Here is a 922,746-nt window from a genome sequence, read left to right on the forward strand (position 1 = left end):
ATAACCACATAAACACTTTCGTTTAATCAGATGTTACCCCATGGGGAGAGTCTTCTCCCGCTACGGGATGACTCTCCCTTTTTTTCATTACCAAAAAGGAGAGTTCATGTCTCACATTGATATCACTCAAGAGGATCTCGTTCCGAGCGCTTCGTTTACACCAGAGCAGGAAGACGCGTTGTGTCAGTTGATACGACGGGAATGTTTTCGGCGCGATCGCAATGCACTACTGAAACTGCTCGGTTATCTCACGCTGCTGAAAGTCGCCGGTTCCCTAGTGCTTCTAGCGCTGGTCCTGCTACTTCGCGGATTAATCCATTGAAAGGATCGGTTATGCCAATGACTTTACACATACTAATTGTTCTGTTTACAGGGCTGTGGTTCATCGTGCGCTGGACGAGCAAATTGTCTGCGCGAGCGCTTGTCTGGCTTTATCAGACCTGGCGTCAGCGTTCGGAGCCGATGGAGTCGTCCGCTCATCGAATAATTTATACCGGGAAATGGCTGCTTGCTGACGATCACCAGTGCTGTGGCCGAGCCATCGTACTGCAACACCGGCACCGCTATAAGCCTGGTGTCGAACTGCTGTATTTCGGCGAGGAGACAGCTCAACCGTTTTACGGTGAACGGTACATGGATAGCGAAGACGACGCGGTTGATTCCGCATTGGCCATGCACCAGAAGCTGTTACGGAATGTGCGTCAACGTCCAAAATCTGAGCGAATACCCGCTATTGTGACGATTTCGTCAGCGGCTCAGAATGATGAAGCTGCATGATGGATAGACTGCAATCTTCTCCGGCCGTTGCGATTGATGACAGCACTTGGGCAAGACTCGTTGCGTTTACGCCTGAGCCTGCGTGCGAGACAGAGCGATTGTATCGTCTGATTCATCATGCATTGAAAGCGTTGGCTTCAAGTACACGTTCAGAAGTAACGACAGGTATTTTTTGTTTACCCAGTGACGGTGATAGAACGACACCCTTATGGCAGCAGTTTCATTTGCGCCATGAGAATGATGTTATTCATATCAGCCTGACAAACTAACACAGCATCTTATTAACCCTGACGGGGACACCCGCAGGGGTGGACTCGTCTTTTTTTCGGAGTCCATACCATGAGTTTACTAACCACTAATGAACACCACGAGTCGGCCCAGGCGACACAGGGAGCAATGAAGTCGCTGACGCGAGAGCCAGGTGTCATTGAGCGCACGCGCAGTCATTTTTATAGCTGGTTACAGGCTGAGTTTGACCGTCATTACAACACGATACGTGACGGTGGTTATCGCCGATTTCTTGAGGATCAACATCCGACGGAGCTGGAGCGTTTTGATGCGGCCTGTGAAGCGCTGCGGCGTGAAGAGTTCGGCCGTTTTGCAGAGCTTCAGACGTTGGGGCTATTTTTGCATACGCAAGTCGCAGATAAAGAGGCGCTGTTTCGCCGCCGGCGTAACCAGTTCCTGATTGCCATGTCAGCAACGGGGATAATTACATCCTCTGTCATCTGGGCCTATCTTCATCACGAGCAGTTTGTGCAGTTGTGCCATCAGGCGGTTATTGCGGGTCACGCGATCCTGCAACTGTTCACCACTGTACTCTGATTTTTGATTTTTCCCTGAGGGAGCCATCCCTCAGGGGATGGTCCCGATTTTTTGATGGAGACCACATGAAAACTTTCACATTACAGGACGCCGGCGATATCCGCCGGTTGCTAACAGAACGTCTAATGCAGAGTGTCAATGCTGGTACGGTGCCGTGGCGACAAAACATTATTCGCCATGGTGTGCCAATTCACGCACTGAGCGGGCAGTTGTTTACCGGCATTAACGTTTTATTACTCTGGCAATCAGCGTTACAAAACGGTCTGACATCAAACCGTTGGCTGACGGGCGATGACCTGCGTTCTCTGGGCGGAAGTATAATACCGGGACAGCGGCCGACAACGATCGTCAGGTACACGCCGTCACTCTCACTGTTTCGGGTTATCAATATCGAACAGTGTGACGGGTTACCAACGGAGCTGCGAGCAGGGTGGCCATGGCCCCCAGCACCTGTCCCAGGTATGGAGCGGATAGAGAAATGGCAACGCGCATCTCAGGTCCCGGTACTGTATCGAGGGCAACGTCCGGCGGTTTATCTCTCTGAAAGTGACCGTATCGAATTACCTGGTAGCGATCAGGGTAATCTGGATAGCCTGACGGCGTTGCTCGTCAGTGCTACGGGACATCCAACTCGACTGGGGCGCAGTTGTTTTACGGGTAGTGATGTTCCAGAACGGGATGAATACCTGCAAGAGAGTCTTGTTGCTGATGTGGGGCGTGCATTTCTTGCCGCACTGGCAGGGATACCTCTTGCTGGTACGCCGATGTGGAATGGTGAGTTGGGTTCAGACCCGTGGATACTGTTTAAATCTGCTTCTGAAGCAGGCAAGGCGGTTGACTGGCTGGAAAAACAGCGGTTGACCACATTGCCGTTCGATGACGTTCAGCATTGGCAGAGACTGGCAGCACATCTGTTAACCACTCACTATGGCCAGCAACTGGATGACACGACGTTAGTGTGTGACAGCGTGGTGCATCAGCACTTGCGCTACAACATTTCACCGGGCAATGCGGTAAATGCACTGGCTCGGATTTATGACTGGCCGCGGAGTGATGTGGCACCGGCATTATTCATACTGGAGTTGAATAGCGTTGCTGATGCATTCGCGAGTTTCTCACTGAATCCCGGAAGTCTGGTTGTTCATCGTGTCGCCAGCGATATCGATGATAACAAAGTCGTTCTGGAGGCTCCGGAGCTTGAAACTCTGTTTCTACCGCCACCGTTTGCCAAATCGGTCGATGAGGTTGCAGCCAACGATGAGGAAGAAGGGGGTGACCCGGATGATCCGGGAAATCTCGCCGCGCTCCCTTGGGTAAGAAACCAGGGACGTTCCAATCCACATCGGGCAACGTTTATCCGCCAGTTTCAGGAAATTGCACCGTATGAGAACCGGTGGACGGTCTTCAGCGATTTTATTCACATGTCGGCAGCGGCGTTACATAACCGGTGCCATTTTGTGCAGGAAATCGAAGATGACTACCTGCGGCGAATAAAACGTTACAAGAAAGCCGATCAGAACCGTTTCCCGTTACTGTTCAACACGCTAGTTGAGGGAATGGAATTCAGTGCTTCGGATTTTCTTGGTTCTGTATTCATGGAACTCGAGCTTGGCGATCAGCGCCGAGGTCAGTATTTCACGCCGTATTCCGTTGGCTACATGATGGCGAAACTACAACTGGCTGATGGTTTGCCTGCGCTGACCAGCGGTGAACGGGATTTCATTACTGTCTCAGATCCTGCATGCGGAGCCGGTGGGCTGATTGTCGCGATGGCGCAAGCCATGCTTGAAGCGGGCTTCAATCCACAGAAACAGATGATGGCCGTTTGCGTCGATATCGATCCCGTTGCAGCAATGATGGCGTATGTGCAACTGGCGTTATGTGGCATACCAGCGATGGTGATTGTCGGGAACAGCTTAAGCATGGAGTTCCGTCAGACCTGGCGTACGCCGTTCTGGATGATGTTTGGCTGGGAACGTAAATGGGCTCGTGAACAGGAGCGAAAAGCTCAACAGAAAGTCGCCTGATACCACAATTTAACCCTAACCGGGCGTTTCTCCCGGTAGGGGAAGCGCCCTTACTTTATTTGTAAGGAGCATCAATGCTGACAGAGCAGTTTATTCAACAGACATACCTGAAGGAGATGAACCTCTTTCTCCATCAGGATGAGTGGCAGGCAGATATCAGTAACGATCTGCAGGACTACCTGAATACGGATATCGTGTTTCATAGCCAGCGGTTGTTACCGGTCATGCAATTTATGCTCGATAACATTCCAGGCAATCGTCAGTTACGGGCACGTTGCCAACTGAGTGAGCGCATCCTGGCTCTGTGGATTTTGGGGCTGGATGCGCTGGCCACAGCCAGTGGTAATACACGATTGTTACCGCGGACGTCTCCGGAGAGTAGCGGTCGAGTTGACTGCTTGTTACCTGGTGACCCCTTGGCGTTACTGGATTTGTCGGATGCCGACTTTATCCAACTGACGGCACAGGGCGAGCGGCATACTGATGACGTCATTCCCCGTTCGCAGTTGGCGCAAACGATGCAGCACTGGTTACGGTTTGAATCCTGGCTAAGTCGTGCGCTGGCACAGACGGGAGAGCACTGTGTGGCGCAGTTGGCCGCATTGCAAAGGCGTTGTGACATTGATGAACGGGTTGTCCGACGTTTTGATACGGATTTCGGGTTTATCACGGTGAATCTGGGGGCTATTAATCCAGAGAGTGTGAGTGCGACAGACCCTGTTGAGTTCGTCAAACGGGTTTGCCGCCGTGAGATACACCCCGTTGCGTTGGAGAGCCGGATCCACTACTACAATGATGCCATCATTGGCCGTTTTTCCGTTCAGAAAGATGTCGCGAATGTGAACCGACTGACAGTGGCAGACTATGGTGATGTTGTGCGGCAGGCGATAGCCTGGCTGCGTGACGAGCGCCGACGTCTGCAGCTCGATAACCACTCACCGGCGCTAGCGTTACGCCTGGTTGCCTGACTGATTACTTAACCTTAACCCGGCAGGGGACCCTGCCGGGTCTCCTGCTATCACTATTTTGACAGGAGCACACGATGTGCATTATTCATGAATATATTCAGCAGGCGTATCAGCGGACATTAGGTTACGCACCAGATTATGACGACATATGCTGGCAGTTGGATGAAAATGTCGGTCATACCTACGTTAACACTCAAATGTTGTTTGAAAATGAACAACTGACGGCCGTAATGGAAACCATGCTGGAACGGCTTGATACAGACGATGCTAAACGTGAGCGCAGCCGGAAAGTCCTGACATTGTGGATAAACGCAACCAACTGGCTGGCTAACGAGTTAGAGCATGGGTACATGCATCTTCCTCGTGTTCACCCACAAATCAGCGGTCGTACCGACCAACTGCTGCGCGCTGACATCATGCCACTCTACGAACTGGATGAATCGGTGTTTCGTGAAGCTTCAGGGCAGGGTGATAGTGTGCCAGATGAATACGTTACTTTGGCACAGTTTCGGCAGAGTGAACGTTATTGGTTCCGCTTTATGGATCACCTGGAACGGTCATTACGGGATGTCTCCCATCAATGTGCTGAAACGCTGACGCAGTTTGTCAGCAACTGCACGTTTGAGGCGCGACGGATACGCCGCTGGTGTGGCAATACAGGAGATATACGTCTGTATATGGCTCCGCAACCCATTGACGAGATAGATATCATGGAGTTTGAGGATGATTTTTTGACCCAGCATGTTGATGCTATAGCTGCAGGAATTTATGTACCAGTGACCTTCCGCGCCGATATTCATTATCGCAATGGTGCTGTAATGAAGAGTTTTACGGGTGATACGGAAGTCAATGATCCTGAACGCCCGAATACATCGGATTATTATGAGGTTATGGTCGATGCAATTGGGTGGATTAGGGAGGAGTCAGAACACGTTGTATCGTTGGTGAACACTGCCAGTCTGTCTATATCATCGTTAAATAAACTGGCGGCTTAACAACAGAAGGCTCTCCTCTCGGGGAGCCTTCTGTTTATATTTTTGTAACTGATGCAATTATATTATTGCTTTTTATTTAAGTTTCCCAGAATATATTTTCACTATTTATCGCCCATACTATTTCAAATAGACAATCGCTTCATTATCTTAAGTGAAAATTTCAGTATAAGTGCGTATTCTGCGCAATTTATTTACTGTTTCCCGTGGTCTGTGGGAAGTCGCTCTGTTTCTTGAGTCTGTCGGTGGTGATTTTGTCATGCACTCAGCCATCGACAACCACAACTAGTCGATAACGTTTAGCTGTTCGCAGGCCAGCAGTCTGTTCTGCTGGAATTTCTCAAAAAAACCTATATTGCACTGCTCTTGAAACCGACGATCGGCAGAGCTTGATTAACATATTCCAGTGCCGTTGAGCGCATTCAACTGTCAGCCTGTCCTGGACACAAAGAAAATTGCGTTCATTACGGCACGATTATTAACACGTTTACGTTGCTTACCCAGCGAGGGATGATTTTTTTTCCATGATAAGAGCCGCGATTTTTTCCCAGAGCTACCAATTACTGCCCGCAATATCCCCCTCCTCAGAAATAATCATTATTTATTAATGATTATTTCTTTTGGGATAGGTTATTAGTCATTCAATGACTGTTTGCAGTCGTGAGTTTCTCTTCATGAGAAACGCTTGAGCCGAGTTTCGGAGCGGTTGCATTGATCAGTACCGCTGCATTGCCGAATATACCTCCGTTTAATAACTCTTGGTGCGCATAAGGTATTTCATCAAAATGAAAGACTTTGTTCATGGTTGGGATGATCTTTCTTTGATTAACAAGATTAAGAAACTCATTACATTCACGGATATTGGCATAGTGAGAACCTTGTATTCTTTTCTGATGCATCCATAAATGGCGCACGTCAAAGTCACAATTATAACCAGAGGTCCCCCCCACTGTGACTACCATACCTGAGTGATCGCAGATTTGTAGTGATGTAGGGAAAGTATCTTGTCCTGAGTGCTCAATGACCAGTTTGGGCAGTTCTTTTTTTCCTAAGGCCTTAAAGAAGTCGCGTCTGAAATTGGCGAATGCTCTGGACCATGACGTGTGTTCATCGGAAGTCACATCGGGAAGTCGGCCGAAATGTGAGTATTTTTTCCTGACGATATATCCTACGGCCCCCAGTTTGCGAACATATTCTCCTTTCTCTTCACTTGACACAACCGCGACGGGGAGCCCGCCGAGGGCTTTCACAATTTGTACCGATAATGAACCCAATCCTCCAGCTGCTCCCCATATGAGAACGGCATCGCCTGGTTTGACGTTATTTGGTGCCCAATGAGTGAGTTGTTTGTAGGCTGTGGGTCCATTGAGCATCAGGGTCGCGCTCTCTTCCCAGGTCAGAAAGTCAGGTTTGGGAAAGCATTGATAGTCTTCAACGATTGTAAATTCTGCAAATGATCCGTAATTCCTTTCATAACCATAGATTTCCTGACTGCGGGTAAACATCGGATCGTTCGAAAGGCGTGATTCAAGCGAGGTAGCGTCATATACCGAGCAGGAAACCACCACGGTATCACCGATGCTGACGTTACTAACATTATGACCAACAGAATAAACAATACCTGCCGCTTCTGAACCACCAATATGAAACGGCTCAGCATCTTTATTTCTTTTACGGCGCGCTGAGATAACATCGACAGGTTTTCCTAATGCGGCCCAGACATTATTATAATTCAGTCCTGCCGCCATCACTTTAATAAGAACCTGATTAGGTAATAATTTCGGAATGCTGACAGTTTCCTGTTGAATTGCAGTAATAGGATCGCCATAACGCTCTGGGCGAATCAGATAAGCTTTCATCTCTTTAGGAACAGAATAATTTGTCGTCATGTTGAACTCCTTGTCGAAACGAATAAATCTATCAATCTGTTTTATATCAGATCGCGTTGGTGGCATTGCTCATCCGTGGAACGCCATGACTGGCGTTCCAATAACACGTATAAATGAAAATAGTTCTGCTACGCTTTAATTAGTGATTTTCATTGTGTTGCCTCAGTGGTTTTACTCTTTAGTACAATGCCGGTTCCTGTTGCGCAAATACCACCTCTTGCGCTGATTAGCGTGGCAGAAATAAAAGCGACATTATTGTTTTTATTATCGACGCGCGCCTCGACTCGACATGGTTTTTTACGTATCACACGTAAAATTTTGACAGAAAGTTCAACCACGCCAGCGGGTTCACGACCCAGAGCGTTAAATCCACATAGGCCTATTGCTGACTCCAGAGCTGCGCTGATCACTGCACCGTTAATACCGAGAGATGTGAGTACACCAAAGCCTCCCTGATGGCAGGGGTTGTCGTCATTTATTTCCATAACAATGGCATCGTCATTTATTTCAATAATGTTAAACCCCAAGGCTTTAAATAAAGCCGAGTTATTGAAAAGAGAAGCCAGGTCATTTTCAGTCATAACTATTCTCCTGCATCAAGATTCTCGCGACAGCTGATTTTTTTCATCACGCCAATATATTGATTATTCATTTTTAATATATTCAGTTTTTCGATTTTTTCTTGCGGAATCGCTCCTCTTTCTGATCGGTTTTTTTTCTGTTTCACCAAGTAAATCAGATAAGTTTTTTGCCGTATGAGCGACATATTCTGTCAGCAGTTCAAAATGGCTCCCCGGCGTGATGATGCTTTTCACCAAATTTGGCCATTCATTCGCCCAACGTTCCGGTTGTGCGGACGCTGGATAATCTTTGGCCTGAAGCAGCAGCGTTGGTGTTTTCAAGTGAGAGGGTGTCCACTGCCGGCCGAATAATTCGAGATACCAGGCCATCGCCATGACTGAGGTGTCCTCATCCGACCAGAATTCGCCTTTGGCTGCAAACCATGTGCGCAGTACATCGCCCATTGTGGCTTCATTCATGGCTGATGGCGGAAAGCTGTCGATTAATACCACAGCTTTAGGTTGTCGGCCGCGAGCCTCCAACTGGTGAGCTGCGGCATGTGCGACGAGCCCGCCAGTTGAGAAGCCTACCAGCGTAAAATCGCGCCCCGATGTGCCTCTCTCTATTGCCGTTGCCAGCGCCGCCGCCGCCGCGTAGTCTGTGCCAGGCAAGGGCTCGCCATGATATCCCGGCAACGGCACGGTCAGTATGCTGTACCGATCGCTCAAGGCTGAACTTAAGCGCTGATAGGTTAAATTTGCTGCGGCGGGAATGAATGAGTTGAGGCAAACCAGCAGCGGTTTCTCCTGATCGTTACGTAGCCACACTGTCTCTGGCGCGTGCTGTTCGTGCTGTCGGTGCGAGAAATGTTCGCGTAGGCGCGCCGCGCCGGCCAGTACGCTAAGTCCTTCCTGCGTCATGTTTTGTTGCACAGCTTGCCGTAGCAGGTGGTAGAACCTGTCGGCGTCTTTTTTTATATCAATGTGTGCCTCTGCTGCGGTAGCGTGCTTTTCCCCTGTCAGAATATTCAGTAAGAATTGCGCCAGCGCTTGCGGCGTCGAATGGTCAAAAATTGCCGTGGCGGGAATGCGGACACCAAATGTTTGTGATAATCGGCTTCCCATTTCCACCGAGGTAAGAGAGTCGAATCCCAGTGTAATGAATTCCACATCGCTTCTTATGGACTCCGGATCGGGATGACTCAATACTTCACCCGCGTATTGAATGATCACGTTAAGCAGATAAGGCAACCGCTCTTTTTCCGGCATGTTTGCGATCTGTGGCGATGCACTGACGCTGTTTCTTGCTGCTGTGCGAACAGGGAGTACCTCCGCCAATAGCGGGGTGTCGCCTTGCTCGCGTAGCGCTTCCAGATTTAAACGCGCAGGTATCAGCAGCGGCGGATGGTTCACTACTTGTGCACCGACAACGGTATCCAGGTAGGCCAGGCCTTGTGGGCGAGAAAGCGGGATTTGGCCTGTTGCGATAATATGTTGTATATCGTCGTCACCAAGTTGCTCCCCCATTTCCGAGCGTTCGGCCCACATACCCCAGGCCATTGCGGTCGCAGGAAGACCCTGATGTCGCCGATGGTACGCTAGTGCATCCAAAAAGGCGTTGGCGGCGGCGTAATTTCCCTGTCCTTTTTGCGCAAGAATGCTGACCGCGGAAGAATAGAGAATGAATGCTGCAAGATCGTGATGCTGCGTGAGCTGATGCAGATTCCAGGCGGAAACGGCTTTAGACTGTAAAACGTTATCTATCTGCTCTGCACTCATTGTTTTCAGCGTCGCCGTATCCACACTTCCTGCTGTGTGAATGACGGCGGTGAGCGGATGTGCCGTCGGTATGGTATCAAGCAGTGAGGCCACTGCTGCCACGTTGGCGATATCACAGGCGACAATCGTCGCCTGTGCGCCAAGCTCGGCGAGGTCTTTTAATAACGCATTGGCGCCTGGCGCGTCCTTACCGCGTCTGCTGGCAAGAAGCACGTGACGAACACCGTGATGCTCCACCAGATGTTTCGCGATAACTTTGCCCAGTGCGCCCGTACCGCCGGTGATGAGTACGGTGCCGTCAGGGTTAAGGTTACGGCTCGGGTTTTCCGGCTGGTCGGCGTGGTTGTAATCGGTAAGGTCGCCATTGCCGGCGGCTTTTACCAGTCGCGGGGTGAGTATTTTACCCTCGCGTAACGCCAGTTGAGGCTCATGGGACAGCGTGTTAATCGCGGTATGAATAGAAGACAATGCTGTGTTTTCTACCTCATTGATATCAAGCAGGTAGAACCGTCCCGGATATTCAAGCTGTGCGGTGCGCACTAATCCCCACAGTGGGGACTGGGCGAGATTCGGGACATTCTCTCCATCATTGGTAGCTATTGCGCCTTGCGTCACGATAAGAAGGGGGACATCTGCGGTACGTGGCTCGTCGATCCACGTTTGCAGCGCATTGAGTACGCAGTGTGTCGGGTTATGATCGATAAACTCAGGGGTATCGTCACCATCCGGCGCGATGAAGACGGCGATCTCATCTGGCTGCGGTGAGAACGTCGCCAGCGCTTGATGCATGTCGTCATACGTGCAGGAAGCATAGTGCTCCTTGATGAGTCTAGATAAACGCTCCCGTAACCTGTTTTGCGGAACAATCCAGTGAATTTTCGGCTTCGTGGTGGATGAGTCTGGCGCAATCTCACGCCATGCCAGACGGTAAAACGGCGGACGTGACGGGGCAAGGCGCGGTGAGTTTGACGATTTCAGCACTATGGAGTCGATGATTGCGGCTGCTCGACCGGTATCATCCGCGAGTCGTAACGCATATTCGCTGTAGCCTGATGTCGATGGCTCAGTGGTTTTTCGCACCAGATGGCCTCGCAGACGCTGTGCACCCCTGATGTATTGCCGTATCCCGCTAAGGGAGAAAAGTAAACGGGGCTGAATGTTTTCTTCGCCTGGTTTCAGTTGCTCCAGTAATGCTGCTTGCATTCCCGCGTCTAGCAGGGTCGGGTGCAGAATGAAATCCTCTCCCAGTTCCGCATGACTCTCTGGCGACGTGGCTTCGATATACAGCCCGTCTTCGTGCTCCCACACATTAATGAGCCTTTGAAACGCGTTACCTAGAATCACACCCTGAGCAGCGAGGTGTTCATAAATCGGGGTAAAATCAACGGGTTTGGCGTCGGCGGGCGGCCAGTTGTCATTATGGAAATCCGGCCACTCCGGTGATAACTTTTCGTCTGGTACAAGACGGCAAGTGGCATAGCGTTTCCAGGGTGCCATCTGATACTCACGCGGTTCTGGATCGCCAGGCTGATGAAAATAGGCTTCCACCGTTCTACCGCCATCCGCTTCTGGCGGGCTGACATGGAGTTGGATGGACGTGGGAATACACTCATTCAGAGGCAAAATCGCGTGCAGGAAGAGATCGTCAAGACGCTGGCAGCCAACCTGCTCCCCGATAGAAAGTATCATCTCTGCGGTCATCGTCCCCGCGCCTGCGGGGATGTCGGCGACCCGGTGCTCCAGTATCCAAGGCTGTCTGGCTGCGTCTAATTGTCCGGTAAAAATCCAGCTTTGCTGCGCGGCGTTGTCTATGCCGGCGTGTAAAAAAGGATGTTTAACTGCAAAAAAGCCACCGTCTAACGTTGGTCGCACTGGTGGCGCTTGCAACCAATAGCGACGGTGCTGGAAGGGATAGGTAGGCAGCGGTACGATCGGTGTCTGAACGAGCAGTTTCCTCCAGTCCAGCGGTTGCCCTTGTGTGTACAGTCTGGCCAGAGCGGCAAAGAAGGGGCGCAATTCATCCCGTCCTTTACGCAAGGGAGCAATCCACGCTGCGCTGGGAACGCCGCTGGATTCGCCGACTATACTTGCCCGACCCAAAGCCGTCAGTACGCCGTCAGGGCCGACTTCCAACGCGACAACGATATTGTGTGCCTCAAGCCATTGGATAGCAGCATCGAATCGCACCGCACTGCGGGCCTGATTTGCCCAATATTCAACGGAACAGGCTTGTTCATTGGTCAGCTGTTGACCGGTCACTGTTGAAACAATTGGAATAGCGGGAGCCTGCAACGATAGCGTTGACAGAGTACGGCGTAAGGTATCAACGATGCCGTCAATATGGGGCGAGTGAAAGGCGTGGCTGGTTCTTAAGCGATGCGTACGGTAACCGCGCGCGTGCCACTGTTCAGCAAGACTCAGCACTTTGTCGGTGTCGCCGGATATCACTACAGAAGACGGCGAATTAATCGCGGCGATCGCAATGCATTCTTTATATTTTTGCAACGACGGCAAAATCTCCGCCTCACTGGCTTCAATAGCAACCATCGCGCCATCGGCAGTGATGGACTCCATCAGTCGTCCACGCGTTGCAACGAATGTCGCGGCATCGGCCAGATTGAATACGCCGGCGATATGGGCGGCGGCGATCTCGCCAATGGAGTGACCGATCAGTACATCGGGCTGCACGCCGAGATGCATGACAGTTCGGCACAGAGCGACTTCGAACGCGAATAACGCCGCCTGGGTAAAATCAGTACGATCCAGCAGTAGGGCGTCGGCACTGTCCTGTTCGGCGAATATGACGGTTTTAAGTGGTTGCGACAGCAGCGGATCGAGATGCTGGCAGATGTCGTCGAACGTGTGAGCGAAAACCGGAGATTGATGGTATAGCCCTTGTCCCATCGTCGGCCACTGTGCACCTTGCCCCGTAAAAAGGAAGGCGACGTTGCCTGACGGAGAACGGACGCCTTGAATGATGCCGGGAGCGTAGCGATTGGCGGCCAGTGCCTCCAGGGCGATGAGCGCATTGTTACTGTCTTCTGCGGTAATCACGGCACGATAGTTAAAATGGGTGCGGGTGGTGGCTAGCGAAAAGGCGATGTCGGGCATCGAGCTGGCATTCTGAGTCAACCATGTGTGCAACTGTTTGGCCTGAGCACACAGCCCGTCTGGTGAGGCCGCAGCCAACGGTAGCGCGATGCCAGGCACGGGGAAAGTCCTTGCCGGTGCGGCTTCTTGCACCGGAGGTGAAATTGACGGAGCCTCTTCGAGAATAAGGTGAGCGTTGGTGCCAGAAAAGCCAAATGATGATACCGCCGCGCGTTTGGGACGCCCGGTATCAGGCCAGTTACGTGCCGTGTTGAGTAATTTAATGTTGCCGCGTGACCAGTCTATTTTGCCGGACGGCGTCTCGGCATGTAGCGTTTTGGGCAAGCGCCCGTGCCTGAGAGCCATCACCATCTTGATGACGCTGGCGACGCCAGCGGCAAGTTGGGTATGGCCGATATTGGATTTTAGTGAGCCAAGCCATAGCGGTTGATCGTCAGACCGATGTTTGCCATAGGTGTTGAGCAGTGCATGTGCTTCAATGGGGTCGCCAAGCGTGGTGCCGGTGCCGTGCGCTTCTACGACATCAATATCGGAAAAGGTCAGCTCCGCATTATTCAGCGCCTGACGGATGACCTGTTCCTGCGCAGGGCCGTTTGGCGCAGTCAGCCCGTTGCTGGCACCATCCTGATTAATTGCGCTCCCTCTAATCACGGCGAGTACGCTGTGACCAGCTCGTAATGCGTCGGAGAGTTTCTCCAGCAAAATAAGCCCAACGCCTTCAGAAAACCCCGTTCCGTCGGCATGGTCAGAAAAGGCTTTACATCTTCCGTCTGCGGCAAGACCGCTTTGACGGGTGAACTCGGCAAAGACCTCTGGAGAGGCCATAATCGTTGCTCCGCCTGCGATAGCAAGCGAACACTCGCCGCTCTTCAGTGAGCGAATGGCTTGATGGATCGCAGTGAGAGACGCAGAGCAGGCTGTATCTACCGTGATAGCCGGACCGTTAAGTCCCAATGCGTAAGCGATGCGCCCGGAACTGATGCTGCTCAGGCTGCCTTGTAAGCGATAACCGTCGGCGGCGGGGTTGCGCCGCTCGATATCGCTGAGATAGCCGTTGTGCGTGGATCCAATAAAGACGCCGGTCTGACTGTTTTTTAGCGTGGCGGGAACGATACCAGCACGCTCCAGAATTTCCCAACTCACCTCCAGCAGTAAGCGTTGCTGAGGATCCATCGCCAATGCCTCACGATCGGATATCTTAAAGAAGCCAGCGTCGAAGCCTGCTGCATCCTCCAGAAACCCGCCTTTCCAGGCCTTGGCGACGGCGCTGAGTGCCGGGTTTTGTTCAAAGAGCGTCTTCACGTTCCATCCCCGATCTGCAGGGAAGGGGCCGATAGCGTCCTCGTCAGTGGACAACTGTTGCCAAAGCTGTTCGGGAGAATGAATGCCTCCGGGTAAACGACAGCCCATTGAAATAATGGCGATAGGTTCATGCGCCGCCTGCGTCAAATCCTGATTACGCTGTTTCAACTGTTCGTTCAGCAACAAGCTGTGGCGTAACGCTTCGACCAGACGCGGATCGGTGGTTCCGTCGCCCGCGGCGGTATTTTTCGCGGCGTGACTATCTTTTGGATGCGTCATAGCATTTTCTCCTTGTCAGACAGGGCCATCGACACCAGCTCTTCCAGACTTGCGGACTCAATATAGGTAACCTGAGGCTTTTTCGACGCGTCCTCCACGGGGGCGATGCCGTTTGCTATCTGAAGTAATTTATCCAGCAAGCCGGCATCGCGTAGGCTGGCAAGCGGAATGCCGGCAATACGCTCGAGTAAGTGCGATTCATCCTCTTCCGTCATCACGGCGTTGATCGTCGCATCCTGCCCCGCGAACAGTTCCACATCGAGATATTCCGCTAGCGCGACAGGGGTCGGGTAGTCATACGTCAGGGTTGCCGGTAGACGCAGGCCGGAAACTGCCGCCAGACGGTTGCGTAACTCCAGTGCCATGAGCGAGTCGATACCGCTCTCTTTAAATGGCTGTTCGGGCGCAAGAAGCGAACCGTTATCAAGGCCAAGTATGCTCGCGATGTTATCGGTGATGGCGGCCTGTAACTGTTTTAGTCGAGCACTGGGTTCCAGCGTGGATAGCGATTTTCGTAGGTCGGGCATCTTTTCTCCGTCTGATGACGACCTACGCGTGATTACGGGACCCGCCAACCGTTCAAATAACGGATGAAGGCGCCCTGACTGTGCATTTTTACGCAACATCTGCGGGTTCAACGGCGCTGCGGTATACACCGCGTAAGGTAATGCCAGCGATGCGTCGATCATCGCATTCCCATGTTCTGGTGTGATAGGCGCCAGACCCGTTCGCGCGATCCGCGCGTTGTCGGTATCGCTGAGCCGGCTCGATAGCCCAGTGACCGGCTGCCACCAGCCCCAGGCAAGGGACGTGGCACTCAAACCCTGCTGGCGGCGATTATGTGCCAGTGCGTCCAGCGCGTTGTTCGCAGCAGAGTAGTTGCCTTGCCCCGGACTACCTAGCGTTCCCGCGCTGGATGAGTAGAGAACGAAAGCCGCGAGATCATGTGTGCGGGTTTTATGGTGCAAATGCCAAACTGCGTCGATTTTGGGTGAAAATACTGTATCGAGGCTTTCCGCTGTCAGGTTGGCGATGGTGGCGTCGGCCAGTACGCCAGCGGTATGGAACACGCCTGTTAGCGGATGTGTGGCTGGAATCGCTGCGAGTAGTTTATCCAACGCCTGAGGGTCGGTGGTATCGCAGGCGACGATCTTAACTGTAGCCCCTGCGCTTTCCAGTTCTGCTTGCAATTGTGCCGCGCCATCGGCGCGTGAGCCGCGACGGCTGGCCAATACCAGGTTTTTGCTCTGATGTGACGTCACCAGATGCCGTGCGAGCAGCCCGGCCAGCGTCCCCGTTCCCCCGGTAATTAACACCGTACCGTCGGGATTGAGTTTCTGGGGAAACGTCAACACCACTTTGCCGGTATGACGGCCTTGTTGCATCAACCGGAATGCGGATATCGCTTCTCTGATATCAAAGGCGGTAATCGGCAAGGGGGCTAGTGACCCCGCGCGCATTAACGATAACAGCGTGGTAATCATCTCCGTGGTCAGTTCAGGATCCTTGTCCGGTCGATCAAGGTAGTGATAAATCAGATCCGTAGGGAAATCCTCGCGAATATCGGTTTTACCCAGTTCGACAAAGCGTCCCCCTGAAGCCATTAGCGACATAGAGGCATCGATAAATTCTCCGGTAAGCGAGTTGAGCACCACATCAATCCCTTTATCACTCAGTAACGGACGGAATTGTCCGGTGAACTTAAGGTCGCGTGAACTGGCGATGTGATCGTCGGCGATACCGAGCTGGCGCAGGACTGGCCATTTATCTGGATGTGCGGTGGCAAACACTTCCGCCCCCAGGTGGTGCGCCAATTGAATAGCGGCTTGGCCGACCCCCCCTGCCGCCGCGTGAATCAGCACGCGTTCGCCCTGGCGCAGCGCAGCGAGTTGCGTCAACGCGTAGTAGGCGGTAAGAAAGGCGATTGGGATACCAGCGGCTTGCGCGAAAGTCCAGTCATCAGGAAGACGAAAAGTTGTCGCCCGGTTGGCGATTACCGTTGGTCCAAAAGCGCCTTCAGTCAGGACTATCACCCTATCGCCAATGTTAAAGTCTTTAACATCCGTCCCGACTTCGGTGATGACGCCGGCGGCCTCTGTCCCGAATTCATGCTGCGGCGCGATTAATCCTAGCGCACACACGACATCATAAAAATTAATGCCCGCGGCTCGCACGCTGAGCCGAATCTGTTCCTTACCTAGCGGTGCGCCGGCTTCAGGAGCAGGTTTCAGCACTAGATTGTCGAGATTTCCGGCGTCCGAAATATCCAGACGCCACAGAGCGCTATCGGACGGTGGGGTTAGCAGTCCGGTTTTCACTGTTCTGGTCAGATGCGGAATGAGCAGTTGCCCCTGACGCAGTGCCAATTGTGGACGATCGCTAGCCAGCGCTGTGCTGAGTAATGCGGTATCAATGAGAGGACGATCGGTATCAAGCAGAACGATGCGGCCTGGGTTCTCGTTCTGTGCTGAGTGGAGTAATGCCCATGCGCTGCTCTGTGCGACATCTAGCCGTTCATGTGAACCGTGTTCTGTCGCATGGTGTGTGATCACCAGCAGCGTGGTGTTGGCCATGCTTTCATCGGCCAGCCAGGGTTGCAGATGGTTGATAACCTGTTCGCACAGCGCACGAGTGGAGAGAGGCACATCGTCAGTCTGCGCCGGATTGTTACTTGGCAACGGCCAAACGAGTACCGTTGGTGCAGTGGATGACGCCAGTGCCGCGTTTAATGCCGACAATGAATCATAGCGGTCGGCGATGTTTAGCGGACTGGCGTCGGCTGGTTCGGTATCAAGTAACGCCCAACTGGCGGTTGAAGGAACGTCTTTTGCTTTAGATGCGCTGGGCAGAGGGCTCCAGGTCGTGCGCAGAAGGTCATACTCCGGCTGGATGCGTAACTGATTGCGCAGATTATCCCGTGTGGTTTCCCGTAAGCTGAGCGTTTCAATGGCAACTACCGTTTCGCCCGTCTCATCAGTAGCAATCAGGCTGATATTCTCTGGCGTTTTCAAATGCAAACGTGCGCGTAACTGGCGTGGTTGTTTGTCAGCTATCGTCACACCGCTCAACGCGAACGGGAGTCGCAGCGTTGTCGCATCCTCGTTTTCGCTATCGGGTAGCGCGATGGTATGCAGTACGGTATCGAGCAGCGCAGGGTGCAGAAGATGTCCGCTCGTCGAAAGCTCTTCAGGTAAGCTTGCTTCAGCATACAGGCTATCGCCATTGCTCCAGGCTGCGCTAAGCCCTTTGAAGGCTGCTCCATATTCATATCCAGCAGCGGAGAGCCGTTGATGAAGTTGGGCGAGATCCAGCGGTTCACTGCCGACCGGCGGCCAGTCCGCGTTGTCGAATGGACGTTGTTCCTGTCTTGAGGCGTCGCGCTGTAATAACGCGTTGGCGTACAGTGTCCACTCTGGGGGGTCGATCTCCTCGTCGCTATGGCGCCGGGCGTGGATAGTAACGGTACGTTGCCCTCGGTCGTCAGGCCGTCCGACTCTGAGTTGCAGATCCAACTCCCCTTGTTCAGGCAGCACCAGAGGCGTTTGTATAACTAATTCCTCGATTGTTGGGTAGTCCGTCAGTAACGCGGCATAGCGAACCATATCCAGATAAGCTGTTCCAGGAACTAGAGCAACACCGGTGGCCGCGTGATCGGCGAGCCAGGGCTGGCTGGCTAGCCCGATACGTCCTGTTAGTAGCACTCCTTCGTCGTCTGGAAGGTCGATGATTGCGCTGAGTAATGCATGCTCCGTTGGTCTTTGTCCGACAGTGGCGACATTGCTGACGGCGGGGGGCGTCAGCCAGTAATGACGATGCTCGAAAGGATAGGTTGGGATGTCCACGAGGCTAGCGGTAGGATGAAGCGCACGCCAGTTGAGGTTATGCCCGTTGACGTACAACTGTGCCATTGCCTGCGTCAGGCACTCAACGGCGGGTTTGTTGCGCTGCATCGAACCGACGATCGTTGCCGTGCTGTCTGTCGTTTCTTCGAGCGCCGGCAGCAGCACGGCGTGCGGGCTGCACTCCAGAAAGGTTACTTTACCCGTTTTGCTCAATGCCGATATCGTGTCGAAAAAACGTACCGGGCAGCATAGGTTGTCACACCAGTATTTGGCGTTGAGGGTTGTGCCATCAAGAGGCGTATCGGGCGTGTGGCCGTCCACGGTGCTGTAAAAAGGAATGCGCGTGGCGCTAGGTTTTAAACCGGAAAATAGCTCCATCAGAATAGGGCGTAACGTATCGAGCTGCGGAGAATGGCCTGCGACATCCACCGCAATGCGTTTGGCGCGGATTCGCTCTTTTTTACAGCGACGGAGCAGCGCCTCGATTGATTTGGCATCGCCTGAAACCACGGTTGATGACGGGCTGTTGAAAACCGCGAGGGTAATTTCCCCATCATCTGGAGTGAGGAGGGCGCGAGTCTGTTCTTCGGAAAGGCCAAGTGTAGCCATGGCGCCGTGTCCTGACTGGCTGAGCATAAGTCTTGAGCGTAACGCCACGATCCTGATCGCATCTTGTAGCGACAAGGCACCTGCGATATAGGCGGCAGCGATTTCGCCCTGAGAGTGCCCCACGACGGCGTGCGGCGCAAATCCGAAAGATTGCCAGAGGCGAGCCAGTGCGGTCATCACCGCGAAAAGCGCTGGCTGCACGACGTCAACGCGGTCCAAAGGCGGAGTGTCTGGGCTGCCACGCAGCACGTCAATCAGTGACCAATCGACATACGCGCGCAGCGCGTCATCAACCTCGTCGATAGCCTGCCGGTAAACGGAAAAAGCGTTATACAGCTCCATTCCCATTTCAGGCCACTGCGACCCTTGGCCTGGGAAGATGAATAACAGTTTTCCTGATTCGCCGACGGTTGAGGCACCGACAGTTAGCGTCGGGTGATCCTGCCCATTTTCAAGCGATTGTAGCCCTTTTAACAGCGCTTCTTTTGATTGGCCTCTGACGGCGGCGCGGAAGGGGAATTGACTACGTGAGATACCGAGTGAGTACCCCACATTAATGGGATCAATGGCTTGTTGGTTAGTCAGATACTCCCGTAGTTGCGCAGCTTTTTTACGCAGCGCAGTATCGGTTTTTGCGGCAATTGGCCAGAGCATCTCCTGTGGCACAGTGACAGCCTCGGTCTGCATGTGGCCATTCGACATCGATACTGGAGGTTGTTCCACGATAAGGTGACTATTGGTGCCAGAGACGCCGAATGAAGAGATTGCCGCACGATAGGGCCGATCGCCGACCTGCGGCCAAGGGCGCGAAGCTGAGAGTAGCTGTATCGCGCCGCTTGACCAGTCGACTTCGTGAGAAGGTTCGGTAATGTGCAGACTGCGCGGCAACATATTGTGGCGGAAAGCCATCAGCATCTTGATCAGCCCGGCAGCACCGGCGGCAGCTTGCGTGTGTCCGATGTTGGATTTGATTGACCCCAGAAGCAACGGCTGTTCGGCTGAGCGATGCCGGCCATAGGTTGCCATCAGCGCATTCGCTTCGATTGGATCGCCAAGACGAGTACCGGTGCCGTGCGCTTCTACCACATCGACATCCTGAGGCGTCAGACCTGCGTTGGCCAGCGCGTGGCGAATCACCTGTTGTTGTGCGGAGCCATTGGGCGCGGTCAGTCCGTTAGAGGCGCCATCCTGATTGACTGCGCTGCCGCGGATGACGCCCAGAACCGTATGCCCGTTGGCCTGTGCCTGAGACAGCGGCTCGAGTAATAGCATGCCGATACCTTCCGAGAGCCCTACGCCGTCCGCTGACGCAGAAAAGGCTTTGCAACGCCCATCGGGCGCGAGCACGCGCTGTTGAGAGAAATCGATAAGTACGCCGGGTGTTGGCATAATCGTGATACCGCCCGCTAATGCAAGTTTACAGTCATTGCTGCGTAGCGCTTCACAGGCTGTATGGATAGCAACTAACGAGGAGGAGCAGGCGGTGTCAATTGTGACCGCGGGTCCATGCAGGCCAAGGCTATAAGCTACCCTGCCGGAGGCGACGCAAGTGGCGGTTCCCATATAACCGTAGCCTGAAACGTCTTCTGAGGCATGCTGAATCTGGGACCCATACTCTGTCGCCATGATGCCAGCGTATATTCCTGTATTGGAACCATATAAGCTCGACGGCTCGATGCCTGCTCGTTCAATGGCTTCCCACGAGACTTCAAGCAGAAGTCGTTGTTGAGGTTCCAGTGTCAGGGCTTCACGTGGTGAGATGCCGAAAAATCCGGCGTCAAACTGCGGTGCGTCATATAAAAATCCGCTGGTGCGGGTGGATATTTTACCTAGTCGGCCCGGTTCCGGATCATACAGCTTGGTGATATCCCATCCACGATCCGACGGGTAATCACCGATTGCGTCTCGCTCATTAACGAGTAAATCCCATAGTGCTTCTGGACTGTTCACGCTGCCGGGATAACGGCACGCCATACCGATGATGGCAATAGGTTCATCGTGGCTATGTGTCTCCAGTGTCTCCTGTTCGTCATCGGGTGATGAGAGTCCAAGCGCTTGTCTCAGGTATTCGCTTAATGCACGTGGTGTTGGGTGGTCGTAAACTAGTGTGGAGGGGAGTTCTATCCCTGTGGCGACTGAGAGTCCACGTGAGAACTCGACAACAGTCAATGAGGTAAATCCAATATCACGAAACGCCTGCATGTCCGATGAAAAGGTTTCGCCCAGTAGCGCTCTGATTTCTCGTGATACGAGTCCTAGCAGAATGTCGTATTGTTCCGATGGGCTACGATCTTGCAGCGCTAGCCCATCGATATCGTCGTCTAGCGCTGTATTAAATGAATTAGCGGAAAGCGAAGAGGGTTCATCGGCCATGGCAGCTGTTTCGTTGGCGTATGTTAGCGCAGTGCGATAGTGCTCCGCTTGCTCAGGAAGAAGTTGATTGAATACGCTTGCCCAATCAACCGATGCGCCGTTGATAAACGCGTGAGTCAACGATTGAAGGAAACTCTCCCGATCGCTTTTCCGGCGATCGAGCGTGGAGATGGCTGCACCTTTAACGCCAGCTTCGCGCAGATGTTCTTCTATGATGGAGGTCAGAACGGGGTGTGGGCTGACTTCAATAAAAAGACGATGCCCGTCGTTGATCAATGCTCGGATGCTGTTTTCGAACAAAACAGGCTCCCGCAGGATACGATACCAGTAGTCCGGCTGAAAATCTTCGGCACTGTAGCGCGCACCGGAGACGGAAGAATAATATGCCGCATGTGCTGAAGATAGAATATTGCGCGGCGCGTGAGCTATCACCTCGGCTTTCAGTATGTCCACCTGAGGGGAGTGCCCTGCAACCTCACCTCCGGGCACTTTCCAGGCCCAAAATCCCGCTTTAGTTAATTTGTTGAGTAGGGCGTCGGTGTCTGCTGTGCCGCCACTTAATGTAACGCTTTTATTGCTGTTGATAGCGGCAATAGCAAGCCTACCATCCCACTCTTTGAGTAACGGCGTAACATCTTCAACGGAGGCTGCGACCGATACCATCGCACCTTGTCCTTCAATGTTTGAGAGTTCTTTTCCCCACAGTGTCACCAAGTTGGTGGCGTCCTCTTGGCTTAAATAGCCAGAGGAATAGGCTGCCGACGCTTCGCCTACAGAATGCCCGACCACGGCTGCTTCACGGATGCCAAAAGCTCTCCATGCATCCGCGAGCGCGGAGGATATCGTGAACTGTATTGGTTGGATTTGTTTCAGACCTGAGAAAGGCTCACCCGCCGCCAGAGAATCTGCTGGGTTCCAGTTCAGGCTGTCCTGAAATATCGCGCCGTTTTTACCCGCGCTTTGACGATATGCGGGCAGTGCGTTGAGTAATTCTGAAGTCATTCCTGGCCACAGTGGTCCCTGCCCTGAAAAAACTAGCACCGGTTTTTCCCCCGCCGCCGCATTCCCTGTTAAAACGTTGCGCGCTGCGCGGCCCTGCGCGAGTGACGTCAGCCCTTTGATCAACCCGGCTTTATCTGCCGCGAAGATGGCGCTACGAATTTCCGCATGCGGAACGGCGAATTGATGCAGACAAAACGTCGCTAATTCAGTGTCTGATAGGAGTTCGATCTTGGTTCGCCAATGTTCGGCTACGCTGGCGAGCGCCGATTCTGATTCGCCAGAGAGTATAAGTGGCAGGTTTAAGGCATCCATACGTGAACTCCTGTTATTTGGTAGCGACGTTTTGACGAGCGGTTTTTCTCCACCCTATGTCTGAAGATGAATACAGCGTGATAATCTTCGGCTGCTCACTGCGAAGCAGAATTTTTCCGAGCTGGCGTCGAATCTCCCCTTCGCTCAGTGAGCTGTCTTGACAATAGACATCCAGTGTGAATTCCACGCCGCTGGTCTCGGCGGCGTTATGTACCCAGGCTTCCGCATGAGAAACTCCCGTAATGGTTTCGGCTATTTCACTGACCGATTTCAAACACACCTTTTCGCCGCGGCTCATGACATAGGTTGGGTTGCGCTGTTTAAAGAAAAGATAGCCGTCCTCATCAATGGTGAAACGATCGCCGGTATGGATGATGCGACGCTCCCCATTACGTGGCGTATCAATACCTTCATCCAGATTGCGGATTCGTCGAATCATGCCGGTATAGGTTTCAACGATGAGTTCGCCATCCTTGTCGTCAGGGTTGTCCTTGCGCAGGTAAACGTTAACTTCAGGGAAAGGCTTACCGACGGACGCATATTTATCGGGCGATGCGTGATGTGCCGCCAGTGTTGCAACACGCGGTCCAGCCTGAGTCAAACCATAGGTGAGATACAGTTCGATTCCGGGATTCCGGGATAGAATCGCTTCAACTGAACTGGCGGAGAGAGCGTCTCCGCCGATGGTCAGACGTCGTAGCGGAGCAGGAAGCTGTTCGGAACCGGATTGCAGCCAGGCATTAATCATTGTCGGCGTAATGGATGACTGGGTGATTTGATAGGTTTCAATCGTTCGCTCGTAGTTGCCTGGTGTGAAGGGGGGGCCGGCAATAATAGCCGTATTCCCTAGCGCAAAAGAGGAGAGTAGTTGTGCTACGAAAGCATAGGAGTAGTACATCGGTAGATTGATCAATATCCGATCTTCCGCGCGCTGTTCAACGGCTTGCGCATGATTACGTGCATTACGAAATAAATCGTTGATATGAAATAAGCAGCCGCTGAAGATACCGGACGTTCCTGATGTGAGAAGAATGACCTCGCCCGGCTGATAGCTGTGCTCACTGGATATCTCTACGCGAATCAACTGACCTGATTGCGGCAGAGGCTGCGCAGGTTGCGCTTGCACCAGCCCAGAGGGAAGGTGTAATGCGATCAGGTTCCTGGCACCAATTACCTGTGCGATACGATAAATACGAGACGCTGGCGCAGAGGACGGCAGCAGAACGGGAACCGCGCCAATGGTCAACAGCGCAAAAATGATTACGGCGAATTGCACACTATTCGGGATTGCCACCATTACGGGATTGCCGGGTTCAATCCCTTGTTCACGAAGATGTTTTACCAGATCGACGAAAATCAACGATGGCGCATCATGTGGATTGGCATCGACCTGAATGAGCCCATCCAGAAAGTGCTGGGCGGAGCTGGGCGTGATTGTGGGTTGGGACGTCATTGATGTTCCCCTCCGCTCTGAGTGACGACAATACTGCGAATGTGGTGGCCTGATTCGTCGACACGATGATCGGTAATAATGACGTGAGTTGCCGAACCCTCATCCAGCCAGAGTTGCGCTAATGCTGTGGCATAGGGCTGCATGTTGTCCGGTGGCATACTCCATACGATGCTCGGACCACTAAATCGTAGAAATTGCGATGGAAGTCCGATGATCATCCCAGGACAGGCACCGGAAAAACGCAGTGGTGAAAGGTGTCCTGAGGAAAGTGTTTGTGAAATGTCGTGTATGGTCTTGAGAGTACATTGGTCGCTAATGGCGATATGCCCTACAGAAGAGCAGGTCGATGTGATGACATCTCGGTGCTCGTTGATAGCCTGCTCAACGGCTTCAAGAACAAGCCATGACAAAGGGTCTGCATAAAGTGAGGCTTTTTGTGCGGGTTTGTACGTATATAAATCAGGCGTACTTGCCATCCCATGACCCACGATGTTGAGTGCTTTCAGGGTTAATGTTTCGACGTTTGTCATCGTGCTGCGCTCCCTGCACTTTGGAAAACCAGACAGGTGTTAAATCCACCAAATCCAAGCGTTATGCTCAGCCCAGCTGTTGCCGTGCAGGGCATGTTTTTTTGATTGGCGATAGGTAAATCGGAGGGGGTAATGGGATCGTACAATCCATGAATTGGAGGAAGCCTTTGTGTTTTTAATGCCTGCAGCACTGCAATAGCTTCAATGGCTCCCGTTGCGCCAAGTGTATGCCCAAATGCTCCTTTTGTTGCGAATAACGTCGGCGGGTGTGGTAAGGGGGAAAAAAACGCTGAATAAGCTTTTGCCTCTACACTGTCGTTAACCTGTGTTCCTGTACCATGAGCGTTTATAATGGAAATATCTTCCGGTTTTAAGCCTGCGCTATTTAGCGCTCGTTCTACGGTAAGTATCACATTTTGCCCTGATAAATCGGGCGAAACTGCACTGGCGGCGTCGTTTGCGGAGCCTGCTCCTGCGAGGATTCCATAAGGTTTAGCACCGCGACGTCTAGCATGCCTTTCGGATTCTAGTATCAGAAATGCAGCGCCTTCACCGAGTACAGTACCATTGTGACTGATATCGAACGCACGTAAACCATCGGTAGACATTGTGCCTAGCCGTGAATGGCTGAGCCGTTTCCCCAGAGTCAGTACATCGGCTCCCCCGCATACACATATTTCAGTAAGGCCCGCCTTGATAAAGCTCAGCCCCGTTAAAATTGCATCGGAGCCAGCTGAACAGGCTGTACTTACCGTGATAGGGGACTTAACACAGCCGACTGCTTTGACTGCTTGTGTTGACCATTCTGATAACGAGAAAGTATCGGGTGAGTCTAAATGATGGCCATAGCTGGTTCCTAAAACTGCGAGAATATCTGGGTCATCCGCAGGAATAGAAGCATCCTCAAGCGCTTTGCGTAAGGTTTTTACCGTTAATACATGTTGACGTCTTGCCCCTTCCCATTCTAAAGGGATATCTGGTATGGGGGCCGCAAGGTTACTGCGTAGCGATAATGTGGATTCTAGGTCGGTTATACCGGAGATACCCTCTAGCAGGTATTGCCAGACCGTAGGTATTTCATCTCCTAGTGCTGTAGACCAGGCCATACCTGTAACCCAAACAGGAGAGTGATGATTTACCATAATTGTTCTCCTAGTGTGGATATATTTTCGCGCACTAGCGAGCCTTTTAGCATTCCGACCGTTTGACCTGCGACTTCTGCTTTACAGGAAAACGTCAGGAATTTATCTCGCAAGCTTTCGCAGTTGAGGTTAAAAATAATTTGATCTCCGGGTACAACCACTCGTGTAAAACGAGATTTTATTGAGCCGACTAGTGTTATTTCATCGTCAGCTAACGGTGATGTTGAAAGCTGAAATAAAATAATTGCCGATTGTGATATGGCTTGCACCATATGGCTCGCCGGAAAAATAGCTCGTTCGGGAAAATGGCCTGCGATGGCATCTGTCTGACCCGAAACAGCCATAAGTGTTTTAATATATTTTTCTGGCTCGTAATCAAGAACACGATCAAGATATACCATTGGATGCCGGTGTCTTAGCCATCCTTTAAGCTCCGTAAACCCCATTACTCGTGGTTGACGATTATCTTTGTCTTGGGATGGAATACTCATTGGTTTTCTCCCTGCTTATTTGATTCTAGGATTAATTCTGAAGTCAATTTTGTGAGCGTTTGAATTGAGTCGAAATATTGAGGAGTAAAGTATTCATCTTCAATTTTGATGTTAAAGGCATACTCACACTGGGCTCGTAGTTCACTGAACCCTAAGGAATCTAGACCAAGGCCATCACGCATATTGATATCTGTCTCAATTTCTGAACGAGGGATGCCAATAAATAGATCGTCGATTAGAATTCCGATAATGGTGTTTTCTATGTTTTTCAAGGTAATGATTCCTTTAGGTTAATAAGTGTTTTTAATGCATTAGATGTCATTCGTGTTATCTATTCATGGTTTGCGAATAGATTTCATGAATTCTTTGGTGTTTACTGTTTTATTCTAACGTCAAAAATTATTTCCGCCTGACTCTTTAATGAATGGTATTCATTTGATAGTTTCCTACGGCTGATTTTTCCCGTGGTGTTGACAGGTATTTCTTGAATGAAAATGTATTCGGATGGATGTTTGTAATGAGCAAGGTTATTGGATAAGTAGGATGCTATTGTTTCTGCATTAAGTGAGTGGTTTTTTTGGGGTTGAATTAATGCAATAATACGTTCGCCAGCGAAGTTATCTGGGACGCTAAACACTACTGAGGCGGCGATGTCTTCGTGTTGAATAAGAGTATGCTCAATTTCTATTGGGTATACTGGATAGCCCTCTATTTTTATTTGGTCTTTTTCTCTCCCGAGAAAAATTAAGTTTCTATTCTTTTCCTGTCGAACAAGGTCACCGGTAGCGAGCCATCGATCAGAGGGAAATAGCTCAATGTCATGCCCATTCCAAATTCCTATGGTTTTCGCCGGAGAGCGAATAAAAAGTTCCCCATTACTTGATTGAGTATTCTTTATTTTAATTTCTACGCCAGGTAGGGGCCAACCAATAGATGGTTCGTTGATAGCATAGATATCGTGATGATATATTACTGGCCCCCCTAGTTCTGTTTGACCATAAGAGCTTTGAAGATGAGAACCAAAACACTCAAAAAATTTCTGGCTTAATTCTGTTGCGCAGGAATCACCGCCAGCGACACAAACTGTTTCACTAAGATCGAGTGAGTTGTTGTTATTCTCTTCTTTTTTTATGATTTTATGAAAGTTTGAAGGTGTTCCTGCAATCCATGCTGGCTTTATTTCTTTTAATGTTTCTGTAATGTTTTCTATGTCGACTTCTGAAAGTAATAGTACTGAATAGCCTTTGTGAAGAGCTGCAAAAGTAATAAGTATACTCCATGGGCTAATGAGATCGACTAAGCTAAGAATAGCTGGCTTATCACCATCTGATTTGTGGAGTTTGGGATTTATTGTTGCTTTTGTTAAATTTATAGCATCAGTTAGTGTTTTTTGTGAATAAACAATTCCTTTGGGGTGTCCTGTCGTTCCTGATGTGTAAAATATAGATGCGATTTCGTCTGTGTAAGTATTATCTTCTGAATCATCATAAGATTGTGAGATGATTTCTTCCCAATTATGTGTATTATTTTCTTTATCTTTTATTTTTAGATCTATAACCCATATTTTTTCTATCGTTGTGCATGATTCAACTTCTTGTTTTGTTTCATAAAATCTTTTTTTGTCACCAATGTATGCACAGGATGAGCTATGTTGAATTAAATCTTTCACTTCTTTAGCAGACAGTTTTAGGCTGAGAGGGACAAAGATAGCTCCAATTTTTAGGCAGGCATAATATGTAGCTATAAGTTCAAAGCAGTTTCCCATGTGGATAGAAATTCGGTCTCCTTTTTTTATATTTGCATTCTTCAATCCTGTGGCTATTCGCTGGATTAAAAGAAGTAAATTATAAAAAGATATATTGTGATTCATTGATTTTACTGCTGTCTCCTTTGAATGCAAAAGAGCATGCTTTCTAAATGATGAAAAGGCATTCATAGTTGCTCCCATTTTTCCATCTAAAACTTAATAAAAGTAAGCTAAGTAACTAGGCTTCGAGGTTTGTAGATTAATATTTACTTTTGGTTATATATGATGTTTTTCAGTTTAAAAATGGGAAAATAGTTATTGTTACTATTCTTTTTTTTCATGATTTATTTTATGTGATTTTGAGATTATTCTCATGGTTAATGATTTTGAAGTAAGAGATAGCTAGTGTGCGTTTATTGGGATTTTTTCGCATCATGGAGATGAATAAATGGACTGGACTAATATTCCCCCTCTTTACGCATTAAAGGCTTTTGAATCAGCAGCCAAGCATCAATCTTTCACTTTGGCTGCGAGTGAGTTATTTATTTCACAAAGTGCAATTAGTAAACATATCAATACCATAGAGATTTTTTTTGGCAGGAAGCTTTTCTATCGTAAAGGGCCAAAGGTTTTTTTAACTAAAGAAGGTGAGTCTTTTGCTGGTGATCTTCGCCATGCATTCGAAATACTAAGTAAAGCATGTGAAAATATTCACCGTGCTGGAATTGTATTAACTATAAGCAGTCCATACACGTTTTCTATACGCCAGTTCATTCCTGTTTTAAGAAAATATAAAAATCAAGATGGCTTCCCAATAGTCACTGTCGAAACTATAAATGATGACTATTCCCACTCTATTGTCAATTTAAAAAATCATGATGCAACAGTAAAATATGGAGATGGCAAGTTTTCTGATGAATGGAATTGTACTTTGCTTTCACCTGAGTGTTTAATTGTAGTGGTGTCTCCAAAATTGTTACATCTCTTTGAAAAAGATAATAGAATTCTAATTGATCTCGTTTATGTTAAATCAAGAGAATTAGATTGGTTTTCTTGGTGTGAAGAGTCACGTTTGAAAGAACGGTTTCAAGTTATTAATAAGTATGAGTTTGAGTCGATGGATTCAGCTATTAATGCAGTGATAAAAGGATTGGGGGTAGCGGTTGTTGATATTGGAATGGTTTGTGATGAATTAATGGATGGCGTTTTGTTAACACCATTTAAATTTTCTTTTTATTCTGGGAGAGGATATTATTTTTTGAGGGGCGGTGATGATGATAATTACTTGTCCTCCTTGCTAGAGTGTGTGAGATTGGATTTATCTGGTAGGGGTTTAGCAGAGTTGTGTTTTAATGATAAATGCGATATGGGTAATTGTAGATTGGCAGCGACGAAAAAAATTACTAAGTAGCTTCGCATTATAGCGCTACACTTTCCGGGAGTGGCACTGCACCCATCAGCGCTGCTCTCACACGATGAGAAGTGAAAAACTAATGTGATAAATTATTCATTAATCTATGGCGGTTATTTTATTGAAATGGGTTTTTAACGAATTTTAATTATATTAAATTTGAGTGTTTTTTATAATGTTTTTTTAGTTTTTAGTTTGGTTTTTTCTTAAAAGTGACGTGATTGAGGTAAGTGCTATTTACTATGGACAACGTGGTTATCTGATCAAAGTTAAAAAATAATTTGTTGTTTGTTATGTTTTTTTGAATGCGGTCAGCAGTGAAATTTTTGAGCTCTGAAAATTTCCAAAATGAAGAATTGGTTTTTAATGGCGATAGATCTCCCTTTCTTGCACTGTACGGACATGAATTTTCACCATGGGGTACAGACATGGCTTACTCGGATACGCCAGAGCAATCCGCAGTTATCAACTGGAAAGGGCGACATCTGGTCGTTAATGCTTTTGCTGGCACTGGTAAAACGACAACGCTGGTTCGCTACGCGCAGGCCAATCCTGACCGAAGGATGCTCTACCTTGCGTATAATCGTGCAGTTCGTGATGATGCGGAGCGCAAGTTTCCATTCAATGTTGAGTGTAAGACCTCTCATCAACTGGCCTGGATGAAATTTGGTAAGCATCTAAAGCCAAGATTAACGCCTAATTTGCGTATTACTGATGTTGCACGTAAGTTGAATACCCGCCACTGGCCGCTGGTCAGAATGGCGTTGGCTGCGCTGAACCATTTCCTGTGCAGTGCTTCCCCGGCACTCAGTTATGAGCATCTTCCGGATGAGAACAATCGCGAAGGATTGGATGCTGGAAATATATTGGGCGCGGCTCAGTTCCTGTGGAATGAAATGAGTCGCATCGATTCGACGTTTCCTGTAACGCATGATACCTATCTGAAATTATTCCAGTTGTCAGTGCCCGATTTATCAAAACGTTGGGACACGATCCTGTTTGATGAAGCTCAAGATGCCAATCCTGTCATCAGTTCGCTGGTACTTACTCAAAATTGTAATGTCGTCCTGGTTGGCGATCGCCATCAGCAGATTTACCGTTTTCGTGGGGCCGATAACGCGCTGAATGCGCCAGTACTGGAAGGCGCTGACCGTTTGTGGCTGACGCAGAGCTTTCGATTTGGTTCGGCTGTTGCCGAAATGGCGAATGTTTTGCTGGCACGCCAGGAAGAAACACACCCAGTGATTGGCAATGGCGGTGATGACGATGTAATTGATCGACTGCCTGCAGACGTTTCGCGTTACACGATCCTCAGCCGTACGGTTGCCGGTGTCATCGGTGCAGCTCTCTATGAGAGCATGAAAGAGAAAATAGTGTACTGGGTCGGTGGGATTGAAGGCTATAAAACGGAAGAGCTGGAAGACTTGTACTGGTTTTCAGTCGATATGCCTGAACGGATGCGTACACCACGTCTTAGTCGTGAATACCGGGATTTTGAAGAGTATAAATCTATGACCAAGGCAACCGGCGATGTTGAAATGAACCAGGCTATCGGCTTGCTGGATAAATATTTCCCGCTCCCGCAAAAACTACAGGTCTTGCGTAGTCAGGCGACGACGAATGAAAAAGATGCCGATGTCGTGGTATCGACCGCGCATCGCAGCAAGGGACTGGAATGGGACACGGTGATGCTAAACGACGACTTCTCGGATATTACCGACCCGTTGTTATCTGAAGCAGCCAGGACGGATGAAACTAACTTGCTGTATGTGGCCACAACCCGGGCTCGGAAACTTTTGGTTCGAAATGAATTATTGAAGCTGCTTTGTGAACAGGAAGAGTCTGACGATATTGCAGAGGATCAATTTACTGACTCGAACTTAATCTGATACGGGTGTTACTTGTGAACCAACCAGATTTGACAGTCAACTCAGTGCCAGAAGCGGAAGTTAGTAGAGAGCCCAACATGTTACTGATATGATCATAAAATAGATAAAAGAGGTAACGCATGGGTACTGACACAATAATTACGCTGTTTAGATACAAGCGCTGGATAGATATTGAAACTCTACAAGCGATTAAAAGAATTGATGCGTCTGCTAATGCAGAAAAACGCCATCTGACGCTCAGATTGATGAACCACATACATGTGGTTGATATGATATTCAGAGCTAACATTACCGGTCAGAAGCATTCCTACACTGCACTGAACACGCCAGAAACCCCCTCTGCTGACGAGCTTCTAATAACGATGACTGAATGTACAGACTGGTATATTCAACATGTCAATTCTATGCCCCCCGTTGGCCTTGCTGAAACAATTAAATTCCAATTTGTCGATGGTGGATCTGGTGAGATGAAGGCAATCGATATGCTCAATCATGTGCTGTTTCACGGAACATATCATCGCGGCGCTGTAGGTTGGCTACTTTCAGAAAGTAGTGTAACTCCACCCAAGGACGTACTGACCGTTTTTCTAAGAGATCATAACCACAAGTAAACGAGTGACAGGGTCATGTAAATTTAAAATCCCACTGGCGCCTTAAGCAAAAACTTGAGTGAATAAATGAATGTCAAGGAAGGTCAGTTTCTCGCTCTTAGCAGACTATGTCTCTACAAGACGCTGCTATATCGAGCAACGGTTAACCCCTAGATCAGTTTTCAACCGTTGGGGTGGATCAGTTTTTCACCGTTCGTAACACCAAATAATTTTTAAAATGCAAAAAGAGTTTCCTCTTGCCTCGGGTCTATGAGCCGCTCAAGACTGTGCCGCTTACTGGCCGGAGGCAATCATGTTCAACCGAATAAAAAATTTTATTGTTGGGACGGATAATGTTCCCCGAAGTGAAGCCATTTCGCCTGAACCAGCCTGCCCACTTGGATATTATCTCCCCCTTTCTGTTGATGCGTTGATTTCGCTTCCAAAGCGGCAGACTTTTCTCCAGCAGCTCAACGATAATCATGCGTTGCCGGCGGCATTCTATCGGCAGTGTTACCTGACGCCGCTGTTTTCATTACTCAGCCGTGTTCAGAACCTACCTGCCTCGAACGAGGGAAACTGGGCATATGCTGGCGCATTTGGTGATTTGACCGTGCAGTTCACTGCCTATGCCGTCAGGTTGGCCAAGGGGAGAACGTTACCGCCAGGGATCCCGCCAGAAGAACAAGCCGCTCAGGGGTTACTCTGGAATGCAGTCGTGTTCTGGTCGGCCTTGTTTTATCACTTGCCCTTGCTTTGTGAGTGGGAAGGAGAGCTGGATGGTGGGGAATGCTGGATGCCGGGCTTTACTATTCCGGGGAAGCCATTTCGCTTTCGACCTTGTATAGATAAATTGCCCCCATCCTATGCGCAAGGGCGGGTATCACTGCTGGCCGGTCAGTTATTGCCATTATCGGTATTACCCTGGTTATCGACTATTCCTGATGCATTCGATTGCCTGGCCCAGCGTATGCAGGGGAGACCCGCAACGATCGCACTGATTGATGAGTTGTTATTGTCGGCTGCAGAGAAATGTGGCGCGCCATCGTTAACGGGTATGTTGCTACCGGCGCAGCTGGCGGCGGAAAGCGTTGAGGCTGTGATTTTGCCACCGGAACCTTTAGTTGCTTCAGCGCTAACATCAGCGCTGCCTGATAGCAATTCATCAGTAGCTGCTAACGGTAACATATCATCTCCGAGTCCAGACCCTGAGCTCGTGCTACAAAAACACGAGCCATTACTCCAGCCTGAGCTTGTTTCGGTGCTGGATTCAGCAGTACCAACTGGCTCGGTCTCAATTGTTGAAAAACAGTCAGTCACTGAGTTGGTCCCGGAATCTACTCAAAATGATACTCAAGCGCTTCTGAACCTTTTTTCCGGTATGGCAGAAGCACTTGTGCCTGACGTTGAAACGGCACTCGATATAGATATCCCTGTTCCAGATGAAATAAACAACCACAAGGAGAGTGAAAAGACGCCGTTGAATGAACTGAAAGCACCCGCTATTTTTTCTCCAGAAAATAGCGATAACATTCGAGAGGCGAATAATAAAGGCGCGGTATTTCTGGAGTGGTTATCAGCAGGTTTAATTGAAGGGAAAATAACGATAAATGAAGAGGGCGCTCGTGCTCACATTGTTGCCGGGTTCGTCTTCTTGTGTGTTCCTGAAATATTTTATCAGTTTCAGAAGGAGGCTGGAAATAAGGGGAAGCGCAACGCATTACAGTCATCTTTTGAGCGACTGGGGGTTCATCGTGTTGCTGATGGCAAGCGTTTCCTGCAGGCCAGAATATACAGCACCCCATCCGGTACGGGGACGTATCAAAACATTAACGGTTATCTGGTTAAAGCGTCATCACTTTACCGGGGAAATCGTATTCCTGACGAGAGCGCATTGTTGATCTTGCCTTGACGTATGGCAATCTGATTAGCGGGCTAATGTTTAGTCTGCACACAGCAAAGATGCATTTTGTGCTTTTTATTAGAAAGGAATTTATATGTCAGATAAGTCAATGACCTGGGACGAAATCGTTGATGAGTATTTTTTCTCACATAATTTACGTGAGGCGACAGAAATCAGCTATCGGAAAGTCGTGAGCGGGTTTAGTCGATTTATGGGAGAGACCGTTTCCCCTGCCCAAATAACACACCGGGATGTGTTGAAATGGCGTCGAAATCTATTAAAAGAACGTAATCTATCTACGCATACGTGGAATAACAAAGTGGCCCATATGCGGGCAATATTTAATTTTTCGATAGAGCGAAATTTAATCGATCAGGACAAAAATCCCTTTAACGATGCAGTTGTTCAAAAAGAGCGAAAAAAGAAGAAGACGTTAACACGTGAACAACTGACAGCCATTTATCTCCTCATGCAGCGAATAGAAACTGAAGAGCCTCATGCTATCTGGGGGCTGAGATGCGCACTTTATCCTGCCTGGTACTGGCTTACTGTACTCGATGCCCTTCGCTACACAGGAATGCGACAGAATCAATTGCTGCATATTCGTCTGCAGGATATCAATCTGGATGAAGGATACATTGAGCTACGTCTGGAGGGGAGTAAAACGCATCGTGAATGGCGTGTTCCTGCTGTTCGCCAGTTACGTGCAAGGCTCGCATCGCTAATAGCGCGAGCAAAGCTGGCTGGTGCTGAGCCCTCTGATATCTTGTTCGATGTTACCCGTTTTATGAAGTCTCGTCGGCATAAAGACGAATATCAGTACGATGAAGCGAGAGCACAGCAAGCCATCCGATCTTTTTTCAACCGATTGTCGCGGGATTGTGGATTTCTGGTATCAGCCCATCGCTTTCGGCATACGTTGGCAACGGAATTGATGAAAGCGCCGGAGCGTAATCTGCTGCTGGTTAAGGATTTGCTAGGGCATCGAAATGTGAGCACAACGATGGAATATGTCGAACTGAACATGGAAATCGTGGGACGGACACTGGAAAAAGAGCTGGCGTTACATACGGATATTTATGCGCAACCCGTTTTACATGACTTGACAGTAATGTAATTCACTGTAACCATACACGGGAACGAGAAAAGGGAATCTGCGCTAACAGATTCCCTATCTTGAGGATTTCAGTTCCTATTTACAGTGCAGCTATCTCTCCACTGGAAACGATTTTATGACCGAACCCTGTATTAACCGCCCGTTAAGCTTCTCATTCTTAACCAGCGTGCTTTGATGCAAGTGGTGCCCGGACTCGGAATCGAACCAAGGACACGAGGATTTTCAATCCTCTGCTCTACCGACTGAGCTATCCGGGCAACGGGGCGCATTAAACCGTATTGACCGCGTGGCGTCAACGGGTTTCTGTCACAAAGCGGAGAGCCTGCGCTATTTTCAGGCAATTATATTATTTGCTAGCCGATTCCTGGCGATCCTTTCAGCACGCTTATACCCGTCATACTTCAAGTTACATGTGCGTTGGCTGCGTTTAGTCACCCGAATCACTTACCTTAGTAAGCTCATCGGGACTCCTTTCCTTGCCGCGTTATTCGGCCTTATGGCCTCACCCCTATGGGGTCAGCGCAAGCGCTGTTCAAAACGAATACGTTTTGTCCTGAAACTCGAATTATTTAGGGTATAGCGCGGTAATGCTTCTTCCCGTATACGTGCTGCATGTTTCGTTGCACTTTTTACCACGTTGAACGCGGGCTGCATTGTTGAATTTGATGAAGAATAATGCCACTATTGCGCGGTTTTTAACGTCTCGTTCACCTGAACGCCCCTTTAAGCGTAGTTAGCGTATAGCTAAAAGAGGATCGCCGATATGTCAGATTCATTGCTCATGGTGCAGAACACTCGCGCCAGCTCGTTGATGACGTCACTGCGTGTCTCTTCTTGTCACCGCTGCGCGGTTTACTTTTCTTCCCGTCGATTATCCTCTTTCACCATGCGGTGAGGCGTTCGTTCGCTCGCTGTTAGGCATGAGTAAAAATAGAGTGCGGCTCTGCTTTTACTGATGTCTATCGGATGGTGCTGGCTCCAGTTTTTCCATTCTTAGCCTACAGTTTACCTGTAGGGATCATACGCTTGTCGTTATTGATTGGCATTGTGATTGGTCGGGATTGTTATCCCTGAACGGTGTCTTCTAGGCACGTACATTTACCCTTAACCGTTTGGGTTTGGTTACATGAAACAGTTAAAAATTGCGGCGAATGCAGCGGTTGCCACCCGTTTAATCACAACGCGCGAGATTGTCGCGTTGAGTCAGACTGACTTCACTGATGTGGCGGCGGTCGTGGTTTCTATTGAGGAAGCCCGTAGCGGTATTCTGTCGATATTGCAGCACACCGGTTTTAGTATTCCGGCGTTTGTCGAAGAGCCTGATGAAGATAAAGAGTCAGATGTTCTGCCTGCGGGCAGCGAATGGCTGATTCTTGATGATGAAGGTGAGCACGCGAGCGTGCTGGAACGTGCGGCTAAAGCCTATCAAGATGCGTTGCTGCCGCCGTTTTTCGATACGCTGACCAAGTACGTCAAAATGAAGAACACGACGTTTGCCTGCCCAGGGCATCAGGGCGGTCAGTTCTTCCGTAAGCATCCGGCAGGGCGTCAGTTTTTTGAGTTTTACGGTGAGAACGTTTTTCGTTCGGACATCTGTAACGCCGACGTCAAACTGGGCGATTTGCTGATCCATGAAGGGGCGGCGAAGAAGGCACAGAAGCACGCTGCGCGGGTGTTTAACGCCGATAAGACCTATTTCGTGTTAAACGGCACGTCCTCTGCGAACAAAGTCGTGACAAACGCGCTGTTAGCGCGTGGCGATCTGGTGCTGTTTGACCGTAACAACCATAAATCCAACCATCACGGTGCGCTGGTTCAGGCGGGGGCGACGCCTGTCTATCTGGAAACCGTGCGCAATCCGTTTGGCTTTATTGGCGGCGTTGATGCGCACTGCTTTGACGAAACCTATCTGCGCAAGCTGATTGCGGAAGTCGCGCCGGAACGTGCTAACGAGCCACGCCCGTTCCGTCTAGCTGTCATCCAGCTTGGCACCTATGACGGCACCATTTATAACGCCCGTCAGGTTGTCGATAGCATCGGGCACCTGTGTGACTACATTTTGTTTGACTCGGCCTGGGTCGGCTACGAGCAGTTCATTCCGATGATGGAGCAGTGCTCGCCGCTGTTGCTGGATCTGAATGAGAACGATCCGGGCATCTTTGTCACCCAGTCGGTGCATAAGCAGCAGGCGGGCTTCTCCCAGACCTCTCAGATCCACAAAAAAGATACGCATATCAAAGGGCAGCGTCGTTTTTGCAACCATAAGCAGCTGAATAACGCCTTTATGCTGCATGCGTCGACGAGCCCGTTTTACCCGCTGTTCGCCGCGTTGGATGTTAATGCCAAAATGCACGAAGGAGCCAGCGGGCGTCGTATGTGGATGGACTGCGTGAAGCTGGGCATTGAGGCTCGTAAGCAACTGCTGACGCGCTGTTCGCTCATCAAACCGTTCGTCCCCGTTACGGTGGGCGGTGCGCTCTGGGAGGATCACGATACGGAGACGATCGCGCAGGACGTGCGTTTCTTTAACTTTGAGCCGGGCGAGAAATGGCATGCGTTCGAAGGGTACGCAGAGGATCAGTATTTTATCGATCCTTGCAAATTACTGCTGACTACGCCGGGTATTGATGCGATTAGTGGTGATTACACCGAATTTGGTATTCCGGCGACGATCCTTGCTAACTATCTGCGCGAGCACGGCATCATCCCTGAAAAATGCGACATGAACTCGATCCTGTTCCTGTTAACGCCAGCGGAAGACACGGCAAAAATGCAGGAGCTGGTTAATGCGCTGGTTCATTTTGAAACGCTGATCGCTCGTGATGCGCCGCTGAGCGAAGTGCTGCCTAGCCTGTATCAGAAATACAAAGAGCGCTACCGTGGTTACCGTCTGCGTCGGCTGTGTCAGGAAATGCATGATTTTTATGCCCAGCATAATGTGAAAGATCTGCAAAAAGCGATGTTCCGCAAAACCGAATTCCCGTCAGTGGCGATGTTGCCGCAGGATGCCAATAGGGAATTTGTGCGCGGGAATATCGAGCTGGTTCCCATCGTTGAAGCTGAAGGACGTATCGCGGCGGAAGGTGCATTGCCATACCCGCCGGGCGTGCTGTGTGTGGTACCGGGGGAAGCCTGGGGCGGAGCGGTACAGCGCTATTTTCTGGCGTTGGAAGATGGGATTAACCTGCTGCCCGGTTTTTCACCGGAATTGCAGGGGGTTTACAGCGTTGCGGAAGAAGATGGCCGCAAACGGCTGTACGGCTACGTGGTAGAAAAGTAACGATATCTCTCTTCAACTCAGAAACTCAGGCTCGGAAACGAACCTGAGTTTTTCTTTCTTAATATGGGCCAATATCCGTGTGCGTTGGCCCTTGAAAATGGATGGCGTTGATATGACAACTGCGCGGCTGGGTAAGGACAAAGCGCATCGTTTCCCATATCGAGCGGGCATTCAGCAAATGCTCGCCCATTTTCTCCCCGCTAGCGGGATAGTCATCAAAGCCGGTAACCTCAAAATCTGGCGGGTAAAATCCCGTCACGCGAATGTTTTCCTGCGCGACATGATGTGCAAGATTCTGGCTAAAACCGCTCAAGCCGTGCTTGGCGGCGAAGAACGCGGGGTGGGCGATAGAGTCGTGGAACTGCGGGACGCCGCAGACGGAAATCATAGCTAGAATATCGGCACTTTGTGAACGGCGTAAGCTCGGCAATAGCGTTTTGGTGAGCAGGATAGAGCCAGTCAGGCCGGAGTTGATGGTGCTGACGATATCCGTATCGGTATCTTCTTCGCCCAATGCGCCTTCTAGCCATTGTGCGGCGCTTAGCACGAGAATATCGACGGGCGTGCTGTCTTCCAGCAACTGTACGGAAAAATCTCTGACTGAATCAGGATTGGCAATATCGCACTGATAGGCGCGAGCCGTGCCGCCCTCCCGCTGAATGATGCCCACGCTGGCCTGCGCATCGGCCTGTTTGCGAGCGCAAAGATCGACCTTCACCCTTCGCGAGCCAGCCAGACTGATACCGCTTGTCCAAAGTCGCGGCCACCACCAGTGACAATCGCGCGTTTACCTTTCAGCATCATGTGTTCCCTCAACACCTATTTTCTGTTCCTGCGCATCCGACAATGTGGCGGGATGCCGCATCAATACGTTCGTTAGGTTTTCGGCGAATCAGCCTGCGCGGCGTCTTCTTCCGCCTGCCGTAGAATGGCTTTGGCGACCCACTGCGTGACATCCTGAATGCCGTCTTCCTCCAGATTCCAGATATCTTTCAGCACCAGAAAAACTTCGGAACCATAAATGAGTGATAAGGCATAAATCACTCGCTGTTGCGCGTCTGGCGAGATTTTTCCTTCCAGCGGTTCGGTGGCAATCTTGAGCAGGCGTTTACGATTGCCGCGTGTCAGCGTATCGGTATGAAGACGATTAGAACGGCGGTCGGCCCATTGCTGGAGTGAAAGATGCAGGGCGGCACGCAGCGCACCTTCATGTTCCAGCATCCTTGGGTAAGCAAAACGCAGCAGTTCGGCAACGCGTTCTCTGGCGTCCGGTTGTGTCGGATGCCACGCGAGGATCGGGCCAAGGCTTTCGCCAACAACGGCTGAAACTAACGCACTTTGCGTTGGAAAATAGCGGTAGGCCGTCGCACGTGAAAGCTGAGCCGCAGCGGCAATATCGGTAATGGAAGGAAATATGCCTTGATCGAACATATTCATGGCGGTATCAATCAATAAACGACGAGTTTTCGCCCGCGTTGATGTCAGTTTTTCATCCTGTTCAATCACATAGACCTCATTGAATTTTTCTGGCCGGAAGCTATCAGGCAGTACGGCGTTATAGCCTGAACTATAGCAAATTGAGTGATTCTTGTGCCACGTCAAGCTTTCTTACTGGTAGTGTGTTGCCATACATAACATTTTGAGACTTTTGTCTCATTTGGGTATTTAATGATTTGTCTTTCTGATACTCAAGTCTCAATATGGCGACAAATTAATCTTATCTGTTTTTGGCTTCTTATAATTATCATTTATATCAATCTGTTAATTGTTTCGCTAACGGTGGGAGGGATACCAAGTGGGAAGTGAAGTTGGCAGCGTTTATATTGCGAGTACAGCGGATACTAAAGGGAAAGAGCAGATTTATGTCCGCGATCTTATTGCCGCAACGGGCTTGAAAACGGTCATGGTCGATCTTTCAACGCACTCACGAATGTCGGATATAACAGATATCAGCGCAGAAACGGTGGCATCTTACCACCCACAGGGCGCATCGGCGGTATTTTGCCACGACAGAGGACAGGCAATTAGCGCTATGGCCGTTGCATTCGAGCATTTCATGCTGTCGCGCGATGATATTGCCGGGGTGCTTGGTCTTGGCGGTTCCGGCGGTACGGCGCTGATCACTCCCGCCATGCAGGCTCTACCGATTGGTATGCCCAAGCTGATGGTCTCGACGATGGCCTCCGGCGACATTTCCGGCTACATCGGTGCCAGCGATATCTGCATGATGTATTCCGTTACCGATGTGGCGGGTCTGAATCGTATTTCCCGTCAGGTTCTCGGCAACGCCGCCCACCAGATCGCCGGAGCCGTGAAGTTTCATATTCAGGAACATCATGAAGATAAGCCCGCGATTGGCCTGACGATGTTCGGTGTCACGACGCCCTGTATTCAGGAAGCCAGTAAATTGCTGGAAGCGGAGTTTGACTGTCTGGTCTTTCACGCGACGGGCAGCGGCGGCAAAGCGATGGAAAAGCTGGTGGACAGCCATTTGCTCACCGGTGTGCTCGATCTCACCACGACTGAAGTGTGCGATTTACTGTTTGATGGCGTACTGGCCTGTGGGCCGGAACGGTTTGATGCAATAGCCAAAACTCAGGTGCCTTACGTGGTGTCCTGTGGTGCGCTGGACATGGTGAATTTTGGTGCTCCCGCCAGCGTGCCGGAGAAATACGCGCATCGTCTGTTCTACAACCACAACGCACAGGTCACCCTGATGCGTACCACGATAGATGAAAATATCGCGATGGCGCGCTGGATTGGAGAGAAGCTTAACCGCTGTGAAGGCGAGGTGCGCTTCCTGATTCCGGAAGGTGGCTTCTCCGTACTGGATGCGCCGGATCAAGCATTCTGGCACCCAGAAGCGCGTGACGCGTTTATCAGGACACTGGAGAGCGTCGTCCAGCAAACGGCAAGACGACAGATTATTCGTCTGCCTTTCCATATTAACGATCCTTTATTTGCCCACGCGGCTGTCGATGCGTTCTGGGCGTTATTGAAGTAAAAAGGGAGAAAGCATGATGTCAGGCATAAACCGTCAGGAACTGCTGGCAAAATTCCGCGCAATGATCGCACGCCGTGAACCGATTATCGGTGGTGGTGCCGGAACGGGGCTTTCCGCAAAATGTGAAGAAGCGGGCGGCATCGACCTGATCGTGATCTACAACTCCGGGCGCTATCGCATGGCGGGGAGGGGGTCGCTGGCTGGCCTGTTGGCTTACGGCAACGCGAATGAGATCGTCGTGGATATGGCGAAAGAAGTGCTTCCTGTTGTGAAGCACACGCCAGTGTTGGCGGGAGTAAACGGTACCGATCCTTTCTGTCAGTTTGATAAGTTTCTGGATGACCTGAAAGCGTTGGGCTTCTCTGGCGTACAGAATTTCCCAACCGTCGGCCTGATTGACGGTAATTTCCGTGCCAATCTGGAAGAAACTGGTATGGGATATGCGCTGGAAGTAGACATGATTCGTCTGGCGCACGAAAAAGACATGCTGACCACGCCTTATGTGTTCAACGCAGAAGATGCGGTCGCGATGACGAAAGCGGGCGCGGATATTATTGTGCCGCACATGGGGTTAACGACTGGCGGTAACATTGGGGCAGAAACCGCGCTTAATCTGGCGGATTGTGTTCCATTGATTAACCACTGGGCGGATGCGGCGAAGGCCGTGCGTAAGGATGTGATTGTACTGTGTCACGGCGGACCGATTTCAACGCCGCAGGATGCACAGTTCATTATGGATCACTGCCCGCAGTGCGATGGTTTTTACGGTGCCAGCTCCATGGAGCGGTTGCCGACAGAAATAGCGTTAACGGCTACTACACAGCAATTCAAAAAAATTAAGCGTTAATAGATTTTTTTGGCTCTATACCCGCCGATGTCCTAACGCAGGAAGAAAGGCGAGTAAATTTCGTGCCAATATCAGGGAAGGCGGCCAGCTTATGCTGGCCGTATTTTTTTGTGCATTAAGAAGAGGTACTAAATAGCGTTTTAGGTCGCATCGGTAAGAAAGTCATTGTTATAAATACTGTTTTTCACAGTGCAGAAACTTCGGAGAAATAGGTATGACATGGCGTATCACAATAGGATTACTGATGAATTTACTACTCAGCTTTGCTGTTATGGCGGATGCCGGTATTGGGTTTCAACAAATAACGCTGGCCGATGAGGCCAATAGTCGGTCGTTGGACGTCGCCGTATTTTATCCGACGTCGTCGTCACAACAGACGGCGATAATGGGTGAAAATGTTGTTTTTCCCGGTATCGCAGTGAGCAAAAGCGCTGTGCCTGAATCCGGTGAACATCCTTTGGTTGTGGTTTCACATGGTTACGGCGGGAATTGGCTAAATCAACTTTGGCTGGCGCAGGCGCTGGTTAAACAAGGTTATATCGTCGCCGCCCCCAATCATCCGGGAACGACTACCAAAGATATGCGAACGGAGAATGCTCAGGCGTTGTGGCAACGGCCTAATGACATCAGCCGAGTCATTACAGCATTACTTGCCACGCCAGAAAAGACAGGGCGAGTTGACGAGAAGCGGATTGCTGCTCTGGGTCACTCGCTAGGGGGATGGACGGTGCTTGAGCTTGCTGGTGGGCGTTTCAGCACGGATCAATTTGAGCGCGACTGTCTGACGCATGTCGGGCTAGCGTCCTGCAAAGCCTATGAAAAAATGCAGATCGCAAAAAGTGCCTCATCGCGTGCGCAGCTTGATAAGTCATTAGCTGATCCGCGGATCAGCGCAGTGGTATCGCTGGATATGGGACTGGCGCGAGGGTTTACCGCAGAGAGTCTGGCAGCAATAAACATTCCTGTATTGATCTTCGCGGCAGGGTATCCGAGTGAGGAACTGCCTGCCGACTTGGAATCTCACGATTTGGCGCGGAAGCTGTCACCTGCGCATTCAGCCTATAAGGAAATTGCTGACGCAACGCACTTTAGCTTTATGCAGCTTTGTAAGCCGGGTGCCGTTGAGATTATCAACGCTGAGAACCCAGGAGACGGCATGATTTGTCTCGACGGTGGTGAACGTTCGCGTGAGCAGATTCATCAGGAAGTGGAAAAGGATATCAGCGATTTTCTTCAGGCGGCGTGGCGGAAGCCGTAGCCTGTTCCCGAAGTGGGTACTGACTACGCCAGACGCTGGGGCTCATGCCCGTTAGCCGCAAAAACTCGCGGTTGAAGTTTGATTTAGTCTGAAACCCGCTCTCCAGCATGATATCCGTGATGCGTGCATCTGTTTGGCTGAGGAGGCGCTTAGCCTCCTCGATTCGATATTCGTTGATCACCTGCGAGAAATTACGGCCGTGAACGCGGTTGATGGTTTCGGACAGGCGTCTGAGTGGGATTCCCATGCGTCTGCTCAGGCGCTGAAGCGTCATGCTCGGATCGGTATACAACGCATGAGTACGAATGAAATCATCTAACGTTTTTGCTAGTTGGTGTTCATCATCGGTTGCGGGTGGCGCTTCCGGCTTTTGGTCATGTGTAACGATAAGCTCAGTCTGCGAGCGTGCAGAATGCGTGACGATAAGCATGGCCAGGATCGCCAACATGACAATGTGGAATACGGTAATGATGGTTGCCGCGTGGCTACCGTTGTTGAAGGCGATATCCAGTGCAATCACTAGATCGATAGCGCCGGAGATAAGGACATACGATCCTGCGATAAACGGTGCGCTCTTCCACATGGAGGAGGACGTTCGAGGATGGCGAGCGGTGTATACCAGCGAGACGCCATAACCGAAGTAAACACTCACCAGCGTGATATCGATGAGCGGAATAGTCGTTCTACTTTGGATTACGCCTGCACCAAGGGTGAATAAAGGCGGTAACAGATGAAGGAAGGTCGCTTGCTGTCTGCGGGGTAAGGCATCTGGCGCGTTCTTGCTGTAGGGGAAAAGGCAAAGCCATAGCAGCGACGGAATTGACGCGGCAATCGCGGGCTGGATGAACGCAGGGAAAGCCATATTGCTGCCCCAGCGCAACGCCACCAATGTCAGGGCAATACAGCTCACCCCGATGAATATCGCCTCTACTTTGCTATTACGTCTTTTTGTTTTGTTGTTATGAATATTTATATTGCTTTTCATATGCAGAAACTGGATACGAAAAAACAAAATAACCAGCAGAAGTGCAGTGATGAACGGTAAGGGAATCGTAGTCATGTCATTCGTCTGGTGAAGCCGCGCTGCCGGAGTAAAACCGGTAGCGCGGCGTTCTGTGGAACCCATGAATTAGCGGCGATAATTTTTCTGCGCCGTGTTCACTTTGTTCAGGTAGCGACGTGATTCACCAGAAGGGTGTTTCGTCGTCAGCGTTTGGTAGACATCGCCCGGCGACATGTTGTTAATAATGCCTACGGCGCGATCCCGATCGCTGGAGAAGACACGCAACACGCTGCCTGCGCCACCGTTATACGCGGTGATGACGGCGTAGCGTTTCGACGTCGGGTTTTCAATACCGGCTAGATAGCTGTTCTTCAGAATCGACAGATAGGCTGTACCCGCGTCGATATTTTGTTCTGGATCGAACAGATAGCTGCGGCTTGGCTGCCCCCATTTCCCTTTCATCTTGAAGACATCACGCCCTGCGCTGTGCTGCACTACCTGCATCAGACCCAACGCATCGGAACGGCTGACGGCGTAAGGGTTGAAGCTGGATTCTGTCTGCATAATTGCCAAAATCAGCGACTCTTCAATACCGTAACGTTCAGAGGCTTTGCGCACCAGCGGCAGGTATTTGTGTGCACGTTTGTCCAGATGGTTAGGGACGAGCTGGATCGTGACCGACCAGATAACATGCAGGCCGGAAGTACGTTTTTGCAGACGGTTTTGGAGCAGGTAATCCGCGAAGCTGGCGGCACGCCCTTCCCAGCGGATCGCTTGTCCGGTGTTATCCAGCACCTGTCCATACAGCAGCGGTTCGCGGCTGATTTGAATATCGTTAGCGTCGGAATACAGGTCGGTGTTACTCGCGTCATCACCCATCAACAGGGTAGTGATAATCGCCTGACGCAGGCTGGCGACGGAGTTGGTCGCCGAAAGGGTTTCGATAGTGATCGAACCGGCATCAAAGTTGATGTGGCTACGCGTCTGATATTGATCGGTGTATTTGACGTAGTCTTTCGGACCAGCGATCAGAACCTCATTAATCCCCCAGATATTTTCGATGTTGTTGGCAAATTGCCCCATCAAAATATCGAATGCGTTGGTATCTTTGAGAAACTCTTCGTTGTCGGTATTCCCTTTGTTTCCCGAACAGGAAACCAGCAGTGGTGCAATCACCAGCAGAGCTAACATTTTCTTCATATAACAAGCCGTGTCGGAATAGGGACGTAAGCGGGCCCGAAAGCCCGCAATCTCAATGGCTCGGAGGCGTATAGCCTTCGATGTGAACGTCCTTCCCTTCAAACAGGAACTTGATCATTTCCTGTTCCAGCAGCTTACGGTCGTCAACGTTCATCATGCTGAGTTTTTTCTCGTTGATCAGCATAGTTTGCTTGGTTTGCCACTGCGCCCAGGCTTCTTTAGAAATTTCGTTATAGATGCGCTTGCCCAGATCGCCGGGGTAGAGCTGGAAATCCTGCCCTTCAGCGTCGCGTTGTAAAACGGTACAAAAAATCGTTCTGCTCATGCTTCTTCCTCATCAATTGCGCAGGCATTCAAAAGTGTTGACTGTGGGTGAGCCAGTTCCCTCAGCAGGCGTTCTACTGGGGCGGCCAGTCCGACAGATGGCGGCTGCGCTAAGTTATACCAGAGACCTGCACCGTCATCCATGCAGGACCTGTTTTGTGAGCGATCGGTCTGCGATACGTTCAACCAGAGTGGAACGATATCCAGATGAAAATGGCTAAATGTGTGGCGGAACGCGACAAGCTGCTGCAATCCATCAGGATTCAGACCACGTTGCTGCATCCAGAGTTCCAATTCCTGACGTTCGCTGAACTGTGGGAAGCAAAATAACCCGCCCCACAGACCCACGGGAGGGCGCTGTTGCAGCCAGACCTGAGAACCTTGTTGCATCAGCAGGAACCAGCCGGTTTTCTCCGGCAGCGTTTGCTTCGGCTTCTTACCGGGGTATTGTGCCCAACTGTGGTTGGCGTAGGCGACGCAGCCCGTGCTTAGCGGACACAGCTCGCACTTGGGGCGGCTGCGGGTGCAAACCATCGCGCCGAGATCCATCATTGCCTGATTAAACTGGCTGACGCCTTCGGCGGGTGTCACATCCTCACTCCGTGCCCACAGCTTCTTTTCGACCTCTTTCTTGCCCGGCCAGCCGTCAACGGCGTAGCAGCGTGCCAGCACGCGCTTCACGTTGCCATCGAGAATCGGGTAATGCTGGCCGAGAGAGAGCGACAAAACTGCGCCTGCGGTGGAACGTCCGATGCCCGGTAACGCGGCGACTTCATCAAAGGTAGTGGGGAATTTGCCGCCATGACGTGAAACGATGGCCTGTGCCGCTTTGTGTAGATTGCGCGCACGGGCGTAGTAGCCCAGCCCAGTCCACAAGTGGAGGACTTCATCCAGCGGTGCTGCCGCCAGTGTGTTGACGTTGGGAAAGCGTTCCATAAAGCGTTGGAAATACGGGATAACCGTGGTGACCTGCGTTTGTTGCAACATCACTTCGGATAGCCATACTTTATAGGGAGTTTTCTCAAGCTGCCACGGCAGGGTTTTGCGGCCATAGCGTTGATACCAGTCCAGCACCTGATGGGCGAACTGTTGCGCTTGCATCATAAAATGGAGTCACTATCCGACAGGTAAAAAGTTTGATAGCGATTCCAGCACAGAGTGAATGTGCTGTAAACCGGAACTTTCCGAGGCTGTGGGCTTGCTAAACCACGGTATCCTTGCATAATGCGCGTTTCGTTAACGAAATCGGACACCAAGTAAGCACTCTTTATGATTAACAACGTCATTTCACCGGAATTTGATGAAAACGGGCGCCCGATGCGTCGTATTCGCAGTTTTGTCCGCCGTCAGGGGCGTTTGACCAATGGGCAACAACTGGCGCTGGATAACTACTGGCCGGTGATGGGCGTGGAATATCAGACCGAGCCGGTGGATTTTAACGCGCTATTTGGGCGCGACGCACCGGTGGTGCTGGAAATTGGTTTTGGGATGGGTGCATCGCTGGTAACGATGGCGGCACAGCATCCTGAGCAGAATTTCCTCGGTATCGAAGTTCATCTGCCGGGGGTGGGGGCATGTCTCGCTTCCGCACAGGATGTGGAAATCAGTAATCTGCGCGTGATGTGTCACGATGCGCTCGAAGTACTGATGAAAATGATCCCCGATAGTTCACTGTCCATGGTTCAACTCTTCTTTCCCGACCCGTGGCATAAAGTTCGGCATAATAAACGCCGTATCGTGCAGGCGCCGTTCGTTGAGTTAGTGCAGAGTAAGTTGAAAGTTGGCGGTGTGTTCCATATGGCAACCGATTGGGAACCTTATGCGCGACACATGCTCAAAGTGATGACGTCTGTCGCTGGATACCGTAATCTTTCCGATAATAATGAGTACGTTGTGCGGCCGGAGTCCCGTCCGCTGACGAAATTTGAAGCACGCGGCCAGCGTTTGGGGCATGGCGTGTGGGATCTGATGTTTGAGAGGATAAAATAAAATGGCACAAGCTCGTAGCCGTCGTTTGCGTAAAAAACTTCACATTGATGAGTTTCAGGAATTAGGTTTTTCGGTCAGCTTCCGCTTTCCAGAAGGCACTAACGTGGAAGATATCGATCAACTGATGGATAAATTCGTCGACGACGTCATTGAACCACAAGGGCTGGCATTTGAAGGCAGTGGTTATTTGCTCTGGGAAGGTTTGGTCTGTCTGCAAAAAATTGGCCACTGCACCGAAGATCATCGCCAACTGGTTAGCCGCTGGTTGGAAGAGCAGAAACTGACGGACGTGAAAGTCAGCAATCTGTTCGATATCTGGTGGGATCTGCCAGAAAACCTGCTGTAATCCTTGGTTTTATCAAGGAATGCCTGAGCTGATTTTGGCTCAGGCGTTATCCGCTTCATCAAAGGGCACATTGCCGCTTTCTCGCCACTGCCGTTGTTTTCTTCAGGAGAAAATATGTCGCGTAAAATGACCTTGGGTTTGTTGATGTTGCTGTCTTGGCAAGCGCAGGCGGCTTACCAGTGCAACGTGAATCCGCAGGACGACATTATTATCAGTCCGCAGCACGTACAGGTCGTGGGTGCCAGCGGCAATTTACAGCTTTCTCCGCAGGGCGATATTGTCCGTAATGGTACGCCATTGACCCTTAACGCCGAACAGCGCCAAAAATCCAAAGCCTATCAGGCTGATATACGCCAGCAACTGCCGTGGATCGACCAGGGTGCGCAGCAGCATCTTGAAAAAGCGCGAGTCGCACTGGATAAAGTGATCGTGCAGGAGCTTGGCAGCGACAGCAATGTGCGCAATCGCCTGACTACGCTGGATAAACAGCTCAAACAGCAGATGAACCGTATTATCGAACACCGCAGTGATGGCCTGACGTTCCACCATCAGGCGATTAAGCAGGTTGAGCAAGATGGCAAGCAGATCGTGCAGCAAAGCATGGGCGGCGTCTTGCAGGACAGCCTGAACGAGATGGGCGTAAAACAGATGTCCAGCGGCGGCAACCCGCTGCAGGCGATGATGGGCAACCTCGGCGGTTTGCAGAAGGCGATTCAGGCCGAGTGGAATAATCAGGAACTGGAGTTCCAGCGCTTCGGCAATGACGTATGCGGTCGCGTCACGTCATTGGAAGACCAGCGCAAGAGCCTGTTGCAGTCGCTGAAGTAGATTGAAGTAGATTGAAGTAGCTTAATGAAACGGGCTGATGCCCGTTTTTTGATCGTCCCTTCCCAATTTTCCGCATTTTTCTTTTCTGCATGACGTTTCATCACCCGCATCTGGATGTCTCATGACATTCATCCATAGAGTATTCATCGATTGTTACTTTCAGGCGTTATGACTATTTGTTTTGATAACGTAGAGTGACCATCACATTTGTGTTTAAAGGGACGTTACTCATGCTATCGGTGTGGAAAAACAATGTGTTGAAAAAAAAGGAAATGCGTATCGCGGAGAAATCGCGTCAGGCTGGCGTAAAATATGGCCGTGATAGCGCTTGCTACCGTGTGCTCACGATGTGGTTATTGCTTGGTTTCCCGATAACGCTGTGGGCCGCAGAGGATTTTCGCACGGCGGAGTATGAACGTAATGGTGCCGCACTGGATTCGATCAACGCGGCAGAAGCTTACGGTCTCGGCTTTTCGGGGAAGGGCGTTGGTGTTGCGGTCATTGATGCTAACGGCGAACTGGGCGGCGATGAATTTACCGGGCGGGTAGATTCGGGCGCGGGGTGGATCTCATCACCGTGGGATGGTGCGTTTCATGGCTACGCGGTTGCGGGTGTCATTGGCGCGGCGAAGAACGATAACGGCATTCATGGCATCGCCTATCAGGCGAACCTGTTGCCGTTAGGAACCACATTTTCATCGCAGACATTGGTGAATGCCCAGCTTAACGTGCTCGACCGTCCAGATATTAAGATCGTCAATAATAGCTGGGGATACAGAATATTTAACGATACGGTGCAGACATTTAGCGTCGATCGTCAGATTGAATTACTGGACGGCATCATCAACAACAACATGGTGATTGGTGCGGAGATGGCAAGGCAAGGGCAGTTAACAGTTTTTGCTGCGGGGAACGAAGGACATCTAACACCGTCGATTATCTCTGGGTTGCCAACGCTACTCGATGCCTATGGAATTGAGAATACGATAGCCAATAACTGGCTTAATGTTGTGGCTTACGATCCTTCTCAACGTCCTTCCAGCGCGGCGTTTATTGCATCATTCAGTAACTTGGGGCTTGGGTCGTCGGCTTATACGCTGCTTGCGCCGGGCGTGAATATTGTGTCTACCACGGACGCCAATAATACTGACACATTCAGCGGCACGTCATTTGCGACACCCTACGTTTCGGGTGTCTCTGCGCTGGCTGCTGAAGCCTTTCCGTATCTGAACGGTAAGCAGTTAGCGGATATTCTGCTATCCACTGCCACGCCGCTCTCTGGCGAGAATACCCCGCGAGCGGTGTTGCTCATTCGTAAGAATTACGACGATCGCCAGAACTATCTCAATAGCGAGCTCGATGTTTACGCGACGGGCAATGCCGTTACGTTCAACGATGAGGAAATGACCGCCTTTCTGGCTCGGGTCAGGGAAGATGCTTTCTTCGACAATCTCACGGATGAACAGATCCGCAGCGCGATCCGCGCCCGCGCCAACGCGCAAAATATCAATGTGCTCACGACGGATGATTACCAATCGCTATTTGGTCAGGGGATCGTTAACGCCTATAAAGCGGTGCAGGGACCGGGTGCATTAAACGCGCAGCGGCTAAGTAATAGCGATCTCAGTAGTGGAATATTCAACGGTAACTACGCGATCTACGGGGTTGATACACAAGGGTATTCCAGTACCTGGAGCAATGATATCGCACAGGTGAAAAATACGACCAGTGGAAGCTCCCTGTATCAACTGGATGTCGGCTTACGCAAGCAGGGCGCAGGGGCGCTCTATCTGACGGGGAGTAATACCTATCTCGGACCGACGATTGTAGAAGGCGGCAGTATCGTGGTGGGTAAGGTTGCGCAGGGGAGTGGCAGTCTGGCGGGGGATGTCTGGGTGCAATCTTCAGCCACGCTAGGCGGACATGGCAAAATTGCAGGTACTGTCACGCTTGAGAACGGTTCAACGCTTTCACCCGGTGCATCCGTTGGCACATTAACGGTCGGTAATGTGGTTTTTCATTCAGGCAGCATTTATCACTATGAGATTGATGAGCAGGGTAATGCTGATGGTCTGAATGTCACTCAGGATGCGGCGCTGGCGGGAACCGTGGTACTGAATGCCTCTTCGCAATCGCTGGGCGATCGTTTTACCCTATTGAATGTCGGCGGTACCCTGAGTGGCAACTTTGATGGATTGATTTCTAACTCAACCCAGCCTTTCCTGCAGGATACGCTGAACTATGGCAACAAGCAGGCTTATCTGGATGTGGTGCGTAATAATCGGGCCTTTAATGATGTTGCCATAAGCCGTAATCAGCGAGCCGTCGCGCAGACGATCGAGAGCCAAAGAGGTGGGGCGGTTTTCTCTGCTATTGCTAACAGCCGAAGTGAGGATACCGCACGAGCGGCGTTCGATAACCTCGGCGGTGAGATCTATGCTGCCTCGCGCGCCGCATTGCTCCAGCGTAGCCGCTATGTGCGAGACGAGATCAACGGCGCGCTGCACGATGAAAATGCACAGTCGCTGTGGCTGAGTACGTGGGCTAACAATGGTCAATTCGATGAAACTGCCGAATCCTCACGCGTAAATCACAGCGGCTATGGCTTCTTAATCGGTAACGGCAGCCCAATTGGCGAAAGCAGTACGCTTGGTGTTGTCGTCGGCGCAGAGAAAAGCAAGATCAAAACCGATGCGCGTGCCGCCAGTACCGATGTAACCGCCTATCACGCAGGCAGTTATTGGGGAACGACCTATAGCGGAATAGCATGGCGATCCGGTCTGGTCTACAGCTATCTGGATATGGACACTGAACGCGATATTCAGATGCCTGGGCTCATCAGCCGCGCTCAGGCGGATTATCATGCGCACCTTGTTCAGGGATTCGCGGAGGGAAGCCATCGATTCGCGTTTAATGACAGCCTGAGCGTTGAACCTTATGGCAATCTCTCGTATGCCTGGCTCGATCTTGCGGGTGGGCAGGAACACGGAAGCGCAGCTGCACTGCGCTGGGAACGTCAGGGCAGTGGTGCGGGATATTCAACGCTGGGTTTACGCAGTGAGGCGCGTTGGTCTTCCCATTCGCCTATCAGGCTCTATGCTGATGCCGGCTATCAGCGACGTTTGACGCCGGACCGTACCCAAACGCGACTGAGTTTTACGCAGGGTGGCGAGGCTTATACGATTCGTTCCGCGACTGACGATCGCGATGCGCTGCTATTACGGGCGGGCATCATGCTGGCGATGAAGCCGAATGCGACGCTGGTGTTGGGTTACCAAGGCGTAGTGAGCGATAAAATGAGTGAAAACAGCGCCAAAATGCAGTTTGGACTCACATTTTGACGTAAGTCGGTAATCCCACACGGCGGATGAAAAGCCGTGTGGGATTATGTATTACGGTGCAGGGAACGTGAAGCGGCGGTGGATGGCTTCCAGTTCATCAAGAATCTCGCCGTCCAGCGTCAGGTTCTGGCTGTCGAGGTTGATTTGCAACTGCTCCAATGTGGTTGCACCCAGCAGCGTGCTGGCGACGAACGGCTGCTGACGTACAAACGCTAATGCCATCTGTGCCGGATTCAGACCGTGCTTTTGCGCCAGCGCGACATACTCGGCAACGGCTGCCTGAGCCTGCGGGCCAGTATAGCGGGTGAAGCGGCTAAATAGCGTGTTGCGGGCATCAGCGGGTTTCGCGCCATTAAGGTATTTACCCGTCAGCGTACCGAACGCCAGTGATGAATAGGCGAGCAGTTCCACGCCTTCATGCTGACTGATTTCCGCTAAGCCGACTTCAAAACTGCGATTCAGCAGGCTGTAGGGGTTTTGAATCGAGACGATACGTGGTAGATCGTGTTTTTCCGCCAGATGCAGATAGCGCATCACGCCCCACGGGGTTTCGTTAGAGACGCCGACGTAGCGAATTTTACCGACACGCACCTGTTCATTCAGTGCTTCTAACGTTTCTAGCAGCGTCACTACCGATTTGTCGTCGGTATATTGCGGTTTGTCATCAGTATATTGATAGTTCAGCTTGCCAAAGCAGTTGGTCTGGCGCTGTGGCCAATGCAACTGATAGAGATCGATATAGTCAGTGTTCAGGCGTTGCAGGCTGGCATCCAGTGCTGCGCGGATGTTTTTCCTGTCCAGTGCCTGTTGAGGGCGGATGCTGTGATCGCTTCCGCGCACAGGGCCGGAGACTTTACTCGCCACAATCAATTTTTCGCGTCCGCCACGGGATTTCAGCCAGGAACCGATATAGCTTTCGGTTAACCCCTGTGTTTCTGGGCGAGGAGGAACGGCGTACATTTCTGCTGTGTCAATCAGGTTAACACCTGCGGCAATGGCGTGATCTAACTGGGCATGGGCGTCTGCTTCGCTGTTTTGTTCGCCAAAGGTCATCGTACCAAGACCCAGCACGCTCACTTCTAAAGAACTATGGGGAATACGGTGATATTGCATTGCCAGCTTCCTTATGTCTGAAAATAGCAGGCGTATTTCCCGTCATTTCCGCATGATTTGCTGCGATTCCAATGAGTTTGGGAAGACACACCTGAATTCGACTATAACGAAGCCGTGACGAGTGGGGAAGTCTCTTCTGTTACCCCTCTGCAGGATTTTGCTGGGGAGTGTCGCCCGATGAGAGAAATATCGGGCTAAAATTGAGGTTAGCGCTGCACAATCTGAGAGACTTGGTCGCTGTTGATTTGTTTCTGATTACCTTGCTCATCGGTATAGCTAAGTAACCCAGTATCTTTATCTAACATGGGCTTCCCCTGTGTCAGGAGCATTTGCCCTTCTTTTGTCGCCATCACATAGTTACTGGAACAGCCCACAAGGGTGAATAATAACGCCAGTGTTACCGCCATTTTCATCATATTAACCTGTTAATAAATGCAAAATCTAAAGTGAGTCTAGCAAATGGTCGCGGGGGATAACGTAGGAATAATGGAAAAAATGCGTATAGAGGGAATTAATTTTGTGTAATCAGGCGGCAGGTTGCCGCCTGATGATGGCGTCTTTATCGCGAAAGCGCGTTATGCCGCGATCAGTGCGCTGTTTTATCTTTCTTACTGCGTAACAGGTTCAGTGCCTCGACGGACATCGAGAAGAACATGGCGAAGTAGATATAGCCTTTCGGTACGTGAACGTCGAAGCTTTCCAAAATCAGAGTGAACCCGACAAGGATCAGGAATGACAAGGCCAGCATTTTGACGGACGGATGGCGTTCGACAAACTCGCCGATAGGGCGTGCGGAGAACATCATCACGAGAACGGCGATAATCACAGCGGCCATCATAATAAACAAATGGTCAGACAGACCGACTGCGGTAATCACCGAATCCAGGCTGAAGATAATATCTAACATCATGATCTGCACGATCGCGCCGAAGAAAGAGTACGTCTTGGAGGTATGATCTTCTGAACCGCCTTCGACAGTTTCATGAATTTCCATGCTGGACTTCCAGATAAGGAAGAGCCCTCCGAAGAACAGAATCAGATCGCGAGTGGAAATTTCATTGCCTACCACGGTAAACAGCGGGTCGGTCAGACGCATTACCCAGGCGATAGACGCGAGCAGCCCCAAACGCATGAACATCGCACCCATCAGACCGATGCGGCGAGCTTTGTTTTGTTGGGCTTTAGGTAGTTTGGCGACAACCAGAGACAGGAAAATAATGTTATCGATCCCAAGAACGATTTCCAGAATAGTCAGCGTTCCCAATGCTAACCATGCGTTCGGATCAACAATCCAATCAAACATTGTATCAATACACCTTAAACGAAACGTAAACGACATTATACTCTGCCAGTTCGGTGCGTAGGCAAGCGAAAGTGTCGCTCCCCTTCATCTTTCGTTTTACGACCGTATACTGGCGCCCCTTTTTGCTCCAGGTCGGCGTCAGACTTTTCTCTGGTAGCATTCTATTGCCGCAAAACTGCGACGTATCAGACCAGTGTATGATGAAGCACTGTACGGATGAAGTAGGGTGCTAATAGAACATAGCGCTAATGAAACATGATGATAATGACATTCAGTTGCTGAGCTGCATAAAGTGGCGGGCCAGTAGCGGAGCGGTAAAGGTTTTTTTCAGGTAGAACCCTCGTGGTAAGGTCAAAATAGGTTGACCAAACTCGCCAATGGCCTCTGTTAATGCTCGACTGTTTGCCGCTTTGGGGCGTAATTGCAGTACTTCGCCATGACGGGCGGTGATGCTTTCTACTCGGCCAAGCACAATCAGGTCCATCAACTCTTCCCAGTCACAGCGTAGCTGTTCCTCTTCTTCGTCATTGGGGCTCCAGATCAGCGGCGTGCCAATACGGCGTTCTCCCAGCGGAATGTGACGCGAACCTTCCACCGGAATCCACAGTACCCGTGCGAGCTTGTGCCGTACGTGGCTGCTTTCCCACGTTACACCACTGTTGCCTGTTAACGGTGCGACGCAGACGAAGGTGGTTTCAAGCGGTTTACCCTGTTCATCAATAGGGATGGTTTTTAGCTCGACACCAATTTCAGGGAAATCCTGCTCGGGTTTGCTGCCTGCGCTCGCACCTAGAAAACGTTCCAGCAAGATGCCAATCCAGCCTTTATCGCGTTTCAGGTTAGCGGGAAGAGGCAGGAGAGCGATGTCCGCTAATTCCGCAAGATTATAGCCTGCGAGGGACTGTGCTCGTTGCAGCAAGGCTTGTTCATTTTGCGGTGCGATCGTGTGGATCGAGGGTGAATTCATAGGGTATCGCCTGATATTTTTCCGCTCAAAAAAAATACAGTAAATGGAAAATACAAATACATAGCCTGCAAGGTTGTGGAGAGAAACAATAATAGCATGATTCGTAGCGTTTTTTTTCAGTGTGACGGCGATCACTGAACGCAGTTTTGCAAACTGTGCACGTATAGCCACCGACAATGAACAGGATCTTACACTAGGTTATCCACAGATTTCTTGGATAACCCACATAAACATGAATTACTGGTTCCATTTACAGCCTTGACTCCCAGCCTTTTTGCTGTGTTTGCCTATTTATTGCCTGAGTTTGAGACATTACCTGTGGATAAAATCGGCATAGTGCGATCTTTCGCCAATCTTGCATTGTATGCCATTTGAACAAAAAATAAGGGTTAGCTATTTCAATTAAAATGGTTTGTAACATCATGAATAAAGATAACTATTTTTTAATTGTTGGTGTTTTTTTTTCTTTGTGAAAAATGAGTTTTACTCACTTCTTCATGGGTTCTGCACAAAGATGTCCACAGAAAAAGTGAATAAACTGCGAGTTCTGGTCTTCACATGTTTATAACTTTGATCTTATCTGTGGGTTATCTTACTTTTATTAGTGTCACATGCTTTCTAAGCAGTGGTTTACCGCCTGACGGGAGTGTGAAACAATCGGGCTATCTTTGCATTGATGTTTATTGAGGTAGTCCGGTGATCGATGATGATGGCTACCGCCCAAACGTTGGTATTGTAATTTGTAATCGGCAGGGGCAGGTGATGTGGGCCCGGCGCTATGGTCAGCACTCATGGCAATTTCCGCAGGGGGGAATTAACCCCGGTGAAAGTCCCGAGCAAGCGATGTACCGCGAACTGTTTGAAGAAGTCGGGTTAAGAAAAAAGGATGTGCGTGTGTTGGCATCTACCCGTAACTGGTTACGCTATAAATTACCAAAGCGTTTGGTGCGTTGGGATACAAAACCGGTCTGTATCGGCCAAAAGCAGAAATGGTTTTTGCTACAGTTGATGTGTAATGAGTCGGATATCAATATGCAGAGCAGCGGCACGCCGGAATTTGATGGCTGGCGCTGGGTGAGTTACTGGTATCCGGTACGTCAGGTCGTCTCTTTTAAGCGAGATGTTTATCGTCGCGTGATGAAGGAATTTATCAGCCCGGTGATCCTGCTTCAGGAGAGTGTTGCGGCTCGGGTGGCGACGCCACCCAGTCCTCGGCGAAAAAGAGGGTAATTCAGACACATTATGCTCACGCGCTTGCGAGAAATTGTCGAAAATGTTGCGGCAACGGCCCGCCTTAGTGATGCGCTGGACATTCTGGTCAATGAGACCTGTCAGGCTATGGACACGGAAGTCTGTTCCATTTATCTGGCCGATCACGATCGTCAATGCTATTACCTGATGGCGACGCGCGGGTTGAAAAAGCCGCGCGGGCGCACGGTTACGCTGGCGTTTGGGCAAGGCATTGTCGGGCTGGTTGGGCAACGTGCTGAGCCCATCAATCTGGCCGACGCTCGTACGCACCCCAGCTTCAAATATATCCCCGCGGTCAAAGAGCAACATTTTCGTTCTTTTCTCGGTGTTCCCATTATTTACCGTCGCCACCTGCTGGGTGTGCTGGTGGTTCAACAGCGTGAACATCGTCAGTTTGATAAAAACGAAGAGTCGTTCATGGTGACGCTGGCTACGCAGATGGCCGCTATTCTTTCCCTTTCGCAGATAAAAACGCTCTTTGGCCAATACCGCCAGACGCGCGTTAAAGCGCTAGTCGCAGCACCCGGTGTGGCGATTGCCCCTGGCTGGCAGGATTGTACCCAACCTTCTCTGGAACAGGTTTTCCCCGCATCCAGTTTGGATAGTGAGCGCGAGCGTTCCCGTTTAACGCAGGCGTTAGAAGAGGCGACGGCGGAATTCCGTCGCTTCAGCAAGCGGTTTAGCGCCAGCGCGCAGAAAGAAAGCGCGGCGATTTTCGATTTGTATTCGCACTTGCTGAATGATGCGCGCCTCAAACGTGAACTGTTTCAGGAAGTAGATGCGGGCAACGCCGCCGAGTGGGCTGTAAAGCTGGTTATCGAGCGTTTTGCGGCGCAGTTCACCAATTTGCAGGACACCTATTTACGCGAGCGCGCAGGCGATCTGCGTGCGTTAGGGCAACGCCTGCTCTTTCATCTCGACGATAACGCGCAAATCATGGGGCAATGGCCTGAACGCTTTATTCTCGTTGCGGATGAATTAACGGCTACGCTGCTCGCGGAACTGCCGCCGGAGCGGTTGGCGGGCGTCGTTGTCTATGACGGTGCTGCCAATTCACATGCGGCGATTCTGGTTCGTGCCATGGGCATTCCTACGCTGGTTGGCGCGGACATTCAGCCTGAGCTGCTGCATCAGCGACAGTTGATCATTGACGGCTATCGCGGTGAGTTGCTGGTCGATCCTGAACCGGTGCTGGTGCAGGAATACCAGCGTCTGCTGACGGAAGAAAACGAGCTAACTCGTCTGGCCGAAGGCGAGATGGAGCAGCCTGCCGTGCTGAAAAGCGGTGAGCGCATTCAGGTCATGTTGAATGCGGGATTAAGCGCCGATCATGAAAAACGCTTTATCAATCAGGTTGATGGTGTTGGACTGTACCGCACGGAAATCCCTTTTATGTTGCAAAGCGGGTTTCCGTCCGAAGATGAGCAGATGGCACAATACCAAAGCATGTTGGATCTTTATCCTACGCGCCCCGTGATGCTGCGTACGCTGGATATTGGTGCGGACAAGCCGCTGCCTTATCTGCCTATCAGCGAGGAGAATCCTTGCCTTGGCTGGCGTGGCATTCGTATTACCCTCGATCAGCCTGAAATTTTTCTGATTCAGGTGCGCGCCATGCTGCGTGCTAACGCGCATATCGGTAATCTCAATATTCTGTTGCCAATGATCAGCAGCCTGGATGAAATCAGTGAAGCGCGTCGCCTGATCGATCAGGCCGCAGGCGAGGTAGAAGAATTACTGGGCTTCCCGCAGCCCAAGCCGCGGATTGGGATCATGATCGAAGTGCCATCGATGCTGTTTCTGCTCCCTCAACTGGCTTCCCGCATCGATTTTGTTTCGGTTGGCACCAACGATCTGACGCAGTATCTGCTAGCGGTAGATCGTAACAACGCTCACGTAGCATCGCTCTATGACAGCCTTCATCCTTCGATGTTACAAGCGCTGAATATGATAGCTGTCGAGTGTGAACGACATAACATTCCGCTTTCCGTGTGCGGTGAAATGGCGGGGGAAGCGCTTGGCGCACTGCTGTTGACCGGACTGGGCTATCGCTCTCTCAGCATGAACGGGCGCAGCGTGGCGCGAATTAAATATTTGCTGCGCCAAATTACGCTGGCTGAGTCGCAGGCATTGGTGAAGCAATTACTGAGCGCACAGAGTTCGACGGAAGTCCGGCAGTGGGCGGCGATTTTCATGGAAGAGCATGGACTGGGCGGCTTGATTCGCGGCGGGCGCTAATGCGTAGCGCAGCCAACGCACAGGCAACTTGAAGTATGACGAGTATAAATGTTTTACAGAACTTTTCCCCACAGCGAGCAATGAGCACGGGCGCGTATGCTATGATTCGCCACCGCGGTTTGCAGGAATGGATTCATTCTCCTGCCTTTTGCCTATCAATGACGATCCCGAAAGCAGGGATAACACAATAAAATATGTGGTGAATGATGACGACAAGCTATCTGGCGTTTCCTCAGTTTGATCCAGTGATTTTCTCAATTGGCCCGTTGGCGCTGCACTGGTATGGGCTGATGTATCTGGTGGGTTTTGTATTTGCCATGTGGTTGGCGGTGCGTCGGGCGAATAAACCGGGTAGCGGTTGGACCAAGGATGAAGTCGAAAACCTGCTGTATATGGGGTTCCTTGGGGTTTTCGTCGGCGGGCGTCTGGGCTATGTCCTGTTTTATGCCTTCCCGTCATTTCTTGAAAATCCGCTCTATCTTTTCAAAGTCTGGGATGGCGGTATGTCGTTCCACGGCGGTTTAATGGGCGTTATCTGCGTCATGCTGTGGTTTGCTCATCGAACCAAACGCCATTTCTTCCAGGTCGCTGATTTTATTGCGCCTCTGATTCCTTTCGGGCTCGGTGCCGGCCGCTTGGGCAACTTTATCAACGGCGAACTGTGGGGACGTGTCACGACAGATACCCCGTGGGCCATGCTGTTTCCAGGCTCGCGCAGCGAAGATATGATGCTGGCTGTTAGCAACCCGCAATGGCAGACGATTTTCAATCAGTTCGGTATGCTGCCGCGTCATCCTTCCCAGCTGTATCAAATGATGCTGGAAGGCGTGGCATTGTTTATCATTCTGAACCTCTTTATTCGTAAATCTCGGCCGATGGGCAGTGTGTCGGGACTTTTCCTTATCTGCTACGGTATGTTCAGGATTATTACCGAATTCTTCCGCCAGCCGGATGCGCAGTTAGGGCTGTTCGGTGGCCTGTTCAGCATGGGACAAATCCTGTCGTTGCCAATGGTGCTCGCCGGTATTCTGATGATGGTCTGGGCCTATCGCCGCCAGCCTGCACAGCAATAATCCGCCGTCCTTCTTTAATATTTGTGGTGAGGTAGTATGAAACAGTATCTGGATCTGATGAAAAAAGTGCTTGAAGAAGGCACGCCGAAGGCCGACCGTACCGGTACGGGCACGCGTTCCATTTTCGGCCATCAGATGCGTTTCAACTTGCAGGACGGGTTTCCGCTGGTTACCACCAAAAAATGCCACCTGCGTTCGATTATCCATGAACTACTTTGGTTTCTGAACGGCGATACCAATGTTGCTTATCTGAACGAAAACAAAGTCAGTATTTGGGACGAATGGGCAGATGAGAACGGTGATTTGGGGCCAGTTTACGGTAAACAGTGGCGTTCGTGGGGAGCCGCAGACGGTCGTCAGATCGACCAGTTGAAGAATGTCCTGACCCAGTTGAGACAGGATCCTGATTCTCGCCGTATTATCGTGTCTGCTTGGAACGTGGGCGAGCTGGACAAAATGGCGTTGGCACCGTGCCACGCGTTTTTCCAGTTCTACGTGGCGGATGGCAAACTCTCTTGTCAGCTTTATCAACGCTCGTGCGATATCTTCCTCGGCCTGCCGTTCAACATCGCCAGCTATGCGCTTTTGGTGCATATGGTGGCGCAGCAGTGCGATCTGGACGTCGGTGATTTCGTCTGGACAGGTGGTGACACGCATCTGTACAACAACCATATGGAACAGACGCACTTACAGTTGAGCCGAGAACCGCGCGCGTTGCCTAAACTGGTGATTAAACGCCGCCCAGATACGCTATTCGACTATCGCTTCGAAGATTTTGAAATCGAGGGATACGATCCGCATCCTGCCATCAAAGCACCGGTGGCAATCTAAAGCCTTTCATCGTTTCTCTGGGCCGCGTAATGCGGCCCTTTTTGTTTCCTCGCTTTCCCACCTCCCCGCACGTTTTTCCTGTTGTTACATCGTTGCAGTAAAACATTGCGAACCGCCGCGTATAACGTTGTTAACACGCTGTTTTTGCGGATAAGACTCACTATCCTGACGCCATGAAAACAGGGAATCGACAACTCCGAGGATTTACCTTGCTTGAATTATTGGTGGTGCTGACGATTGTGGCACTGATGGCGGGCGGCGGCCTGCATGGCTGGATTCAGTATCAGCAGGCTATCCGTCTGGAGCAAAGCGCGCAGCAACTACTCGATTTTTTGAGTCGGGTTCAGGCCAATGCCTACTGGCATAACGAAACTCGCACAGCGAAGCTGATACCACAGGGGGCGCTGTGGTGTGTGGTTTCTGGTCAGAATGAAAAGCAGGCAGAGGCGGTATGCCGTGAGAACGATGCGGGACAGTTCGTTCGCCGCACACAGGATGTCGTGTTGGCAAAGTCCACAAGCAATGTTTTCACGTTCTTTGGCTTGCGTAACGCCGCACAGGCTGGGCACATCTCGTTGTCGAATTCTGCGGGGCAACTGCGTCTGGTTATCTCGGTAAGGGGACGCATTCGTCTGTGCAGCGAGTCGCAAGCTGTTTTGGCGGTTCCCTTATGTTGAAACAGATCGTGTTGAGACAAGCAGGGTTAGGGTGTGAACAACGCGGTTTCACACTGCCGGAAATCCTGCTGGCGTTGAGTCTTGGCAGCCTGATTATGCTGTCGGCGGCACAGTTGTACCCTCTGTTGCGCAGCCAAAGTCAGGACAGCGCACAGCTTTTCCGACTGGAACAGCTATTCAGTCAGGTAGCGATGGGGATTGAGAAAGATATCCGTCGGGCGGGGTTTTGTGCAGGAACGTGTCAGGGAAAGGCAATCAGCATGGGGAATTATCCGGGAGAAGCGGAAAACAGCTGTCTGAATGTCTCTTACGATCTGAACCGGAATGGCGTGTGGGATGGTGGAGAACAGCAGGATGCCGAGTCTTTTGGCTATCGCCTGCGCGGCAGGTCGTTGGAAATTCAGAGTGGGGCACATAACTGTCAGGGTGACCGGTGGGAGAAGCTGTTTGATCCGCAGGAGGTGGTGCTCACGGTGTTCCGACTACAGCGCCTGTCTGCGAAAAATGATGTGGCGTTGTATGAACTGCAACTGGCTGGTTATTGGGCCAAACGTCCTGCCGTTCGGCAGCATACCACTCGCATTATTCTCGGTCGCAACCAATGAGGACAGGAAAGCAAGGAGGGAGTGGAACGCTGGCTATGGTGCTGCTTATCGCTATTATCGGCCTGCTGCTAATGTCTGGTTTGCAACGCCAGCTTGATGCCGCCATTCAGATGGGAAACGATGAACGGCACTATCTGCGAGCCTTCAATCAGGCATTGTCCTCACTGAACTGGGGAAGCGGGCAGCGCTGGGGCACGATAACAGAAAACTGGCAGTGCCAGCAGCTGTCGACGGAACAGCTAGCGGTATGTCTGCGTGCGGCCTCGGATGGGGAGCAAGGAATACTGCGTGGTGAAGGGGCGCTCCCTGCTTCTGTGCGAGCGTTGAGGCTGTATCAGCGAGTGTCATTTTCGGCACTGTCATCGGGCCAGATTGCTATTCAACCATTAGGTAATGGCTGGCTAGACTTTTGCCCAGATAAAGATGTCGCGCGCTGTGATGCAACGGAGTAGCGCAGTGAATAACAGATTCGTAAGTCGTCAATCTGGTTTCAGCCTGCTGGAGACGCTGGTGGCGGCGTTGCTGTTTGCCGTATCGCTGATGGGGCTACTGCAATATCACCAGATCTTACAACAGTCATTTCAGCACCAGTGGCAACAGCGTCAGGCTTGGCGGTTTGCTATGCAACAGCTTGAGGCCTATGAAGCGGGTGTGCCGTATCATCCGTTCAATCTTGATAATGCGGCGTCTCTTTCGGGTAAAAACTGGCAGTTTAGCCTGTTAGAACAGCAACAAAGCGGAGAATGCCGTCAGGTAACGGCAAGAGTCATGACGCCACGTCGCTATCAGGCTACACTGAACCGTTGGTTTTGCCTGTCATCAACCAGTAAGTGATTGGGGTGAGTAAAAGAAGCCAACGCACATGCAGCTTGAAGTATGACGGGTATATGAATGATCAATCGTAAGCAGCGGTAGCAGGAGCCAGAATGTTTAGAATCTATCACTCCAATCAGTTGGATATCTTGAAAAGACTGATGGTTGAGCTGATAAAACGTCAGCCGCTTGTGGATCCTTTCCAGCAGGAAGTGATTTTGGTACAAAGCCCGGGGATGGCGCAGTGGTTGCAAATTGAACTGGCTACGGACTTTGGCATTGCTGCCAATATTCAATTCCCGCTGCCCGGCGTTTTTTTGTGGAATATGTGTCGCCATGTGCTGCCGGATATTCCAAAAGAAAGCGCCTTCAGCAAGGATGCGATGACGTGGAAACTCATGCATTTGCTGCCCGATTTGTTGGCACAGCCTGATTTTTCAGCACTTAATCACTATTTGCAGGATGATGATAACCAGCGCAAGTTGCACCAACTTGCCGGACGCGTGGCGGATCTTTTCGATCAATACCTGATTTATCGCCCTGATTGGATTAAAGCATGGCAAGAGGGGAAACAGGTTGACGATCTCGGTGGTAACCAACTGTGGCAATCGGCGCTGTGGCGCGCGCTGGTGGATTACACGCGTGAACTGGCGCAGCCCGAATGGCACCATGCGATTCTATACCAACGTTTTATTCATGCATTAGAACAGGCAAAAACATGTCCTAAAGGTCTGCCGCCACGCGTTTTTATCTGCGGTATCTCCGCGTTACCTCCGATCTACTTACAGGCGTTGAACGCACTGGCGCAGCACATTGATGTGCATCTGTTATTTACCAATCCCTGCCGCCATTACTGGAGTGACATTCAGGATTATAAATTTCTGGCGAAGCTAAAAGCCCGCAACCGCCGCTTACATCGCTTTGACCGCGAGCAGTTTGATGAGACTCGCCCGCTATTTCGCGATCTTTCACAGGCAGAAACGCTGTTCAATGACGACGGTAAACAGTCGATCAATAATCCGCTGCTGGCATCGTGGGGCAAGCTGGGGCGCGATAACCTGTATCTGCTGGCCGAATTGGATAACGTTCAGGAAATCGATGCCTTTGTTGAGTCGGATGGCGAAAACTTACTGCAAACTTTGCAGCGCGACATCCTTGAGTTGGAAGATCATGCGATCGTAGCGGTAAGCCACGAGACACAGAACACAAGCGCTCAGAAACGCCGTCTGGAACCCGATGACCGTTCGATTGATTTTCATGCCTGCCATAGTCCGCAACGTGAGGTTGAAGTGCTTCACGATCGGCTGTTGGCCATGATGGCAGACGATCCTGATCTGATGCCGCGCGATGTGATCGTGATGATGGCGGACATCGACAGCTATACCCCCTTTATTCAGGCCGTGTTTGGCAACGCGCCGGACAACCGCTATCTGCCTTTTGCCATCTCCGATCAGCGTGCGCGACATGCGCATCCTGCGTTGCAGGCGGTGATCAGTCTGTTAGATTTGCCCACAAGTCGTTTTACGGCGGAGCAGGTTTTAGCGTTGCTTGAAGTCCCTGCGTTGGCTGCCCGTTTCGGTATTCAAGAAGAAGGGCTACGGCGTCTGCGCCTATGGGTGGTGGAATCGGGCGTGCGCTGGGGATTGGATGACGACAACGTACGCGATCTGATGCTACCGCCAACAGGCCAGCATACGTGGCGTTTTGGCCTGACGAGGATGCTGCTGGGCTATGCAATGGATAGCCAGGTTGGCGACTGGCAGGGCGTGCTGCCTTATGATGAATCCAGCGGGCTGATTGCGGAGCTGGCTGGTCAACTGGCCGAACTGCTGATGCAGATTCATCAATGGCGCCAGCGCCTGTCCCAGCCACGTTTGCTTGTCGATTGGTTACCGTTATGCCGAGAGCTGATCGAAACCTTCTTTGATGCGGATAGCGAGACCGAAGCGGCGCTGGCGCTAGTTGAAAAACAGTGGCAGCACGTGATTGGTATGGGCACGATGGCGTATTATCCGCAACAGGTGCCGATCTCTCGGTTACGTGATGAACTGTCACGGCGTCTCGATCAAGAGCGACTCAGCCAGCGTTTTCTGGCCGGTGCTATCAACTTTTGTACGCTGATGCCTATGCGTTCCATCCCCTTCAAGGTCGTGTGTTTACTGGGCATGAATGATGGCGTTTACCCTCGGACGCTGCCACCACTTGGGTTCGATCTGATGGGGCGGAAAATCAAGCGCGGTGACCGTAGCCGACGTGACGATGACCGCTATCTGTTTCTTGAAGCGCTCCTGTCGGCACAGCATAAACTTTATATCAGCTATATAGGGCGCTCTATTCAGGATAATACGCGCCGCTATCCTTCAGTATTGGTTAGCGAACTGACGGAATATATCGCGCAGAGCTATGTCCTGCCGGGCGATGAAGCGCTGGATATCGATAGCAGCGCGGAATGCGTTGTAAAGCACCTCTGCCGTGAGCATAGCCGTATGCCTTTTGATGCGCATAACTTCTTGCCTACACCGCAGCCGTTAAGTTTTGCGGCAGAGTGGCTGGCGGCGGCGAATCGAAAAGGGGAAGCCCAGCCTGATTTTGATCGTGAAGCGCTGTCCGAAAGATCAAGTGATAGCGATGTCAGTTTGGACGATCTGAAGCGTTTTTATCGCCACCCTGTGCGAGCCTTTTTTCAACTGCGGCTTGGCGTGAGTTTTATGCTGCACAGTGACGAACTATTGGATGAAGAGCCTTTTGTGGTTGATAGCCTCAACCGCTATCAATTGAATAGCGAGCTGCTTAATACCTTGATTAATGAAGGCGATACGGAAAAGCTGTACCGTCGCGCCAGATCTGCGGGCGAATTGCCCTACGGCGCGTTTGGCGAAATTTACTGGCAGGAACAGCAGCAGGATATGGCGCAGCTAGCCGCGCGTGTGCGTGATGAATTAACGCCGTCGCTGTCGGTGAGCCGGGAAGTGGATATCCTCCTTGATGGCGTGCGCGTTAGCGGCTGGCTGAATCAGGTTCAGCCGGATGGTTTGCTGCGCTGGCGTCCCGGTACGCTTTCCATGAAGGATGGCATTACGCTGTGGCTGGAACATCTGGCCTATTGTGCAACGGGTGGGCAGGGGGAAAGTCGGCTGTATGGGCGGGAAGACACCGCGTGGCGCTTTGCCGCGTTGTCGGAAGCGCAGGCCAGAGAACATCTGAGCGTTATGCTGGATGGATATCGTCAGGGAATGAGCAAGCCGCTGTTACTGCTCAATAAAGCAGGGAGCGCGTGGCTGGCTGAATGTTATGATCGTGAAAGTGATAGCCTGCGGTCAGATGAAGAGGCGCAGAATAAGGCGCGCGCCCGCTTGCTGCAAGCCTGGCAGGGCAACATGGGAATGCGGGGGGAAGGTGAGGATTATTACCTGCAACGCATTATTCGTGAGTTGGATGAAAAACGAATGAATGAGGTGATTGAAGCGGCGCAAATCTGGCTACTGCCACCGTTCCGCTCTAATCTGGCTTGATGAATGTGTTTTGAATAATGTCTGTATCGATTTCGAGGTGCGAAAAGATAACGCACTGCAACGTGAAAAGTGATGGATATGAGGTTGGAGAATTGCATGCGTAAACAGTGGGTCTGGATTACCGGGTGGTTTCTTTTATTCACATTCTGGCTTCCGGCGAGTTGGGCTGAAACGGGTTGGCAACCGCTGGCTCAGACGATTCGAAAAAGCGAAAAAGATCCGCGACAATATCAGGCGATCAAACTGGATAACGGAATGACGGTTCTGTTGGTTTCCGATCCGCAGGCACCCAAATCGCTGGCATCACTGGCGCTGCCTATTGGCTCGCTGGACGATCCCAATAATCAACTCGGGTTAGCGCACTACCTCGAACACATGGTGCTGATGGGCTCGAAACGTTACCCAGAACCAGAGGCGCTTTCCGAGTTTTTGAAAAAGCATGGCGGTAGCCACAATGCCAGTACGGCGTCTTACCGCACGGCATTTTATCTGGAAGTGGAAAACGATGCGCTGCGGCCTGCCGTGGATCGGATGGCCGATGCTATCGCGGAGCCGCTGCTCGATCCGGTAAACGCCGATCGTGAGCGTAATGCGGTCAATGCGGAATTGACGATGGCGCGTTCACGTGACGGTCACCGCATGGCACAGGTAGGGGCGGAAACGTTGAATCCGGCGCACCCAAGCGCACGTTTTTCAGGCGGTAATCTTGAAACCCTGAGTGATAAACCCGGCAGCAAACTGCATGATGAGCTGGTGAAGTTCTACCAGCAATACTACTCAGCCAACCTGATGAAAGGGGTGATTTATAGCAATCAACCTCTGCCTGAACTGGCGAAACTGGCTGTCGACACATTCGGGCGTATTGCCAATCACAACGCTAGCATCCCTGCGGTTACGGTTCCCGTAACGACGGAGAAGCAGCGTGGCGTAATGATTCACTATGTTCCTGCCCAGCCGAGAAAACAGCTGCGTATTGAGTTTCGCGTCAGCGATATTAGCCAGGAATTCCGTAGCAAGACGGATACCTATATCAGCTATCTGCTCGGCAACCGTAGCCAGAATACGCTCTCCGACTGGCTGCAAAAGGAAGGGCTGGTTGAGTCTATTGGTGCCGGTTCTTCACCGATAATCGACCGCAACGGCGGGATGTTTGCTATTTCAGCCTCGCTGACCGATAAAGGTCTGGCGCAGCGTGATGAAGTGATTGCAGCCATATTCCGTTACCTGCAACAAATCCGTACCGAGGGAATTCAGCAGCGTTATTTTGATGAGATCGCACATGTTATGGATCTGGATTTCCGCTATCCGTCCATCAGCCGGGATATGGATTACATCGAGTGGCTGGTTGATACCATGCTGCGCGTGCCGGTCGAGCATACGTTGGATGCGCAGTATGTGGCAGATCGCTACGATCCGAAGGCTATCGCTGCACGACTGGATGAGATGACGCCGCAGAATGCGCGTGTGTGGGTCATCAGCCCAAATGAGCCGCATAATAAGGTCGCCTATTTTGTCGATGCGCCGTACGAGATGGATAAAATCCCGTCTGCGACCTTTGCAAAATGGAAAACGCTGGGTCAGAAAATGTCGCTGTCGTTGCCGACGATCAACCCTTACATTCCAGATGATTTCTCTCTGATCAACGCGGATAAGGCGATAACTAAACCGACGCTCCTGCTGAATCAGCCGGGGTTGCGCGTGCTGTACATGCCAAGCCACTACTTCGCCGATGAGCCAAAAGCAGAGATCACGCTGTTTCTCCGTAATCAGGAAGTGCGCAGTACCGCCCGTAATCAGGTGCTGTTTGCATTAAACGATTATCTGGCTGGTCTGGCGTTGGATGAACTGAGCTATCAGGCGTCGATTGGTGGCATCAGTTTCTCTACCCGCAGCAATGATGGTCTGGTGATTAGTGCCGATGGCTATACCCAACATTTGCCACGGTTGCTACTGACGTTGGCGGATGGCTATGCCTCCTTTACCTCGACGGAAGCGCAGTTGGAGCAGGCTAAATCCTGGTACTTGCAGCAGTTGGATGCAGTCGAGAAATCAAAAGCCTTTGAACAGGCGCTACAGCCGATTCAGGCAGTATCTCAACTGCCTTACTTCGAACGTGGCGAACGCCGTAAGCTGTTGAAGGATATACGTTTACAGGATGTGGTTAACTACCGCAACGATCTGCTGCAAAAAGCCACGCCGGAAATGCTGGTCGTCGGCAATCTGGCACCAGAGCGGGTAACCGAACTGGCGAACACGCTGAAAGCGCATCTGAAGGCTAACGGCGAAAATCTGTCGCGCAGTGATGATGTTAAAGTCAGTAAGCCGCAGCTTGCTAACCTACAGCGTCCGGGCAGCAGTACGGATTCTGCGTTAGCGGCGGTGTATGTACCGACTGGCTACTCGGAAACACAAAGCATGGCCTATGGCTCGGTGCTGGGGCAGATCGTTCAACCTTGGTTCTATAGCCAACTGAGAACGGAAGAGCAGTTGGGCTATGCGGTGTTTGCCTTCCCGACGACCGTTGGTCGACAGATGGGCATCGGCTTCCTATTACAAAGCAATAGCAAACAACCCGCTTATTTGTATCAGCGCTATGAAGACTTTTTCCTGAAAGCGCAAAAGCGACTGCGTGAGATGAGTGAAGACGAGTTTGCGCAGTATAAGCAAGGCGTGATGAATGAACTGAGCCAGCGTCCGCAAACATTGGGCGAAGAGGCCAGCCGACTGCGTAGCGATTTGGATCGGGAAAATTTTGCTTTTGATTCGCGCGAGAAATTGCTTGAACAAATCAAGCCGCTGACCGTGAAGCAACTAGCAGATTTCTTCCAGCAGGCGCTGAAGCCTGAAGGTCTGGCGGTGCTGTCGCAGGTTTCCGGTAGCCATCATGGTAAAGCTGACTATGCTGCACCGAAAGGGTGGCATACCTACGCGGATGCGTCTTCATTGCAGAAAACGTTACCGCGTGAGAAAGCACCCACGATGATCCCTGCACCAGCAGCACAGCCAGCGGCATCGGAAGCTGTCGGTAAGGTTTCAGCAGAATGAAAAATGCCGCGCCGCAATCATTAGACGTCATGACGTTGCCGCTCTTAGGAGAGCGGCTGATTGAGGCGTCGGCTGGAACGGGGAAAACCTATACGCTGGCTGCGCTCTATCTACGTCTGCTGTTGGGGCTGGGTAAGCAAGCCGCGTATCCACGGCCGTTACTGGTCGAAGAAATTCTGGTTGTGACCTTTACGGAGGCCGCGACCGAAGAGCTACGCGAACGTATCCGTGCCAGAATTCACGCGTTGCGCATCGCCTGCCTGCGTAAAAGTGCACAGGGTGACGCGGCGCAGGAACCTAAGGATACCTCGCTAGCACAACTGCTGGTGGAGATTACGGATCACCGCGAGGCCGCCGATGTATTGCTGGCAGCCGAACGGCAAATGGACGAGGCGGCGATCTACACGATCCACGGTTTCTGCCAACGTATGCTCAGTACCAATGCGTTTGAATCCGGCGTACTTTTTGAACAGGTGCTGATAGAAGATGAGCAGCCGTTGCGCCGTCAGGCCTGCTCTGATTTCTGGCGTCGCTATTGTTATCCGCTGCCGGTAGACGTTGCGCGTATTGTCGGTCTGGAGTGGAAAGGGCCGGAGAGTTTGCTGGCCGATCTGGCGCCTTATCTGCATGGTGAAGCGCCTGCGTTTCGCTTGCCGCCAGAAGAGGACGAAACGTTGCTGAGTCGACATGAGAAAATCGTGGCGACGATCGACGCTTACAAACAACGCTGGCTGGCGTCAGCATCGGATTTGGAAGCACTGATTAGTGCTTCTGGCGTTGATAAGCGCAGCTATAGCAGCAAGCATCTTCCCAACTGGCTACAGAAAGTCAGTTTGTGGGCTGAGCAACCGACGCTGGATTATCAACTGCCGAAAGATCTGGTGAGGTTTGCCCAGCAAACGTTAATTGAGAAGACGAAGAAAGGTGAACCGCCCGTTCATGTCATCTTTGAGGTAACAGAGCGGCTGCTGGAAACGCCGCTATCGCTGCGTGATTTGGTTATTGTACGTGCGCTGTCGGCAATCAGGGATTCTGTGCGTGAAGAAAAACGGCAGCGTGCGGAACTGGGGTTTGACGATCTGCTGAGCCGTCTGGATGATGCATTGCAACAGCCGAGTGGTGAACAGCTTGCCAGCGCTATTCGTGAGCGTTATCCGGTGGCAATGATCGATGAGTTTCAGGATACCGACCCCCAACAATATCGTATTTTCCGCACGCTTTATGTCGGGCAGCCGCAATGTGGCCTATTACTGATCGGTGACCCTAAGCAGGCCATTTATGCGTTTCGCGGTGCGGATATTTTTACCTATATGCACGCGCGTGGAGAAGTGGCCGCACATTATACGCTGGGCACGAACTGGCGTTCGTCGCACCAGATGGTGCGCGGTGTTAATCGCCTTTTTGAACGTCTCGAACATTCTTTTATTTTTCACAATATCCCTTTTCTGCCGGTCAAGCCTGCGGAATCTAAGCGCGGTTTGGTATTTGACGTTGCCGGACAGCCTCAGCCTGCGTTGCAATTCTGGCTAACTGGTGAAGAACCTATTGGCGTAGGGGATTATCAGCAGCAGATGGCGCGCCAGTGTGCGGCGCAGATTCGTGACTGGCTAGCCGCCAGTCAGCGCAATGAGGCCTGGCTGGTAACCGATGATTCTCGGCGTTTGGTCAAAGCCTCTGACATGAGCGTGCTGGTGCGTAGCCGACGTGAAGCCTCGCTGATTCGTGATGCGTTGAGCCGTTTGTCTATTCCCTCGGTGTACCTGTCCAATCGCGATAGCGTGTTCACTACGCCTGAAGCCAGCGATATCTTGTGGTTGTTGCAGGCGGTGTTGGCACCCGAGCAGGAGCGCACGTTACGTGGCGCCATGGCGACGGCTCTAATGGGGCTGGATGCCGAACAAGTTGATGCCTTAGGGCAAAGCGAAACCGCGTGGGATGCGCTGGTGGACGAGTTTGCTGGCTACCGTGCGCTGTGGCGTCAACGGGGTGTACTGCCAATGCTGCGTGCGCTCATGAGCCACCATCAACTGGCGGAGAACCTGCTGGCGAGCGCAGAGGGAGAACGCCGTATTACCGATATTCTGCATATTGGTGAATTATTGCAGGATGCCTCGGCAACGCTAGACAGCGAACACGCACTGGTGCGCTGGCTATCGCAACAGATTGTCCAGCCTAATCCGCAGGCAGAAAACCAACAGCTGCGTCTGGAAAGCGACCGCCATCTGGTGCAGATCGTGACGATCCATAAATCGAAAGGGCTGGAGTATCCTCTGGTGTGGCTACCTTTCATCAGCAATTTCCGCGTTCAGGATCAGGGGATTTATCACGATCGCGATAGCTATAAGGCTGTGTTGGATCTGCAAAATAATGAAGAAAGCCAGACGCTGGCGGAAGAAGAGCGGCTGGCGGAAGATTTGCGTTTGCTGTATGTCGCACTCACCCGTTCTATCTACCACTGTAGCGTTGGCGTTGCGCCCGTTCAGCGGTCGCGTAAGAAAGATGGCAGCAGCGATATGCACCATAGTGCGCTGGGCTATTTGCTCCAGCGGGGTCAAGAGGCGGATGTCGCTACGTTGGTCAGCGAGCTTGAGGGAATGGTGGGCGACGGTGTCGCATTGACGCGGCTACAGGCGACGGAAGCGCAGCGCTGGCAGCCGGAACAACCAGAATTACCAGAGCTGCGGGCTCGCCATATTGAGCGCCAACTGCGTGACGGCTGGCGAGTAACCAGTTATTCGGGGCTTCAGCAACATGGTGCTGCAAACGCACAGGATCTGGTGCCGCGTCTGGATATTGAAGCGATAGGTGAACGTCAGGAAGCGGGTGAAACCCAATTGACGCCGCATACGTTCCCGCGTGGTGCGAGTCCGGGGACGTTTTTGCATAGCCTGTTTGAAACGCTGGATTTTACCCAACCCGTTGATGATGACTGGCTGGCCGAACAGTTGCAGCTTCAGGGGTTTGAAGCGCACTGGCATCCGGTGTTGAAGGCATGGATGGATACGCTTTTGAATACGCCGCTTAACGAGCAAGGGATTACGCTATCGGCGCTGGATAATTCGGATAAGCAGGCTGAACTACAGTTCTATATACCGATTAAGGCACCGATACAGGCGGCGCAGCTTGATCGGTTGGCAAAGCACTACGACCCGCTCTCCGCACAGTGTCCGGCGCTCTCTTTTCAGCAGGTTAAAGGCATGCTGAAAGGGTTTATCGATCTGGTCTTTCGCTGGGAAGGACGTTACTACCTGCTGGACTACAAATCCAATTGGCTTGGCCCTGAGGCCAGTGCTTACACTCAGACTGCCATGGCGCAGTCGATGGCCGAGCACCGCTATGACTTGCAATATCAGCTTTACACGTTGGCTCTGCATCGCTATCTGCGTCATCGCATTGCGGATTATGACTATGAGCGCCATTTTGGCGGGGTGTTTTATCTGTTTTTACGCGGTGTTGAGGAATCCCACCCCGGTAATGGCATCTTTGCTTTTCGCCCTCCTGCTGAATTTGTTTTCGGGCTTGATGCATTGTTCGAAGGTGATGTGTTCAACGGTGATGTGTTTAAGGGAAGGGCACCTGATGATGCTGACACAGGAGTTTCATCATGATTGCCTTGCTTGAAATAGCGCAAGCGCGGCGGTTGCTGCGCCCGCTGGATATCCAGTTTGCCAGAATGTTGGCAGATGACACGCAGCCTGAACTGTTGCTGGCCGCCGCCTGCCTGAGTGCACATTCGGGCGCGGGGCACGTGTGTCTACCGTTGGAAAACTTGCAGGCGCAGACGCTATTTGACGGTCGTGAACCTGAACTGGCGCAACAGCTGATCACAGAATCTGGGATCAACACGGTTGCCGTATGGCAGCAACGTTTGCTGGCGTCCGATGCCGTTAGCGACGGCAGCAAACCGACGCCTCTGGTGCTGCAAGGCGAAAAACTTTATTTACAGCGTAGCTGGCAGAGTGAAGGGCGCGTAGCGCAGTTTATCGCTAGCGAGCGTGATTCTATGTCGATCGATGAACCTGCGATTCGGGCGGTGCTGGATCGGCTGTTTCCTGAGACGGGCGAGGCAATAGACTGGCAGAAAGTGGCTGCCGCTGTTGCCCTGACGCGCCGTATTGCGGTTATTTCCGGCGGTCCGGGGACGGGGAAAACGACGACAGTTGCCAAGCTGCTGGCGGCGCTGATTGAGCTGAATACGGGGGAGGCGTTACGTATTCAATTAGCTGCGCCTACCGGAAAGGCAGCCGCGCGGCTAACGGAGTCGCTGGGGCTGGCATTGCACCGTCTGGCGGTGGATCAACGGCAGAGAGACGCGTTTCCGAAGGAAGCGACAACGCTGCATCGCCTTTTAGGCGCGGTAACGGATAGCCAGCGGTTGCGTCACCATCAGGGAAATCCGCTTCATCTGGATGTGCTGATTGTGGATGAGGCTTCGATGGTCGATTTGCCGATGATGGCGAATGTGATCGCCGCACTTCCGGCACAGGCCAGAATTATCTTTCTGGGCGATCGCGATCAGCTGGCGTCCGTCGAGGCGGGGGCAGTGTTAGGTGACATCTGTCGTTTTGCTGAGGCTGGCTATAGCCGTGCGCGGGCGCAACAGTTGCAGCGGTTAACGGGCTGCGCACTGGATGAGAGCGGCCCGGAAGGACAGACGACGGTCAGTGACAGTATTTGTCTGTTACGCCGGAGCTATCGTTTCGATCCACATTCCGGTATTGGGCAACTGGCGCTGGCGGTGAACGGCGGCGATGATGCCCGCGTGCGTGCGGTGCTGAACGGCGAGTTTGCTGATATCACCTGTAGCCCGTTAGCCGAGGCTGAAGAGTATCAGGCGATGCTGGCACAGTGCGTCGAAGGCTATCGTGATTATCTCGATCTTATTGCAGCGGGAGCGACACCGGATGCTGTGCTGCATGCTTTCCAGCGTTATCGCCAACTGTGTGCGTTGCGCGAAGGGCCGTTTGGCGTAGCGGGACTCAATCAGCGCATTGAGCAGGCTTTGCATCAGTCTGGGCTGATTCAGCGTAGTCGCAACCCACTTAACCGCTGGTATCCCGGTCGACCGGTGATGATTGGACGTAATGATGCCGCATTGGGTCTGTTCAATGGCGATATTGGTATCGCTATGATGGGGGGAAATGGGGAACTGCGCGTGTTTTTCCCCTTGCCGAATGGCGAAACCAAAGATGTTACGCCAAGCCGTCTGCCGCCGCATGAAACGGCTTATGCGATGACGGTGCATAAATCGCAGGGATCGGAGTTCGATCATACTGCGCTGGTGCTGCCGAACCACTATTTACCCGTGCTGACGCGGGAGTTGGTGTATACCGCCATCACGCGTGCGCGCCAGCGTTTGTCGCTCTATACCGATGTCCGAATTCTCTGTCGGGCGGTGAAAACGCCAACGCAGCGCTATAGCGGGTTGGAAGAGAGAATTAGCGCGTTCATTAATGGAACGCCGTTGCCTAAATAATTCGATTTGAAAGGCAAGGCGTTACCGTTTTGGACGACGTACATGCAGCACGGACATGCTGCTTGAAGTATTTCGGGGATAACGTCAGGCGGACTCGCGCTCAATGAGTGAAAAGCCGATATCCATGACGGAGGAGGGCACGTTTTTCCCCTCAATCTTTTCCGCTAACATTGCTGCGGCATCAGTGCCGATCTTCCAGCGATCGACCTTGACTGTGGTAATGCTTGGCGTGTTGTGCGCAGCGAAATCAAGATCGCCAAATCCCATCACTGCCAGTTGCTTCGGCACCGCTAATCCTCTGGCTGTGGCTTCGATAATCACACCCTGCGCCAACGTATCTGAGCTGCAAATGATGGCATCAAAAGTCTCGCCATCAGCAAGAAGTTCGCTCAGCCCCTGCCGTCCTAATGCCATAGTAGCAGGCCAGGGGGCGATGGCTTCACGCATGTAGTTCCCCGTTTGTTGTATGACGTCGTAAATGCCTTTCTTGCGTAGTCCCGCACGTGCATCTTCTGTCCAGACAAGGCCGAAGCGCGAATGTCCCTTACCGATCAAATACTGCCCAATGGCATTCCCGATACTTTCATGGGAAAAACCGACCAGCATATCGAGCGGCGTCGGAGTCAGATCCCAGATTTCAACGACGGGGATAGCGGCGTTGAGGAGGAGTCGCTTGAGCTCGGGCGTGTGGTGAATACCAGTGAGGACGATGCCGTCCGGGCGGCGCGAAAGCAGAGTGGCGACAATCTCCGCCTCGGATTCATTGGTATAGCCAGAGACGCATAACAGCATGTGATAACCGCGCGCGGCCAGCTCATCGCTGATCGCCTGAACGGTATCAACAAACATGCTGTTATTGATTTGCGGCACGACAACGGCAATCAGCTTGCTGCGTCTGGAAGCCAGTCCGCCCGCTAACATATTGGGGATGTAGCCCGTGGCACGGACGGCTTCTATCACCTTGTTCACGGTTTCCGCACGAACAATTTTCGGGTTGTTCAGGGCGCGGCTGACGGTCATGGGAGAAATGCCTGCGGCGCGAGCCACATCTTCAAGCGTGGGCGCTCGAGGCGGAGTGCTGCTGGCGTTCTTATCGCGTTTCAATCACAGGTTCCCTTTTGAGCTGCGCGCACATTCACATGTTGTGGGATTATCGTTGATGGTACATCGGTTTTCCAGTCACCCGTGTTTTTAGCAAACTGCCGAATTTTCTCGTTTTTTCGCGTTGGCAATTGAACTTCCCGCTTCGTATTTTCGTTTTATCCTCTTACTTTTTGTGGTGATTGCGCAATCATTATTTGGTTGTTTGAGATATGTAATGGCATTTTAATGATTGATTTGTGATCTATATTGCATGTTTTTTCTTCATTTATCGCTATCTTCCTTTTGGTTAATAAATGTTAGCGCAATCATTTTATGAGGTGATACATGACCATCAGTGCAAATTCAGCGGCGGTTAGCTATGCAAAAGTCACGAACGTCAGAACGGCTGCCGAGTCAGGCGATCGAATCGAATGGGTAAAACTCTCTCTGGCATTTTTGCCGCTGGCAACGCCGGTTAGCGATGCGAAAGTGCTGACAGGCAGGCAAAAGCCGCTGACTGAAGTGGCAATTATTTTTGCGGAAATTCGTAGTCGTGATGGATTTGAAGGGGTGGGATTCAGCTACTCCAAGCGGGCGGGTGGGCAAGGCATCTACGCTCACGCGAAAGAGATTGCGGATAACCTGCTAGGCGAAGATCCGAACGATATCGATAAGATCTATACCAAACTGCTGTGGGCTGGGGCATCGGTTGGCCGCAGCGGAATGGCGGTGCAGGCTATTTCTCCGCTCGACATTGCACTGTGGGACATGAAAGCTAAGCGTGCAGGTTTGCCTTTGTCGAAGCTGTTGGGTTCACATCGTGATTCCGTACAGTGCTACAACACTTCTGGCGGTTTCCTGCATACGCCGTTGGATCAGGTATTAAAAAATGTCGTGATCTCCCGCGAAAGTGGTATCGGTGGGATAAAACTGAAAGTTGGTCAGCCGAATACGGCGGAGGATATCCGTCGTCTCACGGCGGTACGCGAAGCGTTAGGAGACGACTTCCCGCTGATGGTGGATGCTAATCAGCAGTGGGATCGCGAAACGGCGATTCGGATGGGCAGAAAGATGGAAGCCTTTAATCTGGTCTGGATTGAAGAGCCGCTGGATGCCTACGATGTAGAAGGTCATGCGGCGCTGACGGCAGCGCTGGATACGCCGATTGCCACGGGTGAGATGTTGACCAGTTTCCGCGAGCACGAACAGCTGATTCTTGGTAATGCCAGTGATTTTGTTCAGCCTGATGCACCGCGTGTGGGTGGGATTTCTCCTTTCCTGAAAATCATGGATCTGGCGGCAAAACATGGGCGTAAGCTGGCGCCACACTTTGCGATGGAAGTGCATTTGCACCTGGCTGCGGCCTATCCGATTGAACCCTGGCTGGAACATTTCGAATGGCTGAACCCGCTCTTCAACGAGCAGCTAGAGTTGCGTGATGGACGCATGTGGGTGTCCGATCGCCTAGGATTAGGATTTACGCTGAGTGAACAGGCAAGGAAGTGGACGACGCTGAGCTGTGAGTTTGGCAAGCAGCCCTAAACCGATGAAATCATCGTGGCCGATTTTACTATCGGCCACGAGAAGCTTTATTGAATGGAATAATTCAGAGGTCCAGCACCAGAATCTTCGAGCGACGCTGGTAGTTGTACAGCGCCTGTTTTTTCTTCGGCAGCATTTCCACTTCGGCGGGTAAAAAGCCGCGCTCCTGAAACCAGTGGATGCTGTGTGTGGTCAGCACGAACAGCTTTTGTAGACCCTGCTGGCGCGCCTGAGCGGCAACGCGCATTAACAGCATATCGCCACGTGATGAACTGCGGTAATCCGGGTGAACCGCGACGCAGGCCATTTCACCGATGCTTTCTTCCGGGAACGGATAAAGCGCGGCACAGGCGATGGTCAGGTTATCACGTACCACGACGGTGAATTTGTCGATCTCCATTTCCAGCTGTTCACGCGAGCGTCTAACCAGAATGCCTTGTTCTTCCAGCGGACGGATCAATTCCAGAATACCGCCGATGTCATTGATGGTCGCACGGCGAACCTGCTCGGCGCTTTCCATCACGATCTGCGTACCGATTCCGTCGCGTGAGAACAGTTCCTGCAATAGCGCGCCGTCGTCCTGATAGCTGATCAGGTGGCTACGGCGCACGCCGCTACGACAGGCTTTGACTGCACCGCGCAGGAATCTGACCGTACCAGAGTGGTAATCGCCAGCTTGTTCCAGTACATCAATACGCTGCTGCGCATCGTCAGGGAACAGCTCGGAGATGATGCGGCCTTCTTCGTTGGTCACGCCCTGTGACGAGCAGAAGCCGATCATTTTCTCTGCTTTCAGCTTAATGGCGAGCTGGGTTGCAACCTCTTCTGAGGTTAAATTGAAACTTTCACCAGTGACTGAAACAGCAACTGGGCCAAGCAGCACAATCGCGCCGCTATTCAACTGGCGGTGAACCGCTTCTTCATCAATACGACGAATACGGCCACTGTGGCAGTAGTCCACACCGTCATCAACGCCAAGCGGCTGCGCGATAATAAAATTACCGCTGACGACATTAATATGGGCACCTTGCAGCGGTGTGTTGTTCAGGCTCATCGACAGCCGAGCGGTGATGTCCAGTTGCAGCATACCTGCTGCCTGTTTGACCAGCTCCAGCGTGGCGCTATCGGTGATACGGGTATTTTTATGATAATGGGGCTCGTAGTGGTGCGTTGTCAGGTTGGCATCGATCTGGGGACGGGCACCATAAACGACGACCAGCTTGATCCCCAGACTGTGTAACAGCCCAATATCATTTACGATGCTAGAGAAGTTGGCATGTTCAATGGCCTCGCCACCTAACATGATGACAAACGTTTTGCCACGGTGGGCATTGATATAGGGAACTGAATGGCGGAAGCCCTGAACCAGCTCTGTACTACGTTCCTTCACTGTGAGCCCTCTTTGCATTTTTATTCGTAATTTATGTATTTTTATTCTTTGTAGCGTAAAACGCAAGAGGAAGTATTAACCAGAAAAGTGAGGTTAATACTTCAAATTTATGATATCCGCCAGTTATAAGGCCTGTATATGATTTTTGCATGACAGGGCGGAGCAGATTCGTTAAAGTTTTTGACAATTCTTACCTTTATTCATTTTTTGATGGCATATCCAGTGTATTGGCAACACGACAATACAGGATAGCGCACAGCAATTAGATCGGAGCGGCATGTCTCATTCGAATCATCATCTGACTCGACGGCGTCTATTACAAAGCGCAGCAGCAACCTGGCTATTAAGCGTTAGTGGTGTGGGTTTGGCTGCGACGACACAGGTCATCGCCGTACGCATCTGGCCGTCTTCGGCCTATACCCGCGTCACGCTGGAATCCAATCATTCGCTGAAATATAAACAGTTTAGCCTCAGTAATCCTGAACGCATCGTGGTGGATATCGAAAATGTTCACCTGAACAGCGTACTAAAGGAAATAGCCAGCCAGTTTCAGCAGGATAACGATCCGCTGATTAAAGAAGCGCGCATCGGACAGTTTGATAAAAGTACGGTGCGTTTGGTGTTGGAGCTTAAGCAGCTGGCGACGGCTAAAGTCTTTACGCTGGGTCCGGTGGCCGAATTCAAGCATCGGCTGGTGCTGGATTTGTACCCTGCGGCAGGGCGCTACGACAACGAAGACGATCCGCTACTGGCGCTGCTGGAGGACTACAACAAAGGCGAATTGGAGCGCACGCTGCCAGCGGAAGCACCGAAAGCGGGGAAAGCAGGGCGGGATCGCCCGCTGATTATTATGCTCGATCCCGGCCACGGTGGTGAAGATCCCGGCGCGATCGGCAAGAATAAAACGCGTGAAAAAGACATCGTGTTGCAAATCGCCCGCCGCCTGCGCAAGCTGATCGATAATGAATCCAACATGAAAGCGTATATGACGCGCAATGAAGATGTATTCATTCCGCTACGTGTACGGGTGGCGAAAGCGCGCAAACAGCGTGCCGATTTGTTCATTTCGATTCATGCGGATGCCTTTACTAATCGATCTGCCAGAGGATCGTCGGTTTTTGCACTCTCGAAGAAAGGGGCAACCAGCACCGCTGCCAAATTTTTGGCTGAGACCCAGAACGAATCGGATTTGATCGGTGGGGTGAGCATGAGCGGCGATCGCTATTTGGATCACACCATGTTCGATCTAGTGCAGACCGCGACGATTGGCGACAGCTTGACGTTTGGTAAAGAGATCCTGACCCGGCTGGGCAAGGTGAATCGTCTGCACAAAAACAGCGTCGATCAGGCCGGATTTGCGGTATTGAAAGCTCCCGATATTCCTTCTGTTCTGGTTGAGACGGCATTTATCAGTAATCTGGAAGAAGAGCGCAAGCTGCGCACTAGTCATTTCCAGCAGCAGATTGCCGAATCTATTTTCGCGGGGATTAAAGCCTATTTTGCCAGTCAGGCGGAGCGGTAGTTTGTGTTGTTGGTATCGCTGATGTCGTCAATATTAGGTATGGCCGCGTCTTGTCGGCGCGGTTTAAAGGAAATATGTCGTAGACTAGCGTAGAAGTAGGGCATGTGTAGAAAACATATGGCGCAGAAAACAAAAAAGCACCCGTTAAGGTGCTTTTTGCTTTAAGTCTTAGTTGGTTGCGGGGGCCGGATTTGAACCGACGACCTTCGGGTTATGAGCCCGACGAGCTACCAGGCTGCTCCACCCCGCGTCCGTACTGACTTATCTTTACTGCTTTTGATGAACAACTTACATCAATTGGTTGCGGGGGCCGGATTTGAACCGACGACCTTCGGGTTATGAGCCCGACGAGCTACCAGGCTGCTCCACCCCGCGTCCGTACTGACTTATCTTTACTGCTTTTGATGAACAACTTACATCAATTGGTTGCGGGGGCCGGATTTGAACCGACGACCTTCGGGTTATGAGCCCGACGAGCTACCAGGCTGCTCCACCCCGCGTCCGTGGATGCGCACTATACTCTCCGCGAACATTGATGCAACCTATTTCTGTAAAAAACGCTGTATTTGGCTGTTAGGTGATTGATTTACCGCCGGATGGATTGTTTTGTGAACGTAATGGGGCGATTTACAGAAAATGGCTTCTTGCTATGCTGCGTGGCGAGCCGTTTTTCCTTGGCTCATTGATTTATGCGCTATCCCATTCCTTTCTCGATAGGCGTTTGTTATCGTTCGACGGTAAATTTTTGATGTAAAAAGCGAGCGCAAAAGATGAAGGGACGGTGGGGAAAATATGTGCTGACCGCAGTGGTCATTGCCATTCTGGCGGGGTGCCAATCCAGGCCAACCGATCGCGGGCAGCAATATAAAGATGGTCACCTCAACCAGCCTTTGGAATTGGTGAATGAGCCTAATGCCAAAGGAAAGCCGGTCAACGCGCGGGATTTCATCACCCAAGTTTCGGAGATTCGGTCGGCATCACCGAATCTCTATACGCGTAATAACACAGTTTTTCAGGCGATCGAAAACTGGATGATGTCAGGGGCTGATACCCGCGAACTGAGCAAATTTGGTCTGAACGCCTGGCAGATGGAAGGTGTCGATAACTTTGGTAACGTGCAGTTCACGGGTTACTACACGCCAGTATTGCAGGCACGGCATACCCGTCAGGGGGAATTTCGTCATCCTTTATATGCCATGCCGTCAAAGGGTAAAAATAGCCGTCGTCTACCGGATCGTGCCGGAATTTATTCAGGTGCGCTGGATGAGCGACTGGTTCTCGCCTGGACCAACTCGCTGGTTGATAACTTCATGATGGAAGTGCAGGGCAGCGCCTATATTGATTTTGGCGATGGACGCCCGCTGACGTTCTTTGGCTACGCAGGCAAAAATGGTCATGCCTACCGTAGTATTGGCAAAGTGCTGATCGATCGTGGTGAAGTGGCGCGTGAGGATATGTCCATGCAGGCGATTCGCAAATGGGCGGAGGAGCACACCGAATATGAAGTGCGTGAACTGTTTGAGCAGAACCCTTCTTTTGTCTTCTTTAAGCCGATGATGTCTGCGCCTGTGAAAGGGGCTAGCGCCGTACCGCTGGTGGCGAAAGCTTCCGTCGCTTCTGACCGCTCGCTGATTCCGGCAGGGACTTCACTGTTAATGGAAGTACCGCTATTGGATAACGTTGGCAAATTCACGGGCAAGTATGAGATGCGCCTGATGATTGCGCTGGATGTCGGTGGGGCAATTAAAGGCCAACACTTCGATATGTATCAGGGCATTGGGCCAGATGCAGGGCACTCGGCGGGTTTTTATAACCACTATGGACGAGTCTGGGTGTTGAAGAACGGGCAAAGCAGTACGGCGAACGGCTCAGGCTCGCTGTTAGTCAGTAATCCGCAGTAGCCATCCCTTTCGTTTGAAATCTCAGAAGTGGCACCTTATTTCCGCCACTTCTGAGAGTAAATCCTCGCGTTCTACACGCTAATCCCCAGAAGAGAATCAGCTTTTAAAGCCGTATTTGCTGCTCAGCCCTAATTCGTTAACGATGCGAACGCCGGAATCTAAGGCTTCACCCTGTAATCCTCTCAGTGGACGGCGCAGACTGCCCGCCGGTAAACCCACCGCTTTCATCAATGATTTCACCGCCACCGGATTGATTGCCGAATAGGTGTAATGCAGCAGCGGTAGCAAATGCTGATAGGCTTGACGGAAGCGTTCTGCATCCTCGCCGTTTTTCCACGGGCGAGAAATTTCTGCCAGTTCTGCCGGCGCGATATTGCCCGTCATGTTGGCTGTTCCATGGCCTCCTAGCGACATCGTTGGCACCACTAAGCCTAGATTGGGCGAGTCGCAGCACATCACCGAAACATCAGGATTTCCTGCCAGAACTTGTGCGACCTGACCCACGCGAGTCGTAGATTCTTTATGAATAACGTAGTTCGGGTGTTTGAAAATACGCAGCAGCGACGTCCAGTGCAGGTCTGTTTTCACGCGTGGTGGATTGTTATAAATCCCTAACGGTAAATCGGTCGCGTCTGCAATTTCCAGAAAGTAGCTTTCGATATCGCTCTCGCTGGCGCAGATATAAGCCGGTGCGGCGATAATGGCACCGTCTGCGCCGTTGTCATGCGCATAGCGAACATAGTCAATGGTGGTATCGGTATTGTTACCGGTGCAGCCGTAGAACAGCTTCATTTTACTGGTGCTGTATTGTGCGGTACGGCGGATGATCGCTTTTCTCTCATCTGGGGACAGCATGGAAACTTCCCCGGTTGATCCCATAATCAAAACGGCAGCCGTGCCGTTGTCTTCCTGGAATTTTAATAGCGCCTCAAATGCGCCGAAATCCACGCTACCATCGTCATTAAACGGTGTGATGAGGGCAACAAATGACCCTTCAATTTTTTCTCTGCTCATGTTTTTTTCCTGTTGGCGTATATGTATTACGGATAAATAAAGTTCGGAACTACTGCTCGCGATAAGTGTGGATTTAAGAGGCCTCAGTCAGCGATGCGGCGATAAAGCCTGCCTCGACAAAACGTAATAGATGCGATAGCACGCGATCGTCATCGCGGTTGTCACACAGCCCTTTGGAAAGCAGTGCCAGACGACCAGAACGCGGATCGGCGTCGGTTAATACGTGCATGGCAGCACCACGAGCAAATTCATAGCGCCAGATCACCTCTGCACGAGACAACTGCGGCAACGCATGAGTAAAGGCATCGATAAAACGGTGGGCGACCTGATCGAACTGAGCCGAAAGCAGGGCGGTGACTTCCAGACCCGGCGTCGCGCGCAGATGCTGTAACAGGCGAACAACAATGCGTCCACCGTCGGGCGTGCGGGCCGTTTTAACCAGCGGGCGCAATAGTGCATCCAGCAGCGCGGCAACGGGCAACTCATCACCCAGATGGGCTTTTTCCACCTCATCCAGCAGACGCGTTCTTTCGTCATTTAACGGGCCAAGAACATGGTCCAGCACGGCACGCAGCAATCCTTCTTTCGAGCCAAAGTAATAATTCACTGACGCCACGTTCACGTTGGTGGCTTCGGTGATTTCACGAATCGTCGTGAGTTCACTTCCTTTACTGGCGAAGATCGTGATGGCTTCACGTAGGATGCGCTGTTTAATGTCTGCCTCTTTTTCTTTGCTTTGCGCTTTGGTTTTCAATAACTCCACCATGATTCATCCTTTTTGCTCTTGCGCGACGCCGGATGTACTGACGCCATGCGTTGTTATGTTTAGGTCGTGAGAGAATGGGCTGTCGTTTTCGCTATCCCCTGCTATTGACAACCCCAGCTCCGGATAAACCAGTTCTTGATAAACCAAGGTCGCCCAATAGCGGATACCTAATGGGATCAGCGCATCATTAAAGTCGTAGCGCGGGGTGTGCAGGTGATGCACGTTGGCCGCACTTTTATCGCTGTTTCCCAGCATCATGAATGCACCGGGACGCTGCTCCAGCATGTAGGCAAAATCTTCTGCGCCCAGCAGCGGCGTCATGGCAGTTTCAACCTGTTCGAGCCCGACTACCTGCGCGGCGGCGTTAACGGCGAGCTGTGTGGCGTGTGTATCATTAACCAGTGCGGGATATTGCCGTTCATAGTGCACGTCTGCTGTCGCACCAAAGCCTTGTGCGGTGCTGTGTGCCAGTTCTCGCAGACGTGTTTCCAGCAGGTGGCGAACGCTCGGCGAGTAGCTCCGTCCGGTTCCTTTAAGGATGACGCTGTCAGGGATAACGTTCGGGGCATGGATATCGCCGCCCTGTATATGTCCAATGCTGAGCACCGCGGCGTCCATCGCGGGGACGTTGCGACTGACGATCGTTTGCAGGCCCAGCATAAATTGCGCGGCAGGCAGCGTTGGATCGATAGAAAGGTGGACGCCTGAACCGCCGTGCCCACCCGTGCCGTGAAACGTGACCTGCCAGGTGTCGCTGGCCGCCAGCATCGGGCCGCTGCGAATAGCAAACTTACCGACCTCGATACCGGGCTTGTTGTGAAGGCCAAACAGTCGATGGCAGGGGAACGTGGTCAGCAGGCCGTCATTTAGCATGGCAAGCCCGCCGCCTAATCCTTCCTCTGCCGGTTGGAAAATAAAGTGCACGGTGCCAGCGAAATCGGGGTGCAGAGACAAATAGCGTGCAGCACCCAGTAGCATTGTGGTGTGCCCATCATGTCCACAGGCGTGCATTTTCCCTGCGTGTACCGAGGCATAAGGCAGATCGGTTTTTTCACTGATATACAGCGCATCCATATCTGCCCGCAGGCCGATGCTGTCTTCACCGGGATAGCGGCCGCGTAAGGTGGCGACCACGCCCGTTCCACCGATACCGGTGGTGACAGAAAGCCCCCATGCTGTCAGCTTTTCCGCTACCAGTTGTGCGGTGGCAAACTCTTCGAAGCCGATTTCTGGGTGCTGATGAATATGGTGACGAATCGCTATCAGCTCAGGTAAAAAATCCTGAATGACCGATTCCATAGCCGTTTGGTCAATAACGGTCGATGTGCTCACTTTGTGTTCACCGTTATTATCCATGTGCCTGCCTGCTCATCTGCTGTGGAGACACAGGCGCTTCGCGCTGCCCGCCGCCGGGGACGGCATCGATCAGTTTGCGAGTATACGGATGCTGTGGCTGATGCCAGATGCTGTGGTGATCGCCACTTTCCACGCAGCGTCCGTTTTGCATCACCATGACCCGGTCGGCGATATAACGCACCACCGCCAGATCGTGGGAAATAAACAGCAGCGACAGACCCATTTCGTTTTTTAACTCCACCAGCAGATTGAGAATTTGCGCCTGAATAGAAACATCGAGCGCGGATACGGGCTCGTCGCAAATCACCAGTGAAGGGCGTACTACCAGCGCACGGGCAATGCCGATACGCTGACGCTGCCCGCCGGAAAACTCATGGGGATAGCGATTCAGGCTGCTTTGCGGCAGACCGACGCGCTCGATGATAGTGTTGATCGCCTGCTGTCGCTGCGAACGATCGCCAAGGCCATGCACAATCAGCGGCGTTTCAAGAATATGCTGAATGCTGTGGCGTGGATTCAGTGAGGCATAGGGATCCTGAAAGATCATCTGTACCCGCTGACGTAACGCTTTCAGCCGAGATTCTTTTAGCGTGGTGATGTCTTGCCCATCAAAAACAATCTGCCCGTGTGAAGGCGGTAACAGACGCAGAATAGTTTTGGACAAGGTCGATTTACCACAGCCGGACTCGCCCACCAGACCCAGCGTTTCTCCGGGTAAAATCGTCAGTGACACATCGTCAACGGCTAGCACCTTGCCCTGCGGTGTTGCATAGCGAGTCTGAATATTTTGCAGCGAAAGCAACGGTTGCTGGTCGGTATCGGTGGCTCGGTGAATCAAACTGGGCGGCGTCAGCAGCGTAAAACCGGAGTCGGCGTTCGTCGCCGCATGATGGATTTCCGCCAGCCGATGGGTACGGTAATGTCTGTCCTGATCCATATGCAGCGATGTCGCCAACAGCCCACGCGTGTAGCTGTGTTTGGGGAAAACGTTATTCGTGGATGACTGAAACAGGTCAGCCGCCAGCGCTTCTTCTACTTTTTGCCCGGCATACATCACCGCCACGCGGTCGGCCCATTGCGCAACCAGCCCAAGATCGTGAGTAATCAGCAGCAGGCTCATCGAGAATTCACGTCGCAGATTATCCAGCAGCGCCAGAATTTGTGCCTGAATGGTGACGTCCAGCGCCGTGGTCGGCTCATCGGCAATCAGCAAGCGTGGACGGCATGCCACGGCCATGGCGATCATGACGCGCTGACGCTGACCGCCAGATAGATTATGTGGATAGTCATCCACTCGTCTGGCTGGCTCAGGGATCTTGACCAGATCCAGCAGCTCGATAGCACGAGTCCGTGCCTGTGCGGGCGTTAGCGCTTCATGTAACCGCAGCGTTTCACTAATCTGCTGCCCGATAGAGAGCACGGGATTGAGCGACGTCATCGGTTCCTGAAAAATCATCGACAGCGCATTGCCACGCAGTTGGCGCATCTTGCGATCCTGCAGGGTAAGTAAGTCGTGTCCGTCAAACAGAATACGGCCGCTGATTGTGCCCGGCTCGGCGACCAGTCGCATCAGGGACAGCGCCGTTGCTGATTTACCGCAGCCGGATTCACCGACCAGCGCCAGCGTTTCACCGGCGTTAATCGTCAGGTTTAGCCCTCGAACAGCTTGGTGACCGGGAAAATCGACGCGTAAATCTTGAATATCGACCAGCGGCTTCATGCGCTTCTCCCCCGTAAACGTGGATTCAGGGCATCGTTCAACGCGTCGCCAACCAGATTCAGTGACAGCACGGTTAAGACCAGCGCGGTGCCGGGTAGGGCGGTAAGAAACCAGGCGGTACGCAGCGATTCGCGGCCTGCGCCGATCATGCTGCCCCAGCTCACACGGTTCGGATCGCCAAAGCCTAAGAAAGATAAGGCGGACTCAATCAAAATGGCCGAGGCAACCATGACCGACGTGGTGACGATGATCGACGGCAGTGCGTTTGGCAGCATTTCCTGAAAGATGATTCGCAGGCTGGAAAATCCCTGACTGCGTGCGGCTAACACAAAATCGCTTTCACGCAGCGAGCGAAATTCGGCCCGCACCAGACGGGCAATCGTTGGCCAGGAGGCAATACCGATGGCCAGAGAAATCAGCGTAACCAAAGGGGAACCGATGGCGACCAGCACCACGACCAGCAAAAAGGTCGGGAAGGTCTGGAACAGTTCGGTGATGTGAACCAGCAGGTCATCAATCCGACCGCCAAAATAGCCCGCCAGCGCACCGACGACGGTGCCAATTAACAGGCTGACCATCACGGCCGAGAAGCCGATTTGCAAGGAAACCTGTGAGCCGTGGACGATGCCAGCAGCGACATCCCGGCCCATCGAATCGGTTCCCAATGGGAAATCAGGGTTTTCGCCCGGCCACAAGAAAGGCTGAGCGACCATATCCAGCGGATCGCCGGGATACAGTAACGGCGCAAGCACCGCCATCAGAAATACCGTAATCAGCAACAGCAGGCCGGCCATCCCTGCGGGATTACGGGTAAATGCACGTACCTCCGGCGACAGGCGAAAAGGCGTTTTTAACGGGCGAGTCGCCGCTGAGCTAATAACGCCATCTGCTGCAGCTTTCTTCGGCGCGAGGTTTTCAGGAGAAAGGTTATTCATATCAGCGAGCCTTAATTCGGGGATCGAGCCAGGATTGCAGTAAGTCCACCAGCACGTTAGCCAAAATGACTAAGAAAGCGGAAAGCAGCAGGACACCCAGCAAGACGTTGAAGTCGCGTGCCATCACCGCTTCCAGCGCCAGACGGCCCAGTCCTGGCCAGCTAAAGACCGTCTCGACAACGGCGGCGCCGCCCAGCAGATTGCCGAAGTGCATACCTGCAACGGTAGTGATAGGCAGCAGCGCACAGCGCAGAATGTGCCTGACGGTGACCCGCAGCGGCGACAGCCCTTTGGCATGCGCGGTGCGCACGAAATCTTGCTGGGCGATTTCCAGCATGGCCGCTCGGGTCAGGCGGGCATAAATGGCAATAAAAAAGCTGCTCAGCGCCAGTACAGGGAGAATGGCATGCTGCAACATATCCTTGAAATACGCCCAGCCGGTCAGGTTTGCGCCGATGGTGATGTTGCCACCGCTTGGCAGCCAATCAAGATGAACGGAAAACAGGATCAGCGTCATCAGGCCGATCCAAAATCCCGGTGTGGAATAGAGCAGCAGGGCGATCAGCGAAAGCAGACGATCGGGCCATTTACCTGCCCATACCGCCATTATCGCCCCCAGTGTGATACCGATAACGATGGCGAATACCTGTGACAGCAGCATCAGGAACAGCGTGCCCGGCAACCGCGACAGGATCAGATCCATCACCGGTGCGTTGTAGCGGGGAGAAAAGCCAAGGCTGAACTGTGCCAAATTGCCCAAATAAACCGAGAGCTGTTGCAGTATGGGCTGATCGAGACCGAATTGGGCGCGCAGGTGTGCCATGGTCGCTTCGGTTGCATTGCCTGATTCGCCAGCCAGCACATCAACGGCGTCTCCCGGCACCAACTGCAACAGGAAAAACACCAGAATGATAATGCCAATCGCCGTTGGCAGCGCATGAAGCAGAGTACGCCACAGTACGCGCCCGATTCGTTCTACTTTATTCATCACATACCTTCATGAGAGTTCCCCTGCCCGCGCAGGGGAATGCTGTATTACGATTACTGATCCACCCACACGTCGGCGAGGCTGCCGTTGACGCCCTGAATATCCGTGACGACGTTATGCACGCGCTTGTTGTAAATCGTCTGGCGCTTGATCTGGAGCAGGTTCAAATCAGGAATATCCGTGGCGATGATGCGTTGGAACTGTTTGTACAATTCCACGCGTTTTTCAGGATCGGTTTCCACCGAGGCCTGCTCAAGCAGACGGTCTACTTCTGGGTTGCTGTAATGTGATCCGTTGCCGAAAGGCACGCCCGGTTGATAGGTTTTTGACCAGTACAGGCGCTGCACGCCTACCGCGGGATCGAACAGGTTTGAAATGGAGCCGTTGTTGAAATCAAAGTCGCGGTCGGTATAAACACGCTTAACGAAGGTGGCAAAATCCTGAGAGCGAATGGTGACGTCAATGCCGACTTTAGCCAGCGACGATTTGAGGTATTCCGCTACGCGTTTGAAGCTGTCGCCATAGGGCATGAAGTCATGTACCAGCTTGAAGCGGATACCGTTTGCCTGACGCGGGAAGCCCGCTTCGTCCAGCAGCTTGTTCGCTTTGGCAATATCGAAGCCATAAGGTGACGGCGTCGTATCATGGAACTGCGCCAACTCCGGCGTAATCGGCGTTGGTGAGCTTTCCGCATAGCCGTACCACACCACGTTTTTCAACACATCAATATTGATGCTGTGCGCAATAGCCTGACGAACCTTCAGGTTCTTCAGATAAGGGTTATCCAGATTGAATTCGATGCGGGTTTGCGTCGGGCTGTAACCATAGCCAGCGGTTTCAATGCCCAGCTTGGGGTTTTTCTTGATGCGTTCAATTTCACTCAGCGGAACGGGAGAATCGCTTCCCAGATCCAATGCGCCGGTTTCAAGCGCAATCGTCCGAGTGGCGGCATCGGGGATGATCTTCACTACCAGTTTATCGACATACGGCTTAGGGCTGTCCCAGTAGTTCGGGTTACGTTCATAAAGGATATGGCTGCCACGCACCCATTCCTTGAACACAAACGGGCCAGTACCAATCGGTGCGGTATTGTGAGGGTTAGACAGAATGTTTGTGCCTTCATATAAGTGTTTTGGCACGATAGGCGCTTCGTTGGCGGAGAACGCGCTCAGCAGGTAAGGTGCGGGTTTTGACAGTTCAAGAATCGCGGTATACGGATCGGGTGTTTTCACTTCGGTGACGTTGGCAAAGGTGCCTTGACCGCGTGAATTGTATTTTTTGACAGTCAGAATGGAAAACGCGACGTCCGCAGAGGTGAAGTTTTGCCCGTCATGCCATTTCACACCTTTACGCAGGTGGAACGTATATTGTTTACCGTCCGGGCTAACCGACCAACTGGTCGCAAGTTGCGGGGTTGGCTTCATATCGAAATCGTAATTCAACAGGCCTTCAATCACCTTGGCGTTGATCTTCATCACCGCGCCGCTGGTGCTAACCAGGCTGGTTAAAACCGGTGGCTCAGGCTCGGCCAGAAAATTCAGCGTGCCGCCGCGTTTGGGCGTCAACGTTTCCGCCTGTGCGGCAAGCCCGAAGAGCGAAGACGTCAGAATCAGCGCTGACAAGAAGAAATTTTTTTTCATATTTCCCATCCGTATGCAGAGGGCAGAGGTGTGCTCCCCGCTTTATTTTTTAATGGCGTGTTTTGAATGATGTGTTTGGGGTGACAACGCACCTTTCTCTGAAGAAGAGAAACTAGGTCAACATCGGGGCAGTAATGAAATAACGTCATTACTGTTGCTGTGTGGCGTAATGGTTTTCATGCTGCGTTCCTGGTTTGAATAACGAACAAAGAATAAAACTGCCTGAATTTTAAAGTGGGTCACTTAAGCCTCATTTTAGGAAAAACACGGGGATGAGGTTCCCGCAGGGATACCTCGCCCCGTAGTCACTCCGTGTATCTCGGTTCTTAAACGATCGGCATTATCCTGAACCACCTCTTTATTTTCTGGTTAAACCCTAGCCCAACATGTGTTTTAAACGAACGTTTAAATATGGATAACGAATGCCGAATTATGCATAAGCTATTCACTCTTCTTGCTGTTGGGGGTGTGGATAATTCAGGTTATTATCCACCCTGCTAATTACTTATCCTGAGGTTGTCATGGCGATTAAACGTTATCCACATCTTGCGCATTGGGGCGCGTTTACCGCTGTGGTTGAAGACGGCAGGCTGATTCGATGCGAGCCGTTTGCGGGCGATCCAGCCCCTTCCGCCATGCTCGATTCCATCGTGCCACTGGTGTATTCCGACCGACGTATTCGTCGGCCATCTGTGCGCCGTTCCTGGCTCCAGAAGCGAGAAAACAGCGACAGAACGCTGCGCGGTCGGGAAGATTTTGTTGAGGTGGATTGGGACGTGGCGCTTGACCTAGTCGCGCAAGAGAACCGCCGTGTTCGCGATCGCTATGGTGCAGACGGCCTTTTTGCCGGTTCCTACGGCTGGTCGTCAGCCGGACGTTATCACCACGCGCGCTCTCAGGTTCGACGCTTCTATTTTTCCGGCGGTGGTGCGGTCGACCAACAGGGAAACTACAGTTGGGGCGCCGCGCAGTTCTTCCTGCCTTATGTTATCGGCACCTTCCATCCGCTAACGGGCAAGGTGACCGAATGGCGTAGCGTCGCCGAACACTGTGATATTTTTCTCGCGTTTGGTGGTCTGGCGCTGAAAAACGCGCAGGTGGCATCCGGCGGTGCCGGGCACCATACGCTTAAGCCCGCCTTGGAAGCGCTGGTGGCAAAAGGGATTCCCGTTATTAACATCAGCCCGATGCGTGACGATTGTCCTGAGTTTGTGAATGCCGAGTGGATTCCCATCCGCCCGAATACCGATGTCGCCCTGATGTTGGCGCTGGGCTATGAGATTCAGCGTCTGGGCGCTGACGATAAGGATTTCCTGCAACGCTACTGCGTCGGTTATGAGCAGTTGAGTGACTATTTGCACGGTCGCGGCGACGGCGTGGTGAAAACCCCTGAATGGGCCAGCGATATCACGGGTATTCCCGCCGATCGCATCCGGCGTTTGGCGCAGCAACTGATCGGCGTGCGCAGCTTTATTACCTGCTCTTACTCTGTGCAGCGTGCCCACCGTGGCGAGCAGCCGTACTGGATGATGATTGCACTGTCTTCCATGCTGGGGCAGGTGGGGCTACCGGGCGGTGGATTCTCCTTCGGCCACGGTTCGATGAACAGCGTTGGTAACGAACGTATTTCAACGCCTGCACCAGCTTCGCCGTCCACCCCGAACGCAGGACGGGCGATCCCCGTAGCGCGTATCGCCGACATGCTGTTGCATCCGGGAACGCCTTATACCTTTCAGGGGGAAACACACACTTACCCCGACATTCATCTAATTCATTGGGCGGGTGGGAATCCATTCCACCACCACCAGCAGTTGAACCGTCTGGTGGACGGCTGGCACAAGCCGGATACGGTGATTGTGCAAGATATCGTCTGGACGCCTGCGGCACAGATGGCTGACATCGTACTGCCTGTCACCACTACGCTGGAGCGTAATGATATCGGCGGATCGTCCCGCGATCGCTTTATCTTTGCCATGCATCAGGCGATTGCGCCGCAGCATCAGGCACGTAATGACGTGGATATCTTCAGCGAGCTGGCGGAGCGTCTGGGCTATAAAGACACGTTCACGCAAAACCGCAGCGAGCAGCAGTGGCTGGAACATCTTTATGACGAGTGTCGAGCAAAGCAGCGAGATTTCGCTGACAGCTGGCCGTCATTTGAGGATTTCTGGCAGCAGGGGCATGTAGAAATCCCTATGGATGAAAAGCCGTTTGTATTCTTTGAGGATTTCCGCCGCGATCCGCAGCAGCATGCCTTGAGTACGCCAAGCGGTAAAATTGAACTGTTTAGCTCAGCCATCGCCAGCTATGGCTATGCCGATTTTGCGCCGCACCCTGAGTGGCAGCCTCCCGTTGAATGGCTGGGGGCCAAAAGCACGGAGGAATGGCCGTTGCACTTTATTTCCATTCAGCCATCTGACCGCTTGCACAGCCAACTGGCGGCCACGCCGCAGGTTGCCGCGAATAAGACCGCAGGAAAAGAGACGCTGTACATGCACCCGCAGGACGCTGCTGCGCGAGATATCGTCGACCGTTCACAGGTGGAAGTCAGAAACGCGCGTGGCCGCATTCTGGCTGGCGTACAGATTACCGACGGCGTGAAGCCGGGCGTCGTGATCATGTCCACCGGCGCTTGGTTTGAGCCCGGCTTCGGCCAGAAAACATGGCATCCGGTTGAACAATCAGGAAATGCAAATGTACTGACGCTGGATATCGGCACATCGCCGCTGACGCAGGGGCCGAACGCCATGAGCTGTCTGGTGGATGTCGTGCGGGTTTAGCGCTATCCTGAGCCGCTTTTATTTTCCTGTGATTTTGTTTTCGTAAGGTTGGTTGAATGAATACGCAATTATCCGAAGCCTATTTGCAACGCTTCGGCGGCACCGCGCGGTTATATGGTCAACAGGCGCTGGCGCTATTCTCTCAAGCCCACGTTTGTGTGATTGGCATTGGTGGCGTCGGTTCCTGGGCGGCTGAGGCGCTGGCGCGTACCGGCATCGGCGCGATTACGCTGATCGATATGGATGATGTGTGCGTCAGTAATACCAACCGACAGATCCACGCACTGCGTCAGCACACAGGGCAGTCGAAAACGGAAGTGATGGCGGAACGTATTCTGGCGATCAACCCAGAATGCAACGTCACCTGCGTGGATGATTTCATCAGCGCGGAAAACGTGGCCGAGTTTCTCGACCAGAATTTTAGCTATGTGATTGATGCCATCGACAGCGTGCGCCCGAAGGCGGCGCTGTTGTCATACTGTCGCCGCTATAAGATCCCGGTGGTGACAACTGGCGGCGCGGGTGGGCAAATCGATCCGACCCGGATTGAAGTTGTCGATCTGGCCAAAACCATTCAAGATCCGCTGGCCGCCAAGCTGCGTGAACGGCTGAAGCACGATTTTAACGTGGTGAAAAACAGCAAAGGAAAGCTGGGCATCGACTGTGTATTTTCCAGCGAACCGCTGGTTTATCCGCAGCCTGACGGTTCCGTCTGTGCGTCTCGCAGTACGGCTGATGGGGTGATGCGTATGGATTGTGCGTCAGGCTTTGGCGCGGCGACGATGGTCACCGCAACCTTTGGGTTTGTTGCGGTATCCCATGCACTGAAGAAAATGATCGCGAAAATGGAAAGAGCGTCTGCGACGCAGAGATAGTATCGCGTAATCTGCTACTGGCTCGCCGCTTCTTGTTCGGCAATGTTTTTGATTCTGGCGGCTAACGCGGCCAGACCGCTTGAACGCGAGGCGCTGAGCTGAGCCCGCAGCCCCAGCGTATCAAACAGCGCCAGCGGATCCTGCTGTAACAGCGTTTCTGGCGTTTTTCCCTCAGCGGCGGTTAATAACACTGCCAGCAATCCCCGCACGATGCGCCCGTCGCTATCACCGTAAAAATGTAGCCTGCCGTCTTCCTGACGTTGGTAACCTAACCAGACGCGATTTTCACAGCCGGATAATGAAATATCCTCGGTTTTTAGTGCATCGGGCAGCGCTGGTAGCGCTTTTGCCAGCAAAATGAGCTGTCTATAGCGATCCTCCCAAGCCCGACAAGTATCAAATCGTGCCAGCAGATCGGCAACGGTGATGTGGTGGCCAAAAGGGTGTGTGTTGTCGGTTGTCTCGGTCATAGTCCGTCGTCGATTATCGTTTGTAGAGTCGACTAGTCGCTCAGTAATTCAAGGGCGTTGCCTATTGCGGCGATCAGCGCAGCAACATCTTGTTGGTTATTATACGGAGCAAACGAGGCGCGGATCGTGCCGCTGATGCCGAGTGCGTCCATTAGCGGTTGCGCACAGTGGTGTCCGGCGCGCAGTGCGATACCACTTTCGGCTAACAGCGTAATCAGATCGCTGTGGTGTACATCGGCAATATCAAAGGATAGCACGCTGGAATGCGAGCTACGGAAACTGCGAAAGCCGGGAAACTGTGCCAAATGCGTTTCGGCAAGTTGCGCTAACTGCTGACTGTGCTGCTCTGCGGCGTGCCAATCCAGCGTGGTCAGCCAGTCTAACGCCGCAGACAGGCCAAGCACGCCGGCAATATGCGGCGTCCCCGCTTCAAACCGTTGTGGAATCGCTTGTGGCAGGAAGCCGTCAAAGGAAACCTGTGTCATCATTTTCCCGCCGCCTTGCCACGGCATCATGCTTTCCAGCAATGCCGTTTTGCCATACAGCACGCCAATCCCAGTCGGAGCGTAAAGCTTGTGCCCGGAAAATGCGTAGAAATCGATATCCAGCGCTTGCACATCGGGCGGGCAGTGAACGATGCCCTGCGCGCCGTCAACCATCACCACCGCGCCATAGCGATGAGCTAGCGTAATCGCCCGCGCCAGATCGGGCTGGCCACCCGTCACGTTTGACATCTGACCCAGCGCCAGCAGGCGAGTTTTTGGCGTGATCAACGTGGTTAATTGCTCAATATCCGGTAATAAGTCTGCCCCTATCGGTAACTTCACCACGCTCGCGCCGGTTTGCTGCGCCACCATCAGCCACGGAATGAGGTTAGCGTGATGCTCCGCTTCGCTAACGATGATCTCGTCGCCCGGTTGAAGGCGAGGGCGGGCATAGCTCTGTGCGACCAGATTGATCGCTTCCGTCGAGCCTCTGGTCCAGACAATGGAACGAGGATCGTTTGCATGGAGTAAGGTGGCGACTTGCTCACGAGCGCCTTCAAAACGCTGAGTCAGCACCTGTGCGCCTCGATGCTGGCTGCGGTGCACCGTGCCACTCTCGCTGCAATAGAACTGTTGCACAGCATCAATGACGGACTGAGGCTTCAGCGCGGTCGCGGCGCTATCAAGATATACAGCCGAATGCTGGAGTGCGGGGAACTGTTGGCGAAAAGTTGCAGGGTTAAACGGTGTCATGAGCATCCTCTTATAGAGGATAGATCCTGTCCCATTTTGTCGAGAGAGACAAGTTTAGGACTATGCCTAATGCGATTTTATGGAAAAAAAAGCAATTATTGCTACGCTTTAAAGTGTTAATTTTCAGGATTTCCTGATGCATAAGGTTAACTAGAAAACATTTAAATTTATTGAGGGTTAACTATGAAGAATAAAATTTCTATTTTTGCCGCTATCGTGATGGCGTTTTCTCTGGCAGCCTGTTCGAGTAATTACGTCCTACATACTAATGACGGGCGTACCATCGTGGCTGAGGGGAAACCGAAGGTTGATGATGAGACGGGTATGATCAGCTATACCGATGCTTACGGTCAGCAGCAGCAAATTAATCGAGATAATGTGAAAGAAATGGCAAAAGGGAAATAGTGCCTTTGCCTGTCACCACACGTTGCCTGCTAATCTGCGCCAGACTCACACAAGGCTGTCATGGCGTTCAGGCGTGAAATCGTAAGCAAAAAAAAGCACCGCAATTTGCGGTGCTACATAAAAAATCACTTTAGACAGACAGGGTAAATGTACAGGAAGTGAATAGGGTAGACTCGCTACCACATCTGCAAGAAGCAGACAAAAAAATAGCAAACACAACATCACAACCACAAGCCAAAAGCACCTCAGGTCACCCCTCCGCACTTTTCGTTCCGGCCCAGGAAGTTGCGCTAATATAGGTATTTGCTGGTACATCCTCAATGGACAAATTATAATGCCTCGGATTACAAAAACTAATATATGTACCCGTCATCTTTTTGTTGCAGAGAGTCTGGCTTTTGCCGCAGGTATTAATCGCTTAGCCAGCTAATTGGCTGGCGATCTTTCTCGTTGTTGCCTTTCTGCATCTTAAGATTTAATGGGTACGAATGTACCTGATAAATCGCTGATTTAGCGTAAACAAAAAGATTTCATTCATGTCAAAACGTCTACCCCCGCTCAACGCATTGCGCGTTTTTGATGCGGCGGCTCGCCATTTAAGTTTTACCAGAGCGGCAGAAGAGTTGTTTGTCACGCAGGCTGCTGTCAGCCACCAGATTAAATCGCTGGAAGATTTTCTGGGGCTAAAATTATTCCGTCGTCGTAATCGTTCCCTGTTACTGACCGAAGAGGGGCAGAGTTACTATCTTGATATCAAAGAGATCTTCTCATCGCTGAATGACGCAACGCGTAAGCTGCAATCCCGCAGCGCGAAAGGTGCGTTAACGGTGAGCCTGCTACCCAGCTTTGCTATCCATTGGCTGGTGCCACGCCTTTCGAGCTTTAACTCCGACTATCCAGGGATTGATGTTCGTATTCAGGCAGTGGATCGTGACGAAGATCGTCTGGCTGATGATGTGGATGTCGCTATTTTCTACGGTCGGGGAAACTGGCCGGGATTGCGGGTAGAGAAACTGTACGCCGAGTATCTTTTGCCCGTTTGCTCGCCGGTGTTGCTGACGGGGAATCATCCGTTGAAGACGCCGGACGATTTGGTCGCGCACACGCTGCTGCACGATGCGTCGCGTCGTGACTGGTTGTCCTATACCCGCCAGCTTGGTGTGCAGATTAACGTGCAGCAGGGGCCGATTTTCAGCCACAGCGCGATGGTGTTGCAGGCGGCGATTCACGGGCAGGGTGTGGCGCTGGCGAATAATGTGATGGCGCAGACTGAACTCGAAGCGGGGCGGCTCGTGTGTCCGTTTAACGATGTGCTGGTCAGCCGGAACGCTTTTTATCTGGTATGTCATGACAGTCAGGCAGAACTGGGTAAAATAGCCGCCTTCCGCCATTGGATTCTGGCGCGGGCGGCCAATGAGCAGGAAAAGTTTCGCTTCCGCTATGACAGCGGTACGCGCTGAAATTGCATCGTTGATTGTCGAAGATTGGTTGACCGAATCGCTCACGTAGGTAACTACGATGATAGATAACTACGCTTAAGGTAATAACGATGAATAGTCGTTTCATGTTGGTATTTGCTGCTATCAGCGGCTTTACTTTTGTCGCGCTAGGCGCGTTTGGTTCTCACGCTCTCAGCAAAACGCTGGGTGCAACGGAACTGGGCTGGTTGAAAACCGGCCTTGAGTATCAAGCATTTCACACGCTAGCGATTCTGGCGCTGGCAGTTGCGATGCAACAGCGAACCAATCTGTGGTTTTACTGGAGCAGCGTTTTTCTGGCGTTGGGAACGGTACTCTTCAGCGGAAGTTTGTACTGTCTGGCGCTTTCTCACCTGAAGCTGTGGGTTTATGTGACGCCGATTGGCGGAGCCTGTTTTCTGGTGGGATGGATATTAATGTTGATTGGCGCACTGCGTCTGAAGAGAAAGGCTGAACGCCATGAATAAAGTCATTTTGTATTGCCGCCCTGGGTTTGAGAAAGAGTGTGCGGCGGAAATAACGGAAAAAGCCACGCAGCACAATGCGTTCGGTTTCGCGCGGGTAAAAGAAAACAGTGGCTACGTCGTGTTTGAATGCTACCAGCATGAAGATGCCGAACGTCTGGTGAAAACGCTGCCGTTCCATGAGCTGATTTTTGTCCGCCAGATGTTCGTCAGCGGTGACCTGTTGCGAGATCTACCGCCGGAAGATCGTATCACGCCGATCGTGGGTATGTTGACCGGTGCGATTGAACGCGCGGGGGATCTGCGTGTTGAAGTCCCTGACACCAACGAAAGCAAAGAACTGATGAAGTTCTGCCGCAAATTTACCGTGCCGCTGCGCGCCGCGCTGCGCGAACACAAAATTCTGCTGGGTCATGAAAAAGCGGATCGACCAGTGTTGCATGTGTTGTTTATTGCGCCTGGTTGCTGCTATGTCGGTTACTCCTATAGCAATAACAACTCACCGTTTTATATGGGTATCCCACGCCTCAAGTTTCCTTCTGATGCGCCAAGCCGTTCGACGCTAAAACTTGAAGAAGCGTTTCACGTTTTCGTTCCTGCGGATGAATGGGATGAACGTCTGGGCAGTGGTATGTACGCGGTGGATTTGGGCGCTTGCCCCGGCGGCTGGACTTATCAGTTGGTCAAACGCAGCATGATGGTTTATGCAGTAGACAACGGGCCAATGGCGCCCAGCCTGATGGATACCGGGCAGGTGATGCATCATCAGGCCGATGGTTTCCGCTTTGAACCACCGCGCAATAATGTGTATTGGCTAGTGTGCGACATGGTAGAAAAACCCGCTAAAGTCACAAGCCTGATGAGTGATTGGCTGATTAAAGGCTGGTGTCGTGAAACGATATTCAACCTCAAGCTGCCTATGAAGAAGCGCTACGAAGAAGTGTCACAGAATCTGGCGTTGCTGCGTGAACGCCTGAGCGAAAATGGTATTCATGCCGAAGTGCATGCCAAGCATTTGTACCATGACCGTGAAGAAGTCACTGTGCATGTGCGTCGTTTCTGGAGCGCAGTGCCTGGCCGTCGCGACGAGCGATAGTATTGTGCTGATGCGTATCCGGAGCCATTCAGGTACGCATCCGTATTGATCCTGCCGCTAGTAGGACTGCGGTTGAGTGCTACTCTGCACGGGTAGCCTCAACTGTTGCAGATTGCCATTAAGCGTTAAGTCGGTACGCAGCGTGGCAACTTGACGGCTGATCAGTGCCATTTCTTTATGCTGTTCCAACTTCTTGCGCCACTTCTCCGGTACGGCATCCAATTGCTGGTACAACGCTTCCAGATTTCCTGCCTGTTGCAAGAGCTGTGCGGCACTTTTGGGGCCGATACCCGCGACGCCTGGAATCTTGCTGCTGCTAATGCCTGCCAGCCCCCAGTAGTCCGTCAACTGCTGCGGTGAAACACTAAATTCCTGTTCGATAAACGGCAGATCCAACCAGCGCTTCTGAAAGTAATCTCTGATCTGAATGTGTGGTGCCAATAACTGGCAGTACCCTTTATCGGTCGATATAATCGTTGCCTGATGGCCCGCTGATGACAGCTTGGTCGCCAGCGTAGCTGCCAGATCGTCGGCTTCATTACCGGGGCTATGCCAGCTTTCTACGCCAACGGCGGCAAACGCTGTTTTAATCTGCGGGAGTTCCTGCTTCAGATTATCCGGCATCGGCGTGCGTCCCGCCTTGTAGTCCGGCAAGAGTTGGTGACGCCAGCTGGTATCGCGATCTTCATCATCAAAGACGGCCACCGCGTGCGTAGGCTGGCTGTTTTGTATGAGTTGATGCAGCGCATGTTGGCATGCCGTGATACAGGGTGAACCCTGTACCGCGTGAATACGACGTATTAGATTGAGCGCGTCGACAATCAGCAAATGGACGGGCATCGCATCATTCCTGTCGTGCTATCCGTGAGTAAAGGGGGAAGCTGGCTTCCCCACGTAGGTGTTGGTTGAGCGAGCGGTTATGAGCAGATTTCGTAGCACGGAATATAGGCGCTACCGGGCAGCTTCATACGCTGTTGTGCGACAAAGCCCTGTAACAGCGTATCCATGCTTTTCATCATCTGAGGGTCGCCATGAATTTTGTACGGCCCACGTTGCTCTATCGCCTGAATACCGACTTCCTTCACATTACCGGCCACAATGCCGGAAAATGCCCGGCGCAGCGCGGCAGCAAGCTCTTCAGCTGGCTGATTCGGATGCAGGTTAAGATCGGCCATATTTTCGTGGCTCGGCTCGAAGGGCAGTTGCAGATCGGGTGCGATGCGCAGTGACCAGTTAAAGCTATAGGCATCGCCCGTGTGGCGTCGACTCTCTTTCACCAGTGGCATCGCTTTCTTCATCTGACGGGCAACTTCCGCAGCGTCATCAATGATGATCGAGTAGTAGCGACGCGCCTGACGGCCCAGCGTGCCAACTATGAATTCGTCCAGCACGTGGAAATAGTCTGCGCTTTCTTCCGGTCCGGTCAGGATAATCGGCAACACCTGTTCGCTGTTTTCTGGATTCATCATGATGCCCAGCAGATAAAGGAACTCTTCCGCCGTTCCGACCCCCCCAGGGAAAATAATGATGCCATGCCCGATACGGACAAAGGCTTCCAGACGCTTTTCGATATCCGGCATAATGATCAGTTCATTGACCAGCGGGTTCGGCGGCTCTGCGGCAATGATGGACGGTTCGGTCATGCCGATGAAGCGCCCTTCTTTGTAGCGCTGCTGCGCGTGGCCGACGGCGGCACCTTTCATTGGTGCTTCCATCGCGCCCGGACCACAGCCCGTGCAGATATTCAGTTCACGCAGGCCAAGCTGGCTGCCGACCTTGCGGGCATACAGGTATTCGATTTCATTAATCGAGTGACCACCCCAGCAGACCACCATGTTCGGCTCTTCTCCGACGTGGAGCGCCTTGGCATTACGCAGGATAGAAAACACCAGATTGGTGATATGCGCGGAATTTTCCAGATTCAGGTTCTGATAGCGACCTGCGCTGGCGATTTGGCCGTTGACGAACAAAATGTCGCGCAATACGGCGAACAGGTTAGCTTGCAAGGCTCGAATGATGTTGCCATCAACGAAGGCGTCTTCCGGCGGGTTCACTAGTTCTAGTTTGACGCCACGTTCGCGGCGTAGCACGTTGATATCAAAGTCTTCATAACGAGACAGTAGCTCTTTGCTGTTATCTGTCTGGCTACCGGAATTCAGTACGGCGAGGGAACAGTTGCGAAACAAACGGTAGAGGTCGCTGCTGGCTGTACTTTTCAGCATGTCGACTTCCAACTGCGATAACAAATCCATCGATCCCAATGGGCTGATATGTGTAATCAATTTTGCTCCTTGAAACGCAATATAATTCGCGATGCCATGCTGGCTGCCGAGAGAACGATCCATTGCTACACGCTCGACGTTTCAGCAACATGGCACGAATGTCATTCATTTAAGCCGCTACGCGAACAAGTTAAATACCGCGAACCTAAATGAAACCTACTTGAGCACCGTTCAGACGTTATGGATCTTTTGTTGTCTGGTATACCACCTTAACGCGCTGCCATCATTTTTTCCAATGCTGGCGGCAGTCTATCTCCTAACTTGCGTGACGCCACGCATCTTTGCGTGCAAGCACGCGGCCTATCGGTCGGTTACTGGCGTGGCAGACGGCCATTTGGTGCGTTAAACGGGGTGTTACTGCGCCACGGGTTGATGTCCAGCCCGCCGCGTCGCGTGTAACGCGCATAAACGCTGAGTTTTTCCGGCTGGTAGTAGTGCATGAGATCGTTAAAAATTCGCTCCACACACTGTTCGTGAAATTCGTTATGATGACGAAACGAGACAATGTAGCGCAGCAGCGCTTCACGGTTAATGCGCTTACCGCGATAGTGAATTTGTACGGAGCCCCAGTCAGGCTGATGGGTGATCAAACAGTTGGATTTCAGCAGGTGGCTGACCAGCGTTTCTTCAACGACCGGCGCATCCTGTTCATTTGTCGCCAGATAGTCGGCGTTGAAGTTGTAATTATCGATCTGAATGTCTTGATCGTCGATGCACTCGCCTGTGAATCCGGCTAGCGGTTGACCTTCAAGCTCGCTGAGTTTGAAAAGTGTGACGCTGACGTCTCCCTGTGCGCAGTGCGCCAGATCGTTGGCTAAAGTTGCGCGTACGCTTTCCCAACTGTCGAATGTCGTCTGATTAAAGCTGTTCAGATACAGCTTAAAACTTTTTGATTCAATCAGATTCAGGCTTTCTGCGTTAAGGTGCATTTCACCAACAGCCACCTGAGGCACACCGCGGTTGTTCAGCCAGGAAAGCTCGTAGAGCGTCCAGATATCTGCGCCATGAAAAGGCAGGCTGTCAGGATAAATACCGAGTGGATCGCGATTCAGGCTACGTGGCACGGGCTGTAGAAGTGCGGCATCATAGCGGTCGTGATAGGGAGTGGGTTTGCCCAGTGTTAGCCTGCTTAGGGCCTGATGCTTGTCATAAACGGACATGCTGTTACCTTGATGTGATAAGCGTGATGGCTAATAGTTTAACCTGACTAAAAGAGTGATGAGAAAAATTATGGAGCATGAGGTTGTTTCTGCACTGGCGGCGTTTACCCAGCGCTATGTTGCCTGTTGGCAGCAGGAGAAGGGTCATTTACCTGCCAGTGAAGCACTTTACGGCATACCTTCCCCGTGTATTGTCGAAAATCATGAGGATACGGTTTACTGGTCGCCACAGCCTTTTGCCCCTTCAGTTGCATTGGATGGCGTGGAGCGTGCGCTGGAAATCAGCTTGCACCCTGATGTTCACGCTTTCTACACCGCGCAATATGCCGGGGATATGGCGGCGCAATTTGATTCACTATCTTGCCAACTGTTGCAGGTGTGGAGTGAAGAGGACTTCACTCGAATGCAGGAAAATCTGATTGGCCATTTATTAACGCAGAAACGCCTTAAACTCACACCGACGCTGTTTTTAGCGACGACCGATTCTGAGATGACCATGGTGTCGTTGTGTAATGTTTCTGGGGAGATCGTCCTGGAAGCGTTCGGAACGAAGAAACGTCAGCACTTAGCGCCGACGCTGGCGGCGTTTCTTTCTGGCCTTAACCCGTTAGCGGTCTAATGGTTAATCGAATTTCACTTTCGGCTTTGTGAGAGATCTCTTACATTTGCTGTAAGAAATGTCTTATCTTTAATGTTGAAAATAGGTTTCATTTTTATTTTTTCATTATTAATTAATGGATTACAATCGGAATTCACAGTGCTGCTTAAGGGCGCTTGAGAAACATTGCCACTTACCCCTTGCCGAAAGCTGACAATTAATACATCTTATTACTTAAATTAGTAACCGGTTACAGTGTATGTAACGGTGACTGTCGGTAACAAAATAACGTTACTGCACTCGGGCTGTTTTCAGGAAGAGACATTGTTTTAGGAAGAAACAGCCGCTTCAGGAAGAAGCGCGGTTTTCAGGAAGAAACACGATTTCAGGATGAAATCAGGGACACCTCCAGGAAGGAGACCGAGAGCCGATTAGGAATGTCGGTGGGGCAGGAGCCTAAAGGGATTGAATCACGGAAGATACAGGATGGAAACGTCAGGACGAAAGTGGGACGCCAGCAAGGATTGTGGGTCAGGATGACCAAAAAGGAAAAGTTTTCACGGATGAGCAGGGATGCAAATGTGTAGCGGGATAGCTATAAAACGAACCGGGGGTGCTGAGCAATCAGTACCCCCAACTTTTTGCCTGTATGACAAGTTTCTCCCTCCCCGAAAGCATTGACGTAGCGTCGCGTTACGAAGAAAAAACACTCAATATGTTATACCTGAGCTGTCGCTGAGTTTTGGCGTTGAACCTGCGTTCATAGTTTGCAATTAGTCTGAAATTTTACTAAATTAGCTTTTGGTAACTTATCGGACTATTTAGCAAAGGAAAACGCAGTGATGAAATTGAATGTAAAAATGCTGTCAGTCACACTTGGCCTGTTCACCAGCCACGCTTTTGCACATACCGTCTATGAAAATGCACGGATTTATACCGTTAATGATCAACAGCCAACGGCGTCAGTTCTGGTCGTGGAACAGGGAAAAATTATCTACGTCGGCGGAAACGATGGTGCGAAGCAATTTAAAGCAACGGCTGCCGAGTTATTTGATTTAGAAGGAAAAACTGTACTACCGGGTTTTATTGAAAGTCACGCTCACCCCGCAACAGTAGCGGTGATGCAGGCGGGTGATTTTGTGTATGTTGACGGTGCGGCAAGCCTGACGCAGATTCTGAACCAATTAAAAGATTATTTAGCCGCGCACCCAAAAGCTAACTATTTATTGGCTCAAGGTTTTAACGTTGCCTCGCTTGGCTTGCCACAAGGCGCGTTGCCGACTGCTGCTGATTTAGATACCGTCTCCACGAGTATTCCGATCGTGGTTTATGACAGCGGAATGCACGCGGGATGGGCGAATAGCGCAGCGTTGAAAATCGCCCACGTCGATGCGAATACGCCCGACCCTATCTCAGGTAAACACTATTTTGAGCGTGATAACAAAGGCAACCCTACAGGCTTCATGCATGAAAGCGCGATGCACAATGTTGTCGACGCGCAGCAATTTAACACGGTAGAAAACGTCGCCGAGCAACTTAAACCGATTTTAAATACCTACCACTCGCTAGGTTTTACCGCGATTACGGATGTCGGTGATACTTTTAGCACGACAACTGCTGCTATTGCCCGCTTAAACGATCAGGGGAAATTGAAAGTATATTATCAGCGCGGCTATTTTTATGATGCGGCCAAATCGACGGAACAAAATATTGCCAGCCTTAAGGCCCTGCGTGAAAAATATAACCGGGGAAATTTGTCGATGAATCTGTATAAATTATTTATGGATGGCACGATTGAAATGGACTCAGGAGCGATGTTTAAGCCCTATCCCAATGGCAACATCGTTGAGCCATTTTTAAGCCAGAAGCAGATTAACGACAATGTTGCAGCAGCGTTGAAAGCTGGCTTCTCTGTGCATGTACACGCGATAGGTGATAAAGCGCAGCAGTCGATTTTAGACGCATTTGAGGCTAGCAAAAATATTAACCCGCACTTGGCTCGCGTGATTGCCCACAACCAAGTGTTTGAGCCGCAGGGTGTGCAGAAATTTGCCGCAATGAAGGACAATTTATTCCTGCAAACGACGCCAAACTGGACGGTGCTCAATGAAAAAGATGAAACCAAAACCAAAATTGGTAGCGATGCCTACAATCATCAATATCTGCTCGGGCAAGTTGTACGCGAGGGCGTCGCGGTAACCTTCGGTTCTGATTATCCCGCTAATACCTTTGATGCGGTAAACCCGTTCAGCCAAATGTATCATGCCATCAAGCGCGGTCAGCCAAATGCTGGCTATCTTCCTCCAACGGATGCGGCAATGACGCTTGATCAAAGCTTGCGGGCTTACACGATTAATGGCGCGAAGCAGCTTGGCATCAGTGATATAACCGGCAGTCTTGAGAAAGGGAAAAACGCCGACTTTATTATTGTAGATACCGATATTGGCAGCGTAGATCTGGAAAAATTGAAAAATACCAACGTGTTGGCAACCTATTTCAAAGGGGAAAAAGTGTACTAACGTACGTCATGTCCACTATAATTCGGCCGCGCGGAAAGGCAGCAACCGAATATATACCCCGGAAGCTGGCAGGTGTCAGTGACTGGGGAAGTGGTAACTCTGCCGAGTAGACCCCAATAGAGCGAAGCCTATGGATGGGCCTGGAATCATATCAGCGCATCTGTCATCCGAAATAGGTCGGATAGATAACGCGGTGATTGGATTTCATTGCCCTGGCGATTTTGAGCAATTAGCCCATTTGTAGGATATTTCATATGCATCGATTAGATGAATTAGGCAGACAACTCAATCACCTTGATAACTTGTTTCAACAATGGATGAAGAAGTTAGGCTTTAATCAAAACGCCTTTGCGGTTCTGCATTCTTTGGCGGTATCCCCAGACGGAAAATGCACGCAAAAATATATTTGTGAGCGATGGAGCCTGCCTAAACAAACCGTGTTTAGCATCTGCAAGCAATTCAAAGAACAAGGGCTGATTGATATTACTGAAAGCGAGCATGACAAGCGGGAAAAGATTCTGACGTTAACTGAGTTGGGGAAACAACGAACTCAGCCGATTTTGACACAATCGAAGATATTAAGTGAACGCGCTTTCGGGGCTTTGGGTCAGGAACAAACGCAGCAACTTTTCTCCAATTTAGAGGGATTTTGCAGGGTGTTTGAGCAAGAGATGGATAATGTTCCCGGGAGTAGTGAGTAGACGGACTGTCTTCTTACTGGCGATTGGGTCAGGCTGATATCAATGCTATGCTTTGCCGCCATTACTGTTGGCTTCAAGGGCGAGAAACAGCATGAGTAGAGAGAATTTGGTTCGTCAGTCATTATTCGATATTGAGCGCGCATTGAGGGAAAGCCCTTTCTGGCAGGTTGTTCCGCCGGAAGATGGGGCATTTAACAGCACTGAGCCCTTCTGCCTTGATACCATGCGGCCTGAAGAATGGTTGCAGTGGGTTTTTTTACCGCGCATGCATGCGGTATTGGATAGTGATTTATCGTTACCCGCCGAGCTGGCTTTACTCCCCTATTTTGAAGAAGCGCTGGAAGGTACGCCAGAACAGACGGCGGCAGTTTTGTTGCGCCTCGGGCTGCTTGATGAGCTGTTTCGCTCAGATGTACAGGATGGCGCACTGCACGATGCTTGAGATTATTTATCAGGATGAGCATCTGGTTGCCGTCAATAAACCCAGTGGCTGGTTAGTGCACCGTAGTTGGCTCGATCGCAAAGAAAAGATCGTAGTGATGCAAACTGTGCGCGATCAGATTGGCCAGCACGTCTATACCGTTCATCGCCTCGACAGGCCGACGTCTGGCGTATTGCTGCTCGCGCTGTCTAGCGAAGTGGCGCGTGCGCTATCTCAGCAGTTTGAATCGCACCAGATGCAGAAAATGTACCATGCTGTTGTACGGGGCTATGTACTGGATGACGGCGTGATTGACTATGCGCTCACCGAAGAGCTGGACAAGATTGCCGATAAATTTGCCAATCCTGATAAAGCGCCGCAGCCTGCTGTCACGCATTACCGTTCTTTAGCGCAGGCTGAGATGCCAGTTGCCATCGGACGTTACCCAACGGCACGCTACAGTTTGATGGAACTGAAGCCGCAGACAGGGCGTAAACACCAGCTACGCCGCCATATGTCACATCTCCACCATCCGATTATTGGCGATACCGCGCACGGTGACCTGCGACATAATCGTGGTATGGAGACGCATTTCTCCTGCGGCAGGCTCATGTTGCATGCCAGCGAGTTACAGCTGAATCATCCCGTGAGCGGACAGCCACTGACGTTGCAGGCACGCTGGGATTCACCGTGGCAGGGTGTGGTGAGGCAGTTTGGCTGGCAAGGGATTCTCCCTGAGTTTGAAGGGGTTGAGTTTCCTGCTGAGTCAGGTCAGGATAGCGGTCATCTCGTCGAGTAATATCGGCGTATTGCCGTCGTATTAAGTACATTGAATTAAAAAGGGAGTCAGAAGCATGGCGCAGATTGGTATTTTTGTTGGTACGGTCTACGGGAATGCATTGCTGGTGGCTGAAGAAGCCGAAAATATTCTCAAGGATCGTGGCCACGAGGTTAAGGTCTTTGAGGATGCGACGCTGGAATCCTGGCTGGATTATCGTGAGCATGCGATTTTAGTCGTAACGTCGACGACGGGACAAGGCCAACTGCCTGATTCTATTGTTCCGCTTTATGCGGGACTGCGTGAAAAAGGTGGCTATCAGCCCACGCTGCGCTATGGCGTCATTGCGCTGGGCGACAGTAGCTATCCGAATTTCTGCGCGGGCGGTCATCTTTTCGATGCCTTATTGCAGGAAATAGGTGCTACGCGTCTGGGTAACGTTTTGGATATTGATGCTGTCGAAAATCCTGAACCTGAAGTCATTTCATGCCCGTGGGTTGAAGAATGGGCAGATTTGGTTGACGCACAGTGATGTCGTGCTGAGATAAGAAACGGGAGCTAACATGGCTCCCGTTTTTGTTGCTTCCCATCATCACTCGGTGTTTTAGCGACGATTACCTTTGGATGTGAACGTATTTAGCGATTCTTGGTCAACTTCTCTAAATCCGCTTCGATTTCGGTAATTTTGTGAGAAACGACGCTTTCCAGATGACGCAGATCGTCGAGGATTTTGCGTTTCAGATCGACTTCAACCTGTTCCTGTTGGCAAATCTTGTCTAGCTCATCAATCACATAACGCAGATTTGGGCTGATCTCGTTGATCTCTTTATAGCCCTGCCCGCTGTTGTCTGCCACGATGGTCTTGCGCTGGCGTGGGTACTTGAATTTCACGCTTTTAGCAAAAAACTCGCCCTTATCCTTACGAAAATAGATCTTCAGGATGTCGTTGTTCGCTTCCTGACGCAGGCTATAGCGATCGATATCATCGGGATTGGTAATGCCCAAGCTTTTTAGATTGTCATACATAGCGTCACCTTCTCTGTAAAAAAAAACGGCGGGTGTTTAACCCGCCGTTCCTAGTTTAGTCGATGGAGCGTAATAACTCATTGATGCCCACTTTTCCGCGGGTTTTCGCATCCACTTTCTTCACAATGATGGCACAGTACATGCTGTGGCTACCATCTTTGGACGGCAGGTTGCCGGAAACCACGACGGAGCCCGCAGGAACGCGGCCATAGTGAATTTCACCGGTTTCACGATCGTAAATGCGGGTGCTTTGGCTGATGAACACGCCCATGGAGATGACGGAACCTTCCTCAACGACAACGCCTTCTACCACTTCAGAACGTGCACCGATGAAGCAGTTATCTTCGATGATGGTTGGGTTAGCCTGCAACGGTTCCAGAACGCCGCCGATGCCCACGCCACCGGACAGGTGAACATTTTTACCGATTTGGGCGCAGGAGCCGACGGTTACCCACGTATCGACCATGGTGCCTTCATCGACATAAGCACCGATGTTGACGTAAGACGGCATCAGCACGGTATTACGTGCGATATAGGCACCGCGACGTACGCTGGCTGGCGGTGCAACGCGCACGCCTTCACGCTGGAAACGTGCTTCATCATAGTCAGCGAATTTCATTGGCACTTTGTCGAAAAAGCGTGTTTCTCCGCCTTCGATAAGTTGGTTGTCGTTAATACGGAAAGAGAGCAGCACGGCTTTCTTCAGCCACTGATGGGTAACCCACTGGCCGTCGATTTTCTCTGCAACGCGCAGGGCGCCGCTATCCAGCAGGTTAATTGCTTGATTAACGGCTTCACGCGTGACGGTGTCTGCGTTTGCCGGAGTGATATCTGCGCGGCGCTCGAAAGCCGTCTCAATGATGTTCTGTAATTGTTGGTGCATCCTGATTTCTCTTTCCTGATTGTAAAAATTAACTCAATGGTACTTTATCGTTTGGGTTAAGGGCTTCTGTCAACCGTTCTTGCAATTTAAGACGCAATTCCGGCTTCAATGCCCGCCTGTCGCTGTCGGCAAGGATGAAAAGATCTTCCACCCGCTCGCCGATCGTGGAAATGCGTGCGCCGTGCAGCGACAGGTTGAGATCGGAAAAAATCTCACCAATACGTGCCAGCAGCCCCGGTTGGTCGAGTGCGCTGAGCTCCATGTAGCTGCGTCTGTCCGTGTGCGTCGGCAGGAAGTTGACTTCGGTTGGCACGCTGAAATGACGCAGCTTGGGCGATGTCCGTCGTACGCGCGGATGCTGGTAATGTCGTTGCGTCAGCGCCTGCTCCAGCGCATGCCGTATCATTTCATGCCGATCCTGTGCCAGCGGGCTGCCGTCCGGTTCTAGTACAATAAACGTATCCATCGCCATGCCGTCGCGGCTGGTAAAAATCTGTGCATCGTGCACGCTAAGGTTGCGCCTATCCAGCTCGCCAGCGACTGCCGCGAAAAGATAAGGCCTGTCAGGGCTCCAGATAAAGATCTCTGTGCCGCCACGGCTGGCCTGATGGCTGATTAGCACCAGCGGTTTATTGGTATCATGCTCCAGCAGATGGCGCGCGTGCCAGGCAATCTGGTTTGGAGAATGGCGCAGGAAGTAATCGGCTCGACAGCGGCTCCAGATATGGTGCAACGCTTCTTCGTCAATGTTATCCATACGCAGTAGCGCCAGCGCCTGCAAGCGGTGATGCCGGACACGTTCGCGTAAATCCGGCGTATTTTGCATGCCGCGTCGCAGCTGCTTTTCGGTAGCGAAATAGAGTTCACGCAACAAGCTCTGTTTCCAGCTGTTCCACAGCGTCTCATTGGTGGCGCAGATATCCGCAACCGTCAGGCTGACCAGATAGCGTAAGCGGGTTTCGCTCTGAACTTCCGTAGCAAATTGCTGAATGACAGTGGGATCCTGAATGTCGCGACGCTGTGCGGTGACGGACATCAACAAGTGGCAGCGCACCAGCCAGGAAACCAGCTGAGCTTCGCGCGAGTTCAGCCCGTGCAGCGCGGCAAACTCCAGTACATCCAGCGCACCCAGTTCCGAGTGATCGCCCCCACGGCCTTTGGCGATATCGTGGAACAGCGCGGCCAGCAGCAACAATTCGGGCTGGGGCAGGCGAGGGTAGAGCTCTACGCATAGCGGATGCTGTGGTCGCGTATCTTCGTCGGCGAAGCTTTCCAGCTTGAGCAGAACGCGGATCGTGTGTTCATCCACCGTATAGGCGTGAAACAGATCGAACTGCATCTGACCGACGATATTCCCCCACAGCGGCATATACGCCCACAGCACGCTGTGGCGGTGCATTGGCAACAGCGCACGGCTTACCGCATACGGATGGCGCAGAATATTCATGAATAGCTGGCGCGCTTCTGGGATGGTGCAAAGCGGGCTAGCGAGATGACGACGCGCATGGCGCAACTGGCGTAATGTGGTGGAATAAATGCCGCTGATGTCACGGTTACGCACCATCAGGTAGAACATGCGCATGATGGCTTCCGGCTTTTTGATAAACAGATTTTCATCGCGCAGGTCTACCAGATTGCCGCGTAGCTGGAATTCATCGTCAATCGGGCGGGGTTTTTCGCTCGCATCCAGCGCCAGAATTGCTTCATCAAAGAGCTGCAACAGCATCTGGTTCAACTCGCTGACGCGACGCGTCATGCGGTAGAAATCCTTCATCATGCGCTCTACTGGCGTGTTGCCTTCGCCCTGATATTGCAACAGCTGCGCGACGTTGAGCTGCCTGTCGAACAGCAAACGGTTGTCGTAACGTGGCAGGATCAGGTGTAGGGCGAAGCGGATGCGCCACAAAAAGCTTTGGCATTCGTTAAGCTCTTTACGTTCAGCCTCTGTCAGAAAGCCGAAGCCCACCATCTCGTTGAGCGAGGTCGCACCGAAGTGGCGTCTAGCGACCCACAGCAGCGTGTGAATGTCGCGTAACCCACCCGGACTGCTCTTGATGTCGGGCTCCAGATTATAGCTAGTGCTGTGATAGCGTTGATGACGTTCTTGCTGTTCGGTGATTTTTGCCGGAAAAAACGTGGGTGACGGCCAAAACTCATCACTGAATACGTGTTTTTGCAGCGTGAGAAACAGAGCAACGTCGCCGCATATCATGCGGGATTCAATCAGATTGGTCGCGACGGAAATGTCTGCACGCCCTTCCTGCAAGCACTCTTCCAGCGTCCTGACGCTATGGCCGACTTCCAGCTTTAAATCCCACAGCAGGGTAATGAATTGGCCGACACGCTGGGAATGTTCATCACTTAGCTCTGTCTGGCTTAACACCAGTACATCGATATCGGAAAGCGGGTGCAGTTCACCGCGGCCATATCCGCCAACGGCGACCAGTGCGGTTTGAGCAATATTTTCAAAGCCGTGACAGTACCACAGCCGCTGCAACAGGCGATCGATGAATAAGGTTCTGGCATCAATCAGCTTTTCCGCGCTGACACCGGAACGGAATTCTGAACCGAGCCAAAGCTGAAATAATTCCAATTGCTGTTTCAACGCCTGGCAATTCAACATGTCATCAGCGTAGGTCAGCGGCGAAACGGGGGGCTGTGCTGCTGCAATAGTGTCTATAGGGCTGTCTGGTGAGGACGCGTCAGGTGGCGTATTGTCTGGCGAAAAGCGTTTATCTGTCATAGCGCAGCCCATAAAAAAACGCAGAGCGCGTTTTTCAACGTCGCTTGCGACGACACGAAGGGGGGCGTGCTTTCTACACGCCATAAAAAGCCGGCATCTGCCGGCTTAGTGTTTACTGTTCATGCGTGATGATGTTGGGGATGGTGTCATCCTTTCGCAACGTCATTATTTCGCAGCCGTTTTCGGTTACCACAATAGTATGCTCGTACTGTGCCGACAAGCTGCGATCTTTGGTTTTTACCGTCCAGCCGTCTTTCATCGTACGGATACGGAAATCACCTGCGTTGAGCATAGGCTCGATCGTAAATGCCATGCCCGCCTGCAACACAACGCCGCCGTCATCTGCATCGTAGTGCAGAACCTGTGGCTCTTCGTGGAAGCCCTTGCCGATACCGTGGCCACAATACTCACGCACTACGGAGAAATTGTTACCTTCCGCAAACTGCTGGATCGCTTTGCCCAATGTGCGCAGGCGAATACCCGGCTTAACCATTTTCAGTGCCAGATAGAGGCTTTCCTGCGTGATGCGGCAGAGACGCTCGCCCAGAATGGTCGGCTTGCCAGCGATAAACATTTTTGACGTATCGCCGTGGAAGCCGTCTTTGATCACGGTGACGTCGATGTTGACGATATCGCCGTCTTTCAAAATCCGCTCTTCGCTAGGGATGCCGTGGCACACCACTTCGTTGATGGAGATGCAGACGGATTTCGGGAAGCCGTGGTAGCCCAGTGAGGCAGAAATGGCCTGCTGTTTGTTGGTAATGTGATCGTGACAGATTCTGTCCAATTCGCCGGTACTTACACCTGGCACTACATAAGGTTCGATGATTTCCAGAACTTCGGCAGCTAGACGACCCGCTACGCGCATTTTTTCGATGTCTTCAGAGGTTTTAATTGAAATTGCCATTGATGATTGTCCGCAGGTGCCTGTTAAGCACGAAAATTAAGAGCGATAACTAATAACTTATGTTACCAGCCCAGCCGCTGGCTTGCCAAATTATCATTCGGATTAGTAGATTGGCGAATAACAAATGTTGGTGTCGCAGGCGGATTTATGGTATAAAGCGCGCCGATGATCCGGCTGGATATTGGTTATACGGTATCTAACCACATCGACTAAACTCACTTTGTGTAAATAACACACACATGTCGGCACGTTCGCCGGGGTGCTCCTGAGGTGTTTCACCGGATGGGGTCGGCGTAATGGGACATGTGGAGGCATAACCCCATACTTAATTAATAGAGGTAATCATGGCAACTGTTTCCATGCGCGATATGCTCAAGGCTGGCGTACACTTTGGTCACCAGACCCGTTACTGGAACCCGAAAATGAAGCCATTCATCTTCGGTGCGCGTAACAAAGTTCACATCATCAACCTTGAAAACACAGTACCGATGTTCAACGATGCTTTGGCTGAGCTGGGCAAAATTGCTTCTCGCAAAGGCAAAATTCTGTTCGTTGGTACCAAGCGCGCAGCAAGCGAAGCGGTAAAAGATTCTGCTAACAACTGCGATCAGTTCTTCGTGAACCATCGTTGGTTGGGCGGTATGCTGACTAACTGGAAAACCGTTCGTCAGTCCATCAAGCGTTTGAAAGATCTGGAAATCCAATCTCAAGACGGCACGTTCGACAAGCTGACCAAAAAAGAGGCGCTGATGCGCACTCGTGAACTGGACAAGCTTGAGAAAAGCCTGGGTGGTATCAAAGATATGGGTGGCCTGCCAGACGCGCTGTTTGTTATCGATGCCGATCACGAGCACATCGCAATCAAAGAAGCTAACAACCTAGGTATTCCGGTATTCGCTGTGGTTGATACCAACTCTGATCCCGATGGTGTTGACTTCATCATCCCTGGTAACGATGACGCAATCCGTGCAATTAACCTGTACCTGGGTGCTGTTGCTACTGCTGTCCGCGAAGGCCGTTCTCAAGATCTGGCTGTGCAGGCAGAAGAAGGCTTAGTAGAAGCTGAATAATAAGTCTGGCTCGTTGAGCCCTTATTAACCAGGTAGCACTAGTTTGGTTAGGGGCCTTTTTATGGCCCCTTTTTCACTTTTAAAGCTGTTTGGTCGTGACGACCGAGCAGAACAAATCTTCTGAGGATTTTAGAATGGCTGAAATTACCGCATCCCTGGTAAAAGAGCTGCGTGAGCGTACCGCGGCAGGCATGATGGAATGTAAGAAAGCGCTGGTTGAAGCTAATGGCGACATCGAGCTTGCAATCGAAAACATGCGTAAATCCGGTGCGATCAAAGCAGCTAAGAAAGCAGGTAACGTTGCTGCTGACGGCGTAATCAAGACTAAGATCGACGGTAACTACGCTGTGATTCTGGAAGTTAACTGCCAGACTGACTTCGTTGCTAAAGATGGTGGTTTCCAGGCGTTTGCTGACAAAGTGCTAGATGCTGCGGTTGCAGGCAAAATCACTGATGTTGACGTGTTGAAAGCACAGTTCGAAGAAGAGCGTGTTGCACTGGTTGCTAAAATCGGTGAGAACATCAACATCCGTCGCGTTTCCGCTCTGGAAGGCGAAGTTCTGGGTAACTACCAACACGGTGCGCGCATCGGTGTTCTGGTTGCTGCTAAAGGCGCTGATGAAGAGCTGGTTAAACACCTGGCTATGCATGTTGCTGCAAGCAAGCCTGAGTTCGTTAAACCAGAAGATGTATCTGCTGAAGTGGTAGCGAAAGAGTACCAGGTTCAGCTGGAAATCGCGATGCAGTCTGGCAAGCCGAAAGAAATCGCAGAGAAAATGGTTGAAGGCCGTATGAAGAAATTCACCGGCGAAGTTTCTCTGACTGGTCAGCCTTTCGTTATGGATCCAGCCAAGTCTGTTGGTCAACTGCTGAAAGAGCACAATGCTGACGTGACTAACTTCATCCGTTTCGAAGTGGGTGAAGGCATTGAGAAAGTTGAGACTGACTTTGCTGCTGAAGTTGCAGCAATGAGTAAGCAGTCTTAATAGTAAAAAAAGAGCCGCCAGTTGGCGGTTCCTTTTTATCCAGCCCCACGAGTTTTAGTTCGCTTGGCTTCCTGCATTCAGGCAGGAGCTGGGTGGAACAGTTTTGATTTTTACAGTATTGATTTATACAACCCCCCCAATACCACGACAGCCTGTAGGATAAGAACACCATGGCAACCAATGCAAAACCCGTCTATCAACGAATCCTGCTGAAACTCAGTGGCGAAGCTTTACAGGGAACTGAAGGTTTTGGTATCGATGCGAGTATTCTGGATCGCATGGCTCAGGAAGTGAAAGAACTGGTTGAGTTAGGCATTCAGGTCGGTGTGGTTATCGGCGGTGGTAACCTGTTTCGTGGCGCGGGTCTGGCTAAAGCGGGCATGAACCGCGTTGTGGGCGACCACATGGGAATGCTGGCGACCGTCATGAATGGTCTGGCAATGCGTGATGCGTTGCACCGTGCCTATGTGAACGCTCGCCTGATGTCTGCGATTCCCCTGAATGGCGTCTGTGACAACTACAGCTGGGCGGAAGCGATCAGCCTGCTGCGTAATAATCGCGTGGTGATTTTCTCCGCCGGAACAGGCAACCCTTTCTTTACCACGGATTCTGCGGCTTGCCTTCGCGGCATTGAGATTGAGGCGGATGTCGTATTGAAGGCGACAAAAGTCGATGGCGTCTATTCTGCCGATCCGGTACAAGATCCTTCAGCGACGATGTATGAAACGCTAACCTATCAAGATGTGTTAGAACGTGAACTGAAAGTGATGGATCTTGCTGCGTTCACGCTGGCACGCGACCATAATTTGCCGATCCGCGTTTTCAACATGAACAAACCCGGCGCACTGCGTCGTGTTGTTATGGGTGAGAAAGAAGGGACGTTGATTAGTCAGTAACTCAAATTATGGGGTAATATATTGTCAGTATTGCTCCATACGCCAGCCGAGCGCTGGTATTAATTATTCACTGGGTCATGCACTGACATGGCCTGCCAGGCAACCAGTTTTCAAGGGTTCACAACGTGACTAATGAAATCAGAAAAGATGCTGAAACGCGCATGGACAAATGTGTTGAAGCGTTTAAAAACCAGATTAACAGAATCCGTACCGGCCGTGCATCGCCAAGTATTCTTGATGGCATTCATGTTGAATACTATGGCAGCGCAACGCCGTTGCGCCAACTCGCTAACGTTGTGGTAGAAGATTCCCGCACGCTGGCAATTTCGGTATTCGATCGTTCACTGAGCCCAGCGGTCGAGAAAGCGATCATGGCCTCTGACCTCGGCCTGAACCCGTCTTCTGCTGGCACCGTAATCCGTGTTCCGTTGCCACCTCTGACGGAAGAACGTCGTAAAGATCTGATCAAAGTCGTCCGTGGCGAAGCAGAGCAGGGGCGTATCTCTGTACGCAACGTGCGCCGTGATGCTAACGACAAGTTTAAAGCACTGTTGAAAGACAAAGCGATCAGTGAAGATGAAGAACGTCGTGCTCAGGACGACGTGCAGAAATTGACTGACAACTTCATCAAGAAAGTGGACGTCGCACTAGCAGAAAAAGAAGCGGAGCTGATGGAGTTCTAATCAGCTTGTTAGATAGTGCGTCGCAGGATGTTTTTTCCGGCGGCGCTTTATTTTTTATATAATATGCGTTATGCAATGAATGGGTGAAGGCTAGCCCCTCTGGGCAGTAAACAAATTTTTGCTATGCATACGCCTGCGACGATCGTGACGGTGATCAATCGCAGAGATATATCATGGTAATCGTCTCAGACTCGTGTACCTTCCTGTCATCAAATCCGGTTATTCAGAGCATTTTTAATGAAGCAACTGACAATTCTTGGTTCCACTGGCTCTATTGGCGTCAGTTCTCTGGCTGTAATTAAAGCCAACCCAGATAAATTTACCGTACGCGCGCTATCCGCTGGGTACAACGTCAAGCTTATGTTGGAACAGTGCCTGACTTTCCAACCCACTTATGCCTCAATGGCTGATGAAGCCTCTGCAACTGCTCTGCGCCAGCAGTTGGCAGAATACGGTTGCAAAACAGAGGTTCTGGCGGGAGTTCAGGCCGCATGTGAGCTCGCTGCACTGGACGGCGTCGATCAGGTCATGGCTGCGATTGTGGGGGCGGCTGGGCTATTACCGACGCTGGCGGCAATCCATGCTGGAAAACAGGTTTTGTTGGCGAATAAAGAATCACTCGTCACCTGCGGACGTCTCTTTATGGATGCCGTCGAGCAAAGCGATGCGCAGCTTTTACCGATTGATAGCGAACATAATGCAATTTTTCAGAGTTTACCTGAGCAAATTCAGCGCCAATTAGGCTACGCTTCACTGTCGAAACATGGAGTCGAACGTATTATTTTGACTGGCTCCGGTGGACCGTTTCGTGAAACGCCGGTATCAGCGTTGGCAGACATGACGCCTGATCAGGCGTGTGCGCACCCGAACTGGTCAATGGGGCGCAAGATTTCGGTTGATTCTGCCACTATGATGAATAAGGGGCTGGAGTATATCGAAGCGCGTTGGTTGTTTAATGCCTCTGCCGAACAGATGGAAGTCATTATTCATCCGCAGTCAGTGATTCACTCGATGGTGCGCTACCGTGATGGCAGCGTCTTGGCGCAGTTGGGTTCGCCCGACATGCGTACGCCGATTGCTCATGCAATGGCTTATCCCGAACGTGTGGCATCGGGCGCAAAAGCATTAGATTTTTGCCAAATTGGCGCGCTGACATTTTTAGCACCAGACTATGCGCGCTATCCTTGTTTGCAGTTGGCGATTGATGCCTGCAATCACGGTCAGTCGGCTACCACGACATTGAACGCCGCAAATGAAATTGCGGTGGCAGCATTTTTGCAGTCGCAGATACGTTTTACGGATATCGCGGCGGTAAATCAACATGTTATTGAACAACTTACATTGCCAGAACCCACCAGCGTTGATGATGTTTTGTTCATCGATAGCTGGGCCAGACAGGTCGCAGCACAGACCCTGACACATTACGTGCGATAGCCGGATAGACCCATGGCACAATTTGTTCATGTGCGGTGGAGGTGGTATAGTCTGCGCCACTCAATGGTTGATTATGCGAAAGTTGTTTAATCGACCATGCAGCTAAGCCGTGATCGTTCACGGCTTTTTTTGCGCTAATGGGGTCTGATGTTACGGAAGGACTGTTGTATTTCTTGCTTGAGGAAATAAGTACGCGTTATGCCGTCCGATAATCAAAAGAATACTAACGATCTGCCACTCGCCGGGCCGCGGCATGTTGCCATTATCATGGATGGCAATGGTCGCTGGGCGAAAAGCCGGGGGAAGATGCGGATTTTTGGCCATCAGGCTGGTGTAAAGGCTGTGCGACGTTCAGTCAGTTTCGCAGTGAACCACGGATTGGATGCTCTGACACTTTACGCATTTAGCAGTGAAAACTGGAACCGTCCGGCGCAGGAAGTTTCCGCACTCATGGAGCTGTTTGTTCGAGCACTGGACAGCGAAGTGAAAAGCCTGCACAAGCACAATGTTCGCTTGCGGGTGATTGGCGATATCGGCCGCTTCAGTCCGCGTTTACAAGAGAGAATCCGTCGTTCAGAAGTGCTGACAGAAAAGAATCAGGGGCTCACACTGAATATTGCCGCGAATTATGGCGGCCGTTGGGATATTATTCAGGGAGTACGGCAACTTGCAGAGCAGGTGCAGGAAGGTATTCTGCGCCCTGATAGCATTAATGAAGCGTCATTGTGTCAGTATATCTGTCTGAATGATCTGGCTCCGGTTGATTTGGTGATCAGAACCGGTGGAGAACACCGCATCAGTAATTTTCTTCTGTGGCAAATTGCTTATGCTGAACTTTACTTTACTGATGTCCTCTGGCCTGATTTCGATGAACAAGTCTTTGAAGGTGCGCTGAATGCTTTTGCACAACGCGAGCGCCGCTTCGGGGGAACAACACCTATCGATGCTGATGCATCCTAGGGGGAACTTTTGCTGAAGTATCGCCTGATTACTGCTTTTATCTTGATTCCGATTGTTATTGCGGCACTGTTCTTGCTGCCTCCTTTGGGATTCACGCTTGTTACGCTGGCTGTTTGTATGCTGGCGGCATGGGAATGGGGTCAATTGGCGGGCTTTGCCTCTTATGGTCAACGCCTGTGGCTCGCAATTCTATGTGGTTTTTTGCTGGCGCTGATGTTGTTATCACTCCCAGCTTACCATTACTCCGTGCATATTCCGCAAATCAGTATTGCGCTCTGGTCATCACTGGTGTGGTGGGGTATTGCGCTGTTTTTGGTTCTGTTCTACCCAGCTTCCGCCTCATTTTGGCGTCATTCACGCGCATTGCGGCTCGTGTTCGGCATCATGACGATCGTGCCGTTTTTCTGGGGCATGGTTGCGCTTCGTCATTACAATTACGCGATTAATCCATTCGCTGGTGCCTGGTGGCTGCTGTACGTCATGCTGCTGGTCTGGGGAGCGGACAGCGGTGCCTACATGTTCGGCAAACTGTTTGGTAAGCGTAAACTTGCGCCAAAAGTCTCGCCGGGCAAAACCTGGGAAGGCTTTCTCGGTGGTCTGGCAACCTCAGCGCTAATTTCTTTGCTGTTTAGCCTCTATGCGCCATTAACGGTGGCGGCATCAACGTTGCTGATTTGTTCTATCGCTGCTGCGCTGGCTTCGGTACTGGGTGATTTGACAGAAAGCATGTTCAAACGTGAGGCAGGCATCAAAGACAGTAGCCATTTGATTCCGGGGCATGGTGGCGTGCTCGATCGTATCGATAGCCTGACGGCTGCGGTTCCTGTGTTCTCTTGCCTGATGCTGCTGCTGTTTAAAGTGGCTTAGAATAAAGCGGTAGAGCTATTTATGTTGAGTTTTCTCTGGAATCTTGCCGCGTTTATCATCGCACTAGGTGTGTTGGTCACCGTCCATGAGTTTGGGCATTTCTGGGTGGCGCGCCGCTGTGGTGTGAAGGTTGAGCGCTTTTCTGTTGGTTTCGGTCGCGCACTATGGCGTCGTCGCGATCGTACCGGTACGGAATTTGTGATTGCGTTGATCCCGCTTGGCGGCTACGTGAAGATGCTGGATGAGCGTGTCGACACCGTGGCACCAGAATTCCGCCACCAATCCTTTAACAGTAAAACGGTCTGGCAGCGCGCGGCTATCGTCAGCGCTGGTCCAATTGCCAATTTCCTGTTTGCTATTGTGGCGTACTGGCTGGTGTTTATTCTCGGCGTGCCGGGCGTGCGTCCGATAGTGGGCGAAATACTGCCCAACTCCATCGCGGCACAAGCGGAAATGTCGGCGGGAATGGAACTAAAGTCAGTTGATGGTATCGAAACGCCTGATTGGGATACCGCGCGTCTGGCGCTGATCGGTAAAATCGGCGATAGCGATGTTGTGATCGGAAGCGCACCTTTAGGCTCCGACCGTGTCGTCCAGAAAACGCTGGATTTACGCGAGTGGCAGTTTGAGCCTGATAAGCAAGATCCGGCTTCCTCGCTCGGGATTATCCCGCGCGGTCCGCAAATTGAGCCCGTGTTGCATCAGGTGCAGGCAGGCTCTGCGGCGGAAAAAGCAGGTTTGCAAGTCGGGGATAGGATCGTTAAAGTCGACGGGCAGGCGCTAGCGCAATGGCGTGATTTTGTCATCGCTGTGCGTGATAACCCCGGACAATCTATTGCTCTGGAGGTAGAGCGACACGGTGCAGCGGTACCGTTGACGTTAACGCCAGACAGTAAATCTGTAGGAAGTGGCAGAATTGAAGGTTTGGCAGGTGTTATGCCAAGCGTGACGCCGCTGCCTGAAGAATACAGGACGGTGCGCCAGTATGGGCCGTTCAGTGCTGCCTATCAGGCAACAGATAAAACCTGGCAACTGATGAAATTGACCGTCAGTATGTTAGGGAAACTGGTTATGGGTGATGTTAAGCTGAATAACCTGAGTGGTCCCATTTCGATTGCTCAGGGTGCTGGAATGTCAGCAGATTATGGATTGATTTATTACCTGATGTTTTTGGCCTTAATCAGCGTCAATTTGGGGATCATCAATCTGTTCCCGCTGCCGGTATTGGATGGTGGACACCTGCTCTTTCTTGCAGTTGAAAAACTGAAGGGCAGGCCGGTTTCTGAGCGTGTGCAGGACGTTAGTTATCGCATTGGTACAGTGTTGCTGATGTTGTTAATGGGACTCGCACTTTTCAATGATTTCTCTCGTCTCTAGGCGCGGGATTAGGTTAGGAAAAACGCATAACAACGATGGCGATCAAAAAGTTGCTCATAGCGTCGCTGCTGTTTAGCAGCGCAACCGTATACGGTGCAGACGGGTTCGTAGTGAAGGACATTCATTTCGAGGGCCTGCAAAGGGTTGCCGTCGGGGCGGCACTACTCAGTATGCCAGTCCGCGTTGGTGATACCATCGGTGACGATGATATCGGTAACACCATCCGTGCCTTGTTTGCGACCGGAAATTTTGAAGATGTTCGCGTCCTGCGCGATGGCGAAACGCTGATTGTGCAGGTCAAAGAACGTCCGACAATCGCCAGCGTCACGTTTTCCGGCAATAAGTCAGTCAAAGACGACATGCTGAAAGAAAACCTGGAAGCCTCGGGCGTGCGCGTTGGTGAAGCGTTAGACCGTACGGCGCTCACCAGCATCGAAAAAGGACTGGAAGATTTCTACTACAGCGTCGGTAAGTACAGTGCGTCGGTTAAAGCCGTTGTCACGCCATTGCCGCGTAACCGCGTAGACCTGAAACTGGTCTTCACGGAAGGCGTTTCCGCCAAGATCCAGCAGATTAATATTGTCGGTAACAAAGCGTTCAGTTCCGACGAATTGATCTCCCGTTTCCAACTGCGTGATGAAGTGCCGTGGTGGAACGTGGTTGGTGACCGTAAATACCAGAAACAAAAACTGTCTGGCGATCTGGAAACCCTACGGAGTTTCTATCTGGATCGCGGCTATGCGCGCTTCAACATCGATTCTACTCAGGTGAGCCTGACGCCAGATAAAAAAGGCATCTATATCACCATCAATATGACGGAAGGCGAGCAGTACAAGCTGTCCGGCGTCGCGGTGAAAGGTAATCTGGCTGGCCACTCTGCGGAAATTGAAGGGCTGACGAAAGTCGAACCCGGTGAACTCTACAATGGGACGAAAGTCACCCGGATGGAAGAGGACATCAAGAAGCTGCTGGGTCGTTATGGCTATGCCTATCCGCGTGTGGTAACACAGCCGGAAATTAATGACGCAGACAAGACGGTGAGATTAAACATCAACGTTGATGCGGGTAACCGCTTCTATGTGCGTCATGTTCGCTTTGACGGCAACGATACGTCTAAAGATACTGTTCTGCGCCGTGAAATGCGCCAGATGGAAGGTGCCTGGTTAGGCAACGATCTGGTTGAGCAAGGCAAAGAGCGTCTAAACCGACTGGGATACTTTGAAAGCGTTGAGGTAGAAACACAGCGTGTTCCCGGTGTCGCCGATCAGGTTGATGTGACGTATAAAGTCAAAGAGCGTAATACAGGTACATTCAACTTTGGTGTCGGTTTCGGTACGGAAAGCGGCGTGAGTTTCCAAGCTGGGGTTCAGCAGGACAACTGGTTGGGAACGGGTAACTCCGTTGGGATCAGCGGGACTAAAAACGACTACCAGACGTATGTCGAGCTGTCACTGACCGACCCATACTTCACCGTTGATGGCGTTAGCCTCGGTGGTCGCGTCTTCTATAACAAATTTGAAGCATCTGACGCCGACCTATCCGACTACACCAACGTGAGCTATGGCGTTGGCAGCACCTTGGGCTTCCCGATTAACGAGAATAACTCACTGCGTGTCGGTCTGGATTATGTGCATAACGACCTGTCGGATATGAGACCGCAGGTGTCGATGTGGCGTTATCTGGACTCTGTCGGGGTTAATCCTTCCGTCGTAGGTGAGAATGTTAAATCCAGTGCAGATTTCAAAGCGAACGATTTCTTCCTGAATACCGGATGGTCATATAACAACCTGGATCGCGGTTACTTCCCGACGAAAGGGACACGTGCGTCCGCGAATGCCAAGATCGCGGTGCCAGGTTCGGACAATGAATACTACAAACTGACGTTTGATTCAGCGAGCTACTATCCGTTGACCGAGAGTGGTAAATGGGTGGTGATGGGCCGTACCCGTGCAGGCTTTGCGGATGGTATCGGAAGTAAAGAAGTGCCGTTCTACGACAACTTCTATGCTGGTGGTTCCAGTACGGTGCGTGGCTTCCAATCGAATACGATTGGTCCTAAAGCGGCCTATTATAAGTGCCCAGCGAACCTTGTTGGCTCTGGCTTTAACTCTTACTCAGGTTGCCCGATTGATTCAACCAATATGGATGATGCCGTTGGCGGTAACGCGATGGCGGTGCTGAGTGCGGAACTTATCGTGCCGACGCCGTTTATCAGTGATAAATACGCCAACTCCGTACGAACTTCCTTCTTTGTGGATGGCGGTACGGTATGGGATACCAACTGGGAAAATACGGCTGAAACACTGAAAGCAGGTGTACCGGATTACGGCAAGGCAACCAACTTCCGCGTTTCCAGTGGTATCGCGTTGCAATGGATGTCTCCGCTTGGGCCATTGGTCTTCTCCTATGCCCAGCCGGTTAAAAAGTACGATGGAGACAAGTCGGAACAATTCCAGTTTAACATTGGCAAAACCTGGTAGTGTGACGTCCGTAGGTCGTATGCAGGGAATGTCGCATCGCTGCTCATTGGCATGAATGCTGGAAATACAGCTGGCACCATGACGCGATGCCCATCATTAAAGTGTTAAGACACAAATTAGGTTAGGTTGAGGAGTTTATAGTGAAAAAGTGGTTATGTGCCGCAGGCCTCGGTTTAGTATTGGCTGCTTCAGCCAGCGTTCAGGCTGCTGACAAGATTGCCGTTGTTAACGTTTCCAGCATCTTCCAACAGTTGCCGCAGCGTGAAAGCGTTGGCAAACAGCTGGAAAATGAGTTCAAAGGTCGTGCTTCTGAGCTGCAATCGATGGAAAACGATTTGCAGGGCAAGATGCAGAAGTTGCAGCGTGATGGCTCTACCATGAAAGCGAGCGATCGCAGCAAAATGGAAAAAGACGTCATGGCGCAGCGCGAGCAGTTCTCTACTAAAGCGCAGGCTTTTGAGCAGGACAACCGTCGTCGTCAGACTGAAGAACGCAACAAAATCCTGAGTCGTATTCAGGACGCCGTGAAAGCCGTTGCAACTAAAGAAGGTTATGATGTTGTGATTGACGCTAACGCTGTTGCGTATGTCGCCAATGCCAAAGACATTACTGCCGATGTGCTGAAACAGGTTAAATAATACATGTATTCGATTCGACTGGACGCGTTAGCTCAACAGTTGGATGCACAATTACACGGTGATGGCGATATCGTCATCACCGGTGTTGCTTCTATGCATTCGGCAAAAACTGGGCAAATTACGTTTCTTTCCGACAGTCGTTACCGTGAGCAACTGGCCGAGACGCAAGCGTCTGCGGTCGTGCTGACGGAAGCGGATTTACCTTACTGTCAGGTTGCTGCGCTGGTAGTGAAAAATCCCTACCTTACCTATGCTCACATGGCACAACTGCTGGATACGACACCGCAACCAGCAACCGATATTGCCCCGAGTGCGGTCATCGCTTCAGATGCGACGCTGGGTCAGCAGGTGTCCATTGGCGCAAATGCCGTTATCGAATCTGGCGCACAGTTGGGTGATGGTGTTGTTATTGGCCCTGGCTGTTTTGTTGGCAAAAATGCCCGCATTGGTGCCGGCACCCGTTTGTGGGCAAATGTAACGATTTATCACCGCGTTGAGCTTGGTGAGCATTGCCTGATCCAGTCTGGAACGGTTATTGGTTCTGATGGTTTTGGCTATGCCAACGATCGCGGCAACTGGGTGAAGATTCCGCAGTTGGGAACGGTCAGAATTGGCGATCAGGTTGAGATTGGCGCGAGCACGACTATCGATCGTGGTGCGTTGGATGATACGGTCATTGGCAATGGTGTTATCATTGATAACCAATGTCAGATTGCGCACAACGTCGTGATTGGCGACAATACCGCGGTCGCGGGTGGCGTCATTATGGCGGGGAGCTTGAAAATTGGTCGTTATTGCATGATCGGCGGTGCCAGCGTGATTAACGGGCACATGGAGATCTGCGATAAAGTGACGGTAACGGGAATGGGTATGGTCATGCGACCAATCACTGAACCTGGGGTATACTCTTCGGGCATTCCTTTGCAACCCAATAAAGTGTGGCGCAAAACTGCAGCGCTGGTGATGAATATTGATGAGATAAGCAAACGGTTAAAAGCCGTTGAACGAAAAGTCGATAACGTTTAATCACTCGCGTTTTATTTGCGGCCTGCCTGAAGACACCTAATTTAGGGTCTGCGCAGGCCGTGTTGTTGATGGCATCAGTTTTTTATGGACAGGAAGAGTATTTTGACTACTGACACTCATACTCTGAATATTGAAGAGATTTTAGAATTATTACCGCACCGTTTCCCGTTTTTACTGGTTGATCGGGTACTGGATTTTGAAAAAGGGAAGTTTCTGCGGGCGGTGAAAAACGTCTCTTTCAACGAACCCTTCTTCCAGGGGCATTTCCCGGGTAAACCCATTTTTCCCGGTGTGTTGATTCTGGAAGCCATGGCTCAGGCTACGGGTATCCTGGCGTTTAAAAGCGTCGGTAAACTGGAGCCGGGTGAGCTGTACTATTTCGCCGCTGTGGACGAAGCGCGCTTTAAGCGCCCCGTGCAGCCAGGCGATCAAATGATCCTTGAAGTTGAATTCATTAAAGAGCGTCGTGGCGTTGCGCGCTTTAAAGGTGTTGCCAAAGTTGATGGCGAAGTGGCCTGTGAAGCGTCAATGATGTGTGCTCGTCGTCGGGAGTCCTGATAACGTGATTGATCAAACCGCCTTTATTCATCCTAGTTCGATTGTTGAAGACGGTGCCATTATTGGCGCTGGTGTTCATATTGGCCCTTTCTGCTATATCGGTTCTCAGGTTGAGATCGGTGCAGGTACGGTGCTGAAATCGCATGTCGTCGTCAATGGCGTCACTAAAATTGGTCGCGACAACGAAATCTATCAGTTCACGTCAATTGGTGAAGTGAATCAGGATCTCAAATATGCTGGGGAACCGACCCGCGTTGAGATTGGCGATCGTAACCGCATCCGTGAAAGCGTCACGATTCATCGTGGCACGTCGCAGGGCGGCGGGTTGACTAAAGTCGGTAGCGATAACCTGTTGATGATCAACACGCATATTGCACACGACTGCGTAGTGGGCAATCGCTGTATTCTGGCGAATAACGCTACGTTGGGCGGCCACGTTTCCGTCGATGATTTTGCGATTATCGGTGGGATGACGGCTGTGCACCAGTTCTGCATTATCGGTGCTCACGTGATGGTCGGTGGGTGTTCTGGTGTGGCGCAAGACGTTCCTCCGTATGTTGTCGCGCAGGGTAATCATGCCACGCCGTTTGGCCTGAACATCGAAGGCCTGAAGCGTCGCGGATTCGAAAAAGAAACGCTGCATGCGATCCGTAACGCGTACAAGCTGCTCTACCGTAGCGGTAAAACGCTGGATGAGGTGAAACCGGAAATCGAAGCGCTGGCGGCTGAACATCCGGCAGTGCAGGCATTTACCGATTTCTTTGCCCGTTCTACTCGCGGCATTATTCGTTAATCCATGTCATCACGTCCTTTGACTATTGGGCTGGTCGCCGGGGAAACTTCCGGCGACATCCTTGGCGCAGGTTTGATCCGGGCGCTAAAAGAAAAGGTGCCCGGTGCGCGGTTTGTCGGTGTTGCTGGACCGCGTATGCAGGCCGAAGGCTGTGAAGCCTGGTACGAAATGGAAGAGTTGGCTGTTATGGGCATTGTTGAAGTGCTCGGACGCCTTCCTCGCCTGCTGAAAATTCGGCGGGATTTAACCCAGCGTTTCAGCGAGCTTCAGCCTGATGTTTTCGTGGGCATTGATGCCCCTGATTTCAATATCACGCTGGAGGGCAACCTCAAACAGCACGGTATCAATACCATTCACTATGTCAGCCCGTCCGTGTGGGCCTGGCGTCAAAAACGTGTTTTCAAAATAGGTAAAGCGACCAATTTGGTGCTTGCTTTCTTGCCTTTTGAAAAAGCGTTTTACGATCGTTTCAATGTCCCTTGTCGCTTTATCGGTCATACGATGGCTGATGCGATGCCGCTGCATCCTGATAAAATGACCGCCCGTGCGACGCTGGGTATTGCGCCCGATGCGCATTGTCTGGCACTACTGCCGGGCAGTCGTGGTGCAGAAGTTGAAATGCTTAGCGCGGATTTTCTCAATACGGCTGTGCTACTGCGTCAGCATTTTCCCGATCTGGAAATCGTTGTTCCTCTGGTGAACAGTAAGCGTCGCGAACAGTTCGAACGGATAAAAAGTAGCGTGGCACCCGATCTGCGTGTGCATCTGCTGGATGGGCAGGCGCGTGAAGCCATGATTGCCAGTGATGCGGCGCTATTGGCATCCGGTACGGCAGCGTTGGAGTGCATGCTGGCTAAATGCCCGATGGTTGTGGGTTATCGTATGAAGCCTTTTACCTTCTGGCTGGCGCAGCGCTTGGTCAAAACGCCGTGGGTGTCGCTGCCGAATTTGCTAGCTGGGCGTGAGCTGGTGACTGAATTGCTACAGACTGACTGTACCCCAGATAAGCTCGCCGCGGCGCTGCTGCCGCTGTTTGCCGATACAGATAAAATGGCTGAGTTACGCACGACATTTGTGGATTTGCATCAGCAAATTCGCTGTAACGCCGATGAGCAAGCGGCTCAGGCGGTACTGGAATTAGTTACTCCTCGTTAATAAAAACATGTTAATAAAACTATGAGCGAAATATTTATTTACCCGCAGGCGACCTGCATCGCTGGCGTTGATGAGGTGGGCCGTGGCCCTTTGGTTGGTGCGGTCGTGACGGCTGCGGTGATTCTTGACCCGACTAGGCCAATTGTCGGGTTGGCGGATTCCAAACAGCTGAGTGAAAAACGTCGGCTGTCGCTCTATGATGAAATCAAAGAGAAGGCGCTGGCGTGGAGCCTTGGCCGTGCGGAACCGGAAGAGATTGACCAACTGAATATTCTGCATGCTACCATGTTAGCTATGCAACGTGCGGTGGCTGCATTGGCTATTGTGCCGGATTTTGTTCTGATTGACGGCAACCGTTGTCCTGCACTACCGATGCCCGCGCAGGCGGTTGTTAAAGGGGATAGCCGCGTGGCAGAAATCAGCGCGGCCTCAATTATGGCGAAAGTGACTCGCGATCGTGAGATGGTCGAGTTGGATCAACGCTTCCCAGATTATGGTTTTGCCCAACACAAAGGCTATCCAACGGCTTTTCATCTGGAGAAGCTGGCTGCACTGGGTGCTACTGAGTTTCACCGTCGGAGCTTCGCGCCAGTTAAGCGTGTGTTAGGCCTGGCGTAAAACATCATCATTAACTCTCCGTGTTGTGATATCACTATTGCAACGCTGACTAATCGATAAATTCTGGGATCTGGAGATGGCCGAACCACGTTTTGTTCACCTGCGTGTTCACAGTGACTATTCCATGATCGATGGGCTGGCCAAAGTCGGTCCGCTGGTAAAAAAAACGGCGGCACTCGGTATGCCAGCGCTGGCGATTACCGATTTTACCAACCTGTGTGGGCTGGTTAAATTCTATGGCGGCGCGCATGGCGCAGGGGTCAAACCTATCATCGGTGCAGACTTCTATGTCGAAAGCGATGAATTAGGGGATGAGCTCGCGCATCTTACTGTGTTGGCCATGGATAATGAAGGCTACCAGAATCTCACGCTGCTGATTTCCCATGCTTATCAACGGGGTTATGGCGCTGCTGGGCCGACGATTGACCGTGATTGGCTCATTGAACATCAGGAAGGACTGATTCTCCTTTCTGGCGGTCGCCGGGGTGATGTTGGCCGATTTTTGCTGCGTGGTAATCAGGCGCAGGCCGAACAGTGTCTGGCATTCTATCAGGAGCACTTTCCTCAGCGTTACTACCTGGAATTGACCCGCACGTCCCGCCCCGATGAAGAAAGCTATATACACGCGGCCGTGGAGTTGGCAACCAAGTACGGGTTGCCCGTTGTGGCAACCAATGAAGTGTGCTTCATCAGCACTGATGATTTTGACGCTCACGAAATCCGCGTTGCCATTCACGATGGCTACACGCTTGACGATCCCAAACGCCCACGTCATTACAGCCCGCAGCAGTACATGCGCTCGGAAGAGGAAATGTGCGAGCTGTTTGCCGATATCCCAGAAGCGCTGGCGAACAGCGTCGAAATTGCCAAGCGCTGTAACGTAACGATCCGGTTGGGCGAATATTTTCTGCCGCAGTTCCCGACGGGTGAGATGAGCACCGCAGATTTTCTGGTTCAGTGCTCGAAAAAAGGACTGGAGGATCGTCTTGAATCCCTGTTCCCAGATCCAGAAGTGCGCGTCGCGCGTCGGCCAGAATATGATGAGCGTCTGGACATTGAACTGGGCGTCATCAACCAGATGGGGTTCCCCGGCTACTTCCTGATCGTCATGGAGTTTATTCAGTGGTCGAAGGATAACGATGTGCCTGTTGGCCCTGGGCGTGGTTCCGGTGCGGGCTCATTGGTAGCCTACTCGCTGAAAATCACCGATCTGGATCCGCTGGAGTTCGACCTGTTGTTCGAACGCTTCCTCAACCCTGAACGCGTCTCAATGCCTGACTTCGATGTCGATTTCTGTATGGAAAAACGCGACATGGTTATCGACCACGTTGCGGAGATGTACGGGCGTGACGCGGTATCACAGATTATCACCTTCGGTACGATGGCGGCAAAAGCGGTTATTCGTGACGTAGGGCGTGTGCTCGGGCACCCTTATGGGTTTGTCGATCGTATTTCAAAACTGGTGCCGCCCGATCCGGGCATGACGCTGGAAAAGGCGTTTGCGGCCGAACCGCAGTTGCCAGAAATTTATGAAGCCGATGAGGAAGTTAAGGCCCTCATCGATATGGCGCGCAAGCTCGAAGGCGTTACGCGTAACGCCGGGAAACATGCGGGTGGGGTGGTGATATCCCCCACCAAGATTACCGATTTCGCGCCACTGTATTGCGATTCGGAAGGGAACCACCCGGTTACCCAGTTTGATAAGAACGACGTGGAATACGCCGGGCTGGTGAAGTTCGACTTCCTTGGCCTGCGTACGTTGACGATTATCGACTGGGCTCTGGAGATGATCAACGCCCGTCGCGCGAAGCTAGGACAGGAACCGATTGATATCGCGACGATTCCGCTCGGCGATAAGAAAAGTTTCGACATGCTGCAACGTTCGGAAACCACCGCGGTATTCCAGCTTGAATCGCGTGGCATGAAAGATCTAATCAAGCGCCTGAAGCCCGACTGCTTTGAAGATATGATCGCTCTGGTGGCGTTGTTCCGCCCTGGTCCGCTGCAATCCGGCATGGTGGATAACTTCATCGACCGTAAGCATGGTCGTGAAGCAATTTCGTATCCTGATATTGAATGGCAGCACGAATCACTCAAGCCAGTGCTGGAGCCGACCTACGGTATTATCCTGTATCAGGAACAGGTCATGCAGATCGCTCAGGTTCTGGCGGGTTATACGCTGGGTGGTGCGGACATGCTGCGCCGTGCTATGGGGAAAAAGAACCCCGTTGAAATGGCGAAGCAGCGTGGTGGCTTTGAAGATGGTGCCAAATCTCGCGGCGTGAACGGCGAACTGGCGGTTAAGATTTTCGACCTGGTGGAAAAATTCGCTGGTTACGGCTTTAATAAATCTCACTCCGCTGCCTATGCACTGGTGTCTTACCAAACGCTGTGGTTGAAAGCGCACTATCCGGCTGAATTCATGGCGGCGGTGATGACGGCCGATATGGACAACACGGATAAAGTGGTGGGGCTGGTTGATGAATGCTGGAGGATGGGGTTAAAAATCCTGCCTCCAGACATCAATAGCGGCCTGTATCACTTTCACGTTAACGATGATGGAGAGATTGTTTACGGCATCGGTGCGATTAAAGGTGTCGGTGAAGGCCCGATTGAGGCGATTATCGAGGCGCGTAATCAGGGCGGCTATTTTAGAGAATTGTTTGACCTCTGCGCACGTACTGACATCAAAAAGCTGAACCGACGCGTGCTGGAAAAGCTGATTATGTCTGGGGCGTTTGACCGCCTGGGGCCGCATCGCGCCGCGCTGATGAACTCATTGGCTGATGCGCTGAAGGCCGCCGATCAGCATGCTAAAGCGGAAGCCATTGGTCAGGTGGATATGTTTGGCGTGTTGGCCGATGCGCCTGAGCAGGTTGAGCAATCCTACAGCACCGTGCCACCGTGGCCGGAGCAGGTCGTGTTGGATGGTGAACGGGAGACGCTGGGGCTGTACCTGACCGGCCACCCGATCACGCAATATATTAAGGAAATTGAACGCTATGCCGCTGGCGTACGTTTGAAAGATATGCACCCGACGGATCGGGGTAAAATGACCACTGCCGTTGGGCTGGTGTTGGCGGCTCGCGTCATGATCACCAAACGGGGCAACCGTATTGGTATCTGTACATTGGACGATCGTTCCGGTCGGCTTGAGATCATGCTGTTTACCGATGCATTGGAAAAATATCAGCATTTACTTGAGAAAGACCGTATCCTTATCGCCAGTGGACAGGTCAGCTTTGATGACTTCAGCGGCGGGCTTAAAATGACCGTCCGAGAGTTAATGGATATCAGTGAAGCGCGGGAAAAATACGCGCGCGGGCTTGCTATCTCGCTGACTGACAGGCAAATTGATGACCAGCTATTAAACCGTCTCCGTCAATCGTTGGAACCCCATCGATCGGGGACGATCCCAGTGCATCTCTATTACCAGCGTGAAGATGCGCGTGCCCGACTACGTTTCGGCGCAGCATGGCGTGTAACGCCTGCCGATGCGCTATTGAACGAGCTGCGTACATTAGTGGGTAATGAGCAGGTGGAACTGGAATTTGACTAATATAGGAATACTATGAGTCTGAATTTTCTTGATTTTGAGCAGCCGATTGCAGAGTTGGAAGCGAAAATTGACTCGCTGACCGCAGTCAGCCGTCAAGACGAAAAATTGGATATTAATCTGGACGAAGAAGTCCAGCGCCTGCGTGAGAAGAGCGTTGAATTGACGCGCAAAATCTTCGCCGATTTGGGTGCCTGGCAGGTTGCGCAATTAGCGCGCCATCCGCAACGTCCTTATACGCTTGATTATATTAAGCACATTTTTACCGATTTTGATGAGTTGGCTGGCGATCGCGCCTATGCCGATGACAAGGCCATTGTCGGCGGGATTGCCCGTTTGGATGGACGTCCGGTGATGATCATTGGTCATCAGAAAGGTCGTGAAACCAAAGAAAAGATTCGCCGTAATTTCGGCATGCCTGCTCCAGAAGGGTATCGCAAAGCGCTGCGCCTGATGGAAATGGCCGATCGTTTCAGGATGCCGATCATCACCTTTATCGATACGCCGGGTGCTTATCCGGGCGTAGGCGCAGAAGAACGCGGCCAGTCTGAAGCTATCGCGCGTAACCTGCGTGAAATGTCGACGCTGCGTGTGCCAATCATCTGTACCGTTATTGGTGAAGGTGGTTCCGGTGGGGCGTTGGCTATCGGCGTGGGCGACAAGGTTAACATGTTGCAGTACAGCACCTACTCGGTCATTTCACCGGAAGGCTGTGCGTCTATCCTGTGGAAGAGCGCGGACAAGGCGCCGTTGGCGGCTGAAGCTATGGGCATCATCGCGCCGCGTCTGAAAGAGCTGAAACTGATCGATACCGTGATTCCTGAACCGCTGGGTTCCGCGCACCGTAACGTTCCGGTAATGGCTGCGTCGCTGAAAGCGCAACTGTTGGCCGATCTACTCGATCTCGAAGGCCTGAGCGAAGAAGCGCTGCTGAACCGCCGCTATCAGCGCTTGATGAACTATGGTTATTGCTAATTCACAGTGGTTACTGCTGATGACGTGATTGTCTGATTGATTGCAGTATTATCAATCAGGCTATTCTGGCGTTACTTTGAAAATCCGTTGTCAGTAATGACAGCGGATTTTTTGCTATGAGGGTTGGAATAATGCTGAAATTGCTCGATGTACACCACATTGCAGTGATTGCCTCTGACTATGAACGCAGCAAGGCATTTTATTGTGACGTGTTGGGATTTACGTTGAACAATGAGGTCTATCGTGCGGCGCGGCAGTCATGGAAAGGGGACCTCTCGCTGAATGGGCGTTATACCATTGAGCTATTTTCTTTCCCTCATCCACCTGCGCGTGTCAGTCGGCCGGAGGCTTGCGGTTTACGCCATCTGGCTTTTGCTGTGGCTGATGTAGAGCAGGCGATTGCTTCACTGGCGCAGGCTAGCGTCATTTGTGAACCCGTAAGGATCGATCCTGAAACGCAGCAACGCTTCACGTTTTTCTCCGATCCTGATGGCCTGCCCTTAGAACTGTATGAGATCTGATACTGTGGACCGCACCGAACCTGACGATGAGTTACTCCAGACGATCGTGACGCAAACGGCCGGATGCGGGTCGATCTTGTTGGCCTATAGCGGTGGCTTGGACTCTAGCGTGCTATTGCATCTGTTGGTGACCGTGCGTCAGCGTTCTGGGCAGACTATTCGTGCGGCTTACATCCATCACGGCTTAAATCCGCTGGCGGATAGCTGGGCTGAACATTGTCGCCAGCAGTGTGAACGCTGGCAGGTGCCGTTTTCCTCGCTGGCAGTGACGGTTGAGGCGCAGAACGGCGGTATTGAAGCTGCAGCCAGAACCGCACGCTATCAGGCGTTGCAAGTGCACCTGAAAGAGGGCGAGACCCTGCTGACTGCGCAGCACCTTGATGACCAGAGCGAAACCTTTTTACTGGCGCTTAAACGCGGCAGCGGGCCTGCCGGATTGTCTGCGATGGCGGCTAACAGCTTCCTTGGCCATCATCGTTTAGTGCGTCCGCTATTAGGTTTTTCTCGTCTCCAACTGGAAGCTTACGCACAGCGGCACCAGCTTCGCTGGATTGAAGACGACAGCAATCAAGATGAACGCTTTGACCGCAATTTTTTACGCCGCCAGATCTTACCGCGATTGACTCAGCGTTGGCCGCATTTCCCCTCTGCCGTGGCGCGTAGCGCCGAGCTTTGTGCCGAACAGGAACAATTGCTCGATGAGTTACTGGAGGAATCATTGCGGACGCTACGCCAGCCGGATGGTGCGTTGAGCATTGACGGTCTGGTGCCGCTAAGCCCGGTGCGGCGTTTTGCGCTACTGCGGCGCTGGCTGGCACAGCAAGGGGCGACGATGCCCGCGCGCGATCAGTTGCAACGACTCTGGGATGAGGTTGCGGCGAGTCGACGGGATGCGGAACCTATATTGCAACTGAATCAGATGCAGATTCGCCGTTTTCGTCAGCATCTCTATCTACTGCCGCTGATGCCATCGCTCAAAGACCGCGTTCTGCCGTGGCAACCGACGTCATGCCCGTTATCTCTCCCTGACAACTTAGGTACGCTGTTGCTTGCTGATAGTGGGGTCGCGGTTCGCGCGCCGAAAAACGGTGAAACGGTAAGTATTCGCTTTTCGACCAGCGGAACCGTACATATTGTTGGCAGAGCACACGGGCGGCAAATCAAGAAACTCTGGCAGGAGCTGGGCGTTCCACCCTGGTGGCGCGACCGTACGCCGCTGCTTTTCTACAACGAGCAACTGATTGCGGCCGTGGGACGGTTCGTTACGCGAGAAGGGCAGGTGAGAGAACATCAGCCCTTATGGCACATCGTTTGGGAAAGAAACTAACGTTGGTAATAAAAACGGACAACCTGAGTTGTCCGTTTTGGAAGCATTTATTCAGCGTTTGCCGCTAAATGAAAGGAGAAGTCCATCAGGATTCGCTGACGACGACCTTCCCTATTTCGGGATGACTGAAACTGACGATGTGATCGAGGCGCAGTTCGCGCGTTGTACCGGAGGCTTCAATCACCAGATATTCGATCTGCTTACGTGAGATCATGTCACTGGCTTTTCCGGTCACAACTTCACCATTGCGTAGTTCCAGCGTCAGCGTCAGATTCTGCTGACAGGTGGCTTCCAGGCTGTCGTAATCATCACAGTTGATGGGTTGATATTCATTACTCATTGACATAATCACTCACCAATAAGTTAGCGGCGGCAAAAGCTGCCTGTTCCCTGACGGAGGATGGCAACGCCTCATTTGCGGCAATGCTATCCAGGGTTTTCAAAACACAACCCAGCGAATCGGGTATATAGCCCAGAGCGCCACCGGCGATCTCTGCGTATAAGCGACGTACTAATTCACAGTATTCTTGCACTATATTCTCCCTTGAAAGCTTAGCTCGGTAGATATTCATGCATCATCACTCGCTGTGGTGCGCGATGTTGTAAGCCTACGAAGATAAACTCTATTTATCAAACCGACTATAGCATAGGGATTAACAGGATATCAGTAGTCCTTAGAGGCCTAATCTATCGGTTACGTGGCAGATATCACCTTTACTGTGAGGATGGCGCTAACTCAAGTAAACTAGGGGGAATAAAGACGAGGTCACTGATGGCATTAAAAGCAACGGTTTACAAAGCAGCAATCAATATTGCCGATATGGATCGGAATTTTTTTCACGACGCGAATCTGACGATAGCGCAGCATCCGTCTGAAACTGAGCAGCGTATGATGCTGCGACTTTTAGCGTGGATTTGCCATGCTGATGAAAACCTGCGCTTTACCAAAGGGCTTAGCGCAGATGACGAGCCGGAAATCTGGCGACGTAATGATACGATGGAGCTGGAACTGTGGATTGAGCTAGGCCTGCCGGATGAAAAGCGGCTGAAGAAAGCCTGCAACCAGTCCCGTGCAGTTGTGCTGTACGCCTACAACGAGCGTGCGGCACAGGTTTGGTGGAGTGCCATATCGGGTAAAGTCTCCGGGTACAAGAATCTGACTATCCGCTTTTTAGATGATAATCAACTAGCTCAACTTGCCGGACTGGTTCAGCGCACCATGTCATTGCAGGCAACCATTCAGGAAGGCACGATCTGGTTGTCTGACGATAAGAATAGTCTTGAAATAGCATTTTCTGAGTGGAAAATTCCTCAGACTCAGGGATGATAACGAGTTGGGGTACGTTCCAGCGCATGGGTAAGAACGGGAAAACAGGACAGAGGGACAGAAAAATAATGATGAAAAAACTGGCTATCGGTGTGCTGTTGATAGCAGGGATTTCTGGGTTGATCGGGTGCCATACCCGCTCACAAGTTCAGGAAGAGCCCCTTAAACCAATGGCGCAAAGTTATCGTGGCGTTTTACCCTGTGCGGACTGCGGAGGGATTGATACGTCACTGTTTTTGGAAAAAGACGGGACATTTATTCTGCGTGAACAGTATCAAACGACGCGAGAAGGTAACAACACGTTCGCTTCCTATGGGCAATGGAGACGCACCGCGGATAAGCTGGTGTTGACGGACAGCGCGGGCGAAAAACGTTACTTCCGCCCAGTTGATGGCACCCTTGAAATGTTGGATCAACAAGGTTTGCCCATCAATTCATCTCTTCCTCGTCAGTTGACGGCAACCGAGCAGCCGCTGCCAAACACGCCGATGGTAATGAAGGGAATATACCGCTATATGGCGGACGTCGCGACCTTCTCTGACTGCGCGACAGGAAAAACCTTTGTGATGGATGACAGCGCGGAGTTGGAAAGACAATATTTTCGCGTGAGAGATCAAGCTGCTGAACCAGTATTACTTGTTCTAACTGCGCATTTTGCCATCATTCCGTCGATGGAAGAAGGGCAGATGGTGAAGGCCGTTGTCCCTAACGGCAGCGATAAAGCACGTATGAAGGCGCGAGCAAACTGCGATACACAGATAGACTGATTCAATGTTTAAAAGAAAAAGGCACTGATTTTCAGTGCCTTTTTGCTATTTATTAGCCCGCGCTGACTCGCGTTAGAGCATTTTCTTTAGCTGATACAACCAATCCAGCGCCTGACGTGGCGTAAGCGCATCAGGATCGATGGCTTCCAGCGCTTCAATCGCCGGTGACGGTTCATCAGTGTTCAGCAGCGCTAGCTGCGCGCCATCGATATGGCTGGATGATGCATTATTCGACAACGTTTCCAGCTCTTTCAGTTTCTGGCGTGCGCGTTTAATCACTTCTTTTGGTACTCCTGCCAATGCGGCAACGGCAAGCCCGTAACTTTTGCTGGCTGCGCCATCCTGCACGCTGTGCATAAAGGCGATGGTATCGCCGTGCTCGCGTGCATCTAAATGGACATTCACCACCCCTTCCATTTTTTCCGGCAGGGTGGTCAGCTCAAAGTAGTGCGTTGCAAACAGTGTCATCGCTTTGATGCGGTTTGCCAGACTTTCGGCGCAGGCCCATGCTAGCGACAAACCGTCATAGGTTGAGGTGCCGCGGCCGATTTCGTCCATTAGCACCAGACTGTTTTCCGTGGCGTTGTGCAGGATGTTCGCCGTTTCGGTCATTTCTACCATGAAGGTGGATCGACCAGATGCCAGATCGTCTGCTGCACCCACGCGGGTGAAAATACGATCGACCGGACCAATGACCGCCTGATCCGCTGGCACAAAGCAGCCGATATGCGCCATCAGCACAATCAGCGCTGCCTGACGCATATAGGTACTTTTACCGCCCATGTTGGGGCCGGTAATGATCAGCATACGACGCTGTGGTGACAGTGACAGAGGGTTCGAGATAAACGGCTCACGAAGTACCTGTTCGACGACCGGGTGACGACCACCTGCGATTTTGATGCCGGGTTTGTCACTCAGCGTCGGACAGACGTAATTCAGCGTATCGGCGCGTTCCGCCAGATTCGTCAGGACATCCAACTCGGCCAGTGCTGCCGCACTTTGCTGGAGTTCCGCTAAATGAGGTAACAGTAGGTCGAAAAGCTCATCGTAGAGTGCTTTTTCCAGCGCCAGCGCTTTGCCCTTCGAGGTCAGAACCTTGTCTTCGTATTCTTTCAGCTCGGGAATGATATAGCGCTCGGCATTTTTCAGCGTCTGGCGGCGTACATAGTGGATCGGCACCAGATGGCTCTGGCCTCGACTCACCTGAATGTAATAGCCGTGCACACCATTGAACCCGACTTTCAGCGTATCAAGCCCCAGTTTTTCACGTTCACGAATTTCCAGACGGTCCAGATAATCGCTGGCACCGTCAGCCAGTGCTCGCCACTCATCCAGTTCCGTATGGTAACCCGGCGCGATAACGCCGCCGTCGCGTACAAGGACTGGCGGTGCTTCGACAACGGCGCGTTCCAGCAAATCGCGTAGTTCATCAAATTGCCCAATAAGGCTGACCAAACGGCGAACGGAATCAGTATCCAGCGGCGCAAGCTGTTCGCGGATATCGGGAAACTGCTGGAAAGCATGGCGCATTCGAGCCAGATCGCGCGGACGTGCCGTGCGCAACGCGAGGCGCGCCAGAATACGCTCCAGATCGCCGACCTGCCGCAGGTAGGGCTGCAGATCCGGTGTGATTTCCTGCAATGCGCTGATAGCCTGCTGACGCTGCTTAAGCGCATCAATATCGCGGCTAGGCATGTGAATCCAGCGCTTCAGCATCCGGCTGCCCATCGCTGTTACGGTGCAGTCCAGTACGGCAGCCAGCGTATTTTCTACGCCGCCTGACAGGTTTTGCGTCAGTTCAAGGTTACGGCGAGTTGCCGCATCCATGATGATGCCATCCTGTTGGCGCTCCATTGTAATGCCACGAATATGCGGCAGCGAGGTGCGCTGTGTGTCTTTCGCGTATTGCAGCAAACATCCGGCGGCTCGCAGCGCGAGCTTTGCCTGTTCTACGCCAAAACCGGTCAGATCGCGGGTACCAAATTGCAGGTTAAGCTGCTGGCGTGCGGTATCGGGTTCAAATTCCCACATCGGACGACGACGGAGCCCATGACGATTGTCGATCAACTCCATGGACTCAAAGGATTCTGGGTAGAGTAACTCTGCTGGATTGGTGCGCTGTAATTCGGCCGCCATGGTTTCCCGATCGGCGGGTTCACTTACGCGAAAGCGTCCAGAGCTGATGTCTAGTGTGGCGTAACCGAATCCCCGACCGTCCTGCCAGATTGCTGCCAGCAGGTTATCCTGCTTTTCCTGCAATAGCGCTTCGTCGCTGATGGTTCCTGGCGTGACGATACGCACGACTTTACGTTCCACTGGCCCTTTGCTGGTGGCGGGATCGCCGATCTGTTCACAGATCGCGACGGATTCGCCCATTTGCACCAGTCTGGCAAGGTAGTTTTCAACGGCATGGTGAGGAACGCCCGCCATCGGGATCGGTTCCCCTGCGGAAGCGCCGCGTTTCGTCAGCGAAATATCCAGCAGTTGAGAAGCCCGCTTGGCATCGTCAAAGAACAGCTCGTAAAAATCGCCCATACGGTAAAACAGCAGGATTTCCGGATGTTCAGCCTTTAACCTAAAATACTGCTGCATCATCGGAGTGTGGGCAGTGAAATCCTTGTCGGTAGAATCTTTCATATTGATTTTACTCAGTCTTAACGCTTTGGTTCATTCAGATGATGGCGTAGGGTCGATGTTAAATCTTGCCAATGGCTCGTCACCTGAGCATTGAAATGGAATGCCAGAAGTATACTGACTGGCAGATGAAAAACATCACCTGCGAGTGCGCTATCTTAACATTGATGGCAGTGATTTGGCGTCAGACGACGTTACCAGACTGAGACAGGGATGCGTATGCGATTTTTCCTCTATTGCTCAGGCGCGCGATGCGGCTCGCAAGTTTGCCCCGAATCCTTAAGTCAATGAAGTGAAGATCGAATGCGGTCTGAGGCTATCACTATTGTTAAGCTGATAATAGGTGGGATTTTTGCCCAACGTCGCGATCATTCATAAGGTAAGATTGACACAGAAAAGTAAGGTATCAGCCTCGATAACGGGTTCAAAGCGCTTGCTCGTCAGGAATTGAGAAAGCAGGGGATTGAGCCGAAGGGGCGAAAGTTAGCTGATTAGCAGAACAGATAAGCAAGGGAATGGATGATGGTTCTCAATGTTCTTTAACGTCAAGGATGCGAGATATGGACAATTACCTAAATAGAAATAGTGTTAATAATCAATATTTTTTGGCTATGGCTCAGGCAGCCTCGTTTGATCTAATAAAGACAGCCAGAATTGTTTCCGCTCGTCATATTAACGATCTCTTTCTTAAAGCAAAATTTGAAGACGAAATTCGACGTTTTTCTAATGGAAATCTGGACATCGTTAGAAATGCCAGTAGCTCATCGGAATGTCAGGTTGCTATTAATAATATCAAGGAAGAATGTGCCAATATTGAAAAACAAGGAACAATGCTTTCTCTTGAAAAAGCCAAGGTATTTATTACCATCAGCATGGAGAAAAGAGATAAGGAATTTGGTTATACAATAAATGCAATCGGTGTAATTGTTGGTGGTGCCCAGTTTGTTTCTGGAGTTGGAATCGCTTATGCCGCGACTGGTTATTTAGGTCGATTTATTGGGGCACATATCGCTCTAAATGGAGCAAGTTCACTTAGTGAGAGTATTTTTCATCTTATTGGGCGTGAGGATTCAGTAGGATTTATGAAGTCTGGCTATGTACGTACAGCAGAATTTTTGGGGTTTGATAAAAGATCAGGCTTGTTGGCTTATCATTCAGTCGATCTTGTCACTTCATTCTATGGTATCGTCAAATTAACGCTGAAACCTGATGCCTGGAGGCTTTTTCGATATATTCCCAGCGATTATTATAGAAAAATAAATACGATGAGCAGAGCATCGCTGATGTTGAAGATGATCGGGGCTGGAAATAAGATACGAATAATGTCTGATATATATAAAGATGACTCTCTTTAAGATAATAGGCTGGATCAGCCCATCTTACCCTTTCTCTTTAGGTAGGAATATGACTTATATGCCAATTTCATTGGCCCTATGTGATAAACTAAAAAAAGAGAAAGCATCATGACAAAAAAGTAAACAAAGAATTCAATTAAATCAGCTCGTGTGTTAAAAATAAAATTAATGGTAAATGCAGCTATTATAACAACAAACAAAAAGCACCCGTTATAAAACCGTGTTCGTAATGTATGAATCAATCTCTGTAGCGTCTCTTCACTATCCTCACCACGAGAGATTATCTTTCTCATGAAGTTAATATCATTCTGTGTGAAACCATTCGCTAAGAGTTCCTTTTCTGTCTCTTGGTCATTCATGGTTTTTTCTCCTGGTTTTTATTATATTTTATAGGGTGTAGCAATATTTGAACACTATCACCCATCAATTATGTATTAGTAAGTCGAATCAGTCCATAAGAGGAAAGAACTGGTTCTTGCTACCACATGCTCCCATTCGATTGATGCAAATTTAAACGAAATGCTTTCCTGTGGCTGGGTTTCATTATGTGTTAATGAGTTAGGATAGAAAAACTGAATGTCATTGATAATGGCGTCTCTTAGCACCATTTTAAAATAGAGTTCGTTGCCACCGGATTGGGACGTTCTGTAAAACAGAAATTCACAGGTTAGTTTTTCGTTATCACCTAATGCCTGTGCCAGAAGAGGCGTTGCCTTATCTATCGGTTTTCTGATTTCCACAGGGTTGAGGGAAACATTATCCTGCCGAGTTATTCTATTCATTAACTCATAAACAAAAATCTCATCTTCATGGGAAGTCTGATATTTATTGCCAATCGAGTCTGCACTTGAACAGCCCGCAGAGATAAGACCTTGCGTTACGCCAGTGAGTTTTAGATAGATCAAATTTGCCATTATTTATTCCTTAATATTATCCATAATCCTGCCCCATAAATCCTTTTTCCTTATGGGAGGGTAATTTCTGCATTTTTTGGTAAATGAGTCAATAGCCGTTACCGCGCATTGCGCGAGGCGGTTCGCACGTTTCTTGCAGCATCATAGGTAGCAACTAGACTGATTATTCTGTCACTCATTCGGAAGAAAGGAATCTGGATATGGCATTTGATGATTTACGCGGTTTTTTAAACGCACTTGATGAAAATGGCCAACTGTTGCATATCGATGAGGAAGTTCAGGCTGAGCCAGATTTGGCCGCTGCGGCCAATGCAACGGGACGTATTGGGGAAGGGGCACCCGCGCTATCTTTTACGAATATTAAAGGATTTGTTGATGCACATGTCGTTATGAATACGATAGGTTCATGGCCGAATCATGCCATCTCTATGGGATTACCGGGAAATACACCGGTAAAACAGCAAATTGATGAGTTCATTCGCCGATGGGATAACTTCCCAGTTGCGCCGGAACGACGCGAGAACCCGCCGTGGGCAGAAAATGCATTGGAGGGGGATGGCATCAATCTTTTCGCTCTCCTGCCATTGTTCCGTTTAAACGACGGTGATGGCGGTTTCTACCTGGATAAGGCCTGCGTTGTTTCACGCGATCCCGACGATCCCGAGCATTTCGGTAAGCAAAATGTCGGTATTTACCGGATGGAAGTCAAGGGCAAACGTAAGCTGGGCCTGCAACCGGTGCCGATGCACGATATTGCCATGCATCTCCGGAAGGCAGAAGAGCGCGGCGAGGATTTGCCCATTGCTATTACCCTCGGTAACGATCCCATTATTACGCTAATGGGGGCAACGCCGCTGAAATATGATCAATCGGAATATGAAATGGCGGGTGCGCTGCGTGAAAGTCCGTACCCTATATCTACTGCACCGCTCACCGGTTTTGATGTTCCCTGGGGCTCCGAAGTTATTCTGGAAGGCGTGATTGAAAGCCGTAAGCGCGAAATTGAAGGGCCGTTTGGTGAATTCACTGGGCATTATTCTGGTGGCCGTAGTATGCCCGTGGTGAGAATTGATAAAGTGTCCTATCGCTCTAAACTGATTTTTGAATCTCTGTACCTTGGTATGCCTTGGACCGAGGTCGATTATCTGATTGGCCCCGCAACCTGCGTGCCGCTCTATCGGCAATTAAAAGCGGAGTTCCCAGAGGTTCAGGCAGTTAACGCGATGTATACCCACGGATTGCTGGCGATTATCTCCACCAAAAAACGATATGGAGGGTTTGCTCGTGCAGTAGGGTTGCGTGCCATGACTACACCACACGGACTGGGATATGTGAAAATGGTTATCATGGTTGATGAGGATGTTGATCCCTTTAACCTTCCCCAGGTCATGTGGGCACTGTCTGCCAAAGTGAACCCGGCTGGCGATCTGGTTCAACTGCCGAATATGCCTGTGCTGGCGTTGGATCCGAGCTCAAGCCCAGCAGGTATCACCGACAAACTGATCATTGATGCTACAACGCCCGTCGCGCCGGATATCCGTGGTCACTACAGCCAATCCGTGAAGGATTTGCCTGAAGCCAAAGTCTGGGTTGAAAAACTGTCTGCCATGCTGGCGAATCGATAACTAAGGAGTGATAAATGGTGTGTCCACGTTGTGCCGATGAGCAGATCGAAGTGATGGCGACATCGCCAGTGAAAGGCGTCTGGACGGTATATCAGTGCCAGTGCTGTTTGTATACCTGGCGTGATACCGAACCGCTGCGCCGTATTAGCCGCGAGCATTACCCTGAAGCTTTTCGTATTACGCAGAAAGATATAGCGGCGGCGCTTGAGTTTCCCGCTATTCCGCCCTTGTTGACGAAATAGGTGGTGTTGAATTAATCATCTCAATCGTGGTTATTTTTGAACGCGATGCGCCGTGTTTCAGGGTACCTCGCGTTTATTCTTTATTCTGCGCTTGCTTCAATATCCTGGACTTTTCGCCAGCTAGTCAGATTTTTCAGCCGCTGTGAATAGCGTTGAATATTGGGGAAACGTTCAGCAGGAACGAGTCGTTCCACGACGGTATTAATAACGAAACCCAGCATAATATCCGCGCCGGTTAAGGTATCACCCACAATAAATTCTCTCGAAGCCAGCGTGTCGTCTAAAAATGAAAAGACTTTATCGAATTCGTTGTCAGCGTAACCCTCAAGGAAATTCAGTGTGGTTCCGGTATTCTTTTCAAATTCGCCAAAAATCTTCAATAAAACCGGCAGCATCGCGGAGCTTTCTGCAAAGTGTATCCATTGAAGATAATCAATATATTCGGCTGCGTTTGCATCTGGCGCTAAGTGTCTCGCATGGCGATTGATCAGGTATTCAACGATCGCACCAGATTCTGCGATGACTTTTCCATCCTCTTCAATCAACGGTGATTTACCTAAAGGATGTATCGCTTTCAGTGATGCGGGTGCCAGATGCGTTTTTTCATCTCGCTGATATCTGACAAGCTCATAAGGTATCCCGGCTTCTTCAAGCAACCAGAGGATACGAACAGACCGTGAATCATTAAGATGGTGTAATTTTAATCCCATATTACGTTTCCTTAAATTCTGATGGTTTGAGCTAATCGTCATGATGTTGCCCCACGACGTGTATTGATTCCATGTAGTACACGTAGAGTAGCGATTCCGTTGGCTTTCGGCTAACAAGGTTATTTTCGTAGAGGCATAAATATTTTTATGAGGTTGCTGCGTTCATCTTGATGGATAAGAACATGATCCGCGCTCACTTCACCACACACATTGGTTGACCTGATACCGGCTCTGCATGGATCTCCGCATCGATGCTGAACACTCGTTGCAGTAATTCCGGTTTCATCACTTCGTGCGGTGAACCCTGCGCTATCACGCGCCCATCCGCCAACATCACCAGATGATCGCAGTAGCGGCTGGCCTGATTCAGATCGTGCAGGACGGTTACCACCGTTTTTCCAGCCTGGTTCAGTTCGCGCAGTAGCTTCATCAGTTCCACTTGATGATTGATATCGAGGTAAGTCGTCGGTTCGTCGAGCAGTACAACGGGGGTATCCTGCGCCAGCAGCATTGCCAGAAACGCCCGCTGCCGCTGTCCGCCGGACAAATCGGTTAGCCGTTTGTCGGCCAGCTCGACGATGTGCGTTTTCTCCATCGCGAACTGCACGCGCTGGATATCGTCTTGTGATAACCGCCCCCACAGCGATAGCCAGGGGCTGCGTCCGTAGGCCACCATATCACGTACGGTAATCCCTTCCGGCGTCAAATGCTGCTGTGGTAACAGCGCCAGATGACGTGAAAGCTGGCGAGCAGAGAACGCAGATAGCGGCTTGCCATTGAGCTGAATAGCACCGGATTCTGGAGTGAGCAGCTTGGCGAAGCACTTCAGTAGCGTTGACTTTCCACAGCCGTTGGGGCCGAGCAGGGCGGTAATTTTTCCCGCAGGCAGCGACAGCGACAGGCCGTCAAGAATACGTTTATCGCCATAACCTGCCGTCAGGTTTTGTGTGGTGAGTTCCATTTATCGCATTCTCACGAGAAGCCAAAAAAACCAAGGCGCACCGATAATCGCGGTTAGCACCCCGGCGGGTAATTCCATTGGTGGGTTCAGCGTACGCGCCAGCAGATCGGCAAGTAGCAGTACCAACGCACCAGCAACGGCTGAAGCAGGAAGAAGCCAGTGGTGTCGTCCTCCCACCAGATAGCGGATCAGATGCGGCACGACAAGGCTGATAAACCCGATGGGCCCGCAGACGGCCACGCTAGTCGCGGCGAGCGCTACTGCCAGCGTCAATCCCCAGAACTGAATACGCCCAATATTGACACCCAGCGTACTGGCACGGTCGTCGCCTAGTGCCAATAAATCCAGATCGCGGCAAAAGCGCAGGCTGATCGGAATCAGTACGCAGAGGACGGGTAGCGCGACCATGACGAATGACCAGTCGCGTCCCCATAGGCTCCCTGTTAGCCACAGCAGCGCGTTGTTGACATCCTGCGGGCGGGAGAGGATCAGATAATCGGTGAGGCTTGCCCAGGTAGCAGACAGCGCAACGCCGATGAGCGCCAGCCGCATGGGTGATGATGTTCCCGCGATAAGTCGCAGAAGTAGCAGCCCGGCGATGCCGCCGATGAACGCTAGGACCGGCAACCAGATCACCGGCAGTGAAGGCACCAGCATTAGCGCGCTGACAGTTGCCAGGCTTGCCGCGTGATTTACGCCGAGAATATCCGGCGAGGCTAGCGGGTTACGTACGATCCCCTGAACCAACACGCCGGAAATTGCCAGCGCTGCACCGACGAACAGCGCCAGTAGCACGCGGGGCAAGCGATACTGCGTCAGTACGTAATGATGTTCGTTGGCGTTGTACCAACCGCTCATCAACGCCGACCACGGTAGCGGAATTGCTCCCATGCGCAGCGCCAGAACGCTAGTGGCGAGTAACAGCAGCGTAATCGAGATAAATACAGTGACGGGGCGCATTATCCTCGTTTCCTTGCCAGCCAGACAAAACAGGGGGCACCGATCAGTGCCAGTACCGCGCCGGCAGGCAGTTCGCCCGGCCAGGCGAGCGCACGGGCAAGCAGATCGGCCAGTAGCATAAATGCCGCGCCCATCAGCATACTCATGGGCAGCATTTTTCGCTGGTCGTACCCGATCCAGAAACGTGCCAGATGCGGTATTAACAGACCGATAAACGCCACCGGACCGGCTACGCTCACGCAGGCACCGACTAATACCAGCACTGCCAGATTCAAGACAAGGCGTAGGCGACCCAAGTTGACGCCCAGCGTATGGGCGCTTACGTCACCAATATTCAGTAAATTAAGCTGGTTTGCCATTAGCAGGACAACGGGGATGACGATGATGACAAAGGGGAAGAGTTGCCAGAATTCCACCCAGCGTGCGTGCGATACGCCACCCGCCAGCCAGTAAAAAATGCCATAGGCGTGATCTTCCGCCAGCAGCAGCGTGATGCGGGTTAAGGCCATGCACAGGGCAGAAAGCGCGACACCTGCCAGAATCAGGCGATTACGATCGAGCGTTTGTCGCCAGCCACCGCCCGCCGCCATCACCATCAACCAACAGACACCGCCGCCGCAGGCGGCAACCAAGGCGATGGGATAACCGGAAAGTGAAGACGTGAAAGCGCTGGTCAGTGCCATCGCTAGCGCTGCGCCGCTGTTGATGCCGAGCAGAGAAGGAGAAGCCAGCGGATTATGGGTCAGAGTTTGAAGCAGAGCGCCGGACAGCGCCAGACTGGCGCCGATCAGTACGGCAACCAGACTGCGGGGCAGGCGCAGGTTGAGCACTAGCGCCTCCAGTAGCGAAGACGGCGATCCCGTTATCAGCGCTTTGATGGCACTGAGCGCGGGAATAGGGATCGCGGAATAACAGAACAGGCTGAGCCAGAACACGCCCAGCAGCACCATTATCGGTAATCCCCAACGCCAGAACGGATGGAAATTTTGCCTCATTGCTCGCTGCTGATGCTAACGGGCTGATGTTTAAAAATCTTCACCGTATCGCTGCCGACGCGTTCTGCGGCAAAGATACCGCGCATCCGCGCCCAGGCGTTGCTGTCGACCGCGGCAATCTGCTGTTTTTGCTGTGCTTCCAGCATGTTCCAGAGCGTATCCTGCTGCCAGCGTTTCACCATACTCTCTTCGCGATAGTGCGTCACAATCAGCCACTGTGGGTTAATCGCCAGCAGCTGTTCCAGATTGATGGAGGCCATCGGCGCATTATTGATAGGTTTAGGCACGCTCAGACCCAGAGCAGCCAACACGCTGCCGGTGTAGGCCTCGCTAGAATACAGGTTAAACTGCTGTTCGCGCGAGGTGCCGAAAGCCACGCTCGTGCCTTTGGGAAGCTGGTCTGCGTAGGCTTTCATTGTCTCGCGATGCTTAGCAAGACGAGCCTGCATCGCGCTGTCTTTCCCTAATACCTTGCCGATGATCTCCGCCGAATGCAGGTTTTCCTCATAGGTTTCGTTACGTGATTTCAGCAGCAGTACCGGAGCGATAGCCTTCAGCGCCGTGTAAATACCGCTATGGCGGCTGCTGTCGGCGATAATCAAATCAGGCTTCAGGGCGCTGATGGCTTCCAGACTCGGCTGCGCGCGCGTTCCCACGGAGTGCCAGGGTTTAAGGTGTTCACGGACTTCCGCCAAGATCCGGTCTGGATCGTTGTCATCGGCGATGCCGACTGGGCTGACGTTTATCGCGGCCAGCGCATCGGCAAAAGAGAGCTCCAGCACCACAACGCGCTGAGGCGGCATGTCGAGCGTAAAGGAACCCTGTTCATCCTGCACCGTTACTGCATTGGCGCGACTCAGTCCGAACAGGCAAAGCGTGGTAATTAGTGCAATGCGAAGTAGAGCAAACATAGCGTAACTCCATCAATATACCCGTCATACTTCAAGTTGCATGTGCGTTGGCTGCGTTCACTCACCCGAATCACTTACCTGAGTAAGCTCATCGGGATTCCTTCCCTTGCCGCCTTCCTGAAACTCGAATTATTTAGGGTATAGTCATTATCGTGATTGAATAAGTCATGATCGTCAGTCAGGCTGGGCATCTGCCCGGTGAGCGAGAGCGTGACAGTCAGAATTTCAGCGAGCCCTGCATATAGAAGGTGCGGGGTTGGCCAGCGTAAATACCTTTGTTGTTGTCATCGCTGTTCGAGCGCGTGTAGTAATCGTGGTCGAACAGGTTTTTCACACCAAAGGCCAAATTGAGGTCAGAGAACTGTGGGCCGAAGTCGTAGGCTGCACGAGCGCCCCACAGCATAAAGCCGGGGATACGTCCGGCGCTGCCATCGGCGCTTTCGGCAACGGTGTTGGTATTATTGGCAAACTGGCTGGACTGGAATTCACTATTCAGATTGAACGTCCAGTTGCCCGGTTGGTAATCGACGCCGAATCCGCCCCGGTGTTTTGAAGAGAAGGGCACCTGATTACCGTAGGTGTCGCCCGCTTCGAGAATTTCAGCATTCACATAGGCATAGCGCGCATAAACCGACACGGTGTCTAAACGGGGGGACAGGTCGGCGAGATGATAGCGAGCCTGCGTTTCCAGCCCGGAATGGCGGGTTTTCCCACGGGTAGTGACGGTATCGTTGGTCTGGTTGGAGTCATACTGGTTATTAAAGTTGACCAGAAAGACGCCCATTTCTGCCGTTAGCGCACCATCGTCGTAGCGGGTGCCGGCTTCCCAGGTTCGCGCTTTTTCTGGTTCCACTTTGCCGCTTTTAGCAGCCTTGCCAATTCGGCTGTACTGTACGGTGCCGAATGATCCTTCGGTGTTTGCATAAAGATTCCAGCTGTCGTTGACGTGATAGAGAACGTTCAAGGCGGGCAGCGGCGCGTTGTAGCTGACCGCTTCGCCCGTGCCTTTCAGCGTATTGTCCTGATAAGATTTGATGTGCTCTATGCGCATACCCGGCGTAATTGTCCAGTTGCCAATATCAACGCGATCGTCGATGTACCACGCGTGCGCTTCTGTACCCGCGCGGGTTTCGCGGTCGATGGTGCTGTTGGCACTGGGTAGCGTCTTGCTGGCGGTACTGGTGAAATAACGCACTTCGTGGGTGGATTCGCTGACATAGCGGTAACCTACCCCCACTTCATGAGCGGACGAGCCGAGGGTAAAACTTTGGCTGTAGCGAGGCTCGATGCCGCGCACCCAATATTCGCGTGGCGACAGCGTGAGAATCGACCCCTGCTCCAGATAACCGCTGCGCAGCGTGCGCGTGTAGAAGCTCTGAATGTTGAATTTATGCTGCTGATCTGGCTGGTATTGATAGCCAAAACTGGCAAGCTGACGACGTCCCCAGAAGCGATCGTACGGACGCGTTGACTGCCAGCGGTCAGCATTATAATCGGCACGCGACAGGCCGCCCGGCATATCGGCGCTGCCATCGTAATATTGCAGCAGGCTGTTAAAGGTGTGCACCTCGTTCGGCGCGTAGCGGCTTTTCAGCATGACGTCGTCAATACGCGTCGCGCTATGCTCACGCCAGTCGCTGCCGCGCGTGCCGGAATAAAGCAATGCCGAACCAAAACCGTTATCGGCCGTGCCGCCAACCAACAGGTTGTGGGTTTCTTTCGGGTTGTGCTGTGAAGAGGTCGGGCTGTGTTGGCCTTCTACGCCAGCGCTAATGCCAAACTCTTTCGGGATCGCGCGGGTGACAAAGTTCACGACGCCACCGACACTCTGTGGCCCGTAGCGTACTGCGCCGCCGCCACGCACGACATCAACGGCGTCCATATTACCAAGCGAAATCGGGGCGAGAGAAAGCTGTGGCTGACCGTAGGGCGCAAATGGTACCGGAATACCGTCCATCAGAACGGTGGAGCGGCTGGCCAGACGCGGACTCAGGCCGCGGATACCAAAGTTCATAGCCAGATCGTGGCTTCCCGTACCGTTATTTTCTGGCGCATAAACACCGGGTATGCGGTTTAAGACATCGCGCATCGTGGTGGCACCGGTCTTGGCGAAGTCTTCACGGCGGATCACATCACGCGCGCCAGCGTGTTCAAAGACATCATTTTCACGGGCTTCACCCAGCCAGTCGCCAACGACCGTCAGCGTTTCTTCGGCTGCCGTCGGGATTGGTTCCAGCGTCCAGGCGTTATCACCCAACGCTTTCACTTGCAGACCGCTACCCGCAAGCAGGGCTTTCAGGCCGTCATTAACGGTGTAGTCGCCGTGCAGGCCGCTACTGCGCTTTCCCTGTGTCAGGCTGGCATCCACCGACAGCGTAATTCCGCTGCGCGCAGCATAGTGGTTAAGTGCCTTGTCTAAATCGTCAGCCGCAATATCGTAGCGTGCGGTGGCGGGCGCAGTGGCTGCGTAGGTCATCCCTGTCGTGATACCGACTGTCGACAGCAGGCTGAGCTGTATCGCTATAGCTAAAGGTGTTGCTTTACGAATGGCGCGTAAGGGCGTCATAACCTCTCCATCATCATTTTTTTGTATTCATATCCGTCATACTTCAAGTTGCATGTGCGTTGGCTACGTTCAGTCACCCGAATCACTTACTTGTGTAAGCTCATCGGGATTCCTTCTCTTGCCGCCTGCCTGAAACTCGAATTATTTAGGCTATATATTTAAGTCGAACGAGAGGGAGAAAAAGGACAATCAAGAATGATAATTTTTTTCGTTATCGTTTAGTTTGCGGGAAGGATATTGACCCAATAGCGCGTAATGTACTGAATTTTAACTGGTAGTGTTTTCTCAATGACCTGTAAAACCGTATCGGTATTTTTCAGCGGGAAGGTGCCGCTTAAGCGTAGCGTTGCGACCTCTGGGCTACAGCGCAGCACGCCGTGACGGTAACGCGAGAGGGTCGCCATCACATCGCCGAGCGGTTTATTACTGAAGCTGAGGATACCCTGCGTCCAGTTGCTGTTTTCTTCATCTGCGGATTGGGTTTCACCCAGTTCCCGCGCGCTGAAGCGCAGGCTTTCGCCCTGACGCACGATGCGTTCTTGTGTCGGATCGTCTGCCAGTACGACTTTCACCGCGTGCTGTTGCACGCTCAGCAAAGTGCTACCTTCTTCCTGACGTACCGTAAACTCGGTGCCCAGCGCGGTCAGTTGCCCCTGCCGTGTCTGCACATAGAAAGGGCGGTTGTTGGCATCCTGCCCGGTGGTCATCGCGATTTCACCATACCAGAGATGAATGCGCCGCTGTTGTGGATCGAAACGGACATCGACGGCGCTGTTGGTGTTAAGCGAGAGCAATGTCCCGTCTTCCAGACGCTGCTGGCGAATCGCGCCTTTAGCCGTGGTGTAGTCCGCTCGCAGGCTCGTTCCGGTATCGGAACGCCAAAGTTGCCAACTGCCGCCCACGCCTAACAGCAGCAGCATGCCTTTCATCACACGGCGACGGGTTAGCTGGGTATCCTGAAGCGCGCGGTGTGCGACGTTACCCGGCACGACATTCATCTGACTGCGCAGGCTTTCTACCTGTAACCAGGCCCATTGGTGGTCCCGATTTTGTTCATACCAGCGCTGCCATTTCTCGGTTTGCTGTGGGCTCACACGTTCGTCGCTGAGCACCGCATACCAATGCGAGGCAGAGCGCAGCGCCTGACGTTGAGACTCTGTCAGCGGAAGACTCACAGTCCGTGCTCCAGACGAAATAGCAGGCAATGCTCTGTGGCTTTGGCAACGTACTTTTTGACTGAACTGATGGAGACATTCAGCCGCGTGGCGATCTCAGCGTAGGCCATGCCGTCAAGCTGAGAAAGCAGAAACGCCTGTCGCGCTTTGTGGTTCAGACCATCGAGCATGAGATCGACCTGCTGGAGCGTCTCAAGCTGCTGTTGCTGGATCTCTGGGGAGGGCGCAAGCGCTTCCGGCAACTGCGCCAGCCTATCCAGATAGGCTTTTTCCAGCGCATTGCGGCGAAACAGATCGACCATCACGCGTTTGGCAACGGTACACAGGAAAGATTTGGGGTCGCGGATTGTGGTTAGCGACTCGCCGTTCATCACACGCAGGAAGGTGTCCTGAGCAATGTCATCGGCATCAAAAGAAGATTGGAGCTTGCCTGTCAGCCAGTGCTTCAGCCAGCCGTGATGCGAACCATAGAGTGATTCAAACGTCAGTTCGGCAGAAGTGGTAGCGTGGTCAGACATCATGGTCAGAAGCAGAAAAGTGTATCGGCGGTCAATAATAGAGCGCTATGTTAATATGATAATGGTTCTCATTACAATATAATCACGGTAGGATATTGCTCCAAAAAAAGTGATAGAAAGTAACTGGCTGTTTTTAAAGCAAATAAAGATATTGTCTTCATGTTGTCGAGGCTCGCTGAGCCAGACAGTTATCGAAACGCTAAAATCATAATTATTTAGTATATCCATAGATTGTCGGGAGAGGTTGTGTGCTATGTTGGCTCTCTCGTGATGATGATACGTCGCCCTTCCTATGAGAAAGAACCTGTTAGCTTATTTTCAAACGCTCTATTTTAAGAAAGGTTTTTTCTTACTATCCTCCAGCCTATTTTTTATTCTGGCCTCGCTTTTTGCGTTGGCGCTGGTTATTCATTCGATTTTCACGCTCAAACAGTTTGAAGGGGATGTAGAGACTTTTTCTAATCTCACGCTTGAACATGCTGGCGAAATAATGGGGCAGGCGACCTCCGCGCTGGATAGATTAGAAGAATATAGCCTGCCTTATTGTGACAATCCGCACCTGAATGTGCTCCGCAGGGTGGCTTACGACAACGATTATATTCAGGACGTGGTCTATATCGACGGGAATCGGCCTCGCTGTTCTTCGATGCTGAACGAAATTAATACGATGTTTCTTTCCGAACCCGATTTTGTCTATAAAAACGCCTATGGGGTTTGGTATAACGTTGAAAGCCCGCTGAATAGTAATAAGAGAATGATTTATGTTGGCGCAACGCGTCATCTTGTTGTGTTAAATCCGCGTTCATTTCTGGATGTTCCCTCCTATAGCCATAATATCCAGTGTGCATTGCTGGAGAGAAAAAAACAGGATGGGCAGGTTATCTTGTCGGACTCGATCAGTGACGGTGTTTTTCCCCGCTTGGTAACGGGAGAAAATCGAACCGATAGGTTTTATATTGATAATAAATATTATGTTCTGAAACCGCTATCAAACAGTAATCTTGCTCTGGTGGTGAGTGCAGATAAACCCGTGAGTACCGCACGCTATCTGACAATTTTTTTCTCTGCTTTGCCTCTTTTCCTTCTCCTTTCCCTGCTGCTTTCCACGCTGATATCCCGACGAACACTGACTCTCCAGAGCCCGCTTTATGTTCTTAATCAGGCACTGAAGCAAAAAGAGTTTGAATTGCATTATCAGCCGATTATTGAACTGAATACCGCTCAGATTGTGGGATGTGAAGCGCTGATTCGTTGGCGTCATTCGGACGGGCGCTTAATTATGCCGGATTCCTTTATTCCCATGATTCGTCAGATTGGGTTGATGAAAGAATTGACGTTATACGTTATTGATGAGGCACTACAAACGGCCAACGTACTGAAGAAAATTTACCCTGAGATGTTTGTCTCCATCAATCTTGAGGCGGCGGAATTCGAGGATATTTCCATTTTCAATTATCTCGTGGAGCACATTGCCGCACACGATCTTGAAGGGACGAATATTAGTGTCGAATTAACGGAATCATCAATGATCGAACCACAGAAAGCCGGACTTATGGTGGAACTGTATCAACAAAAAGGCATCGACGTTGCCATTGATGATTTTGGTACCGGATATTCTGGGCTATCATATCTTGAGCGAGTCAAAGCCAATACGCTTAAAATCGATAAGTCTTTTGTCTGGAATATTAATAATCATTCCCCCACCGACATTGTGCTGTCCCATATTGTCAGCATGGCCCATTGCCTTAACCAACAAATTGTTGCCGAAGGCGTCGAGACCCCCATTCAGGAGGCCTACCTGAAAAGCCTTGGCGTAGCTTATGCACAAGGCTGGTTGTATTCCAAAGCGCTCACGCAAGAAGCCTTAATTGCGTTTCTGGCAGCAAGACGGGAAACCAGGTCAGGTGGGCAGTAAAGTCGCGATAAACGCTGCTTCACTATCAAAAATGTGCATAAAAGGGTAAAATATCGAAAATATGGTAGTTACCTAATGATATTTATTGCTTTTTTATTGTGTATTTTTCAGGAGTTTATCATGCAACAGTTACCTCATTGTCCAAAATGCAGTTCTGAATACACCTGGCAAGAGGGCGAAATGCTCAACTGCCCTGAATGCGGAAATGAGTGGTCGGCGGCAGGTGATGCGGCGGCGCAGGATGATGCTTTAGTGGTAAAAGATGCCAACGGCAATCTGCTGGCGGATGGCGATACGGTAACGGTCATTAAAGACCTGAAAGTCAAAGGCAGCTCGACCCCGCTGAAAATCGGCACCCGCGTGAAAGGGATTCGTCTGGTGGAAGGCGATCACAACATTGATTGCAAAATCGACGGTTTTGGCCCGATGAAGCTGAAATCCGAGTTTGTGAAGAAAAACTGATTCGGGTGTGATGGTGCGCGCGGGTCTTCCATTTGGTTGGCGCGCGGCACTTTTTCACCTCTGGCTGGTTTTTTCACATCAGACAATCCTTTACCATAGCTGATATTGATTTCTTACCTGGCTATACGGATATCTGATGCGTCATTTGGTTCGTTTTCTCCCTCTGCTCGTTTTGCTCTCTGCCTGTAGCAGTCAGCCAGCTCCTCCTCCCACAGAAGCGCCTTCGGGGAATCCTTTCAACGGTGGTTTCCTGCTTGAACCTGCACACAATGTCCATCCGTTGGGCGGTGATTTTGCGACTAACGCCGCCACTGCGCGATTTGTCGATAAAATGGTGCAGGAACATGGCTTTAATCGTCAGCAATTGCATGATGTGCTGGTACAGGCGAAAAGTCTGGATTGGGTGATCCGTCTGATGGATAAACAGGCTCCGACATCACGGCCACCTTCAGGGCCGAACGGTGCCTGGAACCGTTACCGCAATCAGTTTATTACGCCTGACAACGTGCAGAACGGCGTGGCGTTCTGGAATCAATATCAGGATGCGCTACAGCGTGCCCAGAATATTTACGGCGTTCCTCCTGAGATCATCGTCGGCATTATTGGCGTTGAAACCCGCTGGGGCAGAGTGATGGGGAAAACGCGCATCATTGATGCATTGGCAACGCTGGCGTTTGATTACCCACGACGTGCCGATTACTTTGCGGGCGAGCTGGAAACCTTCCTGCTGATGGCACGTAAAGAAGGCAACGATCCACTCAGCCTGCGTGGTTCTTACGCGGGTGCGATGGGCTACGGGCAGTTTATGCCTTCATCCTTCAAGAATTACGCCGTGGATTTCGACGGCAACGGACACACCAACCTATGGGATCCGGTGGACGCGATTGGCAGCGTAGCCAATTATTTCAAAGCGCACGGCTGGGTGAAGGGCGCGCCTGTTGCGGTGCCGGCAAACGGTCAAGCGCCGCTACTTCCGAACGGTTTTAATACCCGTTACTCGCTCACTGAACTTCAGGCCGCAGGGCTAACGCCACAGCATTCGCTGGCGGGATACAGTGAAGCCAGCCTACTGCGGCTGGATATCGGAACGGGATATCAATACTGGTACGGACTGCCGAACTTCTACACCATCACGCGCTACAACCACAGCACGCACTATGCGATGGCCGTATGGCAACTCGGTGAAGCCGTAGGCCGCGCGCGTTAAGATATTTTGTGGGTGCTGCTTATGCCGTATCCGTCTTCTCTTTCGCAAGGGAAGATCCTTATACACAATGTAAGGACGCCATCGGGTCTGGCCGTTATCCGGCGTAAGAAATTATGCTGAGGAGATAGTAGGCTTAGGATGAGCCGCATGGACGCGGCGAAAGCTTGCGCCACGTCGGACAAAAATGTCAGAGACGTTTTTGAACAGCACTTGTGCTGGCCCGTAGGGCGAGCCCCATTTATGGGGCGAGTAAACGTGTCGCAAGCGGTCCGTTAAGCCTGATACCGACGATGGCATCGCGCAGCGACATAATTTAGCCGGAAGCCAGGGTTCGCAGGGCGGCGGCGACTGAGCGCCCTGCGTCGGGCGCGTGCTACGAGGTAGCATGAAATAACAGCATTATGGCGCACGAAACGGTCTCTGAGCCTGCATAAATATGTGACTCCAAGACTCTCAATCCTCCCTTTGCCTCCAATTTTCCTTGAATCAGCCTCAATACAATCCGCATAGACACCCGCCGCCACCTTATTGGAATATTCGTTCGTGGGGTCTTTTGTAAATCAACCTGTTGCAAACCGAGGCAATCAATGACGATGATGGTGGTGTTCCTGCTGGCTGGCATGGTGAAAGGTGTGATTGGCCTGGGATTACCGACAATCGCCATGGGGCTGTTAACGCTGGTCATGCCAGCAGCCAGCGCAGCAGGGTTGCTGATTATTCCTTCGCTGGTGACCAACATCTGGCAGCTCGTCTGCGGCCCGGCCTTTCTTAGCCTGATTAAGCGGTTTTGGACGCTATTTGCCGGAATCATTATTGGGACGTTATGGAATGGGCTGCCCGCGCTCACCTCATCGTCGTCATGGACGAGCGCAGCGCTCGGCGGCATTTTGGTGGTTTACGGCCTCTGGGGCATCGTGGCGACCACCTTGCCGCAGCCGGGACGCCATGAAATCTGGCTCTCGCCGCTGGTGGGCTACATCACTGGTGCAATCACAGCGGCAACGGGAGTCTTTGTGATTCCTGCCGTGCCTTACCTGCAATGTCTGCGACTCAATAAAAACGATCTGGTACAGGCGTTGGGGTTGGCGTTTACCGTCTCCACGCTGGGGCTGGCGTTACAGCTCATGCGGGGGAGCGGGCTAGAGGGCATCGATCTCTGGCAGTCGTTGCTGGCACTGATTCCCGCGCTACTCGGCATGATGATAGGGCAACGTTTGCGCCACGCGATTAGTGAACTGCTTTTCCGGCGCTGCTTCTTTATCGGACTGATTGCACTGGGTGGATACATGGTGGCACGCGGGCTGCTCTAATCCGCATACGCTTCGGTAATAAACGCCACGAAATCCTGAACGTAGCCGGGCAGAGCGGAGAACTGACGGGCGCAGATAACCAGATTGCGCGTCGCCCAATCGTCTGACAGCGGGATGGTGTGAACCTCTAGCCGTTCCATCATCCGCTGTGCCGCATGTCGCGGAAGAATACCAATGCCGATACCGCTGTGAATCACCTGCATGACGGCATCGAAACTGGCTAGGCGCACGCGATAATTCAGGCGTTTTCCTAGCTTTCTGGCATGTTCATCAATGTGTTCCTGCAACGCAGCACCTTCACTAAGCCCGACAAATTCGGCGTCGGCGATGGCGGAAAAGGCAAGCGGCGTTGTGCCAGACCAGATGCTGGTACGAGGAACCACAACCACCAGTTCATCCTGACGGAACGGGCGAGTCTCCAGTCCGTCTAGCGTCACGGAATCGGCCACAATGCCGAGGTCGGCGGTTTGATTGCGGATCGCATCAACGATATCGCGGCTGAGCTTTTCATTCACCGCTACGGATATCTGCGGACAAACCACCAAATAGCGGCCAAGTAGGGCGGGTAAATATTCATTCAGCGCTGCCGAGTTACACAACAGGGGAATGTGGCCGCGTAGCCCTTTGCCGTATTGGTGTAATTCGCTGCGCATATGTTCTACCTGACGCAGGATAATATGGGCATGGTGCGCGAGTGAAAAACCTGCGTCGGTAAGCGAGACGCCTGCTTTTGATCGCAACAGCAGCGGTACGCCCAGTTCCTCTTCCATTCCCCGTATTCGTTCGCTGGCGGCCTGCACGGTCAGGCTGGATGCCGCTGCACCACCGGTAATGCTGCCTGCTTTCTGAATATTGAGAAACAGCCGAAGATCGGTTAAATCGAATCGCATAGGGGAATCTGTCTCGGGTGAGCCGATACCCACTATTATGGTCGCGAGTCAGGGCGACGGCAATCGCCCAGCCTGTGACTTATTGAAACTCCACCCTATTTCTTCCTTTCTCTTTGGCTTTATAGAGCGCCACGTCTGCTGCACCGTATAGCGCATCAAAACTGGTCTTCTGCGGTGCCCAACTGACGCCGAAGCTGGCAGTAACGCGCTGCTGTGGCAGCACGCTGAGTGGCATCCTGTTGAGATCCTGATGGAGTTGGCTGGCGAGGGCGACGGCCTGCATGAGCGTATGTCCTTCCAGCAGGATCGTGAACTCTTCACCGCCGACGCGACCAATGCTGCTCGTGGTATTCAGGACGTGCTGTACACGTGATACCAGATCGCAGATCACGGCGTCGCCGGTAGGGTGACCATAGGTGTCATTCACCTGTTTGAAGTGATCGATATCCAACACGATGAGCGCTGCCTGATTGCGTTCCAGCGCGTGGTTTATGCGTTCAATAATCGCGCCACGGTTATACACGCTGGTCAACGGATCGTGGCTGGCTTTGTACTCTAACTCGACCGCCAACTGATTGAGCTGCGCATTCAGACGATTGAGCTCTTTCTCTGCCCGATCGCTGCGTGAAATCAGGCGATGCGACTCTCGTACCAATCGCTGGTAGTGATCGGTTAATGCCATTAGCGTATCGCGATAGACTTCTGCTGGCCTTTCCTGCTGGTTAGCAATGTTGCGCGCGGCGAGCAGAATGTCATATTCCGGTGTAAACAATTCAATTGTGCTCATGGTTATCACTCAAAATCGTGCTGTGAAAGGTCAGGGCAGGGAAATCGATGTGGAGTTCTTCACCAAATTCTTCTGCAATGTCGTCGTCTTTGTCGTAATACCAATACAGCGCAATAGAGAGCGCCTGTTCAGCCGCTTGGTTAAGCAGGTTGAATAAACTGAACAGCATCTTGGTGCTGGAGCTGTTGAAGTAAATCAGGGAGACGTGTATTTCGATGCTCGGGAGTGCCTCATCCGGTGGCATCGTTTCTGCGCAGGTCGTCAATGCATGCAGATATGCCTGAATCTCGGTGAGCAGCGGGCGATAAAACGCCGCCGCATTCTCAGGATAAGATTCGCCGGAAAGATAAAGACGGTGTGTGTCAAAGTGGAAATCAACTGCCGGGGTACAGGATGTCCCCGAAATATGGAGGTTGCTTATGGTCGTTATATTTTTCATGTCAAATGATTGCCTTCAGATAAAACGTAGATAGCCCCGTTGATGCGTCGGCCCGAAACGTAAACTGGAGTGGCTCACTGGCATCACGCGCTACGGTTAACAGCCCCATATCCGCGCCTTTACTTGATGACGGGGTTTCATCACGCAGAGAGACTTTGTAGGCGAGTCGGATTTCATCAAGCGTCATACCGCGCAGCGGTTCAAGACGTCCCCGCAGCTTCTCGACATCGTCAGGGCGTACCGGATTAGCGCACAACAGGAAGTATTTCCCATTTTCGTAACCCAGACACACGGAGCCATGACGAACCTCGATGGGGCTCTCAAGAGCGGTTAACTGTGTGGCGGAATAGCGGGTGATGTTCTGTACCATTTCCACGAATGTGGAGAACAGCCGGCGACGGATACCAGCGGGAAGCTGCTTTTTCTCCAGCTGTAGCCGCATGGTTTCAGCCAGTGAACTGATGATGTTTTGTGAAAAATAGCCCACGTAATACAGCGTGATGTCATGCTGATGAGAGGGCGAAAAGAACTCGGTGTATTTGATGTTTGGCATCATTCTGCCTACCTGATTAAACAAAAGTCGAACAATGTCGGAAGCCCCAAAATGTTAAATCGTCTCGTCGGGTCTGATCGCCCTGGTAGATCTTGTGTGCTGACAGGAGTTGGTTAGCCAGCTCACGCATAGGTTGGTTTTTATAGTGCTGTAGGTGCTCCTGTAGTCGACGTTTACCAAACATAATCCTGCGTTCTCCGCCAATTTGATCCGTCAATCCATCCGTGGTGATGAAAAACATATCGTTGTCATGAAGCGGCAATTCGTAGCTCGACCACTGGTAGTCATAAGGCGTTTCGGTATAGCCGATACCCATACGATCGCACTGGAGTGGTGTCATCTGTCCGGTGTGGCGTTGCAGCATGAAGGCTGGCATCCGTGCACCGGAAAACGTCAGCGTGTTTCGCGTCATATCGCAGAACACCAGCATCGCATCGCAGCCGTCATTAGAGGTAGAAAGCTGCCGTGATTCGCCGCGTTGCCCCAGCGTATCTTTGATGTGGCGGTTGATCGCTTGCAATAACTGCGCTGGCAACATTGGGCCGTGCTGTGTGAGTGCCTGTTCCAGTGCGGAAGAAAAAATCAGCGTCATGAATGCGCCGGGTACGCCGTGCCCGGTACAGTCCGCGACGGCGGCCAGCCAGCCGTTTTGATAGGTTTTAAAGGCATAACAATCGCCGCCGACGCAGTCCCGTGGCTCCCAGGCTAAGCACCAGTCAGCGAGCGAGCGGGACATCGCCTGCGTCGATGTCGTCAGCATCGCGGCCTGAATCACGCTGGCATATTCGATGCTTTGCATAATCTGTTGATGTTGACGCAGGTGCATATCCGATACGGCCTTGATCAGATCGATACCGAGTCCGATACCGATATAGCGTCCGTTCTCGGTGATCATAAAGCCGTCCGTCAGCGATTTATCACCGGTAATGACCGTTTGATCGGCGACGTCGTTCAATGAGGCCAGCGCATCAACGATCAGCGGGTTTTTATCCATAAACGCGATGCAGCTCTTTTTGTCATACAGTTCGCGATAAAAAGGCCGGGACATCTGCGAGAGGAAAATATGGCGGTTGATTAAGCCGAAAGGGCGTCCATCCTCAACGACAGGCAGGCTGACCCATTCTTTATTTTTACTAAACAACTGCAATACGGTGGCATTGTCGGTGTTGGGAGAAACATCCGGCAAAGGAATACAAAGATCTCGCGCCACCGGAGTACCCCGGAGGAGTGGTCGGGCGCGAGGAACGGACATGGAGATCATGGTTAATCTTTGGGCGGATTTATCTTTAAGTAAAAATACCTGCCCTTGATGACCAAATGATGACAATTCCCGTCATACTTCAAGCCGTAGGTGCGTTGGCAATACTCGGCTCATCTCTGAGCCTCGCCCTGAAGGGCCGCTGCAAGCGGCGTTCAAATCGACCAAGCCGATTTGTCCTTACTCACCCCAGTCACTTACTTGTGTAAGCTCCTGGGGATTAATGAACCTCATATATGAGGTTCCCCCTTCGGACTACGCTAGCGCTGTTCAAATCGGTTTAAAACCGATTTGTCGTGCGATTGCCGCCTGCCTACAACTCGAATTATCTAGGGAAGGCACCCGTTTTTGGTAAGGTTATTGTGCGTCTAGTACGTTGGCCATGATCTGATTTTGCCAGTCGAAATAGGGGTTAAAGGTCAGGCGCACATGGGTTTTACCGTTTTCTCTATACCCCCAATCGGAATACCACAGCGCGCTGCGATCCGCGCAGGCCGTCAGGTCGTTATTGGTTTGTCCGTTGGCGCAAATAATGATGGAGCCTGCTTTGCCGTATTCCTTGTTTTCTGGTGAAAACAAGAGCGACATATGCGATAGCTGGCTGATACGCCATTCAGGTAGCGAGCCGGTACGTACCAAAACGCGCGAGGAATGCACACCAGCAGGGCGGTCGCCATACCAGATCAGGCGGCTGCGCGGGTTGGTAAACTGCGTATCGAACGCGTTGACAATATAGGTCGTATCGACGACCGAATCATGCTCGGCCAGTACGATTAACACCGGTTTGTCATAAGGCTTTTTGGCCAACAGTGAACGAACACCGCTGCTGGAATAATAATATTGGGCGAAACCATTGGTAGGCACTCGCATATAGCGGGTCGCCAACTGCTCAGGGTAACCGGGGCGCGGTGACATTAGCCAATCGGTAAACACGGACAGCAGTGGCGTCATGAAATCGTATTTCTCGTTGGATTTAATGGCGGGTGAAAATAGCACCAATCCTTTGATTTCAGGATGTTGTGAGGCGTACTCCAGAACCAGATTGCCGCCGGTCGAAAAGCCGCCCAGATAGACCTCATCGACCTCTTTACTGAGGATGGCAGCCTGCTCGGCGACCACTTTGCGCCAGTCATCAACGGTGACGTGCAGCAGATCGGAGGGCCGAGTGCCGTGACCCGGCAGTAAAACGGTTCTGACCAGAAAGCCTTGTTTGACCAATTCCGGTGTGACGTCAATGAATGAACCGGGTGAATCTCCTAGCCCGTGCACCAGCAAAATCGCTTTATGCGGTTGACCCGCGTGGCGTGTTTCACTCGGCGTGTTCCAACGTAATTCCAGCTGTTTATCCGCAGTTTGGAAGGCACGATGCTGCGCTACCCAGCGTGTGGTGTCTTGCTGGTAACGCTCGAATGATGTTTGCCCTAATGGCGTGATGTCGCGCGGATTGCTATTGCATCCGACGATGAAAAGCACGCCGATGATAGCGAACAAACCTGTCGTCACTCGTTTCCAGACTGTCCACGAAACGAACCGGAATACGTCTATTGTCATTTATGCTCCTTGCCTGCTGGCAACATCAACCTGCTCGCTAACGGGATATGGCGTTTCGACAACACTATATCTGAAATTATTTGGCAAGCATGGCGCTCAACGTGCTGGCGCGGTGGGGCTTCATGTTATACTTCAGACAAATTGGGTGTTTTTTCTGTCTTTTGGTCAGGCCAATATTACGATGGCCGATGTTGAATAAAGGGATGGCGGTATGCGTTTATATCAGCAGATTGGTGACAATCTTCGCGTGGAAATTCTGAAGGGAAACTATCAGATTGGCGACCGCTTGCCTCCCGAACGTGACATTGCTGAAACCTACAACGTCAGCCGCAGCGTGGTGCGTGAAGCCTTAATCATGCTGGAGTTGGAAAAGCTGATTGAGGTGCGCAAAGGTTCCGGTGTCTATGTCATGCAACTCCCGACCGCACAGGGAAAAGATAGCGTGGTGGATAGCGATTATGGCCCTTTCGAGCTGATGCAGGCGCGTCAGCTGCTGGAAGGTGAAGTCGCAGCGTTTGCTGCAATGCAGGCGACCAAGAGTGACATTGTGAAGATGCGACAAGCCATTGAACAAGAAAGGGCGTCGCTTGAGAACGGCAGCGTGGATGAAAGTGCCGATGAACAATTCCATTGCCTGCTGGCGCAGTCTACCCAAAACAGCGTCTTAGCCAATATGGTGTATGAGGTTTGGCAGGCGCGTAAGCGCAGTCCAATGTGGCAGGGGATTCACTCCCATACCAATGATTTCAGCTATCAGCGCCAGTGGCTGGACGATCATGAACAGATCCTGCGTGCCGTATCTCGTCGTGATGTGAACATGGCGCGTCAGGCAATGTGGCAGCATTTGGAGAATGTAAAAATTAAACTGTTGGAAATCTCGAACGTAGACGACCCAGCGTTCGATGGTTACCTGTTCGAGTCTGTACCTTCACGTCTGGAATCTTGATTCCCCCTATATGTCCCTTCCCGTGTGAATTTTCTCTCCGGCATCGAATCGGTGTACGGAGGGTGAAGATATCAGACCAAATATTCACTTCATGCCTCTTTTTCCATTTCTATAGTCTTTTTATGCATGCTATTAGTCCAAATAACAGATTTTTTGTGTAATTGGTCAATCAATTTGTGAGTTTCGTTTGACAGCCGATTTCGGTGAGGTAGGCTTTTGCTATCTGGACGAAAACCACTATTTTTGGCAAAAAAAGGGTAACTCGGTATGGAACAAACTTGGCGTTGGTACGGCCCGAACGATCCTGTCTCACTGGATGATGTGCGGCAAGCCGGAGCGACCGGCGTGGTGACGGCGTTACACCACATTCCCAATGGTGAAATTTGGTCGGTTGAGGAGATTGAAAAGCGCAAAGCTGAATTGAAGGCGAAAGGGCTGGTATGGTCGGTAGTAGAAAGCGTACCGGTTCATGAAGAGATCAAAACTCAGACGGGGAATTATCAGCAGCATATTGCCAACTATCAGCAATCGCTGCGTAATTTGGCGCAGTGCGGCATTGATACGGTGTGCTATAACTTCATGCCCGTGCTGGACTGGACGCGAACCGATCTGGAATATGCGCTGCCGGATGGCTCAAAAGCACTGCGTTTCGATCATATTGCCTTTGCGGCTTTTGAACTGCATATCCTGCAACGCAACGGTGCCGAAAAAGATTACACGGCGGATGAGCAGGCACAGGCTGCCGACTACTACCGTATGATGAGCGAAGATGATATTGCGCGTCTGACGGGCAATATTATCGCGGGTTTGCCGGGGTCCGAAGAGGGCTATACGCTGGAGCAATTCCGTGGCCGTCTCGCGGAGTATGATGGCATCGATCATGCCAAACTGCGTGAGCATCTTGCGCATTTCCTCCGCGAAATTGTGCCAGTGGCTGAAGCTGCGGGTCTCCGACTGGCTATTCACCCCGATGATCCACCGCGTTCGATTCTTGGGCTACCGCGCGTGATGTCAACGATTGACGACATGCGCTGGTTAAAGCAGACGGTCGATAGCCTTCATAACGGCTTTACCTTCTGTACGGGCTCTTACGGTGTGCGGGTAGATAACGATCTGGTTAACATGCTGGAAACGTTTGCCGATCGCGTGCATTTCACCCATCTGCGTGCCACCTGTCGTGAAGAGAATCCTAACTCGTTCCACGAAGGGGCGCATTTGCAGGGGGATGTGGACATGGTGGCGATCATCAATGCCATTCTGGCGGAAGAGCTGCGTCGTCAAAAGGCGGGTGATCGTCGTCCGATCCCTATGCGTCCAGATCATGGGCATCAGATGCTGGACGATCTGAAAAAGAAAACCAATCCCGGCTACTCGGCAATTGGGCGGTTGAAAGGGCTGGCGGAACTGCGTGGTGTTGAGCTGGCGCTGAAGTGCACGCGGTTTACTGAATTGCAGCAAGGATAATGAAATGAAACAGACCGTGCTTTGTAGCACGGTCTGTTGAAGTGTGATGCGTCACAGGACCCCAGAGGGGTTTATACCCGTCATACTTCAAGCTGCTTGTGCGTTGGCTTCCCTTGCTCACCCCAGTCACTTACCTGAGTAAGCTCCTGGGGATTCACGCGATTGCCGCCTTCACGCAACTCGAATTATTTAGGGTATAGATATGAATTTTAATAGCTGAATTACAGGGCTTTCACGTTTGAACGGCTGACTTTGCAGTTCTTGGTATCCCACTGCTCGTCATGTTTTGTTGGTGTGCCTTTGCCTTTTTCTACACCAGTAAACTCTTCACAGATTTTAGGTTTACCTGCTTTGTAGTTTTTAATACGCAAATCACGGATTTCAGCGACATCACCAAAGTTACGGTTTACGCCAGCGATGCTGTCGATGGTGCCGTTAACGGTTGCGCTGATGATGGTGAGGTTACGTGGGCCACCGTTGTTGGTGCAGTCACCACAAGAGCGCCACAGTTTGCCGTGTTGACCCGTCAGGGTGAAGTTGCCCTGTACGATAGTGTGACTGTTCTTGGAGTTCTGTTGCAGCACTTTGTCCGGCTTGCCGCCAGGGCCATTGGTGGTGTTATGTGCGACACCGCCGACGATGGTCATGGTTTTACCCAGGTTGGTTGCTGCATCTTCACAAACGTCTTCCCAGATCACGTTTTCAATACGGCAGTTGCCTGATTTACAGTGGATACCGTCAGAACCGCCTTTTTCAGAGATACGCAGGTTCTTGATGGTGGCATTTTCCAGCGTGATAACAGGAGGCTGATCGTCACCGTCGCCTTTACAACTCAGACCCAGAGTAATACCGCCGCAGTCGACGGTTTTATCTTTGATAACCGCCCCAGCTTTACATTCTGGACTAGCTGCTTTCAGCGGCGCTGCACGTAATGGCGCTGGCGCTGTTGATGCTGCATTAGATTTCAGGACGCTATTATTGCCGCTAACCGTATCCACCCAATACCAATATTCCGATTTCGGATTAGCGGTTAAATCCGCAAAGGTTCTGTCGGTGGAATTGAGTTCTGCGATTTTTTCGCTGCCAGATTGATTATTACTAGTGCTGCGATACACATCCTGGCGAACTACATTGCCTGCATCGGTAGACCAGCTTAAATAGGTAGCATTATCTTTTTTCAGCAGCATCAACATAGTGTCATCAGCTTGAGCCTGAAAAGAAAAAGCAGCAGTACATAAAAATATCGGTGTTAAATACTTAAACATGTGTTTTTCCTTGTAAATTAAACGGATATTTTTTCTCTTTATTTAGGGAATAAAGAGGGAGTCCTAGCGCATCGAGGGGGATTATATAATAGAGAATATGAAATGAATAATAATTCGGCAGAATTGTTGAGAATAATCAGATTATTTAATTTAGTCTGTTATTATTTTATATTTAATTTTATATATTGTTTATTATATTCTATTTAATTATTTTTTGATGAATTAATAAATATTCGGAAGGTTCTTATTAAAGAATAAGGAAAATGAATATCCTGAAGAGAGAAAAAGCTTACCACTCGCCAACAGCTGCACGTGACGGGATTCGGTTTGTTTCCACGTTCTGTTGATACTTCATTTAATTTTCTGGTGATAATTTAATCACGCGTAAACCGTATGTCTTTTCCAAGAAACACATACCCTAAATAATTCGAGTTTCAGGCAGGCGGCAAGAGAATGACAAATTCGTCTGGAACGAATTTGACCAGCCAACGGCTGGCCTTCGGTGAGAGACAGAATGTCTCTCATTTAATCCCGATGAGCTTACAGAAGTAAGTGATTCGGGTGAGTGACAAATCTGCCAAAGGCAGATTTGAACGCTGCTTGCAGCGGCCCCAGCGGGGCGAGACACACGCAAGTGTGCCGAGTATCGAAGTCAACGTACATGCAACTTGAAGTATGACGGGTATAGGCAAGGTTTTATGTAAATGGACTTTTATTAATCTACATATGTATGTCCGACAATTTTTAGTTTCTATAAAAGTGTTTTATTTTTCTTATTAAGCCAAAAGGAAGCGTAATTCCTTTTTTAGTGACAACAAAATTGCGGATATCTATAAGGTGAGGTTTGACATGGAATATCAATCAGGCAAGCGCGTTTTATCATTATCATTGGGCCTTATCGGCCTGTTTAGCGCATCGGCATGGGCCTCTGATTCACGAACAGTGAGCGAACCGAAAGTACCGTCTTCTTGTACGGTGCTTAAAGCAGACAGCAGCACGGCCACCAGTGCCATTCAAAAAGCACTGAATAATTGCGGGCAGGGAAAAGCGGTAAGATTGAGCGCAGGAAGCTCTTCCGTCTTTCTCAGCGGTCCGCTCTCCCTACCTTCAGGCGCCAGCTTATTAATTGACAAAGGGGTGACTCTGCGGGCTATAAATAACGCCAAGTCTTTTGAGAACTCGCCTTCATCCTGTGGTGTGGTTGATAAAAACGGTAAGGGTTGTGATGCTTTTATTACCGCAGTGAGTACAACGAATAGCGGAATCTATGGGCCGGGCACGATTGATGGGCAAGGGGGCGTGAAGCTTCAGGATAAAAAGGTGAGCTGGTGGGAACTGGCCGCTGATGCCAAAGTGAAAAAGCTAAAACAGAATACCCCTCGGCTGATTCAGATTAATAAGAGCAAGAATTTTACGCTGTATAACGTCTCTCTCATTAATTCCCCGAACTTCCACGTCGTATTCAGCGATGGCGATGGCTTCACTGCATGGAAAACCACGATTAAAACGCCGTCCACCGCCAGAAATACCGACGGTATCGATCCGATGTCGTCAAAAAATATCACTATTGCCTATAGTAATATTTCAACGGGTGACGATAACGTCGCGATCAAAGCGTACAAAGGCCGGGCAGAAACGCGCAATATCTCCATTCTTCATAATGACTTTGGTACCGGACATGGCATGTCGATCGGTAGTGAAACCATGGGCGTTTATAACGTCACGGTCGATGATTTGAAGATGAACGGTACGACCAACGGTTTACGCATTAAAAGCGACAAATCGGCTGCCGGGGTGGTCAATGGTGTTCGGTATAGCAATGTCGTCATGAAGAATGTGGCGAAACCGATCGTGATTGATACGGTATATGAGAAAAAAGAAGGGAGTAATGTCCCGGACTGGAGTGATATCACGTTTAAGGATGTGACGTCGGAAACCAAGGGCGTCGTGGTGCTGAACGGTGAGAATGCGAAAAAGCCGATAGAAGTGACGATGAAAAATGTCAAATTGACCAGCGACAGCACATGGCAGATCAAGAACGTCAACGTTAAGAAGTAGTTCCATTACTCGTTGTTTTGTCATGACAACGTCTAGACTGTTGACAAATATTCTTGCAGAACTAGAACGGTGGTAATGGGATAGAAGAGTAAAGCGTCCGCGCCAGGGATGGCGCGGCTCGAGCTTACAGGGAGGTACTTGCAGCGTCTTTACGATCTACCCATTATCACCGCTCGACTCACTTTGTCAGCAATCGCAGCACCGTTATTTATAAAATGACAGCGTGCATTGAGTGTGCTGACTTAACGCTCACGCAGCGCTTCATTAACCTTATTCAGCGGCTTAATCAGATAATCCAGCACGCTTTTCTGGCCCGTTCTTATCTCTACGCTGGCCACCATGCCGGGCACGATAGGGAATTTTTCCCCGGCTTTGTTGGTTAGTTCTGCCAGCGTGGTACGCACATAGACCCGATAATAAAACTGATCGCGCCTGACTTCGTCCTGAAGGGTATCAGGCGACACGCTTTCGACTTCGCCCGTTAAATTACCGTAGATGGAGGAATCATAGGCGGTGATTTTTACCGTGGCGGGCAAACCCGGTCGGATATAAGCAATATCGCGCGGGTTGATGCGTGTTTCGATCAGCAACTGATCTTCCAGCGGTACGATCTCCATCAATTTACCGCCCGGTTGCAGCACCCCGCCAACGGTCGTTACCTGAATGTCTTTCACAATCCCGCGCACTGGTGATGTGATGGTGGCGCGCTTGAGCTGGTCTGCTTTCCCGCTGACGACTTCCCTTTGTGCTTCCAGATCGGCGTTGTTTTTGACCTGCTCTTCACGCGCTCGCACGGCGTATTGATTGCGAGCTTCATCTATTTTTCCTCGTATTTCAGTAATCTGGCGGCGTAATCGAATCACCTCGACGGCGCTGGCGGCACCGCGCTGCACCAGCGGCTCCGTCATGCGCAGTTCCTGCTCGACCAGCCGCATCGACTGTTGCAGGTTGGCGACCGTTTCGTCGCGATTACGCAAGCGTGATTCATAAAGCTGACGTTCACGCGTGGCCAATGCAGGCTCCTTCATGGTTTCCGCGCTGAATTTCAGCGGTTCGCCGCTGAGCTCGGCGTGCAGGCGTTCGGCGGATGCCCGCAGCGTCTGCACGCGAGAGAAAGCTTCGCCGTAGACGGACTGGAAGCGGTTGATGTCCAGTTGCGCCAGTACCTGCCCTTTCTCAACGACATTGCCCTGTTGTACGTACAACTGGCCGATGATTCCGCCATCCAGGCTTTCAATCACCTGTGCGCGGGTCGAGGGCGTCACCTTGCCAGTTCCGACCGACACCTCATCCAGCACGGCAAATTTGGCCCAGATAAAAAAGACGATCAGCCCCAACAGGCTGAGCCAGATAATGACGGAGACGTGTCGACCTTGGCGTTTCAGGTCATCATGGATCGTGATGCTACTCATTGTGTTTCCCCTTACGCCACGCTCTGTGCGCTATCTGCCGGTTTACTGACGGCCTTCAAAATCTGGTCACGCGGGCCATCTGCCACGATGCGTCCACCGTCCATGACGATCACGCGGTCAACCAGCTTGAGCAGCGCTGGGCGGTGCGTCACCAGAACCAGCGTACGGCCCGAGAGCCAACTGCTTAATTGATGAATAACGTGGCCTTCCAACTGCTCGTCCATCGAGGCGGTAGGCTCATCGAGCAGCACAATCTGAGGATTACGTAACAGCATCCGGCTAAGCAGGATCATCTGCCGCTGCCCGCCGGATAAACCACGCCCGCCTTCATGAATGATGCGATCCAGACTGGCGGCATCCTGTTGAATCAGGCTGAGTGCGCCGCTAATGCGCAGTGCCTGTAGCAATTCCTGTTCGGTGGCATGCGGATTGCCGAGCATCAGGTTTTGCCGCAGGCTGCCGAAGAACAACCGTGATTCCTGTGATAGAAAACCCAACTGGCGGCGGACATCTGCCGGGTCGATCTGGTTGATGTCGACACCATCAATGATGACCTTGCCGCGCGTCGCGGTCGCCTGATTGGCGAGCAGCTTGAGCAGGGTGGATTTACCCGCGCCGACCTTACCTAGCAGCGCCACTTTTTCCCCCGGTTTAATGTCCAGCTTCACGATCTGTAAAGCCGTATCGCCCTGCTCGGGATCGTAGCTGTATTGGACGTTGTGGAGCTGGAAGTGACCCTGAAGGATCGGGCAGTGCGCTATTTTTCCCTCTTCCGGCCGATCCAGCGGCTTTTGCAGCAGATCGTCCAGCCCGGTCATGGCGGTTTTGGCATGCTGCCAGCGGGAAAAGACCATTGTGAGCTGCATGAGCGGGGCGATAGTGCGAGAAGAAAGCAGGCTACAGGCTACGAGTGTACCGGTGGTGATATCGCCTGCTAGCACCAGATAACTACCGAACACCAGCATACCAGCATAAGTTAACTGCTGGACAGTCGACGCCCAGCCGCTGAGCCGAGCACCCCAGACGCGCTGCTTCATCCCGATAGAGGCACTGACTTCGTGTGTCTGCTCCCACTGGCGTTGGAAGTAGGGTTCAGCCTGCAAGGCTTTGATATCTTCGATTCCTTCAATGGACTCGACCAGCACCGCATTACGCAACGCACTTTCGCGCATCCCTTCTTTGGCGAGCTTCGCCATCGGCCATTGCAGCATCAGACCGGGGATTACAATCAGCGGAATCGCCAGCATGGGAATAAATACCAGCGGCCCGCCGATCATCGCCATGATGCCGAGAAACAGAAAGACAAACGGCATGTCGGCTGCCGCACCGACGGTCGTTGAGGTCAGCAGTTCGCGAACCTGATCGATTTCCCGCAGTTGTGAAATAAATGATCCGGTGGACTTGGGACGAGCTTCATTTTTTATCGCCAGCGCCCGGGCGAATAGCATCCCTGACACGTTCAGATCGATGCTCTTGCCCATCAAGTCGGAGACGACGGTACGCGACAAACGGATAGCGTATTCCAGTGCGGCGGCCAGCAGCACGCCGAAAAATAGCACCCACAGCGTCGGGATCGACTGCGCCGGGATCACACGGTCATATACCTGCATGGAGAACAGGATCCCCGCCAGCGCGAGAACGTTACCCACGATAGACGCCAGCGATATTTCTCCGATCTGTCGTTTTGCGCCGCGAAAATGTTGCCAGAACCAGTGCTTGCGGTACGGTTTGACGAAATCATCGATGCGGGTATCGCGGCCACGCTCGGCGATGCCGACCAGCACGATAATACCCTGACTGTGTTTGATGAGTTCTGTCAGTTCCGCTTCACGCTGAAGATCGCCGCCGTCATCCAGCCAGTAGGTTGCGATCCCCTCATCATTCACTGATTCGATGACGATGACGCCGCCGTCGTCTGTTTCTGCCAGCACGGGGAGAATTTTGTTACGCCAGCGGATCTTCTCCGTGTGCCGCAGGCTGATGGTCAGCCCCATCAGGTGGCTGATCTGTTCTAACTGGCGGGCGATGGGGAGCTGTTCATACCAGCTCATCTGCTGGCGTACCGACTGGGCATCGACCACTTGACCGTAGTGGGCGGCAGCACGCGCCATCGCGGCAATCCAGATCTCAGTTTTGGTGACTTGTGTCATGTACATTCCTGCATGTTCTTATCCGGCAGGCAAGCCGGCTTACAGCGACGGGAGCGTCTCGCCACTGGCTTGATAACGTTCAATACCCAGCATATCCAGCAGATTATCGACGGCCGCGGCATAGTTCACTGCCGCCTCCCAGCCGTCGTATAACGCACCGATGCGTGAGGTTTCGGCCTGCAACACGTCTTGTTCGACGCTGAGCAGGTCGTTCAGGCTGCGTTTGCTGAGCTTGTATTCATCCTGATAAACGTTGCGCGTATAGGTCGCGCTGGTGATTTGCTGCTGGCTGGCTTTTTCACGCTGCTGCGCACCGATGAGGTCGGCATAGGCCGTTGCCGCTTTCTGGTTCATATCCAGCTTCGCTGCTTCGACCTCAGCCTGTGCGGCTTCACGCGTGCCTGATGCAGCATCAACGCGTGCGCTGACGGCTCCACCCTGATAAAGCGGGGCTTCTACGACCAGTTGTAGCTGGTCATCCCAATAATTACGCCTGTCGGTTTCATAGCGGGTACGCCCCGCCTGTACGGCAACGGTAGGCCAGTGTTGGGCTTCCGCCTGACGAATACGGTGGCGCGAGGCTTCCTGCTTGGACTGCGCGCTCAACACCGAATTACTCTGTTGGTAAGGGAGCGCCTTGAGCGTAATTTTTTGTTGCAGCAGCACCCGTGGCAGGTCGGGTAGGGCGGTGGGGAGGACGCCAGTCAGCACGCTGAGCTGTGCCAGCGAGGAACGTTCCAGCGCTCGATATTGTTCCAGTGTCGCCTTCATGCCTGCGATGCGGGTTTCCGCTTGCAGGATGTCAGATTGCGTGCTGAGACCCGCCTCGGAACGGAGTGTTGCGATGTCTTTTACCTGACTGAGTGACGTGATGTTGCGTTCAGCTACCTGACTCAGTTCCTGGTAGCGTTTGACTTTCAGGTAAGTGAGCAAGGTTTGCTGGCCGACGGTGGTCATGATGCCATAGAGCTGATAGCGGTAGGCATCCGACAGGCTGTGCTGCTCATCAATGCTGCCGCCCGTCTTACCGAAATCGTACAGGAGCTGTTTCAGCGTGATGCCTGCGGTGGAGTTGTTGCTCATCGTGCCGCCACTATCACTTTGATCTGACCGGCCGACGTTACCGCTCAGGCCGATTTGCGGAAACCAGGCACTTTGCGCCACGCGGAGATCGGCGTCGCCGACGCGAATTTGTGCTGAAGCCTGTGCGATTTGCGGGTTACGTGCGAACGCGCGGAGAATCGCCTGTTTGAGGTCCAGACTATCGACCTGTTGTTCTGTTGGCGCGGTAGACCAGTCAAACGCCACGGCCTGTGCGAACGACTGCGGGCTATAAAAGAAGGGAAGGCTGGTGCAGGCCAGCCCAAGCGCCAGCGCATAACGTGGCGTGTGATGGCATAATGTGCGGGTCAAAAAAGCGTGATTACGCGGAAAAAACATGTCCCTGATAAAAAATCTGAGAAAAAATGGTTTGTGCATCAATTGCCCCTGTTTTCATCACTCTTGTTTTAGTTCCTTTACACATATTTATGCCGCTACTTAGGCAGTTTCTACTGTCTCTTGGGCATATCTCTATGCCGCTACTGAGGCAATTTCGTGCGCGATAATGGCGTTATTTTCATGCTATCTCGTAGCACGCGCCCGACTCGGGACGGCTCAAACGCCGCTCGCCCCGAGACCCCTGGCTTTTGGCGGAAATTATGCCGCTACGCGGTGCCATCGGTGTTCATGAGTACGTTTCGAGCCGCCAGTGACGCGATTACTCGCCCCATTAATGGGACTCGCCCTTCGGGTCAGCACAAGTGCTGTTCAAAAACGTCGTGACGTTTTTGTCTGACGCGGCACTGACTTTCACGGCATCCATGCCGCTCACTCGGTACTCATGCCCACCGATGCATAATTTTTACGCCGAATAGCAGTAAAACCTCACCATAAACTTATAAGAGACAGTCTCCTCGTCAGAGGCTGTGGGGTTAAACCCACGGTTACACCATATTGACGAGCAGCCCTTGCTGCACCAGTACATCTCCCAGGCTGTTGGCGCTATCCAGCGATGAATGGTGGTAGACATCAAAGTGTTGGCCATCAACATCGCGCTGTCCTACCGTGCTCCAGGCTCCTTCGCCTGGAATCAGGTTCACCTTGCTACCTTCGCCCCCGACGATCAGCAGGTCATCTTCTGGTCGGTCGGTGACATTCAGGGCGCGATCGAGATCCAGCGTGATGCTGTTGGTGCCGTTTTGGCCTAAATCGAAGATCTCCACGTTGTCGATTTTCAGCCCCAAGACGGTGAGATCCAGATTGAGCTCGGTGCCATCCAGAACCAGCGTATCAATGCCGTCGCCCCCATCGATCTGGGTAAAGTCGAAGGTTGAGAGCGTAATGAGGTCATCACCTTCGCTGCCTTCGATATCGGTACCCGTTTGCACGCTGCCGCCGGCCAGACTGATGACGACACCGCCGATGGCATACACGCTGTCATCCACTTCGGTGCTAGCGCTATTGTCGATGGTCGTTGTCTCACTGAGCGCGGCGGCTGCCATTTTCGAGCTGACATGAAGGGTTTGCACATCGGTGCTTTCCCCGCTATCGGTCTGTTCACTGGACAGCGAGGCCACCTGAGCAAGGCTGTGATCGTCGACATCCAGCGCCATCATGCTCATCAGCGGTAATCCGAGCACGATGCCTGATGTCAATCCGGCGGAAACCCCAGTGAAATTACCCGCTTGATCGGTGACGGACGCTTCAACCGCCGTACCCAGCAGCGCTGTCAAAATTGCACCCACATTGAAGATGCTGATGCCTAGCAGGGAACTGGTGAAATGCGCGCTCCACTTGCCATCGGCACCGACGGTGCCCTGTAGCGTTTGGCCGAGCAGGGTGACATTGACCTTGGCACCTTGCTGCACATAGCGTGATACCCCACTGACTGTGACACCGTTTGCCAATAGGCCAACCGTGTTACCAATCAGCGACCCAACCGCATCAATACCCAACTGCGGCAATTGGTGCGTTTTCACGATGACATTGCTGCTGGTATTGTTGATGTTGCCGTAGCGGTCGGTAACGCTGACACCCACGGATAAGTTGCCATCGGTGATATTCAACAGGTTGGCGCTCGGTACGCTGATACTCCAGGTGCCGTTGCTGGCGACGGCGGCGCTGAGCGTGAGCCCGCCGACTGTCAGTGTGACGCTACCGCCTGCCGCATTCGTCGTGGTTCCGCTGATGATCTGGTTCACGCCAGCTTCGGCCAGATTCAGGTAACCGTCTCCGCCAAACAGGGAACCGAGGTTGACCGTTGGCAGCGCGTGAACACCTACGCCGATCGAAGCGCCTACGCTGGTCGTTTTCCCTGCCGCGTTGGTCAACGAGGCGTTGAGAGAAAGTGTACCGTCCGTCAGACTATTGAGATCGAGCGAAGGTAGGCTGACGGACCAGGTGCCGTTGTTTTGCACCACGGCAGAATACGTCTTGATACCCAGTGAGATCTGGATAGTTGAACCTATCGCATTGGTGCTGGTGCCACTTATAATCTGACCCGCAGCCGCTTCGACCGCATTCAGCAAACCATCACCGCCAAAGAGTGGGTTGATGGTCAGCGTTGGCTGGCCGTTAATCGCCACGCTAAGCGCGCTGGTTCTTTCGCCCACGTTACCCGCTGCATCCACCAGACGGACGCCGACGTTAGTGGCACCATCGGTGAGGGCTTTTAGGTCGAGGTTAGGAACCGGCAGGCTCCAACTGCCGTTTGCGCCAACTGTCGTGGTGTAGGTTTTGCTTCCCAATGTGACGTTGAGGGCGGTACCGGCTGCCACATTGGTCGTCGTCCCGCTGATAGTTTGTGCGCTCAGTAGGCTGGAGAGATCCAGTACGCCGCTGTTGAACAACGAGTTAAGGGTGATGGTTGGCGGTAATATGGCGATGTTAAGGCCAGTGCTGATGCCATTGCTGTTGCCTGCCGGATCGGTCACCGTCGCGCTCACGGTGAGGTTACCGTTGGCCAGACCGGACAATTGTAGCGGCGTTACGCTGGCGCTCCAGGTGCCGTCATTACCCACGGTAGTGTTTAACGTCAGGGTGCCGATGCGTATCACCACCGACGATCCTGCTATCGCGTTGGTGGTGGTGCCACCGATCGTCTGCGTCAGCGCCGCCTCTGCGGCGTTAAGGAAGCCATCACCGCCAAACAGCGAGCCAAGACTAATCGTCGGCAAGTTTTTGGCAATGATGTTGATGGCGTTATTGACCGTACCAGTGTTGCCGGAGGTATTGGTGACGGATACGCCAAGCGTCGCGCTGCCATCAGCCAGTGCGCTAAGATCCGACGGTTGCAGTGTCAGGCTGAACACGCCACCCGCCCCGACGGTAGATAAGAACGTTTTGCTGCCAAGGGTAACGGTAACCTGCGATCCCACGCTTGCATTGGTTACCAGGCCACCGATAGTTTGTGCTACCACGGCTTCTGCTGCATTGAGGAAGCCATCGCCGCCAAACACAGGGTTCAACGTAATCACCGGCTGTGTGAAATCGAACTTGATACCCGCGCCACCGTTGGCACTATTGCCTACGGTATCTGTTGCGGTTGCGGTCACGGTGAAATCACCATTGCCTAACCCTTGCAGGATACCCAATACGCTAGGGGTGACTGCTACACTCCATTTGCCATCTGCACCGACAATGGCTGTCGCTATTTGTGAACCTGATATGTTGAGTGTAATGGTTCTGCCAATCAGTCCCGTGGCGGTACCACTGAGGGATTGGTTGACCAGCAGATCGGCCAGATTGAGCACGCTATCACCAAAGACCGGATTGAGCGTAATGCTCGGCAGGTTCCTGATGACCGTTGGAACGTTGACGATCTGGCTGGTGGTGTTACCCGCATGGTCGGTGACCGCAACGCCCAGTGCTAAGGTACCATCCTGCAAGGCTTGCAAAGTAAGGGCAGGAACGGACAGGCTCCAGGCACCGCCAGCGCCGACGGCAATACCGGCATAAATAGTGTTACCCAGCGTCACCGTGACACTCGCACCCGCAGCGATATTCACATTGCTGACCACGCCGCTGATAATCTGGCTGGTGGCGACATCAGCCGCATTCAGTGCGCCATCGGTGAAGGCAACGACGGAGTTAATCACGGGTAGTGATTTCAGCACGTCAATGTCGATCAACTGGTTTTTCACGTTACCGTGGGAATCAACAATATCCACGTTAACCTGCAACAGCCCGTTATTTAACCCATTGAATAATGTCGAAGGAAGCGAAACGCTCCAGGCACCGTTGGCGCCCACTGTGGCCTCCACCGTCGTACCCAGCACGGTGACCTGTACTTTCGCACCCAGCGTGTCCCCCGTTGCGTTACCACTGATGACCTGCGTCACCAGCGATTCGGCCAGATTGAGGATGCCATCATTACCGAAGATATCGTTAATACCGGCGCCAAGCGTTTGGTTCAGCGCGACGTCCAGCGTAGCATCAACGTGTGTCGTGTTGCCGGATGTATCGGTCAGCGTTACACCGATGACCTGCGCCCCATCGATCAGACTTTGCAAATCGACAGACAGCACGGGGATCGTCCAGGTTCCATTTGGGCCAACGGTGGTCGTGCCGGTTAATGGCCCTGCGGTGAGCGTCACGGTGGCACCTATTTCGCCCGTCCCAGTAATGGTTCCGCCTGCCAGCGCCTCAGCCAGCGTCAGGATATTGTCATCGAACAGCGCGACGCTGAGTAGCGGGATGGCGGTATCGACGGTAACAACCTGCGTATCGGTGGTGGTATTTCCGGCTTTATCGGTGAGTGTCGCGGTGATGGTGTGGCCACCGTCGGCCAACTGCGCCAGATCGGAGGCGGGGACATTCACGCTCCAGGTTCCTGTTACGGAAACCTGTGCGCTGTAGGTTTTTCCGTTCAGGCTAATCGAGACGATCTGCCCGGCCTCGGTGAGCTATGCCGTACCCGTAATGGCCTGCTCTATCGTCATTTCCGAGGCGTTGAGCACGTTATCTGAAGCAAAAGAGACGATATCCAGTGTAGGAGCAATGGTGTCCACGGTGACGATCGTGGTTGTGGTCGCATCCAGCGATGTGGCTGTTACGTTAATAGGCCCCTGACCGGCAAAGGTCGGCAGCGCTGAGATAGTGATGCTCCAGTTGCCATTCACATCGGTAATGGGCACAAACATTGCCGATCCGACCTGGAGACTCACGGGGCTCATGGATGACGTAGGACCGACTGAACGCCCGGAAATGGTGATGTTGCCGTTGATCTCGACGGCGTTGATGATGTTGTCGATCGAAATCGGGTCAATGGTCATCACCGTCTGCGGTGGCGTCAGGTTGACGTTAAAGTTAACGCTGGTCGGTGTTGTTGGGTTTCCGGCCCGGTCTTCCGCGCTGACGGAAAGGGTGTGCTGTGTATTGGACAGCGCGATGAGCGCCGAAGACGGGATGTTAACGCTCCAGATACCGCCGGTGAGCACTTTCGTCGTGTAGTCATTGCCATTCAGCCTGACGGTGACATTTTGCCCGACCTCCAAACCAGTTGATGTCCCGCTGACAGCCTGCGTGGCGTGGCTTTCGACATAGTTAAGGCCGTCCAGACCGGCGAAGGCGGTAATCGCGACGGTTGGCGCGGCTTGTACGGCCAGGATTGCCTGAGAATGTAACGTGCCGCTGTTACCTACGCTGTCTGTAGCCGTAATGCTGATGTTTTGGGTTCCGTCAGCAAGCAGGGCAAGTTGAACTGGCGTCAAGGTTGCCGTCCAGATTCCTCCACTAATTTGCGTGGCGAGCGTCTGGTTGCCTAGCATGACGGTCATACTCACGGCGTCACCCGCATTACCGCTTAATGTCCTGCCCGCTAACGTTGCGGCTTCGACAATATTCAGATAACCATCGTCAAACGGCGTATTGAGCGTGATCGCCGGTGGAGTGAAGTCACTGACAAACGATATTGGCGTCGAACCGACGTTGCCAGCGGCATCAACGGCCGTTACTGTGATGGTATGCGGGCCGTCAACCAGTGAGTTCAAGGCATTAGCAGGCAGCGTGACAGACCAGTTGCCCGCGCTATCTACTGTCGCGGTGTAGCGAATACCGTTGAGGTCAATCTCCAGTTTTACACCTTGCCCGCTACCGCTAATCTGCGTACGGCCAGAGAAGGTGAGTGCTGACGCGGCTTCAGCGCTACTCAGGATGTTATCTATGCCAAACGGCTGCACGTCGACCATCGGGGCGGGCAGCGTCAACGCTGCGCTGATATCGCGCGGGACGCTGGAATTGGTATTGCCTACCCGATCGGTGACCGTGACAGCAATGCTGTAATTACCTTCGGTGAAGATCGCTAAATCGGCAGGGGACAGGTTTCTGGACCAACTGCCGAGTCCGTCAGCGGTGGCGGTAAAGGTGGTTTCTGCCAGCGTGATTTTATTAATCACGGTAACGGTTACATTCTGACCAACGCCAGTAATGCCGGTTTTACCCGTTAAACTCTGAATAGCCAGAATTTCGGTGGTGTTAAGAATACCGTCGCCAAAAGGCAGATCCAGCGTTGCCGAAGGCAGCGTCGTCGTCAGAATATCCGCCGTGCCTGATGCGGAGCTGGTATTGCCTACGGCATCGGTGACGGTGACCGTGAAGGTTGCTGTGCCATCCGGCATGTTGATCAACGTGGTACTGTTTACCGACAGCGTCCAACTGCCATCGGCATTCACCGTAGCCGGGAAGTTGGTGCCGTTAATACTGACCAACACGGTTTGTCCCACGTCGCTGGATAATCCCGTTTGCCCGGATAGTGTGCCGCCCGGTAGTGCATCAGCCAGGCTCAGTTTGCCATCGCCGAAAGGTGTGTCCAGCGTCGCGACAGGCACACCTACAATCACGCTGGTGAACGTTCCGCTTCCTGTTCCCGTATTGCCTGCGTGATCAGTCACGGTCACGTTGATGGTGTGTGTGCCATCGCCGAGGGCAGACAAATCGGCCGCTGGCAGCGTCACACTCCACTGACCATTTGCTGCCACAGTAGCGTTGTAGGTGGTGGTTATCGTGCCGTTGGTGATTGAGACTGAAACGCTTTGGCCTGGATCGAGTAGTCCTGTCGTGCCTGTCAGCAGTTGATCGACTGCGCTTTCCGCTTGATTTAACGCACCATCGATAAACGGTGTGGCGATACTGATGGTGAAATTGGTATTAATGACGATATCCAACGCGCCGCTTGCGCTACCCGTATTGCCTGCACTGTCGGTGACCGTCGCGCTGACCTGCACGTTTCCATCTGCCAGTATGCTAAGCGCATTGGCGGGAATGGTGGCACTCCATATCCCTCCCGCCAGCGTCAGGCCCGTCACGGTGTAAGTCCCTATCGTGACCTGAATCACTGCTCCGACGGGCAGGTTGGTGTAACTACCGCCGATGGTTGTTGCCGTCGCCAGTTCCGAGGTAGTGAGGACATTGTTGTCATAGAGTGCATTCAGCGTCAGCGTTGGCAGCGACTGCGTTTTCAACGTGATATCAATGCTGGTGGCACTGGCATTGCCAGCGCCATCGGTCACGCTGGCCGCCAGTGTTTTCACCCCATCACCCAACGCCAACAGGTCGGTCGCTGCAATGGCGATTTGCCAGATACCGTTGCTGTCGGCAACGGCGCTGTAGACGGCCACACCCACTTTGATGGTGACCTGAAGACCCGCTTCGGCCCTGCCGCTCAGCGGTAATCCTGCCAGCGCGTCCGCCAGACCGATATCGCTGGTATCGACCAGCATGTCGATGGACAGCAGCGGTGGAACGGTATCGACCGTAAAAGGATGGGTTGTTGTGGTTGGGTTCTGTGCGATGTCACTTACCGTCGCGGACACATTCTGGCTGCCCTGCTGCAGGTTTTGAACATCGCTGGCGGGAACGGTGGTGCTCCAACTGCCATCCGCGCCAACGGTAGCCAGATACGTTTTGCTATTTAACGTCACCGTGACGCGTTGTCCGGTCTGAACATTCGTCGTTGAGCCAGAGATGAGCAGGTCGGATTGGCTATTCTGCGCGCTGATAATGTCGTTGCCTGACAGTGTCGCAATGGTGATGCCTGGCAGGTTGGCGGCATCGGTGATGACGGTAATTGCGTGCGTGGTTGATCCGGGGTTACCGCTCACGTCGGTCACGCTGGCACTCACGATTTCTCTGCCGTCAGGCACGTTGCCAACATCTGTTGCTGGAACCTGAACGCTCCAACTGCCATCTGCACCGACTGTGGCAAAGTAGGTCTGATTATTGAGGACAATGGTGACCTGCTGGCCCTGTTCCACATTCTGGCTACTGCCGTTGATTGTCAATGGCAGGCCCGATTCGGCCAGATTGAGATAATCATCGTTAGACAGTGTGGCTATCGTCAGGGTCGGTGCTCTAGCAGGGTCGGTATCCAGCGTAATCGAATGGCTGACGGTGCCGGTATTGCCTGCGGCATCTGTCAAGGTGGCGGTGATTGCCGTGATACCGTTCGGCATGTTTTGCAAGTCGCCCGCAGGCACAGTAACGCTCCATGTGCCGTCTGCCTGTGCCAGACCCTGATAGATCTGTCCGTTGATGATGACGTTGACAATGATGGGTCTACCGCTGTCGTTGATGGGCGATGTCCCGCTGATTTCCAGCGGCAGCAGGCTTTCCGCGATATTGATGATATCGTCGATGCCAATCGGGTTGATGGTTAGCACTGGTGGGGTTAAATCCACGAATGCGCTGCCCTGAATGGTAGAGGTATTGCCCGCCGCATCGCTAACGGTAACGGAAATACTGAGTATGCCGTCTGCCAGCCCAATCAGAGCAGACGATGGCAGTTGAAGGTTCCAGTTGCCATTGCCGTCAACCGTACCAGAATAGACCGTGGTGCCAATGGTGACACTGACGGTTTGCCCGGATCCATGAAGGCCTGTGCTACCAGAGAGCGTTTGCCCAGACAGTGCGTCATTGGCATTCAGGTAACCGTTGCTGAATGGCATATTCAACGACGCTACCGGTGGGTTATTGATGCTGACGCCTAACTGCTGCGTACTCGATAGGGCATTGCCAGCCTGATCGACGGCGGTCACATGAACTGCGATGACGCCATCACCCAGCAGTTGCAGATCGCCGGATTGAACCATGGCGCTCCAGGTACCGTCTGGCTGCACCTGTACGGTGTAGGTTTTCCCGTTGAGTATGATGTTGACATTCGTTCCCGGTGCTACGTTGACGGCACTACCGTTAATCGTAATACCGTTTGCCGCCTCCAGCGCATTCAGCTGGTTATCCCCGGTTATTGGCGCAATAGACAGACCACTTGCATTCGTATTGACCGTGACGGTACTGCTGGATGTCGCGGTATTGCCGGAGACATCACTCACGCTAACGGTAATGGTCTGGCTGCCATTAACCAGCAGCGCCATATCGGTATCCGAGATTGTGGTGCTCCAGCTCCCGTTTGACAGAACCACGGCAGTATAGGGTTTGCCATTGAAGACAATCGTCACCGTCTGGCCTTGCTCAACATTCCTACTGGTGCCGCTGAGTACCTGACTGACTCGTGCTTCCGCACCGTCAATAATGTTGTTACTGGCGAAAGTACCCACCATGATGACCGGTGCGTTTAACGGGCTGGCATCGACACCAATGGTCTGCGTGGTGGTGGTGGTATTGCCTGCGGCATCGGTCAGACGAGTCACGATGCTGTAACTGCCATCGGACAAGCTGCTCAGATCGGCTGATGGAATGCTGATGCTCCAGGTGCCATCACTACCGACGGTGCCGCTGTAGGTTTTACCGTTCAGCGTCGCGGTGACGGTTTGCCCAGCGCTGGACGGCGAGGCGGTGCCGGTTAGCAACTGGTTGCTCAATACCTCGGTGCTATTCAGGACGTTATCGGTAGCAAAGCTGGCCGTCGTCAAGGTAGGCGGCGTACGAGCCACGGTAATACTGCTGGTTAGGGTATTGCTGTTTCCGGCTGCGTCGCTGACGCTAACTTGCAATGTTGTTGCACCATTCGGCAGATTTTGCAGGCCGTTCACAGGCAGAGAAATCGTCCAGTTGCCTGCTGTATCAACGATCCCTGTGTAAGTCACGCCGCCTAGTGTGGCGGTGACGATTTGCCCTGGTGAGGCGATACCGGTTGTGCCGCTGAGCGTCTGGGTAACGCCAGCCTCTGCGGCATTGAGTATACCGTCGCTGAACGGCGTGTTCAGCGTCAGTGTTGGGTTGCTGTGGGTAAACACATCAATGGTACGGCTGCTGCTTAACACATTACCCGTACTGTCAACCGTAGTGACTGTCAGGGTTGATGTGCCGTCTGCCAGCGTGCTGACATCCGCCGCAGACACGGTGATGCTCCAGGATCCGTTCTGCTGTACCACCCCATCGTAGCTTTTCCCGTTTAGCATGATCGTGACAGTGGTGCCGGCCGACACGTTCTGGCTGCTGCCGTTAATGGTCAGGTCTTGCGCGGCTTCGACTTGATTCAGTTTGTCATCACCCGCGACGGTGTCGATGGCGATACCGCTTAGGGAGGTATTCACAGTAATCGTTTGGCTGAGCGTTGCCGGATTACCGCTGACGTCGTTGACGCTGATCGTTACGGTATGCGCGCCTTGCGCCAGATGAATGAGATCGACAGACGGCACGCTGACGCGCCATTGGCCGTTGCTGTCAACCGTTGTGGTGTAGGTGTTGTCACCGAGTGTAATGGTAACTCGCTGCCCAGCTTCGACATTCAGGCTGCTGCCGCTGATGATTTGTGCAACGTTGATTTCACCACCATCGATGATGTTATTGAGCGCGATGGCGTTGATGGTGAGGAGCGGTAGGTTAGCCAGGCTAGCATCCAGCGTTAATGACCCTGTGCTGGTGGTACTGTTACCTGATGCTCCGGTTAATGTTGCTGTAACCGTGTAATTGCCGTCAGCCAAAGCCTGGAGGTCGGCGGCGGGAATGGGGGCACTCCAACTGCCGTCAGCCTGAATTTGCGCCTGATAGTTTTTATTGTTGATGGTAACAATGACGGTGCGTCCAGCATCCGCTTGTAGCGCATTACCAGAGATCAACTGGTCGTTCAAACTTTCGGCCGCGTTGATGATGCCGTCGCTGGTCAATGGTTTCAGCGTCAGAATAGGGCGAACCATGTCGACAGTAATATCGCGAGCGATCTCTATGCTGTTGCCTGCGGTGTCGGTCGCCTCTACACGGATGGTTTGTACGCCGGTTAACAGGGATTGCAGGTCGGCGGAGGTAAGTGTTGCGATCCAGTTACCCTGATTATCCACGGTTGCCGTATACGTTTTGCCGTTCAGCGTGACAATAACGCTTTGGCCCCCTCCGCTGATACCGGTTTTCCCTGTCAGGTTCTGCCCGCTGGCCGATTCGATGATGTTAAGTATTCCGTCGCCGAAAGGCTGGTCGATCGTGGGCTGTGGCAGGTTATTAATATGGATATCAATGTTGCGGCTGGCGGTCACTGGGGTATCGCCGGGGTTGGCGACGCTGGCGGTAATGGTTGCTGTGCCATCCGGTAACGCGAGCATATCGCTACTGTCGATCGTGATGCTCCAACTGCCGTTCGCGGCAATCGTGCCTGTATAGGTCTTGCCATTGAGCGTAACGGTAACGCTTTCTCCTGAGGTGACGTTGACCGTTGAACCCGAAATGGTCAGTGGTTGTGACGCTTCGAGGCGATTAATCTGGTTATCAAGCGCAACAATACTGATAGAGATACTGTCACTGCTGGTGTCGATAGAAGACCAGATTTCATGATTCCCCGTGTTCCCTGCCAGATCGGCGATCTGGGCAGAGATAGATACTATTCCTTCGCTGAGATCAGCCATATGCTCAGCCGGAATTTCTACCCCCCAATTGCCACCACTCTGGATGGTGGCAAAGTAGAATTTTTTGTTAAGGAGAATGTGGCGACCTGACCTGTTTCCACATTCGAACTGGTGCCCGTCAGCCACTGGCTGACTTTGAGATCCGCCGCGCTGATAAGGTTATTCTCATCAACAAAAGCATTAACGAAGATCGTTGGCTGGAACGCAGGGTCGGCACTAAGCGTAATGGATTTCTCGACGCTGGTGGTGTTCCCGACAGCATCGGTTAGCGAAGCGGATAGCGTGTAACTGCCATCGGCCATGCCGCGCAGAGCGGCCGTGGGTAAATTGATACTCCAGTTGCCATTGGCGGCAACAACGCCAGTATAGAACTGTCCATCGAAGGTGATAATGACGGTGCGACCTGCTTCGCTGATTGAGGCGGTGCCGTTGATCGTCTGGTTGCTTTGTGATTCGACCAGATTGATGGTGTCATCGCCTGCAATGGTGCCGATGGTCAGGGTAGGGGACGTAAAATCTGTCCGGCTGACAAACGTATGGCCTGCCTGATTGCCCGCAGCATCCTGTGCAGTCACCAATAGCGAATTGTTCCCCTCTGGCAACTGCTGGAGATCGGCCGCAGGGACGGTGACTTTCCAGTTGCCTGCCGCATCAACCGTCCCAGTGTAAGACTTACCGCCAAGAGACAATATGACGCTCTGACCTGCCCCGCTGATACCGGTGTGGCCGGTAATCGTCTGGCTGACCAGCGCCTCTGTGCCGTTCAGTGAACCGTTGCCGAATGGGGTATCAATCGTCGGTTGCGGTAGGGTATGAATGTGAACGCCGAGGGACTGATTGTCGGTTACGGCAGTGCCTCCCGCAATATTGACGGTGGCGGTGACTGTGGCGCTACCGTCTGACAGAAGCTGGAGATCGGCACTCGGGATTTGCAACGTCCAACTGCCGTCTGTCGCGACGGCGGTGGTGTAATTTTTCCCGTTCAGCGTAACGGTAACCGTCTGTCCCGCAGGAACATTGGCGGTATTACCACTGATCGCTAGTGGTTGAAGGGATTCTGCCCGGCTTAATAGATTGTCACTGGAGATGATGTTGATGGCGATACTGTCGCCAGACTTGTCTACGTTGATATCTCGGCTTCCGCTCGCTGCGTTGCCCGATTTGTTACTCACATTAACGCTAATGCTGTGCGGACCGTCTGCCAGAAGGGCTATATCCGCCGTTGAAACATTAATGCTCCAGACACCACCGGACTGCACGGTAGCAAGATAGGTTTTTCCATTCAGGCTAATGGTGACAACTTGTCCCGCCTCAACGTTGGCCGTCGTTCCGCTTAACTGCTGGCTGACTTTGGCTTCCGCGCCATCAATAACGTTATCGTCTGCGACGTTATTGATGGTGATGGTTGGGGCCGTGGTCGCGCCGCTGTCAATGGTGAGCGGACGGGTAACCGTTGTGGTGTTGCCTGCGGCATCCGTCAGTGTAACGGTCAGATTCTGATTACCGTCAGCGATAGCCACCAAATCGGCCGTTGGCAGAGTGACGCTCCAGTTTCCGTCGCTGCCGACGGTGGCGGTGTAGGGTTTGGCATTCAGCGTAACGGTGACTGTGCGACCCGCTTCGCTGAGCGATGCGGTTCCGCTGACGATCTGATCGACTGCCAATTCCATGCCGTTGAGGATGTTGTCCTGAGCGATGGCGGAGACGGTGAGCGTAGGCGGTGTCGTATCCACGCTGATATTCTGCGTCACAATGGTTTCGTTGCCTGCGATATCTCGGACAACAATCTCCAGTACGCTAATGTTGTCCGATGGCAGGTTTTGCAGCACATCTTTAGGGATCGTGACCGTCCAGTGCCCGTTGGCATCCACCGTCCCAGCAACGTAATACCCACCGATCGTCAGGCTGACGGTTTGGCCTCTACCGCTAATCCCGGTTTCCCCACTGATAACCTGATCTTGTGCCGCTTCTGCTCCGTTTAATACGCCGTCGGTGAAAGGCGGCGTCAGCGTGATGGAAGGAAGGGTATTGATGTGTACATCCAGTGTGTGGTCGACAGTGACGGTTTCTCCGCTGATCCCTTGTACGCTGGCAGTAATGGTGTTGCTGCCATCGGTCAGAGCAAGCAGGTCGGCGCTAGGGATGTCAACAGACCATGTGCCGTCTGCTCCCGTTGTTGCCGTATAGGTTTTTACTACCCCTGCGACGGTGAGGCTGACGGTAACCGTTTGGCCTGCGGCAACGTTGGCCGTAGTGCCATCAATCGTTAGCGGCTGTCCTGCTTCCACGGCATTCAGGCGATTATCAAATGAGATGATACTGATGTTGACCGCTTCGGCGTTGGTATCCACCGTGATGGTTTGTGGCGGCAGCGTGGTGGTGTTGCCTGCTTTATCCGTCAGTGACGCCACCAGACTGTAGGAGCCGTTAGTCAGCGCCTGGATATCGCCGGAGGGAATGAAAACACTCCATGCGCCGTCGCTCTCTACGGTGGTGGTGTAGGTAATGCCATTGAACGTCACTGTCACGGTCTGGCCGACATCCGATAGTGAAGCCGTACCGGAAATAAACTGTGAGGATTGCAGCTCGTCTGCGGTGATCAGATTATTTCCGGTAAACGGTGACAGTGACAGCTCGGGTGGCGTGGTATCGACAATGATGGTGCGGTTGACCACGGTGATATTGCCAGCACTATCGCTAACCGTGAACGACAACGCATGCTCGCCTTCGCTCAGCACGCGGAGGTCTGCGGCAGGAACGGTTAATGTCCAGTTACCCGCAGCATTAATCGTCGTGGTGTACGTTTTTCCATTGAATGTAATCGTGACATTCTGGCCCACTTCACCCGTTCCGTTGAGAACCTGACCGTTTGCCAGTTCTCCCACGGTGAGGTAGTTATCTCCCGTAAATTTATCGACGGTTAAATGCGGAGGCAGGGTATCAATGGTGAGGTCGAGGGTTTTCTCGTGGATGATGCCGTTCGCGCCCGGCACGCTGACTTTTAATGAATAAATGCCGTCTTCCAGTCCGGTAAACGCATCTGCTGGCAGCGAAAATTGCCAACTGCCGTCGGCGGCAGTAGTGGTGGTGTAAACCACGCCGTTCAACGTGATGGTGACGGTTTGCCCCGCGCTGACGCCGGTGGTTTTCCCGCTGAGGATATGAGGTTGGCCGATTTCCGTACGGTTCAGCCCATTATTTCCAGCGAAGGCATCAATGGTTAAGGGTTCAGGCTGTGGTGGTTGTGGTGGTTGTGGTGGTGGCGTGGTTGTGGTGTCATTGCTCGATGATGCCACGGCGACGGCAACCCCAGCGACAGCGGCTCCGCCGAGCGCGACAGCACCTAGAATGCTGCCCAACGTGGCGGTTGTTAACGTGCTGGTGGTACTGCCAATCAGTAATGACGTCAAGTCACCCAGCGTGGCGTATTCTGGCGTAATGGCAACGGCTTCTGCCGTGAGCGCCGCTCCTTCTCCGGCAGCCGCGCCGGAGAACTGTGCATGGATAAGCCGGGTGCCATCATCAAAAACCAACTCGCTGTGATAGCCTGCTGAGTCTAGGGTGAAGAAGCTTTCATAGCGGATGGTTGTGCCGTCGTTCATGTGCAAGATAAGATCGTTGCCGACGCGCTCATAGCGAGACACGATATCTGGTGTGCCATTGATTCGAACGGTGCTGCTTTCCAGTAGTTCTACGTTCCTCGTACCCTGTGGAACATTTTCTATGAACTGGCCATTATGGCGCGACAGGATATTCACATTTCCCGCAATAATATTCATATCTGACATGAAATAGCCTCTTACTTATCTGCAACCATTGTCTGGATACATCCCCCGACAGAACGATGCGGCAACGGGAGTGTATAGGTATATGCGCAACCAAAAATGGAGCACAAAAACAGGCCTGGTTTAGATAACAGTAAAGTATGGCTAAATTGAATGCTGTGTAGACCCCTTTCCATGGGGAATATCGGCGGCATGAGATTTGTCCGATTCTTGATATTTATAGGTGTGGCTTAACTAAAAATCCAACTTTTTTGAAATGTTTTGAAAATAAAAAAATATGACAATATTCCTACATATTAAATGGCTTCGCGGCGCGATTCTTTTTTAAGACTATTAACACGCTAATTATAATGTTTAATTACCATCACTTAGCGTTTTCGATAGCATGTCGATATGTTTTTTTGCACACATTGAAGCGACGAAGGAGAGATTGGCTTGCCGTAAATAGAGGTCTTTATTTGCCTTGATTGTATCAATTTGTGTTTATTTTATTTGGCGTGGGTGTGAAGTGCTAGAGGATCATGTTGCCAGAAAAATAATAACAGCTTGTGATAATTCATTCTTTTTTCTAATGGGTTGCGTTGACGGCGCAGAGCGTGTTTTACGGGAATAGTGAGTGTGGTACAAAACTGGATATGAGAATTATTCTTGATATCACCGTCATCGCCATTACACTGCGGGCGATTGTTTTCATCATAGAGACCAGGTTGTTATGGAGTTGCTCCGCATTGTTTACCAACAATACCGTTGGCCGTTTCTCGCTGTTATTATTTTAAGTTTACTCAGTGCTGCGTTGGGCATTGGGCTGATTGCCTTTATCAACCTGCAATTGATTGAAACGGTCAATCAGTCGTTGAGCGTCTTGCCGCAGTTTCTGGGCTTACTGCTGCTTCTGATGGGGGTGACACTGGTATCTCAACTGGCGTTGACCACGCTCGGGCACCATTTCGTTTATCGCCTGCGCGGGCAATTTATCAAGCGAATTCTGGATACAAACATTGCCCGTATTGAGCAGATTGGGAGTGCGCAACTGCTCGCCAGCCTGTCCAGCGATATCCGCAACATCACCATCGCGTTTGTGCGTCTACCTGAGCTGATTCAGGGCATCGTGCTTACCCTCGGTTCGGCGGCTTATCTGGCGTGGCTCTCTCCCAAAATGCTAGTCGTAACGTCCATCTGGATTGTGGTGACTCTCTGGGTCGGGTTTATGCTGGTTTCCCGTGTGTATCGCCATCTTACCCAGGTTCGGGAAGCGGAAGATCGCCTCCAGAAAGATTACGAAACCGTGATTAACGGGCGTAAGGAGCTGGCGCTCAATCGGGAACGCGCGCAGAAACTGTATGAAGAGGTTTATCAGGCCAATGCGCGGGATTACCGACAGAATGTGATTCGTGCCGACACCTTCCATCTCAGTGCGGTGAACTGGTCGAACATTATGATGCTGGGCGCGATTGGCGCGGTTTTTTTCATGGCAAACAATCTCGGCTGGGCGGATACCAATGTCGCGGCGACGTACTCACTTACGCTGCTTTTTTTACGGACGCCGATGCTTCAGGCCGTTGGTGCGCTACCAACACTGCTGAGCGCACAAGTCGCATTTAATAAGTTGAAACGTTTCGATTTGGTGGATTATCAGGAACCTTTCTCCTCTGTAATCGCCCCTGTCGACTGGCACACGCTGGAACTGCGTGATGTGGTGTTTCGCTATGACGATTCCAGATTTGAAATTGGGCCAATCAATCTGGTGATAAAGCGTGGCGAGCTGGTGTTTCTCATTGGCGGGAACGGGAGCGGAAAATCGACGTTAGCGATGCTGCTGACAGGGCTTTATACCCCGGTGTCGGGCACGTTGCTGCTGGATAACCACCCGATTACGTCGGAAACGCGAGGGGATTACCAAAAGCTATTTTCTGCCATTTTTACCGACTTCCACCTGTTCGGACAGATGATGGGGCCGCAGGGAGCGGATCCCGATACGGCGTTGGTTGATGGGTGGCTGGATCGCTTGAATATGCGACATAAGTTGACGCTGGAAAATCATAGGGTGATGAATTTACAGCTCTCACAGGGGCAGCGTAAGCGTGTGGCGCTACTATTAGCCGTCGCCGAACAGCGCGATATCCTGCTGTTAGATGAATGGGCAGCCGATCAGGATCCGCAATTCCGCCGCGTGTTCTATCTTGAGTTGTTACCGCAGTTGCGTGCATTAGGGAAAACGATTGTGGCGATCAGCCATGACGATCACTACTTTGAACATGCCGATCGCCTACTTGAAATGCATCAGGGTACGCTGTCAGAACTGACGGGCGCAGCGCGTGAACAGGCTTCTCAGGACGCTGTGGCGCAGATTAGTCGTTAGCGCAAACCAGAGCGGCTGAATGTTGCGTTGTGAGTCACGACACACCGTTAACGTGAAGTCTTACAGGCATATATTAATTCGTTGAATTCTGGGGCATTATAAGCGCCAATGTTGGCAGGCTGCCAACAGAGTTGAGGTTTTTGACTTACAGATCAGGCACCTGACGTATCTGGTCTGCCACTTAACTCAATAAGTTGGTATATGTTATGAAAAGGATGTTTAACGCATTATTCGTTGTTGTTTTTGTTTGTTTTTCGTCTCTGGCAAATGCGGCAGAAAATCTACCTAACATTGTCATTCTGGCAACAGGCGGTACGATTGCCGGTTCGGCAGCAGCCAATACGCAAACCACTGGGTATAAAGCGGGTGCGCTGGGCGTAGAGACGCTGATTCAAGCGGTGCCTGAGCTGAAAACGCTTGCCAATATCAAAGGTGAGCAGGTTGCCAGCATCGGCAGTGAAAATATGACCAGCGATGTGTTGTTAACGCTGAGCAAGCGCGTGAACGAGCTGCTGGCACGCAGCGATGTTGATGGCGTGGTCATTACGCACGGTACGGATACGCTCGACGAATCTCCTTATTTTCTGAACCTGACGGTGAAAAGCGACAAGCCAGTAGTCTTTGTTGCTGCGATGCGTCCGGCAACGGCAATCAGTGCCGACGGCCCGATGAACCTGTACGGTGCAGTAAAAGTGGCAGCGGATAAAAACTCCCGCGGTCGCGGTGTACTGGTCGTGCTGAACGACCGCATTGGTTCTGCCCGTTTCATCAGCAAAACCAACGCCTCTACGTTGGATACCTTTAAAGCGCCAGAAGAAGGTTATCTGGGCGTGATTATCGGTGACAAAATATACTACCAGACCCGTCTGGATAAAGTTCACACCACGCGTTCCGTGTTTGATGTGACCAACGTTGATAAGCTGCCAGCCGTCGACATTATTTATGGTTATCAGGACGATCCAGAATATATGTATGACGCCTCTATCAAACACGGCGTAAAAGGCATCGTGTATGCGGGCATGGGTGCAGGCAGCGTATCCAAGCGCGGCGACGCTGGCATCCGTAAAGCGGAAAGCAAAGGCATTGTTGTCGTACGTTCCAGCCGTACCGGCAGCGGTATCGTCCCACCGGATGCAGGCCAACCCGGTCTGGTTGCCGATTCTCTGAGTCCAGCAAAATCACGTATTTTACTGATGCTGGCGCTGACGAAAACGACGAACCCAGCTGTGATTCAGGATTACTTCCACGCTTATTAATCGCTTGTGCGGTTTTTAGTGTGCTAGCCCCGCCGTTAAACGCGGGGCTTTTTATACCCGTCATACTTCAAGCTGCATGTGCGTTGGCGTCGCTACTCGGGCCACTTATGTGGACCTCGCCCCGTTGAGGCCGCTGCAAGCAGCGTTCGAATCTGCCTCTGGCAGACTTGTCAGTCACCCGAATCACTTACTTGAGTAAGCTCATCGGGATGCCCTCGCTCGCCGCGTTACAAGGCTTATGAATAAGCCTTGCCCTATCGGGCCAACGCATTGCGTTGTTCAAAACGCTAGCGTTTTGTCCTGCAACTCGAATTATTTAGGGTATATTTCCTGTCATCCCATTTTTACTTTTAGTTATTCAACTTTTCATTCCCACTGAGAAGTCACTTCCCTCTCTGTCGATTTTATCGGTATGATTCAGCCCACGACAAAGCAGGTAATCACCCCTATTTATCTTTGATATCCGAAATAGTTCGAGTTGCGGTACCGCCAACGCGTGTGCAGATTGAACTATGGCGGAACGGGTGAGTAAAAAATAAGGATTCGTCATTACATGACACACCCCATTTTTATGGTTGGTGCCAGAGGCTGTGGGAAGACCACCGTTGGGCATCAGCTGGCGCAGGCGTTGGGATATGACTTTGTCGATACCGACCTTTTTATGCAGCAGACGACCAATATGACGGTCGCTGATGTGGTCGCGCAGGAAGGATGGCATGGTTTTCGCCAGCGTGAAAGTCTGGCGCTTCAGCAGGTGGCGTCTAACCGCTGCATCGTCGCGACAGGCGGCGGAATGGTGCTAGCGGAAGCCAATCGACGTTTTATGCATGATAAAGGCATCGTTATTTATCTCCACGCGGATGCAGAGCTGCTGGCTCAGCGGCTGGAAGAAAATCCGCAGGATAACCAGCGGCCTACACTGACCGGACGCCCCATCGCAGAGGAAATGGCTGACGTACTGGCCGCGCGTGAAGCGCTTTATCGCGGTGCTGCACATCACGTTATTGATGCGTCGCAGACACCGGACGCCATTGTGGTAAGTGTGTTAAAGGCGCTGCGTTTGTCGGCAGCGTAGGGTGGTAAACGGGACACTGGCAAAATAATCATCAGTCAGTGCTACTGAGCACTAACTTTCAATGAATAGATCGTGACAGTGGCTCAACTCTCCTTTTAAGATGAATTTCCTGAATTTTTCGACAATAGGTGCCGCGCTATGCTGAATGTGAACGAGTATTTTGCAGGGAAGGTCAAATCAATCGGTTTTGAAGGCGACAGCATTGGTCGCGCCAGTGTCGGTGTTATGGATGCAGGTGAATACACGTTTGGAACCGGACAGCCGGAAGAAATGACCGTGATCACCGGGGCATTGAAAGTACTGTTGCCCGGCGCACCGGATTGGCAGGTTTTCACACCGGGAGAAACGTTTTTTGTTCCGGGAAAAAGCGAGTTCAATTTACAGGTAGTCGAGCCGACCTCTTATTTGTGTAAATACCTGTAATCTTTCCTATCCTTATCAATAAAATGAAAGTGGCTTTCCGTTATGAATGGAAAGCCACTTTTTGTTGCCTCGCTATTTTTTAGATTCGACATACGCTTTTCGTTTTCTTCTCGTAACTCTAATCATTAATTCCATATATGAATTTTTTTGTTTAATTGAGTTTATTAATTAATAATACGAAAGAATAGTGGGTTTATTAAGAATTATCCCTAAGTTGTTAAAATTTAATAAATAATAAACCTCATCAATAATTTTTTATTATGGGAGATAATAAGTGATTTATTCTTTCCTGTGGCTTTGTCGTGGTTTTTTACTTCAGTTTTGTAGCGGATTGTTCATTACCCCCCTTTTTTTATGTAATAGCTTGGTTGAACGTATTAATTTTCAAAGCAACTTTTAAGATAAATGGCAGCGGTGAAATGTGATCGCACTCAAGTTTTATTTTACTGTGCCGTTATGGATAGTATAACTATTCTATGCAAAGAGTATTTTATGCTGAAAACGACCCGTTCCCGCATTCTTGCGGCCTGTTCGACCATTGTTGTACTTTCGCTTGTTATTAATACCTTTCTTAATTACACCATAGCCAATAACGCAAATAAGGACTCGATCCAGAATACGCTAGATGCGGTAGCGACTAGCCATAGCATAGCGGTTAGCGACTGGGTTGCCTCTAAAACGCTGATGATCTCTGCACTGCATGACCGCGCCATACAGGATGAAGATCCTATTCCGCTGTTCAAACAGATTGTGGCATCTGGTGGGTTCCTGAACGTATACATGGGCTACGCCAATGGCACTGCCAAGTTTGCCGATCCAGGCGGTATTCCTGCCGATTACAACCCTACCATCAGGCCTTGGTATCAGCAGGCAGTGAAAGAAGGTAAGCCGCTAGCCACTGCGCCGTACGTTGATATGGTAACGAATACGCTGGTCGTTTCTTTTGTCGCCCCCGTGCTGGAAGGAAGTACGGTTAAAGGTGTAGTCGGCAGCGACGTGACGATGAAAAGCGTGATCGAAAACGTCAAGGCTATTAATCCTAGCCCAGGGAGTTTCGGTGTGTTGATTGACCGTAACGGTACGATCATTGCGCACCCGGATGAAAAACTGACGCTGAAAAATATCACCGACATCGCCCCTGCGATTAATCTGAACGAGATTCTTTCAGCAGATAACGCCCACGATGTGGATTTTTCCGGATCGACAAAGCTAGTATTGGCAAAGCCGATTACTGGCACGAGCTGGTACATGCTGGTGGCGTTGGATAAAGCCGAAGCCACCGCTGGCATGCGTTCTCTGCTCTCCACATCGGTCATCACACTGGTCATTATCGCGCTGTTGGGAACGCTGGTTATCGGCTTCATCATCACGTCAACGCTCAAGCGCCTGCTGCAAATCCGCGACGCAATGGATGATATCAGCAACGGCAACAACGATCTGACGCAGCGCCTGCCGGATGAAGGGCATGATGAAGTGGCGCAAATTGCCCGCTCGTTTAATATTTTTATCGATAAGATTAGTCAGGTAATGATGCAGATTCGAGATATCAGTGCGTCGCTTCAGGTTGCGGCGGATGAAATCTCGGCGGGAAACAATGATCTTTCTGCACGTACTGAATCTGCGGCGTCGAGCATTCAGCAAACGGCGGCTTCGCTGGAAGAAATCTCTGCGGCGGTGACGCAGTCGGCAGGATCTGCGCAACAGGTTAACGCTAAAGCGCTGCTGCTGTCGAAAGATGCGGGTACAGGTGGAAAAGTAGTGTCTGATGTGATTGTCACGATGGAAGAGATCGTGGTCGCGTCTGGCAAAATCGGCGACATTATCGGTGTGATCGATGGCATTGCGTTCCAGACTAACATTCTGGCACTCAACGCTGCCGTAGAGGCCGCGCGAGCGGGTGAGCAGGGCCGTGGTTTCGCCGTTGTCGCCGGTGAAGTTCGCAGCCTGGCACAGCGCAGCGCGCAGGCCGCAAAAGAAATTAAAGAGCTGATTGAAGCGACGGTCTCCAGCGTGACGTCTGGCTCAGTTCAGGTTCGTCAGGCCAGCGACACGATGAATGAAATTGTCAGCGGCGTATCTACGGTGAGTTCGGTGATGTCTGAAATTACGCATGCAGCGGATGAGCAAATGCGTGGCATTAACGAGATCAACAAAGCCGTCGCGCAGTTGGATTCTATGGTGCAACAAAACGCCGCGCTGGTGCAGGAATCTGCCGCCGCCTCGGGTGCGTTGCAATCACAGGCTGAAGAACTGAATTCCGTTGTCGGGGCATTCCGGGTCTAACGGATTCAGTCGCTGAAGATGTATTGCCCGCCAGAACGATGGCGGGCAATACTCAAGAGAATTAACGTTGGGCTTCGCCGCCCAACGCTTCAATCAGATTCGCAATCAATGCAGCCAGCTCGCTGGTCATCAAAATGAAATCGGCATCAAACCGCTGAGCAAAATCTTCCCGATCGATATCGTCATTCTGTTCCCGCAGCGTATCTGAGAACTTCAATCGTTTTACCGAGCCGTCATCAGACAAGATCAGTTGAATGCGTTCCTGCCAGTCCAACGCTAGCTTGGTGACCAGCTTGCCCGCTTCAATATGCACGGCAATTTCATCGCAGACCAAATCCTGTTTTTTACAGCGGATAACGCCACCGTCTTCCAGAATAGCTTTCAGCTCTGCTTCATCTTGTAGCGCGAAACCCGCCGCTGGCTCACCGGAACGTACCCACTCGGTCAGCGTCAGCTCGATGGGGTTTTCCATCGTCAGCGGTACAACAGGCAGAGAGCCCAGCGTTTTTCGCAGTAGCGCCAGCGTATCTTCCGCTTTTTTGGCACTGGCGGCATCGACCATAATCAGGCCGTTAACCGTATCGATCCACAGCCAGACTTGACTTAAACGGCTGAATGCTCGAGGCAACAGGCTGTGCAGCACTTCGTCTTTCAGCGAATCTTTTTCGGTTTTTTTCAGCTTACGGTGCTGTTCCGCTTCCAGACGTTCAATTTTGGCCTGAAGGGTTTGTTTGATGACTGGAGACGGCAGAATTTTTTCTTCTTTGCGAACGCAGATAACGATTTGCCCATTAACGACGTGTGTTAATGCATCGCTATGCGATCCCATCGGCGATACCCAACCCGTTTTCATCATATCCTGACTGCCGCACGGGGTGAATGCGAAGGCGCTGAGCCGTTTTTCCATTTCATCCGTAGACAAAACGTTATCTTTGGACAGCACGCTGTCCTGGCTTAGGCGGTAAATCATTAAGTTTTTAAACCACAACATGGTGTTATCCCTGACTGGGCGCGCAGGTCTGCACGCGGGTTTGTAATGTTGCGCGCATGATAACGAATTCGAGACCGCAATGTGGAATAAAATACTGTGATTCAGAGGAATACCTATCACGCTTTGGAGTGCAGATGATTGGTTTCTCTGGTTATACCCGTCATACTTCAAGCTGCATGTGCGTTGGCCTCTCTCAGTCACCCGAATCACTTACTCAAGTAAGCTCATCGGGATTCCTTCACTTGCCGCCTGCCTGCAACTCGAATTATTTAGGGTATATATCTATATAAGAAAGTTTTCAGGTCGGTGGCAAACTTACGCGGACCTATTTACCACACGTGGGGAGACATCATGAGAATCGGTATCGATCTGGGCGGGACGAAAACAGAAGTTATTGCGCTGGATTACGAGGGACAGGAACGTTTTCGGCAACGTATGCCGACGCCAAGAAATGACTATCCGGAAACCCTGCGGACTATTGCCACACTGGTGGGGATGGCTGAAAAAGCGATCGGCTGCCACGGTAGCGTCGGCGTGGGCATTCCGGGTACGCTGTCGCCGTTTACCGGCAAAGTAAAAAACGCCAACTCCACCTGGCTCAACGGTCAGGCGCTGGATCGCGATCTTGCCACGCTGCTAAATCGACCCGTGCGGGTCGCCAATGACGCGAACTGTTTCGCGGTTTCAGAGGCGGTAGATGGTGCGGGAGCTGGGAAGCAGACGGTTTTTGCTGTGATCATCGGCACTGGCTGCGGATCGGGGATTGCGCTGAACGGGCAGGCTCATGTCGGTGGCAACGGTATTGCTGGTGAATGGGGGCATAATCCGCTGCCCTGGATGGATGAAGATGAGCTGCGCTATCGGCAGACGGTTCCCTGCTACTGTGGCAAGTCCGGCTGCATTGAATCCTTTATTTCCGGTACGGGATTTGCGCTGGATTATCAGCGCCTGAGCGGCCAGCCGCACAAGGGCGAGGCAATTATTGCCTTAGCGGAGCAGGGTGATGCCATCGCAGAGCTGGCATTGCAGCGCTATGAACATCGTTTGGCGAAATCGCTGGCGCATGTGATTAACCTGCTCGATCCTGACGTGGTGGTACTGGGAGGTGGAATGAGCAATGTTTCTCGCCTTTATCAGACCGTGCCGGAAAAGATTAAACAGTGGATTTTCGGTGGCGAGTGCGAAACGCCCGTGCGTCAGGCCATACATGGCGACTCCAGCGGGGTACGCGGAGCCGCCTGGCTATGGCCAAAGACGGAGTAATGGCTAAACGGCGTACTGCGGTGCCAGTTGGCTGACGCCTAGTCCGTTAATTTTCTGCACTTTGATCTGTACGGGAATGCGCTCCTTCATGGCTTCGACATGGCTAATGACGCCGATGGTTTTACCGGAGGCGTTCAGGTTATCGAGTGCATCCAGTGCGATATCCAGCGTTTCGGCATCCAGCGTGCCGAAGCCTTCATCTAGAAACAGAGAGTCGATGCTGGCTTTATGGCTGACCAGATCGGATAGCGCCAGCGCCAGCGACAGACTCACCAAAAAGCTCTCGCCGCCGGATAGCGTTTTTGTATCGCGCTCGGCATCTGCCTGCCAGGTATCCATCACGAGAAGTTCCAGCTCGCCACCCGGTTTACGTTTTAGCTGGTAACGATCGTGCAGGCGTGAAAGCTGGAGATTGGCGAGGTAGATCAGATGATCCAACGTTAGCCCCTGAGCAAACTTGCGGAATTTATCCCCCTTACTTGAACCGATCAGCAAGTTTAACGCATCCCAGTCATCATACATTTGCTGGCTTTGGGCAATCTCGTTAAGCAAGACCTGTTGGTTCTGGCGCTGTTGCCGATCGTCAGATAACTGACGTTGGAATTCACCCTGTTGCCGCAGGTTGGTTTTCAGCACCTCATTCAGTTCTGACTGCTGCTGTTGTATTGCTTCCTGCGTTGCTTCTTCTGGTAGGGATGCAGGCCGTTTTTGTTGCTGTTCAAGTAATGCCTGTTCAGCCTGCTGGTGAAACGCCGCTGCCTGCTGCAAGCTCTGATACAGTTTCTCCTTCAATGTCTGCAAGGTCTGTCGTTCCTGTTCATCAAGCAGCGCATTCAGGAAGGCGGTTTCATCAGCAAAAGCACTTAGCTGCAAAGCCTGATGAAAGCGTTCGGTAGTACTATCGCGTTGATGAGTGCTTTGTTCATACTGCTGCTGCGTGCGGGTCAGCTCTCCCGTCAGGCGGCTCAACGTCGTTTCAGCGTGCTGACGTGCTGACAGGGCTAGCCTGATCGCGTCGTCATACAGCTGGCTGCTCCGTTGCAGGTGTTCACGAACGTCCGCTGTTTTCCTGTCGCCGAAAAGCTCAAGCCGCGCTTGTTGGCTCGTTTTGAGTGCGCCGTTGTGCTGTTCTAACTGCTGTTGCTGCATCTGTAGTAGCTGCTTTGCCTCGGTCACACTGTGATTCAGATGCTGGAGATCGCTTTCCAGCGTGGCTAATCGAGGCGTTAAGCGAGACAGCTCTTGCTCTTTGGTTTTCCAGTCTTGCCATTCGCTCTCGCGCTGAACCAACCAACCATCCTGTGCGTGATCTTCCGGCAGAAGAAGGCCCGCATTTGCCAGCGCCTGTGTGATTTCCTCAGTGTGCTGTGCGAGCTGTTGGTGCACGTTTTGCAACGATTGGGTAGTTTCTTCCTGCGTAACGCGCAGCGAGGTCTGTTTCTGGGTATTCAGCGCGATTTTCTGGTCGAGTTCCCGCAGCAATGTCTCATTAGCTGTCAGTGAATCCTTACTTTCCTGCCACCGCTTTTGCTGCTGTTCGCGTGTGCCAATCTGCTGGCGAATATCCTGTTCTTCGGCCTCGCGTTGTGCAAACCAAGCGGCAACCGCGTCCTGCTGTTCCAGCGTATAGTTAACTTGTAAGCGCTCACTGACATCTTGCCACTGTTGCAACAGCGTTTGATGTTCGCCATCGTTCTGAGCGATGTCCTGTTGCAGCTGTTCCCGCTGCTGCTCTAGTGAGGCCAGCCGTGCCGTCGTATTCGCCAGTGCCGTTGCTAATTGGCTTACTTCCTGTTGTAGCGCCGTCAGGCGACGTTGAGTTTCGGATGGTTGTAGCGCCTGATAGCGTTCAATCGCTGGATGCTCGGTTGAACCACATAGTGGGCACGCTTTTCCAGTCTGTAGCCGTTGCCGTTCAGCTTCCAGCTTAACGATCCGTTCTTCCTGCCGGTACACCGTTTCCAGATCGATCAGATGCTGGGTGCGCTGCTCGTACTCAGACTGTTGCTGTTTCTTTAAGGCTTCTGACTGGCTGATATGCCCTTGTATCTCCTCTTGTCTGATGAGGTACTGCTGTTTACGGGCGTAAAGACGCTGGAACTGGTCGCTGATTGCCGTGAGATGTTGGCGTGCGGTTCGCTGATCGATGAGTTGATTAAACCGCTGGTGCAAGGCGGAAAGTGGCTGCTGTGCTTCTTGATTTTTCAGTGCCTCATCGTGATGTGTGAACAACTCGCGTGCTGCATCAACGACCGCTTGCTGTTCACGCTGCTGTGCCGTCAGCGTCTCTGCCTCTTGCTGTAGCGTCGCCGACTGTTCGGTGTGCTGTGCCTGTTTTTGGTTCAGCTTATGCTGCTCGTCCTGAAACTGGCGCAATTGCCGAAACTGTGTGCGCCACAGAGGAAGCTGTTCTCCCCATTGCTGATGATGTGCGTATTGCTGGCGATAAGATTGAACCTGTTCAATCTGTTGTTTGGCTTGCTGTTGTTCCGCCGCTATCTGCGTTTGTTTGCTTTCGTCAGCTTGTAGGCGACGCTGCGTTTTTGTCAGATCGTCCTGCTGCTGGTTTTTTTGCTGCTCCAACGTGGCAATACGATGGTCAAGCGGCACAACCTGTTCGTTGATCAACAGCTCTTGTTTCTGACGTTCCAGTTTATGCTTAGTAACGTCCTGTTCTGCCTTTTCTTCCTGCTGGCGTAACGTTGTCAAAGACAACTGTTCTGCGCTTTGTTTCTCAGTCAGTTGTTCAATCTGTTGGACGAGCGTAAGAGACTCCTGCCGATAGCGCTCTCGCTCCTGATGTAGCGGTCTCAGTTTTTCTGCCGGTTCGCTGTTGGCTAACTTGTCGAGCTGCGGCTTGGCCTGCTGAATGGCTGATTCGGCGCTCGCGTGTTGTGCCTGCGTGTTGGTGAGCTGCGTTTGCCGCTGTGTCAATTGCTCAAACCAGCGCAGCGTAGTCAGTGCTTGCTCACGCTCGGCGTTGCCCTGTTGCTCTTGCTGGATCAGCTCGGCAAGCTGTGTTTCTACCTGCTGACGCTGCTCATCGGTCAACAGCTGAATACCAGATGCGCGCGCCTGTAGCGTGTTCAATGCTACGTTTGCCTGTTTGTGTTTTTCATAGACGCGTTCGGAAATCAGTCCGTAAATATCCGTACCAGTCAGCTCTTCCAGCAGTTCCGCTCTGTCGTCGGCTTTTGCGTTGAGAAACGCAGCAAACTGCCCCTGCGACAGCATCATGGATCGCGTGAAGCGGCCGAAATCCAGCCCGGTGAGCTGCGTGGTCATCTCTTTCTTGTCATTGAGCTTTTCGCTCAGGATTTTGCCGCCTTCAATGAGCGCAAGTTCGGCCTTGGGGGCCTGTAAGTTACCGTCTGGGGCGTTTCTAGCCCGACGCTGGTTCCAGAAAGCGCGATATCCGACGCCTTTAACCTCAAACTCGACCTCGGCGAGGCACTCTGCGGTGTTACGGGTCATCAGGTCATTATTACCAGCGGAAAGCTGACCCAACCGTGGTGTTTCGTGATAAAGCGCCAGACAGATGGCGTCGAGTAGTGTGGTTTTTCCTGCGCCTGTTGGGCCGGTAATCGCAAACAAGCCGTTGCTGGAAAATGGCTCCTGCGTGAAGTCGATCTTCCATTCGCCTTTCAGTGCGTTGAGATTCTTTAAGCGCAGACTGAGGATTTTCATTTGGCAGACTCGCTATTTTCTAATTCATCAATAACCTGATTAAATAGCGTGCGAACGCGCTGTTGGCGACCGTCTTCCATTTCTGTCTCCGTTGCCAGACGACGTTCAAAAACATCATGCACGCTCAATTCGTTTAGCGTTTCTTTGTCCTGTCGGGTCATCGCCTGCAAACGCTGTTCGCGCGTGCGGCGCAGCAGAAGTACCTCAACGGGCAGGTTCTCGGTCATCGCCTGAACGCGCTTTTGCATGTCGCTCAGATAATCCTGCGTGCTGAGTTCGATATCCAGCCACACGGGTTTATCGCCCTGATAGTTCTGGAAGGTGGACAGCTGTTGTTCAATATCACTCAGACTGCCTTTAATCAGCTGCATCGGCTGGGTCATGGGAATGGGCAGTAGGTCTATTTTCGGTGGCGCATCGGGTATAAAGCTGACCAGACAAACGGATTTCTCACTACCGAGTTCATCAAAACTCAGCGGAATGGGGGAGCCGCTGTAGCGAATATGTTCACTTTGGGTCACGCGCTGCGGGCGGTGAATATGCCCGAGGGCGATATAATCCGCAGGGGGAAAAGCCTGAGCAGGGAAGGCGTCGAGCGTACCAATATAGATATCGCGCACGGATTCCGAGGCGGTTGCACCAATCGTCGTCAGATGACCAGTTGCAATAATCGGTAGCGGCAAGCCAAGCTCATCGCGCTTTTGGCAAGCCAACTGGTAACACTGCTGGTAGTGCGCGGTAATGGCTTCCTGTAGCGCCAGCTGTTTTTCATCACCGGATTGTCCGGCTTTGCTGGTTAGCACATCACGCGGACGTAAAAAAGGAATCGCGCAGAGCAGGGCGCCGGGCTGCTGCTGACGGTTTTCCAGCAGGAGCACCTGTTGTGCCGGATCGTCGCTGGCGCAGGCAATCACCCGCGTGTTCAGGCAGGCCAGCAAGCCACGGGACTCATTCAACATCGCGACAGAATCGTGGTTGCCGCCGAGAATGACGAGCTGACAGCCCGTGCGTTGTAGTTCTACCACGAAGCTATAATACATTTCTCGCGCATAGCTGGGAGGTGAACCGTTATCAAAAATATCGCCTGCGACTATAATGGCATCGACGTGGTGGTGTTCTACCTGAGCGATAAGCCAGTGCAGAAAAGCCTGATGTTCAGCAGCGCGACTTTTGGTATAAAAATATTGCCCTAAATGCCAATCGGCGGTGTGGATAATGCGCATCGTGTTCTCTCGGTATTCATGCCGCGTGGCGTTGGATGATGTTGTCATTATTCATTATGTGAAATGGTGTGTCGTCGCTATGGTGCTCTGTCATCGTAATACCATGATTATATATAGCAGGGATGACTGCTGTCGCGGTGGAATCAAGAGTTTGGAAAGCGGCTCGAAAAATCAGATGTACGCGCTGTAACATCATGCGACGGCGGGCAGTGTGTTTTTCATAAATCTGTCATAAAACTGACGCATAATGCCTTTCGCCTGCTAACAGCGACGATGATTAACGACAGGATTAACAATGGCAAAACGCATATTAGTCGTGGAAGATGAAGCACCAATTCGTGAAATGGTCTGCTTTGTACTGGAACAAAATGGTTATCAACCCGTTGAAGCCGAAGATTATGACAGTGCGGTAACGCAACTGTCGGAGCCGTTCCCAGAACTGGTGTTATTGGACTGGATGCTGCCAGGAGGTTCGGGCCTGCAATTCATCAAGCATATGAAGCGCGAAGCACTGACGCGTGATATTCCGGTGATGATGTTGACCGCGCGTGGCGAAGAAGAAGACCGCGTGCGCGGACTTGAAGTGGGGGCGGATGATTACATTACCAAACCGTTTTCACCCAAAGAACTGGTGGCGCGTATCAAAGCCGTTATGCGCCGGATTTCACCGATGGCGGTGGAAGAAGTGATTGAAATGCGCGGCCTAAGCCTTGACCCTTCCTCTCATCGCGTGACGACCGAAGAACACGCGTTGGATATGGGGCCGACGGAATTTAAACTGCTGCATTTCTTTATGACGCATCCTGAACGTGTTTATAGCCGGGAACAGTTGCTGAATCACGTGTGGGGCACTAACGTTTATGTTGAAGATCGTACTGTCGACGTCCATATTCGTCGCCTGCGTAAAGCGCTGGAAACCAGCGGGCATGACAAAATGGTGCAAACCGTTCGGGGAACGGGCTACCGTTTTTCAACGCGTTACTGAGGTGGTCGTAACCGGAGAAACACTAACGTGCTAGAACGTTTATCCTGGAAAAGGCTGGCATTGGAGCTAGCTTTTTTTTGTTTACCCGCGCTACTGCTGGGGCTGATTTTTGGCTATCTGCCCTGGTTTCTGCTGGTCGCCGTTCTAGGCCTGCTCTGCTGGAATTTTTATAACCAGCTCAAACTCTCTTATTGGCTGTGGGTTGACCGCAGTATGACGCCGCCGCCCGGCCGCTGGAGCTGGGAGCCGCTCTTCTATGGGCTCTATCAGATGCAGTTGCGTAACCGACGCCGACGCCGGGAACTGGCGCTCTTGATCAAACGGTTTCGCAGCGGTGCCGAATCCTTGCCGGATGCCGTGGTGATCACCACCGAAGAAGGAACGATCTTCTGGTGTAATCATCTGGCGCAGCACCTGCTCAATTTCCGCTGGCCGGAGGATAACGGTCAGAATATCCTCAATTTATTACGTTATCCTGAATTCACTAATTATATGAAAGGACAGGATTTCAGCCGTCCTCTCACGCTGCAATTGAATAATTCCCACCATGTTGAATTCCGTGTGATGCCCTATTCCGAAGGGCAGCTACTGATGGTGGTGCGTGATATTACGCAAATGCACCAGCTTGAAGGTGCCAGACGTAACTTTTTTGCCAATGTAAGCCATGAGCTGAGAACCCCGCTGACGGTGTTGCAGGGCTATCTGGAAATGATGCAGGAAGACACGCTGGATGCGGCGTTACGCGGAAAAGCGTTGAGTACTATGCAGGAACAGACCCGACGCATGGACGGGCTGGTCAAACAGCTGCTGACCTTGTCCCGCATTGAGGCCGCGACGGCGATCGATCTGAATGAAAAAGTCGATATTCCACTGATGCTGCGCGTATTGCAGCGTGAAGCGCAGACCCTGAGCCAGGGGCGTCATGAGATCGTCTTTCGTGTGAATGAAAACCTCCGCGTGTTTGGTAATGAAGAACAGTTGCGCAGTGCGGTATCCAATCTGGTGTATAACGCGGTCAACCATACGCCAGAGGGAACGCGTATCGAAGTCTGCTGGCAGAAGATCCCACAAGGTGCGCAATTTCAGGTCAGCGATAACGGGCCGGGCATTGCAGCCGAGCATTTGCCGCGTCTGACTGAACGTTTTTATCGGGTGGATAAAGCGCGTTCGCGACAGACGGGCGGCAGCGGGCTGGGGCTGGCGATTGTTAAGCATGCGCTCAGCCATCATGATTCCCGTCTGGAGATCATGAGTGAGGATGGTCTGGGATCACGTTTTGTCTTTACGTTGCCGAATCGGTTGATTGTCCCTGCCTCTCTGGCTGAAAATACGGCTAAACCTTCAGCCTGACGGAAAACGCTATCCATGAAATCCGCCACACGTATCGCAGTCGCTTTTTTACTGCTGCTCAGTACGCTTTGCTCCGCGCAGCCTCGTCAGATGTTGGCGGGTAACCTCTCAAGCGCGGGGTCGGATACGCTGGCTAACCTGATGGCTTTTTGGGCGGCGGATTTCAGCCAGCATTACCCTAATGTAAATTTACAGATTCAGGCCGCCGGGTCGTCCTCCGCGCCAACGTCTCTGGCATCAGGGGCCGCGCAGCTTGGGCCGATGAGTAGGGCGATGAAGGCCAGTGAAATTGAGGCGTTCGTCCAGCACTACGGTTATCCGCCGCTGGCGGTGCCGGTGGCAATGGATGCGCTGGTTGTGTTGGTTAATCAGGATAACCCCCTGTCGGGGCTGAATTTGTCACAGCTGGACGCTATCTTTTCGATTACGCAGCGCTGCGGTAACCACCAGCCGATAAAACAGTGGGGCGACCTTGGGCTGCGTGGCAGTTGGGAAAAACGCTCGCTACTGCGCTATGGGCGAAATTCTGCGTCGGGAACCTATGGGTTCTTTAAGCAAAAAGCGCTATGCCGCGGCGATTTTCTTCCTCAAGTCAATGAGCTGCCTGGTTCGGCGTCCGTTGTGCAGGCGGTTGCTGCGTCAAGCGATGCGATCGGTTATGCCAGCGTGGGCTTTCGTTCCAGCGGTGTAAAAATGCTGCCATTAGCCGCACAAGGCACCGACTACATTTATCCCTCGACTGAAAATATTCGCAGTGGCTTGTATCCCTATACCCGCTATCTCTACATCTATGTAAACAAAGCACCCGGACAACCGTTGGAAGCACTGACGGCGGCATTTTTGGCGCGCGTGCTGTCCGAAACGGGACAATCGCTGGTGAATCAGGATGGCTATTTGCCGCTACCGGAAGAAATACGTCGTCAGGCGCGCCAACAGATTGGCCTGTCGGAATAACACCCCTTCCCATTATGAATTTACGATGTTTTCACGCTACATGAATTTTATTCACGTGATGTGAAAATTCTTCCATTGCTCTGAGATTCTCCACGTGACACGATAGTTTTAAATTTAGACGTCCAGATGGCTAAATAAGATTAAATGTAACTATCCCTCTGGGCAAATATTTCATATTGAAACTATCTGCCAGTACGCTTCTTTCCTGAAGGTGAGTGCTGGCAACATGTCAGGAGCGACAGATGGCGAACACCTTATCCCCTTTCCGTGCCGATATCGTCGGCAGTTTCTTGCGTCCGGCTGCAATTAAGCAGGCACGTCTTCAGCACCAAGCGGGCGAGATTGATGATGTCGCGCTGCGGAATATTGAAGATCGTGAGATTCTGCGGGTGGTAGAAAAGCAGCGTGAAGCTGGCTTGCAGGTTGTGACGGACGGTGAGTTGCGCCGTTCTTGGTGGCACTTCGACTTCTTTGCCGATTTGCACGGCGTAGAGCGCTATGAAGCCGATCACGGTATTCAATTCAACGGTATTCAGACCAAATCCCATGCGATTCGTGTCGTGGATAAAGTGAGTTTTAACCCTCAACATCCGATGCTCGATCATTTCCGCTACCTGAACAGCATTTCTGGCGATGCAGTCGCTAAAATGACGATTCCTAGTCCCAGCGTGATGCATTTCCGCGGCGGCCGAAAAGCGATTGATGCGACGGTTTATCCCGATTTGGCTGATTACTTCGACGATCTGGCGCAAACCTGGCGTGATGCGATTCACGCATTTTATGATGCTGGCTGCCGCTTCCTACAACTGGATGACACCGTATGGGCCTACCTGTGCTCTGACGATCAAAAACGCCAGATCCGTGAACGGGGTGAAGATCCGGAACAGTTGGCACGTACCTATGCCGATGTCCTGAATAAAGCACTGGCTGATAAACCTGCCGATCTGGTTATCGGTTTACACGTTTGTCGTGGTAATTTCCGTTCGACCTGGATTTCTGAAGGCGGGTATGAGCCTGTTGCAGAAATTCTATTTGGTGAATTGAATGTCGATGCATTCTTCCTGGAATACGATACTGAGCGAGCGGGCGGATTTGAGCCACTGCGTTTTGTGAAGCCGGGTCACCAGCAGGTTGTGTTGGGGCTGATCACTACGAAGAACGGCGAGCTGGAAGAGGCTGAGGTCGTGCAAGCGCGTATCGCGGAAGCGGCAAAGTATGTCGATATCAGCCAGATTTGCCTGAGTCCGCAGTGTGGCTTTGCTTCAACGGAAGAGGGCAACAGCCTGACGGAAGATCAGCAGTGGAATAAGCTGAAGCTTGTTGTGGATATCGCCAATCGCGTGTGGTGATACCGATGAGGTAACCTTATCCCATAATGGATACACAGAGGCTGGATCATACGATCCGGCCTTTTTTGTGGCCGTTATCCTGCTTTCCATCGGCGATGTTTTTGTGAAATATGTTTTTTTTATGATCGGACGACGCATTTTATGCCGTTTTTTGTCAGTTTTATTGCAATGGAATATCGATAAATGCGCAAATCATGTGTTATGCAATTCAGTATAAACCAATTTATATTCTTATTTTTTAGTATAAATAGGCTAGATACTCTGGTTTTTTGATCTCCACTTGTCTTTTTACGCTACAAACGGTTTACTTAGCACCCAATATGGCTGTGCAAAAAATAACTCCTCTATGCTCACCATCTTTCGCGTCGTCAGAGTGTTATCTCCATGCTTCGGGTATCTGCTTGTGCATGGCTTCTGGCGGTGATAAACGACACGATTTTCTTTTTATCGATTTGATACAGGCAACACGACATCACTATGAGCCATCGTTTAACTTCCAGAGATATTGTGGCATTAGGTTTTATGACCTTTGCTTTATTCGTGGGGGCAGGAAATATTATTTTCCCGCCTATGGTGGGATTGCAGGCAGGAGAGCACGTTTGGACTGCGGCAATCGGCTTCCTGTTGACAGCGGTTGGCCTACCTGTGCTGACCGTCATCGCCCTCGCTCGGGTTGGCGGTGGTGTCGATGCGCTAAGCTCACCGATTGGTAAAAAGGCCGGAGTAGTGTTGGCGACCGTGTGCTATCTGGCTGTTGGACCGCTGTTCGCGACGCCGCGCACGGCAACCGTCTCGTTTGAAGTCGGTCTGGCTCCTTTGGTCGGCAACGGGGCGGCTCCACTTCTGATTTACAGCCTGATCTATTTTGCTATCGTCATCGGGATTTCTCTATATCCGGGAAAACTGCTGGATACGGTTGGTCATGTGCTGGCGCCGTTGAAGATCATCGCTTTGGCGGTATTGGGTATTGCCGCAGTGCTGTGGCCTGCGGGCACGCCGATTCCTGCAACAGAAGCGTATGAGCATCTGCCGTTCTCCAATGGCTTCGTTAACGGCTATCTGACGATGGATACGCTGGGCGCGATGGTCTTTGGTATCGTGATCGTTAATGCTGCACGTTCACGTGGGGTGACAAGTTCAGTGCTGCTGACGCGTTACACCGTATGGGCTGGGTTAATTGCAGGCATCGGCCTGACGCTGGTCTATTTGAGCTTGTTCCAGCTTGGTTCTGTCAGTGGAGAACTGGCGCCGCAGGCACTGAACGGGGCAGAGATTCTCCATGCTTATGTGCAACACTCGTTCGGTAACATGGGAAGCAGCTTCCTGGCGTTGTTAATTTTTATCGCGTGTCTGGTGACGGCGGTGGGGTTAACCTGTGCGTGTGCTGAATTCTTTGCACAATATCTGCCGCTGTCCTATCGCACGCTGGTATTTGTACTGGGAATGTTCTCAATGGTGGTGTCCAACCTTGGCTTGAGCCACCTGATTCAACTTTCTATTCCGGTACTGACGGCGATTTATCCACCGTGTATCATTCTGGTTTTACTCAGTTTTACGCTACGTTGGTGGAATAGCGCTTCACGTATTGTGGCCCCCGTCATGCTAGTCAGTCTGTTATTTGGCATGATTGATGGTATAAAATCGTCGGCTTTCAAATCGCTGTTACCAGAGTGGAGCCTCAATCTGCCGCTGAGTGAGCAAGGGTTGGCTTGGCTGCCACCGTCACTGCTGATTTTACTGGTAGCAGTGATTTATGACAGACTGTGTGGTCGTCAGGAAGTTACGGTACATCAATAATATCGTTCACACCTGATAGCGCTGGGATGGTAGGGATATCCTACTGTTCCAGCACAGCGTTGGGTTTCTGCACCACAGGTATTTGCCTGTGGTTTTTCTTTTTGTAATGTTTTTCTTTATAAGACAGGGTTGCTTATCAATGGAACAACCATCCTCCAAGCTCAAGCGTGGGTTAAGCACGCGGCACATCCGCTTTATCGCCCTTGGTTCAGCGATCGGAACGGGTCTGTTTTATGGTTCCGCTAGCGCGATCCAAATGGCTGGCCCCAGTGTGTTACTGGCTTATCTGATCGGTGGGATTGTTGCGTATATCATCATGCGCGCACTGGGCGAAATGTCGGTGCATAACCCGCAATCCAGCTCGTTTTCCCGCTATGCTCAGGATTATCTCGGGCCGTTGGCGGGGTATGTCACTGGCTGGACCTACTGCTTTGAAATGCTGATTGTCGCCATTGCCGATGTGACCGCGTTTGGCATCTACATGGGTGTCTGGTTCCCTGCTGTGCCGCACTGGGTGTGGGTCTTGAGCGTGGTGCTCATCATTGGTGCCATCAACCTGATGAATGTGAAAGCTTTTGGTGAACTGGAGTTTTGGCTCTCTTTCTTCAAAGTGGCCACCATTATCATCATGATCGCTGCCGGGATCGGCATCATTGTCTGGGGAATTGGTAACGGTGGCGAACCCACTGGCATCCATAATCTATGGAGCAATGGTGGGTTCTTCAGTAACGGTGTGATGGGAACGATTCTATCGCTGCAACTGGTGATGTTTGCGTATGGCGGCGTGGAGATCATCGGGATCACCGCCGGTGAAGCCAAAGACCCGCATAAATCCATTCCTCGTGCGATTAACTCCGTACCGTGGCGTATTCTGGTGTTCTATGTCGGTACGCTATTCGTCATTATGTCGATTTATCCGTGGAATCAGGTAGGCACCAACGGGAGCCCGTTCGTACTGACGTTCCAGCATATGGGTATTACAGCGGCGGCAGGCATTCTGAACTTTGTTGTGATTACCGCTTCGCTGTCGGCAATTAACAGTGATGTCTTCGGCGTCGGCCGTATGCTGCACGGGATGGCGGAACAAGGGCATGCACCGAAGGTGTTTAGCCGTGTTTCCAAACGTGGTATCCCGTGGGTAACGGTGGTCGTGATGATGATGGCGCTGCTGGTGGCGGTGTACCTGAACTATATTATGCCCGGTAAAGTTTTTCTGGTTATTGCCTCACTGGCCACCTTTGCAACGGTGTGGGTGTGGATCATGATTCTGTTTTCCCAGATTGCCTTCCGCCGCCGTCTGAGTGCTGATGAAGTGAAGGCGTTGGCGTTCCCGCTACGTGGTGGTATCGCGACCTCGGTGTTCGGTATCGTCTTCCTGTTCTTCATCATCGGTTTGATTGGCTACTTCCCGGATACCCGCATATCACTGTATGTCGGCATCATCTGGATACTGGTGCTTTTAGTGGGCTATGTCTGGAAGAAGAAGCATCAGAACGCGGTGGCTGCACAGAATTAAGCTAGCTGTTTGCTATTAGACGAAGCGCTCAGAACAGAGCGCTTTTTTTTTAGCCGATTCTAGGCTTTCGGAGCCGTCATTTACTGCGCCATTATCCGCATATCGTGGCCGGTCGGAGCTTGGTGAATGCGGAGATCGAACTCCGGTAAGATCGCAAAGATATGGTCGAAAATGTCAGATTGTATGCTTTCGTAATCAACCCAGGCGGTGGTGTTGGTAAACGCGTAAATTTCCAGTGGGACCCCTTCTGACGTCGGTTCAAGTTGTCGCACCATCAGCGTCATCCCTTTATGAATCCCTGGATGGGTGCGCAGGTAAACCTGAAGGTAGGCGCGGAACGTACCCAAATTCGTCAGACGACGGCCGTTCAGCGGTGATGTCAGGTCAGAATCGGATTGCGAATTGTGCTGCTCTAACTCGCTCTTCTTGTTCTGAATATAAGCTGACAGTAGCTTGCTGCGCAGCAATCGCGACTGTTCGTCTTCCGTCATGAAATGCACACTGGTGGTGTCGATATTGATGCTGCGCTTGATGCGCCGTCCTCCTGATTCCGACATCGAACGCCAGTTCTTGAAAGAGTCGGACACCAGCGAGTAGGTCGGAATGGTGGTGACAGTATTGTCCCAGTTTTTCACTTTTACCGTCGTCAGCCCGATGTCGATGACGGCACCGTCAGCGCCGTATTTCGGCATTTCGAGCCAGTCTCCCAGCGTCAGCATATCGTTGGCGGAAAGCTGGATCCCAGCGACTAGCCCCATGATCGGATCTTTGAACACCAACATCAGCACAGCGGCCATTGCACCTAAACCACTAATCAGAATCAGCGGTGATTTCCCGATGAGCAATGACACCACCATGATGCTAATGACGATAGTGGCGATCAGTTTCAGGCTCTGGAAGATACCGCGCAGCGGCAACTGTGCCGCGACTTTGGTCCGGGCGGAGACATTGAGCAGCACATCGAGTAGCGAGAAGAGAGACAGCAGCGCAAAAATCATAATCCACACTTGGGAGCAGATGATGAGCGCTTCACGGGTTTCACTTTGCGCGGGAAGCCACACAAAGACTTGAATATTGAGGATCACCCCTTGTAGCAAGAAGGCCAGCCGATTAAACAAGTTGTGTTGCGTCAGAGCCTGCTTCCACCCGTGGCCTTCTGTCTTTCCTGGTTTATTGAGTGAGCGCAGAACCATTCTTTTCAGCACAACCTGATGCAGAATCAGGTGAATGACGGCAGAAATGAGCAATATCAGTCCAAGAACAATCAGTAATGCAATGATGCCAGCGTGTTGTATATCTGCTTCTCTCAACCACAGCTCGAGGTTTTGTTGCATGCGTTCTCCTTTTATTCTATCAATCTGTCGTGCATTAACACGATGTGATGTTAAGGCTAAGGATTTAGCGCCCCTAGTCAACCTTTTGTATTCTCTGGGATCGCGTAGGGAAGGTGAGTCGTGAGGAAAATGATTAGGGGAAAATCGCGGGCAAAGAAAAAGCCAGTCGCATAGCAACTGGCTTGATTATCACATTACCCCTGTGGGCAAGGATGGGGATTACAGCTTGTCTGCGTTTTCAGACAGGTATTTCGCTACACCATCTGGTGACGCGCCCATACCGGATTTCCCTTTTTCCCACTGTGCCGGACACACTTCGCCGTGCTCTTCGTGGAATTGCAGTGCGTCAACGGTACGCAGCATTTCATCGATGTTACGACCCAGCGGCAGATCGTTCACTACCTGGTGGCGAACTACGCCGTTTTTGTCGATCAGGAAAGAACCACGCAGTGCAACACCCGCTTCTGGATGCTCAATGCCGTAGGCCTTCTGAATTTCACGCTTAATGTCAGCAACCATCGCGTACTGCACTTCGCCGATGCCGCCTTTGTCCACAGGGGTTTTACGCCATGCGTTGTGAACAAACTCGGAGTCGAAGGAAACACCAACCACTTCTACACCGCGCTTTTTGAACTCGGCATAGCGGTGGTCGAAAGCAATCAGTTCTGATGGACAAACGAAGGTGAAGTCCATCGGCCAGAAGAAGATCACGGCAGCTTTACCGTTGATGTGCTTCTTCAGGTTGAAGTTTTCGACGATTTCGCCACTGCCTAAAACGGCAGCTGCGGTGAAGTCTGGGGCTTGACGAGTTACCAGGACCATAATTACTCCTGTAGATAGCGGTTAATGATCGGAGAATGTAAAAAACAGCGATCAGTATAGGGATTCTGCCTGAGTGAATACAGGCAAAGAGACCAATCAATGAGATAGCTTTTGTCTATTGAACTCATCGCTATTTCCTTTCAAGAAATCATATTAACCTTTTTAATCGAAAGGACAATATCCCTGTCATACTTCAAGCTGCTTGTGCGTTGGCAATACTCGGCTCATCTCTGAGCCTCGCCCTGAAGGGCCGCCGCAACTCACAGCTGTTGCGTTTTGGCTAACTGCATCATGCGTGGATAAAATTGCCAGAAGAGTATTTCAAATTGGTGATAGTGCTGCTCAATATCCTGAAAAGAGCCGGACAGTGCGGCTAGTTTAGGACGGCGCACCGACATTCTGTGCAGCACATCGGCGATAAACGGCAGTTCCGCATAACGTGTCATCCAACGTTCCGGCCACAAATAGAGATTCAGGTTCTGAAAGCGTTCAGGGGTTTGCGCCAGATTGGGCTCGATTTGTGATTGCGCACCATCGATAAAGGTCTGCAAAGGCGTGTCCGGCACCAACTGTAACCAGTGACGTGCAAGATAGTGATCCCATAGAACATCTAATGTAATGGGGGAGACGCGGCGGAACTCATCACTGAAATACTGACGCGCCTGTTTGACTTCCGGCAGGCTGTCGGTCAGCGAGTCAACGCGGCGATGCAGGCGGATACCCGCGACGATCTCGTCAGCGTAGCTGCCTTGTGGGTTGCCGCGAACAAAGTCCGCCATCAGGTTACCTAACAGGGAGCTGTCGGCCAGCGTGGCCAGATGGAGGTGGGCAAGAAAATTCATGGCAACAGTATATACCCTTCATCTTTCGAGTTACAGGCTCGTTGGCTGCCATTAAATACTCGGCCCGTCGTGGGCCTCGCCCTGAAGGGCCGCTGCAAGCAGCGTTCAAATCTGCTCCCGACAGATTTGTCACCTCAGTCACTTACTGATGTAAGCTCCTAGGGACTCCCTCAGTTGCCGCCTTCCTGTATCTCGAAATCTATTGGGTATCATGCATTCCACGACTCAGGTGCTTATTCCTTGCAGCCATGCGCTTGCGGCTCTAGACTAGGCCGCCCATTTTTAATGTACTAACAGCTAAGTGGAATGCTATGCGTGTTGCCGATTTTTCGTTTGAACTTCCTGAATCATTGATTGCCCATTATCCACAGGCGGAACGCAGTGGTTGCCGCCTGTTGTCGCTGGATGGGCCGACGGGGGATCTGACGCACGGCGTGTTTACTGATTTGCTGGAGAAGCTGAATCCGGGCGATTTGCTGGTATTCAACAATACACGCGTGATTCCGGCACGTCTGTTTGGTCGCAAAGTCAGTGGCGGCAAGCTGGAAGTGCTGGTGGAACGTGTGCTGGATGATCATCGGATTCTCGCCCACGTTCGGGCGTCAAAAGCGCCAAAACCGGGCACAGAACTGCTGCTGGGCGATGATGAAAGTGTCAAAGCCACGATGGTGGCGCGCCATGACGCGCTATTTGAGCTGCATTTCGATGACTCCCGTGATGTTCTGTCGATTCTGAATGACATCGGCCATATGCCGCTGCCGCCTTATATCGACAGGCCTGACGAAGACGCGGATCGTGAGCTTTATCAGACGGTATATAGCCAACGTCCGGGTGCCGTAGCCGCACCGACGGCGGGCTTACATTTTGATGAGCCAATGTTAGCGGCATTGCGCGCAAAAGGCATCGAAATGGCGTTCGTTACGCTGCACGTGGGTGCAGGTACTTTCCAGCCTGTACGCGTCGATACGATTGAAGATCACATCATGCACGCCGAATATGCCGAAGTGCCGCAGGACGTCGTCGATGCCGTACTGGCGTGCAAGGCGCGGGGCAATCGTGTGATCGCGGTTGGCACCACGTCTGTACGTTCACTGGAAAGTGCTGCGCAGGCCAGTCAGGATGCGCCGATCGCCCCGTTCTTCGGCGATACCAAAATTTTTATCTATCCGGGCTATCACTACCGCATTATTGATGCGCTGGTGACCAATTTCCATTTGCCCGAATCGACGTTAATTATGCTGGTGTCGGCCTTTGCCGGTTACCAGAACACGATGTCTGCCTACCGTGAAGCGGTGGCAGAGCAGTATCGTTTTTTCAGCTACGGTGATGCGATGTTTATTACGCATAGCCCGATGGCCGAACAAGAGAAAGTGGGATAAATCCTGCTTTCTACATAATAGTGATGCCACAGATCACGTTCTGTCAGGCATTAATACATCATTACCATCAGACTGTTTTTCTGATGCTGGAGGCTAAGTGAAGTACGAATTACAAACAACGGACGGCCGTGCGCGACGTGGCAGATTGATTTTTGAACGTGGCGTGGTGGAAACCCCGGCATTTATGCCCGTGGGGACTTACGGCACGGTGAAGGGTATGACGCCAGAAGAAGTGAAAGAGACTGGCGCACAGATTCTGCTCGGCAATACGTTCCATCTGTGGCTACGCCCCGGTCAGGAAATCATGAAGCTGCACGGCGATCTGCACGATTTCATGAACTGGCACGGCCCGATTCTGACGGACTCTGGTGGTTTTCAGGTGTTCAGTCTCGGCGATATTCGCAAGATTACCGAGCAAGGTGTGCATTTCCGTAACCCGATCAACGGAGACTCGATTTTCCTTAGCCCAGAAAAATCGATGGAGATTCAGAACGATCTCGGTTCCGATATCGTAATGATCTTTGATGAGTGTACGCCGTATCCTGCCGATTGGGATTACGCCAAGCGCTCCATGGAGATGTCACTGCGCTGGGCGAAACGCAGCCGCCAGCGTTTTGACGAGCTAGAGAATAAAAATGCGCTGTTCGGTATTATTCAAGGTAGTGTTTACGAAGATTTACGTGATGTATCCGTAAAAGGTCTGGTAGACATTGGCTTTGATGGGTACGCTGTGGGCGGTTTGGCGGTGGGTGAACCGAAAGAAGACATGCACCGTATTCTGGAACACGTTTGCCCGCAGATTCCAGAAGATAAGCCGCGCTATTTGATGGGCGTAGGCAAGCCGGAAGATCTGGTGGAAGGTGTACGCCGCGGTGTGGATATGTTTGACTGCGTGATGCCAACGCGTAACGCACGTAACGGGCATCTCTTCGTGACTGATGGCGTCGTGAAAATCCGTAATGCGAAGCATAAAGATGACGTCAGTTCGCTGGATGAACACTGTGATTGCTACACGTGTCGCAATTATAGCCGCGCCTACTTGCATCATCTTGACCGTTGCAACGAAATACTCGGAGCACGACTCAATACCATTCATAACTTGCGTTATTATCAGCGTTTAATGGCGGGTTTACGTCAGGCCATTGAAGAGGGTAAATTAGAGCTCTTTGTGGTGGATTTTTACCAACGGATAGGCAAACCCATTCCGCCGCTTGCTGAAAAAGACGTTGCCGCAAGCAACTGAAAACCCATTCGCTATGAATAGCATTGTGCTGTGAAGCGTTTTTACTATTGTAATGTTGATAATTTATCTTTTTGATAGCTTATCTTTTGACAAAAAAGAGGATATTTAAATGAGTCTTTTCATCTCCGATGCTGTAGCTGCGACTGGCGCTTCGGCTCAGGGAAGCCCTTACTCTCTGGTTATTATGCTGGCCGTTTTTGGTCTGATTTTCTACTTTATGATCCTGCGTCCTCAGCAAAAACGCGGCAAGGAACACAAAAAGTTAATGGATTCCATCGGTAAGGGTGATGAAGTCTTAACGACTGGCGGTCTGGTTGGTCGCGTGACCAAAGTGTCCGACACTGGCTATATTGCGATTGCGTTGAACGAAACCAATGAAGTGGTTATCAAACGTGATTTCGTGGCTGCCGTGCTGCCAAAGGGCACGATTAAGGCCCTGTAATTTTTGATTTTCCCGAAGGGAACTGCCGTGTTAAACCGTTATCCTTTGTGGAAGTACCTGATGCTGGTCGTGGTGTTGTTTGTCGGCCTGCTCTATGCGCTTCCTAACCTATATGGTGAGGATCCGGCGGTACAAGTTACTGGCGCGCGGGGAACCGCCGCCAGCGAAACGACGCTGATCCAAGTCCAGAATGTCTTAAAAGAACAAAATATCACCAGTAAGTCGATTGCATTGGAAAACGGTGCGATTCTTGCTCGCTTCTCTAACCCTGACATTCAGCTCCGCGCGCGTGAAGCGCTCGTTAATGAGCTGGGCGAAAAATTCGTCGTTGCACTTAACCTTGCACCTGCCACGCCAACCTGGCTGCGAGTGTTGGGTGCTGAGCCGATGAAATTGGGGCTTGACCTGCGCGGCGGCGTTCACTTCCTGATGGAAGTGGATATGGATACGGCGCTGGGCAAACTGCAAGAACAAACAATGGACTCTTTGCGCAGCGATCTGCGTGAGAAGAACATTCCTTATGCCGCCGTGCGTAAGGTTGATAATTACGGCGTCGAAATTCGTTTCCGTGATGCTCAAACGCGTGATGACGGCCTCAACTATTTGACGTCCCGTCATCGCAATCTGGTTCTCAGCAGCAGCGGCAGCAACCTGCTACGTGCAGCGATGTCTGACGAACGTCTGCGTGAAGCGCGTGAATACGCAGTACAGCAGAACATCAATATCCTGCGTAACCGTGTGAACCAACTTGGCGTTGCCGAACCACTGGTACAGCGTCAGGGGGCTGACCGTATCGTCGTTGAATTACCGGGTATTCAGGACACAGCACGCGCGAAAGAAATTCTTGGTGCAACCGCTACGCTGGAATTCCGTCTGGTCAACAGTGATGCTGATGCGACAGCGGCGGCGAATGGCCGCGTGCCGGGTGATTCTGAAGTGAAGAACATGCGTGACGGTTCACCCGTTGTGTTGTTCAAACGCGTCATTCTGACGGGCGACCACATCACTGACTCCACATCAAGCAATGACGAATACAATCGTCCTCAGGTGAATATTTCTCTGGACAGCGCAGGTGGCAACACCATGTCCAACTTCACCAAAGACAGTATCGGCAAGCTGATGGCAACGCTGTTTGTGGAATACAAAGACAGTGGCAAGAAAGATGCTACGGGTCGTTCGATACTGGAAAAACACGAAGAAGTGATCAATGTGGCGACGATTCAGTCGCGACTGGGTAACAGCTTCCGTATTACCGGTATTGATAATCCGAACGAAGCGCGTCAACTTTCTCTGCTGTTACGTGCGGGTGCGCTGATTGCTCCAATCCAGATCGTGGAAGAACGTACCATTGGGCCAACGCTGGGGATGCAGAACATCACCCAAGGACTGGAAGCCTGTTTGTGGGGGTTGATCGCATCAATTCTCTTTATGGTCTTCTTTTACAAGAAGTTTGGTGTCATCGCGACCAGTGCGTTGGTCGCTAACCTGGTATTGATTGTCGGCGTGATGTCGTTGTTACCTGGGGCTACGCTGACCATGCCGGGTATCGCCGGTATCGTGCTTACCCTGGCGGTCGCCGTGGATGCTAACGTATTAATTAACGAACGTATCAAGGAAGAACTCAGTAATGGCCGTTCTGTTCAACAGGCTATTCATGAGGGCTACAAAGGTGCATTCAGTTCCATTGTTGATGCGAACGTCACGACGTTGATTAAAGTCATCATCCTGTATGCGGTTGGTACCGGTTCTATTAAAGGGTTTGCTATCACCACTGCTATTGGGATTGCGACCTCAATGTTTACGGCGATCGTCGGTACTCGTGCCATCGTTAACCTGCTTTACGGCGGTAAACGCATCAACAAGCTGTCTATCTGAGGAGTGCGTTGTGGCACAGGAATACAACATTGAACAACTAAACCATGGGCGTAAAGTCTATGATTTCATGCGCTGGGACACATTGGCATTTGTGATTTCCGGTCTGCTGATCATTATCTCTATCGCGATTATGGGCGTGCGTGGTTTCAACTGGGGGCTCGACTTTACCGGTGGTACGGTCATTGAGATTAACCTTGAGAAACCTATCGATCTCGATGTACTGCGTAGCTCATTGGAAACCTCTGGGTTTTCCGAGCCGCAGGTGCAGAATTTCGGTAGCAGCCGTGACGTGATGGTGCGTATGCCACCCGTTTCTGGCAGCGAAAACGAAGCGCTCGGTAACAAAGTGCTGACGGTGGTGAATGATACCTTCCAGCAGCATGCAACGGTAAAACGTATTGAGTTCGTCGGGCCGAGCGTGGGTAGCGATTTAGCACAGGCTGGCGCACTGGCGCTATTTTCTGCGCTGGTTGCTATCCTCATTTATATCGGCCTTCGCTTTGAATGGCGTCTGGCTCTGGGGGCTGTGTTGGCGCTAGGGCATGATGTGATCATCACGATGGGTCTGCTATCTCTGTTCTACGTTGAGGTTGATCTAACGATAATTGCATCACTGATGTCGGTAATTGGTTATTCGCTTAACGATAAAATCGTTGTGTCTGACCGTATTCGTGAGAATTTCCGCAAGATTCGTCGTGGAACACCTTACGAAATTACCAACATTTCCCTGACGCAGACGCTGCACCGTACCATTATCACGTCAGCAACCACGCTGGCGATGATTTTGATTTTGATGGTCTTCGGTGGCGCGTTATTGCATGGCTTCTCGCTGACGATGTTTATCGGTGTCATCATCGGTACTATCTCTTCTATCTATGTTTCTTCCGCTCTGGCTCTGAAACTGGGTATGACGCGCGAACACCTGCTGATTCAGAAAGTGGAAAAAGAAGGGGCGGATCAACCGTCTATCCTGCCTTAATCTACTGGCTGTAAACATAAAAAACCCCGCGTTGCGGGGTTTTTTGCATTTTAGCGCTAGGAAATGTGTTTATATCCTAAATAATTCGAGTTGCATGCAGGCGGCGACACAGTGAATCCCCAGGAGCTTACATAAGTAAGTGACTGGGGTGAGCGAGGAAAGCCAACGCACATGCGGCTTGAAGTATGACGGATATATTAGGGGGACTCGGTTGCGGCAACAGGCGGAGGACTTTGTATTTCCTGAACCTGATGCACACGAACAAAACCAAGCTCTTCCGGTGACAGGCTGCTCAGACGTAATTCAATAATGGCTTCTGTTTTCGGGAGAAGCGTAGGCGAGACGACAAAGGACTGTGTTTGCGTGTCTCCAGCCAAAGGTTTCCCGCTCACGGGATCGAGTCTTCCCCAATCAAGCTGTGCGCCAAAGGCTGGCAGCCCTTTCGCATCAAGCGTGCGAATGTGCAGTAATGCACTTGTTCCATTCGCTTCTGTCTCGATATTGCGTAGCGATACGCTGAGCCTGCCAATACTGCTTTCCAGCATGGTGCTGGTTTGCGCAGCAGGCAATAAATAAACGCCGGAGGCAGATTGAGCGTTCAACGCATTTTGTCGTTCTAACGCCGTGGCCTGATCGGTCAGCGTTTGTAATTGCTGATTTAGCTGACCTATCTGATTCTGTAATTTTGGCATCTGGCGCTGTTCGGCGCACCCTGCAAGCAAAAGCAGTGCTGGCAGGAAGGTCAGTACGCGATATCGGGTTCTCATATCTGTGTTTCCCCTTTCGATGTTTTATACCCGTCATACTTCAAGCCGCATGTGCGTTGGCTTCGTTCAGTCACCCGAATCACTTACTCAAGTAAGCTCATCGGGATTCCCTCGCTTGCCGCCTTCCTGCAACTCGAATTATTTAGGGTATATTCATTGATCCGTTAATCCCTGTTGCTGAGTTTAGCTGTGATTAAGCCTAAGTCATAGGTGAGGCAGCTTTTTTCATCCTGCTACCGGAAGAGATGCGAAACCCTTCGCAACGCGGATCAGGAGTTTTGGTTAGTCCGTTAATTCAGGGTAAACTGTCTCTACGTTAAGGATTACTGGTCAGGACACATCATGCATTGCCCGTTTTGTTCCGCTGTTGATACCAAAGTGATTGATTCCCGTCTGGTCGGCGAAGGTTCACAAGTCCGTCGTCGTCGGCAGTGTCTGGTTTGTCATGAACGTTTCACCACGTTTGAAGTGGCTGAACTGGTGCTGCCGCGAGTCATCAAAAGCAATGAAGTGCGCGAGCCTTTTAATGAAGATAAATTGCGTAGTGGCATGCTGAAGGCGCTGGAAAAGAGGCCTGTGAGTTCTGATGACGTCGAAATGGCGATTAATCACATTAAATCTCATCTTCGCGCTACCGGAGAGCGTGAGGTTACTACCAAGATGGTAGGAAATTTGGTGATGGAAGCCTTGAGAAAGCTGGATAAAGTCGCTTATATCCGGTTTGCATCGGTGTATCGCAGCTTTGAAGATATTCGTGAATTTGGCGAAGAGATTGCGCGTTTGCAGGATTAAGTCGTGTCTATTCGACAGAGATAAGAGGGGCGGGAATGAGTGTTTTTCAGGAAAACGGCCAATTGCCGCAGGATGAATTATACATGGCGCGTGCGTTCGAGCTGGCGCGCCGTGGCCGTTTTACGACGGCACCCAACCCCAATGTCGGCTGCGTGATCGTGCGTGATGGCGAAATTGTCGGTGAAGGCTACCATTTCCGAGCTGGTGAACCTCACGCAGAGGTACATGCGCTGAGAATGGCCGGGGAACGCGCTCGTGGCGCGACTGCCTATGTCACGCTGGAGCCGTGCAGCCACCATGGCCGAACGCCGCCTTGCGCCGATGCGCTGATTACTGCTGGCGTTTCTCGTGTGGTTGCGGCGATGCAGGATCCAAATCCGCAGGTTGCTGGTCGTGGTTTACATCGCTTACAGCAAGCAGGGATTACCGTTAGCCATGGCTTGATGATGGCCGAAGCTGAGAAAGTCAATGTAGGCTTCCTGAAACGCATGCGGACGGGTTTTCCTTACGTGCAACTCAAAATGGCGGCGTCTTTGGATGGTCGTACTGCGATGGCGTCGGGAGAAAGCCAGTGGATAACTTCACCGCAGGCGCGGCAGGATGTGCAGCGTTTTCGCGCTGAGAGCGCGGCGATTTTGAGCAGCAGTGCGACGGTATTGGCCGATGACCCTTCTCTCACTGTACGGTGGTCAGAACTGGATGCTGATGTCCAGAAACACTACTCAGAAGCAGATCTCAGGCAACCAGTCAGAGTGATTGTGGATAGCCAGCAGCGCGTAACACCGCAGCATCGGATTATTAGCCAACCGGGTGAGACCTGGCTGGCGCGCGTGCAGGCCGATGAGCAAGCATGGCCACAGAACGTTGAGCACCTCATGCTACCGCAGCACAATGGTGGTGTTGATTTGGTGGCGCTGATGATGGTGCTGGGGAGACGCCAGATTAACTCCGTCTGGATTGAAGCGGGTGCCAGTCTGGCGGGAGCATTGCTCAATGCTTGTGTGGTTGATGAGCTTATTGTTTATCTTGCCCCCAAACTATTGGGTGAAAATGCCCGTTCGCTGTGCCTCTTGCCAGGGCTGAATCAGCTGTCTCAGGCACCGGAATTTGACATCGTAGAGGTTCGCCAAGTTGGCCCCGATTTGCGATTACGCCTGAAACCCAAATTCTGATGTGTATGTAAATACGTGGTGCGGGTTCGACGAAACCGGATACGTGCCAACAAAAATTATGATAGAATCCGCCCCCCTACGGGGCATAAAGACCAGATAAAGGAAAGCTATGAACGTTATCGAAGGTGTTGTTGCTACTCCTGATGCCCGTGTGGCGATTGCGATTGCGCGCTTTAACCATTTTATTAACGACAGCCTGCTGCAAGGTGCGATTGATGCTTTGAAACGCATCGGTCAGGTTAAAGACGAAAACATCACCGTTGTCTGGGTGCCGGGTGCTTACGAACTGCCATTAGCGGTTCGTGCGCTGACCAAAAGCGCGAAAAATGGCGGGTATGATGCCGTTATTGCTCTCGGAACGGTCATCCGTGGTGGAACAGCGCATTTTGAATTTGTTGCTGGTGAGTGTAGCTCAGGTTTGTCCTCTGTTGCGATGGACAGCGAAATCCCTGTCGCTTTCGGCGTTCTGACGACGGAAAGCATTGAACAGGCGATTGAGCGTGCTGGCACGAAAGCGGGGAACAAAGGTGCAGAAGCTGCTTTGACCGCGCTAGAAATGATTAATGTATTGAAAGCGATTAAGTAAGCCTGATTAAGTAAGGGGAATTCCGTGAAACCTGCTGCTCGTCGCCGCGCTCGTGAATGTGCGGTTCAAGCGCTTTACTCCTGGCAATTATCTAAAAATGATATTGCCGATGTTGAACACCAATTCCTGAGCGAGCAGGATGTCAAAGATGTCGACATTACCTATTTTCGTGAATTGCTAGCGGGTGTTGCCACTCAGGCTGAGAAGCTGGATCAACTAATGGCACCTTTCCTGTCTCGCCGGATTGATGAATTGGGACAGGTTGAAAAAGCGATCCTGCGTTTGGCGATGTTTGAGCTGAGCAAGCGCGAAGATGTTCCTTACAAGGTGGCGATTAACGAGGCCATCGAACTGGCTAAAATCTTCGGTGCTGAAGATAGCCATAAGTTTGTGAATGGCGTGCTGGACAAAGCTGCTCCGAGTGTACGGAAAGGCAAAAAGTAAAATGAATCGAATCAGGGCCGGATATCCGGCCCTGATCGCTTTTGAATGATAGGTTGGCTGGAAAGGTTATGGTTGAAGGTGAGTTTGACCTTATTGCCCGCTATTTTAATCGGGTTCGAAGTTCACGTCGCGATGTTGAATTAGGCATCGGTGACGACTGTGCGTTACTGACAGTGGCAGATAAGCAGATGTTGGCGGTGAGTACCGACACGCTGGTATCTGGTGTTCACTTCCTACCTGATATCGATCCCGCCGATCTGGGTTACAAATCTCTGGCGGTCAATTTAAGCGATCTGGCTGCAATGGGCGCCGATCCTGCCTGGCTTTCTCTAGCGATTACCCTACCTCAAAGCGACAGCCAGTGGCTGTCCGCATACAGTGACAGCCTATTTGAACTGCTTGATTATTATGGCATGCAGTTGGTCGGCGGTGATACGACGCGCGGCCCGCTGAGCCTGACGCTGACTATCCACGGTCTGGTGCCTGCTGGCCGCGCGTTAACGCGTCGTGGAGCCAGAATTGGCGACTGGATTTATGTTACCGGCTCATTAGGCGATAGCGCTGCTGGTCTGGCTATCCTCCAGAATACATTGCACGTTGATGATGATGAAGCGCGGCAGGGGTTACTTCAGCGTCACCTTCGTCCTCAGCCCAGAATCCTGCAAGGGCAGGCGCTGCGCGATCTAGCCAGTTCGACTATCGATCTTTCTGACGGCCTCATCTCCGATTTACAGCATATACTTAAAGCCAGCGAATGTGGTGCGCGTATTCATCTGGACGCGATTCCACAATCTCCTTGGCTACGGAACTGTACTGACGAAGAACAGGCCTTGCGCTGGGCATTATCTGGTGGTGAAGACTATGAGTTGTGCTTTACCGTGCCGGAAATTAACCGCGGTGCACTGGAACTTGCCTTGGGGCATCTCGGCGCAGCCTATACCTGTATCGGGCAAATCGGGCCTTCATCCGAAGGGTTGCGCTTTTTCAGGGATAATAAAGCGACCGAGCTGAACTGGAAGGGGTATGACCATTTTAGCGAGCAAAACTGATTCCGTGAATAAGGCGAAAGGCGCTGAAGTTGCAAAACGCCGCTTACGGCTGAGCAACGTGTGGCACTTGCTGGCGACAGGGTTTGGTAGCGGATTATCTCCCTGGATGCCAGGTACGGTAGGATCGCTGGCGGCGATTCCACTGTGGTATCTGATGTCGTTCCTGCCGCTTGAATTGTATTCGCTGTTGGTGATGCTGAGTATTTGTATCGGTGTTTACCTGTGTCACCAGACGGCAAAAGATATGGGTGTTCACGATCACGGCAGCATCGTCTGGGACGAATTTGTCGGTATGTGGATTACCCTGATGGCGATTCCAGTGGATAGCTGGCAATGGGTAGCTGCGGGATTTATCGTCTTCCGCTGTCTGGATATTTGGAAGCCTTGGCCGATTCGCTGGTTCGATCGCAACGTGCATGGCGGCATGGGGATCATGATCGATGATATCGTCGCGGGGGTGATCTCTGCGGGAATTATCTATTTTATCGGCCATCACTGGCCGATATTCTGACGTTACTGCGTTATTGAACCGGGGCCATGAGCCCCAGTTTACGTTAGTCGCTTATTCCATCCACTGTGTGATTCTGCGCTCAATGCCAGCGGCATCCAGCCCCAGGTCTACACGGATTTCTTCCTGCGAACCTTGCGGGATAAATACGTCCGGTAGCCCAATGTTTAGTACCGAGACAGCAAGGCGTTTCGCCATCAGGAATTCATTCACACCGCTTCCGGCGCCGCCCATAACCGCATTCTCTTCCAGCGTCACAAACGTGCTATGAGATTGTGCCAGCTCTTCAAGCAACGCCTCATCCAGCGGTTTCACAAAACGCATGTCTACGAGCGTGGCGTTTAATTTTTCTGCCACAGCCTGTGCTTCTGGCAATAGCGTACCGAAGTTCAGAATAGCGACCGTTTTGCCCTGACGGCGCACTACACCTTTACCGATTGGCAGCTCTGATAGTGGTGTCAGCTCAGTACCCGTACCGTTTCCACGTGGATAGCGTACCGCCGTAGGGCCTTTCTGGTAGTGATAGCCCGTGTGCAGCATCTGACGACACTCATTTTCATCGCTGGGCGTCATGATGATCATATTCGGGATGCAGCGTAAGAAAGAGAGATCGAATGCACCCTGATGCGTTTGCCCATCGGCACCGACAATACCGCCACGATCGATAGCAAACAGAACCGGTAGACTCTGGATTGCCACGTCGTGGATAACCTGATCGTAGGCACGTTGCAGGAAAGTAGAGTAAATGGCGACGATCGGATGATAGCCACCGACAGCCAGACCCGCAGCAAACGTTACGGCGTGCTGTTCGGCAATAGCCACGTCAAAGTATTGCTGCGGATAGTCGCGTGAGAACTGCAACATGCCGGAACCTTCGCGCATCGCAGGCGTGATCGCCATAAGTTTACTGTCTTTGGCGGCCGTTTCCTGTAGCCATTGACCGAAGATTTTGGAATAGGTGGGTTGCGCGCCTTCTTTGCTTTTTGGCAATGTACCGCTGGCTGGATCGAATTTTGGCACCGCGTGCCAGCTGATCGGATCTTGTTCGGCGGGGGCGTAACCCTTGCCTTTCTTCGTCATGATGTGCAGAAGCTGCGGGCCTTTCAGACTGCGCATGTTCTTCAACGTATGCGACAGCGCCTGAACGTCATGACCATCGACCGGACCAATATAATTAAAGCCCAGTTCTTCAAATAGTGTACCCGGTACAACCATACCTTTAAGGTGCTCTTCGGTACGTTTCACCAGCTCTTTGATGGGAGGCAGGCCAGATAAGACTTTTTTACCGCCTTCGCGCAGGCTGGCGTAGAGCTTGCCGGATAACAGCTGTGCTAGATGGTTGTTCAATGCGCCGACGTTTTCCGAAATCGACATTTCATTGTCGTTCAACACCACCAGCAGATCGGATTTGATGTCGCCTGCGTGGTTCATCGCCTCAAAGGCCATACCTGCGGTAATCGCGCCGTCGCCGATCACACAAACCGTACGGCGACCTTTGCCTTCACGCTCGGCCGCAACGGCCATACCCAGACCGGCACTGATTGAGGTGGACGAATGTCCGACGCTTAATACGTCATATTCGCTTTCATCGCGCCACGGAAAAGGGTGCAAACCACCTTTTTGGCGGATCGTTGAAATACGATCGCGACGGCCTGTGAGGATCTTGTGCGGGTAAGCCTGATGGCCGACATCCCACACCAGATGATCAAAAGGCGTGTTATAGACATAGTGCAGCGCAACCGTTAATTCAACCGTCCCTAACCCTGAAGCAAAATGTCCGCTTGAACGGCTGACGCTGTCCAGCAGATATTGGCGCAGCTCATCGCAGAGCTTTGGCAGGCTCTCTTTCGGTAACAACCGAAGTTCATCCGGTGTTTCCACTAACGCCAATGTAGGGTACTTCGCGGTATCAAAACTCATTAGAGACTCATTAAGTAATTACTTATCGCGTTCAACGATGAAATTCGCCAGCGCTTGTAGTGGCGCAATATTCAGGGGGATCGGGCTGGATGCGACGAGATCGTCCAGCGATGCCAGTGATTCCTGATAGAGCTCCTGTGCTTTTTTTCGTGCATTATCTAACCCCAGTAAACTGGGATAGGTGCTTTTACCTAACTGCTGGTCTGCACCCTGACGTTTGCCTGTTGTCGCGCTGTCGCCAACAACATCGAGAATATCGTCCTGAACCTGGAAGGCGAGCCCAATCGCGTTAGCGTAGCGATCCAGATAAGGTAAGGCGTCGCGGCCAGCGTCACCGGCTGCCAGTGCGCCCAGTCGAACGGCGGCGCGGATCAAGGCACCTGTTTTGTGGCGATGAATTCGCTCTAATGCAGCCAGATTGACCTGATGGCCTTCTGCTTCCAGATCGAAAGCCTGACCGCCGCACATACCTGCTACGCCACTTGCCTGCGCTAATTCTGAGATCATTGCCAGCCGATCGCGGTCAGAGACCTGCGTCATCGGTGCGTCGGCCAGAATAGAGAATGCCAGCGTTTGCAATGCATCGCCCGCGAGAATGGCAGTGGCTTCACCAAATTTGATGTGGCAGGTCGGCTGTCCACGGCGTAAATCGTCGTCGTCCATCGCCGGCAGATCGTCATGAATCAATGAATAGGCATGGATACATTCTACAGCAGCAGCAGGGGCGTCCAGGCTCTCTAGCGGCATATCAAACAGTTCGCCTGTAGTATAAACCAGAAACGGACGCAGGCGTTTGCCCCCTAAGAGTGAGCCATACTCCATCGCATTGACTAGTGGACTACTCTGAAAGGGGAGGCTGGTGATGAAATGCCCCAACATACGGTTAGTGCGTTGATAATGCGCATTCAGTTGCGCGCTGAAATCGGTCATAGCGTGTCATTATCCGGCGTAAACGGTGACAGCGGCGCATCGGGATCGTCGCTCAGCAGGATTTGTACGCGCTGTTCGGCCTGTTGCAGTTTTTGCTGCCCTTGACGAGCGAGCTGGATGCCATGCTCAAACTCATTTAGCGCATCGTCCAGCGGCAGTTCACCTGATTCGAGGCGGGTAACGATTTTTTCCAGTTCGTTCAGTGAGCTTTCAAAGCTGACTGGCTGCTCGGTCTTCTTAGGCATAGTAGTTTCGGAATCCTGGTGTTATACGCCGTTGGCTTGTGGCGGCAAAGCGTGGTGTTGCGTTTGGTCATCCGTGGATGACGCGACGATTATACGGTTAAAACGCACAGTATATCTTCATATAATGATATACTCCGCGCCCTGGATGCTATTGGTAAAATCATCTCTGTTCTTGCTGATTTTACCGATAACGTGATTTTAGTGCTCAGGGTAAATTTATTTACACCTTTCTGACCAAGTAACGACAGCCACCATGAAGTTTATCATTAAATTGTTCCCGGAAATCACCATCAAGAGCCAATCTGTTCGGTTGCGCTTTATCAAGATTCTAACCGGAAACATTCGCAACGTATTAAAACACTATGATGAAACGCTGGCGGTTGTCCGTCACTGGGATCATATCGAAGTTCGGGCTAAAGACGAAAATCAGCGTGAAGCGATTCGTGATGCGCTGACGAGAATTCCGGGTATTCACCATATTCTGGAAGTTGAGGACCATGCCTATACCGACATGCATAACATCTTTGAACAGGCGTTGGCGTTGTATCGTGAACGGTTGGAAGGCAAGACGTTTTGTGTGCGGGTAAAACGCCGCGGTAAGCACGAGTTTAGCTCACAGGACGTAGAGCGCTATGTTGGTGGCGGTTTGAACCAGCATATTGAGACTGCGCGAGTCAACCTCACTGCGCCGCAGATCACCGTGCATCTGGAAATCGAACAGGATCGCCTGCTGCTGATTAAAAGCCGCAATGAGGGGATCGGCGGCTATCCGATTGGCACGCAGGAAGATGTGTTATCACTCATTTCCGGTGGTTTCGATTCCGGTGTATCCAGCTATATGTTGATGCGCCGCGGCTGTCGCGTGCATTACTGCTTCTTCAATCTTGGCGGTGCTGCACACGAAATTGGTGTGAAACAGGTGGCACATTATTTGTGGAACCGTTTTGGTAGTTCGCATCGTGTTCGTTTTGTTGCTATCGATTTCGATCCCGTTGTCGGTGAAATTCTGGAGAAGGTCGATGACGGCCAGATGGGCGTCGTATTGAAGCGCATGATGGTGCGTGCCGCCTCCAAAATTGCCGAGCGTTACGGTGTTCAGGCGTTGGTGACCGGTGAAGCGTTAGGGCAGGTTTCCAGCCAAACGCTGACTAACCTGCGCTTAATCGACAATGCCTCCGATACCCTGATTTTGCGCCCGCTGATTTCTCATGATAAAGAACACATTATCAAACAGGCACGCGAACTAGGGACGGAAGATTTCGCCAAAACGATGCCGGAATACTGCGGTGTGATCTCCAAAAGCCCGACGGTGAAGGCAGTGAAAGCGAAGATTGAGGCCGAAGAAGGCCACTTTGATTTCTCTATCTTGGATCGTGTGGTGAGTGAAGCGCGGAATATTGATATTCGTGAGATCGCCGAGCAGACGAGTCAAGAAGTGGTTGAAGTCGAAACGGTTGCATCATTTGTACCAACCGATGTACTGCTGGATATCCGTGCGCCAGATGAGCAGGATGACAAGCCGCTTGCGCTGGATCAGGTCGAAATCAAATCCTTACCGTTCTATAAGCTGGGTACGCAGTTTGGCGATTTGGATCAGAGTAAAACCTATCTGCTTTACTGCGAGCGTGGCGTGATGAGCCGTTTGCAGGCGCTATACCTACGTGAGCAAGGTTTCAGCAACGTAAAAGTATATCGTCCGTAATATAGAAAGGCGCGCAAGCGCCTTTCTCGTTGGTCTTAATCGTGATAGTTATAAATCCCCGGCGGCAGGATGATCTGCGCGGCGACCTCGGCGGCTTTTTCTTTCCCCAGCAGCAAATCAATGATCTTCAGAGCGAAATCCATACTGGTGCCAGGCCCTTGTGTGGTTAGCAAATTCACGCGTGGATCGTAGACGACGCGCTTTTCCATCCATTTCTCTGGCGCGATGCTATCTTTGAATGTTGGATAGCCCGTCATGTTTCCCACGGGGAACAACTGATGATATTCAAGCACCAGTGCAGGCGTTGCACACATCGCGGCGACAATTTTTCCTTCCAGATGCGTTTGTCGAACGCACTCCACCAGAATTGGGCTATCGCGAAAGCATTCGGCGCCTTTTAGCCCACCCGGTAACACCAGCACATCGAAAGACCGATCGGCGACCATAGCTAGTGGCGCATCGGCCAGCAGCCTTACCCCACGTGAGCAGACGATTTCAAGATTGCCATCGCTAGCTACGCTGGCGAGTGTCACTGTTATGCCCGCACGGACAAGCAGATCTATGGTGGTGACGGCTTCAATTTCTTCACTACCAGGCGCCAGACACACCAGTGCTGATGCGGTCATAATCACTTTCCTTTTGCTTAATGTAGTCAAACAGACGAGCATTTTCGGGGAGTGTCAGGCCGTGGAGACGCGCACGGCGCAGTAAATACCCGGTAATGTAGTCAATCTCGGTATGTCGCTGAGCGATGATGTCTTGCAACATTGATGAGGTGTTTGCCGCAGTGTTCTGAATAATTTGATTAACGTAGATAAGCAGGCTATCTCGCGATGTATGGAAGCCTTCCCGTTCCATGACGCTGACCACTTCCTGGCAAAGTGAGGCAATAAGCCCCGGGTAGGCAGAAAGCTCGCCATTGGTGCAGTGATATTTCACCGTTAGCGGATTAATGACGCAGTTAGCGGCCAGCTTCAACCAACAGGTGGCGCTAATGTTGGTATGCCAGGCAACATCAGGCAAAGCCTGATGCAGCATTTCAGCTAAATGGCTTTGACTGCTGTCGCCGTTAAACGTACCGATGTGTGTCGTGCCTGCGGCAACGTGCACAACGTTGGTTGTGTCGCGCCGTGCTGCATGGGTGGTGATACCGAGCACCAACGGCTGTTGTAGCGACGGTAATTCTTCCCGCGTGCCCATCCCGTTATGTAACAGTAGAATTGTGCAATGCGGGTTGAGTTGGGGCAACAGTACCGTAACGGCATCGGAAACTTGCCAGGCTTTTAGCGTGACCAGCAGCAGCTCGCTCTGGGCAAGATGATCGGGATCGTTAGCTGTCAGGTTGAGATTGCAGTGCTGGCCGTCCAGCTGGGTGACATTGACCGAACAATACGGTTGCGGAATGCGCAGCCATCCTTGGACATCATGCCCTTGTTGATGCAACGCGGCGAGCCAAAGTTGGCCCAGCGCGCCACAGCCAAGAACGGTGATTTTCATGTGCGTCTCCCTTGTTTGATGCGGGCGCTGTCGATCTCTTATCTTAGGCTATCATTCACATCGTGATCTTGTGCTATTCGGCCTGTTTACCTGATGCAGAGTAAAAATCGGGATCGTGTCTGGCATCTTGCTTATCGCAGAAGAGCGGTTATTATGCTCGCCAGCCAAATTTGTCAGGAGAGCGAATTATGCCATCTTTCGATATTGTTTCGGAAATTGATATGCAGGAAGTCCGTAACGCGGTAGAAAATGCGACGCGCGATCTGAGTACCCGCTGGGATTTCCGTAATGTTCCGGCCAGTTTTGAACTGAATGAAAAATCACAGAGTATCAAAGTGGCCAGCGAATCTGATTTTCAGGTACAGCAACTGGTTGATATTCTGCGTGAAAAGCTGGTTAAGCGGGGTATTGAAGGCGGTGCGTTGGAGATCCCTGAAGAGATGGAACACAGCGGTAAAACGTACAGTGTGGAAGCGAAGCTGAAGCAAGGTATTGAAACTACGCTGGCGAAGCAACTCATCAAGCTGATTAAAGACAGTAAGCTGAAAGTGCAGGCGCAGATTCAGGGTGAACAGGTACGCGTCACCGGCAAAGCACGTGATGATTTGCAAGGTGTGATGGCGTTAATTCGTGGTGGTAATTTGGGGCAGCCGTTCCAGTTTACCAACTTCCGCGATTGATGCTTTTTAGCCATCCGCCGATGAATAGAAAAGGCCAGCGAAAGCTGGCCTTTTGCTTAATTTAGGCTTGACCTACTACTTGTTCTAGCTGCTGTCGATTGGTTTTTTTGTTGTCGATCTTCACATAGACGCTGAATTCATCCGGCACGATAACCACTTCGGCAACGCCGGGCTGGGTGCGAATTTTCTGTTCCAGCTCACTATCCTGTAATGCTAAATCGGACAGTGCGATTCTCAGGCTGCTCAGGTAGGGCGGTTCCTGCATGGTGAAGCTGACAAACAGCCAGATTGCTGCAATGGCTGCGCCAGCCATAAACACGGTTGATGCGCCATAAAGCTCAAACAGCCCGCCGCCGAGACTTCCTCCAATTGCTACACCGATAAACTGTGTGGTGGAGTAAACGCCCATCGCTGTGCCTTTATATCCCGCAGGTGATTCTTTGCTAATCAGCGATGGCAACAGCGCCTCCATGACGTTGAAAGCTAGGAAGAACAGCTGTACGCCGATGATAATTTGCCAGAGGTGATTATCTGATGCCCACAGAACAATCTCTCCCGCTATCAGTACCACGATGCAGCCGATGAAGACCTGCTTCATCCGTCTTTTCACTTCAGCATAAATGATGAAGGGCACGACGCCGGCAAAGGAGACCAACATCGTAACCAGATAGACTTTCCAGTGTTCCTGCGGTGCCAGCCCTGCTGATTCCATTGCGCGGGGTAGGGCAACGAAACTCGACATTAATAAAATATGCAGACACATGATGCCGATATTCAGTTTCAGCAGACGGCTATTGCCGAGTACTTTGCGGAAACTGCCACGCACCATCGCTGATTCTCGGTTTAGGACGTGTTCAGGAGCGGAAGGAATCAGGGTCAGCGTGATGGCAATGCCCGCGAGTGACAGAACGGCGATGCCCCAGAAGAGCGCTTGCAAACCGAAGGCGTGAGTAACGATAGGGCCAACGACCATAGCGATGGCAAAGGTGACGCCAAAGCTCACGCCGATAAATGCCATAGCTTTGGTTCGGTTCTGTTCACGAGTGAGATCGGAAAGCAGCGCCATGACGGCGGCGGAGATGGCCCCTGCGCCTTGCAATGCCCGGCCAAGGATAATGCCCCAAATAGAATCACTCAGTGCAGCAATGGCACTGCCGAATGCAAAAATCAGCAGCCCCCCGACGATCAGCGGCTTTCTGCCGATACGATCGGAGACTAAGCCGAAGGGGATCTGGAAAATAGCCTGCATCAGGCCATAGATACCAATCGCAATCCCGATCAGTGCTTCACTGGCACCTTGTAATGCCATACCGTAGGTGGTTAGAACGGGTAACACCATGAACATGCCAAGCATGCGTAGTGAAAAAACAGCGCCCAAGCCCCATGTGGCGCGTAATTCGCCTGAGGTCATTTTATTATCGTTCATTCATTACCTCTGAAAACAATTGGCGCTATTTTAGTGTGTTATTGGCCAGACAGTAAACGATAGGTTTGTTACGTGATTTGGCGGTGGAGGAAATAGGGGAGCGAAAAAGAAAAAACACAGGGCGCAGTCATAAAAAAACAGGCGGACGAGCCGCCTGTTTTTCTTAATGCATAGAACGCAGCTTATAATTAACGCAGGTAGGTCAGCAGAACTTCATGCGCTGGAGCCATTGAATCCACAGACATCATCACGCTTAGTGAGGTAATCGCGACGATGGAGAAAACAAACAGCTTTCTTGCCCATACACGGTCATCGATCGCATTTTTATAGCCTGACAACGCCATACCCAACCACCACACGCTGACTGCTGCGGCAACGATCAGGTATTTGTAACCTGCATAACCGCCGAGAGACAGCATCAACGTTGCTATCGCAAACGCTACGATATAGAGCGTGATGTGGTTTTTCGCAACGGAGATACCTTTCACAACGGGCAGAACCGGGATGTTGGCTGCCTGATAATCCTTGAAGCGGAAAATCGCAATCGCGTAGGAATGCGGCATCTGCCACAGGCTAAAGATTAACAGCAAAATCAACGCACCAGCATCAAACTGGTTGCTGACGGCACAGTAACCGATAACCGGTGGTGCTGCGCCGGATAGGCTGCCAATTAGCGTGCCATAAACAGAATGTCGCTTCATGTACAGGCTATACACACCGACATACACGACGAAGCCCATCACCGCCAGCCACATAGCCAGCGGGTTGGCTGCGACGTACAGCAGAGCAAAGCCCGCAATACCTAACAGCGATGCGTAAACCAGCGTTACCTTCAGCGAAATCAGTCCTTTTACCAGAACCCGATTTTTGGTTCTCTCCATTTTCTTGTCGATGTCGCGGTCAATGACGTTGTTAAACACGCAGCCAGACGCAACGACTAACGACACACCCACGAGGGTGGCGAGAAACAAGGGATAATCAATGCGGCCTTGTGCCGCAAGGAGAAACCCACCGATAACGGAAATCAGATTTCCGAAAATAATTCCTGGTTTAGTAACTTGCAGGTATTGCTTAATCATCTTTTACGGCTCTGTTACTGGATCATCATGTTGTGGTGTGCGCTCATCATAATCCAGATGGAGCCCACGACAACAATCGCGATAATCAGGACGGCAAACACAAGAGCCACCACGTTCCAGCGCTCTTCTGAGGACGTATTCAGGTGCAGGAAGTACACCAGATGCACCAGAATTTGAACCACTGCACATCCCACCACCGTGAAAAGAATGGCGTTATGCGAGGCCGTGCCGCTCATGACCATACTGAAAGGAATGACTGTCAAAATAACGGACAGAACAAAACCTATCACATATGACTTAACGCTACCGTGGCTGGCACCTGCATGATCGGTTGTTGAATGACTCATTTAGATTGCCCCCAGCAGATAAACAACGGTGAAGACACAAATCCACACCACGTCAAGGAAGTGCCAGAACAGGCTCAGGCACATCAGACGCGTTTTGTTGGTTGCAGTCAGGCCACGTTTGGACACCTGAATCATCATGATGACCAACCAGATCAGACCGCCCGTTACGTGGAGCCCGTGGGTGCCGACTAGCGCGAAGAAGGCAGACAGGAACGCACTGCGATCCGGGCCATAGCCTTCAACGATCAGGTGATGGAATTCATAGATTTCCATCCCGATAAACACCAGACCGAACAAGAAGGTCACACCCAACCAGGTATTAACCTGAGATTTGTTGCCCTTGTTCATGGCGATCATCGCCATGCCGTAGGTAATACTACTGAACAACAGCGCGAACGTTTCTACCAGCACGAAGGGAAGTTGGAAAATATCCTTCCCGCTTGGGCCACCAGCAGTACCGTTAACCAGTACGGCATACGTTGCGAACAGCGATCCGAAAATGATCAGGTCGCTCATCAGGTAGACCCAGAAGCCGAATACCTTATTGGCTCCTGTGTCGTGGTGCCCATGCTCAGCATGGGCAGTATTGTGGTTAGTCAGAGTTTCAGTTGACATGTTTCACGCCTGCCTTACTGAGTTGATCAAAATTCTGATTCTCAATTTGCTCAATTTCTTTAACCGGCACGTAGTAATCCACGTCCTGATTAAAGCTGTGCACAATCCAGGTCACAATTATGCCGGCGAAGCCAGCGATGGCCAGCCACCAGATATGCCAGATCATCGCAAAACCGAATACCAGACTGAATGCAGAGATAATCACACCTGCGCCGGTATTCTTCGGCATGTGAATCTCTTCATAGCTGGCAGGACGTTTGTAAGCTTCACCTTTCTCTTTCGCTTCCCAGAAAGCATCACGCTCGTCAACATGCGGCACGATAGCGAAGTTGTAGAACGGCGCAGGAGAAGAGGTTGCCCACTCCAGCGTGCGTCCACCCCACGGGTCGCCCGTCAGATCGCGGTTCTGGTCACGGTCACGGATACTGACGTAGAACTGGATAACCTGACACAGTACACCGATACCGATCAATACTGCACCGATGGATGCCACAACCAGCAAGGCGTGGAATTCAGGGTTGATTTGCTGGCTCAAACGACGCGTCATGCCCATGAAGCCGAGGACGTACAGCGGCATAAAGGCAACGAAGAAGCCGATAATCCAGAACCAGAACGCGCGTTTACCCCAGGTTTCGTTCAGGGTGAAACCAAAGGCTTTCGGGAACCAGTAAGTAATTCCCGCGAAGCAACCAAACACCACGCCACCGATGATCACGTTATGGAAGTGAGCAATCAGGAACAGACTGTTGTGCAGGACAAAGTTTGCGCCCGGTACGGCCAGCAGTACGCCTGTCATCCCACCGATGGTGAAGGTGATGATGAAGCCTGTGGTCCACAGCATCGTGGAGTGAGGCTGAATACGACCTTGGTACATGGTGAACAGCCAGTTGAAGATTTTAACCCCGGTTGGGATTGAAATAATCATAGTGGCTATACCAAAGAAGGCGTTGACGTTTGCGCCGGACCCCATGGTAAAGAAGTGGTGCAGCCAAACGATGAACGACAGAACCGTAATCGCAATGGTTGCCCATACCAGTGAGGTGTAGCCAAACAGACGCTTTCTACAGAATGTGGCAACCACTTCGGAATAAACACCGAATATCGGCAGTACCAGAATGTAAACCTCAGGATGACCCCATGCCCAAATCAGGTTGATGTACATCATCATGTTGCCACCCATATCATTGGTAAAGAAATGGGTGCCGAGGTAACGGTCAAGCGTCAGCAGCGCAATGGTAACGGTTAATATAGGGAATGCGGCAATGATCAGCACATTGGTACACAGTGCTGTCCAGGTAAATACCGGCATTTTCATCAGCGACATGCCCGGTGCGCGCATCTTCAGAATCGTCGCGAAGAAGTTAACGCCAGTCAGCGTGGTACCTATACCGGATATCTGTAGACTCCATATCCAGTAATCGACCCCGACGCCGGGACTGTACTCCTTTCCTGAAAGTGGCGGATAGGCCACCCAGCCAGTCTGTGCGAACTCACCGACCCCGAGAGAGAGGTTGATCAAGATAACGCCAGCCACAAACAGCCAGAAGCTGAGGGAGTTCAGGAATGGGAAAGCAACGTCACGCGCACCGATCTGCAAGGGAACCGCAAGGTTCATCAAGCCAACAACGAACGGGGTTGCCACGAAGAAGATCATGATGACACCGTGTGCGGTGAATATCTGATCGTAGTGGTGAGCGTTTAGGAAGCCTTCTTGCCCGGCAGAGGCAAGAACCTGCTGACCGCGCATCATGATGGCATCGGCAAAACCACGTATCATCATCACCAGTCCGACGATGATATACATGATACCGATTTTCTTGTGGTCTACGGAGGTGAACCACTCGGCCCACAGCCATTTCCACTTACCGAAATAGGTTATTGCCGCTAGCAGCCCAAGGCCGCCAACGATGATTGCCGCCACGGTGACCATAATAATGGGTTCGTGGTACGGAACCGCATCAAGTGTAAGTTTTCCGAACATCGTATTATCCCTCGGCTCCTTTGTGCGAGCTATGCTCGCCCATGTTCATACCCTCACCATGTTGCATGTTTTCATCGGGCTTCATGCCTTCACCATGATGTTGCATGTTCATGTCGTTGCCTGTGAATTTGCGAATAATATTATTGAACAAATCCGGCTGGACAGTGGAGAAGTATTCGACAGGATGGAATTCACTTGGCTTAGCCAACGTATTGAATTCATCCATGGTGTTCAGTGTCTTGGCGGACGCACGAACGTTCGCAACCCACTGATCGAATTCCTGTTGGGTTGGCGTGGCAATCGCGGTGAACTTCATACCAGAGAAGCCTTTACCACTATAGCCGCCGGAGATACCGTCATATTTGCCCGGTTCATTAGCGATTAAGTGGAGCTTCGTCTGCATTCCGGCCATGGCGTAAATCTGTCCACCAAGACGAGGGATGAAGAAGGAGTTCATCACGGAGTCGGATGTGATCTTGAATGCAACAGGCACGTTGGCAGGAAAAGCCAATTCGTTAACCGTAGCGATACCAAGGTCCGGGTAAACAAACAACCATTTCCAATCAAGCGAAACAACTTCGACATTGATAGGTTTGACGTCTGATACCAGCGGCTTGTACGGATCAAGCGAGTGGGTCGTCTTCCAGGTAATCGTGCCAAGAATAACGATAATGATAATTGGTACAGTCCAGACTACAGCCTCTATCTTGTTGGAGTGTGACCAGTTCGGGGTATATTTTGCCTTTTCATTAGAAGCACGGAACTTCCAGGCAAAAGCTATCGTCATAACGATAACGGGAATCACAACGATCAACATCAGCCCGATGGCAGTCAGTATTAGCGATCTTTGTTCTAACCCGATCTCTCCTTTGGGGTTCATCAGCGCCATATCGCAACCGCTCAGTAGAACAGTGGCTGCAAATAAAGACAGCATCCCAAAAATTTTATTGTATTTCTTGAGTCTCATCTAGCGACCTCAATAACAAGGGCTCTATTGTCATTTCATGCGAGCGGGCATTTTACGGGAAGGTTACTGTACTGTAAACATGATTAAGGTTATGTCAGCCGATTGTTGCTGTTTTTTGCCCTTAGTGTCACAAAGATAGCCAAAATAAAAATGGTATTTAAAAACAGCAAATTAAGTGGCTACCCAGATGAGAGTATGGATGGATAATAAGAAATTACAACTCACCATAACGCTTATTTTCTATTTTTAGTTTGGTGAGATTTTTTGCCCAGCATGTGTTTTTGATAACGAATGAAATTAGTTCTGGAGATATTTTACTAGGAAATAAAATTCCCTCTAGCAAGATAATTATGAAAAAAATAATTAAATAAAGGAATGATGTAATAGGTTCAGGCAGCAGATGTCGCTACCTGAACGAATATCGTCAATGTACGGACGGCTTAGACGCTCGCCTGAGTGACAGATAGTCCAGCAAGCTACCGAAGAAAATGCCTAACAGCGCGAGCGTACAGCCTGCGGTGAGTAGATATTCTGCCAACATATAAAATGAAGACCATTCCAGAGCATTGCTGATGAGCAGAATGAGCCACAATACCAGCAATATGACACCCAACCCCAACACACGTAAGGCTTTTTTGTAATAATTCTGGAAGTTTGTGCGTAACTGAAAAGTATCTGTTTTCTGGGTAAATTCCAGCGTTTCACGGCAAATCATCAGGATTGCCAGGCCTGGTAATGCGGCAAAAATCGAGAACAGATAGAACCATGCCCAACCGTAGGATTCGACAAACCAGCCTGCGATAGGGCCAACGTAAACTCGTCCGACGGCCGCAAGGGCAGAAAGCAGGGCAAACTGTGTGGCTGAGAATGATTTGTTACACAACGTCATCAACAGTGCGACAAAGGCTGCTGTTCCCATACCGCCGCAGAGATTTTCCAGAAAAACAGCGCTGGCCATGGTGAACAGATTTTTGTCAGTGATTGCCAACAACCAGTATCCCGCGTTGGAAACGGCCTGAAGGAGTCCAAACAGCATCAGCGCTCTGAACAATGAGAGCCGCTGCATCAATAATCCGCCGTAAATCGCCCCCACGATGGTAGCGAATAGTCCAAGTGTTTTGTTGACCAAGCCGACATCACCCGCATTGAAACCAACGCCGCGTATCAGGAAAGTTGTTGTCAAACTGACCGCAAAGGCGTCGCCGAGTTTGTATAACACGATCAACAGAAGAATGAGCCAGGCATTGTTGCGTTCGAAGAAATCGCGCAGAGGAGCAACAATCGCTTGCTCCATGGTGCGAGGCGCAGGCTGACTATTGAGTGGTTCTGGTGCTAACAGGGTGGCGAATACACCGATCAGCATCAATCCTGCCATTAACCAATACGTTGCCTGCCAGCCGAAATACCGGTCGGCCATCCACAGCGCCAGTCCACCTGAAACCAGCATGGCAAGCCGATAGCCTAATACAGAGGTAGCCGCGCCCGTACCACGTTCTTCAGGGGGAAGTAAATCCGTCTTATAGGCATCAAAAACAATATCCTGAGAAGCGGAGCAGAACGCGACCAAAACCGCTAGCGTCGCCAGCCACAAGAGATCGCGCGTTGGGTTCATAAACCCCATACCAATAATGGCAACAATCAGCAGAAGTTGACTGAGGATCAGCCAGCCGCGGCGTCTGCCAAGAAACGGTGGGGTGTAACGATCCATCAGGGGGGACCACAGAAATTTGAATACGTAGGCTTGGCCAACCAGAGAGAAAAAACCAATGGTTTTTAGATCGACATTCTCAATGGTCATCCAGGCTTGCAATGTGCCGGATGTCAATGCCAGTGGTAAACCGGAAGCGAAACCAAGCAACAGCATAAAAAGTGAGTTGCGTTGGCTGAACAACGTAATGATGCGACTAAACATGGCGAGTCCTTTCCCTTGCTCCGTGAGACGTAAGGAGCAAGGGAAGCGGCGTACAGAAATTAACGAGCGTTTTCTTTGATAAAGCTACTTACGCTGGTGTCTTGCGCCATGTCGTTGATGACATCGCCTAACACGGTGTTAACCGCATTGGTAATATTTTCATTATTGGCGGTAAATGCGCCCTGAACGCTATAGGTTGAGCGGTAGTTTTTCATCTGCTTGTTGCCATTTGCCGCTTGAGAAATGATGGAGATATCTGCTTTGGTCGTGATGCTGTAGCGCAGGTTGCCTTCAGAGACATCGGCGTACAGGTGGTTAACTACGATCTGCAAAGCTACTGGACCACCGGTTCCAATCATATAACCACGCGCGGTCATTTGCTTTTCCAGTGCTTCTTGCAACAGGAAACGCAGATCGCGGGAAGGTGTCAGCGTAATCAGTTGGCCATCGCGATTCACTTTCGCCAGAGCCTGATCGGCGCGCTGATCTGCGCCATTGATGCTAATTGTTACGCCCATCAAGGTCGGATCCTGAGCAGGCACGCCAATTTTTGGGCTGATGTTCAGTGTGTTGCTTTTTGCTGCACATCCTGCAAGCAGGATGATGGCCAGAAGAGGGAAAAATAATTTTTTTAACATTCGTATTTTCTCAATAATGATTAGTGTGGTGAGCTGACAAATATTGTTGATATCATATCATCGCCACTGGCAGGGAAAAGAGCCGATAGCAGGTAAATTGTCCTGAAATCCATCTTTTTCATGCTTTTGACCTGGAAAAACCGTTTTTATCACATCAAGCCTGTCGCTGACATATCAATTTATTGCGAGCGTTTTTCTTCTTTCTATGCCGTTTTTACGCATAACCGATTGAAAAACGCTAAGGTTATAACAGTCATGTCGCGTTGATATCCCATTTTCCCCAAGCCGAAAGGGTAGCCGTATGATGCGTGAAACGATAGAAGAGAAGTTGCGTGTGGGTTTTGAACCCGCTCATTTAGAGGTAACTGACGAAAGCTATCGGCACAACGTGCCTGCTGGAGCGGAAAGCCATTTCAAAGTTGTGCTGGTCAGCGATAAATTCACGGGTGAGCGCGTGATTGGGCGACATCGTGCAGTTTATGCCGTATTGGCTGCGGAGCTCGCGGGTTCGGTGCATGCGTTAGCGCTGCATACATATACGACCAAAGAGTGGATCAGCTTGCAAAACGCCGTCCCTTCTTCACCTCCCTGTGGTGGTGCTGGTATCCTTTCTTAAGTCATGAATATGACCCGTTCCTGACATATTGGAGTGGGTTACTGACAAAAAGTGTGAATCTGTTGCTGTAATAGTCTGCCCGCTGTTCTCGACTCATCCTCTCTATATCGCTATAATGCTGCGTCTATTTTTCCTGAATGTATTCGGGACGCTTCTGACTACAAGGACGGGGTTGGCAATTTCCCGGTTCTGCGAGGTTGAGTCGAGCTGTGTGCCTTAGATGGCGGCAGTCTGAATAAGCCTTGCTGTCGTGAGAATAGTTTTGGGGTTGACCGATCACTGTGATTTTTTGAGGTAACAAGATGCAAGTTTCAGTTGAAACCACTCAAGGTCTGGGACGTCGCGTAACGATTACCGTTGCTGCTGACATCATTGAGAGTGCGGTGAAGAGCGAGCTGGTCAACGCGGCCAAAAAAGTACGTATTGACGGTTTTCGTAAAGGCAAAGTGCCGATGAATGTTGTTGCTCAGCGTTATGGTGCCTCTGTGCGTCAGGACGTATTGGGTGACCTGATGCAGCGCAACTTTGTTGACGCTATCATCAAAGAAAAAATTAATCCGGTTGGCGCGCCTAACTATACCCCCGGCGAATATGCCGTAGGTGGCGACTTCACTTACACTGTAGAGTTTGACGTGTACCCGGAAGTCGAACTGAAAGGTCTGGAAGCAATCGAAGTTGAAAAACCGGTTGTTGAAGTGACTGATGCTGACGTTGATACCATGCTGGATACGCTGCGTAAGCAACAGGCGACTTGGAAAGAAACTGACCGTGCTGCGACAGCCGAAGATCGTGCAACGATCGATTTCACTGGCTCTATCGACGGTGAAGTCTTCGAAGGCGGAAAAGCGTCCGACTTCGTTCTGGCAATGGGCCAGAGCCGCATGATCCCAGGTTTTGAAGATGGTATCGTTGGGCACAAAGCGGGTGAAGAATTCACTATCAACGTGAATTTCCCAGAAGACTACCACGCTGAAAATCTGAAAGGAAAAGCGGCTCAGTTCGTTATCGTCCTGAAGAAAGTTGAAGAGCGTGAGCTGCCTGAACTGACTGAAGAATTCATCAAACGTTTCGGCGTGGCTGATGGTTCTCAGGAAGGTCTGCGTGCTGAAGTCCGTAAAAATATGGAACGTGAGCTGAAAGGCGCGGTGCGTAACCGTGTGAAAACTCAGGTTCTGGATGGACTGATCAACGCCAACGAAATCGAAGTGCCAGTTGCACTGATCGATGGCGAAATCGATGTTCTGCGCCGTCAGGCTGCACAGCGTTTTGGTGGCAACGAGAAGCAAGCGCTGGAATTACCGCGTGAACTGTTCGAAGAGCAAGCTAAACGCCGCGTTGTTATCGGTTTATTGCTGGGCGAAGTGATCAGCAGCAACGAGCTGAAAGCTGACGAAGCACGCGTTAATGTACTGATCGAAGAGATGGCTTCTGCTTACGAAGATCCGCAGGAAGTTATCGAGTTCTACAGCAAGAATAAAGAGCTGCTGAACAACATGCGTAACGTCGCACTGGAAGAGCAAGCGGTTGAAACTGTGCTTGCTAAAGCGAAAGTCGTTGAGAAATCAGTAAGCTTCAACGAACTGATGAATCAAACGACTACGGCGTAAACGTTGTTGATATCAACATTGTTTATTGCGTAGCGGGGTGCTTCCCTATCAAAGCCCGTGCCTTATGGCGCGGGCTTTTTGCTTATAGCTTTGCGTAATCGTAGTGCCGATGATGACCGGTGAGGCGATCTTTTACCTCCGGTGTTGGACGCCTCCGTTCCTGTCAGACAATACGCAAGGAATGGTCACCTGAAATTGCACTATTATTAAGTCAGGCGAGAATTTATTAGGTCGTGCAAAGAGTTAAACCACAGATTTGCCGTGCCGATAACGTGTTAATAATAAAATAATTGGCTCTTTAATAGAGAGCGATTGATAGTGTAAGCTTGAAATACAATGCACGTGCCCCCACTCACTGAAGAGGAAAGGCCGGCACAGCAGTTAAGGATTCTCGGCCGTTGGGTTGTTCAACAGTGACGGGGGCAGGGTTCCATAGTCATCCCCCCCTATCTCTAGTAGAATTGAGCTATGCAATGATTGAACAACGCAATAAGAGTGCCGGACGCATTTTATCTAGGAGACGTGAATGTCATACAGTGGCGAACAAGAAAGACAAGCACCTCATATGGCGTTAGTGCCGATGGTGGTTGAACAGACTGCGCGTGGGGAACGTTCTTACGATATCTATTCCCGTCTACTAAAAGAACGGATAATCTTTCTGACCGGTCAGGTGGAAGATTACATGGCGAATTTGGTTGTGGCACAGATGCTGTTTCTGGAAGCCGAAAACCCAGAAAAAGACATTTATCTGTACATTAACTCTCCAGGTGGCGTTATTACTGCTGGTATGTCTATTTACGACACCATGCAGTTTATCAAGCCGGATGTCAGCACGATCTGTATGGGACAGGCTTGTTCAATGGGCGCGTTCCTGTTGACTGCGGGTGCTAAAGGTAAACGTATTTGCTTACCTAACTCGCGCGTTATGATTCACCAGCCGTTGGGTGGTTTCCAGGGGCAGGCAACGGATATTGAAATCCATGCCAAAGAAATACTGAAAGTAAAAGCCAAAATGAATGAGCTGATGGCGAAACACACGGGGCAACCTCTTGAAGCGATAGAGAGAGACACAGAGCGCGATCGTTTCCTCTCTGCTAGCGAGGCAGTAGAATACGGTTTGGTAGACTCCGTATTCACTAACCGTGGGTAATAATTCGCCATATTAGCGGTCTGGTGTGGCTAAAAATCAGTGTTCGACCGATAGTCTGTTGTGCGGGGTTATTTTACGCGTATTGGCTATAAGTATCGGCGTTCGTTGTAGCGATATCGCTGTGGTTGGCCTGCGGGCAAAAGACGAAGAAGAGGTTTAACTCATGACAGATAAGCGCAAAGACGGTTCAGGAAAGTTACTGTACTGCTCTTTTTGCGGCAAGAGCCAGCATGAAGTGCGTAAGCTGATTGCCGGGCCGTCGGTGTATATCTGCGATGAATGTGTTGACTTGTGTAACGACATTATTCGCGAAGAAATTAAGGAAGTAGCGCCACATCGTGAGCGCAGTGCGTTGCCGACGCCACACGAAATTCGCCGCCACCTTGACGATTACGTCATTGGTCAAGAGCAGGCCAAGAAGGTGTTGGCTGTTGCGGTATATAACCACTATAAACGCTTGCGTAATGGTGACAGCAGCAACGGAATCGAGCTGGGTAAAAGTAACATCCTGCTGATCGGTCCGACAGGGAGCGGTAAAACGCTGTTGGCTGAAACCCTGGCGCGTTTCCTGGATGTTCCGTTCACCATGGCGGATGCTACCACGCTGACTGAAGCGGGTTATGTCGGTGAAGACGTTGAAAACATCATTCAGAAGCTGTTGCAGAAGTGTGATTACGATGTGCAGAAAGCGCAGCGTGGGATTGTCTATATCGATGAAATCGACAAGATTTCTCGTAAGTCAGACAACCCATCGATCACCCGTGATGTATCTGGTGAAGGCGTGCAACAGGCGCTGTTGAAGCTGATCGAAGGGACCATCGCAGCGGTGCCGCCGCAGGGTGGACGTAAGCATCCGCAGCAGGAGTTCTTGCAGGTTGATACCTCCAAGATCCTCTTCATCTGTGGTGGGGCGTTCGCGGGTCTGGACAAAGTGATCGAGCAGCGTACCGATACGGGACGCGGTATTGGTTTCAACGCGACAGTTAAAGGATCGGCTGAAAAAGCGACCGAAGGCGAACTGTTAAGTCATGTTGAACCGGGCGATTTGATCAAGTTTGGTTTGATTCCTGAGTTCATCGGACGTCTGCCGGTTGTCGCAACGCTGAGAGAATTGAGCGAAGACGCATTGATTCAGATTCTGCGTGAGCCGAAGAATGCACTGACCAAACAATATCAGGCGCTGTTCAATTTGGAAGGCGTTGAGCTGGAATTCCGTGATGAAGCGCTGACGGCGATTGCGAAAAAAGCGATGGTTCGTAAGACCGGCGCACGTGGTTTGCGTTCCATTGTTGAAGCCGCGCTGCTGGAGACGATGTACGATCTGCCATCGCTGGAAAGTGTGGATAAAGTTGTTATTGACGAATCCGTGATTGCTGGGCATTCAGAGCCATTATTAATCTATGGTAAGCATGAAACACAGCAGGCTTCCGGCGAATAATTAATCAATTAAGCCGTATCAAGAAATAAAAATGGGGGATTTTATCCCCCATTTGTTTTTTACACGCATGCTGGTCGTTGAATGTGAGACATTTATCCCCATATACTCAAATACCTATTTGATGAAACGGTGAAAACCGCGTTTCACGAGATTCCCATAACCTGGCGGAAACGAAACTAAGAGAGAGCTCTATGAACCCTGAGCGTTCCGAACGCATAGAAATCCCCGTATTGCCATTGCGCGATGTGGTGGTTTATCCGCACATGGTCATTCCGTTGTTTGTTGGTCGGGAGAAATCGATTCGGTGCCTTGAAGCAGCAATGGATCATGACAAGAAGATCATGCTGGTGGCACAGAAAGAAGCCTCAACGGATGAGCCAAGTATTAACGATCTTTTCTCGGTAGGGACAGTAGCCTCAATTCTTCAAATGCTGAAACTACCTGACGGCACGGTAAAAGTGCTGGTCGAGGGGTTACAGCGTGCGCGTATTACGACGCTCTCTGACAGCGGTGAGCATTTCGCTGCACACGCAGAATATCTTGATTCTCCGGCGATTGATGAGCGTGAGCAGGAAGTTCTCATGCGCACGGCGATCAATCAGTTTGAGGGATACATCAAGCTGAACAAGAAGATTCCGCCGGAAGTTCTGACCTCTCTGAACAGTATTGACGATGCCGCGCGCTTAGCCGACACCATTGCCGCGCACATGCCGTTGAAATTGACTGACAAGCAGTCTGTACTTGAAATGTTCGACATCACTGAACGCTTAGAGTACCTGATGGCGATGATGGAATCCGAAATCGACCTGTTGCAGGTAGAAAAACGGATCCGCGGCCGCGTTAAGAAGCAAATGGAAAAAAGCCAGCGTGAGTACTATCTGAATGAGCAAATGAAAGCCATTCAGAAAGAGCTGGGAGAGATGGATGATGCACCTGATGAACACGAAGCGTTAAAGCGTAAAATTGAAGCGGCGAAAATGCCGAAAGACGCGCGTGAAAAAGCCGAGGCTGAGTTACAAAAGCTGAGGATGATGTCGCCGATGTCGGCTGAAGCGACCGTGGTGCGCAGCTATATCGACTGGATGGTGCAGGTGCCATGGAATGCGCGTAGCAAAGTGAAGAAAGATTTGCTGAAAGCGCAGGAAATGCTGGATACCGACCACTACGGTCTGGATCGCGTGAAAGAACGTATCCTCGAATATCTCGCAGTACAGAGCCGTGTTAGCAAGATAAAAGGGCCGATTCTGTGTCTGGTTGGGCCTCCTGGCGTGGGTAAAACCTCACTCGGTCAGTCTATCGCTAAAGCGACTGGACGTCAGTATGTGCGCATGGCGTTGGGTGGTGTGCGTGACGAAGCCGAAATCCGTGGGCACCGCCGTACCTATATCGGTTCAATGCCGGGCAAGCTAATCCAGAAAATGGCGAAAGTCGGTGTAAAAAACCCACTATTCCTGCTGGATGAGATCGATAAAATGTCTTCCGACATGCGTGGCGATCCGGCTTCTGCCTTGCTGGAAGTACTCGACCCTGAGCAGAATGTCGCGTTTAACGATCACTATCTGGAAGTCGATTACGATCTGTCCGATGTGATGTTTGTTGCTACGTCTAACTCTATGAATATTCCGGCACCGTTGCTTGACCGTATGGAGGTTATTCGTCTTTCCGGCTATACCGAAGATGAAAAACTGAATATTGCCAAGCAGCACTTGCTGCCGAAACAGATTGAACGTAATGCGCTGAAAAAGGGCGAGCTGTCGGTAGAAGACAGTGCGATTGTTGGTATTATCCGTTATTACACGCGTGAAGCGGGCGTGCGTAGTCTGGAGCGTGAAATTTCCAAACTGTGCCGTAAAGCAGTAAAAACGCTGTTGATGGATAAATCCACTAAGCATATCCAGATTTCGGGCGATAACCTTAAAGATTTCCTTGGGGTACAGCGCTTTGACTATGGTCGCGCGGACGATGAAAATCGCGTAGGGCAGGTGACCGGACTGGCCTGGACGGAAGTTGGTGGTGATCTGCTGACGATTGAAACCGCCTGCGTACCGGGCAAGGGTAAACTGACCTATACCGGCTCGTTGGGTGAGGTCATGCAAGAGTCGATTCAGGCTGCGCTTACCGTGGTTCGTGCCAGAGCGGAAAAATTAGGCATCAATGCTGATTTTTACGAGAAGCGTGATATCCACGTTCACGTTCCTGAAGGTGCAACGCCAAAAGACGGGCCGAGTGCAGGTATCGCTATGTGTACTGCGCTGGTTTCCTGTCTGACCGGTAACCCAGTGCGTGCCGACGTGGCGATGACGGGAGAGATTACCCTGCGTGGTCTGGTGCTGCCGATCGGTGGTCTGAAAGAGAAACTACTGGCCGCACACCGTGGTGGTATCAAGACGGTATTGATTCCAGATGACAACAAGCGCGATCTGGAAGAGATTCCACAGAACGTGATTGCCGATCTGGAAATCCATCCGGTGAAGCGTATCGAGGAAGTGTTGGCGTTAGCGTTGCTGAATGCGCCTTCTGGCATCCAGGTGGTCTCGACCCCTAAAGCCAAAGCCAAGGCTAAGGCAAAATAGTGACCTGTCGCAAAAACCCTTGATAAAATCAGGGCTGGTGAGTGAAATCGTGCTTGCCAGCTTTTTTTTGTACCGCTAAGTTAGAGCACTGTTAGTTTTAGCCGTAACTGGCTAAGACATGACAGTATTGATTATAAATTACGTGTCGCGTCTTGGGACATTGAAGCGCGATAAGAGAATTCCAGAGGGGATGACAGAGTGAACAAGTCACAATTGATCGACAAAATTGCCGCAGATGCTGATATTTCCAAAGCGGCAGCAGGGCGTGTGTTAGATGCAATTATTGGTTCCGTTACCGAATCCCTGAAAGAAGGGGATGATGTTGCTTTGGTTGGCTTTGGTACTTTCTCAGTACGTGAACGTGCTGCTCGTACCGGTCGTAACCCGCAAACTGGTAAGGAAATCAGTATCCCTGCGGCAAAAGTACCAGGATTCCGTGCTGGTAAAACGCTGAAAGACGCCGTTAACTGATTATTACGTCACAGGTTTGGCTGATAACCACTTCGGGTTGCCAAACAATACCTGACGCAATGATATTGGTAGGGTAAGATACGGGGCGCATCATTTTATGATGTGCCTTTTATTTTATTAGGACTATACCCCAAATAATTCGAGTTTCAGGAAGGCGGCAAGGGAAGGAGTCCCGATGAGCTTACTCAGGTAAGTGGTTCGGGTGAGTGAACGCAGCCAACGTACATGCAACTTGAAGTATTACCGGTATATACATACCCGACACATTGCAGAACGTGGCGGGCAATAAGCTTAAGTGCGCCCTAGCCTTGTATTGGGCTATAGCAATCGCAAGGATGCATGGCTCCGGCCAGCGCAGGGAGTTTTATCCATTCTACAGCGGAGTGTTGTCACATTATGATGGACAATTTACGTACGGCTGCGAATAACGTCGTGCTCAAAATTATTCTTGCTTTGATCATCGCATCATTCGTTTTAACTGGCGTTGGTGATTATCTTATTGGTGGTTCAGGAGATTACGCTGCAAAGGTGAACGGGCAGGAAATTACCCGTGCTCAGCTTGAGCAGGCGGTACAAAACGAACGCAGTCGTCAACAGGAAACTCTGGGTGAGAATTTCTCTCTTCTGGCGAGCAATGACGGTTATATGCAGCAACTGCGTAGGCAGGCACTCTCCCAACTGATTGATGAAACCTTGCTGGATCAGTATGCCAACAAGCTGGGACTAAACATCAGTGATGCGCAAATCAAACAGGCGATCTTTGATGTTCCCGCGTTTCAGACAAACAACCGTTTTGATAATGAAAAGTATCTGGATCAGGTTCGTCGCCTTGGCGTAACGCCGGATATGTATGCTCAGATGCTGCGTAAGCAACTGACGTCACAACAGCTGATTCGCGGTTTTGGCAATACGGCGTTCCTGCTGCCGCAGGAGATCGATAATCTGGTGAAACTGGCTGCGCAGGATCGTGTTGTCCGTGTGGCAACCATTGATATCGCTGCCAAAGCGAAAGCTCAGACCGTTGCTGACGATGAAGTCCAGAGTTATTACGATCAAAACAAAGGGAATTTCATCGCACCGGAAGAATTCAAGGTCAGCTATATCACGCTGGATGCGGCAAGCATCATGGATAGTGTGAAAGTGGACGATAAAGCTATCAATGATTTCTACGAGCAGAATAAGAACGACTATTCTCAACCTGAGCGCAAAAAATTCAGTGTCATTCAGGTGAAGAATGAGGCTGAGGCCGCATCTGTTCTGGATTCGCTGAAGCAAGGTGGCGACTTCGCTGCTCTCGCGAAAGAAAAATCAACGGACATCATCTCGCGTCGCAACGGTGGCGATCTGGGATGGATGGACGAAAACAGCATGATTGATGAGCTTAAACAGGCAAAACTGACGGAGAAAGGTCAGGTTTCCGCAGCGATTAAATCATCTGTGGGTTATCTGATTGTGCGTCTGGACGATGTTCAGCCACAGCAGGTCAAACCGCTGAGCGAAGTGCGTGCCGAGATTGCTGAGAAAGTGAAGCACGAGAAAGCGCAGGATGGTTACTATGCGCTGCAACAAAAAATCAGCGAAGCAGCTAGCAATGACAATGAATCTCTTGCTTCAGCTGAAGAGGCTGCCAGTGTGAAAGCAGCGCAGACAGAGTGGTTTACGCGTGAGAAAGTTCCAGCTGTACTGAACTTCCAACCGGTAACGCAGGCTATCTTTAGCGGTGCGTTGCTGGGTGAGAACGGTGCTGCTGGCAACAACTCTGATGTTATTAACGTTGACGGTGACCGTGCTTTTGTTCTGCGCATCACTGAGCATAAGCCTGAAAGCACTCGCCCTCTGGATCAGGTTCGTACCGAGATCGTAGAGGCGTTGAAGCGTCAGAAGGCTGAACAGCAGGCTCGTGTGGACGCTGAAAAAATTCTGGCTGAGCTGAAGCAAGGCAAAGATGACGCACTTAAAGCTGCTGGGTTGAGCTTTGGGGAAGCAAAAACGATGTCTTCTATCTCTCAAGGTGATGCAACGGCTGAGGCGATTTTTGCGATGCCACATCCACAGAAAGATAAGCCGTCTTATGCGATTACGCAGGATCAGGCGGGCAACATCGTGCTGGCTGCGCTAGATAGCGTGACGCCACATCAGCTAAACGATGAGCAGAAAACACAGTTTGCCAGCCAGGTTCAGCAAGGTTCTCTGGGTGCGCTGTTTGATTCTCTGCTGTCCAGCTTGCGTAGTGAAGCGAAAATCAAGATGGGCAATGCGGCGCAAGAACAGCAATAAGCTCCGCAAAAATTTGCAAATCGTTGCAACAACTAAAGGCCGCTTTCGCGGCCTTTTCCACATTTAAATTCTGCTGTTTGCGGTGTTGATGGGTCTGCGGCAAGGTAGCCGTGCTGTCACACACAAGGAGGAAACAGCATGAAAAAATCAGGAATAAAAGCACTGTGCTTGATAATTGGAATGAGTTTGTCTGGGCTGCCATTACTGGTTCAGGCGGCATCTAAAGCCGCTGACAGTACTGTGACGGCGGTGAAGTCTGCGCCAGCAGATCAGAAGGCGGAAAAAGCAACGCTTCCTGATGGTGATGAGGATAAGGTAAGCATTAATACGGCGAACGCTGTTGATTTGGCTGAAATAATGAACGGTGTCGGCCTTAAAAAAGCGGAAGCGATCGTTAACTATCGCGAGCAAAATGGCCCTTTTACCCAGGTCGATCAATTAACTGAGGTCCCAGGAATTGGGGCTGCATTAGTTGAACGTAATCTCTCTCGTTTAAAACTGTGACGTTTTTAAAATTGTGACGTTGGTCGCAGCCCAGTCGAGCACTTCCTCGGGGCTGCGAACCTCTGCTAGGCTAATTATCAGGTCGTACCAGTTGCTGATTGTCACAGGAGCATTAGCGTTATGCAGACTTTCATTACCGTTCGTGGTTATCACATTGATGTTTATCAGCATGTTAATAACGCGCGCTATCTGGAGTTTCTGGAAGAGGCTCGTTGGCAATGGTTGGAAACGTTACCCGCTTTTGGCTGGATGCGTAGCAACAATATTGCTTTCGTGGTGGTGAACATCAATATTAACTATCGCAAACCTGCCGTTCTCGGTGATGTGCTGCGCGTTGATAGCGGATTACTGCAGATGAATACGAAAAGCGGCGTGATCAGTCAAAAGATAACCCGAGTGTCTGATGAAAGTGATGTGGCGGATGCTATGCTGACGTTTGTCTGCATTGATTTATTGACGCAAAAAGCGTTGCCGCTGGAAGGAGAACTGCTGGAACACTTAAACGCGATTCGCCGTTAACATGAAGCAGCATGCCGTTTCTGTACGAAGTGACATGCCGTTTTTACTTTGAGTGACATCTCTGCGAGTCGAAGTCTCAGCGTAACCCGACTTTCTGCTTCAGTGAAGCCATGACCGTCGCTGCGTCTTTTTGATATTGTGCGAGTCCGTTTGCGCGTAAATGGCAGGCGGCACACTGGCCACACCCATCACCCTTGATGCCGTTATAGCAGGTTAACGTGTGGTAACGAACCGTATCGAGCTGCTGATAATAGTCCGCTAGCGCCCAGGTTTCGGCCTTATTGAGCCACATCAGCGGAGTTTCAAAACGGATATCACGTGCAATACCTAAAACAATGGCCTGATTCAGAGCCTTTACGAACTCGTCGCGACAATCTGGGTAACCAGAAAAATCGGTCTCACACACGCCGGTAATGACGGCTTCTGCACCAACCTGATAGGCGTAGATAGAAGCGAGTGTCAGGAAAAGAATGTTTCTTCCCGGAACGAAGGTGTTGGGGATGCCTTGTGCATTGGCATCGTAATCAGGAACCGGGATGCTGTCGCGCGTTAAGCTGCTGGTGGCGAGTTCATTCAGTAAGCCGACGTCCAGAACCTTATGTGCCGCTGCGCCCAATTTCTGGCTGAGTTCTTGGGCGACTTCAATTTCCGCGCGGTGGCGTTGTCCATAATCGAAGGTGATGCAGTGGACGTCATCATAATCTTGCAGAGCCTGAATCAGGCAGGTTGTGGAATCTTGTCCACCGCTAAAAACGACAACAGCACGTTTCATTCTTCATTCACCTTAGCGTGATGTTAGCCGCAAAACGTCTGTAACGCAGTGCGGTGCAAAGTCGCTATGTTACCTGAAACCATGTTACCTGAAAAATAGCCCGTATTCAGCGTTGCGGCTGCGCGCTGAATACACCAGCCTCACGCCAGACTGGGTTCCGGTATGAGAAAGGACATCTCCGGGTTGTTCAGGGCGTTGAGGTAAGGGCTAATGTCGCCGATGTTTTTTTCTACCCAGCTACTGTTGTAGTAGGTGTCCAGATAGCGTTCGCCGCTGTCACATAACAGGGTCACAATCGCGCCTTTTTGGCCATGGTTAACCATTTCTTTGGCCAATTGCAGCATACCCCAAACATTCGTGCCAGTAGAGGCGCCTGCTTTGCGGCCTAATACGCTTTCCAGCCAGTACAGCGTTGCGATGCTGGCGGCATCCGGCACTTTGATCATGCTATCAATGACGCCTGGAATAAAAGAAGGCTCGGCACGCGGGCGGCCGATACCTTCTATCCGACTGCCGCATGGGCCAATGATGGAACGATCCTGTTTCTGATAGCAGTCGTAGAAGACCGAGTTTTCTGGATCGACGACGACCAGTTGCGTATCCAACCCCTGATAGCGAATGTAGCGACCGAGCGTTGCTGACGTGCCGCCCGTACCGGCACTCATCACAATGTAGTCCGGTACGGGATGGGGTTCACGTGCCATTTGACGGTAAATGCTGTCGGCAATATTGTTATTGCCACGCCAGTCGGTAGCGCGTTCCGCGTAGGTGAACTGGTCCATATAGTGGCCGTTCATCTCTTGCGCCAGCTGTTCGGATGCAGCATAGATTTGTCCCGCCTGCTCAACAAAATGACAGCGCCCGCCATAGAAAGCGATTTGCTCTATTTTTCTTTTTGCGGTGCAGGACGGCATGACGGCAATAAACGGTAAGCCAAGCAAGCGTGCAAAATAGGCTTCTGATACGGCGGTACTGCCAGATGACGCTTCGATAATTGGCGTACCTTCTTTAATCCAACCGTTGCACAGCCCGTAGAGAAACAAGGAGCGCGCCAGGCGATGCTTCAGGCTACCGCTGGGGTGTGTGCTTTCATCTTTGAGATAAAAATAGATACCGGGATAATCCGGCAGGGTCAGACGTATAAGATGCGTATCAGCCGAACGCTGAAAATCTGCTTCGATAGCGCTGATGGCATTTTTAACCCAGGCATTGGTCATCATGAAAACTCGGTTAGTTATTATGCGAATAGATTAACGAGTTTTTAGGATAAAAAAATTACCTTTTTATCTCTTAATATTCAGTTTAAGGGAAATATTTACTCTTTATTGATTTATATGGGGATGTTTTTACTATCGAGGTGCATGAAGTGTCGCTATTCTAAAAATCATGGGGCGGTGATGGTATTGCAGAAAAAGTCATTAAGGTCATCAGCTATACTGATGGCACCAACAATGCTATCCCACCCTTTTTTTGGTGGAAAGAATATTGCTTTTATCTCTTAATAGAGGATGGTTGGGAAAGTTTTTCTATCGAGCGGCTATGTTGGGTAAAATTATGCTGGATAAAATTGATCGTACACTGCTGAATATGTTGCAACAGGATTGCACGCTTTCGCTTCAGACGCTGGCTGATGCAGTTAATCTGACATCCACGCCGTGCTGGAAACGTCTGAAGCGTCTGGAAGAAGAGGGAATCATTCGGGCTCGGGTGGCGCTGCTGGATAATGAACGTCTCGGGTTAGGGCTAACTGCGTTTGTCTTACTGAAGACGCAACAGCACAATCGTGACTGGTATCAGACCTTCACTCGCGTGGTGTCCGACATGCCGGAAGTGCTGGCTTTTTATCGCATGGCGGGAGAATACGATTATCTGATGCAGGTTCAGGTCGCTGATATGAAAAGCTATGATGATTTCTATAAGCGGTTAGTGAATGGTATTCCCGGGCTGGTAGATGTAACATCTAGCTTTGCTATGGAACGAATCAAACATACCACGGCACTGCCTTTATCCCTGTGATTCATCGTCCATCCATCTTTTGTATAATCACTTTTCTGAGTCTGTCATGACCCGTCTGCCTATTGGAATGAAAACCGCGTGAGACTGTTTGCTCAACTGAGTTGGTATTTTCGTCGTGAATGGCGGCGTTATCTGGGTGCTGTCGCGCTATTGATTGCGATTGCCATTCTGCAATTACTCCCCCCAAAACTGGTCGGCGTTATTGTCGATGGAGTGACGCAACACGGCATGTCGATGGCCGAAATGATGCAGTGGATTGGCGTGATGCTGCTTACCGCCGTCATGGTGTATCTACTGCGCTACGTGTGGCGAGTATTCCTGTTTGGAGCGTCATACCAATTGGCGGTCGAGTTACGAGCAGATTTTTACCGTCAACTGAGTCGTCAACATCCTGCATTTTATCAACGCCACCGTACCGGCGATCTGATGGCACGCGCTACAAACGATGTCGATCGCGTGGTATTTGCCGCCGGAGAAGGCGTGCTGACGCTGGTCGATTCGATGGTGATGGGCTGTGCCGTACTGATTGTCATGTGCACGCAAATCAGCTGGGAACTGACCCTGTTGGCGCTGCTCCCAATGCCGGTCATGGCGATTTTCATCAAACGCTACGGTACCCAACTGCATAACCGCTTCAAATTCGCCCAGGCTGCGTTTTCTTCGCTTAACGATCAGGCGCAGGAAAGTTTGACCAGCATTCGGATGATTAAAGCCTTTGGGTTGGAAAACTACCAATCCGCGCGTTTCGCGCAGGTTGCGGCGGATGCCGGTGCTAAAAATATGCACGTTGCCCGAGTCGATGCCCGGTTCGATCCCACGATTTATATTGCCGTCGGACTGTCGAATTTGCTGGCGATTGGCGGTGGTAGTTGGATGGTGATTAACGGTTCAATAACGTTAGGGCTGTTGACGAGTTTTGTCATGTATCTGGGATTGATGATCTGGCCGATGCTGGCGCTGGCCTGGATGTTTAATATTGTTGAACGCGGTAGCGCGGCATATGGCCGCATTCGTCAGCTACTTGCGGAAGAGCTCGTGGTGAAAGACGGTGAGGAATCATTGCCTGCCAAGCGGGGTATATTGGAGGTGAATATCTCTGCATTTCGCTACCCAGATAATACTCGTGATGCTTTACAGCATGTTCAGTTTACGTTGGCACCGGGCAATATGCTGGGATTATGCGGGCCGACGGGATCGGGGAAAAGTACGTTGTTGGCGTTAATTTTGCGTCATTTTGATAGCCAATCGGGAGAAATTCGTTATCACGATCGTCCATTAGACGCTATTCGGTTGGATGAACTGCGCAACCGCTTTGCTGTCGTGGGACAAATGCCTTTTTTGTTTTCGGACACGGTGGCACAAAACATCGCACTGGGCCGGCCTGATGCCACACAACAAGAGATTGAACAGGCTGCGCGGCTTGCGAGTGTCCATGATGACATTCTACGTTTGCCTAAGGGTTACCAGACGGAGGTTGGCGAGCGCGGCGTGATGCTATCGGGCGGTCAAAAACAGCGAATTGCGATTGCGCGTGCGCTATTGCTTGATGCTGAAATTTTGGTGCTGGACGATGCGCTGTCTGCGGTTGATGGGCGAACGGAGCACCAGATTTTGCAGAATCTCAAAACATGGGGCGAAAAGCGGACGCTGATCATCAGCGCACATCGCCTGTCAGCCCTAACCGAAGCGAATGAAATCGTGGTGTTGCAGCAGGGACAAACAGCGCAGCGTGGCACACATAGAGCGTTGGCCGCAGAGCCCGGCTGGTATCGGGATATGTACCGTTATCAACAGCTGGAGGCGGCGCTGGATGATGTGCCGCAGTTGGAAGGAACGAAAAATGAATAGCCCTCAACAGTTTTGGCCAACCCTGAAGCGTCTGTTGGCCTATGGTTCTCCCTGGAGAAAACCGCTGATACAAGGCGTACTCATGCTGTGGGTTGCTGCTATCGCTGAAGTCTCTGGTCCCGTGCTGGTGAGCTATTTTATTGACGATCTGGTGGCAAAAGGTCAGTTTCCGCTGGCGATTGCGGCTGGCTTGGCAATGGTCTATATCCTGCTGCAAATTCTGGCGGCCTCGCTGCACTATTTCCAGACACTGTTGTTTAACCGGGTCGCAGTGGGTGTCGTTCAGCAACTGCGTATTGATGTGATGGATGCCGCTTTGCGTCAGCCGCTTAGCACATTTGATACACAGCCTGTTGGGCAGTTGATTTCACGCGTCACCAATGACACCGAGGTAGTGAAAGATCTGTATGTCATGGTGGTGTCAACGGTATTACGCAGTGCGGCGTTGGTTGGTGCGATGCTGGTGGCGATGTTCAGTCTGAACTGGCAGATGGCGCTCGTTGCGCTGATGATTTTCCCTGCGGTCGCGACGGTCATGGTGCTCTATCACCGCTTTAGTACGCCGACTGTGCGCAAGGTGCGAAGCTATCTGGCGGACATTAACGATGGTTTCAACGAAGTGATTAATGGCATGGGTGTCATCCAGCAATTTCGCCAGCAGGCACGCTTTGGCAAGAAGTTGGGTGCAGCCAGCCATGAGCATTATGAAGCCCGTATGAAGGCCTTGCGTCTGGAAGGTTTTCTGCTGCGGCCTCTGCTGAGCTTATTTGCCGCGATGGTACTGTGTGGTTTGTTGATCCAATTTGGTTTTAGCTCGATGGGGTCGGTTGGCGTTGGGGTTCTGTACGCGTTTATCAACTACCTTGGCCGCTTAAATGAACCACTGATTGAGCTGACCACCCAGCAATCCATGTTACAGCAGGCGGTCGTCGCCGGTGAACGTATCTTTGAACTGATGGATGGCAAAAAGCAGACCTACGGCAATGACGAGCGCCCCCTGAGTACCGGGCGCGTTGATATTGACGATGTCTCTTTTTCTTATGGTACAGAAACACGCGTGCTACAGAATATTTCCCTGACGATACCTGAGCGCGGTTTTGTCGCCTTAGTGGGGCATACCGGCAGTGGGAAAAGTACGCTAGCCAGCCTACTTATGGGGTATTACGTGCCAGATGAGGGTGAGATTCGGCTTGATGACCGGCCGCTGTCGACGCTCTCTCATACCGTTTTGCGCCAAAATGTGGCAATGGTTCAACAGGATCCCGTTGTCCTGGCGGAGTCGATGTTCGTGAATGTGACTTTGGGACGTGATATCAGCGAAGAGGCCGTCTGGCGTGTGCTGGAAGTGGTGCAGCTTGCTGAACTGGTTCGGGATTTTCCTGAAGGGTTGCATACGCGCATTGGTGAGCAAGGGAACAACTTGTCTACCGGACAAAAACAGCTGTTAGCGATTGCGCGGGTCTTGGTGCAAACGCCTAAAATCCTGATTCTCGATGAGGCTACTGCGAATATTGACTCTGGCACGGAGCAGGCGGTGCAAAAGGCGTTGCGCATCATCAGGGAACAGACGACCTTGATTATCATCGCCCATCGGCTTTCCACTATCGTTGAGGCCGACACGATTATGGTGCTCCATCATGGGCAAACCGTTGAGCGGGGAACGCACGAGCAACTGCTGCAACAGCAGGGCCGCTATTATCAAATGTATCAATTACAACTGGCCGGAGAGGATCTCGCTGCCATTAGCACGGAATCTTGCCCTGCATAACGCGATTATCTGTAATGCCACGGTCTGCACCGCCTCATATGGTGCAGACCAACAGTCTGCGTATAGCTTCGCACCATCAGCAAGCATTGTGATTCTGGTTTTTACTTGCCCTGCACTGAAAGTACTCTTACTGCACCAACTTAGTGCAATTATTGCCCCGGATTCTTGATTATTCCATTCCTATCGCGTTTGCTTTTTGCGCTTTTCTATCTCTAATCGCGTTCTCCTTCCTGATTTATGCCAGATAAATCATTTATGGCACACCGTTTGCTTTAATCATGACGTAGACCTACTTCATAGAGCACGTAATCGAACAAGTGGCGGGCGAAAGCCTGAACGTAATGGCTAGGGGGAAGATAAATGAAACTGGTTACTGTGGTGATAAAACCATTCAAGCTGGAAGATGTACGTGAAGCGTTATCTTCTGTTGGCATCCAGGGGCTAACCGTCACTGAGGTGAAAGGATTTGGTCGTCAGAAAGGGCACGCGGAGCTATACCGTGGCGCAGAATACAGCGTTAACTTTTTACCTAAGGTAAAAATTGATATCGCGATTGCAGACGACCAACTGGACGAAGTGATCGACGTCATCAGCAAAGCCGCGTACACCGGAAAAATTGGTGATGGCAAAATTTTTGTCGCCGAGTTGCAAAGGGTTATCCGTATTCGTACGGGTGAAACTGACGAAGCCGCACTTTAACAACACCTAGCGTAGATACGTAAATAGGGATGGATGAAAATGAAAAAACTACTCTCTTCATTAGGTCTCGGTGTGGCGGCATTACTCCCGTCCTGGGCAATGGCTGCGACACCGACAATTGATAAAGCGGATAACGCTTTTATTATGATTTGTACCGTGTTGGTACTTTTTATGACTATACCAGGCATCGCACTGTTTTATGGCGGCCTGATCCGTTCGAAGAACGTACTGTCCATGATGACGCAGGTGAGTGTAACGTTCGCGATGGTCTGTATCTTGTGGGTGGTTTACGGATATAGCCTGGCCTTCAGTGAAGGTAACGCCTTCTTCGGTGGTTTCAGTACGTTTATGCTGAAAGGCATCGGGATTGAGTCCATCAGCGGTACCTACTATCAGTTTGTGCATGTGGCTTATCAGGCTTCCTTCGCCTGTATCACCGTTGCGTTGATTGTCGGGGCGATCGCTGAGCGTATTCGTTTCTCTGCGGTGCTGATTTTTGTTGGGCTGTGGCTGACGTTCTCCTACCTGCCGATGACGCACATGGTATGGGGCGGTGGCTATCTGGCTATGGATGGCGCGTTAGACTTTGCTGGCGGTACGGTCGTTCACATCAACGCCGCGGTTGCTGGGTTGGTTGGTGCTTACCTGCTGGGCAAACGTGCTGGCTTTGGTAAAGAAGCCTTCAAACCGCATAACCTGCCGATGGTGTTTATTGGTACGGCGATTCTGTATATCGGCTGGTTTGGTTTCAATGCGGGGTCTGCGGGTGCTGCTAACGGTGTCGCCGCTCTGGCTTTCCTGAACACTGTTGTTGCGACTGCTGCTGCGATTCTGGCATGGGTTGGTGGTGAGTGGTTGGTACGCGGTAAACCTTCTCTGCTGGGCGCGTGCTCTGGCTGTATCGCAGGTCTGGTGGCAATTACCCCAGCAGCGGGTACGGTTGGCGTGGGTGGCGCCTTGATCATCGGTCTGGCTGGTGGTGTTGCGGGCCTGTGGGGCGTAACAGTACTGAAAAGATGGCTGCGTGTGGATGACCCGTGTGATGTGTTCGGTGTTCACGGCGTGTGCGGTATCGTTGGTTGTATCTTGACGGGGGTATTCACGTCGGCATCGCTGGGTGGAACAGGCTATGCTGAAGGTGTGACAATGGCGCACCAGGTTTGGGTACAGCTGTTCAGCGTGATTGTTTGTCTGGTGTGGTCTGGCGTGGTGGCATTTGTCGCCTTCAAGGTTGCGGATATGATCGTTGGTCTGCGTGTACCTGAAGAGCAAGAGCGCGAAGGTCTGGACGTTAACAGCCATGGCGAGAGCGCTTACAACCAATAAGTAAGACCGTTCAGATACAGTGAACAGGCGTGGAGGAAACTCCACGCCTGTTTTGTTTTACGGCTAACGTTGTTTAAATTGCGTTGTTGCAGCGATGTAATTCTTTTGTCAGCAGATTTACTGCTGGCGGCGACGCATGACTCCTTCCTGCACGCTAGATGCAACCAGCACACCTTCTCGGGTATAGAATTGTCCGCGTACGAAGCCACGGGCGCCGGATGCGGATGTGCTTTCCACGGTATATAACAGCCAGTCGTCTAGCCGGAAATCACGGTGGAACCACATCGAGTGATCGATCGTGGCGACCTGCATACCCGGTTCCAAAAAGCCAACGCCATGAGGCTGCAAGGCCGTGAGTAGGAAGTTGCAGTCAGACGTATAGCCAAGCAGATATTGGTGGATATGCTTGTCGTCCGGCAGCGGGCTGCTGGCACGGCACCAAACGTGTCGTATTGGCTCGTCCACTTCGCCCTTTAGCGGGTTATGGAATTTAACCGGGCGCATCTCAATCGGGCTGGCCTGAATAAATTTATCGCGAAAGCGGGGCGGCAGAAGATGCTGCATGTCTTGTGCGATTTCCTGCTCAGATTTCAGCACCTCTGGCGGTGCGACGTCTGGCATCACATTTTGGTGCTCAAACCCTTCCTCATGACTTTGAAATGAGGCAGTCATATAAAAAATGGGGCGACCATTTTGGATGGCACTAACGCGGCGAGCGCTGAAACTGTTGCCATCGCGCAGGTTTTCAACGTCATAAATAATCGGTTTTTGACTATCGCCGGGTAACAAAAAGTAGCTATGAAAAGAGTGAATGTTGCGCTCGGCAGGAACGGTCTGCTTAGCGGCCGACATGGCTTGGCCGACAACTTGCCCACCAAATACCTGGCGCAGCCCCAAATCATCGCTTTGTCCGCGAAATAGCCCTTCTTCGAGTTTCTCTAAACGCAGGAGGTCGAGAAGGGGTTGTAGTGATTCACTCATGGTATCGGCCTCAATGGATGCGAATGGATAATTATCTATTTGTTTTTTAAGGTGTAAAATATCTATTTGTGGATTTTAATTATACTGAATGTGCGGTTTTCAGGAAAATATCAGAATTTTGCACCATCATTATTGTGTTTATTGAATCATACTATTTATGAGTGCCGGTCTTCGATGCCGGTAGTCTGACAATAATAAAGGAGACTGACCGAATGAAATTATGGCATATCTTAGGCGGTATCACGTTATCGATGACTCTGGCTGCATGTGCACAGAGGGGGGATTATGGCGTTTCTCCTCAGACTGGTGCACCTGTCACCAGTGTTTCCTCCCAGCGTCCGGCTGTCGCAATGCCAGCGGTAACGGGTACGGTTAATATTCGTCAGCGCATTGCGCTACCTCACAACGCGGTTTTGACCGTTACGGTGTCTGATGCATCGCTGGCAGATGCGCCTTCAAAAGTGATTGCTCAACGCGTGACGCGTACGGAAGGAAAGCAGGCTCCTTTCCAATTCGAGTTGCCGTATAACCCGGCTGATATTCAGCCCAACGCGCGTATCTTACTCAGCGCAGCGGTTGCGATCGATAATCGTATCGTAATGGTGACGGAGAACGTCTTACCGGTCATTAGCAACGGGGTAAATAACGCCGATTTGGTGTTGGTGCCTGTCGCTTCTGTTCCTTTACCAGCGAAAAATCAGGAATCAATGATATCTAACCCGACGAATCAGACCCCTCATATGCTTCAGGGACAGCCTGCATCGTCATCTATGGCTCCGCAGCCAGTTTGGTAATTCATCTGGATACGCGCCGTTATGGCGCGTATTGCCAGCGATATTTAGCAAGATCAATCTTTCCCTGCCGATTGAAAATGATGCCTTCCGCCTGTAGTGCAGACTTCTGGCGTACATAATCTCCACCAACCAGCGATATTTCTCCTTTACGATTGATTACCCGATGCCAGGGGAGTTTGCTGTCTTTCGGCAGGCGTTTTAACACCCCACCGACCTGCCTCGATGCTCTGGGGGAGTCGGCAAGCTGCGCGATGTCGCCATAGGTCGCTATTTTCCCATAGGGAATCGCCGCGACAATTTGAAAAACGCGTTGGCGGAAATTATCGTTTTTTTCTGACATCCGCGGATGTTCCTGCTGTTTCTAAACCGATTGAACATCATAGTGGCATAGTGAAGTGAGTAAGAAAACAACGGTTAGTATGGGTTAGCTTGCAATTGCCTATCTCATCGCCGATAATGCCCACCGCTTTGTGACACGCTGTAGTTATCATGCAAACTGTTATGAAGTCGTCAATGGAGGCCCTGTCGGTTCTCCCGCAACACTATCCTGTGGACTCGGTCAGATCCGGAAGGAAGCAGCCGCAGCAGGAGACGTGTGTGCCGGGATGTAGCTGGCGGGGCCTCCACCAATTTAGCGCCTGTATAACCGCTCCATCGTCAGAGCGAGCTTTGTTTTCTTCCCATAGATCCAATCGTCAGCCATATACCCCAAATCTCTAGCCATACATACGCTTTGAGCCACCATTCTTGGCTCGATTGATGTCATTTTCCGTTCTCAGCTTTTCGGAAAGATTACCCGTGCATCTTTGCTTAGAGAGTAATAATCGCGGTAATTATTACATCCTCTGTTTTCATCACAGGATATACTATTAGTGATGTTATCGATGCGATTGTTATAAATGATAAGTGGTGGGGGAATAAGCGTGAAGTGAGGGAGGACTTTCATTTTTACTTAATATTAAAAATACAATTTGTTACAAGTCTTACTTAATTAATGCGTTAAAAAGATAATAAAAACAAAGGCCGATAATATTATCGGCGCAGTGTATTTAATGTCAGTTTTTGTATGCGTGCCGTCAGAAATTAACGTACGTAGCGCCATACTGCGGTAGGGATTTTGTCGTAGAGTTTGTTCATTGTCAGTTCAGCCAGGCGATGATCGGCTGCTGAAAAGAACATCTCCAGTTCATCATTGGAGAGCTCATACTTGTTTTTTTCAATAACACGTTCGAGTGTGTCAATGGTTGTGCATTTACGCAAACGCATCAAATAGTCGATTTTTTTCATAATGGCCTATGCAAACAGTACCTGGTGGTTAAAAAATATAAATAAATTATTGCTTAAGTTTTAGCAGGCGTACAGATGTTCTCCCCTGAGAACATTCCGAATAATTTTGCTTTGGATTTCTGCCAGCGTCGTAGTTCAGCATCATTAATGCCATAGTTGCTAAACAAGACGTAAGTATCATCCAAATACTTTTCAACCTGCTCTGAAAGCTCACTTTCGTTAGGGTATTTTATTTTAAATGTGAGAATAAACGTAGCGATATGCTCAATAAGTTCATTTAATTGGAGATTGATCGCAGATGTTGGATCATTGACCCAGCCGTGACTGCTATCGCCTAACGTTGCTATGCTTTCGTCACACAGATTCTCACATAAGAATCTGAGTTGGGCAATATCATAATGTTTCGGTGTGTACTCATCCATATCAATCCCTCCGTTAAGCCGTTATTCAGTGTTACTGCGGTTAACACCTGGTAAACAGGTAGACTGATGAAGCTTGCAAGATAAAGACATTAGCATTCTTTCGTATTCATGCTGTTACAGGCAATGCATTGAGCCATTGTGATTTGTTCAGCAATGAATGAAACAACTGAGATTTTCTTACCTCCTAGTATCTACTATGTCGCGAAATAGGGTTGGCGTAAATACCAACATATCATGACTTAACCTTAAGTATAGCTCTACCATGTTGGTTACGATTACGTCATTCTATATATGACTATAGCAAAAGCGTTGGTAAAATTCGCGGATAATAGATAAGGTTTTTATTGCTATTTATTTTGATTAAGCCTCAGGTTTTTTGTTGTTACTATGAGCATAGAATAAACTTGGCTGCGGATTATTTAATTATTTCTATCTGAAAATATGAGAAATGGCAGAAGTAACGCGAGGAGGTTTTTCAGTTCATAATGTGAGGGGAGGATCGTTATCTTATTGTTTCAGCTGTTTTTTCATAAAAATAATCCCGTACAGCCTTGTTAGCGTTATGACGTAGGCTGTATCGGGATGAGCTAGGGAAAGATTAACCTTTTTTCTTTTTTCCGCCTTGTACGGCCTTAAAGCGCGGATTGGATTTACATATAACGTAAACTCGCCCACGACGGCGGACCACAATACAATCTTTATGGCGATTTTTTGCTGAACGCAGCGAACTAAGAACCTGCATTTAATAACCCTCTCTGATTACTTGAAGAAGTTCCCGAAACGCTGATGGAAGCGTGCCGTGCTGCCTTCTTTGGAATATTCTTTTTGCTTCCCGGTGTAATAGGGATGCGATGCCGAAGAAACTTCGATGATGACGTAAGGGTAGTGGGTACCCTCAAGCTCAATGGTTCGATCGGTTTTAATGGTTGACCCAGTCCTGTAATAGACATCCGCGCTGGTATCATGAAATACCACTGTGCGATAGTCAGGGTGAATACCCGCTTTCATAGCTACCTCAATTGTTATGTTATAACATATCTTTCATGTTGCGCTTTTTTAGCATACGGATCAACCATTATGTTGTTGTGAGGTGAGTATTCTCTAAATTGCTGTAGATACGGATAAGATGAGAAAACAGTACGGTTACCTGGGAAGTGAGGATAGGGGCGTAAAAAAGGCCGCTAGGCGGCCTTTTAGAGGATATATAGGTAGGTTAGTGAGCTGTTGTATCGTCCACTTTCTTGCTGAAACGACGGCGGACAACAACGAAGAACACCGGAACGAAGAAGATAGCCAGCACGGTTGCCGTAATCATCCCGCCCATTACGCCAGTACCAACGGCGTTCTGTGCACCGGAACCCGCACCACTACTAATTACCAGCGGCATTACACCGAGGATAAAGGCCAGTGATGTCATCAGGATTGGACGCAAACGCATACGAACAGCATCCAGCGTTGCTTCAATCAGTCCTTTCCCTTCTTTTTCCATCAGATCTTTAGCAAATTCGACGATCAATATGGCGTTCTTCGCCGATAGCCCTATGGTTGTTAGCAGGCCCACCTTAAAGTAAACGTCATTTTCAAGACCCGTCATATTCGCTGCAATCAATGCACCGATGATCCCCAATGGAACAACCAGCATGACGGAGAACGGAATTGACCAGCTCTCATAAAGCGCCGCCAGACACAGGAACACGACAATCAATGAAATGGCATAGATTGCAGGAGCCTGGTTGCCTGATAACCGCTCTTGATAGGACATTCCCGTCCATTGGTAGCCGATACCTTGCGGTAATTTGGTGACGAACTCTTCCATCAACGCCATGGCGTCACCGGAACTCTTACCTGGAGCCGCTTCGCCCTGTATTTGCATGGATGGCTGGCCGTTATAACGCTCCAGACGCGGTGAACCGTATTCCCAGTGACTCTGCGTGAAGGCGGAGAATGGCACCATCTGTCCGTTACTACCGCGGATGTACCAGTTTTTGATGTCATCTGGCAGCATACGGAAAGGCGCGTCGGCCTGAACGTAAACTTTCTTCACGCGACCGCGATCGATAAAGTCATTCACATAAGAACCACCCAGCGTTGTTGCCAACGTTGAGCTGATATCTGACAGTGACACGCCAAGCGCTTGTGCTTTTTCCTGATCGATATCAAGACGGAATTGCGGTGTATCTTCCATCCCGTTCGGACGAACTTGCACCAGCGTATCAGGGCGTTGTGCTGCCATGCCCAGTAACTGATTACGTGCTTCCGTCAGTTTTGCGTGCCCAAGGTTAGCTTGGTCAATCAACTGGAAGTCGAAACCTGTTGCAGTACCCAGTTCGATAATCGCAGGAAGGTTGACTGCGAAAACCATAGCTTCTTTATACTGGCTAAAGGCCGCGTTTGCTCGGCCTGCAATCGCCATAACTTTATTTTCTGCGCCGCTTCGTTCACTCCAGTCATTCAAGCTGGCGAAAGCCAAACCGGCATTCTGCCCACGACCAGAGAACCCGAAGCCCGTCACGGTAAACACAGACTTAACGTTACCTTTCTCATTGTCGAGATAGTATTGCGTCATTCTGTCCATGATTTTCTGGGTGTTTTCCTGCGTTGCACCTGAAGGTAACTGAACAATGTTCAGGAGAACCCCCTGGTCTTCGTCCGGCAGGAAAGACGTTGGCAAACGTAAGAACAACAGTGCCAGACCCACAACTATCAACAGATAGATGACCAGATAACGGCCAGTGCTGCGCAGGATATTCGCCACGCTGTCGGTGTAGTGCTGCGTGCTCTTCTCAAACAGCCGGTTGAACCAGCCGAAGAAGCCTTTTTTCTCACCATGATCGCCTTTGGCGATGGGTTTCAGCAGTGTTGCACAAAGTGCTGGTGTCAAAATCAACGCAACCAGAACCGACAGCACCATCGCCGAAACGATTGTGATGGAGAACTGGCGGTAGATTGCCCCTGTTGAACCACCGGTAAACGCCATCGGGACGAATACGGCGGACAGCACCAGTGCAATACCGACCAACGCGCCTTGGATCTGCTCCATGGATCGTTTGGTTGCTTCTTTAGGCGGCAGACCTTCTTCCGCCATTACTCGTTCCACGTTTTCCACGACGACGATGGCGTCATCCACCAGAAGCCCGATGGCGAGAACCATCGCGAACATCGTCAAGGTGTTTATGGAATAACCAAACGCGGAGAGGATAGCAAATGTCCCCAGCAAGACGACCGGCACCGCGATTGTTGGGATCAGCGTGGCACGGAAGTTCTGCAGGAACAGGTACATCACCAGGAATACCAGTACGATAGCTTCCACCAGCGTTTTCACTACTTCGTTGATCGAGATCTTAACGAAGGGCGTTGTATCGTACGGGTAAACGACTTTCAGGCCTGAAGGAAAGAACTCTTCCGCTTTGGTCAGTGCATCTTTTACTGCGTTTGCCGTATCCAGCGCGTTCGCACCTGTTGCCAATTTGATACCGATACCGGCAGCGGGTTTCCCATTGAAACGAGCTATAACGTCGTAGCCTTCTGCGCCCAACTCAACGCGTGCGACATCTTTAAGGCGAACCTGAGACCCATCGGCGTTGACCTTCAGCAGTATTTTAGAAAACTCCTCTGCTGAATTCAGACGGGTCTGCGCAATGATCGAGGCGTTCAACTGCTGGCCGGGAACCGGTGGAGCGCCCCCCAATTGTCCTGCGGCGATCTGGTTGTTTTGAACACGGATTGCTGCGCTGACGTCACCTGAAGTTAACTGATAGTTGTTCAGCTTGTTCGGATCTAGCCAGATACGCATGGCGTACTGGGAGCCAAATAGCTGCGCGTCGCCTACGCCGGATGTACGACTGATAGGGTCTTTAACGTTAGCGGCCACGTAGTCAGCGATATCTTCCTGTGACATTTTACCGTCTTCACTAATGAAGGCGGCAACCATAAGGAAGCTGCTACTTGATTTCTGAACGTTCACCCCTTGCTGCTGTACTTCCTGCGGCAGCAACGGCATGGCCAGTTGCAGCTTGTTCTGCACCTGAACCTGCGCGATGTCCGGATCGGTACTGGCCTCAAAGGTCAGCGTAATCTGGACCGTACCTGAGGAGTCACTGCTTGATGACATGTACATCAGGTTATCGATACCGTTCATATTCTGTTCGATAACCTGCGTAACAGAGTCTTGCAGTGTTGATGCATCGGCCCCAGGATAGTTTGCTGTTATTTCAATCGCGGGTGGCGCGATTGTTGGGTACTGGGCAATGGGTAATTTAACAATTGCCAGCAACCCCGTCAGCATCACCATGATGGCGAGTACCCATGCAAAAATGGGTCGATCTATAAAAAACTTAGCCATGAATTGTACCGGCTCCTGTTAGAACGTCTTAAGACTTCGCGGGTTCTGCTGACGCTTGCGGCGCCTGCTGATTTTCTGGAGCGACTTCTTTAGCTTTCACCTGCGCACCGGGTCTGATTTTTTGCAGACCAGTGAGGATAACGCGATCGCCCGCTTTCAAGCCTTCGGCAACCAACCATTTGTCACCGATTGCTTTACTGGTTTTAAGCGTGCGAGGTTCCACTTTATCGCCTTCCCCAACAACCATCGCTGTGGCCTGACCACGCGGATCGCGGGTTATACCTTGTTGAGGAACTAACAAAGCCGTTGGGTTAACACCGGAATCGAGGCGAGCTCGTACAAACATTCCGGGGAGCAGGTTATGCTGTGGGTTTGGGAAAATAGCGCGCAGCGTGATGGAGCCCGTGGTTTCATCTACCGTTACATCAGAGAATTCCAATGTACCCGCTTCGGTATATTCGGTACCGTTTTCCAACAGCAGGCGAACATTCGCTTTGCCTTCATTTTGTTTCAGCGTGCCGTTTTCCAGCTCTCTCTTCAGTTGCAGGAAATCATTACTGGACTGCGTGACATCCACATAGATTGGATCAAGCTGCTGTAAGGTCGTTAATGCCGTTGCTTGGCTGGTGCCCACCAATGCGCCTTCCGTTACCGTGGATTTACCCACGCGGCCTTCGATTGGTGCATTAACTTTGGTGTAAGCCAGATTGATTTGCGCAGTGTCAACCGTCGCTTTAGCAGCCTGAACCGCTGCATCAGCCTGACGAGAGGTGGCAACTGCCTGATCGTAATCCTGCTTGCTGACGTAGTTGGTGCCCAGCAGCGGTTTATAGCGGTTAACCGTCAGGCGGGCAATTTCTGCCTGAGCCTGTGCCTGAGCAAGTGAGCCTTTGGCGCTATTATAGTTTGCCTGATATGTCGCCGGATCGATCTGATACAGCGATGCACCAGCTTTAACGTCGGAACCTTCAACGAAGTTGCGTTTGAGGATAATACCGCCAACCTGTGGGCGAACCTCTGCAATACGGTAAGCACTTGTACGGCCCGGCAGCTCGGTCATAACATTCAGTGCTTCCGTTTTCAACGTAACAATACCCACTTCAGGCATCTGCTGCTGTGCGCCACCTTGCTGATTGTTGCCGTCATCACATCCCGCAAGCATTAAGCCGCCAGAAAGCATCAGAACTGCCGCCAGAGGCGTTAGCCCTCTGTTTTTGTTCATAGATAAACCTCAAGTGTCCGATTTGAAATTGACCAATGGATCACAAGCTTAAAAACCCATTGCTGCTATAGTCTTATGTTCATGCTATGTTACATACATACTTGAATGTATGTAAATCTCACTTTCCTTCAAATACAGCGATATGGCACGAAAAACCAAATTATCATGGCACGAAAAACCAAAAAACAGGCTCAGGAAACTCGGCAACAGATACTGGATACTGCGTTAAGAGTGTTCTCTGAGCATGGTGTGTCTGCGACTTCATTGTCTGATATTGCGACTGCTGCTGGTGTGACCCGCGGTGCTATTTATTGGCATTTTAAGAACAAAGCCGAAATTTTTGATGAAATCTGGGCTCTGGCAGAGTCAAAAATCAGTGAGTTTGAAATAGAGTATCAGACAAAATTCCCTGATAATCCACTCCGTGTGATGCGTGAATTATTGATTTATATGCTGCGTTTAACCGTTAGCGACACTCACTGGCGTTCCATTATGGAGATCGTTTTTCACAAATGTGAGTTTGTCGGTGAAATGCTGCAATCGTATAATGCACGAAAAGAGCTTTATCTTTCCTGCTATGTGGATATCGAAGAAAACCTGATTGAGTGCATTCGTATGGGGATGTTGCCGACGGACATTCATCCCCGTCGGGCAGCGATTGCGCTGCGTGCCTATTTCTCCGGTGTGATGGAGAACTGGTTATTTATGCCGGAAAGTTTCGATCTCGATCAGGAAGCCCCGGCGCTGGTAGATGCCTTTATCGACATGTTGCATTTTAGCCCTGCGCTGCGTAAACCTGCTGAGTAAGTAGTGGTTCATCCGCGTTAACACCTCTTACCTTTAAGTGCAGAGCTATTCGCTTTAAGAGGAAGATTTAGCGTCATTTTTTTCTTGCGAGAGCTTTTTCTCAAAATCGGCCTGTACCATTGCCAGTGCGGCGAGTGCGATACGGGGTTCGATTTGGTTTTCTTCCAGCAGCATAATCAAATCGACCGCCAGCTTGACTTCGGGTGGCGCGTTTTCAAGTGACATGAGTCATTTCCTCTTCTTTCTCGGCGAAGCCGCCGCGCTACAGTCCTTGTTCCCGGCGTTCAATCTGACGTTCTAAGCGTGATAGAGCCTGACGGCAGCGTGACAACCGTCCTTCCAGCGCGGCCAACTCTTTTTGCAGCCGCTGTTGCTCGCTGAAAAGCGTCTGTGTAATGAGCAGACTTTCTCTATCCTGAATCATGGAAAGCAAACGGCGCTCATAATCCTGATGCTCCGCCAGTTTGTGATACACATCTTCCTGCGGTGGTGCGGCATTTTGCTCCTGCCTGCGCAATGATTGTGTCGCCAGTTCACGTTGCAGAGCGGCTATCTGGCTAACCAGTTTTTCAGCTAGAAACGCCACGCGATCGGTGCGCTGTTCGGCAACCAGCTGTTTTATTGCGCGCAGGTTTTGTTCAACTTCGGCGCGATAATCACGTAGCCGAGTGCCGTAACTGCTAAAAAGCTGACGATCAAAGCGCGATTGCGGTACAGCTTTATCCGCCAGCGGTTCAAGCTGTTTCGCCAGCGTGTTAATTTGTTGTTCAAGTGCCAACAGCAATTGATGCGTGTTCACTTTTTTCCCTTACGGTAAGGCTGATAATTCAGCGGGCCGACGTTGTGTAGTATGTCAGCGTGATTGATCTACGTCGCCTTATGTATTGCATGAGGATATCTTAATTAATCCATCGGGCAAGGTGGTGATAAAGTGTGATGGACATTGTAGACAAAACATATTGGTAGTGAACAAAGCGTAAAGGTGAATATGTATCGCGTGTTGCTGATTATACTGGGGTGGATTTCTGTTGTGCTGGCAACGTTGGGTGTCGTATTGCCTTTATTACCGACCACACCTTTCTTGTTACTGGCCGCTTGGTGTTTTGCCCGCTCCTCCCCGCGTTTCCATAACTGGTTACTGCACCGCTCTTGGTTTGGCAGCTATCTGCGCCATTGGCAGCAACATCGGGCGTTGCCGCCAGGAGCAAAGTGGAAGGCTGTCACCATGATTCTGCTGACGTTTGCGCTTTCGCTCTGGTTAGTCAAGCTGGTTTGGGTCAGGATCTTGCTGTTGGTCATTTTAACTATTTTGCTGACCTTCATGCTTCGTTTACCCGTGGTTGATCCAGAACAACAAACGCAGGGCGCGGATCCGAAAAGATAGCGCAAACGGCGGTCTCCGTGACGGGCAGACAAAAAATATCCACCTAGAGTGCGGATGGTTGCATTTATCCGTCACTTTGACTAGATTTGAGCGTTTTCGTGCACGGGTCGCCATTTTCCTCTTTGTCATAATGCTTATTCATCACATCATGCGATGATGAAAGCCTTGTGGCGACCGGCATTTGTATGTTCAGAACGTTTTATCAGGCACAACTATGACGACCGTAACAGCGCAGCAGCAGGCAGAATTAATTAAAAACAGTATCAAAAGCATCCCCGATTATCCGAAGCCGGGCATACTGTTCCGTGATGTCACCAGCCTGCTGGAAGATCCTGTGGCCTATGCGGCCAGTATTGACATGCTGGCGAACCGTTATCGCAACACCGGTGTGACGAAGGTTGTCGGCACCGAAGCGCGTGGTTTTCTGTTTGGCGCCCCTGTTGCGCTGGCGCTGGGTGTGGGTTTTGTTCCCGTGCGTAAACCGGGCAAACTGCCGCGTCCAACGATCAGTGAAAGCTATGAACTGGAGTACGGTTCAGATACGTTGGAAATTCATGCGGATGCGATCTCTGCTGGCGATAATGTGCTGGTGATCGACGATCTGCTGGCAACGGGCGGTACGCTTGAAGCCACGGTGAAATTGATCCGTCGTCTGGGTGGCACGGTAAACGATGCCGCTTTTATCATTAACCTGTTCGATCTGGGTGGCGAGCAACGCCTGACTGAGATGGGTGTAACCTGCTATAGCTTGGTTGACTTCCCCGGACATTAATCATAACAGTCTCGCCGATAGCGGCGTGGCTGTGTTAGCATGATTGCCTCAATAACTCGACTGTTGCGGTATTGATGAGCTATCAGGTTCTTGCCCGTAAGTGGCGTCCCCAAACCTTTACCCAAGTTGTCGGTCAGGAACATGTCCTGACCGCGTTGGCTAACGGCCTTTCCCTAGGTCGAATCCATCACGCTTATTTGTTTTCTGGCACCCGCGGTGTCGGGAAGACGACGATTGCCCGTTTGCTGGCAAAAGGGCTGAATTGCGAACAGGGTGTAACGGCAACGCCGTGCGGCCAGTGTGATAATTGCCGAGAAATCGAACAGGGCCGTTTTGTCGATTTGATCGAAATCGACGCCGCTTCTCGCACTAAAGTCGAAGACACGCGCGATCTGTTGGATAATGTGCAGTATGCCCCCGCGCGTGGGCGATTCAAGGTGTACTTGATTGACGAAGTACACATGTTATCGCGCCACAGCTTTAATGCGCTGTTAAAAACGCTGGAAGAGCCACCTCCGCACGTCAAATTCCTATTGGCGACTACCGATCCGCAGAAACTGCCGGTGACCATTCTGTCGCGCTGCCTGCAATTTCATCTCAAAGCGCTGGATGTCGAACAGATTCGTGCGCATTTGGAACAGGTACTACAGGCGGAGAATCTCGCCAGTGAACCACGGGCACTGCAACTTCTGGCGCGTGCTGCCGATGGAAGCTTACGTGATGCGCTGAGCTTGACCGATCAAGCTATTGCCATGGGGCAAGGGCAGGTGACAACCGCTTCAGTCAGCCAAATGTTAGGCACGCTGGACGATGAACAACCGCTGGCACTGATTGAAGCGTTGGCGAAAGGCGATGGCGGGCAAGTCATGTCGCTGCTAGATCAGGTTGCTGCACGAGGTGTGGATTGGGAATCGTTATTGGTAGAAACCCAAACGTTGTTACACCGTATTGCGATGGTTCAACTGCTGCCTGCGGCGTTGGGCGATGATTACGCGGCTGTTGAAGCGCGGATACGAGAGTTGGCGCGAGCTTTGCCACCGGCTGACGTGCAGCTTTATTACCAGACGATGCTAATTGGCCGCAAAGAGCTGCCTTTCGCGCCGGATCGTCGGATGGGTGTTGAAATGACGCTACTAAGAGCGTTGGCGTTTCATCCCAGTCAGATTATTGCCGAACTGGTTGCACCAGTAAGCGCCGCGCCTGCTCAGGCTGCGCGTGCGCCCTCTGTCAAGCCGCCTGCGCAGCCGCAACCTACGGCAACAACATCGGCGGTGGCTCGTGCGCCAATGCCGCAAAACAGCGAATCTCATGACGACGTGCTGCCGTCATCATACTCTCCCGAACCGCCGATGGATGCCTCTGCCTATGCGCCACCGTTAGGGGAAGCGACTGTTACGGCCGGTTCTGCGGATCAGCATGGTGTGAGTGAATTACCTGATGCGACTTCTCAGCTGTTACAGGCTCGCAGCCAGCTACTGCGAAAACAGGGGAGTACGCCACCAAAAAAGGCTGAACCGGCAGCGTCTGACAACACGCGGCCGGCAACCTCAGCGCTGGAGCGATTGGCTTCGGTGACTGAGCGCAGTATTCAACGGCAAAACGCGCAAACCTCTCCCTCCGAACCTAAAAAGCCGGAAGCGTATCGTTGGCGGGCGCAGAATAAAGTCGACGAAGAGAAGGTCGATGTGACGACGCCAAAAGCGCTGCGTTCGGCATTGGAGCACGAAAAAACGCCTGAACTAGCGGCACGGCTGGCGGAAGAGTCATTGGAGCGGGATCCATGGGCGGCGGAAATCCATCGCCTGACATTGCCAAAACTGGTACAACAGCTGGCACTCAATGCGTTTAAAGAGAGCGAAGAGGCAGGAAAAGTCCATCTACATCTGCGTTCATCTCAGCGGCATCTGAATTCGCCTGTGGCGCAAAAGACGCTGCTGGATGCATTGACGGCCCACTATGGGCATCCTGTAGAATTACTGATTACTGAAGACGATAACCCAGCGGTGCGGACGCCGCTGGAGTGGCGTCAGGCTATATATGAAGAGAAACTGGCGCAGGCGCGTCAGTCGATTCTGGCCGATACGACGATTCAAACGCTGCGGCGTTTCTTTGATGCGGAACTGGACGAAGAAAGTATCCGCCCTGTTTAACCGCTGCGAGTGCGCAGCCCGACGTGATAGAGAGAAAACTATGTTTGGTAAAGGTGGAATTGGCAACCTGATGAAGCAAGCCCAGCAGATGCAGGAAAAAATGCAGCAGATGCAGGAAGAAGTGGCGAATCTGGAAGTCACGGGCGAATCGGGCGCAGGTCTGGTGAAAATCACGATCAACGGTGCGCATAATTGCCGCCGTGTTGAGATCGACCCTAGCCTGATGGAAGACGACAAAGAGATGCTGGAAGATCTGATCGCTGCGGCGTTCAATGATGCCGCTCGTCGCATCGCAGAAACGCAGAAAGAGAAAATGGCAACGGTTTCCAGCGGTATGCAATTGCCGCCGGGCTTCAAGATGCCGTTCTGATGCAGACCAGCCCGCTTCTTGAATCATTGATGGAAGCGCTGCGCTGCCTGCCGGGCGTTGGGCCCAGGTCGGCGCAGCGTATGGCGTTTCAACTACTGCAACGTAACCGCAGCGGTGGTATGCGTTTGGCGCAGGCGTTGACGCAAGCCATGTCCGAAATCGGGCACTGTAGCGATTGCCGGACATTCACCGAGCAGGACGTTTGTGCGATTTGCTCGAATCCACGCCGCCAGCAAAATGGGCTGGTTTGCGTTGTAGAAAGCCCGGCTGATATTCATGCCATTGAACAGACGGGGCAGTTTGCTGGTCGTTACTTTGTGCTAATGGGGCATTTGTCGCCGCTTGATGGCATTGGCCCAGACGATATTGGTTTGGGGCGATTAGAAGAGCGCCTGCAAGTGGAATCGTTCAACGAAGTGATTCTGGCTACTAACCCGACGGTAGAAGGCGATGCTACAGCGAATTATATCGCTGAGCTCTGTGCGCAACACGGCGTGATGGCCAGCCGCATTGCACACGGCGTTCCCGTTGGCGGTGAGCTGGAAATGGTCGATGGCACGACGCTCTCTCATTCGCTCGCGGGTCGTCAGCCCTTCCGGTTTTAATCTGTCGGCTGCCAGTCGCATCATCTGGTAGCCGCAGTCATCTTTTCTTCCCCCACGATTTTCTTGATCCGCTGAAATTTACCCCTTGAAATCACCTTGGTTTATCCCCATTTGCTACTTATCGTCAGTTTAATCAGCCTGAATAATATTAGGATTGAGGTAAGCAACAATGAGTATGAAAGGCCAAGAAACTCGCGGGTTCCAGTCCGAAGTTAAGCAACTACTGCATTTGATGATCCATTCGCTTTACTCCAATAAAGAAATTTTTCTGCGTGAATTGATCTCCAACGCCTCTGATGCAGCAGACAAGCTACGTTTCCGTGCGCTGTCCACACCAGAACTGTATGCGGGTGATGGCGACCTGCGCGTGCGCGTGTCTACGGATAAAGAAAAACGTACTCTGACGATTTCTGACAACGGTATCGGCATGAGCCGTGACGAAGTGATTGATAATCTGGGTACTATTGCAAAATCCGGCACTAAATCCTTTCTGGAATCCATGGGTTCCGATCAGGTTAAAGATAGCCAACTGATTGGTCAGTTCGGTGTGGGTTTCTACTCTGCCTTCATCGTGGCGGATAAAGTGACCGTGCGTACCCGTGCCGCGGGCGCGAATGCCGATCAGGGCGTGTATTGGGAATCTGCCGGTGAAGGCGATTATACCATTGCTGACATCACTAAAGACGATCGCGGAACGGAAATCACTCTGCATCTGCGTGAAGGCGAAGACGAGTTTCTGGATGACTGGCGTGTGCGTTCCGTCATCAGCAAATACTCTGACCATATCGCGCTGCCGGTAGAAATCGAATCCCAGACAGAAAGCGAAGAAGAAGGTGGTGAGTCCACTGTTAGTTGGGAAAAAATTAACAAGGCACAAGCCCTGTGGACGCGCAGTAAATCTGAAGTCAGCGATGATGAGTACAACGAATTTTATAAGCACATCTCCCATGACTTTACCGATCCGCTGAGCTGGAGCCACAACCGTGTAGAAGGCAAGCAGGAGTACACCAGCCTGCTCTACATTCCTGCACATGCACCGTGGGATATGTGGAATCGCGATCATAAACACGGTCTAAAATTGTATGTTCAGCGTGTCTTCATTATGGATGATGCTGAACAGTTCATGCCGAATTACCTGCGTTTTGTTCGTGGCCTGATTGATTCCAACGATTTGCCGTTGAACGTTTCCCGTGAGATTTTGCAGGACAGCCGTGTGACGCAGAATTTGCGTAATGCGCTGACCAAACGTGTGCTGCAAATGCTGGACAAACTGGCGAAAGACGACGCGGAAAAATATCAAACGTTCTGGCAACAGTTCGGTCTGGTGCTGAAAGAAGGTCCGGCGGAAGACGGTAGCAACCGGGAAGCGATCGCGAAACTGCTGCGCTTTGCCACCACGCAATCTGATAGTTCAGCGCAGACGGTGTCGCTGGAAGATTACGTTAGTCGCATGGTGGAAGGTCAGGACAAGATCTACTACATCACTGCAGACAGCTATGCGGCAGCGAAGAGCAGCCCACACCTGGAGCTGTTCCGTAAGAAAGGCATTGAGGTATTGTTGTTGTCCGAGCGTATTGACGAATGGATGATGAGCTACCTGACCGAGTTTGACGGTAAATCCTTCCAGTCTGTTAGCAAAGCGGATGATACGTTGGACAAACTGGCTGATGAAGAAAACGATGCGCAGAAAGAAGCACAAAAAGCGCTGGAGCCGTTTGTCGAGCGTGTGAAAACGCTGCTGGGCGAACGCGTTAAAGACGTGCGTTTCACGTACCGTTTGACCGATACGCCTGCAATTGTCGTGACGGATGCCGACGAGATGAGCACGCAGATGGCGAAACTGTTCGCCGCAGCGGGCCAACAAGCGCCGGAAGTGAAGTACATTTTTGAACTGAACCCGGAGCACGCGTTAATTAAACGTGCAGCTGACGTTTCTGATGAGGCTGAATTTGGTGAGTGGGTTGAGCTGCTTCTGGATCAGGCTTTGTTAGCGGAACGCGGAACGCTGGACGATCCAAATCTGTTCATTCGTCGTATGAATCAGCTATTAAGCGCCTGATATTGATGTCCTTCAGACCCCGGTGTCAACCGGGGTCTTCTCCGATTTTACTCTTCCTTCCTCTGACGAGGGTTTCTTCGTCTACACTGAATGGCAACATTAGGCAGACGGCAAACCGTATTTTTGGGTATTTGGTTTTTTTTCATCTGCCTACGCGATGCTGAAGCGAGCCAGTTCCTTGAGCATAAGCGTCCAGAATGGTATGGTTCAGCGTTTTTCAAATTTATTTTATAAATATTACATAGCAAGGGGATTTACGCGATGCGTATTATTCTGCTGGGCGCTCCGGGCGCAGGCAAAGGTACTCAGGCTCAATTCATCATGGGAAAATACGGTATTCCGCAGATTTCCACGGGTGACATGCTGCGTGCAGCGGTAAAAGCCGGTACTGAATTGGGCAAGCAGGCTAAAGAAATCATGGACGCGGGTAAACTGGTCACTGATGAACTGGTCATTGCTCTGGTTAAAGAGCGCATTGCACAGGACGATTGCCGTAACGGTTTTCTACTGGATGGCTTCCCACGCACCATTCCGCAGGCTGATGCTATGAAAGATGCTGGCATCGATGTGGACTACGTCATCGAATTCGCAGTTCCTGACGAACTGATCATCGATCGTATCATTGGTCGTCGCGTTCATGCGGCGTCCGGTCGTGTTTATCACGTAAAATTTAATCCGCCTAAAGTTGAAGACAAAGACGATGTGACCGGCGAAGACCTGAGCGTTCGTAAGGACGATCAGGAAGATACCGTGCGTAAACGTCTGGTTGAATATCATCAGCAGACTGCGCCACTGGTTTCTTACTATCAGAAAGAAGCTGACGCGGGTAATACGCGCTATTTCAAAGTGGAAGGCACGCGTAAAGTAGAAGAAGTTCGCGCAGAACTGGAAACCATTCTGGGCTAGTTTTTCTAAGCGAATCATACCCCGCCATCTGAATGCCAGACGATCGTCTGGCATTTTTTTGTTCTGAAATTCTTGTTTGCTTATTTTTCTCTATTGATAGCATCGGCTTTACCCCTGCTATCTACCCGTATTTGTTTAGCTTTTTTTCGCTACAATAGGAATCTGATGTTACGCACTGGTGGGCTGAAAGAAAGCCTGCTTCTCCATAAAAGGAAGACGGCGATGAAACAAGAGAAATACGGCGTGCTGATGGTGAACTTAGGGACACCTGATGCCCCGACGCCGCAGGCGGTGAGGCGTTATCTGGCTGAGTTTCTGAGCGACCGCCGCGTAGTGGATACACCGCGTTTGCTATGGTGGCCGTTGCTGCGCGGTATCATCCTGCCAATTCGCTCACCACGAGTGGCGAAGCTCTATCAATCTGTCTGGATGGAAGGCGGATCGCCGCTGTTGGTGATTAGCCGTCGACAGCATCAGGCGCTGGCTGCACGTATGCCAGACACGCCTGTTGAGCTAGGCATGAGCTATGGTTCGCCCAGCTTGCGTTCAGCGCTGGATAAGCTGCTGGCGCAGGGCGTAACGCAACTGGTGGTTTTGCCCATGTATCCGCAATATTCCTGTTCAACGACCGCCGCGGTATGGGATGGGCTTGCTGCGCAACTGCGTGATAATCGGCAGTTGCCTGCGATTCGCTTTATCCGTGATTACGCTGAACATCCTGCTTATATTGCGGCCTTGAAGCACCGTGTTGAGCAGTCTTTTGCGGAGCATGGTGAGCCGGACAGATTGGTGATCTCCTATCACGGCATTCCCGTGCGTTATGCCAATGAAGGGGATGACTATCCGCAGCGCTGTCGGGCGACGACTGAGGCGCTGATTGCCGCGCTGGGGCTGCCGGAAGGCAAAATAATGATGACCTTCCAGTCGCGTTTTGGCCGTGAACCCTGGCTAACGCCGTACACGGATGAAACCATGCAGGGATTACCCGCACAGGGAATCAAGCACATTCAGATTATGTGCCCTGGTTTTGCTGCGGACTGTCTGGAAACGCTGGAAGAGATTCAAGAACAGAACCGTGAAATCTTCCTGCACGCTGGTGGAGAAGCATTCCACTATATTCCTGCGCTCAATGACGATCCGCTACATATCGATCTGCTGGAACAGCTAGTTGGAAAAGTAGAATAGGGGAGAGATTACCTTTGTTTGGTAATGCTTGAAAGCATCATACCTACGTTGAACAGCATAAAAAATGGCGGGCATAATTTGTCCGCCATTTTTGTTATTCAGCATGTAGTCGAGCCGTTTAGATAGGACACGCCTGAGGTGCTGGTGGGATTTCATCCAGCTTCAGCAGCGTGATCATGCTGTTGGCTATTTCCCTTTCGCCCATGACTACCTCATTGGCACCGTGCTCGGTAATGTAGCTAACTTCATCGTCATAGTGCGCGCGAGCAATAATCTCTAGGTCGGCGCGTTTCTCACGGGCCGCAGCGACGATTTCCCCGGCTTCATAGCCGTTCGGAATGGTCAGTAATAGCCAACGGGCACAGTCGATACGAGCAATATCCATGACTTCAGGCTTTGTAGCGTTGCCCAACACGGCTTTAATGCCTTGCTCACGTAGGGCATCGACGCGTGTACGTGAATTCTCAACCACTACCACGGGAATGCCTGCCTGATGCAATTTGGCGCCAATCAGGCTACCAACGCGGCCATAGCCGACCAGCAGAGCATGGTTGCACATATCGACAGGAATCTGTTTCTCTTCTTCGATGGCCTCTTCTACGATCTGCTCTTCTATTGTTTCGTTCTTCGCCAGATAGCGTTCAAGCAGCGTAAACAGCAGCGGGTTTATCATGATGGAGAGAATGGCACCGGCTAGTACCAGATTTCGACCCTCTTCGGACAACAGCCCCAACACAATGCCGAGTCCGGCTAAAATAAAGGCAAATTCGCCGATCTGCGCCAGACTGGCAGAAATCGTCAATGCTGTCCGTTTTGAGTGGCCAAAGAGGCGAACCAGCGCGAAAGCAGCGGCTGACTTACCGAACACGATGATTGCCAGAGTGATCAGCACGGAAACCGGATCGTTCAGCAAGATCATCGGATCAAACAGCATGCCGACAGAAACAAAGAACAGTACGGCGAAGGCATCGCGCAGCGGCAGTGTATCGTGAGCAGCCCGCTGACTGAGCTCAGATTCGTTCAGTACCACACCTGCAAAGAATGCGCCCAGTGCAAAAGAGACATCAAACAGTTTCACTGCGCCAAAGGCGATACCCAGAGCCATCGCTAATACCGCCAGTGTGAAAAGCTCGCGTGAGCCTGTGCTTGCGCTTTTTGCCAACACCCACGGCACTAGACGGCGACCTACCACAATCATCAGGGTGATAAACGCGATGACTTTACCTATGGTCCAAGCCAAATCGGCTAGCAGCTTGCTGGTGTCAGCATGCTCAGCCCCGATCATGTCGCCGAAGGCTGGCAGCAGAACCAGCGTAAGCACCATCGCCAGATCTTCTACGATCAGCCAGCCGATAGCGATTTGGCCACGCTGGCTATCAATAAGCTGGCGTTCTTCCAGCGCACGTAGCAGAACCACTGTACTGGCGGTTGATAGACAGAGGCCAAAAACCAGGCCGCTCGCCAGGTTCCAGCCCAGCATAGTTGATAACCCCATTCCAAGTAGCGTTGCCACGGCAATCTGGGCTATCGCACCGGGAATGGCTATAGACTTTACCGCCATGAGGTCTTTCAGCGAGAAGTGCAGGCCAACGCCAAACATCAGCAGGATTACGCCAAGTTCAGCCAGTTCTGATGCTAGTGAGGTATCAGCGACAAATCCGGGGGTAAAAGGACCGACAAGTACGCCTGCGGCAAGGTAACCAACAAGGGGAGAGATACGTAGGCGGTGTGCCAGAATACCAAGGATGAAGGCAAGAACCAGCCCCCCTGCGATAGTAGAAATTAGCGGTGTTGCAGCATGCATCCCAACTCCTTGTGCCATAGATGAAACGTAATTGAGCGGATTTACCCTTCTTGCCTTGAAGCTACAGCGTGGTTAGCGGCGCTTACGTACCCTTATCACTCTTATTATGTACCGAAAAGCGTATTGGGATTCGTTCGTTTGCTGTCTGGTTGCAACGCCAATTATTCTGGGTATATACAAATTCTATTGCATATAACGAAATGTTGCTTGGATAAAAGTGGTATTTTATGAAAAATATCAGCTTCTCCAGTTAAAGGTAGTGTAACACAGATTTATGGATGGTTTCTCACGATAAGCATTGATAAACATGCGTAATTATTATGATGGCGTGATGTTCTTGGTGTGAATTCACTACAAATTTTCCGTGTATTCAACGGAATGATTTTTTCCACCTGTGTAAAAGCCAGAAAACAGAGGATAAACGGTGTGATGTTAGGTTATTACGATGAAGTATCCATATTAGCAAGAGTTCGTGACGGTGCGACGACAGTGCCAGGCCAGCGTGATATCACTATAGCGGCTATACCTAATCTGATTTTGTCACCTACTGCACATTGCTGACGGATGGCGTGAACGTGCTTGGCGCATTGTTCATCTGGCTGTGATAATTTGTGCAATGAATTTCTCAGTGGTTCCACTGCAGCTTTAAAATAAACGGAGATTTATCATGCGCTTTTCAATAAAAGCTCTGGGATGTGCAATGGCAGTATCGCTGGCGTTAACACCTGTTATGTCAATGGCTTGGGAAAAAGACAAAACATACGCCATCACTATTTTGCATACGAATGACCACCACGGTCATTTCTGGCATAACGATCACGGCGAATATGGTTTGGCTGCGCAAAAAACGTTGGTCGATCAGATTCGTCAGGAAGTGGCGAGTAAAGGTGGCAGCGTATTACTGCTTTCCGGCGGTGATATTAATACCGGCGTTCCTGAGTCCGATTTGCAGGATGCGGAGCCTGATTTTCGTGGTATGAACATGGTTGGCTATGATGCGATGGCACTCGGCAACCACGAATTCGATAATCCACTGTCTGTGCTGCGTCAGCAGGAGAAATGGGCAAAATTCCCACTGTTATCGGCCAATATCTACCAAAAAAGCACCGATCAGCGGTTGTTCAAGCCTTATGCCCTGTTCGACAAGCAAGGTGTGAAAATCGCAGTTATCGGCCTGACAACGGATGATACGGCCAAATTAGGCAATCCTGAGTATTTTACCGATATCGAATTCCGTAATCCTTCGACGGAAGCGAAGCAGGTTGTTGAGCAGTTGCGTAAGAGCGAAAAGCCAGATGTGATCATTGCTGCGACGCACATGGGGCACTATGACGATGGTAATCATGGCTCGAATGCACCGGGTGATGTGGAAATGGCGCGTAGCCTGCCTGCTGGATATCTGGACATGATTGTCGGCGGCCACTCGCAGGATCCGGTCTGTATGGCGCAGGAAAATAAAAAGCAGGTGGATTATGTGCCGGGCACGCCTTGTGCTCCCGATCGCCAGAATGGTACCTGGATTGTTCAGGCGCATGAGTGGGGTAAATATGTGGGTCGTGCTGATTTCACATTCCGTAATGGCGAATTGAAACTTGAGCATTATCAGCTGATTCCGATCAACCTGAAGAAAAAAGTAGAGAAAGACGGCAAGACCGAACGGGTTTTCTATACGCATGAAATCACGCAGGACTCTGACGTCATGAAAATGCTGACGCCGTTCCAGGAAAAAGGACAGGCGCAGTTGGGCATCAAGATCGGTAGCGTGAAAGGCAAATTGGAAGGCGATCGCAATCAGGTGCGTTTCCGTCAGACCAATCTGGCACACGTGCTGCTGTCTGCGCAACTTGAGCGAGCAGAGGCCGATTTCGCCATCATGAGCGGCGGTGGAGTACGTGATTCGATTGAATCGGGTGATATCACTTATAAAGATGTACTGAAGGTTCAGCCGTTTGCTAACACGCTGGTTTATGTGAATATGAAAGGCAGCGACGTCGAGAAATACCTAGCCGTAGCCGCTAATAAAAAGGTGGATTCTGGTGCCTATGCGCAATTCCTTAACGTTAGCCTAACGGCAGACGGACAGGGCGTGCAGAACGTGAAAATCAAAGGTGAGCCGTTGCAGGCAAATAAAGTTTACCGCATGGCAACGCTGAACTTTAATGCGATGGGGGGGGATGGTTACCCACGTCTTGATAATTTGCCAGGTTATGTGAACACCGGTTTTGTTGATGCTGAAGTGCTGAAGCAATATATCGAGAAGCATTCTCCGCTGGATGCGCAAGCTTATGCACCGAAAGGTGAGATTGTTTATAAATAACTGATAATGATGGCGGTTTTTGTCTCTGTGCTGGTGGCGAAAACCGCTGTTTTTTCTCTGAGATATCTTAAAGAAATAGCGTGGATTTAAGATCTTATTTGCCAAAGTGAAATAAATTAATTCATTGGTTTAAATTATAAAAATCCCTTTTTCTTAACGCGCTTTAAAATAATTCCCCCGCAAAATAAATGATACTCCCTGTGCCTTTTATCAACGGAGTTATCAAAATAATGAAAAGCGTAAATATTGAAATTAATGTCTGTGATAGTACAGGAAAATCGACGTGTACTGTTCATCCCCCTATTCAGGTCACCCCTCATACTTGCTGTCATTCAAATGACGAGGGTGAGGAAGAACCTAATGTTTCGGGTGTTTTCTCCGTATTTGGACGGACTGGTGTTGTCACTGCACAATCCGGTGACTATACCGCCGATCAGATTACCGAAACGGCCACCAGAAAATTTGCTACATCGGATGAGAAAGCAGTCTGGAATGCGAAGCAGGCTGCATTAATCTCTGGAACAAATATTCGTACGCTCTTTGGCCAATCGTTGTTAGGTAGCGGTGATCTTTCACCAACACCAGCACAAATGGGTGTAGCAGCGGTAGGACATACTCATACCACATCGGAAATCACCGACTACACGCAAAAAACGAAACAGCTCATCCATTCCTCATTGGAAGCAGGGGCGGGCATAACGCTGAGTTATAGCCCTGCGAGTGAGAAAACGGTAATTAGCGCAACGGGCGGAGGCTCTGGCAGCGGCGATTCTGGCTATATTGTCGCCGATCGACAGGGCGCAACGGCAGGGCAAAATCACGCGTTCAGCATGAGTCCACAAAATAAATTTAATCTCGCGGCGTATGCGCTGAAAGAAGTCGTTGGTGCAGCGAATCAGGTTTATGTGGTTGATGATTTCAATGCATCGAGCAAAATTAACTATGAAACAACAAATGATGTTGTTTTTGATGGAAAAATACATCCGAATATTGGCGGAGGTGTTGAGCTTGTTAAGAACGGTGATTTTTATTCATCGGAGGTGAATTCGGGTAATCGTGCTGTCTCTATTAGTCTACCCAGTGTGTCAATTGTACCCGTAATGACGGCAGACTCTGATCGCGGTTATATTGCATCGGCATCTTCAATATATTCGCCATCGTATCCTGCATATATCGCATTTGATAGAAATGATTCTAGCCCCAATAACGTGCGTGACTGCTGGGCCTCAAATCAGAGGCCGACAGACAGTAATCCTCAATGGCTGAGTTTGAAATTCCCTGACCATCAATATATTACTGAGTACGCGATAACAAACCGTGTATATGCTGGGCTGTCAAATCCAAGGTCATGGGAATTACAAGGGAGTAATAACGATAATGACTGGGCCACTCTGCATGCTGTATCAAACGATGAAAATAACACATCGGGCGTTATTCGCCGATTTACAGTATCGACTCCGGGGCGATACATGTCGTATCGATTATTGTTCACAGCATCGAATGGCGGCGATAATTTTGTTTGCATCAAAGAATTATCGTTGTTCACCGGTTCAAAGATGTTACTTAAAGCGGGTGAGCAATGGTTTACTGTGAGAAATGGAATTCTGTCAAATGTTCCTGCTCCAACCAGTGCCAGTGATTTTATTCGTGATGGTTTTATCGCATCAGGAAATATCCAACAATACCCATCCAGTAATATATATTCAGGGGAGGGAATACATGTTGACGTTCTTTACACACCACAATCCCAGCTATCAATTCAACGCTCTCTGCTCCCTGGTGGATCATGGTCACAAATCAATTCCGCAATCTTAACAGCTACGCAGACGGGCAGCGGCAAAGTGCGCGTCGCCGTAACGCGAGATCTGATTAACTGGTATGTCTTGCGGAGCGGGGCGTGGGTTGATGTTGGTGCATTGTCAGCAGATACGGCAGGCGCTACGGTGTTGATTGCTGATGGTATGACGCCAGCCGAGCTTGGTGGGATTACTGCGGCACAGTGGACGCAGTTGTTCTCATCAAACAATGACGTGCCGGACGCGCTTGCGTTTGCATTCGCACTTGATATCACCGATCCAGCCACAGATGTTGCGACTATTGATCGACTGGTACTGAACGTCAACGATGCGTCTAGCTGGAAAGTGCAATCCCCTGCGGAAGTGGAAATTCGCTGGCGCACCGACAGTGTGACATTCCGTACCGTGACGGCGGGTAATTATAAACTGGCGTATCAGGTTCCGTAATTCTTCTCCCTACTGCCTATTCCAATGGCCGTGTATATCGCGGCTTTTTTTTCATCTGTGTTTTATATAAAAGAATAAATTATTAAAACGCTTTAAAATAATACTCTCTCTAAATAAACGACACTTCTGATGCCTTTTATCAATGGAGCCATCAGTACTATGAAAAACATCAATATTGAAATCAATGTTTGTGACAGTACAGGCAAATCAACATTTACCGTTAATCCTCATACTTGCTGTCATTCCGATAACGGAAGTGGGCAAGAACCCGGTGTTTCTGACGTTTCCTCCGTATTCGGACGGACTGGTGTTGTCACTGCACAATCCGGTGACTATACCGCCGATCAGATTACCGAAACGGCCACCAGACAATTTGCTACACCGGATGAGAAAGCAGTCTGGAATGCGAAGCAGGCTGAATTAATCTCTGGAACGAATATCCGCACGCTCTTTGGTCAATCGTTGTTAGGTAGCGGTGATTTTTCACCAACCCCAGCGCAAATGGGCGTAGCAGCGGTAGGGCATACTCACACCACATCGGAAATCACCGACTACACGCAAAAAACAAAACAGCTCATCCATTCCTCACTGGAAGCAGGAGCAGGCGTGACGCTGAGCTATAACGCTGCGAATGAGAAAACGGTAATTAGCTCAACGGGCGGTGGTTCCGGCAGCAGCAACTCTGGCTACATCGTCGCCGATCGTCAGGGCGCAACGGCAGGGCAAAATCACGCGTTCAGCATGAGTCCACAAAATAAATTTAATCTCGCGGCGTATGCGCTGAAAGAAGAAGCAGGTGCTGCGAATCAGACTTATGTGGTTGATGATTTTAATGCGTCGAGTGAGCCAAATTACAAAGCGACGAGTGCAGTTATTTTTGATGGCATGGTCAGTCTTTATACTGGTTCAAATTATCAACTAATGCCAGATGAGGGTTTTTACTCTGCTGAAATAAAATCGGATGGTGAGAAATTAGATATCGCTGTAATGGCTGATTTTTCTTCGTCCGTTATTCCTTTTATGACATCTAATACATTGCCAGTAGGTTATACAGCGAGCGCATCTAATGAATCTCTAGGGATGTATAAAGCTTTTATCGCGTTTGATGGCTCTAACAATTCAGGTCCGCCACCCAACTGTTGGGGAACTGATGGGACATGGGTACCTTCTATTGAACGTCCTCACTGGCTACAAATCGATTTACCAGCGGAAGAGGTCATCGGTGGTTATCAAATTACCAACCGTAGCCAACTGGATATGGGGAATGTTCGAACGTGGAAACTCCAAGGCAGTAATGATAAGAGTGTAACGTGGGATGATTTACATTCCGTTACCGATGACGCAAATAATGAACCTGGTGTGATAAGGAATTTTACTCTCTCACAATTCTCTAGTTACAAACGTTACCGTCTGTTAATTACAGCTATTAATGGTAGCAGCCCATATGTCACTATTTCAGAATTAAAATTCTTTCAACCAAATGGAAAGTTTGTTATCCATACTGGTGGGAAAAACTATGGCTTCTCTGGAAGCGTACTGACTGAAATCACTGGAGAGTTGACCCCAGAAAAAATAGATCTGTTAGGTGTATCGAAAATCGATTCATTAAATACGACGCTGCCTATTTTTACTACTCCTGTAAAACTGATTTCTGATCGGCAGATTAGTGTGCGCACAACATATACACCATTAGAGCAATTAGTCATTCAGACGTTATTAACATCAACTGATTCATGGTCACAAATCAATTCAGCAACGCTAACAGCAACGCAGACTGGCAGCGGCAAAGTGCGCGTCGCCGTAACGCGAGATCTGATTAACTGGCATGTCTTGCGGAGCGGGGCGTGGGTTGATGTTGGTGCGCTGTCAGCAGATACGGCAGGTGCAACGGCGTTGATTGCTGATGGTATGACGCCAGCCGAGCTTGGTGGGATTACTGCGGCACAGTGGACGCAGTTGTTCTCATCCAACAACGGCGTACCAGATGCCCTCGCCTTTGCGTTCGCGCTTGATATCACCGACCCTGCCACAGATGTAGCGACCATTGACCGACTGGTGCTGAACGTCAACGATGCGTCTAGCTGGAAAGTGCAATCACCAACGGAAGTGGAAATTCGCTGGCGCACCGACAGTGTGACATTCCGCACTGTGGCAGCGGGCAATTACAAACTGGCGTATCAGGCTCCGTAATAACTCACGATACTCAACATTCTACTTGCCGCGAATGTCGCGGCCTTTTCTTTTTGATGTCGTCCAATTTTTCTCCAGCCACTCACTGCGTCATTCTAACCGCTTAGCACGCTATTCTGCCGCCTACCCAAATACCCGCCCCACGCGCGTACGCGATGACGTACTGTGCCGCCACTATCTTCCTTATCTGAAATACGCGATGACTCGCGTTATCGCACAACGCTTTACCAGGGTTTATTTTTCTACAGCTAACAAAATCAAACGATTGTGATTTTTAATTGAAGGATGTCTTATGAAGAGCAATTCCATTCTTAAACACATCCCCTGGATGATTCTTGGAATCATTGGGGCTGCCTGCCTCGGCGTAGTCGCACTACGTCGCGGTGAGCATGTCAGTGCCTTATGGATTATTGTTGCTTCTGTCGCCGTTTACCTCGTGGCCTATCGATACTACAGCCTGTATATCGCACAAAAAGTCATGCAGTTGGATCCGACCAGAGCAACCCCCGCCGTTGTCAATAACGACGGTCTTAACTATGTACCGACGAACCGTAACGTTCTGTTCGGGCACCACTTTGCTGCTATCGCAGGTGCGGGGCCGCTGGTTGGGCCGGTACTGGCCGCGCAGGTCGGCTACCTGCCGGGCACCTTATGGTTGCTGGGCGGCGTGGTGCTGGCGGGTGCCGTGCAGGACTTCATGGTGCTGTTTATTTCGACCCGCCGTAACGGTGCGTCGTTAGGCGAAATCGTTAAGAAAGAACTCGGCCCAGTACCGGGTACGATTGCGCTGTTCGGCTGCTTCCTTATCATGATCATCATTCTTGCCGTACTGGCGCTGATTGTGGTGAAAGCGCTGGCAGAAAGTCCGTGGGGCGTCTTTACCGTTTGTTCTACGGTACCGATCGCGCTCTTTATGGGCGTCTACATGCGCTTTATCCGTCCGGGTAAAGTCGGTGAAATTTCGGTGATGGGGATCGTGCTGCTGGTGCTGGCGATCTGGTTTGGTGGCGTAGTGGCACATGACCCGTACTGGGGTCCGGCGCTGACCTTCAAAGATACGACCATTACTTATACGCTGATTGGCTATGCCTTCGTGTCTGCACTGCTGCCAGTATGGTTGATTCTGGCTCCGCGTGACTATCTGGCGACCTTCCTGAAAATCGGTGTGATCGTCGGTCTGGCGATTGGTATTGTGATACTTAATCCCGATCTGAAAATGCCAGCGATAACGCAGTTTGTGGATGGCACCGGTCCGGTCTGGAAAGGTACGCTGTTCCCATTCCTGTTTATTACTATCGCCTGTGGTGCGGTGTCTGGCTTCCACGCATTGATTGCTTCCGGTACTACGCCGAAATTGATGGCTAACGAAAAAGATGCACGGTTCATCGGTTACGGTGCAATGTTGATGGAATCTTTCGTGGCGATCATGGCTTTGGTTGCGGCGTCTATCATCGAACCGGGTCTCTACTTTGCGATGAATACCCCGCCAGCGGCGTTGGGTATTACGATGCCGGATCTGCATCGACTGGGCACTGCGGATGCGCCGATGATTTTGGCACAGTTACAAGATGTATCTGCACACGCGGCAGCAACCGTCAGCTCCTGGGGCTTCGTAATTTCTCCTGAGCAGATTATGCAAACGGCGAAAGACATCGGTGAACCTTCCGTTCTTAACCGCGCAGGTGGTGCACCAACGCTGGCTGTCGGCATTGCACACGTGTTCCACCAGATCATTCCTGGCGCCAATATGGGCTTCTGGTATCACTTCGGTATTCTGTTTGAAGCGCTGTTTATTCTGACAGCTCTGGATGCGGGTACGCGTGCTGGTCGCTTCATGTTGCAGGATCTGTTGGGTAACTTCGTTCCTTTCCTGAAGAAAACGGATTCGCTGATTGCTGGTATGATCGGTACGGCGGGTTGTGTCGGTCTGTGGGGCTACCTGCTGTATCAAGGTGTGGTTGATCCGCTGGGCGGCGTGAAGAGCCTGTGGCCGCTGTTCGGTATCTCTAACCAGATGCTGGCTGCGGTGGCGCTGGTACTGGGTACCGTCATCCTGATTAAGATGAAACGTACACAGTACATTTGGGTCACATTGGTTCCGGCGGTTTGGCTGCTGATCTGTACCACTTGGGCGCTGGGTCTGAAACTGTTCAGCGACAACCCACAGTTGGAAGGCTTCTTCTACATGGCGAACATGTTCAAGGGCAAAATTGCAGAAGGCGGTGCCGATCTGAGCGCGCAGCAGATTTCGAACATGAACCATATCGTGACCAACAACTATACCAACGCCGGTCTGAGCATTCTGTTCCTGATCGTGGTGTACAGCATCATAGCGTACGGTATTAAAGCGGCATTGGCTGCACGTAAAGTGGCTGAACGTACCGATCAGGAAACGCCGTATGTTCCGGTTCCTGAAGGTGGCGTGAAACTCTCTTCTGGTCACTAAGCCACACGCGCCTGTCAGATTTTGCGAGACAGCTAGCAAGGTTGAACGCGAAAGATGACGGGTACAGATACCCTGTATAATGTATAACGTTATGCAGGGTATTTTTTATCTAGCCGCTATTGCAGGCGATGGTCTGGAGGTAATGATGTTTGGCAATCTGGGAAAAGCAGGAAAATATTTGGGCCAGGCGGCGCGTATGCTGGTCGGTATGCCAGATTATGATACCTATGTGCAGCATATGCAGACCAATCACCCGGATAAACCTGCGATGACGTACGAAGAATTTTTCCGCGAACGCCAGCAGGCGCGTTACGGCGGAGACGGCAAAGGCGGGATGCGCTGCTGTTAACGACTTGGAACCTGTTATGACTCAACCTTTATCCTCTGATGTGACTAAACCTGTGTATGTCACTATTTTGACCGGGTTTCTCGGTGCCGGAAAAACCACCTTATTACGGCATATCCTGAATGCCGAACACGGCTACAAGATTGCCGTGATTGAAAATGAGTTCGGCGAAGTTCCGATTGATAATACGCTAATCGGTGAACGTGCCAGCCAGATTACGACGCTGAGTAACGGCTGTATCTGTTGCACGAAGTCCAATGAGCTGGCTGATGCGCTGCTCGATCTGGTTGATGGCGTGGATAACGGCACGCTAGATTTTGATCACGTCATCATTGAATGCACTGGTATGGCCGATCCGGGGCCGGTGGCGCAAACCTTCTTCTCTCATGAAGTTATCTGTGAACGCTTTGTTCTGGACGGAATCATCACGTTGGTTGATGCGGCACATGCGCAACAACAGCTTAATCAGTTCACCATCGCACAGTCACAGATTGGCTATGCTGATCGCATACTGCTAACCAAAACCGATGTGGCAAGCGAAGACGAGACGCTGCTACCGCGTTTGCAACGCATCAACGCGCGCGCACCAATCTATCCTGTGGTACACGGGAATATCGATCTGAGCGTGCTGTTTAACATCGACGGCTTTGTCCTTAGTGACAAGCTGGACGTGAAAACGCCGGTATTTCGCTTTGTCGCTCCTACGCAGAATAACGTGCAGTCGATTGTTGTGTATCTCGATGATGCCGTTGAGCTTCAGGCAGTCTCCGATGTGATGGAAAACCTGCTGCTACAATTCTCCGATAATCTACTGCGTTATAAAGGCATTCTGGCCATCAACGGTGACGACCGCCGCCTGCTGTTTCAGGGAGTCCAGCGTTTGTACAGCGCTGACTGGGACAGAGAATGGCATGCTGATGAAGAAAGAAAGAGCGTGCTGGTGTTTATTGGTGTTGATTTGCCTGAACAGGAAATCCGTGACGCTTTCGCTCGTCTGACGGCATAACGCTATTGTTTATCTGTGCTGGCCATCCAGGTCAGCACAATCTTGCTGATTTACTTTTTTTCTGCCTCTTACTCTACTTATACAGCGCCCTGTCTGGTTGGGCGGTACGTGTCATATGTAGATTCTCATAATGGGAATAGTGCAATTGCACGAAAAAATCCCTACCTTATTGTAATTATTACGAATACATCTAAAACGTGATCGTCTCTCGCTTTTTAATGGAATGTTGGTGGTATTTTATTAAAACGATATTTCATTATTTAGTGAGGTTAAGTATGCGTAGTGGTCTTGCTCTGTCTTTAATGGCTTCCTGCATCACACTGGGTATTCAAGCTGGTACGGCACAAGCGGCCAGTTCAGTGAAATTCCCAGATAAAACCTGTGACGTCACACAATACGGGGCCGAAGGTCACCGCCTACAGATCGCACTAAATACCGAGGCTTTCCAGAAAGCGATTGATGATTGCGCTGCGGCTGGTGGCGGAACGGTACACGTTCCTCGCGGTAACTATCTGGTCGATCCGCTGTTTCTGAAGAGTAACATCCGACTGGATTTGGCAAAAGATGCAACTATCGTCGCGTCGACCGAAGTCGCGGCGTATCGCGCGACGGAAAAAACCAAGTACGCTGAAGCGGAAAATGGCTGGCTTCCCTTTATCAGTATTGCCGATGCGCAGAACGTGGCTATCACCGGTCAAGGCACCATTGATGGGCAGGGTGCCGTCTGGTGGGAGCGCTGGCGTGAGAATATTCGCGCAACCGGCAAGAAGGGCGGGACCGATCGTCCCCGTCTGATTTATATCAAAAGTTCCAGCAATGTGCTGGTGGACGGTGTCACACTCACGCATTCCCCGAGCTTCCACGTTGTGATGCGTTACTCGCATGATGTGGATGTGAACGGTACTCGGATTCTGTCACCGTGGCATGCACCAAACACCGATGCTATCGACCCGATCGACAGCCAGAATATCCGTATTACTAACAACTACATCGACTGTAATGACGACCATATCGCGATAAAAGCCGAGAAGCCGGATAGCCGCTTCCCGAATGGTGTCGTGGATAACATCTATATCGCCAACAATATCCTGAAGCAGGGGCGCGGCATTTCTATCGGCAGCGAAACTTCCGGCGGTGTGAATAACGTACTGGTTGAAAACAACCAGTTTGAAGGTTCCATGTACGGTATTCGCATTAAAACCCTGCGCGGTAAAGGCGGCGAAGTGAAAAACATCACTTACCGTAATACCAAAATGGTGGATGTCGAAATACCGCTGGTCTTTGCCGCTTACTACAAAGCCGCGCCGATTGTGCAGGCTGAGGTAGACAAGATGCTGGCCGAAGGCGGCTTCACGATGGGTGAGCAGATTTACCCACCGGATACCGACCCAGAGCAGCCATTTGATCAGTACAAGACGCCGCATTTCAGCAATGTCACCATTGAAAATCTGGAATCTACCGGTAAAACCAAGGCCGCCGCGTACATTATCGGCGTGCCGGAAGCGCCGCTCAGTGGTTTCCACTTTGATAACGTGCGGATTGATGCGGATAAAGGTATTCGGGTAAGGAATGCGGAACTGCAAACCAAAGGCCTGACTGTCAATGTGAAGGAAGGCCCGGTAATGCAGTTGGATAAAGGGGCGAAAGTCGATCAGTAATCGATTATACCCTAAATAATTCGAGTTTCAGGACAAAAACGGCAAGGCGTTTTTGAACAGTGCGTGCGCTGACCCCGAAGGGGTGAGGCCATAAGGCCGAATAACGCGGCAAGGGAAGGACAAATTCGTCGGGAACGAATTTGACCAGCCAACGGCTGGCCTCCGGTGAGAGACAGGATGTCTCTCATTTCATCCCGATGAGCTTACTCAAGTAAGTGATTCGGGCGACTGACAAATCTGCCAGAGGCAGGTTTGAACGCTGCTTGCAGCGGCCCCAGCGGGGCGAGACACACATCAGTGTGTCGAGTAGTGCAGCCAACGTACATGCAACTTGAAGTATGACGAGTATATGAAGCGGTAGCGGGGGACACACTGGCCGTGGAGTCCTCTGCTATCTGCTTCGCTTTGATACTACATTGCCTGACAGGTTATGCTCGTTTAATCACAGGAATTAATCATGCTTGGCGATATCAGCAAAGGTGGCGCGCAGTAGCCGCGCCAGATCATCTGCCGATAATTCGATATCCAATCCACGTTTACCGCCGGAAATGAAAATGGTATCGAACTGGCGCGCTGGTTCATCAATCACGGTCGGCAGCAGTTTCTTCTGCCCAAGTGGGCTAATCCCTCCCACCAGATAACCCGTTACACGCTGAGCGATGACCGGATCGGCCATATCGGCTTTTTTGGCGGACAGCGCACGTGCGACTTTCTTGAGATCCAACATTCCAGCGACCGGCGTGATGGCAACTGCGAGATTTTTTGCATCACCATTCAGAGAAACAAGCAGCGTTTTATAAACCTGTTCTTTATTCAGCCCCAGTTTTCTGGCCGCTTCCTCGCCAAAGTTGGTTTCGTCGCTGTCGTGGTGGTAACTGTGTAGCGTAAAGGCGATCTTATTCTTTTCGAGTAAATTGACTGCGGGTGTCATGACTTCACTATCCTTAAACCCTTTTTGGGTCTTATCTTGCGGACGCACAGGTGCGCCATAGTGTGTTCTTTCACTGTTTTGCTGAATGACCGTCGTTGAGCAGCGTAGGTAAATTCTCATCGCCATACAGATGCAGCGCACCGACGGCTACAACGTAGTTTCCGGGCGGCAGCGCCTGAAGCTGCTGCTGCCAACGACGGTTACGCTGACCCATCAGCAGGTCAGTCATTTCATTGCTGAACGTTGCGGGGATATCCGGTTTATAGGTGCCGGGCTTGTTGTCTAGCCACCAGCCCACCATCGTTTGCAGCAAACGCGCGTTGGTGTGCCAGTGCTTAATGGTGTCTTCCAGCAAGAGCAGACCGCCCTGAGGCAACTGTTGTAACAGGTCAACCTGCGTCTGCTGTCCTTCCAGTTCGATAATCTGAATTCCGTGGGATTTCGCGGCATTAATCAACTGATAATCAATGCCGTAGTCGGGGCGTAAGCCCAGCAGCTGTGCCTGTCTCGCTTGCAGCATCAGCGCGGCCTGCCAGCCTGGAAGCGTATTGATAGTGCTCTCATCGAAAGAGAGCGATGCGCAGATTTTTTGCAACTGGCGGTAGTTCTCCGGGCTGAGGCGCTGCACGAGCGGTGGCTCGGTATCACTGTGTCCGAAGGGAGAGTGAGAATCAGAGATGTCGGCTTCTACAATGAGTGCAGTCGCCTGCTGGAGCTGTTGCAGCAGCGTATCGGGCAGCGGTGCCATATCCAGGCTACCCATATGGATACTGCCAACCAGATGCAGTTGTCGTTCATTGCCAAGCTGAACATCTATCGCCGGGTAGGCATAAGCCAGTGGTGAAATAAAACCAAGAAAAGTCGCGATTCTACGCAGCAGTTGCCCCATTGATTCCGTCTCCTGATGTGGGAATAGCTATGCTAAACGCTAGATGCAGAACAATACAAGGTATACCGCGGGTGGCGCGAATGTGGTGGGGTGGTAAGACGATTATGCGAAAGAAAGCGTGCGCCATCATTCGCAATGAAGATGGCGCACTGACATTACTGACTTTTAGGTTTAAAACGCAGCAAGCGGTTAGCGTTACTGACCACGGTGATGGAGGAGAGCGCCATGGCGGCACCGGCAACTACTGGGCTGAGCAGCGTTCCGGTCAGCGGATAGAGCACGCCCGCTGCAATCGGAATGCCTAGCGAGTTATAGATAAACGCACCCAGCAGGTTCTGCTTCATGTTGCGCAGCGTGGCATTGGAGAGTTCTAGTGCATCGGCGACGCCGTGCAGGCTGTGGCGCATCAGCGTGATGGCGGCCGTTTCAATCGCGATATCGCTGCCGCCGCCCATCGCAATGCCGACATCGGCCTGCGCCAGTGCGGGGGCATCGTTGATACCATCGCCAATCATTGCCACGCGTTTGCCTTGAGCCTGTAGCTTTTTGATGGCCTCCGCTTTACCGTCTGGCAGTACCCCGGCGATCACCTGATAGATACCCGCTTCTTTAGCGATGCTCTTCGCCGTTAGCGGGTTATCCCCCGTGAGCATAACTAACTGATAGCCCTGCTGATGCAGACGCTGCAAGGCGCTGACGCTATCCGCTCGCAGCGGATCGTGGATAGAGAACACCGCGATGATGTGGCCATTCGCCGCAAGCAACACCGGCGTGATACCGCGCTGAGCCTGTTCGTTGATCAGCGTTTCACCTTCGGTGGTATCGACCTGATACTGTTGGAGCAGCGGCGGATTTCCCAGCAGCAGGTCGGTCTCCCCGATCTTACCGCTGACGCCGAGGCCGCGTAGTGTGCGGAACTGCTCGACTTGCGTTAGCGTAAGATTTTCCGCGCGTTCAAGAATTGCCTTCGCCAGCGGGTGATTAGACCCCTGTTCCAGCGAGGCTGCCCATGCCAGCGCCTGCTCTTCTGTTACGCTGCCGAACGTATGAATTGCCACGACGCGCGGTTGTCCCTCGGTTAGCGTACCGGTCTTGTCAAACACCAGTACATCCAACTTGCTGGCCTGCTGTAACGCATCGGCATCTCGCACTAGTACGCCAAACTCAGCAGCCCGTCCGACGCCGGAAATAATCGACATCGGTGTTGCCAGTCCAAGAGCACAAGGGCAAGCAATGATCAGAACGGTTGTGACGATAATGAGCGTATAGACTATCTGCGGCTGTGGCCCCACGAAGAACCAGATCGCGCCGCTGAGAAGCGCGATGGCAACGACAACGGGAACGAATACGGCAGAAATACGATCCGCTAGCTGCCCGATAGCGGGTTTGCTGCTCTGCGCCTGCCTGACCAGTCGGATAATACGCGACAGGGTGGTTTGGTTGCCGATCGCGTCCGCACGGAAGAGAACGCTGCCGTCGGAAACCAATGTGCCTGCGTGAACCGTATCGCCGGATGTTTTGGATTGTGGGATCGGCTCACCAGTCAGCATGGCTTCATCCACCCACACTTCGCCTTGCAAAATCTCGCCATCGACGGGAATACGATCGCCAGTTGTCAGGCGTAACGTCATGCCGGACTGGACTTCGGACAGTGGAATAGATTTCTCACCTTCCGGTGTCACGATGCGGGCGGTTGGGGGCGTTAAATCCAGCAGCCGCTCTAAAGCGCGTGAAGAGCGTTGGCGAGCACGCTGTTCCAATGCATGACCCAGATTGATTAAACCGATGATCATCGCGCTAGCTTCATAGTAAAGATGACGCGCTGCCATCGGAAAAAGATCCGGCCACAGGTTAACGGTAATAGAGTAAAGCCATGCCGCACCCGTTCCCAGCGCGACTAGCGTATCCATGGTCGCCGCACCGTTTTTCAGGCTGCGCCAGGCGTTACGGTAAAAATGACTGCCTGCTAATACCATCACCGCCAGCGTCAGAATACCGATGACGAGCCACGGAGTTTGGTTCTCCGGCGTCAGACTCATGCTGCCGCCCAAAACACCCCACAGCATCAGCGGTACACCCAGCAGTAAACCTAGCGCCGCCTGCCATTGAAAACGGCGAATGGCCTGCTGAGCCGTTTGCTGCTGACGCGCGCGGCGTGCTTCTTCGTCCTGAATAATTTCTGCGCCATAGCCCGCTTGCTCAACGGCGGCAATCAGCGCTTCCGGCTCGGCGTGACCGCTCACTAATGCGCTGCGCTCAGCCAGATTCACGCGCGCCTGCGTGACGCCGCTGACGTTTTGTAACGCCGTCTGTACACGGTTCACGCAACTGGCGCAGCTCATCCCCTGAAGCAGGAGCTGCACGCTGTCGTCAGCGTTGGTGGTGTGTCTTGTGGTTGCCGGAAGAATACTCTCGGCCGCTGGCAGCGCTTCCGGCGTCGTCGCTACCTGTGCCAGCGGCTCAGTTTTTGGGTGAACGCTCTCCTGCACGGTGGCGTGATAGCCCGCGTCTTCAATAGCACTAATCAGTGTGGTGGCCTCAACGTTGCCATACACGGCAGCCTGTTCTTTAGTGACATCCGTCGCCACGACGCCGGGAATGGCTTCCAGCACTTTACGCGTAGCGGCGACACAGTGGTTGCAGCTCAGGCCAGAAAGTTGGAGTGACACATCCGGCGTGGTAGCCAGCTGTGCGTCGTAGCCTGCCTGCTCGATAGTGTCGATCAACGTTTGGGAATCAACGTCGCCGCTGACTCTGGCGTACTGTTGGGTGACGTCGGTTTGTTCGACAGCGGGTAGCGCGTCCAGTGCTTTTTTAACGCGTTGAACACAGTGCCCGCAGGTCAGTCCCTGCAACGACAACACGATAGTTTGAGACATAATAATTTTCTCCCGTGATCACAGCCGGAGGTGAAAGACGTTGACCGGCCATCTGATTTCTACTAGTTATTGAGTAAGGTAAACCTTCTAGCAAGGGGAGGGTCAAGGGGAAATCATGAATATCAGTGATGTTGCGAAAAAAACCGGCCTCAGCAGTAAAACCATTCGCTTCTATGAAGAGAAAGAACTTCTGACTACGCCGCTGCGTTCTGAAAATGGTTACCGCAGCTACGATGATCATCACGTCGAGGAGCTAACGCTGCTGCGTCAGGCGCGTCAGGTTGGTTTTAATCTGGATGAATGCCGCGAATTGGTTACGTTATTTAACGATCCGCTGCGGAGAAGCTCGGATGTCAAAGCGCGAACCTTGCAGAAAGTGCAGGAAATCGAGATGCATATCGAAGAGTTGAAAACGATGCGTGAACAGTTGCTGGCGCTGGCCGAACAGTGTCCGGGAGATGGTGGTTCGGAGTGCCCGATAATCAATAATCTGGCAGGCTGTTGTCAAAAGGGAAAAGCGTCATAAAGGGGAGACGGGCTCCCCCAAATAGTGCGTTATGTTAGCGCTCAATTGAGCGCACATGCAGCGTGATGCCGTCAACGGCAATCACTTCAACATGCGTGCCAGCAGGCAGATCCTGCTCTGATTTCACGCGCCAACTGCTGTCACCGATGTTTACCCGGCCAAAGCCGTTAGTCACCGATTCTGACACGGTGGCACGCAGGCCAACCAGCTGTTGTCCGCGTTGGTTGAGCGTCGACGGTGGACGCGACAGCGTTCGTTTACGCAGCCAATACCACCAGAGCAGCGCCGTGACGATCGTCAGGATGGCGAAAATCGTTCCCTGCCATGGCCAACCTAGCGGCATGATCCACGTTAACAGCCCAACCAATACCGCCGATAAGCCGCTCCACAGCAAATAGCCACTGCCACCCAGCATTTCGGCGGCCAACAGCAGACCGCCGAGCGATAGCCAGAACCAGTGTGCATTTTCCATCACCAGTTCAATGCCCATTATTGACCTCGGCTGTCTTTGCTGTCTTTAATCAGTTCCGTGATCCCGCCAATAGCGCCCATCAGGTTGCTGGCCTCCAGCGGCATCATGATCACTTTGCTGTTATTGGAGGAGCCGATCTGCTGCAAGGCGTCGGTATATTTCTGTGCGACAAAGTAGTTAATCGCCTGAATGTTGCCCGCTGCGATGGCTTCGGATACCATTTTGGTCGCCTGTGCTTCGGCTTCTGCCGCACGCTCACGCGCTTCAGCTTCCAGGAACGCGGATTGCCGCTGACCTTCGGCTTTCAGAATCTGTGACTGTTTTTCCCCTTCGGCTTTCAGAATCGCGGCCTGACGAATCCCTTCGGCTTCGAGAATATCGGCACGCTTGTTACGCTCTGCTTTCATCTGCGCATTCATGGCTGCAATCAGTTCAGCTGGCGGGCGTACGTCACGAATCTCGATGCGGGTGATTTTCACGCCCCACGGGTTGGTGGCTTCATCAACAATGTGCAGCAGGCGCGTGTTGATGCTATCGCGCTGAGACAGCATTTCGTCCAGCTCCATAGAGCCCAGCACGGTACGGAAGTTGGTCATGGTGAGGTTCACGATAGCCTGTTCCAGATTGCTAACTTCATAGGCGGCCCGCGCGGGATCGATCACCTGAATAAAGCAGACGGCATCAATGGCGACATTGGCGTTATCGCGAGAGATAATTTCCTGAGAGGGGATATCTAATACCTGTTCCATCATGTTGATTTTGCGACCAACGCGATCCATAAACGGCACGACCAAATTAAGCCCTGGCATCAGCGTTTTGGTATAGCGACCAAACCGCTCCACAGTCCATTGGTATCCCTGAGGTACGATCTTGATGCCTGACCAGACGATGATGAGTGCAACAAAGATCAAAATAGGAATGACGGTAAGCATGTTCTAAAACCTCCAGGTTGTTTTATCCCCGTCATACTTCACGCTGCATGTGTGTTGGATTCCCTTACTCACCCCAGTCACTTACTGGTGTAAGCGCCTGAGGATTCGCTCGGTCTTCGCCTGCCTGCAACTCGAATTATTTAGGGTATATATCGGTCGAAAGACGTGTCATTAGACAGTGTAACTCACTTGAGTATGAAAGCGGGTAGGAAATACGCCCGCCGGTAAGAGCGATAGGGAGAGTGGCCAGTGAGGGGACGGGGCTAAATATCGAGTTCGATGTCGCCTTGTGGCATGCAGCAACAGGGTAGGATTTCATCTTGTTGGATGCAGGCCAGCGGTGTTTGTCGATACGCTACGCGGCCTTTTACCAGACGCAGTCGGCAGGAACCGCAATAGCCAGAGCGGCACTGATATTCAATGCTGACGCGGTTGGATTCCAGTACATCCAGCAGGGAAGGGCCATCGCCTGAACAGGAAAACTGCGCACCTGATGTGCGCAGCGTAATGGTTGGGTTGCTCATAGATTACAGTTGGAAATCGCTCAGATCGTCATCGCTGATTTCTGAATCGATCTGGCCGACCAGATAAGAGCTGACTTCGACTTCCTGCGGTGCGACCTGTACGTTATCGGATACCAGCCAGGCGTTGATCCACGGAATGGGGTTAGTGCGCGTCTGGAACGGCAGCGAGAGGCCCACGCCCTGCATGCGGATGTTAGTGATGTATTCCACGTACTGGCACAGAATATCTTTGTTCAGGCCAATCATCGAGCCGTCGCGGAACAGGTATTCAGCCCACTCTTTTTCTTGCTGAGCGGCGAGCACGAACAGGTCATAACACTCCTGCTGACACTCTTCGGCAATCTGCGCCATTTCGGGATCGTCATGGCCGGAGCGCATCAGGTTTAGCATGTGCTGCGTGCCAGTCAGGTGCAGTGCTTCATCACGGGCGATCAGCTTGATGATTTTAGCGTTGCCTTCCATCAGTTCGCGTTCAGCAAAAGCAAACGAGCAGGCGAAGCTGACGTAGAAGCGAATCGCTTCCAGCGCGTTTACGCTCATCAGGCACACATACAGCTGCTTTTTCAGCGCATGCAGGTTAACGGTCACGGTCTTGCCGTTAACCTGATGCGTTCCTTCACCGAGCAGATGATAGTAGCTGGTCATCTCAATCAGCGAGTCGTAGTAGCCGGAGATATCTTTGGCGCGCTTCAGGATCTCTTCGTTAGCCACGATATCGTCAAACACCAGCGACGGATCGTTCACGATATTACGAATGATGTGCGTGTAGGAACGTGAGTGAATGGTTTCCGAGAAGGCCCAAGTTTCCACCCAGGTTTCCAGCTCAGGGATAGAAATCAGCGGCAGCAGCGCCACGTTCGGGCTACGTCCCTGAATCGAATCCAGCAGCGTTTGGTATTTCAGGTTGCTGATGAAGATGTGTTTTTCATGATCCGGCAGCGCCTGATAGTCGATGCGATCGCGGGACACGTCGACTTCTTCCGGGCGCCAGAAGAAGGACAGTTGCTTTTCGATCAGTTTTTCGAAAATTTCATATTTTTGCTGGTCGAAACGCGCAACGTTGACAGACTGGCCGAAGAACATCGGTTCGAGCAGTTGGTCATTTTTATTCTGTGAAAAAGTGGTATAGGCCATGAATCTCTCCAAAAAAAATGCTGGGAGCATTTTTTTACGCCAGGTGCGGCTACGGGTAGGACGCCCGCGCTAAAAGGATGAAAGGCTGCATTGCAGCCTTTCATTATTGGCTTAAATCTTACACGCGCCGCCTTCGCAGCCATCGTCCTGCGGTTCTGCCAGCAGGTCGTCTTGTACGTCTTCAGCGCCGTCACGGGTGTTTTGGTAATACAGCGTTTTAACGCCAAATTTGTAGGCCGTGACCAGATCTTTCAGCAACTGTTTCATCGGTACTCGACCTGACGGGAAGCGTGATGGATCGTAGTTGGTGTTAGAGGAAATCGCCTGATCGACAAATTTCTGCATCAGGCCCACCAGTTGCAGGTATCCATCGTTATTTGGCATTTCCCACAGCAGTTCGTAAGCATCTTTCAACGTTTCGTATTCCGGTACGACTTGACGCAGAATGCCGTCTTTGGACGCTTTGACGCTGATGTGGCCGCGCGGCGGTTCAATACCGTTGGTGGCGTTGGATATCTGAGACGATGTTTCAGACGGCATCAGCGCAGACAACGTGGAGTTGCGCAGACCGTATTCTTTGATGTCTTTACGCAGCGTTTCCCAGTCGAGATGCAGCGGTTCGTTACAGATCGCATCCAGATCGCGCTTATAGGTATCGATAGGCAGAATACCCTGCGAGTAGGTGGTTTCATTGAACCACGTGCAGGCACCTTGTTCACGTGCCAGCACATTCGACGCCTTCAGCAGATAGTATTGAATCGCTTCAAACGTTTTATGCGTCAGGCCGTTGGCGCTGCCGTCGGAGTAACGTACGCCGTTTTTCGCCAGATAGTAGGCGAAGTTGATGACGCCAATACCCAGCGTGCGACGGCCCATCGCACCACGTTCTGCTGCCTTAATCGGGTAATCCTGATAATCCAGCAGGGCATCGAGCGCGCGCACAGCAAGCGTTGCTAAATCTTCCAAATCGTCCAGGCTATTAATCGCGCCGAGGTTAAACGCTGACAGCGTACACAGTGCGATTTCACCGTTTTCATCATTCACGTCGTTCAACGGTTTGGTCGGCAACGCGATTTCCAGACACAGGTTGGACTGGCGAACTGGCGCAATCTGCGGATCGAACGGGCTGTGCGTGTTGCAGTGATCAACGTTCTGAATATAGATACGGCCCGTTGAAGCACGTTCCTGCATCATCAGGGAGAACAGCTCACTGGCTTTGATCCGCTGCTTGCGGATACTGGCATCCTGTTCATATTGCACATACAGGCGCTCGAATTCATCCTGATCGGCGAAGAAGGCGTCATACAGTCCCGGTACGTCAGAGGGGCTGAACAGTGTGATCTCTTCACCTTTTACCAAACGCTGATACATCAATTTATTCAGTTGCACGCCGTAATCGAGGTGACGAACGCGGTTGCCTTCCACGCCGCGGTTGTTTTTCAGTACCAGCAGGCTTTCCACTTCCAAATGCCACAGCGGATAGAACAGCGTGGCAGCACCGCCGCGTACGCCACCCTGAGAGCAAGATTTCACCGCCGTCTGGAAGTGTTTATAGAAAGGGATACAGCCGGTATGGAATGCTTCACCGCCGCGAATCGGGCTGCCGAGTGCACGGATATGACCGGCGTTGATGCCGATACCTGCACGTTGAGAAACATATTTTACGATAGCGCTGGACGTCGCGTTAATGGAATCCAGGCTGTCGCCGCATTCAATCAGCACGCAGGAGCTGAACTGACGTGTCGGGGTACGCACGCCTGCCATGATTGGCGTCGGCAGAGAGATTTTGAACGTGGAGATCGCGTCATAGAAACGTTTAACGTAATCCATACGCGTTTCGCGCGGGTAGCCGGAGAACAGGCAAGCGGCGACCAAAATGTACAGGAACTGGGCGCTTTCGTAGATATCACCAGTGACGCGGTTTTGTACCAGATATTTCCCTTCCAGCTGTTTAACCGCAGCATAGGAGAAATTCATGTCACGCGAGTGATCGATGAAAGCGTCCATTTGGGCGAATTCTTCCGAGTTATAATCTTCCAGCAGGTGCTTATCGTATTTGCCCAGTTCCACCATGTTGGTGACGTGGGTTAGCAGAGCGGGTGGCTCAAACTGGCCATAGGCTTTCTTGCGAAGATGGTATATAGCCAAGCGCGCGGCCAGATACTGGTAATCCGGGCTTTCACGGGAGATCAGATCGGCTGCGGCCTTAATGATGGTCTCATGGATATCAGAGGTTTTGATGCTGTCATAAAACTGAATGTGGGAACGCAGTTCCACCTGAGAAACGGAGACATTGTGTAAACCTTCTGCGGCCCAGGTAATGACGCGGTGGATTTTATCCAAATTGATTTTTTCTTTACTGCCATCGCGTTTGGTGACGAGCAAGCTCTGGTTCATGTTGGGATTTACCTATTGGTGAAAATAAAAAATATCCCCTGTTTATTCACAGAAATTCTTCTGTGACTAACTCTGTGGATAAATACTAGATATGGATATTTTTTGATAAATGACTACTACATGGTGAGTATTCTAGTCTGGATTCGTTTGAGTACAAGGCTTGATTTTGGTGTTAATTTCAGGTTGCGGAAGCGTTGGTTTCTCGAAATCCTGATTTTGTAAGGGCTAAGAGGATGTCAATATTCTGTAAAAAAAATAAGTCTCGGCCATTTTGTTGGTTTTCCAGGTAAACCCTGGGAAATTGCGCGGTGAAAAACCACGCAATTTTTAAGAGCATTCTTAATGGGTTCTATTTGTCGTGGTGAGTATGCAGCATGTAGTTCACGTCTACGTTTGGGCCAAGTTTAAAATGGTCTGTCAGCAGATTGTAGTGCAGCCCAGTGATATGCCTTTCGCGCAGCGCGGTGTCATCAACCCAGCGCATCAGCTCAGCCGGGCGAATGAATTTCTTAATATCGTGTGTGCCGCGCGGCACCATCTTTAAAACATACTCAGCGCCGATAATGACCATCATCCACGCTTTGGCATTACGGTTGATCGTGGAGAAAAAGACGTGCCCGCCGGGTTTGACTAACTTAGCGCACGCCTGCACCACAGATTGCGGGTCGGGAACGTGCTCCAGCATTTCCATGCAGGTGACCACATCGTAAAGGCCCGGGTGAGCGAGTGCATGTGCTTCTACCGTTTCCTGCACGTAATCGACAGTGACGCCGCTTTCCAGTGCATGTAAACGCGCGACCTGCAACGGCTCCGCGCCCATATCCAGCCCGGTGACGTCCGCGCCTTCACGCGCCATGCTCTCGGCCAAAATGCCGCCGCCGCAGCCGACATCCAACACTTTCTTGCCGAACAAGCCTTCTGCGCGCTGTGAAATATAGCCCAGACGCAGTGGGTTAATGCGGTGCAATGGCTTGAATTCGCCTTCTAGATCCCACCAGCGTGAGGCGATAGCCTCAAATTTGGCAATTTCCTGATGGTCAACGTTCGGAGTTTGATTTTCTACATTCATGTGTCATCGCTGCCTTTCGTCATCTTCTACTGCCGCGAGTATACTCCCTTCGTGTCGCAACGTGCAGCGGTGTCGCTTTTCTCTACGGGATAAACGTTCACTGGGAAAACAGTCTGTTCAGAGCGGAAGTGAGTTTCCCCCGAAACGGCGGTTTGTGATATAATTTTTCACCTTTTGAACAGTTCACCTTTCTGAACGGTTCACTTTTCTGAACACGGGTAGATGCCTAAATAGAGGGATAGCGGCTCCATGAGCGACCTTGCCAGAGAAATCACACCGGTCACTATTGAAGAAGAGCTGAAAAGCTCGTATCTGGATTATGCGATGTCCGTTATTGTCGGACGTGCATTGCCAGATGTTCGAGATGGACTGAAACCGGTACACCGCCGCGTACTGTACGCAATGAGCGTACTGGGTAACGACTGGAACAAACCGTATAAAAAATCCGCCCGTGTCGTCGGGGATGTCATCGGTAAATACCACCCGCACGGTGATTCTGCCGTTTATGAAACCATCGTGCGTATGGCGCAGCCTTTCTCACTGCGCTACATGCTGGTTGATGGTCAGGGCAACTTCGGTTCGATTGACGGCGACTCTGCTGCGGCCATGCGTTATACCGAAATTCGCATGTCGAGAATTGCTCATGAACTGCTGGCCGATCTCGAAAAAGAGACGGTCGATTTTGTGCCGAACTATGACGGCACCGAGCAGATTCCTGATGTCATGCCTACGCGTGTTCCCAACCTGCTGATTAACGGTTCTTCCGGTATCGCCGTCGGGATGGCAACGAACATCCCACCGCATAACCTGACAGAAGTCGTGAACGGCTGTCTGGCGTATATCGACGATGAGAACATTAGCCTTGAAGGGTTAATGGAGCACATCACAGGCCCTGATTTCCCGACGGCGGCAATCATCAATGGCCGACGCGGCATTGAAGAAGCCTATCGTACCGGGCGCGGCAAAATTTACATCCGTGCGCGTGCCGAAGTTGAAGCGGACGCGAAAACTGGGCGTGAAACCATTATCGTGCATGAAATTCCGTATCAGGTGAACAAAGCTCGCCTGATCGAGAAAATTGCCGAACTGGTCAAAGATAAACGTATTGAAGGCATTAGCGCACTGCGTGACGAATCCGATAAAGACGGTATGCGTATCGTTATCGAGATTAAGCGTGATGCCGTGGGCGAAGTGGTCCTGAATAATCTGTACTCTCAGACGCAGCTTCAGACGTCATTCGGCATCAACATGGTGGCACTGCATCAGGGCCAACCGAAGATCATGCCGCTGAAAGACATTCTGGCTGCGTTTGTGCGCCACCGCCGTGAAGTGGTGACGCGCCGTACCATTTTTGAACTGCGTAAAGCCCGTGACCGCGCCCATATTCTGGAAGGGTTGGCGATTGCGCTGGCGAACATCGATCCGATTATCGAACTGATTCGTCGTGCTGCGTCACCTGCTGAAGCGAAAGCTTCACTGATCGCAGAAGCATGGGAATTGGGCAGTGTTGCTACCATGCTGGAACGTGCGGGCGATGATGCTGCGCGTCCAGAGTGGCTGGAGCCAGAGTTCGGCATCCGTGACGGTCGTTACTACCTGACGGAACAGCAGGCGCAGGCGATTCTGGATCTGCGTTTGCAGAAACTGACCGGTATGGAGCACGAAAAGCTGCTGGATGAATATAAAGACCTGCTGGCGGAGATCGCCGAGCTGCTTTATATCCTCAATAATCCTGAGCGCCTGATGGAAGTGATCCGCGAAGAGCTGGAAGCGATCAAAACGCAGTACAGCGACGAGCGCCGCACAGAAATCACGGCAAACACCTCTGACATTAACATCGAAGACTTGATCAATCAGGAAGATGTTGTTGTTACGCTGTCTCACCAGGGTTATGTGAAGTATCAGCCGCTGAGCGACTACGAAGCACAACGTCGTGGTGGCCGTGGCAAATCTGCAGCCCGTATTAAAGAAGAAGACTTTATCGATCGCCTGCTGGTGGCCAACACTCACGATACGATCCTGTGCTTCTCCAGCCGTGGCCGTCTGTACTGGATGAAGGTGTATCAATTACCGGAAGCCAGCCGTGGCGCACGTGGTCGTCCTATCGTCAACCTGTTGCCGCTTGAACCGAATGAGCGTATCACTGCGATTCTGCCGGTACGTGAGTACGAAGAAGGCCGCCACATCTTCATGGCAACCGCGAGCGGTACAGTGAAGAAAACGGCGCTGACGGAATTCAGCCGTCCGCGTAGCGCGGGGATCATCGCGGTTAACCTGAACGACGGTGACGAGCTGATTGGCGTCGACCTGACCGATGGCAGCGATGAAGCGATGCTGTTCTCAGCGGAAGGTAAAGTGGTTCGCTTCTCCGAACAGGCGGTGCGTTCCATGGGTCGTACGGCAACGGGCGTCCGTGGTATCAATCTGCAAGGTGAAGATCGCGTCGTTTCGCTGATTATCCCTCGCGGCGAGGGTGATATCCTGACCGTCACGCAAAATGGCTTCGGTAAGCGTACTGCCGTGAGTGAGTACCCAACTAAGTCGCGTGCGACGAAAGGGGTTATCTCTATCAAGGTCAGCGAGCGTAACGGTAAAGTGGTTGGTGCGGTTCAGGTTGATACCGCAGACCAGATCATGATGATCACCGATGCGGGAACGCTGGTGCGTACACGCGTATCTGAAGTCAGCATCGTTGGCCGTAACACACAGGGTGTGACGCTGATTCGTACAGCGGAAGACGAACATGTTGTTGGCCTGCAACGCGTTGCTGAACCGGTAGAAGATGAAGAGCTAGATGGCGTGGTAAGCGTTGAAGGCGAAATCGCTGAAGACGATGATGCTATCGACGACATTGATGGCGATGATGATATCGCTGAAGATGACGAATAAGCCTTTTCCTTAAACCGGAATGAGTCGATTAAGCCAGCGCGATGCGCTGGCTTTTTTTATTGACTCTCGGTAGTGTATCAGCAAACGGGTTCTCCCATTATTCAACGGTATCCACTTGAAATATCTCGCCTCATTCCATACCACATTAAAAGTTTCCCGCTATTTATTTCGGGTTCTGGCAGTCATGTTGTGGGTGTTGGGAGCGCTGATATCCATTTTTTATGTCACTAAAGTATTGAATGAAAAAGAGTCAGAGCTGCGGCAGGAATATAATCTCAGCTTTGATCAGTCGCAGGGTTACATTCGGCACGCGTCGGATATTGTGCGCGAACTCCAGTATCTGGCGGCAAATCGTCTGATTCTGGCGAGAGAAAAGGCAGAACCGCCAACGGAAGGAGGCCCCGGTGTCTCCGTTTATGCCCTTGCTCCCGGCGCAACGTGTTCCACGCAATATGGCGGGAATACGGCGCTGCTCTCATTGAGCCATTTTTTCAACGGCTGGCAGGATAATTTCTCAGCCGTCTACGATCTCAATCGGGTCTTTTTTGTCGGCGGCGATCGGCGCTGTATGGTTGATTTTGGCATTCGTAACCAGTCACTCGATCGTGATAATTTGCTTAAAAACGTGCAGGATCGGTTTCAGGATCAGAAGAAAAACCGCACCCAAACCGGCCGTGATGAAACGCTCTATTGGATTGCTCCCGCGTCTGTCCCCGATGTCGGCTATTTATATGCGCTGACGCCGATTTATGTGGATAACAAACTGGAAGCCATCATGGGGATTGAGCAGACGATTCGTCTGGATGATTTCGTCACCGTGGGTAAATTTCCAATCAATGCCAGACTGCTGGATCAATATAATCAGGTTGTTTTGCAGTTTTCCGATGCTAAAGAGCGCTATGCGTCTTCGGTAGACAGTTATCCCTCCGATCATAACTATTTTGGCTATGTGAATGGCTATGATGAACTCATTCTGAAAAAGTCGCTGCCACCGACTTCATTCAGCATCGTGTATTCGCTGCCGTTGAAAGTGCTGCTCTCCCATATCAGTGCATTGATGATCAACATGCTCGTGCTGAATATTCTATGGGCCATTTTTCTGTTTGTGTTGGCGCTGGTGTTTGAGCGGAAAATGCTATTGCCTGCGGAAGTGAATGCGTTCCAACTGGAAGAGAATGAGCAATTCAACCGCAAGATTGTGGCGTCGGCGCCAGTAGGAATTTGCATCCTGCGTATTAATGATGGCACGAATATCCTCAGTAACGAACTGGCGCACAACTATCTCAACCTGCTTACCCACGAGGATAGGCTGCGAATTACCCGCATTATTTGCGAGCAGCAGTCCAAATTTGTCGATGTCATGACCAGTCGCAACCATCATCTGCAAATCAGCTTTGTCCATTCGCGCTATCGTAATGAAAATGTGGCAATTTGTGTTCTGCTGGACGTCAGCGCACGCGTCAAAATGGAAGAGTCGCTACAGGAAATGGCAAATGCCGCCGAGCAGGCAAGCCAGTCTAAATCGATGTTCCTTGCCACCGTCAGCCATGAATTGCGTACGCCGCTTTACGGGATTATTGGTAATCTCGACCTGCTGCAAACCAAGTCGCTGCCGAAGGATGCAAACCGTCTGGTCGTGGCGATGAACAACTCTTCTTCGCTGCTGCTGAAAATCATCAGCGATATCCTCGATTTTTCCAAGATTGAGTCGGAGCAGTTGAAGATAGAACCGTGTGAATTTGCGCCGCATGAGGTCATCAGTCACATTACCAGCAACTATCTCCCGCTGGTGGTCAAAAAACGTCTGACACTGTACTGTTTTATCGATCCTAATGTTCCCGTCAGCCTGTTTGGCGATCCCGTGCGCTTGCAGCAGGTGTTATCTAACCTGTTGAGCAACGCCATCAAGTTTACGGATACGGGCTGCATCATTTTTGAAGTAGGTTGCCGCGATGGTTATCTGGAATTTGTGGTGCGCGATACCGGCGTGGGCATTCAACCGCGCGAGGCGGTGAAGTTGTTTGATCCGTTCTTCCAGGCCGGGAGTGGTGTGCAGCGTCATTTCCAGGGCACAGGCTTAGGGCTGGCGATTTGTGAAAAGCTGGTCAATCTGATGGACGGTGACATTACCATCGAGTCAGAACCTGGGCTTGGCAGCCTGTTTGGCGTCAGGATTCCGTTGTATAAAGCGCACTATGCTCCAGTGGCGATCAACGCCAGCCTGCAAGGGAAAATATGCTGGTTGAGGGTACGCAATGCCCGGCTGGAGACGTATCTACTGACGCTGTTGCAGGAACAAGGCGTGCAAGCTGTGCGTTATCAGAATCAAACGGTATCGCTTGATGATGTAATGATTAGTGATTACACATCGACAGAAAACATTGCCGTTCGGGCGCATATCGTGATGAGTGGTGCGCATAAAGGATCAGCGCAGAAAGTTAGCGAAGGGCACTGGCTGCAAGGGACATCGACACCTCAACACCTGCCTGATTTACTGGAGAAAATCTATCGCTCAGAAAGTGAGGACAGGACTCATGCCGAGATTTCGCTACCGCTGACCAACTATGTGCGGGATGAGAATGGCGACATTATGATTCTGGTGGTTGACGATCATCCGATCAACCGTCGACTGCTGGCGGATCAGCTCGGTTCTCTGGGCTATCAGGCGATGACGGCGAATGATGGCATCGATGGGTTGAATGTATTGAGTAAAAATCACATTGATATCGTGCTGACGGATGTCAATATGCCGAATATGGATGGCTACTTGTTCACACAGCGTATGCGTGAGCAGGGATTACGCTTCCCGGTTATCGGTGTGACGGCAAATGCGTTGGCGGAAGAACGAGATCGTTGTCTTGGGGCAGGGATGGATAACTGTTTGTCAAAACCGGTTACGCTGGGTACGTTGCAGCAGGCGCTGTCGTATTACAGTAACGTGGTCCGTCAGGCGAGAACATCTGTGGAATAACCTGCACCAGCGGTTGCTGGTGCAGGAAGGAAAAGCTTAGTCTACCTGCGTGCCATTAACGGAAGACAGGTAGTTCAGCAGGGCGATATCGTTCTCGACGCCCAGCTTGGTCATGGCAGATTTCTTCTGGCTACTGATCGTTTTAATACTACGATTCAGTTTTTTGGCGATTTCGGTAACCAAAAAGCCTTCAGCAAACAAACGCAGCACTTCGCTTTCTTTCGGGGACAGGCGTTTATCGCCGTAGCCGCTGGCGCTGATTTTCTCCAGTACTTTGGATACGCTGTCCGGCGTGAATTTCTTCCCTTTTTGCAGGGCTGCCAGCGCCTTGGGTAAGTCGGTCGGCGCGCCCTGTTTCAGTACGATACCTTCGATGTCCAGATCCAATACTGCGCTCAGAATCGCCGGATTATTGTTCATGGTGAGAACAATAATAGAGAGATGAGGAAAATGGCGCTTAATGTATTTAATGAGGGTGATACCATCGCCGTATTTATCGCCAGGCATGGATAAATCGGTGATTAAGACGTTAGCGTCCAGCTTAGGCAGGTTATTAATCAGCGCTGTTGAGTCTTCAAATTCGCCAACCACATTGACCCATTCAACCTGCTCAAGCGATTTTTTGATGCCAAAAAGGACAATAGGATGGTCGTCGGCAATAATTACGTTTAGGTTACTCATTGTTTTGGTTACTCATCTTGTTGGCTACCTTGCTGCCCTTTAGGTTCTATTGGGGATAGTAATGCACTGACAAACCTCTCAATTTCATGAAGGTTAGCCTCGATTTGTACACTATCGTGCGCGGTAATATGCTGTTCAAGCTGTTCACACAACTGTTTGCCAGGATGCAGATTCAGCATGGCAAACACGCCTTTCAGCCGGTGTGCCGTCTGCGAAAGTGACGGAAAATCGCCTGCTTCCGCTTCAGTATACAGCCTCTTTAAATCATCCGGTACTGTCTCCACGAACAGCGAATAATAGTCACTTGACGCCAATTGAGCGGCGTAAAATTCGACATCGTTCGGTTCCCCCTCTTGCATCGCATCGGGTGGTGTTTCCAGTTGCAGTTCAATCAGCTTAAGCAATGCCTCCAGTAGGAGGTGGCTGATATTATAGTTCACCCGCAAACGGCGCGGGCCCAAAGGCGTTACTGTGTCATCGTCATGACTCAACAGTAGCGTATAATCTGCTTTTTTCTCCGGGTCATCAGTAATAAAGATATCCGCTTCCTGATTAATCTGGCGTTCATCGCTGACCTGATAATTAGCGCCCCAGCCTGTCAGCATATGGCCGACAATATGCTGTACTTCATCGGATGTCACATCCAGCAGAACGGTAATACCATCCAACAGCTTTTCTTCCTCAACGGGAAGCGTTTCCGGTTCCAGTTTGAGCGTCAGAATATAGTGTGTGCCTAACCCGGATTTACTGTTGATGGTTAACGCACCGCCCAGTTTATTACAGAGTTGATTGCACAAAAATAAGGTCAATCCTGAATTTTGTCCGAAACGATCGGAAGACGCAGGATGCAGGAAAGGATGTCGAATATTTTCCTGCTCTTTACCTGAAACATTCGTTCCTGTATCGCTGACCTGAATAATCAGTATGTCCGACTCATTATTTTTTCTATCAACCGACACCGTAATTTTGCCGTAATCCGTATTGGTTACCGAATAATTTAGCAGCAGTGCCAGCGTTTTTTTCAACAGCCCTGCATCACCCACGTAAGTTTGATTACTATCCACATTGTAATGATGGAATAGGGTCAGCCCTTTTTGATTCAATCGTGGCAGCAGCTCAAGAAGAACATTATCGATAAGCGCCAGCGGTGAAAAGCTGTCGTTGATCACGGTCCATTCCTGCGCTTCCAGTTTTTCATGCAACGCGATATTTTCCAGCAGTTCGATAGCGCAGCGGGTATCCGCTGTTAGTTGATCCAGCGTTTGTGTTTGTACGGTTGCTGTATCGCTGTGGCGTATCGCATAAATATGCTGTTGTAGTGAAATCAGTGGCTGTTTGAATTCGCTGAGCAGATTTTGGAATAAGCGTTTTCTGGCATGAATATTCTTTTCGTACTCACGCTGGGCGAGCTGCAATTTCCGCTGCACCAGAATCTCTTTATCCTGTTCACGCAGCAGGAAGAGGCAATAGTCTGGTGAATATTGGCTACGGATTTGGCGGATTTCATACATCTCATTATTAATGGTGACCTGAATGACGCCTTGATGCTCATCCGCCATATTGGTGATTTTTTGCAGGCTCAGGTGCGGAAGCAGATGCTCTGCACGCTCATTTTGTATGACCACCTTGTTGCTGCTGAAATCATAAACCAGCACGCCCATCGGGATTTTTCCCGTTGTTTCGCGGTAAATATCCAGCTTCTTCTCTAATTGATGAGATAAGTCCTCTCCTGGATGGGCATACTTCCGACGGAAAAGATAAAAACCAGCGATGGATGCACTCAGCAGAACCAGATTCAACAACAGAAGCCAGATGTTATTACGCAATGAATCAACAATCAGTGTTTTTACGGGCACCTGAAAAACGATTTTTATCGGTGCATTCACGAGCGTAGCGGAGATCTCCAGATTAGAGCCATGAAGCTGCACGTCGGCCGTGCCTTCGCCATTGCTATCCATATTGCTGGCTGCTGGTGTATCCGGCTTCAGCATAAGGAACTCACGCGGGATCGTGTCTGGAATTAAATCGTTAATTGGCAGATCGAACGCCAGAATTGTCGCTAGGTGACCTGGCTGATTGAATGTCGTGCGCAGCGTAAAATAGTAGTCGTTATAGAAGCGTAATTTACGCAGCGGAGAAAAACTTTCGCGCTCGTCTAACACATTCGCCTGTTGCAGCATTTCCGTCCGACGGGCTTCGGCGATGACCGTAATATAATTGCCGCGGAACTGCGAGGAGATATCTTTCAACGTCTGCGTAGAAATCATCGTCAGGCTGTTGTCGATGCCATTCAGGTAATACATGGAATAGACGTTATTCTCTGCTCCCCAAAGAATATCGAGGTAACGCGATATGCGGCGAACCGACGTCAGCGTTCCTTTATCGTGTTGTCCAAAAATCAGAGCATCCGTCTTCTGACCATTTTTTTCTACGTAGAAAACATTGGGCATTAAATTAATCGCGGTAATGCTAGCGTCGCTAGCGGACGGTTCGCTGTTCAGACTGCCGTAAATTTGGTACGTGAAGAAACGGTAGGTATCAATGCGTTTCTGAACACCTTGGGCAATGGTCGTCAGTGAATGTTTTTTGTCCGCCAGCAAATCGTTGATGTAGCTATAGCCGAACGTTCCGGTAATCAGGATCGATAACACCGTAAGGAGAGAAAAATAACGCAGGATTATGGCTGGCATCAATTAACGCTCCTGATTAGCGGATTACGGCACGCGCGCTGGCGCTGACGGCAAGCAACAGCAGTGCGACAAACCCGAATGCGGTGGCTAAATTGCTGAACTGCGCAATAAAACCGAGAATGGTTGGGCCGATCAAAATACCCGCATAGCCTACCGTTGTAATGGAAGCGATAGCCAGATTTGGTGGCATGATTTTTTGATTTCCTGCTGCGCTGAAGAGGATCGGTACCACATTGGATGCGCCGACGCCGACCATAACGAAGCCAAGAATAGCGGTTACTGCGTTATCAATGCTAATCGTTAACACTAGGCCGAGTGAGGCGCAGAGGCTGCCACCGGTAAGAATCGCGTGGCGTCCGAGCGCATTAACGATGCGATCGCCATTCAACCTGCCTAGCGTCATCGCCACGGAAAACGCGGCATAGCCCATGCCCGCTTGCGCGCCGCTCAGGTTGCGTTCAACCGTTAAAAAGAGGGCGCTCCAGTCCAGTATGGAACCTTCGGCTAAGAACATGATGAAGCACAGTGAGCCAATGAACATAACCCAACCGCGTGGGATAACAAACAGCGGGCCGCTGTTATCTTGATTCGTGGTGCGCAGCAGGTGTTTGTGCGCCGTTGTCATGAATATCAGCATGAGTGCGACAATAGCCAGAATGGCCATCAGTGGGGACAGACCAAGCCACAGCAGGGCACTGACGCCACCTGCACCGACAATTCCCCCTACGCTGAAGAAACCATGAAAACCAGACATCATGGCTCGACCGCTGGCGCGTTCGACGATGACGGCCTGAATATTCATCGCGACATCGATCATGCCGATGGAGGCGCCAAAAAAGAGTAACATGACCGCCATCATAGGCAGTGTTTCTGCCTGCGTCAGTGCGGGCAACACGAAACAAAGCAGTGCACTTGCCAGCAAAATAACGCTGCGACATCCCAGCTTGCTGGTAAGGAAGCCGGTGAGTGGCATGGCCAACAGTGAGCCAATACCGAGAGAAAGCAGTAACATCCCCAGAGAAGCGTCACTGATAGCCAGCCGCGTTTTGACAAATGGCACTAACGGTGCCCAGGAAGCCATGGCAAAGCCCGCAACAAAGAAAACGATGCGTGTCGCTGCCTGTGCTTTTTTGCCTGACAGATTCTGATTAATGCATAACGGGTCGGAATTCAGCGTTGTACTCATCCTGAACGAGGCTATCCGGTCGATGTAACAAGGGCCTCTTTTTACCATAATTAGCGGTCTGAATGGAAAGAATCATGATGCTCATCACGCCTATAATTGACAGCAAACTTTGCCGGCTACTTCCCCTGGTGCAGCCTTAGCTGCTTTTGGCTTGCAGATCGAATGTGGCACGGGCTTGCTCGATGATTTCAAGGTTTTGCTCAGCCCATACCCACACGCCACAGAACGCCGCTCCAAGTCCAAGACCGAGATCTGTCAAGCGGTACTCCACCTTTGGGGGAATAACGGGATGTACGGTGCGGATCACCAACCCTTCACGTTCCATTTGGCGCAGGGTTTGCGTCAGCATTTTCTGGCTGATCCCTGCCACTTTTTTTGCCAATTGTGTGAAGCGTAATTCTCCGTTTTCAGCCAGGACCTCAAGGATGAACATCGTCCATTTGTCTGCTACTCGGCCGATCACTTCGTTAACCAGTGCTTCTACGCGTGGATCCTGCTTTGTCTCTGATGAAAGCTTTCTCTGGACTTCTGAGTGTTTAGCGACGTCGATGCTCATAGGCCACTCTCTTTCTTTTGGGTAATGGTGATCATTATGGTGCTTTTCTTTCCCGAAGTTTGCGTATCGCGGTATCGAGAGTCAAGTATCCACGTTCCTTAAAGCACGTATTCTCTACGCTTACTGTTTGGTAAGTATTGCACTTTATGGTGCCTACTTCCCAAAGGTTTGTGATGTGCTTATTCTTTGAAGCCTACCCGCTTTCCAGTAGAAACGTGCATCTGGCATTTGTGCGCAGCCCCTGTTTCTTAGGCCTGCGATGTTGTTCCTTATTGCGCACGAATACTGTCGGAAGACGGGCATCGACTATGCGGCTGCATAGCGCCTGAATTTAAAAGAGATAGTTCCTGAATGTAAACGAGAAGGGGAAGCTAATTATGCAAACGGCAAATAACACAATACTCATTACGGGAGGTGGTTCCGGCATTGGTCGCGAGCTCGCACAGCGTTTCAACGATCTCGGCAACACGGTTATTGTGACGGGTCGGCGAGCTTCTCTCCTGCAGGAGACGATCGCTGGACGACAAAATATGCACGCGTTCGAATTAGATATCGATGATCCCAAGGCTATCAATGCGTTTGCACAGCGGATCGTGACGGAATATCCATCCCTTAACGTCCTGATTAACAATGCTGGCATCATGCGTTACGAAGATCTGAGTACGAGAAGCGATCTGTGCGATGCGCAGGCGCAGATTACTACGAACGTGCTTGGGCCTATCCGCCTCACAAATGCCTTTATCGATCACCTGAAGAGCCAACAGAATCCAGCGATTGTTAATGTGTCTTCGGGTCTGGCTTTCGTTCCGCGCGCTGATGCGGCGGTTTATAGCGCGACTAAGGCTGCCGTTCACTTCTACACCCTGTCATTGCGGCATCAGCTCGTGGATCAGGTGGAAGTCATCGAACTCGTGCCACCGGGTATCCAAACCGAGCTCACGCCGGGTCAGTCGGATCGCGAAGGTTACATGCCTCTGAACGCATACATCGATGAAGTTATGGCTCTGTTTTGCAAGCAACCGACGCCAAACGAGATCGTTGTGGATCGCGCTCAACTACAACGCTTGGCTGAGCGTGAAGGGCGCTTCGAACAGGTGTTTGATTTGATCAACGTGCGGGCAACTGAGCAGCGCGCTAGGGGTAAATAAGCCTTCCTCATACCGGCGGTATCGCTTTCTACCGCAATCTCAAATCAATAGTGAAGGATTTCGTTATGTCCACACAAGATTTCAACAATCCCGTTCGTTCTGGTGAGACTAACCTTTCCAGACGCAAGATCCTGACGGCCGCTGCTGTAGCCGTGCCAGCCGCATTGATTCTTGGTCCGGCGAGTGGTGTCGCTGCCGCTGCGCAATCCAATGCTACCAATAGCAAAGCGGCACTGGTTACGGGGTCGTCGCGAGGCATTGGTGCGGCGATAGCGAAGCGACTGGCTCTGGATGGATATGCGGTGACCGTTAATTATCTGAACAATCGTGAACTCGCGGCTGGGGTTGTGCGTGACATTGAGTCTGCGGGCGGGAAAGCTATTTTCGAGCAAGCCGATGTCAGTGATGCCAAGGCTGTGCGCCGTCTTTTTGACAAACACCGTGAAGCGTTCGGTCAGGTGGATATCGTTGTCGCGAATGCGGGAATCCAAAGGCTAGGGGCGTTCGCCGATATGAGTGACGATGACTATGTCAGGTTGATAGACGTCAACATGAAAGGTGTTTTCCACACGCTGCGTGAGGGCGCTAGGCAGGTCTCTGATGGCGGACGCATCATCGCTCTTTCATCAGGGACCACCAGTATGCGCCCACCCACTTACGGTCCCTATGCGGCCAGCAAAGCGGCCGTGGAGGTGTTTGTCAACATCCTTGCAAAGGAACTGGCAGGACGGATGATTTCCGTCAATGCGGTGGCACCAGGTACCACGAATACGTCTCTTTTTACCGACGGCAAGACGCCAGAACAGATCGCTGGGTTTGCACAGCAGACGCCGTACAAACGACTTGGTGAACCGGAAGACATTGCCAATGTTGTCTCAATCCTTGCTGGAGGACGCGGAGGCTGGATCAATGGCCAGGTGGTGAATGCCAACGGCGGTCTGGTCTAGGGTCATTCTTGTCAATACGTCGATATGTCCCACAGAGAGGGCTTGTCGACGCAAGCTATGTGCTACAGCGTCCAGTTAACTGATTTTCAATATTTCAGGAACACATCATGAGCATGAAAAATGACAATGAACACGCCGGTAAGACCGGAACTGAACCCAATCTCCATCGACGTAAAATGTTGACGGCCGCCGCCATGGCCGCGCCAGCCGTGCTGTTAATGGGGGCGGCGAGTAGCGGAGTTCAAGCCGCACAACCCAAGCCGGCTACTGGCAAAGTTGCATTGGTTACGGGGTCGTCACGCGGGATCGGCGCAGCCACTGCCAAGCGACTGGCTGCTGATGGCTTTAGTGTCACGGTCAACTATCTAACTAACCGCGAACTGGCAGCTGGCGTTGTGCGGCAGATCGAGCAAGAAGGTGGCAAGGCCATCAGCGTACAGGCCGATGTCAGTGACCCGTCAGCCGTGCGCCGCTTGTTTGAAGCCAATAACGAGGCTTTTGGCCGTGTCGATGTTGTGGTGAGTAACGCAGGCATCATGCAGTTGGCACCTTTTACTGAACTCTCTGACGAGCAGTTCGATCGTATGATGGCGGTTAACGTGAAGGGGAGTTTCAATGTCCTGCGCGAAGCTGCCCGTCGCGTACGCGATGGCGGAAGAATTCTTACGCTGTCTTCAAGCATTACGAAATTGCGCAGCCCGACCTATGGGTCGTATGCTGCTTCCAAAGCTGCGCAAGAGCTCTTTGCCAATATCCTTGCCAAGGAATTGGAAGGCCGCATGATTTCGGTCAATGCCATTGCTCCGGGATTGGTCAACACGACTCTCTTCACCGATGGCAAGACGCCGCAGCAAATTGCTGGTTTTGCCCAGCGCACACCGCACAAGCGATTGGCTGAGCCAGAAGATATTGCCAACGTCATCTCTACGCTTTGCAGTAACGACGGCGGGTGGGTGAACGGTCAAACCGTGTTTGCCAATGGTGGCATTATCTGACGGTGGGGCAGTGTACGCATTTCTATGGATGGCGGGCGTTCAGCGAAGTGCTTGACCAGAGATACTGTAAAACAAAAATGCCGATTAAATAATCGGCAAAAAAAAGCATAGATAAATTGAAGCAATAATAATGATGATGAAGTGCGATTTTAATCCGATGCATATGCCCCGTTTTGCCGTTTGATGCGATTTCAGTTCATGTTCACCGTTCTGGTCATGCGGATAATCCTCAGGGGGTAAAAATTTCCAGGAGAAATTTTTAACGTTGCATCAGCAACGGCCCGTAAGGGTGGCGCTAGGGATGGCACGTCATAAAGAATGCGATGAGGCGTGCTCGACTGAAGGTGGCTTTTTTGTCTTGCGTAACCACTCACCCACGACGTGTTTTTTTCCCGTATAATCCCCTACTTTGTGTTAGGTCTCCGGGGTTACGGTGAAACAACTTTCCGACTTGCTGCGACATTTGCAGCAGGATTTGCGCGAGCCACAGCCTGAATGCGCAGGTTTTAGACAAATAACGCGTTCATTAACTCTCAGCGATGCGTCTGAGCTACTACCGTGGCTGGCGACCCAGCCAGTGTACCCCCAGTTCTATTGGCAGCACCGTCAGGATCGTGAAGAAGCCGCCGTTTGCGGCAAGGTGTGCGGGTTTCGTCATATTCAGGATGCTGAGGCATTCCTCGTTCAGCAGCAGTGCGATCCCGATGTGCGCATCTGGGGGCTGAATGCCTTTAACCAGGCGAAAGAAGAGGGCGTTTCGTCACCGGGTTATCTATTCTTGCCCCGCGCGGAGCTGCGACGTCAGGATGATATGCTCAGCCTGAGTATTAACCTGTTCAGTGAAACGTCATTGCAACAGGATGCGGCTGAAGCCTCAGCGTTTATTAATCTGCTTCTTCCGTCTGCGTCACTGCCTCTTTTACATGCGGAGGTGCAATCTGTCGGGCATCAGCCGGAGCGTCAGGGGTGGATTGATTTGCTCCAGCGGGCGCTGCATGACATCAACACAGGGTTAATGGAAAAGGTCGTTTTGGCGCGAGCAACCACGTTAACGCTGACTCAGCCGTTACAAGCAACCACCTTTATGGCCGCCAGTCGTGCGGCGAATCACCACTGTTTCCATTTCATGCTGGCGCACGATGCGCGTCATGCGTTTCTCGGCTCCAGCCCTGAGCGGCTTTATCGCCGGCGAGGGAGTGAGCTGGAAACGGAAGCCTTGGCGGGAACGGTGGCAAGCGATCGTGATGCACATAAAGCGGCCGAACTGGCCGATTGGCTGATGAAAGACACTAAAAATCAGCATGAGAACATGCTGGTAGTGGATGATATTTGCCAGCGGTTACAGCAGTCGGCGCTGTCGCTGGATGTGATGCCGCCGGAAATTGTGCGTCTGCGCAAGGTGCAGCATCTGCGTCGTACCATTCATGCCACGCTACGCACCGCTTCTGATAGCGCGTGCCTCGATGCATTGCAGCCTACGGCGGCGGTAGCGGGGTTACCTCGGCAAGAGGCGCGCCGTTTTATTACGGCACATGAACCGTTTGAGCGTCGCTGGTATGCGGGTTCTGCGGGTTATCTTTCGCGTCAGCAGTCTGAATTCAGCGTGGCGCTACGTTCGGCCGAGGTGCGGGATCATGTTTTGACACTTTATGCTGGCGCCGGAATTGTGGCAGGTTCTGATCCAGAACAAGAATGGCAGGAGTTAGAAAACAAAGCCGCTGGGCTGAGATCCCTGCTAGACGGTGATATGTCATAGTTTTGTTTTATGATTGTTGTGCTAGGTACTGGTTTATATCAAAGTCAGCGTAGTAAAAAAAAATATAATAAGGCTGATCGCGATGTTCGTTGAAGGGTAACCAGGCCACCAACAGTTTGATCATTATTATTTGCTATACCCTAAATAATTCGAGTTGCAGGCAGGCGGCGAGCGCACGACTCCCAGGAGCTTACATCAGTAAGTGACTGGGGTGAGTAAGAGAAGCTAACGCACATGCAGCTTGAAGTATGACGGGAATAACCTGCAACCTGAGTTGTTGAGTCCACCATGTCAACAAGTGTATTTAATCGCCGCTGGGCTACATTACTGCTGGAATCGCTGACCCGTCACGGCGTCCGGCATATCTGCATCGCGCCTGGTTCTCGCTCCACCCCGCTGACGCTGTCCGCGGCGGATAATCATGCGCTGATTTGCCATACGCATTTCGACGAGCGAGGGCTCGGGCATCTTGCGCTGGGGCTGGCAAAAGCCTCGCGTGAACCTGTTGCGATTATCGTGACATCCGGCACGGCTGCCGCGAATCTCTATCCCGCAATCATTGAAGCCGGGCTGACCGGTGAACGGCTGGTCGTTCTGACGGCTGACCGCCCGCCGGAGTTGATTGACTGCGGTGCGAATCAGGCGATTCGTCAGCATGCACTGTATGCTTCACATCCTACGCTGGCGCTGGATTTGCCTCGCCCTACGCCCGATATTCCGGCCACCTGGCTGGTTTCCTCTGTGGATAGTGCCATGGCGCGGCTTACGCACGGCGCGTTGCACATTAACTGCCCCTTTGCTGAACCGCTGTATGGTGCCGATGACGGCACGGCTTATCAGGACTGGCTAATGACGCTGGGTGACTGGTGGAACAGCCGTGAGCCTTGGCTGCGTGAAATGCGTCAGAGTACGCTTGTGGTGCAGCCGGACTGGCCGCAGTGGCGGCAGAAACGTGGCGTCGTCCTCGCCGGACGCGTGAGTGCTGAACAAGGCGCGCGTCTTGCTGCGTGGGCGAACGAGTTGGGCTGGCCGTTGATTGGTGATGTCCTGTCGCAAAGTGGGCAGCCTTTGCCCTGTGCAGATATTTGGTTGGCGCACCCTGAAGCGGCGAGTCTTTTACGGCAGGCGGAAATCGTCCTACAGTTCGGCGGAAGCCTGACGGGCAAACGTCTGTTGCAATGGCAGGAACAGTGCCAGCCGCAAGAGTTTTGGTTAATTGATGATTTACCCGGACGACTGGATCCGGCTCACCATCGTGGGCGCCGTCTGGTCGCGGACGTTGGCGAATGGCTGTCGGCGCATCCAGCAGACAAACAGACGCCGTGGGCGGACTTGCTGGTGGATATTGCCGACAGAACGCAGCGGCAGGTTGACGCGCATCTGGCTTCCCATTTTGGTGAAGCGCAGCTGGCGCAGCGAATACCGGCGCTTTTGCCGCCGGATGGGCAGCTGTTTGTCGGCAACAGTCTCGTGGTACGTCTGATCGATGCGCTGGCACAGCTTCCGCAAGGGTATCCTGTGTATGGTAATCGAGGGGCCAGTGGTATTGATGGCCTGATCTCCACGCTGGCAGGCGTACAGCGTGCCACGGCGAAAGCGACGCTCGGCATCGTCGGCGATCTCTCTGCATTATACGATTTGAATGCGCTGGCGCTGTTGCGTCAGTCCCCCGCACCGCTGGTGTTGATCGTGGTGAACAATAACGGTGGCCAGATATTTTCCCTGTTGCCGACGCCGGTTGCACAGCGTGAAGCGTTTTACTGCATGCCGCAAAATGTGGAGTTCGGACATGCTGCTGCGATGTTTGGCCTGAATTACGTGCGCGCCGAAAGCTGGGAACAGCTGGCAGATACGGTGTCAGATTGCTGGACTCAGGGCGGCGTCACGCTGCTTGAAGTGGTAGTTGAGCCGAAAGACGGTGCGGAAACGCTCAATGAACTGGTCGCGCAGGTGGCGGCGTGGACTCACTAGATTTTCAGGGGCTAAGTTGCCGAAAAGTGACGCATGGCGCGGTTGCTCCGATACAGCCGTGGCTGGTGTGCCTGCATGGCTTATTCGGCAGTGGCGAGGACTGGTCGCCTGTCCTGCCGTTTTTTCGTGACTGGCCCATGCTGCTGGTGGATTTGCCCGGACACGGTGCGTCGCGAGCCATTACTACAGCAGATTTTGCCGAGGTAAGCCGCCAGCTAACCGCTACGCTGTTGGAGCAGGGTATCGAGCGTTATTGGCTGTTGGGCTATTCGCTTGGCGGGCGCATTGCGATGTACCACGCCTGCGAAGGGCATCATGACGGCATGCTAGGATTGCTGGTCGAAGGCGGACACCCCGGCCTGGCAACGCCCGAGCAGCGTACGGAGCGTATCCACCATGATGCACGCTGGGCGCAGCGCTTTCGTCAGGATCCGCTGCCAGAGGCCTTGCAGGACTGGTATCAGCAGGCGGTTTTTGCCGATATTGACTCAGTACAGCGTGAACAGCTGATCGCGCGCCGCAGCGCTAATCACGGCGCATCTGTCGCGGCAATGCTGGAAGCCACCTCGCTGGGGCGACAGCCTTTCTTGGCGGCGCGGCTACAGCATCTGTCGATACCTTTTATTTATTTATGCGGTGCCAGCGACGTGAAGTTTCAGACGCTGGCGGCGCAATATGGCCTGCCGTTACTGAGCGTTGCTCTGGCGGGTCATAATGCTCATCAGGCGAATCCGGCGGCCTATGCCGAGCGGGTTCGCACTTTTCTTTCGCATCCCGTTAAGGATTGATAACTATGCTTTATCCGAGTGAAGAACTGCTTTACGCACCGATTGAATGGCACGATTGCAGCGGCGACTTCGCCGATATCCTTTACCATAAATCTATCGATGGTATTGCCAAAATCACCATTAACCGTCCTCAGGTACGCAATGCGTTCCGTCCGCAAACGGTAAAAGAGATGATTCAGGCGCTCGATAATGCCCGTCACGATGACGGTATCGGGACGATTATCCTGACCGGTGCTGGCGATAAAGCATTCTGCTCCGGCGGCGATCAGAAAGTACGCGGTGACTACGGCGGCTATCAGGATGACAGCGGTGTGCATCACCTGAACGTGCTGGATTTCCAGCGCCAGATCCGCACCTGTCCGAAACCCGTTATCGCGATGGTGGCTGGGTATTCCATCGGCGGTGGACATGTTCTGCATATGATGTGTGACCTGACCATTGCGGCAGAAAATGCCATCTTCGGTCAGACTGGCCCGCGTGTCGGTTCTTTTGACGGCGGTTGGGGGGCCTCTTATATGGCACGCATCGTTGGTCAGAAGAAAGCCCGTGAAATCTGGTTCCTGTGCCGCCAATACGACGCTGCTCAAGCGTTGGATATGGGACTGGTGAACACCGTCGTACCGTTGGCCGATCTGGAAAAAGAAACCGTGCGCTGGTGCCGTGAAATGTTGCAAAACAGTCCGATGGCGCTGCGCTGCCTGAAAGCGGCGCTGAATGCGGACTGCGACGGTCAGGCTGGTTTGCAGGAACTGGCGGGCAACGCCACCATGTTGTTCTATATGACAGATGAAGGGCAGGAAGGCCGCAACGCGTTCAATGAGAAACGCCAGCCGGACTTCAGCAAATTCAAACGGAACCCGTAATGCGCCAGGTCACTCTCTATCGTTATAGCGTGCCGATGGAAGCCGGAGTGGTGCTGCGCAATCAGCGCCTGAAAACCCGCGATGGTCTTATCGTTCGCCTGCAAGAAGATGAACGATTGGGTTGGGGGGAAATTGCGCCACTGCCGGAGTTCAGTCTGGAAACGCTGGCAGAAGCGGAATCAGCCGCGCTTGAGCAACTGGCTGCGTGGGCGGCAGGGCATGCATTTTCTGAGGATCTTCCTCCGTCCGTTGCCTTTGGTTTGAGCTGCGCGCAGGCCGAACTGGATCAGCACCTGCCGCAGGCGGCGGACTATCGCAAAGCGCCCTTGTGCAATGGCGATCCTGATGAGCTGTTCGAAATGCTACAGGCGATGCCGGGTGAGAAAGTGGCAAAGGTGAAAGTCGGCCTGTACGAGGCGGTGCGTGACGGAATGATCGTTAACGTACTGCTGGAAGCCTTGCCGGATCTGAAACTCCGTCTGGATGCCAACCGCAGTTGGACACGCGCCAAAGCGGACGGCTTTGCCCGCTATGTTGCTCCGTCGTTACGCTCACGTATTGCCTTTCTCGAAGAGCCTTGCAAAACCCGTGAAGAATCCCGTGAGTTTGCGCGTGAAACCGGCATCAACATCGCCTGGGACGAAAGCGTGCGTGAGGCGGATTTTCGGGTGGAAGCTGAACCGGGTGTGAGTGCGATTGTGATCAAGCCGACGCTGGTCGGCAGCCTTGCTCGCTGCCAGCAACTGGTGCAGGAAACGCATCAGGCTGGGTTAACGGCGGTGATCAGTTCCAGCATTGAATCCAGTCTGGGGTTAACGCAACTGGCGCGTTTGGCAAGCTGGCTGACGCCGGACACGATCCCAGGGCTGGACACGTTAGATCTGATGCAGACGCAGGTGATTCAGCGTTGGCCGGATAGCGCGTTGCCGCTTCTGGCTGCCGAGCAACTGGACGTGGTATGGCAATCCTGACTGACTGGCCGTGGCGATACTGGGCTAGCCAGACGCCCCAGCCTGTCCCGTTGAATGAGCCTGTCGCGTTGATTGACGATGAAACCCGTTGGAGCTGGCAGATGCTTGCCCAGCGGGTTGATCGTCTGGCAGAGCATTTCGCACAGCAGGGGGTGACTGCCGAAAGCACGGTAGCGCTACGCGGGAAAAATAGCGTACCGATGCTGTGCAGCTATCTGGCGCTGTTACAGTGCGGTGCGCGTGCGTTACCGCTGAATCCACAGTTGCCCGATACGTTAACTGAGGTGCTGCTGCCTGCGCTGAATGTCGCGTGTGGTCTGTGTCTGAATGATAAGCCCTGGCCTGATTCTGTACGTACCCTTTCTTTACCATCAGCTTCCTCGCTATCGGGTGATATCGAAGAAACCATCGACACCAATAGATTACGCTGGCAGGACGAGCGACTGGCGACGCTGACGCTGACATCCGGTTCTAGCGGAATGCCGAAAGCGGTAGCGCACACTTTTTCTGCCCATATCTCCAGCGCGGAAGGTGTGGTTCAAATGATGGCGTTTTCCGCCAGCGACAGTTGGCTGCTGTCACTTCCGCTCTTTCACGTGTCTGGGCAGGGTATCATCTGGCGCTGGCTTGCTACTGGGGCGACGATTGTTGTTCGCGCGCATCAGCCTCTGGATACTGCGCTGCGCGATTGCACCCACGCTTCTCTGGTACCGACCCAACTGTGGCGACTGCTGTCGGAGAAGGCCTTTCCTGAAGCATTGAAAGCGGTATTGCTCGGCGGCGCGATGATCCCGCAGACGCTGACGCAACAGGCGGAAGCACGCGGTGTCAGCTGCTGGTGTGGCTACGGTCTGACTGAACTGGCCTCTACGGTTTGTGCTAAGCGTGCCGATGGGCGTTCGGGCGTCGGAATGCCGCTGCTCGGGCGAGAGATCCAGCTTGTGGACGATGAGATTCTGCTGCGTGGCAGCACGTTGGCCGCTGGCTATTGGCGTGACGGAAAACTGATTCCGTTGGTCGATGATGACGGCTGGTTCCACACGCGCGATCGCGGGCTATTTACCGAGGGCGAGTGGCACATTCAAGGGCGTTTGGATAATCAGTTCTTCAGCGGTGGAGAAGGGGTTCAGCCGGAGAATATCGAGGCCGTGTTGTTGACGCATCCTGCTGTTCAGCAGGCATGCATTGTGCCCGTTGAAGACGTGGAGTTCGGCCACCGCCCCGTTGCTGTGTTGGAGGTAGTACAAACCACGACGCTTGATGCGGTTCGTGATTGGCTACAGCCGCAGCTTGCCGGCTTTCAGCGCCCGGTCGCGTATTATGCGCTGCCTGCCGAACTGAAAAATGGTGGAATTAAGCTTTCTCGCCAACAGGTGAAAAACTGGGTAAAGGCAACGTATCCCCAACCTAAAAGGTAGGGGTGCTTGGCTAATGCCGATCGTTTAAGGATCGAGATACCGGGGCTACCACGGAGTGAGGCATCCCTGCGGGAACCTCATCACCGTGTTTCCCCTAAATCCATGCTTAAGTGACTGGCATTAGGGGCGTTTGGCGTCATATTATTTATCTGGAACATGAAGGTTTGAACCTATCTTGAATCTCTGATGACTGGCGCTGGTTTCGCGATCAAACTGTGCCAGTTTTTCTAAAAACCACATATCCTGAAACTGTATCGGGCTGCGTCTCTCGGCATTCACCGTAGGATGATCGCCTCTCTCTGTGGTGCTTTTCCCTGCGGCTAATTTTCCTTCTCTCACGATCGCTTCCTCCCGCCTGTTTCCCATCATCCATGGTGAGTACTATTGTTCACTTTGTGTTTTTGGGGCAAATAGGTGGTGCTTATTGCTGCTATTGTCAGTAATTTTCAATAAGTATTTTTATGATTATTAACAGAATAAATCACTGCTCAGGGCAATTTCATGCTGGAGTGGGGGGATGTTTCGGGTAGAATCGGCAACGATAACATCTTTACACGCGCGTTTAACGACGGTTTTAAGGATATTGAAAATGAAAAAGTTTGTGATTGCCTGTGCGGGAAGCCTGTTGCTTGCAAGTGCTTCTGTACATGCCATTAGCCTTTCTGGGGAAGCAGGTCGTGATTACGCTGGTGCCAGTGCGGGCTTCGGTCTGGGCATTCCTGGGCTTGCGGGCAATGTGAGCTATGCTCACGGCGACAACAACAATGACGTATACGGTTTTGGCCTGGGATACACCATTCCCGTTGGTCCACTCAAGCTGACTCTGGGTGGCAAAGCGCTGTATTTGAACCAGGATCACGGCAATGATGGCTATGGCGTCGCACTAGGTGGTGGCGTGCAGTGGCCACTGAGCCGTCAGTTCTCGCTGTATGGCGAAGGCTATTATGCACCGGATGCTTTCTCCAGCCATGTCGATCACTATGTTGAAGGGAAAGCGGGCGTGCGCTGGCAGGTATTTGCACCGCTGAGCGTGGATGTCGGCTATCGCTACATCAATATGGCGCGTGAGAACGGCCCAGATAACAAGTTGGCTGATTCTGCCTATGTCGGCGTTGGTCTGAGCTTCTAATATACCCGTTATACTTCAAGCCGCAGGTATGCTGGTTTTATGTCGTAGCCGGAAAGAAAAAAGAGCGTGAATGTTGAGTTCACGCTCTTTTTTTATGACGGACATCCTTGTCCGTCACCCTTCGGGCCGTCGCTACACAACGTTGAAAACGCTCCCTGCGTTTTTTTATGTCTCGGTGGAGCTGATATAGAATATTAACTGATGGATGGCAACCAGCCTGCCACCATCGCTAGTTGGATCAGGATGATGCTTACGCCGCTGGCGAACACCAGCGCCAATACCGGTACACCACCGCGAGTCGCGCGTATTTCAGGATTCTGTTTGCGTACTTGCCAGCTCAGCAGAACGGGAATAAGTAATGCCAGCACGGCCAGTGCAATCGCCGCATAGCCCAGCGCCATCACAAACCCTTGTGGATAAAAGAGTGCGAACACCAGTGGTGGAATAAAGGTCAGTAAGCCCGTCTGCGCGCGCCCTGTGACGCTATTTTTACGTTTAAACAGATCGGCTAAATAATCGAACAACCCGAGCGCCACGCCGAGGAAAGAGGTCGCCAGTGCCAGATCGGCAAACAGGTGGACGGCCAGTTCAACGTGTGGAGAGGCAACGAGTGTGCGAATTGCCTGCATCAACCCATTCAATCCTGCCTGATCGGCCAAAATAGCATTGAATGTCGAAGAGCTGAGGCTGCCTAGTATCACGAACTGCCAGAAAATATAGGCAATCAGCGGTATCACGCTACCGATAAGAAATATCCGGCGCAGCTTGCGGCTGTCTCCCCCCATGTAGTAGACGATGCTGGGGATACTGCCGTGAAAGCCGAATGAGGTCAGAATGACCGGTAATGCCGAGAGCGTGAGGCCCTGTTGCAGCGGCAGCGTTAAGAGATTGACGCGCTGAATATGCGGAACCATGACGGCCAGCATGATGACGAGCATCAGCACTTTGCCGCTAAACAGGATGCGATTAAACAAGTCGACTGAGGATGTCCCGATACAGACGACGCCGCCAGCAACCAGCGTGAAGAGCAAAATCCCTGCGGACATCGGAAGTGAGTAGCCACTCCACTGGCTGATGCTACTGGCGATCAGTTCGCCTGCGCCGCTGATATAGGCCGCCGTTAGTGCATACATCAGAAATAGCATACTGAAACCGGTAATCCACTGTCCCCAGCGGCCGAGGTAGATTTTTGCCAATGTGCCTAACCCGGTGTGTGACGGCTGATGCTGATACACTTCAACCAGCAACAAGGCGCTATAACACATCAGTGCCCACAGGCCGATCAATATCATCAATGTGGTACCAAATCCGACGCCAGCCGTTGCCAACGGCATCGCCAACATTCCTGCTCCAATTGTGGTACCAGCAACGATAAAAACACTGCCAAGAGTACGATTTTTCACCTATTCCTCTATATATAGCGTGGTCATACTCCAAATAATTCGAGTTTCAGGCAGGCGGCAAGCGAGGGAGTCCCGATGAGCTTACTCAGGTAAGTGATTCGGGTGAGTGAACGCAGCCAACGCACATGCAACTTGAAGTATTACGAGTATATCCAGATATTTTTGGCAGCAGGGTAGAGTATTCAGCGAATCCTGTCAAAACACCGTTACGAGGGGTGTAATTTTATATTTACACTGGAGTGCGGTGTGTCGGCGTCGCGTATTATCGGGCAGGCTGAAAGAAATATTGTGTTTGTTCATCTGACTTTCTAAAGTGGTTTCAGAATCATTATCAGGAGTGAAAAAATGCTTAGGGTTGAGATGTTATGTACCGGCGATGAAGTGCTGCATGGTCAGATTATTGACACCAATGCAGCCTGGCTGGCGGATTATCTGTTTCAGCAGGGACTACCGATGACCAGCCGGATGACGGTGGGTGACGATCTCGATGCGCTGGTGACGGCGATAACGCAGCGTAGTCAGATAGCCGATATCCTGATTGTGAACGGCGGCCTAGGGCCGACCAGCGACGATCTTAGCGCATTGGCGGCGGCCACCGCCGCTGGAGAAGGGCTGGTTGAGCACGCCGACTGGCTGGCGCGTATGGAAGCTTTTTTTGCCGAGCGCGGCAGAGTGATGGCGCCCAGCAACCGCAAACAGGCGCAAATCCCTGCCAGCGCAGAAATGGTTGATAACCCGGTGGGTACCGCCTGTGGTTTTGCGCTGCATTTGAACAAGTGCCTGATGTTTTTTACGCCGGGCGTACCGTCCGAATTTAAGGTCATGGTCGATCAGCAAATTATGCCGCGCCTGCGTGAGCGTTTTGCTGTCGCAGATGCGCCGTTATGCCTGCGTTTGACCACCTTTGGCCGCTCCGAGAGCGATCTGGCAAGCCAGTTGGATGGTATGGCGTTACCGTCTGGCGTGGTGCTGGGCTACCGCTCTTCTATGCCGATTATCGAGCTGAAGCTGACCGGCCCAGCGGCACAGAAGGAAAAGATGGAGCAACTGTGGGAAACGGTGCGCACCGTCGCAGGGGAAAATACCATCTTTGAAGGAACGGAAGGGTTGCCCGCACAGCTTGCACGACGTCTGGCAGAGCGTGATATGACGCTGGCGGTGAGTGAACACTTCACTGCGGGATTGCTCAACTGGCAGCTCCAGTCGGCGAGTGCTCCGCTGGCAGGCGGAGAATTGTTGGCAAACGTTCAAGACACCAGCCTGTCTGGGCTAGTGGACTATGCACGCCATCTGGCAGAGCGTCAGGGCGCGTCGTTAGCGTTGGTCGTCGGGAGCCGGGACGATGCTGAGCTTTCCTTAGCGCTGCATACGCCCGAAGGATCTTTCGCCCAAACGATACAGTTCAATGTACAGCGCTACAGTCTGAAAACCCATCAGGAAGTCGTCGCGATGCTGGCGATGAATATGCTGCGCCGCTGGCTGAACGGTTGGCCAGTGTACGGCGGACACGGTTGGATCTCGGTGTTGAAGACGCTGTAGTCAGCGGGGAATTGAGGATCTGATCCTCATCCTGCCTCTTAGCCGCATTTCTATTTGGCTTTCGGGGCAGTTTCGTGCGCGATAGTACCGTTATTTTCATGCTACTTCGTAGCACGCGCCCGACACGGGACGGCTCACACGCCGCTCGCCCCGTGACCCCAGGCTTTTTGGCGTGAATTACGCCGCTGCGCGGTGCCTTCGTCGATCGTTCCCGCTTTCGAGCCGCCAGTGACGCGTCTACTCGCCCCATAAATGGGACTCACCCTTCGGGCCAGCACAAGTGCTGTTCAAAAACGTTTCTGACGTTTTTGTCCGACGCGGCACAGGCTTTCGCGGCGTCCATGCCGCTCACTCGGCGGTAACGCTCACCTCAGCGCAATTTTTACGCCGGGCAAACCTGCCCGAAACCATCGAATCAATTCAGCATAAAACGATGAAAAAACAACAATGCTGATGCTTGTTTGAAAATAAGAAGGCCAGAATCAACGTTCTGGCCTTCTTCACAAGAGAATTAATACAGCAGCGAATAGAGCTGCCGACGGTAGCGGGCGGCGAGGGCGTCGCTGGTGCCGAGGGCGGCCATGATGTCCATCAGCGTTTTACGTGCGCTACCGTTAGCGACAGCCAGATCTTTCTTCAGGAATCCCATCAACAGTTCAAGCGCTTCTTCATTACGGCTGACCTGATGTAGTTGCAGGGCCAGCTGTACCGCCAGATCCGCATTTTGCGGGTCAGCATCCAACTGCTGCTGCAAATGCTGGATTTCTGGCGTATCTGCTGCCTGTTTCAGCAACTCAATCTGAGCAACGAGGCTGTGATAGCGAGTGTCTTGATCCTGCAAAGGAATGGCGGCCAACACGGCTTCGGCATCTTCACTGCGTTTAATTTGAATCTGCACTTCGGCCAGCATCAGGCCGATGTCGCTGCGCTGCTGGCTGAGTTGCCAGGCGTCTTTCAGCAACTGCATTGCTTCCGGCAGTTTGTCTTCCTGTATCAGCTGCTGTGCCTGTGCGACTTTTAGCTCCTCTTCTTTCGGCAGTGCGCGTTTCAGCAGCTCACGAACCGCTTCTTCCGGCTGTGGGCCTTGAAAACCGTCTAACGGTTGCCCGTCTTTAAACAGATAAACGGTTGGGATTGAGCGCAGACCAAACTGCGCGGCTACGCGCTGCTCGGCATCACAGTCAACCTTCGCCAGAACAAACTGTCCTGCGTATTCCTGCGCCAGCTTGTCCAGCACCGGCTCCAGTTCCACACAGTGCTGGCTACGCGCCGACCAGAAGTAAAACAGGACGGGCAGTGTCGCGGAGTGTTCCAAAACCTGATTTAGGTTGGATTCGTTAACGTCAACGATAGTCGCTTGTTGTTCTAACATGAGTATTCTCTCTTACTTCTTGAATTCGTTTGATCTTTAGATGGGGCCTGTTGGTGTGACTTACAAGCCTCGTGCAGAGGTGAGTGCGCAATACGTCACCTTCTGCTGCCTTATCCTCGTAATACCTTATCCAGCAGACACCCCGGTAGCAGACGACGCAGCCAGGTTAAGGCGTGAGCCACCAGCGTCACGGGATAGCGTAATTTAGGCCGTGAACTTTCTAGCGCATGATGGAGTTTCGGCAGTATCGCTTCCGGCGGCAGCGTGAAGCGTTTGGCGATACCGGGATTGGTGACCGGTTTGTCCGTCTGCGTTTGTGCCACGTTATCAGTAAAGCGTGTGCTAATCGGGCCGGGTTCGATCAGGCTGACGCACAGCCCGCTGCCGTGCAGCTCCATGCGCAAGGCATCCGACCAGGCTTCCAGTGCGTATTTGCTGGCGGCATACGCGCCGCGTCCCGGCGTGGACACCAGTCCCATGACCGAACTGGTCTGGATGATGCGGCCTTCGCCGTGCGGCAGCATCGCGGGCAATAGCAACTGCGTGAGTTGATGCGTACCGAACAGATTGCTGGAAAACTGCTGTTCGAGCTGCTGGCGTGAAATCGTATTCAGTGGCCCATACAGGCCGTATCCGGCGTTATTAAACAAGCCATACAGACGGTTATCGGTCAGTCTGATCACGTCCGCAGCGGCCTGTTCAACGCTGGTACTGTCATCCAGATCGAGCGTAATCGCTTCCAGACCCAACGCAGTCAGACGCGCGACATCCTCTGCGCGACGGCAGGCCGCAATCACGCGATAACCGCGTTTTTGCAAATCCTGCGCGGCAATCAGGCCAATGCCGCTGGAGCAACCGGTAATGAAGACCGTTTTTTGCATAACTTTACCTAATTCAAAAGCCTATTTATTAAGACTCATGGTTAACTAAGGGTTCCAGCTGCTTCGCCATCCATTCTGCGATAAACGGTTGGGCATCACGGGTTGGATGGATGCCATCTTCCATGATCCACTCCGGTTTAAGATACACCTGCTCCATAAAGAAAGGCAGCAGAGGAAGCGCAAACTGCTCCGCGAGTTTGGGGTAAATGTTGCTGAATGACTCGGTGTAGCGGCGGCCATAGTTGGTTGGCAAACGAACCTGCATCAGCAGAGGCTTAGCGTTAGCCTGTTTGACTAGCGTAATGATTTTCGCCAGATCCTGCTCGATATTGGGTGCCGGAAACCCCCGAAGCCCGTCATTGCCGCCCAGTTCAATCAACACCCAACGCGGCTGATGTTGTTTCAGTAAGGCAGGAAGTCGCGCCAGCCCCTGTGCGGTGGTGTCGCCGCTAATGCTGGCGTTAACCACGGCGATGCCCTTTTTCTGCGTCTGCCACTGCGTGTTCAGCAGCGTTGGCCAGGCGTTAGCGGCCGGCATCTGGTAGCCCGCACTGAGGCTATCACCCAGAATTAATAATGTATCAGCGGCGAAAGCGCGTACGCTGCATAATCCCAGAAGCAAAAGGACGAAAACATGTTTGCGAAGACCAGCCCAGCGAGTGCTACGCCAAGCAAAACTGCGCACGTAGAAAACATTCTTGAAGTTCATCATCTTAGTAAGCACGTTGGTCAGGGAGAGAATCGGCTTTCCATCCTTACCGGAGTTGAGCTCATTGTCAAACCTGCGCAGACAATTGCCCTGATTGGCGAATCCGGTTCGGGGAAGTCAACGTTGCTGGGGATTCTGGCCGGTTTGGATGATGGCACAGAAGGTGACGTTAGCCTGATGGGCAAATCGCTGAACGCGCTGGACGAAGAAGGTCGGGCGGCACTGCGAGCCCAACATGTCGGTTTTGTCTTCCAGTCTTTCATGCTGGTGCCGACGCTGAACGCGCTGGAGAACGTGCAATTACCCGCGTTACTGCGCGGTGAAAGCGACAGCCACAGCCGCGGGCAGGCCGAACAGCTTTTACAGCAGCTCGGGCTGGGTGAGCGCTTACATCATCTTCCCGCCCAGCTTTCTGGCGGTGAACAGCAGCGTGTGGCTTTGGCACGTGCGTTCAGCGGCCGTCCTAACGTGTTGTTTGCCGATGAGCCAACTGGGAATTTGGATCGTAAAACGGGTGAGCGCATCGTTGATTTGCTGTTTTCCCTCAATCGCGATTATGCCACCACGTTGATTCTGGTGACGCACGATGAGCAACTGGCGGCACGCTGCGAGCGACGTCTGCGGTTAGTCGACGGCAAACTTAGGGAGGACGCATGATCTGGCGGTGGTTCTGGCGCGAATGGCGCTCTCCTTCCTTACTGATTGTCTGGCTGGCGTTAACGCTGGCGGTGGCCTGCGTGCTGGCGCTGGGTACGATCAGCGACCGTATGGAAAAAGGGCTCAGTCAGCAGAGTCGTGATTTTCTGGCGGGTGACCGCGTGCTGCGTGCTTCTCGGCCTGTCGCGGAAACCTGGCTTCTGGATGCGCAGCAGCGCGGGCTGACGCTCAGCCGGCAGATCTCCTTTATGACCATGACGTTCGCGGGCGATACGCCACAGCTGGCGCAGGTTAAGGCTACCGACCAGCGCTATCCGCTGTATGGCGATTTGCAGACGCGTCCTGAGGGGCTGCATGCCGAAGCGGGAACGGTGCTGGTGGCTCCGCGCCTGCTGGCCTTACTTGGGTTGAAAGTCGGTGACATGCTGGACGTCGGGGATACCTCGTTGCGTATCAGCGGTGAGCTGATTCAGGAGCCGGATTCCGGTTTTAACCCGTTCGAAACCGCGCCGCGCATTCTGATGAATCTGGACGATGTCGAGAAAACGGGAGCGATTCAGCCGGGTGGCCGCATTACCTGGCGCTACATGTTTTCCGGCAATGAAAAACAAATTAGTGAGTTCAGCAATTTCATCAAGCAACAGCTCAAGCCCGATCAGCGCTGGTATGGCATGGAAGATTCTGAAGGTGCGCTGAGCCAGTCGTTAAAACGGTCACAGCAGTTCCTGTTGTTGTCGGCGCTGCTCACGCTGCTGTTGTCTATCGCCGCCGTTGCGGTGGCGATGGGGCATTACTGCCGCAGCCGCTATGATTTGGTCGCTATCCTGAAAACATTAGGAGCAGGCAAACAAGCGCTGAGGCGCTTAATCATCGGCCAATGGCTCTCTGTGCTCGGGCTGGCGGCGGTTTGCGGTAGCGTGCTTGGACTAGGGTTTGAAGCGCTGTTGATGAAAATGCTGGCACCGGTGCTACCTGCCGCACTGCCAGCCTCTGGGCTATGGCCGTGGGTATGGGCGTTGGGATCGCTGGTGTTGATCTCGCTGTTGGTTGGGCTGCGGCCGTATCGACTGCTGCTGGCGACACAGCCGCTGCGCGTGTTGCGTCAGGATGTGGTGGCGAACGTGTGGCCGCTGCGCTACTACCTGCCGATTGTTGTACTTATTGTCGTCGGCCTGCTGGCCGTGTTATCTGGCGGCGGCGTGTTGCTGTGGTCGCTGCTCGGCGGTGTGGCAGTGCTGTCGCTACTGCTGGGTGTTATCGGTTGGGGCGGGCTGCTGCTGTTACGGCGTTTGACGGTTAAACGACTGGCGTTGCGTCTGGCTATTAATCGCCTGTTGCGTCAGCCGTGGTCGACGCTCAGCCAACTGGCCGCGTTCTCGCTGTCCTTCATGCTATTGGCGCTGCTGTTAGTGATGCGTGGTGATTTGCTGGATCGCTGGCAGCAGCAGTTGCCTCCGGGTAGCCCGAACTATTTCCTGCTGAACATTACGGCAGAACAGGTGCCGCAGGTGAGGGATTTTCTCTCTCAGCATAACGTGATGCCGGAGCAGTTCTTCCCGATTATTCGTGCGCGGCTGACGGAGATTAATCAACAGATCGCGACGGAAGTGATCCATGAGGACGATCCCGGCGGCAACACGGTAAACCGTGAATTGAACCTGACCTGGATGAACGGGATTCCACCGCACAACGTGCTGGTGGAAGGGGAAGCGCCGAAGGCGGGCGAAGTCTCGATGGAAGCGAAAGAAGCCAAAGAGATGGGCATCAAGATTGGTGATACGTTGACCTTTACCGGCGACACGCAGCCGTTTAGCGCGACGGTAACCAGTTTCCGTCAGGTGGATTGGGAAAGTCTGCGTCCGAATTTCTTCTTTATTTTCCCCGTGGGGGCGTTGGACAACCAGCCACAGTCTTGGCTGACCAGCTTCCGTTACGATGGCGATGAGAAGATGATTACCCAATTGAATCGTCAGTTCCCGACGGTGAGCGTGATGGATATCGGCAGTATTCTGCGTCAGGTGGGTCAAGTCTTGCAGCAGGTCAGTCGTGCGCTGGAGATTATGGTCATACTGGTGCTGTTCTGCGGTGTGTTGCTGTTACTAGCACAGATTCAGGTCGGGATGCGTCAACGGCGTCAGGAGTTGATGGTGTACCGGACGCTGGGGGCGGGATTACGCTTGCTGCGCACTACGCTGTGGTGTGAATTCGCGGTACTGGGGCTGGTGGCGGGAACGGCGGCAGCAATTGGTGCAGAATCGGCTCTGTGGCTGTTGCAGCGTAAGGTCTTTAACTTTGCCTGGGAACCGAATGTCGCGATGTGGATAACGCTTCCGTTAATCGCGGCGTTCCTCCTCTCGCTCTGCGGTGGCTGGCTGGGTGTGAGGCTACTACGCGGTAAAGCGCTATTCCGGCAGTTCTCTGGATAACGCATCGCATACCGCCATACTTCAAGCTGCATAGGCGTTGGTTTTGTTACCTGGCCCATTCGTGGGCCTTATCCTAAAGGGGTAAAGCTTTGCGTTATTCAAAACGTTAATGTTTTGCCCTGCACTTCGAATTATTTAGAATATATAACGTCAAACGCTCGATATTAGCGATGCGCTGATTTCGTGGCTAGAGCTAATTATTTCAGGCCGGTTTTATTTTAAAGTAGCGGTATTATCGTTGGCAGAAATAATAACGACGAAAGTGTAATTCTTATAAATTCGCCTCTTTTTATTTATCAAACGGGAATGCTTTTTATTTGAGGATCATAAGATTCTGCGATAAATGACGCCCATGAAATAATAATGATTATTATTTCCTTCCGATAGTGCTTTCCGTGTGTCAACACCAGTGAGATAACTGAAGCGATCTTACTCATGTTTTTATGAATAATAAATTTTTGATGATTAAAAAATGATGTAAATCAATTCGATATTATGTGCAAGGAGTAATCAGTATTGCCATTAAGTTTGTAGTGAGGTGCTCACTGGCTAACTGAAGGTATGTAAGAATAATGACTGAAGAAAATAAAATGTTTTTCCGTGAGGGTGTCAATCGTCGTGATTTCATGAAGCTGTGCGCTGCGCTGGCTGCCACCATGGGGCTGAGCAGTCGAGCGGCTGCTGATATCGCTTCCTCTGTGAGCGCTTCTGCTCGGCCACCCGTTATCTGGATTGGAGCACAGGAGTGTACTGGCTGTACGGAGTCTTTATTACGGGCGACTCACCCGACTATTGAGAGTCTGCTGTTAAACGTTATCTCTATGGAATATCACGAAGTGCTTTCGGCGGCGTTTGGTGAGCAGGCGGAGGAAAATAAACACCACGCTATTGAGAAATACAAAGGCCAGTATGTGCTGGTCGTGGATGGATCTATCCCTATAAAGGATGGTGGAATCTACTGCATGGTGGCCGGTAAGCCGATAGTTGACCACATTCGTGACGCGGCGCAACACGCGGCAGCGATCATCGCGATTGGGTCTTGCTCCGCATGGGGTGGGGTTCCTGCAAGCGGTGTTAATCCTACCGGTGCGGTCAGTTTGCAGGAAATCTTGCCTGATAAAACGGTCATCAACATCCCTGGTTGTCCCCCTAATCCGCATAACTTCTTGGCTACCGTCGCCCACATCATTACCTACCAGCGTCCCCCTGCGCTTGATGCGAAAAACCGCCCTGAGTTTGCCTACGCCCGTCTGATTCATGAGAATTGCGAGCGCCGTCCGCATTTCGATGCGGGGCGTTTTGCCAAACAGTTCGGTGATGACGGCCATCGGCAGGGCTGGTGTCTGTACCACCTCGGCTGCAAGGGGCCGGAAACGTATGGTAACTGCCCGACTCTGGAGTTCTGCGATGTCGGTGGTGGCATATGGCCAGTCGGGATCGGTCATCCGTGTTATGGCTGCAATGAGCAAGGTATCGGTTTTACCAAAGGGATAGCTCAACTGGCCAACGTCGAAAACCCCACGCCGCGTAATGCCAAACCAGACGTGATGAGTAAGGAAGGGGGAAATGTCAGCCTGAGCACGGTCGGGTTGCTTGGCGGTGTTGTGGGGCTGGTGGCTGGCGTCAGTTTGATGACGGTGAAAGAGCTGGGGCGGCAACAGAAGATGAATCGTAACGATGGTGATCAGCCCTCGCGCAAGGAGTGAGCCGTGGACAGACGTAATTTTCTAAAACTGGCTACTGGCGGGGTGATGACGGTCGGCATCGCCCCCTCTGCGTTGGCTAAAGCAGAGAACAAGCCGCCAATTCCGAACTCGCTTGGCATGCTGTATGACTCAACGCTGTGCGTGGGGTGTCAGGCATGCGTCAGCCAGTGTCAGCGCATCAACCACAGTGATGCACCGCATGGTGCGACATACGCCTACGCGGGTACGGAACCGATGTGGTCTAACAACGATAAGCTCAGCCCCTACACCAACAACATTATTCAGGTGTGGAGTGATGGGAGCGGCGTACATAAAGACCAGACGGAAAATGGTTACGCCTATATCAAAAAACAGTGCATGCACTGTGTGGATCCCAATTGTGTATCCGTCTGCCCGGTGCAAGCATTACGCAAAGACGCCCATACAGGCATCGTGCATTACGATCCCGATGTGTGTACCGGTTGCCGTTACTGCATCGTGGGGTGCCCGTTTAATGTGCCGAAATATGACTATGACGACCCGTTCGGAAAAATTCACAAGTGTGAGCTTTGCAATCAGAAGGGCGTTGAGCGGTTGGATAACGGAGGGTTGCCGGGGTGTGTTGAAGTCTGCCCGACGGGGGCGGTGATTTTCGGCACGCGGGAGCAACTGCTGGATGAAGCTAAAATGCGCCTTGCAGGGAAAACAGGCGAGCCTTACCGGTTCCCACGCCAGACATTGCAGGGGAACGACCGGTACGAACATCCTCTTCCACATTACCAGCAGCATGTATACGGCGAGTTGGAGGGGGGCGGAACACAGGTGCTGGTGTTGACTGGCGTACCGTTTGAAAACTTAGGGTTGCCACTGCTGGATAGCCTATCAACGGGGGCGCGTTCCGAACATGTACAGCACTCCTTGTATAAAGGCATGGTTCTGCCGTTTGCTGCACTGGCCGGGATCACTTTCCTGGTGCAGCGCAACATGGGTAAGCACGATCAGGACGAAAAAGAGGATGAACATGACGATGCATAAAACGAGCCCCCTAGGCGGGCGGCTGGTGAGTTGGCCCGTGATGTTGCTGGCACCTTTCATTGTGTTGTGCCTGTTATTGATCGTGAAAAGGCTGGTGCTGGGGATTGGTTCCGTTTCCGATTTAAATGGTGGCTATCCATGGGGTATCTGGATTGCTTTCGATCTGTTGGTCGGAACCGGTCTGGCGTGTGGTGGCTGGGCGTTGGCCTGGGCTGTCTATGTTTTTAACCGCGGTGAATATCATCCATTGGTGCGTCCTGCGCTGCTGGCTAGTCTGTTCGGTTACTCACTCGGCGGGTTATCCATCACGATCGACGTGGGGCGTTACTGGAATCTGCCTTACTTCTTCATTCCCGGCCATTTCAATACGTCGTCAGTGCTTTTTGAAACGGCAGTGTGTATGACGATATACATCGGCGTGATGGTGTTGGAGTTTGCTCCGACGCTGTTAGAGCGCTTGGGGTGGAAGGTCTCACTCAGGCGTTTGAATAAGCTGATGTTTTTTGTTATTGCGCTGGGGGCTTTGCTACCATCAATGCATCAGTCGTCTATGGGGTCGCTGATGATTGCCGCGGGTATCAAGGTGCACCCGCTATGGCAAAGCTACGAAATGCTGCCGCTGTTTTCGCTGTTAACCGCTGCTATTTTGGGATTCTCAATTGTGATTTTTGAAGGATCTCTGGTTCAGGCGGGGCTTAGGGGAAAAAGTGTTCAGGAGACACCGTTATTCACTCGGTTGACCCGCACCATCGATATTCTGCTGTTGTTGTTTATTGTACTGCGCTTCGGGGAGCTTATTGCGCGCGACAAGACCGCGTATTTGTGGCACATCGATCGTTTCGCCCTTTCATTCTGGGTGGAAATACTGCTGCTGGCGATCCCTCTGCTGCTTTTTCGTCGGAAGAATAATCGTCGCGACCCTCGCTTGTTGTTTATCGGTGCGCTGTGCATGGTCTTCGGTGCAGCGTTCTGGCGTCTGAATTATTCCCTATTGAGTTACAACCCAGGCAACGGCTACGGCTATTTCCCAACATTCAGCGAGCTGCTGATATCCATCGGTTTTGTGGCAATAGAAGTCTGTGCCTACATCCTGTTGATCCGGTTGTTGCCAGTGTTGCCTGTGCATCAACACAAAAATGAAAATAAATCGTTAGAGGTAGAGCATGAGCCAACGCATCACCATTGATCCCGTCACCCGTATTGAAGGGCATCTGCGCATCGATTGCGAAATTGAAGACGGCAAAGTGGTTAAAGCCTGGTCATCCGGCACCATGTGGCGCGGTATGGAGGAGATAGTCAAAGGCAACGATCCGCGCGATGCGTGGATGATTGTGCAACGTATTTGCGGGGTGTGTACCACCATTCATGCGTTGGCTTCTGTGCGGGCGGTGGAAAATGCGCTGGGGATGGAAGTGCCGATCAACGCCCAATATATCCGTAACATCATCGCGGCGGCGCACAGTATTCATGACCATATCGTGCACTTCTACCAACTTTCTGCGCTGGATTGGGTTGATGTCACTTCTGCACTACAGGCCGACCCGAAAAAAGCCGCCGATCTGCTAAAAGGCCTGTCAAACTGGCCGCTGAACAGTGAAGCGGAATTTGCTCAGGTGCAGCAGAAGATTAAAAATCTGGTCGGTAGCGGTCAGCTCGGTATTTTCGCTAATGGCTATTGGGGACACCCGGCGATGTCGTTGCCGCCGGAGATTAACCTGATTGCCGTCGCTCACTATTTGCAGGCGCTGGAGTGTCAGCGTGACGCCAACCGGATAGTCGCGATTCTGGGGGGAAAAACACCGCATATTCAGAATCTGGCCGTTGGCGGCGTGGCAAACCCTATCAATCTTGATTCACCGGGCGTGCTGAATCTGGAACGCCTGATGTATCTGAAATCCTTTATCGATCGTCTTGGTGATTTCATCGAACAGGTTTATCTGGTCGACACTGCGGTTATTGCTGCTCATTATCCTGAGTGGTTCACCATGGGGCGAGGAGCCGACTGTTATCTCTGTGTGCCGGAACTGCCTGTCGATCGTAAAAGTGAGACGTTCCTGATGCCGGGCGGGTTTCTGGATAATGGAAAATTTCGTCCGATAAACAATCCGCATGATGAATACCTGCTCAAGGGGATCGAGGAAAGTGGCAAACATGCCTGGTATCAGGATGATCAGCCGCTGGCTCCTTGGGAGGGGTTGACCCGCCCGAATTACACCGGCTGGCAGGATGACGGTAAATATTCCTGGGTGAAATCGCCAACCTTCTACGGCAACGCGGTAGAAATGGGGCCTTTGGCGTGGCTGCTGTGTAATCTGCGAGCTGGCTATCAGCCCGCACAGCATTATTTCACACGCGCCAATGATATTTACAAAGCGCTAACCGGTAACGTAATGACGGAGGAGCAACTGCCATCAACGTTGGGCCGGGTTTTAGGGCGCACCGTGCATGCCTGCGTGCTGCATGACACGCTGGCACAGCAGTGGCAGGCGCTGGTAACGAATATCGGCAATGGCGATCATGAAACGTTTATTCCCCCCAACATCCCAGAGCAAGGTGAATTCCGCGGTGTGGGCTTTATTGAAGCACCGCGCGGTGCGCTGTCGCACTGGGTGGTTATTAAAGATGGAAAAATAGCCAACTATCAGGCGGTTGTGCCTTCAACGTGGAATGCGGGGCCGCGCAATTTTAACAATGAGCCAGGCCCTTATGAACGCTCTCTGGTGGGGACACCGGTGGCAGACCCGTACAAACCGCTGGAAGTCGTGAGAACGATTCATTCGTTCGATCCCTGTATGTCCTGCGCCGTGCATCTTGTCGATACATCAGGTCAGGAAGTGACCAAGGTTCGGGTGCTGTGATGAGCATTCTGGTGCTGGGGATTGGCAACCTGCTGCTGGGCGATGAGGCCGTGGGGGTTCGTATTATTGAAGCGCTTGAGCAGCGCTACCGTTTGCCGGAGCACGTCGAGGTGTTGGATGGTGGCACGTCAGGCATGGAATTGATGGACGTAATGGCAAACCGCGATCACCTGATTGTGGCCGATGCGGTTCTGGCTGATAGCCCACCGGGCAGTGTCGTGGAACTGCATGATGAGGAAATCCCCGCGTTCTTTACCCGCAAAGTGTCGCCCCATCAGCTCGGGCTTTCCGATGTACTGATGGCGCTACGGCTGACGGAGGAATTCCCACGCCGGTTGACGCTGGTGGGCGTTGTGCCTGCATCGCTTGAACCCGGTATCGGCCTGACAGCCTTGGCCAGTCGGGCGATTGAGCCTGCGCTGGCTCAGGTTCTGGCGGCGTTGCAGTCTAGCGGCGTGGTCGCCGAACTGCGGGAGGCGTCTGATGCCGGATTTTGTTAACGGGTTTCAGCACAATCCAGCCGCACAGTTAGAAACGGCTTTTCAGGCGATCGCGGAGAGGGAAATGCAGTCTTTGCCTTTTTTTCAGCCTCAGATTCCGGTGTCCGCGTGTGGATTTCAACTGTTTGAGCACCAGTGGATTGGCTGTATGTTGACGCCTTGGATGCTGAGCTTACTGGTATTGCCCGGCCCGGATCAGTGCTGGCTACGACGGACTGTCGGGGAATCGCTGGGGCTGAGCCTGCCTTGCGGCGATATCCGTTTTACTGTGGGTTATGTTGACGGATGTGGACAATATCTGGCCTCATCTCTGATGTCGCCGTTGAATAAAACCTTGACGGCGGAATCGATGCTGTCGCTGGCAGAACAAACCGTTCGTATGGCACTTTCCTTACCTGTGGTGGACGGAAATATGCCCGCCAGTCGAGGACGTAGGGCATTTTTTCATCTCTCGTAGGCGTGCATAAATCAGTAAAAACGCTGGCGGATGACGCCAGCGTTTTCACGATGTGCGTGCTAACAAATACGCGGTAAAGGTTCCGCATGAGGAAGATCTAGCGTGCGCTTCACGCTGTAAAGCCCGGTTATGCGTACACCTTTCCGTTCAGTTACTTCGCCAATCAACGCCGCATCACATCCCAATGGGTGTTGATGTAGGGCTTCCATCACGGCGGACGCAGATTCTCGGCGGGTAATAATGACCAGTTTACCCTCATTGGCGAAATTTAGCGGATCCAGTCCCAGCAGTTCGCACACGCCGCGGACAACGGGTTTTACTGGCAGCTGTGCCTCGATAATGTCCATTCCATACCCGCTGCTGGCCGCAAATTCATGTAGCACGGCATTCACGCCACCGCGCGTGGCATCGCGTAGCGCTTTGACGCCGGGTATCGGTAGCAGCGTTTGAATCAGGGGGGTTAACACCGCACAGTCGCTGGCTAGCTCACCTTCCAGACCAAGCTGTTCGCGCAGATTGAGAATCGTCGCCCCGTGATCGCCCAGCGTTCCGCTGACGATAATGACATCGCCTTTGTCGATCTGATTGGTTCCCCAGCACACCTGATGGGGAATGGCACCGATGCCAGCGGTGTTAATGAAAATCTTATCCGCCGCGCCGCGTGGAACCACTTTGGTGTCGCCGGTGACGATATCTATACCTGCTTCCTGAGCGGTTTGCGCCATGCTGCGCACGATAGTTTCCAGCATCTCCAGACTTAATCCCTCTTCGAGGATAAAGCCGCAGGAGAGCCAGCGTGGTCGCGCACCGCTAACGGCAATATCATTGGCTGTGCCACAGATTGCCAGTTTTCCAATATTCCCACCGGGAAAGAATAACGGATCAATGACATAGCTGTCGGTAGAGAAAGCCAGCCGGTCGCCGCTGGCAGTGAGCTCTGCCAGCGATAAGCGTGCCGCATCTTCTTGCTCTGCGAGCCATGGATTAGAGAAGGCCTCTATAAACAGGCTGGAAATCAACTGTTGCATTGCTCGGCCGCCGCTGCCATGGGCGAGGGTAATGGTTTTCATCATGCAGTCTCCTGTGCGCGATATTGATACCAGGCGGCGCACGCGCCCTCGGAAGAAACCATCAGCGCACCGAAGGCACTTTGTGGCGTGCAGATTGTGCCGAAGAGCGAACATTGGTGGGGTTTACAGCGCCCGGTTAATACGTCTCCACAGCATGCCCGCGGATCGTCACTGGTTTCTTGCGGCTGTAGGCGAAAATAACGTTCCGCATCGAACTGCTGGTAATCTGGGGTTAATGTCACGCCGGATTCACCAATAATCCCCAAACCACGCCATTCGGCGTCACCTTTCAGCATGAAAACATCCGCTATCGCTTTTTGCGCTAGCGTGTTGCCTGCATCTGGCACCACACGGCGGTACTGATTTTCAATATCAGGTTGACCGGCGAGTTTTTGCTCGATCAACATGAGAACACTTTGCAGCAGGTCAACCGGTTCAAATCCTGCTATGACCAACGGTCGCTGGAATTCAGTGGCGATAAACTGGTAAGCATCAACCCCGATTACCATGCTGACATGTCCCGGCGCGATAAAAGCGTCAATGCTGTTATCCGGCTGTAACAGCAGGCTGCGTAGGGTGGGGATGATAGTAATGTGCTGACAAAAAAGGTAAAAATTGTCGACGCCATCGGCCTTGGCTTGTTGCAGGGTGAGTGCGGTTGCTGGCATGGTGGTTTCAAACCCCAGGGCGAAAAATACCACTTTGCGCTGCGGATTATCGCGAGCCAGTTTTAGTGCATCCAGAGGGGAGTAAACCACGCGGATGTCTGCTCCGTGGGCGCGGGCATCCAGTAAAGAGCCATTTTTCCCCGGAACACGGATGGCGTCACCGAAGGTACAAAAAAGCGTTTCTGGATGGCTGGCTATCTCAAGGCAGTTGTCGATACGCCCCATCGGCAGGACGCACACCGGGCAGCCTGGGCCGTGAATAAATTCAATATTTTCCGGCAACAGTTGATCAATACCAAAGCGGTATATCGCGTGCGTATGGCCTCCGCAGACCTCCATAATGCGCAATGGACGCTGTTTGGTATAAGAAAGCATCGGGGCCCGCTGGTTAAGGTGGGCAATAAGCGCCATCACTTTCTCGGGATCGCGGTATTCATCGACAAGATGCATTAGCGCTGATCCTCACCGTACAGCAACACGCCGACATCCGGTTCGACGCCAAACATCTTTTGTAATATCTCCAGCGTGTTGAGGGCTTCCTGTTCGTCAATCACGCTCATGGCGAAGCCGACATGTACCAATACCCACTGATCAATTCGTGACTGGCCATCGTCGTCATATGCACCGACTAATAACATGTTCACTTCGCGGCGAATGCCGCAAACATCGACCCATGCAGCACTGTCGCCGATAAGCTCTTTTACCTGACCGGGAACGCCTATGCACATTGTTGTTGCGCCTCCAGCCACGTTAACCACTGCTCTATACCGTCCCCTTTGGTGGCGGAAACCAGCAGGATTTCAATATCCGGGTTAACCTCACGGGCGTAGTCCAGACATTTTTCAACGTCAAAATCGAGATACGGTAGCAAATCCACTTTGTTCAGTAGCATCAGGGAGGCTGCCGCAAACATATGTGGATATTTTAGCGGCTTGTCTTCTCCTTCCGTGACGGAAAGTACCACCACCTTGTGACGTTCGCCCAGATCGAAACTTGCAGGGCACACCAGATTGCCAACGTTTTCGATAAACAGTATCCCACTATTCGCCAGCGGCAGACGCTGCATGGCGTCATGGATCATTTGTGCATCCAGATGGCAGCCTTTTCCCGTGTTGACCTGAATGGCAGGCGTACCGGTTTCGCGTATCCGGGCTGCATCGTTACTGGTTTGTTGGTCGCCTTCAATAACGGCACATTCCGCGCGACCGCGCAGGCGGCGCAGCGTTTCCGTCAAGAGCGTGGTTTTGCCGGAACCGGGGCTGGATACCAGATTGAGCACCAACTGCTGTCTGGCGGAAAACTGCGTGCGATTGTGGGCGGCGATCTGGTTGTTTTTATCAAGAACATCGATTTCTATTTGCAGCATTCGGCGCTGCGTCATTCCCGGTGCGTGAGTTCCCGCTTCTCCATGTCCGTAGTGCAAATCACCCGAATGGGTTTCCTTAGGCATAAAAGAGGGCGTTTTCAGTCCGGTAATCTTTATGGCTGGATGCACGGCTGGTGCAAAAGGGGCGCTGCGAAAAGCGGAATGGGGATTATGTTCATCCCCTTCGATATAGCGGTTACCTTCGCCGCAACCACAGGTTGTACACATATTAAATCTCCTGTTCTATTTCCATGCGTTTGAGCTGGATGCCATCGTCTGCCACAATTCGCAGGTTATCGCCCTGACATTGCGGGCAGCGACGTACCTGGATGGTTAACAGCGTGACAGACTGTTGGCAGTCGTAACACCAGCACTCAGCTTCCTGCTGGTGGAGGTGGAGCTGGCATCCTTCCGCCAGTGTGCGGCGACATACCATGCCAAAACAAAAATCGAGGGAGCTGGTTTCAACGCAAGAAAAAGCGCCAATCTCCAGCCAGACTGCAGTGACCTTTTTGGCCCCGTGTTGCTGGGCTTGCTGTTCAATAATTTCGATGGCGCGCTGACAAAGCGTGAGTTCATGCATTAATGTCTCCGAAGCAAAACCATACCGCCGTAAACGGTATGCCATACTTGTCCGGCTGCTTTTTCTGCTTTAAGAAGTTCTATTTTCTCAGCTACTGAAAGCCTTTTTTTTGATGCTGTCGGGTATTGTGATGAGATTTCGCCCAAATCTTTCCAACTGTGGGATGGAAAGTAAGGCGAATAAGAGACTCATGGTCAAAGAGGTATGTGGGAAGGTTGCTTTTGACGGCATTCTATTATTGCTCATCAATATAAGGATGTGCAGTATGTGAGGATTTAATTATATTCTCGGTAATATGCATCGATGATTTCATAATAAATGAGTTTTTTATGACTGGTTGGTATATATGCTTCATGTTTAAGGTCTATGAAAATTCAATATTATCGTCGCGCCGGTGTATTATTCTCTATGATTATAAAAAATTAATATATCGATGGTTATAGAAATAACGCTATGATATATAGCGAATGACATTATCCTACTTCTAAGGCAGAGTAATATTTCTTAGTGAATGTTTTATTAATAATTATTTATCATGCTATGTGTGTTACTACACGAAAATGTAGGCGCTAAGCGTGAGGAAATAAAAATATTGTGTCAGATCAAAGTACCGGGTACTGTCGATTTTATTATTTTTACACCCCTTTATAATTAGTGCATCTTAATTCGGAAGTGGTAGCTAAATCCCCGATGATTTCACTAAATACTTCCCGAGTTGCTGGCACCTGGGATATCCGGCGAGAGAAACTGGTCGATATCGCGGAGGCGTTACTCCGCCAGCAGGATCCACTCTCCGTTTTATCGGTTCTGGCAGCCCTATCCTCTGAATTCGTTTTCTTCCAGTCGGTTACGTTGTCGTTGCCCAGCTATGGTGTCTGGCAGCAGGATGTCACGCAGGAAACCCCGCCGCAGGGCGAGTGTTGTTCCGGTGGCGGACACTGTACGATGCCGCTAAACAGTACCAGCCCGTTGCAGGGGGAATTGAGTTTTATTCGTTCCCGTGGTGGACATTTTACGCCAGAAGAGCTTGGTTTTCTGCGTCAGGTGGCCTGCCTTGCTGGCGGAGTGCTTTCCCATATTTGCCACAACAAAACCTTGCTGGATGAGTCCCAGCAGATGCGCCATCAGCGCGATCATTTCCGCATTCTGGTCGATATTACGAACTCGGTGCTATCTCATCTGGATATGGATGCGCTGGTGCAGGAAGTTTCGCGGGAGATCCACCGTTTTTTTGGCGTTCAGTATATTGCGATGGCGCTCAGCAACAGTGAAAAACCTGCTGATTTCCGCCTATGGTCGACCTATTATGCCCCAGAGTCCCCGGTATCCCGCCATCAGTGTACGTTTCCTCGTGCGAAATCGTTAACTGAGCACGTTCTACAAAGCCACGAGGTCGTCGTGCTCAATCTTGACGACGATCGCTGCCAACAGGCTCGCGATACTTTTTTTGATGAATTGCGTTCCCGCCAGTTGTCTACGGTGTGTCTGTTGCCGCTTTCTTTCAATAGTGAGCCGTTAGGTGTGCTGGTTCTGGCCTATGAGCAAGCGGATTTTTTTCATGACAATCATCTGAATCTGTTGCAGCAAATAGCGGCTCGTATCGGCATCGCTGTGGATAACGCCGATGCTTACGGTCAGATTTCGCGTCTGAAAGATACCTTAAAGAATGAAAATATCTGGCTCAATGCGCGTATTCAGAACACGGATGCCGAGGGCGATATCATATATCAAAGCGCTCAGATGCGGTCGGTATTGGAGCAAATGAGTATGGTGGCGACGAGCGACAGTACCGTACTGATCCTCGGGGAAACCGGTACGGGTAAAGAGCTGATTGCACGGGCTATTCATAAGATGAGCTATCGGCACAAAGGGTCGATGGTCAAAATGAACTGCGCCGCCGTGCCTTCAGGTCTGTTGGAAAGCGATCTGTTTGGGCATGAAAAAGGGGCATTTACCGGGGCTTCCACGGTTCATATCGGGCGTTTTGAAATGGCGGAAGGCGGCTCGCTGTTTTTGGATGAAATTGGCGATATGCCGCTTGAGCTTCAGCCCAAGCTGTTGCGGGTGCTACAGGAGAGGGAAATCGAGCGACTGGGTAGTAATAAGGTCATCCCAGTAGATGTACGCCTGATTGCCGCAACCAATCGCGACCTGAAGCAGATGTCGATGGATCGCGAATTCAGAAGCGATTTGTATTACCGGCTGAATGTTTTCCCGATCTCTATTCCGCCGCTACGCGAACGGCCTGAAGATATTCCTCTGCTGGCGAAATTCTTTGTCCAGAAAATTGCGCATAGAATGAAACGTAGCATAGACAACATTCCGGCGCAGGCGCTGCGCCAGCTCTGCCAGTACCCCTGGCCGGGAAATGTGCGCGAGCTGGAAAATGTCATCGAAAGGGCGGTGATCCTGACCCGAGGTTCAACGCTGAATTTGCAGATGCACGAGCTGAATGTGTCTGTACCGTCGGTATCGGTGAAAGAGAATAAAATTGCTCTGACACCGCCGCCGGAAAACGATGAGAATGAACGTCAGCGCATCATCCAAGTGCTGCGAGAAACCAACGGCGTGGTGGCTGGGCCACGTGGTGCGGCCCTGCGGTTAGGGCTGAAACGCACCACGCTGCTTTCGCGTATGCAGCGGCTAGGGATTTCGATATACGATTTATAACAGTCTGACGGGTAAATTGCCGGAGCGTTGCTCCGGCATCGTGTTAGCAGGCTAGGCTTCTTCAACCGTGAGCTGCGCAAACGGGCCGTTACCTTCCCATTCAGGCAGTTTCCGATACACGGTTTCCACTGCCTGTTTGATTTTTTCCGTCATCGGGTAACAGAACCCAACAATATCTGGCTGAATCCCCAGAAAAATGACGTCTGGAACCGTCTCTTTTAACCGCTCGATTAAAAAGTTAAGCGGCATGTTGTGCGTGCTCATCATAAACATTTCGGCAATGTCGTCTGGATCGATAAGACGTATGTCGCCCGGCATTAACCCCATATCGGCAGCATCCACAATGAGTACCCGATCGGGGTGTAATGCCTGAATGTGATGCGTCATATCTTCCGGCGTGGCACCGCCATCAATGGGAATCCAGCCCGTAATCGGGCCGGCCGCCATCATTTCCGCAAGCAGCGGGCCGGCACCGTCGTCACCCATCATTTTGTTACCGACGGTCAGAAGGATATCAGGTGTGGTATTGGTCATCGGTTCATCCTACTTTATTGGCAATCTGTTTTTTTACGATGAGATAAATAGCAGGCTCTTGCTGAATTTCTGCCAGCAGACGCAGTAGTGTGGTACTCCAGGTTTGAAACGGCTCCAACTGCCCGGTTTGCGCCAACGGGGCCAGCGCGTGGGCCAGCATATCGACGTGCGTGCTATCGATATAAATTTCTCCGAAGGTCAACAGACCGTTCATTTTGCGCTGTGCGTCTCCGGTGCCGAGCATGGCTGTCCACTGCGGATAGCGATCGAGATCGCAGGTCAGCTCGGCTTTCAGGCAATCGATCACGCCGACATGATGGCCAATCGCCAGTGAGTAATACATCACCTGCTGGGGCTGTTCTGGCACGGATTCGCTGTCGAGAAATTTCTGGCGCAGCGACCAAAAGATAACCTGATCTTCAGACATTCGGTGCCTCCCGCAATAGCTGCGTCAGGCACTGTACGATTTCACGCAGGCGCGGGTCGTTTTCCTCGCTGAGCCAGACATCCAGTTTTTTGGCGGCAGTGGAGAGGTCGGAACCCGCTAGCAGAGTCAGTAACCGATCGCTGATTTCGCGGCCTTTCCGATATCCAGCCAGTCGACGGGCCTCCCGCTCAACCATAACGCGTGTCGCCAGCGGTATGGTGGGCAGCAGAGTTTCCGCACGCTCTCCTGGCAACTGAATGTGGTCTTGCCCTTTCAGTTTTTGCTCCAACAGGCCGAGTGCTACGGCAAAGCCGTGGATCGTCGCGGCGGGTGTCGGCGGGCAGCCAGGGATCCAGACATCGATAGGGACAATGCTTTCACTGCCGCCCCATACGCAATACAGGTCGTGGAAAATGCCACCGCCACAGCCGCACGCCCCGTAGGAGATACAAATTTTAGGGTCCGGCGCAGATTCATAGGCTCGTAGGGCGGGAACCCGCATTGCGCGGGTGACCGCGCCAGTAAACAGTAAAATATCGGCGTGACGCGGCGAGGCTACCACTTTTATACCGAAACGTTCGGCATCAAAGAGGGGCGTAATCGCGGCGAAAATTTCGATTTCGCAACCGTTACAGCCACCACAGTCAACGCGATAGACGTAAGCCGAACGCTGAATATCTTTCAGCAAACGGCCTTTCAACTGGGCAGCCTGCTCATCGAGGGTAATGGGTTGGCTGACATGATGGTTTATTTTCATTTCTGGCTGGCTCATTTTGCCTCTCCAATGTGATAACTCAGATTGGTGCGACCGTGATGATTCAGACTTTGTTCACGTTTGCAGGCCGGACAGGTTTCAAACTGGGGTCGCATTTCTTCTATGCTCTCAGCATCAATACCGGAATGGGCCAGCAGCGCCATGGCATACTCCACCGATTTCTCTGCGGCGAAGGGCTGACGGCACACTCGGCACTTCAGCAGAGTAAAGGTGGCTCGGGTGTATAAGTCTGGCTTGTGGGTTACGGCCAGTTCAAAATCTGCTGATAGCTGAATGGCGCGGGTCGGGCACACTTCTTCGCAGCGGCCGCAAAAGATGCAGCGCCCAAGAAACAACTGCCAGGTGCGGGCACCTGTCTCAATGTCGGTTTCCATGGTCAGCGCGTTGGCTGGGCAGGCGATGGTGCAGGCACCGCAGGCGATGCATTGCTGGGCGTCATATTCCGGTTTACCGCGAAATCCAGGGCAAACCTCCAGAGGCGCAAACGGGTATTTGACGGTGACATCGCCAGCCTGCCAGATGGTTTTAAATAATTTCAGCATCATTCATCCCTCATTTCAGCGGCGAATTCTTACGCTCAATGCTGTAACGCTCGATCTCTTTGTAAGGCACCGTAGTGGATTTGCGTTTTTTAATGTCCACCAGCGTAACGCGGTCGGTGCATGAATAGCAGGGATCGAGACTACCGATAATAAGCGGCGCATCGGAGATGGTGTTACCGCGCAGCATATAGCGCAGTACCGGCCAGTTGGCGTAAGTTGCCGCGCGGCAGCGCCAGCGGAACAGTTTCTGGTTGTCGCCTAGCATGCTCCAGTGCACGTCTTCTCCGCGCGGGGCTTCGGTATAGCCCAGTGCGAACTTATACGGTCGGTAGGTAAATCCTTCGGTTAACAGGGGACCTTCCGGCAGGTGATCCAGACCGAACTCCACCATGGACAAAGATTCCAGCGTCTCTTGCACCCGTACCATTACGCGGGAGAACACATCGCAGCCGTCCAGTGTGAACAGCGTTTTCGGCAGTGCGCTGTAGCCGGCGTAATCATGGTCGAAACGCATATCGCGGGCAAAACCACTGCCGCGAATCATCGGGCCAACCGGGCTGTAGTCACGCGCGATCTTACGATCCAGCAGGCCGATGCCCTGGGTACGTTGCTCCATATTGGGTGTGTTGAGCAGCATATCGACCAGTTGGGTCACTTCGGCCCGCATTTCCTGGACCAGTTTGATCCCTTTCTGACGCTGTTCTTTCAGGATGTCGCGGCGGATACCGCCGATCAAATTGAGTCCGTAGGTTTTCCTCGCGCCAGTTAGCAACTCCGCCAGCGCCATGGATTTCTCTCTGACTCGGAAGAACTGCATAAACCCAGTATCGAAGCCAATAAAGTGGCTGGACAACCCGATATTGAGCAGGTGGCTGTGCAGGCGCTCCACTTCCAGCAATATACTGCGGATAGCGTGAGCGCGCGGTGGCACGTAGATGCCCAGTGCGTTCTCCACCGAGGAGGTATAAGCCACGCTGTGCGCGAAACCACAGATCCCACATACCCGATCAGACAGGAAGGTCACTTCGTTATAGCCCATGCGGGTTTCCGCCAGTTTTTCCATGCCGCGGTGGACATAGAATAGGCGGTAGTCCGCATCGACAATACGTTCTCCGTCAACAAACAGGCGGAAGTGGCCCGGTTCATCTGAGGTAATGTGCAGCGGACCGACGGGGACGATCCGTGCCTCGCTGCCGCCTTCATTTTTAAACTGATAGGTTTCAATTTGGGTCGTTGGCTCTGGGCGTAGCCGATAGTCCATGGTGTCTTTACGCAGCGGGTAGAGATCGTCGGGCCAGTCATCCGGCAGCACCAGACGGCGCTCATCCGGTAGCCCGACGGGTATCAGGCCGTACATGTCTCGAATTTCGCGCTCCCCCCAGACGGCGGCGGGAACTCGCGGGGTGACGGAGGGGAATTCCAGCGTCAGGGGATCCACATACGCCTTAACCACGATCCAGCACTTCTCGCCCTGTTCCATGGAGAGCGCATAATAGACCGCGTAATTACCGTTTAATGTTCGTTCGTCGTTGCCAAACAGCACCGGCAGCCAGCCGCCTAACGGGTAATAAATAAACTCTACGACGTCTGGCAGCGACTCGGTTTTTATCGTAATAGTCAGTTGATCGTGAGTTTGCCACTCCTCATCGAGTACCGCCGCCGGGAATTTTTGGCGAATTTGTGCCAGGTAGTTCCCCCCCAGTTTTTGGTCGCTCTGAATGGCCCTGACGTGATTATCGTAAGTCACTTTTCTCTCCTGATGAGGTATTAACAGCACGGCGGCCAGCGGTACTCACGGTATTATCGGAACCACTTGCCCAGGGCCAGGTGTAATGCGGCTGTACGGCACGGCTGTCGCGTTGCAGCACGACGCTTGCCGCGTTTTCGAGCATCTGTACTACCGGATGTGGAATGTAGGTTCCCATGATCAGCATGAGCACTAACAGGATCGCCATGGGCAAGGTGGTGAGAAGCCCGAGTTCACCTCGGCTGACCTGCTGCGGCGCGGAACCAAAAATGATGGCCGAGATCATGCGCACCAGTCCTCCCATCACCAGCGTTAACAACAGCAGTAGAACGAGGGTCAGCCAGAAATGATCGGCGCTCAGCGCCGCGACCACGGTCATGAACTCGCTCAGGAATATGTTGAAAGGGGGCATTCCACCCAGCGCCAGCGCACCGCCAGTCATCAGCACGGCGGAGAAGGGCACGACGTTCAGCATGCCTTTGACGACGGTAATATCACGCGTGCCGTATTTCAGCAGGACATTACCGGAACCGCAGAACAGCAAGGTTTTGCCCAAACTGTGGTTTAGGGTATGAAGCATCGCAGCCAGTACGCCCAGCGGACCGCCAATCCCCAATGCCACGGCGATAAGCCCCATATTCTCTACCGAGGAGTAGGCCAGCAGACGTTTTATGTCGGTTTGTACCAGAATAAAGAATGCCGCGACTGCAATAGAAAGCAGGCCGAAAACGATAAGCAGTGTGCTGGTAAAGCGGTTGCCGATGGTGCCGTTAATAATGATGTTGTAGCGGAGAATGATCAGTAATGCGCAGTTCAGCAGCACTGCAGATAGCAGGGCGCTAACCGGACTTGGCGCTTCGCTGTGCGCATCCGGCAACCAGGCGTGCATAGGAAACAGGCCTGCTTTAGTACCAAAGCCAATCAGAACAAACACGAACGCCAATTGCATCAATACCGGATCCAATAGGGCGGCATGTTGCAGAACATCGGTCCAGAAAATGGCGTCGTCTGGGTTGGCCAGAATGTTGGTGGCGTTGGCGTAAACCAGAATAGTACCGAACAGGCCAAATGCGACCCCGACGGAACAGATGATAATGTATTTCCACGCGGCTTCCAGAGAGGAGCGCTGATTGTAGGTACCGACCAGAAAGGCGGAACTTAACGTGGTGGCCTCAACCGCAGCCCACATCATAATCAGATTATTACTGGTGATGGTCAGCAACATGGTGAATACGAACAGATGGAAGAAGCCGTAATAGTTGCACAACCCAGAAACGGACACCTCGCCATCGTCCACTTCATGGCGCATATATCCGATGGAGTACAGCCCTGTAATAAAGCTGACTATACCGAGAATGGCCAAAAACAGGAGGCTCAGGGCATCCATATGCAACCATTTGTGCGCAGCCAGAATGTCACCGTGATAATAAATCAGGGAAACCACCCACAGCGATTCCACTAACAGCGCCGCAATCCCGATAGCATGCAGTGTTGTGACCAATCTTCGTGCGGCAGATCCCGCCAGATGGCAGCTAAAATTCAGCACGGAGATCCCGAGTGGTGTTAGCAGCAGCAATAAAAGTACGGATGTATCGCTCATCCTATTACCCCTTCAGCGCGGTCAGTTGGTCGACACTCAGCGTATTGAGAGTGCGCCAGATCTTACGGGCCAGTATCGTCATGATGATGACGGCAAAGATTGCGTCAGTGGCGATACCAATTTCCACTAGCTCTGGTGCCTTACTCGCCAGCAGAGCCAGAGTGAGATGCGAGCCGTTCTCCATCAGGCAATAGCCAAATACCTGTTTAAGGATGTTGCGCTGTGTGACGATGCAGAGCAGGCCCACCATAAAATGGCCGAGCGAAACCGCCAGCGCGGGTTTCAGCGTCGCAAGCAGCGGTAGCTGAACGGGTTCAGCGACAAACCAACACAGGATGACGATGGCGGCGGCGAGGATCATCAGTACCGGAAGGCTTATCACACTGCCTTCGTGGGCGGGATCGCGCATGGTGCGAAAGGCGAAATACAGGATGGCGGGGACGAGTACAACCTTCGTAAAAAAGGCGCTAATGGCCCATGTCCTCAATTCGTGGGCGTCCAGCGTATAAGACAGCGTTAAAAACAGCAGTACCAGTATCAGCGCCTGAAGTGAATATAGCCAACAGGACGCCGTAGGACGTTTTACGCCGATGACCATCAGCGAGGTGAACATCATCAGCCCCGCCAGATTATTGACGATAAGTGAACCGGTCATAATCAATCTCCCTTATCCAAGCCAGATTACGGCAATGACGCTGGAACAGAACGACATCACGATCAGTACCAACAGTACCAGTCGCATCGTTATGGGCAGCGGTGAAGCCTGAACCAGTTCTTCACTCGGTTCTCCGGGGACAACCTGGCCGAACCAGTAGATAAGCCAGGCGAAGCTGGCGACAGACTCGATCAGCACCAACACCATCAGCGGCGTCATTACCCAGAATTCGTGAGACATGGCGAACCCTGCTGCAAAGATGGGGAATTTGCTGAAAAAGCCGTTAAGCGGCGGAACGCCGGCGATAGCCAGTGCCGCGATACAGAAACCGATACCCACGATGGGCATTTTGTTGATCACGCCGCGTAAACGCGGTAACAGGCGGGTGCCGCAACAGTAGCTGAGGGAACCTGCCACTAGGAAGAACAGGCTCTTCGCAAAGGCGTGGTTGAAAATGTAGGCAATCCCACCCTCAAAGGCTTCACGGGAGCCAAAAATGGCGATGGATAAAGCAAGGAAGATGTAGCCCAACTGGGTGATGGTGGACCACGCTAACAGGCGTTTCATATCTTTCTGCGGCAGGTACATCAGGAAACCGTAGACGATAGTCAACGTGGCCATGCCAATGCCTACCCAGCCAATCACCAGCGGGATATGCCCAGATTCAACAATCGCGCGGGCATAGATATATACCCCGACTTTCACCATTGAGGCGGCGTGCAGATAGGCACTGACTGGCGTCGGTGCTTCCATGGCATCCGGTAGCCACGCCTGTAACGGCAACTGGGCCGATTTGCCCCAGGCCGCGAACAGAATACCGCCGAACACCAGCAGCGCTGGGGTGCCGCTAAGCTGGGACAAGGCACTCAACGCAAACGTACCCGTTGAGATAAACAGCATGGCGGCGGCAATAAACAGGCCCAGAGAGGCGACGTGAGTTATCAGCAACGCTTTCAACGCTGATCGCTGTGACTTTGCCGTCTGATAGTAGCCAATCAGCGCCCACGAGCAGCCACCCGTTATTTCAAAAAATAATAACTGGCCGAGGATCGTGGAGGACATGACCAGCCCAACCATGGCACCAATGAAGATCAGCAGGAAAGCATAATAGCGATTGGTTCCCTCATGCGGATGTTCGCGGTTGCCTGTATTCAGATAGCCTATTGAATAGAGGCTGACCAGTAGGCCGAGGAAGACGACGGCAAAAACGATCAGCGTACTGATGCGGTCGACCGTAAAACCAAACAGCGCCACGTTGCCATAGCTCAGAAGGGGAAGCGTGACGGCGACTTTCCCGTGTGCCAGAAAGCCCCAGCCCAGCACCAGAGTGCCAAGCGTCGCCAGCAAAGCGAACCCTGTGCAAAGCCATTTCGCGTTGCGCTTCGGCGAACATGCCGTCAGCAACGCGCCAATAAATGGCAGTAACAACGTTGCGAGGGCCGTATTGGTCATAAAGGATGAACTTTCCATCATGATTTTTCAGACTCCTTACAGACCGGTCAGATAAAACACAAATGACAGCGTGGCAACGCCAAATCCTACCCAGGTGACCCGGTGGGTCAGCAGGAAGCGTCCGCGGGCCAGACTGTTTTCAAATAGCGACGCCAGTACAAAAATCACCAGCAGTTTGATCAGCATCAGGACAAGCGCTAGCAGCAGGGAGCCTGCGGTGATCTCCGATGCTTTACCGAATGGCATAAACACAGCCAGAAACAGTGCGGCAACCACCACCTGCTTCAGGCCAATGCCCCACTTCACCAGCGCCAGAGCGCAGCCGGAATATTCGGTCAGCGGCCCTTCCTGCAATTCCTGCTCCGCCTCTGCCACGTCAAACGGGATTTTTCCCATCTCGATAAAACTGGCGAAGCCGCAGGCCAGCAGTGCCAGCAGCGTTGCCGTCGGTGAGACCCAAGCGTCCGTCAGCGTGGCGCTGATAGTCCCGATGTTTGTGGAACCCGCTATTAGGGCGACAACCAACAGGCCAAGAATGAGTGTCGGTTCAACCAACACGCCTAGCGTCAGTTCACGACTGGCACCGATACCCGCGAAGGTGCTGCCAGTGTCGAGACCGGATAGGGAGAAGAAGAAACGGAACAGCGCAAACAGATACAGTAGGGTGATGATGTCACCCGCACCGCCAAAGGGTGACGTGCGGGTCAATACTGGTAGCGTCATTGCAATCAGTAACATGCTGCCCAGTAACACCCAGGGCATTGCGCGAAAGATTATGCCGGATTGCGCCGGAGCGACGTCCTGACGTCCGAGCAGTTTGACTATATCGCGGTAGTCTTGCCAGATGCCCGGCCCACGGCGTGAGTGCATGCGGGCGCGGATCTGGCGGGAAATACCGGTAAATAAAGGTGTCAGTAACAAAAGGATCCCTGCCTGTATCAGCGCAAAGATACCCATCATTAGCGACGGAGTTTCTTGCATCGTCATGATCTTTCCCTCACACCGCGACAATCAACAGCAGTACGGTCAGTGCCGCAACCACGTACAGACAGTAGAGGCGGAAGTCGCCGCCCTGTAACCGCTGTAGCTGTGCACCGATACGCCGTACCAGACGCACCAACGGGTAAATAATTTTTTCATCCCAGAACGGTTCGATGATGGTGGCTCCCTGAGTGATGCCTTGTAGCGCTCTGGATAGCTGAGGAGCTGGATTAAGCCGCTGGCGCATGCGATAGAGCCCGCCGAACATCGCGCGCAGCGGTTGCGTAAAGCCGCTGGCCGAGACGGCCATCTGCGGTTCCCAGGCGTAACCACACGCCCATGGGTCACCATGGCGGCGAAACGCGGGACGATTACCTTTCAGGAATAACCAGATCAACAGCGGCAGCACCGGCAACGCGATGAGCAGGATAAAGACGAGCGCAGGGGAGAACATCGCCTGCTCGGCCTGAGCCGGAATCAGCAAGTTTCCCTGAGCGACTGCCACGTCCTGAGCACCGCTCAGCGACATCGCAACCTGAGCAATAATGGGCGCTACCTTGCTTGCACCAAGGCCTAGCGCTACGCAGCACAGTGCTAGCAGCAACATGGATAACGTCATTTGCCACGGTACTTCTCGGGCCTGACTGGCTTCCTCGCTACGTGGCGCGCCGCAAAAACTGACGCCATAGACTTTGACGAAGCACATCGCGGCTAATGCCCCCGTGATGGCCAGCATCACAATGGCTACGGGTGCACTGAGGCGCATGAGAACATTGCCGTCGTGGCTCATGCTGAACAGTGACTGGTAGGTGTACCATTCACTGATAAGGCCATTGAGCGGCGGCAGGGCGGAGATGGACATGCAGCCAATCAGAAAGGCCAATGCGGTTTTGGGCATGAGTTTGCCGAGGCCGCCCATTTTTTCCATATCACGGGTATGCAGGCGGTAGATGACGGCACCCGCGCCTAAAAACAGCAGCCCTTTAAACACAGCGTGATTCAGCAGGTGATAGAGCGCCCCCAGCAAGCCGAGCGTCGCTAATACCTGATGCTGAGTGGCGATGCCAACCATCCCTACGCCAACACCCATCAAAATGATCCCGACGTTTTCGACGGTATGCCAGGCCAGCAGGCGCTTAATATCGTGTTCTGCCAGCGCATACAACACACCCAGTACGGCGGAAATGGATCCGAACGCCAGTACCACAATCCCCCACCACAGCTGTGGCGCCGCCAGCAGATCGATACCCACTTTGATGATGCCGAAGATACCTATTTTCACCATGACGCCGGACATCAACGCAGAGGCGTGAGACGGCGCCGCGGGATGGGCGCGCGGTAGCCAACTGTGCAATGGCAGCATGCCCGCTTTGGCACCGAAACCGAAAAAGGCCAGCAGGAAGACGACCGAAGACAGCACTGGGGAGAGCGATAATCGGCGGAATGCCGCAAAATCCAGGCTGCCGCTTTCTCTCCACATCAGGAAGAACGCGATCATGATCAGCACCGATCCGGCATGGGCGATAAAGAAGTAGAGCAGGCCTGCGCTGACGGATTCACGATCCTGTTCAGAAATAACCAGAAACCAGGAGGCTAGCGACATGGCTTCAAACAGGATGATGAAGTAGAACGCATTATCCATCACGACCAGACCCACCATGGAAGCGATAAACAGATTCATAAAGCCCCCCATACTGCCGGCGCCTCGTCCTATATATTCACGGACATAGGCGATGGAGTAGAGCGAGCAGACTGTGACCAGCAGCGAGATGACCGTCACCATAAAGGCGGCCAACATATCGAGACGCACAGTAAAGGCAGCAAAGTGAAATAGGCCCTGCGTAGCGTATAGCTGAATCTGCCCGCTCAACAATACGGGCACGGCGCTGCATAATCCCAGTACGCCACCGCAGATGGCGGTAATGGCGGCGATGATGATTGACGCGTTTTCTTTACGCGCCATGAGCAGAGATAACACGGCGCCTGCGAGGTAACAGATCGCTGACCACTGAAGCAACTGAAGTGAATCCATGATTATTCGTCCCCTTCCTGTTGCACGGACATGAAACCCTGTTCATGAAAGGATGACAGCAGGGTTTTCAAACGTCTGGACTGGCTGTTGGTACTGATGGATTGGCTATCCACCAGAGAGATGGATTTGGTCGGACAGACCCGGATACATTCAGGACCCGTATCTTGAAAATCACACAGATCGCATTTCACCGCGATGGCGCGAATACCGGCGTTCCAGGCGATAAAAGGGTTAGCTCCGGGCGCGCTACCGGGAACGTCACGCAGCAGCGCTTCGGGAATCATGTTTTGTAGCAGCGCTGGGGTATTAACCGGCGTGCTGCCGGACGGGGTAATTGCGCCGAAAGGGCAAACCAGCCCGCAGAGTTTACAGCCGATGCACAGACTTTCATTCAGCACGATGGCGGCATTTTCATGCGTAATAGCATTGACCGGACAGACGCGGGCGCAGGGGGCATCTTCGCACTGGCGGCACATTAACGGGGCGGTTTTATCCTCGGTTTTCACCACGGTTAGCCGGGGTAGTCCCTGTAACCCCTGTGCTTTATGTACTGACGTACATCCGGCCATGCAGGTATTACACCCGATACACAGTTCGGGGTCCGCAATAACAAAGCGGTTCATGTTCAGTCCTCAGGTTCAGACGACGGAAAATAAATTATCACCTGTACCATAAGCATAATTCGTACCATTATTTTATTTTGCTTTAATTCAACGACTTATGTTTTTTTAGGAAGGGAGGTGCCGCGAGTGTCGAACGTCATACCTTGAATATCGTCACTTTTGTCTACGCGTATGACAGTGAAAAGGGAGGGGCGATTGCTGATGGCGTGGCAAAACCGTGGCGTGGTTTCCCTATGGCAGGGAAGTACAGAAAAACTCTGCAAAAATGTGAAGATAAATAAAATCAGCCTGACAAGCGTCAACGTTTTCACACCCGGATTATGAATAATCACATAAAGAATATGGATATTGGTCAGGATGAATCAGGAGCCTATTCTTTGCTTGTATTCTTGCAGGTCGCATCGTCATAAGTGTCGAGATCGCTTTTCCTGACAAGATTATTTAAAAAAACCAATTAAAAACAAATAATTATAAATTGGCACGTTTTATGTATACCTGACTAAGTACGATTAAAAAAATAACCTCGTAGTCGGAGAATATGATGAACCGTTTTGTCATTGTTGATTCGAGCAAATGTATAGGCTGTCGCACTTGCGAAGTGGCCTGTGTCGTGTCGCATCAGGAAGCGCAGGATTGTGCCTCCCTGACGCAGGAAAACTTTTTACCCCGCATTCACGTCATCAAAGGGGCGAATGTCTCAACGGCCGTCATGTGCCGGCAGTGCGAAGATGCTCCCTGTGCCAATGTCTGTCCGAATGGGGCGATTACTCGTGAAAAAGATTTCATACATGTCCAGCAGGCGCGCTGCATCGGTTGTAAAACCTGTGTTGTTGCCTGCCCCTACGGTGTCATGGAAGTGGTTTCCCGCCCGGTGATGAAGAAAAGGATCACCGGTGAACCCTTCCTGTCATACAAGGTGGAAGCCAACAAATGTGACCTTTGTGATGGCCATGCGGAAGGCCCAGCATGTATCAACGTCTGTCCGACCAACGCAATTGTCAGTATTGACAGGGATAAGCTGGAATACATGAACGTCGAAAAACGTCGCCGTGCCGCGCTCAATTCGATTGAAATCCTGAATTTCTGACGATACCTGACTTCGGTCAGGCCCGAATTCTTTCACTTTTAACAGGCCTGTTATTAATGAAAAAGATCACTAGCGTATGTCCGTACTGCGGTGCGGGTTGCAAACTCAAACTTGTTGTTGAAGACAACAAAATTATCCGAGCTGAAGCGGCTGACGGCGTCACGAACCAGAATGAACTGTGCCTGAAAGGGTATTACGGGTGGGATTTTCTCAATGATACCCAACTGCTGACTCCCCGCCTGACGCAGCCCATGATCCGCTATGAGAAAGGGGGGAGACTCACTCCCGTTTCCTGGGACGAAGCTATCCGCTATACCGCACAACGTTTTAGCGAGATTAAAGCGAAATATGGCCCGCGCTCCATTATGACCACGGGGTCATCACGCGGGACGGGTAATGAAACAAACTACGTGATGCAGAAATTTGCCCGTGCGGTGCTCAACACCAATAATGTGGACTGCTGCGCACGCGTTTGTCACGGCCCTTCCGTGGCGGGGCTTCAGGAAGTGCTGGGTAATGGCGCGATGAGTAACTCCATCAGCGATATCGAAAATTCTAAATGTCTGCTGATCTTTGGTTACAACAGTGCGGACTCGCATCCGATTGTAGCCCGTCGCGTGGTGAAGGCTCATCAGAATGGCGCCAAAATCATCGTTTGCGACCCGCGCCGTATTGAGGCTGCGCGTATTGCCGATCAGCACCTCCAGTTGAACAACGGTAGCAACATGGCGTTGGTGAATGCGTTCGGCTATGTCCTACTGGAAGAGAAACTCTACAACCAGCACTATGTTGACCGCTTTACTGAGGGGCTAGACACCTACCGTGAAATCGTCAAGGACTATGCGCCGGAAGCAGTCGAACATCTCACCGGTGTACCGGCGGCGGATGTGCGCCAAGCAATGAGAACCTTCGCGGCGGCGCCATCAGCGACCATTATGTGGGGAATGGGTGTCACCCAGTTCGGTCAGGCTGTTGACGTTGTGCGTGGGCTGGCGGGGTTGGCGCTGTTGACCGGTAATTTGGGCCGTGAAAATGTGGGAGTCGGCCCGATTAGAGGCCAGAACAATGTACAGGGGGCCTGCGATATGGGGGTGCTGCCGAACATGTTCCCCGGCTACCAGTCTGTAACGGATCCCGATGTCCGCGCGAAGTTTGCCGATGCCTGGGGAATTTCACCGGCTGTGATGGATGAAAACATCGGAACCCGCATCACCGAAGTGCCGCATATGGCGCTGGAAGGAAAAATCAAAGCCTACTACATCATGGGAGAAGATCCGTTACAGACCGAGGCCGATCTCAGTCTGGTCCGTAGAGGGGTCGAAGCGCTGGATTTTCTGGTAGTTCAGGACATCTTCATGACCAAAACTGCTGAAGTGGCTGACGTGCTGCTGCCAGCTACCTCTTGGGGTGAACACGGCGGCGTATTTACCTGTGCGGATCGTGGTTTCCAACGTTTTGAAAAAGCGATTGAACCGAAAGGCAATGTAAAACGCGACTGGGAGATTATCAGCCTGATCGCCAGCGAAATGGGCTACCCGATGCATTATGCTGATAACCAGCAAATCTGGGACGAAATGCGTAGCCTTTGCTCGTTGTTCTATGGCGTCACCTACGAAAAAATGGGCGATATGGGCCATATTCAGTGGCCGTGTCCGACATTGGATCACCCAGGGACACCCTATCTGTATCAGGATAGCCACTTTGATACACCGAACGGCAAAGGCAAACTGTTTGCCACGCAGTGGCGTGCGCCAGCGGAAGTGCCGGATGAAGCGTACCCGCTGGTGTTGTGTACCGTTCGTGAGGTCGGGCATTACTCCTGCCGTTCCATGACGGGTAATTGTGCTGCGCTACAGGCGCTGGCAGATGAGCCGGGGCGTGTGCAGATGCACCCGCAAGATGCAAATCGACTGGGGATTAAGGATAGAAATCTGGTCTGGGTCAGTTCACGCCGCGGTAAAGTGATTAGTCGTGCTGATATCAGCGAGCGCATCAATAAAGGCACTATCTACATGACCTACCAGTGGTGGATCGGTGCCTGTAATGAATTGACTCAGGACAATCTGGATCCGATATCCAAAACACCGGAAACCAAGTACTGCGCGGCGAAGGTTGATGTTATTGAGGATCAACGCTGGGCGGAAGACTTTGCCAGTACATCCTATAACGATATGAAAGCACGCCTGCGCGCAGCCGTGGCGCATTGAGGCAAGGGGACATGCGGGGCGCAATGGATAACACGGGCGTGGTGCTGAGTATTCGGGGCAAGGTTCAGGGGGTTGGCTTTCGCCCCTGGGTCTGGCAACTGGCGAAACAGATGCATCTGTATGGCGATGTCTGTAATGATGGCGCTGGCGTGCAGATTCGCCTGATATCGGCACCGCAGGCGTTTATCCATGCGCTTCATACACAGTGTCCGCCGCTGGCGCGTATTGATGCGCTGGAGCAGTCTGTCATGTGCTGGAAAACGTTACCGACGGATTTTACCATTCGCCCCAGTCATGGCGGCACCATGAATACCCAGATAGCACCGGATGCCGCCACCTGCCCATTTTGTCTCGCTGAAATGAACGATTTGGCGCAGCGGCGCTATCGCTATCCCTTCATTAACTGCACTCACTGCGGGCCGCGTTTTACCATTATTCATGCTATGCCCTATGACCGTCCGTTGACGGTGATGGCGGCGTTTCCGCTTTGTCCAGCCTGTGAGTCGGAATACCGTAATCCCCGAGATCGGCGTTTTCACGCTCAGCCAGTGGCCTGTCCGGATTGCGGCCCTCATGTCTTTTGGCAGACGGTTGATCGGCGCTGCGAGGGTGAAGCGGCCCTTCAGGCTGCGGTAGCAATGTTGAAGGCGGGGGGAATTGTTGCGATCAAGGGGATTGGCGGCTTTCATTTGGCCTGTGATGCCCAAAACGATGAGGCTGTCCGGTTGTTACGTTTGCGTAAACACCGTCCAGCGAAACCGCTAGCAGTGATGGTGGAGAATGCCAGCGGCCTGCCCGAGTTGACGGCAGCGCGGTTGAGCAGCCCGGCAGCGCCAATTGTTCTGGTAGACAAGCAGATAATGGGCTTCCTTAGCAAAGACATCGCCCCTGACCTGAATGACGTGGGGGTTATGTTGCCATCTAACCCATTACAGCATCTGCTGATGCAGGATATCGGACGTCCGTTGGTGATGACGTCTGGAAACCTCAGTGGGCGTCCTCCGGCGCTAACCAATGAACAGGCGTTGAGTGAACTGGCTGGTATTGCCGACGGTTGGCTAATGCACAACCGCGATATTACGCAGCGCATGGACGATTCGCTGCTGGATACGCGCGGCATGATGATACGACGGGCCAGAGGGTTCGTACCCGATGCGATCTCCTTGCCTTCTGGCTTCAAGAATATCCCGCCTATGGTGTGTTTGGGTGCGGACCTGAAAAACACGTTCTGTCTGGTGCGTGGCGAGAGTGCGGTATTGAGCCAGCATTTGGGCGATTTAAGCGACGATGGCGTTGAATCGCAGTGGCACCGTGCGTTTGATCTGATGTGCCGGGTTTATGACTTCACTCCTCAGCAGGTCGTGGTGGATGCCCACCCCGGTTATCACTCTCTCCGATTGGGGCAGCAGATGGGGTTGCCGTGCCACTACGTTTTGCATCACCACGCCCACATTGCTGCCTGTCTGGCTGAACACGGTTGGCCGTTGGACGGCGGAGCCGTTATTGGTCTGGCGCTGGATGGCGTGGGAATGGGGGCTGAAGGGCAGCTTTGGGGCGGAGAGTGTCTGAAGGTGGATTACCGCGTCTGCGAGAGATTGGGCGGGTTACCGTCGGTCGCTCTGCCGGGGGGCGATCTGGCTGCACGGCAGCCGTGGCGCAATTTGCTGGCGCACTGCCTGGCTTTCGTTCCTGACTGGGAGACTCTACCGGAAACGGATAGCGTTCGCCGTCATCCTTGGGGGCCTCTGGCCAAAGCGATCGCTCGGGGGATCAATTCTCCTACTGCATCGTCCGCTGGGCGGCTTTTTGATGCTGCGGCAGCAGCGCTGGGATGTACGGCCGAGGTTCAACACTATGAGGGAGAGGCGGCTGGCCGGCTGGAGGCAATGGCTACGCGGTGTGGCGGGGTTGATCATCCGGTGACGCTGCCCTGCGTTGCGGGTCAACTGGATATGGTGACCTTCTGGCGGCAGTGGTTGAACTGGCGTGCGGAGCCAGAAGCCAGAGCATGGGCTTTCCATGACGTGCTGGCAGCCGGGCTGGCTTCTCTGGTCCGGCATCATGCACAACGACTGAATATCGGTACCGTCGCCTGCGCTGGCGGTGTGTTCCACAACAAGCTGTTATGTCAACGGCTGGTGTCTCGTCTTGATGGCCTTAACGTGCTGTTACCTACGCGACTGCCTGCTGGCGATGGTTCAATTTCTTTGGGGCAGGCGGTGATAGCCGCCGCACAGTTACAATCGACTATAAAGGATAAACTTGATGTTACTTCCCGTTCTGCGCAACCATCCCCGTAGCGCGATGCTGTTAATATTGCTGTTGTCGGCAAATCTTGTTTCATGGTGTTGGGCACTGGTTGTGTTCCAGAATAATGGTGCACTGATAGCGGCCTGTTTGCTGGCTTGGTCTTACGGTTTGCGGCACGCGGTGGATGCCGACCATATTGCCGCGATTGATATCGTCACCCGTAAAATGATGCAGCAGGGACAGCGTCCGTTAGGGGTAGGTGCCTGGTTTTCACTCGGGCATTCAACGATTGTGATCTTGGCTACAGTAGCGATTGCGGCGACAGCGGCGGCGTTTCAGAAAGATATCGCGTGGTTCCACGATGTTGGCGGCATTATCGGAACATCGGTTTCTGCCTTTTTCCTGTTGGCGATGGCGCTGGTGAATCTGGTTATTTTGCGCGGCGTCTGGCGAAATTTTCGGGCCTTAAAACGTGGTGAACCGCTGCAAAACCGTGATGAGATGGGCGCTTCTGGCGGGATGATGAGTTGGCTTTTCCGCTCCACCTTTCGGATGGTCGATAAAAGCTGGCATATGTATCTGGTCGGTTTTTTGTTTGGGTTGGGCTTCGATACCGCAACGGAAATTGGCGTACTGGGTATCTCCGCTGCCAGTGCTTCTCTCGGTGTATCCATCTGGTCAATTCTCATCTTTCCAGCCTTATTCGCTAGCGGTATGGCGCTGGTCGATACTCTGGACAATATCCTGATGGTAGGGGCATATGGCTGGGCATTTAACAAGCCACAGCGCAAACTGTATTACAACATGACCATCACTGGCGCTTCGGTGGTAGTGGCTCTATTTATTGGCGGTATTGAGGCTCTGGGGCTGCTAGTGGACAAGTTTGATTTGCAAGGCGGGGCATGGTCTGTGGTCAGTGGCCTCAATGATAGCCTTGGCAATGCTGGCTTTATCGTGATTGGTATATTTGTTGTCTTCTGGTGCATATCAATGCTGATTTATCGCTGGAAAGACTATGATTCATTGGTGGTAAGCTAATATTGCTTGTTCTGCGTGGGTCGCGTTTTTTGCCAGTTGCGGCAGAATGACCCGATCGGATTTTAACGGTAACAGCATTTCTGCGTTCATTGCTTGCAGGTTGCTGTTACCGAGCAGTGGAAGCTGATTTAGCTGCGGGAATTTTTTGGTAAGAGAAAGACAGAAGTTGTAAGGCTCTACAGGAGAGCCTTACTGAGGTGACGTGCTTGTGGCCTACTAGGCGGCATAACCCTGTGGAGGAATACGCACGCTATCCAGCCAGGCTTCATTATCACGCATCACCAGTCTTCCGTTCAGGAACCAGTTAATGACCATCGGATAAATCGTGTGCTCGTGCGTCTTAACGCGTTCGCTCAGGCTTTCTTCCGTGTCGTCACTAAATACAGGTACCTTCGCTTGCAGAACTGACGGGCCGCCATCCAGTTCATCGGTGACAAAATGTACGGACGTACCGTGTTCCCTATCGCCATTTTCCAGCGCCTTACGATGCGTATGTAGTCCGGGATATTTCGGCAGCAAGGAAGGGTGGATATTCAGCATTTTGCCTGCAAATTGAGCGACAAATTCCGGGCTGAGGATTCGCATATAGCCCGCTAAGACCACCAGCGCCGGTTCATATTGCTCAATTTCGTTTGCCAGTGCAGCATCAAATGCTGCGCGGTCGGCAAAGTCTTCAGGATTCAGGACGCATGTAGGGATCGCGGCATCCTGTGCACGTACTAACCCATAAGCCTCCGCATTGTTACTGAATACGGCGACGATCTTTCCTTTAAGGCGTCCGTTCTTACAGGCGTCAATCAACGCCTGTAAGTTGCTTCCATGACCTGAAACCAAGACAACGATGTTTTTCATCAGTTAATAACCACTGCGTCTCCGGCATCGGTTTGCGTAATGACGCCGATTTTCCATGCGTTTTCGCCGCTGCTATTGAGTAATGCAACGGCCTCGTCTGCCTGTTCGGCTGGCAGTACGATGATCATACCAACACCGCAGTTGAAAGTACGATACATTTCGTGGCGGCTGACATTACCAGCCTGCTGCAGCCAGTTGAAAACCGCAGGCCATTGCCAGCTGGATTCGTCAATAGTCGCCTGCATACCTTCTGGCAGCACGCGTGGGATATTTTCCCAGAAGCCGCCGCCGGTCAGATGAGAAATCGCGTGGACATCCACTTTCTCAATCAGGGACAGGACAGATTTCACGTAGATTTTAGTCGGTGCCAGCAGGTGGTCGGCCAGCGATTTGCCTTCCAGCTCGAACTGTTCTGGATCGGTCTTGCTGACTTCAAGCACTTTACGCACCAGCGAATAGCCGTTTGAGTGCGGGCCGCTGGCGGCGAGGGCAACCAGAACATCACCGTGCTGAACTTTGCTGCCGTCGATGATTTCCGATTTTTCTACGACACCGACGCAGAAGCCGGCAACATCGTAGTCTTCGCCGTGATACATCCCCGGCATTTCGGCAGTTTCACCACCGACCAGCGCACAGCCTGATTGCTTACAGCCTTCCGCGATACCGGTAATCACGCTGGCAGCGGTGTCGACATCCAGCTTGCCCGTTGCGTAATAGTCGAGGAAGAACAGCGGTTCAGCACCTTGAACGACCAGGTCGTTTACGCACATTGCAACCAGATCGATACCAATCGTATCGTGGCGCTTCAGGTCCATCGCCAGGCGCAGTTTGGTGCCGACTCCGTCAGTGCCGGAAACCAGAATCGGTTCGCGGTATTTTTGCGGTAAGGCGCACAAGGCACCGAAACCACCCAATCCACCCATAACTTCCGGGCGACGGGTCTGTTTCACTACACCTTTGATACGGTCTACCAATGCATTACCCGCATCGATATCCACGCCTGCGTCTTTATAGCTGAGAGAGGTTTTGTCGGTCACTGCTGAGTCCCCACGAAGGTTACAGGTTGTATTCAGAAAAGATGGTATTCAGAAAACACGGTATTGAGAAAACATACTGTGGTAAAAATAATGCGCGCTAATTCTAACAGTGTAGGCAATCGTTTGCGAGTGATGAGTCATCGGCTGGCTATTTTTCGTTAATGGCGACAATATCTCTTCTCGGTTGATCTGGATCAGGCTTAATCGTATGGCGCTAAGTAAAAAAGGCGGTATAATCTCGCGATTTTTTTTACGACGGGCTCTCATGCCCGCCGCTCTGCGGGCCGCCGCAAGCGGTGTTTAAAAACGCGTTTAGCGTTTTTGTCCGCCCACTAGCCGATGGGGAGATAATGATGAAGATCGTCGAGGTGAAACACCCACTAGTCAAACATAAACTGGGTTTGATGCGTGAGAACGATATTAGCACTAAGCGTTTTCGTGAGCTGGCTTCCGAGGTAGGAAGTTTGCTGACTTATGAAGCGACGGCCGACTTGGCAACCGAAAAAGTCACCATTGATGGTTGGTGCGGTCCGGTTGAAGTCGATCAGATCAAAGGCAAGAAAATTACCGTCGTACCGATTCTGCGTGCAGGATTGGGGATGATGGACGGCGTGCTGGAAAATGTCCCTAGCGCGCGTATCAGCGTTGTCGGCATCTACCGTGATGAAGAAACGCTGGAGCCTGTTCCTTATTTCCAAAAGCTGGTTTCCAATATCGAAGAGCGCATGGCGCTGGTTGTTGACCCAATGCTGGCAACCGGTGGTTCAATGATCGCGACGATCGATCTGCTGAAGAAAGCAGGTTGTCACAGTATTAAGGTACTGGTTTTAGTCGCGGCGCCGGAAGGGATTGCCGCACTGGAGAAAGCCCACCCGGATGTCGAGTTGTACACGGCATCAATCGATAAAGGCCTTAACGAGCAGGGTTACATCATGCCGGGTCTGGGTGATGCAGGCGATAAAATATTTGGTACGAAATAACAGGTAAGCCGACTTGATAGTCGGCTTTTTTTTGGCGTAAACCTAAGTATTTCCTATGGTTCGCCATAACCAGTGTTTCGTCACACGCGTTCTTTTATTACATCAGCAGTCAACATCATCCTGCTTCACTACGGTGGGGCGGGGTGAGTCTGGCTGTGATAACAAGTGCGGCTCTACCTGCACAACACTACAGAGGATATTGAAGATGACTCGTCGCGCCATCGGGGTGAGTGAACGACCCCCCTTGTTACAAACCATCCCGTTGAGTTTCCAGCATCTGTTCGCGATGTTTGGCGCTACCGTTCTGGTACCCATTCTGTTCAAGATCAACCCGGCAACCGTGCTGTTATTCAACGGTGTGGGTACGCTGCTTTATTTATTCATTTGTAAGGGAAAAATCCCGGCGTATTTGGGATCGAGCTTCGCATTTATTTCCCCAGTATTACTGCTACTGCCGTTGGGATATGAAGTTGCGCTGGGTGGCTTCATTATGTGCGGCGTGTTGTTCTGTCTGGTGGCGCTGATTGTTCAGAAAGCGGGTACTGGCTGGCTGAATGTACTGTTTCCGCCTGCGGCAATGGGAGCGATTGTCGCTGTCATCGGCCTTGAACTGGCGGGTGTGGCGGCAGGAATGGCTGGGTTGTTGCCTGCGGATGGTGCATCTGTGGATTCCACCGCGGTGACGATTTCACTGGCGACGCTGGCGATCACCATTCTGGGATCGGTGCTGTTTCGCGGTTTTCTGGCGATCATCCCGATTTTGATTGGGGTACTGGCTGGCTATGCGCTGTCATTTGCGCTGGGTGTCGTTGACTTGACCCCAATTCGTGAAGCGCACTGGTTCGCGATGCCAACATTCTATACGCCGCGTTTTGAGTGGTTTGCTATTCTGGCGATTCTGCCTGCGGCGCTGGTGGTGATTGCGGAACACGTTGGCCACTTGGTCGTGACGGCGAATATTGTGAAGAAAGATCTGATGCGCGATCCGGGGCTACATCGCTCCCTGTTCGCCAACGGGATTTCTACCGTGTTATCTGGTTTCTTCGGCTCTACGCCGAATACGACCTACGGCGAAAACATCGGCGTGCTGGCGATTACCAAAGTGTACAGCACCTGGGTTATCGGCGGTGCGGCGATCCTTGCGATTCTGCTTTCCTGCGTGGGAAAATTGGCTGCGGCGATTCAGGCTGTACCGGTTCCTGTCATGGGTGGTGTGTCGCTACTGCTGTACGGCGTGATCGGTGCGTCCGGTATTCGCGTGCTGATTGAATCCAAAGTGGATTACAACAAAGCGCAAAACCTGATCCTGACTTCCGTGATTCTGATCATCGGCGTCAGCGGCGCGAAAGTGCATCTTGGCTCGACCGAGCTGAAAGGCATGGCGCTGGCGACAGTTGTTGGTATCGGTATGAGTCTGGTATTTAAGGTCATCAGCCTGTTCCGTAAAGAGGAAGAGATCCTCGATGCGCCGGAAGAGAACGACACGCGTTCATAACCGCGTCATTCTCCTTGTTGAGGCCGTGCGTATCGCGGCCTCAACAGGGCCAGGTTTCTGTGGTAAACTCGATCCGTTTTCCTGCCCGTTTTGCTTGAGGTGATTCTGAACACGCCGGCACAGCTTTCATTGCCACTCTATTTACCCGATGACGAAACATTTGCCAGTTTCTATCCGGGTGAAAACGCGTCTCTTCTTGCCGCCGTCAATAATGCTTTGTATCAGGAGCATGGTAGCTATATCTATTTCTGGTCACGCGAAGGGGGCGGGCGCAGTCACCTGCTGCATGCAGCCTGCGCTGAACTGTCGCGTCAGGAACGCGCGGTGGGCTATGTGCCGTTAGATAAACGCGCCTACTTTGTGCCGGACGTGCTGGAAGGTATGGAGCAATTGGCGCTGGTGTGCATCGATAATATCGAATCGATTGCGGGCGATGAAGCGTGGGAAATGGCAGTGTTTAATCTGTACAACCGCATTCAGGAAACGGGGCGAGCTCTGCTGTTGATTACTGGCGATCGTCCGCCGCGTCAGTTGAATATACGCCTGCCCGATCTTGCTTCTCGTCTCGACTGGGGACAAATCTACAAGCTGCAACCGTTGTCGGATGATGAAAAGGGTGAAGCGTTACAGCTGCGTGCCAGACTGCGCGGGTTCGAATTGCCGGAAGACGTGAGTCGTTTTCTGCTTAAGCGTTTGGATCGAGAAATGCGCACGTTATTTATGACGCTCGATCAGCTCGACCACGCTTCCATCACTGCACAGCGCAAGCTGACCATTCCCTTTGTGAAAGAGATCCTCGGGCTGTAGCTGGAATTATCGTTCACAGCACTCTTTCACAATTACAGAATCTCCAGTACCTGTTCTGGCGGGCGGCCAATGCGTGCCTGACCTTGTGCCACGACGATAGGGCGCTCAATGAGCTTCGGGTTATCGACCATCGCCTGAATAAGCTGAGCTTCTGTCAGTGCGGCATCGGACAACCCCAACTGCTGATAAATCTCTTCTTTGGTTCTCATTAACTCGCGCGCGCTGCTAAAGCCCAACTGTTGGATAAGCTGATCCAGCGTCGCGGCATCGGGCGGCGTGTCGAGATAGAGCACGACGTCGGGGGCAATATTGTGCTCTTGTAGCAGCGCCAGCGTTTCACGGCTCTTGGAACAGCGTGGGTTGTGGTAAATCGTCACGGATGCTTTGGTTGAAGGCTGTGTCATCGTCATGCTCCTTATCAGGATTTCTGGTACTGGCGGAAACGCTGTTGCAACTGACGGAGCTGGTCGATACGGGCGTCGTAGCGCGCCTGCTCCAAGCTCCCCAATTTGACCAGTGAACTCGCGTTGCTCAGTAACCGAATAGATTGATCGAGCTGACCGTTAAGCGCCAGACTTTCTGCGCGTGCAGCCAACTCTTCTGCGCGCTGTCCTTGGGCTGCTGCGGTTTGCGCCAGCAGATCCCAGCCGTTCGGATCGTCAGGGTGCGCATAGGTGTAGCGATACAATATTTTGCCGGCAGCAGCAGGCTGTTTCCCTTCAACATAGGCATTGGCCAGATTAAGCTGAAGTACTGGGTTAGCCTGCATTCCGGGCACGTTTTGTAAACGGGCGATAGCCTGCGCGGCACGATTTTGTCCCAGATCGATGTCGGTCATCATATCCAGAAACCACGGATTGTCTGGTGCGCTGCTTAGCAGCGGTTGCAGCACATTACGCGCTTCATCGTACTTCTTCGCCTGATAAAGCTGAATCGCACGGCCATATTTTGCGGCCAACTGTTCCCGTACGTTACCCTTTTCCCATTGCACCAGCAGATCGTCGTTTAGTGGGCGATCCGGTGAGCCATACATACCAAAGGTGCGTATTTTGGCGAACAAGAAATCCTGAGAAGACTGCACTGGTGTCGGGCGCATCTGGTTGGCGCGGTTACGAGCGTCAGACAGGCGACTTTCCGGCAATGGGTGAGTCAGCAACATTTCCGGTGGTCTTGAAGCATAACGCGATTGATCAGCCAGCTTTTGCAGGAAATTCGGCATGGCTTGCGGATCGAACCCTGCACGCTGCAGCACCTGAATCCCGATGCGGTCTGCTTCTTGTTCATTCGATTGCGTGAAGGTAATCATGCCTTGCTGCGCGCCAGCCAGCGTACCGCTGAGCGCTGCCATTCCTAACTGTGGATTGGCCATCGCCAGCAGGATGGAACCGAGTGCGCCGACCCAAGTGAGCGGAGCGCTGCGCTGCTGTGATTCCATGCTGCGCGCTAAATGCCGCTGGGTAACGTGAGAGATTTCATGCGCCAGCACGGAGGCCAGTTCGCTCTCGCTATCGGCATAGCGGAACAGTGCGGAATGCAGTACCACATTGCCGCCGAAGAAGGCGAAGGCGTTGATGTCGTCATTACGGATCAGATAAAAATGGAACGGCGTGCGCACGGAATCGGCCTGTTTGACCAATCTGTTACCGAGCTGATTAATGTAATTGGACAGCAGCGGGTCGTTGATAAGCGGCGCACCGGCTCGTAACTGACGGACGTAAAAGTCGCCCATTGCCAGCTCCTGATTGATACTAAGCGTACCGCCTGCGGTGGTGCCGATATCCGGCAGCCGATCCTGCGTGTCAGCCTGAGCAGGAAGCAGGTTGCCAGCCAGTAGCGTCCCAAGCAGGACGGACATGACCGTTTTTCTTAACCGAATAGACATAACGGAAGATAACCTTATCAACAGCTAACGTGAAAGCATTCTGCCGACTATCTTAGCCAGCGATGGCAGACAAAGAAATGCCCGAACGGGAAAAACGTGGTGAAGAGGGATAATGATAGGAAAAACCGGCACCTATTACGGTGCCGGTGGACGATCTGAAAACCGCGAATCAGGCGCTTTTCAGATAATCGAGAACGATGTCGTGGTGGTTGCTGGTTTTGAAGTCGTCAAAAACCTTCTCTACCTTGCCGTTTTCATCGATCAGGAAGCTGATGCGATGAATCCCGTCATAGGTTTTCCCCATGAACGTTTTTTCTCCCCAAACGCCAAATCCTTCTGAAACCTGATGATCTTCATCAGAAAGTAGCGTGAAATTTAAGACCTCTTTTTCGATAAAGCGGGACAATTTTTCTGATTTATCCGTGCTAATACCGAGAACTTCAACACCATGTTTTTTCAAATCATCCATGTTATCGCGCAGGCCGCAAGCCTGAACGGTGCATCCTGGCGTCATCGCTTTAGGGTAGAAATACACCAACACTTTCTGTCCCTGGAAGTCGGTTAAATTTACTTGTTCGCCATCCTGGTCGGGCAAGCTAAATTTCGGTGCAATATCACCGGCTTTCAGTGTGTTCATCACGACTCTCCGTCTTATTTCTCTTCATGCTGTGGATATACCCATAAATAGACTATCGGGCATAGTTAACGACGCTAATACTGCCTTGTGCGTGCAATTCTGTACATAGCTGATGAAAGGCTGGCTCAATAATTGAGCTATCAAGCGTTGCAGAACTGTGTGCGGCAATCTGAATATACAGCTGCGGCGGTTTGCCACCCTCGGCGGGCTGCGTTTTGGAAACCAGCTCGGCAATGTTTAACTGGTGAGAATCGAACAAATCGGTAAAGCGCTCAATGATGTGAGGGGAGTCGGCAACGTCGACCTTTACCCAAACGGTTGAAGGCGTTGGCTGACTAGCCTGTGACTCCGTCCGCTTCATCACGATCAGTAAATCCATCTCTGCGCCTTTCAGCGGCAGGGTAGATTCGATCAGCGTTATCGCATTCCAACTGCCGGACAGCAGCATAATAAACGTGAACTCTTTGCCCAGCATGGCAAGACGGCTATCTTCGATATTGCAGCCACAGCTACTGACGTGACGGGTAATCGCATTGACGATACCGGGGCGATCAACCCCCATCGCGGTAATAACCAGATAGTGTTCTTGTGAGCTTGGCAACATCATGCTTCCTGTCTTTTTTCCCATTAATACATGGTAAACATAAAAAATTGCTTGGAGCAATTTTTAACGCCGCTTGCGGCGGCCCGAAGGGCGGCGGGCAGGGATAGCCTGCCGTAAAAAAAACGGAGCAATTTTTAACGCCGTTTACGGCGGCCCGAAGGGTGGCGGGCAGGGATAGACCGCCATAAAAAACGGGAGCAATTTTTAGCTCGATTTACGCGGCCTATTTTCCCAAAACATCAGAAGCATTTTTAATTTCGTTTGCTGCGTCATAAAAAAACCTGCGTCAGACGCCTACAACGCCCTTGTCCGCTTGCTTTTGCATAGAGGTCAAAAGTACCATGAAGCACTTGTTTGTGGAGGGGATGGCCAATGTTTACGGGAAGTATTGTTGCGCTAGTTACGCCGATGGACGCCAAAGGCGCCGTTGACCGGGCGAGCTTGAAAAAACTGATTGATTATCATGTCGCTAGCGGTACATCGGCGATTGTCTCTGTCGGCACGACGGGTGAGTCTGCCACGCTGAGCCATGACGAACATGGCGATGTCGTGCTGCTGACGCTGGAACTGAGCGACGGACGTATTCCTGTTATCGCTGGAACGGGTGCTAATGCTACTGCCGAAGGCGTTTCTCTGACCAAACGGTTTCATGGCACGGGTGTTGTTGGCTGCCTGACGGTCACACCGTACTACAATAAACCGACGCAAGAAGGTCTATACCAGCACTTCAAAGCGATCGCCGAGCATACCGATCTGCCGCAAATCCTGTATAACGTACCTTCCCGTACTGGCTGCGACATGTTGCCGGAAACTGTTGCCCGTTTGTCCGAAGTGAAAAATATTGTCGCAATTAAAGAAGCGACGGGGAACTTAAGTCGGGTAAGTCAGATCCAAGAGCTGGTTAGTGAAGACTTCATTTTGCTGAGCGGCGATGACGCCAGCGGTCTGGATTTTATGCAACTCGGCGGTAAAGGTGTGATTTCCGTGACAGCGAATATCGCTGCGCGTGAAATGGCTGAACTTTGCAGGCTGGCGGCGCAGGGCAATTTTGTCGAAGCGCGCCGTTTAAATCAGCGCCTGATGCCACTGCATCAGAAATTATTTGTTGAACCCAATCCTATCCCAGTGAAATGGGCTTGTAAGGAATTGGGACTCATGGCGACCGATACGCTGCGCCTGCCGATGACACCGTTGACTGATTCCGGTCGTACGGTGATGGGGCAAGCACTTAAGCAAGCGGGTTTGCTGTAATCGTTAGGGAGATTTAATGAGTTATTCATTACAAAAGTCGATGGTGGCGAAAGTCGTTGGCTTATCACTCGTGATGTTGCTTGCGGCTTGTTCCAGCGATCAGCGCTATAAGCGTCAGGTCAGTGGCGATGAATCCTATCTAAAGGCACCAGCGCAACATGTGCTGAATACGCCTGCCGGGATGATTTTACCGGTGCAGAACGGGGATTTTGATATACCGCCAGTTACCCTGAATGGTGCAGTTGGCAAAGAGCTGGATATTCGTCCTCCAGTGCAGCCATTGGCTTTGTTGAATGGTTCCCGTACCCAAACCTCAGGTGATACGGCAACGCTGTTGTTAGAAAACAGTGCGCAAAACAGCCAGATCTGGTCTCAGGTTATCCGCGTGCTGCAAGACAACGCGTTTACCATTGCCAACCGTCAGGATGCCAGCCAAACGCTGACGACCGACTGGATCTCATGGCCGCGTGAAGATGAAAACGTTCCGTATCAGGGCCGTTATCAGATTTCTGTGCAACAGCAGGGTTACCAGGTTGCTCTAATCGTGAAACTGCTGGGCTTACAACTGAACGGTCAGCCAGTGACGACGAGCGATCAGACGCAGCGCTACGCTGGCCTGATGCTGAATGTCCTCAGTAATGGTCTGGACTCTCAGGCAACGGCACGCGAAAATGCGCTGGCAAACCGCACCATTGGTTCGCTGGACGTGCAGAGCGGTGCGGATGACACTGGTCTGCCGCTGCTGATTGTGCGCGGTCCGTACACTGTTGTGTGGGATCGTCTGCCTGTCGCGTTGGACAAAATCGGCATGAAGGTTAACGATCGCAGCCGTCCGCAGGGTTCTGTTTCTGTGACGTATCGAGCACCAAGCGGCGGAACCTGGGATGATCTGGGCGCGAAAAACCCTGAACTGCCTAACGGCGATTACAAATTGCAGGTCGGCGATTTAGATAACCGCAGCAGTCTGCAATTTATCGATTCCAAGGGGCATACGCTAACCCAGTCGCAGAACGATGCACTGGTGGCCGTATTCCAGGCGGCGTTCAGTAAATAACGCATAAAACAAGGGTCGGATTATCCGGCCCTTCTTCATTCAACAATATCTACCCGAATTGGCGGGCGCTATCGGCAAGCGTTCGGGGAAGCGTTAAATATCGGGTCGTATTTTTTGACCCTCACTGTGTGGAGTAATTAAAGATGCAAAAGCTAGCTGAGCTGTATCGTGGAAAGGCGAAAACCGTCTACACCACCGAAGATCCCGATCTACTGGTGCTGGAATTTCGCAATGATACATCAGCAGGAGACGGTGCGCGCATTGAGCAGTTTGACCGTAAAGGGATGGTGAATAACAAGTTCAACCATTTCATCATGAGCAAACTGGAAGAAGCCGGAATCCCAACCCAAATGGTGAGCCTGCTGTCTGACAATGAAGTGCTGGTGAAAAAACTGGAGATGGTGCCGGTCGAGTGTGTCGTGCGCAACCGCGCGGCGGGATCGCTGGTAAAACGTCTGGGTATCGAAGAAGGTATCGAGCTGAATCCGCCGTTGTTCGATCTGTTCCTGAAAAATGATGCCATGCATGACCCGATGGTGAACGAATCTTACTGCAAGACGTTCGGCTGGGTAAGTGAAGAGAATCTGGCTCGCATGAAGGAACTGAGCTACAAAGCGAACGATGTGCTGAGCAAACTGTTTGGCGACGCTGGGCTGATTCTGGTCGACTTCAAGCTGGAGTTTGGTCTGTTCAACGGTGAAGTCGTGCTGGGCGATGAGTTCTCACCAGACGGTAGCCGCCTGTGGGACAAAGAAACGCTGAACAAAATGGATAAAGACCGTTTCCGTCAGAGCCTTGGTGGCTTGATTGAAGCGTATGAAGAAGTTGCGCACCGTATCGGCGTAAAATTAGACTAACTGCGCAATCGTTTACGTTCAGGTCTCCAGTCGGCAATAGGCTGGAGACCTGAATATTTTAACTATTTTCCTTTCAGAAAACGCCCTTTTATTCCTCATCTTTGCCTGCATGATTTGCTGGTCTGCCCCTTATCTCGATTAATGCTATCATCGCGGTTTGCTTAACGCGCAACCTGACTACTTTCGACAGACTCGAATCCATGGCTTATATCGATCCAACATTGTTAATTCTGCTCGTCCTGGCGGGGCTGGGTATCATCAGCCACAACATGACCGTCACACTGGCGATTCTGGTGCTGCTGGCGATACGTATCACACCCTTAAACAGCTATTTCCCGTGGGTAGAAAAATACGGTCTGAGCATCGGTATCGTCGTTCTGACTATTGGCGTGATGGCACCGATTGCCAGCGGAAAAATTACCGCCAGTGAAGTGATGCATTCCTTCCTGCATTGGAAATCCCTGCTGGCGATTCTGATTGGTGTCGCCGTGTCCTGGCTTGGCGGACGTGGTGTGTCGCTAATGAGCAATCAACCCTCCGTTGTGGCGGGGCTGCTGGTGGGAACGGTCATGGGCGTGGCGCTGTTTCGCGGTGTGCCAGTCGGGCCGTTGATCGCCGCAGGGCTACTTTCTCTGCTGATTGGCAAGACCTGACTGAGCTGGCGCGTGTGATGATATTGCGTGATTTTCTCCACAGCCAACAACAGCAGCAACGCTATGGTATCCGGCGATTGCTGGTGCTGAGCGGTGAGTCGAGCTGGTGTGAAGAGCAAGCGATGGTGCTTAGCCGCCAGTCAACGGGCGACTGGCTGTGGGTTAGCGAACACGCACCTGACTCCGTCGCCTCGTTGCCAGCCAGTCGTGTTCGGACGCTGCTAGGGCGAGAGTTTCATCACGCGGTGTTTGATGCGCGCAGCGGCGTGGATGTCGAGGCGCTGGCGATGCTGTCCGGCACGCTACAGGCCGGGAGCTGGCTGATTATGCTGGTTCCGTCGTGGCAAGTGTGGCCGACGCTGCCGGATCAAGACAGCCTACGCTGGAGTGAGCACGCACAGCCGATTGCTACTCCGCACTTTATTCAGCACTTCCAGCGGCAGTTGCTGGCCGATGACGATGTGGTTCTCTGGCAACAAGGTCAGCCGTTGGTGATTCAGCCGCTGGCTGTAAGATCCGACTGGCAGCCTGTACAGGGTGAACCGACCGTACGACAGCAGCACATCTTGCATGAACTGAGTGCCACCGAGTCTGGCGTATTTGTGATTATCGCGCCACGCGGTCGAGGAAAATCGACGCTGGCGGGAATGCTGACGCAGCGTAGTCGCGGAACCTGCTGGACCACCGCACCTTCCCGTTCGGCGACGGATATCCTGCAACAGCACGCGCGTGGCGATGCGCAGTTTTGGGCACCGGATGCGTTGTTAGCACACTGTCACCTTCATGGCGCACCCGACATCGACTGGTTGTTGATTGATGAAGCGGCAGCGATTCCGTCTTCTGTACTTACTGCGCTGTTGCCCTATTTCCCCCGTATTTTGATGACCACGACGGTGCAGGGGTATGAAGGCACGGGACGGGGTTTTCTGCTGAAGTTTTGTGCGGCATTGCCGCAGTGTCGCGTATTTTCACTGGACGATCCTCTGCGCTGGGCCGCTAATGACCCGCTGGAACGCGTGTTGGATCAGGCGCTGCTGTTCAACGAACCCGCCTCTCTTCATTTTCCGCTGAATCCCACTGATGGCGCACTGACTCTGCCCTCTGCCGACCTTGATATTCGAACCGAGCGTGCCGACGACTGGCTGACACATCCCGAACGCCTGACGTGGTGCTATGCGCTATTGTGCAGTGCACATTACCGTACCTCGCCGCTGGATTTACGCCGCATGATGGATGCACTGGGCATGCATATTGTCAGTGCACAGGTGGCGGGTGATATTCGTGGCGTGTTGTGGCTGGTGGAGGAAGGCGGGCTGTCTGATTCACTGGCTCATGACGTTTGGGCTGGCAGGAGGCGACCGCGCGGTAATTTGGTGGCGCAATCGCTGGCGGCGCATGCTGGCCTGTGGAATGCGCCGACGCTGCACGCGCGTCGCGTAAGCCGGATTGCGGTTGCCTCGTCATCTCGCCGACAGGGAATAGGGCGAGCATTAATCGCAGATCAGACTCGTGAGGCACAAAAGCAGGCGCTGGATTATCTGTCGGTTAGCTTCGGCTATCAGCCAGATCTGTGGGCGTTCTGGCAATCGTGTGGGTTTCAATTGGTGCGTATCGGCAGTCATCTTGAGGCCAGCAGCGGCTGCTATAGCGCGATGGCGGTACTGCCGCTGAGTGAGGCCGGGCATAAACTGGCGCAGCAGGGAAGCCAGCAATTGGCGCGCGACTGGCACTGGCTACAACGCATGATTCCGCTGAGCCTCGCGCTGCCACAGACGGAAAATACGGATCTGGGTACAGAGAATATTGAACTGAATGACGACGACTGGCGTGAGCTGGTGGGATTTGCGTTTGCGCATCGGCCTATGGAGGCGAGCTTCGCTGCGATCTGTCGTCTGCTGATTCACACCTCGTTGCCGCTGCCTGCGCTACGTCTGTTGGCGGAAACACCGGGTGAAGGCGAACAGACGGCTGCTACGTTAGGGCTAACGGGCAAGAAAGCGCTCCTGAAACGCTGGCGAGAAGAAACCGCCAATGCGCTAATCGATCTCGATGCGCAACGCGGTGAGCGCTGGCGGCTGTGGGTGCTTCCTGACGATGCAGCGGAGGATGCGCTTCATCCCTGAAACGCATCGTTATGGATAGGCAGACTACGGTATCAGTTCAACTGTGATTTGAAGGCGGGCGCACGACGAAGTAATTCCCACAGCGTTTCCTGCAAGGGGATTTTCTGCGCTTCTGACAGCTGCGAGTAGCGCTGATAAAATGCATCCTCTTTCGCGGAAAAATCCGGGTTTTCCTGAAGCCATTGTTCACGTAGCGCGGTAATTTGTTCATCCGTTAGCTTTTTGCTCGGCGTGGCGTCTTCCTGTGCCTGAAACCAGCGGAAGCGCTTATCTGGCGTTGCGCGTTCTTCTCTGCTCCATCCGTCTTTAATTTGCAGGATCTGCGCCAGCGCGAAGCCAAGAGTGGTACTGATGCTGCGCCAGCTATCAGCGTCGGACGCGGCAGGCGGCGGCGATAGGCTGGCGAGTATTGTGGCAATATTCTTTTCCAGGCCCAGTTCGGTAGCCGCTTTTTCTTCCCAGCTTATTGCCTGCTGATGCAGTGCCGTCCATTCGCTTTCTGCCACGGCTTCACCCGCTAACAGCCGTGAAATTGCCTGAACCCACTGCTGACGCAAGCCGTCTACGGTTTCATCTACCAGCCAGTCAGACCACGGATTTCCTTCGTGACTTAACCAGTGGTGCAGCCATTGCAGCGCAACGCCATCTACCGTTTTTCCCGGAGCGAGAGCCGCAAAGAGGGCATCAACCTGTTCTGGTGTGGTGCTCGGCAGTTTTTCCAGCAGCAGGCCGAGCGAGGCCGGTAATCCGGTGATGCGTTCAAAGATGCGAATGTCTGCATTGTGCGCTAGCGCAGCAGAGACTGAGCCTTTGTTGTCCTGCCAGTAGGGGGAAAATGCGTGTTCGATATTACCGTCCGCCGCATGCTGACGTAGCCGCTGGTGGAGGAATGTGTGCAACGAAGCATCACCATAGAACGTGCTCCACGTAACGTGAGTGTCTGCCAGCGGCTGTGCGGTGTTCTGTATCGCAATCTCGTGCGATTCCAGCCAGCCGCGTAGCTGCGCCAGCGTTTTCACACCGATCTGCCGTGAAATCTCCTGCCCATTTTTAAACAGCAGCAGCGTAGGAATACCTCGTACCCCAAAACGCTGCATGAATGCCGGATATTGCTCCACATCCAACTTGGCGACGGTTAGGTTGTCTGGCGTGTTATCGGCAATCGTGTTTAGCAGAGGAGCTAGCGTTTTGCACGGCTGGCACCAGGGTGCCCACAGGTCGAGCAAAATGGGCTTGTCACTGTTATTGAGCAACGTATCCAGCGAGGTGTCGCTGGCAGTAATGATGGCGTCTGACATGGTGTCTCCGTTCAGAGAAAATAGTGAGTAAGTTGAGTAGGGGGCAGTGAACCGTGACAACACGGCTTACTGTGAGCCGCCTACGGTCATGTTGTCGATACGAAGCGTTGGCTGGCCGACGCTGACGGGCAGGGATTGGCCTTCTTTGGTACAGGCGATATTGCCGTCATCCAAAGCCAAATCGTTACCCACCATCGCGACGTGCAGCAATGCTTCTGGCCCGTGACCAATCAGCGTGGCACCTTTAACCGGGCGGGTGACGCGTCCGTTTTCAATCAGGTAGGCTTCGGTGGTGGAAAAGACGTATTTCCCGCTGCTGATATCAACCTGCCCGCCGCCGAAGCCGACGGCGTAGAGGCCGTTTTTGACCGATGCGATCACTTCTTCGGCTGGATATTGTCCTGCCAGCATGTAGGTGTTGGTCATGCGCGGCAGCGGTAGCGCAGAGTAGGAAGCCCGACGCGCGTTGCCCGTCAGGGCGGTATTCATCAGTCTGGCGTTGAGGCTGTCCTGTAAATAGCCGCGCAGGATGCCGTCCTCGATTAATGTCGTGCACTGTGACGGTGTGCCTTCATCGTCCACATGCAGCGAACCCCGCCGGTTGGCGAGCGTGCCGTCATCCACGACGGTAATGCCCGGCGCGGCAACGCGTTCTCCTAACAGACTAGAGAATGCGGAACTGCCTTTGCGATTAAAATCGCCTTCCAGCCCGTGCCCGATAGCTTCGTGCAGCAAAATGCCGGGCGAACCTGCACCAAGGATCACGCTGTAAGTTCCTGCTGGCACCGGGCTGGCGTCCAGATTATTCAGCGCCTGATCGACAGCCTGATTAACCCACTGGCTGACCGTCTCGTCAGCAAAGAATCGGTAGTCGAGGCGTCGCCCACCACCGCTGGAACCATTCTCCCGACGACCCTGCTGTTCGACGACGACATTGATGACCAGATTCACCAGCGGGCGAACGTCGGTGGCGAGCCGACCGTCATGTCGGGCGATCAGAATGGTTTCGTGTGAAGCATTCAGGTAGGCCGTGACCTGCGTCACGCGGGGATCGCGGGCACGCGCCTGTCTGTCGATCGAGAGCAGAAGCTGACGTTTATGTTCTTCGGTTACGGCAAGTAAAGGATTGTCTGACGGATAAAGCGCGGTCGTGCCGTGCGGCAGCGACGCGGGTAGTGCCACACTGGCGGTCTGTCCCCGACGACTGATTTCTCTTACGGTATTGGCTGCTTGCAGAATAGCCTGCGGGCGGAGGTCATTGGTGTAGGAGAACGCCGTTTTCTCGCCGCTGACGGCGCGGACGCCAACGCCCTGATCGCGGCTAAATCCTGTTGGGCGCACAATGCCGTTTTCTAACTGCCAGCCTTCCTGCTGGCGGCGCTGAAAATAGAGATCGGCATAGTCCACCTGACGCTGCATGATGTGGTTCAGCGCGTGCGTTATCTCCGTCGTTTCCAGCGAAAATGCCGACAGCGCAGGTGAGACTCCCGCTCTGGAAGCGTGTATTGCCATGATAATGATCCTGTTTCTGTGACGCGATGTGGGATTACTGCCCGGCGATCTGCATCTCTTCAATCAATAGGGAACCGCAGGAGAGATTGCCCTGCGTGTGGATGTCCGCTCCGAGCGCGACACAGTGCAGGAGCAGCGTTTTCAGGTTGCCTGCAATGGTGATTTCTTCGACCGGATACTGAATTTCGCCGTTTTCGACCCAAAAGCCCGCCACACCCTGCGAATAGTCGCCCGTCATTGGATTCAGTCCGTGCCCTAGCAACGTGGTGACCAGCAGTCCTGTGTGCATCTGGCGCAGCAGCGCTGGCAAGTCATCGCCAGCGCGACTCTGGTTGCTGCTGACGCTCAGATTATAGGCTCCACCTGCGTGTCCGGTCGTCGTGAGCCCCAGGCGTCGAGCGCTGTAGCTTGAGAGAAAATAGCCTTGTGCAATGCCGTCGTGGATGACATGACGCGGAGCAGTTGCGACGCCTTCAGCATCGAAGCAGGCGCTGGCCAGTGCGCCGGGAATAAACGGATTTTCATACAAGCTCAGGTGCGGTGCAGTGATGGCCTCACCGAGGCACTGACCCAGAAATGACGTGGATCGATAAAGCGCCGCGCCGCTCAGCGCACCGACCAAATGATGAATCAGGCTGTGCGCCACGGGGGCCTCAAACAGCACTGGACTGCGGCGGGTTGAGAGTTTTCGTGCACCTAGCTGTGCCACCGCACGTTGCGCGGCGGTATGTCCGATAGCCTCTGGCGAGGCCAGCAGCGACGGCGCTCTGCCGGAGGTGTGCCAGAAACCCTGCTGACGTTGCGTATCGTTACGCGCAATCGCATGGCTCCACAGGGTGTGTAACGATGTTGGGTAACCTGCCGAAAAACCGGCAGAGTTCGCCAGAATAAAGTCTCCCTGCTGCGAGGTGATTTCCGTGCTCTCGCTGTAGCCATGTTCATGTGTGGTATTGGCGGCCTGCTCGGCGCGCAGCGCCAGCGACAGCGCTTGCTCAACCGTCAGCGTATCGGCGTTGTGAAGCGCAAGATCGTAAATATTACGGGCGAAATGCTGTGCTTCCGGCAGACCGCTACACGGATCCTCATCGGCATATTTTGCCAGCGTGCTAGCGGCATCAACGGCATCCTGCAACGCTTCCTTGCTAAACAAGGTCGAAGAAACGGTGCCTGCGCGCTGGCCGAAGTAGACCGTAACGGACAGGAAGTTGCTTTGGTTTTGCGTCAGCGTATCAATATCGCCGTTCCTGACGCGGATCGTACGGCGGTTTCCCTGCGAGATGCTGACGACTGCCTGACTCGCGCCTTTTGCGGCCGCGAAGTCCAGCACGTCTCCGGCCAGCGACTGAAGCGTGTCGGTCTGCGGCGTAGCAAGAACGGGGGATTCATCAAGAGAAGGCATTATTCGGTATCCATGCGTGACAGTGTTCTACTCATGATGTGCAACGAAGAAAGAAAAGCGTCACCGCACGCCGAAACTTTTTTTACGCTGAGGAATTTGGATGATGGAGAAGATGATGCGCTCTGATGCTGGCGAGGCTTTCAGCACCAGAGCGAAAGAGGAAGTCAGGGGGCTTTGACGGGTTGCAGGACGAAATCGATTTTGCTCAGGCCACGCTGCTGGGCATTCGTCATGACATACGCTACCCGACCATATTCGACGGCCTGATCGGCAAACAGCCGTATATTCGGGTGAGTGCCTTCGGCTGAGGCCGCATCGAGTTTGGCGATCAGTTGGGCATCATCGACCGCTTCTTTATTCCAGTTAATTTGTCCGGTTGCGGTAATCGCGATATCCACAGCTTGTGGATCTTTTTTGATTTTTTCGACGCTGGCGCGCGGTAGATCCACTTTGACGGCGTGATTAATGACCGGCAGGGTGATCATGAACACGATCAGCAGCACCAGCATGACATCGATAAACGGCGTCATGTTGATGTCGTTAAGCAGGGCGTCTTCCTGACTTTCAAACGGGGATGACATACTCATGGCTATGTTCCTCTTCAGGCGGAGCGCTCAACGGGGTGAGTCGGCTCATACCGCGCTGCACTATTCTGGTCGGTAATACTGGTCAGATCGGTAATACTGGTATCCACGCGTGCGCCAGTCAGCAGGTAAGCGTGCAGATCGTGCGCAAAGCGATTCATGGCATGCAGGACGATGCGATTGCGGCGGTTGATTGCGTTGAATCCTAATACGGCCGGAATCGCCACGAACAGGCCAAACGCCGTCATGATCAAGGCTTCGCCGACAGGGCCAGCAACCTGAGCCAGATCGGGCTGGCCGATGGTACTGATGGTTTGCAGCGCGTGAAAAATGCCCCACACGGTGCCTAGCAGGCCGATAAACGGCGCGGTACTGCCGATAGACGCCAGCGTGCCGAGGCCGGATTGCAGTTTGCCTGAGTTGGTGTCCAGCGTGTTGCTCAGGCCGCGCACCAGCCAGTCGCTGAGATCGACGTGTCCGCCCAGCGTGGAAGAAAATTTGTGCGGGTGTTTCAGCAGCGCGTGCCCTTCGATCACCAGATCGCGGAACGGGTTAAAACGCTGCTTACCGAATTTCTCGACGCTCTCTTGCAGGCTGGTCGCCTGCCAAAAGGTATTCCGACTGTATTGCACGCTTTTGTTCAAGGCGAATAACTGCCGCGCTTTAAGCAGCATGACCGTCCATGACAGCAGCGACATGATGAGCAGAATGATGGCTACCGAGTGGGTGACCACGTCGCCCTGCTGCCAGAAATGATGGATATCTAACGTGTTCATGTGTGACCTCTTATGCAATAACCTGATTCGGGCGTGTTTGCGAAACGGCGGATGCGCTATGTCAACGCGGGTGCTTTCTTAGTGAGTCAGCCGGAAATTAACGGGCTGAATCGTCATGACAGTAATGGCCTGTCCATTTTCGCGGTAAGGCGTACAGCGTGCCTGCGCTACGGCCTCAATCGCGGCCTGATCGAGTGCGTCATAGCCGCTACTGCGGGCAATGTCGTGTCGAATCAATCGCCCCTCTGGGCTAATCACCAGACGAACCAGCACGTTGCCTTCCTGCTGGAGACGCTTGGCGCGGCGAGGGTAGTCAGGTTGCGGGACGACACAGCCAACGGATGCAACCTGCTTAGGCTGCGCACCCGGGCTGTTCTGCATCAGGTTGCCCTTGCTGGCGGTCGTCAGTGTGCCTGGCGTCGCTTCCGGTGCGGTGTGAGACGGCTCCGGTGCCGGACGCGCCGCAGGCTGACGCTCAGCGGTGGTTTTTGGGCGGATGGGCTGTGGTTTTACCACTGGCTTAACCGGCGGCTGGTGAACCTCTTTTTTGACCGGAGGCGGCGTTTGCTGTTCCTCAACGACTGGTTTTTCAGGAACGGGCGCAATTTCACGTTCACCCTGTTCTGATGTCAGCACGGGTGGCTCCGGCGACGGTTCAGGAATCGGTTCGGGTTCTGGCGCGTCAACCATCGTGGCCTGAATGCTTATGCTGGCTGCTGGATTGAGCAGGTTGATCGGTGTGTATTCAGTGGTTCGCGTGATGAGTAAGGCAGCGACACCGGCATGGATCAGCGCGACCGTCAGAAAGCTGAGCGCAATCCTCCCCATTTCTCCCCGGTCGGGCGCCGCCACCGCCATGCTGCGCGACGGCTGTGCGGGTGCGACGTCACGCCGTGCGGCGGGTGCCGCATCAACGCGCGCGTTTAACGAAAGGTGTTGCACGGATGCCTGTTGCACGTTTTCCTCTGCTGCTCTTACTTACGGTGTCGGACGCTTTATGCCGCCCTGAACATCGGGATTGTGATGACCTCTATTAACGATGTGCAACGAGGCAGGAAAAGTGTCACCACGTGCGTGAAATTTTTTGCGGCTTGCCATCCTTGACTACCACCTTTGCGAGCCATCGCTTATACGTGTCTGGCGTCGGCGGCGCGGATATGTATCCAGTAATCGGTGGTATGCACAATCGCGATGGGCATGGTTTGCGCCAGAGAATCCAGCGTGTAGTTCAGGTTATCTAACGGGAAATTGCCACTGACGCGTAAATCAGCGATAGCGGGATCCAGCCGGATTATTCCGGGGGTGTAATCACGCAGTTCGCTGATGACCGACGCCAGCGAGCGATCGCGGACTTCCAGACGACCCTGCATCCAGGCGCTTTCCGCCTCCGGCGTGACGGCAACCTGATAGAGCGTTGAGCGATCGAACCAGACGCCTTGACCCGCGTGAAGGCGCAGGCTTTGCCCTGCGTGGTTAGTCACCTTGGCGATGTTATCCAGCACGCCGACGTGGATGCCGCCGCTTTCATGACGCACGTTCACATTGGCCTGAAGCGCGACGATATTGCCCATGTGGGTATCAATAATAAAAGGGCGTTGTGCATCCGATTTAATCTTCGCGAAGATACCACCGTTGAGAATGCCGACCTGACGGAGGGTATTTTCTGGTTCAACGTTGATATCGACGGCGGTACGCGCGTTCAACATGAGCGTGCTGCCATCGCTGAGCGGAACCTGCTGGCGCTGTGCCGTGGCAGTCTTCACATCAGATAGAAGGGGTGATAGGGGGTAATGTTGGTTAAGTAACAAGCTGCTTAGCGAGGCGATGGCCACCATGCCCAGCCCATATTGCAGGACTTTGCGCCGACCTGAGGGGGCTAATAGCGCCTGGCGAATCGGTTCGTGAGGCAGCGCGGCGAGAAGCGGCTGAAATTTCCCCAGAGTTTGCTCAATGCGTTGGCAGGCGCGCTCATGCAGAGGGTTTTCGTATCGCCAGCGTCGGTACTCATCATAGTCGGACTGTGTTGCTTCGCCCGAACGCAGCAGCACCATCCATTCAATCGCCTGTTCGGCAATCGGGTCATCCATGTGTCGTCTTGCCATGCGGTTCACCTATAAGTCACTGCTGTCCTGTGTGGCCAGATAGCAGTTGGTCAGCGCTTTGGCGATATATTTTCTCACCATACTGGCGGAGACATCGAGCTGTACGGCAATGTCGGCATAGGTCATGCCATCAAGCTGGCTAAACAGAAATGCCTGCCGTGCTTTGGTGGATAACCCATCCAGCGCCTGATCGATAGTGAGCAGCGCCTCCATCAACAGCTGTTGATCTTCTGGTGACGGATGGTGAAATTCAGGTTTACTCGCCAGCGCGGTGAGATAGGCTTTTTCCAGATCGCGGCGACGCCAGTTTTCATACAGTACGCGTTTGGCGAGCGTGGTTAGCATCGCGCGCGGTTCCTGTACATTGGCAAGATTTGGTAGCGAGGCCAAACGTAAAAATGCCTCTGAGGCGACATCTTCCGCTTCACAGCCGTAGGCAATACGGCGGCGTAATCTTTCCGTTAGCCAGCGATAGTCGCTACGAAATATCAGCGACAGTAAGTCGGGTTTTTTAACAGCCTCTATGTACATGGGCATCCTTAAATAGCGTAAATCACAACAATGCTTGAACCGGGATACCCCAGGGCCGCAGAACAAAAGGAACGATGCGTCCTGTGCTGTTTTTAAGTCAAAATATGCAGGAGTCAAACAACGTTTTTTTTCTATGGTTAGTTAGAAATGTTCTGTTACTGACTGGAATGGGTAAATCTCTATTTCTGGATGTTTCTTGGCGGGCGATAAAAAAGACAATTCAGAAGAGTGATTCATTTTTATATTTAAAAATACAGAGGAAAGATTTGTCCAAATCAATCTGTTTTCTACCGAGGAAAAAATAATTACGGGAAAAATGACTTTCCCACTGTCACTTTTCCATCGTCATTGCACAAATCATACGAAGACCAATAAAAACTGATTTTTTGAAGCAATTGACGAGGGAAAAATGAAAAAACGTAATACTGCCTCTCCCGCTCTGGGGCTGAGTTTTAAGAAACGCTTATTCTTCACTAATATGTTGGCGATTAATTCTGCGTTATTCATGGGGGCAACGACCGTTCCTATGACCGTCTATGCGGCGGGTGAAAATGACACCGTGGCATTTTCTATTCCTGCGGGCGACCTGCAAAAAGGGCTATTGGCAATCGCCAATCAAAGCAAACAGACACTCTCTTTTAATCCTGCGCTGGTGGCGAATTATCAGAGTGCCGCGCTGAATGGCAATTATTCAACGCGTCAGGCTATTTTACGCTTACTGCAAGGTACGCCGTTATTATTGACGACGACGGGTAATGGCACGCTGACCATTGTTTCTTCCCGCGCTAATGATGCAGATGTGGCGCAGGCGAGTGATAAAACGCTGCCAGCGATTACCGTCAGCGCAGGCAGTGAAGATGAAACCGTATTGAATCCCGGCACCTCCTCTTCGGCATTACGCACCAGCACGTCGTTGCAGCAAACGGCACAGTCAGTTCAGGTGATCAGTAATAAGCTGATTACCGCCCGTCAGGCCACATCGTTGGAAGAGGCGTTAAAAAACTCAGGCAGCGTGGTTACCATTCAGTCAAACCGTGGTACGCCTACGTACTGGATGCGTGGCTATGCCGTAACGTCTGGTGCGACGGATGGCCTGTCGGGCTCTAGCAATGCTGGTATTGGTCAGGGTACGGCGATTGAGGGGGTCGAACGTGTTGAAGTGCTGAAAGGGCCACAGTCGGTGCTCGCGGGAAGCAGTTCCGCCGCGGGAACCATTAACGTTGTGCGTAAAAAACCGGTAACCGAACCGTTGCATGTCCTCAAAGTCGAGGCGGCGCGCTACGGTGAATTTAAAACGGCTATCGATCTGGGTGGCGCGATCACGGACGATAAAGCGTTCAGCTACCGTTTAAATGCCTCAACCATGAAATCTCAGCACTCCTTTCCTGATTACAACGGTAACCACGGTGATTATTTAGCCCCAGCGCTGACCTGGAAAAACGACAATACGCGGATCACCGTTGGTGCGGAAGTGAATCAGGCACGTAAATCGGGACCTGCCGGAACGATTTACGCTAACGGGAGAATACAGAAGCTGCCGGAATATCGTCTGGGGGATAAAGACGATCATAACAAGATGAAAACGACGAATGCCTATTATGAGCTGGAGCAAAAACTCGTCGACGATTGGACATTCAACAGTAAAGCGGGTTTCCAGAGCACGGCTTCGCAGATGAAGATGAACGAAACGCTGGATATCGCCGCTAATGGCAACAAAATTAGCCACCCGCTGGCCTATAAATCCACTAATCAGACGTGGAGCCAGCAAAATGATATTCGCGGGAAAATCGAAACCGGGCCCGTCACTCAGACTTTGTTGGTCGGCCATGACTATAAGCATGAACGCTACGCCAGCTATGACGGCAGCTTTATCCTGATGACCAATGGGAATGTGTATAACCCAGACTCGTTGGTGTTCCCCAGCATCGGTGAACCGAATAGCCGGACGTACACGTCCAAGCTGATTCAAAGCGGCTTCCTGTTCCAGGATCAGATCGATGTCTTTGACCGCCTGCATTTCCAACTGGCGGTGAAGCGCTCGACATGGAACAACAGCTATTTGGTAGGAACGCGAGCATCGACGTATACCGCGACCAAGTGGATCCCCAATTACGGCATTAGCTTCGATATCACACCGGACGTCACGGTTTACGCCAACTTGCTGAATAGCTTTAGCGGCAGTGCGCAAGTTTCGCGTTCTGGTGTCCAGCTCCCCCCAACGACGGGGCAGTCTAAAGAAGCTGGGCTGAAATTCAACCTGCTCGAAGATAACCTTACGCTGACGACAGCCGTATTCAGCATTGAGCAAAAAAACCTAGCGGTAACGGATAGAAACGGTTTCCCCATTGCGACCACGGGACGCAAAAGTGAAGGTTTTGACGTGGATCTGAACGGTTCTTTGTTGCCGGGATGGGATGTCACGGCCAGCTATACCTACTCGGATAATAAGGATCCTACCACCGTTCGTAGCACGATTACGCCGCGCCACTCTGGAAACGTGTGGACGTCTTATGAAGTGCAGTCTGGACGCTATCAGGGGGCCGGTGCATCAGTCGGTATCAGCGGTTCATCGAAAACGCAGAACGGCCCGAGCAATAACGCCTTCAACATCGGCAGCTCGGCATCAACCGATGCATCGGTGTTTTACCGCCAGCCTGACTGGTCGCTGACGCTGGGTGTCAACAACGTCTTCGATCGCGATATCTACTACACCAGCACGACGCCGCTATATATCGGAGTGAAAGAAGGGCGAACGTGGCGTCTCACTGGGACGTATTCGTTCTGATAACCCGTTCGGCCAATCTGTTAGACAAATAACGAGAACGGTCATTCACACGAATCAGCAGGTATAAACGGCGCATGAACGCAAGCGAGACGAGTACGACAAGACCGGGCATCGGCCAGATTCTGATGCCCTATTGGCAGACGTCAGAGAAGTATCTGGCGCTGTTTATTCTGGCGGTGATTATTAGCATCAATCTGGGGACGGCCTACATCAGCGTGGAGGCGAACCGAGTCTCGGGGAAATTCACCGATGCGTTGATTGGGTTGGATTGGGAGCAAATAAAGCCGCTGTTTATCTTCAGCTTCATCCTCGGTTTGAGCGTCATGATGCTGAGATGGGTAAACGTGCTCAGTCAAGGCTATCTGGCGTTGCGCTGGCGTACCTGGATGACGCTCCACTATATCCGGCGTTGGACGGGGACATCGGCCTATTACGAAATAGAGAGAGACGGTGCGCTGTCGAATATCGATCAGCGTATCGCCGATGACGTTAACGAACTGGTATCGGCCTCGCTGAACTTTTTTCTCAGCCTTATCTCGGTCGTCATCAGCACTGTCACGTACACGGCGCTGCTGTGGTCGGTTTCTGGAGTGCTGCGTTTCTCGTTTATGGGCAGCGACTGGGCGATATCCGGCTATATGGTTTACGCCCTCTACATCGAATATATCCTTCAGGTTGCGCTGTCGCACTGGCTGGGTAAGGCGTTGATAAAACTGAATATGGATCAACAAAATGCGGAAGGTGACTTCCGCTTCCTTGGCGTTCAATTACGTGAAAACGCGGAACAGATTGCTTTCTATCAGGGAGGATCGCGGGAAGGTGAACGGCTGGCCCAGCGGTTTGCTCGCGTGCGTGACAATGCGCTGTCTGTGCTGCTGCGTGGTTTTAAGGTGTCGTTTGGTCAGAGTCTGTTTAGCCATTTTCTCTCACCGTTGCCAACGTTATTGGCGCTACCACAGCTGTTACGTGGAGAGATCACCTTTGGCGATTTGACGAGGATTCAAATGGCTTACGGTTCTCTGGGAGCGACGCTGAGCTATTTTATGCAGGCGTATCAGGCCTTCACGCGCTGGCTAGCGCTGACGAAGCGTTTACAGGATATGGACGCTGCGCTGAACAAAAGTGTGCGGACGTCATCGCCTATTCGGGTGACGGAACACGACGGTCTTGGGTTTTCCTGTGAGAATCTGCGGCTGTTAACGCCGGATGGCCGTGCGCTGACCGCGTTAGATGATTGGCAGGTCTTGCCCGGTGAGCGTTGGATGATTAACGGCGCATCCGGTGTGGGTAAAAGCACGCTGCTGCGCGCCTGTGCCGGACTATGGCAGCACGGTAGCGGGGCGATTACACTACCTCGCCACTGCCGCACGCTGTTTTTACCGCAGAAAAGCTACCTCCCGACGGGAACGCTGAAAGCGGCATTGTGCTACCCCAGCAATGTGCGGGATTTTACCGACGAGCGGTGCCGACATGCGCTCATCGGCAGCGAATTATCGGACATGGCCTCGCAGTTGAATGATGAAGATCGCTGGCAGCAGCGGTTATCCGGCGGTGAGCAGCAGCGAATGGCGATAGCCCGTGCGTTGTTGCATCGGCCCGATTTTATTTTTCTGGATGAAGCCACCAGTGCGCTCGATCCTGAGACAGAGCAGCAGGTGTATCAGGCATTGGTCACGGCCTTACCTGATAGCGCGATTATCAGCGTGGCGCATCGAGAATCGCTGGCGGCTTTGCATACTCATCATCTACATCTGGCACCTTTAGCCGAAAGTGACGGTCTGCACAAGAAGGATGCTCATGCAGGCGATGATGCACTGCCGCATCCAGATTCGGATAGGACATTTAGTGAACGTGGTTTTGCCTGGCGCGGTGAGTGATGTTTTCTGCTGTCTTCAATGGTGTAATTCCGCTCGAACATGGGCGGAGTTATTGCGTCTCTAAGAGTCGGAAAACCAGAGACGCTTTCCCCGGTTTCTCTGGGTAGTCGGCAATTAACGTCAGTTCGGTCTTTTTCTCTCCAGACCAGAGCTGGCATTCCACTCTCTTGCGCTGAGGGGAGGCGTCCATCACGTAGCTGCACAGGGGAATCCTGCCCGTCCTATCTGGTGTAAAAGCCATGTCATAAGGTGGAAGCGTCAGCTCTGCGATGGTTTCCCCCACGCTATCCAATTCCTCAAGAATCTCTTCGTAAATAGCCGGGTTCACGCCAAAATCCACTAAAGCATCCGTATCGCCATGTTGGATGCCGTGCAACAGCTCGCCCACGAGTCGATAGATTTCATCTCTGTCACCTGTCATCGCTCATTTCCTTGGTTTTAGAAAATATGACGACATGCTAAGTGTTTTCACCGGTGTCGTCTTCATCGACGAGTAATATCTTCATCATGCCCTGTGGGTTATTTAAAAACTGCCGCGTGATTTGATAATGCTCCGTATCCTGCCATGCAACCTGCTGAATACCGTTTTCATTGAACTGATAAATCACTGAATTAGGGTAGGCCAGAATAATAGGCGAGTGGGTAGCGATGATGAACTGACACCCCGCGTTCACCAACTGATGGATACGCGCCAGTGCGGTGAGCCGCCTCCCAAATAAAAAGGGATTTGGAAAGTAAGGTTGACGTTAATGCGATGCATTATTTCGGGGTATAAACCTTATTTGCATGAAGGGCGGTTTCTGGTAGAAAAGAACCTCAGTCTCCTTCACTAATCTTTGTGCAATAACCACAGGAAAGTGACAGCGAGAGCGCCATAATTTTTTGAATCAGGATAAGCCGATGCTGGAATTACGCCCTAACTGTGAACACTGCGACTGTGATTTGCCGCCGGACGCCGAAACGTATATCTGCTCCTATGAGTGCACGTTCTGTCCTGACTGTGCGGATGCCGTATTTCACCACGCCTGCCCGAACTGCGGTGGTGGATTGGTCAAACGACCGGTGCGTCCGGTACGCTGTCTAGTGAACGATCCGGCTTCAACGATCCGTATTATCAAACCGCACTGATAGGGCGAGGCTGTGAGGTTTTCCCCTCTGTCATTGCAAAAAATGGAACATCTCGTTCAGTAATTCCCGATTTCTCCTGTCAGTGCGCGGCGTATAGTGAGAATTAACCGTACTTTATGACGACTGTCGCCAGGTGTTGCGTTTGACGCATGCCTTCAGGAGAGAAACGTGAATCAAGATTATGTTGTTGTTCAGCAACCCTCAGAAGCAAATCGGTTAATCCTGCTGTTTCATGGAGTAGGCGATACCGCCGCAGGCATGGCGCAGATTGGGCGCTATTTTGCCGCCGCATTACCGCAGGCGCTCGTGATCAGTATTGCCGGACCGTTCAGTACTGGCTATGGCGACGGGCGGCAGTGGTTCTCTGTTCAGGGCGTCACGGAAGAGAATCGGTTATCTCGTATTGAAGCAAACTTGCCGCGTTTTGTTGATACCGTGCGTCACTGGCAGGAACAAAGTGGCATTAGCGCGGAACAAACCGTGCTGGTGGGGTTCTCGCAGGGGAGCATCATGTCGCTGGAGGCGTTGAAGTCTGAGTCCTCGCTGGCCGGGCACATTATTGCGTTCAGCGGCCGCTTTGCCGTTTTGCCAGAAAAAGCCTTTGCTGATGTTGCGGTGCATCTGATTCACGGTGAAGCAGATGGCGTCATTGTGGTTGGGCATGCTCATGCTGCCGCTCATCGCTTTCAGGAGCTGGGAACGTCGTTTACGTTGGATATCGCACCCGGTGTCGGGCACGGTATTGATGAACACATGCTGAAGCAGGCGCTGGTTTATCTGAAATAAACATACCTCATCAGATTATCTTATTGGTGATGTTTGATGTGGCAGTGTTCGTTATCATTACGTACGGTGTGCATAATGATTTTTCGGCGCTGCCTCTATTCAAATGAGAGCATATATTTTCTGGAATGAGATTTTATCCATATTAAAAATAATATAATCCATATTTGGCTGTTAAATAATATAGACAATATTTTTATTTGTGTTGAGTGTTCAATATTTCCCTTCTTTTTTCGGATATAAGTAACACATCCTTATGGAAAAAGAGGGTGTGCCATGTTTAAGCGTATTAAAGTCATTACCATCCTTGTTATTTTATTGTTTGTATTAGGAATATCTCAGTTTTTAACCGGGGCGCTATCCGTTCGGGCATTGATAAACGATAGAGATAGTTTCCTTGTTTCTCAACGCTCTAACCAGAATGTGGCCGCCTTTACCGATGCCTGGATTATGATGAATCAGACGCGCATCGCTATCGGATCTATTATACAAAACATGATGCTGGGGAATGCGGATAAAGAAGCCATGCAGGCGCTTTTACAGCAGGCCAAATCACAACTGGTTGCCTCAGAGAGTAGTTATAAACACTATTTGTCTCTGCCTAATACACCTGGATTGGATGACGCGTTATCCAAAAAACTTGAGACGAGTTATACCGCTTACGACAAGCTACTGAATGATATTGTGGATTCGCTTTCTGGTGGGTTGGCAGGGGCGGCGATGAAATTGAGTAGCGAGGCGACACCGTTTAACGTGGCGATGCAGGATGCCTATATTACGTGGCGTGCGGCACAAAATCAGCTGTCAGATGATGGCTTACAGGAAAACCACGTCGCATTTGAAACGATGCTGTGGCTTTTGGGCGCACTGTCCGTGGTCGTCGTGCTGGTGATTATCCTCAGTTGGATCGGGTTGCAGCGTATTCTTTTGCACCCGCTGCGTACGCTCATGCGGCATATCAGCGCTATCGCCGAGGGTAATCTGACGCATCATATTGATACCGCAGGTCGTAATGAGATGAGCCAACTGGCGGCGGGGCTGCACGATATGCAGCAGTCATTAATCCGTACCGTGAGCCTAGTGCGTGACAGTTCCAACTCCATTCATTCCGGGGCCAGTGAAATTTCGGTAGGCAGCAACGATCTGTCTTCACGTACCGAGCAACAGGCCGCATCGCTACAGGAAACAGCGGCCAGCATGGAGCAGCTAACCTCAACGGTGAAACAGAATTCAGACAACGCGCGTCAGGCTACGCTGCTGGCAAAAAATGCGTCAGAAACGGCCAACAAAGGTGGCACTGTCGTCGATAATGTCGTGAAAACGATGAATGAGATCTCTGACAGTTCACAAAAGATCGCCCATATTACCAGCGTGATTGATGGCATTGCTTTCCAAACCAATATTCTGGCGTTGAATGCGGCGGTAGAAGCGGCGCGAGCGGGTGAGCAGGGGCGGGGCTTTGCCGTGGTGGCGGGTGAAGTGCGCACGCTGGCACAGCGCAGTGCGCAGGCTGCCAAAGAGATCAAATCGCTGATTGATGATTCGGTTAGTCGCGCCAATACTGGTTCTTTGCAGGTGAAAGACGCGGGCGATACGATGAAAGAAATCGTCAGCGCCGTGAGCCGAGTAACGGATATTATGGGCGAAATTGCGTCGGCATCGGATGAACAAAGCCGGGGGATCGATCAGGTCGGACAGGCGGTCAATGAAATGGACCGTGTTACGCAGCAAAACGCCTCGCTGGTTGAAGAGTCGGCTTCTGCCGCGGCAGCATTGGAAGAGCAGGCCAGATTTTTGCAGAATGCGGTTGAGGTGTTCAAAATTAATCAGGCGGTAGCGCAGGAACACCGCGCGGCGAGCGCATCTTCTCTTGCTGCATTACCGAAATCGCTTTTGCCCAAACCCACGTCCGCCGGATCATCAAATGCGAATTGGGAAACGTTTTAACCGAGGAATCGTGTTGCTGTTGAGCAAAACGTGTAGCATGAAGAAAGCAATGCAGGCCGTAATGGCCTGCATTGTCTTTTAACTGGCAACAACCCGCTTTAAACGCGTTCGACGATCATCGCGATACCTTGCCCACCGCCGATGCACAGCGTCGCCAATCCCAGCGTTTTGTTATAGCTGTGCAGCGCATGTACCAGCGTGACGAGAATACGCGCACCGCTCGCGCCGATAGGGTGGCCCAACGCAATCGCACCGCCGTTGACGTTCACTTTCTCTGGATCGAGATGAAGATCGCGCTGTACCGCTAGAAACTGTGCGGCAAAAGCTTCATTTGCTTCAATCAGGTCAATATCACCGATCGTCAGCCCAGCCTTGAGCAGTGCTTTCTGCGTCGCCGGAATCGGCCCCAGCCCCATCACTTCACTCGGTACTCCAGCAGACGCCCAACTGCGGATCCGCGCCAGCGGGGTAATACCCTGTTTTTTCGCTTCGGATTCACGCATTAACACCAGCGTCGCGGCGGCATCGTTAATGCCGGACGCATTGCCTGCGGTGACGGTGCCGTTAGCGGAAAACGCCGGACGTAACGCGGCCAGCGATGCCAGCGTGGTGTCGGCGCGAGGGAATTCATCCCGATCGAAAATCCGCGTCTCTTTTTTGCTACGCAGTGACAGCGGGGTTATTTCGGCTTTGAAGCGGCCAGCCTCAATCGCGGCGACGGCTTTCTGCTGTGATGCCAGCGCCACCTGATCCTGTTCTTCTCGCGTGAGCTGGTAGCGCTCGGCGATATTTTCCGCCGTGGTACCCATGTGGTAATCGTTAAACGCACACCACAGACCATCCTTAATCATGATGTCAACGAGCTTGCCGTCTCCCATGCGGTAACCGTGGCGCGCTTTTTCCAGCAGGTAAGGCGCGGCGCTCATGTTTTCCATCCCGCCGGTCACGCAGACCTGATTATCGCCGGACAGAATAGACTGTGCGCCCATCACAACGGCCTTCAGGCCGGAACCACACACCTTACTGATGGTGAGCGAGGGTGTTTCAAAAGGCAGCCCAGCAGCCTTGCTGGCCTGATGCGCGGGGTTTTGCCCCAGACCGGCTTGCAGCACGTTGCCGAGAATCACTTCATCAATCGCCAGCGTGTCCGGCAGCGTCGACAGGCAGTCACGGATGGTGGCAGATGCCATGTCGATAGCCGATGTGTTGGCCAGACTGCCTGCGAATTTACCAATCGCGGTGCGCTTGGCATTAACAATAACAATGGAGTCGTTCATGGTCGCCTCGATTAATGAATGCTGAATGGTTTTACATCGGCGGACACGATGAAGTTCGCCTCGGTTTTTTGGCGTAGTTCGTCCACGGTGATATCAGGGCTGATTTCGGTCAGCACCATCTGCTGGTTGATAAAGTGAAAGACCGCCAGTTCGGTGACGACCATGCTGACTTTATTGGCGGCGGTCAGCGGGTAGGTACATTGATGCAACAGCTTCGCATCGCCATTTTTGGCGCAGTGTTCAAGGGCGATGATGACCTTCTTCGCGCCGACAACCAGATCCATCGCACCGCCCATGCCGGGCACCATTTTTCCCGGCACCATCCAGTTGGCGAGGTTGCCGTGTTCATCGACCTGCAAACCGCCCAGCACGCAGACATCGACATGGCCGCCGCGAATCAGCGCAAAGGAAAAGGCGCTGTCGAACATTGCCGCACCCGGCACCATGCCGCATGCCTGACCTCCGGCGTTAACCAGATTGCCATCCGGTTCGGTAATCGCGCCGAGCCCCAAAAAGCCGTTCTCTGATTGGAAGGTAACTTCGATGCCGTGCGGCACGTAATTCGCGACTTTGGTGGGTAAGCCAATCCCTAAATTCACCACGTCACCATTTTTCAGTTCCAGCGCGACGCGGCGGGCGATTAATTCTTTCGCATCCATTATTTCTCTCCCAAATAAAGGTGATCGACCAGCGCCGCTGGGGTGACAATACATTCCGGCGCAAGTTGGCCAACCGGAATAACCTGCTCGCATTGCGCCACGACTTTCTTCGCGGCAAGCGCAATAAGCGGGTTGAAATTACGGGCAGTGAGGTGATAAATAAGGTTTCCGCTGGTGTCGGCAATGCTGGCCTGTAATATGGCGAGATCTGCCTTAATTGGCAGTTCTAATAAATAGGTAATATCGTTAATTGTTATTTTTTGTTTGTTTTCTTCGACGATGGTGCCAACGCCGGTAGGTGTCAGAAAACCGCCTAAGCCCGCGCCGCCGCTGCGAATACGTTCCGCCAGCGTCCCTTGTGGCACCAGCTCTACGTCAAGTTCGCCGGAGATCATGCGGCGTCCGGTTTCCGGGTTAGTACCAATGTGTGAAGTAATCAGTTTTTTTACCTGACCACTGACAATTAACGGCCCAACGCCGGTATCGACAAACCCGGTATCATTTCCAATCAGCGTTAAATCAGATACGCCGGATTTAATGATTTCATCTACCAATAATTTCGGTGTTCCGACTCCCATAAAACCGCCGAACATAATTGTCATTCCGTCAAATAAATAAGAACGGAAATGGCTGGCATCAATGACTTTATTTTTCATTGCATATTTACTCTTAAATAATGACTCTGAAAGTTGTTGCTCTGAAAAATGGCCGCACGAATCCCCGCAGGTAAATATCTGCTAATCATGGCGGCACATGTACGTTATTTAGCGGGAACAGAAGAAATTAAATAACCTCTGTTCCCTGTTATCGGATTAGATATCGATATCCAGTATGGCTGAGCTCAATCCTTTGCCGTGCATGTCCAGCGCCAGCGAGCGCGTGACGCCGCCGCCGAGTGCGCCGTACATGACGAAGTTCAGTGCGCCGATGCTCGGTAACTCATAGCGAACGACATCACCCGTCACGATATCAGCAAACCAGGATTTCACTTTTTCGGCAGTGATCTTCTCTTTCAGCACTTCATAATCTTCCGCACGGTAAGCAATCAGCGAAATATTGGAGGTATTTCCTTTATCACCGGTACGAGAGTGAGCAATTTCACGCAGTTTCATTATTTAATCTCCAGATAATCAACGGCTGGTGTGACGCAGGCGCGAGACAGTAGGGTGGAATCCATCGCCAGTATTTCTTTCACCGATTTGTTAACACCGCCGCCGCCGGCCGGGCCGTTGGTATAGAGTGTTTCGACTTCATTGCCCACTTTCACTGCCTGCGCTCTGGAAGTGCAGCGAGCTGCGACGCGAGCGCGAACTTCATACGGCTCGCTGCTTTGCGACCGCTGTGCACCGTGCAGTGCATCAACGCCGATCAGGTCGTAGCGCACTTCCTGAAGATCAAGCTGGCACAGCGCAAAACGTCCTTTGACGATATCCAGTGCTAAACGACCACGCGCCACCGCACCGGGACCGGCGTAAGAAATTTCGCCTTCGCCGATGAACCCATCCTGATAGCCGACAGACACTTTCAAGGTGCCGGTTTTTTCCCGTCCGGTCGCACCCTGTACGCGCACGCGGTTTTCACCGTCTTGCGTAAATGTCACGTGGCTGAAATCGGCAATCACGTCTGGAGTGATGTAGCTATCCGGGCGGTGGATTTCATACAGCAACTGTTCTTTACAGGTATCTACACAGACGCAGCCGCCGGAACCCTCAACTTTGGTGATCACGGCGCTGCCATCTTCGGTAATTTCCGCAATCGGGAAGCCCAGACGGTCAAGATTAGGGATATCTTTGACGCCGGGATCGGCATAGTAACCACCGGTGATTTGTCCCGCGCATTCCAGCAAGTGGCCGAGACAGGTGCCTTTTCCCAGACGATCCCAGTCATCGGCAGCCCAGTCGAATTCATACATCATTGCGGACAGGAACAGAGACGGATCGGAAACGCGACCTGCGATAATCACGTCCGCACCCTGACGCAACGCTTCAACCAGCGCATCTGCACCCAGATAGGCATTGGCGGAAAGAATGTCTTTACCGCAGCGTGAAATCGGTAGGCCAATCTCATCCAATTTGGAATCTTGTGCGATCAGCACCGAGTGCACATCATCACCGGTGACGATCGCAATCTTCAGCTTGTCTGCGCCGAGTTCTTTGGCGATTTCCAATACGCGCTGACCGGCGGCGACAGGGTTAGCCGAGCCCATATTGGTGATGATTTTAATACCTTTTTCCAGACAGAGCGGCAGCACGGCGTGCATACGGTCAGCCAGCAGCTCGTTGTAGCCTTTTTCTGGGTTCTGCTGCTTCTGTTTTTGGCCGATGGCAATAGTGCGTTCCGCCAGGCATTCAAATACCAGATACTGAATGTCACCTTTTTGAGCCAGTTCTACGGCCGGTTCGATACGATCGCCTGCATAGCCAGCGCCGGAACCAATACGAATTGTCTTCATAAACTTACCTTTATCAATGAAATGTGTCTGTTGGCGTAATCAATGGGAAACCGAACGTTCCCTATAAGGGGAAGACCCCGAAGATGACGCAGGCGAACGTCATGATGACGCTGGCAGCCCAGAGCACAGGAATAGAGAATTTCTGGTGGTCGGCGAGATCGACCCCCGCCAAACTGACCAGCAGGAAGGTTGCCGGCGTGAGCGGGCTAACCGGGAAGCCGGTGGTCATCTGTCCTAATACGGAAGCCTGCGCAACTTGAATCGGTGGTACACCCAGCATGTCCACGGTGTGAGCAATAACTGGCATGATGCCGAAGTAGTACGAATCAGGGTCGAACACCAGACTCAGCGGCATGGAGATCAGGCCGACGATAAACGGAATGTGGGAGGCAAAAGATTCCGGCACAAAGCTGACTGCCGAGAGCGACATGGCTTTCAGCATGCCAGTACCGCTCATGATGCCGGTGAAGGCACCCGCCGCGAACAGAATGCTGGCCATCATCAGTGCGGCTTTGGCGTGGGCGTTAATACGCTCTTTCTGCATTTCAACGTTAGGGTAGTTGAACATCAGCGCCAGCGTCAGGGCGATCATAAAGGCGACCGTCGGTGAAATTTTGGTAAACACCATGGTACCGATAACGGCAAGAACCAGCGCAATGTTGACCCAGAACATCTTCGGACGACGCAGCGTTTTTTCTGCATCAGTCAGCTCTTTCACATGCGCTTCAGCTGTGATGGATTGCGAACCACCCGCCAGCGGATTACCCGCTGCCAGCCCCAGACGTTTCTCTTCTTTCTTGCCCCAGTAATAGCCCATGAGCACCATGAACGTTAGGCCACAGACCTGTGCCGGGATGAGCGGAATGAACAGGTCGTGTGTGGTGGTGTTCAACGCGGCTGCGGCACGAATCATCGGCCCGGTCCACGGCAGGAAGTTAACCCCGGCGCTGAGCGCGGTAATACCGACCAGAATGCGTTTATCCATACCAAGCTTATTAAACAGCGGTAGCATGGCAGGAATGGTGATCAGGAAAGTGACGGCGCCGTTACCGTCCAGGTGTGCAATCAGTGCTAACACGCCCGTACCGATAATGATTTTTACTGGGTTGGTACCAACTATGCGTAAGATCCCTCTAATAATAGGATCAAACATACCGGCATCGGTTACCACACCGAAGAAGGCGATGGCAAAAACAAACATCGCCGCCATCGGTGCCAGTTTGGTGATACCGTCCACCACATATTTTGCGGTATCGGTGCCGCTGCCTGCTGCGAGCGCACCGAGAACCGGAATAACGATGAGCGCCACCAGAGGCGACATTCGCTTTGTCATGATGAAAAATAGCAGGGTAGCTATGGTGAGCACCCCGATGAGAGCTAGCATAAAAATTCCTCATTAGTATAATTGTATGATTTTATTTACAATAAATTAAACAACTCAATAACAATCCATGTAGTAATTAACAAATAAAAAATGAATGCTTATCCCAGAGTCATTTGATTTTTTGTCTGCACTATTTTTATCACCCTTGACCCTCTTTATACTAACTCGTAATAGCAATGGTTTTATTCGTAAATCTGATGGGTTTATTTTATTTGTTAATGTAATCAATGGTTCTGTTTTTCTTATTAATGGCTAATTGGTTGATTTGGTTTGTATAGTTAGGCCTTTTTGTTCAATTGTTTTTTACGGTTTGTGATATTTATCTAGAATGTCCATTTTTATGAATGCCGGACGTTGTTTGAATGGAATTAAATAAATGCGGGAAGGATCATAAAAATAGCAGGTGTCGATCGTTTTCTATTGAACTTGTTCCTTTCTTACCGGAGACTTAATTTTATTTATATAAAAACACTATGAACTTATCGATAAAACAATTACGGGCCTTTATCGCACTGACTGAAACTGATAATTTCACGCGTGCCGCTCAGAAAATAAATCTCTCTCAGCCTGCATTTAGCTCATTAATTGCTGGGTTAGAGGAAGAGGTCGGCTATCGTCTATTTGACCGCGATACACGTAAAGTGCAGCTCAATGCTGATGGCATTCATTTCATTGATATTGCCCGTCGGCTGGTGCAAACCCACGACGATGCCGTCGGTGAAATCAAGTCTTATGCCACGGGGTATAAAGGGAATATTGTGTTGGCGGTGCTGCCGTCAATGGCAGTGGAATGGCTGCCTCAGGTGCTGGCGCAATATCACCGCGCTTACCCTAAGATTAAGGTTGAGTTGCTGGATACGCAGTGGGATCGCTGCCTGAAAGCGGTACTAGACGGTCGTGCCGATCTGGCGCTAACGGCGGGGCAACCGTCGCCGGGAACGTTCAGCTCCCGCATGCTGTTCGCCGACAGCTTTTATCTGATCTGCCATAACTCGCACCCGCTGGCGCAGCAAAACAGTGTTGATGTGATCGACGTGGCGCAATATCCGTTTGTTGGGTTTTGCAAAGGCACCAGTATCCGGCAGTACACCGATCAGCTTATCGAACCGGAAGGCTTTAACTACGTGCTAGAAGTGCGTCAGCTGACCACCATGATGGGGTTGGTGGCGGCGAATTACGGTGTGAGCATTGTGACGGGGCTGACGCTGTTTCAATTCCAGCACAAAGATATCGCGATTATCCCCTTTCGGGATTTATCGTTGCAGCGCGGCATCTATCTAGTGACGGATAAGGAGCGCCAGCTTTCGGTATGTGCAAAAGAGTTTTATGATTTTCTTCTGGAGCGGGCGGAAAGTTTTGTTCCTGCCGCGTGAGAATCCAAACCGCCCGCCGCGCGGAACTTAGCTCGTGTGCAGGCGGTTTGGCGATGACAGCTGTCAGGGTTTTTTCTTCGGCCAGTCGTCTTCTTCATTGTCCCATTTATCGTTGTTGTCACGATGCGGGGGCAATTTCGGTTTGTTGAGCAGAAAACGCGTATGGTCAACGTTGCGCAATTCTTTGATGCCGTTAATCAGCATGCCTATCAGGATAATCAGGATTATCCACCAGTAATCAGCCAGCCATGCCATGGTCACGCCTCATCAACGTTATGAATGTAACGGGTAAACAGCTGCGGCAAGTGCTGGCAAAGCCATTGGTAGCCTGCAATGTCTTCATCTTGCCAGGCGGCAAGGATGAGGTCCGGTGTAAGCTGTTCTTCCGCATACTGTGCTAATGGATAATAGCTGATATGCCAGGGTTCGACTGCGACGCCGCCGAGATCGTGCGCATAAGGCCGATAAAAACCATATTCATGCATGTGCGCGCTCAGCCACCCATTCAGTGCGGCAAAATAGCCACCTTCTTCATATTCCCACGGCTCCAACTGGAGCGAGCTGCCTGCCGGTAATAAATCAGGATCGTAAATATCAAGATCGCTGCCCCAATGGTGACGACTGGAACCGGGCATCGCAGACCAGCGAAGAATGGCTTCACAGCGCTCGCCGTCGTCCAGAGACGATATGTCCAGCGGTTGGCTGTTGGCATCCATGACGGCACGCTCGCCGCGAAACTTGCTATTCCAGATTTGACGCTGGCGTTCGAAATCGCGAAACGTGCTGGCGGGCTGTAGGTTAAATCCCACCGTTTTGGCTGCGTGCTGTAGCGCAAGAAACGCCGTTACCGCCTCCGGCTGAAGGCGATGATGACCGTGTAAAGCGACCAGATGCTGGTCACTTTTACCGGTTAACATAGCTGGCGTCATCATGCGATGAGCTGCTCCATAATGCGCTGGTACATCCGGCTCAGCAGTTGCAGGTCTGCCGCGCTGACGCATTCGTCCACTTTATGAATCGTGGCGTTGATGGGGCCTAGTTCAACCACCTGCGCACCCATGCGGGCAATGAAACGGCCATCGGAGGTGCCACCATTAGTCAGCAGCTCTGGAGTGACTTCGTTGTAATGTTTGACGGCATTCACCACGGCATCGACCAGTTCGCCGCGTGCGGTCAGAAATGGCTGGCCGGAAAGTTTCCAGTCAATAGTGTAATTAAGCTGGTGACGATCCAGCAATTCCGCTACGCGCTGCTGGATTAACACATCCGTTAATTCGGTGCTGAAGCGGAAATTGAACTGCACAAACAGTTCGCCGGGGATGACGTTATTGCTCCCCGTACCGGCCTGAATATTGGCAATTTGCATGGTAGTTGGTGGGAAGAAATCGTTGCCCCGATCCCACTCGGTGGCGATGAGCTCGTTGAGCGCCGGTGCTGCACGATGAACGGGGTTGTCCGCCAGATGAGGATAGGCAACGTGCCCTTGCATGCCGTGTATGCGCAGATTTGCGGTGATAGAACCACGACGACCGTTTTTCACCACATCGCCCACGACATGCGTGCTGGAGGGCTCGCCGACCAGACAATAGTCCAACCGCTCGTTGCGAGCCATCAGTGCGTCGACCACTTTTACGGTGCCGTTAACGGCGCTGGCTTCTTCGTCTGACGTAATCAGAAACGCCAGACGCCCCTGATGGTTAGGATGAGCTGCGACGAAACGCTCGGCGGCAATCACCATGGCTGCCAGTGAACCTTTCATATCTGCTGCGCCGCGACCATACAGCATACCGTCACGAATGATGGGCTCAAACGGCGGATGCTGCCAGTGGCTTTCATCGCCGCTGGGAACCACGTCGGTGTGCCCTGCGAAGGCCAATGTTTTTCCTGTGCCGCGCCATGCCCAAAAATTTTGGGTATCGCCAAAATCCATCGCTTCGACGGTAAAGCCAATCGCCGTCAGGCGTTCAATCATGAGTGCCTGACAGCCCTCGTCATTCGGACTGAGGGAAGGGCGTTTAATTAACTGTTGAGCAAGCTCTATGACTGGGCAAGACACGTTATTTGTTCTCCGCAATAAATTTCTGGTAGCTGTCGATACTGAATCCAAGCAGCGCATTGCCGTCATCGGCAATCAGTAAAGGCCGTTTAATCACCGCTGGCTGTTCCAGCATAATATTTTTAGCAGCCTCTGCGCTGTCGCTGGTATTGCTGTTGATCCGTTCACGCTGTTCTTCACTGAGCTTACGCCAGGTCGTTCCGCGCGTGTTGAGCAAGGCTTGAAACCCCAGTTGGTCGATAAAACGCTGTAGCTGCTGTTCATCCAGACCGTCGGCACGGTAATCATGAAACTGATAGGCCACCTGTTGATCTTCCAGCCAGCGGCGCGCTTTTTTTATGGTGTCACAGTTTTTAATGCCGTATAGGGTCAGCGCCATAGGGGTAAAATCCTTTCTGCTTATTGAGTTGCATGACGATTGCTGTGTAGGACAGCATGGCCTGACGGGGCCCAATCGTGCGATAGCCCAGCATGCCGAAAAAAGGCGGGGAGATCTACTGTGAACTGCGTTGCAGAAATAAGTGGTTGTACACTTTTTATACTTTCATAACACTTTTGCCTGCTTAAAAAGTGTGCGTATAATATGTCGCCGTTAATCACCAAGAGGTTCGCATGGTAGAAGTAGAAGTGAGTACTTGGAAAGATTTTATTGAAGCAATGTTACGCAAATAATAACGAGAAGTACCGATAGTCATTGCATACCAGGAATAAAATCATACGAATAAAGCAGTATTGAGTCTCTCAATACTGCTTTTTTTCTATGTAAAAAGGGGAAACTTGAGTAAATAAAAGAGGGTATTATTCGTTAGCACGTGAATTTTATTTTCTCTATTTAATTCATGATGATGGCTGGTTAAGCGCAAATTTCGCTGCGGCGATGGCGTGGAGGTAACTGGTATCAAAAAGAGGAACTGTCGCATCTCCAGCGCCGATTAACAGCGGGATTTCCGTACAACCCAGAATGATGCCTTCCGCCCCTTGCTGTTCAAGCTGCTGGATAATTTCCCGATAAACCTGCCGCGAGGTGTCGTTAATGTTCCCCAGACACAGTTCGTCGTAAATGATGCGATTAACTAATTCTTTCCCCGTTTGGTCGGGAACAATCACGTCCACGCCAAACCGTTCCTGAATGCGCTGGCGGTAGAAATCCTGCTCCATCGTGTAGCGGGTGCCGAGCAAACCGACTTTCTTCAATCCGTGCTGTTTCAGGCTGGCACCGGTGGCATCAGCAATATGCAAAAGGGGAAGCTGACTGGCGCGTTCAACCTCATCAGCGACTTTGTGCATGGTGTTGGTACAGATGACAATAGCGTCTGCGCCTGCCTGACGTAATCCTACGGCGATATTGCCCAGTACGGCCGCTGCCTGCGCCCAATCACCTTGTGACTGTAATTGTTCGATCTCGTGAAAATCGACACTGTGAAGGATGATTTTGGCAGAGTGCAGGCCACCAAGTTGGCTTTTCACATATTCATTGATAATGCGGTAATACGGGATCGTGGATTCCCAACTCATCCCCCCGATCAGACCCAGCGTTTTGCTTACCATGGTGCTTCCTTTGATATCATAAAAAGTGATGAATCGGTCCGAGCTGAGCTCTCTATGTTCTGCATCGAGTTAAAATAGGGCAGAGAAGTCGCTTGGTATATATTTTTAGCGACTTTTATCACTTTTTATCCAACTTCGACTGGACAAAAGGTCAATCTATTGCTGTACTGTACCCGACACAGAATTTGTGTCTTTCATTCATGTAAAGGTAAGTTTGATGTCTAAGATTAAAGGTAGTGTTAAGTGGTTTAATGAGTCGAAAGGCTTCGGTTTCATTACTCCAGAAGACGGTAGCAAAGATGTGTTCGTACACTTCTCTGCAATCCAGAGCAATGGTTTCAAAACTCTGGCTGAAGGTCAGCGTGTAGAGTTCGAAATCACTGACGGTGCCAAAGGTCCTTCTGCTGCTAACGTTAACGCTATTTAATTATACCGATTTCGTGAAAAACCCGCCGATGGCGGGTTTTTTTTGCTTTATTTTCCATGAGATATCAGTGTGTTGTCACCCAGGTGACCAAGGCAAACGCCAGTGCGGTCATGAGCAACGAACCCGCAAGATTCAACAGTACGTGCAACCCTGCCGCAGCCAGCTGTCCACTTTGCAGAAACATGACGACTTCTGCGGAAAAGGTCGAAAACGTCGTTAAGCCACCGCACAGCCCAGTGGTAATCAGTATTTTCCAGTCCTGATCGAGATGAGGATGGCGCAAGAAGAAGGCTAGCGCGCCGCCAATAACGAAAGCACCAATCAAGTTGGCAAGTAGAGTACCCAAAGGCAACGTGGGATACAGGCTGTTAAACTTAACGCCCAACTGCCAGCGTGCCACGCTGCCGACTCCACCACCAATAAATACCGCGAGTAATGTACTAAACATAGAAACCTTTCTTGGATTGCTTTTGCATGGATTGTTTTTGCATAGATTTTTTTTACATAGATTTTTTTTACATAGATTGTTTTTACATAGATTGTTTTTGCGATCTCGGAGAATCTTGGGCAAGACGCTACGCCCTCTCTGCGAGGTGGACGTAGACATCATCAGCCGGGTGGCGGTTGTACCCTCTACTTCAGGCTGCCAGCGTTTTTGGCGGCGTTAGGGTAGGGAGGAATGTCATCTCCGCTTTAGTGTGAAAAGTTTACGCCGTCAGACGGTTTTTTTGTAGTGATGCAGAGGGGAAAGTTGTAAAGCAATCTGAATGCTCGCGAAAGCGGTGTCTTACTTTGTTACAGATGCTGATTGTGTCGTGCTGCGTAAGGTTTTACATAGAGGACATAGAATACAAAGAATTTTTTCGACAACTATTGCTCTCGTTCGCTGGCGTCTCCAGCCTCTGTAAATCAGGTAGGTTTGTATGGAAGGTATCAGTATTGCCAAACTGTTGGTGATTGGCGCATTAATCGTTCTGCTGTTCGGTACGAATAAACTTCGTAGCTTAGGCGGCGATTTAGGGGCGGCGATTAAAGGCTTCAAGAAGGCGATGAATGACGATCAATCGGTCAAGACGGATGACACGGCTGCGCTGAATGATTCGTCGCGCAAAGAATCCTGATCGCGCATTACACAGCAAAACGGACGGTCATTGCCGTCCGTTTTTTATTCCACACAAAAAATGTGTAAAAATATATGAGTGCTTATTTTACTTCGATGCCCTTGGCCTGTAAGTCGGCATGGTAGGACGAGCGAACAAACGGGCCGCAGGCAGCATGGGTAAAGCCCATCGCCATCGCTTCGGCTTTCATCTCATCGAACTCATCTGGGCTGACGTAGCGCTGTACCGGTAGGTGATGACGGCTCGGCTGTAAATATTGTCCCAGCGTCAGCATTGTTACACCGTGGCGGCGAAGATCGCGCATGACTTCCACGATTTCAGCATTGGTTTCCCCCAGACCAACCATCAGGCCTGATTTGGTCGTGATATCGGGATGCGCGTTCTTGAAGTTTTCCAGCAACTTCAGGGACCATTCATAGTTCGCGCCAGGGCGTACCTGTCGGTAAACACGCGGCACGTTTTCCAGATTATGGTTGAACACGTCTGGTGGCGTGGCGGTCAATATTTCCAACGCGCGATCCATACGACCACGGAAGTCTGGCACCAGCGTTTCGATACGAATATGCGGGTTTTTGCGACGAATTGCGCTAATGCAGTCCGCAAAGTGTTGAGCTCCACCGTCGCGCAGGTCATCACGGTCAACGGAGGTGATCACGACATAGCGTAAGCCCATGTCATGGATAGTCTGTGCCAGTTTCTCTGGTTCATTGGCATCCGGCGTAAGCGGGCGGCCGTGGGCAACGTCACAGAACGGACAGCGACGCGTACAAATGGCGCCCAGAATCATAAAGGTGGCGGTGCCGTGGTTGAAACACTCGGCCAAATTCGGACAGGACGCTTCTTCGCAAACTGAGTGCAACCCGTTTTTGCGCATTGCCGCTTTGATTCCCTGAATACGGCTCGAATCCGCCGGAAGTTTAATCTTCATCCATTCAGGTTTGCGCAGAAGCTCTTGGCGTTCGGTAACGACAGTACGTACCGGAATTAGGGCCATCTTATCGGCATCGCGGTATTTGACACCGCGTTCGATCTGAATCGGTTTACTCATGTTTGCGTAAGTTCCAGTTCTGAATCGTTTCTTTAAATTTGTTATTCAAATTCAAAGGATTATGTTTTTTGTTAAACTTTTTTTTAAAAAACTATAAAAATTATATCATCTTGCCTAATCACAATCAGCCCTTGCACGATCAAAATGAAGAAATTATGTGAATAAAATGTAATTTATCAAAAAACGATCGCCTAACTGACTGATTTTTATTGACAGAATAAAGCATGTTAATCGGGAAGCGGTTCACCCTGAACGTCCAGAGCCCACGGAATAAATTCGGGTGCGGAATAGCCGACTAACTGCAAAAAGGTGTTCACCAGCACCGGTGCGGTGTCATCCAACGTGATGCCCGGCACCAGATCGCTTACCTGCGTCATCTCCATACCGGCGTACCCACAAGGGTTAATACGCAGGAAAGGAGAGAGATCCATAGCGATATTGAGCGCCAGCCCGTGGAAAGAGCAGCCTTTGCGAATACGCAGCCCTAGCGAACAGATTTTACGCTCACCCACGTAGACGCCGGGTGCATCTGGGCGCGCATGGGCTTTAATCTGGAAATGTGCCAGTGTGCCAATCACGGTATTTTCGATTGCGGTGACGAGCTGGCGAACGCCGAGCTTGCGACGCTTCAGGTCAATCAACACGTACATCACCTGCTGCCCGGGGCCATGGTAGGTCACCTGACCGCCTCTGTCGCTCTGAATCACGGGAATGTCACCGGGCATGAGTACATGTTCTGCTTTGCCCGCCTGACCTTGTGTGAATACACGAGGATGCTGAACCAGCCAGATTTCATCTGGGGTTTTATCATCACGTCGGTCGGTGAAATTATGCATCGCCAAAGAAACGGGTTCATACGGTTGTACGTTGAATTGACGTACGATGATCTTATCCTGTAGCAAGTGTGTCATCTTCAGGTTAAGGAAGGGTGGGGGGATTATAACGGCGGGAAGCCTCAGCGAACAGCACTATGCAAAATTACGCAATGCTATACGGCACAAAACTATGCCGCACTTTGTAAAACCATGCCGTATTTGCCAATTTTCCCGCTCGTTCTTCTTACAGCACCATACGCACGATGTCGATGTTGCCTAGTTCTTCGTACAGCGTTTCCACCTGCTCAATGTGAGTCGCCGTGATGGTGATGGAAATCGAGTGATAGTTCCCTTTGCTGCTGGGCTTGATCTGCGGGGTGTAGTCGCCAGGCGCATGACGCTGTACCACTTCAACGACCAGATCGACTAACTCTGGTTTTGCCTCACCCATGACCTTGTAAGTAAAAACGCAAGGGAATTCAATCAGTTCGTTTAATTTGGTTTTCATTTGCGCTCCAGAGAGGATAATACCGTCGGTATTAGCACTGACATATGTACATCATATTAGAAAATATAACTCCCGCGTTTTTGCGGGAGTTAAGGATACGACTTATATGGGGGCGTTTTGGCCCCAAACAAGGGGGGACTAGCCGAACCAGTGGTGGAACATCAGTTTGATGTAATCGATCATGCGGCCAAAGATTCCGCCTTCTTTCACTTCATTCATCACCACCAACGGGCGTTGATCGATGGTTTTGCCATCCAATTGGAAGTTGATGGAACCGACAACCTGATTTTTGGCTAATGGCGCATGCAGTTCCGTGTTGTCCAGAACATAGCTGGCTTTCAGATCTTTCATGCGGCCGCGTGGAATGGTCAGGTAGGCGTCTTTCTCAACGCCCAATGCAACGCGATCGTTGTCGCCAAACCAAACTGGCTCAGAAGCGAATTCTTTACCTGCTTTCAATGGCGCGACGGTTTCAAAGAAGCGGAAGCCCCAGGTCAGCAATTTTTTGCTTTCTGATTCACGTCCTTTGGCATTACGCCCGCCCAGTACCGCTGAAATCAGGCGCATCTGACCTTCTGTTGCCGAGGCGACCAGATTAAAGCCGGCTGATGACGTATGGCCCGTTTTGATGCCGTCAACATTCAGGCTGGAATCCCACAGCAAGCCGTTACGGTTAGGCTGGCGAATATTGTTGAATGTGAACTCTTTCTCTTTGTAGGTCGCGTACTCTTCTGGAACATCGCGAATTAACGCCTGACCGATCAAGGCCATATCACGCGCTGAACTGAACTGGCCGGGGGCGTCCAGACCGTGCACGGTTTCAAAATTGGTGTTTTGCAGCCCCAGCGCTTTCACGTAACCGTTCATCAGGTTAACGAAAGCATCCTGACTACCAGCAACGTAGTCGGCCATCGCGACGCAGGCATCGTTACCGGATTGCAGGATAATACCGCGATTTAATTGGGAAACAGGGACACGGTCACCAGGCTTCAGGAACATCAGGGAAGAGCCCTGGAAGGTCGGGTTGCCGGTTGCCCAAGCATCTTTACCGACAGTAACGATGTCGTTCGGGCTGATTTTTCCTGATTTAATCGCCTGACCAATGACGTAACTGGTCATCATTTTCGTTAAGCTGGCCGGATCGCGGCGTGTGTCGGCATTCATTTCCGCCAACACTTTCCCAGAGTTGTAATCAATCAGGATGTAGGATTCAGCATCGATTTGCGGGACGCCGGGGATCATCGTTTTAAGATTGATATCTTCAGCATAGGCAAAGGAAGAGGCACTAATGACGAGCAGTGCGCCAAGCGCAGTACGCTTAGTAAAACGAGACGTGTTTACAGTATTCATGATTGGAACAACAACATCCGTGGGTATGAGTTAAAAACGAGCCACACTATAGCAGATGGGAAATAGGCAGGCATCAGGCATTACGTTACGTGATTTTGCGAAAGGGCGGTATGTTCAATGCCATAGCCGCCGTTTTCGCTTCATGAGCCTGCTAATTATCCGCTATTAGAGCGTACTGGGTGCGGCGGTAATAAACGATTGCTGCTGAGCTTCGACTGACAAACGTTGTTGAAGTTCAGCAGCTTGCTGACGATTCTGGAATGGCCCCAGTTGGATACGGTACAGCCCACCACTCGCTGTGACTTTCCCTGCCACACGGAAGCGTTCACTCAGGCTGCGCTGCCAGGTTTGCGCGCGTTGCTGATCGCTCAACGCACCGACCTGAACGACATAGCGACCCGTGGCGGAGGGTGTTGTTGCTACAGGAGCAGTAACCGCAGCGGCAACTGGCGCGACGTTCATTGGCGCAGTGGATGGTGTTGTGGTTGGCGTCATGTTTGGCTCAACCACGCCAGCGCGTAGTGCAGAAGGGGCCCCTAAAAAGCCACCGCCGTGCGACGGCGTGCTGCTCTGCGGCTGAGCATTTTCTGCTGGCGTGTTCAGGCCGCTATTACTGATCGGGCGAACAGCGCTGTTGGACGTGGGTGAAGTTGTTTCCATCATGGGCGTACCCAGTCCACTGGCACCGAAGCTCGGGCGCTCCGGCAGGGAGAAGCTTTGCTTGGCAACGGTGGTACCTGCGGTTCCTGGACCTGATAGCGTGCCGTCTGGCGCAACGTTGATGAAATCCACTTTTACTTTGGTATTGTTAGAAATATTCAGTCGATCGCCTGCGGCCTTCGACAGGTCGATGATTCTGCCCGGTGTGTAAGGCCCACGGTCGTTGACACGCACAACCAGACGGCGACCGTTACTTAGGTTGGTCACGCGCACATAGCTCGGTAGCGGCAGTGTCGGGTGGGCGGCGGTTATTGCGTTAGGGTCAAAAACTTCGCCGATTGATGTGCGATTGCCGCTGGCTTCTTCGCCGTACCATGTTGCTAAACCCGCTTCGCTAAAGTTTTGCGGATTTTTAACAATTTTATAGGTCTTGCCTTTGATGCTGTAGTCTTGCAGTGTACCCTGATTGTAGGGTTCATAACGAGGTTCTGCACCACCGATCTCTTCCGTCGGTCCGCTGTAAACCTGAGTGACAGGCGGCGCTGGTTGCCGCTGTTCCGTTGTGGTACAGGCCGCAAGCGCCAGAGTTGCTACGCCGACCCAAAGCCAATCCTTACGCATTGCTCACCTCGTGTTATAAATTCTTAGATAGCAGTTTGCGGTGAGTATGTATCGACATGACGATACCGAACCCCGCCATTAAGACGACCAGCGCCGACCCGCCGTAGCTGATCAGCGGTAGCGGCACACCAACGACGGGAAGTATACCGCTGACCATCCCGATATTGACGAAAACATAGAAAAACAGAATTAACATTAGCCCGCCGACCATAACCCGGCCGAACGAGGTTTGCGCATTAGCGGCAATTACCAGACCGCGCATGATCATGAACAGGTACATGGCGAGCAGAATCAAGACGCCGATTAACCCAAGCTCTTCTGCCAGCACGGCAAAGATAAAGTCAGTGTGTCGCTCCGGCAGAAACTCTAACTGAGATTGTGTGCCATGCAGCCAGCCTTTTCCAGACAGGCCACCTGAGCCTATCGCAATTTTCGACTGAATAATATGGTATCCGGCCCCGAGCGGATCGCTTTCTGGATCGAGCAGCATCATGACCCTGGCACGCTGATAATCATGCATCAGGAAGAACCAGAGTATCGGAATAAACGCGGCGAGTAGCAGCACGGCGATGCCAATCAAGCTCCAGCTCATACCTCCCAGAAAAAGCACAAACAGCCCAGATAATGCAATCAGAATCGAGGTGCCTAAATCCGGCTGTGCGGCAACCAGCAGTGTAGGAACAAAAATCAGAATCAACGCGATTGCCGTATTTTTTAGCGACGGTGGGCACATATCACGGTTAATAAAACGGGCAACCATCAGTGGCACGGCGATCTTGGCTATTTCGGATGGCTGGAAACGAATGAAACCCAAATCCAGCCAGCGCTGTGCGCCTTTACTGATTTGCCCGAAAATATCCACGATGAGCAGCAAAATTACGCAGACTACATAGAGATAGGGGGCCCAGCCTTCATACACGCGAGGAGGGATTTGCGCCATCACGATCATCACCGTAAACCCCAGCACGATTTGAACGGCTTTTCGCTCCATCATGCCGACGTCTTGCCCGCTGGCGCTCCATAAGACAAATAGGCTATAGCCCAGCAGTGCCAGGATGCAGAGAAGAAACGGCAGATCGATGTGGATTTTCGCCCAGAACGATCCCTTTTGTTGGCTATCGGTCATGAATGTCTGTTACTCACTCTCGCTACCCGGCGGCGCAGGAGGCGCGCTGGGTAAATCGGTATTGTTATCGCCCAGCAGAATATGATCGAGGATCTGGCGGGTGATGATACCCACGGTCGGGCCAGCCCCGCCGTTTTCCAGAATAATCGACATCGCGACTTTAGGGTTCTTATATGGGGCAAATGCGACCATTAATTTATGATCACGTAAATGTTCTGCGATCTTGTGCGCATTATAGGTTTCATTTTCTTTCAGGCCAAAGACCTGTGCCGTACCGGATTTTGCCGCAATTTTATAGGGCGCATCATCGAAACTTTTGTGTGCGGTACCGTTAGCGCGATTAGCCACGCCATACATACCGTCCTTCGCCACTTCCCAATAGCCAGAGTGGATATTGCCAATTTGCTGATTCTCGGTCTGTCGGAAAGGCACAATCGTGCCATTTTCCCGCGAGCTATAAAGCAGATGCGGCGTTTTGACCTGGCCGTCGTTGATCAGCGTAACCAGAGCTTTGTTCATCTGGATAGGCGTTGCCGTCCAGTAGCCTTGACCGATCCCGACCGGAATAGTATCCCCCTGATACCAAGGTTTTTTAAATCGCCTGAGTTTCCACTCGCGCGTTGGCATGTTGCCAGCACTTTCTTCCGAGATATCGATACCCGTTTTCTCGCCATAACCAAACTTATTCATCCATTCGGACAGGCGATCGATTCCCATGTCATAAGCGACCTGGTAGAAGAAGGTATCCGCAGATTCTTCCAGAGATTTGGTGAGATTAAGGCGACCATGTCCCCATTTTTTCCAATCGCGGAAGCGTTTTTCAGAACCGGGTAATTGCCACCAGCCGGGATCAAATAGGCTCGTGCTGGTGGTGATAACGCCAGCCGTCAGGGCGGAAACCGCAATGTAGGGTTTAACGGTGGAGGCGGGAGGATAAATTCCCTGTGTTGCACGATTGATCAACGGACGATTAGGATCGTTTTGTAGCTTTGCATAATTTTTGGTGGAAATCCCGTCGACAAACAGATTGGGGTCGTAACTGGGCGTGGAAACCATCGCCAGAATACCGCCGTCTCGTGGGTCGGTCACGATCACTGCGGCACGGCTGCCTTCCAGCAGTTTCTCAATGTAGATTTGCAGGTTCAGGTCCAGCGTCAGATAAATATCACGCCCGGCCTGCGGTGGCTGTTCGTGGAGCTGGCGGATCACGCGGCCACGGTTGTTAACTTCAACTTCTTCATAACCAGGTTTACCGTGCAGCAAATCCTCGTAATGACGTTCGATACCCAGCTTGCCGATGTCACGCGTCGCGGAGTAATCGGCGATTTTTTCTTCTTTGATCAGCCGTTCTACGTCTTTATCGTTGATTTTGGAGACATAACCTGTGACGTGTGTCAGCGCAGAACCGTAAGGATAATAGCGTCGTTGATAGCCTTTAACCTCAACGCCGGGAAAGCGGTATTGGTTGACGGCAAAACGGGCGACCTGAATCTCATCGAGCCCAGCTTTTACTGGAATGGAGGTAAAACGGCGTGAACGCTTGCGCTCTTTTTCAAAATTTTCCAGATCGTCGTCGGTCAAATTAACTATGGGGCGCAGGGCTTCCAGCGTTTCTTGCAGGTTGTCGACTTTGTCGGGCACCAGTTCTAATTGATAGATGGTGCGGTTCAACGCCAGCGGCGTACCGTTACGGTCGTAGATGATGCCGCGACTGGGCGCGATAGGAACCAGTTTAATGCGGTTTTCGTTGGAACGCGTGCGATAGTCATCAACACGCAAAATTTGCAGATGATAAAGATTAGCGACTAATACACCGGAAAGCAGCAAAATGCCCAGAAAGGCTACCAAAGCACGGCGCACGAACAGAGCGGACTCAGCCGTATAATCACGAAAGGGTTTACGTTCTACTTTCATCCAGTGTTATTTCACATGTTTCATCGTATCGCCTTACTCCCGATGGTAAGGGTGATTAGTCGTAATACTCCATGCACGGTACAGACTCTCTGCCACCAATACACGAACCAACGGGTGCGGCAGCGTTAATGGCGAGAGTGACCAGCTTTGTTCCGCTGCGGCTTTGCATTCCGGCGAAAGCCCTTCAGGCCCGCCAATCAGCAGACTGACATCGCGCCCATCCTGTTTCCAGCGCTCCAACTGTTGCGCCAAGTGCGGCGTCTCCCAGCGAGTACCTGGAATATCCAGCGTAACAATACGGTTACCTTTGCCTACCGCAGCCAGCATCTGTTCGCCTTCGCGCTCCAGAATGCGTTTGATATCGGCATTTTTACCCCGCTTTCCCGCTGGGATTTCGAGCAATTCGAAAGGCATGTCTTTCGGGAAGCGTCGCAAATAATCGGTGAAACCAGTCTGCACCCAGTCGGGCATTTTGGTGCCAACGGCGACCAGTTGCAGTTTCATGCTAGCCCCACAGCTTTTCCAATTCGTATAACTGGCGGCTTTCTTCTTGCAAGACATGAACCATCACGTCACCTAAATCGACAACAACCCAGTCAGAGGCATTTTCACCCTCAACACCGAGTGGGATTAGACCCGCCGCGCGTGAAGATTGCACGACGTGATCGGCAATAGAAGCGACATGACGTGTAGACGTGCCCGTACAAATAACCATGTAATCGGTGATGCTGGATTTACCCTGGACGTTGAGTACAACGATATCCTGAGCTTTTAAGTCATCGACCTTATCAATAACGAAGTCTTGGAGTGCTTGACCTTGCAAAGGTTCCCCCTCAGTGGCGTTTTGTCAGTAACTGATGAACGCGTGTGGCGCTGAATTGTTTAGGAAAAATGTAAATCACCGAGTAATTGCCGAGAATTTCCGCTTTTCCCGGTGATTGAAACCAGCCGCGGAGTATATCACGCACTTTTGCCGAGTGGTATAAAGCCCGTAGCTGATGGGGGGAAAACCTGCGCTATTGGTACAGGCCGTGTTCGTTGATGTAACGGAGTACGACGGGAGGTAATAAATCATGGCAGTCCAAACCTTGCTGGCGTCGCTGGCGAATATCCGTTGCGGAAATAGTGACCAGTGGTGTGTCTGCTAAGAAGATTCGTCCATGCGGTTGCTGATGAAGATCCTCTGGCGCGTGAGTCAGATGATCGTCAAGCCATTGTTGTAATTCTGGCGTTTCCAGCGTCGAGCGATAGCCGGGGCGTGCGCACACCAGCAAATGACAAACGCCGAGCAGATCCTGCCAGCGGTGCCAGTGGTGTAGCGTCAACAGCGAGTCCTGCCCGATGATAAAGCCCAGTGGCGCGTCATGGCCTTTTTCAGCCCGCAGCGCCTCCAGCGTATCAATGGTGTAGGAGGGTGTTTGCCGTTGCAGTTCACGATCGTCCACGGTAAAGAGCGGGTTGCCTTCCACAGCCAGTTCAGCCATATGAAAACGCTGCCGGGAACTGGCTTCGGGCTGCTGTCGATGCGGCGGAACGTTATTGGGCATTAAGACGACCTGAGTCAATCCCACGAGTTTTGCCAGTGCGGTCACCGGCTGAAGGTGTCCGTAATGAATGGGATCGAACGTGCCGCCAAAAAATGCGGTTAGTGATGGCACAGCGGGTGACTTATTCAGATGAATGCCTCCGGCAAGGCTTTTCCGCATAGCAGCATGGCAAGCGATTCAAGTTCAGACCAAACGGACTGACCATAGTCTTGCTTTAACGTTATTTCTACCTGCGTCAGCAATCGCACGGCCTGCTGTAGCTGCTGAAGAGAGAGCCGCTGTAATGCTTGAGTGAGCAGGTCACGCCGGTTTTGCCACACTTTTTGCTGATCGAATAACGTACGTAGCGGTGTGTCTGACATGCGCCGTTTCAGCGCCAACAGCTGTAGCAATTCACGCTGCAGCGTACGCAGTAAAATGACGGGTTCGCAATCTTCTTGCTTTAGCTGCTGCAAAATGTGCCACGCGCGTTTGCCTTTGCCTGCCAGTAACGCATCAAGCCAATGGAACGGCGTGAAGTGAGCGGCATCGTTGACCGCATTTTCTACGCGTGGCAGGGTCAGTTTGCCGTCGGGATAAAGCAGCGCCAGCCGCTCTAACGCCTGAGACAGCGCGAGAAGGTTGCCTTCATAGCAATAGCAAATGAGCTGCGTGGCCTGTTCATCCAGCGTCAACTTCATGGCTTTGGCGCGTTGAGCAACCCAGCGGGGGAGCTGGCCCTGTTCCGGCGTCAGGCAACTAATGTAGACACTGTCTTGCGCCAGCGCTTTGAACCAGGCGCTGTTTTCCTGCGCTTTAGTCAGTTTATGACCGCGCAAAATCAGTAAAATATCGGGGTGTAACAATCCAGAGAGCTTGACCAGATTTTCGCTCATCGCCGCATTCGGACCGTTTTCCGGCAAGAGCAGCAGGAGTGATTGGCGCGAGGCAAACAGGCTGAGCGCCTGACAGGTGCTGAAAACCGCATCCCAGTCGGTATGAAGATCCAGAATGAAGCTGAAATGCTCGCTGAATTCGTGCTGTTGAGCGACCCGTTTAATGCTGTCGAGACTTTCCTGCAGCAAAAGCGGGTCTGTACCAAAGACCAAATAACAACCGCGCAGCCCCTCATGGAGCTGCGCGGTGAGTTGTTCGGGGTAAAGCCGAATCATGAACGCTTGGCGGCAGTGGGTGAATCGGTGGACTGCAGCCGATTTTTGACTTCCTGACTACCGTTGATGGTCAGCAATTTACGCACCAACTGCTGGGCAGCCTGCTCACGCATTTCCTGACGGACGATGTCCTGTTCGGCATCTTTCGCCAGTGCAGCCAGCGGGTTATCAAAGAACGTGCGGAACACCGTCACGCTGAGCGGATAAATATCTTCACCCGGCATCAGCACTTGTGCCTGCAACGTTAGCACCATCTGGTACTCCGCTGTTTTACCGTCCTGAAAAATAGAAACGGTATCGCGCGTTTCGCTTGAGCTCAGTACCCGCAGAGACGGGATATCCTGACGCGTCGCATCGTCAACGATTTTCACATCGCTGAGACGGAGCTGCTCGCGTACCGCACGCGTTAGCGGACCATAAGGGTCACTGCTGTCGAGCACCAGTGTTTGTAACTGCGCAGGCACTTGTGTCGTGCCGCGCAGATGAAAACCACAGCCCGCGGTGATTAACACCGCCAGCCCCAGCACCAACGTGAATAGACGATGTCGCACAGTTCCTCCTTGCCTTAACCCACAACCAGGTTAAGCAGTTTGCCAGGGACATAAATCACTTTACGAACTGTGACGCCGTCCAGATATTTCGCGACCAGCGGTTCCTGAGCAGCGCGTTCGCGAACCTGTTCTTCACTGGCGTCGGCGGCAACGGTAATTTTACCACGTACTTTACCGTTAACTTGAACGACGACCAGCTTGGAGTCTTCTACCATCGCGTTCTCATCTGCAACCGGCCACGGTGCAGTATCGACATCGCCTTCACCTTGCAGCGCTTGCCACAGTGTAAAGCAGACGTGTGGAGTGAACGGATACAGCATACGAACGACGGCCAGCAGCGTTTCCTGCGTCAGCGCGCGATCCTGATCGCTTTCCTGCGGTGCTTTTGCCAGCTTGTTCATCAGCTCCATGATGGCGGCGATCGCGGTGTTGAAGGTCTGGCGACGGCCGATATCATCGGTCACTTTAGCGATAGTTTTGTGCAGATCGCGGCGTAGTGATTTCTGATCTTCGGTCAGTGTAGTGATATCCAGTGCCGTTACTGCACCTTTCCCGGTGTGCTCGAATGCCTGTCTCCAGACGCGTTTCAGGAAGCGGTTCGCGCCTTCTACGCCGGATTCCTGCCATTCCAGCGTCATTTCTGCCGGAGAAGCAAACATCATGAACAGACGAACGGTATCTGCACCGTATTTCTCTACCATGATCTGCGGGTCGATGCCGTTGTTTTTAGACTTCGACATTTTACTCATGCCCGCGTAGACGACGTCACGGCCTTCGTTATCTGTCGCTTTAACGATACGACCTTTCTCATCACGCTCAACGGTAACGTCGGTAGGAGAAACCCAGATGCGCTCGCCGTTATTACCCAGGTAGTAGAAGGCATCGGCTAGCACCATGCCCTGACACAGCAGGCGTTTGGCGGGTTCATCGGACGTAACCAGACCGGCATCGCGCATCAGTTTGTGGAAGAAGCGGAAGTACATCAGGTGCATGATGGCGTGTTCGATACCACCAACATATTGGTCAACGGGCAGCCAGTAGTTGGCAGCAGCCGGATCCAGCATCCCTTGATCGTACTGCGGGCAAGTGTAGCGCGCGTAGTACCAGGACGATTCCATAAAGGTGTCGAACGTGTCGGTTTCACGCAGCGCTGGCTGACCGTTAACCGTCGTCTTCGCCCATTCTGGGTTAGATTTCAGCGGGCTGGTGATGCCATCCATCACGACATCTTCCGGCAGGATCACCGGTAACTGATCTTCTGGCGTCGGGATGACTGTACCGTCTTCCAGTGTCATCATCGGGATGGGCGCGCCCCAGTAGCGCTGACGGGATACACCCCAGTCGCGCAGGCGATAGTTGACTTTACGCTCGCCAATGCCTTTTTCTACCAGTTTATCGGCAATGGCATTGAACCCAGCCTCGAAATCCAGGCCGTCAAATTCACCAGAGTTGAACAGGCTGCCTTTTTCGGTCATCGCCTGAGCGGAAAGATCGGGCTCGCTGCCGTCGGCATTTAGAATAACTGGCTTGATGGACAGATCATATTTGGTGGCGAATTCCCAGTCGCGTTGGTCGTGGCCCGGAACGGCCATGACGGCGCCTGTGCCGTATTCCATCAGAACAAAGTTGGCAACCCAGATAGCGACTTTTTCACCGTTCAGTGGGTGAATGGCATACAGGCCGGTCGCCATGCCTTTTTTCTCCATCGTCGCCATATCGGCTTCAGCGACTTTGGTATTACGGCATTCTGCAATGAAATCAGCTAGCGCGGGATTTGTTACGGCAGCCTGCGCTGCAAGAGGGTGGCCTGCGGCAACAGCAACGTAGGTCACGCCCATGAACGTATCTGGGCGCGTAGTGTAAACACTCAGCTTCTCTTCACTGTCTGCCACGTCAAAGGTGATTTCCACACCTTCGGAACGGCCGATCCAGTTACGCTGCATGGTTTTGACCTGCTCAGGCCAGCTTTCCAGCGTATCCAAATCATTCAGCAATTGGTCTGCATAAGCGGTGATTTTGATAAACCACTGCGGAATCTCTTTGCGTTCAACCTTGGTATCGCAGCGCCAGCAGCAGCCGTCGATAACCTGTTCGTTCGCCAGCACGGTCTGGTCGTTTGGGCACCAGTTAACGGCGGAGGTTTTTTTATAAACCAGGCCTTTTTCGTACAGCTTGGTGAAGAACCACTGTTCCCAACGGTAGTAGTCGGGTTTACAGGTCGCGATTTCACGATCCCAGTCATAGCCAAAGCCCAGCAGTTTGAGCTGGTTTTTCATGTAGTCGATGTTGGCATATGTCCAGGGGGCTGGCGCGGTGTTGTTTTTAACCGCTGCGCCTTCGGCTGGCAGACCAAACGCATCCCAACCGATCGGTTGCAGAACGTTTTTTCCCAGCATGCGTTGATAGCGGGAAATCACGTCGCCGATGGTGTAGTTACGGACGTGGCCCATATGTAGTCGGCCAGAAGGGTAGGGCAGCATGGAAAGGCAATAGTATTTTTCCTTGCCGGGCTGTTCGGTAACTTTAAATGTCTGCTTCTCTTGCCAGTGAAGCTGGACGTCCGCTTCTATCTCTTCTGGGCGGTATTGCTCTTGCATGGCTGCCAGGGGTCCTGTTTAGTGAAGAATCGCTACGCGAGTAGCCTCTTCTGATTCATAACAAAAGATCCGCATAGCATAGCCGTAAGCGGCGCGGGCAACAACACCCAGCGCCCGACTGAGGAATATTTCTGATCTGTAAGCAACATACTGCGAGGGATTGCGCAAATTGGCGACAATTCCTCAGACAGGTGGGGAAAATAATCTAAAATAGAGAGAGATAGGCAACGTATCGGTTTTTGGCCTTCTGTGCCAGACGGCGAATAGTCGTTCTTTATCACCTTTCAACCCGCTTATTCAGGAGGAAGCATGAATAAACTAGCCCGCTACTACCGCGAGTTAATGGCTTCAGTGACGGCTCGGCTGAACAACGGTGAACGCGATCTCGACAGTTTGGTGCTGAGCGCCCGTAAAACCTTGCAGGAAAGCTCGGAGCTGACGCAGAAAGAAATAGAACAGGTAATTCAAGCTGTTCAGCGCGATCTGGAAGAGTTTGGCCGCAGCTATAGCGAAAGTCAGGATGAATTTACCGACAGCGTTTTTATGCGAGTAATTAAGGAAAGTCTGTGGCAGGAGCTGGCGGATATTACGGATAAAACGCAGTTGGAGTGGCGCGAGATCTTTAAAGATGTGAATCATCACGGGGTGTACCACAGTGGTGAAGTGGTGGGGCTAGGTAATCTGGTGTGTGAGAACTGCCATTACCATATCGCGTTCTACACGCCGGAAGTCTTGCCACTCTGCCCGAAATGCTCACATGATCTGTTTCATCGCCAGCCGTTTCAGCCGTAAGGCTGCTGGACGCGCTGAATAGAGAAAGCGTGCCTTACGGCACGCTTTGACGGGTATTAATGCAGGATTTTCGCGAGGAAGTCTTTAGCACGTTCGGACTGTGGGTTATTGAAGAAATCATCCTTGCGGGTGTCTTCAACGATTTTGCCCTCGTCCATAAAGATCACGCGGTGCGCCACTTTACGGGCAAAGCCCATTTCATGGGTGACGACCATCATGGTCATGCCTTCTTGCGCTAATTCAACCATGACGTCCAGTACTTCATTGATCATCTCTGGGTCAAGCGCAGATGTCGGCTCGTCAAATAGCATCGCTATAGGATCCATACACAACGCGCGGGCAATTGCGACACGCTGCTGCTGGCCGCCGGAGAGCTGCCCTGGATACTTGTTGGCGTGTGCCGATAGCCCAACGCGTTCCAACAGCTTCTGCGCTTTGGCTTTAGCTTCCTCGCGTTTGCGTTTTAGTACCTTTACCTGCGCCAGCGTCAGGTTCTCGATAATCGACAGATGCGGGAACAGTTCAAAGTGTTGGAACACCATACCCACTTTAGAGCGCAACTGGGCTAGATTGGTTTTTTTATCGTTAACGGCAATGCCATTGACGGTAATGTCACCTTTTTGAATCGGTTCCAAGCCATTCACGGTTTTGATCAGGGTTGATTTACCGGAACCAGAAGGCCCGCAGACGACTACGACTTCACCTTTTTTTACTTCTGTGGAGCAGTCGGCTAGCACCTGAAATTGGCCGTACCATTTAGAGATATTTTTCAGGGAAATCATCAAACCGTCCTTTTTTTCAGGTAACTGACCAGCATTGAGGCAGTAATGCTGAAGAGAAAATAAATGAATCCTGCAAACAGGATCATTTCAACTTGTGTTCCGTCACGCTCGCCGATAGTTGAGGCGGTACGGAAGAAATCAGCGAGGCTAAGTACGTAAACCAGTGAGGTATCCTGAAACAGAACAATCCCTTGCGTCAGCAACAGCGGCACCATGGCACGGAATGCCTGCGGTAGAATAACCAGCTTCATGGATTGCCAGTGTGTCATCCCTAATGCTAACGCTGCGGAGGATTGACCGCGCGATACGCTGATAATGCCCGCACGAATGATTTCCGAATAATAGGCTGCCTCGAACAACGAGAAGGCTACCATAGCTGAAATCAGTCGAATATCGGTTTTCGGCGATAGCCCAAGCACATTTTGTAATAAGCTAGGAACCACCAGATAGAACCACAGCAGAACCATAACGAGCGGAACAGAACGGAATAGGTTCACATAAAGTTTGGCGAACCAGCTAATCGCCTTTATCGGTGACAGACGCATCACCGCCAGAATCGTGCCCCATATAATCCCAAATACTACCGCTGTCAGCGTAATTTTGAGTGTGACTACCATCCCCTGAATCAGGTACGGCATGCTTGGCCCAATTGAGCTCCAGTCAAATTCATACATGATTTATTTGCTCCCCATATTGCCCGGCAAACGAGTTTTTCGCTCAACGACCTGCATGATCAGCATAATGACGGCGTTGATGCCAACGTACGCCAGCGTGATAGCGGTAAAGGATTCATACGCATGGGCGGAATAGTCCAGCAGTTTCCCCGCTTGTGCCGCCATATCAACCAGACCAATCGTGGAAGCGATAGCCGAGTTTTTTACCAGATTCAGCATTTCTGACGTCAGCGGCGGAACGATCACGCGATACGCATTGGGCAGTAACACATAACGATAAGTTTGTGGCAGCGTCAGACCCATCGCCAGCCCGGCAGCTTTTTGCCCACGTGGTAGCGACTGGATGCCTGCTCTCACCTGCTCACAAACGCGTGCCGCGGTGAAGAGCCCCAGACAAATCATCGATGACAGGAAGAACTGAATATTGGGGTCTAACTCGGCTTTAAACCACATACCGATGTTGACGGGAAGAAGCTCAGGAACGACCAGATACCAGGTAAAGAACTGGACAATCAGTGGGACGTTGCGAAATAGCTCGACGTAGCAAGTACCAATGCTCGAAAGAAAACGGTTCGGGACGGTACGTAAGATTCCAAATAAAGAACCAATGAGGAAGGCGATAATCCAGGCACAGATAGATAATGTGACGGTGACTTGCAGACCGGACAGAATCCACCCGAGGTAGGTTGTGTTGCCGAAGGGGGCATCTTGTAGAAATATGCCCCAGTTCCAATCTATTGACATAACGAACTCCGGTAAAAAAAGGGTAGCGAAGCTACCCTGAAGATTGATGAGCGGCCATATTCCCGTTCTTTTTCAAACTACAGGCGTAGTGCTTATTTTCCTGTTTATCGAAATTTCTCGGGGCAACATGTGATGGGGAACGACCATCACATGCCTGTCTGTCCTGCCACGAATCAGCAATCAGAGGGCAGAGTGATTCTGCCCTTATTCTCATTATTAATTAGTTTAGTGCTTTGTCATTTGGCGCTTTGAACAGCGCTTTCATTTCGTCTGAAAGGGCAAAGTTCAGGTTAAGATCTTTTGGTGGAATAGGCTGTTTGAACCAGCGATCAAACCATTTATCGGCTTCACCGGAGGTTTGCACTTCGGCGATAGTATCATCAACCAGTTTCTTGAATTGCGGATCGTCTTTACGCAACATACAGCCGTAAGCTTCTTCAGACTGGGCTTTACCGACGATATCCCACTGATCGGCGTTTTTCGCTTTCGCACGTTCGCCAGCCAGCAGAGCATCATCCATCATAAAGGCGACAGCACGGCCGCTTTCCAGCGTACGGAAGGAGTCGCCATGATCTTTCGCACTGATGATGCGCATCTTCATTTGTTTTTCTTCATTCAGCTTATTCAGCAGAACTTCAGAGGTTGTACCGGAGGTCACTACGACAGTTTTACCCGCCAAATCCGGGAAGTCTTTTACGCCGGAATCTTTTTTGGCTAACAGGCGCGTACCGACAACGAAAATGGTGTTAGAGAACGCGGCTTGTTTCTGACGCTCCAGATTGTTGGTCGTTGAGCCACATTCCAAATCGAATGTACCGTTCTGTAATAGAGGGATACGGTTCTGAGAGGTAATAGGAAGTAGTTTGACCTGCAGGTTAGGCGCATCCAGTTTTTTCTTAATCGCTTCGACAATTTTGTCAGAATAGGCCTGAGAATAGCCGACGACTTTCTGCGTATTATCGTAGTAAGAAAAAGGGACGGATGATTCACGGTGGCCAATGACGATCACGCCATTATCTTTGACCTTTTTCAATGTACCGGCCAGATCTTCAGCCTGGGCTGCACTGGCGGCAGTGCCAAGAAGAATCAGTGATAATGCCAGTTTACGCATTTGCATGTTCTAACTCCTTTGCTGTCGTTGCTGCAATAGTTATAGCGCTGTCACCAATAACCATAGGGTTAATGTGTCCGTTATCTTCAAGTTAACATTGTCTTCAAGTTAACAACGTGTCGCTGAATCACTCATGACACTTTGCTACTTTTCAGTGAGAACGTTGCACCGTTAAAGCGCGAAGTTACTGCGTACACAGTTAAAAAGTAGCTGATTGTAAATAGATTGAAATGGAAATGTTTTCTTTTTGCGATATTCGCCGCACCAAATGGCAGCAATGTCAGAGATTGGCACCAATTTGGTGCGTCAGTTGCCCTGTGAGAGAGCTTTACGCTGACGTAATATCCAAAAAAATATAGAAACAACCCTTTACAGGGTAATAAGAGGCAAATACCGTGCCATAAATAAAAAAGGCATGCAAAAGCATGCCCTTAGGGAAGAGAGGTGAGGGCTGGTTATCGGCGACGTAAACCGAAGAAGACCGCAGCGATGCCGCCCAGCAGAGTAACAAGCCAGAGCGGCCAGGAACCGAAGCGTGCATAAGGCGTTATCCCTGTGGCAGGAACCACCTGAGTGTCCAACACGGCACGCGTAAACTGCGGCAGACTGGCGTTGACCTTGCCATCTGGCGTAATCACCGCTGTGACGCCGTTGTTGGTACTACGAACCAGAGGGCGACCTAATTCCAGCGCGCGCATGCGTGCCATCTGAAAGTGTTGCCATGGGCCGATTGAGCGGCCGAACCAAGCATCGTTCGAGATGGTCAGCAGCATATCGGTGTCTGGCCGAAAATTATCACGCACCTGTTGGCCTAAGATGATTTCATAACAAATGGCGGCGTTAAGTTTGAAGCCATGAACAGAAAGCTGTGGCTGAACATAGTCACCTCGGCTAAACGACGACATCGGCAGATCGAAAAACGGGGCCAGCGGGCGTAACAGCGTTTCTAACGGGACAAACTCGCCGAAAGGCACCAGATGGTTTTTGTTGTAACGGTTCGTCGTAGGGTAGTTGTACGGATCTTTGTCGCCGAGTACGATAATTGAGTTATAGAAATCGGTCTTATTACCATCACGCCGGATATCGACGATACCCGTAATCAGGCTGCTATCATGGCTACGCAGGGTATCGTCAATCTGCTTCAGATACGCGCCCTGACGGCTTTCAATATCAGGAATAGCGGTTTCCGGCCAGATAACAATAGGCGCCTTGTCCATATAGGGCAGACTGTTATCCAGATAGATTCTCAGTGTATTCAACAACTCATCTTGTTCCCACTTCATGGCCTGCGGGATATTGCCCTGTACCAGCGCGACATTGACGGCACGTTCAGGTTGCAGGGTATACCACTGCACGCTGCGCAGCGGCCATGATAAAACGAAAACACCGATAGCAATGGCCGCTGGTGCGATTTTTCGTTGATTGATGGCATAAACAAACAGTCCGCTGAGGCACATCAATAGGAAGGTAATGGTGTCGATACCCAGAATGGGCGCGATACCTTTTAACGGGCCATCAATTTGGCTGTAACCGAATTGCAGCCACGGAAATCCGGTGAGCACCCAGCCGCGCAGAAATTCGGTTAGCTGCCAGAGTACGGGAGCGGCAAGCGCCAGACGCCACAGCGTTGTTTTCGGCCACAGGCGTGAGATTAGGGCAGAAAACAGCAGAGGATAGAGTGACAGATAGGCGGCGAGCAGAATGACTATCGCAACATTGACAGGGCCCGGCATTCCGCCAAATTGCGCGATGCTGACGTAAACCCAGTTTACGCCGCTGCCGAATAGGCCTAAGCCCCAGCAAAATCCTATCCAGGCTGACTGGCGAGCGGTACGGTTTAGCGTCAGCGCTTGTAGGCCCATGAGCGAAATAATCGCCGCAGGCCAGAAATCAAAGGGAGAAAACGCCAGCGTGCCACAGGCACCAAATAAGAGCGCCAGCAGGGCTTTAACCTGCTGGCGTTGTAAAAAAGAAGCGACAGCCATTGCCAAATTATTCTTCCAATTTTGGTTGAGGGGCATTGTCAGGGATTCTGACATGAACCTGAATAATACGGCGGCTATCTGCCATCGCAACCTTAAACAGGTAACCTTCTATGTCGATGGTTTCGCCACGGGCAGGAAGATGCCCGAAAGACTGCATGACCAAGCCGCCGATGGTGTCGACCTCGTCATCGCTGAACCGTGTGCCGAAAGCTTCGTTAAAATCTTCGATATCGGTTAAAGCTCGAATGGTGTAAGTCTGGCGGTTAAGCTGACGAATATCTCTGTCTTCTTCATCGTCGTATTCATCTTCAATTTCGCCAACAATCAGCTCAAGGATATCTTCAATCGTGACCAGGCCGGATACGCCACCAAACTCATCGATGACAATCGCCATGTGATAGCGCAGCGAGCGGAACTCATTCAGCATCCGATCAACGCGTTTACTTTCCGGCACAACAACGGCGGAACGCAGAACTTTATCCATACTGAACGGCTCGGAATCGCTGCGCATAAACGGCAGCAAATCCTTGGCCATCAGGATGCCTTCAATGTGGTCTTTATCTTCGCTAATGACGGGGAAACGGGAGTGGGCGGATTCGATAATCACGTCCAGACACTCTTCCAGCGTTTGATCGCGCTTGAGCGTAATCATCTGCGAGCGAGGGATCATGATGTCGCGCACACGCTGGTCGGCGATATCCATAACGCCTTCGAGCATATCTCGTGTTTCAGGATCGATCAGTTCATTCTGTTCGGAATCACGAATTAGAGTAAGTAAACCGTTACGATCTTTTGGCTCGCCGTGAAAAAGCTGATTAAGAATAAGAGAAAAGAAGCCCTTTTTGGGACTGGGTGCATCGCTGTTTTGAGAATGGTCGTCGCTCATGCGTTTTAGTTAACATCACTCTTGTTAAAGGATTATTGCCAGCAACTGGAAGCGGCACAGTGGCTGATGTGGAACAGATAAGTACCCGACATCTTCCCGATCTCGGGGAGACCCGTCATACTTCAAGCTGCACGTGCGTTGGCTGCGTTCACTCACCCGAATCACTTACCTGAGTAAGCTCATCGGGATTCTTTCCCTTGCCGCCTTCTTGCAACTCGAATTATTTAGGGTCACATAAAATGTATTTCTATTTATTCGGTGAGGCCATCTTTTTCTGCAAGGTAAGGGTCGGCATAACCCATACTTTGCATAATTTCGGTTTCCAGCGCTTCCATTTCTTCGGCTTCGCTGTCTTCGATGTGGTCATACCCTAGCAGATGCAGGCTACCATGGACAACCATGTGCGCCCAGTGCTCTTCTACGGTTTTTTCCTGCTCTACGGCTTCGCGTTCCACAACCTGACGGCAGATGATTAAATCGCCAAGCAGAGGAAGCTCGACTTCAGGCGGTGCCTCAAAAGGAAACGACAGCACGTTAGTCGGTTTGTCCTTACCGCGATAGGTGTTATTCAGGTCGCGACTTTCGGCCTCATCCACGATACGGATGGTGACTTCAGAGACTTCCTGAAACTGCGGTAGAACGCCTTCCAGCCAGCGCTGAAAGTCTTTTTCTTCCGGCAATCCCTGTGCTTGCTCGCTGGCGATTTGTAAATCGAGAATCACCTGACTCATTTTTGCTCCTGATCTGATGCCGCCGCCTGTGCTTCCCGCTTACGCTGTTCTGCTAAGGCGTCTTTACGTTTCTGGTCGGCATTTTCCCATGCTTCATAGGCATTCACAATCCGCGCAACCACCGGATGGCGTACTACGTCTTCGCTGTGGAAAAAGTTAAAGCTGATCTCTTCCACATCGGCCAGTACTTCAATCGCGTGACGTAAGCCAGATTTCAGACTCTTCGGCAGGTCGATCTGTGTGACGTCACCGGTGATGACAGCTTTTGAGTTGAACCCGATGCGTGTCAGGAACATTTTCATCTGTTCGGTGGTGGTGTTCTGGCTTTCATCCAGAATGATAAAGGCATCGTTCAGCGTTCGGCCACGCATGTAAGCCAGTGGCGCAACTTCAATCACGTTACGTTCGATGAGCTTCTCGACACGCTCAAAGCCCAGCATTTCAAACAGGGCATCATAGAGTGGGCGCAGGTAGGGATCGACTTTCTGGCTAAGATCGCCAGGCAGGAAGCCCAGCTTCTCACCGGCTTCGACCGCTGGGCGTGTTAACAGAATACGGCGAATATCTTGACGCTCCAATGCATCCACGGCGGCTGCAACTGCTAAGTAGGTTTTCCCCGTTCCCGCAGGGCCAACGCCGAACGTGATGTCGTGATCGAGGATGTTGGCGACATACTTCGCCTGATTCGGCGTGCGCGGTTTGATCACGCCGCGTTTGGTGCGGATATTGACCACTTTTCCATAGTCAGGAACGTGTTCCGCAGACTGTTCCAGCACGCGAGATTCTTTAATCGCAAGATGAATTTGTTCAGGCTCGATATCACCGATGACGCCGCGCACTGGAGCCGTATCGACATACAGGCGTTGCAGGATATCGGCGGCAGCTTGCGTCAGCAGGTTTTTGCCGATCAGTTTAAATTGATTATCCCGGCGGTTGATCTCGATGCCTAAACGACGCTCTAACTGTTTAATATTGTCATCAAACGGGCCGCAAAGGCTGAGCAGGCGTTGGTTATCTGCGGGTTCAAGGGCAATTTCTTTTGTCGTTACGTTCAAATTATTCCTCTTGAGCGTTACTGTACTGGCACTATTTCTGCCCGTACAAAATGAACTGTTATCCGATGGCCTGATGTTTCCGCCATGTGAGTGAATTATTCATCGTGAATGCCCGATGCTGCAAGTCACAATAATGATATTGGGATGCTGCCTCGCAAAAGCAAATGTAAGCGCTTTGAAATTGAAACAGGTTGAAGGCTAAGAATAGCCTGCTATAACAAATGCACGATCAGCGACCCGAAGGGGGGCTGCAGTGGTAGTCAACCATAAAAAATGGGTGACAAAGCCACCCATCATTGCGCTTAGGCTAGAATGAACATCGATTACGGCTGGTAGAATCCAACGCCGATTTCATTCTCTTTGCGAGTACGAGCAATCACGGAAGACGGCGATTCGTGTACGCGCAGATCCATTTGATCTTCGGTCCGCACCACGATGCCACGCAGTGAGTTGGTATAAACGTCAACGATTTCAACATCGACGAATTTACCGATCATATCCGGCGTGCCTTCGAAGTTGACGACACGGTTATTTTCCGTGCGGCCTGATAGCTCCATCACGCTCTTACGTGAGGTGCCTTCCACCAGAATGCGCTGGACGGTGCCCAGCATGAGGCGGCTAAACCGCATTGCCTGCTTGGTGATGCGGTCTTGCAGAAGGTACAGACGTTGTTTTTTTTCTTCTTCGAGCACGTCATCGACCATATCCGCAGCCGGTGTTCCCGGACGGGCGGAATAGACAAAGCTGTAGCTCATATCGAAATTCACATCGGCAATCAACTTCATGGTCTGTTCAAAGTCAGCCTGCGTTTCGCCAGGGAAGCCGATGATAAAGTCAGAGCTAATCAGGATGCCTGGACGCGCGTTATGCAGCTTACGGATAATGGCTTTGTATTCTAGCGCGGTATGGCGGCGTTTCATCATCGTCAGTACGCGGTCAGAGCCGCTTTGCACTGGCAAATGCAGGAAGCTGACCAGCTCCGGCGTGTCTTCATAAACGCTGATAATATCGTCTGTGAATTCAATTGGATGGCTGGTGGTGAAGCGAACACGGTCGATCCCGTCAATAGCGGCGACCAGACGCAGCAGTTCAGCAAAAGAGCAGATTTCACCGTCATAGGTTTCGCCGCGATAGGCGTTAACGTTCTGCCCCAAAAGGTTAACTTCACGCACGCCTTGCGCGGCAAGTTGAGCGATTTCAAATAGCACATCATCGCATGGGCGGCTGACTTCTTCGCCGCGGGTATAAGGCACAACGCAGAATGTGCAATATTTATTGCAGCCTTCCATGATGGAAACGAATGCCGTCGGCCCATCGGCACGCGGTTCTGGCAGACGGTCAAATTTTTCGATTTCAGGGAAACTGATGTCAACGATGGGGCTACGCGTGCCCTGAACGTGATTAATCATTTCCGGTAGGCGGTGTAACGTTTGTGGGCCAAAAATAACGTCAACGTAGTGCGCACGTTCACGAATATGCGCGCCTTCCTGCGATGCAACGCAGCCACCAACGCCAATAATAAGATTCGGATTAAGATCTTTCAGCGCTTTCCAGCGACCAAGTTGATGGAAGACCTTTTCCTGCGCCTTTTCACGGATCGAGCAGGTATTGAGCAGCAAAACATCGGCTTCTTCAGCGATTTCCGTTAGCTCATAGCCGTGCGTACTTCCCAGTAAATCAGCCATCTTTGATGAATCGTACTCATTCATCTGACAGCCCCAGGTTTTAATATGCAGTTTTTTTGTCATCGACTTGCCATTACTCAGTGCGGAAGGAATAAGAAAGATTCCCCTCATTTGGGATGGGTATTGTAATCGTTCGCTGACGTTGTGACCAGTGCCGGAAGCCACGCTGGTTTTATAACCCCTTACTTTCTATAAAAATGCGGCTTTTCTGAAAAATCACCCGCAAATCCAGTACACTATTTTCATGTATTTTTACTGGTGTGAATAAACCAGAACCAGAGGGGATAAAGCCAATATGCATTACGATGCGATTGTGGTTGGCGGTGGAATGGTCGGTGCTGCCGCGGCGCTCGGGCTGGCGCAGCGAGGATTTCAGGTTGCGGTGATTGAGCAGGAAATGCCGACGCCGTTTGATGCCACCAGTCCGCCAGATTTACGGATCTCGGCGATTGGCTATGCGTCGGTTGCGCTACTGAAAGAACTGGATGCATGGCCGCGAGTACAGCAAATGCGCAGCGCGCCTTATCGCCGGCTGGAAACCTGGGAATGGGCGAACGCCAGAGTTGTTTTCGATGCTGCCGACATTCACCTGCCTGAACTGGGTTTTATGGTGGAAAACCGTGTGCTGCAACTGGCACTCTGGGAAAGTTTGCAGGAGGAGGAGCGTTGCCGATGTTATTGCCCTGCTACACCGCAGGGTCTGCAACGTACGGATGATGGCTGGTGTTTACAGCTTGCTGATGGGCAGAAGCTGACGGCTTCTCTGGTGATTGGTGCTGATGGCGCAAACTCTCAGGTTCGTCAGTGGGCAGGGATTGGTATTAGCGGCTGGCAGTATCGTCAGTCTTGTATGTTGATCGGCGTTGAAACGTCGCAACCCCAGCAGGATGTTACCTGGCAGCAGTTCACTCCGAGTGGCCCGCGTGCGTTTTTACCGCTATTTGACCAATGGGGATCGCTGGTGTGGTATGACAGCCCACAGCGTATTCGCCAGCTTCAGGCGATGCCGCTTGCACAGCTGGATAAAGAAATTGCGGCTGCGTTTCCTGAGCGGTTGGGCACGGTCAAAGTGATCTCTGCTGGGTCATTTCCGCTGGTCAGACGCCATGCGCAAACTTATATCAAGCCTGGCTTGGTACTGCTGGGTGATGCCGCGCATACCATCAATCCGCTGGCGGGGCAGGGGGTTAATCTGGGATATCGTGATGTTGAGGCGCTGCTGGATGTGTTGATTAACGCGCGCAATGCGGGAGAACAATGGGCTTCTGAACGTGTATTACGGCGCTATCAGTGCCGCCGTATGCCGGATAACCTGATGATGCAAAGCGGGATGGATTTATTCTATAGCGCATTCAGTAACGCGTTACCGCCGCTGAGTTTTGCGCGCAATATGGCATTAATGGTTGCACAGCGCGCTGGCGTGTTAAAACAGCGCGCATTGAAATACGCGATTGGCGTCTGACTGATTATGGGGATACCGCCCACTACAGTGCTGGCTCGGCGGTGAAGATAATATCGGTGTCCGCATTAGTTGTTGCCATAAAGCGAACATTTCCTATCTGCCGAACGCCTTTACCTGAGGTCTGGCTATCCTGAAGCAGGCCGAACATCATCTCGGTCACCTCAGGGCTTTCGAGGCTATTTTCACCTGATAACGTGCTCTCACCCAATAGCGCAGAAAACGCGGCAGTGACGATTTGCAGGTTCTGTCTTGTTGCTTCGGCGGATTCTGACGCGGCGTTGAGTATCACGATTCCATTAAGCTGTTGGCTTTTACTCTCTATCGACCCAATTAATCCAACGTGCTCGTTAAAAATGTGCTGGAAATCATCGACGGACGTTCCCTTTTCCACACTAATGGTTAGTTTGAGAGGGATATTGAGTTTCGTCAGATTGGCATTCATCCGGTCAGCGAACGTTTGCGCTGACATCTTGAAAGAAGCTGTGCCGACAGCATAAGTTGGTGTGAGAAAGCAAAACAGCAACGCAACGCTGAGTAGCAGTTTGCTTAATTGCACACGCATGGCAGATCGCCATGACTTGCTGATGCTATTCTGTCGTGGAGCCACAACGCAGCTGAAATCATGAGTAACAGAGTATGTTGATAAAACCTTCATGACTGCCCTTTTGGGAAAATCGAATAATTGATTTGGATATGTTAGCACCAGACTATGTTAATACCAGACATAAGAAAACGGGTGCAACAGTCCCGTAGCTATAACTGGGCTTCTGGTGTTACAGCTTTCCTTCTGCAATATCGAAGTTAACCGTTTCTTTAGTTTTCAGATCTAAAGTGCATGCGTAGGTCATCGTCATTTTTGCGTTAAAGCCATTTTTGAATTTAATTTTGTCGCCGATGAACGTTAGCTGATTGTTTTTACTGTCTAGCAGAAAGCGGGAAAAGATATTATCGAGTATATCATCAGCCCATTCGTAATCGTACTTTGAGGCCTTTTCTACAAGAGGTTTACAGGAAACTGTAGCGTCAACTACGTTGGCTTTGAAAAGGCATTGCCCATCGGTAGGGCTACAAGTTTTTGGTTCTGTGTTTTCGTCATCACTACTAACCCAATGGAATATTCCCCACCCGATAGCAACTAGAATAACTACGGCAACTAACGACATGCTCAATGTGACGCCTGGGTCTTTAATCCCACAGTGCGGACATATTTTTTCCGATGTGGATACTTCTTTTCTACACTCTTTGCATTTCGTTAATGCCATGCGGAAATTCCTTCTTCAAATAACAACTGAGAAAATTGAACATCACAAGAGACGCATTTTCTCTTTCTGTCGCCACTTTGTCGCCACGCATAAGAAAACGGGGCGACGTCTTTCGACTGTCGCCCCGTTTCTTTGCTGTTTTACCAGCATATTTGGCTGGGGTACGAGGATTCGAACCTCGGATGCCGGAATCAGAATCCGGTGCCTTACCGCTTGGCGATACCCCAAAAATTTGGTGGCTACGACGGGAATCGAACCTGTGACCCCAGCATTATGAGTGCTGTGCTCTAACCAGCTGAGCTACGTAGCCAAATGTACTGCTATTATTACTTCACTTCAACAAAATCTTCTACTATCAAGTAGATGGCTGGGGTACCTGGATTCGAACCAGGGAATGCTGGTATCAAAAACCAGTGCCTTACCGCTTGGCGATACCCCATCAGGACAACGAATTTTTCAGCATACATTTTGAAATGGCTGGGGTACCTGGATTCGAACCAGGGAATGCCGGTATCAAAAACCGGTGCCTTACCGCTTGGCGATACCCCAATCACTACAAAATACCAACAGGCTTCGAAAAACGATGCCAAACCGAGAAGATGATATGGTGCGGGAGGCGAGACTTGAACTCGCACACCTTGCGGCGCCAGAACCTAAATCTGGTGCGTCTACCAATTTCGCCACTCCCGCAAAAAGATGGTGGCTACGACGGGAATCGAACCTGTGACCCCAGCATTATGAGTGCTGTGCTCTAACCAGCTGAGCTACGTAGCCATCTTTTTTGCGTCACCTTCATCGGCGTTGCGGGGCGCATTATGCGTAGTTGGTCTAATTGCGTCAACTAGTTTTTTCCCGAAAAGGGCCCACAATGTATCGTTTGTTTGGGTTGTGAACAGTATGGTGAGAAAAACGCCAAAAAGCACGCATTCGCAGTCAATTAAGCATACAAAACGGGCCATAAAGGCCCGTTGATTGATGAAATTAAATCGAATTATTTGTAGGCTGATTGGTGTACACCAACCGCGCGTCCTGATGGGTCATCCAGTGTTTTGAAGGATTCATCCCACTCAATCGCTTTAGCAGACGAACAGGCGACTGACGGGCCTCCAGGGACACATTCTGCTGCACTCGAAACCGGGAACAGCTCTTCGAAGATTTCACGGTACAGGTAGGCTTCTTTGGAGCCTGGCGTATTGTATGGGAAGCGAAAGCGTGCAGTTTCCAATTGTTGATCGGTAACCTGGTTGGCAGCCACTTCTTTCAGCGTGTCGATCCAGCTGTAGCCCACGCCATCAGAGAACTGTTCTTTCTGACGCCATGCAACGCTGTGCGGCAGATAGGATTCAAAGCACTCGCGCAGGATGTGTTTTTCCATCTTGCCGTTGCCGCACATTTTGTCGCGCGGGTTGATGCGCATGGCAACATCGAGGAAGTTTTTGTCCAGGAAAGGTACACGAGCTTCCACGCCCCAGGCCGACATCGCTTTGTTAGCACGGGCGCAGTCATACTGGTGCAGTGCTAGCAGTTTACGCACGGTTTCTTCATGCAGCTCTTTGGCGTTTGGCGCTTTGTGGAAATAGAGGTAGCCGCCGAACACTTCGTCAGAACCTTCACCTGACAGCACCATCTTGATGCCCATCGCTTTGATTTTACGTGACATCAAGTACATCGGCGTTGAGGCACGAATCGTGGTGACGTCATAGGTTTCGATGTGATAAATCACGTCGCGAATCGCATCCAGCCCTTCCTGCACGGTGAAATGGATTTCGTGGTGCACGGTACCTAAGTGTTTAGCGACTTCCTGCGCGGCTTTCAAATCTGGCGCACCTTCCAAACCAACAGCGAAAGAGTGCAACTGAGGCCACCATGCTTCACTGCGCGCGTCATCTTCTACGCGACGTGCGGCATATTTTTTGGTGATTGCGGAGATAACGGAAGAATCCAGACCGCCAGAAAGCAACACGCCGTAAGGCACGTCAGACATCAGGTGGCTTTTCACCGCTTCTTCGAGCGCATCGTGCAGCGCTACTTTATCCGTTTCGTTGTCTTTTACCGCATCGTAATCAAACCAGTCACGCTGGTAATATTCACGGATTTCACCGTCTTTGCTCCACAGGTAGCTGCCTGCTGGGAATTCTTTGATGGTACGACAAACTGGCACCAGCGCTTTCATTTCAGAAGCGACGTAGAGGTTACCGTGCTCATCGTAGCCCATATACAGCGGGATAATCCCGAGGTGGTCACGGCCAATCAGGTAGGCGTCTTTTTCGCTGTCATACAGCGCAAAGGCGAACATGCCTCGCAGTTCGTCCAGGAATTCAGGGCCTTTTTCCTGATACAGGGCAAGGATGACTTCGCAGTCGGAGCCTGTCTGAAACGCGTAACGGTCACCGTATTGCTGACGCAATGCCTGATGGTTATAAATTTCACCGTTAACGGCCAGAATGTGGGTGCGCTCGGCGTTGTAAAGCGGCTGTGCCCCCGTGTTGACGTCAACGATAGACAGACGCTCGTGAGCCAGAATCGCTTTGTCGCTGGCATAAACGCCGGACCAGTCTGGTCCGCGGTGACGCATTAAACGGGATAATTCCAGTGCTTTCTTACGCAGTTCAACAGGATCGCTTTTCAGATCAAGCACACCAAAAATAGAACACATACATGACTCCCAATAATTACGGATTCGAACTTAGTACCATTGATTTAGCATCAAAGTGCCATAGGAATTCAATATTATTTAATGAAAAAAGCGATTGGTGTGGTGTTTCGTTAATTTATTGGGTTTTTTGGTGTTGATTCGTCAAATTCATGCAAGGGAAAGGCCGGGTTTTTAGTGATTACATAATCCGGCCAGAAAAGGAATCAGGCGTTTTCGAGCAATTGTTGTAGTAGAACACCGTTTAGCATCGCACGTTTGACCAATGCGAAAGCGCTGATGGCGGAAAGATGGTTAAGGCTGGATATCTCAATCGGCAGGTTATGACGAAATTCTTTTAGTACCTGCGTGTTGATGCAGCGTTGAATCGCAGGAAGCAGCGTTTTTTCTGCTTCGGTAATTTCACCAGCAATCACGACTTTCTGTGGATTGAACAGATTGATCGCGATGGAAAGCGCTTTACCGAGATTGAGCCCAACCTGTTCAATGACCTCACGGGCGAGGTCATCGCCCCGGTTAGCCGCTTTGCAAATTGCTGAAATAGAACTGTTATTCGCAGAAAGTTTGCTGGGATAGCCCTGACGTAGCAGATGTTGTACGCGTTGTTCAATTGCTCCGTTGGCGACGATGGTTTCCAGACAACCGAAGTTACCGCAGTGGCAGCGATCGCCGAGTGGATCGATCTGAATATGACCGATCTCGCCGACGTTGCCGTTACTGCCGAGAAATATTTGTCCGTTGACGAGAATTCCTGCGCCTGTACCTCGATGCACACGTACCAGAATAGAATCCAGAGAGTCGTGGGTGGCCCCAAAATAGTGCTCCGCCAGTGCCAGACTGCGGATGTCGTGACCGACAAAGCTGGTGACGTTGAAGTGGCGTTGCAGATTTTCGACCAGTTTCCAGTTATTCACGCTGATATGTGGCATATAACGGACGATGCCTGCAACGGGATCGACGAGTCCTGGTAGCACCACAGAGATTGCAATAAGCTCGCGGATACGGCGCTGGTGGCTGGCAATAAAATCGCTGATAGACTGAAAGAGTGTGGCCTCCAGCGACGCCTGTGTTTTTTCTTGCAGCTCGTAGTGCATTTCTTCCAGCGCTTTTCCCTGTAAATCGTACAGCGCAATGGTGGCGTCATAACGACCGAGACGTACGGCGATGGTATGGAAAGGGCGGTTTTCGGTGATAATTGAAATGGCGCGTCTACCGCCAGTTGAAGCCTGCTGATCGACTTCTTTGATGAGCCCGCGCTCCAAAAGCTGGCGGGTTATTTTGGTGACGCTGGCGGGAGCAAGCTGGCTTTGCTCTGCTATCTGAATCCGTGAGATCGGGCCTTGCTGATCAATCAGGCGGTAAACCACCGCACTGTTTAATTGCTTAACCAGATCGACATTCCCTATCTGCGCCTGTCCGCCTGTGGTCATTAAAAGGTTACTCGCTTCTTTAGGTATAACGCGTTGTTTCGTCAACATGGGGTAAACCTTATCTCGGTTTCCCCCAACGTATTTCCGCTTTACCCCAAGACGCTTTTCGCTTTATCCCCAAACAGGATTACCGTTAACAAACGTCTTGAGAATGTGATAATCACGGTCAAATGCGGTCAGATTAGCCACTTTACCGCTTTCAATGCTGCCTAACTGCTTATCGACGCCGATGGCACGAGCCGGATAGAGCGTTGCCATCCGAATAGCTTCATCCAGTGCGATTCCAGCGTGTTCGACGCTATTACGCACGGCGTCGATCATTGTCAGTGCAGAGCCGCTTAGGGTGCCGTGTTCATCGACACAAATGCCATCACGGTAGTATATGGTTTTACCAGCAAAAATGAACTGGTCAATATCTGCGCCCGCTGGTGCTGTGGCGTCGGTCACCAGCACCAGTTTATCGCCCTTAATGCGCTTGCTGTTGCGAATATTGGCCCAGTCTACGTGACGTCCATCCGCGATAATGCCGCAATAGACTTCCGGGGCATCGTAAATTGCGCCGACTAGCCCGGGTTCACGGCCAGTCAGATATGGCATTGCGTTGAACAGGTGAGTGGCGAAGCGAATGCCAGCGGAAAAACCCTGCTTAGCCTGTTCCCAGGTCGCGTTAGAGTGTCCGGCGGAGACGATAATGCCCGCCGCCGTTAACTGGCGGATAACTGCCGGTTCGACTTCTTCCGGTGCCAGCGTGATTTTCGTAATGGCATCTGCGTTGACACACAGAAAATCGACGAGCGCTTGCGTTGGCTTGCGGATAAAGGCAGGGTCATGTGTGCCTTTTTTTATCACGTTTAGCCACGGGCCTTCGAGATGTAGTCCAAGCGCCTGATGCTTATTCTGCGCCAGCCAGTCTCTCATTACGTTGATGCTGTGTTTCATAAACTCATCGCTGGAGGTAATCAGCGTGGGTAAAAAACTGGTACAGCCTGAACGCTGGTTCGCCTGCTGCATGATCTCCAGCGTTTTGACGGAGATCGTGTCCAGCGAGTCGTTAAATTGCACACCGCCGCAGCCGTTCAGTTGGAGATCGATAAATCCTGGAGCGAGAAACGCACCGCTCAGGTCGTGTTGTTCAATGCCGGCAGGGAGCTCAGCAACCGAGCAGATTCGCTCGATCAGCCCATTGGCAATCACGACGGCGTGATTATCCAGAATCTGATGGCCGGTGAAAATCCGGCTATGGGTTAACGCGTACATCATCGACTCCCGCGATCGGTTAGAGGTTCTTCATACTTTCCGTTTCTAACTCACGGAAGTATTTAACGGTTTTTACCTTCAACTCCATCGTTGACGGTTCGTCGCAAACCATGATGGCTTTGGCATGAAGTTGCAGACAGCTGATGGTCCACATGTGGTTGACGTTGCCTTCTACCGCAGCCTGTAGCGCCTGTGCCTTGTTACGACCGGTCACCAGAATCATCACTTCTTCGGCATCCAGCAACGTACCGACGCCCACTGTCAGGGCAAATTTAGGCACCAGACTGACGTCCCCGCCGAAGAAACGGGAATTCGCGATACGGGTTTCTTCCGTCAACGTTTTGATGCGGGTGCGGGAAGCCAAAGAGGAGGCGGGCTCATTGAAGGCGATGTGTCCGTCATTGCCCACGCCGCCCATGAAAAGATGAATTTTCCCGTAGGACTTTATTTTCTCTTCATAACGGCGACATTCTGCTGTGGTGTCTGCTGCGTTGCCGTTCAGCAGGTTAATGTTTTCACGCAGGATATCAATGTGATTGAAGAAATTCTGATGCATGAAGGTATGATAGCTTTCCGGATGATCGGTTGGCAGACCGACATATTCATCCATATTGAAGGTCACTACGTGTTTGAAGCTCACCAGACCCGCTTTATGCATGGTGACCAGCGATTTATACGCTTCCAGCGGTGAAGTTCCTGTCGGTAACCCAAGAATGAAGGGGCGCTCAGCGCTGGGCTTGAAAGCGTTAATTTTCTCAACAATGTGGCGGGCGGCCCATTTTCCGACGTCGGCGGCGGTAGTTAAGGGAATGAGTCTCATCAGCGCTCTCCTGATTTTTTAGTGGAATTAAATACGTTATTGCGTAAATCGCGCCAGTCGCGCGTTTTGTCTGTGCATTAAAATTAGTCTACTCCGTTTTTTTTAATCTTGAAATAAGTTGGGGTTTTATTCAGGTATAAAGTTTTTGTATGCAGTTTTTTGGTGATTTTTATCACATAATTACGGGGTTTAATTTGTGTAGCGAATTATTTTTCTTACACTCCCCTAAGAACCACCACTGGGCCTGTTTTTTCGACAATGAAGCTTTTTGGTAGTGAAGTTTTTCGGCAGTAAAATTTATTGGCAGGTTTGTTTGCCCTACAACATTTCATTTACCTCGCAAAGGTAAGAGAGGGAAAAGTGAGTATTCTGAGCTATTTACAAAAAATCGGCCGGGCATTGATGGTGCCTGTCGCGACGCTGCCTGCTGCCGCTATCCTGATGGGGATAGGTTATTGGATTGATCCGGTTGGTTGGGGAAGTGAGAACGCGTTGGCGGCACTATTCCTCAAATCGGGTGGGGCGATCATTGAGAATATGGCGGTGCTGTTTGCGGTGGGCGTCGCTTACGGTATGTCGAAAGATAAGGATGGTGCGGCCGCATTGACCGGCTTTGTCGGTTATCTGGTGCTCACTACGCTGTGTTCACCGGCTGTTGTCGCCATGATCCAACGGATCCCTGTTGAACTGGTGCCGACTGCGTTTGGCAAGATTGAAAACCAGTTCATCGGTATTCTGGTCGGTGTGATGTCCGCTGAACTGTATAACCGTTTCAGTCAGGTTGAATTGCCTAGAGCGCTATCTTTCTTCAGCGGACGCCGGTTGGTGCCGATTCTGGTTTCTTTCTTGATGATTCTGGTGGCGTTTATTTTAATGTCCATCTGGCCAGCAATTTACAATGTACTGGTGTCGTTCGGTGAATACATTCAACAGTTAGGATCGGTTGGCGCTGGGCTCTATGCGTTCTTTAACCGCTTGCTGATCCCCGTAGGGTTACACCATACGCTTAATTCCGTGTTCTGGTTTGATGTCGCGGGTATTAACGATATTCCTAACTTCCTGGCCGGCCAACAGTCTATCGATTCTGGCAAAGCTGTGGTGGGGATTACCGGACGTTATCAGGCGGGCTTCTTCCCTATAATGATGTTCGGCCTGCCGGGAGCTGCACTGGCGATTTACCACTGCGCGCGCCCTGAGAACAAAAGTAAAGTTGCCGGGATTATGCTGGCGGCGGCGTTTGCTTCATTCTTCACTGGGATCACTGAACCGCTGGAATTCTCATTCATGTTCGTGGCGCCAGTGCTGTACTTCCTGCATGCGTTACTGACGGGTTTTTCCGTCTTTATCGCTGCCAGTATGCATTGGATTGCTGGGTTTGGCTTCAGTGCCGGTCTGGTGGATATGGTGCTGTCCTCGCGTAACCCGCTAGCCACTCAATGGTACATGCTGATAGCGCAGGGGTTGGTGTTCTTCGTCATTTATTATGTGGTGTTCCGCTTCACGATTACTCGCTTCAATCTGTTAACACCGGGACGTGAACTGGCAGTGAGCGGTAGCGAAGCCGATGGATATGACGTGAGTACCGCATCTGCGGGTGATAAATCAAGCGATACGGCGACGTTGGCGCGTGGCTATTTGCAGGCGCTTGGCGGCAAAGCCAACCTGATCGGCATCGATGCCTGTATCACGCGTTTGCGTTTGAATGTAGCTGACTCTTCTCTGGTTGATGATGCTCAGGCGAAACGTCTTGGTGCGGCAGGTGTTATTCGTCTGAATAAGCAGAGCGTACAGATTGTCGTGGGCACGCAAGCTGAATCGATAGCAATTGCGCTGAAAGCGGAACATGACAAAGCGTAATGTGACGGCGTTATTTGTTTAACGCGGTGTTATGTCGATGAAAGTGATGGGCGAGATAGCAATCTCGCCCTTTTTTTTCGTTATGAATAATTAAATGAAACTAACGGTTGTTTCCCAGCGTAGCTTGTTGGATCATTGTTGGTTATACGTCGTTTTAGCATTGAGGAATGAAGAATGAGTGAGGCTGAAGCCCGCCCAACCAACTTTATCCGTCAGATTATCGATGAAGATCTGGCGTCCGGTAAGCATGACCATATTCAGACGCGTTTCCCGCCAGAGCCGAACGGCTACCTGCATATTGGGCATGCAAAGTCTATTTGCCTGAATTTTGGGATCGCGCGTGACTACCAGGGGCAATGCAACCTGCGTTTTGACGACACCAATCCGGTAAAAGAAGATATTGAATACGTTGAGTCGATCAAACGTGACGTCGAGTGGCTGGGTTTTTCATGGAGCGGCGACGTTCGCTATTCTTCTGATTATTTCGATCAACTGCACGCTTATGCGGTTGAACTGATTGGTAAAGGATTGGCTTACGTTGATGAACTGACGCCTGAACAAATTCGTGAATACCGTGGCACGCTGACGGCGCCGGGTAAAAATAGTCCTTATCGCGATCGTACCGTACAGGAAAATCTGGCGCTGTTTGAAAAAATGCGCAACGGCGGGTTTGCTGAAGGTACTGCTTGTTTGCGTGCAAAAATCGATATGGCATCATCCTTTATCGTGATGCGCGATCCGGTGTTGTATCGCATTAAATTTGCCGATCACCACCAGACGGGTAATAAGTGGTGCATCTACCCGATGTATGACTTTACTCACTGTATTTCCGATGCGCTGGAAGGGATCACGCATTCTCTGTGTACGCTGGAATTCCAGGATAACCGCCGCCTGTACGACTGGGTGCTGGATAATATCTCCATTCCTTGCCACCCACGTCAGTACGAGTTTTCTCGGCTTAATCTCGAATACGCAATTATGTCCAAGCGTAAGCTGAATCAGCTGGTTGTGGAAAATGTCGTTGAAGGATGGGACGATCCGCGTATGCCGACCATCTCTGGCCTGCGCCGCCGTGGTTATAGTGCGTCTTCTATCCGTGAATTTTGTGTGCGTATCGGCGTAACGAAGCAGGATAACAACGTGGAAATGGCAGCGCTTGAATCCTGTATCCGCGACGATCTGAATGAAAACGCTCCGCGTGCGATGGCGGTACTGGATCCGGTCAAAGTGGTGATCGAGAATCTGCCAGCCGGGCACGAAGAGTTTGTTGCGATGCCAAATCACCCGAACAAGCCAGAAATGGGCTCGCGTCAGGTGGCATTCAGCCGTGAAGTTTACATCGATCGTGCTGACTTCCGTGAAGAAGCTAACAAGCAGTACAAGCGTTTGGTTTTGGGTAAAGAAGTTCGCCTGCGTAATGCCTATGTGATCAAAGCCGATCGCATTGAAAAAGACGAGCAGGGCACCATCACCACGATTTACTGTAGCTATGATGCGGAAACGCTGAGCAAAGATCCGGCTGATGGTCGTAAAGTGAAAGGCGTCATCCACTGGGTTTCTGCGGCGCACGCGGTGCCAGCGGAATTCCGTTTGTACGATCGTTTGTTCAGTGTGGCAAACCCTGCGGCGGCGGATGACTTCCTGTCAACGATTAACCCAGACTCACTGAAAATTACGCAAGGTTTTGTAGAAGCGAGTTTGGTGCAGGCTGAAGTAGAGAAAGCGTATCAGTTTGAGCGTGAAGGTTACTTCTGTGCCGATCGCGTTTACTCCAGTGCGGAACACCTGGTGTTTAACCGTACGGTTGGACTACGCGATACTTGGGTAGGCTAAGGTCACTGGTAAGAAGACAAAAATAAAACCGCCTCGGCGGTTTTATTTTTTTGTGCGGTCGATTTATCGTGTGGAGTCGTGCAGAGTTTCGTCCTCTCTGCAATCCCCTTCACTGCAATGCCCATAGAGATACAGACTGTGGTTGGACAGTTTAATGCCGTGTCTTTCTGCGATCTCGCGCTGACGTGCTTCGATAGATTCATCGCGGAATTCAATGACTTTGCCACAGTCGAGGCAAATTAAGTGATCGTGATGATGCTGCTGCGTCAATTCAAAGACGGATTTGCCACCTTCGAAGTTATGACGGGTTACGATACCCGCATCATCAAACTGGTTGAGTACGCGATAGACAGTAGCAAGACCAATCTCTTCGCCCATATCAATCAGTCTCTTTATATAATCTTCCGCACTGACGTGATGGCTGACAGGATCCTGTAACACTTCCAGTATTTTCAGTCTTGGAAGAGTGACTTTCAGGCCGGCCTTCTTTAATGCGGTATTGTTGTCAGTCATGCGGGTTTAGTCCTGTTGCTTACTTATCAATGGAGGCTGCCTAGCCTATGACATCGGTCGGCTTAAAAAATCTAATCACATCTCAATTATAGAACTGCGCATACAAAATGAAAACAAGGGAATGTTAACAATATTGTCCCCACTCACACTACTGATATACAACGCAATCTATTGTTGATGAATGAGGAAATGGTGATGCACGTATAAAACCGATGGGATTATTGTACAGGTTTACTGATAGAAGTTAAAAAAATGTATCAATTATTATGAAAGGTTTTACCTATCAATGCTGTTTTGGCTCTGATAGGGGATATCAGAGCCAAAATGGCTTAGCCAACCAGCTCTTTCAGATTCAGTTCATCGCTGATCTGCTTCACCCACGTCGTTACACGTTCGTTGGTGAGTTCAGGCTGACGGTCTTCATCGATAGCTAAACCAATGAAGTGATTGTCGTCGGCGAGCCCTTTAGAGGCTTCAAAGTAATAGCCTTCAGTTGGCCAGTGGCCGACAATCGTCGCGCCGCGAGGCTCAATAATGTCACGAATGGTGCCCATGGCATCACAGAAGTATTCCGCATAGTCTTCCTGATCGCCGCAACCAAACAGAGCAACCAATTTTCCTGTGAAATCAACTTCTTCCAGTGACGGGAAAAAGTCATCCCAATCACATTGAGCTTCACCGTAATACCAGGTTGGAATACCCAACAGCAGAATATCGAAACCTTCGAGGTCTTCTTTGCTGCTTTTAGCGATGTCATGAACATCCGCAACGCCGGTGCCTAACTGCTGTTGGATCGTTTTGGCAATGTTTTCAGTGTTGCCTGTATCGCTGCCAAAGAATATTCCGATGAGTGCCATGAATTGAATAACCTCTTGATTCCTAATGGTATGGTGTAATATTTCACCCACTTATCTGTTAATAATAACAGACACTCACATCTGGAGAAACTCGTATCGGTAAGGATGCGTAAATCAAGGGCGGGTGAAAGGAGGAGGTAAAGAAGGGAAACGAAAGCATCTCTGCTGACGCTAAAATCCCCATAATTAATAGGGTTTATGTTATTGTCTGAGGTTAAACGCCTATTTCCTTAGTGTTATCGCGGTTATTTATTTATAACAATGTTTCATTTTTTATGAATCTGCTTTTTATTTTCATGACTTGTCCCGGTTGTAATTAAAAGCAGACTTCTCTTTGTGAAAATAAAAGTCACGCAACGGTACCTTACTATTCAGGAGAATTAAAATGTATATAAAGATAATGTTTTTATCGAATTGAAGACCTGTAACATTTTTCGGGAATATTCCTAATGAAGATGAGTGAGAATTATAACCATTTGCAGCTGAAACGATGCAATGATGTGGGGGATGGTTTTATTTTTTGATGTTAAAGAATAACGTTAAAATCATCTCTCATCACCTTACTGTATCATGGCATATCCATACTAGCCCGCACAGGGTGGAGTGGATGAGGCTTTTACTTGCAACCCTCTGATTAAAATCCTTATATCTATAAAAATAGGTGAGTTTATTCTCAGTGTGAAAAATTATATTAATAAATATAGCGAGAACGCTAAATATTCTCTGCATTTAGCCGATGAGTTAGCGTGGTTTTTGAGTTTTCAACTCGGTGAAATTTGAACGCTAAGGAGAAGTGACCTGTTTCATGGTGTGAATTTTCTGATTCATATCGGTTGATTAGCGATAAAAATCTTTTTAACCATTTTCCTGATTTGGAGTGAGCTATGAGACTTATAAAAAATATTGCCATCAGAACCGCTATGTTATGGGTGCTGGGCGTTTTTTGTGTTCTTTGGGGCGGCGTATCGATATATACCATGTTCTCTTTTAAAGAGATGACGGCGACTTCGAAGACCAGCACCTTGCTGGTTCAGAACATGAATTTTATCAACCAGGGCAACGATCAATACTTCCGTATGGTGACTCGTCTGGCGCGCGCTGTTGATGCTCGTCGTAGTGGTGATAACGCAACCGCAGATAAAGAGCAGGCATCGGCATTAGTTGCACTGGATAAACTGAAGTCTGATCTGGTGGCGTTTAATGCTATCGATCATGCGAGTCTGGACGATGCATTGGTACAGGCTGTCAGCCGTGACTGGAGTAATCTGATTGTTCAAGGTGTTGAGCCGCTTTACCAAAAGGCCGCCGCCAACACGTTGGATGACTACCAAAATCAGGCCAAGGACGTTGTGCCGCCATTGAGTCGCCAGTTTGGCGCATCTCTATCCGCGTTCAGTAACGCCAGCGCAGAGAAATTCGATGCGGCGGGTGTGCGTTTTGAACAAATCACCACAGTTGGGCAGAACATTTTGCTGAGTGGGTTGTTTATCGGCCTTATCATGCTGTTCCTGACCGACCGTTATCTGGTTGTGTGCCTGGTTCGCCCGTTGAATGACCTGCGCTATCACTTTAGCGTGATTGCTTCTGGTCACCTGGGCAAGCCAATTCTGGACTTTGGTAATAACTGTGTCGGTCGTCTGTTCCCACTGCTTCGTGAAATGCAGGGGAGTTTGGCTACTACCGTTAGCACAATCAGAAATAGCACGGATTCTATCTATCAGGGTGCTTCTGAGATTGCTGCGGGTAACAACGATCTGTCATCTCGTACCGAAGAGCAGGCTTCCGCGCTGGAAGAAACCGCAGCCAGCATGGAGCAACTGACGGCGACGGTGAAACAGAACGCCGAAAACGCCAACCACGCCAGCCAACTGGCATTACAAGCCTCGACAACGGCGAAGAAGGGCGGTGAAATTGTTGAAAACGTGGTGAAAACCATGGCGGAAATATCCGGTAGTTCAAGAAAAATCGCAGAAATCACAACCGTTATTAACGGCATTGCTTTCCAGACCAACATTCTGGCACTTAACGCAGCGGTAGAAGCGGCGCGTGCGGGTGAACAGGGGCGTGGGTTTGCCGTAGTTGCAGGAGAAGTTCGCAGTCTGGCGCAGCGCAGTGCGCAGGCAGCGAAAGAGATTGAAGGGCTGATTTCTGAATCGGTTCGCTGTGTGGATACCGGCTCCAATCTGGTTAGCGATGCTGGTGATACCATGCAGGATATCGTCCGTGCGGTTACCAACGTGACAGATATCATGGGGGAAATCGCGTCTGCCTCGGAAGAGCAGAGCAAAGGTATTGCGCAGGTTGGTCAGGCCGTGGCGGAAATGGACAGCGTAACGCAGCAAAACGCCGCGTTGGTTGAACAGGCTTCTTCTGCGGCCTTGTCGCTGGAAGAACAGGCGGCGTTGTTGAACCAGACTGTGTCGCTGTTCCAACTGTCCGATACGCAATCAGCGCTGCAAGTGGCAGCAAAACCGGTGCGAAAAGCACAGGCGATTGCCCCGCGTGCAGGTAAAGCGCTACCGACCAGTAGCGATAACTGGGAAAAATTCTAACTGTTGTTTTAATCCGTGATGGTATTTTTAGTCTTGGATGAACATCCAGGCGGCGTCAGAAATGGCGCCGCACAAGATGTGAATACTGCATTGTGTGAATAGCGCGTTACGTCAATCAGGACTGCTGTTCTGCCAACTGCGCCAACAGCATCTCTTCAATCAATTCACTGCGGCTAATGTTCCGCTCTTCAGCAAGGCTGTTCAGGATATCAACGGCATCGCTGTTAATCTTTAATTCAACACGGCGCAAGCCACGAACTTTATCGCGACGTAGTTGATTACGCTTGTTAATTCTTAGTTGTTCGTCACGAGTGAGCGGATTGGTCTTGGGGCGGCCCGGACGACGCTCATCTGCGAACAGATCCAGTGTGGTGCGATCCGTTTGTTCTTTTGCCATAAGTAATGATACTGCAAGGTATTCGGACCAAAATACACGGTGCTATCCGTCTTGCTCTACAAATAAAACCGATGTCTATTCTCATCCTGTAACAGGATTGTCAGGTTGCGGTTTACCTAATATGTGGAACATGCCGGGAAGTTATACGTGCATTTTGATGAAGTGGTTACAATGCTTGTGGCTGAATCAGCCGTCCCTCTACTGCGAGCGCCATCATACCCTAGCCGCACAGGCGGCGACAACGGTTAACTGCCGCCACTACCATGAATCCGCCAGTGTGAGTATCGTCTGGTTAATTCGCGTCCAGAAAACGGTGGATCGCACGCAAAACCGCATCGGGTTTTTCTGAGTGAACCCAGTGGCCGGCGCCGCTGACCACATGCGCACGCGCCGCTGGAAACTGGCGCAGCAGTGAATCGCGGTAGCGATCGTCCAGATAGGGGGAATCGCCGCCACGAATGAACAGTATTGGTCCTTGCCAGGCTGGAACATCTTGCCAACCAACGATATTCTCGTATTCATCCCACAAAACGGGCACGTTAAAACGCCACTCTCCCTGCTGGAAGGATTTCAGTAAAAACTGAATCACCCCTTCTTCCTTTATATGTTGGCGCATGAGTGCTGTCGCTTCGGTACGTGATGTCAGACCGGCTTCCGTTACGGCGCGTAGCGCAGCGAAAATGGTGTCGTGGCGGCGCACCTGATAATCCACTGGTGCGATATCAATCGCGACTAGTTTGTCCAGCCGTTCGGGAATAAGTGCACTGAGCGCCATGGCGACTTTTCCGCCCATCGAATGGCCAATAACACTAGCGCGTTCGATGTTCAGTTCATCCAGTAGCTCCAGCACGTCCTGCGCCATCGCAGGGTAGTTCATCTGTGGTGAACGCGGCGACAAACCGTGATTGCGTAAATCGATTTGCAGAATGTCATGCGTGTTTTGCAAATCCCGACCCAATACGCCAAGGTTATCTAATGTGCCAAACAGGCCATGAATCAGGACAACAGGGAGTTTATCTGTGGGCTGGTGCGCATTTTGCCAGCGATGATTCAATTTCATGGTGAAGTTCATTCAGAGAGACATGGGCTTAGGGTATCATGACTTTAGAATCGACGTTGTCACTGAAGGAACAGCATAGCTACTCGAAGGAATGTGAAAGGCATTGGGGCATAGTCTGACTTTTGGTATTGTCCCACTATGCCGCTGTTCGATAATGTTTGAACGCCTGTATAATCCTTTTGATTTGAGTCATCTACCCATCGGTGTCGGGTTGCAGAAGGGAAGCGTCTCTGCAATTTGCACGATAATGGGTAAAAACAGCACTGGATAAAGATGAAAACTATTGAAGTCGACGAAGAGCTTTATCGTTATATTGCCAGCCACACACAGCATATTGGTGAGAGCGCATCGGATATTTTACGGCGTATGCTGAAATTTACTGCTGGGCAGACTGTCACAACGCCAGCGGTAGAGGCGACGGCAACGGCGACGTCTCAGCCTGCTGCTGCACCGAGTCCGCGCGATCGGGTTCGAACCCTTCGTGAACTGCTGCTGTCAGATGAATATGCTGAACAGAATAAGGCCATTAATCGCTTTATGCTGGTTCTGTGCACGCTGTATACCCTATCGCCGCAGGAATTTGCTGTCGCGACGGAGTCTCTTCATGGCCGCACCCGGGTCTATTTCGCGGGCGACCAACAAACCTTGCTTCAGCATGGCACTCACACAAAGCCTAAACATATTCCGGGCACGCCATACTGGGTGATTACCAACACGAATACGGGTCGTAAACGCAGCATGGTTGAGCACATCATGCTGGCTATGCAGTTCCCCGCGGAACTGACAGAAAAAGTGTGCGGCACTATCTAATTATTTATCTATAGCCTAAATAATTCGAGTTGCGTGAAGGCGGCAACCGCGCGAGTCCCCAGGAGCTTACATAAGTAAGTGACTGGGGTGAGTTAGGGAAGTCAACGCACAAGCAGCTTGAAGTATGACCTATATATCAACCACTTATCTAACTACAGCGTTAGGGAGAAGCGCCAATGGCTAATCACCCAAGGGCCGGACAGCCTGCCCGGCAGAGCGATTTGATTAATGTGGCACAGTTAACGTCACAATATTATGTGCTGCGCCCGGAAATCGGCAACACAGCGCACGCGGTGAAATTCGGTACGTCTGGCCATCGCGGTAGCGCGGGGCGTCATAGCTTTAATGAACCGCACATTCTGGCGATTGCGCAGGCGATTGCAGAAGAGCGCAAAAAGCAGGGCATCAGTGGCCCGTGCTATGTAGGTAAAGATACTCACGCGCTCTCCGAGCCTGCTTTTATTTCCGTGCTAGAAGTGTTGGCTGCCAATGGCGTGGATGTCATCGTTCAGTTGGATAATGGTTTTACTCCAACGCCTGCGGTGTCTAACGCGATTCTGGTTCACAATCGTCAGGGCGGTGCGCTGGCGGACGGCATTGTGATTACGCCGTCCCATAACCCGCCGGAAGATGGCGGCATCAAATATAATCCGCCGAACGGCGGCCCTGCGGACACCAACCTCACCAGCGTGATTGAGACGCGGGCGAATGCGCTGTTGGCAGATGAACTGCGTGACGTAAAACGCATTACGCTGGATCAGGCGTTGCAAAGCGGACATGTCCACGAGCAGGATCTGGTTCAGGCCTATGTAGAAGGTTTGACTAGCGTGGTAGACATGGCGGCGATTCAACGCGCCGGTCTGAAACTGGGCGTCGACCCGCTGGGCGGTTCTGGTATTGCCTACTGGCAGCGCATCGCAGAGCATTACAAGCTGGATCTGACGCTGGTTAACGATGCCGTCGATCAGACATTCCGCTTTATGTCGCTGGATCATGACGGCGTGATCCGTATGGATTGTTCGTCAGAGTTCGCTATGGCTGGGCTGCTGGCGCTGCGTGATAAATTCGATCTGGCGTTTGCCAACGATCCTGACTATGACCGCCACGGTATCGTCACTCCGGCAGGGCTGATGAATCCGAACCACTATTTGGCGGTGGCGATCAACTATCTGTTCCAGCACCGTCCACAGTGGGGACAATCTGTTGCTGTCGGCAAAACGCTGGTATCCAGTGCGATGATCGACCGTGTGGTGGCAGATTTGGGCCGCAAGCTGGTGGAAGTACCCGTTGGCTTCAAATGGTTCGTTGACGGTCTGTATGACGGCAGCTTTGGCTTCGGTGGTGAAGAGAGCGCGGGGGCTTCTTTCCTGCGCTTTGACGGCACGCCGTGGTCGACGGACAAAGACGGGATCATCATGTGTCTGCTAGCGGCAGAAATTACGGCTGTGACGGGTAAAAACCCGCAGCAGCATTATGATGAGCTGGCACAACGCTTTGGGGCACCGAGCTACAACCGTATTCAGGCCTCTGCGACACATGCACAAAAAGCCGCGCTGTCTAAACTGTCGCCTGAGCAAGTGTCGGCCAGTACGCTGGCGGGCGATCCGATTACTGCTCGCCTGACTGCTGCGCCGGGCAATGGGGCATCGATCGGTGGCCTGAAAGTGATGACGGAGAACGGCTGGTTTGCTGCGCGTCCTTCCGGTACGGAAGAAGCCTACAAGATCTACTGTGAGAGTTTCCTCGGGGTCGAACACCGCGAGCGCATCGAGAAAGAAGCGGTAGAGATTGTTAGTGCGGTGCTGGCAAGCGCCAAATAAGTAAAAAGGCGCTGCTTGCAGCGCCTTTTTAATCTTGTATAGCCAGAAAACGTAGAACATCGTTATCCTAACGCGACAAGTAGCGCTCCCACCGAAATTAGCGCAACGCCGGCTCCCGCCACCAGTGAAATTTTTTCTCCCAGCAGTATGACCGCCAGCACAACGGCAAATACCACGCTGAGTTTATCGATCGGCGCGACCTGTGCGACGTTACCGGTCTTCAACGCGACAAAGTAAAACAGCCACGACAATGCACCCGCGATGCCGCTGAGCACAATGAACAACAGCGCCTTCTTATTGGCAATAATCTCACCGACCAGCACCAGTTTACCTTGCGCGACCACCACTCCCACCAGAAAAAGTGCCATGATGACGGCACGAATCGCGGTCGCCGTATTGGCGTCCAAATTTTGCAAACCAATCTTGCCAAATATCGCGACCATCGCGGCGCATACAGCAGACAGCAAGGCGTAAATCAACCAACTACTCATGACGATGTATTCCTGATGTATTCCTGAAGAAAAGACGGGCGCGTACTGCGGGAGAAATTCTCCACGGACGTCGCCTAATACAGAAAGGTGATTTTACGGCATAAATCGATAACCGATAGCGGTTTCAGTCAATAGATGGCGCGGTCTGGCGGGGTCGCTTTCCAGCTTCTGGCGCAGATGCCCCATGTAAATACGCAGATAGTGGCTGTGCTCGACGGCGTTAGGCCCCCAGACTTGCGTCAGGAGTTGGCGCTGCGTCAGCACCTTGCCGGGGTTAGCGAGTAAGGTTGCCAGCAGACGAAATTCGATGGGCGTCAGGTGCAATTCCTGACCATCGCGATTTACTTGCCGGTTAAGTAAATCAACGGTGATCGTACCGAAACTCACCAGCGGCGTTTCCTGCTGGGTATTGCTGTGGCGCCGCAGTGCCACGCGCAATCGTGCTAGCAGTTCACCGATGCCGAACGGTTTGGTCAGGTAATCATCGGCCCCCGCGTCCAGAGCACCTATTTTATCCTGCTCGTCGGTACGGGCAGAAAGCACAATCACGGGCAGGCTGCTCCACTGGCGTAAATCGCGAATGTAGTCGATGCCACTGCCGTCCGGCAGGCCTAAATCGAGAATAATCAGATCGGGTTTGCGCGTGGCCGCTTCTAACAGGCCGCGCTGCATCGTTTCTGCGTCAAACACGCGACAGCCTTCGCCTTCCAGCGCCTGACGTACAAAACGACGGATCTCTTTTTCATCTTCGACGATCAGAATAGTGGCCTGCAATGGATTTAGTGCTCCTCAATATCTTCCGGTTCGAGATCCGGTGGTGCCGACAGCGGTAGGGTGAAATGAAAGGCTGCACCGCCGCTTTCGACGTGAGTTGCCCAGATACGGCCACCGTGAATTTCCACAATTGCCCGGCAGATCGCCAGCCCCAATCCCACGCCGGGAATCGATGACTCTTTGTGACCGCGGGAGAATTTATCAAAAATAATACTTTCTTGGCCGTGCTCAATTCCCGGACCATTATCCATCACGATGATTTCCAGTGCGTTTTCCTGCGTATCAGTCTGCGGGACAACGTGAGCCGTAATGACGATCGTGGCCTGCTCTCCGGCGTACTTCAGCGCATTCTCCAACAGGTTAATGAACACGCGTTCTACCAGCCCAGCATCACAATAAACCAGAACCATCTCATCAGGTAGATTAACCTGAATGGTGTTTTTCGCCAGCGCGCTTTCCAACTGTTGTAGGGCACTGCCGATTAGCTCCTCGGATGTTTGCCACTCTTTGCGCAGGTTAAAACCATCAGACTGAATACGTGCCATATCGAGCAGATTATTCACCAGCCGCGTAGTGTTCAAAATGTGCTGGCGGATCTGATTGGCCTGCTGGGCATAAGGCGATCCTTCGCTCGCCAGATTCAACGTAAGAATCTCGGCCTGACCAAAGAGTACTGTCAGCGGCGTACGCAGATCGTGCGAGAGTGCGGCAAGCAGCGAGTTACGCAACTGCTCACGCTCGGCATCCAGCCGGGCATTTTCTGTACTTTGCACCAGATGCAGACGCTCCAGCGCATTAGCGATCAGCACGGTAAAGGTTTCCAGCAGGCGCTGCTGCTCGGGAATCATCAACTGCCGCGCGTTACTGGGCTCGATCGCCAGTACGCCGAAGATTTGCTGCGTGGTGGCGAGCGGCAGAATCTGATACGACACACCGGGCAGGGTGGATGTCCCCGCACCGGCAGGCGCACGATGATCGAAGCTCCAGCGAGCGATAGCGTTATCGACAATCAGCTGCTGATTATCCCGTGCGGGCTGCGGCAAGTCGGGCGAGGTGTGATGCAGGCTATCGGCCAACAGAACCGCGATCTTGGCCTGAAACGTTGTACTGAGAAAATGCTGGCTGGCTTCGACGATATCGGCGCTGGACAGGCTGCGATTCAGTGCCTTGGACATCTCATACAGATGACGGACGCGCTGCTCGCGATAACGGGCGACTCTGGCCTGATAGCGTACGCCCGCCGTCAGGTTACCGACCAGCAGGCCGACGCCGAGCATCACGGCAAAGGTCACCAGATATTGCGCATCCGACACGGCAAACGTACCGCTCGGTAGAATGAAAAAGAGATCGAAACTGGCGACGTTGATGACGGCAGCGAACACCGATGGCCAACGACCAAAGAAGAGCGCGACGATCACCACGGCCAGCAGATAAATCATCACCAGATTGACCGGTTCCAGCATGGCAAATGGCGACCATGAGGCTAGCAGGGTGATAAAGGCGCACAGCAGCGTTGCCAACCCACAGCCAAACAGTTGCATACGCCATTTTTCTACCAGCCCACGCGCATCGGGCGTTTTTATCGGTGCGGCAGGCGCGTCATCCTGTACGGCGACGACAACCAGATCGAGATCGGGCCCTAATCTGCCGAGCCGTTCGGCAAAGCGAGTGCGCCACCACCAGCCGAAGCGCTGCTCCACATGGCGTCCAATGACGATTTTGCCGAGATTATGTTCACGGGCATAGCGCAGGACGGCAAGCTCTTCGTCGGGCTCGGATAGCGTAACGGTTTCGGCCCCGAGGTCCTGCGCCAGCTTTAATGCACGCAAAATGGCACGTCGCTGCGGTTCGGGTAAGCGGTGCAGGCGTGGTGTTTCGACGTAAACTGCGTGCCAGGCACTGCCTAAGCGTGCTGCGAGTCGTGCTGCGGTACGCACCAGTTTTTCATTACCCGTGCCGTGGCCGATACATAACAGAATGGCGTCGCGCGTATGCCAGACTTGCTCGCGGCCTTGTCCGGCACGCATAGCGCGCATTTGATCGTCAACCCGATCTGCCATGCGCCGTAGCGCCAGCTCGCGCAGGGCGATCAAATTGCCTTTACGGAAAAAGTTCTCGACGGCGCGTTCGGCCTGAAGCGGCAAATACACTTTGCCTTCATTCAAACGCTGCCGCAGGTCGTCTGGCGGCAGATCCACTAAAATGACTTCGCTAGCCTGATCGAAGATCGGATCCGGCACCGTTTCTCGTACTCTGATCCCTGTGACGCCACCGACTACGTCATTCAGGCTTTCCAGATGCTGGACGTTCACCGTGGTAAAGACGTCGATACCGGCATCGAGCAGTTCCTGCACATCCTGCCAGCGCTTGGGGTGACGTGAGCCGTTGACGTTGCTGTGCGCCAGTTCGTCGATCAGAATCAGTGCCGGACAGCGTGCCAGCGCGGCATCCAGATCGAATTCGACAGTGTGGCGACCGTGATGGCGAAGATGCTTGAGCGGCAGTTGCGGTAACCCATCCAACAGCGCAGCAGTTTCGCTCCGTCCGTGGGTTTCGACCACGCCGACAATAATATCTAATCCCTGCGCCCGCAGCCGTTGAGCTTCCTGCAACATGGCATAGGTTTTCCCTACGCCTGCACAGGCGCCAAAAAAGATTTTCAGCTTCCCACGCGGTGGCGTACCCACCTGTGCCAGCAGGCTATCGGGATCTGGGCGGCGGTCTTCACCGTCAATCATGAGCTATCCCTTATTGGAGCGGCCTGAACAGATGTCAGGCCGTAGCAAAGACGGCGGGAGTCAGGCTCCCCGTATAATGATTAATAGTAACGCACTGTCGATTAAGGCAGCGGTTTTTCCTTATCCAGCGCCAGATTCAACAGCAGGATATTGACCGTCGGCTGCCCAATGAAGGTGGGCTTGCTGGTCTCGGTAAAGCGGTCGATCAATTGTTGTATCTGCTGGAGCGACATTCCTCTGGCCTGCGCGACGTAAAGTGCCTGATAGCGTGCCGCCTCTGGGGAAATCTGCGGATCCAGCCCGCTGCCGGATGCCGTCAATAGCTCAGCAGGAATCGGCTGCTGATTGCTGACGGCCTGATGCCAATAAGCGGCGCGTTCACCGATCTGTTTATCCAGCGCCGGATTGCTGGCAGCCAGATTGCTACCGCCGGACGCCAGCGCGTTATAGGGAGCATCTGACGTCGCGGAGGGGCGCCCCTGGAAATAGCCTGTCCGACTGAACGACTGCCCGATCAGGGATGAACCGACGACGGCGTTGTCACGATAAATCAGCGAGCCGTTTGCCTGTGTCGGGAATAGCCACTGTGCTAACACCGTGGTCAGCAGCGGGTACGCCAGACCGGTAACCAGCAGTAATAACAAGAATAAAAACAAAGAAGAACGTAAATAGCGCATAGCGTATACCCGTCAGTCCTTAAGCCAGATTCAGCCCGGTCAGTAACATATCAATGAGCTTGATACCGAGGAACGGCACCAGCAGCCCGCCAAGACCATAAATCCACAGATTGCGGCTTAGCTGTGCCGCCGCACTCATGGGTCGATAGCTAATCCCTTTAAGCGCCAGCGGGATCAGAAACACGATAATCAACGCATTGAAGATCACCGCCGACAGCATGGCCGACGTGGGGGAGTGCAACTGCATCACGTTTAGCGCATTGAGCTGCGGATAGGTGGCAGCAAAGGCGGCTGGGATAATGGCGAAGTATTTCGCCACGTCGTTGGCGATACTGAACGTCGTCAGCGAGCCGCGCGTCATCAGCATCTGTTTGCCGATATGCACCACTTCAATCAGCTTGGTCGGGTTGGAATCCAGATCGACCATGTTGCCCGCTTCTTTCGCTGCTTGCGTACCGGAGTTCATGGCAACCGCCACGTCGGCCTGCGCCAGTGCGGGAGCATCATTGGTGCCGTCGCCAGTCATTGCCACCAGCCGACCTTCGGCCTGATACTGGCGAATCAACGCCAGCTTGGTTTCCGGTGTGGCTTCTGCCAGAAAATCATCGACGCCCGCTTCTGCGGCAATGGCTGCTGCCGTGAGCGGGTTGTCGCCGGTGATCATCACGGTTTTGATCCCCATGCTGCGCAGTTCGGCGAAGCGTGCTTTGATACCGCTTTTCACGATATCTTTCAGTTCCACTACGCCAAGCACGCGTTTGCCTTCTGCAACGACCAGCGGCGTTCCTCCGCTGCGTGCAACGTTGGATACCGCTTCCTCGACCTGATGCGGAAAATCGCCATTGTTCGCTTCAATGTAGCGACGCAGGGCATCAACAGCGCCTTTACGAATGGTACGTTGGCCGAAATTGACACCGCTCATACGCGTCTGGGCGGTAAAGGGAACAAAGGTCGCGTCCAGCGAACGTAAGTCCTGTTCCGCTAGGTTAAAGCGCTGCTTTGCCAGCACCACGATACTGCGGCCTTCGGGCGTTTCATCGGCTAAAGACGCGAGACGCGCGGCGTCAGCCAGCGCCTGCTCGGTGACGCCCGGCGCAGGCAGGAAAGCCGAAGCCTGACGGTTACCCAACGTAATGGTGCCAGTTTTATCCAGCAGCAGAACATCGATATCGCCTGCCGCTTCGACCGCGCGACCGCTGGTGGCAATGACATTAGCTCCCAACATCCGACTCATCCCCGCCACGCCGATTGCCGATAGCAGGCCACCGATAGTGGTCGGAATCAGACAGACAAGCAGGGCGACAAGTACCGTCACGCCGACGACATCGCCGCTGTTATTCGCCTGTACACCAAACCATGAAAACGGGTAGAGCGTGGCCGTCACTAATAGGAAGATGAGCGTTAACTCGATCAACAGGATGGTTAGTGCGATTTCGTTTGGCGTTTTACGACGCTGCGCCCCTTCAACCATGGCGATCATTCGATCGAGGAAGGTTTCGCCGGGGTTGACGCTGCACTGAATCACCAGCCAGTCGGACAGCACGCGTGTGCCGCCAGTGACGGAAGCGAAATCACCACCGGACTCACGGATTACAGGTGCGGATTCCCCGGTAATGGCGCTTTCATCGACAGATGCGCCGCCTTCCAGCACTTCGCCGTCGCACGGGATGGTTTCACCCGCGCTCACCAGTACGATATCGCCTTTACGCAGGCTGTCGGCCGGAACCGATTCCGAACTGGCATCGTGATTCGGTGCCGAGAGTTTGTTCGCCCAACTGGTTTTCTTTACGCCTTTCAACGCATTTGCCTGCGCTTTGCTGCGACCTTCTGCCAGCGCTTCGGCCATGTTGGCAAACAGCACGGTAAACCATAACCAGAGTGATACCAGCCCAGTAAACATGGCGTTGCCTTCTGTTTTACCAACCAGAATAGCCAGCCAAACGAGAGTGGTCAGCATACTGCCGAGGTACACCACAAACATGACTGGGTTGCGCCACTGCACGCGCGGGTCGAGTTTCTTCAGCGCATCTTTCAGCGCTGAGCGGATTAACGTTCTGTCAAACAGCGTTTGCTGTTTATGTTTGCCAACGTGGCGGGAGGCCTCACCCTGTTGAGATGAGGTCGGTTCCTGTGTGGCCTGATGATCCATCGTGTGACGAGTCATAAAGAGTCTCCAGCCTTAGTGAGTCAGGCCGAACTGTAAATGTTCAGCAACTGGCCCTAACGCCAGTGCAGGGATAAATGTCAGCGCACCAATCAGCAGAACGATGGCGATGAGCATGCCGATAAACAGCGGACTGCGGGTAGACAGCGAGCCTTTGCTTTCCGGCTGGCGCTTTTTCACGACCAGCGAACCGGCGATCGCCAGCACGGGCACCATAACGGCAAAGCGACCCAGCAGCATGGCGACAGCGAGCAAGACGTTATAGAACGGCGTATTGACGCTCAGGCCAGCAAACGCACTGCCGTTGTTGTTCGCGGCGGAAGATACGGCATAGAGCACTTCGCTAAAGCCGTGTGCGCCGGGGTTCAGAATGCCGCCGCGTCCGGCTTCTGTACTCAGCGCCAGCGCGGTGCCGAGCAACACCAGTGCGGGGGGAATCAGAATCGCCAGTGCCGTCATCTTCATCTCATAGACTTCGATCTTTTTGCCCAGATATTCCGGTGAACGACCAATCATCAGGCCAGCGATAAAGACGGTCAGAAGTACGAACAACAGCATGCCGTACAACCCAGAGCCGACGCCGCCGAACACCACTTCACCAATCTGCATCAGCCACAGGGGAACCATACCGCCGAGTGCCGTGAAGGAGTCGTGCATGGCGTTCACTGCACCTGTCGACGTCGCCGTGGTGACAACGGCATACAGGCTGGAAGTCAGAACGCCAAAACGTGTCTCTTTGCCTTCCAGATTTGCCGCGCTGTCCGCCCCTAATGCCAGCAGATGTGGGTTACCGGTGACCTCCATTTTCATCACTACGGCAGCTGCGACGATAAAGATCAGTGCCATCGCCCACAGCAGCGCATGACCCTGACGCTTGTCGCTGACGGCTTTACCAAAAGCGAAGCACAGCGCCGTAGGAATCAGCAGGATCGCCAGCATTTGTACGATGTTGCTGAGTGCCGTCGGGTTTTCAAACGGATGCGCCGAATTTGCGCCAAAGAAGCCGCCACCGTTGGTGCCCAGCAATTTAATCGCTTCCTGTGAGGCAACAGGGCCCATTGGCAGCGTTTGGGCTGCGCCGTCCAGCGTGGTCAGGTGCTGGTAAGGCAGCAGGTTTTGCAACACACCCTGACTGACGAAGAACAGCGCCAACAGCAGGGACAGCGGCAGTAACACGTACAGCGTGATACGCAACAGATCGAGCCATGCGTTGCCCAGCGTATCGACACAGCGACGGGAAAATGCGCGGATTAACGCGAAGGCCACTGCAATACCGCTGGCGGCGGAAAGGAAGTTTTGTACCGTTAGTCCGACCATCTGGCTCAGGTAGCTCAGCGTGTTTTCACCGCTGTAAGCCTGCCAGTTGGTGTTGGTGACAAAGCTGACTGCCGTGTTTAACGCTAAATGCCACGATAGCCCCGGCATATTTTCTGGGTTAAGCGGCAGATTGCCCTGAGCCATTAGCAGTACAAACAGGACGACAATGCCGATCAGGTTAAGCGCCAGAATAGCCGCAGCATACTGCTGCCAGCGCATCTCCGTTGTATCCAGAGCGAAGAAGCGCGCCGTCTTCGTTTCGAATTTTTGCAGGAGCGTCCCTGTTTCGCCCTCAATCAGACGAGCCAGTCCGCTACCTAACGGCTGGGCGACGATCAGCACCGTAAGCAGCAGACCAAAGATCAGTAAAAAAGCGTCAGCGGCCATCAGAATTCCTCCGCCTTCAATAAGGCATAAACCAGATAGGCCAGTAACAGCAGCACGAGTAGGCCGCCTAAGACGATGCTAAGCGTCACAACACACCTCCAGAACAAAATAGACAGCATCAGGGTAGGAAAACGTAGGAAAAGAAGGTGCAAATTTCCCGTCTGTGGGCGTAAAAAAAGTATAAAAATGGGGTGAAAAGTAGACGCTGGAGGTGGTGATGAGGTTACGGTGTTCACAAAATCGGATGTGGCGAGAAGGCTGGCGTAAATTGATCCAATCTAAAAACCATAAATTAACTAATGGTAATTTTATTTTTAACCTTATTGTAACTTAATGACGTGATGGCGAAAAAAGTTGGCGATTATTTCATCTTTTTCTGGTCCGATGAGTAGTAAACTTTCAGGAAAAGCGGTAAAATTTTAACCAATATCACAGTTCTTATTTTATCGTTATTAAGAGCGCTTCTGAAAAAGAGTGCTTATCCCAGAGGAGGATCGTTATGTCGCTTTATACTACTTATCCCTTGCACCGTATTCTCCTGCGTCGCGCCGCCGTGATTGCTATCGGCGTGCTGGCGTTACCGGTGATGCTGTTCCGCCGCGATCGGGCGCGTTTCTACAGCTATTTACACCGCGTCTGGCTGAAAACCAGCGATAAACCGGTATGGATGGCGCAGTCCGAAGCCGCCGCCTGCGATTTCTATTAAGAATACCGCGCTATTGACGTTGTCGTTGACTGCTCTGGGCGCGTAATAGTGACGTCAGCACATTGCATACTGACGCCACCTGTTTGAACAAGATCATATTCAACGGCAATCATTAAGCGCCATTTCCGTTACGGATCTGGCGCTTATTTTGTTTTTAGCGAATGAAATCGTAACGCCAACAACATCACCGATAGACTGATAAACACCGCAACGCTTGCCATCGCCATACCATCTCCGACTGAACCTTGCTCGAACTGACGCCAGACAAAAATGGATACCGTCTGCACGCCAGCAGGTGATAGCAAGAGTGATGTCACCAGCTCGCGTGACGCGACGGCAAAGACCAACATCATTGCTGCCAGCAGGCTGGGAAATACCAGCGGGAAAACAATCAACCGTAATGCCGCGATTGCGCTAGCACCGTGAACGCGTGCCGCAGATTCCAAATTACTGCCGATTTGCGCCAATGCCGCACTGCTATAGCGGACGGGGTAGGGTAAAAGTAGGCAACTGTATGACAGTAGCAAAATCACCCAGGTGTTATAGGGCGTTATCGGCCAGAAACGTTGGTTCCAGGCAAGAATCAATCCCACTCCGACAACAATCCCCGGCAGTGCGGCGGGTAACATCGATAGCCCATCCAGCACTGCCGCCCCTCGAATACGTTTGGCGACGACAAACCAGGCTGCGAGAAAGCCGACCGTTCCCGTCAGTAACGCACTGCCGACAGCCAGCCCCAGACTGGTCGTCAATGCGGGTAGCGCTTCGTTTTCGTAATCAATCAACATGGTGAAGTGCTGCCAGGTTAAATTTTGCCAGGAAATAGCGCTGGATATGGTGGCAGAAAACGCCGTAATCAGCATGGAAGCAAGCGGAATCCCTACGGCCAGCAGGCCCACAACGCTAAACAGCAGTAATACCGGCCAGCGCCATATACCTAATGGACTAGTGACAATGGCGGCGGGTTTGCCTGTGGTCGTTTCCACATTGCTACCAGCGACGATCGCCCTCTGTAGGGTAAATGCACAGAGCGCGATAGCAACTAACAGCAAGGACAGCACCGCTGAACCAGAGAGATCGATCGGCCAGTCAGCCAGACGCTGCTCGATATTTGTCGTCAGTACCTGAATGCCAGCCCGCGATCCCAATGCTGCGGGTATGCCGTACTCTTCGATTGCCAGCGTGAAGGCGAGTAGCAGGCTGGCCGCTGTCGCGGGGAGTGACAATGGCAGCGTGACCCGCAAGAATGCCTGCCAGCTACTGGCACCGTGAACGCGTGCGACATCGGCAAGACGGTTTCCACTTGCGGCCATACTGCGTGAAACGGCGAAATAGACCACTGGGAAAATATTGAGCGTCATTACCCCAATCATGCCAGGCAATGAAAACAGAACCTCACCGAGTTGAATAGGTAATATCTGTTCCGCATAACCTCTTGGCTGTAGTGCCAGCATCCACGATAGTCCGGCGATATAAGGCGGGATCAGGAATGGAATGAGAAACAGTAAATCCCAAAATCTTGCCAGCGGTAGCGCAAAGAGCCCACGCAACGCACCGAGTGGAATAGCAATTACCGCACAGCACAAGGCAACACCAAGCCCAAGCAGCAGCGTATTTTTCAACAACGCAAACAGGCGTGCCTGTGCGAAAACGTCTGCAAAGGCCGAGAACGGATTTGAAAAAGAACCCGCACTCAAATTGGGGAAGATCGCCTGTAGTGCAACGAACAATACGGGAATGCCAACCAGAATAAAAAGCACCGCTACCGTCAGCAATGGCAGTAAAGCAAACTTGTTCATCTGATACTCCAGCCTTGCTGACTGTCGTCAGCAAGGCGTTATCGATACTCATCATACTTCAAGCTGTGTGAGCACTTACTTGGTTACTCGATCCCTCCGTGGATTCATGTATGTATTGCTCAAAAATATCGCGTTGTGTAAAACGCGAACATTTTGTCCTGCAGCTCGAACTATCCAGGGTATGTCATGACTGAACAGGCTTAGCGTTGACCAAATAAGGCTGCAAAGCGATCGAGAACGGCTGCACGGGAAGCGGAGGCGCTATCGCCTTCCGGCAGCAATGTCAGGTTCTTAAACAGAGGGCGCTTGGCTTCAATGTCCTGACGCGCTGGCATCAACCAGGCTTCCGCGACGGCTTTTTGGCCTTCAGGCGACAACATGTAGTTGATGAAGTCTTTTGCCTGCTGCTGGTTTTTGCTACTTTTCAGGATCATCATCGGGCGAGGGGCAATGACGGTGCCGCTGGAAGGGAAAATGACTTTAATTGATTCACCTGATTCCATGCTGCCGTAAGAAACGTAGTCCACTGCGCCGAAAACGGCGGTTTTCGCGCCTTGCAACACGGGCGTTAATGCCTGTGCGTTCGGGCCTGCGATGATCATGCCGTTGGCTTTTAAGCGATCGAACATCTCCCACGCTTTATCCTTTTCCGCATTTTGCAAACCAATTAGCAGATCGAGCGAGGCGCCTGACAGCGCAGGGTCTGGTGTAGTGACTTTATCTTTAAATTCAGGTTTGGTGAGGTCGTTCCAGTCTTTAGGTTCTGGGGTGCCGCTCTTGCTGTTCCACACAATGCCCAGCGCGGAAATCCCCTGTGCCACGTAGAAAGGGGTTTTGAACTGAGCAGGCACGGTGGCAGCATTCGGGCTATCAAACTCCAACAGCCAGCCTCGTTGCTGCAAATCTGTTGCGGTATCCCAAGAGGCAGAAATCAGGACATCTGCACGTGGATTGGCCTGCTCGGCTTCCAGTCGGGCCATGACTTTACCGGTTGTTGCCTGAAAAACATCGACTTTCACGCCTGTCTGTTTTTCATAACCGGCTGCCAGTTTCTTTGCCAATGCTCCCGGTCCGGCGGTGTACAGCGTCAGGGCATGTGCGCTGCCTGTCACCGCGGCTAATGAGAGAGCTATACCCATAATGATGCCTCGTTGATTCATGGTAAACCGTGTGTTTTTCATTGCATTTTTCCCCAAAGTTAACGTGTGGTGATATCAGTAATGTAGCCTTGCGACATGTGAACAATACGGTGCGCCAGTATGTTGGCTTCGCCTCTGTCGTGGGTGACATACACGGCGGTGGTACCAAGATGGCGTAAGAGCGATGCCATCTCCTGACAAAGCGATTCACGTAGATCCCGGTCGAGATTGGATAACGGTTCATCAAATAGCAGGATGTTCGGCTCTGCGATAATGGCGCGTGCCAACGCGACTCGCTGTTGCTGACCGCCGGATAAATCGGCAGGTTTACGATCGGCAAAATCGGCCAGACCTACGCGCGCTAGCGTGACGTCAACTCGTTGGCGGCAGATATCGCGCGGAACCTTCCTCATCAGCAGCGGAAACCCGACGTTTTGTGCCACGGTCATATGTGGCCACAGTGCGTAGTCCTGAAATACCATGCCAAGATTGCGTTGTTCAGGCGGTAGGGATAGCTGATGACCGGCAACCTGACGATCGCCAAAATGAATGGTGCCTGCATCTGGTTGTAACAACCCAGCCAGCAATTTTAGCAACGTACTTTTGCCGCAGCCGGAAGGCCCCAGCAAGGCCAGAATGGTGCCTCTCGACACATTGAGGCAGATCGAGTCGAGAACCGTTTTTCCTGCGAAAGCGTGGGATAATTTATCGATCGCAATCGCAGCGGGCGTGGCGAGTTCAGCCGTGGTCATTATCACCTCCGCGCAATAACGGGAGGCGATATCCATTGTGATATCGGTGGAGCAGACGAGCGCTTTTTGGCTGCCAATTTAAAAGGCGTAGCAAAGCGTCCCGCCGGTAAAGCAGGGGAAAAAACATGGGGTATCCTCTTTGGGACTCTATATCGGAATGGGGATTGTAGTGGGGGAATAAGGCTATTTGATGACAGATGAAAAGAGGATTGCGGTGTGTCTTCCCGATATGAATTCTGGCCGCAGAGAAAACGACCCTATTTGATCGACATAATCCATCAATCTTATGATTTATTACTTTATTCTTCGCTGTGACTACATAGAGTCGTGGTGAAATCCGCTATGCTGGTCAGAGGGTTTGCAAAATGTCATCAACGCACATGCAGCTTCAAATATGACGGGTATAAGGATAAATCATGACGCTCGAACTCATCCCTGTTGGTATCAGTGCCTGTCTGCTCGGTAATCCCGTGCGGTTTGATGGCGGACATAAACGTTTGACGTTTGCTGTTGAAGAACTGGCACCCTATTTTCGTTTTGAATCTGTTTGCCCAGAAATGGCGATTGGTTTACCGGTACCACGCCCGGCACTCAGGCTGGTGAGAGAAGGGGAAAGCCATGTCACGATGCGTGCCAGCAACGGTTCATCGCTGGATGTTACTCAGCAGATAACGGTTTTTTCCGCTGACAAAGTCAGCCAACTTCAGCACTTATGCGGCTATATCGTCTGTGCCAAATCGCCAAGCTGCGGTATGGAACGCGTGAAGGTTTACGATGAAGCGCAAAAGAATGCGCGTAAAAGTGGAGTCGGCCTGTTTACGCAAGAGCTGATGCGACAAATGCCTTGGCTACCGGTTGAAGAAGACGGGCGCCTGCACGATTCCGGCTTACGGGAAAACTTCATTGAACGCGTGTATGCGCTGCACGAACTGAATCAACTCTGGAAAAATGGGCTGAGCCGTGGTGCGCTCATTGCCTTTCATAGCCGCTATAAATTGCTGCTGCTGGCGCATTCCCAGCCGGAATATCGTGAGCTGGGGCCGTTTGTTGCGGGGATCGATAAGTGGGAATCGCTGGAAGAGTATGTTGTTGAATATCGGACGCGGTTGATGAAGCTGCTGTCGACGCCTGCGACGCGTCGCAACCACACCAATGTGCTGATGCATGTGCAGGGCTACTTCCGACGTCAACTGAGTTCTCAACAGCGACAGGAACTGGCGCAGCTCATCGATCGCTATCGGCAGGGTTTGCAGCCGCTATTGGCACCGATCACGTTGTTAAAACATTACATGGCGGAATATCCCGATGCGTATCTGGCTCAGCAGCGTTACTTTGAGCCGTACCCAGAAGCATTACGCCTGCGTTACGGACACTAGTTTGATCGCCCGAGGAATTTCATGACCACGCATGTCGTTACACATCATGCCGTTACACATGTAGTCTGGCTGCGCAACGACTTGCGCATTACCGATAATCTGGCGCTGTACGCCGCCTGTCAGGATCCGAGTGCGACTGTGCTGGCGGTATTCATTGCGACGCCCGCACAGTGGGAAAAGCACGATATGGCGCCGCGGCAGGCTGCCTTTTTGCTAGAGAACCTGACGTTGGTACAGCATGTGCTGGCCGAGAAAGGTATCCCGCTGCATTACCACGAATGCGCGGACTTTGCGGCGTCGGTTGACTGGCTGATGCAATTTTGTGCGGAGCAGCAGGCCACCGATCTTTTCTACAACCATCAGTATGAAATCAACGAGCGCCTGCGTGATAAGCAGGTGAAAGATCGGCTGGCCGATAGTGTGGTTTGTCACGGTTATCATGACAGCCTGTTGCTGCCGCCGGGTAGCGTGCTGACGGGCAACGGCGAGATGTATAAAGTATTCACACCATTTCGCCAGGCTTTTATCAAGCGGCTGTTGGAAGCGGATACGACGTGCGTACCGGCACCGGATGCACGCGGTGAGCCGATCAATAACACGGCGGAATTAGTGCCGTTTAGCTATCCGCAGTGCGAAGTGGATAGCGAGGATTTCCCCTGCGGTGAACGTGCGGCATTGCAGCAGTTACGCCGTTTTTGCCGCGAGCAGGTGCAGGATTACGATCAACAGCGGGATTTCCCTGCGTTGCCCGGTACCAGCAAGTTGTCTCCGTATCTGGCACTTGGAATTGTATCGCCGCGCCAATGTTTTAACCGCCTGCGTGCTGAATGCCCAGATATGCTGGAACGGCGTGAGGGCGGCGCATTTACCTGGTTTAACGAGCTAGTCTGGCGCGAATTTTACCGTCACCTGATCGTCTCTTGGCCACAACTGTGTAAGCACCGACCGTTTACTGCGTGGACGCAGTGGGTGAAATGGCGGGAATCACCGGAGGATTTAACCGCCTGGCAACAGGGGAAAACCGGCTACCCGATCGTGGATGCAGCAATGCATCAACTGAATGAAACAGGGTGGATGCATAATCGACTGCGTATGATCTGTGCCAGTTTTCTCGTCAAAGATTTACTGATCGATTGGCGTGAAGGTGAGCGCTACTTTATGTCGCAGTTACTGGATGGCGATTTGGCGGCGAATAATGGCGGCTGGCAGTGGGCGGCGTCGACTGGCACCGATGCGGCACCTTATTTTCGTATTTTTAATCCGACAACGCAGGGCGAGCGCTTCGATCCCGATGGTCGGTTTATTCGTCACTGGCTACCCGAGCTGGCCGCGGTGCCGGATAAAGACATTCATCAGCCCCATCGTTGGGCTGACAAACAACACGTTAAGCTGAACTATCCGCTGCCAATCGTTGACCACAAAACCGCTCGTCTGGATACGCTGGCGGCGTTTGAAGCAGCAAAAAATATCGGCATGGCGAATAACGATCGAGAAGAGAAAAGTAAGTATGCGTAATACGGAACTGGAAAGAGTCATTAACGAGAAGCTGAGTACGGAGACGTTTCAGGACTACGCGCCTAACGGTTTACAGGTCGAGGGGCGTGCAGAAGTCAAACGTATTGTGACGGGCGTCACCGCCTCACAGGCACTGCTGGATGCTGCGGTAGAGAAGCAGGCTGATGCGATTCTGGTCCATCACGGCTATTTTTGGAAAAATGAACCGCAGATTGTCTGTGGTATGAAGCGTAACAGACTGAAAACGCTGCTGCTTAATGATATCAACCTCTACGGCTATCATCTGCCGCTGGATGCACACCCAGAATTAGGGAACAACGCACAGCTGGCGGCGCTGCTGGAAATTCAGGTGCAGGGCATGATCGAACCACTGATGCCGTATGGGGAGCTGGCACAGCCCATGACAGCAGAAGCGTTTTGCCGTCGTGTAGAAAAGCGCCTGGGGCGTACTGTGCTGCATTGTGGGGATAATGCACCGCAACAGATACAGCGTGTGGCCTGGTGTACCGGTGGCGGCCAAGGGTTTATTGAACAAGCGGCCCGATTCGGGGTCGATGCCTTTATTACTGGTGAAGTGTCTGAGCAAACTATCCATATCGCTCGCGAGATGGGGCTGCATTTCTTCGCTGCCGGACACCATGCCACCGAGCGCGGCGGTATTCGCGCGTTGGGCGAATGGTTAGCGGCACAACACGGTTTTGATGTGACATTTATTGATATTCCTAACCCGGCCTGATGGGCTGAAAGTAGCGGTATCGCAGCTGAATGATGGCGTATTTTGTATGTTGGCATCTTTGTTGCTTAGCTTTTAAGAAGAAAATTTATCAGTAAGCAATGCTAATCATTTAACCATGTTCACCATGATGGATAAAACGCGATTCAGGAGGAAAGATTGCAACGAGCACGGTGTTATCTTCTGGGCGAGAGGGCTGTCGTACTGGAACTGGAACCGCCAATGTCGCTGGAGAGCCAGCAGCGGATATGGGGGCTTGCCGAGCGCCTGAATCACCATGAAGAGGTGCTGGAAGTGATTCCGGGTATGAACAACCTGACGGTGCTGTTGGCGCATCCGCAACAGGTGGCGCTGGATGCGATTGAACGTTTGCAGCGTTGGTGGGAAGAAAGCGAATCGCTGGTGTTTGACCCACGAGATATCGACATCCCTGTCATTTATGGTGGAGAGGCGGGGCCAGATCTGGCAGAAGTTGCCGCTCACAGTGGCCTGACGGTGAGCCAGGTTGTGGAAGCGCATGCGGCTGCACAGTACGTGGTCTATTTTTTGGGCTTCCAACCGGGTTTTGCCTACCTTGGCGGATTAAATGAAAAACTGCATATGCCGCGTCGTGCCGAACCTCGTCTGCGCGTGCCAGAGGGATCGGTCGGGATTGGTGGTGCGCAAACGGGGATCTATCCGCTGGCAACGCCGGGCGGCTGGCAACTGATTGGACGTACATCATTGACGCTGTTCAACCCGCAAACGATGCCGCCAACGCTGTTACGCCCTGGAGATAACGTTCGGTTCCTGCCACAGAAGGAGGGCATATGCTGAAAGTTATCCATGCCGGATTGCATACTTCGGTGCAGGACGGCGGTCGCGTCGGCTTTCGCCGTTTGGGAATCAGCCAGTCAGGTGCGCTCGACCTGCCTGCTCTGAAAATGGCTAACCTGCTGGTGGGCAACGCAGAGAGCGCCGCGGCGCTGGAAATTACACTGGGCAAGTTTACTGCAACGTTCACTACGGCCTGCTGGGTGGCGCTTACCGGTGCGGACTGCCATGCCGAACTGGATGGAAAACCACTCTGGACTGGCTGGCGTTTCGCCGTGAAGCCGGGGCAAACGTTGAAAATGCGCCTGCCGCGTAACGGAATGCGCAGCTATTTGGCTCTGTCCGGCGGAGTGGATGTGCCGGAGGCGCTCGGTTCGCGCAGTACCGACTTGAAAGCCGGATTTGGTGGCTTTGACGGACGTTTACTACTGGATGGCGATGAGCTTCCGCTGGGAACGCCGACTCGCGAACTGACGCGAGAAGTCGGGATCAAGCAGCTGTTATTCAGCAATCGCGTGCGGGCATTGCCAGGACCGGAATATCAGGAATTCAGCGAAGAGATGCAGGAGCTGTTCTGGCGAACCTCTTGGCAGTTGAGTCCGCAAAGTAACCGCATGGGATACCGTTTGTTGGGGGCGGAGCTACAGCGCACCACATCGTCAGGCAATAAACCGCGCGAGCTGCCATCACATGGGCTGCTGCCGGGCGTCGTGCAGGTTCCACATAATGGTCACCCTATTGTGCTGCTGGCGGATGCGCAGACTACGGGCGGTTATCCGCGTATTGCGAGCGTGATCGAAGCCGACTTGTTCCATCTGGCACAAATTCGACTTGGTGAACCGATACATTTTATTCACTGTACGCCAGCTCAGGCGCAAAAAGCCGCTGACGAACAGCGGCGTTACCTCGAACAACTGGCGTGGAGGCTGCATGATTATTGATCTGAATGCCGATCTGGGCGAGGGCGGCGAGCATGATGAAGCGCTGCTGAAGTTGGTGACGTCTGTCAATATTGCCTGTGGATTTCACGCCGGTGACGCCCAAACCATGCGTCAATCAGTACGTTGGGGAATCGGCTATGGGGTCACGCTTGGTGCACACCCCAGCTTTCTCGATCGTGAAAATTTTGGCCGTAAGGCGATGAATGTGCCTGCGGAAATTGTCTTTGCGCAGATGGTGTATCAGTTGGGGGCGCTCAGCGCGATCGTCGCTGTTGAAGGTGGAACGCTGTCGCACGTTAAGCCCCACGGTATGCTTTACAATCAGGCTGCGAGCGAACCGGCATTGGCTGATGCGGTAGCCAAGGCGGTTAAGGTCGTTAACCCGGCGTTGCGTTTGGTCGGGTTGGCGGGAAGTGAGTTGATTCGCGCCGGAAAACGACTCGGGCTAGAAACACGTCAGGAAGTTTTCGCCGATCGTTGCTATCTGCCAGACGGGTCGCTGGTGCCGCGCACTCAGGCTGGTGCGCTGATTAATAGCGATGAACTGGCGCTGGCGCAGACGCTGGAAATGATTCAACGCCAGCGGGTTAGGGCGATCGACGGTTCCTGGGTTAACGTACAAGCGGATACCGTGTGTATTCACGGTGATGGGCAACACGCGCTGCTGTTTGCCCGCAAGTTGCGTAACTGCTTTAGCCAGCACCAGATAGCAGTTGCTGCGACATAATCATTATTTTTGTATTACGGGGATAATAGATGAAAACCGTTTTGATCACGGCGTTTGAACCTTTTGAGGGCGAAGCGATTAATCCTTCATGGGAAGCGGTAAAAGACCTTCATCAGCGGGAAGTTGGCGGCGTGCGAGTAGTGGCTTGCCGTTTATCTTGCGTCTTTTATCTATCACTGGATCAGCTCTATCGTGCGATAGCCGAATGGCAGCCGGAAGTGGTGATCGCGGTGGGGCAGGCGGGCGGCCGTGCCGATATTTCTGTCGAACGCGTGGCGATTAATATTAATGATGCCCGAATTGCGGATAACCGAGGCAACCAGCCGATTGATACGCCCGTGGTGGAAAAGGGGCCAGCGGCGTATTTCTCGACGCTACCGGTGAAAGCGCTGGTTCAGGCATTACATGTGGCGGGAATTCCAGCCTCGGTGTCGCAAACCGCAGGGACGTTTGTCTGCAATCACGTGATGTACGGGCTTTTACACCAGTTGCACCAACAAGGTGATGTGGTCCGCGGTGGTTTTGTTCATATTCCTTATTCACCGGAACAGGCGGCACGACATCCCGGCGAGCCGAGTATGCCAACGCCGTTAGTCACGGCGGCGCTGGAAGTGATGATTAAGCAGTTGCTGGTGCAGCAGGTTGACGTGGCGATTACTGGCGGGGCATTACATTAATTTAGCGAATCGCTCAGTCGCAGAGCGTCTGATTTTCAGGGAGTAGTCGAGTATGCCGGAAGGGCCGGAAATTCGTCGGGCGGCCGATAAGCTGGTTGAGGCTGTCGTGGGAAAAACGCTGACGCGCGTCTGGTTTGCGTTTCCAGAACTGAAGCCGTACGAAACCGAATTGGTTGGGCAGCAGGTCAGGCAGATCGAAACACGCGGGAAGGCGCTACTGACCTATTTTAGCCACGATCGCGTGTTGTATAGCCACAATCAGCTGTATGGCGTGTGGCGAGTCGTGAATGCTGGTGAGTCGCCGGAAACGAAGCGGGATTTACGCATCCGGCTGGAGACGCAGGATCGCGCTATTCTGCTCTACAGTGCATCGGATATTGAAATGCTGACATTGGAGACGCTCACGGCGCATCCTTTCCTGCAACGTATTGGGCCGGATGTATTGGATCTTTCTCTGACGCCAGAACAGGTGTGTGAGCGTTTGTTATTACCGCGTTTTCGTCGTCGCCAGTTCAGTGGGCTGCTGCTGGATCAGGCTTTTCTTGCTGGGCTGGGGAATTATCTGCGCGTCGAGATTCTGTGGCAGGCACAGCTGGCACCGCAGCATACGGCCTCGCAGTTGAATGAGGAACAGTTGCAAACGCTAAGTCGAGCGTTGCTGAAGATTCCTCGGTTGTCCTACAACACGCGTGGCACCGCGGATGAAAATCGACATCATGGGGCAATTTTTTCGTTCAAGGTTTTCCATCGAGAAGGGGAAAGCTGTGAGCGCTGCGGCGGAACCATTGAAAGAACGATGCTGTCATCACGCCCGTTTTATTGGTGCCCGCACTGCCAGAGCTAGAGCTAGTAGAGGTAAGAGAAATACGGTTCTGAAACAAAAAGCCGGATAGTGATATCCGGCCTTTTTGTACGTACTGAATGAATTAATCGTGTTTCAGATTGGACGCAAAGTCACGTTTGTCGTAGCCGGTGTACAGCTGACGTGGACGGGCAATTTTGATGCCGTCGGCGTGCATTTCGCTCCAGTGCGCAATCCAGCCCACGGTACGCGCCATCGCGAAGATGACGGTAAACATGGAAGACGGAATCCCCATCGCTTTCAGGATGATACCTGAGTAGAAGTCCACGTTCGGGTACAGTTTCTTCTCAATGAAGTACGGATCGTTTAGCGCGATATGTTCTAGCTCCATCGCCACTTCCAGCAGATCATCTTTTCTGCCTAGCTCTTTCAGCACTTCATGGCAGGTTTCACGCATGACTGTGGCGCGCGGATCGTGGTTTTTGTACACACGGTGACCGAAGCCCATCAGGCGGAAGGAGTCGTTCTTGTCTTTTGCACGCTCGATAAACGCCGGGATGTGTTCCACGCTGCTGATTTCTTCCAGCATACGCAGACAGGCTTCGTTCGCGCCGCCGTGCGCCGGTCCCCACAGCGAGGCGATCCCCGCGGCGATACAGGCAAACGGGTTTGCACCAGACGACCCCGCAGTACGCACGGTAGAAGTCGAGGCGTTTTGTTCGTGATCGGCATGCAGGATCAGAATACGGTCCATAGCCCGTTCTAGCACCGGATTCACAACATATTCTTCACAAGGAGTGGAGAACATCATATGCAGGAAATTACCCGCGTAGGACAGGTTGTTTTTCGGATAAACAAACGGCTGGCCCAGTGAATATTTGTAGCACATCGCCGCAACGGTTGGCATTTTGGACAGCAGGCGGTAGGCCGCGATTTCGCGGTGGCGCTCAATGCTAATGTCCAATGAATCGTGGTAGAACGCTGCCAGTGCACCGGTGACGCCACATAAGACGGCCATTGGATGTGAATCACGACGGAAACCGTGGAACAGACGGGTAATCTGCTCATGGATCATCGTGTGGCGAGTAACGGTTGTCTTAAAGGTTTCATACTGTTCTGCCGTCGGGGGTTCGCCGAACAGCAGGATGTAACAAACTTCAAGATAATTAGATTTTTCAGCCAGTTGGGCAATTGGGAAGCCACGGTGCAGTAGGATGCCTTCGTCGCCGTCGATATAGGTAATCTTGGATTCGCAAGATGCGGTTGAGGTAAAGCCGGGGTCAAATGTGAAGTAACCTTTAGAACCGAGGGGACGAATATCAATCTCATCATACCCCAATGTGCCAGATAGGACATTTAGCTCAATTGGATCTTTACCCTCTAGAGTAAGTGTTGCTTTTTTATCAGCCATTTACAGTCTCCTTAGCGCTTTTAATTTTAAAAATTTTCACTGAAGAAATACCGTCATGCCTGCGCACCGGACGAAAAACGTCCAGTGAAACTCTGTTGTGACACAGTCGTCAAATAGGATACAGAGTAAGGCGGATAGCCGCATTCAGGATGAAAAATTCGTTCTCCAGGTAATTAGCGATCTTCAGGCAATTAACAATGCTCTGAATAGATTGTAGTCATTACCTATGATTTTTACGTGGACTCTCTTCACTGTTACATAAGTTACGCCAGTGTGGAAGTCTCGCCGTCGTGCTTTAACACATCATAAGAAATTCAATCCCCTAGTTGTAATTGAAATGTTGAACTTTTGTCAAATCAGATAATTAATTTTATATAAATTGTGAAATTCGTGATCTAAATCACTGTTCGGGGCAAATGTCACCAAACAGTTTGTATGGGAATTGTAATGAGAATGTGAAGGACCTATACTCCCGCCAGGTCTCCGGAATCACCCTGCAGTAGGAGCACCCAGTATGAAAGGATCATGCGCTGTTTAGACACCGGAACGTCGATGTTTGAGCGCGTATCGTAAACCCACTCTCAGGGCTGCAACTTTCATGCTGTCTGACCTCACATCAGGCCCGGAGGAAGAAACAATAATAAAAGCTGTGTGGGCAAATCCGTGAAAAAACAAAGACCTGTCAATCTGGAATTGCAGACGATCCAGTTTCCCGTTACTGCGATAGCATCTATTCTTCACCGCGTCTCTGGCGTTATCACCTTTGTCGCTGTCGGTATTTTACTGTGGCTGTTAGGCACCTCTCTTTCTTCCGAGGAAGGGTTCCTGCGCGCTGCGGAAATTATGGATAGCTTCATCGTCAAGTTTATCGTCTGGGGCATCCTCGTTGCGTTGGCTTATCACATTGTTGGTGGTATACGTCACCTATTGATGGATTTTGGCTATATAGAAGAAGACCTTGCCGCAGGTAAGCGTTCTGCAAATCTCTCATTTATTATTACTGTCGTGCTTTCAATTCTGGCTGGAGTCCTCGTATGGTAAGCAATGCTTCTGCGTTAGGACGCAATGGCGTACACGATTGGTTACTGATTCGCGCTTCCGCCATCGTCATTGTTCTATATGTAATTTATCTCATTGGCTTTATTGCTACGGCTGGCGACATCACTTATGAAATCTGGCGTGGTTTCTTCGCGATGGCTCTCACCAAAGTATTCACACTGCTAACCTTATTTTCCATTCTGGTTCATGCCTGGATAGGGATGTGGCAAGTGCTGACCGACTACATTAAACCGCTGGCCTTACGCCTGACTTTACAGTTGGCGATTGTTATAGCGCTGTTGGTGTACGTCATTTATGGAACTATTGTGGTGTGGGGTGCGTGATGAATTTGCCAGTCAGAGAATTTGATGCAGTGGTTGTTGGTGCGGGTGGTGCAGGAATGCGCGCCGCGCTGCAAATCTCCCAAATGGGCCTGTCCTGTGCCCTGTTATCCAAAGTGTTCCCAACCCGTTCCCATACTGTGTCCGCGCAGGGCGGTATTACCGTTGCGCTGGGTAACACCCATGAAGATAACTGGGAATGGCACATGTATGACACCGTAAAAGGGTCGGATTACATTGGCGATCAGGACGCGATTGAATATATGTGTAAAACCGGCCCGGAAGCGATTCTGGAACTGGAACACATGGGATTACCGTTCTCCCGTCTGGATGATGGCAGTATTTATCAGCGTCCGTTCGGCGGCCAATCCAAGAACTTTGGCGGTGAGCAGGCCGCACGTACCGCAGCTGCCGCTGACCGTACCGGCCATGCGCTGCTGCACACGCTGTATCAGCAGAACCTGAAAAATAACACCACTATCTTCTCCGAATGGTATGCCCTCGATCTGGTGAAAAATCAGGATGGTGCTGTTGTCGGCTGTACGGCGATCTGTATCGAAACCGGTGAAGTGGTCTATTTCAAAGCGAAGGCGACCGTGCTGGCAACCGGTGGCGCGGGCCGTATCTACCAGTCCACCACCAATGCGCACATTAATACTGGCGACGGCGTAGGTATGGCGTTGCGTGCCGGTGTTCCGTTGCAGGACATGGAAATGTGGCAGTTCCACCCAACCGGCATTGCTGGTGCGGGTGTGCTGGTAACCGAAGGCTGCCGTGGTGAAGGTGGCTATTTGCTGAATAAGCACGGTGAGCGTTTCATGGAACGCTACGCGCCAAATGCGAAAGATCTGGCGGGTCGTGACGTTGTTGCCCGTTCTATTATGATCGAAATTCGTGAAGGCCGCGGCTGTGAAGGTCCGTGGGGACCGCACGCCAAGCTGAAGCTTGACCATCTGGGTAAAGACGTTCTGGAATCTCGCCTGCCGGGTATTTTGGAACTGTCCCGTACATTTGCTCACGTCGATCCAGTGAAAGAGCCGATTCCTGTTATTCCAACCTGCCACTATATGATGGGCGGTATTCCGACCAAAGTAAGCGGTCAGGCGTTGACGGTGAATGAGAAAGGCGAGGATGTGGTGATTCCAGGGTTGTTTGCCGTGGGTGAAATTGCCTGCGTATCGGTCCATGGTGCTAACCGTCTGGGCGGTAACTCGCTGCTCGACCTAGTGGTATTCGGCCGCTCGGCGGGTATCCATCTGCGAGAGTCGTTGGAAGAGCAGGGCGAAAGTCGTGATGCCAGCGAATCTGATATTGAAGCGTCACTCGACCGCATGAATCGTTGGAACAATACGCGTTCCGGTGAAGATCCGGTTGAAATCCGCAAGGCGCTGCAATCCTGTATGCAGAATAACTTCTCGGTATTCCGTGAAGGCGATGCGATGGCCAAAGGGCTGGAAGAGCTGAAAGTGATCCGTGAGCGCCTGAAAGACGCGCGTTTGGATGATACATCAAGCGAGTTCAACACCCAGCGCATTGAGTGTCTGGAACTGGATAACCTGATGGAAACCGCTTACGCAACGGCGGTTTCGGCTAACTTCCGTACTGAAAGCCGTGGTGCCCATAGCCGCTTTGATTACCCAGAACGTGACGATGAGAATTGGCTGTGCCATTCGTTGTATCTGCCGCAAACCGACAGCATGACTCGCCGTGAGGTGAACATGCAGCCTAAATTGCGTGCGGCGTTCCCGCCGAAAATACGTACTTATTAATTGCGGAGATCAAACGATGAAAGTCGAATTTTCTATTTATCGTTATAACCCGGATGTTGATGATGCTCCGCGGATGCAGGATTACCAACTGGAGGCGGAAGAAGGCCGCGACATGATGCTGCTGGATGCGCTGATGTTGCTGAAAGAGCAGGATCCGACGCTCTCATTCCGTCGTTCCTGTCGCGAAGGCGTCTGTGGTTCCGACGGCGTTAACATGAACGGCAAAAACGGGCTGGCCTGTATTACGCCAGTTTCCGCGTTACGGCGCGGAAACAGCAAAATTGTTATCCGTCCTTTACCGGGATTACCGGTTGTACGTGATTTGGTAGTGGACATGGGACAGTTCTATGCTCAATATGAGAAAATAAAGCCTTACCTGTTGAATAATGGGAAAAATCCGCCAGCGCGTGAACATCTGCAATCGCCTGAACAACGTGCCAAGCTGGATGGATTGTATGAGTGCATTATGTGTGCCTGCTGCTCAACGTCTTGCCCATCGTTCTGGTGGAACCCAGACAAATTTGTTGGGCCTGCTGGGTTATTGGCCGCGTACCGTTTCCTGATTGACAGTCGTGATACGGAAACTACGCCACGACTTGACGATCTGGACGATGCGTTCAGCGTCTTCCGCTGCCACGGCATCATGAACTGCGTTAGCGTTTGTCCGAAAGGGTTGAACCCGACCAAGGCTATTGGTCATATTAAATCGATGTTGCTGCACCGCAGCGCGTAACCGATAGTTGATACGTAACGCGTTATTGCATAAAGATTAAGTAGTAAAACATGTATCTCCCTCTGAAGTTGCTATTCTTCAGAGGGAGCGCAGGAAACCTTTAAAAACCGGCTTGCGCGCCAGAACCGGTTTTTAAAGGTTCCTTAGGGGGAATGGATACCCTAAGCGCGTACCGATTGTACGACAAGTGAACCGTTTGTATGGCAAACGATATACGGACACTAATTACATGTTAACCACGGCGAAAACTGAAGCTTATTAGCTTAAGGGATCATAATGCAGAACGGCGCGATGAAGGCCTGGCTGGATTCCTCCTATTTGGCGGGTGCGAATCAGTCCTACATAGAGCAACTCTATGAAGATTTTTTAACCGATCCTGACTCGATCGAACATAGCTGGCGCTCGATCTTCCAGCAATTGCCTACGAGCGGGGTCAAACCGGATCAACTCCATTCCAAAACGCGCGACTATTTCCGCCGTCTGGCGAAAGACTCTTCGCGCTTTACCTCATCAGTCACCGATCCCGATATTGATGTCAAGCAGGTCAAGGTATTGCAGCTGATCAATGCGTTCCGCTTCCGTGGGCATCAGCAGGCCAATCTGGACCCGATTTTCCTGCGTCCTCAGGAGCCTGTTGCAGAACTGGATCTGGATTATCATAACCTGACTCAGGATGACCTACAGGAATCCTTCAATGTGGGGTCTTTTGCCATCGGCAAAGACACCATGAAGCTGGAAGATCTGTATGACGCGCTGAAACGCACCTACTGCGGTTCTATCGGTGCTGAATATATGCATATGACCAGCACGGAAGAGAAACGTTGGATCCAGCAACGTATTGAATCAGTAACCGGTCAACCGTCGTTTACGGTAGAAGAGAAGCGCCGTTTCCTGAAAGAGCTAACCGCAGCCGAAGGGCTTGAGCGGTATCTGGGTGCCAAGTATCCAGGCGCTAAGCGTTTCTCGCTGGAAGGCGCTGACGCACTGGTTCCTATGCTGAAAGAATTGATTCGCCATGCGGGTGCAAACGATACTCGCGAAGTCGTATTGGGGATGGCGCACCGTGGTCGCCTCAACGTGCTAATCAACGTATTGGGCAAAAAATCTCAGGATCTGTTTGACGAGTTCGCCGGTAAGCATAAAGAACACTTGGGTACCGGTGACGTGAAATATCACCAAGGCTTCTCTTCTGAATTTGATACTGCTGGCGGTCTGGTGCATTTGGCGTTGGCGTTCAACCCCTCGCATCTGGAGATCGTCAGCCCAGTAGTGACGGGATCGGTACGTGCGCGTCTCGATCGCCTGAATAGCCAAAGTGGCCCGCGTGTTTTACCTATCACCATTCACGGCGACGCGGCAATTAGCGGCCAGGGCGTGGTGCAGGAACTGTTGAATATGTCGACGGTGCGTGGCTACGAAGTCGGTGGCACGCTGCGTATTGTGATCAACAACCGTATCGGCTTCACCACCTCCAACCCGCTGGATATTCGCTCAACAGAATACTGTACGGATGTGGGTAAAATGGTGCAGGCACCTATTTTCCACGTTAACGCAGACGATCCGGAAGCGGTGGCGTTTGTTACACGTTTGGCGCTGGATTTCCGCAACGCCTTCAAACGCGATGTGTTCATCGATCTGATTTGTTACCGCCGTCACGGCCATAACGAAGCCGACGAGCCAAGTGCAACGCAGCCAATGATGTATCAGAAGATCAAAAAGCATCCGACACCACGTAAGGTGTATGCCGATCGTCTGGAACAGGAAAAAACGATCACACAGGAAGATGCCACCGAAATGGTCAATCTGTTCCGTGACGCGTTGGATGCCGGTGAGTGCGTAGTCGATGAATGGCGTGAGATGGATATGCAGTCCTTTACCTGGACGCCGTATCTCAATCATGAATGGGATGAGCCTTATCCGCACAGTACGGAAATGAAACGTTTACAAGAGCTTGCAAAACGTATCAGCGAAGTACCGGAAGGCATTGAGATCCATCCTCGTGTTGCCAAAGTTTATTCCGACCGTGCCGAAATGGCCGCTGGCAATAAACCGTTCGACTGGGGTGGCGCGGAAACGCTGGCCTACGCCACGTTGGTTGATGAAGGGATTCCGATTCGCCTGTCTGGTGAGGACAGCGGTCGCGGTACGTTCTTCCATCGCCATGCTGTCGTACATAACCAGAAAAATGGTTCCAGCTACACGCCGTTGAACCATGTACATAACGGGCAGGGCGAGTTCAATGTTTGGGACTCCGTACTATCCGAAGAAGCGATCCTCGCGTTTGAATACGGCTATGCGACCGCAGAACCGCGCACGCTGACTATCTGGGAAGCGCAGTTTGGTGACTTTGCCAACGGTGCGCAGGTGGTGATCGATCAGTTCATCAGCTCCGGTGAGCAGAAGTGGGGCCGGATGTGTGGTCTGGTCATGCTGTTGCCACATGGTTATGAAGGGCAGGGCCCAGAGCACTCGTCTGCCAGACTGGAGCGTTATCTGCAACTGTGCGCTGAGCAAAATATGCAGGTCTGTATTCCATCAACACCGGCACAGGTTTATCACATGCTTCGCCGTCAGGCCCTGCGTGGTATGCGCCGTCCGCTGGTGGTCATGTCGCCGAAATCCCTGCTGCGCCATCCGTTGGCGATCTCTTCACTGGACGAACTGGCGAATGGTTCCTTCCAACCAGCGATTGGTGAAGTAGAAGAATTAGATCCGGCAGCCGTGAAGCGTGTCGTGCTTTGTTCCGGTAAGGTCTACTATGATTTGCTGGAACAGCGCCGCAAGAACGAGCAAAAAGATGTCGCTATCGTCCGTATCGAACAGCTTTATCCGTTCCCGCATCAAGCTGTTCAAGCGGCACTGGAACCTTTTTCCCAAGTTCATGATTTCGTATGGTGTCAGGAAGAACCGCTGAATCAGGGAGCCTGGTATTGCAGTCAGCACCATCTCCGTGAAGTGATTCCGTTTGGATCTTCTTTACGTTACGCAGGACGCCCGGCGTCTGCATCACCCGCCGTTGGCTATATGTCCGTACACCAGAAACAACAGAAAGATCTGGTCGATGACGCGCTGAACGTTGATTAAATAAAAGGATAGATAATGAGTAGCGTAGATATTCTTGTACCCGACCTGCCTGAATCCGTCGCTGACGCCACTGTGGCTACCTGGCATAAAAAGCCCGGCGATAGCGTCCAGCGTGATGAAGTATTGGTTGAAATTGAAACTGACAAAGTAGTGCTGGAAGTTCCAGCCTCTGAAGCCGGCATTCTGGATGCCGTGCTGGAAGAAGAAGGCGCAACCGTCATGTCTCGCCAGCTTCTGGGCCGTATTCGCCGTGGCGATAGCTCCGGTAAAGAAACTGGCGAGAAATCTCAGAGTAAAGAATCGACACCGGCACAGCGTCATACGGCTGGTCTGGAAGAAGAGCACAGCGACGCGCTGAGCCCGGCTATCCGTCGCCTAATTGCCGAGCACAATCTCGACGCGTCTGCTATCAAAGGCAGCGGCGTAGGTGGCCGAATTACCCGTGAAGATGTGGATAAGCATTTGGCTGCCCAGAAGAAAGATTCTGCTAAAGCGGCTAAGCCCGAGGCTCCGGCGGCTTCTCCTGCACCTGCTCTGGGCGCGCGCAGCGAAAAACGCGTACCGATGACGCGTCTGCGTAAGCGCGTTGCAGAACGTCTGCTGGAAGCGAAAAACAGCACAGCAATGTTGACGACGTTTAACGAAATCAACATGCAGCCGATCATGGACCTGCGCAAGCAATACGGCGAAGCTTTTGAGAAGCGTCACGGTGTACGTTTGGGCTTCATGTCCTTCTACATCAAAGCCGTCGTTGAAGCGCTGAAGCGTTACCCTGAAGTGAATGCTTCCATTGATGGCGAAGACGTGGTTTACCACAACTATTTCGATGTCAGCATTGCGGTTTCTACCCCGCGTGGTCTGGTTACGCCAGTACTGCGTGATGTGGATGCGCTGGGCATGGCCGACATCGAGAAGCGTATCAAAGAGCTGGCTGTGAAAGGCCGTGACGGCAAACTGACGGTTGAAGAATTGTTGGGTGGTAACTTCACGATTACCAACGGCGGTGTCTTTGGTTCTCTGATGTCTACCCCGATCATCAACCCGCCGCAGAGTGCGATTCTGGGTATGCACGCCATTAAAGATCGCCCAATGGCGGTTGATGGCCAGGTGGTTATTCTGCCGATGATGTATCTGGCGCTTTCTTACGATCACCGCTTGGTTGATGGTCGAGAATCCGTTGGCTTCCTCGTGACGGTGAAAGAGATGTTGGAAGATCCAGCGCGTCTGCTGTTAGACGTTTAATTATCGTTGGATTCATCATGCTCGAAGGCGGACAACCCTGACGGTTCTCCGCCTGAAAAGATATACCGGTTATACTTCAAGCTGCATGTGCGTTGGCCTTCCTCGCTCACCCCAGTCACTTACTGGTGTAAGCTCCTGGGGATTCACTGTGTCGCCGCCTTCCTGCAACTCGAATTATTTAGGGTATAGATAAAATTATGTGCTATGCAGGCCGTTTTTTCTCAACGGCGTTATCCAAATATATCAGAGAGTTTATGGCGTTTTTCTCTACCGAAAGATTCGGTGATGAAAAATCGTCTGCCGACTTATCTCCAAACCTAAATGGATAGAACATCATGAATTTACACGAGTATCAGGCAAAACAACTCTTTGCTCGATATGGTTTACCGGCACCGACCGGCTATGCCTGTACTACACCGCGTGAAGCAGAAGAAGCCGCATCTAAGATTGGCTCGGGTCCGTGGGTCGTAAAATGTCAGGTTCACGCAGGCGGTCGCGGTAAAGCGGGCGGCGTTAAAGTGGTCAGCAACAAAGAAGACATTCGCGCTTTTGCTGAAAACTGGCTGGGTAAAAAGCTCGTTACTTATCAAACTGACGCACAGGGCCAACCGGTTCATCAGATTCTGGTTGAAGCGGCAACGGATATCGACAAAGAGCTTTATCTGGGCGCGGTTGTTGACCGTGGCACGCGTCGTGTCGTGTTCATGGCGTCCACTGAAGGTGGCGTAGAAATTGAAAAAGTTGCGGAAGAGACGCCGGAACTGATCCACAAAGCTGCTATCGATCCACTGGTAGGCCCACAGCCTTATCAGGGTCGCGAGCTGGCCTTCAAGCTGGGTCTGAGCGGCAAGCAAGTTGCCCAGTTCACCAAAATTTTCATGGGTCTGGCGACGCTGTTCCTTGAGCGCGATCTGGCGCTGGTAGAAATCAACCCGCTGGTTATCACTAAGCAGGGCGATCTGATCTGTCTGGATGGCAAACTGGGCGCGGACGGCAATGCACTATTTCGTCAGCCTGAGCTGCGTGAAATGCGTGACCCAAGCCAGGAAGATTCCCGTGAAGCGCATGCGGCACAGTGGGAACTAAACTATGTTGCGCTGGATGGTAACATCGGCTGTATGGTGAACGGCGCGGGTCTTGCGATGGGTACCATGGACATCGTGAAACTGCACGGCGGTTCTCCTGCTAACTTCCTCGATGTTGGTGGTGGCGCGACGAAAGAACGTGTAACTGAAGCATTCAAAATTATCCTGTCTGACGACAAGGTAAAAGCCGTCTTTGTTAACATTTTTGGTGGCATCGTACGTTGCGATTTGATCGCTGACGGTATCATCGGCGCGGTAGCCGAAGTGGGCGTTAGCGTACCGGTTGTTGTGCGTCTTGAAGGAAACAATGCAGAACTTGGAGCCAAGAAACTGGCGGATAGCGGCCTGAATATTATTGCCGCCACCAGCCTGACGGGTGCGGCTCAGCAGGTTGTTGCAGCAGCGGGAGATAAATAATGTCCATTCTGATTAATAAAAATACCAAAGTTATCTGTCAGGGTTTTACCGGTAGTCAGGGGACATTCCACTCTGAGCAAGCACTTGCTTACGGTACGCAAATGGTCGGTGGTGTGACGCCAGGTAAAGGCGGCACGGAACATCTGGGTCTGCCTGTATTTAATACGGTGCGTGAGGCGGTAGAAACGACGGGCGCAACGGCATCCGTTATCTACGTTCCTGCACCGTTCTGTAAAGACTCCATTCTGGAAGCGATTGACGCAGGTATCGAACTGATTATCTGTATCACCGAAGGTATTCCGACGCTGGATATGCTGACGGTGAAAGTGAAACTCGATCAGAGCGGCGTGCGCATGATCGGCCCGAACTGCCCAGGGGTGATCACGCCGGGCGAATGTAAGATCGGCATCATGCCGGGCCATATTCACCTGCCGGGTAAAGTCGGTATCGTTTCTCGTTCAGGTACACTGACGTATGAAGCCGTGAAGCAAACGACCGATGCTGGGCTGGGTCAGTCCAGCTGTGTCGGTATCGGTGGCGACCCGATCCCAGGCTCCAACTTCATCGATATTCTGAAGCTGTTTGAACAGGATCCACAGACAGAAGCCATCGTCATGATTGGTGAAATCGGTGGTACGGCAGAAGAAGAAGCGGCGGAGTACATTAAAGAGCACGTAACTAAACCTGTCGTTGGCTACATCGCGGGTGTTACGGCACCGAAAGGCAAGCGTATGGGCCATGCTGGCGCCATCATTGCCGGTGGTAAAGGTACTGCCGATGATAAATTCGCAGCGTTAGAAGCGGCGGGTGTTAAAACCGTTCGCAGCCTTGCGGATATCGGCGATGCAGTAAAAGCGATATTAGCACGTTAATCGATTATTCGATTAAACTCGCTAGCCACCTTCGGGTGGCTTTTTTTATGCAAAAAATGATTACATTCAAGAGGATAAAATATGAGAAAATATCGTTAATATCCAGAACAACCCAGAAAAAATAAATAAACGGAAGAATAAGTAATAAAATTAGAAAAATCATACAGAAAACAGAATAAAGAAAATGCGTTTTATTGTATGTAAATAATCGATAGCGGAAAGTAAAATATATATTGCTGAATTAATGTGAATTAAACCTAAAATTCACATCACATTAACAATGGGTGTAATAAAGAAATTAATGCAACGCGCCAATCACGAGAAAAGCGTTAAATTGTTTTAGATCAAAAAATGCATCTGGATATAATTTACGAAATAGGCTTAAATTGCGCGAGGTCAATTATCGTCTTTCGCGCCGTTTGATGGGAAAGTTGATTTGAAGCCAAAAACCTAGTCTAGGTCACGTAAAAACCTATTTATTGTAGGGGATTACAGGCGTAATATACGGCTACCTCCTTACGGGGTACGTTATTTGTAATACTTGTGATTTATCTTGAGCTTGCTGTCGGGGCGTCGCGATGTGACTGCCTCGGTGAACGGTATTTTTAGCGTTTGTTACAGCCTGCGTTAAAGCAATTTTTGTTGTGTTCTTTTTGGGTGTCATGGCCGGATGTTTGGCGGCTTGCCAGCGTTTGCAAGCTAATCCCTTCCTGCGAGGAGCAAGGAGTCAAAATGTTTGATGTAGTCGAACTGTCTCGTTTACAGTTTGCCTTAACCGCAATGTACCATTTTCTATTCGTACCATTAACGCTGGGGATGGCGTTTTTGCTGGCGATTATGGAAACGGTATATGTGCTGTCCGGCAAACAAATCTATAAAGATATGACCAAATTCTGGGGCAAGTTATTTGCAATTAACTTCGCTCTGGGGGTCGCTACCGGATTGACCATGGAGTTTCAATTCGGGACCAACTGGTCATATTTCTCTCACTACGTCGGGGATATCTTCGGTGCGCCGCTGGCTATTGAAGGCTTGATGGCATTCTTCCTGGAATCGACCTTTGTTGGCTTGTTCTTCTTCGGTTGGGACCGTTTAGGAAAAGTGCAACATATGGCCGTGACCTGGCTGGTCGCACTGGGCTCTAACTTCTCTGCACTGTGGATTCTCGTCGCCAATGGCTGGATGCAAAACCCCATCGCATCGGATTTCAATTTCGAAACCATGCGTATGGAAATGGTGAGCTTCGCCGATCTGGTGCTGAACCCGGTCGCTCAGGTGAAATTCGTTCACACGGTGGCAGCAGGTTACTGTACTGGCGCAATGTTCATTCTGGGCATCAGTTCCTACTATCTGCTGAAAGGCCGCGATATTGCGTTTGCCAAGCGTTCATTTGCTATCGCAGCAAGCTTCGGTCTGGCTTCTGTTCTGTCTGTTATCGTACTGGGTGATGAATCTGGCTATGAAATGGGTGACGTGCAGAAAACCAAACTAGCAGCGATTGAAGCCGAATGGGAAACACAACCTGCTCCAGCATCCTTTACGCTGATCGGCATCCCGAACCAGGATACGATGGAAAATAACTATGCCATCAAGATTCCTTATGCTCTGGGGTTAATTGCCACCCGTTCTACTGACAAAGAAGTCACAGGCCTGAAAGAGCTGATGGTGATGCATGAAGTGCGCATTCGCAATGGCATGAAGGCTTACCAGTTGTTGGAAGAATTACGCGCGGGTAATACCGACCCTGCAATAAAAGAAGCGTTCGAGCAGTCTAAGCAAGATTTAGGCTATGGTATGTTGCTGAAACGCTATGCGCCGAAAGTCTCTGATGCGACAGAAACGCAGATTAAGCAGGCGGTTAAAGATTCTATCCCACGCGTTGCGCCGCTGTACTTCTCCTTCCGTATCATGGTTGGCTGCGGCATTCTGATGCTGTTGATCATCGGCCTGTCTTTCTGGACCGTACTGCGTGGCAAAATTGGTCAGAAACGCTGGCTGCACCGTATCGCACTATATGGTATCCCGCTACCGTGGATTGCTATCGAAGCTGGCTGGTTTGTGGCTGAATATGGCCGTCAACCTTGGGCCATCGGTGAAATTCTGCCAACGGCTGTCGCGACGTCATCACTGACAGTAGGGGATATTCTGTTCTCAATGGCGCTGATCTGTGGTCTGTATACGCTCTTCTTGGTCGCAGAAATGTATCTGATGTTCAAATATGCACGTTTGGGGCCAAGCAGCCTGAGAACGGGGCGTTACCATTTTGAACAACCTATAGCGGCTGCGCAGGAAGCACGGTAAACAGGGGTCCACTATGTTTGAATATGAAGTCTTACGTTTTATCTGGTGGCTGTTGATCGGTATTTTACTGATTGGCTTCGCTATCACTGATGGTTTTGACATGGGTGTGGGCATTCTGGTCCGTCTGATGGGGCGTGGAGATACCGAGCGTCGTGTCATGATTAACAGCATTGCTCCACACTGGGACGGTAACCAGGTATGGTTGATCACTGCGGGCGGTGCGCTGTTTGCTGCCTGGCCAATGGTTTACGCTGCCGCGTTCTCCGGTTTCTACATTGCCATGATTCTGGTGCTGGCCTCACTGTTCTTCCGTCCTGTCGGCTTCGATTACCGTTCAAAAATCGAAGATCCACGCTGGCGGGGAATGTGGGACTGGGGCATCTTCATTGGTAGCTTTGTCCCGCCGGTTGTCATTGGTGTGGCGTTTGGCAACTTGTTGCAGGGCGTACCGTTCCATGTCGATGAATATCTGCGCCTTTACTACACCGGAAACTTCTTCCAACTGCTGAATCCGTTTGGCTTGCTGGCTGGTGTGGTGAGTCTGACAATGATTCTTACTCAGGGTGCAACCTACCTGATGATGCGTACCACGGGCGACCTGCATGTACGTTCCAAATCTGCTGCGCAGATTTCCGCATTAGCAATGATGGTGGCGTTTGCTCTGGCTGGCGTATGGGTGATTTACGGTATTGATGGTTATGTGGTGACGTCTGCGATAAACACTGCCGCTGAGTCTAATCCACTGCGTAAAGAAGTTGTTCAGCAGGCGGGTGCCTGGCTGGTTAACTTCAATAACCATCCGATATTGTGGGCTATCCCTGTGCTGGGTGTGGTGTTGCCGGTGTTGACGACTCTTATGGCGCGCGTAGAGAAAGGGGCATGGGCATTCTTGTTCTCTTCTCTGACTATCGCTTGTGTGATTCTGACGGCTGGGATCGCCATGTTCCCGTTCATCATGCCGTCAGTCACGGTGCCTAACGTCAGCTTGACGGTATGGGATGCGACATCGAGCCTGCTGACGCTGAAAGTGATGACAGTGGTTGCGATTATTTTCGTTCCTATCGTGCTTTCTTATACTGCATGGTGCTACTACAAGATGTTCGGTCGCATTACCAAAGAGCAGGTTGAGCAAAACACTCACTCTATGTACTAAGTAAGGAGCTTAATTTATGTGGTATTTTGCCTGGATACTCGGAACGCTTCTTGCTTGCTCACTAGGGATCATCACTGCCCTGGCTATTGAGCAGAGTGAGGCAAGCAAAGCGGCTGAAGAAGATAAGCAATGAGTGATCTGGTCGATAAACTCTATCGCCTGATGGACAAGAGCCCGATAAGGGCTCTTTCCCTCATCATGGCGTTGCTGTTGGCTGGCTGTGTGTTCTGGGATCCGACGCGTTTTGCTGCGCGTACCAGCGAACTTGCTGTTTGGCAGGGGCTGATGTTGATTTGGGCTGTTTGCGCTGGCGTTGTTCATGGCGTTGGCTTTCGTCCACACCGTCTGCTTTGGCGCGCGTTTTTCGCACCACTTCCCGCCTTTGTGATCCTGTGCGCAGGATTGTACTATTTCTTCGGCTAAAATAGCCCCCTATTCCATTTAGTTATGGGTTGCTTGCAGCCCATAATTATTTTCTCTCCGCTGTCACAATCCATTCCAAACCTCATTTCTCTTGCGTATAGTAGCGAGGTTTAATGCATTACTGGGATGTAGAGTGAGTAATTCGTTGTTTCGCTGGCCAGTTCGAGTCTACTTTGAAGACACTGATGCTGGTGGTGTTGTCTACCATGCACGCTATGTTGCCTTTTATGAAAGGGCAAGGACTGAGGCGTTGCGTGAGCGCGACTTTCACCAGCAGGTCTTGCTAAGTGAGCATGTCGCGTTTGCTGTTCGTCGGATGAAGGTGGAGTATCTTGCCCCTGCGCGCCTCGACGACATGCTGGAAGTGCAGAGCGAGGTTATCTCGCTTCGTGGTGCTTCTCTGACTTTCGCACAGCGTATTCTCAATACTCATGGCACCCTGATAAGCCATGCTGAAGTTTTGATCGCATGCATCGATCCACATCAAATGAAGCCTATTGCGCTTCCTAAGTCTATTGTCGCGGAGTTCAAGCAGTGACTGACATGAACGTTTTTGATTTGTTCCTGAAGGCAAGCCTTCTGGTTAAACTAATCATGCTGATTTTAATCTGTTTTTCTATCGCTTCTTGGGCGATCATTATTCAGCGTACCCGAATTTTAAATGCGGCAACGCGTGACGCCGAGGCCTTCGAGGACAAATTTTGGTCGGGCATCGAACTGTCGCGTCTCTATCAGGAAAGCCAGACTCGTCGCGATAGCCTGACGGGCACTGAACAAATCTTCCATTCAGGTTTCAAAGAATTTGCGCGGTTGCATCGTGTTAACAGCCATGTGCCGGAAGCGGTTGTAGAAGGTGCATCCCGTGCGATGCGCATTTCAATGAATCGTGAATTGGAAACGTTGGAAACACACATTCCTTTTTTGGGCACCGTGGGTTCTATCAGTCCGTATATCGGCCTGTTCGGTACCGTTTGGGGGATTATGCACGCCTTCATCGCGCTGGGCGCGGTGAAACAGGCAACCTTACAAATGGTTGCTCCTGGTATTGCCGAAGCTTTGATTGCTACGGCAATCGGCCTGTTTGCAGCGATTCCAGCGGTCATGGCGTATAACCGCCTTAGCCAGCGTGTTGGCAAACTGGAGCAGAACTACGACAACTTTACGGAAGAGTTCATCGCTATCCTGCACCGTCAGGCATTCTCCATCGACAACAGCAAGTAATCAGGGGGGATCATGGCACGAGTACGCAGAGGTCGTCGTGAGCTGAAATCCGAGATCAACATTGTTCCGCTACTGGACGTGCTGTTGGTGCTGTTGCTGATTTTTATGGCAACAGCGCCGATTATCACACAGAGCGTCGAGGTGGATCTGCCTGATGCAACGGACTCAAAGACGGTCTCCAGCAACGACAATCCACCTGTGATCGTAGAGGTTTCAGGCGTAGGACAATACAGCCTGGTTGTTGAGCAAAACCGTATGGAACAGCTTCCGGCAGAGCAGGTGGTTGCCGAAGCGCAATCACGGCTGGCAACCAACCCCAAGACGGTCTTTTTGATTGGTGGCGCTAAGGATGTTCCTTATGATGAGATCATTAAAGCGTTGAATTTGTTACATCAAGCTGGCGTAAAGTCCGTTGGTTTGATGACGCAACCGATTTAAATGAGCGCATCACGGTAATGATCGTTAAGCCTATTTCTGGCAACACTGTTTTTGGGAATCGCTTGTGTTAAAGGCAAACGAACAAAACGATAAGCTGAAACGCGCCGTTATTATCTCGGCTGTTTTGCACATCATACTGATTGCTTTGCTGCTCTGGAGTTCGTCGACGCAAACGATGGATGCCAGCGGGGGCGGCGGGGGCTCGTCAATTGATGCTGTGATGGTCGATCCGAGCGCTGTGGTGGAGCAGTATAACCGCCAACAACAGCAACAGACGGATGCCAAACGTTCTGAACAGCTGCGCCAAAAGCAGTCTGAACGGCAGGCTGAAGAGCTCCAGCAGAAGCAAGCAGCTGAGCAACAACGTCTGAAAGAGCTGGAAAAAGAACGCCTGCAAGCGCAAGAAGAGTCAAAAAAACAGGCTCAGGAACAGGCTGAACAGCGTAAACAGTCTGAAGCAGCGGCTCAGCAGGCAAAAGAACAGCAGAAGCAAGCCGAAGCTGCCGCAGCAAAAGCGAAGGCTGAAGCTGAACAGCAGACGAAAGCGGCAGCGGACGCCAGAAAGAAAGCGGAAGACGAAGCGAAGAAACAAGCTGTTGCCGCTGCTGCTGCTAAGAAGCAGGCGGAAGAAGAGGCCAAAGAAAAAGCCGCTGAAGCCGCCAAGCAGAAGGCTGCAGAAACCGCTAAAGCGGAAGCAGCAAAGGCCGCCGCAGAGGCAGCAAAAGAGGCTGAACAAGCTAAGCAAAAAGCAGCGGCTGAGGCAGCTAAACAAAAATCTGACGCTGAAGCCACGAAGAAAGCAGAAGCAGCCGCAGCGGCTAAGAAAACCGCTGATGATAAAAAGAAAGCGGCAGCAGAGGCCGCTAAGCAGGAAAACGCTGTCGATGACTTGCTGGGTGGATTGGCTTCATCGAAAAATGCGCCGAAGTCCGGCGGTGGGGCACCTGCGGGCACAGGTAACAATAAGAAAAGCGGTGCATCAGGTGCGGCGCTTGATAGTTATGGTGGTCAGGTTCGCTCAGCTATTCAGAGCAAATTTTATGACTGGCAGCTCTACAAAGGGCGCACTTGTACATTACGGATTAAGCTGGCACCAGATGGTCTGCTGATTGATGTCACGGCTGAAGGCGGCGATCCAGCGTTATGCCAGGCAGCTATTGCCGCTGCTAAACAGGCCAAAATACCGAAGCCACCGAGTACGGATGTTTATGAGGCTTTCAAAAATGCACCAATAGACTTTAAACCGCAGTAACCGGGCTGTTTACCCAATAGATTTAAGATTATTACGATGGTAAATAAACCAGATTATGTTGTTTTGTTGACATTGGTTTGTTTTTGTTAAAATTCTGCTAATTTATCGTAGACTTTGCGTCTAGATAAGGGAGATGAGATGAAGCAAGTACTGAAAGTTGCAGTAAGCTTTTTAATGCTGTGGGCGGCTGTGCTGCACGCAGAAGTACGTATAGAGATTACCCAAGGGGTAGACTCTGCACGCCCTATTGGTGTGGTTCCGTTTAAATGGGCTGGGCCGGGCGCTGCGCCTGAAGACGTAGGCGCCATCGTGGGTGCTGATTTGCGTAACAGCGGTAAATTCAACCCGATCGACGCAAACCGTATGCCACAGCAGCCTGCGACGGCATCTGAAGTGACCCCTGCTGCATGGACGGCGTTGGGCATTGATGCGGTTGTTGTTGGTCAGGTTCAACCGAGTGCCGATGGCAGCTATCTGGTCTCTTATCAGCTCGTTGATACGTCGGGTAACCCAGGGAACGTACTGGCTCAGAACCAATTCAAAGTGACCAAGCAGTGGTTGCGCTATGCTGCGCACACGGCCAGTGATGAAGTGTTTGAAAAACTGAGTGGTATTAAAGGTGCGTTCCGTACTCGTATCGCATACGTCGTGCAGACCAACGGTGGCCAGTTCCCTTACGAACTGCGTGTTGCGGACTATGACGGCTACAACCAGTTTGTCGTTCACCGTTCACCACAGCCGCTGATGTCTCCGGCCTGGTCCGCAGACGGCAGCAAACTCGCCTATGTGACATTTGAAAGTGGCCGCTCTGCGCTGGTTATCCAAACGCTGGCAAATGGCGCGATCCGTCAAGTTGCGTCTTTCCCACGTCACAACGGTGCACCTTCTTTCTCTCCTGATGGCAGCAAACTGGCGTTTGCTCTGTCTAAAAGCGGTAGCCTGAATCTGTATGTGATGAATTTGGGATCGGGGCAAATCAGCCCGGTGACTGATGGCCGCAGCAATAACACGGAACCAACCTGGTTCCCAGACAGCCAGACCTTGGCCTATACTTCAGACCAAGCTGGTCGTCCTCAAGTTTACAAAGTTAATGCTAACGGCGGTGCTCCACAGCGTGTGACCTGGGAAGGTTCTCAGAACCAGGACTCAGATGTGAGTGCCGACGGGAAATTTTTGGTAACGGTGAGTTCTAATGGTGGGGCTCAGCATATTTCCAAACTGGATCTGGTAACGGGTGCCGTACAAGTATTAACGGACACGTTCCTGGACGAAACGCCAAGTATCGCACCGAATGGCACGATGGTGATCTACAGCTCCAAACAAGGGCTGGGTTCAGTGCTACAGTTGGTTTCGACAGATGGGCGTTTCAAAGCGCGTCTTCCGGCTACTGATGGACAGGTTAAATTCCCTGCCTGGTCGCCGTATCTATAAGTACAGATATGTACAATAAACTCGTCAAAGGACATAAGAAATGCAATTCAATAAAGTGCTGAAAGGCCTGATGTTGGCTCTGCCGGTACTGGCAGTGGCCGCTTGTAGCTCCAACAAGAACGCGGACAATGACCAATCATCCATGGGTGCTGGCAACAACGGCATGATGGACGGCGGCAACGCGTCTTCTTCTGAGCAAGCTCGTTTGCAGATGCAAGAATTACAGCGCAACAACATCGTTTACTTCGGTCTGGACAAGTATGATGTTAGCTCTGAATTCGCTCAGATGCTGGACGCGCACGCTGCATTCCTGCGTAGCAACCCGTCTTACAAAGTGACTATCGAAGGTCACGCGGACGAACGCGGTACGCCAGAATACAACATCGCTCTGGGTGAACGTCGTGCCAACGCGGTACAAATGTACCTGCAGGGTAAAGGCGTTTCTTCCGATCAGATCTCTATCGTTTCTTACGGTAAAGAGAAACCAGCCGTTCTCGGTCATGACGAAGCGGCTTATGCCAAAAACCGTCGTGCCGTTCTGGTATATTAAGAGAATCGCATGAGCAGTAACTTCAGACGTCACCTGTTGGGTCTGTCGTTACTGGTTGGCGTAGCGGTCCCTTGGGCCGCTACTGCCCAAGCGCCAATCAGTAATGTCGGCTCAGGCTCGGTCGAAGACCGTGTCACTCAATTGGAGCGTATTTCTAACGCTCACAGTCAGCTTTTAACCCAACTCCAACAGCAGCTCTCTGATAATCAGCGTGACATTGACAGTCTCCGTGGACAGATTCAGGAAAGTCAGTATCAGTTGAATCAGGTTGTTGAACGGCAGAAACAGATCTATCAGCAGATTGATGGAATAAGTTCGCAATCATCTTCTACACCGACGACAGATGGCACACCTGCCGCTGCTGCGGGTACTGATACCGGTGCTGCCAATACGGCGGCACCGGCCAGTACGGGTGATGCGAATAGTGATTACAATGCCGCAGCCGCGCTTGTGCTGGAGAAAAAACAGTACGATCAGGCTATCAGCGCATTTCAGGCATTTGTCAAGAAATATCCGGATTCAACCTATCAACCGAATGCCAACTATTGGCTTGGTCAGTTGAATTACAACAAGGGGAAAAAGGACGATGCTGCGTACTATTTCGCCAATGTTGTTAAAAACTATCCCAAGTCACCAAAAAGTTCCGAAGCCTTGCTGAAGGTTGGGGTGATCATGCAGGAAAAAGGTCAAGCTGATAAAGCCAAAGCCGTTTACCAGCAAGTTGTAAAAATGTACCCCAATACGGAAAGTGCAAAGCAGGCGCAAAAGCGTTTAGCGGGATCGTAATACCGTATTAATTGGCACAAAAATTGCGCATCATGAGCGGTTTTTGTGCCTAAACGTCTTAAGAGTAAGCAATCAAACAGTTTTTTAAGAAAATAGGTTGCGCTGAAAATTTAAATCAGTAATATGTGCCGCCGTTGCCAAGGCAAACAGCAAAACGCTAAAGCAGCATGAAATTGGGTCGTTAGCTCAGTCGGTAGAGCAGTTGACTTTTAATCAATTGGTCGCAGGTTCGAATCCTGCACGACCCACCAATTTCAAGTTTGATAATTGATTTTGAACCGTGAAGGATGAGAACCGAAAGGTTCGACAAAATCGGCAGTATCGATTTTGAACAACGCGAAAGCGTTGGCCCGAAGGGCGAGTCCGTAGGACGAGTAATCCTGCACGACCCACCAATTTCAAATGTAGTTGTAGCATCAGTAAGTATCAAGTAGTTCCGCATTGCGGGTCGTTAGCTCAGTTGGTAGAGCAGTTGACTTTTAATCAATTGGTCGCAGGTTCGAATCCTGCACGACCCACCACTTCAGCAGTAGAATTCCTTCCTCAAATAAATTCATTCTAAATTATATACCACACGTGTCGTGTAGGTGAAAACCTGCGCTCAGGTTCGAACCGAGCGAAGCGAGACAGCAACGCGCTAGCGTTGACCCCGAAGGGGCGAGGCCGAAGGTCGAGTCATCCTGCACGACCCACCACTTCAGCAGTAAAATTCCTTCCCCAAATCAATCCACTTTAATCCATACAGAACGTATCGTGTCGATGAGATAAAACCCATTATCATTCCCTGCTCGTTAAGTCTTTGGAGTATATTAGGTCTTTACCCTCTCTATGGACTATATAACCCGTCAGGAACTGTTTTCTAATCCTATCGAGCAGGGATGGAGTCATTGCCACAGGGAAGCGCGTATAGCCCTGTTTAGGAAGATATATGATTGGTCCGTTGATTAATGGTGCCGCTATTTTGATTGGTAGTGGTCTGGGTATTGCTTTACGTCGCTTTATTCCTCAGCGGTTGCAGGATGGTCTGCCTCCCGCGTTTGCGATGGTGTCGATTGCAATGGGTGTCACGCTGGTTGTTAAAGTCCAGCAACTGCCGGCGGTGGCACTGGCTATCGTGATTGGTGTTGCGTTAGGCGAACTGCTACGCATGGAGTCCGGCGTCCAGTGGGCGGGTACGATGATTCAGAAAGGATTAAACCGCGTTCTGCCTGCACCAGAGCACCGCTTACCGCAGGATGTTTATTCGCAGAATTTTACCGCGTTAATCGTTCTGTTTTGCGCCAGTGGTACCGGTGTGGTGGGGGCGTTGACGGAAGGATTAACCGGTGACTATCAACTGCTGATTATTAAATCTGCTTTGGATATTTTTACCGCGCTGATTTTTTCCATCACGCTTGGCCTTGCTGTGATGTCGATTGCGATACCACAGATGATTGTCCAAGCGCTGTTGTTCTTCTCTGCCCAATTGATTATGCCCTTTATGACAGAGGTCACGATGGGCGACTTTTCTGCCTGTGGCGGGATTATCATGATTGCGGTAGGGCTGAGGATTGCGCAGATCAAATCATTTGCGGTAGTTAACTTTCTGCCTGCTTTGGTTCTGGTTATTCCTATCTCTCTGTACTGGCATCGGTTCTTTGCCTAAAGCGCAGCGCCTGATTAGCGGCTGATGATCGAAGGCATGTCGCCGCTAAAAATTTGTATCACCTCCTGGTCGGTAAGCGGCACATTTTTGCTACATACATAAATATGCTTTCCTTGCGGGCTGATACTTTTGGCTAGCTCAATATAGCTGGCAAATTCTACCTGACTATGGCCACCTTCATTCATCTCCATGGCATGGATGATGACGTTGTGTGAGTAGAACAGATCGATCAGTCGTTTAGCCGCTACCTTGCGTGCAAGTCGATCCAATAGTTTCATCGCAGGAATCATCTGCCCGAGCAGTAAGCGCGTGGTTGTAAAAGGCACTTCTGATTGCTCGGTCAGCTCTTTTTTAGTGTCCACGTTTCTGACGGTCAGGGTATCGCGATATATTCTGATATAGAGGCTGGCCATGCCATTTCTCTCCTTGTCTCTCTTCAACTGATAATACGACCCACGCGTTTCACCTTATTATTTTAAGCATAGTAAACAAAATGGTGGGTTTTTTGGAAAAAACACCGCGACTTTAGGGCGTGTTTTCGGTATTTTGTTTAGGATAAAAAACTCCGATGCTGATAGTAGACCAGTATCAGGTGTTACAACCCGAGTTGTCATCGTGGAAATCCATAATGAATATCCTTTTTGATAGCAATGAGACTATTTATCCCTTTCCGCCGAAGCCCAGACCCTTATCGGTTGATGCAAAACAGCACTATCGTAGCAGGATAAAGACGCTACTGCGGGAAAGAAACGCTGTCATGGTCGCGCACTATTATACCGATCCTGAAATTCAGGCGCTGGCTGAAGAAACCGGCGGCTGTGTAGCGGATTCGCTAGAAATGGCGCGATTTGGTAGCACTCATTCTGCATCGACGCTGCTGGTGGCGGGAGTCCGCTTTATGGGGGAAACCGCCAAGATACTCAATCCGGAAAAGACGATTCTGATGCCCACGCTGGAGGCTGAATGTTCGCTCGATCTCGGTTGTCCCATCGATGCGTTCAGCCGTTTTTGCGACGCGCATCCGGACAGGACCGTGGTGGTGTATGCCAATACTTCCGCGGCAGTAAAGGCGCGTGCAGATTGGGTTGTCACATCCAGCATCGCGGTAGAGTTGATCGAGCATCTGGATAGCCTGGGAGAAAAGATTATCTGGGCACCGGATCGCCATCTGGGGAGCTATGTACAAAAGCAGACGGGTGCAGATGTTTTGTGCTGGCAAGGTGCGTGCATTGTGCATGACGAGTTTAAAACGCAGGCGCTGCAACGCATGAAGATTCTGTACCCCGATGCGGCAATTTTGGTTCATCCGGAGTCGCCGCAGAGCGTGGTAGAGATGGCTGACGCGGTTGGGTCAACCAGCCAGCTGATTCAAGCGGCGAAAACGCTGCCACAGCGTGAACTGATTGTCGCAACTGATCGCGGTATTTTCTACAAGATGCAGCAGGCCTGCCCGGAGAAAACATTGCTGGAAGCGCCGACCGCGGGCGAAGGGGCAACCTGTCGCAGCTGTGCGCACTGCCCATGGATGGCGATGAATGGACTGGAGGCGATTGCTAACGGTCTGGAGCAGGGTGGCCATGCCCATGAGATTCATGTTGATGCCGCTTTGCGAGAAGGCGCGCTAATCCCGTTGAATCGCATGCTGGATTTTGCTGCTTCGCTAAAATTGCGTGTGAAAGGGAATGCCTGACGGAGATCCAAGGCAGCTTGATAGCGGTTTCTTACAATAATTGAGACAGGGTGGTGAGATGGATTTTTTTAGTACCAGTAATATTTTAATTCATATCCCTTTGGGCGAAGGGGGATACGACCTTTCCTGGATTGAGGCGATAGGCACGCTATTTGGCTTGCTGTGTATCTGGTTCGCGAGTCAGGAAAAAAATATCAACTATCTGTTTGGGTTGATTAACGTCACGCTGTTTGCCGTGATTTTTTTCCAGATTCAGCTGTACGCCAGCTTATTGCTGCAAATTTTCTTCTTTGCCGCCAATATTTATGGCTGGTACGCCTGGACGCGTAAGACAGATGCGCAGGAAGTCGAGTTACGCATTCGCTGGCTACCGGTGCAGAAGCTCATTGGCTGGTCGGTAGCCTGCGTTGTCGCGATTGGCTTGATGACGTTCTACATCGATGCGGTGTTTGCAGTACTAACGCGGATCGCTGTTTCCTGCATGCAGGGGCTGGGGTTGACGGTACAAATGCCGAACCTTCAGCCGGATGCATTCCCATTCTGGGATTCCACCATGATGGTGTTGTCGATTGTTGCGATGATCTTGATGACGCGTAAATACGTCGAGAACTGGCTGCTGTGGGTGGTGATTGATGTGATAAGCGTGGTGATTTTTGCTTATCAGGGCGTGTATGCGATGGCGGTAGAATACGCGATCCTGACGCTGATTGCCCTGAACGGCTCTTGGCTGTGGATTCAGAGCGCGAAGGAAAATCGCGTCAGCGCGGTTTCGAACGGCGTGTAATCCAAACTTAATGCTTGTGGCGGTGGCCTTCTGCATCATGCTTTTCACCATCATGAATAGCCGAATGATGGTTTTCCTGATGAAAAGAGCAGTGGTCATCATCACAGCGTTGATATTCCATCTGAATTGTCGCGTGTTCAATCTGGTAATGCTTCAGTAAGTATTCCTGAATACGTCTTAGCAGCGCATCGTGATCGTGAGGCGGCACCACCTGTGCATGCAGCGTCATCATCGGTTTTTCGCCAACCTGCCATAAATGAACATGGTGGATGTTCCTGACCTCGGGAATATTCAGCGTCACATCTTTCTGTAGTGCCTCAACACTGAGTTGGCTCGGTGTGCCTTCCAACAGTTCGTGAATACTCTCTTTTAATAGCGCCCAGGCGCTACGCAACACCAGACATGACACCAAAATAGAGAGAATCGGGTCGATAGGCGTCCAGTTGGTATAAAGGATGATGATAGCGGCAGCAATCGCACCAACGGACCCTAATAGATCGCCCAGCACATGTAGGGCCGCCGCGCGGACGTTAATATTTTTTTCTTCGCTACCATGGTGTAACAGCCAAAACGCCACGATGTTTGCCAGTAACCCGGCAATGGCGACAAGCAGCATCGGGACGCCAGCAACGGGTTGAGGGTCATAGAAGCGTTGAATCGCTTCCCAGAAGATAAAGGCAGTAATCAGTATCAACGTTAGCGCGTTCACAAAGGCGGCAAGGGTAGTGAGCCGCAGATAACCAAAGGTATGGCGCGCATTCGGTTTACGCTGCGCGAAACGCACGGCGACAAGCGCGACGAACAGCGCCGCGACGTCGGTCAGCATATGACCCGCATCCGCGAGCAGAGCTAGGGAGCCGGACAGCAGGCCACCAATAACTTCTGCCACCATAAACGTGGCGGTAATGATAAAAGCGGCCAGCAGACGTTTACTGTTGCCTGATTCCGTGTGGCTGTGGTTGTGTGCCATAAATCATCCTGAGTTGCGGTTTTATCCCACTTTACTGAAACCCACAGAGAAAACCTATCCTGTGATTCTCCGACCCGTCAACTGGGCTATTTTCTGGTGAAAATAGGACGGATGCGGCATCTGAGAGCATTTGATCGCGTAAATTCCACTGATTTCAGCGCCCTGATAACACCAGCTTGACATATAATAATCAATCTTCAATATGAAAAATCCCGTTTCTCAGGCTGCCCGCTCTGGTGGGATGGCGCGTATTGGATGGGGCTAACATACCGTTTCGGAACCGATGGATTTATTTATGAATTACCAAAATGATGATTTAAGAATTAAAGAGATTAATGAACTTTTGCCGCCGGTTGCTTTGCTAGAAAAGTTTCCAGCCACGGAGAAGGCCGCGGAAACGGTATCGTTCGCGCGTACAGCCATCCATAAAATTCTTAACGGCAATGATGACCGCCTGCTGGTGGTGATTGGTCCTTGCTCGATCCACGACACGAAAGCCGCGAAAGAGTATGCTGCGCGTCTGCTGACGCTGCGTAGCGAGCTGAGCGACGATCTGGAAGTGGTCATGCGGGTTTATTTTGAAAAACCACGCACCACGATTGGCTGGAAAGGGCTAATCAACGATCCGCACATGGATAATAGCTTCCAGATCAATGACGGCTTGCGCATTGCCCGCCAGCTGCTGCTGGAAATTAACGATACCGGTTTACCTGCTGCGGGTGAATTCCTCGATATGATTACTCCGCAATACCTGGCGGATCTGATGAGCTGGGGCGCTATTGGCGCACGTACTACAGAATCTCAGGTACACCGTGAATTAGCGTCTGGCCTGTCATGTCCTGTGGGCTTTAAAAACGGCACCGACGGCACGATCAAGGTAGCGATTGATGCGATCAACGCAGCCAGTGCGCCGCACTGCTTCCTGTCTGTCACCAAATGGGGACATTCGGCTATCGTGAACACCAGTGGTAACAACGATTGCCACATCATTCTGCGTGGTGGTAAAACGCCGAACTATAGTGCTGAGCACGTTAAAGACGTGAAAATTGGCTTGGAAAAAGCGGGCCTGACACCGCAGGTCATGATCGATTTCAGCCATGCGAACAGCAGCAAGCAGTTCAAAAAGCAGATGGAAGTCTGTACTGATGTCTGTGGGCAGATCGCACAGGGTGAAAAAGCGATTATGGGCGTGATGGTGGAAAGCCATCTGGTTGAAGGCAACCAGAATCTGGAAAGCGGCGAACCTCTGGTTTATGGCCGTAGCGTTACCGATGCCTGCATTAGCTGGGAAGATACAGAATCACTGTTGCGCCAGTTAGCGTCTGCTGTACGCGAGCGCCGCAATAAGTAATATCGAATAGCGTGACAGATAGCGGACAATAAAAAACTCGGCGATTGCCGAGTTTTTCTCATTTCAAAGGTAAATTACTTCGCTTTACCCTGATTAGCTACTGCGGCAGCTTTTGCGGCGATTTCGTCCGCGTTGCCCAGGTAGTAACGTTTGATTGGCTTGAAATTCTCGTCGAACTCATATACCAACGGCACGCCAGTTGGGATATTCAGTTCCAGAATTTCGTCTTCGCCCATGTTGTCCAGATATTTCACCAGTGCACGCAGTGAATTACCGTGAGCTGCGACGATGACGCGCTCACCGCTCTTGATACGTGGCAGGATGGTTTCGGTCCAGTAAGGCACAACACGTTCGATGGTCAGCGCCAGGCTTTCAGTCTGTGGCAGCTCTTTGTCGCTCAGAGAAGCGTAACGCGGATCGTGGCCCGGGAAACGTTCGTCATCACGCGTCAACTCTGGAGGCGTGATTGCGAAACCACGGCGCCATTGTTTAACCTGCTCATCACCGTATTTCTCAGCGGTTTCTGCTTTGTTCAGACCCTGTAATGCACCGTAGTGGCGCTCATTCAGTTTCCAGGATTTCTCAACTGGCAACCAGGCTTGATCCAGCTCGTCCAGTACGCTCCACAGTGTGTGAATGGCACGTTTCAGCACGGAGGTATACGCGAAATCAAAGGCAAAACCTTCGTCTTTCAGCAACTGACCTGCGGCTTTGGCTTCTGAACGGCCCTTTTCGGACAGATCAACATCGTACCAGCCTGTGAAGCGGTTTTCGTTGTTCCACTGGCTCTCACCGTGTCTTACCAGTACTAGCTTAGTTACAGCCATAGCTAAACTCCTTCCTATCCTAAGATTTCTGTGATAACTGATTTCATTATAGGGGGGGAGAACGGTTATCGGCAATCGATAGTCGATGGCAAGCGTGATTTATCCGCAGGTTATTTGCGTAAAATCACGCTCTGGCTTTACCGTTTCAGCAAACCGGAATCTCCCTTGTGTAATAACAGATAAACCGCTGGAATCACCAGCATTGACAGCAGAGGGGCACTAACCATTCCGCCTATCATCGGCGCGGCGATCCGCTGCATTATTTCGGAGCCGCTACCACCTCCCCACATGATGGGAAGCAGCCCCGCCATAATCGTTGCCACGGTCATCATTTTCGGTCGCACGCGCAGAACCGCCCCTTCGTGGATGGCATCCATTAGCTGCTGGCGCGAAAGCGCCTGACCCGCCACGCGGTGCTTTTCTACCGCATGATTGAGGTACAGCAGCATGATTACGCCAAATTCCGCCGACACACCTGCCAGTGCAATAAAGCCCACCGCACCGGCGACAGAAAGATTATAGCCGAGGATATAGAGTAGCCAGACGCCGCCAATGAGCGCGAAGGGTAAGGTTGCCATAATCAGCAGTGCATCTTTGATGCGGTTGAAGGTGATATACAGCAGCACAAAAATGATCAGTAGCGTAAAGGGCACGACAACTTTCATTTTCTCCGTGGCGCGCTCCAGATATTCAAACTGACCGGACCAGCTTAACGACACGCCCTCCGGCAGCGTGACCTGCTGGGCGACGGCCTGCTGCATGTCGTCAACGGCGGATTTCAGGTCGCGACCGCGTAGATCGACATAAATCCAGTCCGACAGTCGACTGTTTTCGCTTTTCAGCATAGGCGGCCCTTCGCTGACGCGAACATCGGCCAGTTCTGCCAGCGTTACTCTACTGCCATTGGCCGTTACGATGGGCAGGTCGCGCAATTTTTGCAGCGAATCGCGTAACTCACGTGGGTAGCGGATGTTGATGGGATAACGCTGGCGGCCTTCAATGGTTTCACCGATGTTTTGCCCACCGATTAGCGTAGCGACCACCGACTGAAGTTCTTCGACGGACACGCCGTAGCGTGCGGCGCGTTGACGATCGATATCAATATCGATATAGCGCCCGCCCGCCAGCCTTTCCGCCAGCGCAGACGTCACGCCCGGAACCTGTTTTACCACCTGCTCGATTTGCGCGGCGGTACGTTCGATATCCTCCAGATTGTTTCCGTTAACCTTAATGCCCACCGGACTTTTGATACCAGTGGCCAGCATGTCCAGACGGTTACGGATAGGGGGGACCCACACGTTGGCGATGCCCGGCAGGTTGACGGTACGATCCAATTCGGCAACCAGCTTGTCCATGGTCATGCCCTCACGCCACTGATCGCGTGGTTTCAGCCTGATCGTGCTTTCCAGCATGGTTAGCGGTGCAGGGTCAGTCGCCGTATCGGCTCGGCCCGCTTTGCCGAAAACCGACTCGACTTCGGGCACTGTTTTAATCAACCTGTCAGTTTGTTGCAGCAGTCGCCCAGCTTCCCGTGCGGAGATGCCGGGCAGGGTAGAAGGCATATACAGCAGGTCGCCCTCATCCAGCGGCGGCATAAATTCGCTTCCCAAACGGCTAAGCGGAAATAGCGTCAGTAGCAATAGCAGGCCGGAAACCAGCAGCGTGGTCTTCGGATAGCTCAGCACTTTTTGCAGTACGGGATGATAGAGCGCGATCAGCCAACGGTTAATCGGGTTCGCCTGCTCGTCCGGTATTTTGCCGCGTACGAAATACCCCATTAACACCGGCACCAGCGTAATCCCTAATCCGGCGGCGACGGCCATGGCATAGGTTTTGGTAAAGGCCAGCGGTGAAAACATGCGACCTTCCTGCGCCTCCAGTGAGAACACCGGCACAAACGACAGCGTAATGATTAGCAGACTGCAAAACAGCGCGGGACCCACTTCTACCGCAGCCCGTTCTGCCAACTGCCACCACTCGTTATTCTGCGGCTGTTTCCCTGGGTTTTCATGCCGCCACTGTTCAATGACTTTATGCATGTTCTCTATCATCACGATGGCAGCATCCACCATGGCACCGATGGCAATCGCGATACCGCCTAGCGACATGATGTTAGCGTTCACCCCCTGATAACGCATGATGATAAATGCCCCCAGAATCCCCAGCGGCAGGCTGATAATGGCCACCAGCGCTGAACGGAAGTGAAACAGGAACAGGGCGCAGATGACGGCGACAACGGCAAACCCTTCCAGTAGTTTGAAGCTAAGCGTGTCGATAGCGTGTTCAATCAGCTGCGAGCGATCGTAGGTTGGGATGATCTCCACGCCTGCGGGCAGGCTTTTTTGTATTTCCTGTAATCGTGCTTTGACGGCATGCAATGTATTCAGCGCGTTTTTTCCATAGCGCATAACGATAATGCCGCCAGCCACTTCGCCTTCGCCATTCAGTTCGGCGATGCCGCGCCGCATCTCCGGTCCTTCTCTGAGCGTGGCGACATCCTGCAATAGCACGGGAATACCGTTGCGGGTGGTAATAACTACGTGGTTAAAGTCTTGTGCAGTTTTCAGGTAACCGGTGGTTCGTACCATGTACTCGGCTTCACCCAACTCCAGCACGGAACCGCCATTTTCCTGATTCGCTGCCTGAACGGCAGTGACGATCTGCTGATGGGTGATGCCCTGCGTCCGCATGCGCTCTGGATCGACGACGATCTGATATTGTTTGACCATGCCGCCCACGCTGGCGACTTCCGCCACATCGGGAACGGTTTTCAGCTCATACTTCAACAGCCAATCCTGAAAGCCGCGCAGATCGGCCAGACTGTATTTGCCGCTGCGATCAACCAGCGCGTATTCGTAGATCCAGCCGACACCGGTGGCATCCGGGCCGAGCGAGGTTTTGGCCTCGGCAGGCAGGCTGGATTGCACCTGACTGAGATATTCCAGTACGCGAGAGCGTGCCCAGTAAGGATCGGTGCCATCTTCAAACAGCACATAGACGTAGGCGTCACCGAACATGGAAAAGCCCCGTACCGTTTTGGCACCTGGTACAGAAAGCATGGTGGTCGTCAGCGGGTAGGTCACCTGATTTTCTACGACCTGTGGCGCTTTACCCGGATAGCTGACACGAATGATGACCTGTACGTCAGACAAATCGGGCAGGGCATCTAGCGGCGTTTTTTGCAGAGAAAGCAGGCCCCACGTCGCCATGAACAGCGCCGCCAGTAGAACCAGCAGACGGTTTTTGAGCGACCAGCGAATCACGTAGGCAATCATGGATGACCTCCATGTCCGGCATGTGGATCGTCAGCGGGTAAAAAATGCAGAACGTGAATCCCGCTATCGTCCATGTTGAACTGGAAACTAACAGTGCTACCGATCCCCACACCCTGTGGCAGCCCTGACGATGGCAGCGTGAAATCCATCGTCATTGGCGACCAGTTGAGTGCTGGAACGGCTTCATGCTCAATGGTGACCTGATTGCCGTTTATCGCTTTGAGCACTCCCTGCGTTTGATAACCAACGGGAGCGGCGGGCGTTGCCGATGTTGTTGGGGATATCGATGTGTCAGCATCAAATTGTGGCAGGGCGCTGCGTAGGCTGGCTTCGGAGTCAATCAGGAATTGACCAGAGGTGACCACGTTGTCGCCTTCTTTCAGCCCATCAATGATTTCCACCCAGTCGCCCAACGATGCGCCCGCGGTGACGCGGCGCGGGGTGAAATGGCCGCTACCGTCGCTTAGCAAGACACGATTTTGGCTACCGCTGACTAACAAGGCTTCCTGCGGGATCGCCAGACGCGGTTGTGCCTGAGTGTGAGATCGTTGGACAGTCAGGTACATGCCGGGTTTGAGCTGCTGTTGCGGGTTATCTAGCACGACGCGCGCTTTTAACGTACGCGTCGTACTATCCAACACGGGAAGCAGTTCACTGATGTTGCCGTGGAAAGTTTTGCCCGGCCAGGCACTGCTGGTGGCGCTGATGTCGCTGCCTATCGTTAACTGCGCCGCCTGCGCCTCGGGATAATCGACATCTACCCACACAGGGTTCAGGCTGGCAAGCTCGAATAACGACTGGGCAGGGTTCAACTGCACGCCCTGCCGCACCTCCAGCTTATTAACGTAGCCATCTACCGGCGCGGTAATCGCAATCCTGTCTTGCGGTTTACCACTACGCTCAACCTGTCGAATAATGGCTTCCGGCATGAATAGTAGCGCCAATCGCTGGCGAGCCGATTGGGTCAGTATTTCGTCGTCCAGTTGCCGTACTGCAAGATATTCGCGCTGTGCCGCCGCCCAGGTTGGGTTCCACAACGTGGCGAGCGTCTCGCCTTTCTTCACCTGCTGTTGCAGTGCATTGACCGTGAGCTTCTCGACAATGCCGCCGCTAGGCGCGACCAGGGTGTGTAATCCACGTTCGTTGAGCACGACGGTGCCATAGCCTGTGGTGCGATCGGCAAGTTCGCGCATTTCCGCGCGGGCTGTGCGAACGCCAAGATTTTGCTGCTGACGCGCGCTGACGGTGATTCCGCCATCTTCCTGCACGTCATCGGCATAGCGGGGAGCCAATTCCATATCCATAAATGGCGATTTTCCCGGTTTGTCGAAACGCTTGTCCGGCACCATTGGGTCGTACCAATAGAGTACGGATCGTTCTGGCTCGGCCGTAGAAGGCGAGTGCGGTGTTTGCTGTTTGCCAACCAGATAGCCCACGCCACCTGCACTGAGAATAGCCAGCGTCATCAGGCTAAGCATCAGTGATTTTTTCGTTACTATTTTAGTCATCGCGTAGGGCTTCCCTGTGGCGTTAGATAGCGGATAGCGGCCCAATATTGAGCCATTTCCCGAGCGGTATCCTGAACGGCAATCCGGCTTTCGAGCAGTGCCCGACGTGCATCCAATACGGCAGAGAGATTACTGCTACCGGATTGATACTGAACCTGAATCAGTTTGATGCGCTGCTGTTGGAGGGGGAGAATCTCGTTGTTCTGACGCTGCCAGCGTGACTGCGCGGCTTGATATTGAGCAATCAGCGTATCGAGTTGCGCTTGATGTTCTCGTTCGGTGAGCAATACTCTGTCGCGGGCCTCCATGCTGCGCGATACGTCTGCGGCGTAGTCCTTATCCTGACGCTTAGATTTGAACAGCGGCAGATCGACCGTCACCATCATGCCCGCCATGTCATCGTAATCATCTCCACGCTTCGCGTAATAGACTTCAACATCGACATTAGGGATGGCGGCAACGGCTGACTGTGCGGAACGAGCCTGAGCCAACTCGGCTTCTCGCTGTGCCTGTTGCATTTCTGGGTGCTGATGAATGGTGTTGCTCAACACATCCGGTGAAGCTGGTAGCCGTTCAAAGCGGGGAAGTTCGCCGTTTACATTGATATCTGCAATGCCGGTAAGCTGTACCAGCCGGGCATGTGCGATGCGGGTATCTCGCTCGGCATCGGCCTGTTTGTCTTGCATCGTTGCCAACGTCAGGCGGGCATCCAGCACGCTACTCGCTTCACTACCTGCCGCCACACTTGCTTTTTGTGAGGCGATCTGTCGCTGACTTTCGGTGACCGGCGCTGTTACCTCGCTCAACGCTTTCTGTGAGAGCGCCAGATCCAGCCATGCCTGTGCCGTTTCCCGTTGCAGGCGAGCACGAATACTTTCGCTATTACTTTGCAGCGCATCGGCTTCTACCCGAATGGCCTGAGCTTTGCTATCACGCTTACGGCTGCTGACGTAGGTTTGCATGACGCCGATACGCTGCATAGTCATCCCTTCCCGCGTGAGTCGGCTACCGTTGTTGCCGCCCAATGGCAGGTTCTCGACGCCAAATTTTAGTTTAGGGTCGGGAAGCTGTGTGGCGGAGTCGGCCATGTTCTGTAGCGCATTAATCTGGTGTTGATTGGCTGACAGATCGGCGGAGTAACGTTCCGCTGCCTGTAAGGCCTGCTCAAGACTCAGATCTGCCGCAAAAACGGCGGCAGGCAGCCACAGCAACATCGCCAGACACACGCGCGTGGCGTCGTGTTTGGATAAGTTCATGATGTGCTCCGGTTAGGGTTGCTGTGGCGTAATCGCGGTCAGAGTGTAGCCGCTGTCATTCTGGACAAAGCTGAAAGTGACTGACGTGTTGACAGGGAGCGGCGTTATTTCGCCACTGGACGGCAGCGTGAATGCCATCGTCATGGCGGGCCATTTTAGATCGGCAACCGGGGCGTGAGAGAGCGTTACGCTATCGGCGTTCCACTGCTTAACAATCCCAGTTGTCTGATAAACGGCTGTGGCCGCAGGGGGATTGGTATGCATCATCGCGTGATGCTGGTGATCGTTTGCCCACGCGGGGATGGTGAAGGAGGATACGAAAAAAATCAGGCTGCTGAACATGGCCGAGTAAGTGATACGCATAAAAATAATCCCAATAAAAGTAATTGATAAACAAGATGTTGCGCCCGCTGGCGCAGGAGTTATCAATAACTTGGGTTATTCTCTGAATCGGCAGAAGCGGATCTCGGCCGGAGGGCCAGCCGCAGGAGGAGAGAACCAGGCATCGCATGCCTGCTTGATCGTCACAGGGTTATCAGCTAAAACCAGTTCACCGCTGACTGGCAGTGCTAATAATGCCAGTGAGCCGCTATCCTGCTTCACGCTATCCGGCACGCAGTGTTTTTCACACAACGGCGTTTGTTGGTCGGCAGCGTAAGACGCTTTAGCTGCATGATGCGCGTTAGACGATAACGGCTGAACGTCAGCCTGTTGCAGATGTACCTGATGCTGGATAGCGGGGGATGTCTGGCTGAGCGTCATGTCGCATTGATGACCTGCGATAGCCAGTTGTGCATTCAGGAAAAGCCAGCACAATACCAATAGCCATCCCCACCTGCCTTTATGGCGCAGATGATGAATGAGTAATGGAGACCGTGATGATGCGGACATGGCGTTTCCTTTTTGGACGTCATTGCAGTGTAAGCGCCTAAGCTGGAAGGGGGCAAGCGGGGAATGGCATAGTTTTGTAAAGTAGTTTTGTAAATTGGCAGATACTCATCTGCCAATGTTATCAACGAGTTAATTATATTTAATCGTGTGGTTACTGGATGAGAAATTGGTACGTGGTGTCCGAGCGATAGACTTTCCCCGGTTTCAGCCAGCAGTCGGGCTGCGGCCAGTCTGGATGATTCGGGCTGTCAGGCAGGAATTCGCTTTCCAGCGCGACACCGGCATAGTTTTCATACTGACCACCGTCTCGCGATGGTGTTCCGGTCAGAAAGTTACCGCTATAGAGCTGTAAGGCAGGAGCGCTGGTGAAAACGCTCATCAGCACGCGGCCATCGGATGACCACAAATTTGCAGCCGGGCTTTCGCTGGATCCACAGGTGCGATGCAATAAATAGGCGTGATCGTAGCCGCCAACAGCCATTTGATCGCTATCGCGTAGGAAATCTTCCTCCAGCGTTTTTGGCTGGCGGAAATCCATTCCGGTAGCGTTTACCTGCGTCAGATCGGCGTTAGGAATGCCCGCACTATTGACGGGTAAATAATAGTCGGCAAATAGCTGCAACTGGTGCTTACGTACATCAGTCACATCGCCATCAAGGTTGAAATATGCGTGATTGGTCAGGCAGACAGGGCAGGCTTTCTCCACGGTAGCCTGATACGCGATTTCTAACGAATTATGTTCGGTCAGCGCGTAGGTCACTTGCACATTAAGATGCCCTGGATACCCTTGATCGCCATCCGGTGAGTGCAATTGGTAAGTCACCTGCGTTGCATCCTGACTCGCAATTCGCCAGCGGCGGGCATGGAAGCCTTCCGGGCCACCGTGCAATTGATGCTCGTTCTGATTCGGAACCAGATGAAAGGTTTCGGTCTCTCGGGTTAATGTGGCTTTGGCTACGCGGTTGGCATAGCGGCCAATCGATGCACCGAGATAAGCGTTTTGTTGCGGATACTGTTGGGGCGATGCACAGCCCAATAGGACTTCGCGTATTTCACCCTCTGGCAGCGGTAGCTCACAGGAAAGCCAGGTTGCACCCCAGTCCATCAGGCATACACGCATGCCTGCGTGATTCTGCAAGGTCGTTAATTGAAACGGCTGACCATCTGGTGCCAGCGTGCCAAGACTTTCATTCAACATGACTTGCTCCTGTAGAGGCCCGACAAGATAGAGGGTGGCGATGCGTGTAATGCTGGGGAAGGCGGCAGAAATTAACTCAGCTTATCTTCCCCTTAATTTGTCACCTGGCGTAAAAAACGCAGTTATGCCTCTTCGTACCCATTAGGGTGGTTGGATTGCCAGCGCCAGGTATCCTGCGCCATTTCTTGCAATGAGCGCGTGACGCGCCAGTTAAGATCTTTCGCCGCACGTTCGGCATCTGCCCAATAAGCAGGCAGGTCGCCTTGGCGGCGTGGGGCAAAATGGTGAGCCAGCGGCTTACCACAGGCCTGACTAAAGGCTTCGACGACCTGCAATACACTGTAGCCTACGCCTGCACCCAGGTTATAAATATGTACGCCAGCACGATTTTGCAGGGTATTCATGGCGGCGATATGACCGTCAGCCAAATCGACGACGTGGATGTAATCGCGTACACCAGTACCGTCAACGGTAGGGTAGTCATTACCGAAGATCGCTAGTGAGTCGCGACGTCCTACAGCAACCTGAGCGATGTATGGCATCAGATTATTGGGAACACCCTGCGGATCTTCGCCCATCTCGCCAGAGGGATGGGCACCGACTGGGTTGAAATAACGCAACAGCGTAATACTCCATTCTGGTTCCGCATGCTGTAAGTCTTGCAGAATTTGCTCAACCATCAGCTTGCTACGGCCATAAGGGCTGGCTGGTTGTCCGGTCGGGAAACTTTCCTGATAAGGTGTGTGCGGTTGATCGCCATAAACGGTAGCGGAGGAGCTAAAAATCAAGCTTCTCACGCCTGCTTTCTTCATCGCTTCAACCAGCACGAGCGTACCGTAAACGTTATTGTCATAGTAGCTCAGGGGTTCACGCACCGATTCACCCACGGCTTTTAAGCCGGCAAAGTGGATGACGGAATCAATGGCGTGCTTAGCGAAAATATCGTCCAGCAGTGCGCTGTCGCGGATATCTCCCTGATAAAAAATGGGCGTCTTATCGGTTAGACGTGTAATGGTTTTAACGACGCTAGCCTTGCTGTTGCACAAGTTATCGAGAATGACGGGTGTGTGCCCAGCAGCCAGCAATTGTACGCAAGTATGACTTCCTATGTAACCGCTACCACCTGTGACAAGAACGTTCATAATGACCTCTATTACTGTAATGCTGCAAAATAACATGACTAGATGCTGATAAAGGTGATCTACAGCGAGAATCTGCCTATGTTATCGATGATTTTTTTACGAATAAATATAGTAAAGCGTAGGCTACAGTGTAAATGAGCCTGACTTTCTACTCTATATTTTATTTTGTGGTAGCGTTATCATCCCTATTTCCAGGTGTTATTTACATAATTCATCAATCTGGTAGCGATAGATGTCATTGTGTGGGACGAAAGTGAGCCGGTGTGTGATGCACTCGGGCGCGTCTTCTGCGTGGTGAGAGACAAAGAGTAGCTGCGTTTCTCCCTCGCCAATCAAGATATCCAGCCAGCGGCGAACCAGTTGGCGATTGAGCGGATCAAGCCCCTGTAGAGGTTCGTCAAGGATGAGCAGGGCAGGGTGTTTGACTAACGCGCGGGCAATCAGCGTCAGACGCTGCTGGCCCCAAGAGAGCGATTGAAACGGCGTATCGGCGATAGCGCCACTGAGCCCAAGCAGGATGAGCCACTGTTCGGTCAGGTGACGTTGACGATCGGAGACGGCCTGATAAATACCGATAGAGTCAAAAAAACCAGACAGGATGACGTTGCGTACGCTGGTGCTGACGCGGTAATCCAAATGCAAGCTGCTGCTAACGTAGCCGATGTGGCGCTTGATATCCCAGATGGTTTCACCGCTGCCGCGCTTACGGCCAAATAGGGTGAGATCATTGCTATAGCCTTGCGGGTGATCGCCGGTAATCAGGCTGAGCAGCGTCGATTTCCCTGCGCCATTTGGCCCGATAATCTGCCAATGCTGGCCGGGAAACACTTCCCATGTCAGCTCATGCAGAATGGGGCGATCGTTGTACTGCACCACGCCGTTGCGTAGCAGAATACGTGCTTCATCGGCGGGAAGTGTCACATGCCGTTGTGGATCTTCGGGTTCTGGCAGCGAACTTCCCGACAGTTTTTCGCTAAAAGCGAGCTGTGCCACCAGCGCTTCAGAGAGAATAGCTTTACGCTCACCAATGCGGGTCAGCGTACAGTCTGCCAGCACACCAATATGGTTGATAAAATCAGGGATGTCGTCAAACCGGTTCAGAATGAGTACCAGCGTATAGCCCGTGTCTACCAGTTTCCGTAGCTCATCAGCAAGCTGCTGGCGGGAGGTGACGTCCAGCCCATCAAAAGGCTCATCAAGGATCAGCAGATCGGGCTGAGGCATCAGTGCCTGACAAAGCATTGCCTTGCGTGTTTCCCCCGTCGAGAGGTACTTGAAGCGACGCTCTAGCAAATGCGCAATACCAAACTGGCATGCCAACTGTTGGCAACGTGTGGGATCGTTGAGGCTATCCTGAATCACTTCTGCCGTAGTGCGGCCGGTGTCATCTTCACCTTCACTCAGGAGATCGGTGTTATTGCGTTGCCACTCGTCGGAAACCAGCTTTTGCAATTGTTCAAACGACAGGCGAACAGGATGCTGAAACCTCGTTGTTCGTTCACCACTCAATAATGGCAGTTCGCCAGATAGCGCCCGCGCCAGTGCCGATTTACCACTTCCGTTGGCCCCGACAAAGGCCCAGCACTGGTTTTGTTCAAGCGTCAGTTCGTCCAAACGCAACATGCGGGTATCGCTGAGACGAAACAATCCTTGCGTGATTTTCAACAATGACATCTTCTCTCCTTCGTCAGTGGCCGATGGCCTGCTCTAGTGGTCTACAGCATTCAGCGTTATTAACAAAGCGTGGCGATGATGACTCGGTCGGCATGAAAACAGGCTTTCACGTCCATTCCCTGTTGCAGTTTTTGCTGTTCAAGCAAGGTATTTGGCACCATGGCGCACAAGGTCTCTCCCCCCGTCAACGTAATCAGAATTTCGCTGTTTTCCGCACCGTGCTGAATGGCCTGAATTTGCCCTGGCAAGACGTTATCAACGACAGGCGCGGTGGATGTGGCGGCGTACACATCGATCCACGGTGCTTTAATCAGGGCCAGCACCTCTTTCCCTTTCTGTAATTGCAGGCGCTCGGCGCTTTGTTGCGTAATCAGCGCGCTGATCGTTGTTTTACCATCGGCAAGTAAAATATCCAGATGTTGTTGCACCTGCTCTTCACCGCGTGCGAGCACGGTTCCAAAAAACTGATTACGTGCACTGGTTTGCAGAGAGAAACGCGCGATGGCTGCCAGCAGGCTATCCAACGGCAGCCCGTCTTCCTGTAAGACATCAAAAGCTTTTTGCTGAATCTGTGCGAGCAAATCATACAATTGAAGAAGGCGTTCGCCATAACGGGTGAGTTGCGCACCGCCGCCGCCTTTGCCGCCGGTCATGCGCTCGACGATGGTTTGCTCGGAAAGTTGGTTCATCTCATTGATGGCATCCCATGCGCTTTTGTAGCTAATTCCCGCCAGTTTGGCTCCCTGACTGATTGAACCGGTATGACGAATTTGCTTGAGCAATTCAATACGCCGCGGGTCGGCGAATAAACGCTGTTGGAGTTTCAGGGTGAGAAGAATTTCAGCCTGCATAGTGGGAGCACCGTCGGTGAGTTTAATTCTCTGTATTGTCGCTATTTTCTTCATCAGGGGCAAATCGCACAAATAGACGCACTATTTTCTCTTACTGCGGTAGACTAGATCACAATTACGACGATTTCGGTTTACGGTGAAATAGCGTACCAAAAGGGCTAGAGTAGCGGTAACCGTTGCAATAAGTGAGGTAAGCATGTTGGAGTTGTTGAAGAGCCTGCTGTTTGCAGTTGCCATGGTTCCTGTGATGATGGTGATTATCATGGGTGCGATTTATTGCCTGGGCGAAGTATTTAACGTGTTGTCCCGCATCGGTCATTCTGACGGTCAGCGCGCAAAGAATCAGCACTGATTCACGATCCTTTTCTATTTTGATGTCCGGCTTCTTGCCGGACATTTCTTTTCTACCTCCTAATATACCCCTAGATAATTCGAGTTTCAGGCAGGCGGCAAGAGAAGGAATCCCGATGAGCTTACTCAAGTAAGTGATTCGGGTGACTGAACGCAGCCAACGCACATGCAACTTGAAGTATGACGGGTGTATCTACCTCTTTAAAGCGCATGACACTTCTTCATAATTCGTTATATTATTATTTACACAACGATAATTGTCAGGAGACAAGAATGAAGCAGCAATGGTTAAAATGGTTCGCCGCATTGACACTCAGTGCAGGAATGGCGTTGCCCGCGGTGGCAGAAGATAAAGTCACGGTGTTCGCCGCGGCATCATTGACGAATGCGTTGCAGGAGATCGCTACGCAATATCAGAAAGAGAAAAACGTCGCTGTCGTGGCGTCTTATGCCTCATCTTCAACGCTGGCTCGCCAGATTGAGCAAGGTGCGCCTGCCGATCTGTTCATCTCCGCTGACCAACAGTGGATGGACTATGCGCAAGATAAAAACCTGATGGATATCGCTACGCGCCATACGCTGCTGGGCAATGAGCTGGTAGTGATTGCGCCGAAGGCGAGTGCGCAGAAAGAGATTAACATTGACGATAAAACGGACTGGAAAAGCCTGCTGAAAGACGGACGTCTGGCCGTTGGCGACCCCGATCATGTGCCTGCTGGGATCTATGCTAAGGAAGCGTTACAGAATCTGAAAGCCTGGGACGAGCTTTCCCCGCTGATGGCGCGAGCCAATAATGTGCGCGCAGCCATGGCGCTGGTGGAACGTGAAGAAGCCCCGCTCGGTATTGTTTATGGTTCTGATGCGGTTGCTAGCGATAAAGTTAAGGTCATCGGTACGTTCCCAGCGGCGAGCCACAAGCCTGTCGAATATCCGATGGCGATAGTGAAAGAGCATAAAAACGCTGCGGTTACCGGCTTTTATGACTATCTGAAAACACCTGAAGCGGCCGCAGTGTTTAAACGTTACGGCTTCGCGCCGCGTTAATGATGCTGAGCGATTACGAATGGCAGGCGGTTGAGCTGAGCCTCAAAGTTTCCGTTGTGGCTGTGGCGTGCAGCTTGCCGTTTGGGATACTGATGGCGTGGGTTTTGGTGCGCTGTCGGTTTCCCGGCAAATCACTGCTGGATAGCATTATCCATTTACCATTGGTGTTGCCACCCGTGGTCATTGGTTATTTGTTGCTGGTGGCGATGGGAAGACGCGGCGTAATCGGTTCCTGGCTTTATGACTGGTTCGGCTTCAGCTTTAGTTTTAGCTGGCGCGGTGCTGCGTTAGCGTCGGCGATTGTCGCGTTTCCGCTTATGGTTCGAGCGATCCGGCTGTCGCTTGATGCCGTCGATACGCATCTGGAACAAGCCGCCCGGACACTGGGTGCCTCACCTTGGCGCGTGTTTTTCACCATCACGTTACCGCTCTCTTTTCCTGGAATCGTGGTTGGAACCGTATTGGCGTTTGCTCGTTCGCTCGGCGAGTTTGGCGCGACCATTACGTTTGTCTCCAATATTCCCGGCGAAACCCGAACCATTCCACTGGCGATGTATACCCTGATTGAAACACCCGGAGCAGAAGCTGATGCAGCAAGGCTGTGCATCATTGCCATCGTCTTGTCGTTGGCTGCGCTGATGGCATCGGAGTGGCTAACAAACTGGAGCCGCAAGCGGTTGGGGGGATAATGCTGCAACTCGATTTTCATCAACAGCTGGGTAGCCTTGAACTCCACGTTCAGTCTGAACTGCCCGCCAACGGTATTACCGCTATTTTCGGTGTGTCTGGGGCAGGAAAAACCTCACTGATCAACGCTGTTGTTGGCCTGACCCGACCTGATGGCGGCCGGATTGTGCTCAATGACCATGTGCTGGTGGATACGCAGCAGCGTGTTTTCCTACCGCCAGAAAAACGACACATCGGTTATGTGTTTCAGGATGCTCGCCTGTTTCCGCATTATCGTGTACGCGGTAATTTGCGCTACGGCATGGCTGAAAAAATGGCATCGCAGTTCGATGACATCGTCAATTTACTGGGTATTGAGCATTTACTTAATCGCTACCCGCTGACGCTATCTGGCGGAGAAAAACAGCGCGTTGCGATTGGTCGGGCGTTGCTGACTGCGCCAGAATTGCTGCTCATGGATGAGCCGCTGGCATCGCTGGATCTGCCCAGAAAGCGTGAGCTGTTGCCCTATTTGGAACGGTTGGCGAAAGAGGTCAATATTCCTATTCTGTATGTCAGCCATAGTCTGGAAGAAATTGTCCGGTTAGCCGATCATGTTGTGGTGCTTGATAAAGGCAAGGTGAAAGCGCAGGGGCTGCTGGAAGAGGTGTGGGCCAGTAGCGCGTTACGCCCTTGGTTACCGAAAGATGAGCAGAGCAGCATTCTGAGTGTGCGCGTGTTGGCACAGCATGAGCATTACGCAATGACGGCATTGGCATTAGACGACCAGCAGGTATGGGTCGGAAAAGTCGAGCTGCCGCAGGATGCCGTATTGCGCATTCGCGTGAATGCCGCCGATGTCTCTCTGGTGCTACAGCCGCCGGAAAAAAGCAGTATCCGTAATGTGCTGCGTGCCTGCGTGGAGGAATGCATTGATGTCGATGGACAGGTTGAAGTGAAGCTGGCCGTTGGCCAGCAGACGCTGTGGTCCCGTATTACACCGTGGGCACGTGACGATCTCGCGCTTCATCCGGGGAAAATGCTCTATGCGCAGATTAAGAGTGTGTCGATTACGGCGTAAACATAGGCTGAGCGGTAAGGTAGTGTCCTGCATCGCTCGGTCTATTGTGTTGAACAGCCGATATTTTGTGACTAAGATAACAAATTGAGGATTGAGAGTGATTTTCAATTCGTTTTTTCTACCGTGTGAACAAGGTAGTCAGATAAGTTATCCCGGCTTCATTATTTTTTCATCATAAAAAGTAATCGATTACTTTTTGTTTTCACCTGTGCTACGGGATAAAAATAGGAGAAGGATATGCCTTGTATGACATTGTTACGCCGTGCGTTCGCGATACCGCTGTTGTTGATGGTTTCATCTGGTCTGGCGCTTGCTGAGCGTCCAGCAGAAAATCAGAAAATAGCGTTGCAGATGTATACGCTGCGTAGCGTTAGTACGCTTGATGAGCAATTCTCTATGGCGCACAACGCTGGGTTTAAAGCGGTTGAACTCGTCGGGACGCACGGTATTAGTGCGTCAGAAATGAAAGGGTTGCTGGGGAAATATCAGTTAAAAGCCATTGCTGCACATGTCCAGCTTGGCGAACTGAAAAGTAATATGGCTGAGGTTGTGGCCTTTAACAAAGCAATTGGCAACCGCATGATTATCGTGCCGTGGCTAAATGTTGAAGACCGACCGAATAGCGCAGAGGGATGGCAGCGCTTTGGTACAGAAATGAACGACCTTGGGCGTGAACTGAAGAAGCAGGGTATGCAGCTGGCTTATCACAACCATAATTTTGAGATGAAGAAGTATCGCGGCAAAACGGCGCTGGAAATTATGTTAGATGCCGCAGAGCCTGAGAACCTGATGCTGGAAATGGATGTTGCCTGGGTATCCCGAGGAGGGCAGGATCCTACGCGCCTTCTGCGCCAGTACAAAGGCCGTATCTACTCGATTCATGCGAAAGACAATACCTCCATCGGTATCCGCGATGATGAAATGAACTTTGCCCCACCGGGCGAGGGCATTTTGGCGTGGGAAGAGATTCTCCCAGCGGCGGCCAAAGCGGGCACCCAATGGTTTGTTGCTGAGCATGATTTGCCGAAAGATCCGCAGGCCATTATTTCCGCCGCCTACCAGGCGTTATATGAAAAACTGAGTAAGGTAAAAAGTAAGTAAGAAATAGAGATATCAACCTGCGGTCAGCGAACCGCAGGCTGTCAAAAGTGGGGTTATGAACGGTGTATTCTGCGTGGGTTAGCTGGATGCCCGTTCGACAAACGTCCATTCCAGTAAGCGCTTTTCTGTTTCGCTGGCAGGCTGGTCAATCTGTTGTAACAGTAACTTCACGGCTTCTCTGCCGATATGCGCAGACGGCTGCTGAATAGTGCTGAGCTGCGGTGAGGTGATGTAGCCCAGTTCCGAACCGTCGAAACCGATCACGGCAATATCCTGTGGCGCGCGCAGTCCTCCCTCGTTAATTGCCGATAATGCGCCTGCTGCCAGCGTATCGGATACTACAAAGACGGCATCCGGGCGTTCTGGGGCGTGAAGTAGCGCGGTCATTGCCGCTTTTCCGCCTTCATAGCTCAGCGCATTAGCGTATTCTACTTTGCCATAATCAAACGCATTTTCCGCGATAACGTCACGATAGCCTTTCTCTCGTTGCTGGGCATAGAGGTAATTCATATCGTGGTTAATCATGGCGATACGGCGGCGGCCTTTGCCAATAAAGTGATTAATGACGAAACGGGACGCCTCTGCATCATCAATACCGACGGATGAAACGGCGGAGGTATCATCATGCTCGGCGCACTGTACCCAAGGCGCGGTGCCAATCATGTCCTGAAGCGCTGACAGCGTCGAAATGGCGTCCATGGTAATCACGCCATCGACCATTTTACCGGACAGCAGTTGCAGGCTGGAGTGGGCGCGAACGATATCAGAGCCGGAATTGCATAGAAGTATGCGGTAGCCATTTTCTTCCGCTTCCGCCTCAATGCCTTTTACCACATCGGCGCAGAAAGGGTTGGCAATGTTGGAAACCATGACCAAGAGCATGTGGCTGCGTGCGGTACGTAGCTGTCGGGCTAGTAAATTCGGCTGATAGTTACTGTTTTTTATCGCATTGAGAACACGTTCCCGGTTTTGCGGCTTCACGGTATCAATGTTGTTCAACACCCGTGAAACCGTTGCGACCGAGACACCCGCTATCCGTGCTATTTTTTGAATCGACATAATTCAGAAGGCACTCACGCTACTTATGCTTGGCTGAGCAGATTACCATAAATATCTCTGGCTGCATCCCGCGGGCGTTGTACCTGCGGGATGAATGCCATAAGAGAATGAGCGGCCTGATGCCTTAATCGGCGACCTTCACCCACGCTTGCTGCTGGTGACTTTGCACGATGGCATCAATGATGAACATGATGTTCGCACCATCGTAGAAGGTGGCGAAATTGAACGGATCGACGCCGGGTTTTTTACCATCGCGCAGGTAGGTGTAAAAATTCGCCATCATATTTTTGAACGCATCCGGCCAGCCCTCGATATGCCCACCGGGGAAATGGACTGCGGCGGCGGCTTCTGGGTTTAGCAACGATGGATCGTCCGACAACAGCTGATTGGGTTTATCTCTATGGCCGATCCATAGCTGCTGCGGTGTTTCCTGATCCCAGGCCAGCGATTGCTCGCTACCATTCACTTCGAACGTCAGGCGGTTTTTCCGGCCTGCGCTGACCTGAGAAACGGTAAACGATCCGCGGCTACCATCATCAAAGCGCAGTAAAACGGTCGCGTAATCTTCGGTTTTAACCGGTTTGTCGTCGTACTCGGGCGGTCTATCGGATGATGAGAACGTGGCGGTGCCATTCCGATTAGATTTGCGGATCGGATGGACGATAGCGAAATCTGCGAAGACTTCGACAATTTTCCGGCCGGAAATAAACTGTACCGTATCGCACCAGTGTGAGCCGATGTCGGCTACTGCACGGGAAATACCACCGTACTCGGGTTCAACACGCCAGTTATAGTCGGTGTCGTGCAGCATCCAGTCTTGCAGATAGCCGCCGTGCACCGCAAAGAGTCGGCCTATTTCCTGACGCTTAATCATGCTGGCTGCCTGCTGCACCATGCCAAATTGGCGATAGACAAAGCTGACGCCGTGGACAACCCCTTTTTCTTCTGCCAGTGCGACCAGTTCACGCGCTTCTTCGCTGGTCATACACAGCGGCTTTTCCGAAAAAACGTGTTTGCCTGCCTGAATAATCTGCTTATTGATCGCTGCATGGAGATGGTTTGGCGTGCAGTTGTGGATGGCATCGATGTCTGGGTGATTTAACAAATCAGCGACGCTGCCGTAGGCATGAGGAATGTTGAGCTGCCGGGCTTTCTGTTGAGCGACATCCAGCGAGTTTTCCGCCAGCGCCACCACGTCAACAAAGCCGAGGCGACGAATTGCCTCTATATGTGCCGGGCCAATAAAACCGGAACCAATAATGCCAACGCGGATCATTCTGCATCCTCCTCTTTTAATCCCAACATTTTTCTTACCAACGGACGATCGTCGCTGGTGGCAGCAAAATCGTCAAAGGCGCGCTGAGCGACGGGAATAATGTGGCGATTGATGAACGCCGCACCTTCTTTCGCACCACAGTTGCTGTCTTTCAGGCAGCATTCCCACTCAAGCACCGCCCAGCCGTCGTAATCGTATTGGGCAAGTTTGCTGAAGATAGCGCCAAAATCGATCTGTCCATCTCCCGGTGAACGGAAGCGCCCGGCGCGTTCAGCCCATGACTGATAGCCGCCGTAGACGCCGCTTTTGCTCGATGGAGTAAATTCCGCATCTTTCACATGGAACGCTTTGATTCGCGCATGGTAGCGATCGATAAAACCGAGGTAGTCCATCTGCTGTAAATGCATATGGCTGGGATCGTAAAGAATGTTGGCGCGCGGGTGATGATTGACGACATCAAGGAAGCGTTCAAAAGTTACGCCGTCGTGTAAATCTTCGCCGGGATGTAGCTCGTAACACACATCCACGCCGTGCTCGTCAAAACAGTCGAGGATCGGCGTCCACAGTCGGCCGAGTTCTTTAAAGGCTTCCTGAATCAGGGCTTCTTTACGCGGTGGCCACGGGTAAAAATAAGGCCAGGCCAGCGCGCCGGAAAATGTGGCGTGGGCGTTGAGCCCTAGGCGTGAAGAGGCTTTTGCCGCCTGCTTTATTGCTGAGATGGCCCACTGCTGGCGAGCTTGTGGATTGCGGCGGTAGGCTGGTGGGGCGAAATCGTCAAAAGCATCGTCATAAGCAGGGTGGACGGCAACAAGTTGTCCTTCCAAATGAGTCGACAGTTCGCTGATGGTCAGCCCGTGCTGTGCCAGCAGGCCTTTCACCTCATCACAGTACGTTTGGCTGTCGGCGGCGGTGGCTAGGTTGAATATATGCGGATGGTTACAGGGAATTTGCAGCGCTTTAAAGCCTAATCCGGCTGCCCATTGCGCCAGATTTTCCAGCGAGTTAAAGGGAGCCTGATCGCCAATATACTGGGCGAGAAAAATACCCGGTCCTTTTAACGTTTTCATTATTACCTCCTTTGGCAACGGGGTGTGGTTATCAATACCGTTGCACGATTGCGATAGCAGTAGTGGAGAAAACGGGATGAGTGCATTAAGCGGCCTCATCCCGTTTTCTCCTTAAATAATCGGTATCAGACGGTTAGGCCTGCTCCTCTTTATATTTGAACGAGAAGAGGAAAATGATGGCGATAGCGGCAGCGGCGACCGCAGGGATCCACCAGAAAGAGGTCCAGATTGCGGGCTCATTTAGCGTGCCGTTGTCGAAGAGACGGTTATAAATCGCACCGGAAACCTGCGATCCCAGCAGCATGCCAATTCCGTAGGTGAACAGAACCACCAGACTTTGGGCCTGACCTTTGATTTTTTCCCCGGCGATGCGGTCGGTGTAGATGAAGCCAATGACGAAGAAAAAGTCATAGCACACGCCATGGAGAAGGATGCCGATATAGAGCAGCCAGCGGGTTTCTTCGTTCACGCCGAGTGCGAAGAATGCGTAACGTACGAACCACGCCAGCATGCCGATGAACAGCATGTATTTCACACCCAGTCTTCTAAACAGCAGCGGGATGATCAGCATGAAGAAGATTTCGGACATCTGGCCGAACGACATAGCGGTACTGACGTTGCTGATGCCGACATCGCTCAGGAAGGAGGCGGTGTAAGCATAGTAGGTGCCTAGTGGAATCGAGATCAGCATGGCGCAGATGGCAAACACCAGGAAATGGCTTTTCTTCAGCAGCGCAAATGCATCGGCACAGAACAGATCGCGTAATGCCAGCGGTGAGCCTTTTGCGGGCGCTGGAGTATGTGGCAGCGTCAGGCTGTAGGCTGCCAGAATGGCGGAGCAAGCGGAGGCAACGTAGAAAATATTGACGCTTGCGGCGATGCCAGCCATCCCGATGCAGACCCCGGCAACGATCCAGCCGATCGTGCCGAAAACCCGCACAACGGGAAAGCTTTTTTCACTGTTACTCAGGCTATGAAATGCAATGTTGTTAGTTAACGCCAGCGTTGGCATAAAGCACAGCGTGTAGGCGAACAGGAGTATCAGCAGTTGGGTGCCGTTCTCGCTGGTCAACGCACTGGGAACAAACCATAAAATGATGGCCCCGATCAGGTGCAGCAGCGCCATGACTTTCTGTGAGGGGAAGAAGCGATCGACCACCATACCCAACACAAACGGAGAAAGGATCGAGGCGATCGGTCCGGCAGAGAAGGCGTCGCCAATCATGGCAGCCAGATTATGCTGTGTCATAACCAAGCCCAACGTAACCGACCATGAACCCCAGATGAAGAACTCTAAAAACATCATGAGTGACAGTCTGGGAACGACGAAGGCCGGTTGTAACGATTTGGTAGCTGTGTTTTCAGATGAAGAAACCATGCGGTATCCCTCTTAAAAGTAATCGATTACAATCTGTGTTTTTTAAATGTAATCGATTACTTTTAACTTAACCGCAGCTTTTAGCCGTAAATGAGATCCTTATCACTAGAAAGTTATATAGCCATAGCGTAGTTGGCTGTTTTCGCGCAATGATCGGGTATCTGCTTTTATTGAGGGGAAAAGAAGAATGACGCACTTTGTTTTAGTGGGCGATGTCGGCGGCACCAATACGCGTTTGGCGCTGTGTGACGCCATTACGGGCGAATTGTCGCAAATTGAGACTTATTCCGGGCTGGATTTCCCTTCTCTGGAAGGGGCGATCCGCGATTATCTCGATTCGCGGCAGGCCACGGTGCAGGATGCCTGTATCGCGATTGCCTGCCCGATTACCGGTGACTGGGTAGCGATGACGAACCACACCTGGGCATTTTCCATCGCTGAAATGAAAGCGAGTCTGGGTTTACGCCACTTTGAGGTTATCAACGATTTTACTGCTGTTTCCATGGCGGTTCCGGTGATGGGGCGTGAGAGTTTGCTCCAGTTCGGTGGTGGGGAACCTGTGCCGGGTAAGCCCGTTGCCGTGTATGGCGCAGGCACGGGGCTTGGTGTCGCTCATCTGGTTCATGTTGCCAACCAATGGGTCAGCCTGCCGGGTGAAGGTGGGCATGTGGATTTCGCGGCCAATAGCGATGAAGAAGACAACATTCTGGCTATTTTGCGCCAATCGTTGGGGCATGTTTCTGCTGAGCGTTTGCTGTCTGGCCAGGGGCTGGTGAACATTTATCGCGCTATCGTGCTGTCCGACAATCGTACACCTGAGGCGCTGGAGCCGAAGGATATTACCGAACGTGCTGTCAACAATACGGATGTAGATTGTCGTCGCGCGCTGTCGCTATTCTGCGTCATTATGGGGCGCTTCGGTGGCAATCTGGCGTTAAATTTAGGCACGTTTGGCGGTGTTTATATTGCTGGCGGCATCGTACCGCGCTTTCTGGAGTTTTTTAAAGCCTCTGGCTTTCGGGCGGCTTTTGAAGACAAAGGACGGTTTAAAGGCTATATGCAGGATATCCCTGTGTACCTGATTACCCATGAACAGCCAGGATTAATGGGGGCAGGGGCTTACCTGCGACAGGTGCTGGGTAGCGCGCTGTAAGTCTTTCAATAGTCGAACGCAATCAGGAAAAGCGACGTGATTGTCTAATACCACTCGCTTGCCTGATTGCGTCACCGTTAGTTATGCCAGAATACGGGTGCGGATAACCTCTGCGATGCTGGGTTCTTCATTGCTGCCAATCACCAGATCAGCACGAGCCTTGATCTCGTCGGCGCTGTTGCCCATTGCGACACCTAGTCCTACGCCTTCCAGCATGCTGATATCATTAAAGTTATCTCCAAATGCCACGACGTCCTTCATGCTGATACCCTGCTCGCCGAGCCATTGCTGAAGCAGTTTACCCTTGCTGTTGCCGGTTTGGGCGATATCAACCTGATCCTGCCATGACCATTCGCAGGCCAATCCCAGCCGTTTTTCCACTTCCGCAGCGAAATTATTCAGCGTAGGGACATCGGCATGTGTGGTTGCGAATTTCCAGATGTCGTGAGACGCCTCCGTTTGACGCACCAGATTTTCCACCTGTGCGAAGCGCGGGCGCTGCTGCTCCGGCAGGCTAGAAGCCCATGCCAGCGTGCGGACCACGTGGCCGGTAGGATACTGGTAATACATGTCGTCATCAGCATACATCAGCCCGTGAATATCAAATTCCTCTAGCAGCGTGATGACATTTTTTGCCTGATCGGCAGAGAGCGGATTGGTGTGCGACGCTCGGCCCTGCTGGTAATCATAGACGTAGGTGCCGTTACAGCAGATCGCAGGCGTATCCAACTGCAATCCCTGATAAAAAGGGTGGATTGCTGAGTGGTGACGCCCCGTGACGATCATGACTTTTATGCCTTGCTGACGGGCCAGCGCGAGTGCGCTAAGAGATTCAGGGAGGATTTTTTTCTGTTGATTCAGTAGCGTACCATCAAGATCAAGTGCAATTACTCGGTAGGTCATAGTTGTCTCGCAAATAAAAATGTGGGTATCAAATTACCTCTACGATAAAGGACACGGCGAAAAATAGACAGATAACAGCGAGATAAAAGTGTCTGGTTGGCTTGGTTGCGAAGTATCCGGTGCTGTGGGATGAAATGGGTTAATACGGGATATCATTGTCTATTTTCTATTCTTTCAACGGCTTATCATCTATTTTTTAAGCAATCAATCACAACATGGCTTTACAATACGCGGCGTACTGTTTATAGTGCGCGTCATTGCGGAGGAGTGGCCGAGTGGTTGAAGGCACCGGTCTTGAAAACCGGCGACGCGAAAGTGTTCTAGAGTTCGAATCTCTACTCCTCCGCCACTTTCAATATTTCCCCATGTCTCTTCTTGTTATCCTCTTATCTTCCATTGATATTCTGCACCATCACTTTTTATCACCCATTCAGTTTTGCTGCATCATCAGCGCCGTTAGCTAAATCAATGATTACTTAAATCAGCCACTGCTTAAATCAATAGTAGCCTTGCGATGTCTCTGTAGAATAGAGTGATTGGTCATTAATGGTATATGTGCGCCAAGGTGAGCCAGTTCGTTATCCTTTCAATGAACCTCTTCTGAGCTTTCCTGTGCCGCCACATTCGCGTGAAATAAGGAGAATACGATGCAGCAAGTTGTTTATGTCGCCAGCCCAGAAAGCCAGCAGATTCATGTTTGGCAGCTCGGTGCTCAGGGAAATCTGACATTATTGCAAACCGTTGAAGTCCCAGGACAGGTCCAGCCGATGGCGATTGCGCCAAATAAGCGCCACCTGTATGTCGGTGTTCGTCCTGACTTCAGGGTTCTGAGCTATCGTATTGATGAACAGGGTAAATTGACGGAAGCGGGCGTTGCATCCTTACCGGGTAGCCCGACGCACTTGTCTACCGATAACGATGGACGTTTCCTGTTCAGCGCGTCTTACAGCGGCGCCTGCGTTAGCGTTAGCCCGATTGATGCTGACGGCATTGTCGGCGAGCCGACTCAGCAACTGGACGGATTGGAGGGGTGTCACTCTACCAATATCGATCCAACCAATACCGTCGTGTGGGCACCGTGTCTGAAAGAAGACCGTATTCGTTTGTACGATCTGGGTACAGCGGGTGAACTGAGCATACATCGTCAGGCTGAAATGACGACGGTATCGGGTGCTGGTCCGCGCCATATGGCTTTCCATCCGAATCAGCGCTTTGCCTATTGCGTGAATGAACTGGACAGCTCAGTCGATGTGTATCAATTGGATGCAGCCAGCGGCGACGTGCAGAAAGTACAAACGCTGGATGCCATGCCTGCTGGCTTTAGCGATACGCGCTGGGCGGCAGATATTCACATCACGCCGAATGGCAATTTCCTGTACATCAGCGATCGTACTGCCAGTTTGTTGAGCGTTTTCCAGATATCTGAAGACGGCAGCACGTTAACGCTGACGGGTCATCAGCCGACCGAAACGCAGCCGCGCGGTTTCAATATCGATCACACCGGTGAGTTCCTGATTTCAGCGGGGCAGAAGTCTCAGCATATTGAGGTGTATCACATCGATCAGCACACGGGCGATCTGCAACCGCTGGCGCGTTACGCCGTCGGTCAAGGTCCAATGTGGGTGGCGGTGCTGGCGCTGGATTAAGTAAGCGAAGCACAACATTAAGATTAAGCCCTGCGTTTATCCGCAGGGCTTTTTTGTCGCTAATGTTGTGAAACGTTGATGCTGTGAAGTGCTGATTTGTGTACAGGGTCGGCAATTAACCCCGGTATTCGATAATCGACAAGCCCGCGTTGTAATCTGTGCTGTAGATGATGCCGTCGGCATCAACAAACACATCGCAAGACTGAATGATCTGCGGTCTACCGGGACGTTTATCGACCATTGTGGCTGGTGCGGCAGGCACAAGCGCACCAGTTTCTTTCGGCTGATACGGATTACTGATGTCGTAAGCCCGTACTCCTGCGTTTTGATACGTGGCGAAAATCAATGATGAACTGATGAAGCTGCCGGGTCGATTTTCATGCAGGTTATGTGGGCCAAAGTGCGCGCCTTTCTTCACATAATCCGCCTCTTTCGGCTGGGGAAAGGTGGCGATGCTGACCGGATTACTCGGTTCACGAATATCGAACACCCAAATCAATTTCTCGCCATCTTCCTGATTATCCAATACCGCTTCATCCAATACGATCAACAGATCGCGATCCGGCAGCGGTAGCGCCGTGTGTGTGCCACCGCCAAACGGCGGGCTCCAGTTACGGTGGCTGATGAGCTGTGGATGGGTACGATCGCTCACGTCCAGTAGCGTCAACCCGCCATCGCGCCAGCTTCCGTAGGCGGTGTCACCGCTGATGATGGCATGGTGAAGCGCGTAACGCTTGCCTTCAGGCCAGCTTGCGGTCTCCCCGCCAGCGTTGTGCATACCGGGTAACCAGTAACGCCCGGCAACTTCAGGGCGCTGCGGATCGGCCAGATCGATAGTCAGAAAGATGTAGTCGCTATAGCCGTCGAGCAAAGCGGAAACATAGGCCCAACGCCCACCCATGTACCAGATGCGGTGAATGCCGATGCCGTCTAACGGCAGGAAGCTGATTTCACTCGGTTTATCCGGCGTTGAGATATCGAAAATTCGTAATCCGGCGCTCCAGCTTTTGCCTTGCTGTTTGGTACTGACCGTATCGGCGACGGAGCGGGTGTAATAGACCTTTTCCTCGGCGAAGCTGGCGTCGGCAAACAAATCGCGCGCATTGACGACGAGCAGGAGGTCATCATGTGTTTGCAGATGAATATTCCAGGTGCCGGGCGGGGCAGCAATAAACCCCGCTGGCTTGGGATTCTTGGCATCGCGCACATCCACAATCGACACGCCTTGTGAAACCATGTGCCCGATGTAAGCGTAGCCGCGATGAACCATCACCTGCACGCCATCGGGTCTGCCGCCCTGATCGCTGTGTCCAATCAGCCGCATATTGCGGCTGTAATCGGGTGTTGGCAGAGGAGTCGATGCCATGAGTTACCTCCGTATTATTTCGCCTGTTTGGCTTCCAGTGTAGCAAACCACGGTGCGATAAAATCATCCGTATGGCCCCAACCTGGGATGATTTTTGCCAATCCGGCGACGTTGACCGCGCCTGGCTGGCTGGCTAACAGCGCCTGTGGAATCGAGGCAGCGCGGAACTCGTAGGTTGCAGGCGTTGGTTCACCGGCAATCTTGTTGGCAACCAGACGCAGGTTCACTTTACCGATCAACTTAGGATCGACGGCCACGCTGACTTTCCACGGGCTGCTCGCTTCGCGCATCAACTGTAAATCCTGATTGGAGATGTCGATGCTATATAGCTTGATTTCAGTCCGGCCATTTTCTTTCAATGCCTTATAAGCACCTTGGCTGAAGGCATCCCACGATCCCCAGATTGCATCAATTTTGCCTTTCGGATACTTCGCCAGTACTGCGCCGACTTTATTGGCGGTATCACCCTGTACGTCAGAGGACACAGCGCCAATCGATTCCAGCTCTTTGATGCCGGGGTTGGCTTTCAGGATCTGTTGATAAGCGAGCTGGCGGCGTTCCATCGGCGGGAAGCCTGCGACCCATAGCTTGATGATATTGGCTTTGCCGTTGAAGTCCTTAACCAGTTGGCCGAAGGATTCGTTAGTGAGTGAGGCGTCATCCTGCTGTGTGACAGTCACGCCCGGAATCTGGCCGTTCACGGCGGTATCAAACACGGAAACGGCAATACCGCTGTCGACGATGCGCTTAATCAAATCGGTAGAGTAGGGATCGCGGCCCTGTGACAGGATAATGCCATCATATTTCTGGCTAATGGCCTGATTCACGAAATCCTGAAAACGGGCGTCATCGCCGTTGCTCAAGAACGTGCTGACCTTGAAGCCCAGCTTTTTACCCTCTTCGAGCACGCCGGAAACAAACTGTGTAGTGTTGTCGTCCGATCCCAAATTGCGGATAACGGCGATCCGAACCGGACCATTATGATTGGCGATAGCGGCCGGAACAGGGGCAATGGTGGCGCTCTGATTAGCCAGTGCCGGTAATGCTGTCAGTAAGCTCAGTGCAAGCAGGGCAGGCGTAAATTTCTTCATTATCAGCTCCGTGGCGTTTTATAAATTGATGTTGTGTCGATGACAGTATTGTTATGTAGTTTGCGTTACTACTTATAGCTGTCTTTATGTCTGGATGTCTATTTAAAAATAATACTGCATCATAGCCGTTGAGCGATAGCCGAGAAAGAGGGGATGATTATGATTTTTGGGTTTAAGTTATAACGATTAGTGCTGACTGCGGATGCAAAGAAAAATGCCCGCGAGGCGGGCATTTGAGGAGAGCTGTTAGATGAGGAAAGAGTGAATTATTTCTTCGTTTCTTTCTCTTCCATTTCACGCGCCCAGCGCGGGTGGTGCTTACTCGCCCAACGTTTGGAGACCTTGCCTTCAATCATGCCCTTAATCGAGCCTTTAACCCAGAATGCCATGTACATGTGGATCAGGATGGCATGGATCAGCACGATAGCCGCCGCAGCGTGAATCAGAATAGCGTAGCGCACGATATCAATCGGGAAAAGGTGGGCAAAATAAGGACGCCACATGATAACCCCGGTGATCAGCAGTACCAGCGTCAGCCCCATAATGCTCCAGAACATCAGCTTCTGGCCTGGGTTGTATTTACCCACCTGAGCCACTTCATGTTCATTACCTTTCAACACTTCAATAATGTTGAGGAACCACGGCAGATCGCGTTTCTTCGGAATGTTATGGCTAACAAAGCGGAAGAACATTGGGATCAGACAGATAACGATCAGCACGCCAAAGAACGGGTGCAGAATACGCCCCATTTGCGGCGTACCAAACGTCTGCGTCAACCATTGCAGGGTTGGGAAAAACAGAGCAATCCCTGAGAGCGCGACCAGGAAAAAGCTAATCACCACAATCCAGTGACAGATGCGATCGATAAACTTGGTGCGCAAAATCATTTTTGGTTTACTCATGTTTGTCTCCCCCTTCTTTGTCTTCTTCCTCGTGCTCATGCTCCATTTCTTCTGTGTTCGGACCTACACCGATGTAGTGGAACATTAACCCAGCAAAGGTGGCGACAAACCCTAACGCAGAGAGCGGCTTCAGAATGCCTTTCCACAGATTGACCGGTGTGGAAATTTGCGGGTCATCCGGCAGGTTGTGATAGAGCGATGGTCTGTCTGCGTGGTGCAGAACATACATCACATGCGTACCGCCTACGCCCTGCGGATCGTAAAGACCTGCGTGTTCGTAACCACGGCTTTTCAGATCGGCGATGCGTTCTTCTGCCAGATGCTTCATCTCTTCTTTCGTACCGAAACGAATGGCACCGGTCGGACAGGTTTTCACACAGGCAGGCTCTTGCCCAACGCTAACCCTGTCGACGCACAGCGTACATTTGTAGACGCGGTTATCTTCTTTATTCAGACGTGGAATATTGAACGGGCAACCGGCGATGCAATAGCCGCAGCCGATACAGTTTTCGGACTGAAAATCGACGATACCATTGGCGTACTGGATGACTGCGCCAGCGGAAGGACAAGCTTTCAGGCAGCCTGGGTCGCTACAGTGCATACAGCCATCTTTACGGATCAGCCATTCCAAACGATCGTTCTCTTCCACTTCGGAAAAGCGCATCAGCGTCCAGGATTTAGCGCTCAGATCCGCGGGGTTATCATAAACCCCGAGGTTATGACCGACTTCGTCACGAATGTCGTTCCACTCTGAACAGGCCACCTGACAGCCTTTACAGCCGATACAGGTGGTGACATCGATCAGTTTTGCCACTTCGCTTTTGTCATTACGCACATGCGGAGGCGGTGTAAAGCCGTTGGTGGCCGAGCGTTTAATAATATCTTGTGATTGCATTGACATAGTTGGCTACCCTTACACCTTCTCTACATTAACCAGAAACGCTTTGTATTCAGGCGTTTGTGAATTAGCGTCGCCGACGCTCGGGGTGAGTGTATTAGCCAAGAACCCTTTACGCGTGGTTCCCTCATAGCCCCAGTGGCAGGGAATACCAACGGTTTCCACGCTGTGTCCGGCAATTTCCAGCGTTTTGATACGCTTGGTAACGACCGCTTTGGCTTTGATGTAGCCACGTTTGCTGGAGACTTTGACTTCATCGCCCGCTTTGATGCCTTTGCTCTTCGCCAGATTTTCACCGATCTCAACAAACTGCTCTGGCTGCACAATCGCGTTCAAACGCGCATGTTTTGTCCAGTGGCGGAACAATTCGGTAATCGAGTACGTGGTTGCCACGTAAGGGAAGTCCTTCGCGGTGCCCATCGTTTTCGCATCACGTGCAAATAAACGCGCTACCGGGCTGGAAATCACCGATGGATGCAGCGGATTAGTGCCGATAGGTGACTCGATCGGTTCGTAGTGTTCAGGGAACGGCCCGTCTACCAGTTTGTCCACAGAGAACAGACGTGCCAGACCTTCTGGCAGCATGATGAACGGCCCGGTGTCCTTGCCCGGCGGTACGGTGGCTCCGAAATCCGGTACATCAATGCCTTGCCATCTTTGGCCGTTCCATTCCAGCAATTTACGCTTGCTGTCCCACGGTTTACCTTGCAGATCAGCGGAGGCGCGGTTGTAGAGGATGCGGCGGTTTTGCGGCCAGCACCATGACCAGTTCGGCGTGCAGCCCAGACCGGCATCAGCATTGTCGCGTTTATCCATCTGGTTACCGGCCTCTGTCCAACTACCGGCGTAGATCCAGCAGAAACTTGACGTCGTACCGTCATCACGCAGCTGTGAGAAATCAGCAAGCTGCTGGCCTTTTTTCAGGAGCAGTTTGCCGCTGTCGTCGTAGATATCGGCCAGCGCCATACCGTTGGCTTCGCGGGCGATCTCTTCCGGCGTTGGATCTTCCGGGTCTTTATAGTTCCAGTTGATGTTCATCAACGGATCGGAATACGCACCGCCTTCTTCGTTATACAGTTCACGCAGGCGCATCAGCAGCTTACCGAGGATTTTGCCGTCGTGATGGGCTTCTCCTGGTGGCTCGGCCGCCGCCCAGTGCCATTGCAACCAGCGACCGGAGTTGGCGATAGAACCATTCTCTTCGGCAAAGCAGGAAGAAGGCAGGCGGAAGACTTCAGTCTGAATGGACTTCGTATCCACATCATTGAATTCGCCGTAGTTCTGCCAGAACGTGGACGTTTCAGTGATCAATGGATCGATGATGACCATATACTTGAGTTTGGAGAGAGCTTCGGTCGCTTTGTTTTTGTTGGAGAACGCGGCAACGGGGTTAAAGCCCTGAACGATGTAGCCGTTCATTTTGCCTTCTACCATCAGCTCGGTTTGCACCATGATGTCGTAGCTGCGATCCCACTTCGGTAACCAGTCATAACCCCAGTTATTCGCAGCCTGAGCGTGATCGCCGTAGAAGCTCTTCATCATACTGATAAAGAATTTTGGCGTGTTTTTCCAATAGTTAACCTGATCGGGCAACAGCGCTGTTGGCGTAATTTGCGTGAGATAGGTTTTCAGATCCGGCTGTTTTTCTGACGGGAGTGGCATATAGCCCGGCAGGTTTGTCGTTAGCAGACCGAGGTCGGTATAGCCCTGAATATTGGAGTGACCGCGTAGGGCGTTGATGCCGCCACCTGCCATGCCGATATTGCCCAGCAGAAGCTGGATCATTGCTGCTGAGCGGATAATCTGCGCACCGTTAGTGTGGTGCGTCCAGCCCAGTGCATACATGAAGGTGGCGGTTTTATTTGGCACACAGGTTTCGGCCAGCGTGCGGCAAATGGTTTCATAATCTTTGGCTGACGTACCGCACAGAGAGGTCACCATTTCCGGTGTATAGCGGGAAACGTGCTTTTTCAGCAGGTTCCAGACGCAGCGTGGGTGAGACAGCGTGTTATCACGCTTGGCAAAACCAGATTCATCCAACTCATACTGCCAGCTGGATTTATCATATTGGCGAGTTTGCTCATCGTAGCCGCTGAACAAGCCTTCGTCGAAGCTGAAATCTTCACGTACGATCAGGCTGGCGCTGGTGTAGGACACCACGTATTCGCGATGAATTTTCTCATGTGTGATGAGGTAGTTAACGATGCCGAGCAGGAAAGCCGCATCGGAACCCGCGCGAATTGGTGCATACAGATCGGCAACGGCTGCGGAACGGTTAAAGCGTGGATCGACAACAATCAATTTTGCATTATTGTGCGTTTTCGCTTCAACTGCCCATTTGAAACCAACCGGGTGCGCTTCTGCCGGGTTACCGCCCATCACGATAATGACGTTGGCGTTTTTGATATCAACCCAGTTGTTGGTCATCGCGCCACGGCCGAATGTCGGTGCCAGCGCGGCAACGGTTGGTCCGTGACACAAGCGAGCCTGACAGTCGATGGCAACCATGCCGAGTGAGCGGGCAAATTTCTGGTCGAGAACACCGGTTTCATTACTGGCGGCAGAAGAACACAGCATGCCGGTAGTCAGCCAGCGGTTGACGGTTTCGCCTTTCGCGTTGGTGCGTTGGAAGTTGGCGTCGCGGTCAGCTTTCATCAGGCGCGCGATGCGTTCAATCGCGTCGTCCCAGCTGATTCGTTGCCATTTATCTGAGCCCGGCGCACGGTATTCAGGGTAGAGCAGGCGGTTTTCGCTGTGGATATAGTCAACCAGGCCCGCACCTTTCGGGCAAAGGGAGCCGCGGCTGACTGGGTGATCGGCATCACCTTCGATATGAAAAATGGAGGGTTTTGCATTCTTGGCGCCATCGCCCAAGCTATACATGAGCACACCACAACCGACCGAACAGTATGTGCAGTTGTTACGCGTCTCTTTCGCCCGTAATAGTTTGTATTGACGTACAGATGCCATTGCTTCCGTGGGTGTAAAGCCTAATACCGCGAGAGTGGTTCCAGCCATCCCCCCCGCGCAAACTTTAAAGAAACCTCTTCTATTCAGTTGCATTAGTTTCCCTGTGTAATTATGTGTCATTTTTGTTGCGAGCAATTTAACAACACACAAAATGTGGGCTTTGCGCAAAATCAAAATTTAAGTATTTAAATCCCCATTACACCTACAAAGAGGTATGTTTTTTATTCGCTATATATTGTAATGCATAACGTTTTTGTTATTTCATGGTTACAAGTTATGCAGAGTGACGAATCGGTCGGAGGGGAATAAGCGGATATTTGTGGAGGAATTGTTGCAAAAAAAGCCGGATAAGAATCCGGCTTGATGTGGTTTTTATTTGACCTGCATACCAGGTTGAGCGCCGCTGTCTGGGCTCAACAGGAAGATATCTTTCCCGCCAGGACCCGCAGCCATCACCATACCTTCTGATATACCGAAGCGCATTTTACGCGGTGCCAGATTGGCGACCATCACGGTTAAACGGCCTTCCAGCTTAGCCGGATCGGGATAAGCCTCACGAATGCCGGAGAAGACCTGGCGAGTTTCGCCGCCCAAATCCAACGTCAGACGTAATAGCTTGTCAGAACCGTCAACAAGTTCGGCCTGCTTAATCAGCGCAATGCGCATATCGACTTTGGCAAAATCGTCAAAGTTAATAGTGTCTTGCACTGGGTTGTCTGCCAACGGGCCCGATACGACGTTTTGCGCTGTGACCATGTCTTCTTTAGACGCATCAACCATTGCGCTGACTTTATCCAGATCGATGCGATTGAACAGTGCTTTGAATGGATTGACCTGATGGCTTAGCAGCGGGGTGGAGATAGCATCCCAGCTCAGTTCCGTGTTCAAAAATGCTTCTGTGCGTTGCGTCAGCGCAGGCAGAACTGGCTTCAGGTACGTCATCAATACGCGAAACAGGTTGATACCCATTGAGCAAATGGCTTGCAGATCGGCATCCCGACCTTCTACTTTCGCCACCACCCAAGGCGCTTGTTCGTCAACATAGCGGTTGGCGATATCCGCCAGTGCCATGATCTCACGAATGGCACGCCCGGACTCACGACTGCTGTAGGCCTCCGCAATGCTGGCACCAGCATCGGTGAAGGTTTTGTACAGCTCGGCATCTGCTAGTTTGTCCGCCAGTTTGCCGTCAAAGCGTTTGCTGATGAAACCCGCATTACGCGATGCCAGATTCACAACCTTGTTTACGATGTCAGCATTCACGCGCTGGACGAAATCTTCCAGATTGAGGTCGATATCATCAATGCGAGAAGACAGTTTTGCGGCGTAGTAATAGCGCAGGCAATCGGCATCCAAATGTTGCAGGTAGGTGCCCGCTTTAATGAAGGTGCCGCGTGATTTAGACATTTTGGCACCGTTGACCGTGACATAGCCATGCACGAACAGATTCGTTGGCTTACGGAAACCGCTGCCTTCCAACATGGCCGGCCAGAACAGGCTGTGGAAATAAACGATGTCTTTACCGATGAAGTGATACAAATCCGCGTCTGAGTCTTTCTTCCAGAAATCATCGAAATTCAGATCGCCACGTTTGTCGCACAAGTTTTTGAACGAGCCCATGTAGCCGATTGGCGCATCCAGCCAGACGTAAAAATATTTGCCCGGCGCATCAGGGACTTCAAAACCGAAATACGGCGCATCGCGGGTAATATCCCACTGTTGCAGACCCGAATCGAACCACTCCTGCATCTTGTTGGCGACTTGCTCCTGCAATGCACCTGAACGCGTCCAGGCTTGCAGCATGTCGCTGAAAGCCGGTAGATCGAAGAAGAAGTGTTCTGATTCACGCATCTCCGGCGTCGCACCAGAAACCGCGGACTTCGGTTCGATCAGCTCCGTTGTGCTGTAGGTTGCGCCACAGACTTCACAGTTATCGCCATATTGATCGGCAGCCTTACATTTCGGGCAGGTGCCTTTAACGAAACGATCCGGCAGGAACATACCTTTCTCTGGATCGTACAACTGAGAAATCGTGCGGTTTTTAATAAAACCGTTCTCTTTCAGACGACCATAAATCAGACCTGACAGCTCACGGTTCTCTTCGCTATGCGTAGAGTGGTAGTTGTCATAACTGATATTGAAGCCGGCAAAGTCCTGTTGATGTTCCTGACTCATTGCCGCAATCATCTGTTCTGGCGCAATTCCCATCTGCTGCGCTTTCAGCATGATTGGCGTGCCGTGGGCGTCGTCCGCACAGATAAAGTGAACCTGGTTGCCGCGCATTCGCTGGTAACGAACCCAGATATCGGCCTGAACGTGTTCAAGCATATGACCGAGGTGAATCGAACCATTAGCGTAAGGCAGCGCGCACGTTACCAAGATTTTCTTTGCGACTTGAGTCATGAGGAACTTGCTTTCTTTTGTGAATAGAGGGAGATCGATGTTAACCGATAGCGCCTTGCTGCGTAAACCGCTGGCGTGAGTAAAAACGGTAGGAAACACCCTGGCAGATTCTATTTTGCGTAGCGTTTCCACGTTTTTGATGCCGAAGGGCGTCAGGTGACTATGGCTCTGATATGCTATACACGATCTCAACGGTAAAATATGAGAATTTCAAGGAGCCGGAATGAACGCTACAGTCCCCGAACAACGTCCTGAAGCATTGCGTGCGATGGTCACCGGGGTTTTATCTACTTTTCAGCACCCGACACTGAAAAATAATCTGACGACACTGAATGCGCTACGCCATTGTGCGTTGCTGGATAATGTATTGCACATCGAACTGACGATGCCGTTTGTATGGCTCAGTGGTTTGGCAGTATTAAAAGAAACGGTTAGCGATGAGTTATTACGTTTATCAGGCGCGAAGGCAGTCGAATGGCGCTTAACGCACGATATCGCTACGCTGCGCCGGGTTAACGATCAAGCTGGCGTGAAGGGCGTGAAAAACATCATTGCTGTCAGTTCTGGTAAAGGTGGGGTCGGCAAATCGAGTACGGCGGTCAACATGGCGCTGGCATTGGCAGCAGAAGGCGCGAATGTGGGCATTCTGGATGCCGATATCTATGGCCCTTCCATTCCTACCATGCTGGGTTCTGCCAGTGAGCGTCCCACTTCGCCTGATGGACAACACATGGCGCCGATTATCGCGCACGGCCTGGCAACCAACTCGATTGGTTATCTGGTGACGGACGATAATGCGATGGTGTGGCGTGGCCCGATGGCCAGTAAAGCGTTATTGCAATTGCTACAGGATACGCTCTGGCCGGATCTGGATTATCTGGTGTTAGATATGCCGCCGGGCACGGGTGATATCCAACTGACGCTGGCGCAGAGTATTCCTGTCACCGGTGCAGTTGTCGTGACGACGCCACAGGATATCGCGCTGATGGATGCCATGAAGGGCATCGCGATGTTTGAAAAAGTCAGCGTGCCGGTGCTGGGTATCGTTGAGAACATGAGCGTACATATTTGCAGCAATTGTGGTCATCTGGAGCCAATCTTCGGCACGGGCGGCGCGCAGAAGCTGGCGGAAAAATATCACTGTTCTCTGTTAGGTCAGCTTCCGCTACATATCTCCCTGCGTGAAGACCTTGACCGTGGTGAGCCGACTGTGGTTAGCCAGCCGGACAGTGAGTTTACTTCCCTGTACCGTGAACTGGCGGGACAGGTTGCCGCTCAACTCTACTGGCAGGGTAACGTTATCCCCAGTGAGATTTCTTTCCGAGCGCTGTAACGCTTCTATCAATGCCGGGCATCGTCCCGGCTTGTTGAATGTGTCAGTGCCTTGTTTCCCCTGATGCAATACGCGGAAAGGGTGGCGTGAAGGGGGCTAACTCCCTATAATTGCCGCGTCAAAGCGCCTGTTGGCGCATTCCCCTCTCTTTTATTTATGTTAATCAGGTCGTTAATACCATGACTGATCAGTCTCACCAGTGCGTCATCATCGGGATCTCAGGGGCGTCCGCTTCGGGTAAAAGTCTTATTTCCAGCACCTTGTATCGTGAATTGCGCGATCAGGTTGGTGATCAGCATATCGGGGTGATATCTGAGGACAGTTATTATAAAGACCAAAGCCACCTGACCATGGAAGAGCGGGTAAAAACCAACTATGACCACCCAAGCTCGATGGATCACAGCCTACTAATCAAACATTTGCAGATGCTGAAATCCGGTCAGGCCATCGAAGTCCCGCAGTACAGCTATGTCGAGCACACCCGTAAACAGGAAACAGTGCATATTGAACTGAAAAAGGTCATTATCCTGGAAGGTATCCTGCTGCTGACGGATGCGCGCCTGCGCAATGAGATGAATTTCTCTATTTTTGTCGATACTCCACTGGATATTTGCCTGCTGCGCCGTATGCGTCGCGACGTTAATGAGCGAGGCCGTTCAATGGACTCCGTGATGGAACAGTATCAAAAGACCGTGCGCCCAATGTTCCTGCAATTCATCGAACCCTCTAAGCAGTATGCCGATATTATCGTGCCGCGTGGCGGGAAAAACCGCATTGCGATTGATATTTTGAAAGCGAAGATAAGCCAGTTTTTTGAGTAGTGGATACCCGTCATACCATCACGTTACACCGCTAATGCGGATGCAACGTGAAGCGTAGCAGTATCTGATAGATACCACTGTCGAATGGAGAATAAGATGAGACTGTGTGACCGTGACATTGAAGCCTGGCTGGATGATGGCCGACTGGTGATTACACCCCGTCCGCCGACTGAGAGGATCAGTGGCGCGACCGTTGATGTTCGTTTGGGAAATCAGTTTCGCGTATTCCGTGGGCACACAGCGGCTTTCATTGACTTAAGCGGCCCGAAGGATGAAGTCAGCGCTGCGCTCGAACGCGTCATGAGTGATGAGATTAATTTGCCGGAAGGTGAGGCGTTTTTCCTGCATCCGGGAGAATTAGCCCTAGCAGTAACGCTTGAGTCTGTCACGTTGCCGGATAATTTGGTTGGCTGGCTGGATGGTCGTTCTTCGTTAGCCCGTCTGGGATTGATGGTTCACGTCACCGCACACCGTATTGATCCAGGTTGGCAAGGAAGAATTGTGCTGGAGTTCTATAATTCAGGTAAGTTGCCGTTGGCGTTACGCCCCGGCATGATGATTGGCGCACTGAGTTTTGAACCGCTTTCCGGGCCGGCTGCTCGTCCGTACAACCGCCGTCAGGATGCCAAATATAAAGATCAACAGGGTGCGGTAGCGAGCCGGATCGATAAAGACTGAGCGTTTGGCGACAGGCCTGTAACGTAAAAAGCAGGTAGCCGTGCGTTTCGCAATGAGGATGGCATGAGAAGATTTCTGACGACGCTGGCAATTCTGCTTGTGGTGCTGGTGGCAGGAATGACGGCTTTGGTCGTACTGGTTAATCCCAATGACTTCCGCGCTTATATGGTGAAGCAGGTTGAGGAACGTAGCGGCTACCGCCTGCAACTGGACGGCGATCTGCGCTGGCACGTATGGCCGCAACTGAGTATTTTATCTGGCGGTATGTCATTAAGTGCGCCCGGTTCTAGTGCGCCAATTGTCAGTGCTGAGAATATGCGCCTTGATGTGCAACTGTGGCCGCTGCTGTCGCACAAGCTGGCAGTCAAACAGGTGATGCTAAAAGGGGCCATTATTCGCCTGACGCCGGAAAGTGAAGCCAAACAGTCTAACACTGCGCCAATTGCCCCTATGGGGTCGCAGGCCCCATCTGAAGAACGACGCTGGCGGCTGGATATCGATAAGATAAAAGTTGCCGATAGCCTGTTGATTCTGCAACGTAGTAATAATGAACAGATTAATGTTCGCGATATTAATCTTGCGATGGAGCAGAGCAGCGATCGCCAGATCAGCATCGAATTATCTAGCCGTATCAATCGCGATCAGCGCGATATTGCCTTCTCTCTTGCCGCAGATGTCGATTTGCTACATTTCCCTCAGCAGGTAAATGCCAATATCACCAAACTGGATTATCAACTTCAGGGGGCGGGGATACCGGCAAACGGTATCAGCGGGACGGGAAGTGTACAGGCGAGTTATCAACAGCAGCCTGAAAAAATCACGTTTAGTCAGCTTTCACTCAATACCAATAATAGCCAGTTGTCTGGGGTGGGTAGCGTGACCTTGGGTGATGTCCCTCATTATGAATTGGAGCTGTTGTCTGAAAAACTGGATTTGGATTCTCTACTGGGGATTGCGTCGGTAAAAGAGAACAGCGCCCCTACGGTGGCGGTTAAACCGTCAGCTCCCGTTATTTCAAATGAAAGTGGCACGGCTAAGCCAGAAGATAGCCTACAGCAATTCACCGCTCGTCTGTCGTTACAGGCAGCATCACTGGTTTACCGTGGGCTTAATGTCCGACAATTTACGCTACGGGCAGACAATCAGCTGGGGTTGTTAGACATCACTACCTTAAGTGGCGAACTGGGGGATGGACATTTCTCATTACCCGCTAAAGTCGTGACAAAATCAGCAACCAACATCACGCTACGGCCTGACCTCAAGGATATTGAGCTTGCTCAGTTGATGTCCGCATTGGCGCTGTCTTCCGAGACGGTCAGCGGGAAATTGTCGATGGTGGGACAATTTAGCGGAAACAGTATTGCGCTGCCTGCATTGCTCCAGCAATGGCAAGGAACGGCGACGCTGCAAGCCAAGAATGTACGTCTACAGGGCTTAAACATTCAGCAAATGGTGCAGATGGCGGTGGCGCGTAGCAACGGAAATGTGCGAGGACAAGAGCGCTACGAGCGTTATACCGAACTGCAACAGCTGACAGGGAAAGTACAGTTGAACGCAGGTAAATTGCGCCTTACCGATCTCAATGGTCACTCAGAGCTGCTGTCGCTAAGTGGTGTAGGACAATTCGATTTGCCAGCTCAGACGTGTGACGTCAACGTGAATGTCTCTATCACGCAGGGGTGGCAGGGCGATGAGCAACTGGTCAGCGTGTTGAAAAACACAGCGATCCCGTTACGCGTCTATGGCGAGTGGGATAAATTGAACTACCAGTTACAGGTGGATCAATTGCTGCGTAAACGTCTACAGGACGAGTTGAAGAAACGCCTAAATGACTGGGCCAGCCAAAATCAGCAAAACCAGAAGGGCAAAGATCTGAAGCAACTGCTCGACCGCCTTTAAGTTTCAGAAGTGCTGCGTTCTTGGCCGATTTGCTGATTCTCGTCAGCAAATCGGCAGCGTCTCCCTAATGTTTTCCCTTACTCTGTCATCCTTTCCCAGCCCGCCTTTGTGCTCGATGTCTCTTTTTTAACGCTGCATATTAATATTTTTCTCTTTTTTTATTTTCTAAAGCAGTAAACTCCGCTCCCTGTTTTCGGTGCGGTGAGATTCCGCTGCCGGGGAATTTCTGTCAGATAATTTATTACTCAGGTATCGAAACTCACTATGCTCGAACTTTTGATTGGTGTTGCTGTAACGATTCTGGTTGGTCGTTACATTATAAAAGGGTATTCCGCGACGGGCGTGTTGCTGGTGGGAGGCCTCTTACTCTTGGCAATCAGTGCCATGCTGGGGAAAAACATATTGCCAGCCAGTGCGAAGGCGACGGGCTGGAGCGCTACGGATATTTTTGAATACGTAAAAATTTTGCTGATGAGCCGCGGTGGCGATCTCGGCATGATGATTATGGTGCTGTGTGGGTTTGCGGCTTACATGACGCACATCGGGGCGAATGATGTCGTCGTTAAGTTGGTTTCACGCCCGCTTAAAATGATCAACTCGCCTTATTTGCTGATGATTGCGGCCTATTTTGTCGCCTGTTTGATGTCGTTGGCGGTGTCATCGGCCACTGGGCTGGGCGTGTTATTGATGGCAACGCTGTTCCCTGTCATGGTGAATGTCGGGATTAGCCGCGGTGCTGCTGCGGCAATCTGTGCATCCCCTGTGGCGTTGATCCTGTCGCCAACGTCGGGCGACGTGGTGCTTGCTGCTCAGGCATCGCAGATGAAATTAGTGGATTTCGCCTTTAAGGCCACGCTGCCCATTTCCATCATTGCTATCGTGTGCATGGCCATCGCACATTTCTTCTGGCAGCGCTATTTGGACAACAAAGAGAATGCTAGCCATGAGATTCTGGATGTCAGCGAGATCACGACGAATGCTCCGCGTTTTTACGCCATTCTGCCGTTTACGCCTATCATGGGCGTACTGGTATTTGATGGCAAATGGGGGCCGGAGCTTCACATTATCACCGTACTGGTTATCTGTATGGTGTTGACCGCGGTGCTGGAGTTTGTCCGTTCATTCAATGCGCAAAAAGTATTTGATGGGCTAGATGTAGCTTATCGCGGCATGGCCGATGCTTTCTCTAGCGTCGTAATCCTGCTAGTTGCTGCTGGTGTTTTTGCTCAGGGACTTGGCACAATTGGCTTTATCAGCGGACTGATTGGCCTCGCGCAGTCATTTGGCAGCGGTGGGTTGGTGATTATGCTGGTGCTGGTGGTAATCACGATGCTGGCGGCTATGACGACGGGTTCGGGCAATGCGCCGTTTTATGCGTTTGTTGAGCTGATTCCAAAGCTGTCGTCACAAATGGGTATCAACCCTGCCTATCTGGCCATTCCGATGCTTCAGGCTTCCAATTTAGGACGTACCATTTCTCCGGTATCCGGCGTGGTGGTTGCGGTGGCGGGGATGGCGAAGATATCGCCGTTTGAGGTGGTGAAGCGCACATCTGTTCCTGTTCTGGTCGGGTTGATTGTGGTGGTGGTTGCCACAGAAATTATGATACCCGCGTGATAACACATAGCAAACAGCCCCTACCGATCTGGAAGGGGCTGTGAGTGAGCATGGTGTCGGCTGTGTTACATCGTTGTCATCACACTTCAAAATCAGTCTGTGGTTCGTCGTTCGGTGTGATGCGGACTTCCACGATGCGATGGCTTTCCACCGCCAGAATAGTGAACTGATAGTTATCGATTGATAATGTATCGCCCACTTGCGGAACCCGCTGCGTGTGCTCCATCAGCAGCCCTGCCAACGTATAGTATTCGCGTTTTTCATCCAGCGTCAGCGGAACATACATCGTCAGATCTTCCAGCGGAATATAGCCGTTTACGGTCCAACTGCCGTCGTCATTTTGCTGAACGCTGTGGCGCGCATCGCGATCTTCACCTTCGCGCGGTAGGTTACCTGCGATGGTTTCCATCACGTCGCTTAATGTGACAATCCCTTCCATTGAACCAAACTCATCAACGACAAACGCAAAATGTGTCCTTCCTTCTCTAAACTGTTCTAACGCCTGCAAAAGCGAGAGTTGCTCGGGGAACACCAGCGGCTGACGGATCAGAATGCGTGGGTTAAACGGCTCGCGATTTAGCTGCTGCTGTAGTAAATCGGCAACATTTATGATGCCGAGCGGCTCGTCAGAGGTATTGCTGTCGGTGACCACGAGCCGAGAATGCTGGTTGGTCGTTAACAGCTTAGCAAGCGCATCCTGCGTAATATCCAGCTCAACCGACTCGATATCATGCCGCGACGTCATAATGCTGCTGATGGTTCGCTGTGCCAGCCCCAATACCCGCTTTATCATCCGGCGTTCCTGGATATTGAAAACCTCCCGGCCTGCCCGGGTGTTGTCGGCAATCATCGACGAGGTTTGATTATCCAGCTCGGCTTCTTCATGATTGCCGCGCAAAATACGCAAAACAACCTCTGCGGTACGCTGGCGTAGCGGAACCGTAGAAGAAAGAAAGCGTCGGCGGTTAAACAGGGAAACCTGATTTAACATCTCGATCAGTACCGAGAAACCTATCGCAGCGTAGAGATAGCCTTTGGGGATGTGGTAACCAAAGGCGTCCGCCACTAGGCTGAAACCAATCATCAGCAGGAAGCTGAGACACAGGATAACGATGGTCGGGTGTTCCGCGACAAAACGGGTCAGTGGCTTGCTGGCCAGCAGCATCAGGAGGATGGCAATCGTCACGGCGGACATCATGACCAGCAGATGGTCTGTCATGCCGACGGCGGTGATCACGGAATCCAGCGAGAATATCGCATCCAGCACCACTATCTGAGCGACTACCGGCCAGAAACGTGCCCCTTTACGTTGGGCTTGCTGATCTTCATCCTTTCCTTCGAGACGCTCGTTGAGCTCCATGGTGGCTTTAAAGAGTAGAAATAGCCCACCAATCAGCATGATGACATCTCGAGCGCTGAAGGTATGTTCAAGGAACGTGAAGAGGGGGGTCGTCAACGATACCAGCCAGGAAATAGACGCCAGCAAGCCCAGCCGCATAATCAGGGCAAGCAGCAGGCCGACGACTCTGGCTTTATCGCGTTGTTCTTTTGGTAATTTCTCAGCCAGAATGGCAATGAAGATAAGATTATCAATGCCCAGAACCAGTTCCAGGACAACCAGCGTGGCCAACCCGGCCCATATCGTTGGATCAGCGATCCACTCCATATCTATTTTTTCACCTTTAAATGAACATAACCCCGATAGCGTATCAGGGCGTGCACAGATGAACCAGAATTTGCAGGGATATTCTTTACTTTGACGAGGTCAGTAAGCCAGTAGGTAGTCAATTTACTCGTGTTGCATCCCGCTTTTACGTGGTGGCTAGTTATTACTTAATGTCGTGTGGTGAGCTACTGGAAACAGTGTGAAAAAGCATCGATAGGCAAGATTTTCAGGATTATGAGCGGGATAAGGCGCGTTAATGTTTGATAGTGTTGGTAGACAACGCATAGAATGCATATGCCTTTTTTAACAGGATTTTTACGACAGGGAGGATCTGGTTTTTGCTATGATTTTTTATCTGCACCCGATAGCTTCCTCCCAAGATGCCTTTTAGACTGACGATGCGTTAGAGAAAGTGTATGCGTAGTCTTATTCTGAAAAGCTCGTCCTTGAACATCTTACTCTTGTACTCTTCACTTCGTCGTCAATACTATTGGGGTGAAAAAGGAGTCTCTGCAGCGATAGTGTGGGTTTATAAATAAAAATAGTGATTATTAATAATTGGTTAGCGGCATTCATGCATTTGCGAACAAAAAAAGGTTGATACACAGCGGATGGCTTGCGGGCTGAATGTTTAATTCAGTAAATGGGTTTCACACGTGATTTAACAGTGCATTGGTAGCTATGAGCCAAGGGCGGTAGCGTGCCTGATGCAGAACATTTAACGGTTGATGATGGTGCAAAAATGCAAGATTTCATCGTTGTATTTTTAAGCGCATTCGCCGCGCTGTTTCTGGCTAGAAAAGTAGCAACCATCATCGGATTGGTGGATAAGCCGTGCGCGCGGAAAAAACACCGTGGAAATATTCCCCTTGTTGGGGGCGTGTCGATTTATTGCGCCCTCTGCATTTTATTTATACTTCATTCTGATTGGCTTCCTGATTTCTCTCTATACATGGTTTGCGCCACGTTGCTCTTGGTTATTGGTGTAATTGATGACCGTTTTGACCTTCCTGTTTTGCCCCGATTTGCTGTTCAAACGATGGTAGGTGGTTTGATGATGTATTCCGGTTTATACCTTTCATCCTTGGGAAATGTTTTATTTGGGCATGAGCTTCTTTTAGGGGGATTCGGGTACGTCATTACACTGTTTGCCGTATGTGGTGCTATCAACGCTTTTAATATGATCGATGGGATTGATGGTTTACTGGGCTCGCTTTCCTGCATCGCTTTTTGTTCGCTGTTTTTCTTATTCTATTCTGGAGGCGAACGTCAGCTAGGGCTCTGGAGCCTATGCATGATGGCGGCTACGCTACCTTATCTTTTTCTTAATCTTGGTATTCCGTTGGGAAAAAAATTTAAGGTTTTTATGGGGGATGCGGGTAGCACCGTTATAGGATTTACCGTACTTTGGTTGCTGGTTCTTGCTTCTCAGGGAGAGACAGCAGTAATGCATCCAGTGACGGCACTTTGGTTAATTGCGCTCCCCTTGATCGACATGATTGCTATCATGCTGCGGCGGTTTTTGAGAGGTGATAGTCCGTTTAAAGCGGATAGAGGCCATCTTCACCACATATTGATGTCTTCAGGACTAACCTCGCGGCAGTCGTTGATGGTCATTACGTTTGCGGCATTGCTGCTGGCTGCCGTGGGTATCATCAGCGATCGTAATAACGTGAGCCAGTCCATGATGTTGAGCCTGTTTTTTGTAACGTTTATCGGTTATTTCTATTTTATACCGCGTATAGGAAAAGTACTGCAGTTGGGGCGGCGAACGCATTCAGACAGGCTGGTGGCTAAGCTGTCAAATCGCACCGCTCAGCGTCGCTAAGCGACAAATTACAGACTTTTTATACGCTAGACTGCGGGTTCAGTTGAATAAATATTCTCTATAATCATTTGATATTTTGTAGGGATTTGCGCAATTTTGAATTAAGAGTGATGGAATAACAGGATGATAAAGCACAAGTTAAAATTGGCACCGCTAGTCGTGTCTATAGCCTTTCTTAGCGGCTGTACAATAATTCCCGGAAGTCATCTTTCGACGAGTGGCAAAGAGGTTATCGAGCAGCAAGACGCTGATTTCAATATTGATAAACTGGTGAATGTTTATCCTCTTACGCCTTATTTAGTCGATAAAATGCGCGTCAAGCCATTAATCGCACAGACTAACCCTGCATTGGAACGCGAACTACAACAGTATGAATATCGCATTGGCGTTGGCGATGTCATCATGGTCACTGTGTGGGATCACCCTGAATTGACCACGCCTGCTGGTACATACCGTACCGCTGCTGATACCGGTAACTGGGTACATTCCGACGGTACAATCTTCTATCCGTACATCGGCAAGGTCAAAGTTGCAGGTAAGACGGTGACAGAAGTCCGTGATGAAGTCATGGGTCGTTTGGCAACGTATATTGAATCTCCACAGGTTGATGTCAGCATTGCCGCGTTTCGTTCGCAAAAAGCGTATGTAACAGGGGAAGTTGATAAATCAGGACAACAACCTATCACTAATGTGCCTCTCACTGTTTTGGATGCCATCAACAACGCTGGTGGATTGAGCAGTAATGCTGATTGGCGCAATATTATTCTGACCCATAACGGTCAGGAAAAAAGAATCTCTCTTCAGGCGCTAATGCAAAATGGTGACCTGTCTCAAAACCATCTCCTTTATCCTAGTGACATCCTCTATATACCACGTAATGACGACCTGAAAGTGTTCGTAATGGGCGAAGTCAAAAAGCAAAGCACGCTTAAAATGGACCGCAGTGGCATGACGTTGACGGAAGCTTTAGGTAACGCCGAAGGTATGGACCAAACGTTGGCTGATGCGACGGGTGTCTTTGTCATTCGCCCACTGAGAGGAACACAGGGGCCGAAGTTGGCAGATATCTATCAGCTCAATGCTGCTGATGCGACGTCTCTTGTTATGGGGGCAGAATTCCAACTGCAACCTTATGATGTGGTTTATGTGACTGCTGCACCAATTGCTCGTTGGAACCGTTTGATTTCACAGCTCGCACCTACTATTTCTGCTTTCAACGATCTCAGCGAAGGTAGCTTGCGTGTTCGTACCTGGCCATAGAGATAATTATGTTTGATTCGATATTGGTTGTCTGTGTAGGTAACATTTGTCGTTCCCCTACCGGGGAGAGATTGCTAAAACAGGTGTTACCTGCAAAAAAAGTGGCGTCCGCAGGGGTAGGGGCGCTGGTGGGGAAACCTGCAGATGCTATGGCAACTGACGTTGCAAATAAGCACGATCTTTCTCTTGAAGGACATGTTGCACAACAGCTAACTTCTGCATTGTGTCGGCAATACGACCTCATTTTGGTTATGGAGAAAGAGCATATTGAGGCTGTATGCCGTATTGCTCCTGAGGTTCGTGGTAAGACCATGCTATTCGGTCGTTGGCTGGAACAACAAGAGATAGCGGATCCTTATCGAAAGAGCCGCGAAGCTTTTGAATTTGTCTATTCACAACTTGAGCAGTCTGCCCAGAAATGGGTGCAGGTACTAAGCCGTTAACAAGTCAGGGAAACCCATGGCAGAGAAAATTTCAGTAAAAACCGCCGATACCAATGCGGATGAGATTGATTTAGGTCGTTTATTAGGGACATTATTAGATAACAGATGGCTAATAATCGGTGTAACGGCAATATTTTTAATATTTGGCATTCTCTACGCTACGCTGGCAACACCGATATATAAAGCGGATGCCTTGGTTCAGGTAGAGAAAAATAGTAGTAATAAGCTAATTAACGATATAACAAGCATGCTACCAGACGCTAAGCCAGAATCGGCTGCAGAGGTAGAGCTAATAACTTCTCGAATGATAATTGGGAAGACGGTTAATGACTTAGCGCTGGATATCAATGTTCAGCAAAATTATTTTCCTTTCTTTGGTAAAGGGATTGCCAGATTGACAGGCGCCACGAAAGGAGTGCTTGCTGTCTCTCGTCTGGAAGTTCCTGATTCCTGGAAAGATGAACCTATCATTTTAACGGTTACCGATAATAAAAATTATAGTATATCTGCTGGCGATGCAGTTCGATTTGAAGGGCAGGTCGGCAGGTTAGAACGTCATGATGGGATGACGTTATTGATTAGTGATATTGCTGCCGATGAAGGAACAACATTTAGCATAAAGAAACTTAATCAGTTAACAGCAATTAACAATATACTAAAAACATTGACTGTTGCTGATAGAGGAAAAGATACGGGCGTATTAGCATTGAGCCTTGAAGGTGAAGACCCGATCCTCACCAATAAAATACTTAATAGTATCAGTGAAAATTATTTACAACAGAATGTCGAACGTAAGTCTGAAGAATCAGGACGCAGTCTTGAATTCTTAAAAGAACAATTACCTAACGTAAGAAGTATATTAGATGAAGCTGATAATAAGCTGAATATTTTTCGACAGAAAAATGAATCAGTGGATTTATCATTAGAAGCTAAATCCGTTTTAGAAACAATGGTTGCTTTAGAGGCACAATTAAATGAATTAACATTTAAAGAAGCCGAAATATCGAAACTTTATACAAAAGAGCACCCTGCTTATCGTGCATTATTAGAAAAGCGTAAAACACTCGAAGAAGAGAAGGAAAAAATCAATAAACGAGTTGGAGCAATGCCGAAGACTCAACAAGAAATTATTCGGTTAACTCGAGATGTTAAAGCTGGCCAAGAAGTATATATGCAGTTGCTAAACAAGCAGCAGGAATTAAGCATTAATAAAGCTAGTACTGTCGGTAACGTTCGTATCATTGATAGTGCAGTTGTACAGCTCAGACCTGTTAAGCCTGAAAAAGTATTTATCGTTTTATTATCTATCATACTAGGCGGACTGCTTTCTGTATCATTTGTTCTTATTAGAACCATATTGCATAAGGGTATTGAAAGCCCTGAACAGCTTGCTGAATTGGGTATTAGCGTATATGCAAGTGTGCCTTTGTCAGCCTGGCAACAGAAGAAAGACCGAGCACTGCTGGGTAAGGGTAAAAGAGGTAATACACGCTCTACAGAATTGCTTGCCGTTGGGAATCCAGCAGACCTTGCAATCGAAGCTATCAGAAGCTTACGTACCAGCTTGCACTTCGCCATGATGGAAGCAAAAAACAATGTGCTGATGATCTCTGGTGCCAGCCCTGCAATTGGTAAGACATTCGTTAGTGCAAACCTGGGTGCTGTAATCGCTCAGTCAGGACAGCGCGTACTGATTGTCGACTGTGATATGCGTAAAGGCTACGCTCACGAACTGATGGGATGTCAGGGTACAGACGGGCTTTCCGATATCTTGTCTGGGCAAATAACGACAGATAAAAGTATTCGTAAAACTGCCGTAGAAAACATGGATTTTATCCCTCGTGGACAAATCCCGCCTAACCCTTCGGAATTGTTGATGCATAGCCGCTTTTCACAATTTATTGATTGGGCGACCAAGAACTACGACATTGTATTGCTGGATACACCGCCGATTCTTGCTGTAACCGATGCTGCTGTGATTAGTAGACATGCTGGAACTTCACTTCTGGTTGCTCGTTTTGAGGTGAATACACTGAAAGAAATTGAAGTGAGTATCCGCCGCTTTGAGCAGAATGGTACAGAGATTAAAGGTGTTATTCTGAATGCCATTGTAAAACGTGCGGCTAGCTACTATAGCTACGGCAACTATGATTATTATTCATATGAATATAAATCAGATAAATAGTCTCATTAAATAAGAGTATCGTTCTTACTATGGCAAGTAGCTCTTTTATAGGGTTACTTGCCTGCTCCCCACTCTCAATATTTATATCGAATATAATAAATCCACTAAAATGATGTTACCTAAAGCATTTTAAACGCTAAGGCGTTTGTTGATTTTCAAACTTATTAATTAATGAATCATTAGCAATTGCTAAGGTGTGTAATAATCATGCATTCATTTTTAAATTTTAGAAAAATAAATAGAATAAAATTCTCATTAGCTTTTTCGGATTTTTTCTTTTTTAATATTTCATTAATTCTTACTTTTATTCTGATTGGTTTTTTTGGTTTTAATATTTATTCTTTCATTCCAGAAAATGAATTTTTTGCCAGATTTATTTCACATGTTGTTCTTTCTGTTATTTGTGTCAGTTGGTTTTGGGTCAGATTAAGACATTACTCTTATCGTAAGCCGTTCTGGTTCGAGTTAAAGGAAATTTTAAGAACGTTAGTCATTTTTTCCATATTAGATTTGGCATTTGTTGCGTTTTCGAAATGGGATTTCTCCCGATATGTTTGGGTGCTAACGTGGATTTTCGCGCTTGTACTCGTCCCTCTGGGGCGCTCGTTAACTAAACGTGTTTTAGACAAACTGAATCTTTGGAAAAAGCAAACGGTCATTATTGGAAACGGTAAAAATGCCAGAGATGCCTATGCTGCTTTACAAAGCGAAGAAATTCTCGGTTTTAGCATAGTTGCGTTTTTTTCAACTAAGAAAAATGACGATAGGCAGATTTTTAATGTTCCCGTTCTCTCTTCAGAAGATGAACTTTGGGAACAGTGCTGTTCTGAAGAAACGCAATTTATTGTCGCTGTTGACGCTGAAGATTATGACCTGAGGGATTACTGGTTAAAGTCACTAGCTAAAAAGAAATGTCGTTCTGTCTCTGTCATTCCAACGTTGCGCGGCGTTCCATTATATGGAACTGAGATGTCTTTCATTTTTAGCCATGAAGTCATGATCCTGCGAGTCAGTAACAATCTGGCTAAAAGGACGTCACGAATAGTAAAAAGAACATTTGATATTGTGGGTTCTATCTCTATTATTTTTGTGGCATCACCCTTGTTGCTATTCTTAGCTTTCTTGATTTCTAAAGATGGCGGCCCTGCCATATATGGGCATGAACGTGTTGGGCGTAATGCGAAAAAATTTAAATGCTTAAAGTTCCGTTCAATGATCGTCAACTCTCAGGAAGTGTTGCAGGAATTACTCGACAAAGATCCCGAAGCAAGAGCCGAGTGGGAAAAAGATTTTAAGTTAAAAAACGATCCCAGAATCACCAAGGTAGGGAATTTCATTAGGAAGACCAGCTTAGATGAGCTCCCTCAGTTGTTCAATGTGTTGAAAGGGGAGATGAGCTTGGTTGGTCCTCGTCCTATTGTTGAGCAAGAGCTGGAACGTTATGCCGGTGATGTCGACTATTATCTCATGGCAAAACCAGGAATGACTGGGCTATGGCAGGTCAGCGGCAGAAATGATGTTGATTATGACACCCGGGTGTACTTTGATGCGTGGTATGTAAAAAATTGGTCACTATGGAATGATATCGCCATTTTATTTAAGACGATTAATGTTGTTTTAAAAAGAGATGGCGAGTATTAGTGATTTCTCAAATGAAATAGACATTGAGAAGATAATATCAATGGGCATGTTTCAGATTTGTAATTAGTGCTAAATCGACTAACTTAATTTAGCCGAAAGTATAAATAATAGTTGGCTTCCATTATGACGAATAAAATCACATTAATGCCTTCTGGTGTTGTTTTTGAATGTGGATCAGAAAAAACAATTTTAGATTCAGCAATAGATCAAGGCATTGTTCTGGAACATAGCTGTAAAAATGGTTCGTGTAACGCTTGTGAAGCCCATATTCTTAGTCCTCAAGGTGAAATCCTTACTACCATTTTGACTTGTCAGGTAAAGCCTGACTGCGATATGACCCTAGAGGCGGAGTACTATCCTGAGTTAGCGAATATTAAAAGTAAAACCGCACCGTGCAAGGTCGATTCTATCGACTATCCTCATGAGGATATTGTAATTATTACGCTGCGTTTACCACCTACAGCTAACCTTACATTCTTGCCTGGGCAATATCTTGATCTGAAGTATCAAGGAATAACCAGAAGTTACTCCATTGCCTCTATTCCGCAGAATAATAGTAAAATTGAGCTTCATTTAAAGCGTGTAGAAAATGGTGCCATGAGTAGCAAGGTATTTGGTAATTTATCCGCTAACCAACTAATGCAGCTCGAAGGGCCAAAAGGTACCTTTTTTTATCGAAATAATGAAAGCTCTGGACCAATAATATTTCTGGCAACGGGTACTGGATTTGCACCGATAAAGTCGATTGTTACTGACCTGCTTAATAAGGGTACTCAACGAGATATTTATATTTATTGGGGAAATAGAAAAAGCAGTTTGTTCTATGATCCTTCTGTTGAGCTATGGGAAAGCCAACACGCTAATGTAAAGTGCAGTCTGGTTTTGTCTCAACCTGAAGAGGGTTGGGATGGAAGATACGGTTATGTTCAGGAGTTTGTCGTCGCTGATATTGGTGATTTGAACACCGCCAGTGTCTATGCCTGTGGAAGCCAATCAATGATTGAGTCGGCAAAAGCGTTATTGATTGAAAAAGGGCTTCCTGCCGCTAATTTTTATTCAGATGCCTTTGTGGTATCTGGTTGAATCATAAAGTGGTTAAGAAAGATATATCGAATGTATTATTTGTCATCAGTATATGGCAAAAAATTAAAGAGTAGGGACCAACTAGGAGCGTTCCATGAAAGCGGTGATACTTGCAGGTGGGTTAGGTACCAGACTGAGTGAAGAAACGGTTACTAAACCTAAGCCCATGGTTGAAATTGGTGGGAAACCTATTTTATGGCATATCATGAAAATGTATTCTTATCATGGCATAAATGAATTTATTATATGCTGTGGGTATAAGGGATACGTTATTAAAGAGTATTTTGCGAATTATTTCCTACATATGTCTGATATTACCTTCAATATGAAGGATAATGAAATGACGGTGCTTCAAAAACGCGCAGAACCTTGGAAAGTTACGCTTGTAGATACAGGCGAGCACTCCATGACCGGAGGTCGTCTACGCCGCGTTGCTGAATATGTTAAAGATGACGAGTGTTTTTGCTTTACCTACGGTGACGGTGTCTGTGGAATCGATATTCAAGATACGATTGCCTTCCATAAGCGTCATGGCAAACTTGCCACATTAACTGCGACGTTACCACCTGGTCGTTTCGGAGCTCTGGAATTATCTCAGGGACAGGTGAAAAGTTTTAAAGAAAAGCCAAAAGGTGATGGCGCCTTGATTAATGGCGGCTTCTTTGTTCTGTCACCTAAGGTGTTGGATTTGATTGATGGTGACAGCAGCGTTTGGGAACAATCACCGCTGATGACCCTGGCCGCGCAGGGCGAATTGATGGCTTATGAGTACACGGGTTTCTGGCAGCCAATGGATACGTTGAGAGACAAAATGCTTCTTGATGAACTTTGGCAAAATGGTGAAGCTCCTTGGAAAAAATGGGAGTAAGCAGCGTGGTAAATTCAGCATTTTGGCAAGGAAAAAAGGTCTTCGTAACAGGGCATACTGGCTTCAAAGGTAGTTGGTTATGCCTGTGGCTACAGAGCATGGGGGCAGAAGTAAAAGGGTATGCGTTGCAACCGCCTACCGAGCCGTCTATCTACCAAGCCGCATGTGTTGACGAAGGGATGTCCAGTGAAATTGGGGATATCCGTGATTACCAGAAAATGGAAGAAAGTATCAGAGCATTCGGTCCTGAAATTGTTTTCCATATGGCGGCTCAGCCGCTTGTCAGGCTTTCATACGATATTCCTGTCGATACTTACGCTACGAATGTCATGGGTACCGTGCATTTGCTGGAAGCGGTGCGTAAAATCGGTGGCGTTAAAGCGGTAGTCAATATTACCAGTGATAAATGCTACGAAAATAAAGAGTGGGTCTGGGGATATCGTGAGAACGAGCCCATGGGCGGTTATGACCCTTACAGTAACAGCAAAGGCTGTGCTGAGTTAGTTGCCGCTGCGTATCGACAGTCATACTTTAATGCTGATAAATATCACGAACATGGTTGTGCGCTGGCTTCTGTCAGAGCAGGTAATGTGATCGGCGGTGGTGACTGGGCCCTCGATCGTCTTATTCCCGATATCCTTAAGGCGTTTGAAGAGCAACGTCCTGTCTTGATTCGCAATCCGCACGCGATCCGCCCTTGGCAGCATGTACTTGAGCCCCTGTCTGGATATCTCTGTGCCGCGCAGGCGCTTTATCTAAACGGTACAGAGTATGCTGAGGCTTGGAACTTTGGGCCGCTAGATGAAGATGCTCAACCGGTTCAATGGATTGTTGAGAAGATGGTTGGTGCGTGGGGCGACGATGCATCATGGATTCTGGATGATGGTGAACATCCCCACGAGGCACACTATCTGAAGCTAGATTGTTCCAAGGCTAAAATGCGTTTGAATTGGGCACCAGTATGGCGGCTTGACGAGACGCTGAACCGCATTGTCACGTGGCACAAAGCCTGGTTAGCTGGTGCGGATATGCATCAGATTACGCTAAATGAAATACATGATTATATGAAAACTCAAAACGATAAAGGTCACTATTGATGAGCACCCAAAACCTAAGAGAAGACATCGCTAAACTGGTCGAGCAATATGCTAACCAGGCTTTTGCCTCCAAAGTATTTTTGGCCGGTGAAAGTGTCATCCCTCCTGCGGGCAAAGTGATCGGTGCTCCAGAAATAAAAATGATGGTTGATGCTTGTCTGGATGGCTGGCTGACAACAGGGCGTTTTAACCGTGAATTTGAACGCCGTTTGGGTGAATTCCTTGGTGTAAAACATGTCCTGACGACAGTATCAGGTTCTGCCGCTAACCTTCTGGCTCTGGCTACGCTGACATCCCCGAAACTGGGCGATCGTGCGTTAAAGGCGGGTGACGAAGTGATTACTGTTGCTGCAGGGTTTCCAACCACGGTTAACCCATCAATTCAGTATGGCCTGATTCCTGTTTTTGTTGATGTTCATATTCCAACTTACAATATCGACCCCAGCAAAATTGAAGCGGCAATTAGCGACAAAACCCGTGCAATTATGATCGCGCATACTCTGGGTAATGTATTTGATTTATCTGAAGTTAAGAGAATTGCTGATAAATACAACCTCTGGCTGATTGAAGACTGCTGCGATGCGTTGGGCGCTAAATACAATGGCCAGATCGTTGGCACATTTGGTGACATTGCTACCGTGAGTTTCTACCCCGCACACCATATTACGATGGGCGAAGGTGGTGCAGTCTTTACTAATTCATCTGAATTGAGAACGATCACTGAATCTTTCCGCGATTGGGGACGTGATTGCTACTGTGAACCGGGTTGTGATAACACCTGTAATAATCGATTCGGCCAGAAATTAGGTTCCCTGCCTTTTGGCTATGACCATAAATATACCTATTCACATGTCGGGTACAACCTCAAAATCTCGGATATGCAAGCTGCATGTGGCCTGGCGCAAATGGATCGCTTGCCGGATTTCGTGGCGAAGCGTAATGCCAATTTTGAATACCTGAAAGCAGGTCTTGCATCATGCGAAGAGTTCATTGAGTTACCTGAAGCTACGCCAAATTCTGAGCCATCATGGTTCGGTTTCCCGATTACCCTTAAAGAAGAAAGCGGTATTAATCGTATCGATCTGGTTAAATTCTTGGACGATGCGAAAATTGGCACACGTTTGTTGTTTGCGGGTAACCTGACTCGTCAGCCTTACTTTGAAGGCGTGAAATATCGTGTTGTTGGTGAATTAACCAATACTGACCGTATCATGAATCAGACTTTCTGGATCGGCATTTATCCGGGATTAGATACTGAACATCTTGATTTTGTGATCGGAAAATTTGAAGAATTCTTTGGGTTGAATTTTTAATTGAAATAAAGAATAAGCGGATTGCTTTGTATATCGCTATCCGCTTATTAAATAAGTTCATCTAAAAATAATTTTTAAAATCACAATGTAATTGTGCAAAATGACTCCCTTACTAATAAGCCATAACGTCATATTGCCACAGTCCAGCCACTCTATAGTATTAAAATACTACACTTACTGAAAATATAAATACGATGAAACAGCTTAACCCAATAAAGCAAAAGCTTGCCGCAGGCCAGCCCGTTATGGGGATTTGGTCTATTGTATCATCTCCTACCGTCGTTGAAATTTTATCAAGTTCAGGTATCGATTTTTTAATACTGGATATGGAACATGGTATTTATGGCGTAGAAGCGCTTGAGGCTTGTATTCGGGCTACTGAGGTAGCTGGTGCTTCTCCGATAGTCCGCGTGCCTGGCATGAATGCTTCCGCGGTACAATGGGCATTGGATTTGGGAAGTCACGGAATTATTGTTCCTCAAGTATTAGGTGAGCAACAAGCTAGAATGGCCGTTGAAATGACTAAGTTTTCGCCCAGCGGAACAAGAGGTTATAATCCGTTCACTCGGGCAGGCGGCTATGCTAATGCATCTAGCAATCAAAATGGTAAATTAGCCAATACGTTCGGTCTTACTTCAATTATTGTTGAGAACGCGCTTTCTCTTAAAGAAATTAATGAAATATGCTCGATTGAAGATCTTGATATGATCTATGTCGGCGTTTATGACCTTTCAATTTCTCTTGGGTATAACGGTAATACGCTTCACCCTGAGTTAGTTAAAATAGTGGATGAAACGGTTAAAACTATTCGAAATTCAGGGAAAGCGGCTGGCGTGATGGTTCGTAATGAAAGTGAAATTACATCAGCCATTAATTTAGGTGCCAATGTGCTCGTATATGGCGTCGACACATCATTAATTAGACAAGCGATGTCTGCCGCCGTAGACACCTTCAAGCTCAATATAAAAAATATATAAGAGGAAATCATGAAAATGCGAGTGGCAGATTTTATTGTTCAGCACCTTCGTAATATCGGTGTTGACACCGTATTTCTATTGAACGGTGGGGGCATGATGCATATGGTTGATGCCCTGGCTCGATGTGAAGGTATGCACTATGTTTGCAGCCACCATGAGCAGGCATCTGCTATTGCTGCTGATGCGTATGCTCGTCTTTCTGGTAAATTAGGCGTCTGCTACGCAACCGCAGGGCCGGGTGCAACCAACATCCTTACTGGCGTTGTTGGCGCGTGGCAAGATAGTTCTCCGGCGCTTTTTATTACGGGCCAAAGTAAAAGTACACAAACCATTGCGATGTCTGGCATAAAAGGATTGCGTCAGTTTGGTACATTTGAAGTGAATACCGTACCCATCATGGAAAGCGTGACTAAATATAGCCACATGCTGACTGATGCGAGCACGATTAAATATCATCTTGAAAAAGCAATACACGAAGCGACATCGGGTCGACCTGGGCCTGTTTTACTTGATATCCCGTTGGATATTCAGGGTGCGTTGATTGATCCTGAAACCCTGCAAGGGTTTATCGACGAAGAGCCTACTGCACTTGCACCGTCAGAGAATGAGATTCAACAAATTATTGCGGCGGTATCGGGAGCTAAGCGACCGGTTATATTAGCAGGCGTGGGCGTTCGGGTAGCAAATGCATCGGAAGCGTTCAGAAAGCTCATTGAGGAATGGAAAATTCCTGTTGTGACGACCCAACTGGGCAAGGATGTTATGTATTATGAACATCCGTTATTTGTAGGGCACTCTGGCCCCAAAGGTGATAGAGCCGGTAACTTTGCCGTCCAAACTGCTGACGTTATTTTATCGCTTGGTACGAGTCTGCACGGGCAAACAACGGGTTGGGAAAATAAACTATTTGCCCCTACGGCGACGAAAATACAAATTGATCTCGATGATGCCGTGCTGGAAAGAGAGCAGATTAATGTCAATCTGAAAGTCAGGGCTGGCGTAGCCGAATTCATTGAGAGCATTAAACCTTTTATTACGCCACACGCTTCTGAAAAATGGCGCGCATGCTGCCATAGCTGGAAAACACGTTACCCTGTGCATGCGGAACCACATCAGCACGAGGAAGACGGCGCTAATTTCTATGATTTTGCTGAAATACTATCGCAACTGTTACCTGAGAATGCTTGCGTGGTATCCGATGCCGGGTCGGCATTTTATGTGACGGGGCAGGCGATTCGTTTAAAAGACGGACAGCGATTTATCTCCTCTGGTTCACTCGGTGCCATGGGCTATGCGCTGCCTGCAGCAAATGGATGCTCACTTCTCGATCGTAATCGCCCGATTGTTTGTGTCACAGGTGATGGTTCGCTGATGACAAACGTACACGAACTTGCCACCATGCGAATGGAGCAGCGCAACGTCAAATTGTTTGTTATTAACAATTCTGGCTATGTCTCTATGCGTAATACGCACAGGGATTTCTTCCAGGGATTAATCGTCGGTGCCGATTATGCATCGGGCGTATTTATTCCGGCGATGGAGTCTTTGGCCAAGAGCTATGAACTTCCTTACCTCTGCTGTAAAACGAACGAAGAGATATGCAATACAATTAAAGAAGCATTGGAAATAGATGGACCGGTGCTTGTTGAAGTCATCACAATGAAGAATCAGCGTATTATTCCTACCGTTGCGTCTAAACGCTTGCCAGATGGAAGAATGGTGTCAACTCCTATTCATGAGATGCAGCCTGCTTTACCTGACGATGTTATTGAAAAGGAAATGTCAGCGGCTATCTTAGAGGATTAATTACCATGCATATTGCGATTCTCGGGTGTACCAGCCAAATAGCTAAAGATCTTATTCGTTCTATCTATGTTTATAGCCAGCACGATTTGATTCTCTTTGGCCGAACACCTCAGCAGACACAGTCGTGGCTTGCTGAAAATGGCATAACATCACGCTGTAGCGTGAATCAATACGAAGAATATCCCAATATTGATCATGATGTGGTCATTAACTTCGTTGGTATTGGCGATCCCTCTAAAGCTGCTGCTATGGGGGGAAGTATCTTCGATATTACGCTGCATTATGATGAGTTAGTGCTTAACGAGCTAAAAAAACATCCCGATCGTCGCTATCTATTCTTATCCAGTGGTGCGGCCTATGGTTCATCATTTTTAGAACCTGCGGACGCCGACACACCATCAACGATTAATATTAATAATCTGCTTCCACAAGAATATTATTCGGTAGCAAAACTGCATGCTGAATGCAGACACCGTTCGTTAAAAGAGTATGCCATCGTTGATTTGCGTGTATTCAATGTCTTTAGTCGGACCCAAGACTTAGAGGCGCGTTTCTTCATTACCGATATCGTCAGAGCGATTCAGTCCGGTACGGAGTTGATCACCTCATCCGATATGATTTATCGCGATTTTATGCATCCTAAGGATTTTTATCAACTGGTTGAACGTGTGCTCAATACGCCGCCGATGAATATCTCCTTGGATTGTTATAGTCGGCAACCAGTGGACAAAGCTACATTACTTGACGAAATGAAAAAGACATTCGGTTTATCCTATCGCGTTAAGGAATCGAATATGTCTATTAATGCGACGGGTATTAAACCCTGCTACTACTCAAAGAACAAAAGAGCTGCCAAGTTTGGCTATCTGCCAGAGTATTCATCTCTTGAAACCATCATCGAGGAGACCAACGCTATTTTAGGTCTCCAGAAAACAGTCTAGAGAGAAAAATTCAGTAGAGACTAATAGATGACAAATCTAAATAAAAAAGTACGTGTTGGCATTATTGGTAGCGGTAACATTGGTACTGATTTGCTAATCAAAACTATGCGTTCTGAATCGCTTACATGCACAATTTTTGCCGGAAGAAACTTCAACTCTGCCGGCATGAAACGAGCAAATGAGCTCGGGGTACACATTTCAGATCGCGGGATTCAGGCTATTCTGGACGATCCTTCTATTTGCGATGTCGTTTTTGATGCAACTTCCGCTCAAGCTCATATTGAGCACTGGCGTGAGCTGGAACCGCTTGATAAAACCGTTATTGATATGACGCCTGCCAAGGTCGGTGGTTTCTGCATTCCTGCGATTAATGCTGAAGAGATATTGGCGTCAGGTAATCGAAATATCAATATGGTCACCTGTGGGGGACAATCCTCGATTCCCATTGCTAATGCGATTTCGTCCGTTCATCCTGAGTTTGAATATATCGAAGTGGCATCAAGCATTGCCTCTCGGAGTGCAGGGCCAGCCACGCGTGCAAATCTGGATGAATATATTGATACGACAGAAAAAGCGCTTAAGCAGTTCACTGGGGCTCATCGGGCGAAAGCCATTCTGATATTGAACCCTGCGGTGCCACCGATTGATATGCAGACGACGATTTACGCAAAAATAGATCGCCCAAATATTGCTGCAATTGATGCCGCGGTAAGAGAAATGGTTGAACGGCTAAAACGCTACGTACCTGGATATCAGCTAGTGCTGCCGCCAACACTTGATGGCAACCGTGTTGTCACTACGGTTAAAGTCATGGGTAATGGCGACTACCTGCCACAATACGCTGGCAACCTTGATATTATTAATTGTGCGGCGATTGCTGTAACGGAAATGATTTCTTCATTGAGATATGGGAAATAAGACGATGGCGAAGAAAATTCTATTATGTGATCCAACTCTCCGTGATGGTAATCATGCTGTAAGACATCAACTGACGCGTGAAAGCTTTGCCGCTTATTGTCAGGCGGCTGAGGCTGCCAATGTTCCGGTTGTGGAAGTCGGTCACGGTAATGGCTTGGGCGCCTCGTCAATGCTTGTTGGCGAATGCTTGTTGAGTGATGAAGATATTTTTACCATATCGCGTGAGCACTTACACAAGTCTCGTATGGCGATCCACCTGATCCCTGGGTTTTGCACCATCAAGAAAGATCTGACCCGAGCTCTGGAGCTTGGCGTCGATTTATTCCGTGTTGCATCGCATTGTACTGAAGCTGATATTACCGATCGTCACATTCACTTTGTCAGAAATTCGGGCAAAGAGGCATGGGGGATCTTGATGATGAGCCATATGACTTCTCCTGCGGTTCTTTTAGAAGAAGCCAGAAAGATGGAGTCCTATGGCGCAGAAGCGATTGTCATCATGGATTCGGCTGGGGCGTATTTCCCTGATGATGTGAAAGAGCGTATTTCGACGCTGGTCAATGGACTAACCGTACCTGTCGGTTTTCACGGTCATAATAATCTGGGTATGTCAGTCATTAACTCGGTGGTTGCAGTGCAGGAAGGTGCAACAATTATTGACGGAACTATTCGTGGATTCGGCGCTGGCGCTGGGAATACTCAACTGGAAGTCTTGGTTGCCGTGTTTGAACGCTTGGGTTACGAAACAGGTATCGATCTCTATAAAATTCTGGATGCAGCCGATATTGCTGAAAAAGGATTTAACCCTGTCGCACCGTCAATATCGCCTTTATCGATTGTAAGTGGTCTTGCCGGCGTATTTTCAGGATTTGCCAAACCTGTGGCAAAAGCTGCGAAAGATTACAATGTTGATCCCAGAGATATCTTTTTTGGGCTGGGTGAACGTAAAGCGGTTGCAGGCCAGGAAAGCTTGATTTACGAAGTTGCGCGGGATCTTGCCAAACGTAATGAAAACTCCGTTGAAAAGGGACAATAATAATGAAAACATCATCATTGTCAGAATGTCGTTCAGATTGCTTGCTTGCCTGTGCTGGGGCTGAAGACGTAAGAAAGGTATTAGCTGGAAAGCATATCAGCATAACCGGCGGAACCGGATTCCTCGGTACCTGGATTGCGGAAATGATATCGGCACTGAACGATGAATATAATGCGGGCATTACGTTAGATATCTATGCGACTCGAGTGCAGGAGTGGGCGAGACGATTGCCTCATTTGGCTGCAAGATCGGATATCAATATTTATAGTCAGGATGTCAGATCGCCTTTTGAATTTTCAAAGGCAACGAATTTTATTATTCATGCTGCAGGTATCCCTAATACGCGGGTTCATTCCTCAGATCCTCTGAGAGTTTATGAAACTACCGTCACAGGGACTGCAAATTGTCTGGAAGCGGCGACCAAGCTTGGTTCGCTTATTCGGATGGTCAATGTCAGTTCATGTCTGGTAAATGGTCAACCCGATCGTTCTGGAGCAACATCGGAAGATGATGCATTTATGCAGCGTTCCGGCGAATTGCACGGTGTGTATGCCGAAGCCAAACGTGCCTCTGAAACATTAGCGACTATCTACCGTAATCAGCATCGTTTACCTATTTCTACCGTTCGACCATTTACTTTGGCTGGGCCTTACCATGAGCTTGATCTGCCGTGGGCGATTAATAACTTTATGAGAGATGCGCTCAATGGTTCAACCGTTCGTATCCATGGCGATGGTAATGTTCGCAGAAGTTATTTATACGGTAGTGATGCGGCGTGGTGGACACTCACTGCTCTGGTAAAAGGAGGAGATGGTGATGTCTACAATCTGGGTAGTGCATATTCAATAAGTCATATTGAGCTTGTGAAGATGATTGGCGATCTTCTTGGAAAAGAACTCAATGTTGAGATTAATACTAATCCGGCTAAAAAAAATAAAGTTGATGATTTATATCCTAACACGCAACGTGTATCACAGCGGCTTAAGGTTGCTGAAACGGTAGATAGCTTAAGCATCCTTAGAAAAATGTACGCGTGGCACAAGTCGTCAACCAGATAGTGAGATAGGTATTACGCTTCTTGTGAGGATATCATCTCGTTCTATTTGGTACGGATATTTATTTTTGATGCTTTTTATTCCTATATCATTTTATATAGTCATTTATAACTAGCTTGAGATGCTTATTTTGCATCAATCCGGTTTCCTCAATTTTACATTGAGGTTTTTTGTTATGATTTTTAAGAAAAACCAGCCTGGCTATTTTCACCAGGCTGGGTGAAATAGAAGAAGAGCAAGATGATAAATGCGAAGTCAATTCTCATAACAACCCTATTTTCATGGCTTTCTCGTATAATAATAATTGCCGCGCAGCTAATAAGTATAAGAATATTACTTAAACACTCTAGCTTGGATGAATTTGCTGCATATTCGCTTCTGGTTAGTATTGGTGGTTGGTTTATATTAATGGACTTCGGGATTGCAATTGCTCTGCAAAATTATATTTCCGAACGGCTAGCGAACAAAGAGCGATATCAAGATCTAATATCTAAGGCAATGTACTTTATTATTCCATGGTACGCGGTTTTAGTCGCGATTTTATATCTATTTTCAACTAACATAGCATCTTTTTTGCTCCCGTTTAGTAATGTCAGTATTGATGTCAAAGCTGACATGATTTTTATTACAGGGCTAATTTTTGCCACGACAGGGATTGGCAATGTATGTTACAAAATTTGGTATGCTGAAAATAAAGGATACATATCAAATATTCTTCCGGCAATTGGAGCAATAATCGGATTTTTTCTCCTTTATTTATTTATTGACCGCATGGAGAATAAATCTCTTGGCGGAATAATGTTATTTTATTCTCCAACCGCGTTAATTGCTTTATTCGCTTTGTTGAAAAAGACCGCACCCTGCATCTCTCTTCCTAGGTTTGAATTATCTTTAGTCGTAAGAGGTAGTAAGTTTTGGGTGTTATCTATCATGGTGGCGTTAACGCTGCAGGTAGATTACGTTATTATGTCTCGATTCCTTTCTGCTGAAGATATTGTCATCTATACGCTAACAACGCGAATATTCGGTTTTGGATACTTTCTATATTCATCTGTACTTGCAGCAACGTGGCCAACTTTTACTGAACTCTCAGTAAAGAAAGATGCAGAAAAGATTTTAAGCATACTTAAGAAGTATGTTTTTTTTAGTTTGCTAGGTGTAGTGATTTTTACTTTCATATTTATTCTCACCAAAGATATCGTGGTAAGTATATTTACATCAGGAAGCGGGAAGGTAATAACCATACCCAACTCCTTTATTCTATTAAATGGCACTTACCAGCTCGTTCTGATATGGACTGCATTATTTTCAACCATTTTGCAAAGTGTTAATTTAGTGCGCCTCTTCCTGATTCTTACGCCTATTCAGGCGGCAATTAGTGCCTCACTCCAATGGGTGCTGGCTGAGAATATTGGGCTGTATGGGATTACGATCGGGCTATTGGTTTCATATCTGGCAATTGCGGTTTGGTTGCTGCCAATAAAATGCATAAAATATATAAAATCATTGGATAAGAACGAAGATGAAAAAGATATTAGTGGGCATACCAAATTACAATAATGCGGCCTATATTGTTGATACGATTGAGTCGGTATTGAAGCAATCTTATTCAGGAGTCGACGTTGTCGTTTTTGATAATGCTTCAACAGATGATTCTGTCGAAATAATAGAAAATACTTTTCTGAACAACCCTAAAGTTTTACTAAAGAAAAGCGCGAGTAATGTTGGTCCTACGATGAATCATAACCGCTGTCTTGAGTATGCTATCGACAATGAATATGATTATCTTAAAGTGTTATCGTCAGATGATGTATTACTGCCAAATATCATTCAGGAACAGTTTGAGTTACTTGAGTCTGAGCCGAGAGGGGCATTTGCTACGTGTAATATGATCGTTACCGATGACAAATTGACGAAAATAAAAGATCACGATTTTTTAGGCAGTAATACAGACGGAAATGCAGTTATTAAAAAATGTGCCTCGCATTCTGCCAACTATATTGGCGGTCCTTCTAACGGATTACTTCGAGTCAGCTGTATTGGCGCCACTCGATTCAGCCCTGAGTATAAATGGCTGTCAGACTTGAAGTTCTACTGTGATCTGTTAGCCAATCGGCCTTTCATCAATACCGGCACTAATGGTTTCTTTTACAGAAGACACGACAATACCGATTCAAGTCATGTTTCAAAGATAAAAAATCTGCAAAGGAAAGAGTCTATTCGATTTTCGGGGGAGTACGGTGGGAATTTCTTGACGAAAATAAAAATATACTTGAGGGATATCAAGTCAAGGTTATTATGAAATTAAAAAATAGCTACCCGGTTAAAACTGTTCTTTATTTTTTAGCCCTCTTAATGTCGGATACATTAAAAACGCTAAAATCTTATCTTCGAAGAGCTCAATTCAGGGCGAATGGTATTTATATTGATAAGTCCGCTATCATTAGAAGCGATGACAGAGGAAGTATAACGCTGAATGAAGGGGTAAGAATTTCTCATGGCGTTGTTGTTATCTGTACTAATGAGAAAGCAAGAGAGGGTGTTTCCTCTCAGTTGGTTATTGGAAAAGGAACCACAATTAATGAGTACTCAAATATAAGAGCATCAGGCGGGATAATTAGAATTGGCGAAAACTGTATGATCGCCCAATTTGTGAGTGTGGTCGCGTCCAATCATGTCGTCAATACTGAAAAACTGATGATTGATGAAAGCTGGGATGATAAAAAGAATGAGATCACAATTGGGAATGACGTATGGATTGGCGCAGGGGCCGTTATTTTGCCTGGCGTTACTATTGGTGATGGTGCAGTCGTTGCCGCTGGTTCCGTAGTGACGAAAGATGTAGATGCATTTACGATAAATGCTGGAGTGCCCTGCAAGAAAATAAAAGACAGGGAATTGTTTTTTAAAAATATCAATAGTTGATTTTTATAAGACCATATGAAAGAAAATAACTATACTTCATCCTTTATTTTCCCGAACCACCTGTACGGTGGACATGAAGTTATGACTATAAATATTTTGAATTATATCGCGAGTCATAACTCTTTTGGCATTGAGTGCCACGTAAATAAAAGAAACGATAAGGTATTGAATTCTCTGAGTGCACTGAATGAAAAATTTGGCTATGAGAGAATAAAAATATTTTCTCACTCTTGGTCATCAGACAAGAACCCGCTTCTTTCTTTTTTTCAACCTGCATCTTTTGTTAGAAAACTCCTTTTTATCAAGAAGCTCTTTGCTTTAAGACGCAGGGCTGTCCTTGTTCAGGGGAGCATTGAGCTTGGTGCTGAGTTCATTTGGATTTCTTATGTTCTTGGATGCCGAAATCTGTTGATAAGCTATATCCCAATGTGTCATACGTTTAAACATATGGGTTTTAAGCTTGGCGAGTTACGTGATGTGGTTTCTGCATTGACCTATAAAATGTGTATGAATTACATAACGATATCCAATCCTAACGAGGCTCTGTTAAAGAAAAGAAATGCTTCAGCGAAAGTCAATATTGTTAATAACTTCGTTTCTCCTCTTTCTAATGTCATTCCAGTCGATGGCCGCTCGTCTGAAACGATTAATCTAGCCATTATTGGCAGGGTGGAGATAAAGCAAAAAGGACACGATATATTAATCAATGCATTAAAATATATTGATGATGAAATCGTTAATCGAGTACATCTCATTATCGTCGGTGATGGACCAGATATGAGTACGTTGAAAGATATGATAGACAATAATCATCTTTCCAATAAGGTATCATTTACTGGTAGGGTCGACAAATGGTATAAAATAGATGAAAAAATTGATTATGTAGTTATGCCGTCGCGTTTTGAAGGTGTTCCTTTGACGATGCTGGAAGCGTTATCCCTTGATATTCCTTGCATTGGTGCAAATAGAGACGGTATGAGCGACTATATTTCGGATGAATTGCTATATGATGTAGGCGGTAGTGATGATATTGAGTCAAGAAATCTCGCCGAAAAAATTAACTATGCCTTATCTAACAATGAAATGACTAAAATGAAAATAAATCGCGATGATTTATTCTATCCTAAAGGCATTGAAGTATTAGACGAGACTTTTTTATGAAGATTGTATTTATATTGTCATCTCTTTTTATTTGGTCGATTCTATATTACTTTGTCTATAAAAGAAGCAAGAGTATCGTAAATATATTCACTCCTTTGGTTTTTATGATTGTACCGCAATACTTTATTTTTGAGTTTTTTTATGAGTATTATATTGGGAGTTCTTACAGTAACTTAAGTTACCTATTTATTTATTTATGTTATACGGCTTCTTTTTTATTTCTTTTTATTGGTTACTTTTTCCCATTAAAACTGAAAGATGTATCTAATCATGATGTCGCGCCAATAAATTATGATAAATATCTGATCTTCTCCATTCTGTTAACTGTTGTTGCGTTCTATTCATTCCTTCCTATTATGCGAGAGTTTAAAGAGTATCTTCTTACTCCTCGGATAATCTATGAGAGAACAAGAACAGGATATGGGATGAGTTTCTTCCTTTCCATATTGTTTAGTCAATTGGCTATATTCTTAAGTTTTTATACGACATCTAAATATCGTTTTTTATCGATCGCGATTATTTTAATTAATCTGATTCTTATCTATTTTCATGGTAATAAATCACCATTGCTTACGGTCGCCATAAATTATATTATTTATCAGCGCTATGTTTTGAATAAGATTATTTCTATCAAAAAGTTTTTTATCTTCTCTGCTGTGGTTTCTTTTCTTATCGCGTTTATCTTTGTTTTCACGTTCGGTATCGATTTTAAATCAGCCATATTAGTAATGGCGGGATATTCTGACTATACCAGAAACTTCGCTTTGCTTATCGATAGTGGTTATGAACCTCAATTTGGTCGATTACTAATGGAGAGTGAATTTTTCTCAAGGATTCCCAGGGCTATATATCCTGACAAGCCAGTTGATTTTGGTTACTTTGAGTTGGCTCGTCGCTTTTACTCTGAAAGTTTTTATAACAATCAGGGAGTCCCGTCCTTTGGACTCGGCGACTTTTATGCGGATTTTGGATTCTTTTCCATCGTCATTATTTCTGTTACTTATTTTATTAAAGGTATATTGCTTAAAGTAACCGTTCACATCCTTAAGGGTAATAAAAATATTTACTACTTTATTCCTTTCGCATTTTTATGTGGAGCGAACCTTCTCCCAATTGGTTTTGGCTGGTTATTCTTTGAGCATTGTGTTCTCGCGTTGATTTTGTATTTCTTTTTAAATGTACGTTTAAAAACAAAATAGGTCAGATAGTCATGAAAGTTGAAAAGATAGCATTGAATTTATCAAGGGTAGGAAAACATGGTACAGGGATGTGGAATTATTCCAAAAACATTGCTGACATGTTGCACGAATCTGGCTTTCTCGACTCAATCATATGTTCTAAAGACCACGTTGAGTACTTCTCCAATAGATATAAAGATCCCAAGGTTGATATCATTATCACGCCAGAAATAGTATCCAATACTATGAAGGTGTCAAAATTCAGGCCGTTAATATGGCTTTCATACAGCTATTTTCTGGGCTGTAAGCTTGTTCTGAGTAAAAAGAAAAAAGATGTAGCATTGCTAAGCACAACACACCACTCGATACCTTTTTTTAAAAATCAATTTATTACCATTCATGATTTGCGCCCGGCATTTTATCCAGACTCGAAACTGCAAGAAATCTATTTCTCTCATTACTTGCCACGTAAGGTCAAGGAGCTCAGAGGGGTGTTTACTGTTTCAGAGACAGTGAAAAATGAAATAGAAGAGCATATGGGCGTTGCACGATCTGATATACAGGTTGTTTATAACTCTGTCGATCCCTCTTTGCGTCCTGATGGTACGGACAATAGCGAACAAGCGACAATAAAAAATACCTTCTTAATGGTTGGGGCAAGCTGGAAGCATAAAAACGCGCATTCTTTTTTGAAAAATTTCCTTACATACCATAAAGACAATTACAGCGCCGTTATTGTTTGTGGCCAAACAGATTACTTTGATGAATTGAAATCACTGGTTGCCACGTTGGGACTTGAGAATAATGTAACATTTAAACATCATATCAGCGAACAGGAACTAAGTTCGTTATACAAAACCTCTTTTGCACTTGTCTATCCTTCATTGAGTGAAGGCTTCGGGATACCACCTATTGAAGCAATGAGCCTGTCTTTACCTGTTATTGTTTCAGATATCCCAGTGTTTAAAGAAATACTGGGGGAAGCCGCAGTATATGTCGATCCTAATGTCAGAGAAAGTTGGGAACATGCCGTTGACACGCTGAAAGTGTCTCGTGAAAACGTTATTGATACTGGGTTGCAACGAGTCAACTTATACAGCTACGATCGATGCAAGGATATGCTTATGCTTGCATTAAAAAACATCAATGAGAAGTCTCGCTGAGTCTTATATAAGTGGTAAGCACTTTTACTACTATATAATGATTATTTGAATTTATAGGCAACCTTAAAATAAATAACCTGATTAATTTAATTTTTGATTAAATTATTTGGAAGTGATTATGCAATTTTCTCTTGTTATACCGGTTTATAATGCAGGAATGATGTGGCCAGAGGTTATTCGTTCAATTAAATCTCAAACCATACAACCTGAATGCGTTATTATTATTGATTCAAGTTCTACAGATAATACCGTGGCGTATGCCATTGAAGCAGGCTTTGAAGTCTACCATATAGATAAATCTACTTTTGATCATGGCGGCACACGTTCCATGGCATTAGAGAAAGTTAACACTGAGTTTGTTATTTATATGACCCAAGATGCGATATTGCAGAATGATGAAGCGTTTTTCTATCTTCTCAGCGCATTTAATAATGAAGAAGTGGGAGCCGTCTATGGGCGTCAACTCCCTCATCATGATGCGAATCCGCTGGCCACACATGCTCGGTTACATAGCTATGGCGAAGTCGGATACGTGACATCCATGAAAGATGATTTTCCTCAGGGCTTCCGTAAAGCGTTTATGTCCAACTCCTTTTCTGGCTATCGAGTCAATACGCTGCGGCAGATTGGTGGATTTCCCGCGAAACTTATCTTGGGTGAAGACTCTTATGTTGCTGCGCGTATGCTATCGACAGGAGTGTCTGTTGGTTACATACCGCAAGCCCTTGCTCGACATTCCCATAATTATAGTGTTGGCGAAGAATTTAAGCGCTATTTTGACATTGGAGTCTTCCATAAAACACAAGAATGGATGTTGGCAAGTCTTGGTAAGGTCGAGGGGGAGGGGGTAAAATTTGCCCTTGGCCAAATTTGTTATCTGTTAAAAAGTAATTATTACCACTACATCCCTTTTTCTATTGTAAGTTCAGGTGCAAAATATTTGGGATATAAATTAGGCAAGAATTATCATCGCCTAAATCGTACGTTGTGCAAAAAATTGTCTATGTACAAAAGTTATTGGAATTCTTCTGTTTGAGATATATAAGGATGTAACATGATTGTTCCCGTTATTATGGCAGGTGGCTCAGGTACTCGCCTCTGGCCTCTATCCCGAGCCTTGTATCCCAAACAGTTATTGGCACTGCATAGCGATGTCACCATGTTGCAAGCTACGATTAGTCGATTAGCAGGATTTGAGTCAGAAGCTCCGCTCGTTATTTGTAATGAGGCGCATCGCTTTATTGTCGCTGAGCAACTTCGCGAATTGCGCTGTGAAGGGAAAATTATTCTTGAGCCGTGTGGCCGTAATACTGCACCGGCTATCGCTGTGGCTGCGTTGCAAGCAATGCGGTTTGCCCCAGATGTTGACCCCATCTTGCTTGTGTTAGCTGCAGACCATGTCATTGAGAATGAGGATGCTTTTACGCAAGCCGTAAATCAGGCGCAGCCGCTTACTGCTTTAGGGAAATTAATTACTTTTGGCATTGTCCCGACGGAAGCACATACGGGGTATGGCTATATTCGTCGAGGCATCAGTGTTAACGATGCGGCATTTACCGTCGATTGCTTTGTTGAAAAACCTGATGCGAGTACCGCAGAAGCTTATGTTTCATCAGGCGATTATTATTGGAACAGCGGTATGTTCATGTTCAAGGCGAGTGTCTACTTGAATGCGCTGAAAGAACATCGGCCTGACATTTTTGCCGCTTGTGAGCAGGCTTGTGCTAACTCGCGCGAAGATCTAGATTTTACTCGTCTTGATGAAGCCGCTTTTACAGATTGCCCGGATGATTCTGTCGACTATGCCGTCATGGAGAAAACCAGTGATGCGGTAGTTATTCCATTGGCCGCTGGATGGAGTGATGTCGGTTCATGGTCATCGCTATGGGACATTTTAGAAAAGGACGAGTCGGGTAACGTTAATATTGGTGAGGTAATCGCGCTCGATAGCCATAATAACTACATCTCTTCTGACTCAGCATTGGTTGCAACAATCGGCATTAATGATGTTGTCATTGTTAATACCGGAGATGCGCTTTTGGTCGCCGCTAAAGATAGATCGCAAGATGTAAAAAAAGTGGTCGATCGGCTGAAAGAAAGTAATCTCCATCACTACCGTGAACACCCTGAGTCATTTCGTCCTTGGGGTAAAATTAGCAATATTGATTCTGGCGATCATTACCAGGTAAAAAAAATAATCGTTCACCCTGGGCACGGCCTCTCTCTGCAACAACATTTCCATCGGGCAGAGCATTGGGTTGTGTTAGTGGGCACGGCCAAAGTTAATATTGATGAAAAAGAGTTTTTCCTTTCAGAAAATCAATCTACGTTTATTCCGCCTGGGGCTGTTCATACTTTAGAAAATCCTGGCGTTATTGATCTTGTAATGATTGAGGTACGTTCAGGACACTATTTGGCTGACGATGACATCGTCAGACTGCAAGATCGATACGGCAGAATATAAAAGGTATTATTGATGTCTACGCTCACCTGTTTTAAAGCCTATGATATTCGGGGTCGTCTGGGCGACGAACTTAATGAAGATATTGCTTACCGGATTGGTCGGGCTTATGGTCAGTTTACAAGAGCCAAAAATGTTGTTGTTGGAGGCGATGTCAGGCTAACCAGCGAGAGTTTGAAATTAGCGTTGTCCAATGGTCTACGGGACGCAGGGACAAACGTATTAGATATTGGATTAGCAGGTACAGAAGAGATCTATTTCGCGACACATCATCTGGGGATTGACGGAGGCATTGAAGTCACCGCAAGCCATAACCCAATTGATTACAACGGAATGAAATTGGTTTGCAAAGGTGCTAAGCCAATTAGTGGTGATTCTGGGTTGCGCGATATTCAGGTATTGGCAGAGAACAATGTTTTTATCCCGGTTCTTGCCGAAGAGAAAGGTGAATACACAAAAACTTCTGTGCTTGATGATTATGTTGAGCATTTGATGACTTATATAGAGCCTGCGAATTTTAAACCGTTAAAGCTAGTCATCAACAGCGGTAATGGTGCGGCAGGACACGTTATTGATGCGCTGGAAGCACGTTTCAACCAATTAAATCTTCCCGTAACCTTTATCAAAGTACACCATCAGCCCGATGGCTCTTTTCCTAATGGTATCCCTAATCCGCTCTTACCAGAATGTCGAAAAGATACCTCTGATGCGGTTATCGCCCATTCTGCTGATATAGGGATTGCCTTTGATGGTGATTTTGATCGGTGTTTCTTGTTCAATCATCTCGGTGAGTTTATTGAGGGATACTACATTGTTGGTTTATTGGCCGAGGCTTTTCTCCAAAAAGAGCCCGGTGCCAAAATCATTCATGATCCTCGACTGAGCTGGAATACCATTGATATCGTTAATTCCTGCCAAGGCGAACCGGTTATGTCAAAAACAGGGCATGCCTTTATCAAGGAACGGATGCGGCAAGAAGATGCCGTTTACGGCGGAGAAATGAGCGCTCATCATTATTTTCGCTCATTCGCGTACTGTGATTCAGGAATGATTCCCTGGCTATTGGTCGCTGAATTGCTTTGTGTAAAAGATAAAAGCCTGCGAGATTTGGTGAGTGAAAGGATGCTGGCCTATCCAGCTTCTGGAGAGATCAACTCTATATTAAGCGAACCCGCTAAAGCGATAGAACGTGTTAAAGCTGCGTACTTGCCGGAAGCGCTGTCTATTGATGAAACCGACGGTATTAGTTTGGAATTTGAAGACTGGCGTTTCAACCTTCGTTCTTCTAATACTGAACCGGTTGTTCGCCTAAATGTAGAATCTAAAGCTAATAACGCTTTGATGGTTGAGAAAACGGATGCGATTCTGCATCTGCTACGGCAGTGATAGGTTATTTTTAATCGTATAAATTTTAATAAATTAAGACCTGCTTTATTTCTTATATTAAAGCAGGTCTTTCATTCAACGTGCCAAGACTTGTGACAATGCGTCAGTCCAGTCTGATGGTTTTATTGTCAATCTCGCGATTTTTTCACACGATAATGACGAGTATTGAGGTCGATGTGCCGGGGTAGGGTACTGCTCAGTTGTTATTGCAGTTAACTGTGGCTGTTTATCGATAATGTCTTGCTGTTTTGCCATTTCAAAAATGGTTTTTGCAAATTCATACCAGCTAACTTCTTTATCACCGCAATAGTGATAAATTCCGCATTCCGCATTTTTCTCAATAAGAGAAATAATCGCCTGCGCTAAATCCCCTGCATAAGTTGGGCATCCCTTTTGATCGGCAACGATACTTAATGCGTCACGTTCTTTTGCCAGCCTCAGCATCGTCTTAACGAAATTATTACCGTATTCACTGAACACCCAAGCTGTACGAACGATAATGGCGTCGGGGGCTGCTTTCGTCACGGCCTGCTCGCCAGCTAACTTTGTTTTACCGTATACGCTTAAGGGATTGGTGGTACTGGATTCAAGATAAGGCGTCGTGGCATTTCCATCAAAGACATAATCCGTTGAAACGTGGACTAATCGGATCCCCTTTTCATGTGCTACGGTAGCCAAATTATGGGGACCTGTAACATTTATCTTTTCTGCTAATACTGATTCTGACTCTGCTTTATCAACGGCTGTATAGGCTGCCGCATTAACAATCGCGTCTGGTTGATAACGTGCTATAGCCGCTTCAATCTGCGTTAAATCAGTGATATCAAGTTCGTTAGCATCCGTTGACCATATTTGCCAGTGGGTGGGAAGACGATCCTGAAAACAGCGACCCAATTGCCCATTTGCACCCGTCAGTAATATTTTCATTTTGCTAGATCCTTGAATAACTTGCCTACTTTGTCTTTCTCGGATAACTGCGGGGTTGATATTGGCCATTCGATACCAAGATCAGGATCGTTCCATAATAGGCAACCCTCATCGCTAGGGTCATAATAATCCGTACACTTGTACTCAAAATCTGCGATATCTGAGAGGACAACAAAACCATGTGCTAGCCCCGGAGGGAGCCAAAATTGCGTTTTGTTCTCTTCAGAGAGGAGTGCTCCATACCATTTCCCGTAGGTAGGAGAATCTTGACGAATATCTACTGCAACGTCAAAAACCTCGCCACGTACAACGCGGACAAGTTTCCCCTGCGGGTTTGTTTTCTGGAAATGCAGACCTCGTAATACACCTTTACTTGAGCGGGAATGATTATCCTGGACAAAGTCTACATCGATATCCAGCATCTCCTGATAACGTCTCTTTTCAAACGTTTCCAGAAAAAAACCTCGCGCATCACCGAATACTTTCGGCTGAATGATTTTTGCGCCGTGAACAGCAGTATCAATGATTTGCATGTTATTTTTCTGCGATGAGTTGGGTTAAATATTGTCCGTAAGACGTTTTGAGCATCACTTTTGCTTCATCGGCAACTTGCTGTATAGATAGCCACCCTTTACGAAATGCAATCTCTTCCAGGCAGGCAACCTTCAGTCCCTGACGCTTTTCGATGGTGTGAATAAATTGGGAGGCTTCAATCAGGCTGTCGTGTGTGCCGGTATCCAGCCAGGCGAAACCTCTTCCCAGCAGTTCGACATCCAGTCTGTTTTGTTCAAGATACATTTGGTTCAGCGTGGTAATTTCTAACTCACCGCGGTGCGACGGTTTTACCTGTTTCGCCATCTCTACGACATCTCTGTCATAGAAATAGAGCCCAGTAACGGCCCAGCTTGATTTCGGTTTTACCGGTTTTTCTTCTATCGACAGCGCTCTGAAATCTTGATCAAACTCGACGACGCCAAAACGCTCTGGATCGGTGACTTGATAGCCGAAGATCGTTGCACCTTCTTCTTTTGCCGCCACGGCTTCAAGTTTTTTACCAAAGCTTTGTCCGAAATAAATATTATCACCGAGTACCAGCGCACAGCGTTCCCCATTGATAAATTCTTCACCGATGATAAAGGCCTGGGCAAGTCCATCAGGGCTAGGTTGAATCGCGTAGCTAAGTTCGATGCCAAAACGGCTACCGTCTCCCAGAAGACGCTGAAATGCTGGCATATCCTCAGGCGTAGTGATAACCAATATTTCACGGATACCAGCGAGCATAAGAACCGAAATAGGATAATAAACCATCGGCTTATCATAGATCGGCAGTAACTGCTTGGAAATTCCGCGAGTAATTGGGTATAACCGAGTACCACTTCCCCCCGCGAGCACGATCCCTTTCATCAACTAGTCCACCCTTTGTCTTTATTTCATTAAAAATACCTTTGAATAGTCGAGCCATTATATCACTCTGCTCCACCAGAATTGTCTGATGTATCAGAAAAAGTCGATGCTTGAGATCGCTTTGTGGCTGATTGGGTGTAATCTTAGTGTCATGCGTGGCGTGTGGCATGACCCCCCGCAGGGTGAAAACGATCGGCCAGATCAACACAGTTAGATAAAAACCATCAGATTGAAGAGAGTCAATCCATGACATCATTGAAAGCTATTATCCCTGTAGCAGGTTTAGGGATGAATTTGTTACCCGTGACCAAGGCAATTCCTAAGGAAATGTTGCCGTTGGTTGACCGCCCGGTGATTGAGAAAATCGTCAACGAGTGTGTGAGGGCGGGGATTAAAGAAATTGTTCTGGTGACGCATGCGTCGAAAAATGCTATCGAAAACCACTTCGATACCTCGTTTGAACTTGAGTCTCTGTTGGAAGAACGCGCCAAGCGCCAGCTGCTGGCCGAAGTACAGTCCATCTGTCCGAAAGGCGTGACGATCATGAACGTCCGTCAGGGTGAAACGCTGGGATTAGGGCATGCGGTCTCCTGTGCTCGTCCAATCATTGGGGATAATCCGTTTGTAGTGGTGTTGCCTGATGTGGTGTTGGATGAAAGTACAGCCGATCAGACGCAGGAAAACCTGGCGCTGCTGATTTCCCGTTTTGAAGAAACTGGGCGCAGTCAAGTGCTGGTGAAGCATCGTCCTTATGAGGTGTTGCCAGAGTACTCTGTTGTCGATTGTGAAGCACAGCTGGTGAACCCAGGCGATGCCTCAGCGATTACGTCAATGATTGAGAAACCTGAAGCACCGTCCGAAACTGGGTCTGACCTTTCTGCGGTAGGACGCTATGTCTTAACGGCCGATGCCTGGTCATTGCTCGATAAAGCCGAACCAGGTGCATGGGGACGTATTCAGTTAACGGATGTGATTGCTGATATGATTGCGACCCAGCAGGTTGATGCTGTACAGATGTCGGGCAAGAACTTTAACTGTGGCCGTAAATTGGGTTACGCGCAGGCATTTGTGTCTTACGGGTTACGCAATCCTGAGTTTGGTGCCGAATTTAAAGAAAGTATTAAGGCGCTGCTGAAAAAGTAATATTGAGTGGTAACATGCTGTAAAACCGCAGATCGTTGAATCGTTCTGCGGTTTTTTATTTTCCCCGCCATACGTTCGGATTGCGGGTGCTTTCGCTATCAAACCAATCACTACCCACTCACGCAAAGCTGAGTTACCATGTCGACCTGTTTTTAAATTGCTTGCGAGGTCGCAACGCGAGGCGTTGTCGCCGTTGTAGGCAGGTTATCCTTCAGACAGGAGTTGCTTTAATGTCCAAACAGCAAATTGGCGTTGTTGGTATGGCGGTGATGGGGCGCAATCTGGCGCTGAACATTGAGAGCCGTGGCTATAGCGTTTCCATCTTTAACCGCTCTTCCGATAAAACCGATGAAGTTATCGCGGAAAATCCGGGTAAAAAACTGGTGCCTTCTTACACCGTTGAAGAGTTTGTCGAATCCCTGGAAAAACCCCGCCGTATTCTGCTGATGGTGAAGGCCGGTGAAGCAACCGATAAAACGATTGAATCGCTGAAACCTTACCTGGAGAAGGGCGATATTCTGATCGATGGCGGTAACACCTTCTATAAAGATACCATTCGCCGTAACCGCGAACTGTCCGCTGAAGGGTTTAACTTCATCGGTACAGGCGTATCCGGCGGAGAAGAGGGTGCACTGAAAGGGCCTTCTATTATGCCTGGTGGCCAGAAAGAAGCTTATGATTTGGTGGCACCGATTCTGGAACAGATCGCCGCGCGTGCTGATGGCGAAGCCTGTGTGACCTATATTGGCTCTGATGGCGCTGGGCACTATGTCAAGATGGTGCATAACGGTATTGAATACGGCGATATGCAGCTTATTGCTGAAGCCTATGCATTGCTCAAGCAGGCACTGAATCTGGACAACGACGAGCTTGCTACCACGTTCTCTGAGTGGAACAAAGGCGAGTTAAGCAGCTACCTGATTGAAATCACGGCCGATATCTTCAAGAAAAAAGATGAAGAAGGTAAATATCTGGTTGACGTGATTCTGGATGAAGCGGCTAACAAAGGTACCGGTAAATGGACCAGCCAAAGCTCTCTGGATCTGGGCGAACCTTTGTCTCTGATCACGGAATCCGTTTTTGCCCGCTACCTTTCTTCACTGAAAGATCAGCGTGTCGCTGCATCTAAAGTACTGACTGGCCCAACGGCTCAGCCATTTGGCGGTGATAAAGCCGAGTTCGTTGAGAAAGTACGTCGTGCGCTGTACTTAGGCAAAATCGTTTCTTATGCTCAGGGCTTCTCACAGCTGAAAGCGGCATCAGACGAGAACAGCTGGGATCTGAACTACGGTGAAATCGCCAAGATTTTCCGCGCGGGTTGCATCATTCGTGCGCAGTTCCTACAAAAAATCACCGATGCGTATGAGCAGAAAGCGGATATTGCTAACCTGCTGCTGGCACCTTACTTCAAAAAAGTGGCGGATGAATACCAGCAAGCACTGCGCGACGTCGTCTCTTACGCCGTTCAGCAGGGTATCCCGACGCCAACATTCTCAGCGGCAATTGCCTATTACGACAGCTACCGCTCAGCCGTGCTGCCAGCTAACCTGATTCAGGCTCAGCGTGACTATTTCGGCGCGCATACCTATAAGCGTACAGATAAAGAAGGTGTATTCCATACCGAATGGTTGGAATAATCGTTTCTTATGCTTATGCTTAGGTAAAGTGATTTGTTAATAAAACGCCAGATTAGGAAATATCTGGCGTTTTTTTATATTGGTGAATCAATGGATTGATATCGCTAAGATATCTATGACTTTTTTTCTGGAATACTGTAAATTTCATTAAAGAAATCTGCTTTTTTACCGAGATCATTACTGTTTATTACATCGGGATCTTGCTATTTTTAACAGTGTTGCAAAAATTGAGTTGTAGTTTTGCTTTCTGGTATTGCTTATCAGAGGTGGTCGCCTCTCAAAAATGCTTTGCGTGATAGAGAGTTTTATCGCCATTGGATTGTAACGCATTGCTGGGAGGATCCCGGTAACGGTCAGTAACGCGCTAAATAGAGATATTTGCTGTTGTGCTGACTGGAATGAAGGACGGGGTATGGTCTTTTTGACGGTACTCCACCCTGAAGTACTTCATGTTAAAAAGGAAATCGTAATGAAGAAAACGTTAATCGCGCTAGCCGCTGTCCTGGCTATGTCGTCAAGCGTGTATGCAGCTGGTCCTGCTGGTGCTGCTGCCGCGGGTAGTGCTGGTGCTGGTGCTGGTGCTGCTGCTGGTACTACCGCTCTGATTGCTGTCGGTGTTGCTGCCGCTGTCGCTGTTGGTGTTGCTGTTGCTGTTTCCAGCAATGACAACAACGATGCTACGAGCACCACGACGGTAACTACTGGTACTGCTCGTTAATTCCGTTTCAATTCTAAGGCCACTTCGGTGGCCTTTCTTTTTCTAGGCTGCGCTGTTCAACGAGAACTGCATTTCATGACAAAAATAAAACGAATGGCAAAGGTACGTTCGCTGATTGCCATACCTCTTTTATCGATTGTGTTGACTGGCTGTTCCCAAAATGTGGAGCAGGTGGGGAAAACGTTCAAACTGGCGTTTTTTGGTCAGGATGATACCCATGTGACGGCCAAACGGGTTTCCGATACACCCTATGCGTCGGCCTATCTAAAAGTGGGAGAGGCGCCACAGGCGTTTGTCATTCTCGTTTTTGCCGAACAGAACCAATTGAAATGGATTGGGGCTGATAAAAATATGATATCGACCCAACATGGTCGTGTAGTGAAAACGCAAGGCTTCGGCGAAGACATTACCTATGTGGATAACCTGCAACAGGATCCCCTGACATTAGGTTTATTGAAGACATCGACGCCAATGACATGGCAAAGCCGGGCTGAATGGGCTCAAGTCTTCCGCGGTGGTTACGATACCCGCTCTGTTTTTCAGGCCCGTGGCAAAGAAACGATAAAAATTCTGGATACCTCGCGTGAGCTGTTGCGCTTTGATGAGCAGGTTACCGTCCCCGCTTTAAATGAATCTTACACCAATAGCTACTGGCTCGATCCGACTAACGGAAGTGTGGTTCAAAGCCAACAGTATATGGGGCCGAGTATGGCATTGGTAACATTCACCGTATTAAAACCCTACGTACAATAAGGGGCTACTATGTTGGCACTTAACCGTATCGCTACCTTGTTGTTGCTGATTTCCGGCGTCGCGATGTCTGCGCAACTGACTGTGAAATCGCCTCAAGAGACGATCGCCGTCGTTAAACTGGACGACGGTACACGGCTTGAAAAATTTTACGAACAGGTTTCCTGGCCACAGAATATCAACTGGCAAACGGCGTTTATTTCTGATTTTGCGACGACACAGAAAGTTCGTGTACAGGGCGATGTCTTGTTGCAAAAGCTGGCCGAACTGGAAACGCGCTGGCGTAATTCAGGTGATGGCGATCTGGCGATCTCCGCCTGGCTTCTGAGAAAGGCGATTAACCCAATTAATGTTGCGGGTCGTATCCGCACTAATTTGGATCCTGACCGCGTGCGTGTTTATAGTGAAAATAACCGACCTTTGGTGGGGGAGTATGCGTTATATGTGGCTCCTCATGATGATAAGTTGGCGCTAATTGGTTTGGTGAATACCTCTGCGGATGTGGGTGAGTTGGAGACGTCGGGAAATGTTGTGCTACGTGCAGGATGGTCGGTCGAGAATTATCTCGCTGGACGGCGGCTTTTAGCGGGAGCAGATAATAGTTACGGCTATCTGATTGGGGGAAATGGCCAGTGGCGCAAGGTACCGCTAGCGCTGTGGAATCGTCAGCATATTGAACCTGCTGCGGGCGAAACGATCTTCATCGGTTTCAATCCTTCTGTTTTACCACAGGATATGTCATCACTTAACGAGCAGCTTGCTGACTACCTTGCTAACCGGATCCCACTCGAATGACCAAGAACAGAAACGTTAAACTAGGCTGTCTGTCGTTGGCGATTGGCGGCATTCTGAGTGCGCAGGCTATGGCGGCTGAAACAGAAAACAGCCGTACTGCGACGAACCCGAATCTGCGTTTTCAGCCTGCGGGTGTGTCGCAGTCTGATTTCGGTGGCACGGGCTTATTGCAAATGCCAACCGCACGTATGGCGGAAACGGGCGAATTTAGCCTTAACTACCGCGACAATGATGAGTATCGACGTTACTCCGTATCCCTCCAGCTCTTTGACTGGCTGGAAACGACGGTGCGTTATACCGATATTCGTACCCGGCTTTATAGCGGCGACGCGTCTTTCAGCGGTAATCAAACCTACAAGGACAAAGCCTTCGATCTCAAGGCCCGCTTGTGGCAGGAAAGCTACTGGATGCCGGATGTATCGCTGGGGTTGCGCGATATTGCTGGTACCGGGCTGTTCGATAGTGAATATCTGGTAGCCAGTAAGCGTATGGGGCCGTTTGATTTCACCCTGGGTATGGGGTGGGGCAATATGGCGGAGAGTGGGAATATTAAAAACCCAGCCTGTTCGCTGAAAGCCAGTTTCTGCAATCGTACTCAGAATACAGAAATCGGTCAGTTTGAGGTTAAGAATTTCTTACACGGTCCGGCGGCACTGTTTGGTGGAATTGAATATCAGACGCCATGGGATCCACTGCGCTTAAAGCTTGAATATGACGGCAATGACTACAGCCGTGAATTCGCCGGTGCCATCAAGCAGGATTCTCCTTTCAACATCGGAGCGGTTTACCGCGTGGGCGATATACTGGATACCACGCTGTCGTGGCAGCGGGGCAATACCCTGATGTGGGGCTTTACCCTACGTACCAGCTTTAACAGTTTGAAACCAAACTATTTAGATGATGCGCCACCGGTCTATGCGCCGGTGCAGGATGGGAAAGGGACAAACTGGCAGTTAGTCTCGAAAGAGCTGAATGATAAGGCTGGCTTTAAGGACGCTGATATCTACGCGGACCAAAAACAGGTCACCATTGTTGCCGATCAGACAAAATATCGTGATAGCGATCAGGCGACACAGCGTGCGGCGACGGTATTGGCGAACCACGTACCGGGCAGTATTGATGAATACCATATTGTGCAGCGCAGCCAGCGCTTACCGATTGCCAGTACGGAAGTCGATGCCAAAGCCTTCCATCAGGTTCAACAGGCTGCTATTCCGCTTGGTCAACCTGAACCTGCTACGCATCGCAAAGAGCCGGTATCTGACGTGCGTGGTCAGCAAGTGCTGCTCGCAGAGCCCGATCGTCTGACGTATTCATTAGATCCGACGCTGGTGCAGTCTTTCGGTGGTCCTGAATCCTTCTATATGTACCAAATCGCGCTTAAAGGCAATGTGGACTACCGTCTAAGCGATCACTGGAGCGTGGGGGGAACCGCGCTGCTGAATCTGGTGAATAACTATGACAAGTTTAACTATAAATCACCGCCGGCCGATGGCGCGGCATTGCCGCGAGTCAGAACCTGGGTGCGTGAATATTCCACATCTTCCGATCTGTTATTGACCAATCTGCAATTGACCCGCAGGGATAATCCCGCGCAGGACTGGTATACGCAGGTCTACGGCGGTTATCTGGAAATGATGTATGCTGGCGTTGGCTCTGAAGTGCTGTATCGTCCGTTCGGTAAAAGCTGGGCACTGGGGCTGGATGTTAACTATGTCAAACAGCGTGACTGGAACGACATCATGAGAATGGCCGATTACGATGTAGTGACGGGCCATCTGACCGCGTATTGGGAACTGCCGTTTGTGGAAGGTGCGGTGGCGAAAGTGAGCGTAGGTCGTTATCTGGCTGGTGATAAAGGGGTCACGCTCGACCTGTCTCGCCGCTTTGACAGCGGGATTGTTGCGGGTGCCTTTGCAACCAAAACTAACGTCAGCGCTGCTGAATACGGTGAAGGGAGCTTTACCAAAGGCTTCTACGTCTCCATACCGTTTGACCTACTGTTCACTGAACCGACGGTGAAACGCGGGGCAGTCGGTTGGGTACCGCTAACGCGTGATGGTGGTCAAATGTTGCAGCGCCGTAGCTCGCTGTATGGCCTCACCGATCACTAATCGACCCAGTTAGTTTAGGGTTAATAAAGCCCGTCATGGCCGAGTGCCGCGACGGGCTTTTTTGTGCGCGTTTGCTTTGCAGGTCAATATCGTCACTTGATAACCAATTTGAACTATTTCATTTGGTCATTGTTTGTATCTTAATTATCCGATGTCGAGAGTTGCGACTCTGAGATCTGATTTCGCAGTTGCTTGTAATTTAAAACGTTAATAGCAGGAATCGCGACAGGCCGGAAAACTGTTAAGAGGAAGTGTGTCCTATAGGTAATGATTGAAATAGTTTCGTCATGGAAGATTCATATAGCGAAATCTATTATCTCCTGCCGCAATGGCAAAATAAAAACATAGCCATAGATGTTAATGGCAGTGCTGACAGGAGAGTGCAACCCAATGAATTTGCCTATTTCCGCTGTTATCTCGTTAATGATGAGTTCTGCCTGGTGTCTCCCTCTGCATGCGGCCGTGCAGGATAATTCTCTTGGTATCTACCAACTGATCCAAGAGAGGATGGTGCTCATGAAAGATGTAGCGGGGTATAAAGCCCGCCAACACCTGCCCGTTGAGGATTTAAAGCAAGAGGACCGTATTTTGAGTAAGGCGCGGGAACAATCTGCTGCCGTTGGGTTATCCCCTCAGAGTACACAGATGTTTTTTACTTCATTAATGAATGCCAGCAAAGCCATTCAGTATCGCTACATGGCGGACTGGCTTGCGACACCTGAGGGCGACTGGACGCCCCTTTCGTTGAACGACACCATCAGGCCCACGCTACTCACGATTGACGACCAACTTCTGATTAGTATTAAACGTTATCTCGCGAATGGCGGGCATTTTGCGCCTCAGCAAGAGGCTACGTTTCTTTCTTCTATTAATGTTGAGCATCTGTCACAGAACGACAAACGCCAGATTTATGCGGCATTAAGTCACATTGAACCAGACGGCAAATAGCTGAGTGGGAGAGAAGACGATGACTTACCAATTATTGAAAGGGAGTGAGCGCGGAAATATCGCTGACGCAGCGTACCGCGAGCGCTGTAATGTTAATGAAAGCGTCAGGGTCATGCTGGTACTGCGTTTTACTACGCCAGATGATGAGTATTACACCGAACTGCACGATAGCATCGATCCGCAATTTGGTGGCATCAACGCTAATAAGCCGCTGTCGCGTGCCAGTTATGCCAGAAAGTTCAGCGCGGATGATGCTGATATGGAGCACGTTCGCGCGTTTGCGCGACATTATCGGCTATCTATCGAACGTGAACATCCTGCCAGTCGTACTGTCTTCATGACGGGTACTGCAGGGCAGATAGAGCAAGCGTTTCGCGTGAGCTTAGCTCGCTATGATCACAAAAATGGAGCTTTTCGTGGGAGATCGGGAGGGATTTATTTGCCCGAATATCTACAGGGCGTGGTTGTCGCTGTGCTAGGACTTGATGAGCGTCTGGCGACGGATTGTTGCCTACGTATGAATCGTCCGTTCTCTAATGCAGAGATGCGTCCGTCGGGCTATACGCCGCTAGAGCTGGCTGAGCATTATCACTTCCCTGAACATGATGGCGCAGGGCAGTGCATTGGCATAATTGAACTGGGGGGCGGGTATCGCTTACCGCAGTTGGAGCACTATTTTAAACGAATGGGCGTTAATCCACCGCAGATTGTCGATGTTTGCGTGGGCGGAGCCAAGAATGCCCCAGCATCGTTGGATAGCGATAAAGAGGTGAACCCGATTGATATCGAAGTACAGATGGATATCGAAATTGCGGGCACGTTGGCTCCGGCGGCCAAAATTGTGGTGTATTTTGCCCCGAATACCGATGCAGGGTTTTTAGAAGCGATCAATGCCGCGATTCATGATGAGAAAAACGCGCCGTCGGTAATTTCAATTAGCTGGGGTAGTAGTGAGTCGAAATGGACAGCGCAATCGTTGCGGGTTTACAACCAGGCTTTTCAAACCGCCGCAGCATTAGGTATCACTGTGTGCGTGGCCTCTGGCGATCAGGGGGCGAAAGATGGCGAGCTGCACGGGCTGCACGTGAACTTTCCTGCTTCCAGCCCCTACGTTTTAGCCTGTGGTGGCACTCGGCTGCAAAAAACAATGGAAGAAACCACCTGGCATAGCCGAGACGGCAGCGCGACGGGGGGCGGCGTCAGCCAATATTTTGCGCTTCCCGGTTGGCAGTTAGGGCTGTCTCTGGCAGACAAATACGGTGGCCATCACCCTCTGCAACACCGTGGCGTACCGGATGTCAGTGGTAATGCCGATCCCGAAACGGGCTATCTGATTGAAGTCAACGGACGGGAAGGCGTGGTTGGCGGAACCAGCGCCGTCGCGCCGCTGTGGGCGGGATTGCTGGCGCGAATGCTGGCACTGACCGAGTCGGCATCGCTGTTTATTCCCCCCTTGCTGTACCGCAATCGTAATAGCTGCAAGGATATCGTGCGGGGGAATAATGGGGCGTTTGTGGCTTCAGAAGGATGGGATGCCTGCACGGGGTTGGGTTCGCCCGATGGAATGAAGCTACTCAGGCTGTTGAAGCGGCTTGTCAGACTTAACGGTGCACGAGACCATGATGGTGGTGAACGGTAGTCTGCATTCCTGGAATGGCTGGCGTAGGGGACAGAACATCGTCAGGTGACGGGATTATCGGTGATATTCATCACAGATTGCCCGACCTTGGTTTGAGTCTACGACGGTTAGCAGATATAACCCGATAAGAAGGACGTGATCGGGCTTAGGCCTGAGCGGAACCTGATACGACGCATGTGATTTAGACATGTCCGTATCAGGTTTTTTTTTGCCTGAATTCAACCCGATCGCGTGCCACCCATAACATCAGTGATGTCTGCTGACATTATCTCGTTAAGGAAAGGAGAAAAACTGTGAAATACCGTCATCTTAAACGTTTCCCTGAGGGGTTTTTATGGGGCGCGGCGACATCGGCTTATCAGGTTGAAGGGGCATGGAATGAAGACGGCAAGGGGCCATCGGTGATTGATGCCAGAACATCCTATCCTGAGGGTACAACGGATTTTAAAGTCGCCAGTGACCATTATCATCGCTACAAGGACGATGTCGCACTGTTTGCCGATATTGGCTTCAAAACCTACCGTTTTTCCATCGCCTGGAGCCGTATCATCCCCGATGGCAGCGGTGAGGTAAACCCGGCAGGCATTGCGTTTTATCACAATCTTATCGATGAGTTGCTGCATTACGGCATTGAGCCGATCGTCACGATGTACCATTTCGATCTGCCGCAGGCGCTACAGGAAAAAGGCGGTTGGTACAACCGAGAAACGGTGGACGCGTTTGAACGCTTTGCCAACGTGCTGTTTGATGAATATGGCGACAAGGTGAAGTACTGGCTGACCATCAATGAACAAAACATGATGATTTTGCACGGTTCTGCATTAGGCACGTTGGATCCGACGCCGGAAAATCCTAAGCAGAATCTCTATCAGCAGAACCACAACATGCTGGTGGCTCAGGCAAAAGCAATGAATGCGCTACATGAAAAAGTGCCCGGCGCGAAAATTGGGCCGGCACCCAACATTGCGTTGATTTATCCGGCATCAGCGAAGCCTGAAGATGTGATGGCAGCGTTCAACTATAACGCGATCCGTAACTGGCTCTATCTGGATATGGCGGTATACGGACGTTACAACACGGCGGCCTGGCGCTATATGGAAGAAAAGGGTTATACGCCGGAGATTCTGCCCGGCGATATGGATATTCTGGCATCGGCCAAGCCTGATTTCATCGCGTTTAACTACTACACCTCGCAAACGGTTGAAGCCAGCAAAGGCGACGGGTCGGATGAAATTGCACGCGGAGGTGACCAGCACCTGAAATCGGGTGAAGAGGGCGTACACCGTGGCGCGAGCAATCCGTGGTTGCAGAAAAACGCCTTTGGCTGGGAAATCGATCCCATCGGCTTCCGCAATACCTTGCGTGAGTTACACGATCGCTATCATTTACCGCTGATTATTACGGAAAATGGGCTGGGCGCGTTTGATACGCTGGATGAAAACGGTGAGGTTCAGGACGATTACCGCATCGACTACCTGCAACGCCACATTGAGCAAATTCAGCTTGCGATTACCGATGGTGTGGATGTCTTCGGCTATACGCCATGGTCGGCACTGGATCTCATTTCCACCCATCAGGGATGCTCGAAACGCTATGGTTTTATTTACGTCAACCGTGAAGAATTCGATCTGAAAGATTTGCGGCGCATCCGTAAAAAAAGCGCATACTGGTATGCTGATGTCATTAAAAACAATGGGCTGGATAGCTCAGAAGTGTAAATGATGAAAGAAGACGCCTCGGCAATACGACGTTCGAGGCGTTAAACGGCAGGGAAGGCCAGCGTGCCTTCCCGTGAGACAGGACGGCTGATGCGATGATCATTGAAAAAATACTGAGCAATAACGCCGTGCTGGTGCTGGCTGATGACCAACGGGAAATTGTGGCGATTGGTAAAGGTGTCGGCTTTGGCAAAAAGGTCGGCGACCCTATCGATCCGCAGCGCATTGAAAGTCAGTTCGTAAAGAAAAGTGACGGTATCGCGGACGTGTTGTCACAACTGCTGGCGGATATTCCAACTGACTGTCTGGCGGTCACGCAGCAGATTATTACTCTGGCGCAAAAAACACTGCGGCTCGATGTGCAAGACACGTTGTTTCTGGCATTAAGCGACCATATCAACTTTGCAATTCAACGCCATAAGAAAGGGCAGGTGATCAAGAATCTGATGCTGTGGGATATTCGTCAGTTCTATCGCGGTGAATTTGCCGTTGGGTTGGAGGCGCTGGCGCTGATTCGCTCCAGATTGGATATCGATTTACCGGAGGATGAAGCGGGGTTTATTGCGCTGCATCTGGCGAATGCGGCGAATAACAGCGACATGCAGAGCACGATGCAAAGCGCGGGTATCATTAAAGATATTTTGACTATTCTGAAGTACGACCTGCATGTCACTTTTGATGAACATTCTCTCAATTATCAGCGTTTGATTACGCACCTGAAGTTCTTCGCTCTACGCTTGTTAAATCGGGAAACAGTGAGCCACGGTGATGACTCCATCTATCAGGGAATTACCGAACTGATGCCGCGGGCGTATGCCTGTGCGATGAAAGTGTATGACTATGTGGAGAAAAATTACGGCTGCCAGCTGACCACCGACGAAGTTATGTTTCTAACCATTCACATTAACCGTTTACAACCCTCTCTATCTTAGTCACGTCGGCCATCATGACAGGCATGGCTGCGGCAATAACAGGTACTGAACGAAGCCACGGGTAAGACCAGCTACCGTTAACATCCGTGTTACTCTGTTCAGCCGTTACGACACGAGTTCGTTATGTAACAGAATAAATTAAAATACTGCTCACTGATGCTGACATGCTTTCAGTCATAATGTTTTTTTTCTCACTATTCGTTAGTGAACCGCATGGGGGTCGTTATGTCAGCCTCGTCGCCGATGTTTTTGACGGTAGATGTACGTCGCTCAGGGTTACGTTTTTCCCAGCGGGTCTATATTCCACGTATTATCGGTACGATACTGTGCTCTCTTTTTATTTCCTCGGTATTGATTGTCAAACCTGTGCCAATTTTCGCGTGGGGACTCCTCTTTCTTAATGCCTTTGTCTGGCCTCATATTGCTTACACACTATCTCTTCGTTCACACGATCCGATGCGGTGCGAGAAACGTAATTTATTGATTGATGTGGTATTTGGTGGCATCTGGATAGGGTTTATGGGCGTGAATCTTTTGCCCAGCGCATTGATTGTCGCGATGGTTGGTATGAACGGGACGGCGGGTGGTGGAATCAAACTGTTTGTTCAGGGTATCGTATTACAGTGTGTTGCCTGCTTGCTGGTTCTTGTGCTGTTTGCTGTACCTATTTCTCTGAATACCACGCCGATACAGCTTTATGCCTGCCTGCCGATGTTACTGATCTACCCGATTTCTTTGGGCTATGTTACCTACACCACTGCGCTGAAGCTGGCGGAGCACAAGCGTATGCTGATGGAAGTCAGTATTCATGACGGTATGACCAGTCTCTATAACCGTCACCACTGGGAACGCCTGCTTAAGCACGAGTATGAGATTTGCCAGCGTTATAAGCGTATTGCGACGTTAGTCCTGTTCGATATCGACCATTTTAAAGCCTTTAACGATAACTTTGGGCATAACGTCGGCGATCAGGCGATATTGCTATTGGCGCGTGAGCTGACGTCAGGTTTTCGGGAGACGGATGTGATTGGGCGATTCGGCGGTGATGAGTTTGCCGTTATTTTACCCCAGACCAGCGCGGGGGATGCGTTGGACGCGGTGAATCGTATTCGAGAGAGTTTGTCGCTGAAGTTCCTGAACCAGACGCCACAGTTGGCGGTTTTTGTCAGTGTCGGGATTGCGGAGATTTCACCGGATATGGGCCAATATATTGACTGGTTAAAGGCGGCGGATATGGCGCTTTATCGGGCAAAAAATAAAGGCCGCCGCCGAACTGAAGTGGCTTGAGGATGCAAGATAACAGTCTGTTGTTCCGTCATTGTTACCGAGATAGGTTTTCCTCAGTGGGCGGTGAATCGTTACTCAAACGGATCCATCAACAGGAACGTGCACTCGGCCCGCTGGTGGCTATTTATCATGGGAACCAGACGCTGGAAGTGTTCGGTCTGGCAGTGAATGTCCAGAGCGGCTCTATCCGGCCAGGTTTCGATAAAGGTTAAGTGCCCTGGGTCTTTTTGATTGATAAAAAGCGCATACGAGATGCACAACGGCTCTTGTCGCGTTTTCTCTACTAACTCGCGGTACAGCGGCATGACGATCTCAATGCTCTCAGGCTTAATAAAATCCTGGGCTATGACTTGAAGCATAAAACGGGTCTCCCTACATGTTCATTCTGCTAAGTAAATAGTTCCGGCTAGCCGCGCTGCTGTTTTTCGCTCTGTTCTGCGCCGTTTCCCTGACGGTAGGCCAGTGATACCATCAACGACTGCACCAGACACAGCGTGGCAGACTGTGAACGGAACGCATCAACCTGCGCTTCTTTCACCACAAAACAAACGTCGCTGAGCGTTGCCAGCGGGCTGATCTGACTGTCGGTAATCACAATTTGTCGCGCACCGGCTTTCGCCGCCATCTCACTGACCATCACGGTTTCCTGTGAATAGGGTGAGAAGCTGATGGAGACCACCACATCGCGTGAGTTAACGCGGCTGAGCTGTTCGCGAAACATGCCTCCCAGGCCGTTGACCAGAATCGCACTGCTTTCCAGATGGCTGAGCGCATAGGCGAGGTAGGTGGCGACGCTGAACGAGCGTCGTAGCCCCACGATATAGATCGTGTCCGCCTGCGCCAGCAGATCGACCGCTTTTTGCAGATCCTCTTGCGGGGTGCGTGCTGCCAGCTGTTGCATTGCCTGCGCGTTTGAGCGTGCAAACTCATGCAGAATATCCAACGGCGTTTCTGGCACCGCGTCAGCTTCCATCGCCCGAAACAGCCGTGCCCGGTCGGTATAGCTGGCCGTTTCCTCCACCAGATTCATACGGAATAGCTGTTTCATCTCGTTGAAGCCGCTGAAATCAAAGGCGTTGGCGAAGCGAATCAACGTTGAGGGAGGAACATCCGCGCGTTCGGCTATTACCGCAACGGTATCGAACGCGATGCTGTTGGTATTATCCAACACATAGTGCGCCACCTGCTGTAATCGTTTGCTGAGCGAATCGTAACGCTCGCGGATCTGTTCCTGTAACTCTCTCAGGCTGGTTGCCATGGGCATATCGGGTCATCTCCCAAAGACGTGTAAGACTCACATATCACAATTCTGCTTGGTTTCCGTCACGCCTGTGATGATTGGCGTTTGAAACGGAACAGAAAATTCATTTCTGGATACGACTGTTTTATCTGTACGACATTTCTGGCGGCAAACCTTTTATCGATGAGGCTATTTTCAGAGGCTGCTCGCCTGTCTTTGTGGACAGCTGGCTTCAAGTTTACATAAAAATTCGCAGCGGATCACAATAATCAACATTTATTTTATTTTTCCATTAAATGGAATATTCATTTCATATACTGTAATCCGATGTCAGCCGTTTGTCTCCTCAAAACCCACAAAGGTGTAAACATGGAAACCGTATCTAACTTCATTCAGGGGGCGATTGCCTCCAGCAACAGCCAGCGCTACGCGGCGGTGTATAACCCGGCGACGGGCGAGCAGATTCGCCAGGTTGTGATGTCTGATAAGGCGGAAGTAGAGCAGGCCATTGCCAGCGCGGCGGCGGCATTCCCTGCGTGGTCGAAGCACTCTCCGTTACGCCGTGCGCGCGTCCTGTTTCGCTTCAAGGCGCTGTTGGAAGAGCGAATGGATACGCTGGCTCGGCTGATTTCACAGGAGCATGGCAAGGTCTATTCCGATGCTGTGGGAGAGGTGACGCGCGGGCTGGAAGTCGTTGAGTTTGCCTGTGGTATTCCGCATCTCCAAAAAGGTGAACACTCGGCGAATGTTGGCACTGGTGTGGATAGCCATTCGCTCATGCAGCCGCTCGGCGTGTGCGTCGGGATTACGCCGTTTAACTTCCCGGCGATGGTGCCCATGTGGATGTTCCCGATTGCACTGGCGACGGGCAATACCTTTGTGCTTAAGCCGTCGGAAAAAGATCCGTCGTTCTCGCTGTTGTTGGCGCAATTGCTGAAAGAGGCAGGCCTGCCGGATGGCGTGTTTAACGTGGTTCAGGGCGACAAAGAAGCGGTGGATGTACTGCTTACCGATCCACGCGTGCAGGCGGTGAGCTTTGTGGGATCGACGCCGGTGGCGGAATACATTTATCAGACCGCGTCGGCGCATGGCAAACGCTGTCAGGCGCTGGGCGGGGCGAAAAACCATTGCACCCTGATGCCGGATGCTGACATGGATATGGCCGCTAGCGCGATTATGGGCGCGGCGTTTGGTGCGGCGGGCGAGCGCTGCATGGCGCTGTCGGTGGTGGTGGCCGTTGGCGATGACACGGCAGACGCGCTGCACCAGCGTCTGAGTGCGCAGATAAAAGCGATGCGTGTTGGACCGGGTCTGGTTGACGGGCAGGAAAATGAAATGGGGCCGGTAATCAGCGCGCCGCATCGGGCGAAAATTGCCGACTATATTCAAAGTGGTGTCGATCAGGGCGCGACGCTGCGCATCGATGGCCGCACGCTGTCTGTTCAGGGGCACCCGCAAGGCTACTTTATCGGGCCGACGCTGTTCGATAACGTCACGCCGGAGATGAAGATCTATCAGGAAGAAATTTTTGGCCCAGTGCTGTCCGTGGTACGCGTGCCGGATTACCAGACGGCGGTGACGCTGATTAATAACCATGAATACGGCAATGGCACGGCTATCTTTACCCGAGATGGCGAAACGGCGCGTCAGTTCTGTGAAGAAGTACAGGCGGGCATGGTCGGTGTGAACGTACCGATTCCGGTGCCGATGGCGTTCCACAGCTTCGGCGGCTGGAAGCGCTCCATTTTTGGGCCGCTCAACGTCCACGGCAGCGACGGCGTGCGCTTCTACACCCGCATGAAAACCGTCACCAGCCGCTGGCCCGCCAGCGTCCGTCTGGAACACCACACCAGCAGCTTCATCATGCCCACGCTGGAGTGAGGATTTGACTGCTAACAGGTGATGAATGGAGTGCACTGGTTGTGCTCTTCCGGCGTCAAAAATTATGCTGAGGTAGGTGCACCGCCGAAAGAGCGACAAGGATGTTGCGAAAGCCAGTGCCGCGGAGGGACCGCGTCACTGGCGGTTCGGATGACGGTGACACATACCGAAGGGCCCGCGTAGCGGCATAATTTATCGCCATAAGCCTGGGTTCTCAGGGCGGCGGCGATTGAGCGCCCTGAGTCGGGCGCGTGCTACAACGTAGCATAAGAATAGCTAAATTTTTGCGCACGAAATACTCGCTGAATATACATAGTTCATTATAGAAATCAGATCCTTATTTAAGGAGTAGATCAATGGATACGTGTCGCATCACCATGGCGCAGGCGCTGGTCAGGTTTCTCAACCAGCAATACATCAGCATAGATGGTGAAGAATCCCCTTTTGTGCAGGGTGTCATGACCATTTTTGGTCACGGTAATGTGCTGGGCATCGGCCAGGCGCTGGAGCAGGAGGCAAACCGTCTCACCGTGCATCAGGGGTGCAACGAGCAGGGGATGGCGCATATTGCCGTCGGGTTTGCTAAACAGCACAAGCGGCGGAAAATCTATGCGGTGACCTCATCGGTGGGGCCGGGTGCGGCGAATATGGTGACCGCTGCGGCGACCGCGACCGCCAACCGCATCCCGGTACTGCTGCTACCTGGCGATCTCTTTGCCTGTCGCCAGCCGGATCCGGTGTTGCAACAGGTCGAGCAATATCACGATCTGTCGATTAGCACCAATGACTGCTTCAAACCGGTTTCCCGCTACTGGGATCGCATTAATCGCCCTGAACAGCTGATGAGCGCGTTGATTAACGCCATGCGCGTACTAACCGATCCTGCAGACACCGGTGCGGTAACGCTGTGCTTACCGCAGGATGTACAGGCGGAAGTCTGGGATTATCCGGCATCGTTTTTCCGCAAGCGCGTCCATCACCTCGAACGTCGTCCGCCGGATGCCGCGCGGCTGGATGAAGCCGCGGCGCTGATTGCGAGAAAACGTCGTCCAATGCTGATTTGCGGCGGCGGCGTTCGTTATTCCGGCGCCCATGATGCGCTGGCACAGTTTGCCGAGCAGTTTGCGATTCCGTTTGGCGAAACACAGGCGGGCAAGGGTGCACTTGTTTCATCACATCCGCTGAACTGTGGCGGCATTGGCGTCACGGGCGGGCTAGCGGCGAATCGGCTGGCGCAAGCGGCGGATCTGATTATCGGCGTCGGGACGCGTTTAACCGATTTTACTACCGGCTCCAAATCGCTGTTTCAGAACCCTGATGTCGAATTTTTACTGCTCAACGTTGCCGAGTTTGATGCGCTAAAACTGGACGCGTTGCCCCTGATTGCCGATGCTCGTATCGGGCTGGAAGCGTTGAGCGAACGGCTGGCAACGGTGTCGTATCATAGCGGCTGGCAGCAGGCTGTCGAACAGGTTCGTGCGGAATGGGAGCGCGAGCTAGGGCGGCTGTTTACCGTGCAGGATAAGGGTGAACTGGTGCCAGAAGTGGTGGATGGTCTGGAAGATAAGCTGGATGAATACCGCCAGATGCTGAATACCCATCTGACGCAAACGCGCGTGCTGGGCATACTGAATGATGAACTGGAGGATAACGCGATTGTGGTTGGTGCGGCGGGATCACTGCCGGGCGATCTACAGCGCGTGTGGCAGGTGAAAACACCGGACAGCTATCATCTGGAATATGGCTACTCCTGCATGGGGTACGAGATTGCGGCGGCCATTGGCGCACGCCTTGCGGCACAGCAGCAGCCAGTCTATGCGATGGTCGGCGATGGTTCCTATTTGATGCTCCATACCGAACTACAAACGGCGGTACAGGAGGGCATCAAAATCACCGTACTGCTGTTTGACAACGCGGGTTTTGGTTGTATCAACAACCTGCAAATGAGTCAGGGGATGGGCAGCTTCTGTACAGAAAACCGCTACCGCGATGCGGAATCGGGGCAACTGCGCGGTGCGCTTATTCCGGTGGATTTCGCCAAGAATGCGGAAAGCTATGGCTGCAAAGCGTGGCGGGTGCATGATGAAGCCTCGCTCAAGCAGGCACTGGTGGAATCACGCCAGCACTCAGGACCGGTGCTGCTCGATATCAAGGTGCTGCCGAAGACCATGACGCACGGCTATGAATCCTGGTGGCGTACGGGAACGGCGCAGATTGCCGACAACCCAGAGATTGAGTCTGCTGCCAATAGCGTGAAAGCCGCGCTCTCCCGTGCGCGGCAATATTAGGGGGCTATGCCAAGTGGCTGGTATGAGTTTTGCCGTTTCATTCCAGCCTCTGCGAAGGTTTCGGGCGTATTAAGCATACTTATTTCCTCAGTGTGTCCACACACGCCCGACAAGGCGCGCTCAATCGCCGCAGCGCCTTGACCACTGGCTTTTCGGCGCTAATGGCGTCGCTACGCGATACCTTCGGCGTTCGTGACCGCTGTTCGGGCCGTCAGTGACGCGTTCCCAACGCGGCACTGCCTTTCGCGGCGTCCATGCCGCTCACCCGGCAGTCACGCCCACCTCAGCGCAATTTTTTACGCCGAGGAAATAGAAACAGCAAGACACTCATACGGCTTTAGATATTGTTAGCTTAGCGTCATAGTGCTGCTTAGTGCTGCTTAAGGTTTCTCTTTGCTCTCACATGTAACATTAAACTGAAATATTTATTTCATTTTTAAACCGCGGTTTCATTTTCCCTCCTGCTATACGCCAACACCTGACCGATCCGCTGATAGTCATGTATATCCCCATAAACGTTCTCACCCGATGTGTGATTGTGGTTGCAGAAAACAGCGAAGATGTCATGAAAATGTTAACTGACGCGCAAAAACATAATTTTCAATTTATACAAAACTGAAATAAATGTTTTATTTTAGCTATCGGGATTTGCGGTAAAAAGTGAGTGATGGGGCTGGAGAGAATGCGACTAGCCGTTATCCCGTCACTTTATCAGTCTGGCGTTAAATACCACTCAGGTAGCAAGGGAGCATCTATGTTTAACATCGCTTTACTGGGCGCGGGCCGTATTGGCCAGGTCCACGCAGTGAACATCGCGGCACACAAAGAAACCAACCTGTACGCGGTGGTCGATCCCAACCCAACCAATGCCACCGCACTGGCCGAACGTTACCATACCAAAGTACAAACAGTTGACGAGGTCATGAACGATCCCGCCGTGCACGCCGTCCTGATTGCCTCCGCGACTGACACGCACGCCGACCTGATTGAGCTTGCTGCCAAGCATGGTAAAGCCATCTTCTGTGAAAAACCGGTACATCTGGATATTGCTCGCGTTCGCGACTGCCTGACCGTCGTCAAACAGCAGAACGTGCCGCTGTTTGTGGGCTTCAACCGCCGCTACGATCCGCAATTCCGCCGCGTCAAAACGCTGGCTAGCGAAGGCAATATAGGCAAGCCGGAATCTCTCCTGATTATCTCCCGCGATCCGTCCCCACCGCCTGCTGAGTATGTCCGCGTTTCCGGCGGTATGTTCCGCGATATGACGATCCATGATTTCGATATGGCGCGCTTCATTATGGGTGAAGAACCCGTGTCGGTCTTTGCACAAGGCAGTAATCTGGTCGATCCGGCGATTGGTGAAGCGGGGGACATAGATACCGCGTTTATCGTGCTGAAATTTGCTTCTGGCGCGATGGCGACCATCGTTAACAGCCGCCGTTCTGGTTACGGCTACGATCAGCGCCTTGAATTGCACGGCGCGAAAGGCGTGCTCACCGCAGGCAACATCCGTGAAAACGTAGTCGAGCAGTGGACGGATGACGGTTGTCTGTCTGCGAAACCTGAATATTTCTTCCTGCAACGCTATCACGCGGCCTACGCGGCAGAGTGGCAGCACTTTGTCGATGTGCTAAATGGTCGTACGCAGCCTGAGTGCTCTGGTCTGGACGGTGAACGCGCGTTGAATCTGGCGGATAAAGCGTTTGAATCACTGGCTCAGGGCAAGGAGGTCGCCGTGTAACCGCATCGGCACAGCGCGTTTTACCTGCTTTCAACCCTACAACCATACCCATAACAGAAGCAGAGAAAAGACATATGAAAAAGATCATTAGCGTTACCGCAATTGCCATCGCACTGGGTCTGTCTGGTCTTGCTCAGGCCCAAAATGAACAAATCGTTTTCAGTACGCCGAATCTCGCTATGCCGTTTGAAGTTCACATGCAGCGCACCGCCGTCAAAGCCGCCAAAGAATTGGGCGTGAATTTGCAGGTGCTGGATGGGCAGGGTAGCTCGCCGAAGCAGGCCGCCGATTTGGAGAATGCCATCACACGCGGTGCACAAGGTTTCGTGGTGTCACCGAATGACGTCAATGCAGTTTCCAGCGCCGTGACCGAAATTCAGGATGCCAAACTGCCAGTGGTGACGCTGGATCGTTCGGTGAAAACGGAAAAAGCGGTGCCGCATTTTGGCGCTAACAACTACAAAGGCGGTCAGGCGATTGCTGATTACGTCAAAACCAAATTCCCGAACGGTGCAGAGATCATTCTACTGACTGGTCAGCCGGGTTCTTCTTCCAACATTGAACGGACGCAGGGGATTCGTGACAGCCTGAAAGCGGGCGGCAGCAAGTACCGTATTGTGGCTGACCAGACGGGGAACTGGATGCGTTCAGAAGGAATGCGCATCGTTGAAAGTGTTTTTCCATCATTACCAAAACGCCCGCAGGTGATTCTCTCTGCGAATGACGATATGGCGCTGGGCGCGATTGAAGCGTTACAGGGGCAAGGTCTGAAACCCGGCGAGGTGCTGGTGACGGGATTTGATGCCGTACCGGAAGCGCTGGCTCGCGTACGCGACGGCTGGCTTGCGGTTACCGCCGATCAGCGTCCGGGCTATGCCGTGACCACGGCATTAACGCAGTTAACCAATAACATCCGCAGTAAAGCGCCTATCACCGGGGCAGACTACCAACCGACCATGATTACCAAAGATAACCTGAACGATGCCGAACGCATTGGTGAAGCGGGTAAATAAATCGTTTTCCACGCCATTGTTAAATCATATACCCCAAATAATTCGAGTGGCAGGAAGGCGGCAAGAGAGGGAATCCCGATGAGCTTACTCAGGTAAGTGATTCGGGTGAGTGAACGCAGCCAACGCACATGCAGCTTGAAGTATTACGGGTATAAAAGGTATTCAGCAGGCCGCATCCGTGCGGCCTTGCGGGAGGAAGGTACGCATGACGGAACCCCTACTGAACATCACCAATCTGGCAAAGAGCTTCTCTGGCGTCTGGGCGCTGAGCAGTGCGCAACTGACCGTACAGCCGGGAGAGATTCATGCGCTATTGGGAGAGAACGGCGCGGGTAAATCGACGCTGTTAAAGGCGCTGGCAGGGGCGCAGCCGCAGACCAGCGGTGATATCTGGTTTGGCGGCCAGCAGCTGTTACCGCTTGAATCGCCGGTTGAACGCCAAAAACGAGGGATTATCACCATTTATCAGGAGTTTAATCTGCTGCCTAACATGAGCGTCGCGGAAAACATGTTCCTGGGGCGTGAGCCGCAGCGCAGTGGATTATTTGTCGATGCACTGGTGGTCAATCGCGAGGCGAAAGCGGTACTGGATTACCTGAAATTAAATATTGCGCCGACGACGCAGGTGGCGCGTTTGAGCGTGGCCCAGCAGCAGATGGTGGAAATCGCCAGAGCGCTGACGCTGAACGCCAAACTGATTGTGATGGATGAGCCATCGGCGGCGCTGAGCGATAGCGAAGTTGACAGCCTGCACCGTGTGGTGCGTGAGCTAAAAGGGCGCGGTGTGAGCGTGGTGTATGTGACGCACCGACTGCATGAAGTCTTCCAGCTATGCGATCGCTTTACCGTATTTCAGGACGGCCGCTACACCGGTTCTGGGGATGTCGCCAGCACCAACGTGCAGGAAATTATTCGCTTGATGGTCGGTCGTGACGTGGTGTTTAACCGTCGTCCGCCTTCAGAAACGCATCATCAGGATAAGCCAGTTCGATTGGCGGTAAAGGGGTTAAGCCGGGAAAAGCCGCCACTGGATGCGCACGGCATTGCGCTAAAAGACATCAGCTTCCAGGTGCATGCCGGAGAAGTGCTCGGCATTGCTGGGCTGGTCGGTGCAGGGCGCACGGAAATCGCACGCTGCCTGTTTGGTGCCGATGGGTTCTCTACCGGTGAGTTTGTGCTGGATGATGCGCCTTATCATCCGTCCACGCCACTGCATGCGCTGTCGCAGGGTATTGCTCTGGTGCCGGAAGACCGCAAGAAAGAGGGCGCGGTACTGGGGTTATCGATCAGGGAAAACATCTCGCTCTCCAACCTCTCATCGCTCATGCGCTGGCGCTGGTTTGTGAACACCCGTAAAGAAGACGATTTGATTGACGCCTATCGTCAGGCGCTGCACATCAAGATGGTGAACAGCGATCAGGAAGTGCGCAAGCTGTCGGGCGGTAACCAGCAAAAGGTGATTCTTGCTCGCTGTATGGCGCTGAACCCTAAGGTGTTAATTGTGGATGAACCCACGCGCGGCATCGATGTCGGCACCAAGTCCGAAGTCCATCAGGTGCTGTTTGATATGGCGAAACGGGGTGTTGCCGTGATTGTGATTTCCTCCGATTTACCGGAAATCATGGCGATTTCCGACCGTATCATCACGCTCAGCGAAGGGCGGATCAGTGGGGAAATTCATGGCGATGACGCTACAGAAGAAAAACTGATGACGATGATGGCCATTTGCCACGACGCATTACACGCAGCATAACGGAGGTGACGCATGTCCCAGCAGCCGCTTTCTAAGACGATTACGCCGCCCAACACGCGTGGACGTTTTGACCCCATTGGCTTTTTTGAACGCTTTGGCGTGTTTATTTTCATGATTTTGCTGCTGATTTTCTTTCAGTCGCAGAACAGCAACTTTTTGTCCGAACGCAACATCACCAACATCCTTACCGAAGTGTCCATCTACGGCATCATGGCCGTAGGAATGACGTTCGTCATTTTGACTGCTGGGATCGACCTGTCTGTCGGCTCGATTCTTGCGGTATGTGCAATCACTGCCGCGTCGGTGATTAAAGGCGACAACTTCACCACCGTCGACCCCGATGCCTGGTACGGCTTGAGCTGGCTGGTCGCGTTGGGCGTCTGTCTGGCAATGGGCACCTTTATTGGTTTCCTGCATGGTTTAGGGGTGACCAAACTGCGTCTGCCGCCGTTCATCGTCACGCTGGGCGGGATGACCATCTGGCGCGGATTAACGCTGGTGATGAACGACGGTGCGCCGATTGCGGGCTTTGACCCCGGCTATCGCTGGTGGGGACGAGGAGAAATCCTCGGTATTTCGGTGCCGATCTGGATCTTCGCGCTGGTCGCCTTACTGGGCTATCTGGCGCTGCATAAAACCCGCTGGGGACGCTTTGTGTACGCCATCGGCGGCAACACCGAAGCGGCGCGACTGGCTGGTGTGAATGTGCAGCGTGTACTCGTCAGCGTCTACGTGGTGATTGGCTGCCTGGCTGGACTGGCGGGCTTTATTCTCAGCGCTCGTCTCGGCAGCGCAGAAGCGGTCGCGGGGATCACCTTCGAACTGCGCGTGATCGCTTCGGTGGTCATCGGCGGCACCTCGCTGATGGGCGGCTATGGCCGGATCAGCGGCACGATTATCGGCTCGATCATCATGGGCATTCTGATTAACGGACTGGTGTTGATGAACGTATCGGCCTACTACCAGCAGATTATCACCGGGTTGATTATCGTGCTGGCCGTGGCGTTCGACACCTATGCCAAGAGCCGTCGCGGCGCTATCTGATCCGCGCCTGTACCGAATCTTTTTTGCACTGAGGTGGATATGAAGGATGTACGCATTGGGTTAATCGGCACTGGCTACATCGGGCGTGCGCATGCTATCGCCTACGCGCAGGCACCGACGGTCTTCCCGCTGAAAGGGAATCTGGTGAAAGCCATGCTGGCGGAAGTGTCGCCGGAACTAGCGGCTAAACGGGCGCAGGAGTTCGGTTTTCAGCGTTCAACCGGTGACTGGCGTGAACTGGTGGCCGATCCCGACATTGATGTGGTGGATATCTGTGCGCCGAACTTTCTGCATAAGACGATGGCGATGGCGGCCATCCAGCACGGTAAGCATGTTTACTCAGAAAAACCGCTGGCGCTGAACGCGCGTGATGCCAGAGAAATGGTTGATGCTGCACAGCGGGCGGGCGTGAAAACGCTGGTGGGCTTCAACTACATGAAGAACCCGACCTCACAGCTTGCCAAAGAGATTATTGCCAGCGGAGAAATTGGCGAGGTAGTGCATTTTTACGGCACGCACAATGAGGATTATCTGGCCGATCCTAACAAACCTGCAGACTGGCACTGCTTTAAAGAAACGGCAGGGCTAGGGGCGTTGGGGGATCTGGCGGCGCACATCGTCAACATGGCGCAGTATCTGGTTGGCGATATCGCCAGCGTCTGTGGCGATCTGCAAACGGTAATTGCGCAGCGTCCGACGGCATCGGGCAGCAGCGAATGGGTACAGGTGGAGAATGAAGATCAGGCGCATGCCATGGTGCGGTTTGCTAGCGGCGCGCGCGGCGTGATTGAAACTTCGCGTATCGCCTGTGGGCGAAAAATGGGTCTGACCTACGTGGTGACCGGCACCAAAGGCTCGCTGAGTTTCACGCAGGAACGCATGGCGGAGCTGAAGCTGTATCGGCATGACGAGCCGGAAAATCGGCAGGGATTTAAAACGCTGCTGACCGGGCCACAACACCCGGATTACGCGGCCTTCTGTGCCAGCGCCGGACACGGTATTGGATTTAACGATCAGAAAACGGTGGAAGTGCGCGATCTGATCGATGGTATTGCGGCCGACGTACCCCTATGGCCGGATTTCGAAGAGGGCTGGAAAGTATCGCGAGTTCTGGATGCGATAGTGCAGTCACACGAAACGGCGCGCTGGGTGAACGTGGACGAGGTGGGCTAATTAAGGCTTTTTTTACGCGACTTTTTTACAGGGCTTGCTGCTATGAGTAAGGAAAAGACGTTTGATGTGATTTGCATGGGGCGCGTTGCTGTCGATCTGTACGGGCAGCAAATCGGCGCGCGTCTGGAAGATATGGGCAGTTTTGCCAAGTATCTGGGCGGGTCGTCCGGCAACGTGGCTTACGGTACGGCGCGGCAGGGGTTACGTTCTTCCATGCTAGCGCGGGTGGGCGACGAGCATATGGGGCGTTTCCTGCGCGAAGAGCTGAATCAGGTCGGCTGTGACACCAGCCATTTGATTACCGATAAGGAACGCCTGACGGCGCTGGTGCTGTTGGGCATTAAAGATCGCGATACCTTTCCGCTGATTTTCTACCGCGACAACTGCGCTGATATGGCGATTTCGTCGGAGGATTTCACCGAAGATTACATCGCATCGTCCCGCTGTCTGGCGATTACCGGCACGCATCTCTCTCACCCTAACACGCGTGCCGCGGTGCTGACGGCGCTGCAATATGCACGGCGCAACGGGGTGAAGACGGCGCTGGATATTGACTACCGTCCGGTGCTGTGGGGACTGACGTCGCTGGGCGATGGCGAAACCCGTTTTGTTGAAGCGCAGGCAGTCACGGCGCAGTTGCAGCAGGTGCTGTCGCTGTTCGACGTGATTGTCGGCACCGAAGAGGAATTCCACATTGCTGGCGGCAGCACGGATACCTTGCAAGCGCTGCGCACGGTACGGCAGCATACGCAGGCAGAGCTGGTGTGTAAACGTGGAGCGCTGGGCTGTTCGGTGTTTAGCGATGCCATTCCCGACCATCTGGATAAAGGCATCACGATCAAAGGGGTACGCGTGGATGTTCTCAACGTGCTGGGCGCGGGCGATGCGTTTATGTCCGGCCTGCTGCGCGGCTATCTCAACGGTGAAGGTTGGGAGAAAGCCTGTGCTTACGCCAATGCCTGTGGTGCGCTGGTGGTATCACGCCACGGCTGCGCGCCAGCCATGCCAAGCAAGATCGAACTGGATAACTATTTAGCCCGTGCGGCGAGCGTTCCGCGTCCCGATCTGGATGAAGAGCTTAACCATCTACATCGCGTTACGACACGCCGTAAACAGTGGAATGAACTGTGCGTGATTGCGTTCGATCACCGCAGTCAACTGGAAGACATGGCGCTGAACTGCGGCACGGAAATCAGTCGTATTCCGGCGCTGAAGATGCTGATTTTGCGTGCCAGCTATTATGCGGCTCAGCAGGCGGGGCTGGAGGGCAAAGCGGGTCTGCTGTGTGACGGCACGTTCGGTCAGGATGCGCTGAATGATATCACCGGAAAAGGCTGGTGGATTGGTCGACCGATTGAACTGCCGGGTTCGCGCCCCTTAATCATGGAGCGGGGCAACATCGGCTCACAGCTGGTGAGCTGGCCGCTGGAGCACGTGGTGAAATGTTTGGTGTTCTTCCACCCGGAAGATGCCCACGCGCTGCGGCGCGAGCAGGAAATGAAGGTGATGGAGGTCTATCAGGCCTGCCGTCAATCCGGCCATGAACTGCTGCTCGAAGTTATTCTTCCCGCAGGGATGGCGCACAGCGATGCGCTTTATCTACGCGCCATTCAGCGCTTCTATAACCTCGGCGTGCGGCCAGACTGGTGGAAACTGCCACCGCTGTCCGCCGAAGGCTGGGAGCAACTCACGCCTCTGTTGGCACAGCGCGATCCTTACTGTCGCGGCGTGGTCATCCTTGGGCTGGATGCGCCGCTGGAAACATTGCAACAAGGCTTTAGCGCCGCCGTCAATTTCCCGATCGTGAAAGGGTTTGCCGTCGGGCGCACCCTGTTTGCCCAGCCTGCGCAAAAGTGGCTGCGCAATGAGATCGATGACGCCGAATTGATTGAGCAAGTTAAACATAACTACCTGCAACTGATCGCCGTCTGGCGTCAGCGCGGTTAACCCGTTTCTATGTGATCGAATAAAGGGAAAATAACATGACTGTTCAACTTGGTATAAATCCACTCACCTGGACAAATGACGATCTGCCTTCTCTGGGCGCGGACACGCCACTGGAAACCTGTTTGACTGAAGGGCGGCAGGCGGGTTTCGCTGGTTTTGAATTAGGTAACAAGTTCCCACGTCAGGCCAGCGTGCTGGGGCCAATCCTGCAAGCGCACGACTTGCGCTTAGTTTCTGGCTGGTATTCCGGTGAACTGCTAACCCGCTCAGTAGAAGAAGAAATCGAAGCGGTGCAGGGGCATCTGGCGCTGTTGCGCGATCTCGGAGCGACGGTGCTAGTGTTTGCAGAAGTGACAGGTGCGGTCCACGGCGATCAGCAGAAACCGGTTCATCTGCGTCCGCGTTTCCCTGAAGAACGCTGGCCAGAATATGGCAAAAAGCTGACCGAATTTGCGCGCTACACGCAAAGTCAGGGCGTGCAGATTGCTTATCACCACCATATGGGCACGGTAATTGAAAGCGCGCAGGACGTGGACAATTTGATGGAACACACCGGGCCGGAAGTTGGACTATTGCTGGATACCGGTCACCTAACGTTCGCGGGGGCCGATCCGGTAGCGGTGGCCAAACGCTGGATTAATCGCATTAATCACGTTCACTGCAAAGATATCCGCCCAGACGTGCTGAAAGACGTGAAAAACCGCAAAACCAGCTTTCTGGACGCCGTGTTGAGCGGTGTCTTTACCGTGCCGGGCGATGGCTGCATTGACTATCCAGCGGTGTTCAGCATCCTGAAAGCCAATAGCTACAGCGGATGGTTGGTTGTTGAAGCGGAACAGGATCCGGCCGTCGCACATCCGCTAACCTATGCCACGCTGGGCTACAATAACTTGCAACGTTTCGCCCAGCAGGCGGAATTGATCTGATTTGTGGTGGTATAGGAGGTAACAAGATGTCCCGACTCTTATCTCGTCATCGTGCGCCTGATGAATACGGGCGTACGCAACACATCACACCGGAAACGGCGGGCTGGCGATATGTGGGGTTCGATATGTACCAACTGGCACTGGAGCAGGTGCTATCGCTACCCGCTAGCGATAACGAACGCTGTCTGGTGTTGGTCAGCGGTAAAGCTACCGTTGTCACGCCAAGTGAGCGTTTCGAGCAGATTGGCGACCGAATGAGCCCGTTTGAGCGCAGAAAGCCCTATGCGGTTTATGTCACTGCTGGCGAAACGATTACGGTGATGGCACACACCGCGCTGGAGCTGGCAGTGTGCGCTGCACCGGGGTTCGGCACACATCCGACCCGGCTGATCGCGCCGCAGGATATTGACGCCGAGCAGCGTGGTGTCGGCAATAACCAGCGCTACGTGCATAACATTTTGCCGGAGGATAAAGCGGCGGATAGCCTGTTGGTGGTCGAAGTGTACACCGACGAGGGCTGTACCAGCTCCTATCCTAGCCACAAGCATGACGTCGATAATCCGCCGCAGGAAACTTATCTGGAAGAAACCTATTACCATCGGTTGAATCCAGAACAGGGGTTCTGCCTGCAACGCGTCTATACCGATGACCGTTCATTAGATGAATGCATGGCGGTATACGATAGGGATGTGGTGCAGGTGCCGCGCGGCTACCATCCGGTCGCCACGATTGCGGGTTATGACAGCTATTATCTGAATGTGATGGCTGGCCCCACGCGCCAGTGGCGTTTCACTTGGGAAGCGGATCACCAGTGGATCAACAGCCCGGAATACGCGGATAAACACAGGTAGGGCAACGCGTAGTTATGCTGCGCCGGTAACAAACAAAAACAGGGAGCGTTGTTATGTGCTCCCTGTTTTTTCTTGTGTTTAAATTATGTGGTTTTTTAAATCATGTCGCCGCTGTTAGCGTTGTTCCCGCCATTGCAACGCGCCTTCTTTCAAATAACCAATATGGCTGGCCATGAGTTCGGCTTCCTGTTCGCTGTGCGTGACTAAGAGCGCGGTTTGTCCAGCGTCGCGCAGGATGTCGCGCACCTCCTGTCCTAGCCGCTTACGGCTATCGGGGTCGAGGCTGGATAGCGGTTCGTCGAGCAGCAGTACGGCAGGTTGGGGAGCTAATGCACGTGCCAACGCGATACGCTGCTGTTGTCCGCCGGACATCTCATGCGGATAGCGCTGCCCTAGCGCAGCGAGATCGACCAATTCAAGCATGGCGCGAACGCGCGATTGCTGAAGATCTTTCGGCTGTTTTCGCAGGCCAAAGGCAATGTTCTGCGCGGCGGTCAGATGGGGAAACAGCGCGTAGTCCTGAAACACCATCCCGACATTGCGCTGTTCCGGCGGCAGATGCATGTCTGGGCCCGCCACACAGCGCCCGCCGACGTAAATCGTTCCCTGAGTCACGTGCTCGAAACCGGCAATGGCACGTAACGCTGTGGTTTTGCCGCATCCAGAGGCACCGAGCAGACAGGCCAGTTCCCCCGCGACAACCTGCATGGAAAAACCGTTCAGCACATGATGAAAATTATGCTTGTGCCCGTAGGCGACGTGGACATTATTCAGAACGAGTGTAGCCTCAGACACCTTGACTCTTCCTCATGATTTTCATTCTTTCTCAACCGACGTTTTTAACTGACTACGTGCCAGCAGCACAACGGGGAGCGTGCCAGCTATCACAATCAGTAGTGCGGCAATCGCGCCTTCTTCATAAGTGCCTCTGGCCGCTTCGGCATAGAGGACGGTCGCCAGCGTCTCGAAATTGACGGGGCGCAGCAGCAGTGTCGCAGGAAGTTCCTTCATCGCGTCGGCAAACACCAGCAGCGCACTGGTTACCAGCGCCGGGCGCAGCAGGGGAAGATGCACGCGGAAAAACGTCACCAACTCGCTTTCACCCAGCAGACGCGACGCCTGTTCCATCACGGGCGGAATACGCGTCAGTCCGGCATCAAGCGCGCCTATCGCAATCGCCATAAAGCGAATAGCACAGCAGACTACCAGCAGGATACCGGCGGAAAGCAGCGGTAATCCCTTATAGCCGATTAGCTCGGCGAGAAAATTATCTGTCGCCATACCGGGCGTCAGCAGGCCAATGGCGAGTACCGTGCCGGGAACGGCATAGCCCAGCGAGGCGATTCTCAATACGGTGCGGCGGCGTTCTGGCGAGCGATCGGTAATGGCTGAATGACGGGCATACCACGCAATAATCAGGCTAACGACGGTAACGACCAGCGTGACACCAACGGCCAGCAGCAGCGAATTTTCTAACGACTGTATCAGGCCAGCGGAGATCGTCACACTATCACCCAGCCGTTTGGCGCTTTCCCATGCGAGAAAGAGGGCAGGGGCGATGAATCCGAGCAAGATCGGTAACGCGGTCGCGCAGGTTGCCAGCCAGGCGCGTACGCCTTTTAACGGAGTGGGCATGATGCCACGCATTTGTCGGCTGGTGCCGTAGCGCTGGTTTTTCCGGCCATAATATTCCAGCGTCAGCAGCAGGATGACCACCGTTAGCATCGTGCAGGCGATCTGTGCCGCAGCGGGTAAATCCGACCGGGTGACCCAAGTCGTGTAGACCGTCACGATCAGCGTATTCACCCCAAGAAACTCGGACGCGCCAATATCATTCAGTGTTTCCAGCAAGGCCAGACTGGTGCCGACGGCTAGCGCAGGGCGTGCCATCGGCAGGGCAACGTGCAAAAAGGTGCCCGTCGCGCTCAAACCCAATGTGCGAGCGGCTTCCAGCAGGTGTGCGGGTTGGCTGATAAACATGGCACGCATGGTCAGATAAACGTACGGATAGAGCACCAGCCCGAGCAGCAGAATGGCACCGGTCATGGAGCGCAAGTCCGGCAGCCGGAACTGACGCGGGCTGTCATAGCCAAGAATACTGCGGATCACTTCCTGAATCGGGCCGATAGGGTGCAGCATATCGAGCCAGGCAAACGCGACAATATAAGTTGGCATCGCCAGCGGTAGCAGCAGCGCCCAGCTAACGAGCTGTCTGCCGGGGAAATCAAAGGCGGTCACCAGCCAGGCGCAGCCCGCACCAATCACCATCACTAATGTGCCGACGCCGACCAGCAGAATCAGCGTGTTGAGTGCAGCATCGGGCAGCACGTAGCGCATCAGGTGATCCCAATGACCAACACCTGCGCCCGCCGCTAGCCAAAGCAGGGAAACCAGCGGAGCCAGTACGCCAAGCGCAATAATGATAGCGGCGATGCGAAGCGGCGAAAAAAAGAGGCGCGGCCGCCCGAAGGCGCCGCGCCGGGTTGACGAACCGGTCTTATTGATCGAATCCAACTTTATCTACCAACTGACTAGCTTGTTTACGGAATTTAACGATATCAGTCAGCGGAATGCTATCCACATTCACTTCACCAATCGCGCTGCCGATGGTTGAATCCAGCGTAACGCCTTTGCGAACCGGGTATTCATAGTTCGCCTGTGCGTAGAGCTGCTGGGCTGGGGCGGAAACCAGATATTCCATCAGCTTCACGGCCTGATCTTTATGCGGAGCATGGCGTGCAACGGCTGCGCCGGTGATATTGACGTGCGTGCCGCCGTTTTCAAAGGTAGGCTGAACCACCTTGATGGCATCGCCCCATTTACGGGCATCTGTGCCTTCTTTGGCGTTCTTCATATGGCCGACGTAGTAGGAGTTAGCCAGACCCACATCACAGATACCGCCGAGGATATCGCGTGCGACGTCACGGTCACCGCCAGTGGCTTTACGTGCCAGATTATCTTTCACTCCGCGCAGCCAGGTTTCGGTTTTAGCTTCGCCATGGTGTGCGATCATCGCGGCAACCAGCGCGGTATTGTAAGGGTGTTGACCCGCACGGATACACACTTTGCCTTTCCATTTCGGATCGGCGAGATTTTCGTAAGTAATGCCGGTCAGCGGCAGTGATTTTTCCGCATAAAGTACGCGGGAGCGCATCGACAGGCCAAACCACTGATTGTCTTTATCGCGCAGCGCAGCTGGGATGACGTCGGTCAACGTGCTGGACTGAATCGGCTGTGTGACACCCGCTTCCACCAGATCGATCAGGTTGCCAGCATCAACGGTCATCAGCAGGTCAGCCGGTGAGTTTTGGCCTTCCGCCTTCACGCGTTCCAGCATGCCGTCCTTAATGAACACGGTGTTTACTTTGACGGATGTCTCTTTGGTGAACGCATCAAGCAGCGGCTGAATCAGCCCAGGCTCGCGCGTGGTGTAGAGGGTCAGGGAATCTTCTGCGGCGACAGCTGGCAATGCATAAGCCACCATCAGCGATGAGGCTAGCGTGAGCAGGCGCGCTTTTTTGCGCAGAACAGACAGCGTTTTTGACATGTTATTATCTTCTCCAGAGTGAATGTGATGCATAAATTAATAAAATAAGGAGATATTTTCGGCAGGCGATTAAAACAATATATGATAATCACTCTTGTTTGCAATCTCATTAACGCAGTTTGTTCACTATCGTGATAAGGGTCAACCTAGGCGTGCATCAGGAGAAATCAGCGTTTTACTTGTGGGCATCTTGATAAAAACAGTGATGATTGGCTGTCTTGAGTAAGACTATTGCTACGGCTTCAGGTCTTGCCTGGAAAACGAGTACGTGGTTTCTTCCTTTAGAGACAGTATTACGCTCCTGTTGAAGGGGAATTATCCGCTTGGTACGGTCAATATCGAATACTTAGGTGCAAGCATGGGGATCGTCACGGCAGATCCTTCCGTTGATGAGCCTGATGGTGTGATCCGTCGAGCCGATGCTGCAATGTACGCCAATAAAGTCATGCGAAAAAAAGCGCAAGCCAGCGCGGATCAGGATGACGCTATGCCGTTTACCAGCCGCAGACGTTAGTTTCTTCATCCGCATCGTAACCACGTACGATATTAACCAATTCTTTCACCGATTCAGCGGAAATCGTCTTATCTTTTAATTCTGCAAGCGCGGAGAAATCCTTATCAACGGATACGCCATTATTATTATTGGTTACCGTCAGCAAAAATCCGTTGTTATTATCGCTGGTTAAAGACAGATTGTTGACTAATTCATCAACCGCGCCGGCAGCGAAATCGGGTACATAAAAAGCCATCGGTTTAAGGTAAACCTTTTCTGCTTTTTCATTATTATTGCGGTTCAATAGTGTTAATGAGTACCCTTTATTTTCAGTTGTCATTTTTTACCTCAACCTTCTATCAGAATTTTTGGATCGACATAAAAATCTACGTTGAATAACGTATCATCAGATAACGCTTCAATTCTGTGCCATTTCTCTGGAGGGAATACGCCAAATTGTCCTGCTTCAATGGTCAGCGTTTCGACTGGCTCCGAACTGGTTTCATCGGCATAGCCATAATAACGAATTGTCCCTTGCATCACGCACAAACGCGGGTAAACACCTTGTCGTGTTCCTGCATCCAAATGGCGCCGCCAAATAGACGCGGGAGCAGTCTCCTTTGTCCAAAACGGTGTTGTACGGGTATGAACATAATTCGCTGGTATGACAATTCGTTCCATGTTTAAACCTCATATTTTACCCAACCACATTGTGGATCGGGAAGGAAAAAATCATATGATGCATAGCATATACCTCTTTTAATGCTTGTGAATTATTTTTTGCTAGTTAATTTTTACAATATCGAAATTCCTCGTGCAAAGGTTGTATTACCGATACTCAATTGTGGTTATTGTTAAGTGGAAATCAAAAGAGTAAAAATGGAAAGGTATAACGATAATCTATTATGAGGCCTGAACTAAAATGAAAAAGAATGTAAAACTCAGTTCGTTTTATTATGGATTTCCTGTTTTTCTTGTTACGACGACGGATAATAGTAACGGGGATACCAATGTCGCTTCTATATCATCATCAATTTCTCTTGGTGATAAAATTATTATTGGTGTCAGTAAAGGAAGTAAGACTTACAGTAATTTATTATCCGGTTCTGATGTCGTCATCAATATTCCTGATTACAAACTTTGGGAGAAGGTTGAAGAACTCGGTAAATTGACCGGAAGCGACACGCTATCTGAAGGGCAGATAAAATGGGGCGTTCAGGTATGCCACGATAAATTCTCCAAAGTAGGCCTTCATACTGAAGCCTCTACAGATATTACGCCACCTCGGGTTATTGAATGTCCTATCCAGGCAGAATGTAAGACTGTCAGTACCACAGACAAAGGTCGTTTTATTCTTGTCGAACTAGATATTGTCAATGTCTGGGTGGATAGCGAGCTATTAGGATCAAATGATGTCATCGACTCGTCAAAATGGAAGCCGCTGATCTACAACTTCCGCGAATACGACACCACCGGTGACGCCTTAGGATTTAATTTTAAATACGGTCATTAATCGCATAAAGTGAAGATTCCCGCTGTGTTAGCGGGTCATCTGAGCCTCTGTAAATTACCTGTTCCCGTGAGTCTGTTGATCAGACTTTATGGGCTGATCTTTGACGTGCAGTATCGCGCAGTCTGCCATGATCCGGTAGCCGACTTACGTAGCAGAAAAAGCTCCTGATAAGCCGCAGGTGTGACGACACCGGTCGCTTTGTTTGTTTCAGTTCCCTCGGTGGCGCTCCGAACGAAGGCCCAGTCAGAGCTAGTTTGCACAACCTCCTTTATTTCATAGGCCATGTCGAAGCCGACTGTTTCAAAGACGCTGAGATAGACCTCAGCAAGCTCGTCCTTCCCCACTGCCGCTGGCCTGCCAGGCCCCATCAGTACACCGTCATCAGTGTATGTTGCTATTACGGCCGGGATATCGGCACGATTGAAGGCGGTCAAGTAAGCGACCGCCGCCGCTTCAATAACGGCCAGTTCTTCATTAAATATCTTACTCATTATCATTCCTCACCAGTATTACTTTGAAGCCAAAAGAGTTCTTTCAAACAATAGTAAATTCACATGTCGCTAAACTGTGTCTTTCCTTTGCTTGTTCAATGCGGATTGAACACCGGTTGCGAAGTGTCATGCCATTTTCACATCGGAAATGCTCGAAAAGGAGGCCTAAATAGGGCATGAGATTTTCCATACAATGGATGCGGCAAAATTTTGATCCGGTAGGATCTAGCCACGGTGTTGCCGAGTAAGATAAGGGGGATCGATTAGGTAGACTAGATGTATAAAAACACTTAGCCTTATCATTTCAGTGATTAATCGTGAAGGGGAAAGCTTTGCGTCGTGCCAGCTATTTTCTGCATGAAGCTGGTATCAAAGTAATCTCTCCAGGCGATGATTTTATCGCCGTCAAGCTTGAGTATGCCCATCACTTTTGCTGCGCCAATCTCGCTGCCATCAGCACGTTCAAACCTGTCAAAGCGTCCAGTGAGCATCTTATTACCGTCAGCGGCGATCGAAAGCATTTCAATACGTACTGTCGTGATGCCAAATGCCTCTTCGAGTTTGTCAATTAGCGCCAATGCTTCATCGATGCCGGTAGTGGTGGCACGCCCTCATTGATTCAGACTGTGTGAGCTGTGTAGCCTACGCCTGATAAGCTCTTTTTCTTGCCTGATTATATCAGTCATCTTGCGTGGTAATGGGCCGTTGATATAATCAGCCTTATGAATAACGATCTTACACCGCACCTTGATATCGCCCTGCGGCACGCGTCGCTGGGATTGACTGTCACACGGATCCCGCGTGTAGACCTCTGCGTCGGACAAGGCTCGACAGACAAGGCTCCCTGCCTGTATCGCTCGATGATCTGTTTCATCCTGCAAGGCTCAAAGCGCGTTGCAATTAACGACACGCTTCTGAGTTACAACAGCGAACAGTATCTTATCAGTGCCCTTGATTTACCTCTTAGCGGACAGATCCTTGATGCTGAAGGGGGGCGGCCCTACGTTGCACTATCGCTGGTGCTGGATCCGGCCATACTAGCGGAATTAGCGGCAAACATGCCGCCGGTTCGCGAAAGTGAACAGAAAGGGATTGGCATCATGATAAATCCCATGACCGCTTCGCTCCGCAATACGTTACTCCGCCTAATGTCGTTGCTTGATACGCCTGACGATATCCCGATTCTTGGCCCCATGCTCGAACGGGAATTGCTTTATCGTCTCTTGCAGGGCCCTCAGGGGCGACTGTTGCGTCAGATTGCCCAACCCGATGGCGCACTCAGTCGCATCCGGCGCGCCGTTGGCTGGATCAGGGACAATTACAGTACCCGTCTTCGCATCGACGCGTTGTGCGAGGTAAGCGGTATGAGCCGAGCAAGCCTGCATCGCCATTTTCTGTCGATGACTGGCCTCAGTCCTGTCCAGTATCAGAAACAGCTTAGATTGCAGGAAGCTCGCCAGCTTTTGCTTGCCGGTGAGCATCGCGCGTCTGACGTGGCATTTGTTGTTGGCTATGAAAGCGCATCACAGTTTAGCCGTGAATATCTCCGGCAATTTGGCGCGCCGCCTGTCCGAGATGTGCGCGCCATACGGATGGCGATAGACGCGCTAGGTAAGGCGTAAACGGGAGTTATGATGAAAAGAGAGACATTATTCAGGTACGCTCGGGAACATTTTAAATCTGAGCCTGAATATATCGGATCATTACGCCAATATGCTGGATAAGCTCAATTAATATCATGGCATTCATTGCAACAGTGAGCATGTTTAAATAATTAAAACTGCTCAAGCATGAGATCTATAAATGCACGTACAGCAGGGTTAGAGCGACGGCTCTCATGCCAGACCGCCGAAATATTGTGACGCTCTATGGCAAAATCTGACAGAACAGGAATTAACGCTTTTTTCCTAACCAAAGAAGCGGTCATAAAGCTGGTAGCCATTCCTATCCCAGCACCGGCAGAAACTGCCGCTATTACTGCTTCACTTGCATCGACGATGATATTCGATGATGGCACGATTTCAATCTCCCTCTCTCCTACCCGGAAAGGCCAGCGAAAAACCTGCCCTGTATTTTGGTAACGCAGATTTACCGTTTTATGCCCTATCAGTTCATTGGGATGGCGTGGCGGCGGACATTTGGCCAAATATTCAGGAGATGCATAACAACACAACTTATATGGCGAGAGGCGACGCGACAGGAGATTTGAATCAGCGAGGTCGCCAAGTCTGATAGCAATATCAATACGTTCATCAATGATGCTTATCACGCGATCGCTCAAGCGTAGGTCAATTGCCACTTTTGGATGAAGTGCGCAGAACGTTGGGAGCACGGGAGCAATCATATGGAGGCCGATCGGAAACGATGCAGCTATTCGTAGTGTACCCGAAGGCTCAGCGCGTGAGCGCTTGGCTACCTGCTCAATCTCTTCAGCATCGAGCAGCAACCTTATCGCTCGCTCGTGTAATTCACGGCCTTCAGCAGTCAAAACCAGAGAGCGTGTTGTTCGGGTGAATAACGTAACGCCAAGATGCTGCTCCAGTCGCTGGATACTCTTACTGATCGCTGAGGGTGAAACTGACAGCGAGCGAGCAGCAGCGGTGTAGCTGCCGAGAGCTCCCGCACGTGCGAATGCAATTAGACCTGTGAGTCTTTCAAAACCTATTTGTTCCTTCATGGCAACATTAAAGCGAAATATAGGCTCATTATCAACCATCAGCATTGGTCATATTATCTCGCAACTGAACCCCTGTAGGAGTGAGATTGTGATGAGTGAAATGATGAAAGTAGTGCAACTAAATGCGTTCGGTGGCCCAGAAACTCTTCAGTATGGGGATGCACCTTTGCCCACTGTGGGATGTGACGGAGTACTTGTTCGAGTGTATGCGGCCAGTATCAATCCGCCAGACTTGTATTTGCGTGATGGTTATCGCGCTCTTCCGTCTGAATGGTGGCCCAATTCCTCCTTTCCACTCATCTTGGGAACTGATGTATCAGGTGTTGTCGCAGCGATCGGCGAAAATATTTCCGAATTCAGCCTTGGGGATGAGGTCTATTCAATGGTGCGTTTTCCTGAAGGAGTAATGCAAGGTAGTGGTGCGTATGCCGACTACGTGTGTGTTCCTTCGTCAGATCTGGCGTTAAAACCTCAGGGCATCGAACATGTCCAGGCTGCGGGCGCACCGATGTCACTGCTCACGGCCTGGCAGTTCCTTGTCGAATTAGGCCATAACGCTCCAAATCCTTTCCAGCTGTTCACACATACACCCGTTCAACTTGAGGGTCGTACGGTGCTGGTTAATGGTGCCGGAGGTGGCGTAGGACACCTTGCGGTTCAGATTGCCAAGTGGAAAGGTGCGCACGTGATAGCGGTAGCCAGTTCCCGGCATGAGGTGCTTTTACGTGATCTGGGGGCGGATGAGTTTATCGACTACACCAAAGTCGCTGTCGAGACTGTAGTTAAAAATGCCGATCTCGTCATTGATGCTGTGGGCGGGACTCACATGGAGCGCTTTCTAAGCTGTATCAAGCAAGACGGAGCACTATTTCTTGTTAATCCTTTAGGTTTTTCCGGACAGAATGAGGCCGCCACAAAAGGAATTACTGTGTCAGCAACGCAAGTGCGTTCCAGTGGTGCGCAGCTATCAGAAGCGGGTCAACTTTTGGAAAAAGGGGTTATCCGTGTCGTCATTGATAGTACTTACCCGCTAGCAATGGCATCAACTGCCCATCAACGCGCTTCATTAGGCAGTATTCAGGGAAAAATAGTGCTCACCAATTTTTGATTATCACATTGCCGTTCTGCCATTGGCTATATCCACTCGACAACGTGAAGGAAACCTCTCATATGATGTCGCCGTAGATAACCATTTGGGCGGACGATTGCTCATATCGAAACGCTGGAAAGATCACGACTCACTAAGTGCCTATCTCAAAACAACCGACATTATAGAATTTATCAACCGCTGGCAGGAACGAATGAAGGGGAAAGTCCTAAAGTATGGCGCCTTTAACGAAAGGGATTTGATGGAAGAGTAAGCATAAATTTGTTTACGACTAAGCCAACCCTTGTTATTGCGGTCCAGCACAATGATCGTCCGCTTCACGCTCAATGCTGCCCGTCAACGCCTGTCTACTTAAAAAACAGGCCTAACGTGGGATATTTTCCGTTTTCCAAGCAGATCTCTTAAACTACACCGCACAGGTCGTAACATATGAGCAATGACCACAAACGGCGATAATTCTGGGTTTTTAGACCCGTCAGTCAGAAGCATTGCTAGAGTGTTCATCAGCGTCTGTTTATAAGAACCCTCGATTCGTGCTGACGCGCCAGGCGTATCCAAAGAACGAAGAGGGTGGTCAGCGGTTCATACGAAGGAAGTAAGATGCTTTTGCCAGATTTGAGCTTTACAAAAACCGCATATCAATCGTCATTTCAAGAATGAGTCGTCCGCTGTTTATTTCTCTGGATGGGCCCAAGGGAGCCGGTAAAACCACACTGTTAGAGGCCATTACGAAAGTACTCAGGGCGGACAACAAGAAGGTGATCCGACTTTGCGAGAAAAAAAGCGACCCCTATAGGGGTGAAACTATGGCCCTCGTTAACAAGCTCGCCAGAAATCCCACTCTGGATTTGGAATGGGAGATTTGTGAGCGCTTTGCTGACAGCCGTGCCTGGATTTCCCTGCACGTGCTGACTAAACAGCCACCTGACAGCATTATCTTGATGGATCGCTGGTACCCGTCTGATGCCGCGTTTCGCCGGATGGTTCCATTTGCAGAGATTTTACAGCTTAACATTGAACGAAACGTGCGAACGCCAGACCTGCATGTCGGGGTTGTTACTGCGCCTGATATTTCATGGGCAAGGGCCGCGGCCCGACCGCGTGGGCTAAGCAGTACAGTGATTCATAAATTCGAAGAGCATGTCGCCTGTACTAAGGCGTTCGAGCGAGAAGTTGCAGAGCAAGGCTGGGTTTTATGCCGTAACGAAGGAATGATCGAAGACGCAACGATGCAGGTGATTTCTGAGATCTACAGAGTGCTCGGATGTCCCACCGACATGGTTTTTTCGGGCTGAGTTTTCGCCGCATTTCGCCAGTAATTGTACCCAGCTCGACCAGCTTCAGAGCAAAGACAATCTGTTCTTCGGTGAATCGTGAATTTTTCATCGGCGCCCCCTCCGTTTCGGGGAGTGTCGGTATTCTGTTTCTGAATGAGGCAGGATTTAGGGTCAGGGTCACATTTGTGCGAACAATTGACAACTTCCGCTTTTCGCTCGCAGCAGTCTGATGGCTCTATTTCGGGCCGTTTAGCGTATCAAACTGCTATGGACGTTTAGACTGGTTATGTGGATAGCTATTTTTTGTTTTCATGATTAAAAAATCAATCAGCGCTTTGACTCGCTTCGCCTTGCCGGTGCTTTTTAAGTAATAGAGATAAACCGGTGGATAGGTTTTCCAGTAAGGCATCATAACTGGGATAAATTGCTCTTTATCAGGCTGCAATTCATACACCGGCTCAAACATTCTGCCTATTCCAAGACCACTGCGTATTCCGTCGGCCATCACGTCAATATCATTACTGATTAGCTGGCCGGGCATATCAACGGTTAATTTCTCACCTTGATCGTCCAGCATCAGTGGGAGTATTCGGTTATTGGTAATAAAGCGGTAGCCGATAAGCTGGTGCTGATGCAAGTCCGCCGGTAGAACGGGTGTGGGGTGTTCTGCAAGATAGGCCGCTGAAGCATACAGGCCTTCACGAAATGGTTTCATCAGCTGACGAGCCACAACGCTCTCTCCCAGGATATCGCCAAAACGAATGCCTAAATCAAAGCGTTCATCAATCATGTTCACGGTTCCGTCATAAACGGAAATCTCAAGCTGTATTCCAGGATAGCTGTGGCAGAACTCGGCCATAAAAGGCTTCAGAATAAGCAGGTAAGCAAAGCGTGACAGCGTAATTCTGACCAGCCCAGACGGTTCCTGATTCAAGCTTTTGATACTTTCCAGCGCATTTTCCAGCGATTCCACAGCCCGCGACGTCTGTTGCAACAGTTGTTCCCCCGTATCCGTCAACTCAATGCGCCGCGTGGTGCGCAAAAAAAGCGGGTGGCCAATATGCTGCTCAAGGAGTTTTAGCGATTTGCTTACGGAAGGCGGCGTTATCTCAAGTTTCCTGGCCGCTGCAGTGATACTGCCTTCACGAGCGATGCTCTGGAAAATACGGATTTGGTTGTAAATGACATTGTTCATGGCGTCATCCCGAGGAGGAAGCAGAGTTTGATTATTAGCTATTGGCTAATAGTGTATAAGTTATTACTGTTCTAAAAAACAGAATAAGGGTTGTTTATACTCACTTCCAGTTAAACAAACCTCTGTTAAGGAAGCCAAAATGCAAAATGTACTGATTATTTCGGGGCATCCAAATCTTAATGAGTCCATTGGCAATGCCACTATCCTGTCGGAAGTCGCGAAAGCATTGCCCGATGCAGAAATTCGCTTTCTTGACGCCCTGTACCCTGACTACCAAATCAACGTGGTGCAGGAGCAGGAAGCCTTACTCAACGCCGATGTGATTGTCTGGCAGTTTCCTTTTTCCTGGTATTCGGTGCCAGGGTTAATGAAGTTATGGATTGATCAGGTTTTTGTTCATGGTTTTGCCCATGGTTCAACCGCAAGATTGGGTGGTAAAAAGCTGATTATTTCCTTTACCGCCGGAGCACCAGAGAGCCTGTATTCCGCTGAAGGTTTGTTCGGTCACGACATTCAGCAATACATGACTCAGTTTGAAACCACAGCAGCGATGTGCAATCTGGATTTGCAGGGCAAGGTTTACACCTTGGGTATCAGCTATGCGGGGCGTGATGAAGCCAAAACTCGCGAACAGAAAACCATGGCCAAAGATCACGCCACACGCCTGATTACTGCGATTAAAGAAATTTCGCCTGCTGTAAACATGGCTGTGTAAAAAAGAGGAAGAAAAATGTATCTCATCAATATTGTGGTAAATGACGATATTTCTCCTGATCAACATGACGCGCTTTTCGCTCGCCATGTCAGCTGGTTTCAGCAGTATTTCAACGCAGGTAAGTTTGTTCTGATCGGCCCCTATTCGGATCGCGAACGGGCAGGGGTCATTATTGCTCAGACTGCAAGCCGGGAGGAACTGGACGCCATCCTGAGTGAAGACGCCTATTTTCCAAATCTAGCTCAATATGAGATCCGCGAATTTATCCCGAAAATGGTGGGAAGCTGGCAATAAAAGATGCCGCAATTCTCATTAAAAAACGTGGTAAGGAGCTAAGAATGCAGTATGTGGCTGAGCGTAACGGCTGAACACGCCTTGTTGGGAATAATGGCACAAAATTTAATACAGCCGAAAAAGAGAGGTCGTTTATGAAAGCTGGGATTTCGTTGTCACTTTCATTGGTTCTGAGTTGTTCTGCCGTTGCGCAGGGGCAGAAAATATCTGTTCCACCCGTGTTTAATATTTTTGAGCTCGTCATCAGGCAGGATAAAAATAACGCCTACGACAGCCTGGCTGAAAAAAATATTACTGCTTCGGTAACCGGTGAGTCTGGAACGCTGGCGATGTATTCAGCCAAAAAGAAAACGAACCCGTCAGTTGCTTATATGTATGAAATTTATGCTGACAGTGATGCCTACGATAAACACCTGAACTCAACGAGTTACAAAGAATTTTTGCGCAATTCACCTGATATTCTGGAAACGAGTCAAACGCGTAGAATTGATGTGATACCGCAATTTCTGGCGGACAAAAAGATTGTGCAAAACGATAGCACGATAAATAACTTTGTCATCGTGGATGTGAAACCAGAGCTTGGGCAGGCTTTTCGCCATGTCGTTTTACCCGAAATGGCACAGTCGATTGAGCGAGAAGAGGGTGTTCTGGCAATGTATGCCGCTATCGATAAAGCTAACCGTAATCGCTGGTATTTTTATGAAATATACGCCAGCGAAAATGCTTATCAGGCTCATCGCCTGACACCACACTTTAAAGCCTACATTAATCAGACCGCAGAGATGACGACCTATAAAGAGGCGATTGATATTAAGCCTGGCTTGTTGATGAATAAAGGCGGCATGCGGTATGAAAATGAGTGAGTTACGCCGTGTTACTGAAAATGCGGTAAAAAGTGTGAAAAGAGGTGGTTATTACTTTTCCTGATTCTCTCTGTGTGTGGGAGGCGTTGACTTGCCTGAACGGGCCTTAGAAAATAAGAAGCGACAACAGGCATAGCAATTCGATGACGGAATCGGTGACATCAGGCTGTCAGCCCATCGAAAATTCAGGCGGTGCGCTGAGCCGTTCGTTCACGGCTATTCTCTGACCCACCAAACCCCGGAACGCAAAAATCCCGCTTAAGTTTCCTTAAGCGGGATTTCTAAATTTTGCTCCTCTGACTGGGATCGCCTTCGCCATTAACTGGCTAATAAGTAAGCTAAGCCCGAATCCCCTTTCTGCCAAGACCACCAGAATGACCCCAGTGCTAAACAGTATTACCTTCATCAGCGATGAGTCGACCGTTTTCGAGCTTGATGCAATGATCGGCTAGGTGGAAAAAACGATCGTCATGTGTGATAGCCAATACGGCTTTACCACGAGCGGCCAACTCAGGCAGAAGTTCCTGATAAAACACGCGTTTGAATAACGGGTCCTGATCGGCTGCCCATTCATCGAACAGATAGAAAGGACGATCCTCAAGATAGGTCACGACCAGCGCGAGGCGCTTACGTTGCCCCTGCGAGAGGTTGCGAGTAGAAAAATAGCCGTTTTCCACCGTGACCTTATTCTCCAGATGCAGCTTGGCCAGTAGTGCGTTAGCGCGTGAATCCAGCGTTGAGTCGGCATCATTCAACCCAATCAGTGATTCGAAAAGATGAAAATCAGAGAATACGGCGGAGAAAAGCTGCCGATAGTTGGCACGATTGCTGTCAACGACCTCGTGGCCGTCAACGGTAATGGTGCCACTTTCCGGCGTGTATAGACCGACCAGCAGCTTGGCGAGCGTTGTTTTTCCGCTTCCGTTACCGCCAATCAGAAACGTAATTTCCCCACGCCTGAGCGTCATATCAATCGGCCCCAGTTGAAACACGCGGTCTTCTTTTTCACGGTAATAGCTATGGATAACGCCAGACAGACTGATAGTGTCGGCATTGCCAAATTCATTCGCGGAGACGGTATGATCGATGGAGTCACGCTCGTCCAGCTCAGATAATATCGCGCTAATTCTTCGTAATGAGACGCGCGCAGAATTTAACGTTGGAATGCTATTCAGTAACCCTTCCAGCGGCATCAGCATGAATAAAAATACGATGACATAGCCCGCCAGCGCTGTTGATTCAAGCCCCGGTATTATGGTTGGGGAAAAGATGACCAGACCAAGGAAACTATAGAAAAGGAAGAGGATCCAGCCAACGCCGAAAGCATAAACACCGAAGGCGCGGGTACGATTTTTGCGTACGGCGTCGATTTCTTTACCGAGTGACTGATTGAGAAACGCATGCGCACGGGAGACATGCAATTTGAGCTCTTTTGCACCGGAAAATAGCGCATTGAAGTGGGTAAATAAGCGATCTTGTGCCTGACCTGCTGCTTTCAGGGAGGTGAACGCCGTGCTTCCGCCCAGACTGTAACCCAGTGAACCAATGACAACGATTGTCAGTGCCAGAAAGAAGATAGGGAGCGATAGCCAGGCAAGGTATCCCAGACAGCCGACGACGATAGAACCTTGCATCACGATGTTCGGCAGGGTGAAGAACAAGAGTGATACGCTGGTTGAGTCATCCGTGATGATCGACTGCGCACGTGAGGCACCCAGTTCTTCTATCTGACGGAAGGGCGCGCGAGCCACACGGCTTGAAATTAGTTCGCGCATTTTTGCCATGGTGCCTTGGCTTAATCTGGCGAAAATGACGCCGCTGAGAATACGGCAGGAAATTGCCAGGACAGTCAATATGGCAAAATACCAGGCGAGTGGCACATAGTCATCGGTGGGCGTCAGCAGCGCTTTGTTGATTAAGGTAATCAATAAAACGCTGGCAATGCCATTGGTGACACTGGCTACTGTGGCAATCGTCAATACCCGCCGTGAATCGAACAAGAGTGAGAGTAAAAGCTTTAGCGCTGGATTTTTGGTTGTCGACGTATTCATATTATGTCCATACGTTATTGAGGCCTACAAGATACCGAGATTCGCGACCAGCGTTGTAAGCTGGTCGCGCCAACAGCCAGCTTTTGCTATTTCCTAAGGTTCAGAGTCCTCCATAGCCAATCGGCAAGCCGTTCGACCTGCGGCATGGAGAGCATGGTCATGTGGTTGCCCGGCATTAAAACAGGGTCTAATTGAGTAACATGTGTGCTCCATTCGCTTTCGTTCGTCGTTCTTTCATCCGTGTCTCCCTCTTTGGCACTGACCAGATAAACCGCACCGTCGTAGTGAGCGCGTGGCGTATACACCGTGTTCAGGTTGGCCTGCATTACTTGAACAATTCCCTGCAACAGAGCTGTGGTCGTGTGCGTAGAGAAAATACCGGCTTTTACCAGCGCGCGGTGCAACCGTGTGATCTGTTCTTCCGGTGACATATCCACAAATTGAGATCGCGTCAGCGCTAAAGGCTGCGCCAGAATCATGTTGTAGATGTCGATCAATTTCATGATCGTCTCAACGCGATCGATCGCTTTCGGCGGACACGCCTGAACGTCGGGAGCATCGGTATCGACCAGTATCAGACTGGCTACCGATTCCCCCTGTGCCTGTAGCTGTAATGCGATTTCAAAAGCTACCCATCCACCAAAGGAATGTCCTAGCAGGTGATAAGGTCCATGGGGTTGCTTTTGCCGTATTCCCTGAAGATAGGCTCGTGCTGCGCCCTCTACGCTGATATAAGGCGGTTGGCCGATTTCTGTCAGGCCGCGAGCCTGTAAGGCACTGACGGGTTGTTGCGTCGGTAGCGCCAGCGCCAGTTCAATAAAGCTGGAAGCATTGGCTCCTGCCCCAGGGGTACAAAAGAGCGGAAGAATCCCTGGCGTACCGTTTTGGATAACGATGTTTGGCACATAGTCAGTGGGTAACAGGAACTCACTAAACGAGTCGGCAACCTGATTCAGCAAGGGCGGCTGCATTATCGTGTAGTGGGTTCCACCGATAGGATGAAGCACCGAGTCCTTACCGACGATGCCTTGCCATTCTCCCCAGATATCATCATCGGTGATGTGCTCTGCACGGTAGAGGTGAACCGGCAGGGCTGACGCGGGAGCACGATAATGCCGGGACAACTGCAAAATCGTTCTTTGGCTGTTGATGCGCAGAAGAATATCTTCTTTGGTGATGCCGGAAGGGAGCCATTTACGTTCATGACAGCGTGTGACTATCTGGTTGATGTCTCCCAATGCACGCAGATCGTCCAGATCTTGCTCATCTGCCGTTGTCATGTGATTGCGTAAATAGACGAGGATGATATTCAGGTTTTCCTGCTCATCATTTAAATCCCCGTGAGGATAGACGCTTTTTTGCTCGCCAGACTGAGCGTCTGCCCGATTGAAGTTATAGGAGTCGATCATGCCAAGAAACGCGACCTCCTCGCCGCTATTAAGCAGCTGTAGCCCGATTTCATAGGCAATCGATCCACCTAATGACCATCCGGCAAGGCGATAAGGGCCGTGAGGCTGAATACGACGGATCGCATTCAGATGGTCAGTCGCCAGTTCCTCAATAGACGCTGGAAGTGACGGTAGCGTATGCAGGCCTAGAGACTGTAGCGCGTAAACAGGCAATGCGGGTGGTAGCAACGTGGCGAAAGTCGAATAAACCAACGGGTCGCCGGTGGATTCGTGTATCAGGAAGAGCGGCAGGAGATTACCTTCAGGGCTGAGCGGCACAGGGTTCACATCAAACGGAGAACCTGATGTTGCTGAGGTATCACTGCCAACCACGAAGGCCAGATCGCACAGCGTTGGATGAGAGAAGAGCGTGGCAAGCGATACCTCCATGCTCTGTTCACGCATATGGTTTAGCAACTGTACTGCCAGCAGCGAGTGACCACCAAGTTCAAAGAAGTGATCATGACGTCCTACCCGTTCCAGACCCAGTAGCATCTGCCAGATATGCGCCAGCTTCATTTCCACCTTGCCTTGTGGCGCTTCATAGCCATGACTGACGACGGCCGTTTGGTCTGGTGCCGGTAGGGCTTTACGATCCAGCTTGCCGTTCGGCGTAAGTGGGAAAGTATCTAGCATGACAAAGGCCGACGGGATCATATAGTCGGCTAAATGTGTCGAGAGCTGCTGACGTAGCTCGGCAGGCATCAGTTCAATACTGGGCTGCGGGCAGAGGTAGGCGACCAGCCGGGTGTCACCGGGGCTGTCCTCGCGGGCGACGACCACGGCTTCCTGCACGCCGGGACATTGCATAAGGCGGGCCTCGATTTCCCCCAGCTCGATACGAAAGCCGCGCAGCTTGACCTGGAAGTCGTTACGGCCGAGGTATTCGAGGCTGCCGTCGGGCAGCCAGCGGGCCAGGTCACCGGTCTTGTAGAGTCTGGCACCGGGCTGGTTGCTGAACGGGTCGGGAATAAAGCGCTCGGCGGTGAGGTCGGGGCGGTTGAGATAACCGCGGGCGACGCCGACGCCGCCGATATGGAGTTCACCGGCGACACCGAGGGGGACTGGCTGGTCGAGGGCGTCGAGGATATAGAGCTGGGTATTGGCGATGGGGCGGCCAATGGGAACAAAGCTGCGGTGGTCGTCCGGCTGACAGGCCCAGAAGGTGACGTCAATGGCGGCTTCGGTGGGGCCATAGAGGTTATGGAGCTGGGCGTTGAAGCGGGCAAAGAAGCGCTGCTGCAACTCGGCAGGCAGGGCTTCGCCGCTGCAGATAACGCGGCGCAGGGAGTCACAGGCACAGTCTGCATCGGCCCACTGAACGAACTGCTGGAGCATGGAGGGCACGAAGTGCAGGGTGGTGATGCCGGTACGCTCAATGAGCTGCGCGAGGTAGGCCGCATCCTTGTGTCCGTCAGGGCGGGCCATGACGAGGCGTGCACCGTAGAGCAGGGGCCAGAAGAACTCCCAGACGGAGACGTCAAAGCTGAAGGGGGTCTTTTGCAGCACGCGGTCATCGGGGGTGAGGCGATAGGTGTTCTGCATCCAGACGAGGCGGTTGCAGAGCCCGCGGTGACTGTTCATGACGCCCTTGGGCTTGCCGGTGGAGCCGGAGGTGTAGATGACGTAGGCCAGATGGTGGGCATCCAGACCGGCGACATGGGGGTTGTCCTCACTCAGGTGGCTGAAGTCGGCGGTATCGAGCAGGATGCGCGGGATGTCTCCGGTCAGCAGGGCGCGCTGGTTCGCCTGAGTCAGCAGCGCCACGGGGCTGGCATCGTCGAGCATGTAGGCGAGCCGTTCGGCAGGGTAGCCGGGGTCAAGGGGAACATAGGCGGCGCCGGCCTTGAGAATGGCGAGCAGGCCGATGACCATGTCGAGCGAGCGCTCGACGCAAATGGCGATGCGGTCATCGGGTTGTACGCCGAGGTCGATGAGGTGATGCGCGAGCTGGTTGGCGCGGCGGTTGAGCGCGTCATAGGTAAGGTGCTGGTCTTCAAAGAGCACGGCGGTGGTATCGGGGGTGCGAGCGGCCTGGTCTTCGACGAGCTGATGGATAAGGGCATCGTGCGGGAAGTCGGCCTCGGTGGCATTGAAGTCGAGCATGACCTGTCGACGTTCACTGTCCGGCAGTATTGGCAGCGACATGATTGGACGCTCTGGCTCCGTGGCCAACGCCTCAATCAACCTCTCAATCGCCGTTTCCAGATAGTGGGCAATACGTGCCGAGTCGATTTCTGAGCTGGTTTGGGTAACCAGACGGAAATTTTTGCCGAGATCGTCTACCGATACGGTTAACGGATAGTTGGTGCGTTCCTCCACGGTTAACTGGCGCATACCCTGCCAGACTCTGGTGGCGGCGTCGTTGTTAGCCGCACTGTGCTGGCTGTGACGGTAGTTAAACAGCGTACTGAACAAAGGCATCGGTGGCATGACGCCGCTACAGCGTTGCGCCAAGGTGAGCGGTGTCTGCTCATGCTCCAGAAGCGAGATGAGTTCATCATAGGTTGAACGGACTACATCAAGTACGCTGTGATCGTTAAGGGAAATACGCAGCGGCAACGTGTTAATAAACATGCCCATTACCCTGTCTGCGCCATCTGTACCCTGTAAGCGACCGAGCAGGACGGAACCAAAAACCACATCATCACGATTGCTGATATGTGCCAGCACCTGTGCCCAGGCCACGTGGAACAGGACGCCGGGGCTGACTCCCAGTCGGTTTGCTCGGTGTCGTATCGCTTGGGCTAATGCAGGATCGAGATACTGCACGGTTTCATCCATATTCTCGCCACCGGATTGTATATCGACCAGACCAAAAGGCGCGGTAGGCGCATCGACATCGGCCAAACGGGAGCGGAAATACGTTTCATGAGCGGTCATTGGGACGCTTAAAATCTGAGCGATAAAGTTACGATAAGGCAGCGGCGTGGGCAGATCATTATCGCGACCCTGTAAGATCGTTCTTATTTCGTCAATCATCAGGGCGAGAGTGATGTGGTCGCAGACCAGATGATGGAAGCCTAGCGCCAGCAGCCATTCCTGATTTGCCACATCGTGAGCGATATCAGCAGTAAGCAACGGCGCCTCACCGAGATTGATGCGGCGCGTATGCGAATCGGTATGGGTGCGTAGCTGACTGAGCACATCGTTTTCCGAATCAGTCTCCAGCGTGTTTATCGGTAACTGCGCGTGACGCCAAACGACTTGGATCGGTTGGCTAAGACCTTGCCAGCAGACGGCGGTGTGCAGAATATCATGGCGATTGATAACGCGTTGCAGTGCGCTGAGGAAGGTATCAAGGCGCTCACGGGTATCAAAAGCAATCACGGTTTGCGACAGGTAGGTATCTCCCTGTTCCTGAAGCAGATAGTGGAACAAGATCCCCTCTTGCAGCGGCGCAAGCGGGTAAATGTCCTGCACATTAGCCGCGCCGCCGGGGACGGTCGCGACAATCGCGTCAATATCACGTTGTGAGAGGGAGAGCAGCGGCAGCAGTTCCGGTGTAATCGCCGTACAATCCGGTGAAATCAGGCTAGGAGGAACGACCTGGGGTTGTTTTGTGTGATTGGCCAGTATGGCCTGCGCCATATCGCAGAGTATGGGGGCAGAGAAAACACTACGAACGTCCAGTGTCTGACCGATATTGCGTAACCGCTCAATCAGGCTGACGGCCATGAGTGAATGACCGCCAAGTTCGAAGAACTGATCGTGGCGGCCAACGCGATCCAGCCCCAATAGGTCTTGCCAAATTTGTGCCAGAGCGGTTTCGAGTTCTCCCTGTGGTGTGACATAACCGCGTGTGGCAACGGCAGAGTGATCCGGAGCGGGTAGCGCTTTACGGTCAATCTTGCCGTTCGGCGTGAGTGGGAAGGTGTCGAGCGTGACAAAAGCGCTGGGCACCATGTACTCCGCCAGATGTTCGGCCAACTGTTGGCGCAGTTCCGTTGGATTGAGCTCAGCGTCAGGCTGGGAGCGGAGATAGGCAACCAGACGCGTATCGCCGGGGATATCTTCGCGCGCGGCGACCACCGCTTCCTGCACGCCGGGAAGCTGCATGAGGCGAGACTCAATCTCACCCAGTTCAATGCGGAAGCCGCGTACCTTGACCTGAAAATCATTACGGCCCAGATAGTCGATATTCCCGTCTGGCAGCCAGCGGGCAAGATCGCCCGTCTTGTACATCCGGGCTTCTGGTGAACTTGAGAAAGGATCGGGAATAAAGCGTTCCGCCGTCAGATCTGGGCGATTCAGGTAGCCCCGTGCCACGCCTGCGCCGCCGATATAAATTTCCCCCGCGACGTTGAGCAGCGTCGGACGCCCTTGCGGATCCAAAATATAGATCTGGCTATTGGCGATAGGGTGACCAATCGGCACGGTGAGCCGATTGCGTGAAGTCTCAGTTGACGTCACGTGGTAGACAGAGGCCCACACGGCGGCCTCTGTTGGGCCATATTCGTTATACAGTGCGGTTGACAGGCCGAGCTGTTCAATCGCGGTTTGAATTTCCGGCGGACAGCGTTCACCCGCAACAATCAGCGCTTTCAGAGAGGCCAGTTCCTCATTCTGGCTCATCTGCAAGAGGCTCAAGGCCAAGGACGGCACGCACAAAAGGCAGCAAATGTGGTGTTCATGCAGCATATGCAGTATGGCGGTTGGATCGACGGTTATCTCCTGCTGTGGCAGGTAGAGACTTCCCCCTCGGGTAAGCGTACCAAATACGCTGGCAAGCGCGCTGTCAAAGGCAATCGAGGACAGCAGCAGTACCCGCTCGAACATGGGGTAGGTTAATTGTCGGGCGTAGGTCGATGCCACAATGTTGCGGTGTTCGACCATGACGCCTTTAGGTTTGCCCGTCGAGCCCGAGGTATAAATGATGTAGGCCAGATGGTGAGGCGTCAGCCCGATTGCCTGAGCCGCTGGGTTGCTGTCTGAGCAGGCCTCGAACAGTGCCGTGTTATCCAACAATATCGTCGGAGCCGTGCTACTCAATGACGCCACCAAAGATGAGTGGGTCAAGAGTGCAACTGGGGCGGAATCCTCCAGCATATAAGTGAGACGTTCTGTGGGATAGGACGGATCAAGTGGTACATAGGCCGCGCCGGCTTTGAGGATACCCAGTAGACCGATCACCATTTCTGGGCTGCGCTCGACGCAAATCGCGATACGGTCATCAGGTTTTACGTCCAGAGAAAGCAGATGATGAGCCAACTGGTTGGCGCGGTGGTTGACTTCCGCATAGCTGAGTAACCGGTCTTCGAACACGATAGCGATGGCATCTGGCGTCTGCACGACCTGTTGTTCGAACAGATGATGAAGCAGCGCAGGTGGGATTTCGGCTTCGGTTGCGTTGAAGTCGACCAGCAACGTTTTGCACTCCGCTTCTGGCAGGACAGACAAGCTGAGAATAGGCTGCTGCGGATCAATCGCTAACGCCTCAACAAGTGCGCGTAAAGCCGTCATCATATAATTCACGATTCGGGCGGGATCGATCTCGCTCACGGTCTGAGCCACCAAGCTAAATCCTTCACCCAGATCGTCTACGGATAGTGTGATCGGGTAGTTGGTACGCTCTTCGGTTGCCAAAAGCTTGATGCCGTTCCAGGCGCTGTTGTCATGTGTTCCCGTCTGGCTATGACGGTAATTGAGCAACGTACTGAACAGCGGCATCGGGGGTGTCACCCCGCTACAGCGTAGCGCTACGGAAAGTGGCGTTTGCTCATGCTCAAGCAGGGCTGTGAGGTCGCGGTAGGTGGACTGTACGACATCCCGTACGCCGTGCTCGGCAAGGGAGAGGCGTAGCGGCAGTGTATTGATAAACATCCCCATGACCTGATCCGCACCTGCCGACCCTTGAAGGCGACCAAGTAAGACCGAACCGAAGACAACATCATCACGACCACTGGTTTGCGCCAGTACCTGTGCCCAAGCAACGTGGAACAGCACTCCCGGGCTGATCCCCAACTGGCGGCACTGTTTACGAATTGCCATGGCTAATGACGGGGCGAGTAACTGGCTGGCTTTCATCACATCGTCCCCGTCACCTTGCACATTCAGCAAATCGAAGGGGGCGGTTGGTGCATCGATATCCGCTAATCGGTCACGGAAATAGTCCTCATGTGCAGACGTTGGTACGCTGAGGTTTTGCGCAATAAAGTTACGATAGGGCAGCGGCGTCGGCAACGCTTCAGTATGACTTTGTAAGATCAGTCGAATTTCCTCAATGATCAGTGCCAGCGTCATATGGTCGCCGATCAAGTGGTGGAACGTCAGCGCCAACAGCCATTCATTACGCTCGCCGTCGTGAACAATGTCGGTAGAAAATAGCGGTGCCTGATTAAGATTAAGTCGACGCACGCTGGGATCGGTATAGGCCTTTAACTGCGCCAGAACCTGTTCTTCCTGCGCAGGAACAAACGTATTCACGCTCAACGGTGCCTGACGCCAGACAACCTGTACTGGCTGATTTAACCCCTGCCAGTAGAGAGCGGTACGCAAAATGTCGTGACGGTCAATGACGCGCTGTAGCGCATCTAAGAAGGCATCGAGACGTTCACGGGTATCAAAAGCGACAAGGTTGTTGAGCAGATAGGCGTCTCCCTGAGCCTGTAACCGGTGGTGGAATAAAATACCTTCCTGCAGCGGAGACAGCGGGTAGATATCCTGCACATTGGCTGCGCCGCCGGGGACACTTGCCACGATAGCGTCGATTTCGCCCTGAGAGAGTGTGACCAACGGCAACAGGTCGGGCGTAATTTGTTTGCAATCTCTAGGGATGATATTAGGCGCAACCTTGCTGAGACTACTCTCCTGATGTACCTGTATAGACTCCGCCATGTCGGCTAGCGTGGGTAATGAAAAGACGCTACGCACGTCAAGCCGGTAACCCAGATTACGCAATCGCTCAATCAGGTTGACCGCCATTAGTGAATGGCCGCCGAGTTCGAAAAACTGATCTCGGCGTCCGACATGCGTTAAGCCCAGCAAATGTTGCCAAATAGACGCCAGAATGGTTTCTTTTTCACCCACTGGTGCCTCGTAGGTACGCGTGACGATGGCTGTCTGATCGGGAACGGGTAACGCTTTGCGATCGAGCTTGCCATTCGGCGTGAGCGGGAAAGCCTCCATGGTGACAAAAGCACTGGGCACCATATATTCGGCTAAATGGTGAGCCAGTTGCTGACGGAGTTCAGCAGGCACCAGTTCAACACCGGGTTGTGCAATGAGGTAAGCGACCAGACGCGTTTCTCCCGGAGTGTCCTCACGGGCGATCGCGACGGCTTCTTTCACGCCAGAGCACTGAATAAGGCGTGCTTCAATTTCCCCCAGTTCTATACGGAAACCGCGTACCTTCACCTGGAAGTCGTTACGACCCAGATAGTCGATATTGCCATCGTTTAGCCAGCGACCAAGATCACCCGTTTTGTAGAGGCGAGCATCGGGATCGTCGGTAAACGGATCGGCAATAAAATGCTCTGCCGTTAATTCCGGGCGATTAAGGTAGCCGCGTGCGACGCCGACGCCACCAATATGAATTTCTCCGGTCGCGCCGATGGGAACCAATTTACCTTGCGGATCCAAAATATAGATGCGCGTGTTGGCAAGCGGGCGACCAATACAAGGCTCTCTTTCATCTTGAATGCGGCAGGGATAAAGCGTGGCGCAGACGGTGGTTTCCGTCGGACCATAAGCATTAAACATGCATCGTCCGGCTGCCCAGCGTTTGACTAACGCAGGCGGACAAATTTCACCGCCGACGACCAGCGTCTGTAATGTCTCAGGGATCTCATCCAGCGCTGCCAATGCCGTTGGTGTTATCAGCATGTGCGTAATCGTATTGTCTTCCAGCGTTTGACGAAGTGCTGCCCCCGGCAGGATAGCCGCACGTTCGGCAAGGTAGAGTGTCGCGCCTGTTAGCAGTGTCATGTAGCATTCCTGCATACAGACATCAAAGCTGAAAGAAGCCAACTGAATCACATGACTGTCTGCGGCAATATGCAAAGACTCGATCTGTCCGTTAAGCAGGTTACACATACTGCGATGCTCAACCATCACCCCTTTGGGTTTACCCGTAGAACCCGAGGTATAAATCACATAGGCCAAATGGCGTGGTGTGAGGCCAAACGCCTGAGGGACAGGATTGCTGTCTTGTCCCTCATCAGCGATAGCCGCAGGCAGATTATCGAGTTCGATCACGGGAAGATCGCTATGCAGCAGGGCGACTAGATCGGTCTGCGTCAGCAGTGCGACAGGGGCGGCGTCCTCCAGCATGTAAGTGAGGCGGTCAGCGGGGTAAGACGGATCTAACGGCACATAGGCACCGCCGGCTTTGAGTACCGCCAGCATGCCAACAATCATCTCCAGACTGCGCTCGACGCAAATCGCGACCCGATTGTCCGGCTGCACGCCGAGTGATAACAGATGGTGGGCGAGACGATTGGCGCGCCGGTTAAGCTCGTCGTAGCTGAGAGATTGTGTATCGAATATTACCGCCGTCGCGTCAGGGGTACGTTTAACCTGTGCCTCGAACAACACGTGGGCAAGTGCTGATTCTGGTAGTGCGACATCGGTGGCATTGAAATCGACCAGCAGTGCCTGGCGTTCATTTTCCGGCAGGACGGATAACGTCAGGACTGGGCGCTGTGGCTCATTCTCTAGTGCCTCAACTAGACCGTGGATCGCGGTGAGCAGATAGTGAGCGATTCGTGCAGGATCAATTTTTGTGCTGGTTTGCGCCAGGAAACTGAACCCGTCGCCGATATCATCCACCGAAAGCGTAAACGGAAAGTTGGTGCGTATATTCTCCGCCAGTACCCGAATGCCTTCCCAAGGGCGGGTATCTTTATTTATCTGCGTATGGCGATAGTTAAGCAAGGCGCTGAATAGCGGCATGGGTGGTGCTACGCCGCTACAGCGTTGGGCGAGCGCCAGCGGTGTCTGCTCGTGTGCTAACAGCGTTGTCAAATCGTGATAGGTTTCTTGTACCACGTCCAAAACGCTGCGCTCGGCAAGAGAAATCCGCAGCGGCAGCGTATTGATAAACATCCCCATGACCTGATCCGCACCCGCAGAACCTTGCAAACGACCTAGCAGTACCGTACCGAAGACGATATCGTCACGGCCGCTGGTCTGTGCCAGCACCTGCGCCCAGGCCACATGGAACAGCACGCCTGGGCTGATACCTAAGCGGCGAGACTGCTGATATATCGCGTTGGATAATGGCGCAGGAAGTGGCACGCGGACTTCAGCGATATTTTCGCCTTCTCCCTGTGTATCCAGTAAATCGAAAGGAATCGTCGGCGCATCGATATCCGCTAGTCGTTCGCGGAAATAGGCCTCATGTTCCGTGTTCGGAACGCTTAATATTTGGGCGATAAAGTTACGGTACGGAAGTGGGGTTGGCAGGGTGTCCTGCTGACCCTGCAACAGATGGCGGATTTCACCGACGATCAGCGTCAGCGTCATATGATCGCTAATCAGATGGTGTAACCCTAAGGCGAGCAGCCATTCACCTGTTGCAGCGTCGTGGGCAATGTCGGCCGAGAGTAACGGTGCCTGATTCAGATCAAGGCGACGGGTGCGTGGATCGGTCTGTTTCTTCAACTGAGCTGGAACATCATCTGCTGAGGTCGGCTCAAAGGTATTAATGGGTAAGACAGCCTGACGCCAGACAACCTGTACTGGCTGGCTTAGCCCCTGCCAGCAAACGGCGGTGCGCAGAATGTCGTGGCGATCGATGACTTGTTGCAGTGCGCCGAGAAACGCATCAAGCCGTGCGCGATCCTTGAATGCAAGCAAGTGGTACAGCAAATAAGTATCGCCCTGCTCCTGAAAGCGGTAATGGAAGAGAATGCCTTCCTGCAAAGGCGAAAGCGGGTAGATATCCTGCACGTTGGCGGCCCCGCCAGATACGGTATCCACCACTGTATCGATCTCCGGCTGGGTGAGCGTCACCAGCGGCAGCAGATCGGGCGTGATGGCGATACAGTCTGCCGGGATACGGTTGGCCGGCACGACAAATGCCGGTTTATCCTGATGCGCCAGTATCGCCTGTGCCATGTCGCTGAGCACCGGTGCGGAAAAAATGCTGCGCACGTCAAGCGTGAGTCCGGCATTACGCAGCCGCTCAATCAGGCTGACCGCCATCAGTGAGTGGCCGCCGAGCGCGAAGAAGTGGTCATGGCGGCCGACGCGCGTCAGACCCAGCAGGTCCTGCCAGACGGCGGCCAGCGCGGTTTCGACCTCACCCTGCGGGGCTTCATAGTCGCGGGTCGCCACGGCGGATTGGTCGGGGGCCGGCAGGGCCTTGCGGTCGAGCTTGCCGTTGGGGGTGAGCGGGAAGGCATCCAGGGTGACAAAGGCGCCGGGCACCATGTATTCGGCCAGATGCAGGCTCAACTGCTGGCGCAGGTCGGCGGGGTCGGGCGTGATGCCGGGCTGCGGACAGAGGTAGGCGACCAGCCGGGTGTCACCGGGGCTGTCCTCGCGGGCGACAACCACGGCTTCCTGCACGCCGGGACAGTGCATAAGGCGGGCCTCGATTTCCCCCAGCTCGATACGGAAGCCGCGCAGCTTGACCTGGAAGTCATTACGGCCGAGGTATTCGAGGCTGCCGTCGGGCAGCCAGCGGGCCAGGTCACCGGTCTTGTAGAGTCTGGCTCCGGGCTGGTTGCTGAACGGGTCGGGAATAAAGCGCTCGGCGGTGAGGTCGGGGCGGTTGAGATAACCGCGGGCGACGCCGACGCCGCCGATATGGAGCTCACCGGCGACGCCGAGGGGCACCGGCTGGTCGAGGGTGTCGAGGATATAGAGCTGGGTATTGGCGATGGGGCGGCCAATGGGAACGAAGCTGCGGTGGTCGTCCGGCTGACAGGCCCAGAAGGTGACGTCAATGGCGGCTTCGGTGGGGCCATAGAGGTTATGGAGCTGGGCGTTGAAGCGGGCAAAGAAGCGCTGCTGCAACTCGGCAGGCAGGGCTTCGCCGCTGCAGATGACACGACGCAGGGAGTCACAGGCACAGTCTGCATCGGCCCACTGAACGAACTGCTGGAGCATGGAGGGCACGAAGTGCAGGGTGGTGATGCCGGTACGCTCAATGAGCTGCGCGAGGTAGGCCGCATCCTTGTGTCCGTCAGGGCGGGCCATGACGAGGCGTGCACCGTAGAGCAGGGGCCAGAAGAACTCCCAGACGGAGACGTCAAAGCTGAAGGGGGTCTTTTGCAGCACGCGGTCATCGGGGGTGAGGCGATAGGTGTTCTGCATCCAGACGAGGCGGTTGCAGAGTCCGCGGTGGCTGTTCATGACACCCTTGGGCTTGCCGGTGGAGCCGGAGGTGTAGATGACGTAGGCCAGATGGTGGGCATCCAGACCGGGGACGTGAGGGTTGTCCTCACTCAGGTGGCTGAAGTCGGCGGTATCGAGCAGGATGCGCGGGACGTCTCCGGTCAGCAGGGCGCGCTGGTTCGCCTGAGTCAGCAGTGCGACCGGGCTGGCATCGTCGAGCATGTAGGCGAGGCGCTCGGCGGGGTAGCCGGGGTCAAGGGGAACATAGGCGGCGCCGGCCTTGAGAATGGCGAGCAGGCCGATGACCATGTCGAGCGAGCGCTCGACGCAAATGGCGATGCGGTCATCGGGTTTTACGCCGAGGTCGATGAGGTGATGCGCGAGCTGGTTGGCGCGGCGGTTGAGCGCGTCATAGGTGAGGTGCTGGTCTTCAAAGAGCACGGCGGTGGTATCGGGGGTACGAGCGGCCTGGTCTTCGACGAGTTGATGGATAAGGGCGTCGTGCGGGAAGTCGGCCTCGGTGGCATTGAAGTCGAGCATGACCTGCCGGCGCTCACTGTCCGGCAGTATCGGCAGCGACATGATAGAGCGCTGTGGCTCCGTGGCCAACGCCTCAACCAATTCCTTAATAGCCGTTTCCAGATAGTGTGCGAGGCTGAGCGGATCGACCCCTTCAATAGTCTGGGAGACCAGGCGGAATTGCTCGCCAAGATCGTCGACTGAAAGTGTGAAGGGGTAGTTAGTGCGTTCTTCCGCTGTCAGCAAACGCATTCCACGCCATACCCTGTCTGTCGTTGTTCCCAACTGGCTATGGCGGTAGTTGAACAGCGCACTGAACAAAGGCATCGGTGGCATGACGCCGCTACAGCGTTGCGCCAAGGTGAGCGGTGTCTGCTCATGCTCTAAAATAGCCGTCAGATCGCGATAGGTATCCTGTACGACATCCAGCACGCTGCGGTCGCCAAGGGTGATGCGCAGAGGGAGCGTATTAATAAACATCCCCATGATTCGACTTACCCCTGCCGTACCTTGCAAGCGACCGAGGAATACGGAGCCAAAAACCACATCATCACTGCTACTGACATGAGCGAGCACCTGAGCCCACGCGACATGGAACAACACGCTTGGGCTGATGCCGAGCTGGCGAGCCTGTTTGCGAATCGCCTGCGCTAATCCGGTATCCAGAGCAAGACGCGCTTCCGCAATATGTTCACTGTCGTCTTGCGTATTCAAGATGCCGAAAGGCGCGGTCGGCGTATCGATGTCCGCCAGACGAGAACGAAAGTACTGCTCGTGAACAGAAGGCGGTACGCTCAGAATTTGGGCAATAAAATTCCGGTATGGAAGCGAGGGAGGTAACGTCTCCGCGCGTCCCTGAAGTAGGGTGGTGATCTCACTGACGATAAGATCCAACGTCATATGGTCGCCAATCAAATGGTGGAAACCAAATGCCAGCAGCCATTCCCCTGTCGCCGGATTATAGGCGATATCAGCGGAGAGCAGCGGTGCCTGATTCAGATTAAGGCGGCGGTGACGCGAGTCGGTGTAGGCTTTCAACTGCGAGAGAATATTGTCTTCAGAGACAGGGGAAAACGTACTCACCGGCAGCGGTGCGTGACGCCATACGACCTGAACCGGCTGAGTCAGCCCGTGCCAGCAGAATGAAGTACGTAAAATGTCGTGGCGGTCAATAACCTGTTGCAGGGCGTTCAGAAAGGTATCAAGTCGTTCGCGGTTATCAAAGGCCAATAAACTGTTAAGCAGATAAGCATCTCCCTGCTCTTGCAGGCGGTGATGGAACAAAATGCCTTGCTGAAGCGGCGAGAGAGAATAGATATCCTGCACGTTGGCCGCGCCGCCGGATACGGTAGCGACAACGGTGTCCAGCTCTGCCTGAGTGAGTGTAGCCAGAGGCAGCATTGTGGGGGTAAGCGCCGAGCAGTGTTTTGGAATACGGTTAGGCGGCACTGAGAACGCCGGTTTGTCCTGATTCGCTTGTACCGCCTGCGCCATTTCACACAGCACGGGCGTAGAGAAGATACGGCTGACATCAATCGTCCAGCCCAGATGGTGTAGCCGCTCTATCAAGTTGACGGCCATTAACGAGTGCCCGCCAAGCTCAAAGAAATGGTCATGGCGACCCACGCGATCCAGCTGCAGTAAGGTTTTCCAGCTATCCGCTAATGCGATCTCCACGTCCCCTTGCGGCGCTTCATAGCTGCGGGTTGCGACAGAAAGCAGGTCGGGAGCCGGGAGCGCCTTACGGTCGAGTTTTCCGTTAGGGGTCAGTGGAAACTGTTCCAGTGTGACAAAAGCGGCGGGCAACATATATTCAGCCAGATGCTGTGAGAGCTGTAGGCGCAATGCTGCGGGTTCGATTTCAGCACCGACATGGGGCCGGATATAGGCAACCAGCCGTTTATCGTTAGGATTATCTTCCCGGACGATAACGACGGCATCTTGCACTCCAGAACAGCCCATGAGACGCGCTTCGATTTCGCCAGGCTCAATACGGAAACCACGCAGTTTGATCTGAAAATCATTACGGCCTAAATATTCTATATTGCCATCGGCCAGCCAGCGGCCAAGGTCGCCGGTTTTGTACATCCTCGCACCGGGTTGGTCGGAGTACGGATCGGGAATAAAACGTTCAGCGGTCAGTTCGGGGCGGTTGAGGTAGCCGCGTGCAATGCCAACGCCGCCCAAATACATTTCGCCAGCAACGCCGAGTGGCGCGAGCTGACCCTTCGCATCAAGAATATAAACGTGGGTATTGTCGATCGGTTTCCCGATGGGCAAAAAATCGTCTCCGGTACGATGGTAATGATAGATCGTCGCACAGACGGTGCTTTCCGTCGGGCCATACGCGTTAATGACCTGTTTCGCCGTTGCCCAGCGTTTAGCTAATGCCGGAGGGCACGCTTCGCCCGCGAATATCAGCGTCGTCAAATCAGGAGGCTCAGCGGAGGCATCTAACGCACCCGCCGCAATCGGTGGAAGCGTCACATGAGTAATCGCCTGCGTTTGCAGTGTGTTGAGCAATGCATCGCCGGGCAAAAGCGCCTCACGAGAGGCCAGAATGAGGCTGGCGCCTTGGCACAGCGTGGTTGTCACTTCGGAAATGCAGGCATCGAAACTGAAAGAGGCAAACTGTAAAAGGCGGCTGTTTGCCGTGATGCCAAATGCGCGAATCTGTGCGTTAGCGAGATTACACAGACTACGATGCTCGATCATCACACCTTTCGGCTGACCAGTTGAGCCCGAAGTATAGATGACGTACGCCAGATGATGTGACGTCAACCCCAGCGCATGCGCATCCGGATTGTCTTGCGAGGCATGCTTAAAGACAGTGAATTGCGGATCGTCCAGTACCACCAGCGGCAACGTGCTGTTCAGCGTCTCAATCAGCGCCGTCTGGGTTAACAGTGCGACCGGTTTAGCATCATCCAGCATGTAGGCCAGACGCTCGGCTGGATAAGCAGGATCGAGTGGGACATAAGCCGCACCTGCTTTAAGAATACCCAATAGACCGACGATCATTTCCACGCTGCGTTCTACACAAATGGCAATACGATCATCCGGCTGCACGCCGAGTGACAGGAGATGATGGGCTAATTGGTTGGCACGACGATTAAGGCCGTCATAGCTGAGCGTCTGCTCCTCGAACACGACCGCAATAGCGTCAGGCGTTTGGGCAACCTGTTGTTCAAACCGTTGATGGATTAAGGCATCGTATGGGAAATCGCTATGGGTGGCGTTGAAACCCACCGATAATTGCTCGTATTCAGCAGCGGGCAATATATCGATAGCCTCTGCGAGCGTTTCCGGCGCATCGGTTAATAGGGTGACGAGCTGTTCTATTGCCTGCAACAGATAGGCATTCACCCGATTAGGATCGATAGGGCTGATGGTTTGGGTCGAGAGCGAAAAACACTCACGGTTATTATCAATTGAGATGCCCAATGGGTAGTTAGTGCGCTCACGGCTAAACAGGCTCTCTACACCGAACTGTCTTAAATTCGGCGCGTCGGCACCTCTGTCATTGGTGTGTCGACAATTGAGTAGGGTGCTGAACAGCGGCATAGTACCGAGCCCGCTGTATCGCTGGGCCGTGGACAGCGGTGTTTGTTCATAGCGTAATAAATTGGCGCAAATATCATTCGCGGTGTTGACTAGCGTTGCTACGCTCATACCCGCCAGTTTTATCCTGAAGGGCAGCGTATTGATAAACATGCCTAATGCGGTTGTACTGCCTTCAAGACCCGACATTCGTCCCGATAATGTCGTGCCGAACACAAGATCGTCTCGTCCACTGGTTCGTGCGATAACCAACGCCCAACTGGCGTGAAACAGCGCCGCTGGACTGATGCCGAACCGGCGGGCGGCGTCACGAATCGTTTGTGAAAGTTCAGGGCTAAGCGACTGACGTGCTTCTGCCGCGTTTTCACCGCTGGCTTGAACATTTGCTACACCAAATGGTGCTGTAATTTCGTCGATGTCCGCCAAATAGTCTTGGAAAAATGCTTCTGCTGCATGGTTTTTATCTTCCTGACGGGTATAAGCCACAAAGTTTCTATACGGGAATGATGGTGGAAGTGCCTCACCTTTTCCCATCAGAAACGCGGTCGTTTCCGCGAGTAGCTGACGCAGTGAAAGGTTGTCATCAATGATGTGGTGAAATTGAAGCAGTATATAAAGCGCCGGTGATGTTGAGTCAGGCGCTACGTACAGATGCATTAATGGTGCCTGTGACAAATCCATTGAGGCGTGTGAGGAGACGACTCTTTCCCGCATCGTGGTGACCACATCAACGCTGTTTTCTGGTTCCAGACGATGCACATTCAGCGTTGCATGGCGATGTACCACCTGAACCGGCTGCGTCAATTCCGTCCAGTGAATCGACGTACGTAGAATGTCGTGCCGGTTAATGACGGATTGTAGTGCTGCAATAAACGCATCCAGCTTTGTCTCATTCGCAACACGCAAGAGTGACGATACGACATAGGGATCGTTATCTGGGTGCAAACGATGATGGAAGAGAATCCCTTCCTGTAGTGAAGCCAGAGGGTAGATGTCTTGAATATTGGCGGCACCGCCAGAAACGGTGTCAGTAATGGCATCAATCTCCTGCTGCGACAGGGCTACCAGAGGCAGCATCTCAGGCGTGATTCTTTCAGCACCGTTGGGGATAAGGTTGTCTGGCGTAATGAAACGGGATTCGCCCCGATCGTGTTGAATGGCATCAGCCAGTTCGATGAGCGTCGGCGCGGTAAATACGCTGCGAACGTCGAGTTTTAAGCCGAGGTGACGCAGTTTTTCAATCAAACTGACGATCAGCAATGAATGGCCGCCGAGTTCAAAAAAGTGGTCATACCGTCCCACCCGTTCTAACCCTAGCAGGTCTTGCCAGATTTCAGCCAATGCCGTTTCAATGTCACCGACAGGCTCCTCATAGCCGCGTGTTACCACGGCGGAGCGTTCAGGCGCAGGCAGGGCTTTACGATCCAACTTGCCATTTGGCGTAAGCGGGAAGGCCTCAAGTGTGACAAACGCCGCCGGGATCATATAGTCGGCTAAATGCGTTGACAGCTGCTGGCGTAGATCGGCTGGTTCCAGCACCGCTTTGGGCTGAGGCTGAATGTAGGCCACCAGACGGGTATCTCCCGGAACATCCTCACGGGCGAGTACCACCGCTTCCTGAACGCCTGGGCACTGTACCAGGCGGGACTCGATTTCCCCCAGTTCAATACGGAAGCCGCGTACCTTGACCTGAAAGTCATTACGGCCCAGATAGTCCAGCGTACCGTCGGGCAGCCAGCGGGCGAGATCGCCGGTTTTGTAGAGTCGGGTTGCGGGGCTGTCAGAGAAAGGGTCGACAATAAAGCGCTCGGCAGTCAGGTCAGGACGGTTGAGGTAGCCGCGTGCGACACCTGCTCCGCCGATATAGAGCTCACCGGCGACGCCGACCGGCACCGGTTGGCCGTGCGGGTCAAGCAGGTAGGCACGTAGATCCGGCAAGGGCCGGCCAATAAGGCTACCGCGCCCGGCGGTGATATCGGCGGCGCTCAGTTCGCGGAAGGTGGCGTGAACGGTAATCTCGGTGATGCCGTACATATTAATCAGGCGGGTGCGCTCAAGCGGATTATCCGCTATCCACGGGGCCAGCATATGTAACTCTAGCGCTTCCCCGCCGAAGATGATGCAGCGCAGCGAATGATCGGTATCATCTCGCGCAGCAATCAACTGGCGGAACGCCCCCGGCGTCTGGTTAAGTACCGTCACACGCTCCCGACAGAGCAGGGAATAGAATTCCTGCGGTGAGCGGGCACAAAGCGTCGGTACGACAACCAGTTTGCCGCCGTAAGCGAGCGCTCCCCATATTTCCCAGACGGAAAAGTCGAACGCAAAGGAGTGGAACTGGGTCCAGACGTCGTTGCTGTCAAAGTGGAAATAGTCCTGCGTTGCGTCGAGCAGGCGGGTGACGCTGGCATGCTCGACCATGACGCCTTTGGGTTTACCGGTAGAGCCGGAGGTGTAGATGACATAGGCCAGATGGTCGGGCGTGACGCCCAGCGCGTGCGCGTCGGGATTGTGGTCAGGCTGCGCATCGAAGACGTCGTGCGCGTCAAGCAGTACGGTGGGCAGCGCGGTATCCGGCAGTGTAGCGGTCAATGCCGACTGGGTAAGGAGCGCTACGGGCGTGGCATCGTCGAGCATATAGGTGAGGCGCTCGGCGGGGTAGGACGGGTCGAGAGGGAGATAGGCGGCACCCGCCTTGAGGATGGCGAGCAGGCCAATAATCATCTCGGGGCTGCGTTCGACGCAAATGGCGACGAGGTCGTCGGGTTTGACACCGAGGCTGATGAGATGATGTGCGAGCTGGTTGGCGCGCTGGTTAAGTGTCTGATAGGTGAGCGAGTGTGATTCGTAGACGACGGCGATAGCATTCGGGAAGCGCTGTGCCTGATCTTCGACGCGAGCCTGAATCAGCGCAGGCGTTGGGCATACGGCATCGGCTGGATTAAAGTCAACCAGCACCTGCTGGCGTTCGCTGTCCGACAACATAGGAACGGACCAAAGAGGCTGTGTAACATCGGTGGCAATGGCCGTTAATACGTTCACTACGTAGCCAGCCACGCGTTCAATCGTTTCTCGATCGAAGAGATCGATGGCATATTCCAGTGAGCCAGTCAGACCATTTTCCGTCTCGTTAACCGATAACATCAGGTCAAATTGAGCGCTGTGTTTGGGTTGTTCAATAAAAGAGACGTCCAGATCGGGCAGCATTAATTTCTGTGAAGCTGTGTTATTCAGAGCCAACATCACCTGAAAGATGGGGCTGTAGCTGAGGCTGCGTGCTGGCTGTACCACTTCTACGACCTGATCGAACGGAAGATCCTGATGGGCATAAGCGGAAAGTGATTGTTCTCTAACCTGCGTCAGCAGTGCTTCCAAGGTTTTACATTCATCCAGTTCAATGCGGAGTGCCAGCGTGTTCACAAAGAAGCCTATCAGCCCTTCCAGCTCGTGGCGGGTGCGGTTGGCGATCGGCGTGCCAATAACGATATCATCTTGGCCACTGAGGCGAGACAGCACGAGACTCCATGCGGCAAGTACGGTCATAAACAGCGTGGTTCCCTGCTGATGACCTTGTGTTTTGAGCGCATTAAGAACATCAGCACTGAGACGGAAAGACACGTGGCTGCCCGCATAGCGCTGCACCGCGGGGCGTGGACGGTCAGTTGGCAGTTCTAACAGCGCGGGCGCGCCCTGTAACTGGCTATGCCAAAAATCACGTTGCTCGGCGAGCGTATCTTCTTTGAGCCAGCCGTGTTGCCAGGCGGCATAATCGGCGTACTGAATCGGTAGCGGTGGTAAATGTGCCGCATGGCCGCTGAGTGCGGCGCGATACAGGGCAGAAAATTCACGCACGAAGATCCCCAGAGACCAGCCATCGGAGATGATATGGTGTTGGGTAATGAGCAAAACATGTTCTTCATCGCTCAGCTGCAATAGCTGTCCACGAATTAGCGGGCCTTGCATAAGGTCGAATGGTTCACGCGCTTCACTCTCGGTCAACTCGGCCACCCGTTGGGCTCGCGCCGTCTCGTCAAGGTCGCGCAGGTCGAGGCTGGATAGACAAAAGCGGGTTTCTTCAGGGGCAATCTGTTGAGAGGGTTGACCATCAACCAGCGCAAAGTGTGTGCGAAGGCTTTCATGGCGAGCGATCAGACCATCTAGCGCCGTCGTAAGCGCCGGTTTATCGAGTTTGCCGGTCAGCCGTAGAGCCGCAGGAAGATGATAGGCCTGACTAGCGGCCTGATCGAGCTGACCAATAAACCACAGCCGCTGTTGAGCGAAAGAGAGTGGCAGCGGCATGTTCCGATCGACTTTCTTAATCGATGGGCGCTGTTGGTGTCCACGTTGCTTTAGCTGTTCTTTAACTTTTTTCTCCAGAACGGCGCGTTTTAGCTCTTCAATGCTCATGTTTTCTTTATTCATCGTTCGTATCTCCGTCTAAAATCGCCATTAATTCTTCTGCTGACATTGAGTCGAGATCGTGTGTGAGTGCATCGGTGTCATTTCCCCAGGCTGCGTGTATTTGTGCGGCCAAAATGACCTCCGCCAGCGCGGATAGCTGGGGATGTTGGAAAATGGCAACGATGGGGATATCGGTTAAAAATTCTGCGCGTATACGGGCATTCAATTGAACCGCAAGGAGCGAGTGCCCGCCGAGCTCAAAGAAATGGTCATGACGTCCTACACGCTCCACTCCCAGTAGCGTTTGCCAAATTTGAGCCAGCGCGTGTTCCAGATCACCTTGTGGCGCTTCATAGCCGCGAGTCGCCATCGCCGACTGGTCTGGTGCCGGTAGCGCCTTGCGATCAAGTTTGCCATTTGGTGTGAGCGGGAAGGCGTCCAGTGTGACGAACGCACTCGGGATCATGTACTCAGCCACCCCCTCGCTAAGTCTTTGTCGTAGATCGGCAGGTTCGAGCACCGTATCAGGCTGAGCGAGTAGGTAGGCAACCAGTCGTTTGTCGCCGGGGCTATCTTCACGGGCAATGACCACGGCATCGTGTACTCCGTGACACCGGGCGAGGCGAGTTTCAATTTCGCCCAATTCAATGCGGAAACCGCGTACTTTGACCTGAAAATCGTTACGGCCCAGATACTCAAGGGTACCGTCAGGCAGCCAGCGGCCGAGATCGCCGGTCTTGTACATCCGGGCTTCTGGTGCTCCTGAGAACGGATCGGTAATAAAACGTTCTGCCGTGAGATCGGGGCGACCAAGATAACCGCGCACAACGCCTGCACCGGCGATATGGATTTCGCCCGCGACGCCAAGAGGAACCACGCGCCCCTGCGCGTCCAGAATATAGATTTGGGTGTTGGCGATGGGGTGACCAATATAAGGCGTTGGTGTCGTCAGGCCGTTTAGCGTGGACCAGATCGTGGTTTCTGTCGGACCATACAGATTCCAGAGCGTCGTTACCTTCTGAAGCAGCGCCGTCGCCAGATTCTCAGGCAGAGCTTCCCCTCCACACAGCGCTTTAAAGCCCGGCGGCAGAGCGAAGTCGCGTAACTCCACTAACATACGCCAGGTCGACGGCGTGGCCTGCATGAAGGACACCGCATGGCGTTCGATCAGCATGGCCAACTGTTGTGCATCCGCCGCCTGTGCCTGTGTAGCCAGAATCAGCCGTGCACCGTTCAATAACGGCAGGAAAATTTCTAATATGGAGATGTCAAAAGAAAGTGATGTGACGCCGAGCAAAACATCCTCTTGGGCGATACCTGGTTCCTTACGCATTGAACAGAGGAAATTAACCATGTTGGCATGTTCAACCATGACGCCTTTAGGTTTACCCGTCGAGCCTGAGGTGTAAATCACATAGGCCAGATGGCGTGGCGTGAGCCCCTGTTTCCGGGCGTCAAGCGGGGTATCCGGTTCGTTATCAAACGGACGGGTTTCTCCGTCATCAAGCAGGATCACAGGCAGGCTGCCGTTCATTATCCCGAGATGGGCTGACTGGGAGATCAGTGCGACGGGTTTGGCATCATCAAGCATGTAGCGCAGACGCTCTACGGGATAAGTGGGATCTAATGGCACATAGGCCCCGCCGGCTTTGAGAATACCGAGCAGCCCGACAACCATGTCCAGACCACGCTCGACGCAAATCGCGACCCGCTCATCGGGCCGTACGCCGAACGAAATAAGGTGGTGGGCAAGGCGATTAGCCCGGCGATTAAGCTCGTCATAGCTGAGGGAGGCTTCCCCGAATACCACCGCGATGGCGTCGGGCGTGCAGGCAACCTGTGCTTCAAACAGCTCGTGGATAAGCGCGTGCCGTGGGATATCCGCGTCGGTTGCGTTGAAATCAACCAGCATCTGTTGACGTTCGCTGTCCGGCAGCACCGGTAGGTTCAGTATGGAACGCTGCGGTTCTGTTTCCAGCGCGTCGACCAGACTGCTGATTGCCGTCATCAGATAGTTCAACAGACGATGAGGATCGATGTCTTCCAGCGTCTGCGCAACCAAACTAAATCCTTCGCCCCGGTCGTCAACTGCAAGCGTGAGTGGATAATTGGTTCGTTCCTCTGAGGTCAGCACACGAATGTCGCTCAAGGTATTGTCGGTCGAGCTGGCCTGTGTATGGCGGTAGTTGAGTAAGGTACTGAATAGCGGCATGGGTGGTGCTACGCCGCTGCAGCGTTGAGCCAGCGCCAGCGGTGCTTGCTCATGCTCCAGTAGCGTCATCAAATCGTGTGAGGTGCGCTCAACCACCTCCGCTGCGCCGCGATCCGCAAGAGAAATTCGCAGCGGCAGCGTATTGATAAACATCCCCATAATACGGTCAGCCCCTTCAGCACCAGCAAGGCGGCCGAGCAGAACAGAGCCGAATACCACGTCATCACGACCGCTGGTCTGCGCCAGAACCTGCGCCCAGGCCACATGGAACAACACGCCTGGGCTGACGCCAAGATGACGTGCCTGTTGTCGAATAGCGGATGCCAGTGTGGCATCCAACACCAGACGAGCTTCGTGGATATCCCCGCCGCTACCTTGTACGTTGAGTAACCCAAAAGGTGCGGTCGGTTCATCAACATCAGCTAGCTTGTCGCGGAAATACGCTTCATGTGCTGAGTTCGGTACGCTTAGCGTCTGGGCGATAAAATTGCGGTACGGGAGCGGCGTCGGTAACGCGTCAGCCTGATGCTGCAATAACAAACGGATTTCACCGACGATCAGCGCCAGCGTCATATGATCGCTAATCAGATGATGGAAGCTCAGTGCCAGCAGCCATTCGTTTTGCAGGGGATCGTGAGCGATATCTGCCCTAAACAACGGCGCCTGACTGAGATCGATCCTGCGTGTACGCGGCTCGGTATGAGCCTGCAACTGTGCCAATACATCTTCCGGTGACGTCGGTTCAAAATGGTTGATTGGCAGTATTGCCTGACGCCAGACGACCTGCACCGGCTGGCTTAAATCCTGCCAGCACACGGCGGTGCGCAGAATGTCGTGGCGATCGATAACTTGTTGCAGTGCACTGAGAAACGCATCAAGACGTTCGCGGTGGGTAAAGGCCACCATGCTGCGGAGCAGATAAGTATCGCCCTGTTCTTGCAGGAGATGGTGGAAGAGAATGCCTTCTTGCAACGGTGCGAGCGGATAGATGTCTTGTATATTGCTCGCACCACCAGACACGGTATCGGTTATCCGGTCGATCTCCGGCTGAGTGAGCGTCACCAGCGGCAGCAGGTCGGGCGTGATGGCGGTACTGTCCGCCGGAATGCGGTTAGGTGGCACCACAACGGCCGGTTTATCCTGATGCGCCAGTATCGCCTGTGCCATGTCACTGAGCACCGGTGTGGAGAAAACACCGCGTACATCAAGCGCCAATCCTGCTCGGCGGAGTCGTTCAATCAGGCTGACGATCAGCAGCGAGTGGCCGCCGAGCGCGAAGAAGTGGTCGTGGCGGCCGACGCGCGTCAGACCCAGCAGGTCCTGCCAGACGGCGGCCAGTGCGGTTTCGACCTCACCCTGCGGGGCTTCATAGTCGCGGGTCGCCACGGCGGACTGGTCAGGCGCCGGCAGGGCCTTGCGGTCGAGCTTGCCGTTCGGGGTGAGCGGGAAGGCATCCAGGGTGACAAAGGCGCCGGGCACCATGTATTCGGCCAGATGTTGTCCGAGCTGCTGGCGCAGGTCGGCGGGGTCGGGCGTGACGCCGGGCTGAGGACAGAGGTAGGCGACCAGCCGGGTGTCGCCGGGGCTGTCCTCGCGGGCGACGACCACGGCTTCCTGCACGCCGGGACATTGCATAAGGCGGGCCTCGATTTCCCCCAGCTCGATACGGAAGCCGCGCAGCTTGACCTGGAAGTCATTACGGCCGAGGTATTCGAGGCTGCCATCGGGCAGCCAGCGGGCCAGGTCACCGGTCTTGTAGAGACGGGCACCGGGCTGGTTGATGAACGGGTCGGGAATAAAGCGCTCGGCGGTGAGGTCGGGGCGGTTGAGATAACCGCGGGCGACGCCGACGCCGCCGATATGGAGTTCACCAGCGACACCGAGGGGCACAGGCTGGCCGAGGGTGTCGAGGATATAGAGCTGGGTATTGGCGATGGGGCGGCCAATGGGAACAAAACTGCGGTGGTCGTCAGGCTGACAGGCCCAGAAGGTGACGTCAATGGCGGCTTCGGTAGGGCCATAGAGGTTATGGAGCTGGGCGTTGAAGCGGGCAAAGAAGCGCTGCTGCAACTCGGCAGGCAGGGCTTCGCCGCTGCAGATGACACGACGCAGGGAGTCACAGGCACAGTCTGCATCGGCCCACTGAACGAACTGCTGGAGCATGGAGGGCACGAAGTGCAGGGTGGTGATGCCGGTACGCTCAATGAGCTGCGCGAGGTAGGCCGCATCCTTGTGTCCGTCAGGGCGGGCCATGACGAGGCGTGCACCGTAGAGCAGGGGCCAGAAGAACTCCCAGACGGAGACGTCAAAGCTGAAGGGGGTCTTTTGCAGCACGCGGTCATCGGGGGTGAGGCGATAGGTGTTCTGCATCCAGACGAGGCGGTTGCAGAGTGCGCGGTGGCTGTTCATGACACCCTTGGGCTTGCCGGTGGAGCCGGAGGTGTAGATGACGTAGGCCAGATGGTGGGCATCCAGACCGGGGACGTGAGGGTTGTCCTCACTCAGGTGGCTGAAGTCGGCGGTATCGAGCAGGATGCGCGGGACGTCTCCGGTCAGCAGGGCGCGCTGGTTCGCCTGAGTCAGCAGTGCGACCGGGCTGGCATCGTCGAGCATGTAGGCGAGGCGCTCGGCGGGGTAGCCGGGGTCAAGGGGAACATAGGCGGCGCCGGCCTTGAGAATGGCGAGCAGGCCGATGACCATGTCGAGCGAGCGCTCGACGCAAATGGCGATGCGGTCATCGGGTTTTACGCCGAGGTCGATGAGGTGGTGCGCGAGCTGGTTGGCGCGGCGGTTGAGCGCGTCATAGGTAAGGTGCTGGTCTTCAAAGAGCACAGCGGTGGTATCGGGTGTGCGAGCGGCCTGGTCTTCGACGAGCTGATGGATAAGGGCNTCGTGCGGGAAGTCGGCCTCGGTGGCATTGAAGTCGAGCATGACCTGCCGGCGCTCANTGTCCGGNAGNATGGGCAGGGTGGCGACAGGTTGCGTCACATCGTCGGCCATCGCCATCAGGATATTCTCTACATAACCCACCACGCGAAGGATGGTTTCGCGGTCGAACAGGTCGGTGGCGTAGACCAGCCCACCGTTGAGGCCATTTTCAGTCTCGATAAGCGACAGCGACAGATCAAAGTGGGTGCTATGCTGCGGCCGCTCAACGGCAGAGAGCGTAAGATCGGGCAGCGTCAGGGCCTGTGCTGGGGTGTTGTTCAGCGACAGCATCACCTGGAAAATGGGGCTGTAACTGAGGCTGCGAGCGGGCTGCAGGATCTCTACGACCTGTTCGAACGGCAGGGCCTGATGGGCGTAGGCGTCCAGCGCCCGCTCACGCACCTGATCGAGCAGATCTGCGACGGCGTGGCAGCGGCCCGGCTCGGTGCGCAATGCCAGCGTGTTGACGAAGAAGCCGACCATGCCCTCCAGCTCCTGACGGGGACGGTTGGCAACCGGGGTGCCGATGACGATATCGTCCTGCCCGCTGAGGCGGGACAGCACCACCGACCAGGCGGCCAGCAGCGTCATAAACAGGGTCGTGCCCTGCTGCCGGTTCAGTGCATGAAGGCGACGGAGCTGTCCCGCATCCAGATGGAAGGGAACCTGATCGCCCGCATAGCGCTGTACCGACGGGCGGGGCCGGTCGGTCGGGATCTCCAGCAGGGCCGGTGCCCCCTGCAACTGATCGCGCCAGTAGTCACGCAGGTCGTTAAGTGTTTCCCCCTGCAGCCACTGACGCTGCCAGACGGCGTAGTCGGCGTACTGAACCGGCAGTGGCGGTAAGTTCGCCTCGCTACCCTCCAACGCGGCCTGATACAGGGCTGCCAGCTCACGTGCCAGAATGCCGATGGACCAGCCGTCGGAGATAATGTGGTGCTGGGTCAGCAGCAGCACATGGGTGTTGTCATCCAACTGCAGCAACTGACCGCGGATCAGCGGCCCCTGCGTCAGATCAAAACGCGCCCGCGCTTCCTGTTCGGCCAGTTCTGCCACGCGTGTGGTGCGGGCCGCCTCGTCCAGCTTACGCAGGTCATGGCTGGACAGGCTGAAGCCGAGCGTATCCGGATCAATCTGCTGGGCGGGCTGCCCGTCGATTGAGGTAAAGCGGGTGCGCAGGCTTTCGTGACGGGCGACGAGCCCGTTGAGTGCGGTCGTGAGTGCCGGGCGGTCAAGCCGGCCGGTAAGATGCAGTGCGGCCGGCAGGTGGTAGGCCTGACTGGCGGCCGGATCGAGCTGGGCGAGGAACCACAGCCGCTGCTGGGAAAACGACAGCGGCAGGGGCTGAGTGCGGTCGGCCACGGGCAGGGTGAACGGCGCATCGTGCGCGGTGGCCGTGACGGCGGCGGCCAGATCGCACAGCGTCGGGTGGGCAAACAGTGTCGCCAGTGCGACGTCCATGCCGGCCTTGTTCATGCGGTTCAGCAACTGCACCGCCAGCAGCGAGTGACCGCCGAGGGCAAAGAACTGATCGTGACGACCGACACGATCCAGCCCGAGCAGCTCTTGCCAAAGCGCGGCCAGCGCGGTTTCGATCCCGCCCTGCGGCGCTTCATAGTCGCGGGTGGCAAAGGCAGTCTGATCCGGGGCCGGGAGGGCCTTGCGGTCGAGCTTGCCGTTCGGGGTGAGCGGCAGGGCGTCAAGCGTGACAAAGGCTGACGGGATCATGTAGTCCGCCAGCGAGGCGGCAAGCTGCTGGCGCAGCGCCGCAGGATGCAGCTCAGCATCAGGCCGGGCGCAGAGATAGGCCACCAGACGCGTATCGCCGGGGCTGTCTTCGCGGGCTATCACCACGGCGTCCTGTACCCCCGGACAGCGCAAGAGACGGGACTCGATTTCACCCGCTTCGATACGGAAACCGCGCACCTTAATCTGGAAATCGTTACGGCCCAGATAGTCAATGTTGCCGTCGGGCAGCCAGCGGGCCAGATCGCCGGTCTTGTAGATCCGGGCCGCTGGGTCGGCGGAGAACGGGTCGGGAATAAAGCGTTCGGCGGTGAGGTCGGGACGGTGGAGGTAGCCGCGGGCGACGCCGGCCCCGCCGATATGGAGTTCACCGGTGACGCCAATCGGGACGGGCTGGTCCTGCGCATCCAGAATATAGAGGCGGGTATTGGCGAGCGGTTTGCCGATAGTCGGCAGCGGCTGGGTGCGGTCGACCACACAGGCGGTGGCATCAACGGTACATTCGGTCGGGCCGTACACGTTGATAAAGCGGGTGTCGGACAGCGACTGCAGGCGCGACCAGACGGCGGGCGAAATCGCCTCACCGCCGATGAGTACCTGCGCGGGCTGGTAGGCCGGGTCGCTGCCCAGTCCAGCGTCGAGCAGCCACTGCAACTGCACTGGGGTGCAGTCAAACAGGTCAACGGCGTGGCGGGCGAAATAGCGCCAAAGCTGATGGGCATCGGCGCGGAGGGCGTCGGGAACCAGCACTAGGGTGTGGCCGGACAGCAACTGTATCCAGTTTTTCACCGAGGCATCGAAGACAATGCTGGCGTTGAGGGCAATGCGGCTGGGGTGGTCGAGTGCCAGCAACGTGTGTAACCCAGTGGCGAGGTTAATCACGTTCCGGTGTGCGACCATGACGCCTTTGGGCCTGCCGGTAGAGCCGGAGGTGTAGATGACATAGGCCAGATGGGCGGCGTGCAGCCCCTGAACCACGGGATTGGTGTCCGGGCAGGCTGCGGCGGCAGGCGTATCGAGCAGCACGGTAGGCAGCGTGCTGTTGAGCTGCGCCACTTGCGCGGACTGGGTGAGCAGGGCAACCGGGGCGGCATCGTCGAGTATATAGGCAAGGCGCTCCGCCGGATAGGCGGGATCCATCGGGACGTAGGCGGCCCCGGCTTTGAGGATGCCTAGCAGGCCAACCATCATCTCCAGGCTGCGCTCGACGCAGAGGGCAACGCGGTCATCGGGCTGGACGCCGAGGGCGATGAGGTGGTGCGCCAGCTGATTGGCGCGGCGGTTGAGTTCGCGGTAGGTAAGGTGCTGATCTTCAAACAGCACGGCGATAGCCTCGGGTGTCTGTTCGGCCTGTGCTTCAAACCGTTGCTGAATCAACATCTCACGCGGGAAGTCTGCATCGGTGGCGTTGAAATCAACCAGCACCTGCTGGCGCTCGGATTTCGGTAATATAGGCTGACTTAGCGCTGGCTGCTGCGGTGTTTTCTCCAGCGACGTGACCAGATTCTCGATCGCGGTAAGCATATAGTGAACGATCCGTTCAGGGTCGACGCCCATGACGGTTTTTGCGGTCAGGTTAAAGCCATCGCCCAGATCGTCCACTGACAGCGTGATCGGATAGTTAGTACGCTCTCGCCCACTCAATTGGCGCATACCTTCCCAGAATTGACTGCTGGCATCTTTCTGAGAATGACGATAGTTGAATAGCGTGCTAAACAGCGGAAGAGGAGGAGGAACTTGACTGCACTGCTGAGCCAATGCCAGCGGTGCCTGTTCATGGGCTAATAACATCATCAGCTCATGAGACGTGGCCTGAACAACATCGTGTACGCTGCGTTCACGGAGCGATACGCGTAGCGGCAGCGTGTTGATGAACATCCCCATCACCCGATCGGCCCCCAAGTTCCCCTGCAAGCGCCCCGAAAGCACGGAACCAAAGACCACGTCATCACGACCGCTGGTCAGTGCAAGGACCTGTGCCCAGGCAACATGGAATAGCACACTTGAGCTAATCCCCAGATGGCGTGCCTGACGGCGGAGGGCATCAGCCAGTGAGGAATCGAGTGAAAGACGCGCTTCAGTGATGTCCTCGCCGTTACCTTGTACATCCACGAGATCGAAAGGTGCTGTCGGCGTGTCAATATCCGCCAGTCGGTTGCGGAAATACTGCTCATGTTCAGAAAGCGGGACGCTCAGGATCTGCGCGATAAAGTTGCGATACGGTAGCGGTTTAGGCAGGGCTTCCGGCCTATCCTCCAACAGCAGGCGGATTTCATCGATGATCAACGCCTGTGTTATATGGTCGCTGATCAAATGATGGATGCTCAACGACAATAGCCATTCGCCGCAAACCGGATCATGCGCTGTCGTCGCCGAAAGCAACGGTGCATTGCTGAGATTGAGCCGATGATTACTGGGATCGGTAGCCGCACGTAATTGCGCTGGGACAGTATCTGATGATGTTGTCGTCAGGGTGTTTACCGTCAGCGGCGCCTGCCGCCAAACCACCTGCACGGGTTGATGGAGCCCTTGCCAGCAGATAGCGGTACGCAGAATATCGTGGCGTGCGATAACCTGTTGCAATACATCGAGAAAAGCATCAAGGCGTGTCTGCGAGTCAAAGGCAAGCAGACTGTTTAACAGATAAGTATCGCCTTTCTCCTGTAACTGATAATGGAACAGAATGCCTTCCTGCAAAGGGGCTAGCGGGTAGATATCCTGCACATTGGCTACGCCGTCGGGTACCGTAGCGATAACGGTATCGATCTCTTCCTGAGACAGTGTGACCAGTGGCAACAGCTCAGGCGTAATGGCTGTGGCGTCTATGGCAATATGATTAGGCGGCACGATGAACGTTGATTTATCCTGATTCGCCAGTATTTCCTGTGCCATGTCGCAGAGAATCGGGGTAGAAAAGAGGCTTCGGGCTTCAGGTGTCCAGCCAAGGTTGCGTAGACGTTCAATGAGTCTGACTATTATTAGCGAATGGCCACCGAGTTCGAAGAACTGATCGTGTCGTCCGACGCGATCCAGCCCCAGTAGGTCTTGCCAGATTTGTGCAAGTGCAATCTCCAACTCGCCCTGCGGTGCTTCATAGTCGTGACGAGCGACGGCCGTTTGGCCGGGTGCTGGGAGCGCATTGCGATCGAGTTTACCGTTCGACGTGAGTGGGAAAACATCAAGAACGACAAATGCAGAAGGCACCATATACTCTGCCAGATGCCGACTGAGCTGTTGGCGCAGGTCGGTAGGGTGCAGTTCTGCACCTGGTTGCGGGCAAAGATAGGCGACCAGTCGGGCGTCGCCGGTGCTGTCTTCACGGGCAATCACCACGGCTTCGCCGACGCCGCTGCACTGTATCAAGTGCGTTTCGATTTCACCCAGTTCAATACGGAAACCGCGCAGTTTGATCTGGAAGTCGTTACGGCCCAGATAGTCGATATCACCGTTGGGCAACCAGCGGCCGAGGTCGCCCGTTTTGTAGAGGCGAGCATCAGGAGTATCGGTAAATGGATCGGCAATAAAACGCTCTGCTGTCAGTTCCGGACGATTAAGATAGCCGCGTGCGACACCCGCGCCGCCAATATAGATTTCACCGGCGACACCAAGGGGAACGGGCTGTTTTTGCTCATCCAGAATGTAGATTTGTGTATTGGCAATCGGGCGACCAATCGGCGGTGTTCCATTATGGCTTGCATCGCAGCAAGACAAGGTGGCACAGACGGTAATTTCCGTTGGACCGTAAGCATTAAACACTCGTCGGCCTGATGCCCAGCGCTTAACCTGCGCGGCTGTACAAGCTTCTCCTCCCAGAATCAGGGTCTTCAGCAGAGGTAATTCGGCATCGGATGGTAGGGCACTGGCGGCAATAGGCGGTAATAACGCATGAGTCACCGCTTGCGTTTTCAATGTCGTCAGCAGCGCCTCACCGGGCAATAATGCTTCTCTGGGTGCAAGTACCAAACAACCACCATGAGAAAGGGTCGTCGCAACTTCAAACACACAGGCATCAAAACTGAAAGAAGCAAACTGCAACAGGCGGCTGTCACGGGTGATATTGAAGGCATCAGCCAGCGCATCAACCAAATTACACAAGCTACGATGTTCAACCATGACCCCTTTGGGTTTACCCGTAGAGCCGGAGGTGTAGATCACATAGGCCAGATGATTTGGCGTCAGGCCGAACGCCTGTGGTGTCGGGTTACTGTCTGGTGTCTCGTCAGCGATAGCGGCTGGCAGATTATCGAGTTCGATCACAGGCAGAGGGCTATCCAGTAGCGTGACGAGAGCGGTTTGCGTCAGCAGCGCGACAGGGGCGGCATCCTCCAGCATGTAAGTCAGACGATCGACAGGGTAAGAGGGATCCAGCGGGACATAGGCGGCACCGGCTTTGAGGATGCCGAGCAGACCAACAATCATCTCCAGACCACGCTCGACGCAAATCGCGATCCGATCGTCCGGCTGCACGCCGAGCGTGAGCAGATGATGGGCGAGGCGGTTGGCACGGCGATTGAGTTGATCGTAACTGAGAGTGTGCTTACCGAATATAACCGCAACGGCATCCGGCGTCTGGCTCGCCACGTGTTCGATGCGCTCGTGAATCAGCGCGTGCGGCAGGCTATCCGTATCGGTGGCGTTAAAGCCAATCAGCAATTGTTGACGTTCTGATTCCGGTAGCACAGATAGGCTGCGTATCGGTCGCTGGGGCTCTGTTTCCAATGCGGCAGTCAGGCCGCTGAGCGCCGTGATCAGGTAATTCACCACGCGCTCAGGATCGATACCCTCAATAGCCTGCGCTTCCAGACTGAACGCGTTACCCCGATCGTTGACAGAAAGAATGAGTGGATAATTGGTGCGCTCTTCCGATGTGAGTAAACGCATTCCGCTCCAGGCAAGATCGTCAATATCTTGTGAGCTATGGCGATAGTTGAACAGCGTGCTGAACAACGGCATCGGCGGCGTCACACCGCTACAGCGTTGAGCCAATGCCAGAGAGGCTTGTTCATGTTCCAGTAGCGTCATCAAATTGTGCGAGGTGTGCTCAACCACATCTGCTACGCCGCGATCCGCAAGAGAAATTCGTAGCGGCAGCGTATTGATAAACATCCCCATGATCCGATCGGCATCGGCGGTGCCTGCGAGGCGTCCAAGCAGAACGGAGCCGAATACCACGTCATCACGACCGCTGGTCTGCGCCAGCACCTGCGCCCAGGCTACATGGAATAGCACGCTGGGGCTGACGCCGAAACGGCGAGCCTGACTGCGAATCGCGGATGCTAATACAGTTTCCAGAGGTAAATGTGCTTCGGTGATGCCGTCGCCGTCGCCTTGTACATCTAGCACCCCAAAAGGCGCGGTCGGTGCATCGATATCCGCCAGTCGTTCGCGGAAATAGGCCTCATGTTCTGAGGTCGGTACATTTAAGGTTTGGTAGATAAAATTACGGTACGGGAGCGGCGTCGGCAGAGCGTTCTTTTGTCCCTGTAACAGATGACGGATTTCACCGATGATCAGTGCCAGCGTCATATGGTCACAGACCAGATGGTGGAAACGCAGCGCCAGCAGCCATTCGTTTCGTTTAGGATCGTGGGCGATATCGGCCTGAAACAGGGGAGCCTGATTCAGACTGACGCGATAGGTGCGTGGGTCGGTATGGGCCTGCAACTGTGCCAATACCGCCTCTGGTGAAGCGGGTTCAAAATGACTTATCTGCAGTGAAGCCCTACGCCAAACCACCTGTACCGGCTGGTTTAGTCCCTGCCAGCACACGGCAGTACGCAGAATGTCGTGACGTTCAATAACCTGCTGAAGTGCGGTAAGGAAAGCATCGAGATGTTCACGGGTATCAAAAGCTGCCAGATTTCTTAATAGGTAGGCATCGCCATGTTTTTGCATTTGATGATGGAAAAGAATGCCTTCCTGCAAAGGCGAAAGCGGGTAGATATCCTGTACGTTGGCGGCTCCGCCAGATACGGTATCCACCACCGTATCGATCTCCGGCTGGGTGAGCGTCACCAGCGGCAGCAGGTCGGGCGTGATGGTAGTACTGTCCGCCGGAATGCGGTTAGGCGGCACCACAAGGGCCGGTTTATCCTGATGCGTCAGTATCGCCTGTGCCATGTCACTGAGCACCGGTGTGGAGAAAACACCGCGTACATCAAGCGCCAATCCTGCTCGGCGAAGTTGTTCAATCAGGCTGACGATCATCAGCGAGTGGCCGCCGAGCGCGAAGAAGTGGTCGTGGCGGCCGACGCGCGTCAGTCCCAGTAGGTCCTGCCAGACGGCAGCCAGCGCGGTTTCGACCTCACCCTGCGGGGCTTCATAGTCGCGGGTCGCCACGGCGGATTGGTCGGGGGCCGGCAGGGCCTTGCGGTCGAGCTTGCCGTTGGGGGTGAGCGGGAAGGCATCCAGGGTGACAAAGGCGCCGGGCACCATGTATTCGGCCAGATGCAGGCTCAACTGCTGGCGCAGGTCGGCGGGGTCGGGCGTGATGCCGGGCTGCGGACAGAGGTAGGCGACCAGCCGGGTGTCACCGGGGCTGTCCTCGCGGGCGACAACCACGGCTTCCTGCACGCCGGGACAGTGCATAAGGCGGGCCTCGATTTCCCCCAGCTCGATACGGAAGCCGCGCAGCTTGACCTGGAAGTCATTACGGCCGAGGTATTCGAGGCTGCCGTCGGGCAGCCAGCGGGCCAGGTCACCGGTCTTGTAGAGTCTGGCTCCGGGCTGGTTGCTGAACGGGTCGGGAATAAAGCGCTCGGCGGTGAGGTCGGGGCGGTTGAGATAACCGCGGGCGACGCCGACGCCGCCGATATGGAGTTCACCGGCGACACCGAGGGGCACAGGTTGGCCGAGGGTGTCGAGGATATAGAGCTGGGTATTGGCGATGGGGCGGCCAATGGGAACAAAGCTGCGGTGGTCGTCCGGCTGACAGGCCCAGAAGGTGACGTCAATGGCGGCTTCGGTAGGGCCATAGAGGTTATGGAGCTGGGCGTTGAAGCGGGCAAAGAAGCGCTGCTGCAACTCGGCAGGCAGGGCTTCGCCGCTGCAGATAACGCGGCGCAGGGAGTCACAGGCACAGTCTGCATCGGCCCACTGAACGAACTGCTGAAGCATGGAGGGCACGAAGTGCAGGGTGGTGATGCCGGTACGCTCAATGAGCTGCGCGAGGTAGGCCGCATCCTTGTGTCCGTCAGGGCGGGCCATGACGAGGCGTGCACCGTAGAGCAGGGGCCAGAAGAACTCCCAGACGGAGACGTCAAAGCTGAAGGGGGTCTTTTGCAGCACGCGGTCATCGGGGGTGAGGCGATAGGTGTTCTGCATCCAGACGAGGCGGTTGCAGAGCCCGCGGTGNCTGTTCATGACGCCCTTGGGCTTGCCGGTGGAGCCGGAGGTGTAGATGACGTAGGCCAGATGGTGGGCATCCAGACCGGCGACATGGGGGTTGTCCTCACTCAGGTGGCTGAAGTCGGCGGTATCGAGCAGGATGCGCGGAATGTCTCCGGTCAGCAGGGCGCGCTGGTTCGCCTGAGTCAGCAGCGCCACNGGGCTGGCATCGTCAAGCATGTAGGCGAGNCGNTCGGCAGGGTAGCCGGGGTCAAGGGGAACATAGGCGGCGCCGGCCTTGAGAATGGCGAGCAGGCCGATGACCATGTCGAGCGAGCGCTCGACGCAAATGGCGATGCGGTCATCGGGTTGTACGCCGAGGTCGATGAGGTGATGCGCGAGCTGGTTGGCGCGGCGGTTGAGCGCGTCATAGGTAAGGTGCTGGTCTTCAAAGAGCACGGCGGTGGTATCGGGGGTANGAGCGGCCTGGTCTTCGACGAGCTGATGGATAAGGGCATCGTGCGGGAAGTCGGCCTCGGTGGCATTGAAGTCGAGCATGACCTGCCGGCGTTCACTGTCCGGCAGCATGGGCAGGGTGGCGACAGGCTGTGTCACATCGTCGGTCATCGCCATCAAAACATTTCGCAAATAGCCTCTGAGACGCACAATCGTTTCGTGATCAAACAGGTCGGTGGAATAGATCAGCCCGCCTTCGAGACCGTTTTCTGTTTCTGTCAGGGAGAGCGTCATATCAAAGTGGGTACTACGCTGTGGACGCTCAACGGCAGAGATCTCAAGTCCAGGTAGTGTAAAATCCTGCATAGGGGTGTTGTTCAGCGACAGCATCACCTGAAAAATAGGGCTGTAACTGAGACTGCGAGCGGGTTGTAGTGTTTCTACCACTTGTTCGAAAGGCAGATCCTGATAAGTGTAAGCTGCAATCGCCCGTTCACGGATTTGAGCAAAGAGATCGCCGACAGTCTGGCACTGGCTGGGAGTAATTCGCAGAGCTAGCGTATTGACAAAAAAGCCTATCAGCCCTTCCGTTTCGCTGTGTTTACGGTTAGCGAGTGGTGTACCAACGACGATATCCCCCTGCCCGCTGAGACGAGAGAGCACCACACTCCAGACGGCCAGAAGCGTCATAAACAGGGTTGTCCCTTGCTGGCGACATAATGATTTCAACGCTGCCAGTTCTTCTGGATCGAGACTGACGGGAAGAATGTTGCCTTCATAGCGTTGTACCGACGGGCGGGGCCGGTCGGTCGGGATCTCCAGCAGGGCCGGTGCCCCCTGTAGCTGGTTACGCCAGAAATCACGCAGGTCGTTGAGCGTCTCGCCCTGCAACCACTGACGCTGCCAGACGGTATAATCGGCGTACTGAACCGGCAATGGCGGTAAGTTCGCCTCGCTACCCTCCAACGCAGCCTGATACAGGGCTGCCAGCTCGCGTGCCAGAATGCCGATAGACCAGCCGTCGGAAACGATGTGATGCATAGTGAGCAGCATCACATGTATCTCATCGCCCAGTTGCAGCAACTGGCCGCGGATTAGCGGACCTTCTGCCAAATTGAAGGGGGCACGCGACTCCTGAGCGGCCAGTTCAGACACGCGCTGCGCACGAGCCTTATCGTTCAATGTGCGCAGATCGAGACAGGATAGGCTGAAGCCAATTGTGGCTGGGTCAATTTTCTGGCAGGGCTGCCCGTCGATTGAGGTAACGCGGGTGCGCAGGCTTTCGTGACGCGCGACCAGCCCGTCAAGCGCGGTGATGAAAGCTTTCCTATCGAACCGTCCAATAAGGCGTAGCGCGGCGGGCAGGTTATAGGCTCGACTGGCTGTTGGTTCGAGCTGGATAAGGAACCATAGCCGCTGCTGAGAAAACGAGAGCGGTAGCGGCTGGCTGCGATCGGCAAGCGGGATGGCCGTGACCGCAATCGTTGATGTATTGGTAAGCTCTTGTGCGAGATCGCTGAGCACGGGGTTGGCGAAAATTTTCTGTACCTGAAGGTCCAGACCCAGCATTTGACGTACACGAGTGACACATTGTACGGCGAGTATCGAATGACCGCCGAGTTCGAAAAAGTGGTCATGACGACCGACACGCTCCAGCCCCAGTAGATTCTGCCATATCTCTGTTAATGCCATTTCCAGCTCACCGACAGGGGCTTCGTATCCACGGCTGACAATAGCGGATTGCTCAGGCACCGGTAGAGCTTTACGGTCGAGCTTGCCGTTCGGCGTGAGCGGGAAAGCGTCAAGGGTGACAAAGGCACTGGGCACCATGTACTCGGCCAGATGGAGAGCAAGCGCCTTGCGTAATACGGAAGGAATGAGCTCGCTTCCGGGCTGTGCAATGAGGTAAGCCACCAGACGGATATCTCCCGGACTGTCTTCGCGGGCAATAACCAGTGCTTCCCGTACGCCGGGATACGCCATCAGACGAGCCTCTATTTCACCCGGCTCAATGCGAAAGCCGCGTACTTTAATCTGGAAATCGTTGCGGCCGAGATATTCGATATTACCGTCTGGCAACCAGCGTCCGAGGTCACCGGTCTTGTAGATCTGGGCGTTTTCCGAGTCAGAGAACGGGTCGGCAATAAAGCGCTCGGCGGTGAGGTCTGGGCGATTGAGGTAGCCGCGTGCAACACCAGCCCCGCCGATGTAGATCTCACCAGCCACCCCGACCGGCGCGGGCTGGCCTTTCGCATCGAGAATATAAATGCACGTATTGGCAATGGGTCGGCCAATAGGAACGTTATCTGTGAGCGAGTTGGGTGTGCAGGCATCAAAGGTGATACAACCGACGACGGTTTCGGTCGGCCCGTATTCGTTGATGATACGGGAACCGGAAGAAAGCGTCTGCCAGAGTGCGACGGTGGCAGAGGACAGTGCTTCGCCGCCGACGACAAAGAGCAGGTCCGGGCAGACCCGGTGAGTAGACTGTAGTTCCTGACCGAGAGCGGCAAGGTGAGTGGGGGTGATTTTAATCAACGTGCCGGGTTGCGTTGCGAGCAGGGCGGGCAGTAATTCGGTCAGTTCCTGTCCGTCGTGAATGAGTTGAATTTTACCGCCGCATAACAGGGGTAGGTAGAGGCTCGTGACGGTAGCATCGAAGGCGACAGGGGAGGATACGATACTGTCGAGGCTGTTCGATGTGACGTAATATTCACGCGCCCACTGGATATAATTGCTGAGTCCACGGTGTTCGACCATAACGCCTTTAGGTTTACCGGTAGAGCCGGAGGTGTAGATGATATAGGCGAGATGGGCAGCGTTCAGCCCCTGAATCACGGGATTGGTATCCGGGCAAGCGTCGAACGGGGCGGCATTATCCAGCACAATTGTCGGTGACGTGTGGCTAAAAGACTCAATCAGGGATGAATGGGTCAAAAGCGCGACCGGGTCTGCATCGTCGAGCATATAAGCGAGGCGTTCGGCCGGATAGGATGGGTCCAGTGGCACATAGGCGGCACCGGCCTTCAGAATCCCCAGCAACCCGACCACCATGTCTGGGCTACGTTCGAGACAAATCGCGACGCGGTCATCGGGTTTTACGCCGAACGAAAGCAAATGGTGTGCCAGCCGGTTGGCCCGGCGATTGAGTTCGTCATAAGTGACGTGCTGTTCTTCGAACACGATGGCGGTGGCATCAGGCGTCTGTTCCACCTGTGTCTCAAAGAGTGAGTGAATCAGGGAATTGTCGGGGAAGTCGATAGCGGTAGCGTTGAAATCGACCAGCAGTTTCTGACGTTCTTCAGCAGGTAAAATCGATATGCTGAGGATCGGGGTCTGTGGATCGGATTTTAGTGCCTCAACCAGACCGTGTAAGGCCGTTTCCAGATACCGGGCGATACGCGCTGGATCAACGCTTGCGATGGTCTGAGAAAGTATCTCAATGCTGTCGCCTTGATCGTCCACAGAGAAATTAAATGGATAGGTGGTGCGTCGGCTTTCAGCCAACAGCGTCATCCCTTCCCATGTTGTCGCTGCCGTATTTGCCTGAGTTCGGCGATAATTCAGAAGTGTGCTGAAAAGCGGCATGGGAGGCGCAACGCTGCTACAACGTTGTGCTAGCGCCAGAGGTGCTTGCTCATGTTCCAGCAGGGACAAAAGCTCGTTGTTAGTGCTATTTACAATGTCGAGTACGCTGCGATCGTTAAGGGGAATACGTAGCGGTAACGTATTGACGAACATCCCCATTACACGATCGGCACCCGTGAAACCTTGCAGGCGTCCCAACAATACCGAGCCAAAGATAACATCGCTACTGTCACTGATTTGTGCCAAGACCTGTGCCCAAGCGACATGGAACAAGACGCCTGGGCTGACACTAAGTTGACGGGCGTGGTGGTGAATAGCGTCTACTAGGTTGTGATCCAGAGAGAGCGTTGCTTCAGCCATCTCTCCGTCATAGTCCTGAACCTCTGCCAGACCAAAGGGGATCGTAGGGGTATCGACATCGGCCAGACGAGAACGGAAGTATTGTTCGTGAACGGCGTTGGGAATGCTAAGCACATGAGCGATAAAGTTACGATAAGGCTGGGGGGGCGAAAGTTCATCCGTTTTCCCCCAGAGCATAAGCCGGACTTCCGCGATGATCAGGTCAAGAGTCATGTGGTCACTGACGAGATGATGGACTCTCAATGCCATCAGCCATTCGCTGCGTGACGGATCGTAGACGATATCAGCAGCCAGCAGCGGTGCCTTATTCAGATCGAGACTGAGTGTCTGAGGGGAAATATAGGCCTGCAATTGAGCGGTAATATCCTCTGAAGATGCTGGCTCGAAGGTGTTCACCGGCAGCGGCGCGTGACGCCAGACTACCTGTACTGGCTGGCTCAGACCTTGCCAGCAGATAGCGGTGCGAAGGATATCGTGGCGGTCGATAACCTTCTGTAAGGTGTTCAGAAAGATATCAAGACGTTCTCGGGTATCGAAGGCAACTAATAGGTCTAACTGGTAAACATCGCCCGTTTGCTGATACAAGCGGTGGAAAAAAATGCCTTCCTGTAACGGAGCAAGGGGGTAGATATCTTGTACATTGGTGACCCCACCCGGCACTGTGCTAGTGATGGTGTCTATTTCAAATTGCGAAAGCGCGATCAGAGGTAACTGATCCGGCGTAATGGTGGTGCAATCCTGATGTATAAGGTTAGGAGGAATGACCAGAGCGGTATCATCTTGATGGTTCTGTATCGCGCGAGCCATTTCATACAGCACAGGGGCTGAGAAGGCGCTGCGGACGTCGAGGGTTTTTCCTTGATTACGCAACTGTTCAATCAGACTGACGACCATCAGCGATTGACCACCGAGTTCAAAGAAATGGTCATAGCGACTAACGTGATCTATGCCCAACAATGTTTGCCAAATAGAGGCCAGCATTGTTTCCATTTCCCCCTGTGGAGCCTCGTAGTGACGCGTGACCATAGCCGATTTATCGGGCTCGGGCAGCGCCTTACGGTCGAGTTTACCGTTGGGTGTGAGCGGGAACGCATCCAATGCGACAAACGCGCTGGGGATCATGTATTCAGCCAAACGTTGTGAAAGCTGTAAACGCAGGTCTGCCGGGGTAGGTTGAGTATCCGGCTGTGCCTGAAAATAGGCCACCAGACGTTTATCACCGGGTATATCTTCGCGAAGGATGACGACGGCTTCCTGAATCCCTGGATATTGTATTAGGAGCGTTTCAATTTCACCGAGTTCAAGACGGAAGCCACGCAGTTTGACTTGAAAATCATTACGTCCCAGATAGGTAATACTGCCGTCGTGGCGCCAGTATCCAAGATCGCCGGTCTTGTAGAGTCTAGCCTCCTGTTCATCGACAAAGGGATTAGTAATAAAGCGCTCGGCGGTGAGGTCTGGGCGATTGAGATAGCCGCGTGCCACGCCAGCTCCACCAATGTAGATCTCTCCGGTTACACCGATAGGTACGGGCTGACCCTGCGTACCCAGGATATAGACTTCTGTATTGGTGAGAGGACGGCCGATAGTGGGAGCCGATTGTGAGGAATCGATAGGGCATGCGGTGGCGTCGACGGTACATTCTGTCGGCCCATATACGTTGATAAATCGGGTATCGGTAAGCTGCTGTAAACGGGACCAGATACCCTGTGAAATGGCATCTCCACCAATTAGAACCTGCGCAGGTTGATAGTCAGGGTCGGTGCCGAGGCCAGCGTCCAGTAACCATTGCAGTTGGACTGGCGTGCAGTCAAACAGATCTATGGCATGGTGGGAAAAATAGTGCCAGAGCTGTCGTGCATCGGTGCGGATTGCGTCGGGGACGATCACCAGCGTGTGACCTGACAGTATTTGAATCCAGTTTTGCACCGAGGCATCGAACACAATGCTGGCATTGAGGGCAATGCGGTTAGAGTGTTCGAATGCGAGTAGCGTTTTCAGACCGCTAGCGAGGTTGAGTACGTTTCTGTGCGTGACCATCACCCCTTTGGGCTTACCCGTGGAGCCGGAGGTATAAATTACATAGGCCAAATGTGTTGACGTCACACCCAGCGCCTGAGCGTCAGGATTCGATGTGGCGTAAGCGTCAAAGCTATCCGTATCAAGCATGATCGCCGGAATATCTGCGGTCTGTATTGCTATTTGGTTCGCCTGAGTCAGCAACGCTACGGGTTTGGCATCATCGATCATGTAGGCTAGTCGCTCAGCTGGATAAGTCGGATCGAGCGGTACATAAGCGGCACCCGATTTCAGTATCCCCATCAGGCCAACGACCATTTCCAGACTGCGTTCGACGCACAGCGCTACCCGGTCGTCTGGCTTAATGCCCAAAGTAAGCAGGCGGTGCGCTAGCTGGTTCGCACGACGGTTGAGTTCCGCATAGCTGAGCGATTGCTCTTCAAAGATAACTGCGGTTGCATCAGGCGTTAGTTCGACTTGTTGCTCGAAACGCTCATGTATCAAGGTGTGTTGCGGGAAGTCGGCATCGGTGGCGTTGAAATCCACGACGACTTGTTGGCGTTCTGTTGGCGGCAGGATAGGCGCATGCTCAACCGTCATATCCAACGAGGTAATGGCTGCATCAACCAGCGTAGCCAGACGTGACTGGATGGCCATCACGTCTTCACGGCTCAGGTAGCGAGTATCAAAATTGAATTCTACTGTGACGGGGTGATTTTTATTTTCAAAATCATATTGATAAATACTGATGGCGAGAGGGAACTGTGTCGCCCGATGTGGTGTCTGGAAGGTCGTATTCGTCCCTTCCATATGTACGTTAAACTCAAACCATTCAAGCGATAACGTAATATCAAAAAGCTGTGCGCGACCCGTTTTTTGTCTGATTCGTGTGTGCTGGTTAATTTCTGTGATGGGTAAGCGCTGATGTTTATAACAGCGGCGCAGCTCGGCCGCTACGTTCCGCATAATATCAAGGAAAGAATCTTCTTTCTTAATGCTCACGCCGATAGGAATGACGGACGAAAACATTCCTATTGTATTCTTTTGTTTTGCATTTCTACGATTATGAATCGGAATGCCAATAACAATGTCTTCTGTTTCTGTCGTCCGGGAAAAATAACAGGCCAGAATGGCGTACATAAAATGAAGAACCGAGAGCCCATGTTCCGCCGCAATATTTTCAATTTTATGAAAATATTCATTTTTTAATTGCCAAAGATGAGGAGGAGGAAGCTCGTTCGTCAGTTCCTTGTTTTGGCTTGAGGGAGGAATCAATGCTGGCGGTAGCGTTTTATAACGATCCAACCAGAATTTCAGGTCAGACTGATAATGCCTGGAATCAAGATAAATTAAATCCTCAGAGATGTAATCGAGGTAGGAAGGAGCGACTTCGCCAGCATTATCATCGCTGTTTTTCAATTGGTTGTAGGTAGCGACAAGCTCATTGACCAGTAATTTTAGACTCCATCCATCGGCTATCAGATGATGACAGCAGAATTGCCAATAGCGGTGTGTATCGCTAACCCTCAACAGCTCGGAAGCCCATAGCTTTCCACGGAGATCAAATGGACGCATAAATGTGGCGTGGATGTGCTGCTGTGCGCGCTCCTCAGCATCATCATAGTGCGAAAAATCGTACACGTTTATCGATGAGGGGGATGCATCCGTCAGGGCCTGTAAGGGGAGACCGTGAGTGTGGATTAACTGTAAATGTAATGCATCATGGCGAGCGACAAGTCTCTCAAAAGCTTGGTTAAAAAGCGTTTCATCCAGATGTTCATCGATACGGAGTCGTGTGCCAATGTTGTAATTAGGTGATTCAGGATTGAGTGTCTGATCGAGCCAGACAACTTGCTGAGTGGAACTGAGAGGTAACTTGTTAGAGTCGGAGGAATGATCGCTGTTTAAGATGGATTGGTTTTCCAGAGGATTGTTTTGAATAGATGACATTGAGGTGCTCCAATTCTGATTCACATAGGCTGTGTTTTTAGCTAAGTTCGCATTCCTACTAAATTTTTATAACTTAATTTGCCTGCTATTAATTAAAATAATTAATATTTTATTTTTGAGCATAGCTCGACTAAGAGAAGTAATTTCACTCATTATTTTGTGTTTATATCATTAATTACGTAGGTTTTTATCTGTTTAAAATAAAATGTAACAGGGTGTTTTTCCGAAGGTTTGGGTTAAATATAGACGTGGATTTTAGTTTATCAATTAAAAATACTAATTAATTGTTGGAGGGGAAAAGTAATACGTAGAATATGAACTGTCACGATAGATGCCATGACTTGCCTAAGATATAGAGAATCATGTGAGTCGGAGATATTAGGGCGTTTACCAAGGGGTTTGGGACTGCGGATTTTTGCGTCATTAAGAGACATTTGGGGGTCACTCCGCCATCGAACCAACTTGACCCCAAATATGACCCCAAAATTATCCCGATGCGGAGTGAAAATGGAATGCGTATCGGGAGCGCTTTGAACATGAATTTATTGAACAAAGTGCTAAAAAGCAAAACGCCCGCTTAAGTTTCCTTAAGCGGGCGTTTCTAATTTGGCTCCCCTGACTGGACTTGAACCAGTGACATACGGATTAACAGTCCGCCGTTCTACCGACTGAACTACAGAGGAATCGTGTGAACGGGGCGCATGATAACGGCGTGTGCCGTGCATGTCAAAGGCGTAAACCACAAAACTGCACCGTTTGGTGAGAGAATGTGCAATCTGCCGATATTTTTGGCAAATACCGGCGTTTTATCGCGTACTGCTGCCGCTAAAGTGTATTCACCGATGTTTTCTGTTTATCCGAAAAGGCATATAACGGCCCTTTTCCTGACAGAGTGAAGAGGGATATCGCCGTAAAGGAGAGGGCAATACCGCCTAAGATCAGGTAAGTGCCATGAAAACCGATGCTGTCATACATATTGCCAGCAAAGATGGACATGAAAATGATCGATACCTGTTTAAAGAAGCAGAAGCACACCAAATAAATCGTCGCAGAAAAGCGGACTTCAAAAACGCTGGTAATGTATTTGAAGCAGCCAACGATCAGGAAGGGGACTTCGAACATGTGTAGCGTTTTCAGCACAATCACTTCCAGTACAGAGTCGGCAAAAGCAGAGCCAATAATTCGCACGGACATAATTGTACCGGCAATGAGAAGGGCATTCTTGCCGCCGATACGGTTCACAATAAGCGGCGCAAAAAACATGATAGTGGCATTAAGCAATTCACCCAATGTTGTAACGTAGCCGAATACTCGTGTACCTTCCTGTCGGGTTTCAAAAAATGAGGTGAAGAAGTTGGCAAATTGCTGATCGAACACATCATAAGTGCAAGAAACGCCAACGACATAGAGGGTCAGGAACCAGATTTTGCGTTCTTTTAACAACTCAACGGCCATTTTCAGGTTGAACGGTTTCTGGTTGGAGCCTACTTGATCGGCAACGATAGCGCTGGAGGAGGCCTCTGGCTTTGCTAGCAGCAATAGGATGGCGAGGATGACGGCACAACCGGAGCCGAGCCAGAAAACAAACTGGTTATTAATGGTAAACATGATGCCGACAATAGACGCGCAGAGCGCCCAACCGAGGCAGCCGAATAGACGTGCACGACCAAATTCAAACTGGCTGCGGCGGCTGACTTTCTCGATATAGGCCTCAATGGCCGGTGCGCCGCCGTTGTTGATAAACCCCAGATAAATTCCACCGACGATAGAACCTAAAACGATATTGTATTTTAACAACGGGCCAAAAACATAGATAAAGAACGGAGCAAAAAACACCAGCATTATGGTGATAATCCATAACAGGTGTTTTCTCAATCCTAATTTATCAGATAGTAAGCCAAATATAGGTTGGGATAGTAAGGCGAAAAAAGAAATACAGGCGAAGATAATTCCTGTATCGCTTTTGCTTATTTGATTAATATCATGAAGCCAAATAGGGAAGAAGGGAAAGTAAGCCCCCATGATGAAGAAATAAAAAAAGAAAAACAGGCCAAATATCCAGAAATTCTTATTATGTAGGTAGTACATGTTGTCTTCTCCGATATGTATATATTCGCAACATTTACTTTGATGGCGGATATATACTTGCTGGATACAACCAAGATGGAAAGAAGCAGCGTAGCCGCTCTCTTTCGTTGTTTTTTAATACGGTTTTTTCATACCAATATGGTTAGTGACGTTGAATAGCGACGCGATAGTGATAATGCGTTGCTGTGAGCAAATCATCACAATGAACGCTGGGGCTCCAGGAGTCATCGCCACCAATTCCCATATGGAAGCCATCCAGATTGAGCCAAACGCCTTTTTCCTTTTCTAATAAATGATGGTGGGTACACGTCATCAACTGAGTTAGTCCGTAGCGGCTTAGCCCGAAGTGGAAATTTCCGGTGATAGCCCATTTGCCATATGTCAGCGCACGCGTGTTGCAGCGCAACCCGTTCTCCGATGGGAAAATGTAGGGCGTGTGAAGGTCATCCAATGGCAGATTCCAATGCCCATGCTGTGCGGCGAGCTGTCGGTCGGGATAATTTTCATGTGGCCCAAGCCCGATCCAACTGACCTGAGGCGCGACGTCAGCCAATTGGCAACTCAAACCGACTCTGGCCAGTGACGGAAGTACAGTCGCGACATCAACGTCGACATCGACGGTCATTACGCCATATGCATCAATCTGCCAGCGCTTTTTACTCCGTAGCAGAATCTGCCCTGCATGGCGGAATACATGCTCGGTGACAATGTGTACGGCATCGGCGAGTTGGTCTGCCTGAATCGCAACACACTGTGTCTGCAATTGATAAAGCCCAGCTGATTTCCAGCGTTCGGCCCACGCGTGTGGATCGATGCGATCGACTTCGCTGATACCGATGTCGTTATCCAGTGGTGCCCGAACGAATTGATCCTGCAACGGAGTCAGTAGTGCTGGGGTATCGGCTGTCCACCATTGCTCCAGCAAGCCGCTCTGGCGGTTAAATCGCCAATGTTGTTCGCCCTGAACGACGTCAAAATAGATATCGGACGCTCGTAAAACCGGTGGGATTTTCTGCTTAGAGCATGATGCCTCGGGCAGGTGAAGCGGTATAGGGAGTTGCCACTGATCCCAGGCACAGCGATGGTTTGCTTTCGACCAGGCGGTTTCTTTGGGTTGCACGACTTCAACATTGAGCCAAATCTCCCCTGCGCGATCGACGGTGGGAAGTGATTCCAACAGCGTCAGGGTTTGGGTGGCCTGCGGAGCGAGCTTCAGTGGCAGCGAACCTTCTACCAGGGTCTTATCGTCCAGCGTAATGTGCCAATTCAGCTGCTCGTTGTCCGTATGACGGAACAGGTATTCACTGGTAACACGTAATTCACAGGGGGATTCAGCCTGCCAGACGAATTGAATATGCTGCTGTGCTCGTTGGGCTTCATATAGGCTGGGATGTGGAGTGCGATCGGGGAAAAGTAGACCGTCCAGACAGAACTGGCGATCGTTAGGCATATCGCCAAAATCTCCGCCGTACGCCCAGTAGGCATTACCTTGTTCATCATGGCGGATCAGTGCCTGATCGACCCAATCCCAGATGAATCCACCCTGTAACCGAGGGTATTGGCGGAATGCTTTCCAGTAGCGGGCGAATCCCCCCAAACTGTTGCCCATCGCGTGCGCGTACTCGCAGAGGATGAGTGGCCGATGTTCATTCGGCATGCTAATCCATTTCGAGATCGACCATTTGGGTACGTTGGGGAAGGGCTGATCTTCATCAACACGGGCGTACATTGGGCACACAATGTCGGTCGCACGACTATTCGCACCGCCGCCTTCGTAATGCACGGGCCGGGTTGGGTCGTGGCGTTTGATCCACTGGTAAAGCGCATCATGATTTGCGCCGTAACCGGATTCGTTCCCCAATGACCAGATAATGATGCAAGGGTGATTGCGATCGCGCTGCACCATCCTTGATACGCGTTCGCTGTAGGCTGGCAGCCACATGGGATCGTCAGAGAGACGGTTCATTGGCTGCATGCCGTGCGTTTCAATGTTCGCTTCATCCACCATATACAGACCATAGCGATCGCACAGTCGATACCACAGCGGATGGTTGGGGTAATGGGAGCAGCGCACCGCGTTAAAATTATGCTGCTTCATCAGCATAATATCGCGCCGCATCGTGTCTTCATCCATCACCTGACCGTTCTGCGGGTGATGCTCATGGCGGTTAACGCCGCGGATTAGCAGCGGTTTACCATTCAGCAGCAGCAAGCCGTTGCTAATTTCAACTTTTCTGAAGCCGACATCATAGGCTTCCGCTTCGAGCAGTTCGCCTTCCGCTGTTTCCAGTGCGATGACGGCGCGATACAGATGCGGCAGTTCGGCGCTCCACAGATCGGGCCGTTGCACGTCAAGACGGAGTGCAGCCCTGTCATGGTAGGCACCACGTTCATCCACAATGTCGCTACCGAACGCCTGTCGTGTCTCACCAATGAGGTTATTACCGCGCCAAAGCTGTGCGTGTACGCGATAGTTTTTTGCCTCAGACTCGGAGAGTGTTGCCTTTACCTGAATATCCAGTGTGCCATGGCGGAAATCGGCGCTGAGCGGCGTAGTGAGTTGAATATCGCCAAGATGAACCGTCGGTTTATGTAGAAGTGTGACGTCGCGGAAAATACCACTCATACGCCACATATCCTGATCTTCCAGATAACTTCCGTCAGACCAACGTAACACCATCACCGCCAGTCGATTCTCTCCTGTCGTCAGATAGCGACTAATATCAAACTCCGCAGGCAGGCGACTATCCTGCGAATATCCCACCCAGTGTCCGTTACACCAGAGGTAAAACGCGGAATTGACGCCATCAAAAATAACCCGCGTTTGTCCGCAGCTGAGCCAGTCATGATTGACTTTAAAAGTGAGCGAGTAACAACCTGTGGGATTATCTTCCGGAACATAGGGCGGATTAACGGGGATCGGATATTTTACGTTGGTGTAAATCGGTGTGTCATAGCCCTGTAACTGCCAATTGGAAGGAACCGGAATGGTAGCGGAATCAGGCAGGTCCTGCTGCAGCCAGCTTTCCGGCACGGCTTCGGGGCGAGTAAAATAACTAAACTTCCACTCGCCATTCAAGCGACGAAGACGCTGAGATGGTTCATCTTGGTGTGCAGCAGCCACGTTTCTCCAGCTGTTGAATGGCGGGTGAGCAGGAAGCCTCTGATAGTTTGTACAAGCTGGGTTTTCCCAATCACGTCGGGCAAGAATTTCTCGCAGCGTAGCATGCTGGCGTGTTGGATTCGATAAAACGCTGTCGCTCATGATGGCTTTACTCCTGAACGTCTTGAGTCTGTCATTGTGATTGGTTAAATGAAATTGTTATCCGCTCACAATTTGTGTTTTCCATAACATATCGACTTGCCAAAGTGAGTAAAGAGGAATGTGACAATAAAGTGGAAGCGATCACAAAGATCGTTTGCAAAACGAATGAGATAACATCGAATTTGGAAAGCTGCGCGCAATAAATTAACAGGAGTTAAAGACTAAATTATTGTTTATAAGCTTATTTTGTTAGGGTTAGGCAGGCGAGGTGAAAACAGCGCTGTCGTGTAATGGGTTACAAGCGCTGGAGCTGGCGTGTAATGTCCAACAGATTTTTTGTTAATTCTTGCAGGGAAGCATGGGTTGATGAATGGATGGCGGTGCTATGGCGTACGATCAGTTCGGTGGGTAACAGTAGTGAAGTGGCCTGAGTAGGATCGCGCAGCGTAGCGAGCAAACGGGTGACGCCTTCTTTACCTAATAGCCTGAAATCCTGGCGAATGGTCGTCAGTGGCGGGGTGTAATAAGCGCTGTCCTGAGTATCGTCAAAGCCGATCACCGACATCTGCTCCGGCACGCGCAGGCCATATTCGTGCAGTGCGCGTAGAACGCCAAGCGCCATTTGATCGTTCGCTACCACAATGGCGGATATGCGTAGGGATTGTCCCAGCAGGGCCAGTGTTTGGTGATAACCAGAAGCGGCGCTCCAGTCACCGTGCAGTACCGAAACGGGGGATAATCGCTGTTTTTCCAGCTCGGCTAGCCATCCTTCATAGCGTAGGCGTGCGGAAATCGAGGTCATTGGCCCAGTCAACAGAGCGATATGTTGATGCCCTAGTTCCACCAGATGCGCGATAGCTAACCGTGCACCGTGGTCGGGATCGAACATGACATTGAGTATGTCGGTATGGGGATCGGCATCCATAAACAGCACGGGCGTATCGGCACAGGTTTGGCTAATGTGGGCGACTTCATCCGTCGATAGCGGAACATTCACGATGACGCCGCTAACCCGCTGAGAAAGCAGGTCGTTAACGGCGTTATTACACGTGTTGACATCCGGGCTGCTCAGCATGGACATCACGATGTTGATCCCCAGCTGGCTGGCGGTACTCTTAATCGCGGCAGCAATTTGTGATGGTGCATGGAGTGAAAGATCGGTTGTTACCAGCCCCAGCGTGGTGATGGTTTTCCCTGCTAGCTGCTGTGCGACGCGGTTAGGCGTGTAATTCAGCGCCGCCATCGCCTGTTCCACTTTATTGCGAGTACGGGATGAAACATGAGGCGCTTGATTCAGCACTCGGGAAACCGTCTGATAGGAAACCCCTGCGTACTCGGCGACATCATGTAATGTTATGGGTTTCTGTTTCATGGCGATCATTCCGTGCGTGAAAGGGCATTATCATAACAAATCGCGCGGGGAATCCGTAACCGGTGTATGTACTCCGGCGCAATTGAAGCAGGTCAACAGTAAAACCGGGAGCGAACGCTCCCGGTATGTGGGTAGTGAGTTATCCGATATTTACTGTTCGGACAGGACAAACATGCCGTAAGGGTGAATTTGCAGATAGTAACTGTCGCCCGGATTCGGCTGAAGCTGAGTGGCGTTAACCTGCAACAGCATCGACTGACCGTGCCAGTCCACCTGCACTTCGTACTGTGGCCCCATATAGGCGACCTGCGTGATGGTGCAGCGCTGGCTTTCTTCACCCTGATGGCTGAGTGTAATAGCTTCCGGGCGAATACCGACGGTCGATTCACTTAATCCCGCAGCAAACCCCTGCGGGCGCGGAATGAGGTAGCCATAGATATTTACGCTGTCTGCCGTGAAGGTGGCAGGGAAGATATTGGCATCTCCCATAAAGCTGGCCATGAAGCGGGAAGCGGGCTGGCGATAGAGTTCCTGTGGTGCGCCCAACTGCATGATTTTGCCTTTGTTCATCACCAGAACCATGTCGGACACCGCAAAGGCTTCGCTCTGATCGTGCGTGACGTACAGCGAGGTGATGTTGAACTGCTGCTGAAGCTCACGGATTTTCTCACGCATACTGCGGCGCAGGTTGGCGTCAAGGTTACTCAGTGGCTCATCGAACAGCAGGACTTTAGGTTTAAGGATCAGCGCACGCGCCAGAGCGACACGCTGTTGCTGCCCACCGGAAATCTGGTCGACATAGCGATCTTCAAACCCTTCCAGATCGACCAGCGCCAGCGCTTCTTTCACGCGTTGATTGATTTCTGCCTTCGGGCGACCGAGCATTTTTAGCCCGTAGCCGATATTTTCGCCCAACGACATATGCGGGAAAAGGGCGTAAGACTGGAACACCATGCAGATATCACGCTGTTGAATCGAGCGCTCGGTGACGTCTTCGCCGTCGATGAAAATCTGGCCTTCTGTCGGTTTTTCCAACCCGGCAACCGCGCGGAGTACCGTGGTTTTACCGCAGCCTGATGGCCCGAGCAGCGTGACCATTTTTCCCTGTGGGATCGCCAGATTCAAATCATCAATGACGGTGTTGTTGCCGAAACGTTTAGTGATGTGCTTCAGTTCGACAAAGCTTTTTTCAGTATTCAAGGTAATCACTCCGCTTAGGCATTATTCTTGGCTTTCGTGCGGGAAACCCGCGCTTCACCGACCAGATAATCGAACAGGAAAATAATGGCCAGCATGACCACAATCAGGATGGAGCCGTAGGCAATCGCCATACCGTATTCACCGTCTTCCACGCGGTTAAGAATGTAAGACGTGGCGACGCGAGTATCCGGTGTAACCAGAAAGATAATGGCGCTGACGGTGGTAATAGCACGCACGAAGCTGTAAATCAGTGCGGACAGAATGGCCGGACGTAGCAGCGGTAGCAGAATATAAAACACCGTGCGCATCGAACCCGCCCTCAGGCTGAGCGACGCCTCGTCCAGTGATTTATCCAACTGCCCCAGCCCAGCGATACCGGCGCGAATACCGACCGGCACGTTACGCATGACCATCGACATGATGACGATCACCGCGGTTCCCGTTAAGTAAACCGGCGCGCTGTTAAAGGCCAGGATATAAGACACACCAGCAACGGTGCCCGGCACCGCAAAGCACAGCATGGTAGTGAACTCGATAGCCTTCTTGCCGTAGAACTGCTGACGGACCACGATGTAGGCGATCAGTAGCCCAAACAGTGCCGTAATCGGTGCGGCGATGCCCGCGAACAGCAGCGTATCCAGTAAGGAAGGCCAGGCGCCTTCGCTAAAGCCTTGTCCGAACAGCTTGCTGAAGTTTGCCAGCGTCAGGGTGTAATCCACGCCCCAGTTAACGGTAAAGCTGCCGTAGAAAATGCTGCCGTACAGCAGAACGTTAAAGGCAATCCAGACATAAAGCAGGATGCTGACGATCCACACCAGCGAAACCGGCAGCGGCTGCACATCACCCCGGGAGGATTTGCCGGAAATCGTGACGTAGGAGCGTTTACCGATCCACAGATATTGCACGCAGAACACGGCCAGTGAGAACAGCAGCAGGACAACACCGAGCGTACTGGCCGACTGGTAATCCAACTGTGCCCCGGTGATGTAGAAGTAAATCTGGGTAGCGAGTACGTCGAAGTTGCCGCCCAGCACCAGCGGGTTACTGAAATCGGCCAGCGACTGGACGATCACGATCAAGAACGAGTTAGCCAGCGCCGGTTTTAGCAAGGGCAGGAACACTCGCTGAAAGGTTTGATAGCGGTTGGCTCGCAGCGTATACGATGCTTCTTCCAGCGACGGATGAATCGTCTTCATCGCGCCTTCGAGAATCATAAACGACATCGGTGTGAAGGCGAGCACCTGCGCCAGCCAGATACCGGTAAAACCATACAGCCAGTTGGTGTTCGTCAGACCAAACCAAGTCACCATCAGCTCGGTGATATAACCGGAACGGCCCATCATCAGCGTCACGCCTAACCCGACGACAAACGGTGGTGTAACGATAGGCAGGATGGAGAAAATGCGGCCGATAATTGCGGAACGTCGTGCAATACGCGAGGTATAAATCGCCAGCACCATACCGAAGAAGGTACAGCCGATACCGACGGCAACCGACAGCAGGAATGAATTCCAGATCACCCGTAAAATGTGGGCCTGACTTAGAATCTGCATAAACGACAGCGGCGCGAATTCACCACTGTCGTTGGTGAACATCGGAATGAAGATAGCGATGCTGGGGTAAAGAATAAACACGCTAATCAGCGCAATGATGCTGATGAGCGAGCCGATGACGAAGCGATCGCCACCCAGCCAGTCAAGCCGCGAGAGCGCCAGCGTAATAATCGCACTCAGCGCAACAAATAGCCCAAGGGTGCCATAGCCCATGCCACGGCCTTCAATGGTCGCACTAATGACTACAAAGAGGGCGCAGAACAACGCATAAGCCGCATCAAAACGGTGGCGACCACGCTGTTCCCGGCTGGGCGTAAGCAGTGGACGCGCCAGTAATCCTAACGGGAGCAGAAACCAAAGCAGGCTGATATTCAGGTTCGACCAGCTGTAGGCCGCCAGCAGTTCATCGCGTGAGGCATCGAGCAGGCCATAATCCAGGCTCCACGCTGGCAGCAGCAAAAATGTCGCTGCAATCAGCGCCAGCCACAGGAAAACGGGATCCCGTTTAGGCGTCGGTGAGAGAGTTAGTGTGTGTGACATGATGGTTCCCTGGTGCGTGCAAGTTTTATCGAATTGTTTTATGAGATTGAATCGTCACAGGTATTGGTTGGTTAATAATATTGAGTAATGGTTAATCAGCGATGTTGAGAACACTGCGTTAAGCGAAACGCGCATATCGCAGTGTTCCCGTTCTTTTTACAATGAATCAAAGGCAATCAATCAAGGGCAATCAGTCGAGATTATTGGCCCATTTTGACTTCGTTAACCCACTTGGAAATCAGCTCTTTACGCACGTCTGCCGCGCCGTATTTGTCCATGTCGTAGTTGATCAGTTTCAGGTCCTGCAACTTCAGCGACAGTGGGGACGCTTCTGCGGTGGTGTTAGTCAGAATCTGGTAGGACTGGCCTTTCTTCCAGGAGAGTTCCTGTGCTTCTTTTGACAGCGCCCAGTCAACGAACAGCTTGGCGTTATCCATATTGCGCGCGCCTTTCAGGATGCTGACGCCGCCAATTTCATAGCCAGTGCCTTCACACGGGGAGATCAGTGCCAGCGGTGCGCCTTTCTCTTTTTCCAGCGAGTAGTCGTGCAGGAAGCCAATGCCGATAGCGGTTTCGCCACGCGCGGCGTTGCGTGCCGGGGCAATACCGGATTTGGTGTATTGCGATACGTTGGTGTTCAATTTCTTCAGATAATCAAAGGCCTGATCCTGACCCCAAAGCTGGGAGAAGGTCGCCAGTGCGGTATAGGCTGTACCGGAACTCTGTGGGTCAGCAATCTGAATTTCGCCTTTGTAGATAGGGTTGGTCAGATCTTTCCAGCACTGTGGCACCGGCAGATTTTTCTCTTTCAGACGGTCGGTGTTAACGCCGAAGCCGAGAATGCCGACGTAAACCGCAGACGAGTAGTTGCCTTTACGTTTGGCGGGATCGCGGAACTGCGGCATGATCTGATCAAGATTTTTAGACTGATAGGGTTCCAGCAGATCCATTTCGCCCGCTTGAGATTGCGGATCCAGCGTGCCGCCGTACCACACATCAGCTTGTGGGTTCTTCTTCTCCGCATCGACTTTCGCCAGCGTGCTGCCGGAACCGTTGCGGATAAAGGAAGTTTTAACGTTGTGTTTTTCACCGAAGGCCTTGGCTTCCTCCTCGCAGAAGGCGTTGGTGGCGCTACAGTAAATGACCAGGCGACCTTCAGCCCGAGCGGTAGTGGTGGTAACGGCAGCAACGGTCAGTCCAGCGGCGATGAGGGTCGTTAAGGTAGTCAGTTTCATGATGTTTTCCTTTGTATATCCCCGTCATACTTCAAGTTGCATGTGCGTTGGCTTTCCTCGCTCACCCCAGTCACTTACTGGAGTAAGCTCCTGGGGATTCGCTGTGTCGCCGCCTTCCTGAAACTCGAATTATTTAGGGTATAGTTATCGATTATTATTGCTATTTTGATGTCATCAAACGTTCCCGGCGGCTGACACCTGCCATCAGCAGCGGCATCAATAACAGTCCGATGCAGGCTGAGGCCAACGCCAGCAGAGTAAAAAATCCCGACCATCCGTAGTGTTGCAGCACCTGTGCCAGCGGCCAGCCCGCCAGCGCCGCCCCCAGATAGGCAAACAACGCCAGAAAACCTGTCACCGTGCCTGCGGCATCCTTATGGCTGTATTCCGTCGCAGCCAGACCGATCAACATCTGTGGTCCAAAAACAAAAAAACCGATACTGAAGAAACAGGCTGCGAGCAGTGAATAGTGGTGAATCGGTGCCAGCCACAGCGCGGTCATGGTTAAAAACAGCCCAAGTGCGAACAGCAAAATCATCGGTGCGCGTTGACCACGAAACAGCAGATCCGAACCCCAACCAGCAAACAGCGCTCCCAGCAATCCACCCAGTTCAAATAGCGACAGCGTGGCGTTAGCGCTGAGTAGGTTGAATCCGTGGCTCTCCGACAGCCAGATGTTTCCCCAGTCATTCAGTGCGATACGAATCAGGTACACCAGAATGTAGGAAAACCCGAGCAGCCAGATGGTACGGTTACGCAAAATCGCATCGCGCAGAATCTGACGCATCGGCATCGGCGGGCTCTGCTGCTCCTGACGAAGCTCCAGCGCGTCGCGTCGCCACTGACCGACGCTTGGCAACCCTTGCTGCTGCGGTTTGTCGCACAACTGCCAACACAGCCACAGCCCGATCACAATCCCGATAATGCCCGGCACCAGCAGCGCCGCTTGCCACCCCCATTCGGAGGCCAGATAGCCTGCGAGTAAGGGAACCGCCGCGCCGCCGATGTTGATCGACGTATTCCAGCATCCCCACCAGAGGCCGCGCTCATTACGCGAATACCAACTGCTCAGCAGTCTGGCGCAAGGGGGCCAACCCCAGCCCTGAAAGAAACCGTTCAGCGCCCAGACAATCAGCAAACCGGTGAGTGACTGGCAGTACATGAACAGAATGTTCAGCACGCCGGTAATCATCAGTCCGACACCCATAAACCAGCGCACCTGAGTGCGATCGCACACGATGCCGGAGATAAATTTAGACGCGCCATAACAGAGGTAAAACAGCGTCCCCAGCAGACCGATATCGCCTTTGCTTAACCCTAATTCCAACTGCATCACCGGCATGACGAAGTTGATGCTTTTACGCGTCAGGTAAAACGTGGCGTACCCGATAACCATGGAAATCAACAACCGCGGTCGCCAGTAGCGATAGCGCTGACTGATTTGTGTTGGTGAAAGCTGTCCCTTTGGAAACATGGGTGCTTGCATGGGGTTCTCCGTCGCGTTGAGAGAAGAGTAGGGGGATACGAATTAAAAAGGATGAGACAAGGTTTTAGATGGCTAAGAATAATTCCTAGCTAGTCGTCTTTTTGTTTAAATTTTGTGGGCAGGTTAACAATTATGTGCGTGCCGCGCGGCGTTGTGGGTTCACCGCTGACGGCGGCTTTCACCAACCAATTTCCGCCCAGTGCCTGCACGCGTTCTTCAATACCCCGTAGGCCGAAGCCGCTGCCTGTCGAATGTGTACTGCCTTTTTGTGCGATGCCTACGCCGTTATCAATGACGTCGAGCGTAATCAGGTCATCCTGCTGGCTGAGACGGACGGTAATCTGTGTGGCGCTGGCGTGTTTGTTGATGTTGTTGAGCAGTTCCTGCACCAGCCGATAAAGCGTGAAAATTACCACGTCATCATGAGGGGGCGTGGGGAGCTGATAATCCAACTGAAACTGGATGCCGCGAGCCGCAAAGGCGAACTCATCTGCCAGATGATGCAGTGCTTTATCCAGCACCATTTCATCCAGCACCGGCGGGCGCAGCTGGCGCAACAGCTGGCGTGTGGTGTGGTGGATTCGCCGCGACAGCTCGCTGATTTGTCCGGCTGCATGTTGGGCTGCATCGGCAGGGGCACTGTGTTTCACCAGCATGGCCTGAATCTGAATCGCGGTGATGTTTTGGCCGATATCATCGTGCAGCTCGCGCGCGATATCTTTGCGCACGGCTTCTTCGGTATGGATGATACGTTCCATCAGCCGCCGCCGGGTTTTTAGCTCCTGTTCCAACTGCTGACGATAGCGCTGGAGCCGCTGTGCCAGCTGTTGCTGACGGCTGATAGCGATACCCAATCCAATGCCGAGCAGCGCCTGCGTAGAGAGAAACAGTTCGAGCTCGCGCAGGTCATCAAAGGCTCCGCTCACTTGACGCGTGACGGCAATCATCAGGCTGCCGAGTACGGCGGACAGTACGCCACCTTGCCAGCCGAATTTATACGCCATCACCACATTAGGCAGAAAAACGAAGATCAGCAGCAGGCGTTCCATCTCGGGTGTGAACGCCATTTGCAGGCAAACGCCGATAGAAAAAAACAGCGAGCACCAAATCAGCAGCGAAGTACGCAGCGGTGGATCGGGAATCTCCTGCGCCAGCAAGGTCTGCAAATGCTGCTGTTTGATGTATTCGTACAGCAGATAGATGAACGGAATCAGGAGTACGCCGCCGGTAAACGTGGCCAGCAGCGTTTGTGTCAGCTGCGAATGTAACCAAGGGCCAATGGCGATGCCGTGCAAAATGCTGTTGAGCGTCAATGCCGCCAGCAACAGCAGCAGTCGTTGCCAATAAAGCGTATAGCGGTGCCAGATTTTATGTGTGATGACGGCCGGAATCAGGCTCAGAAAGGGAGAAAGCAGTAATAGCGAGCGCGTCATGAGCTGCTCGCTGATAAGCCAGCTCTGGATAGCGATTTCTGAAAGCAGCAAGGTCGGCCAGTATTTGCGCGGCAGCAAAATCATCAACGCCAGCCGCAGCCCTTGCGGTAACAGCAGCGTAGCCTGCTGGCCGTTATTGCTCAGATAGAAACTGATGGTCCATAGCGCCAGCCAAATCAGGCTGTAGAAAAAGGCCAGAAACAGCGTCATACCGATGACGTGCAGGCGGCGCATGGCCTATTTCCCGGCCAGCAACTGGTGTTGCAGTGCAAAGTGCACCAGTTCTACCGTGGATTCACACTGTAATTTACTGAGAATATTGGCGCGGTGAACATGAACCGTCTTATGGCTAAGTTCGAGCTGTTCAGCGATGCTTTTGACGCTAATCCCGTTGATCAGCAGGCTGAATATTTCTCGCTCGCGTGGTGTCAGCGTCAGTAACTCCTTCGGTGGCTGCTGCTGATGGCGAATGGCGTGCAGCGCATCGGCACACAGGTAAAGGCCACCGCTGCTGACCACGCGAACCGCCTGCACTAACTCTTCTGGGCCACAGCGCTTCGTTAGGTAGCCGCCCGCGCCCGCATCCAACGCACTTTGTACAAACGCAGTGGTGTCATAGATGCTTAGAATAATGGCGCGAAAATTGGGGCGCTGCTGACGTAGGCGGGTTAATAACGACAGGCCGCTTTCATCGGGCATGGCGATATCAATCACGGCAACGTCAATCGGCTGTTTGAGCAGATGCGGCCACGCCTGTGCCGCCGAGCCATATTGGCCAACGACCTGAATGTCATTCTCTAATGTCAGAAGCTGTGCAAAGCCAGACCGTACAACGATGTGATCGTCAACCAAAGCCACATTAATCATGGTTTCGCCGTGTGAATCCAAAGTCATCAAAGCGCCATAATGCGGGGGAATGCAGAGGCGAGCAATAGCAGATAATTAAAATGGAATCGGCTTAACAGATATACCCGTCATACTTCAAGCTGCTTGTGCGTTGGCTGCTCTTACTCACCCCAGTCACTTACTTGTGTAAGCTCCTGGGGATTCGCTCGATTGCCGCCTTCACGCAACTCGAATTATTTAGGGTATATACAATTCTATTTATTGATCGAATGGTGAAAGGCATATTGATAGAACGCGGAGTTATTTGACTCATTTTATCGAGAGACATACTGTTTTTCTCCTTAAATCTATGTATTTAGAAATCGATGTGTTTACGATATCAGGTGAAACAGAATGATGAATAAATGGCGTATAACGCTGGTGGCGGGAATGGTCACAGCCGCAATGGCGTTGACCGCGTGCGATAATGCAGGTAGTTCTGCCAATCATATTAAAGTTGGTGTGATTAACGGCGCAGAGCAGGATGTCGCCGACGTCGCGAAGAAAGTTGCAAAAGAAAAATATAATCTGGATGTCGAGCTGGTTGGGTTTAGCGGTTCGCTATTGCCGAACGAGGCAACGGATAAAAGCGATCTGGATGCGAACGTATTTCAACATCGTCCTTTCCTGGAACAGCAAAATCGCGAACACGGTTATAAACTGGTGGCGGTAGGGAACACCTTCGTTTTCCCGATGGCAGGCTATTCGAATAAGATCAAAAACATCAACGACCTGAAAGACGGCGATACGATTGCGATTCCTTTCGATCCCACTAATCTGGGACGAGCGCTGCTATTACTGGAGAAAACTGGATTAATTACCCTTAAGCCGGATACAGGTTTATTGCCGACGGTGCTGGATATCACGACCAATCCACATAACCTGCGTATTATGGAGGTGGAAGGAGCGCAGTTGCCACGTTTGTTAGACGATCCACAAGTGACGGTGGCGATAATCAGTACGACATATATTCAGCAAACGGGCTTAACACCAACCAAAGACGGTATTTTCATCGAAGGTAAAGAATCACCGTATGTGAATATCATCGTAACGCGTGAAGATAATAAAACGGCGGAGAACGTCAGAAAATTTATTAAAGCCTATCAGTCTGATGAAGTTGAGCAGGCTGCCGACCGTATTTTTAACGGTGGTGCAGTGAAAGGTTGGTAATACGCATTTTGATGCTGCCATTTTTACTAAAAAGATGGTAGCGCATTAATTTGTATTTGAATTATTCGCAAGATTGTCTTTTTTATTAAACTCAATTAATAAGCTTAATGAAATCCCTTATATACACTCTTTAATTGTCGGCGGTGTGTTATTTATTATCGATTAAATAATGCATCGGAAGACACTACTATTCACTAATTGTAAAGAGGGATATTTATGGCTTACCCAACAACAAATCTTACTGGGATTATCGGTTTTGCAAAAGCAGCGAATGTTACCGGAGGGTCGGGCGGTAAAGTTGTTACGGTAAATTCTCTGGCCGATTTTAAGTCCGCCGTGAGCGGTTCCACAAAAACCATCGTGGTGCTGGGAGCATCGCTAAAAGCATCAGCCTTGACTAAGGTCGTATTTGGCAGCAATAAAACCATTGTCGGTTCTTTCGGCGGGGCTAATGTACTGACTAATATCCACCTGCGCGCTGAGAGCAATTCAGCTAACGTCATTTTCCAGAATCTGGTTTTTAAACATGATGTCTCAATCAAGGACAATGACGATATCCAATTATATCTGAACTACGGTAAGGGATATTGGGTGGACCACTGTTCATGGCCGGGGCATACGTGGAGTGATAGCGACGGCAGCCTCGATAAACTGATTTATATCGGTGAAAAAGCGGATTACGTCACGATCAGTAACTGCTTATTCTCAAACCATAAATATGGCTGTATTTTCGGTCATCCGGCAGATGACAACAATAGTGCATACAATGGCTACCCACGTTTGACCATCTGCCACAACTATTACGAGAATATTCAGGTTCGTGCGCCAGGCCTGATGCGTTATGGTTATTTCCACGTATTCAACAACTACGTCAATAAATTCAACCTGGCCTTTACGGTTGCGCAGAATGCCAACGTGCTTTCTGAACGTAACGTATTTGGCACCGGCGCTGAAAAGAAAGGCATGGTTGATGATAAAGGTAATGGCTCAACCTTTACGGATAATGGCAGTTCACCGGCGGCTGTAGCGAGCAAATCAACTGCGGCTAAATGGACGGCATCATCTAACTATTCATACAGTTTGATGACAACTGCGGCGGCTAAATCCTGGGTTGTTTCTAATTCTGGAGCGCAAAGCAGTGCGCTGAAATTCCCGTCATAATCATTGACTATTTTTATTACGATCTTGTCTGCTGAGTATTTTATTAGGAATTGAAACTCTTTAAATATTGAGTATGCCGTAATATGCCACTCGGCGAACATGTTAATGTTGAGTGGCATATTTATTTGAATGAATTAATATAAATAACTAAGGCTAATTAAGCGGCGATGTTATTTTTTTGGTTGTGGGTAAAATACCACTCAACCGTTTTCTTGATTAACTCTTCTGTGGCATCGATATAGTGCTGTGGTGAGATCCTGACTTCCTGTTCCAGAATCAGTGGAAGCTCGGTGCAACCCAAAATGATTTTCTCGACGCCAGCCTGCAATAGGCGATCTTTGACCGGTGACAGCATGCTATAGGCCCCGGAAATATCACCGGATTTATAGGCATAGATACTTTCCATTACCTGGTGTTGGTCAGCATCATCCGGCGTGTAGCACTCAATATTATCGGTTATCAGATTGTCCTGATAAATTCTCGCTTTCACTGTTGCCGTCGTCGCTAATAAGCCGACGCGTGTTGTATTGGTATTCCTAATTGCCTGACAGGTCACATCAATAATGCTGATCATTTCCGCACTACACTGTTGTTTTAATTCATTGAACCAATAATGTGCGGTATTACACGGAATAATGATGCATTCAGCGCCTGCGTTTTCGAGAATTTTCATATATTGCAGCATTTTACCCAGCGGTGACGCGCTGTGCTGGAGAATGCACTGTGTTCTGTCTGGGATATCAGGAATAGAAACCGCAATCATTGGAATGTGGTCTTGATCCCGATACGCTGGCGTGTTTTTGATCAGTTTTTGCATCGCATCGACGGTGGCACCCGGCCCCATACCACCCAGAATTCCCACGAGACTGTTCATGCTGTTAACCCTGTAGCATTATGAAATTAAAAGGATAATCGCATACTGGCGGGCAATGTGAATTGCTAAATTCCCATCTGCTATGTATGATTTGCATAACTATTGGCATCTCTATGCTTTTACTGGGTTTAACGGCACGCGGTGGGACGACTCTTTGTTGGCGATGTAAAACACGGGTATAGGGAACGAAAACATGACGCTGAGCGTTTTGAGTGAGGGGTGATGCTAAACAATATCGAAACCAAGTGGCTCTATGACTTTATCATGTTGGAAGAGCACCGTAGTTTTACGCTGGCTGCCGAGAAGCGGAATATCTCTCAATCCTCATTTAGTCGGCGCATTCAGGCGCTGGAAGCGGCGGTCGGGTTTGATATTTTCGACCGCAGCGTGCTGCCGCTGCAATTAACCGAACAGGGTCGCGTGTTCCACGCCTATATCCGCAATACGCTGGACGACTTGGAGTATCAGCTCAATAAGTTGCACGGTGGAGATAATTACAAAAATAAGATCACTATTGCGGCAGCGCATTCGCTGTCGGTGTTTATCATGCCGGAGCTGTTAAAAGACGTGCCGGACCCGCAGGAAAAAATCTTCTATGTTGAATCGATCGATGTGGATGAAGCGGTGCTGAATCTTAAAGAAGGACGCAGCGACTTCATTTTCTCGTTTTACAATGAGGATCTGATGGGCGAGCCCTTTATGCACGAGAAGATACTGGAATCTCGGCTTTATCCAGTCTGCGCGTGCGACAGTGCAGGGAAGCCGCTGTTTGATGTAAGCGCCTCATCGGTGCCGTTACTCAATTATACCGAGACGAGCTATATGGGGCGTCAGGTCAGCCGTTACTTATCTAGCGTCGATAGCGATAAGTTTACGGTCAACTTTGTTTCTTCCATGAGCGACTTGCTCAAGCGTATGACAAAGAAAGGGTATGGCATTGCCTGGCTGCCGGACTATTCGATTCAAGAAGAGCTGAAAAACAAAGAGCTGGCGATCCTGAACATGGAAAATGCCGTGATCCGCATGGGCGTTTATCTGTATCGGCTTGATGCGCGGCTGAATGTGGCTTCGGAGAAATTCTGGCGCTATATGAAAGGGCTGTCATCGACGTCTGGGCTATAAACGTCGCGATAATATGATTGTACGACGAGAGCTAAAAAAATAGCGGCCCGAAGGCCGCTATAGATGAAGCATTCACTCATACAGCATTAGCTATTTTGTGTTGCCTGCTGAGGTTCTTTATAAGCGACGACCTCATCGGTAGCCTCTTCCTCATCATCGTCGTGGATGTCTTTTTCCAGACTGGCCACAACGGCGGTAGAGATACTGTTACCGATGACGTTAGTTGCAGTACGGCCCATATCCAGGAACTGGTCGATACCGATAATCAGCAGAATACCGGCTTCTGGCAGGCTGAACATTGGCAGCGTTGCGGCGACGACTACGATAGAGGCACGCGCTACGCCCGCCATTCCTTTACTGGTGATCATCAGCGTCAGCAGGATCAGGATTTGCTGGGTGATGCTTAGGTCGATGTTGTAAGCCTGTGCGATAAACAGAATCGCAAAGGACTGGTACATCATGGAACCATCAAGGTTGAACGAATAACCCAGTGGCAGCACAAAGCTGGTGACTTTTTTCGGTACGCCGAATTTGGTCAGTGCTTCCATGGTTTTCGGGTAAGCGGACTCACTACTTGCGGTAGCAAAAGCCAGCATGGTCGGTTCACGAATCAGCTTCGCCAGAGTCACGATGGCTTTGCCCAGGAACAGGTAGCCAACCAGGAACAGAACGCTCCACAACACGGCCAGGCCGAGATAGAACTCACCGATCAGTTTACCGAAGTCGTAAAGCAGTCCCAGGCCTTGTGTGGTAATCGCGGAAGCGATTGCGGCAAACACAGCAATAGGGGCCAGCGCCATTACGTAGTCGGTCACGCGGAACATCACTTTGGTCAGTTCTTCGATCATGGAAATGATCGTGGTCGCGTGTTTGTTTTTGCCTTTCACATAGGCAAGTGCGGAGCCGAAGAACAGAGAGAACACCAGAATTTGCAGGATCTCATTGTTCGCCATCGCTTCTACGATGCTTTTCGGGAAGATATGGCTGATGAAGATCTTAAGCGTGAATCCGTCCGTATTCAGGCCAGTTGCAACCTGCTGTACAGGGATTTCGAGATTCATGCCTGCACCGGGTTGGAACAGGTTCGCGAAGAGCATACCGATAAGCAGAGAAATGAATGATGCGCTGACAAACCAGATCATTGCTTTCATACCGATACGGCCAACGGCAGAAGAGTTTCCTCCCATGCTTGCCAGGCCAGAAACCAGCGTAGCGAAGACCAATGGTGCGATGATCATTTTAATCAGGCGCAGGAAAATATCGGTAACCATGTTGAAATAAGATGCAATTTCTTTTGCTCGACTGCCATCAAGATACTGATGGCAGGCCCATCCGATTAATATCCCCAGGACGATAGCCAAGACTATCTGTACAAGTAACTTCTGCCTTTGCATATAAACCTCATGTTGATGAATTGATTCAGACAACACAATATTATTGCCGCGTGATGGTTGGTGCTTTCCCTGAATACACCAAGCCCTCACCCGAACCTGTTATTGGGGTGTTGTGTCTGCCCGCCGATATTACAACGATTCTTGTTTTTTACATTTTTTTTCTGCGGATTGTTATGCAATTGTGATCGTTGTCATGCGAAAAATGCATATCCGCACCGCTTGTAATGATAAATAGGGATGTAGTGAGCAGTTCGAGAGAAAGCTATAAAATCAATTAACTTTTTATTAAACAATATGTTGGGTTGATTTTCTCCGGGTAAGAAAAGGTGGGGTAAGGTGTTGAATTAGTGTTGCTAATGATGCGGTGAGTTACATCAATAAAATACATGGTCAATTGGTTAAAAACTGGGTAGTAATAAGGAAACAATCAACGAAAGAATGATATATGTCGCATTTATTGGTTACATTAGTTTTTTAATTATTTTAACTAGTGGTTTGATTTATTAATTATGATAGCCAATAAAATCGCATGAAATAAAGTGTAATTATTAATCAAAGTGTTTCTGTTTTGTAATGTTTACCGTGTTTGGTTATTCAGAACGGTGTTTTTTGTTGTTTAAATTGGCGTTATTGGTTATTTAAAATGTTGTTTTTTTTATTTAAAATACTGTTGTTGGTTATTTCACCGAAAAAGGGCGATGCTCACTTTATCGTGACACGCTTTTTCCAGATGTTTTTTCATCCTATCTGCCGCCGTTTCGGCCTCTCCCCGTTGCAGGCAATCAAGAATGACCAGATGTTCAGCTATCTGTTCCAACCTCTTGGGGTTGAAGGCGGGACTGCCTTGCCGATATTCCACCAGACGCCGTAATTGATTGATTCGCTGTAGACTATGGTGGGCGAAACGATTGCCGCTACAAGCGAGCAGCGTTTCATGAAAGTGCGTATTAGCATCGAACATTTCATGGGCCGTGAGCGTCAGATACCCACCATTAAGGATGTCTTCCTGCTGTTTACGGCAGGCGTTGAGCGTGTGCGGATCGATATGAAACTGCGGCGACAGCAGGCTGACCGGCTCAACCAGTAGGCGGAAGGTGAAACTCTCCTCATAAGCGGCCACGGAATCGATAATCGGCGTGGTTCGCCAGCCTTGACCGGTACGAAATTCTAGCCAGCCTTCCTGTTGAATTCGAGTCAGAACGTTACGTAGTACGGCGCGGGACACCTGACATTCTCGCATGAGATCCACTTCTGAAAACTGCTCGGGCAACCGCCGAGCGAGACGCATATCGACAATCTTCTGGTAGAGCGGATCTTCACTGCTGGCGGCTAATTCTGAGACCAGTCGACCTAGTTCATGGGCATGGCGGTCGAGATAAAACCCTCGGTTGCGGTGGTAATGCAGCATACCTCTTTCTGTCAGGTACAGCAGGGCAGCCTTGACCGGTGTGCGGGAGGCGTTCAGCACTTGCGCCAGCGATGATTCGATCAGGTGAGCGCCGAGTGGGAGTTGCTCACGGCGAATATAGGCGACAATCTGCCTGACAATCCTTGTCTGTAGGGGAGTTAAAGCCATCGCTATCCTGCCATGTCGTTTAGGGTGTTACGGAGATATCGTTTTGCTCTTGCCAGCAAGGAGCACTTACCAAAAGAATGTGCTCCGGCCAAACCGGAGCACTCCTGACTTACTGGTGATAGAACGGAAATGCGCCGAAGACAATACCACCGACCAGCAGCGACAGGCTGACAAAAATCGCCCATTTGATCGCAAAGCGTTGGTGATCGCCGATGTCCACTTTTGCCAGACTGACCAATAGGTAGAGCGATGGCACCAGCGGGCTGAGTAAGTGGAACGGTTGGCCGACAATCGAGGCACGGGCGATCTCCTCTGGGGTAATACCGTAGTTGGCTGCCGTCTGGGCGATAACCGGTAAGATTCCGAAATAGAACGCGTCGTTGGACATCAAAAAAGTAAACGGCAGGCTAATCAGCGCTGTGAATACTGCAAGATAAGGGCCGAAACTCTCGGGTATCACCTGCAACAGGCTCTTCGCCATCGCATCGACCATTCCCGTCCCAGATAAAATCCCGGTGAAAATCCCAGCGGCGAAAATAAGCGATGTCACCGCTAACACGTTAGCCGCGTGTGAACCGATTCGCGCTTTTTGTTCTTCCAGCTTGGGATAGTTGAGCATAACGGCGATGGCGAAGCCGGTCATAAACAGCACCTGAATGGGCAGAAGGCCGATCACCAGAAACAACAGAAGCAGGGTGGTGAGAATAAAGTTGGGCCAGAACATTTTAGGGCGGCGATTAGCGTCGCTTTCTTCGTCACTGCCGTTGCCCAGATTGATCGAGACATTCTGGAAGCTGCTGATATCAATGATCCCCAAGCGTTTACGCTCTTGTAGACCCAGAAAAACGGCTACGCCGACCAGCGTCAGGCTGGCTAAAATAATCGCGGGCAGCATGGGAAGGAATACGTCCAGCGCATCAACGCGCAATGCGGCGGCGGCACGCGCCGTCGGTCCGCCCCAAGGCGAGAGGTTCATTACCCCGCTGGCAATGTTAACCAGACAGGTCAATCCCAGCACGCTCATACCCAGCCGTTGATAAAGCGGCAGAAAGGCAGCAATTGCTATCATGTAGGTGGTAGTACTGTCACCGTCTAGCGCGACCATCAGCGTTAATACGGCGGTGCCGACCAAGACTTTTAGCGGATCGCCTTTAACCAAACGGAGAATGAAGCGCACTAGCGGATCGAACAACCCTGCATCGATCATAATGCCGAAGTAGAGAATAGAAAACGTCAGCATAACGCCGGTTGGTGCCAGCGTTTTGATGCCGTCTAGCATCATCGCGCCCAGCCCCTGATAGAAACCAGCCGCTAGCGCAAACAGCGTAGGGACGAGAATTAGCGCGATAAGCGCAGACATTCGTTTGGTCATGATCAGGTACATAAAGCAGATGACCATAGAGAAACCGAGAATAGTGAGCACAATACGTCTCCTGTTTTTTATTATTTCCCAAATAATTTACTGCCTTTCTCTATGGCAAATTGAAGGTGCAAAAAGCCATGCGATTTTTTATATACCCCAAATAATTCGAGTCGCAGGAACGCGGCCAACGCACATGTAGCTTGAAGTATTACGGGTATAACCGCATATCGAAAGGTATAGGGTCTAGCTATTTCCCAACGTCAGAGACGTTCAGGAGAATACGAATAAAAGGAGAGGGTTAACTTCCGGGGTCGATACGAATAATAAATAACAGATAATGAGAGCGCGATAAGGTAACGGTAATCGGTAACATAAATGACCTCTATGCGAGCAATAATAATATTCCTTTTATCCCCGTTAGCGGCCATGTAACCGATTGTTTGGTCATGACTTTACGTGTAATGCAGATGATTTGATAATCACGGCTAACAGGGGCTCTTTTTGTTAAAAACAAATTAAAGCATTGTAAAATAAAACGCAAATTGCGCTAAATTGGAATAAAAAACAATTGAACGATGGGAAGGTCAGCGATAACCAACATAATTTTAAAAGATAAACAGAGATGTGGGGATTTAATGTCTGCGTAGAAATTTATTAGCGGTTAACGGGAATTCATCCGTTTTCATTAATAAATACTTACAAGATGGGACGGGGAATAAATATATTATCGGTGAGGAGAGTTAAACGTTGTCTAAACCGGCACGTATTTTCTGAATCACTCGAACGTTCTAAACCCAATAATTACCTAAGCCGCCACGTAAAAATGGGTGACGGCTTAGGTAAGGGAGATTAGCTGACGTTTTCTGCGGTGGTACGCAGGCGTTCTTTCAACTGGCTGTATTCCTGCTGAACGTAATTCTCCGCTGCCTGCTGATCGTCAATGGCTTCCAGCTTAACGGCACAGTGTTTGTATTCTGGCGTTTTGGATACCGGATCGAGATGATCCAGCGTCAGCTCATTGCAGGCACCGATCCACCACTGGTAAGTCATGTAGACGGCACCTTTATTGATGCGCTCGCTGACGGCAACGCGAGAAATAACCTTGCCGCGTCGCGATGAGATCCAGACCAGTTGTTGATCGCATATTCCTAAACGTTCAGCGTCATGTGGGTTAACCTGCACGTAACCTGGCTCATCTGCCAGCGTTTGCAGGGCGGTGCAGTTGCCTGTCATGGAACGGCAGGAGTAATGGCCGACTTCGCGCACGGTACACAATACCAGCGGGTAGTCTTCATCGACCCGTTCCATCGGCGGCCGCCATTCTGCGGTTAGCAGCAGGCCTTTCCCGCCGGGGCGATCGAAGTGATTGTTTGCATACAACCACGGGGTGCCGGGGCTGTCTTCCGTCGGACACGGCCACGGCACATAACCCAGCCCCGCCATTTTCTCGTAGGTTGCGCCGTAATACAGCGGGCAGAGCTGCCGCAGTTCGTCCCAGATTTCCTGCGTATTGTTGTAGTGCATCGGATAACCGAGAGCCGTCGCCATCAGGCTGATGATTTCCCAGTCAGGTTTGACATCGCCCTGCGGTTCCACGGCTTTATAAAAACGCTGGAATCCTCGGTCAGCGGCGGTATAGACCCCTTCGTGTTCGCCCCAGGATGTTGCTGGTAAAATGACATCGGCAATCGCGGCGGTTTTGGTCATGAAGATGTCTTGTACGATCAACAAGTCCAGCTCGTTGAACGCATCACGCAGCATCGACAGGTCCGGCTCGGTTTGCAGTGGATCTTCACCCATCACGTAATTGGCTCTGATTTTCCCTTCTTTTATTTTGTGCGGGAGGTCGGTCAGCGAGTAGCCAATTTTGTCAGAGAGCTCAGGCACGCCCCAGGCATCGGCAAATTTCGCCAGTACCGCCTTATCTGTGACGTTTTGATAACCGGGGAACATATTAGGCAGCGCACCCATATCGCAGGCACCCTGTACATTATTTTGTCCACGCACCGGCCCGACGCCAACGTTCGGACGTCCCAGATTACCGGTCAGCAGTGCCAGACCGGATAGCCCTTTGACCACATCAACGCCTTGGCCCCACTGTGTCACGCCCATTCCCCATAGAATAGTGGCTGACGGCGCCGCGGCATACATCCGCATTGCGTCTCGAATCAATTTCGGTGATAAACCGGTAATGTTGGCGACGTACTCCGGCGTGTATTTTGCGACGGTCTGGCTGAATTCCTCGAAGCCTTCGGTATGGCGGGCGACGTAAGCCTTATCGTAGCGACCTTCGTTAATCAGCACGTTAGCAAACGCGTTAACCAGCGCCATGTTGGAGCCATTTTTCAACGGTAGCCACAGATCGGCGATACGCGCGGTTTCGATACGGCGTGGATCGCACACGATGATTTTTGCCCCGCGTGCTTTTGCTTTCAGGATCCGGCGCGCCACGATAGGGTGCGAGTCTGCGGCGTTGTAGCCAAAAATCAGGATGCAGTCGGTCTTTTCGATTTCACAGATGGAGTTACTCATCGCGCCGTTGCCCAGCGTGACCTGTAGCCCGGCAACCGAAGGGCCGTGGCAGAGTCGGGCGCAACAGTCGACGTTGTTATTGCCGGTTACCGCTCGGGCAAATTTCTGCATCACGTAGTTGGTTTCATTACCGGGGCCGCGGGATGATCCCGTATGCATGATCGACTCGGCGCCGTACTTCTCTTTGATGCCTTTTAGTCGAGAGCTGGCGAAGTCGATGGCTTCATCCCAGGAGACCGCTTCAAAGGGGGCGCCTTTTTGACGGCGAATCAACGGTTGTTTCAACCGAGGCGTGAGAAGCTTGGTGTCGTTGAGAAAATCCCAACCGTAATAGCCTTTCAGGCACAGTTCACCTTCGTTGGTGACGCCGTTTGCCCCTTCCGCACCAACCACTTTGCCGTTCTCTACCAGCAGGTTTATTTTGCAGCCTGACCCGCAATACGGGCAGACGGTAAGCACTTTCTGCATGATTGTTCTCCAAAGCCGAGTCTTGGATCGTAAGAACTGCATTCTTGCGGCAGGCTGTTGATGCAGTTATTTAATCCTCGATAATCGCCGATAAAGAAAATTAATTTACTGATCGTGGTCATGCTCAGCGCGTGACAAATTGTCCTAACGCCTTGAGCATCACGACCTTTTTCCATAGGACATTTGTCTGGAAAATAACGTGCTGGTGTACTCCTCCTCTTTATCTGTTAATGCCTATACTGTTTTTGACGATACTAACTCTATGTGCCACCGACTAGGCTGATGCATTCATGCCCATCGGCTGTTTAAAACAACGGAAACTGGCCTCTCAAGGAAGATAACGCATGCTGTTCGTTAATTTTTTGAGCATAACTTCCCATGTAATGGGTACTGAATCAGGGAATTCCAGAACGTCTGTCAGATCGCGCGGGATAAAGGGCGTGATAAGACTGACGGCACCGTCATGAGCAAAAAAGTAAATACTTTCCCGACAGCGCGTGCGGGCGGGAAATATTTTTTAACGTCGCGGAGTGCATTATGGAATTTCTAAGAAACGTCAGCATAAAAATGATGGTGCTGGTCATAGTGGCTTCCCTGCTAGTGGCGTGGGGAGTGGCATCTGGGTTAAGTCTTTACTCGCTTTATCAGGTCACCAATTTGCTTGATAAAAGCGAGACTCAGCGCAAAACGTATTCCCATCTGGTTTATGGCGCCGATCAATATTTTCGGGCCGTAACGCGGATGGAAAGAACCATGGACTATTTGCAGCGTAACGAGCCAGAAAACGCCAAACAGACGTTGGAAATGGCACAGCGTGCAATCAAAAATACCAAGGATTCGCTGGAGAAATTCCAGGCAGCGGAGCACGTTGGTGTCAATCAGGCAACGGTTGATGCAGTTAAAAACACGTGGAACACCCTGATCTCCTCTTCTATCGAGCCGATGAATTCAGCATTGCAACGCAACGATCCTGAAGCATTCCGGCAAATTTTCCGATCCGTTTACCCTCCCGTCAGTCTGACATTCGGGGACGATATCAAACGTTATTCGGACGGCATTACCGCCTCATCGTTGATTCCAAGTGTGAATGAACACAATGATAAAAACCGCAATGTGCTTATTGTGGTTATGTTGATTGGGGTTATCGTGCTGATTTTCACCGAGTATTATCTGAGAAATTATCTGGTGATACCGATTGCCGTACTTAAATCGCACCTGTCGCAGCTGACAGCGGGTCGTTTAGGCTGTGAACTGGCGGAGTTCGGCAAGAACTGTGCAGGGCGACTGATTCCCGATATCAAGCGGTTGCAGAAAAGTTTGCGGGATACGGTGACCGTCATCCGGCAAAGCACGACGGAAATCAACAATGGGACGTCCAGCATTAAGGATGGCAACGATAATCTCTCTAGCCGCACAGAGCAGCAGGCGGCGGCATTGCAAGAAACCGCCGCCAGTATGGAAGAGATTAGCTCCACGGTACGACAGACTACCGATCACGTGCATCAGGTACGCCAACTGGCGAAGGATGCGGCTGACATGGCGCAAAAAGGCGGAAATATCAGCACCAACGTGATGGCAACAATGGATGGTATCAGTGCCAGTTCGCGACAAATCTCCGATATCACCTCGGTTATTAACAGCATTGCGTTCCAGACCAATATTCTGGCACTGAATGCGGCTGTTGAGGCGGCGCGTGCGGGGGAGCAAGGGCGAGGGTTTGCCGTGGTGGCTGGGGAAGTTCGAACGTTGGCGCAGCGAAGTGCGCAGGCGGCGAAAGAGATCGAGGCGCTGATTGCGGAATCCGTTTCACGGGTTGAAACCGGTGCAGGGCAGGTAAGGCAATCCGGCGAGGCGATGACGGCAATTATCGCTTCCATCGCTCATGTGAACGATCTGATTGGTGAAATCGCGGCGGCTACGGATGAGCAAACGCGCGGTATTACGCAAATTAGCCAAGCGGTGCACGAAATGGATAGCGTCACACAGCAGAACGCGTCGTTGGTGATGCAATCGGCTGAAGCCGCCGCGCGTCTGGATGAACAAACCAGTGAATTGTCTGCCGTAGTGGACGTGTTTAATCTGGATTCGGATAGCGATCAGCAAACCGCTTTCTCCCGTCCGGCCATTGCCGCTCCTGTTCACCGCGCGGTCGCGCAGAGCACTACGCCGTTGTTGTCGGTGCATGGCCGTCACGGTGAGGGATGGGAAAAGTTCTGATCCGCAGTGGGTTGAATGCGCGAGAGACGTTGAACGCATGTAGAGGTTGAGTACGACATAGCCAATAAGTTTGATGACGAACAGGGCAGAAAGGAGTCTGCCAGGTTCCCTTGCCTTCCGGTTTTCGTCTGACTTCTTGTGGACCACTGCTCAAAAAATGGTGGTGAAAAACGTTATGTCGATGTGCGTAATACCTTGGATTACTGAGAAAAAATGGCATTTTTTTCTGTAAAAATGACTGCGGTAGTGTAAAGAAATGCCATTTTAAGACGAGGATCTCTAGCGAGAAAGTGATTTTAATTAAATGATGGTATGATTATTGCTTTGTTTTTGCTGGGTGTATTTTGCCGATTTTGCGATCAAAAAACCGCACTTCCCCAAGGATATTGAAAGAGAATGGGGTTTTTGACGTTAAATAAATGATTGAAACTATTTGTTACATACTAAAGTCATTCTTGCTTATCTTTTCGTGACGTAAATCAAGACAGATGACGACTTCAAAGTGATAATAAGAATAAATATCATTTGTGCTTCACCACACGCTTATGTCTATCTGGCAAAAAACGCTTCTGTTGTTGTGTTGGTTGTTGAGCTGTTCAGTGGCAGTTGCCGCGACCGATTACGCCACATTCATTCAAGATATCGAAACCAGGCTGGATAAAACGGCTCAGCTCTATGAGCAGCAAAAGCCGGATGACGCCCGCACTGAAGTTCAGATGGCCTATTTTGAGGTATTTGAAAACCTCGAAGGCCCTATCCGCATCAATATCTCCGCGCAAAAAAGCTATCAGCTAGAAGCGACCTTTGGTGAAATTCGCCGCATGATTGGCGAAGGAAAACCGCAGGCTGACGTGCAGGCAAAAATCTCATGGCTGAAGGGTGAACTGGATGCTGTTTTGCCCGTGCTGTCGGAAGGGCACAAGCTGGTTGCGCAGGAGCAGCACGGTGCCTACGACAATGCTGATATCGCGCCGTACTGGCAACAGAGTTTTAAAATCATTGATGACCAGCTCGCGCTGGCCGTGACGGAATATCAGGCTGGCGATTACAAAAAAGCCAGCCAGAGCGTGCAGCAGGCGCACTATCAGGGATTTAAAAACTCTGAAATGGAAATGTCTGTCCGGCAGAATCGCTCGGCGCAGCAGGCCGCTTCCATTAATCAACAATTCTCTGCATTGATTACGTTAGCCAGCCAACCCGAGCAACTGACAGACGTTGCCTATCGGGTCACCACGCTGTTGCAAGATATCGAGGATGTCTTACCGGGGTTGCCGACAACGCGCGATAGCCAGCAGGCAACGGCGGCACCTGCCGCGAATGCCGATACCGGCGCTGTGCCGGATGCAAACTGGGCGAAAGTCTCCGACGATATTAATCAGGCCATTGCCGCCGCTATCGCACAATACCGTGCGGGTCAGATTAAACCCGCCATCATGGCGGTGCAGGACACCTACTTCGATCTGTTTGAAGCGACAGGCATGGAGAACAAAGTCGGTTCTCGTGATGCGGCGTTCAAATCGACGCTGGAAGGGTATTTCACCCGTCTGGTGAGCATGATGAATGCCAAACAGCCGGTGGATCAACTGCAAGGGCAGGCTGACGCGTTGCAGCAGGAACTGGCGAAAGCGGTCACCATGTTGGGCGACGGCGGCGAAACGCATTGGAGCCTGTTGATATACAGCCTGATGATTATTGTGCGTGAAGGGCTGGAAGCCTTGCTGATTGTGGCGGCGATCGTGGCCTATCTGGTGAAAAACAATCAGCAGGACAAACTGCCGCTGATTCGCCAGTCAGTTTACGTCGCGCTGCTGTGTAGCGTGATTACCGCTTTTATTTTCCAACTCGTGTTCACCAATTCCGGAGCCAGTCGTGAGCTGCTGGAAGGCATTACGATGCTGATCGCCGTAGTGATGCTGTTCTTCATGAGCTACTGGCTATTGTCCAAAGTGGAAGCGCGGCACTGGAAGGCTTATCTGGAAGGTAAGCTGTCCCATTCGCTGAGCAGCGGTTCCATGATCGGGCTATGGTTAACCAGCTTTCTGGCTGTGTACCGCGAAGGTGCGGAGACCGTGTTGTTCTACTACGCGCTGGTCGGTGATGCCAACAATATGGCAGGGCACCTCTCCATTCTGGCTGGGTTTGCCATCGGCTGTGTGATCCTACTTATCGCTTACTTCGTGATGCGCTACACCATCGTCAAATTACCGCTGAAGCCGTTCTTCATGTTTACCGGCTGCTTTATGTACCTGATGGCGTTTGTGTTCGCAGGAAAAGGCGTGCTGGAACTGATCGAAGGCAAGCTGTTTGAGCCGACGTTGCTGACTAGCGTGCCGGAAATCAGCTGGCTGGGCATTTATCCTTATGTGGAAACGCTGATTCCACAAGTTGTGTTGGTTGTCGCGGCGTTACTTGCCCTGTGGGTGATGCGACGCAGAGCGTCAGCCATCTAATAAAGCATGAATCCAATATTAAATACTGAAAGCAATAAGAGCAGAAAATAACCATAACAACCCCAATCGCTTAGCGAATTAAGTGAGTAGGGACGACTGAGATGAGGATAGGTTTGATGAATATGCAAAAAAGTCTGATTGCGGGTGCCATTATTGCCGGTATTTTTACAGCGCCTGCTGCGCTGGCGTTTAAAGAATATCCAGCGGGTGAGCCTGTTTCCCTGAACGAAATGGAAATTGCTGCTGTTTATCTGCAACCTATCGACATGGAGCCACGTGGGATGGGGCTGCCTGCCGCTAAAGCAGACATCCATCTGGAAGCTGATATTCACGCTGCTGAAGGCAACAAGAACGGTTTTGGTGCCGGTGAGTGGATGCCGTTCCTGACGATTGCTTACACCCTGACCAACACCGATACCGGCGCGAAGCAAGAAGGCACCTTCATGCCAATGGTTGCTAGCGATGGTCCACACTACGGTGCGAACATCAAAATGATGGGGGTGGGTAACTATAAAGTGACTTACCACATCGATCCGCCATCAAAAGCCGGTATGCACCGTCACACCGATGGTGAAACGGGCGTAGGCCGCTGGTGGAAACCGTTTGATGTCAGCTTTGACTTCAAATACGTCGGCATAGAATAAGGTCTTCTGTCCGCGATGCACTGTCGCGGCCATGTTCACGCCTCTGCGGATACATTATTGCTGCCCGCAGAGGCGGTGATTTTCTGGTTAGTGTACTGATGCCGCCAGACAGCATGCTTAACCAACGCACCTGCAACTTGAACGCGGTTTGCAGCGGCGAGGCCCATGTGTGGGCCGAGTAACAAAGCCAACACACCTGCAACTTGAAAGGTGACGGGTATATATGAGTTATTTCTTTATCGCGACACTCCAATCTTTCCTGCCGATTGCACTATTGCTCGGGTTGAACTGGAGCCATCGTTCTACGCCGACGATCGGGCCGCTGGGCTGGGTCACGCTACTGGCGCTGTGTGCCGGTACATTTATTGGCGTTCACTTTCCTAACGGGCAAGCGTTTCTGCTTGGGTTTACGGCACTTCAAGCGCTTGCTTTGATCCTGTTTCTTGCCTGTCAGTGTTTTTCACATCCGCGTCTCGGCTATCTGTGGCAGGCGCTGTTAGTGGCAGGCGCGGCGGTGCAGTGGGGCGGCGATCCTAATCTGACCGCGTTGACGACCACGCATGTGGTGAATACCGATCTGCTGCTGAATTTCAGCGCCGTGATAGTGGCGTTTGGCTGGCTGGTGTTTTGCGCCGCGCTGTGCGGCATGATTGTGCGCCGCATTCGTTTACTGCGCTGGCCACTTTTGGCCTTGCTAGTCGCACTCTTGCTGTTGCCGATAAGCGGTAATCTACTGCTGTTACTGATGAAATTACAGGCGCTAGGGTTAACCAAACCGCGCCTGAGCTATGTGGCGCATGTCACCAATAGCGCCTATTTATTGAATTATCTCAGTGCGTTAGTTATGGCGATTTTAGCCGCCAGTCTTGCCTGGCCGCTGTTGCATGCGCGCCGTGAGATGCAGGCCGCGTATGAGGCGATTGAAAAACGCAAAGCGACGGCAGGCTATCGTAATGTGCGCCGCACGCTGCTGGCGACGGTAGCGGGGCTGCTGGTTGTCGTCTTCGCTCAGCTCTATTGGGACAAGGTGGCGTCACAACCGCCTCGCCTGTCGGAAGCCCAGCCAGTGACGCTGGCGGCCGATGGCAAAGTGCATATTCCGATTGATCAGGTGCGCGATGGCAAGTTGCATCGCTTCGTTTGGATTGCCGATGATGGCAAGGCGGTGCGCTTTTTCATCATTAACCGCTATCCCGATCGCCTGCGTCTGGGGGTGGTGTTTGATGCCTGTCTGCTGTGTGGCGATCAGGGCTACGTGATGGAAGGCAATCAGGTGATTTGTGTTGCCTGCGGTGTGCATATTTTCATTCCTTCTATCGGGAAAGCGGGTGGCTGTAATCCGGTGCCGATTGAAGGGTGGAGTAACGACGATAATGAACTGGTGATTGGACGTGCTTCGCTGGCGGCTGGCACTAACTACTTCTCGACGGTGGTATCGATGGAAGTGATCGATCCGGTTGATGGTTCCAAGCTGACCAACGTGAATGCAGAGCATAAATATCGCTACGGCGGTAAAACCTACTTCTTCTCGTCAGAAGCGAACTATAACCGCTTCCGCGAAAGTCCCGCTAAATTTGCCACGGCCAAAGCGGCGGTTGGCGAACCGGTGGAGGAGGAATAATTATGCTGTGGCGACTATTACGTCAGTCCTGGCGCAGAAATGTTCGACGCAAATCGCTGGCGGTGTTGACCGTGTTTTTGGCGGCCGGATTGATTTCCGCACTGCTGGCGGTGTCCATCGATATCGGTGACAAGATGGCGCGTGAGCTGAAGTCCTACGGTGCGAATATCTTGATTGAACCCGCAGGTCAGGCGGCGCTGCCTGCGCTGTTTGGCGAGCGCAGTAATCCGCTGGAAGGGCAGGATTTTCTTGATGAAGCCGAACTGCCTAATATCAAAGATATCTTCTGGCGCAATAATATTGTCGGTTTCGCACCGCTGCTAAGCGGCGATGTTGAGATCAATGGTCAGCCAGTTGCCGTATTGGGCACGTTCTTTTCTCAGCCTGTCGCCGTGCCGGATGAGGAAGACTATCGCACAGGGCAAATGACCGTTAGCCCTTACTGGCAGGTGGCAGGACAGTGGCCACAGGAGCCGGTGACGACGGAAAATGTGGCGCAGGCGCTGGTGGGAAAACAGCTGGCGACCCAAACGGGCTGGAAAGTAGGGGATAAACTCGCACTGCGCGGCTCGAAAGGGGACGCGACGGTAGAAATTAGCGGCATTCTGAACAGCGGTGGCGATGAAGAAAGCCGGCTGGTGATGCCGCTGGCAACGGTGCAATCGCTGCTAGGGCTGGCGGGTAAAATTCAGGCCATTCGCGTGTCGGCGCTAACTGTACCGGAAAATGAACTGTCGCGGCGGGCGCGTGAAAATCTGGAAGCGCTCAACGCCGAAGAATATGACCTCTGGTACTGCACTGCGTATGTGTCTTCGATTGCACACCAGTTGGAAGAGGCGATTTCCGGTTCGGTCGTGCGCCCCATCTGGCAGGTTGCTGCGTCGGAAGGTGTGGTGATCGACAAGATTCAACTGCTATTGGCGGTGGTGACCTTTGCGGCGCTGGTGGCGTCTGCGATGGGGATTGCCTCGCTGATGACCAGTACCATCATGGAACGCGCCAAAGAAATCGGGCTGATGAAAGCGCTGGGTGCACGCCAGTGGCAAATCATGCTGCTGTTTTATCTCGAAGCGGCACTGAGCGGGTTGGTGGGTGGTATCGCGGGCTGTGTCGCTGGCTGGGGGCTGGCGAAAGCGATTGGCCTGATGCTGTTCGGCGTACCGTTGAGCTTCGCGTGGATCGTTATCCCTTGCGTACTGGTGATCTCGATGTTGATTGCCATTATCGGAACGTGGTTCCCAGCGCGGAAAATTGCCAAACTGTATCCGGTGGAGGTGCTGTATGGGCGCTAACGGTTGGATGAACAGCATGTTCTGGCGTTTGGTGTTCCGCGCGCTACGGCTCCGTATGCAGCGCGTCAGCGTGGTGTTTGCCGCACTGACGGTAGGGGCGGCGATTGTGACGGCGATGTCCGCCGTCTATTTCGATATCAACGCCAAGATGAGCCAGGAACTGCGCACCTTTGGCGCAAATTTTTACATCGGCCCGGCGCGTGGGAACTCGATTCCACAAAGCACGTTTCAGCCGATAATTGACAATGCACCAACTGGGTTAATCAATGCAGCCAGCCCTTATCTGTATGGCATGGCGCGTACGGAGTTGGAGAAAGTGGTGCTGATGGGCGTATGGTTCGAATCGCTACGCCAACTGGCACCGTACTGGCAGGTCACGGGTAACTGGATTGGTGTTAGCTTCGACGATCGTAATGCCATGATCGGGGTGAAGCTGGCGGCGCGGTTGAACGTCAAAGTCGGCGACAGTATTACGCTAGTGGACGACGGCGGGAAGCAGCGTTTGCAGATTAAAGGCATTGTGGAATCCGGCGATGCGACAGACAACATGCTGATTGTGAATCTGGATCTGGCGCAAAAGTGGCTGGATAAAGAAGGCGCGATCAGTAATGCCTTGCTCAGTGTTAGCAACGATCTGGGACAGGTCGATCGTTTCGCTGCCCAACTCCAGCAGCAGTATCCGCAACTGGAGATCCGCCCGATTCTGAAAGTGTCGGCGTCGGAAGGTCAGGTGCTGAATAAAATCAAAGGGCTGATGGGGTTGGTCTCGGCGGTGATCCTCGTCTTGTCTTCACTGTGCGTGAACACCACGCTGATGGCGATAGTCGGTGAACGTGCACGCGAGTTCGCGCTACAGAAAGCGCTGGGCGCAAGTGGACGAGACATCATTAGGCAGATGCTGGCAGAAACCGGCATTATCGCGCTGGCTGCCGTGGTGTGCGGTTCGCTGCTGGGTTATTTGTTGGCACAGGTGTTGGGGATGGCGGTATTCAACGCGACCATTTCGCTGCGTTTGCCGGTGTTCCCGCTCACGCTGGGGCTGTCTTTGCTGGTTGCTGCGGTTGCGGCAGTGGTTCCTACCCGGCGGGCGATTTATGTCGAACCGGCCAAAGTCTTGAAAGGAGAGTAGTGCGATGTCTGTAGAGGTAAACGTGCAGGAAAAGGCGCAGGCAACGGAGGCGGTGATTGAAACTCGCCAGCTCTATAAACGCTTTGGTCAGGTTACCGCGCTGGAAGATATCAATATCCGCATCGCACGCGGTGAGTTTGTCGCCATCATGGGCGCGTCCGGTTCCGGTAAAACCACGCTAATGAATATTCTCACCTGTCTGGATACGGTAAGCGAAGGGCAGGTGCTGTTGGACGGTGTCGATGCTGCGGCGCTGGATGAGGAAGGGCGACGTCAGTTCCGTGCCGATAAAATTGGGCTGGTATTTCAACAGTTCCACCTGATTCCATTTTTGACTGCGCTGGAAAACGTGATGCTGGCGCAGCATTACCACAGCGTGGTGGATGAAGCCGCAGCGCAGCGCGTACTTGAGCAGGTTGGGCTGGCGCATCGTGTGGATCACTTACCGAGCCAGCTTTCTGGTGGCGAACAGCAGCGCGTCTGTATCGCTCGCGCGTTGGTGAATGAGCCTCCGGTGATTTTCGCCGATGAACCGACGGGAAATCTGGATGAAGAGAACGAACAGCGCGTGTTGGATCTACTGAAAGATCTGCATCGGCAGGGGCGCACTATTGTCATGGTGACGCACAATCCTGAGCTGGGGCGTTTTGCTGACCGCATTATCCGCCTGCAACACGGTAAGTATTTCGGTGAAGAGGTGAATCATCATGAAGTGGCGTAACGGTATTACCGCGCTTTGCCTGCTAGGCGTATTGGCACTGAGCGGCTGTAAGGAAGAGCAGGTTAGCGTTGGAGCACAAGCGCCTGCGCTGGCAGCCTATGATCTGGCGGGGCAGCAGGTGGATCTGTCGCGCTGGCAGGGGAAAAACGTGTACCTAAATTTCTGGTCGTCGGGCTGCGGCGGCTGCATGGTCGAAATGGGCGCGCTGGAGAAGCTGAGCAAGGAGTATGGCGATAAAGTGGTCGTTGTGGCGGTCAACACCGATCCTGATGGCGTAGATATCACCTCAATGTTGGCACATCACAGCGTGACGTATCCAGTGGTGCGGGATCAGTTAGGTATTACCAAAGAGCGCTATCAGGTTAGTGGTACGCCGACCTCATTTATTATTGATGCCAACGGCAAGGTGACCGATCAGCATCAGGGCGTAAGGGATGAAGCGCAACTGACAGAACTGTTTCAGAAGCTGGCAAGCCGGACATAACGACCGGCTTGTCCCACATCTTATTTTCTCACACCTTTCGCGGTGTACGTTTATTCTGCCCGTGAAACCGGCACCTGCACCACTACAGATTCCGGTTTCACCCGCATAGCGTAGATCACGCCGATAATCAGGCAGGTGATGCCGCAGAGCGTCAACAGCGGCGGCCAGGATTGCCGGATGATGAAGGCATAGGTTAGACCCGCGAGCGTTTCAAACACAATTAGCGGCCCTACCAATACTGTCGGTAGGCGCTGGCTGGCCTCGTTCCAGAATAGCGTGCCGATCCACGAGCAAAACAGACCAATCGCAATCATTAGCGGGATGAAAATCTCAGGTCGTGGGCCGAACGGCTGCGTAAACGTCTCATCCGTCAGCGCCAGATGACCACACACCAAAATATAACCCAATAGTGCCAGCGGTAGCGTGACCAGACCTTGTGCGGTGGCCCAGGTCATCGGCGTATTACTTTTGTGGTCGCGTAGCCAGCGTGCATTGCGCAGCGGATACCAGGTCCAGCAAATGACCGCGCAAAACGCCATTGCAATGCCGCTGGTATAGCGCCATAAATCGAATGTGTCCGTATTGCCTTTCAGCTCGGCAATATTGACGCAGACCAGTCCGGCGGCAATCAACAGCAGCGAAGGGAGAAGCCGACGCCAGGCCACACGGCCGTCATGCTTGCTGTACAATATATTCGCGGTCACGGAAATCACGACGGGCAGCGTGCCGATAATCATCGTTGATATCGGTGCCCCAGTGCGTTGAATCGCGCTGGCGAGCAGAAAGTAGTACAGCAGGTTGCCGATAACGGTGAGCTTCATGGCTTCCAGCCAGTCGCTGCGGTTGAGCTTGCGCAGGCGGCGGCGATCGAGCCAGGCCAGCGGCAGAGCAATCAGCCCAAAAGCCAGATAGCGTCCAGTGGACTGCAACGCGGCAGAATAGTCCGGTACGAGCAGCGGCCCAACGAAAATCAGCCCCCACATTAGTCCGGCGGCAAGTGCAAATAAAACACCAGTCAGCATGATAAACCTGTTTGTTCGCAATATTTCATCGCACCAGTCTAGGGAGAGTCGGCGACGAATTATTGTAGGATATTGCTGTTTGTCATCGGGGGGCGCTGAAAGTATTCGCGCTAAAAAGGCTAGCGCAGAGCCGGATAAACCTGCTTTTGATAGCGAATAGGCGTGACGCCATAGCGCTGAGCAAAGGTGCGAGTCAGATGTGCCTGATCGGTTAACCCGACGGCGACAGCAACATGGGCGGCAGCCATACCGCGCGTCAGCATCTGTTTGGCTTCATACAGCCGAATCGCCATTAGCATCTGGTGTGGCGTCACGTGAAACTGAGCTTTGAACTGGCGCAGGAAGTGGTAGGGGCTAAGGGAAACCAGCGCCGCCAGCTCTTTTAAGGTAATAGTGTGGGCGAAATTCTCCCGCAGATAGGCTTTCACCACATCAAAGCGATGAAACGGTTCAACGAGCTGACGTTGTGCTATGTGCGCGTGGGGCCGGAAAAGTGCAATCAGCGACAGCAGTAGGCTTTCACTCGCTAATGGGTCGGTCGTCTGCCACAGCGCAGCCAGCGTCATGGCCAGTTGACGTGCAGTAGCGGGATCGTGACGCACGACGTCGGTAAACCACCAGCCTTTCTCGCCGGAGACGCTCTCCAGCACATCGGGCGGGATGTAGATCATGCGATAGCGCCAGCCGTCTTCCGTGGCGGACTCCCCCGTGTGCAGTTCATCGGGGTTCATCAAGACTAATGAATCGACAGGCGCAATATGTTTGGCACCACGGTAGCGGAATTGCTCTGCGCCGTCGTCAATGGTGCCGATGCCAAACGCCTCGTGCGTGTGTGGCTCAAAGGCATAGCGGCAAATATGCGCGTGATAAAGCTCTATGCCGGGCAACGTCGGCAAGTGCCGAAACTGGGCATAGTCTCTTTCATCGGTAAAGTGTTCCGGTACGCCCTGCATGCTGCCACCTTGTCTCTGGTTCTGACCGTCATCATAGCAGCGATAGCACGCCAGCTTGAAGTAGGACGCTATCTTTAGGATGCGAGGAAATACTGAAAACGAAAATATACTCGTCATACTTCAAGTTGCATGTGCGTTGGCTGCGTTCACTCACCCGAATCACTTACCTGAGTAAGCTCATCGGGATTCTTTCTCTTGCCGCGTTATTCGGCCTTATGGCCTCACCCCTTCGGGGTCAGCGCAAGCGCTGTTCAAAAACGCCTTGCCGTTTTTGTCCTGAAACTCGAATTATTTAGAGTATAAAAGCGGGGAAGCAAATAGATCAGAAAGGCATAAATCATATCTAAATGGTTGATTGACTCTGCGTGAGACATAAAACTGATTTTATCTAACATTTTGATTTTACTATTTATGTCTATTCCTTGTTAGGTAATCTAGCGCGGCAGACATACCGTTAGTATAAAAAAATATAATCAACTCCATTTGCTTATTTGTTCTGCCTCTCATTACTTGGATCAATGTTGCTATCTGTAATAAAGAACAAGGGAGTGAAAGGTGAACTTTCAGCAACTGAAGATTATTCGTGAATCAGCACGGTGCAACTACAACCTGACCGAGGTAGCGAATACGCTGTTTACCTCTCAATCCGGCGTGAGCCGCCACATCCGCGAGTTGGAAGAAGAGCTGGGGATTGAAATTTTTATCCGTCGCGGTAAGCGTCTGTTAGGGATGACCGAGCCGGGAAAAGAGCTGCTGGTGGTGGCAGAGCGCATTCTGAATGACGCCAGCAACATTCGTCGGCTGGCGAATGTCTTCACCAATAACGACACTGGCCAGTTGGTGATCGCGACCACGCATACGCAGGCGCGCTACAGTCTACCGCCGGTAATTAAAGCCTTCCGCTCGCTGTATCCGCAGGTTCGCTTGGTGCTGAATCAGGGCACGCCGGATGAAATCGTGGCGATGCTTCATTCTGGCGAAGCCGATATCGGTATTGCCAGTGAGCAATTGATTAACGATCCCTCGTTGGCGGCATTCTCCTATTACCGCTGGCACCATTCGGTGATTGTGCCGGAACACCATCCGCTGACGCAGAAGCCGCTTATTACGCTGGAAATGCTCAACGCAGAACCACTGATTACCTATCGTCAGGGGATTACGGGGCGTTCGCGCTTGGATCGGGCGTTTCAGGCGGTGGGCATGTCGCCGGATATTACGCTCAGCGCGCAGGATTCGGATGTGATTAAAACCTATGTTGAACTGGGGCTCGGCGTTGGGATTGTCGCCGATATGTCATACGATCCAGTGCGTGACAAGGGGCTGGTACGGTTGAATGCTGAGCACTTGTTTGAAGCCAACACAGTTTGGCTGGGACTGAAAAAAGGTCAGTTACAGCGTAACTATGCCTGGAAATTTATTCAGCTGTGTAATACAGAGCTGTCGCTGGATGATATTAAGGACAAGGTCTTTTCTGATAACGATGAAGCGGTGATTGATTACCAAATCTGAGTAATTGCGCACTTTCCTAACCTGATGCCCAGCCAGCGTTTTTTCTGACTGGGCGGACGTTTCCCTTTCTACTTCGTTGCGATTTCTTGTTCCGCGACGCTTGCCGTTTTTTGTACTCAATTCAGCATAAATATGGTTTATCGTGCCGATAATCTGCTTGATCTGATCGTGGTGGAATAGTAGCATTCCTGTCATAACAATAGCTTATGCGTTTGTTTTTGTTAAGCTATACAAATAGTTGTGCGTTTTTATTGAATAATTATGTTAACGACTTTTGTGTCGCAGTAGAAAGATAACGCTAGCAACCAATCAGGTATTCTTACTAGTCAATTACCTCCACGTTGATTTTTTCGGTTCGTATTGCGCCGGAGTCGCGCTAGCGCCATGTTTGTGATGGCGGGGAGTTTAAAACGGAAAATGACGATGAAAACACAAAAAATCAGCCTAGCCTGGCAAATCCTTATTGCGTTAGTTCTTGGTATTGCACTCGGTGCCGTACTGCATGAACAGCAAGAAAGCCGTCAGTGGCTTATCAGCAATATTCTTAGCCCTGCCGGTGACATCTTTATCCGCCTGATTAAAATGATTGTCGTCCCCATTGTTATCGCCACGCTGGTTGTCGGGATTGCGGGCGTAGGGGATGCCAAAAAGCTCGGACGTATCGGCTTCAAAACTATCCTCTATTTTGAAATCATCACGACGGTGGCGATTATCCTTGGCATCACGCTAGCCAATGTTTTCAAGCCGGGGCTTGGCATCGATATGTCGACGCTGACTGCTGTTGATATCTCTCAATATCAAAAGACCACCGAGCAGGTGCAGAGCGGCTCGCATAGTCTGGTGGGGACGGTACTGTCGCTGATTCCACCGAATATCTTCGCAGCGATGGCACACGGTGAAATGCTGCCGATCATCTTCTTCTCGGTGCTATTTGGTCTTGGGTTATCTTCGTTGCCTAAAGAACATCGTGACCCGCTGCTGAGCGTCTTTCGCGGCGTGTCGGAAACCATGTTCAAAGTGACGCACATGATCATGCGCTATGCGCCAGTTGGGGTGTTTGCGCTGATTTCTGTTACGGTTGCCAACTTCGGTTTCGCTTCGCTGTGGCCGCTGGCCAAGTTGGTGATGTTAGTGTACGCCGCAATTTTCTTCTTTGCGCTGGTGGTGCTCGGTGCGGTCGCGCGGCTGTGTAAGCTGCGGATCACGATGCTGATCCGTATTCTTAAAGATGAGCTGATTCTCGCGTACTCTACAGCCAGTTCAGAAACCGTGCTGCCGCGCATCATCGAAAAAATGGAAGCCTATGGCGCACCGAAGTCGATTACCAGCTTCGTAGTGCCGACGGGGTACTCCTTTAACCTTGACGGCTCTACGCTGTACCAAAGCATTGCCGCGATCTTCATCGCGCAGCTGTACGGCATTGAATTGTCGATTGGGCAGGAAATCGTGCTGGTGTTGACGCTGATGCTGACCTCCAAAGGCATTGCCGGCGTACCGGGTGTGTCGTTTGTCGTACTGCTCGCCACGCTAGGCAGCGTCGGTATTCCGCTGGAAGGTCTGGCGTTTATTGCGGGCGTTGACCGCATCCTCGACATGGCGCGTACCGCGCTGAACGTGGTGGGAAATGCGCTGGCGGTGCTGGTGATTGCCAAGTGGGAACATCAATTCGACGAGAAGAAAGCGCAGGCGTACGAGCGTGAAATCAAAGGCATCAGTACACAGCCTGCCCAGCAGGGATAACACCGGCACACTTCAAATTGTATGTACAACGGGCGCATCGAATGATCGATGCGCCCGTTTCTTTTTAGTACCAACGTAATAGTAGAATACTGGGAAAGCTATTCTATGTATTATATTAAGTAGTTAGCTGTTGAATAATAGGAAATTGATTTCTGAATACGTGAGGGATTATGGGAAATGGAAATAATATTTACCGGTGGTTTGCTGGTCAAACTATTGAGGGAGCAAAGGGGATTAAGAGCAAACCCCAATCTTACTTTAGGGATGATCCTGTTTATCTTCCCCCCAAAAAAAATGAATGGACTGCTCTGGTTGAACAATGTAAGCCGGAGGTAAATCCAATAGCAAATGGTGTATTTGTTTGGACTGAAATCAAAGGGGCCGGACATGTATTTGTTTCAGTTCATGAGAATAATGACGCTCATGTGTATACCTATGGTCGATTTGGCCGGCGATGGTTCGGGGCCCTTTTAGGCGATGGAATTCTTAATTCTTTGAAATATGAAGATGCGAGAACGTATTATAGGAATGAATTATACAAAATGGAAGCTAAGGTATTTCGCATTGATGACGCAGATCTATTTATCACGAGAAAATACTTTGAACGGCTGTGGGAAAATGGCGCTCCTGCCACCCAAACTCCAGACATGCGTGATGCGACTCAAAGACGTGGAAAAACAGTTGATCAGTATGATGTGACAGGTAAGAACTGTACCACTCACACCATGGATGGAATTAAGTTTGCTGGTTCGAACGTGTTTAGCGCAGGGTACAGCACAAACTCTCAAATGCACGTTGATCTGAAAGAGAATTTCGCCGTACCTGTATCTTTGCAGCGATATTTAATGGGGAAAAGTGCTAGTGTATCAATGCAGGTTGCAGAAGTGACTAGCGAGTTCAAAAAGCAATACCCCAACATAGATAACTTTATGCCAACAGAAGAGACGCTAAGGTCAAGGGGAGAGTCAGCTGTTGCGGAAGTGGCTTCAGTTTTAGGTTATGGCTCATCTTATTCTGGTGGTTCAGTGGGCGGTTTATTAGGTGGCTTTAGCGATGCTAACAAATAAAAGAAAAACTATCGTTAGATGGTCTGGGATTATGTTCGTCTCATGTTGCTATTTTATCGTACTTCATTTTTCCAAAAGATCGTTTTTCAGTCTCATTGAGAAAGAGTCTATGCGAGTTTCAGGTGCTATGACAATTAGCGAATACAGTAATGCGATCAATATAGTGCAAGTTCAGTCGGAGGTAATCGATAAAGTTGGTTTTCTTGGTTTTTTTATCTGTATCGCGCTAATTCTATTTATTTTCAAAAAAGTAAGGTGATCTACATGAGGGGGAATAGGTCAATGTGCTTTTTGAGATGGGGAAGTATTCTATTTGTACTATTCTGTTATTTGGTATGGTTGTTTATATCATTACAGCCTATGTCTGTTTTTATGGAGAATGAAACCCTACAGTTTTCTAATTCCGTTTCAGCAGAGCGGTATTCATCCTCTCTCCGCCAGATCAAGGACGCAACAGAGAGTGTTTTTGATGGATATGTGTATGGTTTTTTAGTCTGTGTACCAGTGATATTGCTCCTTTTCAAAAAGATTCGTTAGTTTGCCCTTAGCGAGATGACATGCCCGATGGTTTTTTCCCAACAATGCCTGTGCTCCATATTATTGGGAAAAAGCGTTTTCTACCGTCATGCCGCGTGGCTGTCTACCACATGGCCTTCCAGTGTTTGCGTGTGCCATAGCGCTTGTTGAATTCGTTCGGCATCCGTTGCGAACGGCAAACGGGCAGCAATTTTAGGGGCGATTTTCACGTTCTGCGCGATGCTTTCAACCAGCAATGGACGTTCGTTCAGACCAAGGGCGCTTAGCGTGATCGGACTACCGTAGCGGCGCAACTGGGTGAACAGTTCTTCGCGGTCAGCGTCGTTATCGTGTTCCAGAAAAGCCTGGGCAGCCAGACCAAAACCCACTTTCTCTCCGTGCAGCCAGTCATGCAGTTCCGGCAGGCGAGTCATGCTGTTGTGAATCGCATGCGCGACGCCGATGCGTGGCACCTCATCTTTCATGCTATTCGCGACGCCAGCCAGTGCGATAACGGCATCGATCACACGGCGCAGGGCAGGGGTGACCAACCCTTGTTCATTATCCGCGATGGCCTGCTCGCCGTACGTATTAAACGTTTCTACGGCTAGCTTTGCCGCTTGTGCTTTGAGCGCTAACGCCAGCCCATCATCACCGTGGCGCAGATACGGTTGAAACTCGTACCACTTTGCCAGTGCATCCACGATACCAGCCTTGAGGTAACGTGAAGGGCTGTGGGCGATGATTTCACTGTCTACCAGCACCCACACCGGTAAACGCGTCAGTGGAAAGGGGCCGTTGTGCGCACCACTCTCATTGTAAATCACGCTGATCGGTGACCAAGCGGCGCAGGTAGCGGCAATGGTGGGTACGGCGATGACGGGGATCTGCCCCAGAATATCGCCGACGGCTTTGGCGACATCTAGCACACGCCCGCCGCCAATGCCTAAAATCAGTTCCGCACTGAATGTGCGCGCCTGTGCGGTTAGCGTCTCGATCGCGGGTTTGGTGCAATCGCCCGGCAAGAATTCGACCTGATAGCGTAAGCCGTGCTCATTGAGGCTGTGTTCGACGGCATCCGCCGTCGTTTTCCATGCCTGTGGACTGGTAATAATCAGTATTGTGCTGGCGTAAGGGGCAGCATATTCGCCGACAGAACGAATGACGCCATCACGATTTAGATAGGTTTGTGGCGCTTGTATTGCAATCATGCTCGCGATCTCTCATCTCTGTGGGAAAAGATAAATCAGTTGTAACAGCGATATCGAACGCTGCAAAAGAACAATTCTGGCTATAAATGGGCAGATTTCGCATAACCAGAATGGCGTTTAGCGCTGCATTCCCCAGCGTTTCACCGTGACTTTTTCGATGGTGGAAAATACCAGCCCTTCAACCAGCAGCCCGATGATGATGACGGAAGCCAGTCCGGCGAAAACGCGATCGGTGTAAAGCTCGTTACGGTTCTGGAAGATGTACCACCCCAAACCGCCATTTCCGCTGGATGCGCCGAACACCAGCTCGGCGGCGATCAGGGTGCGCCAGGCAAACGCCCAGCCGATCTTCAGGCCTGAGAGGATCGATGGCAGAGCAGCAGGTATCAGGATCGCGCTAATATAGCGAAAGCCGGTCAGGCCGTAGTTGCGGCCCGCCATGCGCAGCGTTTCCGAAACGCCGAGAAAGCCAGAATAGGTGTTCAGCGCCATCGGCCACATTACGGAGTGGACGAGCACGAATACCAGACTCTTTTCTCCCAGCCCAAACCACAGCAGCGCCAGCGGCAGTAACGCAATCGCAGGCAGCGGGTTGAACATGGAGGTTAATGTGCCTAAGAGATCGCGCCCGAAACGTGTGGATACTGCCAACGCGCTGAGCGCTAGCGCCAGCAGGCTACCGATGACATAGCCTTTCAACAACGTGCCGAGTGACACAACCATCTTATGTGGCAGTTCGCCGCTGGCGACATCGTCGCGAAATGCCTGAAATGTTTGCAGGAAGCTGGGCAGCATCAGGTCGTTGTTTTGCCAGCGTGCGCCTATTTCCCACAGCAAGAGCAGCCCAGCCAACAGCACCAGTTTGCGAATCCAGGTCTGATTCCAGAGGCGGGTTGCCAGTGGCAGAGGTTGGGCGAGAGTAAAATCTTTCAGCGGCGCCAGTTCACGCTGATACTCGGGCCGCACGGGGGGCTGGATGCTCATAAGTTTTACCTTGCGTGGATGTGACGGGTGACGGCGCGTCGACATCGGTTGGAAAAAGAAGATGGTGAATGCGCTGTGCTGTGCTCTGAAAGGCTTCGCTGCCCTGATCGTTTAACGCGAACTGATGGCAGTTGATTTCCGCCCGCACGCGACCCGGATGCGGTGAGAGCAGCAAAACCCGGCTGCCGACGATCAGCGCTTCCTCAATCGAGTGGGTGACAAACAGCAGCGTGAAGCGCACCTCTTCCCACAGCGCCAGCAATTCCTCCTGCATTTTGCGGCGTGTCAGCGCATCCAGTGCGGCGAACGGCTCATCCATGAGCAGCACTTTCGGCTGCATGGTCAGCGCCCGTGCGATGGCAACACGCTGCTTCATCCCGCCGGATAAGGTATGCGGATAGGCATCGGCAAACTTCGCCAGCCCGACCTTATCGAGAAAATAACGGGCGCGATCTTCTGCTTCGGCTCGCGTTGCCTGACGGCTGGCAACCAGCGGAAATAGCGTATTTTCCAGCACGGTTTTCCACGGCGGCAACTGGTCAAATTCCTGAAAGACCATGATGCGATCTGGGCCGGGACGTGTGACGCGCTGGCCGTCTAGGCGAATTTCACCGTCTACCGGAGACAAAAAGCCGCCAATAGATTTGAGCAAGCTGGATTTACCGCAGCCGGAAGGCCCTAATAGCACAAACCGTTCGGCGGGAAAGACGTCAAAACTTACATCATGGGTGGCGCGTACCAGACTGCGCCGCGTGCGGTATTCCAGCCCGACGCCGTCCACCTGCAACAGCGGCTGGCCGACAGTGTCGTGAGAATCGAGTGTCATGCTTGTTCTCCTGCGTAGCGACGATGGTTCTCGTCGAATGAACCTGTCTCTGACCCTTTAGCTACCCGGCTGGTCGTGGATTTCAGCAAAGAAATAGTCCTTCCAGGAGGCTGCTTTGTTTTTCAACACGCCAAGCTGTTGCAGCTTTTCGGCATAAACGTAGGTGCGTTCTGGGGTGATGGTAAAATCGATCTCGGGGTCGGCGACGATGCGTTTCACCAGTTCAGGATTCAGCTTCGATTTCTCTACCCGAATATAGGTGTCGGCCGCCGCGGCTTTATCTGCTTTGATGATCTGCGAAGCTTCCTTCAGTGCGTCGTAGAAGGCGCGGTAGGTTTTCGGGTTCTCATCATGGAATTTCTGCGTGGTATACAGCACGTTGAACGTCGCCTGACCGCCCAGCACATCATAAGAGCTCAGAATTTTGTGCACATTGTCATGCTCCAACGCCTGATATTGGAAAGGCGGGCTGGAGAAGTGGGCGTTAATTTCGGAACCACCCGCGATAAGCGCTGCGCTGGCATCGGGATGCGGCAGGCTGACGGAAATCTTGTCGAAACGTTTGAAATCCTCTGCACCGTAGAGCTTTGCGGTTTCAATTTGCAGCGTGCGCGATTGGAAGCCTACCCCTGCGGCAGGCACGGCGATGCGATCTTTATCGCTCAGATCACGGATGGATTTCACCGCCGGGTTATTGCTGAGTAAATAGTTGGGCATGGAACCGAGCGAGGCGATGGCTTTCACATTCTGACGGCCTTGCGTGCGATCCCACACGGTGAGCATCGGTGGAACACCGGCGGAGGCCACATCCAATGCGCCTGACAGCAGCGCTTCGTTAATCGCCGTCGCACCAGAAAGCGTGCGCCAATCTACCTTGATATCCAGCCCTTGCTGCTTACCGTGTTTTTCTATCAGGTTCTGGTCGCGCACCACATCCAGAATCAGATAACCAATGCCAAACTGCTGTGCAATGCTAATGGTGCCTTCCGCATTGGCACCGAATGCCGTTAACGTCAGGCCGATCATGGCGGCAAGGCGCGTGAAACGCGTCGATTTTTTCGCGGGTAGTGAGTGATTCATTATTGTTATCTCTCATGGTTAAGCAGTAATAAAAAAGGGTATGAAATAAATAATAAAAACGGCAGGTTAATATTTAAATAAATAACGTGCTGTAAATAATGTACTAAAGAAAACATCCTATTTTCTTGGCGCGTTGCTGATAAAGTGTTTTTTGGAATAAGTTAGAATAAATGTGATTTTAATCGGCGATGCATAAGGGAAAACAAGTAAATAACCACCTTAGCTAAATATTCGCTATAGATAGTCTTATTTGTCAGTTATGGATAAAAATCTGCGCGTTATAGTGACGCTAATATTCATTGTTATGGTGGTATACCGAGAAAAATATGCCTGTTTTTACTCATCATTATTTACGCGATTATTTACGCGATCGGCTGACAGAGAATGACGTGGACGGGTCAATTGCAGGAATTGTGGCGGATAATCTTGTCGAATCTAGCCTGAAAGGGCATGACTCGCACGGTGTAAGTATGCTGCCGCGCTATATCGACGCGATTCGAGAAGGTGGGTTATCGCCTCATGCACAGGCAGAAAAAACGCTGGATTTCGGCCCGTTAATTTCGTTCGACGGTCAGCAGGGCTTCGGGCAAGTGGTAGCAAAGCAGGCGCTGGCTGAAGGCATTGCGCGTGCACAAACGCATGGTCTGGCGGTGGTGAGTTTAGCCAATGCTCACCATCTAGGGCGCATCGGGGCGTGGGCGGAACAGGCCGCAGAGGTCGGGCTGGTGTCGCTGCACTTTGCCAATGTGTATACCAAGCCGGTAGTGCTGCCGTGGCAGGGCCAGCAGGCGCGTTTTGGGACGAACCCGTTCTGTGCCGGTATTCCGGTTGAACACGACGATCCGGTGATTCTGGATTTTGCTACCAGCGTGATTGCCGGTAACAAAGCCCGTATTGCGTGGAATGAGGGCAAATCGGTTGCACCCGGTTGCATCGTTGATAACGAAGGTCATCCGACGGTGGATCCGCGCTGGCTGATGGAACACCCTTTGGGGGCACTGCTGCCGTTTGGCGAACATAAAGGATCGGGGCTTTCGCTGGTTTGCTCTCTGCTTGGCGCCGCGCTGACTGGCGGGAAAACAGAACGCACGGCGAAAGGTGAGGGTAAGCAGATTATTAACAGCATGCTGTCAATTTTAATCGATCCGCAGAAATTAGGCGGTGCGGCAACCTATCAACAGGAAATTCCGGCTTTATTGGAATGGGTGCGCCAATCCCGCGATGACGATGGATTATTACTGCCAGGTGATAAAGAAAAACAAACCTATCGTCAACGGGTAGATAACGGCATTTTTGTCGATGATGTGAGTTGGGGGCAGTTATCTTATTTAAATAAAAATGTGGCTTGATGAATTAAATTATTTAACTTTTTATTTATTTATCTCCATAGGGAAAAACAATGAAAAATATATTGAGTGCAGTCGGTGTCGGTAGCTTGTTATTAATTACAACATCCGTACTGGCGGCAGAAAAGCATCCTGATGAAGTTCGTGTGGCCTACAGCGGTGGCTCACAGGTATTAGTCTTAGCCAAAGCCGACGGTTCGCTGCAAAAAGCATTGGGTGCGCCAGTAAAGTGGGTGCAGTTTGCTTCCGGTGCTGATGCGCTGAATTATTTCGCCAGTAATGCGATAGATATCGCCAACTTTGGTTCCAGCCCGGCGACGGCCGGTATTGTCAGAAAACTGCCTGTGGAGATCGTCGGCGTATCTGGCGTGATCGCTACGTATGAACGCCTAATTGCCAAATCTGGTATCACTACGCTGAAAGATATCGAAGGTAAGCGCGTCGCCTATCCGCCAAATTCCACGGCGCAGTATGCGCTGGAGGCGGCAATCGCGGTGAATAAACTCGACCGCAGCAAGATTACCCTTATTCCGCTCCGCCCGGCTGAAATGGTGGCAGCATGGAAGCGCGGTGATATTGATGCAGGCTACGTCTGGGCACCGTTCGCGCAAGAGCTGGAAGCCTCCGCCGGACACGCGATTTTTGCGACCAAAGATCTGCAAAAAGATGGCTATCTGATTTACAACAACTATGTGGTCAGAAAGGCCTTTGCCCAGCAGTACCCAGAAACGGTGGCGCGCTTCCTGCGGGTACACCAGCAGAAAGTGGATGAGTTCCGTCAGGACCCAGAAAAAGCAGCGGCGATTGTGGCAAAAGAGGTCGGTGCGCCAGTCACGACGGCAACCAATACGCTATCAGGGCTGGAATACCCGACGCTGGAACAGCAGGCGACGGCGCAATGGTTGGGTGATGGTAACAACACAGATCGGAGCGGCATCGGTCAGGCAGTCGCGAAAACGGCGCATTTTCTGGAGAGTATCGGCGAAGTTCGCCAGCGTGATATTCCCGCGTCGTTCGCCGACTCCATTAATTCCTCTTATCTGAAGCAGGCTGCAAAAGGGAATTAACGGGTCGTGAAAAGAACGTCTTATGTGTTATTGAGCATCACGTCCGTGGCGGCGGTGCTCGCGTTGTGGCAACTGGCGGGGGCGAAGCAGTGGGTAGATCCGCTGCTGCTACCGCCGCTGTCGGATATCATTCTGACCGCTGGGGAGCTGGCGCAGGACGGCTATCGGCAGGTCCCGTTATGGGAGCATATTGCCGTCAGCGTTGCTCGGGCGCTGAGCGCCTTCAGCGTCGCCATTATTCTTGGCGTCCCGCTTGGCCTGTTGATGGGGCTATCGCCTCCGACTGCTGCCGTTTTTAATCCTTTCGTTCAGTTTCTCCGGCCGCTGCCTAAAATTGCACTTATTCCTCTGGCGGTGGTCTGGCTGGGAATCGGTGAGGCATCCAAATTCTTTCTGATCTTCATTGCGACCTTTCTCAGCGTTGTGGTCGGTGCCTGTGCCGCCGTTGAGCGTGTGGAACGTTCCCGTATCCGCGTCGCACAAACGCTCGGTGCCAGTCGCCGACAGATCTTTTTCCACGTCGTTTTGCCCGATACGCTGCCGGAGTTGTTCACCACGGTGCGGCTGGCTATCGGTATCGGCTGGACGTCCTTGATTGCGGCGGAAATGGTCGCCGCTACGTCAGGCATTGGCTGGATGGTGATGAACGCCAGCGCCTATCTGCGTACCGATATCGTTATGTTGGGCATCTTATTATTAGGCGGCATTGGCTATGCGCTCGATTTGCTGTTGGTCGGTGCTCAGCGCGTCTTCGTACCCTGGGCGGGGAAATCGTCATGACAGAACATGCTCAGCCTGATGCACCACACATTGTCGTGGAACGCGTAAGTCTCACGTTTCCGTCACAAAGTGGTCCTTTAACGGTGCTAGATGACGTTTCCCTCCAGATCGCTAAAGGTGAATTCGTCGTGCTGCTGGGTCCTTCTGGCTGCGGCAAATCAACCATTCTCAATATGATCGCCGGTTTTGAAACTGCCGATAAGGGGCGCGTGCTGTGCGGTGGTGAACCTGTGCGCCGTCCGGGACCCTCGCGCGGCATGGTATTTCAGCAGGCCAATTTATTTCCCTGGCTCACGGTGCTGGAAAACGTGACGTTTGGCCCACGAATGCAGGGTGCGAATAAAGCCCAGCTTCAGCGTGAAGCGGAAAACTATCTGGCGCTGGTCGGGCTGGAAGGATTCCAACAGCACTATCCCTGGCAGCTCTCTGGTGGAATGAAGCAGCGAGTGGCGCTGGCGCGTGCCTGGCTGCCGAACCCCGAGGTGTTGCTGATGGACGAGCCGTTTGGTGCGCTGGATGCACAAACCCGTTTGATGATGCAGGAACTGCTGCTTTCTGCCTGGCAGAAAACCGGCACCACGCTGTTATTTGTCACGCATGACGTGGACGAAGCGCTGTTTTTAGCCGACCGGGTATTGGTGATGTCCGCGCGTCCCGGTCGTATTGCGGAGGCGATCTCGCTGCCATTTGGCCGCGAAAGAGACATTGAAACTCTGGCTCAGCATCCTGACTACGCCGCATTGAAGCAGCGTATTTTACATCGCGTTCGTGAAGAAGCGCGTCGTCACCTCAATCTGTAATCCGAATTTCAGGAGAATATTATGCATCTTGCCCGATTCCCCCGTCTATCACTGGGTCATTTCCCTACGCCGTTGGAAGTGTTGCCGAACCTGTCTGCTTATCTGGGCGGGCCGACGATTTATATCAAACGTGACGATGCTACAGGCTTGGCAACTGGCGGGAATAAAACCCGCAAGCTGGAGTTCCTGTTAGCCGATGCGCAGCAGCAGGGTGCGGACGTCATCATCACACAGGGCGCGACACAGTCTAACCATGTGCGGCAAACCATTGCGGCGGCGGCAAAGCTGGGGCTGAAAACCAAAGTGCTATTGGAAAAGCGCGTAGAGGATTATGGCGAAGATTATCAGCGCTCCGGTAACGTGCTGTTGGATAACCTGCTTGGCGGTGACATTATCGATCACCTTCCTGCGGGTACAGACATGCAGCAGGCGATGGAAACACTGGCGGAATCGCTGCGTAAAGAAGGATTTAAGCCTTATGTTATCCCCGGTGGCGGTTCCAGTCCGGTAGGCGCGTTGGGCTATGTTGCCTGTGCGGAAGAGCTGTTGTTCCAGTCTAGCCAGCAGCGCTTACGCATCGATCATATTGTGCATGCGACGGGCAGCACGGGTACGCAGGCGGGATTGGTTACTGGGCTGGCGGCAACACACAGCCAGATCCCGCTGTTAGGCATCAGCGTCAGAGCGCCCAAAGCAAAGCAGGAGGAGAATGTTTACGCGTTAGCGCAGCGCACCTGGCAACTGCTGGGCATTCCGGGCGAACTGCCGCGCAGCGCCGTACGGGTGAACAGCGACTACGTTGGCAAAGGCTATGGCATTCCCACTGAAGGAACGTTAGAAGCGCTCAGGCTGTTGGCGCAGTTGGAAGGGATTTTGCTCGATCCGGTCTATTCAGGAAAAGGGATGGCGGGACTGATCGATTTAATCCGTCAGGGGCATTTTCGCGCCGATGAAAACATCGTCTTTATTCATACCGGTGGCTCAGCGGGGCTGTTTGGCTACCGCCAACTGTTCGAACAAACGGCAGCACAATGAGCACACCGCTGATTGGCGTGTTGGGTGGCATGGGGCCGCTGGCAACGGTCGATCTGTTGCATAAGATCGTTGAGGAAACGCCTGCCAGCCGCGATCAGGAGCATGTGCCGGTGATTGTCTGGAATGTACCGCAGATTCCCGATCGCCAACAGGCGCTGGCAGGAACCGGTGAATCACCGTTGCCGACGCTATTGCATGCTGTCCAGCAGCTTAATCGTTTGTCGGTTAGTCATATCGTGGTGCCGTGCAATACGGCGCACCACTGGTTTGACGCGTTGTCTGAGACAAGCCATGCGCCGTTGGTACATATTGCCGATGCCACTCTGCACGCCATCACACAACCTGTGGAGACAAAGAAAATACCGCAAAAAATCGGACTGATTGCGACCCACGGGACGCTAAACGCCGGATGGTATCAGCAGCGTTTTGCTGCGCAGTTAGGCGTTGAAACGGTGGTGCCGGACGAGCAGGAAATGACGACGCTCTTCGTGCCGGGGTGCTATGCGGTAAAACGCGGTGAACTCCAGCACGGCGGACGTTTACTGGAACAGCTTGCGGCACGGTTGGTGGAACGAGGGGCAGAACGTCTGGTGCTGGCCTGCACGGAAGTCCCCCCTGCGCTGGAGGCGGTGTCGTCACGCTGGAGAGATATCAGCATCGATCCAACACGAGCATTGGCACAAGCCTGTGTTCGCATCTGGCAACAGAGATAAAAAAACGCATAGTGCGTTTTTCAACGTCGCGTGCGACGGCCCGTGAGGGTGGCGTGCCGGAGGGCACGCCATAAAAAAGCCGTCCATTGCTGGACGGCTTTTAGGTACAGAGAACTGAATTACAGGAAGCCGTACATCGCGGCGAACACCCAACCAAATACACAAGAGGTGCTGACACCGATCAAGCCAGGAAAAATGAAGCTGTGGTTGATAACGAAACGGCCGATTTTGGTGGTGCCGGAGCGGTCGAACTGGATAGCAGCCAGATCGCTTGGGTAGGTCGGCAGAATGTAGTAACCATAGCAGGCTGGTGCAGATGCCACGATATACGCGGGATCCACGCCGATGGCTAGCGCAACAGGGACAATTGCCGCCAGCGCTGCCGCCTGCGAGTTAACGAACTTGGACACGATCAGCAGGATAATAGCGTAAGCCCAAGGATAAACTTTCACCAGCGACCCTAGCGTGGCTTTGATCTCTTCCAGATGCGCGCCGAACATGGTTTCCGCCATCCAGGCGATACCGTATACCGCGACGATGGCAATCATCCCTGAACGGAACACTTCATTCTTCGAGATCGATGACGGATTGGTTTTGGTCGCAATAATGATGATGGCGCCAGAAAGCAGCATGAACATCTGAATAACCAGAACCATCGACAGCGGCTTCCCGGCAAAGACCGGACGCAATTCTTCAACAGCACCCAGAACGGCTACCGCAGCGATCGTTGCCAAAAAGATCCACATGGCGACCCAGTTGCTGCGTGGCAGTTTTCTGTCCAGCAGCGTAGCGGTATCGCCATACACATACTGTTTGTTTTCTGGATCGGCGATGAATTTCTGGAAATCGGGATCCTTGTCCAGATCCTTACCGCGGAACCAGCTGAAAATCCCTATCGCCAGAATACCCAGCAGGGTAGAAGGGATGGTAATAGACAGCAGGTCGAGGAACCCCAGATGCTTACCCTGGAAGGTGAAATTAGCCAGCATGGCAACCAGCGAGACAACCGCAACGGAAACCGGGCTGGCAATAATCCCCATCTGTGCGCCGATTGAACTGGCAGCCATTGGCCTTTCAGGACGGATATTATTCTTGATGGCGACATCATAAATAATCGGCAGGATGGTATACACCACGTGGCCTGTACCGCACAGAATAGTCAGAATACAGGTAACAAACGGCGCGATAATCGAAACGTATTTCGGGTTACGTCGCAGCATACGCTCTGCGAGTTGTAGCATGACATCCAGCCCGCCCGATGCCTGAAGCGTTGCCGATGCGGCCACCACGGCGATGATAACCAGCATGACGTCAACGGGTGGTTTACCCGGTTGCAGTTTAAAGATAAAGACCAGAATAACGAGTCCGACCCCGCCTAATAAACCCAGCGCGATCCCGCCTTTTCTTGCCCCGTAAAAAAGGCAGATAAGGACAATGACTAATTGAATGATGAAATCCATAGTAGCCCCATTGAATTGCTCAATATACTCGCCACAATTTCAAGTTGTATGTACGTTGGCAACGTTCAGTCACCCGAGTCACTTACTTGAGTAAGCTCATCGAGATTCCTTCTCTTGCCGCCTTCCTGAAACTTGAATTATTTAGAGTAGTTAATGAACTGATTAGTTAGAATTAAAATAAGTTGGTTTTTACTGCGGGTACTATATGGACGGGTTGTTATTTGTTTTCTTGATCTAAATCTATTAATTTTTATCTTTGTCCTATTTCATGAAAATAAAAGATCTCGCTCGCAATAATTATGTCTTTCTGGTTTCTTTAGTTTTTTAAGTGTAATTTTAATTTATTAATTATTGCGGTGAGCGTTCGTTGGCGCGGTTGTTAATGATCGGTGGGGTGTTTTTAATAGTGATTAAATTCCTGTTCTTATTTTGTTGTGGTTTGTGTTGTTTTATTTTTTATTTTCGTTAACGATCACCACAAAAAATCATACCTTAATGCCAATCGATCTACCTCTAATGGAGTATTTACTCATATTTCGTTGTTTTTAAATGATTAGTTTAAAAATGATAAAATGAATCCCTTTTTGGTAATGAAGTCAACGCCAGACCATCGTGGGATTGTCGAAAAATAAAAATAACTGCTCCGTCACCGCTATTCACCTCAGAAATATAGCTAACTTGTTCTCTGCTATGTTTGCATTAGATGCGAAGGGGAACGCTCTTTATAGTGTGATTAGTTATTAATATAAAATTTCTATAATTTTTTTAGAATATCTGGATGCAAACTATTTTCATTTAAAAGAGGAATGTGGCCGAATATCGGCACGTCAGCGACCCTATTTTTTTTCAAACGGCACCCTTTCTGCTGTTAGATATGCACAAAATAGGTCGCTAACTGACGCAGCGTCTGCTCATCCAACGTGCCAGCGTAGTAACGCAACTGTAGCCAAGCCGTCAGCCAAGTATAGCGTGCCTCGGTCAGGTCGCGTCGTGCGCCATAAAGCTGCTGTTCGGCATTCAGCACATCAAGGTTCACACGCTCCCCACCCTGAACGCTCTTCTGGGTCGCAGTGACCAACGCCAGCGCCGATTTTTCCGCCAGTTCATAGGCGCGAATTTTCGCCTGACTGCTGGTGACCAAATTAAACTGGCGACGCAATTCCGTCTGAATGGTTGCCGTTTGCTCATCTTTTTCCCGCGCGGTTTGCTGATAGCGCTCCTTCGCCTGACGCGTCGCCGCAGAAACGCCGCCGCCAGCAAAAATCGGTACGCTGACACGGATGCCAATCGATCGCGTATCGTATTTTTGGTTGTAGCTGTTTTCGGTATCGGACTGGGTGTTGCGGGTGCTGGCGACCAGCGTGACCTGCGGCAGGTGACCCGCTCGGTTACGCTCAATGCCGTATTTCGCCACGGCAAGTGATTGGTTCAGCGCCAGTAGCTGAGCGTTGTGACGTAACGCCAGCGAGTGCCAGTGCTGATAGCCCGCAGGCTGAAGCGGTAGCGGTGTGAAGTGTGAGGTTAACGCCGCAAGCTGCTCCACGCCAACTGGCATCCCCAGCAGCGTTTCCAGTTCACGCAGGCTGATATCCAGATTGTCCTGCGCTTCGATGAGCTGCGCCTCTGTCAGATTGACCCGCGCCTCGGTTTCCAGCATATCTGTACGGGTGCCTTCTCCCTGCTGGAAGAGACGTTGATTCAACTGATACTGCTCGCGATAAGCACGTTGTTGTGCCTGAACCAGCGTAATCTGCTCACGGCTAAACAGCACGTTGGTGTAGGCCTGAAACAGACGTACCAGTAACTGCTGGCTAGCATCGCGCAGTTGTTCGTCCGCCAGCACCGCACTGGCTTCACCTTGCTGATAGCGCGACCACGCCGCGTAGTCGATCAGTGGTTGTTGCAGGGAAAAGCTGGAAGCGCGGCTGGTGTAATCCCGCTCCGACTGTTGGCCGCCTGCGGTGACCGTGGAATCGTTGCGAGACTGATTGTAGTCATAGGTGACTTTCGGCAACAGTCCGGCACGCCCGATGTTCTTCTCTTCGCTGTCGGCGTTGCGTGCATGCACGGCAGCCTGAAAAGCCGGATCGTGTGTCAGCGCATGCTGCCAGGCTTCCATTAACCCCAGAGCCTGACTCGGTGCGCTGTAGATCAGCGCGAGGAAGAAGGGAGCGGCATAAACGAGTACGGCACAGCAGGAGCGGATCGCCGCGCGGTAAATAGATGAAAGGCGCAGCATGATTACTCCTCGGTCAGCGCCAGATGCAGGCGATCGGAAAGTGGTTTGAACAGGTAGTTGAGCAGGGAACGCTCGCCAGTGCGAATAAAGGCTTCCACTGGCATACCGGGGCGAACATCTAGTCCGGCGAGCTGCTGCTTACCTTGTTCATCGACGTGAATACGCAAGGCGTAATACGGTTTTCCTGTCTGTTGCTCGACTAATTGGTCGGCACCGATGAGCGCGACAACGCCGGAAATACGCGGTGTGGTACTTTGATTGAAAGCGGAAAACAGCAGCTCGACCGGCAGCCCGTTATTGACTCTGTCCACCAGCTCGATAGGCAGTTGTGCGTCAATTAATAACGGTTGCCCATCGGGAACGATCTCCATCAGCATCTGCCCGCTATTCACCACGCCGCCTTCGGTATGCAGCGCCAGCCCGACGACCGTGCCGCTGGCGGGGGCGCGAATGTGCGTGTGCTGAAGCTCATACTCCGCGGTTTTCAGCCGCTGGGTGAGATCCTGAATGGAACGCTGGGTATCAGCGAGCTGGGCGCGTACGTCTTTTTGATATTCGTTCTGACTTTGCTGGATCCTTTGTTCCAACTCGACGACCTGCTGCTGGAGTTGCACCTGATTATTGCGTTCCTGCGCAATCGCGCCTGCCAACTGAGCGGCCTGTCGCTCGACGTCCAGCAGGCGATTACGGGCGATATAGCCTTCTTGCGCCAATGGACGCAGCCCGCGTAGCTGTTCATTGACGATCTGGAACTGCGTTTGACTGCTGGCAAGCAACGCCTGTGAACCCTGCGACTGGGCTTTTGCCCCGATTATTGCAGCCTGCATGGCGGCGCGTTCCTGTTGCAGCGCCGCGCGACGACTGATGAAAAGCTGCTGTTGGGCGATCTGAATTTGCTGTGTGACGGTGCTGTATGGCTCTATGGCGGCAGGGAAGAGGATTGTGCTCAGATCGTCGCGTTCCGCCAGCAGGCGCGCTTCGCCTGCGTGTGCTTCCTGCAACTGCGTGGCTAAATTATCGCGCTGTGCCTGAGCGGGAATTTGATCCAGCGTGGCAAGAATTTGCCCAGCCTGCACACGGTCGCCATCTCGCACGGTAAGCGAGGCGATGCGTCCGCTACTGACGGGCTGCACTGCTTTGCGGTTATCCGCGACGACGACGCGACCGGACACAGCGACGCCTTTATCCAACGGTGCCATGCCTGCCCAAAGTAGCAGGCCACCAAAACCAACCAGAACCAGCCAGAGCCCATGTTTCAGATAGCGTCCGGCATCGGTATGTAACGGCATCGCTGCGACATTATCCTCCACCGGATGCTGTGGGGCTGTCGGCTGTGATGTGACTTCGCGTAACGCGGACATGGTTATCCTCTTCTTTCCGTGATGCTTTCCTGACGACAGGCGTTGGTGACCAATGCGCTAAGCCTCATTTATCTGGTGTGGCATGGCGAGGCGTCGGCGCGCTGTACACCATGCTGAGACCCGTTGAGCCGGGCTCCTTTGGGCTAAAGGCATTCGCGGCGTCGGCTGTTTTAACCGGTGCGGGTTTGGCGCTGACGGGTTTAGTCATCGGTTTGGTCATAGACGCATTGGCGGGCTTGGCACGCTGGAGTTCTTTCAGCACCTGCTCTGTTGCGCCGAAATACTGGATCTGCCCAGCGCGCAGGACTAACAGCTTATTGGCGCAGGACAGTAGGGCGGGTTTATGCGTGATCAGTACCTGCGTGCTTTTGGCCTCCTGCTGCGCGGCAATCGCGGCTAATAAGGCTTTCTCGCCGTCGTCATCCAGACTGGCATTCGGTTCATCCATCACGATTAGGCGTGGCTGGTTGTAAATGGTTCTGGCAAGGGCGACGCGCTGTTTCTGTCCGCCGGACAGCCCGGCACCACCTTCGCCCAAAAGTGTATCGTAGCCCTGCGGCAGCCGTAGAATCATCTCGTGAACGCCTGCCGTGATGGCTGCGGCGACGATTTTCTCGGGATCCGGTTGAGTGAAGCGCGCGATATTTTCGGCAATCGTTCCGCTGAAAAGCTGCACATCTTGCGGCAGATAGCCGACAAAACGGCCTACGTCACCTTTGTCCCACTGGTGCATGTCGGCACCGTCCAGCCTGACTTTGCCGCCGAGTGCAGGCATGGCAGCAACCAGCAAGCGGGCGAGGGTGGATTTACCTGAACCTGACGGGCCTAAGATGCCGAGTACATCGCCGGGAGCCAGTTCAAATGTGATATTGGCGAGGATGGGAGTGCGGGTGTTGGGCGCGTTGGCGCTGAGCTGTTCCACCTGAAGTTTACCCTCTGGTGCGGGCAGTGCCATGCCAGCAGGTCGCGCGGGGTGATTATCGAGCAAGATATTGACACGCTGCCAGGCGAGACGCGCCTGCATCCACTGTTTCCAGACGCCAATGATCTGATCGATCGGGCTGAGTACGCGTCCCACTAGAATGGAACCCGCAATCATCATTCCGGGTGTGATATCGCCGTTGACGGCCAGTAGTGCGCCCAAACCTAGCATTAGCGACTGAAGCGCCAGCCGGGTACTCTTCGTCAGCGAGGTAATGTTGGCGCTCTTTTCGCTGGCAACATTCTGATAATAGAGAAACGCTTTATGCTGTGTCAGCCAGCGCTCGCGCATGGCAGGTAGCATTCCCATCGCTTCGATAGCGTCGGCGTTGCGCAGGTTGGCATTGGCTTGATGAGTCGCCTGAACGGTGTTTTGTGCGGCTAATGCCAACGGTTCGCGCGTCAGTTTTTGATTCAGCCAGGCGAGTACAATCAGCACGATAGCCCCCGCCAGCGCCATGACGCCCAGCCAGGGATGCAGTAAGAAGATCACTAAGAGATAAACGGGAAACCACGGCGCATCAAAGAAAGCGAACAGCGCGTTCCCAGTGGCGAACTGACGCAGGGCAGTAAGATCGTTTAAGGCTTGTCCGGCACCTGCCGTTCCGTTCTTGAGGTTGCTTTCAAATGCCGCATTGTAGACACGCTGATTCAAACGCATATCCATCTGCGTACCGAGGCGGATTACCACGGCGCTGCGTATCCATTCTAATAATCCCATCAATAAAAACAGCACTAGCATAATGATCGTCAGCATCGCCAGCGTCATAGTGCTGCTGGACGGCAGTACGCGGTCATAGACCTGGAGCATATAAATAGCTGGTGCCAGCATCAGCAGGTTGATGACGGCGCTGAACAGGCCAATTCCCCAGAACCCCTGGCGATAGGCGGCCAGCGCGGCAATAATCTCCCTGCCTGATGAAGCTGGATGGGGTACGGACATGGGATGTTCCTTCTTCAATAAAATCGCCATCGTTCTCATTGTGGGGTGCCCACAACGTGGAAGAGGGAGGAAGTGGTTAGCCGTACCGCTATTGACGCGGCTTCCCAACGGTTATTACACTTAATAGACCGCCGCGGTGCCGTACCCGTCAGACTTTAAGCTGCTTCCCTGCAACTCGAATTATCTGGGGTATATACTCTCTCCGTACCGCGACGGTGTTCACTCAAACGGCTAAAAGCGTCATCTTTTAGCCGTTTTCTTATGCCGCCAGCAGATCGGCCGTTTCGGCGACGCCGACAACGTCAACCACGGTATCGGCAGAGAGTGCCGCATCAGAGGTTGCTGTCGCGAAGCTCAAGCTATCCAGGCTGGCGTTAATATCGATACCGGCATTCGTCAGTGCATCTAGCAGCGGCTGAACCTGACCACCCATCAAGCCGTAAATCACGTCATGAACCACACCGCGATCGCTAACGGTCAGGTTGGCCACATCGGTGGAGAGATCCAGACCGCTGAAGGTGACTTCCGGTTCGACAAGAGAATACGTGGTGCCCGCTGTGGTGCCACCTTGCAGAACATTACCGAATGACAGGCTGTCCAGATCGCCGTACAGCGTATGAGCGGGAGGGGAGAAGAGGCTATAGGTCAGATCGCCTCCTGCAATGAGCGCGGAGAAATCGTTCTGCGTACTCGTGATCGCATATTGAGAACCGTCTATAAAGGTATCGCCGCCGTAAAAGCCCCCAGTGTTATTGCCACCGACTTGTGTATTACCCGTGGTATGGTTAACGTCACCAAACGCTGCTGACCATTCAGTCAGGTAGTTGGCAATGCTGTAATTGGCATAGTAGGCATCGTAGGTAATTGCAAAACTCATAATAGATTCCTCATTAACTAACGATCGACAGGCACGGTCATCCGTGTCTGTTGTGAAAGAGGATGAGCCATCCCATCCCCTTTGTTTTCCTGTCTCCCGCGTTGGGAAACAGAGAAATCAGAATCGGTATTCCACACCAGCCTGCACCGTTCTGCCTCGGCTTGGCGTGTAACCCAGTGATTCGCCATAGCTCACGATGTAAGTACGGTTAGCAATATTCTCGACGGAACCGCGCAGCGTCAGGCTGTCGGTCAGGCGATAGCTAGCGTAAAGATCGTAAACTTCATATTTGGGCCAATCGGCTAAATAGGCGGAATTGCTCGGTGCGGCGGTATCCTGATAGCCGGGAGCAAAACGCATCGTGACGCCCATATCCAGTTTGCGATCGAAGACGCGTGTCCCCAGCGTGACGGAACCGCGGTCACCGGGTAGATAGGCGGCGTTGCTGAATAACAGCGTTTTCTGGCAAGAAGAATCGCTGGCGGTGGTATCGACCGGCGTGGAGTAATAGTTACCTCTGGAGCCACCAACGTTTGTGACGCCGCCCATCCAGGCCACTGGCGCACAGAAATCGTTATTGCCGATCATGTGGGTGTAGGTGGCATCGACATATAAAAAGCCCGCGTCGTAATTAAGCTGGTATTCCATGCCGCGGAAACGACTTTTCGCCAGATTGTTCTGGAACACGGAATTGCTGAGGGAATAGCCGTTGTAGCCCGGTTTATTGCGCGCGCCGTTCAGGCTGATGTAGTTGTTTATCCGCGTGTCGAAGTAGGACACCTTGGTGACCAGCCTGTCGCCATCAATGAACAATTCGGGTTTCTGAATATTGAACCCGACCTCCCAGGCGCGTGAGCGCTCCGGCTTGAGGTTGGGATTCGGATACAGGTAATAGTTGCCCGCGCTGTAGGTGCCGTTGGCGAAGGTTTCACTGACGGAAGGTGGCCGCCAGGACAGGCCGTAGCTGGTGAACAGCTGTAGCCATTCAATGCCAGGGCGGACGCCAGCAAACAGCGTGGGGGAAAGTTTGCCGTGCTCGTCATCGACATTCCAATCCTGCGTAGTAGTCACGAACGATGGACAGCGCGCGATCGATCCTTCCTTACAGGGATCCGCGATGGTATAGGGAATTTCCCGATAGCTGATGCTGGTGGTGCCGCGTAACTGGTAGCGATCGTAACGCAGACCACCTTGCAGCGTCACCCACTCGTCGTAGGCGTAATTCAGGTTAGCGAACAGGCTGGCCATCGCACGGTTCCCTTCTGGGGTCGCGTTACTTGCTGTGCTGTTGGTGCTGTCCGTGGTGATTTTGTCGTAATAGAAGTCCAACCCATAATCGGCTTTCAGATCGTGCGCGCCCTGTTGCCACAGCGTCGACGTGTTTTGCGCCTGCGCGCCGTAGGTGCGTAATCGCGTGCTTTCGTGATACGCGCTCGTATTGGAGAGGGCGTAATTATCGGTGTCGTTATTGGTATCGGCGTAATAAATCTTGGCCTTAAAATCCAGCCAGCGCTGGTTATCCGGCTTCAAGCTGTAATCCAGTGCGGTACTGCGTGCCATAATGTCGCTGTGTCCGCTGGCTCGCCAGCCCAGTTCGGTATTGGAGAGGTTGGACAACGTCCCTGCATTTTCGGAAGACGTTTGCGTTTGCATATAGCTGAGCTGGACGCGCTGGTTGGCGGGCAGATTCCAGCCGACTTTCGCCAGCCGTGAGCGCATGGTGTAGGCTGCATTGCTCACTTTCTGATGCTTTAAGTTATTCGCCCACGTTTCGTAATTGCTTGAACTGCCCGGGATACGAATACTCCCGAGGTTGCCGTCATTACCCGGCCAGTAGTCGCCCAAATGGCGTTCGCTGGCACCGAGCAGAATATCGCCGCTCTCGTTGCCTAGTGCGAGAATGCCGCTACCGATAAAATGCGTTCCGTTGTCGCCCGTGCTGGCGTGTAGTTTTCCGCCCAGCTCTTTACCCGGAGCCAGAAAATCGCGAGCACTGGCCGTATTAAACGTGGCGACGCCGCCCAGCGTGCCCGCGCTGCCCATCACGTTTGTTGCACCTTTTTCAATGGTCGCGCCGGAGAGCAGTTCCGAGTCGATATACATCTGTCCGTTACGCTGGCCGTAACCCGTTTTTTGGAAATTCTGCCGCACGCCGTCGATATTCATATTCACGCGACCAAAATCCTGTATCCCGCGAATGTTCACCGACAGCGCAGGATCCTGCTGGCTGACGCTGGAGTAAACGCCAGCGGATTGTTCCAGCATATCGGCGGCGTGGCGGGCAGGGCGGTTATCCATCTGCTCGCGTGATATGACGCTGATGGCACGCGGTTGTTCGTAGATCCAGTCACCCGGATTGGCGACGGTAAAGGCGCGAACTGTCATCACATCGTCTATTTTTGCCGTATCGACGTGAGTTGAACGAGGGCGCAGAGTAATCACGCCATTGCTGCCGATCTGAAAATCAACTGGGTTGGCACCGATCATCTGGCGCAGTCCTTGCTCGGGTGTGAAACGTCCTTGAAGCCCGGCGGCCTGCATATCTTCCAGTTTTACGTCAGCAAAAAAGACCTGTAACCCAGCCTGTTCGGCGAAGCGCAGTAGCGCGCTGCTCAGTGGCTGCGCGCTGATGGAAAAGGCGACGCTCTGACGAGTGGCTTCCTGAACGTTGGTGGCCTGTGTCTCCGCTTGCGCATAGTGGAGCGAACCCGACAGCGAAAGTGCGATGCTGACGGCAAGGGAAAGTGGATTAAGCTGTAACAAACGGCTGTCTTGCTGTTGTGTTTTTTTAAACATTTTTCGCCTGGTCTGTCATCCGTTAAATCATCAATAAGCATTAATAACAAAGGGATAATTACCCTTTTTTTCTTAATGAAAATGATAATAAAAATCATTACCTAAATATGAAGACGGCTGAGATGACAGAACCCGTAAAAAAATATTTAAATTTTTTTCTCCGCTGAGTTGCGACTTTGTGAACGTAAAGGGTTTTTTCGGGTGATTGCCACTCCCGAGCGGCATGGCAGGAGTGGGGAATACAGGCAGGAGAAGGGGATCAGTACAGAATCGTGATGCCGGGGAGTGAAACCGTTTTGGCACCCAGTTCGGCAGCCATGGTTTGCAGCGCGCCATCTAGCTCGTTCAGCGAAAACATGCCGCTAACCTGACGCTGGCGCAGCGCAGAGCTGGAGATAACGATGGTGCCAGAGCGATACTGATTGATCCGGGCGATCACGATAGCTAGCGGTTGTTGATCAAATATCAGTAGGCCGCGCCGCCAGTCGCCGCGCTCGCGACTATTCCAGCCGGGGAGGCGAGTCATGCCTTGTTCCGTATAGCGTGCCGCCTGTTGTTCATCAAGCCGCAGTGCTTGCCCGTTTGCCGTTACCTGAACGCTGTGTTCCACCACGCCGACGGTCGTTGTCTGTGATGAATTCTGCACCATAAACTGTGTGCCCAACGCCTGTGTGGTGCCAGATGCAGCATCAACCAGAAAAGGGCGTTTTTCCTGTGCATTCGTCGGTGCGACAGTGAACCAGGCCGAACCTTGCAGCAGCGTAACTCGCCGTTCTTGCGGTGTGTAGGCGAGAGCAATGGCGCTGCCTGCATCTATATCGACTTCACTGCCGTCCGGTAGCGTGACGTGTTTGACCTGATGATCTGCACGATAATCTGAGCGCAGTATGATGATGCCGTCGGAAATCCACGTCGTGCCGAGACTGAAACCCAGTAGTAATAGGGCCGCGATTTTCCACTGCGTCACGCGATTGACGCGTCTGACAGGCAATATTGCTAACGGCTGTGGTTGCAGGCCCTGACTTTGTAGAGCTTGTTTTTGCTCGGCGCTGAGCGACCCGAGCCCATGCCAGAGCATCCCAGCCTGTTCCAATGCGTGGCGATGGCGCGGGTCCTGTGCCAGCCAGCGCTGGAATGTCAGTTCCTGTTCATCGTCCAGCGGCGCTTCGGCCAAACGTATGGCCCATCGCGCTGCCTGCTGATGGATGTCAGGGGGATAATCGTTCATGTTGTAGGCCTGGAGTATGTAGGGTCTCTAAATAAGTAGACGTCTGACGGCAATAAACCCGTAAATAATTTGTGATTATTTCATGTTGGGCGATTTTCTTCACGAGGCGCGGATCGTCATCATGGCGTGCAGAGTCATGGCAAGATGCTTCTCGACGGTGCTGAGGGAAATAGCCAACTGCTGAGCAATTTGCGCCTGCGTCATGTGTTCAAACCGGTGCAGATGAAATATCTGCTGCGTACGTTCAGGCAATGTTGCCAGTACGTTTGCCAGATGCTCCAGTTCCTGTTGGGCGATCGCCGCCTGATCGATCTGGGGAGCCGCATCCGGCAGATATTCCAGCGTCGCATCCACGTCGTCAACCGACGTCGCCATCTGCCAGCGCTGCTGGTGGCGGATGTGGTCGAGCAGCAAATTATTGGCTGTTTTATAGAGATACGCTTTCTTGTCGTCTACATCATCTTGCTGTTCCAGCCGTTGCGCCAACCGTAAAAAACTCTCTTGCATCAGGTCTGCCGCTGCCTGAGGGTCGCGCAGTTTATGATTGAGATAGCGTTCTAACCGCTCTGCATAGTGGTTGAACAGCATTCTGAGTTCAGACTCTGACATGCCAACGTCCCGTCAGGTGACCTTCCCGCCGCCTCTGCGGCAAATTTAGGGCATAAATGTGATGTAATTGATAATTATTATCACATATGAAGAATGGGAAAGCAGAGTTAAATCTTCTTCAGATTGGCGGATTTTTGCCGTCGACTACACTTATCTTTGTTGACGTATTATTTGATTGAGAGGAATGACGATGACGACGAAAGACGATCCCAAAGAGGTAACGGTCAGCGAAGGGCTGGCAAAGGTACATGAGGCGTCAGATCAACTGACGGAAGAAGAGATCGACGCGCTGGCGGAGGAAGCCAGACAGGCCGCGACGCAGACGAAGAAAGCGTCGGGTAATACGCCCTGAACTGAGGCTGCTTGTGGCAGAACTGATTGACTGTCAAACATAAAGTGGCAGGTTTTTTGCACAGACATTTTGCAGATAGTGATGAAAAACACGATCGTTTTCTCTCTGTAAGGAAAATGTATGCATGACAAATTACTGATAGAAGGCAAGCTGGTTGCGGGAAACGGCGAGGCGTTGGCGGTATTCAACCCCGCGACGGGAGAGCAAATTGCCGCCATTCCGCAGGCCGATTTGCACCAGATTGATGCAGCCGTTCTGGCTGCGGAGTCCGCTTTTGCACATTGGGGACAGACCACACCGAAAACGCGCGCGACGCTGCTGCTAAGCATTGCCGATGCCATCGAAGAAAATGCTGAGACGTTCGCCGAGCTGGAATCACTGAACTGCGGTAAGCCCTATCATGCGGTGCTGAATGATGAAGTGCCTGCGGTGGCGGATGTCTTTCGCTTTTTTGCCGGGGCGGCGCGCTGCCTGAGTGGTTCGGCGGCAGGAGAATATCTGGAAGGGCACACGTCCATGATTCGGCGCGATCCGGTTGGCGTCGTGGCGTCCATCGCTCCGTGGAATTATCCGCTGATGATGGCGTCGTGGAAGCTGGCACCCGCGTTGGCGGCAGGAAACTGCGTGGTGCTGAAACCGGCGGAGCAAACCCCGCTGACGACATTCTATCTGGCGCACCTGCTGGCGGACATACTCCCCGCTGGCGTGGTCAATATCGTGTTCGGGCGCGGTGCAGACATCGGTGATGCGCTGACGGGACATGAGAAAGTGAACATGGTGTCGCTGACCGGTTCTATTGCGACTGGCGCGCATATCCTTGCGCATATCGCCGCGAGCGTAAAACGGACGCATATGGAGCTGGGCGGCAAAGCGCCGGTGATTGTGTTCGACGATGCCGATATCGATCAGGTGGTTGATGGGATTCGCAGCTTCGGTTTCTACAACGCGGGGCAAGACTGTACCGCCGCCTGTCGGCTGTATGTACAGCGTGCCGTCTACGATGAAGTCGTGGAGGCATTAGGAAAAGCGGTAGCGACGCTGAAAATTGGCGATCCACGCGATGAAACGACCGAGCTGGGGCCGTTGATTACCGAACCGCAGCTTGAACGCGTGATGGGTTTTGTCGAACGTGCCAAAGCGCTGCCGCATATCACGGTCGTGACTGGTGGCGAGCGGGTGAAAGGGACGGGATTCTATTTCCAGCCTACGGTGCTGGCGGGGGCGAAACAGGACGATGAAATCGTCCAAAAAGAGGTGTTTGGCCCGGTGATATCCATCACGCCGTTCGACGATGAAGCGCAGGTGATTGGCTGGGCGAATGCCTCGAATTACGGGCTGGCGTCGTCGGTTTGGACGCGCGATATCGGGCGAGCACACCGCTTGGCCGCGTGCCTTCAATATGGCTGTACCTGGGTGAATACCCACTTCATGTTAGTCAGCGAAATGCCACACGGCGGACAGAAGCTGTCCGGCTACGGCAAGGATATGTCGATGTACGGACTAGAGGATTACACCATCGTGCGTCATATCATGATCCGGCACTGAGGTTATTCACTCTGCTACAGGAATCCTGTTTGTCCTTAGAGATAAGTTGAGTAATGAGATAGCGCATTTGTCCAACCTTGGCGCGCCCCAAAAGAGGGCGCGCTGAGCAAAAGCAGGGCAGCGCAAGATACGGTAATTCCCTTCATACTGACATTCACTCTGTCATTCGGTTATTAATTTCAAATATCTGCATTTAGTTCAAATTATCTGCTGGATTTTTGGTTTAGATCGCGTTTTTGTATTTTATTTTGATTTGGGGCAGGTGACTGGCGTGTTATGTGCATTAATTAAATTGGCATCGCGTGATGTTCGTTTTCAAGGAGCGCATTTTGTCCAGATCAAACGCCCACCTTAACCCGCTAGAGTGTACTCAGCAGGCACTGCATTGGATTCATAGTGACACGCTATCCCCAGATGACATGGCGGCACTGAATCAGGAAGTCTTGAGTTGTTTTCGTGAATACGTCAACCCGGGTTTTCTGGAGTACAGAAAATCTGTCACTACCGGCGGCGATTACGGTGCAGTCGAATGGCGCGCCAGCGGCCCGAATACGCTGATTGATACCCAAGGGAATGAATATCTGGACTGTCTGGGCGGTTACGGCATTTTTAACGTTGGGCATCGTAACCCTAACGTGATTGCCGCTGTTGAGAGCCAGCTTGCCAGGCAACCGCTACATAGTCAGGAACTGCTTGACCCACTACGGGGGCTGTTGGCAAAAACGCTGGCGGCACTGACGCCGGGTAATCTGAAATACAGCTTCTTCAGCAATAGCGGAACGGAATCGGTTGAAGCTGCCCTGAAGTTGGCGAAGGCTTACCAGTCACCGCGCGGTAAATATACCTTTATCGCTGCGACAGGGGCGTTCCACGGGAAATCGCTAGGCGCGCTTTCCGCCACTGCCAAGCCTGCGTTTCGTCGTCCTTTTATGCCGCTGTTACCCGGTTTCCATCATGTTGCTTTTGGCGATATCAGCGCCATGCGCAAGCAGGTTCAGCAATGTCAGAAGACCGGCGATGACGTTGCAGCTATCATCCTTGAACCCATTCAGGGGGAAGGCGGCGTGATTGTGCCACCGGAAAATTACTTGCCTGCGGTCAGAGCATTATGCGATGAGGTTGGGGCATTGCTGATTCTGGATGAGGTGCAAACCGGCATGGGGCGCACGGGCAAGATGTTCGCCTGTGAGCATTATGGCGTGCAGCCCGACATTCTGTGTCTGGCGAAGGCGTTGGGCGGTGGAGTGATGCCGATTGGCGCAACGGTGGCGACGGAAGCCGTATTCTCCGTGCTGTTTGAAAACCCGTTCCTGCACACCACCACGTTTGGCGGCAATCCGCTGGCCTGCGCGGCGGCGCTGGCAACCGTCAATGAACTGCTGACGAAAAATCTGCCAGAACAGGCGGCAATCCAAGGGGAATTTTTGTTACAGGGCTTACAGCAACTGGCGGCCGAGTATCCTCAATTGATTATCGAAGCACGGGGAATGGGGCTGTTGCAGGCTATCGAGTTCAGGAAAAACGAGATCGGGTACGCGTTCGCGAAAGAACTGTTTCAACGTAATATTCTGGTCGCGGGTACCCTGAATAATTCCAAATCGGTCAGGATTGAGCCACCGCTTACCATCACGCGCGAGCAATGTGCCCGAGTATTGAAGGAAGCGAAGGACGTGCTAAAAAAGCTCAATGGCACGATGCCTGACGAAAATAAAATGAAGGAATATGCGGTAGAGTGAAAAACCAGACGGAAATAGGCAGTACCCCATTACGTCCATCCCGAAAGCCAGTCAGCATTCACTGACTGGCTTTTTTAGCAAAACCCCTACGGATTCACCAAACAGGGGGTCGTTTTGCTGATTGTCATGGATGCCCTACCGTTGATGAGCAGATGTGGTTACCTGTGTTTACGCGCGATCAGCACATTTAATGGTGCCATGGGAAATGCCTGATGACGCCGGGTTTCGACAGAGGTAAAACCTGCTTCCACTAGCCACTGTGTCAGTTGCCCTTCCTGCGTGACGTGGCGGCCACTTATTTGCATCGGCAGATAGAACGGCAGAATCGGTGCGGCATCGTCGGCTTCTTCGGGAATCTCCGCCTGTGCCAGAACCAACGAGCCATCCGGCGTTAGCGTGTTGTAAAGCGTGGACAACATGGCGGGAATATCCTCGACAAAATGCAGGAATGAAGAGCTCCAGATTAGATCGTATTTCTCGCTGGGAAACGCGCCGCTTTGTGCTGACAGTCGTGCGGATAATCCGGCAGCGTTGATATTACGCTGTGCTACGGCGGCAGTTTGCGGCAAGTCATAGATCGTGCCGGAGATCTGGGCATGGCGCAGCGCCAGCGTAATCGCCACCCAGCCGGGGCCACCGCCCAGATCGAGAACGTGCCTGATTTGCGGGAAATCCGGCAGTCTGGAGAGCAGTTGATCGGCAAGGTCTGCGGTTATCGATCGCTGCTCCTGTGCGATTTGCTGTTCTGCCGCACTGGCCCACGCGGCATCGCGGGGTAACTCGCTCAACTGCGCAGGCAGCGGCTGGTGCATACCGTCGGCGAGCCCCTGACCAAACTGGCGCAGGCTGGTGAGGCGAAAACGCCAGGCGTCACCGAGAAAACGCGGGCTGCTGCGACAGAGCACGGCAGAGCTGGCGGATGCGGTGCGATAACCGCCATGATGGCGCGTCAAAAGCTGCATACTCCATAGGATTTCAAGCAGAAATCCGGTTTTCTCCGGCTGCCATCCCAGTGATTCCGCCAGTTGTTCCGGCGCGGTGACATCCTCCAGTCGGTCGAAAATCTGCTGTTCCAAAGCCAGATGTAAAACGTCGGCTTTCACGCTGTTGGCGGCAAGCTGCCATAATGTCTCTAGTGGGTTCATAAGCGGTCTTTCTCATTGATGGTCTGTCGATAGGGAGTATGCTATCTATAAATGAGAATGGTTATTATGTTCATTGTTATGCGAAACGGCGTTTTTCATATGCGAAACGGCGAAGGAAGATGATGCAAAGACAGCGACAGAGGCGAAGTGAAAAACCCGCAGGCGATCGGTGCTGTACGAGTGAGGCGGATATCTCGGGCTCACGCCGTACTTTGCCAGATGGCATCGGTGAATGCTGGTCGGATTTCAGCCGTATTGATGCCGATCTGTCATTGGCTCGTTCACAATACCGTCCTCGTCGCGCGTTGGTGGAGGAAACACACAACCCACATTCACAGCCGATGCTGGTCATGACGTTTGCGCTGGCAGGGGAATCGGCCTATTACGATAGCCATGGTTCACAGGTCTGGTTTCGTCAACAGCATGTCACTATCACGACGTTTGGTGCTAGCGTGGGCGAACGCCATTATCAGGCTCAGCAGCAGGTCGATCAGCTACGGCTACTGGTGGGGAAAGCAGCGGCTATCCGCTATTTTGGCGCGCAATGTGCGGAACAGTTGTTTAGTGATGATGGGCTACAGCAGCGAGCATTTGCGTCTGTCTCTGCGGCCAGCCAAGTGCATGTGAATGCGCTGTGCGGCGACGCCGATCCGCTGAATCGCCATATCCACGCCTTAAGTCTGTTATCGCAGTATCGATATCTTCTGCAACCGAAGGGCGAACGCGGCGGCATTCATCCACAGGAACGGCAGCAGTTGGATCGAGTATGCCATTGGATGCGTGAACATCTGGCTGAACCGTTGACGCTAGCCTGTATTGCAGCACAGTCTGGGATGAGTGAATCCAAACTCAAACTTGGGTTTCATCGCTGCTTTGCGAGCACGCCGGGTCAAATGTTATTGCGGATGCGAATGGAGCGGGCGCACCAGCTATTGGAACAAGGGTTTCAGGTGGCGCAGACTGCCTGGCAAGTTGGCTATCGACATCCGGCTAATTTCAGTCTGGCATTTACGCGCTATTTTAACCGTAATCCGAAAATGATTGCGTCGCGGAAGTAAATTACGTTCAGGAGATAATATAACCGTTCTGTCATAACCTTTTACCATTATTTTCCTTTCATTATATTCCCGTGCGTTATTTAAGCATGCAGCGTCATTCTGGGGCGTGAAACTGAGCCTTTATCCAAACTCTTCTATACTCCATTCAGCAGTATCAACGTGTAACGAATATTGCGGCCAATAAGCGGTTGTTTTTCAATGTGCAGTCGGGTGGTTCCCTGTGCATGAAATAAGTCGTTTTATTTTTAATAAATTGCCGCTTTTTAAGCAAAGGAAAAAGGGATGAGATTAAGAAAGAAAAAAATTGAACCGATGAAAATTCAGGATATTACAATCATCGATAATGCCAGACTCAAAAAAGCCATTACCGCCGCCGCGTTGGGCAATGCTATGGAATGGTTTGATTTTGGCGTATACGGCTTTGTGGCGTATGCACTCGGACAGGTCTTTTTCCCCGGAGCCGATCCGGGTGTGCAAATGATTGCGGCGCTGGCAACGTTCTCGGTTCCCTTTTTGGTTCGACCGCTCGGCGGGATATTCTTTGGTGCAATGGGGGATAAATTCGGTCGCCAGAAAGTGTTGTCGATCACCATTATTATCATGTCGGTGAGCACATTCTGTATCGGCTTGATTCCGTCCTATGAATCTATCGGTATTTGGGCGCCGGTATTGTTGCTGTTAGCGAAACTCGCGCAGGGTTTCTCCGTCGGGGGAGAATATACCGGTGCGGCTATTTTCGTTGCCGAATATTCCCCAGACAGGCGACGCGGCTTTTTAGGTAGCTGGCTGGATTTCGGCTCTATTGCTGGGTTTGTAATGGGGGCGGGCGTTGTGGTAGTGATTTCCTCCATTGTCGGGGAAGAAAGTTTTCTGGAATGGGGATGGCGTATTCCATTCTTTATTGCCGCACCGCTTGGATTAATCGGGATTTATCTGCGCCATGCGCTGGAAGAAACGCCGACGTTCCAGCAGCACGTAGACAATATTGATAAAGAATCGAAAGACAGTATTCAATCTCCGCCGAAGATTTCTCTGCGTGAGATCGTGACTAAACAATGGAGAGGGTTGCTGGTCTGTATTGGGATGGTGATTACCACCAATGTTACCTATTATATGCTGCTAACCTATATGCCGAGTTACCTTTCACACAGCCTGAATTACTCCGAAGATCATGGGGTGATGATTATTATCGCCGTCATGATCGGGATGCTATTTGTGCAGCCGGTGATGGGGCTGATGAGCGACCGTTACGGGCGAAAACCATTTGTTATTTGCGGTAGTATCGGGCTGTTGCTACTGTCAGTTCCCAGCTTTATCTTGATCAACAGTGATGTAATTGGGCTGATTTTTTGTGGATTACTGATGTTGGCCGTACTGCTGAATTCGTTTACTGGTGTGATGGCATCGACGCTTCCTGCACTGTTCCCTACGCATATTCGTTACAGTGCGCTGGCGACGTCATTTAACGTTTCCGTGCTGGTGGCAGGTTTTACGCCGACGGCGGTAGCCTGGCTGGTGGAGTCGACCGGCAATCTGTATATGCCAGCGTATTACCTGATGGTGATTGGGCTGATCGGTCTGATTACTGGGATGTCGATGCGAGAAACGGCAAACCAGCCGCTGAAAGGTGCCACGCCTGCGGCGTCGGATCGCACCGAAGCCAAAGAGCTGCTGCAGGAACAGTACGACAATATTGAGCAGAAAATAGAAGACATTGATGAGCAAATTGCTGAACTGGAGAAGAAAAGAAAACGGCTGTCTGAACAGCACCCTGAAATTAACTAGCCTCGTCTCACTGAACGAGGAAAGCGCCACATCCGTGGCGCTTTTGCTATGTCTCATTCTGCCAGAACAGCCGACTGCGGTCGGCCGCCTGAGCAATATCCTTCGGTTAGCGGAACGGAGGCTCGTTAAAGGTGCGTAGCTTACGCGAGTGCAGTTTGTCGCTTTCCGCCCGCAGCAGATCGATGGCGCAGATGCCAATCTGCAAATGTTCCGAAATCGCTCCTTCATAGAAACGGTTCGCCTGTCCCGGCAGTTTAATCTCACCGTGCAACGGTTTATCCGAGACGCACAGCAGCGTACCGTAAGGCACACGGAAGCGATAACCCTGTGCGGCAATCGTCGCGCTTTCCATATCCACCGCGACAGCGCGACTGAGGTTAAACCGCAGAGCGGATGCCGCGTAGCGCAATTCCCAGTTGCGGTCATCGGTGGTGACAACGGTGCCGGTACGCAGGCGCTGTTTAACCTCTTCCCCCGGCATCCCGCTGACCATCTTAGTGGCGTCATACAGCGCGCGTTGCACTTCAGCGATGCTCGGAATCGGGATATCCGGCGGCAGAACGGCATCCAGAACGTGGTCGTCACGCAGATAAGCGTGTGCCAGCACGTAATCGCCGATGGACTGACTTTCGCGCAGGCCGCCGCAGTGGCCGATCATTAACCAGGCATGCGGGCGCATGACGGCGAGGTGATCGCAGATGGTTTTAGCGTTAGATGGCCCGACGCCGATATTGACCATCGTAATTCCTTTACCCTCGCGGGGAATGAGATGATAGGCGGGCATCTGGTGGTTTTTCCAAGCCAGATCGGAAACCGCCTGCTCGGGGTTAGGCGTGTCGGCGGTAATATAGATGCCACCCGCGCAGGACAGCGCCTCATAGGGGCTATCAGGATCGGCAATCTGTGCACAGGCCCAGCGCACAAACTCATCGACATAGCGGGTGTAGTTGGTGAAGAGAATGAACGGCTGAATATGTTCCACCGGCGTACCGGTATAGTGGCGGAGCCGCGCCAGCGAGAAATCGGTGCGCAGCGCGTCGAAGTGCGACAGCGGCGACGTAGTGGTGGAGTGAAACAGGCCATCTGCCGTTTCATCCCCAATCTGTGACAGTTCCGTGGTTGGGAAATGTTTGGCGATGCCGGCGCTCATAGAGCGGTCAAGAATCAGATCGGAACCGTCGAGCACGTAGGGGAACGGAATTTCCTGCTGTGACGGGCTGACTTCAATGGTGACGTCATAATCCCCTTCCAGCAGCGCCAGTTGTTCCGCCAGATAAGCACGCAAGAATGCGGGACGGGTGACGGTGGTGGAATAACTGCCGGGATGGGTAAAACGGCCATAGGCGCGATGTCGGGGATGGCTGGTCGAGTTGCCATTCCAACTGACGCGTAAGGCTGGGTAGGCAAATAGTCCTGCGGCACGTGCAGTGGCGTCGGGCAACGAGCCATCATTGATGAAGCCCCCGATGGCGTCGCGCAGTGCTGAGACGGCATCATCATACAGCGCTTCCAGTTTATCCAGAGTCTGAGTGACGGTAAGACTGACGTGGGATCCGCTGTTATGCATGTTCTCTCCTTTATTCACACTCTGCACTATTCACATTCTGTATTTCGGCAGAAGTTAGCTCACAGCGTAACTGAAGATGTGCAGACCCGCCATCGTGAAATCTGGCGGGTCTGCGATCGTGAAGAGAAGAGCGCTAGTGCTTGTGGCGACCAGAGAGGTTTGCCGCGCTTACGGCCAGTATCGACAGCACACCGAGTGCAGCAGCCGGTGCCAGCACGCCCCAGAATGCGCGTTCGATATACGGCATACCTTCCGCCAGTACGCGTCCCCATTCCGGCGTCGGCGGTGATGCGCCCAGCCCTAAGAAGCCGAGAGACGCCAGCGCCAGCGCGATGCCGGGCAGTCGCAGCATCGCGTGACGGAAAAGCGGGCCAACCAGCGCGGGCAGAATATAGAATAGGCTGCGCCGTATCGGCCCCACGCCGAGTATCGGCAGCATCCGAATATAAGGGCGTGCATTGATTTCAGCGACCAGCGCCGCCGTGTGGGCAGCCAGCGGTGCCCAACTGACGGCAATCACGGCAATCGCCGCCCCCGTTGCCGTTGGGCCATTGACGGCGGCAACCAGCAGTCCGGCAATCACCGGTGGCAGGGCGTTAGTGACTTCTATAGGACCGGTGAGCAGACGCGGGAATAATCCAACTAACAGGCCAATCGCCAGACAGGCTAGCGATACCGCCAGCGCCAACAGACAGGTATTTAACGTACCGTGCGCAACGCGTGCCAGCAAATCACGCCCCATGGCGTCTGCGCCGAAAGGCAACAGGAACGATGGCGGTTGCAGACGTAGAAAGGCGGAGCTATAAGGATCGCGCGGTAACCCTGCCAGCAACAAAAATACCAGCAGCAGCGCGCAGATAATCGGTAGCCAGATGGCATGACGAGACACGGAATTATCGCGTTCTTCTGGCACTGGCATTGCACCGCTGTGCAGCGCGCGTCCGAGAATCAGCAGCCGTACGCTGCTTGCTGCCATACCCGCTAGAGAAGCGATGAGTAAGAGAATCAGCACGCCGACCTGCAAGGCGGGGAGGTCCTGCGCCGCCGCCGCACCCAGCGTTGCGCGACCCAGACCGGGAATAGCGAACACTTTTTCGACGGCAATTGCCCCGCCAGTTAACGATACTAGTACCAGCCCGACGAGCGGCATCACGCTGGGCAACGTGCGTTTCAGCACTGCCAGCGCGATATGACGACGGTTCACCCCCGCGACGCTCCAGGTCGTTAACCAATTCTCGCTAAAGGTGGCGGAGAGCGCATCTGCGATAATCCGACCAAGATAACCACCTGCCGGGATACCCAGAGCCAGCGACGGTAGCACCGCATAGTGCAAGCCCAGCCAGCCATAGGGTGGGAACCACTGTAGCCAGACGGCACCGACGATCAGCAGGAACGACGCCAGCAGAAACTCTGGCAATGCGGTAAATAAGGCAGCGAACAGGCCGCCTGAACGATGAACCTGACCGCGCAACCCCTGTCGAAAGGTAGAAGCACACAGCACGGCAGCCAGCGTGAAGGCCACCAGCGCCGAGGAGGCCATCAGCGTGAGTGATACGCCAGCCGCCTGCAACATACCTGGAAGCACCGGTTGGCCTGAAACCCAGGAATTGCCCGCATCGCCATGCAACAGGCCAGTCAGCCAGTTCAATAGCAGCTGCAGTGGGCCTTGATCCAGCCCGAGAGAATGGCGAATCGCATTTAGCGTCTCCGCTGTCGCTTCCTGCTCGCCGGAGCGAGCACGCAGCAGCGCCAGCGCTGGATCCTGACCGGATAACCACGGCAGCATACCAATTAATACCACAATCCCCGCTAGCGTCAGCAGCCGCGAAAATAGCGGGATCAGCACGCCGTATCGCGGACGTTGTGTCTGGTTGATGGTCGCGCAGGTGCGGCAATATAGCGATTCGCTCATAAACTCGTCATCTTTCTGGTTGCAGGTGCGTTACCTGTTATTTCGTGCCGGTAGCAATGCGCGTGGCGGTGTTAATCAACGTGCGTTCACGCGGATCACGCAGTGCGTCTTTTACCTGAGCACTCTCACCTTGAATCACTCGCTCATGCAGCATCGGGATTGCGGCATCACTGGCGAGGATCAGGTTTTCTGCCTGCATGATGGCCTGTCGGCGCGCTTCTCCTGCGGGGATCGCGGCAGCTTTTTGCAGCGCTTGATCGATTTCCGGTTGGCACAATTGTGCGATATTGAATGACCCTTCACAGGCAAAATCGCTGTACAGATAAGCCACCGGATCGCCTGAATCCAGCACAGTAGCGCGGGACAAAATAAAGGCGTCAAACTTGCCAGCCTGCGCGTCAGACTCGATCTGCGCATATTCACGCACCACCTGCTTCACCGTAAATCCGGCGGCGGTGAGCTGCTGTGCCAGATAGACCGCGACTTCAGGCAGCTCGGCGCGATCGCTGAAGGTTGCCAGCGTGATGGTCGCGCCAGCGGGCGTTCCGGCTTTAACCGGATTTGCCACAGGCTGGCGCAGCGTCGCCGCCCACGGTAGTGCTGGTCCCAACAGACCTTGTGCGACATCGGCACGCTTCTCATACACGTTATCCACCAACTGTTGACGATTGATGGCATCGCGTACGGCAGCACGCATGGCAGGGTCTTGCATCACGCCATGACGCGTATTCAGATACAGCGTGTTGGTACGTGGCATAGGCACTTCATGCACCAGCGATTGATCCAGCAGCGGTGCCTGAGAAACGGGAATGGCTTCGACAATGTCTGCCGTGCCAGTGCGCAGAGCGGCGGCACGTGCCGCGCCGTCGGACACAAAGCTGACGTCGATACCGCTGGACTGTGCTTTCTCGCCCCAGTAACCATCGAATCTATCCAACACTGCGCTGCTGGTGCCCGTGACAGTACGCAGAACGAACGGGCCGCTCCCGGTATTGATCGGGTTGACGACGCCATTCTTACCGTATGCCGTAGTGGAAAGAATCGCCAACTGTGGGCTGGATAAACGCTGCGGTAGTAGCGGATCTACTTTGGCGGTGGAGACAATGACGGCGTTATCGCCATCGGCTTTGACCGTTAACTGCACGCCATCCAGAATTCGAGGTTTAGGTGAGGCGGTAGAGGCCACCGTAAGCGCATTGACCACCGTGGCGGCGTTTAACGTGGTGTTGTCATGAAAATGGACGTTCGGACGCAGTTCAAAACGCCAGGATTTATCATCGATCTGCTGCCATTTCGTCGCCAGAGCGGGTTGTGCCTCACCGAGTTTATCGAGCACCACCAGCGTTTCTGCCGTACTCCAGCGCGACAGTTTAAAGGCGTCATCGCTCAGCGGCGTCAGACCTGAACGCGGTGGCTGGAGCATCGCCAGCTTGATTCGACCGTCATGATGCGAGGTGTGGTTTTCTTCAGGTTCATTAAAGCAGCCTGAAAGCAGCAGCGTAGCTGAGAGCAGACCGGAAATAGGCCACAGGGTATTACGCATATTCATCAGTCTGTCCTTATTCATTCACGGTTGAAGTGGATTTAAACGGGCGGCAGATAACCATCATCGCCAGTGAGCTACACAACGGTACGGCAGCGAGCAACACCCATGGAATCGCAGCCTGCGGCGATGGCGTTAGCGCGCGATCGAGCTGGCTGCCGAGCACAAAGTTGCCGACCAGCACGGCGATGCCGCCCATTGACGCCAGTGCGCCATAGTGCGCACCCAGGTTCTTGTTGTTGGCAAAGCGTGGAATGAGGTCCATCCCGACGGGGACGATAAGCATCTGTCCCAGCGTCAGCAGAGTAATTAATGAGATCGCGGGGAGCAGGCGCTGCCAGCCTTCCGGCGGCGTGGTGGAGGCAAACAGCGCGACGCTAAAGAAGGACGCGGACAGCAGCGCGAAACCTAATGGCAGCATGCGTGCCGCACCAACCCGACGAGCAAAACGCGCCAGTGGGAGCTGTAATCCGATCACCAGTAGAGAGGCCAGCACAAACAGCGTGCCGAGATCTTTTTCGCTACTGCCGGAGCGATGCAGTTCAACCGGTAGCGCCAGATAGAGCTGGTTATAGCTGAACAGGTAAGCGCTGTAGGCAATGATGAAGGCGACAAAACGCCGCTGGCGAAAGGTTTCCCACCACGGAGCGATGTGCAATTCAGCTTGATTTCGCTGTGTTGGCGGCAGGCTGAAAAACAGCACGATGAGTGCGATAACAAAAACGCCTGCACCCGCCAGCGCCACGCGCTGGAATCCGTATCCGGCCAGCACCGAACCGAGCAATGGCCCCAGCACCGCACCCAGCTCGCCGCAAATCGCAAACAGGGCGAACCACTCGGAGCGGCTGCGTTTTCCCTCTTTTTCACTCTGCGTACCGGCCTGTGCCATCAGCGCTTCAATGGCTGGGGAGAACAGGGCACCGCCGACACCGGTCAGGCAGGCACCGAGGATTATCGGCCATAGCGAGTCGCCCAACGCCAACAGGAGATAGCCGCTGATACGCACGACACAGCCGCACAGGATAGTTACGCGTGCACCGAAGCGATCGGCCAGCGCGCCGCCGACTAAAAATATGCCCTGTTGAGAGAAGGTGCGAAAGCCAATTACCAGCCCAATAGCCCAGCCGGAAAGCAGCATGTCGTCGCGCAGGAAAATAGCCAGAAACGGCACGACGGCATAAAAACCAATGTTGAAAACAAGCTGGCTACCCAGAAGCAACGGGGGATAAGGCCGTGGGGCGCGGTTGGCGGTAAGGTCTGACATTCAATCATCCGTTATAAAAATCTCCGCAATGGGGAGATGTGTTATTGACGTGGTTTTTTATTTTGTAAAACGTGTGTTTTTAGCGAGCTAATAGCCGGAGGCCGACAGCCCAGGTACGGCCTGCAATAAACGGGCGGTGTGCGCCTGTTCTGGTGAAGCCAGTATCTCGGCGGTAGGGCGATCTTCAATGATGCATCCGCTGTCCATGACCAGCATTCTGTCGCACAGTCCGGCGAGCATGGAAATATCGTGCGATACCATCAGTAATCCCATCTTGTTTTGTTCAGTGATCTGTTGAAGCAGGGTTTTGATCTGTTCACGTAGCGGCAAGTCCAGACCGCTGACGGGTTCATCTGCCAATAAAAACTCAGGCCGGATAATCAGTGCTCGCGCCAGTGCAACGCGCTGTGCCTGCCCACCGGAAAGCTGCCCAGCGACCTTGTCCAGAAGCGTGATGCTTAGCTCTACTTGATCCATAACCTCACGTAAATTCTTTTCACTAGCGCGACTGCGCTCGTCGGGACGGAGCCGCTTCAGTGGCTCAGCGAGGAGATCGGCGACGCGCTGGCGTGGGGCGAGGGAGCCTGCCGGATCCTGCGGAATATACTGAACGCGGCGGCGATACCAAAGTAGCGAGCGTACCGAACCGGGCTTAATCAGGTTGCCGTCGCAGTACACCGCGCCACTCTCTGGCGCTTCAAGCACAAGCAGGGTTTTTAGCAGCGTGGATTTACCACAGCCTGAGGCACCGACCAGCCCGACGCGTTCATGCTGTTGCAAATTCAGCGACAGGTCGTGAAAAATGGCGCTGGCAGGATCGGCCTTTTGCCACGGCAAACGCGGCGTCTGGCGATAGCGGCTGACGTGCTCAAGACTTAAAAACGGTGAGGACACCGCATGCAGGTGGTGATTCATCAGGCAAGCGCTCCCGCAACGGCGGTGGGGAACACATTGCTGGATAAGGCAGTGGTTGATAAAAAATTGTCAGCGCGACGCGCGGCAGCGACCAGACTACGAGTATAGGGATGCTGTGGTGCATTCAGGAGTTGCCGCATACTGCCGGATTCAACGATCTGGCCGTTTTCCATCACCAGACCGCGCTGGCAGAGTTGGGCGGCCACGGCGATATCATGCGTAATAAATAACAGGGCAGGCGCATCTGGCTGCGCGCTACGTTCCTGTAACACCTGCAATACCTGCTGCTGGGTAATGACATCAAGCGCGGTTGTTGGTTCGTCCGCGACCAGTAAGCGAGTTTTGCCGAGCAGCGCGAGGGTAATACAAATACGCTGCCGCTGACCACCTGACAGTTCGGCAGGATAGCGTTGCAGCAGATTGGGAATATCGTCCAGCTTCATGGCAGCCAGAAGCGCAGAAAGCTCAGCAGAAGAGGGAGCTTTCAACGCCAGCGAGAGCTGCTTTCCTAACGGCATGAGGGGATTAAGGGCTGTTGCAGAATCCTGAAAAACGGCAGAGACGCGACTGGTATGCGGGCGTGCCAGCGCTTTCAACTGGCTGACATTCTCGCCATTAACCCAAATACTACCGCTAATCTGGCATCCTGCGGGTGGGGTGCCGATTACCGTTTTGGCGGTGAGGGATTTACCTGAACCGGACGCGCCGAGTAAACAGACAAGTTCACCTGCGAACAGCGTAAAGCTGATATCGCTGACTTTTGTTTCACCACCAATAGACAGGCTAAGATTCTCTACCTGAAGCGTGGCGTCTGTATGTCTGTCCCAGTTGATCATGGCTTGCGTATAGGGTTGATGTAAATCGATATGTAATAACATAACAAATTAAGGCGAAATGATGCAAAGGAAATGTGATCCAGAGCGAATAAATCACGCTATCAACGCAGCCTTAACCCCTTGCGTCGGTGATGAGAAAGGGGAGAGTAAATCGTAGGGAAACGCGGTGTATCTTGAGTGGTTACTCGTTAGATTCATTACTGAGTTGTGCCAGTTCTGCTGCGCTCAACTGAGTCATCTGACAAACCTGAGCCGGTTCCATGCCGCTTAACAGGAGTTGGCGAGCAATCTGGCGAGCACTGGTTTTTATACCTTGCTCCATACCCCGTTGCATTCCTTGCTGCATGCCATGTTTGATGCCTTTTTCAAACCCGATTTTCTCTAGCTGCTGCGCGATGGTCATGATTGCCTCCCGATCCGTTGACAGAGATTGCGCGACGGCCTCAATAAACTCTGCGGGTTTTGATGTGTTACCGCTTCGTGCGATGTAAAACAGTATCGCTCTTTTTTGCGGCAGTGGTATCTGCCAGCGTTCAAATAATATCCCGATATCTTGCGCCAGTTCCAGCATATCGTGGTGTATCGCCATCCTTTGATCACACTTCTATGGAAATTCAGAGATGGTTTCGTGCGCTGCCCAGTCGCTATTCATCTTTGATACCGTACACGCGCCCGACTCAGGGCACTCAATTGCCGTAGCCCTGAGAACCCTGGCTTCCGGCTAAATTATGTCGCTACGCGATGCCATCGGTGTCCATGACCGCTAATCGAACCGCCAGTGACGCGCTCCCTGCGCGGCACTGGCTTTCGCGGCGTCCATGCCGCTCACTCGGCGGTCACGCCCACCGCTGCATAATTTTTTAAGCCGGATGATGGAGAAACCATCATAAGTTGTGACATGTGCGTAGAAATCAATGTGGATGGATAGAAGCGATCTCACTGGAAGCGAGATCGCGTTAAATGTCGTGAGGTTTAGGCTTGCTGCTCTGCCAGCCATTGGCGTAGGCGTTCGGGCTGTTGTGCGCCGCTCAGTCGAGCCTGTTCTTCACCGTTTTCAAGCCATAGTAGGGTCGGTAGTGTTCTTACCGCCAGTTTCTCCGCCAGTGCAATGTGATGATCGGCGTCCAGATAATGGCTCGGCAACTGGCGGTATTCCTCGTTATCCAGAATTGTTTCCAGTTGGCGGTAAAGGCTCTTACAGTGGACGCAGCGCTCTGCACCGATTAGCAACAGCTGTGGGCCAGCCTGTGTTGCCAGTTCTGTCCAATCGTCGGCGGTAAGCGGAGCAAAGCGCTCACGGTTGACGGCAAAGAGTTTCGGGCTGCGCTTGAGGTCTTCGCTGTCGGTCGCGACGCACAGGGCATCGCCGCTCTTTTTATAAGGGCGCGTGCCGTCAATACGAATGACGCTGGCGAAGCCGGGCGCGGCGGCTCCGGGCTGGCGTAGCTGAGTGTTGTCGGGGGCTATGACTGGCGTTTCCTGCGGGCGCGATAGCTGTGGCACCCACTCGTAGGGCACGCGATAGGCGCGATACAGCATGTTGGTGTTCACCGTCTTACCCCAGTAGGGGGAAATAAACTCCCAGACAATCTCATGATCGACGGTGACTTCAAACAGCCGGCCGTTGGCCCCTTCATTAATCAGCGTATTGCCGTTCGGCAGGCGCTGGATGTTGCTGATGTACGGGCTGTAAAAACGGAAGGCGTCGGTAGGGTGTGGAATGTCCGCTTCGTAAGGCGAATAACGCCAGACAATATCCAGCGTTACCGGATTGATTTCCAACACGCGGGAATGGTCGCGCCAGGCATTTTTCACCCCATCGGGGGATGCCGGATTGGGTGTGCCGTAGCCTGCCCAACCGCCGTTATCAAACACCAGAATATTGCCTGCGCCCGGCAAACCCGCTGGGATCATATGCGCGTGGTGCTGGCCGATAATCCAGCCGATGTGTTTGAGTTCAGGTGTGTTGTAATTGGGGCCAAGCTGCCAGACGATGTTACCGCTCAGCTTGTCGATGATGGCGATAATGTTGGATTCGCGTGCGTCCCAGATGATGTTATCGGGGTGGAAACGGGTATCGCCCTGATCGAACCATGGATTGGGGCCGAGTGCCGACATCGAGTTGATATGCATCCAGTCGCCCATCCCGCCGCCGCTCTTGCGCAGGTTGGGATTGTTGTACAGCGCGGTTTTGGCATCGTCATCAAAGCCCAGCTCGTCGAAATGGTCGCTGCACCGCCACTCCCATAAAATATTACCCTGCCAGTCCACCTCTATGATGGTGTCATCAAGCAGTAGTTTGTCGCTGATGCGTTCATTGTGCAGGTTGGTGTGCGCCAGCAATAGCGTGTTGCCGCCAATCGACTGCGGTTCTTGCCCCGGTGCGTAATAGCCGACCGGATTGCCGCTGCGCTGGTAATCATGATGGACGCGCGCCATCCATTCGGGTGGAAGGTCTGGATCGGTAATGTGTTCATAACCGTTGAATTTCCAGACGACGTTGCCATCCCAGTCCACCTGAATCAGATCGACCATGTCCTGCATACCGTAGCGCGAATCACGTTCGCCGCTGTGTCCGAGGATGTAACCGCCGGGCAGAATTTTGTTAGGGAAACCGTGCAGGCCTTCCCACAGGCGCAGTTCGGTGCCGTTCATATCCACCAGCACTGCGCCGCGCTCCAGTGCCTGAAAGACGGTGTAGCCGCCCCAGGCTTTTTCCGGGTTGAAAATTGTCGTGCCGGTTGGGTAGACGGAAGGGTGTCCCATGATGGTGCTCCAGTATTTACGTGTTCAGAGAAGAGAGGGCGGTAGCCATGTCGGCAGGCTGCGTCAGTAGCGCAAGTAGATCGCTGCACTGCTGGTGAAAAGCTTGGCTGTCACGCTGACGCGGATGTGGTAGCGAAATGGTTGCAATCTGTCGGATACGGCCCGGTCGCGGTGCCAGCACGACAACGCGGTCGGCGAGGTAGACCGCTTCTTCGACGTCGTGTGTCACCAACAGCGTGGTGGTGCCTTCTGCCTGATGAATACGACGCAGCTCCTGTTGCATCTGCTGACGGGTCAGGGCGTCCAGCGCGCCAAAAGGTTCATCCAGCATCAAGATGCGTGGATTGCCGACAAGCCCGCGCGCGATAGCCACGCGCTGCGCCATGCCACCGGAAAGTTGGGCGGGCAGGGCGTCGGCAAAATCCTGCAAATGCACTAACTGAATGAAGTGGTCGATCAGGTGTTTGCGATCTTTTTCGCTGATTGACTCATTCGCCAGCCCGAGTGCGATGTTTTGCCGCACCGTCAGCCATGGAAACAGGCGCGGTTCCTGAAACACCATGCCGCGCTCACGTCCGATGCCGCGCACGGTTTTTCCTTCTACCAGCACACGCCCTTGATAGTCGTTATCTAACCCGACCAACATGCGCAGCAGTGTGGATTTGCCGCAGCCGCTGCTGCCGACAATTGCCACCAGCTCACCGCTGTGAATCGACAATGAAAAATCTTCAATCACCGTTAGTGCTTCGCCCTGTACGCGAAACTGTTTACGCAGGTGGTCGAACTGCACCACTGGCGGTGGCACATCAGGGGTTATGGACGTCATTCGATTTCTCCTGCGGAACGCCAGCGCGTCATCCGCTGTTCCAGACCTAATCCGACGCGGTCGAGCACCGCGCCCATTAATCCAATCAATAACATGCCGCTGATAATCAAAGGCATGTCCAGCAGTTGCTGAGCGTTGATCATCAGGCTGCCGATTCCGGTGCCGGATGACATGAAATATTCTGCGCCGATGGTGCCAAGCCAGGCGTAAATCAGCGACAGGCGTAAACCCGCAAAGATGGCAGGTGCGGCTCCCGGCAAAATTAGGACTCGCAGACGAGTCGATAAACGCAGTTGCAACACCAGCGCGACTTCTTGTAAGGCCTGCGAACGCTGGCGAATGCCGCGATGGCTGGCTACTAGCATGGGAAAGAAGGACGCGAGTGCGACAAACGTGATTTTTCCAGCTTCATCGTTACCGACCCAGGCGGTCAGCAGCGGCAGCCAGGCAAATAGAGCAATCTGGCGCAGCGTCGCGACCGTGGGGGTGAAGAGGGCGTCGCTGGTGGCATTCAGTCCCAGCAGCACGCCGCCTACGAGGCCCGTGATAATGCCGCATACCGCGCCGGCGAGCGCACGCGTCAGACTGGCCTGCATCGCCTCGGTCAGTGAGCCATCGCGGATGCCTTGCAGCAGCATGTGCCACACGTCGGCGGGTGGGGGAAGCAAGAGCGGATCGATCCAGCCGAAACGGCTGGCCTGCTGCCATAACAGCAGGAGCAGAAACGGTAAAACCAGTGCCGATAGTTTGCGAGACGGCGTTGTGGTTAATTGGCTGAGTGGCGGATGCGGCCAGAAGACCAGACGGCGCTCCAGTTGATTGATCAACCACTCCATTGTCAGTCCAGCCAGCCCAATGACGGCGATGCAGACAAACACGATGTCTAGCTGAAACAGCTGACGCCCCCATACCAGCAGATAGCCGATGCCCTGAGATGATGCCAGCAGCTCGACCACGATCAGCGACACCCACGCCTGCGAAAGCGCGAGCCGCAAGCCGGTTAGCCAGGTTGGGAACGCGGCAGGTAGCGTTAGTTTGACGAGGCGCTGGTGCCACGGAAGACGTAGGGTGCGGGCGACTTCTTGTAGCGCATGCGGCACGTTGCGCACGCCTGTTTGCGTATGTAGCGTCACTGGAATAATCACGGCCTTGATGATAACCGCCAGTTTCAGGCCGTCATCAATGCCAAACAGCACCATAAACAACGGGATCCAGCCTAGTGTCGGAATCTGCGCCAGCGCGTATACCGTCGGGTGCAGCAGGTGTTCGGCACGGCGTGATGCTCCCATGAGCGCACCGAGTAACGTTCCAGCCAGCAAACCTACCAGCAGGCCGCCGACTAGCCGTTGCAGGCTGATAAAGAGTTGTGGCAGAAGATCGTTGTGCCAAAGTTCAACGGCGGTATTAGCGACGACATTGGGGGCAGGAAGAATCTGAGCGGGCATCCAGCCGTAGTGGGTGCTGATGTACCACAGCGCCAGTAACGCCAGTGGCACAATTATTGGCACTATAAGAGAATAGACCCGCGCTATCGGCAGAGCAGGCCAGACGGTCACGGTTTTTTTCAGCACTATCGACTTATTCATTTTATTTCACGAAAGCCCCACGGCTGGATGAATAAGTAATAAAAAACAGGTTTACACGCGGAAGGCCAATGCAATAAAGCGATGGCCGTCGTGCAAGAAATGCATATGCGTAGCCTGAGCCCGCCCGCGCTGATTTATGCTTTTTTCCGCTGAACAAACCTGTAAATGTTATTTAAGCCTGACGCCGACGGTTCGTTAGTTTTCATGGCAGATGAAACGGATTATTGAGGAAAACCGTATGCAGCATGCAACCCCTTTAGCGTTGATAACCCCTTATTCTCGCTGGTGGCTAGGAATGAATAAAATTCTTGGCATGACGTTATTGATGAGCGCCGCACTCGCTTCCGCGGTACAGGCGGACGATAGCGTAACGCCGGATGCACTGAAGCCGACGGAGATTCGTATCGGTTTGCCGGACCAAAGCGCAGGCAGTAAACCCTTTATCCGCGGGCCGTTGGGGCTGGCACATATTCAAAAGCAGTTGGAGAAAGAATTTGAGCCGCAGGGCATCAAAATTCAGTGGTCGTTCTTTAAAGGTGCTGGGCCGGCGGTGAATGAGGCGCTGGCAAACAAGCAGTTGGACGTGGTGTATCTGGGCGATCTGGCCGCCATTATTGGCCGAGCGGGTGGTCTGCCGACGCGGGTACTCGTGGGATCGCGTGGTTCTAATTCTTATCTGGCGGCGACACCGGAATCGGGTATTCAGCGCATTGAAGATTTACGCGGCAAGCGAATTGCGGTCTACAAAGGAACGGCCGATCAGCTGTCGTTTGAACGTGCAATTAAAAGCGTTGGGCTGAATGAACGCGATGTGCGGGTGATCAATCTTGACTGGACGGCGGGCAAAGCGGCGCTGGCGGCCAGACGCGTTGATGCAGTGTGGGGCGGCGTCTCTCTGCTGGCATTGCGCAAGCAGGGCATCAATATCGTTACCACCAGCCGTGCGCTCGGTTGGACGAACACCACGCAGGCTGCGGTGCTGGCGACGCAGGATTTTATCGATCGCTACCCAGGAACGACGCAGCAACTGGTGAATGTATTGGTAGATAATGCGCAGTGGATCGGCGATGCGCAACACTTGCCGGAATACACGGCACTGATGTCCGAGCAGAGCCAGATTCCACAGGCTATTTTTCAGGAAGAGCTGAAAGCGGAAGATCTCCCATTCCAAAGCTCGCCACGCCTCGACCCATTCCTGCTCAGCAGCTTGCAGGACAGCATCGAGCGGGCGAAAGCCGCTGGGCTGATTCGCAACACGTTCTCGGCCAGCGATTGGTTCGACGGTCAGTTTGCCGATCGGGCATTAAAGGCCAAAGGACTGGAGTCAAATTGGCCGGTGTATGACGCCAGCGGCAATCCCGTGAAATAATCATGAAAGCGCTCACAGGGTCGGCAGTGCAGGAGCCGGTGAGCGCAGCCGATCCTGCGCCAGTAGGGTTTCGATCATCAGTTCGGCTAGCGGCGGCAGTGTTCTCTGCAAACAGGTGACAATGCCGAAGCGGGTTTGCATGTTACCCCATTCCGGCGGTGTGCCCGACAGCGGAATTTCTACCAGTTGATGGCTTAATCGTCCTAGCGCGAAGCCATCCTCGCTGGCGAAGCTGATAGCCTGCGTGTGGCGCAGGATGCTGAAGACCGAATAGATATGGTCACACTGAATCTGCGGCCGATAGTCGGGCTGGCGCGTGAGGGCAGCCAGAACCTTGCGCATGCCGACAGGCATAAAGGGGGAGGCGAGGGGAAAGCGCAGCAGATCGTCCGGCGTCACGTTTGTCTGCTGTGCCAACGGATGTGAGGAGTGGCAGATAAAGAAGCAGCGCTGTTGGCTTAATGGCTGCACATGGAGGTTCGTTTCCATTTCGGCCTGCCAGGTATCGGCAACGATGAAAGGCCACTCGTCGGCCAACAGCCGCTCACGCAGCGATTGCCAGTTATCCACACTGTAGGTGACTCTGGCTCGCGGACGAAGGGCATGGAAATGTGCGACCGCTTTGGGGATCAGCGAGGTAGACGGTGCAGGGCCGCAGCCGAATGTGAGTTCGCCTTCCTGCGCCTCGCTGATCTGCTGCATATCGGTCATCAACTCCCAGGACAGCTCCTGCATACGCCGCGCAAACGGCAGCAGCGTATTGCCCTGCCACGTCAGCGCAAAGCGTCGGCTCTGACGATCGATAAGCGGATGCCCCATCGTTTGTTCCAGTGCCTGAATACTGCGGCTGAATGCCGATTGCGACAGACAGACAGCTTCTGCGGCCTGTACAAAACTCCCGTGTTCGGCCAGTGCAAGAAAATTGCGTAATTGCCGTAAATCCAGATGCATATTGCAGCTACCTACCGTATCGATTTTCCCCACTTTTTAGGCGGAGGTCGGATAGCAACGCAATGAACAAAACGTTATAAGTTATAGCGAATTGATTGCTATCGACCTCCGACACGCGAAGGCGGCCGTCTGGCGCGGTCAGCGGCTATCTTGCCAGCGCACAAGAAAAATCCTGAATTTCTTCCACTGAGCCGAGACTCATATTGAACACGTCAAGACTGCTGGCGAGCAGCACCTTCTCGCCCGTTGGCGTAGAAACCATCGCAAGGCCGTATTTGCCGATAGATTCATTTCGCTGCTGTGCGTAGCGATCCAAGGTTTTGAACGGATCGCTTTGCGTCAGTTCGTTCGCTGTGAGCGTTTTTGCCAGATAGATGTGCCCGTTAATTTTCACGGGCAGCGCTTTCCAGTCGCCAGAGAGCGTAGGGAACTGTTGATTCAGCGTTTGATAAATTTCGGGGCGCAGGCAGGCAATGTGGATATGCAACTGGTTTTGCGTGCGACCATAGCGTGAGTTAATCGCTAGCGAAATATAATCATCTTTGATCGGTTTACCTGCTTCGCGCGACAGATGGCCGCGTCTATCCCATGCCTGCATGAAGAAATTGGGCGTGTTTTGCTGTAAGAGTTCGGGACTCTCGATGCCGCTGATTTTATCCGTTGGGAGCAGCAGGTCGTGATAGGGGCCATTTCTGTCATCAAAGAGCACGTAGCCCTCTGCCAGATTGACCTCTAGGCAGGGTGCCGGATTACCACTGTGTTGCTGGTTGGGCACGCACTGTTCACTGACTATTTCCCACAGCGCATTACTGTTTCCTCGGACAACCTTCCACCCTATTGTTGTGGCCGCTGTGAGCAAAATGATGGCAGAAACAGTGAAGATCAGGATCGTGTTGCGTTTCATGACGGGTCTCCGGCTGGCGAAAAATATCAGGGTAAACGGAGCATGAGAAAGTACCGATGATCAGTATGGAACAGGGGCGATGTCATTAATATGACCCTGCGGCAAAAGGCCAAAGCCTAATCGGTAACGGATTGTAAGGGGAGTAAGCGGCAAGAGGAACGGATGATAACGTGCCGGGATGACAGAAAGTTATCCCAGCAGAGCATTGTGTTATGGATGCTCGACGATAGGAATCAGAACAAATAGACCCGCACGTCCACGTCGCCATAAATAATGCCGTCATAACCACGAGGCTATCCGCGTGGTGGCACTTGTATCGTCAACGGGATCGCAGTCGAGGGTATTCCGCTATGCCTGCTGGCGGCGGCTATTGCGAGCCTTGTAGCGCTGGCCCGAAGGGTGAATCTCGTTTATGGGGTGAGTAAGGGAAACCAACGTACAAGCAGCTTGAAGTATGACGGGAATATAAGGTGAAGTAGATTTGCTGGCGATTATAAAGGCTCAGGTTTAATGAGCTGTAATTCCACACCCAGTCTTATGGCATGTTTGGCATTCAGCACGCCCAGTTTTTTTACCACATTACCAATATGGAATTTAACGGTGCTGATTTTGATATCCAGAATCAGCGCAATTTCCGGGTAGGTTTTTCCCATGCTGGCCCAGTAAAGAATTTCGTTTTCACGCTGAGAGAATATCTCTTTGTCGCCTTGTTTTTTACTCTGAGGGCTTTGTGTCATCTCTTTGTAAAGCGTGGTGATTTTCTCATGAATGGCAATGAGCAGCATTTGCAGTTTGTCTTTATTTTCCTCAACAATACTTTCCATATCCGTTGGCGCATGTTCTTCAAACATAATCGAGAGCGCCGCCAGATGATTATTGTTGTCATGCAAGACAAAGGTGTAGCCATTAACAATATCGTATTCTTTTGACAGATTAAAAATCTTGGAGAATTTCAGCTTAGAATTAATAACGATGTTGTCTTCCCAAGAGAATGGCGAGACTGTGTTTATCGCCGTCAAAATAACCGGATCAATATGCTGATAATTATTTTCTTTATAGGTATCAACCCATTCCTGCGGGTAATTTGAAATGATCACAACCTGAGACGGGTTCTTTTTATTCATGATCATATAGGCGTATTTCAGGTCGCCATACTGCTTTAACTTTCGGCCGAGATAGCTTTTTATCGTGTTATTGATAATTTCATTGTCAGAGCAAAATACAGACATGTAACGGCCTCAATAAAAGCGAGAATGTACCCATGATATAGATGACGTCATAAAAGTATAGTGCTGACCTATACCTAAGTCTAACTACTGTTACCCCATGATATCACTTATAATTTTTTCGTGAACAGGACAATTTATAAAAAAATTTAAGAAAGTAAATTTTAAAAAAATTGTTACAAATTGATTTGCCAACCCAGGGAATTACTCATACGTTGTTCCTGTTCTGTCGACTGAATTTAGGGTGTGTGGTGCTAAGCCATGCGCCCTAAAAGCAGTTTCCCCGTCATACTTCAAATTGCCTGTACGCTGGCTCTCCTGCAACGAACGGCTAGAAATGCCTGTCATTCGGAGCTGGATAGTAAATAATCCGTTTTTCCTTATCAACCCCCGTCATCCTTTGATATTCATCATTGTGCTTTTCTTGTCTTTCTCCCGTTTTTACAGACTGTGATGTGGCTTTGTGTAAAGAGGCGGCGGTGAGGCTAATGTTTTGATAATATTGCTATATCGAATCCTATTTTGCTCGTCAGCACAGTCTGGCAGGAGTGGTGATGAAAGTCCGAACTACGGCTCGCCGTGAGGCCATCGTTAAAACGGCGGCGCAGCTTTTTCAGGAAATGGGCTATGAGCGCGCCACCATGAATGAACTGGCGAAGCGGGTCGGCGGTTCCAAGGCCACGCTGTATGGTTATTTCTCAACCAAAGAAGCGCTATTTACGTCCGTCGTTCGTGAACATGCGACCATGCATTTGTCCGAGGCAACGGCAGAGTTGATGACGCATGATCTAGCATCTGAGACGCTGGAAGTGCAGTTGACGCGCTTCGGCGAGCGTATCCTCTATGTGTTGACCAACGATAGCAGCGCCATGGCGATTTATCGGATGGTGGTCGCGGAGGCCGGACATTCTGATATTGGTTCGCTGTTTTATGAGTCAGGCCCGAAAGAGAACGTTGATAAATTGTCTGAGCTGATGGCGGCGGCGATAGCGCGGCAGGCGCTGAAACCGGGGGATTCACGTGTGCGAGCATTGCAGTTTCTGGCGCTGCTGACGGCAGAAATTGATGACCGCATATTCCACCGCCATTTACAACCACTAAGCCTTGAACGCATCCGCGAGATAGTGGGGGATGCGGTTAGTATGTTTATGGCTGGGGCGGCGGCGTAACACAGGTTCCTTTTCTATCCGGCATCCAGCGGGTCGCCGTTGCTGCGATCTGCTCCGCCAGCCGCGTGATGACCTGCTGCTGAGCCTGTAACATCGCGATGTCGTCCCCCGTCGCCTGCTCAGTAAACTGGCTTCGACAGAGCAAACGTGCGCGATCTTCTCCCTCAATGGCGCTAAGGCTCCAGTCTGCCTCGAACGTTACAAATTGGCCGGGCCAGCTATCAAATCGTCGAACCTGTAGGTGGATTCTGACCACTGGCGTTTCTGCCGCGCGTACCAATCCTGAAACATCCTGCGTGTTGAGACGCTGTGTCAGCCCGACGGAAAGCGCGGTGCGAATTTCTTCCCCCAGCGGGCTGAGCCAGCGCTCGTTATCCAGCACGACGGCGCCGCTGTCGCCCTGTCGAATAACGAGCTGTGATGTATCAATTTGCGTCGGTACGCCAACAGGCAGCACATCGATGAAAAAGGGAGCGGCATGCGCGGTGGTTGCAACTGGTGATGCTGGTGCGAGTAGGGTGTGATAATGCACCGGAGGCGATGAGCAGGCGCTCAATAACGCGATGACGATCAGCGTGCAGAATGATGCCACTCGCTTCATTTTGAGGCTCCTTTTGGGGTGGCTGTGTCGTGAGTAAATGTCGATGGTGATGGGGCGTTCGAGCGCCCCTGCAGCAGCGATTCTGGGTGACGTTCGATCTGCTCAGCCAGACTGCGCAAGGCGCGTAAGGTGCGCTGAATTTCTTGCAATGACTGTGTGATGCCCAACTGCAATGGCGAATCCTCTTCCAGTACATCCTGTACGCGACGTGTGGCCTGCTGCATGTGTTTCATCAACCGGCTGGCCTCTGGCAACGTCTGCCCGTTAACCTGTCGAAGCGCTTTATTGGCTTCGATCAGCGTGGTGTTCATGTTGCGGCCTATGGCATCCAACGGCATGTTATCGATCTTGCCGATGATGCTCGCTATCTGCGTTTGTAACCGATCGAATCCCCCATTGACGGTGGGCAGAACTAACGGCTGAGCATTGATATCAAACGGCACCTTCGCTGCATCGTGCACAAAATCGAGTGAGATATAGAGCTGTCCGGTCAGCAAATTGCTTGGTGCAACCTGTGCTCGCAGACCGTGTTCAACCAGATCGCGGGTGAACTCGGCCGTCTGCTGTTCGAGTGACATCGCCTGCTTAGGTAGCTTATCCAGTACATTACCAAGACGGTTAGGAAACACCTCAATATTGACGACGGTAGGGAAGCGATAGCCTGTTTTGCTGTAATCCAGCTCAATGGTGGCTACGTGGCCGATTTTGACGCTGGAAAATTCCACGGGCGCACCGACCTCCAGGCCGTGTAACGATCGGTCAAAACGGAGTTTGAAGAGGATGGGCGGGCCATCAGGTGGCAATAGGGCCGATTCCTGATCGCGAGCCAGTTTGTAGGTGGTCAGTGGTTCCGGTCGGGCGATAGCGTTGTCCAGATCGGGGGTGGAGAAATCAATACCGCCAGCCACGACGGCTGCGAGGGTTTGTGTTCTAAGGCGAAAGCCGTTGGCGTCAACGGAAAGGTCCATCCCACTGGCATTCCAGAAGCGAGTATTCGGCGTGACAAACCGGTCATAGGGTGCATCAATAAAAACCTGAAGCTGGACACCGTGGCCATCGTTATTCAACTGATAGGACGCAACGCGGCCGACGGGGATGCGGCGATAATAAACTGGCGAACCGCTATCCAGCGATCCGAGATCATCCGCCTGAATGACAAAACGGCTGCCCGGCATACCATTAATCACCGCAGGGGGCGACTCCAGACCGGTAAAGCGAGTTTCTCCCTGCGTTGATTCACCCTTATCCGCGCCAATGTAAGCACCAGAAAGCAAGGTATCAATACCCGTCACGCCGTTGATGCCGACGCGCGGACGAACCACCCAAAAGCGGCTACCCGCATGGGCCAGACTTTCCGCATTTTTATTGAGCAGCACCGTGACGAGAACCTGTTTACTGTCCTGACTCAGCGTGATGTCTTTTACGATGCCTACCGCCACGTCTTTATATTTAACGACGGTGCGATCGGCTTCAAGACCGGTTGCGCTCTGAAAGGAAATCACGATTTTCGGCCCGCTACCTGACCAAGTGTGAATCAGCATGGCGAGCCCCGTTAGCATCGCGAGCGCGGGTACCAGCCATATCAATGAGATTCGCCAGCGTTGACGGATAATCACCGGATCACTGGGTTGTTCGTGGATCATTTTTTTTCACCTTTCCAGATAAGACGCGGGTCATAGCTCATGGCAGATAACATGGTCAGTATCACCACCAGCCCAAAAAAAAGAATGCCGCTGCGAGGTTCCGCTTCACTCAGGGTAGGAAATCTGACCAGCGCAGAGACGGCGGCAATGACGACGACATCCAGCATGGACCAGTAACCGACCCATTCCGTTAGCCGATAAAGCACAGCACGCTCGGCCATCGCCTTACGACTTTTTTGGCGTGACATAAAGAGCAGCAGGCCGAGAATCAAAAATTTCATACAGGGGATGACGATGCTGGCGGTAAATATCAGCAGGGCAATGCCGTAGTCGCCGCTGTGCCAGAAATCAATCACGCCGCTTAGGATGGTGCTTTCACTTCCCAATCCGAACAGGCGGGTATACATCACGGGCAACACGTTGGCGGGAATATAGAAAATCAGGGCGGTGACCAGTAGTGCAGAGGAGAATGCAGTGCTGTCCTTATGGGGAGATGTCAGCCGCGACTGGCAGCGTGGGCAGCGCACCGCATCGTGCGGGTTTGCATCATGCAGGCAGACGAGGCCGCACAGCGGACAGGCGATCAACGGTAATGGCTGGTCGGGTGAATTACTTTTCATGACGGACCACGCTGTGGTTACTGTCCGTAGGCACCAGCGACCATAATGGACGAAGATCGATACTGTTGACGACAACGAGCAGCAACATCAGTGCCGCTAGCGCCCAGCAGCCTGCACCGGGCATTACCTGCATAAAGCCGGAGAGCTTGATGGCGGTGATCAGAAAGCCCAACGTCGCAATTTCCAGCATGCTCCAGGGACGAAGCCACAGCAGTATCTTCATCACAGGAATAAAGCCGGGGGCACAGCGATCTTTATTGGCAAACATCAGCACCCAGCCGGTCAGCATGATTTGCAGAAAAGGCGCCATAATCAGGATAAAAAAACAGCCTATCGCCAGCGGCAGGGTCGCACCGTTAGCCAGCGCGAGCGCTGCTTGCCAGAGTGTTGCCGTATTCTGTAGCGCATGGAAACTGACGGTCAGTACCGGATAGCTATTCGCGATAAAAAAGACGATGGCCGCCGTTTGTATCAGCGCCAGGCTATGCCCGGTATTTATCCATCCTGACCGATAAAGTGTGGCCTGACAGCGTGTGCAGCGCGCTGCCTCACCGGGATTTAACGCCCGGTAATGGTGCACGCTGTCGCAGTGCGGACAGATAATTAAGTGTGGGTAGATTGTCATCATGCTGTTCCGCACCGTTTGTATAGGTTCTTCTTCGCTTACTTCAGCATGTCGGCCAGTTCTTCAGCCGCTTTATCGATTCCGACTTCTGCGGCGCTCAGTGCCCCCACGCTGGCGCTGACGTTCATGGCGTTTGGATACTGCTTCGCAAGATAGGCATTGAGCAGTTTGTTGGTCGTCGCATCATAAATTTCAACGGCATAGTTCACTGACCCATTGAGCAGGCCTTCTTTACCGCGAATGGACTGCACGATGTTGTAGGGGCCGCCAGCCAGGTCGAATTTGGTAAACGTACCGGCAACGGGGGTGGTGGTATCGGCACCCGTCAGCGTCAATTTCAACCGTAATGTACCGGGAGCTGGTGAAGTCACTTCGTTGAAACGGGAGCGTAAGGTTTTACTGAACGTATCCTGCATATAGGTGGCCAGAGACTGCTTGTCCTGCTGTGACATGTCGTTAAATTGGTTATCGCTTCCCTGATAGATGCTGACTGGATCGATGATGATGTGGGTGTATTGCTTCCAGTCGACGGGCGTGGTGTAACGGTAAGGAATGCGATCCGCGTGCTCACCTGAGTTTTGCGCCAATTGCGAAGATGATGCGATACCGCTGTAGCGTACGGGGGGATTGCTCGCGCAACCTGCGAGTACGACAGCCAAGGCCAATAGGGTAGGACGTGCAACCCGAGATAATGTGAACATATGAGAATCCTGTTAAAGAGAACCGCTGAATAGCGTGATGACACGCCGCCTTAGCCACATGACGTCCAGCAACATCAACTGTTTATTTGCCAGAGCACTTTTACTGTCGCTATGCGTAAATGTCGGTAGATGTACTTTTTATAAAACCGAACTGTACGGTATGTTTTTAGTTTTTTCTGGCTGCGGTGTCAAGAGATGTGTGAGGTTTTCTTTCCAAGCAACATTTCTGTCACGATTTGGGATAAGGTGTTGGCAAAGTCTGCCGATATTAATGGTTCAGGGAATGTTATCTGCGCCTTAAAGGATGTGAGCCGACCGCTATACTGAGAGGGTTGATATCCGTCTACTGGTCCGATGATTACCATCGTTGGATGATGAAGTTGACACAACTAACAAATATTTTACGTTTGACGCTGGATAAGATTGAAGAACACGACTATCACGTACAGTGGAGCGGTCAGATGTTAGTTCATGTTTACTCACATCTCGAATGTTGCCTGATTACGCTATACCTATATAAATAATGACTCGCACTGAGGAAAGCATGGATAATTTTCAAAAAGAGATTGATGAGAGAACAAACCTTACCTCTGCAAATAAATTCGAACTCTTATTATTCCAGCTGGGCAAATCACCTGAAGGTGGCAAATCTGAGCTGTTTGGCATCAACGTGTTTAAACTGCGTGAAATTGTGCCAATGCCTACGTTGACCAAAGCGGCTGGCATGAAATCGCCGATGCTGGGCATGGTCAACATTCGTGGACAAATCATTCCTGTTATCGATCTTCCTGCTGTAGTCGGCAGTGCAACGGATACGGGCCTGAACATTCTCCTTATCACTGAATATGCACGTAGTACGCAGGCATTCGCAGTGGAATCGGTAGACGATATCGTTCGTCTGGAATGGAGCCAGGTTCTGACTGCTGAAGCGGGCGTGAGTAGCTCCTATATCACCAGTATTGCGCGTCTTGATACCGACAAAGACAGTAATCGTCTGGCGCTGGTGCTGGATGTTGAACAGATTCTGTTCGATATTATTCCCGGCGATCGTGAAACCAAACTCAAGAACGCAGAAGATAAGACCTATCCCTACACGCCTGGCGCGATCGCGATCGTGGCGGAAGACTCCAAGGTCGCCCGTTCGTTGCTTGAGCAGGGGCTAACCCAGATGGGTATTCCGTTTAGTATGCACATCACCGGACAGGATGCCTGGAACAAGATTCGGCAAATTGCGCAAGAAGCACAGTCAGAAGGGCGACCCATTTCAGACAAGATCTCACTGGTCCTGACCGATTTGGAAATGCCGGAAATGGACGGTTTTACGCTGACCAGAAATATCAAGCGTGAAGAGTTCCTGAAGAATATCCCCGTGGTGATTCACTCTTCACTGTCTGGTAGCGCCAACGAAGATCACGTACGTAATGTTGGTGCAGATGCTTACGTCGCGAAATTCGAGATCAATGAACTGTCGACGGCGATTCAGACTGTGCTGAATAAAGTGAAAGTACGCCGCTAATTAGCAGAGCGCTCGTATAACAACATTCGGCCTTTGCCTCCTCCTTTACGGGAGAGGGCAGAGGCCGATTTTTTTCGTCTCTGAACGCTGCTAGCCACCGACGCTTATCCTGAGAACACACTTTCTGGTTACTGAACACGCGGGAACCAGAAAAACGTAACGGTCAGAAAAGTATGACTATCAGAATGAGGGTGATCCCCGCATAGTAGGCGCGGCCCGGTTCGTTATAAGTAGATGCACCTTTCGCTTCACCGATTTCGCGTGAAGAAAGCCCACTGTTGTATTCTGTCATCAGCACTAAGGGTGAATCGGAATGCCGCCTGCTGATCGACAGGCGGCGGAGGATTAATCCAGATCGGATGCCTGATGGCGTTCGGTGACCTGCTCTGACTCTTCGCCCCATGTGCGGTTGACCTTCCGACCGCGAATTACCGCCGGACGGGCGGCAATCTCGTCGGCCCAACGAATCACATGCGTGTACTCGTGTACGGACAGGAACTCGCCAGCGGAGTAGATCGCGTTCTGTACCAGCCCGCCGTACCACGGCCAGACGGCAATATCAGCAATCGTGTAGCTATCACCAACCAGATAACGGCTCTCTGCCAGTCGACGGTTGAGAACATCCAGTTGGCGCTTAGTTTCCATCGTGAAACGGTTGATCGGGTATTCAAATTTTTCCGGCGCGTAGGCGTAGAAGTGCCCGAATCCACCGCCAACGTAAGGGGCGGAACCCATCTGCCAGAAGAGCCAGTTCAGGGTTTCAGTGCGCGTGGCGAGGTCGTTCGGCAGCAGTTCACCAAATTTCTCGGCCAGATACACTAGAATGGAGCCGGACTCGAATACGCGAATCGGCTTGTCGCCGCTTTGGTCAAGCAATGCGGGGATCTTTGAGTTCGGGTTGACGTCAACAAATCCGCTGGAGAACTGATCCCCATCGCCTATCTTAATCAGCCAGGCATCGTACTCGGCACCCGAATGGCCCAGCGCCAGCAACTCCTCCAGCATGATGGTCACTTTCACGCCGTTTGGCGTCGCCAGCGAATAAAGCTGAAGCGGGTGCTTGCCAACGGGCAGGGCTTTTTCGTGCGTCGGACCGGCTATCGGGCGGTTAATATTGGCGAAAGCACCGCCGGAAGACGCGGGCTGCCAGACTTTTGGTGGCACATAGGCTGGGGACGTAGCCATTCAAAAACTCCTTATGCGTGAAAAGAGAGCGAGTTAAGCCAACACCATAACAAACTCACGCAGCTCGCTGATACCGTTCTGTTCTATCTCTACCTCATATTGATATAACACGAGAACCGCACATTGTTCAGGGAAAGCGGCCAATGTGCGGATCGTCGTCAGGGCTTAATAACCGACGGTAAAGTGTTGACGAGTGTGTGCTGGGGTTTCAATAATGACTAATGACACAATCATCAATGACACGGTTAGCCAAAAGACATTGCCAGCGGAAAGCCATGCCGAAATTTGTCGCTCTCGCCGCCAGGCCAAAAAACGCGATGCCTGAATGACCATTTGACTCTTAATCAATTGGCCTATCTACGCTAAATATCACTGCATCGTGCGACCTTGCTCGCACATCCTACTTATCTACACCGGCCGTCGCCTCATTAAGCAGCGTGAGATAACGTGAACTCGAAATGTTCCTACCGGTGACAACGCAGACGGTTTTACGTCCCCCAATCTCCTTCGCGTAGCGAATGGCTCCCGCGACGGCTGGCACCCCTGAAGGTTCGACAACATGACGGTGAAGTTCGAGCATTGACAGCATTGCGGCTTTGATTTCAACTTCTGATACCGTGAGCACGCGATCGACACGGTCACGAACCAGCGGCCAGGTCATCGCACTGGGCTCAATATAGCCGCTAACGCCCTCAGCGATGGAGGGAGTCAGTTCGACGGGAAGCGTTTCACCGGCGTCTTTCCAACGGGCAAATGTCGGGCTGACTTCACTTTGTATCCCCCATACTTCGATAGCGGGGTTGATTGCTTTTACTGCCGTCGCAATCCCCGAAATAAGCCCGCCGCCGCCGATATTCACCAGGATTATCTCTGCATCCATCCAGTCTTCCATAATCTCAAGGCCGACGGTGCCGCCACCAGCAATCATATGCGGATTATCGTAGGCTGAAACGAAGGTAGCACTAGACTGTTGCGCTGCTGCTATTGCCGCCTGCCTCGCTTCTTCGATGTCATCAAAAAACGTAATGTGGGCACCACAACCTTTCATGGCCGCGACTTTCATCGGGTCTGCTGAGCGTGGCAAAAAGATGGTTACGGGGACGCCCGCCACTTGTCCGGCATAGGCGAGCCCTAATCCGTGATTTCCTGCCGTTGGGGCGATGACGCCAATACGGCGTTGTTCTGCACCCAGATTGGCAAGAACGTTTGCCGCGCCACGTAACTTGAAGCTACCGGTCTGTTGGAGGTTTTCCATCTTGAGCCGAATTTCTGCACCAACAAGAGCGGATAATTCCTGCGAGCGGTCTAGCGGCGTTCTGCGTATCGTCGTTTTAATCTGCTGAGATGCCGTGTAAATATCTTTCAACGTTACAGAGTCGGTTGCTCTTTGGTATTTGCTTGTCATAGTATTTTCCTATCAACTGTATATGGAAATAACTATATAGGTGTTTGGCTATATGAACAAGTATGCAACGACAGCCGCCGATCTACTACGTGCGCTCGGCAATGAGCAGCGGCTCATCATTCTGGAATGGTTGGCCAATCCTCGGGCAAATTTCCCGGAACAGCAGGATGGCGACTTGGTTGAGGACGGGGTATGTGTAGGGTTTATCACTGAGAAAATTGGCCTGAGCCAACCGACCGTCACTGGCCATCTTCAATATCTATCGAAAGCCGGAATTGTCACATCGAAACGCATCAAGAACTGGGTGTTCTACAAGCTCGTCTCTGAGCGTTTAGACGAGGCAATCGCCGTATTGTCTGATCTTGCGAAGGTTGCCGCGCGTCACCATAAACCGTCAGAGTAAACCGTTAACTATCTGTTTTTACTTCGGCTATTGATTTTATTATTTATGGTATCGGCAGCAATATTTAACTGCTCGATTTCGTAACGCGTGTAGTTAGCGCTGTTATCGCACTGGCTGTGGTAAACAATGCGATGATCCATGCCATCGTCCACGGTGTCCCATCGCTCAGTAGCGCAAGTAGCAGGGAAGATATAATGCCGCTGCCGTACTGTAGCGCCCCGATTAATGCCGATGCCGAACCAGCAATGTTTGGCACTGCATCAAGCGCTGCGGCAGTTGACGTTGCGGCGATGATGCCGTTCATCGAAAAGAACACAAACACTGAGATCACAATCAGGGGCATTCCGCCGATATTCAGTTTTGCGCCAATAGCAAGAATGAACGACGCGACGGTTGCGATTAGCACGGCAAATTTAAGCAGCGTCTCAAGCGGATAGCGCTGAACCAGACGACGATTTACCATGCTCATGCCCATCACGCCGACGATATTCAGCGCAAATAGACAGCCGTAGTGCTGTGGCTCGACGCCGAAATAGGTGATGTAGACGAAGGCCGAACCAGTAATAAAAGCGTAGGCGGAGACATAATAGAACGTCAGGCATAAGGTGAAACGCATGAAGTTAGCGTTTGTCAGCAGTGCATAATAGTTGCGAAAGGCGCTGGGCAAAGAAGCCTTTACCCGCCTGTCTTCGGGTAATGTCTCGGGCAGCCAGCGTAATGAAATCAGCATCATGATACCAATAATCGCCAGCAGCCAAAAAATAGCGTGCCATGACGTTACTTTGATCAACTGCCCGCCGAGTAATGGCCCTGCAATCGGGGCAATTGCCATCACGATGATTAACGTAGAGAGCATTTGCGCCGCACGGGTACGACTAAAGAGATCGCGGATCATCGCGCGGGCCAGCATAGGGCCTGTACACGCCCCCAGCGCCTGAAAGACACGCCAAAAAACCATTTGCGATATATCCGTAGACAGTGCGCAGCCTACCGATCCGATGATAAACAACACCATACCAATAAATAGCGGTGTGCGGCGGCCCAGATGGTCGCTTAACGGCCCCCAAACCAGCTGCGCGATGCAAAAACCCATTAAAAACCCGGTGATGGTGAGTTCTGCATCGCCTTGTAAATCTTTTGCCATGATGGGCATGGCGGGTAAATAGATGTCCGTCGATAAAGAGGTAAACGCCATCAGTGCACTGAGAATGGCAATGAAAAGTAGCCCTGAAGTTTTTTCTGAGCGCGTTTGAACGTGAGTCATATCTATCCGTCTGGTTTTACATGCTTTGGATTATCTTACCGGGATTGCGCCCAGTGATAATCGTGCGCTGCAGGATAGACGTTATGAATGACACTCATAAATCAGCGGTGATTTAAGCAGAAAGGGGGATGTAATCCCCCGTGAATCCCAAAGGCGTATGTTTAGCGTGTTATCGGGTAACCCGTTTCCACCTTGGCAGGTGGGTGAATGCAAGGACGGCAAGTATCATTCCGCCAGACAGAAAAAAGGTCAGTTGCATCCCGTTAGCGAGGGAAGCGGGCGTGGCATGGGTAAAATCTTCCGTTCCGACGCCTAACGCGAAGGCCTGTCCCATGACTGAGGCTCCGGCGATCAGCCCAATGTTGCGCGACAGGTTAAGCAGACCAGAGACCGTACCTCGCTGGTTCCCAGGAACGTCGGCAAGAGTCGCAGTGTTATTTGCAGCCTGAAAGAGCTGGTAGCCTGGCGTCAGGACAATAACGGAAAGGATATACCCCGTGACGCCGAGCAGAGGAGGCAAGATCGCCAGCATCAAGGTGCCAGTAACCACGAGGGAGAGTCCGGCGGTGAGCGCGCGACCAAATCCCCAAGTGTCTACCAGCCGCCCAGACGGAATTCCGCAGAAAATCGCAGTAGCAGGGCCAATTGCCATAACAATCCCTACCAGCGTTTCCTTCAAGCCCAGGCCCGGACCAAGATAGTAAGGGCCGACGATTAACGTCGTCATCATGACGGAAGTGACGGCCGCATTGATAGTGAGATTCGATAAAAGCGTGGGGTTCCGAATGGGTGATACACGTTGAGCGAGAACCTTCTCTTTAACCGATGCGGTTGGCAACAGGGTAAAAGCCAGAAACAGGACGATCGCTACCAGTGGGATCTGCACCCAGAATAGGCTACGCCATCCCGCTGTCGTAAGAATAAATCCTCCGACAGAAGGGCCAAGCGCAGTACCCAGTGCGGATACCGTTCCCAGTACCCCCATCGCGCGCCCAACATGCTTTTCACCGGCAGTTTGCCTCAGCAGTGCCATGCCGAGCGTCATCAGGAAGGCTGCACCGATCCCCTGAAGTGTTCTTGCCCCGATGAGTTGCCACAGATGGGGCGCAAGGGCACACAGCAGTGACGCGACAGCAAAGAGCACAAGGCCTGCAATGAAAACGGGCTTCAGTCCATAACGATCGCCAAGGCGGCCTGCGATGACAACCGAAAGCGCCATGGCCGCAAGATAGGCGATGACGACGGCCTGTACCTGTGCGAATGGTGCAGAAAATACCGCCGTTAGTGTCGGAAGGGCAATATTGGCAATACTCGTTCCCAGCGAGGCCGACAGTATCGACAGTGCCAGTGTGATGGTGATCCCCGGTTTGTTTTTCTCCGGTTCGCCCAGACTATTAATTGCCATTTTTTATCCTTGTCAGAATGTGAGTTCCAGAGCATGCTACAAAGTAAAGTCGACTTGAGGTCAAGCATGAAATTTCTGGATATTGGCGACGTCTCGGAGAAGAGCGGAATCAAGCCTTCAGCGTTGCGCTATTACGAAGATATCGGCCTGATTGCTTCGGTATCCCGGCACGGGCTCCGGCGGCAGTTTTCTGAAGACATACTGCTGCAACTCAGGTTGATCTCGATGGGGAAATCGGCGGGGTTTTCACTTCAGGAAATCGCTGGCATGTTTAACAAAAATGGGATGCCGGATTTGCCGCGTACCGCGCTTCATCTGAAGGCTGACGAAATCGACCAGCAAATCCATGAGCTACGGGTATTGCGTGATACGCTGCGGCACGTCGCCGACTGTTCTGCGCCATCGCATATGGAATGCCCAACCTTCAGGAAACTCGTTGAGGTCACGCACCGAAGGGGCCAGATGCGTGAAAAGACGAGCACCGCAGCCATTCGAAAAGTGCCGCAAAGTATGAAAAAGAAAGTTTGATACTCCGTTTGGGGCGAGTTCTTATTCACGTTTATATTCGAGTTGTCATATCTTCAACCTTTTAAATGCGTTGCTGCACATATACTGGCAGGTGAAACTATCACGCTGCTAATGGGTAACGACATCATTTATAAAAACCACAAAGTGGACGGCTGGCTAAAGTGGATCAGTAATATGAGACGTTATTTAGTTAAAACTTTTGGGAAGTAAATCATTATTATAAAATGGTTATTGGTTATTCATGATTTTAATAATATGCTATAGGTGGCACCATGTTATTGACTGCAAGAAAAGTCTACGTAATACATGGTATTTTAGGGAGTTATATTTAAATGGGAGTATTTTACTTGAGATTTTTCATGGGGATGGTTGGTGTTTTATTGTTAACAGGATGTTCGTCAATCTCGACTGTCCGTGACTATAATAAAAATATAACGAATTACACAGGAGATAAAAAAGTGGGAGTTGCATTTGACACTGATAACAATCAGGTCAGAGTTTACCCTGAAACGAAGGCTTGTATTGATTTGTATTCAGCGAGTAATGGTTTTTTGCCGCGCGGTGCTTTTGATTTTCGAGGGTTGTCTGACAAGAAAAGAATAGGTATTCCAGAAGTAGAGGGTATGAGAAAAATCAGTCAGGAGTATTGGGTTAGTGCTAATAATAATATAGCCATAAGAGTCATTTATACTGGGGATACGGGAACTAATAATTTCTTTTCACTTAAACAAATCGTGTCTGAAAGCGTTATAGTTTTCAAACCCCAACCTGGAGCATTTTATTATGTGAAAGTTGACTTTGATAATCAGAGTGTTGAAGCAAGAAAATACCTGAGGGTCTATCAGATTATTGAGGGCAGTACAGGGGGGGAACAGCTTAAACATGTGGAAATCTTGAATGTTAAAAACTGTCCGGGACAGAAACCATGGTATATGAAGGGTGGTGCCATTATTTAGTATCCTTGTTTTTTTGATAATTACGTGGGCACCTTGTTGAATAGATAATATGCCTTTTGGTTCTATAGGCGAATTGAATCGTTGCGGGTTTGTTAGACACCTCGGAGTCATTTAAAATTGCTTAAAAAAGAGGTGCCCATGAGCGGTAAACGTTATCCCGAAGAGTCCAAAACTGAAGCAGCTGGGTGAGATCGTTCCGTCCCAAGTGTCCAAATGTCGCTTAATGAATATGAACAGCAGCACTATCAACGGCTAGGAAGTGTCTAGACTACGTATAGCGACTCAGAGCAGGTCCAGCAATCTGGTACAGTCTCAAAAATTACAGGTATAATCCCACACATTATTTAACGGGTTTAGGAACGAAGATGACAAAGCTCACCTTACAAGAGCAGATGCTAAAAGCTGGATTAGTGACCAGCAAAAAAATGGCCAAAGTCCAGAGAACGGCTAAAAAATCACGCGTTCAGGCTCGTGAGGCAAGAGAGGCTGTGGAAGAAAATAAAAAAGCACAACTTGAGCGTGATAAACAGCTAAGCGAACAACAAAAACAAGCTACTTTATCTAAAGAATATAAAGCTCAGGTGAAACAGCTCATTGAAATGAACAGAATCAACATTTCAAAAGGCGATGTTGGTTTTAACTTCACAGATCAGAATTTAATTAAAAAAATTGTTGTGGATAAGCTTACTCAAGCTCAGCTGATTAGCGGTCGTCTCGCCATTGCTCGTTTGGTGGTTGATAACAGTGGAGAGAGTGAATACGCCATTATCCCCGCGATCGTAGCCGATAAAATTGCGCAGCGAGATGCGAACAGTATTGTATTAAACAGTGCGCTGAGTCAGGAAGATCAAGATGAAGAAGATCCGTATGCCGATTTTAAAGTGCCCGATGATTTGATGTGGTAATTAACATTTTGCATGTGCTTATGTATGAAAAGCCCTTCAGGGCTTTTCATTAAGATTTTATGTTCAGCCAGTTGATGAAAAATAGAGTGTTATTGTCGTTGCCAATACCTTTTCCGCCAGCACACTGATGATGGGTTAATCAAATCAGGAGAACACAAGATGTCAGACCATCCCACAATTGCTCTTATTGGTCCGGGTGCTATCGGTACCACCATCGCTGCTGCATTGCATGAAGTTGACCGAACGACAGTCCTTTGCGGGCGCACCGCGCATCCGCAGTTAATTTTGCGTCACGATGATGGTGAAGTTGTGGTGCCAGGTCCGGTATTGAACAATCCTGCGGCGATCAGCCACCCGTTCGATTTGGTGTTTGTCGCAGTGAAAACCACTCAGGTAGCTGACAGTGCAAACTGGTTGGCCGCGCTGTGCGATGAAAACACCGTAGTATGTGCGCTGCAAAATGGTGTCGAGCAGAAAACCCTGTTGGAGCCTTTTGTCAACGGTGCAGAGGTGTTGCCTTCGGTAGTGTGGTTCCCGGCACAGCGCGAGCCGGATGCCTCCGTCTGGCTGCGCGCCAAGCCGCGCCTCACGCTGCCGGATGTGCCGCAGGCAAAACGAGTAGTCGATGTGCTTAGTTGCACACGCTGCGTGGTTGAGCTGTCGACCGATTTTACCTCCATCGCATGGCGTAAACTGCTGCAGAATGCGGTTGCTGGTCTGATGGTACTAGCTAATCGCCGTGCTGGGATGTTTTCACGTGGGGATATAACTGAACTGGCACTGGCTTATCTGCGCGAGTGTCTGACGGTGGCGCGTGCGGAAGGTGCGGTACTGAACGATGACGTTCCGCAGGAGATCGTTGACGGTTTTCATCATGCCCCTGTGGATTTAGGCACCTCCATTCTCGCCGACCGCCAGGCAAACCGCCCACTGGAGTGGGATATCCGCAACGGCGTGGTACAGCGTTATGGTCACTTACATAATATTTCTACGCCCATCAGCGACGTGTTGGTACCGCTGCTGGCGGCAGGGAGTGAAGGCCCAGGTTGAAGCCGTTAACTCTTCTGCCACGACTGACCACAGTGTTTCACTTCGTGTCGCTTATGCTTTCATCTGGCCGACCCTCGCACACCAGAAATTTATCGTCCAGACTTAAACCAAAGACGTAGTCTGCGCAGGCATTGTGCTTTACACTGCGCGCTGCAAAAACTGAGTAGATAAACGATTAAGTAGGCGGTAATGGCGATGAACGGAACGATCACAACCTGGTTTAAAGATAAAGGTTTTGGATTTATCAAAGATGAAAACGGTGATAACCGTTATTTTCATGTGATTAAGGTCGCCAATCCTGATCTGATTAAGAAAGATGCGGCGGTCACTTTCGAACCCACCACGAATAACAAGGGTTTGTCAGCTTATGCTGTGAAAGTCGTACCGGAAAGCAAATACATCTATATCGCGGGTGAGCGCCTTAAGCTCACGTCGATCAAGTCTTATCTGGTTTACAGCGAAGAAGTGCCTGCCGATACCCGCATTGACAAAGAAAATACGGTGCTGTCTGTGGGGGTACTGATGAATAGTATCAGACCGAAATCAGTCGCTGAGCCTGATGAAATACGCTCACTGAAAAAACTGGCAATAACCACCTTCCAGGGAACGACGTTAATCTTCTCGGAAGATGAGATAGACGTGGATGCCACGGTGAAAATGCTCAAGGTCTGAAACAATACGGACTGACTCTATGCCGAAATCCTATGCCGTGCATAAGCCAGGTTTCGGCATTGCTTACTCACCGCAGTGCGCCGTGATATACGGCTTTTTCACAAACTCCGCCAGCAACCTTGGGAGCGATTTATGAACAATGAAGTATCACTTAAATATTATGACATCGTGGATGAGTATTCGACGGAATCAGCAGAGCCGGTGAGCGAGTCTGAACGTGAATCCCTGGCGCGCTATTTCCAACTGCTGATCACCCGTTTAATGAATAACGAGGAAATCAGTGAGAATGCGCAGAAAGAGATGGCCAGTGAAGCCGGTATCGACGAGCGACGTATCGATGAGATAGCTACGTTCCTGAATCAATGGGGCAATGAATAGCTTATTAAGGCCATCTGGAAAGGGTTAACGTTCGCGCTGTTATGCCGAGGTCCCGCTCTTAACCTACAGTCAGAATCTGCTAAAAAATCCCGCTTAAGTTTCCTTGAGCGGGATTCTCTAAATTTGGTTTCCTTACTGGGATTACTTTTGCTAGAGGTGGCTAATATTTGAGCTAAAGGTTGCATTCCTTTCTGTCAAAACCACCCGAATGACCGCCATTTAGCTTGAGTGCTACGTCTTCGTACGGTCGGCCGCATCGTTATGCTGAGTTGGCTATTCCCACTGTACTGATGCTTAAGCGAGTTTTTTGCCTCACCCTGCCTGGATTGACTGATAAAGTACTGAAAAATATTGTATTTCATGGTCTGAGTGATGGCTGTCCGTTGCTTTATGACACACCAGTTTGACAGGAACCCGCAGCCTGCGTTTCTTTAGCAGAGAGAACAATCGGTCACGTCCGATATGCAATCCATCATCTGATTGTTTATTCAGCAGGTAATTTAACGAGGACGGGGTACAGATACAATAAAAGCCCTGACCATTGCAGTCAGGGCTTTTAAGGTACTACAGACTTAAGATTTAACATTAATGGACTTAATATGGATACTGCTAATGATACTGCTTTTAAATGTACACGTTTATCACAGATAATATTGGGTACTGATACTAACTAAATCCTCCCTCTATTTTCTTTGTAACCTATTCCGCCATCTTAATAACACTAATAAATGGCACTTTAAACAAGTACATCTCCCCTCGCGACATAAAATATTTGATGCGTGGCCTTACTTTCGTTGCGATAAATTAACTCAACTGACTTACGCTACCCAATCGCAAACAATAACTCTTAAAACAGGGCCTCACATCGTCGCGCTATCTTCACAAATTTACGATTAACTATTATCACTACATAACCTTGAAGCATTACCGACGTAAAAATACTTATCTTATCGTCAGTTATCCCATACAACAAACTACGTAACCTTTTATCGTAAATTACTTTTCGTGCTTTACCAATACTATTAACTTAACAGCGAACTACCATTTAACCGCTGTTGAAAGCTAATTTACGGATTTTGAAAACGCTGTCAATACTGTTTTTAATAACATGTTTTTATTTACAGCAGGAATATAAACCCTCTATGGAATGGCTTCTGAGAACTTTCTTGTTTATTCATCAAGCAAGAACATCACTGACGTATTTCCTGATGACTTGTTTCACGGTGGAAAGACTTACCGTGCCTGAACGGGCAGCAATAAAATAACAGGCTGCCGTTTACCCGTTCCAATCGGGCATTTAAATTTCATAACTGCTTGTTTTGTAGGTGCTGTTTTTTCGTCTCTTTTTGACGCCGACAACGCTCAGAGCACTTACGCACGTCCTCCCAGCATTTTTCCCACTTCTTCCGCCAGCTAAACGGGAGTCCGCATACTGTACAAATTTTTGTCGGAAGTTCGCTTTTTTTTCAAAGTGACTCTCCAGCGTCAAGTTTTGCCAGCAGCATTTGGCCGCGCTGCCAGAGTGCCTGCCGCTTAGATTCAGACAAACGATCGAGGTTTTTGTATGTCATGCCCATGCGGTGATTGCCGCGCAGTAGTTCGCCGTGTCGCATGATGAAATGCCAGTAGAGCGCATTGAAGGGGCAGGCATTATCCGCAGTGCTCTCACTGACTTTGTACACGCAACTGCGGCAGTAGTCAGACATACGATTTATATACTGACCGCTCGCGCAGTAGGGTTTAGAACCCAGATAGCCCCCATCGGCGTGCATTACCATGCCGAGTGTGTTGGGTAGCTCAACCCAGTCGAACGCATCCATATAAATGGCAAGATACCATTCGCATATCTCAGCCGGTGCAATGCCAGCGAGCAGCGCAAAATTGCCCGTCACCATCAGCCGTTGTATGTGGTGGGCATAGGCGTGTTCAAGACTCTGACCAATGGCTTGCTGCATGCAGTTCATTTGCGTTTTACCGGTCCAATAGAACTCAGGCAGTGACCTGGTGTTACCAAAGACGTTGCCACCTGCATAGTCAGGCATCTTCAACCAGTAAACGCCGCGAACATATTCACGCCATCCTATAAGCTGGCGAATAAATCCCTCGGCCGCATTGAGCTTAATTCTGCCAGATAAATAGGCGGATCCCACATCACTGCATAACTGCCGCACATCCAGTAGACCGATATTGAGAGCGGCACTGATACGGGCGTGGAATAGAAAGGGTTCATCACAGGCCATCGCATCCTGATAATCTCCAAATCCGGCCAGACCATAATCAAGAAAATAATCCCACAGCGCCTGTGCATCAGCGTGCGTCACCGGATAATCAAAAACGTCGATTGAACCGTAATGGTTTGCAAAATGTTCACGTACCAGTCGAAGCACTTCCTGAGTGATGGCATCTGCACTAAATCGTGCCGGATAGGGCGCGGCCACGCCTTTGGGGAGAGCCTTCCGGTTGTCTGCATCAAAATTCCAATTGCCGCCTATCGGACTGCCATCGATATTCATCAACAGCCCGCTTTTGCGGCGCATCTCCCGATAGAAAAACTCCATGCGCAACTGTTTTTTATCTTTAGCCCAGGATGAGAACTCATCACGCGTGCACAAAAAACGTGTGTCGGGATGCCACTGTATTGACAAGCCGCAATTTTTAAGCGACTGCTCAAGACGCCAGTCACCGCATTCTGTCAGGTGCAGTTCCTCAGGCTGTAACAGCGACTGCCAGCGCATCAATTCACTCGGTACAGACCCGGTATTGAGCGGGTCATCGAAGCTAACGTAATGCACACCAATACCCTGCTGCTGCAACGCGCTGGCAAAGTGGCGCATTGCACTGAAAATGAGAACTATTTTTTGCGGATGGTGGGGGACATGGCGTGCTTCCTCCCTGACTTCGACCAGAAGAACGGCATCTCGTTGGGCATCCAGTTCCGTCAAAGAAGCGAGGTCAAATGATAGCTGATCGCCCAGAACCAGGCATAACCGGCGGATCTTATTCATTAGATTGAACCTTGCAGTAAAGGCAACGGGCTCTCTGAGCGTGATAACATTCTTTCTTCATGGGGGGAATTCTCAGGGGACATAATCAGTATGTCAGAAGATCTCTAAAAGTGAATGGTTCGGTTAGTCAGGATGCTTAAAGAAGGTTGACGATTAATCGCCTGGATTATTGAGTAATGACTCCCTTAATAAGTCTGCGTCTCGTGCTGGTGGATGGCCAAATAAGCGTTTGTACTCCCTTGAAAATTGTGGGCTATCTCGTAACCACCAGAGAATCCAGCCATTTACCTCGCACAACGCGTCGATACGAAGGCGGGTACTGTAATTGTCCCTGAGGGCCCTGCAGGATGAAACAGTTCATCGAACGATACGGGCAGGGCGCTTTGTCTGTAGAGACATGTCCAATGCAGAGGTCTGCAAGGGATCCGTGTGATAGTCAAACCCTATGGTCCATGTCGTAGAGCAATATCAAGATGTGCTGCAAGAGAGTCATTCATGGCACGATTATAGCGATGACCCAGCACTGCGTAAGACGACTGATACAATCAGGCAATAAACTGAGCTTATCAGGCGTAGGTTACCCGCCGGTCATTATCTATTATGAGCAGGTCGAGAAAGCACCAACAGGTGCACCTAACAACCTGAAAGAGACAACTCATGACTCACCCTATCGCACTTATCACCGGCGCCAGCCGTGGCCTCGGCCGCAACATGGCACTTCACCTCGCCAGACGCGGCGTCCACATCATCGGTACCTATCGCAGCGGCGCAGCAGAAGCCCAGACGCTGAAACAGGAGATCGAAGCACAAGGCGGCAAGGCCGTCATGTTACCGCTCGACATCACCGATAGCGCCAGTTATCAGGCTTTTTCAGACGCCGTGACGGAAACGCTGAAAACCGATTTTGCCCGTGAGCGCTTCAACTTCCTCGTCAATAATGCAGGCAACGGCCTCTTTGCAAACTTCGTTGATGCAACCGAAGAACAGTTTATTTCACTGGTAACCACCCATCTTCAGGGCCCGATGTTTCTGACTCAGAAGCTGTTGCCGCTGGTTGAAAACGGCGGACGTATCCTGAATGTATCGTCCGGTTTTGTACGTTTTACGTTGCCTGGGTACAGCATTTATGCGGCGGTGAAGGCTGCCGTTGAAGTTCTGACCCGCTACATGGCCGTAGAGCTGGGTTCACGTCAGATCCGTGTCAATGCCATTGCCCCGGGTGCCATCGCAACTGATTTTGGTGGTGGCGCGGTGCGCGATAATAATGATGTGAACGCCTGGGTGGCGCAGGGGATTGCTCTGGGCCGTGTCGGTCTGCCGGACGATGTAGGTGGTGCAGTAGCCGCCATCCTGTCCGATGATATGGCCTGGGCTAACGGCACGACCTTTGACATTTCGGGCGGGCAGTTGCTGTAGTAACCGCACGTTATTCCATCACTTCGCCACCTTATTAGGGGATTTATATGCTTAACGCTCAGTTGACGCTTATCAGCCATCCGTTGTGCCCGTTCGTTCAGCGGGCGGCGATTGTGCTGCTGGAAAAAAACGTCTCCTTTGAAAGGATCGACGTCGATCTCGCAGCTAAGCCTGACTGGTTTCTGGCGCTTTCGCCTATGGGTAAGGTGCCATTGCTCAAGGTGGAATTAGCGGGCCATTCTGACGCGATTCTGTTCGAGAGCGCAGCTATTTGCGAATATCTCAACGAAACGCAGGCAGGAGCCAGCCTTTATTCCAGTGATGCACTTTCCCGTGCACAGCAACGTGCCTGGGTAGAGTTTGGCGTGGCGGCTCTCTCCGATGCCTGGCAGTTCCTGAATGCTAAGGAGCTCGCCGTTGCTAACGATAAGAAAGCTGCCTTTCGCGATAAGTTGCAGCGACTTGAGAGCACTCTTGAGCAAGGTCCCTATTTTTCAGGCTCCGCGTTCAGTATGGTCGATGCGATGTTTGCCCCGGTCTTTCGCTACTTTGACTTGCTAAGCCCCGACGTTTCGCAGCCGATTTTCGACAATCTTCCCCGTGTATCGGCGTGGCGGGCTTCACTGGCACACAGGCCAAGCGTCATTGCTGCCGTGCGAGACGATTACGTCGACAGATTTAAGCAGCACCTTGTTAAGCAGCAGGCAATACTCTCAGACTCAATGTGTAAGACAACCTGAGTTTACAGAGCATCGGCATTTAAATTTAGCTAAGCCTTTAAAGGACATCGATATGGCAACGCCGATTAATACCGTAAATGCATTTTTCAACGCTTATCCTAAAGCAAAAGGTAAAATTGCCATACAGCGGTGGTTCACACCCTACAGCGTCTGGGTCAATGAAGGCGTCGCCACTACTACCGGCATTGATGAAGCGTTCGCGCTGATTGATAAACTCGAAGAGGCATTTGGCATCACGACGGTACGTATTGAAATGCTTTCGATTGCCGCTGACGGTAATAAAGTGCTCACTGAACGGCTTGACAGGTTCGAACGTGCTGATGGCAGCGAGATTGGCGCAGCAAAAGTGATGGGGATACTTGAAGTCGAGGGCGATAAAATCATTGCCTGGAGAGATTACTTTGATACCAGCTTCATGCAGAAAACGGCTGAATAGCGGATTAATAATCATGAAACGGCAGTAAGCGTCATGCTGGAAAGTAAAATAGGGTAGTCAGACTGACGCTGTGGTTGTGTTGTTTCCCCTCCACAGCGGTTGATATATTAACAATGTTGCGAGTCAATTTCAGTTACCCCAGTACAAGCCTTTAGGCGCGCTGGAAAAGCCAATCGCCTTCAACGCTGGGGTCAGTTTGCTCATACGTACCGGCACACCGTTGACCAACTCGAGTGTGAACCGATTACGCTTGTCGCGCGAAAGTGCAGTGGATAGCGCTGCCAGTGCTGCGGCAATAGCTTCCGTTTGTGCTGCATCATCCGGGTCAATATAGGTGAACAATTGGCGGCCGCCTTGCGGCAGATAAAACACGAGATGACCGCCATCAATGACTACGATGGCTCCTGTTCTTCGGGCCGGCCGCATCAGGGATGCATGAGAGGGCCAGGGCAGAATAGTCCCGAAAGGATTACCGGGATCCACGGCACTGAGAGCGACTGGAGTGGGTACCGAAATCGTTTCTTCGGCCAGTTCGCGCAGGCGGTCCACTGTTGCGCGCTCGGCGAACTGGGCAGCCCCAAGTCCGAGCACAAAGCGACCACGGATCACGCGTCCGGTGTCTTCCATGCCTCTGAACACGGGTTGCAATGCCGAAAAGCCGCCGGGGACGTTTTCATAGACGGTGACATTGCGCGTTACCACAGCGTAACGATCCAGCAGACCTTCGGTCCAGGCGATAGCCTTCACTGTATCGGGAAGGGGGTCTGTGCGTATCATCGACCACCGGCCCGCCAGGGTTGTCGCATTGAGTGCCGTGAATTCAGGATGCAACGTTTCGGAAACCGCGGCCGACGAGAGTCCGCGCAGACCCCGCCTTCTGCGCGAGGACAATGCACGAGGCCGGGGTTGTTGCGCTACCTGTGCAAGCGCACGTAACGGTGTCAATGTGTCATTCGTGATACAACCCGCCCAGACGAGATCCCACAGGGCTGTGTGTAAATTATCAATCAATATGTCGGGGGATCCGTGTCGTTCGGAATATTCCTGGGACTGCGTGATCTGCACCTGCGCAGCCAACTGACGCACAAAATATGCGCCCCCGCCGGAGAGCAATTCTAGGATCGCCGACTGCAGAGGTGACATGTCTAGCGTACCAGCCGTGTGTGCTGTCATGGACAGAGTTTCGGGGGCAAACTCCTGGAGGTGGAAAGCCACCAGACCGTCGTCGTTACCCAGTCTGCCGTGGCCCGACCATAATACCGTACCGCTGGAGAGTAGTGCGTCGAGCATGTCAGGCGCGTAGTCGCGTACGCGTACGGGCAGGATCTGTTGTTCCCAGACCGACACTGGCAACGGTATCCCCGCCAGTTGCTCGATGACGTGCAGTACGCCTTCCTGGCCTTCCAGCGCACCGCGCGCCAGATTCCAGCCCTTCACAACGACACTTTGTGATGAATCGGCAACAAGCCCTTGCCGTTCGAGCAGAAGGCGGGCGTAGGCATGGCGGGGTACCGGCTGGGTAGCCTTGCGGGCGGCCTGTAATGACCGGACACGTAAACGCCGGAACACCTCGTCGCCCACCCATTCGTTCTGTGCGAGCGTTCCGGTATCACCGCTGACCAGAGGGGGGGATTTCATGCCGCGCCTGACCCCGAAGCGACCGGAGAGAAGCTTGCCCTGTTCGGCAATCTGCCGCAGTACGGCCTCGGCCACCGATGCACCCAGGCCGAAGGCCGAGGCCGCGTCACCCGTGGTAAATGGCCCGCGGGTGCGGGCGAATCGTGCGATCAGACTGCGCAGCGGATCGGCTGTGGATTCCAGAAATGCCGCCGGTAGCCCGATAGGAAGAGGCACACCCAGCGCATCGCGCAGTCGTCCGGCGTCCTCGATACTGGCCCAGTGCTCCCGTGCGCCGATCATGACACGGATGACACGTTTCTCGGACTCGAGACTGCTGAGGAAAGTGGCCGCTTCGTCGCCCTCACTGTCCAGCCGCGCGGCAACGTCCTGCGTGCAAAGTGGCCCAATTTCGCGCAGCAGATCGGCCACTCCCTCCTTGCCCTTTGCTCTGTAGCCAGTCGCCAGCCTCTGCAGCTCCTGATCAAGCTGAGCCATCACCAGAGGATCGAGCAGTTCACTCAGTTTGACCCGTCCAAGAAGCTCCCCCAGCAAGGTACTGTCGAGGGCAAGCATCGAGGCACGTCGTTCGGCCATCGGCACGTCCGTCTCGTACATGAACTGTGCCACATAGCCGAACAGCAGGTCAGTTGCAAAAGGGGAGGGTACCTCAGTGGTGACTTCAACCAGCCGCACCGAACCTGTGCTCAGTCGCCGCATGAGTTCATCTAGCGCATCGAGGTCATACACGTCCTGCAGGCACTCGCGTGCGGTTTCGATCAGTATCGGGAACTCTGGATAATCCCGGGCGCTTTCCAGTAACTGACTGGCACGAAGCCGCTGCTGCCAAAGTGGAGAGCGACGTCCGGGCGTTCTCCGCGCAAGCAGCAGCGCACGCGCGGCGCACTCACGAAACCGTGCGGCAAACAGTGCTGAGCCCCCGACTGCCACGGCAACGGTGCGGCGCAGCTTGTCAGGATCGAAGAGGAACAGTTCCGCGTCGGGAACCCGGCCAGTATCCGGGAGGCGCGCCACGATACCATCGTCACTGGACACGACGGCCGGATCGATTTTCCAGCGCTCCCGGATACGCTGGGCAATGGCCAGCGCCCAGGGCTCATGAACCCGACGCCCATAGGGCGAATGCAGGATCAGACGGCAGTCACCCAGCTCGTCACGGCATCGCTCGATGATTAGCGTGCGATCGGTGGGCAGTACGCCCGTGGCGGCTCGCTGTTCTGACAGGAGAGCCAGCATGTTGCCGATGGCGTTCCCGTCCAGGCCGATGGCCTCCAGGCGCGTCCGGGTATCGAGTTCGGAAAATGGGGTGTTAGTGGCCCCGGAGATGTCTGGTTCGAGCTGGCCGAGGAAAGCACCGATGGCTGCCCCCAGCTCAGCAGGACGGCCGATACCGTCTCCGCGCCAGAATGGCAGGCGGGCGGAACGGCCCGGAGCTGGGATGACGACCACTTGGTCGCGGGTGATTTCCTGAATGCGCCAGGAGGTCGCCCCTAGAGTGATGACATCGTTGATGCGCGACTCGTAGACCATTTCTTCGTCGAGTTCGCCCACGCGGCGTGAGCCAGCACGTTCTTCACCTTCGGGCAGAACGACGCTGAACATGCCGCGGTCGGGAATAGTGCCCCCGCTGGTGACCGCCAACTGCTGTGCGCCCGGACGTGCCGACAGTTGGCCGGTTTCCCTGTCCCAGACCAGCCGGGGCCGAAACCCAGAAAAATCGTCAGAGGGATAGCGACCTGCCAGCATATCCAGCGTGGCATCGAACGCTGTGCGAGGCAGTGTGCGATAGGGCGCGGCGCGGCACACGGTGGCATACCAGGCGTCGATATCAAGCGGCTCCATCGCGACGGCGGCGACCGTCTGCTGTGCAAGCACATCCAGTGGATTGCGAGGTGGGGCGATAGCTTCAATACGTCCGTTCAACATCGCATCGACGATAACAGCGGAGTCGATGACGTCGCGTCGTGAACGAGGATATACGAGCCCGGTAGAAATGCCGCCAACCTGATGCCCGGCACGCCCAACACGTTGCAGTGCGCTGGCGACAGACGGGGGGGCTGATACCTGAATCACCAGGTCGACCAGGCCCATGTCAATGCCCAACTCCAGGCTTGAGGTAGCGACCACGCAGCGTAACTCACCGGATTTGAGGGCTTGCTCGATCTCAGCGCGATGCTCTTTGGACACCGATCCGTGGTGAGACCGGGCGATGGTAGCGGTAGCGGCAGCGGAACGCGCCTGGGTGCTGCCCGCTATCGATTCGTACTGTGTGGAAGGGAAACTGTCCGCAGTGGATGCAGTCTGCCCGGCACCTGCCAGTCTTGCTGCATACGCCTCATTGAGGCGCGCGGTGAGCCGCTCTGCCACGCCGCGGGAATTGGCGAAAACGATAGTGGAGCGGCGTGAAAGCACCTGATCCAGAATACTGGCCTCCACGTGCGGCCAGACAGACCCAGGTCGGCCATTGCCAGCGTCTTCGCCGGGTTCAGATTCCGGGATGTTCGACATGTCTTCCACCGGTACTACGATGCGCTCGTCAAGGTGACGACTTGCTGGCGGAGCCACGATAGTGACAGGACGTTCGCCTCCCAGGAACTCAGCCACCCGTTCCACAGGGCGTACGGTGGCGGATAACCCGATGCGCTGCGCAGGCGTTTCAAGCAGCGCGTCCAGCCGTTCCAGGCTCAGTGCCAGATGCGATCCGCGTTTGGTACCCGCCACGGCATGGATCTCGTCGATAATGATGGTACTGACGTCGCGCAGCGCGTCTCTTGCCCGGGAGGTCAGCATCAGGAACAGTGACTCCGGCGTCGTGATGAGAATGTCGGGAGGCCTGCGTACGAGACGGGCTCGTTCGGCTGTCGTCGTGTCACCGGTACGCAGGCCTACCGTTAGCACCACTTCGGCATCGCCCCGTTGCTGACGCGCCTGCATGATCCCCTGAAGTGGCAAAGACAGATTGCGCTGGACATCCGCCCCCAGAGCCTTAACAGGCGAGATGTAGAGGATCCGTGTTTTCGTTGCAGGTCGCCGAGCATTTTCAGGAGCCGGGGTGAACGTCTCAGTCTGCTCAATGAATAGCCGATCGATGGCATGCATAAACGCGGCAAGCGTCTTGCCTGAGCCGGTGGGGGCGATGACCAGCGAGTGGTGCCCTCCACCGATTGCCGTCCACGCAGCATCCTGTACTGCTGTGGGCGTACCGAACGTGGAGACAAACCAGTCTCGGGTGGCTGCTGTGAACTGTCCGCCCGACAGAAATTCGTTTGATTGGGAGTTTGTCGTCACGAGATAATCAGCCCTTAGCCGTTTTGAGAGCGGCGCTCCATGCCTGCTGTGCCCATACCGTCAGTGTTTCATTATCTTCAAGCACATCTACAGGTACTTCCCAGTACGATTTTAGCGCATGGTCGTTGCCATCGGCGACATAGCCCAACGCATGTGAGCCTGCCGCCACGTAGTCGGCCCGGCTTGCATCGTCCACCTTGAAATACAGAGATCCCTTCCAGACCATCGCGAATACGAGCCCGTCACGATAGAGTGCGACAGCGCCAAACAGGGGCCGTGTTGTGATGGGAGCCCAACCTGAGAGCTCCCCGGCGTAGTGCGCGGCCAGTGCTTTGCCTTGTCCGGTGAGTTTGGTCATTAGTTACTCCTGTTAAATTGAAAATGGCCTTCGACGACACTTAGCAGGACCCGGCCACAGGGTGACGTATCCGGCTTGTCGGGCGGCTTTACACCGGAGGCTTTAAACGTTGAGGCACTGCTTTGAGCGCCAGTCGGTAGGACTGTTTGATCAGGTCTTCTACCAGTTCCCGGGTCACTCCTTTGCCACCTTCAACGGACACCCAGTGGTGCTTATCGAGATATCTCCCGGGCGTTACGTTTTCATACTGCTCACACAGGGTACCAATCTGGCCCGGTTCTGCCTTAACCGTGATGATCGGTTCACCAGGATCATCGGTGACGATGAGAAAGACTTTGTTGACGACCTTGTAGACGTCAAGTTTTTCGACAAACGGGCGGCTATGAGTGACGCCAGGCAGTTCAGTCGCCAGACGACGCGCCAGAGGCTGCAACTGGCGTCTGGATACGCTTTTATGTGCTGGCTGTCCGACATTGCGTATGCGTTTTTGCGGCAGGCTCGCCTTGACCAGCAGGTAAGACTCCTTGATCTCCCGATGCAACAACGCTTTCGTGATGGACTTGCCCGCAACGATTGACAGCCAGTGCCGTTTGCTCATGCGATGACCCGGTGAGATTTCCTCAAATTGCCCGCGCAGGATCGCAGCCCTAATGGGATCGGCCTTGACGATAATGGTGGCCTTTCCGTCCACCTCGCTGATCAGCATGAACACTTTGCCATGCAACTTGTAGGTCGCCCATCCGCTCCCCAGAGAGTGGTCAGCCGTGATGCCCGTAAGCGAACGTGCATAGTCATCGGCGACGTGAACCAGGTTCTGTGTATCCATGGGAACTCCTGACAATATCTGCGCGACTCAGCGAACTCGGGAATGGATGTATGTACCAGATATTCTGGACCGCTTTTTCCGCTTCGGGGAAGCGGGTAATGAAGAATGGCCAGTTATGTATCATCCCGTCCCCGCTAGCCTGCGATACCGGTACAAGGCTGCTCTTTCGTGCCCATATATCCGTGGACAGAGACCGCAGTAACGTTCTCAGTAATTGCTATTATGGGCCATAAATGGCATGGTTTGTACAGTTTAATGGCTTTTTAATTGCAAATATCGGACATTTGGTGGGGCGATAGTGAAAGAGGTAGTCGATGAGTGCGATGGTGCGACCTACAGTTGAACGGCTGACGTATAGCCCAGTCAGCCCCTATCCTTATGATCTTGAGGTGTTCCGTTTGTCGGACCTCAAGCTACGCTCGACGGTACAGGCCATGCGTAGGACGTACTGCTACGAGTTCTACATGTTGATCTGCGTGACCGAAGGGCAATGTACGCACTTTGTCGATTTCGAGCCGGTGGAATGCAGCGCGGGGACATTGCTCACGTTGCTACCCGGTCAGGCCCACAACTTCGGAAGCGAGGAGGGCTGGGATGGATGGATGGTGCTGCTGCGTCCAGAGTTTCTGCTGTCGGCAGGGGCTGAAATAGCCCCTGTTCTGGATCGCTTGCCTGGAAGCATTTGCCTTGATCCGGCGGAGCTTAGACGAGCCACGCAGGATATTCAGTACATCCACGACGATGCCAGTTTGGGGTTATCAAAGCGACCTGAAGAGCAATCTGGAATTGAGGCGGCGGATGTTTCGGCAAGTTGCCTGAGTGTTGAGGTGCATGCGTTGCTGCGTTACCGTTTCTACGCGCTTCTGACCTGGCTGGCTTTCCTGCACGGGCAGCGCCAGGAACCTGCATCTCAGCAGTCGGCCATGCTGCTACGATTCCGGCAGTTTCAGAAACTGGTAGACGAGCGTTTCTCGCAATGGAGCCAGGTCGGTGACTATGCAAGCTACCTTGGTTGTACTGAGAAGAGCCTGACGCGCGCAACACTGACAGTTCAGGGGATCAGCGCCAAAGCCTATCTCTCAAAAAGGATTGTGCTGGAGGCCAAACGGCTACTCACGCATACCGATTTGTCCATCGGTGCGCTGTCCGGGCGTCTAGGGTTCGGTGAGGTCGACAGATTCTGCAAGTTCTTCAAACGGGAAACCAATTTTACGCCGAAGGATTTCCGCAAACGAGAGGCTATCTCTTGACCTCATGAGGATCAGCCTACGTCACAGCAAAATATATGCGAAATGCTCGCTGGAACTTGATGCGCGTTTCTATCCGGCTGTAAGCGAGGTTTGCTTTCCTTTGCCAATATTTTTTTCGAATACAAAAGGATAAATGTATGTCAAATGCACTGCCTGTTTACGAGCAAAACTACGGTAATGAAGAACGTAACCTCGCGGACCATCTTATCGGTCTGGAAATATCAGCACTGGATAAGTGGTTCAAGGGGGATACATCTGGTTATGAATCGCTCTGGTCAGAACGCAGCTTTACTTACTTTGATGCGGTAGTGACCGAAAGGGTCGATGACTATGAAACGATTAAAGAGTTTCTGAAATCCATTGACGGCAAGCTGTTTGCTGACAGTTATGATTTCTGCCATCCACGGGTGCAGGCCGTAAACGATATGGCCGTGCTGACCTATCAGCTGTACGCGAAAACCAACCGAATTGATATGGAATACAACGTCATCGAGGTTTTTCAGAAGGAAGACGACCACTGGCGTGTGATCCACTCTACTTGGTCATTTATTCGTCCAATGGATAAAAAATTTCCTAAAATTGATGCTGTTATCTGACTAGGTGGTTCGCTCAGAGTAGGGGCGAGCGACAAAGAGGCAAGGTTCCGGCCCAGAATATTTATAAACCGATGGTAGTGTCTATGCAGGTAAGGTATAGACCGTGAGAATCAGAAACTTTGAATGGTTTTGCGGATGATTTTAAGTTGCGGATTTTTGAGTCGTTAAGGGGCATTTGGGGGTCACTCCGTCATCGAACCAACTTGACCCCAAATCTGACCACCAAATTCTCCCGATGCGGAGTGAAAATGGAATGCGTATCGGGAACGCTGTGAACATGAATTTATTGAACAAAGTGCTAAAAAGCAAAAATCCCGCTTAAGTTTCCTTAAGCAGGATTTCTAAATTTGGCTCCTCTGACTGGACTCGAACTTCATCTGTAACTCCTGTTATTGTTGGATTTGTGTAAATACTGTGATTTTTTACCAGCATTTTTACCATCATTATTTAATCTGTAACCATAAAATGTCAATTAAAAACAATTGGTTGTTGTCATTGCATTTTGTTTGTTGATGCTTGTGAAAGGTTTGATGCTCAACATCATATTGTCAGTGTTATTATGATTTTTATGTTTGTGAAACAAATCATTATTGAATGACAACTCAATTTTTAACATTTTTTCTTGATTGGGTCTGATACAGGTTGAGGCCGGATTCACTATGCGTGAAAATCTGCATCCGCATGATCAGTGCCAGTAAAATCTGATACACCTACATGTTATTCGACAGACTGCTTTGAGTGAGAAGCGGACCTTTGCGTAGTATCCGCTCTACAAGAAAATGAATATGTTAACTTAAAGTGGGAGCTTATTGCTTATAGGAAAGCAGCTATAGAAATCATTCAGAAGGATTATCATCTTTTAATTTTTCAATAAGGCTTTTTACCTGCCTTATTTTTTCTCTAAATCCCTTGTTTTGAATATAATCTTCAAGTTGATGGAATCTGTAGAAGCTATGTGTTTTCAACGCTGAATCATTTCTCATTTTCATCAGCATTAAGGCATCTAGGTAATCTATAAGTTTTTCGTCTTCTATATAGTAACGGCGGTAGCTCAATATATCGAAAATCTCATCCTCGCCATGACTGTCTACTATAATCCTACTAAATAGTGAGAAGTTTTTGTTGAAATTAATCATGGAGTTAAAGTCAAAATCATTATTTAAAATTATTTTTTGTGCACAATAGTCGACAAATTTATTGATGTCATGTTCGAAGTTTACCTTGTTTTTCTGCTTTTCAGTCTCTTCCGTGATTATGTCGATTTCAATTTCTGATAATGATTTCAGATTTTTTTTATCTTTTTGTTTTTCATATGCTGATTGGATGCGTTCATCTGTAATCCCCAACCCTCCTAAAATTACATTACGCTCTTTATAATGTCTTCTATCTGGAGTGAAAACATACTCATTTGCCTTTTCGATTCGTTGATAATGGTATTCATAAACAGGCTTACCCTCATAACTATCACTTAACAATATGTAATACTGAAATGTTGAAAATAGTTCAATATAACACCATAAAAAAGAAGGGTATTTTTTTGAGGTAAATAGAATTAAATTATGAGAAGGATAATTAGCTAACTTTGCTTTATCCTTTTCAATGATCTTATCAATTATACTCAAAGGAGCATATTGAACTAAAAATATTTTTTCATCAATATATCCGTGATTATCCTCTGAGATCTTTAACGCCAAATGTAAAGTTTCTCTCGATATTCCGTGCGTGCAGGCAAATCCAATGGCAATTTTAGCAATTCCCCTTTTGAAGGCAATGTTATTCATAGGAAACTGATATTCCACATTGCAATCAATATCGTCACACATAATTATTTCAGGAGAAAAACCCAATTCCATACTCTGAATTTCTTTTTGGACTATTGATTTGTGGTTCTCGAAATTTTTTTTGGGGGAATAGATAATGGCTTTTTTATAATCCTCAGTAAACCTGTGAAAGGGTTTGACGGGGGAGACTTTAAAATTCTTCCAAAAAACCGGAGTATCTTTAAGGTTCATACCATAAGCATCCTTTTCGCTTACTATCTTACCGGATATGGAAGGGTTTTTTTTTGTCTTTCTATCTGTTTTTATGTCAAGCCGTGTTGCTATTCCTTCAAATATAGCATTAAAAGGATTGTCTATTTTTCGGCTGAGATCACCACCACATTTTTTACAAAGAATGCCCTTGCTGACTAAATTTCCACCTATAGCCTGCTGTATAACATGCTCTCCATGATCCACTATAGAATTTTCATTAAAATTATTTCCGCAAAGATAACATACGTCCATCATTTATCCTTAAAGCAAATTAAAAATTTTTAGTGTGAGTAATTATATATGATGATGAGCTCTTGGAATATATTATTTATCAGTTTATTGACAATTTAATTATGAACCACACCCCGCTTATTTATGCATTCATCAAATGACATGACTTGCATAACAAACTCTTTGACAGTAGCACGTAGACGACTACCTATGCTTGATTTGCTTCCGTCGGTTAAAAGTAACTCATGTTAATGAGTTACGCTTTGGCACTTAGCAGAAGAACTACTGAGGTCATCGATAACTTATGAGTGAGCGAGTTATTTGCGAGTATTGGTCAAGTAATAAGCAAAAAGGATGCTAAGCAACATTCAATTCTTCAATGTCTCTGCATTGGGATGCCTGATATCTCTTTTCGCTTTCTCTATTCTGTTGAATGAGATAGCGTTATCACAACTCAAAGCCAACATTTATAGAGAAAACAATGACAAAAAAGATGCCTAAAGCGGAGATCGTCGAAGCATTAAGCGAGTGGTTTGATGTAAGTCGCTATGATGTGCTGAAAGATCTAACGCTAGAACAAATTTATGCCGAGTTGGAAAGGCGGATCTTTGCTTATAAAGCAAGGCAGCAGTGGGAAACAGCAGGTCAAGATAACCAAATACTGGCGATACACCATGATGCCCTGATTCGTTCTGGTAAGGTTATACGTGAGACTAAATGGCTTTCTGACAGTCATATGCTGGCTCATAGCTATGCTGTCAGGCCAATGACAAGGACTTCGTTGTTTAACTATGGACGGGTAATGTATCGTCTGGAAAACAACGTTGCTAAAGATGATGTTTCAGTGAGTTCGGAATATATCTCTGAATACCTGAAACAGGGAGGGCTGAACCCTGCTAACAAGATGCTGATTGAGATTGATTTGGATGAAGCCAGCAGCGACGATTTGGCTGAACACCTAAAAGTGCTTATCAGTCAGTGGCAGAAGCACCTGAAAGCACCCAAGCCCCCGGAAAAAGACTTTCGCTTTGGTCATAAAACATTCCAGAAGATACTCGATTACAAAATCATACCGCTGATGGATCTCATTGGTTGGGAACAACTCAACAATCAGAAGATCCCGTATCCTGTATTGGCTGGCCTCCTACACCCAGATATGCGGTATGCCAGAGGTAGTGAGCAAATCAAAGATACGGATTACCCTCTGGCCTATGATTTTTTGAACAATGATAATTATTTCAAGTCGTTAAATGACTTTTTCATAAAAAACATGCATGTGACGAGTTCAGATATCCTTGCTGTCATCGGCATGAATGACAAACCTGAAGACAAGAAGAAAACAAGGGACAGTCGCTAAGCCTGAACGTCCCCGGCATTCACCCCTCATAAAAATCCCCGAAATTCACTGGTCCTGAACTTCCCCTCTGTTCGGGGCTGGTGAACCAACCTCGTTTTTTACAAGCGATATCCATACAATTATTTCCATCAAATACACAGGAGATAAATATGGTTCAAATCGTAGCAAACAAAAAACAACGTCTTATCCGTTTACCAGAAGTGATTAGAAGAACAGGATTTGGAAAGACATGGATTTATACACTTATTAAAGCCGGACGCTTTCCACCGCAGGTTAAAACGGGTTTAAGGTCTATTGCCTTTATAGAAAGTGAGATTGATGCATGGATTGATAACACCATTGCACAATCACGTAATATATCTAAATAATATAACCAAGAGGAAATAAAATGAATAGTAATAAAATGAAAAATATCAAAGAGTCATCTACCAATATTTTTACTGCTATGGCGAAGAATCTTTATATTACAGGAATCCGTATATATAAAGAACAAGAAGATTATGAGGTATTGGAAGCCATAATGTTAGATAGTAATAGAACGGAATCATATCTTTCGCATGTTAAAGAATATCTGGCAAAACGCTTTGATGGACATATGGAAGAAATGGGTAAAAGAGAAAGACTGATTTATGTTGATATGGATAAAGTTATGCATGAAATGAGATATGTTCATACCCAAGCATTACTTTTTAGTATGAGCTAACAACAGCGTATTCGGCCCCGAAAGGGGCTAATAAAAACACAATGAATTAAATAAGCATTTAACTATGAGGATATAAATATGTCTAAAAATACGATGGGTATTAATAAATCAACCGAACTGTTCTATGACCTTGCATGCAGAGCATTTTCCGCAAGCTGGAATATGTTCATGGAAGTTAATGGTGATGGTGACGCCAATGATTATTTGGATGACCCTGATTTTATGAGTCCATTTATTATTCATGTGATTAATCATATCCAGAACAACTTTGAAAGATTCACTAAACAAGAGGGTAATAACGGTGATGTTAATCAAGTTAACTTTGAACGGGTTGCTGCCATGTTAGTCGAGTATTCAGAAAACTTTAGAAAGTAAGAACTCATCTTGCCCCGCAAGGGGCTAACCAAAAATAAAAGAGGAAAATATAAATGGTAAACAACAACGAACAAAACTCCATGACAAATAAAATATCTGTAGTAGTAAGTATGCTGTGCGAAGGAACCCCAACAGTAAAGAATACTATTCAAGAAAGCCTAGATGTGTTTATTGCTCTGAGCGGGTATTCAGTAGAAGAAATGATAGGAGATAAAAACTTAGTAGATGCATTAAATCAACATATCAATAACGATTTAGTCGATGAGTTAGATCTAGAATACGGTCTGTAATCATCAATATCGTTTATAACAACTAAACATTATTACTAACTATTAATATAAAAAAGGATTAAAGATGAAAGAGATTATATTAAATAAAAGTGAAAAAGAACTAAACGAACTTATTGCCAATATCTTGCAAGGATACTGTGATGAAATATATAGCATTTATGAAAAACATCATGAAACAGCAATCGATATTTTGAAAGATGGGTTCATGTCAAGCGTCATATATGATGTTTTGATAACTCGTGCGATGAAGAAATACTCTATCAAAAATGATGTATCAGGTATCAATAGAAGAGATTTAAAAGCCACAATCTTGTATTGGCATCAAGAACACATCATTGAACTTGTTTCGAAAAATATAAATCAAGATGAAAATCAAGATCCTATTTATTGGAAGCTAAAAATGACAGTTATTTGATGTTTAATATTAATATTATTCCCTCGAAAGAGGGAAATAACATGAATGATAAAACTAAGGGTTATAATATGATTGATGAATTCCACGTTATGTATATGTATAGAAAAATCCAAGCTGAAGCGGCTACAACTGATTTAAAAACCTTGAATCAACTGTTGAAGAAGTTCCGCAAGGTAGTAGCAGAGCGCCGTGAAGAATACTATCAGGAGACTGGTGAGAAAAAGGCCTGTAAGCTGAGGATGAAGAGACTACAGAAGTTGCTTGAGAAAATGGAATGTGAGCGGATCTCCCCAGAGGAGCTATGATCTTTTGGCTCAGACATGAGCTAAATTTTTGTGGCTCGGATTAATATCTAATCTGACAGACAGACTTGTATTGGAAATCAGTATTCCTCTAATCATCGAAAAATCAAGTTGTTAATATATATCATTTCTATTGGAAATAATTTTCGGAGGGAGTTATAATTTTTTCGATCTTAAATTTCATTTTCAATGGCATTAGTATAAATATTAAACGGTGAAAAAACATGGATAGAAATGATATTATTGAAGCTGTTAAAAAAGGAATGGAACATGCTGCGTATAATACACGCTTAATGGATTTTAGTTCTGGTGGTAAAATTAACACTGAATACTTTGCGACTGTCTCAATAGGTCAGGCTTTGCTCAAGAGTAAGGAATTCCGTATAGGTGATGAAAAAATAATATTCGAATATAATACAGGAAAGTTCTTAACATCAACAGTGCCATTAATAAAAAGAATGGCAATCGGTAATTTATTTCCTAAGAGTGTTTTAAGAAAGCACGCTAATACAACTAGGACAGGAAGGATTGACATTGTATTACTTGGTGATAACAATGGCATATCTTATCCTAAGTGTGCTATTGAAGTTAAAGGCAATTCTCCGCAAAAAAAATTGTTAATTGAGGATATAAGAAGAAATTTAGAATATATAAAATATACTGGAAATACAGGTTCATCAAAATTAAACCTTGCAGTTAATTGCGCATTCGAATCGTTTTATAATTGTAATTACATTCCTAGTCGATTTTGCATCACAACTAACGGCAGAGATGAAAAAATAAAGGAAATCAAGAGGAAGTATGAGCGATATATTGAAGGGGTAAAAAATGAAATACCTTCAGATATCAAGTATGACATTGATGTTTTTTCAGCAACAGAAATATTATTGTCTCCTTTGTCTCCTCAAGATGAATATGAGCAATTAGAAGATCATATTCATCTTACGCTCGGAGTATTAATAAAATTTGAACGTCAACCGTTTAAAGAATCGTAGATATTCAGGAGTAGTTTATCCATCAGTCTGATTTTTTGAAAATTAACATACGTTGGCTGCTCGTTAGTGTTCTTTAAGCTAGTTGTGTTTTAATATAGAAAGCGGGAAAATAGAGTCAATACATCTATACAAATGCGAACCATACCATATTGGTGACTCTATCAATATGGTTGTTATAATCTTCATTTAAACAGCCATTTTTCTGCGTTTTGTATTCGATGCTCCGAAATCTGATGAAATACTGGAAAGCTGTTCAAGACTCTGCTCAACAGAACGTTTAAACTCAAGTGCTGCTTCTGTACGCTGTTTTATTACTAGAGCAACAATCTCAGCGTCTGTTTTTTCTGAAATAGCTCTCTGGTAGATCATACGCTCATGCATGATATCAAGATTACCGGATGATTTAGCGGCTGTTCTTGCTGTTGAGCTACTTATAGGATTGAGTTCAATGACAAAATTATCTATCAGTGATTGTCTCTTCTTATCCAGTCTGCGTAGCTCATTATAAACAGACCTGTATTTATCTACTTGTGTTCCAAAAGGATATTCTTCACGCACTTTACGATAGCCTTCCAGATACTCATTCATTGATGGTTGTTGTTTTAGTTTTTCAATAGTATCAAAATAGGTTAATATATCGCTGTTGTCTAATTTTACATTTCTCATAAATACCTCGTTAATAATATGTGTTATATTTATATGTTAAGGTATATAAAGAAACTGTCAAATTCAGCAGTAAATTAAATAAGGGGAATTACTTTCGTTTTATATTAGTTGGTATAAAAACGCCTAAGACTGATTGCTTTATATATTAACCTTGATTCAATCTATTATAATGCCAAAATGAAATTATTATTTTAAACAAGCTGAGGGGCTTTATACTGATCTAAAATAAACTCATCACTACCAGTATAAAACTCAACTTTCCCGAATTCCCCATCAAGATTTTTATTGAATAGCAAATCAATCTAACATCGAAATATTTATCTAATAGGTCTCTTCGATAAAATATTTTTATGTTGTAGTATAATCTATTAGACGGTTATAGGTTGAACCAATAATTTTTCAGATAGGTCACTTTATTTAATTTTTGGGGTGGTAAAACCTTTTAAATCTACGGGGTTGTTCTTCCTTCTTATATTGTTTCTCGACGAGATCTAACCTATCTTTTTCTGCCTGTTGGCGATTTTGTTCATTTTGAATGATGTTACTTACCAGCGAAGCTGGAATAACCTGAATATTGTTTGACCAATATCGGTAAGGATTACTCGCCTGAATGTTGTCAACTGTGGTTGATATTTTATCTACATCAAGCTTTTTTTCAAAAGAAATGACACGGTTATTACCCTCTTTTGAAATTAATTTGGCTGTATTCTCTAAGTTTTCCTGACTTCTTAAATTAAATGCTCCTACAACGATATTGTGATCTTGATGATATAAAGCCTGTTTTTTATTTTCACGATAACACTCAAGGTAAGAATAGAGTTTGAACTCTTGAATACCAAATGTTTCCTCAAGCATAGTCATTTGTTCAGCCAAGATATTCAGAATATCGTTTTTGGATAGTTTTTCATGAAGTTTGATTTCAAGTGAACCGGGGAGTTTTTTCATTTTTTTTTCCTTATTGTTATTTTTATCATGATACTGCTTTCAAATGGTTTGTGGCATCAGCCAAGTCTTTTCTTGCCGCTTCATTTTCTTTCGTTCGTTTGTATACCTTTCGGGGCTTATCGATCTTGATACTGTTTTTAGCATTAGGAACAGCATTATTCTTTTTCTTCTTACTAAAAATAAAAGCATCAGTATAGATCTCTTTCGTTTCTGTTTCTAAAGCTAGGCTTCGTCTTTCTTGCTTTGAGTAATCAGTATAGTTTTCTGGATATTTTTCAAGCTCAGCATGAAGACTTCTGGCATTGCTTAAATGCTCTTTACGCTTTTCATCAAGTTGATGGCTTAGACCTTTGGCGAAAATGTTCGAGTTAATATACAGATGCCCATGATGTTCAACGAGAATACCTTTCTGTTTGAGCTTTTTGAATATGTTGGACATATTGCCGGATGCGATATTCAATGCCTTGCAGAGTGATGATTGCGACAGATTGATGAGGTTTCCGAACTCCATATATTCTAAGATATAAGTCAAGACACGGAATTCATTCTTAGATATATCTAAATCAGAAAAAACACGGAAGTTGGAAGTGAAGGCAAAAACATAAGGCTGTGCAAATGAGATCGATTTATCTTCTTCTGTTGCAATAACTGTGGTCGATTTTATATCCTTGTTTTGCAGTAAGCGTCTTGCGATATCAATCTTTTGTTCCGTGGTTAATGTTTCAAATAGGCTAAGTAGTTCAGTATCATTAATATTCATAGTATTCTCTCTTATAGTTTTTATTATGTTATTTTTAATACTATGCAGAAAAATAAAAGTCAATAGTTAAACTATAAATAAAATAGGGATTTTATTATTATGATATTGTTATATGTTAAAAAACCTATGTTCAAACATAGATCTTGCTATGTTCGAACATAGGACGGAACTATGTGCGCACATAGGAGTTTGCTATGTTCGAACATAGCAAAAAAAGTTGCGAAGCCTTGATTTCATTGGGCTGGGAGGGGGCTTATAATTAAATAATTAGTAAGAAGTTAAGAGAGTCCAGTTTTTCTTTTTCCTTATGTGCAGGGGGTTTTACGTGGGAATATGTGGTTTTCTTGATACTTATTTTCAGCGAAGTGATTGTTTCATACAATCACGAAGCGCTGCTGGCATTTTAAGAATAGTGTAATTGTTTTCCTTTTATTTTACTGGCGGCTATCGCCGCAATTCTTTATGGATAAATCTATCATTAACAGGGATGAACCCTGTTTCAGCGATGTGATTGTTTTGGACAATCACTAAGCGCTGCTATTGGGATTATAGTTTTCTTATGTGTTTAAGAGCAAATACTATAGCCTTGATTAATTTCTAATTAATATACTAACAAAGGGCGAAGCCATGAGCGAAAGCTCATAAGAAAGGATTTGTTTTTCAATATGAAATTTTAATTTAAGTATAGGATAAAACTAGTTTATAAAATATCTTGAACACTAAACCGTCCATGAAGTCGTAAGGTTAATCATACTATTTCTGCTTTATCGGCTATCGCCGAAATTCTTTATGGATAAATCCATCATTAACAGGGATGAACCCTGTTTCAGCAATGTGATTGTTTTTGACAATCACTCGGTGCTGCTTCTTTGGATATAGTTTTCCTATATGTTTAAGAGCAAATACTATATGTTATCGTGGTAATTCTGTGTTCAAGAATAAGGTCAATTTTGTTTTTTATGATTAAACGATCTAAAAAAGATCTTTCCTCTTTTTGCTATCAATACTAAAAACGTACTTCATCAAGATAAAAATACATATTTCAGAGTTAGGGCGTAGCCGTGCTCATGAAAACAGATTCATCGTTTTCGACAGCACATGAGCGTTAGCTCATAAGATAAATATCTTTTCAAAAGAAGATTAAAGCAGTAAGTAAAACGTTATCACGCAAGAGTTAAATTTGATTTTTCCGTGAGGAATATAGTATTTATTACTAATAACAAAAAGGAAAATCAAACAATGAATAATATTAAAATCATCACGCTCTTTAATGCCAGTGAAAAAATCCCATTTATGACCTGCATAGTTAAAGATATTAAAGAGAATGAACACGGGATAAAACTTACTCTCGAAAACGGCAATAAAATTTATGTCAAAGATTACGATTCTTTCTTCCTGTCTGAATCAGCAAATGATTGTGATAAGGAACGAATGGTAAATGTGTATGGGAGATTGATTTCTGAACTCAGTCAAGTCAGCGAAGAAACAATAAGCTTGCTGATGTCAGAGACCAAAACCTACAACAGCCAGCATCCCAACACGCCCGTTAGTGTTCTGGATGATTACTATTACTGTAGCAGGGGGAAAGCCAATACCTCAGATGAATCTACATTGATGAATGCACTTGGCCTAACAAGATCTGCGTGAAGCCATAACAGAAGATATCTTCTTATCCGAACTGGAAGCTTCTGGCGGTATCGTGCTTCACGCCGACATGGGCTATCCAGCAGCGGAATACAAAGGTACAGACATCAGAATAGCTATCGAGCCGATAAACCTTACCCATATGCGAGATCTGACCAATGGCTATGTGGCAATGTTCAGGAACGGTGAGTTCGAGCATGAGATGGAGGGCGATCTCTATGAGGCGTTATCTAAGGTTGTTGATAGGCTTAAGATCGCTGTTGTGTTTTGTGAGAATAAATGAGTTATTAAGGAGAAATCTTTTCCTTCCTATGTGTTGCCTACTGGCAGTCGAAAGTCATTAAAATTTAAAAGAACATATACCTAATAATTAGAATGGAAATAATTATTTATGAATATTTATCTTATTAATTATTTATACTCTTTTATAAATTAAAGAAATGTGTTATATAGTTTGGGATCCGTACCAATGATAGAGAAGTTAACAAGCAGTGAAGTTGTTTTTACATGGAGAATGACGAAAATGGAATATATCGAATCATCTAATAAAGTGCTTGCCAGATATTATGATGCCTTTATTAAAAGAACTAGCGGTATCATTCAGGAAACAGCAGAAGACATTGGTACAGGTGCAGCGAGAATGTCAGTATGGATATCACCATATTCCATGCTATCTATAGATCCTAAATATTCAAAAGTAATTTCAGAGTTTAGGCACTTGGTTATTCAGGAAGATAAAAGAATGATGGTTTGTATTTTATCTCTGATCGCAAACCCTAATTTAATTTATGATATGGTAAAGACTATTATAGATTATCTCTTTTCGAGAATGCCAGAAAAAACACAAAAAAACCTATCAGAGAGATATCGGGAACTGGGTAGTAAATTATCTAGTTTAATCTCAGAGCAGGCTATTAAACAAGCCACAAAAATAGCAATAATTGAAGGGTTGTCAAAAATAATTGCAACAAAAATATCAAATGAACCAATAACAAAACTCACAGCCGATCAAATATCAAAAGGTACCATAACAGCATTTCAAATATATAGTTATGTCGAAAAAGCCGCCCAATCTGCACGAAAATTAAGACGTAGTGATCGAATCATATATAACATGCTTTACTCAAAAAATACTGAAATGTTATACTTCATTGTAGCGAAAAAAATAGATCCTTTAATTGTTGTGACAAAATTAAACGATCACACTAACGCCGATGAGCTTATAAATGTGCTTGCTGATATTTTCTACGATTGGTGATGTCATGTTAAAATCAATAAGATCTGTTTTTTTAGACATTGCTGCTATTTTTCTGACAATAATTTTTTCAATCCTATCAATTTATATATGTGGGAAAATTTTCCCTGAAGATTTTTTATTTCCATCGTCCGTATTTGGTATGATATTTTCATTCTGGATTAGTAATCGATTGATAAATAGGTTGAGATGAACTAATAAATGCTCTTGCTAATATTTTATACGACATGGTGATGCCATGTTAAAATCTATCAAAACTGTTCTGTTTGATATTTTAGCTATTTTTCTTAAATTAATTTTCTCAGTTATCTTTGTTTTTATAGGTGCTCATTTACCCGATTCTCTTATGCTGCCTTTTGTTGGACTAGGTATACTCTTTTCATTTTGGCTTGGTGATTATTTGGCTGATAAATTAAGATAAAATACAGCCACCAAAAGATATTATCGGTGACCGTATCTAAATGTATCAGAAAAATTATAAAATACTATCATTCCAGATACTATAGCCAGATGTTCCTGCTACTTTATGTTCCCATGATATAGAACCATATTTTAATAAAACTTTTTCATATGGCATCATTTCATTGTTATTTATTGAATGTGGGTAATTACAGGAGATGTCAACAATACGCGCATCTGTTAATTTAATTTCGTAAAAAATCTCTAGTTGACCAGCAGAATTTACTCTATATAAGAAAAAATTAGCCGTTAACCGTTCATTTGAAGAGGTTGAAACACCAAGCAACGGTGATGACTTATCAATAAACTTAACTAATTCAACAGGATGGCAAGACAGGTTATCATCATAACTCATTGAGTGATTGAGACTCAATACTTGTATTTGGTTTTCATGACCGAGTTGACTTCTATTACCAATTGATTGCAGTGATGAACAACCAGAAGAAATTAATCCTTGCTTATCACCTGTAAGTTCTAAATAAATAATGCTAGACATTTTTCAATAACCTCAAGAAGTAAATTTATTAATGTGTTGATGGTGTATCAAGCTTGAGTGAAAGTTTTCGCCCATCTGATGTTTTCATTTCAACAAGATTGCTTTGGGTCACTTGCATCAAAGAAAGGCATAACCTCATCATCAATGCTAATATTTCTTCAGGAGGTAATGAACTATTAAGAAGGCTACTTTTTAATTGTTCATTAAGTTGAGTGGTTAATTCCTCTTTACTTCCCATATTCTCTCTCCATGAGTTAATTCACTGTTTTAACTTAAAATCGGCTATCCAAAATAGGGTATAAAATGCGGACTGATGGTTGATGCGAATTGACTTTGGTCCTCACGTTTCAATGGTACAGATTAATGACGAGCTTTTCAATATTCATTCGATCCAGTAGCCTATGAAAAAATTTACTGGTTGTTTTACTAAAATTATGTTTTTTGACAATATGGTTATAGCAGTGCTATCACCAGTAAAATGGAGAGTTAAAAAGATACACTATATAGCAAGCTCTGTTGCATCACTGGATAGAGCCTCAACCGATGCTGAGGCTAATTGCTACAGTTTTTGGTATTTAACAGTGTCTGAGGGGATATAGTGTTAGTTATATACTGATCAATCTAATAATCCCTTCGACACCTTACTCGCCGTCTGACTGAAATTATATCGGTCAACAACATTCCCTTTGAACCAGATCTCAAGGGTGTTCATATGCGCTGTGTTGCTGTTTTTCAGTAGGGCCAGACCGGGAATATAGTTTGAGATCTGAGTCTCGCCTGACATACTGGAGTAAGACCACATTTCCTGACCATCGTTGGTAGCTCGTGTTTGTGGTTCCCCGAATGCGTTAATAACATCTTGCTGGGTAGTTTTCCCTTTAACGATTTTGGTTTTTACAGTCTGTTGGGTTTCGTCTTTCAGGGATTTGTTTCCATAGGTGGTGCAAGCGGTAAGAGGTAAGATCACCAGTGCTGCGATAAACAGTTTTTTCATGTTAACTCCATATAAACAGTAAACGTAGAAACAGGCGTAAAGAAGCCGGGGCCAGAGGCATATCGAATCTGGCTATTACAATTTGTGTTAATGACTGGCGAAGAAAGCCGCTTGTCAGATGTTGTGAGTCTTTCTATCTAATCCGCTAACGGCATCCCTTATGGTTGTTTTCCCTGATGTTGCGTTAATAGAAGCAGCGCAGATGCCATAAAACAGCTTTAGGCGTTTGTCTTACGGCCAGTAGCTCCATCTCCTTGAACCCACTCGTAAACAGCTCTGTGGCTCTTTTTCTCACTTTATCCAGTAACGATTCTTCTAGCAAGAAAATGATCGGTATAACAGATCGATAAATTAATATTGATAGTCTATGACGATTGATAATGCTTTATCGATCGACATTTTAATTGATTTAATCGATCGAATATAAATATATGATAGTTTAAATCTATCATTATTTTGTTTTTGATCGTTACAAACGATATGACGACCTTAAAAAATAATTGAATCCTATCAATTGGTTAATAAGGTGGCTTTGCTGTGGTCGTCCTGTTAGAGCAAGCTGTAACGTCTTCAGGCAACCCGAAAGGCATCAAAACATAGCAGCATTTTTGATTATCAGGATGGATGGGAAGATGAAGAAGATTTTACTCGTTACTTGCACTGCTCTTGTTCTGGCGGGATGTGGTGAGAAAGGCGACTTTGAAAAAGCTATCAACGCGAAAATTTCAAAATCAAAGGTGTGCTACTCCCTGCAAAACAATGACTTTGCGTTCAACAAAGGTTTTCCAGTAAAGGTTAATCATGGCTACCGTTCTGCTGGATACAATGCCGGTGATGAAATCCTGAATGGGCTTGTTGAACAGGGGCTTCTTACTGTTTCACAACAGGCGAATGGCTTTAGCAGTGTTGATGTTCTGGAAGTAACAGACAAAGGACAAGAGGTTGAGTTTTGGAACCGGGAGGAAGGGGCCTGCGTGGGTCATCGTGCTGTGGCTGAGATTACTAATTGGACCGAACCCAGTGAGGGTAATGGCGTTAAAATGACACAAGTGACCTATACATGGAAACTCGAGGGCGTTCCGAGCTGGGTGGATAAAAATGCGTTCTCTGGTGTCAAGGGGATGGCTGAACCCGAAGAAGCCAAAATTGTTCTGGTGAAAACCAATAACGGTTGGGCCGCTCGGTAATTAAAGGAAAAGACGCTATGAACTCTATCTATTGGGCGTTTTTCATGGGCCTGCTGATGAACATACCATCACTGGCTCCGGTGCTGTTTCTGCATAATATATCAAAGAAGGTTAAGGTCTCGATGGCCCTTAGACTTTTTCTGCTTAACGCCTTCTTGGTGCTATCGCTGGTAACGGTATCGCAGAATACAACACAAAAATATGGACTGTTCCCTGTATGGCTGATTTTTGCCGCCATTGGGTTATTTGTGGTCATGCTGGTGCCAGTGGTAAAATTCATGCGTAAGCATTTAACTGTAGGTAAAAGCAGGGCTGTTATCCTTTCATCATTCCTGATTATCTATGCCATTAGGTTTCACGGCGTGTTTTCAGATGTGAATGGCAGTGGATACACGCTTAATGGATACAATGTGGTGTGGACGTTGTTCTTCTTGTTTGTCTGTCTGCTGGCTTATCTCGGTTGTGCTGGGAGTAAAACATATTCTGGTTATTCTGCACCGTCATCTGCACCGCAATCAGAATATTTCAAGCCCATTAAAGAGTATGAGACACAATCACAAATTGACTACGATATTGCTGTGAAGGGAGCAAGTATTCTGTCTGAACTCAATCTGAATATCGTCGAACGACAGCGTTATCGTGATGCACTGAAAAACAGAGAATAAGAGAGTTAGCCATGTGAATATGTTTTTCTGAACATGCAAAGCCGGATTGATTTCGGCTTTTATTTTTTTTGGATTTTTATATTTTTTGGTTAATCATTATTTAATGATTCCCATAATTCTATGTGAGTAATGTTTCCTTTATTTTTAAATTTATCTATTTTATCTTGTGGAAGATAATCTTTAACCAAGGATAAATTTTCTTCACTAACAAAAGAATACCAAAAATGTAAATTGATGGCTTCTTCAATCATAAACTCACCACGTCTTACCGTTCTACTCCACCATAACCCATCTGGTTCAGGATAATCATTAGACAATCGTGGTATATCATCTTTCCATTCGTTAATAAACTCAATCTGCTTTGATGATGGCACAGGTGTAAGCAGCTCATCAAGAATAGTATAATAATCTCTCTTCTGTTTATCAGTATCATATTTTTTAAGTAGATCTAAAATATCATAGGGTTGATATTTTTCTTTTAGCCTGTCTTTTTCTGGTTTTATTATCTTGTAATACATATACGGATCCTTTTTATAGATACATAAGTTCTATATAATAAACAAGATGTAAAATCAACTTTATCATTTATCTTTAAAAATAAGGTTTAGGAATTTAATAATGCCTCTTGATGTTCGATGTAATATACCTTTTATTGTTTTACTCTCCATTATAGTAAGTTTTTGATTTAACGAATTGATTCTTAATTTTTTGTTTTCCATCTCTCGTTTTAGTGATTCATTTTCTTTAATCAGATTATTTATATAATCATCAATATTTTGAATCGCGATATTTCCACCATTCTCTTTTTTCCATGAAGATAGAACAATCAATTTTGATGCTTTCATTTCACGAGATCGACCAGTACGTTTTTCGTCATCATCATAGTCAAACTTTAAACCAGCGCCTCTATACATTTTATTTCGGCGTTTTAGATTATCTTCTGTGGCATCTGTTGGACCAAGTTTAATTGAGTTAACATCTGCATTAGGCCATTGCTTTGCCCAAGTTACAATTTCGTTGAACAACCACCTTCCCAGCCTATTTCCTCTGTAATCTTTATGCCAAATACCAAGTGAGCCGCATGTAAGCGAAATAGTTTCCAAAACAATAACATTATTATCATTCTTTAAAATAGTATGGATTGCTCGGAAAGAGAGTTCAGGGGCTTGTTTTTCTCCAACGCATCGAAAATAAAGTGTTATTAGGTCATTATGCTCATTACCAATATTTTTATTTTTATAAATAGTCTCTATGAGAAAGGATTTCCAATACTTATCTGGATTATCTCGTTCGTAGATATGCAGGATTTCAAGTGTTGGTCTTTTAGTGCTTGTGGGGGTAGGTTCTTGCATGGGTTGGTGCTCTTTTATGATTACATAATGATATGATAACATTAAGTTTAACGTGACGACTGTTTTGTTAACTATCTATCTTGTTTTTTTGATGCATACGCATATATTTTAGCAAAAAATCGATTAAAATAAATATCTGAACACACTACGTGTGATTCACATTATGGTGATATGGAGTGTTATATGATTATAAAAAAAACATGCGCAAATGATAGTTTCATTGAGCAACTATTGAATGGATGGATTCAGGCAAATCAGCGCTATGTCGATCTCTTAGGAAAGAAAGATTGTTGTTGGTGGTATAACGAACGGACTAATGTCAGTGTTCTTGCTGGTGCTGCATGGTCATTAGGCTGGGCTGCAATTGAAGAATACCCTTCAAATAAAAGAATGAAGGGCTGTCTTCAGGAAAATACTGATACCAGTAAAGGTCGTGTTGATCTTTACATTACAAATAAAAATGATGATGTTGCTATCGAAGCCAAACATGCTTGGTATAATCTTGATAATATAAACGAAAGCAATGCTATTACTAATTTTAAAATGGATGAGGCACGTAGTGATGCTAATCGTTTGGTAGGGCAAGCTGATCGCCATTTTTCAGCAACTTTTGTTGTTTTTTATACTAAGATAAATTCACAAGAAATAATCGCTGAAGAGTATATTGAACAGTTGATTGATGGTGCTATTCCGAATTACAGAAGAGAGTGTGTTTCATATGCATATCTTATTGATCAGCAGTTTATGTTTAAAAATGAGTTAGGGTATTATTATCCAAGCGTTGCATTGATATTGGAAGAAGTAGATAAATAAAATTTTATTTATCATAAGTTTTCTCTTCATATATAATGAACAATGTTTGGCAATAATTGTTGCGTACTATAAAGTGGATTTTCGATCTTATATGAAGAGCAATAATTTTAATGAAAGATATTGAGTTTTTTAATTTATTACATTATGATACTGTTATTTGGCGTGATTTTATTATAAGGGGTGTTTGTGAAAGGTAGGATGAAATTTGCATTTGAAAATACACCTGAAAATCAAAGTTTTTTTGATTTAATTAACCTGTGGAGTAAAAGTATTCCGACTTGTTACTTTCTTGATATCTGCTGTGTTAGTAATATAAGAGAAAGTAGAAAATATTTATCAAATGAAATGATTGGTACTGATAAGTATAAATTTATTAAGTTTTTGGAGACTCTTGATTTTGATAATAATGCAATATCATATCTTCCTGCTTTAATGGAAAAAACCAGTGATTTATTTAATGATAAATCAGTTAATAATTTAACTGCAGAGGTTCGTGAAGATCTTGAAGCATTGCATCTTTTTTTCAAAAACGCGAAAGTTATCGAAAGTCCAGAGTTTTCTGATGAATACATTAATAAAATGAAATCATATCATCCAGAAATGAATGGCCAAGGTTACCATGATTTTCTTTCTTTCGTAAATTGTAGCGGTATCATCGATGCTGTTTCTAAAAATAAAAGATTGGGATACGTTAAGTCTTTCTGTGAACAAGCCGATTTATTAAATATTGAAAAAAATAGTGTCGTAGTAATTTCAGCCATCGCATGTATTTATGGTTGTATTCCGGCAAGAAAGGTTATGAAGTTTAAACGAGAACCCGGAGAATTTAATAGCAGTAATGCTCTGGCCGACTTACAGTCTGTAAGCCGAGTTGCTCGAATGTCTAATGAAATTGAAAGGGGCGCTCGCCTTGGCCTTACCCCTTATGTAAGATATTCATTTATAACTGAAGACAAAAATTTAAATATATTGTATGACTGTTTTTTTGTAAACGGTGTTGAACAAGAAATTACGGAAAATTTTGTGAAAAATAAAATCACAATGACAATTGAGGGGAAGTTACTTTTCCCTGAGTTATTCAAAATAGATGGTTCTTTTACTGATGCTTCAGCAGAAGATGAATTCGTAGAGGTGCTTAAATATTTAGGCCTTTCTACTACATAATATAGCTATTCTGTTATAGGAATCTATGAGGTGAAAACTGTATACGTAAATATTTTTATTACAACGGATAAAAATATTTTTAAATTTATTTTCTATGATGGGTTTGGGGTTTAATTCTTGGGGTATTAATTTGTATTCTTTGTTCAGCCGGTTTAGCTGGAGCTATCGCTATACTGTTATCAATATCAGAATTCTCTTTTTTAGGTCTATTGGGAAAACGCCTGATCTCATCTGGGGTAGGTTTATAGTTTTCAGTATTGAATCTGACACGTCTCTCATGTTCAGCGCGTGATACATAGATACCCTGAACCTCATCAAAGACATAATTTTCAGCAATATGCTTATCATGTTTAGCATCTACGGAAACAGGGGCTGGCTTCTTCTTGGCCCAGATAAATCGTTCTTTAAAGAACTCTACTACCAGTAAAGTGAAACGTTTAAAGATACCATCCTGACGAGGTTTAACCTGCTTCCTCTTGCTTTTAACAGGAGTGCGTTTGACCGTACTGGCAGTTGGAGAGGGAGAAGTTTTCAGTTTAGTGCGTGTATGAGGTGCAGGGGCAACCAAAACAGGCTTTTGACCTGATGATGCCGACTGTGAACCCATTTCAGTTAAGATTATTTCTACTGGCTCTGGCAATTCAGATACGGTGAAACTGTTGAGGTCAACAACGATCTGAAGATCCAAATCTTTGAAGACACTATATGTAGCCTGAGCTTCTTGTTTCATCTCATCACGTACGGCCTGTTCAGCAGCGCGTTTTTCCTGAACGTATTTGCTGTTCCACTTAGCACGGTGAACACGTTGCATTGGTGGACGGCTGGTTAACGTTGCTTTGGCAAGCCATAGCGCTTTTTCTTCAATATCTAATGTAATAGCAGCGTTTTCGAGTGCTTCACTGTGTTGAGCATCAATAGAACGGTGGTCAATACGCTCAATACTGCCAACGGCAGCCAGATAGCGATTGGCAATCACAGACCACGATTCACGCCAAAGGATCACGTTTTTCTTGTCGTTCCAGCTTCTTTCTTTTTTACCGAAGCCATCAACTGTGATCGGTTTTAATGTCAGCATCACATGCGCATGAGGATTATTACCGTTAAGATCATGAAAAGCGATATCAGCAATCATTCCCTTATCAACGAAATTTTTCTGACAGTATTCGGCTACTAATTTTATCTTGTCTTCATTGCTAAGTTCACAGGGAATAGCTACATCAAAATAGCGGGCTGTTTGACCATCTTTCTGACGCTCGACCCTTTCAACCTCATTCCATAAGGCGGCAGAGCTTTCAATAATATGAGCAGGGGCGGAAACAGGCGCTAATATCTGATGATGGAATAAATCAGCACGGTGGCTGAAGTCGTAGGTATTACCTGTGCGATCATCTGTTATTCTTGACCTGTTATGATAGGCTGCTTTCCTACAGGAAGACATGCCCTCAGAACGTTTCACAATTTTAAACTCCAGATGAAAAATCGCCATATAACAAATATCCTCAAATATAACTATACTGCTGTTAGTTTTTCGTAAGAAAAACTCTATGTGTTGGCCTTGGTTTTGCTTTTAGCCTGCGGCAGGCAACCGTCGGTAGACCCCACACGCTCACGAAGTGAGTGTATAAGTGGGCATTGTTTTCTTAAAAAAAGAAACAATGTAAAAGCCTTCTTATTAATTAATACGAAATATATAAATGCCTGTAAAACAAAACGCCGAATTAAGCGGCGCTATCTGGATAAACGGGCGAAGTATTCCGCGATATTACCGAGATGGGTTTTAGATAGCGTCCGAAGGACAAAAAGAGTTTAATTTATCCCGCCGTAAGGCGGGAAAGCACTAAAACCCGAAAAATAAGAGTATTGTTAAATAGTTTTCCCTGTTGCACAATTTACAGGTTAGTCATGAAAATCAGAGTGAAAATTTAACAAGTTAAATGAAAAACACTAATAAACAAAAATAAGTAACGCGGAGAGTATTAGATAAAATAGTTAGTGATTACTATCATGTGGTGTTGTTGATTTTTATTTTACTTTGCTGTTGTTGGTTTTTTTATTATTTTTTTGACAAGGATTAATAAGTTGAGTAAGTAATATATAACAATTATTAATTAACAATAGAGGGTTCAGAATGGGAGGGTTGATAACAACAGCAGCACGCCTTAAAGATGATACAGTTGTAAGCTTTAGGCACTATACCAACAATGACTTTAACCTTGTCTTGAGACAAGATGATTTTATTAAGGAAATGAAAAAGATTTCTCCAAGCATAAAAACATCACCTAAAAGAAAATACATGAAACTCAGTAGAGATGATGTTATCGATAAGTTTGAAAGACGGTTCTCAAAGACAACGTTTGATTATGTGTGTGGAAATAGTTTTTTAGCTCCTGTTTGGTATGGAATCAACTTCTTTGATTATAGAAAAAATGTGGCATTTTCGGTGAATGATTTTTCAAGCAATTTGCATTTTTTGACTTACAACCTAATGTCTAATCCGATAGTCATAAAAATGCTTAAAGAGGGTGTTATGTTTACAGAGAGTGATCTTGTTCGCTTATCTCATAATGTACCTTTCGTTTATTTAAGAGATATCCTTAAGCTCAAGGAACTTAAGGATATAAATGCATTATATGATGAAAATGGAGAGATTATTGATCTTAAAGGCCGTGACACATTTGATATCATTTGTTCCTTTTTTGACGATAATTTAGTTAAACCTGAATATTTCAAACTAAGAGTTAAATATCCGGACTGGGATTTTTATTCTCATTCTGATGGGGAAGATGGATTCGATATATTGAAAGATTACTTAGAAAAGGAAAACCTTCTGACTAAAAATGATAAAATTGCGTGGGGGGAATTTGAATCAAACATGCGTTAATTAGGTAGGTTTTTTTTATTTCAGTAAACCTATTAAACTCATCAAGACCATTTTTAACATCGTGTTAATGGTTTTTATGATAATGAAAATTATACGTCGATGATATTTGTAACTGGAGATTTTGTGATTAGATTGAATAATAGTAAATCTCCAGTTTTGACAAAAACAAATTTATAGAATAAAGGAATGTAATATATAAAATAAAAAGGAGATAACAACATGCTGCCATTTACCAATGATATTTTTAGATCTTTAACGAATGTTCTCAAAACGCATAATGTATCGGCATATGAAATAAGAGACTCGCTCGACCGAACATTACTGTTCTATGCAAGAACACAAGACGATGTAGAACAATTAATAGATCTTGGTGTTGATATTAATCATCAGGATAAGCTTGGGCATACTGTGCTATTTCATGTCAGTTCAGAAGAAGTGATTAATGCCTTAGTTGAACATGGAATAGATGTAGACAGAAAAGACAATGAAGGTCGTCATGTTTTAGCGACTTATGGATTCTTTAAATATCACGATGTTTTTATGAGATATGCGGATAGATTTAAAGAAAAGCATATTATCATTGACTCTCTATACTGTAATCAACTGGAAAATATACCATCGGCATTGAAATCATTGCATGATAATGGATTTAGGATAACACTGAGTAGATTTGTTGAGATTGAACATGACCCCGAAAAAGAAAAACCAGATAATTTTATTCAATATAAAGAAAGATATATTGCTGTTTTGGATGCGCTAAAAGAATACTGTTATTTATCTACTTTCCATGAGCTTCATCAGGACATTATTTGTAGAGTATATGGTAATGATAAAGTGAAGCTGTTTAGCTATAGAGACTTTCGTGAACTCATTGAAAGTATGTAATTTATTCCCCTGAATCATCAGGGGAATATTTTCTAAGGTCTCGGTCTTTTAGGTGTAGACTTCAATTTTCGGTGATTTTTTTGACTGGTTCATAACGTTTACTTGTTGTCATAGAATATCCTTTCTAAATGAACGGTAAATAGCGTAAAAATCATACTCTCTTAGTTCTGTTTTTTCAATTTTCCATTTCAATAAAAATAAAGTGAATAATAACAGACGTGAAATAAAAGGAGAATAACATGAGGCTTGGTGAACTGGATGAAACCGCATTAATTTTAATGACAATAAATGCTGTGATGTGGGGAGTTAATATTGGGCTTTTTAGCCTATGGATTATCAGATAAAAATATAATTCTCTATCCTGTTGATAATTATTAAAAATGTGTTAATTGAATTGCACTGAATATTACAAGGAGAGAGTATGCATAAAAATCATGATGAGGCCATTGATTGGGTAGCAAGACGATTAATTGAGGATGGTATCTATACCAATATTGAACAAGCTTATTCCCATGCAACAAATATTATTAACAGAAAGAGAGAGGAAGTTAGAAAAAAAGAAGAAAAGGATCATTTTCGTTTTCGTATTAAGTCCATAAAGAAAAAAATAGCATCAGGATACGAATACGCAAATATTCCATATAAGCCGAAAAAACCGATAGTAAAAAACAACCATTCAGATTCATTTTGGGATTGGGATGCTGATGATAAATAAAACCATAAAAATATAAAGGAGAAAAATAATGACAACAAAAACGATAAAACAAAAAATTGCTTCAGCACAGGAACGCCTATACTTCTTGGAAGCTAAAAAGAAACAACAAACAAAAAAAGAAAATACTCGCCAGAAAATAATTTTCGGCGCAGAGGTTGCCAAAGTCTTAGGATGTGATATTGGTTATGTAGATAAGGAATTGGTCTTTGGGGTTCTGCTTGATATCCCGAATCTTCATGAAAGTGATATTGAAAGGTATAAAGCACAAGGCCAAACTTATATCGAAAATGTTTTAAATAAGTCCAAGTACTAATCCTGTTTTTCACGTCCGAACGGTGAGCCGACCTAAAACTTGTTTTTAGGTCGGTGAACTGTTGAGCAAGCCCCAGAGGGCGCGGTAGCTAATTTATTCCCAACACTATCTCAGGAAGAGATTCGCAGCATATTCACCATTAATAAAAACATCACATTCATGATCTGGTGCTGAAAATGCGTGGGTTTCTCTTTTGCATCGAGCCATGACTTTTTTACCATTATAAGTGGCTGTATAGACATTCGTGAAGCTATTACTAAAGGCCCCGGCTAAACTTTTATCTTGGTTTAGGAATGGTTCATTTACAATCAGCGTTTCGTTTACCCATAGCTTTAAAACACCGTTCGGCATGTTTGCGCTAATTAGAAGTTGTTCGCCATCCTGAGTTCGGTAAGGTTGTTTTGCGGAAAAATTGGTACAGCCTACCAGAAAAAATATTCCCAGAATTAAGACTCTGCCTGTCATTTACTATCCTTAAGTTAAATTTTTATATTTAATCTTAGAAAAATCCCCTTTAAATAAAATTCAAAGGGGGAGGGTTTTATCAGATCTCAAAATCTTCCAGTGTTTTACCATTTTCAAGCGCAGCAGCGATAGCTTTAGGTGTACGGCCCTGACCAGTCCATAACTTTTCATTGCCATTTTCATCGATGTATTTGTATTTGGCAGGACGAGGTTCACGTTTAGATTTTACAGACTTGGATGATGCACCGCCAAGTAGCTCTGATGGATCAATACCATCTTCTAACAGTTTTGCACGTAAGGCTTCGATTTTGGCCTGACGTTCAGCGTTTTGTTGCTGTGCGCTGGCTTCTTCTTCACGACGATCTTCAACAATAACAGTCAACTTTTCCAGCATTTCTTCCAATGTTGCCAAATCGGTTTCACGCGCCTGAGCACGTAGGGTGCGGATATTGTTTAATACTTTAAGTACTTCACTCATAGCTTATTATCCTGATGGTGATAAAAAATCATCGATAGGGTGTCTGAATTTGACATATGTCAGAAATAAATTGTATATCAATATGGATACGGAGGAAATAATGAAAAAGAAAAAATCAAAGAAAAATCCACTTGAGGATACGGCAGTGTTAAGTCGAATTGCCCAAAGGGCATCACAGAAAGCGATTAAAGAGGTGTTCGCGGCAGGAATGGCTATCTACTATATTTCAGAAGGGAAACTGATAAAAGCGTATCCTGATGGAAGAAAAGAGTGTGTTAAAGAGTATGAGGACCTATCCGATTATTCATTAAAGATGTTCTGTGAAAAGTGAACTGAATAATGAAATAATGCTCATCCAAGATAAAAATACTATTTTAGTATTTAACCTTTTTTATTGTCACTAAAGAAAAAGTAATGATGTTTATTCTCATGGTGATATGATCTACATGCGTTAAAGTCATCCGTTTATCTATTATTCTGTTAATTGATATTAGGTCGCTATTGTCTATTTTGATGTGGTTGTTATCTCTTTTTTATCATTTAAATGATAAAGGAGATAATGATGATTTTGTTGAAAGAAAGAAAAAATAAAAAAGGTTTTTCCCTTTTAGAATTAATTTTAGTTATGGGGGTTATAGCAGCATTGGTTGTTGCAGTGTTTATTGTATATCCTAAAGTTCAAGCATCTCAAAGAGCAGAAGCAGAAGTAAAAAATATTGCATTAATACAGGCTGGGACAAAAAGCTTGTATTCAGCAGTATCCTCTTATTCTGGATTAGCTATAACAACTCTTGTTAAAGCCAAAGTATTACCTGAATCTATACAAAAAACATCTGGTGCAGCTTCTAGTATGGTGAATGTTTGGAAAGGGAATATTAGTGTTTCTTCTGCTGATACAGGACCTTCTGGAGCAATTGGAAGCTCATTCATTATAACATATAGAAGTGTTCCAGCAGTGGAATGTGCTAAACTTGTATCTTCACTATCTGCTTCATTTTATTCTATTGAAATAGGAGCGGATACGGTAAAAGATTCCAACGGTTCTCTTGATATTGCTGGTGTAACATCATCTTGTAGTCGTGGTGGAGAAAATAACACTGTTTCATTTACATCATTATAAATAAAATAACGGTTTACATTTTGTCATTTATTCCTTGTGGATATCTTGACCACTTTTTTATTTTTGCTAATTAGATATTACGTGAAAATAAAAAGGACGGTGAGGAATGAAAATAACAAATCAAAAAGGGTTTTCCCTATTGGAAATAACATTGGTATTAGGCGTTGGTTCAGCAATGGCTTTCATGAAGTTTCAGGACATGAAAAGTGATCAAGAAAACATCATGGCGAATACCGTAGGTTCACAGATGAAACAGATGGGTGAGGCAGTTAATCGTTATATCAGCATTCGCTATGACAAACTTTCAACGCTCTCATCCAGTAGCAGCCAGAGCAGCGATCCGGGACCAAGAACCTGTTCGGCTAATGGCTGTGAAATAACTTATCAAACGTTAGTGAATGAAGGGCTGTTGCCTGTCAGCTATACCGGAATCAATGCGCAGAAATCAGCGTATAAAATTTTGTTAAAACGTTCTGGAACAACACCTAACTACGTCATTAATGGACTTGTTATCACCACATTGCCTTGGTCAGAAGGAAACCGTGTTCGCTATGACTTATTAGGTCGTGCTATGCAAGCGGCTAGTATTGATAGCGGTATGACGCAATCAGCTACGGTGGCATCGGGTACGGCTGGTCAATGGACCGAAAACCAAAATAACTACAGTGGGATAAATGCGGCAGGATTGCTGGCCTACCGTGTTGGCTACGATTCTTCTATGTATTCGGTTTATCTGCGTCGTGATGGAACACTCCCTATGACAGGGGATTTGAATATGGGCGGTCAGAGTATTAATTATGCCAAAGATATTACCGCATCGGGTGATGTTAACGCGACCTCGTTTAACGGCACTTATGGGCGCTTTGCCAAGAACGTCAATGTGTCTGAAGATTTAAATGTTATTGGATTTTCCACCTTTGGTAAGAACGTATCGATGAACAGCCAGCTTACGGTAAAAAATGGTATCAACTCTGAAAGCTATGTTTCAGCCAGAACCCAAGCCAGCAAACTTCAGATTGGTGGCGGTGGCACCAGCGATCCGAATATGCTCCTGCTGAACGTATCAGGCGGTGCGGGTGATGGCTATCTTTCCCTGAATGGAGATAACAACTCCTCTGTTAAACTGGATATTTGGGGTAGCCAAAGAGTGAGAGGCGACCTCACATTATCGGGTTCAAATGATGGAAAAACGACAGGAGCGATTTCTGCATCAGGAAATATTACAGGTAAATATTTGCAGCCGACTTCAATATCAATTGCAGGTGAGGTTTGTTCGCCTGATGGTCTGATAAGCAGGGATGAAACAGGCGCGATATTGTCCTGCCAGAATGGGGAATGGAAAGGAACAGGTGGCGGCAGTATCACCCGAACAGCCACTGACAGTTTACGTTTTCAGTCCTCGGGGGATTTTAACTATCTCAATGTTTTTGTGGCGTCAAAATTTTACCCAGCAGATGGTACACACACCGGTTCAGCCACGTTTAATGTTCTGGTAGGGGGTAAGACGGTGGGACAAATCACGACCTCAATTACGGTCTGGAAAGCGGGAAGTCGTGGACATTACTGGGGTTATGAAAATACGGGTGCGACATTCCGTATGTTTACGACGGCAGTAAAGCAGGGCGATGTTGTTCAGGTGGTTATGGCAAGTTCTGGATTTCATAGCAGCAGTGATATCAGCGTTTCATTATCACAATAGTTTTGTGATAAATAAAAACCTTTTTAATAAAATTTGATTTTTATTTTCCTATGAAGTAATTGTTTCCATGTGGAAATAAAATAGGATAATAATTATGAATAAAGGTAAAATAGGCTGGATTTCTCTTTTTATTTTGGTTTTTTTGATTGCGTTATTTATTGATCTGGGAAAAATGAAAACTTCAACGCTTGTTGATAAACAGGATGTCAATCATTTGGTAATTAGCTGTTCTTGTGGGGCTCATGCCACACATTCAGTGGATAAGCTAAATTGCATGCGTGTTTTTATTATTGTGGGCGAGTAACTGTTGAGCTGGTTATTATCATGTTTATATCTGCATAATAAATAATGTAATTTTTAGCAAGATAATTGTTTATGAAAAATAATATCTGACCATAAATAAAAATTTCGCTAATAACGTCTGTATTGGGCGTTGTTAACGGTTCCGGGATTGAATTCCTCATAAAAAGCGCCCAACATTCAGTCATCAAAAGGCATATTTCACTGTCAAAGGAAAATGACAATGCCGGGTGCTGCCCGTCTTAATGACATCGGAAGTGGTCATGACTGCTTCCCTGAAACCCCGATAACTGAAGGCAGTCCTGACGTGATTATTAACGGTCAGCCTGCTGCCCGACAAGGTGATGCTGTTCTGCTTCATGGTTGTCCCTGTCCCAATGCACCCCATGGTGTTCATTCCCGAAAAATCGCCGAAGGTTCATCGACCGTCATTATTAACGGTAAAAATGCTGCGCGTATTGGGGACAGCATCAATTGTGGTGGAGTCATCACGTCCGGTAGTGGCAACGTCATCATTGGTGATACTCCACATTGTTCTCCGATTCAGGAATGCGCTAAACAAGCAGCGTTGACCCGTGCGCCTATATTGATATTGTCGCCGATGCTGACAGTAGAACCTGTTTTTGCTAAATCCAGCTTACGTGGCGCGGGTTGTACCGATGCGGGAAAGGAAGACGAGCCACAGGGCAACATCGGGGAAATGAGTGTCTATTTCTCCGCACCTGTTGGTGAGTCGATTACTCCGGCTGATAAACAAGGTGAGATTAAGCAGTATGCGCAGTCAGCGAAAAAGAAAAACACGTCTTCTGCTGCTGTTTCCCCTCCTCAGTCATTTGCCGGAAAAAACGAACCGTTACCCAAGACCCCGCCCGGTGCGATTAACAAGCCTCAGATACCCCCGATGGAACCGTGGTATAAAACGGTTTTTGACTTGTTAGTGGGTAAAGCGGATGCGGCAATGTTGCCGCCACCTCAACAAGTGGTAATGGCAGGTACGGCAGCACAGGCGGGTGCGATCGCTGCTGCGGGTGGCGCTGTAGCTCAGGCCAATCAGGATGCAGCAAAGGCACTGACACATCAGATGAAACGCCTTTCTGGGCCATCAATCTGGCAAGGTCAGTTGCAGATGGCGCAAAGTTTCCTGCTGATGGGAGCGTTGATTCAACACCATCTGAAAGGTGAAAAAGCAGATTTACTGACACCTGAGAAATTGCTTGAGGCAGCTAATAAGCAGGGAACCGTCCCCAGTCGTGTGCGTTATCAGTGGATGGAAGATGAGGAAACAGGCAGGCTGAAGGCGGTTGGCTACCACACCAGTATGGAAAGCGGGCGCGATCAGGTGCGTGTCAGACTGCTAAAATACGATTTCCCCAATAACCGCTATGCGTTCTGGGAAGAGGGGGCAACCGGACCAACGATTCTATGGACACCGGACAATCCGGGCATGGAATTACCTACAGATACGGCACATGGTGAACAGCCTGTTATCCCGTCAGCAGTGCCGGGATTTGAAATTCCCGAAATGGATGATGTCAGTATTCTTGCGACACCAATGCCGGAAGAGAAGGATTTTCGGGATTACATTCTGGTGTTTCCGGAGAATTCGTTTCCACCGATTTACATCTATTTGAGTAAGTTGCCTGTTAACTTGCTTGATGTTGATTTATACAGTAATTTCATTGGACGCTCACGACAAGGGAAGTATCAGGCCGATCACATGCCTTCTGCAGCTGCGGTAAAAGCTTACCTTAAGCGTTTGTATCCTGATTTGCGAAAAGATAAATTGGAAAAAATGGCTAAAGAGGTTGCTGCGATTATCATTCCTACCGAAATTCACCAAAAAATCAGCGAAACGTATGGTGGACGTAATAGTGCAGATAATATTGAACTTGATTCACAAGACTTGAGAGGGGCATTGGATCGTAATTTTGATGCGATAAAACCTCAATTAAAAGAGCATGGTGTAACAGAAGAACAGTTAGAACTGGCAAGAGATAAAATGCATAAACTTAATGAAGAACAGGGGTTGTACTAATGTCTGTAAACGTAGAAGCGTTAATCGACTGCTTAGGAAAAACGTATCAAGAGATATTTGATGCAGGTCTGATTCCCTATAAGAAAAAACCAACAGGTTTTTCTGGCGATCCAGATATCAGTTTGGATATGATAAAAGAAGGTATTTACCTTTCTTTTAATAGGGTTGATAAAGTTTTAAATGAGATAACATTGAGAATTCAGTACGAAAAAATAAGTAACTGGAATTTTCCTAATGAATTACCTGCGCCTTTACGTAAAAATATGATTCGTGGTTGGGTGCATGAAAATATTGGTTTTCCAGAGAAGAGCCTTCTTCCAAGGAAGGTATTGAAAGAAGATATTGGCTATACAGATCTTTATGATTTAAAAAAATATAATATCCCTGTAAGCATGCAGATAGATTATGACACTAATGAAAAGGTTGAAGCAATAACATATTTACTTTCGTCAATGGTTAGGTGGTGATTTCTATCTGATTTTATTCTCCCGGTGAAGAATAATGAAAAAGGTAAATGAATTGGCTAATAAATATAACTACCCATGCCCGTGCTGTGGTAAACATGAGTTCGAAGTATTAGGTGAATATGACATTTGCTCTCATTGTGGATGGGAAGATGATCCCGTTCAGTCACGAGAACCTGACTACCCCGGAGGGGCAAATCAGATGAGTTTAAATGAGGCTAGAGAAGCTTTTAAAAATGGTCAGAAAGTTAAATAATTTAATAGTATGGGTAAATGGCGAGTTATTCTTTATTTGATGTTATTTCTTTAAAAAATGATCTTCCAGATGAAGGGTTTAAAAAAGGAATGTTAGGGCCTATTGTTCACATTTATAACGTCCCATCCCCTGCATATGAGATAGAGTTTTGTGATGATAATGGTGAGACACTAGCTTGTATCACATTAACACCAGACTGTATTAGTAAGGTTGATTTTAAAAAATAGTCTGGTGATTTAGCTATTAAAATAAAAATCTCATAACGACGAACTGTAATCAAAAAAATTAAATAGCAGCACAACAACCTATGTGCTGCTCAACTTCCCACGCAATTAAAGTTGTGGTCTTAATGCGTTATCCTCATGGCTGTTTCCTTCGTCTACTGGAATCACTTCTGGCGAATGAAAAGTGCGGAATAACAGATCAAGTCGTTCCCAAAGAACGAAGATCAAAATCTCTTTTGCCTTGGGTTCATCCAGTTCAACAACTGCGTAAATTAATGCCCGACACTGATCGATGATTTCTTCCAGTTCCAGCGGGGTGTTATCGAACATGGTAAGCCTCCGTTGCTGGATATGGCAAAAAAGCAGTAGCCAGATGCAGATTTTCAGGAAGGGAATAGGTAAACTGACAGACAGCCATAGCGTTAGTCCTTATAACGTTGAGGTTAGCCCTTGTCTGGTATTGCAGTACCTTTCAGGGGCGAAACTGGTTCATAGGTAGCCTTGTATGCAGACGTGAACCTTTTCGGCTGCAATGTAGTCTCATTTATTTTACTAGTCAATTCAATTGGTTAATTCGGTATAGAAAAATCGTGCTAGGTAAGTCTCTGCTCTCTCAAAATATGTATAGCTCCAGAGCTGTATGAGCAATTGAGGACGCTGCTGCGAGTATTTGTGGGGAACTAGCTTAAGGAATTTTCTCGTCAGCCTCTTAGCTGGTTTAATATTTATCCAAAAGGATAGGTTTTATAAAAAATAAGTAGGTTATGGTTATGAATGAAAAAAACAGAACAGATGATTTTGAATTAAAAATAAAAGGTGTAATTAAAAACACGCAAGTCACGAAAAAACAACATTATGTTTTTCGTCATTATCTGTCTGCTTGGGCTAAGAAGGATAAAAAAGAAGTGAAGACATGGTGCCTGTTTAAAGAAAATCATAAAATAGAATACACTAGTATTAAAAATACTGCGCAAAAGCGATACTTTTATGAAGTTAAATCCTTAACGGATTTGGAGAAATTAGTTGTTTTTTTAACATGCTATTGGTCTGAGAGAGTAGATATAGGTGAAAATCCAAATTTCATGCTAAATATAAATGAGCTATGGTCAGATTTTGAAGGAAATATTATTGACTCTTTGGGGCGCGAACTGGTCAATGAATTTTTTGATAAAAAAAGGAAACAAATTGGAGAAGATATTCAATGCGAATATGAACGCATGGGGATAGATTATCTCAACAATCTTATGCAAGATAATTGTGATTTTTATTTAGATGAAAGATGTAGGATAAGTTTCGGAATGTATTTCTTTATGCAATATGTCAGAACTAATAGAATGAAAAAACGTATAGTAAGTAATGTGGATTTTCTATTTGAAACTAGGGCGGAAATAGTAAGAAACCTAAATAGATTTGAATCTATGTTGAGTGAGCAATCAATAAAAATTGACATGAGGAAAGTTAAACAACAAATGTTTGAGTTTTCAATGAATGTTAATATAGATAAAATTGCACCATACTGTTTGGATAATATGGCGCAGGTCATGACTAAACTATTTACGGTAATGCATCCCATGAAGCTATCTTTAGTTCGAGCGCCGGGGGGGAACTCGATTTATTACCTCTGATCAACCTATTATCAATATATTGTCGGATTCTGAACATAATGATATCAAAGGGCATGATTTTTATTACCCTCTAAGCCCAACCCTTGCTATTTCATTAACACCTCATCATTCTTGGTCTGTTGAAAGAATTAAGATAAATCAAGAAAGTGTTGTAAATCTGAATCGAAAAATGTATGAATTTAGTGACAGTCAAGTCTATGCATTAGATAAAAATGATTTTAATTTTTAAAAAATAAATTTTCATAGCATTATGGTTTTGTTAAATAACAAATACCCCTTTATGATTAACAAAACTGCTGTTATGACTTTTTTTAATAAAAAATTTGGAATATAAATTAAAACATTAATTAACATGAGAAAAACTGGCCTGATGATGTAAAATAACTCAATTCAGCTAAATTTGATAAAAATGAAATTCCTTGGTGTGGTAAAGGACTGTTATTTTTACATGAAGATGGAAGGGATTATCAGAGATATGTGAAGAACCTTTTATCATTGAGTTAAGATTAAATAACCTCTAAAAATCATGGTGACCTTAAGGTGAATAGAATGGATAAAGAGTTACTGAAGGAGCAAGAACGTTTCTATGAGTTCATAAAAAGCTATGAATTTATAAATAATAATGGAAGATTAGATCTTGAAGCTTTTTGTGTAAATTTATCTACGTGTTTTACTTGTGACAATATTTTAGATCTATCGCCGCGGCCTAAGAGTATATATGACCTTCTTATGTATATGCTCTCAGAGTATGCAAATAAAGACGAGATGAATTTATGGGTTCAAACCCAAAATATAATTGATTGGGAACCGGAACACGCATATATGTATCCTAATAAGTACAGAACCTGCATTCACGTTGCAGGATTGGTTCATGTTTTACCCCACTGGATCTATAACATCGGACATACTCTCATGGAGATACCAGAGCCTGAAAAAACCGGTAAGTATTTCGAATGGGTAAAGCGGGATTGGACTTTCGTATTTACATTTATAAATGGCTTTCATGAATTTTATTACAATTATCTTAAGGCTTTCGACAAAAAGGTATCGAGCAAGTCAGGGTATTCTCTTTTTGAGGCTCTTCATAGGGCAAAAAAAAATGATATAAATTTTGATAAAGCAGCAGAGATTATAAAAAAGAGAAATGATGCTCAAGGAAAGGCTTTATTACGAATAGAACAGTCAATATCATCAGGCTTCTATCTTGAAGCAATAACCTTATCAGAGTGTGTAATTAGCAATATCCTATATAATTATTTAGAAGCGAAAAATATAAAACCACAAACCCATAACTTGAATAATCTGATTAAACTCTCCAGAGATAATCTTGGAAAAAAATTCGAGCTATTCAATGAGCTAGATGAATGGAGAGTTCAAAGGAATAAGGCTGTGCATGGATTTGTAGAGTCATCAATTGAAGATATGAGTATTACTCAAGACCGATTTCTTGAATTCTCCAAGTCCGCATCAGAAAAAGGGCTTGAACTTTGCAAAATTACTTTTGAGTGGTACTTGAGTTGTGCGGTTAACTTCATTCAAACAAGTTTTGAACCATTAGGTAAATCAGAGTAAATATATCTGCTTATTCATGGGGCGCTCACTGTTATGTTCATGCAGTTAGGGTTCCCATGAGTCGCTGAATAACCTGATGCCTGATGGATATAGGCTGACGGCTGATATCTTCTATGCAGGTTGACCATATAACTATCTCTCCCAGTGAAAATGCTTTAAAACGTCCTTTCCCAAACTGACCGTGTAAAGAACGGTCTCCATTTTTTTTTGCACTTTTCTTCCAAGATTCACCAAGGCTACCGAACAACGACGAAACATTATCATGTGGGATGCCTTCTCCCTGATCCTTAATAATAACTTTCTCAATCGTATTTGTATTCTGACATTTCTGGAATAGAACTTTGACAATTAATGATCTTGAATCGAAAGCGTTCCATATTATTTCTTTAATTGCTGGAATTGGTCTTGCAGAAGAAATATCTTCTAAATGATCTTTCCCAAGGATGACATCAATGTTCTTCATTTTATTATCCCATATATATTTTGTTGGAAATAGTATACGGGATAATTTGGCGTTTTTTCCAGCCTTGGTGAGAATATTAATTATGTTTGATGTGTAAACTCAAACGGCCTGACCATCCCATTCCGGTTAGCGTCCAGAAAATCAGCCCACCATTGCAGCATCAGGCGACGTTGTTCAAGATGTTTGGCCTTGTGAGTGTAGGCAGCGCGAACGTTGTTCTTTTCCATATGGCTCATTTGAAGCTCAACCACGTCTTCAGGCCAAATACCCGATTCAATTAAGGCACTACACGCCAGCGTTCGGAAACCATGACCACACAAATCGGTTTTGGTGTCATAGCCCATTTTGCGTAGTGCTTTGTTGATGGTGTTTTCACTCATTGGCTTCATCGCATCATAACAGCCAGTCAGGATAAAGCCGTCATTACCGTTAACGTCATAGGTGAGGTCTTTTAGTTCTGCCAAAATTGCCAGTGCCTGATTGGACAAGGGGACATAATGCTTCCTGCGCATTTTGGCACCACGGCCTGAATGCTTGATCCCTTTAATGGTTTCACGCTGTTCAGGAATAACCCACAAAGTACTGTTGAAATCGATCTCTGACCATCGGGCAAAGCGGAGTTCACTGGAACGCACAAAAATCAGCAGATTGAGTTTTATCGCCAATTGGGTCAGTCTGCTACGGCCCTGATAGCCCTCAATGCGTTCCAGCAGGGTAGGTATCTCTTCCAGTTCAATAGCGGGGCGGTGTTCCGTCTGTGGCTTCTGAACCGCACCTTCCAAATCATAGGCTGGATTGAAACGGATCATCTTTTGCTGGACGGCATAACGCATGATGGCGGTGGTGTACTGTTTCACCCGCATAGCAATTTCCAGATAACCCAGCTTCTCTATCTTTTTGATGGGAACCAGCAGATCGCCTGTATCCAGTTCAGCAATGTCCTTGTTACCGATGTCGAGGAACAGATAAGTTTCCAGTCGTGTCCAGACAGAACGCTGATAATCTTCCGACCATGTGGTTTTGGTGGCAAACCAACTTTTGGCAACGGTTTTGAAAGCGCGGGTGTTGTTACGCTTCTCTTGAACGATTTTGTTGTCTGCCTGCTTTTTAGCGCTCGGATCAATTCCCGCCGCTAACAGCTTTTTTGCTTCATCCCGGCGTTGTCTTGCACCAGCCAGTGAAACAGCAGGGTAGACACCGATGGAAAACACCTTCTGTTTTCCTTCAAAGCGATAGCCTAACTGCCAGTATTTTGAACCGTTGGGATGCACCAGCAGGTAGAGGCCGAACCCGTCAGTGAGCTTCACCGCCTTTTCTGACGGCTTGGCATTTTTTACTTTAGTATCAGTAAGTGACATGACGGTTCCCTCCGATTGCTGGTAAAAACGAAATCGAACCAGCTTTACCAGTATTTTTACCAGCAAAAGGGTATGGCTTCGAGCGTTTTTTGGTGAACGAGGGCGAACCTAAAGAAGGGGATAACCAATTGATAAAAAGCAAAAAAGCAGACGTCAGTGAACGTCTGCTTTCTCTAAAATGGCTCCTCTGACTGGACTCGAACCAGTGACATACGGATTAACAGTCCGCCGTTCTACCGACTGAACTACAGAGGAATCGGTTAAGTGCGATGGATAATAGCGGGAGCGTTTCGGGTTGTCAAAGACTGTTATAGCTCGGTGCGTTTGATTGCCGAACTAATAACCAACATATTGAAATTATTGCTCAAGTTGAGCACTAGAAAGCAATGAAATGCGCTGATTGGTGGGCAGATCTGCACCCTAAAATAGCAGAGATTGCTTTAAGATGGTGCAGGTTGGCATTGGCCTTATGACCGATTTCCGATACAAAACCGGAGCGTTGGTTAGCAGAATCATTGCTTTTCCTTATTTTACCTGTGGCTTATCAAGGAGGTATCACTTTTTCTTAGGTACAGGTACAAAATATGGCGCGCTTTTTGCTACCTCTTTAGGGTAACTACTCAGGAGGCAGACATGAATCTTAGACGGCTCAAGTATTTTGTGAAAATCGTTGATATCGGTAGCCTGACACAGGCTGCTGAGTTGTTGCATATTGCACAACCGGCGCTGAGCCAGCAGGTCGCGACGCTGGAGAGTGAACTCGAAAAACAGCTGCTGGTACGGAGTCGGCGTGGTGTTACGCCTACCGAGGCGGGGAAAATTCTTTATTCTCATGCACAGACGATATTGTCGCAGTGCGAACAGGCAAAGGATGCGGTGAGTGGTGTACGGCAATCAATGAGTGCGTAAGCGTTAGTCATAGAGCCAGCCATTTCCCGATGGCTGGCTATCAATCAATCTTTCTTGCTAGATGTTCTGTGGAATTATATATCTTTTCCGTGAGTCTCATCACAATTCCATAGTGTTATCGAGTTTCTTCCAAACAATGACGTTGCTCTTAAAAATAAAATGGTTTTTTAGTTTTTTTATTTATTTGGTTTATTTATCTGCAGCTTCATTTTATTGCCGCAATGTGAATATGATTTCCTTAAAATGGTAATAGACACTAGCGGTCATGCCATTCACAGTGTTACATTAATCTTCGTTATGTTTTCTCTAATCCTGTGCACCAAAGAACAGGTGTTGCCTTATGGGTGTATGACGGTTATTTTTTTGATTAAGGAGTTCAAATGAATAATATCCTCTCTCATCTTTTAATAAAGTTGGCAGAAAAAGAAGTTGGAGAAAAAGCGCTTAACGCGAAGATTGAATCGTTAGAGATGCTGATTTCTGCTATTGTTTCAACGTTTGATGATGGTAAAATCAATGAGTTAAATAAAAAGATAGAAGGTGTGGTTGCTGATGCTTCGCAGCGGAAGGATGAGCATAATTACTTAGCTTTCGAATTATTGGAAAAAAATATCAATCGAATCACAACCGTTTCATTACGGGAATAACTTTCTTATATATCAATGGTGACGACATTAATTGATCGCATATTAATTTCCACACATCAATTGAGAATTGATTATATCCAATAATAGAGAATACTTGTGCTATGCGTGACTTTGCTGAAAAAAATTGAAGGCGCCGACGTTGTCCGCGCCTTTCTTGCATTTATACGCTTTACTTCACGTCAACAACCTGCTTTTTTCGACGAACAAACTGATAAGCAATAGCCAGAACAATAAACCAAAGCGGCGTAACAACAAGCGCCTGACGTGTATCTGGCTGTAATGTTAACAGTACAATAACAAAAGCGAAAAAGGCCAAGCATACCCTGCACATAAAAACACCCAATGGCATTTTATATGATGACTCTGCATGTAGCTGAGGGCGTTTTTTACGATATGTCAGGTAAGAACATAGGATGATACTCCAGATGAACATGAATAAAATCGCGGAGACGGTGGTCACCAGCGTAAAGACGGTCATCACGTTCGGAATCAGGTAGATCAGCACCACGCCCGAGAGTAAACATATACAAGAAAACATCAGACCGGTTGAAGGAACCGCGCGTTTAGATAGCATGCCGAAGCTCTTCGGTGCATCGCCTTGTTTAGCGAGGCCAAATAGCATGCGGCTGGTTGAGAACACACCGCTATTGGCTGAGGATGCCGCAGACGTTAATACGACGAAGTTGATCATACTGGCGGCCGCAGGTAAGCCAACAAGAACGAACATTTCTACGAAAGGACTACGATCCGCAGTAATTGCCCCCCACGGTGTCACGGACATAATCATGATTAATGCAAAAACATAAAACATGATGATGCGAATCGGGATGGCGTTAATTGCACGTGGTAGAACGACTTTCGGATTTTTAGTTTCAGCGGCGGTAGTACCAACCAGTTCGATACCAACAAATGCGAATACGGCTATCTGGAACCCAGCAAAGAAACCACTTATCCCTTTAGGGAACATGCCGCCATCATTCCATAGGTTGTTAAAAGAGGCGACGTTTCCTGATGGAGAGGAGAACTGCATCATGACCAGCGCGACACCGACCACAATTAACGCAACGATAGCGACAATTTTTATCATTGCGAACCAGAATTCCATCTCACCAAACAGTTTTACGGTTGCCAGATTTAGCGTCAGTAATAGCAGAACGCAAAGCAGAGAAGAGACCCACTGCGATAAATCGGGGAACCAGAACTGAGAGTAAGCGCTAATGGCTACGACATCGGCAATTCCGGTTACGACCCAGCAGAACCAGTAAGTCCAGCCGGTAAAGAACCCCGCCCATGGCCCGAGTAGATCAGCAGCGAAATCGCTGAATGACTTATAGTTGAGATTGGAGAGTAATAATTCTCCCATTGCGCGCATGACAAAAAACAGCATAAAACCAATGATCATATAAACGAAGATGATCGAAGGACCTGCCATACTGATTGTTTTGCCCGAGCCCATGAATAGCCCAGTACCGATTGCTCCGCCGATAGCGATGAGCTGAATATGACGATTAGTCAGATTCCGTTGCAGTCCTTCTCCCTGTTCAGGGGCAAGGTCTGCGGTTTCTTTTAATTTTTCGACCATGTAAGTACACTTTCCTGTTTCTGTCTGTGATGTTTTTTTGAGCTCTTTGGCGGCTCTCATTTGCGAAAATCGAAACGAATAAGATAGCTCAACCGCAGTACTTATTACAGCGGATGTCTGAGATAAGCATAAAGAAGGCAGATAATGATGTAAGGTGATGCTGTATGTTTTTCGCCCTAAAATGAAGGAGAGATAAAACGATGAAAGGCATAGATATATAGGCCGAGCAGATTAACAAAATTGCCAACTGCTAACAATGCTATTATCGCGTGTAAAAAATTAATATGAAGTATTTGACAGGTGAGCTCTGGAGGAGAATAATCCCCCCCGTTGGGTCGTTAGCTCAGTTGGTAGAGCCGTTGACTCTTAATCAATTGGTCGCAGGTTCGAACCCTGCACGACCCACCAACAATTTCAAAGAGTTACAGTTTTATTTTAAACTTGTTATAATTTTGTTTTCTTTAGTCTCTTTCCATCAAATTGTATCCATCCTTTAATTTCATCGTATTTTTTATTAATTCCACTTTCTCTTTATTTTATTTCATGTCTATTTCAGTATTTTTCGCCTATATCTACGATGACCTCTGGCGTGTCCTTTATTCAATGACGTCTAACGTTGAGTGAAAATATAACGTGGTTGATGGTATAGCTTAAAGTTGCTACCTCGCTTGGTGAGGATGTGTCTCATGCACCCCGAAGAGTGGTGAGAAAGTGCTATGCTTAACGAACGGAATAGTCGATAGATCGTATTATGATGTTGCGAGTTGCATACACAGGGTTGTGTTCACATCCACTGGGGCGGCGTTTAGAGGTTGCTGAAGTTTCCTGGTTAGCCATAAGCAAGTTTTTGCTTTATTTCGGAGGTTCATGTGGGATTCGAAAAATTACTGGCTGTCATAGAAAAAAGTCACCAGGACCCAAAATCGGTTATCTCGTTGTCTGAACTAAGCCAGGCAATTCATGAGATAATTTGTACGGAAAGTTCAAAAGAGTACAAAATAAATGAGTGCTTTACCGAGCTGAGGGAGTTGGTTGATGAAAGAAAAGCACTTTCCAGGAAGCAGTTCCTGGATAAAGCGTTGGTGACGGAATTAACGCTTTATAAAAAGAAAGAAGAGGCGCTACTTCTGAAACTCATGAGTATCGGAAATAAATAGACGAGGGTCTCTATTTTTAAATCAGGGACGATAGTGGTAAATATCACTACACCGCCAGATCAAATTACTGAAATGGCAGTGTAGCAATTAGTGCTATTTACGGTAGCTGGTTTTGATTTGTTTAATCGTGTTATCAAAAACGGCAGCTTGCTCGGCATCTTCCAATTGAGCAATATATCTTTCCATATTGATGATAACTTTACCGGCGTCCGCCTGGCCGATTGCTTTTAATAACAGCGTAACCATAGCTTTCAGGCAGGTAACCTCATGGGCCAGTGTTTCAGCGGATGCGGCAGTAGAAAAATCTGCGTTGCTCATGTTTTCTCCTCAACAAGAAAAAGACGTTTTCCTTCGCCTGCTGCGGGCGTCACCGCTGACACGACAGGCAAAAATAGATAGGGGTAGTATACCATAAAGCATATTATGGATTGATATTATTCGCGGATAACACCATTTTAGTGACTGTTTTTTATGCATTTAATTTATTAGAATAGCGTCTATATTTTGGCTGTTGTTTTGTGGCAAAAGATATAGATGTGTTTCGTTTAATACATATGATGTTAACTATGGACGTTTTTCCCTGAATGCATTATTTGTATAATACAGTTATAGGCGATGATAAAATTCTTAACAATAGCTCGATTACAATAGTGACTTTTTATTGACATTTAAGATGCAAAGCCAATTGCATGCCATTTAATTCACATTGTTTTTCATACATTTTGTGCCATGGAACTGTTTATAAGCGTGCGGCGTATTTGAAATGTTAAGAGTGTGATCAACATACATCTTCAGGTTAACAATATATTGTTATGATCGGGAAATGCGCTTTATTCCTTCTCGGTATATTTTAAAATACATATTCATATAAATCTGTGTTCATTATTTTTTGAAACCAACGTAGTATCACCTGCAAGCAACTTTTCATGTAAGTGTTACTCCCTTTTTTGGAGAATTATTCTTTGATTAGCGTTTTTCTTGTTGATGACCATGAACTGGTGCGGGCAGGGATACGACGCATTCTTGACGATATCAAAGGTCTGAAAGTAGTTGGTGAAGCATGCTGTGGTGAAGATGCCGTGAAATGGTGCCGAAGCAATGATGTTGACGTTGTTCTGATGGACATGAGCATGCCGGGCATCGGTGGGCTTGAAGCAACGCGTAAAATTTTGCGGTTTACTCCAGATATAAAAGTCATCATGCTCACCATTTATACGGAAAATCCATTACCCGCTAAAGTGATGCAGGCGGGTGCCGCGGGATATGTTAGTAAAGCTGCTGCCCCTCAGGAAGTGATCTCCGCCATTCGAGCCGTACATGCAGGGAAACGGTATATTGCTTCTGATATTGCTCAACAGATGGCATTGAGCCAGTTGGAGCCGCAGACGGATGCGCCGCTTGAGTGTTTGTCTGAACGCGAATTACAGATTATGCTAATGATAACGAAGGGGCAAAAAGTGACTGAAATCTCAGAACAGCTCAATCTTAGCCCTAAAACAGTGAACAGCTATCGTTACCGCATGTTCAGTAAGCTGAATATTAACGGTGACGTAGAATTGACTCATCTGGCTATCAAGCACGGGCTTTTTACCGCGGAGACATTGTTAAGTAGTGAGTGAGAGTTTCGATGCTTCGGCATTTTTAAAAACGGTAACGAGCCAGCCTGGGGTCTACCGTATGTACGATGCCGGCAATACGGTCATCTATGTTGGTAAGGCAAAAGACTTAAAAAAACGACTTGCCAGCTATTTCCGCAGCCATGTTGCCAGCCGTAAAACCGAGGCGTTAGTCAAAAGCATCAAGCATATTGATGTCACGATCACGCATACAGAAACTGAAGCCTTACTGCTAGAACACAACTATATTAAGCTTTATCAGCCGCGTTATAACGTCTTGTTACGCGATGATAAATCCTATCCCATGATCTTCCTAAGTGGTGATGCTCATCCACGCTTGACGGTTCACCGTGGCGCTAAGCATGCGAAGGGCGAATATTTCGGCCCGTTTCCCAACGGAAATGCCGTGCGTGAAACGTTAATCTTGCTGCAAAAACTGTTTCCGGTACGCCAGTGTGAAAATAGCGTCTATCGCAATCGCTCTCGCCCTTGTCTGCAATATCAAATTGGTCGCTGCCTTGGGCCTTGCGTTAGCGGTTTGGTTAGCGAAGAGGATTATCGGCAGCAGGTTGAGTATGTTCGCCTGTTCTTGTCTGGTAAAGATCAGCAAGTATTGAATCAACTCATCTCACGGATGGAGTCGGCCAGTCGTGACCTGCGTTTTGAAGATGCCGCACGGATACGCGATCAGATTCAAGCGGTTCGTCGGGTGACGGAAAAACAATTTGTTTCTGGTGACGGCGAAGATTTGGACGTCATCAGTGTTGCTTTTGATGCTGGCATGGCCTGTGTATATGTCCTTTTTATCCGACAAGGGAAAGTGCTTGGCAGCCGGAGCTATTTCCCCAAAGTGCCTGGCGGTACGGAATTGGGGGAAGTCGTACAAACTTTTGTCGGGCAATTCTATTTACAAGGGAACTCAGGCCGAACGCTTCCCACAGAAATTTTGCTTGATTTTACCTTGCCTGATAAAGATTTGCTTACCGAATCCCTAACGGCGGTTGCGGGGAGAAAAGTCCAAATTCAGACGAAACCCCGTGGCGATCGTGCTCGCTATCTAAAACTAGCGCGGACGAATGCTGCTACGGCGCTAGTTACAAAATTGTCTCAGCAATCCACCATTCATCAGCGTTTGGCTGCATTAGCCAACGTCTTGCAGTTGCCCGAAATCCACCGAATGGAGTGTTTTGACATCAGTCATACTATGGGTGAACAGACGGTGGCATCCTGCGTGGTATTTGATGCTAACGGCCCGTTACGTTCGGAATATCGCCGCTATAATATCAGTGGTATTACGCCTGGTGATGATTATGCCGCCATGGCGCAAGTCCTCCAGCGCCGGTATGGTAAAGCGTTAGATGACAGTAAAATACCGGATGTCATTGTGATCGATGGTGGGAAAGGACAGCTCGGTCAGGCTCAGGCCGTGTTTGACTCTTTGCAAGTATCGTGGGATAAAAATAAGCCTCTGTTGCTCGGTGTCGCGAAAGGCAGCGATCGTAAAGCCGGGCTGGAAACGCTGTTTCTTGAGGCGACGGGTGAGGGAATGGCACTGCCTGCTGATTCTCCAGCGCTGCACGTTATCCAGCATATTCGCGATGATTCGCATGACCATGCGATTGGCGGACATCGCAAGAAGAGAGCAAAAGTAAAAAACACCAGTACGTTGGAGCTTATTGAAGGTGTCGGCCCTAAACGTCGCCAAACCCTGTTGAAATACATGGGAGGGCTACAGCCTTTGATGAATGCCAGCATTGAGGAGATTGCAAATGTTCCAGGAATTTCGCATGGATTGGCAGAAAAAATCTTCCATGCATTGAAACACTAGGGACAATGTAGCAACATACTCCTAGTATCCACTCCAGCCAGATAGTTACCTAAGCGCTATGCAATTTAATATACCGACGTTGCTTACCCTGTTTCGTGTTGCTCTTATTCCGTTTTTCGTGCTGGCGTTTTATCTTCCATTCGTCTGGGCACCGCTGCTTTGCGCGTTGATCTTCGTGTTTGCTGCCGTAACGGATTGGTTTGATGGTTTCCTTGCCCGCCGCTGGAAACAAACCACGCGCTTTGGTGCCTTCCTCGATCCTGTTGCGGATAAAGTGATGGTGGCTGTCGCGCTGGTGTTGGTTGCGGAATATTATCATTCTTGGTGGATTACGTTGCCTGCTGCAACGATGATCGCGCGAGAAATCATTATTTCAGCATTGCGCGAGTGGATGGCTGAAATTGGCAAGAGAAGCAGCGTTGCTGTGTCGTGGATAGGGAAGGTCAAAACCACGGCTCAGATGATGGCGCTTTTTGCTTTGCTATGGCGCCCAGAACGCATTGTTGAAGGTATTGGCGTTGCGGCGTTGTACATAGCAGCAGTGCTGACTTTTTGGTCCATGTTTCAATATTTGAATGCTGCGCGCCACGATTTGCTTGAACCTTGATCGAAGCGCCGTAAAAACCAGCAAACGAATGCGGTTGCTTGATAATTCTGTTGACTCATTGCGTCAGGTCAGTAGAATGCACCGCATCAACAGCAACGCTGGTTTGTAAGAAGTTAGATAAATCAGTAAGTTCTGTGTTGCGGGAATAGCTCAGTTGGTAGAGCACGACCTTGCCAAGGTCGGGGTCGCGAGTTCGAGTCTCGTTTCCCGCTCCAATTTAAAGCATCGGCAATTGCGGATGTTGGTTACTAAGACCTGAATATTTTGGCGCGTTAACAAAGCGGTTATGTAGCGGATTGCAAATCCGTCTAGTCCGGTTCGACTCCGGAACGCGCCTCCAATATTTAAGCCCGGGTGGTGAAATCGGTAGACACAAGGGATTTAAAATCCCTCGGCGTTCGCGCTGTGCGGGTTCAAGTCCCGCCCCGGGCACCATTGATAAATCAATAGACGTCAACCGACGTCTATTTTTTTGCCTAAAATCCACGGTTTTACTGGCTTCCACTTCATTCCATACTCTCCCAACGTCAACGCAATTCAATCGACATCAACTTGCTTGTGAGTATACATCTGAGTATATATGTTGGTTCTATCTTGCTCTGTATACTCACCGTAAGCACCAATGAGGATATTGATAATGGCTCTGACCGATATCAAAGTGCGTTCGGCAAAACCAGAAGAAAAAGAGTATTCACTGACTGACGGTGATGGGATGTTTCTGCTGGTTCATCCCAATGGTTCCAAATACTGGCGGCTGCGCTTTCGTTTTGGTGGCAAGCAACATCTCATGGCATTAGGCGTTTATCCTGAAGTCTCTCTTTCTGAAGCGCGTCAGAAACGGGATGAAGCTCGGAAGCAGGTCGCTGCGGGCATCGATCCCCGCGAACATAAGAAAGCGGTAAAAGCCAAACAGGAAGAGGATGAAAAGACCTTCGAAGTTGTGGCTCGCGCCTGGCACGCCGACAACAAGAAATGGTCTGAATCCCATGGCGAGCGTATCCTGAAAAGCCTGAGCGACAATATTTTCCCCGTTATTGGCAACACACATATCGCAGATTTGAAAACACGCGACTTACTGGCACCGATCAAAAGTGTTGAACGTTCAGGACGTTTAGAAGTGGCGAAGCGTCTAAAACAGCGTGTGACTGCCATCATGACCTATGCCGTACAAAATGGCTTGATTGACTATAATCCGGCGCAGGATATGGCGGGGGCGATTATGCCCGGCAAAGTCGAACATCGCCCGGCGTTGGAGCTTGAACGTTTGCCTGAACTCCTTGGTCGCATTGATGGTTACAAAGGCCGTGAGTTTACCAAGTGGGTTATTAATCTCTCCTTACTGATTTTCATTCGTTCAAGCGAGCTCCGTTTTGCTCGCTGGCCGGAAATCGACTTTGAACGAGCATTGTGGACGATTCCCCCTGAACGTGAACCGATTCCAGGAGTGAAATTCTCCGAACGCGGTTCAAAAATGCACACACCACATCTTGTTCCACTGAGCCGTCAGGCACTGGAGATCCTTAAAAAGATCAGAGAAGTGAGTGGGCATTGCGAGCTGGTTTTCATTGGCGATCATTCGTCACGAAAACCCGTTAGTGAAGGGACGGTAAACAAAGCGCTGCAAACCATGGGCTACGACACGAAAACGGAAGTATGTGGTCACGGCTTTCGTACTATGGCCTGTAGTTCACTGATTGAGTCGGGCTTGTGGTCTAGGGATGCGGTAGAGCGACAGATGAGCCACCAGGAACGTAATGGCGTTCGCGCGGCGTATATCCATAAAGCAGAGCATCTGGATGAGCGTAAGCTGATGCTGCAATGGTGGGCTAATTTTCTCGATGCGAATCGGGAGAAAGCGGTTAGTGCGTTTGATTTTGGGAAGTTGATGGTGGGCTGATATGGTAGCATACGGGCAGGCTGTAGTTCTGACTGACTCAGGTTACAGTTTGTTCTGTGGGTAAGAACACTGTTCATATAACTAATAATCACACCAAATACTTGGATATGAGTTTTATGTATTTCTAAAATAATGAACGTTGTCATCAGAGGGAGGGAGGGCATGCTGTGGAGAGTTGTTCGTATCGACTTCACTGAGCGTTGTGCCTGTGTGTTCGGCAGTAAGACACACGACATCACGTCTGGTAAGGGCTTTGTTGTTGTTGATCATGAGGGTAACGAACGGTTCGCAGGTCCTGACTGTGTGCGGAATCCCAATTACGTCAGTAATCCTGGGGAAAAAGTTCCTGATTTGACGAAAGGATGTTTAGAGCCAGGGGGGGAAGTGGGTGGGGATACCTCTAAGGCACCGCCCAAAATAGCCACTGGGAAAGTAGGGGGCACGTCTAAAAAGGACGATCATAGTAACCAAAATGCTATTGCTTATTTGCTACTACGTGTTGAGAAACTTAAAAATTTTCCCAAAATAAAATACAAAAAACTTGATGAGCTATATGAGCGTTATCAACGTGATAGTTTAACCGAGGGTGATTTTATTTTCTTGAATAGGTTAATTGAGAGCAAATCATTTCCTGAATATTCTCTTAGGAATTTACAGGCTATATACGCTTGTGAATTTTGGATTAATCAATTTATAAAAGTTAATCAAGATAAAGATCTAAGCTATGTCGACAGTCTGAAAAGCTATCTTCATGCAAAACTAGCATTAACACCATCTCAAATTAGTGGATTAAACAAGTGGTTCGATAATTCTAGCGGGCGAAAAATGGTCAGATTAAAACCCAATCCTTTTGTTATTGACCCCTCTGAATACTGGAAGAAAGATTAATTTAATATTCTTTCGTTAGTAATACCTATAAAGGTCACACTAGGCTGTGTCCCGTAACTATTTTGTGTACAGTTCAGCATTGTCATAACTGTACAAAAAAATGCTAAGCGATAAAGAACGACCAAATAGATGAATATTTAACCAAAAATCATATCTCGGAAATGATTCTTGCAGCACTTTTTAGCGTGTAGGGAAGTTAAGGGACAGACCCTAAAACAGGTGTGCTTACAGTCGCATAACACGGTTTTAGATGGGTAACCATTTCGGGTATTAGAGCCTGATTTAGGGGCATTTTTCTCGTGCCAGAGATGCTCAGTGAGTTCAGCATTGAGCGCCGTTTCGACGGTTAACTTCGTCAACATGCGGGAAAACGCATTGAGGTCAGCTTCGGTTTTAAGGCCTTTAGCCAATTCAGCAGCCAGTGCTTTGAGTTTCTTTTCGCCCATCGTTGCCTGTCTCTGTTGTTGGAGTGAACATATCAAAAAAGGCAATTACACAATGTAAATTACAGTCTCTTGTACGTTGGTATAGTGAGCACTGTAACACCTTCAATTTTCACATATATTACCGACCTAACGAAAGAATTCTTCGGAAATTATGTTCTAATTTTTCCTCAGCAGTGTCTAAATCACAACCCCATATTTCTGAAATACCTTTAATGGCTTTATCCACATCCCAAGGAAATAAATTTCTTCCATATAACTTCGCAAAAGGAGCATCCGTTTCTGTCAATAATCTATCTTTAGGTATTCGCCCTATTATATCCTTCCCTTTTTTTGAATTTAACATTGCCGGCCCAACTGAGAACCACGCTCCAATATCTATCGCTTTATCAAGCTCTGTTTTTGTGCCAGTAAACCAATGAAATATTGGAACTCCGTCAATCCCTTTTAATTCATCCACAACTTTATCTGCACATCCTCGTGAATGTATGGACATAATCCTCCCTCCTTGATTATTTACCTCCCTTAAAATATGCCTGAACACTTTCAGTTGGATCTCAGCATAGTTTTTATAATCCGCCCCACCATCAAGCCCTATCTCTCCAACATATTTTACTTGAGGTAGTAAAATATCAAAGATGCCTAATTCTTCGTGCCTCAAGTGGGCTAATTCAGGATGAAGTCCTAAAGCAGTTTTTATTCTTTTGCAGCCAGAAACAAGTTTATTGCTACCAATATACGCTTGCGGCGTAGTTGTGACAGAAAGGACATATAGTCCTTTCTTATCACATTGATTAATAATCTCATTTGGATCTTTATATAGATCCAAATGACAATGCATATCAAATTTCAAACCAGTTTTTCCTTTTTCAAGAAAGCTTCCACTTCTTGTAATCCTTCAAAGAATACATTTTCATACTTGCTGACATCCTGCTCTTTAAGCTTTCCAGATTTCAATACCCACGCCTTCAAATTTCTTTTTTTAGCATTTTCAATCGCCATCATTACTGAGAAGATATCATCTCTTCCATCTTTTTTATTCTTAACAAAATTCCGTAAATTAGCATATGATGCCTGGTGATATGTTATTGTTTCTTGAATTCCTCCTCTTAGTAGGGATGCTCGCCTTATCATGCAAGGCACACAATAGCCACATTGTTTATGTTTTCTTTTCCAGTGGCTGCATGAAACTGTGGAATCAACAACTTGGGCTAATGTATTCTTATCTTTACATTGACTAACCATTTTCCCTTTTGTTTCGAATTGATACGGGTTAGTAAAATTCATTTTAATCCCTATGTCATCAAAAATAGACTGTATCATTTCCATAAAATGTGGATGAGTAGTTCTTGTGCTAAGCGAACCTATTCGGCGATTTGTTAGTGGTGCATTCAAGGAGATAAAGCCATTCTCAGGGACATAAATAGATATATTACTATAGTCATTAGCTTTCATTACGGCATCTGCACCAACAGCGGCAAATGCCAAGAAGTTCAAGCTTCTTGTTCTCATTGTAATATCTCTTTGCATACCTCTTCCTATAGGGTTTGCACTGGTACATAGCCTTGAAAATGACCCTATACTTTTAATCCCCTCGGCTATTTTTTCTTGTTTGGCCTTATCTCCTTTGTAAGAATGGCTTATTAGTAATGGTTTTTTTCCGTCGGTTAGAAGATCAATAACACCTATTGCGCTGTCCAATCCTCCTGAAAATAGAGAAATACAATCTAACCCATTTAAATTTATCAACCTACGACCATTAACTGGTTTAAATGGAACAGGAGGTTTCATTCCATCTTTTTTAAAGTCGAAACTCCAGACATCTCCACTCAAGAACTGTAAGGCTTTTTCAATATTTTCTTTATTCTTTATCCAAATAGATGGATTTATGACCCTAACAGATACGTTTATGTCCCGTGTCCAACCATCAAAGCAATCATCACGAACTATAAATGTATCAGCGGCTGTCACGGCCATTGATATTGTCAGAAAATCCATCACCTCATCTGATATTTGAAATCCTAATCTTTTAATTGCGTCGTATACCGGTTTTCCTATAGTTGCAATATCATCACGAGGTTTAATTCCATTCTTCGCAACGACGCCATCACGGTTATAAATTTGAACTGAAATTGTAGAATCATTCGATGCTGGCAACCGACTATAATTATGATCTATATAAATATTCATTCGCTATACCCCTTCCATTCATCCCAAACTTCAGTAATAACATCTTTTTGAATTTTAATTATATCTGACTTTGAAAAGGACCTAATATTTTTACTTATTTTCGGTTCCATATGGTTATCAACTATTGCACTGATATACTCATGCAAATCATTTTCTGCATTCTGCAATTCTTTCGCTGATTGTGCATTATTCCAAGCTTTCCCTACATCCATTGTAACTTGAATAAAAATACTATCAGTTAAATAGCAAATCATCGTTTCAATTAGAACATCGTCTGTAATATCTTGTGGGTTAAATGTAGTCTTCCCATCTAAAGCTTCGACTAAAGCATCATTCATTGCGGTTTGAATTTTATCGGCATCCTCACTCCCATCAGAGAGGGCTTGGGATATTCTTGCAATTGCGTCTTCACATGAGAGCCCATTAAGGCTACTCAGGTCAATTATAGGATTACTGTTCTGATAGTTTGCAACTCCATCATTTAGTAATTCAAATAAATTACCACCAGCACTAACAATATTACCAAGTCGCTCGTTAGCTGAATCTCCTCCACCTGTTACTTGTCGGGAGTAGCGTCCAAGAGCACCTTTTAGTGAAGCGATATCTCTGCTTCGAGCAAATCGACCAAAAAGAGTCCTAAAACCGCTTAAGTTTTTATTTTCTCCATTTTTTGTTTGATCTGCCCAAGGTGGAACAAGGGCATTTCCGTTTTTAGGTCCTTTACTTGACTGTGACGTCCCCATATTTCCTCCTTATTTAAACCAATTTTTTTCTTTTATAAGCGCATTCATCCAATGCGGATTATCGTTTATGCCACTTATAAATCTTTTAAGGATTTTTCCTGCTTCGATATGCTTATCTGCAATTAATACAGCCCCAGCAAAACCAGCAGGTTGTTTACTCCATTCAGTTATAGTTCTAAGGTGTTCAATCAAACTTTCCATAACTGGAATAAACTCATCTTGAGATATATCGCGTAACGCAGTTAAAGCGACTTGAGAACTTTTTCTTGTCGTTGTAATCAATACACTTAACGCATCCCTTGCTTTTGGAGACAAACCCATTACATAATGGCCTGCTGGCATTGTTTCGCGTGATAAATAGATTGATGCTCGTAAATCCTTATCACTCAATTTTGGTTCGATATCAAACCACTTTAAAATAAAATCACTGATTGCATCATCTTTTGTCCAGGATTCTGGTACAGAATCAGGTAATTCCTTAGGTTTCGTGCTTTCTATTTCACTAAATAATTTCTTGTAGTCTTTATTAGTATCAATCATTGAATATAAATCATTGGCAGCAGTCTCTCCTGCACATCTTTCAAATATTACTAACTTCGTAATGACGTTCTCATCTAATGAGATACTTCTTCTTCTAGCAATATTTGATCTCATTTTTACAACATTTAGTAATCTCTTAACTATTCTTGGATTACCATGTATTATTGGTGAGGTTGCAAATATAGGTGCCAACCGGTCTACTTGATCATATGCCCTTGCTAATTCTAAATTATTTTCTCCTTCTAGTATTTTTATAGCATCTTCTTTCTTCATAGGATCCTTATGCCATGATTCCTGTAAAGACTTCTCCAATGCTATCCTTAGCTTTTCTACCAAATCACTATTTACCCCTGCATTAACTGCATGAAGCATGAAAAGATATGATCTTATTTCTAAAAGACCTGTTCTTGGAACTCGGATAGGGACTTGTATTAGTTTATCCAAGTAATCAATATGGTGTCTTGCCGAAGTTCCTTTGAAGTACTCTGATACGGATGTTCTTATCATATCTTCATCAGCAGCAATCACAAATGCCGTATTTGGTAGGAATAGAAATAATCGTATAGCTTCTAATGTTTGTATAGCATTTTGTGGCAAGCAACGATCTAGGTTATCAATGAAAACAATTAAATTCTTCCCTAAGTCTTTTAAAATTACACTATATTCTTCTCTAAATAAATTTATTTGCTGTGGTGGCGTTAATACTTCTTTATCTTTAATTAATCCACTATTTGCGAATTCATTTCCTGTACTAATGGCTTCTTGGTATGTGTTTTCATTAACACCGTTACTGATAATATTTTTAATTGCTCCAACCCCCTTAGAAACCATCCCACCAGTGGGAATGCCGAGAGCTAAAGCAATGCCTTCTAGGGTGTAGCCTAATGCCCTCACTTTATCTACTCGGTTAAATAAACTGAATGTCTTCTCTACAAGGCTTGGGTCTCCTTGGGCTGCTTCGTTAAGTTTGGTTGCAATTACTTCCAGTAATGCAGCTCTTGCGTCATCATATCCCTGATACAGCCAGGCATCGAAATTTACAACTAAGATATCTTTACCATCTTCTTCACTTATCTGTTTTTCTATAATTTTTAGTAGTGAGGATTTCCCAGCGCCCCAGTTACCAAATATTCCAATAGATACTGGTAACATATTTTCAGACTTCAATATATCCACTGCTAGACTTGAAACTTCGCCAAAATTTAAGTAATCAATGTTGGATTCTACGTCAGCCCACATGTGCACTCCCTATTGTTAAACGGCGAACAAACACTTTTATTAATTTCAGATTGTAATTATTGCGTGGTAATCTATTTGCAATAGAACAGTATTACTAACAAGTTTCGTTTAAGGGTGGATACTTAGCCGAAGCAAGTAGCATATTGTATAATTTAGGAGCAGTCATAAACATATGCAACTCAATCCTTTGTAATGCTTCAAAAACCCGTTCCTGATCAAGTTCTGCATACCTTTCTGTTGGATCTGTTGTATTACGGTTGTTAAGTAATCTTTTAACGACTGATGTTGAAAGACCTATATTCATCGTTTCAGCAGCCTGGATCACCGGGTACTTGTGCTGCAGAACCAAATTGATACATTCCCGTTTGAACTCATGGGTAAACTTTTTTCTTCGCATTCTCACCTCGTTAGCATTGCTCATTATATCTCTAACAAAGTGTCCGAAATGATTAGACCATTACTGTGGCAGGACTTACGCTGAGGGAGGGACGTCCATCACATCATTACAGTGTGAATGCGGTCATGAATGATACCTTTGAATGCTGGGTATTATGGCCTAAAAACCTGCCCTCGATGCCATTCCACAAACTGCTCAAGCGGGTAATACTCCCGCTTTTTAGGCAGAAACAGCGGCTTTCCCTCAAAATCCCAGAATAGCCGTTCGACAATCGTGCTGCCGTTTGCACCTTCAGAAACCATCAGTTTCATGCTGTTATCAATACTGATAACGCCAATATCAAACGCAGAGTGATGTACTGAGCACAAAGCTAATCCGTTGGTCACGGTGCAAGGGCCACCATATTGCTTCCATTTGATGTGCGCCGCTTCGAGGCCGACAGGCGTTGCATCGTGTCGTAAATCATAACCACATACCGCACAGCGGTATTGATACGCACGTAGTACCGTTTGACGGAAATGAGGATCGCGAGACTTGCGTACATCATCTAGCGACAGTTCCAGGCGGTTGGCAATTACGTCCTGAACACTTTCAGGAAAGTGCTCGCTTAAAATCTGCTGAGCCAGTTTATCGATAAGTTGAGGTTGTTTGCATAATAGTTGATAGCTGACTTCATCAAATCCCCCCATGACGCTGTGCTTAATCAGCTCACGATTTGGCGGCTCTTTACTCCCTTTCTGCGGTGAACAATACTCGTCGTTCTGCAACTGCCAAAAACCATCTCCCTTCAGCCGCCAGAAGGGCATTTCAGGGTAATGAGCACGCCGCTGCGGCCCAAAGCTGTTCAAAAGTGCCAAGAGCTGCGGACGGATTTCGTCTCCATAGTGAAACAGGCGCGGGTGTCCTTGTTGATAGGCCGATAGAACATAAAGCAGCAACAATGGCTTATGAGGCGCACGTTGATCACCTTTACGCCATATAGACATATTGGAAATTGCTGTTTGAAGTTCCTGGACAGATGGCATACGCAACATGAGCTGAAAAGGGATATGTTGCGATAATGCTCGCAAAATCAGTGGGATTCAAGCCTCCTGTTGCTCTTAGAATGTTACCTCACGCCACCTTATCAACGTAGATAACCCTGTGATGTTGGGCATCGGTGATACGTTGCATATGTGAGATTCTGGCGATGAGTAAAAAGGTGAGCAGATCCTTTATGCCATATTTTCTGTAGATATTATTTTTCATGTTGTTGGCGGTTTTATGCGTTATCGCCATGTTTTTCGCGATGGTTTTTATGGCAACGCCATCCAGCCAATAGCCGAAAAATATTTTCTCATTCGGTGATAACGATATCGTCTTGCCTTTTATTTCTCTGAACGATGACAGGGCAGAGATCACTTTTTTAATCGTACTCATCGATGCGTGTTTTGATAACAGCAATACCTTTTTAGCCACCATCACGGGTGTATGTTTACGGTTATTTAGAATAATAATGAATGCCCGTTGACGGTCGGTAATGATGTGCGTCAGTAGCGTCATTTCGATACCGTGTTCAATATCAACAACAGTGATGGGTACATTACCGCCATCCTTATTTCCCAGACAGGTAAACGCCGCCGTGGTGAAAGGGCAGCGGCTGAATATTTCAATGCTCATGGCGATAGTGGTTCAGTAGAAAATAGCAAAGTGATATCTGACGACGCATCATCCCTGTAACAGCTTTAATACGTTTCCCGACTGCTGATTGGCTTGCGACAAGACGGCCATCGATGCCTGCTGTAGGATCTGGGTTTTTGTCATCGCGGAAACCTCAACGGCATAATCCGCATCCAATATGCGGGAGCGGGCGGCAGCGGTGGCAATTTTCTCCTGTGACAGCACGGTAGTGACGGATTCAAAGCGGTTCATCTGGCTACCGTATTCACTGCGGTAACCGTCCAGTTTTTTCAGCGTATTATCGAACGTGGCTAATGCCGCTCTGGCCTGTTCAGGTGTACCCAGCGTCACAGAGGAAAGCCCCAGCGATTGGCTATCTGCTGGCGTTGGGTTGAGGGTGACCGTTTGCAATGCATCACCGAAACTCGCTCCGACGACAAACGTCGTTTCTTTGCTGATCGGTACTGAGGGCGGCAGTGGCGGGGCAGGCTCTGTCGGTGTGGGAAGTTCATCCCAGCTTGCGCTGCTATTGAATACGCCGCTGCCAACCACAATGACAATCAGATCTTCTGTTACCTCATCAATATGAATTTTTTCCAGTCGGTTTGCTGCGCCCACATTTCCATCGTTAAAGCCCCCGGTGTTGGCATCTTCAAAACGGTCGCCATCACCGCTGTAGGTGATGGTCATACCCTGATAAGTGGTCTGCGCCCCTGTATTGATATTGTATTCCCCGGCTTGCAGCAGCGAATCTGCCGAGTAGGTGGCTCCAGGTAAAAAACCGTTATCTTGCGTAATCACGGCGGTGTTCATGGTGGTTTCATCCGTTACGCCGTTTGCTGACCAGACGATATCGGCGTCTGCTCCTTCTGCGGGTGTACCGGCCAGATGCCTGCCATCTCGCGCAAAGAGCTGGATATCGTCATCGGCGCTTAATGAGTCGATGGTGATGGTAATATTTTTTGCGCCAGCAGGAATGTAAGCCAGCGAAATCACCCCAGAAGGAAATTGATGATTGATATTGGGGACAGGAAACTTTTCAGCCAGTGGCACCGTATCGCCCAGTTTGGCAGGCCGGGGGCCTGGTTCAGTGGGGGCCAGCGGGTAACGACCAAAGATTTGAGTCGATGAAGCGATGCGGTCGATCTCTTCCCTAATCTGCTGATATTCACCGTTCAGGCTGGTCTGGTCGGTATCTGACAACGTGCCATTTGCCGCCTGCACCGCGAGTTGCCTGCCACGTTGTAGCAGATTATTGATGGCATTAAGCCCGCTCTCAGCCGTTTGCATTAGGCTGAGGCCATCTTTCATTCCGTTAGTGATGACGCTGTTGGCATTCAGATTAGCGGTCATCCGGTTGGCAATAGCCTGACCAGCGGCATCATCCTTCGCACCATTGATGCGCAGACCCGATGAAAGCCGTTCAATCGCCTGGCTCAATCGTGTTGCCGATTTATCCTGTTGATTCAGTATCGTTAAATGCAGAGAGGTAATCGGGGTCATTGCGCATCAGTCCTGATTTGGCAAAAGCAACGGGATGGCTTTTATCTGCCGATTATTGATTTATCGGATGACAGGTAATAGTCAGCCCTTCCCGATAATGGAAATAAAAACAGATAAAACATTATGTTATGGTTATTCTCGGCAATAGCTTATCGACGGTAGCGATCAAAAGATAATCGTTTTGATAGATCGATGCGATCGTATCGATCGGCGTTACCGATCAAAAGCGCTCTGAATCAGTGTTCACGTAACGGTATGAAAATTAAGCAGGTCGGTAGTCTGCCCAGTAACCAAAGCAGGCAAAGAAAACGTATTCGTCAATCATTGCCCGACGTGCTGGCTGAGTGCGTAGGCGGGTGCTAATCCACATCTGAATCTGTCTGTCGGTTTTATCAGCCAGTGATGTCCATTCACGATAAGACAGGCCGTTAAGTAGTTCAGACCAGCACAGTAGTATTAACGTTTCCTGAATGCCGGGTTCATTTTCCCGATCAAATAGTCTTTGAAGGGTGTAACTCAATTCATCCAGATGCAGCCGGTCACATTCGCTGATTAGAATGCCGCCCAGCATTGGATACCATCGAAGGTATCGGCTGGCCTCCACTGGCAGAGTGGCTCTGCTGGTAGCCTCAATACGCGATGCTCTTGATTTCTGCACTAGTTTCGCGGGGGCAATCAGATGCGCCTTATGCTGGTCTGGCAGGGAAACTGCCGTCAATCTCAACCGATGGAAAGTATGAATTTTTCTCGTACTGATACCCTGATGGATGGCGTGTGCAGCACTGTTGTCAAGATGGTTTTGGTATTTATCCAGCAACGTGGATAGTGTCGTGTGGCGTGTCATTTGGAAAGTCTCCAACATGCTGAATAACAGACAGACGATATTCTCCGGAGGATCGGACGGCTGCCTGTTATTCAGGGAATAATTAATTAAGGGGGGTGAACTGAAAGGCGTCGTTTCTGGCTGGAATGATGGGATACGAGCAGCGGCCCTGAATTAACTATTCCGATGACCTTCTTCTTCAGGTACATAGCCATTATCTTCAACGACTACACTGTAGATTCCGTCTTTACACGCCGGGCAGAGTTTCTTTCCTGTATAGCGGTTTTGGCACAACACGCAATACCAGGTGTTCGGTTCAGGAGGAACGTAGCTGGCACGGATCTTCTCCCGCAGTTTTTTAATCCTCTCTTCTTCTTTCTCTTCGGGGTCCCGGTAGGCACATGCCTTCAGTTTTCTTGAATCTATACTGAACCGATCATGCTCAAACCAGGCTTCTTGATATTGAGAGCCGTTATGCAGAGTTAACGTACAGCCACAGGATGCACACGTCCAGTGACCCAGGGGCAGGCGGCTAGCCTCAGTTGCATTAACAAAACGATTTTTGGCGTTGTTAGCCAGATAGCATTTTAGAAAGCGCATAAATTGATTCCATTCCTGACGATAACGAGCTTAGTGGAAGCGATTGTCCCAACGCTGTTGGCAGGAAAATGAGTCATGTTTAGAACGTGTGGCTATTGGCGAGACTGATCGATACGTTGCTGTAACCAGGTTTCGACTTCACTTTGCAGCCAGCGGGAACTGCGGCCCAGCTTAATCGGCCTCGGAAACTCACCCAGTTGAATCAGCTTGTAAAACCATTTGTCGGTTAATCCGGTCAACTGGGTGATGAAGATCATATCGACGAACTGGTCGTTAAGAAGGCGGTAATCAGCAGCGGTACTCATCGTTTTTCTCCTTGAATAAATGGGAGAAGGAGCCGGAAAATGGAAATTGGCGAACTCCTTCAAACGATTCGTCAGTGGAGTAATTTTTTACAAATGGGTGCGGCGTCTGTTTCTGTTACGTCCCCCACTTTTACATCGGGAAGGAATATCGCTGCACTGAAAAATAATCTTGTCTGTCTTCTGATTCTTTTTACTGAGATAACTCAGAATATACAGCATGTCGTCTCGACCGGTATTGTTGTCCCAGGAGGTAACACGCTCCCCCCGTACTTCATAATATTCCTTGGGGTTACACCAATGTGTATAACCCGCATCATCGGTAATATCATCCCAGAGTTCAGCTACAGAAAGAAACGTATTCCATGTCTTACGGTGTTTTTGGCCGTTAAGATAAAATGCAGCATGAATATGAAAACCATGAAGTTCGGTATATTCCAGTACCCACACGTACCCTACAAGTCCTCTTATACTCACGCTTTGTTGGAGTAACTTAACCATGTCCCCTACAATGGTATTTTTATCTGAGTGTTTAAATTCGTAACTCGTTTTAATATATGCAAAGTCTACGCGCAGCATCAGTAACTTTGAGTAACGCAGGAACAACATCTCCTGATGTGCTCTAAGTTTTTGGTTCAGATGCATGTCATGCTGATAGTTTGGATTGATGCTTTTACACTGACGTTTTTTCATGATGTCTATTCCGGTGAATTTATCTCATGATAATTATTCAGTGCGTTAATTTTTAATAATGCATGGAGTATGCCTGACGGGTTTTTTATAGCCATACATCCGGGGTTGAATGTTTTTAATAATGCGTCTATTCACTAAGCGAATGATGCTATTATTTATCTATCCGTGATGACTGGATTTATTAAATAATACTTTATTCCTTAATGAACCACATCAGCGACGAATCCCCCTCATGTCATATAGCCGGTTTATATAAATGCTTGTACAAATCAATCAAATAGTACTAAATTAGCACATGCCATAAGTTTATTTAAAATCTATAACCATTTGATTTTATAGTTTTTACTTTAAATAAAATTGTATGATATCTGCCATGAATCACACATAAATAACCTAAAAAACACTACTGTATGTATCAGTAATTCGCAAGAAAACATGCCTTTTCCATGCTTTTAGATGACCTGATTTTAGTATCATGAATCACAGTTTTTTGATGATGTTTGTAGTAGTGTCATTAAAAAATGAAGACACCAGCAATGGAGGGTAGGAGATGGTTAGGTATATTGAAGTTAAGTCCATTAGGGAGGGGGTTTATCTTCTCTGGCGGATGGGACATTCTGAAGATGCAAGACGATTTTCATTCGGCACACAGAAAAACGTACAGTTGATTAATGAGAAGATTAACAAGATTATTGATGCTGAGGTGCGGGAGAGTAACGGAGCCACGCGCATTACAAAGCATGTACTCTGGTATAGCACAATTTACTGTGACCATAGCGTCGATGAATCACAACTGGTATGGCTTAAGCAAGATCAGTATGGCTGTATATATTTTTGGTTACGGTTAATAAAAGAATATGTGGATTTCTACCCTAGAGATGCGGATGATATATACCCAAAATATTATTTTCGTCGAAAAAGGCATCTCTGGCTTATAGGTGAGTATTTGCCTTCGGCGATACCTGACACACCTGAACAATGTTATCTAGCTACCTTGTCTATTCTCGATATATTACTGACCCAGACAAGCAAAAATGACTCAATTACGTCTGAAATAAAAAATGATTACTTAAATAACAAAAAAATGTTCAGAAAGGATTTCTCATGGATGGTCGATGCAGGAAAAGAAAATATTGAATGGATAATGGAGCAATTTTTTTCGGAACGTCGCATATTTAGGGGTTTCAGAGATGTCAACATCATTCCTGAGATGCAGGGTTTTGCCATTCCTGCAATATATTATCTCTGGAATGAAGAACCGGCAGAAAAACAACTTTTTCTAAATACGTTGCGAAAACGCTATGCAAATATGAAGCATCGTAAGAAAGTTGCAACCAAAGCACCGGTCAATATTCGTATTTCTGACAGTTCTAAAAAGACGCTGGTAAAACTTGAGAAATATCTTAACCGTAACAGGGCTGATGTGATCGAATTTCTGATAGATAAAGCATGGGCAGAAATGAATCAGAAAAAATAAAAAAATCTCAGTTATATATCACCTCATTGAGTTACCCCAATTCCAATTCATCAGGCCACCCATCCCGGATGGCCTTTTTCATTCTGAGGCTGATATGAAAAAATCGTCAGGTTATTCCCTGATCCGCCGCCATCTGCGGCGCTATCCCCGTTCGTTACGTCATGCCCTTATGCAGGAGCTGACCCGGCTGGTTACCTATGAACCGGTGATTGGCATTATGGGCAAAACCGGCGTAGGGAAATCGAGCTTATGTAATGCGCTGTTTCGCAGCGAAGTCTGCGCAGTGAATGCTGTCGCAGCCTGTACCCGTGAGCCACAACGCATTCGTCTGCGTTTTGGGCGTCATTATCTTACGTTGGTTGATTTACCCGGAGTGGGTGAAAGTCAGCAGCGGGATGAGGAATATCGCGCACTGTATCAATCCCTGTTGCCGGAGCTGGATATGGTGCTGTGGGTATTGAAGGCGGATGACCGCGCCTATTCTGCCGAGGAGCAGTTTTATCGGGATGTGTTCGGCTCCGTGAACGGTGAGCACACGCCGATACTCTGGCTGCTCAATCAGGTCGACAAGATTGAACCGAGTGAAGAATGGCACTGGGCCTCTGCGCAGCCGTCATCCAGGCAACGGGAACATATGGCACAAAAGCAGGCGGCTATCGGGCAACAACTCGGTATCGTGGCAGAGAACATTTTACCGCTTTCCGTTAAAGGCCGTTATCAACTGGGAAAGATGGTGGAGGCGATGATAACCCTTCTCCCAAAGCAGGCTCGCAGTCCGGTCATTCCTCATTTACGTGCTGAGCACCAAACCGAAAGCGCGATACAGCAGGCCAGGGCTGGATTTTCCGACACGGTAGTCAGTGCGGTGGATTGGGTTATTGACCACGCGCCGTTGCCTCAGGTAGCAAAACAGGTGCTGCATGGCGTCACCCATTCCGTTGCCAGAGTGGCAAATGCGGTGTGGTCTTTCTTCTTTGACTAACGTTTTTGCTGCTTCCCATCAGGTTTCTTTATCGTCACCGATCGATTTTGTCGATCGAACCGATCGAATTGATTTGTTATACCGCCATTTCTCCCCGCTATAAAATCGATTTTCCATTCTGAGACTTTTTTACTTTTACGAATCAATAACATGTTCATGTAACGCGTATGCGTCTGGAGGGCAATGATGCCGTTGTTACTGCTTTGGGTGGGGCTGGCAATCGTGTTGGGATGCGTGGCATCCAGCAGCGGTCGCTCGTTCTGGGGCTGGTTCATTTTGGGTATGGTCATCGACCCGTTACTGGCCGGATTGCTGTATTACCTGATTTGCAGAGAAAAATAATATGCGAACGCTGTTGAAGCTGTTTGGCCGCTTTATGCGCTGGTATATCACGCTGGTGATTTTTATGGCCTGCCTGCTTTTTATCATCAATACCGTTGGCGGATGGGCCGGCTTTTAACCGAGAGCCCTTCCGAAGGAAAACCACAATGAAAACACAACCTGCACTGCCATGCAGCGGACTGCTGCTGGCCTCTCTGATGGTTCTGCCCATTCTGTCTGCACAAGCAAAGCCTGCTGACAATGAACCGCAAATTATCACCGACAGCGAAGGGCACATGGTTTGCCATCTCTGTGGACCCGACAGGAAAGACAGTTTCTTTATTTCTGACTATCCACAGGGCTATAAAAATAAAACGGATCAGTACAGCAAGTTATGGGACATGACGCGCTATACCATCCTGCTGAATGATGCCATTCCTGCTTACACCGCTAACCGGACACCCGATTTTTATTACATCGATAAATATGCCGCGTCGCCCACCGTTCACTTTATTGAGTTTGACGATGACCGCTCTGATTTATCGGCTGTAGCTAAGGTGTCGGTGACGGAAAACAAAAACAACACGCTGCTCACTGTCACCTGGAAGAATGGAGAGAAAAACCGTTTCCAGATGAATAACCAGATTCTGGCGTATCAGGCACAAATACTGAGAAACACGCAGGACCAGCTTTTCTGCCGGAATTGCGGTGACAACGGCAAGGATGTGCTGGTTCAGGGCGCGGATACCGCCAGCCTTTATACCCGTCTGACCGATACGCCGTATTACGCCTTTCTGGTGCAAAGTGCCGGGATGGCCTGCCCGGCAGGGAGCTGGTATGCCGTCAATAAAACGACGCCCGCGCCTGAAATCAAGGCGATTGACCTCAAGGATTGCAGTGAAATCGTGAAGGTTGACAGTACCCATGATGCCAACAACACCACGCTTAACCTCACTCACTACAACGGCAAAAAGGACACGCTGACATTCAGCCATCGTTGAGTGTTACCGCCTCTGGTCATCGGAAGGCTTCGAGCCTGTCGAGTAAAGGAAAATATCATGAAAAAAGCATTTGTCGCACTCTGTCTGGGATTGTGTTCGCTAAGCGTTTTTGCAGAAAAAGCGCCTGTCAGAGTGCAAACCCGTATTGCCTCAGGGAACTGGTATGCCGGTCCCTATTATCCAAGGATATCCGTGACAGCGTTGACAGATTCTGTCGTCGTCAAAGACATTGCGGTTAATCGGGGAAATTGCCAGCATCTTTCCGAAGCATCCTGGAAGCCCGTTCGACTCCGCTTCGGCAGCTCTTTTGAAACAACGTTTAAGTCAAAAAACTGGGGAGCCGCCTGTAATGTCCTTGAAATCATTGTCGAGACCGATCAGGGCATATGGGAATTCCAGGTGGAATAACGACTGACCTTATTCACGGTTCCGATGCCTCGTGCGTCTGCGCGAGGCATTGTATTTATTGTGTTCTTGTCATCCATTTCATCCTTCTTTTTCATCATCCATCATTTAGATAAGGAATCACCATGTCATGTAATTCATTGGCAGGCGGCATCGCGTCCAGAGAGCAGCGCATTATCCAGATGGCGTTATGCCTGCTGGAAAAACGGGTACGAAAAAATTCGCGACAGTTCAAAACCTCGGAGGACACCAAAAGCTGGCTGATGCTGGAGCTCAGCGGTCTGGATCGCGAGGTCTTTATGGTGCTGTATCTGGATAACCAGCATCGTCTGATAGAAAAGGAAGTTATCGCGCTGGGTGGTATCAACAGTACCGAAGTGCATCCACGTGAAATCCTCAAAGCCTCACTGCGCCATAACGCCGCCGCCGTGATACTGGCACACAATCATCCTTCCTGCTGTGCCGAGCCCAGTCAGGCTGACCGCCATATCACCGACAAGCTGAAGGGATCACTGTCACAACTCGACGTCAGAGTCCTCGATCATCTGGTTGTCGGCGGCGCTGATGTGGTGTCGTTTGCTGAACGTGGCTGGCTGTGATGATCACATTTACTACCGCACTTTTATAAGGAAACCATCATGCCATCATCGAATACCCCTGAATGGGGACTAAAATGTGCTGTCACGCCGCGATTCGGAGCCAGGCTGGTTCAGGAAGGTCACCGCCTGCACTATCTGGCAGACCGGGCCAGCATTGTCGGTACGTTTAGCAAAACAGAAGCCCAAAATCTGGAGCGTTGCTTCCCTGAGCTAATTAAGCTGTTGGAGCAGAAGCTACGCATGGGGGAACTGAATCCCCGTCAGCAGAACTGCGTCACGCTGCATTGCAACGAATGGATCTGTGAAGCCGATACGCTGGGCAGTGTTGGCTACGTGTATATTGTTATCTATCCCTCTTCGGCAGCAGCAGAATAACCTGCAACTTCTCCCCCATCCTGAGCATTTTCCTGATTTTAACGACTTAACCTGTAGAGAGTATTCCCATGCAAACATCACCTGCAATCCCGCCACGGGAGGATAACCCCTGTCCGTCACCTATAACCGTCTGGCAGCAACTGCTGACCTACCTGCTGGAAAAGCACTACGGCCTGACGCTGAACGATACACCATTCTGTGAGGAAAACGTGATTCAAGCGCATATCGATGCTGGCGTCACGTTGGTCAATGCCGTGAATTTTCTGGTGGAAAAATACGAACTGGTGCGCATCGATCGCGACGGTTTTAACTGGCAGGAGCAATCGCCGTTTCTCACTGCCGTTGATGTTCTCCGTGCCAGACGTGCTACCGGCTTGCTCAAAGCATAAAGACTGCGAGCCGCTTTCCAGTAATACCAGACCAAATCTATTTATCCTTCTCCCCGATGCATAATGCGCCAGCCCTTACCGGCTGGCGCATTTGCTTTTATCTATGGACCACAAATGATGCAAATTGAACCCGAGGTTTTGACCGAACACACCGAGCTGATTTGCTCGACCAATATCGAACGTATCGTTACCGGACGTGATACCGCGCTGCAACAGATAGAACAGCTCCTCAACCAGCTACGGGCGATCTCAACACTAACAGCGACTATTGGTGGCGGCACCGCTGAAGACTGGGCGTTAAAGCAAGGGCATCGCTACGACTGCTGGCTGACAGAAACACCTGGCAAAGCGATGCCTGCCATTACCCGCACACTGGATCGTAATATCTGGCGCGACCTGATGCTGAAATCCGGCATGTTGACGCTGATGGATGCTGAAGCGCGTAGCCAGTGGCATAAAAATCTGGATGAGGGGGAGCTACCGGTCATCAGCGAAGCCAATATACTCAGCACCTTTGAGCAACTCCACCAAAGTAAACAGGAGGTATTTGAGCGAGGTGTTATTAACGTATTCAAAGGGCTATCGTGGGATTACAAAACCAATCACCCTTGCTACTTTGGCAAGAAAATCATCATCAGCAATCTGGTGACATACAACCGTTGGGGCTTTGGCCTGAATTGGGGCTGGCGACGCGATCAACTGGCTGATTTGGAAAGAATGCTGTATCTGTTGGATGGTAAACCGCTCCCCGACAATCGGGGCGATGTAACCATCCGGTTGATGGACCATATCCGTGATAATCCTCACGAGCAGGAATACGAAGATGAGTTCTTTAGTGTGCGTTACTTTCAGAAAGGCACTGGGCATCTCACCTTTAAACGCCCTGACCTGATCGATCAGATGAACGATATAATTGCCAAACATTATCCAGGGATGTTGGCGGCAAGGTGATTATCGACAGGCTAGGGGGCTGGATGGAGGTTACCTATCTCGTTGCTACGGTGATGGTAATGTTAGTCTGGTAATGTAAAAGGGGGATACGACATGTTATGTGCCACGTATCGTTTGGCGGGAGAAGGGCGATGATGAGAAAAGGGAATAGCAGTATCTCAAAAACTGCTGCATTGACCGATGATGTGAAAGACGCAGATACGACAGCGATCGATCACTCACGTATCACTACGTCATCGGGGGAGAGCTGGGATGGTTGGTTTGCTACCGAGGATGCCACTTCTGATTTTATGGAGGACAGGGAGCAACCTAAAGCCCCCCAGACCTGATGATAGCGGTGAACCGATTGCCAGAAATGCACTCGCTGTCTTGATAACGGTTTTGCTATCTACATTAAACCACGATAGCATCTAACCGCTGAATGAAGTTGTACTGATGTTATTTATACATCAGATTTTGCATCGCAACATTTTTAACATCACTGTTGAATTGTGTGGCGAGTAGTCACTGGTGTGAAGGGAAAAAGACTGAGTATACAAATGAGGATATATCGTCTATGTTCACTTATGATGTGTCTTTATTTTCAATAAGATGGGTTTGTTTTTCAAGTCCCGCCCCGGCACCATTGATTTAAGCTAATAAAAACAATTAGTTATATAATATTATACGCCACCGCAAGGTGGTTTTTTTATGCCTGAAAATCCCTTTCCTAATATGATTTTTTTGTCAGTGCTAGATATGCACTATTTTGACCACCAGTTCACTAGAACGAACAGCATTTTACAGTTGTATCAGTCTGTCACTGCCGATGGTCAAGTGTCCTGATATTGACTATTTTTCTGCTAATAGCCCCTGAATATAAAGGTCTTTATCCCTCATCAGAACGTCTATTTTTGAATCCGTGCCTGTTCAACGGCCAGTCGTTCTATTGCTCCTGCGCGGAGTGTCGCCAACTGTTTGAGGAGCCCTTTTGCATCTACCATGGGGTGTGGTTGGTCAGGCTGATGTACTTTTAGTTGATTTTGCATTTCAATTTGACCGTTACTAAAAGGATGCGCGGTGAGATGGACTGTAATGGGGTGCTTAGAATCTTCCACCATCACCTTAATACGGTCTATGCTTCGGATGTAGGCCTCAACCTGTTGCGGACCGTCTATAGCATTTAATCCTAATCCGCCAATAGTAATCGCGTGATAGGTGTTATTCCTCTCTTTGACATCAAGCACATAAGATGTGGTGCCCCAAGTGTGGCCTGGGGTAATGTAGGCATGAAATGTAGTATCACCCACCGTCAACGCATCGCCGTCTTTCACCAAGATATCTGTGGTGGCTGGGTCAGGCATTGCCCATGCGCTAGGTTTCCCCAGTGTTTTTTTTGCATCAGCCTGCGCTTCCTTCCATCCTTCCTCAGACATGACAAAACGTGCGTTGGTTAACGACTTGAGTTTAGATACGCCGCCTACATGATCAAAATGTCCGTGTGTTAGCAGTACCATTTTGATATCTGATGGCTCGACGCCGATTTTTTTAATGTTATCCATAAGCTGGTCTGTAAATTCTCCATACAGCGTATCTATTAGTACTGGGCCTTCGCTGGTTTTGATGAGCCAGGCTGAGACCCAACAAATGCCGACATAATAAACATTGTCAAATACCTGATAGGGTTCGACGGCCTGGGCCTTTGCATCATTCAGCCAACGTCCAAGTTCGGCAGGCATTTTACCGCTGCTTCCAAATTGGTTGAAAAATTGGTTGATAGCTGAGGATGGACCGCACCCTGTCAGTGAGGTGATGGCGGGACTATTTGTTTCTGCACCTTTTGTTTCTGTACCTTGTGATGGGAGAGTGTGAGCCGTAGCAGCCACACTGATTAAAAGTAAGAAAGCTGCTAGGGGCGTAAGACGTTGGTTTTTCATTCTTTATCTCTTGTCTGGATAGTAAAACCCAGACTATAGTTGCAGAAATCGGATGAATAAATACGAAGTAATGCAAACTAACGTTGCATATTTCGGACAATATGAGGGCTTATGGATCGCTTTGTTGCCATGCAGGTATTTGTTGATGTGGTTGAGTTAGGAAGTCTCACTGCCGCAGCGAACAAACTGGATATCTCGCGGGCCATGGCTACGCGGTATATCGCATCATTGGAGAAATCATTTGGCGTTCGGTTATTGCATCGTTCCAGTCGCAGTTTGGGGCTGACCAGTGCTGGGAGCGAAATTTTGTCCTATTGCCGACAAATTTTAGCTCTAAATGATGATATTGGTGCGGCCCTTGAGAGTAAGAGCCAAGAGCCTAACGGCTTGATTCGGGTTGCGAGCAGTATCTCATTCGGTCAATCCTATCTGGCCGATGCGATGAGGCGCTATGCTTCCCAATACCCCAAGGTTGCTATTGAAATGGTGTTGAAGGATGCATCAATTAATCTGGTGGAACAGCGGATTGATCTGGCTATTCATGTTGGTAACAAGCTCGATCCGAGTGTGATTTCACGCCAACTGACCCGATGTGCTTCTGTCGTTTGTGCTGCACCCGATTATCTGGCACGTAATGGAACGCCCCAACGGCCAGACGATCTCAGGCAACACAACTGCTTGCACCACACGCGTTTTGGCAACGTCTGGCGTTTTCAGCGCCCGTCGGCTAAGGGGGAAAATTTGGTGATGGATGAAGTGGATGTCACGGGCAACTTTGCCGCGAATGATAGTATGGTGCTTTTGCATGCTGCGCTGGCGGGCGGGGGTATCGTTCATTTACCCGCTTTTACGGCAGATCCTTATCTTCGCACCGGCGCACTGGTTCGCGTTTTGACGGACTATTTATTGCCGGAACTGGGTGTCTATGCGTTATACAGCTCACGTAAATATTTACCGACCAGCACACGGACGTTACTGGATTTTTTGCTTGATGATTTGGCAAGCGACAACGCTGATGGCACTAAGAGGCGAGCCGTGTCTCGATCACTGACAGCCTAATGTATAGCGTTAGAATAGGCATTCGATAGACTACAGATGCACATCCACGACCGCATCTGTAATTAAACGAGTTGCTGGCTTGGGTAAATAGAGCATTAACTCCTTGAATGTCCGATGTGATCATATGCACTCTTCTTCGTTCGACAGGATATATAACCATATAGTATGAAGGGATGTTATCGTGAAGATACATCTACAGATATATTTGATTCACATGATTAGTTGAGATGTTGGAAGGCGGGTTGGCGGGTGATATGGCAGATTAATGTTACAGAAAATCACTCTTTTAATCGCCGTTAAGAGACGGCGATAAATAGCAAAACTGCTGTTACTAGATTTTTATCTATTTGTTTTTTCGGCATAAGAATTTATCTTTTATCACGCCATCAAAGAAACGACCTTTAGAGACGACAGAGTCAGAAATAAACTTTTTGTAGATAGATTCAGGTACGCCAACATATTGATAGATATCTTTGTTATGAAACGCTATCTCAAGGGTGTGCGTCTGTGGGTCATACCCAATGGAATCAATTCGTGACGATGAAACCTGCTGTCGCTGCAATGCTTGTTCCTCCCTTGTGTAAAATAAGATCAAAGTATAAAAAATTTACTGCATGACGCATTGTCGACGATCATGCTTATTTATGGTTCATCGCGGGTTAGCGTGAAAGAATAGAAAACGGCAGTAAGAACGTTTAGGTTTGTATTTGCCAAAAAACGCCCTAAACCTCCAGACTGCTGCCATGAATGCTAACCCGACTTTACTCTTCTGGAAAGGGTTTGATGTTGAGTTCCACACCGAAATCGCCCCACATACACGCTTAATTATGCCTCAGCCATTGAGTCAGTGACGATGGGCATGAATATCGCGCTCGTTTGGTATACAAATAACGATGTTGCCTCGTGAGCGGCTTCGCGTAATTCTCAGCCAAATGAGACAATTCTGCGGCGGGTGCGATACACTTCGACCATCTTATCAATGGGGTACGTTAGCGAATTATTCGGCGTGAACGTTAAACGAGTAGCAGCCTGCCTAGCCATTTTTTCTATGATGATGCTGTTTATTGCCCCCTTGATTTCAAGATCATTGGTGCAGCTATCGGCCTGTCAGGTATCCGCCCATCACATGCCTGCTGCATCTCAGCATCACCATGGCGTAGATGATCATGAGACATGTCATCGCGGCAGTACGCCGCATAATCTGATGATGTCCAGCATCGGTCTTTCGCCGATGGAGGACATTGCCTGCGGATACTGCCAGCTTCTTGTGCATTTACCGTTCATTCTTTCTGTCATATTGCCATTGCTCTGGTTGCTATTATCCGCACACCGGCCGACGTATTCCCCTAATTTTGTTTGCCCAACGTTATTCCGACCCTATTGCCCACAGCGTGCCCGTGCGCCTCCCGAGACGGTTTCTTTGCTTTGAATCCTTTTAATAACGACATCCGTCGGCGTACTTCCTATGGTCGGGCGATCCCTCCATAGGCGTTCTGCCGCATGTTGTTATGGCATAAGAAACCGTAAGGCAACACGATGAAAAAAATTGAATTTGTATACACGCCCGCCGCTTCTTTGGTGCTGGTGGCGCTATCCTCTTTACCCGTGATGGCACAGGGCGATCACGATCATTCCGCTTCTCACGCTATGCTGAATGATGATGCCGTGATGGTGGTGACTGCCCCCGATACTTCTCCTCTTACGCTGGTGACCTCGCCGAAAACCCCGCGACAGCCAGTACCGGCCAGCGATGGCTCGGATTATCTGAAAACCATTCCCGGGTTCTCGCAAATACGCAACGGTGGAACCAATGGCGATCCTGTTTTCCGGGGCATGTTTGGATCGAGACTACGCATCCTTTCTAATAATGGTGAGATGTTGGGCGCCTGCCCGTCACGCATGGATGCACCGAGTTCGTACATCTCGCCCGAAAGCTATGACCTGTTAACCTTTACCAAAGGACCGCAGACCGTGCTGTGGGGCGCGGGAAATTCAGCGGGAACCGTGCGATTTGAGCGGACACAGCCGCGTTTTGATAAACCGGGAATACAGGGCAACGCCAGCGTATTGGCTGCATCAAACGATCGTCATGATGAAAATGCTGATGTCAGCTTCGGGAGTGAAGAGGGCTATGTTCGACTCATTGGTAATAAATCACAGTCGGGCGATTACAAAGAGGGTGATGGAAAACGCGTGGCATCAAAGTGGGATAAATGGAATGCGGATGTGGCGCTCGGCTGGACGCCAGACAGCGACACACTGCTGGAGCTGACCGCAGGCAAAGGTGATGGAGAAGCGCGCTACGCTGGGCGTGGCATGGATGGTTCGCAATTTAAGCGTGAGAGTTTGGGTCTACGTGCCGAGAAATCCAATATAGGGAACGTATTCGATAAGCTTGAAGCGAGTGTGTATTACAACTATGCCGATCACGTTATGGATAATTACACGCTGCGCTCACCGGGTGGTATGGGGATGATGAGCATGCCAATGGCCAGTCAACTGGATAGAAAAACGGTTGGCGGACGGATGATGGCAACGTGGATATGGTCCGATTATGAGCTGAAAAGCGGGGCGGACATGCAGACGAATACGCATCGCCGTTGGAGGAATGATAGCTGGAAGAAAGATGCGCAATTTAACACCTATGGTGTCTTCAGCGAACTTACCTGGCAGGCCACTGGGCAGAGTAAGGTCATAGGGGGAACGCGCATGGATAAAACCAAGGTCGAGAATGACACGGGCACTGGCGCGAGCGAACGGCACGATACGTTACCAGCAGGTTTTATCCGCGTGGAGCATACGCTGGCCGATAGCCCAGTAATGCTGTACGCAGGCGTTGGCTACACCGAGCGCTTTCCTGATTATTGGGAGCTTTTCTCGCCAACCTATGGGCCGAGCAGAACGCAGAGTGCGTTCGATCATGTTAAAACCGAGAAAACGACCCAGCTTGATATTGGCGCGCAGTACAGCGGCGAACGTCTGAACAGTTGGGTCTCTGCCTATGTGGGACGGGTTAATGATTTTATCCTGTTCCGCTATGATCCGATGAATGCCAGGGTCAGCGAGGCGGATAATGTTAATGCGACCATCATGGGAGGCGAAACGGGATTCAGCTATAAATTAACGGATAGCTGGAAAACGGACGCCAGCCTAGCGTATTCCTGGGCGAAGAATACGGATGACCATCGGCCGCTGCCGCAAATTCCTCCGCTGGAAGCGCGCTTGGGATTATCGTGGGAAAAAGGTAACTGGAGTAGCACGGGTTTGCTGCGTCTGGTGAGTCAGCAAAATAGGGTGGCGATTAGCGAAGGTAACGTTGTCGGAAAAGACTTTGATAATAGCCCCGGCTTTGCGATTTTCTCGGCTAATGCGGCGTATCGTGTTAACCAATACGTCAAACTGAGTACGGGTGTCGATAACTTGTTTAACACCACTTACAGTGAACATCTCAACCTTGCCGGTAATAGCAGTTTCGGTTATTCAGCCAACACATCCGTAAACGAGCCGGGTAGAACCTACTGGGCGAAGGTGAATGTTACCTTCTAATTTAACGTTGTAACGTATGGATAAACCGCACTGTAGCCATTTTTTGACGGATTACAGTGCGGTTCAGGGAGTGATACGCTGCGTGAAACTCGCACTTTCATTTTATCTGCGAAGATTAGTCTCAATTATTTCGATGAATGCTGACAAATCCCGAGTGCTGAACTATTTTCATAAGTAATTATCACGTTACGGAGGTCGATATGGGATTTTGGCGCATTGTACTGACTATTCTTTTACCACCGTTGGGCGTGTTATTGGGGAAAGGAATTGGTGGCGCGTTTATTCTGAATATTATTCTGACGCTGTTGGGTTATTTTCCCGGTTTGGTGCATGCGTTTTGGGTGCAGACAAAAGACGATGGAATTTAATGGCTGAAAAAACTGAACGACGATCATGATGAAATAACGGGGAGGCAACATGCCTCCCCGTTATTTTTTGCGAACATACAGGACAGGCGATTAATAATAGCCAATCAGTTTCCACCAGACTAAGCCGACGATAAAAATCAGGGCGACGTTAAACGTGACGATACAGAAATTGATTTTATAGAAACGGTGCCGTTCAAAATATCCCTGAGCAAAATAGATAGGGCCGGGGCCACCGCCGTATTCGGTATTTCCCCACATCAGGTTGCTAAAAATCCCAAAACAGATGGCAACCATCATGGGCGGGGCGCCTGCGGCTATTGCGGTGGCAGCGAAGGGCGCATAAAGCGCGGCGACGTGCCCAGAGGCGGTAGCAAACAGATAATGCACATAGATATAGAGGATGCCGAGAATAACGAAGGTTTCCATCGCGCCGAAGCCCTGTATGGAGTTACCCAGCTTGACGGTCATCCACTTAATAAAGCCAAGGTCAGACAACCCTGCGGCGAGGCTGATAATGACGCTGAACCAGATGACTGTATCCCAGGCCGCGCGATCGCTGAGTACCTCTTTCCACTGGACGGCCTGAGTGACGAACAGGTAGGCAACTAATGCCAGCCCGACGGACGTGGCAGAGAAACCGGTGATCAGGCTGGTGCCCCAGCCGAGCAGCGCGAGCACAAAACCAAACGCCACTTTTTTCTCTGCCGATTTCATGTTCCCCAATTCCACCAGTGACCGGCGTCCCATCTCCTTGGCTTCTGGTGTTTTTTTCAATTCCGGGTTCAGAATTTTGTAAACCAGCAGTGGCATGAGGCAGAAGCAGCACATTGCAGGTACGACAGCGGCAATAAACCAGCCGCCCCAGGTAATGTCCACGCCTAATGAGGTTTTTGCTAGGCTGCCAACCAGCGGATTGGCGGCCATGCCAGTGAGAAAAATCGCGCCGGTGATCGGCGTAAACTGAAAGCAGACCATGATCAGAAAATCCCCGATCTTTTTACCGCTAACGCCGGGTGTTGAGCCTAATACTTCATTAATTGAACGCGCGATGGGAAAGATAATTCCGCCCGAACGTGCGGTGACGGATGGCATAGCGGGCGCCATGATCAGGTCGGAGACGCCCAGTGAATAAGCGATCCCCAAACTGCTTCCGCCGAATAGCGACAGCATTTTGTAGGCGATGCGTTTTCCTAAGCCGGATGTGACAAAGCCCAGTGAGAGGATATAGGCACAAAAGATGAGCCAGACGGTGCCGCTGGAAAAACCGGCCAGCGCTTTAGCTTCTGTTAATGTTCCCGTGAAAATGGTGATGCAAAGGACAAGCAGCATAATCGCGCCCGACGGCAGAGGCTGCGTCAATATTGCTGCGATAGTGGCGGCAAAAATCGCGAACATATGCCATGCCTGTGGCGTAAGGCCATCAGGGACCGGAGAAAACCAGATAATTAGGCCCAGCAGGAGAGGAATAATAACCGCGACTATTTTTTTCTTGGTGGATGATTCGGATGACATAGCGTCCCCTTAATCGTGCAAGCAATGGTTATCCGTTATCGTTCCCGGCAACAGAGAGCCTACCCAGACGCGTTATTATCTTGCGTCTGGGGAATATCGATCTCAGTTTGTGAATTAGGGAGATACCGGATAATTACCGGTGATGACTATTTTCTTTCCATTTTATTTACTACCTGGTCAACCATTTCAGGGGCGCTCCCCAAATAGTTGACGGGGTTGGTCAGGTCTTCGATTAATTTGGGATCGAGGCGGCTAGCGACGCTTGGCATAGCATTGAGAACATCGGCCAGCGTGCCGCCTTTCTCATTTACGATACGGCAGGCATCGTAGACGATGTCATGCGCTTCCTGACGACCAATATACGGTGCCAGCCCCATCATCACAGCTTCTGCCACAATCAGGCCGTTGGTCATATTGAGGTTTTTCAGCATCATCTTCTCATCAACAATGAGGCCGTCTAGCATGAACTTGGCTTGATGAAGTGCGCCTGCGGAGAGAATGAAACTTTCCGGGATGGCGATCCACTCCGCATGCCAGGGGCCTGTGGCGCGTTCCAGATCTTGCACCATCGCATCCAGCATTAACCCAGCCTGTTGACGAACGCCTTTGGAACAGGCCAGCATCAGTTCGCTGGAAATAGGGTTACGCTTTTGCGGCATGGTGCTGCTGGCTCCACGGCCTTTGACAAACGGTTCATACAGTTCGCCGAATTCGTTGGAGGCCATCAGCATGACGTCATAGCCAATTTTCCCTAATGAACCGGTGATTACCGCTAGCAGGTTGACGGCTTCGGCAAACCCATCACGAGCCACATGCCAGGTTGAGGTCGGTACACCCAGTCCAAGCTCTGCCATCAGTGCTTTTTGCACCGCGAGCCCTTTGTCACCCAATGAGGCGAGTGTCCCTGCTGCACCCGCGAACTCTCCCACCAGCACGCGAGGACGTAGCTGTGCGAGGCGCTCGGCATGGCGATCGAACATATCCAACCAGATGGCCGCTTTGTAGCCGAATGTAATCGGTAGCGCCTGTTGTAAATGGGTACGCCCAGCCATTGGCGTATTGCGGTAACGCACGGCCAGTCTGGCTAAAATAGAACGTAGTGCGTCGATATCTGCTTCAATTAACGCGAATGCATCACGGATTTGTAGCACCACGGCCGTATCCATAATGTCCTGTGTCGTTGCGCCCCAGTGTACATAGCCGCCAGATTGGCCGGCCTGCTTGGAAATCTGGTGTACTAGCGGCAGGATAGGGTAGCCCACAATTTCTGTTTCGTGGCGCAGCAGCTCAAAATCGAGCGTGTCGGCGTTACAGCTGGCTGTGATTTCTGCGGCAGCTTCTTCTGGAATCACGCCACAACGTGCTTGCGCATTGGCCAGTGCGATCTCTACTTCCACATACTTACGGACGAGTTCTCGGTCATCGAAGATTGCCCGCATTGCTGGGGTACCAAATGAATCACGGAATAGAACTGAATCAAGCACATTCGAAGCCATAACGCCTCCTGAAGCGAATGTATTGGTGATAAGATGCAGACCATATCCGCGATAAAATGAAGCGTGTTTACCGCTGATGAGCGGTATGGCCTGAAGGTTTAAATGTTCGGACATGTTCAAATGTTCGGACATGTTGTATTTATAAAAACATGTCCGGACAAGTTAGGGAAGCAGTGAAATGTTATTTTGTGATGCAGGGCATCAATCTTGATTAAGAGCGTGAGCCGATGAAAGAACCTTTGTATAAGCGCATTGCCCGTGAACTCAGCCAGAATATAACGCTAGGCCAGTACCCAACTGGCTCGTTGATTCCCTCCGAGCTGGAGCTCTGTGAGCAGTATCAGGTTAGCCGCCATACCGTCAGGGAGGCGCTGCGCGATCTAACAGAGGCGGGTTTGCTATCCCGTCGCAAGGGCGTGGGTTCCGTTGTTGTCGATAATGATGAAAAGCGGGAACGTAACCATCCTCTGGCTAGCCTTGAGGATCTGTTTGTGTTGGCAAAAACCAACCTGCGCGTAGTGAAGAAGATTGATGAAGTCGTGGCGGATGTTGAGCTGGCAAAGATTATTGGCGGCAAGCCGGGCGATCGTTGGTTGCATATTGCCAGTATTCGTGAAGACAGCCAGAAAAAGGACTCCCCGATATGCTGGACTGATAGCTACGTTAGCCCGGATTATGCCAAGGTCAAAAGTCTGGTACGCAGCGATCCATTTGCGTTGATTAGCGATTTGATTGAAAAGCATTATGGCGTGCAAGGGGAAGAAGTGCGCCAGACGATCTCTGCCGTTGGTGTTCCGGCCAAAATAGCGAAAACGCTGGGCGTTGACGTAGGCTACCCAGCATTAAAAATCGTACGCCATTATCTTGACCGCTCGGGAAACGTTTTTGAAACCACGGTATCGATCCATCCAGCAGACCGATATACCTGCTCCATTACGCTTAAACGCCAAACGGGAAACCGAACGTAATCCGCTTGTACCTTATTGAAGCCTGCTCGCTTCCTGTCTACATGAGCCTGCATGCATAATGCAGGCACCACGCTTGTTGATTTGTTCTTGTTGATATTGTCCCTGTCGTTATTATTCTGGTTACTATATTGCCCGCATTACCTGATTGCGACCCTGCTGTTTGGCCTGATAAAGCGCGATATCGGCGCGGTTAATCAGCATACTGAGTGTCTCACCATCCCGATATTCAGCGACGCCGCAACTGACCGTCACCTGAATGATCCCTTCACGGTAGGGAAGGTGCGCTATTTCAATACTGTGGCGTAGCGCTTCGGCGCGCTGTTGCGCGGCGTTGATATCGCAATCGTCGAGTAGAATGACGAACTCTTCACCTCCCCAACGACAAGATTGATCGCTGGAGCGGGTGTTGGTCGACAATATGGCGGAAACTTCTTGTAAAACCAGATCCCCAACGTTATGGCCATACTTGTCATTAATTTTTTTGAAGTGGTCAATATCAATGAGAAGAATGGAGAGTGACTTGTGTTGTAAGGCATTTTTCGTCCCGAGACGGCGGAATAAATAATCAAACGCTTGCCGGTTCATGAGGCCTGTTAATTTGTCGGTCGTGGCCATTTGTTCCAGACGGCGTTGATATCCGCCAATGGTCAACCACAGCAGAAGTAGGAAAAGGGCGCTGACGAACGTACTGATGCCTAGATTTTTTAGCAACGTGGCGAACAGCCGTTTTTCACTGGGGTGACTGGTTTGCTCTACCATCAAATACCAGCCAAATTCAGGGATTAGTCGGGTGTTGAGGAAAATATGTTCCCCCTTTGACTGATATTCATAAGCGCCACCGGGGGAGGTCAAAACCGTGGTCGCGATCCGGTTCATTCCCTGCTGTTGTTGAATCTTGAGGGGGCGGTTATACGTTTCCCCATGTAAGGTAATATTACCTTCTTTATCAATAAAATAGATGGTCCGATTATAGCGCTGTTCGTATTTTTCAATAAGATGTTTAACCCGCTCAACCGGGATACCCACGCCGGTAATGCCAATAAAATTGTCTTCATAATCCATGACTTTATGGTTGATGAAGATGTCCAAACGAGTACGTTTTTCAGGATCGACACGGAGATCGACAACGTAAGGCATCTCGTCTGATAGCGTTCGGTGTTGGAAATACCATTGATCGTCTGGTGAATCCTCTGAGACGGTTTTCAGGATGCGCTGAGGATCGTAGTAGCGCTTGGTTTTATCCGAAATGAAGAAAGAAAATACGGTATCGAAGCGACGATCGATTTCTCGCAGGTAGCGAAACATGGCTTGCGGATCGCTTTCGTCCTTCAGCACCCAGTCACGTAGGAAGGTGTCGTGCGCCATCAGCGACGAAATAAAGATAGGCTTTAATAAGTCTTGCTGGATTTCAGAATAGACGTTATCACTGGTCAGCGGCAGAGTATTCTCTTCGATTTCTTCTTCTAATGATTCTTTAGCCACTTCATAACTGGTCCAGCTAATCACCAGGAATGCCGCGAGCAGCATAGTGCCGAGGATTATGATTGCGCGTGTTTTATCAAGCCAGCGTGAGTTATTGATGAATCCAGTCTGCAAAATAATCTCCCCAGAGAATCATTGATGAGATAGGTGAATAACCCTCTGCTTTCACCTAAAAATGGTGGTGCAACATTTTACTGGACTGACGATGTAGCATCGTAGGGTAAATGAATCGCTGACTCGTAGGGTTCAGTATAGTGGTTACATTGTGGAAGTATTAGAGCAGATTGCCGGAACGTAATGTTTTGTATTGTATTGTGGGCTTGTTAAAGCTCTCTTGTTGGTTTGATCATCCCTATGGTTAGATTCAAGCAAACAATAATGTCGGGTAGATGACCATGAGCCATTATTCAGCAGCGAAGGAATCAGGCCCAACAGCGCTTTTATTGATTAATAAGCATGCGCGGAATGGTGATTCCTCTGCTCGCGATGTGAAGCAGTTATTACAGCAAAGCCAGATTACCCTCGTCGAGCCAGATGAAAAAGACACGGGCTCATACAGCGATATTATACGTGCCTATGCGGATCGGGTTGATTTCGTCATTGTCGGCGGTGGCGATGGCACGTTAAATTCAGCGGCTCCCGGTCTGGTCGATACCGGATTGCCGCTGGGCGTGCTGCCATTAGGAACGGCAAATGACTTTGCTCGTACGGTGGGGATTCCCAGAGATATTCGGCAGGCCATTCAGATTATTGTCAGCGGCCAGCGGCGTGCGGTTGATTTGGGGGACGTTAACGGACATCTGTTCTTTAATGTCTCCAGCATCGGTTTTTCTGCGGCACTGGCGCGCGGGCTGTCGGCCAAGTCCAAAAAGCGCTGGGGCACATTAGGCTATGCGCTGGCGGCCTTTAAGCTGCTGAAACAAAGTCGTCCTTTCCGCGTTGAGATCGAGCATGACGGCATCAAAGAGCGGGTTAAAACCGTGCAGGTATCGGTGGGCAACGGGCGTTTCTACGGCGGTGGCATGGCGGTAGCACAGAGTGCCGCGCCCGATGATGGCCGGCTGGATGTGTATAGTCTGGAGGTTTCCCACTGGTGGGAAATAGTGGCGCTCATCCCCTTTATCCGACGGGGGACGCACGGTCGCTGGCGTAAAGTCCGCGCTTTTTCCGCCAAACAACTGACGCTGAGTACCTCAAGGCCACACGATATTAATGCGGACGGCGAGTTAATCGGCAAAACGCCAGCGGTGTTTGGGATCAGAGAAAAGGCGATTCAGGTTTTTGCGCCGCCGGTGCATGGTGATAATGGATAGAGCGTAAACAAAACAGGGACACCGTGCAGCGTCCCTGTTTGTTCATAAAGAATGATTCAGTGGATTATTTAAATACGCGGAAACGTTCTTCAAAGGCAATGTAGGTTTTCTCACCAGCGGGTTGCTCAACGGAACCGAATGGCATTTGAGCACGCAGTTTCCAACTGGCAGGCAGATCCCACTGTGCTTTGACATCATTGTCGATCAGCGGGTTGTAGTGCTGGAGTGAGGCACCAATTTTTTCCTGCGCCAGCGTCGACCATACGGCGAACTGGGCGATACCCGTTGAATGTTCTGACCAAACCGGGAAGTTATCGGCATAAAGCGCGAACTTTTCCTGTAGCGCTTCAATTACGCTGGTGTCTTCAAAGAACAGGACGGTTCCCGCACCGGCGGCAAACGAAGCCAGTTTGCCTTCTGTCGGGGCAAAAGCGTCCGCAGGCACAATTTTCTTCAGTTGCTGTTTAACAATATCCCACAGTTTGTGGTGCTGCTCGCCGAACAGAATGACAACGCGAGAAGTTTGTGAATTAAAAGAGGAGGGGCTTTCATTAACGGCTTCGGTAATGAGGGCGGTAACCTGATCTTCTGATATCGGAAGTTTATCGCCGATGGCATAGATTGAACGACGGGCCTTGATTGACTGCAAAAAAGCATTACTCATGGTGTGTTCCTCAGTTTACATGATGACTTACCTTGATACTGTGTCACTGATTTTTCCTGTGTTCAATGACTTATCGTGCCGGATGCCAATCTTTCCACTTTCTGCTTTACCCGCCGCAGACGTCGCAGCGGGGATTTTTCGGCAGCGTAATTTCGCGAAATTGCAGCGTCATCGCATCGAACATCAGCAAACGACCGGTGGTCAGCTTGCCATAGCCCGTTAGCAGCTTAATGGCTTCCATCGCCTGCAAGCTCCCGATCGTCCCCACCAGCGGCGACATCACACCCGCTTCGACGCAGGTCAGCGCATTGGCTCCGAATAGGCGGCTGAGACAATGGTAGCAAGGCTCATCGGGCTGATAGGTAAAGACGCTGATTTGGCCTTCCATCCGAATTGCTGCACCGGAGATCAGCGGCTTTTTGAGCTGAAAGCCAATACGGTTCAGGCGATTACGGATAGCAACGTTGTCGGTACAGTCCAACACCGCATCGTGCTGGCTGACCAGCTCGCTCAATGCGTCGTCATCGAGATCGCTATCAACCGTATCAAACGAAATATGCGGGTTCATGTCGGATAACGTCAGACGCGCCGATTCGACTTTTGCCATCCCGATACGGTTATCGCGGTGCAGAACCTGACGTTGTAGGTTAGACAGAGAGACGGTATCAAAATCCAGCAGCGTCAAATGGCCTACGCCCGCCGCAGTCAGATACTGAGCGGCGGCACAGCCCAGTCCGCCTAGCCCGACAATCAGCAGGCGTGAAGCCTTGAGTTTTTCCTGCCCGTCAAAATCAAAGCCGCGCAGTACAATCTGTCGATTGTAGCGCAGCATTTCTTCATCGCTCAGTTCCGGCAACATACTCAGTGTCCCAGCAGCGCGTTGAAAGGTTCGATTTCTACCCATTCGCCAGCGGCAACGCGCCCACGATCCTGCTCAAGCACGATGAAACAGTTACCGAGGCTGAAAGAGCTGAAAACGTGCGAACCCTGATGCCCAGTGGTTCTCACTTCCAGCTCTCCCTGCGCGTTGCGGCTGAAAATGCCGCGCTGAAAATCGGTGCGTCCCGGCGTTTTTTTCAGTGCGCTGGTGGTTTTGACGCGTACACGTTGTGGCTGGTGCCATTGTGTATAGCCAGACAGGCGAGCCAGCAGCGGCTGAACCAACTGATAGAACGTTAGTGCCGCAGAAACCGGATTCCCCGGCAGACCGCAGAACCAGGCGTGGTGTAACTTGCCGAAGGCGAAAGGTTTACCGGGTTTGATCGCCAGCTTCCAGAAATGGATGTCACCCAGTTCATCCAGTATTTGCTTGGTGTAATCTGCTTCGCCAACGGAAACGCCGCCGCTGCTAATGACCAGATCGGCAAGCTGGTCTGCTTCATGGAATGCGGCACGCAGTGCGTCTGGGTCGTCGCGGATGATGCCCAGATCGTGCACGTCGCAGCCCAATTGTTCCAGCATCAAACGCACGGCGAAACGGTTGGTGTCATAAATTTGGCCGTCTTCCAGCGGCTCGCCGACGCGTTGCAGTTCATCACCGGTTGAAAACACCGCGACTTTCAGACGGCGCACCACGTCAATCTGCGCAATCCCCAGTGAAGCCAGCAGCGGCAGTTCCGCCGCGCCCAGCTTGCAACCGGCGGGCAGCACGCTGGCACCCGCCTGAATGTCTTCTCCTGGCAGACGAATATTCTGGCCGAGTTTTACCTCATGGGAGAAACGAATACCGTCCTCGCTGACTTCAGCCTGTTCCTGCATGATCACCGTGTCTGCGCCTGCGGGAATCGGTGCACCGGTCATGATACGAATGCAGGTTCCGGCAGGCCATTCGCCCGTGAAGGGTGCGCCCGCGAATGCTTTACCCGCCAATGGCAACGGTGCGGCAGCGGACAAATCAGCGTAGCGTACGGCATAGCCATCCATCGCGGAATTGGCGAAAGGCGGGACGTTGATCGGAGAGGCGATAGCATGGGCGGTGATCCGTCCTGCGGCGTCGAACAGGGATACGCGCTCTGTCTCGGTAAGGGAAGGAACCTGAGCAAACATATTTTCCAGAGCTTGTTCAAGAGTCAGTAAACCTGAGTTAACGCTTTCCATCTTCACTCCACCGTTTTTCATCAATACAGTTTGTTTCATCAATACGACTGATTACATCAATAAGAATCGTGTTTCGCCGACGCGTTGTTTACGGGCGAAAATCGGTTTCCTATGCCAATATTAATTATGTCAGAGTTCGTAACGTGGGTGAATGTATGCAGGTCAAGGAATGCGGCTTTTGACGTGTGGACCCCGGTTAGGTACTAAGCAACCGACGGATGGTTAAAAACAGCCGTCTTTTGTCCACAACGTGAACCATTTCGGGTAAATGTGAGTGTATCTGCGTGAGAGTTCACGCATGATGGCGCGTCTATCTAGTGGTTAACTTAATGTTATAAAAAGAATTTTTCACTGTGTTGATTTCAGTTTCTGCTTTACATCATACCTTGCGCTAAATATAGTCGAAAACCGCTGATAATTTGTCCCTGATCGCGCTGCGCTGATTCCAGCCGCATTTATATGGAGATTCGCCGTTCATGTCGCCCACACAGGATCATTATTCCTCGTTGTCTTCCCCTGTCCCGGGGCTGATGTTGCCTGAAAAACGGGTGGTGGAGGTGCGCAACCTGAGTGTCTATTTCGAGCAGCAAGGGCAGCGGACGGATGCGGTACGTAATTTGACGTTCTCTGTCGATCGGGGCGAAACGCTGGCTATCGTCGGGGAGTCGGGATCGGGCAAATCTGTCACATCGCTGGCGTTGATGCGTCTGGTCGAACATGCCGGTGGGGTGATTCATCAAGGTGATATGCTATTCCGTCGTCGTGATGGGCAGGTGCTAGATCTTCGTGGTGCCCGCCAGCGGGTGATGCGAACGCTGCGTGGTGCGGATTTGGCGATGATTTTTCAGGAGCCGATGACGTCGCTGAATCCGGTTTTCCCCGTTGGTGAACAGATAGCCGAGTCGATTCGTTTGCATCAGAGAATGGACAGGCGTGCCGCGCGTGCAGAGACGTTGCGTATGCTTGATCTGGTCAGAATACCGGAAGCGCGCAACGTGCTGGATCGCTATCCCCACCAGCTTTCTGGCGGAATGCGCCAGCGGGTCATGATTGCGATGGCGCTTTCCTGCAAACCGTCGCTGCTGATTGCCGATGAACCGACAACTGCGCTGGATGTCACTATTCAGGCGCAAATTCTGCAACTTATCCGTGTGCTCCAACGAGAAATGGACATGGCCGTGATTTTCATCACCCATGACATGGGCGTGGTGGCGGAAGTGGCTGAACGTGTATTAGTGATGCACCGTGGAGAAAGCGTCGAAGCGGCAAGCGTGGGGCAGATTTTTGCTGCGCCGCAGCACCCATATACACAGGGGCTTTTAGCGGCGGTACCGGCGTTAGGATCGATGCGCGGACAACCGTTTCCAGCAAAATTTCCGCTGCTGGATCAAAACACGGCACGCATTGTGGACAACGTGCCGCAGGATACTGTTCCTGCACATGCGGAGCCAATCTTGCAAGTGAGTAATCTGGTGACGCGCTTTCCGATTCGCAGCGGTTTACTGAACCGCGTAACCCGGCAGGTGCATGCGGTAGAAAAAGTCAGCTTCGATCTCTGGCCGGGCGAAACGCTCTCGCTGGTGGGGGAATCGGGATGTGGCAAGTCAACCACTGGCCGTGCGTTGCTCCAACTGGTTGAAAGTCAGAAGGGCGACATTACCTTTGATGGCCAGCGTATCCATCAGTTGAAAGGCGCGGCGTTACAGCATCTGCGGCGTGATATTCAACTGATTTTCCAGGATCCGTACGCCTCATTGGATCCCCGTCTGACGGTTGGATTCTCGATTATGGAACCGCTGTTGGTACACAATGTTTGCCGCCGACAGGAAGCGGAGAAACGCGTGGCGTGGCTGTTGTCACGCGTAGGGTTGGAGCCGGAACACGCTCGGCGCTATCCGCATGAGTTTTCTGGTGGTCAGCGTCAGCGTGTTTGCATCGCCAGAGCGCTCGCGCTGAACCCCAAGGTCGTCATTGCGGATGAAGCAGTATCGGCGCTGGACGTGTCGATTCAGGCGCAAATCATCAATCTGATGCTGGAACTGCAACGTGAGTTTGGCATCGCATTTTTGTTTATTTCACATGATATGGCGGTGGTCGAACGCATCAGTCATCGCGTGGCGGTGATGTATATGGGGCAGATTGTCGAGATCGGCCCGCGTCAAGACGTATTCGAACGACCCCAGCACCCCTATACCCGCAAGCTGATGTCGGCCGTTCCGGTTGCCGATCCCTCACGCCGCCAGCGTGAGCAGGTATTGTTGGTTGATGAAATACCCAGCCCGATTCGGGCGATTGGCGATGAGCCGACAACGGCGCCTCTGGTTCAGGTTGGCAAGCGACACTTTGTGGCGCACCACCCGATTGCAGGTGCTTATTGACAGGGATTCATAAGGAGAACGTAGCATGAGCGTAATGACGATACAGCGGCGCTGGTTAGTGGCCGCAGGGGTAACTGCAGCAATGGTGGCATCACCCGTTTGGGCTGCCAAAGATGCGGTTATTGCCGTGGGTTCCACGTTTACCAGCCTGGATCCCTATGATGCCAACGACTCGCTATCGCAAACGGTGGCGAAATCATTCTATCAGGGGTTGTTTGGCTTCGATAAAGACATGAAGCTGATCAACGTGCTGGCGGACAGCTATGACATCAGCTCAGATGGCCTGACGTACACCGTCAAATTGCATCCTGGCGTTAAGTTTCACGATGGGTCGGCGTTTAACGCCGCTGCCGTTAAAGTGAATCTGGATCGCGCCAGTAATCCAGACAATCGTTTGAAGCGGTATAACCTGTTCAAGATGATCGACAAAACCGAAGCAGTGGACGATCTGACGGTGAAAATCACGCTGAAGACGCCGTTCTCGGCGTTTGTTAACAATCTGGCGCACCCAGCCGCGGTGATGATCTCGCCTGCGGCATTAACGCAGTACGGCAAGGAGATTGGCTTCCATCCGGTAGGCACCGGCCCGTATCGTTTTGTGGCCTGGAATCAGACCGATTTTGTCAAAGTTGAGAAATTCAGCGGTTACTGGAAAGCCGGGTTACCTAAGTTAGACAGCATTACCTGGCGTCCGGTGGTGGATAACAATACGCGTGCGGCACTGCTGCAAACGGGGGAAGCGCAGTTTGCTTATCCGATACCGTTTGAGCAGGCCAAGGTATTGGAGAAGAATGACAAGCTGGCGCTGGTGGCGTCACCGTCGATTCTGCATCGCTACATCAGCATGAACGTTACGCAGAAACCGTTTGATAATCCGAAAGTTCGGCAGGCGCTGAACTACGCGATTAACAAAGACGCGTTGATCAAAGTGGCGTTCTCCGGCTATGCGACGCCAGCCGAAGGGCCACTGCCGAATAGCATCGATTATTCGGTAAAATATCATCCATGGCCTTACGATCCGGCCAAGGCGCGCGAGCTGCTGAAGGAAGCGGGCTACCCGAATGGTTTTACCACCACGCTTTGGTCGTCACATAACCACAGTACGGCGCAGAAAGTCTTGCAGTTCACGCAGCAGCAGCTTGCACAGGTTGGAGTGAAAGTGCAGGTGACAGCGATGGATGCGGGGCAACGCGCTGCTGAAGTGGAAGGTAAGGGCGTTAAAGAAACGGGCGTTCGTCTGTTTTACACTGGCTGGTCGGCATCGACGGGCGAGGCAGATTGGGCGCTATCGCCGCTGTTTGCTACGGCCTCATGGCCACCAGCACAATTCAATACGGCGTTTTACAGCAACCCGCAAGTTGATACGGACTTGGCTAATGCGCTGAAAACGACGGATCGAGCGGAAAAGCAGACACTGTACAAGGATGCGCAGGATAAAATCTGGGCTGATGCGCCGTGGATTTTCCTGGCGACAGAGCGTTTGGTGTCGGCTAATAGCAAGAAACTGACGGGTTTCTACGTCATGCCAGATACCTTGTTCAGTTTTGAGGATGCCGATCTGACGGAATAACTCACCGCACAAGAATGACCAGGGAGTCGGGTGGCCGTTAGGCTACCCGCTGTGGTCAACACGCGTCTACTTATAGGAGAGCCTGACACATGTATGTGGAAAACCGTTCATGCTGAATTATTTTATTAAACGGTTACTGGGGCTGATCCCCACGCTCCTGATCGTTATGGTGCTGGTGTTCCTGTTCGTTCATCTGCTGCCCGGCGATCCGGCGCGTTTAGCGGCCGGACGGGAAGCGGATGCGGCTGTGATCGAAATGGTACGTCAGGATTTGGGCTTGGATAAGCCGCTGCCGCACCAGTTCTGGCACTTCTTGACCAATATTCTGCAAGGGGATTTGGGAACGTCGATGGTGTCGAAACGGCCTGTCACGCAAGAGATCGCCTTGCGCTTTATGCCAACGTTTTGGCTCACGGTTTGCAGCATGGCGTGGGCGGTAATTTTTGGCATGGCGATCGGCATCGTGTCCGCCGTGTGGCGTAATGGCTGGCCGGACAGAATCGGGATGACGCTGGCGGTATCCGGCCTCTCTTTCCCTGCGTTTGCGCTTGGCATGCTGTTAATGCAGATTTTTTCCGTTGAATTAGGCTGGCTGCCGACAGTGGGAGCGGATACCTGGCTGCACTACATCTTGCCTTCGCTGACGTTAGGTGCGGCGGTAGCGGCGGTGATGGCGCGTTTCACCCGTGCGTCGTTTGTTGATGTACTGCAGGAAGATTATATGCGTACGGCGCGGGCAAAAGGCGTGCGCGAATCGCTGGTTGTGCTGAAACACGGGCTGCGTAATGCGCTGATTCCAGTGGTCACCATGATGGGGCTGCAATTTGGCTTTTTGCTCGGTGGCTCCATCGTCGTGGAGAAGGTGTTCAACTGGCCGGGGCTGGGGCGGTTGCTGGTTGATTCGGTTGAGATGCGTGACTATCCGGTGATTCAGGCGGAAGTGTTACTGTTTTCGCTGGAGTTTATTCTGATTAATTTGCTGGTCGATATGCTGTATGCCGCGATTAATCCAGCCATTCGTTATAAATAAGGAAAGGGAATGAGACACTGGCGACGTAAAGCTATGCTGGCGACGCTCCCTGTCATTAGGGATAAATCCGTTCGTACGCCGTGGCGTGAATTCTGGCGGCGTTTTCTTCGGCAGCACGTCGCGGTCGCTGCTGGCTTGTTTGTGCTGCTGCTTATTGCCATCGCTTTTTGGGCTCAATATCTGATGCCCTACGATGCCGAGAACTATTTTGATTATGATCGACTGAATGAAGGCCCCTCGTCGGCACACTGGCTGGGCGTGGATTCATTAGGGCGTGATATTTTCAGTCGGATCCTGATGGGGACGCGTATTTCGCTGGCAGCGGGTATTTTCTCGGTGCTGGTGGGGATGATGATCGGTACGACATTGGGTCTGCTGGCGGGCTACTACGAAGGGTGGGCAGACCGAATCATCATGCGTATATGCGATGTGCTGTTTGCCTTTCCCGGCATTTTGCTGGCGATTGCTGTTGTGGCGATTATGGGCAGCGGTATGGCAAATGTGGTTGTCGCTGTTGCGATTTTCAGCATCCCGGCTTTCGCCCGTCTGGTGCGGGGAAATACGCTGGTGCTGAAGCAGCTTACCTATATCGAATCTGCCCGCAGCATGGGTGCCAACGACTGGACAATTCTCTTTCGTCATATTCTGCCCGGTTCGGTATCTTCTATTGTGGTGTTTTTCTCAATGCGGATTGGAATGTCGATCATCACCGCAGCTAGCCTGTCATTTTTAGGGCTGGGCGCGCAGCCACCGATGCCCGAGTGGGGAGCGATGCTGAACGAAGCGCGATCGGACATGGTGATTGCACCGCATGTTGCGATATTCCCCAGTCTGGCGATCTTTCTGACGGTATTGGCGTTTAATTTATTGGGGGACGGCCTGCGCGATGCGCTCGACCCGAAATTGAAAAGCTGAGTAAAAAAAAGCGCGACAACGAGTGCCGCGCTTTTCAGCAGTAAGAGCGCTAGCCCTTAGAACGAAGTACGTTTATAGCTGCGGTACTGTGGTTGCCAGAAGTTATGGTCAATCGCCTTCTGCAATGCATCGGCAGAGGTTACGACGGCCACACCTTGCAGCTGTGCGGCTTTACCCACGTCCAGTGCAATACGCTTGGACACCTGCTGGATATCGGACAGGTCCGGTAGCAGAGCGCCTTCACCGTTATTCGCCAGCGGCGAGCAGTCAGCCAGAGCGCGGCTGGCGGCCATCAACATACCGTCAGTGATACGGTTGGCTCCTGACGCCAGTACACCTAACCCGATACCTGGGAAAATGTAGGAGTTGTTGCACTGCGCGATAGGGAAGACTTTATCCTGATAGTGAACCGGAGAGAACGGGCTACCGGTCGCTACCAGCGCGGAGCCTTCTGTCCAGCGAATGATATCTTCTGGACGCGCTTCCACGCGAGATGTCGGGTTAGACAGTGGCATCACGATAGGACGAGCGCAGTGTTTGTACATTTCACGGATGATTTCTTCCGTGAACAGACCAGGCTGGCCGGATACACCGATCATGATGGTCGGCTTGGCATTGCGTACCACTTCCAGCAGTGAAATCGCGTCGCTGTTACAATCCCAATCAGCCAGCAGTTCACTTTTCTGCACCAGTTTGCTCTGGAAATCGAGCAGGTTCGGCAGTTTGTCTGTCAGCAGACCGAAACGGTCAACCATGAAGACGCGTGCGCGTGCTTCTTCTTCGCTCAGCCCTTCTGACTTCATCTGTGCGATGATTTGCTCAGCGATACCACAGCCTGCGGAACCTGCACCCAAGAAGGCAACGGTCTGATCGCGTAACTGCGTACCTGCTGCACGGCTGGCGGCAATCAGGCTACCGATAGCGACGGCTGCGGTGCCCTGAATGTCATCGTTGAAGCTACAGATTTCATCACGATAGCGATTCAGCAGCGGTGTGGCGTTTTTCTGCGCGAAGTCTTCAAACTGCAACAGCACGTTCGGCCAACGGCGCTTCACGGCCTGAATGAACTCGTCAACGAATGCATAGTATTCGTCGTCGGTGATGCGCGGATGACGCCAGCCCATATACAGCGGATCGTTCAGACGCTGCGGATTGTTGGTACCTACATCCAGAACGACTGGCAGGGTGTAGGCTGGGCTGATGCCGCCACAGGCGGTGTACAGCGCCAGCTTACCGATCGGAATCCCCATACCGCCGATACCCTGATCGCCCAGACCGAGAATTCGTTCACCGTCGGTGACAACGATGACTTTCACGTTCTGCTTGGTGGCGTTTTGCAGCATATCGTCGATATTTGCGCGGTTAGGGTAGGAGATAAACAGGCCACGGGCGCGACGATAGATATCGGAGAAGTGTTCACAGGCTTCGCCAACGGTCGGGGTGTAGATGATAGGCATCATCTCATTGAGGTGACCGTCCAGCAGGCGGTAGAACAGCGTCTCGTTGGTATCCTGAATGTTGCGCAGGTATACGTGTTTTTCAATATCGTGTTTGAATTCCTGATACTGGCGCCAAGCGCGTTCTGCCTGTTCTTCGATAGTTTCAACGGCTTCTGGCAGCAGGCCTGCAAGGTTAAAATCAGCGCGTTCTTCTTCAGTAAACGCGCTGCCTTTATTCAGCAGGGGAAATTCGAGCAAGATCGGACCAGCATAGGGGATGTAGAGAGGACGTTTGCTTTCGTATTCTAATTCCATGACTTTTTACTCTTCGGGTAACAGAAAAGACACTCAGGTGTTGTCGATGAAAAACTGCTGAGGATCTTAAATTACCCAGAGAATATGTACAGAAAATGTTAATTTAAATAGTTACAGATGGCTTGCATCTTAGCTGAAATACAGGCTTTATCGATTCACCTCTCTTTTTTCACCCGCACGCCGCTTAAATTTTGCGCCTATCTCTGCTGTTATTCCTCAATAAAGTGGTGTTCAACGTCGGTGCAACCCAGCTCGGCCAACATAATTTGTGAGATTGCCCAGTGGCTGACCACCGCATTACGGCGTTCAACGACAGCTGCGTACTTAATGGTGCTCGGATCTTCGCCTGCAAGGTTCATCAGATTCAATGCGGCCTGCAAAGGTGGGAGACTGGGGTTGAATGCTGCATTTTCTGCGTAGCGTCCGGTATAGATGTTGCCGCTCGCCGTTTCCAGCGCAATACCGCTAATGGCTTTGCTGTAGGGGGCGTGGCTACGGTTGGCAGCATCCAGCGCCTGACGCGTGAGCGCATTCACATTCTGCAAGGTCGCGCCGTGGTTGATGTCATCCATCAGCAGCGTATCGATTTGCAAATCGACGGGGCCAAAGGCATCCGGCAGATAGTGACTGAGTACGGCTGGCTGGCGGCCCGGCAGTTGAATACGCAGCGACGCGGCATTGCGCAATTCATTCATAAATTGGCGACAGTGGCCGCATGGCGTGTAGTTCACGGTCACGGCCCGCAATCCACGCTCATTACGCAGCCAGGCATGGCTGACGGCGCTCTGTTCTGCATGCACCGTTTGCTGAAGCTGAACGGCGGTAAACTCCATATTGGCACCAAAGTAGAAATTGCCGCTGAGCCCTTGCGCAATGGCACCAACCTGAAAATTTGAGATAGAGGCTTGCGCGCAGGCGGCAGCCAGGGGCAATAGCGCAAAGGCTAACGCATCGACGTCTAGCTGGCTGGCTTCGCAGACCGCATTCACCTCGTCAGCGGTTAGCATGGCGGCGAAATCCGGTTTATCGATCAATGGGCCGAGCGCGTCTTGCAGACTGGCAGATAATTGCTGGAAGGCGTTTTCAAATCGTGTATGCATGTCGGCTTACTCTTTTTACCCGTCAATGACGTCATGTTAGGTAGCAGAGTAGCAATAAATTGTGATCGGAATCTCTTTATTGAATGAAATGAATGCAAATTAACTACTAAATGCGAGATGTATCTCAATTTTATAGCGGGAACGATGTGGGTACGCATCGTTCCCCTCAGGCTTCAGCCAGCAAAGTGCAAGAGTACGGGGAACACTAACGGAGCAATCAGCGACGTGATGATCCCACATATAACCAGTGCCAGTGAACTGAACGCGCCTTCCTGATAATCGACCTCTGCGCTGCGCGCCGTGCCGAGTGCGTGTGAGGCGGTGCCCATCGATAGCCCACGTGCAGCTTTGGTTTTGATTCCTACACCGTTGAACAGGCTGTGGCCTAATACAGCACCGAGGATGCCGACAAAAATCACGCAGACGGCGCTGATCGCCGGAATACCGCCGATGGCGCCAGCGACGGCCATCGCAATGGGGGTAGTGACAGATTTTGGCAGCACTGAGGCGGCGATTTCTGGCGATGCGCCCATCCACAGTGCCACCAGCGTGCCGGAGATAATCGCCGTCAGGCTACCGATGAAGCACACGCTGATGATCGACTTCCAGCGCGCGCGAATTTGGTGTAGCTGTTCATATAGTGGGAACGCCAGCGCGACCACAGCTGGTTGCAACAGGTCGTTAAGCACTTTGCTGCCTTGAAAATAGTGCTCGTAGGGAATCTTCAACACCAGCAGCAGTGGAATAATAATCGCCATCGACACCAGTAGCGGGTTCAACAGGGAAAGCTTGGTCAGTACGGCCAGTTTACGTGCGGCGAAAAAGACCAGCAGAGTAAGGGGCAGCGACCACCACAAATAGCTGAACATTATTCATTATCCTTCGGCGGCGTGCGATCGCCAGCCATGGCTCGCTCACGCTGCATAATCTGGGTACTGAAACCCACAACCAACATGACAATAAAGGTGCTGATCAGACAGGAAACCACAATGGGGCCAAACTGCTGATTGACCAGATCGTAATAATTCATAACGCCGACGCCGATGGGAACGAACAGTAGCGCCATGTGACGAATAAGGAGATAGCAGCCCGGTTTTACCCACTGCGCGGGCAGAATCTGCGAGGCGAGGAGTGTGAACAAGACCAGCATGCCGATGATACTGCCGGGGATAGTGAACGGAAGTAACGCGGATACCGCATTGCCTGCCAGCAGGCAGAGATAAATCAATGCGAAAGCGCGTAAATACTGCCAGCAAACGATGAACGTATTACGCATGGGAAATTCCTGATTAGCAGAGGGGATTATCATAACGCTAATGGAATTTACGTGCCACAGATCACGAATTTTGTTAAGGAAGGTGAGTCGGCCTGAAGGATGAGCGATACCCAGTTCAGGCTGAAAATGAAACGAGAAACGGGTGAGATAAATTCGGTTCAACCCCGCGTCAGTCTGGATTGGGGGTTGAACCGGAAGAATGTCGACGCGTTATTTTACGTCTACGTTCCACTTGGTGATGTCAATCTGTCCATCACCGCCAAAGATCTCGGTGCCAAACTGAACGCTACTGATATATTTTGTATTGCTCATCCACTTCTTGGTTCCTACCAGATAGTTGGTGAAATGGCGAATATTGAGTGATGCATTGTTGGTATTGGAAGTGCGTACGAAGGAAAAGACATTCCAGCCCTTGCCATTACCCGCATTGATCCAACCTTTGAATACATTCCAGCTACTGCCGCCAAGGAAAACTGTTTCAATATAATCACCGGCAGGGCCTGCATTGGTATTATTTAGCCAGATCATTAATTCATCGGTAGGCGTGGAATCCCAATTGGCTTTATCGGTGGTGTGGAACCATATGTCATAAGCTGCATTATACGTGCCGGTAGATTTGATGGAATAAGTGACATTACTGGTAATACTTTTATTACTGGATAACTTTATCGGCAATCCACTATTTTCAGTATAACCCGCAGTCCAGTGCCAGCCGCTCACCAATGAGGGATAACCTTTAACGCTGGAGCTGCTGCTTGGCCAGTGCCAGTTCCACCCCATGCTGGTGGGACTATTATAGAAAACCGTTTGCTGCCATCCTTTTACTTCATCTTTCCCCCAGACGTTATTGAATACGTAATATTTATTATTCTCAAAATAGAGTTTGTCTGCGTCTTTGGATGAACTGACCGCAGAAACGGTTAGGGGCGAGAGTAACAAGGCAGAAAATAATACGGGGAATAACGTACGGAAAATACGCTGTGGATTCTTATTCACTGTAAGCATAATAAATCTCCTTTTAATATATGCTTGGGGTTTTTCACTCTGAAATCTAGCACGTATTCAGTCAGTGTGCATGTCTGATTAAATATAAAATGTGGTGTACTTAACAATTGTTATTGTTTTATTCTATATCAGCATAATTCAGTTCATACGTCATGAATGAAATGAAAATCTTATTCATGAAATAATTATAAGAACGGTAATGAATATCGATAATACGAAATAAAATCAAGAGCCATGGTTTTGAGGCGCACAGGAGCGTGCGCCTTGGGTTAACGATTATTCAAATAACTGTGCGTTATGGATGGCCGCACAAACCGCATCCGTCAGCTTACGCAGTTCATCAGGTTGAATGATAAACGGCGGCATCAGATAAATGAGTCGACCAAATGGTCGAATCCAGACGCCGCGCTCGACAAAGAAACGCTGTAGCCGCGCCATATTGACCGGACGATGTGTTTCCACTACGCCGATAGCGCCCAACACACGGACGTTCGCCACCAGTGGGGAATCCGCACAGGGTTGCAGCGCTTCTCGCAACTGCCGCTCAATATTTTGCACTTGCTGCTGCCAGCGGTTATCTGCCAGCAAGGACAGGCTGGCATTGGCTGCTGCACAGGCTAGCGGGTTACCCATAAATGTAGGGCCGTGCATAAAACAGCCTGCTGCACCGTTACTAATGGTTTCAGCCACCGTTCGGGTGGTCAGCGTGGCTGAGAGTGTCATATAGCCGCCAGTAAGCGCTTTTCCCAAACACATAATATCCGGCGAAATTCCCGCATGCTCGCACGCAAACAGCTTGCCAGTGCGACCAAATCCGGTGGCGATCTCATCGGCAATCAGCAAGATCCCCCATTGATCGCACAGTTCCCGTACTCGGCGTAGGTAGGTTGGATGATAAAAACGCATCCCGCCAGCACCCTGTACGATAGGTTCCAGTATCACAGCAGCGACCTCGTGAGCATGCGCCGACAGCATCGCCTGCAATGGCGCGATATTGGTTTCCTGCCACTCGTCGGTAAAACCGCTTTCGTTGATAGCAGCACAGGGTGGCGCATCGACAAATAGGTGAGTCGGCAGGTAACCCTGATACAGGCTATGCATCGAATTCTGTGGATCGCATACGGACATCGCACCGAAGGTGTCACCGTGATAGCCGTGACGCAGGGTGAGAAAGCGTTGTCGGGTTTCACCGCGCGCCTGACAATATTGCAGCGCCATTTTCATCGCCACTTCGACTGCCACCGATCCTGAATCCGCCAGAAAAACGCATTCCAGCGCATCCGGCGTGATGTTTACCAGTTGACGACACAGCGCAACCGCTGCCGGATGGGTGATTCCGCCAAACATTACGTGCGACATCTGGCTGAGTTGGCTCTGCACCGCCTGATTGATCGCCGGATGATTGTAACCGTGAATCGCCGCCCACCATGATGACATTCCGTCAATCAAGCGACGTCCGTCATCCAGTTGTAGCTCGACGCCGCTGGCTGCTATGACCGGATAGCAGGGCAGTGGTTTGGTCATCGAGGTGTAGGGATGCCAAATATGGCGCTGGTCAAAAGTAATGTCTTCCGGGCTCATGATGATCTTTCGTAAACCAAAATGGATTCTATTTGGTTGACAGTATATCGGGTTAATTTACACTGACGAAACGTTTTTAGTTTGGAGATGCCGAGATGGCTGACCGCATTTACTGGACGCTTGAGCAAGCGCAAGACTTATTTAATAAACCTTTCCTGGAACTGATGTTTGAAGCACAGCAGATCCACCGTCAGCATTTTGATCCCCGTCAGGTGCAGGTGAGCACGTTACTGTCTATTAAAACCGGCTCCTGCCCTGAAGACTGCAAATATTGCCCACAGAGCTCCCGCTATCGGACGGGGATTGATACCGAGCGCTTGATGCAGGTCGAACAAGTGCTGGATTCCGCCCGTCAGGCGAAAGCCGCTGGGTCGACGCGCTTTTGTATGGGCGCAGCGTGGAAAAATCCGCACGAGCGTGACATGCCTTATCTGGAACAGATGGTGCAAGGCGTCAAAGCGATGGGGATGGAAACCTGTATGACGCTGGGGATGCTACACCACGATCAGGCTGAGCGTTTGGCCTCTGCCGGGCTGGATTTCTATAACCATAACCTCGACACCTCGCCAGAGTTTTACGGCAGCATTATCACTACCCGTACCTATCAGGAGCGTCTGGATACGCTGGATAAAGTGCGCGGTGCGGGCATTAAAGTCTGTTCCGGCGGCATTGTTGGGCTGGGTGAAACCGTGCGCGATCGCGCCGGGCTGCTGGTGCAGTTGGCTAATTTGCCGACGCCGCCGGAAAGCGTGCCGATCAACATGTTGGTCAAGGTGAAAGGGACACCATTGGCGGATAATGAGGACGTCGATCCGTTTGATTTCATTCGTACCATTGCCGTAGCGCGTATCATGATGCCGGCCTCTTATGTGCGCCTGTCCGCCGGACGCGAGCAGATGAGTGAACAAACGCAGGCAATGTGTTTTATGGCTGGCGCGAACTCCATTTTCTACGGTTGCAAACTCTTAACGACGCCAAACCCGAAAGAAGATAAAGATCTGGCGCTGTTCCTCAAGTTAGGTCTGAATCCTCAGCAAACAGGGACCGAATTTGGCGACAACCAACAGCAGCAGCGCTTGGCAGAACAACTGATTAATGCTGATAGCGAGCAATTTTATAATGCTGCAGTATAGCGCCCTGTACGCAAACGGCTGCATGGGGCGTGCGCAATCATGAGCTGGCAGCAACGTATTGAAGCTGCGTTGGTACAGCGTCAGCATGATGATGCCTACCGCGTACGGCAGAGTAATCAGGGGGGGAGCGGACGCTGGCTGATACAAGGCGATCGTTGCTACCTGAATTTTTCCAGCAACGATTATCTGGGGCTGAGCCATCATCCCGAGATTGTGCGTGCCTGGCAGCAGGGCGCAGAGCAATACGGTATCGGCAGTGGGGGTTCCGGGCATGTGACGGGATATACCGATGCGCATGCCTCGTTGGAAAACCAGCTTGCCGATTGGCTGGGTTACCCGCGTGCGCTGCTGTTTATTTCCGGCTATGCCGCGAATCAGGCTGTGGTGGCTGCGCTGGCACAGGCGGAAGATCGGATTTTTGCCGATAAACTCAGCCATGCTTCACTGCTGGAAGCTGCCGCACAGTCACCGGCGACGCTGCGGCGCTTTAAACACAATCAGGCGGATAGTCTGCAAGCGCTGCTGGAGAAACCGACAGATGGCCAGACGCTAGTGGTGACCGAAGGCGTTTTCAGCATGGATGGCGATACTGCACCGTTGCCTGCGTTGCAGGCACAGTGCAGGGCGCACGATGCCTGGTTGATGGTGGACGATGCACACGGGATTGGCGTGTTGGGCGATGAAGGGCGCGGGAGTTGCTGGCAGCAGGATATCAAGCCAGAACTGCTGATTGTCACGTTCGGCAAGGCGTTTGGCGTCAGCGGCGCGGCAGTGCTATGCACCGAACCGCTGGCCGAATACTTCCTGCAATTCGCCCGTCATTTGATTTACAGCACCTCAATGCCGGCGGCGCAGGCCTGTGCGCTGAGCGCGGCGGTTAACTGTGTCCGGCAGGGCGGTGCGCGGCGTGATGCGCTACGACGTAACATAGCGCTGTTTCGCGCGGGTTTTTCGAACTCGTCATATCAACTGATGAATTCGCAGAGCGCGATTCAGCCGCTGATTGTTGGCGAGAACGCGCGAGCGCTGGCGTTGATGAACCATCTGCGTGAGCAGGGCGTGTGGGTGAGTGCGATGCGGCCACCGACGGTGCCGCCCGGCAGTGCACGTCTGCGGATTACACTGACGGCGGAACATCAACCGGAAGATATCAATCGCTTGCTTACGGTATTGCATCATGCTGACAGAAAACTATAACAAGCAGGCGATTGCGCAGGCGTTTGGGCGTGCGGCGGGGTGCTATGACCGCTTTGCTGAATTGCAACGCACCAGCGGAGAACGTTTGCTGGCGCTGATGCCTGCGCATAGTGGTTTACAGGTGTTGGATGCGGGCTGCGGGACAGGACACTTTAGCCGTTACTGGCGTCAGGCTGGTCGAAATGTAACTGCACTGGATTTGTCGGCGGAAATGCTGGCGTATGCCCGTGAGCAGCATGCTGCAGATCGTTATTTGGAAGGGGATATCGAAAATCTGCCGCTGGCGGATAGCTGCGTGGACATCTGCTACAGCAATCTGGCAGTGCAGTGGTGTGATTCACTGCCACGCGCGCTGGGAGAGCTGTATCGGATCACGCGGCCGGGGGGCGTTATTGCGTTTGCGACGTTAGCGGACGGCTCCTTAAGCGAACTGTCGCAGGCGTGGCAACGGCTCGACGGTACGCAGCGGACGAATCGCTTTTTGCCGCACTCAGTTATCGATGCGGCCTGCCAGCCTTATCGTCATCATCTGCTACAGGAACGTGAAGTGTGTCTTTTTCCCGATGTGCTGGCGTTGATGAAATCGCTGAAGGGGATTGGCGCGACGTGGCTACATGAAGGACGTACGCCAGGGCTATTGAGTCGGGCACGTCTGGCGGCACTATCTGCTTGCTATCCACAAGAACAGGGCGGCTACCCGCTCAGCTACCAACTGGTTTATGGAGTGATTTATCGTGATTGAACGCTGGTTTATAACGGGCACGGATACCGAAGTCGGGAAAACGGTCGCCAGCACGGCAATACTCCAGGCCGCTTGTCAGGCGGGATACCGTACCGCAGGCTATAAGCCTGTGGCGTCCGGCTGTGAGATGACGGTTGACGGCATTCGCAACAGCGATGCGCTGGCGCTTCAGGCCAATAGCAGCGTCCACCTTGATTATCAGATGATTAACCCACTGGCGTTTATGGAACCGACTTCACCGCATATTATCAGTGCGGTGGAGCAGCGACCTATTCATCTCTCGACGCTGTCAGAAGGGCTACGGGCAGTAGAAACTCAGGCTGATTGGGTGCTGGTCGAAGGGGCTGGCGGGTGGTTTACGCCGCTGTCGGAGCAGGACACGTTTGCCGATTGGGTGGTACAGGAACAGCTTCCCGTGATTTTGGTGGTTGGTATCAAACTGGGATGTATCAATCATGCGATGCTCACCGCCCATGCTATTCAGCACGCTGGCTTGCATCTTGGCGGCTGGATCGCTAATGACGTCATCCCGCCAGGGAAATGGCACCAGCCGTATCTGCAAACGCTGCGACAGCGCTTGCCTGCGCCGATGCTGGGTGAAATTCCTTATTTATCGGATCTTCCTCAGCATAATCTGGGGCAGTATATTGATATTGGGTTATTATACCCATAATACTTCAAGCTGCATGTGCGTTGGCTGCGTTTACTCACCCGAATCACTTACCTGAGTAAGCTCATCGGGATTCCCTCTCTTGCCGCCTTCCTGCAACTCGAATTATTTGGAGTATAGCGGAGTAATTGAAGTCATTAAGACCTCTCAAATCAGATCAATGAAATGAGGGTCGGCCTACAGGGATACTGCGCCACCATTATGCTGATGAGGATTGTTGGTAAGCCATCACCTGCGTTTACTAATCGCAACGATTTTTGTTGTTTTTTACCAACATTTCTTTCATGAGTATAAAGTCTGCATTTTTATCAAAATTAATAGATAAAACCTTCTTGAGTTTTCCTCTAACACCCCGCCATAACTGAATTGTGGCATTTTAGTCCTCAGCTGTTTTTAGTCTTTTTCCGTCTAATACTTATGCGATAAATCACAGAAAGAGTGTGAAGAAAATCCATATCAGGGGGAATCGCCAATGAAGCGGGTATTTCTCTAACTCAGTGCTGATGCGGGGTTGTGGGAGTTATCCACCATTTCTGTGGATAACTATGTGCATTATAGATAGACAACGTGTCCTAGCCGAGAGCTGGCGCGGGTTTTCGCCAGGTTGGCGCTATTCTCCACGGTTTTGTTAATCTATTTATTATCATTCACTTAAATAAAATCAAGTGTCTTGAACATCAACGGTGCGTAGTTGCATAAATTAACCTCGCTGGTTATCCCTGCATGTTACATTTTTACCAAATCTGGGGATAAATCATGATGGTTTTATCTGGTAGATTGAATATGAATGTGCTAGCAAATTCATTTGTCGATTAATCATCCAATTCAGCGATAATTTTCTTGATGCTGTTTTTATATCCAGTATCATGATGGTGGCAAATTTCGCCATTGGCACTCAGAATAAAGCATCGCGTGTTTAACGTTGTAGGGCGATGCTTGTTTGTACGATGGGTTGTGTCTGTGACGACGCAACCTGTGACGAAAATCGTCAGTCTATGTCTTTTACCTGCCTCTGTGCGTCCACCCACGAACATCGTATTTAGCGATGAGTAATAACGATAAGTAGCGTGTTTAACGATGAGTAAAGCATTCACACTGAATTCCGACTTTAAACCGGCAGGCGATCAGCCTGAGGCCATTCGTCGTTTAAAGGAAGGTCTGGAGGACGGGTTGGCGCACCAAACGCTGCTCGGGGTAACAGGCTCAGGTAAGACGTTCACGATAGCCAACGTGATTGCCGATCTCAATCGGCCGACGATGATGCTGGCACCGAATAAAACGCTGGCAGCTCAACTGTACGGCGAAATGAAAGAATTCTTCCCCGAGAATGCCGTGGAGTACTTCGTCTCGTACTACGACTATTATCAGCCTGAGGCCTACGTTCCGAGCTCGGATACCTTTATCGAGAAAGACGCGTCTGTTAACGAACATATCGAGCAGATGCGTCTTTCCGCGACAAAAGCGCTGCTGGAGCGGCGTGATGTGATCGTCGTGGCTTCGGTGTCCGCTATCTATGGTCTGGGCGATCCCGATCTCTATCTGAAAATGATGCTGCACCTGACGCAGGGGATGCTGATCGACCAGCGTGCCATTTTACGTCGTTTGGCTGAATTGCAATATGCCCGCAACGATCAGGCATTTCAGCGCGGTACGTTTCGCGTGCGGGGCGAGGTGATCGATATCTTCCCTGCGGAGTCTGACGAAATCGCACTGCGCGTTGAATTGTTCGATGAAGAAGTGGAACGCCTGTCGCTGTTTGACCCGCTGACGGGGCATGTCCTCCAAACGGTGCCGCGCTATACCATCTACCCGAAAACGCACTATGTGACGCCGCGTGAGCGTATTTTGCAGGCGATGGAAGACATCAAAGTTGAATTGGCCGATCGCAAGAAGGTACTACTGGCGAACGATAAGCTGGTGGAGGAGCAGCGACTGAGCCAGCGCACGCAGTTTGATCTGGAGATGATGAACGAACTGGGGTACTGCTCCGGCATCGAAAACTACTCACGCTATCTCTCTGGACGTGGCCCCGGTGAACCGCCACCGACACTGTTTGACTATCTTCCTGCTGATGGGCTACTGGTCATTGATGAATCTCACGTCACTGTGCCCCAGATCGGCGGTATGTATCGCGGCGACCGTGCGCGTAAAGAGACGCTGGTCGAATACGGTTTCCGGCTGCCTTCCGCGCTGGATAACCGGCCGATGAAATTTGAAGAATTTGAAGCGCTGGCCCCGCAGACGATCTATGTGTCTGCGACGCCGAGTCACTATGAACTGGAAAAATCGGGCGGTGACGTTATCGATCAGGTGGTCCGTCCCACTGGATTGCTCGATCCGATCATTGAAGTACGGCCTGTCGGGACACAAGTGGATGACCTGCTTTCCGAGATTCGCCTGCGTGCAGCGATTAACGAACGTGTGCTGGTGACGACGTTGACCAAGCGGATGGCGGAAGATCTGACGGAATATCTGCAAGAACACGGCGAGCGGGTACGTTATCTGCACTCGGATATTGATACCGTCGAGCGTGTGGAAATCATCCGTGATTTGCGCCTGGGTGAATTTGACGTGCTGGTGGGCATCAACTTGCTGCGTGAAGGGCTGGATATGCCTGAAGTGTCGCTGGTGGCGATTCTGGATGCCGACAAAGAGGGCTTTTTGCGATCCGAACGTTCCCTAATCCAGACGATTGGCCGCGCGGCGCGTAACCTGCGCGGCAAGGCCATTCTTTACGGCGACAGGATTACGGCGTCGATGGCGAAAGCGATTAGCGAAACGGAACGCCGCCGCGAGAAGCAGGAAGCCTACAACACTGAACACGGGATTGTGCCGCAGGGGATCAATAAGAAGATTTCCGATATTTTGCAACTCGGACAGTCTGCGAACAAAGGCAAAGGGCGAGGTAATCGTAAAGCGGCAGAACCGGCAGCGCGTTATGAACTTATGACGCCGAAGGCGCTGGAACTGAAAATTCGCGAGTTGGAAAGTAAGATGCTGACACATGCGCAGAACCTTGAATTTGAAGAGGCGGCTTCCCTGCGCGATGAGGTACAGGTATTACGCGCGCAATTTATCGCGATATCGTAGTTATCGCAGAATTGTAGTTATCGCGGCATCATAGCGATGCGGCACTCTGATAAGGAATCATGATGACCCCTTCTATACCGGGCGTGGATGTGCTGTTTGTCGCGGGCTTTGGCCCTATCGTGACATCACTTCCTGCCAGCTATGCACTTTATGTGGATACGTTGAAGTTACCGCTAAAACCTGTTGCGGAAGGGAGCGACTATCTGGTGAGCGATGTGATGGATGGCGTGAAGCATTTTGCCTTGTGGCCACTGTCACACGCCAGTGAATCCTGTTTTGGGCAGGGAAATTGGCCTGCGGATCTTCCTGAACCGCAAAGCTGGCTGGAGTTTGAAGTGGCTGATATGGCGGAAGCGACAGAGGCGCTGAAAGTACAGGGTTATGCGCTGCTGGTCGAAAATCGTCTTGAACCTTGGGGCCAGCAAGTAACGCGTTTCCTGAGCCCCGAAGGGATTCTGATTGGCGTGACTTATACGCCGTGGCTGCGGGATTAAGAACCTAGTAGCTGTAGTGCACGATCGATAGCCTGACGCAGTAACTGACGGTCGTGGTGATGTGGCTCATCCTCCGCGGCCAGCGGCTGCTGTACGACCAGACGGTTACCGATCTGGCTGACATCAACTTTTGGGCCGACGATTGCTGCATCAATAACCGGTTTCCCCACTTTGCGTTCAATCCAGAACAATTTTTCTGCCAGCGTCAGGCGGGCTGCTGGGTTGCTTTGTTCATTGCCCAGATTGCCGATGTACACCATGGGAGCGGGCGTGCGGCGGAGCGCCTGTGTCAGGTCTTCCAGCAGCAGCAACGGCATCAGGCTGGTCAGGAAACTGCCGGGGCCAATCAAAATCAGATCGGCTTTAGCGATGGCATCGATGGCCTCACGTGTTGCCGGTACGGTTGGATACAGCATCAAATCTTGCGGTAGAGCCGCCAACTGATCGATCTCGACTTCGCCATAAACGGGGTTACCCTGCTCATCAATCGCCATTAAATCGACAGGATGCTCGGACATCGGAATTAAAAAGGCGTCCACTTTGAGCAAATTGCGAATCAGATTGATGGCTTCCAGCGGGCGCACGCTCAGGTGATCGAGCGCTTTTAGCATCAGGTTACCCAGATTATGCCCGGCAAGCTCGCCGTTACCGTTAAACCGGTATTCAAACATCGCAGAGGCTACGCTGGGTGTGGTGATCAGTTGGTTCAGACAGTTGCGCGTATCGCCCCAGGCAAGGCCACCTTCGGAGCGGCGGATGCGGCCGGTAGAACCGCCGTTATCCGTGGTCGTGACAATGCCGGTTAGCCGTGAACCCAAGGAAGATAGCGAAGACATGACACGACCTAAACCGTGTCCGCCTCCTAACGCGACAACCCTGTCGAGGTCGGCCAACGTGCGATTGCGCATAGAGAACCTTATGAATAAGCCAGAGGAATATGAATAGCGTGTATACCCGTCATACTTCAAGTTGCATGTGCGTTGGCTGCGTTCACTCACCCGAATCACTTACCTGAGTAAGCTCATCGGGGGTCCTTCCCTTGCCGCCTTCCTGAAACTCGAATTATTTAGGGTATAACAATCGCCGCTAAGGTAGCTGATTTCACCTTAAAACGCGAAAAATCCTCACACTGGCATGACCTGAGACAATTTCTGCCGCACATTTTCCCGTATGCTGTGCAGTATAAGATATTGAAAATTCGCTATATATTATCTTATATATCGATTTTGAGAGTGGTTAGCGGTGCTTTTTCGCAGTAAACTGCTCAATGAAATCACGGTTCTTTACTGGTTATCCTGCCGTTGTCTGACGGATACCCGATGAGAATCAAACTCCTAGCCTTGGTGCCTAAGTGATGCGCTTATTGCGCGTGATACGGCGCCTTGGCCGTGGCCTTCGCGGTCACCAGGGTGCGAGGTAGAAATGCCTGCATCTCCCGTATTTGGAAAGGTGTTTATGGTGAGTCAACTGACTGATGCGTTTGCGCGCAAGTTTTACTATTTGCGTCTGTCTATCACAGACGTCTGCAATTTTCGCTGTACCTACTGCCTGCCGGATGGTTATCAAGCCAATGGCACCAATCCACATCGCTTTTTATCACTCGATGAGATTCGTCGCGTCAGCCGCGCTTTTGCTGAATTGGGGACGGAAAAAGTCCGTCTTACCGGCGGCGAACCGTCTCTGCGTCGTGACTTCGTCGATATCATTGCTGCGATCCGTGAAAACCCAGCTATTCGTACGCTGGCGGTCACCACCAACGGTTACCGTCTGGCACGTGACGTGGCTCAATGGCGTGATGCCGGACTAACAGCACTGAATGTTAGCGTCGACAGCCTTGATGCTCGCCAGTTTCATGCGATTACCGGACAGGATAAATTCCGCCAAGTGATGGACGGTATCGATGCGGCATTTGACTGCGGTTTTGCCAAGGTTAAGGTCAACACCGTGCTGATGCGTGATGTGAACGCAGGCAGCCTGCAAACCTTTCTCGACTGGATTAAACACCGACCGATTCAACTCCGCTTTATTGAACTGATGGAAACGGGAGAGGGGGGCGAGCTGTTCCGCCGTCACCACGTTTCCGGCGAGGTGATTCGCCAGCAGCTATTGCAGCAAGGGTGGCAACAGCAGCAACGTGCACGCAGCGACGGCCCTGCTCAGGTATTCTGCCATCCAGACTACGAGGGCGAAATCGGGCTGATCATGCCGTATGAGAAAGATTTTTGCCTGAGCTGTAACCGTCTTCGTGTGTCTGCTATCGGTAACCTGCATCTGTGTCTCTTTGGCGAGCAGGGCATTCCACTGCGCGATTTGCTGGCTGACGATCGTCATCTCAATGATTTGAAAATGCGTATCTCGGGCGGGTTGTCGACGAAGAAGCAGACGCACTTCCTGCATGAAGGCAATAGCGGCATAACGCAAAATCTGTCATTTATCGGCGGTTAATCCGCGATATCACTGATTCTTAAAGGAACCTGACATGAGCAAAGTCAGCAGCGAATTCGTTTCTCTCAATCTAGCAGTACTGACCGTTTCCGAACGCCGTACTGCGGAAGACGATACCTCCGGCGACTATCTGCGCGAAGCGGCACAGTCCGCAGGGCATCGTATTGTCGCCAGCGCTATCGTGAAAGAGAACCTGTACCAGATTCGGGCACAGATCTCGGCGTGGATTGCCAGCGATGAAGTACAGGGTATTTTGATTAACGGTGGCACGGGCTTTACGGCAGGGGATGTGGTGCCGGAAGCCATTGGCGTCTTGTTCGATCGGGAAATTGAAGGCTTCGGCGAACTGTTTCGCATGGTGTCATATGAAGATATTGGCACAGCGACGCTGCAATCCCGTGCGCTTGCCGGTCTGGCTAATCAGACGGTGATTTTCGCCATGCCGGGTTCGACGCGCGCTTGTCGAACGGCGTGGGAACGTATCATTCAGGAACAGCTGGATGCGCGTCAGAAACCGTGCAATTTTTACCCGCACTTAAAGAAATCCTCTTAACGATAAGCCTTATTCACTATGTCATCATCTAAGCCACAATTGACCCACATAAACGCCGCTGGCGAAGCCGCAATGGTGGATGTTTCTGCCAAAGCGGAGACCGTGCGTGAAGCCCGCGCGGAAGCCTTCGTTGAAATGGCCCCGCAGACGCTGGCCATGATTATTGCCGGTAGCCACCATAAAGGCGATGTGTTCGCCACCGCGCGTATCGCCGGAATTCAGGCTGCGAAACGTACTTGGGAACTGATTCCGCTCTGTCATCCGCTATTACTGAGCAAAGTCGCTGTCGAGCTGGAAGCGCAGCCGGAGCACAATCGGGTTCGTATCGAATCCGTTTGTCGACTGACGGGGAAAACGGGCGTGGAGATGGAAGCGCTGACGGCGGCTTCCGTTGCCGCGCTGACCATCTATGACATGTGCAAGGCCGTGCAGAAAGATATGGTGATTGGCCCGGTGCGCCTGTTGGCGAAGAGCGGCGGAAAATCTGGGGATTTTACGGCGGAGGGATCATGATTAAGATTCTGTTTTTTGCGCAGGTGCGTGAATTGATCGAAACAGACAGCCTGTCGCTGCCCGCTGATTATGCCACCGTAGAGGAGGTTCGACAGGCGTTGTGCCAACGTGGTGCTCGTTGGGAATTAGCATTGGAAGCCGGCAAATTGTTGGCAGCAGTAAATCAGTCGCTGGTTGAGTTGACGCACCCGCTACAGGACGGTGATGAAGTCGCCTTTTTCCCACCGGTAACGGGAGGTTGATCGTGGCAGAAACGCGTATTCAGGTCGGCGAAGAGAACTTCAACGTAGGTGATGAGTATCAGTGGCTGGCACAGTGTGATGAAGACGGCGCAGTCGTGACGTTCACGGGTAAGGTGCGTAATCACAATTTGGCGAAAGACGTCAGCGCACTCACGTTGGAACATTATCCCGGCATGACGGAAAAAGCGCTGGCAGAGATTGTCGAGCTGGCACGCGAACGTTGGGAACTGCCGCGTGTGAGCGTGATTCATCGGGTAGGCGCACTCTATCCGGGCGATGAAATTGTGTTTGTTGGCGTCAGTGCCGCCCACCGCAGCGCGGCATTTGATGCCGCCCAATTCATCATGGATTACCTGAAAACCCGCGCGCCATTCTGGAAGCGAGAAGCCACGCCGGAAGGTGAGCATTGGATTGAATCGCGAGACAGTGATAAACAGGCCGCGCAGCGCTGGTAGTTGATTTCTGTGTTAGGATAAAAGGATGGCGGGGAGAGAATATTCAGTCTCGATCCCCCAATCAGGCGGTTCGCGCCGCGTTAATCAGATAACTTTATGCAAAGGTAACATCATGGACAGATATCCACGCTCTGGTTCAATCGTTGAGCGCTCGCAGTCTGGTCTACAGGCCTATATGGCACAGGTTTATGGCTGGATGACTTGTGGCCTGCTGCTGACGGCATTCGTCTCCTGGTATGCGGCGAATACGCCCGCCGTACTGAATTTTGTTTTCTCCAGCCAGATCACTTTCTTTGGACTGATCATTGCCCAACTGGGGCTGGTATTTGTCATTTCCGGCATGGTACAGCGCCTGAGCGGCACGGTTGCCACGTCGTTGTTTATGCTTTATTCCGCGTTGACGGGGCTGACGCTCTCCAGCATTTTCATCATGTACTCTGGTGAGTCCATCGCTAGCACCTTTGTGATTACGGCAGGGATGTTCGGGGCGATGAGCCTGTACGGCTACACCACGAAGCGTGATTTAAGCGGCTTCGGCAGCATGTTGTTTATGGCGCTGATCGGGATTGTTCTGGCTTCGCTGGTGAACCTGTGGCTGAAAAGCGAAGCGCTGATGTGGGCAGTAACCTATATCGGTGTGGTGGTGTTTGTCGGTCTCACCGCGTATGACACCCAGAAACTGAAAAATATCGGCGAGCAGTTGTCTGTTGATGACAAAGATAGCTTCCGCAAATACTCCATCGTCGGCGCGTTGACGCTGTACCTCGACTTCATCAACCTGTTCCTGATGCTGCTGCGTATTTTCGGTAATCGTCGTTAATTTTACGCTCCTATCTGGCGCGATTCCTCGCGCCAGATAACGCCTTCCCGTATTTCCCCTCCTTATTAATTACGCGATATTCCGTCGAAAAATAGCGTAAGCCGCTGAACCCGTGGTCAGCATGATGATGAGCAGTGGCCATAAACTGCCCCAGATAATGCTGAAGTCCTTGTTTATCAGCGGTAGCTATTGTAATTAATTTCATTGAATGATAATAATTGCCATTAGCAATTGCATTTTTACTGGTACTGACATAATGGCCTGCCAGCATTGACGTTGTGCCATAGGGTGTAAACCCTGCGTTCAATGCCAGAGCCGATAGTGATCCGCCAAAGTGCTTCGCGTAAGACGAAGCATTTTGGCATTTTTTTGTCTGTGCTGCGGTGAGTGGTCTGCCACAGGCGATGATTTTTATTCACGGTTGGATATATAACCAAAGGGGAAGGACAGTGAACCAGATGCGCACTTTACTTGCATTGATGCCATGCGTGCTGATTGCTCCGGCGTATGCACAGGATGATACGACCAAAAAGGGTGATTCGAGCGGTGATGAGATGGTGATTACCGCCTCACGCTCGAATATCCAGCAGCAGAAAGCGCCGCAGGTGGTTACGGTGATTACTAAGGAGCAAATCGAGCAGCAGATGCAGGTTACCTCCGACTCATCGCAAATTCTGAGCAATCTGCTTCCTTCGTTCTCCCCCAGTCGTCAGAAAATGAGCGGCAGCGGCGAAACTTTCCGTGGTCGTGCAGCGTTGGTGATGATCGACGGCATTCCCCAATCTAACCCGCTGCGCCCCACCGGACGTGAGATGCATACGGTCGACTATTCGATGGTCGAGCGTATTGAAGTGATTCACGGTGCCAACGCCACCAATGGCATGGGCGCGACAGGTGGGGTGATTAACATCATTACCCGTCGCCCGGAAAACGGTTCGTTTAATCAACATGTCAGTGTGCAGACCACGATTCCGACTGAAAAGATTCGTGGCGAAACTGCCAGCTATAAAACCACTTATCGGGTGGATGGACGTCAAGACTATCTCGATTATCTGTTCGCGATTGGCTACGAGAATCAGGGGTTGTATCTGGATGGCAACAATCGTCCCGTTGGCGTGGATAATACGCAGGGCGACACCATGGACTCTCGCGCCTATGACATCATGGCGAAAGTCGGATACTGGCTGGATGACTATCAGCGTATTCAACTGAGCGTAAATCGCTACCACATTAAAAACGAAAATAACTACCTTAGCGTGGATGGTATCCGCGATCAGGGCATCCCTACGACGTCAGTGCGCGGCACACCGCCGGGCGAAGCGCCAAATAACAGTATTTGGACGACGGGATTAACCTACGAGCACCACGATTTGGCGGGGATGAAGCTGTCCGCTCTGGTGTTTAATCAACGCTATGAAGCGCTGTTTGGCGCAACGATTTCAAATACTTTCCAGGATCCGGCGATTGCTCCCCGAGGTACGCTTTATGAGCAGTCACGATCCGTCGCCAATAAGTACGGCACCAAGCTTGCGTTGACCAAAGACGACTTGCTGGATGACACGCTGAAGGTCACGGTGGGTTTCGATACCTTGTATGATAAAGGGAAACAGGATCTCTACCTGACCAAGCGTACCTACGTGCCGGAGATGGAATACACCAACTATTCACCGTTTATTCAGGGAGAATATCAACTGCTGGATAAGGTAACGCTACACGCGGGCGTACGCCATGAAATCGCTAAGCTACAGGTCGGTGACTATCAAACGCTGGCATCCAATGGCGGTTATACAGTGGAGGGCGGTAGCCCAAAATTTAATGAGACGCTGTATAACGCCGGTATTGTTTATGCGGCAACAGATTCCCTGAGCCTGTTCGCTAACTACTCGGAAGGGTTTGGTATGCCGGATGTGGGCCGTGCGCTACGTTCCATTAACCGTCCGGGTGTTAGCCTGAAAAATTTCGACGGCTTTAAGCCGATTGTGACGGATAACGTAGAAACGGGATTCAGATTTAAACGTGATAAGTTTGACTTCGAAGCCAGTTATTTTGAGTCCAAATCGAAACTGGGTGAGCGTGTTAGAGAGAGCGGTGGCGTATTTTTGTCCGATCGTCAGCGTACGCAGATCCGAGGGGTAGAGGTGACTACAGGCTACCAAATTAACGAGCAGCATAAAATTAATGCCTCTTACGCCCACAGTGAAGGGAAGTATGACAATAACGGCGATGGCAAGGTGGATAAAAAATTCAACGGTCTGAATATTGCTCCGGATCGTCTTATCACTAGCTGGTCGGCGAACTGGAATGATAACTGGAGCTCATTCGTACAGGCGAATTATGCCTTTGGCCGCAGTTTTGACGATGCGGGTATGGCCTTTGATGGCTACCTGTTGATGGATGCTGCCGTGGGTTACAAGCTGCCATATGGTCGTCTCAATGTCGCGGTGGCTAACCTGCTGGATAAGCAGTACATCACCTACTATTCGCAGGCTGCCCTTGTTAACGATACGCGCTATTTCTCTGGGCGTGGTCGCACGATGACATTGGGTTATTCGATTGATTTCTAAAATTACCTTGTTTAACCATGTCTAAGTTTAGCCATGTCCAAAAATCAGCAACACGGCAGCGTTTTTCGCTGGCCGTGTTGTTGTCTTTTCTGCTGGTGACGTTGGCGCAGGCGGCAGAACCGTCGCGTCAGGTTCGGCATGCGCTGGGTGTGACCACCGTGACAGGGACGCCGCTGCGCATAGTGACGCTGTTTCAGGGCGCGACTGACGCTGCCGTTGCACTGGGAATTAAGCCGATTGGCGTGGTGGAATCATGGGCGGAGAAGCCGATTTACCGCTATCTTCGCCCCGCGTTGCAGGGCGTGACGCTGGTTGGGCTGGAAACGCAGCCTAGCCTGGAAACGATCGCGTTACTCAAGCCCGATCTCATCGTGGCGTCTACCTTTCGGCATGAAAAGATCTACGGTCTGCTGTCGCAGATTGCGCCGACGATTGCGCTGGACAGGGTGTCTGAATTTAAGGACACGGTACAGATGATGGGCGTAGCGCTTAACAGGGAAGATAAGACGCATGAGATTTTATCCCACTGGGATCGACGCGTGAATTCGCTGCGTGACAGGCTAAAGGCGCGATTTGGCGATCGCTGGCCGCTCAGCGTTTCCATTCTCGAATTCCGTGAGGATCACATGCGCAGCTATCTACCCGCCAGCTTTGCCGGGTCGGTGCTGTCGGAAATCGGCTTTGTCTGGTCGCGGCCGGAAAGCTACACGTCAGGTCTAATGCAAAAGCTTACGAGCAAAGAGAGTATTCCCGTGGTGGATGCCGATCTATTCTTTGTGCTGCTGCGTTCAGACAAACCTGCGGTGGTGCAGAATTATCGAGATTGGCAGGCCCACCCGCTTTGGCAGCGGCTGCATGCCCCTCGCCAGCAGCAGGTGTATCCGGTAGATAACGTGGCCTGGAGCCTGTCTGGCGGTATTTTGGGCGCAAATAACATGCTGGACGATATCGAACGGCAGTTCGCTGGCAAGGCAGAACCTGCGAGCAAAAAAAGCGATGTCGTAGAGGAGAGTCAGACGCGATGAGACAGTGCATCGTGATGGCAGCGGGTATTACACTGCTGCTGTTGAGTATCGTCGCTAGCCTGATGCTGGGGCAAACCACGATTTCATTTGGTGCCGTGTTCAGGGCGCTATTCTATTACGATCCGCAGCAGATCGATCACATTCTGGTGTTGACGACCCGCCTGTCGCGGACGGTGATTGCTCTCGTTGTCGGTGCCAGCCTTGCCGTTGCCGGGGCGCTAATGCAGGCGTTGACGCGTAACCCACTAGCCTCGCCGGGAATATTTGGCATTAATGCCGGAGCCATGTTTGCCGTCGTGCTGCTGTCTTCGCTGTTGACCTTTTCCTCGCAGGTTGCGTTGGCATGGACGGCCTATCTCGGCGCAGCTGTTGCTGGCGTCATGGTGTACGTGTTGGGAACGTTGGGCAATGCGCGTTCCAGCCACTTACGCATCGTGCTGGCCGGTGCCGCTATCAGCGCGCTGTTTATTTCGTTTACGCAGGCGCTGCTGGTGATCAATCAGGATGGGCTGGATAGCATGCTGTTCTGGCTAGCCGGTTCGGTATCCGGGCGCAACCTGTCGATGCTGTTGCCGCTGCTGCCGTACTTTGTTATCGCGCTATGTCTCACGCTGCTGCTGGCGCGTCACCTCAATATTCTGGTGGCGGGTGACGAGATCGCCAAAGGGCTGGGGCAGCGTACCGCGCTAGTCCGTGCGTTGTCTGGGCTGTGCGTGATTGGGCTGGCGGGGGGAGCGGTGGCGATAGCCGGAAATATCGGCTTTGTCGGGCTAATCGTGCCGCATATCGTGCGTCGCATGCTGTCTGCCGATCACCGTTGGCTGTTGCCCGGTTGTGCAATTTTCGGTGCGACGCTGCTGCTGCTGGCCGATGTCGCTGCGCGTTTGCTAATTGTGCCGCAGGAAGTTCCGGTCGGGGCAATGACCGCGCTATTAGGAGCGCCATTCTTCATTTATCTGGCGAGAAGGGGGCTGCGACATGGGTAAGGTGTGTACCGTGCGCATAGGGAGCGTTTCGCGCCAGATTGATTTACGTACCTCAGCGGTAGCGGTTTCGCTCCTTCTGGTGCTGTTGGCTGTCGTATTCCTCTCGCTGTCGCTAGGGCAGATTGTGCTGTCGCCCACGCAGGTGATGTCGGCGCTGCTGGGAAAGGCAGACAGCGGCGTGCACTTTATTGTCAACGACTTGCGTTTGCCGCGTGCGCTGCTGGCGCTGTTGGTGGGTGGGGCGCTGGCGATATCCGGTTTGATTCTGCAAAGCATTGTGCGTAACCCGCTGGCCTCGCCGGATATTCTGGGGATTACCAGCGGTGCATCGGCGGCAGCGGTGTTCTTTCTCTCGTTTCTGGCGACAACGATAAGCCAGCGTTGGCTCCCACTGGCGGCAATGGGCGGGGCGTGGATTACGGCGATCGCCATTTATCTGTTGGCCTGGAAACAAGGCGCATCACCGCTGCGGTTGGTGCTGGTCGGCGTGGGCCTGTCTGCCATTATGGGCGCGGCGGTTACGATGATGCTGGTGTTTAGCCCGATAGGCACGACATTGACGGCCTATGTGTGGCTGACGGGCAGTATTTACGGCGCACAGTGGCAGCATGTGTCAGCGCTGGCGGGCTGGTTGCTACTTGGCGCCCCGTTTCTGGTGGGGCTGGCGCGGCATGTCAACGTACATGAACTGGATGACGCGCTGGCCTGCGGCGTCGGGCAATCTGTCGGGCGTATCCGGCTTGCACTGCTGACGCTGAGCGTCGCGCTGGCTGGCGCGGCGATTGCCTACGCCGGTGCGATGGCGTTTGTCGGCCTGCTAGCACCGCATATTGCGAAAAAGCTGGCGAGTCGTTCATTTCCCGGACTGGCGCTGGTGTCGGCGTTGACAGGCGGTTTACTGGTGATGGTGGCCGATTTACTGGGTCGTACCGCGTTCCTGCCGCTGGATTTACCTGCCGGCATCTTTATCTCGGTGCTCGGGACGCCTTTCTTTATCTATTTATTGCTTCGGCAACGCTATTGAGATCGCCAGGTTATGTTTTCAGAAAACGTGTCTTCAAAGAATGTGCCTCCAACAAGTAGCGATTCCCGCGAGGCGATTGCCAGTCAGTCGCTGACGCTAAGTTACGATAAGCAGATCGTCATTGACGCGCTGGATATTTCGCTGCCAGCGCAGAAAATTTCGGTGCTGGTGGGCAGTAACGGCTGCGGTAAGAGCACGTTATTGAAGTCATTCGCCCGCCTGCTGAAACCAACGAGTGGAACGATTATTGTCAACGGGGCGGATATCCATCGGCAATCCACCGTTGAGGTGGCGAAATCCCTGGCGATTTTGCCGCAAACACCGACCGCGCCGGAAGGCCTGACGGTCTATCAACTGGTGAAAATGGGGCGTTACCCGCACCAGTCGTGGCTGAAGCAGTGGTCGACAACGGATGAGGAAAAAGTGCTTCAGGCGTTGCGTAGTACTGGCGTGCTGGCATTAAAGGATCGCGCAGTCGATTCTCTGTCCGGCGGCCAGCGCCAGCGCGTATGGATCGCGATGACGTTGGCGCAGGATACCGATATCGTCCTGCTGGATGAGCCGACGACCTACCTCGATCTGGCGCATCAGATGGAGGTGCTGGATTTGCTAAGGGAGTTGAATCTCCAGCAGCAGAAAACCATCGTCATGGTGCTGCATGATTTGAATCTTGCCTGCCGATACGCACATCACATGGTGGCGGTACATGACCGGACGGTGTTTGCACAGGGCAATCCGCGCGATATCCTTACCGAAGCTACGGTAAAAACGGTGTTTAACCTGAATTGCCGCATCATTGACGATCCGTTTTTCGGCACGCCGCTGTGTATTCCGTTTGGACGTGAAGCAGCGGCTGATGTCGGCTAATCGTCTGACGGCACCGCAGTGGGCGATTATTACGCTCCGCCAGAAAAACGGGCCGACACAGATAAAAATCCCTTAGTGGTCAGAATCTCTGCTACAATCGTCGGCAGTCATGCACCGTAGTTGTGCTCGTTCATCGTGGTTGTTGCGTATGTCGTTGTTACGTGAAGTGTTACATTAGTTGTTACGTTAATAGTGGCCCGCCAAACCCGTCTTATTGACCCTCTGAAAACTACACCGGCTACTGTCCGGTCAGAGCGGATCTGGAGTTGTTCTTTTTATGTCATTTGATTCTCTCGGCCTGAGTGCCGATATTCTGCGCGCGATTGAAGAGCAGGGTTATCGCGATCCTACCCCTGTTCAGCGTCAGGCAATTCCTGTCGTGTTGGAAGGGCGCGATTTAATGGCCAGTGCCCAAACGGGTACGGGTAAAACGGCGGGCTTTACGCTGCCGTTATTGCAACTGCTGACGAGTCGCGAAGCGCAGAATAAAGGGAAAGGGCGCCGTCCAGTACGGGCGCTGATCCTGACGCCGACCCGTGAACTGGCGGCACAGATTGATGAGAACGTGAAGGCGTATAGCAAATATTTACCCCTGCGTTCACTGGTCGTATTCGGCGGCGTGAGCATCAACCCGCAGATGATGAAGCTGCGTGGCGGCGTGGATATTCTGGTGGCGACGCCGGGACGTCTGCTCGATCTGGAACATCAGCGTGCCGTTGACCTGTCTCAGATCGAAATTCTGGTGCTGGATGAAGCAGACCGGATGCTGGATATGGGCTTCATTCACGATATTCGCCGTGTACTGGCGAAGCTACCTGCTAAACGCCAAAACCTGCTGTTCTCCGCCACTTTCTCTGATGAGATCAAAGCGCTGGCGAACAAACTGCTGACCAATCCGGCTTCGGTCGAAGTCGTGCGTCGTAATTCGCCGTCTGAACTGGTCACGCAGCATGTACATTTTGTTGATAAGCGCCGCAAACGTGAACTGCTGTCGCAGCTAATTGGTGAAAACAACTGGCAGCAGGTACTGGTCTTTACCCGTACCAAGCACGGGGCTAACCACTTGGCCGAGCTGTTGGAAAAAGATGGTATCACCGCTGCGGCTATCCACGGTAATAAAAGTCAGGGTGCGCGTACTCGCGCGCTGGCCAACTTCAAGGACGGCGGCATCCGTGTGCTGGTCGCGACAGATATCGCCGCGCGCGGTCTGGATATCGACCAGTTGCCGCACGTTGTGAACTATGAACTGCCAAACGTGCCAGAAGATTACGTTCACCGTATCGGCCGTACCGGTCGTGCAGAAGCGACGGGCGAAGCGCTGTCGCTGGTGTGTGTGGATGAACACAAGCTGCTGCGTGACATCGAACGTCTGCTGAAGCGTGAAATTCCGCGTATCGCTATTGAAGGCTACGAGCCGGATCCGTCCATCAAGGCAGAACCGATTGTGAATGGCCGTCAGGGCAGCCGTGGTGGTAGTAGTGGTGGTGCGCGTAGTGCGTCTCCTCGTGCACCGTCTGGCGCACCACGCGGTCAGTCCGAGCGCAGCGAACGTAGTCAAGGTCAGGGCGAGCGCCGTTCAGCCGATGCTAATCGTCAGCCGCGTAAACCGGGCGGTAATAGCGATAGCCCATGGGGTACTGGCGGAAAAGGGAATAGCGGTAAGGGCAGTGGCGAAGGACAACGCCGCGCACCGCGACCGCAAAACCGCAGCAAGCCAGCGGACAAGTAAAATCGAAAGGGAGCCACTGGCTCCCTTTTTGTTGGTCACGTTATTTTGCCGTCGCAGGTTGTGCCGTTGGGTTGTGTGGACGGTAGAACATCACCGCGTTGCCCGCTAGCATCAGCAGCAGGCCGACAAGCGCGTTGGGTCGCCAGTAGGTGTCTACTATTTGCGCACCAATTACCATTTGGGTATAATAAAAACTCCAAATGGAGGTTTGTTATGAAAACATTTAGCTTATCCACGACTCAGACCAGGCCGCCCCGTTTATGGCAGGTGGCCGGATTAAACAATTCTGATGGTGTGGCGCTTCTGGGACAGATTAACGAAGGCCTTGAGGGCAAGGTTGCTAACCTTATCGCTGACTGGGCGAAGATAACGCAAAACGACCTGCGTAAAATGTCCGGCATTCCGTCAACGACGTTTAGCCGCAGCGTCAAAGCGCGATTTAGCGCCGATCAAAGTGAACGGCTGGTGCGTATCATCCGTGTCATTGATCGGGCGGTAGAACTGTTCGAAGGTGATAAGGACGAGGCTCAAAAATGGTTGAATGAGCCAAACCGAGCGCTTGGCGGGAAAGTGCCAGCAGAACTGATGGTATCCGAAACCGGGGCTTACGAAGTCATGAAATTGCTCACGCGCCTGGAACATGGTGTGTACTCTTGATTCTCTATCGGCTTACAAAGACAAAGTATCTTTCTACAGCCTGGACGGGATACGGAGCAAAAGAGGCTGGAGGCCGCTGGAATAGTATTGGCACCTCGATGGTTTATGTATCAGAAACCGCATCGCTTGCCATGCTGGAGACGCTGGTACATCTGCATGCAGCGCAGATCCTGGATTATTACACGCTAATGCGTATCGATGTGCCTGAGGATCAGATTCAGAGTGCCGATATGGACGAATTGCCAGACAACTGGGCTGCTGAAGAAGCGCCGCCAGATCTGGCTGTATACGGTGATGCATGGATCTTTACCAAAGGTTCGATAGCGTTGCGAGTCCCCAGCGCCCTATCGCCTGTAGAGTATAACTACCTGTTAAACCCTGAACACCCAGATTTCTACGGGATCATTCAGATGGCAGAGATTATACCGTTCCAGTTTGATAGCCGGCTAAAGCCCGATCGTAAATAATGCATCACGGGTATCAATCCATTTAATCGTTATCAAACTCTCTTTTCTCAACGCGATTATTTCGCTGCCAGCAGGCATAAATTCAATGCCACTTCATACGATTTCACAAACGACGGCACAGGGAGAAACTCAAAGCGTGAGTGGAAATTGTGCGCACCAGTGAAGAAGTTCGGCGTTAGCAACCCTTTAGCGGATAGCGCTGCGCCGTCCGTGCCGCCACGCATTGGCGTCACCTTAGGTTCAATACCCAGCGTGTCCAATGCGGCAAACAGCAGGTCTATTGCCCGACGATCGTCAGTAATCGCGTTGCTGATATTGCTGTAGATATCGGTGAGCGTATAGGTCACGGTGCCCATCGGGTACTGCGCGGCAATCTTCGCTGCGATCGTGGCAATCTGCTGTTTACGCTGTTCAAACGTGGCTAAATCGAAATCCCTAATAGAGGCTTTGAGCTTTGCTTCATTGGCATTCGCCGTCAGATCGTTAAACCAGACATAGCCCTCGCGTCCTTCCGTGTGTTCCGGTGTCTGTTGGCGATCGAACTGGCTGATAAAGTCATGTGCCATAAGCAGGGGATTAACCAGCACGCCTTTCGCCGACATCGGGTGCGCGGGCACGCCAGTAAAACGAATTTCCGCCGAGGCCGCATTGAAATTCTCATACACCACTTCACCCAGCTCGCAGCAGTCGATGGTGTAGGCGAAATCAACATCGAAGCGTTTGAGATCGAGCGCTTTCGCACCGCGCAGCCCAATTTCCTCATCTGGCACGAAGGCCACTACGATATCGCCGTGTGGCGTCGCATCGGTTAGATTCTCCATGAGCGTCATCACCACGGTGACGGCGGCTTTGTTGTCCGCACCAAGTACGCTGGTGCCATCGCTGAAGATAATGTCCTGCCCGACATACGGTATAACCTCTGGATGTTCCGCTGTGCGCAGCCAGATGTCCTGTTCGGCATTCAGGCACAGGTCTTCACCGGTAAAGCGCAGCGTTTGCGGGTGAATATGCGGCGACAGACCGACGTCAACCGTATCGATATGAGTAATAAAGCCAATGCGCGGCGCGGATGGACAGTTGCCCGGCTTTACGGCGGTTACCGTGGCGTGCTCATCAATCACCACATCTTGTAGGCCTATCGTACGCAACTCGTCCGCCAGCAGACGCGCCATCTCATGTTGTTCCGGCGTGCTGGGCAATGTTGTGGAACTGGCATCGCTTTGGCTGGTGACGGCGAGATAACGGTAAAACCGATTGCTGAGTTGATGAGCCAGACTGTCTGTCATAACGAATCCTTTTTATTCAGTAAGAGCCATGATTGTTATCCTAACGTAGAAATTATTTCATTTGAGGGTTTTATTTGTCATTTTATCGTCATGATTTTTATAGCAGTGTGGTGAAACACAAATAACAAGCGAGGTCTGGGATGAGAAAGGCAGGAATACGATTCACATTGGCTGCGTTGACGCTGGCGGTTGCCTCAGCGGCATCGGCGAATACACTGGTGTATTGTTCTGAAGGATCGCCGGAAAACTTTAACCCGCAGCTTTATACCTCCGGCACCAGCGTGGATGCTAGCGCCGTGCCGATTTATAATCGTCTGGTGGATTTCAAAGTTGGTACCACAGAGCTAGTGCCGAGTCTGGCAGAACGCTGGGACATCAGTGCCGATGGGCGCGTGTATACCTTTCATTTGCGCAAAGGGGTGAAGTTCCAGAGCAACAAATATTTCAAACCCTCGCGTGATTTTACCGCTGACGACGTGATTTTCTCCTTCATGCGGCAAAAAGATCCGCAGCACCCCTACCACAGTGTCTCGAAAGGCACTTATGCCAATTTTGAGAGTTTGTCCTTTGGCTCACTGATCAAGAATCTCGAGAAGGTGGATGATCACACGGTGCGCTTTACGCTCTCCCATGCGGAAGCGCCGTTTCTGGCCGATTTAGCCTGGTACTTTGCTTCCATCCTCTCTGCTGAATATGCCGATGCGATGCTCAAAGCTGGCACGCCGGAACGTGTTGATATGGATCCGATTGGTACCGGACCTTTTGAGTTAGCGCAGTATCAGAAAGATTCGCGCATTTTGTTTAAAGCGTTTCCAGATTATTGGGAAGGCAAGGCCAAGTTGGATCGGTTGATTTTCACTATCACGCCAGATGCTTCCGTGCGCTATGCCAAGCTGGAGAAAAATGAGTGTCAGGTGATGCCATTCCCTAATCCCGCAGACCTGCCGCGCATGAAAGAGAATAAAGATATCGTATTGATGCAAAAGGCTGGGTTGAACACCGGTTTCCTGTCGTTCAATACCCAAAAGGCACCGCTGGATAATGTGAAAGTGCGTCAGGCGCTGACGATGGCGATTAACAAAGCGGCGATTATTGAAGCCGTCTTTCAGGGCACTGGCACCGCAGCGAAAAACCTCCTGCCGCCGGGCGTCTGGAGCGCCGACAGTGATCTGAAGGATTATGACTACGATCCCGAGAAGGCGAAGGCGTTACTAAAAGAAGCCGGTTTGGTGGAGGGTACTGCTATCGAACTCTGGGCGATGCCGGTACAGCGTCCGTATAACCCGAACGCCCGTCGTATGTCGGAGATGATTCAGGCCGACTGGGCGAAAGTTGGCGTGCAGGCCAAAATTGTCACCTTCGAGTGGGGCGAATACCTGAAAAGGGTGAAAGGTGGTGAACATCAGACGGCGCTAATGGGCTGGACAACGGCGACGGGCGATCCTGATAACTTCTTCGGGCCGTTGTTTACCTGTACGGCGGCCAATGGCGGCTCTAACTCTGCAAAATGGTGTTACGCCCCGTTTGATAAACTTATTATCGACGCGCGAGCTTCACAGGATCATGAACAGCGAATCGCCCTATACAAACAGGCGCAGCAGATGATGCACGATCAGGCTCCGGCCGTCATGATTGCGCATTCCACCATTTTTGAGCCGGTGCGCAAAGAAGTGACCGGGTATGAAGTTGACCCGTTCGGTAAGCATATTTTTTATCAGGTCGATGTGAAGAAGTAAGAAGCTGAAAGTCCGGCACACTGTGCCGGACTTTGGTTCCATGCGGTTATTCGGCTTCATCGCCGTAATACAGCTTACCGATGCGGATAATATCGCGCCCCTGTGATTTGCGATGCTTATTGGAATCGCGCAGGGAATAGATGCAGCCGCAATATTCTTGCTGATAGAAATGTTCACGCTTGCTGATTTCGATCATCCGTGCCGAACCGCCACCTTTGCGCCAGTTATAATCCCAGTAGGTGACACCAGGATATTTCTGCGCCGCGTTCTGGCCGCATTCGTTAATCTGCTGCATGTTTTTCCAGCGGGAAATTCCCAGTGAGCTGGAAATTACGCTAAAGCCGTTTTCCGCTGCATACAGCGCCGTGCGCTCGAAACGCATGTCAAAACACATGGTGCAGCGAATGCCACGTTCGGGTTCCCACTCCATACCTTTGGCTCGTTCGAACCAGTGATCTGAATCGTAATCTGCATCGATGAAAGGCACGTTATGCTGTTCGGCGAAACGGATGTTTTCCTCTTTGCGGATCAGATATTCACGCTGCGGGTGGATGTTGGGGTTATAGAAGAAAATGGTGTAGTCGATGCCTGAAGCGGTGATGGCTTCCATGACTTCACCAGAGCAAGGCGCACAGCAGGAATGCAGCAGCAGTTTGTCTGCGCTATGTGGCAATGAAAGCTGCGGGCGTTTAAATTCTGCGGTTTTGACATTCGACATAAATAAACAGTCACTTCGTTGTGGTCCGTAAGGACGTAGCATCACAAATTCGCAACGAATTATTGATGATATGCCCACGAGAGGCAACCTCTGGGCGTATCTGGCGTTATCTTTCCCGTTGCGTTATCCGTACAATGTCCCTAACAACGGGCTTACGTGACCTGTATTATCCTAATATTGCCTGCTTTTTGGCTGTGTTATTTACGGCTATCATTCACGATCGAAGAGTTATTGAGTAGCGTTATGCGTGTTCTGCTTGCCCCGATGGAAGGGGTTCTCGACTCACTAGTGCGAGAGCTGCTGACCGAAGTAAATGATTATGATCTGTGTATCACCGAGTTTTTACGCGTGGTGGATCAATGCCTGCCGATTAAATCTTTTTATCGCCTTTGCCCAGAGCTACAGCATGCTAGCCGCACGCCGTCCGGCACGCTGGTGCGCGTGCAACTGCTGGGGCAATATCCGCAGTGGCTGGCGGAGAACGCAGCGCGGGCGGTTGAGCTGGGTTCGTATGGCGTCGATCTCAACTGTGGCTGCCCGTCAAAGCTGGTGAACGGCAGCGGAGGCGGTGCGACACTGTTAAAAGATCCGGAACTGATTTATCAGGGGGCAAAAGCCATGCGTGAGGCGGTGCCAGCGCATTTACCGGTCACGGTGAAAATACGTTTGGGGTGGGATTCCGGTGCTCGCCAGTTTGAAATTGCCGATGCGGTGCAGCAGGCGGGTGCCAGCGAGTTGGCCGTGCATGGTCGCACGAAAGAAGATGGCTACAAGGCTGAGTGCATTAACTGGCAGGCGATCGGGGAAATCCGCCAGCGGTTGCAGATTCCGGTGATTGCCAACGGCGAAATCTGGGACTGGCAGAGTGCGCAGGATTGTATGGCGACAACGGGCTGTGACGCGATCATGCTCGGGCGGGGCGCGCTGAATGTGCCGAACCTGAGCCGCGTGATTAAATATAACGAACCGCGTATGCCGTGGCCTGAGGTTATGTTACTGCTACAAAAATATGTGCGACTGGAAAAGCAGGGCGATACGGGGATGTATCATGTCGCGCGTATCAAGCAGTGGCTTGGCTATTTGCGTAAAGAGTACGACGATGCCACCGAGTTATTCAGCGAGATTCGCACGTTGAAGACCTCAACGGATATCGCACGTGTGATTGGTGAGCCATAGGCGCTCACCGCATTCTTTTACTTCTGCTCAATTTTAACTCACCTCATCGCTCTTCAGCGGCCTGCGCTTTACTTTACGAATCGGTTGACGGTATAACACTCCATCTATCTGGAAGTCTAAACGTCTACTCCCGCTTAGGAACTATTACCGTCCTGCGATATCAAGCAGTACGGGTTTATTGATAACGAAAGGTCATCATGGAACAACACGCATCTGGCTCGGAAGGGCAGTTTAAGCGCACCATGAAAGCTCGCCATTTGGTGATGCTTTCGCTTGGCGGCGTCATCGGTACCGGCCTGTTTTTCAATACGGGCTACATTATTTCCACGACGGGTGCGGCCGGGACGCTGTTGGCGTATCTGATCGGTGCGTTGGTGGTGTACTTGGTGATGCTTAGCCTGGGTGAGCTGTCTGTCGCGATGCCGGAAACTGGGGCGTTCCATGTGTACGCATCCCGTTATCTTAGCCCGGCAACGGGCTATACCGTGGCGTGGTTGTATTGGCTGACGTGGACGGTCGCGCTCGGTTCCAGCCTCACTGCCGCTGGTTTTTGCATGCAGTACTGGTTCCCGCAGGTGCCAGTCTGGACGTGGTGCCTGCTGTTTTGTGCGCTGATCTATCTGCTGAATGTCGTCTCGTCCCGCTTCTTTGCCGAAGGAGAATTCTGGTTCTCGATTGTTAAAGTGGTTACGATTCTTGCCTTTATTGTGCTCGGTGCGGGCGCGATGTTTGGTTTTATTCCGATGCAGGACGGTTCTCCCGCGCCGTTCTTCCAGAATATTACCGCTTCTGGCTGGCTCCCACACGGCGGCCTGCCGATATTGATGACGATGGTGGCGGTGAATTTTGCCTTCTCTGGTACAGAGCTGATCGGCATCGCGGCAGGAGAAACCGAGAATCCGCAGAAGGTTGTACCGATGGCGATTCGCACGACCGTCGCGCGGTTGGTGATCTTCTTCCTTGGTACGGTGCTGGTGCTAGCCGCCATCATCCCGATGGAAGAAGCCGGTATCGCCAAAAGTCCGTTTGTGCTGGTGTTTGAAAAAATTGGTATTCCTTACGCCGCAGACATTTTTAACTTCGTGATCTTGACGGCGATTCTGTCGGCCGCGAACTCAGGGCTGTATGCTTCGGGACGTATGCTGTGGTCGCTGTCTAACGAAGGGACGTTGCCGCGTCGTTTTTCTCGCCTGACGCGCCGTGGTATTCCGCTCTTTGCTATTTCCGTCAGTATGCTGGGCGGGCTGCTGGCGCTGTTTTCTAGCGTGGTCGCGCCCGATACCGTCTACGTAGCGCTATCCGCCATTTCCGGCTTTGCCGTGGTGGCGGTGTGGTTGAGTATTTGCGCTTCGCACTATATGTTCCGCCGTCATCATATTCGCTCCGGAAAATCACTTTCCGAGCTGCAATATCGCGCGCCCTGGTTCCCGATAACGCCGATTCTTGGCTTCCTGTTATGCCTGTTAGCCTGCGTCGGGCTGGTGTTTGATCCAAGCCAGCGGATTGCACTGTGGTGTGGCATTCCGTTTGTCGCACTGTGTTACGGTGCTTATTATTTCACGCAATCGGTGAAGAAACGTGGATTAACGGGAGTAGAAGACATTGCGTAAAAACAGGATTACCGAAATGCTGGCAACAGCATCAACGATTGTATTGGACGGTGCGTTGGCGACCGAACTGGAAGCGCGCGGCTGTGATTTAACGGATCCCCTGTGGTCGGCGAAGGTGCTGGTTGAGAATCCGGCGCTGATTTATCAGGTGCACTTCGACTATTTCAAGGCTGGGGCGCAGTGTGCGATTACCGCTAGCTATCAGGCAACGCCGCAAGGGTTTGAGGCTCGTGGGTATAGCGAAGCGGAGTCGCTGGCGCTGATTGCCAAAAGCGTACAGTTGGCGGCGCAGGCTCGGGATGATTATCGCCGCGATAATCCGCAGGCTGGGACGCTTCTCGTGGCGGGGTCAGTGGGGCCGTACGGTGCCTATCTGGCGGATGGTTCAGAATACCGTGGCGACTATCAGCTGCCACAGGCTGAGATGATGGCATTTCATCGGCCGCGTATTGCGGCGCTGCATGAGGCGGGTGCGGATCTTCTAGCCTGCGAGACGCTGCCGTCTTTTGCGGAAATAGAGGCGCTGATTGCGTTGCTGGCCGAATTCCCTCAGGCGCAGGCCTGGTTCTCCTTCACGCTGCGTGACAGCGAACACCTCAGTGACGGTACGCCATTGCGCACTGTGCTGGAACGGGTCAATGCCTGTTCGCAGGTGGTTGCCGTTGGTATCAACTGCATTGCGTTGGAAAAGGTAACACCGGCGCTAATGCACCTATCTTCGTTAACGGATTTGCCTTTGGTGGTTTATCCCAATTCCGGCGAGCAGTATGATGCCGTAACCAAAACCTGGAGCAGCGCTCACGATACCGCATGCTCGCTGACAGCGTATCTGCCCGAGTGGCAGACAGCAGGGGCGCGTTTGATTGGCGGCTGTTGCCGAACGACGCCTGCCGACATCGCCGGTATCGCACGCTGTTGTCAGCAGTAGAGTCAGTACTCGTATAGGGATGCCGTGATGGAAAATGATGTAAATCTGCAACATATGTACTCGCTTGCCAGACAGCGTGTTGCACCCGATGTGCCAGTGACGGTGCTGTGTATTGGCGAACAGCAGACAACCGTTATCTGCGGGACGGCATTACAGCCGTCTGCAACACTGCAATTGACCATTGGCTTTGACAAAACAGCAGCGACGTTTTTCAAACATCTTCCTCCGACGCCGGACGAGATGGAACTGGCGATCATGGCGGTAGAAGATGAAGTGACGCGTATTCGCCACGACATCCCAGCAGGTTCTGCTCTATTTTCTTTCGATCCTACCTTGATGGCTATCGCACAGATTTCGGGAGTAGAAGAAGAGGACGCGGGGTGGCGGTTGCCGCAGGATGACATGGAGCGAACCTTTAAACGTCTGGAACGCGTCATGATGGGGAGTCCAGCCGCTTGGGAGGGCATTCCGCTAGAGAATGCTTTCTCCGCCCGGTTGCTCATTTTACGTGAGTTTATGCACCATCACGGCTTCGATTCTGCACTGATCTTGCTATTACCTGTGGTTACTGCGTGAAGAACTAGCGGTTTCTTCCTTCTCAGCTACTATTAACGGCGGTCAGCGTCCAGTGCGACGCTGACCGCATTTTTTTGGTGATAAATCGGTGATGGCATTTGTTTGCAGGTAATCGTTGTCAGAAAATTGCGCCCGGGATATTTGACGTTGTAAGGTAATAACGCGGCATGATTATCGAGTTAATGCTATCGTGGTGCCAGGATGTGACAGGACGTAGGATGTTAATCAAGGAGGATTATAGGACGGCCATTCGGCCATATTATGTTACCTGTATGATCTATTTTGCGGATGACTGAACCATTATTATTTTGAATTTCCGTATGGCAGCGAAATAAAACGCTGATCGATGTGGCGGAGAGTCAATTTTATTTCAGGGAATCCAGTGAGGGGAAAGAACATGGTTGAACATTTCACAGGGAAATATGAAGTTGAACTTAAATTCCGCATCGAAGATATAGCCGTTTTCAGAAATACGCTTTTTAGTCTTCACCCAGAGGCTTTTGTCTTTGAAAATAAAGAACATGATATTTATTACGATGACACAGAGAGACGATTGCAACAGCAAAATATCAAAATGCTGGTGCGTCGCATGGAACCATCGGGGATAAAACTCTGGATTGTTAAAGGGCCTGGGACCGATCGCTGCGAAGCGGTTAACGTCGAAGCCTTTGAAAAAACCGACAGCATGCTACAAACGTTAGGGTATAAGCCCCTTTTTGACATTCATAAAATCCGCAGCATCTATTTTTTAAACGCCTTCCATATTACGCTCGATTATATTGAATCGCTTGGTTATTTCGTGGAAATATCGGTGATGACCGATGATGAAACCCAGTTGAAAACACTCAGAGATCGGTGTATAGAGTGTGCGCTACGGCTTCAATTATCATTGGATAATATTGAAACTAAGTCTTATTACCAATTATTAGGTTTTAACTGATTGTTCTTCTCTGGTTATTGAATTGTTGCTTTTATTGTTTTATTTACACATGGGGAAATGATGAAGAAATCTATTCCGGCGCTGCTGGCCACGTTAGTGATGGCTTTTTCTCTGTCCGTTCATGGCAGTAATGTGGCGCAATATAAAGATGGCACCTACATCGGTAAAGCGCAGGGTAAGGCAGCAGAGGTTGAGGTAACCGTCAGCATTAAAGAAGGAAAGATCGCTAACGCTGAGGTGCTGAAGCATGGGGATACTGAAGCGATGATGCTGAGTGCGACGGATCAAATCGTGCCTGAGCTTATTGAGAAGCAGGATATTAACAAGGTAGATGCGGTAACGGGGGCAACGTTATCGAGTCAGGGCGTGATTAACGCGGTGAAACAGGCGCTGGAACAGGCAAAAGTTACCCCGTGATCGAACTGGAATGTGATTGAACAGGAAAGTGACTATCACCGTTGATGAGGCACTGTTGATGAATGCACCATTGATGAAGGAATCTCTCTACCGTGGAAAACCTGCTGATTATTCTGCGCCACACGCCTTATTGGGTGTGGGCCGTTTTGGGTTACCTGATTTATGCTGGCGTAAAAGCCAGTCAGCCGAGACGACAACCGCTGGCGCGAATGTTAATTGTGCCAGCAGTTTTCATGGTGTGGGGCATTAGCTCGATTTTTCACACGCTGATGCTCCCGCTTGCAGCGGCTGGAGGGTTTCTACTGATGTTGATGATTGGGCTGGGTATTGGGTGGATGTGGGGAGCGATCTCAGGAACCTACCTGCCAGAACCGCGCTGTTTTCAACGTACCGGATCGTGGTGGCCGCTGGTCTTGATGCTATTGACGTTTTGTTCTCGTTTCTATTTTTCCGTCCAACTGGCCCAGTTTCCCTCGTTGGCGCATGACCCTGTTTTCTGCTTGTTGTCCGGTGCGGCGAGCGGGATTACCGCCGGAATATTCAGCGGCGTTAGCCTGCGTTTGCTTAACCAGATGCGCAAAATAAGACCGTCTTTGACATAATGCTAGAAAAAACAGTATGTTGCTAAAATCGCTTGTCAAAATTTGTCACAAAGCTTTTTATGCTGCATGAGTGCGCGGGGAAGGGCGGTAAATTATAATGCCAGCGCCTATTCCTTTCATTTAACAGAATACTGTTTAAGTTATTGAAGAATGACTAAAAATTTTAAGCTTTCTCTTTTTGGCCTATTGATACTGTCAACCCATGCTGTGATGTTGCCTCAGGCTGTGGCGAAAGCGCCGACGTATTCCGCTGGGAATGCGCATCAGGAAATCGCTTCCGGTAGCGCCATGGTGGTAGATTTACGCGATAACCATGTCCTTTATTCCAGTAATCCTGACGTCGTCGTGCCGATTGCTTCGGTGACGAAGCTGATGACGGCACTGGTCGTGCTGGATGCCAACCTGCCACTGGATGAAATCATCTCGGTAGATATCAGCCAGACGAAAGAAATGAAAGGGGTGTACTCACGCGTTCGCCTGAACAGTGAGATCAGCCGTCGTGACATGCTGCTATTGGCGCTGATGTCATCCGAAAATCGTGCAGCTGCCAGTCTGGCGCATCACTACCCGGGCGGCTATCAGGCGTTTATCCACGCGATGAATGCCAAAGCCCGTGCGCTAGGTATGGTACACACGCGTTATGTGGAGCCGACCGGCTTGTCCATCAATAATGTCTCGACCGCCCGCGACCTGACTAAACTATTGATTGCCAGTAAGCAATATCCGCTGCTGAGCCAGCTCAGTACCACGCAGGAGAAAACGGCGACATTCACCCATCCGGCGTATAGCCTGCCGTTCAGAAACACCAATCATCTGGTCTATAAAGCGGACTGGAGTATTCAGCTCACCAAAACGGGCTTTACGAATCAGGCGGGACACTGTCTGGTGATGCGTACGGTTATTAATCAGCGACCTGTTGCGCTGGTGGTATTGGACGCCTTCGGTAAGTACACGCATTTTGCGGACGCTAACCGCCTGCGTAAGTGGATTGAAACCGGTAAGGTCAGTGAAGTGCCAGCCGCTGCGTTGAGCTATAAGAAACAAAAATCGCTGGCTTCTCATCAACCGCAGAGCATGGCGAATATCGAAACCGAATAACAGGTTCCCCTTTCCCACTGATTTGGGAGGGGGACGTTTTCACGGTGGCCGAACGGGCCACCGCCTGCGATGGTATTACGCGCGAGCGCGAAAATCTTCTATCACTTCACCTGCATTTGTCACATCTTCCTCGTGCGCCGCTTCACGCCATGTTTCTGCTAATGCCTCTCCTAGCCATTGCTGCATCGCGGGCAATGCCAGCAAGCGTTCGCAGTAAGCGGCGGCTTCCGGCGAGACGGAAAGCTGATAGGTTTTGATACGGAAGACGACCGGGGCAAAAAACGCGTCTACCGCCGAAAACGCTTTTCCCGCCAAAAATGGCCCGCCAAATCGTGTTAATCCTTCCAGCCACAGCTCACTAATTCGGGCAATGTCGCTGCTGAGAGCCGGAGACATCTCGTTCAGCTTGACGCGCACGCCGCAGCTCATGGCGCAGATATTGCGTAATGCGGTAAAGCCTGAATGCATTTCGGCGGCGGCACAGCGTGCCCAGGCACGAGTGTTGGCATCGGCAGGCCAGATGCCGGGATGCTGTTCAGCCAGGTATTCGGTAATCGCCAATGAGTCCCATACGGTGGTTTCGCCGTCGATCAGGCAGGGGACCTTTGCCGTCGGCGAAAAGGCCTTAAAGGCCGGCTGTGCCATACCCGGCGCAAAAACAACCTGCTTTTCTTCGAAAGGAATCGACAGTGTTTTCAACAGCACCCACGGGCGCAGTGACCAGGACGAATAATTTTTATTGGCGATGTACAACTGATACATGTCTGAGGCTCCTTTAGTAACGAAGCCTTAGCATTAGCACGAAAGACAGTAGAAATCATCTTCCTCACCGTAGCTGCTCCGCGGTTTGGCACAATGTTGCTGGGATTATTATGCAAACGGAAGGCGGGGAATGTGAATTATGCGTATCGCCTAGCATTATTCTTGCAGTTTTTATTAAATGAAATCTCAATAAATGCACTATATTACGCGCTGTGCATTTGAGTGCGTCGGTGCGGCAACCACTATCGGGAAGCCTTATTCGCTTAAGGCAGGGGGAAGGTGTTTTTCGCCTTGTCAGAGAAGGGATGTGACCGCCGGAATCTTCAACCTGTCTTGTGCTTCAGCGCCTTGTTCTGCTCTGACGCCTGGATTGACTGGGTCTTTATAACGAATGAAATGGCTTACTTCACTGACTATAGCAATTGGACTTGCTTGTAATCCGACGTTTGCGCAGGAATTGACGTCTGTGCCAGCATCAATATCGCCTTCACATCAGCAGCGTGATGCGTTTGTCACGGATCTGCTGAAGAAAATGACGCTGGAAGAGAAGATCGGCCAGCTCAGATTAATCAGCGTCGGGACGGATAACCCGAAAGAAGTCATCCGGGAAATGATTAGAAATGGCCAGGTTGGTGCGATTTTTAATACGGTAACCCGCCAGGATATTCGTGCAATGCAGGATCAGGTTATGCAGCTCAGCCGCCTGAAAATTCCCCTGTTTTTCGCCTATGATGTGGTGCACGGTCAACGCACTATTTTCCCTATTGCACTGGGGCTAGCCTCCAGTTGGGATATGGACGCGATTGCGAAAAGCGCGCGTGTGGCGGCTTATGAAGCGACGGAAGATGGCCTGAACATGACCTGGGCGCCGATGGTGGATATCACCCGCGATCCGCGCTGGGGCCGCGTTTCTGAAGGCTTCGGTGAAGATACCTGGCTGACCAGTAAAATTGCCGGTGTGGTCGTAAAATCCTTTCAGGGCGACGACGTAACCGGACGCCACTCGCTGATGACCAGCGTAAAACACTACGCACTCTACGGCGCTGTTGAAGGCGGGCGTGACTATAACACGGTAGACATGAGCCCTCAGCGCATGTTCCAGGACTATATGCCGCCTTACAAAGCGGCGATTGACGCCGGCAGTAGCGGCGTGATGGTCGCGCTCAACTCAATCAACGGTACGCCAGCCACCGCTAACAGCTGGTTGCTGAAAGAGGTTCTGCGCGATCAGTGGAATTTCAAAGGCATCACCATTACCGACCACGGCGCGATTAAAGAGCTGATTAAGCATGGCGTTGCCAGCGATCCACGCGATGCATCACGTCTGGCGCTTAAATCCGGTATCGGGATGAGCATGAGCGACGAGTATTTCGTACGCTATCTGCCAGAGCTGGTGAAAAGTGGTGCGGTGAGCGTGCAGGAGATCGACGATGCCTGCCGTCAGGTCTTGAACGTGAAATATGATATGGGGCTGTTTGAAGATCCGTATCGTCATCTGGGCATCGCGAGTTCCGATCCGGTGGATACCAATGCGGAAAGCCGCTTACACCGTTTAGATGCGCGCGATGTGGCGCGTAAAAGTCTGGTGCTATTGAAAAACCGTCTGCAAACGCTGCCGCTGAAAAAGCAGGGCACGATTGCCGTCGTGGGGCCATTGGCTGATAGCCAGCGCGATACCATGGGCAGTTGGTCTGCAGCGGGCGTCACGAAACAGACGATTACCGTTTATCAGGGCCTGAAGAATGCGGTCGGCGATAAAGCCACGATTCTCTATGCCAAAGGTGCCAACGTCAGTAATCACAAAGGCATTATCGATTTCCTGAATCAGTATGAAGATGCCGTGCAGGTGGACAAACGCCCACCGCAGGTGATGATCGATGAAGCTGTGGAAGCCGCGAAGAAAGCGGATGTGGTGGTCGCGGTCGTCGGTGAAGCGGCGGGGATGGCGCATGAGGCATCCAGCCGTTCGAACATCGACTTGCCGCAAGGCCAGCGTGACCTGATTGCGGCGCTGAAAGCCACGGGTAAACCGCTGGTTCTGGTGCTGATGAATGGCCGCCCTCTGGCACTGGTGCGTGAAGATCAGCAGGCTGATGCGTTACTGGAAACCTGGTTCAGTGGTACGGAAGGCGGCAATGCAATCGCTGATGTACTGTTTGGTGACTATAACCCGTCTGGCAAGCTGCCGATGTCCTTCCCACGTTCTGTCGGGCAGATCCCTATTTATTACAATAACCTGCCGTCAGGCCGTCCTTACACGCCGGAAAACCCAGGCAAATATACGTCTCACTATTATGATGAAGCCAACGGGCCGCTCTATCCGTTCGGTTACGGCCTGAGCTATACCACTTTCAGCGTGTCAGACGTGCGTTTGTCCAGCCAGACAATGAAGCGTAACGGGACGATCAACGCCAGCGTAACGGTGAAAAACACCGGTAGCCGTGCTGGGGAAACGGTCGTTCAGCTGTATCTGCATGATGTGGTGGCTTCCATCAGCCGTCCGCTGAAAGAGTTACGTGGTTTTGAGAAAGTGATGCTACAGCCGGGAGAATCCCGCACGGTCACCTTCACGCTCGATCAGGATGCACTCAAGTTCTACAATGCCCGCATGCAGCAGGTAGTAGAACCCGGTAAGTTCGATGTCATGATCGGTCTGGATTCTCAACGCGTGAAAAGCGACAGCTTCACCCTGCTATAATGATGTTCGTCTCGCCGCCGATATTCCCGGCGGCGAATCCACGAAGGGTGATTACCTAGATGCAGTGTGAGTTTCTAAATAAAGTGTGATTATCGGAGAGTAGGGTATTGCAGGAGGAAAGTATGCCGTTGACTGAAGTCGTGTTGGTTGATGAAAATGACAAGCCAACAGGCGTAATGGAAAAGCAGGAAGCGCACGTAAAAGGAGAGTTACACCGTGCGATTACCGTCTATATTTTCAACTCTCGCCAGCAGTTGTTATTACAGCAGCGGGCAGAAGAGAAATATCACAGCGGCGGTTTATGGAGCAACAC

At 50.9% G+C, this 922,746-nt stretch carries 756 protein-coding genes, 19 tRNA genes, 3 other RNA genes, 11 pseudogenes and 2 riboswitches (2 of these 791 only partly in view); of the genes and pseudogenes, 426 read left to right on the forward strand and 363 right to left on the reverse strand.

All coding sequences use genetic code 11. From position 1 onward, the window contains the following. The 8 genes from radC (GZ59_RS04685) to GZ59_RS04720 form a co-directional block, all read left to right on the forward strand. A protein-coding gene (gene radC, locus GZ59_RS04685; RefSeq protein ID WP_011092212.1) for a RadC family protein crosses the window boundary here: on the forward strand, nucleotides 1-4 show its final stretch. It extends 410 nt beyond the left edge of the window; the window shows 4 of its 414 coding nt (coding positions 411-414); the start codon falls outside the window, past its left edge; it ends in the stop codon at nucleotides 2-4. A 102-nt stretch (nucleotides 5-106) separates the two neighbouring features. Continuing rightward, nucleotides 107-322 (forward strand): hypothetical protein, encoded by a 216-nt coding sequence (locus tag GZ59_RS04690; protein WP_039290461.1) that lies wholly within the window; start codon nucleotides 107-109, stop codon nucleotides 320-322. Nucleotides 323-333: 11 nt separating this feature from the next. Next, nucleotides 334-777 (forward strand): hypothetical protein, encoded by a 444-nt coding sequence (locus tag GZ59_RS04695; RefSeq protein WP_051122320.1) that lies wholly within the window; start codon nucleotides 334-336, stop codon nucleotides 775-777. After that, nucleotides 774-1,046 carry a hypothetical protein gene (locus GZ59_RS04700; RefSeq protein WP_011092214.1) on the forward strand — a complete coding sequence of 91 codons (273 nt, stop codon included), beginning with the start codon at nucleotides 774-776 and terminating at the stop codon, nucleotides 1,044-1,046. The genes GZ59_RS04695 and GZ59_RS04700 overlap by 4 nt, the downstream gene beginning before the upstream one ends. Nucleotides 1,047-1,116: 70 nt before the next feature. After that, a complete protein-coding gene (locus GZ59_RS04705; RefSeq protein ID WP_011092215.1) occupies nucleotides 1,117-1,602 on the forward strand; it encodes a hypothetical protein in 486 nt (161 codons plus the stop codon). Nucleotides 1,603-1,667: 65 nt separating this feature from the next. Beyond that, nucleotides 1,668-3,629: an ArdC-like ssDNA-binding domain-containing protein gene (locus tag GZ59_RS04710; protein ID WP_011092216.1), complete on the forward strand. Its 1,962-nt coding sequence runs from the start codon at nucleotides 1,668-1,670 to the stop codon at nucleotides 3,627-3,629. A 74-nt stretch (nucleotides 3,630-3,703) separates the two neighbouring features. Beyond that, nucleotides 3,704-4,597, forward strand: a complete 894-nt coding sequence (locus tag GZ59_RS04715) for a hypothetical protein (RefSeq protein ID WP_011092217.1) — start codon at nucleotides 3,704-3,706, stop codon at nucleotides 4,595-4,597. A 74-nt stretch (nucleotides 4,598-4,671) separates the two neighbouring features. Next, nucleotides 4,672-5,592, forward strand: coding sequence for a hypothetical protein (locus GZ59_RS04720; protein WP_011092218.1), 921 nt, complete (start codon nucleotides 4,672-4,674; stop codon nucleotides 5,590-5,592). Between the two features lie 219 nt (nucleotides 5,593-5,811). Here the strand turns inward: GZ59_RS04720 and GZ59_RS23415 are convergent. From GZ59_RS23415 to GZ59_RS04775, 11 genes and pseudogenes are all read right to left on the reverse strand, one after another. Beyond that, nucleotides 5,812-6,115: pseudogene (locus tag GZ59_RS23415) on the reverse strand (IS5/IS1182 family transposase); the annotation flags it as partial. Between the two features lie 115 nt (nucleotides 6,116-6,230). Beyond that, the gene (gene ccrA / locus GZ59_RS04730; protein WP_039290465.1) at nucleotides 6,231-7,478 is read right to left on the reverse strand and encodes a crotonyl-CoA carboxylase/reductase; all 1,248 of its coding nucleotides are present in this window, start codon (nucleotides 7,476-7,478) and stop codon (nucleotides 6,231-6,233) included. A gap of 149 nt (nucleotides 7,479-7,627) precedes the next feature. Beyond that, the gene (locus GZ59_RS04735) at nucleotides 7,628-8,059 is read right to left on the reverse strand and encodes a PaaI family thioesterase (protein ID WP_011092220.1); all 432 of its coding nucleotides are present in this window, start codon (nucleotides 8,057-8,059) and stop codon (nucleotides 7,628-7,630) included. 63 nt (nucleotides 8,060-8,122) lie between these two features. Beyond that, nucleotides 8,123-14,509, reverse strand: a complete 6,387-nt coding sequence (locus GZ59_RS04740) for a type I polyketide synthase (protein WP_011092221.1) — start codon at nucleotides 14,507-14,509, stop codon at nucleotides 8,123-8,125. Next, nucleotides 14,506-22,647: a type I polyketide synthase gene (locus GZ59_RS04745; RefSeq protein ID WP_039290468.1), complete on the reverse strand. Its 8,142-nt coding sequence runs from the start codon at nucleotides 22,645-22,647 to the stop codon at nucleotides 14,506-14,508. The genes GZ59_RS04740 and GZ59_RS04745 overlap by 4 nt, the downstream gene beginning before the upstream one ends. 13 nt (nucleotides 22,648-22,660) lie before the next feature. Then, on the reverse strand, nucleotides 22,661-24,100 hold the full coding sequence (locus GZ59_RS04750; protein ID WP_011092223.1) for a class I adenylate-forming enzyme family protein: 1,440 nt from the start codon (nucleotides 24,098-24,100) through the stop codon (nucleotides 22,661-22,663). Beyond that, nucleotides 24,097-24,630 carry a hypothetical protein gene (locus tag GZ59_RS04755; RefSeq protein WP_011092224.1) on the reverse strand — a complete coding sequence of 178 codons (534 nt, stop codon included), beginning with the start codon at nucleotides 24,628-24,630 and terminating at the stop codon, nucleotides 24,097-24,099. The genes GZ59_RS04750 and GZ59_RS04755 overlap by 4 nt, the downstream gene beginning before the upstream one ends. Beyond that, nucleotides 24,627-25,772 carry a beta-ketoacyl-[acyl-carrier-protein] synthase family protein gene (locus tag GZ59_RS04760; RefSeq protein WP_011092225.1) on the reverse strand — a complete coding sequence of 382 codons (1,146 nt, stop codon included), beginning with the start codon at nucleotides 25,770-25,772 and terminating at the stop codon, nucleotides 24,627-24,629. Before GZ59_RS04760 ends, GZ59_RS04755 begins: the two co-directional genes overlap by 4 nt. Then, complete coding sequence (locus GZ59_RS04765; protein ID WP_011092226.1) at nucleotides 25,766-26,263, reverse strand: 3-hydroxyacyl-ACP dehydratase FabZ family protein; 498 nt, start codon at nucleotides 26,261-26,263, stop codon at nucleotides 25,766-25,768. The genes GZ59_RS04760 and GZ59_RS04765 overlap by 7 nt, the downstream gene beginning before the upstream one ends. Further along, nucleotides 26,260-26,535 carry an acyl carrier protein gene (locus GZ59_RS04770; protein WP_011092227.1) on the reverse strand — a complete coding sequence of 92 codons (276 nt, stop codon included), beginning with the start codon at nucleotides 26,533-26,535 and terminating at the stop codon, nucleotides 26,260-26,262. Before GZ59_RS04770 ends, GZ59_RS04765 begins: the two co-directional genes overlap by 4 nt. 101 nt (nucleotides 26,536-26,636) lie before the next feature. Next, nucleotides 26,637-28,199 carry a class I adenylate-forming enzyme family protein gene (locus tag GZ59_RS04775; RefSeq protein WP_011092228.1) on the reverse strand — a complete coding sequence of 521 codons (1,563 nt, stop codon included), beginning with the start codon at nucleotides 28,197-28,199 and terminating at the stop codon, nucleotides 26,637-26,639. A 259-nt stretch (nucleotides 28,200-28,458) separates the two neighbouring features. Here GZ59_RS04775 and GZ59_RS04780 point away from each other — a divergent pair, with 259 nt between their 5' ends. The 5 genes from GZ59_RS04780 to GZ59_RS04800 all read left to right on the forward strand — a co-directional run bounded on the left by GZ59_RS04780 (nucleotide 28,459) and on the right by GZ59_RS04800 (nucleotide 34,920). Then, complete coding sequence (locus tag GZ59_RS04780; RefSeq protein ID WP_011092229.1) at nucleotides 28,459-29,421, forward strand: LysR family transcriptional regulator; 963 nt, start codon at nucleotides 28,459-28,461, stop codon at nucleotides 29,419-29,421. 428 nt (nucleotides 29,422-29,849) lie between these two features. Beyond that, nucleotides 29,850-31,310: a UvrD-helicase domain-containing protein gene (locus tag GZ59_RS04785; protein WP_011092230.1), complete on the forward strand. Its 1,461-nt coding sequence runs from the start codon at nucleotides 29,850-29,852 to the stop codon at nucleotides 31,308-31,310. 119 nt (nucleotides 31,311-31,429) lie between these two features. Then, the gene (locus GZ59_RS04790; RefSeq protein WP_011092231.1) at nucleotides 31,430-31,921 is read left to right on the forward strand and encodes a DinB family protein; all 492 of its coding nucleotides are present in this window, start codon (nucleotides 31,430-31,432) and stop codon (nucleotides 31,919-31,921) included. A 292-nt stretch (nucleotides 31,922-32,213) separates the two neighbouring features. Then, complete coding sequence (locus GZ59_RS04795; protein WP_011092232.1) at nucleotides 32,214-33,812, forward strand: conjugal transfer nickase/helicase domain-containing protein; 1,599 nt, start codon at nucleotides 32,214-32,216, stop codon at nucleotides 33,810-33,812. 85 nt (nucleotides 33,813-33,897) lie between these two features. Further along, on the forward strand, nucleotides 33,898-34,920 hold the full coding sequence (locus tag GZ59_RS04800) for a tyrosine-type recombinase/integrase (protein ID WP_011092233.1): 1,023 nt from the start codon (nucleotides 33,898-33,900) through the stop codon (nucleotides 34,918-34,920). A gap of 181 nt (nucleotides 34,921-35,101) precedes the next feature. Here the strand turns inward: GZ59_RS04800 and GZ59_RS04805 are convergent. After that, nucleotides 35,102-35,177: transfer RNA gene (locus GZ59_RS04805), tRNA-Phe, on the reverse strand. Between the two features lie 506 nt (nucleotides 35,178-35,683). Here GZ59_RS04805 and GZ59_RS23950 point away from each other — a divergent pair. Together GZ59_RS23950 and GZ59_RS04810 are read left to right on the forward strand one after the other, a co-directional pair. Continuing rightward, nucleotides 35,684-35,815, forward strand: a complete 132-nt coding sequence (locus GZ59_RS23950) for a hypothetical protein (RefSeq protein ID WP_258042066.1) — start codon at nucleotides 35,684-35,686, stop codon at nucleotides 35,813-35,815. 231 nt (nucleotides 35,816-36,046) lie between these two features. Beyond that, nucleotides 36,047-38,200 (forward strand): ornithine decarboxylase, encoded by a 2,154-nt coding sequence (locus GZ59_RS04810; protein ID WP_039290475.1) that lies wholly within the window; start codon nucleotides 36,047-36,049, stop codon nucleotides 38,198-38,200. A 58-nt stretch (nucleotides 38,201-38,258) separates the two neighbouring features. On the opposite strand, the pseudogene GZ59_RS04815 reads toward GZ59_RS04810, so the two are convergent. Both GZ59_RS04815 and GZ59_RS04820 read right to left on the reverse strand, forming a co-directional pair. Continuing rightward, nucleotides 38,259-39,001, reverse strand: a pseudogene (locus GZ59_RS04815) (SDR family oxidoreductase). 75 nt (nucleotides 39,002-39,076) lie between these two features. Continuing rightward, nucleotides 39,077-39,706, reverse strand: a complete 630-nt coding sequence (locus tag GZ59_RS04820; RefSeq protein WP_011092569.1) for a TetR/AcrR family transcriptional regulator — start codon at nucleotides 39,704-39,706, stop codon at nucleotides 39,077-39,079. A gap of 289 nt (nucleotides 39,707-39,995) precedes the next feature. Between GZ59_RS04820 and GZ59_RS04825 the strand changes: the two genes are divergently transcribed. From GZ59_RS04825 to GZ59_RS04835, 3 genes are all read left to right on the forward strand, one after another. Then, complete coding sequence (locus tag GZ59_RS04825) at nucleotides 39,996-41,204, forward strand: Tm-1-like ATP-binding domain-containing protein (protein WP_039290478.1); 1,209 nt, start codon at nucleotides 39,996-39,998, stop codon at nucleotides 41,202-41,204. Nucleotides 41,205-41,220: 16 nt separating this feature from the next. Beyond that, nucleotides 41,221-42,051: a phosphoenolpyruvate hydrolase family protein gene (locus GZ59_RS04830; RefSeq protein ID WP_039294758.1), complete on the forward strand. Its 831-nt coding sequence runs from the start codon at nucleotides 41,221-41,223 to the stop codon at nucleotides 42,049-42,051. Between the two features lie 214 nt (nucleotides 42,052-42,265). After that, the gene (locus tag GZ59_RS04835) at nucleotides 42,266-43,309 is read left to right on the forward strand and encodes an alpha/beta hydrolase family protein (protein ID WP_039290481.1); all 1,044 of its coding nucleotides are present in this window, start codon (nucleotides 42,266-42,268) and stop codon (nucleotides 43,307-43,309) included. Here GZ59_RS04835 and GZ59_RS04840 read toward each other — a convergent pair. From GZ59_RS04840 to mutY, 4 genes are all read right to left on the reverse strand, one after another. Then, the gene (locus GZ59_RS04840; protein WP_039294760.1) at nucleotides 43,272-44,369 is read right to left on the reverse strand and encodes a helix-turn-helix domain-containing protein; all 1,098 of its coding nucleotides are present in this window, start codon (nucleotides 44,367-44,369) and stop codon (nucleotides 43,272-43,274) included. The two genes, GZ59_RS04835 and GZ59_RS04840, sit on opposite strands and share 38 nt — an antisense overlap. A gap of 69 nt (nucleotides 44,370-44,438) precedes the next feature. After that, nucleotides 44,439-45,512 (reverse strand): membrane-bound lytic murein transglycosylase MltC, encoded by a 1,074-nt coding sequence (mltC, locus tag GZ59_RS04845; RefSeq protein ID WP_039290484.1) that lies wholly within the window; start codon nucleotides 45,510-45,512, stop codon nucleotides 44,439-44,441. A 52-nt stretch (nucleotides 45,513-45,564) separates the two neighbouring features. After that, nucleotides 45,565-45,837 (reverse strand): oxidative damage protection protein, encoded by a 273-nt coding sequence (locus tag GZ59_RS04850; protein ID WP_011092575.1) that lies wholly within the window; start codon nucleotides 45,835-45,837, stop codon nucleotides 45,565-45,567. Further along, nucleotides 45,834-46,940: an A/G-specific adenine glycosylase gene (mutY, locus tag GZ59_RS04855; protein ID WP_011092576.1), complete on the reverse strand. Its 1,107-nt coding sequence runs from the start codon at nucleotides 46,938-46,940 to the stop codon at nucleotides 45,834-45,836. Before mutY ends, GZ59_RS04850 begins: the two co-directional genes overlap by 4 nt. Nucleotides 46,941-47,105: 165 nt before the next feature. On the opposite strand from mutY, the gene trmB reads away from it, so the two are divergent. The 4 genes from trmB to GZ59_RS04875 all read left to right on the forward strand — a co-directional run bounded on the left by trmB (nucleotide 47,106) and on the right by GZ59_RS04875 (nucleotide 52,340). Then, a complete protein-coding gene (gene trmB, locus GZ59_RS04860) occupies nucleotides 47,106-47,825 on the forward strand; it encodes a tRNA (guanosine(46)-N7)-methyltransferase TrmB (RefSeq protein WP_011092577.1) in 720 nt (239 codons plus the stop codon). Between the two features lies 1 nt (nucleotide 47,826). Beyond that, nucleotides 47,827-48,171, forward strand: coding sequence for a YggL family protein (locus tag GZ59_RS04865; RefSeq protein ID WP_011092578.1), 345 nt, complete (start codon nucleotides 47,827-47,829; stop codon nucleotides 48,169-48,171). Nucleotides 48,172-48,285: 114 nt separating this feature from the next. Continuing rightward, on the forward strand, nucleotides 48,286-48,999 hold the full coding sequence (locus tag GZ59_RS04870) for a YggN family protein (protein ID WP_011092579.1): 714 nt from the start codon (nucleotides 48,286-48,288) through the stop codon (nucleotides 48,997-48,999). 254 nt (nucleotides 49,000-49,253) lie between these two features. Further along, complete coding sequence (locus GZ59_RS04875) at nucleotides 49,254-52,340, forward strand: autotransporter domain-containing protein (RefSeq protein WP_231848502.1); 3,087 nt, start codon at nucleotides 49,254-49,256, stop codon at nucleotides 52,338-52,340. Between the two features lie 51 nt (nucleotides 52,341-52,391). Here the strand turns inward: GZ59_RS04875 and GZ59_RS04880 are convergent, their stop codons facing one another. The 4 genes from GZ59_RS04880 to mutH form a co-directional block, all read right to left on the reverse strand. Further along, entirely contained in the window at nucleotides 52,392-53,453 is a 1,062-nt protein-coding gene (locus GZ59_RS04880; protein WP_011092581.1) for an NADP(H)-dependent aldo-keto reductase, read from the reverse strand. Between the two features lie 206 nt (nucleotides 53,454-53,659). Continuing rightward, nucleotides 53,660-53,866, reverse strand: coding sequence for a YgdI/YgdR family lipoprotein (locus GZ59_RS04885; protein ID WP_039290490.1), 207 nt, complete (start codon nucleotides 53,864-53,866; stop codon nucleotides 53,660-53,662). 173 nt (nucleotides 53,867-54,039) lie between these two features. Continuing rightward, nucleotides 54,040-54,756: a TerC family protein gene (locus GZ59_RS04890; RefSeq protein ID WP_011092583.1), complete on the reverse strand. Its 717-nt coding sequence runs from the start codon at nucleotides 54,754-54,756 to the stop codon at nucleotides 54,040-54,042. 271 nt (nucleotides 54,757-55,027) lie between these two features. Further along, the gene (mutH, locus tag GZ59_RS04895) at nucleotides 55,028-55,723 is read right to left on the reverse strand and encodes a DNA mismatch repair endonuclease MutH (RefSeq protein ID WP_011092584.1); all 696 of its coding nucleotides are present in this window, start codon (nucleotides 55,721-55,723) and stop codon (nucleotides 55,028-55,030) included. Between the two features lie 696 nt (nucleotides 55,724-56,419). Here mutH and rppH point away from each other — a divergent pair. From rppH to recD, 12 genes are all read left to right on the forward strand, one after another. Next, on the forward strand, nucleotides 56,420-56,953 hold the full coding sequence (rppH, locus tag GZ59_RS04900) for an RNA pyrophosphohydrolase (protein WP_011092585.1): 534 nt from the start codon (nucleotides 56,420-56,422) through the stop codon (nucleotides 56,951-56,953). 12 nt (nucleotides 56,954-56,965) lie between these two features. Beyond that, nucleotides 56,966-59,212: a phosphoenolpyruvate--protein phosphotransferase gene (gene ptsP, locus GZ59_RS04905; protein WP_011092586.1), complete on the forward strand. Its 2,247-nt coding sequence runs from the start codon at nucleotides 56,966-56,968 to the stop codon at nucleotides 59,210-59,212. Between the two features lie 206 nt (nucleotides 59,213-59,418). Then, on the forward strand, nucleotides 59,419-60,285 hold the full coding sequence (gene lgt, locus GZ59_RS04910; RefSeq protein ID WP_039294763.1) for a prolipoprotein diacylglyceryl transferase: 867 nt from the start codon (nucleotides 59,419-59,421) through the stop codon (nucleotides 60,283-60,285). 36 nt (nucleotides 60,286-60,321) lie between these two features. Then, on the forward strand, nucleotides 60,322-61,116 hold the full coding sequence (gene thyA / locus GZ59_RS04915) for a thymidylate synthase (RefSeq protein WP_011092588.1): 795 nt from the start codon (nucleotides 60,322-60,324) through the stop codon (nucleotides 61,114-61,116). A gap of 173 nt (nucleotides 61,117-61,289) precedes the next feature. Next, entirely contained in the window at nucleotides 61,290-61,793 is a 504-nt protein-coding gene (locus GZ59_RS04920; RefSeq protein ID WP_039290493.1) for a prepilin peptidase-dependent protein, read from the forward strand. Further along, nucleotides 61,787-62,398 (forward strand): prepilin peptidase-dependent protein, encoded by a 612-nt coding sequence (locus GZ59_RS04925; protein ID WP_039290497.1) that lies wholly within the window; start codon nucleotides 61,787-61,789, stop codon nucleotides 62,396-62,398. Before GZ59_RS04920 ends, GZ59_RS04925 begins: the two co-directional genes overlap by 7 nt. Beyond that, complete coding sequence (locus tag GZ59_RS04930; RefSeq protein ID WP_011092591.1) at nucleotides 62,395-62,850, forward strand: YgdB family protein; 456 nt, start codon at nucleotides 62,395-62,397, stop codon at nucleotides 62,848-62,850. Before GZ59_RS04925 ends, GZ59_RS04930 begins: the two co-directional genes overlap by 4 nt. Continuing rightward, nucleotides 62,837-63,232 (forward strand): prepilin-type N-terminal cleavage/methylation domain-containing protein, encoded by a 396-nt coding sequence (locus tag GZ59_RS04935; protein ID WP_039290504.1) that lies wholly within the window; start codon nucleotides 62,837-62,839, stop codon nucleotides 63,230-63,232. The genes GZ59_RS04930 and GZ59_RS04935 overlap by 14 nt, the downstream gene beginning before the upstream one ends. 92 nt (nucleotides 63,233-63,324) lie before the next feature. After that, on the forward strand, nucleotides 63,325-66,723 hold the full coding sequence (gene recC, locus GZ59_RS04940) for an exodeoxyribonuclease V subunit gamma (RefSeq protein ID WP_039290508.1): 3,399 nt from the start codon (nucleotides 63,325-63,327) through the stop codon (nucleotides 66,721-66,723). A gap of 96 nt (nucleotides 66,724-66,819) precedes the next feature. Continuing rightward, entirely contained in the window at nucleotides 66,820-69,768 is a 2,949-nt protein-coding gene (ptrA, locus tag GZ59_RS04945) for a pitrilysin (protein ID WP_011092594.1), read from the forward strand. Further along, complete coding sequence (gene recB / locus GZ59_RS04950; RefSeq protein WP_039290512.1) at nucleotides 69,765-73,376, forward strand: exodeoxyribonuclease V subunit beta; 3,612 nt, start codon at nucleotides 69,765-69,767, stop codon at nucleotides 73,374-73,376. Before ptrA ends, recB begins: the two co-directional genes overlap by 4 nt. Then, on the forward strand, nucleotides 73,373-75,244 hold the full coding sequence (gene recD, locus GZ59_RS04955; protein WP_039290516.1) for an exodeoxyribonuclease V subunit alpha: 1,872 nt from the start codon (nucleotides 73,373-73,375) through the stop codon (nucleotides 75,242-75,244). Before recB ends, recD begins: the two co-directional genes overlap by 4 nt. Nucleotides 75,245-75,328: 84 nt before the next feature. Here the strand turns inward: recD and GZ59_RS04960 are convergent, their stop codons facing one another. Then, nucleotides 75,329-76,348: a LacI family DNA-binding transcriptional regulator gene (locus tag GZ59_RS04960; RefSeq protein WP_039290519.1), complete on the reverse strand. Its 1,020-nt coding sequence runs from the start codon at nucleotides 76,346-76,348 to the stop codon at nucleotides 75,329-75,331. A gap of 324 nt (nucleotides 76,349-76,672) precedes the next feature. On the opposite strand from GZ59_RS04960, the gene GZ59_RS04965 reads away from it, so the two are divergent. After that, nucleotides 76,673-77,869 carry an L-talarate/galactarate dehydratase gene (locus tag GZ59_RS04965; protein ID WP_005975870.1) on the forward strand — a complete coding sequence of 399 codons (1,197 nt, stop codon included), beginning with the start codon at nucleotides 76,673-76,675 and terminating at the stop codon, nucleotides 77,867-77,869. 64 nt (nucleotides 77,870-77,933) lie between these two features. Here the strand turns inward: GZ59_RS04965 and argA are convergent, their stop codons facing one another. After that, nucleotides 77,934-79,277, reverse strand: coding sequence for an amino-acid N-acetyltransferase (gene argA, locus GZ59_RS04970; RefSeq protein ID WP_169743488.1), 1,344 nt, complete (start codon nucleotides 79,275-79,277; stop codon nucleotides 77,934-77,936). 259 nt (nucleotides 79,278-79,536) lie between these two features. Here argA and amiC point away from each other — a divergent pair, with 259 nt between their 5' ends. Beyond that, nucleotides 79,537-80,781 (forward strand): N-acetylmuramoyl-L-alanine amidase AmiC, encoded by a 1,245-nt coding sequence (amiC, locus tag GZ59_RS04975; protein ID WP_039290523.1) that lies wholly within the window; start codon nucleotides 79,537-79,539, stop codon nucleotides 80,779-80,781. Between the two features lie 173 nt (nucleotides 80,782-80,954). On the opposite strand, the gene GZ59_RS04980 is transcribed toward amiC, so the two are convergent. The 3 genes from GZ59_RS04980 to GZ59_RS04990 form a co-directional block, all read right to left on the reverse strand. Next, nucleotides 80,955-81,031: transfer RNA gene (locus GZ59_RS04980), tRNA-Met, on the reverse strand. 48 nt (nucleotides 81,032-81,079) lie between these two features. Next, nucleotides 81,080-81,156: transfer RNA gene (locus GZ59_RS04985), tRNA-Met, on the reverse strand. A gap of 48 nt (nucleotides 81,157-81,204) precedes the next feature. Further along, nucleotides 81,205-81,281 (reverse strand) — tRNA-Met (locus tag GZ59_RS04990). 270 nt (nucleotides 81,282-81,551) lie between these two features. On the opposite strand from GZ59_RS04990, the gene mltA reads away from it, so the two are divergent. Beyond that, on the forward strand, nucleotides 81,552-82,682 hold the full coding sequence (mltA, locus tag GZ59_RS04995; RefSeq protein ID WP_039290526.1) for a murein transglycosylase A: 1,131 nt from the start codon (nucleotides 81,552-81,554) through the stop codon (nucleotides 82,680-82,682). A 96-nt stretch (nucleotides 82,683-82,778) separates the two neighbouring features. Here the strand turns inward: mltA and GZ59_RS05000 are convergent, their stop codons facing one another. The 7 genes from GZ59_RS05000 to GZ59_RS05030 all read right to left on the reverse strand — a co-directional run bounded on the left by GZ59_RS05000 (nucleotide 82,779) and on the right by GZ59_RS05030 (nucleotide 91,101). Next, nucleotides 82,779-83,696: a 4-hydroxy-tetrahydrodipicolinate synthase family protein gene (locus tag GZ59_RS05000; RefSeq protein ID WP_011092601.1), complete on the reverse strand. Its 918-nt coding sequence runs from the start codon at nucleotides 83,694-83,696 to the stop codon at nucleotides 82,779-82,781. Between the two features lie 73 nt (nucleotides 83,697-83,769). Further along, entirely contained in the window at nucleotides 83,770-84,462 is a 693-nt protein-coding gene (locus tag GZ59_RS05005; protein WP_011092602.1) for a TetR/AcrR family transcriptional regulator, read from the reverse strand. 3 nt (nucleotides 84,463-84,465) lie between these two features. After that, nucleotides 84,466-85,818, reverse strand: a complete 1,353-nt coding sequence (locus GZ59_RS05010) for a M20 aminoacylase family protein (protein WP_039290530.1) — start codon at nucleotides 85,816-85,818, stop codon at nucleotides 84,466-84,468. Continuing rightward, the gene (locus GZ59_RS05015) at nucleotides 85,811-87,538 is read right to left on the reverse strand and encodes an ABC transporter ATP-binding protein (RefSeq protein ID WP_039290533.1); all 1,728 of its coding nucleotides are present in this window, start codon (nucleotides 87,536-87,538) and stop codon (nucleotides 85,811-85,813) included. The genes GZ59_RS05010 and GZ59_RS05015 overlap by 8 nt, the downstream gene beginning before the upstream one ends. After that, nucleotides 87,535-88,473, reverse strand: a complete 939-nt coding sequence (locus tag GZ59_RS05020; RefSeq protein ID WP_039290535.1) for an ABC transporter permease — start codon at nucleotides 88,471-88,473, stop codon at nucleotides 87,535-87,537. Before GZ59_RS05020 ends, GZ59_RS05015 begins: the two co-directional genes overlap by 4 nt. 1 nt (nucleotide 88,474) lies before the next feature. Then, nucleotides 88,475-89,461, reverse strand: coding sequence for an ABC transporter permease (locus GZ59_RS05025; protein ID WP_011092606.1), 987 nt, complete (start codon nucleotides 89,459-89,461; stop codon nucleotides 88,475-88,477). Nucleotides 89,462-89,514: 53 nt separating this feature from the next. Beyond that, nucleotides 89,515-91,101 carry an ABC transporter substrate-binding protein gene (locus GZ59_RS05030; RefSeq protein ID WP_039290537.1) on the reverse strand — a complete coding sequence of 529 codons (1,587 nt, stop codon included), beginning with the start codon at nucleotides 91,099-91,101 and terminating at the stop codon, nucleotides 89,515-89,517. A gap of 521 nt (nucleotides 91,102-91,622) precedes the next feature. Here GZ59_RS05030 and GZ59_RS05035 point away from each other — a divergent pair. Further along, nucleotides 91,623-93,881: a molybdopterin-dependent oxidoreductase gene (locus GZ59_RS05035; protein ID WP_011092608.1), complete on the forward strand. Its 2,259-nt coding sequence runs from the start codon at nucleotides 91,623-91,625 to the stop codon at nucleotides 93,879-93,881. Nucleotides 93,882-93,937: 56 nt separating this feature from the next. Further along, a complete protein-coding gene (gene tcdA / locus GZ59_RS05040; RefSeq protein ID WP_011092609.1) occupies nucleotides 93,938-94,756 on the forward strand; it encodes a tRNA cyclic N6-threonylcarbamoyladenosine(37) synthase TcdA in 819 nt (272 codons plus the stop codon). A gap of 14 nt (nucleotides 94,757-94,770) precedes the next feature. Here the strand turns inward: tcdA and csdE are convergent, their stop codons facing one another. Together csdE and csdA are read right to left on the reverse strand one after the other, a co-directional pair. Then, a complete protein-coding gene (csdE, locus tag GZ59_RS05045) occupies nucleotides 94,771-95,226 on the reverse strand; it encodes a cysteine desulfurase sulfur acceptor subunit CsdE (RefSeq protein ID WP_039290541.1) in 456 nt (151 codons plus the stop codon). Between the two features lie 32 nt (nucleotides 95,227-95,258). Beyond that, nucleotides 95,259-96,464, reverse strand: a complete 1,206-nt coding sequence (gene csdA, locus GZ59_RS05050) for a cysteine desulfurase CsdA (RefSeq protein WP_039290545.1) — start codon at nucleotides 96,462-96,464, stop codon at nucleotides 95,259-95,261. A 183-nt stretch (nucleotides 96,465-96,647) separates the two neighbouring features. Between csdA and GZ59_RS05055 the strand changes: the two genes are divergently transcribed. The 4 genes from GZ59_RS05055 (at nucleotide 96,648) to rlmM (ending at nucleotide 99,907) form a co-directional block, all read left to right on the forward strand. Next, on the forward strand, nucleotides 96,648-96,869 hold the full coding sequence (locus tag GZ59_RS05055) for a YgdI/YgdR family lipoprotein (RefSeq protein WP_011092612.1): 222 nt from the start codon (nucleotides 96,648-96,650) through the stop codon (nucleotides 96,867-96,869). A 536-nt stretch (nucleotides 96,870-97,405) separates the two neighbouring features. Beyond that, nucleotides 97,406-98,329 carry a transcriptional regulator GcvA gene (locus tag GZ59_RS05060; protein WP_011092614.1) on the forward strand — a complete coding sequence of 308 codons (924 nt, stop codon included), beginning with the start codon at nucleotides 97,406-97,408 and terminating at the stop codon, nucleotides 98,327-98,329. A gap of 89 nt (nucleotides 98,330-98,418) precedes the next feature. After that, a complete protein-coding gene (locus GZ59_RS05065; protein ID WP_011092615.1) occupies nucleotides 98,419-98,814 on the forward strand; it encodes a DUF423 domain-containing protein in 396 nt (131 codons plus the stop codon). After that, the gene (rlmM, locus tag GZ59_RS05070; RefSeq protein ID WP_011092616.1) at nucleotides 98,807-99,907 is read left to right on the forward strand and encodes a 23S rRNA (cytidine(2498)-2'-O)-methyltransferase RlmM; all 1,101 of its coding nucleotides are present in this window, start codon (nucleotides 98,807-98,809) and stop codon (nucleotides 99,905-99,907) included. The genes GZ59_RS05065 and rlmM overlap by 8 nt, the downstream gene beginning before the upstream one ends. Nucleotides 99,908-99,964: 57 nt before the next feature. Here the strand turns inward: rlmM and xni are convergent, their stop codons facing one another. From xni to queF, 3 genes are all read right to left on the reverse strand, one after another. After that, nucleotides 99,965-100,747, reverse strand: a complete 783-nt coding sequence (xni, locus tag GZ59_RS05075; RefSeq protein ID WP_011092617.1) for a flap endonuclease Xni — start codon at nucleotides 100,745-100,747, stop codon at nucleotides 99,965-99,967. 77 nt (nucleotides 100,748-100,824) lie between these two features. Next, the gene (gene ppnN / locus GZ59_RS05080) at nucleotides 100,825-102,189 is read right to left on the reverse strand and encodes a nucleotide 5'-monophosphate nucleosidase PpnN (RefSeq protein WP_011092618.1); all 1,365 of its coding nucleotides are present in this window, start codon (nucleotides 102,187-102,189) and stop codon (nucleotides 100,825-100,827) included. 311 nt (nucleotides 102,190-102,500) lie between these two features. Next, a complete protein-coding gene (gene queF / locus GZ59_RS05085; protein ID WP_011092619.1) occupies nucleotides 102,501-103,349 on the reverse strand; it encodes an NADPH-dependent 7-cyano-7-deazaguanine reductase QueF in 849 nt (282 codons plus the stop codon). A gap of 70 nt (nucleotides 103,350-103,419) precedes the next feature. On the opposite strand from queF, the gene syd reads away from it, so the two are divergent. The 6 genes from syd (at nucleotide 103,420) to GZ59_RS05115 (ending at nucleotide 108,898) form a co-directional block, all read left to right on the forward strand. Next, nucleotides 103,420-103,968 (forward strand): SecY-interacting protein, encoded by a 549-nt coding sequence (gene syd / locus GZ59_RS05090; RefSeq protein ID WP_011092620.1) that lies wholly within the window; start codon nucleotides 103,420-103,422, stop codon nucleotides 103,966-103,968. 821 nt (nucleotides 103,969-104,789) lie between these two features. Further along, complete coding sequence (locus GZ59_RS05095; protein WP_011092621.1) at nucleotides 104,790-106,466, forward strand: amidohydrolase; 1,677 nt, start codon at nucleotides 104,790-104,792, stop codon at nucleotides 106,464-106,466. A 254-nt stretch (nucleotides 106,467-106,720) separates the two neighbouring features. After that, a complete protein-coding gene (locus GZ59_RS05100; RefSeq protein WP_011092622.1) occupies nucleotides 106,721-107,167 on the forward strand; it encodes a MarR family winged helix-turn-helix transcriptional regulator in 447 nt (148 codons plus the stop codon). 91 nt (nucleotides 107,168-107,258) lie between these two features. Next, nucleotides 107,259-107,609 carry a YqcC family protein gene (locus GZ59_RS05105; protein WP_011092623.1) on the forward strand — a complete coding sequence of 117 codons (351 nt, stop codon included), beginning with the start codon at nucleotides 107,259-107,261 and terminating at the stop codon, nucleotides 107,607-107,609. Next, a complete protein-coding gene (truC, locus tag GZ59_RS05110; RefSeq protein ID WP_011092624.1) occupies nucleotides 107,602-108,387 on the forward strand; it encodes a tRNA pseudouridine(65) synthase TruC in 786 nt (261 codons plus the stop codon). The genes GZ59_RS05105 and truC overlap by 8 nt, the downstream gene beginning before the upstream one ends. 55 nt (nucleotides 108,388-108,442) lie before the next feature. Next, entirely contained in the window at nucleotides 108,443-108,898 is a 456-nt protein-coding gene (locus GZ59_RS05115) for a flavodoxin (RefSeq protein ID WP_011092625.1), read from the forward strand. 104 nt (nucleotides 108,899-109,002) lie between these two features. Here GZ59_RS05115 and GZ59_RS05120 read toward each other — a convergent pair whose 3' ends face one another. From GZ59_RS05120 to map, 4 genes are all read right to left on the reverse strand, one after another. Continuing rightward, nucleotides 109,003-109,392, reverse strand: coding sequence for a DUF3461 family protein (locus tag GZ59_RS05120; protein ID WP_011092626.1), 390 nt, complete (start codon nucleotides 109,390-109,392; stop codon nucleotides 109,003-109,005). A 55-nt stretch (nucleotides 109,393-109,447) separates the two neighbouring features. Then, entirely contained in the window at nucleotides 109,448-110,275 is an 828-nt protein-coding gene (dapD, locus tag GZ59_RS05125; protein WP_011092627.1) for a 2,3,4,5-tetrahydropyridine-2,6-dicarboxylate N-succinyltransferase, read from the reverse strand. Nucleotides 110,276-110,303: 28 nt separating this feature from the next. Then, nucleotides 110,304-113,018 (reverse strand): bifunctional uridylyltransferase/uridylyl-removing protein GlnD, encoded by a 2,715-nt coding sequence (gene glnD / locus GZ59_RS05130; protein ID WP_011092628.1) that lies wholly within the window; start codon nucleotides 113,016-113,018, stop codon nucleotides 110,304-110,306. A gap of 112 nt (nucleotides 113,019-113,130) precedes the next feature. Beyond that, complete coding sequence (map, locus tag GZ59_RS05135) at nucleotides 113,131-113,925, reverse strand: type I methionyl aminopeptidase (RefSeq protein ID WP_011092629.1); 795 nt, start codon at nucleotides 113,923-113,925, stop codon at nucleotides 113,131-113,133. Between the two features lie 344 nt (nucleotides 113,926-114,269). Between map and rpsB the strand changes: the two genes are divergently transcribed. The 19 genes from rpsB (at nucleotide 114,270) to tilS (ending at nucleotide 135,845) form a co-directional block, all read left to right on the forward strand. Next, a complete protein-coding gene (gene rpsB, locus GZ59_RS05140) occupies nucleotides 114,270-114,995 on the forward strand; it encodes a 30S ribosomal protein S2 (protein ID WP_011092630.1) in 726 nt (241 codons plus the stop codon). Between the two features lie 134 nt (nucleotides 114,996-115,129). Further along, nucleotides 115,130-115,981: a translation elongation factor Ts gene (gene tsf / locus GZ59_RS05145; protein WP_011092631.1), complete on the forward strand. Its 852-nt coding sequence runs from the start codon at nucleotides 115,130-115,132 to the stop codon at nucleotides 115,979-115,981. 170 nt (nucleotides 115,982-116,151) lie between these two features. Next, the gene (pyrH, locus tag GZ59_RS05150) at nucleotides 116,152-116,877 is read left to right on the forward strand and encodes a UMP kinase (RefSeq protein WP_005975910.1); all 726 of its coding nucleotides are present in this window, start codon (nucleotides 116,152-116,154) and stop codon (nucleotides 116,875-116,877) included. 125 nt (nucleotides 116,878-117,002) lie between these two features. After that, on the forward strand, nucleotides 117,003-117,560 hold the full coding sequence (gene frr, locus GZ59_RS05155) for a ribosome recycling factor (RefSeq protein ID WP_011092632.1): 558 nt from the start codon (nucleotides 117,003-117,005) through the stop codon (nucleotides 117,558-117,560). A 237-nt stretch (nucleotides 117,561-117,797) separates the two neighbouring features. Next, nucleotides 117,798-118,994: a 1-deoxy-D-xylulose-5-phosphate reductoisomerase gene (gene ispC, locus GZ59_RS05160; RefSeq protein WP_011092633.1), complete on the forward strand. Its 1,197-nt coding sequence runs from the start codon at nucleotides 117,798-117,800 to the stop codon at nucleotides 118,992-118,994. Between the two features lie 198 nt (nucleotides 118,995-119,192). After that, a complete protein-coding gene (gene ispU / locus GZ59_RS05165) occupies nucleotides 119,193-119,954 on the forward strand; it encodes a (2E,6E)-farnesyl-diphosphate-specific ditrans,polycis-undecaprenyl-diphosphate synthase (protein WP_011092634.1) in 762 nt (253 codons plus the stop codon). Nucleotides 119,955-119,963: 9 nt separating this feature from the next. Continuing rightward, the gene (gene cdsA, locus GZ59_RS05170) at nucleotides 119,964-120,821 is read left to right on the forward strand and encodes a phosphatidate cytidylyltransferase (RefSeq protein ID WP_039290555.1); all 858 of its coding nucleotides are present in this window, start codon (nucleotides 119,964-119,966) and stop codon (nucleotides 120,819-120,821) included. Nucleotides 120,822-120,842: 21 nt separating this feature from the next. Further along, complete coding sequence (rseP, locus tag GZ59_RS05175; protein WP_011092636.1) at nucleotides 120,843-122,198, forward strand: sigma E protease regulator RseP; 1,356 nt, start codon at nucleotides 120,843-120,845, stop codon at nucleotides 122,196-122,198. A 35-nt stretch (nucleotides 122,199-122,233) separates the two neighbouring features. Beyond that, entirely contained in the window at nucleotides 122,234-124,678 is a 2,445-nt protein-coding gene (gene bamA / locus GZ59_RS05180) for an outer membrane protein assembly factor BamA (RefSeq protein WP_011092637.1), read from the forward strand. A 140-nt stretch (nucleotides 124,679-124,818) separates the two neighbouring features. Further along, nucleotides 124,819-125,316 (forward strand): molecular chaperone Skp, encoded by a 498-nt coding sequence (gene skp / locus GZ59_RS05185; RefSeq protein WP_011092638.1) that lies wholly within the window; start codon nucleotides 124,819-124,821, stop codon nucleotides 125,314-125,316. Nucleotides 125,317-125,319: 3 nt separating this feature from the next. Continuing rightward, on the forward strand, nucleotides 125,320-126,342 hold the full coding sequence (gene lpxD, locus GZ59_RS05190) for a UDP-3-O-(3-hydroxymyristoyl)glucosamine N-acyltransferase (RefSeq protein WP_011092639.1): 1,023 nt from the start codon (nucleotides 125,320-125,322) through the stop codon (nucleotides 126,340-126,342). An 84-nt stretch (nucleotides 126,343-126,426) separates the two neighbouring features. Further along, nucleotides 126,427-126,900, forward strand: coding sequence for a 3-hydroxyacyl-ACP dehydratase FabZ (fabZ, locus tag GZ59_RS05195; protein WP_173361601.1), 474 nt, complete (start codon nucleotides 126,427-126,429; stop codon nucleotides 126,898-126,900). 4 nt (nucleotides 126,901-126,904) lie between these two features. Further along, complete coding sequence (lpxA, locus tag GZ59_RS05200; RefSeq protein ID WP_011092641.1) at nucleotides 126,905-127,693, forward strand: acyl-ACP--UDP-N-acetylglucosamine O-acyltransferase; 789 nt, start codon at nucleotides 126,905-126,907, stop codon at nucleotides 127,691-127,693. 3 nt (nucleotides 127,694-127,696) lie between these two features. Then, the gene (gene lpxB / locus GZ59_RS05205; RefSeq protein WP_011092642.1) at nucleotides 127,697-128,848 is read left to right on the forward strand and encodes a lipid-A-disaccharide synthase; all 1,152 of its coding nucleotides are present in this window, start codon (nucleotides 127,697-127,699) and stop codon (nucleotides 128,846-128,848) included. A gap of 21 nt (nucleotides 128,849-128,869) precedes the next feature. Continuing rightward, nucleotides 128,870-129,466, forward strand: coding sequence for a ribonuclease HII (gene rnhB, locus GZ59_RS05210; RefSeq protein WP_011092643.1), 597 nt, complete (start codon nucleotides 128,870-128,872; stop codon nucleotides 129,464-129,466). 76 nt (nucleotides 129,467-129,542) lie between these two features. Next, entirely contained in the window at nucleotides 129,543-133,025 is a 3,483-nt protein-coding gene (dnaE, locus tag GZ59_RS05215; protein ID WP_011092644.1) for a DNA polymerase III subunit alpha, read from the forward strand. Nucleotides 133,026-133,037: 12 nt separating this feature from the next. After that, nucleotides 133,038-133,997: an acetyl-CoA carboxylase carboxyl transferase subunit alpha gene (accA, locus tag GZ59_RS05220; RefSeq protein WP_011092645.1), complete on the forward strand. Its 960-nt coding sequence runs from the start codon at nucleotides 133,038-133,040 to the stop codon at nucleotides 133,995-133,997. Nucleotides 133,998-134,128: 131 nt separating this feature from the next. After that, nucleotides 134,129-134,518: a VOC family protein gene (locus tag GZ59_RS05225; RefSeq protein ID WP_011092646.1), complete on the forward strand. Its 390-nt coding sequence runs from the start codon at nucleotides 134,129-134,131 to the stop codon at nucleotides 134,516-134,518. Continuing rightward, nucleotides 134,508-135,845, forward strand: a complete 1,338-nt coding sequence (tilS, locus tag GZ59_RS05230) for a tRNA lysidine(34) synthetase TilS (protein ID WP_039290560.1) — start codon at nucleotides 134,508-134,510, stop codon at nucleotides 135,843-135,845. The genes GZ59_RS05225 and tilS overlap by 11 nt, the downstream gene beginning before the upstream one ends. Before the next feature lie 85 nt (nucleotides 135,846-135,930). Here the strand turns inward: tilS and rof are convergent, their stop codons facing one another. Both rof and GZ59_RS05240 read right to left on the reverse strand, forming a co-directional pair. Continuing rightward, nucleotides 135,931-136,191 carry a Rho-binding antiterminator gene (rof, locus tag GZ59_RS05235; RefSeq protein WP_011092648.1) on the reverse strand — a complete coding sequence of 87 codons (261 nt, stop codon included), beginning with the start codon at nucleotides 136,189-136,191 and terminating at the stop codon, nucleotides 135,931-135,933. Then, nucleotides 136,178-136,378 (reverse strand): YaeP family protein, encoded by a 201-nt coding sequence (locus tag GZ59_RS05240; RefSeq protein WP_039290563.1) that lies wholly within the window; start codon nucleotides 136,376-136,378, stop codon nucleotides 136,178-136,180. The genes rof and GZ59_RS05240 overlap by 14 nt, the downstream gene beginning before the upstream one ends. Nucleotides 136,379-136,617: 239 nt before the next feature. Between GZ59_RS05240 and GZ59_RS05245 the strand changes: the two genes are divergently transcribed. Beyond that, nucleotides 136,618-137,172, forward strand: a complete 555-nt coding sequence (locus GZ59_RS05245; RefSeq protein WP_011092649.1) for a YaeQ family protein — start codon at nucleotides 136,618-136,620, stop codon at nucleotides 137,170-137,172. 71 nt (nucleotides 137,173-137,243) lie between these two features. Further along, nucleotides 137,244-137,939 carry an envelope stress response activation lipoprotein NlpE gene (gene nlpE, locus GZ59_RS05250; RefSeq protein ID WP_039294768.1) on the forward strand — a complete coding sequence of 232 codons (696 nt, stop codon included), beginning with the start codon at nucleotides 137,244-137,246 and terminating at the stop codon, nucleotides 137,937-137,939. A 72-nt stretch (nucleotides 137,940-138,011) separates the two neighbouring features. Here the strand turns inward: nlpE and mutS are convergent, their stop codons facing one another. Next, on the reverse strand, nucleotides 138,012-140,576 hold the full coding sequence (gene mutS / locus GZ59_RS05255; protein WP_039290565.1) for a DNA mismatch repair protein MutS: 2,565 nt from the start codon (nucleotides 140,574-140,576) through the stop codon (nucleotides 138,012-138,014). 557 nt (nucleotides 140,577-141,133) lie between these two features. Between mutS and GZ59_RS05260 the strand changes: the two genes are divergently transcribed. Then, nucleotides 141,134-141,928 (forward strand): DUF4225 domain-containing protein, encoded by a 795-nt coding sequence (locus tag GZ59_RS05260; RefSeq protein ID WP_039290568.1) that lies wholly within the window; start codon nucleotides 141,134-141,136, stop codon nucleotides 141,926-141,928. 14 nt (nucleotides 141,929-141,942) lie between these two features. Here GZ59_RS05260 and GZ59_RS05265 read toward each other — a convergent pair whose 3' ends face one another. Continuing rightward, nucleotides 141,943-142,287, reverse strand: a complete 345-nt coding sequence (locus GZ59_RS05265; protein ID WP_039290569.1) for a hypothetical protein — start codon at nucleotides 142,285-142,287, stop codon at nucleotides 141,943-141,945. A gap of 75 nt (nucleotides 142,288-142,362) precedes the next feature. Then, nucleotides 142,363-142,842, reverse strand: coding sequence for an Hcp family type VI secretion system effector (locus GZ59_RS05270; protein ID WP_011092667.1), 480 nt, complete (start codon nucleotides 142,840-142,842; stop codon nucleotides 142,363-142,365). 200 nt (nucleotides 142,843-143,042) lie between these two features. Between GZ59_RS05270 and GZ59_RS05275 the strand changes: the two genes are divergently transcribed. Together GZ59_RS05275 and GZ59_RS05280 are read left to right on the forward strand one after the other, a co-directional pair. Next, nucleotides 143,043-144,467 carry a non-oxidative hydroxyarylic acid decarboxylases subunit C gene (locus GZ59_RS05275; RefSeq protein ID WP_039290573.1) on the forward strand — a complete coding sequence of 475 codons (1,425 nt, stop codon included), beginning with the start codon at nucleotides 143,043-143,045 and terminating at the stop codon, nucleotides 144,465-144,467. A 14-nt stretch (nucleotides 144,468-144,481) separates the two neighbouring features. Next, nucleotides 144,482-144,709, forward strand: coding sequence for a non-oxidative hydroxyarylic acid decarboxylases subunit D (locus tag GZ59_RS05280; RefSeq protein WP_011092669.1), 228 nt, complete (start codon nucleotides 144,482-144,484; stop codon nucleotides 144,707-144,709). A gap of 80 nt (nucleotides 144,710-144,789) precedes the next feature. Here the strand turns inward: GZ59_RS05280 and GZ59_RS05285 are convergent, their stop codons facing one another. The 8 genes from GZ59_RS05285 to fecI all read right to left on the reverse strand — a co-directional run bounded on the left by GZ59_RS05285 (nucleotide 144,790) and on the right by fecI (nucleotide 153,505). Beyond that, nucleotides 144,790-145,419 carry a glutathione S-transferase family protein gene (locus GZ59_RS05285; protein WP_011092670.1) on the reverse strand — a complete coding sequence of 210 codons (630 nt, stop codon included), beginning with the start codon at nucleotides 145,417-145,419 and terminating at the stop codon, nucleotides 144,790-144,792. A 193-nt stretch (nucleotides 145,420-145,612) separates the two neighbouring features. After that, nucleotides 145,613-146,380 (reverse strand): Fe(3+) dicitrate ABC transporter ATP-binding protein FecE, encoded by a 768-nt coding sequence (gene fecE, locus GZ59_RS05290; protein ID WP_011092671.1) that lies wholly within the window; start codon nucleotides 146,378-146,380, stop codon nucleotides 145,613-145,615. Further along, nucleotides 146,381-147,340 carry a Fe(3+) dicitrate ABC transporter permease subunit FecD gene (gene fecD, locus GZ59_RS05295; RefSeq protein ID WP_011092672.1) on the reverse strand — a complete coding sequence of 320 codons (960 nt, stop codon included), beginning with the start codon at nucleotides 147,338-147,340 and terminating at the stop codon, nucleotides 146,381-146,383. It lies immediately after the preceding gene. Continuing rightward, nucleotides 147,340-148,335, reverse strand: coding sequence for an iron-dicitrate ABC transporter permease FecC (fecC, locus tag GZ59_RS05300; RefSeq protein WP_039290577.1), 996 nt, complete (start codon nucleotides 148,333-148,335; stop codon nucleotides 147,340-147,342). Before fecC ends, fecD begins: the two co-directional genes overlap by 1 nt. Next, the gene (locus GZ59_RS05305) at nucleotides 148,332-149,246 is read right to left on the reverse strand and encodes a Fe(3+) dicitrate ABC transporter substrate-binding protein FecB (RefSeq protein ID WP_039290580.1); all 915 of its coding nucleotides are present in this window, start codon (nucleotides 149,244-149,246) and stop codon (nucleotides 148,332-148,334) included. Before GZ59_RS05305 ends, fecC begins: the two co-directional genes overlap by 4 nt. Before the next feature lie 217 nt (nucleotides 149,247-149,463). Next, the gene (fecA, locus tag GZ59_RS05310) at nucleotides 149,464-151,812 is read right to left on the reverse strand and encodes a TonB-dependent Fe(3+) dicitrate receptor FecA (protein WP_039290583.1); all 2,349 of its coding nucleotides are present in this window, start codon (nucleotides 151,810-151,812) and stop codon (nucleotides 149,464-149,466) included. Between the two features lie 218 nt (nucleotides 151,813-152,030). Then, on the reverse strand, nucleotides 152,031-152,987 hold the full coding sequence (gene fecR, locus GZ59_RS05315) for a ferric citrate uptake sigma factor regulator FecR (protein WP_039290587.1): 957 nt from the start codon (nucleotides 152,985-152,987) through the stop codon (nucleotides 152,031-152,033). Beyond that, on the reverse strand, nucleotides 152,984-153,505 hold the full coding sequence (gene fecI, locus GZ59_RS05320; RefSeq protein ID WP_011092677.1) for a ferric citrate uptake sigma factor FecI: 522 nt from the start codon (nucleotides 153,503-153,505) through the stop codon (nucleotides 152,984-152,986). Before fecI ends, fecR begins: the two co-directional genes overlap by 4 nt. Before the next feature lie 292 nt (nucleotides 153,506-153,797). On the opposite strand from fecI, the gene GZ59_RS05325 reads away from it, so the two are divergent. From GZ59_RS05325 to GZ59_RS05340, 4 genes are all read left to right on the forward strand, one after another. Continuing rightward, nucleotides 153,798-155,420 (forward strand): EAL domain-containing protein, encoded by a 1,623-nt coding sequence (locus GZ59_RS05325; RefSeq protein WP_011092679.1) that lies wholly within the window; start codon nucleotides 153,798-153,800, stop codon nucleotides 155,418-155,420. Nucleotides 155,421-155,540: 120 nt separating this feature from the next. Next, nucleotides 155,541-155,882 (forward strand): zinc ribbon domain-containing protein YjdM, encoded by a 342-nt coding sequence (locus GZ59_RS05330; protein WP_011092680.1) that lies wholly within the window; start codon nucleotides 155,541-155,543, stop codon nucleotides 155,880-155,882. Between the two features lie 136 nt (nucleotides 155,883-156,018). After that, nucleotides 156,019-157,089 (forward strand): lytic murein transglycosylase B, encoded by a 1,071-nt coding sequence (gene mltB, locus GZ59_RS05335; RefSeq protein WP_011092681.1) that lies wholly within the window; start codon nucleotides 156,019-156,021, stop codon nucleotides 157,087-157,089. A gap of 593 nt (nucleotides 157,090-157,682) precedes the next feature. Then, nucleotides 157,683-158,399: a sulfite exporter TauE/SafE family protein gene (locus tag GZ59_RS05340; RefSeq protein ID WP_039294772.1), complete on the forward strand. Its 717-nt coding sequence runs from the start codon at nucleotides 157,683-157,685 to the stop codon at nucleotides 158,397-158,399. Here the strand turns inward: GZ59_RS05340 and GZ59_RS05345 are convergent. The 6 genes from GZ59_RS05345 to GZ59_RS05370 form a co-directional block, all read right to left on the reverse strand. Continuing rightward, on the reverse strand, nucleotides 158,396-159,289 hold the full coding sequence (locus tag GZ59_RS05345) for a LysR family transcriptional regulator (RefSeq protein WP_011092683.1): 894 nt from the start codon (nucleotides 159,287-159,289) through the stop codon (nucleotides 158,396-158,398). The two genes, GZ59_RS05340 and GZ59_RS05345, sit on opposite strands and share 4 nt — an antisense overlap. Before the next feature lie 79 nt (nucleotides 159,290-159,368). Continuing rightward, entirely contained in the window at nucleotides 159,369-160,076 is a 708-nt protein-coding gene (locus GZ59_RS05350) for a GGDEF domain-containing protein (RefSeq protein ID WP_011092684.1), read from the reverse strand. Beyond that, nucleotides 160,063-160,515 (reverse strand): DUF1987 domain-containing protein, encoded by a 453-nt coding sequence (locus GZ59_RS05355; RefSeq protein WP_011092685.1) that lies wholly within the window; start codon nucleotides 160,513-160,515, stop codon nucleotides 160,063-160,065. The genes GZ59_RS05350 and GZ59_RS05355 overlap by 14 nt, the downstream gene beginning before the upstream one ends. A 1-nt stretch (nucleotide 160,516) precedes the next feature. Then, a complete protein-coding gene (locus tag GZ59_RS05360; protein ID WP_011092686.1) occupies nucleotides 160,517-161,071 on the reverse strand; it encodes a SiaB family protein kinase in 555 nt (184 codons plus the stop codon). A 13-nt stretch (nucleotides 161,072-161,084) separates the two neighbouring features. After that, nucleotides 161,085-162,329, reverse strand: coding sequence for a SpoIIE family protein phosphatase (locus tag GZ59_RS05365; RefSeq protein WP_011092687.1), 1,245 nt, complete (start codon nucleotides 162,327-162,329; stop codon nucleotides 161,085-161,087). Between the two features lie 354 nt (nucleotides 162,330-162,683). After that, nucleotides 162,684-163,877: an alpha/beta hydrolase gene (locus GZ59_RS05370; protein WP_039290591.1), complete on the reverse strand. Its 1,194-nt coding sequence runs from the start codon at nucleotides 163,875-163,877 to the stop codon at nucleotides 162,684-162,686. 211 nt (nucleotides 163,878-164,088) lie between these two features. Here GZ59_RS05370 and GZ59_RS05375 point away from each other — a divergent pair, with 211 nt between their 5' ends. Then, nucleotides 164,089-164,823, forward strand: a complete 735-nt coding sequence (locus GZ59_RS05375) for an FCD domain-containing protein (protein ID WP_011092689.1) — start codon at nucleotides 164,089-164,091, stop codon at nucleotides 164,821-164,823. Nucleotides 164,824-165,090: 267 nt separating this feature from the next. Then, the gene (gene uxuA / locus GZ59_RS05380) at nucleotides 165,091-166,287 is read left to right on the forward strand and encodes a mannonate dehydratase (RefSeq protein ID WP_011092690.1); all 1,197 of its coding nucleotides are present in this window, start codon (nucleotides 165,091-165,093) and stop codon (nucleotides 166,285-166,287) included. A 221-nt stretch (nucleotides 166,288-166,508) separates the two neighbouring features. On the opposite strand, the gene pelI is transcribed toward uxuA, so the two are convergent. Then, nucleotides 166,509-167,552, reverse strand: a complete 1,044-nt coding sequence (pelI, locus tag GZ59_RS05385; RefSeq protein ID WP_011092691.1) for a pectate lyase PelI — start codon at nucleotides 167,550-167,552, stop codon at nucleotides 166,509-166,511. 849 nt (nucleotides 167,553-168,401) lie between these two features. On the opposite strand from pelI, the gene GZ59_RS05390 reads away from it, so the two are divergent. Next, entirely contained in the window at nucleotides 168,402-169,610 is a 1,209-nt protein-coding gene (locus GZ59_RS05390) for a glycoside hydrolase family 28 protein (protein ID WP_011092692.1), read from the forward strand. A 242-nt stretch (nucleotides 169,611-169,852) separates the two neighbouring features. Here GZ59_RS05390 and GZ59_RS05395 read toward each other — a convergent pair whose 3' ends face one another. From GZ59_RS05395 to GZ59_RS23830, 6 genes are all read right to left on the reverse strand, one after another. Beyond that, nucleotides 169,853-171,022 (reverse strand): HlyD family type I secretion periplasmic adaptor subunit, encoded by a 1,170-nt coding sequence (locus tag GZ59_RS05395; protein WP_011092693.1) that lies wholly within the window; start codon nucleotides 171,020-171,022, stop codon nucleotides 169,853-169,855. A gap of 11 nt (nucleotides 171,023-171,033) precedes the next feature. Beyond that, nucleotides 171,034-173,172 (reverse strand): type I secretion system permease/ATPase, encoded by a 2,139-nt coding sequence (locus GZ59_RS05400; RefSeq protein ID WP_080641344.1) that lies wholly within the window; start codon nucleotides 173,170-173,172, stop codon nucleotides 171,034-171,036. A 39-nt stretch (nucleotides 173,173-173,211) separates the two neighbouring features. Continuing rightward, on the reverse strand, nucleotides 173,212-174,651 hold the full coding sequence (locus GZ59_RS05405) for a TolC family outer membrane protein (RefSeq protein ID WP_039290595.1): 1,440 nt from the start codon (nucleotides 174,649-174,651) through the stop codon (nucleotides 173,212-173,214). 506 nt (nucleotides 174,652-175,157) lie between these two features. After that, entirely contained in the window at nucleotides 175,158-179,099 is a 3,942-nt protein-coding gene (locus GZ59_RS23820; protein WP_336858593.1) for a beta strand repeat-containing protein, read from the reverse strand. A gap of 18 nt (nucleotides 179,100-179,117) precedes the next feature. Further along, complete coding sequence (locus GZ59_RS23825) at nucleotides 179,118-186,131, reverse strand: Ig-like domain-containing protein (RefSeq protein ID WP_235213964.1); 7,014 nt, start codon at nucleotides 186,129-186,131, stop codon at nucleotides 179,118-179,120. Further along, nucleotides 186,023-189,793, reverse strand: a complete 3,771-nt coding sequence (locus GZ59_RS23830; RefSeq protein ID WP_011092697.1) for an Ig-like domain-containing protein — start codon at nucleotides 189,791-189,793, stop codon at nucleotides 186,023-186,025. The genes GZ59_RS23825 and GZ59_RS23830 overlap by 109 nt, the downstream gene beginning before the upstream one ends. A gap of 709 nt (nucleotides 189,794-190,502) precedes the next feature. Between GZ59_RS23830 and GZ59_RS05415 the strand changes: the two genes are divergently transcribed. The 5 genes from GZ59_RS05415 (at nucleotide 190,503) to GZ59_RS05435 (ending at nucleotide 197,186) form a co-directional block, all read left to right on the forward strand. Further along, entirely contained in the window at nucleotides 190,503-192,149 is a 1,647-nt protein-coding gene (locus GZ59_RS05415) for a multidrug ABC transporter permease/ATP-binding protein (RefSeq protein WP_011092698.1), read from the forward strand. A gap of 206 nt (nucleotides 192,150-192,355) precedes the next feature. After that, the gene (locus GZ59_RS05420; protein ID WP_173361602.1) at nucleotides 192,356-193,405 is read left to right on the forward strand and encodes a type II asparaginase; all 1,050 of its coding nucleotides are present in this window, start codon (nucleotides 192,356-192,358) and stop codon (nucleotides 193,403-193,405) included. 553 nt (nucleotides 193,406-193,958) lie between these two features. Then, nucleotides 193,959-194,480 (forward strand): shikimate kinase AroL, encoded by a 522-nt coding sequence (gene aroL / locus GZ59_RS05425; protein WP_011092700.1) that lies wholly within the window; start codon nucleotides 193,959-193,961, stop codon nucleotides 194,478-194,480. A gap of 138 nt (nucleotides 194,481-194,618) precedes the next feature. Further along, nucleotides 194,619-194,903 (forward strand): pyrimidine/purine nucleoside phosphorylase, encoded by a 285-nt coding sequence (ppnP, locus tag GZ59_RS05430; RefSeq protein WP_005975968.1) that lies wholly within the window; start codon nucleotides 194,619-194,621, stop codon nucleotides 194,901-194,903. 492 nt (nucleotides 194,904-195,395) lie between these two features. After that, nucleotides 195,396-197,186, forward strand: a complete 1,791-nt coding sequence (locus tag GZ59_RS05435) for a methyl-accepting chemotaxis protein (protein ID WP_039290598.1) — start codon at nucleotides 195,396-195,398, stop codon at nucleotides 197,184-197,186. 61 nt (nucleotides 197,187-197,247) lie between these two features. On the opposite strand, the gene rdgC is transcribed toward GZ59_RS05435, so the two are convergent. After that, nucleotides 197,248-198,177, reverse strand: coding sequence for a recombination-associated protein RdgC (gene rdgC / locus GZ59_RS05440; RefSeq protein ID WP_011092702.1), 930 nt, complete (start codon nucleotides 198,175-198,177; stop codon nucleotides 197,248-197,250). Nucleotides 198,178-198,528: 351 nt separating this feature from the next. On the opposite strand from rdgC, the gene mak reads away from it, so the two are divergent. Next, nucleotides 198,529-199,440, forward strand: a complete 912-nt coding sequence (gene mak, locus GZ59_RS05445) for a fructokinase (RefSeq protein WP_039290601.1) — start codon at nucleotides 198,529-198,531, stop codon at nucleotides 199,438-199,440. A 3-nt stretch (nucleotides 199,441-199,443) separates the two neighbouring features. Here mak and GZ59_RS05450 read toward each other — a convergent pair whose 3' ends face one another. Together GZ59_RS05450 and sbcD are read right to left on the reverse strand one after the other, a co-directional pair. Further along, a complete protein-coding gene (locus tag GZ59_RS05450; protein ID WP_039290604.1) occupies nucleotides 199,444-203,127 on the reverse strand; it encodes an AAA family ATPase in 3,684 nt (1,227 codons plus the stop codon). Further along, entirely contained in the window at nucleotides 203,124-204,350 is a 1,227-nt protein-coding gene (sbcD, locus tag GZ59_RS05455) for an exonuclease subunit SbcD (protein WP_039290606.1), read from the reverse strand. The genes GZ59_RS05450 and sbcD overlap by 4 nt, the downstream gene beginning before the upstream one ends. Before the next feature lie 295 nt (nucleotides 204,351-204,645). Between sbcD and phoB the strand changes: the two genes are divergently transcribed. From phoB to proY, 6 genes are all read left to right on the forward strand, one after another. Beyond that, nucleotides 204,646-205,335, forward strand: coding sequence for a phosphate response regulator transcription factor PhoB (gene phoB / locus GZ59_RS05460; RefSeq protein WP_005975981.1), 690 nt, complete (start codon nucleotides 204,646-204,648; stop codon nucleotides 205,333-205,335). Between the two features lie 27 nt (nucleotides 205,336-205,362). Beyond that, entirely contained in the window at nucleotides 205,363-206,685 is a 1,323-nt protein-coding gene (gene phoR / locus GZ59_RS05465; protein WP_039290610.1) for a phosphate regulon sensor histidine kinase PhoR, read from the forward strand. A gap of 15 nt (nucleotides 206,686-206,700) precedes the next feature. Continuing rightward, a complete protein-coding gene (locus GZ59_RS05470) occupies nucleotides 206,701-207,639 on the forward strand; it encodes a PstS family phosphate ABC transporter substrate-binding protein (protein WP_039290613.1) in 939 nt (312 codons plus the stop codon). A 242-nt stretch (nucleotides 207,640-207,881) separates the two neighbouring features. Further along, nucleotides 207,882-208,988: a cobalamin-independent methionine synthase II family protein gene (locus tag GZ59_RS05475; protein ID WP_039290615.1), complete on the forward strand. Its 1,107-nt coding sequence runs from the start codon at nucleotides 207,882-207,884 to the stop codon at nucleotides 208,986-208,988. A gap of 477 nt (nucleotides 208,989-209,465) precedes the next feature. After that, the gene (brnQ, locus tag GZ59_RS05480) at nucleotides 209,466-210,785 is read left to right on the forward strand and encodes a branched-chain amino acid transport system II carrier protein (protein WP_039290619.1); all 1,320 of its coding nucleotides are present in this window, start codon (nucleotides 209,466-209,468) and stop codon (nucleotides 210,783-210,785) included. Nucleotides 210,786-210,924: 139 nt separating this feature from the next. Further along, nucleotides 210,925-212,301, forward strand: coding sequence for a proline-specific permease ProY (gene proY / locus GZ59_RS05485; RefSeq protein WP_039290621.1), 1,377 nt, complete (start codon nucleotides 210,925-210,927; stop codon nucleotides 212,299-212,301). A gap of 80 nt (nucleotides 212,302-212,381) precedes the next feature. Here proY and GZ59_RS05490 read toward each other — a convergent pair whose 3' ends face one another. The 3 genes from GZ59_RS05490 to GZ59_RS05500 form a co-directional block, all read right to left on the reverse strand. Then, the gene (locus tag GZ59_RS05490; RefSeq protein ID WP_039290624.1) at nucleotides 212,382-213,635 is read right to left on the reverse strand and encodes a mechanosensitive ion channel family protein; all 1,254 of its coding nucleotides are present in this window, start codon (nucleotides 213,633-213,635) and stop codon (nucleotides 212,382-212,384) included. Between the two features lie 219 nt (nucleotides 213,636-213,854). After that, nucleotides 213,855-214,457, reverse strand: coding sequence for a peroxiredoxin C (locus GZ59_RS05495; RefSeq protein ID WP_010299049.1), 603 nt, complete (start codon nucleotides 214,455-214,457; stop codon nucleotides 213,855-213,857). Between the two features lie 260 nt (nucleotides 214,458-214,717). Further along, nucleotides 214,718-215,299, reverse strand: a complete 582-nt coding sequence (locus tag GZ59_RS05500; RefSeq protein WP_011092712.1) for an acyl carrier protein phosphodiesterase — start codon at nucleotides 215,297-215,299, stop codon at nucleotides 214,718-214,720. Between the two features lie 311 nt (nucleotides 215,300-215,610). Here GZ59_RS05500 and queA point away from each other — a divergent pair, with 311 nt between their 5' ends. The 5 genes from queA to secF all read left to right on the forward strand — a co-directional run bounded on the left by queA (nucleotide 215,611) and on the right by secF (nucleotide 221,217). Next, complete coding sequence (gene queA / locus GZ59_RS05505) at nucleotides 215,611-216,678, forward strand: tRNA preQ1(34) S-adenosylmethionine ribosyltransferase-isomerase QueA (RefSeq protein ID WP_011092713.1); 1,068 nt, start codon at nucleotides 215,611-215,613, stop codon at nucleotides 216,676-216,678. Between the two features lie 97 nt (nucleotides 216,679-216,775). Then, nucleotides 216,776-217,921: a tRNA guanosine(34) transglycosylase Tgt gene (tgt, locus tag GZ59_RS05510; RefSeq protein WP_011092714.1), complete on the forward strand. Its 1,146-nt coding sequence runs from the start codon at nucleotides 216,776-216,778 to the stop codon at nucleotides 217,919-217,921. 109 nt (nucleotides 217,922-218,030) lie between these two features. Continuing rightward, nucleotides 218,031-218,363, forward strand: coding sequence for a preprotein translocase subunit YajC (yajC, locus tag GZ59_RS05515; RefSeq protein WP_011092715.1), 333 nt, complete (start codon nucleotides 218,031-218,033; stop codon nucleotides 218,361-218,363). 27 nt (nucleotides 218,364-218,390) lie between these two features. Next, the gene (secD, locus tag GZ59_RS05520; protein WP_011092716.1) at nucleotides 218,391-220,238 is read left to right on the forward strand and encodes a protein translocase subunit SecD; all 1,848 of its coding nucleotides are present in this window, start codon (nucleotides 218,391-218,393) and stop codon (nucleotides 220,236-220,238) included. A gap of 10 nt (nucleotides 220,239-220,248) precedes the next feature. Beyond that, nucleotides 220,249-221,217: a protein translocase subunit SecF gene (gene secF / locus GZ59_RS05525; protein WP_011092717.1), complete on the forward strand. Its 969-nt coding sequence runs from the start codon at nucleotides 220,249-220,251 to the stop codon at nucleotides 221,215-221,217. Nucleotides 221,218-221,414: 197 nt separating this feature from the next. Here secF and GZ59_RS05530 read toward each other — a convergent pair whose 3' ends face one another. Then, nucleotides 221,415-221,984, reverse strand: coding sequence for a SadB/YajI family lipoprotein (locus GZ59_RS05530; RefSeq protein ID WP_011092718.1), 570 nt, complete (start codon nucleotides 221,982-221,984; stop codon nucleotides 221,415-221,417). 342 nt (nucleotides 221,985-222,326) lie between these two features. On the opposite strand from GZ59_RS05530, the gene nrdR reads away from it, so the two are divergent. The 6 genes from nrdR to pgpA all read left to right on the forward strand — a co-directional run bounded on the left by nrdR (nucleotide 222,327) and on the right by pgpA (nucleotide 226,538). After that, the gene (gene nrdR / locus GZ59_RS05535; protein ID WP_011092719.1) at nucleotides 222,327-222,776 is read left to right on the forward strand and encodes a transcriptional regulator NrdR; all 450 of its coding nucleotides are present in this window, start codon (nucleotides 222,327-222,329) and stop codon (nucleotides 222,774-222,776) included. Nucleotides 222,777-222,811: 35 nt separating this feature from the next. Next, nucleotides 222,812-223,948: a bifunctional diaminohydroxyphosphoribosylaminopyrimidine deaminase/5-amino-6-(5-phosphoribosylamino)uracil reductase RibD gene (ribD, locus tag GZ59_RS05540; RefSeq protein ID WP_039290629.1), complete on the forward strand. Its 1,137-nt coding sequence runs from the start codon at nucleotides 222,812-222,814 to the stop codon at nucleotides 223,946-223,948. 109 nt (nucleotides 223,949-224,057) lie between these two features. Beyond that, on the forward strand, nucleotides 224,058-224,534 hold the full coding sequence (gene ribH / locus GZ59_RS05545) for a 6,7-dimethyl-8-ribityllumazine synthase (protein WP_011092721.1): 477 nt from the start codon (nucleotides 224,058-224,060) through the stop codon (nucleotides 224,532-224,534). Nucleotides 224,535-224,558: 24 nt separating this feature from the next. Beyond that, nucleotides 224,559-224,978 (forward strand): transcription antitermination factor NusB, encoded by a 420-nt coding sequence (gene nusB / locus GZ59_RS05550; RefSeq protein ID WP_011092722.1) that lies wholly within the window; start codon nucleotides 224,559-224,561, stop codon nucleotides 224,976-224,978. Nucleotides 224,979-225,046: 68 nt separating this feature from the next. Next, complete coding sequence (gene thiL / locus GZ59_RS05555; RefSeq protein ID WP_011092723.1) at nucleotides 225,047-226,027, forward strand: thiamine-phosphate kinase; 981 nt, start codon at nucleotides 225,047-225,049, stop codon at nucleotides 226,025-226,027. After that, nucleotides 226,002-226,538 (forward strand): phosphatidylglycerophosphatase A, encoded by a 537-nt coding sequence (pgpA, locus tag GZ59_RS05560; RefSeq protein ID WP_039290632.1) that lies wholly within the window; start codon nucleotides 226,002-226,004, stop codon nucleotides 226,536-226,538. Before thiL ends, pgpA begins: the two co-directional genes overlap by 26 nt. 51 nt (nucleotides 226,539-226,589) lie before the next feature. Here pgpA and dxs read toward each other — a convergent pair whose 3' ends face one another. Genes dxs through xseB form a run of 3 tightly spaced genes read right to left on the reverse strand, consistent with a single transcriptional unit; the run spans nucleotide 226,590 to nucleotide 229,630 of the window. Next, nucleotides 226,590-228,455, reverse strand: coding sequence for a 1-deoxy-D-xylulose-5-phosphate synthase (dxs, locus tag GZ59_RS05565; RefSeq protein ID WP_011092725.1), 1,866 nt, complete (start codon nucleotides 228,453-228,455; stop codon nucleotides 226,590-226,592). A gap of 18 nt (nucleotides 228,456-228,473) precedes the next feature. Then, nucleotides 228,474-229,385 (reverse strand): (2E,6E)-farnesyl diphosphate synthase, encoded by a 912-nt coding sequence (gene ispA, locus GZ59_RS05570; protein WP_011092726.1) that lies wholly within the window; start codon nucleotides 229,383-229,385, stop codon nucleotides 228,474-228,476. Then, nucleotides 229,382-229,630, reverse strand: a complete 249-nt coding sequence (gene xseB, locus GZ59_RS05575; RefSeq protein WP_011092727.1) for an exodeoxyribonuclease VII small subunit — start codon at nucleotides 229,628-229,630, stop codon at nucleotides 229,382-229,384. Before xseB ends, ispA begins: the two co-directional genes overlap by 4 nt. Nucleotides 229,631-229,883: 253 nt before the next feature. On the opposite strand from xseB, the gene thiI reads away from it, so the two are divergent. Beyond that, nucleotides 229,884-231,332 carry a tRNA uracil 4-sulfurtransferase ThiI gene (thiI, locus tag GZ59_RS05580; RefSeq protein WP_011092728.1) on the forward strand — a complete coding sequence of 483 codons (1,449 nt, stop codon included), beginning with the start codon at nucleotides 229,884-229,886 and terminating at the stop codon, nucleotides 231,330-231,332. Nucleotides 231,333-231,367: 35 nt separating this feature from the next. On the opposite strand, the gene yajL is transcribed toward thiI, so the two are convergent. Together yajL and panE are read right to left on the reverse strand one after the other, a co-directional pair. Next, nucleotides 231,368-231,958 (reverse strand): protein deglycase YajL, encoded by a 591-nt coding sequence (yajL, locus tag GZ59_RS05585; RefSeq protein ID WP_011092729.1) that lies wholly within the window; start codon nucleotides 231,956-231,958, stop codon nucleotides 231,368-231,370. Further along, the gene (gene panE / locus GZ59_RS05590; RefSeq protein ID WP_039290635.1) at nucleotides 231,921-232,829 is read right to left on the reverse strand and encodes a 2-dehydropantoate 2-reductase; all 909 of its coding nucleotides are present in this window, start codon (nucleotides 232,827-232,829) and stop codon (nucleotides 231,921-231,923) included. Before panE ends, yajL begins: the two co-directional genes overlap by 38 nt. Before the next feature lie 188 nt (nucleotides 232,830-233,017). On the opposite strand from panE, the gene GZ59_RS05595 reads away from it, so the two are divergent. After that, nucleotides 233,018-233,509: a YajQ family cyclic di-GMP-binding protein gene (locus tag GZ59_RS05595; protein ID WP_011092731.1), complete on the forward strand. Its 492-nt coding sequence runs from the start codon at nucleotides 233,018-233,020 to the stop codon at nucleotides 233,507-233,509. 61 nt (nucleotides 233,510-233,570) lie between these two features. Here GZ59_RS05595 and GZ59_RS05600 read toward each other — a convergent pair whose 3' ends face one another. The 8 genes from GZ59_RS05600 to GZ59_RS05635 form a co-directional block, all read right to left on the reverse strand. Then, nucleotides 233,571-234,935, reverse strand: a complete 1,365-nt coding sequence (locus GZ59_RS05600) for an MFS transporter (protein ID WP_011092732.1) — start codon at nucleotides 234,933-234,935, stop codon at nucleotides 233,571-233,573. Nucleotides 234,936-235,123: 188 nt separating this feature from the next. Continuing rightward, on the reverse strand, nucleotides 235,124-236,014 hold the full coding sequence (gene cyoE, locus GZ59_RS05605) for a heme o synthase (RefSeq protein WP_011092733.1): 891 nt from the start codon (nucleotides 236,012-236,014) through the stop codon (nucleotides 235,124-235,126). Between the two features lie 14 nt (nucleotides 236,015-236,028). After that, a complete protein-coding gene (locus tag GZ59_RS05610) occupies nucleotides 236,029-236,361 on the reverse strand; it encodes a cytochrome o ubiquinol oxidase subunit IV (RefSeq protein ID WP_011092734.1) in 333 nt (110 codons plus the stop codon). Continuing rightward, the gene (locus tag GZ59_RS05615) at nucleotides 236,362-236,976 is read right to left on the reverse strand and encodes a cytochrome o ubiquinol oxidase subunit III (RefSeq protein WP_011092735.1); all 615 of its coding nucleotides are present in this window, start codon (nucleotides 236,974-236,976) and stop codon (nucleotides 236,362-236,364) included. Continuing rightward, nucleotides 236,966-238,957 (reverse strand): cytochrome o ubiquinol oxidase subunit I, encoded by a 1,992-nt coding sequence (gene cyoB, locus GZ59_RS05620; RefSeq protein WP_011092736.1) that lies wholly within the window; start codon nucleotides 238,955-238,957, stop codon nucleotides 236,966-236,968. The genes GZ59_RS05615 and cyoB overlap by 11 nt, the downstream gene beginning before the upstream one ends. A gap of 4 nt (nucleotides 238,958-238,961) precedes the next feature. Next, entirely contained in the window at nucleotides 238,962-239,924 is a 963-nt protein-coding gene (cyoA, locus tag GZ59_RS05625) for a cytochrome o ubiquinol oxidase subunit II (protein WP_011092737.1), read from the reverse strand. Nucleotides 239,925-240,348: 424 nt separating this feature from the next. Next, nucleotides 240,349-241,836 (reverse strand): muropeptide MFS transporter AmpG, encoded by a 1,488-nt coding sequence (ampG, locus tag GZ59_RS05630; protein WP_011092738.1) that lies wholly within the window; start codon nucleotides 241,834-241,836, stop codon nucleotides 240,349-240,351. A gap of 59 nt (nucleotides 241,837-241,895) precedes the next feature. Continuing rightward, nucleotides 241,896-242,474 (reverse strand): lipoprotein, encoded by a 579-nt coding sequence (locus GZ59_RS05635; RefSeq protein ID WP_011092739.1) that lies wholly within the window; start codon nucleotides 242,472-242,474, stop codon nucleotides 241,896-241,898. 301 nt (nucleotides 242,475-242,775) lie between these two features. Here GZ59_RS05635 and bolA point away from each other — a divergent pair, with 301 nt between their 5' ends. The 9 genes from bolA (at nucleotide 242,776) to GZ59_RS05680 (ending at nucleotide 253,629) form a co-directional block, all read left to right on the forward strand. Next, nucleotides 242,776-243,090, forward strand: coding sequence for a transcriptional regulator BolA (bolA, locus tag GZ59_RS05640; RefSeq protein WP_011092740.1), 315 nt, complete (start codon nucleotides 242,776-242,778; stop codon nucleotides 243,088-243,090). 302 nt (nucleotides 243,091-243,392) lie between these two features. After that, on the forward strand, nucleotides 243,393-244,697 hold the full coding sequence (gene tig, locus GZ59_RS05645; protein WP_039290638.1) for a trigger factor: 1,305 nt from the start codon (nucleotides 243,393-243,395) through the stop codon (nucleotides 244,695-244,697). A gap of 526 nt (nucleotides 244,698-245,223) precedes the next feature. Then, nucleotides 245,224-245,847 carry an ATP-dependent Clp endopeptidase proteolytic subunit ClpP gene (gene clpP / locus GZ59_RS05650; protein WP_011092742.1) on the forward strand — a complete coding sequence of 208 codons (624 nt, stop codon included), beginning with the start codon at nucleotides 245,224-245,226 and terminating at the stop codon, nucleotides 245,845-245,847. Nucleotides 245,848-246,010: 163 nt separating this feature from the next. Beyond that, nucleotides 246,011-247,285 (forward strand): ATP-dependent protease ATP-binding subunit ClpX, encoded by a 1,275-nt coding sequence (clpX, locus tag GZ59_RS05655; RefSeq protein ID WP_011092743.1) that lies wholly within the window; start codon nucleotides 246,011-246,013, stop codon nucleotides 247,283-247,285. A 191-nt stretch (nucleotides 247,286-247,476) separates the two neighbouring features. After that, nucleotides 247,477-249,858: an endopeptidase La gene (lon, locus tag GZ59_RS05660; protein WP_011092744.1), complete on the forward strand. Its 2,382-nt coding sequence runs from the start codon at nucleotides 247,477-247,479 to the stop codon at nucleotides 249,856-249,858. 198 nt (nucleotides 249,859-250,056) lie between these two features. Then, complete coding sequence (gene hupB / locus GZ59_RS05665; protein ID WP_005976031.1) at nucleotides 250,057-250,329, forward strand: nucleoid-associated protein HU-beta; 273 nt, start codon at nucleotides 250,057-250,059, stop codon at nucleotides 250,327-250,329. Nucleotides 250,330-250,725: 396 nt separating this feature from the next. Continuing rightward, nucleotides 250,726-252,606, forward strand: a complete 1,881-nt coding sequence (gene ppiD / locus GZ59_RS05670; RefSeq protein ID WP_011092745.1) for a peptidylprolyl isomerase — start codon at nucleotides 250,726-250,728, stop codon at nucleotides 252,604-252,606. A gap of 138 nt (nucleotides 252,607-252,744) precedes the next feature. Further along, nucleotides 252,745-253,110, forward strand: a complete 366-nt coding sequence (locus GZ59_RS05675; protein WP_011092746.1) for a helix-hairpin-helix domain-containing protein — start codon at nucleotides 252,745-252,747, stop codon at nucleotides 253,108-253,110. Nucleotides 253,111-253,230: 120 nt separating this feature from the next. Next, the gene (locus GZ59_RS05680; RefSeq protein WP_011092747.1) at nucleotides 253,231-253,629 is read left to right on the forward strand and encodes an acyl-CoA thioesterase; all 399 of its coding nucleotides are present in this window, start codon (nucleotides 253,231-253,233) and stop codon (nucleotides 253,627-253,629) included. Nucleotides 253,630-253,705: 76 nt separating this feature from the next. On the opposite strand, the gene queC is transcribed toward GZ59_RS05680, so the two are convergent. Together queC and GZ59_RS05690 are read right to left on the reverse strand one after the other, a co-directional pair. Then, a complete protein-coding gene (queC, locus tag GZ59_RS05685) occupies nucleotides 253,706-254,401 on the reverse strand; it encodes a 7-cyano-7-deazaguanine synthase QueC (protein WP_011092748.1) in 696 nt (231 codons plus the stop codon). A 140-nt stretch (nucleotides 254,402-254,541) separates the two neighbouring features. Beyond that, nucleotides 254,542-255,618: a PLP-dependent cysteine synthase family protein gene (locus GZ59_RS05690; protein ID WP_011092749.1), complete on the reverse strand. Its 1,077-nt coding sequence runs from the start codon at nucleotides 255,616-255,618 to the stop codon at nucleotides 254,542-254,544. 337 nt (nucleotides 255,619-255,955) lie between these two features. Here GZ59_RS05690 and GZ59_RS05695 point away from each other — a divergent pair, with 337 nt between their 5' ends. The 5 genes from GZ59_RS05695 (at nucleotide 255,956) to amtB (ending at nucleotide 262,058) form a co-directional block, all read left to right on the forward strand. After that, on the forward strand, nucleotides 255,956-256,417 hold the full coding sequence (locus tag GZ59_RS05695; RefSeq protein WP_005976040.1) for an Lrp/AsnC family transcriptional regulator: 462 nt from the start codon (nucleotides 255,956-255,958) through the stop codon (nucleotides 256,415-256,417). A gap of 78 nt (nucleotides 256,418-256,495) precedes the next feature. Beyond that, complete coding sequence (locus GZ59_RS05700; RefSeq protein ID WP_011092751.1) at nucleotides 256,496-258,265, forward strand: SmdA family multidrug ABC transporter permease/ATP-binding protein; 1,770 nt, start codon at nucleotides 256,496-256,498, stop codon at nucleotides 258,263-258,265. Beyond that, nucleotides 258,258-260,033 carry a SmdB family multidrug efflux ABC transporter permease/ATP-binding protein gene (locus GZ59_RS05705; protein WP_039290642.1) on the forward strand — a complete coding sequence of 592 codons (1,776 nt, stop codon included), beginning with the start codon at nucleotides 258,258-258,260 and terminating at the stop codon, nucleotides 260,031-260,033. Before GZ59_RS05700 ends, GZ59_RS05705 begins: the two co-directional genes overlap by 8 nt. A 360-nt stretch (nucleotides 260,034-260,393) precedes the next feature. Further along, nucleotides 260,394-260,732 (forward strand): P-II family nitrogen regulator, encoded by a 339-nt coding sequence (gene glnK, locus GZ59_RS05710; RefSeq protein ID WP_002208627.1) that lies wholly within the window; start codon nucleotides 260,394-260,396, stop codon nucleotides 260,730-260,732. A 39-nt stretch (nucleotides 260,733-260,771) separates the two neighbouring features. Beyond that, nucleotides 260,772-262,058, forward strand: coding sequence for an ammonium transporter AmtB (gene amtB / locus GZ59_RS05715; protein ID WP_039290645.1), 1,287 nt, complete (start codon nucleotides 260,772-260,774; stop codon nucleotides 262,056-262,058). A 117-nt stretch (nucleotides 262,059-262,175) separates the two neighbouring features. Here amtB and tesB read toward each other — a convergent pair whose 3' ends face one another. Then, nucleotides 262,176-263,039 (reverse strand): acyl-CoA thioesterase II, encoded by an 864-nt coding sequence (gene tesB, locus GZ59_RS05720; protein WP_011092755.1) that lies wholly within the window; start codon nucleotides 263,037-263,039, stop codon nucleotides 262,176-262,178. Nucleotides 263,040-263,251: 212 nt separating this feature from the next. On the opposite strand from tesB, the gene GZ59_RS05725 reads away from it, so the two are divergent. Then, nucleotides 263,252-263,833 carry a YbaY family lipoprotein gene (locus GZ59_RS05725; RefSeq protein WP_011092756.1) on the forward strand — a complete coding sequence of 194 codons (582 nt, stop codon included), beginning with the start codon at nucleotides 263,252-263,254 and terminating at the stop codon, nucleotides 263,831-263,833. 19 nt (nucleotides 263,834-263,852) lie between these two features. Here the strand turns inward: GZ59_RS05725 and GZ59_RS05730 are convergent, their stop codons facing one another. Beyond that, complete coding sequence (locus GZ59_RS05730) at nucleotides 263,853-264,173, reverse strand: MGMT family protein (protein ID WP_011092757.1); 321 nt, start codon at nucleotides 264,171-264,173, stop codon at nucleotides 263,853-263,855. Nucleotides 264,174-264,356: 183 nt separating this feature from the next. Between GZ59_RS05730 and ffs the strand changes: the two genes are divergently transcribed. Further along, an RNA gene (ffs, locus tag GZ59_RS22665) (signal recognition particle sRNA small type) lies at nucleotides 264,357-264,453 on the forward strand. A gap of 463 nt (nucleotides 264,454-264,916) precedes the next feature. Here ffs and GZ59_RS05735 read toward each other — a convergent pair. The 6 genes from GZ59_RS05735 to GZ59_RS05755 all read right to left on the reverse strand — a co-directional run bounded on the left by GZ59_RS05735 (nucleotide 264,917) and on the right by GZ59_RS05755 (nucleotide 271,106). Next, nucleotides 264,917-265,120 carry an HHA domain-containing protein gene (locus tag GZ59_RS05735; RefSeq protein ID WP_011092758.1) on the reverse strand — a complete coding sequence of 68 codons (204 nt, stop codon included), beginning with the start codon at nucleotides 265,118-265,120 and terminating at the stop codon, nucleotides 264,917-264,919. A 53-nt stretch (nucleotides 265,121-265,173) separates the two neighbouring features. Further along, complete coding sequence (gene tomB, locus GZ59_RS05740) at nucleotides 265,174-265,542, reverse strand: Hha toxicity modulator TomB (protein ID WP_010282247.1); 369 nt, start codon at nucleotides 265,540-265,542, stop codon at nucleotides 265,174-265,176. 598 nt (nucleotides 265,543-266,140) lie between these two features. Continuing rightward, on the reverse strand, nucleotides 266,141-266,284 hold the full coding sequence (gene ykgO / locus GZ59_RS22670; protein WP_005976091.1) for a type B 50S ribosomal protein L36: 144 nt from the start codon (nucleotides 266,282-266,284) through the stop codon (nucleotides 266,141-266,143). Nucleotides 266,285-266,301: 17 nt separating this feature from the next. Then, nucleotides 266,302-266,550 carry a type B 50S ribosomal protein L31 gene (locus tag GZ59_RS05745; protein ID WP_011092759.1) on the reverse strand — a complete coding sequence of 83 codons (249 nt, stop codon included), beginning with the start codon at nucleotides 266,548-266,550 and terminating at the stop codon, nucleotides 266,302-266,304. A gap of 205 nt (nucleotides 266,551-266,755) precedes the next feature. Continuing rightward, nucleotides 266,756-269,884: an efflux RND transporter permease subunit gene (locus GZ59_RS05750; RefSeq protein ID WP_011092760.1), complete on the reverse strand. Its 3,129-nt coding sequence runs from the start codon at nucleotides 269,882-269,884 to the stop codon at nucleotides 266,756-266,758. 28 nt (nucleotides 269,885-269,912) lie between these two features. Beyond that, on the reverse strand, nucleotides 269,913-271,106 hold the full coding sequence (locus tag GZ59_RS05755; RefSeq protein WP_011092761.1) for an efflux RND transporter periplasmic adaptor subunit: 1,194 nt from the start codon (nucleotides 271,104-271,106) through the stop codon (nucleotides 269,913-269,915). A 165-nt stretch (nucleotides 271,107-271,271) separates the two neighbouring features. On the opposite strand from GZ59_RS05755, the gene acrR reads away from it, so the two are divergent. After that, the gene (gene acrR, locus GZ59_RS05760) at nucleotides 271,272-271,913 is read left to right on the forward strand and encodes a multidrug efflux transporter transcriptional repressor AcrR (RefSeq protein WP_011092762.1); all 642 of its coding nucleotides are present in this window, start codon (nucleotides 271,272-271,274) and stop codon (nucleotides 271,911-271,913) included. 54 nt (nucleotides 271,914-271,967) lie between these two features. Here acrR and rsmS read toward each other — a convergent pair whose 3' ends face one another. Both rsmS and priC read right to left on the reverse strand, forming a co-directional pair. Further along, entirely contained in the window at nucleotides 271,968-272,138 is a 171-nt protein-coding gene (rsmS, locus tag GZ59_RS22675) for a pleiotropic regulatory protein RsmS (RefSeq protein ID WP_011092763.1), read from the reverse strand. A gap of 37 nt (nucleotides 272,139-272,175) precedes the next feature. Next, a complete protein-coding gene (gene priC / locus GZ59_RS05765; protein ID WP_011092764.1) occupies nucleotides 272,176-272,712 on the reverse strand; it encodes a primosomal replication protein PriC in 537 nt (178 codons plus the stop codon). Nucleotides 272,713-272,901: 189 nt separating this feature from the next. Here priC and GZ59_RS05770 point away from each other — a divergent pair, with 189 nt between their 5' ends. From GZ59_RS05770 to hemH, 8 genes are all read left to right on the forward strand, one after another. Further along, a complete protein-coding gene (locus GZ59_RS05770; RefSeq protein WP_039290649.1) occupies nucleotides 272,902-273,297 on the forward strand; it encodes a DUF454 family protein in 396 nt (131 codons plus the stop codon). Between the two features lie 214 nt (nucleotides 273,298-273,511). Next, nucleotides 273,512-274,069 carry an adenine phosphoribosyltransferase gene (gene apt, locus GZ59_RS05775; RefSeq protein WP_011092766.1) on the forward strand — a complete coding sequence of 186 codons (558 nt, stop codon included), beginning with the start codon at nucleotides 273,512-273,514 and terminating at the stop codon, nucleotides 274,067-274,069. Between the two features lie 74 nt (nucleotides 274,070-274,143). Continuing rightward, nucleotides 274,144-276,219 (forward strand): DNA polymerase III subunit gamma/tau, encoded by a 2,076-nt coding sequence (gene dnaX, locus GZ59_RS05780; protein ID WP_039290652.1) that lies wholly within the window; start codon nucleotides 274,144-274,146, stop codon nucleotides 276,217-276,219. 40 nt (nucleotides 276,220-276,259) lie between these two features. Beyond that, complete coding sequence (locus GZ59_RS05785) at nucleotides 276,260-276,589, forward strand: YbaB/EbfC family nucleoid-associated protein (RefSeq protein ID WP_011092768.1); 330 nt, start codon at nucleotides 276,260-276,262, stop codon at nucleotides 276,587-276,589. Continuing rightward, nucleotides 276,589-277,194, forward strand: coding sequence for a recombination mediator RecR (gene recR / locus GZ59_RS05790; protein ID WP_011092769.1), 606 nt, complete (start codon nucleotides 276,589-276,591; stop codon nucleotides 277,192-277,194). Before GZ59_RS05785 ends, recR begins: the two co-directional genes overlap by 1 nt. A gap of 175 nt (nucleotides 277,195-277,369) precedes the next feature. Beyond that, a complete protein-coding gene (gene htpG / locus GZ59_RS05795) occupies nucleotides 277,370-279,253 on the forward strand; it encodes a molecular chaperone HtpG (RefSeq protein WP_173361620.1) in 1,884 nt (627 codons plus the stop codon). Between the two features lie 261 nt (nucleotides 279,254-279,514). Next, nucleotides 279,515-280,159: an adenylate kinase gene (gene adk / locus GZ59_RS05800; RefSeq protein ID WP_011092771.1), complete on the forward strand. Its 645-nt coding sequence runs from the start codon at nucleotides 279,515-279,517 to the stop codon at nucleotides 280,157-280,159. Between the two features lie 222 nt (nucleotides 280,160-280,381). Continuing rightward, nucleotides 280,382-281,344 (forward strand): ferrochelatase, encoded by a 963-nt coding sequence (gene hemH / locus GZ59_RS05805; RefSeq protein ID WP_011092772.1) that lies wholly within the window; start codon nucleotides 280,382-280,384, stop codon nucleotides 281,342-281,344. A 118-nt stretch (nucleotides 281,345-281,462) separates the two neighbouring features. On the opposite strand, the gene ybaL is transcribed toward hemH, so the two are convergent. Continuing rightward, entirely contained in the window at nucleotides 281,463-283,148 is a 1,686-nt protein-coding gene (ybaL, locus tag GZ59_RS05810; protein ID WP_011092773.1) for a YbaL family putative K(+) efflux transporter, read from the reverse strand. A 667-nt stretch (nucleotides 283,149-283,815) separates the two neighbouring features. Here ybaL and ushA point away from each other — a divergent pair. The 7 genes from ushA to GZ59_RS05845 all read left to right on the forward strand — a co-directional run bounded on the left by ushA (nucleotide 283,816) and on the right by GZ59_RS05845 (nucleotide 295,354). Continuing rightward, a complete protein-coding gene (gene ushA / locus GZ59_RS05815) occupies nucleotides 283,816-285,465 on the forward strand; it encodes a bifunctional UDP-sugar hydrolase/5'-nucleotidase UshA (RefSeq protein ID WP_011092775.1) in 1,650 nt (549 codons plus the stop codon). 230 nt (nucleotides 285,466-285,695) lie between these two features. Then, a complete protein-coding gene (locus GZ59_RS05820; RefSeq protein ID WP_039290657.1) occupies nucleotides 285,696-287,708 on the forward strand; it encodes a discoidin domain-containing protein in 2,013 nt (670 codons plus the stop codon). Nucleotides 287,709-287,867: 159 nt separating this feature from the next. Further along, a complete protein-coding gene (locus tag GZ59_RS05825; RefSeq protein ID WP_039290659.1) occupies nucleotides 287,868-289,898 on the forward strand; it encodes a discoidin domain-containing protein in 2,031 nt (676 codons plus the stop codon). 292 nt (nucleotides 289,899-290,190) lie between these two features. Further along, nucleotides 290,191-292,344: a carbon starvation CstA family protein gene (locus GZ59_RS05830; protein ID WP_011092778.1), complete on the forward strand. Its 2,154-nt coding sequence runs from the start codon at nucleotides 290,191-290,193 to the stop codon at nucleotides 292,342-292,344. A 145-nt stretch (nucleotides 292,345-292,489) separates the two neighbouring features. Beyond that, on the forward strand, nucleotides 292,490-292,693 hold the full coding sequence (locus tag GZ59_RS05835; RefSeq protein WP_005976130.1) for a YbdD/YjiX family protein: 204 nt from the start codon (nucleotides 292,490-292,492) through the stop codon (nucleotides 292,691-292,693). Between the two features lie 16 nt (nucleotides 292,694-292,709). Further along, nucleotides 292,710-293,696, forward strand: coding sequence for a GTPase (gene yjiA / locus GZ59_RS05840; protein ID WP_011092780.1), 987 nt, complete (start codon nucleotides 292,710-292,712; stop codon nucleotides 293,694-293,696). Nucleotides 293,697-293,971: 275 nt separating this feature from the next. Next, the gene (locus GZ59_RS05845; RefSeq protein WP_011092781.1) at nucleotides 293,972-295,354 is read left to right on the forward strand and encodes a glycoside hydrolase family 28 protein; all 1,383 of its coding nucleotides are present in this window, start codon (nucleotides 293,972-293,974) and stop codon (nucleotides 295,352-295,354) included. A gap of 451 nt (nucleotides 295,355-295,805) precedes the next feature. On the opposite strand, the gene ybaK is transcribed toward GZ59_RS05845, so the two are convergent. The 3 genes from ybaK to copA all read right to left on the reverse strand — a co-directional run bounded on the left by ybaK (nucleotide 295,806) and on the right by copA (nucleotide 300,053). Next, nucleotides 295,806-296,285 carry a Cys-tRNA(Pro)/Cys-tRNA(Cys) deacylase YbaK gene (ybaK, locus tag GZ59_RS05850; protein ID WP_011092782.1) on the reverse strand — a complete coding sequence of 160 codons (480 nt, stop codon included), beginning with the start codon at nucleotides 296,283-296,285 and terminating at the stop codon, nucleotides 295,806-295,808. Nucleotides 296,286-296,355: 70 nt separating this feature from the next. Beyond that, nucleotides 296,356-297,174: a TraB/GumN family protein gene (locus GZ59_RS05855; protein WP_011092783.1), complete on the reverse strand. Its 819-nt coding sequence runs from the start codon at nucleotides 297,172-297,174 to the stop codon at nucleotides 296,356-296,358. Between the two features lie 155 nt (nucleotides 297,175-297,329). Continuing rightward, nucleotides 297,330-300,053 carry a copper-exporting P-type ATPase CopA gene (gene copA / locus GZ59_RS05860; RefSeq protein ID WP_011092784.1) on the reverse strand — a complete coding sequence of 908 codons (2,724 nt, stop codon included), beginning with the start codon at nucleotides 300,051-300,053 and terminating at the stop codon, nucleotides 297,330-297,332. Between the two features lie 115 nt (nucleotides 300,054-300,168). Between copA and cueR the strand changes: the two genes are divergently transcribed. Further along, entirely contained in the window at nucleotides 300,169-300,579 is a 411-nt protein-coding gene (gene cueR / locus GZ59_RS05865) for a Cu(I)-responsive transcriptional regulator (protein WP_011092785.1), read from the forward strand. 34 nt (nucleotides 300,580-300,613) lie between these two features. Here the strand turns inward: cueR and GZ59_RS05870 are convergent, their stop codons facing one another. From GZ59_RS05870 to ubiG, 6 genes are all read right to left on the reverse strand, one after another. Continuing rightward, a complete protein-coding gene (locus GZ59_RS05870; protein ID WP_011092786.1) occupies nucleotides 300,614-301,069 on the reverse strand; it encodes an NfeD family protein in 456 nt (151 codons plus the stop codon). Beyond that, the gene (locus GZ59_RS05875) at nucleotides 301,069-301,983 is read right to left on the reverse strand and encodes an SPFH domain-containing protein (RefSeq protein ID WP_011092787.1); all 915 of its coding nucleotides are present in this window, start codon (nucleotides 301,981-301,983) and stop codon (nucleotides 301,069-301,071) included. Before GZ59_RS05875 ends, GZ59_RS05870 begins: the two co-directional genes overlap by 1 nt. A gap of 263 nt (nucleotides 301,984-302,246) precedes the next feature. Continuing rightward, complete coding sequence (yfaE, locus tag GZ59_RS05880) at nucleotides 302,247-302,507, reverse strand: class I ribonucleotide reductase maintenance protein YfaE (protein WP_011092788.1); 261 nt, start codon at nucleotides 302,505-302,507, stop codon at nucleotides 302,247-302,249. Nucleotides 302,508-302,510: 3 nt separating this feature from the next. After that, nucleotides 302,511-303,641 (reverse strand): class Ia ribonucleoside-diphosphate reductase subunit beta, encoded by a 1,131-nt coding sequence (gene nrdB, locus GZ59_RS05885; protein WP_011092789.1) that lies wholly within the window; start codon nucleotides 303,639-303,641, stop codon nucleotides 302,511-302,513. A gap of 111 nt (nucleotides 303,642-303,752) precedes the next feature. Then, entirely contained in the window at nucleotides 303,753-306,038 is a 2,286-nt protein-coding gene (gene nrdA, locus GZ59_RS05890; protein WP_039290664.1) for a class 1a ribonucleoside-diphosphate reductase subunit alpha, read from the reverse strand. A 349-nt stretch (nucleotides 306,039-306,387) separates the two neighbouring features. Continuing rightward, complete coding sequence (gene ubiG, locus GZ59_RS05895; protein ID WP_039290667.1) at nucleotides 306,388-307,107, reverse strand: bifunctional 2-polyprenyl-6-hydroxyphenol methylase/3-demethylubiquinol 3-O-methyltransferase UbiG; 720 nt, start codon at nucleotides 307,105-307,107, stop codon at nucleotides 306,388-306,390. Nucleotides 307,108-307,356: 249 nt separating this feature from the next. Between ubiG and gyrA the strand changes: the two genes are divergently transcribed. Both gyrA and rcsC read left to right on the forward strand, forming a co-directional pair. Next, nucleotides 307,357-309,996, forward strand: a complete 2,640-nt coding sequence (gyrA, locus tag GZ59_RS05900; RefSeq protein ID WP_039290669.1) for a DNA topoisomerase (ATP-hydrolyzing) subunit A — start codon at nucleotides 307,357-307,359, stop codon at nucleotides 309,994-309,996. Nucleotides 309,997-310,111: 115 nt separating this feature from the next. Beyond that, nucleotides 310,112-312,967 (forward strand): two-component system sensor histidine kinase RcsC, encoded by a 2,856-nt coding sequence (gene rcsC / locus GZ59_RS05905; protein WP_071882760.1) that lies wholly within the window; start codon nucleotides 310,112-310,114, stop codon nucleotides 312,965-312,967. A 36-nt stretch (nucleotides 312,968-313,003) separates the two neighbouring features. On the opposite strand, the gene rcsB is transcribed toward rcsC, so the two are convergent. The 4 genes from rcsB to GZ59_RS05925 form a co-directional block, all read right to left on the reverse strand. After that, complete coding sequence (rcsB, locus tag GZ59_RS05910) at nucleotides 313,004-313,648, reverse strand: response regulator transcription factor RcsB (protein ID WP_039290673.1); 645 nt, start codon at nucleotides 313,646-313,648, stop codon at nucleotides 313,004-313,006. A gap of 8 nt (nucleotides 313,649-313,656) precedes the next feature. Further along, nucleotides 313,657-316,338, reverse strand: coding sequence for a phosphotransferase RcsD (rcsD, locus tag GZ59_RS05915; RefSeq protein WP_039290674.1), 2,682 nt, complete (start codon nucleotides 316,336-316,338; stop codon nucleotides 313,657-313,659). Between the two features lie 16 nt (nucleotides 316,339-316,354). After that, on the reverse strand, nucleotides 316,355-317,524 hold the full coding sequence (locus GZ59_RS05920) for an MFS transporter (RefSeq protein WP_039290676.1): 1,170 nt from the start codon (nucleotides 317,522-317,524) through the stop codon (nucleotides 316,355-316,357). Nucleotides 317,525-317,660: 136 nt separating this feature from the next. Continuing rightward, nucleotides 317,661-318,080 carry a winged helix-turn-helix transcriptional regulator gene (locus tag GZ59_RS05925; RefSeq protein WP_039290679.1) on the reverse strand — a complete coding sequence of 140 codons (420 nt, stop codon included), beginning with the start codon at nucleotides 318,078-318,080 and terminating at the stop codon, nucleotides 317,661-317,663. A 377-nt stretch (nucleotides 318,081-318,457) separates the two neighbouring features. Between GZ59_RS05925 and GZ59_RS05930 the strand changes: the two genes are divergently transcribed. The 9 genes from GZ59_RS05930 to menE all read left to right on the forward strand — a co-directional run bounded on the left by GZ59_RS05930 (nucleotide 318,458) and on the right by menE (nucleotide 328,937). After that, entirely contained in the window at nucleotides 318,458-319,228 is a 771-nt protein-coding gene (locus GZ59_RS05930; RefSeq protein WP_011092798.1) for an SDR family oxidoreductase, read from the forward strand. Nucleotides 319,229-319,293: 65 nt separating this feature from the next. Continuing rightward, nucleotides 319,294-320,175 carry an SDR family oxidoreductase gene (locus GZ59_RS05935; RefSeq protein WP_011092799.1) on the forward strand — a complete coding sequence of 294 codons (882 nt, stop codon included), beginning with the start codon at nucleotides 319,294-319,296 and terminating at the stop codon, nucleotides 320,173-320,175. A 107-nt stretch (nucleotides 320,176-320,282) separates the two neighbouring features. After that, a complete protein-coding gene (locus tag GZ59_RS05940) occupies nucleotides 320,283-321,170 on the forward strand; it encodes an SDR family oxidoreductase (RefSeq protein ID WP_011092800.1) in 888 nt (295 codons plus the stop codon). Nucleotides 321,171-321,603: 433 nt separating this feature from the next. Next, nucleotides 321,604-322,926 (forward strand): isochorismate synthase MenF, encoded by a 1,323-nt coding sequence (gene menF, locus GZ59_RS05945; RefSeq protein ID WP_011092801.1) that lies wholly within the window; start codon nucleotides 321,604-321,606, stop codon nucleotides 322,924-322,926. A gap of 288 nt (nucleotides 322,927-323,214) precedes the next feature. Next, a complete protein-coding gene (gene menD, locus GZ59_RS05950) occupies nucleotides 323,215-324,897 on the forward strand; it encodes a 2-succinyl-5-enolpyruvyl-6-hydroxy-3-cyclohexene-1-carboxylic-acid synthase (RefSeq protein WP_011092802.1) in 1,683 nt (560 codons plus the stop codon). After that, nucleotides 324,885-325,685 (forward strand): 2-succinyl-6-hydroxy-2,4-cyclohexadiene-1-carboxylate synthase, encoded by an 801-nt coding sequence (gene menH, locus GZ59_RS05955; RefSeq protein WP_039290681.1) that lies wholly within the window; start codon nucleotides 324,885-324,887, stop codon nucleotides 325,683-325,685. The genes menD and menH overlap by 13 nt, the downstream gene beginning before the upstream one ends. A 5-nt stretch (nucleotides 325,686-325,690) precedes the next feature. Then, complete coding sequence (menB, locus tag GZ59_RS05960; protein ID WP_005976180.1) at nucleotides 325,691-326,548, forward strand: 1,4-dihydroxy-2-naphthoyl-CoA synthase; 858 nt, start codon at nucleotides 325,691-325,693, stop codon at nucleotides 326,546-326,548. Continuing rightward, a complete protein-coding gene (gene menC, locus GZ59_RS05965) occupies nucleotides 326,548-327,519 on the forward strand; it encodes an o-succinylbenzoate synthase (RefSeq protein WP_011092804.1) in 972 nt (323 codons plus the stop codon). Before menB ends, menC begins: the two co-directional genes overlap by 1 nt. After that, nucleotides 327,507-328,937 (forward strand): o-succinylbenzoate--CoA ligase, encoded by a 1,431-nt coding sequence (gene menE, locus GZ59_RS05970; RefSeq protein ID WP_011092805.1) that lies wholly within the window; start codon nucleotides 327,507-327,509, stop codon nucleotides 328,935-328,937. The genes menC and menE overlap by 13 nt, the downstream gene beginning before the upstream one ends. A gap of 141 nt (nucleotides 328,938-329,078) precedes the next feature. On the opposite strand, the gene GZ59_RS05975 is transcribed toward menE, so the two are convergent. Then, nucleotides 329,079-329,276 (reverse strand): hypothetical protein, encoded by a 198-nt coding sequence (locus GZ59_RS05975; protein ID WP_043878136.1) that lies wholly within the window; start codon nucleotides 329,274-329,276, stop codon nucleotides 329,079-329,081. Between the two features lie 250 nt (nucleotides 329,277-329,526). On the opposite strand from GZ59_RS05975, the gene GZ59_RS05980 reads away from it, so the two are divergent. Further along, nucleotides 329,527-330,066: a YfaZ family outer membrane protein gene (locus GZ59_RS05980; protein ID WP_011092807.1), complete on the forward strand. Its 540-nt coding sequence runs from the start codon at nucleotides 329,527-329,529 to the stop codon at nucleotides 330,064-330,066. 194 nt (nucleotides 330,067-330,260) lie between these two features. Here GZ59_RS05980 and tyrP read toward each other — a convergent pair whose 3' ends face one another. Then, entirely contained in the window at nucleotides 330,261-331,469 is a 1,209-nt protein-coding gene (tyrP, locus tag GZ59_RS05985; protein WP_011092808.1) for a tyrosine transporter TyrP, read from the reverse strand. A 345-nt stretch (nucleotides 331,470-331,814) separates the two neighbouring features. Between tyrP and GZ59_RS05990 the strand changes: the two genes are divergently transcribed. Next, entirely contained in the window at nucleotides 331,815-333,008 is a 1,194-nt protein-coding gene (locus GZ59_RS05990; RefSeq protein WP_011092809.1) for a nicotinamide mononucleotide deamidase-related protein YfaY, read from the forward strand. A 511-nt stretch (nucleotides 333,009-333,519) separates the two neighbouring features. Here GZ59_RS05990 and GZ59_RS05995 read toward each other — a convergent pair. The 3 genes from GZ59_RS05995 to tesA form a co-directional block, all read right to left on the reverse strand. Then, nucleotides 333,520-334,380 carry a co-chaperone YbbN gene (locus GZ59_RS05995; RefSeq protein ID WP_011092810.1) on the reverse strand — a complete coding sequence of 287 codons (861 nt, stop codon included), beginning with the start codon at nucleotides 334,378-334,380 and terminating at the stop codon, nucleotides 333,520-333,522. 110 nt (nucleotides 334,381-334,490) lie between these two features. Next, complete coding sequence (locus GZ59_RS06000; RefSeq protein WP_011092811.1) at nucleotides 334,491-335,261, reverse strand: SDR family oxidoreductase; 771 nt, start codon at nucleotides 335,259-335,261, stop codon at nucleotides 334,491-334,493. 28 nt (nucleotides 335,262-335,289) lie between these two features. After that, nucleotides 335,290-335,973: a multifunctional acyl-CoA thioesterase I/protease I/lysophospholipase L1 gene (tesA, locus tag GZ59_RS06005; protein ID WP_011092812.1), complete on the reverse strand. Its 684-nt coding sequence runs from the start codon at nucleotides 335,971-335,973 to the stop codon at nucleotides 335,290-335,292. On the opposite strand from tesA, the gene ybbA reads away from it, so the two are divergent. The 8 genes from ybbA (at nucleotide 335,896) to hybE (ending at nucleotide 345,588) form a co-directional block, all read left to right on the forward strand. Further along, nucleotides 335,896-336,627 carry a putative ABC transporter ATP-binding protein YbbA gene (ybbA, locus tag GZ59_RS06010; RefSeq protein ID WP_005976200.1) on the forward strand — a complete coding sequence of 244 codons (732 nt, stop codon included), beginning with the start codon at nucleotides 335,896-335,898 and terminating at the stop codon, nucleotides 336,625-336,627. The two genes, tesA and ybbA, sit on opposite strands and share 78 nt — an antisense overlap. Continuing rightward, the gene (gene ybbP, locus GZ59_RS06015) at nucleotides 336,624-339,053 is read left to right on the forward strand and encodes a putative ABC transporter permease subunit YbbP (protein ID WP_011092814.1); all 2,430 of its coding nucleotides are present in this window, start codon (nucleotides 336,624-336,626) and stop codon (nucleotides 339,051-339,053) included. Before ybbA ends, ybbP begins: the two co-directional genes overlap by 4 nt. 572 nt (nucleotides 339,054-339,625) lie before the next feature. Next, nucleotides 339,626-340,759 (forward strand): hydrogenase 2 small subunit, encoded by a 1,134-nt coding sequence (gene hybO / locus GZ59_RS06020; RefSeq protein WP_011092815.1) that lies wholly within the window; start codon nucleotides 339,626-339,628, stop codon nucleotides 340,757-340,759. A 3-nt stretch (nucleotides 340,760-340,762) separates the two neighbouring features. Further along, entirely contained in the window at nucleotides 340,763-341,773 is a 1,011-nt protein-coding gene (gene hybA, locus GZ59_RS06025) for a hydrogenase 2 operon protein HybA (protein WP_011092816.1), read from the forward strand. Then, nucleotides 341,760-342,959 carry a Ni/Fe-hydrogenase cytochrome b subunit gene (gene hybB / locus GZ59_RS06030; protein ID WP_039290687.1) on the forward strand — a complete coding sequence of 400 codons (1,200 nt, stop codon included), beginning with the start codon at nucleotides 341,760-341,762 and terminating at the stop codon, nucleotides 342,957-342,959. The genes hybA and hybB overlap by 14 nt, the downstream gene beginning before the upstream one ends. Beyond that, a complete protein-coding gene (gene hybC / locus GZ59_RS06035; RefSeq protein ID WP_011092818.1) occupies nucleotides 342,937-344,631 on the forward strand; it encodes a hydrogenase 2 large subunit in 1,695 nt (564 codons plus the stop codon). Before hybB ends, hybC begins: the two co-directional genes overlap by 23 nt. Further along, a complete protein-coding gene (locus GZ59_RS06040) occupies nucleotides 344,631-345,131 on the forward strand; it encodes a HyaD/HybD family hydrogenase maturation endopeptidase (RefSeq protein WP_011092819.1) in 501 nt (166 codons plus the stop codon). Before hybC ends, GZ59_RS06040 begins: the two co-directional genes overlap by 1 nt. Beyond that, entirely contained in the window at nucleotides 345,115-345,588 is a 474-nt protein-coding gene (gene hybE / locus GZ59_RS06045) for a hydrogenase-2 assembly chaperone (protein ID WP_011092820.1), read from the forward strand. Before GZ59_RS06040 ends, hybE begins: the two co-directional genes overlap by 17 nt. Nucleotides 345,589-345,647: 59 nt before the next feature. Here the strand turns inward: hybE and hypE are convergent, their stop codons facing one another. The 5 genes from hypE to hypA are packed head-to-tail and all read right to left on the reverse strand — an operon-like array spanning nucleotide 345,648 to nucleotide 349,275. Beyond that, on the reverse strand, nucleotides 345,648-346,658 hold the full coding sequence (hypE, locus tag GZ59_RS06050) for a hydrogenase expression/formation protein HypE (RefSeq protein ID WP_011092821.1): 1,011 nt from the start codon (nucleotides 346,656-346,658) through the stop codon (nucleotides 345,648-345,650). Next, complete coding sequence (gene hypD / locus GZ59_RS06055) at nucleotides 346,658-347,776, reverse strand: hydrogenase formation protein HypD (protein ID WP_011092822.1); 1,119 nt, start codon at nucleotides 347,774-347,776, stop codon at nucleotides 346,658-346,660. Before hypD ends, hypE begins: the two co-directional genes overlap by 1 nt. Then, the gene (locus GZ59_RS06060) at nucleotides 347,776-348,054 is read right to left on the reverse strand and encodes a HypC/HybG/HupF family hydrogenase formation chaperone (protein ID WP_011092823.1); all 279 of its coding nucleotides are present in this window, start codon (nucleotides 348,052-348,054) and stop codon (nucleotides 347,776-347,778) included. The genes hypD and GZ59_RS06060 overlap by 1 nt, the downstream gene beginning before the upstream one ends. Beyond that, complete coding sequence (hypB, locus tag GZ59_RS06065; RefSeq protein ID WP_011092824.1) at nucleotides 348,045-348,920, reverse strand: hydrogenase nickel incorporation protein HypB; 876 nt, start codon at nucleotides 348,918-348,920, stop codon at nucleotides 348,045-348,047. The genes GZ59_RS06060 and hypB overlap by 10 nt, the downstream gene beginning before the upstream one ends. 1 nt (nucleotide 348,921) lies before the next feature. After that, complete coding sequence (gene hypA, locus GZ59_RS06070; RefSeq protein ID WP_011092825.1) at nucleotides 348,922-349,275, reverse strand: hydrogenase maturation nickel metallochaperone HypA; 354 nt, start codon at nucleotides 349,273-349,275, stop codon at nucleotides 348,922-348,924. 690 nt (nucleotides 349,276-349,965) lie between these two features. On the opposite strand from hypA, the gene GZ59_RS06075 reads away from it, so the two are divergent. Continuing rightward, nucleotides 349,966-351,945: a sigma 54-interacting transcriptional regulator gene (locus tag GZ59_RS06075; protein WP_011092826.1), complete on the forward strand. Its 1,980-nt coding sequence runs from the start codon at nucleotides 349,966-349,968 to the stop codon at nucleotides 351,943-351,945. A 51-nt stretch (nucleotides 351,946-351,996) separates the two neighbouring features. Here the strand turns inward: GZ59_RS06075 and hycI are convergent, their stop codons facing one another. Genes hycI through GZ59_RS06130 form a run of 11 tightly spaced genes read right to left on the reverse strand, consistent with a single transcriptional unit; the run spans nucleotide 351,997 to nucleotide 363,313 of the window. Beyond that, nucleotides 351,997-352,479, reverse strand: coding sequence for a hydrogenase maturation peptidase HycI (gene hycI, locus GZ59_RS06080; protein ID WP_011092827.1), 483 nt, complete (start codon nucleotides 352,477-352,479; stop codon nucleotides 351,997-351,999). 4 nt (nucleotides 352,480-352,483) lie between these two features. After that, nucleotides 352,484-352,906 (reverse strand): formate hydrogenlyase maturation HycH family protein, encoded by a 423-nt coding sequence (locus GZ59_RS06085; protein ID WP_011092828.1) that lies wholly within the window; start codon nucleotides 352,904-352,906, stop codon nucleotides 352,484-352,486. Next, nucleotides 352,899-353,678, reverse strand: coding sequence for an NADH-quinone oxidoreductase subunit B family protein (locus GZ59_RS06090; RefSeq protein WP_011092829.1), 780 nt, complete (start codon nucleotides 353,676-353,678; stop codon nucleotides 352,899-352,901). Before GZ59_RS06090 ends, GZ59_RS06085 begins: the two co-directional genes overlap by 8 nt. Then, nucleotides 353,675-354,223, reverse strand: a complete 549-nt coding sequence (hyfH, locus tag GZ59_RS06095; RefSeq protein WP_039294784.1) for a hydrogenase 4 subunit H — start codon at nucleotides 354,221-354,223, stop codon at nucleotides 353,675-353,677. The genes GZ59_RS06090 and hyfH overlap by 4 nt, the downstream gene beginning before the upstream one ends. Before the next feature lie 10 nt (nucleotides 354,224-354,233). After that, nucleotides 354,234-355,943: a hydrogenase large subunit gene (locus GZ59_RS06100; RefSeq protein ID WP_373365828.1), complete on the reverse strand. Its 1,710-nt coding sequence runs from the start codon at nucleotides 355,941-355,943 to the stop codon at nucleotides 354,234-354,236. Nucleotides 355,944-355,956: 13 nt separating this feature from the next. Continuing rightward, nucleotides 355,957-357,570, reverse strand: a complete 1,614-nt coding sequence (locus GZ59_RS06105; protein WP_011092832.1) for a hydrogenase 4 subunit F — start codon at nucleotides 357,568-357,570, stop codon at nucleotides 355,957-355,959. A gap of 4 nt (nucleotides 357,571-357,574) precedes the next feature. Beyond that, nucleotides 357,575-358,225, reverse strand: coding sequence for a hydrogenase 4 membrane subunit (gene hyfE / locus GZ59_RS06110; protein ID WP_011092833.1), 651 nt, complete (start codon nucleotides 358,223-358,225; stop codon nucleotides 357,575-357,577). 12 nt (nucleotides 358,226-358,237) lie between these two features. Beyond that, a complete protein-coding gene (locus tag GZ59_RS06115; protein ID WP_039294787.1) occupies nucleotides 358,238-359,695 on the reverse strand; it encodes a hydrogenase 4 subunit D in 1,458 nt (485 codons plus the stop codon). An 18-nt stretch (nucleotides 359,696-359,713) separates the two neighbouring features. After that, nucleotides 359,714-360,664, reverse strand: a complete 951-nt coding sequence (locus GZ59_RS06120; RefSeq protein ID WP_039290690.1) for a respiratory chain complex I subunit 1 family protein — start codon at nucleotides 360,662-360,664, stop codon at nucleotides 359,714-359,716. A 10-nt stretch (nucleotides 360,665-360,674) separates the two neighbouring features. Further along, nucleotides 360,675-362,690, reverse strand: coding sequence for a hydrogenase 4 subunit B (gene hyfB, locus GZ59_RS06125; protein ID WP_039290693.1), 2,016 nt, complete (start codon nucleotides 362,688-362,690; stop codon nucleotides 360,675-360,677). A gap of 2 nt (nucleotides 362,691-362,692) precedes the next feature. Further along, nucleotides 362,693-363,313: a 4Fe-4S dicluster domain-containing protein gene (locus GZ59_RS06130; RefSeq protein ID WP_039290696.1), complete on the reverse strand. Its 621-nt coding sequence runs from the start codon at nucleotides 363,311-363,313 to the stop codon at nucleotides 362,693-362,695. Nucleotides 363,314-363,854: 541 nt separating this feature from the next. Between GZ59_RS06130 and hydN the strand changes: the two genes are divergently transcribed. The 4 genes from hydN to GZ59_RS06150 are packed head-to-tail and all read left to right on the forward strand — an operon-like array spanning nucleotide 363,855 to nucleotide 369,895. Continuing rightward, complete coding sequence (gene hydN / locus GZ59_RS06135; RefSeq protein WP_011092839.1) at nucleotides 363,855-364,400, forward strand: electron transport protein HydN; 546 nt, start codon at nucleotides 363,855-363,857, stop codon at nucleotides 364,398-364,400. Between the two features lie 56 nt (nucleotides 364,401-364,456). Continuing rightward, nucleotides 364,457-366,607, forward strand: coding sequence for a formate dehydrogenase subunit alpha (gene fdhF, locus GZ59_RS06140; RefSeq protein WP_039290698.1), 2,151 nt, complete (start codon nucleotides 364,457-364,459; stop codon nucleotides 366,605-366,607). Between the two features lie 23 nt (nucleotides 366,608-366,630). Then, nucleotides 366,631-368,907: a carbamoyltransferase HypF gene (gene hypF / locus GZ59_RS06145; RefSeq protein WP_048018351.1), complete on the forward strand. Its 2,277-nt coding sequence runs from the start codon at nucleotides 366,631-366,633 to the stop codon at nucleotides 368,905-368,907. Next, nucleotides 368,873-369,895: a HoxN/HupN/NixA family nickel/cobalt transporter gene (locus GZ59_RS06150; RefSeq protein ID WP_039290702.1), complete on the forward strand. Its 1,023-nt coding sequence runs from the start codon at nucleotides 368,873-368,875 to the stop codon at nucleotides 369,893-369,895. The genes hypF and GZ59_RS06150 overlap by 35 nt, the downstream gene beginning before the upstream one ends. 216 nt (nucleotides 369,896-370,111) lie before the next feature. Here the strand turns inward: GZ59_RS06150 and purN are convergent, their stop codons facing one another. Both purN and purM read right to left on the reverse strand, forming a co-directional pair. Then, nucleotides 370,112-370,747: a phosphoribosylglycinamide formyltransferase gene (gene purN / locus GZ59_RS06155; protein ID WP_039290703.1), complete on the reverse strand. Its 636-nt coding sequence runs from the start codon at nucleotides 370,745-370,747 to the stop codon at nucleotides 370,112-370,114. Continuing rightward, nucleotides 370,747-371,784: a phosphoribosylformylglycinamidine cyclo-ligase gene (gene purM, locus GZ59_RS06160; RefSeq protein WP_039290704.1), complete on the reverse strand. Its 1,038-nt coding sequence runs from the start codon at nucleotides 371,782-371,784 to the stop codon at nucleotides 370,747-370,749. Before purM ends, purN begins: the two co-directional genes overlap by 1 nt. A gap of 353 nt (nucleotides 371,785-372,137) precedes the next feature. On the opposite strand from purM, the gene upp reads away from it, so the two are divergent. From upp to hda, 3 genes are all read left to right on the forward strand, one after another. Further along, nucleotides 372,138-372,764, forward strand: a complete 627-nt coding sequence (gene upp, locus GZ59_RS06165) for a uracil phosphoribosyltransferase (protein WP_010307474.1) — start codon at nucleotides 372,138-372,140, stop codon at nucleotides 372,762-372,764. A 205-nt stretch (nucleotides 372,765-372,969) separates the two neighbouring features. Further along, nucleotides 372,970-374,259, forward strand: a complete 1,290-nt coding sequence (gene uraA / locus GZ59_RS06170; protein ID WP_039290705.1) for a uracil permease — start codon at nucleotides 372,970-372,972, stop codon at nucleotides 374,257-374,259. Nucleotides 374,260-374,358: 99 nt separating this feature from the next. Next, complete coding sequence (gene hda / locus GZ59_RS06175) at nucleotides 374,359-375,066, forward strand: DnaA inactivator Hda (RefSeq protein WP_039294791.1); 708 nt, start codon at nucleotides 374,359-374,361, stop codon at nucleotides 375,064-375,066. A 32-nt stretch (nucleotides 375,067-375,098) separates the two neighbouring features. On the opposite strand, the gene arsC is transcribed toward hda, so the two are convergent. From arsC to GZ59_RS06195, 4 genes are all read right to left on the reverse strand, one after another. Continuing rightward, nucleotides 375,099-375,470: an arsenate reductase (glutaredoxin) gene (gene arsC / locus GZ59_RS06180; protein WP_039290706.1), complete on the reverse strand. Its 372-nt coding sequence runs from the start codon at nucleotides 375,468-375,470 to the stop codon at nucleotides 375,099-375,101. Between the two features lie 14 nt (nucleotides 375,471-375,484). After that, a complete protein-coding gene (gene bepA, locus GZ59_RS06185) occupies nucleotides 375,485-376,948 on the reverse strand; it encodes a beta-barrel assembly-enhancing protease (RefSeq protein WP_039290709.1) in 1,464 nt (487 codons plus the stop codon). A gap of 169 nt (nucleotides 376,949-377,117) precedes the next feature. Next, the gene (bcp, locus tag GZ59_RS06190; protein WP_011092849.1) at nucleotides 377,118-377,585 is read right to left on the reverse strand and encodes a thioredoxin-dependent thiol peroxidase; all 468 of its coding nucleotides are present in this window, start codon (nucleotides 377,583-377,585) and stop codon (nucleotides 377,118-377,120) included. 52 nt (nucleotides 377,586-377,637) lie between these two features. After that, nucleotides 377,638-378,189, reverse strand: a complete 552-nt coding sequence (locus GZ59_RS06195; protein ID WP_039290711.1) for a glycine cleavage system transcriptional repressor — start codon at nucleotides 378,187-378,189, stop codon at nucleotides 377,638-377,640. A gap of 372 nt (nucleotides 378,190-378,561) precedes the next feature. On the opposite strand from GZ59_RS06195, the gene dapA reads away from it, so the two are divergent. From dapA to GZ59_RS06220, 5 genes are all read left to right on the forward strand, one after another. Continuing rightward, nucleotides 378,562-379,440, forward strand: coding sequence for a 4-hydroxy-tetrahydrodipicolinate synthase (dapA, locus tag GZ59_RS06200; protein WP_011092851.1), 879 nt, complete (start codon nucleotides 378,562-378,564; stop codon nucleotides 379,438-379,440). A 16-nt stretch (nucleotides 379,441-379,456) separates the two neighbouring features. After that, a complete protein-coding gene (bamC, locus tag GZ59_RS06205) occupies nucleotides 379,457-380,494 on the forward strand; it encodes an outer membrane protein assembly factor BamC (protein ID WP_011092852.1) in 1,038 nt (345 codons plus the stop codon). Between the two features lie 143 nt (nucleotides 380,495-380,637). Then, nucleotides 380,638-381,351, forward strand: a complete 714-nt coding sequence (gene purC, locus GZ59_RS06210) for a phosphoribosylaminoimidazolesuccinocarboxamide synthase (protein WP_011092853.1) — start codon at nucleotides 380,638-380,640, stop codon at nucleotides 381,349-381,351. Nucleotides 381,352-381,551: 200 nt separating this feature from the next. Then, nucleotides 381,552-382,004: a DUF441 domain-containing protein gene (locus tag GZ59_RS06215; RefSeq protein ID WP_011092854.1), complete on the forward strand. Its 453-nt coding sequence runs from the start codon at nucleotides 381,552-381,554 to the stop codon at nucleotides 382,002-382,004. A gap of 17 nt (nucleotides 382,005-382,021) precedes the next feature. Further along, nucleotides 382,022-384,127: a tRNA(Met) cytidine acetyltransferase TmcA gene (locus GZ59_RS06220; protein ID WP_039290714.1), complete on the forward strand. Its 2,106-nt coding sequence runs from the start codon at nucleotides 382,022-382,024 to the stop codon at nucleotides 384,125-384,127. 32 nt (nucleotides 384,128-384,159) lie between these two features. On the opposite strand, the gene trxA is transcribed toward GZ59_RS06220, so the two are convergent. From trxA to GZ59_RS06260, 8 genes are all read right to left on the reverse strand, one after another. Further along, the gene (gene trxA / locus GZ59_RS06225; RefSeq protein ID WP_039290716.1) at nucleotides 384,160-385,425 is read right to left on the reverse strand and encodes a thioredoxin; all 1,266 of its coding nucleotides are present in this window, start codon (nucleotides 385,423-385,425) and stop codon (nucleotides 384,160-384,162) included. Nucleotides 385,426-385,491: 66 nt separating this feature from the next. Next, nucleotides 385,492-386,937, reverse strand: a complete 1,446-nt coding sequence (gene tldD, locus GZ59_RS06230) for a metalloprotease TldD (protein WP_048018352.1) — start codon at nucleotides 386,935-386,937, stop codon at nucleotides 385,492-385,494. Nucleotides 386,938-386,971: 34 nt separating this feature from the next. Further along, the gene (locus tag GZ59_RS06235) at nucleotides 386,972-388,336 is read right to left on the reverse strand and encodes a TldD/PmbA family protein (RefSeq protein WP_039290719.1); all 1,365 of its coding nucleotides are present in this window, start codon (nucleotides 388,334-388,336) and stop codon (nucleotides 386,972-386,974) included. Nucleotides 388,337-388,500: 164 nt separating this feature from the next. Next, nucleotides 388,501-388,923, reverse strand: coding sequence for an ExbD/TolR family protein (locus tag GZ59_RS06240; protein WP_039290722.1), 423 nt, complete (start codon nucleotides 388,921-388,923; stop codon nucleotides 388,501-388,503). A 14-nt stretch (nucleotides 388,924-388,937) separates the two neighbouring features. After that, nucleotides 388,938-389,696 (reverse strand): MotA/TolQ/ExbB proton channel family protein, encoded by a 759-nt coding sequence (locus GZ59_RS06245; RefSeq protein ID WP_039290724.1) that lies wholly within the window; start codon nucleotides 389,694-389,696, stop codon nucleotides 388,938-388,940. 78 nt (nucleotides 389,697-389,774) lie between these two features. After that, complete coding sequence (locus tag GZ59_RS06250; protein ID WP_039290727.1) at nucleotides 389,775-390,653, reverse strand: energy transducer TonB; 879 nt, start codon at nucleotides 390,651-390,653, stop codon at nucleotides 389,775-389,777. A 170-nt stretch (nucleotides 390,654-390,823) separates the two neighbouring features. Next, complete coding sequence (locus GZ59_RS06255) at nucleotides 390,824-391,798, reverse strand: FecR family protein (RefSeq protein ID WP_230491462.1); 975 nt, start codon at nucleotides 391,796-391,798, stop codon at nucleotides 390,824-390,826. Nucleotides 391,799-391,807: 9 nt separating this feature from the next. Next, entirely contained in the window at nucleotides 391,808-392,329 is a 522-nt protein-coding gene (locus GZ59_RS06260) for a sigma-70 family RNA polymerase sigma factor (RefSeq protein ID WP_039290731.1), read from the reverse strand. 409 nt (nucleotides 392,330-392,738) lie between these two features. Between GZ59_RS06260 and GZ59_RS06270 the strand changes: the two genes are divergently transcribed. Continuing rightward, a complete protein-coding gene (locus GZ59_RS06270) occupies nucleotides 392,739-395,114 on the forward strand; it encodes a TonB-dependent siderophore receptor (protein ID WP_039290736.1) in 2,376 nt (791 codons plus the stop codon). 74 nt (nucleotides 395,115-395,188) lie between these two features. After that, a complete protein-coding gene (locus GZ59_RS06275) occupies nucleotides 395,189-396,991 on the forward strand; it encodes an ABC transporter ATP-binding protein/permease (RefSeq protein WP_039290738.1) in 1,803 nt (600 codons plus the stop codon). Between the two features lie 49 nt (nucleotides 396,992-397,040). Here GZ59_RS06275 and GZ59_RS06280 read toward each other — a convergent pair whose 3' ends face one another. Together GZ59_RS06280 and GZ59_RS06285 are read right to left on the reverse strand one after the other, a co-directional pair. Next, nucleotides 397,041-397,412 (reverse strand): hypothetical protein, encoded by a 372-nt coding sequence (locus tag GZ59_RS06280; RefSeq protein ID WP_039290741.1) that lies wholly within the window; start codon nucleotides 397,410-397,412, stop codon nucleotides 397,041-397,043. Nucleotides 397,413-397,449: 37 nt separating this feature from the next. Next, complete coding sequence (locus GZ59_RS06285; RefSeq protein ID WP_226302276.1) at nucleotides 397,450-397,668, reverse strand: hypothetical protein; 219 nt, start codon at nucleotides 397,666-397,668, stop codon at nucleotides 397,450-397,452. 223 nt (nucleotides 397,669-397,891) lie between these two features. Here GZ59_RS06285 and GZ59_RS06290 point away from each other — a divergent pair, with 223 nt between their 5' ends. The 3 genes from GZ59_RS06290 (at nucleotide 397,892) to GZ59_RS06300 (ending at nucleotide 400,849) form a co-directional block, all read left to right on the forward strand. After that, the gene (locus GZ59_RS06290; protein WP_011092867.1) at nucleotides 397,892-398,119 is read left to right on the forward strand and encodes a DUF1272 domain-containing protein; all 228 of its coding nucleotides are present in this window, start codon (nucleotides 397,892-397,894) and stop codon (nucleotides 398,117-398,119) included. 168 nt (nucleotides 398,120-398,287) lie between these two features. Then, on the forward strand, nucleotides 398,288-398,905 hold the full coding sequence (gene ypfH, locus GZ59_RS06295) for an esterase (RefSeq protein WP_011092868.1): 618 nt from the start codon (nucleotides 398,288-398,290) through the stop codon (nucleotides 398,903-398,905). A 273-nt stretch (nucleotides 398,906-399,178) separates the two neighbouring features. Continuing rightward, nucleotides 399,179-400,849 (forward strand): methyl-accepting chemotaxis protein, encoded by a 1,671-nt coding sequence (locus GZ59_RS06300; protein WP_011092869.1) that lies wholly within the window; start codon nucleotides 399,179-399,181, stop codon nucleotides 400,847-400,849. Nucleotides 400,850-400,947: 98 nt separating this feature from the next. On the opposite strand, the gene GZ59_RS06305 is transcribed toward GZ59_RS06300, so the two are convergent. From GZ59_RS06305 to GZ59_RS06330, 6 genes are all read right to left on the reverse strand, one after another. After that, nucleotides 400,948-402,126 carry an acetyl-CoA C-acetyltransferase gene (locus tag GZ59_RS06305; RefSeq protein ID WP_011092870.1) on the reverse strand — a complete coding sequence of 393 codons (1,179 nt, stop codon included), beginning with the start codon at nucleotides 402,124-402,126 and terminating at the stop codon, nucleotides 400,948-400,950. 11 nt (nucleotides 402,127-402,137) lie between these two features. Beyond that, nucleotides 402,138-402,785, reverse strand: a complete 648-nt coding sequence (locus tag GZ59_RS06310; protein ID WP_011092871.1) for a 3-oxoacid CoA-transferase subunit B — start codon at nucleotides 402,783-402,785, stop codon at nucleotides 402,138-402,140. Further along, nucleotides 402,785-403,441, reverse strand: coding sequence for an acetate CoA-transferase subunit alpha (gene atoD / locus GZ59_RS06315; RefSeq protein WP_011092872.1), 657 nt, complete (start codon nucleotides 403,439-403,441; stop codon nucleotides 402,785-402,787). The genes GZ59_RS06310 and atoD overlap by 1 nt, the downstream gene beginning before the upstream one ends. Nucleotides 403,442-403,597: 156 nt before the next feature. Beyond that, nucleotides 403,598-403,897 (reverse strand): AtuA-related protein, encoded by a 300-nt coding sequence (locus GZ59_RS06320; RefSeq protein ID WP_011092873.1) that lies wholly within the window; start codon nucleotides 403,895-403,897, stop codon nucleotides 403,598-403,600. After that, entirely contained in the window at nucleotides 403,897-405,237 is a 1,341-nt protein-coding gene (locus GZ59_RS06325; protein ID WP_039290747.1) for an acyclic terpene utilization AtuA family protein, read from the reverse strand. The genes GZ59_RS06320 and GZ59_RS06325 overlap by 1 nt, the downstream gene beginning before the upstream one ends. 61 nt (nucleotides 405,238-405,298) lie before the next feature. After that, nucleotides 405,299-406,621: a CitMHS family transporter gene (locus GZ59_RS06330; RefSeq protein WP_011092875.1), complete on the reverse strand. Its 1,323-nt coding sequence runs from the start codon at nucleotides 406,619-406,621 to the stop codon at nucleotides 405,299-405,301. Between the two features lie 473 nt (nucleotides 406,622-407,094). Between GZ59_RS06330 and GZ59_RS06335 the strand changes: the two genes are divergently transcribed. Further along, on the forward strand, nucleotides 407,095-407,994 hold the full coding sequence (locus GZ59_RS06335; RefSeq protein ID WP_011092876.1) for a LysR family transcriptional regulator: 900 nt from the start codon (nucleotides 407,095-407,097) through the stop codon (nucleotides 407,992-407,994). Between the two features lie 63 nt (nucleotides 407,995-408,057). On the opposite strand, the gene GZ59_RS06340 is transcribed toward GZ59_RS06335, so the two are convergent. The 4 genes from GZ59_RS06340 to GZ59_RS06355 are packed head-to-tail and all read right to left on the reverse strand — an operon-like array spanning nucleotide 408,058 to nucleotide 410,429. After that, nucleotides 408,058-408,249, reverse strand: a complete 192-nt coding sequence (locus GZ59_RS06340; protein WP_011092877.1) for a YpfN family protein — start codon at nucleotides 408,247-408,249, stop codon at nucleotides 408,058-408,060. Between the two features lie 2 nt (nucleotides 408,250-408,251). After that, nucleotides 408,252-408,926, reverse strand: coding sequence for a M15 family metallopeptidase (locus tag GZ59_RS06345; protein ID WP_039290750.1), 675 nt, complete (start codon nucleotides 408,924-408,926; stop codon nucleotides 408,252-408,254). Then, nucleotides 408,923-410,050, reverse strand: coding sequence for a succinyl-diaminopimelate desuccinylase (dapE, locus tag GZ59_RS06350; protein ID WP_011092879.1), 1,128 nt, complete (start codon nucleotides 410,048-410,050; stop codon nucleotides 408,923-408,925). Before dapE ends, GZ59_RS06345 begins: the two co-directional genes overlap by 4 nt. Nucleotide 410,051: 1 nt before the next feature. Continuing rightward, nucleotides 410,052-410,429 carry an ArsC family reductase gene (locus GZ59_RS06355; RefSeq protein WP_011092880.1) on the reverse strand — a complete coding sequence of 126 codons (378 nt, stop codon included), beginning with the start codon at nucleotides 410,427-410,429 and terminating at the stop codon, nucleotides 410,052-410,054. A 233-nt stretch (nucleotides 410,430-410,662) separates the two neighbouring features. Here GZ59_RS06355 and ypfM point away from each other — a divergent pair, with 233 nt between their 5' ends. Beyond that, nucleotides 410,663-410,722, forward strand: coding sequence for a protein YpfM (gene ypfM / locus GZ59_RS24040; RefSeq protein WP_137739554.1), 60 nt, complete (start codon nucleotides 410,663-410,665; stop codon nucleotides 410,720-410,722). A gap of 165 nt (nucleotides 410,723-410,887) precedes the next feature. On the opposite strand, the gene GZ59_RS06360 is transcribed toward ypfM, so the two are convergent. After that, nucleotides 410,888-411,598: an aspartate/glutamate racemase family protein gene (locus tag GZ59_RS06360; RefSeq protein WP_039290752.1), complete on the reverse strand. Its 711-nt coding sequence runs from the start codon at nucleotides 411,596-411,598 to the stop codon at nucleotides 410,888-410,890. A gap of 217 nt (nucleotides 411,599-411,815) precedes the next feature. Here GZ59_RS06360 and cspE point away from each other — a divergent pair, with 217 nt between their 5' ends. Continuing rightward, nucleotides 411,816-412,025 (forward strand): transcription antiterminator/RNA stability regulator CspE, encoded by a 210-nt coding sequence (gene cspE, locus GZ59_RS06365; protein WP_005976270.1) that lies wholly within the window; start codon nucleotides 411,816-411,818, stop codon nucleotides 412,023-412,025. A 64-nt stretch (nucleotides 412,026-412,089) separates the two neighbouring features. Here the strand turns inward: cspE and crcB are convergent, their stop codons facing one another. Next, the gene (gene crcB / locus GZ59_RS06370) at nucleotides 412,090-412,473 is read right to left on the reverse strand and encodes a fluoride efflux transporter CrcB (protein ID WP_011092882.1); all 384 of its coding nucleotides are present in this window, start codon (nucleotides 412,471-412,473) and stop codon (nucleotides 412,090-412,092) included. Between the two features lie 145 nt (nucleotides 412,474-412,618). Then, nucleotides 412,619-412,724, reverse strand: a riboswitch (Fluoride riboswitch). A 224-nt stretch (nucleotides 412,725-412,948) separates the two neighbouring features. Between crcB and tatA the strand changes: the two genes are divergently transcribed. Continuing rightward, complete coding sequence (gene tatA, locus GZ59_RS06375) at nucleotides 412,949-413,146, forward strand: Sec-independent protein translocase subunit TatA (RefSeq protein WP_011092883.1); 198 nt, start codon at nucleotides 412,949-412,951, stop codon at nucleotides 413,144-413,146. A gap of 82 nt (nucleotides 413,147-413,228) precedes the next feature. On the opposite strand, the gene lipA is transcribed toward tatA, so the two are convergent. From lipA to leuS, 13 genes are all read right to left on the reverse strand, one after another. Then, a complete protein-coding gene (gene lipA / locus GZ59_RS06380) occupies nucleotides 413,229-414,194 on the reverse strand; it encodes a lipoyl synthase (protein ID WP_011092884.1) in 966 nt (321 codons plus the stop codon). Nucleotides 414,195-414,421: 227 nt separating this feature from the next. Beyond that, nucleotides 414,422-415,105 carry a lipoyl(octanoyl) transferase LipB gene (gene lipB, locus GZ59_RS06385; protein WP_181023441.1) on the reverse strand — a complete coding sequence of 228 codons (684 nt, stop codon included), beginning with the start codon at nucleotides 415,103-415,105 and terminating at the stop codon, nucleotides 414,422-414,424. 148 nt (nucleotides 415,106-415,253) lie between these two features. Further along, complete coding sequence (gene ybeD / locus GZ59_RS06390) at nucleotides 415,254-415,517, reverse strand: DUF493 family protein YbeD (protein ID WP_039290755.1); 264 nt, start codon at nucleotides 415,515-415,517, stop codon at nucleotides 415,254-415,256. A 138-nt stretch (nucleotides 415,518-415,655) separates the two neighbouring features. Next, nucleotides 415,656-416,867: a D-alanyl-D-alanine carboxypeptidase DacA gene (gene dacA, locus GZ59_RS06395; RefSeq protein WP_011092887.1), complete on the reverse strand. Its 1,212-nt coding sequence runs from the start codon at nucleotides 416,865-416,867 to the stop codon at nucleotides 415,656-415,658. Nucleotides 416,868-417,032: 165 nt separating this feature from the next. Then, nucleotides 417,033-418,148 (reverse strand): endolytic peptidoglycan transglycosylase RlpA, encoded by a 1,116-nt coding sequence (gene rlpA / locus GZ59_RS06400; RefSeq protein WP_011092888.1) that lies wholly within the window; start codon nucleotides 418,146-418,148, stop codon nucleotides 417,033-417,035. Between the two features lie 13 nt (nucleotides 418,149-418,161). After that, nucleotides 418,162-419,274 carry a peptidoglycan glycosyltransferase MrdB gene (gene mrdB, locus GZ59_RS06405; protein WP_011092889.1) on the reverse strand — a complete coding sequence of 371 codons (1,113 nt, stop codon included), beginning with the start codon at nucleotides 419,272-419,274 and terminating at the stop codon, nucleotides 418,162-418,164. 9 nt (nucleotides 419,275-419,283) lie between these two features. Then, on the reverse strand, nucleotides 419,284-421,188 hold the full coding sequence (gene mrdA, locus GZ59_RS06410) for a peptidoglycan DD-transpeptidase MrdA (RefSeq protein ID WP_011092890.1): 1,905 nt from the start codon (nucleotides 421,186-421,188) through the stop codon (nucleotides 419,284-419,286). Between the two features lie 33 nt (nucleotides 421,189-421,221). Further along, on the reverse strand, nucleotides 421,222-421,692 hold the full coding sequence (gene rlmH, locus GZ59_RS06415) for a 23S rRNA (pseudouridine(1915)-N(3))-methyltransferase RlmH (RefSeq protein WP_011092891.1): 471 nt from the start codon (nucleotides 421,690-421,692) through the stop codon (nucleotides 421,222-421,224). Nucleotide 421,693: 1 nt separating this feature from the next. Continuing rightward, nucleotides 421,694-422,011, reverse strand: a complete 318-nt coding sequence (gene rsfS, locus GZ59_RS06420) for a ribosome silencing factor (protein WP_005976293.1) — start codon at nucleotides 422,009-422,011, stop codon at nucleotides 421,694-421,696. A gap of 193 nt (nucleotides 422,012-422,204) precedes the next feature. Then, complete coding sequence (gene nadD, locus GZ59_RS06425; RefSeq protein ID WP_039290759.1) at nucleotides 422,205-422,894, reverse strand: nicotinate-nucleotide adenylyltransferase; 690 nt, start codon at nucleotides 422,892-422,894, stop codon at nucleotides 422,205-422,207. Next, nucleotides 422,861-423,886, reverse strand: a complete 1,026-nt coding sequence (holA, locus tag GZ59_RS06430; RefSeq protein WP_011092893.1) for a DNA polymerase III subunit delta — start codon at nucleotides 423,884-423,886, stop codon at nucleotides 422,861-422,863. The genes nadD and holA overlap by 34 nt, the downstream gene beginning before the upstream one ends. Continuing rightward, nucleotides 423,883-424,437, reverse strand: a complete 555-nt coding sequence (gene lptE / locus GZ59_RS06435; protein ID WP_011092894.1) for an LPS assembly lipoprotein LptE — start codon at nucleotides 424,435-424,437, stop codon at nucleotides 423,883-423,885. Before lptE ends, holA begins: the two co-directional genes overlap by 4 nt. 14 nt (nucleotides 424,438-424,451) lie before the next feature. Beyond that, nucleotides 424,452-427,034, reverse strand: a complete 2,583-nt coding sequence (leuS, locus tag GZ59_RS06440) for a leucine--tRNA ligase (RefSeq protein ID WP_039290762.1) — start codon at nucleotides 427,032-427,034, stop codon at nucleotides 424,452-424,454. 309 nt (nucleotides 427,035-427,343) lie between these two features. On the opposite strand from leuS, the gene GZ59_RS06445 reads away from it, so the two are divergent. Beyond that, a complete protein-coding gene (locus GZ59_RS06445) occupies nucleotides 427,344-427,826 on the forward strand; it encodes a zinc ribbon-containing protein (RefSeq protein WP_011092896.1) in 483 nt (160 codons plus the stop codon). A gap of 56 nt (nucleotides 427,827-427,882) precedes the next feature. On the opposite strand, the gene GZ59_RS06450 is transcribed toward GZ59_RS06445, so the two are convergent. The 9 genes from GZ59_RS06450 to miaB all read right to left on the reverse strand — a co-directional run bounded on the left by GZ59_RS06450 (nucleotide 427,883) and on the right by miaB (nucleotide 437,542). Beyond that, nucleotides 427,883-428,608 carry an amino acid ABC transporter ATP-binding protein gene (locus GZ59_RS06450; protein ID WP_011092897.1) on the reverse strand — a complete coding sequence of 242 codons (726 nt, stop codon included), beginning with the start codon at nucleotides 428,606-428,608 and terminating at the stop codon, nucleotides 427,883-427,885. Next, nucleotides 428,608-429,282, reverse strand: coding sequence for a glutamate/aspartate ABC transporter permease GltK (gltK, locus tag GZ59_RS06455; RefSeq protein WP_011092898.1), 675 nt, complete (start codon nucleotides 429,280-429,282; stop codon nucleotides 428,608-428,610). Before gltK ends, GZ59_RS06450 begins: the two co-directional genes overlap by 1 nt. A gap of 3 nt (nucleotides 429,283-429,285) precedes the next feature. Further along, nucleotides 429,286-430,026, reverse strand: coding sequence for an amino acid ABC transporter permease (locus tag GZ59_RS06460; RefSeq protein ID WP_011092899.1), 741 nt, complete (start codon nucleotides 430,024-430,026; stop codon nucleotides 429,286-429,288). A gap of 220 nt (nucleotides 430,027-430,246) precedes the next feature. Beyond that, nucleotides 430,247-431,143 carry an amino acid ABC transporter substrate-binding protein gene (locus tag GZ59_RS06465; protein ID WP_011092900.1) on the reverse strand — a complete coding sequence of 299 codons (897 nt, stop codon included), beginning with the start codon at nucleotides 431,141-431,143 and terminating at the stop codon, nucleotides 430,247-430,249. 449 nt (nucleotides 431,144-431,592) lie between these two features. Beyond that, entirely contained in the window at nucleotides 431,593-433,122 is a 1,530-nt protein-coding gene (gene lnt, locus GZ59_RS06470; RefSeq protein WP_011092901.1) for an apolipoprotein N-acyltransferase, read from the reverse strand. A gap of 7 nt (nucleotides 433,123-433,129) precedes the next feature. Next, nucleotides 433,130-434,008, reverse strand: coding sequence for a CNNM family magnesium/cobalt transport protein CorC (corC, locus tag GZ59_RS06475; protein ID WP_011092902.1), 879 nt, complete (start codon nucleotides 434,006-434,008; stop codon nucleotides 433,130-433,132). Nucleotides 434,009-434,259: 251 nt separating this feature from the next. Further along, nucleotides 434,260-434,739 (reverse strand): rRNA maturation RNase YbeY, encoded by a 480-nt coding sequence (ybeY, locus tag GZ59_RS06480; RefSeq protein WP_011092903.1) that lies wholly within the window; start codon nucleotides 434,737-434,739, stop codon nucleotides 434,260-434,262. Further along, the gene (locus GZ59_RS06485) at nucleotides 434,736-435,794 is read right to left on the reverse strand and encodes a PhoH family protein (RefSeq protein ID WP_011092904.1); all 1,059 of its coding nucleotides are present in this window, start codon (nucleotides 435,792-435,794) and stop codon (nucleotides 434,736-434,738) included. Before GZ59_RS06485 ends, ybeY begins: the two co-directional genes overlap by 4 nt. A gap of 323 nt (nucleotides 435,795-436,117) precedes the next feature. Next, nucleotides 436,118-437,542 carry a tRNA (N6-isopentenyl adenosine(37)-C2)-methylthiotransferase MiaB gene (miaB, locus tag GZ59_RS06490; protein WP_011092905.1) on the reverse strand — a complete coding sequence of 475 codons (1,425 nt, stop codon included), beginning with the start codon at nucleotides 437,540-437,542 and terminating at the stop codon, nucleotides 436,118-436,120. A 232-nt stretch (nucleotides 437,543-437,774) separates the two neighbouring features. Between miaB and ubiF the strand changes: the two genes are divergently transcribed. Continuing rightward, on the forward strand, nucleotides 437,775-438,941 hold the full coding sequence (gene ubiF, locus GZ59_RS06495) for a 3-demethoxyubiquinol 3-hydroxylase (protein ID WP_011092906.1): 1,167 nt from the start codon (nucleotides 437,775-437,777) through the stop codon (nucleotides 438,939-438,941). A gap of 22 nt (nucleotides 438,942-438,963) precedes the next feature. On the opposite strand, the gene GZ59_RS06500 is transcribed toward ubiF, so the two are convergent. The 12 genes from GZ59_RS06500 to nagB form a co-directional block, all read right to left on the reverse strand. Further along, complete coding sequence (locus GZ59_RS06500) at nucleotides 438,964-439,596, reverse strand: hypothetical protein (RefSeq protein ID WP_039290767.1); 633 nt, start codon at nucleotides 439,594-439,596, stop codon at nucleotides 438,964-438,966. 118 nt (nucleotides 439,597-439,714) lie between these two features. Beyond that, complete coding sequence (locus GZ59_RS06505; protein ID WP_011092908.1) at nucleotides 439,715-440,203, reverse strand: zinc ribbon domain-containing protein; 489 nt, start codon at nucleotides 440,201-440,203, stop codon at nucleotides 439,715-439,717. 153 nt (nucleotides 440,204-440,356) lie between these two features. Continuing rightward, a tRNA-Gln gene (locus tag GZ59_RS06510) sits at nucleotides 440,357-440,430 on the reverse strand. Between the two features lie 6 nt (nucleotides 440,431-440,436). After that, a tRNA-Met gene (locus tag GZ59_RS06515) sits at nucleotides 440,437-440,513 on the reverse strand. Between the two features lie 54 nt (nucleotides 440,514-440,567). Then, nucleotides 440,568-440,642 (reverse strand) — tRNA-Gln (locus GZ59_RS06520). Nucleotides 440,643-440,677: 35 nt separating this feature from the next. After that, nucleotides 440,678-440,752: transfer RNA gene (locus tag GZ59_RS06525), tRNA-Gln, on the reverse strand. Between the two features lie 56 nt (nucleotides 440,753-440,808). After that, nucleotides 440,809-440,893 (reverse strand) — tRNA-Leu (locus GZ59_RS06530). 7 nt (nucleotides 440,894-440,900) lie between these two features. Continuing rightward, nucleotides 440,901-440,977, reverse strand: a tRNA-Met gene (locus tag GZ59_RS06535). A gap of 217 nt (nucleotides 440,978-441,194) precedes the next feature. Beyond that, the gene (asnB, locus tag GZ59_RS06540; RefSeq protein ID WP_011092909.1) at nucleotides 441,195-442,859 is read right to left on the reverse strand and encodes an asparagine synthase B; all 1,665 of its coding nucleotides are present in this window, start codon (nucleotides 442,857-442,859) and stop codon (nucleotides 441,195-441,197) included. 203 nt (nucleotides 442,860-443,062) lie between these two features. After that, on the reverse strand, nucleotides 443,063-444,286 hold the full coding sequence (gene nagC, locus GZ59_RS06545) for a DNA-binding transcriptional regulator NagC (RefSeq protein ID WP_011092910.1): 1,224 nt from the start codon (nucleotides 444,284-444,286) through the stop codon (nucleotides 443,063-443,065). Nucleotides 444,287-444,397: 111 nt separating this feature from the next. Further along, nucleotides 444,398-445,543 (reverse strand): N-acetylglucosamine-6-phosphate deacetylase, encoded by a 1,146-nt coding sequence (gene nagA, locus GZ59_RS06550; protein WP_039290769.1) that lies wholly within the window; start codon nucleotides 445,541-445,543, stop codon nucleotides 444,398-444,400. 19 nt (nucleotides 445,544-445,562) lie between these two features. Further along, nucleotides 445,563-446,363 (reverse strand): glucosamine-6-phosphate deaminase, encoded by an 801-nt coding sequence (gene nagB / locus GZ59_RS06555; RefSeq protein ID WP_011092912.1) that lies wholly within the window; start codon nucleotides 446,361-446,363, stop codon nucleotides 445,563-445,565. Between the two features lie 360 nt (nucleotides 446,364-446,723). On the opposite strand from nagB, the gene nagE reads away from it, so the two are divergent. Next, complete coding sequence (nagE, locus tag GZ59_RS06560; protein ID WP_011092913.1) at nucleotides 446,724-448,220, forward strand: N-acetylglucosamine-specific PTS transporter subunit IIBC; 1,497 nt, start codon at nucleotides 446,724-446,726, stop codon at nucleotides 448,218-448,220. Between the two features lie 174 nt (nucleotides 448,221-448,394). Then, nucleotides 448,395-450,053: a glutamine--tRNA ligase gene (gene glnS / locus GZ59_RS06565; RefSeq protein WP_011092914.1), complete on the forward strand. Its 1,659-nt coding sequence runs from the start codon at nucleotides 448,395-448,397 to the stop codon at nucleotides 450,051-450,053. A gap of 63 nt (nucleotides 450,054-450,116) precedes the next feature. Here the strand turns inward: glnS and fur are convergent, their stop codons facing one another. Beyond that, the gene (gene fur, locus GZ59_RS06570) at nucleotides 450,117-450,566 is read right to left on the reverse strand and encodes a ferric iron uptake transcriptional regulator (RefSeq protein WP_039290772.1); all 450 of its coding nucleotides are present in this window, start codon (nucleotides 450,564-450,566) and stop codon (nucleotides 450,117-450,119) included. A 329-nt stretch (nucleotides 450,567-450,895) separates the two neighbouring features. Then, nucleotides 450,896-451,423 carry a flavodoxin FldA gene (gene fldA, locus GZ59_RS06575; protein WP_011092916.1) on the reverse strand — a complete coding sequence of 176 codons (528 nt, stop codon included), beginning with the start codon at nucleotides 451,421-451,423 and terminating at the stop codon, nucleotides 450,896-450,898. An 884-nt stretch (nucleotides 451,424-452,307) separates the two neighbouring features. Between fldA and GZ59_RS06580 the strand changes: the two genes are divergently transcribed. Beyond that, the gene (locus GZ59_RS06580) at nucleotides 452,308-453,975 is read left to right on the forward strand and encodes a methyl-accepting chemotaxis protein (RefSeq protein ID WP_039290775.1); all 1,668 of its coding nucleotides are present in this window, start codon (nucleotides 452,308-452,310) and stop codon (nucleotides 453,973-453,975) included. 115 nt (nucleotides 453,976-454,090) lie between these two features. Here the strand turns inward: GZ59_RS06580 and ybfE are convergent, their stop codons facing one another. Further along, nucleotides 454,091-454,372: a LexA regulated protein gene (gene ybfE, locus GZ59_RS06585; RefSeq protein ID WP_010285457.1), complete on the reverse strand. Its 282-nt coding sequence runs from the start codon at nucleotides 454,370-454,372 to the stop codon at nucleotides 454,091-454,093. A 292-nt stretch (nucleotides 454,373-454,664) separates the two neighbouring features. Further along, on the reverse strand, nucleotides 454,665-455,432 hold the full coding sequence (ybfF, locus tag GZ59_RS06590; RefSeq protein ID WP_011092919.1) for an esterase: 768 nt from the start codon (nucleotides 455,430-455,432) through the stop codon (nucleotides 454,665-454,667). A 273-nt stretch (nucleotides 455,433-455,705) separates the two neighbouring features. Between ybfF and seqA the strand changes: the two genes are divergently transcribed. Then, entirely contained in the window at nucleotides 455,706-456,242 is a 537-nt protein-coding gene (seqA, locus tag GZ59_RS06595; protein WP_011092920.1) for a replication initiation negative regulator SeqA, read from the forward strand. A 176-nt stretch (nucleotides 456,243-456,418) separates the two neighbouring features. Next, the gene (gene pgm, locus GZ59_RS06600; RefSeq protein ID WP_011092921.1) at nucleotides 456,419-458,062 is read left to right on the forward strand and encodes a phosphoglucomutase (alpha-D-glucose-1,6-bisphosphate-dependent); all 1,644 of its coding nucleotides are present in this window, start codon (nucleotides 456,419-456,421) and stop codon (nucleotides 458,060-458,062) included. Between the two features lie 62 nt (nucleotides 458,063-458,124). On the opposite strand, the gene GZ59_RS06605 is transcribed toward pgm, so the two are convergent. The 7 genes from GZ59_RS06605 to kdpF all read right to left on the reverse strand — a co-directional run bounded on the left by GZ59_RS06605 (nucleotide 458,125) and on the right by kdpF (nucleotide 466,699). Then, a complete protein-coding gene (locus tag GZ59_RS06605) occupies nucleotides 458,125-458,553 on the reverse strand; it encodes an EamA family transporter (protein ID WP_011092922.1) in 429 nt (142 codons plus the stop codon). A 93-nt stretch (nucleotides 458,554-458,646) separates the two neighbouring features. Beyond that, on the reverse strand, nucleotides 458,647-459,327 hold the full coding sequence (gene kdpE / locus GZ59_RS06610) for a two-component system response regulator KdpE (protein WP_011092923.1): 681 nt from the start codon (nucleotides 459,325-459,327) through the stop codon (nucleotides 458,647-458,649). Between the two features lie 5 nt (nucleotides 459,328-459,332). Continuing rightward, nucleotides 459,333-462,065: a two-component system sensor histidine kinase KdpD gene (gene kdpD, locus GZ59_RS06615; RefSeq protein WP_011092924.1), complete on the reverse strand. Its 2,733-nt coding sequence runs from the start codon at nucleotides 462,063-462,065 to the stop codon at nucleotides 459,333-459,335. A 101-nt stretch (nucleotides 462,066-462,166) separates the two neighbouring features. Beyond that, a complete protein-coding gene (gene kdpC / locus GZ59_RS06620) occupies nucleotides 462,167-462,742 on the reverse strand; it encodes a potassium-transporting ATPase subunit KdpC (protein ID WP_039290778.1) in 576 nt (191 codons plus the stop codon). A 19-nt stretch (nucleotides 462,743-462,761) separates the two neighbouring features. Next, a complete protein-coding gene (gene kdpB, locus GZ59_RS06625) occupies nucleotides 462,762-464,906 on the reverse strand; it encodes a potassium-transporting ATPase subunit KdpB (RefSeq protein ID WP_011092926.1) in 2,145 nt (714 codons plus the stop codon). A 15-nt stretch (nucleotides 464,907-464,921) separates the two neighbouring features. Further along, a complete protein-coding gene (gene kdpA, locus GZ59_RS06630; RefSeq protein WP_011092927.1) occupies nucleotides 464,922-466,610 on the reverse strand; it encodes a potassium-transporting ATPase subunit KdpA in 1,689 nt (562 codons plus the stop codon). Then, complete coding sequence (kdpF, locus tag GZ59_RS23245; RefSeq protein WP_039290783.1) at nucleotides 466,610-466,699, reverse strand: K(+)-transporting ATPase subunit F; 90 nt, start codon at nucleotides 466,697-466,699, stop codon at nucleotides 466,610-466,612. Before kdpF ends, kdpA begins: the two co-directional genes overlap by 1 nt. Nucleotides 466,700-467,109: 410 nt before the next feature. Between kdpF and GZ59_RS06640 the strand changes: the two genes are divergently transcribed. After that, nucleotides 467,110-467,316, forward strand: a complete 207-nt coding sequence (locus tag GZ59_RS06640; protein ID WP_011092929.1) for a YbfA family protein — start codon at nucleotides 467,110-467,112, stop codon at nucleotides 467,314-467,316. A 143-nt stretch (nucleotides 467,317-467,459) separates the two neighbouring features. Here GZ59_RS06640 and GZ59_RS06645 read toward each other — a convergent pair whose 3' ends face one another. From GZ59_RS06645 to GZ59_RS06655, 3 genes are all read right to left on the reverse strand, one after another. Further along, entirely contained in the window at nucleotides 467,460-469,115 is a 1,656-nt protein-coding gene (locus GZ59_RS06645) for an ABC transporter permease (protein WP_011092930.1), read from the reverse strand. A gap of 200 nt (nucleotides 469,116-469,315) precedes the next feature. Further along, the gene (locus tag GZ59_RS06650; RefSeq protein WP_011092931.1) at nucleotides 469,316-470,296 is read right to left on the reverse strand and encodes an ABC transporter substrate-binding protein; all 981 of its coding nucleotides are present in this window, start codon (nucleotides 470,294-470,296) and stop codon (nucleotides 469,316-469,318) included. Nucleotides 470,297-470,313: 17 nt separating this feature from the next. Further along, nucleotides 470,314-471,006, reverse strand: coding sequence for an ABC transporter ATP-binding protein (locus tag GZ59_RS06655; RefSeq protein ID WP_039290785.1), 693 nt, complete (start codon nucleotides 471,004-471,006; stop codon nucleotides 470,314-470,316). A 416-nt stretch (nucleotides 471,007-471,422) separates the two neighbouring features. Here GZ59_RS06655 and GZ59_RS06660 point away from each other — a divergent pair, with 416 nt between their 5' ends. From GZ59_RS06660 to nei, 8 genes are all read left to right on the forward strand, one after another. Further along, nucleotides 471,423-472,382, forward strand: a complete 960-nt coding sequence (locus GZ59_RS06660; protein WP_011092933.1) for a YbgA family protein — start codon at nucleotides 471,423-471,425, stop codon at nucleotides 472,380-472,382. Nucleotides 472,383-472,403: 21 nt separating this feature from the next. After that, complete coding sequence (gene phrB, locus GZ59_RS06665; RefSeq protein ID WP_011092934.1) at nucleotides 472,404-473,897, forward strand: deoxyribodipyrimidine photo-lyase; 1,494 nt, start codon at nucleotides 472,404-472,406, stop codon at nucleotides 473,895-473,897. Continuing rightward, nucleotides 473,890-474,633 carry a type 2 GTP cyclohydrolase I gene (locus GZ59_RS06670; protein ID WP_011092935.1) on the forward strand — a complete coding sequence of 248 codons (744 nt, stop codon included), beginning with the start codon at nucleotides 473,890-473,892 and terminating at the stop codon, nucleotides 474,631-474,633. Before phrB ends, GZ59_RS06670 begins: the two co-directional genes overlap by 8 nt. 156 nt (nucleotides 474,634-474,789) lie before the next feature. After that, the gene (gene pxpB / locus GZ59_RS06675; RefSeq protein WP_039290789.1) at nucleotides 474,790-475,446 is read left to right on the forward strand and encodes a 5-oxoprolinase subunit PxpB; all 657 of its coding nucleotides are present in this window, start codon (nucleotides 474,790-474,792) and stop codon (nucleotides 475,444-475,446) included. Continuing rightward, nucleotides 475,440-476,384 (forward strand): 5-oxoprolinase subunit PxpC, encoded by a 945-nt coding sequence (pxpC, locus tag GZ59_RS06680; protein WP_039290791.1) that lies wholly within the window; start codon nucleotides 475,440-475,442, stop codon nucleotides 476,382-476,384. The genes pxpB and pxpC overlap by 7 nt, the downstream gene beginning before the upstream one ends. Beyond that, nucleotides 476,374-477,111 carry a 5-oxoprolinase subunit PxpA gene (gene pxpA, locus GZ59_RS06685; RefSeq protein WP_039290794.1) on the forward strand — a complete coding sequence of 246 codons (738 nt, stop codon included), beginning with the start codon at nucleotides 476,374-476,376 and terminating at the stop codon, nucleotides 477,109-477,111. The genes pxpC and pxpA overlap by 11 nt, the downstream gene beginning before the upstream one ends. Before the next feature lie 29 nt (nucleotides 477,112-477,140). Next, nucleotides 477,141-477,788: a pyroglutamyl-peptidase I gene (gene pcp, locus GZ59_RS06690; RefSeq protein WP_039290796.1), complete on the forward strand. Its 648-nt coding sequence runs from the start codon at nucleotides 477,141-477,143 to the stop codon at nucleotides 477,786-477,788. 52 nt (nucleotides 477,789-477,840) lie between these two features. After that, entirely contained in the window at nucleotides 477,841-478,632 is a 792-nt protein-coding gene (nei, locus tag GZ59_RS06695) for an endonuclease VIII (RefSeq protein WP_039290798.1), read from the forward strand. 82 nt (nucleotides 478,633-478,714) lie between these two features. Here nei and GZ59_RS06700 read toward each other — a convergent pair whose 3' ends face one another. Continuing rightward, the gene (locus GZ59_RS06700) at nucleotides 478,715-480,001 is read right to left on the reverse strand and encodes a citrate synthase (RefSeq protein WP_011092941.1); all 1,287 of its coding nucleotides are present in this window, start codon (nucleotides 479,999-480,001) and stop codon (nucleotides 478,715-478,717) included. Nucleotides 480,002-480,652: 651 nt separating this feature from the next. Here GZ59_RS06700 and sdhC point away from each other — a divergent pair. The 24 genes from sdhC (at nucleotide 480,653) to GZ59_RS06805 (ending at nucleotide 501,782) form a co-directional block, all read left to right on the forward strand. Continuing rightward, the gene (gene sdhC / locus GZ59_RS06705; protein ID WP_011092942.1) at nucleotides 480,653-481,042 is read left to right on the forward strand and encodes a succinate dehydrogenase cytochrome b556 subunit; all 390 of its coding nucleotides are present in this window, start codon (nucleotides 480,653-480,655) and stop codon (nucleotides 481,040-481,042) included. Continuing rightward, nucleotides 481,036-481,383: a succinate dehydrogenase membrane anchor subunit gene (gene sdhD / locus GZ59_RS06710; RefSeq protein WP_011092943.1), complete on the forward strand. Its 348-nt coding sequence runs from the start codon at nucleotides 481,036-481,038 to the stop codon at nucleotides 481,381-481,383. The genes sdhC and sdhD overlap by 7 nt, the downstream gene beginning before the upstream one ends. Beyond that, a complete protein-coding gene (sdhA, locus tag GZ59_RS06715; protein WP_011092944.1) occupies nucleotides 481,383-483,149 on the forward strand; it encodes a succinate dehydrogenase flavoprotein subunit in 1,767 nt (588 codons plus the stop codon). The genes sdhD and sdhA overlap by 1 nt, the downstream gene beginning before the upstream one ends. Nucleotides 483,150-483,165: 16 nt before the next feature. Further along, the gene (locus GZ59_RS06720) at nucleotides 483,166-483,882 is read left to right on the forward strand and encodes a succinate dehydrogenase iron-sulfur subunit (protein ID WP_011092945.1); all 717 of its coding nucleotides are present in this window, start codon (nucleotides 483,166-483,168) and stop codon (nucleotides 483,880-483,882) included. Between the two features lie 276 nt (nucleotides 483,883-484,158). Beyond that, nucleotides 484,159-486,966: a 2-oxoglutarate dehydrogenase E1 component gene (gene sucA / locus GZ59_RS06725; protein ID WP_011092946.1), complete on the forward strand. Its 2,808-nt coding sequence runs from the start codon at nucleotides 484,159-484,161 to the stop codon at nucleotides 486,964-486,966. A 15-nt stretch (nucleotides 486,967-486,981) separates the two neighbouring features. Continuing rightward, nucleotides 486,982-488,208, forward strand: coding sequence for a 2-oxoglutarate dehydrogenase complex dihydrolipoyllysine-residue succinyltransferase (gene odhB, locus GZ59_RS06730; RefSeq protein ID WP_011092947.1), 1,227 nt, complete (start codon nucleotides 486,982-486,984; stop codon nucleotides 488,206-488,208). A gap of 335 nt (nucleotides 488,209-488,543) precedes the next feature. Then, nucleotides 488,544-489,710: an ADP-forming succinate--CoA ligase subunit beta gene (gene sucC / locus GZ59_RS06735; RefSeq protein ID WP_011092948.1), complete on the forward strand. Its 1,167-nt coding sequence runs from the start codon at nucleotides 488,544-488,546 to the stop codon at nucleotides 489,708-489,710. Beyond that, on the forward strand, nucleotides 489,710-490,582 hold the full coding sequence (sucD, locus tag GZ59_RS06740; RefSeq protein ID WP_039290803.1) for a succinate--CoA ligase subunit alpha: 873 nt from the start codon (nucleotides 489,710-489,712) through the stop codon (nucleotides 490,580-490,582). Before sucC ends, sucD begins: the two co-directional genes overlap by 1 nt. 732 nt (nucleotides 490,583-491,314) lie before the next feature. Next, a complete protein-coding gene (cydA, locus tag GZ59_RS06745; protein WP_011092950.1) occupies nucleotides 491,315-492,883 on the forward strand; it encodes a cytochrome ubiquinol oxidase subunit I in 1,569 nt (522 codons plus the stop codon). A gap of 13 nt (nucleotides 492,884-492,896) precedes the next feature. Then, a complete protein-coding gene (gene cydB / locus GZ59_RS06750) occupies nucleotides 492,897-494,036 on the forward strand; it encodes a cytochrome d ubiquinol oxidase subunit II (RefSeq protein ID WP_011092951.1) in 1,140 nt (379 codons plus the stop codon). Between the two features lie 16 nt (nucleotides 494,037-494,052). Next, nucleotides 494,053-494,169 (forward strand): cytochrome bd-I oxidase subunit CydX, encoded by a 117-nt coding sequence (gene cydX / locus GZ59_RS22695; RefSeq protein ID WP_011092952.1) that lies wholly within the window; start codon nucleotides 494,053-494,055, stop codon nucleotides 494,167-494,169. After that, nucleotides 494,166-494,459, forward strand: coding sequence for a cyd operon protein YbgE (ybgE, locus tag GZ59_RS06755; RefSeq protein WP_011092953.1), 294 nt, complete (start codon nucleotides 494,166-494,168; stop codon nucleotides 494,457-494,459). Before cydX ends, ybgE begins: the two co-directional genes overlap by 4 nt. A gap of 133 nt (nucleotides 494,460-494,592) precedes the next feature. Continuing rightward, entirely contained in the window at nucleotides 494,593-494,997 is a 405-nt protein-coding gene (gene ybgC / locus GZ59_RS06760; protein WP_011092954.1) for a tol-pal system-associated acyl-CoA thioesterase, read from the forward strand. Continuing rightward, the gene (gene tolQ, locus GZ59_RS06765; protein ID WP_011092955.1) at nucleotides 494,994-495,680 is read left to right on the forward strand and encodes a Tol-Pal system protein TolQ; all 687 of its coding nucleotides are present in this window, start codon (nucleotides 494,994-494,996) and stop codon (nucleotides 495,678-495,680) included. Before ybgC ends, tolQ begins: the two co-directional genes overlap by 4 nt. 12 nt (nucleotides 495,681-495,692) lie before the next feature. Then, a complete protein-coding gene (gene tolR, locus GZ59_RS06770) occupies nucleotides 495,693-496,118 on the forward strand; it encodes a colicin uptake protein TolR (RefSeq protein ID WP_011092956.1) in 426 nt (141 codons plus the stop codon). A 64-nt stretch (nucleotides 496,119-496,182) separates the two neighbouring features. Then, nucleotides 496,183-497,370: a cell envelope integrity protein TolA gene (gene tolA / locus GZ59_RS06775; protein ID WP_011092957.1), complete on the forward strand. Its 1,188-nt coding sequence runs from the start codon at nucleotides 496,183-496,185 to the stop codon at nucleotides 497,368-497,370. 138 nt (nucleotides 497,371-497,508) lie between these two features. Beyond that, nucleotides 497,509-498,801, forward strand: a complete 1,293-nt coding sequence (gene tolB / locus GZ59_RS06780) for a Tol-Pal system beta propeller repeat protein TolB (RefSeq protein WP_011092958.1) — start codon at nucleotides 497,509-497,511, stop codon at nucleotides 498,799-498,801. A 40-nt stretch (nucleotides 498,802-498,841) separates the two neighbouring features. Continuing rightward, nucleotides 498,842-499,351, forward strand: coding sequence for a peptidoglycan-associated lipoprotein Pal (gene pal / locus GZ59_RS06785; protein WP_011092959.1), 510 nt, complete (start codon nucleotides 498,842-498,844; stop codon nucleotides 499,349-499,351). 9 nt (nucleotides 499,352-499,360) lie between these two features. Next, complete coding sequence (gene cpoB, locus GZ59_RS06790) at nucleotides 499,361-500,137, forward strand: cell division protein CpoB (RefSeq protein ID WP_011092960.1); 777 nt, start codon at nucleotides 499,361-499,363, stop codon at nucleotides 500,135-500,137. Nucleotides 500,138-500,312: 175 nt separating this feature from the next. Continuing rightward, a tRNA-Lys gene (locus GZ59_RS06795) sits at nucleotides 500,313-500,388 on the forward strand. 15 nt (nucleotides 500,389-500,403) lie between these two features. Beyond that, nucleotides 500,404-500,532: non-coding RNA, RtT sRNA (locus GZ59_RS22700), on the forward strand. 50 nt (nucleotides 500,533-500,582) lie between these two features. After that, nucleotides 500,583-500,658 (forward strand) — tRNA-Lys (locus tag GZ59_RS06800). 46 nt (nucleotides 500,659-500,704) lie between these two features. After that, nucleotides 500,705-500,832, forward strand: a non-coding RNA gene (locus GZ59_RS22705) — RtT sRNA. 233 nt (nucleotides 500,833-501,065) lie between these two features. Continuing rightward, nucleotides 501,066-501,782 carry a DUF554 domain-containing protein gene (locus GZ59_RS06805; RefSeq protein WP_011092961.1) on the forward strand — a complete coding sequence of 239 codons (717 nt, stop codon included), beginning with the start codon at nucleotides 501,066-501,068 and terminating at the stop codon, nucleotides 501,780-501,782. Nucleotides 501,783-501,796: 14 nt separating this feature from the next. Here the strand turns inward: GZ59_RS06805 and GZ59_RS06810 are convergent, their stop codons facing one another. Further along, complete coding sequence (locus GZ59_RS06810) at nucleotides 501,797-502,195, reverse strand: YjaA family stress response protein (RefSeq protein WP_039290806.1); 399 nt, start codon at nucleotides 502,193-502,195, stop codon at nucleotides 501,797-501,799. 215 nt (nucleotides 502,196-502,410) lie between these two features. On the opposite strand from GZ59_RS06810, the gene nadA reads away from it, so the two are divergent. Both nadA and pnuC read left to right on the forward strand, forming a co-directional pair. Beyond that, complete coding sequence (gene nadA / locus GZ59_RS06815) at nucleotides 502,411-503,472, forward strand: quinolinate synthase NadA (protein WP_011092963.1); 1,062 nt, start codon at nucleotides 502,411-502,413, stop codon at nucleotides 503,470-503,472. Nucleotides 503,473-503,530: 58 nt separating this feature from the next. Then, nucleotides 503,531-504,256, forward strand: a complete 726-nt coding sequence (pnuC, locus tag GZ59_RS06820; RefSeq protein WP_039290809.1) for a nicotinamide riboside transporter PnuC — start codon at nucleotides 503,531-503,533, stop codon at nucleotides 504,254-504,256. A gap of 7 nt (nucleotides 504,257-504,263) precedes the next feature. Here pnuC and zitB read toward each other — a convergent pair whose 3' ends face one another. Then, nucleotides 504,264-505,226, reverse strand: a complete 963-nt coding sequence (gene zitB, locus GZ59_RS06825; RefSeq protein WP_039290811.1) for a CDF family zinc transporter ZitB — start codon at nucleotides 505,224-505,226, stop codon at nucleotides 504,264-504,266. Nucleotides 505,227-505,521: 295 nt separating this feature from the next. On the opposite strand from zitB, the gene aroG reads away from it, so the two are divergent. Beyond that, nucleotides 505,522-506,577 (forward strand): 3-deoxy-7-phosphoheptulonate synthase AroG, encoded by a 1,056-nt coding sequence (aroG, locus tag GZ59_RS06830; RefSeq protein WP_011092966.1) that lies wholly within the window; start codon nucleotides 505,522-505,524, stop codon nucleotides 506,575-506,577. Nucleotides 506,578-506,651: 74 nt separating this feature from the next. Here aroG and gpmA read toward each other — a convergent pair whose 3' ends face one another. The 10 genes from gpmA to modE form a co-directional block, all read right to left on the reverse strand. After that, nucleotides 506,652-507,404: a 2,3-diphosphoglycerate-dependent phosphoglycerate mutase gene (gene gpmA / locus GZ59_RS06835; RefSeq protein ID WP_011092967.1), complete on the reverse strand. Its 753-nt coding sequence runs from the start codon at nucleotides 507,402-507,404 to the stop codon at nucleotides 506,652-506,654. Between the two features lie 137 nt (nucleotides 507,405-507,541). After that, complete coding sequence (locus tag GZ59_RS06840; protein ID WP_039290815.1) at nucleotides 507,542-510,679, reverse strand: efflux RND transporter permease subunit; 3,138 nt, start codon at nucleotides 510,677-510,679, stop codon at nucleotides 507,542-507,544. Then, complete coding sequence (locus tag GZ59_RS06845) at nucleotides 510,676-512,187, reverse strand: efflux RND transporter periplasmic adaptor subunit (protein WP_039290817.1); 1,512 nt, start codon at nucleotides 512,185-512,187, stop codon at nucleotides 510,676-510,678. The genes GZ59_RS06840 and GZ59_RS06845 overlap by 4 nt, the downstream gene beginning before the upstream one ends. Further along, the gene (locus GZ59_RS06850; RefSeq protein WP_011092970.1) at nucleotides 512,184-513,443 is read right to left on the reverse strand and encodes a TolC family protein; all 1,260 of its coding nucleotides are present in this window, start codon (nucleotides 513,441-513,443) and stop codon (nucleotides 512,184-512,186) included. Before GZ59_RS06850 ends, GZ59_RS06845 begins: the two co-directional genes overlap by 4 nt. Nucleotides 513,444-513,455: 12 nt before the next feature. Continuing rightward, on the reverse strand, nucleotides 513,456-513,806 hold the full coding sequence (locus GZ59_RS06855; protein ID WP_011092971.1) for a copper-binding protein: 351 nt from the start codon (nucleotides 513,804-513,806) through the stop codon (nucleotides 513,456-513,458). 75 nt (nucleotides 513,807-513,881) lie between these two features. After that, entirely contained in the window at nucleotides 513,882-514,334 is a 453-nt protein-coding gene (locus tag GZ59_RS06860; protein WP_011092972.1) for a hypothetical protein, read from the reverse strand. Nucleotides 514,335-514,485: 151 nt separating this feature from the next. After that, entirely contained in the window at nucleotides 514,486-515,532 is a 1,047-nt protein-coding gene (gene galM, locus GZ59_RS06865; RefSeq protein ID WP_011092973.1) for a galactose-1-epimerase, read from the reverse strand. Nucleotides 515,533-515,654: 122 nt separating this feature from the next. After that, nucleotides 515,655-516,674 (reverse strand): UDP-glucose 4-epimerase GalE, encoded by a 1,020-nt coding sequence (gene galE, locus GZ59_RS06870; RefSeq protein ID WP_011092974.1) that lies wholly within the window; start codon nucleotides 516,672-516,674, stop codon nucleotides 515,655-515,657. A gap of 198 nt (nucleotides 516,675-516,872) precedes the next feature. After that, a complete protein-coding gene (modF, locus tag GZ59_RS06875; RefSeq protein ID WP_039290820.1) occupies nucleotides 516,873-518,348 on the reverse strand; it encodes a molybdate ABC transporter ATP-binding protein ModF in 1,476 nt (491 codons plus the stop codon). A gap of 59 nt (nucleotides 518,349-518,407) precedes the next feature. Beyond that, the gene (gene modE, locus GZ59_RS06880) at nucleotides 518,408-519,199 is read right to left on the reverse strand and encodes a molybdenum-dependent transcriptional regulator (protein ID WP_039290822.1); all 792 of its coding nucleotides are present in this window, start codon (nucleotides 519,197-519,199) and stop codon (nucleotides 518,408-518,410) included. A gap of 196 nt (nucleotides 519,200-519,395) precedes the next feature. On the opposite strand from modE, the gene GZ59_RS22710 reads away from it, so the two are divergent. The 5 genes from GZ59_RS22710 to GZ59_RS06905 all read left to right on the forward strand — a co-directional run bounded on the left by GZ59_RS22710 (nucleotide 519,396) and on the right by GZ59_RS06905 (nucleotide 523,442). After that, nucleotides 519,396-519,551 carry an AcrZ family multidrug efflux pump-associated protein gene (locus GZ59_RS22710; RefSeq protein WP_039275566.1) on the forward strand — a complete coding sequence of 52 codons (156 nt, stop codon included), beginning with the start codon at nucleotides 519,396-519,398 and terminating at the stop codon, nucleotides 519,549-519,551. Between the two features lie 272 nt (nucleotides 519,552-519,823). After that, nucleotides 519,824-520,594 (forward strand): molybdate ABC transporter substrate-binding protein, encoded by a 771-nt coding sequence (gene modA / locus GZ59_RS06890; RefSeq protein WP_039290825.1) that lies wholly within the window; start codon nucleotides 519,824-519,826, stop codon nucleotides 520,592-520,594. After that, a complete protein-coding gene (modB, locus tag GZ59_RS06895; RefSeq protein ID WP_011092979.1) occupies nucleotides 520,594-521,283 on the forward strand; it encodes a molybdate ABC transporter permease subunit in 690 nt (229 codons plus the stop codon). The genes modA and modB overlap by 1 nt, the downstream gene beginning before the upstream one ends. After that, the gene (gene modC / locus GZ59_RS06900) at nucleotides 521,283-522,341 is read left to right on the forward strand and encodes a molybdenum ABC transporter ATP-binding protein ModC (RefSeq protein WP_039290829.1); all 1,059 of its coding nucleotides are present in this window, start codon (nucleotides 521,283-521,285) and stop codon (nucleotides 522,339-522,341) included. The genes modB and modC overlap by 1 nt, the downstream gene beginning before the upstream one ends. Before the next feature lie 237 nt (nucleotides 522,342-522,578). Next, nucleotides 522,579-523,442, forward strand: a complete 864-nt coding sequence (locus GZ59_RS06905) for a sugar phosphate isomerase/epimerase family protein (RefSeq protein WP_181023440.1) — start codon at nucleotides 522,579-522,581, stop codon at nucleotides 523,440-523,442. 78 nt (nucleotides 523,443-523,520) lie between these two features. Here GZ59_RS06905 and GZ59_RS06910 read toward each other — a convergent pair whose 3' ends face one another. From GZ59_RS06910 to GZ59_RS06925, 4 genes are all read right to left on the reverse strand, one after another. Beyond that, nucleotides 523,521-524,501 carry a LacI family DNA-binding transcriptional regulator gene (locus GZ59_RS06910; RefSeq protein WP_039290834.1) on the reverse strand — a complete coding sequence of 327 codons (981 nt, stop codon included), beginning with the start codon at nucleotides 524,499-524,501 and terminating at the stop codon, nucleotides 523,521-523,523. 124 nt (nucleotides 524,502-524,625) lie between these two features. After that, entirely contained in the window at nucleotides 524,626-525,777 is a 1,152-nt protein-coding gene (locus GZ59_RS06915) for a Gfo/Idh/MocA family protein (RefSeq protein WP_039290836.1), read from the reverse strand. Continuing rightward, on the reverse strand, nucleotides 525,774-526,844 hold the full coding sequence (locus GZ59_RS06920; protein ID WP_039290838.1) for a sugar phosphate isomerase/epimerase family protein: 1,071 nt from the start codon (nucleotides 526,842-526,844) through the stop codon (nucleotides 525,774-525,776). Before GZ59_RS06920 ends, GZ59_RS06915 begins: the two co-directional genes overlap by 4 nt. Before the next feature lie 133 nt (nucleotides 526,845-526,977). Continuing rightward, the gene (locus GZ59_RS06925; protein ID WP_011092985.1) at nucleotides 526,978-528,222 is read right to left on the reverse strand and encodes an MFS transporter; all 1,245 of its coding nucleotides are present in this window, start codon (nucleotides 528,220-528,222) and stop codon (nucleotides 526,978-526,980) included. A gap of 187 nt (nucleotides 528,223-528,409) precedes the next feature. Here GZ59_RS06925 and glk point away from each other — a divergent pair, with 187 nt between their 5' ends. Then, complete coding sequence (gene glk, locus GZ59_RS06930) at nucleotides 528,410-529,375, forward strand: glucokinase (protein WP_039290840.1); 966 nt, start codon at nucleotides 528,410-528,412, stop codon at nucleotides 529,373-529,375. Nucleotides 529,376-529,456: 81 nt separating this feature from the next. Here the strand turns inward: glk and GZ59_RS06935 are convergent, their stop codons facing one another. Beyond that, entirely contained in the window at nucleotides 529,457-530,278 is an 822-nt protein-coding gene (locus GZ59_RS06935) for a pyridoxal phosphatase (protein WP_039290843.1), read from the reverse strand. 261 nt (nucleotides 530,279-530,539) lie between these two features. Between GZ59_RS06935 and GZ59_RS06940 the strand changes: the two genes are divergently transcribed. Together GZ59_RS06940 and pgl are read left to right on the forward strand one after the other, a co-directional pair. Further along, a tRNA-Ser gene (locus tag GZ59_RS06940) sits at nucleotides 530,540-530,627 on the forward strand. Between the two features lie 298 nt (nucleotides 530,628-530,925). After that, nucleotides 530,926-531,924, forward strand: coding sequence for a 6-phosphogluconolactonase (gene pgl, locus GZ59_RS06945; protein ID WP_039290845.1), 999 nt, complete (start codon nucleotides 530,926-530,928; stop codon nucleotides 531,922-531,924). 115 nt (nucleotides 531,925-532,039) lie between these two features. Here pgl and GZ59_RS06950 read toward each other — a convergent pair whose 3' ends face one another. The 6 genes from GZ59_RS06950 to metG all read right to left on the reverse strand — a co-directional run bounded on the left by GZ59_RS06950 (nucleotide 532,040) and on the right by metG (nucleotide 541,554). Then, nucleotides 532,040-533,290 carry an LVIVD repeat-containing protein gene (locus tag GZ59_RS06950; protein ID WP_039290847.1) on the reverse strand — a complete coding sequence of 417 codons (1,251 nt, stop codon included), beginning with the start codon at nucleotides 533,288-533,290 and terminating at the stop codon, nucleotides 532,040-532,042. A 14-nt stretch (nucleotides 533,291-533,304) separates the two neighbouring features. Then, the gene (locus GZ59_RS06955; protein WP_011092990.1) at nucleotides 533,305-534,381 is read right to left on the reverse strand and encodes a sugar ABC transporter substrate-binding protein; all 1,077 of its coding nucleotides are present in this window, start codon (nucleotides 534,379-534,381) and stop codon (nucleotides 533,305-533,307) included. Nucleotides 534,382-534,647: 266 nt separating this feature from the next. After that, a complete protein-coding gene (gene fdnI / locus GZ59_RS06960; protein ID WP_039290850.1) occupies nucleotides 534,648-535,283 on the reverse strand; it encodes a formate dehydrogenase-N subunit gamma in 636 nt (211 codons plus the stop codon). Further along, complete coding sequence (fdxH, locus tag GZ59_RS06965; protein WP_011092991.1) at nucleotides 535,276-536,184, reverse strand: formate dehydrogenase subunit beta; 909 nt, start codon at nucleotides 536,182-536,184, stop codon at nucleotides 535,276-535,278. The genes fdnI and fdxH overlap by 8 nt, the downstream gene beginning before the upstream one ends. A gap of 12 nt (nucleotides 536,185-536,196) precedes the next feature. Next, nucleotides 536,197-539,244, reverse strand: a complete 3,048-nt coding sequence (gene fdnG / locus GZ59_RS06970; RefSeq protein WP_071598526.1) for a formate dehydrogenase-N subunit alpha — start codon at nucleotides 539,242-539,244, stop codon at nucleotides 536,197-536,199. A 279-nt stretch (nucleotides 539,245-539,523) separates the two neighbouring features. Beyond that, nucleotides 539,524-541,554: a methionine--tRNA ligase gene (gene metG / locus GZ59_RS06975; RefSeq protein WP_039290852.1), complete on the reverse strand. Its 2,031-nt coding sequence runs from the start codon at nucleotides 541,552-541,554 to the stop codon at nucleotides 539,524-539,526. Between the two features lie 223 nt (nucleotides 541,555-541,777). Here metG and apbC point away from each other — a divergent pair, with 223 nt between their 5' ends. From apbC to dcuC, 5 genes are all read left to right on the forward strand, one after another. Then, nucleotides 541,778-542,887, forward strand: a complete 1,110-nt coding sequence (gene apbC, locus GZ59_RS06980) for an iron-sulfur cluster carrier protein ApbC (RefSeq protein WP_039290855.1) — start codon at nucleotides 541,778-541,780, stop codon at nucleotides 542,885-542,887. A 179-nt stretch (nucleotides 542,888-543,066) separates the two neighbouring features. Beyond that, a complete protein-coding gene (gene udk, locus GZ59_RS06985; protein ID WP_011092995.1) occupies nucleotides 543,067-543,708 on the forward strand; it encodes a uridine kinase in 642 nt (213 codons plus the stop codon). Between the two features lie 96 nt (nucleotides 543,709-543,804). Beyond that, complete coding sequence (gene dcd / locus GZ59_RS06990; protein ID WP_011092996.1) at nucleotides 543,805-544,386, forward strand: dCTP deaminase; 582 nt, start codon at nucleotides 543,805-543,807, stop codon at nucleotides 544,384-544,386. A 63-nt stretch (nucleotides 544,387-544,449) separates the two neighbouring features. After that, complete coding sequence (asmA, locus tag GZ59_RS06995; RefSeq protein WP_039290857.1) at nucleotides 544,450-546,285, forward strand: outer membrane assembly protein AsmA; 1,836 nt, start codon at nucleotides 544,450-544,452, stop codon at nucleotides 546,283-546,285. 264 nt (nucleotides 546,286-546,549) lie between these two features. Continuing rightward, the gene (gene dcuC / locus GZ59_RS07000; RefSeq protein WP_039290859.1) at nucleotides 546,550-547,902 is read left to right on the forward strand and encodes an anaerobic C4-dicarboxylate transporter DcuC; all 1,353 of its coding nucleotides are present in this window, start codon (nucleotides 546,550-546,552) and stop codon (nucleotides 547,900-547,902) included. A 79-nt stretch (nucleotides 547,903-547,981) separates the two neighbouring features. Here dcuC and GZ59_RS07005 read toward each other — a convergent pair whose 3' ends face one another. Next, a complete protein-coding gene (locus GZ59_RS07005) occupies nucleotides 547,982-549,568 on the reverse strand; it encodes a TerC family protein (protein WP_039290861.1) in 1,587 nt (528 codons plus the stop codon). 742 nt (nucleotides 549,569-550,310) lie between these two features. Here GZ59_RS07005 and wecA point away from each other — a divergent pair. The 24 genes from wecA (at nucleotide 550,311) to cpsG (ending at nucleotide 578,293) form a co-directional block, all read left to right on the forward strand. After that, nucleotides 550,311-551,396, forward strand: a complete 1,086-nt coding sequence (wecA, locus tag GZ59_RS07010) for a UDP-N-acetylglucosamine--undecaprenyl-phosphate N-acetylglucosaminephosphotransferase (protein WP_039290863.1) — start codon at nucleotides 550,311-550,313, stop codon at nucleotides 551,394-551,396. A 123-nt stretch (nucleotides 551,397-551,519) separates the two neighbouring features. Further along, nucleotides 551,520-552,656: a polysaccharide export protein gene (locus tag GZ59_RS07015; RefSeq protein WP_011093001.1), complete on the forward strand. Its 1,137-nt coding sequence runs from the start codon at nucleotides 551,520-551,522 to the stop codon at nucleotides 552,654-552,656. An 8-nt stretch (nucleotides 552,657-552,664) separates the two neighbouring features. Further along, nucleotides 552,665-553,099, forward strand: coding sequence for an arsenate reductase/protein-tyrosine-phosphatase family protein (locus GZ59_RS07020; RefSeq protein WP_011093002.1), 435 nt, complete (start codon nucleotides 552,665-552,667; stop codon nucleotides 553,097-553,099). Between the two features lie 16 nt (nucleotides 553,100-553,115). After that, complete coding sequence (wzc, locus tag GZ59_RS07025) at nucleotides 553,116-555,284, forward strand: tyrosine-protein kinase Wzc (protein ID WP_011093003.1); 2,169 nt, start codon at nucleotides 553,116-553,118, stop codon at nucleotides 555,282-555,284. A gap of 207 nt (nucleotides 555,285-555,491) precedes the next feature. Further along, nucleotides 555,492-556,925, forward strand: coding sequence for an undecaprenyl-phosphate galactose phosphotransferase WbaP (gene wbaP / locus GZ59_RS07030; protein ID WP_051918061.1), 1,434 nt, complete (start codon nucleotides 555,492-555,494; stop codon nucleotides 556,923-556,925). Between the two features lie 123 nt (nucleotides 556,926-557,048). Next, nucleotides 557,049-558,008 (forward strand): CDP-6-deoxy-delta-3,4-glucoseen reductase, encoded by a 960-nt coding sequence (locus GZ59_RS07035; RefSeq protein ID WP_011093005.1) that lies wholly within the window; start codon nucleotides 557,049-557,051, stop codon nucleotides 558,006-558,008. A 94-nt stretch (nucleotides 558,009-558,102) separates the two neighbouring features. After that, entirely contained in the window at nucleotides 558,103-558,876 is a 774-nt protein-coding gene (rfbF, locus tag GZ59_RS07040) for a glucose-1-phosphate cytidylyltransferase (RefSeq protein ID WP_011093006.1), read from the forward strand. Nucleotides 558,877-558,881: 5 nt separating this feature from the next. Beyond that, the gene (gene rfbG / locus GZ59_RS07045; protein ID WP_039294806.1) at nucleotides 558,882-559,973 is read left to right on the forward strand and encodes a CDP-glucose 4,6-dehydratase; all 1,092 of its coding nucleotides are present in this window, start codon (nucleotides 558,882-558,884) and stop codon (nucleotides 559,971-559,973) included. Then, nucleotides 559,973-561,286: a lipopolysaccharide biosynthesis protein RfbH gene (gene rfbH, locus GZ59_RS07050; protein ID WP_011093008.1), complete on the forward strand. Its 1,314-nt coding sequence runs from the start codon at nucleotides 559,973-559,975 to the stop codon at nucleotides 561,284-561,286. The genes rfbG and rfbH overlap by 1 nt, the downstream gene beginning before the upstream one ends. A 194-nt stretch (nucleotides 561,287-561,480) precedes the next feature. Continuing rightward, the gene (locus tag GZ59_RS07055; RefSeq protein ID WP_051623232.1) at nucleotides 561,481-562,263 is read left to right on the forward strand and encodes an HpcH/HpaI aldolase family protein; all 783 of its coding nucleotides are present in this window, start codon (nucleotides 561,481-561,483) and stop codon (nucleotides 562,261-562,263) included. 9 nt (nucleotides 562,264-562,272) lie between these two features. Continuing rightward, nucleotides 562,273-564,069 (forward strand): thiamine pyrophosphate-binding protein, encoded by a 1,797-nt coding sequence (locus GZ59_RS07060; protein WP_051623235.1) that lies wholly within the window; start codon nucleotides 562,273-562,275, stop codon nucleotides 564,067-564,069. Nucleotides 564,070-564,074: 5 nt separating this feature from the next. Then, complete coding sequence (locus GZ59_RS07065; RefSeq protein ID WP_039290869.1) at nucleotides 564,075-565,010, forward strand: NAD-dependent epimerase/dehydratase family protein; 936 nt, start codon at nucleotides 564,075-564,077, stop codon at nucleotides 565,008-565,010. Nucleotides 565,011-565,037: 27 nt separating this feature from the next. Beyond that, nucleotides 565,038-565,928, forward strand: a complete 891-nt coding sequence (locus GZ59_RS07070) for an acetaldehyde dehydrogenase (acetylating) (RefSeq protein WP_039290871.1) — start codon at nucleotides 565,038-565,040, stop codon at nucleotides 565,926-565,928. Between the two features lie 4 nt (nucleotides 565,929-565,932). Beyond that, the gene (dmpG, locus tag GZ59_RS07075) at nucleotides 565,933-566,964 is read left to right on the forward strand and encodes a 4-hydroxy-2-oxovalerate aldolase (RefSeq protein ID WP_011093013.1); all 1,032 of its coding nucleotides are present in this window, start codon (nucleotides 565,933-565,935) and stop codon (nucleotides 566,962-566,964) included. Nucleotides 566,965-566,966: 2 nt separating this feature from the next. After that, nucleotides 566,967-568,022, forward strand: coding sequence for an NAD-dependent epimerase/dehydratase family protein (locus tag GZ59_RS07080; protein WP_039290873.1), 1,056 nt, complete (start codon nucleotides 566,967-566,969; stop codon nucleotides 568,020-568,022). A 237-nt stretch (nucleotides 568,023-568,259) separates the two neighbouring features. Beyond that, nucleotides 568,260-569,579, forward strand: a complete 1,320-nt coding sequence (locus GZ59_RS07085) for an MATE family efflux transporter (RefSeq protein ID WP_039290876.1) — start codon at nucleotides 568,260-568,262, stop codon at nucleotides 569,577-569,579. After that, nucleotides 569,542-570,321, forward strand: coding sequence for a glycosyltransferase family 2 protein (locus GZ59_RS07090; protein WP_039290878.1), 780 nt, complete (start codon nucleotides 569,542-569,544; stop codon nucleotides 570,319-570,321). Before GZ59_RS07085 ends, GZ59_RS07090 begins: the two co-directional genes overlap by 38 nt. Next, nucleotides 570,318-570,944, forward strand: coding sequence for an acyltransferase (locus tag GZ59_RS23990; protein ID WP_051623237.1), 627 nt, complete (start codon nucleotides 570,318-570,320; stop codon nucleotides 570,942-570,944). The genes GZ59_RS07090 and GZ59_RS23990 overlap by 4 nt, the downstream gene beginning before the upstream one ends. Before the next feature lie 15 nt (nucleotides 570,945-570,959). Then, nucleotides 570,960-572,105 (forward strand): glycosyltransferase, encoded by a 1,146-nt coding sequence (locus GZ59_RS07100; protein ID WP_080718610.1) that lies wholly within the window; start codon nucleotides 570,960-570,962, stop codon nucleotides 572,103-572,105. Next, nucleotides 572,102-573,304 (forward strand): O-antigen polymerase, encoded by a 1,203-nt coding sequence (locus tag GZ59_RS23650; protein WP_051623239.1) that lies wholly within the window; start codon nucleotides 572,102-572,104, stop codon nucleotides 573,302-573,304. Before GZ59_RS07100 ends, GZ59_RS23650 begins: the two co-directional genes overlap by 4 nt. A gap of 11 nt (nucleotides 573,305-573,315) precedes the next feature. Then, the gene (locus tag GZ59_RS07110; protein ID WP_080708281.1) at nucleotides 573,316-574,446 is read left to right on the forward strand and encodes a glycosyltransferase family 4 protein; all 1,131 of its coding nucleotides are present in this window, start codon (nucleotides 573,316-573,318) and stop codon (nucleotides 574,444-574,446) included. A 118-nt stretch (nucleotides 574,447-574,564) separates the two neighbouring features. Next, nucleotides 574,565-575,482 (forward strand): glycosyltransferase family 2 protein, encoded by a 918-nt coding sequence (locus tag GZ59_RS07115; protein ID WP_039290883.1) that lies wholly within the window; start codon nucleotides 574,565-574,567, stop codon nucleotides 575,480-575,482. Between the two features lie 18 nt (nucleotides 575,483-575,500). Next, a complete protein-coding gene (locus tag GZ59_RS07120) occupies nucleotides 575,501-576,910 on the forward strand; it encodes a mannose-1-phosphate guanylyltransferase/mannose-6-phosphate isomerase (protein ID WP_039290885.1) in 1,410 nt (469 codons plus the stop codon). A gap of 12 nt (nucleotides 576,911-576,922) precedes the next feature. Beyond that, the gene (gene cpsG / locus GZ59_RS07125; protein WP_039290887.1) at nucleotides 576,923-578,293 is read left to right on the forward strand and encodes a phosphomannomutase CpsG; all 1,371 of its coding nucleotides are present in this window, start codon (nucleotides 576,923-576,925) and stop codon (nucleotides 578,291-578,293) included. A gap of 75 nt (nucleotides 578,294-578,368) precedes the next feature. On the opposite strand, the gene rfbD is transcribed toward cpsG, so the two are convergent. From rfbD to rfbA, 3 genes are read right to left on the reverse strand one after another with little or no spacing between them, the layout of a single operon-like run. After that, a complete protein-coding gene (gene rfbD / locus GZ59_RS07130; RefSeq protein ID WP_039290889.1) occupies nucleotides 578,369-579,220 on the reverse strand; it encodes a dTDP-4-dehydrorhamnose reductase in 852 nt (283 codons plus the stop codon). Beyond that, on the reverse strand, nucleotides 579,217-579,753 hold the full coding sequence (rfbC, locus tag GZ59_RS07135) for a dTDP-4-dehydrorhamnose 3,5-epimerase (protein WP_011093025.1): 537 nt from the start codon (nucleotides 579,751-579,753) through the stop codon (nucleotides 579,217-579,219). The genes rfbD and rfbC overlap by 4 nt, the downstream gene beginning before the upstream one ends. Before the next feature lies 1 nt (nucleotide 579,754). After that, nucleotides 579,755-580,624 carry a glucose-1-phosphate thymidylyltransferase RfbA gene (gene rfbA, locus GZ59_RS07140; RefSeq protein ID WP_039290891.1) on the reverse strand — a complete coding sequence of 290 codons (870 nt, stop codon included), beginning with the start codon at nucleotides 580,622-580,624 and terminating at the stop codon, nucleotides 579,755-579,757. A 246-nt stretch (nucleotides 580,625-580,870) separates the two neighbouring features. Here rfbA and GZ59_RS07145 point away from each other — a divergent pair, with 246 nt between their 5' ends. From GZ59_RS07145 to adrA, 11 genes are all read left to right on the forward strand, one after another. Continuing rightward, nucleotides 580,871-581,767: a sugar phosphate nucleotidyltransferase gene (locus GZ59_RS07145; RefSeq protein WP_011093027.1), complete on the forward strand. Its 897-nt coding sequence runs from the start codon at nucleotides 580,871-580,873 to the stop codon at nucleotides 581,765-581,767. Between the two features lie 230 nt (nucleotides 581,768-581,997). Continuing rightward, nucleotides 581,998-583,404, forward strand: a complete 1,407-nt coding sequence (gene gndA / locus GZ59_RS07150; protein ID WP_011093028.1) for an NADP-dependent phosphogluconate dehydrogenase — start codon at nucleotides 581,998-582,000, stop codon at nucleotides 583,402-583,404. A gap of 469 nt (nucleotides 583,405-583,873) precedes the next feature. Further along, nucleotides 583,874-584,122, forward strand: a complete 249-nt coding sequence (locus GZ59_RS23655) for a hypothetical protein (RefSeq protein ID WP_011093029.1) — start codon at nucleotides 583,874-583,876, stop codon at nucleotides 584,120-584,122. Between the two features lie 75 nt (nucleotides 584,123-584,197). After that, complete coding sequence (locus GZ59_RS07160) at nucleotides 584,198-584,875, forward strand: YjbF family lipoprotein (protein WP_039290894.1); 678 nt, start codon at nucleotides 584,198-584,200, stop codon at nucleotides 584,873-584,875. A gap of 9 nt (nucleotides 584,876-584,884) precedes the next feature. Further along, nucleotides 584,885-585,667 (forward strand): capsule biosynthesis GfcC family protein, encoded by a 783-nt coding sequence (locus GZ59_RS07165; protein WP_039290896.1) that lies wholly within the window; start codon nucleotides 584,885-584,887, stop codon nucleotides 585,665-585,667. Further along, nucleotides 585,664-587,781 carry a YjbH domain-containing protein gene (locus GZ59_RS07170; protein ID WP_039290899.1) on the forward strand — a complete coding sequence of 706 codons (2,118 nt, stop codon included), beginning with the start codon at nucleotides 585,664-585,666 and terminating at the stop codon, nucleotides 587,779-587,781. The genes GZ59_RS07165 and GZ59_RS07170 overlap by 4 nt, the downstream gene beginning before the upstream one ends. Before the next feature lie 390 nt (nucleotides 587,782-588,171). Then, nucleotides 588,172-588,729 carry a chorismate mutase gene (locus GZ59_RS07175; protein WP_039290901.1) on the forward strand — a complete coding sequence of 186 codons (558 nt, stop codon included), beginning with the start codon at nucleotides 588,172-588,174 and terminating at the stop codon, nucleotides 588,727-588,729. A 19-nt stretch (nucleotides 588,730-588,748) separates the two neighbouring features. Continuing rightward, nucleotides 588,749-590,368 (forward strand): S53 family peptidase, encoded by a 1,620-nt coding sequence (locus tag GZ59_RS07180; protein ID WP_039290903.1) that lies wholly within the window; start codon nucleotides 588,749-588,751, stop codon nucleotides 590,366-590,368. Nucleotides 590,369-590,661: 293 nt separating this feature from the next. Further along, complete coding sequence (locus tag GZ59_RS07185) at nucleotides 590,662-592,086, forward strand: glycoside hydrolase family 1 protein (protein WP_039290904.1); 1,425 nt, start codon at nucleotides 590,662-590,664, stop codon at nucleotides 592,084-592,086. Between the two features lie 95 nt (nucleotides 592,087-592,181). Further along, nucleotides 592,182-593,018 (forward strand): BglG family transcription antiterminator LicT, encoded by an 837-nt coding sequence (licT, locus tag GZ59_RS07190; protein ID WP_039290907.1) that lies wholly within the window; start codon nucleotides 592,182-592,184, stop codon nucleotides 593,016-593,018. Nucleotides 593,019-593,243: 225 nt separating this feature from the next. After that, nucleotides 593,244-594,305, forward strand: a complete 1,062-nt coding sequence (gene adrA / locus GZ59_RS07195) for a diguanylate cyclase AdrA (RefSeq protein ID WP_039290909.1) — start codon at nucleotides 593,244-593,246, stop codon at nucleotides 594,303-594,305. 71 nt (nucleotides 594,306-594,376) lie between these two features. Here adrA and GZ59_RS07200 read toward each other — a convergent pair whose 3' ends face one another. Beyond that, nucleotides 594,377-594,664 carry a putative quinol monooxygenase gene (locus GZ59_RS07200; RefSeq protein WP_039290912.1) on the reverse strand — a complete coding sequence of 96 codons (288 nt, stop codon included), beginning with the start codon at nucleotides 594,662-594,664 and terminating at the stop codon, nucleotides 594,377-594,379. A 47-nt stretch (nucleotides 594,665-594,711) separates the two neighbouring features. Continuing rightward, nucleotides 594,712-595,569, reverse strand: a complete 858-nt coding sequence (locus GZ59_RS07205) for a MurR/RpiR family transcriptional regulator (protein ID WP_011093039.1) — start codon at nucleotides 595,567-595,569, stop codon at nucleotides 594,712-594,714. Nucleotides 595,570-595,914: 345 nt separating this feature from the next. On the opposite strand from GZ59_RS07205, the gene GZ59_RS07210 reads away from it, so the two are divergent. The 11 genes from GZ59_RS07210 (at nucleotide 595,915) to iolB (ending at nucleotide 610,162) form a co-directional block, all read left to right on the forward strand. Next, complete coding sequence (locus GZ59_RS07210; protein WP_039290914.1) at nucleotides 595,915-597,426, forward strand: CoA-acylating methylmalonate-semialdehyde dehydrogenase; 1,512 nt, start codon at nucleotides 595,915-595,917, stop codon at nucleotides 597,424-597,426. A gap of 356 nt (nucleotides 597,427-597,782) precedes the next feature. Beyond that, nucleotides 597,783-599,714: a 3D-(3,5/4)-trihydroxycyclohexane-1,2-dione acylhydrolase (decyclizing) gene (gene iolD, locus GZ59_RS07215; RefSeq protein WP_039290916.1), complete on the forward strand. Its 1,932-nt coding sequence runs from the start codon at nucleotides 597,783-597,785 to the stop codon at nucleotides 599,712-599,714. 29 nt (nucleotides 599,715-599,743) lie between these two features. After that, nucleotides 599,744-599,932, forward strand: coding sequence for a hypothetical protein (locus tag GZ59_RS23435; RefSeq protein WP_123785383.1), 189 nt, complete (start codon nucleotides 599,744-599,746; stop codon nucleotides 599,930-599,932). A 536-nt stretch (nucleotides 599,933-600,468) separates the two neighbouring features. Further along, entirely contained in the window at nucleotides 600,469-601,455 is a 987-nt protein-coding gene (iolG, locus tag GZ59_RS07220) for an inositol 2-dehydrogenase (RefSeq protein ID WP_039290918.1), read from the forward strand. 74 nt (nucleotides 601,456-601,529) lie between these two features. After that, nucleotides 601,530-602,468: a substrate-binding domain-containing protein gene (locus GZ59_RS07225; RefSeq protein WP_011093043.1), complete on the forward strand. Its 939-nt coding sequence runs from the start codon at nucleotides 601,530-601,532 to the stop codon at nucleotides 602,466-602,468. Nucleotides 602,469-602,673: 205 nt separating this feature from the next. After that, nucleotides 602,674-604,221: a sugar ABC transporter ATP-binding protein gene (locus tag GZ59_RS07230; RefSeq protein WP_039290921.1), complete on the forward strand. Its 1,548-nt coding sequence runs from the start codon at nucleotides 602,674-602,676 to the stop codon at nucleotides 604,219-604,221. A gap of 12 nt (nucleotides 604,222-604,233) precedes the next feature. Next, entirely contained in the window at nucleotides 604,234-605,265 is a 1,032-nt protein-coding gene (locus tag GZ59_RS07235; protein ID WP_011093045.1) for an ABC transporter permease, read from the forward strand. Nucleotides 605,266-605,304: 39 nt separating this feature from the next. Beyond that, entirely contained in the window at nucleotides 605,305-606,438 is a 1,134-nt protein-coding gene (locus GZ59_RS07240) for a Gfo/Idh/MocA family protein (RefSeq protein ID WP_039290923.1), read from the forward strand. 42 nt (nucleotides 606,439-606,480) lie between these two features. Then, a complete protein-coding gene (locus GZ59_RS07245) occupies nucleotides 606,481-608,385 on the forward strand; it encodes a bifunctional 5-dehydro-2-deoxygluconokinase/5-dehydro-2-deoxyphosphogluconate aldolase (RefSeq protein ID WP_039290926.1) in 1,905 nt (634 codons plus the stop codon). Nucleotides 608,386-608,420: 35 nt separating this feature from the next. Beyond that, complete coding sequence (gene iolE / locus GZ59_RS07250; RefSeq protein WP_039290929.1) at nucleotides 608,421-609,311, forward strand: myo-inosose-2 dehydratase; 891 nt, start codon at nucleotides 608,421-608,423, stop codon at nucleotides 609,309-609,311. Nucleotides 609,312-609,337: 26 nt separating this feature from the next. After that, nucleotides 609,338-610,162 carry a 5-deoxy-glucuronate isomerase gene (iolB, locus tag GZ59_RS07255; RefSeq protein ID WP_039290932.1) on the forward strand — a complete coding sequence of 275 codons (825 nt, stop codon included), beginning with the start codon at nucleotides 609,338-609,340 and terminating at the stop codon, nucleotides 610,160-610,162. Nucleotides 610,163-610,276: 114 nt separating this feature from the next. On the opposite strand, the gene GZ59_RS07260 is transcribed toward iolB, so the two are convergent. Genes GZ59_RS07260 through GZ59_RS07270 form a run of 3 tightly spaced genes read right to left on the reverse strand, consistent with a single transcriptional unit; the run spans nucleotide 610,277 to nucleotide 613,709 of the window. Continuing rightward, nucleotides 610,277-610,957 (reverse strand): ABC transporter ATP-binding protein, encoded by a 681-nt coding sequence (locus GZ59_RS07260; protein ID WP_039290934.1) that lies wholly within the window; start codon nucleotides 610,955-610,957, stop codon nucleotides 610,277-610,279. Nucleotides 610,958-610,978: 21 nt separating this feature from the next. Further along, a complete protein-coding gene (locus tag GZ59_RS07265) occupies nucleotides 610,979-612,676 on the reverse strand; it encodes an ABC transporter permease (RefSeq protein WP_039290936.1) in 1,698 nt (565 codons plus the stop codon). Further along, entirely contained in the window at nucleotides 612,660-613,709 is a 1,050-nt protein-coding gene (locus tag GZ59_RS07270) for a Fe(3+) ABC transporter substrate-binding protein (RefSeq protein ID WP_039290938.1), read from the reverse strand. The genes GZ59_RS07265 and GZ59_RS07270 overlap by 17 nt, the downstream gene beginning before the upstream one ends. 268 nt (nucleotides 613,710-613,977) lie before the next feature. On the opposite strand from GZ59_RS07270, the gene GZ59_RS07275 reads away from it, so the two are divergent. Then, the gene (locus GZ59_RS07275; RefSeq protein WP_039290940.1) at nucleotides 613,978-614,223 is read left to right on the forward strand and encodes a hypothetical protein; all 246 of its coding nucleotides are present in this window, start codon (nucleotides 613,978-613,980) and stop codon (nucleotides 614,221-614,223) included. Here the strand turns inward: GZ59_RS07275 and GZ59_RS07280 are convergent. Continuing rightward, nucleotides 614,204-614,542, reverse strand: a complete 339-nt coding sequence (locus GZ59_RS07280; protein ID WP_039290941.1) for a DUF1869 domain-containing protein — start codon at nucleotides 614,540-614,542, stop codon at nucleotides 614,204-614,206. The genes GZ59_RS07275 and GZ59_RS07280 overlap by 20 nt on opposite strands. An 8-nt stretch (nucleotides 614,543-614,550) precedes the next feature. Next, nucleotides 614,551-614,883, reverse strand: coding sequence for a TehB family protein (locus GZ59_RS07285; RefSeq protein ID WP_039290944.1), 333 nt, complete (start codon nucleotides 614,881-614,883; stop codon nucleotides 614,551-614,553). 241 nt (nucleotides 614,884-615,124) lie between these two features. Here GZ59_RS07285 and GZ59_RS07290 point away from each other — a divergent pair, with 241 nt between their 5' ends. After that, nucleotides 615,125-615,715: a flavin reductase family protein gene (locus GZ59_RS07290; RefSeq protein ID WP_039290946.1), complete on the forward strand. Its 591-nt coding sequence runs from the start codon at nucleotides 615,125-615,127 to the stop codon at nucleotides 615,713-615,715. A gap of 86 nt (nucleotides 615,716-615,801) precedes the next feature. Here GZ59_RS07290 and GZ59_RS07295 read toward each other — a convergent pair whose 3' ends face one another. Together GZ59_RS07295 and GZ59_RS07300 are read right to left on the reverse strand one after the other, a co-directional pair. Next, nucleotides 615,802-616,206 (reverse strand): YybH family protein, encoded by a 405-nt coding sequence (locus GZ59_RS07295; protein ID WP_039290949.1) that lies wholly within the window; start codon nucleotides 616,204-616,206, stop codon nucleotides 615,802-615,804. A 311-nt stretch (nucleotides 616,207-616,517) separates the two neighbouring features. After that, nucleotides 616,518-616,796, reverse strand: a complete 279-nt coding sequence (locus GZ59_RS07300) for a limonene-1,2-epoxide hydrolase family protein (protein WP_080641309.1) — start codon at nucleotides 616,794-616,796, stop codon at nucleotides 616,518-616,520. A 132-nt stretch (nucleotides 616,797-616,928) separates the two neighbouring features. On the opposite strand from GZ59_RS07300, the gene GZ59_RS07305 reads away from it, so the two are divergent. Beyond that, the gene (locus tag GZ59_RS07305) at nucleotides 616,929-617,828 is read left to right on the forward strand and encodes an AraC family transcriptional regulator (protein WP_039290951.1); all 900 of its coding nucleotides are present in this window, start codon (nucleotides 616,929-616,931) and stop codon (nucleotides 617,826-617,828) included. A 152-nt stretch (nucleotides 617,829-617,980) separates the two neighbouring features. Here the strand turns inward: GZ59_RS07305 and GZ59_RS07310 are convergent, their stop codons facing one another. Next, nucleotides 617,981-618,883 carry a LysR family transcriptional regulator gene (locus GZ59_RS07310; RefSeq protein WP_039294825.1) on the reverse strand — a complete coding sequence of 301 codons (903 nt, stop codon included), beginning with the start codon at nucleotides 618,881-618,883 and terminating at the stop codon, nucleotides 617,981-617,983. A 91-nt stretch (nucleotides 618,884-618,974) separates the two neighbouring features. Between GZ59_RS07310 and GZ59_RS07315 the strand changes: the two genes are divergently transcribed. From GZ59_RS07315 to GZ59_RS07325, 3 genes are all read left to right on the forward strand, one after another. Then, a complete protein-coding gene (locus tag GZ59_RS07315; protein ID WP_039290954.1) occupies nucleotides 618,975-619,991 on the forward strand; it encodes an NADP-dependent oxidoreductase in 1,017 nt (338 codons plus the stop codon). A gap of 22 nt (nucleotides 619,992-620,013) precedes the next feature. Beyond that, entirely contained in the window at nucleotides 620,014-620,244 is a 231-nt protein-coding gene (locus GZ59_RS24045) for a putative quinol monooxygenase (RefSeq protein WP_367644037.1), read from the forward strand. A gap of 403 nt (nucleotides 620,245-620,647) precedes the next feature. After that, complete coding sequence (locus tag GZ59_RS07325) at nucleotides 620,648-621,286, forward strand: dTMP kinase (RefSeq protein ID WP_011093064.1); 639 nt, start codon at nucleotides 620,648-620,650, stop codon at nucleotides 621,284-621,286. A 247-nt stretch (nucleotides 621,287-621,533) separates the two neighbouring features. Here GZ59_RS07325 and GZ59_RS07330 read toward each other — a convergent pair whose 3' ends face one another. Further along, the gene (locus GZ59_RS07330; protein ID WP_011093065.1) at nucleotides 621,534-622,463 is read right to left on the reverse strand and encodes a LysR family transcriptional regulator; all 930 of its coding nucleotides are present in this window, start codon (nucleotides 622,461-622,463) and stop codon (nucleotides 621,534-621,536) included. 139 nt (nucleotides 622,464-622,602) lie between these two features. Here GZ59_RS07330 and GZ59_RS07335 point away from each other — a divergent pair, with 139 nt between their 5' ends. From GZ59_RS07335 to GZ59_RS07345, 3 genes are all read left to right on the forward strand, one after another. After that, complete coding sequence (locus GZ59_RS07335; RefSeq protein ID WP_011093066.1) at nucleotides 622,603-623,178, forward strand: NAD(P)H-dependent oxidoreductase; 576 nt, start codon at nucleotides 622,603-622,605, stop codon at nucleotides 623,176-623,178. Nucleotides 623,179-623,193: 15 nt separating this feature from the next. Next, entirely contained in the window at nucleotides 623,194-623,472 is a 279-nt protein-coding gene (locus tag GZ59_RS07340; RefSeq protein ID WP_039290959.1) for a YciI family protein, read from the forward strand. 134 nt (nucleotides 623,473-623,606) lie between these two features. Next, nucleotides 623,607-624,335, forward strand: coding sequence for a putative quinol monooxygenase (locus GZ59_RS07345; protein WP_039290962.1), 729 nt, complete (start codon nucleotides 623,607-623,609; stop codon nucleotides 624,333-624,335). A gap of 386 nt (nucleotides 624,336-624,721) precedes the next feature. Here GZ59_RS07345 and GZ59_RS07350 read toward each other — a convergent pair whose 3' ends face one another. From GZ59_RS07350 to GZ59_RS07410, 13 genes are all read right to left on the reverse strand, one after another. Next, the gene (locus tag GZ59_RS07350) at nucleotides 624,722-626,386 is read right to left on the reverse strand and encodes a cyclic peptide export ABC transporter (protein WP_039290964.1); all 1,665 of its coding nucleotides are present in this window, start codon (nucleotides 626,384-626,386) and stop codon (nucleotides 624,722-624,724) included. A gap of 86 nt (nucleotides 626,387-626,472) precedes the next feature. Next, nucleotides 626,473-647,619, reverse strand: coding sequence for a non-ribosomal peptide synthetase (locus tag GZ59_RS07355; protein WP_051918062.1), 21,147 nt, complete (start codon nucleotides 647,617-647,619; stop codon nucleotides 626,473-626,475). Beyond that, on the reverse strand, nucleotides 647,612-670,183 hold the full coding sequence (locus tag GZ59_RS07360; RefSeq protein WP_039290966.1) for a non-ribosomal peptide synthetase: 22,572 nt from the start codon (nucleotides 670,181-670,183) through the stop codon (nucleotides 647,612-647,614). The genes GZ59_RS07355 and GZ59_RS07360 overlap by 8 nt, the downstream gene beginning before the upstream one ends. 607 nt (nucleotides 670,184-670,790) lie before the next feature. Beyond that, nucleotides 670,791-670,866: transfer RNA gene (locus GZ59_RS07365), tRNA-Asn, on the reverse strand. Between the two features lie 142 nt (nucleotides 670,867-671,008). Beyond that, entirely contained in the window at nucleotides 671,009-672,271 is a 1,263-nt protein-coding gene (locus GZ59_RS07370) for an MFS transporter (protein WP_011093072.1), read from the reverse strand. 142 nt (nucleotides 672,272-672,413) lie between these two features. Next, the gene (locus tag GZ59_RS07375) at nucleotides 672,414-675,536 is read right to left on the reverse strand and encodes a beta-galactosidase (RefSeq protein ID WP_039290968.1); all 3,123 of its coding nucleotides are present in this window, start codon (nucleotides 675,534-675,536) and stop codon (nucleotides 672,414-672,416) included. Between the two features lie 295 nt (nucleotides 675,537-675,831). Further along, on the reverse strand, nucleotides 675,832-676,908 hold the full coding sequence (locus GZ59_RS07380; RefSeq protein ID WP_011093074.1) for a LacI family DNA-binding transcriptional regulator: 1,077 nt from the start codon (nucleotides 676,906-676,908) through the stop codon (nucleotides 675,832-675,834). A gap of 150 nt (nucleotides 676,909-677,058) precedes the next feature. After that, the gene (gene fbpC / locus GZ59_RS07385; protein WP_011093075.1) at nucleotides 677,059-678,117 is read right to left on the reverse strand and encodes a ferric ABC transporter ATP-binding protein; all 1,059 of its coding nucleotides are present in this window, start codon (nucleotides 678,115-678,117) and stop codon (nucleotides 677,059-677,061) included. Nucleotides 678,118-678,122: 5 nt separating this feature from the next. Continuing rightward, the gene (locus GZ59_RS07390) at nucleotides 678,123-680,201 is read right to left on the reverse strand and encodes an ABC transporter permease (RefSeq protein ID WP_011093076.1); all 2,079 of its coding nucleotides are present in this window, start codon (nucleotides 680,199-680,201) and stop codon (nucleotides 678,123-678,125) included. 200 nt (nucleotides 680,202-680,401) lie between these two features. Next, nucleotides 680,402-681,436: an ABC transporter substrate-binding protein gene (locus GZ59_RS07395; RefSeq protein WP_011093077.1), complete on the reverse strand. Its 1,035-nt coding sequence runs from the start codon at nucleotides 681,434-681,436 to the stop codon at nucleotides 680,402-680,404. 160 nt (nucleotides 681,437-681,596) lie between these two features. Continuing rightward, on the reverse strand, nucleotides 681,597-682,922 hold the full coding sequence (uhpC, locus tag GZ59_RS07400) for an MFS transporter family glucose-6-phosphate receptor UhpC (protein ID WP_011093078.1): 1,326 nt from the start codon (nucleotides 682,920-682,922) through the stop codon (nucleotides 681,597-681,599). An 89-nt stretch (nucleotides 682,923-683,011) separates the two neighbouring features. After that, complete coding sequence (locus GZ59_RS07405; RefSeq protein WP_039290971.1) at nucleotides 683,012-684,589, reverse strand: MASE1 domain-containing sensor histidine kinase; 1,578 nt, start codon at nucleotides 684,587-684,589, stop codon at nucleotides 683,012-683,014. Nucleotides 684,590-684,592: 3 nt separating this feature from the next. Then, nucleotides 684,593-685,222 carry a response regulator transcription factor gene (locus GZ59_RS07410; RefSeq protein ID WP_011093080.1) on the reverse strand — a complete coding sequence of 210 codons (630 nt, stop codon included), beginning with the start codon at nucleotides 685,220-685,222 and terminating at the stop codon, nucleotides 684,593-684,595. A gap of 372 nt (nucleotides 685,223-685,594) precedes the next feature. Here GZ59_RS07410 and GZ59_RS07415 point away from each other — a divergent pair, with 372 nt between their 5' ends. Further along, nucleotides 685,595-686,410 (forward strand): MetQ/NlpA family lipoprotein, encoded by an 816-nt coding sequence (locus GZ59_RS07415; RefSeq protein ID WP_039290973.1) that lies wholly within the window; start codon nucleotides 685,595-685,597, stop codon nucleotides 686,408-686,410. A gap of 216 nt (nucleotides 686,411-686,626) precedes the next feature. Further along, the gene (locus GZ59_RS07420; RefSeq protein WP_011093082.1) at nucleotides 686,627-687,571 is read left to right on the forward strand and encodes a pectate lyase family protein; all 945 of its coding nucleotides are present in this window, start codon (nucleotides 686,627-686,629) and stop codon (nucleotides 687,569-687,571) included. Nucleotides 687,572-687,728: 157 nt separating this feature from the next. Here GZ59_RS07420 and cuyB (GZ59_RS07425) read toward each other — a convergent pair whose 3' ends face one another. Next, nucleotides 687,729-688,445 carry a cysteate racemase gene (gene cuyB, locus GZ59_RS07425; protein WP_039290975.1) on the reverse strand — a complete coding sequence of 239 codons (717 nt, stop codon included), beginning with the start codon at nucleotides 688,443-688,445 and terminating at the stop codon, nucleotides 687,729-687,731. 222 nt (nucleotides 688,446-688,667) lie between these two features. Between cuyB (GZ59_RS07425) and hypT the strand changes: the two genes are divergently transcribed. Continuing rightward, entirely contained in the window at nucleotides 688,668-689,567 is a 900-nt protein-coding gene (hypT, locus tag GZ59_RS07430) for a hypochlorite stress DNA-binding transcriptional regulator HypT (RefSeq protein ID WP_039290978.1), read from the forward strand. Nucleotides 689,568-689,653: 86 nt separating this feature from the next. Here hypT and GZ59_RS07435 read toward each other — a convergent pair whose 3' ends face one another. The 5 genes from GZ59_RS07435 to GZ59_RS23660 all read right to left on the reverse strand — a co-directional run bounded on the left by GZ59_RS07435 (nucleotide 689,654) and on the right by GZ59_RS23660 (nucleotide 697,076). Further along, on the reverse strand, nucleotides 689,654-690,961 hold the full coding sequence (locus GZ59_RS07435) for a dicarboxylate/amino acid:cation symporter (protein ID WP_011093085.1): 1,308 nt from the start codon (nucleotides 690,959-690,961) through the stop codon (nucleotides 689,654-689,656). 682 nt (nucleotides 690,962-691,643) lie between these two features. Then, the gene (locus GZ59_RS07440) at nucleotides 691,644-692,537 is read right to left on the reverse strand and encodes a GntR family transcriptional regulator (RefSeq protein ID WP_039290980.1); all 894 of its coding nucleotides are present in this window, start codon (nucleotides 692,535-692,537) and stop codon (nucleotides 691,644-691,646) included. Between the two features lie 109 nt (nucleotides 692,538-692,646). Next, entirely contained in the window at nucleotides 692,647-693,960 is a 1,314-nt protein-coding gene (locus GZ59_RS07445; RefSeq protein WP_039290982.1) for a CitMHS family transporter, read from the reverse strand. Between the two features lie 789 nt (nucleotides 693,961-694,749). Next, nucleotides 694,750-696,900, reverse strand: a complete 2,151-nt coding sequence (gene fdhF / locus GZ59_RS07450; RefSeq protein WP_039290985.1) for a formate dehydrogenase subunit alpha — start codon at nucleotides 696,898-696,900, stop codon at nucleotides 694,750-694,752. Then, nucleotides 696,849-697,076 carry a hypothetical protein gene (locus GZ59_RS23660; RefSeq protein WP_146052406.1) on the reverse strand — a complete coding sequence of 76 codons (228 nt, stop codon included), beginning with the start codon at nucleotides 697,074-697,076 and terminating at the stop codon, nucleotides 696,849-696,851. The genes fdhF (GZ59_RS07450) and GZ59_RS23660 overlap by 52 nt, the downstream gene beginning before the upstream one ends. Nucleotides 697,077-697,437: 361 nt before the next feature. Between GZ59_RS23660 and GZ59_RS07455 the strand changes: the two genes are divergently transcribed. From GZ59_RS07455 to GZ59_RS07490, 8 genes are all read left to right on the forward strand, one after another. Then, nucleotides 697,438-699,117: a methyl-accepting chemotaxis protein gene (locus GZ59_RS07455; protein WP_039290987.1), complete on the forward strand. Its 1,680-nt coding sequence runs from the start codon at nucleotides 697,438-697,440 to the stop codon at nucleotides 699,115-699,117. Between the two features lie 545 nt (nucleotides 699,118-699,662). Continuing rightward, entirely contained in the window at nucleotides 699,663-701,567 is a 1,905-nt protein-coding gene (locus tag GZ59_RS07460) for an FTR1 family iron permease (protein ID WP_039290989.1), read from the forward strand. A gap of 116 nt (nucleotides 701,568-701,683) precedes the next feature. Further along, nucleotides 701,684-702,211, forward strand: a complete 528-nt coding sequence (locus GZ59_RS07465; protein WP_011093091.1) for an iron transporter — start codon at nucleotides 701,684-701,686, stop codon at nucleotides 702,209-702,211. Between the two features lie 223 nt (nucleotides 702,212-702,434). Continuing rightward, on the forward strand, nucleotides 702,435-703,832 hold the full coding sequence (locus GZ59_RS07470) for a Fe-S-containing protein (RefSeq protein ID WP_011093092.1): 1,398 nt from the start codon (nucleotides 702,435-702,437) through the stop codon (nucleotides 703,830-703,832). 2 nt (nucleotides 703,833-703,834) lie between these two features. Next, a complete protein-coding gene (locus tag GZ59_RS07475; RefSeq protein ID WP_011093093.1) occupies nucleotides 703,835-705,124 on the forward strand; it encodes an ABC transporter permease in 1,290 nt (429 codons plus the stop codon). Continuing rightward, a complete protein-coding gene (locus GZ59_RS07480; protein WP_039290993.1) occupies nucleotides 705,114-706,253 on the forward strand; it encodes an ABC transporter permease in 1,140 nt (379 codons plus the stop codon). Before GZ59_RS07475 ends, GZ59_RS07480 begins: the two co-directional genes overlap by 11 nt. Nucleotides 706,254-706,257: 4 nt before the next feature. Beyond that, the gene (locus tag GZ59_RS07485) at nucleotides 706,258-706,974 is read left to right on the forward strand and encodes an ABC transporter ATP-binding protein (protein WP_039290996.1); all 717 of its coding nucleotides are present in this window, start codon (nucleotides 706,258-706,260) and stop codon (nucleotides 706,972-706,974) included. Then, nucleotides 706,961-707,458 carry a TlpA family protein disulfide reductase gene (locus tag GZ59_RS07490; protein WP_039290998.1) on the forward strand — a complete coding sequence of 166 codons (498 nt, stop codon included), beginning with the start codon at nucleotides 706,961-706,963 and terminating at the stop codon, nucleotides 707,456-707,458. The genes GZ59_RS07485 and GZ59_RS07490 overlap by 14 nt, the downstream gene beginning before the upstream one ends. Before the next feature lie 50 nt (nucleotides 707,459-707,508). On the opposite strand, the gene GZ59_RS07495 is transcribed toward GZ59_RS07490, so the two are convergent. Together GZ59_RS07495 and GZ59_RS07500 are read right to left on the reverse strand one after the other, a co-directional pair. Further along, the gene (locus GZ59_RS07495) at nucleotides 707,509-708,480 is read right to left on the reverse strand and encodes a DMT family transporter (protein WP_039291000.1); all 972 of its coding nucleotides are present in this window, start codon (nucleotides 708,478-708,480) and stop codon (nucleotides 707,509-707,511) included. 119 nt (nucleotides 708,481-708,599) lie between these two features. After that, nucleotides 708,600-709,433 (reverse strand): AraC family transcriptional regulator, encoded by an 834-nt coding sequence (locus GZ59_RS07500; protein WP_039291002.1) that lies wholly within the window; start codon nucleotides 709,431-709,433, stop codon nucleotides 708,600-708,602. A gap of 555 nt (nucleotides 709,434-709,988) precedes the next feature. On the opposite strand from GZ59_RS07500, the gene cbl reads away from it, so the two are divergent. The 3 genes from cbl (at nucleotide 709,989) to GZ59_RS07515 (ending at nucleotide 713,749) form a co-directional block, all read left to right on the forward strand. After that, complete coding sequence (gene cbl, locus GZ59_RS07505; RefSeq protein ID WP_011093099.1) at nucleotides 709,989-710,942, forward strand: HTH-type transcriptional regulator Cbl; 954 nt, start codon at nucleotides 709,989-709,991, stop codon at nucleotides 710,940-710,942. Nucleotides 710,943-711,365: 423 nt separating this feature from the next. Next, nucleotides 711,366-712,682, forward strand: coding sequence for a glutamate/aspartate:proton symporter GltP (gene gltP, locus GZ59_RS07510; RefSeq protein ID WP_039291004.1), 1,317 nt, complete (start codon nucleotides 711,366-711,368; stop codon nucleotides 712,680-712,682). Nucleotides 712,683-712,852: 170 nt separating this feature from the next. Further along, the gene (locus tag GZ59_RS07515) at nucleotides 712,853-713,749 is read left to right on the forward strand and encodes a hypothetical protein (protein ID WP_011093101.1); all 897 of its coding nucleotides are present in this window, start codon (nucleotides 712,853-712,855) and stop codon (nucleotides 713,747-713,749) included. Between the two features lie 623 nt (nucleotides 713,750-714,372). Here the strand turns inward: GZ59_RS07515 and GZ59_RS07525 are convergent. The 4 genes from GZ59_RS07525 to GZ59_RS07540 form a co-directional block, all read right to left on the reverse strand. Further along, the gene (locus tag GZ59_RS07525; protein ID WP_011093103.1) at nucleotides 714,373-715,476 is read right to left on the reverse strand and encodes an iron-containing alcohol dehydrogenase family protein; all 1,104 of its coding nucleotides are present in this window, start codon (nucleotides 715,474-715,476) and stop codon (nucleotides 714,373-714,375) included. 117 nt (nucleotides 715,477-715,593) lie between these two features. Further along, nucleotides 715,594-716,460 carry an ABC transporter permease gene (locus GZ59_RS07530; RefSeq protein WP_039291009.1) on the reverse strand — a complete coding sequence of 289 codons (867 nt, stop codon included), beginning with the start codon at nucleotides 716,458-716,460 and terminating at the stop codon, nucleotides 715,594-715,596. Beyond that, a complete protein-coding gene (locus GZ59_RS07535) occupies nucleotides 716,420-717,286 on the reverse strand; it encodes an ABC transporter ATP-binding protein (protein WP_011093105.1) in 867 nt (288 codons plus the stop codon). Before GZ59_RS07535 ends, GZ59_RS07530 begins: the two co-directional genes overlap by 41 nt. A 57-nt stretch (nucleotides 717,287-717,343) precedes the next feature. After that, nucleotides 717,344-718,366 carry an ABC transporter substrate-binding protein gene (locus GZ59_RS07540; RefSeq protein ID WP_039291010.1) on the reverse strand — a complete coding sequence of 341 codons (1,023 nt, stop codon included), beginning with the start codon at nucleotides 718,364-718,366 and terminating at the stop codon, nucleotides 717,344-717,346. Nucleotides 718,367-718,692: 326 nt separating this feature from the next. On the opposite strand from GZ59_RS07540, the gene GZ59_RS07545 reads away from it, so the two are divergent. From GZ59_RS07545 to cuyB (GZ59_RS07570), 6 genes are read left to right on the forward strand one after another with little or no spacing between them, the layout of a single operon-like run. Then, a complete protein-coding gene (locus GZ59_RS07545; RefSeq protein ID WP_039291012.1) occupies nucleotides 718,693-719,715 on the forward strand; it encodes a malate/lactate/ureidoglycolate dehydrogenase in 1,023 nt (340 codons plus the stop codon). A gap of 50 nt (nucleotides 719,716-719,765) precedes the next feature. Next, the gene (locus GZ59_RS07550) at nucleotides 719,766-720,779 is read left to right on the forward strand and encodes a taurine ABC transporter substrate-binding protein (protein ID WP_039291014.1); all 1,014 of its coding nucleotides are present in this window, start codon (nucleotides 719,766-719,768) and stop codon (nucleotides 720,777-720,779) included. 6 nt (nucleotides 720,780-720,785) lie between these two features. Then, nucleotides 720,786-721,559 (forward strand): ABC transporter permease, encoded by a 774-nt coding sequence (locus GZ59_RS07555; RefSeq protein ID WP_039291016.1) that lies wholly within the window; start codon nucleotides 720,786-720,788, stop codon nucleotides 721,557-721,559. Then, nucleotides 721,556-722,359: an ABC transporter ATP-binding protein gene (locus GZ59_RS07560; RefSeq protein WP_039291018.1), complete on the forward strand. Its 804-nt coding sequence runs from the start codon at nucleotides 721,556-721,558 to the stop codon at nucleotides 722,357-722,359. Before GZ59_RS07555 ends, GZ59_RS07560 begins: the two co-directional genes overlap by 4 nt. Nucleotides 722,360-722,380: 21 nt before the next feature. Beyond that, nucleotides 722,381-723,394, forward strand: a complete 1,014-nt coding sequence (gene cuyA, locus GZ59_RS07565) for a D-cysteate sulfo-lyase (RefSeq protein WP_011093111.1) — start codon at nucleotides 722,381-722,383, stop codon at nucleotides 723,392-723,394. Next, nucleotides 723,391-724,107 (forward strand): cysteate racemase, encoded by a 717-nt coding sequence (gene cuyB / locus GZ59_RS07570; RefSeq protein WP_011093112.1) that lies wholly within the window; start codon nucleotides 723,391-723,393, stop codon nucleotides 724,105-724,107. The genes cuyA and cuyB (GZ59_RS07570) overlap by 4 nt, the downstream gene beginning before the upstream one ends. A 119-nt stretch (nucleotides 724,108-724,226) precedes the next feature. Here cuyB (GZ59_RS07570) and GZ59_RS07575 read toward each other — a convergent pair whose 3' ends face one another. The 8 genes from GZ59_RS07575 to GZ59_RS07610 form a co-directional block, all read right to left on the reverse strand. Further along, complete coding sequence (locus GZ59_RS07575; RefSeq protein WP_011093113.1) at nucleotides 724,227-725,567, reverse strand: anaerobic C4-dicarboxylate transporter; 1,341 nt, start codon at nucleotides 725,565-725,567, stop codon at nucleotides 724,227-724,229. An 868-nt stretch (nucleotides 725,568-726,435) separates the two neighbouring features. After that, on the reverse strand, nucleotides 726,436-727,806 hold the full coding sequence (locus GZ59_RS07580; RefSeq protein ID WP_011093114.1) for a TolC family outer membrane protein: 1,371 nt from the start codon (nucleotides 727,804-727,806) through the stop codon (nucleotides 726,436-726,438). A gap of 2 nt (nucleotides 727,807-727,808) precedes the next feature. Beyond that, nucleotides 727,809-729,167, reverse strand: a complete 1,359-nt coding sequence (locus GZ59_RS07585) for an HlyD family type I secretion periplasmic adaptor subunit (RefSeq protein WP_011093115.1) — start codon at nucleotides 729,165-729,167, stop codon at nucleotides 727,809-727,811. Nucleotides 729,168-729,231: 64 nt separating this feature from the next. Beyond that, entirely contained in the window at nucleotides 729,232-731,091 is a 1,860-nt protein-coding gene (locus GZ59_RS07590) for a type I secretion system permease/ATPase (protein WP_011093116.1), read from the reverse strand. A gap of 259 nt (nucleotides 731,092-731,350) precedes the next feature. Further along, nucleotides 731,351-731,968, reverse strand: a complete 618-nt coding sequence (locus GZ59_RS07595) for a heme acquisition protein HasA (protein ID WP_011093117.1) — start codon at nucleotides 731,966-731,968, stop codon at nucleotides 731,351-731,353. A gap of 117 nt (nucleotides 731,969-732,085) precedes the next feature. Beyond that, nucleotides 732,086-734,764, reverse strand: a complete 2,679-nt coding sequence (locus GZ59_RS07600) for a TonB-dependent receptor (protein ID WP_011093118.1) — start codon at nucleotides 734,762-734,764, stop codon at nucleotides 732,086-732,088. 259 nt (nucleotides 734,765-735,023) lie between these two features. Continuing rightward, the gene (locus GZ59_RS07605) at nucleotides 735,024-735,992 is read right to left on the reverse strand and encodes a FecR family protein (RefSeq protein WP_011093119.1); all 969 of its coding nucleotides are present in this window, start codon (nucleotides 735,990-735,992) and stop codon (nucleotides 735,024-735,026) included. A 99-nt stretch (nucleotides 735,993-736,091) separates the two neighbouring features. Then, nucleotides 736,092-736,601, reverse strand: a complete 510-nt coding sequence (locus GZ59_RS07610; protein WP_011093120.1) for an RNA polymerase sigma factor — start codon at nucleotides 736,599-736,601, stop codon at nucleotides 736,092-736,094. 190 nt (nucleotides 736,602-736,791) lie between these two features. Between GZ59_RS07610 and GZ59_RS23710 the strand changes: the two genes are divergently transcribed. The 3 genes from GZ59_RS23710 to ygjG all read left to right on the forward strand — a co-directional run bounded on the left by GZ59_RS23710 (nucleotide 736,792) and on the right by ygjG (nucleotide 740,234). Next, nucleotides 736,792-736,953, forward strand: coding sequence for a hypothetical protein (locus GZ59_RS23710; RefSeq protein ID WP_011093121.1), 162 nt, complete (start codon nucleotides 736,792-736,794; stop codon nucleotides 736,951-736,953). A 120-nt stretch (nucleotides 736,954-737,073) separates the two neighbouring features. Beyond that, a complete protein-coding gene (patD, locus tag GZ59_RS07615; RefSeq protein ID WP_039291021.1) occupies nucleotides 737,074-738,498 on the forward strand; it encodes an aminobutyraldehyde dehydrogenase in 1,425 nt (474 codons plus the stop codon). Nucleotides 738,499-738,827: 329 nt separating this feature from the next. Beyond that, a complete protein-coding gene (gene ygjG / locus GZ59_RS07620) occupies nucleotides 738,828-740,234 on the forward strand; it encodes a putrescine aminotransferase (RefSeq protein ID WP_173361603.1) in 1,407 nt (468 codons plus the stop codon). A gap of 158 nt (nucleotides 740,235-740,392) precedes the next feature. Here ygjG and GZ59_RS07625 read toward each other — a convergent pair whose 3' ends face one another. Further along, nucleotides 740,393-741,379, reverse strand: coding sequence for a class I SAM-dependent methyltransferase (locus GZ59_RS07625; protein ID WP_011093124.1), 987 nt, complete (start codon nucleotides 741,377-741,379; stop codon nucleotides 740,393-740,395). 119 nt (nucleotides 741,380-741,498) lie between these two features. Here GZ59_RS07625 and GZ59_RS07630 point away from each other — a divergent pair, with 119 nt between their 5' ends. Both GZ59_RS07630 and proP read left to right on the forward strand, forming a co-directional pair. Next, on the forward strand, nucleotides 741,499-742,437 hold the full coding sequence (locus tag GZ59_RS07630; protein ID WP_235213965.1) for an AraC family transcriptional regulator: 939 nt from the start codon (nucleotides 741,499-741,501) through the stop codon (nucleotides 742,435-742,437). Between the two features lie 282 nt (nucleotides 742,438-742,719). Next, a complete protein-coding gene (proP, locus tag GZ59_RS07635) occupies nucleotides 742,720-744,222 on the forward strand; it encodes a glycine betaine/L-proline transporter ProP (RefSeq protein WP_011093126.1) in 1,503 nt (500 codons plus the stop codon). 106 nt (nucleotides 744,223-744,328) lie between these two features. Here the strand turns inward: proP and GZ59_RS07640 are convergent, their stop codons facing one another. The 10 genes and pseudogenes from GZ59_RS07640 to GZ59_RS07685 form a co-directional block, all read right to left on the reverse strand. Continuing rightward, on the reverse strand, nucleotides 744,329-745,789 hold the full coding sequence (locus tag GZ59_RS07640) for an AMP nucleosidase (RefSeq protein ID WP_039291026.1): 1,461 nt from the start codon (nucleotides 745,787-745,789) through the stop codon (nucleotides 744,329-744,331). A 133-nt stretch (nucleotides 745,790-745,922) separates the two neighbouring features. Beyond that, entirely contained in the window at nucleotides 745,923-747,701 is a 1,779-nt protein-coding gene (locus GZ59_RS07645) for an ABC transporter permease subunit (RefSeq protein WP_039291028.1), read from the reverse strand. A 37-nt stretch (nucleotides 747,702-747,738) separates the two neighbouring features. Continuing rightward, nucleotides 747,739-749,250 carry an ABC transporter substrate-binding protein gene (locus tag GZ59_RS07650; protein ID WP_039291030.1) on the reverse strand — a complete coding sequence of 504 codons (1,512 nt, stop codon included), beginning with the start codon at nucleotides 749,248-749,250 and terminating at the stop codon, nucleotides 747,739-747,741. 10 nt (nucleotides 749,251-749,260) lie between these two features. Beyond that, nucleotides 749,261-750,508 carry an MDR family MFS transporter gene (locus tag GZ59_RS07655; protein WP_039291032.1) on the reverse strand — a complete coding sequence of 416 codons (1,248 nt, stop codon included), beginning with the start codon at nucleotides 750,506-750,508 and terminating at the stop codon, nucleotides 749,261-749,263. Nucleotides 750,509-750,595: 87 nt separating this feature from the next. Beyond that, nucleotides 750,596-751,423 carry an ABC transporter ATP-binding protein gene (locus GZ59_RS07660; protein WP_011093131.1) on the reverse strand — a complete coding sequence of 276 codons (828 nt, stop codon included), beginning with the start codon at nucleotides 751,421-751,423 and terminating at the stop codon, nucleotides 750,596-750,598. Then, complete coding sequence (locus GZ59_RS07665) at nucleotides 751,423-752,259, reverse strand: ATP-binding cassette domain-containing protein (protein ID WP_173361624.1); 837 nt, start codon at nucleotides 752,257-752,259, stop codon at nucleotides 751,423-751,425. The genes GZ59_RS07660 and GZ59_RS07665 overlap by 1 nt, the downstream gene beginning before the upstream one ends. Nucleotides 752,260-752,440: 181 nt before the next feature. After that, nucleotides 752,441-752,833: pseudogene (locus GZ59_RS07670) on the reverse strand (RpnC/YadD family protein); the annotation flags it as partial. Nucleotides 752,834-753,231: 398 nt separating this feature from the next. Beyond that, the gene (locus GZ59_RS07675) at nucleotides 753,232-755,025 is read right to left on the reverse strand and encodes an aryl-sulfate sulfotransferase (protein ID WP_011093135.1); all 1,794 of its coding nucleotides are present in this window, start codon (nucleotides 755,023-755,025) and stop codon (nucleotides 753,232-753,234) included. 16 nt (nucleotides 755,026-755,041) lie between these two features. Then, nucleotides 755,042-755,851 (reverse strand): ABC transporter ATP-binding protein, encoded by an 810-nt coding sequence (locus GZ59_RS07680; protein WP_011093136.1) that lies wholly within the window; start codon nucleotides 755,849-755,851, stop codon nucleotides 755,042-755,044. After that, on the reverse strand, nucleotides 755,848-757,437 hold the full coding sequence (locus tag GZ59_RS07685) for an ABC transporter permease (protein WP_039291035.1): 1,590 nt from the start codon (nucleotides 757,435-757,437) through the stop codon (nucleotides 755,848-755,850). Before GZ59_RS07685 ends, GZ59_RS07680 begins: the two co-directional genes overlap by 4 nt. A 238-nt stretch (nucleotides 757,438-757,675) precedes the next feature. Here GZ59_RS07685 and GZ59_RS07690 point away from each other — a divergent pair, with 238 nt between their 5' ends. Then, nucleotides 757,676-758,806: an ABC transporter substrate-binding protein gene (locus GZ59_RS07690; RefSeq protein ID WP_039291037.1), complete on the forward strand. Its 1,131-nt coding sequence runs from the start codon at nucleotides 757,676-757,678 to the stop codon at nucleotides 758,804-758,806. A gap of 12 nt (nucleotides 758,807-758,818) precedes the next feature. On the opposite strand, the gene GZ59_RS07695 is transcribed toward GZ59_RS07690, so the two are convergent. The 3 genes from GZ59_RS07695 to GZ59_RS07705 form a co-directional block, all read right to left on the reverse strand. Beyond that, entirely contained in the window at nucleotides 758,819-759,757 is a 939-nt protein-coding gene (locus GZ59_RS07695; RefSeq protein ID WP_039291038.1) for a LysR family transcriptional regulator, read from the reverse strand. 145 nt (nucleotides 759,758-759,902) lie between these two features. Continuing rightward, complete coding sequence (locus tag GZ59_RS07700) at nucleotides 759,903-760,661, reverse strand: CDP-diacylglycerol diphosphatase (RefSeq protein ID WP_039291040.1); 759 nt, start codon at nucleotides 760,659-760,661, stop codon at nucleotides 759,903-759,905. A 491-nt stretch (nucleotides 760,662-761,152) separates the two neighbouring features. Then, nucleotides 761,153-761,890, reverse strand: coding sequence for a LuxR family transcriptional regulator (locus GZ59_RS07705; RefSeq protein ID WP_039291042.1), 738 nt, complete (start codon nucleotides 761,888-761,890; stop codon nucleotides 761,153-761,155). Between the two features lie 551 nt (nucleotides 761,891-762,441). On the opposite strand from GZ59_RS07705, the gene GZ59_RS07710 reads away from it, so the two are divergent. Continuing rightward, nucleotides 762,442-763,056 (forward strand): TetR/AcrR family transcriptional regulator, encoded by a 615-nt coding sequence (locus GZ59_RS07710; protein ID WP_011093142.1) that lies wholly within the window; start codon nucleotides 762,442-762,444, stop codon nucleotides 763,054-763,056. On the opposite strand, the gene GZ59_RS07715 is transcribed toward GZ59_RS07710, so the two are convergent. From GZ59_RS07715 to GZ59_RS07735, 5 genes are read right to left on the reverse strand one after another with little or no spacing between them, the layout of a single operon-like run. Next, complete coding sequence (locus GZ59_RS07715) at nucleotides 763,034-763,657, reverse strand: PqiC family protein (RefSeq protein ID WP_039291044.1); 624 nt, start codon at nucleotides 763,655-763,657, stop codon at nucleotides 763,034-763,036. The genes GZ59_RS07710 and GZ59_RS07715 overlap by 23 nt on opposite strands. Further along, the gene (locus GZ59_RS07720) at nucleotides 763,654-765,300 is read right to left on the reverse strand and encodes a PqiB family protein (protein ID WP_039291046.1); all 1,647 of its coding nucleotides are present in this window, start codon (nucleotides 765,298-765,300) and stop codon (nucleotides 763,654-763,656) included. The genes GZ59_RS07715 and GZ59_RS07720 overlap by 4 nt, the downstream gene beginning before the upstream one ends. Next, nucleotides 765,297-765,920 (reverse strand): paraquat-inducible protein A, encoded by a 624-nt coding sequence (locus GZ59_RS07725; RefSeq protein ID WP_039291048.1) that lies wholly within the window; start codon nucleotides 765,918-765,920, stop codon nucleotides 765,297-765,299. The genes GZ59_RS07720 and GZ59_RS07725 overlap by 4 nt, the downstream gene beginning before the upstream one ends. Further along, complete coding sequence (locus tag GZ59_RS07730; RefSeq protein WP_181023455.1) at nucleotides 765,910-766,545, reverse strand: paraquat-inducible protein A; 636 nt, start codon at nucleotides 766,543-766,545, stop codon at nucleotides 765,910-765,912. The genes GZ59_RS07725 and GZ59_RS07730 overlap by 11 nt, the downstream gene beginning before the upstream one ends. Before the next feature lie 38 nt (nucleotides 766,546-766,583). Further along, nucleotides 766,584-767,246, reverse strand: a complete 663-nt coding sequence (locus tag GZ59_RS07735; protein ID WP_039291051.1) for a DUF3313 domain-containing protein — start codon at nucleotides 767,244-767,246, stop codon at nucleotides 766,584-766,586. A gap of 544 nt (nucleotides 767,247-767,790) precedes the next feature. Between GZ59_RS07735 and GZ59_RS07740 the strand changes: the two genes are divergently transcribed. After that, entirely contained in the window at nucleotides 767,791-768,762 is a 972-nt protein-coding gene (locus GZ59_RS07740; protein WP_011093148.1) for a chemotaxis protein, read from the forward strand. 345 nt (nucleotides 768,763-769,107) lie between these two features. Here the strand turns inward: GZ59_RS07740 and yghU are convergent, their stop codons facing one another. Both yghU and GZ59_RS22730 read right to left on the reverse strand, forming a co-directional pair. Further along, nucleotides 769,108-769,947, reverse strand: a complete 840-nt coding sequence (gene yghU, locus GZ59_RS07745) for a glutathione-dependent disulfide-bond oxidoreductase (RefSeq protein WP_039291054.1) — start codon at nucleotides 769,945-769,947, stop codon at nucleotides 769,108-769,110. 400 nt (nucleotides 769,948-770,347) lie between these two features. Continuing rightward, complete coding sequence (locus GZ59_RS22730) at nucleotides 770,348-771,352, reverse strand: threonine ammonia-lyase (protein WP_011093150.1); 1,005 nt, start codon at nucleotides 771,350-771,352, stop codon at nucleotides 770,348-770,350. A 52-nt stretch (nucleotides 771,353-771,404) separates the two neighbouring features. On the opposite strand from GZ59_RS22730, the gene GZ59_RS07755 reads away from it, so the two are divergent. Then, entirely contained in the window at nucleotides 771,405-771,755 is a 351-nt protein-coding gene (locus tag GZ59_RS07755; RefSeq protein WP_011093151.1) for an ArsR/SmtB family transcription factor, read from the forward strand. A 64-nt stretch (nucleotides 771,756-771,819) separates the two neighbouring features. Here GZ59_RS07755 and GZ59_RS07760 read toward each other — a convergent pair whose 3' ends face one another. Both GZ59_RS07760 and GZ59_RS07765 read right to left on the reverse strand, forming a co-directional pair. Continuing rightward, complete coding sequence (locus tag GZ59_RS07760; RefSeq protein WP_011093152.1) at nucleotides 771,820-773,019, reverse strand: multidrug effflux MFS transporter; 1,200 nt, start codon at nucleotides 773,017-773,019, stop codon at nucleotides 771,820-771,822. Nucleotides 773,020-773,188: 169 nt separating this feature from the next. Next, nucleotides 773,189-774,424, reverse strand: a complete 1,236-nt coding sequence (locus GZ59_RS07765; protein WP_011093153.1) for an MFS transporter — start codon at nucleotides 774,422-774,424, stop codon at nucleotides 773,189-773,191. A 66-nt stretch (nucleotides 774,425-774,490) separates the two neighbouring features. On the opposite strand from GZ59_RS07765, the gene GZ59_RS07770 reads away from it, so the two are divergent. The 6 genes from GZ59_RS07770 to GZ59_RS07795 all read left to right on the forward strand — a co-directional run bounded on the left by GZ59_RS07770 (nucleotide 774,491) and on the right by GZ59_RS07795 (nucleotide 778,913). Further along, nucleotides 774,491-774,952: a helix-turn-helix domain-containing protein gene (locus GZ59_RS07770; RefSeq protein ID WP_039291056.1), complete on the forward strand. Its 462-nt coding sequence runs from the start codon at nucleotides 774,491-774,493 to the stop codon at nucleotides 774,950-774,952. A gap of 332 nt (nucleotides 774,953-775,284) precedes the next feature. Then, on the forward strand, nucleotides 775,285-775,908 hold the full coding sequence (locus GZ59_RS07775; protein ID WP_011093156.1) for a hypothetical protein: 624 nt from the start codon (nucleotides 775,285-775,287) through the stop codon (nucleotides 775,906-775,908). Nucleotides 775,909-776,273: 365 nt separating this feature from the next. Next, entirely contained in the window at nucleotides 776,274-776,813 is a 540-nt protein-coding gene (locus GZ59_RS07780) for a DUF2058 domain-containing protein (RefSeq protein ID WP_011093157.1), read from the forward strand. A 159-nt stretch (nucleotides 776,814-776,972) separates the two neighbouring features. Further along, nucleotides 776,973-777,863 (forward strand): oxidoreductase, encoded by an 891-nt coding sequence (locus GZ59_RS07785; protein ID WP_039291058.1) that lies wholly within the window; start codon nucleotides 776,973-776,975, stop codon nucleotides 777,861-777,863. 189 nt (nucleotides 777,864-778,052) lie between these two features. Beyond that, nucleotides 778,053-778,535, forward strand: coding sequence for a cold-shock protein (locus GZ59_RS07790; RefSeq protein WP_039291061.1), 483 nt, complete (start codon nucleotides 778,053-778,055; stop codon nucleotides 778,533-778,535). 132 nt (nucleotides 778,536-778,667) lie between these two features. Further along, nucleotides 778,668-778,913, forward strand: a complete 246-nt coding sequence (locus GZ59_RS07795) for a YmjA family protein (RefSeq protein WP_039291063.1) — start codon at nucleotides 778,668-778,670, stop codon at nucleotides 778,911-778,913. 1,304 nt (nucleotides 778,914-780,217) lie between these two features. Here the strand turns inward: GZ59_RS07795 and GZ59_RS23995 are convergent. Both GZ59_RS23995 and GZ59_RS07800 read right to left on the reverse strand, forming a co-directional pair. After that, nucleotides 780,218-780,367, reverse strand: a pseudogene (locus GZ59_RS23995) (DUF2256 domain-containing protein); the annotation flags it as partial. A gap of 12 nt (nucleotides 780,368-780,379) precedes the next feature. Then, nucleotides 780,380-781,918, reverse strand: coding sequence for a cryptochrome/photolyase family protein (locus tag GZ59_RS07800; RefSeq protein WP_039291065.1), 1,539 nt, complete (start codon nucleotides 781,916-781,918; stop codon nucleotides 780,380-780,382). 657 nt (nucleotides 781,919-782,575) lie between these two features. Between GZ59_RS07800 and GZ59_RS07805 the strand changes: the two genes are divergently transcribed. From GZ59_RS07805 to GZ59_RS07815, 3 genes are read left to right on the forward strand one after another with little or no spacing between them, the layout of a single operon-like run. After that, nucleotides 782,576-783,334: an SDR family NAD(P)-dependent oxidoreductase gene (locus GZ59_RS07805; RefSeq protein ID WP_039291067.1), complete on the forward strand. Its 759-nt coding sequence runs from the start codon at nucleotides 782,576-782,578 to the stop codon at nucleotides 783,332-783,334. Nucleotides 783,335-783,381: 47 nt separating this feature from the next. Beyond that, nucleotides 783,382-784,074 carry a glutathione S-transferase family protein gene (locus GZ59_RS07810; RefSeq protein WP_039291069.1) on the forward strand — a complete coding sequence of 231 codons (693 nt, stop codon included), beginning with the start codon at nucleotides 783,382-783,384 and terminating at the stop codon, nucleotides 784,072-784,074. A 52-nt stretch (nucleotides 784,075-784,126) separates the two neighbouring features. Next, nucleotides 784,127-784,510: a limonene-1,2-epoxide hydrolase family protein gene (locus tag GZ59_RS07815; RefSeq protein WP_039291071.1), complete on the forward strand. Its 384-nt coding sequence runs from the start codon at nucleotides 784,127-784,129 to the stop codon at nucleotides 784,508-784,510. Between the two features lie 129 nt (nucleotides 784,511-784,639). On the opposite strand, the gene GZ59_RS07820 is transcribed toward GZ59_RS07815, so the two are convergent. The 3 genes from GZ59_RS07820 to GZ59_RS07830 all read right to left on the reverse strand — a co-directional run bounded on the left by GZ59_RS07820 (nucleotide 784,640) and on the right by GZ59_RS07830 (nucleotide 790,620). Continuing rightward, complete coding sequence (locus tag GZ59_RS07820; protein WP_051623293.1) at nucleotides 784,640-789,436, reverse strand: ATP-dependent helicase; 4,797 nt, start codon at nucleotides 789,434-789,436, stop codon at nucleotides 784,640-784,642. Between the two features lie 7 nt (nucleotides 789,437-789,443). Next, nucleotides 789,444-789,794, reverse strand: a complete 351-nt coding sequence (locus GZ59_RS07825; protein WP_048018372.1) for a TfoX/Sxy family protein — start codon at nucleotides 789,792-789,794, stop codon at nucleotides 789,444-789,446. An 88-nt stretch (nucleotides 789,795-789,882) separates the two neighbouring features. Next, on the reverse strand, nucleotides 789,883-790,620 hold the full coding sequence (locus tag GZ59_RS07830) for an MmcQ/YjbR family DNA-binding protein (protein ID WP_039291072.1): 738 nt from the start codon (nucleotides 790,618-790,620) through the stop codon (nucleotides 789,883-789,885). A gap of 314 nt (nucleotides 790,621-790,934) precedes the next feature. On the opposite strand from GZ59_RS07830, the gene GZ59_RS07835 reads away from it, so the two are divergent. Continuing rightward, a complete protein-coding gene (locus GZ59_RS07835; RefSeq protein ID WP_051122286.1) occupies nucleotides 790,935-791,870 on the forward strand; it encodes an AraC family transcriptional regulator in 936 nt (311 codons plus the stop codon). A gap of 137 nt (nucleotides 791,871-792,007) precedes the next feature. Further along, nucleotides 792,008-792,466, forward strand: coding sequence for a nuclear transport factor 2 family protein (locus GZ59_RS07840; protein WP_039291074.1), 459 nt, complete (start codon nucleotides 792,008-792,010; stop codon nucleotides 792,464-792,466). Between the two features lie 836 nt (nucleotides 792,467-793,302). Here GZ59_RS07840 and GZ59_RS07845 read toward each other — a convergent pair. Beyond that, nucleotides 793,303-794,754: an HNH endonuclease gene (locus tag GZ59_RS07845; protein WP_080718611.1), complete on the reverse strand. Its 1,452-nt coding sequence runs from the start codon at nucleotides 794,752-794,754 to the stop codon at nucleotides 793,303-793,305. 457 nt (nucleotides 794,755-795,211) lie between these two features. Here GZ59_RS07845 and GZ59_RS07850 point away from each other — a divergent pair, with 457 nt between their 5' ends. The 8 genes and pseudogenes from GZ59_RS07850 (at nucleotide 795,212) to GZ59_RS07885 (ending at nucleotide 799,167) form a co-directional block, all read left to right on the forward strand. After that, complete coding sequence (locus GZ59_RS07850; RefSeq protein WP_039291077.1) at nucleotides 795,212-796,087, forward strand: DUF6387 family protein; 876 nt, start codon at nucleotides 795,212-795,214, stop codon at nucleotides 796,085-796,087. Between the two features lie 149 nt (nucleotides 796,088-796,236). Continuing rightward, nucleotides 796,237-796,455 (forward strand): helix-turn-helix transcriptional regulator, encoded by a 219-nt coding sequence (locus tag GZ59_RS07855; RefSeq protein WP_039291079.1) that lies wholly within the window; start codon nucleotides 796,237-796,239, stop codon nucleotides 796,453-796,455. A gap of 20 nt (nucleotides 796,456-796,475) precedes the next feature. Continuing rightward, complete coding sequence (locus GZ59_RS07860; protein WP_039291082.1) at nucleotides 796,476-796,790, forward strand: hypothetical protein; 315 nt, start codon at nucleotides 796,476-796,478, stop codon at nucleotides 796,788-796,790. A 78-nt stretch (nucleotides 796,791-796,868) separates the two neighbouring features. Continuing rightward, nucleotides 796,869-797,165 (forward strand): hypothetical protein, encoded by a 297-nt coding sequence (locus GZ59_RS07865; protein ID WP_039291084.1) that lies wholly within the window; start codon nucleotides 796,869-796,871, stop codon nucleotides 797,163-797,165. Nucleotides 797,166-797,245: 80 nt separating this feature from the next. Then, nucleotides 797,246-797,481 (forward strand): annotated as a pseudogene (locus GZ59_RS07870) (hypothetical protein). A 38-nt stretch (nucleotides 797,482-797,519) separates the two neighbouring features. After that, nucleotides 797,520-797,870, forward strand: a complete 351-nt coding sequence (locus tag GZ59_RS07875; RefSeq protein ID WP_039291086.1) for a hypothetical protein — start codon at nucleotides 797,520-797,522, stop codon at nucleotides 797,868-797,870. A gap of 68 nt (nucleotides 797,871-797,938) precedes the next feature. Beyond that, a complete protein-coding gene (locus tag GZ59_RS07880) occupies nucleotides 797,939-798,175 on the forward strand; it encodes an H-NS family histone-like protein (protein WP_180788501.1) in 237 nt (78 codons plus the stop codon). 221 nt (nucleotides 798,176-798,396) lie between these two features. Further along, the gene (locus GZ59_RS07885; RefSeq protein ID WP_039291088.1) at nucleotides 798,397-799,167 is read left to right on the forward strand and encodes a hypothetical protein; all 771 of its coding nucleotides are present in this window, start codon (nucleotides 798,397-798,399) and stop codon (nucleotides 799,165-799,167) included. Nucleotides 799,168-799,353: 186 nt separating this feature from the next. Here the strand turns inward: GZ59_RS07885 and GZ59_RS07890 are convergent, their stop codons facing one another. The 3 genes from GZ59_RS07890 to GZ59_RS07900 all read right to left on the reverse strand — a co-directional run bounded on the left by GZ59_RS07890 (nucleotide 799,354) and on the right by GZ59_RS07900 (nucleotide 801,538). After that, the gene (locus GZ59_RS07890; RefSeq protein WP_039291090.1) at nucleotides 799,354-799,833 is read right to left on the reverse strand and encodes a DUF4756 family protein; all 480 of its coding nucleotides are present in this window, start codon (nucleotides 799,831-799,833) and stop codon (nucleotides 799,354-799,356) included. 417 nt (nucleotides 799,834-800,250) lie between these two features. Further along, on the reverse strand, nucleotides 800,251-800,778 hold the full coding sequence (locus GZ59_RS07895; RefSeq protein ID WP_039291092.1) for a hypothetical protein: 528 nt from the start codon (nucleotides 800,776-800,778) through the stop codon (nucleotides 800,251-800,253). Nucleotides 800,779-800,803: 25 nt separating this feature from the next. After that, entirely contained in the window at nucleotides 800,804-801,538 is a 735-nt protein-coding gene (locus tag GZ59_RS07900; RefSeq protein WP_039291093.1) for a helix-turn-helix domain-containing protein, read from the reverse strand. A 1,239-nt stretch (nucleotides 801,539-802,777) separates the two neighbouring features. Here GZ59_RS07900 and GZ59_RS23855 point away from each other — a divergent pair. The 4 genes from GZ59_RS23855 to GZ59_RS07920 all read left to right on the forward strand — a co-directional run bounded on the left by GZ59_RS23855 (nucleotide 802,778) and on the right by GZ59_RS07920 (nucleotide 804,858). Continuing rightward, on the forward strand, nucleotides 802,778-803,185 hold the full coding sequence (locus GZ59_RS23855) for a hypothetical protein (RefSeq protein ID WP_228483909.1): 408 nt from the start codon (nucleotides 802,778-802,780) through the stop codon (nucleotides 803,183-803,185). 52 nt (nucleotides 803,186-803,237) lie between these two features. After that, nucleotides 803,238-803,465, forward strand: coding sequence for a hypothetical protein (locus GZ59_RS23860; protein ID WP_228483910.1), 228 nt, complete (start codon nucleotides 803,238-803,240; stop codon nucleotides 803,463-803,465). Between the two features lie 240 nt (nucleotides 803,466-803,705). Further along, the gene (locus GZ59_RS07915) at nucleotides 803,706-804,440 is read left to right on the forward strand and encodes a hypothetical protein (RefSeq protein WP_039291095.1); all 735 of its coding nucleotides are present in this window, start codon (nucleotides 803,706-803,708) and stop codon (nucleotides 804,438-804,440) included. A 235-nt stretch (nucleotides 804,441-804,675) separates the two neighbouring features. Beyond that, nucleotides 804,676-804,858 carry a hypothetical protein gene (locus tag GZ59_RS07920; RefSeq protein WP_039291097.1) on the forward strand — a complete coding sequence of 61 codons (183 nt, stop codon included), beginning with the start codon at nucleotides 804,676-804,678 and terminating at the stop codon, nucleotides 804,856-804,858. Between the two features lie 54 nt (nucleotides 804,859-804,912). Here the strand turns inward: GZ59_RS07920 and GZ59_RS22750 are convergent, their stop codons facing one another. The 3 genes from GZ59_RS22750 to GZ59_RS07925 all read right to left on the reverse strand — a co-directional run bounded on the left by GZ59_RS22750 (nucleotide 804,913) and on the right by GZ59_RS07925 (nucleotide 806,386). Further along, entirely contained in the window at nucleotides 804,913-805,392 is a 480-nt protein-coding gene (locus GZ59_RS22750; protein WP_071882762.1) for an Hcp family type VI secretion system effector, read from the reverse strand. Between the two features lie 28 nt (nucleotides 805,393-805,420). Next, nucleotides 805,421-805,630, reverse strand: a complete 210-nt coding sequence (locus GZ59_RS22755; protein ID WP_071882763.1) for a hypothetical protein — start codon at nucleotides 805,628-805,630, stop codon at nucleotides 805,421-805,423. Between the two features lie 378 nt (nucleotides 805,631-806,008). Further along, complete coding sequence (locus GZ59_RS07925) at nucleotides 806,009-806,386, reverse strand: hypothetical protein (RefSeq protein ID WP_039291099.1); 378 nt, start codon at nucleotides 806,384-806,386, stop codon at nucleotides 806,009-806,011. 632 nt (nucleotides 806,387-807,018) lie between these two features. Here GZ59_RS07925 and GZ59_RS07930 point away from each other — a divergent pair. Beyond that, complete coding sequence (locus GZ59_RS07930; RefSeq protein WP_039294868.1) at nucleotides 807,019-807,573, forward strand: membrane lipoprotein lipid attachment site-containing protein; 555 nt, start codon at nucleotides 807,019-807,021, stop codon at nucleotides 807,571-807,573. A 17-nt stretch (nucleotides 807,574-807,590) separates the two neighbouring features. Further along, nucleotides 807,591-808,238, forward strand: coding sequence for a hypothetical protein (locus tag GZ59_RS07935; protein WP_039291101.1), 648 nt, complete (start codon nucleotides 807,591-807,593; stop codon nucleotides 808,236-808,238). Nucleotides 808,239-808,327: 89 nt separating this feature from the next. On the opposite strand, the gene GZ59_RS07940 is transcribed toward GZ59_RS07935, so the two are convergent. Both GZ59_RS07940 and GZ59_RS22430 read right to left on the reverse strand, forming a co-directional pair. Continuing rightward, nucleotides 808,328-808,756: a hypothetical protein gene (locus GZ59_RS07940; protein ID WP_051918063.1), complete on the reverse strand. Its 429-nt coding sequence runs from the start codon at nucleotides 808,754-808,756 to the stop codon at nucleotides 808,328-808,330. 63 nt (nucleotides 808,757-808,819) lie between these two features. After that, entirely contained in the window at nucleotides 808,820-809,590 is a 771-nt protein-coding gene (locus GZ59_RS22430) for a hypothetical protein (protein WP_051918064.1), read from the reverse strand. Nucleotides 809,591-809,773: 183 nt separating this feature from the next. Between GZ59_RS22430 and GZ59_RS07950 the strand changes: the two genes are divergently transcribed. Together GZ59_RS07950 and GZ59_RS07955 are read left to right on the forward strand one after the other, a co-directional pair. Beyond that, nucleotides 809,774-810,403 carry a hypothetical protein gene (locus GZ59_RS07950; RefSeq protein ID WP_039291103.1) on the forward strand — a complete coding sequence of 210 codons (630 nt, stop codon included), beginning with the start codon at nucleotides 809,774-809,776 and terminating at the stop codon, nucleotides 810,401-810,403. Between the two features lie 198 nt (nucleotides 810,404-810,601). Beyond that, the gene (locus GZ59_RS07955; RefSeq protein ID WP_144243123.1) at nucleotides 810,602-811,567 is read left to right on the forward strand and encodes a hypothetical protein; all 966 of its coding nucleotides are present in this window, start codon (nucleotides 810,602-810,604) and stop codon (nucleotides 811,565-811,567) included. Between the two features lie 85 nt (nucleotides 811,568-811,652). Here the strand turns inward: GZ59_RS07955 and mobQ are convergent, their stop codons facing one another. Beyond that, nucleotides 811,653-813,053, reverse strand: a complete 1,401-nt coding sequence (gene mobQ / locus GZ59_RS07960) for a MobQ family relaxase (RefSeq protein WP_039291107.1) — start codon at nucleotides 813,051-813,053, stop codon at nucleotides 811,653-811,655. Nucleotides 813,054-813,695: 642 nt separating this feature from the next. On the opposite strand from mobQ, the gene GZ59_RS07965 reads away from it, so the two are divergent. The 4 genes from GZ59_RS07965 to GZ59_RS07980 all read left to right on the forward strand — a co-directional run bounded on the left by GZ59_RS07965 (nucleotide 813,696) and on the right by GZ59_RS07980 (nucleotide 816,361). After that, on the forward strand, nucleotides 813,696-814,448 hold the full coding sequence (locus tag GZ59_RS07965; RefSeq protein ID WP_039291109.1) for a hypothetical protein: 753 nt from the start codon (nucleotides 813,696-813,698) through the stop codon (nucleotides 814,446-814,448). A 219-nt stretch (nucleotides 814,449-814,667) separates the two neighbouring features. Continuing rightward, entirely contained in the window at nucleotides 814,668-815,333 is a 666-nt protein-coding gene (locus GZ59_RS07970) for an ankyrin repeat domain-containing protein (protein ID WP_011093238.1), read from the forward strand. Between the two features lie 421 nt (nucleotides 815,334-815,754). Then, nucleotides 815,755-816,048 (forward strand): hypothetical protein, encoded by a 294-nt coding sequence (locus GZ59_RS07975; RefSeq protein WP_011093239.1) that lies wholly within the window; start codon nucleotides 815,755-815,757, stop codon nucleotides 816,046-816,048. Nucleotides 816,049-816,076: 28 nt separating this feature from the next. Further along, nucleotides 816,077-816,361, forward strand: a complete 285-nt coding sequence (locus GZ59_RS07980; protein ID WP_011093240.1) for a conjugal transfer protein TraD — start codon at nucleotides 816,077-816,079, stop codon at nucleotides 816,359-816,361. Nucleotides 816,362-816,466: 105 nt separating this feature from the next. Here GZ59_RS07980 and GZ59_RS07985 read toward each other — a convergent pair whose 3' ends face one another. Together GZ59_RS07985 and GZ59_RS07990 are read right to left on the reverse strand one after the other, a co-directional pair. After that, complete coding sequence (locus GZ59_RS07985) at nucleotides 816,467-816,826, reverse strand: hypothetical protein (protein WP_011093241.1); 360 nt, start codon at nucleotides 816,824-816,826, stop codon at nucleotides 816,467-816,469. Between the two features lie 79 nt (nucleotides 816,827-816,905). Continuing rightward, entirely contained in the window at nucleotides 816,906-817,304 is a 399-nt protein-coding gene (locus GZ59_RS07990) for an H-NS family histone-like protein (protein ID WP_011093242.1), read from the reverse strand. 100 nt (nucleotides 817,305-817,404) lie between these two features. Between GZ59_RS07990 and GZ59_RS07995 the strand changes: the two genes are divergently transcribed. The 8 genes and pseudogenes from GZ59_RS07995 to GZ59_RS22775 all read left to right on the forward strand — a co-directional run bounded on the left by GZ59_RS07995 (nucleotide 817,405) and on the right by GZ59_RS22775 (nucleotide 823,405). Then, nucleotides 817,405-817,635, forward strand: coding sequence for a hypothetical protein (locus GZ59_RS07995; RefSeq protein WP_011093243.1), 231 nt, complete (start codon nucleotides 817,405-817,407; stop codon nucleotides 817,633-817,635). Between the two features lie 228 nt (nucleotides 817,636-817,863). Next, nucleotides 817,864-818,424 carry a type 4 pilus major pilin gene (locus GZ59_RS22765; protein WP_071882764.1) on the forward strand — a complete coding sequence of 187 codons (561 nt, stop codon included), beginning with the start codon at nucleotides 817,864-817,866 and terminating at the stop codon, nucleotides 818,422-818,424. A 106-nt stretch (nucleotides 818,425-818,530) separates the two neighbouring features. After that, nucleotides 818,531-820,123 carry a shufflon system plasmid conjugative transfer pilus tip adhesin PilV gene (pilV, locus tag GZ59_RS08000; RefSeq protein WP_039291111.1) on the forward strand — a complete coding sequence of 531 codons (1,593 nt, stop codon included), beginning with the start codon at nucleotides 818,531-818,533 and terminating at the stop codon, nucleotides 820,121-820,123. A gap of 94 nt (nucleotides 820,124-820,217) precedes the next feature. Next, nucleotides 820,218-820,427: a hypothetical protein gene (locus GZ59_RS08005; RefSeq protein WP_039291113.1), complete on the forward strand. Its 210-nt coding sequence runs from the start codon at nucleotides 820,218-820,220 to the stop codon at nucleotides 820,425-820,427. 219 nt (nucleotides 820,428-820,646) lie between these two features. Then, a pseudogene (locus GZ59_RS08010) lies at nucleotides 820,647-822,059 on the forward strand (S-type pyocin domain-containing protein); the annotation flags it as partial. Nucleotides 822,060-822,457: 398 nt separating this feature from the next. Further along, nucleotides 822,458-822,925 (forward strand): DUF6392 family protein, encoded by a 468-nt coding sequence (locus GZ59_RS08015; protein ID WP_039291116.1) that lies wholly within the window; start codon nucleotides 822,458-822,460, stop codon nucleotides 822,923-822,925. 34 nt (nucleotides 822,926-822,959) lie between these two features. Beyond that, entirely contained in the window at nucleotides 822,960-823,178 is a 219-nt protein-coding gene (locus GZ59_RS22770) for a CPCC family cysteine-rich protein (protein ID WP_071882765.1), read from the forward strand. A gap of 17 nt (nucleotides 823,179-823,195) precedes the next feature. After that, complete coding sequence (locus GZ59_RS22775; protein WP_071882766.1) at nucleotides 823,196-823,405, forward strand: DUF4926 domain-containing protein; 210 nt, start codon at nucleotides 823,196-823,198, stop codon at nucleotides 823,403-823,405. Nucleotides 823,406-823,510: 105 nt separating this feature from the next. Here the strand turns inward: GZ59_RS22775 and GZ59_RS08020 are convergent, their stop codons facing one another. Continuing rightward, entirely contained in the window at nucleotides 823,511-823,732 is a 222-nt protein-coding gene (locus GZ59_RS08020) for a hypothetical protein (RefSeq protein ID WP_039291118.1), read from the reverse strand. Between the two features lie 440 nt (nucleotides 823,733-824,172). On the opposite strand from GZ59_RS08020, the gene GZ59_RS08025 reads away from it, so the two are divergent. From GZ59_RS08025 to GZ59_RS08030, 3 genes are all read left to right on the forward strand, one after another. Further along, nucleotides 824,173-825,027, forward strand: coding sequence for a DUF4238 domain-containing protein (locus tag GZ59_RS08025; RefSeq protein ID WP_158442935.1), 855 nt, complete (start codon nucleotides 824,173-824,175; stop codon nucleotides 825,025-825,027). A gap of 19 nt (nucleotides 825,028-825,046) precedes the next feature. Next, the gene (locus GZ59_RS24050) at nucleotides 825,047-825,256 is read left to right on the forward strand and encodes a hypothetical protein (protein WP_071882767.1); all 210 of its coding nucleotides are present in this window, start codon (nucleotides 825,047-825,049) and stop codon (nucleotides 825,254-825,256) included. 320 nt (nucleotides 825,257-825,576) lie between these two features. Then, entirely contained in the window at nucleotides 825,577-826,599 is a 1,023-nt protein-coding gene (locus GZ59_RS08030; protein ID WP_039291123.1) for a hypothetical protein, read from the forward strand. 37 nt (nucleotides 826,600-826,636) lie between these two features. Here the strand turns inward: GZ59_RS08030 and GZ59_RS08035 are convergent, their stop codons facing one another. The 3 genes from GZ59_RS08035 to GZ59_RS08045 all read right to left on the reverse strand — a co-directional run bounded on the left by GZ59_RS08035 (nucleotide 826,637) and on the right by GZ59_RS08045 (nucleotide 828,675). Further along, entirely contained in the window at nucleotides 826,637-827,062 is a 426-nt protein-coding gene (locus tag GZ59_RS08035; RefSeq protein WP_039291125.1) for an ATP-binding protein, read from the reverse strand. Between the two features lie 80 nt (nucleotides 827,063-827,142). After that, a complete protein-coding gene (locus tag GZ59_RS08040) occupies nucleotides 827,143-828,420 on the reverse strand; it encodes a tyrosine-type recombinase/integrase (protein WP_039291127.1) in 1,278 nt (425 codons plus the stop codon). 179 nt (nucleotides 828,421-828,599) lie between these two features. Further along, a tRNA-Asn gene (locus tag GZ59_RS08045) sits at nucleotides 828,600-828,675 on the reverse strand. 378 nt (nucleotides 828,676-829,053) lie between these two features. On the opposite strand from GZ59_RS08045, the pseudogene GZ59_RS08050 reads away from it, so the two are divergent. Both GZ59_RS08050 and iraP read left to right on the forward strand, forming a co-directional pair. Further along, nucleotides 829,054-829,320, forward strand: a pseudogene (locus GZ59_RS08050) (LysR family transcriptional regulator); the annotation flags it as partial. Between the two features lie 389 nt (nucleotides 829,321-829,709). Continuing rightward, nucleotides 829,710-829,976, forward strand: a complete 267-nt coding sequence (iraP, locus tag GZ59_RS08055) for an anti-adapter protein IraP (protein WP_011094417.1) — start codon at nucleotides 829,710-829,712, stop codon at nucleotides 829,974-829,976. 169 nt (nucleotides 829,977-830,145) lie between these two features. On the opposite strand, the gene cycA is transcribed toward iraP, so the two are convergent. Continuing rightward, on the reverse strand, nucleotides 830,146-831,558 hold the full coding sequence (cycA, locus tag GZ59_RS08060) for a D-serine/D-alanine/glycine transporter (RefSeq protein WP_011094416.1): 1,413 nt from the start codon (nucleotides 831,556-831,558) through the stop codon (nucleotides 830,146-830,148). A 332-nt stretch (nucleotides 831,559-831,890) separates the two neighbouring features. On the opposite strand from cycA, the gene GZ59_RS08065 reads away from it, so the two are divergent. Both GZ59_RS08065 and GZ59_RS08070 read left to right on the forward strand, forming a co-directional pair. After that, nucleotides 831,891-831,966 (forward strand) — tRNA-Lys (locus GZ59_RS08065). A 461-nt stretch (nucleotides 831,967-832,427) separates the two neighbouring features. Next, nucleotides 832,428-832,715 (forward strand): basic helix-loop-helix domain-containing protein, encoded by a 288-nt coding sequence (locus GZ59_RS08070; RefSeq protein WP_011094415.1) that lies wholly within the window; start codon nucleotides 832,428-832,430, stop codon nucleotides 832,713-832,715. Between the two features lie 93 nt (nucleotides 832,716-832,808). On the opposite strand, the gene GZ59_RS08075 is transcribed toward GZ59_RS08070, so the two are convergent. Then, nucleotides 832,809-833,033, reverse strand: a complete 225-nt coding sequence (locus GZ59_RS08075; RefSeq protein WP_010279363.1) for a DUF2594 family protein — start codon at nucleotides 833,031-833,033, stop codon at nucleotides 832,809-832,811. A 644-nt stretch (nucleotides 833,034-833,677) separates the two neighbouring features. On the opposite strand from GZ59_RS08075, the gene uvrY reads away from it, so the two are divergent. From uvrY to GZ59_RS08115, 8 genes are all read left to right on the forward strand, one after another. Beyond that, nucleotides 833,678-834,334 (forward strand): UvrY/SirA/GacA family response regulator transcription factor, encoded by a 657-nt coding sequence (uvrY, locus tag GZ59_RS08080; RefSeq protein WP_011094414.1) that lies wholly within the window; start codon nucleotides 833,678-833,680, stop codon nucleotides 834,332-834,334. Next, nucleotides 834,327-836,159 carry an excinuclease ABC subunit UvrC gene (uvrC, locus tag GZ59_RS08085; protein ID WP_011094413.1) on the forward strand — a complete coding sequence of 611 codons (1,833 nt, stop codon included), beginning with the start codon at nucleotides 834,327-834,329 and terminating at the stop codon, nucleotides 836,157-836,159. Before uvrY ends, uvrC begins: the two co-directional genes overlap by 8 nt. A 58-nt stretch (nucleotides 836,160-836,217) precedes the next feature. Then, nucleotides 836,218-836,766, forward strand: coding sequence for a CDP-diacylglycerol--glycerol-3-phosphate 3-phosphatidyltransferase (gene pgsA / locus GZ59_RS08090; protein WP_005974417.1), 549 nt, complete (start codon nucleotides 836,218-836,220; stop codon nucleotides 836,764-836,766). 139 nt (nucleotides 836,767-836,905) lie between these two features. Next, nucleotides 836,906-836,981 (forward strand) — tRNA-Gly (locus GZ59_RS08095). 51 nt (nucleotides 836,982-837,032) lie between these two features. Beyond that, nucleotides 837,033-837,106: transfer RNA gene (locus GZ59_RS08100), tRNA-Cys, on the forward strand. A gap of 8 nt (nucleotides 837,107-837,114) precedes the next feature. Further along, a tRNA-Leu gene (locus GZ59_RS08105) sits at nucleotides 837,115-837,201 on the forward strand. A gap of 202 nt (nucleotides 837,202-837,403) precedes the next feature. Next, nucleotides 837,404-838,663: a tyrosine-type recombinase/integrase gene (locus GZ59_RS08110; protein ID WP_039291130.1), complete on the forward strand. Its 1,260-nt coding sequence runs from the start codon at nucleotides 837,404-837,406 to the stop codon at nucleotides 838,661-838,663. A 162-nt stretch (nucleotides 838,664-838,825) separates the two neighbouring features. Beyond that, on the forward strand, nucleotides 838,826-839,551 hold the full coding sequence (locus GZ59_RS08115) for a hypothetical protein (protein ID WP_039291131.1): 726 nt from the start codon (nucleotides 838,826-838,828) through the stop codon (nucleotides 839,549-839,551). Nucleotides 839,552-839,781: 230 nt separating this feature from the next. Here GZ59_RS08115 and GZ59_RS08120 read toward each other — a convergent pair. The 13 genes and pseudogenes from GZ59_RS08120 to GZ59_RS22790 form a co-directional block, all read right to left on the reverse strand. Beyond that, a pseudogene (locus GZ59_RS08120) lies at nucleotides 839,782-839,997 on the reverse strand (IS256 family transposase); the annotation flags it as partial. 118 nt (nucleotides 839,998-840,115) lie between these two features. Then, a complete protein-coding gene (qatD, locus tag GZ59_RS08125) occupies nucleotides 840,116-840,847 on the reverse strand; it encodes a Qat anti-phage system TatD family nuclease QatD (RefSeq protein WP_199559462.1) in 732 nt (243 codons plus the stop codon). Further along, the gene (gene qatC, locus GZ59_RS08130) at nucleotides 840,844-842,184 is read right to left on the reverse strand and encodes a Qat anti-phage system QueC-like protein QatC (RefSeq protein WP_039291133.1); all 1,341 of its coding nucleotides are present in this window, start codon (nucleotides 842,182-842,184) and stop codon (nucleotides 840,844-840,846) included. The genes qatD and qatC overlap by 4 nt, the downstream gene beginning before the upstream one ends. Next, entirely contained in the window at nucleotides 842,181-842,927 is a 747-nt protein-coding gene (locus tag GZ59_RS08135) for a hypothetical protein (protein ID WP_039291135.1), read from the reverse strand. The genes qatC and GZ59_RS08135 overlap by 4 nt, the downstream gene beginning before the upstream one ends. Nucleotides 842,928-842,936: 9 nt before the next feature. Further along, the gene (locus GZ59_RS08140; protein ID WP_039291136.1) at nucleotides 842,937-844,706 is read right to left on the reverse strand and encodes a KAP family P-loop NTPase fold protein; all 1,770 of its coding nucleotides are present in this window, start codon (nucleotides 844,704-844,706) and stop codon (nucleotides 842,937-842,939) included. A gap of 94 nt (nucleotides 844,707-844,800) precedes the next feature. Beyond that, nucleotides 844,801-844,998 (reverse strand): annotated as a pseudogene (locus GZ59_RS22785) (integrase); the annotation flags it as partial. A 257-nt stretch (nucleotides 844,999-845,255) separates the two neighbouring features. Then, nucleotides 845,256-846,128: a phosphorothioated DNA-binding restriction endonuclease gene (locus tag GZ59_RS08150; RefSeq protein ID WP_039294884.1), complete on the reverse strand. Its 873-nt coding sequence runs from the start codon at nucleotides 846,126-846,128 to the stop codon at nucleotides 845,256-845,258. Nucleotides 846,129-846,216: 88 nt separating this feature from the next. Further along, nucleotides 846,217-846,762 (reverse strand): helix-turn-helix transcriptional regulator, encoded by a 546-nt coding sequence (locus GZ59_RS08155; RefSeq protein ID WP_039291138.1) that lies wholly within the window; start codon nucleotides 846,760-846,762, stop codon nucleotides 846,217-846,219. Between the two features lie 48 nt (nucleotides 846,763-846,810). Continuing rightward, a complete protein-coding gene (locus tag GZ59_RS08160) occupies nucleotides 846,811-848,265 on the reverse strand; it encodes a flagellin N-terminal helical domain-containing protein (protein ID WP_039291140.1) in 1,455 nt (484 codons plus the stop codon). A gap of 262 nt (nucleotides 848,266-848,527) precedes the next feature. Continuing rightward, on the reverse strand, nucleotides 848,528-849,109 hold the full coding sequence (locus tag GZ59_RS08165) for a hypothetical protein (RefSeq protein WP_039294886.1): 582 nt from the start codon (nucleotides 849,107-849,109) through the stop codon (nucleotides 848,528-848,530). A gap of 153 nt (nucleotides 849,110-849,262) precedes the next feature. Next, a complete protein-coding gene (locus tag GZ59_RS08170) occupies nucleotides 849,263-849,688 on the reverse strand; it encodes a putative zinc ribbon protein (RefSeq protein WP_039291142.1) in 426 nt (141 codons plus the stop codon). Nucleotides 849,689-849,780: 92 nt separating this feature from the next. After that, entirely contained in the window at nucleotides 849,781-849,993 is a 213-nt protein-coding gene (locus GZ59_RS08175) for a helix-turn-helix transcriptional regulator (RefSeq protein ID WP_039291143.1), read from the reverse strand. Nucleotides 849,994-850,080: 87 nt separating this feature from the next. Further along, nucleotides 850,081-850,683, reverse strand: coding sequence for a YagK/YfjJ domain-containing protein (locus GZ59_RS22790; protein WP_039295609.1), 603 nt, complete (start codon nucleotides 850,681-850,683; stop codon nucleotides 850,081-850,083). A gap of 550 nt (nucleotides 850,684-851,233) precedes the next feature. Here GZ59_RS22790 and GZ59_RS08185 point away from each other — a divergent pair. The 10 genes from GZ59_RS08185 to GZ59_RS08235 all read left to right on the forward strand — a co-directional run bounded on the left by GZ59_RS08185 (nucleotide 851,234) and on the right by GZ59_RS08235 (nucleotide 857,512). Beyond that, a complete protein-coding gene (locus GZ59_RS08185; protein WP_039291148.1) occupies nucleotides 851,234-852,160 on the forward strand; it encodes a hypothetical protein in 927 nt (308 codons plus the stop codon). 94 nt (nucleotides 852,161-852,254) lie between these two features. After that, the gene (locus GZ59_RS08190) at nucleotides 852,255-853,142 is read left to right on the forward strand and encodes a GTPase family protein (protein ID WP_039291149.1); all 888 of its coding nucleotides are present in this window, start codon (nucleotides 852,255-852,257) and stop codon (nucleotides 853,140-853,142) included. 183 nt (nucleotides 853,143-853,325) lie between these two features. Further along, nucleotides 853,326-853,484, forward strand: coding sequence for a hypothetical protein (locus tag GZ59_RS23665; protein WP_155242703.1), 159 nt, complete (start codon nucleotides 853,326-853,328; stop codon nucleotides 853,482-853,484). A 146-nt stretch (nucleotides 853,485-853,630) separates the two neighbouring features. Continuing rightward, nucleotides 853,631-854,464, forward strand: a complete 834-nt coding sequence (locus GZ59_RS08205) for a hypothetical protein (protein ID WP_039291153.1) — start codon at nucleotides 853,631-853,633, stop codon at nucleotides 854,462-854,464. A 57-nt stretch (nucleotides 854,465-854,521) separates the two neighbouring features. Next, nucleotides 854,522-854,872: a hypothetical protein gene (locus GZ59_RS08210; protein WP_039291155.1), complete on the forward strand. Its 351-nt coding sequence runs from the start codon at nucleotides 854,522-854,524 to the stop codon at nucleotides 854,870-854,872. A gap of 122 nt (nucleotides 854,873-854,994) precedes the next feature. Then, nucleotides 854,995-855,468, forward strand: coding sequence for a RadC family protein (gene radC, locus GZ59_RS08215; RefSeq protein ID WP_039291157.1), 474 nt, complete (start codon nucleotides 854,995-854,997; stop codon nucleotides 855,466-855,468). A 39-nt stretch (nucleotides 855,469-855,507) separates the two neighbouring features. After that, complete coding sequence (locus tag GZ59_RS08220) at nucleotides 855,508-855,843, forward strand: type IV toxin-antitoxin system YeeU family antitoxin (protein WP_039291159.1); 336 nt, start codon at nucleotides 855,508-855,510, stop codon at nucleotides 855,841-855,843. A 68-nt stretch (nucleotides 855,844-855,911) separates the two neighbouring features. Further along, nucleotides 855,912-856,232, forward strand: a complete 321-nt coding sequence (locus GZ59_RS08225; RefSeq protein WP_039291161.1) for a TA system toxin CbtA family protein — start codon at nucleotides 855,912-855,914, stop codon at nucleotides 856,230-856,232. Nucleotides 856,233-856,349: 117 nt separating this feature from the next. Next, on the forward strand, nucleotides 856,350-857,183 hold the full coding sequence (locus GZ59_RS08230; protein WP_039294889.1) for a DUF4942 domain-containing protein: 834 nt from the start codon (nucleotides 856,350-856,352) through the stop codon (nucleotides 857,181-857,183). Nucleotides 857,184-857,314: 131 nt separating this feature from the next. Next, entirely contained in the window at nucleotides 857,315-857,512 is a 198-nt protein-coding gene (locus tag GZ59_RS08235) for an AbrB/MazE/SpoVT family DNA-binding domain-containing protein (protein ID WP_051122287.1), read from the forward strand. A 558-nt stretch (nucleotides 857,513-858,070) separates the two neighbouring features. On the opposite strand, the gene GZ59_RS08240 is transcribed toward GZ59_RS08235, so the two are convergent. Beyond that, entirely contained in the window at nucleotides 858,071-859,099 is a 1,029-nt protein-coding gene (locus GZ59_RS08240; RefSeq protein ID WP_011094382.1) for a subclass B3 metallo-beta-lactamase CAR-1, read from the reverse strand. A gap of 111 nt (nucleotides 859,100-859,210) precedes the next feature. Between GZ59_RS08240 and GZ59_RS08245 the strand changes: the two genes are divergently transcribed. Further along, nucleotides 859,211-860,158, forward strand: a complete 948-nt coding sequence (locus tag GZ59_RS08245; RefSeq protein WP_039291164.1) for a LysR family transcriptional regulator — start codon at nucleotides 859,211-859,213, stop codon at nucleotides 860,156-860,158. A 343-nt stretch (nucleotides 860,159-860,501) separates the two neighbouring features. Here GZ59_RS08245 and GZ59_RS08250 read toward each other — a convergent pair whose 3' ends face one another. Next, entirely contained in the window at nucleotides 860,502-860,720 is a 219-nt protein-coding gene (locus tag GZ59_RS08250; RefSeq protein ID WP_011094380.1) for a KTSC domain-containing protein, read from the reverse strand. Between the two features lie 417 nt (nucleotides 860,721-861,137). Between GZ59_RS08250 and GZ59_RS22795 the strand changes: the two genes are divergently transcribed. The 3 genes from GZ59_RS22795 (at nucleotide 861,138) to GZ59_RS22800 (ending at nucleotide 864,072) form a co-directional block, all read left to right on the forward strand. Beyond that, nucleotides 861,138-861,587, forward strand: coding sequence for a DUF2946 domain-containing protein (locus GZ59_RS22795; protein WP_071598447.1), 450 nt, complete (start codon nucleotides 861,138-861,140; stop codon nucleotides 861,585-861,587). A gap of 107 nt (nucleotides 861,588-861,694) precedes the next feature. After that, nucleotides 861,695-863,704: a TonB-dependent copper receptor gene (locus GZ59_RS08255; RefSeq protein ID WP_039291166.1), complete on the forward strand. Its 2,010-nt coding sequence runs from the start codon at nucleotides 861,695-861,697 to the stop codon at nucleotides 863,702-863,704. Between the two features lie 200 nt (nucleotides 863,705-863,904). Then, complete coding sequence (locus GZ59_RS22800; protein WP_010280855.1) at nucleotides 863,905-864,072, forward strand: YqaE/Pmp3 family membrane protein; 168 nt, start codon at nucleotides 863,905-863,907, stop codon at nucleotides 864,070-864,072. A gap of 90 nt (nucleotides 864,073-864,162) precedes the next feature. Here GZ59_RS22800 and GZ59_RS08265 read toward each other — a convergent pair whose 3' ends face one another. Beyond that, the gene (locus GZ59_RS08265; RefSeq protein ID WP_039291168.1) at nucleotides 864,163-865,584 is read right to left on the reverse strand and encodes a DASS family sodium-coupled anion symporter; all 1,422 of its coding nucleotides are present in this window, start codon (nucleotides 865,582-865,584) and stop codon (nucleotides 864,163-864,165) included. Between the two features lie 146 nt (nucleotides 865,585-865,730). Beyond that, nucleotides 865,731-867,080: a 3-carboxy-cis,cis-muconate cycloisomerase gene (pcaB, locus tag GZ59_RS08270; RefSeq protein WP_011094376.1), complete on the reverse strand. Its 1,350-nt coding sequence runs from the start codon at nucleotides 867,078-867,080 to the stop codon at nucleotides 865,731-865,733. Between the two features lie 227 nt (nucleotides 867,081-867,307). On the opposite strand from pcaB, the gene GZ59_RS08275 reads away from it, so the two are divergent. Further along, the gene (locus GZ59_RS08275; protein WP_039291170.1) at nucleotides 867,308-868,048 is read left to right on the forward strand and encodes a GntR family transcriptional regulator; all 741 of its coding nucleotides are present in this window, start codon (nucleotides 867,308-867,310) and stop codon (nucleotides 868,046-868,048) included. Nucleotides 868,049-868,171: 123 nt separating this feature from the next. Here the strand turns inward: GZ59_RS08275 and GZ59_RS08280 are convergent, their stop codons facing one another. Continuing rightward, nucleotides 868,172-869,644 (reverse strand): sensor domain-containing diguanylate cyclase, encoded by a 1,473-nt coding sequence (locus GZ59_RS08280; protein ID WP_011094374.1) that lies wholly within the window; start codon nucleotides 869,642-869,644, stop codon nucleotides 868,172-868,174. A gap of 275 nt (nucleotides 869,645-869,919) precedes the next feature. Between GZ59_RS08280 and GZ59_RS08285 the strand changes: the two genes are divergently transcribed. After that, nucleotides 869,920-870,843: a lipid kinase gene (locus GZ59_RS08285; RefSeq protein WP_011094373.1), complete on the forward strand. Its 924-nt coding sequence runs from the start codon at nucleotides 869,920-869,922 to the stop codon at nucleotides 870,841-870,843. 64 nt (nucleotides 870,844-870,907) lie between these two features. On the opposite strand, the gene GZ59_RS08290 is transcribed toward GZ59_RS08285, so the two are convergent. The 3 genes from GZ59_RS08290 to moeA all read right to left on the reverse strand — a co-directional run bounded on the left by GZ59_RS08290 (nucleotide 870,908) and on the right by moeA (nucleotide 873,604). Then, complete coding sequence (locus GZ59_RS08290) at nucleotides 870,908-871,507, reverse strand: nitroreductase family protein (RefSeq protein ID WP_011094372.1); 600 nt, start codon at nucleotides 871,505-871,507, stop codon at nucleotides 870,908-870,910. Nucleotides 871,508-871,613: 106 nt separating this feature from the next. Then, entirely contained in the window at nucleotides 871,614-872,366 is a 753-nt protein-coding gene (moeB, locus tag GZ59_RS08295; protein WP_011094371.1) for a molybdopterin-synthase adenylyltransferase MoeB, read from the reverse strand. Between the two features lie 2 nt (nucleotides 872,367-872,368). Continuing rightward, nucleotides 872,369-873,604, reverse strand: a complete 1,236-nt coding sequence (gene moeA, locus GZ59_RS08300) for a molybdopterin molybdotransferase MoeA (protein WP_011094370.1) — start codon at nucleotides 873,602-873,604, stop codon at nucleotides 872,369-872,371. A 476-nt stretch (nucleotides 873,605-874,080) separates the two neighbouring features. On the opposite strand from moeA, the gene GZ59_RS08305 reads away from it, so the two are divergent. The 4 genes from GZ59_RS08305 to gsiD all read left to right on the forward strand — a co-directional run bounded on the left by GZ59_RS08305 (nucleotide 874,081) and on the right by gsiD (nucleotide 879,497). After that, a complete protein-coding gene (locus GZ59_RS08305; protein ID WP_011094369.1) occupies nucleotides 874,081-875,982 on the forward strand; it encodes a dipeptide ABC transporter ATP-binding protein in 1,902 nt (633 codons plus the stop codon). A 25-nt stretch (nucleotides 875,983-876,007) separates the two neighbouring features. Further along, the gene (gsiB, locus tag GZ59_RS08310; protein WP_011094368.1) at nucleotides 876,008-877,552 is read left to right on the forward strand and encodes a glutathione ABC transporter substrate-binding protein GsiB; all 1,545 of its coding nucleotides are present in this window, start codon (nucleotides 876,008-876,010) and stop codon (nucleotides 877,550-877,552) included. 109 nt (nucleotides 877,553-877,661) lie between these two features. Beyond that, complete coding sequence (gsiC, locus tag GZ59_RS08315) at nucleotides 877,662-878,582, forward strand: glutathione ABC transporter permease GsiC (RefSeq protein ID WP_011094367.1); 921 nt, start codon at nucleotides 877,662-877,664, stop codon at nucleotides 878,580-878,582. A gap of 9 nt (nucleotides 878,583-878,591) precedes the next feature. Further along, entirely contained in the window at nucleotides 878,592-879,497 is a 906-nt protein-coding gene (gene gsiD, locus GZ59_RS08320) for a glutathione ABC transporter permease GsiD (RefSeq protein WP_011094366.1), read from the forward strand. Between the two features lie 56 nt (nucleotides 879,498-879,553). On the opposite strand, the gene GZ59_RS08325 is transcribed toward gsiD, so the two are convergent. The 6 genes from GZ59_RS08325 to bioA form a co-directional block, all read right to left on the reverse strand. After that, complete coding sequence (locus GZ59_RS08325) at nucleotides 879,554-881,251, reverse strand: NAD-dependent malic enzyme (RefSeq protein ID WP_011094365.1); 1,698 nt, start codon at nucleotides 881,249-881,251, stop codon at nucleotides 879,554-879,556. Between the two features lie 209 nt (nucleotides 881,252-881,460). After that, a complete protein-coding gene (gene cdd / locus GZ59_RS08330) occupies nucleotides 881,461-882,351 on the reverse strand; it encodes a cytidine deaminase (protein WP_011094364.1) in 891 nt (296 codons plus the stop codon). Nucleotides 882,352-882,524: 173 nt separating this feature from the next. Beyond that, entirely contained in the window at nucleotides 882,525-883,220 is a 696-nt protein-coding gene (locus GZ59_RS08335) for a CidB/LrgB family autolysis modulator (RefSeq protein ID WP_011094363.1), read from the reverse strand. Then, nucleotides 883,220-883,627, reverse strand: coding sequence for a CidA/LrgA family protein (locus GZ59_RS08340; RefSeq protein WP_039291174.1), 408 nt, complete (start codon nucleotides 883,625-883,627; stop codon nucleotides 883,220-883,222). The genes GZ59_RS08335 and GZ59_RS08340 overlap by 1 nt, the downstream gene beginning before the upstream one ends. A 210-nt stretch (nucleotides 883,628-883,837) precedes the next feature. Further along, nucleotides 883,838-884,632 (reverse strand): GH12 family glycosyl hydrolase domain-containing protein, encoded by a 795-nt coding sequence (locus GZ59_RS08345; RefSeq protein ID WP_011094361.1) that lies wholly within the window; start codon nucleotides 884,630-884,632, stop codon nucleotides 883,838-883,840. A gap of 276 nt (nucleotides 884,633-884,908) precedes the next feature. Further along, nucleotides 884,909-886,213, reverse strand: coding sequence for an adenosylmethionine--8-amino-7-oxononanoate transaminase (gene bioA, locus GZ59_RS08350; protein ID WP_011094360.1), 1,305 nt, complete (start codon nucleotides 886,211-886,213; stop codon nucleotides 884,909-884,911). A gap of 95 nt (nucleotides 886,214-886,308) precedes the next feature. Here bioA and bioB point away from each other — a divergent pair, with 95 nt between their 5' ends. The 6 genes from bioB to GZ59_RS08380 all read left to right on the forward strand — a co-directional run bounded on the left by bioB (nucleotide 886,309) and on the right by GZ59_RS08380 (nucleotide 893,539). Next, nucleotides 886,309-887,346 (forward strand): biotin synthase BioB, encoded by a 1,038-nt coding sequence (gene bioB, locus GZ59_RS08355; protein ID WP_011094359.1) that lies wholly within the window; start codon nucleotides 886,309-886,311, stop codon nucleotides 887,344-887,346. A 39-nt stretch (nucleotides 887,347-887,385) separates the two neighbouring features. Then, on the forward strand, nucleotides 887,386-888,543 hold the full coding sequence (bioF, locus tag GZ59_RS08360) for an 8-amino-7-oxononanoate synthase (protein ID WP_011094358.1): 1,158 nt from the start codon (nucleotides 887,386-887,388) through the stop codon (nucleotides 888,541-888,543). Beyond that, on the forward strand, nucleotides 888,524-889,285 hold the full coding sequence (gene bioC / locus GZ59_RS08365; protein ID WP_011094357.1) for a malonyl-ACP O-methyltransferase BioC: 762 nt from the start codon (nucleotides 888,524-888,526) through the stop codon (nucleotides 889,283-889,285). The genes bioF and bioC overlap by 20 nt, the downstream gene beginning before the upstream one ends. Continuing rightward, complete coding sequence (gene bioD, locus GZ59_RS08370) at nucleotides 889,278-889,958, forward strand: dethiobiotin synthase (protein WP_011094356.1); 681 nt, start codon at nucleotides 889,278-889,280, stop codon at nucleotides 889,956-889,958. Before bioC ends, bioD begins: the two co-directional genes overlap by 8 nt. Nucleotides 889,959-891,032: 1,074 nt before the next feature. Next, nucleotides 891,033-893,045 (forward strand): excinuclease ABC subunit UvrB, encoded by a 2,013-nt coding sequence (gene uvrB / locus GZ59_RS08375; RefSeq protein ID WP_039291176.1) that lies wholly within the window; start codon nucleotides 891,033-891,035, stop codon nucleotides 893,043-893,045. Between the two features lie 62 nt (nucleotides 893,046-893,107). Then, entirely contained in the window at nucleotides 893,108-893,539 is a 432-nt protein-coding gene (locus GZ59_RS08380) for a VOC family protein (RefSeq protein ID WP_039291177.1), read from the forward strand. Here GZ59_RS08380 and yvcK read toward each other — a convergent pair. After that, a complete protein-coding gene (gene yvcK / locus GZ59_RS08385; RefSeq protein WP_039291179.1) occupies nucleotides 893,536-894,447 on the reverse strand; it encodes a uridine diphosphate-N-acetylglucosamine-binding protein YvcK in 912 nt (303 codons plus the stop codon). The two genes, GZ59_RS08380 and yvcK, sit on opposite strands and share 4 nt — an antisense overlap. 411 nt (nucleotides 894,448-894,858) lie before the next feature. After that, nucleotides 894,859-895,007, forward strand: a riboswitch (molybdenum cofactor riboswitch). On the opposite strand from yvcK, the gene moaA reads away from it, so the two are divergent. The 6 genes from moaA to GZ59_RS08415 all read left to right on the forward strand — a co-directional run bounded on the left by moaA (nucleotide 894,995) and on the right by GZ59_RS08415 (nucleotide 898,567). Further along, a complete protein-coding gene (moaA, locus tag GZ59_RS08390) occupies nucleotides 894,995-895,984 on the forward strand; it encodes a GTP 3',8-cyclase MoaA (RefSeq protein WP_011094351.1) in 990 nt (329 codons plus the stop codon). It overlaps the preceding riboswitch by 13 nt. 34 nt (nucleotides 895,985-896,018) lie before the next feature. Continuing rightward, nucleotides 896,019-896,537, forward strand: coding sequence for a molybdenum cofactor biosynthesis protein B (gene moaB, locus GZ59_RS08395; protein ID WP_011094350.1), 519 nt, complete (start codon nucleotides 896,019-896,021; stop codon nucleotides 896,535-896,537). Nucleotides 896,538-896,555: 18 nt separating this feature from the next. After that, nucleotides 896,556-897,050 carry a cyclic pyranopterin monophosphate synthase MoaC gene (moaC, locus tag GZ59_RS08400; RefSeq protein ID WP_011094349.1) on the forward strand — a complete coding sequence of 165 codons (495 nt, stop codon included), beginning with the start codon at nucleotides 896,556-896,558 and terminating at the stop codon, nucleotides 897,048-897,050. After that, nucleotides 897,047-897,292, forward strand: coding sequence for a molybdopterin synthase sulfur carrier subunit (gene moaD / locus GZ59_RS08405; RefSeq protein ID WP_011094348.1), 246 nt, complete (start codon nucleotides 897,047-897,049; stop codon nucleotides 897,290-897,292). The genes moaC and moaD overlap by 4 nt, the downstream gene beginning before the upstream one ends. A 2-nt stretch (nucleotides 897,293-897,294) precedes the next feature. Continuing rightward, on the forward strand, nucleotides 897,295-897,747 hold the full coding sequence (moaE, locus tag GZ59_RS08410; protein ID WP_011094347.1) for a molybdopterin synthase catalytic subunit MoaE: 453 nt from the start codon (nucleotides 897,295-897,297) through the stop codon (nucleotides 897,745-897,747). A gap of 112 nt (nucleotides 897,748-897,859) precedes the next feature. Next, nucleotides 897,860-898,567 carry a Bax inhibitor-1/YccA family protein gene (locus tag GZ59_RS08415; protein WP_010297658.1) on the forward strand — a complete coding sequence of 236 codons (708 nt, stop codon included), beginning with the start codon at nucleotides 897,860-897,862 and terminating at the stop codon, nucleotides 898,565-898,567. Between the two features lie 69 nt (nucleotides 898,568-898,636). On the opposite strand, the pseudogene GZ59_RS23865 reads toward GZ59_RS08415, so the two are convergent. Next, nucleotides 898,637-898,726: pseudogene (locus GZ59_RS23865) on the reverse strand (hypothetical protein); the annotation flags it as partial. Nucleotides 898,727-899,025: 299 nt separating this feature from the next. Between GZ59_RS23865 and GZ59_RS08425 the strand changes: the two are divergent. The 6 genes from GZ59_RS08425 to rhlE all read left to right on the forward strand — a co-directional run bounded on the left by GZ59_RS08425 (nucleotide 899,026) and on the right by rhlE (nucleotide 906,762). Continuing rightward, nucleotides 899,026-901,131 (forward strand): TonB-dependent receptor, encoded by a 2,106-nt coding sequence (locus GZ59_RS08425; protein WP_039294894.1) that lies wholly within the window; start codon nucleotides 899,026-899,028, stop codon nucleotides 901,129-901,131. A 17-nt stretch (nucleotides 901,132-901,148) separates the two neighbouring features. Further along, on the forward strand, nucleotides 901,149-902,156 hold the full coding sequence (locus GZ59_RS08430; RefSeq protein ID WP_039291183.1) for an ABC transporter substrate-binding protein: 1,008 nt from the start codon (nucleotides 901,149-901,151) through the stop codon (nucleotides 902,154-902,156). Beyond that, complete coding sequence (locus tag GZ59_RS08435; RefSeq protein WP_039291185.1) at nucleotides 902,153-903,142, forward strand: FecCD family ABC transporter permease; 990 nt, start codon at nucleotides 902,153-902,155, stop codon at nucleotides 903,140-903,142. The genes GZ59_RS08430 and GZ59_RS08435 overlap by 4 nt, the downstream gene beginning before the upstream one ends. Further along, complete coding sequence (locus tag GZ59_RS08440; protein ID WP_039291186.1) at nucleotides 903,135-904,166, forward strand: FecCD family ABC transporter permease; 1,032 nt, start codon at nucleotides 903,135-903,137, stop codon at nucleotides 904,164-904,166. The genes GZ59_RS08435 and GZ59_RS08440 overlap by 8 nt, the downstream gene beginning before the upstream one ends. A gap of 12 nt (nucleotides 904,167-904,178) precedes the next feature. Further along, nucleotides 904,179-905,033, forward strand: coding sequence for an ABC transporter ATP-binding protein (locus tag GZ59_RS08445; RefSeq protein ID WP_048018368.1), 855 nt, complete (start codon nucleotides 904,179-904,181; stop codon nucleotides 905,031-905,033). Between the two features lie 277 nt (nucleotides 905,034-905,310). Beyond that, nucleotides 905,311-906,762: an ATP-dependent RNA helicase RhlE gene (gene rhlE, locus GZ59_RS08450; protein WP_039291188.1), complete on the forward strand. Its 1,452-nt coding sequence runs from the start codon at nucleotides 905,311-905,313 to the stop codon at nucleotides 906,760-906,762. A gap of 40 nt (nucleotides 906,763-906,802) precedes the next feature. Here rhlE and GZ59_RS23470 read toward each other — a convergent pair. After that, nucleotides 906,803-906,916 (reverse strand): annotated as a pseudogene (locus GZ59_RS23470) (DMT family transporter); the annotation flags it as partial. Between the two features lie 59 nt (nucleotides 906,917-906,975). On the opposite strand from GZ59_RS23470, the gene parS reads away from it, so the two are divergent. Both parS and GZ59_RS08460 read left to right on the forward strand, forming a co-directional pair. Continuing rightward, nucleotides 906,976-907,419 (forward strand): type II RES/Xre toxin-antitoxin system antitoxin, encoded by a 444-nt coding sequence (gene parS / locus GZ59_RS08455; RefSeq protein ID WP_039291190.1) that lies wholly within the window; start codon nucleotides 906,976-906,978, stop codon nucleotides 907,417-907,419. Next, complete coding sequence (locus tag GZ59_RS08460) at nucleotides 907,416-907,886, forward strand: RES family NAD+ phosphorylase (RefSeq protein WP_039291191.1); 471 nt, start codon at nucleotides 907,416-907,418, stop codon at nucleotides 907,884-907,886. Before parS ends, GZ59_RS08460 begins: the two co-directional genes overlap by 4 nt. Nucleotides 907,887-907,942: 56 nt before the next feature. Here the strand turns inward: GZ59_RS08460 and pepT are convergent, their stop codons facing one another. After that, nucleotides 907,943-909,172, reverse strand: coding sequence for a peptidase T (pepT, locus tag GZ59_RS08465; protein ID WP_039291193.1), 1,230 nt, complete (start codon nucleotides 909,170-909,172; stop codon nucleotides 907,943-907,945). 140 nt (nucleotides 909,173-909,312) lie between these two features. On the opposite strand from pepT, the gene GZ59_RS08470 reads away from it, so the two are divergent. Then, nucleotides 909,313-910,908 (forward strand): ABC transporter substrate-binding protein, encoded by a 1,596-nt coding sequence (locus GZ59_RS08470; RefSeq protein WP_039291195.1) that lies wholly within the window; start codon nucleotides 909,313-909,315, stop codon nucleotides 910,906-910,908. A gap of 46 nt (nucleotides 910,909-910,954) precedes the next feature. On the opposite strand, the gene GZ59_RS08475 is transcribed toward GZ59_RS08470, so the two are convergent. Then, the gene (locus GZ59_RS08475; protein ID WP_039291197.1) at nucleotides 910,955-911,626 is read right to left on the reverse strand and encodes an epoxyqueuosine reductase QueH; all 672 of its coding nucleotides are present in this window, start codon (nucleotides 911,624-911,626) and stop codon (nucleotides 910,955-910,957) included. 243 nt (nucleotides 911,627-911,869) lie between these two features. Here GZ59_RS08475 and dusC point away from each other — a divergent pair, with 243 nt between their 5' ends. The 8 genes from dusC (at nucleotide 911,870) to pbpG (ending at nucleotide 918,973) form a co-directional block, all read left to right on the forward strand. Beyond that, complete coding sequence (dusC, locus tag GZ59_RS08480) at nucleotides 911,870-912,802, forward strand: tRNA dihydrouridine(16) synthase DusC (RefSeq protein ID WP_039291199.1); 933 nt, start codon at nucleotides 911,870-911,872, stop codon at nucleotides 912,800-912,802. A gap of 197 nt (nucleotides 912,803-912,999) precedes the next feature. After that, nucleotides 913,000-914,412 (forward strand): S-methylmethionine permease, encoded by a 1,413-nt coding sequence (gene mmuP, locus GZ59_RS08485; protein WP_011094333.1) that lies wholly within the window; start codon nucleotides 913,000-913,002, stop codon nucleotides 914,410-914,412. Then, nucleotides 914,405-915,340, forward strand: a complete 936-nt coding sequence (gene mmuM / locus GZ59_RS08490) for a homocysteine S-methyltransferase (RefSeq protein ID WP_039291201.1) — start codon at nucleotides 914,405-914,407, stop codon at nucleotides 915,338-915,340. The genes mmuP and mmuM overlap by 8 nt, the downstream gene beginning before the upstream one ends. A gap of 27 nt (nucleotides 915,341-915,367) precedes the next feature. Then, nucleotides 915,368-915,916, forward strand: coding sequence for a hypothetical protein (locus GZ59_RS08495; RefSeq protein WP_039291203.1), 549 nt, complete (start codon nucleotides 915,368-915,370; stop codon nucleotides 915,914-915,916). A 397-nt stretch (nucleotides 915,917-916,313) separates the two neighbouring features. Continuing rightward, nucleotides 916,314-916,856 (forward strand): class IV adenylate cyclase, encoded by a 543-nt coding sequence (cyaB, locus tag GZ59_RS08500; protein WP_039291205.1) that lies wholly within the window; start codon nucleotides 916,314-916,316, stop codon nucleotides 916,854-916,856. A gap of 60 nt (nucleotides 916,857-916,916) precedes the next feature. Next, complete coding sequence (locus tag GZ59_RS08505) at nucleotides 916,917-917,273, forward strand: FMN-binding protein (protein WP_011094329.1); 357 nt, start codon at nucleotides 916,917-916,919, stop codon at nucleotides 917,271-917,273. A 92-nt stretch (nucleotides 917,274-917,365) separates the two neighbouring features. Then, nucleotides 917,366-917,875: a DUF6622 family protein gene (locus GZ59_RS08510; protein ID WP_039291207.1), complete on the forward strand. Its 510-nt coding sequence runs from the start codon at nucleotides 917,366-917,368 to the stop codon at nucleotides 917,873-917,875. Nucleotides 917,876-918,025: 150 nt separating this feature from the next. Beyond that, complete coding sequence (gene pbpG / locus GZ59_RS08515) at nucleotides 918,026-918,973, forward strand: D-alanyl-D-alanine endopeptidase (protein WP_039291209.1); 948 nt, start codon at nucleotides 918,026-918,028, stop codon at nucleotides 918,971-918,973. A gap of 75 nt (nucleotides 918,974-919,048) precedes the next feature. Here the strand turns inward: pbpG and GZ59_RS08520 are convergent, their stop codons facing one another. Beyond that, complete coding sequence (locus GZ59_RS08520; RefSeq protein ID WP_039291211.1) at nucleotides 919,049-919,735, reverse strand: glutathione S-transferase family protein; 687 nt, start codon at nucleotides 919,733-919,735, stop codon at nucleotides 919,049-919,051. A 391-nt stretch (nucleotides 919,736-920,126) separates the two neighbouring features. Between GZ59_RS08520 and bglX the strand changes: the two genes are divergently transcribed. Together bglX and idi are read left to right on the forward strand one after the other, a co-directional pair. Continuing rightward, entirely contained in the window at nucleotides 920,127-922,433 is a 2,307-nt protein-coding gene (gene bglX, locus GZ59_RS08525; RefSeq protein WP_011094325.1) for a beta-glucosidase BglX, read from the forward strand. A gap of 122 nt (nucleotides 922,434-922,555) precedes the next feature. Continuing rightward, nucleotides 922,556-922,746, forward strand: the 5' end (the start) of a protein-coding gene (gene idi, locus GZ59_RS08530) for an isopentenyl-diphosphate Delta-isomerase (protein WP_011094324.1). 349 nt of this gene lie beyond the right edge of the window; only the first 191 of its 540 coding nucleotides appear in the window; its start codon is at nucleotides 922,556-922,558; the stop codon falls past the right edge of the window.

This window comes from Pectobacterium atrosepticum (genome assembly GCF_000740965.1).
Classification (GTDB): domain Bacteria; phylum Pseudomonadota; class Gammaproteobacteria; order Enterobacterales; family Enterobacteriaceae; genus Pectobacterium; species Pectobacterium atrosepticum.

Coding starts and splice junctions, on each gene's coding strand:
- ispU (WP_011092634.1), top strand. CDS start 119,193: ATGCCGTCCGATAATCAAAAGAATACTAACGATCTGCCACTCGCCGGG.
- GZ59_RS04775 (WP_011092228.1), bottom strand. CDS start 28,199: ATGAATGCCTTTTCATCATTTAGAAAGCATGCTCTTTTGCATTCAAAG.
- GZ59_RS05270 (WP_011092667.1), bottom strand. CDS start 142,842: ATGGCAAATTTGATCTATCTAAAACTCACTGGCGTAACGCAAGGTCTT.
- GZ59_RS07770 (WP_039291056.1), top strand. CDS start 774,491: ATGAAATTTCTGGATATTGGCGACGTCTCGGAGAAGAGCGGAATCAAG.
- GZ59_RS05030 (WP_039290537.1), bottom strand. CDS start 91,101: ATGAAAAAAAATTTCTTCTTGTCAGCGCTGATTCTGACGTCTTCGCTC.
- rfbC (WP_011093025.1), bottom strand. CDS start 579,753: ATGCAAATCATTGATACTGCTGTTCACGGCGCAAAAATCATTCAGCCG.
- GZ59_RS07595 (WP_011093117.1), bottom strand. CDS start 731,968: ATGAGTTTTGCAATTACCTACGATGCCTACTATGCCAATTACAGCATT.
- GZ59_RS07720 (WP_039291046.1), bottom strand. CDS start 765,300: ATGATCCACGAACAACCCAGTGATCCGGTGATTATCCGTCAACGCTGG.
- GZ59_RS07700 (WP_039291040.1), bottom strand. CDS start 760,661: ATGAAACGCAACACGATCCTGATCTTCACTGTTTCTGCCATCATTTTG.
- GZ59_RS07545 (WP_039291012.1), top strand. CDS start 718,693: ATGCCTGTTTTTACTCATCATTATTTACGCGATTATTTACGCGATCGG.
- lnt (WP_011092901.1), bottom strand. CDS start 433,122: ATGGCTGTCGCTTCTTTTTTACAACGCCAGCAGGTTAAAGCCCTGCTG.
- GZ59_RS05750 (WP_011092760.1), bottom strand. CDS start 269,884: ATGGCTAAGTTTTTTATAGATCGACCCATTTTTGCATGGGTACTCGCC.
- cpoB (WP_011092960.1), top strand. CDS start 499,361: ATGAGCAGTAACTTCAGACGTCACCTGTTGGGTCTGTCGTTACTGGTT.
- GZ59_RS07940 (WP_051918063.1), bottom strand. CDS start 808,756: ATGTATTACAAGATAATAAAACCAGAAAAAGACAGGCTAAAAGAAAAA.
- mltB (WP_011092681.1), top strand. CDS start 156,019: ATGCGTCATTTGGTTCGTTTTCTCCCTCTGCTCGTTTTGCTCTCTGCC.
- ybfF (WP_011092919.1), bottom strand. CDS start 455,432: ATGAAATTGAATCATCGCTGGCAAAATGCGCACCAGCCCACAGATAAA.
- GZ59_RS06655 (WP_039290785.1), bottom strand. CDS start 471,006: ATGACCACGGCTGAACTCGCCACGCCCGCTGCGATTGCGATCGATAAA.
- GZ59_RS05360 (WP_011092686.1), bottom strand. CDS start 161,071: ATGATGCCAAACATCAAATACACCGAGTTCTTTTCGCCCTCTCATCAG.
- GZ59_RS07355 (WP_051918062.1), bottom strand. CDS start 647,619: ATGAATAAAGAAAACATGAGCATTGAAGAGCTAAAACGCGCCGTTCTG.
- thyA (WP_011092588.1), top strand. CDS start 60,322: ATGAAACAGTATCTGGATCTGATGAAAAAAGTGCTTGAAGAAGGCACG.
- fdhF (WP_039290698.1), top strand. CDS start 364,457: ATGAAAAAGATCACTAGCGTATGTCCGTACTGCGGTGCGGGTTGCAAA.
- GZ59_RS07455 (WP_039290987.1), top strand. CDS start 697,438: ATGGAATTTCTAAGAAACGTCAGCATAAAAATGATGGTGCTGGTCATA.
- pgpA (WP_039290632.1), top strand. CDS start 226,002: ATGACCATTTTAGCGAGCAAAACTGATTCCGTGAATAAGGCGAAAGGC.
- GZ59_RS05530 (WP_011092718.1), bottom strand. CDS start 221,984: ATGAGAACCCGATATCGCGTACTGACCTTCCTGCCAGCACTGCTTTTG.
- pbpG (WP_039291209.1), top strand. CDS start 918,026: ATGACTAAAAATTTTAAGCTTTCTCTTTTTGGCCTATTGATACTGTCA.
- fecI (WP_011092677.1), bottom strand. CDS start 153,505: ATGTCTGACCACGCTACCACTTCTGCCGAACTGACGTTTGAATCACTC.
- GZ59_RS07915 (WP_039291095.1), top strand. CDS start 803,706: ATGGAATATATCGAATCATCTAATAAAGTGCTTGCCAGATATTATGAT.
- GZ59_RS07650 (WP_039291030.1), bottom strand. CDS start 749,250: ATGAATATGCGTAATACCCTGTGGCCTATTTCCGGTCTGCTCTCAGCT.
- ptsP (WP_011092586.1), top strand. CDS start 56,966: ATGCTCACGCGCTTGCGAGAAATTGTCGAAAATGTTGCGGCAACGGCC.
- GZ59_RS06120 (WP_039290690.1), bottom strand. CDS start 360,664: ATGACGATGCAAGAAACTCCGTCGCTAATGATGGGTATCTTTGCGCTG.
- parS (WP_039291190.1), top strand. CDS start 906,976: ATGAAAACATTTAGCTTATCCACGACTCAGACCAGGCCGCCCCGTTTA.
- menD (WP_011092802.1), top strand. CDS start 323,215: ATGTCAACAAGTGTATTTAATCGCCGCTGGGCTACATTACTGCTGGAA.
- GZ59_RS07590 (WP_011093116.1), bottom strand. CDS start 731,091: ATGTCCGTACCCCATCCAGCTTCATCAGGCAGGGAGATTATTGCCGCG.
- GZ59_RS07840 (WP_039291074.1), top strand. CDS start 792,008: ATGTCAAATGCACTGCCTGTTTACGAGCAAAACTACGGTAATGAAGAA.
- yajC (WP_011092715.1), top strand. CDS start 218,031: ATGAGTCTTTTCATCTCCGATGCTGTAGCTGCGACTGGCGCTTCGGCT.
- GZ59_RS05035 (WP_011092608.1), top strand. CDS start 91,623: ATGGCGATTAAACGTTATCCACATCTTGCGCATTGGGGCGCGTTTACC.
- GZ59_RS08155 (WP_039291138.1), bottom strand. CDS start 846,762: ATGAGCATTGAAATATTCAGCCGCTGCCCTTTCACCACGGCGGCGTTT.
- moaC (WP_011094349.1), top strand. CDS start 896,556: ATGTCATCATCTAAGCCACAATTGACCCACATAAACGCCGCTGGCGAA.
- nagC (WP_011092910.1), bottom strand. CDS start 444,286: ATGACCACAGGCGGACAGGCGCAGATAGGGAATGTCGATCTGGTTAAG.
- pilV (WP_039291111.1), top strand. CDS start 818,531: ATGAAAATAACAAATCAAAAAGGGTTTTCCCTATTGGAAATAACATTG.
- GZ59_RS08505 (WP_011094329.1), top strand. CDS start 916,917: ATGAAGAAATCTATTCCGGCGCTGCTGGCCACGTTAGTGATGGCTTTT.
- gsiC (WP_011094367.1), top strand. CDS start 877,662: ATGCTGAATTATTTTATTAAACGGTTACTGGGGCTGATCCCCACGCTC.
- GZ59_RS08190 (WP_039291149.1), top strand. CDS start 852,255: ATGAAAAAATCGTCAGGTTATTCCCTGATCCGCCGCCATCTGCGGCGC.
- GZ59_RS08160 (WP_039291140.1), bottom strand. CDS start 848,265: ATGACCCCGATTACCTCTCTGCATTTAACGATACTGAATCAACAGGAT.
- uxuA (WP_011092690.1), top strand. CDS start 165,091: ATGGAACAAACTTGGCGTTGGTACGGCCCGAACGATCCTGTCTCACTG.
- csdE (WP_039290541.1), bottom strand. CDS start 95,226: ATGACCGAGACAACCGACAACACACACCCTTTTGGCCACCACATCACC.
- gpmA (WP_011092967.1), bottom strand. CDS start 507,404: ATGGCTGTAACTAAGCTAGTACTGGTAAGACACGGTGAGAGCCAGTGG.
- GZ59_RS06255 (WP_230491462.1), bottom strand. CDS start 391,798: ATGGCAAGACGACACATGGATGACCCGATTGCCGAACAGGCGATTGAA.
- GZ59_RS08165 (WP_039294886.1), bottom strand. CDS start 849,109: ATGACACGCCACACGACACTATCCACGTTGCTGGATAAATACCAAAAC.
- GZ59_RS07925 (WP_039291099.1), bottom strand. CDS start 806,386: ATGAAAAAACTGTTTATCGCAGCACTGGTGATCTTACCTCTTACCGCT.
- GZ59_RS05610 (WP_011092734.1), bottom strand. CDS start 236,361: ATGAGTCATTCAACAACCGATCATGCAGGTGCCAGCCACGGTAGCGTT.
- GZ59_RS07470 (WP_011093092.1), top strand. CDS start 702,435: ATGAGTTATTTCTTTATCGCGACACTCCAATCTTTCCTGCCGATTGCA.
- GZ59_RS04715 (WP_011092217.1), top strand. CDS start 3,704: ATGCTGACAGAGCAGTTTATTCAACAGACATACCTGAAGGAGATGAAC.
- proY (WP_039290621.1), top strand. CDS start 210,925: ATGGAACAACCATCCTCCAAGCTCAAGCGTGGGTTAAGCACGCGGCAC.
- GZ59_RS07035 (WP_011093005.1), top strand. CDS start 557,049: ATGACGAATAAAATCACATTAATGCCTTCTGGTGTTGTTTTTGAATGT.
- pcp (WP_039290796.1), top strand. CDS start 477,141: ATGAAAACCGTTTTGATCACGGCGTTTGAACCTTTTGAGGGCGAAGCG.
- GZ59_RS05690 (WP_011092749.1), bottom strand. CDS start 255,618: ATGACCAATGCCTGGGTTAAAAATGCCATCAGCGCTATCGAAGCAGAT.
- thiI (WP_011092728.1), top strand. CDS start 229,884: ATGAAGTTTATCATTAAATTGTTCCCGGAAATCACCATCAAGAGCCAA.
- GZ59_RS07280 (WP_039290941.1), bottom strand. CDS start 614,542: ATGACAACTGAAAATAAAGGGTACTCATTAACACTATTGAACCGCAAT.
- asmA (WP_039290857.1), top strand. CDS start 544,450: ATGAGAAGATTTCTGACGACGCTGGCAATTCTGCTTGTGGTGCTGGTG.
- GZ59_RS04780 (WP_011092229.1), top strand. CDS start 28,459: ATGGACTGGACTAATATTCCCCCTCTTTACGCATTAAAGGCTTTTGAA.
- panE (WP_039290635.1), bottom strand. CDS start 232,829: ATGAAAATCACCGTTCTTGGCTGTGGCGCGCTGGGCCAACTTTGGCTC.
- dxs (WP_011092725.1), bottom strand. CDS start 228,455: ATGAGTTTTGATACCGCGAAGTACCCTACATTGGCGTTAGTGGAAACA.
- GZ59_RS08240 (WP_011094382.1), bottom strand. CDS start 859,099: ATGAAAAACCAACGTCTTACGCCCCTAGCAGCTTTCTTACTTTTAATC.
- bioB (WP_011094359.1), top strand. CDS start 886,309: ATGGCTGACCGCATTTACTGGACGCTTGAGCAAGCGCAAGACTTATTT.
- GZ59_RS07380 (WP_011093074.1), bottom strand. CDS start 676,908: ATGAAACAGAAACCCATAACATTACATGATGTCGCCGAGTACGCAGGG.
- gltK (WP_011092898.1), bottom strand. CDS start 429,282: ATGTATGAATTTGACTGGAGCTCAATTGGGCCAAGCATGCCGTACCTG.
- queA (WP_011092713.1), top strand. CDS start 215,611: ATGCGTGTTGCCGATTTTTCGTTTGAACTTCCTGAATCATTGATTGCC.
- fdxH (WP_011092991.1), bottom strand. CDS start 536,184: ATGTCAATGCAATCACAAGATATTATTAAACGCTCGGCCACCAACGGC.
- GZ59_RS08210 (WP_039291155.1), top strand. CDS start 854,522: ATGAAAAAAGCATTTGTCGCACTCTGTCTGGGATTGTGTTCGCTAAGC.
- GZ59_RS07795 (WP_039291063.1), top strand. CDS start 778,668: ATGAACAATGAAGTATCACTTAAATATTATGACATCGTGGATGAGTAT.
- GZ59_RS05345 (WP_011092683.1), bottom strand. CDS start 159,289: ATGCGATTCGATTTAACCGATCTTCGGCTGTTTCTCAATATTCAGAAA.
- hypA (WP_011092825.1), bottom strand. CDS start 349,275: ATGCATGAACTCACGCTTTGTCAGCGCGCCATCGAAATTATTGAACAG.
- leuS (WP_039290762.1), bottom strand. CDS start 427,034: ATGCAAGAGCAATACCGCCCAGAAGAGATAGAAGCGGACGTCCAGCTT.
- GZ59_RS05375 (WP_011092689.1), top strand. CDS start 164,089: ATGCGTTTATATCAGCAGATTGGTGACAATCTTCGCGTGGAAATTCTG.
- GZ59_RS07015 (WP_011093001.1), top strand. CDS start 551,520: ATGATAAAGCACAAGTTAAAATTGGCACCGCTAGTCGTGTCTATAGCC.
- GZ59_RS07930 (WP_039294868.1), top strand. CDS start 807,019: ATGAAGAAGATTTTACTCGTTACTTGCACTGCTCTTGTTCTGGCGGGA.
- GZ59_RS06950 (WP_039290847.1), bottom strand. CDS start 533,290: ATGGCATCGACTCCTCTGCCAACACCCGATTACAGCCGCAATATGCGG.
- rseP (WP_011092636.1), top strand. CDS start 120,843: ATGTTGAGTTTTCTCTGGAATCTTGCCGCGTTTATCATCGCACTAGGT.
- GZ59_RS04785 (WP_011092230.1), top strand. CDS start 29,850: ATGGCTTACTCGGATACGCCAGAGCAATCCGCAGTTATCAACTGGAAA.
- uvrB (WP_039291176.1), top strand. CDS start 891,033: ATGAGTAAAGCATTCACACTGAATTCCGACTTTAAACCGGCAGGCGAT.
- GZ59_RS07120 (WP_039290885.1), top strand. CDS start 575,501: ATGATTGTTCCCGTTATTATGGCAGGTGGCTCAGGTACTCGCCTCTGG.
- ykgO (WP_005976091.1), bottom strand. CDS start 266,284: ATGCAGGTTCTTAGTTCGCTGCGTTCAGCAAAAAATCGCCATAAAGAT.
- GZ59_RS07550 (WP_039291014.1), top strand. CDS start 719,766: ATGAAAAATATATTGAGTGCAGTCGGTGTCGGTAGCTTGTTATTAATT.
- rnhB (WP_011092643.1), top strand. CDS start 128,870: ATGAGCGAAATATTTATTTACCCGCAGGCGACCTGCATCGCTGGCGTT.
- GZ59_RS22710 (WP_039275566.1), top strand. CDS start 519,396: ATGTTGGAGTTGTTGAAGAGCCTGCTGTTTGCAGTTGCCATGGTTCCT.
- cydX (WP_011092952.1), top strand. CDS start 494,053: ATGTGGTATTTTGCCTGGATACTCGGAACGCTTCTTGCTTGCTCACTA.
- GZ59_RS04835 (WP_039290481.1), top strand. CDS start 42,266: ATGACATGGCGTATCACAATAGGATTACTGATGAATTTACTACTCAGC.
- GZ59_RS07410 (WP_011093080.1), bottom strand. CDS start 685,222: ATGATTAATGTGGCTTTGGTTGACGATCACATCGTTGTACGGTCTGGC.
- licT (WP_039290907.1), top strand. CDS start 592,182: ATGATCATTGAAAAAATACTGAGCAATAACGCCGTGCTGGTGCTGGCT.
- GZ59_RS06060 (WP_011092823.1), bottom strand. CDS start 348,054: ATGTGCATAGGCGTTCCCGGTCAGGTAAAAGAGCTTATCGGCGACAGT.
- GZ59_RS04690 (WP_039290461.1), top strand. CDS start 107: ATGTCTCACATTGATATCACTCAAGAGGATCTCGTTCCGAGCGCTTCG.
- GZ59_RS07235 (WP_011093045.1), top strand. CDS start 604,234: ATGTCCCAGCAGCCGCTTTCTAAGACGATTACGCCGCCCAACACGCGT.
- GZ59_RS07730 (WP_181023455.1), bottom strand. CDS start 766,545: ATGACAATCTACCCACACTTAATTATCTGTCCGCACTGCGACAGCGTG.
- GZ59_RS07485 (WP_039290996.1), top strand. CDS start 706,258: ATGTCTGTAGAGGTAAACGTGCAGGAAAAGGCGCAGGCAACGGAGGCG.
- pgsA (WP_005974417.1), top strand. CDS start 836,218: ATGCAATTTAATATACCGACGTTGCTTACCCTGTTTCGTGTTGCTCTT.
- truC (WP_011092624.1), top strand. CDS start 107,602: ATGCTTGAGATTATTTATCAGGATGAGCATCTGGTTGCCGTCAATAAA.
- GZ59_RS04920 (WP_039290493.1), top strand. CDS start 61,290: ATGAAAACAGGGAATCGACAACTCCGAGGATTTACCTTGCTTGAATTA.
- GZ59_RS04925 (WP_039290497.1), top strand. CDS start 61,787: ATGTTGAAACAGATCGTGTTGAGACAAGCAGGGTTAGGGTGTGAACAA.
- GZ59_RS05000 (WP_011092601.1), bottom strand. CDS start 83,696: ATGAGCAGAGAAAAAATTGAAGGGTCATTTGTTGCCCTCATCACACCG.
- GZ59_RS07110 (WP_080708281.1), top strand. CDS start 573,316: ATGAAAGTTGAAAAGATAGCATTGAATTTATCAAGGGTAGGAAAACAT.
- GZ59_RS05755 (WP_011092761.1), bottom strand. CDS start 271,106: ATGAACAAAAACAGAGGGCTAACGCCTCTGGCGGCAGTTCTGATGCTT.
- GZ59_RS04750 (WP_011092223.1), bottom strand. CDS start 24,100: ATGACGTCCCAACCCACAATCACGCCCAGCTCCGCCCAGCACTTTCTG.
- acrR (WP_011092762.1), top strand. CDS start 271,272: ATGGCACGAAAAACCAAAAAACAGGCTCAGGAAACTCGGCAACAGATA.
- dcd (WP_011092996.1), top strand. CDS start 543,805: ATGAGACTGTGTGACCGTGACATTGAAGCCTGGCTGGATGATGGCCGA.
- tilS (WP_039290560.1), top strand. CDS start 134,508: ATGAGATCTGATACTGTGGACCGCACCGAACCTGACGATGAGTTACTC.
- GZ59_RS08325 (WP_011094365.1), bottom strand. CDS start 881,251: ATGGAATTAGAATACGAAAGCAAACGTCCTCTCTACATCCCCTATGCT.
- cueR (WP_011092785.1), top strand. CDS start 300,169: ATGAATATCAGTGATGTTGCGAAAAAAACCGGCCTCAGCAGTAAAACC.
- GZ59_RS07170 (WP_039290899.1), top strand. CDS start 585,664: ATGACCAAGAACAGAAACGTTAAACTAGGCTGTCTGTCGTTGGCGATT.
- brnQ (WP_039290619.1), top strand. CDS start 209,466: ATGAGCCATCGTTTAACTTCCAGAGATATTGTGGCATTAGGTTTTATG.
- GZ59_RS06130 (WP_039290696.1), bottom strand. CDS start 363,313: ATGAACCGCTTTGTTATTGCGGACCCCGAACTGTGTATCGGGTGTAAT.
- fdnG (WP_071598526.1), bottom strand. CDS start 539,244: ATGCAACTGAATAGAAGAGGTTTCTTTAAAGTTTGCGCGGGGGGGATG.
- rof (WP_011092648.1), bottom strand. CDS start 136,191: ATGTCAATGAGTAATGAATATCAACCCATCAACTGTGATGATTACGAC.
- GZ59_RS22750 (WP_071882762.1), bottom strand. CDS start 805,392: ATGTCTAGCATTATTTATTTAGAACTTACAGGTGATAAGCAAGGATTA.
- GZ59_RS07175 (WP_039290901.1), top strand. CDS start 588,172: ATGAATTTGCCTATTTCCGCTGTTATCTCGTTAATGATGAGTTCTGCC.
- GZ59_RS07480 (WP_039290993.1), top strand. CDS start 705,114: ATGGGCGCTAACGGTTGGATGAACAGCATGTTCTGGCGTTTGGTGTTC.
- GZ59_RS22800 (WP_010280855.1), top strand. CDS start 863,905: ATGGGATTTTGGCGCATTGTACTGACTATTCTTTTACCACCGTTGGGC.
- GZ59_RS06240 (WP_039290722.1), bottom strand. CDS start 388,923: ATGAGTATGTCATCCCCGTTTGAAAGTCAGGAAGACGCCCTGCTTAAC.
- GZ59_RS07600 (WP_011093118.1), bottom strand. CDS start 734,764: ATGTTTAAAAAAACACAACAGCAAGACAGCCGTTTGTTACAGCTTAAT.
- mutH (WP_011092584.1), bottom strand. CDS start 55,723: ATGAATTCACCCTCGATCCACACGATCGCACCGCAAAATGAACAAGCC.
- GZ59_RS07865 (WP_039291084.1), top strand. CDS start 796,869: ATGTCTAAAAATACGATGGGTATTAATAAATCAACCGAACTGTTCTAT.
- GZ59_RS07415 (WP_039290973.1), top strand. CDS start 685,595: ATGATGAATAAATGGCGTATAACGCTGGTGGCGGGAATGGTCACAGCC.
- GZ59_RS08220 (WP_039291159.1), top strand. CDS start 855,508: ATGCCATCATCGAATACCCCTGAATGGGGACTAAAATGTGCTGTCACG.
- GZ59_RS05105 (WP_011092623.1), top strand. CDS start 107,259: ATGAGTAGAGAGAATTTGGTTCGTCAGTCATTATTCGATATTGAGCGC.
- wecA (WP_039290863.1), top strand. CDS start 550,311: ATGCAAGATTTCATCGTTGTATTTTTAAGCGCATTCGCCGCGCTGTTT.
- radC (WP_039291157.1), top strand. CDS start 854,995: ATGTCATGTAATTCATTGGCAGGCGGCATCGCGTCCAGAGAGCAGCGC.
- GZ59_RS06920 (WP_039290838.1), bottom strand. CDS start 526,844: ATGAAAACGTTAAAAGGACCGGGTATTTTTCTCGCCCAGTATATTGGC.
- GZ59_RS08025 (WP_158442935.1), top strand. CDS start 824,173: ATGAATGAAAAAAACAGAACAGATGATTTTGAATTAAAAATAAAAGGT.
- GZ59_RS07685 (WP_039291035.1), bottom strand. CDS start 757,437: ATGAATAAGTCGATAGTGCTGAAAAAAACCGTGACCGTCTGGCCTGCT.
- GZ59_RS07775 (WP_011093156.1), top strand. CDS start 775,285: ATGGGAGTATTTTACTTGAGATTTTTCATGGGGATGGTTGGTGTTTTA.
- GZ59_RS06810 (WP_039290806.1), bottom strand. CDS start 502,195: ATGGCCAGCCTCTATATCAGAATATATCGCGATACCCTGACCGTCAGA.
- GZ59_RS07350 (WP_039290964.1), bottom strand. CDS start 626,386: ATGAATACGTCGACAACCAAAAATCCAGCGCTAAAGCTTTTACTCTCA.
- pcaB (WP_011094376.1), bottom strand. CDS start 867,080: ATGGCTTCGAATGTGCTTGATTCAGTTCTATTCCGTGATTCATTTGGT.
- crcB (WP_011092882.1), bottom strand. CDS start 412,473: ATGTTTAGTACATTACTCGCGGTATTTATTGGTGGTGGAGTCGGCAGC.
- fabZ (WP_173361601.1), top strand. CDS start 126,427: ATGGACAGGAAGAGTATTTTGACTACTGACACTCATACTCTGAATATT.
- GZ59_RS05600 (WP_011092732.1), bottom strand. CDS start 234,935: ATGAACGATAATAAAATGACCTCAGGCGAATTACGCGCCACATGGGGC.
- GZ59_RS08170 (WP_039291142.1), bottom strand. CDS start 849,688: ATGCGCTTTCTAAAATGCTATCTGGCTAACAACGCCAAAAATCGTTTT.
- sdhD (WP_011092943.1), top strand. CDS start 481,036: ATGGTAAGCAATGCTTCTGCGTTAGGACGCAATGGCGTACACGATTGG.
- purC (WP_011092853.1), top strand. CDS start 380,638: ATGCAAAAGCTAGCTGAGCTGTATCGTGGAAAGGCGAAAACCGTCTAC.
- GZ59_RS05115 (WP_011092625.1), top strand. CDS start 108,443: ATGGCGCAGATTGGTATTTTTGTTGGTACGGTCTACGGGAATGCATTG.
- GZ59_RS05475 (WP_039290615.1), top strand. CDS start 207,882: ATGGCGAACACCTTATCCCCTTTCCGTGCCGATATCGTCGGCAGTTTC.
- tig (WP_039290638.1), top strand. CDS start 243,393: ATGCAAGTTTCAGTTGAAACCACTCAAGGTCTGGGACGTCGCGTAACG.
- rfbD (WP_039290889.1), bottom strand. CDS start 579,220: ATGAAAATATTACTGACGGGTGCAAATGGGCAATTGGGTCGCTGTTTT.
- recR (WP_011092769.1), top strand. CDS start 276,589: ATGCAGACCAGCCCGCTTCTTGAATCATTGATGGAAGCGCTGCGCTGC.
- GZ59_RS06955 (WP_011092990.1), bottom strand. CDS start 534,381: ATGAAGAAATTTACGCCTGCCCTGCTTGCACTGAGCTTACTGACAGCA.
- GZ59_RS07970 (WP_011093238.1), top strand. CDS start 814,668: ATGCTGCCATTTACCAATGATATTTTTAGATCTTTAACGAATGTTCTC.
- GZ59_RS07020 (WP_011093002.1), top strand. CDS start 552,665: ATGTTTGATTCGATATTGGTTGTCTGTGTAGGTAACATTTGTCGTTCC.
- GZ59_RS07435 (WP_011093085.1), bottom strand. CDS start 690,961: ATGCAAAGGCAGAAGTTACTTGTACAGATAGTCTTGGCTATCGTCCTG.
- recC (WP_039290508.1), top strand. CDS start 63,325: ATGTTTAGAATCTATCACTCCAATCAGTTGGATATCTTGAAAAGACTG.
- moeB (WP_011094371.1), bottom strand. CDS start 872,366: ATGTTGCCGGAACTGAGCGATGAAGAAATGCTGCGCTACAATCGACAG.
- hybO (WP_011092815.1), top strand. CDS start 339,626: ATGACTGAAGAAAATAAAATGTTTTTCCGTGAGGGTGTCAATCGTCGT.
- GZ59_RS06650 (WP_011092931.1), bottom strand. CDS start 470,296: ATGAAAAACACACGGTTTACCATGAATCAACGAGGCATCATTATGGGT.
- GZ59_RS05450 (WP_039290604.1), bottom strand. CDS start 203,127: ATGAAAATCCTCAGTCTGCGCTTAAAGAATCTCAACGCACTGAAAGGC.
- GZ59_RS23855 (WP_228483909.1), top strand. CDS start 802,778: ATGAATAATATTAAAATCATCACGCTCTTTAATGCCAGTGAAAAAATC.
- GZ59_RS05470 (WP_039290613.1), top strand. CDS start 206,701: ATGAAATCCGCCACACGTATCGCAGTCGCTTTTTTACTGCTGCTCAGT.
- GZ59_RS05980 (WP_011092807.1), top strand. CDS start 329,527: ATGAAAAAGTTTGTGATTGCCTGTGCGGGAAGCCTGTTGCTTGCAAGT.
- GZ59_RS06300 (WP_011092869.1), top strand. CDS start 399,179: ATGTTTAAGCGTATTAAAGTCATTACCATCCTTGTTATTTTATTGTTT.
- gndA (WP_011093028.1), top strand. CDS start 581,998: ATGTCCAAACAGCAAATTGGCGTTGTTGGTATGGCGGTGATGGGGCGC.
- ybfE (WP_010285457.1), bottom strand. CDS start 454,372: ATGGCAAAAGAACAAACGGATCGCACCACACTGGATCTGTTCGCAGAT.
- GZ59_RS08285 (WP_011094373.1), top strand. CDS start 869,920: ATGACCATGAGCCATTATTCAGCAGCGAAGGAATCAGGCCCAACAGCG.
- GZ59_RS07370 (WP_011093072.1), bottom strand. CDS start 672,271: ATGTACTACCTACATAATAAGAATTTCTGGATATTTGGCCTGTTTTTC.
- GZ59_RS06115 (WP_039294787.1), bottom strand. CDS start 359,695: ATGGAAAGTTCATCCTTTATGACCAATACGGCCCTCGCAACGTTGTTA.
- sucD (WP_039290803.1), top strand. CDS start 489,710: ATGTCCATTCTGATTAATAAAAATACCAAAGTTATCTGTCAGGGTTTT.
- bamC (WP_011092852.1), top strand. CDS start 379,457: ATGAGTTATTCATTACAAAAGTCGATGGTGGCGAAAGTCGTTGGCTTA.
- uhpC (WP_011093078.1), bottom strand. CDS start 682,922: ATGCAAGCACCCATGTTTCCAAAGGGACAGCTTTCACCAACACAAATC.
- rcsB (WP_039290673.1), bottom strand. CDS start 313,648: ATGAGTAACCTAAACGTAATTATTGCCGACGACCATCCTATTGTCCTT.
- GZ59_RS08445 (WP_048018368.1), top strand. CDS start 904,179: ATGTTTTCAGAAAACGTGTCTTCAAAGAATGTGCCTCCAACAAGTAGC.
- GZ59_RS04830 (WP_039294758.1), top strand. CDS start 41,221: ATGTCAGGCATAAACCGTCAGGAACTGCTGGCAAAATTCCGCGCAATG.
- GZ59_RS07560 (WP_039291018.1), top strand. CDS start 721,556: ATGACAGAACATGCTCAGCCTGATGCACCACACATTGTCGTGGAACGC.
- metG (WP_039290852.1), bottom strand. CDS start 541,554: ATGACTCAAGTCGCAAAGAAAATCTTGGTAACGTGCGCGCTGCCTTAC.
- GZ59_RS05245 (WP_011092649.1), top strand. CDS start 136,618: ATGGCATTAAAAGCAACGGTTTACAAAGCAGCAATCAATATTGCCGAT.
- GZ59_RS08110 (WP_039291130.1), top strand. CDS start 837,404: ATGGCTCTGACCGATATCAAAGTGCGTTCGGCAAAACCAGAAGAAAAA.
- yjiA (WP_011092780.1), top strand. CDS start 292,710: ATGACTCAACCTTTATCCTCTGATGTGACTAAACCTGTGTATGTCACT.
- GZ59_RS23950 (WP_258042066.1), top strand. CDS start 35,684: ATGTCAGATTCATTGCTCATGGTGCAGAACACTCGCGCCAGCTCGTTG.
- GZ59_RS05615 (WP_011092735.1), bottom strand. CDS start 236,976: ATGTCAACTGAAACTCTGACTAACCACAATACTGCCCATGCTGAGCAT.
- GZ59_RS06000 (WP_011092811.1), bottom strand. CDS start 335,261: ATGCAAAAAACGGTCTTCATTACCGGTTGCTCCAGCGGCATTGGCCTG.
- GZ59_RS04850 (WP_011092575.1), bottom strand. CDS start 45,837: ATGAGCAGAACGATTTTTTGTACCGTTTTACAACGCGACGCTGAAGGG.
- GZ59_RS07825 (WP_048018372.1), bottom strand. CDS start 789,794: ATGACCAAACTCACCGGACAAGGCAAAGCACTGGCCGCGCACTACGCC.
- GZ59_RS06915 (WP_039290836.1), bottom strand. CDS start 525,777: ATGATCCGCGTTGGCATTATTGGTTCCGGTTTTATTGGCCCGGCACAT.
- dapD (WP_011092627.1), bottom strand. CDS start 110,275: ATGCACCAACAATTACAGAACATCATTGAGACGGCTTTCGAGCGCCGC.
- GZ59_RS07240 (WP_039290923.1), top strand. CDS start 605,305: ATGAAGGATGTACGCATTGGGTTAATCGGCACTGGCTACATCGGGCGT.
- bioA (WP_011094360.1), bottom strand. CDS start 886,213: ATGAGCCCGGAAGACATTACTTTTGACCAGCGCCATATTTGGCATCCC.
- GZ59_RS07090 (WP_039290878.1), top strand. CDS start 569,542: ATGAAAAAGATATTAGTGGGCATACCAAATTACAATAATGCGGCCTAT.
- menB (WP_005976180.1), top strand. CDS start 325,691: ATGCTTTATCCGAGTGAAGAACTGCTTTACGCACCGATTGAATGGCAC.
- GZ59_RS08265 (WP_039291168.1), bottom strand. CDS start 865,584: ATGTCATCCGAATCATCCACCAAGAAAAAAATAGTCGCGGTTATTATT.
- GZ59_RS07630 (WP_235213965.1), top strand. CDS start 741,499: ATGATGCAAAGACAGCGACAGAGGCGAAGTGAAAAACCCGCAGGCGAT.
- trmB (WP_011092577.1), top strand. CDS start 47,106: ATGATTAACAACGTCATTTCACCGGAATTTGATGAAAACGGGCGCCCG.
- moaD (WP_011094348.1), top strand. CDS start 897,047: ATGATTAAGATTCTGTTTTTTGCGCAGGTGCGTGAATTGATCGAAACA.
- queF (WP_011092619.1), bottom strand. CDS start 103,349: ATGTCCGTTTATGACAAGCATCAGGCCCTAAGCAGGCTAACACTGGGC.
- GZ59_RS04930 (WP_011092591.1), top strand. CDS start 62,395: ATGAGGACAGGAAAGCAAGGAGGGAGTGGAACGCTGGCTATGGTGCTG.
- GZ59_RS07530 (WP_039291009.1), bottom strand. CDS start 716,460: ATGAGCATCCAGCCCCCCGTGCGGCCCGAGTATCAGCGTGAACTGGCG.
- pgl (WP_039290845.1), top strand. CDS start 530,926: ATGCAGCAAGTTGTTTATGTCGCCAGCCCAGAAAGCCAGCAGATTCAT.
- GZ59_RS07645 (WP_039291028.1), bottom strand. CDS start 747,701: ATGAGCGAATCGCTATATTGCCGCACCTGCGCGACCATCAACCAGACA.
- GZ59_RS22730 (WP_011093150.1), bottom strand. CDS start 771,352: ATGACAAGCAAATACCAAAGAGCAACCGACTCTGTAACGTTGAAAGAT.
- GZ59_RS06850 (WP_011092970.1), bottom strand. CDS start 513,443: ATGAACTTATCCAAACACGACGCCACGCGCGTGTGTCTGGCGATGTTG.
- mrdA (WP_011092890.1), bottom strand. CDS start 421,188: ATGAAAGTAGAACGTAAACCCTTTCGTGATTATACGGCTGAGTCCGCT.
- ppnP (WP_005975968.1), top strand. CDS start 194,619: ATGCTGAATGTGAACGAGTATTTTGCAGGGAAGGTCAAATCAATCGGT.
- GZ59_RS07270 (WP_039290938.1), bottom strand. CDS start 613,709: ATGTCAAAAACGCTGTCTGTTCTGCGCAAAAAAGCGCGCCTGCTCACG.
- GZ59_RS06670 (WP_011092935.1), top strand. CDS start 473,890: ATGCGTAATACGGAACTGGAAAGAGTCATTAACGAGAAGCTGAGTACG.
- GZ59_RS07790 (WP_039291061.1), top strand. CDS start 778,053: ATGGCGATGAACGGAACGATCACAACCTGGTTTAAAGATAAAGGTTTT.
- GZ59_RS07490 (WP_039290998.1), top strand. CDS start 706,961: ATGAAGTGGCGTAACGGTATTACCGCGCTTTGCCTGCTAGGCGTATTG.
- GZ59_RS05730 (WP_011092757.1), bottom strand. CDS start 264,173: ATGTCAGAAAAAAACGATAATTTCCGCCAACGCGTTTTTCAAATTGTC.
- tolR (WP_011092956.1), top strand. CDS start 495,693: ATGGCACGAGTACGCAGAGGTCGTCGTGAGCTGAAATCCGAGATCAAC.
- clpP (WP_011092742.1), top strand. CDS start 245,224: ATGTCATACAGTGGCGAACAAGAAAGACAAGCACCTCATATGGCGTTA.
- GZ59_RS06345 (WP_039290750.1), bottom strand. CDS start 408,926: ATGATGACGCCAGCTATGTTAACCGGTAAAAGTGACCAGCATCTGGTC.
- GZ59_RS05770 (WP_039290649.1), top strand. CDS start 272,902: ATGTATCGCGTGTTGCTGATTATACTGGGGTGGATTTCTGTTGTGCTG.
- GZ59_RS04840 (WP_039294760.1), bottom strand. CDS start 44,369: ATGACTACGATTCCCTTACCGTTCATCACTGCACTTCTGCTGGTTATT.
- ybbP (WP_011092814.1), top strand. CDS start 336,624: ATGATCTGGCGGTGGTTCTGGCGCGAATGGCGCTCTCCTTCCTTACTG.
- moaB (WP_011094350.1), top strand. CDS start 896,019: ATGAGCAAAGTCAGCAGCGAATTCGTTTCTCTCAATCTAGCAGTACTG.
- moeA (WP_011094370.1), bottom strand. CDS start 873,604: ATGGAAAGCGTTAACTCAGGTTTACTGACTCTTGAACAAGCTCTGGAA.
- gsiB (WP_011094368.1), top strand. CDS start 876,008: ATGAGCGTAATGACGATACAGCGGCGCTGGTTAGTGGCCGCAGGGGTA.
- GZ59_RS07980 (WP_011093240.1), top strand. CDS start 816,077: ATGACAACAAAAACGATAAAACAAAAAATTGCTTCAGCACAGGAACGC.
- sucA (WP_011092946.1), top strand. CDS start 484,159: ATGCAGAACGGCGCGATGAAGGCCTGGCTGGATTCCTCCTATTTGGCG.
- GZ59_RS08380 (WP_039291177.1), top strand. CDS start 893,108: ATGACCCCTTCTATACCGGGCGTGGATGTGCTGTTTGTCGCGGGCTTT.
- GZ59_RS06500 (WP_039290767.1), bottom strand. CDS start 439,596: ATGAAGGTTTTATCAACATACTCTGTTACTCATGATTTCAGCTGCGTT.
- GZ59_RS06845 (WP_039290817.1), bottom strand. CDS start 512,187: ATGACTAAAATAGTAACGAAAAAATCACTGATGCTTAGCCTGATGACG.
- GZ59_RS07005 (WP_039290861.1), bottom strand. CDS start 549,568: ATGGAGTGGATCGCTGATCCAACGATATGGGCCGGGTTGGCCACGCTG.
- GZ59_RS06605 (WP_011092922.1), bottom strand. CDS start 458,553: ATGAGTAGTTGGTTGATTTACGCCTTGCTGTCTGCTGTATGCGCCGCG.
- kdpB (WP_011092926.1), bottom strand. CDS start 464,906: ATGACTCGTCACACGATGGATCATCAGGCCACACAGGAACCGACCTCA.
- GZ59_RS04880 (WP_011092581.1), bottom strand. CDS start 53,453: ATGCAATATCACCGTATTCCCCATAGTTCTTTAGAAGTGAGCGTGCTG.
- kdpA (WP_011092927.1), bottom strand. CDS start 466,610: ATGGCCGCTGACGCTTTTTTACTGATCTTTGGTCTGCTGCTTACGGTG.
- cydA (WP_011092950.1), top strand. CDS start 491,315: ATGTTTGATGTAGTCGAACTGTCTCGTTTACAGTTTGCCTTAACCGCA.
- GZ59_RS07690 (WP_039291037.1), top strand. CDS start 757,676: ATGCAGCATGCAACCCCTTTAGCGTTGATAACCCCTTATTCTCGCTGG.
- GZ59_RS06075 (WP_011092826.1), top strand. CDS start 349,966: ATGATTTCACTAAATACTTCCCGAGTTGCTGGCACCTGGGATATCCGG.
- yfaE (WP_011092788.1), bottom strand. CDS start 302,507: ATGAGCAACCCAACCATTACGCTGCGCACATCAGGTGCGCAGTTTTCC.
- GZ59_RS07785 (WP_039291058.1), top strand. CDS start 776,973: ATGTCAGACCATCCCACAATTGCTCTTATTGGTCCGGGTGCTATCGGT.
- recD (WP_039290516.1), top strand. CDS start 73,373: ATGATTGCCTTGCTTGAAATAGCGCAAGCGCGGCGGTTGCTGCGCCCG.
- rfbA (WP_039290891.1), bottom strand. CDS start 580,624: ATGAAAGGGATCGTGCTCGCGGGGGGAAGTGGTACTCGGTTATACCCA.
- GZ59_RS06805 (WP_011092961.1), top strand. CDS start 501,066: ATGATTGGTCCGTTGATTAATGGTGCCGCTATTTTGATTGGTAGTGGT.
- GZ59_RS07665 (WP_173361624.1), bottom strand. CDS start 752,259: ATGATCAACTGGGACAGACATACAGACGCCACGCTTCAGGTAGAGAAT.
- GZ59_RS05785 (WP_011092768.1), top strand. CDS start 276,260: ATGTTTGGTAAAGGTGGAATTGGCAACCTGATGAAGCAAGCCCAGCAG.
- GZ59_RS07160 (WP_039290894.1), top strand. CDS start 584,198: ATGACAAAAATAAAACGAATGGCAAAGGTACGTTCGCTGATTGCCATA.
- adk (WP_011092771.1), top strand. CDS start 279,515: ATGCGTATTATTCTGCTGGGCGCTCCGGGCGCAGGCAAAGGTACTCAG.
- pnuC (WP_039290809.1), top strand. CDS start 503,531: ATGGATTTTTTTAGTACCAGTAATATTTTAATTCATATCCCTTTGGGC.
- GZ59_RS07230 (WP_039290921.1), top strand. CDS start 602,674: ATGACGGAACCCCTACTGAACATCACCAATCTGGCAAAGAGCTTCTCT.
- GZ59_RS07815 (WP_039291071.1), top strand. CDS start 784,127: ATGGCAACGCCGATTAATACCGTAAATGCATTTTTCAACGCTTATCCT.
- GZ59_RS07755 (WP_011093151.1), top strand. CDS start 771,405: ATGAACAAGTATGCAACGACAGCCGCCGATCTACTACGTGCGCTCGGC.
- GZ59_RS08495 (WP_039291203.1), top strand. CDS start 915,368: ATGGAAAATGATGTAAATCTGCAACATATGTACTCGCTTGCCAGACAG.
- GZ59_RS04740 (WP_011092221.1), bottom strand. CDS start 14,509: ATGACGCATCCAAAAGATAGTCACGCCGCGAAAAATACCGCCGCGGGC.
- fecD (WP_011092672.1), bottom strand. CDS start 147,340: ATGCGCCCCGTCACTGTATTTATCTCGATTACGCTGCTGTTACTCGCC.
- hybB (WP_039290687.1), top strand. CDS start 341,760: ATGACGATGCATAAAACGAGCCCCCTAGGCGGGCGGCTGGTGAGTTGG.
- nrdB (WP_011092789.1), bottom strand. CDS start 303,641: ATGGCCTATACCACTTTTTCACAGAATAAAAATGACCAACTGCTCGAA.
- GZ59_RS07495 (WP_039291000.1), bottom strand. CDS start 708,480: ATGCTGACTGGTGTTTTATTTGCACTTGCCGCCGGACTAATGTGGGGG.
- menE (WP_011092805.1), top strand. CDS start 327,507: ATGGCAATCCTGACTGACTGGCCGTGGCGATACTGGGCTAGCCAGACG.
- GZ59_RS06450 (WP_011092897.1), bottom strand. CDS start 428,608: ATGATTTCCCTGAAAAATATCTCTAAATGGTACGGCCAATTTCAGGTG.
- ptrA (WP_011092594.1), top strand. CDS start 66,820: ATGCGTAAACAGTGGGTCTGGATTACCGGGTGGTTTCTTTTATTCACA.
- nagA (WP_039290769.1), bottom strand. CDS start 445,543: ATGTACGCGTTAACCCATAGCCGGATTTTCACCGGCCATCAGATTCTG.
- GZ59_RS07475 (WP_011093093.1), top strand. CDS start 703,835: ATGCTGTGGCGACTATTACGTCAGTCCTGGCGCAGAAATGTTCGACGC.
- GZ59_RS08470 (WP_039291195.1), top strand. CDS start 909,313: ATGAGAAAGGCAGGAATACGATTCACATTGGCTGCGTTGACGCTGGCG.
- bamA (WP_011092637.1), top strand. CDS start 122,234: ATGGCGATCAAAAAGTTGCTCATAGCGTCGCTGCTGTTTAGCAGCGCA.
- GZ59_RS05735 (WP_011092758.1), bottom strand. CDS start 265,120: ATGAAAAAAATCGACTATTTGATGCGTTTGCGTAAATGCACAACCATT.
- sbcD (WP_039290606.1), bottom strand. CDS start 204,350: ATGCGCATTATCCACACCGCCGATTGGCATTTAGGGCAATATTTTTAT.
- GZ59_RS05870 (WP_011092786.1), bottom strand. CDS start 301,069: ATGGGCATTGAACTGGTGATGGAAAATGCACACTGGTTCTGGCTATCG.
- GZ59_RS05340 (WP_039294772.1), top strand. CDS start 157,683: ATGATGGTGGTGTTCCTGCTGGCTGGCATGGTGAAAGGTGTGATTGGC.
- GZ59_RS05275 (WP_039290573.1), top strand. CDS start 143,043: ATGGCATTTGATGATTTACGCGGTTTTTTAAACGCACTTGATGAAAAT.
- bioC (WP_011094357.1), top strand. CDS start 888,524: ATGCTGACAGAAAACTATAACAAGCAGGCGATTGCGCAGGCGTTTGGG.
- cdd (WP_011094364.1), bottom strand. CDS start 882,351: ATGCATACACGATTTGAAAACGCCTTCCAGCAATTATCTGCCAGTCTG.
- GZ59_RS07895 (WP_039291092.1), bottom strand. CDS start 800,778: ATGAAAAAACTCCCCGGTTCACTTGAAATCAAACTTCATGAAAAACTA.
- GZ59_RS08415 (WP_010297658.1), top strand. CDS start 897,860: ATGGACAGATATCCACGCTCTGGTTCAATCGTTGAGCGCTCGCAGTCT.
- GZ59_RS06910 (WP_039290834.1), bottom strand. CDS start 524,501: ATGTCGATTCAAAAAATAGCACGGATAGCGGGTGTCTCGGTCGCAACG.
- yghU (WP_039291054.1), bottom strand. CDS start 769,947: ATGGCTACGTCCCCAGCCTATGTGCCACCAAAAGTCTGGCAGCCCGCG.
- nadD (WP_039290759.1), bottom strand. CDS start 422,894: ATGCGGAAAAGCCTTGCCGGAGGCATTCATCTGAATAAGTCACCCGCT.
- GZ59_RS07900 (WP_039291093.1), bottom strand. CDS start 801,538: ATGAATATTAATGATACTGAACTACTTAGCCTATTTGAAACATTAACC.
- GZ59_RS07850 (WP_039291077.1), top strand. CDS start 795,212: ATGACAAAAAAGATGCCTAAAGCGGAGATCGTCGAAGCATTAAGCGAG.
- glnS (WP_011092914.1), top strand. CDS start 448,395: ATGAGTGAGGCTGAAGCCCGCCCAACCAACTTTATCCGTCAGATTATC.
- GZ59_RS05395 (WP_011092693.1), bottom strand. CDS start 171,022: ATGAGTAGCATCACGATCCATGATGACCTGAAACGCCAAGGTCGACAC.
- GZ59_RS07830 (WP_039291072.1), bottom strand. CDS start 790,620: ATGGATACACAGAACCTGGTTCACGTCGCCGATGACTATGCACGTTCG.
- lpxD (WP_011092639.1), top strand. CDS start 125,320: ATGTATTCGATTCGACTGGACGCGTTAGCTCAACAGTTGGATGCACAA.
- cpsG (WP_039290887.1), top strand. CDS start 576,923: ATGTCTACGCTCACCTGTTTTAAAGCCTATGATATTCGGGGTCGTCTG.
- ybgE (WP_011092953.1), top strand. CDS start 494,166: ATGAGTGATCTGGTCGATAAACTCTATCGCCTGATGGACAAGAGCCCG.
- GZ59_RS08005 (WP_039291113.1), top strand. CDS start 820,218: ATGAATAAAGGTAAAATAGGCTGGATTTCTCTTTTTATTTTGGTTTTT.
- GZ59_RS05365 (WP_011092687.1), bottom strand. CDS start 162,329: ATGATCTCCATGTCCGTTCCTCGCGCCCGACCACTCCTCCGGGGTACT.
- GZ59_RS08035 (WP_039291125.1), bottom strand. CDS start 827,062: ATGAAGAACATTGATGTCATCCTTGGGAAAGATCATTTAGAAGATATT.
- GZ59_RS08115 (WP_039291131.1), top strand. CDS start 838,826: ATGCTGTGGAGAGTTGTTCGTATCGACTTCACTGAGCGTTGTGCCTGT.
- glnD (WP_011092628.1), bottom strand. CDS start 113,018: ATGACAGATAAACGCTTTTCGCCAGACAATACGCCACCTGACGCGTCC.
- GZ59_RS06220 (WP_039290714.1), top strand. CDS start 382,022: ATGATATTGCGTGATTTTCTCCACAGCCAACAACAGCAGCAACGCTAT.
- GZ59_RS07335 (WP_011093066.1), top strand. CDS start 622,603: ATGCAAAATGTACTGATTATTTCGGGGCATCCAAATCTTAATGAGTCC.
- cuyB (WP_039290975.1), bottom strand. CDS start 688,445: ATGAACAGTCTCGTGGGAATTCTGGGTGGTATGGGGCCGGGTGCCACC.
- GZ59_RS08255 (WP_039291166.1), top strand. CDS start 861,695: ATGAAAAAAATTGAATTTGTATACACGCCCGCCGCTTCTTTGGTGCTG.
- GZ59_RS04885 (WP_039290490.1), bottom strand. CDS start 53,866: ATGAAAATGGCGGTAACACTGGCGTTATTATTCACCCTTGTGGGCTGT.
- GZ59_RS05405 (WP_039290595.1), bottom strand. CDS start 174,651: ATGCACAAACCATTTTTTCTCAGATTTTTTATCAGGGACATGTTTTTT.
- GZ59_RS05120 (WP_011092626.1), bottom strand. CDS start 109,392: ATGTATGACAATCTAAAAAGCTTGGGCATTACCAATCCCGATGATATC.
- ribD (WP_039290629.1), top strand. CDS start 222,812: ATGAGTGTTTTTCAGGAAAACGGCCAATTGCCGCAGGATGAATTATAC.
- yvcK (WP_039291179.1), bottom strand. CDS start 894,447: ATGCGCAATCGCACGTTGGCCGACCTCGACAGGGTTGTCGCGTTAGGA.
- hypE (WP_011092821.1), bottom strand. CDS start 346,658: ATGAAAACCATTACCCTCGCCCATGGCAGCGGCGGCCGAGCAATGCAA.
- GZ59_RS07200 (WP_039290912.1), bottom strand. CDS start 594,664: ATGCTTCAAGTCATAGCCCAGGATTTTATTAAGCCTGAGAGCATTGAG.
- GZ59_RS07325 (WP_011093064.1), top strand. CDS start 620,648: ATGAGTCGTCCGCTGTTTATTTCTCTGGATGGGCCCAAGGGAGCCGGT.
- lpxB (WP_011092642.1), top strand. CDS start 127,697: ATGTCATCACGTCCTTTGACTATTGGGCTGGTCGCCGGGGAAACTTCC.
- GZ59_RS07935 (WP_039291101.1), top strand. CDS start 807,591: ATGAACTCTATCTATTGGGCGTTTTTCATGGGCCTGCTGATGAACATA.
- GZ59_RS08305 (WP_011094369.1), top strand. CDS start 874,081: ATGTCGCCCACACAGGATCATTATTCCTCGTTGTCTTCCCCTGTCCCG.
- fldA (WP_011092916.1), bottom strand. CDS start 451,423: ATGGCACTCATCGGAATATTCTTTGGCAGCGATACAGGCAACACTGAA.
- nei (WP_039290798.1), top strand. CDS start 477,841: ATGCCGGAAGGGCCGGAAATTCGTCGGGCGGCCGATAAGCTGGTTGAG.
- GZ59_RS06275 (WP_039290738.1), top strand. CDS start 395,189: ATGAACGCAAGCGAGACGAGTACGACAAGACCGGGCATCGGCCAGATT.
- GZ59_RS06290 (WP_011092867.1), top strand. CDS start 397,892: ATGCTGGAATTACGCCCTAACTGTGAACACTGCGACTGTGATTTGCCG.
- ispC (WP_011092633.1), top strand. CDS start 117,798: ATGAAGCAACTGACAATTCTTGGTTCCACTGGCTCTATTGGCGTCAGT.
- seqA (WP_011092920.1), top strand. CDS start 455,706: ATGAAAACTATTGAAGTCGACGAAGAGCTTTATCGTTATATTGCCAGC.
- ubiF (WP_011092906.1), top strand. CDS start 437,775: ATGCATTACGATGCGATTGTGGTTGGCGGTGGAATGGTCGGTGCTGCC.
- GZ59_RS07115 (WP_039290883.1), top strand. CDS start 574,565: ATGCAATTTTCTCTTGTTATACCGGTTTATAATGCAGGAATGATGTGG.
- GZ59_RS05835 (WP_005976130.1), top strand. CDS start 292,490: ATGTTTGGCAATCTGGGAAAAGCAGGAAAATATTTGGGCCAGGCGGCG.
- GZ59_RS06235 (WP_039290719.1), bottom strand. CDS start 388,336: ATGCCTTCTCTTGATGAATCCCCCGTTCTTGCTACGCCGCAGACCGAC.
- tesA (WP_011092812.1), bottom strand. CDS start 335,973: ATGATGAACTTCAAGAATGTTTTCTACGTGCGCAGTTTTGCTTGGCGT.
- GZ59_RS07500 (WP_039291002.1), bottom strand. CDS start 709,433: ATGCAGGGCGTACCGGAACACTTTACCGATGAAAGAGACTATGCCCAG.
- pelI (WP_011092691.1), bottom strand. CDS start 167,552: ATGTTTAAGTATTTAACACCGATATTTTTATGTACTGCTGCTTTTTCT.
- GZ59_RS06640 (WP_011092929.1), top strand. CDS start 467,110: ATGTCGCTTTATACTACTTATCCCTTGCACCGTATTCTCCTGCGTCGC.
- pgm (WP_011092921.1), top strand. CDS start 456,419: ATGGCTAATCACCCAAGGGCCGGACAGCCTGCCCGGCAGAGCGATTTG.
- GZ59_RS23830 (WP_011092697.1), bottom strand. CDS start 189,793: ATGTCAGATATGAATATTATTGCGGGAAATGTGAATATCCTGTCGCGC.
- GZ59_RS07405 (WP_039290971.1), bottom strand. CDS start 684,589: ATGCGCCGCCTGCACGTCATCGGTATGACGCTGTTTCTGGCCTTTTTC.
- pxpC (WP_039290791.1), top strand. CDS start 475,440: ATGCTGAAAGTTATCCATGCCGGATTGCATACTTCGGTGCAGGACGGC.
- rlmH (WP_011092891.1), bottom strand. CDS start 421,692: ATGAAACTGCAACTGGTCGCCGTTGGCACCAAAATGCCCGACTGGGTG.
- GZ59_RS07055 (WP_051623232.1), top strand. CDS start 561,481: ATGAAACAGCTTAACCCAATAAAGCAAAAGCTTGCCGCAGGCCAGCCC.
- mmuP (WP_011094333.1), top strand. CDS start 913,000: ATGGAACAACACGCATCTGGCTCGGAAGGGCAGTTTAAGCGCACCATG.
- GZ59_RS08425 (WP_039294894.1), top strand. CDS start 899,026: ATGCGCACTTTACTTGCATTGATGCCATGCGTGCTGATTGCTCCGGCG.
- lipB (WP_181023441.1), bottom strand. CDS start 415,105: ATGACACACTTGCTACAGGATAAGATCATCGTACGTCAATTCAACGTA.
- GZ59_RS05820 (WP_039290657.1), top strand. CDS start 285,696: ATGAAAAGCGTAAATATTGAAATTAATGTCTGTGATAGTACAGGAAAA.
- cspE (WP_005976270.1), top strand. CDS start 411,816: ATGTCTAAGATTAAAGGTAGTGTTAAGTGGTTTAATGAGTCGAAAGGC.
- GZ59_RS22795 (WP_071598447.1), top strand. CDS start 861,138: ATGGGGTACGTTAGCGAATTATTCGGCGTGAACGTTAAACGAGTAGCA.
- GZ59_RS06505 (WP_011092908.1), bottom strand. CDS start 440,203: ATGGCATTAACGAAATGCAAAGAGTGTAGAAAAGAAGTATCCACATCG.
- lgt (WP_039294763.1), top strand. CDS start 59,419: ATGACGACAAGCTATCTGGCGTTTCCTCAGTTTGATCCAGTGATTTTC.
- nrdR (WP_011092719.1), top strand. CDS start 222,327: ATGCATTGCCCGTTTTGTTCCGCTGTTGATACCAAAGTGATTGATTCC.
- GZ59_RS05855 (WP_011092783.1), bottom strand. CDS start 297,174: ATGGGGCAACTGCTGCGTAGAATCGCGACTTTTCTTGGTTTTATTTCA.
- lipA (WP_011092884.1), bottom strand. CDS start 414,194: ATGAGTAAACCGATTCAGATCGAACGCGGTGTCAAATACCGCGATGCC.
- fdhF (WP_039290985.1), bottom strand. CDS start 696,900: ATGCAGAAAGTGCTTACCGTCTGCCCGTATTGCGGGTCAGGCTGCAAA.
- GZ59_RS08275 (WP_039291170.1), top strand. CDS start 867,308: ATGAAAGAACCTTTGTATAAGCGCATTGCCCGTGAACTCAGCCAGAAT.
- GZ59_RS07395 (WP_011093077.1), bottom strand. CDS start 681,436: ATGAAACTGACTACCTTAACGACCCTCATCGCCGCTGGACTGACCGTT.
- GZ59_RS06245 (WP_039290724.1), bottom strand. CDS start 389,696: ATGAACACGTTAGATATCCATCATTTCTGGCAGCAGGGCGACGTGGTC.
- GZ59_RS07680 (WP_011093136.1), bottom strand. CDS start 755,851: ATGACGTCCATAACCCCTGATGTGCCACCGCCAGTGGTGCAGTTCGAC.
- GZ59_RS06465 (WP_011092900.1), bottom strand. CDS start 431,143: ATGCAAATGCGTAAACTGGCATTATCACTGATTCTTCTTGGCACTGCC.
- GZ59_RS07765 (WP_011093153.1), bottom strand. CDS start 774,424: ATGGCAATTAATAGTCTGGGCGAACCGGAGAAAAACAAACCGGGGATC.
- GZ59_RS04790 (WP_011092231.1), top strand. CDS start 31,430: ATGGGTACTGACACAATAATTACGCTGTTTAGATACAAGCGCTGGATA.
- GZ59_RS07540 (WP_039291010.1), bottom strand. CDS start 718,366: ATGAATCACTCACTACCCGCGAAAAAATCGACGCGTTTCACGCGCCTT.
- GZ59_RS07375 (WP_039290968.1), bottom strand. CDS start 675,536: ATGAGCGACAGCGTTTTATCGAATCCAACACGCCAGCATGCTACGCTG.
- GZ59_RS08440 (WP_039291186.1), top strand. CDS start 903,135: ATGGGTAAGGTGTGTACCGTGCGCATAGGGAGCGTTTCGCGCCAGATT.
- GZ59_RS05015 (WP_039290533.1), bottom strand. CDS start 87,538: ATGAAGCCGCTGGTCGATATTCAAGATTTACGCGTCGATTTTCCCGGT.
- GZ59_RS05845 (WP_011092781.1), top strand. CDS start 293,972: ATGCGTAGTGGTCTTGCTCTGTCTTTAATGGCTTCCTGCATCACACTG.
- GZ59_RS08435 (WP_039291185.1), top strand. CDS start 902,153: ATGAGACAGTGCATCGTGATGGCAGCGGGTATTACACTGCTGCTGTTG.
- GZ59_RS05680 (WP_011092747.1), top strand. CDS start 253,231: ATGCAGACTTTCATTACCGTTCGTGGTTATCACATTGATGTTTATCAG.
- fecE (WP_011092671.1), bottom strand. CDS start 146,380: ATGGAACTCACCACACAAAACCTGACGGCAGGTTATGGCGATAAACGT.
- mutY (WP_011092576.1), bottom strand. CDS start 46,940: ATGATGCAAGCGCAACAGTTCGCCCATCAGGTGCTGGACTGGTATCAA.
- GZ59_RS06325 (WP_039290747.1), bottom strand. CDS start 405,237: ATGAAGACAATTCGTATTGGTTCCGGCGCTGGCTATGCAGGCGATCGT.
- GZ59_RS07990 (WP_011093242.1), bottom strand. CDS start 817,304: ATGAGTGAAGTACTTAAAGTATTAAACAATATCCGCACCCTACGTGCT.
- dmpG (WP_011093013.1), top strand. CDS start 565,933: ATGGCGAAGAAAATTCTATTATGTGATCCAACTCTCCGTGATGGTAAT.
- GZ59_RS07875 (WP_039291086.1), top strand. CDS start 797,520: ATGAAAGAGATTATATTAAATAAAAGTGAAAAAGAACTAAACGAACTT.
- GZ59_RS23655 (WP_011093029.1), top strand. CDS start 583,874: ATGAAGAAAACGTTAATCGCGCTAGCCGCTGTCCTGGCTATGTCGTCA.
- dapA (WP_011092851.1), top strand. CDS start 378,562: ATGTTTACGGGAAGTATTGTTGCGCTAGTTACGCCGATGGACGCCAAA.
- aroG (WP_011092966.1), top strand. CDS start 505,522: ATGAATTACCAAAATGATGATTTAAGAATTAAAGAGATTAATGAACTT.
- sucC (WP_011092948.1), top strand. CDS start 488,544: ATGAATTTACACGAGTATCAGGCAAAACAACTCTTTGCTCGATATGGT.
- GZ59_RS07695 (WP_039291038.1), bottom strand. CDS start 759,757: ATGCATCTGGATTTACGGCAATTACGCAATTTTCTTGCACTGGCCGAA.
- GZ59_RS06460 (WP_011092899.1), bottom strand. CDS start 430,026: ATGTCAATAGATTGGAACTGGGGCATATTTCTACAAGATGCCCCCTTC.
- GZ59_RS23990 (WP_051623237.1), top strand. CDS start 570,318: ATGAAATTAAAAAATAGCTACCCGGTTAAAACTGTTCTTTATTTTTTA.
- GZ59_RS07640 (WP_039291026.1), bottom strand. CDS start 745,789: ATGCATAACAGCGGATCCCACGTCAGTCTTACCGTCACTCAGACTCTG.
- GZ59_RS07290 (WP_039290946.1), top strand. CDS start 615,125: ATGAAAAAGAATGTAAAACTCAGTTCGTTTTATTATGGATTTCCTGTT.
- GZ59_RS04745 (WP_039290468.1), bottom strand. CDS start 22,647: ATGGATGCCTTAAACCTGCCACTTATACTCTCTGGCGAATCAGAATCG.
- GZ59_RS08340 (WP_039291174.1), bottom strand. CDS start 883,627: ATGCGTAATACGTTCATCGTTTGCTGGCAGTATTTACGCGCTTTCGCA.
- glk (WP_039290840.1), top strand. CDS start 528,410: ATGACGCACTTTGTTTTAGTGGGCGATGTCGGCGGCACCAATACGCGT.
- GZ59_RS07950 (WP_039291103.1), top strand. CDS start 809,774: ATGATTATAAAAAAAACATGCGCAAATGATAGTTTCATTGAGCAACTA.
- GZ59_RS07605 (WP_011093119.1), bottom strand. CDS start 735,992: ATGAACGATTATCCCCCTGACATCCATCAGCAGGCAGCGCGATGGGCC.
- GZ59_RS05825 (WP_039290659.1), top strand. CDS start 287,868: ATGAAAAACATCAATATTGAAATCAATGTTTGTGACAGTACAGGCAAA.
- pal (WP_011092959.1), top strand. CDS start 498,842: ATGCAATTCAATAAAGTGCTGAAAGGCCTGATGTTGGCTCTGCCGGTA.
- wbaP (WP_051918061.1), top strand. CDS start 555,492: ATGCATTCATTTTTAAATTTTAGAAAAATAAATAGAATAAAATTCTCA.
- tldD (WP_048018352.1), bottom strand. CDS start 386,937: ATGGCAATACACGCTTCCAGAGCGGGAGTCTCACCTGCGCTGTCGGCA.
- thiL (WP_011092723.1), top strand. CDS start 225,047: ATGGTTGAAGGTGAGTTTGACCTTATTGCCCGCTATTTTAATCGGGTT.
- iolE (WP_039290929.1), top strand. CDS start 608,421: ATGACTGTTCAACTTGGTATAAATCCACTCACCTGGACAAATGACGAT.
- GZ59_RS07860 (WP_039291082.1), top strand. CDS start 796,476: ATGAATAGTAATAAAATGAAAAATATCAAAGAGTCATCTACCAATATT.
- moaA (WP_011094351.1), top strand. CDS start 894,995: ATGGTGAGTCAACTGACTGATGCGTTTGCGCGCAAGTTTTACTATTTG.
- GZ59_RS23660 (WP_146052406.1), bottom strand. CDS start 697,076: ATGGAAAAAGGTCGTGATGCTCAAGGCGTTAGGACAATTTGTCACGCG.
- GZ59_RS05265 (WP_039290569.1), bottom strand. CDS start 142,287: ATGAATGACCAAGAGACAGAAAAGGAACTCTTAGCGAATGGTTTCACA.
- kdpD (WP_011092924.1), bottom strand. CDS start 462,065: ATGATTGACGGTGAAGACCGCCGCCCAGATCCCGATAGCCTGCTGGCA.
- GZ59_RS06660 (WP_011092933.1), top strand. CDS start 471,423: ATGACGCTCGAACTCATCCCTGTTGGTATCAGTGCCTGTCTGCTCGGT.
- GZ59_RS05260 (WP_039290568.1), top strand. CDS start 141,134: ATGGACAATTACCTAAATAGAAATAGTGTTAATAATCAATATTTTTTG.
- galE (WP_011092974.1), bottom strand. CDS start 516,674: ATGAACGTTCTTGTCACAGGTGGTAGCGGTTACATAGGAAGTCATACT.
- GZ59_RS07210 (WP_039290914.1), top strand. CDS start 595,915: ATGGAAACCGTATCTAACTTCATTCAGGGGGCGATTGCCTCCAGCAAC.
- GZ59_RS07065 (WP_039290869.1), top strand. CDS start 564,075: ATGCATATTGCGATTCTCGGGTGTACCAGCCAAATAGCTAAAGATCTT.
- GZ59_RS07340 (WP_039290959.1), top strand. CDS start 623,194: ATGTATCTCATCAATATTGTGGTAAATGACGATATTTCTCCTGATCAA.
- GZ59_RS06645 (WP_011092930.1), bottom strand. CDS start 469,115: ATGAACAAGTTTGCTTTACTGCCATTGCTGACGGTAGCGGTGCTTTTT.
- GZ59_RS06270 (WP_039290736.1), top strand. CDS start 392,739: ATGAAAAAACGTAATACTGCCTCTCCCGCTCTGGGGCTGAGTTTTAAG.
- ampG (WP_011092738.1), bottom strand. CDS start 241,836: ATGTTTAGTCGCATCATTACGTTGTTCAGCCAACGCAACTCACTTTTT.
- GZ59_RS07080 (WP_039290873.1), top strand. CDS start 566,967: ATGAAAACATCATCATTGTCAGAATGTCGTTCAGATTGCTTGCTTGCC.
- GZ59_RS06700 (WP_011092941.1), bottom strand. CDS start 480,001: ATGGCTGATAAAAAAGCAACACTTACTCTAGAGGGTAAAGATCCAATT.
- upp (WP_010307474.1), top strand. CDS start 372,138: ATGAAGATCGTCGAGGTGAAACACCCACTAGTCAAACATAAACTGGGT.
- sdhA (WP_011092944.1), top strand. CDS start 481,383: ATGAATTTGCCAGTCAGAGAATTTGATGCAGTGGTTGTTGGTGCGGGT.
- atoD (WP_011092872.1), bottom strand. CDS start 403,441: ATGAAAAATAAAGTCATTGATGCCAGCCATTTCCGTTCTTATTTATTT.
- GZ59_RS22775 (WP_071882766.1), top strand. CDS start 823,196: ATGGCGAGTTATTCTTTATTTGATGTTATTTCTTTAAAAAATGATCTT.
- xseB (WP_011092727.1), bottom strand. CDS start 229,630: ATGCCTAAGAAGACCGAGCAGCCAGTCAGCTTTGAAAGCTCACTGAAC.
- GZ59_RS05990 (WP_011092809.1), top strand. CDS start 331,815: ATGCTTAGGGTTGAGATGTTATGTACCGGCGATGAAGTGCTGCATGGT.
- mltA (WP_039290526.1), top strand. CDS start 81,552: ATGAAGGGACGGTGGGGAAAATATGTGCTGACCGCAGTGGTCATTGCC.
- GZ59_RS07535 (WP_011093105.1), bottom strand. CDS start 717,286: ATGACACTCGATTCTCACGACACTGTCGGCCAGCCGCTGTTGCAGGTG.
- GZ59_RS08040 (WP_039291127.1), bottom strand. CDS start 828,420: ATGTCACTTACTGATACTAAAGTAAAAAATGCCAAGCCGTCAGAAAAG.
- nadA (WP_011092963.1), top strand. CDS start 502,411: ATGAATATCCTTTTTGATAGCAATGAGACTATTTATCCCTTTCCGCCG.
- GZ59_RS06215 (WP_011092854.1), top strand. CDS start 381,552: ATGGCTTATATCGATCCAACATTGTTAATTCTGCTCGTCCTGGCGGGG.
- queC (WP_011092748.1), bottom strand. CDS start 254,401: ATGAAACGTGCTGTTGTCGTTTTTAGCGGTGGACAAGATTCCACAACC.
- yajL (WP_011092729.1), bottom strand. CDS start 231,958: ATGACCGCATCAGCACTGGTGTGTCTGGCGCCTGGTAGTGAAGAAATT.
- GZ59_RS05925 (WP_039290679.1), bottom strand. CDS start 318,080: ATGAGCATCGACGTCGCTAAACACTCAGAAGTCCAGAGAAAGCTTTCA.
- GZ59_RS06085 (WP_011092828.1), bottom strand. CDS start 352,906: ATGTCTGAAGATCAGGTTATCTTTTGGTCGCTGCGCCAGAAATTTCTC.
- ybeY (WP_011092903.1), bottom strand. CDS start 434,739: ATGAGTCAGGTGATTCTCGATTTACAAATCGCCAGCGAGCAAGCACAG.
- proP (WP_011093126.1), top strand. CDS start 742,720: ATGAGATTAAGAAAGAAAAAAATTGAACCGATGAAAATTCAGGATATT.
- GZ59_RS07810 (WP_039291069.1), top strand. CDS start 783,382: ATGCTTAACGCTCAGTTGACGCTTATCAGCCATCCGTTGTGCCCGTTC.
- GZ59_RS07805 (WP_039291067.1), top strand. CDS start 782,576: ATGACTCACCCTATCGCACTTATCACCGGCGCCAGCCGTGGCCTCGGC.
- iolB (WP_039290932.1), top strand. CDS start 609,338: ATGTCCCGACTCTTATCTCGTCATCGTGCGCCTGATGAATACGGGCGT.
- ribH (WP_011092721.1), top strand. CDS start 224,058: ATGAACGTTATCGAAGGTGTTGTTGCTACTCCTGATGCCCGTGTGGCG.
- dnaX (WP_039290652.1), top strand. CDS start 274,144: ATGAGCTATCAGGTTCTTGCCCGTAAGTGGCGTCCCCAAACCTTTACC.
- modE (WP_039290822.1), bottom strand. CDS start 519,199: ATGCAGGCTGAAATTCTTCTCACCCTGAAACTCCAACAGCGTTTATTC.
- galM (WP_011092973.1), bottom strand. CDS start 515,532: ATGTTGAATGAAAGTCTTGGCACGCTGGCACCAGATGGTCAGCCGTTT.
- GZ59_RS05415 (WP_011092698.1), top strand. CDS start 190,503: ATGGAGTTGCTCCGCATTGTTTACCAACAATACCGTTGGCCGTTTCTC.
- menC (WP_011092804.1), top strand. CDS start 326,548: ATGCGCCAGGTCACTCTCTATCGTTATAGCGTGCCGATGGAAGCCGGA.
- GZ59_RS07855 (WP_039291079.1), top strand. CDS start 796,237: ATGGTTCAAATCGTAGCAAACAAAAAACAACGTCTTATCCGTTTACCA.
- GZ59_RS06445 (WP_011092896.1), top strand. CDS start 427,344: ATGAATAAACTAGCCCGCTACTACCGCGAGTTAATGGCTTCAGTGACG.
- GZ59_RS06355 (WP_011092880.1), bottom strand. CDS start 410,429: ATGGCGCTGACCCTATACGGCATTAAAAACTGTGACACCATAAAAAAA.
- hybC (WP_011092818.1), top strand. CDS start 342,937: ATGAGCCAACGCATCACCATTGATCCCGTCACCCGTATTGAAGGGCAT.
- mltC (WP_039290484.1), bottom strand. CDS start 45,512: ATGAAGAAAATGTTAGCTCTGCTGGTGATTGCACCACTGCTGGTTTCC.
- adrA (WP_039290909.1), top strand. CDS start 593,244: ATGTCAGCCTCGTCGCCGATGTTTTTGACGGTAGATGTACGTCGCTCA.
- nlpE (WP_039294768.1), top strand. CDS start 137,244: ATGAAAAAACTGGCTATCGGTGTGCTGTTGATAGCAGGGATTTCTGGG.
- amtB (WP_039290645.1), top strand. CDS start 260,772: ATGAAAAAACTACTCTCTTCATTAGGTCTCGGTGTGGCGGCATTACTC.
- GZ59_RS07295 (WP_039290949.1), bottom strand. CDS start 616,206: ATGAGTAAGATATTTAATGAAGAACTGGCCGTTATTGAAGCGGCGGCG.
- GZ59_RS05875 (WP_011092787.1), bottom strand. CDS start 301,983: ATGCTTACCGTCATTCCTATTTTGATCTTTGTTGCACTCATCATCGTC.
- GZ59_RS05055 (WP_011092612.1), top strand. CDS start 96,648: ATGAAGAATAAAATTTCTATTTTTGCCGCTATCGTGATGGCGTTTTCT.
- clpX (WP_011092743.1), top strand. CDS start 246,011: ATGACAGATAAGCGCAAAGACGGTTCAGGAAAGTTACTGTACTGCTCT.
- iolG (WP_039290918.1), top strand. CDS start 600,469: ATGTTTAACATCGCTTTACTGGGCGCGGGCCGTATTGGCCAGGTCCAC.
- GZ59_RS07305 (WP_039290951.1), top strand. CDS start 616,929: ATGAATAACGATCTTACACCGCACCTTGATATCGCCCTGCGGCACGCG.
- GZ59_RS05400 (WP_080641344.1), bottom strand. CDS start 173,172: ATGACACAAGTCACCAAAACTGAGATCTGGATTGCCGCGATGGCGCGT.
- csdA (WP_039290545.1), bottom strand. CDS start 96,464: ATGACACCGTTTAACCCTGCAACTTTTCGCCAACAGTTCCCCGCACTC.
- GZ59_RS07465 (WP_011093091.1), top strand. CDS start 701,684: ATGAATATGCAAAAAAGTCTGATTGCGGGTGCCATTATTGCCGGTATT.
- GZ59_RS07205 (WP_011093039.1), bottom strand. CDS start 595,569: ATGCCCATGGCAACCAGCCTGAGAGAGTTACAGGAACAGATCCGCGAG.
- phoB (WP_005975981.1), top strand. CDS start 204,646: ATGGCAAAACGCATATTAGTCGTGGAAGATGAAGCACCAATTCGTGAA.
- GZ59_RS05225 (WP_011092646.1), top strand. CDS start 134,129: ATGCTGAAATTGCTCGATGTACACCACATTGCAGTGATTGCCTCTGAC.
- pepT (WP_039291193.1), bottom strand. CDS start 909,172: ATGACAGACAGTCTGGCTCATCAACTCAGCAATCGGTTTTACCGTTAT.
- pxpA (WP_039290794.1), top strand. CDS start 476,374: ATGATTATTGATCTGAATGCCGATCTGGGCGAGGGCGGCGAGCATGAT.
- GZ59_RS04795 (WP_011092232.1), top strand. CDS start 32,214: ATGTTCAACCGAATAAAAAATTTTATTGTTGGGACGGATAATGTTCCC.
- rfbH (WP_011093008.1), top strand. CDS start 559,973: ATGAGCACCCAAAACCTAAGAGAAGACATCGCTAAACTGGTCGAGCAA.
- GZ59_RS08225 (WP_039291161.1), top strand. CDS start 855,912: ATGCAAACATCACCTGCAATCCCGCCACGGGAGGATAACCCCTGTCCG.
- GZ59_RS06860 (WP_011092972.1), bottom strand. CDS start 514,334: ATGTCCGCATCATCACGGTCTCCATTACTCATTCATCATCTGCGCCAT.
- purN (WP_039290703.1), bottom strand. CDS start 370,747: ATGAAAAACATCGTTGTCTTGGTTTCAGGTCATGGAAGCAACTTACAG.
- GZ59_RS07740 (WP_011093148.1), top strand. CDS start 767,791: ATGGATAATTTTCAAAAAGAGATTGATGAGAGAACAAACCTTACCTCT.
- GZ59_RS05330 (WP_011092680.1), top strand. CDS start 155,541: ATGCAACAGTTACCTCATTGTCCAAAATGCAGTTCTGAATACACCTGG.
- hybE (WP_011092820.1), top strand. CDS start 345,115: ATGCCGGATTTTGTTAACGGGTTTCAGCACAATCCAGCCGCACAGTTA.
- GZ59_RS06855 (WP_011092971.1), bottom strand. CDS start 513,806: ATGCGTATCACTTACTCGGCCATGTTCAGCAGCCTGATTTTTTTCGTA.
- iraP (WP_011094417.1), top strand. CDS start 829,710: ATGAATAATATCCTCTCTCATCTTTTAATAAAGTTGGCAGAAAAAGAA.
- GZ59_RS04890 (WP_011092583.1), bottom strand. CDS start 54,756: ATGTTTGATTGGATTGTTGATCCGAACGCATGGTTAGCATTGGGAACG.
- GZ59_RS07515 (WP_011093101.1), top strand. CDS start 712,853: ATGGGAAATGGAAATAATATTTACCGGTGGTTTGCTGGTCAAACTATT.
- GZ59_RS07735 (WP_039291051.1), bottom strand. CDS start 767,246: ATGTTCACATTATCTCGGGTTGCACGTCCTACCCTATTGGCCTTGGCT.
- GZ59_RS08345 (WP_011094361.1), bottom strand. CDS start 884,632: ATGCTTACAGTGAATAAGAATCCACAGCGTATTTTCCGTACGTTATTC.
- GZ59_RS05635 (WP_011092739.1), bottom strand. CDS start 242,474: ATGTTAAAAAAATTATTTTTCCCTCTTCTGGCCATCATCCTGCTTGCA.
- ybaL (WP_011092773.1), bottom strand. CDS start 283,148: ATGCATGCTGCAACACCGCTAATTTCTACTATCGCAGGGGGGCTGGTT.
- GZ59_RS04720 (WP_011092218.1), top strand. CDS start 4,672: ATGTGCATTATTCATGAATATATTCAGCAGGCGTATCAGCGGACATTA.
- accA (WP_011092645.1), top strand. CDS start 133,038: ATGAGTCTGAATTTTCTTGATTTTGAGCAGCCGATTGCAGAGTTGGAA.
- GZ59_RS08185 (WP_039291148.1), top strand. CDS start 851,234: ATGGTTAGGTATATTGAAGTTAAGTCCATTAGGGAGGGGGTTTATCTT.
- gsiD (WP_011094366.1), top strand. CDS start 878,592: ATGAGACACTGGCGACGTAAAGCTATGCTGGCGACGCTCCCTGTCATT.
- GZ59_RS05390 (WP_011092692.1), top strand. CDS start 168,402: ATGGAATATCAATCAGGCAAGCGCGTTTTATCATTATCATTGGGCCTT.
- map (WP_011092629.1), bottom strand. CDS start 113,925: ATGGCAATTTCAATTAAAACCTCTGAAGACATCGAAAAAATGCGCGTA.
- GZ59_RS07760 (WP_011093152.1), bottom strand. CDS start 773,019: ATGACTCACGTTCAAACGCGCTCAGAAAAAACTTCAGGGCTACTTTTC.
- cydB (WP_011092951.1), top strand. CDS start 492,897: ATGTTTGAATATGAAGTCTTACGTTTTATCTGGTGGCTGTTGATCGGT.
- GZ59_RS05370 (WP_039290591.1), bottom strand. CDS start 163,877: ATGACAATAGACGTATTCCGGTTCGTTTCGTGGACAGTCTGGAAACGA.
- trxA (WP_039290716.1), bottom strand. CDS start 385,425: ATGTCAGACGCCATCATTACTGCCAGCGACACCTCGCTGGATACGTTG.
- gltP (WP_039291004.1), top strand. CDS start 711,366: ATGAAAACACAAAAAATCAGCCTAGCCTGGCAAATCCTTATTGCGTTA.
- GZ59_RS05495 (WP_010299049.1), bottom strand. CDS start 214,457: ATGGTCCTGGTAACTCGTCAAGCCCCAGACTTCACCGCAGCTGCCGTT.
- rlpA (WP_011092888.1), bottom strand. CDS start 418,148: ATGCGTAAGGATTGGCTTTGGGTCGGCGTAGCAACTCTGGCGCTTGCG.
- GZ59_RS05930 (WP_011092798.1), top strand. CDS start 318,458: ATGCAAACGGCAAATAACACAATACTCATTACGGGAGGTGGTTCCGGC.
- bepA (WP_039290709.1), bottom strand. CDS start 376,948: ATGTCTATTCGGTTAAGAAAAACGGTCATGTCCGTCCTGCTTGGGACG.
- GZ59_RS07585 (WP_011093115.1), bottom strand. CDS start 729,167: ATGTCCGCGTTACGCGAAGTCACATCACAGCCGACAGCCCCACAGCAT.
- GZ59_RS05940 (WP_011092800.1), top strand. CDS start 320,283: ATGAGCATGAAAAATGACAATGAACACGCCGGTAAGACCGGAACTGAA.
- GZ59_RS07800 (WP_039291065.1), bottom strand. CDS start 781,918: ATGAATAAGATCCGCCGGTTATGCCTGGTTCTGGGCGATCAGCTATCA.
- rhlE (WP_039291188.1), top strand. CDS start 905,311: ATGTCATTTGATTCTCTCGGCCTGAGTGCCGATATTCTGCGCGCGATT.
- udk (WP_011092995.1), top strand. CDS start 543,067: ATGACTGATCAGTCTCACCAGTGCGTCATCATCGGGATCTCAGGGGCG.
- GZ59_RS23650 (WP_051623239.1), top strand. CDS start 572,102: ATGAAGATTGTATTTATATTGTCATCTCTTTTTATTTGGTCGATTCTA.
- GZ59_RS07655 (WP_039291032.1), bottom strand. CDS start 750,508: ATGTCAGACCTTACCGCCAACCGCGCCCCACGGCCTTATCCCCCGTTG.
- GZ59_RS04695 (WP_051122320.1), top strand. CDS start 334: ATGCCAATGACTTTACACATACTAATTGTTCTGTTTACAGGGCTGTGG.
- GZ59_RS05830 (WP_011092778.1), top strand. CDS start 290,191: ATGAAGAGCAATTCCATTCTTAAACACATCCCCTGGATGATTCTTGGA.
- GZ59_RS06840 (WP_039290815.1), bottom strand. CDS start 510,679: ATGATTGCCTACGTGATTCGCTGGTCGCTCAAAAACCGTCTGCTGGTT.
- patD (WP_039291021.1), top strand. CDS start 737,074: ATGCATGACAAATTACTGATAGAAGGCAAGCTGGTTGCGGGAAACGGC.
- GZ59_RS22765 (WP_071882764.1), top strand. CDS start 817,864: ATGATGATTTTGTTGAAAGAAAGAAAAAATAAAAAAGGTTTTTCCCTT.
- GZ59_RS05935 (WP_011092799.1), top strand. CDS start 319,294: ATGTCCACACAAGATTTCAACAATCCCGTTCGTTCTGGTGAGACTAAC.
- GZ59_RS06105 (WP_011092832.1), bottom strand. CDS start 357,570: ATGAGCGATACATCCGTACTTTTATTGCTGCTGCTAACACCACTCGGG.
- dcuC (WP_039290859.1), top strand. CDS start 546,550: ATGCTCGAACTTTTGATTGGTGTTGCTGTAACGATTCTGGTTGGTCGT.
- gyrA (WP_039290669.1), top strand. CDS start 307,357: ATGAGCGACCTTGCCAGAGAAATCACACCGGTCACTATTGAAGAAGAG.
- GZ59_RS04755 (WP_011092224.1), bottom strand. CDS start 24,630: ATGACAAACGTCGAAACATTAACCCTGAAAGCACTCAACATCGTGGGT.
- GZ59_RS06305 (WP_011092870.1), bottom strand. CDS start 402,126: ATGAACGACTCCATTGTTATTGTTAATGCCAAGCGCACCGCGATTGGT.
- tesB (WP_011092755.1), bottom strand. CDS start 263,039: ATGAGTGAATCACTACAACCCCTTCTCGACCTCCTGCGTTTAGAGAAA.
- GZ59_RS08140 (WP_039291136.1), bottom strand. CDS start 844,706: ATGTGGGCTGACGTAGAATCCAACATTGATTACTTAAATTTTGGCGAA.
- GZ59_RS05705 (WP_039290642.1), top strand. CDS start 258,258: ATGAATAGCCCTCAACAGTTTTGGCCAACCCTGAAGCGTCTGTTGGCC.
- GZ59_RS07890 (WP_039291090.1), bottom strand. CDS start 799,833: ATGAGAAATGTAAAATTAGACAACAGCGATATATTAACCTATTTTGAT.
- dusC (WP_039291199.1), top strand. CDS start 911,870: ATGCGTGTTCTGCTTGCCCCGATGGAAGGGGTTCTCGACTCACTAGTG.
- fdnI (WP_039290850.1), bottom strand. CDS start 535,283: ATGAGTAAACCAAAAATGATTTTGCGCACCAAGTTTATCGATCGCATC.
- cyoE (WP_011092733.1), bottom strand. CDS start 236,014: ATGATTAAGCAATACCTGCAAGTTACTAAACCAGGAATTATTTTCGGA.
- GZ59_RS04705 (WP_011092215.1), top strand. CDS start 1,117: ATGAGTTTACTAACCACTAATGAACACCACGAGTCGGCCCAGGCGACA.
- GZ59_RS05005 (WP_011092602.1), bottom strand. CDS start 84,462: ATGGTGGAGTTATTGAAAACCAAAGCGCAAAGCAAAGAAAAAGAGGCA.
- rcsD (WP_039290674.1), bottom strand. CDS start 316,338: ATGCCAGCCATAATCCTGCGTTATTTTTCTCTCCTTACGGTGTTATCG.
- cuyB (WP_011093112.1), top strand. CDS start 723,391: ATGAGCACACCGCTGATTGGCGTGTTGGGTGGCATGGGGCCGCTGGCA.
- fecC (WP_039290577.1), bottom strand. CDS start 148,335: ATGAGGCAAAATTTCCATCCGTTCTGGCGTTGGGGATTACCGATAATG.
- GZ59_RS05305 (WP_039290580.1), bottom strand. CDS start 149,246: ATGTTTGCTCTACTTCGCATTGCACTAATTACCACGCTTTGCCTGTTC.
- GZ59_RS05025 (WP_011092606.1), bottom strand. CDS start 89,461: ATGAATAAAGTAGAACGAATCGGGCGCGTACTGTGGCGTACTCTGCTT.
- GZ59_RS07985 (WP_011093241.1), bottom strand. CDS start 816,826: ATGACAGGCAGAGTCTTAATTCTGGGAATATTTTTTCTGGTAGGCTGT.
- GZ59_RS06090 (WP_011092829.1), bottom strand. CDS start 353,678: ATGAGCCAGCCAGAAATGAAAATAAACCATCATGTCAGCCAACCCATT.
- GZ59_RS07180 (WP_039290903.1), top strand. CDS start 588,749: ATGACTTACCAATTATTGAAAGGGAGTGAGCGCGGAAATATCGCTGAC.
- mobQ (WP_039291107.1), bottom strand. CDS start 813,053: ATGGCGATTTTTCATCTGGAGTTTAAAATTGTGAAACGTTCTGAGGGC.
- asnB (WP_011092909.1), bottom strand. CDS start 442,859: ATGTGTTCTATTTTTGGTGTGCTTGATCTGAAAAGCGATCCTGTTGAA.
- GZ59_RS05280 (WP_011092669.1), top strand. CDS start 144,482: ATGGTGTGTCCACGTTGTGCCGATGAGCAGATCGAAGTGATGGCGACA.
- GZ59_RS04810 (WP_039290475.1), top strand. CDS start 36,047: ATGAAACAGTTAAAAATTGCGGCGAATGCAGCGGTTGCCACCCGTTTA.
- GZ59_RS08235 (WP_051122287.1), top strand. CDS start 857,315: ATGATGAGAAAAGGGAATAGCAGTATCTCAAAAACTGCTGCATTGACC.
- GZ59_RS08075 (WP_010279363.1), bottom strand. CDS start 833,033: ATGAGCAACGCAGATTTTTCTACTGCCGCATCCGCTGAAACACTGGCC.
- GZ59_RS05100 (WP_011092622.1), top strand. CDS start 106,721: ATGCATCGATTAGATGAATTAGGCAGACAACTCAATCACCTTGATAAC.
- hyfH (WP_039294784.1), bottom strand. CDS start 354,223: ATGCTGAAATTATTTAAAACCATCTGGCAGGCTGGCGATGTCACCGTC.
- GZ59_RS07420 (WP_011093082.1), top strand. CDS start 686,627: ATGGCTTACCCAACAACAAATCTTACTGGGATTATCGGTTTTGCAAAA.
- GZ59_RS05675 (WP_011092746.1), top strand. CDS start 252,745: ATGAAAAAATCAGGAATAAAAGCACTGTGCTTGATAATTGGAATGAGT.
- tcdA (WP_011092609.1), top strand. CDS start 93,938: ATGAATACGCAATTATCCGAAGCCTATTTGCAACGCTTCGGCGGCACC.
- GZ59_RS04865 (WP_011092578.1), top strand. CDS start 47,827: ATGGCACAAGCTCGTAGCCGTCGTTTGCGTAAAAAACTTCACATTGAT.
- GZ59_RS05325 (WP_011092679.1), top strand. CDS start 153,798: ATGAGAAAGAACCTGTTAGCTTATTTTCAAACGCTCTATTTTAAGAAA.
- GZ59_RS08205 (WP_039291153.1), top strand. CDS start 853,631: ATGAAAACACAACCTGCACTGCCATGCAGCGGACTGCTGCTGGCCTCT.
- GZ59_RS06330 (WP_011092875.1), bottom strand. CDS start 406,621: ATGCTAGCTCTCATCGGGGTGCTCACCATAGCTACCCTGCTATTTTTC.
- tomB (WP_010282247.1), bottom strand. CDS start 265,542: ATGGATGAGTACACACCGAAACATTATGATATTGCCCAACTCAGATTC.
- GZ59_RS06195 (WP_039290711.1), bottom strand. CDS start 378,189: ATGTTGCCAAGCTCACAAGAACACTATCTGGTTATTACCGCGATGGGG.
- ispA (WP_011092726.1), bottom strand. CDS start 229,385: ATGACCGATTTCAGCGCGCAACTGAATGCGCATTATCAACGCACTAAC.
- holA (WP_011092893.1), bottom strand. CDS start 423,886: ATGATTCGGCTTTACCCCGAACAACTCACCGCGCAGCTCCATGAGGGG.
- cyoA (WP_011092737.1), bottom strand. CDS start 239,924: ATGAGACTCAAGAAATACAATAAAATTTTTGGGATGCTGTCTTTATTT.
- GZ59_RS05435 (WP_039290598.1), top strand. CDS start 195,396: ATGCTGAAAACGACCCGTTCCCGCATTCTTGCGGCCTGTTCGACCATT.
- GZ59_RS07085 (WP_039290876.1), top strand. CDS start 568,260: ATGATAAATGCGAAGTCAATTCTCATAACAACCCTATTTTCATGGCTT.
- hypD (WP_011092822.1), bottom strand. CDS start 347,776: ATGCATCTTGTCGATGAATACCGCGATCCCGAGAAAGTGATGGCGCTT.
- GZ59_RS07285 (WP_039290944.1), bottom strand. CDS start 614,883: ATGGAACGAATTGTCATACCAGCGAATTATGTTCATACCCGTACAACA.
- glnK (WP_002208627.1), top strand. CDS start 260,394: ATGAAACTGGTTACTGTGGTGATAAAACCATTCAAGCTGGAAGATGTA.
- GZ59_RS07245 (WP_039290926.1), top strand. CDS start 606,481: ATGAGTAAGGAAAAGACGTTTGATGTGATTTGCATGGGGCGCGTTGCT.
- GZ59_RS07610 (WP_011093120.1), bottom strand. CDS start 736,601: ATGTCAGAGTCTGAACTCAGAATGCTGTTCAACCACTATGCAGAGCGG.
- GZ59_RS04935 (WP_039290504.1), top strand. CDS start 62,837: ATGCAACGGAGTAGCGCAGTGAATAACAGATTCGTAAGTCGTCAATCT.
- GZ59_RS07460 (WP_039290989.1), top strand. CDS start 699,663: ATGTCTATCTGGCAAAAAACGCTTCTGTTGTTGTGTTGGTTGTTGAGC.
- rlmM (WP_011092616.1), top strand. CDS start 98,807: ATGAATAAAGTCATTTTGTATTGCCGCCCTGGGTTTGAGAAAGAGTGT.
- GZ59_RS07715 (WP_039291044.1), bottom strand. CDS start 763,657: ATGAAGCGAGTGGCATCATTCTGCACGCTGATCGTCATCGCGTTATTG.
- rpsB (WP_011092630.1), top strand. CDS start 114,270: ATGGCAACTGTTTCCATGCGCGATATGCTCAAGGCTGGCGTACACTTT.
- ubiG (WP_039290667.1), bottom strand. CDS start 307,107: ATGAATGTAGAAAATCAAACTCCGAACGTTGACCATCAGGAAATTGCC.
- GZ59_RS06335 (WP_011092876.1), top strand. CDS start 407,095: ATGAACTTATCGATAAAACAATTACGGGCCTTTATCGCACTGACTGAA.
- fecA (WP_039290583.1), bottom strand. CDS start 151,812: ATGACGCCCTTACGCGCCATTCGTAAAGCAACACCTTTAGCTATAGCG.
- GZ59_RS05595 (WP_011092731.1), top strand. CDS start 233,018: ATGCCATCTTTCGATATTGTTTCGGAAATTGATATGCAGGAAGTCCGT.
- GZ59_RS05745 (WP_011092759.1), bottom strand. CDS start 266,550: ATGAAAGCGGGTATTCACCCTGACTATCGCACAGTGGTATTTCATGAT.
- GZ59_RS07100 (WP_080718610.1), top strand. CDS start 570,960: ATGAAAGAAAATAACTATACTTCATCCTTTATTTTCCCGAACCACCTG.
- modC (WP_039290829.1), top strand. CDS start 521,283: ATGCTGCAACTCGATTTTCATCAACAGCTGGGTAGCCTTGAACTCCAC.
- ccrA (WP_039290465.1), bottom strand. CDS start 7,478: ATGACGACAAATTATTCTGTTCCTAAAGAGATGAAAGCTTATCTGATT.
- GZ59_RS07225 (WP_011093043.1), top strand. CDS start 601,530: ATGAAAAAGATCATTAGCGTTACCGCAATTGCCATCGCACTGGGTCTG.
- GZ59_RS06320 (WP_011092873.1), bottom strand. CDS start 403,897: ATGAAACTGCGTGAAATTGCTCACTCTCGTACCGGTGATAAAGGAAAT.
- GZ59_RS06925 (WP_011092985.1), bottom strand. CDS start 528,222: ATGGTTTCTTCATCTGAAAACACAGCTACCAAATCGTTACAACCGGCC.
- GZ59_RS07710 (WP_011093142.1), top strand. CDS start 762,442: ATGAAAGTCCGAACTACGGCTCGCCGTGAGGCCATCGTTAAAACGGCG.
- kdpC (WP_039290778.1), bottom strand. CDS start 462,742: ATGCGCTATTTACGTTCTTCTTTGTTTTTATTCTTGTTATTACTGCTG.
- GZ59_RS07835 (WP_051122286.1), top strand. CDS start 790,935: ATGAGTGCGATGGTGCGACCTACAGTTGAACGGCTGACGTATAGCCCA.
- GZ59_RS23665 (WP_155242703.1), top strand. CDS start 853,326: ATGATGCCGTTGTTACTGCTTTGGGTGGGGCTGGCAATCGTGTTGGGA.
- GZ59_RS04800 (WP_011092233.1), top strand. CDS start 33,898: ATGTCAGATAAGTCAATGACCTGGGACGAAATCGTTGATGAGTATTTT.
- GZ59_RS04760 (WP_011092225.1), bottom strand. CDS start 25,772: ATGGTAAATCATCACTCTCCTGTTTGGGTTACAGGTATGGCCTGGTCT.
- corC (WP_011092902.1), bottom strand. CDS start 434,008: ATGAGCGACGACCATTCTCAAAACAGCGATGCACCCAGTCCCAAAAAG.
- hyfE (WP_011092833.1), bottom strand. CDS start 358,225: ATGACCGGTTCACTTATCGTCAATAATCTGGCGGGGCTGATGATGTTC.
- GZ59_RS07440 (WP_039290980.1), bottom strand. CDS start 692,537: ATGGCTTTAACTCCCCTACAGACAAGGATTGTCAGGCAGATTGTCGCC.
- hypT (WP_039290978.1), top strand. CDS start 688,668: ATGCTAAACAATATCGAAACCAAGTGGCTCTATGACTTTATCATGTTG.
- htpG (WP_173361620.1), top strand. CDS start 277,370: ATGAAAGGCCAAGAAACTCGCGGGTTCCAGTCCGAAGTTAAGCAACTA.
- GZ59_RS08020 (WP_039291118.1), bottom strand. CDS start 823,732: ATGTTCGATAACACCCCGCTGGAACTGGAAGAAATCATCGATCAGTGT.
- dacA (WP_011092887.1), bottom strand. CDS start 416,867: ATGAATACTGTAAACACGTCTCGTTTTACTAAGCGTACTGCGCTTGGC.
- GZ59_RS07345 (WP_039290962.1), top strand. CDS start 623,607: ATGAAAGCTGGGATTTCGTTGTCACTTTCATTGGTTCTGAGTTGTTCT.
- arsC (WP_039290706.1), bottom strand. CDS start 375,470: ATGACACAGCCTTCAACCAAAGCATCCGTGACGATTTACCACAACCCA.
- GZ59_RS07705 (WP_039291042.1), bottom strand. CDS start 761,890: ATGTCTGTATTTTGCTCTGACAATGAAATTATCAATAACACGATAAAA.
- GZ59_RS05065 (WP_011092615.1), top strand. CDS start 98,419: ATGAATAGTCGTTTCATGTTGGTATTTGCTGCTATCAGCGGCTTTACT.
- GZ59_RS06340 (WP_011092877.1), bottom strand. CDS start 408,249: ATGGCATGGCTGGCTGATTACTGGTGGATAATCCTGATTATCCTGATA.
- GZ59_RS08230 (WP_039294889.1), top strand. CDS start 856,350: ATGCAAATTGAACCCGAGGTTTTGACCGAACACACCGAGCTGATTTGC.
- GZ59_RS04765 (WP_011092226.1), bottom strand. CDS start 26,263: ATGAGTATTCCATCCCAAGACAAAGATAATCGTCAACCACGAGTAATG.
- iolD (WP_039290916.1), top strand. CDS start 597,783: ATGGATACGTGTCGCATCACCATGGCGCAGGCGCTGGTCAGGTTTCTC.
- recB (WP_039290512.1), top strand. CDS start 69,765: ATGAAAAATGCCGCGCCGCAATCATTAGACGTCATGACGTTGCCGCTC.
- GZ59_RS06360 (WP_039290752.1), bottom strand. CDS start 411,598: ATGGTAAGCAAAACGCTGGGTCTGATCGGGGGGATGAGTTGGGAATCC.
- tsf (WP_011092631.1), top strand. CDS start 115,130: ATGGCTGAAATTACCGCATCCCTGGTAAAAGAGCTGCGTGAGCGTACC.
- GZ59_RS07920 (WP_039291097.1), top strand. CDS start 804,676: ATGTTAAAATCTATCAAAACTGTTCTGTTTGATATTTTAGCTATTTTT.
- GZ59_RS08430 (WP_039291183.1), top strand. CDS start 901,149: ATGTCTAAGTTTAGCCATGTCCAAAAATCAGCAACACGGCAGCGTTTT.
- ushA (WP_011092775.1), top strand. CDS start 283,816: ATGCGCTTTTCAATAAAAGCTCTGGGATGTGCAATGGCAGTATCGCTG.
- rsmS (WP_011092763.1), bottom strand. CDS start 272,138: ATGTCACTTGAAAACGCGCCACCCGAAGTCAAGCTGGCGGTCGATTTG.
- bcp (WP_011092849.1), bottom strand. CDS start 377,585: ATGAACACACTGAAAGCCGGTGATATTGCACCGAAATTTAGCTTGCCC.
- GZ59_RS07660 (WP_011093131.1), bottom strand. CDS start 751,423: ATGAATCACCACCTGCATGCGGTGTCCTCACCGTTTTTAAGTCTTGAG.
- GZ59_RS05355 (WP_011092685.1), bottom strand. CDS start 160,515: ATGAAAAATATAACGACCATAAGCAACCTCCATATTTCGGGGACATCC.
- GZ59_RS06720 (WP_011092945.1), top strand. CDS start 483,166: ATGAAAGTCGAATTTTCTATTTATCGTTATAACCCGGATGTTGATGAT.
- GZ59_RS04710 (WP_011092216.1), top strand. CDS start 1,668: ATGAAAACTTTCACATTACAGGACGCCGGCGATATCCGCCGGTTGCTA.
- GZ59_RS08030 (WP_039291123.1), top strand. CDS start 825,577: ATGGATAAAGAGTTACTGAAGGAGCAAGAACGTTTCTATGAGTTCATA.
- GZ59_RS08015 (WP_039291116.1), top strand. CDS start 822,458: ATGTCTGTAAACGTAGAAGCGTTAATCGACTGCTTAGGAAAAACGTAT.
- bglX (WP_011094325.1), top strand. CDS start 920,127: ATGAAATGGCTTACTTCACTGACTATAGCAATTGGACTTGCTTGTAAT.
- hycI (WP_011092827.1), bottom strand. CDS start 352,479: ATGACCAATACCACACCTGATATCCTTCTGACCGTCGGTAACAAAATG.
- mak (WP_039290601.1), top strand. CDS start 198,529: ATGAGAATCGGTATCGATCTGGGCGGGACGAAAACAGAAGTTATTGCG.
- mutS (WP_039290565.1), bottom strand. CDS start 140,576: ATGAAAGATTCTACCGACAAGGATTTCACTGCCCACACTCCGATGATG.
- modB (WP_011092979.1), top strand. CDS start 520,594: ATGATGCTGAGCGATTACGAATGGCAGGCGGTTGAGCTGAGCCTCAAA.
- GZ59_RS08475 (WP_039291197.1), bottom strand. CDS start 911,626: ATGTCGAATGTCAAAACCGCAGAATTTAAACGCCCGCAGCTTTCATTG.
- uraA (WP_039290705.1), top strand. CDS start 372,970: ATGACTCGTCGCGCCATCGGGGTGAGTGAACGACCCCCCTTGTTACAA.
- rfbF (WP_011093006.1), top strand. CDS start 558,103: ATGAAAGCGGTGATACTTGCAGGTGGGTTAGGTACCAGACTGAGTGAA.
- GZ59_RS07525 (WP_011093103.1), bottom strand. CDS start 715,476: ATGATTGCAATACAAGCGCCACAAACCTATCTAAATCGTGATGGCGTC.
- pyrH (WP_005975910.1), top strand. CDS start 116,152: ATGGCAACCAATGCAAAACCCGTCTATCAACGAATCCTGCTGAAACTC.
- GZ59_RS07060 (WP_051623235.1), top strand. CDS start 562,273: ATGAAAATGCGAGTGGCAGATTTTATTGTTCAGCACCTTCGTAATATC.
- GZ59_RS06905 (WP_181023440.1), top strand. CDS start 522,579: ATGCCTTGTATGACATTGTTACGCCGTGCGTTCGCGATACCGCTGTTG.
- GZ59_RS07975 (WP_011093239.1), top strand. CDS start 815,755: ATGCATAAAAATCATGATGAGGCCATTGATTGGGTAGCAAGACGATTA.
- GZ59_RS05500 (WP_011092712.1), bottom strand. CDS start 215,299: ATGAATTTTCTTGCCCACCTCCATCTGGCCACGCTGGCCGACAGCTCC.
- GZ59_RS04700 (WP_011092214.1), top strand. CDS start 774: ATGATGGATAGACTGCAATCTTCTCCGGCCGTTGCGATTGATGACAGC.
- GZ59_RS05920 (WP_039290676.1), bottom strand. CDS start 317,524: ATGAGTACAACGCTGAATTCCGACCCGTTATGCATTAATCAGAATCTG.
- argA (WP_169743488.1), bottom strand. CDS start 79,277: ATGCAAAGAGGGCTCACAGTGAAGGAACGTAGTACAGAGCTGGTTCAG.
- GZ59_RS08245 (WP_039291164.1), top strand. CDS start 859,211: ATGGATCGCTTTGTTGCCATGCAGGTATTTGTTGATGTGGTTGAGTTA.
- GZ59_RS22755 (WP_071882763.1), bottom strand. CDS start 805,630: ATGGGAAGTAAAGAGGAATTAACCACTCAACTTAATGAACAATTAAAA.
- GZ59_RS05420 (WP_173361602.1), top strand. CDS start 192,356: ATGAAAAGGATGTTTAACGCATTATTCGTTGTTGTTTTTGTTTGTTTT.
- GZ59_RS04735 (WP_011092220.1), bottom strand. CDS start 8,059: ATGACTGAAAATGACCTGGCTTCTCTTTTCAATAACTCGGCTTTATTT.
- ybbA (WP_005976200.1), top strand. CDS start 335,896: ATGTTTGCGAAGACCAGCCCAGCGAGTGCTACGCCAAGCAAAACTGCG.
- GZ59_RS07725 (WP_039291048.1), bottom strand. CDS start 765,920: ATGAAAAGTAATTCACCCGACCAGCCATTACCGTTGATCGCCTGTCCG.
- cuyA (WP_011093111.1), top strand. CDS start 722,381: ATGCATCTTGCCCGATTCCCCCGTCTATCACTGGGTCATTTCCCTACG.
- GZ59_RS07145 (WP_011093027.1), top strand. CDS start 580,871: ATGACATCATTGAAAGCTATTATCCCTGTAGCAGGTTTAGGGATGAAT.
- qatC (WP_039291133.1), bottom strand. CDS start 842,184: ATGAATATTTATATAGATCATAATTATAGTCGGTTGCCAGCATCGAAT.
- ybaK (WP_011092782.1), bottom strand. CDS start 296,285: ATGACACCCGCAGTCAATTTACTCGAAAAGAATAAGATCGCCTTTACG.
- GZ59_RS07845 (WP_080718611.1), bottom strand. CDS start 794,754: ATGATGGACGTATGTTATCTTTGCGGAAATAATTTTAATGAAAATTCT.
- GZ59_RS07780 (WP_011093157.1), top strand. CDS start 776,274: ATGACAAAGCTCACCTTACAAGAGCAGATGCTAAAAGCTGGATTAGTG.
- GZ59_RS06040 (WP_011092819.1), top strand. CDS start 344,631: ATGAGCATTCTGGTGCTGGGGATTGGCAACCTGCTGCTGGGCGATGAG.
- dnaE (WP_011092644.1), top strand. CDS start 129,543: ATGGCCGAACCACGTTTTGTTCACCTGCGTGTTCACAGTGACTATTCC.
- GZ59_RS07965 (WP_039291109.1), top strand. CDS start 813,696: ATGGGAGGGTTGATAACAACAGCAGCACGCCTTAAAGATGATACAGTT.
- rdgC (WP_011092702.1), bottom strand. CDS start 198,177: ATGTTGTGGTTTAAAAACTTAATGATTTACCGCCTAAGCCAGGACAGC.
- GZ59_RS05285 (WP_011092670.1), bottom strand. CDS start 145,419: ATGGGATTAAAATTACACCATCTTAATGATTCACGGTCTGTTCGTATC.
- GZ59_RS05725 (WP_011092756.1), top strand. CDS start 263,252: ATGAAATTATGGCATATCTTAGGCGGTATCACGTTATCGATGACTCTG.
- GZ59_RS07330 (WP_011093065.1), bottom strand. CDS start 622,463: ATGAACAATGTCATTTACAACCAAATCCGTATTTTCCAGAGCATCGCT.
- GZ59_RS07390 (WP_011093076.1), bottom strand. CDS start 680,201: ATGTCACACACACTAACTCTCTCACCGACGCCTAAACGGGATCCCGTT.
- GZ59_RS06280 (WP_039290741.1), bottom strand. CDS start 397,412: ATGACAGGTGACAGAGATGAAATCTATCGACTCGTGGGCGAGCTGTTG.
- GZ59_RS07165 (WP_039290896.1), top strand. CDS start 584,885: ATGTTGGCACTTAACCGTATCGCTACCTTGTTGTTGCTGATTTCCGGC.
- GZ59_RS06150 (WP_039290702.1), top strand. CDS start 368,873: ATGTTACTTCCCGTTCTGCGCAACCATCCCCGTAGCGCGATGCTGTTA.
- amiC (WP_039290523.1), top strand. CDS start 79,537: ATGTCTCATTCGAATCATCATCTGACTCGACGGCGTCTATTACAAAGC.
- GZ59_RS08150 (WP_039294884.1), bottom strand. CDS start 846,128: ATGCCATCTGTCCAGGAACTTCAAACAGCAATTTCCAATATGTCTATA.
- GZ59_RS04965 (WP_005975870.1), top strand. CDS start 76,673: ATGACCATCAGTGCAAATTCAGCGGCGGTTAGCTATGCAAAAGTCACG.
- mrdB (WP_011092889.1), bottom strand. CDS start 419,274: ATGACCGATAGCCAACAAAAGGGATCGTTCTGGGCGAAAATCCACATC.
- GZ59_RS06260 (WP_039290731.1), bottom strand. CDS start 392,329: ATGTACATAGAGGCTGTTAAAAAACCCGACTTACTGTCGCTGATATTT.
- nagB (WP_011092912.1), bottom strand. CDS start 446,363: ATGAGACTCATTCCCTTAACTACCGCCGCCGACGTCGGAAAATGGGCC.
- GZ59_RS06310 (WP_011092871.1), bottom strand. CDS start 402,785: ATGGATGCGAAAGAATTAATCGCCCGCCGCGTCGCGCTGGAACTGAAA.
- GZ59_RS08520 (WP_039291211.1), bottom strand. CDS start 919,735: ATGTATCAGTTGTACATCGCCAATAAAAATTATTCGTCCTGGTCACTG.
- GZ59_RS04870 (WP_011092579.1), top strand. CDS start 48,286: ATGTCGCGTAAAATGACCTTGGGTTTGTTGATGTTGCTGTCTTGGCAA.
- hemH (WP_011092772.1), top strand. CDS start 280,382: ATGAAACAAGAGAAATACGGCGTGCTGATGGTGAACTTAGGGACACCT.
- phrB (WP_011092934.1), top strand. CDS start 472,404: ATGACCACGCATGTCGTTACACATCATGCCGTTACACATGTAGTCTGG.
- hypB (WP_011092824.1), bottom strand. CDS start 348,920: ATGTGTACAACCTGTGGTTGCGGCGAAGGTAACCGCTATATCGAAGGG.
- GZ59_RS05010 (WP_039290530.1), bottom strand. CDS start 85,818: ATGGATAATAACGGTGAACACAAAGTGAGCACATCGACCGTTATTGAC.
- cyoB (WP_011092736.1), bottom strand. CDS start 238,957: ATGTTCGGAAAACTTACACTTGATGCGGTTCCGTACCACGAACCCATT.
- GZ59_RS07315 (WP_039290954.1), top strand. CDS start 618,975: ATGAGTGAAATGATGAAAGTAGTGCAACTAAATGCGTTCGGTGGCCCA.
- GZ59_RS07995 (WP_011093243.1), top strand. CDS start 817,405: ATGAAAAAGAAAAAATCAAAGAAAAATCCACTTGAGGATACGGCAGTG.
- cycA (WP_011094416.1), bottom strand. CDS start 831,558: ATGGTCGAAAAATTAAAAGAAACCGCAGACCTTGCCCCTGAACAGGGA.
- GZ59_RS08335 (WP_011094363.1), bottom strand. CDS start 883,220: ATGTTCAGCTATTTGTGGTGGTCGCTGCCCCTTACTCTGCTGGTCTTT.
- tolB (WP_011092958.1), top strand. CDS start 497,509: ATGAAGCAAGTACTGAAAGTTGCAGTAAGCTTTTTAATGCTGTGGGCG.
- cyaB (WP_039291205.1), top strand. CDS start 916,314: ATGGTTGAACATTTCACAGGGAAATATGAAGTTGAACTTAAATTCCGC.
- lon (WP_011092744.1), top strand. CDS start 247,477: ATGAACCCTGAGCGTTCCGAACGCATAGAAATCCCCGTATTGCCATTG.
- GZ59_RS07070 (WP_039290871.1), top strand. CDS start 565,038: ATGACAAATCTAAATAAAAAAGTACGTGTTGGCATTATTGGTAGCGGT.
- GZ59_RS22430 (WP_051918064.1), bottom strand. CDS start 809,590: ATGCAAGAACCTACCCCCACAAGCACTAAAAGACCAACACTTGAAATC.
- GZ59_RS05695 (WP_005976040.1), top strand. CDS start 255,956: ATGCTGGATAAAATTGATCGTACACTGCTGAATATGTTGCAACAGGAT.
- nrdA (WP_039290664.1), bottom strand. CDS start 306,038: ATGAACCAGAGCTTGCTCGTCACCAAACGCGATGGCAGTAAAGAAAAA.
- GZ59_RS08175 (WP_039291143.1), bottom strand. CDS start 849,993: ATGAGTACCGCTGCTGATTACCGCCTTCTTAACGACCAGTTCGTCGAT.
- GZ59_RS07885 (WP_039291088.1), top strand. CDS start 798,397: ATGGATAGAAATGATATTATTGAAGCTGTTAAAAAAGGAATGGAACAT.
- miaB (WP_011092905.1), bottom strand. CDS start 437,542: ATGACAAAAAAACTGCATATTAAAACCTGGGGCTGTCAGATGAATGAG.
- apbC (WP_039290855.1), top strand. CDS start 541,778: ATGAACGCTACAGTCCCCGAACAACGTCCTGAAGCATTGCGTGCGATG.
- odhB (WP_011092947.1), top strand. CDS start 486,982: ATGAGTAGCGTAGATATTCTTGTACCCGACCTGCCTGAATCCGTCGCT.
- GZ59_RS07955 (WP_144243123.1), top strand. CDS start 810,602: ATGAAATTTGCATTTGAAAATACACCTGAAAATCAAAGTTTTTTTGAT.
- GZ59_RS05095 (WP_011092621.1), top strand. CDS start 104,790: ATGAAATTGAATGTAAAAATGCTGTCAGTCACACTTGGCCTGTTCACC.
- GZ59_RS07625 (WP_011093124.1), bottom strand. CDS start 741,379: ATGAACCCACTAGAGACATTATGGCAGCTTGCCGCCAACAGCGTGAAA.
- GZ59_RS07880 (WP_180788501.1), top strand. CDS start 797,939: ATGATTGATGAATTCCACGTTATGTATATGTATAGAAAAATCCAAGCT.
- GZ59_RS22770 (WP_071882765.1), top strand. CDS start 822,960: ATGAAAAAGGTAAATGAATTGGCTAATAAATATAACTACCCATGCCCG.
- bioF (WP_011094358.1), top strand. CDS start 887,386: ATGAGCTGGCAGCAACGTATTGAAGCTGCGTTGGTACAGCGTCAGCAT.
- syd (WP_011092620.1), top strand. CDS start 103,420: ATGGAGCATGAGGTTGTTTCTGCACTGGCGGCGTTTACCCAGCGCTAT.
- fur (WP_039290772.1), bottom strand. CDS start 450,566: ATGACTGACAACAATACCGCATTAAAGAAGGCCGGCCTGAAAGTCACT.
- wzc (WP_011093003.1), top strand. CDS start 553,116: ATGGCAGAGAAAATTTCAGTAAAAACCGCCGATACCAATGCGGATGAG.
- modA (WP_039290825.1), top strand. CDS start 519,824: ATGAAGCAGCAATGGTTAAAATGGTTCGCCGCATTGACACTCAGTGCA.
- ppiD (WP_011092745.1), top strand. CDS start 250,726: ATGATGGACAATTTACGTACGGCTGCGAATAACGTCGTGCTCAAAATT.
- GZ59_RS05350 (WP_011092684.1), bottom strand. CDS start 160,076: ATGAGCACAATTGAATTGTTTACACCGGAATATGACATTCTGCTCGCC.
- hypF (WP_048018351.1), top strand. CDS start 366,631: ATGGATAACACGGGCGTGGTGCTGAGTATTCGGGGCAAGGTTCAGGGG.
- GZ59_RS05995 (WP_011092810.1), bottom strand. CDS start 334,380: ATGTTAGAACAACAAGCGACTATCGTTGACGTTAACGAATCCAACCTA.
- GZ59_RS07575 (WP_011093113.1), bottom strand. CDS start 725,567: ATGGATTTCATCATTCAATTAGTCATTGTCCTTATCTGCCTTTTTTAC.
- GZ59_RS07580 (WP_011093114.1), bottom strand. CDS start 727,806: ATGCTGCGCCTTTCATCTATTTACCGCGCGGCGATCCGCTCCTGCTGT.
- hyfB (WP_039290693.1), bottom strand. CDS start 362,690: ATGGATTCACTTCAGTTGCTTCAGTGGTCAGCGATCTGTTACCTCGCA.
- GZ59_RS07310 (WP_039294825.1), bottom strand. CDS start 618,883: ATGAAGGAACAAATAGGTTTTGAAAGACTCACAGGTCTAATTGCATTC.
- tatA (WP_011092883.1), top strand. CDS start 412,949: ATGGAAGGTATCAGTATTGCCAAACTGTTGGTGATTGGCGCATTAATC.
- GZ59_RS05490 (WP_039290624.1), bottom strand. CDS start 213,635: ATGCAACAAAACCTCGAGCTGTGGTTGAGAGAAGCAGATATACAACAC.
- hydN (WP_011092839.1), top strand. CDS start 363,855: ATGAACCGTTTTGTCATTGTTGATTCGAGCAAATGTATAGGCTGTCGC.
- modF (WP_039290820.1), bottom strand. CDS start 518,348: ATGTCATTGTTGAAAATCACGCAAGGATTGTTTCGTCTCAGCGATACC.
- GZ59_RS05020 (WP_039290535.1), bottom strand. CDS start 88,473: ATGAATAACCTTTCTCCTGAAAACCTCGCGCCGAAGAAAGCTGCAGCA.
- aroL (WP_011092700.1), top strand. CDS start 193,959: ATGACACACCCCATTTTTATGGTTGGTGCCAGAGGCTGTGGGAAGACC.
- GZ59_RS08290 (WP_011094372.1), bottom strand. CDS start 871,507: ATGAGTAATGCTTTTTTGCAGTCAATCAAGGCCCGTCGTTCAATCTAT.
- zitB (WP_039290811.1), bottom strand. CDS start 505,226: ATGGCACACAACCACAGCCACACGGAATCAGGCAACAGTAAACGTCTG.
- GZ59_RS08135 (WP_039291135.1), bottom strand. CDS start 842,927: ATGGGGACGTCACAGTCAAGTAAAGGACCTAAAAACGGAAATGCCCTT.
- xni (WP_011092617.1), bottom strand. CDS start 100,747: ATGCCCGTCCATTTGCTGATTGTCGACGCGCTCAATCTAATACGTCGT.
- GZ59_RS05060 (WP_011092614.1), top strand. CDS start 97,406: ATGTCAAAACGTCTACCCCCGCTCAACGCATTGCGCGTTTTTGATGCG.
- bolA (WP_011092740.1), top strand. CDS start 242,776: ATGATGCGTGAAACGATAGAAGAGAAGTTGCGTGTGGGTTTTGAACCC.
- GZ59_RS06580 (WP_039290775.1), top strand. CDS start 452,308: ATGAGACTTATAAAAAATATTGCCATCAGAACCGCTATGTTATGGGTG.
- ybeD (WP_039290755.1), bottom strand. CDS start 415,517: ATGAAAACCAAATTAAACGAACTGATTGAATTCCCTTGCGTTTTTACT.
- apt (WP_011092766.1), top strand. CDS start 273,512: ATGACGACCGTAACAGCGCAGCAGCAGGCAGAATTAATTAAAAACAGT.
- GZ59_RS23710 (WP_011093121.1), top strand. CDS start 736,792: ATGACGACGAAAGACGATCCCAAAGAGGTAACGGTCAGCGAAGGGCTG.
- GZ59_RS22790 (WP_039295609.1), bottom strand. CDS start 850,683: ATGAAAAAACGTCAGTGTAAAAGCATCAATCCAAACTATCAGCATGAC.
- copA (WP_011092784.1), bottom strand. CDS start 300,053: ATGTCTCAAACTATCGTGTTGTCGTTGCAGGGACTGACCTGCGGGCAC.
- GZ59_RS07675 (WP_011093135.1), bottom strand. CDS start 755,025: ATGGGACACCCTTCCGTCTACCCAACCGGCACGACAATTTTCAACCCG.
- GZ59_RS06935 (WP_039290843.1), bottom strand. CDS start 530,278: ATGACCTACCGAGTAATTGCACTTGATCTTGATGGTACGCTACTGAAT.